We start from the raw sequence: 922746 nt of genomic DNA on the forward strand, positions 1-922746 counted from the left end.
CGGCCCGGTCGACCTGCTGTGCAAGGACGACACGGGTGGCTCCGTCGCGGTCGAGATCAAGCGCCGCGGTGAGATCGATGGGGTCGAACAACTCACCCGCTACCTCGAGTTGATGAATCGCGACCCGCTGCTGGCCCCCGTACGCGGGGTGTTCGCCGCGCAGGAGATCAAACCGCAGGCGCGCGTACTCGCCCAGGATCGCGGGATCGAGTGCGTGACGGTCGACTACGACGACCTGCGCGGCATCGACGATCCGAGCCTGCGCCTGTTCTGAGGTGCTGTCGGCCAGAGTTTGCGGACTTTTCGGTGCTGCAGCGCGCGTACGACACCGAAAAGTCCGCAAACTCCGACACACGGTCAGCGTGAAGTAGCCGGCCGACGCTCGAACAGGCGCGACCACTGCTCGTCGAACACCGGCTCGGGTCCGACGTAACCTCCGGCTCGGAGTTTGGCGTGGACCCGGCGGACCACCTTGCGGGGCGCCCTTAGCCGGCGGTTCGTCACTCGATGGAAGCGCCACCCCGCGTCGTCGAAGCCCTCGATCCGGTCGAGATCGTGGTTCCACTGCGCAGTGTCCTCGGCGTGTTGGCGCCCGTCGTACTCGGTGACGAGCAGGTACGCGAGCCAGACGAGGTCGCCACAACCGAGGAAACGATCACCGTCGTAGATATCGAGATTGCACGCGTCGGGCTCGGGGAGCCCAGCCAGGACGAGCAGTAGACGAGTCACGCTCTCTCGGGGAGAACGCACATTCGTGCGTACGTAGGGAAGCGCTAAGCGAGCATTGCGGATGCCCTCCCAGTTGTCCGTGCCTTCGACAAAGGTCACGAGCCGTTCGATTGTCGTGGCCCCGTTGTTGATCAGCCAGTCGGCTGCGGTCACCGCGTCGACGAGGTCGAGATCGAGGCAGGCATCGACCCAGCATTGCTCCGGACGCAGTGTGCCGTTGTCGTACTCGGCGAGCCGCATGCGGCGGATCACGCGTATGCCGTCCTGCTCGGTCGCTCGCCCCGCCGACGCGAAGCGCAACGGGAGCATCGAACCGAGCTCGACTCCGTAGCAGCGTAGACCGGTCAGATGAGTGGCGGCCGCATCGCCGACGACAAGTCGAGCCGCGTCGAGGTACGTTGCGAAGTCGAGCTGAACATCCGAGCAGACATACACGCCGCGGAACACACGCTTGACCCGCGGCCCGCGCAGAAGCTGATCGCTCAGCCCATGGGCGCGCGCCGTGGAACGCGTGAACGGCGCCTTGCGGAGCGCATCGGGTATCGCGACCTGCACACCCTCAGTGTGTTGCGCGCACGCCTTTTGGTGTCGCGCTCATCCACAGGCGGCCTCCGTACGTGAGAGTTTGCGGACTTTTCGGTGCTGCAGCGCGCGTACGACACCGAAAAGTCCGCAAACTCCGCAAGGCGGCGGATCACGCAGCAGTCACGTGCACGCGGTTGGCCCACGGATCGTCGACGGTGACGGTACGCCCGTCGTCGCGCGGCTGCATGCCGTAGTGCTTCATTCGCTCGGTGAGTGCGCCGACCTCGTCCGCGTTCGGCACGATGATGTCGATCTGCCCGAGCCCGAGCGCGGGCTGTCGCGGACCGGCGCCGCGACTCTTCCAGACGTTCATCGCCATGTGGTGGTGGTACTTCCCGGCGCTGACGAACAGCGCATCCGCACCGAACCACGCCGTCGCCTCGAACCCGAGCCGGTCGACGTAGAACTCACGAGCCGTATCCGTATCACCGACCGACAGGTGGACGTGTCCGACAACGGCGTCGCCCAACCGCGGGTTGTCGATGCCCGGCTCGGTGAGGTGCTCGCGCAGGAACTCGTTCGGGTCGAGGTAGATCGTGGCCATTTCGACCTGCCCGTGGGTCCAACTCCACTGCGTACGATCGCGGTCCCAGTACAGCTCGACGCCGTTGCCCTCGGGGTCGTCGAAGTAGAACGCCTTGCTGACGAGGTGGTCGGAGCTACCCGTGAACCGCCCCGTGCCGGTACGCGCAACTGAGTTGACCGCAGCCGCCAACGCCTCCTGGGTGTCGAACAGGATCGCGGTGTGGAACAGTCCGGCCTCGCGCGGACCCGCATGCCGCAGATGTGGCGAATGCCGCAGGATCACCACCGGGTTCATCCTCCGGCCGAGCGTCACCGACCCGTCGACCTCGGCGAGTACGTCGAGTCCGATAGCGTCGCGGTAATACCGGGTCATCACGTCCAGATCGGCGACGTCGAGGGTGACGGCACCCATCGTGGTGTCGGGGGCAATCAGTTCGCTGGTCATGCGGTGCTCCGTTCATACTTGTATCTTCAACTATTCTAACGGACGCCGACCGCCGATATTCCCTGCCCTGCGAAATGCGGAGCTGCCGTCAGACCGCAGTAGTACGCAGCGCGACCGCGGTCGCGACCTCAGCAGGACGAATGAGCGGCCTTCCGCGGCCAGGATCGACACATGACCTCAGCGCTCACCGCAATCGACCTCACCAAGACGTACGGCAAGGGCGATGCAGCCATACCCGCCCTTGCCTCCGTCAGCATCGAGATCCCGGCCGGCCGGTCGCTTGCCATCATGGGCCCGTCCGGCTCGGGCAAGACCACCCTGCTGCATTGTCTTGCCGCCGTCGTACGCCCCGATGCGGGCGTGATCCGCTGGCGCGACACCGACCTCGCGCGAATCGGCGACGCCGACCGCACGCGGCTACGCCGCACGGACTTCGGGTTCGTGTTCCAGTCCGGACAGTTGCTGCCGGAGCTCCCGGCATTCGAGAACGTCGCGTTGCCGATGATGCTCGGCGGCGCAGACCGTACGACCTCATCGAAGCTCGCCGCTCAATGGCTCGGCTACCTCGGGCTCTCCGGCATGGAGCAACGACGACCCGGTGAGCTGTCCGGAGGGCAACAACAAAGAGTCGCGATCGCGCGAGCACTCGTGACGTCACCCGGAGTCGTGTTCGCCGATGAACCGACCGGAGCACTCGACCAGGACACCGGACACGAGGTGATGCGGGTGCTCTGCGAAGCCACGCGGGCCAACGGAACCTCCCTCGTCGTCGTCACGCACGACGCAGGAGTCGCCCGTTGGTGCGAGGCCACGGCCCATATGCGGGACGGCCGGCTGACCCGGACGGCGGTGGGCGCATGAAGGCGGCGTACCGACTCCATCTACTACTGCGGCAACGTACGGTCGGTGCGGCGGACCCGCAGCGTACGACGTCGCGGCTCGCCATCATCGCGTTCGCGACCACGACGGCACTGTTGTTGATCGTCATCGGCGGTGTCGGAGCGTTCCGGGACCGCGCCGACGGCCTGAGCAGTGACGATGTCGACAGCCAGTACCCGGCGCTCGCGATCACGGCGGCGGTTCTGCTGGTCATCCCGCTGGTCGCTCTCGGCGGCTCGGCGGCCCGACTGGCGGTGAGTCGCCGCGACGCCCGGCTCGCCGCCCTCCGGCTCGCCGGTGCGACAACGCCGCAGGTCACGCTCATCGCACTGTTGGAGGCCGTCACCCAAGGGGTGATCGGCGCGGTCGTAGGCGCCGTCGGCTATCTCGGACTGATTCCGGTGTTCGCGCTGGTGCACTTCCAGGGGCGGTCGTTCGGCCTCGGTGAGCTGTGGGTCGGTCCGCTCACTCTTGCGGCGACGCTTCTCGGCGTGATCGCACTCGCGGCGCTCTCGTCGCTGTCGAGTCTTGCGCGGGTCGCGATCACTCCACTCGGCGTGGTCAACCGCCACACGCCACTCGGCCCGACGTGGATTCGACTCGCCGTACTCGGTGCCGCACTCCTCGCATGGATCGCGGTTTCGCGCAGTCGCAATGCGGAGGCCATGACGCTGATCGTCGTACTCGCGTTGGTGTTCGGCGCCGTATCGGTCGCGGGGCCGTTCGTGATGTGGTGCGCCGGCCGCTGGACCGTACGACGTGCCAAGGATGTGCCGACGCTGCTCGCCGGCCGACGCATCGTCGACGACCCCAAGTCGGCCTGGCGTACGGTCGGGGGCGTCTGCCTGACGACGTTCATCGCCGTGCTGGCGTGCACGATGCAGACGTTCGGGGCGGACCAGGCGGCGAGCGCCGAGGATGCGCAGCTCTTCAGCGATATGGCGACCGGCGCGTACCTCACCCTGGCTATCGCGGGCGTGCTCGCAGCGGTTTCGACCGGCGTCATCCAGTCAGCGCGAGTCATCGATCAGCGCTCGGCCTACCGGATGCTCGCCCTCTCGGGTACGGAGACCGCGACCCTCGACAAGGCCCGTGCCGCAGAGGTACGAATACCGCTGCGCACGGGCCTCATCGTGTCGCTGCTCAGTGCGACGATCTTCCTGATCCCGCTGTCGATCGGCTTCTTCTCCAACCCGATCCCGACCGTACAGCTCGCGGGGAGCCTCGCGGCGGCCGTCGTATTGGTGGAGCTGGGAGCAGCGACCGCCCGCCCCGTTCTGCGAAACGTGCTCGCGCGCGAAGACTGAGCGGTCAGGCCCCTGCGACGGCAGGTGCGGTCGGGTCGGAGTCCTCGCCGGTCTCCTCGCGGGCGACCCAGTCCTCGATCGACTCCAGATCGTCCTTCGAGCGGGTGACGACGGCGAGCAGGTCGGTCATCTTCGCGACCTCCTCGACCTGCTCCTTGATGAACCACTGCATGAACTGGTCAGACGCGAAGTCCTTCTCGTCACGCGCGATGCCCGTGAGCTCGTTGATCTGCTCGGTGACCCGCTTCTCCTGGTCGAGGGCGAGCTGCACGGGCTCGATGACATCGACGAAGCCGCTCTTGGGCGTCTCGACACCGGGGATGGCGACGTCCTCGTCGGCGTCGAGGAGGTACTGCACCATCATCATCGCGTGATCGCGCTCCTCGAGCGCCTGCTGGTAGAACAGGGCCGCCATCTGCGGCATCGTGAGCGCGTCGTAGTAGGTGGCGATCGCGACGTACTGCTGGTGGGCGGAGAACTCGTTGCCGATCTGCTGCGTCAGCTGCCTGACGAACGTGGGGGCCGCCATGGTCCTACTCCTTCGTTCCGATGTGACCGGGTTAACTCTTAGGGGTGCCTAACCTTACTGGTACCGTTATACGGTGCCCGCCAAGCCAAAGAAGAAGTGCTGCACTTCGAAGCCAAAGTGCAAACGGTGTCCGCTTCGGATGCTGGCCGATGGCACGCTGCCCAAGGGCTACACCGTGAAGAAGCGCAAACTGGTCAAGGTCAAGAACGCCAAGAAGAAGAACAAGCTTCCTGCCGCGGCCTGATCTCAACCGCCTCCCGTGACTCGAACACTCCCGACAATAGGACTTTCAGCGCCACGGTTCCACGCAGGTTCGGCTGCCCTTGCGAAGGTGTGGCTTGGCTATCCGGGTCGCGAAGCGGGCCAGTGCAGACAGGTCCAGTCGTCTGCGTCGGCGGCCAACTCGACGACATCGCCGTAGCCGAGACCCCTGCCGTACGCGTGGTCGTGGCGGAGGTTGGAGACGAGCCGCGGCAGTACGAGCGCCAGCACACCGCCGTGGCTGATCACCAGGACGCTCTCGCCTCGATGGAGGTCGATGATCGACTCCAGCGCCGCACGTACGCGCTCGATCACCTGCTCGGCCGACTCACCGCCGTCGTACGTCGCAGCCAGATCGCCCGCCTTCCACGCGGCGAAGGTGTCGGCGAACGGGTTCGGCTCCTCCGGGTGTCCTTCGTACGCCCCGACCGTGAGCTCCTGCAGACCCTCGCGTACGCGGACACCGACGCCCAACTCTGCTGCGGCGATCTCGGCGGTCTGCACTGCACGCGCCAGCGGACTCGAGTAGACGTACGCGATCCGCCGACCGCGCAGCGACGCCGCCAAGTCGCGTGCTTGGTCGCGCCCGCGTACGGACAGCGATCCACCCGCGTCGGTCAGCAGCTCGGACTCGTACTCCGCCTCCCCATGCCGCGCGACGAGGAGGGTGGCCGCGCACTGCAGGTCGCTCATACTTCGATCCTGACATTCCCGCCCATGCCCGGCACACCGGGCGTACGCTCGACAGATGGACGTCGACCCGCTGGTCGACCGCCTCCGCCGTGGGGACGAGGCGGCCTTCGTAACGCTGGTCGACCGCTACGGACGCCAACTCCTCGCTCACGCCGAGCGACTGGTGCAGAGCCATGCCGTGGCCGAAGAAGTCGTTCAAGACACCTGGCTCGCGGTGTACCAGGGCATCGACCGATTCGAGGGCAGGTCATCGCTGCTCACCTGGATCAATCGCATTCTGGCCAGACGCGCCGCAAGCACCCTCGCCCGCGAGGCTCGCGACTTGCCCGTTCAGTCGGAGCGACTCGATGAGCTCGCACCACGAGTCACCGCCGACTCCAACGCCCGGGCCGCCGATGCCGTCGACGATCGGCTGGTCGCCCAGCAAGTGCTGAACACGGTCGTACGAGTGCTGCCGCAGTTGCCAGAGGCGCAGCGCAGCGTCTGGACGATGCACGACGTCGAGCACGCAACCACATCTGAGGTCTCAGCTCGCCTCGGCCTGTCTGCTTCGAACCAACGCGTGTTACTCCACCGCGCACGTACCCGCCTGCGCAGGCACCTCGAACCCGACCTTCGTTGGTGAGCGCAACCGCACACAGCGCAAGTCTGTAACGGACATGGGCATTCATCGGACTGTTCTTAGACAAGAGGTGAGTCCGATGAGCGAAGCAGCCAGCCCGACGATCGACGAGGCCGCGGTAGAGCAGGTGATGGGGCAGATGGCCGGTTTCATGACCGGGCTGTCGATGTGTGCGGGGATCTGGGTTGGGGACGAGCTCGGCTTCTACCGCATCCTTGCCGGCGCCGAGCCCATGAGCGCAGACGACCTTGCAGCGGCGGCGAACACCCACCCGAGACTCACCCGCGAGTGGCTTGACGCTCAAGCCGCCGGGTCGATCCTCGGCTACGAAGCCGCCAGCGACCGTTACGTGCTGTCGGGTGAGGTGGCGTTGGCGCTCGCCGACCCCGACTCCCCGGTCTTCATCGCCCGGGCGATGAACGCGTTGCTGTCCGTCGCGATCGACGGCCAGAAGTGCCTCGATGCGTTCCGTACGGATGGTGCGCTGAGCTGGCGCGACCACGACGAGCATCTTTTCGCCGGTACCGAGTGGCTGTTCCGCACCGGCTATCGAGCCGAGCTGCCCGGCTGGATTGCCGCGCTCGACGGAGTCGAGCAACGCCTCGAGCAGGGTGGGTCGATCGCCGACATCGGATGCGGTCACGGGGCGGCATCCATCGTGTTGGCGACGACCTACCCGAACACGTACGTACACGGATTCGACTTCCACCAGCCGTCGATCGACACGGCCCGGCTCCGCTCGGTCGAGGCCGGCGTCGCCGATCGGGTCGAGTTCACACTGGGCGACGCCCAGAGCTACCCGGGGACCTACGACCTGATCTGCTTCTTCGACTGCCTGCACGACATGGGTGATCCGGTCGGCGCCGCAACGTACGCACGGAAGCATCTCAACCCGGACGGCACCGTCCTGCTCGTCGAACCGTTCGCGTTGGACGATCGGGCAACGAACATCGCCGAGAACCCGATGGCGGCGATCTACTACACGGCCTCGTCGTTCATCTGTACGCCGAACTCGCTGTCCCAGGAGGTCGGATACGCAATCGGAACCCAGGCGGGCGCCGCCCGTTGGCGGGCGGCATTGGCCGACGCGGGTATGACCCACGTTCGCCAAGTGGCCACTACGCCGTTCAACCTCATCCTCGAGGTACGTCCCTAAGGAGCACCGACATGTTCGTCCAGCTCATCGACTCGCATATGTCCGACGTCGACACGGCATTGAGCGAGCTACACAAGGAGTACGAACGTGCAGCAGATGGCAAACACACCGTCCGCCGTGCGATCACCGCCCGAGACCGCGACGACTCGACCCATCTCGTGTCGCTGGTCTTCTTCGACTCCTACGAGTCGGCGATGCAGAACTCCGAGCTGCCCGAGACCCAGGAGATGTCAGCGAAGATGAATGCGCTGGTCGACGATGTCGAGTTCCAGAACCTCGACGTGATCGACGACCGATCGTTCACGTGAGCGACGTCAGTGCCTCGTCGAGCTGATCGAGCCTGCGTGCGACCCACGGAAGGGCACTCGGATCGGTTGCTTCGAGCGCCGCGGTGCGTTCGGCATCGTCTCGACCGTTCAGCATGCTCGTGGCGACTCTCAGGGTGAGCCGCTCCGGATCGTCACCGAACGCCGTGCCCGGGAGCGTCGCGATGCCGAAGCGCTCCAGCAACGTGGTGGCGAGGTCAGGGCTCGTCTCGATCGACCACCGAGCACGAAGTACGTCTCGCACTTTGTCGAACGACGGATAGAGATAGAACCCGCCGGCAGGATCGGGTACCTCGACGCCGCTGCGACGCAGTACGGCCGCCGTCGCTCGCGCGATCGAACCGTGCAGACGCCGGCTACGCGCGATGTGCTCGCCGAGCTCGGCCGGTTCGCCGTACGCCCACGCTGCCGCAGTTTGGACGGGCTGCGGGGCCGACGACCAGATCTCACTCGCGGCAGTCAGTAGCGATGCCTGCACCGTCGCGTACCGAGGCTCAGCGGGGAAGCGCGCGACTCCGATCCGCCAGCCGCCGAGGGCCAGGCTCTTGCTCAACCCGCTCGTCATGATGGTGCGCTCCGGTACGACGTCTGCGGGGCTGAGATATGCCGTCGCAGGATCGTGCACGAGGTCGCGGTAGATCTCATCAGAGATGATCGTCAGGTCGTGGCGACGTGCCACCGTACAGAGTTCGCGTACCGTCTCGGTACGAGCGAGCGTGCCCGTCGGGTTGTCGGGCAGCGTGACGAGGACGACCCGCAAGGGGCGGCCATCGGCCGCCGACTCCCGTGCCAAGGCGTCGACGATCTCCGGATCGGGCACGCCACCCTCGCCGTAACGGGTGGGTACGTACCGCGCGTTCACTCCGAGCATCGCGGCCTGTGCCGCATAGCTGACCCAGCTCGGTTTGGGTAGGGCGACCGATCCGCCCAGAGCCCTGAAGAGCGCGTACAGCAAGGGTTTGCTGCCTGGCCCGACGACGACTTGGTCCGCGGCCGTCGGAATCTCTCGGCGTGTCCAGTACCCGGCGGCCGCCGCACGCAAGGCCGACGAGCCGGCGACGGGACCGTAGTGGTTCTGCGCCGCGGCATCGGCGAGACGGCGCACCAGACCAGGATGAACCGGCACGTTCGCTTCGCCGAACCCCATCGGGACCGTATCGAGCCCGTCGTGGGTACGCCGGGCGATCTCCTCGTTGATCGCCAAGGTGGGCGAGATCGTCTTCATGACTCAAGGGTGCGCTGGAGCAAGCATCGACAAAAGCACGAAAACCTGAGGACGAGCATAAGATTGACCGATGCTTGACCTTCACCGACTCATGCTGCTGCAGCAGTTCGCGATTCGCGGCACCATCACGGCGACCGCGTCGACGCTCGGCTATTCATCTTCGGCAGTCTCACAGCAGCTGTCGGCGCTGGAACACGAGACCGGACTCTCGCTACTCGACCGCACCGCGCGTACGGCTGTGCTCACCGACGCTGGAAGATTTCTCGCTGAGCGCGCCGGCGACCTACTCGGCCACGCCGAGTCGATCGAGTCCCAGATCGCGGCGTACGGCACAGGCGTCCGCGGAACACTCGCTGTCAGCGCCATTCCGACGACCGCCTCAGCCGTTGCGATCGCTCTCGCAGAGGTCGCCGACGCACACCCGGAGCTCGAGACCTCACTCCGGCAAGTTGGCAGCCACGATGCTCCACATGCCTTGCTTTCTGGCGATGTGGACATCGCGGTGATCGACACCTGGGGTGCTCCGTCGACTCCAGATGGTCTCGTCGCCGCCACTCTCGGACGCGACCAGCTGAGCCTCGCCGTGCCACCGGACCATGCGCTCGCGACGGGGCGTACGCCAGTTGCGCTCCGCTCGGTACGCGAGCAGGCGCGCCACTCGACGTGGCTGTGCGCTCCTGAGGGCGAGCCCTCGCGTACTGCGACCGATGCCATGCTGCGCAGTGCCGGCATCGACGCGACGCGACTCTGGGAGTTCGAGGGTCTCGACACCATCGCCGCACTCGTCGCGCAGGGCGCGGGGATCGCTGTCCTGCCCGATCTCGTACTACGCGATACCGCAGTACATGCACGGCCTCTGCGACCCGCACGCGTACGGACGCTGCGCGCGCTCACCCGCCGGTCGGCGACCCGGCGCCCGGCCGTCAAGGCCGCGATCGCGGCGTTGCGCGCGGCGTTCACGTAGTGCTACCGCAGTCCGTTGGCGGTACGAATCGCCGTCACGATGTGCCCCATGATCTCGGTCAGGCCGAAGTCCTTCGGCGTGAACACGGCGGCGACGCCTTGCTCCTCGAGGCGTCGCGCGTCGACCTCGGGCACGATGCCACCGACGATGACCGGGATGTCACCGGCGCCTGCGTCGCGCAAGCCGCGTAGAACATCGGGTACGAGCTCCATGTGCGAGCCGGACAGGATCGAGAGTCCGACGCAGTGGACGTCTTCGGCGACCGCCGCCGCGACGATCTCCGACGGCGTCAGCCGGATGCCTTGGTAGATGACCTCGAATCCGGCATCGCGAGCACGTACGGCCACTTGTTCAGCGCCGTTGGAGTGCCCATCGAGACCGGGCTTGCCGACGAGTAGTCGCAGCCGCCCGCCGAGCTCCTCGCCCGTCGCACGCACACGCTCGCGTACGGCCGAGAGCTCCGTGCCGGCCTCGCTCACGCCGACGCTTCCGGTCACACCGGTCGGAGCCCGGAACTCACCGAACACCTCGCGTAGCGCGCCCGCCCACTCGCCGGTCGTCGCGCCCGCCCGCGCCGCGGCGAGTGTCGCCTCCATCAGGTTTGTATCGGTCTTGGCCTCTGCACGCAGCCGTTCGAGCGCGGTACGCACTGCGTCGTCGTCGCGCTGGCCGCGCCACTGACGCAAGGCCTCGATCGCACTCGCCTCGGCCTGCGGATCGGCAGTCTGGATTGACGTCTCGAGATCGGCCGTCAGAGGCGACGGCTCCGTCTCGAGGTATGAGTTGACGCCGACCACCTTCTGCTCACCGGACTCGATCGCCTCACGACGCCGCGAATGCGACGCTACGAGTGCCTGCTTCATGTAGCCCGACTCGACTGCGGCGATCGCACCGCCCATCGCTTGTACGCGGTCCATCTCGTCCTTCGCACCCTGAACGAGCTCGTCGACCTTCGCCTCGATCACGTGCGAGCCGTCGAAGATGTCGTCGTACTCCAGCAGATCGGACTCGAACGCGAGCACCTGCTGAAGGCGCAGGGACCACTGCTGGTCCCACGGACGCGGCAGACCGAGCGCTTCGTTCCACGCTGGCAGCTGGACGGCTCTCGCACGGGCGTTCTTCGACATCGTCACGCCGAGCATCTCGAGCACGATGCGCTGCACGTTGTTCTCGGGCTGCGCCTCGGTGAGACCCAGCGAGTTGACCTGGACGCCGTAGCGCATGCGACGCATCTTGGGGTCTTCGACGCCGTACCGCTCGCGGGTGATCTCATCCCAGAGACGCCCGAAGGCGCGCATCTTGCACATCTCCTCTACGAAGCGCACACCCGCGTTGACGAAGAACGAGATCCGCCCGACGACCCTGCCGAAGTCCTCGTCGGCGACCTGGCCCGAGTCCTTCACGGCGTCGAGCACCGCAATCGCCGTCGACAGCGCGTACGCGAGCTCCTGTACCGGGGTCGCACCGGCCTCCTGCAGGTGATAGCTGCAGATGTTCAGCGGGTTCCACTTGGGCATGTGCGCGACGGTGTACGCGATCATGTCGGATGTCAGGCGCAGCGAGTGCTCCGGCGGAAACACATACGTGCCCCGCGAGAGGTACTCCTTGATGATGTCGTTCTGGGTCGTGCCCGCCAGGCTCGACGGGTCGACACCCTGCTCCTCGGCAGTGACCTGGTACAACGCGAGCAGCCACATGGCGGTCGCATTGATGGTCATCGACGTGTTCATCTCGCCGAGCGGGATGCCGTCGAACAGCGCCCGCATCTGACCGAGGTCGGCGATCGGAACGCCGACCTTGCCCACCTCACCGCGACTCAGCTCGTGGTCGGGGTCATAGCCGGTCTGTGTCGGAAGGTCGAACGCAACCGAGAGCCCGGTCTGGCCCTTGGCCAGGTTCTTTCGGTACAGCGCGTTCGACGCCGCCGCCGAGCTGTGCCCCGCGTACGTCCGCATCACCCAGGGTTTGTCCCGCATAGGCAAAGGTTAGGCCCAAATGACCGCCGAGTAACCCCCGCGTGAGACGGCTCACGCGAAGCGACCTCAGCGCTGGATGAGTCGCTGGCGAACATGGGTGAGCTGCTCGCGGGCGTGAGTGGCACGCTGTTCGTCGAGCGTACTCAGTCCGTACGCGAGCACATCGGCGACCACCATCGGCGACAGCGCCTCGGCAGACATCTGCGCTGACCCACGAATCGCCAGCAGTCCGACGTCGTACGACCCTGCGAGCTGGTCGTGCAGGCGTTCGCCACTGACCAGGATCGTCGTGGCGCCGACCGAGTTCGCGTGCTCGAGGATCACCTCGATATCGCGTAGCACCCTGCCGGGCTGAAAGACGACGACGGCATCACCGTGCCCCACCTGCATGAGGGCATCGGCAAGCAACAGACCCGTGTCGCCGATCGCACGGGTGTCGTAGCCCATGCGCGCGAGCATCCGAGCGAGATGGCTCGCTCCGTGCTCGGAGCCGCCGTAGCCGAACGTGAAGATGGTGTCTGCGTGCGCGAGCGCGCCAACGGCCGTCTGGAGGTCGGCGTCGTCGACCGCATCCCGAGTCAGCTCGAGCGACTCGATTGCATCGGCGACGATCTGCTGCCTGATGGAGCCGATGTCCGAACCCAGCGCGGCGATGCGTTGTGACAGCCGCTCCTTGGGGTGCGCGGCCGCGCCGAGTCCGTTGCCTGCTTCGCGTTTGAGCTCGGGCAGACCCGTGTAGCCGAGCTTGCGGGCAGTACGAACGACAGTCGCGTCGCTGGTGCGAGTGAGCCGACCGAGCTGTCCGGCATTGGTGAAGATGAGCTCCTCAACCGGCATGGCCTGCACGTACTGCGCGACTCGGGTCTCGGACGGCGACAACCGCTCCAACGCAGCGCTGACTCGATTCGCCAGCGTCGTCGTCGACGCATCCACTTCATCTGTTGACATGACTGAAGTATGCACTACACTCGGCGCCTGACGCACTCACGACATAGTGGGGGCGTTTCGAAATGGTCACTACAAGGAGCAGTGCGTGGACAGCTTGACCCTCCCGTCCGTCGAGATCAGTGGCGGCGACCACGAGCGAGGCACCCAGTACGGCGAGTTCGCCGCAGCTCAGATCCAAGCGGCACGCGACTTCTACGAGGCGTCGTTCGGCGACACGCAGGGGCTGACCTGGTCACAGGTACGCGAGTTCGCCCGCGAGTGGCTCGCCCCGAGCACGGCCTTCGCTCCCGACCTGATCGACGAGATGCGCGGCATCGCCGACGGCTCGGGCCTCGATCTACTCGACGTTCTCGCCCTCAACGCTCGCGGTGAGATCAGCCGGATGCGACGCGATGAGTCGCTGGGTGCGGATGCCGACGAACTCGACCTCGACGCCGACGGATGCTCGTCGTTCGCGCTGCTGGCCGATGCCACCGGTGACGGCCACGTCTACTGCGGCCAGAACTGGGACTGGCGCCACGCCGTACGTGACACCGTGCTGTTGCTACGGGTCGTACGTCCGGACAAGCCGACCATCGTGCAGCACGTCGAGGCGGGTCAGGTCGGCCGCCAGGGAGCCAACTCCGCCGGGCTCGCGCTGAACGCCAACGGCCTCGGCGGGCGCTTCCCGGGCACCTCTCCCGGCGTACCGCAGCCGCTGATCCGCCGCCGCGTACTCGATTCGTTCAACCCGTACGACGCGATCAAGGTGCTGCTCGACGCACGGCAGGACATCCCCAGCAATGCGCTACTGACCCATCGTGACGGCTTCGCCGTCGACCTCGAGACGACGCCGTTCGCCCACGACTGGCTGTACCCGACCGGCGGCGTGCTCGTACACGGCAACCACTACCAAGGCCGCATCCCTGCGCAGCTCGCCGACACCTACCGTCCCAACTCGGCCAGTTCGCTGTATCGCGTGCCGATCATCGAGCGCGGTCTGGCTCAGGCCGCGACGGCCGTCGATGCAGAGGCGATCCGCAAGGTCGTACACGCAACGATGTCCGACCACTTCGGCGCTCCCGAGTCCGTCTGCTCACATCCCGATCCCACCCACGACGAGCTGCGGCAGTGGTCGACCCTGCTGTCCAACTGCGTCGACCTCACGACCGGCACGTACCACCTCACCCCCGGTATGCCGTGCCAGCACTCCTACGAGGTCGCCCCCTGGAACGTCTACGACGGTCCCGACTCACCCACTCACACGAGGTAGATCATGAATCGCCGCATCATCGCACCGATGGCGCTGCTCGGCGCCGCGGCCGTCGTCCTGACCGGCTGCGCCGACTCCGACTCGAGCGGAGGCAAGCCGCCGACCGAAGACGAGCTCGTCGCCACCACCAAACCCGCTTCCGGCCCCGCCGACCGCGTCAACTGGATGCTCTCGGCCGAACCCGCCACCCTCGACTCCGACGTCGATGCCGGCGACGTCGAGGACTCCGTGATCGCGAACGTATGCGAGCGGTTGTTCCAGGTGCAGCCGGACTACAGCATCGAGCCGCACCTCGCCAAGTCTGTCAAGCGACCGAAGCCGACCACGGTTGTCTACACGCTGCGCGACGACGTCACCTTCCACGACGGTAGCCCGATGACCGCGGACGACGTGGTCTGGAGCATGCACCGACATGCCGAGCCCGGCGCCGACGAGTCCGATGAGTACGAAGGCGTGAAGCAGGTACGCAAGACCGGCGAGTACGAAGTGACCGTCACCCTCGCCGAGCCCGATGCGCAGTTCGACATGCGGATGGCCGGCGACGGCGGCATCGTCTGGAACCGCAAGGTGATCGACAAGCAGGGCGACTCGTTCGGCACGCCGGACAGCCCCGACGCCTGTAGCGGCCCGTACGAGCTGACGGAGTGGAATGCGGGTACGTCGATCACACTCGACGCCGCGCCCAGCTACTGGGACAAAGACCGTGACGTCAACACGCAGAGCCTGACGTACCGGTGGGGCGCTGCCTCCGCGGTTGTGAACGCCGTGAACTCCGGCGAGGCGGACGGCACGTTCCTGACCGATCCGTCGCTGGTCGGCCCGCTCGACTCCAACGACGATCTGACCGTCTCGTACGGAGCGACCACCACCTCGTGGCAGGTCTTCCCGGCGCGCGGCGACGGGGCGCTCGGCGACGACCGGATCCGCACCGCCCTGTCGCTCGCGATGGATCGCGACGGCATCGTGAAGGCGGCGTTCGACGGACGCGCCGAAGCGTGGAACGTCCCGGTCGGCTCCGGCACCTGGGGGTACGCACCAGAAGTCTTCCAGGACGCGTTCGACGCGATCGACACCACTCCTGCATCACCCAGCGACACTGATCTGGGCAAAGCCGAGGACCTCGTGAAGGAGGCGGGCGATCCCGGCCCGATCACCATCGCCACGAGCGGCAGCGAGGTCCAGAACGTCATGGCGAACGGCGTACGCACCGCAGCATCGGAGATCGGTCTCGAGGTCAAGATCAAGACACTCTCGGACGCGCAGTACTCGGAACTGTTCGCCAGCGAGGATGCACGGGCCGAGATCGACGGTTTCATCGGTGACTGGTACCTCTCCAAACCCGATCCGCTCGGGATGTACGACAACGCACTCCCGGGCGGTGTCAACAACTACGTGGGCTTCGACGATCCCGAGTACGCGCAGGCGTTCAATGCCGCGGCAGGCGAGTACGACGAGGACAAGCGGGCGAACCTCACCGTGAAGGTGCAGGACATCTATCTGGACAACATGCTCTCGATCCCGCTCGTGATGACGCCCAACACCCTCGTGACGTCGAGCAAGCTGTCCGGCGCGCCCGTCGCGATGGCCTACCTCACGTACCCGTGGGCCGCGGACCTCGGTTCAGCCTGACGCGGCCGCCATGCGAACTGTCGTACGCAACGTCGTCGAGGTGGCGGTGACCCTCCTCCTCGCGTCGTTCCTGATCTTCCTCGCGATGTATCTCGCTCCGGGTGACAAGGCGGCACTGCTCGCGGGTGGACCCGACAACCTCTCGCCGGAGACACTCGATGCGATCAACGCGCAGTACCACTTCGACGATCCGATGCTGGTCCAGTACTTCTACTGGCTCGGCAACGCGATCCAAGGCGACTTCGGCACGTCCTACGTGTACGGGCAGGACGTATCCAGCCTGCTCGCGTCGAGGCTCGACGTGACCGCATTCCTGGTCGTCTACACCGCCGTTCTGATCGTCTTCATCGGCGTCGTGCTCGGGGTGGTCTCCGCCCTGCGCCGTCGTAAGGCCGCCGACTCGGCGATCCTGATGGTGACGACGTTCCTCGGTGGGATTCCCCCGTTCGTCGCGGCCGTCGCGCTCATCGCCGTGTTCGCGGTCGGCCTGGCGTGGTTTCCGACCACAGGCGCCGGCGAGGGCATCACGGACCGGCTCTATCACCTGACGCTGCCGGCGATCGCACTCGCGGTGGGTTCGATAGCCGGCATGACCCGGGTGACCCGGCAGTCGATGGTGAGCCAAGCCGACTCGCCGCACGTCGACGTCGCCCGTACGCGGGGTCTGCCGAATACCCACATCGTGCGGCAGCACATGCTCCGCAACGCCGCCGCACCGATCATCACGATGGCCGGGCTCATCACGGCCGGCACGATCGCCGGCACGGTGCTTGTCGAAGAGGCCTTTGGCCTCAGCGGTGTCGGCAAACTGCTGATCGACGCAATCGACCAGCGCGACATGCCCGTGACGCAGGCCGTGTTACTCCTGCTCGTCCTCGCCTACATCGTGACGACCAGAATCGCCGACGCTCTCCAGCAGCTGGCCGACCCGCGACTGCGAGGTGCCGCATGACGGCCACCACCTCCGCTTCGATTCCGATCGCGAAGACACGCAACCGGGCGGGCGTCACGTTCTGGCTCTCCGCCGTGTTCGTTGCGGCCGTGGTCTGCTGCGCCGTGTTCGCGCCGTGGGTCGCGCCGCACGACCCCACCGAAGCCGATCTGTCCGCATCGCTCGAAGGCATCAGCAGCGCTCACTGGCTCGGCGCCGACCAGTCGGGGCAGGACATCGCATCGCGGATCATGTACGGCGCTCGTACCGGCCTGATCGGCCCACTGCTGATTCTCGGCTTCGCGCTCATCGTCGGGCCGCCGATCGGGATTCTCGCCGCGTGGAAGGGCGGCTGGGTCGACACGGTGATATCCCGGGCGACCGACGCCGGTATCGCGTTCCCGGGTCTGCTGTTCGCGGTTCTCGTCATCGCGATCTTCGGCGAAGGCATCACGGCGGCCGTGATCGCGCTCGGCATCGCGTACACACCCGCCGTTGCGAAGCTCGCTCGCAGCGCAGCGCTCTCGGAATGCCGCCGTGAGTACATCGAGGCGTACCGAGTCATGGGCGTCGGCGGAGTCGCCATTTGCCTACGGAGACTCGTTCCTCGCGTCATCCCGTTGATCTTGGGCTACTGCGTTGTGCTGTTCGGAGAGGCACTGATGAGTCTCGCAGGTCTCAGCTACCTCGGCCTCGGCGCGCAACCACCGAGCTCGGACTGGGGCCTGATGGTCTCCGAAGGCCAGTTGCCCCTGATCCAGGGGTCGGTACTGCCGGCACTCGCACCGGGCGCCGCGATCGCCTTGACCGTAGTCGCGGTCAACGTCGTCGGGGTACGCCTGGCCGACCGGCTGGGGGTGGATCGGCCGTGATGCTGGAGTTCCAAGACCTGGGCATGACGCTGCCGGGTACGGCTCGTCCCGTGCTCGAAGATGTCTCGTTGACGATCGCGCCGGGTGAGATCGTCGGCCTGGTCGGTGAGTCCGGCTCGGGCAAGTCGACAACCGCACGTGCCGCCCTCGGGCTGGTACCCGACGGCGCCACAGTGAGCGGCCGGGTGTGCCTCGGCGGCACGAACGTCCTCGACCTCGACGACGCTGGGCTGAGACGTCTGCGCTCCGAACGGCTCGCGATGGTCTACCAGAACCCGCGTTCGGCGTTGAACCCCGTGCGCACGGTCGGTGCGTACGCAACCGAGCAGCTGCGGACGGCGTTCGGCCTCGCCTCCTCGGAGGCGGAACACCGGATCGTGGAGCTGTTCGGCTCGGTCGGGCTTCGAGACCCAGAACAACTCCTCGATGCCCACCCGCATCAGCTCTCGGGCGGCATGCTCCAACGGGTCGTCATCGCGTCGGCGCTCGCCGGCGAACCCGAGTTCCTACTCGCAGACGAGGCGACGAGTGCGCTCGACGTATCGACCCAGGCATCGATCGTGGCGCTGCTCATGTCGCTGCGCGCCGAACACGACCTCGGCATGCTGTTCATCACGCACGACCTCACGCTTGCGTCGGCGATCTGCGACCGCGTCTGCGTGATGTACGCCGGCCGCATCGTCGAGGTGCAAGCAGGAGACCGGTTGTTGGTCGAGCCGCGCCACCCGTACACGGCGGGGCTGCGCGACAGCACACCGCAGCTGCTGTCAGGGCACCCCATCCGACCAATTGCAGGCGCGCCGCCATCACTCGGCGAGTCCCTCGGGGGCTGCGCGTTCGCGCCGCGGTGTCCGTACGCCGAACAGGCTTGCCGCGATGCAGTACCGCAGCTTCACGTAACCGGCGACGATGCCGTCGCATGCCGCCGCCACGGTGAGGTCGACCTCGCACCCGTGACCACATCCGTTGTGGAGGGAGCACCATGACGCACCACCCGATCGCACTCCGCGTCGACGGGCTCCGCAAGACGTTTCGTACCCGGGCAGGCAACGCCGTAACGGCCGTCGACGACGTGTCGTTGTCGATCTCCCCCGGGGAGTCGGTCGCGATCGTCGGCGAGTCCGGAAGCGGAAAGTCGACGATCGCCCGCATCATGGTCGGTCTCGAACGAGCCGACGCGGGCACGGTCGAGATCGCCGGCCGTGACTTCACCACACCGCCGCGCGGCCGACGCGCACGTCTGGAACGCGCACGAGCCGTTCAACTCGTGTTCCAGAACCCCTTCGGCTCGCTCGACCCCGCTGCAACCATCGAACAGAGCCTTTCGTACGCCCTGGCTCTGCACGGACGGCCCGATCGAGCACGTCGCACCGCGGAGCTACTCGACCGGGTAGGTCTTGGCAAGCGTGAGCGCGAAGCCCGACCGGCGTCGCTGAGCGGCGGACAGCTGCAGCGCGCGGCGATCGCCCGGTGTCTCTGCGTCGAGCCCGACGTACTCGTGCTCGATGAGGCCGTCGCCGCGTTGGATGTCTCGATCCAGGCCCAGATTCTGCTGCTCATCGATGAGTTGCGCACCGAGCTCGGGCTGACCTGCGTCTTCATCAGCCACGACCTCGCGGTGGTCGAAGCGGTGAGCGATCGACTGGTGGTCCTGCTGCGCGGCAAGATCGTCGAGGAGGGGTCCACAAAGGACGTTCTCCGCGATCCGTCGGACGATTACACGCGAATGCTGTTGAACAGCGTTCCGCATCCGGGATGGGAGCCGGCAGCCGGCCCGGTCGGCGCATCGGCGGGGTTTGCGACTCGCCCGTAACTCACGGACATGGCAGATTCGGTCCGTGACGTTCACTCGTATTGCCATCGTCAACCGCGGTGAGGCGGCCATGCGCCTCATCAACGCCGTGCGGGATATCAACGCCTCGCACCTCTCCGACACGCCGGAGCTGCGTACGATCGCGCTGCACACCGACGTCGACGCGACGGCGAGGTTCGTACGCGAGGCCGACGAGGCGTACCTGCTCGGTGCCGCTGCTGACCGCCCGTACCTCGATCTCGACGTGCTCGAGCGGGCGCTGGTCGCCACCGGCGCGGAAGCGGCGTGGGTCGGCTGGGGATTCGTCGCGGAGGACCCCGCGTTCGCGGATCTGTGCGAGCGACTCGGTGTCGTCTTCATCGGCCCGACGGCCTCGGCGATGCGCAAGCTCGGCGACAAGATCGGCTCGAAGCTGATCGCCGAGGAGGTCGGCGTGCCGGTCGCTCCATGGAGCGGTGGAGGTGTCGACACCCTCGACGATGCCCTCGCGGCCGCCGACCGGATCGGCTATCCCCTGATGCTCAAGGCGACCGCGGGCGGCGGCGGACGCGGTATCCGCAAGGTCGACGGCGTCGACGACCTCGCCGACGCGTACCAACGGACTCGCGACGAGGCGGAGCGCGCGTTCGGCAGCGGCGTCGTGTTCCTTGAGCGCCTCGTGACCGGCGCACGGCACGTCGAAGTCCAGCTCATCGCCGACGGCCAGGGCACGGCATGGGCGATAGGCGTACGCGACTGCTCCGTACAGCGACGCAACCAGAAGGTCATCGAAGAGTCGGCATCGCCGCTGCTGACGACCGAACAGAGTGACGAACTGAAGGCGGCCGCCGAGCGACTCGCGCTCGCCGTCGACTACCGCGGTGCAGGCACGGTGGAGTTCCTCTACCACCCCGACGACCGCGCATTCGCCTTCCTCGAGGTCAACACCCGGCTGCAGGTCGAGCACCCGATCACCGAGATCACGACCGGACTCGATCTGGTTCGGCTCCAGGTGCACATCGCGCAAGGCGGCCGGCTCGAGGGCGAGCGTCCCGTCGAATCCGGGCACGCCGTCGAGGCCCGGCTCAACGCCGAGGACCCGGACCGCGACTTCGCTCCGGCACCGGGCCGCATCGCCCGCCTCGAGTTCCCGGCCGGACCGGGTATCCGGGTCGACTCGGGTGTCGGTGAGGGAGACACCATCCCGGCCGACTTCGACTCGATGATCGCCAAGATCATCGCCTCCGGCCGCGACCGGGACGAAGCACTCGCCCGGCTCCGGCGTGCACTCCGAGCGACGACCGTGGTGATCGAGGGCGGTGCGACGAACAAGTCGTTCATCCTGGAGCTACTCGACCAGCCCGAGGTCGTCACCGGGAAGCCGTCCTGGGCGAGCACGGGCTGGATCGACACCGCGCGTGAGCAGGGCCGGCTCGTGGCGCAGCAGCACTCCGGGATCGCACTCGTCGCCGCCGCGATCGAAGCGTACGAGGAGCAGGAGCGGTACGAGATCGCCCGGCTGCTCGAGACCGCCCGCGGCGGCCGTCCGCAACTCCAGCACGAGGTCGGCAGGCCGATCGACCTGAAGCTGCGTGGCGCGTCGTACCGGGTCACCGTGATCCAGTCCGGCCCCGATCGATACTCCGTCGCCGTGACGGCGGGCGCCGAGCAGCAGACTGTGGAGGCGCACGTCGACCGGCTCGACGACTTCCACAGCCGAATGACCGTTGCCGGCCATACGTATCGGCTGGTGACCGCGACCCACGGCCCGACGCAACTGGTCGAGGTCGACGGCGTGACCCATCGGGTGAGCCGTGACGAAGGCGGTGTCCTGCGCGCACAGGCTCCCGCCCTGGTCGTCGCGACGCCCGTGGCGGCGGGCGACGAGGTCGCATCCGGTGCGTCGGTGCTCGTCCTCGAGTCGATGAAGATGGAGACCGTGCTGTACGCGCCGTTCGCCGCACGGGTCAAGGAAGTTCTGGTACGTACCGGAAGCCAGGTCGAGACCGGCGCGGCGCTGGCACGTCTGGAACCCGTCGGCAACGACGACGCCGTCGAGGAAGACAGCGGAGGCGGGCTGACTGCCCTGGAGCTGCCGTCCGCCGACGAGGTCCCCTCGCCGAGCGAGCGTCTCGACGCCGCCCGCGCCGACCTCAGCGCCTTGCTCCTGGGTTACGACGTGAATCCGCAAGAGCGCGGCAGAGTGCTTCGCGACTACCTCAGCGCGCGCGATGAGCAGGGCGGCGACAGCATCCAGCACGTGGCCGACGAGCTGTCGGTGCTCGGGCTGTTCACCGATATCGCGGAGCTCGGACGCAACCGCCCGGCCGGTGAGGACGTGCACACCGAACTTCGCGTACACAGCTCGCGCGAGCATCTGCATACGTACCTGCAGAGCCTCGATCCGGACCGGGTCGGCCTACCCGAGCAGTTCCGTGACCGGCTCGTACGCGTGCTCACGCACTACGGCATCGACGATCTCGAGCGATCCGCCGCGCTCGAGGAGGCCGTTTTCCGGATCTTCATCACCCAGCAGCGCCCGGCGACCGACGTCGAGGTGGCGGTCGCGCTGCTGCAGCGCTGGCTGCACACGCCCGCGCCCGGAGACGAGATCGCGGCAACGGCGCGTGAACTGCTCGAGCGGATGGTACGCGCGACTCAGCTGCGCTATCCGGTGGTCGGCGACCTGGCCCGCAGCATCCGGTTCCGGTGGTTCGACCAGCCGCTCGTCGACGCCGAGCGGCTGACCGTTCTCGGCGGCGTCGCCGACGAGGTCGAGGCGCTTGCCGCCGACCCGTCCTCCCCCGACCGGGCCGAGCGCATCGCCACGCTCACCGCGATACCCGAGCAGCTCGTCGGTTTTCTCGGCGCCCGGCTCGAGAACGGCCCGCCGCGTGAGGAGCCGCTCCTCGAGGTGTTGGTGCGCCGGCACTACCTGGAGTACGACCTGCACGACGTGGAGAATCTGCACGTGGGCGACCGGCCGCTGGTCGTCGCGGAGTACACCGTTGGCGATATCGGGCCGAACCGCCTCACGACGACGATCGGCACCCTCGACGAGCTACACCAGCCCGGCGGCGCGCTCGACCAGGCGATCTGTGCACAGCTCAGCGACGCGCGACCGAACGTCGTCGAGTTGTACCTCCACGCCCCGGACGTCACCGAGCAAGGCGACGCGACAGCGGCGCTCGTCCAGGCCGCACTCGTCAGCCTCGACCTCGCGCCGCGCGCGCGACGCATCGCCGTCGCGGTCTCACCCGGAGGCGGCCGCGAGGTCGGCTACTACACGTTCCGGCGCGATGCATCCGGTCAGTACGCCGAGGACGATCTGGTTCGCGGGATGCATCCGATGGTCGGGCGCCGGCTCAACCTGTGGCGGTTGAGCGAGTTCGACGTCACCCGACTCGATGCCCCTGCCGACGTGCTGCTGTACGAATGCGTGGCAAGGGAGAACTCCCGCGATCGGCGCCTGGTCGCGATGGCGCAGGTACGCCAGCTCGCGGTCGTACGCGACGAGGACGGAACGGTCACCGGTCTCCCCCACGCCGAGCGTGCGGTCGAGAACTGCCTCGAGGCGATCCGTCGGGTACGCACCTCGCGCGGCTCCGCCGGCAGCAAGCTCGACCAGAACCACGTCTGGGTCACGGTCTGGCCCGTCGTCGAAGCCGATGTTGCCCAGCTCACCGCGCTGCAGTCCAAGATCACGCCGCTCAGCGAGGGCGCGGGCATCGAGGAGGTCCTCGCGCAGGGTCGCGTCGCCGGCCCGGACAGTCAGACGTACCCGGTCGCGATCCGATTCCATTCGCGGGCCGGCGCCGGTGTCGTCGCCGACATCGAGGCGCCACCGACCGAGCCGCTGCGACCGCTCGACGACTACGCGAGCAAGGTGCTGCGAGCCCGGCGGCGCGGACTGGTGTATCCGTACGAGCTCGAATCCGTTCTCGCGGCCGGTGGCTCGCTGATCGAGCACGACCTCGACGACACCGGACGCCTCGTTCCGGTCGACCGACCGCGTGGGCAGAACAAGGCGGGCATCCTGGCCGCCGTCGTGTCCACCCCGACGCCGCTCTACCCCGACGGCATCAAACGGGTCGTGCTGTGCGGCGACCCGACGAAGTCGCTCGGCGCGGTATCCGAACCCGAGTGCACACGGATCATCGCCGCCATCGACCTCGCCGAGGAGCTGGGCGTGCCGGTTGAGTGGTTCGCCATCTCGGCCGGCGCCAGAATCTCCATGGACTCCGGTACGGAGAACATGGACTGGGTCGCCGCCGCGCTGAAGCGCATCGTGGAGTTCACTCAGGCCGGCGGCGAGATCAACGTGGTCGTCGCCGGCATCAACGTCGGCGCCCAGCCGTACTGGAACGCCGAGGCCACCATGCTGATGCACACGCGCGGCATCCTGGTGATGACACCGGACTCGGCGATGGTTTTGACGGGTAAGCAGTCGCTGGACTTCTCCGGCGGCGTCTCGGCCGAGGACAACTACGGCATCGGCGGGTACGACCGCGTCATGGGCCCGAACGGGCAAGCGCAGTATTGGGCACCGGATCTCGCCGGAGCTCTGACGATCCTGATGCGGCACTACGAGCACACGTACGTGGAGCCACATGAACCCGGTCCGCGTCGGGCACACACCGACGACCCCGCAGATCGAGACGTGTCGACGTACCCCCATTCGATTCCGGACAGTGAGTTCACGACCGTCGGCGAGATCTTCTCGGCCGCTCGCAACCCGGACCGCAAGAAGGCGTTCGACATTCGTACCGTGATGCGCGCCGTAGCCGACCAGGATCACCCGCTGCTGGAGCGGTGGGCCGGTATGGCGGATGCGGATACCGCGGTGGTCTGCGATGCCCACCTGGGCGGGCACTCGGTCTGCCTGCTCGGCATCGAGTCCAGGCCGGTGCCGCGTGGCGGGTTCCCGCCGACCGACGGCCCGGACACCTACACCGCAGGTACGTTGTTCCCGCGGTCGTCGAAGAAGGCCGCGCGGGCGATCAACGCCGCTTCCGACAACCGCCCGCTCGTCGTACTGGCGAACCTGTCCGGCTTCGACGGGTCCCCGGACTCGATGCGCAACCTACAACTCGAGTACGGCGCCGAGATCGGCCGGTCGATCGTCAACTTCAACGGCCCGATCGTGTTCTGCGTGATCTCGCGCTACCACGGCGGGGCATTCGTGGTCTTCTCCAAGCGGCTGAACCCGTCCATGACGGTGCTCGCGGTCGAAGGGTCGTACGCATCGGTGCTCGGCGGAGCCCCCGCCGCTGCGGTGGTGTTCTCCTCGGAGGTCGACAAGCGTGCGGCGGCAGACCCCGGCGCGATAGCGCTCGAGGAGCGGATCGAGTCCGCGAACGGACCCGAACGAGCCCGGCTCGCCGTCGAGCTCGCAGAACTGCGCGCTGCGCTGCGAGCGGAGAAGATCTCCGAGGTGGCCGCGGAGTTCGACGGAATCCACGATATACATCGCGCCGTCGAGGTGGGATCGGTCGACGAGGTGATCGCCCCCGATCAGCTGCGACCGAAGATCATCGAGGCGATCGAGCGTCGCCTCGGCGGGAACTGATCAGACCGCCTCGCGCTCGACGGCAACCACCCGGGTCAGCCGAGTCATGGCCAGCGCGCGGCGCAGTTGCACGCTGCAACCGCGAAGAACGAGGCGGTGCCCGCCGCGGGTCACTCGCCGATGTGCTCCCGCGATGACGCCGAGGCCGGTGGCATCGACGGACTCGACTCCGGAGAGGTCGACGATCAGCTCGGTGTCTACTCCCTCGCGAAGCCCGTCGATCGCGTCGTACAGCTCCCCGCGTACCTCGGACACCGTTGCACCGTCGAGTCGGCCGTGCAATCGCAGCACCCGCGACTGTAGCGAGATCACCATGTCAACCCCCAGCTCTGCGTCTCCCCCGATGGGCTCTTGACCCTAACGACGTACCAGCCTGCTATCTGGTTGCCGCGGTTCGGTGCGAATCTCAGTAACATTTACATCACAAGTGACTTTTTCCTGTAACAGCGCCAGAATTGGGGGATGAACCTCGCGTCGACGGCCACGACGGTTCAGCCCTTGCTGATGCCGTTCCTCGTGTTCGTCGTGATAGCCGTCCTCGCCCTCGTGCTGCGCTGGGCACAGACTCCCGTGCGCGAGCGGCGAGCGAGCCGGCGGGGCCTGTTGATCCCCCTGACCAGGGTGGCGACCCAGGACGCCGCCGACCGGGTCACTCGCACTCTTCGCCATGGCGGCATCAGGGCGACGTCGGCCCACGCCGAACACGGCGGCGTCGACGTACTCGTCTGGCAGGAGGAGTACGGCGAGGCACGGATGCTCGTACGCGAGCACGGCGGTCGAGAGTCCGACGGCTAGCCTGACAGCCATGGTGAACCTGACCCGCATCTACACCCGAACGGGCGACGCCGGCACCACCCGGCTCGGCGATATGAGCGAGACGAGCAAGGTCGATCTGCGGCTCCTCGCGTACGCCGACGTCGACGAGGCAAACAGCCAGATCGGGTACGCGCTCAGCCTGCGCGAGCTCGACCAGGACGTCGTCGAAGTGCTCACGCATGTGCAGAACGACCTGTTCGACGTCGGCGCCGATCTGTCGACGCCGGTCGTCGAGAACCCCGCCTACCCGCCGTTGCGCGTCGAGAGCGACTACGTCGACCGCCTCGAGCAATGGTGCGACCACTACCTCGAACCGTTGGAGAAGCTGCGCTCATTCATCCTCCCGGGCGGCTCGCAGAGCGCGGCGCTCCTGCACGTCGCACGCACGGTCGTACGCCGCGCCGAACGCTCCGCCTGGGCCGCGTACGCCGAGCACGGCGACACGATGAACGACACCGCCATCCGCTACCTGAACCGGCTGAGCGACCTGCTGTTCATCCTGGCCCGCTACGCGAACCGAGAGCAGGGCGATGTGCTGTGGGTACCCGGCGGCGAGCGCTCCTAATGCCCTGCACTACCCGTCAGATGACCTTGCCCGACTCGCGGCCGGGCGGGCCGGACTCGAGCCAGGCGAGCATCGCGGTCAACGACTCCGGACTGAGCGCGAGCTGGATCGTGCCGTCGTCGGAGCGGCACTCCACGACGACGTTGCCGGTGTACAGGGCGAACACCTCGGGGCCGACCGGATCCCGCCGCCCGGTCACCTCGACGTGGCCGCGTTCGATCGTGTACGACGGACGCATCCCCAGCGAGAAGACCCGGAACCATTCGAGTCGCTCACCGGCATAGCGACCGACGCCGAGCGTCCACCCGCGGGCGGCCTTCCCGCTCGAACCCGGCGGGCGTCGGTTCAGACTCAGCTCGAAGGTTCCGCCCCCACGCGCCAGCAGCCGGCGCCGGACGATCACGGCCACGACGACCAGGATTGCAAGCACCACGAGCACGCCGATGGAGTCAACGACCCACTCCCATGGCGGCAACGCGAAACCCTCTCGACGGCTGGGAATCGAAACCGGGCGAACTCGAGAACCCGAGAATTCACCCTGCCGACAATATTAGAGGTCCCGCCAACTGGCTTGTTGGCGGGACCTCTACTACACGTTCTCAGACCGTCTGGATTGACCTCAGCGTCCGATCTCGGCCGCGCGTACGCGCGCCTCGGCCCGGCGTAGCTGTTGTTCGGCCGGCAGATCGAGCGAGCCGGTCTGCCGAGCCTGCTCGAGGTCGTGCTTTGCCTGCTCGAGGTCGATGTCGTGCGACATCACCGCCTGCTCGGAGAGGATCGAGACGCGGTTCTCGGCAACGGACAGGAATCCGGCGTCGACCGCCGCCACCCAGGTCTCGTTGTCCGTGGTCTCGATCTCGACGACGCCCTCGACCATCAGCGACAGCATCGGGGCGTGGTTCGCCAGGATGCCGACGTCGCCCTCGACCGTACGCGCGATCACGTTCGTCGCATCGCCCGACCACACAACGCGGTCGGCCGCGACGAGCTCTACCTGCAGGACCTCTTCGGACATCAGAGGTTCTTCTGGATATCGGCCCACTTCTTGTCGACGTCGTCGAGACCGCCGCACATGAAGAAGGCCTGCTCGGCCACGTGGTCGTACTCGCCGTCACAGATCTTCGTGAACGCCTCGATGGTCTCCGCAAGCGGAACGGTGGAGCCCTCGATGCCGGTGAACTGCTTGGCGACGTAGGTGTTCTGCGAGAGGAACCGCTGGATCCGACGCGCCCGGTTGACGACGACCTTGTCCTCCTCGGACAGCTCGTCGACACCGAGAATCGCGATGATGTCCTGCAACTCCTTGTTGCGCTGCAGGATCTGCTTGACGCGCGTCGCGGTGTTGTAGTGATCCTGCGAGATGTAGCGCGGGTCGAGGATCCGCGACGTGGACGTCAGCGGGTCGACGGCCGGGTAGATACCCATCGACGCGATCTCACGGTTGAGCTCGGTCGTCGCGTCGAGGTGCGCGAAGGTGGTCGCAGGCGCCGGGTCGGTGTAGTCGTCGGCGGGCACGTAGATCGCCTGCATCGAGGTGATCGAGTGACCACGCGTCGAGGTGATCCGCTCCTGCAGAACGCCCATCTCGTCGGCAAGCGTCGGCTGGTAGCCCACCGCTGAGGGCATCCGGCCGAGCAGGGTCGAAACCTCCTGACCCGCCTGGGTGAACCGGAAGATGTTGTCGATGAACAGCAGCACGTCCTGGTTCTGTACGTCGCGGAAGTACTCCGCCATCGTCAGCGCGGACAGCGCGACTCGCAGACGCGCGCCGGGCGGCTCGTCCATCTGACCGAACACGAGCGCGGTCTGTCCGAGCACGCCGGACTCGTCCATCTCGACGATCAGGTCGTTGCCCTCACGCGTACGCTCGCCGACACCGGCGAACACCGAGACACCACCGTGGTCGCGGGCGACTCGGGCGATCATCTCCTGGATCAGCACGGTCTTGCCGACACCGGCACCACCGAACAGGCCGATCTTGCCGCCCTGGACGTACGGGGTCAGCAGGTCGAGCACCTTGATGCCGGTCTCGAACATCTCGGTCTTCGACTCGAGCTGGTCGAACGCCGGAGCCTTGCGGTGGATGCCCCACCGCTCGTTGACCTCGAGCTTCTCGCCCTCGGCGAGGTTGAGGCAGTCGCCGACGGTGTTGAACACGTGGCCGAGTGTCGCGTCGCCGACGGGAACCGAGATCGGCCCGCCCGTGTCGGTGACCGTCGCGCCGCGCACGATGCCGTCGGTCGGGCGCATCGAGATCGCGCGGACCATGCCGTCACCGATGTGCTGAGCGACCTCGAGGGTGAGGTCGTGCGTCTCGCCGCCGATGGTGGCTTCGACCGTCAGCGCGTTGTAGATGTCGGGCATCGCATCGGACGGGAACTCGACGTCGAGCACCGGTCCGACCACTCGTGCGACGCGACCGACGCTGGCTGACGCCTGCGTGTTCTGCTCTTCGTTAAGGGTGGCAGTCATCTCTCTCACTCGCTCCCCGCGGTCGCGTCGGCAAGGGCGTTCGCACCGCCGACGATCTCGCTGATTTCCTGGGTGATACCGGCTTGGCGGGCCTGGTTGGCGATCCGGGTGTACTTCTGGATGAGGTCCTCGGCGTTGTCCGTTGCGGCCTTCATTGCCCGCTGCCGGGCAGCGAGCTCCGATGCCGCCGCCTGCAGCAGGCAGAAGTAGATCCGGCTGTGGACGTAGCGCGGCAGCAGCGCATCGAGGACCTCGGCTGCGTTCGGCTCGAACTCGTACAGAGGCAGGACCTCCGACTCGGCCGGAGCCTCCTCGCCTTCGACGACCTCGAGCGGCAGCAGCCGGATGACGTCCGGCGTCTGCGTCAGCATGCTGCGGAACCTGGTGAACACGATGTGCAGCTCATCGACTGCACGCTGCGGGTTCTCGGCCTCGGGATCGTCCGGGTCGGTGTTGAACGCGTCGACCAGCGTGTTGCCGATCTCGCGTGCCTCCTCGTAGCTCGGATGATCGGAGAAGCCGGTCCACGACTGCACGACCTCGCGACCACGGAAGGTGTAGTACGCGACCGCCTTGCGACCCGTGACGTAGAGGTCGATCTCCTTGCCCTCTTCGCGCAGCTTCTCGACGAGGCGCTCGGCCTCCTTCAGCGCCGATGAGGCGTACGCACCGGCAAGACCCCGGTCGCTGGCGATCACGAGGACGGCGGCCCGCTTGGGGTTCTCCGACTCGGTCGTCAACGGATGCTCGACGTTGGAGTACGTCGCAAGCGCCGAGACTGCACGGGTGAGCTCGCGCGCGTACGGGGTCGCCGCGGCCGCCGCCTGCTGTGCCTTGATGATGCGCGAGGCGGCGATGAGCTCCATGGCACGCGTGATCTTCTTCATCGACTGCGTCGATCTGATCTTCGCGCGATACTCGCGGAGCGATACGGCCATCGCTCGTCAGCCCCTCTTCTGCTTGACGATCTGCTCCTGCTCGACGTCGTCGTCCGCGAGTGCCTCGTGCTCTTCGCGACCAGCGCGGATCGTGCCGCCCTCGCTGGTCTCGAACTGGTCGAGGAACGAGTCGTACGCGCGGTCGACCGCCTCTGAGGTGTCGTCCTCGTACTTGCCCGACTCGCGGATCGTGTCGAGAATGCCGCCCTCGGAGCGCTTGACGTACTCGATGAACTCCTGCTCGAAGCGCAGCACGTCTTCGACCGGGACGATGTCGAGCTTGCCGGAGGTGCCGAGGTAGATCGAGAGCACCTGCTCCTCGACCGGGTACGGTGCGTACTGGCCCTGCTTGAACAGCTCCATCAGCCGCTGACCACGAGCCAGCTGCTGCTTCGACGCGGCGTCGAGGTCGGATGCGAACATCGCGAACGCCTCCATAGCGCGGAACTGCGCGAGGTCGACCTTCAGCGAACCCGACACCTTGCGCATCGACTTGTTCATCGCCGCACCGCCGACTCGCGACACCGAGATGCCGACGTCGACCGCGGGGCGCTGGTTGGAGTTGAACAGATCGGACTGCAAGAAGATCTGGCCGTCGGTGATCGAGATGACGTTGGTCGGAATGTACGCCGACACGTCGTTCGCCTTGGTCTCGACGATCGGCAGACCGGTCATCGAACCCGCACCGAGGTCGTCGGACAGCTTCGCGCAACGCTCCAGCAGCCGGCTGTGCAGGTAGAACACGTCGCCCGGGTACGCCTCGCGGCCCGGCGGGCGGCGCAGCAGCAGCGAAACGGCGCGGTAGGCCTCGGCCTGCTTGGACAGGTCGTCGAACACGATCAGCACGTGCTTGTTGTCGTACATCCAGTGCTGGCCGATGGCCGATCCGGTGTACGGAGCGAGGTACTTGAAGCCTGCGGAGTCGGACGCGGGCGCGGCCACGATCGTGGTGTACTCGAGCGCGCCGGCCTCCTCGAGAGCACCGCGGACGCTCGCGATCGTCGAGCCCTTCTGACCGATGCCGACGTAGATGCAGCGGACCTGCTTCTCGGGATCACCGCTGTCCCAGAACTCCTTCTGGTTGATGATCGTGTCGATCGCGATGGCGGTCTTACCGGTCTGGCGGTCGCCGATGATGAGCTGACGCTGGCCGCGGCCGATCGGCGTCATCGAGTCGATCGCCTTGATGCCGGTCATCAGCGGTTCGTTCACCGACTGACGCTGGACAACCGAGGGCGCCTGCAGCTCCAGCGCGCGGCGGCCGGTGGTCTCGATGTCACCGAGGCCGTCGATCGCCTGGCCGAGCGGGTTGACGACGCGACCGAGGTATCCGTCTCCGACGGGGACCGAAAGGACCTCGCCCGTGCGGCGGACCGACTGGCCCTCCTCGATCCCGGCGAAGTCACCGAGGATGACGACACCGATCTCGCGCGGCTCGAGGTTCAGCGCGAGACCGAGCGTGCCGTCCTCGAACTCGAGCAGCTCGTTGGCCATGGTCGAGGGCAGCCCCTCGACGATCGCAATGCCGTCCATCGCCTCCGCGACGACGCCGACCTCTTCGCTCTTGGTTGACTCCGGCTGGTAGTCGGCGACGAACGAAGCGAGTGCGTCGCGGATCTCCTCCGGACGGATCGTGAGCTCCGCCATTTCAGTGTTCCTGCCTTCTCATCGGTCTAGCAAATCTGGGTGGTGCGCGGGATCTGGTCAGCCCGCGATGCGCCGACGGGCGTCCTCGAGTCGACTCGAGACGGTGCCGTCGATGATGTCTTCGCCGACCTCTACGGCGACGCCTCCGACGACCGACGGGTCGACGACGACGTTGACGTGTACATCACGACCGTACTTGCGGCCGAGCGCCGTCGCCAACCGCTGCTTCTCCTGGTCGGACAGCGCGGCTGCGACACGGGCGGTCGCGACCAGACGGTTGCGACGTGACGCCGCGAACTCGGCGAACTCCGCCAGCGTTGCCTCGAACCCCTTGGCCCGAGCCACCGCCGCCTGGCGCGCCAGCGAAACGGTCGCCGGTGATGCCTTCTCGGCGAGCAGTCGGTCGACGAGCGTACGTTTCGGCCCCGCCGGAACACCGCGGTCGGTCAGCGCGGAACGCAGCTGCGCGTCGCTGACGACGACTCGGCCGAACCGGAACAGCTCGTCCTCGACCTCGTCGAGCCGACCGGCTTTGTCCGCACCGGCGACGTGCGCCGCCACTCCGGCTTGCTCCAGGGCGTCGGACATATCGCGCGTCGCACTCCAGCGGCTGCGTACGGCGGTGCCGATGACCTCGAGCGTCGCCGCGCCGAGGCGATCGCCGAGGATCCGGTGAACCAGACCCTCCTGCGCAGTCGTCTCGGTCGACGGATCGGTGAGGATCCGGCGTAGACCCGGCTCGGAGTCGAGCAGCGCGACGAACTCGAACAGCTCATCGCCCAGCCCGTGCGCATCGGCGCCGTTTTCGACCTGCTGGTCGACGGACTCGAGAACCGAGGTGAGCGCCTTCGCCGACACTCCGCGCATCAGCGAGCCCCTTCGCTGAGGCTCGCGTCGCCCTCGAGGTCTTCGATGAAGCGCTCGACCGTGCGACGCTGACGCGTCTCGTCCTCGAGCGACTCACCGACGATGCGCTCGGCGAGCGTCGTCGCGATCGTGCCGACCTCGCGGCGTACCTGCTGCAGCGCCTGCGACTTCTCCGCCTCGACCTGCAGATGCGCTGTCGAGGTGATTCGGTCTGCTTCGGCCTGCGCCTGCTCCCGCATCTCCGCGACGATCTGCGCACCCTGCTCGCGCGCCTCTTCACGGATGCGAGCCGCCTCGTGACGTGCCTCCGCGAGCTGCGAGTTGTACTTCTCGAGCGCGGCCTTGGCCTCCTCCTGCGCCTCCTTGGCTTCCTTCATCCCGCCTTCGATGGCCGACGTACGCTCCGCGTACGCCTTCTCGAAGTTCGGTACGACGAACTTCCAGATGAGCCCGACGAGGATGAGGAAGACGACGATGACGAGGATGAGCTCCGAGGCGTGCACCGCGAGGGGCTGCGGCTCTTCAGCCGCGAGCTGTGCCCCGCTCATAGCCTGGATTGTCATACCGTGGCCTGCCTTTTAGTTCAGATGGAGTCCGGTCACTCGGTGAGTGAACCGGTGAGGACGAACGCGAGCGCGATGCCGATGATGGCGAGCGCCTCGGCGAGAGCGAAGCCGAGAATCGCGATCGCCTGCAGTCGCGACTGTGCCTCCGGCTGGCGGGCGACACCGTTGATGTACGCGGCGAAGATCAGACCGATGCCGATACCTGGCCCAATGGCTGCCAGGCCGTACCCGATCATGTTGAGCGAGCCTCCCACGGCTTTTCCTTTCGTCGTGACGCTTGTGCGTCGGTGTTGAAACTTGTTGGGTCTGTGTGACTGTCAGGTCACAGCGGTGCTGTGACTCAGTGCTCGTCGGCGATCGCCCCGCCGACGTACATCGCGGTGAGAAGTGCGAAGACGTACGCCTGCAGGAACATCACCAGCAGCTCCAGGAAGCTGACTGCCAACGCCATCAGCAGCGACAGCACGCCGACCGGCGCGTACAGAGCTGAGCTGGCGTCGAAGATGAGGTACTCGCCGCCGAGTACAAAGAGCATCAGCAGCAGGTGGCCGGCGAACATGTTCGCGAACAGTCGCAGGCAGAGCGTGAACGGACGGACCAAGATGTTGGAGAAGAACTCCAGCGGGATGATCAGACCGAGGATGGGGCCCTTGACCCCGCCCGGGATCGTCTGCAGCTTGAAGTAGCCGCCGACCCCGTGTTTGGCGATACCGGCGCCGTTGTAGAGCAACCAGGTCAGCGCGGCGAGGCCGTACGCGAAACTCGCCCGGGAGAACGACGGGAACTGCAGGAACGGGAGCAGTCCGTACAAGTTGTTGATCAGGACGAAGAAGAAGAGTGCCGTGATGTACGGGACGAACTTGCGGAAGTGCTCCGAACCGATCGAGTCGCGGGTGATCGAGTTGCGGGTGAAGTTGTAGGCGTACTCGCCGACGAACTGCAGCTTGCTGGGAACGACCGCCGCACGACGCGAGGCGAGCCAGAAGAAGCCGAATACCAGGATCGCCGAGAGCACCAGCAGCATCATCGGCTTGGTGACGTCGCCGAAGACGGGCGGTAGTTCGAAGGCCCCCGGCCCTGGAGCCTGGAATCCCTCGGCAAGCACGGTATTGCTCGCGGTGGTCACACGATCACCTCGTTCGATGAGCGGTCGCTGTGGGCTAGCACGGGCGATCCGGTTATGGCCGTCAGTCTTCGGGATTGTTGCGCAGTGTGGCGAACACGGTGTAGATGCCGAGGGCAGCCCCGAGGACTACCCCGATCGCCACCATGAAAGACGTGCCCCACCATCGGTCGAGTAGGTACCCGATCGCTCCGTAGAAGAGGACGCCACCCCCGATCCGTCCAACGGCCGCCCATGGGTCGACCGAACGCCGTTCCGGCGAGGGTTCGCTCATTGCGCTCCGTACGGTAGCAGTCGGGCGACATCACGCCTCCCCCAGGTCGTAAAGAGGTTCGCGGTGACGTGTGGCGCCGACGATCTCGCCGACGGTCCAGGTCAGGGTGCACGCGATGATGGTGACGCCGAGTGCCGTGCGGTGGAACGGGTCGCCGACGAGATCGGCCGCGTTGAGCAGGATGAACGCCACGAAGAGGGCGACCACCTTGGCGCCGTACAGCGCGAGCGCGACCATCAGCACCAGGATCGGATCGGCGGCCCGCGTCGTGCCGAGCACGACCAGGCTCAGACCGAAGAACGCGAAGACGAGTGCGGCGCCGAGCAGTGACCCCCACAGACCGGTGAGCCCGGCCGAGAGTGCACTCACCGCGACGGCCACGATCGCGACGGCGCCGGTCGGCACGAATGCCCCCCGGAACATCGCACCGGCGGTGGTGTCGCCGAGTGGCTTCGCGGTCGTCATCATTGGCGGCCGTCCTGTACGGGTCGGGCGGTCTGTCGTGGGTGGTGAATGGTGCTTGTGAAAACTAGCACAAGGTGTTCTGCGGTAGCAAAACGGGGTCTGGCCTGCGCGTTCAGGGCGCGGGCTCCTGGCGCAAGCGGGGCAGCAGCAACGCGACTCCCAGCGTCACGACGGCGAGGATCGAGATGCCGAGAACCGACTGCCAACCGGCGAACAGACTCAGGATGACCGTGCCGAAAGCGACCAGCGCCGCGACCATGTACATGATGAGGACCGCGCGCCGCTGGGAGTGCCCGATCTCGAGTAGCCGGTGGTGCAGGTGCATCTTGTCGGGGCTGAACGGCGAGCGGCCCGCGCGCGTACGCCGGACGACGGCCATCACCAGGTCGAGCAGCGGTACGAGCAGAATCGTGAACGGGAGCAGCAACGGCAGCAACGCGGCCTGGAAGCCGGCCTGCGCGTTGCCGACGCCCTGGGAGACGTTGGTCTGCGGGAACTGTCCGACGAGGGTGACCGCCGAGCACGCGAGCACCAGGCCGAGCAGCATCGACCCCGAGTCGCCGATGAACATCCGAGCCGGGAAGAAGTTGTGCGGGAGCATGCCGACGCACGCGCCGGCGAGGGCCGCGGACAACAGTGCTGCCGCGATCGCACGCGGCTGGTTGTTCTCGACGGCGAGGATGAACGCATAGACGAAGAACGCCCCGGCGCCGATCGCGATCACGCCGACGGCGAGTCCGTCGAGCCCGTCGATGAAGTTCACGGCGTTGGCGGTGAGGACGATCCAGAAGACGGTGAAGATGATCACCTGGATCGGATCGATGCCCTGCATGCCGCTGTTCGGCAGGGGGATCCAGAGGAACTGCACGCCCATCGCGACCACGATGACCGCCGAGAGGACCTGCCCCGCGAACTTGCTCAGCGCATCGAGCTCGAACAGGTCGTCGACGACGCCGACGAGACAGATGCACGTACCGCCGACGAGCACCGCCAGCGCCGGGTCGAAGACCTGCTCGTCCTGTGCGAGCGAGAGGAACGGGAGGTTTCGGGCGACGAGGTACGCGGCCCAGAGACCGCCGAGCATCGCGACACCGCCGAAGTACGGGATCGGGATCGCATGCACGTCACGATCGCGTACGCGCGCAACGGCGTTGAACCGCAAAGCGAGTTCGCGCGCGGCGACGCCGAGCAGGTACGTCACCGCCACCGCGGCGACGAACACCATCAGATACTCACGCATGGGTCAGGACACGACCGTCACATGCTCGTTGAACTCCTTGAGCCGCTCCAGCGGGATCGCACCCTCCCGCAGCACCCGTGGGTCGGGTCCGGTGACGTCGACGATGGTCGACGGCGCCGAGTCGTCGCAGATGCCGCCGTCGAGATAGACCTCGACGCTGTCGCCGAGCATCTCCTCCGCGGCATCCACATCTGTCGCCGCGTCATCGCCATGCGTGTTGGCGCTGCTGACTGCCAGCGGGCCCGTCTGCTTGAGCAGTGCGAGCGCGTACTCGTTGTCCGGCATCCGTACGGCGACCGTCTCGCGGTTGTCGCCGAGATCCCATGCCAGCGAGGACTGCTGGCGGCACACCAGGGTCAACGCGCCCGGCCAGAGCTCGGCGACCATGTCGCGCGCGTACCCCGGGATGTTCGTCGCCAACGCGTCGAGCGTCGTCGCCGCCGCGACGAGTACAGGCGGCGGCATATCGCGACCGCGGCCCTTGGCGCGCAGCAGCCTGCGTACAGCCGCCGGCTCGAACGCGTCTGCGGCGATGCCGTACACGGTGTCGGTAGGTAGTACGACGAGGTGCTCGGACTGGAGCGCCGCCTTGGCCTCCCGCAGACCGTCGCTGAGCTGATCGGCATCCGAGCACAGGTATCGCTTCGTCACGAGGATCTATCGTGCCATGTGCTGCTGAGCGTCGGATGCAGGCTCAGCCGACGAGCGGCGGGCGGTGAGGTAGCGCGGTCGGCCAGCGAGGTCCGGGTTGTCGCGTACGTCCGACCAGCGACCCGCGGCGGCGAAGACCTCGGGCGCGGACTCCCCCTGTACGTCGGCGTGCTCGACCCCGACTACACCTCCGGCACGAAGCAGACGGTACGCAACGCGCTCAATGACCCGGATGGTGTCAAGGCCGTCCTCGCCCGACCACAGGGCGAGATCGGGGTCGTGGTCGCGGGCTTCGGCGGCAACGCTTTCGTACGCCTCGAGCGGGATGTACGGCGGGTTGGCGACCACCACGTCGACGGTGCCGTCGAGATCTGGGAACGCATCGGCGACGTCGCCACAGCGCAGGTCGACTCCCGATCGGGCGAGGTTGCGTTCGGCGTACGAGACGGCGTCGCGGTCCAGCTCGACGGCATGGACCTGCGCCGACGGGACCTCGTCGGCGACGGATGCGGCGATGGCACCCGATCCTGTGCACAGGTCGACGACCACAGGTGCCGCCAGCGCCGCGGCAGAGTCGATCGCCCACCCGGCAAGCGACTCGGTCTCTGGCCGCGGCACGAATACGCCGGGGCCGACGGCGAGCTCGATATGGCGGAAGTAGCTGACCCCGGTCAGATGCTGCAGCGGAACGCGCTCCGCGCGACGGCTCACCAGCTCGTCGTACGCCGCCATCTGCTCCACGGACGGATCGCCCGCGAAGCGCACCGACGCGCGCGACACGTCGAGAACATGCGCCAGCAGTAGCTCCGCGTCGACCCGCGGCGACGGCACGCCGGCCGCCGAGAGTCGCTCTGCGGCCGACGTGAGCAGATCGGCCGCCGAGGTCACGAGGCGTCCGTCGCGCCGGACTCGACCGCGGACAGCCGAGCCTGCATATCGGCGTCGACACACGCGCCGATCACATCGTCGAGGGCGCCGTTCATCACCTGGTCGAGGTTGTATGCCTTGAATCCGACCCGATGGTCGGAGATGCGGTTCTCGGGGAAGTTGTACGTACGAATCCGCTCGGATCGGTCGACGGTGCGTACCTGCGACCGCCTCGCATCGGAGGCCTGCGCGTCGGCTTCGTCCTGCGCGGCCTGGAGCAGCCGCGAGCGCAGCACTCGCAAGGCCTGCTCCTTGTTCTGGAGCTGGCTCTTCTCGTTCTGCATGCTGACGACGATTCCCGTCGGCAGGTGGGTGATACGTACCGCCGAGTCGGTGGTGTTGACGCTCTGCCCGCCCGGGCCGGACGAACGGTAGACGTCGATGCGCAGGTCATTGTCGTGGATCTCGACATCGATCGCTTCGGCCTCGGGGAGCACCAGCACCCCGGCGGCCGACGTGTGCACCCGCCCCTGCGACTCGGTGACCGGCACCCGCTGCACGCGGTGCACACCGCCCTCGAACTTCAGCAACGAGTACGGTGCCTCCCCCGGCTCGGGTGTGCCCTTCGCCTTGACCGCGAGCGTCACGGACTTGAAGCCGCCGAGGTCGGACTCCGTCGAGTCGAGCACTTCGGTCTTCCAGCCGCGGTTCTCTGCGTACCGGGTGTACATCCGGAACAGATCACCGGCGAACAATGCCGACTCCTCGCCGCCCTCGCCGGCCTTGATCTCCAGGATGGTGTCCTTCGAGTCGGCGGCATCGCGGGGTACGAGCAGCCGTCGCAGACGCTCGGCGAGCTCGTCGCGCTGCTCGTCCAGCGACTCTGCCTCGGCCGCGAATGCGGGATCGTCGGCGCTCAGCTCGCGCGCAGCCTCGGCGTCGTCACCCGCGCGCTGCCACTCGCGGTAAGTCCGCACGATCGAACTGACTTCGGCGTATCGCTGCCCGAGTCGCTTCGCCGTCGCGGGATCGGAGTGCACATCGGGCTCCGCGAGCCGGCGTTCGAGGTCCGTCTGCTCAGCGACCAGCGATTCGACTGCCTCGAACATCGATACTCCTCAGGCTGCGGATCCGAACATGACGACGGCGCCGACCCGCGAGCGCGAGGCTCGCCGGGTCGGCGCCGGAACGCAGCTACTTCTTCGCGTACCGCTTCTCGAAGCGGGCGACGCGACCACCGGTGTCGAGAATCTTCTGCTTGCCGGTGTAGAACGGGTGGCACTGCGAGCACACATCGGCGTGCATGGCGCCGTCGGACTTGGTGCTGCGCGTGGTGAACGAGTTGCCACAAGTACAGGTGACCTGGGTCAGCACGTACTCGGGATGGATGTCGCGCTTCATGGGTTTCCTCTCAGACGTCGTGCCCTGGGTCGCCTCCGGATGGAGCCGTGAACCAGGACCGTCGGCCAGTCTCTCACTGACGTCGTGCACAACGCCAATCGAGGGTGCGGTATTCCGGACGGTCCGGCCTAGAGCAGTGCCTCGATATCGCCCGCGAGCTTGTCCGGTTTCGTCGCCGGCGCGTACCGCTTGACGACGTTGCCCTCGCGGTCGACCAGGAACTTGGTGAAGTTCCACTTGATCCGATCGCCGAGTACGCCGCCTTGCTCGCCCTTCAACCAGCGATACAGCGGATGCGCGTCGTCGCCGTTGACGTCGACCTTCGCGAACATCGGGAACGTCACGTCGTACGTCGTGGAGCAGAAGTTCGCGATCTCGGTCTCATCGCCCGGCTCCTGGCTGTTGAACTGGTTGCACGGGAAGCCGAGCACGACGAACCCGCGCTCGGCGTACGTGCGATAGAGCTCCTCGAGGCCCTCGTACTGCGGCGTGAACCCGCATTTGGAGGCGGTGTTGACGACGAGCAGCACCTTGCCGCGGTAGTCGTCGAGGGCTTGCTGCGCCCCGTCGATACCGGTGGCCTCGAAGTCGTACGCGGTGGTCATCGCTGCTCCTCGCCTCGCCAGGACCTGAAGTCTACTCAGGCACCGAAGACCGCGAGCTGGCGATGGTGATGCCGAGCGCCTCCGCCAACTGATGGCTCAGACCGATCAGATCGAGCGGATCGATGGTGGCTCCTGCAAGGCTGGTCACACCGCCGATACCGTCGAGAGTGCACGCCTCGAAACGCACCCGGTCGAGGCGCACCTCGCGGAACTCCGCCCCCGTCAGATCGCAGTCGACGAACCGAACGTCGCTCATCGAGGCCGACCCGAAATCGGCTTCGGACACCTTGCAGCCCTCGAAGACGGCCTTGCGCACCTTCGCGAATCGCCAGTTGGACAGATCGAGCGCACAGCCGGTGAAGCGGAGGTTCTGCAACGTGCAGGCCGAGACGTCGAGGCCCGTGAGCCGGCTGCGTGTCACCGCCATGCGCTGCCAACCGCAGTCGACGAACACGGCGTTGCCGAGATCGGACTCGTCGACGACACAGTCGCTGAACACGCACCGTCGCCAGCGCGTCGTCGCCCAGCGACTGGAGTGGACTCGGCACTCGCCGAGATCGGTCAGCTCGAACTCGGCCGCGCCGAGGTCGACGCCGGAGTACGAAGACCGCTCCACGGCCGTATCGGTGTGCAGTGACTCGGCAACGGCCAGGTCATCGGGGAGCTTGGGCGAGGCAGGCGCGCGTACTTCGGTCACGGGCGAAAACTAGACGATGCCTCCGACAGCATGGCTGTCGGAGGCATCGTCACGCGAAGCAATTCGCTGTTGGCGTGCTCAGTCGTCGCCGTTGCCGTTGCGCCGGCCGTTCGCAACCGGAGTCGTCTTGTTGACCTGCATCAGGAACTCGACGTTGCTCTTGGTGTTCTTGAGCTTCTCCAGCATCAGCTCGAGCGCCTGCTGGCCGTCGAGGCCCGACAGCACCCGGCGGAGCTTCCAGACGACCGACAGCTCCTCCTTGCTCATCAGCAGCTCCTCGCGGCGCGTACCGGAGGCGTCGACGTCGATGGCCGGGAAGATGCGCTTGTCGGCGAACTCCCGCCGCAGCCGGAGCTCCATGTTGCCGGTGCCCTTGAACTCCTCGAAGATGACCTCGTCCATCTTCGAGCCGGTTTCCACCAGCGCCGAGGCGAGGATGGTCAGCGAACCGCCGTCCTCGATGTTGCGGGCGGCGCCGAAGAACCGCTTCGGCGGGTACAGCGCCGACGAGTCGACGCCACCGGACAGGATTCGCCCGCTTGCGGGCGCCGCGAGGTTGTACGCGCGGCCGAGGCGGGTGATCGAGTCGAGCAGCACGACGACGTCGTGGCCGAGCTCGACGAGCCTCTTCGCGCGCTCGATCGCCAGCTCCGCGACCGTCGTGTGGTCGTCGGCAGGCCGGTCGAACGTCGAGGCGATGACCTCGCCGTTGACGGTGCGCTGCATGTCCGTGACTTCTTCTGGCCGCTCGTCGACGAGCACGACCATCAGATGGCACTCGGGGTTGTTGGTGGTGATCGCGTTCGCGATCGACTGCATGATCATCGTCTTACCGGCCTTGGGCGGCGAGACGATGAGACCACGCTGACCCTTGCCGATCGGCGCGACGATGTCGATGATGCGAGTCGTGTATGCCGATGCCTCGGTTTCGAGACGGAGGCGCTCCGAGGCGTACAGCGGCGTGAGCTTGGAGAAGTCGACGCGCTTCTTCGCCTCCTCGACCTCCATACCGTTGATCGACTCGATGCGTACGAGCGGGTTGAACTTCTCCTTGCGCTCGCCTTCGCGGGTCTGGCGTACCTGGCCGACGATCGCATCGCCCTTGCGCAAGCCCCATTTGCGGACCATCGACAGCGATACGTACACGTCGTTCGGACCGGGGAGGTAGCCGCTGGTACGCACGAACGCGTAGTTGTCGAGCACGTCGAGGATGCCCGCGGCGGGGATCAGGACGTCGTCCTCGTTGACAGTCGGCTCGGACTCCGGGCCACGACGGTCGCGTCCGCGGTTGCGGTTGCGGCTGCGGCGACGACGCCCGCCGCTCTCGTTACGGTCGTTGCGCTGGTCGTTGCCGCGCTGCTGGTCGTTGCGCTGGTCATTGCCGCGCTGCTGATCGCGCTTCTGCTCGTCGCGCTTGTCGTCCTGCTTCTGATCGGAGCGCTCGTCCTTGGCGCCCGAGCCGTCGGACGTACGGTCGTCGCGCTTGTCGTCGCGCTTCTGCTCGTCCCGCTTGTCGGTGCGCTCGTCCTTGGCGCCCGCGCGATCGGACTTGCGGTCGTCTCGCTTGTCGTCCTGCTTCTTGGAGCCGGAGCGGTCGCCGCCCTTGCGGGATGCGCCCTGGTCCTGCTGTTCATCACTCGCCGGTGCCTTGTCGCTCGCCGGCGGGGCGTCGATCGGCAACGTCGCAGGCTCCTCGCCTGCCGCGGACTTGGCCGTCGCCGCGGCGACGGGCTGAGCAGAACCACCCTGCTGTGCGGCCTGGATGGCCTCGATCAGGGCGCTCTTGCGCATCCGGCCAGTGCCCTTGATGCCAAGGCCGCTGGCGATCTGCTGCAGCTCGGCGATCACCTTGCCGTTGAGTCCCCCTCCGCTGCGACGGCGAGGTGCCGACGATGCCGCTTCTGCGGCCTCGGCACCGGAATCGCCGGCGTCAGGGGTGAAAGTCTGTGTGTCTGACACGTGAGGTCCTTCCCACGTTCGGTCGGGAGCGGTAACCAGTGACCGTCCCGAGTCCTGGACGCGTACCGGGATATCCGTGTACGCGGACTCGTCCGCATCTGGCAGACGAGGTTTACGAAAACGGTGGATTCTCCGCACGTCGTACGAGCCGCACCGCGGCACCGGTGGCCCAAGATTTCACACCAGAGCGCCCGGGAACCCTCACAACGTGGTGGGAGATGAGTGGCCGAAGCGGCAGGGCTCGAGGGCCCGGTCCGGATTCGGACCACTGCCGAAGACTCTAACACCCACGGTGGTCCAGATGTTCCCACAGGGGGTAACGACTCGCCGATTCGTCATCCTTCAGACAGGGATCGGATGTGCACCCGAATTGCTCGCCTCCAGTCCACGTGCCAGCCACCCCGTCGGACACCGCGCCATCAGGGTGTCGGTATCGGCCGCATCTCCCGCGAATGCCAGCACGGTCGGCCCCGCACCGGAGATCACGGCGGGGACCTCCGTATCGCGCAGCTCGGACATGAACTCGAACGACTCCGCCATCACCGGAGAGCGGTACGCCTGGTGTAGCTCGTCCTGGGTCGCGGCAAGGAGCAGGTTGCGACGCCCACCGAGTGCAGCGACGAGCAATGCCGCGCGGCCGGTGTTGCGGGCCGCGTCCGCATGCGGGACGTCGCTCGGCAGCAGCTCGCGCGCATCACCGGTTGCGACCTCGTACGGGGGTACGAACACCACGACGGAGGCCTCCACCGGAATGTGCACGGCGTCGACAACATCAAGGTCGGTCCACGCGATCACGAGCCCGCCGAGAAGCGCCGCGGCGACGTTATCGGGATGGCCCTCCAACCGGGTCGCGAGCCGCAGCGCCTCGGAGTCGGGCAACAGCTGCGCACCACCTTCGACCAACTCGCGGGCCGCGACGATGCCACCGACGATCGCCGCCGAAGACGAGCCCATCCCACGTGCATGGGGAATGCGGTTGACGCAGCGAAGGCGCAAACCAGGCGGCCGGTCGCCCATCGCGTCGAAGGCAGCCAGCATGGCCACCGCGACCAGATGACGTTCATCGGTCGGCAGGTCTGCCGCCCCTACCCCGTCGACCTCGACGTGAACACCGGCGTCGGTCGTTTCCGCAGTGATCTCGTCGCCGTAGGCCAGAGCCAGCGCCATCGCGTCGTACCCGGGCCCGAGGTTCGCACTCGTGGCCGGCGACGCGATTCTGACCGGACGCGACGAGAAGCGAAGGCTCATGTCAGTCCGGCCGCCTCGGCAGCGGAGCGTACGTCTGCGTCGACGACCTCATCGACGATCGGTCCGCGACCCGAGAGTGCCGTATCGATGTCCTTGAGTCCGTGCCCGGTGACTGTCACTACGACCCGCTGGCCGGCGTCGAGCCGACCGTCGTCAGCGGCGGCGAGGAGCCCCGCGACGCCGGCCGCCGAGCCAGGCTCGATGAACACGCCGTCGCGCGACGCGAGGTCGCGCTGTGCCTGCAGGATCTGCTGATCCGTGACGGCGTCGATGCGGCCAGCCGACTCGTCACGCGCATTGACCGCAAGGTCCCACGACGCCGGGTTGCCGACGCGGATCGCCGTTGCGACCGTGTCGGGGTCGGACACCGGCTCTCCGCGAACGATCGGCGCCGCGCCCTCGGCTTGGAACCCCCAGAGCCGCGGGCTGTGCGTGGACGCGCCCGCGCGCGCGTACTCGGTGTAGCCGAGCCAGTATGCCGAGATGTTGCCCGCGTTGCCGACCGGCATCACGTGGATGTCGGGCGCGTCACCGAGCGCGTCGACGATCTCGAACGATGCCGTCTTCTGGCCCTCCAAGCGCATGCGGTTGACGGAGTTCACGAGGGCAACCGGGTACTCGTCGGCCAGGCCACGGGCGGTCGTGAGGCAGTCGTCGAACCCGCCGCGTACCTGGATGACCTGCGCGCCGTGCATCAGTGCCTGCGCCATCTTGCCGGCCGCGATGCGTCCGTGTGGGACGAGGACGAGCGGGCTGAGCCGCGCGCGCGACGCGTATGCCGCCATCGACGCCGAGGTGTTGCCCGTCGACGCACAGACGACCGCACGCGCTCCGGACTCGGCCGCCTTCGTGATCGCGACGGTCATACCGCGGTCCTTGAACGAGCCGGTCGGATTGTCGCCCTCGACCTTGAGTCGCACCTCGCAGCCCGTGCGCTCGGACAGCCAGCCGGCGTCTACGAGCGGGGTGCCGCCCTCGCGCAACGTCACTGCCGGCGTATCTGCGGAGACCGGCAGCCAGTCCCGGTACTCCTCGATCACCCCGCGCCACTGGTGCGTACGGCGCGCCGTCGAACCATCGGTCATGGTCATCGCGGACCTCCCTCTACGCGCATCACGGAGGAGACATCGCGGACCATCGCGAGATCGCGTAGCCCGCGCACGGTCGTCGAAAGCGCGGCGTCTTCGGCTTCATGAGTCACGACGACGAGCTGCGCATCATCGCCGCGGCCCTCCTGACGAACGGTCTTGATCGACACACCATGCTCGGCGAAGGCATGTGCGACCGTTGCGAGTACGCCCGGCTTGTCGTCGACGTCGATCGAGATGTGGTAGCGAGTGCGTGCCCTGCCCACGTCGAGTACCTCGGCGCTCGCATGCATCGACTCCGCAGGTCCGCGTACGCCCTGCAACCGGTGGCGAGCAACCGCCATCAGATCGCCGAGCACCGCGCTCGCCGTTGGCGCCCCGCCTGCTCCAGGACCGTAGAACATCAACTCGCCGGCCGACTCGCTCTCGACGAACACCGCGTTGTACGCCTCGCGCACACTGGCGAGTGGATGGGTGTCGGGGATCATCACCGGGTGCACCCGTGCCGACACCGCCGATCCGGTAGGCGTGTCGATCCGATCGCAGATGGCGAGCAGCTTGACCACACATCCCATCTCGGCGGCTGCGCGTACATCTGCTGCCGAGACCTCGGTGATGCCCTCACGGTGCACATCGGCGATCGTCACTCGGGTGTGGAACGCGAGGCTGGCGAGAATCGCCGCCTTGGCCGCCGCGTCGAAGCCTTCGATGTCTGCCGTCGGGTCGGCCTCGGCGTACCCGAGCTCCTGCGCCTTGTCGAGCGCATCGGAGAAGCCGGCGCCGGTCGTCGTCATGGCGTCGAGGACGTAGTTGGTGGTGCCGTTGACGATGCCGAGCACGCGGTTGACGTGGTCACCGACAAGTGAGTCGCGCAACGGACGCACGATCGGGATCGCACCCGCGACCGCGGCCTCGTAGTACAGGTCGCGCTCGGCGGCGGTTGCGGCCTCTGCAAGCGTCTCGCCGTCTTCGGCGAGCAACGCCTTGTTGGCGGTGACGACAGACTTGCCGGCGGCCAGCGCCGCGAGGATGAGCTCGCGCGCAGGCTCGATGCCGCCGATCACCTCGACCACTACGTCGACGTCGTCGCGAGTGACGAGCTCATGCGCGTCAGTCGTCACCAGGCCGGGGTCGAGCTCGACACCGCGCTCGCGGTCGAGGCGGCGTACGGCGACGCCCGCGAGCTCGAGCCGCGCACCAATACGCTGCTCGAGCTCGTCGGCATCGCGCAACAGGATCCGCGCAACGTCGGATCCGACGTTGCCGCACCCGAGAAGCGCTACCCGGAGGACAGGCCGACCATTGTGGGAAGTCACCCCGACAGCCTATCGACGCGACGCTGCCCCGCGACCACCGGTTTGGGATGCGGGACGCGGCCCCGACCTAATGGAAGACGTCCTCCCCGATCGGGACCTTCACATCCCCAGGCAGAGCGTCCGCGGCGAGTTCACACTTCCCGGACGGCACCTCGCAGCGCAGCAGGGAGATCTGCAGGTCTCCCGAGGGGCCCGCATTTTCGCGCAGTCCCATCATCGCAACGGTGTCATCGTCCAGCCATCGGCTCACCAGTAGGTCGTCGTACCCCTGGGCGTCGAAGTCGATCCGCTCGACGGTTCGAGTGTCGTAGACGTGTTCCGTCGCCGGGCCTCCCGCGACGTACGTCGCTCCTGGCGACAGTGAGTGGGCAAACTCGACCGTACGCGGCCTGGTCGCCATCGGGTCGCGGCTGATCACCGTGCCTCGCGGGACGGTTCGATCGAGGTCGTACCCGGCGTCGAGTTGTCGCAGGATCAAGCCGTCTTCGACGTCACCGATGTGGTAGGTCTCGGGTATTCCGCCGCGCAGGCGCGCGACCTCGCCGCTCGTGGCGTCGATCTGTTTCAACTGCCGGCCGTCGGTGACGTACACGTCGGAGCCGTCGACGGCGGCGACTCGGGCGTCATCGGCTCGGCGCGCATCCAGTGGTACCCGAGCCACCTCGGCGCCTGAGGAGGTGTCGAACACGACGGCGTCCTCGGTACCCGAACTGTCGGCGGTCCACGCCACGTACGAACCGGCTTCGTCCGCACGTAGTTTGCCGACCCCGTGATCGAGGGTGCCGACGGCCGAACCGTCGGCGAAGTATGCGGTCCCCTCAGAATCGGTGAACACAAAGCCGTCATCGGTTTGCACGAAGGCCTCGATGTCCTTGCCCACGTCGATCGTCGTATCGCCGTAGTGGATCGTCGACCCGGCCGCGTACGTCACCTTGCGCTCCGCGAAAGCGTCCTGGTGCGAGTATTCCGGAGGGTTAGCCCCCTCAGATGTACCGGCGATTTGTACGGCGCCGACGCCGACTATCGCGCAGATCGCCGCGGCGCCCGCGACGACCAGCGCACCGCGCCGCTTTCGGCGACGGTCACCCGTCTTCATCACGGCCTCGAAGTCGACCATCGGGCGACCGACGTCGTCGGCGCGTTCGCGCAAAGTGTCGCTCAGTAGCTCGGTCATGTTGTCTTCACCTCCGGCTTCGCAGGCACAGCGTCGCGACCGATCCGCATACGCAGGCGGTCCAACCCCCGCGATACCTGACTCTTGGCAGTGCCCTCGGCACAGTTCATGGCTTCGGCAATCTCGCTGTACGTGCAGTCCTCGTAGAAGCGGAGAACGATCGCGGCGCGTTGCTTGCTCGGCAAGATCTGCAGCTCGCCCCACATCCAGGCACGATCGACCACATCGTCACCGTGCGTACTTCCGCCGGACTCCGGCACGTCGTCGCGCGGCTTCTCCGCCGACCAACCCTTACGCCGCCACCACGAGATGGCGGTTCGAGTGAGCGTCTTGCGTGCGTACGCCTCGAGTCGATGCCGGTCGCGCAGCCGAGGCATCGCGACATAGGTCTTTGTCAGCGACTCCTGTAGGAGGTCCTCGGCAAGTTGCCGGTCACCCAGCAACAGATACGCATAACGGAGCAACGCAGCCGAGCGCGCCGAGGCAAACTCAACGAACGCTTCGCGGTCGTCTGCCTTCACAACTCGTCCCTTCCGGCGTGAACCCCGGTGGTCCGCACCTACCCCCTAGAGGCGGTGAGTGCGCAAGAAGGTTGAGTTCAGTAGCCGACGTCGAGCGCGAGCATCTCGTCTTCGGTCTCGCGACGTAGCATCAACCGGGCCTCGCCGTCGCGTACGGCGACGACCGCGGCCTTCGGCACATGGTTGTAGTTGCTCGCCATGGAGCGGCAGTACGCACCGGTGCCCGGCACGGCAATGAGGTCACCGACCGCCAGATCGCCGGGCAGGAACTCGTCTTTGACGATGATGTCGCCCGACTCGCAGTGTTTGCCGACGACGCGCGTGAGCGTTGGTTCGACCTCGGAGCGGCGCGAAGCGAGTGTGCACGAGTAGTCGGCGTCGTACAGCGCGGTACGAATGTTGTCACTCATGCCGCCGTCGACCGATACGTACGTGCGGGTCGCGCCGCCGTCGAGGGCGACCGGCTTGACCGTGCCGACCTCGTAGAGGGTGAACGTCGACGGGCCGGCGATCGCACGACCCGGCTCGATCGACAGCTTCGGCATTGCGACCCCGAGCGCCCCGCACTCGTAGGCGACGATCTCACGCATCCCCGCCGCGAGCTGTGCTGGTGTCGAGGGGTCGTCCTGCGTGGTGTAGGCGATACCGAAGCCGCCGCCGAGGTCGAGCTCGGGCGGGGTGTAGCCGCATTCCTTGATGATCTGCGCGTGCAGCCCGACGACCCGTCGCGCCGCGACCTCGAAGCCGGACGTGTCGAAGATCTGCGAGCCGATGTGCGAGTGCACGCCGCGGAACTCCATGCTCGGCTCGTCGACGATGCGACGGACTGCCTCGAGCGCCTCGCCCTCGGTGATCGAAAGGCCGAACTTCTGGTCCTCGTGCGCGGTCGCGATGTACTCGTGTGTGTGCGCCTCTACTCCGGCGGTCACCCGCACCATGACGCGCGCCGTCACTCCGAGCTCGGTCGCGATCTCGACGATGCGGTCGATCTCGTCGTGCGAGTCGACGATGATCCGGCCGACGCCCGCATCGAGCGCGCGTACGAGCTCACGACGCGACTTGTTATTGCCGTGTAGGCCGATGTCGGCCGCAGGAACACCGGCGCGGAGTGCCACCGCGAGCTCGCCGCCTGTGCAGACGTCGAGACGTAGGCCTTCCTCATGCACCCACCGCGCTGTCGTCGTGCACAGGAACGCCTTGCCCGCGTAGTAGACGTCCCAGCCGACGAACGCCTCGCGGAACGCCCGGGCGCGGCTACGGAAGTCGTGCTCATCGACGACGTAGGTAGGTGTGCCGTACTCGCGTGCGATGTCGAGCATCGAGACGCCGCCTGCAGTGAGTACGCCGTCGACCTTGCGTACCGTCGCCGGCCACAGCTGTGGCACCAACTCGTTGGGATCCTCTGGAAGATCGAGCCACGCCGGCCCGCGTGAGCCGGCCTGGCCGTGCAGGGCTCCTGCCTCATGTGCGCGCATCAGGGGGTCACATCCGCTCGGGTGCGCCGACGCCGATGAGATCGAGGCCGTTGCGGAGTACGACGCGGGTTGCCGCAACGAGCATCAGCCGGGACCGATGCAGCTCGCCGGCCTCCTCATCACCCATCGGCAACACCCGACACTCGTCGTAGAACTTGTGGAACGTCGACGCGGTGTCTTCCAGGTAGCGCGCGATGCGATGCGGCTCGCGCAACTCCGCCGACTTCGCCACCACGCGCGGGAACTCCGCGAGCGCGCGGAGCAGGTCGCCTTCTCGCTCATGGGAGAGCAGCGACGCGTCGAACGTCTCCGCGTCGAAGGACAGGCCCAGGTCTGCGGCATTGCGCAGGATCGACGACAACCTCGCGTGGGCGTACTGCACGTAGAAGACCGGGTTGTCGCTGGCCTGCCGGGTGATCTCGTCGACGTCGAGCGTCAGCGGAGAGTCGGTCGGATAACGAATGAGCGAGTAGCGCAACGAGTCGACGCCGATCAGTTCGACGAGCTCCTGCAGCGTGACCAAGGTGCCCGCCCGCTTGGACAGCTTGAGCTCCTGGCCGTCCTGGAGAATCTTGACCAACTGGCCGATCAGCACCTGCAGATTGCGATCCGGTTCGTCGCCGGCGCATGCGGCCATCGCCTTGAGCCGACCGACATAGCCGTGGTGGTCGGCCCCGAGCAGGTAGATGCACAGGTCGAAGCCGCGCTCGCGCTTGTTGACGTAGTACGCCGTGTCGGAGGCGAAGTAGGTGTAGCTGCCGTTGCTCCGGACGAGTACGCGGTCCTTGTCGTCTCCAAAGTCGGATGTGCGCATCCACTGTGCGCCGTCGGCCTCGAAGACATGACCGTGTTGCTTGAGCACATCGAGGCCGTGCTCGACCGCTCCCGAGTCGTGCAGGCTGCGCTCGGAGAACCACACGTCGAAATGCGTACGGAAGTCATCAAGCTGCTCACGCTGCTCGGTCAGCTGACGCTCGTACCCGGCCTCTCGGAACGCCACGAGCTGCTCATCGCGTGGCAGAGCGGTGATCGCCGGGTCGGCGTCCACGATCTCCTGCGCCAGCTCCGCGATGTACGCACCGTGGTATCCGTCCTCAGGCGTCGGCTCGCCGTGCACCGAAGCCATCAGCGATGCGCCGAAGTTGTCCATCTGGGCGCCGCGATCGTTGGTGTAGAACTCACGTGTCACCTTCGCGCCCGCCGCGATCAGCACCCGAGCCATCGCGTCGCCCACGGCGGCCCACCGGGTGTGGCCGATGTGCAGCGGTCCGGTCGGATTGGCCGAGATGAACTCCAGGTTGATCGTGGCACCAGCCATCGCGTCACTTCGGCCGTACGCCTCGGCGGCGGCGACGACCTGCGCAGCCACCTCGCCCTGCGCGCTCGCCTCGACGCGAAGATTCAAGAACCCCGGACCGGCCACCTCCGCAGAGGCGACTCCATCGGCAGAGACGAGCTCGCCGGCAAGCAGCTGGGCGAAGTCGCGGGGGTTCTGACCGGCCCGCTTGGCGAGCTGGAGAGCGACGTTGGTCGCGTAGTCGCCGTGCTCACGCTGTTTGGGTCGCTCGACACGTACGCCCGACGGCACACCGTCGGGCAAGGCGATGTCTCCGCGCTCGACGAGCGCGGACAGGGCAGACACGATCACATCGGACAACTGCTCGGGGGTCACCGACCTAGCCTATCGGCGCGCCTCACCCGCGTCGCCACTGGTTTACTCAGTCGAGCAGCGACTGGATCGTCTCCACCAGGCGATCAGGGTCGAACGGCTTCACCACGTACGCGTCGGCGCCCGCCGCCCAACCGCGCCGGATGTCGACCGACTGTGCCTGCGTCGTGACCATCACGATCGGCACCTGCGCCGTCGATTCGCGGGCACGCAGCGCCTCGACTGTCTCGTAACCGTTGAGCTCCGGCATCACCACGTCGACGGTGATCAGATCGGGCGCGACGTCATCGACCATCGCGAGACACTCGCCACCGTCGCAAGCCTCCTCGACCCGAAAGCCCTCCAACTCCAGATTCGTACGAATCAGCAGCCGAATCGAGGCCGTGTCGTCAACGACGAGCACGGTGCGCTGAGCCGCCATGCGCACCACAGTAGTGGGGTGCGAGTCGCGCGCACGCATTACGGTAGGCTTCGACAGCGCCCGATGAGCCCCCGTAGCTCAGGGGATAGAGCACCGCCCTCCGGAGGCGGGTGCGCAGGTTCGAATCCTGCCGGGGGCGCCCACCAGACATCCGCGCGCAGAGCACCGCGCTCTACCAAACGGCGGCGGCCTTGTTCCCGTCCGCTGCCGTTCGACCGACGGTTGCATGATTGAGGCGATCGGCGATGGCCTGGTAGCCGAGCCGTTCGTTGACGCGCCAGCCGAAGACCTGCCGCACCGTTTCAGCTTGTGCTGCGCGCGGCTCAAGGCGGCTCTTCTTGATGCCCTTGGCTCGCTTCGCGGGGACCGGATGCGGCACCGTGCTTGCGCTACAGCGGGCGGGTTGGACATCCCAGATCGGGCATCCCGTCGGATCGCCGCGTACAGGTCGACCCCTCAGTGTTCGCTGCTGAAGAACCGTAGCAACAGCGGGCCGACGGTCTGTGGGTCGACGACGTGATCCGACGCCTCAAGGGTCTCCCGTTGCGCGTGGGGTAGTAGGTCTGCAAGCTCGTCGGCTGCGCGGTCGAAGAAGTCCGAGGGCAGGCCTGCCATGTAGGGGACCGTGATCGGTCCTCCGGTGGTGACCAGGGCCGGTTGGGTGACCGTTGCCAGTCGATCGGTCGGCAGTTGGTAGCGGTTGAGGAAGACGCTGTCGTGAACCAGCGTGGGCGCGAGGGCGACCGAATACGCCCAATGCGCCGTCTGCTTGCCTGCCGCTTTCCTGGCCGCGATGTTGTCGTCGGAGGCACCGGTCATGCGCATGAACAGTTCGAGAACCTCCTCGTCTCGCCCGGCGTCGAAGGCGCGTCGGGTGTCCGCGACGTACTCCTCGAATCGCGGGCGGATGTCGTCCCCGACCGCGTAGGGCACCTCCCACACGGCGATCGTGTCGATAGCTGACCCGGCCGCGGCGGCTTCCACCACCAGCGCGCCGCCAGAGGACGCCCCGAACAGGTGTGCCGAGCCGCCCGCCTCCGCGATCAACGCATCCAGATCCTCGATCTCCCTTTCCACGGCGTACGGCTCGGTGAAGCCGCTCGCGCCGCGTCCCCGACGGGCATAGTTGTAGACCGTGAAGTGCTCGGCGAGAGCAGGTACCAGAGGAGTGTTCTCGGCTCCGTCGTCCAGTGCGCCGCCTACCAGGACGACGGCCGGGCCGCTTCCTTCCCTGTCGTAGGCGATGGTGGTGCCATCGTTTGATGTCACGCGAAAGGCCATCTCGTTCATCTCACATCTCCATTCGAGAGGTTTGTCTCAGCGCCTGAGCAGCGTGCTGACGACGGCCTCGGTGCGTGACCACCGCACCCTTGCGATCACGGCCGCCACGACGAGAAGGACGAGCGGTAGCCAAGGGCTCTGCTCGAGCACGAACTGATCGGTGATGACAGCACCGGCCAGCAATGCCGCCAACCCGAGACTGGCCAGGCCCACCAGAGCCGGGATCAGAAGTCCAACCCCTCCCGCGACCTCCAGCGCTCCGACCAGGTACCGGAGCCACTGGCCAGCCCCGATGTCGGCGAACATGTCCACCATGACGGGGTCGCCGGCGAGCTTCGAGATTCCGCCGCCGGCGATTATCGCCGCGAGCACGACTTGCAGAATCCAGACCCCGATGCTGCTCGCCCGCCCGGGCGCAACGGTTTCCGAGTGGTTCTTGGGGATGGTGCTCATTCGGCTCTCCTTGTCGTGTCCGGACCTGGTACCGGTGATGGCGTTGGCCGAGTGGGCCGGGTTGTCGGAGTTGATCTCATCCAAGTGCTCGCGGGTGTTGCGAACGGATTGATTGGGCGCTAATCAAGTTTGAATACTTGCCAAGAGTGCATGGAGAGGAAACGACTTGTCAAGTTTGACTAGAAGCGCATCTTGAGGGGATCGGGGACCGTTCGCCACGAACCCGGATCATCGGCCATGGTGTAGGCGCCCTCAGACAGTCGTTTGCTCAGGCTCTTCGCCCACTCCAGTTCGGTGCGTGCGTGTCCCGCCCACAGTTCGGCCTGATCGCGGATGTGCTCGGGGGTGTCCCGATTGGGGTTCTCCCGCCACTTGGCCTGCTCTACGAGCTCCGCTTCCAGGCGCGCGACCCGCTCGTTAACGTGCGCGATGGCATCTGTCCTGGTCAGCATGGGCAACATGGCGATGGACGCGTTGAGCATGTCCGGGTCGTGGGTGCGCCGCAGACCGTCGCGGACCAGTTCGGCTACCTCGTCACGTCCCCGAGCTGTCGCGCGGTACAGAACGCGCTCGGGCCCGGAGTTGCCCGGCTCGGCATGTTCGGTGAGGAGGCCATCAGCCGCCGCCTTCTTCAGTGCGTGATAAATCGAGCCGGGCTTGATCTTGGCCCAATTCTCCGCACGCCAGGTCTGCAGCAGTTCGGACCGCACCTGGTAGCCATGCGCGCCGCCGGAAAGGTGCACAATACCGAGTACCAGGAGCTTCGTCGCCGACACGCGCCCACCTCCGCTCAATCTGCTCGGACTCGCTCCGCTTGCGCGCCCGCCAGGGTGATGCCCACTCTCACCAACACTAGGTTGCCCTCCTGATCCGGGTGGTGTCAGCACTGACGTACGAACCGTGCCGGTGGAGACCTCCAAAGCCATGGCTTGGACGAACTGGCGAGCCCTGGAGTGATCTCGACCTTGCCATCAGTAGGTCCACGACGCAGGTATTCGATCGACTCGGTGCCGAGTTGACCGAGGGTTGCCGCACTGTGGGTCGTCATCAGTATCTGGTGTCCTCGACGACCCGAAACGTCCGGCCCTCGTGGGCCTCGGCCGAGATGGTGGCTCCACGGGGCCAGGAGCCGGTTCAGGGCTTGGGATGGTTCTCAAGGGAGTTCGACAGGGGCGTCCTACCCGAGTTCAGCCGGAAGTCTTACCCGAGGCGCTGTGCGGTCGGTATGGATCGCACGGTGATAGACAAAGTCCCGTGCGCATAGCGATCTTCACCGGGTCATCGGACGGACAGCCTGCTCATCGACTCGCCGCCGCAACGCTCGGCACCAGCCTCGCCGAGGCCGATGTCGGCGTCGTCTACGGAGGCGCACACGTCGGTCTGATGGGAGTGGTGGCCGATGCCGCGCTCGCTGCCGGCGGCGAGGTGTTCGGGGTTATCCCACAGCAGCTGGTCGACTGGGAGGTAGCGCACCGTGGCCTGACCCGGCTCGAGACGGTCGCCACCATGCACGAGCGCAAGGCCCGAATGGCCGACCTCGCCGATGCCTTCGTGGCTCTGCCCGGCGGCGCGGGCACCCTCGAGGAACTGTTCGAGGTGTTCACCTGGGGCCAGCTCGGGCTCCACACCAAACCGACCGCGTTGTACGACGTCGACGGGTTCTACGCACCGCTTCTCACCCAACTACGCCAGATGGTCGAACAGGGCTATCTTCGCGAGCAGTACCTCGATGCGCTCGGCACCGTGCGCGACCCGACCGAACTCCTCGCGTTCGTCACGGAGTACGAACACCCACGCAGAAAGTGGGCGAGTGCCGCGGAGAGCTGACTCCGCGTCACTCGCCCACCTACAGGCGTACTCCCCCACTCAGGCCAGGTCGGACAGCACCTTGTCGAGAGCAGTCAGCGCCACGCCGAGCTCGTCACGCGAGATCGACAGCGCCGGGCGGAAGCGTACGGCCCGCTCACCGCTCGGCAGCGCGAGTACGTGCTGCTCGGCGAGGCCGCTCAGCACGGCACCGCGCTGGTCGCCGTCGGGAAGATCGAAGGCAACCATCAGGCCGCGGCCGCGTACGTTGCTGACCGCCGCATGGCGCTCGGCGAGGTCGCGCAGCTGGCCGACCAGCCACTCGCCCGTCTCCGCCGCCTGCGTGATGTAGTCGCGCGCCTCGATGATCTCCAACAGCCGGCGGGCGCGGACCATGTCGACCAGGCCGCCGCCCCAGGTGGAGTTGATCCGACCCGAGACGTGGAAGACGTTGTCGGCCACGTCGTCGACGCGGCGGCCGGCCATGATGCCGCCGACCTGCACCTTCTTCGAGAACGCGACGACATCCGGCTCGAGACCGAGCTGCTGGTACGCCCACGGCGCGCCGGTGAAACCTGCGCCCGTCTGCACCTCGTCGACGATGAACAGTGCGTCGAACTCGTGGCACAGTGCCTGCATCGCCTGCAGGAACTCGGGGCGCATGTGGTTGTCGCCGCCCTCGCCCTGGATCGGCTCGGCGATGAAGCACGCGATGTCGTGCGGGTTGGCCTCGAACGCAGCGCGAGCCTGCGCGAGCGAGCGCGCCTCGGCGGCTTCGACCTCGGCCAGGTGCTCCTCGAGCGGGAAGGTGATCGCGGGTACGTCGATGCGCGGCCAGTCGAACTTCGCGAACCGGTCGGTCTTGTTCGGGTCGGTGTTGGTGAGCGACATCGTGTAGCCCGTGCGCCCATGGAACGCCCGAGTCAGGTGCAGCACCTTCATGCCGAGGTCACGGGAGCGTCCCGCCGCCTCGTTCTGACGGCTCTTCCAGTCGAACGCCACCTTGAGTGCGTTCTCGACGGCGAGCCCGCCACCCTCGACGAAGAACAGGTACGGCAGTGCGTCATCGCCGAGCACACGCTCGAACGTCTCCACGAACTCGGCGAGCTCGGAGCTGTAGATATCGGAGTTCGCAGGCTTGTTGGCCGCGATCTTGGCCAGCTCGGACATGAACTCGGCGTCCTCGACGATCTCGGGCGGGTTGCAGCCGAGCGGCGAGGAGGCGAAGAAGGTGTACAGGTCGAGGAAGCGCTCGCCGCTCGCCGCATCGACGAGCCACGACCCCTGCGAGGCGACCGGATCGAGCACCAACCGGAACCCGTCGGTCAGCATGTGCCGCGACAGGCTTTCGCGCACCTCGGCCGGCGCCACCCGGGTCGACACCAAGGGCGAACCCACTACAGATTCTGCGGTCATGCTCATCTCCTCACAAATATCATCCGGTCATTACGGCGGTCATGCCGCCGTTATTCCAGCATAACGAGGAAATGGCGCGTCGTCAGGCCCTGCTGGTCGGCACGCCTCGACCGGACGCGCAAGACTTGAAGCGCGCCACATCTCGAAGGAGCACGCTCGTGAGACTCGCCCCGAACCTCTACCGCGTCGGCAACGACATCGTCGCCGCGTACCTCGTCGACACCCCGGACGGCATCACGATCATCGACGCCGGTCTGCCCGGTCACTGGCACGACCTGCAGCGGGCGCTCGCCGAGCTCAACAAGACGGCGTCCGACATCGCCGGCCTGGTGCTGACCCACGGCGACAGCGACCACATCGGGTTCGCCGAGCGATTGCGCCGCGAGTCCGGCGTGCCCGTCCATGTGCATGCGGCCGACGCACAGCGCGCGCGTACCGGTGAGAAGCCGAAGGTACCGACACCGCCGATGCGACTCGGTGCGACCGCCACCTTCCTCGCGTACGCAGTCCGCAAGAGCGGCCTGCGTACCAAGTACGTACGCGAGGTGGCGGAGATGCACGACGGCGATGTGCTGGACCTGCCCGGCTCCCCGGAGATCATCGGGCTGCCGGGGCACTCCCCCGGCAGCGTCGCCGTGCACGTACCCGCCGCGGACGCGGTGTTCGTCGGCGACGCGCTGACGACCCGCCACGTGCTGACCGGCGAATCGGGGCCGCAACCTGCGCCGTTCACCGACGACCCGGCCGCCGCTCTGACATCGCTCGACCGGCTGACGAACATCGAGGCGTCGTGGGTCCTTCCCGGACACGGCACGCCTTGGCACGGCTCACCGGCAGACGCGGTGAGCGCCGTACGGGCGGCAGCGGATCGCTGAGTGTTGCCTCAGGCAGCGATTCGGTCCAGCCTTGCCAGCTCGTCCTCGGGTATGCGCAGCCCTGCACCCGCAACGTTCTCTCGCAGATGCTCGACCGACGACGTACCGGGAATGAGCAGGATGTTGGGCGAGCGCTGGAGCAACCAGGCGAGAGCGACCGACATCGGCGACGCCCCGAGACGACCAGCAACCGCGTTCAGCTCCTCCGACTGCAGAGGTGAGAAGCCCCCGAGCGGGAAGTACGGCACGTACGCGATGCCCTGTGCCGCCAGCGAGTCGATCAGGTCGTCGTCATCGCGGTTCGCGATGTTGTAGAGGTTCTGTACGCAGACGATCGGCGCGATCGCCTGTGCCTCGGCGATCTGTTCTGCGGACACCGTCGACACGCCGAGGTGACGCACGAGACCCTCGCGCTGCAGTTCGGCGAGAGCAGTGAACGGCTTCTCGATCGAGCCGGGGGTCGGCCGGTCGAACGCACCGACCCGCAGGTTGACGACGTCGAGGGCGTCCAGGCCGAGGCGCTCCAGGTTGTCGTACACCGCCTGGCGCAGCTGCTCCGGAGCGAGCGCCTGCGGCCAGCCACCCTCGGCGTCGCGGAGTGCACCGATCTTCGTGACGATGTGCAGGGAGTCCGGGTACGGGTGCAATGCCTCGCGGATGATCTCGTTGGTGACGTACGGCCCGTAATAGTCGCTGGTGTCGATATGGGTGATGCCGAGCTGCACCGCCTCGCGGAGCACCGCGACCGCGGCGTCGCGGTCTGCTGGTGGGCCGAAGACGTGGGGGCCGGCGAGCTGCATCGCGCCGTATCCCATGCGAGTGACGGTGAGTCCCTCGGCGAGCGTGAAGGTACCGCCCGGGACGCTGTTGTCGGTCACTGAGTTGCTCCTTGTCGTCGTACGAGCACGTGCCGTGGAAGGCAACGACGACGCGCAGCAGAATCATTCCGCGGCGCCGCGCGGCGGCCGGCGTGTTGCTGCGAGATCGCCGCCCGAAACGACCCCGGCGAACGTGTGCCGCGTCACCCGATCCCGAGTGCGGTTGCCTGGAGTCAGGGGATAGCCTGGAGCAGGAACTTCTCCCAGCCACAGACCAGCGGAAGAGGCGATCGAGGCCGTGGCCGAGTCCTCGCACGATACATCTCAACAAGAGTTCGGTAGCAACGAATGGCTCGTGGAGCAGATGCGCGAGCAGTACAAAACCGATCCGGCCGCCGTCGACCCGGCGTGGCGCGCGTTCTTCGAGGGCAGTGCCGACTCGAACGGCACCCGTCCGGGCACGACCACGCAGTCGAAGCCCTCGACCCCGAGCTCGCCGCCGAAGCCCGTCGCCAACCGCCCTGACCCCGGCGCCGACGCGACCGCAAGCAAGCCCACCGAGAAGCCGCAGCCCGCAACCCGCGTCACCGGGCGGCCGCAGGCAACGCCGACACCCGCCTCCGCCGATGAGAAGCCCGGCGCCGGCGAGGTCGAGCAGGTACGCCTGCGCGGAGCCGCCGCGCGTACCGCGACCAACATGGACGCCAGCCTCGAGGTGCCAACCGCGACCAGCGTGCGGTCGGTCCCGGTCAAACTGCTGATCGACAACCGCATCGTGATCAACAACCACCTCGCTCGCGCCCGCGGCGGCAAGGTGTCGTTCACCCACCTCATCGGCTACGCCCTGGTCAAGGCGCTGCACCAGATGCCGGAGATGAACTACGGCTACGACGTCGTCGACGGCAAGCCGACCCTGCTGCGCCCCGAGCACGTCAACCTCGGTCTCGCGATCGACCTGGTCAAGTCCGACGGCACCCGCCAGCTCGTCGTACCGTCCATCAAGGCCGCCGAGACGATGGGCTTCGCGGAGTTCTGGAGCGCGTACGAGCAGATCATCCGCAAGGCGCGTGACAACAAGCTCACCGTCGACGACTTCATGGGCACCACCGTCAGCCTGACCAACCCCGGCACGATCGGCACCAACCACTCGGTGCCGAGGCTGATGAAGGGCCAAGGCTGCATCGTCGGCGTCGGCTCGATGGACTACCCGCCGGAGTTCCAGGGTGCATCCGAGCACACCATCAACCAGATGGCCGTCTCGAAGATGATGACGCTCACCTCGACGTACGACCACCGCGTCATCCAGGGCGCGCAGTCCGGCGAGTTCCTGCGCCGCCTGCACAACATCCTGCTCGGCGAGGACGGCTTCTACGACGAGATCTTCGCCGCGCTTCGCATTCCGTACGAGCCCATCCGCTGGGCGCAGGACATCGCGGTCAACCACGACGACGAGGTGCACAAGCAGGCGCGCGTCCTCGAGCTGATCCACGCGTTCCGGGTGCGCGGTCACATGATGGCCGACACCGATCCGCTGGAGTACCGCCAGCGCAGCCACCCCGACCTCGACACCGCCACGCACGATCTGACGCTGTGGGACCTCGAGCGCGAGTTCGCCACCGGCTCGTTCGGTGGTGGCCGCCGGTTCATGAAGCTGCGCGACATCCTCGGCATCCTGCGCGACTCGTACTGTCGCACGATCGGCATCGAGTACATGCACATCCAAGACCCCGACCAGCGCCGCTGGATCCAGGAGCGGGTCGAGCAGCCGCATCAGAAGCCGCCGCGCGAGGAGCAGCTGCGCATCCTGCACAAGCTGAACCAAGCCGAGGCGTTCGAGACGTTCCTGCAGACCAAGTTCGTCGGGCAGAAGCGCTTCAGCCTCGAGGGCGGCGAGACCACCATCCCGGTGCTCGACGAGATCGTCGATGCCGCCGCCCAGTCGAGCCTCGACGAGGTCACGATCGGCATGGCGCACCGCGGCCGGCTGAACGTCCTGGTCAACATTGTCGGCAAGTCCGTCGGGCAGATCTTCCGTGAGTTCGAGGGCAATATCGACCCGCGTACGGTGCAGGGCTCGGGCGATGTGAAGTACCACCTCGGCGCCGAGGGTGAGTTCGTCGGGCAGGAGGGCGACACGATCAAGGTGTCGGTCGCCGCCAACCCGTCGCACCTCGAGACGGTCGACCCGGTGCTGGAGGGCATCGCCCGCGCCAAGCAGGACCTCCTGAACCGCGGCGCCGAGTACCCCGTGATGCCGGTCCTCGTGCACGGCGACGCAGCCTTCGCCGGTCAGGGAGTCGTCGCCGAGACGCTCAACCTGTCGCAGCTGCGGGGCTACCGTACGGGCGGCACCGTGCACGTCATCGTGAACAACCAGGTCGGCTTCACCACATCGCCCGCCTCGTCGCGTTCGTCGCTGTACTGCACCGACGTCGCACGCATGGTGCAGGCGCCGATCTTCCACGTCAACAGCGACGACCCCGAGGCATGCATCCGCGTTGCCCGGCTGGCGTTCGAGTACCGCCAAGCCTTCAACAAGGACGTCGTGATCGACTTGCTCTGCTACCGCCGGCGCGGTCACAACGAGGGCGACGATCCGAGCTTCACCCAGCCGTTGATGTACGACATCATCAACAGCAAGCGCTCGGTGCGTAAGCGCTACACCGAGGCGCTGGTCGGCCGCGGCGACATCACGATGGAAGACGCCGAGTCGGCGCTGAACGACTACCAGAAGCAGCTCGAGCGGGTGTTCACCGAGGTACGCGAGGCGACCTCGAGCCCAGCCGGCTACGAGACGCGGCCCGACTACCCGGAGAAGCCGGAGGCACCGGGCGGCGGTCCGGAGTCGGCAGTCACGGCCGACACCCTCAAGACGATCGCCAACGCGTACACCAACGCGCCCGAGGGCTTCACGGTGCACCCGAAGGTCCTACCTCAGCTCAATCGTCGCGCCGCGGCGATGGAGCAAGGTCCGATCGACTGGGCGACCGGCGAAATCCTCGCGCTCGGCGGGCTGCTGCTCGACGGCCGACCCGTCCGGCTCGCGGGCCAGGACTCCCGGCGAGGCACCTTCGTACAACGTTTCGCGACGCTCATCGACCGCAACAACGCCAGCGAGTGGACACCGCTGTCGAACCTCTCCGAGGATCAGGCGCCGTTCTACATCTACGACTCGCTGCTCTCGGAGTACGCCGCCCTCGGGTTCGAGTACGGCTACTCGGTCGCACGCCCCGAGGCGCTGACGATCTGGGAGGCGCAGTTCGGCGACTTCGTCAACGGTGCACAGACCATCATCGACGAGTACATCAGCGCCAGCGAAGCCAAGTGGAACCAGAAGTCCGGCGTCGTGCTGCTGCTCCCGCACGGATACGAAGGCCAAGGCCCCGACCATTCGTCCGCGCGGATCGAGCGGTTCCTGGAGCTCGCGGCCAACGACCAGTTCACCGTCGCTCAACCGTCGACTCCGGCGTCGTACTTCCACCTGCTGCGGCAGCAGAACCTCCGCAGCCAGCACCGGCCGCTGATCGTCTTCACACCGAAGCAGCTGCTGCGCCGCAAGGAAGCCGTCTCGATGCCCGATGACTTCACCTCGGGCACGTTCGAGCCGGTGCTCGGCGACGCCGATGTACGCCCCGAGAACGTCGATCGGATGATCCTCTGCTCGGGCCGGGTCTACTACGACCTCAAGGCCGAGCGGGCCTCACGCGAGGGCGATGACCCCCGCACCGCGATCGTGCGCGTCGAGCGGCTGTACCCCCGTCCTGCCGCCGAGATCCAGGCCGAGCTGGCGAAGTACCCCAACCTCGCCGAGGTGCGCTGGGTGCAGGACGAGCCGGCGAACCAGGGGCCGTGGCCGCATATGGCACTGCATCTGACCGCCTCACTGAACGGTCTGCCGTTCTACCGGGTGTCACGACCGGAGTCGTCGTCCCCGGCGGTCGGTCAGCACTCCCGTCACGTCGAGGAGCAGAAGACGCTGCTGCAGCAGGCATTCGCCTAGCCGACTAATCTTGGGTGGTGCCCAACGAGCAGGATGACCCGCGCGACCCCATTGCCGAGGCACGCCGGCAATGGGTTTCGCACGGATGGGGCGACGTCGCCGCCGGCATGGCCGCAGTGACCTCGGTGATGCGCGCACAGCAGATCATTCTGGCCCGCGTACACGAGGTGCTCAAACCGTTCGACCTGACGTTCGCACGGTACGAACTCCTCGCCCTGCTGTCGTTCACCCGCAAGGGCGCATTGCCGATGTCGCGGGCGAGCTCCTTGCTACAGGTGCACCCGACCAGTGTCACGAACGCCGTCGACCGGTTGGAGTCGGCCGGACTCGTCCGCCGCCTACCGCATCCCGACGACCGACGGGGTGTGCTCGTCGAGATAACCGACGCCGGGAGGCAGAAGGCGCAAGCGGCGACGGGTGAGCTGAACGCCAAGGTCTTCGCCGAGCCCGGCCTCGAACCCGCCGACGTCGACACCCTCATCGCGGTCCTGACCAACCTCCGCAGCCACGCCGGCGACTTCGACTGAGCGCCGGTACGCGCGGCTCCCGATCAGAATCCGGCGTAGTTGAACGGCGCCGGATCCTGCCGGAACATCCGGTCGAGCTGTCGTACGGCACCGTCGGAGTGCTCGCGAATTCGCCCGCCGGCCGCGAGCGCGTACGGTGCCACTCCACCGAGGTACAGCGAACCGAGCACACCAATGTCGAGTGTGACGTCGGGCCGCGCGTTCGTCGCGGACACCGATGCTCCGTCATAGGTCGCATCGAGCTCCCAGCGCCCGGTGTTGTGCTCGAGAAGCTCGTCGCGGACCTCGAGTACGAGCCGGCCCTCAGCGGCATAGCTGCGCAGCCGCAGAGCCGTCGGCAGGTCGAGCACACGCAACCACAGGTTGTCGGCCGATCGGGTGACGCGCAGGGCCCGTGGGTTGGTCAGCATCCAGCGCAGTGGGTCGTCGACCGGACGGTGCGGCGCGCTGATCCGCTTGGTGAGATCGAGATCGAGCAACAGGCGCCACAGCGCGTCGTACGCCTCCGGAGTAGCGGCCTCACAGGCGTTGACCACGGCCGTACCCGCGTCGGCGGCGTGCGGTGACCACGGAATCCGGTAGTTCGCGATGCCGTCGACCACTCCGGCGGCATTACGATGCAGGACGTAGTACGTCGCGCCGTCCGTACCCGAGGCTTCGTCGGTCAGCGACTCCCACCGTCGCGGATACGCGCTCACCTCGCCGATCCGATCCGCGCGGATTCGCTCGTGCAGGCCGGGCCATTCGGCCTTCACCTCGTCGGCACCGACCAACGCGAGGCGATCCATCGCCTCCGGATCGGGTGGCTTCGTGAACGCCACCTGGTGCCGCTCGGCCTCCCAACGCACATGGAACGTCGCCGGAGAGAACCCGTAGCGACCGTAGATCGACCCCTCGCTCGCGCTCAGGCCCGCGAGCGGTTCACCGCGCTCACACGCGTCCTCCAGCATCGCCGTCATCAGCCGGCGCAACAGTCCACGCCGCCGATGGGTCGGCGCCACGGCAGTCGACGTCACCGAGCCCATCGGTACGGGCCCGGCACCCGGCACCGTGACCTCGAGGGACAGCATCGCCGAACCCCCGACCGGCCGGTCGCCGACGAAGGCACCTACCGGCCGGAACCAAGGCTCCCCGACGTCGCCGCTCTCGATGACGAGCGACTCGTGGGTACGCGGAGCCGCCCGCGGCGGCAGCGGCCCCTCGCCGCCGTGCCAGACGGCGGGGTACGGCTCCCAATGTGGCAGTCCGTTCGCGTACGGCATGAGCCGGAAGTACTCGACCGCCTCGCGCCTGGTGACCGGACGAATCTCGACGTCCTCCGCCCGCGCGCCCCTCACGACTGCCCCTCCCCTCGGCGGCGACGACGCGCAGACTTCAGCTCGTGTACGAACGGCTGCGTGGGAGTCACCTCGCCGAGATGTGCGAGCTTCTCCGGATTGGTGATCGCCCGTACCGTCTGCACTCCACCGTCCAGGATGTCGAGTGCGATGACAGTGACGATCCGACCATCTCGGTCACGCAGCATTCCGCCGGGCTGACCGTTGATTGTGACGACATCGAGGGTTCCACCGGCCTCGGCGACGTCGGCGAGCGCCGATGCCGCAACACGCGAGACGTTGTCTGCTCCGGCGACGACGTGCGGCAGGTTGGGCGCGCGGCCACCGCTGTCGCCGGTGAGCTGGGCGTCATCGGTCAGCAGCCGGCGCAGACCGTCGACATCGCCCGCGCGGAGCGCATCGAAGAAGTGCTCGGCGAGCTCGTCACGCTGAGAACGGTCTGCAGTGAACCGGGTACGCGCGGTCTGCATGTGCCTTCGCGCGCGAGCGACCAGCTGGCGACATGCGGCGTCTTCGCGTTCGAGCAGCGTGGCGATCTCCGCGTAGTCGTACGCGAACACCTCACGCAGCACATAGGCCGCGCGTTCGAGCGGGCTGAGACGTTCGAGCAGCAGCAGTGCGGCCATCGACAGCGAATCAGCGAGCTCGGCCGACCGCTGGGGATCCTGGTACGGATCCTCCAGCAGCGGCTCGGGCATCCAGTCGCCCACGTACGCCTCGCGGCGCACTCGCGCGGACTTCAGGGTGTTGATCGCCGTTCTCGTCACCACCGTTGACAGGAACGCCTTGGCGGAACGGACCTGCGGCTCCTGCTCGAACGTCAGCCACGCGTCCTGGACGACGTCCTCGGCATCGCTGACACTACTGAGGATTCGGTACGCGATGGAGAAGAGAAGCGGCCGCAGCTCCTCGAACTCCACCGCGCGTTGCTCCGCGGTCGTACTCATCCGATGAATGGCTCTGCGTCGAAGCGGCCCCAGACCACGAATACCGTCATGGCAACGAACAGTAGGTCACCGGCGATCATCTTCGCAGGTTCATTTCGCAGCAGTCGGGTTGTCGTGGCACCGGCCATGTAGAGCCCCATCCCGAGTGCGGCGAACGGCACCAGAATCGGTGCGATGCTGACCGCCGCAGGTAGGACGAGACCGACACCGCCGGTGACCTCGATGGCTCCGATGGACTTGAACGCGGCCGGGCTGAACTGGTCTGCCCATCGGCTGGAGCCGTGTCCGATCTCCGCGTAGCGATCTTTCGGCGTCACGAGCTTTATCAGGCCGCCGGCAATGAAACCGAAGGCCAGAACGCTGGCGACGATCCAAAGCGCGAGATGCATGGATTCTCCATTTCTCTTGATCAGTTGGTGTTGTGCCCTCTGAGTCAAGACAGCCCGCCGCGTTGTGACATCGCTGCACGATCCGTTTACCGAACCCGTGGGTTTCAAATAGTAGGAAGTCCTACTATCATCGCCAGCGCGGGCAGCCGTCCGCCGACCGCGCCGTACGTACCCGAAGATCCGAGGAGCCATGACCGAACACGACATTCGCGAACAGATGCTGATCGACGGCGAGTGGGTCGACGCAGTCGACGGCCGTGTCATCGAGATCGAGTCACCACGCGACCACGCGATCATCGGCCAGGTGCCCCGCGGAGGCGAGGCAGACGTCGACAAGGCGGTACGCGCCGCTCGCGCCGCCCAACCCGCCTGGCGCGCGACGCCGCCTCGCGAGCGCGGCGACGCCTTCCGCCGCATCGCCGACGCACTGGAGCCGGAGCTCGAGCAGATCGCCCGACTGTCCGCACTCGAGAACGGCAACGCCGTTCGTACCCAGACCCGCGGTGAGGCGTCCTTCGTCGTCGACGCGTTCCGCTACTTCAGCGGCCTTGCCGCCGAGGCAAAGGGCGAAACCCAGCCGCGTGGCGATCTGATCCTCGACTACACCCGTCGCGAGCCGCTCGGCGTCGTCGGCGCCATCGTGCCGTGGAACGCACCGCTGATGCTCTCTTCGCTGAAGATCGCGCCGGCCATCACGATGGGCAACACGCTCGTACTCAAGCTGGCAGAGGACGCCCCACTCGCCATCCTCGCGGTCGTACGCAAGTGCCAGGAGCAGCTGCCTCCCGGCGTGCTCAACGTCGTCACCGGCTACGGCACCGAGGCCGGCGAGGCGCTCAGCCACCACCCTGGCGTCGACAAGCTGTCGTTCACCGGCTCGACTGCGGTCGGTAAGCGGGTCATGGAGGTCGCCTCCGAGCGCGTCGTGCCCGTCTCCCTCGAGCTGGGCGGCAAGAGCCCCCAGGTGGTCTTCCCCGACGCCGACGAGGACTGGGTGGTCGACGGCACCATCGCCGGTGTCCGGTTCTTCCGCCAGGGCCAATCGTGTACGGCCGGCTCGCGGCTCTTCCTGCACGAGTCGATCTTCGACAGCTTCGTCGACAAGCTCAGCGAGAAGCTGTCGAAGCTCGTCGTCGGCGACCCGCTCGACGAAGCGACCGACATGGGCGCGATCGTCAACACCAAACAGTTCGACAAGGTCTGTGACTACATCGCCGACGGCCAGAGCCAGCGCGGCGCGCGCATCACGATCGGCGGCGTACCTCCCAAGGACGGTCCGCTGTCGGGTGGCAACTACGTGCAGCCCACCGTCATCGCGGGCGTCGAGAACGACTGGCGCGTCGCGCGCGAGGAGATCTTCGGGCCGGTCGTCGTCGCGATCCCGTGGAAGGACGAGGACGACGTCATCGCGATGGCCAACGACACCCACTACGGACTGGCCGGCTTCGTCTGGTCACACGACATGGGAGCGGCACTGCGTACGGCACACCGCCTCGACGCCGGCTGGGTTCAGGTGAACCAGGGCGGCGGTCAGGTCCTCGGCCAGTCGTACGGCGGGTTCAAGCAGTCGGGCATCGGCCGCGAGTTCTCCCTCGAGGGCATGCTGGACAGCTTCACGCAGCGCAAGCAGGTGTCGGTCAACCTTGCCCACTGACATCTACGGACTCACCGAGGAGCAGGCCGATCTGGCCGCGCTCGCCGCCGACTTCGGCCGCGAGCAGATCGCGCCGTACGCCCTCGAGTGGGACCTGAAGAAGGAGTTCCCGCTCGACGCGCTCCGCCGCGCGGCCGAGCTCGGCATGGGCGGAATCTACGTCGGTGAGGACGTCGGCGGCAGCGGCCTCTCTCGCCTCGAAGCGGCGCTGATCATCGAGGGCCTCGCGTACGGATGCCCGTCGGTCGCGAGCTACATCTCGATCCACAACATGGTCGCGGGCATGATCGACCGTTACGGCAGCGACGAGCAGCGCCGACGCTGGCTGCCGGATCTGTGTTCGATGACCCAGCTCGGCAGCTACTGTCTCACCGAGGCCGAGGCGGGCTCGGACGCCGCAGCCCTTCGTACGCGCGCCGACCGCGACGGCGACGAGTACGTGCTCAACGGCGCCAAGCAGTTCATCTCCGGGTCCGGCTCCTCCGGCATCTACGTCGTGATGGCGCGCACCAGCGACGACGGCGCGCGCGGCATCACCGCGATCGTCGTCGAAGACGGCACTCCGGGCCTCTCGTTCGGCGCCGAAGAGGTCAAGATGGGCTGGAACGCCCAGCCGACCCGCGAGGTGCGGTTCGACGACGTACGCGTGCCCGCGCATCACGTACTCGGCAGCGAGGGCATGGGCTTCCGGATCGCCATGAGCGGCCTCGACGGCGGACGCGTCAACATCGCGGCATCGTCGCTCGGCGGCGCACAGGCCGCGTACGACAAGGCGCTCGCGTACGTCGAGGAGCGCAATGCGTTCGGCCAGAAGGTCGCGGAGTTCCAGGCCACGCAGTTCCGGATCGCCGATATGGCCACCGAGCTCGAGGCAGCGCGGCTGTTGCTGCACCGGGCCGCGCGTTCGCTCGACGACGGTGACCCACGCGCGACGGAGCTGTGCGCAATGGCGAAACGGCACGTCACCGACAGCTGCTTCGGCATCGCGAACGACGCCTTACAGCTACACGGCGGCTACGGGTACCTGCACGAGTACGGAATCGAGAAGATCGTGCGCGACCTGCGCGTGCACCAGATCCTGGAGGGCACCAACGAGATCATGCGCGTGATCATCTCCCGCGCCCAGCGCGCACCGAAAGTCGCCTCGTGACGGGCGCCGAGCCGGAGGTCCTCGTCGAGTCGAAGGGCCGCCTCGGACACCTGATCCTCAACCGCCCGAAGACGATCAACGCGCTCACTCTCGGCATGGTCGACGCGATGACCGAGGCGCTGGAGGACTGGGCCGAGGACGACTCGATCGAGACGGTCGCGCTCACCGGCGCGGGCGAGCGTGGCCTGTGCGCAGGCGGCGATATTCGTACCCTCTATGACGCCACGACCACAGGCGACTACGACCACGCGGAGACGTTCTGGCGCCGCGAGTATGCGCTCGACGCGCTGATCGCCGACTACCCGAAGCCGTACGTCGCGGTGATGGACGGGCTCGTCATGGGCGGAGGGGTCGGCGTATCCGCGCACGCAAGCCACCGGGTCGTGACCGAGCGTACGAAGGTCGGCATGCCGGAGGTGACGATCGGCTACACGCCCGACGTCGGCTCCAGCATCATCCTGTCCCGCTCCCCCGACGAGCTCGGTACGTACGCGGCTCTCACCGGCACTCCGCTTGGCGCCGCCGATGCGATCGCGGTCGGCCTCGCCGACACCTACGTGCCCGGCGAGCGTATAGACGACCTGCTGCGCCGACTAGCAGATGAGCCCGTCGCCGACGCCGTCGCCGCGGTGGCGGGCGACTCCCCGCCGGAGCCCGCGCTCGACCGCACGACGATCGCTCAATGCTTCGCGCACGACACCGTCGAGGAGATCCGCGCGGCACTCTTACGAGCCGGTGACCAGCGCACGGTCGACGCACTCGACCGCGCCGCGCCGTTCTCCCTGAAGGTGACCCTGCGCGCACTGCGCAATGCTCGGTCGTTCGCCGGCATCGCGGAGGCGCTCGACCAGGACCTCGCACTGTCGCTCGGCCTCATCCGCCGACCTGACTTCCGTGAGGGCGTACGCGCGGCCGTCATCGACAAGGATCGCAATCCCGCTTGGCAGCCCGACGATCTCGCCGCCGTCGATGACACAGAGGTCGACGCGGTGTTCCATTTCGACCCCGACGCTCCCCCCGCACCCGAAGAGAGGCACGCACCATGACCGCCATCGCAGTGATCGGCCTGGGCAACATGGGCCACCACATGTCCGTCAACCTGGTCGAGGCCGGACACGACGTCCAGGGCTACGACATCGTGCCCGAGCTCTGCGAGCGCGCGGCCGCCAAGGGCGTCCGCATCGCGAATTCGGCGCCGTCCGCGGCGGGCAGCGCCGACGTCGTGATCACCATGCTGCAGTCGGGCGAGCAGGTGCTCGGGTTGTACGGCGGGCCGGACGGCCTGATCGCGGCTGCCAAGCCCGGCACGGCCTTCCTCGACTGTTCGACCATCTCGGTCGACGACGCGCGCAAGGCGCACGCACTCGCCGACGAGGCAGGCTTCCTCTCCGTCGACGCTCCGGTGTCCGGCGGGGTGATGGGAGCCGAAGCAGGCACCCTCACCTTCATGGTCGGCGGCTCCGCCGATGCCTTCGAGGCCGCGCGTCCGTACTTCGAGGTCATGGGTAAGCGCGTCGTGCACTGCGGCGATCCGGGCGCGGGACAGGGCGCGAAGATCTGCAACAACCTGATGCTCGCCGTCTCGATGATCGGCGTCTCCGAAGGCTTCGTACTCGGTGAGAAGCTCGGCCTGACGCATCAGGCACTGTTCGATGTCGCGGCGAATGCGTCGGGCCAGTGCTGGGCATTGACCACCAACTGCCCGGTGCCCGGCCCCGTGCCGACCAGCCCGGCAAACCGTGACTACGCCGCGGGCTTCGCATCCCAGCTGATGCTCAAGGATCTACTGCTCTCGCAGGCGGCCGCAGAGTCCAGCGGCACCGACACCGAGCTCGGCGCCCACGCGACCCAGATCTACCAACGGCTGGTCGACGCGCACGATCCGCACAAAGACTTCTCTGACATCATCAACGAGATCCGCGAACGCAGCACGGAAGGCTAGTACATGAGCTACGAGACGATCCTGGTCGAGACGAAGGGTACGGTCGGCTGGATCACGCTGAACCGCCCAGAAGCCCTCAACGCCTTGAACATCGACGTCATGAACGAGGTCGTCTCAGCAGCGAACGCGTTCAACGCCGACGACAGCGTCGGCTGCATCGTGCTCACCGGTTCGGCCAAGGCCTTCGCTGCCGGTGCTGACATCAAGCAGATGCAGTCGATGACGTACGTCGACGCGTACGCCGGAGAGCTGTTCGGCGAATGGGATCACCTCGCGGACGTCAGTACGCCGATCGTCGCGGCCGTCTCGGGCTACGCCTTGGGCGGTGGTTGTGAGCTGGCGATGATGTGCGATCTGATCGTCGCTACCGAATCGGCGAAGTTCGGTCAGCCCGAGATCACCCTCGGTGTCATCCCCGGCATGGGCGGCTCACAGCGGCTCACCCGTGCCGTCGGCAAGGCGAAGGCGATGGATCTCTGCCTCACCGGCCGGATGATGGACGCCGACGAAGCCGAGCGCTCTGGGCTCGTCGCCCGCGTCGTACCCGACGACGACCTCCTCGCCGAGGCAACGAAGATCGGCGAGAAGATCGCGTCGATGTCCCAGGTCGCAGCCAAGGCGGCAAAGGAGGCCGTGAACCAGGCGTACGAGTCGACGCTGGCCGAAGGCGTCCACTTCGAGCGACGGCTCTTCTACGGGATGTTCGCGACCGAAGACAAGGCCGAGGGCATGGCGGCGTTCGTGGAGAAGCGCAAGCCGGACTTCAAGAACCGCTAACTCGTCGGTTCTGCACCGTGACGAGTCAGCCCTCAGCGAGTGACGACGATTTTGCCGAACACCCGGCCGTCGTCCATGGCCTGTAGCCCCTGATCGGTCTCCTCCATCGGCAGCACCCGGTCGATCAGCGGACGTACGCCCGAGACGTCCATGAAGTCGGCGAGTGCGGCGAGTTCGCCCTTCGTACCCATCGTCGAGCCGTGTACGCGCAGCTGCAACGCGAAGATCCGGTTCAGCTCACCGCGTTCGGGGGTGAAACCCGAGGTGGCGCCGCACAACACCAGGGTGCCGCCCGGGCGCAGCGACCTCATCGAATGCGACCAGGTCGCGGCCCCAACGGTCTCCAGTACGGCGTCGACCTTGCGCGGCAGCCTGGCGCCGGTCTCGAAGACGTCGTGGGCGCCGATCTCCAACGCCTTGGCACGTTTCGATTCGTCGCGGCTCGTCGCGTACACCCGAAGACCGGCGGCGCGCGCGAGCATGATGGCAGCCGTCGCGACGCCGCCGCCCGCGCCCTGGATGAGCACCGTGTCACCGGGGTTCAAATCGGCCTGGGTGAACAGCATCCGGTACGCCGTGAGCCACGCCGTCGGGAGGCAGGCGGCTTCCTCGAACGACAGTCCGCGCGGCTTCGGTACGACGTTGCGGGTGGGAATCGCGATCTTGTCCGCGAGGGTGCCGTCGTACACCTCGGAGAGCAGCGAGCGCTTCGGATCCATCGTCTCGTCGCCGGTCCAGGCCGGATCGCTGATCACGGCGTGCACGATGACCGGATTACCGGCCTCGTCGTGGCCCGCCGCGTCACAGCCGAGGATCATCGGCAGCGCGTCCTCCCCCAGCCCGACGCCGCGTAGCGACCAGAGATCGTGATGGTTCAGGGCGGCGGCCTTGACCGTCACCACTGTCCATCCGGGCGGCGCCACCGGATCGGGACGCTCGCCGAGCACGAGACCGTCGACGGGCTTATCGGAGCTGAAGGACTTCACGTACGCAGCGAACATTCCCGCAGACTAGTACCCGCCGTATCCGCCGCCGTCACCGAGATGCAGCGCTGGTTCAGCGCCGCGCGAGCCCGCCCCGCCTCGCCGCGGCCGTCACCGCCGCCGCGACCGATGGTCCTACGCGATCGTCGAACGCTCCGGGAACGACGTAGTCCTCGGCCAGTTGGTCGCCGACGAGCCCGGCGAGGGCTTCGGCCGCCGCGAGCTTCATGTCTTCGGAGATGCGTGGCGCGCGTACGTCGAGCGCACCACGGAAGATGCCGGGGAACGCGAGCACGTTGTTGATCTGGTTCGGATAGTCCGAGCGCCCAGTCGCGACAACGCGCGCATGCCGCCGGGCGATGTCGGGATGCACCTCTGGGTGCGGATTGGCGAGTGCGAAGACGATGGCGTCATCGGCCATCTGTGCAACGGCTTCCTCGGGAACCGTGCCGCCGGACACGCCGATGAAGACGTCGGCGCCACGCATTGCGTCGACGAGCTCTCCGGCGCGCGCCCACTCGCTCGTCTCCTGCGCGAGGCGCAGCTTGACCGGGGTCAGATCCGACCGGCTCGTGCTGATCACGCCTTGCCGGTCGACGACCGTGACCCGGCGGATGCCGGCACTCATCAGGATCCGGGTGACGGCGACACCCGCGGCCCCTGCACCCGAGATCACAACACGCGCATCGGCAGCGGTACGCCCGGTCAGCCGCAGAGCGTTCAGCAACGCAGCGAGGGTCACGACCGCCGTGCCGTGCTGATCGTCGTGGAAAACCGGGATGTCGAGGCGCTCCTGTACGCGGGCCTCGATGTCGAAGCACCGCGGCGCCGAGATGTCTTCCAGGTTGATGCCACCGAAACTGGGCGCTAACCGCACGACAGTGTCGACGATCTCGTCAGGATCCTGTGTGTCAAGGCAGATGGGCACTGCGTCGACCCCGCCGAACTGTTTGAACAGCACGGCTTTTCCTTCCATGACGGGCATTGCGGCGGATGCGCCGATGTTGCCGAGACCGAGCACTGCGCTGCCGTCGGTCACCACGGCGACGGTGTTAGGGACCCACGTGAAGTCGTTTGTCGCGTCGGGATCGGCCGCGATCGCCTCACAGACGCGAGCGACGCCGGGCGTGTACGCAAGCGACAGGTCGTCCGCGTCTGCCAGCGGGACCGTACGCGCAATCGCCATCTTGCCGCCGCGATGCAGGTCGAAGACGGGATCACCCGAATAGTCGTCGGATGGAGTGTCGAAGCTGTCGGCAACCATGAGTCAGGACCTCTGAGGTGGGTGTACGAGTCGAACCTCGAGCGCTGCCGATCGGGCCTCGAGAGAAGGGGCGAGTTCGGGGATTACCCAACGCCATTGTGACACAAGGTTTGCGGGCCCCCGTTAACAGTTCCATCTAGGAGCGGAATCGTCCACAACGAACCCGTCGAACCATAGAGTTCGAAATCGAAGCGCTGATCGCGCGAGGGAGGGAGCACCGTGCCGCACGAGACGATGCCCGAACACCCCACGGCCGAGATTGTACTACCGGCCGCAGGTGAGTATCTGTCAGTCGTTCGAAGCACCGCAGCAGCACTCGCCGCCAATGCCGACTTCATCATCGACGATATTGAAGACCTGCGAATCGCCGTCGACGAGGCGTGCTCGATCCTCGTCTCTCGCGCGATTCCGGGCACCGACCTGGCATGCAGGTTCTTCGTTTACGACGCCTCGGTCACGATCGAGACGAGCGCACATGTCCTCGACCATCGTCCGCCACCGCCTTCGGGGTTCGCGTGGATGGTGCTCGAGTCGCTGAGCACCGCGGTCGAGGCGGTCGTACGCGAGCCCGACCTGCTCGTAGTCACCATCACGCGTACTGGCTCGAAGACGAAAGCGGGATGACGATGACCGTAGACGTCCGCTCACAGGCTCTTGAGGAGGTCGGCGCCGCCGGACCTCAAGCAGACCTCTCACCCGAGGAGGTCAAACAGCTCACGCGCCGCGCGTTCGACCGGCTGGTCGAACTCGATGACGGGGTCGAACGCGACCGGGTCCGCGCCGAGCTCGTATCCCTCCACCTGCCCCTCGTAGAACATCTCGCCCGCCGGTTCCGCAATCGCGGCGAACCCCACGACGATCTCGTGCAGGTCGGCGTCATCGGTCTGATCAAGTCGATCGACCGGTTCGAATGCGCCCGCGGGGTGGAGTTCTCGACGTACGCGACGCCGACGGTGGTCGGCGAGATCAAACGTCACTTCCGCGACAAGGGTTGGTCGATCCGAGTCCCGCGCCGGCTTCAGGAGATGCGACTCTCGTTGGCCAGCGCGACGGCCGACCTGACCCAGTTGCTCGGCCGCTCGCCGACCGTCGGAGAGCTCGCCGAACAGCTCGACGTGGCGGAGGAAGAGGTACTCGAGGGGCTCGAGTCGGCGAACGCGTACTCGACGCTGTCGCTCGATGCTCCGGAGTCACGCGGCGAAGACGGCCCCAGCATGGCCGACGTGCTCGGTACGGAGGACAAGGAGCTGGAGCAGGTCGAGTACCGCGAGTCGCTCAAGCCGTTACTCGCCGCGCTCGAACCACGCGACCGCCGCATCTTGTCGCTGCGCTTCTTCCATCAGATGACGCAGTCGCAGATCGCCCGCGAGATCGGCCTCTCTCAGATGCACGTGTCCCGTCTGCTCGCACGTACGCTCAACCAGCTGCGACTCGGCTTGCAGGACACCGCCTGATCTCGGCCGCAGGGCGAGACGGTCTCGGCGACCGTCAGTTCTCGAGCCGATCGTCGGTCGACAGCGCCGCCGTCGTCGCCGGTGCGAGCAGGGCCGCCAGGGCGACTATTGCCATGACCAGGAGCACAATCGCGATGACCGGCGGTGAAAGTCCGCGTAGGTTCCAGGCGAGTCCGAGCGAGATCAGCTGCGCGAGTACAACCGGACCACGTGCCCAGGACGATCGCCGGAGTAGTGCCACCGCACAGACGCCGAGGCCGAGACCGATCGCAGCGAAGAACACTGCCGTGCTGATCGCGAGACCGAGCCGATCCCCGTTGGCAGAAAGGGCTTCGGCCACCGTGAGCACAAGGAGCGAGAGTGCCTGCAGCCCCACGACCAGACTCGCGACGAGGAGGTACGCGCCGGCAGCGTCCTTGCCTTCGTCGGCGTCGTCATCGGTCATTTCTGCCCCGTGTTCATCGGCCACTCACGCAGCGTACGCGGTGCATGTGATCGACCGAACAAGGCAAACACCCTTGTGTCTTCGGGCAATTGTTGACACGATTGGTGTCAATGCGTCCAAGGCGCGCTTACTCGGGGCGCCCTGGATACGGGATTCACAGGTGCCCGACTGCGTGTATCACACTCAGGGTACCCCCAACCGTTCGTGAACAGATCACTGACCCATTCAGTGCCCGGGAACCTCGGGCCCTGACGATATGAAGAGGAGACGCCTTCGTGGACTGGCGTAACCGCTCCGCGTGTCTCGACGAAGACCCGGAGCTGTTCTTCCCGATCGGCAACACCGGCCCCGCGATCATGCAGGTCGAAGAGGCCAAAGTGGTGTGCCGTCGCTGCGAGGTGCGCGAGCAATGTCTCGCTTGGGCGCTGGAGTCCGGACAGGACCACGGCGTCTGGGGCGGGATGTCCGAAGACGAGCGCCGCGCGCTCAAGCGTCGCAACGCGCGCGCCCGCATCCGGACCGCCTGAGCACGCCGAGCACCTCTATCTGCCGAGCCCCGCGGAGCATCTGTCCGCGGGGCTTACGCATGTTCGCCCTACGCCGGGATCGTGACGGTCACAACAGTGCCCGTACCAGGCTGTGACGCGAACGACAGCTCACCGCCGAGCTCGGACTCCACCAGCGCCGAGACGATCGAGATGCCGAGGCTCGACAGCGATTCGGGATCGAAGTCCGGTGGGAGCCCACGACCGTCGTCGGCGACCTCCACGACCAACTGTGCTCGTGCACGGTTGACATGCATCGCGATGGTGCCGTTCGGCTCATCGAAGGCATGCTCTGCGGCGTTCTGCATCAGCTCTGTGATCACCATCGCGAGCGGGGTCGCCACCTCGCCCGACAAGACTCCGAACGACCCACTACGCGTCGTACGAACGGGCGTCGACGCCGACGCGACATCGGCGACCATCGAGCCGAGCCGGTCGGCGATGTCGTCGAAGTCGACCGCCTCGTCGAAGCTCTGGCTCAAAGTCTCGTGCACGATCGCGATCGACCCGACGCGGCGCTCGGCCTCCTCGAGCGCCTGCCGTCCGCCGGGCACATCGAGTCGGCGGGCCTGCAGTCGCAGTAACGCCGCGACCGTCTGCAGATTGTTCTTGACGCGGTGATGGATCTCCCGGATCGTCGCTTCCTTGCTCATCAGCTCGCGTTCGCGTCGACGTAGCTCGGTGACGTCACGAAGCAGGATGAGCGCGCCGGACGGGCCGTCGTCCGAGATCAGCGGGATCGTACGTGCCAGCAGGAAGGCCGCATCGCTCTCCAGCTCCACCTCCTGCGGCACCCGACCGCGGAACGCCGTCACCACCGCCGCATCGGTCGGCGCGCTGCCGAGGTCGACGAGAGTCTGCGTCGTCTCGGCGAGCTCGACATCCAGCAGATCACCGGTGAGACCGAGACGCCGGTAGGCCGAGATCGCATTCGGACTCGCGTACGTCACGTAGCCGTCGGCGTCGGTGCGTAGGAAGCCGTCTCCGACCCTCGGCGAGTCTGCGGTCTCCGACACCTCACCGGGCGTCGGGAACCTCCCGGCGGCGATCATCTTGGTCAGCTCGCCGGCCGTGTCGAGGTACGAGAGCTCGAGGCGGCTCGGCGTGCGTACGCCCAGCAAGTTGGTGTTGCGAGCGATCACGCCGAGCACCCGGTTGCCCCGACGCACCGGGAACGCCTCGACCCGCACCGGAACCTCGTCGTGCCATTCAGGATCGCCTTCCCGCACAATCCGTTCCTCGTCCCAGGCTTGGTCGATGATCGCCCGCTTCCCCTTCGGCACGAAGCCGCCGACGAGGTCGTCGGGGAACGAGGTCGGTGCCGTTGTCGGGCGCATCTGCGCACCTGCCCAGAACCCTTTGCCTTCGGCATCGGGCAGCCACAGCACGAGATCGGCGAAGGAGAGGTCGGCGAGAATCTGCCAATCGGAGATCAGCCGGTGCAGCCAGTACAGATCACTGTCATCGAGCGTGGTCTGATGTCGGGCGAGGTCGTCGAGCGACGGCACACTTCACCACCTGTCTGGTCCGTCACGCGGGCGTGCGACGATATGGGCCGTGTCCGAATCGTACTGGCAGGCCGTCGTGAACTCGGGCATGCACGTACCTCGTGACCGTCCGCTCGACGAGTTGACGACCGAGTTGGTCGCCATGCTCGGCCATCCCAACCCCCGATGGCGTGACGACACCGCGTATCCCCTGCTCGCGAGCTGGATCCGTGACGGCGAGTACGACGACCTCCTCATCGGACTCGGCGACGGCATCGCCCGCGGCCTTCGCAACGGACTCGGCAACGACGGCGACGAGAGCGTCCTGCGACGTTCGTTCAGCGCCCTGGTCCTCGGCGAGATCATCAATCGCGACAACAACGCGCTGCTCTTGTCGTCACGGCCGATCATGCGGTGGGGCGACGAGGCGACGTCCTGGCTCGTACGCGAGCAGGACCACCGTGGCTGGATCCACGGTCGCGGCTGGGCACACGCCATCGCACACGGTGCCGACCTGCTCGGAGCGTTGGCCCGCTCGCGCCATCTCGCCCAGATGGAGCTGACGGTGATGCTCGACGTCATCGCCGACCGACTCCTCGCGCCGACGAAGTACGTATGGCGTCACGGTGAGATCGACCGGCTCGCGTACACCGTGATCGTCATCTTGCATCGTGGCAAGGTTCCGCCGAACATCCTCGAACCGTGGATCGCCCGCCTCGGTGCGGGCGCTCGGCCCGAGCGCCGCCGCGGTGAGTCGCCGAGCGAATGGCCGAGCGTCGAGGCACACAACACCTCGAACTTCCTCCGGGCGATGTACGTACAGCTCGCGCTCGGCGTACAGGGCCTCCCCGATCTACGCGACGACGTCGAGCTGTTCAAGGATCCGCCGCCGCACCGCGCCGACCTGCTGCTCGCGATCTTGGACCAGATCCGTGCCGAGAGTCCGTGGCTGTTCACACCCGGCTCAGGAAGGCGTACGCTCCCTCCCGGACCGTGACTCAGCTCACCCGGACGGGGGACAACATGACCGAAGGATCTGCGTCAACGCCCAGCCGTGTTCCACTCGCGATCGCCGGTATCTGTCTGGCGATCGGCATCATCCTTCCACTGCTGGTCGCCACGTACGCCAAGACCGACCCCCAGCTGTGGGGGATCCCCTTCTTCTACTGGTACCAGTTCCTCCTGGTCATCGTCACCGTCTGCCTGACCACCGTCGCGTACCGGCTGACCCTGCGCTACGAACGAGCCCGGCATGCGATCGAGAAGCGGGAGGGTGACCTGTGAACGACGTGGACGGCATCGCTCTCGCAGTCTTCTTGTTCTTCTTCCTCGCCGTCACGGTGATGGGATTCCTCGCCGCACGCTGGCGCCGGCCGAAGTCACTGGACAGCCTCGACGAATGGGGGCTCGGCGGACGCAAGTTCGGCACCTTCGTGGCGTGGTTCCTGATCGGCGGCGACATCTACACGGCGTACACCTTCATCGCCGTTCCGGCAACGTTGTACGCCGGCAGCCTGGTCGGCTTCTTCGCGGTTCCGTACACGATCGTGCTGTACCCGATCATCTTCATCTTCCTGCCGCGTCTGTGGTCGGTCTCGCACCGGCACCGCTACGTGACGCCGGCCGACTTCGTCCGCGGACGCTACGACTCGCGCCCGCTGATGCTCGCCGTCGCGTTCACGGGAATCCTTGCGACGATGCCCTACATCGCCCTGCAGCTCGTCGGCATCCAGGCGGTGCTCGACGTGATGGGCATCGGCGGCGGTGACGCGAACTGGTTCCAGAAGGACCTCCCGCTGTTCCTCGCGTTCGCGATCCTCGCGGCGTACACGTACTCCTCGGGTCTGCGCGCTCCTGCATTGATCGCGTTCGTCAAGGACACCTTGATCTACATCGTCATCATCGTCGCGGTCATCTACCTGCCGACCCAGCTCGGCGGCTGGAGCGGCATCTTCGACTCGGTGCAGAGCTCCTTCGACGCGTTCAACAAGGAGAATGCCGACGCGATCGCCGCCGGAGAAGTCGGCGGCAAGGGCATCATGCCGAACGATATGACTCATTGGGCGTACGCATCGCTGTCCTTGGGATCGGCGCTCGCGTTGTTCATGTACCCGCATTCGGTGACCGCGGTGCTGTCCACGGGAAGCCGCAATGTGATCCGGCGCAACGCATCACTGCTGCCCGCGTACTCCTTCCTGCTCGGCCTTCTCGCCCTACTCGGCTTCGCGGCCGTCGCTGCGGGGGTCGAGGTCAAGAACGCGCAGCTGGCCATCCCGCAGCTGTTCGAGCAGGAGTTCTCGCCCTGGTTCGCAGGATTGGCGTTCGCGGCGATCGCAATCGGCGCACTCGTGCCGGCGGCGATCATGTCCATCGCGGCGGCGAACCTGTGGACGCGCAACATCTACAAGGCGTTCCTCAAACCCGATGCGACCGATGCGGAAGAAGCGCGGCAGAGCAAGCTGATGAGCCTGTTCGTCAAGGTCGGCGCACTCTTCTTCGTACTCGCGCTGCCGAGCGAGTTCGCGATCAACCTGCAGCTCCTCGGCGGCATCTGGATCCTGCAGACGCTGCCGGCGATCGTACTCGGGCTCTACACACGGTGGTTCCACCGGCACGCACTACTCGCAGGCTGGGCCATGGGCTTCATCTGGGGCACGGTCGTCGCGTACCAGCAGCCGAGCGTCGGCGACCCGGACAGCCACTTCGGTAGCCCCGTCGCGCCGTTGGAGGTGTTCGGTTTGCACCTCAGCGACAAGCCCGTCTACATCGCAGTCACGGCGCTCGCGCTGAACCTCGCAGTGTCGATCGTCCTCACGCTCATCCTGCGTTCCGGAAACGTACCGCGCGGAACCGACGAGACGAAGCCGTCCGACTACCACGCGGACGCCGGTGACACCGACGTCGCCGCCGACCTACCTGCAACCTAGTGCCCTGCGTTCGAAGTACCTTGACGTCCTTCGCCGCCCAGGCGGCGCCCCGCGGCGTCCTCGTCGTCGGAAATAGGACCGACTATGACTGTCCTCCTCGTCCTTGCGGATGCATCCACCTGGACGACGCCTTCCGTAAAGCCACTTCAAACGCAGGACACTAGGGTGTTTCCTTGCTGGGGGCATCGCTCGCGAGGTTGGCGCCGACAGTAGCGTGGCATCTATGACTGACCCGACACCAGAGACTGCGGACGGCCGCGAAGGCCACGGCGGCGACCATGCCGTCGACGTCGCGCGGGCGCATCGCTGCGACACGATGTTCACCCTTTCGGGTGCGCATGTGTTTCCGATGTACGACGGGGCCGTACAGGCCGATCCGCCGATGCGCATCGTCGACGTACGCCACGAGCCATCGGCGGTGTTCGCGGCCGAGGCAACCGGCAAGCTGTCGCGGCATCCCGGTCTCGCTGTGCTGACCGCCGGTCCCGGTGTCACGAACGGAGTCAGCGCCGTCGCCCAGGCGCAGTTCGCGGGTTCGCCGCTGGTCGTCGTCGGCGGCCGCGCGCCAACCGGGCGGTGGGGCACCGGCAGCTTGCAGGAGCTCGACCACCCGCCGATCTTCTCGACGATCGCCAAATCGGCGACCACCGCTATGACCGTCGACGAGATCGCTCCGGCGGTCGATAACGCGTTCACCCTTGCAGGCTCGGCTCATCGCGGCCCGACCTTCGTCGACGTGCCCATGGATCAGTTGTTCAGCCGCACGACGGTCGAGACTCCGCCCGTGCCCGCCTACGCGCGGGTCGATCCCGATAAGTCAAGCCTGCAAGACATCGCAGCGTTGCTTGCACGTGCGGCACGCCCCGTCGTAGTCGTTGGCACCGACGTCTGGGCCGACCGGGCCGAGGTGGCCGCGCATCGGATCGTCGACGAGCTGGGCGTCCCGGTCATCGCGAACGGCATGGGCCGCGGTGTCATACCCGGCGGGCACGAGTTGCTGGTGACGAAGGCGCGTTCGCTCGCGTTCGGCCAGTCCGACCTGGCAATCGTGGTCGGCGCTCCGCTCGACTTCCGCCTCGCGTACGGCTCTTTCGGCGGCAAGGACGGCGCGCCACCCGCCCAGGTCGTACACATCGCAGACGCTCCGGCCCAGGTCGCCTCCCATGTCGACCTCGCGGGGTCGGCGGCCGGCGACCTCAGCGCCTGCCTCAACGGCATCGTCGATGCGACGATCTCGCACGCCGGCTCACGCCCGGACTGGGGACCCTGGGTGAGCGACCTCCAGGGCGCCGTGTCTGCGGCCGTTTCCCGTGATGCCGAGGCGCTCGCTGCAACGGCAGATCCCATTCATCCAGCGCGCATCTACGGTGAGTTGGTCCCGCGTCTTGCCGATGACGCGGTGGTGATCGGCGACGGTGGCGACTTCGTGTCCTTCGCCGGCAAGTACGTTGAGCCACGCAAACCCGGCGGCTGGCTCGATCCGGGGCCGTACGGCTGCCTCGGCGCGGGTCTCGGCGCCGCGATGGCGGCGCGTATCGCCCGGCCGTCCAGCCAGGTCGTCGTACTCCTCGGCGACGGCGCTGCGGGCATGTCACTGATCGACATCGACACGCTCGTACGCCACAACCTGCCGGTCGTCATGATCGTCGGCAACAACGCAGGCTGGGGCTTGGAGAAGCATCCGATGCAGTTCCTGTACGGCTACGACGTGGCGGCCGACCTCGCACCGAACACGCGCTATGACCAAGTCGCAACGGCACTCGGCGCCGGCGGCGAGACGGTCACCGACCCGTCCGAGATCGGTCCCGCACTCGACCGGGCGTTCGACGCCGGAATCCCCTACCTCGTGAACGTGATGACCGACCCGGCAATCGCGTACCCGCGTAATACGACTGGAGTCTGATGATCGAGCTACGACTCGCGCGGCCAGAAGAGTACGAGCAGGCGGGAGAGGTGACCCTGGCCGGTTATACCGCCGACGGGTTCGTCAACAGCGCCGACGGCACCGAGGACCACTACGCACCGCAGCTCTTCGGCGCGGCCAAGCGCGCGGACGAGGCGGAGTTGGTCGTCGCGGTCGACGAGTCCGACACAGTGCTCGGCACCGTCACCTGGTGCCCGATCGGCTCACCGTGGCGCGAGCTCGCGACCCGGCTTGACCAGGGCGAGTTCCGGATGCTGTCAGTCGCCCCCGAAGCAAGGCGAAAGGGCATCGCCCGCGCCCTCGTCGAATGGTGCGTCGAGCGCGCCCGCAAGGACGACCAGCGTGAGATCGTGCTGTGCTCGCTGGTGGAGATGAAGGCGGCACACACGCTGTACGGATCGTTCGGTTTCGAGCGGGCACCCGAACTCGACTGGGAGCCGGTCCCGGGCGTACTTCTCTGGGGATTTCGCCTGCCGCTGCGCCAGGGATGAAAAAAGCCCCGACCGTTTCCGGATCGGGGCTATAGTCACGCGTTGGGGCGCTTGCCGTGGTTGGCGCCCTTCTTGCGGCGATCGCGACGCTTGCGTCCTCGCTTGCTCATGGAGTCCTCCTCATGGGTCGTCTTCCATCGTCTCATCCGCGTCGGGCGGACTCATCGGTGGTCCTGTTCTGCCTTGCGCACGAACCGATCGGCATCGACGACGGCCCGGTCGATCCGTCCCGCTGCGACGATGCGGTCCTCGGAGTCGATCACCTCGATGTCGAAGGCGAGCGCCCGTCCGTCGACTGTCGTCAGCCGCGCACCGACTCGTACCTCGTGTCCGACGATCGTCGGCGCCCGATGCTCGATCGACACCCGCGCGCCAACGCTGGTTGCGCCCTTGGGAAGGGCATCCTCGATCGCCGCACAGGTGACTGACTCCGCCCATGCGAGGAGTCGCGGCGTGCCGAGAACGCGAAGGGATCCGCTGCCGAGCGACTTCGCGGTGTCGGCGTCGCTGACGATGAACGTACGGGCGTACGAAAGGCCAGGTGCAAGCGTCGCGGTCATGCGGATCGGCGCGATGGCAGGCGTCAGCCGGCGCCCGGCCCGCCGGGCTCGGTCGTGACCGAGACGCTGACGGTGCGAATCGTGGTGAGAACCCGAGCCCGCAACGGCTCGGGTGCGTGCTCATGGCAGGAGCGCGCCACCAGCTTCTTGATGATCCGCTCGACGTCGTACTCGCTCAGGCAGGGCGCGCATTCGGCCAGATGTCGCTCGATCGTCGCGATGTCGGCGTTCGCCAACTCGTTGTCGATCGCGACGTACAGCTTCTCGAGGGCCTCACGGCATTCGCCGTCGTTCTCACCGCAGCTCATGACGGCGCACCTGCCTTCGTCACACCGCGATCGCGCGCGTAGTCCTCGAGCATGTCTCGCAGCTGCCGTCGCCCCCGGTGCAGCCGAGACATCACGGTCCCGATGGGTGTACCCATGATCTCGGCAATCTCCTTGTACGGGAAGCCCTCGACGTCGGCGAGATACACGGCGTAGCGGAAGTCCTCAGGCAGCGCCTGCAGCGCGTCCTTCACCTGGGAGTCGGGCAACCGCTCCAGCGCTTCCATCTCGGCCGACTTCAGGCCGGAAGAGGTATGTGACTCGGCCGCCGCGAGCTGCCAGTCTTCGACCTCTTCGGTCATCTGCTGCTGGGGCTGGCGCTGCTTCTTGCGGTACGAGTTGATGTAGGTGTTGGTGAGGATCCGGTAGAGCCACGCCTTGAGGTTCGTGCCTTCCTTGAACTGGTGGAAAGCACTGAATGCCTTGGCGTAGGTCTCCTGCACGAGGTCTTCGGCATCTTGCGGGCTACGCGTCATGCGCAGACCGGCGGAGTAGAGCTGGTCGATGTACTGAATGGCATCGCGTTCGAACCGCGCGGCTCGCTCCTGCGGGGTCTCCTCAGCCGAGTCGACGGGAACATCATTGGATTCGCTCATCACCGGCAAGCCTACTCCGCGACCCTGACCACCGCCCGTTCGTCCCACCGGGCGGGAAGGCACGAACGATCCAACGGCGGCCGGCGTCTCGGACGGGCGCTGCGCGAGGCAAGTCTGCACTGATCCTCCAGGTCGTGTCGTACATCACCCGTGTTCTGACCAGCGGCGGGCGATACCTAGATCAACACCGACCCGTCCGCGGATGTTCCCGGAAGGCACCGCTTGAGCCGACCCGCGATCCACTGCAGAATCGCCGACGCCGCGAGGCGATACGTGGCATCCTGTTCGACCGGCGCCCGCTTGGGCACTGCCAGCGAATGATCGGCGTACGGCAGGGTGACCAGCGACACCTGTTGCGGAAACTCCTCGGGCCCGCCGAGGTCGTCCCGCTCGCCCTGTACGACGAGGACCGGCACCCGCGCACCGAGCAGCTCGTCGACGCGCGACTGCTCCGGCTTGCCCTTCGGATGCAGCGGGAACGACAGAGCGACGACGCCGACTCCCCCGAGCCGCCGAGCCTGCCGACAAGCGACCCGGGCGCCCGTACTTCGCCCACCGATGAACGTGGGGGTCTGCGGTCGCAGCCGGTTGACCATCGCCTCGAACGATTCGTCGAGCACCGTGCGGTTCGGTGCGATCCGGCGCCCGGCACCGACCCACGGCAGCTCGATCATCGCGGTGTTCACACCGTGTGAGGGCAGGCTGATCGCAATGCGGCGAAGATCGGGCGTGTCGATCCCCGCACCGGCGCCGTGCGTCATGATCAACGTCGCGAACGGGCTCATCGCCCGGCGCTGGACGAGTCGGCCGGGACCGTGCGGCGTCTCGATGGTGCGCCGCTCGATCGTGATCATCGTTCGTCGCCGTCGACAGCGAGCGGGTCGAGAAGCTGCGGGCCGTTGTTACGTACGTTGTTGACCTCGGTCGAGACCGGGTACGCCTCGAGGCGGCCCGGTGCAGCCGGTACGAGCAGGCCGAGCAGGTCGTCCTTCTCGGAACGGTCGGGGTCGAGCCAGGCGTGGTAGCGGTCGGGCTCGACGAGCAACGGCATCCGGTCGTGAATGTGGCCGACGTCATCCTCGGCCTTGGTCGTGAGCACGGTGCACGTCCAGCGGAACGCGTCGTCGGCGCTCTCGTCCTTGGTCGGATCGCGCCAGATCTCGTACAGCCCGGCCATCGCGAGCACACCGCCGTCGCGCGGGCGGATGAAGAACGGTTGCTTGATCGGCTTGCCCTTCGCGTTGCGCTTCTCGGTCTCGTACCACTCGAAGTAGCCGTCGGCCGGCAGCAGTGCACGGCGTACGGCGAACGCGCGGCGGAAGGAAGGCTTCTCGGCGACCGTCTCCATCCGGGCGTTGATCATCCGGTTGCCGATCGAAGGGTCCTTCGCCCAGGTCGGAACGAGACCCCAACGCAGCAACCGGAGCTGACGTACCGGATCGGCATCGGAGTCGCGCCGCGGGCGCCGCTCGACGACCGCCGGGACCTCCTTGGTCGGTGCGACGTTGTAGTCGGCGAGCACCTCGCTCGGGGCGTACTCGGGCTGGATATCGAACTCGGCCGCAAGATCGGCCGACGAACGGCTGTTCGCATACCTTCCACACACGGCAGACAGCCTGCCACATGCCGCCGACGTGCCCGGAAAACGGCAAGCGACGATTCCGCCAGCCCCGTGATCCGGCGGAATCGTCGCTGCGTTGTGGAGGGGACTTCAGCGCGCGAGCTCGTCGAGCAGCAGGCTCGCTGCCGAGCTCGTCGGCGGTAGTCCCTCGATCCACACCCTCGTCGGCTCAACCGGCGCAGAGCCGGTCCCCTGAACCGCGAGGAGTTCTTGTGTCGCCGCCACTGCCTGGGGCAGCTGATCGTCACGCGAGACGATGGCGATGACGCGGTACTTACCCGCCCGACCGATGGTCAGACGGTCGTCGAAGGCCGAGCGCAGCGCCTCGGCGCTGTCGAGCATCGCGAGTCCGCCCCAGAGCGGCAGGGTCGCGTGCTCTGCCCGGGAGATCTCTGCGACGACAAGGGCGTGCCGCTCGTTGACGTCGACGCCTCGCCGCTCGCAGAGGCGGTACGCCTCGTTCAGCCCCGTACGAATGTGCGGCAGGCTCGCAAGACCCGTGAGGGGGTCCTCACACGACATCGCGTGCAGGAACTGCAGCGATGCATCGGTCCAGGCCATGACGAGCGTACGAGTCAGGTCGAACGGCGGCTCGCCCGCGCGTACGACCTCGTACACGCGCTCGACGTGGTCGAGGATCTCGTCGAGCGGGATGCCTGCGTCCGCCGCGGCCTCGCCGATGTGGGCGCAGACGCCCTCCAACTCGCCGCCGAGCACGAGACGCTCGATGAGCGCGTCGAACCCGGTGGGCAGATCGGTGCCCAGCTCCTTCGAGATTCGGCGATGGCGACGCAGATCGGCATTTGCGTCACTGTGCCGGTCACGCTGGGTAAGCGAGGATCGACGAACCGACCCTGTGAACCACGCCACGACGCCACCTCCTCTCGATGCTCTGACACAGGTGAAACGGGGCTGCACGCGATCTATGACGCGACTTTCGGCAAAAATCTCGAAAAGTTTCCTTCCGGCCTCGAACCCACCGATGCGCACACCCGAATCGATTAGTCCGATACGCTGGCTCGCGCTGTCATACGCCGTCATACTGGTGCGGAAAGGCCGTCTCTTCTGCTGTGACCAAGTTCGCTGCGCAACCCGATGCTCCGAGCGACGCAGAGTTGATCTCTCGCGTACGCGCGGGAGATCAAGGTGCCTACGGCGACCTGTTCGAGCGGCACAGCGAGGCGGCTCGGCGGATGGCGCGTCAGCTCGTGCACGGTCCGGACGTCGACGACCTGGTCTCCGAGGCGTTCACGAAGGTGCTCGTCCAGCTCCAGCGCGGAGGCGGCCCCGACGTCGCGTTCCGGGCGTACCTCCTCACCGCGATCCGGCGACTGCACGTCGACCGGACCCGGGTGAACAAGCGACTGCATGTCACCGACGACCTGGAGGCGCTCGACCAGGACATCGAGTTCGATGACCCCGCAACGGCCAGCTTCGAGCGCGGCGCGGCGTCGAGGGCGTTCACCTCGCTGCCCGAACGATGGCAGCTCGTACTGTGGCACCTCGAGGTCGAGGGCCAGAAGCCCGCCGATATCGCGCCGATCCTCGGCATGAGCGCGAACAGCGTCGCAGCGCTCGCGTACCGGGCGCGGGAGGGTCTGCGACAGGCGTACCTGCAGAGCCATCTGGCCGACACCGCCGATGCGACCTGCCGCTGGACGACCGAGCACCTCGGCGCGTACGTACGAAAGGGCCTCGCCAAACGCGACTCTGCCAGGGTCGAGACCCATCTGAAGGAATGCCACCGGTGCACCGCCGTCTATCTCGAGCTCACCGAGGTCAACTCGAACCTCTCCGGGCTGCTTGCACCGGCGCTGCTCGGCCTGGCGGCGCCCGGCTACCTGGCCGCGGGCGGCGTCAAGGTGGGCGTACTCCTGCTAGCGCCGTGGGCGAAGCTGAAGGAAGCAGGCGCCGCAGCGCAGGCCGGTGCGGCCGCGGCAGCCGTCGCTGCGGTCGTCGGCGTGATCGCCGTCGCGGGTGCGATCAACGGCACCGACGACACCCAGTCGCCGACCGCCGAGTCGGCGATCAGCCAGCCGCCCGTCACTGACAACTCGGCGCCCCCAGACGACTCCAACAGCCCTCCCCCGGACGACTCCGACCGACAGGAGTCGCCACCGGACGACCAGAGCACGGACGACCCGACGCAGCCGCCCGACGACGGCACAGATGAGGGCCCCGACAACGACACCGAGCAGCCGCCGGACGACGACACCGAGCCCCCGCCCGACGACGAGCCCGACGAGGCGCCGGACACTCCGACGAACGTCTCCACCGACGTCGAGGGCTCCGATATCGTCCTGACCTGGTCGCCTGCCGCCAATGCGCACGGCTATCGCGTCTACCGCACCCAGTCGTCGACATCGGTGTCGAACGACGCACGCTCGTTCGGCGCCGTACCCGCGTTGAACGCCGCGTACCAACCCGCCTCCGCGTACGCCTCCGCCGGGCGGCTGATCAGCGGGACGATCCCGGCAACGTCATACCGCGACACCGCAACGGTCGACGGCACCCGATACACCTACGTCGTCACGGCGATCGGCGCCAACGGCGAAGAGTCGGCGATCTCGAGGTCGGTCGCGGTCACGTTCGACCCACCGCCGGCCGTACCCGCCAACGTGCGCGCGCAGGCGGATGAGGCCGGTGTCGTGGTCCGGTGGGATGAGAACACCGAGCCCGACTTCGGCACGTACGAGGTCCTGCGTGACGAGGTGCTCGTCTCGACCTCGACCTCGCCGGAGTTTCAGGATCGCTCCGTCGCCGACGGCACCACGCACGACTACCGCGTGGTCGCGGTCGACCTGGCCGGCAACAAGTCGACCGAGTCCGCAGATGTCCAGGCTACGTACAACCCGGCGCCCGGCGCGCCGACCGGCGTCACCGCGCAGGTACAGGACGGCAAGGTCGTCATCGGCTGGGCCGCCGGCAGCGAACCCGATCTGCAGGCGTACGAGGTCTTCCGCGACGGCACCTCGATCGGCCGCACCTCCACGCCGTCGTTCACCGACCCGGGCATCGTCGACGGAAAGACGAACACGTACACCGTCGTCGCCATCGATCAGTCCGGCCAGACGTCGCAGCCCTCCGCCGCGGCCACAGCGACGTACGATCCGGCCCCCAGCGCGCCGACCGGCGTCACCGCGCAGGTGCAGGACGGCAAGGTCCTCGTGAGCTGGAACGCCGGCAGCGAACCCGACCTCAAGACCTACGAGGTCTACCGCAACGGCACACCGATCGGACGTACCACCTCACCGTCGTACGCGGACAGCAGCGTCGTCGACGGGCAGACGTACACCTACAGCGTCGTGGCAATCGACAAGAGCGACCAACAGTCACCCAGGTCGGCAAAGGCCAATGCGACCTACGACCCGGCGCCGAAGGCTCCGACCGGGCTCACGTCGAGCGTGCAGGGCAGCTCAGTTCACCTCGACTGGAACCCCAGCTCCGAGCCTGATGTGACCTCCTACCGGCTCTACCGCAATGGCGAGGTCATTGCGACGGTGTCGTCGCCCGGGTATACCGACGACCATCCGCTCGACGACAAGGCGACGTACTCGGTCTCGGCCGTCGACAAATCGGGCAAGGAGTCGGATCGGTCCGAGAAGACCAGCACGGACCTCAAGCCGGATGCCCCGGCCGGGTTCAGGGCGACCGCTGTCGGAACGGAGGTCAAACTCACCTGGAATGCCAACAGCGAAAGTGACGTCAGCTCGTATCGGGTCTATCGCAAGGGCGAGGCCATCGCAACTGTCCCATCGCCCCACTACACGGATGCGAACCCACTCGACGGAAAGAGCTCATACTCGGTTACCGCGGTTGACGAATCCGGCGAGTCGGCTCGTTCCGACTCAGACTTCGCCGACGCTTCTCCCGGCAAACCGAGCGGATTCGTGTGCAGCGTCAATCCCGACGAAACGCTCGATCTGACATGGGATCCGCCAGCGACAGACATCCGCAGGTATGAAGTTCATCTGGACTGGAAGTTCTTCACGACGTTCGAGCCGCGTGTGACCGACGGCGGCCACGGCGGAGCCGCAACCCACCGGGTACGCATCGTGGCGATCGACAACGCTGGCAATAGGTCCGAAACCGCCGAGTTCATCTGTAAGCACGAGCAACCGGACGAAAGCGACGCCAGGTTGGGTGCCGAGACGAACGACGAAACCGGATCGAAGCGCGACAACTCGCCGAACGAACGACCCAAGCGAGATCCGCGCAACAACGGCCAGCACCACAACGGCCAGGGGCACAAGCCGGATCAGTTGACGGGTATCACCGTTCGCTGAGTGTGAGGGCCGCAAGGGCCTCGCGTGTGGCCGAGCCGTCGGGCGTGTAGACCAGCAGGTGGTGGCTGGGTTCGTCAACGGCCGCGAGCTTGGCGTCGCAGCACGCGTCGCGTCCGGCGCATTCTTCGCGGCATCCATCGCCACCTCGATCACCTACATCGGGGACACCGTGCCTCCGGCGACCCGCCAGCGCCCGCTCAGCGAGTTGATGACCGCGTTCGCCCTCGGCACTGCATTGGCCACGGTCGTCGCGGGCGCCGTTGCCCACGCGCTCAGCTGGCGTCTCGTCTTCGCGCTCCCTGGCTTGATCGCCGCCGTACTCGTGGTCGCCCTGCATCACGTACCCGAGCCGCCGCGGCAGAAGACGAGTGGCCTGCTCGGCCCGCTGCGCGTCGTACTTCGTTCTCGATGGCAGTGGTACGTGATGGCGGTGGCGATGCTCGAAGGCGCCGTATTGCTCGGATTCCTGACCTTCATTGCACCCGCTCTGGAGACCGAGGGAGCCACGCCGGCTTTCGCCGGTGCGGTGACCGCTCTCTACGGCGTGGGTTCCATGGCGGCCGCGCAGCTGGTCAAGCGGCTGACCACTCGATGGACACCGTCGCGGTTAATCGTTACGGGTGGCGCGCCCCTCGCTATGGCATTCGGCCTCGTGGCCGTCAACTCGTCCGTGCCAACCTTGGTTGCCTGTGCCTTGCTACTCGGCATCGGTTGGTCGTTCATGCATTCGACGATTCAGACCTGGGCGACCGTCCTCAACCCGTCGGCGCGTGCCACGGGCGTCGCTATGTTCGGCCTCGCGCTCTACGTCGGCAGTGCGCTCTCGAGCGCGCTGATCGCCGAACCCGCCGCGAATCATGAGTACCGGGCGATGTTCCTGGTGGCCGCGATCCTCAGCCTTCCCCTCACCGTGCTCGCCGCCGTGGGACGCTCCCGCTACCAGCGAGCAGATCGAGATGGCAGTTCTCGTAATTGAGACGAGTGCATGCCTGTGCCCCGCCACGGTGGTGCTCGGGTGGCGGGGTGTCAGGCGGCGCTGCGTTTTCGCTTCTCTTGGACGGTGGTGTCTGTTCGGCCGGGGAGTTTGGTGGTGGTGCCGGCGGTGACGAGGTACGAACGTCCGGCTGGTGAGAGCCAGAGCCAGATTCCGGGTGCCGGTGACGTGACGGTCCAGGCGGTGAAGGTCTTCGCCCGGTGATGGAACCGACAAAGCCGGTGTCCATTTCTGGAATCCGTGGGACCGCCGTCGGTGTAGTTGCGGATGTGGTCGTAGTCGCCGAGCTTCGCCGGACGGCTGCAGTACGGAAAGGTGCACGTCAGCGCGTTCATCAGCGCGGTCTGTTCCCGCAACCGTGGTGGCGCTACGTAGCCGGTGGTCGAGATGGTGGTTTCGAGGTCGATGACGGGTTTGACGACGATCCGCGACGATTTGCCGAGAATTTGTTCGGCCTCGGTGCGGGTGATGGCGCCGACGTCGTCGAGTGACCAGGTGCCCCAGCACCGGTCGTAATGAATGTAGAGCACCGTCTCCCGCAACCCACGACGGCGACGCCCGCGTGGTTCGGGCTCGGGTCGCGATTCGGGTTCGGCGGGTGCGTCCACGTCAGCGTTGTCGGTTTTGTCGGCGACGAGGGTGTAGAGGTCGTCGAGGCTGTCAGGCTCATGGATCATGGCGAGTGCGACGGAGCGGAGGATGTGGTCGGGGCGGGTGTCGCCGAGGAACCGCATCGACTCCACCAGCTGATCAAGACGCTGGTCGAGGCGTTGTCCGTCGTCGATGGTGAGGGTGCCCGTGATGTGGGCGACGCCGTCTTCGAACCAGATCGTCACACCCCGCCGCCTGCGTGCTTCGCGTCGCTTCTTTTCGGCGCCTTCGGGGTCGTCGACGAACCGGATCTGGTCGAGCACCTGCTGCAGCCGGGGCATGGTGATTCGCCCAATCAGCGGGGTTCCGTCGACATTCGCAGCCGACAACCGGCGGTCGGCATCACCGGCTTGGGCGATGGTGAACTCCCGCGTCGCACGCGCGACTTTCCGGAGCCGCCACGCATCCACACAGCCTTCGTGCAGACACGCGTACAGGCGTGGGAGCCGGTACGCCAAATCCAGGGCGTCCGCGATCAGCGACCGGGCGCCGTTGGCCGAGAGGCCGAGGGCGGGGCCGACTTCGGCGACCGCGTACTCCGATACCGACGGTGTCCCGGATCCGCCGTAGCGGGTCCATTCGTTCACCCCACCGGCTTGTGCGAGGGGCTCGGCAGCGATCTGCCGCAGATACGCCATGACCGCATCGAACTGTGCAGCCTCGGTGCGGGCGAGCTGAGCACGAGCGGCCGCAGCAACATCGAGACCATCGGTGGTCTCGACATCGTCGATCAGGTTCGCCGTCCTCATAACCGACATCATGCCACCCGCCACTGACAACATCGGGTGCCAGAAGGCCTTATCCACAAGGGAAAACAAAGATTCTTGAAGAATCTTCTCGGACAGTCAGGTGAGGCAAGCGGGCCAGCCCAGGAACCGGCGGGTCGGGTCAGCCGACAAGCAACCCGAACCCACCGTGACGGGATCCTCGTCGCCGCCACGCGGTCCGCACCGAGGCGCACGGAAACGATGAAGGCAGCAACCGACCAGGCGGGAAGGCCGACAAGCAACCCGAACCCACCGCGGCGATCCGAAAGCCCATAAATCCGTCGACGGCGACCGCTGATCCTCTTACTCTCCTAACAGGCGATGACGACGACAAGTAGACGTTCGACCACCGGGTCACAGAGAGCCGCCGGTAGCTGAGAGGGCGGTATCCGGCCGGGCGTCGAAGACACTTCCGAGCCGTACGAAACGAGGCCGCTCGTCGAGCGGCGAAGGTGTGGTGGCACCGCGAAGCACCCGATCGCCCACACCTCCCGGGTACGACTACCAGGAGGTGGAAACAGATGACAGAACGCCTACTCGCCGGAGAGCTCGCAAAACACGCGGGCGGCACCGTCCGGCTCGAGGGTTGGATCCATCGCAGGCGGCGGCTCGCCAGCATCACGTTCCTCATCGTTCGTGACCGGTCGGGGCTGGCCCAGGTCGTGGTCGAAGACGACGACGTACGCGCGTTGCTCGAGACGCTCGGCGAAGAGACCGTCGTCCGTGTCGAGGGCGACGCGGTCGCGAACGAGAAGGCGCCCGGTGGCATGGAGGTCGTCGCGCCGAGCATCATGACGATGTCCGAGCCGGCGGCTACGCCACCGATCGACCTGTGGCGTCCGACCGTGTCGGCGTCGCTGCCGACGCTGCTTGACCACGCCGCGGTGACCTGGCGACACCCGAGACGGCAAGCGGTGCTGCGAATCACCGCGGCGTCGGTCGCCGGATTCCGCGCAGCGCTCGACTCCTCGGGTTTCGTCGAGGTACAAACTCCCAAGATCGTGGCGAGCTCCACCGAGTCCGGGGCGAATGTCTTCGCAATCGACTACTTCGGCCGGCCCGCATATCTCGCGCAGTCACCGCAGTTCTACAAGCAGATGATGGTCGGCGTGCATGAGCGCGTGTACGAGGTCGGACCCGTCTTCCGCGCCGAGCCGCACGACACGGCGCGGCACCTCAGCGAGTACGTATCGCTCGATGTCGAACTCGGCTTCATCGCCGACCACCGAGACGTGTTGCGCGTACTCCGAGACGTACTCGCGACCATGGTGGAGACGATCCGAGAAAGGGCCGCCGACTCGGTTGAGCTGCTCGGTGTCACACTGCCCGACGTCCCGTCCGAGATCCCGATCGTCGACTTCGCGGAGGGGCTGAGGATCGCCGGAGCAGACCCCGACGAACCCGACCTTGCCCCTGCAGACGAGCGACGCATCGGCGAGTGGGCGCGCGCGACGTACGGCAGCGAGCTGGTCGCCGTCGAGGGTTATCCGATGGCGGAACGGCCGTTCTACACCCACCCGCGGCCAACCGACTCGAAATGGTCGAACTCGTTCGATGTGCTGTTCCGCGGCCTCGAACTGGTCACCGGCGGACAGCGACTACACAGGCACTCCGACTACGTCGCAGCGCTACAGGCTCGCGGCGAGCCGCTCGAGGCGTACGAGGGCTACCTCGCCGCATTCGCGCATGGCATGCCTCCGCACGGCGGCTTCGCAACCGGCTTGGAGCGTTGGGTCGGTCGCCTCATCGAAGCGGAGAACATTCGCGAGACCACGTTGTTCCCCCGAGACCTCACTCGACTCGCCCCGTGACGGCAAGGCAGGCGTGCAACCGGAAAGCCGAAAGGGTAAGAATGGTGACATGACTCTGCTACGCACTGTTGCCCGACCGATGCTGGCCTCGATGTTCGTGATCGGCGGCGTCAACTCGTTGCGCAATGCGAAAGCGATGGCGCCGGTCGCCCAACCGATCTCCGACCAGCTCGACAAGCTCGCACCCGACAGCCCGGTCCCGACCGACCCGGCCACCCTCGTGCGGGTGAACGGCGCGCTCCACGTGGCCGGTGGAGCCATGCTCGCGTCCGGACGGTTCCCCCGTCTGGCATCGTTCATGCTCGCGGGCACGCTGGTGCCCACGACCCTGGCGGCCCATCGGTTCTGGGATGAGCAAGATCCCGCGACGAAGCAGAACCAGCAGGTCCACTTCTTCAAGAACGTCTCGATGATGGGCGGGTTGCTGATGGCAACCCTCGATCCGGACCCGCACAAGAAGCTGCTCGTACGCCGGGCGAAGGACCGTGCCGTCGAAGCCGCCGATCACGTGGTCGAATCCGTGGAGAAGATCAAACCGTGACCGCTGCCGGTGGTCGGCGACGCCGTGAGCCCGCCGACCACGGGCACACCCACGACCTCTCCGATCCGGCGCTCGCCGGCACTGGTCCGCGGCCGCTGGTCAGCACCGCCCTGACGGCGATCGTCGTCGTCGTCGGTCTGTGCGCCGCCGTCGCGATGGTGGTTCTGTGGCCGCACGGCGACGGAAAGAAGGTGCCCGAGGGGTACGCGGGCGAGAAGATCAAAACCACCATCACCGCCGTTCAGCAATGTCAGCAAGGCCCGGAGTGCCTCGAGGCCACCGCTGAGATCGACGGCAAAGAACAGCCGGTGCTGCTGCCGGTCGGCCCGGGAGCACCGGAGTTCTCGGTCGGAGACGACATCCTCGTCAACGACGGAGGCAAGAGCGCAGCGACCGGCAGCGCGGCCCCGCAGTACTCGTTCATGGACTTCGACCGGACCACTCCCCTGATCTGGTTGGCGGCGCTGTTCGTCATTGCCGTACTCGCGCTGTCGAGGTGGAAGGGCCTCCTGTCGCTGGTCAGTCTCGGCGCATCGCTCGTCGTCGTCTCGGTCTTCGTCGTACCCGCGCTGATCGACGGCAAGAATCCGCTCCTGATTGCCCTGACCGCATCCGCACTGATCATGATCCTGGCCGTTTACGCGACCCAAGGCGTCAACGTACGCTCGTCGGTCGCGCTTGTCGGCACGCTCGCGTCGCTCGCGCTCGCCGGTGCGATCGGGGCGGTTTTCACCGCACTCGGCAACTTCACCGGGTTCGGCGACGAGTCGATGAAGTTCCTGGTCGCGATCATCGGCGAGGTCGACGTACGTGGGCTCCTACTCGCCGGACTGATCATCGGCGCACTCGGCGTACTCGACGATGTGACCGTCACCCAGACCGCCGCTGTCTGGGAGATCTCGGCTGCCGACCCCACGGCGTCGCGCCGAGAGGTGTTCGCAGCGGCGATGAGAATCGGCCGCGCGCACGTGTCCGCAACGGTCAACACGCTCGTCCTCGCCTACGTCGGCGCCTCACTGCCGCTGCTGATGCTGATGTCGGCGATCGACGCGTCCGTACGCGACCAGCTGCTGAGCGAGGGTGTTGCCCAGGAGGTCGTACGCGGGCTCGCGGGCAGCCTCGGCATCGTCGCCGCGGTGCCGATCACAACCGCGCTCGCAACCCTCGTCGTCACCCGGCGCGAGCCGTCAGACGACCGCGAGGTCCAACCGGGCTAACCGATCGGCCTCGACGATCACCTCGTACGCACTGACGCGGTCGCCCTCGACGACGAACCGCAAAACGATCACCAGCCGTCCGTCACGAACGACGATCGCACCGACCGCGCCATCGACGAGCATCAGCACCGCGTACCGCGCCATGCGGCCGTAAACGACCGTCGTCTCAGCGACCTCACGTGCGCCGCGTACGATCGCCGCCGCGTTCGGGGGCAGGGTTGCCGCGTCGGCCCGGCGTACGACATCGGGCGCCAAGACGTCGAGTAGCGCCGCCAGGTCGCCGTCGCGAGCTGCCGCCAGGAATCTCGCGACGACCTGCTGCTGTTGCGAGAGCGTCGCGTCGGCGGGACGGTCCGTGCCGCGCACCCGACCCCGCGCACGACTCGCGAGCTTCTTCGCGGCAACGGTCGACCGCCCGAGGATCGCAGCGATGTCGTCGAACGGCACGGCGAAGACGTCATGCAGCACGAAGGCCACGCGTTCGGGCGGATTGAGCCGGTCGAGAACTACGAGCATGGCGGCACCGACCGACTCGGCCAGCTCGGCTTCCTGCTCGGGGTCGCGCGCCGAGGCGTCGGGGTACGCGATCGTCAGCTGCGCGTACTCACGACGCGAGCTGCGCGTACGCAGAACGTCGAGGCAGATCCGCGATACGACCGTGGTGAGCCAGCCGGGGAGGTTCTCGACGTCTCGTACATCGGATCGAGCGAGTCGTAGCCAGGTCTCCTGAACCGCATCCTCGGCGGCGTTCGCATCGCCGAGCATTCGGTACGCCGCGGCCCGTAGACGCGGCCGATGCGCCTCGAATTCCTCCGCGAGCTGTTGCTGATCGGGCATCGGTCACCTTTCCCCGCCGGCATCCGTCACGGGCACCAGACGAGCTGTCGGCCGACTGCCGACAGCACACCGACCGTTGTCAGGAGAGTACGCATGAACACCCTTCACGTCACAGCCTCCGTCGTCGCGGCCGCGGCCAATCTGGCCGCCGCACTACTCGACCTGGTGCGCCCGAGGTGGCTCATCGCCAACATGGAGCAGGTCGGTGTACCGGCCTCGTTGCTCAGTCCGCTCGCCGCTCTGAAAGCTGCAGGGGCGGTGGGCTTGATCGTCGGTCTCTGGATTCTGCCGATCGGACTCCTGGCGGGCGCGGGTCTTGTCCTGTTCTTCGTCGGCGCGCTCGCCGCACACGCTCGTGCCGGCACCGATGTGGCGTCCAATCTGGTCCCAGCGGCGTTTCTGGTGCTCGCCGGCGCGGCACTCGGACTGCAACTCGCCGTCGCCTGATGGGGCAGTCTCGATAGGCTGGCCGCGATGAATGAGCCCGAATCGCACTGGTCGGCGCCGTACCGCGCCGAGCCGATCGACGCCCGCATGACGCTGCCGGGCTCCAAATCGCTCACCAACCGGGTGCTCGTACTCGCCGCGCTGTCCGACGGGCCGTCGCACATTGCGGCTCCCCTGCGCGCACGCGACACCGATCTGATGGCCTCGGCACTGCGGGCACTCGGCACGCGGATCGACGAGACCGACGACGGCTGGCGGGTGGAGCCTTCCGGGCTGCGGGGTCCCGCATCGGTGGACTGCGGGCTCGCCGGCACGGTGATGCGCTTCGTGCCCCCGGTCGCCGCGATCGCCGACGGCGACGTCGCGTTCGACGGTGATCCGTACGCGCGCAAACGACCGATGAGCACGGTGCTCTCGGCGCTTCGTGACCTCGGTGCCGACATCGATGATGACGGCCGCGGAGCACTTCCGTTCACCGTCCGCGGCCGCGGCGAGGTCGCAGGCGGCACCGTAACGATCGACGCCTCCGCGTCGAGCCAGTTCGTCTCGGCGCTGCTCCTGGCGGGTGCCCGCTATCGCGACGGAGTCGACGTACGCCACTCCGGCAAGCCGGTGCCGTCGATGCCGCACATCGAGATGACCGTCACTCAGTTACGGAGTCGCGGCGTCGACGTCGACGACTCCGAGCCCGATCGCTGGGTCGTACGACCGGGGCCGGTCAAGGCGGTCGACGCCCGCGTCGAACCCGATCTGTCGAACGCCGGACCGTTCATCGCGGCTGCGCTGGTCACCGGTGGCCGGGTACGAATTGCGGACTGGCCCGAGACGACCGACCAGGCAGGCGACCGGTGGCGTGAGATCGCGTCGCTGCTGGGCGCCGATGTCCGCCGCGACGGTCGAGACCTCGTCGTCGATGGTGCAGCGACGCTCGAAGGCATCGACATCGACCTGCGCGACGTCGGTGAGCTGACGCCGGTCGTCGCCGCCGTGTGCGCCCTCGCGTCGGGCCCGTCCCACCTGCGCGGCATCGGACACCTTCGCGGCCATGAGACCGACCGACTCGCGGCAGTCGCCGCAGAGATCAACAACCTCGGCGGCGATGTGACCGAACTCGACGACGGGCTCGAGGTTCGTCCGAAACGCTTGCACAGTGGGGCATTCGCGACGTACGCCGACCACCGGATGGCACACGCCGGTGTCGTACTCGGGCTCGCCGTCGATGGCGTTCGCGTCGAGAACATCGCCACCACGTCGAAGACCTACCCCGGCTTCGCCGCCGAGTGGGAGCGATTCGTCCGGTGAGTTCGCGCTACGACGAGTACGCACAGTACGAACGGCCCCGCCGACGTACCAGACCGCGTACGAAGGAGCGCCCCAACTACGACGACGCCGCCATCGGCAAGGTGGTCACCATCGACCGCGGCCGTTATACATTGCTGCTCGACGACGCGGACGGTCGCCGGATCGTGACCGCCATGAAATCCAGACCCCTTGGTCGTAAGGGCGTTGTCGTCGGTGACGAGGTCCGTGTCGTCGGCGACACCGGCGGCAGGCCGGACACCCTGGCACGCATCGTCGAGGTCGAGCCCCGGCGGAGCGTCCTCAGACGTACGGCCGACGATGACGACCCGATCGAGCGAATCATCGTCGCCAACGCCGAGCAGCTCGTCATCGTCGCCGCGCTGGCCGATCCCCCGCCGCGGCCTTCACTGATCGACCGCTGCCTCGTAGCGGCGTACGACGCAGGTATGACTCCCCTGCTGTGCTTGACGAAAGCCGACCTCGCGCCCGCGTCCGACCTCGTCGGATCGTACGAACCCCTCGGCGTCGAGACGCTGGTCACCCGTCATGACCGCTCCGTCGACGAGCTCAGTGACCGACTCCGCGGCGACACCAGCGTCCTCGTCGGGCACAGCGGCGTCGGCAAATCGACACTCGTCAACCGCCTGGTGCCCGACGCCGAACGCGAGACGAACGACGTCAACGCAGTGACCGGCCGTGGCCGCCACACCTCGACCTCGGCGATCGCGCTCGCGCTTCCCGAAGGCGGGTTGATCGTCGACACTCCGGGCATTCGCTCGTTCGGACTCGCACACGTCGAGCCGGCGACGCTCATCGAGGCGTTCTCCGACCTCTCCGCCGTCGCCGCCGACTGCCCCCGCGGGTGTACGCACAGTGCCGACGAACCCGAATGCGCTCTCGACACCGCAGTCGCCGGCGGCACGCTCGATCCGCGCCGAGTCGACTCGTTCCGACGCGTGCTCGCCAGCCTGAACACCCCCGCGTACTGACAAGTTCCGCTACTCGGCGAATGCCTGCGCAACCGCCAGGCTGTCCTCGTACATGTGGTTGCGGATGACCAAACCGTCCTCGAACGTCACATGCATCACGAAACGTGAGCTGTACGCGCGGCCCGTCGCTCCCGCCGTCTGCCGGAACTCGCCCATGATGACGGCGTCGTCGCCGTCGACGAGGATCCGCTCGATCTCGGTGCCGAGCCCGCCCACCACGTGATACTCGCCCAGCTCACGGTAGAGGTCGGCGATATCGGCACGCGTCGAGCGCGAACGGATCCACGGTGTCTCGCTGCGTCCGAACTCAGCCGCCGGCCAGTTGACCTTCCAATCGACATGGTCGGCATGCAGGGCCGCGACGCCCTCCGCGTCACCTGCGCCGATCAGCGCCAGCAACTGCTCGGTCAGGGTCCTGGTCGACACTGTCATGGTCATGCGATGCTCCTCGGTTTCGGTTTGCGATACGCCAACCTTCGCGCACCGCGCGCCGCAGCACGATTACCCGCGAGGTAATCGTGCGTCCCGACCACTACCCTGAGCACATGCCGACTCCGTATACCGACGATGTCCGACTTGCACACGTACTCGCCGACGATGCGGACTCGCTCACGATGGACCGCTTCCGGGCTCGCGACCTGCGGGTCTCCACGAAGCCGGACATGACCGAGGTGACCGACGCTGATGAGGCGGTCGAGAAGGCCATCCGGCGTACGCTCGGCCGCAGTCGATCGCGCGACGTCGTGCATGGCGAGGAGTTCGGCGTATCGGGCACCGGGATTCGCCGCTGGATCATCGATCCGATCGACGGCACCCGCAACTACCTGCGGGGAGTGCCCGTCTGGGCCACGTTGATCGCATTGGTCGACGACGACGAGGTCGTCGCGTCGTGCGTGTCCGCACCCGCGCTCGGTCGACGGTGGTGGGCGTCCAAGGACGGCGGTACGTGGACCGGGAAGTCCCTGATGTCCGCCCGGCAATGCCGCGTCTCGCACGTCGACAAACTCTCCGATGCGTCCTTCTCGTACAGCTCCATCGGCGGCTGGGACGAGATCGGCAAGCTCGACCAGTTCCTCGCCCTCAGTCGCCGCGTGTGGAGGACCCGCGCGTACGGCGACTTCTGGTCGTACATGCTGCTCGCCGAGGGTGCGATCGACGTCGCCGCCGAGCCGGAGCTAGCCGTGTGGGATATGGCCGCACTCGACGTGATCGTACGAGAGGCCGGCGGCCTGTTCGGCGGACTCGACGGCTCCAAGGGCCCGTGGGCGGGCAACGCGCTCGCGACCAACGGCCACCTACATGAAGACGCCATGGCGTTCCTCGGCCACTTCCCCGATGAATCGGACGCAACCGACCGTACGGGCTCGGGCAACGTCACGGAGTTGACGTCGCGTCGGCATCCCCCGGAGTCGTCGGACTGACCTCGCCGCGCAGGCGGCGTACGTCTGGAGAAAGCAGCGCCGCCGCGGCGACGAAGAGGTAGCAGACGCCGCCCACCAGGGCGATCTCCTGGGCGCCGAAAACCGAAGCGAGCGGTCCGGCGAGGAGCTGACCGACCGGGATCGCGATGAACGACCCGAACGCGTCGTACGACCAGAGCCGCGACTGCAGCTCGTTGGGAACGTTCTCGTGCATCGCCGTGCTCCAGCCGATGCCGAACACCTCGGTGCCCATGCCGGCGAGGCACATGAACAGGATCAGTGGCACCGTCGACGGCGCAACGCCGAGCACCAGCATCGGCAGCGCGAGCGAGGCCATGCCGAGCATTCCCGCGCGAAGCGGGAACCGCAGCCGTATCCGCATCAGCACCAGCGTGGTCACCAGGAACCCGACCGACTCCGCGCTCAACACCAGACCCCAGGCATCCTCACCGATCGTGTCCTTGGCGATCACCGGCCCGAGGGTGAAGAGGACGCCCGCGTGGATCATGTTCAGCACGCCGAACGCCGCGACCACGACCCAGACCCACTGCATCGAGACGAAGACGCCCCAGCCCTCGCGCAGGTCGGAGAGCATCGACGCTGACTCGACGCGCTCGACAGCGCGCAGGCGAAGTCGGCTCATGCACACGGCGGAGATCAGGTACGTAGCGCTGTCGACCGCTATCGCCCAACCGGAGCCGACGGTCACCACGAGCACACCGGCGATGCTCGGCCCGATGATGAACATGCCTTGGCGGCTGAAGCTCAGCAATGCGTTCGTCTGCTGCAGGTCGTCGCGCTCGACGATCATCGGGATCGCGCTCTGCATCGCGGGGAACGTGAACGCGACCACGACCCCGTTCACCGCTTCGATCGCGGCGAGGCTCCACACCTCAGCGTTGCCGCTGATCAGCAGGCCCGCCGCGAGACCCTGCGACAGCCCGGTCAAGGTGTTGGACACGACGAGCACCTGGCTGCGCGAGAAGCGGTCGGCGATGACGCCGCCCACCAACAGCAGCGCAGCCATCGGAATGCTGCGTGCGGCGAGCACGATGCCGAGTGCCGCCGGCGAGTCGGTCAGGTCGAGCACCGCGAAGGCGAGCGCGACCGGTGCCATCGAGCTGCCGAGGAACGAAAACGTACGTCCGGCGAAGAACCATCGAAACGGTATCGACCGAAGTGGAGGTGGCACCCTCATCGCTCTGCCCCACGTTCGCGCATGCCGAACAGGCTGGCAGTCATGTTGACGTGGATCGTGCCGACGGTACGCGGCGGCTCCGCGGCCGCGTGCAGCTTCGTGGATGCCTCCTCGACCAGGTCGAAGACCTCCTGCCACACCTCGGGGCGTACCCACAGCTCCGCATCGGTGCTGCTGCGCCGCTCGATCTCCGGGTCGCGGTACGCGGCGCGCCGGACCAGTTCGCGCGCCATTGCCTGTACATACATCAGGTAGTCCTGATCGTGCGCCGACCGCGGCAGCAACTCGGCGTCCCACGGATGGCGGTACCGCTTGGCGACGCCACCACGAATTCGCTCCTCACTGTCGATGACCAGGAACCCTCCTGCGGCGAGCGCGCGAAGGTGGTACGACGCGTTGGCCTGGGTGGTGTCGAGTTCCTCTGCGATTTCGGTGGCGCTCATTGCAGACGCGGTGAGCAGGGACAGGATCTGCAGGCGCAGGGGGTGCGCGAGTGCACGGAGCGAACTGACCTCAAAAGACACGTTTGACAGTTTTGCGTCTGCCCGCTCAACCGTCAAGCAGTTATTTGATGGTGGCTCGCCGTGGCCCGTACGGCGGCGACGGCCCCCGATCGCTAGGATGAACGATGAGGTTCGATCGCAGTTTCGAACCGACCGCTGCCGTACGTCGGGGCCGGCACAACCGGTTCCCGCGAAAGGACTCGTCGCCGATGTCGTACCCGCCGCCGGGTGACCCGAACCAGCCACCGCAGTACCCGTCCGGTCAGCCGCCGCAGTACCCCGCGAACCAGCCGCCGCAGTACCAGTCGCAGCCCTACGGCACGCCGTACCCGACCGATGCGAGCAGCGGCTACGGCTACGGCGGCTACACGCCGCATATGGAGCGGCCCGGCACGGTCACCGCGGCCTGCGTCATCACCTTCGTGATGTCGGGCATCGGCTTCGCGCTCTCCGCGCTGATGGTCGTGTTCTTCGGCCCGATGTGGTCGAGCGTCGAGGACGACCCCGCTACGTACAACCTCACCCAGAGCGAGATCGACGACTACAGCGATGCCCACGGCGCGATCGCCGGCGTCTTCGGCGTCCTGATGGTGCTCGCCGTCGTCGCGATCGTGCTGGCCGTCTTTGTCATGCGCGGCTCGAACGCCGCGCGGATCACGCTGGTCGTCATCGGCAGCGTCACCGGACTCGCCGTCATCATCACGATCTTCGGCATCGTCTGGACGCTCGCGATCGTCGCCACCATCATCTGCCTGTTCGTCGGCGGCTCCAACGACTGGTTCCGCTATCGCAGCGAGCAGCGGCGCCAGGGCGTCTAGGCAGTCAGGCCGGCCGACGCCGCTCGCGCCACCAGCGGAGCAGCACCGGCGCCAGCAGTATCGCGGCGAGGTCGAACCACCCGTAGCCACCCGCCGCGCCGGACGGCGGGTTGCCGATGGCGACGATGCCCGTCGGGTCATACGGCTGCCACTCCCACGTGCCGAGCGCCGTACCCACGATCTCGAGGTACGAGACGACCACGAACGCCCCGACGTACAGCGGCCGCGACGGCCCCCACAGGAGGAACGCGACAAGGCACGCGTACCAGAAGGCGCCGAGTGCGTCGACCCGTTCGGGGCCGATAAGCCCCCACAGTGCCCACGCGCCTCCGGCCGCGATCACCACGGCCATGCAGAGCCGAAGGTGTGCGCGCAGCCAGGCGGAGCGACCGATCGCGAGCGCGGCGAGATAGACCAGCCCGTGCCCCGGCGGTACGTACGCCGGCACGTTGTCGAAGCGATAGACGTACACCTCGAGCAGCGGGGAGAAGGTGTACTCGATCACCGATGCGAAGCAGACGACGATCGCCGTCTGCACCCGTACCAGCGACGACTCACGCATCAGCGCGCCTACGAGTAGGCCCCACGTCAACACGCCGAGCAGGCGCTGAGTCCACAGCGAGCCGTCCGAGTCGAGCACCAGGACGACGGTGATCCAACCCATCACGATCGGCGCGAGCACAGGACCGACCTGGCGCTCGGCGGCGGTGCGGATCGTGGTGGCGGTCTGAGTCGTCACGCGCCCATCTTGACCCATGACCGCATTGGTGGCCGAATCCGAGCGGTCGAAGGTACGCTCACCCCACCAGCCGATTTGGAGGCCACCATGCGAGTGAGCGATGTGATTGCGTCCAAGGGCAGCGACGCAGTACTGACGATTTCTCCCGAGGCATCGATATCGGATCTGCTCGACCGGCTGGCCGAGCACAACATCGGCGCGCTCGTGGTCAGCAGCGACGGCACCACGATCGCCGGCATCGTCTCCGAGCGCGATATCGTCCGCAAGCTACGCGGCGTCGACGATCCGAGCTCGTTGACCGTCGGGTCGATCATGACCAGCGAGGTCATCACCTGCGCACCGGACGATGCGGTGACAGACCTGATGAGACTGATGACCGAGCACAGGTTCCGGCACGTACCGGTGCTGGACGACGACGATCAGCTCGCCGGAGTCGTCAGCATCGGCGACGCGGTGAAGTTCCGGATGGCGCAGCTCGAGTTCGAGCGCGACCAGCTCAATCAGTACGTTGCGGGGGGCTGATCAGTCCCAGCCGCGGACATCCCAACCTCGGACGTCCCAACCTTTGACGTCCCAGCCGGTCTTCGCATCCCAGCCTTTGACGTCCCAGCCTGTCCTGGCTTCTGACGTCGGCTCGGAATCCCAACCGTTCGCAGCCTGAGCAGAGGGCGTCCCGAGCGCCACAAAAGAGACGATGATCGCCGCTGCTCCGAGACCACGGCCAAGGGTCTTCTTCATGCTTCTCACCACACAGATCCCTGTTGAGTCCCCCGAACGACGCACTCGCGCCGAAGCCAGTCTCTCAGGGCAGACGGCCCATTAGCAAGAGACTTCGACTCACTGCGTTCCGTGACCGTCACGCAATGTGATCGACTCGTAAAGGTGGGCGCATGAACGAGGATGGCCCGCACCAGATTGTCCGCTTCCTCGAGGCCGAGGGGGTCGGCGACCTCGAAGAACCGCTGTAGCGGCCACGGTGGTCGTTTACCAAGCAAACATGGTGAAACTCTGCTTTGCATTGCAGGTACGCCGAGCAAAGTGGGAGGTTGCCGAGCCCGCCGGTACGCACGGGGCCGCCGTGACAGAAGGTTCCCGCCTCGTGGCTGGCTGTTGCCGCCAAGATACGGATGCCACCGACTGAAATCCCAGGGACTACGGCCGCACGAAAGGCGTGAGCTCGGGGCGTTTGGCCGTACGGCCGTCTCCCGTTGACTGCCCGCGCAACCGGCGTCCGACCCACGGCGCGACGTACTCCCACCACCAAGCGGCCTGGGACTGCAGAGTTCGCCGCGGGCTGCCGCCGTCCGGTGGCGCCAGAGCATCGACGCCAGTCGTGCACCCGAAGATCGCGGCAGCCGCGTGCGCGAGTCTTTCGTGTCCGAGAGGTGACAGGTGGAGCCTGTCCTCCGCCCACGCGCGTGAGTCCTCGAAGACCGTGCCGGTGGTATCGGTGACCTGCTCGATCCCATGGTGCCGGGCGAGGTCGCGGTAGATCGTGTTGAGCCGAAGCCGACGCGTGTTGAGCAGGCGGCCCGCCGGCGAGATTCCTCTGATGTCGGGAATCGGCACGACGACCAGCCGTGCGCCGCGGGCTGTGAACGGTGCGACGATCTCGACCAGCGTTGCGGCCAACGCGTCGAGATCGAGGCGGGGGCGCAGGATGTCGTTCATACCCGCGGTCAGCGTGACCAGCTGCGGCTCCATCGCGAGGGCCTCGCTGACCTGCGTGTCGCGTACCTCTGCAGCCTTGTATCCGCGCACGGCGAGGTTGGCGTACTCGATCGGTCGGTCGGGCCTGTGCGCCTCGACGAGCAGCTCGGCGAGGCGATCCGTCCAGCCGCGCAGGGTACCGTCCGGCCAGGGCTCGTCTCCGACACCCTCGGACAGGCTGTCACCGATCGCGACGTAACGCAGGGGCTCGCTCACTGCCCCCTGCGCCCGTCGATCGCCTCGCGCAGTAGATCGGCATGACCACAATGCCGGGCGTACTCCTCGACCATGTGCAGCAGGATGTCGCGTACCGGCGTCGGAGCGCCGTCGACGTCGACCTCGCGCGGCATATCGTCGTCGCCGGCGGAGTCGAGCCATTTGTCGGCCGCGGCAACCTGCTCGCGCCATGTCGCCCAGGCGGCTTCGACCACAGCCGGATCGGCCACCGCACCGGTGAACGCCAGATCGCTGTTCTCCGGCGGGTTGTAGAGCTTCGCGTCGGCTTGATGCCCACCCAGGATGCGATGGAACCAGCTGTGCTCGACCCGAGCGAGGTGTCGCACCAAACCCAACAGAGACATCGTCGACGGCGGAACCGAGCGTCGAGCGAGCTGCTCCGCGTCGAGGCCGTCGCATTTCATCTCGAACGTACGACGGTAGTTGCGGAGGTAGAGCACAAGGTTCTCGGTCTCGCTGGCGGGCGAGTCCTCGACTCTCGGGTCGTGCTCGGGATCCACCCACATATCCGGGAACTTGCGCTCTGTCATGGCGGCGAGCCTAGTGCGAAACCACTTCGTGTCGGCGACCAGGATCGGGTACGAGGAGCCGGTCCCCTAGTCCCGCGTCGGCGAACGCGGCGCGGAGGTCAGCCGGACTCTCAGTGAAATGCGCCCAGCCCTCGGTGTGTACGCCGACCACCGTCGAAGCGCCGAGCCGTCGTGCCGCCTTCGCCGCCGCCTCGGAGCTGAGAGTCAGGTCGGCGCCGTCGAGCAGCGGTGTGCTGACCTTCCCGGCGAATATCACCGCCACGTCGACCGGAGCAAACCTGTCGGCGATCTCGTCGACGAGTTCCAGTGCCGCGTTGTCGCCCGATACGTACACGGTCGGCAGACCCGCCGCCTCGAGCACGAATCCAGTCACCGTTCCCGTCATGGTCTCGCAGCCCGGCGGCCCATGGCGTGCGGGCACGCCGGTCACCTTGACCGCCCGTCCGTCGGAACCGGCCACCTCGGCAGTACGCCAGGTCACGAGGCCGTGCACCTTGTGCGGCAGCACGTCGTTCGACGCGGTGAGCCGCGCCGCGGCCTCGGGCGTCGTGAGTACGAGGGGCACGTGCCCAAGCAGCGCGCGGCCAGCGTCGTCGAGGTTGTCGGCATGCTCGTCGTGCGACAGCAGCACCGCATCGAGGTGTCCGAGACGATCGGTGCTGACCGCCGGCGGCGTCAGCTTCACCAGAGTCGATGCGCCTTCGCGACGGTACTCGCCCGGTTCGTCGAAGGTCGGGTCGGTCAGCAACCGCACTCCCTCGAGGTCGATCAGCAGTGTTGGTCCACCGACGTGGATCACGGACAGGTCGTTTCGAGTCATGGATCCAGGGTGGTCGGTCGCATTGCTTCGTACCAGTGACCCGTAGAGCGATGATCGCTAAGATCGGCTCATGTCGGATTCGGTTGCCGTGCTCGCCTTCCCCGGCATCAGCCCGTTCCACCTTGCCGTACCCAGCCTCGTACTCGGCAAGGAGGCGAACCGCGGGCAGACCCACCGCTACGACGTCACGGTCTGTGCTGAGCAGCCTGGCCCGGTGCCGACCGACGCGGGCTTCGACCTCCAGGTGAGCTCCGGTCTCGCGGCCGTCGACGCCGCCGACATGGTCGTCGTACCGAGTTGGAACCCCGTCGACCAGCCTTCAGCGAAGCTGCTCGACCGATTGAGGCAGGCTCATGGGCGCGGGGCACGCTTGGTCGGCTTGTGTCTCGGGGCCTTTCCGATCGCGGCGGCGGGCGTTCTCGACGGGCGCGAGGTGGTGACGCATTGGGCGTACACCGGCCGGCTCGCACAGGCGTACCCACAGGTGCGCGTACGCCCCGACGTGCTGTGGTCCGATCACGGCGATGTCGTCACTTCCGCAGGAGTCGCGGCCGCGCTCGACTGTTGCCTGCACCTCGTACGCCGAGACTTCGGCTCCGAGGTCGCCGCCGGCCTCGCCCGCAACCTGGTGCTCGCCCCGCACCGCAGCGGAAATCAGGCGCAGTTCATCAGCGCTCCGGTGCCCGCAGACGACGCGGTCGACCCGATCGAGCGCGCGATGGTGTGGGCGCGTCACCGGCTCCAACGGCCGTTGGATCTCGACACGTGGAGCGCTCACGCGGCAATGTCGCGGAGCACGTTCACCCGCAGGTTCCGTGCGCGTGCGGGTATGAGCCCGGGAGCGTGGCTGTTACAGCAGCGCCTCGACCGAGCCCGCCAACTACTGGAAACCACCGACCTGAGCGTCGAGCAGGTGGCGGTCGAGAGCGGCTTCGCAACTGCCGTCTCGCTACGCCACCACTTCGGACGCGTACTCGGCACGTCGCCGCGGCTTTACCGCACGGAGTTCCGCGACCCCGCACTCACCGGCTGACCGGCGTACGAAAGCTCAGCTCAGCGCCTTCGACTTGAGCGCATTGAACTCCTGGTCGTCGATGACCCCCGCGTCGAGCAGATCTTTCGCCCGTTTGATCTCGTCGGCGGGCGAGCCTGCGCCGGCGGAGACAGAACGGATGTACGCGTCGGTGTCGTGCTTCGCGGCGCCCGCTGCGGCGAGGTTGCGCGCCGTCATGTCGCGACCGCGGAAGATGAGGTACGCCAGCGCGGTCAGCAATGGCAGGACGATGAGGAAGAAGACCCAGACCGCCTTGATCCAACCGTTTGTGGTGTGGTCGCGGAACAGATCGGTGATGATCTGGAAGAGCACCACCAAGTACGCCATGAGCAGGAAGAAGGAGATGATGAACCAGAAGAAGTCCCAGAAACTGTCCATATTGGTGAAGTTAGACGCACTTCTGGTATGGGGCCTCACCTGTGGCGGGTGATATCCGCACCGGCGAGGGACCGGTCACCACTTCTTCTTGAACGTGATCCTGCGCAGACTCTTCTTGAACGTCGGCGCCGTGATGATTCGCTTGCCACTGCTCGTGCCACGCGACAGCGCGGCGTACGCGACCCCGGTGTTTCGGTTCAGCATCTTCTTGAACCACGGTCCGCCGCTCGCACCCTCGCGAGTCGCACACGGCATGACCGTCATCCACTTACGCTTCGCATCGCGGCGGGCAGAGCCGACGCATTGGTAGGGGAACTTGCCGTCGTACCGGCCCGCGGCCGGATATCCGATGAACCGAACCCGCTTGTCGCGTGGTTTGGCGCCGTACGCGAGACGGTTGCCGCCGACACGGTCGACGATCTGTTTGCCCTTGAAATGTTGGAGCCTGACGACTCCGATGTCGTGCGTCCACTTGCCCTTGTTGTACCACTTGTCGTACGTGAGGAGGCGTTTCGCGTCCCATCCGCCGTACGGCGAGCCCTTCTTGCCGTAGTACTTCGGATAGAACTCGACGACGTCCTTCCAGTCCTTCGTCTTCGGGTCGACGAGGCAGTGGCCGGCAGTGACGACGAAGCTCCGCTTCTTCGGGAACGCGCGGTCGCGTACCGCGAAGGCCGAGCATTCGCCGAACGCTCCATCGTTGTAGGTGTAGAGCTTGCCGACGCTGCGCGGCATCTTCTTACGCGGAACCCTGTTCTGCCACGGCTTGCGTTCGCCGAGCGTTGCGGCGACGTCGGCGAGCGCAGCGTCGCTCGGCGACCAAGCGGGCTCCGGCATCGAGCGATCCGCCTCGGCCAGCTGTCGCAGATCGCGCAATCCCTTGGGCGGTTTGGCTAATGGCTTCGAGACCACTGCCTGCGCGCGAACGTGCGTCGGTCGTACGTCACGAGGTTGCTCGTTGTCGGCGCTGCTCGTCGGCTGACCGAGAGTGAGGCTCGCTGCCACAGCGGTAGCCGTCAACATGGCAAGGCGTACGCGCGTCGAACGGTTGGGCAGATGCATGAACAGTGTCCCCTCCGAGGCATCGCTCCCGACGCCGCTCCGCGCCTGAGTATACGTACGGAGTCAGGACGCGCCGAACGACTCGATCAGCGCCGCCGTGTCGTCCGTGGCGGCCATTGCAGCAATCGTCTCGGCCTCGCGGTCGAGATGCGCGTCGAGCCCGGCAGCGTCGGCGGACCGGATCAACCAGCGGGCATGGCCGAATGCATGGGACGGACCGGTTGCCAACCTGGCAGCGGTCTCGCCTGCGCGGTTCTCGAGCACGTCATCGACGACCGCCTCGGTTGCGACTCCGAGGTGTACGGCCTTCTCGGCCGTCAACCGCGGGGAGTTGAGCATCAGATCGACTGCGCGACCGGTGCCGATTGCCCGCGGAAGCAGCCACGACTGGCCGCAGTCCGGCGTGAGACCGACCGCGGTGTACGCCGTCACGAAGGTGGCTCGCTCGGCCGCTATCACCAGATCCGACAGCAGTACGAGCGAGAGGCCCGCACCAGCAGCCGCGCCCTGCACCGCGGCGACGATCGGCTTCTTCAGCGCAACGATGGCCCGAATGGCTTCATGCGCCGCGTGCGCCAGCTCGGCGACGTACGCGCCCGGGTCGGGTGCAGCGCGCATCGCGGCCAGATCGCCGCCTGCACAGAACATCCGGCCTTCAGCACGCAGCAGCATCACCCGCGCATCGTCGTCAGCTGCGACCTTCTGCACGACGTCGAGGAGTCGATGAGCAACGTCGAGGTCGAGGGCGTTGCCGTTGTCGGGACGGTTCAGGGTGACTCGGGCGACACCCTCGTGGACGTCGAGGCGGACAGAGTCGGACATGCTTCTCCCTGCTAGAGGTCATCGGGCCCGGGCACCCAGGTCCACAGCGGCCGGATCTCGACGCTACCCGTACGCGCGTACGGGTGCCCGGCGGCCACCGCGACCGCCTCGTCGAGATCCGCGACGTCGATGATCACCACGCCGCCGACGAAGTCCTTGGTCTCCACGAACGGCCCGTCCGACACCAGGGTCTCGTCGGCTCGTACACGCACGGTGGACGCAGTCTCGGTCGGGCGCAGCCGCACACCGACGAGGAAGGCGTCGCGCCTGCGCAGGTCGTCGGCCCATGCCTGGTGCACTGGGTCGGCCGCGAGGTCTTCGGTGCTCGGCGGGTCGGTCTCGTCATCACAGATCAACAGTGCGTACTTCATCGGGGTCCGTCCCTTTTCGTTGTGGTTCGGCTTCTAGCCCACCGACGATCCGAACCCGTACAGATCGACACCGACGACGGTACTCATCTCTGGTCGATCTGACGCACGACCGCATCGGCCACCTTCGCGCCGAACATGACCGGATCGTTGTGATCCGCGTTGAGCACAACCGTCTCAGCGAGGTTCGGCGCCGCCGTGGCAACCTCGGCGCTGAGGCGCGACGGCACGATGGAGTCGCGCCTGCCGTAGATCACCGTGACCGGCACATCGGTCGCTTCGATGTGATCGAGTACGGGGAACCGGTCGCGCAGGAGCCATCGGACCGGCAGCCACGGATAGTGCTGCGCGCCGACGTCGGCCAGCTCGGTGAACGGCGAACGGAGTACGACGCCTGCCGGCGGATGCCGCTGCTGCAGTGCGGCAACGACTCCTGTGCCCAACGACTCGCCGAGGTAGATCGTCCGGGCCGGCGGGTAGCCGAGATTCCCGAGCGCGTCGACGGCCGCGTCGGCGTCGCGGGCGAGCCCATCCTCGGACGGACTACCGGGATTGCCGCCATAGCCCCGGTAGTCCATCAGCAACACCGCGAGCCCGCGGTCACGCAGCACACGAGCCAACTCGACCCGCCCGAGACGGTTGCCCCCGTTGCCTGGCGCGACCAGGACGGCGTGCTTGCGGTCCCGTACGCCCGGCGGCACCGGGACGAACCATGCGTCGAGCTCGAGCCCGTCGCTCGTGTGCAGCGTGACGTCACGCGCACCGTCGATCACCTCATCGGCCGGCGGCGGCGCGTACGCGTCCGGGAAGTAGATCAGCTGACGCTGCAGGGCGGTCAACAAGGCGAGCGCTCCTCCCAGGAGAACCAGCGCGCCGAGCCCGCCGCGTACCGACCAGCGGAGAGCGGGAGCGGCGGCCATACTCCATCGTGGCTTGCCAGCACGGCCTCGGCAACGCCCGAGCGCAGCGCCCTTCTACGCCCCGCCGAGGTACGTCTTCCCGCCAATAAGCGCCGCCCTATCGGCCGGACGCCGTACCTCGGCGGGAAACGAAAAATCGAGGCCAGACATTGTCTGACCTCGATCTCCTTGGTAGCGGGGGCAGGATTTGAACCTGCGACCTCTGGGTTATGAGCCCAGCGAGCTACCGAACTGCTCCACCCCGCGTCGCGTTCGCAACTATAGAGGGCTGCGCGAGCGGGAATCAAATCGGGTCCCGCTCACGAGGAGTTCGGCGCGTAGTCGTTGATGTTGTCGCTCAACACCAACGACTGCGCGCCGAACTCTGGGAGTCAGTTACCGCCGTCGGCGTCGCCCGAATCGCCTTCGGAACCACCGGTGTCGCCGTCCGAGCCGCCCGACTCGTTCGTGCCTTCATCGGGCGAATCCCCGCCCATCAAGGACTGTGCTTCCTCGAGAAGTCTTGCTGCCTCGTCGTTCTTCTTCTGGTACGTGCCCAACTCGCCGTCGCTGAGCGCGGCTTGCGCGTCCTCAAGAGCCGTTACTGCCTGGCTGACCAGATCACGCGCAGTGGCCTCTGCACCCGTCGACGGCTCGTTGTCCTCACCACCGTCGTCGGAGCCATCGGAGCCACCGGTGTCGGTGTTCGACCCGATGCCGAGTGCATCGCGCAGTGCCTCGTCCAGATCGCGGCCGGAGCCGACTTCCTCGCCGAACGACGTGACGACCATCTGCAGCACCGGATACGAGCCGGAGGTGCCGGTGTTCTGGGTATAGATCGGCTGTACGTACAACAACGCCTCGCCGATCGGCAGCGACAGCAGGTTGCCGTACTTCACCTCGACGTTCTCGTTGTTGGTGAAGCTCAGCAGTTTCTGCCGAACGCTGTCGTCGTTCGCGAACGTGTTGTCCATCTGGTTCGGACCCGGGATCTGCCGCTCGCTCGACAGCTGCAGAATCTGGAACGACCCGTAGTCGTCGCTCGTCGCCTCGGAGTTGACCGACATGAACGCGCCGAGGTTGTCCCGGTTGTTCGGGACATACACGCTCGTCAGCGAGAAGTTCGGGCTGTTCTCCGCCGGCCGTGCCATCGACAGGTAGTACGGCGGCTGCTTCTCACCGGTGTCCGACGTCGGGTCCTGCGGTACGACCCAACGCTCGTCGTCCTGGTAGAACGTGTCGGAGTCGGTCACGTGGTAGCGCTCCAGCACATCGCGCTGCAGCTTGTACAGGTCGACCGGATAGCGCAGATGCGCCATCAGATCCTCGGAGATCTCCGACTTCGGCTTGACGACATCGGGGAACGTCTCCATCCACGCATCCAGCAGCGGATCCTCGGTGTCCCATTGGTACATGTCGACCGTGCCGTCGTACGCATCGACGACCGCCTTGACCGAGTTGCGAACGTAGTTGACCTGATCGGTCGGCAAGGCCTCCTGCGCTCCGGTGTTGGTGAGCGTGTCGGAGGTGGCCTCCTCCATCGAGCGCTTCTCCGACAACGGGTAGTCGTCGCTGGCCGTGTAACCGTCGACGATCCACACGACCCGGCCGTCGACGACCGCAGGGTACGGGTCGCCGTCGACCTGCAGCCACGGTGCGACCTTCTCGACCCGGTGCCGCGGATCGCGGTCGTACAGGATCTTCGACTCGGAGTTGACCCGGCTCGACAGCAGGATGTTCGGCTCGCCGAACTTCGCGGCGTACAGGAGCTGCCGGAAGGTGCTGCCGATCCCGACACCACCCTCGCCGTCGTAGGTGTTCTGGGTGGACGCCTCGGTGTCATCACCGCCGCTGCTGCCACCGGTCGGGATGTCGATCTCGACCGGGTTGGCACCCTCGGGAGCACCCACGATCGAGTACTGAGGGCCGCCGCCACCCTCGGCGAACGCCTCTCCGTAATAGATGCGCGGCTCCTTCTTGAAGTCGAAGTCGCCGACCGGCGGGATGTCCTTCTCCACCCACACCGGCTCGCCCTCGGAGTTGACCTGGTTGCCGCGTGCGGCGATGACGCCGTAGCCGTGGGTGTAGACGGTGTGGTCACCGGTCCAGGTGCGCTGGCTGTCCTGCAGACCACTCAGGTCGAGCTCGCGGGCCGCGATCACGAGATCCTGCGGCTGATCGTCCTCGTCGATCGTGTAGCGGTCGATGTCGAGCGTGTCGGGCACGGTGTAGTAGCCGCGCACCTGCTGCAACTGCTCGAAGGCCGGCGCCACGAGCGTCGGGTCGAGCAGTCGCGTCGAGACGCGCGTCTCCGACGACTCGCGCAGCTCCGACGGGGCAATGCTCGACCTGGCGTCGTAGTCGTCGACCTTCACATCAGAGATGTCGTACGCATCGCGGGTCGCGGTGATGTTCTTCTCGATGTACGGCGACTCTTTGTCCTGCTCCGACGGCTTCACCTGGAAGGACTGCATGATCGCCGGCCAGATGCCGCCGATCAGGATCGACGACAGCAGCAACAGCCCGACACCGATGCCCGGGAGCATCCACGAGCCGCGTACGGCGTTGACGAAGAACAGGATCGCGCAGATGAGCGCGATGACGATCAGGATGTTCTTGCTCGGGATCCGCGCATGCGCGTCGGTGTACGAGATGCCCGTGTGCAAGGAGCCGTCTGCGGTCGCGAAACCGTACCGGTCGAGCCAGTACGCGAACGCCTTCAGCAGCATGAAGACGCCGATCATGATCGACAGATGGATGCGCGCGGCGGTCGACACCTTGCTCACGCGCGCCTGGAAGGAGATCGCGCCGTACAGGTAGTACACGAGCGCCGTGAGTATCAGCGCAACGATCAGCAGCGCGAAACCGTACGAGGCGAGGAAGCGGAACCACGGGTAGTCGAAGACGAAGAAGCCGATGTCCTTGCCGAAGTACTCGTCCTCGGTTCCGAACGAGCCGCCGTTGCGCCACAGCAGGTACGTCTCCCACTTGCCGACCGCGACGGCGCCGGAGAATCCGACGAGCGCGATGCCGAGCACGATGAACAACGGCTTGCGCACGGGGTCGATGCCGTCGCGATAACGCGCGACCGGATCGCTGATCCGCGACTGGGCGCCGAGCGGAGGTCGGCAACGGTACGCGAGGTAGACACTGCCGAGCACGACTCCGGCGAAGACGACGCCGAACACGATGAACAGCAGTACGCGCGTGCCGAGCAAAGTCGAGTAGACCGAGGAGTAGTCGAGCGCCTGGAACCACAGCCGGTCGGTCCAGATGCCGGTGAAGATGGACGCGAGGAAGATCAGCGCGGCGAGAGTGATGATCGTCGGGATCAACACCCGCCGCCCGCGGCCACTGGACGTGGGCGGCTCCTCGTCGCGCTTCGACCCAGCTGCGAAACCGTCGCTCACGTCTCTCCTTGTATCGAGCGCTCAAACTGAGCCCGGTCACAAACCGTGGGTCTGCGACCGGGGATGGTACTAGTCTGCCAGGGTCTCCGAGAGCAGCCTCGTCAGTGCCGGTACGAGGTCGGGTCCCTCGAGCAGATCGTCGGGGTTGGTGCGCATCCGAACCGCACAATGGACCTCGCCGGAACGGTTCACCGCGGCCACGATGCGTACGTCCTGACGGTCGGGATGCTTCGCCGCGTACGACTCGAGTTCGCTCGGCTCGTCGGGCAGACCCTCCTCGGCGTCGGGCGGCAGCATCAGGCGTTCGACGACTGCCGCGCAGCCGAAGACCTGCGGCGGCCACATGATGCGCGCGAGGGTCTCCTCGAACGACCGGTCGGCGGGTATGTCGTCCTGGGCTACCGGCGTGAGCGATTCGGGGTCGGCGGACTCATCGAGCCCGAGGCTGCGCGCCATCTCCGGCTCAGCCCGGACGAGATCGCCGGTCGGCACCAATGCGTACAACGTGGGCGGTTGGTCCCAACCCGCTTCTGCGGCATGCTCCTCGACCTCGAGCGCTGCCTGTCGAAGCGCAGAGTCCTCTCCTACTCGCACAGCGGAACCTCCGCACCGGGATCGTTGGCAAGGGCTTCCAGGGACTTGACCGCCTGGTCGAACGTCTTGGCTTCGACGAGCGTCAACCCGTGGTCATCGCCGTCGGCAGCCTCGGCGCAGTTGCCGGTCGGCGTCAGGAAGATCGACGCGTCTGCCGCAGCGGCACCCGCGATCTTCTGCTGGATGCCGCCGATCGGGCCGACCGTGCCGTCGTCGGCGATCGTCCCGGTGCCGGCGACGACCTTGTCGCCGGTGAGCGACCCGCGAGTCAGCTCGTCGTACATGGCGAGCGCGAACATCATTCCGGCGCTCGGCCCGCCGACGTCCTCGCCGACGTTGTTGGTCACCGTGACGGGAAAGTCGTACCCGATGCCGATGCCGATCCGCGACATCGAAGCGTCTTCTGGATGCTTCTCCGTCGTCAGGGTGACCGTGCGCTCGTCGGGGCCGCGTTCGATGTCGAGCTCCACATCGGTGCCCGGCTTCAGCGTGGCGATCGAGTTGATGACGTCGTCGGGCGAGTGGACCTTCTCACCGTCGACCGCCAGGATCGTGTCGCCGACCTCGAGCTTGCCTGCGGCCGGGCCCTTCGGATCGACCGGCTTCTCCACCGCCACCCGTACGTCGTAGCCGGCGGCCCGAAGCGCCACCGCCTCGGAGATCGTCTTCGAGCTCGACATCTGCAGGCTGGTCTCCTGCTCCGCCTCCTCGGCAGTCTGCCCCTCGGGGTAGATCACGTCACGAGGAACGACGGCGTCGTCGTCGCTGAACCACGCCGATACCGCTTGACCGAGCGACAGCTTGGATCCGGCGCTGGTGACCGAAACCGTCGTGAACCGAAGCTCGCCATCGGTGTCGTACGTACGAACTCCGTCGCCGAACTGGATCACCGGCTTGTCCTCGAACTTGCCGAGCGTGTCGAAGGTCGGACCCGGTTTCATCGTCACGTACGGGACGGGGATGAGCGCCGCCACGCAGACCAGCACAAGCGTCGCCGCAGCGGCAGCGAACAGCGTGAGGTTACGGCGGGACACGGAACCTACTCTTTCACCGCAGGCTGCGCGTACGGCTGGAGGGGCGTACGGCGACTCCGCTCGGACGCTCACGATGTTGGGTCGCAACGAGCAGAGGTTTGCGCGGACGTCTGCTCATGGCGCGCGAGAACCGCTCCTGAGCACGCTCGTCACTCGCCCGCAGGGTGCGCGCCGACGGGCGGCGGCCGCGCCAACCTGCCCACAGCATCGCAACGGCGGTCACCGCCAGGGGCGCGGCCAGCCAGAGCAGAATCTCCACCCCGACAGCCTAGGCAGGCCGGTACGTACGCGGTGCCAGGCACGCCGTCATGGGGTGCCGACCCACTCGTCGCTGCCGTCGGCGAACACCTGGTGCTTCCAGATCGGCACACCGGACTTCAGATCGTCGATGAGCGCGTGGCAAGCATCCATCGCCTGGCCGCGGTGCGCCGCGGACACCGCGACGACGACTGCGATGTCACCGATGCCGAGCGACCCGACTCGGTGCACTGCGCTCAGCGCGACGACGTCGTAGCGCGCGACGATCGCCTCGGCGACCTCCCGCATCCGGGCATTCACCGTAGGGTGGGCGGAGTACTCCAGGCGATCGACGCCTCGACCGCCGTCGTGATCGCGCACAGTGCCGACGAACAGCCCGACTCCGCCGGCATACGCATCGACCACACTGGCGTACACCTCGTCGACACGCAGAGGCTCGTCGCGTACGTCGAGCAGTCGGATCACCTCGGCGGAGCTCATAGCCCATCACCCTACGAGTAGGTTTGTAGACATGGCCACGAACCCACCAGACGACAGCCAGGACAACACTCCGGACAAGGGTCCGGACGACTCTGGCCCGGGCAGCCAGCAGAACCCCTTCGCCGGTACCCCCATGGAGCAGATGTTCCAGGCGTTCTCCGGTGGGCAGATGCCCGATATGAACGTCATCATGTCCCAGATGCAGCGGATGTTCGCGCCGCATGAGGGCAGTGTGAACTGGGAGCTCGCCACCGAGATCGCTCGGCACACCGTCGCCCAGTCACCCGACCCGTCGGTGACGACCGCCGATACGGGTGCCGTCTCCGACGCGGTACGCCTGGCCGAGCTGTGGCTCGACGGCGCGACGAGCATCCCGGCGGGCGCGACCACTTCGGCTGCGTGGAGCCGCGCGGAGTGGATCGAGGCGACGTCGCCGACGTGGCGCACGCTGGTCGAGCCGATCGCCGAGCATGTCGTCACCGCGATGAGCGACGCGGTGCCCGAAGAGGCCAAGCAGATGGCGGGCCCGCTGATGGGATTCCTCGGCCAGGCCGGCGGCGCGATGTTCGGCCAGCAGATCGGCCGGGCTCTCGGCGAGCTCGCCGCCGAGGTCGTCTCGACGACCGACGTCGGGCTCCCGCTCGGTCCCGACGGAGTCGCCGCGATCCTGCCCCGTAACGTCAAGGAGTTCGGCGAGGGCCTCGGCGTGACACCGACCGACGTGACGCTCTACCTGGTACTCCGCGAGTGTGCGCACCATCGGCTCTTCGCCCACGCGCCGTGGCTCCGCGCACGCCTCGTCGGTGCGATCGAGGAGTTCGGTCGCGGTACGCGCATCGACATGTCCCGGATCGAGGAGTCGATGCGCGACATCGACCCGACCAACCCGAACGCCCTCAACGAGGCATTGTCCGGTGGCCTGTTCGAGCCGACTCGTACGCCCGAGCAACAGAGCGCCCTGGAGCGGCTCGAACTGCTGCTGGCGCTCGTCGAAGGATGGGTCGACGAGGTGGTGAGCCAGGCGACCGACGAGCGGATGCCCGCCGCGAAGAGCCTGCGTGAGGCTGTACGCCGCCGCCGGGCCGCGGGTGGTCCCGCAGAGGAGACGTTCGCGTCGCTGGTCGGTCTCGAGCTCAGGCCACGTCGTCTACGCGATGCCGCTCATCTGTGGGCCGCATTGCGCGACCGACAGGGCGCGGAGGCCCGCGACGCCGTGTGGGCGCACCCGGATCTGCTCCCGTCTGCGGCCGACCTCGACGATCCGCTCGGGTTCGCAACCGACGACGACACCCGCATCGACGACGAGGACTTCGACGCGGCACTCGCCGATCTGCTCGACTCGGCCGGAGAGTCCTCGTCCGACGACGAGTCGGGCGAGGGAGACGAGTCCGCCGGTTCATGACGCTGCACGCCGACGCGGTCGACGTACTCACCAGGTGGCGTGCACCCGATGACGCGCAGGACGCGCTACGCCGCACGTACCTCCGCCATCTCGGCCACCATCGCGATGCGATGCAGCGCTCCTGCCGGCCGGATCACCTCACGGCAAGTGTCCTGGTGATGTCCGCGGACCGATCGCAGGTGCTGCTCACGCTGCACCGCAAGCTCGGGCGATGGCTGCAGACCGGCGGCCACTGCGAGGACGTCGACGCCGATCTGGTCGCGGCGGCAACCCGCGAGGGTGTCGAGGAGTCAGGCATCGACGGTCTTCGTACCGACCCCGATCCGGTGCTCCTGTCTCGCCACGAGGTGCCGTGCGGCCCCGTACGCCCGGCACACCACCTGGACGTGCAGTTCGTCGCGTACGCGCCACCTGGTGCGCGCGAGCGGATCAGCGACGAGTCCGCCGCCCTCACGTGGTTTCCGATCGGCGCGCTGCCCGACAGCGCCGATGCGAGCGTACGCGCGCTGGTCGAGCACGCGGCGCGGCGCTGAGGCAGCCGGGCTTATCGGTACGACTGCCCGCCTGCCCGGTTCGGTTTCGCTGTCGGCGTTACGCTTCCTGCGGTGCGGCTACCCGTCTGCCCGATTCCTCGTCGCTGTCGGCTGTCCGTACTGCGTGGGTTCGGAAAAGACGCGGCGACGCGGGAGCCGCAGCTACCAGGTTGGGTTCGCCGCCGGCTTTCCCGTTGCGGTTGGGCTTTTGCGGGGTCGGTCGGTGGCGCTTTACCAAGTAGACATGGTGAAACTCCACTTTGCAGGGCAGGTACGCCGTGCAGAGTGACACGTTGCAGTGCCCGTTGGTATGCCAGCGACTACCGGTACGGACGTGACACCGAAACAAATCTTTACCCCGATCTCATATCAAGGTGAGGGAGAGCCGCCGAGGATCCTGAGCCGAAGTGGCGGCTCCGCGCGTCGCCGCGTCTTTTGCCCAGACGGAAGGCGAGGTGAAGCCGACGGCGACGAGGAATCAGGCAATCGGGTAGTCGCACGCCGAAGAAACCTGCCCAAAGCACCTACTCATCCACCCAGTCGAGCCCGGCCGCAAGCGAGACACCGTCGAGGAAGCCGCGGGCGCGCTCGGTGCGCGGGTAGCGGTTCACCAGCTCCCAGAACTCGTCGTCGTGCCCTGGCACCCGCAGATGTGCCAGCTCATGCATGAGCACGTAGTCGATGACCCACAGCGGCATGCCCTGGAGGCGGCTGGACAACCTGATGGACCGGTCCTCGATCGTGCAGGAGCCCCAGCGCGCCGTCTGGTTATCGACCCACCGGACCGACTCGGCCTCGCAGGTGCCGTCGAGGTGCCGCACGTTCAGCGCGTCTGCGCGCCGCTGCAGATCAGCATCGGTGGGCTTGCGTCGTTCCGACTGGCGCTCCAGCCGCTCGAGCATCGTCTCGACCCAACGGCGCTCCTCGGCTCGCGACAGCCGGTCGGGCATCAGGATCACGATCGTGTCGCCGTCACGGTACGCAGCAACCGACCGACGGCGGCGCCGACTGCGCCGGATGTCGATCTTGGGCGACGATTCATCGTCTGGTGTCGCGTGCGTCACACTCTCACGATAGAGGTCTGAGCAATCCCGAGGCACAACACGCCGAAACCGTGTCGCATCCACAGTCGTTCGCGCCGACACCGCAGGTCAGACCCGGGTACCGGCCGTGGATCCACATCGAAATCCCCAGCTGTCCACAGGGTGCGCGGGCGCGTCCCACAGGACATCCCCAGCTCTATCCACAGGCGTGGATGACGCTTCCCGACCTCCAGTTGACGCCGGTATGTCCCTCGGCATACCGTGCATGCACACGAGGCCTCCGATTCGGCCGAGCGTCCGCAAGGGGAAGGCGGGCCGCTCGTCACCGGTCGGGGGCCTCGCGGTTTTCCACAGAGCGAATGGCCGATTGTGGAAATCGGCAGCAGGTACCTCCGCAACCGCCATGCTGACTGCATGCGCCCTGTACTCCGCCCCGGATTCGACGTCTACCGTCGCGACCGCAATCACCTGCAGTTCGGTACGTCGACCGATGACTGCCTCGTCGTCGAGGACCGACCCGGCCTGGTCGGCCTGCTGCGGCTGCTCGACGGTTACCGCGACCTGACGACGGTCGCCCTGCTCGCGTCCGACGGCGTACCCGCGTTGACCGACCCGCCAGCCGGCCTGATCGCAGCGCTACAGGACGCCGGCATCGTCGTTGACGCCGAACCTTGGGACAACGACGAGCCCGGTCTCGACGCCGAAGCACGTTCCCTCGCACTTGCCGGCGTAGCAGCGCCGGAGATGCGCGATCGGCTCGTACGCCGCGCACAGTCCTGCGTCGAGTTGCGCGTGGATCCCGCCACGACTGCGCTCGCCGACTCTGCGACGGCCTGTGTGCGCGACCTCGGCGTCGACGTCGCTTACGCACCCGGCCAGCTCGCGACCGTCGCGCTGGTCATCTCCGCAGGCCCCGCGGATCGCGCGACCTATGCCGCCTTCAGGCACGAGCGCGTACCGCACCTGGTCGCGGCGGTCGATGGTGCCCGCGTGCAGATCGGGCCGTTCGTCCAACCCGCCACGAGCCCGTGCGTCGAGTGCTCGGATCGCCAGCGAGCCGAGTGGGATCCGTGCTGGTCAGCGGTCGTGGCCCAGCTCGGCACTCCACTCGCGCGCCCTGCCGACCCCTATGCGCTCAGTGCAACGACGCGACAGCTCGCGAGCGCACTCATCGCACACGAGATCGCCGCGTTCTGCGACGAGGTCGAGCCCCGTACGGCGTCTCGCACCATCACCCTCGGCCCCGACCTACACGACTGGGAAGAGACCGAGGTTGCGTTCCATCCGCAGTGTCCGTGCAGGCGATGATCCGGACCCGCGCAGGGGACGTTGGGCGCCCCCGACACAATGGGGTCATGACGCCGAGCGACCGTTCCGAGGACCCGCCCCACCGTTCGGTACCGCGCAGCACCGCCGCGCGTACGGCACGACTCGCCCGACTCCCGCTGGGACTCGCAAGTCGGGCGACCGTCGGGTTAGGGCGGCGGCTCTCCGGCACGCCGGCCAGCTCGGTGATGACCGATCTGCAGCAGCGCACCGCCGAGCAGATCTTCGAGGTGCTCGGCGACCTCAAGGGCGGTGCGATGAAGTTCGGGCAGACCTTGAGCATCTTCGAGGCCGCCATGCCCGAGGAGCTGTCCGGGCCGTACCGCGAGACCCTCGCGAAGCTGCAGGACTCCGCTCCCCCGATGCCGGCCGCCACAGTTCACCGCGTGCTCGCCGATGCGTTCGGGCCCGACTGGCGTACCCGTTTGGTCGAGCTCGACGACGATCCGGCCGCTGCGGCTTCGATCGGCCAGGTCCACCGCGGCAAATGGCACGACGGCACCGACGTCGCGGTGAAGGTGCAGTACCCCGGCGCGGGCCCGGCTTTGGAGAGCGACCTCCGCCAGATCGGCCGACTCAGCCGACTGTTCGGCGTCATCACGCCCGGGCTCGACGTGAAACCGCTCGTGCAGGAGCTCAAGGACCGCGTGGTCGAGGAGCTCGACTACGACCTCGAGGCGCAGGCACAGCAGGCGTTCGCCGAGGCGTTCGCGGGTGACGAGGCGGTCAAGGTTCCGCGGGTCGTCGACCACGCCACGACCGTGCTGGTGAGCGAGTGGATGGACAGCAAGTCATCGCTAGCGCGGTTGATCGCCGACGGAAGCAAAGCGGATCGTGATCACTACGGCGCGGCGTACGTACGCTTCCTGTTCGCCGGCCCCGGGCGCACCGGCATGCTGCATGCCGACCCGCATCCGGGCAACTTCCGCGTACTCGATGACGGCCGTCTCGGGGTCGTGGACTACGGAGCCGTGGCCCGACTCCCCGAGGGCGGCCTTCCGGCGGTCGTCGGCCGGCTGCTACGCCACGCCGTCGACGACGACTGGGATGCCGTACGCGACGGTTTGGTCGCCGAGGGATTCATCCGGCCGGAGACCAAGCTCGACACCGACACGATGCGTGCGTACCTCGCGCCGTTCGTCGAGCCCGCACAGACGCCGACATTCACCTTCAGCCGAGATTGGCTGCGAGCACAGGCCAACCGGGTGAGCAGCCCTCAGGCGCAAGGCCTCGGCACCGCGCTGAAGATCAACATCCCGCCGTCGTACCTGCTCATCCACCGGGTCTGGGCAGGCGGGATCGGCGTACTGAGCCAGCTCGGCGCGACCGCGCCGTTTCGAGAGATCCTCGAACAAAGCCTGCCCGGTTTCGACGATTGCTGAATTTGCATTACCGGTACTCGCCCCGGTGGGTCAAGCCGTGGGATTCTGGGTACAGTGTCTGATCGTTGACGACGGGAACCTCCGATCCCGAGCCGCTACCCGGCGGTGCACACACCAGGGAGGGGACGACGAGCGTGGAGCCTCCGAAGGGCGTCCCTCACCGGGTCTACATCCATGTGGGCGCGCCGAAGACCGGCACGACGTTCATCGAGCAGGTGCTCTACCACCACCGGCAAGAGCTCGCCGATCACGGCGTGCTGTATCCGGCGGACTACTACGACGAGCACTATCTGGCCGCGGTGGACCTGCAGGACCTCGCGTTCAACATGGAGCACCGACCCGAGGCGAAGGGCCATTGGGAGAAGGTCGCCTTCCGCGCCCGCGGGTGGCCCGGCATCAGCATCATCTCGCACGATGTGTTCGCCGGTGCAACGGCCGAACACGCCAGGCGGGCGATCGAGTCACTCGCACCCGCCGAGGTGCACATCGTCTACACGGCCCGAGACCTTGCCCGTCAGCTGCCGTCTCATTGGCAAGAAGACGTCAAACACGGCGAGATGGCGAGCTTCAACTCCTGGCTCGACGCGTGCCTTCGGCGCGACGACAGCCGATGGAACCTCCGATGGTTCTGGGGTGTCGAGGACGTCCCGGACGTCCTCACCCGCTGGGCGTCGACGCTGCCGCCGTCGCAGGTTCACGTCGTCACGGTTCCGCCGGTCGGTGCCGAACGCCACGTACTCTGGGACCGATTCGCCGAGGTGGTCGGACTATCCGACGCCAAGCTCGATCTCGACGTCGTCGCGCATCCGAACAGCGGCCTGGGTGCCGTCGAGGTCGCCCTCATCCGGCACCTCAACCAGCAACGCGACGAGTCGCTGAGCCAACGCGAGTACGAGCACATCGTCAAGGGCGCGTTCGCGCACGAGATGCTGTCCGGGCGACCCAATAAGCGTCGCCTGCTCCTGCCCGCGGACCGACTGCCGATCGTGCAGGCGCTCGCCGCCGAATGGGTCGAGGCGCTGGAGAAGGCCGAGTACGACATCGTCGGGCCGATCGAGGACCTTCTCCCGCGCGAGGAGGATGTCGGGCCCGACACCATCGACCAGGTCGATGACGACGAGTTGCTCGAGGCATCGCTGATCTCCGTACGCGAGCTACTCGTCCGGATTCGCGACGAACGACGTGCGGCCGGCGATCTGCTGGAGCACAACGCCGATCTCGAGCGCAAGATCGAGGAGCTGTCCTGGCGGGTGTCCGTCGCCGAATGGGCGGTCGAGGAGCATCGCAACCTGCCGCACTGGGAGCGCGTCAAGCGCACCGTCGTCGAGATCGGTCGCACGAACTCCTCGGTTGGTCGAGCACTCGACGTCTACCGAAAGACGCGCCGGCGACCATCCGGATAGCGGTCGACAACGCTGTCACCACCACTCGCTGTCGAGCCGGCCCTCGATGCTGCGTGCGTTGGCCCGCGTGCACTGGTCGCAGTAGATGCGCGTACGCCCGTTCTCGACGGCGAACGACCAGGTGAGCGGCAGTACGTCGCCGTCGGCCTGCCGGCCGCAGAAGTCGCAGTAATGGGCCATTCCAGGAGTGTAGGAACCCAACGGCTCACCTGCACCCCGGATCGGCGGTAGGGCACTAACTGTGGAAAACGTTCGGCCCCGGTCCGCTGTCGCGGACCGGGGCCGAACTCGTCAGATAACTCTTGTGGTCAGATCAACTCGAACCGATGCAAAGCCCCCCGATGGTGGGAAACTCAGATCGCCCGAGCGAGATGAAGACGCGCCCGGTAGGCCGCCTTCTCCGCACGACGAGCGAGACGCTTCGCGCGCAGCAACTGGTGCGCACGGCGTTCGTTGCGCGCCTGCTCGAGGCGCTCGCGATACTGCGCGCGCGCCAGATCTTCATGCATAGTATGCATTTCGATGCTCCTGTTGTGAATGTCAGTGGTGTTCATCGTTGGTATGGGCTTTCTCGTTGGAGTTCATTGCTCGACGCGTTCGTCACGCGGCTACCTCGGTTTTGCGCGGCCGGCCACGTGGACGTTTGCGCGGGATGACCTTTCCCTGTAGGAACAGCTCGCCACCCCATACCCCCCATGGCTCGGATCGATCGAGAGCGCCGGCCAGGCATTCCTGGCGGACTGGGCAGTCGAGGCACAAGGCCTTGGCCACCTCCACGTCATGCGGGGTCTCCGCAAAGAACAGCTCCGGGTCATTGCTTCGGCAAGGAATAGAACGAGCGAGGTCGTCGTCTTCGCTGCCGAGCAGCGCGATCGGATCGAGGACTGTGGTTGTCATGTCACCTCCTTCTCGAGAGTTGTCTGACGGTGGGCGATTTTTACGCCCTCGGAAAACACGAAGGCCGCGGATCCCGGTGTGGGTTCCGCGGCCTGGAGTCGCCGATCTGATCTGAGTTGATCTAGACAGGTGGACTCCAGGTGGTCCCCACGAAATCGCCATCGACACGCACTGCGGCCGGAGCGATCGGGTTGGCGTCACGCACGAGGGCGCGCAGACCGAGGGCGTCACTGGACATGGCCGTGCCGGCGGACGTTGCGCACTGCGTGGTCTTAAAGATCTTGATGTCCATGAGACTGCTCCTCTCTGCTCTCGAGCCCTACCGCACGACGGGACCGCCGCGCGTGCGATGAACACTACGCGCGCCCTGTATCAGGGCGCAAACTATTTTTCGGATTTTTTCGAGGTTTTCTTGATGATGGCCAGTACGTCGTCGCCGTACCTGTCGATTTTCGCCTTGCCGATGCCCGGGATGCGCGCCAGCGCGGCCGACTCCGCAGGCAAACCCTCGGCGATCGCGACAAGGGTCGCGTCGGTGAACACACAGAATGCCGGCACCTTCGCCTCACTTGCCTGCTCCATGCGCCACGTGCGCAACTCCTCGAACAGCTGCTCGTCATACGTGGCAGGGCATTGGGCGCATCGGCCGATCTTGCGCTCGGCCGCCGAGTCGAGCAGGCCGTTACAGGTACGACAGCGGGCGACACCGCGGCGCTGCGAACGCGACTTGCGCGTCGTGCGCTCGGTACGCGAACGTGCTGCGTCCGCAGGCAGTAGCGGATCGAGGAACCTACTCGCCCGGCGTCCGCCACGCCCGCCGGGCGTACGAGCGGCCGACCAAGACACGGTGAGGAGGCGCCGCGCACGGGTCATGCCGACGTAGAACAACCGGCGCTCCTCCTCGATCTCCTGAGGCGACTCGGCGTATGTGATCGGCATGGTGCCTTCCTGGATGCCGGCACAGAAGACGGCATCCCATTCGAGGCCCTTTGCGGAGTGCATCGTCGCCAGCGTGACGCCCTCGGCAACGGGTGCATGCGAGGTGTGCGCACGGCGCTCGAGATCTGCGACGAGTCCGGTCAGGTCGCCGTCGGATGCGGAGTCTGCGTACTCGATCGCCATCGTGACCAGCGCGTTGAGCGACTCCCATCGATCGCGCACAGAGCCAGCCGTCGTCGGCGCCTGAGCGGTGTAGCCCATCGACGCCAGGACCGCGACCACGTCGGCGACCAGCTCACCGGTCTCCTGACCTCCCGCACGCGCCGCGCCACGCAGCAGCGTGATTGCCTGCTTCACCTCGGCCCGTTCGAAGAACCGCTCGACGCCACGGACAACGTACGGAATCTCCCGTGCGGCGAGCGCCTCCTCGTACGCCTCGGACTGGGCGTTGATCCGGAACAGTACGGCCATCTCGCGTAGCGCAGTGCCGCCGGCATGCAGTTTGTCGATGCGCTCGGCGATCGACTCTGCTTCGGCAACTTCGTCTGCGTGGCCGACGTACTCGACTTGGGGTCCGTCGTCGGACTGCGACCGCAGGATGACGCCCTCGCGGCTGGCGCGCGCCGAGAACACGGAGTTCGCCGCAGAGACGATCTGCGGAGTAGAACGGTAGTTGCGAGTCAGCTCGATGGTCTGCGCGCCGGGATGGTGACGGGAGAAGCTGGTCAGGTGGTCCGGTGACGCGCCCGCGAAGGAGTAGATCGTCTGCAGGGGGTCGCCGACGACGCAGAGGTCGTCGCGGTCGCCGAGCCACAGATCGAGCAAAGCGGCCTGCAACGGGTTGACGTCCTGGAACTCGTCGACGACCAACCAGCGGTATTGCGCGCGTACCTGTGCGGCAACGCGTGGGTCGTCGGTGAGTATCGCCGCTGTGCACAGCAGGATGTCTTCCATGTCGATCCGGCCGCGGTCGCGCTTGACCTCCTCGTACGCGGCGAACACCCGCCCCGATGTCACCGCGTCGAGGCCGGCGACCGAGCGCCCGAACTCCGGCGCCAGCCGCGAGTAGTCGTCGGGCCGCACGTTGCTCACCTTGGCCCACTCGACCTCGGCGGCGAGGTCGCGGAGCAGCGCGGAGTCGGCATCGACGCGACAGCGGCGTACCGCCTCGCTGAGCATCGGGATCTTGGACGCGGTCAGCTCCGGAAGCTCGCCTCCGTAGACCTTCGGCCAGAAGTAGCGCGCCTGCCGAAGAGCCGCCGAGTGGAACGTACGCGCTTGCACGCCGTCGGCGCCGAGCGTACGGAGGCGGCCGCGCATCTCACCGGCTGCCCGGTTGGTGAAGGTGACGGCCAGCACCTCGGTCGGCTTGTAGACGCCCGAGACGACGCCGTACGCGATGCGGTGGGTGATCGCACGGGTCTTGCCGGTGCCGGCGCCGGCGAGCACACACACCGGACCGCGCAGCGCGAGCGCGACCTCGCGTTGCTCGGGATCGAGCGCGTCGAGCAGCTCGTCGGCGGTGAGTGGCACGGGTCTCGCCCTCCTCGGGAATGCACCTACGGGGTGCGACGTTTTGCCTTGTGGAACAGCGTAGACGCCCAAGGAGACAATCGATGTCGGCCCAGTTCACGATGTACTCGACCCCGTGGTGCGGTTACTGCCACCGCCTGCGCGGACAGCTCGACCGCGAGGGCATCGCGTACGAGGTGGTCGACATCGAGCAGCAGCCGGAGGCGGCCGCGATCGTAGAGAAAGCGAACGGCGGGAACCAGACCGTGCCGACGCTGGTGTTTCCCGACGGCACTGCGATGACCAACCCGTCACTCGCGCAGGTGAAGGCCCAGCTCGCGGCCTGAGCAGGTCCTACGACGCCGAGCGGTACGACTCGAGGAACGTCGCGATGCGTCCGACGGCGTCCTCGATCTGTTCGACGCGTGGCAGCGTGACCAACCGGAAGTGGTCAGGGCGCGGCCAATTGAAGCCAGTGCCCTGGACGATCAGCAAGTGCTGCTCGCTGAGCAGGTCGAAGGCGAACTGCTCATCGTCCTTGATCGGGTACATGTCGAGGTCGAGCTTCGGAAAGAGGTAGAGCGCGCCCTTGGGCTTCGTACACGAGACGCCCGGGATGTCGTTGAGCAGCTCCCACGCGCGGTCGCGCTGCTCGCAGAGCCGTCCGTTCGGTAGGACCAGGTCGTTGATCGTCTGTCGCCCGCCGAGTGCTGTCGCGATGGCATGCTGCGACGGAACGTTCGGGCACAACCGCATGTTGGCGAGGATGTCGAGGCCCTCGATGTAGCTGCGCGCCTGCTGCTTCGGACCCGACAACGCCAGCCAGCCGCTGCGGAACCCGGCGATGCGGTACGCCTTCGACAAGCCGTTGAAGGTCAGGCACAACAGGTCGGGCGCGAGCGAAGCCGCCGAGGTGTGCTCGACGCCGTCGTACAGGATCTTGTCGTAGATCTCATCGGCCATCACGATCAGCCGATGCTTTCGGGCGACCTCGAGGATCTCGCGGAGTACGTCGTCGGAGTAGACGGCGCCGGTGGGGTTGTTCGGGTTGATCAGCACAATGGCTTTCGTACGATCGGTGACCTTGCTCGCGAGGTCGGCGACGTCGGGACTCCAGTCGCTCTGCTCGTCGCACAGGTAGTGCACCGCACGTCCGCCGGCGAGGCTGACCGCCGCCGTCCACAGCGGGTAGTCCGGTGCGGGGATGAGCACCTCGTCACCGTCGTCGAGGAGCGCCTGCAGCGACATCACGATCAGCTCGCTGACGCCGTTGCCGAGGTAGATGTCGTCGACGTCGACGTCGACCGCCTTCTGCTGGTAGTACTGCACGACCGCTCGACGGGCCGAGATGATGCCCTTCGAGTCGCTGTATCCCTGCGCTGTCGCGAGGTTGGCGATGACATCGACGAGGATCTCGTCGGGGGCCTCGAAGCCGAACGGCGCCGGGTTGCCGATGTTCAGCTTGAGGATGCGGTGGCCTTCGTCCTCGAGTCGCTTTGCCTCGGCGAGCACCGGGCCTCGGATGTCGTAACAGACGTCCGCCAGCTTCTGGGACTGCATCACCTCGCGCATGCTGATCAAGCATGCCAGCACCGGGCCCGGTCGCCTACGCAATTTCATCTAGTGTGGCCGATATGACGTCGCGTGAGTCGCCCGACGAGGTGTATGTGGTCGGGCAGGAGATCCTCGACAAACCGATCGAGTTGCTCGCGTACGACCCCGAATGGCCACGGCTGTACGCAGCGGAAGAGCGGCGCGTACGGGATGCGCTCGGCGAGCGGATCGTCGCGTTGGAACACATCGGGTCGACGTCGGTTCCGGGTCTTGCGGCCAAACCCATCATCGACATGCTGCTCGTCGTCACCGACCCCGCGAACGAACCGGCGTACGTACCCGACCTCGAACGCGCCGGCTACGAGCTCACGGTCCGCGAACCGGACTGGCATGAGCACCGGCTGTTCAAGCGACCGAATGGCATCGCGCTACACCTCCATGTCTACCCACCGGCGTGTCCGGAGATCCGCCGCTACCTCGCGTTTCGTGACCACCTGCGTACCGACGATGCCGATCGAGCGCTGTACGAACGGACGAAGCGAGAACTTGCGACACGTGAGTGGCGCTACATGCAGGACTACGCCGACGCGAAAACCGACGTTGTCGAGACGATCATCGCCCGCGCCCTCCACTGACTCGTCGGTCCCGCACCGCAGACTCGTCAGTCCCGCACCGCAGACTCGTCAGTCCGTTGGCGCACGGAATCGGATGAGTGATCGCCCAGGAGCCCACGCGATCGACGTACGCGACACCTCTGTCCAGCCCTCGGCACGATAGAGGCCGTTCGCTGCGTCTCGACCGGCAACGACATCGAGCATGACCTGAGAATGCATCAGCCGCGCCTGGGATGCGGCATGCCGCAGCAGTGCTCGGCCGATTCCGGCACCCGAGTACTCCGGATCGACGAAAAGCCTCTCGACCAGCGCCGATCCACTGTTGGCAACGGCAGCGACGTGCCCGACGGGATCTCCCCCGATGGTCGCCACCCAAGCCGCAGTGGACCCGCCACTCAGCCAGTCGGCAGGGTCGGCCGGCCAGTTGACGGGATAACCGAGATGCTCATGGACCTTCCGCAGGATTCGTACGCACTCGTCCAGGTCGTCGTCACAACGCTCCCGGATCTTCATCGTGCGGGAGTGACTACTCAGCGGACAGGTCAGGACCACGCGCCGACGATCAGCCCGCCGTGCCAGGTCTCGATCAGCCAACGCGAAATCGACAGGGTGCCGGGAAGGCCGAGTCCGCCGTCCCTGGACATCTGAGTCACCTCGTCGCGGGTGAACCACCGTGCGTCTTCGATCTCATCGCCGTCGGGGTGTACCTCGTGGCTTCTCGCCCGGCCGAAGAAGCCGACCATCAGGCTCGACGGGAACGGCCACGGCTGGCTCGCGGCGTACGTGACGTCGCCGACCGCGATGCCGGTCTCCTCGCCGACCTCGCGGCGTACGGCGTCCTCCAACGACTCCCCCGGCTCCAAGAACCCGGCCAGCGTGGAGTAGCGCCCTTCGGGCCAAGCCGGATGGCGTCCGAGCAGAGCGCGGTCATCGTCGTCGGTGATCAGCATGATCACCGCGGGATCGGTTCGTGGGAAGTGGTTCGCCCCGCAGGAGGGGCAGATTCGGACATGCCCGCCCGACGCGAGGTTCGACGGCTGGCCGCAGCGAGCGCAGAACCGGTGCGTCTGATGCCAGTTCGCGATGCCGACCGCGTGGACGGCGAGTCCGGCCTCGGTCTCGGACAGGTCGAGTGCGGCCTCGCGAAGCGTGCGCGGCGCCAGCGTCTCGTCGACCTCGTCGACGACCACGGCGAACCACGCCCGACCATCGGACTCACCGAGGTAGATCCGCTCCCCGTCGGGTGCGTCTGCCGGCGTGCTGTGGAGCAGGCCAGAGCCGTTCGTCGCGATGCGATGACGGCCGACCACGAGCACAGTGCTCTGCGGGTCATTCCACGATCGGGCGAGCTGCTCGTCGGTGCGCAGATCCGAGCGTCGGTCATGGTGCGGATGGGAGAACGCGAAGAGTTCTTGATCGGGCACGACCCCCACCCTACGACCGCCGATAGCCTGCTTCCCATGAGCACACACATCGACGCAGCTGCCGGCCAGATCGCTCCTCGGGTACTGCTACCGGGCGACCCCTTGCGCGCGAAGTGGATTGCCGAGACGTTCCTCGAGGACGCGCGAGAGTACAACCACGTACGCAACATGCTCGGGTACACCGGTACGTACCGCGGCGAGCCGATCAGTGTGCAGGGCTCCGGCATGGGTCAGCCGTCGATGTCGATCTACGTCAACGAGTTGTTCGGCGACTACGACGTGCGCCAGGTCGTACGAGTCGGCTCATGCGGCGCGCTCAGCCCCGATCTTGACCTGCGCGACATCGTGCTGGGCATGACCGCGTCGACCGACTCTGCGATGAACCGGCTGCGTTTCCATGGACTCGACTACGCGCCGGCCGCCGACTTCGCACTGCTCGAGGGAGCGTGGCGGGCGGCCGGAACACACGACGTACGAACGGTCGTCGGGCAGTTGTTCTCGTCGGACTTCTTCTACCCTCCGCGGCCGGAGCTGAACGGACTGCTCAAGGACCATGGTGTGCTCGCGATCGAGATGGAGACGAGCGCGTTGTACACGCTGGCGGCGCAGTACGGTCGGCGCGCACTGTCGATCTGCACCGTCTCGGACCACATCATCAACGAGAACCAGACAAGTAGCGACGACCGCGAGCGTACGTTCGCCGACATGGTCGAGATCGCACTCACCGCCATGCTCGGCGTACCCATCGACGGCTGAGCGACACAGCGTCACTCCGCCGCGAACAACGCTTCCAGCTCCGCACGACCGCGAGGCTTGTCGAGGGTGACGACCTGATCGAGGCGTACGTAGTAGAACGTCGCGCGCACCTTCGACTCGGGGACGTCGTGCAGCTGCGCCCATGCCACGCGATACAGCTCCAGCTGCAACGGATCGGCATTCGGGGTACGGCTCGTCTTCCAGTCGACGACCTCGTAGCCGTCGCCGTCGCGATACACCGCATCGATGCGCCCGCGAAGCACCTGGCCACCGATCCGCAACGAGAACGGCGCCTCGACCGCGTACGGGATGCGGGTGGCGAACGGGCCGTCATCGAACCTCTCGATGAGCTCCAGCAGCTCCTCGCCGTCGTCGATGTCGGCATCGGCGCGGCCGGGAAGATCCATCGGATCGAGCAATGCCTGCTGACCGAGGCGCGACTCGACCCAGGCATGGAAGCGGGTGCCGAATCGAGCGGCCGAAGACGGCTCTCTCGGCATCGGCCGCGCGAGATCACGTGCAAGACCTGCGGGGTCTTCGACAACGCGTTGCGCCGCGGTCACCGACAATCCGCTCGGCAGCGGCACCTCGATCACGTCGCGCCGCCGAAGGCGTGCCTCCTCCAGGAGGACTTCTATGTCGGCATCGAGGGCGTGCAGTGCGGCCAGCTCTCGGTGCGCCTCGGGCTCCGGCGAGTCGACCGGAATCGGGAGCTGCGGTGTGCTCATCGCATCGCGCACCTCTGCGGCAACGCGGCGGCGACGATCGACGACCTGCACCGGTAGCTCGCCCGGCCAGGCAACCGACGACCGGGCCGCGATCAACGGGTTACTTGCCTCTGCGCCATCGTCGCGCGGATCGGATGCCCAGACGAGCGGCTCGACGTCACGACCGGCCAGCCAGTCGCGTACGTGCTCGAGGTACGTGCTCGGGCCGCGCGGCTCGAGCTGTGTGCGCCCCCACCAATGACCGCTGACGACCAACGTGTGCTTGGCGCGGGTGAACGCGACGTACGCGAGGCGGCGCTCCTCGACCTGGGCTTGGGCGCGGCGGGCCTCGTTGTACGCCTTGACGCCGTTGGTCGACCACTCCTCGATCGCGGGTTGGGTTGCCGCGTCGCCGCGGAGCTCGGCCGGCAGCTCACGTGCAGTGAAGAGCCCTGCCTCCCGGCCCTTGCCGGACGGGAACACCTTGTGGCTCAGGAACGGGACGAGCACGGTGTGCCACTCCAGCCCCTTCGCCTTGTGCGCGGTCAGCAGCTTGACCGAGTCGCTGTCGCTGGGTGCGGCCACGTCGAGGCCACCGTTGTACTCCGCCTCTGCGCGGAGGTACGCCAGAACTCCGGTCAACGACGCGCTCGGCTCATTGCCGGCGAACTCGGCGATGGCCTCGATCAGCATCGCGATGTTGTCGCGGCTCTGCTGACCGCGAGCGCCCGGCTGCACCGCCAGCTCGACGTCGAGGTCGAGCGCCGTGATCGCGCGGCGTACGAGGTCGACGAGGGGCTCGCCGACGTGTGCGCGCATCCTGGCGAGTAGCCGGGACAGCTCGGCGAATCGCTCACGGGCCTCCGGCGAGTAACCGAGGTCGCCCGGATCGTCGAGTGCGTCGGCCAGTGACAACACGTCAGCGGGGTCGACGCCGTCGGTCGCGCGGTCGAGCGCGGCCTGCAGGTCTTCCTCGCCGACCGGCGGTCCGCCGGCCACCAGCTGACGCGCGCGCTTGCCGAGCAGCGCGAGGTCGCGTGGGCCGATACGCCAACGCGCGCCGGTGAGCAGCCTGAGCAGTGATGGGTTGGCCGTCTGCGAGTCGACGATGTCGAGCACCGCGAGTACGTCGGCGACCTCGGGCTGTTCGAGCAGGCCGTCCATGCCGACGACCTCGACCGGGATCTCCGCAGTCTGCAGGGCGACCGTCAACGCGCCGATCTCCTCGCGGGTGCGTACCAGAATCGCGATGTCGGACCACCGCAACGACTCCCGCGCCCTCGCGTCACGCACCTGCTCTACTGCCCAGTCGATCTCGTCGACAACGGTCTCGAGGCACGCGGCGACGATCGCGCCATCGGGAGCGTCGGGCTTCGGCTCCAGCGGACGCACGCTGTCTGTCTCCGCGTAGAGCGGCGCGGCCAGCGAGTTGGCGACGTCGAGTACGCCTGAGCTGCAGCGTCGGTTCACGGTCAAGTTGAGGAGGAGGCCGCGGCCCCCGTCGACGGTGGGAAAGTGGTCGAGGAAGCCGACCAGGTTGTCGGCCGACGCGCCCCGCCACCCGTAGATCGCCTGACACGGGTCGCCGACGGCCGTCACCGGATGGCCACGCCCCTCCTCCGGAGTCGCACCGGAGAACAGACCCTGAAGCATCAGCCGCTGGGCGACCGAGGTGTCTTGGTACTCGTCGAGCAGCACGACGGCGAATCGCGCGCGCTGGTCGGCCGAAACCTCCGGCGAGCGATCCGCGAGGATCGCGCCGCGGGCCATCTGGTCGGAGAAGTCCATCACCGCGTCGCGCGACTTGGTCTCGCGATACTCGGCGATGACGGCGGCCAACTCCGCCCGCTTGGCGGTAGTGGTCAGCGCATCGGTGACGGCTTTCAACGGTCGCTTGCGAGTGGAGTTCTCGACATCGAGCTCATGCGCGTACTTCTCGTCGTACGCGAGCAGCTCGTCGATCGGCACCAGATGATCGTTGAGCTGGCCGTCGAGATGCACCAGGTCGTTGACGATCGTCGGCATCCAGGTGGTGAGGTTGGCGATCGGGCCGCGATGGGACTGAATCGCCTGCGCAGCGCGCTGGAACCGCGAGGCATCGGAGACGATCCGCAGATCGGGCTCGAAGCCGATGCGAAGGCCGTGCTCACTCAGCAACGCGCCCGCGTAGGCGTGGTACGTCGACACCGTCGGCTCGCCGAGCTCGTCGAGGAACCCGTGGATGCCGGCATCGTCGGCGAGCAGACCGAGCGCGGCCCGGATGCGTACGGCGAGCTCGGCAGCCGCCTTGTTGGTGAACGTCAGGCCGAGCACCGCATCGGGAGCGACGATGCCGCGACCGACCAGCCAGACGACTCGCGCAGCCATCACCGTGGTCTTGCCCGATCCTGCGCCGGCGATGATGGCCGACGGCTTGTCGAGCGGTGCCGTGATCGCCGCCAGCTGCTGACTACTGAAGGGGATGCCGAGAACGTCGCACAGATGCGCCTCATCGCGCAGCAGCACCCGAAGGGGTGCTTCGTCGGACGCACCCTGGGACACGTGATCGCCTTCGGTTACGCCGGTCATTCGTCTCTCCACGGCTGCGGGTCGTCGACCGACGGCGCCGCGAGGATCGTACGCCCCTCGGGCTGGGCGGGACACGATGACCGGAACTCGCAGAAGCGGCACATCGTGCCGGGTGTCGCGGGGAACGACTCCGTACGTATCCGGGCTAGGGCGTCGGTGAGTTGTTCGTACGCGACGAACGACGGTGAGCCTTCGGGCGCCGCCTGCGGCTGCACCTTGGGCGAATCGGCCTCGCGGGCACCCGCGGGTACGCGCAACTGGACGAGCTCCGCGCCGCCCGCCTCGACTGGGCCGTCGACCAGCTCGTCGACCGCGCCATGCTGGACCGCCACCTGGTAGACGCCCAGCTGGGGATGCTCTGCGAGGTCCTTAGCCTTGACGGCCTTCTTACCTGTCTTGAGGTCGATGACGTGCACACGACCGCCGTCGTCGACCTCGACTCGGTCCATCGACCCCCGCAGACGCACGGTGTCGCCGCCGATCGGCACCTCGACCTCGAATGAGTGCTCCGCCGCAAGCGCTTCACGACCGCGAGCGCTCAGGTGCCAGTTGACGAAGCGTTCGATCGCTCTTCGTGCCTCGCCTCGTTCGAGCGTCGACACCCACGGCGCCGCGAAGTCGAGGCGCTGCCAGACGTCGTCGAGATGGGCATCGAGGACGTCCGGATCAGCCGCGAGGTCGCCGTCGATGACCTCTGCGGCCAACGCATGCAGCAGAGTGCCGAACCCCTGTGCGGTCGTGCCAGGAGTCTCGCCGCGTGCCTCGTGACTCAGGAACCACTTCAGCGGGCAGCTGACGATGCCGTCGAGGCTGCTGCCCGAAAGGTCGACCGGCCGATCGGCAGGGCGTACGGGCACCTCGCTGCGGGTCTCGTCGCGTACGCCCCACCAGCTGTCGGGGTCGGCGCACGCGACCACGACATCACCCGTCGCCGGAGCAGCCAGGCGGGCGAGCCGGGCAACGGCCTCGGCGCGTACGGCATCGCTCGAGGTCGTCTCGACGACGCGCCGCAGCTCGCCGACCGCACCGCGCAAGGACAGCGGACGGCGCGGCCGCCCGCGGGACTCGGGCCGACCGGGGCCGTTCAGTGCGGTGTGCAGCTCGGTGAAGAAGCGTGACGGCTGGTCGCCGTCGTCGACCGGACTCTGCACCGCGGTGACGATGACGCGCTCCATCGCCCGGGTCACGGCAACATAGAAGAGCCGCCGCTCCTCGGCCAATCGTTCGGCCAGCGACGGTGGCTCCTGCACGCCGTCACGCGCGAGGCGGTCGGTCTGCAGCAGCGTGCCGCGGTAGCGGACGTCGGGCCAGACGCCGTCCTGGACGCCGCTGACCACGACGATGCGCCACTCCAGGCCCTTCGAACGGTGTGCAGTGAGCAGGCGGACAGCAGACCCGCGTACGCCCAGCTCGCCCAGTGGCTCGGCCGGAATCTGCTGATCTTCGAGCTCGGCGAGGAACTGCGTGACGCCGCGGCGCTGGTATCGCTCCTCCGCCCGCGAGGCCGACTCGAACAACGCACAGATCGCATCGAGGTCGCGGTGTGCGTTGGCGGCCCGATCGCCACCGCTCTCGGCATCGGCACGCAGACGGTCGCCCCAACTCGAGGAGTGCCACAGCATCCACAACAGCGCCTCCGGAGACGCATGCGACCGCCGCGCCTCGACGGCGCGGGCGATGAGTCGGGCGAGCCGGTACGCCGGCTCGGCACCGTCACAGCGGATCTGGGTGAACACCGCGGGCTGCACGAGCGCCTCGGCGAGCAACTCTCGTGACGGACGCGGCCGGCGGGACTCGCCGCCGTCGTCGGGCTCGCTGTCGAGGCGGCGCAGTTCGCGTGCGACTCGGCGCAGCTCGCCCCCGTCGAGGCCGCCGAGCGGACCAGAGAGCAGGGTTGCAACGTCGTCCGGATCGGGGTCGACATCGCGCACCAGCCCGTCGATGACCCGAAGGGCGAGCAACAACGGCTGCACGGCGGGCTCAGTGCGCAACGGCACCTCGTCGCCTGCGACCTCGGTCGGCACACCAGCAGCGTTGAGCGCACGTTGCAACTTCGGGATCGCCGCACCGGTGCGTACGAGAACTGCCATCTGCGACCAGTCGACCTTGTCGTCGAGGTGTGCGCGCCGGAGCAATAACGCGATGTGCTCGGCCTCGGCGTTGGCGGAGGCGTACGCGTACGCCTCGACGGAGCCGTCGCCGTACGTGGGCTCGACCGGCTGGGGCGAGCGGAACGCGCGGAACGCTTCACCGTCGATGGCCCCCGACGAACCCAGTCGCTCGATCACCCGTCTCGACGCGTCTACGATGTGGCGACCGAAGCGACGGGTGGATGTCAGGGCCAAGGTGGTCGCGCGCGAACCATCGTGCGTACGGAACTCGTCGGGGAACCGCATGATGCCGCGTACGTCTGAGCCGCGGAACCCGTAGATCGACTGATCGGGGTCGCCGACGGCGATCAGATCGCGGCCGTCGCCGGCGAGCGCCTTGAGCAGCGAGACCTGGGCGGGGTCGGTGTCTTGGTACTCGTCGACCACCACCAGCGGGAACTCCGCGCGTAGCTCCGCCTGGTGCTGCGGATCGTGGGCGATGATCAGCGCACGGTGCACCAACTCGGCATAGTCGACGAGATTCTGAGCGTCGAAGACGTCGAGGTACTCGCCGAAGAAGTCGGCCGCGGACCGCCAGTCTGCCCGGTCGTGCCGTAGGGCGTTCTCCGCGATGTCGACCGGGTCGAGGCCGAGCGAACGCGCCTGGGCCATGAAGCGCTGCAGCTCCGAGGCGAACCCTCTCGTACGAAGAGCAGGCCGAAGCGCCTCCGGCCACAGGATGCGGCCATCGGACCTCGCTCCCTCGACCAGCTCGCGAATGCGAACATCCTGCTCGGGCGCCGACAACAGCCGCAACGGATCGAGGAACGCCTCGGGATCCTGGTAGCGCCGGATGAGCGCGTAACAGAACGAGTGGAACGTCGCGGCGTACGGCGCCGTCGCCTGTTGCCGGAGCCGGCCGGCGATGCGCGTACGAAGGTCGTCGGCCGCCTTGCGCCCGAACGTCAGCACCAACACCTGCTCGGGTTTCAGCCCCCGGCGCTCGACACGATCGACGACCGCCTCGACCAGCGTGGTCGTCTTGCCCGTGCCCGGGCCCGCCAGCACGAGCAGCGGGCCTTGCGCATGCTCGACGACCGCGCGCTGACTCGCGTCGAGCGTCGGCGGCTCGACAGCGCCGCGCGGTCGCTGCAGCACGTACTGGACAGGCATGTGTCCCATGACAACAGACGGCGGTGACAGGCGCAGGAGCACGTGCGCGATGGTGTGGATTGCTGGGTTTGCTGGCGGCGGGTGTTTGGGTTCGTTGTCGACTTTCGCGCTTCCTCTGGTACGACTACTCGCCGCTTCGCTTCTCGTCGCCGTCGGCTTTTCGTACATCTTCGGCGACTACCCGGCTGCCCGATTCCGTCTCGCTGTCGGGTTTCCCCTTCCGCCGTACGACTACCCGCTTGCCCGCATCGGCTTCGCTGTCGGCTTTCCCGGCTCCTTCGGCTGGGGAAAGGACGCGGCGACGCGGGAGCCGCAGCTACGGTGCTCGGGTTGCTTGCCGGCTCTCCCGTTCCAGTCGGCTTTTGCGGGGTCGATGGGGTGGCGCTTTACCAAGTAAACATGGTGAAACTCCACTTTGCACGGCAGGGACACCGTGCAAAGCGTCAGGTTGCCGTGCCCGTTGGTACGTAGGTGGCCACCGTGACAGGAGTCCACTCACTCGGGGTCGCGCGCGCCGACCGTCGTTGCGGTTTGCCTTGGTACCAAGGCAAACCGCACCCCGCAGCCGTACGCCCCAAGGCAAATGGTCACTGTCCCAAGGGACACTCCCCGTGGACAGTGACAATCGTCCTTGGGAAGCACCTAACCTTACCCCGGACGCATCCCGAAGTGGCGGGGAAGCCGCCAAGCAACCGAACCGAACTGGCGCCTCCGCGCGTCGCCGCGTCTTTCACCCAGCCGAAGGAAGGCGTAAGCCGACGGCGCACCGTAATCGGGCAGGCGGGTAGTCGCGCCGAAGGAGCGTGGAGCGCCGACCGCGTCGGGGAATCGGGCAGGCGGGTAGTCGCACGGTAGAACCGCGAAGATCGACAGCGGAGCCGAACCGAAGCTGCTGAATGCCGCCTCGCCTAATCCCAGCAACTGAGAAAGCGAGTCCGTTCGCTAGCCCGATTGTGAACCCATCGCCCGAACACCGCCGCGCATTGGCAAGAGGTGCCATAGGTACGGATCGCCCCGCTGGTTAGCCTTCCTCCATGGAGACACCTGGCGCGACCGAACCGACCGGCCCCCTCGACGGCGTACTCGTCCTCGACCTCACGCGTGCTCTTGCAGGACCGCACGCAGGCATGATGCTCGGCGACATGGGCGCCCGGGTGATCAAGATCGAGAGTCCGGGCGGAGACGACAGCCGCGGTTGGGGCCCGCCGTTCCTCGGCGACGGTGACGACCGCGAGTCGACGTACTTCATGTCGGCCAACCGCAACAAGGAGTCGGTCACCCTCAACCTCAAGGACGACGCCGACAAGGACGTTCTCGCCAGGCTCGTCCGTCGCGCCGACGTACTCCTGGAGAACTTCCGGGTCGGTGTGCTCGATCGCCTCGGCTTCAGTGTCGAGCGTCTGCACGAGCTCAACCCGCGTCTCGTCATCATGTCCATCACGGGATTCGGCCACGACGGACCCGAGGCGGCGCGCGCAGGGTATGACCAGATCGCCCAAGGCGAGGCCGGACTGATGAGCATCACCGGCACCGACCCCGCGGAGCCGACCAAGGTCGGCGTACCGATCTCCGACCTGCTCGCCGGGATGAACGGCGCGTACGGCGTCGTCGCGGCGCTGTACGAGCGCGAGCGCACGGGCAAGGGTCGCGTCGTACGAACGTCCCTGATCGCCGGTGTCGTCGGTGTGCACGCATACCAAGGCACCCGCTGGACGGTCGGACACGAGGTGCCGGAGATGTCCGGCCCGCATCACCCGTCGATCGCCCCGTACGGGTTGTTCCACACCGCAACCGCACCGGTGCAGCTGACCTGCGGCTCGGAGTCACTGTGGCGTTCGTTCGCCGACGCGATCGGACTCGACAAGGACGAGCCGCGGTTCGCGAGCAACCACGACCGCGTCAAGCACCGCGAGGAACTGGTCGCCGAGATCGAGCGGATCTTCGCCGACCAGCCCGCCGAGCACTGGCTCGAACTCCTCACCGAAACCGGCATCCCGTCCGGCAAGGTGCGTACCTTCGACGACGTCTACTCCTGGCCCCAGCTGCTCTCCCAGGGCCTCCTGATCGACGTCGATCACGCGACCAAGGGCACCCTGCAGCTGCCCGGCCCGGCCCTGCGCCTCGACGACAACGCGTACGCCGGCGGACGCGAACACCACACAGCGCCGCCCACCTTGGGCCAGCACAACGAGTCCGTACGCGCCTGGCTGGACGAGTCACCATGACGAGTGCCCGCAAGCGGGTCTCGGCGAAGGAGCTGATCGACAGCGTCGTCGACCACGGCTCGTACGTCTCCTGGGACACCCCTCCCGACCGCACCGGTCTCAGCGAGCAATACGCGGAGCAACTGCGCGCGGCGGAGGAGAAGTCGGGCGTCGACGAGTCAGTGATCACCGGCGAAGGTCTGATCAAGGGCCGCCGGGTTGCTCTCGCAGCCTGCGAGTTCCGCTTTCTTGCGGGTTCGATCGGCATCGCCGCGTCCCGCCGCCTCATCCGCGCCATCGAGCGGGCAACCGCCGAGGGCATCCCCCTGCTCGCGTCACCGACGTCGGGCGGCACCCGGATGCAGGAGGGCACGGTCGCGTTCGTCGAGATGGCGAAGATCTCCGCCGCCATCGCCCGGCACAAGGCGAAAGGCCTCGCGTACCTGGTCTACTTGCGCAACCCCACGACCGGCGGCGTCATGGCGTCGTGGGGGTCGCTCGGGCACATCACCGTCGCCGAGCCCGGCGCTCTGGTCGGCTTCCTCGGCCCGCGCGTGTACGAGGCGCTGTACGAGAAGGAGTTCCCCGACGGCGTGCAGACCTCGGAGAACCTCTTCGCACACGGGCTCATCGACGGCGTGCTGCCGCCCGAAGACATCCCCGAGATCGTCGACCGTGCGCTTGCCGTCATCACCGCCGATCCGCCTGAGCCGGTGCCGGACCCAGGCTCCGAGGGCGTCGCTGACGTCGATGCATGGGATTCCATCGAGCGGTCCCGTCGCTCCGAGCGCCCCGGCGTACGTAGGTTCTTGCGGTACGCCGCAACCGACGTGATCCCGCTGAACGGCACCGGGCAGGGCGAGTCCGATCCGGGCATGATGCTCGCGCTCGCACGTTTCGAAGGCGCGCCGTGCGTATTGCTCGGACAGGTACAGCCACCGGGTAACCGCGAGCTGGTGGCGATGGGTCCGGGCGGCCTGCGCGCTGCCCGCCGCGGTATGCGGCTCGCCCGTCAGCTCCGGCTGCCGCTCGTCACGGTGATCGACACACCAGGTGCGGCACTCTCGCCCGAGGCAGAGGAGGGCGGGCTCGCCGGCGAGATCGCGCGGTGCCTCGCCGACCTCGTGACGCTCACGGCGCCGTCGGTCAGCATCCTGCTCGGTCAGGGATGCGGAGGCGGAGCGCTCGCGCTCCTGCCCGCCAACCGGATCATCGCCGCCCAGCACGCGTGGCTGTCTCCCCTACCACCGGAGGGGGCCTCTGCGATCGTGTACCGCACTGCGGACCACGCACCTGACATGGCGCGCGACCAAGGCGTACGATCGGCTGACCTGCTCCGCGAGGGAATCGTGGACCGGATCGTTGCCGAACACCCAGACGCGGCGGACGAGCCGGAGGACTTCTGCCGACGACTCGGCACGGTGCTCCGGTACGAGCTCGCCGAGTTGACGTCGAAGAGCACGCATACGGTGCTTGCTCAACGGCTACAGCGCTACAGCGGGTAGGCGGCGCGGCTCGCGACGCGACGGAGGGGAATGCCGGTGAAGGTTGCACGCACCGGACGGACCCTGATATGACCGTGTGCGCGACCTTCGAGGAGTGGACCCGACAAAGTGACGCACAGTCAGTACGCAGACGACCAGGACGGCAGCGCAGTTGCGGCGGCACTCCGCGGCACCGCTGTGCTCACCGCATCTGTTGCCGCGACGCTGCCCGCCACCGTCGCCGGACGACAGGTGGCACGCGAGCTCAAGCCGGTCAACGCCGACCCGACACTCTCGCCGCGGGAGAGATTCGCCAGCGACCTACTCACCCGTGCCGCGGTCGTACCCGCGGCGTTCGGAATGCTGTCCCGCAAGAGCGCCAAAGCCGCGATGATCGGGCTCGGCGTCGCCACTGTGGCCACGGTCGCCGAGCACGGCTGGCTCGCGCTCTTCGGCGACCCGTACGTCGGTGAAGAGCGTCGGCGCCTCGCCCGCACATAGCCAGGCCGATCCGCCCTTCGCCTCACGTCCGGTCGGCGCCGGGCGAGCATCACCGGCATCGACGCTGAGCCTCCAATGAGCTCAGCTGCTTCCCTCCCCAACGTTCGTCGGCCAAACTCTGCGAGCGGTTGTCGAGGAGGCAATGATGCGTGGACGAAATCTGACCGGCGCGATCGCCGGCGCGATCCTGATAACACTCGTGGTCGCAGGTTGTGGCCGATCGGACAGCGGAGGCAGTTCCGAAGTCTCCGACGAGGCCCGTAGCGGTGCGAAGGCGAGCGAACTGGTCCCGGACGACGTAGCGAAGTCCGGTGTGCTTCGTGTCGCCACCGCCGAGGGTTACCCACCCATGGAGATGTTCAAGCCGGGCACTCAGCAGCTGATCGGCGTCGACCCCGACCTCGCGGCGGCGATTGCCACCCAGCTCGACCTCCGCCTCGACATGGTCAACGCCAGCTTCCCCGGACTCATACCGGGCCTCACCGCCGACCGCTGGGATCTCGCGATGTCGTCGATGAGCGACACCGAGGAGCGGCGGCAAGCGGTCGACTTCGTCGACTACTTCCACGCCGGCGGTTCGATCATCGTCGCGAAGGGCAACCCCGAAGGCGTCACCGACCTGGAGAGTCTGTGCGGCAGAGACGTCGTGCTCGCCAAGGGCAGCTCGAACCTCGCGATCGGCGAAGCTCAGAACGAGAAGTGCGACGACAAGATGAACATCAGCGTCAGCGAGGACGCGCCCACCGGCCTGCTGGAGATCGAGTCCGGTCGCTCGGTCGCGTCGATCGTCGACTATCCCGTGGCCAAGGACATCGCCTCGAGCAACGACGCGTACGAAGTGCTTGAAGAGCAGTACGAAGCGGGTCCTTGGGGCGTCGCGGTCGCCAAGGACGACAACGAGCTCCGGGACGCCGTGAAGGTCGCCCTCGACGAGCTGCAGGAGAGCGGCAAGTACGCCGAGGTTCTCGAGAAGTGGAACGTCGGCGCAAGCGCCGTCGACGAGGTCACGATCAACGACGAGAGCTGATGATGTCGGCCGAACCCAATACCGCGGATGCGACCCGTGACGGCATCGACCTGACGATCGACGCGGCTCGACCGCCTCGGCCCGGCCGATGGGTCGCCGCAGCACTGACGCTGCTGGTGATCATCTGGCTCGCGGCGACGATCATCGCCAACCCGAATCTGCACTGGGATGTCGTCGTCGACTACCAGTTCGACAGCGTGATCCTCGACGGACTGTGGGTGACGATCCAATTGACCGTGATCTCGATGGTCATCGGAGTCACGCTCGGTGTGATCGCCGCCCTCATGCAGCTGTCCGATAGCCGCGTCATGCGGTTCGGCGCCGCCGCGTACCTGTGGTTCTTCCGCGGCACGCCGTTGCTGGTTCAGCTCATCTTCTGGTTCAACATCGCTCTGATCTTCCCGACGATCGCGATCGGTATCCCGTTCGGCGGACCCGACCTGGTGTCGGTCGAGACGAACACCGTCGTGACCGGCTTCGTCGCAGCGCTATTGGGCTTGAGCATCAACGAAGGCGCGTACATGAGCGAGATCGTGCGAGCCGGGTTGCAGTCGGTGCCAACCGGCCAACGCGAAGCCGCCGAGGCGATCGGCATGTCTCGTGCACAGGTGATGCGTCGGATCGTGCTTCCCCAGGCGATGCGGTTCATCATCCCGCCGACAGGTAACCAGTTCATCTCGATGCTGAAGACGACCTCCCTGGTGTCGGTGATCGCGGGCGCCGATCTCCTCACGGTCGCCCAGCGTCTCTACCTGAAGAACTTCGAGATCATCGCACTGCTCATCGTCGCGTCGATCTGGTATCTCGTGCTCACCACCCTCGCCAGCATCGGTCAACACTTCATCGAGCGACACTACGGACGCGGTTACGGGTCCACCGCCCCGCTTCGGACCCGTACGCTGCGCAACCTGACCACGATCGGGAGGTCTGCATGAGCCGCGCGATGGTCCGCGCACTCGGCGTACGAAAGTCGTTCGGCGACCTCGAGGTACTCCGCGGCATCGATCTCGAGGTGGATGCCGGCCAGGTGGTCTGCATCGTCGGCCCGTCCGGCTCGGGCAAGTCGACCTTCCTGCGGTGCCTCAACCGGCTCGAGACCATCGACGCCGGTCGCATCTGGGTCGACGGCGACCTGATCGGGTACGACGAGTCCGGTGACCGCCTGCGGTTGTTGCCGGAGCGCCGCCTACGCCAGCAGCGCGAGCAGATCGGCATGGTGTTCCAGGGCTTCCATCTCTTCCCGCACAAGACGGCGCTGGAGAACGTCATGGAGGGACCGACCGTGGTGAAGGGCACGTCGCGGAAGGACGCCGCAGCCCTCGCCGAGCAGTTGCTCGACCGCGTCGGCCTGTCCGACCGCACTCACCACTTCCCGGCCCAGCTCTCCGGCGGACAGCAGCAGCGCGTCGCGATCGCCAGGGCGATGGCGATGCAGCCGAAGCTGATGCTGTTCGACGAACCGACATCCGCGCTCGACCCCGAGCTGGTCGGTGAGGTGCTCGCGGTGATGCAGGATCTCGCGGCTGACGGCATGACGATGATCGTCGTCACGCATGTCATGGGGTTTGCCCGCGAGGTCGGCGATCACCTCGTCTTCATGGACGACGGAGTCATCGTCGAGCAGGGCGACCCGCGCGCCGTGCTGGACGCTCCGAAGCACGAGCGTACGGAAGCCTTCTTGTCGAAGGTGCTGTGATGAGCACGTTCGACCTGTTGTTGCGGGGCGGCTCCGTCATCGACGGTACGGGAGCGTCCGCGCGCAGCAACGACATCGGCGTACGACAGGGCAGGATCGTCGTACTTCCGCCGGCATCACTCGCGTCGGCCGATCGCACGATCGATGCCAGCGGCCTGATCGTGTCACCGGGCTTCATCGACGTGCACACGCACTCCGATCTGCTCGGTGGTGACGACCCGGAGCGCGCCGACCTGCGGCTCGCATCGGTGCTGCAAGGTGTCACGACGGAGATCTGCGGCAACTGCGGCATCAGCGCCTTCCCGGCGGAGCCCGCGCGAGTCGGCGAGCTCGGCGACCTGGTCGCTGCGACGTTCGGCGCGCCCTCTGCCGCGTTCACGTCGTTGCCCGAGTTCGCCGCAGCACAAGGGCTTCCGCGCCGCAACAACCTTGCGACGCTGGTCGGCCACGGAGCACTTCGTACCGGCGTGATGGGTCTTGCCGAGCGACCCGCAACCGGTTCAGAGCTGGAGCGGATGGTCGAGCTGCTCGACGCAGCCCTTCGCGACGGTGCAGCGGGCTTCTCGACCGGCCTGATCTACCCACCGGGCGTGTACGCCGACACCAACGAGATCGTGACTCTCGCCAAGGTCGCCGCGCGACACTCGAAGCCGTACGTGACGCATCTTCGCGACGAGATGGCGCGAGTCGAAGAGGCGCTCGAGGAAGCGATCGAGATCGCGCGAGCGTCGGGCGCAGCGCTGCAGGTGTCGCACCACAAGACCGCCGGCAAGGCATCCTGGGGTGCGACGAAGCGTACGCTCCCCCGTCTGGCACAGGCATCCGGCGAGGGCATCGACGTCCAATGCGATGTGTATCCGTACACCGCAGGCAGCACCACCTTGCACGCGATGCTTCCGCCTTGGGCCGCAGCCAACGGCATACCCGCCATGCTCGACCGGCTCCGCGTTCCGGAGGTACGAGCACGCATCCGAGCCGATATCGCAACCGGACTGCAGGGGTGGGAGAACACCGTCGGCAGCAACGGCGGATGGCATTCCATCGTCGTGGCGTCGAGCCCGGCCGAGCCGGCGTACGAGGGTGAGTCTGTCGCTGAGCTTGCCCGGCTTCGCGGTGACGATCCCGTTGACTTCGTCTGCGACGCGCTCGCCGCGAACTCGGGGTCCGTGTCGATCATCAGCCGGTCCATGCACGAGGACGACGTACGACGAGTGCTCGCAAACCCGTTGTCGATGATCGCCTCCGACGGCGTACCGCGCCCCGGCAAACCACATCCGCGATGGGCCGGCACCTTCGTCCGCGTCCTTGGTCGCTACGTCCGCCACGAAGGCCTGCTGCCGATCGAGACGGCTGTGCACAAGATGACGGGGATGCCCGCCGCCCGGTTCGGTATCGAAGGTCGCGGCGTGATCGAGGACGGCGCCGTCGCCGACCTCGTGGTGTGGGATTCGGCGACGGTGCGAGACGCCGCCACGTACGACGATCCACTCGCGCGACCACGGGGCGTGAGTACGGTCATCGTCGCCGGCCGTCCCGTCGTTGTCGACGACGAGATCTGTCCGGTCGCGCCGGGTCGATTCCTGCGGGTCGGCGGCCGCTGAGTCACCGTTGCTCGAGGACCGGCCTCAGCTCCGTCGCCGCGTCATGGAGGCAGTCGATGAATGCGCCGACCACCGGGTTCGGGTTGTTGCGCCGGGTCGCGACCGAGATCTCTCGGTGGAGGTCCGCCCGTTCGACGGGGCGCGCGACGAGATCGTCGGTCTCTCGGAGCGCAAGGGTCGGCACGAGGGCGACACCCATGCCCGCGCGTACCAAGGCGCGGGTCACCTCGTAGTGATCGCTGCGACACCGTACGCGTGGGCGGAAACCGGACAGGGTCGCGGCACGTTCGAGCACGGAGGTCGAGCTGTCGGTGCCCCTCGTGGTGATCCACGGGTCCCGGGCAAGGCTGCGCAGATCAAGCGTTCGACAACCCGCCAAGGGATGCGTCTTCGGGAGTAGCACCCGTTGCTCGTCGCGCATGATCAGCGTGAGGTCGCACGACGCCGAGCACGCCATCGGCGCCAGCGGATGCTCGAACACCACCGCGACATCCAGCTCGCGGCGCTCGAGTACGGGCAAGAGCTCGAGTGGCTGCCCGAGGACCAGGTCGACCTCGACGCCGGGCCGGACGCTACTGAACGCGGCAAGCGCACGCGGCAACAGCTCGGTTCCGGACGTCGCGAAGAAGCCGCATCGTAGGACGCCCAGTGATGCGTGGCCGTGTGCGCTCAGCTCGTCCTCTGCCGCCGACATCAGGTCGGTGATCTGCTGCGCATAGTCGGCGAGTCGGGCGCCCGCATCGGTGAGGTTCAAGCTGCGCGGCCCGCGCTCGACCAGCGACACACCGAGTTCGCGTTCGAGCGCCGCGAGCTGATGGGAGACGGCGGACGGGCTGAGGCCGAGCTCGCCGGCGGCACCGGCGATCGTACCGAGACGCGCAATCTCCAGGAGGACCTGCAGACGAGCGCTGTTGATCACCGTGCGAGCGTACGCCGGGCACGGAGTTCGGCGCGGATTGCACCACCGAACGCGTTGTCGGTGGTGCAATCCGCACCGAACATCCGTGCGCGGGTCAGCTGGCGTCGATGATCGCGGCGACCGGGCCGCCGCCTTCTGGGCCCTGGTGTGCCGCGGACACGGACACGAACACCGCCGGGTCGCCCGTCACGGCGGCAGTCACGCCGCCGACGCACGCCTTGATCTGACGGTGCCAGTGCACATCGGAGTCGTCGAGCATGGCGTTGCGGCGTCCGCGTACGGTGCCGTCCTGGCTCGCCTCGCACTTGAGGAACACGTTGACCAGGCGGTCACCGAGATCGCTGGTGTGCGGCCGCTCGGGCAGGTCGAGGCCGGCGTCCTTGATCGCGCCCCAGATCCCGTCGGCGTCGAGCGCGTCGTTCATGACGGAGTGCCCGATGCGGTACTTGCCACCGACACCGCGGGCGTTGCCCACGACGACCACCTGGGCCTGGTCGAGCTCGACGCCGGATGAGCAGGACGCGACCGCGGAGTAGAAATCGCGGTCGTTCAGGACGTCCTCGTCGGTCGGCATCTCGATCTCACCGAGTGCCACCGCGATGCCGAGGCCCGTTGTGCCGTTGGACAGGTCCATCGACGAGAGGGTGTCCTCGGTCCACACGGTCTCACCGCGGCTCTTCGCGTCGCGGATCGTGTCGATCGTGAGCAGTGGGGTCTTCGTCTGCACGTAGTGCACGTCTGCGGGATCGGTGATGCCGGCCTCGGCCATCGCGTTCTTGACCGCCGCCGCCACCTTCTCGATCATCGCCGTACGGCCGATGTCCTCGGGCAGGAGCTTCTCGCTCATCGCGAACCCGACCGTGAGGCGCGGCTCGTCGGTCTTGACGACCTTGTCCTCTGGAAGGGTCGCGAACACCGTCGCATGCGGGCTGATCACGCCGTCGGTGCCTCCCGACCAGACGATCGGGATCTGCTTGACGTCGGCGGCCGAGCGGCTGCCCTTCGCCTCGATGACCTCACGGAAGGCGCGGTCGGCGATGATGCGGGTGTAGTCGTTGACACCGCCGTTACCTTCGGTCTTGCCGATGACGGCGATGATGCGGTCGGCCTCCATGACGCCGTCATCGATCAGCTTCGCGAGCTCGCTCGCGTCTGCGACGGAATGGATCGGGACCTTACGTACTTCGATGGCGGCTGGCACTTGGCGTGTCCTTCCTTGTGGTGGTTGCTTCAAGCCGGGTCTGGTACGACGCGCGTACCCAGATGGCCTTCGATCGCAGATCCGATCCGCGGCAGTGACGTGATGATTCCGACGCCGCGCCCGTGCTCGGCGAATCGGGTGACGGACTCGACCTTCGGGCCCATCGAGCCCGAGGCGAACTCCTGGTCCTTCGCGATCGCGCGCATCTCGCTCGCCGTCACCTCACCGATGGGCTTGGCGTGGGGCGTACCCCAGTCGGTGACGGCCGAGTCGACGTCGGTCGCGATCACGAGCAAGTCGGCGTCGATGTGGCGGGCGATCAGGGATGCGGTGAGGTCTTTGTCGATGACGGCCTCCACACCGGCCAGCGTGCCGTCTGTCTCGCGTACGGTCGGGACTCCTCCCCCGCCGGAGCACACGACGACGTACCCGGCCGCGATCAGCGCCTCGGCCGCGGGTCCGTCGAGGCATTCGATCGGCTCCGGAGATGCGACCACCCGTCGCCATCCGCGGCCGGGAATCTCGACGTAGTGCTGACCGTGCTCGATCATCACCTGCGCTTCGTCTTCGGGCAGGTACCGACCGATCGGTTTGGTCGGCGACCGGAACTTCGGATCGTCGGCGTCGACGAGAGTACGTGACACGAGCGCCGCGGTACGGCGTTCGTGTCGTCGCCGCGCGAAAGCATGGTCCAGGGCGTCGATCAGGAGCATCCCGATGGTGGCCTGGGTCTGCGCACCGCACCAGTCGAGCGGCACGGGCGGCACGACCGACGCGGACAGCTCGTTCTTGAGCAGCAGGTTGCCGACCTGGGGACCGTTGCCGTGCGTGAGCAGCACCTCGTGTCCGGCGACGACGAGGTCGGCGATCGGTTCGGCGGCCTCGGTGATCGCGGCCCGCTGGTCCTCAGGACGAGCTCGACCGTCGGCCGAGGTCATGGCGTTTCCGCCCAGAGCGATCACGATGCGCATGGTCAGGACATTAGGCGAACGCTGTGAGCCGGCGCACGGTCAACAAGAACCAAGGCCACCGGCCCGCTTGGTCAGATTGTGCCAAGGGACCCGGCCGATCCGATGCTACGGAGTGTGACGGTCGCCGGTATGACCGCTCCGGCGATCGCCAGCACGCCCGCAACAGCACCGATCGCCGCCAGCGTCGGCCAGGCAATCACCAGCGCGACGTCATCGGCGCTGCGCGAGACAGCGGTCCAGACGAGGTACGAAACGGACGCGGCGATCCCGAAGCCGATTGCCAGCGCGATGCCCGACACCAGAGTTGCCTCGCCGACAACGGCCCGCATGAGCTGCCGCGGCGTTGCGCCGACGAGCTCGCCGGTCGCGAGCTCCCGCCGTCGACGAGTGCCGTCCATCAGCATCGTGTTGACGATCGCAATGGCCGCGTACAACCCGGCCGGCCCGAGTACGAGTAGCAGGGCCTCGCCGTTCTGCGCTCGGGTGTCCGCCGTCATCTCGGCAAGCCAGTCGCCGGTCGGCCGGGCGGTCGCTCCCGTGCCGGCGAGCCGATCGCGGAGATCACCGAGCGCCTCCAACGTCGATGCGCCGGCGTCCGGCACGACGAGCACCTCGCCATCCATCGCCGTCGCTGCATGCTGTATGGCCAGCCGACGTGGAATCATCACGTCCGGTACGAGGCCGGCCGCGTCCGGTACGACGGCGACCAGGCGTAAGCGTTGTGTACTCCCGTCGGCGAATGCGACGCGTACGCGATCGCCGATCCGGTAGTGCTCCCCTGCCACCTCCATCCGGGTCATCGCAATGGTGTTGCCGCGCAAGCGCTCGAGTGACCCACTGACGCCATCGAGGTCACGTGCGCGCGTGAAGGTCCGCGGGTCGACTCCCGCGCCAACCGTGCCGTTGGCGTACCCGCGGTCAGTTCGGACGACCTCGACCGTCGTCGACCAATCGACGGCTCCGACGCCCGGGGCGGACTCGATGCGGTGCAGATCCGCCCGCGTCGCCGACTCGATGACGATCGGGGCATCGATCGTCTCCGCGCGTACGGACTCGTCGGCGGCCGCGGCGATGCTCAGCACCATCAGCATCGATCCGGCGATCGCCGTGATCGCGACGATCGGTGACATCAGCGATGTCGACCGGCGCGGCGTCGCCCGTACGGAGTTCGCCGCGAGGTGGGCACCGACACCGCCCATGCGTTCGGCGAGCGCACCGGCCACTCGGGTGAGCGCAGGAACCAACACGGGTGCCAGCGCGACGAAGGCAATCACGAGCAACTGCGGTACGAAGATCCCTGCGGCCATGGCCAGTTCGAGGTCGCCGGGCGTCATCACGGACATGGCGGCCACCGCGCCGGCGACCGAGCCGAGACCGACGAGGACGCGAATGATCGTCAGCCGCGTCCGCTCCACCGCGGCGTCCCTCAATGCGTCGACCGGAGCCAGGTTGGCTGCGCGGCGGGCTGCGAAGTACGCGCCGATGACGGCGACTACGACCCCTGTCCCGAACGCGATCGTGAGCGGCAGCCAGGGCGACGATGGTTCGAGGTGCATCGGAGAGAACTCCGTGCCCGCAGCCACCTCGAGCAACACCGGAGTTGCAGCGTACGCACCGAGGCAGCCGACCGCCGAACCAACCGTCGCAACGGTCAACGCCTCTCCGAGTACGAGCCGTCGGATCTGCTTCGGCGTCGCACCGACGAGGGCCAGCAGACCGAGGTCGCGACGACGGGATGCGACGACGAAGGCGAACGTACTCGCCACCAGGAAGGCCGTCATGAAGCCGCCCAGCGTCGCGACGAAGCCGAGCACGGCCTGCAGCCCCTCGGGCGTCTCGTCCGACGACACGTATCCAACCGTGTGCCTCGCCACCCCACCGCCGCTCACCACTACCTCGAGCCCGCCGGAATGTGCCGAGCGGTACGCCTCGCCGGCCGCGATTGCGTTGGCAGCAAGTCCGATCATGAACGCACCCAATGCGACCGATACGAACGCACCGGCGTACAACGCTCGGCTCGTACGCACGAGCCGGCCGGCCAGGTAGAGCATCAGGTTTCCAGTCCGCTCATTGCGCCAGCGATCTGCGCCGCTGTCGCGTCCCCGAGGCGGCCGACGATCGCGCCGTCGCGCAGGAACACGACCTCGTCCGCCGTCGCCGCGGCAACCGGGTCGTGCGTGACCATCAGGACCGTCTGTCCCTCCAGATCGGCCGCCTCGCGCAGCAGGTCGAGCACGATTCGTCCGGACCTGCTGTCGAGCGCCCCGGTCGGTTCATCGGCGAACACCACTGCGGGGCGACTCAGCAGGGCACGGGCAATGGCAACGCGCTGCTGCTGACCACCGGACAGCTCCGCCGGGCGGCGGCGCACGAGGTCATCCAGGCCGACCCGGGCGAGCGCACCTTTGACCTCTGCCCGCCGCGGCCGCCGCCCGGCGAGCCGCTGCGGTAACGCGACGTTGTCGTAAACCGTCAGGGCCGGAAGAAGGTTGTATGCCTGGAAGATGAAGCCCATCTCGGTCCGCCGCAGCTGCGCCAGCTGCGCCCGGTTGAGGCCGCCGAGCTCGACATCACCCAAGAGCACCCGCCCGGCAGTCGGTTGGTCGAGCCCGGCCGCACACTGCAGCAGGGTGGATTTGCCTGACCCCGATGGACCCATCACGGCGGTGAACGATCCCCGCGCGAACGAGTGGGTGACGCCCACCAGGGCAACTGCCTCACCTGCTGCGGAGGCGTACCTCTTCTCCAGCTGCTCGACGGAGATCGCAGACTCGTTCGTACGCGCGGCGGCTTCGCTCGGGTCCTCGATGAGTGTCATACCGACAAGTCAACGACGCTGCCATCGCCCGCGCACTGGCCCGGAAGCGACAGCCGGGTAGCGTGCGCGCTACCTGTGTACGGTCTGCGTTGTGACGAACCCGATCGCGCCGACACCGTGGCGGGCGATGGCGTCGAACCCCCTTCGGTTCTTGACGTCGTCGTGGCCGTGGCGCTCGTTCGCGTACACGCTCTCGGGTACCGCAGCCGGGCTCGTCGTCCTGATCGTCGGCGTCGCATACATGGCTGCCGGGATCCTGCTCTCCCCGGTTGTCATCGGGATCGTCCTGCTCTCGTACGCCGCCGTGATCGGCGTACCCATCGGCATGGTCGAGCGCTGGCGGCTACGGCTGATGGCGTCAGCCGATCGACCGCCGCCAACGGATCCGCACGTCGACACGAGCTTCGCCACCGCACGCGAGCGGCTGGCGATGTGGCGAAACGAGCCGGCGTCCGTACGAGAGTTCGCGTACGCGATGTTGCTTGCGCTGCTGTTCATGCCGCTCAACTTCGTGGTCGCGATTCCGACCATCATCGTTACCGCACTACTCTTCCTCACACCGTTCCTGACCTGGGGCGGACCGGTCGACGTGCTCCTCTGGCGGGCCGAGACGTTTGCCGAGGGCCTGCCGATCGCGCTCTTGCTTGCACCGTTGTGGTGGGTGCACAGCGCGTACGCCCAGACCGTCGTCGCGGGTGCCCAGGCCGAGGCTGCACGCGCGTTGCTCGGTCCGCGGACCGATGAGCTGGAGGAGCGCATCGCGTCGCTGCGGCGCTCGCGTCTCGATCTCGTCAGCGCCTTCGAGACCGAACGCCGCCGGATCGAACGACATCTGCACGACGGCGTGCAACAGCGACTCGTCGGGCTCACGATGACCCTCGGGCTCGCCGAGACCCAGCTACCCGACGGTGACGGGCGCACGCTGGTCGAACGCGCCCATGGCGAGGCCGAGGCCGCGCTCGGTGACCTGCGTGACGCTGTCCGCGGCATCCATCCGCGCGTACTCGTCGATCACGGGCTGCTGGCTGCCGTCAACGAGATCACGGATCGAAGCCCGCTTCCGGTCACGGTCGACCTCGACGTCGGGCGGTTGCCGTCCGCGGTCGAGGAGACCGCGTACTTCGTCGTGAGCGAGGCGCTCACCAACGCGATCAAGCACGCGCGCGCTCGGCGAGTGACGATTCGCGGCACGGTCGACGACGAACATCTACACATCGAGGTCACCGACGACGGTCGCGGCGGTGCCTCCGTCGTACCCGATGGTGGACTCGCCGGACTGGTTACTCGCCTCGATGCGCTGGGCGGCACGCTGTCCGTGTCCAGCCCGGCCGGGGGCCCGACCACCATCACGATGGAGGCACCGTGTCAGGTCGAGGCATGAACATCGCGCTAGCGGAGGACTCCGTGCTACTGCGCGAGGGGATCGTGCGCATCCTCGAGGCCGCGGGCCATACGGTGAGCGCATCGGTCGGCTCTGCGGACGCCCTCGTTGCCGCCGTGCGACACACGCCACCCGACCTTGTCGTCACCGACGTACGAATGCCTCCCGGGCACAGCGACGAGGGCTTGCAGGCCGCGGCCGTGATTCGCGATTCGTACCCCGACCTCGGCATCGTCGTGCTGTCCCAGTACGTCGCCGACGCATACCTCCCCGCCCTGCTCGAGTCCCATGGCGGTGGCGGGATCGGATACCTGCTCAAGGACCGCGTCGGCCATGTGACCGAGTTCCTGGATGCGCTCGACCAGGTCGCCGCCGGCGGCACCGTCATCGACCCCGATGTCGTACGGCAGCTGCTGGCGCGCAAGCGCGACGACGGGCCGCTCGCCTCGCTGAGCCCGCGCGAGCGCGAGGTGCTTTCGTGGATGGCGCAGGGTCGTACGAACGGCTCCATCGCCGAGGAGCTCTTCGTCAGCGAAGCCGCCGTACGCAAGCATGTGGGCAACATCTTCGCCAAGCTCGCCCTCGACCACGCTGCCGATCGCCGGGTGCTCGCCGTACTGACATACCTGCGAAGTCAGTGAGGCCGGTTGCCTGCGAGCAGTGCTTCGACGGCTCGACCGTACGCCTGCGCGTCGACATCGAGCTCCAGTGTGCGTTGGAGTACGTAGCCTGCGGTGAGGGAGTACATCGCCGCCGCAAGCGCGTCGGGGTCGGCACCAGGAGGCATCGCTCCAGCCTCGACCGCGCGTCGGCTGACCTCCGCGTAGTAGCCCTTGATCACGGAGTACGCGTTGCTCACGACGGCGGAGACTCGATCGTTGCGCAATGCCTCCCCCCACGCCTGCACCGCTAGCCGGCCGATCTCGACGGGCGCCTTCGATGCCATCTCGTCGATCGCCTCGACACCGATGCGCACCGCTGCACCCGGCTCGGGCACCGAGCCGGCGGTGAGCAGCTCTCCGAAGCGGTCGGCCGTACGGCTGAGGACCCGGTCGACGATCGCCTCGATCAGCTGGTCCTTGCTCTTGAAGTACCGATAGACCGCACCGGCGGACAACCCCGTCGCAGCGATGACGTCGGCCATGCCGGTCGCCTGGAAGCCGTTGTCTGCAAAGCGAATCATCGCGGCATCCAGGATCTGTTCTCTACGGGCGGTGCGATGTTCCTCGGAGACCTTTGGCATGCGGTCAAATATAAAACGAATGATCGTTCTTGACAAACGGGTGCTGCGATGTGCATCCTTAAAACGAACGATCATTCTTCTTTCTGTTTTTGGGGGACCAACCCATGGCTCGCAACACCACCACCCGACCGCTCGCACCGCGGCTGCTCGCCTTGTTCGTCGTGCTGCCGATCCTTGTCGCGCTACCCATGTGGGCATTCATGTGGGCAAGTGCGAAACCGGAACCCGACCACCTCCCGATCGGGGTCGCCGGCCCGCCACCGGCCGTACAGGCCGTCGAAGGTCAGCTCTCCGAACAGGGTGACGCGTTCGACGTCCATACCTACGACGACGAGGCGGAGGCGACTCGAGCGATCGAGGACCGCGAGATCTACGGAGCAGTCGTCGCCGGCGAATCGGGCCAGAAGCTCCTGACCGCCTCCGCGGCGAGCCCAGCGGTCGCCGAGATGCTCACCACGATGTTCGCGCCGCCCGGCGACAACCAGGCTCCCGTTGTCGATGTCGTACCCGCGGATGCAGACGATCCGCGCGGCTCGGCTCTCGGATCCCTCGTGCTGCCACTCGTCCTCGTCTCGGTGATCACCTCCGTGCTCGTCTTGCTCACCGCCAAGCGGGGCTGGGAGCAGGTCGCGATGATCGCCGCGGCGGCCGTGATCGGTGCGGTGGTCGCAGTCGCCATCGCCCAAGGCGGGTTCGGGATCCTGCAGGGCAGCTGGATCGCCAACGCCGTTGCGCCCGCACTCACGATTGCGGCGATCTCGGGCACGATCGTCGGGTTCGTCGCGGCCTTCGGCCGGTTCGGGTTCGTGGCGGTCGCTCCGCTGATGCTCTTCCTCGGCAACCCGTGGTCGGGAGCCGCGTCGTCGCCGTTCCTGCTGCCTGAGCCTGCGCGACTGATCGGTCAGCTGCTCCCACCAGGAGCGGGCGCGACCGCGATGCGCGATATCGCGTTCTTCGACGGAGCCGGTGCGGGCACACCGCTGCTCGTGCTGTCGGGTTGGATCGTCGTAGGCCTGCTCGGCATCTGCATCGGCGCCCTCCGCGGACGCGACGGATCAGCCGAGCTCAAGGACGCCGCACAGCCCTTGATGACGGCGATGCAGCGCTGATCGGGTACGAGAGACTCTCGGCATGACGATCACGAACGCCGAGACGGCCGCGACGATGCTCTGGAACGCTTGGCAGGCAGGCGAGACACTCGCCGCGCTGCCTGCCGAACTCCGGCCGGCAGACGCCGCAGCAGCGATGGCGATCCAACGCACCGTGACCTCGATGATCGGCCCGACGATCGGCTGGAAGGTCGCGGCCACCTCTGCCGCGAGCCAGTTGGTTCTCGGCGTCGATGGGCCGCTGGCGGGCGCGATGCACGCACGCTTCGAGTACGAACCAGGGCAGGCGGTTTCCCTTGCCGGCCAGACGATGCGGGTCGCGGAGCCGGAGTTCGCATTCCGCATGGGGCGTACTGTCGCGCCCAGCGCCTCTGCCGACGATGTGCTCGATGCAGTCGAGTCGTTGCACGTCGCCGTTGAGATCCCGGACACCCGCTACACGGACCTCGGTGCGGTCGACGGCCTGCAGATCCTCGCCGACGGGGCGTGTACCGGGTCTTTCGTACTCGGGCCTCGAGTCGACGAGTGGCGGCAGCTCGACTTGGCGGCCCACGCCGTCACGATCGACGTCAACGGAAGTCGTTTCTCCGCCGGCAGCGGTGCCGCAGCGCTCGGAGACCCGCGTACTTCGCTTTGTTGGTTGGCCGAGGAGTTGGCGAGGTTCAACCTCGAGCTGCGGCGCGGCGACATCGTGACGACCGGTACCGCATCGCCACCCGCACCGATCGCGCCGGGCGACACGGTCGTCGCGGAGATCACGGGTCGCGCCCGATTGAGCGTCGACTTCACCTCGTAGCGCGTATCAGCCGGCTCCGACGAGCTCCCGGGTCAGCGTTGCCCCCAGCGCCGTCGGCTCGCGGCCGAGCAACCCGCGCAGCGGCATCGGGCCGACGGGCAAGCCGTAACGGTCGTAGTAAGTGAACATCGCGGCCAGCCAGTCGCGGACGCGCGGGTCGAGCCCGGCGCCGTCGGACGTACGCCACTCCTCGACCGAGACCTCATGGATGGGCACCTCGCGGCGGAGCACGCCGGCCGCGGCGGCCGCCACGTCGTACAGATCGACGAGCCGCGGCCCACCGAGCTCGTACGTCGCGCCCTCATGACCGATCGACGTCAGCACCCGGGCTGCTGCCGCGGCAACGTCATCGAGATCGACCAGACCGAACTGAGCGTGCGCCGAGTACGCGACCCGCAATACCGGGTCGTCGGCTCTCAGCGCAGGTACGAAGTTCTGCACGTACGCGCAGGGCTGCAGGATGGTCCAGTCACCCGGCGATGTACGTACGACGTTCTCGGCCTCGGCCTTGCCGAGGTGGTGTGGCATCGCGGGAGCGTACGGAGCGGCGACAGAGTGGTAGCCGATCCGTCGGATGCCTTCGGACTGCGCGACGGCCAGGATCCTGCGTACGAACGCCGGCTCGTCCTTCAACATGTTCGGTGCGATGAGGTACAGCGCATCCGCCCCCGCGAGCGCCTTCGGCAGACTCGCGAGCTCGGCGCGTCCGATCGCCGACACTTCGACCTCGCGAGCGTGCAGAGCCGCCGACACAGCGCGCCCGGTCTTCCCGTTCGCACCGACGACTGCGACTCTGCGTACGCTCATCGCCCTCACCTCATAGCCAGTCGACGTCAGCCGCCTGGCCGCCGCCACTCAGCCGCGCGTAGCCGGGACCGCGATCGAAGAATGCTTCCTCCGGCCGCGATTCGGCTGCTTCGGCACGAGCCGACCGCGTGGCCTCGACGTCGAAGCCGAGGTCACCCGCCTCGACCGATCCGGTCAGAACCACACCGTAGTCGTCTCGCGCGGCGTCAGCTGACACTTTGCCCCAACGCACATCGCGTACGACGAGATCGGGGTCGCGCTCGAGCGGGTCACCCCACCCTCCGCCACCGGTCGTGCGGATGCGGATCGTCTCTCCCGCGCGTACGACCTCGGCATCGGCGAGCGCGTCGACCTCGCGTTCGTTCGGGCCGCCCGCGTCGATGACGACCTCGAACGGTCGGCCGGCCTTGCCGCCCTTGACACCCCAGCACGCGAGGATCGACCGGTCGGCGATCGACATGAAGTGCGCGTCCTTGAGCATCCGGATGTGCTTCTCGTAGCCGAGTCCGCCGCGGAACTTCCCGGCACCACCAGAGTCCTTCGCGAGCCCCAGACGCTCGACCACAAAGGGGAATCGTGATTCGGTGAACTCCGTGGGCAGGTTACGAGAGTCGGGTACGACGTGGATGGTGTCCTCGCCGTCCGCGTAGTAGCGCCCGCCGGACCCGCCGCCGAGCACCTCGCGCATGAGGTACGAACGCCCCTGCATGTCCTCGCCGTAGACGCCCGTGTAGCGAATCGTCTCTTGGTCGGCGGGCATCCGGCCGTCAACGGCCTTCGCGATCACACCCGCGAGCACGCCGAGTAGGCGCAGGATCACGAACGTACGCGCGTTCGTCGGCGCGGGGAACTCCGGTGTGAGCAGCGTGCCCTTGGGCGGGAACCGCATCTCGATCAGCGGAACCACGCCCTCGTTGACATCCAGCTCGGCCATCCGCTCCGGAGTGTCGGCGAGGTTGCGCAGGATCGGAGCGAGCCACTTCTTCAGGAACACGCCGTCGGAGTAGTCGCCGCAGTGGTTGATCGGGCCCTTGGCCTGCGGTGACGTACCCGCGAAGTCGAGGATGAGCCGCTCGCCGTCAGGATCGTCAGAGCCCGTACGGGTCAAGGTGATTCGCTGCGTGTGCAGCTTGGGATCATCGACGCCGTCGTGCTCTGCGTAGTCTTCCCACGTCCAGGTGCCGACGGGAATCTTGGACAGGATCTCGCGCTGGTACGTACGCGTCGAGTTGTCGATGATCGCGTCGAAGCAGGCCTCGACGGTCTCGCGACCGTAGCGCTCGAAAAGCTCGCCGAGCCGCCGTGCGCCCATCAGGCAGGCGGAGCACTCGGCGTCGAGGTCGGCCGCAAGTGACTCTGGCATGCGCGAGTTGCGCGTCATGATCGCGAGTGCGGAGCGTACGGGCTTGCCGGCGTCCCAGAGCTTGATCGGAGGCACCATCAGGCCCTCCTCGAACACGCTGGTCGCATTGCTCGGCATCGACCCGGGCACAGCACCGCCGATGTCGTCGTGGTGCCCGAAAGCCTGTACGAAGGCGACGACCTCGCCGTCGGCGAAGACCGGCACCGTGACGCACAGGTCAGGCAGGTGGCCGATGCCGCCTTCGGACTCGTACACGTCGTTGTGGAAGAACACGTCTCCGGGAACCATCTCGTCGAGCGGGAAGTCCCGCGCGACGGGATGCACCAGTGCGCTGTACGAACGGCCGGTCAGCTTACGCAGCAACCGATCGTGGATACCGGCGCGGAAGTCGTGTGCGTCGCGGATCATCGGCGAACGCGACGTACGCGAGATCGCGGTCTCGACCTCCATTTCGACCGACGCGAGGCTGCCCTGCACGATCTCGACGAGTACCGGATCGGCCGAGGCTCCTGCGTCAGACGTCAACGTGTCAAAGGGAAACTGAGTCGGCGCGCGACGGGACTCCGACGTGGTGGTACTCATGCCGTCTCCTCACGGGTCACGATGATGTTGCGGTACGCGTCGATGCGCGCCACGAAGCCTGGGTGGATCGGTGCGGTCGAACCGAACTCCTCGATGATCACGGGGCCGCGCAGTTCGTTGCCCGGCGCGAGGTCCGCCCGCCAGTACACCGGCGTCTCGACGTAGCCGTCTTCGGCGTCGAAGCAGACCGGACGACGACTTGTCGGTTCCGGGAGGGTGGCACTGGCGGCGCCGCCTTCAGCGCGGATGTCCGGCCGCTGGATCGGGCCGATGCCGGAGACCCGGAGGTTCACCCACTCGACCTGCTGGCTGTCATCGCCGGAGAAGTCGTAGCCGTACAACGCACGGTGCTCGGCGTGGAACCGGCGCGCCGCCTCCTCGACCAGCTCGTCATCGAAGTCGCCATCTGGCACAGGTACGCGTACCTCGAAGGCCTGGCCGAAGTAGCGCAGGTCGGCGGTGCGTACGAAGCGGTGATCGGCTGCGGCGAAGCCCTCCTTGTTGAGCGCTGCTGCCGCCTGGGTCGTCAGATCGCCGTATGCACTGGACATTGCCGACTTGTCGAGCTGGTCGTGCAAGGTTACGTACGTCTGCACGTAGTCGTTCTTGACATCGACGGTGAGCAAACCGAACGCCGATACGTTGCCCGGGTCGGGCGGAACGAGCACGCTCGGGAGTCCGAGGATGTCGACCAGGCGGCACAGCAACAGCGAACCGGAACCGCCGAACGTCGTGAGCGTGAAGTCGCGTACGTCGAGCCCGCGCTTGACGGTGATCTGACGCAGCGCATTCGCTTGGTTCCAGGCGGAGATCTCGAGTACACCGATCGCCGCCGCCTCCGGCGACAGGTCGAGCTTGCCCGCGAGCGCGTCGACGCCGTCCTTCGCGGCAGGCACGTCGAGCGGGATCTCTCCACCAAGTAGATGCGGAGGGATGCGGCCGAGCACGACGTGGGCGTCGGTGATCGTGACATCGGTGCCGCCCTGGCCGTAGCACAGCGGGCCGGGATCGGCGCCCGCCGAGGCCGGCCCGACCTTGAGCGTGCCCTCCGGGGAGAGCCAAGCGATCGAGCCGCCGCCGGCGCCGACCGTCACGACGTCGATCATCGGGATCTTGCTCGGGTAGACGCCGACGGTTCCCTCGGTGGTGAGAGTCGGCTCGCCGTCGATGACCACGGACACGTCGGTCGACGTACCGCCTCCGTCGCAGGTGAGGACGCGGTCGAACCCTGCGACCTGCGCGATCAAAGCCGCGCCCAGCGCCCCCGCGGCTGGGCCCGACAGAACTGTGGTGATCGGTTGGTGCACGACCTCGTCGGCACTGAGCACCCCGCCGTTGCTCTTCATCACGTAGAAGGGCACCGGGCGTTCGGCGCCGGTGAACGCATCGAGATGACCCTTGATGTTGTCGATGTAACGCGACACCTTCGGCTTCACGGCAGCGTCGACGAGCGTGGTCATCGACCGCTCGTACTCGCGGTACTCACGCAGCACCTGCGACGACAGCGACACGATCGCGTCGGGATGCTCCTCGGCGATGATCTCGCGCAGGCGCTCCTCGTGTGCGGGATTCGCGTACGCATGCAGCAGGCAGACGCCCAGGGTGTCGATGCCCTGCTCGCGGAACCAGCGCGCGATGTCGCGCGCCTGGGCCTCGTCGAACGGCCGGATCTCGGCGCCGGTGTAGTCGAGCCGCCCGCGTACGGTCTTGACGTAGTCGCGCGCGACGATGCGGTCGGGCTTGACCCAGAAGTAGGAGTTGCCGTAACCGTCGGGCACGGACTGGCGCGCGATCTCGAGCACCGACTCGTACCCGTCGTTGGTGATGAACCCGAGGCGCTCGACCTTGCCCTCGAGCAGCTGGTTGGTCGCAACCGTCGTGCCGTGGCTGACCGCGGCGATCGTGTCACCCGCGCCGGCCAGGCCGATGCGCTCCAACACCTTGTCGATGCCGGCGATGAACCCGTCGGCCGGGTTGCTCGGCGTCGACGGGGTCTTCGTGGTGACGAGCTCCCCGGTCTGCTCGTCGAAGGCGACCACGTCGGTGAACGTGCCACCCGTGTCGATCCCTATGCGGATCCGGCGCTGCTCGGCCACGTGGCCTCCTCCTCGCATCACGGCTTTCGTACGCGCCTCTCATTCCACCCCTTTCGCACGTACGAGGCCACGGCAAGCATCGCCGTAGGATCGCTGGTTCGTTGTGTAGATCTGCCAGCCCGGGTCGCAGTTACTGGCCACGGACGTCAGTTTGGCGGTTTGGCATCCTCCGGCGGCGGCTGCGCGTCGCCCTTCGGTTCTTCGGGTTGTCCACCCTCGGCGGGAGGGGTGAGGAGTTCGGGCGCTGTCGCCATCGGGAGGTTCCACACCTGCGGCACGACACCCTGTTTGGCGACCCGGTTACCGACTGCAGGGTCGTACGTCGAGTCGGACCATTTGACTCGCTTGAGCGGAAACACGTTCCACGCCTGCTGCCCTGACCGCTGCGTCCCCGGTATCGAAACCCAGTCCCACGACTGGCGTTTCGAGATGAACAGCGGCTTACCGGCCTGGTCGTACAGCTGATAGTTGTCGATGGGTTCACCGTCGGCGTCGTAGGCAAAGATGTTGCGTACTGGCAGCCCGTTCATCCGCAAACCACCGTCCGGGTAGTTGTCCGCCTGGAACCCGCGGGGTACGACCTGCTGCACCCGCATATGGTCCACGGCATGGTCGAACGCGAACGGAAGACCCAGAACGGCGACCACCGAGCCCGCGATCACGAGACGCGGTATCCAGCGTCGGTCCGTCCACTCACCGCGTCCGCATTGCACGCTGACCACGCAAGCGACCAACAGCGCGACCCATCCCAGTAGCGAGTGCGGCAAGAACGCTCCAGGGGAGCCTGAAGCGAACAGTAGGTGCGCGATCTCGTACGCCACCCAGCCCCGAAGGATCCACCAGAACGGCCGCAGGGAGATGAAGAAGTCGAGCGTCGCCGACGACACCGGCGTGGCGCGCAGCCGCTCTTCCAGCAGAGCAAGGCGATTGGTCACACCGGACGCAAGCGCCCGATGCCAGGGCTGCCGTTGGCGTACGTCAGCGCGGGGCGGCAGTCCGGCGGCGCTACGCAGCTCGGTCGCGTACGCGGCCGGATCTTCGAGGTCATCGACTCCGGCCTCCTCGACACGTTCCTGCAAGTCGGCCTCGAGGTCACCGGTCAGCTCCTCGATCTCATCGGCGCCGAGATCGCTCAGCTGCGCGCGTACGTCTGCCGCGAACTCCGCGACCTCGGGATGCAGTCGGGCGGTGTCGTTCATGCCTTCTCCTTCACCGGCTCGGGGTCGAGCAGCGCGTTGACGGACGTGGCGAACTCTGCCCAGTCCTTGCGTTGCGCTTCGAGGCGCGCGCGGCCCTCGGCATTGATGCCGTAGTACTTGCGATGTGGGCCCTCTTCGGACGCAACGACGTACGTAGTCAGTGCGCCCGCGGCGAAGAGCCGCCGCAGCGTGCCGTACACCGAGGCATCGCCGACGGCATCGAGGCCTGCCGCGCGCAGGCGGCGTACGACGTCGTAGCCGTACCCGTCCTCCTGGTCGACGATCGCCAGCACCGCCACATCGAGTACCCCCTTGAGCAACTGCGTCGTATCCATCCGCACTCCTCTGATTGCGCGATGGACACTACTACACATTGCGCAGTACCGCGCAAGACGCGCCGACGGCCTTCGCCGAGGTACGCCGTCCTGCCAATGAGCTGCCCGTATATGGCGGGACGACGTACCTCGGCGGGACGGTGGCTGCTAGGCGGCGCGGCCCACTCTCAGTGCGGTCGCGGTGTCGACGGCTCGGCGAGCCTGGTAGCGCGCGCCCTCCAACGCGTCGTCACCCGGAGCCCCGACGCCGGACACATGCGAGGTGCCGTACGGGTTACCGAACTTGAACTCGACGAGGTCTGCGTAGCCAGGGGGCACGATGATGCCGCCCCAGTGGTAGAAGGTGTTACTCAGCGCCAGCAGGGTCGACTCCTGGCCACCGTGCGGAGTTGAGCTCGCGGTGAACGCCGAGTACACCTTGTCGGCGAGCGCACCTTGCGCCCACAGTGGCCCCACGCTGTCGATGAATGCTCGTAACTGGCTTGCTGGGTTGCCGAATCGCGTCGGCGAACCGAACAGGACCACGTCTGCCCACGCTAGGTCGTCGAGGCTCGCCTCCGCGACGTCGACAGTGTCGGCGATGTGCTGCACCCAATCGGGTCGCGTGTTGATCGCTTCGGCGGGTGCGGTCTCGGCGACCTTGCGCAGGCGTACGTCGGCTCCCGCCTTCTCTGCTCCCTCGGCCGCAGCGGCTGCGAGGGCATGCACCGTGCCGGTAGCGCTGTAGTAGATGATCGCGGTGTTCACAGGTTCCATACCGGTTCCGACGAAGCGGCGCGTACGGATGTGAGGCCGCACCGCTCATCGCTCGTTCCACGAGTGGCGCAAATCAGTTCGGTGGCGGGCGCTCGAACAGCCAATCTGCGCCACTCGCCACGATGCACTCAGTGCCGCTCGGATCGAGGTGACTCCGATCGGACGAAGCGCCGCATTCTGCGTGCGAGGCGATCGCTTCCGCGCGGCGTAAGCGAGGACTTCCGGTACTCGGCGAGCCAGCCCTGAACCCGTCGCGGATCGTGGTCGAGTCCAAGCGCGCCTTCGGCGTCCAGGACGATGCGATGCGCATCGCGATGGATTTCTGACGCGGTGTACCCGAAGCGTTCGTACCCGAGACGGAGCAGCACCTTGTCTCGCCGTAGGTCCCGCCGGTGCTGTGCACCAGCCCGATGTACGGCACCGTCGTACTCGCAAATCCGTCGGCTCCGACCCAGGCGCAGATCCGCACGAGCCACGATCACGCCGGTCTGGTCACAAATCTTCGCCTGCGGTTCGACGTCGACGATGCCGGAGAGAACGTGCACGAGACGCAGGATCGACTCCCAGGGCGATTCACTGCGGCGATCCGCCAGGTCCAGGGCGCATCGCAGGCGCTTCGCACCGGGCCTTCCGGCCACCACCGACCGGGCCAGTGACTCAGCGGTGCAGTCGCCGAGCTGCAGGGCTGAGTCGATTGCCACGACGAGATCGACCAGTTCCAGGTCCTCGGCGAGCTCCACAATCGTCCATTCCGATGACGCCACCCGCACGTCACCGAGCATTCGCCGATGTTGAGCCGGGATCGCGCACCGACGTACGTACACGCCTCGGCGGTCGTGATGTGGAGCGCCTCCGTCGGTGCATGCGATGATCGGCCACTCCTTCACTCCCGAGGGCAGCCACCATCCACGGAGCTGTGCCGAGGTCACATGAGTGAACACAGCGTTGTCGGGAAGAGCGAGCTGAATCGCCTTACAACGTTCGGGTATGAGGCCGGCATCCTCCGCTCGCATCGCCACGCCAGCGACCGGGTGCCACCAGCGGGCGTTACGTAGCTGGCCGGCGGAAAGTCCGTGCGAGGACTGGGCACGATGGCGAATCGGCTGCATCGGCAGACCATGCCCAATAAGCACGGGATACGCCAGCCGCCCGAGTGCCCCCTGTGGATAGGCCACATCGCTCGTTCCACGAGTGGCGCAAATCGGTTCGGTGGCGGGCGCTCGAACAGCCAATCTGCGCCACTCGCGTACCCCACGATGGGCGGGAGCCGAAAGTCTCAGAGCGCGGGACGGCGGGCACCCGCGTCGACGAGCTGCTCGTACGCGTGGGCGATCTCGAGCAGCCGGCGCTCGCCGTGTGGGGGTGCGACCAGTTGCAGGCCGACCGGCCAGCCCTCGTCGGTGAAGCCCGCGGGCAGTGAGATGGCCGGGCAACCGGTCACGGTGATGAAGTACGCGGAACGCATCCAGTCGAGGTAGGTCTCCTGGGCACGACCGTTGATCGACTCGGGGTACTCCTGGTCGGCTGGGAACGGCGGCACCTGGCTGACCGGCATCGCAAGGACGTCGTGGCGATCGAAGAACTCTCGCATGCGTTCGAAAACCTGCGTACGAAGGCCGAACGCGCGCGCGATATCGGCGCCCGACAGGCCCTCGCCCGCGCGGATGTTGTCGGCGAGTGACGACTTGAACCCGTCTGGCTCCTCCGCGAGCCGCTGCCCGTGCACGAACTGGAAATGCCACGCGCGGAGCGTACGAAAAACCTCGTCGGCTCCGGTGAGGTCCGGATATGCATCGTCGACCTGAGCGCCCGCATCTGCGAGCACATCACGCTGAGCGCCGACGATCGCCGCAACCGCGGAGTCGACCTCGAACGCGCCGCCCAGGTCGATCGAGAAGCCAACCCGCAGGCCGCGCAGGTCGCCCTCGAGCGCACCGGCGTACGTCGAACCGGGTGCCTCCAAGGAGATCGGCGAACGCGATGACGGCCCGGCCATCACCGAAAGCAGCATCGCCAGGTCGCCGACGTTGCGAGCCATCGGACCGGCGACCGACAGCGACTCCCAGCCGTTCGCGGCGGGCCAGTTCGGTACGCGGCCGACGCTCGGGCGAAGCCCGACGACATTGCAGAACGACGCCGGGTTACGCAAGGAGCCGCCCATATCGCTGCCGTCGGCCAGCGGCACCATCCCGCTCGCCAACGCGGCCGCCGCTCCCCCGCTCGACCCGCCTGCCGACCGCGACCGGTCGTACGGATTGTGTGTGGTGCCGAAGATCGGGTTGAACGTATGTGAGCCTGCCGCCCACTCGGGCGTGTTGGTCTTGCCGATCGTGATCGCACCGGCCGCGCGTACGCGTTCGACGACGAGGTCGTCGCGCTCCGGCACGTTGTCGGCCATCAGGGGCGAGCCGTACGTCGTGCGCCAACCGGCGGCGGCGTGGGTGTCCTTGAACGCAAACGGCAGGCCGTGCAGCGGCCCGACGTCGTCCCCGCGCGCCAGCCGGTCGTCTGCCTCACGCGCGGACTCACGTGCCCGCTCCGCGTCGAGACTGACGACCGCGTTGACCTCGGAGTTGGTCGCCTCGACGCGATCGAGGTGTGCGTCGAGCAGCTCGCGCGCAGAGATCCGTTTCGTACGCAACGCCACGACCATGCCGCGAGCGGTACCGAACACGTCAGCCACGTCTGCGCCCGAACAGGCCGCCGACGACGACCCCGGCAAGCACCAAACCCGCGCCGAGGACGACGCCCTTCACGAGCTCATCGCGAGCAGCGCTGGAGTCGCGGTACGAAGCGGGCATCGCCGGCGGCGTGAACGACTGCCCGACGGCGGCAGCGGCGGCCGGCTCGCCCGGCGCAACCGCCTCGGCCGGAGCGTCGGCCGGAACCGTACCGCTGAGCACATCGTCGACGGAGCCGAAGAACTCGCCGGCCATCCGCTTGCTTACCGACGTCAGCATCCGCTGACCCACGCCGCCGACCATGCCGCCGACGATCGCATCCGCGTCGTAGGTGAGCCGGGTGGTACCGCCACCGGCGTCGGAGAAGCCGACGACCACATCGGCGGCGACCGTCCCGGGCGCGCCAGAACCCGCAGCCTTCATCACCAGCGACTCATGCAGTTTGAGATCACTGAGCTCGCACGTGCCGGCGTACGTGCCCTTGATCGACGCGACACCCGCCGTGATCGTCATCGCGTATGCGTTCTCGCCCGTCGTCTCGAGCCGCTCGCATCCGGGGATCGTACGAACGAGCACCTGCGGGTCGAGCAGGGCGTTCCAGACCTTCTCGACGGGGGCGTTGAGGACGGCCTCACCTGCAACCTTCATGGACGCTCTCTTCTCTCGGGATGTTCGCTCTCGTGACGGAGCCGGAGCTCGTACAGCTCCGAGGGGGAAATGGGCATCGACGTGATCGGGAAGCCCTCGGCGTCCTCGATCGCCGAGGCGAAGACCGCCGCGGACGGGATGACACCGGCCTCGCCCGCACCTTTGAGCCCGAGCGGGTTCAACGGCGACGGTGTCTCCAGATGGTCGATCTCGATCGTCTCGGGCACCTCGGTGACGTACGGCATCAGGAAGTCCATGAACGAGGCGTTCTGCAGCTGCCCGTGCTCGTCGTAGGCCATCCGCTCGTACAGCGCACCGCCGACGCCTTGGGCGACGCCGCCGTGGATCTGACCCTCGACGATCATCGGGTTGATCAGGTTGCCGCAGTCATGGACGACGGCATACCGCAGGATCTTGATCTCGGCGGTTTCGGGATCCGTCTCGACGATCACCGCGTGCATTCCGCTGGCGAAGGTCGAACGCGGGGGCGAGTAGAAGTCCTTGCCTTCGAGACCAGGCTCGTCGTCCTCATCGACCGGCGGCTTGTCCGGGTCGCCGACCACGAACTGCGTCGCCGCCTTCGACGCCTCGTCGAAGGCGTACCGCAGCGGGTTGGAGAGCACCGCGATGGTGCCGAGCGCGATCTTGCTGTCGGGCGCGCCCTTCACGTGTACGACGCCGTCGGTGATCTCGAGATCGTCGACATCGGCCTCCAGGGCCTCCGATGCGATGCGCAGTGCCTTCTCGCGTACGTTGCGCGCGGCCAGCGCGATCGCCGACCCGCTCATCACCGCGGCGCGAGATGCGAAGGTGCCGACGGAGTACGGCGAGCGACGAGTGTCGCCGGTGACGACCTCGATGTCCTCGAACGGGACGCCGAGCTCCTCGGCGACGATCTGCGCGAAAGCCGTCTGGTGCCCCTGGCCCTGAGTGGTGAGCCCGGTCGACACCTTGACCTTGCCGCTCGTCTCGATGTGCACGTGCCCGCCTTCGTACGGGCCGACTCCGGTGCCCTCGACGTAACAAGCGAGACCGATGCCGACCTTGCGGCCCGCTGCACGCGCCTCGTCGCGGACTTTCTCGAAGTCGTCCCAGCCGATCAGCTCGCGCAGCTTGTCGAGCGAGCCCGGGTAGTTGCCCGAGTCGTAGATCAGCGGACGACCGTCCTGGAACAGCAGACCCTGGTCGTACGGGAACTCGTCGGGCTGGATGAAGTTGGCGGCTCGCACCTCGGCGCGGTCCTTGCCGAGGTGCGCGGCGATGGCATCCATCGTGCGCTCCATCGCGTACACGCCCTGCGGCCGGCCGGCGCCGCGGTAGGGCGTGACGATGACCGTATTGGTGTAGAGGCTGTCGAAGACGACCGAGTAGTTCTGCGGCTTGTACGGGCCAAGCAGCTGCGTCGAGGTGATGATCGGGACGATCAGGCCGTACGGCGTGTACGCGCCGTTGTCGTGCCAGAACCGCACCGAAAGGCCGAGCATTCGACCGTCGTCGTCGAAACCGACGTCGATGTGCTGCAGCTGACCCCGCTCGTGGGCCGACGAGATGAAGTGCTCGCGGCGGTCCTCGGTGAACTTGACCGGTCGCCCGAGCGCCTTTGCTGCAAGGGGTACGAGCACCTCCTCCGGCCACGGGTGCACGATCTTGACGCCGAACCCACCACCGACGTCGGGTGTCATCACGTCGACCTGCCCGAGATCCAACCCGAGCTTCGCAGCGACCGCCGCGCGTACACCCGTGGACGTCTGGGTCGACGTCCACACCTGCATGCGCTGGCTGTCGGTGTCCCAGCGCGCGACGGTGCCGCGACCCTCCAGCGGCATCGACGCGCTGCGCTCAACCTCGAGATCGAGGCTCAGCGTGTGTGGAGCCGACTCGATCGCCGCCTGGGCGTTGCCGGCCGACTGCTCCATGTGGGCGGCGACGTTTCCGGGGACGTCCTCGTGCACGAGGACGTCGGCAGCACGGGCCGCCTCGACGCCCACCACGGGGGGCAGGAAGTCGTACTCGACGTGGATCCGCGAGACGGCGTCCTCGGCGACGTAGCGGTCGACCGCGACCACGAACGCGATCGCCTCGCCGACGTAGTTGACCTCGTCCTTCGCGAGCGCGTACTGCGTACGCCCATGTGTCAACGTGGGATGCGGGATGAGCAACGGCAGCGGCTCGGCCAGCGGACCCGTGAGGTCGTCGTAGGTGTAGACGGCGAGTACGCCGTCAACGTCGAGCACGGCCTCCACGTCGATGTCGACGATGCGTGCATGCGCGTGCGGGCTACGAAGAACCGCCGCATGCACCGCGTCGGGCACGAGGTCGTCGGTGTAGCGACCCTGGCCGCGCAGGAAGCGGTCGTCCTCGACCCGGGCGACCTTCTCGCCGAACAGTTTGGTGGTCACCGCTGACCCCCCGACTCGTCGTCACGGGCGATCTCGGCGGCACGGGTCACGGCCTTGACGATGTTCTGATAGCCCGTGCAGCGGCATAGATTGCCGGCGATCATCTCGCGCGCGTCGTCGTCGCTCGGCTCGGGGTTGTCCTTGATCCCTGCCGTGATGGTGGTGAGGAACCCGGGCGTGCAGAAGCCGCACTGCAGCCCGTGGCACTCCTTGAACGCCTGCTGCACCGGGCCGAGGGAGCCGTCGTCGTTGGTCAACCCCTCAACGGTGGTGATCTCGTACGCCTGCGCCGCTACGGCGAACATCAAGCACGCGCGCGTCGGCTCACCGTCGACGAGAACCGTGCAGGCACCGCACACCCCGTGCTCGCATCCGACGTGGGTGCCGGTGAGTCCGAGGTCGTGCCGCAACGCGTCGCTGAGCAGCCTTCTGGCCGGAACGTTGAGGTCGTACGCAGTGCCGTTGACGCGCAGCCGTACGTCGTAGGTCTCCTCGGTGCCGATGGTCATGGGTTCACCCCCACGCGTCGTGCGACGCAGTCGTCGTGTGCCTCGCGTACGGCTCGCATTGTGAGTACCCGAGCCAGGTGGCGTCGGTAGTCGGCCGTCGCGTGGATATCTGTCTCGGGCTCCAGGGCGGCGAGCGCCAACTCCGCGGCATCATCGACCGCCCGGTCGGTGAGCGAACCGGCCATGAAGACCTCCGAGACGTCAACCACCGTTGGCGTATCGCAGACCGACAGGTAGCCCGTACGGACCGATGTGATCGCGCCGCTGTCGTCGGCGGAGACCAGCGCGGCGACGCCGCATAGTGCGTAGTCGCCGTGCCGGCGAGCGATTTCGGTGAAGGCGACTCCGGTGTTGGCCGGCAGCGCAGGTACGAAGGCCTCCGTCGCGATCTCGCCTGCCCGCAGCGAACTCTCGAGTGGGCCGACGAACAGGTCGCTCGCCGCAATCGTGCGGGTACCGCCGGCGGAAGCCGCCGTGACACTGCCGTCCAGCAGCGCCAGCACAACCGGCATTTCCGCGGACGCATCCGCATGGATGATGGAACCGAGCGTGGTGCCGCGGTTTCGGATCGTCGGATGGGCGACGTATCCGAGCGCCTTCGTCAGTAGCGGTTGCACACGCGCGGCTTCCGGATCGCCCAGAAGCCTCGCGTGGCGGACGTTCGCACCGAACCGTACCCCGGCCGAATCGACCTCGAGTCGATCGAGCTCCGCGATGCCGTTGATGTCTATCAGCATCGAAGGAGCTGCCAGCCGCATCGACAGCAGCGGGATGAGGCTCTGCCCGCCGGCGAGCACCTTTGCGTCGGGCTCGCCGGCGTAGGTCTGCAGTGCCTCGTCGAGGGTCGTCGGCCGCCGGTACGAGAACGGTGCTGGCTTCACGGTGCTTGTTTCACCTCGGTGGTGTCGGTGGTCTGCGCGCGGCCCTTGACCAGGTGGTAGAGGACGATCGTCAGGATCGTGCCGAGTGCGATGCCGCCCAGCTCGAAGTCGTCGGTGATCTCAAGTGTGACACCGCCGATGCCGGCAATCAGGCCCACCGCGAGCGGCACCATATTGGCCGGATCTCCGAAGTCGACGTTGTTGTCGACCCAGATCTTCGCGCCGATGAGACCGATCATGCCGTAGAGCACAACCGTGATACCGCCGAGGACGCCGCCGGGGATCGCGTTGATGACGACGCCGAACTTCGGACAAAGCCCGAGGATGATCGCGCAGATCGCGGCGACGAAGTACGCGGCGGTCGAGTAGATGCGGGTGGCCGACATGACACCGATGTTCTCGGCGTACGTGGTTGTCGGCGAGGCACCGAACGCACTCGCGAACGCGGTGGCGACACCGTCGGCGCCGAGCGCGCGGCCCATGTACGGGTCGAGGTCTTCGTCGGTCATCTCGGCGACGGCCCGGACGTGGCCGGTGTTCTCGGCGATCAGCGCGATGACGCCGGGGATGACGAGCAGGATGAACGTCAGCGAGAAGCTCGGCGAGTGGACGGCCGACACTCCGTCGGCGAGATCGCCGCTCGGCAGACCGAACCATTTGGCATCGCCGAGACCGTCGAGGTTGATCCGATCGTGAGCGACGGCGTCCGGTGCGGTCGCGGGTGTTACCGAGGTGATCTGCCCGAACATCACATCGGACAGCCACGAGATCGCGTACCCGAAGACGAGCGCGAGGAAGACGGCGATGCGGGCCCAGAAGCCGGGCAGCAGGACGGCGGCGCACACCAGGAAGACCGCGGTGAGCAGGCCGATCCATTGGTCCTGCGGCCAGTACGTCTGCGCGACGACCGGCGCGAGGTTGAACCCGATCAGCATCACGACGCCACCGGTCACGGCGGGAGGAAGCACCTTCTTGAGCAGGTTCGCACCGGCGAAGTGCACGAGTACGCCGACCGCTGCTAGGACCAGGCCGGCGACCAGGATGGCACCGGTCACGTCGGACGAGTCACCGCCCTGGGCACGGATCGCGGTGACGCCGGCGACGAACGAGGCGCTCGTACCGAGGTAGCTCGGCACCCGCCCGTTGACGATGACGAGGAACAGGATCGTACAGAGACCCGAGAACAGAATCGCGAGGTTCGGGTCGAGCCCCATCACGATCGGGAAGACGAACGTCGCGCCGAACATCGCCACGACGTGCTGGGCGCCGAGGCCGATCGTACGCGGCCAACTCAGTCGCTCCTGGGGCCCGACTGCCTTACCAGGCGGCGGCGTCTTGCCGCCGTAGACGACTTTCCAGCTGAACATCGACATCTTTTGTCTCCTCATGGGTGCTCACAGGCCCCGTTGGGCCGACCTTAGTGTGGCGCGTCACAGGCCAGCACGGGCGACAATTGCCAAACGGGCCGAGAACCGCATGGCATACGTTGTTCGACGATTCGTCTGCGCGATCGGTGGATCCGGACTAGTGCGCCGTACGAAGCAGGCCGGAAACCAAATCGATACCTGCGGCGTACAACGTCTCAGCGCACTCACACGTCGTTAGGTCGTATCGGTTCGCAGCTGAACCGACCCGCACACAGAAGACAGCTCCGGAGGTTCGGGGAGACCGTGAAGACCAAGTTCGCAACCTTTGCTGCACCGACCACGGCAACGCTCGCTCTCATCGGCGCCTTCCTCGCCGTTCCGGGCGGCGCCTCGGGTGCCCCGACGGGCAAGGCGCCGTGCGCCGGTGTCAAGAACTGCCATCGCGTGGTGACGATCGACGTCGACGGCGACCGCCGCGCCGACCGGGTCAGCTGGCGCCAGATCAGCGATAAGCAGGTACAGATCCGCGTACGCACGGCCAAGGGCCGCTTCCTTCAGCGCAAGGTGAACGTCCGCAACTGGTGGAAGGGCGGCAAGTGGGGCGGCGCCGCATGGATCGACGGGCGTCCGGGCGCAGAACTGCTCATCGGCTCGCAGATGGGTGCGCACACGCCGTTCTACACAATGCTCACCGTCCGCAAGGGTCGCCTCGTCGTCGAGAAATGTCCCGCGTTCGGCCCGTACGGTTCGATCCGCTGGGGCGTCGACTCGTCGCTGATGTCCTATGCCGGATGGCGTCGCAACGTCAGCCCGAACGGCGTGATCACGATGACGCAACGCATCGCCACGCGTAACGGCGACGGAGTCGCATTCAAGGGCTACAACGTCCGGTACGCCTGGTCTCACGGCCGCTGGACGAAGATCAAGCGCATCCCGCGCTGGTACAAGAACACCCGCCAGGCACGTAAGGTCGGCGGCTGGCACGTCTGGCATCTGAAGCGTTTCCCGGGGATCTGAGCCCTACCCGCTTCGTGCGGTACGACTTGCCTGCCCAACTCGGGTTCGCTGTCGGCTTTTGCGCCTCCGTTCGGCGACATCCCGCCTGCCCGGTTCCGGCTCGCTGCCGGCTCTCCCGCTTACTTCGGCCGGGGAAAGACGCGGCGACGCGGGAGCCGCAACTACGGGGTTCGGTTCGCCGCCGGCTCTCCCGATCCAGTCGGCTTTGCGGCGTCGGTCGATGGTCGTTCACCAAGTAAACATGGTGAAACTCCACTTGGCATGGCAGGTACGCCGTGCAAAGTGACAGGTTGCCATGCTCGTTGGTACGCCCGTGGCCATCGCTACGAAGGTGACACCAAGGACCGAACGTTACCCCGATCCCATACCAAGGTGATGGGAAAGCCGCCAAGAAACCCGGCCGAAGCGGCGGCTCCGCGCGTCGCCGCGTCTTTTCAGGACCGAAGGAGCGGGAAAGCCGGCGTCGGACCGGAATCGGCAGGCGGGTAGTCGAACGGAGATCACCAAAGCCGCGGATCCGAGCTCAGCCGCGTACCTCGAGCACCTGCAGCGCAACGGCGATGTTCAGCCGCAGATGCGGATCGGTGCTGAACGGCCCGAGGATGCGTTCGAGCTTGCTGATCCGGTAGCGCATCGTGTTGTAGTGGAAGAATTGCAGCCGGGCGGCCTCGGCGACGTTGAGATTGGTGTCCAGCAGGATCTGCAGGGTCGTACGAAGGTCGCGCGCGTCGTCGGTGTCGGCGGCGAGTTCGCCGAGCACCTCTCCGGCAAAGGCCCCCAGCTCATGGTCGTCGGGGATGAGCGCGATGAGCCGGTGGATGCCGAGCTGGTCGAAATGCGTCGTCGAGCCGCCGCCGTTCATCCGGCGCCCCACCTCGGTGGCCCGTCGTGCCTGCGCGTATCCGTCCTGGAGCCGGTCGATCGAGCGGACCACCCGGCTCACGCCGACCGAGAACGGTCGTCGCCCGCCGCCCTTGTCCCCGGCCACCTCGGTGACCAGGCGACTCAGTGCCGAGCGGGCGTCGGCGTACGCCCGCTCGGGATCGTCGGCGTACTCCGGCACCGGCAGCAACGTGACCACCTCGGCCGAGAACTCGACGGTCGGCACCGTCTTGTCGTACGTCTCGGTGACCTGGCGCCATGCCGCGAAGAAGCGTTCCTGCCATGACCGACGCACCCTGCTCGACACGGGCTCGTCCGCACCGGGCGGGTCCAGCTCGGCGGAGACGACGAGCATCGGTCGGTCGAGCTTCCAGCCGAGCGCGGCGGCGTGCTCGACGACGTACTCGGGATCGCCCGCGCGACCGACGAAGACGTCGCGCAGGAAGTCGCCGCGGTACTTACTCTCGACCGCAGTCACGGCTTGCTGCCGCGTGATCAGGAGAGCAGCGACGGTCGCGGCACGCTCGAGCGCGTACACGTCGTCCGCGGTCGGTTCGCGGTCAGGGGTGAAACACACCATCCGGGCGAGGTCGCTGCCGCCCGCGACGACGGGTTGGAGTCGTACCTGTCCGTCGCCGACCGGGAGCGGACGCCGGCTCGCGCGTTCGACCCGGAACCGGCCGGTCGGATCGAACAGGTCGGCAGCCGCCAACGCCTCGCGCATCTCGTCGGGCATCGCCGCCGCCCGCTCGCGCCCATCGGTCGAGCAGAACAGCACGCCGACGGCGAGGACGCGCGCTACCTCGGCGGCGATCTGCTCGAGATCGCCGCCTTCGAGGACGAGATGGGTCAGGGCCGTGTGCAGCGCGTCGATCCGCTCGAGCACACCGGTCTGCACTTCGTTCAGCCGAGCGTGGACCTGCTGGAGAAGATCGTCGTAGGCGAGATCTGCCGGCAGGCTCAACAGCGGCAACCCGACCTCCTCGGCAGCTGCGACGGCCTCCGGCGGCACTGCGTCGAGGTAGCGGCCGAGCTTCACGCCGAGCGCAGCGACGTCACGCGCTCGCAGATCGCGGACGAGGCGTACGAAAGCCTCCGAACGCGCCTGCTCGTCGGGCACGGACGAAACGATCGAGAACGCCGTCGTCACCAACAGCTCATGGGGTTTGACCCAATCGACGACATCGGGAACCTCCATCACGTTGACCCGGGTGACGGACCGACCGAGCCCCGAGCTGCCCGCGAGAACCGTCGTACCCGCAAGGCATTCAACGTCGAGCACGTCGCTGAGCGGCACCCCGTACGTCGCGGTTATCAACTGTTGCACCTCCAGCCCTACCGTATTGGCAAGACTCACCATCGGCAGACAGTACCCGACGCGATTAGTGTCCTGAGCCACAGGCTCTGGAGGCACATCGTGACGCGAACCGAGGTCGCAGCCGCGGCACCCACATGGGTACGCGAGCGATTGGAGGGCCAGCGACGCGAGGTCACCGTCGCACATGCCGGCGCGGATGCGATCTATGTCGACGACGCCGGCCGCTGTCTCGGCCTGCTGAGCAGATCGGCAGTCTCGGTGCCGTGTGGCCTGCAGACGACCATGCGCGAGCTGCCGATCGTCCCTGACCGGGCATACCTCGGCGACGGCCGGATGGAGCTCAACGGCACGACGGTCCGCGTCGGTCGCCTCGTCGACGCCACCGTGCCCCGGCTCAACATCTGCTCCACGACCGCTCAGGCGTTGGCGACCGCATCGGCCGGACGCCTCGACCCCGTACGCGCCGAGCTTCCCGCGTCTGCGCTACGGGAGCTGCGTGACGCCGAGCCTTCCTGTGTTCCGACGCTGCTCGGCCGCGGCAGCGGTCTCACGCCGGTCGGCGACGACGTCCTCTGCGGCTGGGTCGCCACCCAGCACAGCATCTCCGCTCCGTCGGTGCCGATGCTCCGCGCCATCGAGGCGAACGCCGCGGCCTCGACGACCATGCTGTCCGCGACCCTGCTGTCGCGCGCCTGCGCGGGCGACGTCATCCCGGAGTTCCGCCGGCTGCTGCTCGCGCTGCGTTCACCGACGTCGTCGACCGCGGCGATCTGCGAGGCCGCCGACGCCCTGCTCGCCGTTGGCCACACGTCCGGCGCCGGTCTGCTCCTCGGCTGTTCGCTGGCCCTCGGCGACGATCCCCGACCCGATGTACCCGCACCCTCGTATTCCCACGACAGGAGAGGTCGATGACCAGTCCCCCATCCGATGACTCAGTGCATGTGGAGATCCGCCCGGGAGCGTACGCCGACTCCGTCACCTTGCTGCAGGTGAGCAAGGACGTCGCGGCGACGCCGGGCGTCTCCGCCGCACAGGTCGCGATGGCGACGCCGCTCAACCTCGACCTGCTCTCGACGATGGGCTTCCAGATCGGCGAGACGACGCCGAACGACATGGTCGTCGCACTGCGGGTCGAGTCGCCCGACGCGGTCGACTCCGCGGTCGCCGCAGTCGACGCTGCGCTCGCGGCAGCCTCTCGCGGGCGTTCCGACAGCTCCTCCGATGCCGAGATCGCGCCGCGTACGACCGCATCGGCTCTCGGCCGTTCCGATGCCTCGCTCGCGCTGGTCTCCGTACCCGGCGCATCCGCGACGATCGAGGCGATGGACGCCCTCGACACCGGACGCGACGTGATGGTCTTCAGCGACAACGTTCCGGTCGCCGAGGAGGTGGCGCTGAAGAAGATCGCAGCCGAGCGCGGCCTGCTCGTGATGGGTCCGGACTGCGGTACGGCGATGGTCGACGGCATCGGCCTCGGGTTCGCGAACGCCGTCTCCCCCGGCCCGGTCGGCATCGTCGCCGCATCGGGCACCGGATGCCAGCAGCTGATGTGCCTGCTCGACGCGGCCGGCGTGGGTGTCGCCGCCGCGCTCGGCGTCGGCGGCCGTGACCTCGGTTCCGAGGTGGGTGGCCTCGCGACGCGCCAGGCACTGCGCCGCCTCGACGCCGATCCGTCGGTCGAGCTGATCGTGATCGTTTCCAAGCCGCCGGCTGACGAGGTGGCGGCATCCGTGCGGGAGTTCGCAGGAACGCTCGACACGCCCGTGCAGTTCGCCCTGCTCGGCGCGGGTCAGCCGGATCTGACGAGCGCCGCCGAGTCCGTCCTCGCGGCACTCGAGCGCCCGGTGCCCGCATGGCCGCACTGGGGCACCTCCGAGCCGGGCCGCGCAACCGGCTACCTGCGCGGCCTGTTCGTCGGGGGCACGATGTGCGACGAGGCAATGCTGCTCGCCGCCGAGACGCTCGGGCCGATCCGCAGCAACATCCCGCTCGATCCCGCGTACGCGCTCGACGCGTCGATGACCGCGGACGCACATCTGATGATCGACTTCGGCGACGACTCGCTGACCGCCGGACGAGCCCATCCGATGATCGACCCGACACTGCGCCTGGAGTACCTCGCCCGTACTGCAGACGATCCGCAGACGGGTGTCATCCTGCTCGACGTCGTACTCGGCCACGGCGCAGAATCCGACCCGGCGGCCGCGCTGGCTCCCGCCATCGGCGGCATTGACGGCGTACCCGTCGTGGTCGCGTGCGTCGGCACCGAAGCCGACCCGCAGGTCCTCAGTCGGCAGACGCAGGCGCTCGCCGAGGCCGGTGCCGAAGTCTTCACGTCCAACGCCCAGGCGGTACGCCGGGCAGTCGCACTCACCGGAGGCGCTCGATGACCGAGACCATCACCGCGGCAGGCGCAGGCCTGTTCGCCGACGCCCTCGACGCACAGGCGGTCGAGGTGACCCGAGTCGACTGGCAGCCGCCGATGGCCGGCACCGAGGCCGATCTCGCGACCGTCGCCACCGACCCTCGGCGCCGCGACGCCAACGCCAAGGCCGTACGCGCGATGCTCGACGTACAAGCCATGCTCGTCGACGTTGCACCGGCCTCGGAGGTACTCGGCCTCGAACGTGGCGAGTTCCTGCACGCCGGCCCTCCGCTGGACTGGGATCGCGCGTCGGGACCGATGCGCGGTGCCCTGATGGGTGCCGCCGCGCTCGAGGGTCTCGTCGACGACCCCGAGGACGCCGCACCGTTGTTCGCCTCGGGCAAGACGGTCTCGCTGTCGCCTTGTCACCACCGCTCCGCCGTCGGACCGATGGCCGGGGTCGTCTCACCGTCGATGTGGATGTTCGTACTCGAGGATCCCAACACCGGCCGGCGTACGTACTGCTCGCTGAACGAGGGCCTCGGCAAGGTGCTGCGCTACGGCGCGTACTCGTCCGAGGTGCTCGACCGGCTGCGTTGGATGTCGGCGGTGCTCGGTCCGCTGCTCGCATCCGCCGTACGCGCGGGCGATCCCGTCGACGTCACCGGCATCCTCACCCAGATGCTGCAGATGGGCGACGAGGCGCACAACCGTAACCGCGCCGGCACCCTGATGCTGATGCGCGATCTGGCGCCGGCGATGGTCGAGTCGAACTCCTCGTCGGATGAGATCGCCCAGGCTCTGCGGTTCATCGGCGGCAACGACCACTTCTTCCTCAACCTCGCGATGCCGGCGTGCAAGCTCGCGCTCGACGCCGCGCGCGGTATCGACGGTTCGACGATGGTGGTCGCGATGGCCCGTAACGGCACCGACTTCGGTATCCAGACCGCCGGCACGGGCGACGAGTGGTTCACCGGTCCGGCGCAGGTCGCAGACGGGCTCTATCTCGGCGACTACGGTCCAGACGATGCCAACCCTGACATCGGCGACTCGGCGATCACCGAGACGGCCGGCATCGGCGGGTTCTCGATGGCGACGGCGCCGGCGATCGTGCGATTCGTCGGCGGCAGCGTCCCGGATGCGCTCGCCACCACGCGACGGATGGGCGAGATCACGCTCACCGAGAACCCCCGGTGGACGATCCCCGTGCTCGACTTCCGCGGCGCGCCGACCGGTATCGACGTGACCGGTGTCTGCCGGACGGGGATCCTCCCGCAGATCAACACCGGTATGGCCGGTCGAGTCGCCGGTGTCGGCCAGGTCGGCGCCGGACTCGTCAACCCGCCCGCGGAGATCTTCCCCGCCGCGCTGTCGGCGCTCGCCGCTCGCGTACCTGCCTGATCGGGCGGTCGCCGCCTCCTCAACAGAGGAACGCGGCCACCTCCGACTGGTACCCGGGTAGCTCCATCAGGAACGAGTCGTGGCCCCACGGCGAGCTGATCTCTCGGAACGAGACGGGCACCCCGCCGGCGTCGAGCGCGTCGACGATACGCCGCGACTGCGCCGTGTCGAAGCGCCAGTCGGAGTCGAATGACAGCACCAGGAACCGAGCTGCTCCCGATGCGATCCGCGCCGCTGCGTCCGGGTCGGCGAACGGGTCGAAGTAGTCCATCACCCGGCTCAGGTACAGGTACGTGAGCGCGTCGAAGCGTTTGACGAACGACTCGCCCTGGTAGTCGAGGTAGGACTCGACGGCGAAGTCGATGCCGAAGTCGCGCCGCGGCTCGCCGCCATGCTGGAGCCGGCGGTCGAACTTCTCGGTCAGCGCCTGCTCCGAGAGGTACGTGATGTGTCCGAGCATCCTGGCGACGGACAGCCCGTGCTTGGGGCCGGCACCGTCGGCGTACGCACCGGCTTCGAAGTCCGGGTCGCCCATGATCGCCCGACGCGCAACGGTCGAGAAGGCGATGTTCATCGCCGTCAGCCGACTGCTTGCACCGATCAGTACGGCTCGCTCGATCGCATCGGGAGACTCGATCAACCATTGCAGGATCTGCATGCCGCCGAGAGACCCGCCGACGGCCGCGTGCAGACGGTCGATCCCGAGACGTTCCACGAGCCGCCGATGCACCGCGACGAAGTCCGACATGTCGAGCTGCGGGAAGTCCAGGTCGTACCGCTTGCCGGTGACCGGGTTGACGGACCGCGGCCCGGTGGTCCCCCGGCATCCGCCCAGCAGGTTCGGGCAGATGACGAAGAACCGGTTCGTATCGACCGGCTTACCAGGCCCGACCATCGCCGCCCACCAGTCGGCCGCCTCGGCGTCGCCGGTCAGGGCGTGACAGATGAATACCGCGTTCGACGAGTCCGCGTCGAGCTCGCCGTACGTGCGGTACGCGACCTCGACCTCGGGCAGGACCTCGCCGTTGGCGAGCACCAGCGGATCGTCCTCGGTGTAGAGGACGATCCGCTGGGGTGTGCCTTCTTCGCTCACGCGCTCTTGGAAAGTGCCCGATCGAGATCGGCGATGATGTCGTCGACGTGCTCGATACCGATCGACAGGCGCACCATGTCTTCTGGCACACCCGCGGCCTCGAGCTCCTCCGGAGTGAGCTGGGAGTGCGTCGTCGTCGCGTTGTGGATCGCGAGGGACTTGGTGTCACCGATGTTCGCCAGATGGCTGAAGAGCTCGAGCGACTCGATGAACCGGCTTCCGCCCTCTCGGCCCGACTTCACGCCGAAGCTGACCAGCCCTCCGTACCCTCGCCCGCTGAACGTGCGGTCGGCGACGTCGCGGTACTTGTCGTCCGCGAGACCCGGATACGCCACCCACGACACGGCGTCGTGCGCGGATAGGTACTCCGCGACCTTGAGGGCGTTCTCGCTGTGCCGCTCCATGCGCAGGTGCAGCGTCTCGAGCCCTTGCAGGAACAACCACGAGTTCAACGGTGCTACCGCCGCGCCGGTGTTGCGCAGCAAGACCGTACGCGCTCGGATGATGTACGCCGCCTCACCTGCCGCCTCGGTCCACACCGCTCCGTGGTACGCGCCGTCGGGCTGCGTAAGACCCGGGAACCGCTCCGAGTTGGCGCTCCAGTCGAACTTGCCGGAATCGACGATCACGCCGCCGATCGACGTGCCGTGGCCGCCGATGTACTTCGTGGCCGCGTGCACGACAACGTCTGCGCCGAGGTCGAAAGGTCGGCAGAGGAACGGCGTAGGCGCCGTGTTGTCGACGATCAACGGGAGCCCCTGCCCGTGCGCGGCATCGGCCCAGGCGCGGATGTCGACCACGTTGATCTTCGGGTTACCGAGAGTCTCGGCGAACACCAACCTGGTCTTGTCGTCGACGTGCTCGGCGAGCTCCTCGGGCTTGTCCGGATCCACGAAGCGCACCTCGATGCCGAACTGCGGCAGCGTATGGGCGAACAACGCGTACGTGCCGCCGTACAACGTGGAGAGGGCGACGATGTTGTCGCCGCTGTAGGTGAGGTTCAGCACCGCGTACGTGGTGGCCGAGGAACCGGATGCGGTAGCGAGCGCGCCGACACCGCCTTCGAGCTGGGCGATCCGCTCCTCGAACACCGACGAGGTCGGGTTCATGATGCGGGTGTAGATATTGCCCGGCTCGGAGAGCGAGAACAGGTTCGCCGCGTGCTCGGTGTCGTTGAACACGTACGACGTCGTCTGGTAGATCGGCACAGCGCGGGAGTTCGTTGCCGGATCGGCTTCCTCCTGGCCGGCGCTGACGGCCAGGGTCTCAAGATGCGTCACGATGCGTCCTCTCGCTGGTGTGCGTACGCCGCCAAGCCTACGAAAGGTCGCACCGCTGCACGGCCGCGTTCATCAGGTAAGACGGTGCGGGGAGGAAGAGACCCTGGGGCTCGGATGCCCGGTTTGGGACACCGGGCGGCCCAGCCTGCCGCCGTCCATCGGCAGGCCGGGCCGCGCCCCCGAGAGAGGGTGCCCGAGCGTCGCAAGCGTTGTGAAACTGCGTCGCTGTACCTACCAACGCGCAACCTCTCGATGGGTTACGCATCTGGTCGAAGTGCTTCGTCAGCGTTCGTCGGGAGACCAGAACGCGTGGCGCATATCGACCCGTGGCCTCTCCAACAGGTCGCCCCGCAACGGCGTCTCCTCCTCGAGATAGCACTGCCGTGCCCGGTCGCCGTGCGAGTCGGGCAGCGTCCCGTCCGCGCGTACAACCCGCCACCACGGAACGCCACCCCCGTACATCGCCATCACGGCACCCACCTGGCGAGGGCCGCCGCTGCCGATCAGGTCGGCGATCGCGCCGTACGACATCACCCGCCCGCGCGGGATCTCCTCGACGATCGACAGCACCCGCTCGACGTACTCCTCGGCGGGCGGCATCGGCGACTCAGTACGAAGGCTGCGACGGGTCGATCTGGTTGACCCAGGCCACCACGCCACCGCCCACGTGTACGGCGTCGTCGAATCCGGCGCCCTTGAGCACTGCCAGGCTCTCGGCCGAACGCGCGCCGGACTTGCAGTGGAGCACGACCTGTTTGTCCTGCGGCAGCTGCTCGAGCGCATTGCCGTTCAGGAACTCGCCCTTCGGGATCAGGATCGAGCCGGGGATCTTGTTGATCTCGTACTCGTTGGGCTCGCGTACGTCGACCAGGGTGAAGTCGCGAGTGCCCTCGCTGCGCTCCTTGAGCATGGTGTCGAGCTGGGTCACCGAGATCGTCGAGCCCGCGGCCGCATCGGCGGCCTCGTCGCTGACCGCACCGCAGAACGCCTCGTAGTCGATGAGCTCGGTGACCGGCTCGCCGTTGGGGTCCTTGCGGATGTTCAGCGTGTTGTACGACATCTCGAGTGCGTCATAGACCATCAGCCGACCGATCAGCGGCTCGCCGATGCCGGTGATGAGCTTGATCGCCTCGGTCACCATGATCGACCCGATGGAGGAGCACAGCACACCGAGAACACCGCCCTCGGCGCACGACGGGACCATGCCTGGCGGCGGCGCCTCCGGGTAGAGGTCGCGGTATTGCGGCCCGTGCTTCTCCCAGAACACGCTGACCTGGCCCTCGAAGCGGTAGATCGAGCCCCAGACGTATGGCTTGCCCAGCAGCACAGCCGCGTCGTTGACCAGGTACCGCGTCGCAAAGTTGTCGGTGCCGTCGAGGATGAGGTCGTAGTCGGCGAAGATCTCGAGCGCGTTGTCGTTCTCGAGCCGCTCGGAGTGCAGGACGACGTCGACGTACGGGTTGATCTCGCGCACCGACTCCTTCGCGGACTCACCCTTGTGCTTACCGATATCGCTCTGGCCGTGGATGATCTGACGCTGCAGGTTGGACTCATCGACCTCGTCGAACTCGACGATGCCGAGCGTGCCCACTCCCGCGGCCGCGAGGTAGAGCAGGGCCGGGCTCCCGAGGCCACCGGCACCGATGATCAGCACCTTGGCGTTCTTCAGGCGCTTCTGACCGGTCATGCCCACGTCGGGGATGATCAGATGCCGGCTGTAGCGGCGAACCTCATCGATGGTGAGCTCAGGCGCGGGCTCCACGAGCGGCGGTAGTGCCACGGTGACTCCTCTTGACTTCTGTGGTGCTGAATCGTGAAAGGGCTGCACCCGGACAACACCGAAGGGGGTGGAGGTTGTTCCCGGGCGTCCGCATCCTCGGACGACACCATCGTCGCAGCCGCGGGCCGGACTCGCCCCGGCGTCCAGATGCTGGCACGGCGTGCCGCACCGGCGGCGCACCGAACGGCCCCCGGTAGGATCGCTCGCGGAGTACGAGGGCGACCGTCGAGAGGACCATTCATGAGTGAGCCGTCGACGAGCGACCGACCGCGCGGGGGCAGGCTGCCACGCAGCGCGCGACGCGCTCAGCTGCTCGGGGCGGCCCTCGACGTGTTCGTCGATCGCGGCTACCACGCGGCGTCGATGGACGACATCGCCGACGAGGCCGGCGTGTCCAAGCCCGTTCTCTACCAACACTTCCCGAGCAAGCTGGAGCTGTACCTCGCGCTGCTCGACTCCAGCGTCGACACCATCATCGCCGGCGTCAACGACGCACTCGCCTCGACCGAGGACAACAAGGAGCGCGTCGCCGCGACCTTCGACGTCCTCTACAGCTACGTCTCGAACTCCGAGGCGGCGTTCCGCCTGGTCTTCGAGTCCGATCTGACCAGCGACGCGGGCGTACGCGCCCGTATCGACCGGATGACCTCGGAGACCGCCCGAGCGGTCGCCGGAGTGATTCGCGGCGACACCGGGCTCTCGACCGTCGCATCGGAACTGCTCGCCGTCAGCCTGGTGGGCATGGCCCAGATCGGTGCGCGCTACTGGCTCGACAACGCACGTACGCTGAGCAAGGACGAGGCCGTCGACCTGGCGAGCCGGCTCGGATGGCGCGGCATCAGCGGCATCCCACTGACCGACGATATGAACGCCTGAGCCGTTCACAGACGAACCAAACCACGCAGAGAGGCAGAAACATCGTGGAGGTAAGGATCGGGGTACAGCATGCCCCGCGGGAGATCACCATCGACGCGACGCAGAGTCGCGACGAGGTGCTCGCCACCGTACGCGCGGCCACGAGCGGAGACGAGCTGCTCGAGCTGACCGACGAGCGCGGACGCGCCGTTGCCATTCCGATCGCCCGGATCGCGTACATCGAGTTCGACGCCGAGGATGCCCGCCGGGTCGGTTTCGGCGAGTAACTCGGCTCGGGTCAGCTGGCCAGCCCGAGGCTGGCCATCCGCTTGGCGTGGTTCTCGGTGAGCCGCGCGAACATCCGGCCGATTCCGGCGAGGTCCATACCGGGCCGGTCCGCTCCGCCGACGAGCACGGCAGTCAGCCCGTCGTGCTCGGCGGCGACGACCTGAGCCTGGCTCAACGCCTCGCCCATCAACCGGCGCCCCCACAGCGCGAGCCGGCCGCCGCTGCGCGGGTCGGCCTCGATCGCGGTGCGTACCCGCTCCACGACGAACTCCGACTGACCTGACTCCGCGAGCGCGGTGAGGATCAGCTCGCGCGTACTCGGATCGAGGAAGGCCGCGATCTCGCGGTAGAAGTCGGCCGCGAGCCCGTCGCCGACGTACGCCTTCACCAGGCTCTCCAGCCAGTCCGACGGCGCCGTGTTGCGGTGGAAGCGCTCGAACGACTCCTCGAACGGCTCCATCGCCTCGTACGGATCGGCGCCCAACGACACGAGCCGGTCGCGAAGCGAGACGAAATGCCCGAACTCCACCGTCGCCATCGAGCTCAACTCGGCTTTGTCGTGCATGGTCGGCGCCATCTTGGCGTCTTCGGCCAACCGCTCGAACGCCGTGATCTCGCCGAGCGCGAGCACGCCCAGCAGGTCGACGACCCCGGTGCGGTACGTCGGATCGGCGAATGCCGACATCGGCGACTCTGCGGGGTCGGACGCGGGGCTGTGAGGGTCATCTGCCATGGTCGCAGCGTATCGAGTAGGTGCACCGATACACTGCTACGGACCCATCGTCAATGAAATCGAGATGACCCTGACCACCTTCAAAGACCTAGGCGTACTTCCGGAGATCGCCGACTCGCTCGCCGAGGTAGGTATCACGACTCCATTTCCGATTCAGGAGATGACGCTGTCGATCGCCTTGCTCGGCACCGATCTCATCGGTCAGGCCCGTACCGGCACCGGGAAGACCCTCGCCTTCGGTATCCCCGTCGTCCAGCGCACGGTGGCGCCGCACGACCCCGACTACGACGAGCTCGTAGCACCGGGTCGCGCGCAGGCGCTCGTGATCGCACCGACGCGTGAGCTCGCGATCCAGGTGTCCGGCGATCTGTCGACTGCCAGCAAGAAGCGCGGTCTGCGCATTCTCACGGTCTACGGCGGCGTCGCGTACGAACCCCAGCTCGAGACGCTGCAGACAGGCGTCGACATCGTGATCGGTACGCCCGGTCGCCTCCTCGACCTCGCCAACCGCAAGGCGCTCGACCTCAGCCATGTGAAGTCGCTCGTCCTCGACGAGGCCGACGAGATGCTCGACCTCGGCTTCCTTCCCGATGTCGAGAAGCTGATCGCCGAGACCCCCGAGCTCCGCCAGACCATGCTGTTCTCGGCCACGATGCCGAGTGCGATCGTGTCGCTTGCTCGTACCCACATGCGCCATCCGGTCAACATCCGGGCGGAGTCGTCGAGTGACAGCGCGACCGTCCCGGCGACCGCGCAGTTCGTCTATCGCACCCACGATCTCGACAAGCCCGAGGTCGTCGCGCGGATCCTGCAGGCCGAGGACCGTTCGCGGGTGATCATCTTCACCCGCACCAAACGAGCGGCCCAACGAGTCGCCGACGACCTCGCCGAACGCGGCTTCCCCACGTCGCCGTTGCACGGCGATATGGCGCAGGTGTCGCGGGAGAAGGCGCTCAAGCGGTTCCGTGACGGCACTGTCGAGATCCTCGTCGCCACCGACGTCGCGGCCCGCGGCATCGACGTCGAGAACGTCTCGCACGTGATCAACTACAGCTGCCCAGAAGACGAGAAGGTCTACCTGCACCGCATCGGTCGTACGGGCCGCGCGGGTGCCACGGGTATCGCCGTGACTTTCGTCGACTGGGCAGACGTCGCGCGTTGGAAGACCATCAACAACGCACACGGGCTGCCGTTCGAGGAGCCGGCCGAGATCTACTCGACGTCGGAGCAGCTTTTCCACGACATGGGCATTCCGCCCGGCGCGACCGGGCGCCTCAAACCGCCCGCGGAGTCGTCTCGCCCGTCGTCCGGAGCGAAGTCGTCCGGCGCCAAGTCGTCGGATCGTCCGCGCAAGCGGCGTAACCGTCAGCGCACTCGTACGCGCGGCGGGCAGCCGGTCGAGGCGGCGTCATCGGATCAGCAGACCGACTCCGCGTCGAACTCCGAGCAGGGCGCAGGCGACGCCAGTTCGCGCCCCCGCCGCAGGCGTCGGCGCCGCCGGTCGGGTGCCGACACGACTTCTGGCACGTCGAACGAGACGAACACCGGGAACTAGCCCCGGTCACCCGAGGCCGATCGCACCCCCGGAGATCCGGGGGTGCACTACTCTGTGCTCCGCCGCGATGCATGCCGGAGGAGCAACGTGTTCGAACATTCGTACTGGGTCACCTATCTGTGCATAGCCGTCGCCTGGAGCGTCATCGGAATCGCCTTGCTCGCGCACCGCGCCGGCCTCCCGCAGAGGCTCGATGCGTTTCCGTACGCGGCGACCGGCTTCGTCGGGACCGGCGCCGTGTCTGCGCTGCTCGCCGCCGTCACGTACTCGCGCGGCTCCGGCCAGGCGTTCCTTGCCATCGTCGTATTGGCCGGACTTCTGACGCCGCTCGTCGGCTGGGTGATATCCCTGTTCGCGCCTGCCAACGACGGTGAGGGCGCTCCCGGCGACCACTAGCGCGTTGCGTCAGGCCACGACCACGACGCGGGTATGCATCTGCGCGAACCGCCACATCACCTTCGCATCCGAGCGGCGCTGCCGGATGCAGCCCGCCGACTGCGGCGTGCCGAGCGCATCGAAGGACTGGATGCGCTTGCCCGACCCGTCTACCGGGATGTCGTGGAACCCGATGTTGGAGTTCTTCCCGCGGGCGAACCGTACGAAGTACTCCATCGTGCTGTGGCCGCCGAAGCCGACCGCATGCCGCGACCGGGAGAAGACGCGGTACCGACCGGGTGAGAGGTTCTCCGAGCGACTACCCGATACGCGGTACGTAGAACGCACCTTGTCGTTCGCACCGATGATCCAGACTCGCTGGCCCGAGATGTCGAACACCACCCGCCGGCCCGACCCGGACCGGCGCGGGACGTCGGCACTCGACGTCGGCTCCGACTGCTGCTCGGGCCCCGGCTCGACGGCGAGCTGCGCGGCCAGATCGTCGATGCCGTCGCTGATGACCGGCAATGTCGGGTCGTCAGCGTACGCAGAGGTGTTCGCATTCTCGCCCCACGGACCGAACGCCACGACGGCGATGATGCCGGTGACCAAGAACGTGGCGAGCAGCAGACCGCCGCGGCCCAGTAGAGCGGCATTGCGCTGCCACGTCGTCGCACCGTCGCGATGACGCGACGACGTACGACGATGACTAGCCACCTTGCCATGGTAGCGATCTCGTGGGCCGCGTCATCCTCCTCGGTCGGCTTGTCGGCCGGATCCCGGGTCTTTTGGTGACACCGCCGCTCGGTTCGGGTTCGCGGTCGGCTTTCGCCTTGCTCCGGTGCGACTACCCGCCTGCCCGATTCCTCGCCGCCGTCGGCGCCTCGGCTGGGAAAAGGACGCGGCGACGCGCGGAGCCGGGTCTTCGGTTCGGTTGCTTGGCGGCTTTCCGGCCACCTTGGGATGGTTTCGGGGTAAGGTTTGGTGCTTCCCAAGGAGGGTTGTCACTGTCCACGGGACGTCTCCCTTGGGACAGCGCGGTTTGCCTTGGTACCAAGGCAAACCGCGCCCGTCATGAGAGGTCAGGCGCTGCGGTCGAGAGTCGCAGCGACCTCGCGGTACGCCGCTGCGCCGCGATGCGACTTCGACGTGCCCAGGATGGAGCGTCCGAGGGCAGGCGCCTCGGCGAAGCGGATCGTCTTCGGGATCGGCGGTCCGATGACCGGCAGTTCGTACGTCTCGCTGATCGTGTCGAGGACCGCCTTCGCATGCTTGGTACGCCCGTCGTACATCGTGGGCAAGAGGCCGAGCACCTCAAGGCGCTGGTTGGTGAACTCGCGTACGTCGTAGACAGTGTCGAGCAGCTGGCCGACACCACGATGCGATAACGTCTCGCATTGCAGGGGGATGAGCACCTCGTCGGCGGCCGATAGTGCGCCGACGGTGAGGATTCCGAGTGATGGCGGGCAGTCGAGCAGCACCCAGTCGTAGTCGTCGGCGAACCCGTCGAGCGCAGCGCGTACCGCCTGCTCGCGACCGGTACGGGTGAGCAAAGCCGCCTCGGCCGCCGCGAGTTCGATAGTCGCGGGCAGTAGGTCGATCCCTTCCTCGGTGCACACGCATACGTCTGCCGGCTGCTTGTCGCGGGCAAGAACGTTGTGGACGGAAGTGTCGAGGTCTTCGGGGTCGATGCCAAGCGAGAACGTCAAGCACGCTTGCGGGTCGAGGTCGACCAGAAGTACGCGCCGACCGAGCTCGCGGAGTGCGACGCCGAGCGATGCGACAGTCGTCGTCTTCGCGACGCCGCCCTTCTGGTTCGCCACCGCGAGCGTGCGAGTCATCGCCCCATTGTGCCCGACCGCCGCCGGCTCCGACTCGGGTGTCAGCGATCTGAAAGCGGAACGCCAGCGCGTTCCGACATGCTCGTGACCAACAAGACCGGAGGGGTCCGATGTCCATGGACGAAACTACTGACCGACAGCCCGCGCCCGACGAGACACCGTACTCCCAGGATCGGGTCCTGCTCGTCTGGCAGTGGATCTTCGGCTGCGCGGCCGCGGCCACACTGGTTCTCGCGGCCATCGTCTCGACAGCCGAGCCGACGCTGACGTACGAAGACTTGGAACCGACCGGCGAAACGGTGCAGATCGAGTGTCGGTCAACGGGACAGGGATTCGCCGGACAACGGCTGTCCAGACCGTCGACATCCGGGTACAGCTATGAGGTCACCTCCGGCGAAGGCGCGTACGACGCCTGGGAGCAGCAGGAGGCGGAGCGTTTCAGCGGCACCGCCCAGGCGTTCAATCCGTCTGACGGCATCGACACAGCGTGTGCGAGCGCTGCCACCAAACGACTCGAGGTCACCGTGTGGATCCTCATGCTCGCGGTGGTCCTCGGGATCTGCCTCGCCTCGGTGAGTTTCGTTCGGCTCCGGGACGGGTCGAAACGCCCCGATTTTGCGCCAACCGAGACGTACGCCGACCAGACGCCGACGGTCACCGATCAGCAGAACGACGATGACGAGGCACAGCAGCCGTGATCATCCGTTGTTGTTTCGCCCTATTGAGTGCGGTCCTCGTGTGCATCGCGGTCGCGCTGACCTGGAACGCCCCCGAGCTCACGTACTCATCGGACATCGTGGAGAACGAGCACGACATCTTGGTGTCGTGCACCGATGACACAAACGACGGTTCGTCAGAGCGCAGCGGGGCACTTGCCGACGCGCCACTGCTGGACACCGGCGAGCATCTCCGGCCACGCTTCGAGATCGTACGCGGCGAAGATGTCATCGACCGCATCACCGCTGAGTTGCCTGCAGAAGACCCTGACTCGATGACGGTCTATCGCGGCATCAACGCCGACTGCGCCGCCGCCCGTACATCCAGGATGAGCACGGCCACGCAGATCCTCGGTGGCGCTCTGCTCGTAGCGCTCCTTGCGCTACTTGCCCCGACCTACCTACGCCTGCGATCGACCACCCGAACGGAGCCGTGATGACGATTCGATCCCGCCTGCTCATCGGCCTGCGCGTTGCGGCCGCACGGGCTCCCGCATCATCACTCTGATCTGGCTCGTCACCGCCGCTCGCGCCGCCGGTCTGGTCTTTGTCGGTTCACTGGTCGTTCCCGCCCGCCGCGATCAGCGACCGACGCCGGCCGCGCTCATCAGCCGCGCGTACTCCTCCGGCGCCGTCGTATTGCAGCCGAGCTCGAAGTCGATCTTGCCGGTGCCGTGATAGTCACTGGAGCCGGTGACGATCAGGTCGAGGTCCCGTGCGATCGCACGCAACTCTTCGCGTACGGGCTCCGGGTGGTCGTTGTGGTCGACCTCGACCCCGCTGAGGCCGGCAGCTTGCAGATCGGCGATCGCATCGCGATCCAGTGCGCTGCCGGCGCGTCTCCCCCACGGATGTGCGATCACGGCCACGCCACCCGCCTCGACCACCAGCTCGATCATCGCCGTCAGGTCGGCTGCATACCGGTGTACGTACGCCGGGCGGCCCGCCTTCAGGAACCGGTCGAACGCCTCGTCCCGGTTGGCGACGTACCCGCGGGCGACCAGTGCATCGGCGACATGCGGACGCCCCGTCGCGACGGCGTCTTCGGCGACCGCGTGTACGTCCTCGACGGAGATCGTCATGCCCAGCGCGCGCAGACGCTCGATCGTACGAGGAAGCCGGCCGTTGCGTCCGGCGAGTACGCGTTCCAGTTCGGCAAGCAGCCGGGCGTACTGCGGGTCGGGCTCGTACGCGAGTAGGTGAACGCTCGAGCCCTCGTGCTCGCAGGAGATCTCGAGCCCGCGTACCAGCGTGATGCCGACGTCGGCGGCCGCACGCTCAGCCTCCTCCCAACCGGCCATCGAATCGTGATCGGTGAGTGCAACGACATCGAGCCCGGAGGCGTGCGCCTTCCGGACGAGTTCGGCCGGCGAGTCAGTGCCGTCCGAGCGGTCCGAATGCGTGTGCAGGTCGATTCGCAAGGGCTCCGTCACCACGGGCGCCTCGACGTCAGCCCCGTCACCGGTATCAGGTCCAGCTCGCCGAGCAGATCCGAGAGCGCCTTGAGCCGAAAGTCGTCGCTCAACAGCAGCGAGGTGGAGTCGGGGAACATCACCAGCCAGAGCCAACGCCCGGCCGCCTCCCCGAGCACGACATCACGGTCGGCTGAGCTGTCGACCCGCCACATCGGCGCGCGCCGATCGTCGACCGAGATATGCACATCGGCCGCCTGACGTTCGGGCGCCAGCCCACCACCGGCGTACGAAGCGCCGACGGCCGCGGGCCCGACCGATCCGCCCGGCTCCTCGCTGATCACGAAGATGTCGGCAACGCCATCGACGAGAGCCGGTCCGCTGCATGCGACAACGGTCGCGCCGTCGATACCGTGCCCGATGCCGCTCACCGCCCAGCCCGCCGGCATCGGCCAGGGCACCCAGGCGGGTAGCTCCGACTGGGTCGCGCAGGTGAGCAGCCGGTGGACCGACGGCTCGAGAAGCTCCGACATGCACCGAACGCTGCCCCGACTACGGGTCGACGTCAACTCGACGCGCGTACGTCAGGCGTCAGAGACGACCGGACGGCCGGGTTGCTCTCCGCCGCGTGCATCGAGGTAGTTCTGCTTCGGCACCATCACCTTGCGGCGGAACACGCAGACCATGGTGCCGTCCTGGTTGTAGCCCTTGGTCTCCACGTACACGACACCGCGGTCGTCCTTGCTCTTGCTCTCCCACTTGTCGAGCACCTGGGTCTCACCGTAGATGGTGTCGCCGTGGAACGTCGGCGCGACGTGCTTCAGCGACTCCACCTCGAGGTTCGCGATCGCCTTGCCGGAGATGTCGGGAACGCTCATGCCGAGCAGCAGCGAGTAGATGTAGTTGCCCACGACGACGTTCTTGCCGAACTGGGTCGTCTCGCCTGCGTAGTTCGCGTCCAGGTGCAACGGGTGGTGGTTCATCGTGATCAGGCAGAACAGGTGATCGTCGTACTCGGTGACCGTCTTGCCGGGCCAGTGCTTGTACGTCGCGCCGACCTCGAACTCCTCGTAGCTACGACCGAACTGCATTCTCTACTCCTCCAGCGCCGTCGGGACTCAGCACATCATGGCCGATCCGAGGCGGCGCGGGGCGTCGAGGTGAGCAGCCTCACGCGTTCCAGCGGTCGATGACGGGCGTGCCTCGATCGTCGCTCAGCACCGAGACGGTGGCCGTGTGGAGGCGCAGATAGCGGCCGAGAGCGACCGGCTCGCCGAGCCACCGTGCGGCCAGGGCCCGTAACGCGTGACCGTGCCCGAACACGAGGACACGCCCGGGGTACGACCGCAGCCGCTCCACGACCCGGTCGAGTCGCTCGGTGAGGTGCGCAGTGCTTTCACCGCCCGGCACGGGGTGGGTCCACACGGTCCAGCCCGGAACGCTCTCTCTGATCTTCGCGGTTGTGACGCCTTCGTACTCGCCGTAGTCCCACTCGACCAGGTCGGGGTCGACCTCGGGATCGGGGTATCCGGCCAGCTCTGCGGTACGCCGTGCACGTAGTCGCGGGCTGGCCAGGACGGCGTCGAAGTCGACCCCGTGCACGGCATCGCGAACAGCAAGGGCCTGGCGCTCTCCGTTCGCCGTGAGCGGCAGGTCGGTGTGCGAGGTGTGCCGGCCTGCCGCCGACCACTCGGTCTCACCGTGACGTACGAGCCACGCCGTCACGTCGCCTCCCAGATCGTGGGTATCCCGTGCGGAGCCGCCGAACCGATGATGGTGCGCTCACCCCACGGCCAGGTGGTGAGCGCGACGAGGAACTCGTGCGGCGAGTCCGGCGTACGGCGCGCAGGCTCCAACGCCAGATGGGCGAACGGCATCTGCGGCGTGCCTTGCGCGCCGAGCTCTGCGATCCGCTCCTCACAGGCCTCGCGATCGGCCGCCTCGAGGTACTGCCACATCACCGAATGCCACAGCACCGTCGTCGTGCCCGGTGTCAGCTCGAGGTTGTGCAATGTAGTCACCGCATCGCATTCGAGCATCGTCGCGGGCACGGCTCGGGCGACCGCGAGAGCACCGCGTACCCGCGCGACCCGCTCCGGCATATCGGGCCATACGTATGACTCGACGGCGATCCGGCCGTCGAGGGTGGTCGGATCGAGTGGTGCGATATCGGCGCCGACCCGCTCCACGATGTCGAGCGGCGCATCGAGTGGCGGCAGCGGTCCGCGCCAGACGTCATCGAGCTGCAGAGTGCTCCCCTCCGGACCCCATGCCGCGGTGCCGGGGTCGGCGACATTGGGGTCGAATCGCGGAAAGGTGTAGCGGAATCGGTCGGCGCGCAGGTTCAACCCGGCCGACGCACCGATCTCGAAGAGTCGGATGGGCAGCATCAGCCGGTCGGCGATGCGCAGCAAACCACCCAGCAATGCCGCGGAGCGCCCGACCTCGTTGGTCTGCGGTGGCTGGTCGAGCATGGTCGAGAGATCCTCGCCCCGATCGCGGAGCAGCTCGCGTACGTGCGGCCAGGCGCCTGTGAGGTTCCAGGTACCACCGACCGTCGGGTAGTACGCCGCCAGCTCCTCGGCCTCGCCGGCGAGCACGAGGCGGTGCAGACCACCGGCCAACCGAAGTGCCAACGCGCTCGGACCGGGGTCGTACTCATGACCGGCGAGCACCTTGGCCGTGACGCCGTGCGCCTCGATGTCGTCGGCAATTCGACCGAGCAACTGGGCGTACATCGGCGAGCCGATCTTCGCGCATGCCTCGGCCTGCCAGCGGAAGTCGGCGGCCAGATCACCGGATCTAGCACGCCCGCGGTCTCCTGTCATCCGCGCGCTGCCGGCCGGGCGCGTCAAGCCGACTCCTACCACTCGATCTTGTTGCCCGGCATCTTCTGCAACAGCTCCTGAGCCTTCGCCAGATGCTTGTGCTCGACGAGCACTTCGTACTTGGTGGCGATGACCTGGGTGACCGAGGTGAAGTCGCGGCGGCCGCCGGTCATCGCATAACCGACGATGCCGAAGACCGCACCGAAGACGATGCCGACGAGGGCGGCGCTCAGTACGACGGCGAGCCAGCTGCCTTCTTCGGAGAACAACCCGAGCATCAGACCGATGAACACGCCGAACCACGCACCCGACGCGGCACCGGCCGCCGCGGCGCGTCCGTACGTCAACCGCCCGGTGACGCGCTCCACCTGCTTGAGGTCGGTGCCGACGATCATGCAGTTCTCGACCGGGAACTCCTCATCGGACAGGTAGTCGACTGCCTTCTGCGCGTCGGCGTAGTCGTCGTACGTACCGAGCGACCAGGGGTAGTCGAGCTGGATGGACGGTCGTTGCACATTCGAAGCCATCGGACCTCCAGCGGTCGGATCGAGTAACTCGAGTGTAGTGCGCAGCGAGCCTCAGCTGGTCTTGTACTCCTCCAGCAGGCGGCGACCGATGATCATCCGCTGGATGTCGGCCGTGCCTTCGCCGATCAGCAACATCGGCGCCTCTCGGTATAGCCGCTCGATCTCGTACTCCTTGGAGAATCCGTAGCCGCCGTGGATTCGGAAGGAATCCTCGACGACCTCGGCGCAGTACTCGCTCGCGAGGTACTTCGCCATGCCGGCCTCGAGATCGTTGCGCTCGCCGGAGTCCTTCTTCCGTGCGGCGCCGACGACCATTGCATGCGCCGCCTCGACCTTCGTACCCATCTCGGCGATGCGGAAGAGCACGGCCTGGTGTTCGGCGATCTTCTTGCCGAACGTCTCCCGCTCCTGGGCGTACGCGACGCCGAGCTCGAACGCGCGGTTGGCGACGCCGACGCCACGAGCAGCGACATTGACGCGACCGACCTCGACGCCGTCCATCATCTGGTAGAAGCCGCGGCCGGGCTCACCGCCGAGGATCTGGTCGGCGTCGATCCGGTGCTTGTCGAGGATGAGCTCGGTCGTGTCGACGCCCTTGTAGCCCATCTTCTCCAGCTTGCCGGGCACGGTGATGCCTTGCGCGGTCTCGCCGAAGCCCGACTCCTTCTCGACCAGGAAGGTGGACATGTTCTGGTGCGGCTTCGACCTGTTCTCGTCGTCGAGGTCGGTGCGTACCAGCAGCGCGACGAGGTTGGCGGAGCCGCCGTTGGTCAGCCACATCTTCTGGCCGGTGATCTCGTACCCGCCGTCATCGGTTTTAGTCGCCTTGGTCTTGATCGCCGAGACGTCGGAGCCGAGACCGGGCTCCGACATCGAGAATGCGCCGCGTACCTCGCCGGTGGCCATCCTGGGCAGGTACTTCTGCTTCTGTTCCGGTGTGCCGTGCTGCATCAGCATGTACGCGACGATGAAGTGGGTGTTGATGACGCCCGAGACGCTCATCCAGCCGCGCGCGATCTCCTCGACCACGAGCGCGTACGTCAGCAGCGACTCGCCGAGACCGCCGTACTCCTCGGGGATGGTCAGCCCGAACAGGCCGAGCTCCTTGAGGCCCTCGACAATCTCGGTTGGGTACTCGTCGCGATGCTCGAGTTCGGTTGCTACCGGAAGGATCTCGTTGTCGACGAACGTACGGACGGTCTTGAGGATCTCTTCCTGGACATCGGTGAGACCGTCAGTGGACACAAGGCGACCCATAGTGGACCTTTCTGAGCACAGCCACGAACAGATACTGGCGGGTAGGTTTGCGCCGAGTATGGCGGTATGCCGCGCCGCGAGCCATGACAGGGCTCACACGCCCGGCCTTCGCGATCGTCAGAGCTGGGTGCGGTACTGGTCCAGCAGCTCGCGTGCCTTCGCCTCGTCACGATCTGCGAGCGGGACCAACAGCTCGGTGACCACGTCGGTGAGCTCGGCGAGCCGGCGATTGAGCTCGCGGTTCTCCTGTACCTCGCGTTCGAGCACGGCGATGCGCTGACGCATCGACTCGACGCGACGGGCGAGCTCGTCGTCGACCTCCTGCGCGGGGAGGATCCGGCGTTTCACTGCGCCGAGTCGCTTTCGTACTGCTCCCATGTCACCACCATCAACGTGTATCGGGGTTCGGCAATTGTCGTGGGTTCTTGCACCTCGCGGTCGAGCACTCGTCCGCCTGACGCTTCGATCTCCTCGAGGAGTACGCGCTGCGGTGCCGGTCGCAGGAGCCGTTGGCCGAGGTCGTCGTGCGTGCCGCGCTGATCGGGATCGACCACCTCGAGGTACACGCGGGTGCCGTCGCGGGCGACCATGCTGCAGAGCCGCCAGAGGTTCTTGCGGACGCGACGGTCCAATGAGCAGGCCAGCAGTCGCGCCGTCACAGCCCGCTTGCCGGGCAACCGCGTGATCCACGCCCCGGTCGCGAGCACCGACCGCATGTCGCAGAGGTTGAGCGGCTCGAACTGCGCGTCGAGACCGGCCTCGGCTGCCCATTTGCTGGCGTTGCGCTCGGCGTTGTGGGAGTAGTCGAGCCCGACCGCGTTCCGGCTCCTCGAATGCCACATCACGTCGACGCCCTTGCCGGAGCCGAGGTCGACGATGAGGTCGGCATCGGGCTCGCGGTCGGCGACCCAGCGGGCGAAGTCGGTCGGCTCGATCTCGGGAATCGTCCGCCAGCGCGACCAGAATCGGTCCCATTCGTCACGGAACCTGCGCGTACCCCGGAACCAGCCGTCGAGCCGGCGGCGCGTCGAAACCGGCGTCTCGAAGTGGAACGCCGGGTCGGGGACCTTCCAACTCGGACCGTACGTGATCGCCAACCAGGCATCGGCGTCGGCCGGGGCCGGTAACGTACGACCCTCGAGGGTGCACGTGCCCAGCGGATAGACCTGTGCGCGGTCGAACTCGGCGGCGATCTCGCCCATGACGTACAGCGTGTCGTCTACGAACGCCGCACCGAAAACGTCGAGTCCGCGCTCGGAGCCGTCTTCCTCCTCGACGTAGATCTTCATCGCGAAAGCCGAATGCCGCTGCACCGAGTAGCCGCGCTCGCGCAGATGACGGTCGATGCGGTACGACTCGCGGATCAGGTCGACGGGATTCGTCAGCGAGCTGACGTACGCGAGGTCGGCGTCGCTGTCGTGGCCGATCAGTTTGCCGTTTCGTACGGCCCCGAGCAGCGTGCCGTACGCCGGGAACGCGTCGATGCCGATCTCCCGCAGGCCAGCCAGCACATCTTCGATGGTGTCGAGCAACGCCTCGCGATCACGCGGGTCTCCACCGGCGAAGACCCGCTGCAGCTCACCGGTCTTGTCGGTGGCGAGCGGGTGCCCGTCGGCGTCGGTAACCGAGATCTGCTCGTCGGAGTCGCCGAACCGGATGTCGTCCTCGTGGACGACCGTCTCTTCGACGTGCTCGCGAACGACGATTCGGGTCTTGCCATCGAGGTACTTGCGCAGACTGCGCGGCCAGCGGATGAGGCGATCGTCGCCGGCGGCCTCGGAGTCACGCAGGAACCAGAACGACCAGATCCGGCGGCCGTCGAACAGCACGTCGTAGACGCCTTCGGTCGGGCCACTCGCCCGGATACCGTCGGCGTCGATCTGAGTCACCCGTACCAGTGAGCTCTGCGCGCCGTCCTGCGTGGATCCAGCGCTCGTTGGCGCAGCGCTCATCGTGGTATGCACCCGCGCCTAGCGCGAATGCCGTCCAAGACAGCCATTGGTTCCCTCATCTCCATGCCGACACGCACGAATCAGGTCGTACGGGCCGGGCCCTACACTGCACGTCGCGGCTTTTGTGGCACGACAGATGGTGGCGCCCGCGGGCGCACCGTCCGAAGAGACGACGCACTCGGGGCGCCGATGGTTGCCAGTGTATGGCGGGCAGATGTCCAGCAGGTGCTACGACGCCTATTCCGCCGGCGGCTGCCAGCGGTCCGTACGTTCCATACCGGCCGCACGGCCCTTGGCGGAGATCACAAGTGCCATCTTGCGCGACGCCTCGTCGATCATCTCGTCGCCGAGCATCGCGGCACCGGTCTTGCCGCCCGCTTCGGAGGTGCACCACTCGTACGCGTCGAGGATGTTCTCGGCGTGGTCGTAGTCCTCCTGGCGGGGGCTGAACATCTCGTTGGCAGCCGCGACCTGGTCGGGGTGCAGGCACCACTTGCCGTCGAAGCCGAGCGCGGCCGACCTCCCCGCGACCTTGCGGAACGCCTCGGTGTCGCGAACCTGCAGGTACGGGCCGTCGATTGCCTGCAGGTCATGCGCGCGAGCCGCCATCAGGATGCTCATCAAGATGTGGTGGTAGGCGTCGCCGACGTCGTACCCGGGCGGCTGCTCACCGACGACGAGCGACTTCATGTTGATGCTCGCCATGAAGTCGGCCGGGCCGAAGATGATGGTCTCCACACGCGGGCTCGCGGTCGCGATCGGATCGACGTTGATCAGACCCTGTGCGTTCTCGATCTGAGCCTCGATGCCGATTCTGCCCGGCTCGAGCCCGACCTCGGTCTCGATCTGGCTGAGCAGCATGTCGAGCGCCTTGACCTGCTCGGGGCTCTGCACCTTCGGCAGCATGATGCAGTCCAAGTTGGCGCCGGCCCCTTCGACGACCTCGATCACATCGCGGTACGTCCACTGGGTCGTCCAGTCGTTGACTCGTACGACGCGGACCTTCTCGCCCCAGCCGCCTTCGTTCAGCGCCGCGACGATGTTCTTGCGGGCATCCGGCTTCGCGAGCGGCGCGACGGCGTCCTCGATGTCGAGGAACACCTGGTCGGTGTCGAGGCCCTTGGCCTTCTCCAGGAACCGCGGGTTCGAGCCGGGTACGGCCAGGCAGGAACGACGCGAGCGCAGGGGCGATGACTCAGACATGCAGAACCTCCAGGTGGGTTGCCACCGGACTGTAACTCGTCAGTAGCACGCGCGGGAGACCTCTCGGGGGTGACGATGGGCACAGGCGACTGGTCAGTCGGCGGGTCCGACGGGCACCGAGTCGGCATCGGGCGGCCGGCGGGTCACGACCACCGCAAGCCCGGCGAGAATCAGGCAGAGGCCCACGTACACCCCGAAACCGGGTGCTTGCCCGAGGAACACCCCGGCGAGCAACGCCGCCCCGGGCACCTCGAGCAGCAGGATCAGCGATACGAGGGTCGGGCTCATCACGGCGAGCAGATGGTTGAACAAGGAGTGCCCGAGCAGCTGCGCCGCGACCATCACGCCGACGATCGCCGCCCACGTACGCGCATCGAACCCGATCAGCTCCTGCCCGCTCGCCGTCGCGAAGACCAACAGGACCGCTGCGCAGGTGGTGTAGCAGAGCGCCGTGTACGAGATGGTGCTCACGCGCCGACGCACGGCCGCGCCCGTCATCGTGTACAGCGCCGCGAACGCACCGCCCAAGAGGGCGAGCAGGTCGCCGACGAGCGCCCGCGTGGACAGGCTCAGGTCGACGCCCGATACGACCACGACACCGCCCACCGCGAGCAGCAGGCCAACGACAACACCCCCGTCGGCCGGCGTACCGCGAAGACGCTCGAAGAAGACGATCCAGCCGACCTGCAGACACACCAACGCCGTCGCCGATGCCACCGACGTCATCTTGAGCGAGGTCACCCAGGTGGCGAAGTGACCGGCGAGCATCGCTCCGGCGAAGACGATCGCGCGGAGGTCGCTCGACGTGAGCTCTCGCAGCTCGCGCCTGCGTACCGTTGCAGCGACGGGAAGGAGCAGGGCCGACGCCATCGCATTGCGCCAGAACGAGATCGCAAGTGCGGGCGCATTCGCACCGGCCATCAGCGGACCGGACGCCGAGACTCCGCAGAGGCCGATCAGCGCGAGCACAACGTTCACTGCGTAAGTGTCGCTGACCAGGCGTGACGTCGCGGCATCGGCACGGCGGCGGAGCGGCCTTTGCCGGTCCGCCTCGATTTCGCGGAGTCGCTCGGGCCGTCGTTTACCAAGTAAACATGGTGAAACTCCGCTCTGCGTGACAGATGCGCCGTGCAAAGCGGAAGGTTGCCGTTCCCGGTGGTACGTACGTGGCTGACGTGGCAGAAGTCTGCTCACTCGCGCCGATCGTCGTGCGGTTTGCCTTGGTACCAAGGCAAGCGGTCACCGTCCCAAGGAACACTCCCCGTGGACAGTGACAACCGTCCTTGGGAAGCAACTCACCTTACCCCGCGGCCGCCCCGAAGTGGCAGGACGGCCGCCAAGCAACCGAGCCGAAGTGGCGCCTTCGCGCGCCGCCGCGTCTTTGCATCAACCGAAGTAGGCGAGGGAGCCGACAGCGACGAGAAGCGCAGCGGCGGGTGGTCGCCGAAACCAGGTGACGACGTTGCGCGCGGCATCACCGTCCGAAACCGGTCCGCCCGAGTACGCTCGGTAGCTGTGACGACGCCAACCGGGACCACCGCGACGACCCGGATCTTCCTCGCCAGGCTCGTCGGCCAGGCGGTGTACGACCCATCCGGCGACCAGGTCGGCAAGGTGCGCGATGTCGTCGTGACCATCCGGCCGACGAATCCCCGGGTGCTCGGGCTCGTGGTCGAGGTTCTCGGGCGCCGACGGATCTTCCTGCCAATGACCCGGGTGACGTCACTCGACGGCGGGCAGGTCATCTCGACCGGAGTACTGAACGTACGCCGGTTCGAGCAGCGCGCCAGTGAACGTCTGGTCGTCGGCGAACTCTTCGACCGCACCGTCACGATCAAGTCGACCGAGATCACCGGAACGGTCTACGACCTCGCGATGGAGCAGCTTCGCGGAGGCGACTGGTTCCTGAGCCAGGTGGCGGTACGCGAGCGGGGCCGGCGGTTCGGTCGGCGCGGTTCCAGCCAGGTGGCCGACTGGGACGACGTCGTCGGCCTGACCGCAGAGCGGGCGCCGCAGGGAGCGACGCATCTGCTCGAGACGATGGACTCGATGCGTCCGGCCGACCTCGCCAACGCGTTGCACGACCTGACGTCCAAGCGGCGCTCCGAGATCGCTACCGAGCTTGGCGACGAGCGGCTGGCCGATGTCCTGGAGGAGTTGCCCGAGGCAGACCAGGTCGAGATCCTCGGCGCGCTCGACCCCGAACGCGCGGCGGACGTACTCGAGGAGATGTCGCCGGATGACGCCGCGGACCTCGTCGCGGAGCTGCCGGACCAGATCGCCGAGCGACTCCTCACCCTGATGGAGCCCGGTGACGCCGAGGACGTACGTCGGTTGCTGACGTACGAGGAGCGGACCGCCGGCGCGATGATGACCACCGAGCCGGTGATCGTGTCGACGGATGCGACTCTCGCCGAGGCACTCGCGCGCGTACGTGAGCCGGAGCTGAGCCCCTCGCTCGCGGCGATGGTTTACGTGTGCCGGGCGCCGCTCGAGACACCGACCGGCAAGTTCCTCGGCGTGGCGCACATCCAGGCGCTGTTACGTGACCCACCGTCGACGTTGGTGAGCGCGATCGCCGACAACGACATCGAATGGCCGCGACCCGAGTCTTCCCTCGAGGACGTCGCCCGGCTACTGGCCGCGTACAACATGATCGCGTGCCCGGTGGTCGATGACGCGTCCCATCTGCTCGGCGTCGTCACGGTCGACGACCTACTCGACCATCTCCTGCCCAAGGGGTGGCGAGACCGGCGTACCGGTGACGGTGCGGCACCTGCCGCGGAGAGGTTCGAGGCCGATGGCATCTAGCGAGCGGCGGCTGCGCCTTGACCAGCCGGTCGACACTCGGCGCGTACGCCGGCCGGACTACGATCCCGAGACCTTCGGTCGGTTCGCCGAGACCTTCGCGCGCTTCATGGGCACGGCCCGGTTCATCGGCTACATGACGGTGTTCATCGCCGTCTGGATCGTCTGGAACGTTCCGTGGGGCCCTGACCGGCCACGGTGGGACGAGTACCCGTTCATCTTCTTGACCTTGATGCTCTCGCTACAGGCCTCGTACGCCGCACCGCTCATCCTGCTCGCCCAGAACCGGCAGGAAGGTCGAGACCGGGTCACCCAAGAGCAGGACCGCACGGCGAACACCCGCGCGCACGCCGATATGGAGTTCCTCGCGCGCGAGGTCGCGAGCCTGCGCCAGGGCCTCGGCGAGGTGGCGACCCGCGATTTCCTGCGTTCGGAGCTACGGGCCCTGGCCGGCGAGCTCGATGCGCGCTCCGATCGAAACACCGGGCGTACCGACGGCGTATCCGACCCGGAGCGGGGGTGACGAGCACCGCGCCCGTAGCATCGAGACATGGCAGCAATCACCGAGGCTGCGGTACGCGAGACACTCGCGTCCGTCAACGATCCCGAGATCAAGCGACCGATCACCGAGCTCGGCATGGTCGACGAGGTGAACGTCGACGGCGGCACCGTGACCGTACGTGTGCTGCTCACCGTGGCGGGATGTCCGATGAAGGCGACGATCACCAACGACGTGACCGAGGCCCTGACTCGGCTCGACGGCGTCGACGACGTACAAGTCGACCTCGGGGTGATGTCGGAGGAGCAGCGCAAGGGACTCCAGGAGACGCTGCGCGGCGGCAAGTCCGAGCGCGAGATCCCGTTCGCGCGTCCCGACTCCCTCACCAAGATCTATGCGATCGCATCCGGTAAGGGCGGTGTCGGCAAGTCCTCGGTGACCGTCAACCTCGCACTCGCGATGGCCGAACAGGGTCTCAAGGTCGGCATCGTCGACGCCGACATCTACGGCCATTCCGTCCCCGACATGCTCGGTGTCGGTGACCAGCGTCCGACGCAGGTCGAAGACATGATCATGCCCGTGCCCGTGCACGGCCTGAAGGTCATCAGCATCGGCATGCTCAAACCGCGTAAGGATCAGGTCGTCGCTTGGCGCGGCCCGATGCTCGACCGCGCACTCGTACAGATGCTGAGCGATGTGTACTGGGGCGACCTCGATGCCCTGCTGCTCGACCTGCCCCCGGGCACCGGTGACGTGGCGATCAGCCTCGGCCAGCACCTCGCGAACGCCGAGGTCATCGTCGTCACCACCCCGCAGCAGGCCGCGGCTTCGGTCGCCGAACGCGCAGGCACGATGGCATCGATGATGCATCAGCGTGTCGTCGGCGTCGTCGAGAACATGTCGTACCTCGAGCACCCGAGCAACCCCGGCGAGCGCATCGACGTGTTCGGCAGCGGCGGCGCAGAGACCGTCGCGTCGACGCTCAGTGAGCGTTTCGGCTACGACGTTCCGGTGCTCGCACATGTGCCCCTCGACCCCCGACTTCGCGAGGGCGGCGACAACGGGAAGCCGATCGTACTCACCGAGCCCGATTCGACCGCCGCTCGCGAACTCACCGACGTCGCGAAGGGTCTCAGCGGGCGTTCCCGCGGGCTCGCCGGAATGCAACTGGGCCTCTCTCCGGCCAGCAGCCTCTGATCTGACGGGACGGCGACGATGTTCGATATCGGACCTGCGGAGATCCTGGTCGTCGCCATCGTCGCCATCGTGGTGTTCGGCCCGGACAAACTGCCGCAGTTCGCACGGCAGGCGGGCCGGTTCCTGCGTACGGCGAGACGCATGATGGACGACGCCAAATCCGATCTGGCCGCCGAGATGGGCGACGACTTCGACGGCCTCAAGGATCTCAACCTGCGCGAGCTCGATCCGCGCGAGATCGTCCGCCGCAACGTGATCGAGGCGATGGACTCAGACGACGACGATCCCGATCCCGGGCCCGAGGCACCGCGCAAACGCCGTGGTCATCGGCCACTCGGCATCGGTGAGCGCCCGCCGTACGACTCCGAGGCCACGTAGACCCGCCCCCGAAGTTCGGTGCGAATTGCACCACGTACGCCGCGAAGCACGGTGCAATTCGCACCGAACTTCATCCCCGGGGGCGGTCACTACGGTGCGACCCAGGACCCCATCTGCCGCAGACCGCTCTCGACCCGGTCGACGGCGCCGTTCTCGATCCGCTCGTGCGGGAGCTCCTCGAAGGCGGCGCGAAGCCTGCGCGGGTCGGCATCGGTGACGACCGTGTAGACGACGCCGCCGGCCGACCAGACGGCGATGTTCGGATCGCCCGTACGTACCCAGACCGCGGCGCCGCCGAGCTTGCGCCGCTCGAACCCGGCGAGGCCGGACTGGTCGAGCGTGCCCCGCTGCTCGTACACGGCGAGCCGACTGAGCCCGTCGCTGTAGGTGAGTCGTACGACATTGTCGGCGCCGAGGTCGACCCAGTGTCCGCGGATTCGCCCCATATCGCGCGCGAGCAGATCGTGACACGCCCAACCGGACTTCGTGAGCGTATCCATCGTTCGCGCGCTGATCGGAGTGACAGTCGCATCGTCGTCTCCGAGGGAGGCGGCGGTTCGCGTATCGAAGTCGCGGCTGTCGACCACCGCGCCGTCATCGCCGTACAGCAATCGGCGCAGCAGCTGTCCGGTCGAAGCGTCCAGCCAGAAGACGGCTGCGACCCGACCGCCACGGGACGCGCGCACCTCAACCGCCTGCCGCCCGTCGATCCGGCCGGACGTACCGGTCGTGATGCGGTAGTTGCGGATCAGCTGGTCGAGGTAACTCGAGTCTCCCGAGGCATCACGCAACAGCTCGACGGCGTCCTCGTCATCGGCGGCAACTCTCGAGCGCCGGTCGGCCAGCAGCGACGACGATGCCACCTCGACGGTGTCGACCGCCGCAGGAGCGGCCACTCGGTCGCCGCCTGAGCGCAGCTTGGGCGCCGATTCGTTGAAGTCGGCCGCGAAGCGTTCGACCGGCGGGCGCACGGCACCCTGACCCGGATCGGCAGGAGCGCCGATGATGTACGCGAGTGCGGTCACCGTCACCGTCGCACCCGAGACCGCGACGAGGGCGAGAAAGGCGCTGGACCTCAGGCAGCGGTCCAGCCAGCCCGAGGATCGGGGTTCCGGGACGGCCGCGAGTCGTTGTACGTCGGAAAGCGAGGCGAGTAGGTGGTCAGGGGCGCGTACCTCACCGAGCGTGGTCATCCGCGACTTCAGGAGCCGCTGCTCGCGTACGTTTCGCCGGCATTCGTCACATTGTGCGACGTGGGCCTCAGCAATGCGACGCTCGTCGTCCGGCAGCTGGCCGTCGACAAACGCCGCGATGCGATCACCCAGATGTGTCATTGGGCTCCTGTTGGCACCGCGTCCAACGGCCCGGCGAACCGCGTGCGGCCGACGCCTGGTGCGCGGTGCGCAAGCGCGCGCCGCAGCTGCTGGCGGCCACGATGGATCCGGGAGCGGACCGTGCCGAGCTTCACGCCGAGCGTATCGGCGATCTCCTCATATGACAGTCCCTCCATGTCACACAGCACGACCGCTACCCGGAAGTCCTCCGAGAGCGACGCCAGCGCCTCTTCCACATCGGGGTCGAGGTTGGCGTCGTAGACGGCATACTCAGGCGACGGGTCAGAGCCGGCGAACCGCTCCTCCGCACCGTCGGCGAAGCCGTCGAAACGGAACTTCTGACGCCGGCGAACACGGTCGAGGAACAAGTTGGTGGTGATGCGGTGGAGCCAGCCCTCGAACGACCCCGGAACGAAGCTGTCGAGCGAGCGGAACACCCGGATGAAAACCTCCTGCGTGAGGTCCTCGGCATCGTGCTTGTTGCCGGTGAGGCGGTACGCGAGCCGGTAGACACGTGTCGAGTGCTGCTCGACGATCTCTGCCCATTCGGCCACGGTCGACTCCTCGGCGACAGTCTGCTCGGTGCTCGTCATGACGGTGCTCCTTAACCCCTGAGTTACCGGATCACCATCGTGTCTGTCTCACCTGAGAGAACGCCCAGAAATGGATGACCGTTCCCCAAGAGGGCACAGGGAGCGGAAATCGCCGGATCGTCGGCGTCGTCGCAACGGCCACCTCCGGCAGCGGCCCGGCGCGAGGCACTAGGCTGACCCAGAGGATCACACGAAGGAGCCGACCATCGCTACCGAGATGACACCCCAGAGTTGGGCGTACGCCGAGACGTACCTCGATGAGGACGAACACATCGCGGCCGCGCGCATCCGTGCCGCCGAGGTCGGCGTGAGCCCGATCGGGTCGGGCGGCGGCTCGGTCCTCACCTTCCTCGCCTCGCTCACCGGCGCGCAGTCCGTCGTCGAGATCGGCACCGGCACCGGCGTGTCGGGGCTTTGGCTGCTGCGCGGAATGCGCGCCGACGGCGTACTCACCTCCGTCGACATCGAGGCCGAGCACCAACGGCTGGCCCGAGAGGCGTTCACCGACGCGGGCATACCGTCCCAGCGGTACCGCCTCATCTCGGGCTCCGCGCTCGAGGTCCTCCCGCGGCTCACCGACGGCCACTACGACCTGATCTTCGTCGATGCCGCCAAGGCCGAGTACGTCGGCTACCTCGACGAGGCCTCCCGCCTCCTGCGTCCGGGGGGCGTCGTGGCGTTCGACAACGCCCTGTGGGGCGGTCGGGTCGCCGATACGGCACAACGTGACGCCGCTACGACCACGATTCGAGAGCTCGGCCGTACCGTCCGCGATGACGAGCGGTTCGTCTCGGTGCTCCTCCCGGTCAGCGACGGCCTGCTGGTCGCGCAGAAGGCCCACTGACGGCCGGTCACCCGCCTCGACGCGGTTCGCTCTAGCGGCGACGCCACCAGCGGCGCTTCGGCGGCGCGGCTTCGGCCGGCTCGTCGCGGCCGAGCTCGCGGGCGCGACGTAACTCCGCCCACCTGGCGACCATGTCGTCGACGTCGACGAGCGGTGCGATGACCTGCGGGATGCCCGAGGGGGCGGGCCGCAGACGGTCCTGTTTGACCCTCCGGTTGAAGTCGTCGAGCACCTCGCGCACCGTGTGCTCGCGGGGGATGTCGGCGAGCGACGCCGGGAACCCTTCGGCCTCTTTGCGCAACTGCACGGCGCTCGGGAGAACGGCCGACATGTCGAGCCGTTCGCGTTCGATCAGTCCCTTGACCCACCAGTCGGGGTCTTCGGTGCTGGTGAGGTTCAGCGGCTTGCCGGCGCCCGGCAGATCGTCGAACGCGCCCCGATTCTGCGCGGCTTGGATCTGTCGTTCGACGGCGTTCATACCCGGGTCGCTCATGGTTTCCACCCCACATCGTCGGCACATCCAGCGTACGCGCGACGCCGCACCCTGCGACAGCGACGGTTCGACCGGAGTACGAACGGGTAACTCCTGCACCGGAACCGATCGACCGCGACAAGGAGAGCGACATGAGACGTACAACCGCATTCGCGGCCGCGCTGGTCATGACAGCAGGGCTGTCCACCGCCGCGCCCGCAGCGCAGGCCGACTCGCCTGCCCCGGTCATCACGGCCGTCGAGGCCGCCGCGGCGTGGCACGTCATCCCGTTCGAACACCAGTGGCAGGAGACGGGCTACTGGTGCGGTCCCGCCGCGACCCGGGTGGCGTTGACCGCCGTCGGCCAGTACCCGTCGCAGGCTGACCTCGCCGGCGAACTGCCGACCGACGAGGGTGGCACCGACCACATCAGCCAGGTCACCAATGTGCTCAACAACCACGGCGCCGGCAACTACGTGACGACCGAGATGCCGAATGACCCGCCGACGGCCGAGCAGGAGCAGAAGCTCTGGGACGACATCGTGCGAACCGTCGACCAGGACCGCGCCGTCGTCGCCAACATCGTCGCGCCCGCGGGTAACCACCCTCCGGGCTACCCGAACGAGACGATCTACCACTACGTCTCGATCGTCGGCTACAACCCGGACACCAGCCAGGTGTACGTCGCGGACTCAGCGCAGTTCAGCCAGGGTACGTACTGGCTGGACTTTCATCAGATGGCGACGCTCATCCCGCCGAAGGGCTACTCGGCACTCGCCTGAACCGGCCGGCTCAGGCCTCGTACGTCGCCGAGGGCGCAAATCCATCGCCGCCCTCGGCGACGGCGACGATCGTGCACTCCTCGATGGAGATCGGCGATGTTCCGACGATCACCGAGCCCGGCGACTCGGCGGCCGTCTCCGAGAATGACTTCTGGAACGCTGCGCGGGCGGCGTCGGACTCGAAGACGTAGCAGCCCTCGAACCACTCGCCCTCTCGCGCCCGCCAGGTCTTGAACCGTAAACCGTCCATGCCGCTGAAGCGCTCGTGCGACGTGTCGCGTACGTAGGCGCGCAGACGGTCGAGCGTGTCGTCGGGCGCATCGGCAAGCGACCACCGAACATTCAGACCGTGCACGGCGTCAGCCGATGCCCTGCAACAGTGTCCCGAGCTCACCGGCCTCGTCAGCGTTCAGCTCGACGACCAACCGGCCACCCCCTTCGAGCGGGACGCGCATGACGATTCCGCGTCCTTCCTTGGTGACCTCCATCGGGCCGTCTCCGGTCCGTGGCTTCATGGCCGCCATGCGGTTACCCCTTCCGTAGTGACACGCGGCTCCCGGCGACAGCGGCGGGAGATGTGCGAAATGCCTCACACCATTATTCCCTATGCCGCTTTCGGCGGGAAACACTGCCAGGACAGTTGGAGTCGCCTGCATGCGGCAGACTCTTCGACAGAGCCCCGGATGTCATGCCAAGGAGCGCAGATGAGCGAAGTCGCCGACGCAGTCACCTATGACGTGAGCAGTCACGTCGCCACGATCACGCTGAATCGTCCCGATTCGATGAACAGCCTCACGGAGCAGTCAAGGGCAGAGCTCAAGGACGCGCTGCACCGGGCCTCGGCTGACTCCGAAGCGCGTGCCGTGGTGCTCACGGGCTCGGGTCGAGCGTTCTGCGTCGGGCAAGACCTCAACGAGCACGTCGCCCAGCTGCGCGATAAGCCGATCGAGGAGGTGTGGTCGGTCGTCGCGGCCGACTACGCACCCATGGCCACGGCTATCGCAACCATGCCAAAGCCGGTGATCGCTGCGATCAATGGCGTCGCGGCCGGCGCCGGGGCATCGCTCGCGTTCGCCGCCGACTTCCGGATACTCGCCGAGCCGGCCAGTTTCAACCTCGCATTCGCCAACATCGCGCTGTCGTGCGACACCGGCGCTTCCTGGACACTGCCCCGGCTGGTCGGCCACGCCAAGGCGACGGAGCTGCTGTTGATGCCGCGTACCGTCGGCTCCGCCGAGGCGCTCTCCCTCGGCCTCGCCACTACGGTCGTTCCGGTCGACGAGCTCGACGCACACGTACGGGAGCTCGCGCTCAAGCTGGCCGCGGGTCCGACGCTCGCGTACGCCTCGATCAGGCGCGCGCTTGCGTACGCGGCGACGAACAGCCTGGTCGACGCACTCGAGTACGAAGGTCAGAAGATGGCGCTGACCGGCGCCTCGAACGACCATCGTGCCGCCGTCGCGGCGTTCCTCGCCAAGGAGACGCCGAACTTCGAGGGCCGCTGACGCGCCGGATCAGCGGCGACGGCCGCCGACCGCGCGCAGCAGACCGCGCGGGGCGACCTTGGTGAGGTAGCGCTTCTTCGGCGACCTACCGAGCTCGACGGTGACCGCCGCACCGCTTCGACGCTTGTTGAACCATTGCGTCATCGTGCCGTGGCATTTGCCGCCGCAGCTGAACGACTTGCGCGGTAAGTGCAGGTACCTCGACAACCGCCGGGCGAGCTTCGAGGTCTTCGGACCCGATGAGTCGACACCGTGCAGCGGCTGGTGGAACGACACGACATAGCGAGGTTTCGTACGGCGCAGGAAACGCATCATGACGCGAGTCTCGCGTTCGGACTTGGGTCGCGGTCCGGATTCGTAGGCTCCGTCGAGATCCTTCCACCGCACCGGATAGTTGCGGTTCAGGTCGACGCCGTGCGCGTTCTTGCGGTGGTGTCGCCGGGCGCCGTCCGGATTGTAGGTGGGAACGACCCAGAGGTTGACGCCACGGATCTTGCGACCGTTGCGCAGACTCCAGAGGATGCGCCGTGGCGCCAGCTCATTGCCGTGCATCGCCGCCATGGCCACGACGGTCCGCTTGGCCTTGGGATTGCCGAGCTGCCAGGCACGGATGGGCTTGCCGTTGACGCTCTTGCCGATCACCTTGACTTTGACCACCGCGGGGTGAACCGGACCGCGAGTCCCTTCGTCTGCCGGCGCCGGAGCGCTCAGCGCCGTAGCAGCCAGTGCCATCACCGCTGTCGCCGTTGCCATTCGCCGAATCATCGGAACCTCCCGGTCATCAGGTTTCTGGATGAGTGCGCCCGGTCGCCGTCGGGTCGTCCGGGTCGTGCTCTGCCGGCGCGTCGCCGGACAGCTCACGTACGGACAGCTCCGCTCCGAGTCGGGCCAGCAGCGCGTCGACCTCCTCGCGGCGATAGCCCCTGAAGCCGATCGTGAACTCGACGTCACGCAAGTCGTCGGCGCGTAGTGCCCGGTCGGCGGGTAGCGTGACATCACGGCGATCGTCGTACGTCTGCGCCATCGTCAGCCCGCCGCGGGAGGCGACGACGAACGTCGCCGCGAGCACGGCGGCGATGATGATGCACAGGAACCACGTCACGCACCGATGGTGCCATGACACTCAGGAGAACGGATGGACCTGCGCGTAGGGAGTCTCGTCGTACGCCCAGGCGAGTACGCGGTGATGGCGATCATCAACCGGACCCCGGACTCGTTCTACGACGCGGGCGCTACGTACGCATTCGACGCCGCGTTGGAGCGCGTCGACGAAGTGGTCGAGCAGGGCGCCGACATCATCGACATCGGCGGCGTCAAGGCCGGCTACGGCGACGAGGTCGACCCAACCGAGGAGCTTCGTCGTACGGCCGGCTTCGTCGAAGCCGTGCGTTCGCGGCATCCGGACCTGCCGATCAGCGTCGACACCTGGCGTGGCGACGTCGCGCACGTCCTGTGCGGGCTCGGCGCCGACCTGGTCAACGACACCTGGGCGGGCCACGATCTCGAGATAGCCGCCGTCGCCGCGGAGAACGACGCGGGACTCGTCTGCAGCCACACCGGCGGGCTCCCGCCTCGTACAGACCCGCACCGCGTTGCGTACGACGACGTTGTTGCCGACGTCGTACACACGACGACCGCACTCGCCGAACGCGCGACCGAGCTCGGCGTCGATCCCGAGCGCATCCTGGTCGACCCGACCCATGACTTCGGCAAGAACACCAGACACAGCCTCGAACTCACCCGCCGTCTCGGTGAGCTCGTGGCGACCGACTGGCCGGTCCTCGTCGCGCTGTCGAACAAGGACTTCATCGGCGAGACCCTCGATGCTCCTCGCGACGGTCGGCTCGCGGGCACCATCGCCGCAACGGTCGTATCCGCCCTGGCGGGCGCCAGAGTGTTCCGTGCGCACGACGTACGCGAGACCCGGCAGGCGCTCGACATGGTCGCGTCGATCGCGGGCGACCGGCCGCCCGCGGTCGCCCGCCGCGCCCTCGCCTGAGCTCCGCGAAATACCACGGGCCCATAGGAAACCCCGCCGCTACGTAGCAAGTTTGCTACCGAGCGGCGACGAATTGCTACGGGCCCGTGGTAATCCACGTCCCGCCCGTACGCCCTACACCGCTGACGTGGTGAAGTGGCTCAGGGCATCGTCGACGTCGTCGGTGAGGTGGAACCGATCGAGGTCGGCCGGGGCGATCTTGCCGTCGGCGAGGACGGTGTCTCGTAGCCAGTCGATGAGGCCCGACCAGTACGCGGTGCCGAGGAGTACGACCGGGAACGACGTCACCTTCTGGGTCTGCGCGAGCGTGATCGCCTCGAACAGCTCGTCGAGCGTGCCGAGCCCTCCCGGCATCACGATGTAGCCCTGCGCGTACTTCACGAACATCGTCTTGCGGGCGAAGAAGTAGCGGAACGTGATGCCGACATCGACCCAGTCGTTCAGCCCCTGCTCGAACGGCAGCTCGATACCGAGTCCGACCGAGACTCCGCCTGCCTCGGACGCACCTTTGTTCGCCGCCTCCATCGCGCCCGGACCACCCCCGGTGATCACGGCGTACCCGGCCTCGACGAGCCCGCGACCTACCGCCTCGCCGAGTGCGTACGTCGGATCGTCGCGTTTCGTCCTCGCCGACCCGAACACCGATACGGCCGGGCCGAGCTCGGCCAACATGCCGAAGCCTTCGATGAACTCCGACTGGATACGGAGTACTCGCCACGGGTCCGTGTGCACCCAGTCGGTCGGTCCGCGCGAGTCGAGCAGCCGCTGGTCGGTCGTACCCGGTTCGACCTGCGCACGGCGCAGCCGCACCGGCCCGCGCTGATGCTCACGCGGCCGCTTCGGTCCCGGGTCGTGGTCTGTCATGACCGCAGGCTAACCGAGCATCCCGCACGAACTCGCCACCAACCGGCGCGCGTTCTCAGCTGAGCCAGTCACGGAGTCGCGACTCGACCCGACGCAGGTGCTCGACGGGTACGCGTTCATCCTGCTTGTGCGCGAAGACGGGGTCACCCGGGCCGTAGTTGACTGCCGGGATGCCGAGTGCGGTGAACTGCGCGACGTCGGTCCAGCCGAACTTCGGGTTCGCCTCTCCCCCGACTGCCTCGACGAACGCCGCGGCCGCCGGGCGGTCCAGGCCGGGCAGGGCACCTGGCGCAAGATCGGTCACCTCGAGCTCGAAACCGTCGAACACCTCGCGTACATGGGCGAGCGCTTCGTCGGCCGAACGGTCGGGTGCGAAGCGGTAGTTGACCGTCACCCGGGCTTCGTCCGGCACCACATTGCCCGCGACGCCCCCGCGTACTCCCACCGCGTTGAGCCCTTCGCGGTACGTGAGGCCGTCGATGACGGGCGTACGCGGCTCGTAGTCGACCAGTCTGGCGAGGATCGGACTCGCGGCGTGGATCGCGTTCGAGCCCATCCACGAACGCGCACTGTGGGCGCGTACGCCGCGGGTGATGACCTCGACGCGCAACGTGCCCTGGCAGCCTGCCTCGACGACGGCGTTCGACGCCTCCATCAGGATCGCGAAATCGCCCGACAGCCAGTCGGGGTGCTCCCGCGCCAGACGGCCGAGCCCGTTGTACTTCGCCTCGATCTCCTCGGCCTCGTAGAAGACGTAGGTCACATCGCGCACCGGCTCCGGCACCGTGGCCGCCATCCGCAGCGCGATCGCGACGCCGCCCTTCATATCGCAAGCGCCGAGACCATGCAGGAACCCACCGTCGAGCTGCGACGGCAGATTGTCGTTGACCGGCACCGTGTCGAGGTGTCCGGCGATCACCACGCGTTCGTCGCGGCCGAGGTCGGTGCGGGCCACCATCGTGTGCCCGTCGCGTACAAGAGACAGATGCGGCAACGGCGTCAGCGCTTGCTCGACCGCATCGGCGATCTCCGCCTCGTTACGACTCACCGACTCGATGTCCACCAGGGCAGCGGTGAGCGAGACGACGTCGGTGTGCAGGTCGATCGAGGCCATGGCACATTTCATCATCTGGGGCGACGTACTCCGCGCGGCGTACGCGATAGTGCACCTCCAGGCCGATGAAACTGCCGCACAGCTGAAATACCGTGACAGCGAAACCGGTCGTCGACGGGTAGACGACCGGTCCGAGCGAGGAGTCCACGCGTGAGCCAGACCGCGACCGAGCGCAGCGCCGTGCGTAAGTACTGGCCGTACGCCGCAGTTGCCGTGCTCACGTTCGTCACCTTGATGGGCACGATTCACTCCGGTGCCGGCCAGCCCCACAGTCGCGATGTCGACGCACTCGCCGTCGTGATCGCATTGGCCTGTCCACTCAGCCTGCTTCTCCTCCCCCGCTATCCGACGGCCGTGCTCGGTCTCGTGCTGGCTCTCTCGGGCGTGTACCTGGCACTCGACTACCCGTACGGCCCGATCCTGGTGAGCGCCGGCATCACGCTGATCGGCAACGTGGTCCGCGGCAACCGCATCGTCGGCTGGGTCGGCGGGGCCGTCTTGTACGCCGTGCTGGTCATCACGGCACATGTGTTGGGTGACGAGGACTGGTCGTGGCCAGCGGCCTTTGGCGTCGCGGCCTGGGTACTGCTGCTGCTCGTCATCGGCGAGTTCATCCGGGTGCGGCTCGAGCGAAGTGCTGCGTCACGGCACGCCCGCGCCGAGACCGAGCGCCGCCGAGCCAATGAGGAACGCCTACGAATCGCCCGCGAACTGCATGACGTGGTTGCACACCATATGTCGCTGATCAACGTCCAAGCGGGCGTAGCGCTGCACCTGATCGACCGTGAGCCCGAGCGCATCGCACCCGCACTCGAGACGATCAAGGCGTCGAGCAAGGAGGCACTCGGTGACTTGCGCTCGTTGATCGACGTCCTGCGCGAGCACGAAGAGGCGGCTCCGCGCCAACCGCTCGCGAGGTTCCGGTCGCTGGACACACTGATCGACCGCAGCGCACACGCCGGTCTGACCGTGAGCGAGCACGTGTCCGGTACGGAGCGCCCACTGCCCGCGGCGGTGGAGACGGCCGCGCACCGCATCATCCAAGAGGCGATAACGAACGTCGTCCGACATGCCGATGCCGACCGCGCATCGGTCAGTCTCGACTACGGTGCTGACATGCTGACGGTGCGCATCGATGACAACGGTCATGTCGACCCCGACCAATTGACCTGGGGCAACGGCTTACGCGGCATGCAGGAGCGCGCATCATCGCTCGGCGGCACGCTCGACGTCACCAAGGCACCGGCCGGAGGCATTCGGATCTCGGTGGCGCTGCGGACGGACGCTCGATGATCCGCGTCGCGCTGGCCGATGACCAGCTGCTCGTACGTGCCGGTCTGCGCGCGCTGCTCGACGCCGAGCCCGATATCGAGGTCGTAGGCGAGGCCTCGGACGGCGAGGAAGCCGTCGCACTCGTGCGCGCCGAACACCCCGATGTGGTGCTGATGGACATCCGGATGCCAGGCACCGACGGCTTGCAAGCGACCGGCGCCATCACCGCCGACGACGAGCTCGAGGGCACCCGCATCGTGATCCTGACGACCTTCGACCTCGACGAGTACGTCTTCGAGGCCATCCGCCTCGGCGCGAGCGGGTTCCTGGTCAAGGACACAGAGCCAATGGAGTTGCTCGCCGGCGTACGAGCGGTCGCCGGCGGAGAGGCGCTGCTGTCGCCGCGGGTCACTCGCCGGCTGATCGCGGAGTTCGCACAACGCAGCCGAGAGTCGGCTGTCTCCGCCGAGGTCGACCTACTCACCGAACGCGAGCGCGAGATCGTCGCCCTCGTAGGTCAAGGGCTGTCCAACGACGAGATCGCCGAGCAGCTCGTGGTGAGCCCCGCAACCGCCAAGACCCATGTCAGCCGCTCGATGATCAAACTCGGTGTACGCGACCGCGCCCAGCTCGTGGTCGTCGCGTACGAGAGCGGACTCGTCAAACCCGGCTGGACGGCCTAGCGCCCCTTCGGTTCAGTGGTCGATTACCAAGTAAACATGGTGAAACTCCACCTTGCATGGCAGATACGCCGTGCAAAGTGAGAGGCTGCCATGCCCGCTGGTACGTAAGCGGCGAGCTGTCGCCCGACCGAACACCACAGCGGGCGAATGGCGGCAGCCCGTACGTACCCCGATCGGCGTACGTGCGGAGCCTCCCCACGAGCGACGACGCGCACCCCCGTCGGACGCGACGATCGAGACGATCGTTCGCCACCACCAACGGGAGTCACCATGTCGACAACACCGGCCGTCGAGGTACGCGGCCTGTCCAAGCACTACCCGAACGGCGTTCGCGCCGTCGACTCGATCAGCCTGACCGTCGAGCGCGGCGAGGTGTACGGCTTCCTCGGCCCGAACGGCGCCGGCAAGACCACGACCGCGAGGATGCTGCTGGGGCTGATCAAACCGACCAGCGGGACGGTCTCGGTACTCGGCCGCGCACCGGGTGATCCCGAAGCACTGGCGCGTATCGGCGCACTGATCGAGGGTCCCGGCTTCTACCCGTTCCTGTCGGGGCGCGACAACCTGCGCGTACTCGCCCGGTACGCTGGTGTCGACCGAAATCGGATCGACGAGGTGCTCGAGGTCGTCGACCTGAGCGCACGCGCCCACGATCGCTTCAACGGGTACTCGCTCGGCATGAAGCAGCGGCTCGGCGTCGCAGCCGCGCTCCTGAAGGATCCGGACCTCGTCATCCTCGACGAGCCGACGAACGGGCTCGACCCGGCAGGGATGCGCGATATGCGTGGGCTCATCCGGTCGCTCGGCGACGAGGGGCGAACCGTCGTACTCTCCAGCCATCTCCTGCGCGAGGTGCAGCAGGTCTGCGATCGGGTGGGTGTCATCAACCAGGGCAAGGTGCTGACCGAGAGCACGGTCGCCGAGCTTCGGGGTGCCGCTGAGCTGCGGATCACCACCGACGAGCCGGTACGCGCAGCTCAGCTCGTGCGGTCGATGCGCGAGGTCGACGGTGTCGCAGTCGACGGCACCACGCTGCGCCTGTCCGTCGACGAGTCGTACACAGCAGCTGTCAACCGCGCCCTCGTAGGCGCCGGTATCGACGTGCTCGAGCTCCGCCGCGAAGAGCGCGAGCTCGAGGACGTCTTCTTCGAACTGACCAGCAACAACTCGACCAAGGAGCCCAGCCATGTATGACGTCATGCGTGCGGAGCTGTTCAAGCTGCGCAAACGACCGGCCGTGTGGACCCTGCTCGCCGCCGCCATCGTCTTGAACCAGATCTTCGGGTACGTCGTGCCGTACATGTCGTACTCATCCGGGGAGGAGAACGGCTTCATCGGCGACATACCCAGCTCGGCCGTGCTCGCCGGGATGATGCCCGACCAGATCAACTCCAACACGTTGGGCGCGTTCCCTGTGTTCGCCGGCGCGTTGGCCCTCGTGCTCGGCGCATTGGTTGCGGGCGGCGAGTACGGGTTCGGAACCGTCAAAACCCTGCTCACACAGCGACCTGGTCGGTTCACGACCATCGCCGGGCAGCTCGGGGCAGTCATCGTCGCGGTCGCGGCCGGCGTCGCGGTGCTGTACGTACTCGGGTTCGCCAGCGCGATCGGAGTCGGCATGGTCGAAGGCGTGGACCTGCCGTGGCCGAGTGTGCAGTCGGTGATCGCCGGTTACGCGGCCGGCGTACTCATCATGACGATGTGGGCGGTGCTCGGCATGGTGCTCGGTACCACGATGCGCAGCATTGCCCTGCCCATCGGGCTCGGAGTCGTGTGGGTGCTCGGCGTGGAGCTGCTCATCTCGTCGATGGCGTCAACGTTGTCCGTCCTCGAGTCGGCACGAGAGATGCTGCCTGGAGTGAACGCCGGCTCGGTCGTGTCACAGTGGCTCGACGCGGGCATGGGCGAGGCCCCGCCTGGAGTCGAGTCGGTGGTCTCCGTCGATCGCGGCCTGCTGACCATCGCGCTGTACGTTGCCGTCGGTGCCGCGGTTTCGGTGGTCGTCGCCAAGCGGCGCGATGTGGCGTGATTGGCGCGTTTTCCGTTTGTATCCCTCGCGCACAGCTACAAACCTATTGGAGCTATGCGTGATAGCTACAAAACGTCAGCGTCAGTCGGTGAAGACGCAGAACTCGTTGCCCTCGGGGTCGGCCATGACCGTCCAGCCGATCTCGGGGTCGCGGGCACGTAGCACGGTTGCGCCGGCGCCCTTGAGATCCTCGAGGGCGTCGGCGCTGTCGACCGTGACGTCCCAGTGGATGCGGTTCTTCACCGTCTTCGGCTCCGGAACGGCCGCGAAGTCGATCGAGTCGAAGGGCGCTCCCGGGATCTCGTCGACGTACGCGAAGTCCTCTTCGTCTTCGCGTCCCATCCGCGCGCCGAGGACATCGGCCCACCACGTCGCGATTCGTACCGGGTCGCGACTGTCGACGCCGATCTCGTACAGCCGGTACGCGGGAACCTGCTCGCGTACGAAGACGCACATCTCGCCGCCTTCCGGGTCACCCATGACCGTCCACGGCTGCCCGGACCACTCCGGCAGCACCGTCGCTCCGAAGCCTTCGTACTCGGCGACAGAGGCCGCGTGTACGTCGATGTGCACACGCTGCTTGACCGTTCGAGGCTCGGGCACCTGGTTGATCCAGACGCCGTGCTGCGGTGTCGGGCCGCGTAGCACGATGTCGTCGGTGTCGTATCGATACACGTCGAGCCCGAGAGCCGACGCCCAGAAGCCACTCATCCGCTCCGCGTCGGAAACGTCGATGACCAGGTCTTTGAACGTTGCGATCGGCATCACCTCAACGTACCTTCTCGACAGCCGATGCGCGGGCCGCTGGAGTCACCTGGGTAGCGTTGGACGCATGACCCAAACCTCCACAGCAGCCGAGTGTGCCTGGGCCTTCGGCATCGCGACCGTGACGGCCGACGGATCCGTGCTCGACGTGTGGTACCCGACGCCGCTTCTCGGCGCTCCCGAAGAGGTCAGTGAGCCGGCCGGTCTCACCGCTGCCGAAGGCGACGACGACGTTCGCCAGGTACGCCGGGTGGTCGTACGCACCGTCATCGACGACCTGACGGCGCCGCCGCAGGACGCGTACGACGCGTACCTGCGCCTGCATCTGCTGTCGCACCGGCTCGTACGCCCGCACGGCCAGAACCTCGACGGCATCTTCGGCGTACTCACGAACGTCGTGTGGACCTCGATCGGCCCGTGCGCGGTAGACGGGTTCGAGGAGACCCGCATGCGCGCGCGTGCGGCCGGCCAGCACGTCTCGGTGTCCAGCATCGACAAGTTCCCCCGCATGACCGACTATGTGATCCCGTCGGGCGTACGTATCGGTGACGCCGACCGCGTTCGACTCGGCGCGCATCTCGCCGACGGCACGACCGTCATGCATGAGGGGTTCGTCAACTACAACGCCGGTACGCTCGGCCACTCGATGATCGAGGGGCGGGTCTCCGCCGGTGTCGTCGTCGACGACGGGTCCGACGTCGGCGGCGGAGCATCGATCATGGGCACGCTCTCCGGTGGCGGCAAGCAGGTCATCAGCATCGGCAAGAACTGCCTACTCGGGGCGAACTCCGGTCTCGGCATCTCACTCGGCGACGACTGCGTCGTTGCCGCCGGTTGCTACGTGACGGCCGGTACGAAGGTCACCCTTCCCGACGGCAACGTCGTCAAGGCCGCCGAGCTGTCGGGCTCCGACGGCCTGCAGTTCTGGACCAACAGCCAGACCGGTGCGATCGAAGCACGTCCGCGTTCAGGTCAGCGCATCGAGCTCAACGCAGCACTGCACGCGAACTGACAACACCGCCATGTCCGCAGTCTCGCCGGCGCCGACGCGTCCTCGCCGTCGACTTCTCATCCCGCTCACCCTCGTCCTCGTACTTGTGGTCGGTGCCGGCGTCGTCGCCTGGCGTAGCGGCATCAACCCGCTCGCGCGTACCGACGTGTGCACGGTTGTCTTCGACGACGGCACCGACATCGAGCTGGACACCGAACAGGCCGAGAACGCGTCGCTGATGGCGGCGATCGCACAACAGCGCGGCCTTCCTGCCCGCGCAGTGTCGATCGCGATCGCGACGGCATACCAGGAGTCGAAGATCCACAACGTCGATCACGGCGACCGCGACTCCGTCGGGCTGTTTCAGCAGCGGCCGTCGCAGGGATGGGGCAAAGCTCGCCAGATCATGCGCCCTGCGTACGCGATCGGCGCGTTCTACGACGAGCTCGAGACGATCGACGGCTACCGTTCGATGGACCTGCACGACGCCGCCCAGGCCGTGCAGCGCTCGGCCGACGGGAGCGCGTACGAGCAGCACGAGCTCCCGGCACGATCCATCGCATCGGCCCTGACCGGCAACAGCCCGGCGACCTTCTCCTGCACCATCGACTCGCCCGATGACAGCGACCAGGCGGAGCGGCGCAACGGACTGACCGATAACGCACGAGCCATGCTGCGCGACGTCCGTACGGCTTTCGGTGACCTCCAGGTCGGCGGCTTCGCTCCCGGCGGTGTCGACAGTGGACATTCGGAGGGTTCTGCGCACTACGACGGACGGGCGGTCGACTTCTTCTTCAAACCCGTCAACTCGGGGTCCAAGCTCGCGGGCTGGTCCCTTGCCCACTACGCGGTCGCCAATGCCGACCGTCTCGACATCAAAACCGTCATCTACGACGACAAGATCTGGACGGCCTGGCGGTCCTCATCGGGCTGGCGCGACTACGACGCGCCGTCGGGAGCGAACCAAGCGACCCTTCGCCACCTCGACCACGTACACGTCGACGTCGCGTGAGGATGCGCGACCTCTAAGCCGCGCTTATACCTCCCTCGCGAATCTCCCTCTACTCGGCTGCGCTCCGATGTGATCGGATCGGTCCGGCGCGACGCGCGTCGACGGGACCGACCGACGGAAGGACTCACCGTGGAAGCGCTGCACACCGCGATCGCGATCATCGGCATCATCGCCTTGATCATCGTCTTGAAGGTCGACCCGGTCATCTCGCTGGTCCTCGGGTCCATCTATCTGGGACTTGCCGCCGGGCTCGGGTTCGAGGACACGGTCAGCACGATCGCGACGGGCTTCGGCGACATCATGGCCGAGGTCGGCTTGTTGATCGGCTTCGGCGTGTTGATGGGCTCGTTGATGTTCGCGACGGGAGCGTTACAACGACTGGTCGAGCTACTTCTCCGTGTCCTCGGCGCCCACAGGCTCCCGTACGCGATGAGCGCGGTGATGACCACGCTCTTCCCGTCGATCTATGTCGACGTGCAGCTCGTTCTCGCAGCACCGCTGGCCCGCTCGGCCGCGCCCGACCTCGGCCGTAACGGGCTCGGCATGATGGGCGGCGCACTCTCGTCGGGCATCCTCGTCGGCTACGTGTTCGTGGTGCCGGGACTCGGCACTGTTTCCATCGCCGGTCTCCTCGGCGTACCTCTCGGCACGATGCTCCTCTACGGCATTCCGATCGGCCTGATCACCGCTGTCCTCACCACCTTCATCTACGGGCGAATCCTCCGACTCGGGTTCTGGAACCCCGACAAGGACGAGCGTCCGTCGGAGGCGCTGCTCGAGGAGGAGGCGCTGGCGGCCGAGCGCGCCAACGTCGACAGCGCGGAACCCGACACCCGGCGGCTGCCGCTGGCGGTCGCACTGCTGCCGATCCTCGTGTCGCTGGTGATGATCGCGACCGCAGCCATCGCCGACGCCGCCGGCGTCGAGTCCGAGATCCTGCGATTCGTCGGCAACCCGGTGCTGGCGCTGTTCGTCGGTCTACTCGGCGCGTACGTCCTCGCCAAGCTCTCGATCGGCAACGAGCGCACGGACGAGGCGATCACCAAGGGGCTGAACACCACCGGCCAGATCCTGCTCATCACCGGCGTCGGCGGGTCGCTCGGTGCCGTGATCGCAGCGACCGGGCTGGAGGATGTGCTGCGCGACCTGTTCTCCGCCGAATCGGGTACGTCGGTGGTTGTCAGCATCCTCCTCGCCTGGTTCGTGGCCGCCCTCCTGCACCTCGCGATCGGGTCGATCTCGGTCGCCGCGATCGTCGCCGCCGGGATCCTCGCCCCGGTCATGGGCGACCTCGACGTACCTGCGGCCATCATCGGGCTGGCGATCGGAGCCGGCGCGCTGTTCGCACTGCAGGTGAACAGCAACTTCTTCTGGATGTTCCAGACCCTGCTCGGCGTCTCGACGCGGGGCGCGCTGAAGGCGCTGACGTTCGTGACCGCGCTCGCGTCGGTGGTGTCGCTGCCGATGATCATCCTGCTCAGCTTGGTGGTGTAGACCGTTGATCCAACCGCTCTCGGGAGTGACGGTGGTGTCACTCGAACAAGCCATCGCAGCGCCGTACGCGAGTCGGCAGCTCGCCGACCTCGGCGCCCGGGTGATCAAGATCGAGCGACCCGGAGTCGGCGACTTCGCCCGGGCGTACGACTCGCGCGTCGACGGTATGAGCTCACATTTCGTCTGGACGAACCGCAACAAGGAGTCGCTCACCCTCGACATCAAGGCCCCGGACGGCCTGTCGATCGTCGAGCAGCTGATCGCCGAGGCAGATGTGTTCATCCAGAACCTCGCACCCGGCGCAACTACGAGGGCAGGGCTCGGAGCGGAGGCCCTCCAGGCGACGAACCCAGGACTGATCGTCTGCGATATCTCCGGCTACGGGAGCCCCGGTCCGTACGAGACGATGAAGGCGTACGACCTGATGGTGCAGAGCGAGGCCGGGCTGCTTTCGGTGACCGGCACCCCCGATGACGTGTCGAAGGTCGGCATCTCCGTCTCCGATATCGCCGCCGGCATGTACGCGTACAGCTCGATCCTCGCAGCGCTGATCGAACGCGGCCGCACGGGCAAGGGCGCACATCTCGATGTGTCCATGCTGGAAGCCACCGTCGAGTGGATGGGTTTTCCGATGTACTACGCGTACGACGGTGCCGAGCCGCCCGCACGCGCGGGAGCCGCACACGCGACCATCTACCCGTACGGGCCGTTCACGACCGGCGATGGCCTGGTCGTCATGATGGCGATCCAGAACGAACGTGAATGGCTGGCCTTCTGCACCGACTTCCTCGGCGACCGGCAGATCGCCACCCACCCGTCGTACGTCTCGAACGCGGAACGCAACCACAACCGCGAGACGCTCGGCGCGATCATCGCGAATCGGTTCGCCGAGCTCACGGCCGACGAGGCGACGAGCATCCTCGCCTCGATCCCCGTCGCGTACGCACGGGTCAACGAGATGCGCGATGTGTGGTCGCATCGCCAGCTGGCGGCGCGGGGACGGTGGCATCAGCTGACAACTCCCAACGGTTCGGTGCCCGCGCTCACGCCACCTGGGTTCGACGCCGACGACCCACGGATGGACGCAGTGCCTGCGCTCGGTGAACACACCCGTTCCATCCTTGCCGAGCTCGGTCGGTCCGACGATGAGATCGACCGACTGATCACGGCCGGGGTGGTCTGAAGGGCAGACGTCGCGAGACCGCCTATCGTCGGTCTGTGGACATCGGTCAGTTGCGCGACTTCATCGCCGTGCTCGACTCCGGCAGCCTCACCAAGGCCGCCGCTTCCCTGCACGTCTCCCAGCCGGCAATCAGTCAGCGCATGGCTCAGTTGGAAAGTGAGCTGGGCGTACGCCTGCTCGAGCGCGGCCCGCGCGGCATCGAGGCGACCCCGGCCGGGCGCGAGCTCTACCGCGACGCGCAGCAGGTCGTACGCCAGTTCGACCGGCTCGGCACGGGAGTACGAGCCCCGGGCGGCATCCGCGGCCCGGTCGCGGTCGGGCTCCCGTCGACTGTCGCCGTCCACCTGGCGCCTGCCCTCTACTCCTGGACCAAGCGACACCATCCGGGAGTACATCTGCAGTTGTTCGAGTCGATGAGCGGGTACATCCAAGAGCTTCTGCAGCGGGGGCGGATGGACCTCGCGGTCCTCTACAGTGACGACGCCTCCGCGCGGCCGACGCAGACCCCTCTGTACGCCGAGGAGCTCTACCTGTTCGGCGATCCGGGGTCGCGCCTTGCCGCTGCTTCGGAGATTGCGGTGCGCGATCTCCAAGAGGTCTCGATCGTCGCTCCGGGAGACCGCAGCAACCTACGTGCACTGATCGACCGCGCCTTCTCGGCCCATGGGATGACGCCGCGCATCGTTGCCGACGTCGAGTCGCTCGGCGCCATGATCCGGATCGCCGAAAGCGGTGACGCGTGTGCCGTACTCCCGTTGTCGAGCCTCGGGCACAGGTTCGCCGGGACGGCAGAGGTCCGCCGCATCGTCGAACCCGTCCTCGAACGCTATGTCGCTGTCTGCGCCGCCGCCGAGTTCTACGAGCCGCGCGCGGCCGTCGATGCGGTCCGGCGCGGCATCGTCGAAGTGACCAGATCCCTTGCAGAGAAGGGAGACTGGCAAGGGATCAGACTGATCTGAGTCGATCGCAGGCGGTTGCCACCCGCTCATCGGTCGCCGTGAAGGCGATACGTACGTGGCGCTCACCAGCCCGGCCGTAGAAGTTGCCGGGTGCGACCAGGATGCCTCGGTCAGCCAGCCACGCCGCCGTGTCAAGACAGGGCTCGTCGCGGGTCGCCCACAGGTAGAGCGCACCCTGCGAGTAGTCGATGCGGAACCCCGCAGACTCGAAGGCGCCGAGCAACTGCTTGCGCCGGTCGGCGTAGCGCGCACGCTGCTCGTCGACATGCGCGTCGTCGTCGAACGCCGCGACGAGGGCAGACTGCTGCGGGCCGGGCATCAACAGGCCGAGGTTCTGTCGTACGGCAAGTAGCTCGGCCACGACCTTCGGGTCGCCGATCGCGAACCCGCCGCGATAGCCGGCGACGTTCGACCGCTTGGACAACGAGTGCACGGCGAGTACGCCTTCGAAGGACCCGCCGCAGACCTCCGAGTCGAGCACCGAAACAGGGCGTTCACCCTCCCAGGCGCATTCGAGATAACACTCGTCACTCACGACGAGAGTGCCCCGCTCGCGGGCCCACTCGACCACCTTGCGCAGGTGGGCGACCGGCAGGATGCGGCCGGTCGGGTTCGACGGCGAGTTGAGCCATACGATCGCCGGAGCCTGCGGTCCGAGCGCGGACGTCGAATCACTCACGACGACGTCGGCGCCGGCGAACCGCGCTCCGACCTCGTACGTCGGGTAGGCAAGCTCCGGGATGACAACCGTGTCGCCGGGGCCGACGCCAAGGTGCACGGCCAGCCCTGCGATCAGCTCCTTCGAGCCGACCGCGGGAAGAACGCAGTCAGCTCCGACGCCCTCGATGCCGAATCGGCGCGCAAGCCAACCGCCGACCGAGGCGCGGAGTTCGGGGGTGCCGATCGTCTTGGGATAACCCGGCGAATCGGCGGCGTCGGCGAGAGCGCGCTGGACCAGCTCCGGAGTGGGGTCGACCGGTGTGCCGATCGACAGGTCGACGATACCGTCCGGATGCCGAGCGGCACGCGCTTTCGCATCGACGAGGGTGTCCCAGGGAAAGCCCGGCAGGCGACGCGATACGGCGTCGCGCAGCAACTTGGTGTCCATCATCAGCACCCTCTGCGAATCGCACACCGCCCCGCTCGATCGGGGTGCAGCGGCGCTCCGGCGAGCTCGTCAGTCCTGGTTCTGCGGCGGAAGCGCGGCGATCATCGGGTGGTCCTTGTCGATCTCACCCATCTTGGCGGCGCCTCCGGGCGAGCCGAGGTCGTCGAAGAAGTCGACGTTCGCCGCGTAGTAGTCCTTCCACTCCTCGGGCGTGTCGTCCTCGTAGAAGATCGCCTCGACCGGGCACACCGGCTCACACGCGCCGCAGTCGACGCATTCGTCGGGATGGATGTAGAGCATCCGCTTGCCCTCGTAGATGCAGTCGACAGGGCACTCGTCAACGCATCCGCGGTCCTTAACGTCCACACACGGCTGCGCGATGACGTACGTCACGGATTCCTCCTTGAGTCGCGGTGACGGACCGATTTCGTCCGTCAGGATCTAGTATCACGCGTGCCCGGAGACGCCTCGCAATGAGGTCCATCTGACGGACGGGAGTACGCATGTCGTTGAACGAGTCGATGGTGGGTCTGCGGATGAGCGTACGCACGCTCGTACCCGGTGAGGTCGGCCCGACCGGCGGTCCGGCGATGACCGATGTGATCGGACGCGTACTCGCAGTCGACGCCGGCCATGCGACGATCGAGCGGCGCGACGGCGAGCTCGTCGACATCCGAATCGAGGACGTAGTCGTGGCGCGGCAGGTGCCCGACGGACGTCGGCGGGTTCGTACCCGCCCCGCGCTCGACTTCACCGCCGACGAGCTCGCCCGGATCTGTACCCGTGGCTGGCCGCCGATCGAGACCGAGCCCCTCGGCGAATGGCAGCTGCGAGCGGCGGATGGCTTCACCGGCAGGGCAAACTCCGCGGCAGTGCACGGAGACCCGGGTCTACCGTTGTCCGACGCCCTCACGCGGATCACGCACTTCTACGCAGAGCGCGACCTGCCGGCAAAGGCGCAGGTGATCGACGGTTCGGTGTGGGAGTCCAGGTTCGCGGAGGCCGGCTGGGTGGGTATCGGCGGCACGCACGACCACGCGATCGTGCAGGTCGCGGACCTTCGTGATGCCGTGACGCACGTACCTCGCGAAGACCATGACGTCAGCGTCACCGACCGCGCGGACGACGACTGGCTCGGGTTATACGGGCGTGCCGCGACCAGCGCACCTGCAGCTGCCCGCGCCGTCCTCGAAGGTCCGCCGACGGTCGGATTCGTACGCATCGGCGACCCGCTCATCGCGATCGGCCGCGTCGTCGTCACCGGTGAATGGGCCGGCATGAGCTGCGTCGAAGTCGCACCGGCACAGCAACGACATGGCCTCGGCCGGCGCGTCGTCGACGCATCGCTGCGTTGGGCCACCGAACACGGCGCCGACAAGGCGTACCTGCAGACGATGGCCCACAATGATGCGGCGCTCGCCCTGTACGCGCGGTACGGATTCGCCGACCATCACACGTATCGGTATCTGACCCCGGGTGGGTAGCCCGCTTCGGTTCGATTACCGCCGCCTCGGCTCGGTTTCGCTGTCGGCTCTCCCGTTTCTTCGATACGACTACTCACCGCTTCGCTTCTCGCTTCGGTCGGCATTCCCGCTCCTTCGGCGCGACCACCCGTCTGCCTGATTTCCGCCTCGCTGTCGGCATCCCGTCGCGTTCTGGCTCGGCAAAGGACGCGGCGACGCGGGAGCCGCAGCTACGACCTCGGGTTGCTTGCCGGCTACCCCGGACCGGTCGGCCTTGGCGGGGTCGGTGGGTGGTCGTTTACCAAGTAAACATGGTGAAACTCCACTTAGCACGGCATGGGCACCGTGCAAAGTGGGACGCTGCCGAGCCCATTGGTACGCCAGCGACTACCGGTACGGATGTGACGTCGTAACCGAACGTTACCCCGATCCCATATTAAGGTGGCGAGGAAGCCGCCAACCAACCGAACCGAAATGACGCCTCCGCGCGTCGCCGCGTCTTTTTGCCGGCCAAAGGGCCGGGAATGCCGACCGCGAGCGGACGCAGGCAGACGTGTGGTCGAGCCGAAGCAACAGGGAAAGCCGACCGCGAGCCGGAATCAGGCAGTCGGGTAGTCGAACGGGCAGAGCGGGGATGCGGGCCGACACGACACCCACAGGTACGACCCCGCCGAACCGCATTCGCAGAATCTCTTGCCGCCGAGGCGTGCGCGGGGTCAGAATCGACGTATCAGTGTTGCGCTATCCAATCATGGTTGCGCAATATGCAACACCTAGGAGGCACTGATGACAGAGCCCGCGACCTCCATCCCGTCCGACCTGGCGATCTCGCGGGCTGCCGTCCCGCGTCCGCTCACCGAGGTCGCTGCCGAGATGGGCATCGGCGCACACCTACTCGAACCCTACGGACACGCCGCCGCGAAGATCTCCCTCGACGCGATCGATGAGCTCCGCGATCGACCGCGTGCGAAGTACGTCGTCGTCAGCGCGATGACGCCGACCCCGCTCGGCACCGGCAAGACAACGACTTCGGTCGGCCTCGCCCAAGGCTTCAAACACATCGGCAAGCTGGGCATCGCGGCACTGCGACAGCCCTCGATGGGGCCGACGTTCGGCATCAAGGGAGGCGCTGCCGGAGGCGGCTACTCCCAGGTGATCCCGATGGAGGCGCTGAACCTGCACCTCACCGGCGATATGCACGCGGTCACCGCGGCGCACAACCTACTGTCGGCGATGCTGGCCAACCACCTGCACAAGGGCAATGCACTACGCATCGACCCGCACCGCATCACCTGGCGGCGCGTACTCGACGTCAACGATCGCGACCTACGCCAAATCGTCAGCGGCCTCGGCGGGCGTACGAACGGCACCCCGGCCGAGACGGGCTTCGACATCACGGCCGCGAGCGAGGTGATGGCACTGCTCGCGCTGTCCACCTCACTACGAGATCTACGCGAACGCCTCGGCCGCATCGTCGTCGCGTACGACGTGGACGGCGAACCCGTCACCGCCGAGATGCTCAAGGCGGCGGGGTCGATGTGCGTACTCCTGCGCGATGCGCTCCAGCCGAACCTGATGCAGACCGTCGAGCAGACGCCGGTCCTCATCCACTGCGGGCCGTTCGGCAACATCGCCACCGGCAACTCGTCCGTCGTCGCCGACCTGATCGCGATCCACGGCGGCGACTACCTCGTCACCGAAGCCGGGTTCGGCGCCGACATCGGGGCCGAGAAGTTCTTCAACATCAAGTGCCGAGCATCCGGACTCACCCCGGACGCTGCCGTCGTGGTCGCCGGCGTACGCGATCTGAAGACGCACTCCGGCAAGTACAAAGTGACCGCCGGTAAGCCGCTGCCCGAGCAGATGCTGGTCGAGAATCCCGACGACGTGCACGCCGGAGCATCGAACCTGCGGCGCCAGCTTGCGAACATTCGCCGGCACGGCGTCAACCCGGTCGTCGCCGTGAACGCCTTCCCGAGTGACTACGAAAGCGAACAACAGGCGATCCTCGACATCGCCGCAGAGGAAGGCGCGTACGCGGCGGTGAGCCACCACTTCACCCGGGGCGGCAAGGGCGCAATCGACCTCGCCCAGGCCGTTGCGGCCGCATGCGACGCGCCGTCGTCGTACGAGCGCCTCTACCCCGACGACATGTCGTTGACCGACAAGATCGACACGATCGCCCGCGAGATGTACGGCGCCGACGGCATCGACGTGTCACCGGTCGCCGCACGCCAGCTGCAGTCGTACGAACAGAACGGCTTCGGCAACCTTCCGGTGTGCATCGCGAAGACGCATCTCTCCCTCACCGACGATCCGAGTCGCAAGGGGGCACCGACCGGCTGGCGACTGCCCGTACGCGAAGTGCGCGCATCCGTCGGTGCCGGGTTCATCTACCCGATCTGTGGGACGATGCAGACGATGCCCGGCCTCTCCTCGGCGCCCGCAGCAGAGCGGATCGACATCGACGAGGAGGGCAACATCGTCGGGCTGTCGTAGGTGGAGGCACGCAATTGGGCTGGGCGGACGGCGACTACCTCGGGCGTCCGCTGCGTGAGCTGATGGCCGACGTCGGCGGATCGGATCCGGTGCCCGCCGCCGGATCGACCGCGGCAGCGACCGGCGCACTCGCGGCGGCACTCACCGCGAAGGTGGCCCGCCGATCTCGAAAACGACTGTCCGACGCCGACGAGCTCGCCGAGCGTGCCGACCGACTGCGATCGCGACTCGAGCCGCTCGTCACCCTCGACGCGGAGGCGTACGCCGCCGTACTCGCCGCACGTCGCGACGGTGTGGACACCAAACCCACCTGGAAAGAAGCCGCCTCCTGGCCCGAGACGATCGCGTACGTGTGCGCCGACATCGCCGACCTCGCCGCTCACCTGACCGCGGAGGGCAACCCGAACCTGCGCTTCGACGCCTCGGGCGCAGCTTCTTTTGCCGCCGCGACTGCAGAGGTCGCAAGCGCCCTGGTTGCCGCGAACGAGGGCGGAGTCGAGTCGGTACGCGCGGCTGCCGACCGTGCCCGGCAGGCGGCCGACCGTGCGGTGTCGTCGACCGGGCTCAGCGACGACCGCGACACTTGATGCGCGCCACCGGAGCGTAGGACGACGAGAACGAGTCGCTCCGCGCCTTCGAGTCGGCGATCTTCACCGTACGCCGCACCTTCACCGCGAACCCCGCAACGCCAGACCGCGGGCTGCAGGCCCTCCCCTTGCGTACTCGCACGGGCTTGCGGACGTTCTGCCGGGAACCGCGATCCAGCTCGACGTCGGCCCGCCGCGACCCCCATACCTCGACGTGCACCGACGTTCGCTTCTTGCCCGCGTCGGCGTACGCGACGATCACAACCGGGTGGTCGGCGACCGTCGCCAGGCGCAGATTGCGGCCGCCGTACGCCACAGCCGCATCACGTCCGATCGGCAGCCGCTCGACGTACGTACGGTGTGCATGTCGCTCCGGTACGACCAGGCCTGCTTTCAGCCCGGCGTTGAACAGCGTCGTCGCCACCTGCGAGGCGCCCTCGCCGTTCCCGCCCGACCGTCGCGGCTCCCGCACGGCGGCGTTGAAGGAAAACGGATGACCTGCGCGAATGAGCGAGTCGTCGATCCTGCCAGCGATCTCGCCCACGTCGACTCCCCGACCGCGCCGGAAGCGGGTGGTGTAACTCGCTACCTTGCGTTGGATGGCGAGGTTCTTGGCATCCGCGGTACGAAAGCCTGCGCGGCGTTTCACCGTTTCGAGACGCACGACGCGCTTCGCCGCAGCCTTCCGCTCCAGGGCCTTCGCCACCTGCCGGGCCGTGCCACCCGTGCGTACGCCGCGGCCGGCCACGTCACTGACGATCTTCGGCCGGTCGCCACGGATCACGACGGTCGCGGGCTTGGGCGTCCTGCGGACGTCTTTCGTCTTCGACATCACCAGCTCACGGAACCGGTCGTTGTCGACCTTCGCCGCCAGCCGGCCGTCGACCGGACCGAAGTGCACCATCGACCGCACCTCAGCCGGCGAGAGCTTGAACGTCTTGTCCGCCACCCGTAGGCGCAGCGGCGAGCCGACGGCAGTCTTGACCGGACCACTCAGCGCAGCATTCAGCTCGGCGGACGACACGGTGGGCTTCGCAGTGACGACCGGAATGGCTTCGTCCTCGTGCTCCTCGACGAACTGGGTACGTATCAACTCCTCGAGGTCGGCTCGATGCACCTTGCGTCCCTGCTCACCACGGCGTACGTCGAGCCCGTCACCGTCGAAGCGAACCCGCGGCTCGACCGGAGCCTGGTCGATCCCAGACGCGATGTCGTCGATCTTCGCGTCGAGCTTGCGCTGGTCGACGGTGACGACCGGGTCGAGCCGATCGTTGCCGACCAGGTTGGTCAGCATGTCGACCGGGTTCCACGTCCGGCCGCCGCCCGCCGACGCGACGCTCTGCTCGATGTGGAGTTCGAGGCCGACGTCGCCCGGTTTGATCTTGTACTCGTCGTTCTCGTGGTAGAACGTGAGCGTCTGCCGGGTGTGTGGCGCGAGATCGGCGTTGAGCCGCTCCTCTGCCTGTTCGGGCGTCAGCCCGCCGACCCCGACTCCACCGATCCTGGTACCCGTCGGCAGCCGGTTGCCGAGCAGGAAATGCCCCGCGACGTACATCCCGCCGAGCAGGATCACGAGTCCGGCGATCGCGAACCACGTGCCACGACGCTCGCGCTTCTTCAGCTCGGATCGGGGTGCCTTCGATGTCACTTCGGTCGCTCCTGGGTGCCCGCAGACCGGGCGTCGGCCAGCGCGGAGTCTACCGAAGCAGCCCTGCTCGCCGCCTCGGCCGGGTCAGTCGGCCGAAGAGTCGCCGGAGGTCTTCTCGCTCTCCTCGGAGCGTACGAGGCTCGCGTAGTGGGAGCGGTAGTAGAGCAGCGGGTCATCGCCGTCGCCGACCTCGGCGTGCAGGACCTTTCCGACGACGATCGTGTGGTCGACCCCGTCGTAGGTCTGCCAGGTCTCGCATTCCAACCAAGCGAGCGCACCGTCGATGAGCACCGCGTCGATCGTCTTCGCCGGGCGGTGCTCTACCCGGTGCAGCTGGTTGTCGAGCGGACGGCCGCGGGTGGCGAACCAGGTTGCCGCGGCCTGGTTGTCCTCGGAAAGGATGGAAACCGCCCACGTGCGCGACTTGTCGACCGCAGCATGGAACCGGTTCTTGTGGTCGATGCAGACGAGTACGAGCGGTGGATCGAGGGCGACGGAGGTGAATGCGCTCGCGGTGAGAGCGTGATCCTTGCCGTCGATCCGGGTAGTGACGACCGTGACGCCGCTCGCGAACCTCCCGAGCGCGCCCCGGAACGCAGACTGGTCAACGGGTTGAGGCACACCTAAATCGTAGGCGCTGTCTTTCCGGAGGTCGGCCGGGGACCGGTCATCGAAACGACAACGGCAGCGCCGACGACGACGAGACCGCCGATCAGCATGGTGTAACCGATCCAGTCGGAGGCGAAGAGGTAGTCGCCCTCAGGGCGGCCGCTGAACAGATACATGAACATGACCGCCCAACCGACCGCGGCGCAGATCGCACCGATCGGCCGGTCGTCGAGCAGAGCTGCCGCGCGGACCACGAGATACGACGCGGTCAGCGACAGCGCCAGACCCCACGGCAGCTCGACGCCGAACGGAGACCAGACGTGGCGGTGTGCGATGAGCGCCGCAAGACAGACGACCGCGCCGGCAACGCCGAACGCCGCGCGTACCAACAGCTGTCGAGCGGGCACGGGGCGCTACGCCACGCCGCCGAACAGGTCGGACTCCAGTTCGCCGTCAGGCGCGGAGCTCGCGCCCTTGGCGAGCCGGTAGTGCTCCACACCCCAGACCTGGTTGCCGATGTCGTTCGAGAACGCGAAGAACGGGCTGTCGTCGGTGATCTGAGTCGCATGAGCGCGCATCGCGTCCAGCTTCGCCTCAACGTACGCCGTGCCGTCGATCTCGGCATCGAGGTCGATGTCTTCGGAGACCATCGGCGGCAACTGACCATCGGGGTCCATGCCCTCGAACGTCGTGGTGTCGCCGGTTGCGCGGATCGCGCGAAGGCCTTCGCGCATGCGCGAGGCAGACATCGCATTCCAGTAGATCTTCGGGATGTCCCACGCTTCGCCGAGGTCGCGTCGATACGACGGGACTGCGGCCAGGCTCGCCGCATAGTGGGCGACCCGGTGAGCCTGCACATGGTCGGGATGCCCGTACGCGCCGAACTCGTCGTACGTGAGCAGGACCTGCGGGCGTACCTCGCGGATGACCTCCACCAGATGCAAGGCAGCCTCGAGCAGATCGGCACGCCAGAACGAGTCGTCGCTGACATCGGGCGGAACCGCCGCGGCGCCGTCGTCGGTGTGGATCATGCCCGAGTCGCGGTAACGCCCTGCGCCGCCGAGGAAGCGATGGTCGTTCACGCCGAGGATCTCCATCGCCTTGGTCAGCTCACCGATGCGGTGCTCCCCGAGTCCGTCGTCCTGATCGGCGGCCAGATGCGCCAGCTCGGGTACGAGCACCTCGCCGAGCTCACCGAGAGTGCAGGTCACCAACGTGACCTGAGCGCCCTCTGCCGCGTATTTGGCCATCGTGGCGCCGTTGCCGATGGTCTCGTCGTCGGGGTGGGCATGTACGAGCAGGAGGCGGCGATCTGTCATGGCGTCAAGACTAGTGCGTTGCGCCGACACGACCTGTGGTTCGGGCCAGACCAGGGTTGCGACGGCGGCTCCGCTTAGGGTTCCACCATGACTGACGCCGTCTCGTTTCCTCGGTTGTACGCCCGCACGCTCCGCTTCACGCTCGGCACTCCGCGCAACCTGCGCGTGACGCCGGACGGTGAGCGAGTCCTGTTCGTTCGTACCCCGTCCGGAACGTCTCGTACGGGCGCCCTCTGGTCGTACGACGTGGCCGATGCGAGCGAGCGGCTCGTCGCCGACCCCGATGTTCTCCTCGGTGAACTCGGCGAGCAGCTCTCGGCAGAGGAGCGCGCCCGACGGGAGCGCAGCCGGGAAACCGCGAGCGGCATCGTCGGCTACACGATCGACGCCGCGGCGACCGTCGCGGTATTCGCACTCTCCGGATCTGCCTGGATCGCAGACCTTTCCGGCGAGGGCGCCAGAGAGCTCCCGTCGACCGGCGCAGTGATCGATCCGCACATCGATCCGACGGGCCGCACGATCGCCTATGCGAGCGGCAGTTCGCTGCGGGTGATCGATGCGGACGGCGCGAACGACCGTGCACTCGTCGAGCCCGACAACGACGACGTCGTCTGGGGTCAGGCGGAGTTCGTGGCAGCTGAGGAGATGGAGCGCTACCGCGGATTCTGGTGGGCGCCCGACGGTCGATCCCTGCTCGTCGAGCGCTACGACAACAGCGCGGTACCTGTTTGGTACGTGGCTGACCCGGCCAATCCCGATACCGAACCGGTCGCCCACCGCTACCCTGCTGCCGGTTCGGCCAACGCCGACGTCAGCCTATGGCACATCGGCCTCGACGGTACGCGTCGGCGAATCGACTGGGATTCCGATGCGTACCCGTACCTCACGCGGGTCAGCTGGGGGCCGACCGGCTCGCCGCTACTCCAGGTGATGTCGCGCGACCAGCGCACCGCGCAGATCTGCGACATCGACATCGAGTCGGGCTCAACGACGCTCGTACGCGAGCTGCACGACGACACCTGGCTCGATCTGTTCATCGGCGCGCCCGCGTACGCACCCGACGGTCGACTCGTCACCGTCGAACCCGATTCAGACACGAACCGGGTAGCGCTCGACGGCGAACCGATCAGCCCGGTCGGCCTGCAGGTACGCACGATCCTCAGCATCGACGACCGCGGCATTCTGGTCGCCGCGAACGACGACCCGACCGAGCTGCACCTCGTACGCATCGGACTCGACGGGTCGGTCAACCGACTGACTGCCGGCGGAGGCGTGCACGGTGGCTCGGCAGCAGAGTCCACGATGGTCGTCGTACGCTCGGCTCTGGACCTCGATGCCAGCACCGTGACGGTGTATCGAGACGGCGGCGAGATCGGCCAGATCTCCAACCTGGCAGAGGATCCGGGATTCCGTGCGCGGGTCGAATCCGTGACGGTCGGCGAGCGGAACCTACACGCGGCCGTGCTGTTCCCTCGCGACCACCGCCCGGGCTCCCGTCGGCTCCCGGTGCTGATGGACCCCTATGGCGGCCCGCACGCGCTGCGCAACGTGAAATCTGCGCGCGCCTTCCTCCTGCCGCAATGGCTCGCAGACCAAGGCTTCTGCGTGATCGTCTCCGACGGTCGCGGCACACCAGGTCGCGGCCCAGCCTGGGATCGCGCAATCCGTGACGACTTCGTCGGCGCAACGCTCGACGATCAAGTCGACGTGCTCGCCGGAGTGGCACACGCGTACCCCGACGACCTCGACACGAGCCGAGTTGCGATGACCGGCTGGTCGTACGGCGGCTATCTGTCTGCCCTCGCCGTGCTTCGCCGACCGGACGTCTTCCATGCCGGCGTCGCCGGCGCACCCGTCACCGACTGGCGCCTCTACGACACCTTCTACACCGAGCGCTACCTCGGACACCCAGACGACCAACCCGACGTGTACGACCGCAACTCCCTCAGCGAACTCGCCGGCGGCCTCGAGCGGCCGTTGATGATCATCCACGGCCTGGTCGACGACAACGTCGTCGTCGCACATTCGCTGCGGCTCTCGTCGGCGCTACTCGCGGCCGGGAAGCCGCATGAGGTGCTCCCGCTCACCGGTGTCACGCATATGACCCCGCAGGAGAAGGTCGCCGAGAACCTGCAAGTGCTGCAGGTGGAGTTCATCAAGCGGAGCTTGGGGGTTGGGTAGCGGTCGCGGCGGCGTTCCTTTGTCCTTCTCGCTTCGTCGGTTCCTGTCCTTCGTCGTTTCCCGCCGCTGCGGTTCTCTCCCTCACGGTTTCCGCGCACTTCGGTTCTCTTCTTGGCGGCGACGACGCCGGGTACGCGCCGGTTGCCGCCTTCCCCGCGACCATCCCGCTTCACCAGTTGGCGCTTTCACGGTTCTCCGTCGTTCGCCGATTTCCCTTTAAAACAAGGCGATTCGGCGCCCTCTTCTCTTGCCCATCGAACACTTTTGCGATACAATAGGTTCCATGTTCGAGCCGCAGACCTACACCCGCCTCCGCGACCTCGCGGGTCGGGCTGCGAACGCTTCCGATGCCGTTGGTCTTGCGACTGATGAGCAGCTTTGTGGCGCACTTCGGGATCTGCAGTCGGCACTGGATCTGCTCGACGGGGTACGCGCCTCCCTGTTCGCGCAGTTGAAGGAGTCTGAGGCCCACAAGTCCGACGGCGCCTCCACGGTCGCCGGGTGGGCCCGCCAAGAGTTGCGGATGGGGCTCGGCGAGTCACGCCGTCACACCAAAGCCGGCCAGACCCTCAAGACGTTGCCGAAGGTTGCCGCCGCTCTGGATGCCGGGACGATTCGGGGTGCGCATGTCGACGAGTTCACCGTCGGCGTCACCAAGGTCGGCGTCGACATCATGACGAACCTGCAAGACGTACTGCTGCCGATCGCCCGCGAGTGTGAGCCCCGGGATCTGCGGGTGGCGATCAACGAACTCAACGACATCGTGAACTGCGAAGAACGCGATAAGGCGTACCAGCGGGGCATGAACAAACGCGACATCCGGGTCGACAAATGCGGTGACGGCTACTACGTCTCCGGGATGCTCGACCCCGTCACCGGAGCAAAGTTCTCCCAATGGCTCAAAACCGTGTCAATGCCCGAATACGACGGCGACGACCGCCCACCCTCCGACCGCCGCGTCGACGGACTCGGACGGATGCTCGACGACCAAAACACCCCACCACCACCAGAAGACAACCAGCAGCAGACCTCAGACGAGCAGCCCGGTGAGCAGGAAGAGCAGCAGCCCGGGCAGGAGCCGTCGAGGCCGCGCCGGCGTGCCGACACCACCCTGCTCGTCCTCGCCGACCTCGAAACCCTCCTGCGCCTCCCCGGCGCCCGTCCGGCCACCCTCGTCGGGTTCGGACCCATCGGCCCGCAACTCCTCGGCTACCTCACCTGCGGAGCCGATACATCAGGTGTCCTCACCCACGGGGTCACTGGCGGCACGGTCCCGCAGGCCGACGTCCTCAACGTCGGGCGTACCAGCCGCCTCGCCACGACAGCGCAACGCAAAGCGATCACCGCCCGACAAGACGGCATCTGCGCGAACCCCGGCTGCGGATCCACGTTCCTGGAGTTCCACCACGTCAACTGGTGGAACCGCGACGGCGGGCGTACCGACCTGTCCAATTTGGTCGGAATCTGCGGCGGCTGCCACCACCTCGTCCACCAAAACAAGCTCATCATCCGAGCCGACGGGCACGGCGGCTTCACGTTCCACCGCTCCACCGGCACGATCATCGACGACCACGCCCGCATCACCAAACAACGCGTCCGCGACCTCATCGCCACAATCCGCCACACCGCCGAAACCGGCGACAACACCGAACCAAGACCGACAGCACCGGAGCCACCACCCAGGCCACGGATCGACACCGGCTGGCTCACCCCACTCACACCAGACCAACGATCACCCGGCGAACAACACCTCTACGCTCACCTCGACCTGCACCGGGGCACGTCTTAGATCCTCTGGGCGTCCGGGCCCGTCGACGTGTCACCGCCCAGTCGGTACGGTCGACATATGAGCGAGATCCTGAGCAACGAACAGCTCCACGCGGCAATGGCAGAACACCCCCACTGGGAGGTTCGCGAGGGCATGCTCGTGCGCTCGGTGCAGGCGTCTACCTTCCCCGAGGGCATTCGGCTGGTCGACGCGGTCGCAGAACGCGCCGAGGCCGCTCAGCATCATCCCGATATCGACATCCGCTGGACCACCGTGACGTTTGCGCTGACGACTCACTCCGAGGGTGGCATCACCGCGAAAGACGTCGAGATGGCCGCCCAGATCGACACCCTCATCGACGGCTGACGGCAACGAACATGAAGCAGCCGTGCAATATGTTGCGGCTGTGCACCTGAACAACCCCCGGTGCAGCGAGTACTTCTTCCAGTTCGCGCTCCGGGTCCGTGCCGTCATGCGTACGCGACGCGTCGTGGATCCAACCGAGCTCGTCGTACGCCCGCAGCACCTGCGGACGGCCGCGCCAATCACTCGGGTAAGCCCCATCGGCGGGACCGGCACATGTGTGGCGATGGACGTAGACGGCTCCGGTCTCGCTGTACGGGCTGCGCGGCATCGGCGGGCGGTAGCCGAACAGCATGATGGCCTCACCGAACCGTGCATCGCGCAGGCAGCAGCGCAACGGCTCGCCGCCGACCGCGCACAGGTCAACGGCAGGCGTGCCTGCGTAGTCGACGAACGACGTACGCACGTCGTCGAGCTCGGCGGCATCGATCGGACTGATCGTGAAAGGTCGGGTTCTCGTTGTCATACCTCGCAGACGCTGCGTCCCGACCATCCGTGAGATCGGCCGCGGACTAGCCGGTCACGTGGTGCACGAAGCACCAGCGCCAGGCCTCGCCCGGCTCGAAGCTGCGCATCACGGCATGGTCGCTGCTCTTCCAATGCGCTGACGCGTGCCGACCCGGCGAGGAGTCACAGCACCCGATGTATCCGCACACCATGCACTCGCGCAGATGCACCCAGGTTGCCCCCTCCTCCAGACACTGCTCACAGCCCTCGGGCGTACGCGGGCGCGGCACGTCGACGTACGTACGTAGGTCCGCACACTTGCCTCGGTTTCCTGATGGCACCAGGTCCACCTCTCTCTGCGAGGTCGTCGTGCCGTCTGCTGAGCGATCGAGGATCGTCTCCTCCACATCGAGCGCATCGAGCACCTGCCGGAGCACGGTCTGGTCGACGAGTCCGTTGCGGCGGATCCGCAGTACCTCCTCGCGCTCCGACTCCAGCATCGCATCGCGCAGCCTCGCGTACTGCGCCGAAGGCGGTTCACTGGAACCGCCCAGCCGCTCCCATACGGCGTTCGCCCGATCGAGTGAACGCTGCTGCAGCCGCCGGACCACCTCATCGGGTTCATCCCCGGTGAGCTCGTTGTCGAGGCGTTTCAGGCCGGCGCGAGCCGCACGCTGGTAGACCGTCGCCTCCTGCAGATGATCCTCGTGCGGGTCGGGAGGACGCAGATCCAGCCGGCGTACGAGCGGCGGCAGGGTGAGGCCCTGGATGAGCAGGGTTCCGGCAGTGACGAAGAACGCGACCGCGACGAACACCTCGCGGTACGGGGTGTCCTCGGGCAACAGGAATACCGCGGCGAGTGTCACGACGCCGCGCATTCCCGCCCAGGACACGACGGTCGTGAACTGCCACGGTGGGCTCGGATCGACCCGTCGGACCGCCGGGATCATTCGCGGTACGTACGTCGCCGGGAACACCCAGCAGAACCGCAGGACGATCGTCGCAACCAACGTGGCGACGCAGGTCCACACGATCGTCGACGTCGCGAGGTCGCTGTCGCCCAGATCGGAGAGGACCGAACGTACCTGCAACCCGATCAGCAAGAACACGGTGTTCTCGAGCAAAAACCCGATCGTCGCCCAGATCGTCCGCTCGAACACACGCGACGAAGCCGACTGGATCACCGGAGCCTTGTGCCCGAGCAGCAGGCCCGCGACGACGACGGCGAGCACACCGGACGCATGGATCTCCTCTGCCGGGATGTAAGCGATCCAAGGCGTGAGGATCGAAATCGACACGTCCGTCAGCGTGTCCGTGACCCGCCGGCGTACCCAGCCGACCACCACGGCGACGACCACTCCGATCGCGATGGCACCCAGCGACGAGACCACGAGGTCGGCGCCAACGGCCCACACCGTCACACCACCGGCGCCCATCGCCGCGATCGCAGTGCGCAGGGTGACCAAGGCGGTCGCGTCGTTGACCAGGCTCTCGCCCTCGAGAATCGTGACGATGCGGCGCGGCATCCCGACCCGCCGCGCGATCGAGGTGGCTGCGACCGCGTCCGGCGGCGCCACGACGGCGCCCAGTGCGAGCGCCGCGGCGAGTGGGACCGGCAGCAGCCACCAGATGAGCAACCCGATCCCGAGCGTCGTGAACACGACCAATCCGACCGACAGCAGCGCGATCGGGCGCTTGTTCCGCCGGAAGTCGATCAGCGACGTACGGATCGCCGCCGCGTACAGCAGCGGTGGCAGCAGGCCGAGCAGAACCAGATCGGGCGTCAGGGCGACGTCGGGGATGAACGGTACGTACGACCCGACGAACCCGGCGACGACCAACACCAGCGGCGCGGGGATCCCGGTGCGGCGAGCGAGCGCGCTGACCGCGACGACGCAGGTGACGATGACGACCATGGTGACGGCGATGTGCACGGTGCCTATTCTCACAGCCGCGCCCTAACCGGTTCGGGCTATGCGCACGCTAAGGTCTTGCGCGATGACCTCCTTCCCCTCCCGCATCGCGTTGTCCGTCGCTGCCCTCGTTGCCGCCTCACTGCTCGTTTCATGCTCGTCCGACGACGACACCGGGGCCGATGCACCGGCCGATCGTCCCGAGTCGCGCACGCTGACGCCCGACAGCGGCCACAAGAGCGAGAAGGCCGCCTCGAGACCTGAATCGCGCACGGCAGATCCCGAGGACGACGCCGCCGAGGAGCCCGCTCCCTCTGACGAGCCGGAGGATCCGGAGCCGACCGCCGAATCGGACGACGAACCACCGGCCGAACGCCCCGACGCGGGCCCGTCGCGTACCCGGATCGCACCCAACCTCCCGGCGGGTGACGAGGGCGTACTCGACGGTCGACGGATGGTCGCGTTGTACGGGGTGCCCGGAACGCCTTCCCTCGGTGCACTCGGCGAACAACCGCTCGACGCCTCCATCACCCGGGTCAAAAAGCTCGCCGAGCAGTACGAGAAGTTCACCGACGACGAGGTCGTGCCGACCTTCGAGATCATCGCGAGCGTCGCGTCGACGAGCGCCGGCGGCGACGGAGACTTCTCGTCCGAGTTGTCGCTGTCGAGCCTTCGCCCCTGGGTGGAGCGGGCCGCTGAGGAAGGTGTCTACGTCGTACTCGATCTGCAGCCCGGACGCAACGGATTCGAGCGCCAGGCCAAGCGGTACGCGCCGCTGCTCAAGTACCCCCATGTCGGGCTCGCGCTGGACCCGGAATGGCGGCTCGGGCCGAACCAGCGTCACCTCGAGCAGATCGGCTCGGTGCACGGTGACGAGGTCAACGCCACCATCGACTGGCTGGCCGACCTCACCCGCCAGGAGAAGCTGCCGCAGAAGCTTGTCGTACTCCATCAGTTCCGTACGTCGATGATCGTCGACCGAAAGCGCGTCCGTACCGACCGCGACGAAGTCGAGGTGCTGATCCACGCCGACGGTCAGGGCGCGCAGGCCGCCAAACGCGGAACCTGGCGGACACTCCACCAGGGCGCGCCAAAGGATGTGCGCTGGGGCTGGAAGAACTTCATCGACGAGGACCACCCGATGCTGACGCCGAAGCAGACGTACCAGGTGCGCCCGCGGCCCGACTTCGTCAGCTATCAGTAGCGGCCGCTCGCTCGATCTCGGCGAGGTCGATCTTGCCCATCTGCAACATCGCCGCCATTGCCCGCTGCGCCTTCTGCCGGTCGGGGTCCGCGACCAGCTCATTCAGCCGGGTCGGCGTGATCTGCCACGAGACGCCATACCTGTCCTTGAGCCAGCCGCATGGGCCGTGCTGGCCACCAGAGCCGAGAGCCTCCCAGTAGTGATCGACCTCGCGCTGATCGGCGCAGTCGACGACGAACGAGATCGACTCGTCGAACTTGAACCCCGCCTGCCCGCCGTTGAGAACCATGAACGGCCGCCCGTCGAGTACGAACGACACGGTCATCACAGTCCCTTCGGGTAACGGTCCGGCCGATCCGTAGTACGTCACCTCGGTGACCTCCGAGTTCGGGAAGACGCTCGTATAGAACTCTGCGGCGTCCTTCCCGTGCTCGCCGTCGAACCATAGGCAGTTCGTGATGCTTGGCATGGGCGTTCCCTCCTTTGCGCCGCGTCGCACCGCGGCAGCTTCGTACAAATCAGACGAAGCAAGTGCGTGGAAGTCATCGCACCACGGTTATGGCACGAGGTCGCGAGTTTGAGATTCGCCCGCATGGGAAGGTACTCGCTGCGGCGCGAACTCCTCGCCCGCGAATACCCCGGAGGTAGCGCGTGTACGGAGTCCGACGTCGAGTCAGCATCATCGCAGCGGCCACACTGGCATCCGCTGCGATCACAGCCGGGGCATTCGCCACCCCGGCGAGCGACGACGAGCCGCTGACGCAGCTGAGCACGCAGACCGTACGCGGTGAACGTGCGCTCGATACGTACGCCGGACGCGTCGACGACCTGGCCCGGCGCAACGGGCTCGAGACCGACCAGCTGCGGCAGATCCTCACCGACGACTCCACCAGCCGGATCGACTCGGACGCACGACTGTTCTATGTGGAGCCGACGGCGCCGCGTCGTGCGCGTACGACGAAGGCCGAGTCCAGTGTCACCCCCGCAGACGTACCCGAGGACGTATTCGCCCTGCACAGCAGGCCCGACTCGCATCGCGTCATCTATCTCGACTTCAACGGCCACACGATCACCGGCACGGCCTGGAACGAGTCGAAGGGCACTGATCCGGTAGAGGTCACGCCGTACGACACCGACGGCGACCCGGCGACGTTCGGCGCCGACGAACAAGCCGTTGTGTACGAGGTGTGGCAACGCATTGCGGAGGACTACTCGACGCTCGACGTCGACGTCACAACCGAAGATCCAGGCGACGCCGCGATCAACCGCTCCGACCAGAACGACCTCGACTACGGCACTCGGCTGCTCGTCGACCCCACCGACTGGTACCAGTCGGAGTGTGGCTGCGGCGGCGTCGCGTACGTCGGAGTCTTCGACAACGCCGATGAAGGCAAGTATCAGCCCGCCTTGGTCTTCACCGACGGCGTCGGCACCGGGGCCAAGAACATCGCAGAGGCCGCGTCACATGAGGTTGGCCACAACCTCGGGCTGAGCCACGACGGGACGTCGGCGGAGGGCTACTACTCCGGTCACGGGCCGTGGGCCCCGATCATGGGCGTCGGTTACAGCAAGGCGATCACCCAGTGGAGCAAGGGCGAGTACGCCGACGCCAACGAACAGCAGGACGACTATGCCGTCATGGGTGAGAACGGCACCGCTCTGCTCGACGACGACCACGGCGACTCCGAGGACGCGGCGACGACCCTCGAGCCCGGTACTCCGGTCGCCGGCGTGTCAGCGGCCGAAGGCGATGCCGACTACTTCGAGTTCACCGCCACCGCGGGTGAGCACACCATTTCGGCGTCTCCCGCCGCGGTCGGCGCGAACCTCGACATCAAACTGACGCTGCTCGATGCCGCGGGCGAGGTCATCGGCACGTACGACCCGGCCGCGGAGCAGGTCGACGACGCGACGGCGAAGGGGCTCGACGCGACCGCCACCGAGACGCTCGAGGACGGTACGTACTACCTGCGCGTCGAAGGCACCGGCTTCGCGAACCCGCTCGACACCGGGTACTCCACCTACGGCAGCCGCGGAGCGTACACGGTCAAGGTCTCCTGACCACTCATCGAAGCAGCGACCCCGGATGCGCCCGTCGGCGCACTGAGGCAGCGGATTAGGCTGAAACCCGCGTGAAGACCCGGGAGCGGCGCTCGTTTGCCGCTGCCCTCTGCTGCAACCTCGAGGAGAGACCCCGAACATGGCCAAGGTCATCTACACCCACACCGACGAAGCGCCTCTGCTGGCGACGTACTCGTTCCTGCCGATCATCGAGGCGTACGCCGCGACGGCCGGTGTCGAGGTGGAGACCCGTGACATCTCGCTGGCGGGGCGGATCATCGCGTTGTTCCCCGAGCGACTGCGCGAGGACCAGCGCATGGGCGACGCGCTCGCCGAGCTCGGCGAGCTCGCCAACACGGCCGAGGCCAACATCATCAAGCTGCCGAACATCAGCGCGTCCGTGCCACAGCTCAAGGCTGCGATCACTGAGCTGCAGGGCCAGGGATACGACGTCCCCGACTACCCCGACGATCCGTCGACCGACGAGCAGCGCGACGTTCGCGCGCGCTACGACAAGGTCAAGGGCAGCGCGGTCAACCCGGTGCTGCGCCAGGGCAACTCCGATCGACGCGCGCCGGCGCCGGTGAAGAACTTCGCCCGCAAGTACCCGCACTCGATGGGTGCGTGGAGTGCCGACTCGAAGACCAACGTCGCACATATGCCGGCCGACGACTTCCGGTCGAACGAGAAGTCGGTGGTCCTCGACAACGACGACACGCTGACGATCCGGCTGGTCGGAGACGACGGCAGCACCACGGTGCTCAAGGCGTCCGTACCCGTCCTCGCCGGGGAGATCGTCGACGCCACCGTCCTGCGCGCGGCAGCCCTCGACGCGTTCCTCGCCGAGCAGGTCGCCCGAGCGAAGTCCGAAGGTGTGCTCTTCTCGGTACACCTCAAGGCCACCATGATGAAGGTCTCCGACCCGATCATCTTCGGCCACGTCGTGAAGGCGTTCTTCCCCGAAGTCTTCGAGAAGTACGGCGATCAGCTCGCCGCAGCCGGCCTGAGCGCCAACGACGGTCTCGCGTCGATCCTGCGCGGCGTCGACTCTTTGCCCGCAGACGTACGCGACGGCGTCAAGGCCGCCATCGACCAGGCGATCCAAGACGGCCCTGCGCTCGCGATGGTCGACTCCGACAACGGCATCACCAACCTGCACGTGCCGAGCGACGTCATCGTCGACGCTTCGATGCCGGCGATGATCCGTACGTCGGGCAAGATGTGGGGCCCCGACGGCGGTCAGGCCGACGCCCTCGCGGTCATCCCCGACGGCAGCTACGCCGATGTGTACCAGACGGTGATCGACGACTGCCGGGCCAACGGCACCTTCGATCCGACCACGATGGGCTCGGTGCCCAACGTCGGGCTGATGGCGCAGGCAGCCGAGGAGTACGGCAGCCACGACAAGACCTTCGAGATCGACCGCGCCGGCACGGTCCAGGTCGTCGACGGGTCCGGCACGGTGCTGCTCGAGCACGAGGTCTCCCCCGGCGACATCTGGCGCGCATGCCAGACCAAGGACGTCCCCGTACGCGACTGGGTGAAGCTCGCGGTCAACCGTGCCCGTGCCTCCGACACCCCGGCGGTGTTCTGGCTCGATGAGCAGCGCGCGCATGACGCGAACCTCATCGCCAAGGTGCGCAAGTACCTCCCCGAGCACGACACCGACGGCCTGCAGCTCGAGATCATGTCTCCGGTCGAGGCGACCGCGTACTCGCTGGAGCGCATCCGCAAGGGCGAAGACACCATCTCCGTCACCGGCAACGTGCTCCGCGACTACCTCACCGACCTGTTCCCGATCCTCGAGCTCGGCACGAGCGCGAAGATGCTCTCGATCGTCCCGCTGATCAACGGCGGCGGGCTGTTCGAGACCGGCGCGGGCGGCTCGGCGCCGAAGCACGTTCAGCAGCTGCAGAAGGAGAACCACCTGCGCTGGGACAGCCTCGGTGAGTTCCTCGCTCTCGCGGTCAGCTTCGAGCACCTCGCGAACGCGACCGACAACGTTCGCGCACGGGTACTCGCCGGCGCACTCGACCGGGCCACCGAACGGCTGCTCGACGAGAACAAGTCGCCCAGCCGCAAGGTCGGCGAGATCGACAACCGCGGCAGCCACTTCTACATCGCGCTGTACTGGGCCGAAGCCCTTGCAGAGCAGGGCTCTGACGCGGAGCTCGCCGCGAAGTTCGGGCCGGTCGCCGAGCGGCTGCGTACGAACGAAGACCAGATCTCGCGTGAGCTGATCGAAGCGCAGGGGTCCCCGGTCGATCTCGGCGGCTACTTCCGCCCGGACGATGCCAAGGCTTCGACAGTGATGCGGCCGTCGGCGACGCTCAACGACATCCTCGCTTCGCTCGCCTGATGCCGGAGCCAGTGACAGACGACCAGCTCGCGAGCCTCCTCGACGCCGCGATCGACCTCACCCGGCAGCGATTCGCCGCCGATGAGCCCGACGTCGGGGCGGCTGCGATGCTGCTCGAGGACGGGTCCGTCGTCACGAGCACGACGCCGGACTACTTCAACAAGATGGTCGACGTCTGCCAGGAGACGGGCTCGCTTCTCGAGGCATTCAAACGCAATCTGACGGTCACGGCCAGCGTGTGCGTTGGCAGGGTCGCTGCAGAGACGTTCCTGGTGTTGAGCCCGTGTGGCGTGTGCCTCGAACGCCTGATCAGCCACGGTCCCGACGTACGCGTCGCCGTTCCTGATGACGGCGACGCGACGCGGGCCCGATGGGTGCCGGTGAGCGAGGCGCATCCGTACTTCTGGGGCAGGATCTGGACCGAGAAGATCCCGTACCCGGGCGCCGACCACGACTGAGCCTCCCGCCGCGTATCAGGCACCGCTCGGTACGGACTCGCGCAACGCCGCCTTCGCCAGCCGAGTGAGGCCCGCGCGTACGCCTGCGTCGCGCGCCTGCGGGTGGGGCTCGGCGACCTCGAAGCGGTCGAAGTAGCAACCCGTCGTCATCGCGAGCGCCGAGTCGAGCGCGAGACGGAGTACCGGAAGTACACCGTCCTCGACGCTCGTCGCGGGCTCGAAGCCGCTGTCGCGGACCATCCTTGTCGCCATCAGATGCGCCGGATGCACGGCATTCACTGTGACGCCACGCGGCGCGAGCTCGGCTCCGAGCTCGATGGTGTCCATGATCAGCGCCAGCTTGCTGCGGCAGTACGCCTCGACACCCTCGTACCCGTTGACGAAGCCGATGTCGGCGAGATCGACAGGTGCCTGTCCGATCGACGCGATGTTGATGATCCGCCCCTGTGGCGCTGCTTCGAGCAGTGGCGCAAGGGCCCGGTTGAGTTGGTACGGGCCGAGATAGTTGCCCACCATTCGCAGCTCGTGCCCACCCGAGTTCGTCTCTCGTACGGTTGGGTCGGTGCCACCGCCGACTGCAGCGTTGTTCACCAGAATCTCGAGCGACTCGACCATGGCGGTGACGTCGCTCGCCATGGCGGCGACATCGTGCGGCTCGGTGAGGTCAGCTCGAACCGTACGTACGCTGCTGCCGAAGGCGTCGAGCTCGGCAGTGAGCGCTCGTAATCGCTCGCTGTCCCGCCCGTGCACCACGAGGTTGAATCCGGCGACGGCGAGGTGGCGGGCGAGCGCGCGCCCCAGGCCCGACGTCGCTCCGGTGATCAAAGCTGTTCTATCCATGGCTTGATTATTATCAAGACCTTGATAGAAATCAAGAGCCAGATGTCGGTCGAGATAGGATCGCGGCATGAGCCTGGCACCCGACGAGCGACTCGGACTCGACATCAAGCGGGCCGAGCAGACCCTGATGGCGGCCAAGACGAGCGCACTGCGAGCACACGGCCTGACCGTCGCGCAGTACGCAGCGCTCTACGCGCTCGCGGAGAACCCTGGGATCTCCGGCGCCGGCTTGGCCCGGGCCTGCCTGGTCACTCCGCAGGCGGCTGCCGCGGTCCTCAAAACACTTGAGTCACGTGGCCTCATTGCACGCTCGCGCAACGAGTGGAACCTCAACGTCCGGGAATCCGCGCTTACCGACGCTGGGCGCCGTCTCCTCGCCGCCGCCGACCAGACGGCCGTACGAATCGAACAACGAATGTACGACGCCCTGACCGTTCGCGAGCGCACGCAGCTCAAGCGGCTGCTCGCCGCCTGCACGGACGCGCTGGGTACCGACTCCTGACTCAGAAGAACAGCGGCGCCACCAGGAAGCCGATGCTCGTAATCGCCGCGTACACGACGAAGAACGCGAGCAGGAACCCCATCACGTCGCGGAACCCGAGCCGCGCGATAGCGAGCAGCGGCAGTGCCCAGAACGGCTGGATCGCATCGGTGGCCATATCGCCCCATGCGTACGCGAGCACGGTCAGGTCGAGGGGTACGCCGAGCTTATCTGCCGCCTCCGCGAGGTAGGACGCCTCGATCGCGAACTTCGAACCGCCCGAGGGTACGAAGAAGTTGAGGATTCCTGAGTACCAGTAGACGAGCACCGGGAAGGTCTGCTCATTCGCGATCGAGGTGAACCAGTCGGCGATGCGCTCGCTGAAGCCGGTTGCCGTGATCATCCCCAGAATGCCGGCGTAGAAGGGGAACTGGATGACCACGCCCCACATGAAGTTGCCACCGCGTTCGGCGGCGCGCAGGAGTGAGCGGGGCGTGCCGTGTAGCAGGATCCCGAGGAACAAGAAGATGAAGTTGACGGCGTTCAGGGTGATGCCCGACAGCACGCCGTCATCGAGCGAGCTGAAGTACAGCACGAGGTAGATGAGCCCGCCGATGCCGATGATCATGTTCGGCCAGCGCGACATCTCGATGCGCTCGGCAGGCGTCGGTTTCGCACCGGCCGCTGCCATCGCTCCGGGACCATCCGAGCTCGCACCGTCTGCGTCGACCGACTCGTCGGCCTCGAGCACCTCGCGCGGAGGGGGCACCACCTTGTCGGCGCGCGGGTGGAGCAGCGGAGCCATGGCGACCCAGAGCAGGATCGCGATCAGCACCATCAGCAGGTTGAACGCCGAGAAGATCGTCTGCGTGACCGGGATGACGCCGAAGTACTCCTCTGCGAAGTGGCCCGGCGTCGCGACCAAGAGCGGCGAGCTGGCCGAGAGGCCGGCATGCCAGGTGCCTGCCATACCGAGGTACGCGCACGCGACCAGCAGCCGGTAGTCGACCTTCGGCTGGCGTGCTGCCATGTAGCGCACGAGCACCGCCGAACCGACCAGCCCGAGACCCCAGTTGATCAGCACGAGCAGCATGCTGGTCGCCGCCATGACGGCAACGGCACTCTTCGGCCCCTTGGGCTTGTCGGCCACCCAGGTCAGGAAGCGCCGGAACGGCGGCGAGGTCGCGACGACGTAGCCGGTCAGGATGATCAGCGCCATCTGCATGCCGAACTCGAGCAGAGCCCAGAACCCGTCGCCCCAGCCGCGTACGAGGTCCTCTGCCTTGCCGATCGAGTAGTCGCCCGGCGAGAGGAAGAACGCCAGGACGAAGACGACGAACGTGAGCAGGACGACGATGACCCAAGCATCGGGCACCCATCTCAAGCTCCACCGTGACAAGCCGTCGGCGACCCGCTGTGGAAGCGTCTCCTTGGTCGCAGCACTGTCGGACATGGTCTTCACCATCCTGATTCGGAGTTGGGGTACGCGTGGGTCACGCGTCGAGAGTGAGGTCGGTGACGGGCACCGCTTGGCAGGTCAGGCAGGATCGCTCGTCATCGGGGTCGGCGTCGGGCACCAGGTAGCCGACGGAGCCGGCGGCTACGGGCACCATGCAGGTCTCGCACTCCCCGGACCGACAGCCGGCGCTGATCTGCACGCCCTCCCGCTCGGCGAGGTCGAGCAGCGTGCCGGACGACGCCTGCCATTCGGCCGTACGATCGGAGCGCGCGAACCGGACCCGATGCCGCGCCGACGGGTCGGGCTGCCAGGTCGGCGTCGGAGTGGTGAATCGCTCGCTGAAGATGTCGTACGCGGGCACACCTCGCGTGATGAGTCCGGCGCGTACGTCGGCGATCATCGCTTCGGGGCCGCATACGTAGAAGCGCGCGCGACGCTCGATCAGATCGGCATCGACCGCCGCCGCCGTGACTCGACCGTGCTCGTCGAAGTCGATCCCGTTGCGGTCGTCGGTCGACGGCCGCGTGAAGTACGTACGCATGCGCAACCCGGACATCGTCTCGGACAGCTCTCGCAGGCGGTCGCCGAACAGGTGATGCGCACCGTCGCGCGACGAGTACAGCAGCCGGATCTCGGCGTGCGGTCTACGCCGTGCCAGGTGCTCGAGGTAGCCGACGAACGGGGTGATTCCCACCCCACCCGCGACCAGCACGACCGGAAGGTCGGGCTCGGTGGGAAGGCGGAACCGACCGGCCGGCGACGTCACGTCGACGACATCGTCGACCCTGGTCTCGTCGACGAGGTGACGCGAGACCACCCCCTCACGTTTGACAGTGATGGGGAGCATTCCCGCAGCCGCCGTGCCGACCTCGCCGGACAGTGAGTACGAACGCGTACCGCTCTCGTGCTCTGCCGTCAGCTGCCGCACCGTGACCTCGACGTGCTCACCCGGCGCGCAGACGGCCAACGGTGCGCCGTCGGCCGGCGAGAGCTGCAACGTGACGGCGTCGGCGGCCGCACGCTCGACGCTAGCGACCCGAAACGGCTTCGGCCCTGCCCACGACGCTTGTTCGGCGCGTTCGATGTCGCACATGGTCGCCCGCATCGGCACCGAGCCGCTGATCGGATCGACGTTGACCCCGTCGATGATCCGGTTGTAGTTGCTGCCGGAGTCGTCGAACGGGTCGTACCCGGGCAACCCGAGATCGGGCGCCGACTCCCACCAGCCGTACTCGCTGACGAGCACGCGCGGATGCAGCGACTCGTCATAGCGCGCTCGCATCCGGATCCGGCCGTGGCGGGTGCGCAGGTGGACCCAGTCTCCGTTCGCAATGCCCTTCTCGTACGCGAGCTCGGGGCTGATGTCGACCGACGGCTCCCGCGCACGCGTACGCAGGCTGGTGATTCCGCGCTGCTGGCTGTGGCAGTACCGCGCCGACTTCGTGGACGTGAGTACGTACCCGAGGCCGGAGTCGCCAGCGGGGCCGGCCGCCGGTTCGATGTGCGACGGCACCGGCTCGTACCCGTGCCGGAGGAGTCGCTCCGAGTACAACTCGACCCGGCGAGTCGGAGTCGAAAACCCTCGTACGCCACCGTCGGTCTTCTCCGCGTACGTCGCGTATCGCTGCTGTAGCGGCACTCTGAGCCCTTCTGGGTGTGCGCGCAGGTCTGCCAGCCCGAAGGGCAGCGGGTCGAGAACCCACTCCCAGGCAGCGTCGAGGTCGCCGCCGAAGAACTCGTCGCCGAGGCCGAGCCGCACTGCCAGGTCGAACACGATCTCCAGATCGGACCGGCTGCGGCCGACCGGCGGCACCATGCGTCGACGCAGCTGGACGAGCTCCTGCGCAGCCGTGTCGATCTCGAACCCGAGGCGTAGCGCTTCACGCTCCCACGGCGTGTTGACGGGGAGCACGATATCGGCGAGCTCGGCCGTCGGAGTCATGAACTGGTTGCAGTGCACGTGAAAGTCGAGACTCTGCAATGCCTCTCGCCCACGTCGCGTATCCGCCTGCGATACAAGGGAGTTGGCGCCGAACCCGATCAGTGCGCGTACGGCGTACGGCTGGTCGTCGAGCATCGCGTCATAGAGGTCGTGGGCCGTCACCCAACCCTGCGACGGCGGGCCGAGCGGCCGGTCGGTGAGCCCGAGTGTCTTCGCGCGCTGCTCGTCGGCGAGCTGGTCGAATGCCGTGATCGGGTTTGTCGGCGGGGCCGACGGGACGAGGTTGCCGCCGCGCTGCTCGGCGCTTCCGGTGAGTGCGTACAGGCAGGCGATCGCGCGGTCGGTTTGGGTCGCGTTCGTGTGCTGGCCGACGCCGGTCCAGGTGTAGTACGCGGTCGACCCGGCGTCAGCGATTGCGTCGGCTAGCGCGAGTACGTCGGACTCCGGCACCCACGTGGCCGCCTCGACCCGCTCGGGGGTCCACTGGGCACATTCCTTCGCATACAGGGCGAACGCGGGTTCGCACGTCACCTCGACGCCGTCGACCTCGACCACGACCTCACCGTGCAATGCGAAGTCGTCGACATCGGCAGGCGGTGCTTGCGTCGTGTCGTAGACGCACATGTCCTCACCGTCATACGCGACGTACGCATCGGTTTGCGAGTCTGCGATGTCACGACCGCGCAGGAAGTGCCCGGTGTCCCGTCGGACGAGCAGCGGACCGTTCGTCCAGCGGCGAACGAAACCGGCGTCGTAGCGGTGCGACGACATCAGCTGCCGCGCGAGCCCGAGCGCGAGCGCCGCGTCGGATCCGGGGCGTACCCGCAACCAAAGGTCGGCTGTCTGTGCGCTGCCTGCGCGCCGCGGGTCGACGACTGCGACCCGCGCTCCCCGCGACTGCGCGTCGGCGATGACCGTCGACTGGGCGAGCCACGTACGGGCCGGGTTGTGGCCCCAGAGCAGAATCAGATCGGCATTCGCGTAGTCCGGGTTGGCGATCCCGCGCCCGTACGTGAACGCATGGGCGTGGTCCTTGTGCCAGTTGCAGATCTCGGTGGCGTACGCGATGTTCGGGCAGCCGAAGAGCCGGGCAAAGCGTTCGACCCAGTCGATCGAATCGGACATCGGGGTGCCGCTCGGCGAGGTGACGGCGAACGCAACGCCTTCCGGCCCGTGCTCCTCGCGTACGGCGCCGATGCGCCCAGCAACCGTTGCCATCGCCTCGTCCCACCCGATCTCGACCCATCCGGGGTCGACGTCAGACTTCGGGTTCGTGCGCTTCAACGGCGTCGTGAGCCGCCGCGGGCTGTGCACCAACTCGGGCGCCGCGCGACCCTTCGAGCACAAAGCACCACCAGTGGGGTGGTCCGGGTCGGGTTCGACACCGACCAGCCGATCGCCCTGCACGGAGTAGACGGCGCCGCAGCGGGACCGGCACAGCGTGCAGAAGCCACGCACGCGCTCCACCCCATTGGGTGCCATCGGGACCTCGACTAGTACTCGGTAATCGACTACCGTCCAGAGAATGCCGAGACCAGGGCACGGTGTCAAGGTCACCGAGGGGGTTCAATGAGCGACGAAGCACCGACAAAGCCGACGACCGGCGCAGCGCGCGCCAGCCTCGCAGCCGAGCGATTGCCGCGGTCGGAGAGCCTGCGCGACGGCGCCCTTCGCATCCTGCGTAATGCCGTGGTGTCCGGCGAGGTACGCGACGGCGAGCTGTACTCGGTCGCCGAGCTCGCCCGACAGCTCGGCATCTCGGCGAGCCCGGTACGCGAGGCGATGCTGACCCTCGTCAACGACGGCATCATGGAGCCGGTACGCAATCGCGGCTTCCGCATCACCCCGATCGACGACGACGACCTCGCAGAAATCGTCGCCCTGCGCCGGATGCTCGAGGTGCCCGCCGTCGCCGGGCTCGCCGAACGCGATCTCTCCGCCGACCTGCCGAACCTTCGCGAGCTGGCCACCCAGATCGAGCGCACGGCTGCGCGCGGCGATGTGCAGGCATTCCTCGCCGCCGACCGAGAGTTCCACCTCGCACTCCTGTCGCTGACCGGCAATCGGCGGCTGGTCGACACGGTCGCCAAGCTGCGCGACCAGACTCGGCTCTACGGACTTCGGGCCTTGGCCGACGAGGGTCAGCTCGACCCGTCCGCGGCCGAGCACCACGCGATCCTGGAGGCGCTTTCCGAGCACGACGCAGCCAGGGTCGAAGGGCTCATGGACCGCCATCTCGCTCATATCCAAGATGAATGGGCCAACGGTCCGACCTGATCAGTCAGCACCTCGGGGTCTCACGGGCATACCGTGGACACATGAGCGTCGATCCTCCGGGCGTACGGCTGCGGTACGGCGCCGAGCGAACCGAGGCGGTCGACGCACTCGCAGACCGGCTGGAGCAGGTCGCCGGCATCGAGCCGCTGCTCGATGATCTGAACCGGCGAGCGCGACGGCTTCCCGCACCGGGCGCGGCTGTCGGCGCGAGTCTGCGCTGGAACTTGCACGACTCGTTCGACCGCCGCTGGTGGCCGCAAGGTGTGACGTCGACCGCGGACGCGTACGACCATGAGAGCATCGCCGGACGGCGCCTGCTCGCCGTGAGCTGGTACGCGAAGCCGCGACGCGGCGTACGCAAAGGGAGCCGGATCACCTTTCTCGACCTCGACTCACGTGCTTACCGCCATGTGTTGCTGGTCGTGCCGTCGCTCGATCAAACCGGTCGACTCCGACTGGATCCCCTACACGTCCATGCGGGCGGCATCGTGTGGCACGCGAACCGGATGCACATCGCCGCAACCAGACAAGGTCTCTACACGGCCTGCCTCGACCGCCTGCTGCGGGTTCCCGACCGTCGCCGCGTACGCGACCGCGACGACCTCGGCATCGACGGCGACCAAGTTGCGACCGCCGGTTACCGCTATGTGCTCCCGGTCTGCTCCAGATACCTCGCCGAGTCAGACGACGACGTCGAACCGTTCCGGTTCTCCTTCGTGTCGCTCACCCGGAGCCCGACCGAGCCGCTGCTCGTGGCGGGCGAGTACGGCCGGGGCACCATGACCAGACGACTCGCGACGTTCGCGGTCGATCCGAACAGCGGCGAGTTGGTCACCGACGCCGACGGAGCAGCTCACCCACGCCTGTACGACAACGGCGTACGGAACATGCAGGGTGCGGTCGTCGCCGACGGCACCTGGTACGTCACCCGATCACGTGGCCCGTGGGGTCGCGGGAGCATCTGCGCCGGGGATCCCGATGACCTCGTCGAGTATCAGCGCGCCCTCCCGATGGGCCCCGAGGACCTCACTTACTGGCCCTCGACGGACCGGCTCTGGACGGTCTCCGAGTGGCCCGGCCGACGCTGGGTCATCGGCGTCGACGCGAGCCAGCTGCGGCGTCAGGAAGCCTGCCGGTAGACGAAGTCCTCGAGTGACACCGTCAGCTCGTCGCGGTTGTCGCGATGGCGCAGGCAGTACGACGTGGGGTACCAGCCGGACTTCTGCCAGCCCTTCGGCTGTTTGAACTCACGGCAGACGTCATCGCCTCCGGACCGCAGTCCGTCGAGAGTCTCGTGCGTGACCATCGCCTCGTGGAACGTGACCTCGCCGTTCCAGACACCGTAGATCCAGGTATGGGTGAACCGCTCGCCGTTGAACTCCGGTGCGGTCGGGTCGACGAGGTGGTTGCCCATCGCCGGCTCGACGGCATCCATATCGGCGTAGTCGGGGGCCAGGTACCGATCCGCCGGCAGCCGCTTGCCCAGCTTGTAGTCGTCGCAGTTGACCAGCTGAGGGCACGGACCCGGACGGATCGCGGTGCGCTCGGCGTCGTCGTTCAGGTAGAAGTGCACGTCGAAGTGCGGCAGGTCGTACACGCCGGGCGGAGTGTGCCCGTGCACGTTCCAGTTGTTCAGCACGTACGTGTAGGGAGTGTCGACCTTGTCGACGAAACGTGGGTTGAGATCGAGCTGGTTCTCGTACCCGCCGGCGCACTCCGTCATCGGGTCGACGGTGCCGTCACCGTCCTTGTCGAAGCACCATTTGCCGTCGGTCGGCGGATCGTGGGGCAACCCGTCGAGTGCGTCATCGGACATGATCATGCCCACCGCAACCGGCTTCGAGCCGACCACCTGGCTGTACGCCGTGATCTTCCCGTCGCCGAGCTCGGCATGCTCGCCGTACTCCGCACACGGTCCCCGATACGCCGGCGTGTGCTCGACCAGCCGGTCGACGGCGGCGCTCGGCAACCGCATGGTGACTTCCCAGCGCGGTGACTGGGTGGAGCTCACGCACACCCATTCGGCATTCGTACGTTGCGTCACGGTCGTTGTGGTGGCACTCGCGCTCGGCATCGTGAGTGCGGCGACGACGAGTACGAGCAGAGTGGCGATTCGGCCGGCCTTCATGGTCCCTCCATGCCTCGGGTGGACCAAGCGTCTCGAGGCTCGCTGTCAGTTCGGTCTCAGTTCGCTGCCGCCGCGCCGGCGTCCTCGTCGGACGGGCGCTCAGCGTCGCCAGAGGTACGGCGTCGTCGTCGAGGCCTTGACCAGACCGGAGCGCTCGAGGATCGGTCGGGAGAACTCCGTGGAGTCGCTGTTGATCAGCGTCTTGCCCGCGGCCAACGCCGACCTGGCGCGCGCCGACGTCAGCGCGCGGTAGATGCCGCGCCCTCGCCACTCGGGCAGCGTCGCTCCGCCCCAGATTCCCGCGAAGTCGGTGCCGGGCACGGGCTCCAGCCGGCCGGCGCTGACGATCCGGCCGTCGACCTCTGCGACCCAGAGCTCCAGCTCGTCGCCACGCGCCAACTGCGCCAGGGTCATCGTGGCGATCTCGTCTGCCAGCGAGTCGTTGAAGACCTCGTCCTGCATCGCGGCCATCGCGCGTACGTCGGTCTCATCGGTGACCGTACGCAGGGTCACACCCGCGGGCAGCGCCACGTCGACCGCGAGCGCCCGCGCATCCCCGATCATGATCGACTCGGGATCCTCGGCAACGAACCCGGCCGCAAGGAGCGCGTCGTACAGACCCGGCGCATGGTCATGGGCGCGGGTCTTCCACTCGACTCGGGTGATCTCGGGGTCGTTGCGATAGCGATCGAGCACCGAAGGAACGAGAGCGCGGATCTCGGCCTCGTCCGCCCCGCCGAGATCGCGGTAGGTGACGAACCCGCGCCCTCCCGGAAACGTGATGAGGCGCAGCGGCCCCTCACGGACGACCTCCAGCGCGCTCGGCGTCTCGGCGTCGGTCCGCAGTTGCTCGTCGTACGCCTTCAACAGCGCGGCGGGATCAGTCACCGCGTAAGCGTGCGTTGCCGATCGCTCGCTCGCAACCGATTTTGTCGGCCAGCAGGGCCGTGGCCGTACCTACGCGCCCGGGTGCATCGGCGCCTGCAGCTGGGCAACGAGCGCGGCGGCATCGGACTTCTCGGCGCCGAACCCGAGCGACGCGATCCGCTTGCCGCTGGGTACGTGCCGCAGTAGCTTCCCGTCGAGCGCCAGATCGGCCGGCGAGGACACCGGGAACCGCTTGACGGTCATGCCGAGCGCGTTACACATGCGTACTTCGCCGGGCTCGATCCGCAGCATCGGGTTGATCAGCTGGAGCGCGCCGAGCAGGGTCAACACCGCGCCGGCGAACACGCCGAACCACTGCGGACCGATCAGTGAGGTCGCCAGCAGCAGCACGCCGACCACGAGTGCGGCGATGGCCAAGGGCTTGCTGTGACGAACGGTCATCGAATTCATGGCCCGCAGTCTAGGTAAGCGCCGGCCCACCCCGTCCTCGCCCGCAGTCACCTCGCCGATTCGAGCGATTCGGTCAGCGCCCGGAGAGCCTTGGAGCAGGTGCGCTGCTTGATCAGGCCCTCTCTCGCATGCGCAGTGACATGGACCTGCTGGTCGAACCAGACGAGCTGGATGACGCACGGGTTCATGCGCGCAGTCCCGGAACCGACGACACCCACCATCTCGATCGGCCCGGGCTCTCCCCCGGCTGGATTTCCCGTACGCTCCTGGGCTCGGCCTTCGAAGAATTTGTCCCGTACGACGCGAACGTTCTGCTCAGTTCGCGGCACTTGGAGTGTTCGCTGCTCGCCGTCGAGTTTGGTCAGGTGGCGCGTACCGAATCGCGCACCGATGCGGCCGCCCGACGTCCCGCCTGCTCTGCCGGCCAGACCACCGCCGAGGGCGCCGCCGACACCACCGCCCCAGGCACCGATGTCGCCGAGCGCTCCCTCCAACAGGTGCACGACCTGGTCGATCGTCAACAGCGGCGACGGCACATCGTTCACGGGGAAGAACACCTAGCCCAGTCGCGCCGTAGCAAGCCGTACACCCACGAGTCGGAGACGTCGCCATTGACGATGCAGTCTTCGCGCAGAGTCCCCTCGCGTACGAACCCGAGCTTCTCGAGAACACGGGCCGATGCGAGGTTGCGGGTGTCGGTCTCGGCTTGGACCCGATTGAGGTCGACCGTGTCGAAGGCCCACCCGAGCAGGGCACCCGCGGCCTCCGTCGCGTAGCCGTGGCCCCACGCGGACTCGGCGAGGCAGTAGCCGAGGGAGGCGCTGCGAAACTCGGGATTCCAACTGTTGAACGTGCACCAGCCGACGAACGCACGATCGGAGCAGCGTTCGATGGCCGTACGCGCGCCGCTGCCCTCTTCGGACATCCGGCGGCATCCGGCAAGGAAACGAGCGACGGACGACCGCTCCGTCCACGGCGGAGAGTCCCAGTAGCGCAGCACGTACGCGTTGCTCTGCAGCGCAAAGAGACCGTCGCCGTCGGAGTCCGCGAACGGACGCAGTCGCAGGCGTTCGGTCTCCAACGTCGGAGTCGGCAGCGGCATGCCGATCATCGTCGCACCCGCTGGGCGAAGTTGCGCAACGGGCTCACGACGAAGTCTGAACTCGCTCAGGAGACCACAGGACGGACGATCTCGGCGATGCGCTTCTCAGTCGTTTCGTCTAAGTCCTCGAAGTACCACGCGGCCGGCATCAGGGCACCGTCGACTCCACCTGCGGCACGGAAGTCGGCCTTTTCTGTGATCGCTAGATTCATGCGTTCATCGTTGCGCAGCGTCACCAGCGCCGGTGTGCTCGCCGACATGGCGTAGGCCGGCATTCCGTACCAGATCCGCGGCTTCAAGGTGGGGGCCGTAGCGACGATGATCTCGTGCGCACGGCGCATGATCGACCGCCGGGGTTCGGCCATCTTCTCGATCTTGTCGATCACCTGGCTGAGGTTCTTTTCGTCCTTGGACGACATGTCATGTCCTCTCGTCGGCCGATGTCAAGAATCGGCAGCATGAAGTCGGTGCATCTGTGCACCGCACCCCATCCGGACATGTCCCGAACTGCGCGGGCCTCTCCGCGATGATTCACGTGATCGTCACGTGGAAGTGCCTTCGGGTGGCGTGAACCACCGGCTTCAGGGTACACGGTGCGCGACGAATCGCACCTCCGAAAAGGCAACCTGCCCGCAGTTCCAGCGACGGAGCCGCCAGCCTACTGACCGGGCGACGGCGCAGGCCGGGCTGGGAGGATGGAGTACATGACTGCCGACGACAGGATCCGCAGCAGCACAAGGAGGCGGGCGCTTCTCCTCGGGCCGCTGGTCCTCCCGCTGCTCGCCGGTTGCGGCATTCTCGGCGACGGCGTCACCGGCTGCGAGCAACACGAGGAACCCGTCACCTGCCAGCGCGACGAGCGCTTCACGCTCGCGGGCACGGACATCGTCGTCGACGAGCTCGAGACCATCACCGAGGCCGGAGACGATGGGGAGGACAAGGCCCGCGTAGAGGCACAGGTCGCGCTCGACGGCGCGGCGACCGGTGAGCTACGAGCGGAGCTGCACGTCGTTGACACGCTGACCGATGAGGGGCTCGTGATCGGTTCCGGCGAGGACCATCTGGATGCCGGTGAGCAGACCATCGCATGGGACTTCAGCGGCCGCGGCTTCGCAAAGCGCATCCAGTTCGACCGATTCCCGCCCGATATCCGCATCGTGTTCGGTGACGACGACCACGAGGTTACGGTGACAGTGATGAGCGTCGAGTACACCCCGCAAGAAGACGGATGAACCGGCAAACTGTCTTCCCAACGCCAGCTACACCACCCGCTGACCACAACCAGATCAGGGAGATCACAGCCATGACTCACGACATCCCCGAACCGGTCGCCTCGTTCCTGGCCGCTGTCAACGCCCATGACAAGAACGCGTTCAAGGACGCCTTCGTCGCCGAACCCGTCGTCGACGACTGGGGCCGTACGTTCACCGGCACCGACCAGGTCACCGCGTGGAGCGACGTTGAGTTCATCGGCTCCTCCCCCACGCTGACCGTCACCGACGTCTCGACGAAACCGGGATCGGTCACCGTGGTCGGCGATTGGAAGTCCAATCACGCCAACGGACTCTCCAGTTTCAACTTCGACCTGGACGGCGACAAGATCGCCAAGATGACCATTCGCGAAGGCTGATCGGCAGGCGACACAGTGCGCTCACGAACGTTGTCGTGAGCGCACTGCGTGCTCGAACCTGCACGCGACGACCATCACAGATCGCTCGGCTTCTCGCCTCGTACCAATCCGGCCTGCAGAAATCCGCCGACGGAGTCGAGCACTGCCCGACAGCTCTCCAGCAGAGCGTGGTCATCGTGACCTCCGCCGTCGACCCATGCGACAAGGTCGAACTCGTCATCGTGCGCGCGCAACTCGCGCAACAGCCACTTCCCCGTCCCGACCCAACAGTTGCTCGACAGTAGCGCCAGTTCAGCCGCCTCTTTCCACGCCGCAGCCATCGCCACGGCACGGACACCGGTGTCAGAGGTATCCCCGATATCGTCCAGCACTGCCGAGAGGCTGTACCGACGCAGTCTCAGCTGATCCGGATCAAGGGGTGCCGGACCAGCTTCGAGCAGGCTCCGCGAGTTCGCAGCAAGCTGTTCACCAAGCAGACCCGGGACCAGGGGCAGCCCTTGTCCGATGAGCCGATCGAGCACAGGACGGCGTTCCCTGCGCCCCTTGTCCAGCCACGATTCAAGCGCGTTACGCCCATACACGAACGCTTCGACGAGCTGTCCTTCGTAGAGGGTTGTCTCCACGAACGACGTCGCCGACCAGTCGTCCGGGAGCAAAACCAGGACGTCCAAGTCCGACGACTCCGTTGCTTCGCCGGATGCCGAACTGCCTCCAAGAAAGGCCGCCAACGCCTGCGGATAGTTGGCCCGTACGAACGACTGAGCTCGTCTCACGAAGTCAGTCATCGAGGCGATCCTCGCACACATCGCCGATGCGCAAACCACTCAGCGACTTGCCCATGCTCAGGACAGCAGCGCCTTGAGCCCGGCGACCAGAACTACTTCTGGGTCCCCGTGGTACGCCCCGTGCAGCGCGGCGTACTCCGGCGCCTGCCGAGCATCCACCGCGGCCTCGTGCTCGTGTCCGGCGACCGACGCAGTCGTTGCGCTCCCGATGACAAAGTTCGACACCGCGTACGCGTCACCGAGGGGATCCGACGAACCGAGCTCGATGAAGAGGACACAGATGCGCTCAGACAGTTGCAGGTAGTTCGGTCCCCTCGGTGCACGCAGCGCGATGACCTGACAAGCCCACGGGTGGCGGACCAGATGCCGGAAGTACGCAAGCATCAGTTCATCGAGCGTCGCGTCACGCGTTGCCGCCTGCAAGTCGGCGTCGGACCCGAGTGCATGGTCAAGCGCCAGGTCAAAGAGGTCGTCGCTCGACGAAAGCCGGGAGTAGAGACTTGCCGCTGCGACGTCGAGGCGTTGCGCAACCGCCCGGACAGTCAGGGCATTTGGGCCACCTTCATCGAGAAGCTCGGCAGCGACCTCCCCGACCTGCGCCACGTCGACTGCACGCGCGCGTTGCGCGGACTTCTGATGGGACCAATAGCTCACAATCTCACCTTATCCGAACAGTGTTAGGTTAGGGAACATGTTGAAGGCTTCCCTGCTGCCACTCCGGAGCGACCGGGTCGTGCTCCGAGCCATGCGCCGCGAAGATGCCGGCGCGTACGCTGCCGGCACCAGTGATCCCTCCGTACGCGAGTACGCGCACCTACCCGAGCCGGAGTACACCGAAGAGTCCGTCCTCGCCCTCATCGAGGGACCCATCAAGGAAGGCCTTGCCAGCGGTGACCTCGCCGTACTGACCATGACGGTCCCGTCAACCGACGAGTTCGCCGGCAGCCTCGTACTCTTCGGACCCACCGGCACCTCCATCGAGGTGGGCTTCTGGGTGCATCCCGACTATCGAGGTCGGGGGCTGTCCGCGGACGCCCTCGCACTCGCCCATGACTTCGCTCGACGCAGCGGGTTCACCACCGTGACTGCCCGAACGGCCCCGAAGAACTCCGCATCCCAACGGACACTCGACCGCTCGGGCTACCTGAGGAGTGGATCGGCACCAGGCACCACACCAGCCGGCGAAAGCATGGACTTGCTGCACTACCGTCGCCCACTGGAACCACCCAACCCTTCGGGCTCAACGGACCTTCGCGAGAACGCCGTTGGACAGGGCGACGGATCCGTTTCCGAACCGGTGACGACTGCGGAAGCCCGGGATCAGCTACCGAACCCTGGCTCCCGCGATGCACAGACACATCGTGCTCCTCACCAGCAGCAGAACGCCGCCCCGACCGGTCGAAGCACTGATCGCCCACCTGACTGAGGCTTCCGGTGAACCGAACGTCGACCCGTCCCCGACGTGAGACAGACGTTCGGCACCCGAGAGACAAAGCCTTGACATCCTACCCTGATGCCGTAACCTGACATGCCAGTTACTACTAACTGGTCAAACAGGTTACGGCGAAGGGTCGGGGCATGGTGCAGCAGATCCGGACATGGGATGGACAGGAGTGGCGGTTTGATCCAGGTGCCCTGTTCCTGGACTTCGTCTACACCGGCGACTTTGAAGTCGGCCCTTGGCGCGAAGGAATGGTCTTCACCGCCCAGGAGCTCGATGCGTGGCTCGCAGAGCACGTCGCGCGCGACCTCAAACCTGCGACCCCGCATGAGCTCGAGCAGGCTCTCGCGCTGCGCGAGTGCCTCACCCGGCTCGTCAAGGCCGCCGCGGGGATTGGCGATCAGGCCGACGACGGCGATGTTTCGTTCGTCTCGCGGGTCGCGTCCCGCCCTGACGTCCCGCCGGTATTCCCGGGCCACCTGCCGGAGGGTGATTCGAAGACGGATCATGCGCTGTCGACCATCGCGCGCGACGCAGTCATCCATCTGCGCGACCACTCTGACCGGCTACGCAATTGCAACGGCCTGGACTGCCCGATGGTCTTCCTCGACCTGTCGCGCGCCGGCAAGCGCACGTGGTGCTCCATGTCCCGCTGCGGCAATAGAGCCAAAGCCCGCGCCTTCAGATCCAGGATTGCCGACCAGAAGAGCACTAGAGGAGGAGCAACGAAATGACCCGACACATCGTCATCACCGAGAACATCACCCTGGACGGAGTGGTCGAGAACGATGGCACGTGGTTCGACCCGACCGACGACTCCGAGCAAGGGCGAGAACTCGCGCAGGTCACCCAGGAGCATGCCGCAGCATCGGACGGTTTCCTCGTGGGACGCGTCACTTTCGAGGAGATGCGAGGGTTTTGGCCTCGCCAGGACGACGATAAGACCGGCGTGACCAACCACCTCAATCGCGTCGAGAAGTACGTCGTCTCCCGCAGCCTCGTCGATCCGCAGTGGGACGGGACAACGGTCCTACGCGGCGGCGATGGCCTCGAGCATGAGCTACGCGACCTCAAAACCCGCAACGGCAGCGACATCGTGCTCACCGGGAGCATCTCGCTCGCACAGCAGATCCTGGCGCTCAACCTGGTCGACGAACTCCGCCTCTTCATCTACCCGGTCGTCGCCGGATCCGGCCGAAAGCTGTTCCCCGACGACTTCAGCATGCGTGATCTCACGCTGGTCGAGAGCCAGGCGTTCACTGGAGGCGTCGTACTGCTGCGCTACGCAAGATCAGACGCGGCGGCCTGAGCCCCGCAGACCCACGTCGCCGACCCAGCGCGTCTCACCATCGATCACATCGTCGCTTGCCACCATTCCGAGATGGAGGGCAACACGCTGCGACGCCAAGTGGTCCGGATGGATGTGCGCGACCACATGGCGTACACCCCAGTCGGCGAGAGACGCCACCAGCAATTCGGCGGCTCGCTTCGCGTACCCGCGCCCCTGCCACGGTCGACCAATCACCCAGGCGATTTCGACGTGGTCACGGTCGACGGGGACGGTCGCCTGAACGTATCCGATCGGCTGCCTGTCCAACGTGACCACGAGATTGACCCACCTCTGGCTTCCGTCGGGAGAGTGACCAGTGACTTGCGCGGAATACCGCCGGACCAACTCCGGCTCCGTCGGAGGCTCCCCGCCCGTATGGCGGTAGAGCGATGGGTCTGCGAGGACCGAGGTCATCGCCGCGGCATCGTCTACGACCAGAGGGCGAAGTCTCAGCACCTCATCCCGGCCACTCACTGCTTCGTCCGCGGGTGAAACATCTCCCGGACAGCGGTTTCGAGCGCGCGCTTGCGACGCTCGTGGAGTTCTCCGGGGTCCGCCGCAGAGGCGACGGCCGTGATCGAGTTCTGGGCCCACGTTGCCGCTATGGAGATCAGGAGCGACCAGATGTCCGCGGGATCGAGATCCTCGCGAGTCGTGCCCGCGGCCTGCGCGCGTGCGATGTCATCGCGGTGTTTCGCGTCGTGGTCTTCCATGCCGGGATAGAGGTAACCCTCGGGTTCCTGTTCGAGGCGTTTCCACATGAGCAGCCGCACGAGTGCAGGGTCACCGAGGTAGTCCTCGTAAAGGCGCACGGCATAGCCGGGGAGATCGTCGGGGGTGAACGGGACACGATGCTTGTTCGCGATGACGTGCGACTCGAAGACCCGGTCGAACAGTGTGTCCTTACCCCCGAAGTACGCGTAGATCATCGGCTTGCTCGCGCCAGCGTTCGCGGCAATCCGGTCGACTCGGGCACCGGCGAGGCCGTGCACGGTGAACTCCGTGGTAGCCGCAGCGAGGATCTGCGCCCGGGTCTGCTCAGCCGATGACATGCGCTCGAGACTATCGAAGATCGATGCTACCAACTAGTTGGTAGTATCGCTGCATGCCCACATCTGCACTCCTTTCCCCCTCCCTTGGCCAGCCACTTCGTCTCACCTCGATCGAGCGCCGCGCACTTCGCCCGGACGATGTCGACGTTCGCGTCACGTACTGCGGCGTGTGCCACAGCGACCTGCATGCGCTGGGCGCACGTCCTGCCGGAGTGGACGCGCCACTCGTGCCCGGTCATGAGTTCGTCGGCGAGGTCGTCGCCGTAGGAGACGCGGTGACCGACTTCGCGCCGGGCGACCCGGTCGCGGTCGGGAACATCGTCGATTCCTGTGGCACCTGCCGGATGTGCCAAGCGGGGCAGGAAAACTTCTGCGCGGAGTTCCCCACACTTACCTACGGCGGGCAAGACCGGGTCGACGGCAACCCGACGCAAGGCGCGTACGCGCAGCGATATGTCGTCCGCGACCGGTTTGTCTACCACCTCCCCGCGGGGCTGGATCCCGCGGCAATAGCACCCCTACTGTGCGCCGGCGTCACCGTGTGGGAGCCGCTGCGATCGGCGAACGTCACACAGGGAACTCGCCTCGGAGTCGTGGGACTGGGTGGCCTGGGTCACCTCGCCGTTCGACTCGGTGCCGCCCTGGGCGCCGCGGTCACAGTGTTCACCACATCGGCAGTCAAGACCGCCGACGCGAAACGGCTCGGCGCATCGCGCGTCGTGGTCTCCGACGACACCGCCACAATGAAGGAGACTACCGGCACCCTCGACGTCATCATCGATACCGCCTCAGGTTCGCACGAGCTCGCGCCGTACCTTCGCGCGCTCGACCTGGACGGGACGCTCTTCGTCGTCGGACACCTCGCACCCATCGAGGTAGCGGCGATCGATCTGTTGATCGGTCGCAAGCGCATCGCATCGGCGGGCAGCGGCGGGCGCCACTACACGCAGGACCTCCTCGACTTCTGCGCCGCACACGACATCACAGCCGACGTCGAGGTCATCGCCGCGTTCAACGTCAATGACGCGCTCGACCGCCTCGCGCGCAATGATGTCCGCTATCGCTTCGTCCTGGACATGGCACAACTCCACGATGACTGACGATCTTGAAGCGGAACTCCACCCACTACCCACACGCAGGGCAGTGTCTGCGGGCCCGCACGGTCAGACTGACGCACACGGAGATGTGCAGATCCCGTCGAGCACGAACGCGGTTCGTCGATCGTAATCGGCGCGAGGCGGCCGACCGCCGTGTTTGAGCGACAGAGCATTGTCGCGGACGAGTGCTTGAAAGTCACCGGGGGTGAATCCGAGGGCTAAGGCGCCTGCGGCATGTCCTTGTGCGACAAGGCTGTCGTGGAACGCTTCTCCTGCGTGGCACAGGGCAAGCAGAGACTCGGAGTCGCGGTACTCCTGCAGCAGGACATCGTTGACTGCCGGAAGTCGATATTGCAGATCGCGGAGTGCACAGATGTAGGAGCAGATACGCTCACGGACTCCGGCAGCGGAGCGCGCATCGTCGATGACAGTTCGCAGCTCCGCCGCGACGACGTCGTCAATGACGGCATCGATCAACCCGACCCTTCCCCCGAGTCGGTTGAAGATGGTCGCCTTACTCACCCCAGCAACCGCGGCGACCTCCTCGAGCGGCGCAGTGAGCCCTCGTTCCCGGAACACCTGAACCGCCGCGCTCCGGATCCGATCGACGTTTCGACGGGCGTCCGAGCGGAGAGCGGGCTCGCCACCGGGGTGGGGCATGGTGAGGGTCCTTCCGCGTCGAAAACTAACTTGACCCTACCAGTCACGTTAAGGCAGGATGCGGTTGCGATGAACTTGACCAACGTGGTCAATTTTAGACTGCACCGCTCGCGCAGTCGCGTCGTCGGCGCCATGACCGGGCACGACGCCGGCCCACCGCCTTGCCAGAAAGGACCAATGGATGATCATCGTTACCGGAGCTACTGGCGTTCTCAATGGGGCTGTCGTGGACCAACTCCTCAAGAAGATCCCACCCGAGCGACTCGGCGTCAGTGTTCGCGATCCCACGCGTGCGACACACCTGGCCGACCGCGGCGTCCGTGTACGGCAAGGGAGTTACGACGACCCTGCTGCGCTGCGCCACTCGTTCGCTGACGCCGAACAGATCCTGCTGGTCTCCTCCAGCGATCTCACTGCTGATGTCGTCGCGCAGCACCAGAGGGCAATAGATGCGGCCGTCGACGCGGGTGCTCAACGGATCTTGTACACGAGCGCACACGGAGCGGGATTTGATACCCCCTACCCCCCGCTCGCGATCCACGCCGCCACCGAACAGCACCTCGCGGCTTCCGGAGTCGCCTGGACCGCGTTACGCAACGGCTTCTACGGTGACCCTGCCCAGTTGCTGGGTCCGTGGCAGGATACGGCGATGATCGCCATGCCCGCCGACGGCGCCTTCTCGTGGATCGATCGGCGAGATGCCGCGGAGGCCGCCGCCGCGATCCTCACCGACGATGACCCGGTTGAGGGCCCGGTCGACCTGACGCTGCCTTGCCCCGTCACCCTCGCGGACTTCGCTGCTTCCGCGTCCGAGATCACCGGTCGCCGGATTACGCGTCTCGTCGTCGACGACGAGACGTGGGTGGCCGAGGCGACGGCCAGCGGAGTCTCCGAGGCGGCCGCACGCTTCACCCTGTCGATGTTCCAGGCAACGAGGAGCGGGCACTTCTCGGGTTCGGACCCCACACTCACGCGTCTCCTGGGGCGCAGACCCCGCAGCATCACCGATCAGCTAAAGGATCTGGGTGTCCGGTGACACCTGGCCAGACCGACTTCCTACACATTGACGACCATCACCTCGCGGGCCCGGAGCAGGTGACCCGACTGCCGGTTAGCCGCCAACGAGGGATGGGGCGAGGACCGCAGTCGCGAAGCGCTCCACATCCGCTCGGCTCGGCCTTCGCTTGTCGCGGTCAGAGAAGAGCAGATGCCCACCCCCGACCAGCGACATGGCCAGCGCATCGACGTCAGTGTCCTGCGCTATCCGCCCTCCGTCTCGTTCGGCGGCCAGGTACGCGATGACGGCTTCCGTCGACTCCGCCAGGATGGCGATGCCACCCGCGGCGGTCGCCTTGCGCAGCCTGGCTCGCAGTTCGTCGCGGAACGTGATCAGCGGGATGATCGCCACCGGCACCGGACCGAAGAGGTCGACCAGAGCGGATGAGAGGTTGCTTGCCACGGTTCTGGACCCGACTGACTCCTGCAGCTCAGCCGCTCCTCGCGACAACCGGTCCATCCGGTCGAGCACCAACTCCGCGAGGAACTCATCGAAATCCGCGAAGTGCCGATGCAGGACGCCTTTCGCACAACCAGCCTCGGCGGTGACGGCACGACTGGTCAGCGCGTTGGGGCCTTCGCGCAACAGCACCCGCTCGGCGGCGTCGAACAACTGTTGCCGGGCATCTGGCAGATGCACTCCAGACGGCACATCTTCTCCTGGTCGATTGCAAGTGGGCATGCGCCCACCTAGAGTGGGCACATGCCCACATTACCCGGTCGCGGAGCTTCCGACACCGAACAGCTCGAGTTGCACCGAACGCGCGAAATGGCCGAATCATTCGGCGTCGACGCCGCGGCGTACGACGCCGCCCGACCGAGCTACCCGGACGCCCTGGTGCAGAGGATCGTGGACGGCCACTCTGCTCCCAGCATCCTCGACATCGGATGCGGCACCGGAATCGCTGCGCTTCAGTTGCGAGCAGCAGGCGGCGACGTCGTGGGTATCGAACCGGACCAGCGGATGGCCGAGTTCGCACGCTCCAAAGGGCTGAGGGTCGAACACAGCACGTTCGAAGCGTGGGACCCGCGAGACCGATCGTTCGACATCGTCACGGCAGCGCAGTCCTGGCACTGGGTCGATCCGGCAATCGGGGCGACGAAAGCGGCCACAATCCTTCGTCCCGGCGGACGCCTGGCGATCTTCGGGCACGTCTTCGAACCGCCGGAGGACGTCGCACAAGCGTTGGCCGACGCCTTTCGGCGCGCAGTCCCCGACTCGCCGTTCACCACATCGGGGCGACGTCCGCTGCAGACGTACCGAGCGGGGTACGACCACATCGCCGAGACCCTACGAGTAACCAACCTCTTCGACGACGTCGACGTGTGGCAGTTCGACTGGACGAGAATCTATCAACGCGACGAATGGCTTGCCCTCCTGGCGACGACGGGCGGCCTCACTCCCCTCCCGGTCGAAGCAAGAGGCAAGATTTTGCGGGCCGTCGGACGCGCTGTCGATGCACGCGGCGGATCGTTCACGATGGAATACGTCACGCTCGCGGCCGCGGGCCGCCGCAGCACCATCATCTCGAATGAAGATCTTGACGGGCGGTGAATGCGCAGGCCGGTGTGCGGTGTAGAGGGCCGCTCACACGTTGAAGCGGAACTCGACCGAGCCCCAGGGAGCCTCAGGACGAGCATTCCGAGGCTGGCAGCATGAGGTCGACGTCGATCGGGTCTTGTCTCACGAGGACGAACCCATGACGTTCATACAGGCGGCGGGCAGGACTCCCTTGAACGACATTGATCCTGAACGGCTGTCCTGCGGTGTCTGTGTGAAGGATCTGACCGAGGGCCCAGGTGCCGATGCCTTGCCCCTGCTGCGCAGGGTCGAGGTCGAAATGCTCGATCCACATGCCGTCCTCGTCAGGTCGCATCGCGACCAGGCTGACATCGATTCCTGCGACTTGTATGACTCGGGTGCACGCCGGCTTGAACGCGTCGTGCGCCGCACTCAAGAGGACGTAGCGATCAAGATCCGTCGATCACGCCGAAGACGAGCACGACCTTAGCCAACTGGGCCTAAAGGAGCACTCAGGCTCGTGGCGCATACACCCGCAGGCCCATCTCCTCCGCGGCCCCGGCGAGGCGGACGTCGTATGTGACCAATGCCTCGACGTCGAGGCGGATCGAAGCAGCCAGATGCAAAGCGTCGAGCGACCGCAACGCCGGGCCGGGCAATAGTCCCGCCTCTCGATAGACGCTCGGCGGAAGATCGTGGAGGTCGACCCGCGCGAGGATCGCCGACACATCGGCCTGCGGGAGGCCGTACCGGCTCGCGAACCGCCGCAGCTCGGTTTCGAGCAGGTGGGTGGCGACGAGGCTGACGTCAGAACCATCGGCCCACGCCGCCAGCGGGGCGCTCTCGACCTCCTCGACCAGCAGCTTCGCAGCCGCTGAGGTGTCGAGATAGAACCGACTCAACGCTCACCCCGCAGGTCATCGATGATCTCAGCGCTGGGGATGGCAACTGAGTGCCGGATCAATTGCGAGAACCCACCACGAGTCTCAGCGGGCCGGTGAAGCGGGAGATCAGGGTTCGGTTCCGTGATCGGCACAAGCCGCGCGACCGGCTTACCCCGGCTCGTCACGGTGTACGTCTCGCCAGCCTCGACGGCATGCAGGACTTCGCCGCTGCGGTTGCGGAGATCACGATGGGTGACAGTGGTTGCCATTAATCGAGCGTAGCACCTGTAGCACATTATGAGCAGCGCATCATCTCTGATCGAGCTCCGCTGCATCCCACAGAGGTTCAGTTCGAAAAGCGGAACTCCACCACGTTCCGTAGCCGACCAACGTGTGGGCTCGGATTGGCATCGGCAGCTGACGATCGGCTTGCGAGGCCACTCTCGAACCCATGCTGGCCAGACCTACCGCAGGGAGGAGCGCTCGGCTCGCCAAGTGCAGCTGACCCTCACGGCACTCGAGCACTTCATCGCCAACCTGCCGGAGGAACAGGAGGAGCGCATCCGAGTCGAGACAGCACGGCGGATCTTCGCCGAGCAGCGTGAGGGCTCGTCGACGACCGTCACGCTGCTCGGATGACGAGGCGTAGCGGAAGTGCTCCTTCGGTACCGCGCCTTCGCCGGCGACGAGGTCGCGGTGATGGGGAAGTGACCGACCTTCGCTGACGAGTTGCGCCCGGAGACTTCATACAGCTCTCGAGTCTCGGACCTCCCGCTGGATAGCGTGATGCCATGGGACAGGATCAGTCGAACCCAGCCGAACTACACGCGTACGACCCCGAGTGGCCGCGCCACGCCCAGCGACATCGCCATAGCGTGCGTGAGCAGATGGCAGATCTTCAGGGCGCAACCGAAGCCCACTACGACCACATCGGTTCAACGGCCGTTCCCGGGCTCGCGGCCAAGCCGAACCTCGATCTCCAGGTCCGCATTCTGCCGTTGCCCACGGACGATGCCTTGTCCGAACGGCTCGGAGACTTGGGATACGAGCGAGCTCGAGGAGCACGCCCGGACTCACCTGGCGTCTATCGCGACATCCCGCGCGGCTCGGAGCTCGCAGACGACACTGTCTGGGAGAAGTCGATCTTTGTGCACCGACCCAACCGTGTCATTTTGCACGTGCGCCGCTCCGACTCTCCTTGGGGAAGATACACCGTCTGGTTCCGAGACTGGCTACGTGCGCACCCCGACCAGCGCGACCGCTACGAAGCGACGAAGAGACGCCTCAGCGAAGAGAACGACGGCAAAGCCGACTACGACGACTACACCCGCGCGAAGGCTACGTTCTTCGACGAAGTCCAAACAGAGTTCGAGCGTTGGGCACAGCTAGCCCGAGGCACCAAGGGTTGAACATTGGACGGCCCAGGCGGCCGAATCGAAGCTCCGACAGACTCTTAGTCGAGGAAATAGACAAGATTCTGAGAATTCGCAAGATAACCATGTCGTCGCGCAGCCGAGCAGAGCATTACTCCTGTGATAAGTCTCTCAAGAACCACAATGCACCCCACCGACGCTCCCGTTCTGCTTCTCTCAACGCCAGGTGCTACAGCAACGATCCACATTTCACCGCGTCCCGCTTCAAAGGCGCGTCGGTTCGCGGTTGGTCGTGATCACGACAACCATCCGAGTGCCCTGGCCACCGATACAGTCCCTGCCCACAACGCGGCCCCGCCAGCATTGCCAACAGCCTCCGATGCACGCTTGCGGACCCACGCTAAGGCGCCCGTAACTTCGGGCGACGTCTCTGGCAGCCGCCCATCGGCGACGCCTTGCAGCGAATTCGCTGCTGCAATGACGGCCGACGCGTCCGGCTCAGGCAGATTGCTCGCATCATCTCGAAGCGCCTCGATTAACGCACGCAGTTCATCACCGCTCAGGCTGTGTCCTGAGATCACAATCTGCTGTCCGCCGATGTTGATAGGGCCATTGCCATCGCCGATGGAGATACTTGGTTGGCGTCGTCCATCCATGGCCAGGCCCATCGTCTTCGGTGTTAGTGCCAAGCGTGCCGGCGGGTTGCTGACGATGATTGCAAGCCATCCCCAGTCGCTTGGCGTAGACACGAGCCCGCGCGAGACCATCCAACGACATAGGTAAATCCACTGTGAGTCGGTGAGACCGACTTGTCGCCAGTAACTTTCGCGGAACGGAACTAGTACTCCCGCGTCCGGCGCCACATCGAACAAGTCCTGGATGACCACGTCCGAAAACTGTTCGCACTCCTCGTCGGTGAGCGCTGGCTGATTCACAGAATTCCATCGCCAGAAGAACACCCCTACTAGTGCGACGGCGAGGACGATGAAAATCCACGTCTCAGGAGTCATCACCGCCAACCTCCCTGTAGTCTAACGCCTCGCAGCGAATATGCGCCAATACCTGCGAATCGACAGGGCGTCGAATCGTTCTGTGGCTCACTACTACTTACCCCGAGAAGTTTTTCCGCTACACATTGAATCGAAATTCAACCACGTCCCCGTCGGCCATGACGTAGTCCTTGCCCTCCATACGTACCTTGCCCGCCGACTTCGCGGCGTTCATCGAGCCCGCATCGACTAAATCGTCGTACGAGACGATCTCGGCCTTGATGAAGCCCTTCTGGAAGTCGGTGTGGATCACACCGGCGGCCTCGGGCGCAGTGGCCGCACGTTTGATCGTCCAGGCCCGGGCCTCCTTCGGCCCCGCGGTCAGGTACGTCTGTAGGCCGAGGGTCTCGAAGCCGACACGGGCGAGCACATCGAGCCCGGGCTCGTCGATGCCCATCTCGGTCAGCATCTCGCGTGCCTCGTCGTCATCGCCGAGCTCCACGAGCTCCGCCTCGAACTTCGCATCGAGGAAGATCGCCTCTGCGGGTGCGACCAGCTCTCGCATGCGCGTCTTCAGGTCATCGTCGGCCAGCTCGTCAGCATCGCAGTTGAACACGTACAGCTGCGGCTTCGCGGACAGGAGGTGGAGGTCGCGCAGCGGCGCACGGTCGAGGCCGGCGGCGAAGACTCCCTTGCCGGACTCGAGGGTCGCCTGCGCCTCGCGTACCGCCTCTACGACAGGAGCGAGGTCCTTGTCCTTGCGGGAGTCCTTCTCCAATTTCGGCAAGGCGTTCTCGATCGTCTGCAGATCGGCGAGGATCATCTCGGTGTTGATCGTGTCGATGTCGTCTCCCGGCGAGACCTTGCCGTCAACATGGGTCACGTCGTCGTCGCGGAACACCCGAGTCACCTGGCAGATCGCATCGGACTCACGGATGTGCGAGAGGAACTTGTTGCCCAGGCCCTCACCCTCCGACGCCCCTCGTACGATGCCGGCGATGTCGACGAACTGTACGGTCGCCGGCAGCACCTTCGCCGAGTCGAACATCTTCGCCAGTACGTCGAGCCGCGGATCGGGCACCCCGACGACGCCGACGTTCGGCTCGATCGTCGCGAACGGGTAGTTCGCAGCGAGCACGTCGTTCTTGGTCAATGCGTTGAATAGGGTCGACTTGCCCGCGTTGGGCAGCCCGACGATTCCGATGGTGAGGGCCACGGGCACTTAGCCTACGTTGCCGCCTCTGCCGGCAGGTCCTCCCGGTCGATGACATGCGAGATCCAGGTACGTCACCGACTCTTCATCTCCTCCTCACCAGAAAGCACACCGAGCGAGTCATGAATGATCCGCTCCTCGGATACGTTTCAATCGCCGCGCGTCCATCCGGACGGTGAGTGGCTGCGCAATGAGAAGGGGCAACGACGCATGGCCACGGTGCCGACACGACCGAGCACGTCCCCGTTCATCGCCGAACTACACGGACTCCGAGGAATCGCCCTCGCGCTCGTCGTCGCGTTCCATGTGTTCACCGATCGGGTCTCCGGCGGCATCGACATCTTCCTGTTCCTCACGGGTTTCCTGATCACCCGCACCATGGTCGGCGCACTCGACCGGGGAACCTTCAAGGTCGACGCATTCCTCACGCGTCTTGCGATGCGCCTGATGCCGCTCATCGCGCTCACCGTCGCTGGAGTCGCCGTAGCCACCTGGCTCTGGATGCCGCAAGTACGGTGGGACAACGTCATCGGCGACCTGCGCGCGTCGCTGCTCTTCTATGAGAACTGGCAGCTCGTCGGCACGAACAGCGTCTACGGTTCGGCCGACGGCGGCGTCAGCCCCGTACAACACTTCTGGTCGCTCGCCGTACAGGGCCAGTTCTATCTGATCTGGATCGTTGCGGTCGTCGGCGCCGTGTCTGTCGGGCGCCGACTCGGCCTGACGACCCGAACCAGCGCGCTCGCGGTGATCAGCACCGTGGTGGCCCTGTCGTTCGCGTACGCGACCCACCTGGTCAACACCGACCAACCCCTTGCGTACCTGAGCACCTTCGCCCGGCTGTGGGAGTTGGGTCTCGGCGGGATCCTCGCTCTCACGATCGCATCGGTCAGCGGTGACAACGCCCCACCCGCCGGCATGCGTCGGGTCATGGGTTGGTCGGGACTGGCACTCGTTCTCACCTGCGGATTCGTACTCGACGCGGCCAACACGTTCCCCGGCTATCAAGCGCTGTGGCCGCTCGTGGGAACTGCATTCGTACTCGTCGCGGGTACGACCGGCTACCGGTTCAGCGCCGACCGCCTACTTCGTGCTCGCGCCCTGCACCACGTCGGCGATGTCTCCTTCGCGCTCTACCTCTGGCACTGGCCGGTGCTCGTGATCTGCGTCGACCTGGTCGCCCCACACGACTTGACCGTCCGCCAGTCGATCTACGTACTGGCCGTTTCGTACGCGCTCGCGTACGCATCGACAAAGCTCGTTTCCCGTATCGTCGACACGCGTCGGACTTCCCCCGCTGTGGGCATGTCCGAACGGCTACGGCGCATGGTCGTACCCGCGATCGTCGTTCTGCCCGTTCTGGCCGGGCTCTTGGTGTGGCAGCAGCACGTCCGATCGCTGATGGAACCCGAGCCGGTCGCGCTGAGCGATCCGGACTACCCGGGCGCCCGCGTATCTCCCATCGCGACCCCGACCAGCGTCGACGTACGCCCGACACCGCTCGAGGTCGCCGACGAGCAACGGCTGTACGTACCTCATCGATGCGTCACACCGCCTGGTACGCACGGCAAGCGACCGTCTGCCGTCAAGACCTGCGGATTCGGCGCGCCCGCACATCGCGCAACTCGGACGATCGCGCTCGTCGGCGCATCCCATGTGGGTCAGTGGGTTGCCCCGTACATCGAGATCGCGAAGGCGAACGGCTGGCGGGTCGTCGTGATCCAGAAGAACGCATGTCAGTTCATGACACGGCCGAAGGAGGCGGACAACGCCTGTGCGCGCTGGGACCGCAAGGCGTTGCGCGCCGTTCGCAAGATCCACCCCGACCTCGTCGTGAATCTCGCGACGAGCAGCTTCTGGGGCGCCGAGCAGACGCCCGACCCATTCGTCGAACGTTGGGAAGCCCTGCACAAACTGGGCATCCGTGTACTCGCGATGCGCGACACGCCGCGCTTTCCCGAGTACGGCGCGGTGTGTATCGACAAGCACGCGGACGAGATCGAGACGTGCTCAATAGATCGCGACAAGAGCTTGCAGCGTGTTTCGCCGTTCCTGCAGCGCGACGACATCCCACCGAACGTCACGTACGTCGACTTCACCGACCACTTCTGCAATGCGCGCACCTGTCCCGCGGTGATCGGCAACGTCTTGGTCATGGGCGACAACGAGCACATGACGAATCTCTTCTCCCAGACCATGCGACCCCATGTCGCAAAGGCGATCGCATCCGTGCCCGGATTCTCGACCCAACTGACTGCCGTCGAGATCCAACGGTCGCAGGCACCGCCCCAGCTGCGCACCGACCGGATGCGCCTCGCCGGCCCGTTACTGCCGGCGAGGCCCGGCCACTTCGAGAGGAGCTGGTGACGTGCGGGTCAGGCGCCGAAGGCACGCCCGCGGTAACGACCGCCCAGCTTGACGCCCTTGCCGAGCTTGGCCGGGCGCTTCGCCGTTGGTCGCGAGTGCAGGAACCCTCGGGCCTTGCGGTTCTTTCCGATCCGTACGATCGACTGCTTGTGGCTGCTCACGCACGGCCGCGCGGTCAGGCCCTTCGCATTGCGCCAGGTCTTGGACACGACGCGAGGAGCGCGGATGACCTTGCGTCCATTGAGCACGACACGAACCAGCCGCGACCCGCGCACGGCGTACATCACGTTCACGTAGCCGCCGTTCTTGGTTTGGGCGGACGAGACGGCACCGAATCGGTAGTTGCGCAGCCGCAGTCCACGCACCCGTACGCGCTTGTTCGGCTTACCCGCATTGGGGGCGTACACGACGCGTCCGCTCTTACGGACGAGGTACAGATCGCTCATGCCGTTCATCGGCCGCGCCTTGCCCTTGAGCCGCCCGATGCGCGACTTGCGGAGTCCCAGGACGTTGCTGCCGTCGCGCGCAGACGTGGTCACGGAGAACACTGCACGGCGCTTGCTGATCACGATGTCAGTGCTCTGGGAGAATCCGTCGCCGCCGGCCGCGCCGTAGTAGACGAACGTGCGAGGTACGAAGCCGAGCTTCTTGGCGGTGGTGTTGTGATCGTCCGGCCGCCACCGGTTCTTCGGTGAGACCTTCCAGTACCGTTCGTTGAGCTTGTTTCCGGCGCTCCACTGCACCGATCCCCAGCAGTGGAGGCCTGCCTTGGATCCGTCGGTGGTAGCCGCCACGCGCTGCTCCGAGAGGTCATTCGGCTCCGATGCCGCGGCCGGTACGCCGGCAACGACTCCGGCGACGAGGGCGCCGCACACCGGACTGACCAGCAGATGAATACGTTTCATGTCCGGCACCGTACGTGAGGCCGGGTGCACGCCACGCAGCGCCCGCAGGTGACACAGTCCTGTCGGTGGGACGTGGGACAGTCGCAGCATGGACGTACTTCCCCTCGTCATCGTGACCGTCCTCGCCCTGGTTGCGGGCCTCGCGATCGGCATGCTGATCGGCTCACGGGTGCTGCGACGCGCCGACTCCGACGCTGTCGATCGACTCGGCCTCGCCGCATCTGCCACGAGTCGCGCGGTCGAGCCGGTGAAGGAGAGCCTCGACCGATTCGATGCCCGCCTCCGCTCGCTCGAAACCAGCCGAGTGCAGTGGCACGCCCAACTTCGCGAGCAGGTCGAGTCCGTACGCCAGACCAGCGAATTGCTGCGACAGGAGACGTCGGCGCTGGCGGGCGCACTACGTCGTCCGCAGGTCCGCGGCCGTTGGGGCGAGATGCATCTCAAGCGCGCGGTCGAGATCGCCGGGCTGGTGGAGCACAGCGACTTCGAGCAACAGCCCACGGTCGGCGCCGACGCCGTACAACGACCCGATCTCGTAGTCCGACTGGCGGGCGGCAAGCGGGTGGTCATCGACTCGAAGGTCCCGCTCGATGCGTTCCTCGACGCGGCGCAGACCGATGACCCCGACCGACAGCTCGAGTTCACCGCGGCGCATGCCCGGCGGCTACGCGCACACGTCGACGTCCTGGCCGGCAAGGCCTACTGGCGTCAGTTCGACCGCTCCCCCGAGTTCGTGGTGCTGTTCATGCCCGGCGAGGCGTTCCTCTCACACGCACTCGATGCCGAGCCGTCACTACTCGAGTACGCCGCCCAGCGCCGAGTCGTACTGGCGACGCCCACGACGCTGATCGCACTGCTCCGTACGGTCGCGTACGCCTGGACGCAGGATCGCCTGGCCGATAACGCACGAGAGCTGCATGCCCAGGCCCGTGAGCTGTACGAGCGCCTTGGCACCCTCGGCACCCATGTCGACCGTCTCGGGCGATCGCTGACCACCGCAGTGGGCAGCTACAACAAGGCGGTTGCGTCGTTGGAGAGCCGGGTGCTCGTCTCGGCGCGACGCATCACGGAGTTCGATATCGGCGCCGCAGACCTCGACCCTCCGCGCAGTGTCGACGAAGCAGTCCGACCGCTGACCGCCGCCGAGCTCCTGTACGACGATGCGGCCGAGGAGGGCGACGCGGCCTCCCGTGCGGCGCGCCGTGCCGGCTGAAGCGATTCGCCGGTTTACGGTCGTGTCATGAGTTCGGTGCACACCGTGCTGTACGGCTCGCCGATGAGCAGGTTCGCGGAGCGCGATCTGTCCGGCGTGCAGGTCGTCGTGGGTGCGTTTTCCACGATAGCGGGCGTAGCAGCGGTCAGCGTCGTACTCGACGGTGAGCTCGGCCTGTTCTTCGGTGCCTGCTTCGTACTCGTTTCAGTCAGCGCCGCACTCGCCGCCGATCTGCGTGCGCTGTTCACACCGGGCGTGCTTCCGCCGTTGCTACTGATCGTCGTGTTGTTCTCGGTCGGCGTGCTGAGGCCCGAGGCGATCGACGCCCCCGGGCTCGCCGAGTCCGCCGGCGCGATACAGCGGACCATCGCCGGCGTCGTCCAGCATGCGACCGCGCTGGTCGTCGGGCACCTGCTGGCGCTCGGCACCATCGCGTACCGGATCGCCAAGGCCGACTGAGCGGCCTCAGGATGCCGACGCGGCGCGGAGGTCCTTGCGAAGCTCGGGAGGTAGGGCGAAGATCAGGCTCTCCTCTGCCGTGTGCACTGCCTTCGCCGTCGGGTAGCCGCGATCGGTCAGGAACGTCAGCACGCCCTCCACCAGGTCGTCGGGGACCGATGCGCCGGAGGTGACGCCGACGCTTTCGACCCCGTCGAGCCAAGCATCCTCGATCTCCGAGACATCGTCGACTCGGTACGCGGAGCCCGCGCCCGCCTCCAGCGCGACCTCGACGAGGCGTACGGAGTTCGACGAGTTGGCCGACCCCACGACGATCACGAGGTCCGACGTACGCGCGATCTCCTTGACCGCCAGCTGGCGGTTCTGCGTGGCGTAGCAGATGTCGTCGCTCGGCGGATCCTCCAGTTGCGGGAACTTGGCACGTAGCCGGTCGACGGTCTCCATGGTCTCGTCAACGCTCAGTGTGGTCTGCGAGAGCCAGGACAGCTTCGTGCCTTCGGCGAACTCGAGGCCGTCGACGTCGGACGGACCTTGCACGAGGGTGATGTGGTCGGGCGCCTCACCGGCGGTGCCCTCGACTTCCTCGTGGCCCTCGTGGCCGATCAGCAGGATCTGGTACTCCTCCTTGGCGAACCGCTTGGCCTCGTGATGCACCTTCGTGACGAGGGGGCACGTCGCGTCGATCGTCTTCAGATCGCGCTCGGCCGCCTCCGCGTGCACAGTGGGCGATACGCCATGTGCCGAGAACACCACGGTCGCGCCCCGCGGCACCTCGGCGATCTCCTCGACGAAGATCGCGCCCCGCTCCTCCAAGCTGTGCACGACATGCTTGTTGTGCACGATCTGCTTGCGTACGTACACGGGTGCGCCGTACAGGTCGAGAGCCTTCTCGACGGTGATCACCGCCCGATCGACACCGGCGCAGTAGCCGCGCGGAGCGGCGAGAAGTACGTCGCGGTCGCCGTCGGTCGCGACCGAGGGCATCCCGAGGGGCACGTTCTGCGAGTCAGGCATACCCCCATCGTAGGGATCGACCCTTGCGAGGTGGCTGGCACCGGCTATGTCGTGGGTCACGACTAGTGTCGTGCGCATGGGTCTCGACACGTCGCCGGAGTCACCGGCTCCGCTGCGGCAGATCTCCCAGCTGCTGTCGGACTGGATCGGCCGGCTCGGCGCGGTCTGGGTCGAAGGCGAGATCGCCCAGCTCAACCGACGTACGGGCGTGTGCTTCCTGACGTTGCGCGATGTCGCCGCCGAGGTGTCAGCGCAGGTGACGTGCCGGCGCCAAGTGCTCGACTCGACCAACCCGCCTGCCACCGAGGGCGCGCGTGTCGTCGTGCACGTACGCCCGCAGTTCTACGCCCGCAACGGCAGCCTGTCGCTCAACGCCATCGAGATCCGTCCGGTCGGCATCGGAGAGCTGCTTGCGCGCATCGAGCAGCGTCGTCAGCTGCTGGCCGCCGAGGGACTTTTCGATCACGTACGTAAGCGGCCGCTGCCGTTCCTCCCGCGGCGCATCGGACTCATCACCGGACGCGACTCCGCCGCCGAACGCGACGTACTCGACAACGCACAACGGCGCTGGCCCGGTGTCGAGTTCGGAGTCGTCAACGCCCGCGTCCAGGGCGCATCCGCGGCCGAAGAGGTCATCAACGCCCTCCACCGGCTCGACCGCGACGAGCGTGTCGACGTGATCATCGTCGCGCGCGGCGGGGGTTCGGTCGAAGACCTCCTTCCGTTCTCCGATGAGACGCTCATCCGCGCCGTCTCTGCATGCGCGACGCCCGTCGTGAGCGCGATCGGCCACGAGCCGGATACCCCGCTGCTCGACCTCGTCGCCGACCTTCGCGCGTCAACACCTACCGACGCCGCCAAGCAGGTGGTCCCCGACGTACGCGAGGAGTTGCAGGGCGTCCGTCAGCTACGCGACCGCGGCCGCCGATGGCTTTCGGCGTACCTCCGTCACGAAGAGCAGGGTCTTGCCGCCGCGCGCTCCCGCCCGGCCCTGGCCGATCCGATCGGTCAGATCGATGAGCGTGCCGCCCAGATCGCCGATCTGCGCGAACGCTCCCGTCGTACGATCGGGCATCGCATCGACCGTGCCCACGACGAGATCGGCCACCATCTGGCGCGCGTGCGCGGGCTTTCACCGCGTTCCACCCTGGCCCGCGGATACTCAGTCACCCAACGCGCCGACGACGGCCTCGTCACCTCGATCGACGACGTCGACAACGGCGACACGCTCGACATCCGGGTGACCGACGGCCACCTCACTGTCCGGGTCGACGGCACCCGGCCCGCGCCCGAACACGACACCGATGAGACGGAGCAGCCAGCGTGAGCGACGAAGAGTCCCCCGACCTCCCCTACGAGCAGGCCCGCGACGAGCTGATCGAGACCGTACGCAAGCTCGAGGCTGGCGGGACGACGTTGGAGGAGTCGCTCGCCCTCTGGGAGCGAGGCGAAGAGCTCGCGAAGATCTGCCAGCGCTGGCTCGACGGTGCACGGGAGAGGCTGCAGGCGGCGGCCAGTGAGGATGAGGAGGAGTAGGTCGCCTGGTCGCTTCGGCTTTCTCCCCCCATCGTTTCCCGCCGCTTCGGTTGCCGCCTTCATCGTTTCCCGCTCGCTTCGGTTCCGTCCTTCATCGTTTTCCGCCGCTGCGGTTCTCTTCTTGGCGGCGACGACGCGGGGTACGCGGCGGCGTCGGCCCCATCGCGACCTTCCCGCTACTTCGGTTGACGCCTTCACAGTTTCCACACTTCACCGATTCCCCTTTAAAACAAGGTGATTCGACCCTTCCACCTCTTGCTCATCGAACACACATACGATACAATAGGTGCCATGTTCGAGCCGCAGACCTACACCCGCCTCCACCAGCAGGCGCGGCAGGCTGCGAACAGGTCCGACGCCATCGGACTCGCCACCGATGAGCAGCTGTGCCAGTCGTTGCGGGACCTGCAAGCCGCGTTGGATCTCCTCGACGGAGTACGCGCGTCGCTGTTCGCCCAACTCAAAGAGACCGAAGCCCACAAGTCCGACGGTGCCTCCACGGTCGCCGGCTGGGCACGTCAGCAGCTGCGGATGGGGCTGGGTGAGTCGCGGCGGCACACCAAAGCCGGCCAAACCCTGAAAACCCTCCCGAAGGTTGCGGCCGCTCTGCAGGCGGGGCAGATTCGGGGCGCGCATGTCGACGAGTTCACTGTCGGCGTCACCAAGGTCGGTGCGGACATCATGACCGACCTCCAAGACGTCCTCGTCCCACTCGCGCGCAAATGTGAGCCGCGGGATCTGCGGGTCGCGATCAACGAGCTCAACGACATCGTCAACTGTGAAGAACGTGACAAGGCGTACCAGCGGGGCATGAACAAACGAGACATCACCGCCACCCGATGCGGCGACGGCTACTACGTGACCGGGATGCTCGACCCCGTCACCGGAGCAAAGTTCAACCAATGGCTCAAAACCGTCTCCACCCCCGAATACGACGGCGACGACCGCGCACCATCCGACCGCCGCGTCGACGGACTCGGACGAATGCTCGACGACCAAAACACCCCACCCCCATCAGCCGACCAACAGCCGCCAGCTGAGCAGTCCGAACAGGGCCAGCAGGAAGAGCAGGCTGGTGAGCCACCCGCTGAAGAACGACCCAAGCCGCGGCGACGCGCCGACACCACCCTGCTGGTCCTCGCCGACCTCGAAACCCTCCTCCGCCTCCCCGGAGCCCGCCCCGCCACGCTCGTCGGGTTCGGACCCATCGGCCCCCAGCTGCTCGGATATTTGACCTGCGGCGCCGACCTCACCGGTGTCCTCACCCACGGTTCGACGGGCGGCCCCGTTCCGCAGGCCAACGTGTTGAACGTCGGGCGTACCAGCCGCCTCGCCACCACCGCACAACGTAAAGCGATCACCGCCCGCCAAGACGGCAGCTGCGCGAACCCCGGCTGCGGATCCACGTTCCTCGAGTTCCACCACGTCGACTGGTGGAACCGCGATGCTGGCAAAACAGACTTGGACAATTTGGTCGGGATCTGCGGCAACTGCCACCACCTCGTCCACCAAAACAAGCTCACCATCCGGCACGACGGCCACGACGGCTTCACGTTCCACCGCTCCACCGGCGCCGTGATCGACGACCACGCCCGCATCACCAAACAACGCGTCCGCGACCTCATCGCCAACATCCGCCACGCAGCCGAAACCGGCGACGACGCCGGGGCCGAACCAAGACCGACAACGCCGGAGCCACCACCAAAGCCACGGATCGACACTGGCTGGCTCACCCCACTCACACCAGACCAACGCTCACCCGCTGAATGCCATGTCGTCCAGGTCGTTTCAGCGAGCACACACCGTCCTCGGTAATCGGGTGCCTCTGCGTGCCTACACGGGCTCGAGCGAGTCGATATAGGTCTCGATCTCGTCGTCGGGAGCATCGCCGGTAACCAGCACCGTGACGTCCCCGTCTCGGCGCACGAAGGTCGTATCGTCGCCGTTACCGGTCCAGATCGACCATTCCGCGCCGCCGATCGTCGTCGATTCGTCCTTGCGCGCACCTTTCGCGTGATCGTCGATCATGGCGTCGACCGGCCGCTTCGCCTGCTCGAGGCCGATGTAGTCGTCGTCCGCGGTGACCATCCCGAGATGCCAGGACGGCGGCTCCCCAGGATCGAGACGCGCCGAATTCGCTTGCCAGCCGTCCGGCACCTGCACCGGAGCGAGCAGCGGATAGTCGACTCCGGCGCTCGCCTCCTCAGCGATCTGCGCGAAGTCCACATCGCTGGCAGGCTTGGGGGGATCTTCGCGCAGGAACGCCGTGAACGCCACAATGGCGCCGACGAGCACCCCGAGCACGACGACCGAACGAACCATGTCGCCGAGTGAGGGGTTGCGCCGGTCACGTGGCGGCGGGGACTGCGATTGAGTCACCATGCCATTGTCGCGTGCTGACGCGGCCGACCGTCCGACGGGTATGAAGGAGCACCATGGCCGAAAGCGTGCAGGAGACCTACCGCTCGATGGACCTGTCGCTGCGCGTCGGCGAGATCCTGTTGTCGAGCGGCGCGGGCGCGGCCGACGTCAAGTCGACGATCCTCGCCGTCACCAGCGCCTGCGGCCTACGCAACTGCGCCGTCGACATCAGCTTCACCACACTCGCGGTCGCGTACCAGGAGGAGCCCGACTCGGCACCGACGACACATCTGCGGGTCGTGCAACACCGCGGGCTCGACTTCGGTGCCCTCGCCGATATCGACCGGATGCTGCGCCGACTGGTCTCGGGAGAGATCGACCGCGGCGAGGCGAGCGCGATCGTCAACGACATCACCTCGTCGAAACGGCCGTACTCGCGCCGCGTCGTCACCATCGCCTCCGGATTCATGGCCGGCGGACTGTCGCTGCTGCTCGGCGGAAACCTGCTCGTTTTCGTGGCCACCGTCATCACCGCGCTGATGATCGACCTATCAGGACGATTCTTGAGCGCCCGGCGGATCCCATCGTTCTACGGGCAGATCCTCGGCGCGCTGATCGCCACTGGAGTAGCACTCGGGCTCCACGTCCTCGACTTGCCCGCGCGACCGTCGCTGGTCATCGCATCCGGAATCATCATGCTGCTCGCGGGAATCTCCATCGTCGGCGCCGTCCAGGACGCGTTGACCGGGTACTACGTCACCGGTAGCGCGCGTACGTTCGAGGCTGTCCTACTCACCGGCGGCGTGATCGGCGGCGTGTCGATCGGCCTGAGCATCGCCGCCAACCTCGGCGAGTCACTACCGGTGAGGATCGTCACCGGCACAGTGCACAACCTGCCCAGTCAGCTGCTCGGCGCCGTGATCGCGACCGTCGCGTTTGCAATCAGCTGCCAGGTCGACTGGAAGGCATTACCGGGCCTCGGCTTGGTCGGGTTGTTCGCACAGTTGCTCTACCAGGCAAGCGTTGGCACAGATTGGGGCCTGGGCCCGGCCGTGGCCTCCGGAGTCGGTGCATTCGGGGTCGGTCTGGTCGCGTTCCATCTCGGTCGCCGCATCGGCACACCCCCACTGGTCGTCGTGTCCGTTGGCATCGTGGCGATGCTCCCGGGTGGTGAGATCTATCGCGGGCTCTACCTGCTCCTAGTCGAGGTCCCGGCCAGTTTCGAGGGCGTCGTACGCCTACTGTCGGCCATCACGACGGCAGTCGCCCTGGCCGCCGGCGCGATTCTCGGCGAGTACATCGCGCAGCCGCTCGCGCGTACGGCCGGCAGGCTCGAAACCCGCCTCGCCGGGCCACGCCTCGTCGGCCCACTACGGCAGCCGTCCCGGTCGACCACCCGCCGCGCGGCCCGACGCCTCCGCAAGATGCAGAAGCGCGACGAGATGCTCGAATCTGAGGCAGATTCGGCAGTCGATCGTCAGTAGCGGCGCACCTGCGTGTACGGTCGGTCCATGCCGACGTACCGTCTATCGGAAGCAGCGCAACTGCTCGGAGTCAGCATCGACACCGTCCGGCGCTGGGCCGACCAGAAACGTTTCACGCCCACCAGCACCGAAGGCGGCCGGGCCGCGATCGACGGCGAGGACCTCGCCCGGCTGGCCCGCGAGGAGGCACATCTGCCGGAGGCGGGCGGCGGATCCGGCAGTGCAAGCGCGCGCAACCGTCTGCGCGGAATCGTCACCTCGGTCACCAAGGACACCGTGATGGCGCAGGTCGAGATGTGCTGTGGTCCGTACCGCGTGGTGTCGCTGTTGAGCGCCGAGGCCGTCGACGACCTCGGTCTCGCGCCCGGGTCCGTCGCCACAGCCGTCGTCAAAGCAACAAATGTCGTCGTGGAGGTCGACTGAATGAGCATCAAGAAGGTGGCGAGCGTATTCGCCGTGAGCGGGGTTGTCCTGTTCGGGGTCACGGCGTGCGGTGGTGACGACGATTCGGGCGGCAGCGGCGATTCGGGCGGCAGCCTCACGGTACTGGCCGCGTCGTCCCTCACCGAGGCGTTCGGTGAGCTGGAGAAAACCTTCGAGTCCGAACACGACGTCGATGTCGAGATCTCGTACGACTCGTCGTCGGTGCTCGCCGACCAGGTCATCGAGGGAGCACCGGCAGATGTGCTCGCGACCGCGGACGAGCAGACGATGCAGACCGTCGTCGACGAGGGCTTGACCGAAGGCGATCCGGTGACGTTCGCCCAGAACACCCTCACGATCGTCACGCCCCCCGACAATCCGGCAGGCATCAAGAGCCTGAAGGACTTCGGCGGCGATACGAAGTTCGCAGTCTGCGTGCCGGAGGCGCCGTGCGGCGATGCGAGTAAGAAGCTGCTCGAGCTCAACAACATCACCGCGGATGCCGCAACCGAAGAACAGAACGTCAAGGACGTACTCACCAAAGTGACGGCCGGCGAGGTCGACGCCGGCCTGGTGTACGTAAGCGATGCGCAGGCGGCGGGCGACGACGTCTCCACTGTCGATGCCGAGAACTCCTCCGAGGTCGTCAACTCCGATCCGATCGCGGTGCTCTCCGATGCCGGTGACTCCGACCTCGCCCAAGAGTGGGTCGATCTCGTGACGAGCGACGAAGGCCAGCAGGTACTGAAGTCCTATGGGTTCCAGCCAGGCGCCTGATCGCGAGACTCCGGCGCTCGGCCGGGCGCCCGCCGTACTGGTGGTGCTGTCCGGCCTCGCGCTCGTGGTCCTACTGCTCCCCGTCGTCGCCCTGCTCGTACGCACGCCGTGGACGCAGCTGGTCGAACGACTCGGCACACAGGAGATCCTCGATGCGCTGCGGTTGAGTCTGGTCTCGGCCACCGTCGCCGCGGCCCTCTGCCTGGTGCTCGGAGTCCCGCTGGCCTGGCTGCTCGCCCGCGTGGAGTTCCGGGGACGGCCGCTCGTACGAGCCTTCGTCACCGTGCCGCTGGTGCTCCCGCCCGTGGTCGGCGGCATCGCCCTGCTGATGGCGTTCGGTCGTCGGGGCGTTGTCGGACAGCCGATGTACGAGGCTTTCGGAATCACGATCCCGTTCACGCTCACCGCAGTCGTGCTCGCGCAGACGTTCGTGGCACTGCCGTTCTTGGTGATCAGCGTCGAGGGTGCGCTTCGCTCCGCGGACCGGCGCTACGACGAGGTCGCGGCAACGCTCGGCGCCGGACGCTGGTCGACCTTCCGCACCGTGACACTCCCGTTGGCCGCCCCGGGCTTGATCAGCGGTGCCGTGCTCGCTTGGGCGCGGGCACTCGGCGAGTTCGGTGCGACGATCACGTTCGCGGGCAACTTCCCCGGCACGACACGCACCATGCCGCTGCAGATCTACACGGCCCGCCAGGCCGACGAGGGCGCAGCGCTGGTGCTCAGCGCGATTCTGCTCGCGATCAGCGTGCTCGTGCTGGCGAGCCTGCGCGAGCGATGGATCGGAGGTACGCCGCCGTGATGCTCGACGCCGAGATCGGCCTTGCCAGGGGAACGTTCGAGCTCGACGTACGAGTTCAGGCCGAATCGGGCACGATCGTCGCCTTGCTCGGCCCGAACGGCGCCGGCAAGAGCACCGTCGTACGCGCACTCGCCGGCCTCAGCCCGCTGCGCACCGGCCACATCACGCTCGCCGGCGAGACGTTGGAAAGACCCGCGACGAACGTGCGCATGACCGCGCAGGATCGCCGAATCGGCATGGTGTTCCAGGACCCGCTGCTCTTTCCCAATCTGACGGCGCGCGACAACGTCGCCTACGGTCCCCGTCGACGTGGCGCCTCCCGCGAGGCGGCCCGTCGGACGGCCGACGAGTGGCTTCGGCGTACCTCACTCGAGGAGTTGGCCGCACGTAAGCCCGCTCAGTTGTCCGGAGGACAACGTCAACGGGTTGCGATCGCCCGAGCACTCGCAACCGAGCCACGAATGCTGCTGCTCGATGAGCCGACCTCGGCGCTCGACGTCTCTGTGACCCTCGAGCTACGCCACTTCCTGCTGCGGCGGCTACGCGAGTTCGACGGCGTCACCGTGCTGGTGACCCATGACGCTCTTGACGCGCTCGTCCTCGCCGACCAGGTCGTGGTCATCGACGGCGGGCGTGTCTCGCAGTCCGGTCCGCCGCGAGAGGTCGCGAGCCGCCCCCGAAGCGAGCACGTCGCGTCGCTGATGGGTTTGAACCTGTTGCGCGGGCGAGCGTCGGGCACCACTGTCCGATTGGGCGATGACTCCCAGCTGGTCACCGCCTCCTCGCATGACGGCGATGTGTTCGCATCGTTCGCACCGCACGCCGTCACGTTGTCGCGGGTACGCCCGGAGACGAGCGCGCGTAACGCGTGGGGCGTACGCGTCGCCGGTCTCGCGCCGCACGGCGACGCAGTACGCGTACACCTCACCGGGCCGGTGCAACTGATCGCCGACGTGACGCCGACCGCCGTCGCCGAGCTGGAGCTGACGAACGGCACGCAGGTGTGGGCGACCGTCAAGGCGACCGAGGTCGCGGTGTACCAGGCATAGCGCCACGAGTCGGCAGCCGGACCATTAGGATCGATCGACATGACCGACGACTCGACCTCGCCGACCGACGCCCTCACCCCCGCCCAGTCTGCTCCCGACCGCAACCTCGCGCTCGATCTCGTACGCATCACCGAGGCGGCCGGGATGGCTGCGGCTCGCTGGGTCGGCCGCGGCGACAAGAACGGCGCCGACGGTGTCGCTGTCAACGCAATGCGCGCCCTGATCAACTCGGTGCAGATGCGCGGCGTCGTTGTCATCGGTGAAGGCGAGAAGGACAACGCGCCGATGCTGTTCAACGGCGAGCAGGTCGGCGACGGCACCGGACCCGCCTGCGACGTCGCGGTCGACCCGATCGACGGTACGACGCTGACCGCCAAGGGCATGCCGAACGCCGTTTCGGTGCTCGCCGTCGCTCCCCGCAACTCGATGTACGACCCGTCCGCGGTGTTCTACATGGAGAAGCTGGTCACTGGCCCCGAAGCCGCCGACGTCGTCGACATCCGGGTTCCGGTCGGCGAGAACATCAACCGAGTCGCCAAGGCCAAGGGCCTCTCCGCCAAGGACGTCACGGTCTGCATCCTCGACCGGCCGCGCCACGAGCAGCTCGTCCGCGAGATTCGCGATGCAGGAGCCCGGATCAAGTTCATCAGCGACGGCGACGTCGCCGGCGCGATCCTCGCGGCGAGCCCCGACACCGGCGTCGATCTGCTCGTCGGCGTCGGAGGTACGCCCGAAGGCATCATCGCCGCGTGCGCAATGAAGTGCATGGGCGGTCTCATCCAGGGCCGGCTGTGGCCGACCGACGACGCCGAGCGCGACCGCGCGATCGCCGCCGGGCTCGACCCCGATCAGGTCCTCACGACCGATGACCTCGTACGCGGCGACGACTGCTTCTTCGTCGCGACCGGCATCACCGACGGCGAGCTGATGAACGGCGTACGGTTCGGCGCCGGCACCGCGACCACCGAATCGGTCGTGATGCGATCGCGTAGCGGCACCATCCGCAAGATCTCCAGCGTGCATCGGCTGGAGAAGCTGATGGCCTACTCCAGCGTCGATTTCGAGCACTGAGGCATGGTGTCTGTCCTCGTCGTCGGCGAAGCACTCGTCGACGTGACCGCATCGCCGACGGGCACCTCCACCCTTCCGGGCGGGTCACCGCTCAACATCGCCGTCGGCTGTGCCCGACTCGACGTATCGACCGTCCTCGCCTGCCAGCTCGGCGATGACGACGCCGGAGACCTGCTTCGCGACCACCTCGACGACTCCGACGTCGACGTACGCTCACTTCCGCCGCATCGCGCGGAGACCTCGGTGGCGCGCGCAGACGTCGACGCCGCCGGTCATGCGACGTACACCTTCGACCTCGCCTGGGACCCCGCAGAACTCCCGACGCCCGATGGGTTCGACTGCGTGCATGTCGGTTCGATCGGCGCTGCGCTGGCGCCCGGCGCCGACGCCGTCGCCGAACTCGTCGAGCGCGCCTCCGCCGCGGGCGTACCCGTCAGCTTCGACCCGAACGTACGCCCGACCATCACGCCCGACCTCGCCGACGTACGCCGACGGGTGGAGGCGATCGCGCAGCATGCGAACGTGATCAAGCTCAGCGACGAGGACGCCGAAACCCTGTATCCCGGCGAAACCGATGTGCTCGGCCGGCTCGTCGGCAGGGGGCGTACCGGCCTGGCCGCCATGACCTGCGGTAGTCGCTCGGTACGCCTGCGAAGTCGTGCCGCGACAGCGACCGTCGCGCCCCCAAAGGTCGAGGTCGTCGACACGATCGGGGCCGGCGACTCGTTCATGGCCGCGCTGCTCGCAGATCTGCTGGAACGCTCCGCGCTCGACCGCGACGACCTCGACGAAACGACGCTCCGCGCGGTCGCGACCCGAGCCGCGCGGGCGGCCGCGATCACCTGTTCACGCCCGGGCGCCGATCCACCTACCCGGCGAGAGCTCGAGGACGCCGAGACGGGATCCGATCAGACCCAGCCTTGATCACAGACAGTCACTAATAGGTACGATGCCGTTCCGCGAGGGTTGGAGGCGCAGTGACCGAGACGACCGTGTCCGTCAGCGATCGGATCGAGATCTGTTATCAGACGTTCGGTGACCGTACCGACCCGACGGTTTTGCTGGTCATGGGTCTCGCCGGTCCGATGGGCTGGTGGAGCGTCGATCTGTGCGAGGCCCTCGCTGCCCGCGGATATCACGTCATCCGGTTCGACAACCGCGACACGGGCGCATCGACGAAGCTACGCGAACAGCGAGTGAACCGCTCCGACATCATCCGGGCATTCGTCGGCGACCACGGCCGCGCCGCGTACACGATGTCGGATCTCGCCGACGACGGGTTCGGACTGCTCGACGCGCTCGACATCGAGAGTTGCCACGTCGTCGGCGCGTCCATGGGCGGCATGATCGCCCAGACCATGGCCATCGAGCATCCCGAACGCGTACGGTCACTGACGTCCATCATGTCGACGACCGGGCGGCGGACCGTCGGATGGCAGCATCCCAAGCTGATCCCGGCCCTGTTGGCACGCACCGGCCCGACCCGCGGAGCGTACGTCGAGCGCAGCATCCGTACGCAGCAGCTACTCGGCACCTCGACGTTCCCCGCCCCCATCGCCGAGTTGCGCGCGCGAGCCGAGGAGACGTACGACCGTGGCTGGTCCGCGAGCGGGGTGCTCCGCCAGATGCTCGCCGTCCTCTGCCAACCCGATCGTACGAACGACCTCGAACGACTGGACCTGGCTGCCTGTGTCATCCACGGGCTGGAGGATCCGCTCGTCCACCCGTCGGGCGGTCGCGCGACCGCGCAGGCGATCCGGGCGAGCGAGCTGGTGTTGATACCCGGCTTGGGCCACGACCTCCCTGCGCAGCTGACCACGATGTTCGTCGACGCGATCGACCGTACGGCGCAGCGCGGTGATCAGGACTCCGCGAGAGCGCGCAACTCCGACAGCGCATCCTCGTAGTAGCCGACCAGCGACCAGACGTCCGGCACCATCTCACGGCACACGACGATCCCGAGGTCGAGTGCACCGTTGTAGCTGAACAACGTGATGTTGACGCCTCCGGTGAGCTGGGAGACCGCCGAGACCGGGTGGATTCCCTCGACGGTCGCACCGTCGACGTACAACGGGATCTGCGGACCAGGAACGTTCGACACGAACAGGTTGAACGGCAGGCCGGGCACGGTGACCATCCGGAACAGCGCACGCGACGCGAGACCGGACAACCCCGTCGGGATCGCCGCACTCAGGTCTTGCAGGATCGTGGCGGGTACGGCCTCGAAGCGCTCCTTGGCGACCGCGATCTCGCCGTGGAGGTACGTGAGACGCTCATCTGCGTCGCGCAGATGCGTCGGGAGGCGCACCATCATGACCGAGATCTGGTTGGCCGACTCGGGCGCGGCATCGTCTCGTACCGATACCGGTATCGCAGCGACGAGCGGCATCTCCGGCAACGCATCGTGCTCGAGGAGCCACCGGCGTAGCGCACTCGCCGTCAACGCCATCACGACGTCGTTGACGGTCAGGTCGTACGCCTCCTTGATCGCCTTCACCTGGTCGAGCGGCAACGATCCGAACGAGAACCGCCGGTGTGCGGTGATCGGTCCGTTGAACGGTGTCGGCGGCGCGAACAGATGGCGTTCGTCGTCGCCGGCGGATCCGCGCCCGACGAACCTCATCACGGCGTCGGCGGCATCGCTGACCTGGCGCGCGCCGGGTACGTTCGCAGCGCCCGGCAGATCCATCAGATGCGGAAGTGATCTGGGCATCGAGGTGAGTGCGCGGCCGAACGTCGCGGCATTCGACACTGCCGCTCTCGGCAGCAGCTGATCCGGCCGGGGCAGCGGGCGGGGCGACCAGTCATCGGGCTCGACGGCGCGCGGCTCGGGCGTCGCATCCATGATCGTGGCGAGGAGCTCGGCGCCGGTGACGCCGTCGATCGCCGCGTGGTGCACCTTGAAGTACAGGGCGGCTCGGTCCCCTTCGAGGCCGTGGACGAGGTACAGCTCCCAAAGCGGCCGCGAGCGGTCGAGCGGCCGGGCGTGGATGCGGGCGATCTGCTCGCCGAGCTGACCATGGTCGCCGGGGCCCGGGAGCGCGAGCTCGCGCAGGTGGAACTCGATGTCGAAGTCGGGGTCGTCGACCCAGTACGGGTTGCCAAGGCCGAGCGGTACGTCGACGAGTCGCTGGCGGAACGGCGGCGCGAGGTGCAGCCGGGGCTCTAGCAGGGCTCGCAGGTCATCGAGGCTCAGGCTCCCGCCGGCCGCGGTGCTCGGGTCGATTCGAACGACCGCACCGACGTGCCCGGTCGTCGTGGCGTCCTCGACATTCAGGAACTGCGCGTCCAGCGGGCTCACGGGCTTCATACCTCGCGAATCTACCGGTGCCGGTTGCACCACGCCTCCCCCGTAGGGTCCGGTACGGTCTGCGTCGTGGAGTGGCGGTCGGGCGATGCGGTGCTACGGCATCGAGTCGACGGCGCCCTCGAGCTCCGGGTAGGCGGCGTGTTCGTGATGGACGACGCCGAGACGACGAGCGAGCGACAGCTCGCCGAAGCCACCCTCGCAGGTCTCGGCCGGCCTCGGCGGATCCTGGTCGGCGGGCTCGGCCTCGGGTTCACGCTTCGCGCGATCCTCGCTGACCGCCGCGTCGAATCCGTAACGGTGGCCGAGCTGGAGCCGGCGATCCCCGCATGGATGCGGGCGGGCGTACTCCCCGGTGCGGATCTGCTCGCCGATGCCCGGGTCGACTTGCAGGTGGCCGACGTACGTGAGGTCGTCGAAGGTGCCGAGGCAGGCAGTCTCGACGCGATCCTGCTCGACGTCGACAACGGTCCCGGCTACCTCGTGCACCCGGAGAACGCGGGCTTGTACGAGACGCCGTTCCTACGCACCTGCCTGGACGCACTGGCCCTCGGCGGCCAGCTGTGCGTGTGGTCGATGGCCGAGGCACCCGACCTCGAGGCCGCTATGCGAGAACTGTTCGTACGTGTCGAGACCGAGCCGGTGCCAGTACGCCTGCAGGGTCGCGACGAGTCGTACTGGCTCCTTCGCGGGCACCGTGGGTGAAGCGATAGCCTCGGCCCATGAGCGCTGATCAGGACTACCGCATCGAGCACGACACGATGGGCGAGGTACGCGTACCCGCGAAGGCTCTGTGGCGGGCCCAGACCCAACGCGCCGTCGAGAACTTCCCGATCTCGGGCAGCACACTGGAGAGCCAGCACATCAAGGCGCTCGCACAGGTCAAGGGTGCCTGCGCGAAGGCGAACGCCGAGCTCGGCGTACTCGAGGAGGACATGGCCGACGCGATCGTCGAGGCCGCTGCAGCCGTTGCGTCCGGAGTGCATGACGCCGAGTTTCCGATCGACGTGTTCCAGACCGGCTCGGGCACTTCGAGCAACATGAACACCAACGAGGTCCTGGCAACGCTCGCGACGCGTTCGCTCGGCCGCGACGTACATCCCAACGACCACGTCAACGCGAGCCAGTCCAGCAACGACGTGTTCCCGACGTCGATCCACGTTGCCGCGACGGCGGCCGCGACCCACGAGCTGATCCCCGCGCTCGATCACCTCGCGGCGGCGTTCGAGGCGAAGGCATCGGAGTTCGCGACGGTCGTGAAGTCCGGGCGTACGCATCTGATGGACGCAACGCCGGTCACGCTCGGCCAGGAGTTCGGCGGCTACGGCGCCCAGGTCCGTAAGGGCATCGCACGAGTCGAGTCGGCGCTCCCCAACACCGCCGAGGTCCCGCTCGGCGGCACGGCGGTCGGCACCGGCATCAACACACCGGTGGGCTTCCCGCAGCGGGTCATCGAGCTGCTGGCTGAAGACACCGGCCTGCCGTTGACCGAGGCACGCGATCACTTCGAGGCACACGGCGCCCGCGACGGCCTGGTTGAGCTGTCCGGCCAGCTGCGTACGATCGCCGTCGGCCTGACCAAGATCTGCAACGACCTGCGCTGGATGGGTTCCGGGCCACGAGCTGGTCTCGGCGAGATCGCGCTCCCCGACCTGCAGCCTGGCTCGAGCATCATGCCGGGCAAGGTCAACCCGGTGCTTCCCGAAGCGACCCTGCAGGTGTGTGCGCAGGTCATCGGCAACGACGCCGCGATCGCCACCGCGGGCGCATCGGGTGCGTTCGAGCTGAACGTTCAGCTGCCGCTCATCGCTCGCAACCTGCTGGAGTCGATCCGGCTGCTCGGCAACGTCTCACGAGTACTCGCCGACCGCTGCATCTCCGGCATCACCGCCAACGTCGAGCGCTGCACGGAGCTCGCCGAGTCGTCACCGTCGATCGTGACGCCGCTGAACCGCCTGATCGGGTACGAGGCCGCCGCGAAGATCGCGAAGAAGTCGGTGGCGGAGCGCAAGACGATCCGCGAGGTCGTGATCGAGCTCGGGTACGTCGAGCGTGGCGACCTCACCGAGGCGCAGCTCGACGAGGCCCTCGACGTGCTCTCCATGACCCATCCGTAGTCACCACGAGATTCGGCAGGCTGGGACGCGTTCTCAGACGCTGACTGATGCACCGTTCCGCGCCGCGCGGAACGCATCGCCGTAACAGCGGTTCCACTCGCAGCGCGCCTCCAACGGCGCGAACAGGCTCCGGCCGAGTTCCGTGAGCGCGTACTCGACGCGTGGCGGGTTCTCGTCGTACGCCGCGCGCTGGATCATGCCGTCGCGCTCCAGGCGGCGCAGGCTCTCGGTGAGCACCTTCGCTGTGATCGGCCGCAGCGGTACGACGAGCTCGCCGAAGCGACGCGGGCCGTCACGCAGGCAGGTGATGATCTTCGCCGTCCACTTGTCGCCGACCTGGATCGGCACCTCGTGATCGCAGCCGTCGAACATGTCGGGTCGAAGCGGAGCACTCATGGCGTAGAAGCGTAGCCCGGTTTCGTTGCGGGAACCGGCGGTGCGAACCGTACGGTCGTTGCTCGAAAGCACAACCAATGGGAGGCAACGCAGATGACGAACACCATCGTCTTCGGCGCGGGCGGACGCGCAGGGCGCGAGGTGGTCGCGGAGGCCGCCCGCCGGGGGCATCGGGTCACGGCGGTCGTCCGTAACCCGGCGACGTACGACCGTCCGTCCGCTGACGTACGCGTCGAGCACGGCGATGTGACCGATCCGGGCCAGACCAAGGGTCTCGCCGTCGGTCACGACGCGGCGGTGAGCGCGGTGGCGCGCCTGGACGTGCCCGCGGTGGACTTCTACACCGCCGCAACGACCGCCTTGATCCATGGACTCAATGCGGCCGGCACAAAGCGCCTGGTCGTCGTCGGCATCGGCACCAACCTGCGTACGACCGACGGACGACGCGTGCACGACGCTGACGGGCTACCGGATGAGGCCCGGGCGTTCTCCCGCGGTCACTTGGCCGGCGTACAGCTACTGGCGAACGAGGCTGCCGCACTCGACTGGGTCGTGCTGGCGCCACCACCGGTGCTGCTCGATGAACCGGACGGCGGCGGCCCGGTTGTACTCGGAGACGATGCCGTTCCCGATCCCACTCAGACTGCAGACTCGTTCTCGTACCCGGAGGTCGCCCGGGCCGTCATCGATCAGATCGAGGCGCCCAGCCGACACCGTGAGCTGGTGTCGATCGCGCGCGTGCGCTCGGCGGGCTGACGGCTCAGTACCAGTTGTTGCCCTGCTTGAAGTCGTTCGCAGCACACGGCGAGCCGTACCGGTCGGCGATGTAGCCGAGGCCCCACTCGATCTGCGTCGCGGGGTTGGTCTGCCAGTCCGAGCCGGCGCTGGCCATCTTCTCGCCGGGCAGCGACTGCGGGATGCCGTACGCACCGGAGTAGGGGTTCTCGGCGTCCCATTGCCACTGGCTCTCGCCGATCCACAGGTCGTCGAGGCAGGGGAACTGGTCCTGGCCCCAGCCGTAGTCGCCCAGCATGGAGCGCGCGATGTCGCGCGGGTCAGCGGCCTCGACCTCGACCTTCGCGGACGCGGCGTGACCGCCCTTCGACTCGGTCGACTGCTCCTTCATCGCCTCCTGCTTGAGGCTGTCGAGCGACGGACGGCCGGCGCTGCGGCTCACCTCGTCGTCGTCACTCCGGGCCGACAGCGCGGACGCATCGGCCTTCGCCGGCTCGCTCCACGCGTCGTTGTCGGACGCGAGGTTGGGCAGTGCGGACGGGCTGTCGTCGGCTGCCACCTCGGCTGCCGGGTCGCCCGTGAGGGCCTGGCTGCCGACGACGGTACCGGTCGCGAGTACGCCGCCGGCGGCCGCGAGCGCAACCGACCTACCGCTGACTTGCGGAGTGGCGTCGATGGCACGGCCGACGGTGCGTTCGAACGTGGACGGTTTGCGATGCCGCGCGGCATGCCTACCGCCTTTTGGGCGGCCTCGTGACACAGGCGTGGTCCTTCGGTCAGGGACGGATCAGACGAAAGCGTGCCTGATGAGACCCGGCGTTATCAAATCGCGATCTCTTGAAGTGGGATAGGTCACTCCGTCGGACCGCGCTCACGCGGGGACCCGCGCGGCGAGGTTCTCGCCGGTCTCGGGTACGAAAAGGTGCATCTTTCGGGTGTCCATGAACAGCGTCGCGGACGTTCCCTCGCGTACCCGGCTCGCGGTGTCGAGGGCGACCACGATCTGCGTACGCATCGACTCGCTGTCGGTCTCGGCCTGCAGCTCCGCGAGCTGCCCGGCGATCTCGTCGCCCGGCTCGAACGGGATGTACGCGTACTGCTCGTGGCCGAGCCACTCGACCACGTCGACGTCGGATTCGAACTCGACGCCGTGCGGTTTGATTGCCTCGTCGACCAGCGAGGCGTCCTCGAAATGCTCAGGGCGTACGCCGGCGATCAGCAGCTCGGTGTCACCGACGGCGGCCTTGAGCTCACTCGACATCGGAACCGATGCGAACGGCAGGTCGAGCCGGTCACCGTTGACCTTCGCCGGCAGGAAGTTCATCGGCGGCGACCCGATGAACCCGGCGACGAACAGGTTGACCGGGCGCTCGTACAGCTCACGCGGACTGGCGACCTGCTGCAGGACGCCCTTCTTCAACACCGCGACGCGGTCACCGAGCGTCATCGCCTCGGTCTGGTCGTGCGTGACGTACACCGTCGTGACGCCGAGCTTCTTCTGCAGCCGCGAGATCTCCGTACGCATCTGGCCGCGCAGTTTGGCGTCGAGGTTGGACAGCGGCTCGTCGAACAGGAACGCTTGCGCGTCGCGTACGATCGCGCGTCCCATCGCGACTCGCTGTCGCTGGCCACCGGAGAGGTTCGCCGGCTTGCGGGAGAGGTGTTCATCGAGCTCGAGCGTCGCCGACGCCTCGCGGACCTTGCGGTCGATCTCGTCGTTGCTGAACTCCTTCGACAGCCGCAGCGGGAACGCGATGTTCTCGTAGACGGTCAGGTGCGGGTAGAGCGCGTAGTTCTGGAACACCATCGCCAGGTTGCGATCGCGCGGCGCGAGGTCGTTGACGCGCTTGCCGCCGATGACCATGTCACCGGACGTGATGTCCTCCAGGCCGACGATCATCCGCAGCAAGGTCGACTTACCGCAGCCCGACGGGCCGACCAGGATCATGAACTCACCGTCAGCGATGTCGAGGCTGATGTCGTTCACTGCGGGGAAGCCGTCGCCGTACTGCTTGACGATGTTGTTCATCTCGATGGTTGCCATCTGGCATCAACCCTTCACGGCACCGGAGGTCAAGCCGGAGACGATCTTGCGCTGGAACAGGAGGACGATGATGATCACCGGCACCGTCGCGACGACGGCACCCGCCGCCATCAGGGAGGCCGGCGGGTTGAACGGGTCGGAGCCGACGAAGAACGACAGAGCCGCCGGAATGGGCCGAGCATTCGAGGTCGACGTCAGCGAGATGCCGAACACGAAGTCGTTCCAGGCGAAGAAGAAGGTGAGGATCGCGGCCGTGAACACGCCGGGCGCGGCGAGCGGCACGATCACCCTCCGAAACGCCTGCCACGACGTCGCACCGTCGACCTGCGCGGCCTGCTCCATCTCCCAGGGGATCTCGCGGAAGAACGCCGACAGCGTCCAGATCGACAGCGGCAGCGTGAACGACATGTACGGGATGATCAGCCCGATCCAGGTGTCGAACAGGCCGAACGTACGCCACATGTCAAACAGCGGGCCGACCAGCGATACGACGGGGAACATCGCGATCGCGAGCGCAATCGTGAGGACGAGCTTCTTGCCGCGGAAGTCCAGCCGTGCGATCGCGTACGCCGCAAGCGTCGCGAGGATGACCGAGAGCAGCGTCGCGATCAGACAGATGCCGATCGAGTTGTAGATCGACTGCCGAAACTCTTCGTTGTTGAAGACGTCCTTGTAGTTCTGCCAGCCGGCATTGCCGCCATCTTGCGGTAGGAACCCGGGGCTACCGTTCGTCACCGCTTCTTGGGACTTGAACGACAGCGAGATGATCCACGCGATCGGCAGGAGGCACCAGATCAGGATGACCGCTGCGCCGATGACGACGCCGATCCTGGTTTTCACCGACATGTCTCAGCCCTCCTGCCTTGCGCTCGCGAGGTCGACCCGGAACAGCTTGACCAGCAGGTACGCGATCAGCAGCACGGACAGGAACAACAGCACCGACAACATGGAGCCGGCGCCGAGCTGGAACTGCTCGATCACCTGGCGATAGGTCAGGAACGACACCGACTCGGTGTTGTTCTGGCCCTTCGTCATCACGAAGATGTTGTCGAAGATCCGGTACGCATCGAGGGCGCGGAACAGAACGGCGACCATGATCGCCGCCCTCATGTTCGGCAGGATCACCTTCCACAATCGCTGCCACCAGGTGGCGCCATCGACCTTGGCCGCCTCGAGCATGTCCTCCGGAACCTGCGCGAGCCCCGCGAGCAGCAGCAGCGACATGAACGGGGTCGTCTTCCAGATCTCGGAGATGCAGATCGCGAGCAGTGACGACCAGTGACCGCCGAACCAGTTGTAGTCGTCGGCGACGAACGGGATCCACTGGTTCAAGAAGCCGTTGTTGTAGCTGAACGCGAACTGCCAGGTGAAGCCGGACACCACCGTGACGATGCCGTACGGGATCAGGATCGACGTACGGATGACTCCCCTGGCGAAGATGACCCGGTGCATCACCATCGCGAACACGAACCCGATCACCAGCTCGATCGCGACCGTCACGATCATGATCAGCACGGTGTTCCAGGTGTCCCGCCAGAACAGCGAGTCGGTCAGGGCCGTCCAGTAGTTGGTCAGCCCCACGAACGCCCTGTCGTCCGGCGTCGTGAGCTGGTAGCGGAACAACGACAGGTACAACGCCTGCAGCATCGGATATGCGGTGACCAGCAGCATCACCACAACGGCCGGGGCAACCAGCTTCTGGCCGAGACGGTTCTCGGCCCTGCTGCGATCGCTGTCCTCAGCAGACTGCGCCGGCTTCGCGTTCTCGGGAGCCGTCGTTGCCGTACTCACAGCAGCGCCTTTCCATCAAGTACGTCGCGGATGTACGTCGCAGACTCCTTCGGAGTCGTATCGGGATCCACCGACGTCGGGGGGTGCCACTCGTTCTGGATCGCTCCGGAGATGGTGCTCCAGTACGGCGTCTTCGGACGTGGGGCGCCCGTGTCGATGCTTTCCCGAAAGAGCGCGAGCAGATCGGCCGGGTACGCCTCCTTGAGATCGGGGTTGTCGTACACCGACGCCCGCGCGGGCATCAGCCCGTCGGTCACGGCCAGCGCGGTCTGGCTATCCGGTGACGTCAAGCACTCGGCGACCTCGAACGCCCAGTCCTTGTGCTCGGAGAACGCGCCGACGCCGATGTCGATGCCTCCGATCGGCGGCTTGCTCTCGGTGCCCTGGACCGTCTGCGGGTACCGCGCCCAGCCGAGGTCGTCGAAGTCCTGCTTCGAGATCATGCCTTCGCCTTCACCGACGAGGCCGGCGTAGTTCGCGTACACGAACGTCCAGTTCGTCATGAACTCACCGGCGCCGGCGTACATGAGCCCGAGACTGGTGCCCTCGTTGGAGTTGGTGAGGTCGGGCTGGGCGGCCTTCGAATCGGCGAGCTTCTCGATCACGGCGGCCGCGTCCCGACCGGCTTGGGAGTCGATGTCGATGGAGAGGTCGACGCCCTTGTCGACGTCGGACACGATGTGGCCACCGGCTCCCTCGATGAGCTGGTTGATCCAGATCGCGTACGCCTCGTACTTGTTGGCCTGGACTCCGACGGTCCCGCCGTTGTCCGCCGCGGCCTCGATGACCTGGTCCCAGGTGACCGGCTTCGACATGTCAAGACCCGCTTGCTGTGCCAGCGACTTGCGGTACCAGAGCACCTGGGTGTTGGCCCATTGCGGGATGCCATAGATCTTGTCGTCCCAGGTCACCGTTTCAGCGACACCCTGCAGCACGTCGCTACCCGTCGCCGCATCGGCGAGGTCTTCGGGAACCTCGGCGAGGTAGCCGGCGTTGGCGAGCTCGGACATGAACGGCGGATCGATGTTCATCAGGTCGATCGTCGAGTCGTCCGCGGCCAGCCGTCTCGCGAGCTGCACGCGTTGCTGCGTTGCGTCGGTCGGCAGCTGTTGTACGTCGATGTCGTACGGCTTGCCCTTGCTGCACTCTTCGGCGAGCGCCTTCTGGGTCTCAACGCCGTCGGGATTGACCCACCAGGTCAAGGTGTTGTCTTCTCCTGCGACGCCGAACACCTGCGCACAACCGGACAACGCGCTCGCGGCCAGCGTGGCGCCGATCGCGATGGCGATCGCTCGCCGCCTTCGTCCGCGGGTCTGGGTCATCTGCTCCCTCTCCGTCCGACGCTCCAGGCGCCTACGTACCGGCATCCTGTGATCAAGGTCACCTAACCACACCGATGTCGTCCGCGCCATCGGTCGACTCCGAGTTGTGACCACCCAGCCACCCTGAGCATGACGTCCGGGCGCGACACACCGGCGTGTCTGCGCCCGAACGTCATGCTCAGCGGGCGGTCAGGGAGTGATGTCCTCCAGCATCTCGGTGACCAGTGCCGCGACCGGCGAGCGCTCCGAACGCGTCAGAGTCACATGCGCGAACAGCGGATGGCCCTTCAGCTTCTCGACCACGGCGACCACACCGTCGTACCGCCCGACTCGCAGGTTGTCGCGCTGGCCGACGTCGTGGGTGAGTACGACCTTGGAGTTGGCTCCGATCCGCGACAGCACGGTCAGCAGTACGTTGCGTTCCAGCGACTGCGCCTCGTCGACCACGACGAACGCGTCATGCAGCGACCGACCGCGGATGTGCGTCAACGGAAGGACTTCCAGCATTCCGCGGTCGATCACCTCGTCCATCACATCTCCCGACGCGACCGCGCCGAGCGTGTCGTACACCGCCTGCGCCCAGGGGCCCATCTTCTCCGACTCGCTGCCGGGCAGGTAGCCGAGATCCTGCCCGCCGACCGCGTACAAGGGGCGGAACACCACCACCTTCTTGTGCTCGCGTCGCTCCATGACCGCCTCGAGGCCCGCGCACAGCGCCAGCGCCGACTTGCCGGTGCCGGCGCGCCCGCCCATCGACACGATGCCGACCTCGGGGTCGAGCAACAGATCGAGGGCGATCCGCTGCTCCGCCGAACGTCCGCGGATGCCGAAGGCCTCCCGATCTCCGCGTACGAGGCGTACGCGCTTGTCCGGTGTCACCCGGCCGAGAGCACTGCCGTTGTCGGATAGCAGTACGAGCCCGGTGTGGCAGGGCAGCTCTCTTGCTTCGGGGATATCGGCTTCGCCCACGTCGTACAGCGCCGACACGTCGTCGGCGGTGACGTCGAGCTCGTCCATGCCGGTCCAGCCGGACTCGATCACCAGCTCCGCGCGGTACTCCTCCGCCGTCAGGCCGACCGACGATGCCTTGACCCGCATCGGGAGGTCCTTCGACACCAACGTCACGTCGTTGCCCTCGGACGCGAGGTTGGCGGCGACCGAGAGGATCCGCGTGTCGTTGTCACCGAGGCGGAAGCCTGCCGGCAACGCGGTCGCGTCCGTGTGGTTCAGCTCCACCCGGATCGTGCCGCCCGCATCACCGATCGGCAGCGGTTCGTCCAACTTGCCGTGCTCGATGCGCAGCGCGTCGAGCCGCCGCAACGCCGATCGGGCGAAGTAGCCGAGCTCGGGATGATGCCGTTTACCTTCGAGCTCGGTGATGACGACGACTGGGATAACGACTTCGTGTTCGGCGAATCGGTTGAGCGCGCCGGGATCGGCGAGCAGAACGCTGGTGTCGAGAACGTACGTACGTCGGCCGGCGGGCCTGCTCGACGTTGACTTCGATGCAGCCACGGTCTGTCCCCTCACGGGCCGTACGCGCTCCCCGCGCCCGGCCCTAGGTCGTAATCGGGCCGGGAGTCGGCGAGGGCCCGGGGTCGGACCCTCCGGTAGAAACGGTCACCGGTACTGCCTCCCGTGACGTCGGGCTTCCCGTCCCGGCGTCACCCCGAGCGTACGTCGGCAACGGGTCCGCGAAGGGAGACACGCCCGACCACGCGGTGACCGGAGGATGGCCGGACAGTGGACTGGGCGCATGTCAGTCGGGCCGAAGATCGGTCCTGGCGGCGCCGGTCTGCGGATCCAGCGGGTACGACAGGTGTTGGTGCACCATCGTCCAGGAGCCTGCATTCCTGCGGAAGACTCGCGTGCCCCGGGACCACATCTCGAAGGTGTCGCCGCCGGCGTCGTTCACGGCAACGCGATCAAGTCCCCATGCCACAGCGAGATCTCCGCGCGCGACGACGGTCTGGTCCGGGACCGTGAACGAGACCTCGCCCGCGCCCGCCTCGAGACCGCGTTCGCACACCGATCTGACCTCGTCGATCCCCACGTACTGCAGGGGCGTCTCGTGCTCGTAGGAGACCACGTCGTCGGCAATTGCCGACATCAGTCCGTCCAGATCCTTCGCCGCCGTCTGCTCCGACCACTGCTCCTGCACGGCTCGAACCTCGTCAGCGGATCTGCTCGGGTCGTCGTCGTGTGGGAACGAGTGGTGCTCATGCTGCACGACCCAGCGGTCGTCGCTCTTGACCAGCCCAAGAGTCAGTCGTAGCCGCCGGTCCGGATTGTCCGCGGCGTCGCTCGGCGCACCGCAGCGAAGGAGCGCGTACGCGAACGCGACATCGCCGCCCGCGACGACGTCGAGCGACTCGATCTCGAACGATGCGCCGGCGGCCTGCCATTCGAAGAATCCCGGCCAGGTCTCGCGGTACGCATCGATACCGCGCAGCCCTTCATACGGCGGGGGCACGTCGTACATCACGATGTCTCCGGCGTGATCGGCGAGCACGGTGTCCAGAGCACCCGTGTGCACCGCTGCGGCCCAGCTCTCGATCAGTCGTCTGATCTGTTGCTCGTCGTCCATCTCGCTGCTCCTTCAGACCGTGACTGGTAGACGGCGCCATCGCGTCTACCAGTCACGACTGATGCGACGCCCGAAATTCATCGGCGCATGGACGGCATTCGAGCCGGAAAGTCGCCGGTCGCCTACTGGCCGAACCGACGCTCCCGCGCGGCGTACGAGCGAATGGCGCGCAGGAAGTCGACCTTCCGGAACGCGGGCCACAGCGCCTCGCAGAAGTAGTACTCGCTGTAGACGCTCTGCCAGAGCAAGAAGCCCGACAACCGCTGCTCACCGGACGTACGAATGACCAGGTCGGGGTCGGGTTGGCCCTTGGTGTAGAGGTGCTCGGCGATGTGCTCGACATCGAGTGCGTCGGCAAGCTCCTCGAGGGTGAGGCCTTTGTCGGCCTGGTCGACGAGCAGCGAGCGCATGGCGTCGGCGAGCTCCTGGCGTCCGCCGTACCCGACACCGATGTTGACCGCCATCGCCTCGATGTCGTCGGTGCGCCGGACCGCGTCGCGCAGACGCCTGGCCGGCTCGTCCGGCAGGAGGTCGAGCGATCCGATCAGCCGCATCCGCCAGCGACCGGAGTCGGCGAGCCTCTCGACGAGCCCCTCGATGACCTCGAGCAGCGGCTCGACCTCCGACTCGGCACGCTCGAGGTTGTCCGTCGAGAGCAGCCACAGGGTCACGACCTGGACACCCAGCTCATCGCACCAGCCGAGGAACTCGGGAATCTTGTCGGCACCGGCCTGATAACCGTCGGCGACCCCGGCGCCCGCTCCGCGCGCCCACCGGCGGTTGCCGTCGACGATGGCGCCGACGTGCTTCGGCACCTGCTCAGGGTTCAGGTCCTTGAGCAACCGCCGCTCGTACACGCCATAGACGAGGTCACTGATCGACACGGACGGGCCTTTCGGTTCGGACCGCTCCAGGTTAGTGCGGTGGTGCCCGCAGGAGTGAGCCGGTTCACGCCTGCGTGCACAGAGGGCGCAGGTACACTGGGCGACGCATGGACAGCAAACTACGCGTCGAGGCGACGGCGCACGAGACCGGTGACCGCCTCCGCGAGGTCGCCCGCGAGATCAAACCCAAGCTACGTGGCTGGCTACACGCCGCCACGTGGCCGCTGGCGCTTGCCGCGTTCATCGTGCTGATCGCTCTCGCTCCGGGTGCGCGCATCAAGATCGCCGCGGCGGTGTTCATGGTCTCCGCGCTGCTGCTGTTCGGCGTGAGCGCGGTCTACCACACCGGGTCGTGGCGACCGACCGTCCACCAGACCCTCAAGCGCTTCGACCACGCCAACATCTTCTTGCTGATCGCCGGTTCGTACACACCGTTCTCGATCCTGCTGCTCGACGGCAAGGACGCAACGATCCTGTTGACGTTGGTCTGGGGTGGGGCGATCGCCGGGGTGTTCTTCCGGGTGCTGTGGCTGAACGCCCCACGATGGCTGTACGTACCGATCTATCTCGGGCTCGGCTGGGCGGCGGTTTTCTGGGCCGCCGACTTCGCCGCGGCCGCGTCGACATCGGTCACGGTGCTCGTGGCCGTCGGCGGCTTGCTGTACACACTCGGGGCGGTCGTTTACGGGCTGAAGTGGCCGGATCCGTTCCCACGATGGTTCGGTTTCCACGAGGTCTTCCACGTGTTCACGATCGCCGCGTTCGTCACGCACTACACCGGAATCTCGATCGCGGCGTACTCCCTGCGCTGACTCGGCGATGGGAGCTGGGTCTGCGCCGGCTTGCGGTCAGGCGAAGGAGATCGCCAGTGTCGCCGCGCTGATAGCCAACATGCCCGTTGCGTTGAGGAACAACGTACGACCGAAGTCGCGCATCCGGATGTGCATCCCGATGGCGACGACGAAATACAGCACGACGCACGTCGCCGTGAGTATGCCGAGCACGGGAACCCAGATGCCGAGCAGGAGTCCGGCGGCCGCGGCGAACTTGATCACCGGCATGAGCCACCAGTACCTACGCGGGAACCCAACATCGGCGAAGCACTGTGCGATGAACGCGACCGGCTTGACACACATGGCACCGTCGACGGCGCTGATGACGGCGAGGATCAGGACCGGCCAGGCCGGGTCGGGGAGCGCGGTGAGCGACATGCATCGACCGTACCATACGGCATGGTATGCTACGGTCGTCGGCCGAAGCGTCGACCAGGGAAGGCTCAGGATGGGTGAAGCGCGAGATCGTTGGCTGAACGACGGCGTCGAAGTCCTGGCCGCGGAGGGCGCCGCGGGAGTGCGAATCGACCGGATCGCCGCCCGGCTCGGCCTGTCGAAGGGCTCGTTCCATCACCATTTCGACGGCGCAGAGGGGTTCAAACGGGAACTCCTGACGCACATCGAGGAGCTGTTGGTCGCAGGACTACACGATGCCGTCGCCGAGCGCGGAGTCGGGAGCGGCCGCGACCTCCTCGAGCGTCTGATCGCTGTCGTCACCGCCCCCGACGGCGAGGTGTACCGACCCGAACTCGAAGTCGCCTTGCGGGCGTGGTCTCTCACCGACCCGGTCGCGGCCGAGTCTCAGGCTCGCATCGACGAGGCACGCCTCGAGGTGCTCCGCGGCGTCTGGCGTTCGATCAGCGATGACGAGGACGAGGTCCGCATCAGCGCGCTGCTTCCGTACGTCATCGCGGTCGGCGCCATGGTCACCCGCCCGGCCGTCGAGATCGACGACCTGCGGCGCCTTTACGAACGCATTCTGCCGTTGGTGCCGGTCGACGGCGACCCGCAGGCTTAGCGCGACACCGACTACTCAGACCTCGATGGCTCCGGGGTCGGTGACCGGGCGCTCGCAGACGAAGTTGCGGCAGACGTACGCGGCGGGTGACCCGTCGACGAGATCGCGCCCCTCGAACAGCGGCACCTCGATGCCTGCCTCACCTGCGATGACGACGGCACCCGGCGAGGTCGTACGTAGCGCCGCTCGGTGCAGCGCATCGCGAGCAGCACCGGCGGGCCCGACAACGGCGATCTCGGCGGGCCCGGCGATGAGCGCCTCGGCAACGCTCAGCGTCCAGCCCGCGAACCGTGGCGCCTTGTCGGCAACGGCGCCGGCGGCGTGTACCGCCGACTCCCCCGCTTCTCGCCACTGGGCGTCGCCGGTGACCGCACCGCACGCGACGAATGCAGCGGCGACTGCAGACGTGCCCGACGGCGACGCGTTGTCACCCGGATCGCGCGGCCGCGCGACGAGCGCATCGGCGTCGGCGGCCGTGTCGTAGAAGCCGCCGTCGCCGTCGGCGAACTGCTCGAGCACAGTCGTCAGCAGCGCCTCGGCACGATCGAGCCAACGAGCGTCGCCGGTGACTCCGAGCACCGCGAGGTACGCCTCTGCCACGCAGCCGTAGTCGTCGAGCACACCCGCGTTCATCGACGCCTGGCCCGCGCGCGAGGTGCGAACCAGTCGACCCGGTAGCGGTGTGTGAACCGTCGCGAGCAGCTCCGCGGCTCGTACTGCGGCGTCGGACCACCGTTGCTCGTCGAGCAGGACGCCCGCCTCTGCCAGCGCGGTGATCGTAAGACCGTTCCAGGCGGCGACCACCTTGTCATCGCGCGCGGGTTTCGTACGCTCCGACCGCAACGCCGCCAGCCGCGCACGGACGCGAGCCCAGCGCTGCGGATCGTCGGGGTCGTTGAGCAGCTGCAGGGTGGATGACCCGTGCTCGAACGTGCCTGCTGGTGTCACCTCCAGCAACTCCGCAGCCCAGATGCCGTCCTCGTCGCCGAGGGCCTCGCGCAGCTGGTCGGGCGTCCACACGTAGTACGCACCCTCGCGCCCGTCGGTGTCTGCGTCGAGCGCGGACGCAAACCCGCCCTCCTTCGTCGACAACTCGGCGAGCAGGAACTCCGCGGTCTCACGTACGACCCTCTCCGCGAGCGGCGAACCCGTCTGCCGCCACCAATGCAGATAGGCGCGCAGCAGCAGCGCGTTGTCGTACAACATCTTCTCGAAGTGCGGCACCCGCCAGAAGCGGTCGACGCTGTAGCGCGCGAACCCGCCGGCGAGCTGGTCGTACATCCCACCGCGTGCCATCGACTCACAGGTGTGCTCGACCATCGCGAGCGCGTCGGAGGATGCGGTACGCGCGGCATAGCGCAGCAGGAACTCCAACACCATCGAGGGCGGGAACTTCGGGCTCCCCGCGAAGCCGCCTGCCTCTGCGTCGTACTGCCCCGCGAGTGCGCGTACGGCGGCGTCGAGCTCGTCCTCGCCGAGCGGTTGCGCGGTCAGCGCCGTTGCAGCGCGCAGATGACCGACGATGTCGCCGCCGATGGCCGCGATCTGCTCCCGCTCGGTCTGCCAGGCATCGACGAGCGCCTCGAGTACCTGTCGGAACGCGGGCATCCCCGGCCGTGCCTGACCGGGGAAGTACGTGCCCGCGAAGAACGGCTCACCGTCGGGAGTCAACGCACACGTCATCGGCCAGCCGCCCTGGCCGGTCATCGCCTGGGTGGCGCCCATGTAGACGGCGTCGACGTCGGGCCTCTCCTCGCGGTCGACCTTGATGCTCACGAAATGCTCGTTCAGGTACGCGGCGGTGTCGGCGTCCTCGAACGATTCGTGAGCCATCACGTGGCACCAGTGACATGCGGCGTACCCGACACTCAGCAGCACCGGCACATCGCGCGTACGCGCCGCCTCGAACGCGTCGTCTCCCCACTCGTACCAGTCGACCGGGTTGTCGGCGTGTTGGAGCAGGTACGGCGACGTGGCGGAGGCGAGTCGGTTGGTCATGGTTCGAGGGTGTCACCCGGCGAGGAAGGCACGGACCCGACCCGGAGGATGCCCGGTCTCGCGGCGCATCGTCCGCGATAGGTGCGCCTGATCGCTGAAGCCGAGGCTGATCGCAAGTGCCGCGAGGTCCGTCTCGCCTTCGTCGATGCGCCGCAGCGCGCGGCTGACCCGTACCCGGTTGCGATACCGACTGATCGACACACCCGCATGGTGCCGGAACGTACGACTCAGATGCGCCGGCGAGGTGCGCAGTGAGCCGGCGAGCTCGACCAGGCCAGCGCTGCTGGGATCGTCGGCGAGGATCGCCTCACGCGCCCGGTCTGCGAGATCGTGGCGCCCAGGCGCGGGTGATTCATCGGGACGACGACGTAACGCCAGTTGCAGCAGTTGCACTACGCCCTCGGCGGAGGCGAAGGCCGGATCGGAATGGCCACGCAGCAGGACACGATGGGCCAACTCGAGCCGAGCATCCACGCGAACCTCCGCGGTACGCCCGGCATCGATACCACTCGTCAGCACGTCTGTGGGCAAGGAGATCGACGTACAGACGTCACCTCCGGCAGGGTGCGCGAAACTGGTCTCCTGGCCCGGTGCATGCAGGTAGCCGGTGGTCGGATCTACGGTCACGCGACGGCCGCCCGAGCGAACCCGGAACCGGCCACGTTGGACCATCACGACCTGGGCGACCGGAGTCGTCTCGGGCGGTGACCAGTCGACATGGTGGTCGTCGCATGCGACGGCCCGGATCGCGAAGTGGGGGCCCTCCACCAAACTCCTGACCGTACGCACATCTCAGACACTATCCGCGCACACCGACAAGGCCGGCGCACAGCCTGGGTCAGCCGTAGCCACAGCGTTCGCAATCCGCATATTCCTTCAAGACCGACGACCGACCGGTGTCCGATGCTCGCGTACGTGGTCAGTCAGAGTCCTGCGACAAGTCCCGCCGTACGTCGACGATCGATGCTCGCCGTTCTGCTCACCGGACAGGTGATGGCATCCATCGACGGTTCCATCGTGTCGGTGGCCGCACCGACCATCCGGGCAGATCTCCACGCCAGCGGAGCCGAGATCCAGCTCATCGTGTCGGGCTACTTGCTCACCACCGGGGTCTTGTTCGTCACCTGCGCGCGGCTGGGCGACGTGATCGGACATCGCCGCGCATTTCTGATCGGGCTCGGCTGGTTCACTGCCGCCTCGCTGAGCTGCGGACTCGCCGTCAACCCGACGATGTTGGTCCTCACTCGGCTCGTCCAGGCGATGGGTGCGGCACTGCTGATGCCACAGGTCTTCTCCCTCATCCACCGACATTGGGACGGTGACGGGCGCCGCAGAGCGATCGGCGTCTACAGCATGGTCCTCGCACTCGGCGTCGTACTCGGACAGGTCGGCGGCGGGCTCGTGGTCGGAGCCGACCTGTTCGGCCTGTCCTGGCGGCCGGTGTTCCTCGTCAACGTACCGATCGGTGTACTCGCGCTCATCGTGGCCTCGCGGGTCATGCCGCGTACCCACCTCGACGGAACCGCTCGACTCGACCCCGTCGGAGTACTTCTGCTCACGGTGGCGATGACCGCGATCACGCTGCCGCTCACCCTCGGGCACGACCACGGCTGGCCGACCTGGTCGTGGGCCACGCTCACCGGCGGTGTCGTGCTACTCGCAGTGTTCGGACGCTACGAGCTGACGGCACGCCATCCGGTGCTCGACCCCGCGGCGCTGCGTCCGCCGGAGGTACGACTCGGCCTCGCGGCATGCTGCATCGTGATGGGTTGCTACACCGTCTTCCTACTCACGCTGACCTTGCACCTACAGTCCCGATTGGACTACAGCCCGCTGCAGGCCGGACTCACATTCGTCCCGTACGCGGTCGGTTTCGGCGTGCTCAGCCTGACCTGGAACCGCTACTCGCCATGGCTGCAACGTGTCTTACCGGTTGCGGGGCCGGCCGTGTTCGCGGCGGGTTCGACCGCCGTGGTGCTCCTCTACCGCGATAGCTGGCACCAGATCGGGTCCGTGCCATTGCTGTTCCTCGCCGGCGCCGGGCACGCCGCCGGATACAGCCCGTTGATCGCGTGGATCGCGTCGCGGGTCGGGCCGCAGCACGCGTCGGCGATCTCGGCACTGAACGCCACCGGGCCAACGCTCGCCGAGGTGATCGCGGTCGCGGGTATCGGCAGCATCTACTTCGCCGCGTCCGACTCGGCAGATGGCTTGCTGCACGTGGCGATGGCCGTCGCCATCCTCCTCGCTCTCGCGGTGACCTGTGCAGGCTGGGCTACGGCACGATGTTGTGGTTACGCGAGAACGTGTTGTCGGGATCGTACGCACGCTTGACCGCAGCCAGTCGCTCGTACGTCTCATTCGGGTACGCCGCCCGCAGGTCTGCCGAGGTGGCCGAGCCGTGGAAGTTGAGGTACGCGCCGGTGCCCCACCGGGCGACCGCTGGCCAGGGTACGAGCGCCCGGTCGACGTCGGCCTCGGTCGCATCGGCGGGCAGCACAGCACCGCAGAACACCATCGCCTCGGCGTCGCGGTGCGCGAACGCCGTGTCTGTGACCGACACTCGCCCGAAGCCTCCGCCGAGACTGCGGATGCTGGACATCGTGGGAACATCGCTTCGATACACCGCCAGCACAGCGTCGATCGCCTCGTCCGTCAACTTCGGCACCAGCGCATTACGGGCCACCACACGCATCCCCGGCGGATGTCCGGCCTCCTCGAGGATGTCGGAGTACGGAAGTCGCTGGAGGTTGTTGTCGGTCACGACACCAAGGCGAAGCAGCGGGTCCACGGCCCCGTCGAGATCGTCGTCGTCGCCGACGAAACAGAGCGTGACCAGCACCGACGCCGGCATCCCGAACATCGCCGGCATCACCGTCAGGATGCTGGTGAGATCATCGGACGCCGCCCGCATGTGGTCCCGCCACCCACGAATGATTCCGGCGACATCGTCGGGCCGATAGGTGATGGTGCCGAAGTGTGCTGTATCGACCGGCTGTGCCCTGAAGTCGAACCGGGTCACCACTCCGAAGTTCCCTCCGCCACCGCGGAGTGCCCAGAACAGCTCGGGATGAAGAGTCTCGTTCGTCTCGAGCGTCCGACCATCGGCCGTGACGACCTGAGCGCCGATCAGGTTGTCGAGCGCCAGACCGTACTTGCGCACCATCCAGCCCATACCGCCGCCGAGCGTGAGCCCCCCGACGCCGACGTCGGCGGTGTCGCCTGCGGTGAGACCCAGGCCGTACGGCGCGAGAGTGCTCGCGACCTGGCCCCAGTTGGCTCCCCCGCCGACACTGACGAGTCCCGTCGCCGGATCGGTGACCGTCACTGCGTTCATACGTGCCAGATCGAGCACCAACCCCCTCGTGTTGGTGCTGCTACCGAGCACGCTGTGTCCACCGGATCGCACAGACAGAACCAAACCGGCGCTGTGCGCATAGTCGATCGCCGTGGCCACGTCTTGCGCCTCATCGGGTCGTACGACCAGTGCGGGCGCGCCGACGCCGAACACAGTCGTGCTCGCTTCGGCGTACCCCTCGTCACCGGGCTCCAGGACCTCGCCACGCAGCTTGTCTGCCAACACCTGTCGGCTCATTCGAACGCCCCCTTCAAGTCATCGAGTTCGCGACCGATCATTCGCGAAGCGCGACCCGAATACGTCGTGCGCGAGGCGACAGTTGGGCGTACGCACCACTGGGCAGAACCTGGCCCGCACTGCTGCGGTGGAAGTACGGCCCTACTTCCACCGCGGTAGTAGCGGCCGGCAGGCGCTACTCACGTCGCGAGTGCGTTGATGAGCGGGCGTACGACCTTGGCGATCTCGTCGCGCGCAATGGCACGGTCGTCTGCCGCATTGACGAACAAGGCGGCCTCGTCCGCCACGGACAGCAGAACGTGCGCGAGCGGCTTGACCGGTAGGTCCGTCACCACGCCGTCGGCCATCGCCTTCGCCAGCAAACCTTCGACGAGTCCGAGTACGTGCGGTTGGCAGATCTCCCGCCAGCGTTGCCAACCGAGAACCGACGGCCCGTCGAGCAACACGATCCGCTGCACCTCCGGACTCTCACAAGCATCCAGCCAGGCGTCGACCGCCCGCATCATCAGCGGCACGAAGTCGGACTCTCCTGCGTCCAGGGCGACCGCTGCTATCGCCTGCGTCACCTCGGCCTCGACGTCGGCGAGCACCGCAGCGAACAGCTCGGTCTTGTCGCCGAACTGGTGGTAGAGCGCGCCGCGGCTGACCGCCGCCTCGCGTACGAGCGTCTCGGTTCCGATCCCGGCGAAGCCGTGCTCGGCGAACAGCACCCGGCCGGCCCTGACCAGTGCAGCGCGGGTAGCGGCCGTGCGCTCTGCTTGCGTACGTCGCGAAACTTTCATACAGTCTGTCCGTAAGTTACATACACACTGTATGTTACTTCACGTCGAACCCGAGGGGGCTCCCATGGACACCATCGATCTGCCGCACGGCACCGTCGCCTACCGCAGCGCAGGCCCTCCGGACTCCGATGCTCCCCCGGTCGTGTTCCTGCACGCGTTCCTGATCGACGGATCGGTCTGGTCCCCGGTTGCAGAGTTGCTCGCCGACCGCGGAGTTCGCTCGTACGCGCCGGACCTCCCGCTCGGCGCACATCACCACCCGCTCAACGGCGACGCCGACCAGTCACCGAGGGGAGTCGCCCGCCAGATCCTCGCGTTCCTCGAGGCGTTGGATCTCGACGACGTCACCTTGGTCGGCAGCGACACGGGCGGCGCCTTGGCGCAGTTCCTCGTCGACACCGATGCGCGTCGGATCGGCCGGCTCGTACTGACGAACTGCGATGCGTTCGGCACCTTCCCGCCCTTCCCGTTCAACCTGATCTTCCGACTGCTGGGTGGCACGGGCCGGATGAAGTTCAATCTGCTGCCAATGCGTCTGCGCGCGTTTCGCCATTCTCCGTTGGGATTCGGACTGCTCGCCAACGAATTCGATCCCGCACAGACACGCTCGTGGGTCGAGGCCGCAATCACGAACCGCGGCGCACGAGCAGACGCCGTACGCTTCCTTCGTCGCGCCGAACCAAAGGATCTCCTCGAGGTATCCACCCGGCTCGATTCGTACGAAGGTCCGGTCCACATCGTGTGGGGCATGGCCGACCGCGCATTCAAGCCGAGTCTCGGCCGCCGTCTTCAGCAAGCGTTCCGGAACGCGGAGTTCGTCGAGGTGCCGAACGCGAAGACGTTCGTCCAGCTCGACGCACCGGACGTACTCGCAGACCAGATCGGCGGGGTATCCGCGCGCGGGCCGTTCGGCTGACGCTGACTACGCGCTCGGACGGCGCACCAGAGTGGAGAGCCGATCGGGTGCCTGCACACAGTAGGAGTCGGTGAGCAGCTCGGCGAGCTCGCTCCAGTCGGTCGCGTCGTCGATGAGCAGCCCGACGACGTTGTCACCCCAGGCCGCACGGAAGTACGGCGCGCCGAGATGCTCGAACGCCATCACCTCGGCGCGCTCGGCTCGGAACGTGACCCGGAACAGCTGGTCTTCGCCGCCGAAGAGGTGCGCGACAGTGGCCTGGCCGACCCGCCAGCGCACCCCTACCCAGGCATCCTCCTCGACGCACTCGGGAAGCTCGTCGAACACGTCACGTAGGCGCTGGGCGAGTGCGGGTGGAACCGCCGGTCGTTGGGCCACGGTCGCATTCTGCTACAGGGGTCAGACAGCGTCTTCCGGCGCGGCGACAAGCGACGGCGATTGACCGGATCGCTTCAGCGACTGCGCGACGAAGCCGCTCGCCTTCACGTCCTCGACGAACTCTTGGAGGTACGCAACGGTCTCCGGACGGCGAGCTCGCGTCGTACCGATCGCCTGCCGGATCAACATGAACCGCCCGTCGACCAAGCGCAGGTGCGGGTTGGCGAGGAGGTACTCGACCATCGGCTCGCGAATTCCGGCGGCTACCTCGAGCTGCTCGTTGGCGAACACGTCGACGCCGTCGCCGCCACGTACGACCGTCGCGTGCCGGAGCGTACGAGAAAGGTGGAGGTCGTACACCGACCCGCGCTTGACCCCCACTCGTACACCGGGTCGGTCGACATCGGCCACAGTCAGAATCGAGGACTCCCGCGCAACGGCGTACACGCCCTCGATGACGATGTACGGCGCTGTGAATGCAACCTGCTCGGCCCGGTCGGGGTCGACGGCAAGAAAGCAGATATCGGCGTCCCCGCGCGCCATCGCCTCGTACGACTTGCCGGCTGCGTCGAAGCACTGGAACCTCGCGGCGAGCCCCAACCGCTCGGCGAGCTCATACGCGAGGTCGACGGTCACCCCGCAGGGGTCTTCGGGCGAACCCTGCGCGAGTACCGGGTTGCCGAGGTTGATCGCAGCCCGCAGTACGCCGCTCGGCGCAAGATCATCTCTCACAACGGTAAGCATCACGCGCAGCCTACCCAGAGACTCGCGCTCACGACCGTGTTTCGCGGCCGCGTACGTTGCGGCGTATGGAGCCTCGCCGATCAGAACGGGCCGAACGCCGCCTCGACGTCGGCCTCGAGGTCGAGGGTCTCCAGCACCTTCAGCAGCTGCCGCTCTTCGTACCCGAAATGCGACTCCATGACCGAGCCGATCCCGTCGAGGTGCTGCTCGAGTACGGCGCTCGACTCTCCACTCTGCATCGCGGCATCGAGAGCACCGATCAGGTACTCGATCATGCTGTGATCCTGGCTCAACTTCGCGAGCACGTCGCTCAACTCGGGATGCTGGTGCTCGATCTCGGGAAACAGAACGGCGTCCTCCGCACCGTGGTGCCCACTCAGCGCAGCGCAGAAACCGCGACAGAACAACGCCAGATCGGAGGTGACTCGCGCCGCGTCGCCCGATTCGATCGACTCGCGCGCGACCGCGAGAGCGTCCCGGAGCCGTTGGTGTACGGCGCGCATCTCTCTCGCCCACGCGACCAGCCGCGTGTCATCGGTTTCGCTCATGCACGGCAGACACTATCGGCCCGTGCCTGGTTGGCGTGGTTCAGGGCCGAACGCGAAAGAGGACGTGCCGGCTCAGCGGGCTCGACGCGTCGATGTTCGGATGGTGGAAGTCGTCGGCCGGGTCGTGCGTCATGCCGATGCGCCGCATGACGGCCTGCGAACGCACATTGGTCTGAGTCGTGAACGACACGATCTCGCCCAGCCCGAGATCACCGAAGCCGTACGCGAGCGCGCGGGTGGCGGCCTCACTTGCGTATCCGTTGCCCCACGCACTCGGATCGAGGCGCCACCCGACCTCGACGGCCGGCGTGAAGTGCGCGTCGAAGCTCGGCACGGACAAGCCGGTGAAGCCGATGAACTGTCCGGTGTCGCTGACCTCGAGCGCCCAGAGACCCCAGCCCTCGGACCCGATTCGACCGGCGATGCGGTCGACCAACACGTCGCTTTCGGCTCGGGTCATCCGCGCAGGGAAGTGCTCCATGACGACCGGAGATGCGTTCATCTCGGCGAACGGAGCCCGGTCCGTGTCTCGCCACTGGCGGAGGAGCAACCGATCGGTTCGCAGTTCCACCGTCGACCTCAACATTTCTTGGGGTTCTAGCCTCGAGTCATGATTGAGACGTACGACCGCGCCAACACCCGGGTGCACCGGCAGAGCTAGCGGGCTAGCGCGAGGTGCCGTTGGTCTCGCGCTGGTCGGTCGGCTCGACGGCATCGTCATCGGCCGCCGAGTCGTCCGGCCGGTCGGGCTCCTCCTCGAAGTCGACCTTGCGGAACTGCCGGATCATGCTCCACATCAGCCCCGCGAGAGCGATGCCCATCAGCAGCACGATCACCAGCGCGACCCAGCCGGGCTTCACCTCGTCGGCGGTCGGGGGGTCGGCGGCAAGCTGTAGATAGACCTGCGCGGTGATCATGCCTCCATGGTCTCACGCGTCCGCAGACCAGCGAACAGATCGTCCTCCGGCGTCGTCGTGGGCACTTCGCTTCGGGCGAGCTCGTAGTCCTCGGTGGGCCAGACCTGCTGCTGCACCTCCATCGGCACCGCGAACCACGACCCGTTCGGGTCGATCTGCGTCGCATGCGCGATCAGCGCCCGGTCGCGCACATCGAAGTACTCCGCGCACGGCACCTGGGTCGTGATGCGCTTGTCGTGCTCGGGATCGGCCTTCCACTCCTGCAACCGCTCCGCGTACGGCGATTCGAGCCCGCGGCGGAGCATCTCGTTGTGCAACGCCTCGAAACGCGGACGGTTGAACCCGTGGTGGTAGTAGAGCTTGCTGGGCTGCCACGGCTCACCGGCATCGGGGTACGCGTCGGGATCGCCGGCCGCGTCGTACGCGGCAATGCTGACCTGATGGCACCTGATGTGGTCCGGGTGCGGGTAGCCGCCGTTCTCGTCGTACGTCGTGAGGACGTGCGGACGTACGTCGCGGATGATGCGTACGAGCCGCTCGGCGGCCTCCTCGACGGGAATCGTCGCGAAGCAGCCCTCCGGGAGCGGCGGCTTGGGATCACCCTCCGGCCAGCCCGAGTCGACGTACCCGAGCCACTCCTGGGTGACCCCGAGGATCTCGCGGGCGCGATTCATCTCCTCGCGCCGGATCTCGGTGATGTTCGCGAGTACGTCGGGTCGATCCATGTTCGGGTTGAGGATCGAGCCGCGTTCGCCGCCGGTGCAGGTCACGACATGGACGTCGACCCCCTCTGCCACGTACTTCGCGGTCGATGCCGCCCCCTTGCTCGACTCGTCGTCCGGATGGGCATGGACGTGCATGAGCCGTAGTCGCTCGGCCACCGTTCTCCTCTGGTCCGTTCGTCTGTGCGCGAATGATGCGTCACAATGGTGTCGGACCTGCATCCTCGCAGGTACGCGACCCCACCGATTCTACGGAGATCGACTATGACCAACGACGTGCTGGAGCGCCGCTACGGCGCTGCGCGCACCCGTCGCTGGCCGGTCATCATCCTGGCATCGGCACTCGGAGCAGTCGCGCTTGCGTGGATCACCTGGGTCGTACTCGACCAGGATCGTTCGTTGTCCTACCAGGTGAGCGGGTACGACGTCGTCTCCGACACCGAGACCGTCGTCACCGTCGAGCTGAACCGCGAGAACGGCGATGCCGTCGAGTGCGAGATCTATGCACAGGCCGAAGACCACTCCGTTGTCGGCGAGCGCATTGTGACCGTACCGTCCGGCGAGCCCGGCACGGTACGCGTGGACGAGCCGATAAAGACGGAGCGACGAGCCGTCAACGGCGTCTTGAAGACCTGCCGTCTGGCCGGCTGAGACGCACGCACCCACCGCGCCAGGCGATACTTGCTATCGTCACCAGTTCGCACCGGGTGCCTTCCCGATAGACCGCATCCAACCAAGGAGCACGAACCGTGACACAACCAATTGAAGAGAACACCATCTGGCTCACCAAGGACGCCTACGAGCGCCTGCGGGCCGAGCTGGATCATCTTCGTGGTCCTGCCCGGGCGGAGCTTGCGGCGCGCATCGGGGAGGCCCGCGACGAAGGCGATCTGCGCGAGAACGGCGGCTACCACGCCGCCAAGGACGAGCAAGGCAAGCAAGAGGCGCGCATCCGCCAGCTCGAGGACTTGCTGCGCCGCGCCGAGGTCGGCGAACAGCGCGAGGACGACGGCCTCGTCGAGCCGGGCATGATCCTGACCATCCGCTTCGCCGGCGACGACGACACCGAGAAGTTCCTGCTCGGTTCCCGCGAGCTGCTGGCGCTCGACCCGTCGGTCGACCTCCAAGTGTTCTCGCCGGAGTCGCCGCTCGGTGCCGCGATCAACGGCAAGTACAAGGGCGATAAGGCGACGTACTCCGCCCCCAACGGGGCCGACGTCACCGTCGAGATCGTCGACGCGACGCCGTTCAACGGCTGACCGCAAACCTGTAGCCCGAAGAGCCCCGGGGTCGATCGCCGATCGACCCCGGGGCTCTTCGTACACTCTAAACCGACTTGCATACGTTCATGTACGTATGTTTATGCTGACTCATGGCCGAAGCCCGCCCGCCGAGTACGAAAGCCACGCCACGCCGCACCCAGAGCGAGCGGCGAGCGACAACCCGCGCTGCCTTGCTGGAGTCGGCCGCACGTGGGCTCTCCCGTTACGGATACGGCAACCTGCGACTGGAGCAGGTTGCGCAGGACGCCGGGTACACCCGCGGCGCTCTGTACCACCAGTTCGCCGACAAACAGGACCTCACGCTGGCCGTCGTCCGCGACTGGTGGCCCGAGAACTGGCGGGCGGCAGTGCTGCCCCTTGTCGAGGCGGAGTCCGATCCAGTCGCAGCGCTCCTCGCCCTCGCGCAGGGCCACGCGGTCTTCTGCCGGCGAGAGGTCGCGCGCATTCCGACAGCCATGCGCCTGGAGTTCACCGGGCAGGATCATCCGGTCGGCCACGCCGTCGAGCACAACTATGACCTGCTCGTACGGCACTGCCAGAAGCTGATCGACGCCGGTCGGGAGGCCGGAGCGATCCCGACGGACACGCCATCGAGAATCCTCGCGCTCGCGTTCGTCGGGGCGCTGGAGGGTTCGGTGATCGGCCTGGCCGGCAATGCACCGTACGACCGGGACTTCGCAGTACGCGCAGTCGCGGGCGTACTCGGCATCGATCCCGATGCCCACAATCCAGCAACGAGATGACAGGAGCAGCACGATGAGATTGCCCAACTCCGTCCACGCCGAACACCCGTGGCGGATCCACGAGATCAGCGCCGACTTCCGGCTGTACGACGTGTGGGCGCTTCCGACGCCCGGCGGCCGGGACGACTTCGCGCAGCTGATCCAGATGGTGTCGACCGACGACACCAGCAACAACCCGTCGTGGATCGCTCGAATGCTGTTCTCGATCCGTTGGAAGCTCGGCGAGATCTTAGGGTGGGACGACCCGGACCGCGGTGTCGGCCGACGTGTCCCGACGTTGCGCGATCGACTGCCCGACGACCTGCGCGACGCTGCGCCGGGGCCGGACTTCGATCGCCTCCCGTTCAGCTCGGTGTTCCTCACCGACAACGAGTTCGCGGCCGAGATGGCGAACTCCACGATGCACGGCATCATGCACCTGACCTGGGTTCCCGACGACAACGGCGGCTACCGCGGACAGATGGCCGTGCTCGTACGTCCGAACGGCGTCTTCGGCAACGCGTACATGGCCGCGATCGCACCGTTTCGCCATCTGCTCGTGTATCCCCCGCTGATGCGCGGGATCGGTCAGGACTGGCGCGCCCTCACGGCTAGAAACTCACCCAGTAGCCTGCCTCGGTGAGCGCGTTCTCGACGCGTTCGCGGTGTGCTGGACCACGGGTCTCCACCTGCATCGACACCTCCACCTCATCGAGGTGCAGGGTCGCCGAGGTGCGTTCGTGTACGACGTCGAGCACGTTGACGTCCACCCTCGCGAGCAGGTCGAGGAGCTCGCGCAGGCCGCCGGGACGATCGGGGATGCGCACCCGGAACGCGAGATAGCGACCGGCGGCCGCCATACCGTGCCGCAACAGGTGGATGAGCAACAGCGGGTCGACATTGCCGCCGCTGAGTACGCAGACGACGGGCCCCTCGAAGGCGTCCTTGTGGTCGAGCAGCCCGGCCACCGCTGCCGCTCCGGCGGGCTCGACTAGCTGTTTGGCGCGTTCGAGCAGCAGCAGCATCGCCCGGCTGAGCGCCTCCTCGGACACTGTCAGGATCTCGTCGACGTGGGCCGAGATCGCGGCGAACGGCACCTCTCCCGGCCTTCGCACGGCGATCCCGTCGGCCATCGTCGTACGCCCGGGCACGGCGACGGGGTGGCCGGCCCGCAAGGACTCCGGGTACGCGGCGACCCGCTCGGCCTGCACACCGATGACACGTACGTCGGGCCGTAGCTCGCTGATCGCGCTCGCGACGCCGGCCGCGAGTCCACCGCCGCCGACCGGCACCAGCACGGTTCTGACGTCCGGAACCTGCTCGACGATCTCGAGCCCGACCGTCGCTTGACCGGCGACGATGTCGGCATGGTCGAACGGATGGATCAACACCGCCCCGGTCGCTTCGGCGAACTCGGTCGCCGCGACCAGACAGTCGTCGACGCTCTCACCGGTGAACCGGATGTCGGCGCCGTACGCCCGGGTCGCCTTCTCCTTCGGGATCGGCGCGCCCTCGGGCATGAACACCGTCGACTTCGTGCCGAGTAACGACGCTGCGAGCGCGACTCCCTGCGCATGGTTGCCGGCGCTTGCGGCGACGACTCCGCGGGCACGCTCCGCGTCGCTGAGGTTGGAGATCCGGACGTACGCTCCCCGGATCTTGAACGATCCCGCACGCTGCAGATGCTCACATTTGAGGAGCACCGGGACGTCGGTCATCGCCGACAGTGACCGGGAGATCTCCACCGGCGTGGTCAGTGCGACGTCGCCGAGCAGCTCGGCCGCCGCGCGTACGTCGTCGATCGTCACGGATGGCGTTTCTTGCATGGGATGACCTTAGAACGTCAGGTTGCTGCCGGGGCGCCTTCGTCGGGTACCGGCTCGGGCTCGCCGTAACGCCGGGAGAGGTAGCGTACGACCGCGTTCGCGCAGGCCGCAGTAGGCACGGCGACAAGTGCGCCGACGACGCCTGAGATGGTGATGCCGGCGGCGATCGCGACGATGATCGCAAGCGGGTGCACGCGCACCAGTCGACCCATCAGGAACGGCTGGAGTACGTGCGACTCAAGCTGCTGGACGGCGAGAACCGCGGCGAGCATGAACACCGCTGTCCAGAAGCCCTGGTCGACGAGCGCAACGAGAACGGCAACGATGCCGGACACGAACGCGCCGACGATCGGCACGAATGCTCCGAGGAACACCAGCATGCCGATCGCGAACACGAGCGGCACGCCCAGCAGGTACGCGGCCAATGCGATGCCGATCGCATCGGTGAGCGCGACCAGCACCGTCGCACGTACGAAGGCCGTGAGCGAGATCCACGCGACGTGGCCGGAGCCGTGGACCGCGTCGCGCGCCTTACGCGGCACGAGACCCACGATGAACCGCCAGATGCGGTCGCCTTCGTACAGGAAGAAGAATGTCGAGAACAGCACGATGAACGCACCCGTTGCGACATGGGTCACCCGGGAACCGAACTCGGTTGCCCGCGCCACGACCTCGCTGTCGTTGCCTTGCACGGTGTGCTGCGCGCGTTCGATCCAGGTGTCGAGCTGCTCGTCGGACAGGCCGAGCGGACCGTCGCGCAGCCAGTCCTGGATCTCGCCGATGCCATCGGCCACCGAGCTGCGCAGGTCATCGATCTGTGCGATCACCTGCTGCCCGACCAGGGTCAGGATCCCGCCGATCACCGCGATGCCGGCCAGCACGACGATGAAGGTGGCCAGCACCCGGGGCACGCGTAGACGTACCAGCCAGTCGACGAACGGCATGCCGAGTGCCGTCAGCAGCACGGCAATGGCAACCGGGACGGTGATGTCGGAGAAGTACGACAGGATGCGGTAGACCACGTAGCTCGATAGCGCGATGACGAGCACTCGCCAACCCCAGGCCGCCGCGCGCTCCACACCGATCGGCACCTCGACCCGACGCGGGGTCGGTGGCTCCTCGGACACGTACGACCTCGTACGAGCTCCCGGCGCCGGCTCGAACTCCTCCGCGAGGCCTTCTCCGTCGACGACTCGACCGAAATCGCGGTTCAGGATCGCTCGCTGGCGCTCCAGTCTCTTCCCCCAGCCGGGCATCTCAGATCTTGGCAGCCTCGAACGCCTGCTGCAGGTCGGCCACCAGGTCGGAGCCGGTCTCGATACCGACCGAAAGCCGAACGAGATCGGACGGAACCTCCAGCGGTGAGCCCGCCGCCGACGCGTGCGTCATCCGACCAGGGTGCTCGATCAGCGACTCGACGCCGCCGAGCGACTCCGCCAGCGTGAACAGCTTCGTGTGGTTGACCAGGTCGACCGCGGCCTGCTCGCCATCGCGCATGCGGAACGACACCATGCCGCCGAAGCGCTTCATCTGCCGCTTGGCCAGCTCGCGCCCGGGATGCTGCGCGAGGCCCGGGTAGATGACCTCGGAGACCTCGTCGCGGTCCTCCAGGAAGTCGACGATCTGCTCGGCGTTCTGGCTGTGCCGATCCATCCGCGGGCCGAGCGTCTTCAGGCCGCGCAGGACGAGCCACGCATCGAACGGTCCGGCGACAGCACCCATGGCGTTCTGGTGGTACTCGATCGGCTCAGCGAGCTCGGCCTCGCGTACGACGAGCGCACCGCCGACGACATCGGAGTGTCCACCGGCGTACTTCGTGGTCGAATGCACGACGATGTCGGCGCCGTGGGTCAGAGGCTGCTGCAGGTACGGCGAGGCGAACGTGTTGTCGACGACGAGCAGCGCATCGGCAGCATGCGCGACCTCGGCGAGCGCCTCGATATCGGCGATGTTGAGCAGCGGGTTCGTCGGAGTCTCGACCCAGACGATGCGGGTCTCCCCCGGGCGGATCGCGTTGCGTACCGCCTCCACATCGGCCACCGCCGCGGGCGTGTACGCCAAGCCCCACGGCTTCTCGACGCCGTCGAACAGCCGGTAGGTGCCGCCGTACGCATCGTCGGGGATGACGACATGCTGGCCGGGGCGCGTCAGCGCGCGCAGCAGGGTGTCTTCGGCGGCCAGTCCGCTGGCGAACGCGAACCCGCGGACGCCGTGCTCGAGACTGGCCAGGCATTCCTCGAGCGCGGTGCGAGTCGGGTTGGCACTGCGCGAGTACTCGTAGCCCTCGCGCAGGCCGCCGACGCCGTCCTGCTTGTAGGTGCTGGTCGCGTAGATCGCCGGCACGACCGCGCCCGTACGCGGGTCGGGATCCTGTCCGGCGTGGATTGCTCGGGTTTCGAAGCCGTGGTCAGTCACGTGAGTGAGCCTAGTCGCCGTGGTCGCGTTCGTGCATACGGCGTACGAGGGAGTGCACCTGCTCGGCGAGCTCCGGCACGGGACCGTCGACCGCGAGGCCCGGCGCAACGTCTTTGACGGGTAACGCGCGTACCGGCGGCTCCGCGCCGCCGAGCTCCGCACGCCACTGCGCCATCTGCGCCGATGAGCTCGCGTACACGATGCGCCCGAGGCCGACCCAGGCATGCGCGGCCGAGCACATCGGGCAATGCTCACCCGAGGTGTAGACGGTCGCGCCGGGGCGCTCGTCGACAGGGATGTTCGCGGCCGCCCATCGGGCGAGCTCGAACTCCGGATGCCGGGTCTGGTCGCCGTCCGCGACCCGGTTGCGATCCTCGGCGCGGACGTTGCCCTCGGCGTCGACGAGAACGGATCCGAACGGCTCATCGCCGGCCTCGAGCGCCTCCTCGGCCAGCTCGACGCAGCGCTTCAGGTGCCTGATGTCTGTTTCATCCACCACGTCGGGAAGGATATGTCCATCGCGCTGGTTATGCCTGGCGGATACATCCGAGGAGGCGCCCATGTTCGGTCACGACAAGACCCGGCTCGTCACGCCGGAGGATGCCCTGCCCGGGCGCGAGACCCGTCCGTTCGCAGTCGGTACGACCCACGCCGTACTCGGCACGCCGATCGAGTCGGATCCGCCCGAGGGATTCGAGACCGCGGTGTTCGGGCTCGGCTGCTTCTGGGGCGAGGAGAAGACGTTCTGGGAGACCCGTGGCGTCTGGTCGACGTCGGTCGGCTACGCCGGCGGCACCACCCCGAACCCCACGTACGAAGAGGTCTGCACCTCGCGTACCGGCCATGCCGAGGTCGTCCGGGTCGTCTTCGACCCGGCGGTCGTTTCGTACGAGCAGCTGCTCAAGATCTTCTGGGAGAACCACGACCCCACGCAAGGCATGCGCCAGGGCAACGACCGCGGCACGCAGTACCGCTCGATCATCCTCACCACTAGTGACGAGCAGCAGGCGGCCGCCGAGGCGTCACGCGACTCGTACCAGAAGGCGATGACCGAGCGCGGATACGGCGAGATCACCACCGTGATCGCACCGCTGCAGGCGTACTACTACGCCGAGGATGTGCATCAGCAGTACCTGGCGAAGAACCCGTTCGGCTACTGCCCGATCCACGCGACGGGCGTCGAGTACGCCGGCTGATAGCGCTGTCCACGCGACGCCTGGTCGTGATGCTGACAAACCTCTGGATCCGCACACGATCGAATGCAAACATTCGGCCGTGACGTTCGATTTCCACGCAACGTATGACGAGCTCAACCCCGACGACCACGACTACCGCTTCTACGCCCAGCTCGCCGCCGACCGTGGCGTGCGCACGGCCGTCGACCTCGGCTGCGGCACCGGCACATTGGCGCAAATCCTCACGGCACAAGGCGTAGACGTCATCGGAGTGGATCCCGATCCGGAGATGCTTCGCGTCGCGCGCTCCAAACACACTGAAAGCGCTTCTGGTGGCCGGGTCGAATGGAGACTCGGCTACAGCGATGTTCTCGAAGCTGCCGATGCTGATCTCGCAGTGATGTGGGGACACGTCGCACAGGTCTTCACCGACGACGACTCGTGGCTGAGTGTGCTCACCGATCTCCACCGTGCACTGGGCCGCGACCGCACGCTTGCCTTCGAATCGCGCAGCCCGGTCGCGCGCAAGTGGGAAGAATCGACCCGCGCCGCAACCCTCAGAACGGTCAGGACACCAGACGGCGACGTCGAGTTCTGGCATGAAACCGTCACAGTCGACTTGCCCCTGGTCACCTACGACACCTTCACCCGGAATCTCCGCACCCAAGAGCAGTACGCGCACCGCGACGTACTCGCCTTCCGTAACGAAAGCGAGCTGCGCACATCCGTCGAGAAATGCGGGTTCACAGTCACCAGCGTCTTCGGCGACTGGGACCGATCCACAACCGACCAACAGACGCCCGAATTGATCGTGATCGCTGCGCGTAACTGATGCCCGTCCGCCAGACGAGCAAGAGAATGCTGCCGTCGGCGTTATCTGACTGTTACCTACTCGGGCCCGAATCAACCGTCGATCGGGCTCTGACTGTCAGTGGCGGAATCTACTGTTCTCGTATGGGCGTTCGGCATGCTGACAGGTTCCGACGGGTGACGATTCCCGTCGAGCCGGCCGACGTGCAGTGCGCAGACGACGAGGGTGTCGCGGCTCTTCACGAACTGCTCACGGCGGTGACCAGCCTCCCCTACGCGGACAGCGATACGGCGCGGATAGACCGGATCGCCCTGCTGGAGAAGGCACGTGGCGCTCTCGCAGCCGCGCAGGCGCTCGAGATGGTCGAGTTCGAGGAGTCGCAGATCGCCACCCAGCGCGAGGCCGGCGTCGCCGAGCGCAATGTCGGTCGCGGTGTCGCCGATCAGGTCGCGTTGGCCCGTGGTCTGTCTCCGGCGCGCGGGTCGCGGGAGCTGAGCTGGGTACGCGCGCTGGTCAAGCAGCTGCCCGAAACCCGGCGACTGCTCGCTGCCGGGAAGATCTCCGAGGTGACAGCTCGGGCGATGGTCACCGAGACGGCCGAGCTGCGGGTCGAGGATCGTCGTCGGGTTGACTCAGACCTCGCCCCTGACCTTCCCGCCATGGTCGAGCGCGAGGCTCGTGCGGCGGCACGCAAGGCCGCGTACGCGCTGGATCCGGAGGCGGCAACGCGCCGCGCGCGGAAGGCCCGCAAAGACCGACGCGTCTCGATCCGCCCCGCACCCGACACGATGACCCTGGTTACGGGACTTCTGCCTGTCGAGCAGGGTGTCGCGGCATGGGCGAGTCTGAAACAGGCGGCCGCGTCGGCGAAGGCCTCGGGTGACGAGCGGACCCAGTCCCAGATCATGGCCGACACGTTCGTCGAACGCCTCACCGGGCAAACCGCGGCAACCGGCGTACCGGTCGAGGTGCATCTGACGATGAGCGCCGAGACGATGTGCGATGAGGATGACGGACCCGCCGACGTGCACGGTCACGGGCCGGTCCCGGCAGACATCGCTCGCGACATCATCCGCGACGACACGGTCGACCCAGCCAACGGCGATCCGCGACCGACAAGCGCCAACGTCGAGACGAGCCGTGACGACGCTGCGAACGCCGCCGACGACCCAACCGCACGGCGGCAGGTGAACGTCTGGCTGCGCCGGGTCTTCGATGACCCTGCCTCCGGCGTCGCGAACGACATCGATCCGGGCCGGCGCCGGTTCACCGGCGCCGTCGCGCGGTACCTGTTCGCCCGCGACAAGATCTGTCGCACCCCTGGCTGTGGGGCGTCGATCCGCCACCTGGACCACGTCCGTCCCTACCGTGACGGTGGCGCCACCGTCGCCGACAACGGTCAAGGCCTCTGCGAACGCTGCTCGTACACCAAAGAAATGCCGGGCTGGACGACCGTCGTGACGTCCGCGGAGACTCACACGACCACGATCACCACCCCCACCGGGCACAGCTATGCCTCGCGACCGCCGCCCGCGAACGGATACGGTCCATCAGCGCGCACCCTGTCCGCCCGGCGCCGCGACCGACGTCTCGCCCGCCTCAGAACCCGCTGGGTCATGGACGGAGTACGCCCACCCGGCGATTCCGCGTCATAGGTCGCGGCGGAACTTCCGGCCCGTCTGATCGCCGACACTCGCTGGATCGGCCGGGCCGACTTCGGTGAAGCCCGCCTTGAGCAGTACGCGTTGAGAGCCGACATTCTCTTCGGAGGTTCCCGCGGTGAGCGTACGCAGCCCGTGCGAGTCCCGGGCCAGGACGCAAAGGCGCTGCAAGGCAGCCGTAGCAACACCGCGACCCGCGGCGCTTTCGGCAACCCGGTAGCCGACCTCCGCAGACCCGTCGACCAGGTCGTAGAGGTTGAACCGACCGATGACCGATCCGTCGGCGGCGACCAGCACGTAGAAGGCGCAGATGCCGGCGTCCTGCTCGGCCAGCAAGGCGTCGAGCCTGCTGTCGAACTGATCGAAGAACCCGTCACCGCGGTCTGAGATGAACCGCGCGAAGTATGCGCGATTCGCGAGTTCGAAGGACAAGACCGCCGGCGCATGATCGGTACTCAACTGCTGAAGATCGGGCACGACCCGACCCTATCCAGCGGAAGGTTTCACTCAGTTCACCTGGCGCGCCATACCCTCCCAATGCGGCTTGCGCAGGTCACGTTTGAGCACCTTGCCCGTCGGTGACGTCGGCAGCACCTCGACGAACTCCCAGCCTGTCGGGATCTTGAAGTCGGCAATGCGCGAAGCGCAATGAGCACGCAGCTCGTCAGCGTCCGGTGCAGAGCCGGATCGAGCTACGACGACCGCGTGCACCCGCTCCCCGACGTCACCGTCGGGCACCGCGATCACAGCGCACGCAGCGACGTCGGGATGGGCGGCGAGGGTGTTCTCGACCTCGACCGAATGCACGTTGTCGCCGTTCACGACGATCGTGTCCTTCACCCGATCGACAACGTAGACATATCCGGACTCGTCGAGGTAACCGACGTCGCCGGTGTGCGCCCATCCGTGTCGCAGCACCTCGGCAGTCGCGTCGGGGTCGTTCCAGTAGCCGAGCATCGTGCCGGGGCCGCGCAGCAGGATCTCGCCGAGAGCGCCCGTTGGCACATCGACGTCGTCGGAGTCGACGACCCGCAGCTCGGTGTGGATGGCCGCGCGGCCGGCGGATCGCAGCTGCGGTCCGGGCCGGTGGTCGCCGGGTGTCAGGAACGTACCCGACATCGTCTCGGACATGCCGTAGAGCTGCCCGAAGTCCGCGTTCGGGAATGCCTTTTCGGAGCGCTCCAAAAGCGTCTCCGGCATAGGCGATCCCCCGTAGAACAAGAACCGCATACTGCTCAGGTCGCGCCAGGCGGCGTCCGGATGGTCTACGACCTGCTGCAGCATCGGTGGTACGAGCAGCACCGCGGTCACCTGGTGCTCGTCGATCGACTGGAGCACCGCGGCCGGGTCGAAGCGCGGTAGCGGCACCAGCGTGTTGCCGTACTGGGACTGCGCGAGGCACGAACCCACACCCGATGAATGCGAGATCGGCGTGACCTGCAGCTGTCTCGTACCCGGGCTCACGTAACCGGGGAGGCCTCCGCCGAACGCCAGAATGATGCTCATCATCGAGCTGGTGCTGTGCATCACGGTCTTGGGTAGACCAGTTGTGCCTCCGGTGTGCACGAGCACGGCAAGGTCGTCCCCGGCGCGCCGCGCATCGGAGACCGGTTCCGAACTCGCGATGAGTTCCTCGTATGACGCCATGCCCGCGGGAGTCGGCCCGTCTCCCATGTGGATGACCGACCGCAGACCCGGATATCCCTCCTTGATCTGCGGTATGTATCCCGCGAAGGCGTCGTCGACCAGGAGGATGTCGGTATCGGCGTCGGCAAGCATCGGCGCCATCTCGAACGGCGCGCGCACGATGTCGACCACGTCGATGACGCCGTCGGCCCACGGGATCGCGAGCACCGCCTCCGCGAAACGATCGGAGTTCAGGCCGAGCACACCAACACGTGCGCCGTCGCGTACGCCCAGCTCACGCAGTGCCCCGGCGAGCCGAGCAACCCGATCGGCCTGTTCGGCGAACGTGCGCTTGCGATCACCGAAGATGGTGGCGATGCCGTCGGGTTGCAGCTGCAGCGCCCGGTGCAGGCCATGCGTCCAGTTGATCTCGTGGCGAGTCGTCATGGGCATCACGATGACTCCGCGCGCTGTCAATGCGCTGCCAGGTCACTGCCAACGGCTACATCGGATCGGGTACGTGCGCCAACTTGTCCGGGTTTCGGATGACATCGATCGAGGCGATCCGGCCGGCATCGAAGCTGAACGCCAGCACGGAGACACCGCCCGTGCGCTCGCGGATGATGAGACCGGGTGCACCGTTGACGTCGGTCGGCACCATCTGCAGCTCGCCGAAAGCGTTCGCTTGCGCCAGCATCATCGGTGCGATGCGCTCCGCCTGGCGTACCTCTTCCTGAAGCGCCTGGACCTTGCCACCACCGTCGCCGCGCAGGACGACGTCAGGGTCGAGCACGGCGATGAGACCCGGAAGATCGCCCCGATCGCACGCAGCAGCGAACGCCTCCACCAGCGCCCGCTGCTCGGCGTCGCTCGGCGGTGCCACTGGTTGCCCGGCTTCGACGCGTCGGCGGGCTCGGGATGCGAGCTGGCGTACGGCCGCGGGGGTGCGGCCGACGATCTCGGCGACCTCGGGGAACGGCACGGCAAACACGTCGTGCAGTACGAAGGCCGTACGCTCCGCAGGCGAAAGCTGCTCGAGCACGACGAGCAACGCCATACTGACCGATTCATCCAGCGTGATCCGGTCCGCAGGGTCTTGCGACGTGTCCTGCACGAGTGGCTCCGGCAACCAGGTGCCGACGTACTGCTCGCGCCGAACGCGTGCGCTACCGAGCGCGTCCAGCGCCAGCCGGCTGACGGTGGTCGTCAACCAGGCGGCGAGATCCCGTACCCCGTCTGGATCGGCGATACCGCGCAACCGCAACCAGGCCTCCTGGACACAGTCCTCCGCCTCCGCGAGCGACCCCGTCATCGTGTACGCGATGCGCAGTAGCCGTGGCCGGTTTACCTCGAATGCCTCGGCGAGCGCCTGCTCGGTCTCTCGTACGTCCCGTTTGTTGTCTCCCATGCAGTGATGACTAGGCGGGTCGCCGATTTGTGACATCGGCCCGCAATGAGCCGCCGCAATGTCACACCCCCGGCAGCTGCGTCGTCACCAGGCCACCAACGCCCTGCCGACGCCGGGGTGCCCGACGACTGCTGGGGGAAAGCTCATGACACTCACCGAGACAGACCGAGACAAGAACACCAGACCGCCAGTACGAGGAGGCGTGTTCGTCCGCATCGGCGGCTTTGCCTACCGCCGCAAATGGATCGCTTTGATCCTCTGGGTTGCCGTTCTCGCCGGGGTCTGGGGCGCGGCGACGGCGGCGGGCGACGCGTACAGCAATGACAACTCCCTACCGGGAACCGAATCGCAGGCGGCGGCAGACCTGCTGGATGCGCACGGCGCCGGGCATGCCGCAGACACCCTCGAGATCGTCGTGCACGACGAGGACGGGCTGGACGGCGTACAAGAACGCATCGAACCCATGCTCCAGGAGGTCGCGGACCTCCCGAACGTCGACAGCGTCCAGAGCCTGTACGACAATCCGGCCGCCATCGCGGACGACGGCACGATCGGGTTCGCGACCGTGACACTCGAGGTGCCATCCGAGGACATGCCGCTCGAGGACACCGAACGCATCCTCGATACCGCGCAGGAGATCGACGGCGACGGCCTGCAGGTGGAGCTCGGCGGAGATGCATCCCGGCTATTGGCTGAGGGCAGCACCAGTGCCGCGGAAGGCGTGGGAATCATTGCCGCGCTGGTGATCCTCGTCTTGATGTTCGGCACGTTCATCGCCGCCGGTCTGCCGATCGCGATCGCCCTTTTCGCCGTCGGATCGACGGTCGGCATCATCATCCTGGCGTCACACATCTTCACCATCGCGTCCTGGACGCCACCGGTCATGTTCCTGGTCGGCCTCGGCGTCGGCATCGACTACGCATTACTGATCTTTGCCCGTTACCGCAGCGAGCTCGTACGCGGTGAGGACTCCGAACGCGCCGCGATCACCGCTATGGATGCCGCCGGTCGTTCGGTCTTCTTTGCCGGTTGCACAGTGATCCTGGCGCTGCTCGGCCTCACCGCGCTCGGGCTCGGCGCGATCCAGGGCATGGCACTGTCGGTCGCGCTCACGGTACTGATGACGATGGTGGCCGCGCTGACGCTACTCCCCGCGCTGATGGGCATTTTCGGTAATCGTTTCGCCCGGCAGTTCGCGAAGCGGGCGGAGAAGCGCAAAGCCAAGAACAAGGGTGCGGACGGCGACGGCTGGCGGCGTCTCGCAACCACAGTGCAGAAGCGCCCGCTGGCCGCACTCATCGCGGCGGCGATAGTCCTCGGCGCACTCGCCTTCCCCGCGCTGAGTATCCGCCTCGGCTTCAATGATGCGGGCAACGATCCGGCAGACAGCACCAGCCGGCAGGCGTACGACCTGCTCTCCGACGGGTTCGGGCCCGGTTTCAACGGTCCGTTGCTCGTCGCCACCGACGGTGGCGACGGCAGCGCCGACGAGGCGGCGACCGCTGCGGCGCAGGCGCTGGGCGAGACCGACGGCGTCGCAGCCGCAGCGGACCCGATGCCGACACCGGACGGCGAAGCCGCGACGGTCATGGTCTTCCCCGAATCATCCCCACAGGACGAACAGACCCAGGATCTCGTCGGCACGTTGCGCGACGACGTCCTGCCGGAAGTGTCAGCCGACACCGGTGCGGAGTACCTCGTCGGCGGCGCCACCGCCGCGTCGGAGGACTACGCAGGCAAGCTCGGCGAACGAATGCCGCTGTTCATGGCGATCGTCGTTGGACTCTCCGTCATCCTGCTGATGGCGGTGTTCCGGTCGGTCCTCATTCCGCTGAAGGCTGCGATCCTGAACCTGCTCAGCATCGGCGCCGCGCTCGGCGCGATGAAACTGGTCTTCCAGGACGGGATGCTCGGATTCGAAGGCGGACCGATCGAGGCGTACGTACCGGTGATGATCTTCGCCATCGTCTTCGGGCTCTCCATGGACTATGAGATCTTCCTGATCTCCCGGATGCACGAGGAATGGACGAACGACAAGAGCCACGATCCCTCGCACGCGGTACGTGAGGGCCTCGCCCACACGGGCGCGGTGATCACCGCGGCGGGGTCGATCATGGTCGTGATCTTCGCGGCCTTCGTCCTCAGCGACCAACGGCTACTGCAGCAGACGGGCTTCGCCTTCGCAGTCGCGATCTTCGTCGACGCAGTGATCATTCGATGTCTAGTCGTCCCCGCGGCGATGGAGCTGATGGGTCGCCGCGCCTGGTGGCTACCGGCGCCGCTCGCCCGGGTGTTGCCGAAGGTGGAGCTGGAGCGACACTGACTCCGGCTCCGACCGGGCCTCAGGACGGATCGTCGAGCACCTCACGAAGCTTCCGCGCGAATGCCTCGGGCTGGCCGGCGTAGCCGAACTCGCCGTCCATGAAACCGCCGTGGTGGCTCGGGAACACAACCGCCTGTCGCCCGAGAAGCTCAGCGGTGGCCACCGTCGTACGCCCGGTCAACGCCGCACCCGACTCCTCAGCGACGCCGACCACGATCCTGGTCGGCGTCGCGAGGAGCGCTTCGGTGTCGAGACGTTGATCAGAAACCGCCCACGAACGCTCAGAGAGCAACGGATCATCGCGAGTTCCATCGTCATCGGTCGGTAACCCGAATGCCGCAGGATCCGGTTGCTCTTGCCCGAAGAAGGCGTCGGTGAACTCACCCTGCCAGGACGTCATGGCCGTGAACGCCGCCATGCCCGCACCCCAGCCGCCGCTTTCGTACGCGTCACGTACGTCGCGCCTCGCACGATGTGCGGCGTCGGCATCCTCGAGCAGTGAGATCAGCGGGGGTTCGTGCGCAACGAGCATGGTCACATCGTCGGGGTACTGCGCGACGAGCACCAGCGCAGTCACCGCACCGCCGCTGCTGGCGAACAGCTCGACGGGCCCGGCGTCGAGCGCTTCGATCAACGCATGCACATCGGCTGCCTGAGTCTGCGGCACCTGGTCCAGCCGGCCGTCCTTGCGAATGCTGCGACCGAGACCGCGCGGGTCGTACCTCACCACCGTGCGGTCCGGGAACTGCGCGGCCAATGCGCTGAAACCACCGGAGTCCATCGGCTGGGCGATCATCAGCAGCGGCGGGCGACCATCCGCTGTCGGCAAGGGTCCGTCGACGTCGTAGACGAGGTCGACTCCGGGCAGCTCGAGAGTATGTGTGGTCATGCCTCGTACGACGATTCGAACGCCCGAAACTCATCGGTACCCCACTGGCAGAGGAAACGGGATGGCGCTGGTCATAGGTCTAGGCATTAGGCTCACGTGCCATGTGGTTCGGGGTGCTGGGTTCATTCGAGGCCCAAGACGATGCTGGCGTGCCCTTGACCATCCCTGCGCCGAAGCAGAAGCGGCTGCTCGCTGTGCTGCTCGCGAGCGGCACAGAATGGGTGACGACCGACCGGTTGATAGACGTGCTCTGGTCGGGCGAGCCGCCGCGGTCCGCGCGGTCGAACCTGCATGTGTACGTCTATCGGCTGCGCGGCGTACTCGGCGAGGATCGAATCGAACACCGCGACGGCGGATACCGCCTCGCCGTTGATCCGGAGGAGACCGACGCTGGCCGCTTCGAGCTGCTTGCCGCGTCGGGGTCGTACCACGAAGCGTTGGCGCTCTGGCGGGGTGAGCCCTACGTCGGCGTAACGGATATGGAGGTCGTACGCGAGGAGGCGGCGCGACTCGACGAGCTGCGTTTGAACACCCTCGAGGCACGTATCGACGACGACCTACGCCACGGGCTACACACGGAGCTGGTCGCCGAGCTCACCAACATCGTCACGCAGCACCCACTTCGCGAGCGCTTCTCCGGCCAGCTGATGCTCGCGTTGTATCGCGCCGGGCGCGCGTCCCATGCGCTCGAGGTGTACAGCTCCCTTCGTACGCAGCTGGTCGAGGAGCTCGGTACGGAGCCGGGGAAACCGCTACGTGAGCTCCAGCAGGCGATCCTCGCCGAGGACCCCGAGCTCGAGGGCACGCCGAAACCCAATGCTCCGACACACACCGTCCCGGCCGAGCTGCCGCCGGCAATCGGCAGCTTCTCGGGCCGCAACAACGAGCTCGAACGCGTCGGAGCGATGCTGACGGACGCACGCGAACCCTCGGTGCCAGTCGTCGCAATCGCCGGCCCCGGCGGTATCGGCAAGTCGGCGCTCGCCGTACAAGCCGCACACACGGTCGCGGATGCCTTTCCCGACGGCCAGCTCTACGTGAACCTCCAGGGCGCCACCCCCGGTATGCGCCCGTTGCAGTCGCGCGAGGTCCTGGAGCGCCTGCTTCGCTCGCTCGGTGACGCCGACTTCGACGCACCGCGTGACGTCGACGAGGCATCCGCACGGTTGCGTACCCTCACCGCCGACCGGAAGATCCTGGTCGTACTCGACGACGTCGTCGACAGCGCCCAGGTACGCCCGCTGCTGCCGGGTGGCAAGGGTTGTGGGGTTCTGGTGACGAGCCGCAGCGTATTGGCCTCGCTCGACGGCGCCGTGACCCACCAGCTCGACGCGCTCGACGACGCTGAGGCTACCGACCTGCTCGGCAGGGTCATGGGCGTCGACCGGCTCCACGCCGAGCCCGAGGCCGCCCAGGAGCTCGCCGCGTTGTGCGACCGGTTGCCGCTCGCATTGTGCATCGCGGGCGCGAAGCTGAACCGGCGGCCGAACTGGCCGATCGCCGAACTCGTCCGCCGCCTCGCCGACGAGCAGCGCCGGCTCGACGAACTCGAGCTCCCAGACCGGGCCGTACGCGCGTCGTTCACCGTCAGCATCACCGATGTCGGACCCGATGCGGCACGGATGTTCCGGCTGCTCGGACTGCTCGCCGGCCCTGATTTCGGCGTACCGGTGGCGGCGGCGCTTGCAGAGGTCGCCGATGTCGAAGCCGAACGACTCCTCGACGAGCTCGTCGATGCCCAGCTCGCCGATTCCCGTACGCCGGGCAGGTTTCGGCTGCACGACCTGCTCCGGCTGTTCGCGCGCGATCAGGCGTACGCCGTGGAGTCGGAAAGCGACCGCGAAGGAGCAGTGCGCCGGACCCTGCACTGCTACCTCGCTACCGCGCGTACAGCCGAGCTGATCCAGACTCCGGACACCTGGCGCGACCGCTTTCTGCCCGATGAACTCGCGCACGAGGGGCAGCGCCTCCAGAACGAGGCCGAGATCGGTGCTTGGCTGTCGGCCGAGCTACCGAACCTGTTGGCGTCCGCGCGCCAGGGCTCCACACTTCCGACCGACGGCAACCGTCTCGCGGCGGCCTTCGCGGTCATGCTGTTCACGCCGATGAACACCCGCGGCCGATGGTACGAGCTGCGGGAGCTGATCGAGCTGGGTCTCGAGGCGCTGGGTGACAACCCGCTCACCGACCATCATGCGCTGCTCCTCAACGACCTCGGATGGATCAACGCACTGGTCGGCGACCCGGGCCAAGCCCCGGCGCATCTGGATCGAGCGCTCGCACATTGGCGCGCCACCGGAAACCGCCGGGGCGAGGCGACGACCCTGCGCGTACTCGCCCGTTCGTTCGGCGAGCGCGGCCGCGCCGAGGACGCCATTGACCACGCCCGAGCGGCACTGGCGCTCTTCAACGAGCTGGGCGTCCAGCACGGTCAGGTCGACTGCCTCATCACGATCGGGTTGCAGGCCGCGAGGCTGGAACGCTTCGACGAGGCCATCACGGCGCATATCGACGGCATCAAGATCGCCGAGGACATCGGCGACCGATGGCTTCAGGGCGTACTCCACGGCAACGTCGCAGACCTGTACCGGCGGTCCGGCGATCGCCACCTCGCCATCACCGAGTTCGAGAAGGCGCTGCACCTGGATCACACGTCGGGCAACGCCGAGACCTACTTCGAGGCCGAGCATCTCTGGGGCCTCGGTCGAGCACTGCATGAGGTCGGCGACACCGACAGCGCCCGCCGCTGCTGGGACCGGTCAGCACGCATCTTGCGCGGACTCCGCCTGATCGGCACGGACGAGCTCACGGCGCTGCTCACGACACCGCACCCGGAAACGCCCGAGGTCATCGCCCGCCAGATCTGAGCGATGGACGTTATAGAGCGCGTATAGCGACATCGCGAATGCTGTGGCAATGGATCGCGAACACATTCTCGGTACTTCGACCGATCTCCGCGCGGAGCGCCGCGCCCTCGTACAGAAGCTTTTCGACCCGGTCTCGACTCTCTTGCTCGGTGAAGCCGGTGTGCGATCGGGCTGGCGTTGCCTCGAACTCGGCGCGGCCGGCGGCTCGATCACGCGCTGGTTTGCCGACAGAAGCGGGCCGGCCGGACGCGTCGTCGCCGTCGACCTCGAACCGAACCATCTTGCCGCCCCGCCCGGTGTCGAGGTTCACCGTCACGACATCGGCACCGGCCTTCCGGTGGACAGCGCGTTCGACATCATCCATGCGAGCAACGTGCTAGGTCAGCTGCCCCGACGAGAGCATGTCTTCGACTCTCTGGTCACCACATTGGCGCCCGGCGGTTGGCTGCTGCTCGGCGATATCAGCGGACAGCCGCTGCGAGTGCTTTCGGCGCCGAGCGCCGACGACGCAGACCTGAGCGATCGGGTCGTACGCGCATGCCGGCGAGCAACGACGGAGACGACTGGCGTCTCCTGGGACTGGGCACAGCGGGTCGAGCGGCACATGGCTGCCGCTCAACTCGTCGATATCCGCGGGTTCGAGTACGCCCCGATGCTCGTCGGCTCGGGGGCCGTTGCTGCGCTGGCCGACACCTACGTACGCAGCGTCGAGCCGGCGATCGCCCGGCACGGCATCTCGCCGGATGAGCTCGAGCGTTTCCACTCGCTCATGCATGACCCGAGCTTCCGTGCTTGGCCGTTCTTCCGGCTGGTGCTCACCGTTGGGCGTAAGGCCTGCTGAGATGTCGTGGCCTCGCGGTTGTCGGGCCGGCGGCCTATCGTCGCGTACGTGGCCGTTCATGAGCTCACCCGTAGGCAGGCGCGGCGGATCGCGGTGCGTGCTCAGCTACTCGACGCAGAGCGACCGGCCGACCTCATCGACGTCGTACGTCGGCTGTCGCTGCTGCAGCTGGACCAGACGGCCGCGGTAGCACCGAACGCCGACCTCGTGGCGTGGAGCCGTCTCGGGTCTTCGTACGCCCCCGCCGAGCTGCAGCGACTGCTCGCCGACGGCACCTTCGTCGAGTTCCGAGGTCGCGTACGCCTCGGCGAGGACCTCGCGCTGTATCGCGCGGAGATGGCGGCCTGGCCGGGCAGCGGAGACGTCGCGGAGTACCTGCTGGCTCAGCGCGACTGGATCGAAGACAACGCCGCATGTCGCCAAGACATCATCGCGCGGCTCGAGTTGTCGGGGCCGCTCACGTCGCGCGAGCTGCCCGACAGCTGTGTCGTCCCGTGGCGCTCGTCCGGCTGGAACAACAACCGAAATGTCGTCCGAATGCTCGACCTGATGGAGCAACGCGGAGAAGTCGCGGTAGCCGGGCATCGAGGTCGCGATCGGTTGTGGGACGTACCGGCCCGCGTTCATCTCGACGATTCGGTCGTACCGATCGACGAAGCGCAGCACCTGCGTGCGGTACGCCGGCTTCGCTCTCTCGGGATCGCGCGACCGAAGGGGCCTGAGTTCCCCGTCGAACCGAACGACGTCGGTCAGGTCGGTGAACTCGCCGTGGTCGAAGGCGTACGCGGTACGTGGCGAGTCGACCCGAGCCAACTCGACAGACCGTTCTCGGGACGCACCGCGTTACTGTCGCCACTCGACCGGCTTGTATTCGACCGGAAGCGGATGGCCGACATCTTCGACTTCGACTACCAGCTGGAGATGTACAAACCCGCGGCGAAACGTCGCTGGGGCTACTTCGCGTTGCCGATCCTGTATCGCGACCGACTCGTCGGCAAGGTCGACGCGACCGCCGACCGCAAGGGCGGTGTTCTCCGGGTCGACGCCGTGCACCGCGACGTGGAGTTCAGCAAGACGATGGCTTCCGCCGTCGACGCCGAGATCCACGATCTGGCCGAATGGTTGCAACTCGACCTCGATCTGCCCGCCTGACCCCGTCACCATTCGAGCCTGGTTCACTTTGAACATGGCCCGACCGCTCACCTTGATCACCGGCGGCACCCGCGGCATCGGCGCTGCGACTGCCTTGCACCTCGCCGAAGCCGGACACGATCTCGTACTCGGTTATGTCCGCGACCACTCCGCCGCCAACGACGTTGCCGCGCGAGTACGCGACGTCGGTGTCGACTGCCTCACGGTGAGTGCCGACCTCGTTGCCGCTGACGGCATCGACACGCTGTTCGCGAAGGCCGCCGATGCCGGAGTGCTCACCGGCGTGGTCAACAACGCCGGCGCGACGCTGTACATCGGCCCGCTCGCGGATACCCCTCCCGACATCGTGCGTCGCACGGTGGACCTGAACCTCACGTCCGCGCTGCTCGTCGCTCGTGCAGGCGTACGCGCGATGTCGACCGCGTACGGCGGCCAGGGCGGTGTGCTCGTCAACGTCTCCTCGGGCGCGGCCACTATCGGCTCGCCGGGCGAGTATGTGCAGTACGCAGCCGCCAAAGCCGGCGTCGATGCGATGACTCTCGGCCTCGCCCAGGAGGTCGCCGCCGACGGTGTACGTGTCGTCGGCGTGGCGCCGGGCATCGTACGCACCGACATCCACGCCGATGCCGGCGAACCGGACCGCATAGCCCGCGTCGGTCCGAAGGTGCCGCTCGGCCGCGCCGGTGAGCCGGGCGAGATCGCCGAGGCGATCGGCTGGCTGCTCAGCGACGCTGCTTCGTACGTCACAGGTACGACGCTGCGAGTAGCCGGCGGCCGCTGACCACTGCCCCGTGGGCTTGTTCAGTCGACTGGAGACGACAGCCAGTTGCCCTCCAGCATCACTGTTCGGCCTTGGAACTCGTGGAACCCGTTCCATACCTGGACGCGCCGAGGAAGTAGGCGTAGGTACACATAACCCGACAACCGTCGTGGGTCATGGGAGACAGCGGCGAAGCGGTCGGCCACATCGATGGCAACGTCGCGGACGGTCACGAGGCCGCCGAGCGTGACGTCGACCATCACCACATCGGAGGTGGTTCCCAGTGCAATCCGTGCCTTCCCGGTCTCGTTCAAGTTCCGGACGGTCTTGCTGCCCTCGCCCGTTGCCGTGACGACCGAGTCCCCATCGATCACGAAAGCGACCGGAATCAGATGCGGACCGGCACTTCCCGCCGTCGACAGCCACATCTGGTACTCGTGCTCCAAACGGTCCTGTGCGGCGGCAATGCGTTCGCGATGGGTCCGCGGATCCAGTGACTCGCGCTGCGTACTCGTGTCGTTACCCGTAAGCATTGACTTACGCTAAGTTGATCGGGACTGGTAAGTCACTACTTACCACTTGCGTCACCACTCAGCACGGCCTTCGGTCCGCGTCGGGGGTTCCGTCAGTCCAGCGTGAGATCGTTTCGCCATGACGGATGTGACCCTGTTCCACAACCCCCGATGCTCGACCTCCCGACATGCGTACGACGAGCTCGCAGACGCAGACGTCGAGGTCGTCGAATACCTCAAGACACCGCTCGACCGCACCCAACTACTCGCCCTGATCGACAAACTCGAGGACCCGCCGGCCGATCTGGTGCGCAAGGACGCATACTTCAAGAAACAGGGCCTCGACACAGACGACTACACCTCCCCGAACGCGGTCGCCGACCTCCTCGTCGAACACCCGCGACTGATGGAGCGTCCGGTGATCGTACGTGGCGAGCGTGCGATCATCGGGCGGCCGAAGCATCGCGTTACGGAGTTCATGTCTTCGTAGGTTCGCTTCGCTTGCTTCCTTCATCGTTTTCCGTTCGCTGCGGTTCTCTTCTTTGGCGGCGACGACGCAGGTACGCGCCGGTGGCCGCTTTCCCGCGACCATCCCCGCTACTTCGGTTGCCACCTTCGCCGTTTCGGCGGTGCTTTGGCTCGCACCTTTGGTCCTGATTCCCCTTTAAAACAAGGCGATTCGACACTCTCAACTCTTGTTCATCGAACACACTTACGATACAATAGGTTCCATGTTCGAGCCGCAGACCTACACCCGCCTCCACGAGCAGGCGCGGCAGGCTGCGGACGCTTCCGAGCTCATTGGCCTCGCGACCGATGAGCAGCTGTGCCAGTCGTTGCGTGACCTGCAAGCGGCGTTGGATTTGCTCGACGGGGTACGCGCCTCCCTGTTCGCGCAGCTGAAAGAGTCTGAGGCCCACAAGTCCGACGGTGCGTCCACGGTCGCTGGGTGGGCTCGCCAAGAGTTGCGCATGGGATTGGGTGAGTCGCGGCGGCACACCAAAGCCGGACAGACCCTCAAGACGTTGCCGAAAGTCGCCGACGCGCTACGGGCCGGGACGATCCGGGCGGCGCATGTCGACGAGTTCACCGTCGGTGTCACCAAGGTCGGCGCCGACATCATGACCGACCTGCAAGACGTCCTCCTCCCGATCGCCAAAACATGTGAGCCCCGGGATCTGCGGGTCGCGATCAACGAGCTCAACGACATCGTGAACTGTGAAGAACGCGATAAGGCGTACCAGCGAGGCATGAACAAACGCGACATCCGGGTCGACAAATGTGGTGACGGGTACTACGTGTCCGGGATGCTCGACCCCGTCACCGGCGCAAAGTTCGCCCGATGGGCCAAAACCGTGTCAATGCCTGAGTACGACGGCGACGACCGCGCACCGTCCGACCGGAGGGTCGACGGACTCGGACGGATGCTCGACGACCAAAGCACCCCACCCCCGCCCGAACAGCAGCCCTCAGACGAACAACCCGAGCAGGAGCCGTCGAAACCGCGCCGCCGTGCCGACACCACCCTGCTCGTCCTCGCCGACCTCGAAACCCTCCTGCGCCTCCCCGGCGCCCGTCCGGCCACCCTCGTCGGGTTCGGACCCATCGGCCCCCAACTGCTGGGCTACCTGACCTGCGGCGCCGACACGTCAGGCATCCTCACCCACGGCACAACGAACGGCCCGACACCGCAGGCCAACGTCCTCAACGTCGGCCGCACCAGCCGCCTCGCCACCGCCGCACAACGCAAAGCGATCACCGCCCGCCAAGACGGCATCTGCGCCAACCCCGGCTGCGGCTCCACCTTCCTGGAGTTCCACCACGTCAACTGGTGGAACCGCGACGGCGGGCGTACGGACCTGTCGAATTTGGTCGGGATCTGCGGCGGCTGCCACCAACTCGTCCACCAAAACCGGCTGATCATCCGGCACGACGGGTCCGGCGGCTTCACCTTCCACCGCTCCACCGGCGCCGTCATCGACGACCACACCCGGATCACGAAACAACGCGTCCGCGACCTCATCGCCAACATCCGCCACGCGGCTGCTGAAACCGGCGACGAGAGACGACGGCCACCCGACCGACAACACCAGCGGCACCGACGGCACGGCCGACTCCACGACCTCCCCGGCCGCACCTACACGATCACCCACCTCAACCTCTGCGACCTCACCCCACCCCGCACCTGACAGCGCCGCAGCCCGCCGCCAGCGGGCTCATCGGCATGCGCGGACGCTTTATATGAGTCGACTCAACTTTTGGAATAGAACCCACTCAACTCTGGTTGTACGAGGTGACGGGCAAACAGCCCGAACTCACGAACTAGGAGTACAACCATGAACACATTGGCACTGCGCGCCAGGCGGGATCCGTTCGCCGAGTTCGACGCGCTCGTCCGCAACGCCTTCGGTCCGACGAACGTCCGTACGACCGGTTTCTCACCGGCAGCCGAGGTCAGTCGCGACGGCGACGACGCGATCGTACGAGTCGAGCTACCCGGCGTCGACGTCGAGAACGACGTCACGGTCGAGGTCGACGATGGGCGTCTGGTCGTACGCGGTGAGCGTCGCGACGAGCGCACCGAGGAGAGCGACGGCCGTAGCCTCCGCGAGATCAGCTACGGAGAGTTCCGTCGATCATTCACCCTGCCGAAGCACATCGACTCCGAGGCGATCTCCGCCTCGTATGACGCCGGTGTGCTGAGTGTCCGTGTCACCGACGCGTACGCGACCAAGCAGGCCGCGCGCATCGCGATCGCCAACGGCGCACCCGCAGTCGAGGCGCCGGCAGACGAGAGCTGACGCCCAACAGAACGCAACGGCCCGGCCTCCCGCAGGAGGCCGGGCCGTTCGCGCGCTAGTCGCCGAGGTCGAGCTCGCCCATCCTCGACCAGCCGTCGCCGGGCATGTCGACGTTGATGATGTCCGGCGTACGGGCCAGCATCGGGCGCATCGTGTCGAGTCCGGCCTGGAAATGCGGATTGGACACATGCTGCGCGCCGGCATCGCCGTCGGCGAACGCCTCGATGAGGATGAACTGGTCGGGGTCGTCGACACTGCGCGACCAGTCGAACCAGAGGTTGCCTGGCTCGGCCCGGGTCGCCTCGGTGAAGTCTCTGACCCGATCGAGCCACTCGTCGCGATGCTCGGGCTTGACGGTGAACTTGACGACGATGAAGATCATGCTTCCTCCGCGTTCTTGTGGATCGGTCAGCCCACGCTCAGGGCGCGGTTCGCGACGAGGGCTCCATGGCGCACCGCACGCTCGAGATCCCAACGCCGCTTGGCGAACAACCCGAGCGGAATGGAGATTGCCACGGTCGCGACAACCTCTCCGGCCGGCGTACGCACGGGTGCTGCCATGCAGGCGATACCGTCTTGGAACTCACCGATCTCGAGTGCGATACCCGACTCGCGTACGTGGTCGAGGTGTCGCTCGAGCGTCCGGAGATCCGTGATCGTCCTGGTGGTGCAGGCCCGCAGGCTGAAGCGCCGGAGGTAGTCGGATCGCTGCTCGGCGTCCATCGCCGCGAGCATCACCTTGCCGAATGCCGTTGCGTGGCTGGCCTCATGAAAGCCGACGTCGAGTGCCTGTACGCGCGGGCGTTGCGCCGAGTCGACCACGTGCGCAAGCACCACATCGGTCTCCCGGTAAACCGCATAGTACGCGGCCGCGTCGGCCTGAACGTGCAGATGGGCGATGGCATCGCGGATCGCCTTGGGCACCTCGAGCTGATTGGTCAGGCCCCGCTCGAGCACGCGTACCTGATAGCCGATCCCGAAGCGCGCGTTGTTCGCGAGATGCACCAAGTAGCCGCTCTCCACGAGCGTGGCCAGCAGGTGGTACGTGGACGGAAGTGCGATATCGAGGTGGGCCGCGATCTCCTTGGCCGAGGCGCCGTCGCGACGTGCCGCCACGAACTCCAGCGCACGAAACGCGCGGGCGACCGACTTCACCGTACCGGCAACGGGCGCGGACTCCTCCCGCGGCGGGGACTGCGGCAAAGGCACCGAGACGTCCTGCGCGACCACCGACATCATCCCCGCTCCCGACTTGCCCTACCCCGAGTTCGCTCCCCCGCCGTACCTTACCGCCAACAGTCCTCGGCACAGGCCTGCGTTGCCCTCCATGCTGATGCGCGTCGTACGCGCGAACTGCAGGCGACCCGGAATGTCTTCGTCCTCGATCGGCTCACCGTCGTCGTGTACGAGCAGCGGCGCGGTGGGTCCGGACGGCAACCCGAGCTCAGCGCGGCGACGTAGCAGACGCTCGGCGTCCGGCCCGGGCTCCGCATCAGACAGCGTCGCGGTCGCCAGCGACTCAGGCACTCGACCGGCCCGAATCATGGCGGCCGCAACGCGTTCCTGGCAAGCCGAATGCGCTTTGCGCAGGAACGTCAGCCGGAGCTCCGAGAGCTCGTTGTCGGCAAGACCCGGGAACGTGCCGGCAAAGCCCTTCGACGCTGCAACGCCCTGATTGATCTCATCGGCGGCGAAATGATCGAGGAGGCGAACGCATACGGACCGTACGCCGGGCACCGTCCAGGCAGCGTCGTAGCTGTCGGACACCATCAGGTACGCGAAGTTCGGTGCACAGAAGTACGTGGGCAGGCGGAGCTCGATCGTGACAGCGGAGCCATCGGCTGAGATCGACTGGACGAACCCGAGCTCGGTGATCGCCTCGTCGAGCTCCGGGTCGCGTACCGAGCCGAGCGCGGCGTACACCCTGTCCTCGGTCAGGTTCGGGAACATCTCAAACCCCCGCCGTGGTCGTCTCGGGCAGCCGAAGGTGAGCGGGTACGTCGATGTCGTACAGCGCGGCGGCGTTCAGCCCGAGAATCTTCTTCTTCGCCTCGATCGTCAGTGGCGCGTACTCATCGAGGTCGGCGGGGATCTCGAAATCCACGAACCGCTCGACCAGCCACTGCGGCGTCCAGATGGCGTAGTCGCTGGAGAACGTCATGCGATCCTCGCCGATCCAGTACATGAGCTCGCCGATGATCTGAGCGAAGTACCTCGGCCGCGAGTGGATGAACGGCATCGCAAAGGCGAGACCGCCGTACACGTTGGGTTCCTGCGTCGCGATCCAGCAGAAGTCCTCCAGCCGCGGGAGGCCGACGTGCTCGACGATGAACCGCAACCCGGGAAACTCCGAGGCGGCGTCGTCGACATCGGCGACATCGAAGGCGTCCCGGTTCAACGGATAGGCGGTCGGGCCCTTGTGTACATGGATGTTGCGGATTCCGAGCTCGAGACACTTCTCCAGGAAGCGGTACGCCCACGGGTCGCTGAGCTTCCAACCCTTGGAGGCGCCCTTCCACTCGGCTGTGTACAGCTTGACACCCTGTAGCTGCCAGCGCTCCGCGAGCCGGGAAAGCCGCTCGAGGCCGTCCTCACCGTCGCGCGGATCCCAAGCACCATTGACGATGAACTTATCCGGGTGCTTCTCCGCCAGCGCACCGCATCGCTCGGTCGTGTTGAAGCCGTTGACGTAGAAGTCGTTGAGATACGTCGGCTGGAAGATCGCCTTGTCGACATAACCGTTGGTGAACAGGTCGTCGAGGATCCGCTGCTCACTCTGCAGCTGGAAGTCGTCGACACTCCAGAGCTGATCCTGCGGGCTGAGGTTACGGTGATAGTCGTAGAAGCAGTTGATGAAACCTTCGCCGTAGCGGTTGGCCTGATTGGCCGGCGTGGCGTCCCACGCGTGCACGTGGCTGTCGACGATGAAGTAGGACTCCCCGTTCTTGGTGTACATGTGATCCTTACCGAGTCAGGATGGCGTGGCAGCGTACGACAAACCCCGACGGTCGCTCCCAGCGGCAAGGGTTGACTGATTGTGACCCTGCGCGCGCGGAGGGATGAACCAGCGTTATCGCAATCCGATAAGTGGGGTGGGTCTACTTATGCCCGCGACCTTGCAGCGGCCCCTCAGTGACGAGCAGGACAACCGTCGAACTCGCATCGATCTCGAGGTCGTCGCGACGCGCAGACGTGCCGAGCGCGGCCGTCGTACCCGCTAGCGACGCCGCTCCGCTCGGTCCCGCGGCCACGCCGGCGGCGGCAAGCTCATCGATCGCCACGGCGGTCTCGTCGTCTCCGATCGCGATTGCCGCGTCGAGGCCGTCGCGCAGCACCGGCCAGGCGAGGCTGGACAGCGTGCCGCAGTTGAGGCCCGCCATGCTCGTCGAAGCGGTCTCAACCGTCACCGGCGCGCCAGCACCCAGGCTCTCGACTGTGCACGGCGCGGCGTCGGGCTCCACCGACAGCACCGATGGCGATCTGCCGCCGCTGCGGTAGTGGCGCACAACGGCCTGCGCAAGCGAGCCAACTCCAACCGGCACCGCGACCAGGTCGGGTCCGGGGACTCCGTCGGAACCGAGCTGCGCGTCGATCTCCTCGAGCAGAGTCTCGTAGCCTTCGACGATCCATCCCGGCACCCGCTCGTACCCGGGCCATGCGGTGTCTTGGATCAGCAGGCACTCGGGCGACTCCGCGGCCGACGCGGCCCTCGCGACCGTGTCGTCGTACGCGGCGTCGAGCACCTCGACGTCGGCCCCTTCACCACGGATGGCAGCCACCACGACCGGGTCGACGCCCTTCGGGACGAAGACTCGAGCGCTGAGACCAGACCGCTTCGCCATCCGCGCGACGGCATGGCCGTGGTTGCCGTCGGTAGCGGTGACCAGCGTGGACACGTCGCTCGGAGCCTCATCGAGCGCACGGTGAATCGCGTACGAAGCGCCGAGTACCTTGAACGCCGGTAGCCCCAGCCTGGACGCCTCGTGCTTGACGTACGCGTGACCCACTCCGAGTCGGTCGGCGATCTGCGGCACCTCGACAAGCGGCGTCGGCGCGTACCCCGCGAGCCCTCGATGGAAGACTCCCGCCCGACCGTCGACCGGCGTACAAGACCACTGCCTGGCCGTGGGACGGGAGTACCAGTGCGTCGCGCTCATGCTCAGAGAGGGTAGTCGCGACCGCCGACCTCAGTCATCGTGTAGCCAGTGCAGCAGATCGGGAGCTGCCAGCTCCGCGACGCGTCGCTCGTAGCGCTCGAACTCGGTCGGGCTGAGCACCTCGCGCCCCGCACCGGGCCTGCCCCGCCGGAAGAACGCGGACTCGTCCTTGAGCACGCCGGGCAGGGTCGGAACAGACGCGGTCGATGCCGCGCGCATCTGCTCGAAGGTCGCAGCCTTCACCAGCTCCGGCCACCGGTCTGCGGCAACGGAGATGCCCAGCTCGGTTGCCAATGACCGCATCTGCCCGTCGAGATCGTGTACGAGGTCGGCGTACCGGAGCAGAGCGATATTGGCGTCCGCACGTCGAGCCCAGGCATCGGACAGATGCCACATCACGCCCGGAAGCGAGTCCATCTGGTCGCGCGGGTCTGCCTGCGACTCGACCCAGGAGAGCAACCAGTCGTGCAGCTCCGGTCGCTCGCGGCGCGGCCCGGCCGGTACGCCGGTCAGCTCCGCGATGCGTTCACGGTCGAGGTTGTTGCCCTGGTGGTACAACGAAACAGCCATGTCCAGCGGATGCCGCGCGACGACGAGGTACGTCGCACGGTCGTCGATCGGTATGCCGTCGAGTGGCGTATGCGTCTTGATGATCCGTCGATGCGGTTGGCGCTCCAGCCGCTCGACCAGCTCGTCGCGGGGCGTGACCAACCAGTCGAACCACGGAGACAGCGTTGCGAGGGGTTCGGGTAAAGCAGGCGTCTGGTGGACGAGCAAGGCACAGATCATCTGCGCCCACGTCGTACCGCTCTTGGACCGCGTGCTGATCACGATGTCGCCCTCGCGGAACGGGAAGTCGTGCCACCGGGCGCTGTCTTCCTCTGGTGAGCGATAGCGGACCGGTTCAGACGTCACGGCCGCGGATCTGTTGCCAACATCGACATAACGCTCGCGTCGACCCATTCGTCGTCGAAGCGGAGCGCGTCGCGCAAGGTGCCCTCGTGGACGAACCCGACCTTCTCGTACGCGCGGCGTGCGCGTGGGTTGAACGCGTAGACCTCGAGTGCGATGCGATGAAGACCCAGCTCGTCGAACCCGTACGCGACGATCAGTTTGCCCGCCTCGGTGCCGAGACCGCGGTCGCGCCCGTTCTCACCGAACAGCGTCCGGAAGTTGCAGGAGGCCGACCCCTCGTCGTACCCGTTGAGCACGACCTCCCCCACGCACTCGCCGCTGGCGTTGTCGACGACGGCGAGATCGAGTCGGTCGGCCTGCTCGTTGCGGCTCGAGTACCAGTCGCGCAACTCGTCGTCGACCACCGGTACGCCGTTGCCCAGCTCTGCTGTCGAGTTGTAGCTTCCGGTGAGCCGACCGACTTCGGGCTCGGCGATGATCGCGGCCATCACGGAAACGTCGCTCGCGTCGAACGGGCGTAACGTGACGAGGTCTCCGTGAAGGGTTGGTTTCGTCGAGAACGGTGTAGGCATGTCCTGCAGACTTCCAGAATGCCGTTTCGTGCTGCAAACGGTTTTGAGCACGAGGTCGACCTCCTCAGCAGCGTTAGGCGTCCCAAGCCCCGGTCGCCGCGGCCGCCTTCGCGTACTCACCGAAGTCGCGTGCCGAACGTCCGAGCGCCTGCTCGACCCCGTCGGTCACCGATGCGTTGCGTCCGTCGAGCACCGTTGAGAACAGGTAGCCGAGCAACGACTGGACCTCGGCTGGCACCTCCATTGCCGACATCGCATCCGCGTACTCCTGTGCGCTGACCGCACGGAACCGGAGCTCTCGCCCGGACGCCTCCGAGACCTCATGCACGGCTTCGGCGAAGGTCAGCAAGCGTGGGCCGGTCAGTTCGTACAGCTTGTTCTGATGGCCGTCCTCGGTCAGCGCGCGTACTGCGGCCTCGGCGATGTCGTCGATGTCGATGAAGGGCTCACGTACGCCTCCGACCGGCAGCGACAGCTCGCCGGTGGCCATCAGTTCGTCGCGCCAGAACCCTTCGCTGAAGTTCTGGGCAAAGAAGCTGGATCGCAGTACGGTCCATTCGAGCCCGGAGTCCTGTACGACGCGTTCGCAGGCAACGGCTTCCTCCTCACCGCGACCGGACAACAGCACGAGATGCTCGACACCCGCATCGGCCGCGGTCTTGACGAACGCCGCCATGTCCTCGACCGAGCCCGGTACGGCGAGGTCGGGTGCGTACGAGATGTACGCCGCGCGGACGCCGCGTACGGCCCCCGGCCAGGTCGCTCGATCCTGCCAGTCGAATGCCGGCGTGCTCTTGCGAGAGCCGATCCGGGTGGGTACGCCGAGCTCGTCTAGCCGTTGTGCGACGCGGCTGCCGGTCTTGCCGGTGCCGCCGACGACGAGTACTGGTTGACTGAAGTTTTTCGTGGTTTCGTTCATGCCACTGAGTCAACCGTCGGACGCCGCGACTCTCCATGTCTCAGAACCGCAGCCACATATGCAAGCGTCTACGCGGGATCAGGGTCGCCGAAGCCTGGATGCCCGCCCTCGGCGAGCTGCTCATGTTGGGCGATCTTGGTGAGAATGCGGATGAGCGCCTGGTGTTCCGACTCGCTCAGGCTCTCGGTCATCGCTTCCTCGTGCTCGCGCGAGACCGTCATCAGCTTGGACAGCATGGTCTTGCCGCGACGCGTCAGGTGCAGTGCGTTGGCCCGTCGGTCGTCCGGTCGCGCCCGACGCTCGATCAACCCGCGGCTCTCGAGCCCGTCGATCACGGCGACGATCCGGCTCGGGGGTACGTCGAGGGCAGGACCGAGAGAGCGTTGCGTACGCCCCGGCTCGGAGGCAACCATGCGGAGCACGACCATCTCGCGCGCGTCGACCCCGAGCGGCTTCAGCCGCGCCTGCCAGAGCTTCGACGACTGGGTGCCGACGGCCGACAGCAGGTACGCGGCCCGCGGCTTCCACAGTTGCTGATCATCGTCACCCTGACTCGCCACGCCGGCCTACCTCCGAATCAGACTGTGTTACAGATTCGAACTATCCCAACGAAAAACTGGTCTCGCGGAGATCGTTGCAGTTCGCACCACTCTAACTGCCGCCCGGTTCCGATCGTTGCCGGATACGCTGATCGACATGGACGCGATCTCCGGCCTGCTCGACGGGCCACGTGCGCGCGGTGCGTTTGTGCTGCGCTCATCAATGCGACCGCCGTGGTCGTTGCGGATCCAAGATGAAGCGCCGCTGACCGTGGTCGCTGCCGTACGCGGCGAGGCCTGCATCGTCCGGCACGATCTCGTCACCTGGCTCGACGCGGGCGACGTCGCCGTCATCTGCGGGCCCGAGCCCTACGAGGTCGCCGACAAACCCTCGACGCCCCCGCAGGTGGTCATCCAACCCGGGCAGCTGTGCACGACCGTCGACGGTGTCGAGGTCAGCGACATGGCAGAGATGGGCGTACGCACGTGGGGCAATGCCGAGGACGGCGAGACGGTCCTGCTGACCGGCACGTACCAGCTGCAGAGCGAGATCAGTGCCCGGTTGTTGTCGACGTTGCCCGAACTCGTGCACCTTCCGGCGGCCGACCTCGATACTCCGCTGATCGCATACCTCGCTCAGGAAACGGTCAAGGACGCACCTGGTCAGGAGGCACTGCTCGACCGGCTGCTCGACCTGCTGCTCATCGCGGCGCTGCGTGCCTGGTTCTCGAGGCCGGGTGCCGAGGCTCCCGGGTGGTATCGCGCGCACGGTGACCCCGTCGTCGGCCCGGCGCTGCAGCTACTGCACAACAGCCCGGACAAACAGTGGACGGTCGAGTCGATCGCGAGGGCTGCGGGTGTGTCGCGCGCGGCACTCTCTCGGCGGTTCACAGCGCTCGTCGGCGAACCCCCGATGACGTTCCTCACCAACTGGCGACTCACGCTCGCGGCAGACCTCCTACGCGAGCCCGACACCACCGTCGAGGCGGTCGCCCGCAAGGTCGGTTACAGCAGCGCGTTCGCACTGAGCACGGCGTTCAAACGCGTGTACGGAGTCAGTCCGCGCGAGCACCGCGAGCGGGCGTACGTCGGCAGCTGACGTTCGAGAGTCGACAAGCGCGCTATTCCGGGTAGGGCGCCGTAGAGTCCACACCACACCGCCGCTGCCGCTCCACCGGGATCTCGTGCTCATTCGGTCCGCGTCGTACGAGAGCCGCAGCGGTGATCGCGCCGGCAACGAGCAGACCCGCGCAGATCAGCATGGCCGTGGTGAACCCGTCGTCGACGATCTGCGGATCGGCGTAGCCGCCGCCGACGATCCCGACCAGCGACGGTAGGGCCGCCACCGCGAGCAACTGGCCGGTACGCGCTATCGCGTTGTTGATGCCCGAGGCGAGACCGGCCTGGCTGGACGGCGCCGCGGACAGGACCGCGGTCGTGAGCGGCGCCACCATGATCGACAGCCCGAGGCCGAACACGAGGACACCGGGCAGCACATCGGCGACGTACGACGAGTCGGCGTCGATTCGCAGCATCAGGAGCAGTCCACAGGCTCCGACGAGTGGGCCGACGGTCATGGGGATCCGCGGTCCGATGCGTTCGCCGAGCGCGCCGGCGTACGGGGAGAGCAGCAGCATCAGCAGGGTGATCGGAAGGCTGGCGGCGCCGGCGGCGAGCGGCGAATAGTCGACGACAACCTGTAGGAACAGCACGAACAGGAAGAACGTACCGCCGAGCGCCGCGTACACGACGAGGGTGACGAGGTTCGACGCTGCGAAGACTCGGTTCGAGAACAACGTCAGCGGCATCAGCGGATCCGTTGCACGGCTCTGCCACCACACGAACACCAGCATCACGACGAGTCCGACGACCGTGACCGACAGGGTCGCCGCGATCAGCCCGTACGTGAGTGCCGCGAGGCCGACGGCACCGAGGACCACGCCAGCCAAGTCGATGCCGTCCGCGGCAGACTCGTCGCGCGACTCCGGTACGTGCCGCAGTGCGACCCATACGATCACCACTGCGATGGGCACGTTGATCAGGAACACAGCCCGCCAGCTGACTGCATCGACGAGCCAGCCGCCGAAGATCGGCCCGGCGGCAGAGGCGACGCCGCCGATACCCGACCAAGCACCGATCGCCTTCCCTCGGTCACGTTCGTCGATCGAGGCGGATATCAGGGCAAGACTTCCGGGTGTGAGCAGTGCACCCCCGACACCTTGAAGTACGCGCGCAGCAACAAGCAGTTCGACGTTCGGCGCCAGACCGCACAGCGCCGACGCGGCAGCGAACCACACCACCCCCACGACGAAGATCCGCCGGCGGCCCCAACGGTCACCGAGGGCGCCGCCGAGCAGGATCAGCGAGGCGAGGGCGAGCGTGTATCCGTTGAGCGTCCATTGCAGTCCGCCGACGCCTGCGTCCAGATCAGCACCCAGCCGTGGCAGCGCGACGTTGACCACCGTCGCATCGAGCATCGCGATACTCGAGCCGAGAATCGTCGCGGCGAGCAGCCAACGGCCGGTGGGGGTTGCCATCCGGACCGGAGTCGCCACGGACATCGGTCGCCTCCTAACCGACCCGGTTCAGCAGCCCCGTGTCGACGTCGTACAGGAATCCGCCGACGGAGACCGAGTTGGCGATCAACGGATGCGACCGCACCTTCGCCACATCCTCCCTGACGCATGACTCCTGATCATCGATCACGCCGATCGACATCCAGGAGGCGTCGGTGCCACTCGCTTCGGTGATCTTCCCGCGTACCTCGGGCTCCGACGCTGTCGTCATCGCGCAGCGGGTGTGCTCGACGATGAGCACCCGCGACACGTTCAACAGGTTCACGCCGAGGACGAGCGCTACCAGCGCCTGGTCGGTCACTCGGCCGCCGGGGTTACGCAGGATCTTGGCGTCGCCCGGCTTCAGCCCGATCATCCCGAGCGGATCGATGCGCGAGTCCATACACGTGACCATCGCTACTCCGGCCCGGGCAACACCGTCGAATCCGGACAATGCGAACGTGTCCGCGAACGCACGGTTGGCCTCGAGCAGATCGTCGAAGGCCCTGGTCTCGGTAGAGTCAGCGTCAGCCACGAGGCCACGCTATCGCGCTTGTTCGCGTACTCCCGACTCGATCCGGTCGCCGGTCGGCTTGTCGATGTTGCGCCAGTACTCGAATGCCCGCTCGAGGACCGGCTCGCTCACGCCGTCCAGCAGGTGACCGACCACGTTGCTGACCAGGCGGTCACGCGCCGCGTCGTCCAGAACCTCCCGCACCAGGGTGCCGGCCTGGCCCCAGTCGTCGTCCTCGGCGTGCAGAGCGGCCGCCGCGCGAACCATCGCTCCGTCGGTGTGCCACCCGGCCGGCTCGCCGAACCGTTCGGTGTCGGCATGCGGGCCGCCCTTCGAGTTCGGCGCGTACACCGGGTCGCCGGGGTTCTTGAAGCGCATTGCGCCGTCCTTGGCATACGAACGTCGTTCGGCATGACGCGGCGCATTGGGCGGGAGCTCGGCATAGTTGACGCCCATCCGGTAGCGATGCGCGTCGGCGTACGAGAACAACCGGCCGAGCAGCATCTTGTCGGGGCTCGGGCCGATGCCCGGCACCAGGTTGTTCGGCTCGAACGCGGCCTGCTCCATCTCGACGTGGTAGTCGTCGACGTTGCGGTTGAGGGTCATCTTGCCGACCTCGATCAGCGGGTAGTCCTTGTGCGAGATCGTCTTGGTGAGATCGAACGGGTTGAACCGGTACGTCTTGGCGTCCTCGAACGGCATGATCTGCATGTACAGAGTCCAACTCGGAAACTCACCGCGTTCGATTGCCGAATGCAGGTCGCGTTGGTGGTAGTCGCCGTCCTTGCCCGCGAGCTCGTCGGCGTCCGCCTGGGTGAGGAACTCGATGCCCTGGTCGGTCTTGAAGTGGTATCGAACCCAGAACTTCTCACCGGCGGCGTTGACCCACATGTAGGTGTGGCTCGAGTAGCCGTTCATGTGCCGCCATGTACGTGGGATCCCGCGGTCGCCCATCAGCCAGGTGACCTGGTGTGCGGATTCGGGAGACAGAGTCCAGAAGTCCCATTGCATGTCGTTGTCGCGCAGGTTCGTGTCTGCGCGGCGCTTCTGGGATCGGATGAACTGCTGGAACTTCAGCGGGTCACGTACGAAGAAGACCGGCGTGTTGTTTCCGACCATGTCGTAGTTGCCTTGCTCGGTATAGAACTTGAGCGCGAAACCACGAGGGTCACGCCACGTGTCTGGGCTACCGCGCTCGCCCGCGACAGTGGAGAACCGAGCCAGCATCTCGGTCGACCTACCGGGCTGGAACACGTCGGCCTTGGTGTACGCGCTGACGTCGTGGGTCACCTCGAAGACGCCGTACGCTCCGCCGCCCTTGGCATGTGGCTGCCGCTCTGGCACGCGCTCGCGGTTGAACTGCGCCATCTGCTCGATCAGATACGCGTCCTGCAGGAGAATCGGACCATCGGGCCCGACCGTCAGTGAATGCTCGTCGCTCTCGACCGGTATCCCGGCGTTCGTCGTGGTGAAGTTGTTGTCCGCCATATCCCCTGCTCCGTTCGATCACGGCCCCGTCAACCCACGGCAACACCAAAACCGGACCCAGTCAAGGGTCAGAAGACGCCCCAGAGGATCCATGCGACGGCGAATGCCGAAACGCCGAGCGTCGTCTCCATGACCGTCCACGTCTTGAGCGTCATCGCCTCGGACATGGCGAAGAACCGGCTCACCAACCAGAAGCCGGAGTCGTTGACGTGCGACAGGACCGTCGCACCGGCCGCGATCGCCACGACCAGCAGCGTCAGCTTGAAGTCGCTCAACCCGGCCGCCGCGACCGGCCCCGCGATCAGACCGGCAGTGGTCGTGAGTGCAACGGTCGCGGAGCCCTGCGCCACGCGCAGCAGGGTTGCGATGATGAATGCCTGCAGGATGAGCGAGATGCCCAGATCGGACAGCGAGTCGCTCAGCGCGGCACCGATGCCGCTGAGCTCGAGTACACCGCCGAACATGCCGCCGGCGCCGGTGATCAGAATGATCGCGCAAACGGGGCCCAACGCGTCGTCGACGATCTTGGTGACGGTCGCCATCGATGCGTTCGGTCTGCCGAGTACGAAGATCGCTACCAGCGTCGTGATCAGCAAGGCGACCGGCGTGACGCCGAGCAGCATGAGGAACTCCACCCAGCCAAGTCCCTCGTCGAGGGTTCCGGCTTGGACAAGCGTGTCGAGGATCGTGTTGCACGAGATCAGCACGAGCGGAACCAACAGGATCCCGAGCACCACGCCGAACGCCGGCGGGCTCCGCCGCATCCGCTGCACGGCATCGCCCTCAGCGGCCTGCTGCGCTTGGTCGACCTCCCCGAAGATGACATCGGGCAGGGAGACATTGAACCGAGCACCGAGTACGCGGGAGACAAGGTACGAGCCGATGTACCACGAGACGATCGCGATCGGTACGCCGACAAGCAACGTCACGCCGATGCTCGCATCGAGTGCCGTGGCCGCTGCAACAGGGCCCGGATGCGGCGGCACGATGGCATGCATCGCTGCGAACGCGCCGGCTGCGGGCAGTGCGTAGAACAGCAGCGACCCACCGAACCGACGCGCAACCGTGAGGATGATCGGGAGGAACACGACCAGACCCGCGTCGAAGAAGATCGGGAAACCGAATATCAACGCTGCGACGCCGAGTGCGAACGGGGCACGCTGCTCACCGAATCGCGAGATCAGCGTGTCGGCGAGCACCTGCGCACCGCCGGTCACCTCGAGCAATCGGCCGAGCATCACCCCGAACGCCACGAGCAGCGCAACGGAACCGATCGTGTCCGCGAATCCGTACATCAACGCGTCCGGAATATCGCCGAAGTCGAAGCCGACCGCAATTGCCGTCAGGGTGCTCACGAGCACGAGCGACACGAACGCATGGAGCTTGACGGCGATGATCAGGATCAGAAGGACGGCGACGGCAGCTGCGGCGATCAGCAACAGGGTGACCGTCCCGTACTGCGGCTCGATTGCTTCCACTGAGCCCTCCGCGGCCGATGCGGGTCCCGAGCCGAACGCCGCCCACCATGCCGCACGCCGGCGTGAGCCGCAACCGCGCGATCAGCTCTCTGAAGGGTTGGCCTTGGGCCGGCGTACGCGAGGCACACGGTCGAGCACGATCGGCTCATCATCACGGGCGCGACAGCCGTGCGGCAAATGCGTGTGCCCCGCCATGGTGGTGCTCAGGTGGCGGGGTGTCAGGCGGCGGCGTGTTTTCGCTTCTCTGGAACGGTTGTGTCTGTTCTGCCGGGGAGTTTTGTGGTGGTGCCGGCTGTGACGAGGTACGAACGGCCTGCCGGTGACAGCCACAACCAGATTCCGGGTGCCGGTGACGACGCGGTCCAGGCGGTGAATGTCTTGGCCCGGTGATGGAACCGACAAAGTCGGTGTCCATTTCGTGAGTCGGTCGGACCACCGTCGGTGTAGTTGCGGATGTGGTCGTAGTCGCCGAGCTTCGCCGGACGGGTGCAGTACGGGAATGTGCAGGTGAGGCCGTTCATCAGCGCGGTCTGCTCGCGTAGCCGCAGGGGTGCGACATATCCGGTGGTCGAGATCGTCGTCTCCAGATCGATGACCGGCTTCACCACGATCCGCGACGATTTGCCGAGGATCTGTTCGGCCTCGGTACGGGTGATGGCGCCGACGTCGTCGAGTGACCAGGTGCCCCAGCACCTGTCGTAATGAAGGTAGAGCACGGTCTCGCGCAGCCCACGCCTTCTGCTGCCGCGCCGCTTCGACGGCTTCGGATCGTCGGTCTCCGCGCCGGTGGCGTCGTCGGTTTTGTCTGCGACGAGGGTGTAGAGGTCGTCGAGGCTGTCGGGTTCGTGGACCATGCCCATCGCAACGGAGCGGAGGATGTGGTCCGGTCGGGTGTCGCCGAGGAACCGCATCGACTCCACCAACTGATCAAGGCGCTGATCCAGCCGCTGCCCGTCGTCGACGGTGAGGGTGCCCGAGATGTGGGCGACGCCGTCTTCGAACCAGATCGTCACACCCCGCCGCCTGCGCGCCTCCCGCCGTTTCTTTTCGGCACCGTCGGGGTCGTCGACGAACCGGATCTGATCGAGCACCAGCTGCAGCCGCGGCATGGTGATCCGTGCGATCAACGGTGTTCCGTCGACATTCGCAGCGCTCAGGCGGCGGTCGGCATCGCCGGCTTGGGCGATGGTGAACTCCCGCGTCGCACGCGCGACTTTACGGATCCGCCACGCATCCACACTGCCTTCGTGCAAACAGGCGTACAGGCGTGGGAGCCGGTACGCCAAATCAAGTCCGTCCGCGATCAGAGCCCGGGCTCCGTTCGCGGAGAGGCCGAGGACGGGGCCGACTTCGGCGACCGCATACTCCGACACACCGGGTGTGCCGGATCCGCCGTAGCGGGTCCATTCATTCACCCCACCCGCCTGCGCGAGCGGCTCGACGGCGATTTGCCGCAGATAAGAAAGGACCGCGTCGAACTGTGCGGCCTCGGTGCGGGCGAGCTGAGCACGCGCGGCCGCAGCGATGTCGAGACCGTCAGTGGTCTCGACATCGTCGATCAGGTTCGCCGTCCTCATACCCCGCATCATGCCACTCGCCACTGACAGTCGAGGGGCTCAGAAGGCCTTATCCACAAGGGAAAACGAAGATTCTTGAAGAATCTTTTCGGACGGTCACGCCGAAACAGGCTGGTCGCCCCGTGAACCGGTGGGTCGGGTCGGCTGACAAGCAACCCGAACCCACCGGAAACGGATCCTCGTCGCCGCCAAAGCGGTCTGCACCGAAGCGCACGAGAAACGATGAAGGTGGCAACCCGCGGGTCGGCCAGCCCGATCAGTCGTCGTAGTGCCAGTCGCGCGCCTGGACCGCGGAGTCCGGCTGATCGGCGAACACCCCGTCGACACCAAGGTCGAAGAAGGCCTCGTACATGCCGAAGACATCGCCCTTGGCGTTCGGGTCGTCGCCGTCTCGGAAGTCTGCGGGCAAGAACTGGTTCTCGTCGCGGAAGGTCCACACGAACACCTCGAGGTTGTTGCGATGTGCGCGCTTGACCACGCGGGTCGGCTTCTCGAGGTAGCCGTCGGCGTCCCGTGGGATCACGACGTCGGTGTGCGCGCCGATGGAGGTCGCGTACCGCGAGATCCAGCGCAGGCCCTTGCCGGTCACCAGATCTTCGTACGTACGCGGATCTCCCGCTTCCACGAAGTCGTACGGGGCGCCAGACCCGTTGATCAACTGTGCAAGGTGTACGCGCGTGCGCCGGGCGAGGTAGCGCAGGTTCGACGTCTCGAAGGACTGCACGACGACCGGGGCGTTCGGGCGGTTCAATCCGTTCGCACGCAGTGTCTCGATCAGCGGCTTCTCGAGACGCAGGCCGATGTCGCGGAAGTAGCTCGGATGCTTGGTCTCCGGGGCGACTCCGATCGTCACGCCACGTTTGCGGCTCTCGGCGGCGGCGAGATCGAGCACCTCTTGCAGAGTCGGTATCTCGAACCGACCGTCGTAGCGGGTATTGGCCGGGCGGACGTCGGGTAGACGCTCCTTGGCACGCAGCGTCTTGAGCTCCTCGAGGGTGAAGTCTTCGGTGAACCAACCGGTCACGTCCTGACCGTCGATCACCTTCGTGGTCTTGCGATCCGCGAACTCCGGATGGTCGGCGACGTCGGTCGTGCCACTGATCTCGTTCTCGTGCCGGGCGACCAGGACGCCGTCCTTGGTGCTGACGACATCGGGCTCGATGTAGTCGGCGCCCATCTGGATCGCGAGCTTGTACGCCGCGAGGGTGTGCTCCGGTCGGTATCCCGACGCCCCGCGGTGCGCGATGATCGTCGGCTCTCCGGACTCGATGAATCGGTTCGAGGCATTGGCGAGGGACGGCTCTGCAGCGCCGTCGGCCACTGACGCGGGCGCGGCGACGAGCGATGCTGACACGGCGAGTCCTCCAACGACGGCGGCCAGTCGGTACGTACGAAGGTGCGGTTTCGTCATTGGCCCAGCCTCACGCCGAGAGTGAACGGCGTGGCACAGCGCACGTGAACAAGTGCCGAACACCCGGATTCTCCTGTGGTTCGCGTACGCTCGATACAGATCGCCGACGAACAGGAGACCCCATGATCGGCTTCATCGTGTTCGGACTCGTGGTGGGCGTCGTCGCCCGCATCATCAAGCCCGGCAAGCAGAACCTCTCGTTCCTCGCGACGCTCGGTCTCGGACTGGTCGGCTCCGTCATCGGCGGCACGATCGCCTCCCTGATCGGTTCCGGCGACATCTTCGAGCTGAACATCATCGGCAGCGTCGTCGCCGTCATCGCCGCGGTCGCATTGGTCGGCACGGCCGAGCAGCTCACCGGTCGGAGCAGCAGCACCAGCTGACCGATCACGACCCCTGTCGATCGCCGCAATCGGTGCTAGGTTGCGGTACTACACAGCCTCGGGGGCTGCGCCACCAGAAGTGTGCACCTACCGAGGGAGGACCGATGCGACGACGACCTGGTCGCATTCTGACGGCCGCGATTGCCGGCGCCCTGGCTATGACCAGCCTGAGCGTATCCACCGGACCCGCCGGAGCCGTCGACGACGTCAACACCAAGAAGCTTCGCAACGCCGTCACTGTCGGCGGCATCCTGCAACACGAGCGCGTACTCCAGCGCATCGCCAACAACAACGACGGCACCCGCGCGTCCGGCACACCGGGCTACAAGGCCTCGGCAAAGTACGTGAAGAAGACGCTCCGCAAGGCCGGCTACAAGGTCTCGCAGCAGGCGTTCCGGTTCCCGTTCTTCCAGGAGCTCGCGCCGGCCACCCTGGCCCAGACCTCTCCGACACCGACGGACTACGAGACCGGCACGTTCTCCTACTCCGGTTCCGGCGATGTCACCGGCACGGTCGTACCCATCGACGTCACGATCCCGCCACCGGCCGAGCCCGGATCGACCTCAGGCTGTGAAGCGAGCGACTTCCCGGCACCGCCCTCCGATCCCGCGATCGCGTTGATCCAGCGCGGTTCCTGTGACTTCGGGGTGAAGGCCGCCAACGCCGAGGACGCGGGCTACGACGCGGCGATCATCTTCAACGAGGGTCAAGAGGGTCGCACCGAGCTGACCATCGGCACCCTCGGTCAGATCGTCGGCATCCCGGTAGTCGGCCTCTCGTACGAGGACGGCGAGGCGATCTATCAGCAGACCGAGGCCGGCGACGTCGAGCTCAACGTCACGACCTCGACCTTGAACAAGCCGAACGCCAAGACCTGGAACATCGTCGCTGATACACGCAAGGGCAACAAGAACAAGACTGTCGTCGTCGGCGCTCACCTCGACTCGGTCACCGAAGGCCCCGGTATCAACGACAACGGCAGCGGCACCGCCGCGCTGCTGGAGATCGCCGAGCAGATCGCGAAGCTCAAGCAGGATCCGCGCCAGCGAGTCCGCTTCGCCTTCTGGGGCGCTGAGGAGGGCGGGCTGCTCGGCTCCGAGCATTACGTCGCGAGCCTTCCGGACCGCCAGCTCAGCAAGATCGTCGCGAACCTGAACTTCGACATGGTCGGATCACCGAACTACGTCCGGTTCGTCTACGACGGCGACGGCTCCGACACCGACACCGCTGGTCCGCCGGGATCCGCGCAGATCGAGGGCATCTTCAACAACTACTTCGCCGGTCAGGGCATGGCCTCGGAACCCACAGCCTTCGACGGACGCTCCGACTACGGTCCGTTCATCGACGTGGGCATCCCGGCGGGTGGCCTGTTCAGCGGTGCCGAGGGAGTCAAGACCCCCGAGGAGGCCGAGACGTACGGAGGTACGGCAGGCGAGCCGTACGACCCGTGCTACCACCAGGCCTGCGACACGATGACCAACCTCAACACCGCCGCGCTCAACGAGCTCGGCGATGCGGCCGCACATGCGACCTGGACGCTCGCTCGTACCAAGAGCGGCTTCTTCGAGGACGGGAGTCTCCGCCACGGCAAGTACCGGGCACCCAAGACCGCGTACGACGGGAACCTCCTCCGCCACTGACACGCGGGTCACATCCGGCCGAGGCGCGGGTTCTGTACGCCAGAACCCGCGTCTCGGTGCGGTGCCGCGAGCCGGCCATCGACCTGTTTCGCTGACGGTGAACAAGGGAACAGCAGGCGACTCATCGAGGTTGAGCCAGATACGCTCAATTACGCGATGGAGGATCCCATGGCCGACTCGTCAAGCCTGCCCGTCCTGTTCTCGACCGACCTCGTCGTCCTGCCCGGCATGGTCGTGCCGATCGAGCTGGACGAAGCCTCGCGCGCGGCGGTCGACGCCGCACGCGCCAGCAGCGATGACACCCTGATCGTCGCGCCTCGCCTCGACGACCGCTACGCGACGTTCGGCGTCGTCGGCAAGCTCGTGCAGGTCGGCCGGCTCAGCTCCGGAGAGCCCGCGGCGGTCGTTCGCGCCGAAAGCCGCGTCCATATCGGCGGCGGCGTTTCCGGGCCGGGCGCCGCCCTCTGGGTCGAGTACGAACCGCTCGACCAGCCGGAGCCGAGCGAGCACGCCCGCGAGCTCGCCGCCGAGTACAAGGCACTTGTCGTCTCCACCTTGCAGCGCCGTGACGCATGGCAGGTCATCGACGCCATCAACCAACTGTCCGATCCGGGCGCGATCGCCGACACCGCCGGGTACGCCGCGTACCTCTCCGACGAGCAGAAGCGCGAGCTCCTGGAGACGCCCGACATCGAGGAGCGGCTGACCTCGCTGACCGCGTGGATCAAAGACCACATCGCCGAGGTCGACGTCGCAGACAAGATCGCCGACGACGTACGCGAGGGCGTCGACAAGACCCAGCGCGAGTTCCTGCTCCGTCAGCAGCTCGCGGCGATTCGCAAGGAGCTCGGCGAGGACGAGCCCGACGGCGCCGACGACTACCGCACGCGGGTCGAGTCCGCGGACCTGCCCGACGACGTACGAGCGGCCGCCGAACGCGAGGTCGACCGACTCGAGCGCTCCAGCGACCAGAGCCCGGAAACCGGTTGGATCCGTACCTGGCTCGACACCGTTCTCGAGCTTCCGTGGACCACCAAGACGACCGACTCGACCGACGTCGACGCTGCCCGGGCCGTGCTCGACGCCGATCACCACGGCCTCGAGGACGTCAAGGACCGCATCGTCGAGTACCTCGCCGTGCGCGCCCGCCGGGCCGAGCGCGGGCTCGAGGTCGTCGGCGGGCGCGGGTCGGGCGCCGTGCTCGTACTCGCCGGCCCTCCCGGCGTCGGCAAGACGTCGCTCGGCGAGAGCGTCGCCCGTACGCTCGGTCGCGAGTTCGTCCGCGTCGCGCTCGGCGGTGTGCACGACGAGGCCGAGATCCGCGGCCACCGGCGTACGTACGTCGGCGCACTCCCCGGGCGCATCGTGCGCGCGATCAAGGAGGCCGGCTCGATGAACCCGGTCGTACTGCTCGACGAGATCGACAAGGTCGGCTCCGACTTCCGCGGCGACCCTGCGTCTGCGCTGCTCGAGGTGCTCGATCCGGCACAGAACCACACGTTCCGTGACCACTACCTCGATCTCGATCTCGACCTGTCCGATGTGCTGTTCCTGGCCACCGCGAACGTCGTCGAGCAGATCCCGGCCGCGCTGCTCGACCGGATGGAGCTCGTCACGATCGACGGTTACACCGAGGACGACAAGGTCGCCATCGCGCGCGACTTCCTGCTCCCCCGGCAGCTGGAGCGGGCGGCGCTCACCGCTGACGAGGTCACGCTGACCGACGACGCACTGCACAAGATCGCGGCCGACTACACCCGAGAGCCCGGCGTACGCCAGCTCGAACGCCTGCTGGCGAAGGCGCTTCGCAAGGCGACGACCCGACTCGCCGGCGTCGCTGAGCCGGAGCCGATCACGATCGACGAACCGGCCCTGAAGGACTTCATCGGCCGGCCGCGTTTCACTCCCGACTCGAGCGAACGTACGTCGGTTCCGGGGGTGGCGACCGGCCTCGCGGTCACCGGGCTCGGCGGCGATGTGCTGTTCATCGAGGCCAACGCGACCGACGGCGATGCGGGTCTGAAGCTGACCGGCCAGCTCGGCGACGTGATGAAGGAGTCGGCGCAGATCGCGTTGTCGTACGCACGCTCACATGCGAGTGAGCTCGGCATCGACAAGACGCGACTCGACGAGGCCGTGCACGTGCATATTCCGGCGGGTGCAATCCCGAAGGACGGCCCGTCCGCCGGCGTCACGATGGTCACGGCGCTCTCCTCGCTGGCATCGGGTCGGCCCGTACGCTCCGATGTCGGCATGACCGGCGAAGTCACCCTGAACGGTCGCGTGCTTCCGATCGGCGGGTTGAAGCAGAAGCTGCTCGCGGCACAGCGCGCCGGCCTGACCACGGTGTTCATCCCCGAACGCAACGAGCCCGACCTCGACGAGGTACCCGACGAGATCCTCGAGGCGATCGACGTACGCCCGATGAGCGATGTCGCCGAGCTCGTACGCGAGGCACTCGAGCCGGCGGCCGAGGCCTCCGTCGTGGCCGCATAGCCCGGCCGTTCACACGCGAACCGGTGCGCACGGCATCTTGCTACTCTGACGCCGTGCGCACCGCTCTTGCGACTGATGACGGTGCCCTCGAGGGCCTACGCGAACTCCTCAGCACGGATCCCGGGACCTGAATCGGGGAATCCCCTGACGTGGGCGTGCCCTCCGACCGACTATTGTCTGCGGGACCTTTGCCACTGACTTGGGGGACCATTCACATGCTCACGATCGCGAGTCGCGTGCGCGCATGGGTCGGGCGGCGGATGCTGGCGCGAGCGATGAAGGACGGGTTCGACCTGTCGAAGCTCTCGCATCTACCTGACCACCTGTACATGCCGCTGCGACGTAACGGCGTCGACCCGGTGCCGGAACTCGGCGCTCTGCGCGAGCGGGAACCGATCAGCAAGCTGCCGCTGCCGTTCGATCTGAACGCCTGGCTCGTCACCGGTCATGCCGAGGCTCGTGAGGTGCTCACCAAATCTGCGGGTTACAGCACCGACATCCGTCACCTCCTCGGCCAGGCCGCCAAGGACGAGACGGGCGGGCTCGGCTTCACCGACCCGCCGGATCACACCCGACTGCGCAAAATCCTCACGCCCGAGTTCACGATGCGGCGCATCTCCAGGCTGCGGCCGACGATCCAAGGCATCATCGATGACCGGCTCGACCTGCTCGAGAAGGCCGGCCCCGGCGCCGACCTCGCGACGATCTTCGCGTTTCCGATCCCGTTCCTGGTGATCTGTGAGCTGCTCGGCGTCGGCGAAGAAGGCCGCGACGAATTCCAGCAACTCGGCACGGCCCGCTTCGATGTGAGCCAGGGCGGGCCCGGGGCGTTCGGCGCGATCGCCGGATCCCGCTCCTTCATCCGCAATGCGGTCCAACAGCAACGCGCCGAACCCGGCGACGGCCTGCTCGGGATGATCATTCGCGAGCACGGCGACGCGATCGACGACGAGGAGCTCACCGGGCTCGCCGACGGCGTGTTCACCGGCGGGTACGAGACCACGGCGGCGATGCTCGCACTCGGCACGATGGTGCTGCTCCAGGACCGTCGCCATTACGACGCGATGCGCGATGCGACCGACGACGAGGTGCACCGCGCCGTCGAAGAGCTGCTGCGCTACCTCGCGGTCGTACAGGTCGCGTTCCCGCGCTTCGCCAAGGAAGACATGGAGGTCTGCGGTCAGGCGATCGCAGCCGGCGACGTCGTGCTCGTCTCGCTGAGCGGCGCCAACCGCGACGGCTCCCTCGGCAACGACATGGAGGGCTTCGACCCGACCCGCGAGGCGACGCCGCACCTCACCTTCGGACACGGCATCCACCGGTGCATCGGCGCCGAGCTGGCCCGGATGGAGCTACGCGCGGCGTACCCGTCGCTGTCTCGACGATTCCCCGACCTGCGGCTCGCGGTGCCGACCTCCGAACTGGATTTCCGTAAGCACTCGCTGGTCTACGGCATCGAGTCCCTACCCGTGACGTGGGACTTGTCGGCCGGGCGTCAGGGCTGACGTCCCAGGAACGCGAGCAGGCGATCCTGATCGTCGGCATCCGGCTCGGCGTCGATCGCCGGTCCGTACACGTTCGGGCCACGCATCGTGTCTTGTAGCGCACTCGCCCGCGACCAGACCCACTCCACGTCGTTCGGGTCGATGTGTTCGTCGAGGCCGGCGGCCCGTGCGAGATCCCAACCGTGCACGACGAGGTCCATCGACAAGAACCCGTCGACAGATTCCTCGAACGTGGTCGGACCGAAGTAGCCTTCGTAGGCGGTCTCTGCGGTCTCGGGTTCGTCGAGGTGTTGCTGCACCTGGCCGGTCGCTGCGAGGAACGCGCCGTGTGGGTCGTCCTCGACCGACGGGCCGGGCTCGAGGTTGCGTCCGACGAGCTGTTCGAACATGCCTTGAGTCTCGATGACGTGGCGTACGACGTCGCGGGCGGTCCACTCCTCGCACGGTGACTGGTTCTGCCACCGCTCCTCGGGAACGGCAGCCACCTTGGCTGCGAAGGTCTTCCGGAGACGGCTGTAGCGCTGCGCGATCGATTCCATGGGACGACGCTAACCTGCGATGGTGACGCACCGCTTGAACAATCGCGTCATCCGGCTCCGAGCGCGTACCCGACCGCAGCGGCGAGCACGCACCCGATCGGCTGCCCTACTAGAGTTGCCGCGCTTGCCAGTACCCGGCGCTCGCGCAGCAACGTGGCGGTTTCGACCATCGCCGTGCTGAAGGTCGTGTATCCGCCGCAGAATCCGACGCCGATCGCAGCCCCGGTCGAAACGTGCACCCCGCCGGACGCGTACGCGACGACAACGCCGAGCAGTGCAGAACCGGTGAGGTTGATCAGTAACGTCGCAACGGGGAACCGAACCGGCCACCAGCGGCGCACGCCGGTGTCGACCAGGAACCGCGCCAGTGCGCCTGCGCCTCCGCAGAGGCCGACGATCACCGCCGTCATCGAGTCGTCCGAGGCGTGTGCGTCGGACGAACCGCGACTGCGATCCCGCCCAGGCAGGCGGCCAGCCCCAGGACCAGGCTCGCCGCGCAGTAGCCGATGGCCGTGCCGTACGCGCCGTCTGCAAGCAGCCGCTCAGTCTCGACGGCGAACGAACTGTACGTCGTGAAGCTACCGAGGAAGCCCGTACCGACGAGCAGTCGTACATCGCGCAGCCGCGGTCTACCTGGCCCGACCGCCGCGAGTCGCTCGATGAGCACACCGAGCGCGAACGCTCCGACCACATTGACGATCAGGGTTGCGAGTGGCCACCCGCGGACCGTTGGCAGGCTTTCACCGATGCCGTAGCGGCACAGGGTCCCGACAACTCCCCCGGCCACGACCAGCAGCGATGAGTACGCAAGTCTGCGACCACGACTCTGCGACTGGACGGAACCGTACGACGACGGCGCGCTCATCGGGTCTCCCGGCACGGCACGACGAGCACGGGACATTCGGGCATGGGCGCACTCCTCTCGCAGAGCAGGAGCCATCAGCCGGTCACGGCGGTTCGAGCGGGCGCTCTGGCGGAGATCCATCGCCGCAGCGATCTTATCGCCATACGCGGTACAAAGGACGCAGGCATACTGCGGGAGGACTCGACATGGACGCACAGGTGGCAGTGATCGGCACCGGCAGCATCGGATCGATGACGCTGTGGCAGCTCGCCAGGGCCGGTGTCAGCGCAATCGGGTTCGAACAGTTCGGCATCGCCCACGACCGGGCGGCGGCAGGCGGCGAGTCGCGGATCTTTCGCACGGCATATCTCGAGGGCCCCGAGTACGTACCACTGCTTCGCCGCTCGTACGAGCTCTGGCGCGAGCTGGAGGCGGAGTCGGGCCGCGATCTGCTCACGCTCAACGGTGGGTTGATGATCGGCGACCACGACAGCGACGCGATGCGCAACGTACAGGCATCGATCGATGAGTTCGACATCCGCCACGAGGTGCTCGACCACAAGGCGATGGCGCAACGGTTCCCACAACATCGCGTCGGACCCGACGAGATCGCATTGCTCGATCTCGAGGCCGGTGTGCTGCGGCCGGAGTTCGCCGTCGCGGCCGCCGCGTACCGCGCTCGCTCGCTTGGCGCCGACGTGCACCCACGTGAGCGGGTGACGGCAGTCGAGCCGATGACGGGATCCGTGCGCGTCACGACCGAACGCGGCGAGTACCTGGTCGAGCAGGCGATCGTGACCACTGGGCCGTGGACAGCCCGTTTCGCACCAAGCCTGCGCGAGCAGATCCGGCCGCGCCGGCTCATCATGACCTGGTACGAAGCGCAGGACGTCGACCTGTGGCGCCCGGAACGCTGTCCGATCTTCATCCGCGACAACGCGGACGCGCACGTCTTCGGCATTCCGACGCTCGATGGCGGCTCGGTCAAGGTCGCACCGCATCTCGATGACGTCGACTTCCTCGACGATGCCGACGACCTCGACCGCAACGTCACGTTGAGCGCGCTCGACGGCATCAACTCGGCGGTTGCGAAGTATCTGCCCGGGTTGATCCCTGAGCCCGTACGAGTCGCGGCGTACATGGATGCCTACACCTCGGATCGACACGGTGTGGTCGGAAGGGCTCCGGGTACGGACAACGTATGGCTGCTCGGGGCGTTCTCCGGGCACGGGTTCAAGCTCGCGACAGCGTTCGGTCAGATCGCGTCCGATCTGGCGCGCGAGGGCACTACCGACCTTCCGATCGGGCACCTGGACCCTGCCCGGTTCGCCTGACCGAGGCGGACGTCAGCGCCCGGGCTTGGCCTCGCGCCCCTTGCGCGCGACCTTCGCGACGATCGACTGCGGCGCGTTCCGGGCAAGAACCGACAGCACCTTGTACCGCTTCGACGGCGTCGAGGTCGCCTTGCCTGCGTCGGCGTCTGCGAGTGCTTCCCGGACGAGGCGTTCTTTCGAGAGCCACATCCAGCCCGGGATGTTGTCAGTACGCGCGTCCATTCGCTGATGGAACTCGGTCCGGGTGAACCCCGCAACCACCGCCGTCGTGGTGACACCGCGATGCGCGTACTCGATGTTGGCCCAGCGGCTGAAGCTGATCAGCCATGCCTTGTGCGCGCCGTACGTACCCCTCGGTGTGTGGCCGGCGACGCTGGCGATGTTGATGATCCGGCCGCGGCGACGGTCGAGCATCGGCCCGATCGCCGCGTGCGAGAGCCGCATCGGGGCACCGACCAGAATGTCGAGGTTGCCCTGCTCGACCTCGACGGTGCTGTCGGCGAACTTCGTCATCAGCCCGTAGCCCGCGTTGTTGACCAGGATGTCGACCGGTCGATCGGCGTCGGCGAGCCGAGCGGCCACTCGGTCGACGTCGACTCGTACGGTCAGATCGGCCTGGACGTACTCGGCGTCCACCCCGTGCGCGTCCTCGAGCCGACGGCACGCCTCTTCGAGCCGGTCGACGTTACGTGCAACCAGGACGACATTGCAGCCGCGGGCCGCGAGCTGGTCGGCGAACTCGGCACCGATGCCGGAGGTTGCGCCGGTGATCAGGGCGGTGTCGGGCATTCGATCTCCTCGTCATAGGTCGCGGTCAGCCTACGCAGGTGTTGTATCGCGCCTGCGCGCTCGTACGACCCACGGCCAGGTCAGCAGGGCCCATGCGCCGAGGATGATCGCGATCTCGAAAACCAGGTAGAGCGGCCACGGCCCGAGGAGATCGAGGATCGACGGGTCGTCCGGCTTGCGGTTCAGGAAGCCGTAGTTCGAGCCGATCGCCAGGTTGATCACGAACACCGCGATCGCCCAGACAAGCGTGACGAGTACGCAGATGCGGTACTCGCGCCAGGTCGGCCCGAGTCCGAGACCGAACGTCAGGTACGCGGCCGCCCATACGATCACGATGTGCATCGCCCAGAACATCACGAACCCCGGCTCGGGGAAGGTGGAGCCGAGGTCGGGGGTGACGATCGCCTGCACGGTCAGGGTGAGGCCCCAGAAGTACGTCACGCCGATCGCCCAGGGGCGCAGCGCCCACAACGCGACGGTCGCGGCGATCCAGGCGAAGTCGCACAACTGCAAGGGCAATGACTTCTCTACATCGAGCTCTCCGGGCAGCTGCTGGTAGATCTGCACAGGCACCGTGACCACCGGCACAACGACGGCGAGCACTCGGCTGAAGGTGGGTACGCCGGATGAGCCGCGCTCCCTCCGACCGACCACGGTCACAACGACAGCACCGAGCACACAGAGGGCGAGCATCGAGAGATGGTCGGCGCCGAAGGTCGTGAACTCCTCAGCGCCGAGCACGGTGCGGTCGTCCACGGCAACCCTCCGCAGGTGTCGCGGCAGGACCCGTACGCGAACACGTCGGGTAGTCCTGCACCATTACAGTCACCCCATTGTCCCTCGGAGGTTCCAGTGGATGCAGATGTCATCGTCGTCGGAGCGGGACTCGCCGGTCTCGTCGCAGCGGCCGAGTTGACCGAACGCGGCAAATCGGTTCTGCTCGTCGAGCAAGAGCCCGAGCAGAACCTCGGCGGCCAGGCGTTCTGGTCGTTCGGCGGTATCTTTCTCGTCGGCTCCCCCGAGCAGCGGCGGATGGGAGTACGCGACAGCCATGCGCTCGCCCTCCAGGACTGGATGGGCACTGCAGCATTCGACCGTGCCGAAGACGAGTGGCCGAGGCGCTGGGCAGAGGCGTACGTCGACTTCGCCGCCGGCGAGAAGCGGGCGTGGCTCCGCGAGCGCGGCGTACGGTTCTTCCCGATCGTCGGCTGGGCCGAGCGCGGCGGCTACGACGCAACCGGACACGGCAACTCGGTGCCCAGGTTCCACATCACCTGGGGAACCGGCCCGGGCATCGTCGCCCCGTTCGAGCAGCGCGTGCGCGCAGCGGCGGAGTCGGGACGACTGCGGTTCTGCTTCCGGCATCGGGTCGATGAGCTCGTCATGTCCAACGGCTCCGTCACAGGTGTACGCGGGGCAGTGCTCGAGCCGAGCGATTCACCGCGCGGCGCTCCGACCACAAGGACCGAGACGGGCGAGTTCGAGCTGTCCGCGCAGGCGGTGGTCGTCTCGTCCGGCGGCATCGGCGGCAACCACGACCTCGTGCGGGAGGCCTGGCCGACCACGCTCGGCACGCCGCCCGAACACATGCTGGCGGGCGTACCCGCGTACGTCGACGGGCGGATGATCGGCATCACCGAGAGCGCGGGCGGGCACGTCATCAACCGCGACCGGATGTGGCACTACGTCGAGGGCATTCGCAACTACGCGCCCGTCTGGGAGAACCACGGGATTCGCATCCTGCCCGGCCCGTCGTCGCTGTGGCTCGACGCAACCGGCCGACGTCTTCCGGTGCCGCTGTTCCCGGGCTTCGACACCCTCGGCACCCTCGAGCATCTGCGTACGACCGGCTACGACTACAGCTGGTTCGTACTCAGCCAGAAGGTGATCGAGAAGGAGTTCGCGCTGTCCGGATCGGAGCAGAACCCCGATCTGACCGGCAAGAGCATCCGCGAGGTTCTACGACAGCGACTGAGTGCCGGCGCTCCCGAACCGGTCGAGGCGTTCAAGCAGCAGGGCGCGGACTTCGTCGTCGCCGACACCATCGGCGAGCTGGTCGCCGGGATGAACGCCGTAGCCGGCAGCGACCTCCTCGACGCTGCCGACGTGGAGCGTCAGGTCGTCGCCCGCGACCGCGAGATCGACAACGCGTTCACGAAGGATCTGCAGGTCACCGCGATCCGCGGGGCACGCAACTATCGAGCGGACAAACTGTTCCGCGTCGCGCCACCGCATCGACTGCTCGACCCGTCGGCCGGGCCGCTGATCGCAGTCCAGCTCCACGTCATCACGAGGAAGAGCCTCGGTGGGCTCAACACCGACCTCTCCGGGCGCGTACTCGATGCGACAGGTGAACCGGTCCCCGGCCTGTACGCGGCCGGCGAAGCGAGCGGCTTCGGCGGCGGAGGCGTACACGGCTACCGCTCCCTCGAGGGCACTTTCCTCGGCGGATGCATCTTCTCCGGCCGCTCCGCCGGACGCGGCGCTGCCGACGCCGTGGGCTGAGGCGGTGGCCTCCGTACGCGCGAGGTTCGGCTCGCCGTCGGGTCGCCTTTCCGTCGGCGCGACTACCCGATTCCGCCACCCTATCGGCCTTCTCGGCTACCTGGGTTAGGCAAAAGACGCGGCGACGCGCGGACCCGCCACTTCGGCTCACATTGTTTGGCGGCTTTCCGCGCCACCTTAATATGGGATCGGGGTAACGTTCGGTTTCGGCGTCACTCCAGTACCGGTAGTCGCTGGCGTACCAACGGGCACGGCAACCTGTCACTTTGCACGGCGCATCTGCCATGCAAAGTGGAGTTTCACCATGTTTACTTGGTAAACCACCACCGGCCGACGCCGCAAGAGCCGACCGGAACGGGTTAGCCGGCGAGCAACCCAGCCACGTAGTTGCGGCTCCCGCGTCGCCGCGTCTTTAGCGCAACCGTATGAAGCGGGAAATGCCGACAGCGTGCGGAACCGGGACAGGCGGGTAGTCGCAATGTAGAAGCACGGAAGCCGCCGGCGGCATCGGCGGGTGGGCAAACACCGCCCTAGTCCGCCAGCACCCGTGCCCGAACCAGCCAGACTCCCCCGCCGAGCAGCACCCCGAGACCCAGCACCAGCACGATCCCGGACGCAGGCTCGACGTCGTCGGCGATGAATGCGCCCAGCCACAAGGCGATCGCGATTCCGCCGAGAACCGCAGCACGCGTTCCCCAGCGTCGGTACGAGGCGGCTCCGAGGTGTGTGCCGGGCGGCGTGAGGGACGCGATGCTGGCGCACAGATGCATAAGGACGAGGCAGCAGGCAGCAACCGGGGTGAGCATGCTGAGCTCATTCTCGACGACCATCAGCCAGTTCGCGAGCAGTAGGGCGATCGAGACTCCGACGACTTGACCGTCTGGGTACGCGGCCGCGCCGACGGCACATGCCAGTGCAGCCGCGCCGACGACCCACGACCCCGCGGTCGGCGACGCGCCGGATGTCAACGGTGCGATCAGCACGACGATCAACGCACAGCAGACCAAGGCTGCTCGAAACACCAGCGCGTGCGGCGAGATCGTCATCGGCGCGCCAGCCTCGGAGCGGCAGCCCGCCGGTTGAGGTCACGAAGCACTTCGTCCAGGCTGCCCGGCCCGCGCCACGGTACGACGGGTACCCCGACCTCTTCGATGCGCGCCACCTCTCGGCGTCGTTCGAGGAGCCGGATGCGCCAGGCGAGATCGACGTATCGGTCGTCGTACACCCGTGGCTCGGCGTCTTCTGGGAGGGTGTCGATCACGACGATGCTCAGCCCCGATCGGGCGATGCCCGCAGCAGCGGCCAGCGGACTGCGAGCGATCAGCGATGACAGCATCACGACGGTCGCACCCGCGCTGAGGCGCTGCTGGCTGCGCAGCGGGTCGAACCGCGCATCGGCGCCGGGCCGGATCGTGGTCAGATGGTCGAGTACACGGCGCAGCTGGGTAGTGCCGCTCGACGGCGGCAACCGATGCATGCCGCGCGAGTCGAGCACGCGTACCTCGACGCGATCGCCCTCGCGCAGGTACTGCTCGGCGATTGCGGCAGCCGCGCGTACCGTCACGTCGAGCGAGCTGGCCGAGCCGTCGACTCCCTCGCTCACGCCGATGTCATCGGTGCCGTCGACGAGGAGTACGACGTGGGCGTCCTGGTCGGCCCAGGTCGTGATCGAATGCAGCTCGCCGGTACGAAGGGACACCGGCCAGTGGATGCGGCGCAGTCTGTCACCGACCTCGAACGGCCTGATGCTGTTGAACTCTGAGCCGTCGCCGCGCCGCGCGGACCGATGGCTCCCGACGAGACCGACGGGATGAGGCATCGGCGCGGAGCTGTCGAAATCCGACAGCGTCGGCGACGTGACGAGCATGCCGTACGTTGCGGATGTCGCATGTGTACGGAAGCCGTCCAGCACGGTGCTCGCACGGATCGCTGCCGGACCGACCGTACGCCGGCCCCAGCGGACCGACCGCAGGCGTATCGCGGTGGCGAGGTAGGCACCGTCTGCCTCCAACTGGGCAGCACCGGACGCGGGCGCGGCCGAGACGAACGACGGCAGCGTCAGCTCGACCGAAGCGTCATCGATGCCGTCGACTCGATCGAGTCTGACCGAACACTGAGTCGTCTCGCCCTCGCGCAGCGACAGCGTCGCCCAGCGCGTCTCGTACCCCGGCCGCTCGGTCGGCCGCCGCCATGCCGCCCATACGGCGATCGTGAGCAGCGGAGCGGTGAGCACGACGAGGTCGACGCGCCCGAACGCGACGCCCCAGAGCACGCCGCCGAAGCCGATCGCGACTGCGCGCACCATCGCGTACGTCGGCCGCCATGGCGGCAGGGTGTCTCGACTCCGCTGGTCGCTCACGACGTCTTGCCCGCCACGGCTTCGCGGGCCGACGGAACGGGCACCTTCGCCAGCACATCGGCGACGACCGAGTCGGCTGTGACATTCGAGGACCACAGCTCCGGCTTGACCGTGATCCGGTGGGTGAGCACAGCCGGCGCAACCGACTTCACGTCCTCCGGCGTCACGAAATCGCGCCCGGAGACGACGGCGTACGCCCGCGAGGTGAGCATCAGGGCCAATGCGCCACGCGGAGATGCGCCGAGGAGTACGTGCCGGTGATCGCGGGTCGCTCCCGCGAGCGCAACGCAGTACTGACCGACGCTGTCGTCGACGGTCACGATCTCGACCGCGGCTTGCATCGCCGCCAGACCGGCAGCATCGGTCACCGGTTCGAGTGTCTGCTCCTCGCGGCGTCGCTCGACGCGCCGGCGGAGCACCTCCCACTCATCGGTGGCCGACGGATAGCCGAAGCCGATGCGCATCAGGAACCGGTCGAGCTGCGCCTCCGGGAGCGGGTAGGTGCCTTCGTACTCGACCGGGTTCGCGGTGGCCAGCACGTGGAACGGGTGCGGCAGCTCGAACGTGCGCCCCTCGACGGTGACCTGACGCTCCTGCATCGCCTCCAGCAACGCGGCCTGTGTCTTGGGCGGCGTCCGGTTGATCTCGTCGGCCAGTAGGAGCCCGGAGAACAACGGACCCGGCCGGAACTCGAACTCCGCGGCACCTTGGTCGTACACGAACGAGCCCGTGATGTCACCGGGCAGGAGATCCGGGGTGAACTGTGCGCGTTTGAACTCCAACCCGAGCACCTGCGCGAACGATCTCGCCGCAAGCGTCTTGCCGAGCCCTGGGAAGTCCTCCAACAGCACGTGACCGCCGGCGAGGATGCCGCTGAGCACGAGCGCGAGCGGCTCTCGTTTGCCGACGACGGCGCGTTCGACCGCGTCGAGGATCTGGGCCGTCTGAGCGGAGACGGTGTCCAACGGGGTTGCGTTCATAGCTCCTCGATCTCGGTCACGATCGCGTCGAGATAGTCCCGGCGCGCGAACTGGCGGGGTGGCGGGCACTCGGCGACGAAGCCGGCGAGGTGCGGCCCGAGGACCTTCGCGGCCGCCGCCGGATCCTCTGCCCGGTTGATGTCATGGGATCGGATGAGACGGTCGTCGACGAGTTGGACGAGGTCGCGCCACAGCCAGGTGTCGTCGAATCCCGGTCTGCCGATCTCGGCGAGTCGACGGGTCCAGCGGGTCGTACGCATGTCGCCGCCGCGACGTGGGCCGGCAGCGGGCGCGTCTGCGACTCCGATCGTGTGGGCGACGACGACGGCGGAGGCGTCGATGGCCAACCAGCCGATGGAGAACGCGCAAATCGCAATGATCACCAGCGCCACCGAGTTGAGTCCGTCGCCGATGGCGATGAGGACCGCTAGCACGATGGCCGTCGAGACTGCGGCTCCCGCTGCGCGTCGTGGCCATTCGACGGTCATCCGGCCACCTCCGACCTGGTGGTCGGGCGAGCCTCGAGGCTGGCATGGATGCGTTCGAGCGTGCCGATCGCCTCGGCGCGCAACTGCTCGGTGAGCTCGTGCCTGGAGAACCGTGCTTCGCGATACAACGCGGCCAGCCGGGTGATCGCAGCGTCGTCGACGCCATATTTCGCGAGCACTCGCCCGGTCAGCTCGGCCGAGGTCTCCGCTCCACGTACGGTCATGCCGGCCGACGTCACGGCATCCTCGAGGCGAACCCAACACGCCACGATCGCGTTGCGCGGCGAGCCCGTACGCAGCGCCTCGTACTGCGCCTCGGCATCCGCCCGTACGCGCGCGGCCACATCCGGAAGCGGTTCGCCCGGCTGACCGTACGGTCCGCGCCGACGCGCGAACAAGCCGATTCCCTTCGTACGAAGGAGCGCCACCACGGCTGCGAGCAGTACGACACCGAGGAGCACCAACAAGACCATGATCACCACACCGACCACGTTGCTCGGCTCGCGTGGCTTCGGCGCACACTCATCGCCGACACACTCGTCCGGCTCGGATGTCTCCTGTGCGGGCTCGGCGGCGGGAGCGCCGTTGTCACCGGAGTTCGCCGACCAGTCAAGTGAGGGACCCGACGCTGCCGACCAGAGCGCCAGCACCAGGCCGATCACGACGACAGCGACCGCGAGCACACCGATCAGGCGATGCTGGGACCGCATCGACTCGCTCATCGGTTCCCCCGTATCTGGTTCGCGAGAGGTGGAGTTTTCCCTACCTCACCTGACAACTCAACACCATCGTTTGGTTGCCTCCACGCGAATAGCGTTTCGAGTGTCCGAGCCGGATACCGGCACGCAACCGCAGCAGGGGGTACCGATGACCGCGCCATCCGTCGAGTCGCACGCGCTGAGCCTGCATGACGTCACCAAGCTCTACGGAGCCGAGGGTACGCGCGTACGGGCGCTCGACTCCCTCTCGCTCGATATCCCGGCACACACCTTCACCGCCGTCATGGGGCCGTCCGGCTCGGGCAAGAGCACCTTGCTCAACTGTGCAGCCGGGCTCGACCACCCCGACGAAGGAGAGGTGCGCCTCGACGGCGACCCGATCGGCGGTCGCAGCGAGACCGCGTTGACGAAGTTCCGGCGTCGACGCGTCGGCTTCGTGTTCCAGTCCTTCAACCTTCTGCCGTACCTGACGGTTCAGCAGAACGTCGCACTGCCCATGCGGCTGATGGGCAAGCGGATCGACAAGCGATGGCTCTCGACGCTCCTCGATCGCGTCGGCCTCACCGATCGCAGGGACCACCGACCTGCCGAGCTGTCCGGCGGCCAGCAACAACGGGTCGCGATCGCCAGGGCGCTGATCGGCAGACCCGCGATCCTGTTCGCGGACGAGCCGACCGGCGCACTCGACAGCAGAAGCGCACACGAGGTGCTCGCGCTGCTCCGGGCGAGCGTCGACGACCACGGACAGACGGTCGTCATGGTGACCCATGACCCGGTCGCCGCGTCGTACGCCGACTCGGCGCTGTACTTCGCCGACGGTCGCGTCGTCGGCCGGGCCGAGGATCCGACGGTCGACGGCATCGCCGCGCAGCTTGCCCACCTCGACGATCTCGCGGGCGCCACCGCGCGCCGGATCGGAGCTTGACCATGATCCGCCTCGCCTATCGGTCGCTACGATCGCGCGCCACAGAGTTCACGGCGTGCTTCCTGTCGATCTTCCTCGGGTCGGCCATGATCACCGCCTTCGTCTCGTTGTCGGAGAGCGGCCAGGGGAACGTATCTGCGGCAGACGAGGAGTCATTGACGGTGATGGGCTCGGTCATCGGCGGCTGGGCGATCGTCATCGTGCTGTTCTCGGTGGTCTCGACGCTTGGCATCACGATCCGGCAGCGGGCGAGCGAGATCGGCCTGCTCCGAACCATCGGTACGACCCCGCGCCAACTACGCCGGATGGTCGTTGCCGAAACGAGCGCAGTTGCCGCTGGCGCGTCCGTGTTGGCGCTAATACCCGGCTGCTTGTTGGGCCGCTGGATCCTCTCCCTCGTCAAAGATGCAGAGATGGTGTCCGCCGACGTCGATCACTCGGTCGGAGCCATGACGCTGTTGAGTACGCCGGTCGCAATGGTGCTGAGCGCGGCGATCGCCGCAACGGTCGCCGTACGTCGCGCCGCGAAGGCATCGGCTCGCGATGCCGAGCGCATGGCATCGAACGGTGGCCGCATGGGCAAGCTCCGCGTCATCGGCGCCGTACTGATGTTGACCGTTGCCATCAGCTATGCGTCCGTCACGGTGACCGTGATGGACGACAGCTCCGATCCGTACGGCGCGATGAGCACCGCCGGACCGGCCTCGGTGTTCGCCTCCGTCGGACTCGCACTACTCGCGCCGGTGCTGCTGCGCGCCGCCGCAACGATTGCCGGCGGGCCGATGCGCCTGGGCAGGGTCGCGGGCTACCTCGCGGCGTTCAACGCGAGGCGCCGGGCGCTCGAACTGTCCAGCGTCCTCATGCCGGTCGTCATCTTCGTCGGAATCGCAACCGGCACGCTCTACCTGATGGCCATCCAGGCCGACGTCACCGAAGGCGTCGTGCAGGATGCGGAAGCAAAGAACATCGAGTTCTTGAACTACGTCGTCGTCGGCATGATCGCGGCGTTCGCGGCGATCATGATCGTCAACACCTTGGTCGCGGCGATGCAGCGTCGGCGGCGTGAGTTCGGTCAGCAGCGGCTGACGGGGGCCACCCCGGGGCAGCTACTCGGCATGGTGGGCTTCGAGAGCGTCCTCCTGACCGCCGTCGGAATCGTGCTCGGCGTAGTTGCCTCGACAGCGACGATCGTGCCGTACAGCCTGGTGAAGCTCGACCAGCCTCTGCCCGACAACGGCCTCGGGTTGCTGATCGGTGTCGTCGTCCTCGCCGGCGCGGTGACCATCGGCAGCGGTGTGGCGTCAGCCCGACGCGGCCTGCAGGTGCCCGCGCTCGAGGCTGCCGCGCTCCCCGCTTGAGCGGCGTCGTCCTGGTCGGCGGTGCGGCGGGTCGTACGCCCGCCGCCGCCGTGGCGTTATAGGTTCATTGCCGATGAGGGAGCGCACGCGAGGGAGACGCGCCGCTGAGGTGTCGGCGGCGCTCGTTCTTGTCGTGCTGCTCGCAGGCTGCGGCGGCATCGAGGTCAGTACGGGAAGTGAGATCTCGGCCTCCGACGTTGCTGCGAAGGCCGAGGAGGCGCTCGCGCCGAAGGTCGATGCCGAACCCTCGATCACCTGCGACGACGGCCTGAGCGCCGAAGAGGGCGACAGCACGACCTGCGTCATGCGGGTCGGCGATGACGATACCGAGTACGCCGTCGAGGCGACGGTCTCCTCGGTCGACGGTGACGACGCCAACCTCGACTTCAGCAGCGAGGACTACCGTCCCGGCGAGGGCGAGGGCACTATCTTCGCCGACGAGGTCGCACGCCAGGCCGAAGACGCGCTGGAGTCTAAGTACGGCCAGCGTCCCGAGATCACCTGCCCCGACGACCTGCCGGGCGAGGTCGGAGCGACGACACGGTGCGTACTCGGAGTCGCCGGTGACGAGACGAAGTACGGCCTGACCGCTGAGGTCACGGCGATGGACGGGCCGAAGTTCAGCCTCGACTTCTCCGTCGACGACGAGCCCCTCGACCAGGGCTGACCCGGACGCGGCGTTCCGCAAGCGCGTGAGCGCCGCCACAGGTACAGCGCATTGATGCCTGTCGCCATCCGATGTTACATTCTTCGTGTCATATACAGAGGAGGCTCGATGAGCGAGAGCACCCACCGAGTAGTCATCGTCGGATCCGGGTTCGCCGGCGTATGCGCGGCGATTCGGTTGAAGCAGGCCGGCATCACCGACTTCGTCATCTTGGAGAAGGACGACGACCTCGGCGGTACGTGGCGCGACAACACCTACCCGGGCTGCGCATGTGACGTCCCTTCGTACCTCTACTCGTACTCCTTCGAGCAGAACCCCGACTGGACCCGGATGTTCGCACCCCAGGAGGAGATCTGGGCCTACATCCGCCGCTGCATCGACAAGTACGACCTCGCTTCGCACCTCAGGTACGGCCAGGAGCTCACCAGTGCGGCTTGGGACGAAGAGTCCGCGACGTGGGATCTCCTTACCGCGCAAGGCACCAGCTACACCGCGCGTGCCGTCATCGCCGGGTTCGGGGCGCTACACACTCCTCGCTATCCCGAGCTCGACGGCCTCGACACCTTCGAGGGAACGACCTTCCACTCGGCCGAGTGGAACCATGAACACGATCTCAGCGGCAAACGCGTCGCCGTGATCGGTACGGGCGCGAGCGCGGTGCAGTTCATCCCGCAGATCCGCAAGTACGCCGCACAGGTCGATGTCTACCAGCGCACACCGTCCTGGATCGTCGGCAAGCCCGATCGTCCGATCGGGAGCCTCGAACGCGGCCTCTACAAGCGACTCCCGATCGCACAGCGGGTCGTGCGCAACACGATCTATTGGGCGCTCGAGCTGCGCGCACTCGGTTTCGCGGTGAACCCACGGCTGATGAAGCCGCTCGACCTGCAGGCCCGGCGGCACATCGCCAAGCAGATCGACGACCCCGAGCTCCGCGCAAAGGTCACACCTTCGTACGAGGTCGGCTGCAAGCGACTGCTGATCAGCAACGACTACTACCCGGCGCTCACGGCCGACAACGTCGAGCTCATCACCGACGGCATCGACCGGGTGACGCGCGACGGCGTCGTCGACCGCAACGGCACCGAGCGCAAGGTCGACACGATCATCTACGGCACGGGATTCGACGTCGTCGGCAACCTGACCCGAGCCAAGGTGGTCGGCCGCGGCGGAACGGAGCTCGCCGAGAACTGGGAGCAGGACGGCGCGTCCGCGCACCTCGGCATCAGCGTCTCCGGGTTTCCCAACTTCTACCTGCTCGTGGGGCCGAACACCGGCCTCGGCCACACCTCGATGATCTTCATGATCGAGCGCCAGGTCGAGTACATCGTGAACGCATTGAAGGCGACCGCCGCACGCGGGGACGACTTCGCCGACGTACGCCCCGAAGCCGAGCGCGCGTTCACTTCGAAGGTTCGCTCCAAGTTGTCGGGCAGCGTGTGGGACTCGGGCTGCTCGAGCTGGTACCTCGACGACAAGGGCCGCCCGGTGACCGTATGGCCGTACTTCACCTTCAAGTACTGGGCAGACACTCGCAGGTTCCGCGAGAACGAGTACGAGTTCGGTCGCGCGAGCTGACGTCTGCTCCGACGTCCTCCGCCGCGCGGGTTTGACGGTGCGTGACGCGGGGTAGGCATGGTGGCCAAGGAGCAATCACGAGGATCGGACCACCATGCATAAACGTAGAGGACTGACCTTCGCCGCGACTGCGGCGTTCGTCGGCTGCTCGGCCCTGGTCGCGAGCGGGCTTGCCAGCGCGGAGACCGACGCCCCGGCCACCGATGAGTCACTGAACGACGCGTTCGCGTCCGCGGCCTCGACGTACGACGTGCCGCGCGACGTACTCGCCTCGCTCGGATACACCGAGAGCCGACTGGTCCACCACGAGGGAGCAAGCCAGGACAACGGCTACGGCCTGATGCACCTGGAGTCGAACGCCGACAACAACAACCTCCGGCGTGCCGCACGTCTGACCGACCACAGTGTCGAGGATCTGAAGACCGACGCGACCGCCAACATCGACGGGGCCGCGGCCGTTCTGCGCAAGATCGCCGATCGCGCCGGACTCGATGGGTCCGATCGCAGCGACCTCGCACAGTGGTACGTACCGCTCGCGAGGTACGCGCGGGGTCAGACCAAGTACGGCGCGAAGCTCGAGGCAGATGCCGTTTTCGACAACCTGCGCACGGGATTCACCCACAAGGCAGGCGGCGAGCGCGTCACGGTGGCGACCCACAAGATACGTGCCGAGCGCGGCGCGTACGCGGGTCTTCGCGTTGCCGACGGCGTCGGGACGCAGTCCGACGACTACCCGGACGCCCTTTGGGTTCCGGCCAGTACGTCGAACTACTCGTCCGGCCGCAGCTCCGCCATCAGTTCGATCGTCCTGCACGTGACCCAGGGCTCGTACGCGGGCAGCATCTCGTGGTTCCAGGATCCCGCGGCCCAGGTGTCAGCCCACTACGTGATCCGCTCCAGCGACGGCGAGATCACCCAGATGGTCCGTGAGGCAGACACCGCGTGGCACGCTCGTGACGCCAACTCGTACGCCGTCGGCATCGAGCACGAGGGCTATGTCGACGACCCGGCATGGTTCACCGACGTGATGTACCGCTCGTCGGCCGCACTCACGGCCAACATCGCCGACGACAACGGCATCCCCAAGGATCGCGAGCACATCGTCGGCCACAGTGAGGTTCCGGGCAACGACCACACCGACCCGGGCCCGAACTGGGACTGGGATCTGTACATGTCGTACGTGAACGACGGCGAGGAGCCAGACCCCGACGACGGCATCGCGTTCTCCACGTGGGGTAACGACGTCAACGTACGCGCCGATGCAAACACGCAGTCCGACGTCGTCACTACCCTGTCGGGTCCGACGAACGTACGCGTGCTGTGCCAGAAGGAGGGCGAGAACGTCGAGTACAACGGCTACAGTGGACCTTGGTGGTCGAAGCTGAAGGGCCAAGGCGGGTTCATCTCGAACATCTTCATCTCGAACCCGAACCACAAGTTGCCCGACGTGCCGACCTGCTGACTTCCTGGGGCTCCCCCCGGCTCCAGGAACGACTCGACCCCGAACCCGCACAGGGTTCGGGGTCGAGTCATCTCTGCTCGATGTGCCTGCGCTAGAAGGCCTTGTCGAACTCGTCGAGAAGCAGATTCGCGGCGAGGATGCCGATCCCGGTGATCAGGTCGTCGTCGATCTCCGTGGTACGCCCGTCCTTGACCGGTGCGAGGTTCGTCCACAGCCCGCTGGACGTGATCTCCGCGCGGTCGGTGTCGTCGGCGGCACCGTAGGTCGAGGTGAGCACGTAGTCGGCGTCGGCGAGACCAAGCTTCTCCGGCGACAGCTCGATATGGGTGTCTGCGCCGCGCGCGGCCGACGGCACCTCGGCCCCGACGTCGGTGGTGATCACACCGGAGAACGACTTGTCGGAGTAGAGCCGGGTCTGGTCGGGAAGGAAGCGCACGAGGCTCACCACCGCGTCGTCGGGCAGCGCCTTGGCCACCTTCGCGGCCTTCGCGTCGTACGCGGCCATCAGCTCATCGGCCTCGTCCTCGCGTCCGAGTGCCTCCGCATGTAGCTCGAGATTCTGCTTCCACGTCTCACCGATGTTCCCGGAGAACACCGTCGGCGCAATCTTGGAAAGCTGGTCGTACAGTTCGGCGTGACGCACCGTACTGGACAGGATCAGGTCCGGATCGAGCGCGGCGATCTGCTCGAGGTTCGGCTCGCCGATGGTTCCGACCGTCTCGATTCCGTCGGTGCGGTCGCCGAGGTAACTGAGGAACTCCGAGTCGACATCGGTCGTGACGGCACCGACCGGTGTGACGCCGAGTGCGAGCGCATCGTCGAGCTCTCCGGTGTCCAGCACCACGACCCGCTCGGGGTCCTCGGGCACCTCAACTGTGCCGTTCGCGGTCTCGACCGGATGGGTCGACTCCGAGGCCCCCTCGTCCGCTTCCGAGTCATCCCCGCACGCCGCGACGCCGAGTACGAGCATGGCGGCGGCAACCACCTGGCCGATGCGATTGATCATCCTCACCCTTTCGTAAGTTAGGTGAGCCTAATCAAATCACACGGGTTGAGGCAGTTGCGGCACGACCTCGTCGGCGATCAGGTGAAGGTGGTCGAGATCCTCGAGATCGAGCACCTGCAGGTAGATGCGCTGCGACCCGGCGTCCGCGAACTCTGCGATCCGCTGCGCGACTTCGCCCGGCGTACCCGCGAGTCCGTTGCGATGCAGCTCCTCCGGATCGCGCCCGATCCGGTCGGCACGACGTCGCACCTCGACGTCGTCGGCACCGCAGCACACGACAAGTGCGTTCGAGTACGTGAGGGAGTCTGCGTCGCGTCCGACGGCCGCGCATGCGGTACGTACCCGCTCGAACTGGGTGCGGGCGTCGTCGAGCGAGCCGAACGGCAGGTTGAACTCGTCGGCGTATCGGGCCGCGAGCGCGGGCGTACGCTTGGCGCCGTTGCCGCCGATGAGCACCGGCGGGCGTGGCGACTGAACGGGCTTGGGCAGAGCGGGTGAGTCCTCGACCTGGTAGTGCTCCCCGGCGTACGCGAACCGCTCGCCCAGCGGGGTCTCCCACAACCCGGTGATCACCGCGAGCGACTCCTCCAGCCGATCGAAGCGCTCTCGTACGTCGGGAAACGGGATCGCGTACGCGCGGTGCTCCTCGGCGAACCACCCGGCACCGATGCCGAGCTCGACCCGGCCACCACTCATCTGGTCGATCTGGGCCACGGCGATCGCGAGCGGCCCCGGTAGGCGGAACGTCGCCGAGGTCATCAGGGTGCCGAGTCGGACGGTCGATGTGTCGCGGGCCAGCCCCGCGAGCGTCGTCCACGCATCGGTCGGACCGGGGAGGCCCTCGGTGCCCATGCCCAGGTAGTGGTCGGAGCGGAAGAACGCATCGAATCCGAGGGACTCGGTTGCCTGCGCCACCCGGAGCAGATCGTCGTAGGTCGCACCCTGCTGTGGCTCGGTGAAGATTCGTAGGTCCATATGCCCACTCTGCCGTATGGATCAGGCGGCCGGACCACCGACGACGAGCCAGCCGCCGAGCCCGAACATGACCGCCGCGATCCCGGCGTCGAGTACCCGCCAGGCGCGCGGGCGCGAGAACAGCGGCCCGAGCAGCCGCGCACCCCAGCCGAGCGAGACGAACCAGGTCAGGCTCGCCGCAATCGCGCCCGCGCCGAACCACCACTGCTCACCGGACTGGTACTGGTTGGCGATCGATCCGAGCATCAGCACAGTGTCCACGTAGACGTGCGGATTGAGGAAGGTCAGCCCGAGGCAGGTCAACACCACTGCGCGAAGCGAGTCGCGCGGACCCCCGGCGGCCACCAGTTCTCCCGGGCGCAGTGCGCGTCGCGCCGCAAGCAGCCCGTACGCCAACAGGAACGCTGCACCGACGTAGCGGACCGCGTCGATCAGTCCCGGATGCGCGCGTAACGGTTCACCGAGACCGGCGATCCCCGCGCTGATCAGAATCATGTCCGCGGCGGCGCAGACGATCACGACGGCCGCCACGTACTCGCGCCGTAGCCCTTGGCGAAGGACGAACGCGTTCTGGGCGCCGATCGCGATGATCAGACCGGCCGACGTGGCGAACCCGATGACGAGGGGTAGGAGCACGCTTCGAGCATCGCCGTTCCCGGCGGTGAATACCAGCTAATGTTTCTACAGTTGCATTAGCCTGACTTCATGACCTGGGATCGCCATCAACTGGCCGCGCTCGCTGCGGTCGTACGTACGGGCAGCTTCGACGCGGCAGCCCGTGAGCTGCATGTGACCCCTTCGGCGGTCAGCCAACGGATCAAGGCATTGGAGAACGCGTCCGGGCAGATCCTGGTGCGGCGCGGTCGTCCGTCCACGGCAACCGAGGCGGGACACGTTCTCATCCGACTCGGAGAGCAGACCGAGCTGCTCGAGCGGGAGGCCGCCGCCGAGCTGCGCGGCGCCGATGACGTACGCGTGCGTCTGCCGGTCGCAGTCAACGCCGACTCCCTGTCCGCTTGGTTCCTGCCGGTGCTCGCGGCCGTCGCAGCGAAGCACGCCGTCGTCTTCGACGTACACAAGGAGGACGAAGGCGAGTCTGCCGAGCTGCTGCGCAACGGGTCCGTGATGGCCGCGGTGACCGCCGAGCCAGCACCGGTGCAAGGGTGCGCTTCCGTACCTCTCGGCTCGATGCGGTACCTGCCGATGGCCTCACAAGGGTTCGTCGACCGCTATCTCGATGGGCCGCTCGGCGCCACCTTGGCGCACGCACCGATGCTGAACTTCAATCGCTCGGATGGCTTGCAGCAAAGGTACCTGCGTACGATCACCCGCCGCGTTGCGAGCCCGCCGATCCATTTCATCCCGTCATCGGCGGCGTTCAACGAGGCGGTCCGCCTAGGTCTCGGATGGGGCCTCGTGCCCGAGCAGGATCTCCGGCCCGACGAGGCGAGTCGACCCGACGGCCTCGTACGCCTCGACGACCAGCATGTCGACGTACCCCTCTATTGGCAGCACTGGCGACTCGAATCGCTGTTGCTGCGCACGCTCACCGACGAGGTACGTGAGCATGCCGCCGTTGCCCTTAATGACACTTAGCCATTGCGCTAAATGTTCTGACCTGTAACACTTTGCTTCATGGCACAGTGTTTGACCGAACTGGACGATGTGCTCACCGCGCTCGCCGATCCGACCCGTCGGGCGGTCGTGCAGCGACTCGGCCGAAGCCCGGCCACCGTCGGGGAGCTCGCAGAGCCGTTCGCCATGACCCTGCCCTCGTTCATGAAACACGTTCGCACGCTCGAAGCGAGCGGTCTGATCCGTACTACGAAGTCCGGGCGAGTACGAACCTGCCTGCTCAACCGCGAGCGTCTCACGATCGTCGATGCCTGGCTTGTCGAGCAACGACAGATCTGGGAAGAACGCACCGACCGTCTCGAACGCCTCGTCACCACCGAAACCAAGGAGCCGCAGTGAGCGACCCAAACGCCGTACCCGATCTCGACCCGACGCTCGACCTCACGATCACGCGAGTGATCCGCGCACCACGCGAGGCGATCTGGAAGGCCTGGACCCAGCCGGACCTCCTGGCCCGATGGTGGACGCCTGCGCCGACGGTCGCGCGCGTCTCGCGACTGGATGCGCAGCCCGGTGGCGCATTCGTCACCGAGCTCAGCGAGGACGGCATCGAGTACGTACCGCACACGGACGCGACGTACCTGCTCGTCGAGGCGAACCGCCGATTGGTGTTCACGAACGCAGTCACCAGCCGATGGCGCCCGGCTCCGCCGGCTCCGGTGTCCATGACCGCCGAGATCCGGCTCGACGACCACCCGGACGGCACGGACTACCGCGCAATCGTGCGGCACGCGAGCCCGGCCGATCGGGCGCGCCATGAGGAGCTCGGGTTCTTCGACGGCTGGGGATCGGTCACCGAGGCGCTGGCGACGCTCGTCGAGAGTGAGGTACGCGCATGAAGGTCACTGTGACGCAGTTCGTCTCGCTCGACGGTGTGAGCCAAGGCCCTGGGTCCGCCGACGAGGACGTCAGCGACGGCTTCCGCTTCGGTGGCTGGTTCGTACCGCATCTCGACGACGCCTTCGTGCAACGCGCATCGGCGTGGCTTGACCTCGCCGACGGGCTGCTCCTCGGCCGGCGTACGTACGAGGCGTTCGCCCGCGACTGGCCGCAGATCACCGACCCCGAGGATCCGTTCACCGAGCGCATGAACGCTCTACCGAAGTACGTCGTCTCCAACACGATGACCGCCGGTGACTGGTCACCGACGACGGTCCTGCCCGGCGACCCGGTCGAGTCGGTTGCCGCGCTCAAATCCGAACCCGGCAGGGAGCTGCAGATCCACGGCAGCTCACGCCTGGCGGGCGCTCTGCTGCCCGCGGGCATTGTCGACACGTTGCGGCTCGTGGTCGCACCGGTCGTCGTGGGCAGCGGCCGACGCCTCTTCACCCGTCCCGACACCGCCACTGGTCTGCACCTGGTCGAGCACGCGGTCACGCCCGGCGGACTCGTGTTGCTCGAATACGAGGTACTCGAGCAACCGACGCTCGCCGACTACCAAGGCGTCACGGCATTGGCTTGACGGTGGAGGTACGTCGGCGGGTCAGCCCTGACTGATGAAACCGAGCAGATCGTGTCGGGTGAGTACGCCCACCGGCATACCGTCCTCGTGAACCAGTACGGCGTCGGCCGACTCCAGCGCCGATACTGCCTCCGCGATCGGCTCACTCGCACCGATGGTCGGCAACGGCGGACCGAGGTGCATCTCGACCGTGTCGGCGAGCTGAGCCTTCCCGGCGAAGATGTCCTCCATCAGCTCGCGCTCGCTCACCGCGCCGGATACTTCGGCGGCCATGATCGGCGGCTCAGCATTCAGCACCGGGATCTGCGACACGTCGTACTCGCGTAGCGTGGCGACGGCCTCGGCGATCGTCTCGTGCGGGTGGGTGTGGACCAGATCGGGCAGCGACCCGTCCTTACCTCGCAGCACTTCGCCGATCGTACGCTCCTGGCCCTTGGGCAAGAAGCCGTAGCGTCCGAGCCACTCGTCGTCGAACACCTTGGTGAGGTAGCCGCGACCGCCATCGGGCAGCAACACGACGATCACCGCGTCGGGATCCTGCAGATCCTCGGCCAGACGTACGGCCGCAGCGACGGCCATGCCGCCCGAGCCACCGACCAACATCGCTTCCTCGCGGGCGAGCTGACGGGTGGTCAGGAACGAGTCCTTATCGCTGATCTCGATGATCCGGTCACAGATATCGCGATCGTAGGTCGTCGGCCAGAAGTCCTCGCCAACGCCTTCGACCAGGTACGGGCGGCCGGTGCCGCCGGAGTACACCGACCCGTGCGGGTCGGCGCCGACGATCTGGACCCGACCGTCGCTCTTCTCCTTCAAGTACTTGCCGGTGCCGCTCACGGTGCCGCCGGTGCCGATACCGGCAACGAAGTGGGTGATGCGCCCCTCGGTCTGCTCCCAGATCTCCGGGCCGGTGGTCTCGTAGTGCGAACGCGGGTTGTTCGGGTTCGAGTACTGGTCCGGCTTCCACGCGCCTTCGGTCTCCGCGACGAGCCGATCGGAGACGCTGTAGTAGGAGTCCGGATGCTCGGGCGGCACCGCGGTCGGGCACACGACGACGTCAGCGCCGTAGGCCTTGAGCACGTTGCGCTTGTCTTCACTGACTTTGTCGGGGCACACGAAGATGCAGTGGTAACCCTTCTGCTGCGCGACCATCGCGAGCCCGACGCCGGTGTTGCCGCTGGTCGGTTCGACGATCGTGCCGCCGGGTTTCAGCGAGCCGTCCTGTTCGGCGGCCTCGACCATCCGGGTCGCGATGCGATCCTTGACGCTGCCGCCTGGATTGAGGTACTCGACTTTCGCGAGAATCGTGCCGGGCGCTCCGCGCGTCGATTGGTTCAACCGGACGAGCGGGGTGTCACCGATGAGGTCGAGTAGCGAGTCAACGTAGTCCACACCGAGTACCTTACGGCGCAGTGGTTCTCGGCGTCAGACACTGCCATGTCGTACGTACTTATTCGCTGCGGTTTGTCGGTCCGATCGGGCATCATTGAGGTATGCAGACCAATCGAGCAGCCCGCCGACTCGCACTCGCCGCCGCCTACGGCGGCGGGAGTGTCGGCCTGCTCGGTGGCGCCCTCTGGGGAGTGATGAAGACCGAGGCGGGTCTCGCCCGTCGTACGATCGGCGACGCCAACGGCAAGCCACCATCCGGTGACGGCGTCTACGGCCGCGAGCTCGCCGGCGACGTCCTTGGGTTCGCCATGCTGGGTGACTCCGCAGCCGCCGGATATGGAGTCAGCAACGGGCTCGATACACCCGCGGCCCTGATCGGCGACGCGCTCTCGGGTCTGTGCGGCAGACCCGTACGCGCGGTGTGCCATGCGTTCGTCGGCGCACAGACGTCCGATCTCGACGGCCAGATCGATCGCGCACTCACGTACCGACCCGATGTCGCGGCGATCGTGGTCGGCACCAATGACGTCACACATTCGGTGTTGCCCTCGGAGTCGGTTCGCCGACTCGGCGAGGCGGTTCGCCGGTTGCGCGAGGCGGGCTGCGAAGTCGTCGTCGGGACGTGCCCCGACCTGGGCACCATCAAGCCGATCCGGCAGCCGCTGCGCTCGTTCGCACGGATGTGGAGTCGCCATTTGGCGGCCCGCCAGGCGGTCGAGGTCGTCGAGTCGGGCGGTCGATCCGTGTCGCTCGGAAGCCTGCTCGGCCGCGATTTCGAACAAGCACCGCAGGTGTTCTTCAGCGATGACAAGTTCCATCCGTCCGAGACCGGTTACGCGAGCATGGTTGCGGTGATGTTCCCGGCGATCGCACGAGCGAGCGGTCACGAGATCGCAGACGACGACGCGGTGGCCCACACGCCGAGCCGAGTGCTGTCGGTTGGGTCCGCTGCCCGCCAGGCCGCACAGCATTCGGGCACCGAGATGTCCCGCGTACCTTCCGGCACGAAGCGCTGGCACAGCGGGCGGTCGGCGGTGATCAGACGTATTCGTCGCTGAGCTTCTCTGGCGGCCGAAATGCAATCGGGCCGCCCGGTCATTTCGACCGGGCGGCCCGACTTACGTGACTGGGCGACTATCAGTCGCCACTGGCGAAGATCGCCGCGATGCGCAGCATCTCGATGTAGATCCACACGAGGGTCACGGTGAGGCCGAACGCCGCTCGCCACGACTCGCGCTCCGGTAGCCCCGCGGCGACGCCGCGCTCGACGAAATCGAAGTCGAGGATCAGGCAGAGGACGCCGATCACGACGGCCACGCAGCTGACCAGCAGGCCGAACATGCTGAAGTCGCGGAAGCCGAAGTCGGCGCCGAAGAAGCTGAGCACGAAGTTCAACAGGGCGACGGCGACGAATCCGAACAGTGCTGCCATGACGCCACGACGGAACTTGTCGGTCACCTTGATGTTGAAGACCTTGTACACGGTGAGCGTGCCGGCGAAGGCGGCGATCGTACCGAGCACGGCCTGCGCCACGATCGAGGTGTCGCCGCCGATGAACGAGACGATCGTCTTCGAGAGCGCGCCGATGAAGACGCCCTCGACGATCGCGTACGCAATGACCAGGCCGGGGCTGACGACTCGCTTGAACGAGTTCACCATCGCGAGACCGAAGCCGGCGATGGCCCCGACGAACGCGAGCGTGTAGGTGAGGTTGACCGCGTCCTGGTCGACAGTCGCGCCGTCGACCAGCGGGCCGATGAACAGCCAGGTGGCGAACGCCGACAACGCGACCAGCGCCAACGTGATCGCGGTGCGCTGTACGACGGTCTCGACGGTCATCCGCGGCGTGACCTGCGGACTGCCGTGGTCGCCGAGGTCGATCGACCAGCTGGACGGGTCGGTGTATCCGGCCGACTGCTGGGTCGCTGTGCCGTTGAACCCGTCGCTCCGTGCGAATACCGGGTTGTTGCTCTGCATGGTTCCTCCGTGAGGGGGCGATCCCGCTGTCGGGGCGTGACTACACCCTATCCAACGGTTGAAGACCCATGGTTCATCCCCGTAGAACTAGGCGATCTATGCAACGAGTCGGATGCCGACCGGCTGTCCCGCTCTACTTTGGTTCGACTACTCGCCTGCCCGGTTCCGCCCGCTGTCGGCTCTCCCACTTGCTCCGGTCGGGCAAAAGACGCGGCGACGCGGGAGCCGAAGCTACGTGGCTCGGCTTGCTTGCCGGCTAACTCATTCTGGTCGGCTTTTGCGCGGTCGGCGGTGGTGGTTTACCAAGTAAACATGGTGAAACTCCACTTTGCACGGCAGCCACACCGTGCAAAGTGACAGGTTGCCGTGCCCGCTGGTACGCCAGCGACCACCGGTACTGGAGTGACACCGAAACCGAACGTTACCCCGAACGCATATTAAGGTTGCCGGGAAACCCGCCAAGCAACCGAATTGGCGTGGCGCGTCCGCGCGTCGCCGCGTCTTTTCCAAGCCGAAGTAGCGAGGAAAGCCGAGAGCGATCCGGAATCGGGCAGGCGGGTAGTCGCCGGGACGAGCCGGGAAAGGCAGCAGAGCCCTAGATCGGGTTGTACACGTTCACCTGCGGATTGGCATCCGTCCCGGAGATGTCGCAGACGATGGTGAGCGTCTGGCCGCCCTTCATCTCCACGTCGGCGGTGGCGACGACGTTCTCATCGCCGCCGTCGAAGGACACCTCGTCGATTCCCGGCCAGGTGTCTTTCGGCTCGACCGACTCGCAGGTATCGAGCACGACCTGGGCGTCGATCGGCAGATCGTCGGGGTCGTCGGGCTCGTCGGATTCGAGGTCGTCGGGGATGGCCCCGTTGTCGTCACCGTCATCCTCAGCGTCGTCGTCATCCTTGTTGTTCTTCTTGTGCTTGTGGTGACCTTTGCCCTTGTGGTCGTCGTCGTCCTCGGTGGTGTCCTCGGCGTCGTCGGCCGGTTCGGTCGTGTCGTCGGCGTCGTCCTCGGATGTCGGATCGGACTGCGACGTGTTCTCGGTCGTCGGTTCGTCGTCGGAATCATCGCCGCACCCGGCGACGGCGAGCGCCAGCACGGCGGCGCAGATGACGGCGGACAGGCGGCGTCCCATGGAGATCTCTCCTCGACTGGCAGCGAGCAACGGCAAGCGCGCCCAGCGTAGAGGAGACGACGGGCCACAAGTCGGCCAGTCCGGTGCACCTTGCCCGACCGATCGGTCGGTTCTATGCTGCCTGACGACGGCTCTCGCTACCCGAAGGACTCCATGAACTCCGCTCCCGCCGATATCGACGCCCTCGTTGCCAAGCATGCAGATCTCCTCGAGAACGCCCAGCACGCGGCGCGCACGCGCGAGTATTTCTCTGCGTTCCCGGAGTCGCCGAGCCCGCGCGTCTACGGAGACGAAGCCGCGGCAGCCGGCGAGGACGCGTTCCGCGCCGCGCTGGGTTCGACCTTCGAGCTCGGCCAGCCGACCGACGGCACGCTGGTGGGCAGTGAGGCATCACCGTACGGCCTCGACCTCGGCGTGCAGTACGAACGCGCGAGCGTCGACCAGCTCGTCGAGGCGTCGCAGAATGCCAAGTACGCCTGGCGTTCGGCAACACCGGAGCAGCGCGCTTCGGTGTGCACCGAGATCCTGACCCGCATCAACCACCGCAGCTTCGAGCTTGCCCATGCAGTCATGCACACGTCGGGGCAGGCGTTCGTGATGGCATTCCAGGCCGGCGGGCCCAACGCTCAGGACCGCGGCCTCGAGGCGGTCGCGTACGCGCTCACTGAGCAGACGAGGCACGCGGCCACGGTTCTGTGGGAGAAGCCGCAGGGCAAGCGTCCGCCGCTGCGGATGCAGAAGGAGTTCACCCCGGTCGCACGCGGAATCGGCCTGGTGGTCTGCTGCAACACGTTCCCGACGTGGAACGCGTACCCGGGTCTCTTCGCCAGCCTGGCGACCGGCAACACCGTGATCGTGAAGCCGCACCCACACGCCGTACTACCGCTCGCGATCACGGTTTCGATCGCCCGTGACGTGCTGTCGGAGTACGGCTTCGACCCGAATGTCGTACTCCTCGCACCCGAGGACGACGGTGACCATCTCGCCGCCGACCTCGCGCTCGACCCGCATATCGGGATCGTCGACTTCACCGGATCCACGGCGTTCGGCGAGTGGCTCGAACGCAACGCCCGGCAGGCGCTCGTCTACACGGAGAAGGCCGGGGTCAACTCGGTCATCTTCGAGTCCACCGATTCGTACCGGGCTGCACTCGGCAACCTCGCTTTCACCCTGAGCCTCTACTCGGGCCAGATGTGCACCACGACGCAGAACATCCTCGTCCCCGCCGCGGGCATCTCGACCGACGAGGGTACGAAAACCCGCGCCGAGTTCGCCGTCGACCTCGGCGAGGCGCTCGACCAATTGCTGGGCGACGACGAGAAGGCCGCCGGCCTGCTCGGCGGCATCGTGAGCGATGACGTCGCCAAGCGACTGAACGCCGCCGCCGCGAGCCCCGACCTGGCGATCGCGAACCGTCCGGTCAAGGTCGACCAGTGGCCTGATGCCCGGATCTACACGCCGGTCGTACTCCTCGCGAAGACCTCCGACGACCATACGTACACCCAGGAGTGCTTCGGGCCAGTGTCGTTTCTGGTCGAGACGGCCGACCGTGACGAAGCCGTAACAGTCCTCGCCGACCTGACGAAGGAGCAAGGAGCCCTGACCGCGGGCGTCTACTCGACCGACGAGGCGTACCTCCAGCGTGTACGCGAGGCGGCGCTCGACGCGGGCGTCGCATTGTCGGAGAACCTCACCGGTGGAGTGTTCGTCAACCAGACGGCGGCGTTCTCCGACTTCCACGCGACAGGCGCGAACCCCGCCGCCAATGCGACGTACGTCGACGGTCACTTCGTCGCCGGGCGCTTCCGCTTCATCGGGACCCGGCGGCACGCGCCGAATGAGTAGACAATCGCGGCCGAAGGTCCTCCCGTCGGGCGAGCCGCGCCCGCGGTACGACGCAGCCAAGCTGCTCGACGTCGCAGCCCGGGTGTTCACCGAGCACGGCTACGACGGCACCAGCATGGAGGATCTCTCCCGCGCATCCGGGCTCTCCAAATCGTCGTTGTACCACCACGTCTCCAGTAAGGAGGAGCTCCTGCGGCGGGCGCTGGAGCATGCGGTCGATCCGCTGTTCGCGATCATCGACGAGCCGGACGCCAGCCAGGGTCGCGCGGTCGACCGGCTCGAGTACGTGATCGCCCGTGCCGTCCAGGTCCTCACCGAACGCCTCCCGTACGTCACCTTGCTGCTGCGCGTACACGGCAACACAGACACCGAACGCTGGGCGCTCGACCGCCGTCGGGATTTTGACAAAGTGATCGCCCGGCTCGTCCGCGATGCGATCAGCGACGGCGATCTGCGATCCGATCTCGATGCCGCGACGACGGCGCGCCTACTTCTCGGCCTGGTCAACTCGCTGATCGAGTGGTACCGCCCCAAGTCCCGGCGAGCGGAGTCGGTCGACCGACTGGCCGCACACATCACAACGCTCGCCTTCGATGGCCTGCGTACCTGACCGAACGAACAAGGCAGGCTTTCGTACGAAAGTAAGTCGTGTACGATCGACCAATGAACTCGACCCGCCACGCGCAGATCCTGGAGCGGCTGCGCACTACGGACAGGGTCGAGGTACGCGAGCTCGCAGACCTGCTGGATACCTCGGAGGTGACCGTCCGCCGCGACCTAGACGAGCTTGCCGCGGCCGGCGTTCTCCGGCGCGTACGCGGTGGAGCGATCAGCACGCTCATGCGCGGTGAGGAGCCACCGTACGCGATGCGCGAGGCCGAGGCGGGCGCGGCAAAGCAGCGCATCGCCGCCGCGGCCGCCGAGCTGATCCGCGATGGCGAGACGATCGTCGTCGACAGCGGCACAACCGGTGTCGCGGCCGCGAGAGCGATTGCAGGCCGAAGAGTGACGGCGATGCCCCTGTCACTGCACGCGGTCAACGAGCTCGTGAGCGGACAAGCCATCGACCTACTACTTCCTGGCGGCGCCGTGCGACCCGGCGAGCTTTCGGTCACCGGTCCGCTCGCCGAGCAAAGCCTTGCTGCGTTGCGTTTCGACACCATGCTCCTGACCTGCTGCGGACTCTCGACCCACACCGGCGCGACGGCGCACGACGTCGCCGACGCGGCGGTGAAGCGGGCCGCCATCGAGTCGTCAGCACGCACCGTTGCCCTCGTCGACGGCGGCAAGTTCGCGCGTACGGCGATGGCGGTCGTCGCCTCGGTGAGCGAGATCGATGTCGTCGTCACAGACGCGACCGCGCCGAGCGACGAACTCGACCGGATCCGCGCGGCCGGTGTCGAGGTGATCAGTGTCTGAGCGCCCCGCCGCCGTCGCCTCGTCGGTCGGCAGGCTGCCCCGGATCGCGGTCACGGCCACCTTCGCGGCACATGCGATGTTGTTCGCCTCGTGGACCGCACATGTCCCGCAGGTCAAGGACGACATCGGGCTGACCGATGCCGGGCTCGGCACCTCGCTGCTCGGCGCACCGGTCGGTTCGATCCTGGCCACGATCGGGGTCGGCTGGCTCCTGCCCCGCCTGGGTAGCGCCACGGTCGTCCGGTTCACCCTGCTGGGCTACGCCCTCACCGGCCTCACCGTCGGGCTCGCCGGATCGGGTCTCGGCCTGTTCGCCGCGCTCCTGCTGTGGGGCGCGTTCCAGGGTTCGCTCGACGTGGCGATGAACACCCAAGGCGTCGCGGTCGAGCGTACGATCGGCCGCCCGATCATGTCCGGACTGCACGGCGCCTGGAGTATCGGCGGATTCGTGGGCGCGGGCATCGGTACGCTCGGCGTCTCCATCGGAGTCGGGCTCACACCCCAGCTCGCCGTCGAAGGCCTGATCGTCCTCGCCGTCGTCGGCGCCCTCACCATGCGGATGCTGCCGGACCCGGAGTCCGCCGCCGCACCGGACACCCCTCGCAAACAGCGCACGTTCACGCCCACCGTTCTCATCCTCGGCGCCGTCGCGTTCGCCTGCATGATCAGCGAGGGCGCGGCCGCAGACTGGTCGGCTGTCTATCTCCACGACGAGATCGGCTCATCGCCGACGTACGCCGGGCTCGGCTTCGCGGTCTTCTCCCTTGCGATGCTGACGCTGAGACTTGCGGGCAACCGGCTGATGCTCCGGTTCCCACCGCGAGACCTGCTGTCTGCATGCGCGGCGGTCGCGACCGTCGGCATGCTGGTTGCGCTACTCGTCGACAACCAGTACGTCGCACTGATCGGCTTGGGCTGCCTCGGAGTCGGCCTCGCACTGGTCGTACCCACTGCGTTCAGCGCTGCGGGACGCCTCGGCGGAGACTCGGCCGGGTCCTCGATCGCGACGGTTGCGGCGATCGGCTGGACCGGGTTCATGTGCGGTCCGCCGCTGATCGGCTATCTAGCCAACGTGATCGGTCTGTCGACGGCGCTGCTCATCCTCCCGGTACTCACGGCCACCATTGCCGTCGCCATTCGGTCGAGCACTGCATTCGACGGCGGCGTCGACACGCGTACGTGACGCCGTCACCTACTCGGCTCAGAGCTCAGCGGCTAGCTTGGCGAGCTGGTCGGCGGCGACGGCGCGCCGAACCGCGACATTCGGGTCGACGAGGTTGGGCCGGAACGCCACCGAACGGATGTCGCTGACCCCCGCCCACCGCAGCCAGTCCTCGAAGTACGGCTGGGCGAAGTCGGATCCGAACGCCGGCGACCGGTCCTCGCCGTACACCGCGCCCGTGTAGATCACGGTCGCGCGCTTTCCTAGCAACAGGCCCGTGTAGCCGTGATCGGCGTCGAACGAGAAGGCCATTCCAGGCTGGCTGACCACATCGATGAACCGTTTGAGGACGTAGGGAACCCCGGCGTTCCACATCGGCACCGAGAACAGGTAGTCGTCGGCAGAGTCGAAGCGCTCAAAGGCTGCGCGGACGTCGTTCCACGCAGCCACCTGTCCACCTGTCGGTTGCCCACCTCCGAAGATCGCCATCTTGGCCGCGACCGCTTCCGGTCCGAACTCGGGCAGGGAGCCGTCCCAGAGATCCCAGGTCTCCATGTCGATCGCAGGGTATCGGCGTCGAACCTCCTCGACGTACGTCGCCGCCAGTGCGAGCGACTGCGACTCGGCCCCGCGTGGGGACGCCGAGATGTGCATCAGCTTGTTCATCGCTTCTCCAAGTGTTTTATGTGCGTGCGCACACACTAACAATAGTTGCGAGCGCACACAACAGACGGCTAGCCTGCATAGATGGCTCAGACCAGACGTCAGCTCTCAGCCGATGCGTGGGGGTCGATCCTGCGCGTACACGCGGCATTCGTCCCGGAGCTGGACAAAGACGTACGCGTGAACGCCGGCATGCCTCTCGCCTGGTACGACGTGCTGCTGGAGCTCGCCGCCGAGCCGACCGGCCGACTGCGCCTGGGCGACCTCGCAGACCGGGTAGTGCTGAGCCGCGCCCGGATCAGCCGGGTGGTCGACGAGCTCGTCGACGCCGGCCTCGTCGAGAAGGCGCCGAACCCGGCTGACAAGCGATCGTCGTACGCCGTGATCACCGCGGATGGGCGCTCCCGTCAGCGGCGCGCCGCACCGCCATACGTACGGCGGATCGAGTCGCTCTTCCCGCGGGACGTGACGAACGCCGACCTGCGCAGGCTCACCGCCGTACTGGAACGCGTCCTGGAGGCGAAGGAGTAGACGCAGTCAGGACATTTGTCTCTGCTCCGAGCGGCTGTACGCCCCTACTGTCATACCTCCACGCCGGACCGCCCGGCGCCGACAACGGAGGACAGCAATGACGTACTACCAAGCCACAGCAGACTCGACCTGCACCTGCGCCGACGTTCGGACTCGCGGACCGCGCTGGTGGACGGTGCTCGCGGCGCAGGTCGCCGCGACCGCGGTGTACGTCGTGGCAGTGCCGGTCGCCGGGATCGACCTCGCGGCGCGTACGGGCGACTCGACGCAGACGATCGACCTCGGCATGGTGCTCACCGGCACCCTGGTCATCGGGCTCGCCGCGATCGGGTGGCTGCTCGCGCTGCGTCACTGGACCCGCCGATCCGACCGCGCCTGGCGGATCTCCGCGATCGTCGTACTCGCGATCTCGCTGCTCGGCCCGGCGGGGGCGACGAACGCCGCTGCCGGCATTACGCTCGCTTGCATGCATCTGGCCGTCGCCGCCGCGCTCGCGCTCGGCTGCCTGACCTGGCAGCGGGGCGTACATGGCTGAATGCCGACGGCGGCCAACGTTGCGCTGGGCGAGCCGTAGTCAACCGCTCATCGCGATCGCGATCTGGAGCCCGATCATCCTGATCGGGGCCGCCCAGCATGCGTACGAGAGCGATGCGGGAGCGGCGATCTGGATCGGCCTGGCGGTGGTCGCCGCCTCGAACGTCGCGGCGATCGCCGCCAGTGCGCGTCGGCATTCCTCGGCCCCGCTGTTGTTCGGCGTTCAGGCGGCCGCAACCGTCGCCGTGACGTTCGACGATGTGAGCGACTGGTACACCCTCTACTGTCTGCTCGCGATCTTGGCCAGTGCTGCGCTCACCGCTCGCTGGGTGCCGGTCGCGGTCATCGCGACAACCACCGCTTGGGCCCTGGCCGACTCGTACGCAGGAGCACCGTGGTCGGACCTGTGGGTCACCACGCTCTGTCTGGCACTTGCCGGCTTCGGCACCTTCGTCTTCTGGCGGCTGTTCGCCACGATCGCCGAGCTCAACGCAACCCGCGATGCCCTTGCGCGCAATGCAGTCTCGGCCGAGCGCGAGCGGTTCTCGCGCGATCTGCACGACGTACTCGGCCACAGCCTGTCGCTGATGGTCGTTAAGGCGCAGGCCGTGCGCCGACTGCTCCCCGACGACACCGCGGCCGCAGGCGAGCATGCAGCCGACATCGAGTCGATCGGCCGCGATGCGCTCGATGACGTACGCGCGACCGTTCGCGGCTATCGCGAGACGTCGTTCTCGGCGGAGGTCGAGCGCGCCCGAGAAGCCCTACGCAGCGGCGAAGTCGAGCTCACGGTCGACGCACCCGCACTTCCGGTGGCACCCGGCCAGGACGCGCTTCTGGGCTGGGCCGTACGCGAGGCGACGACGAACGTGCTGCGCCACTCCGACTGCACACGTTGCACGATCGGGCTCCGGCGCGGCGACGACCTGATCGAGCTGCGCATCGCGGACAACGGGTCACCGACCCCGCACTCACCCAACGACGGCAGCGGCCTCGAAGGCTTGTACCGGCGGTTCGCAGAGGCCGGCGGCGAGCTGGTCGCCGGTGCAGGAGAGCAGGGATTCTCCATCGCGGCGACCCTGCCCGCCACGACAGGAGCCCGACCATGATCCGCGTACTCATCGCAGAAGACCAGGCGATGATGCGGGGCGCCCTCGCACTTCTGCTCGACATGGAGCACGATCTCTCGGTCGTCGCCCAGGTCGGGAGGGGCGACCTGGTGGTCGACGCAGTACGCGAACACCGTGCCGACGTCGCCGTTCTCGACATCGAGATGCCGGGTATGAGCGGCATCGACGCCGCAGCCGCCCTGCGTACGAAAGCCCCCGAATGCGCCGTCATGATCGTCACGACGTTCGCGCGCGCCGGCTATCTGCGGCGTGCTCTCGACGTCGGGGTACGCGGGTTCGTGGTGAAGGACGATCCCGTAGAGGACCTCGCGCAGGCCGTTCGCCGAGTCGTCGCTGGTTCGACGGTGGTCGATCCCGCGCTTGCCGAGGACGCACGACTCGCCCCGAGTAACCCGCTCACCGACGGCGAGCGCCGCGTACTCGCCCAGGCCGTCGACGGATCACCCGTTGCCGACCTGGCCGGGCGTCTCCACCTCTCCGAGCGCACGGTCCGCAACTACCTGTCGGCCGCGATCGGCAAGACCGGCAGTCGTACCCGCATCGAGGCCGCGCTCTACGCGCGCGACCAGGGCTGGCTCTGAAGCAACCCGTCCAGGGGCACCGCGTACGCGACACGCCCGCGATAGCCGTACGTCGTCTCCGCGGTGAACACCGAGTTCAGCAGGGCCTCCTCGACCGCGTCCATCGTGCCAGCGAAGAGCTCGTCCAGCTCGGTGTCGTCGGGCGGCCGGCCGTGCGTACCGAATGCGATCGCATAGTCACCACTGGAGTTCGAGTAACTGGCGCCGACGCGCGCCATCGCATACACGGCTCGTCGGGCGACTCGCTGCAACTGTCGCGCATCCAGCGGCGCATCCGTCGCGACGACGATCATGCAGGAGTTGCCATCCGGCTCCGGTGGAGCCGTCGCCAGCAGCCGATCTGCCGGCAGCGGCACACCGGCAGCCGTCAAAGTGCCGCCGAAGTTGGACTGCACCAACGCACCGACCGTATGCGTCTCACCGGATACTGCGACCCGACGTGAGGCTGTGCCGATGCCGCCCTTGTAGCCGAGCGCGACCGTACCGGTCCCGGCGCCCACACAGCCTTCCGCGACTTCCTCACCGGCACCGTCGATTGCCGCGACGACGTCCTCATGGCCGACGGGACGCGACCGAATGTCGGAGAGATAGCCGTCGTTGGTCTCACCGACCACCGGATTGAGGGTGGTCGTCTCGCGGTGTGCAGGCAGCTCGAGTACGTACGCGACCAGCGCGTCGGCGACGCGAAATGCCGACAGCGTGCTGGTCAGCAGGATCGGAGTCTCGATCATGCCGAGCTCGTCGAGCTGGGTGGCGCCGATGAACTTGCCGTACCCGTTGCCGACAGCGAGGCCGGCCGGCAGCGTCGTACGCTCCGCCGTCAGTGCCGCCGGCACGACCGCCGTCACCCCGCTGCGTACGTCATCGGACGCCAAGGTCGTATGGCCGACGAGCACTCCCTCGACGTCGGTGATCGCGTTGCGCGGACCACGCTCGAGACTTCCGATGGTGATACCCAGATCGCCTGCTCGCATGGCACGTACGTTAGCCCGCACATGGGTACCTGCGATGTACGCGAGTTCGCACCGGCGAGGGAGGCATCCGAGTCGACGCGCAGCGACGCTCTTCCTATGACGCTCACCCACCCACAGCCGACACAGCCGACGAAGCCGTCCCGGGCTCGACTCACCATTTGCATTGCCGCCGCCGTTGCGTGCGCTCCGTACGCAGCGCTGAAGATCCTCTGGATCCTCGGCTCCGATATCGGCACCGAAGACGCTGCGGCGGCAGACCTGATGCATGAGACGTCGACGGTCGTCGGCAACGTGATCACGCTCGGCATGGAGCTCAGCGCGGTCGGGATCGTTGTGGGACTCACGTTCGTACGCCGCATCCCACCCCTGCTGCTGCTCGGTCCGGTCTGGGTGGGCACCGGACTCCTCGCGCCGTTCGCATTCGGTCTGCCGCTCGGCCTCGCGGCGCAGGGAATCGCCGGCGGCGCACCTGCCCCCGACGACGGCGGACTGCACGGCTGGGTCTTCGCCGTGGTCTATGGCGGGTTCATCACCCAGACGCCGTTGTTGATCGGGGCATTCGTCTTGCACATCAGGCACCGCTGGCCCTGGGTGTTTCGGCTGCGTGGTCGGAACCTCGTGGCGGGATCGACGTACGACCTGCAGCTACTGATGGCACGCACCGCGCTCGTCGTCACGGCACTGTTGGCGGCCGTTTACGTCCTCTGGACGATCGACGCCGACGCGTTCGCCGGGCCGTCCGGTTTCGAAACCGTTGCGCAGCGGACCTTCGTGTTCGTCAGGGGATTGCTGCCCGTGGCCGGGGCGGTCGGGGTGTACTCACTCGTCCGGCAGCGCCGCTCTGGTTCGATGTTCGGCGCAATAGCCGCGACCTGGACCGGCTCGGGCGCCGCATTCGCCGCCGTATGTCTACCGTCGATGGATCAGACCGGATTCGAGTCGTTCGTCAACGCAGCGAGCGGGATGAGCGGTATCGCACTGGCGATCACCGGTCTGCTCGTACTCATCGACGCTCGTCCTGACAGCCGGCCGCTTGACCTCAAGTCCACTTGATGAGCTTCCGTTGTCAGCAGTGCACATTTCTATGAAGGACGACCAGTGGACGCAGAAACCAAGGCAGCGCTCGTCGGTCAACCGATCGGCTATTGGGCCGGTGAGGCGTACCGACGCGTCTCTGCCCGCCTCATCGCATCCCTCGGGGAGGCTGGTCTTTCCCAGCCGCAGTGGTGGGTACTCGGACGAGTTGAGGACTCCGCTCGCTCGTGGACCCGCGACGAGCTCATCAATGAGCTGCAGCCGTACAGCGACGTCGAGGAGGGGCGTGCGCTCGCCGCCGAACTCGACGAACTCGCCGATCGAGCCGCGGTGCGAGTCGTCGATGAGCGGCTCGTCATCACCCCGACGGGCTCAGAGCTGCTCGAGGCCGCCAGAGCGAACAACGGCGCCGCGCATCGCGCGATGAGGTCGCAACTGAGTGACGACGAGTACGCGGCGATGATCGATGGGCTGCAGAAGATCGTCGGTGCACTCGACGCGGGTCGAGACTCCTAGTGTCCTGCGTTTGAAGTGGCTTTACGGAAGGCGTCGTCCAGGTGGATGCATCCGCAAGGACGAGGAGGACGGCCATAGTCGGTCCTATTTCCGACGACGAGGACGCCGCGGGGCGCCGCCTGGGCGCCGAAAGACGTCAAGGTACTTTAAACGCAGGGCACTAGTAGGTCAGCGACGGTCGACGATCCGCCGCATCTTGCCGACGGAGCGCTCCACCGTCTCCGGATCGACGACGTCGACCTCGACGCTCACTCCGATCTGGTTCTTGATCCAGGTACGAAGGTCTGCGCCGACCCGCATCGCCGCATCCAGCGGCGCCTCTGTGCGGCGTTCGACGAGCACCGTCATGGAGTCCATCCGACCTGCCCGCGTAAGCACGCACTGGAAATGCGGCGATAGCTGTTCGGTACGCAGGATCAACTCCTCGATCTGGGTCGGGAAGAGGTTCACGCCACGCAGGATGATCATGTCGTCGGTACGTCCGGTGATCTTCTCCATCCGGCGCATCGTCCGCGCGGTGCCCGGCAGGAGACGTGTCAGGTCTCGGGTGCGGTAGCGCACCACCGGCATCGCCTGCTTGGTGAGCGAGGTGAGCACGAGCTCACCGCGTTCGCCGTCGGGCAGCACCTCGCCGCTGATCGGGTCGAGGATCTCCGGGTAGAAGTGGTCCTCCCACAGAGTGAGGCCGTCCTTGGTCTCGACACACTCGTTGGCCACTCCGGGACCCATCACCTCCGACAGCCCGTAGATGTCGACCGCATGCATATCGAGCTGGGCCTCGGTCTCGCGACGCATCTCGTCGGTCCAGGGTTCGGCACCGAAGATGCCGACCTTGAGCGAGGTCGTACGCGGGTCAACGCCCTGTCGGTGCATCTCATCGACGATGTTCAGCATGTACGAGGGGGTCACCATGATGATGTCGGGCTCGAAATCGACGATCAGACCGACCTGGCGCTCGGTCATCCCGCCGGACACCGGGACAACCGTGCAACCGAGCTTCTCGGCACCGTAGTGCGCGCCGAGCCCGCCGGTGAAGAGCCCGTACCCGTACGCGACGTGCACGATGTCGCCGGCTCGGCCGCCGGAGGCGCGGATGCTGCGCGCCATCAGCTGCGCCCACATGTCGATGTCTTCGGCCGTGTATCCGACGACGGTCGGCTTGCCGGTCGTACCCGACGACGCGTGTACGCGTGACACCTGCTCACGCGGCACCGCGAACATGCCGAACGGGTAGTTGTCTCGGAGCTCGGCCTTGCCCGTCAGCGGGAACTTCGCGAGGTCGGAGAGCTCCTTGCAGTCCTCCGGATGCACGCCGAGGTCGTCGAACGCGCGCCGGTAGTGCGGCACGTTCTCGTACGCATGACCAAGAGACCAGCGCAGCCGCTCGAGCTGCAACGAACGCAGCTCATCGATCGACGCGGTCTCGATCGGCTCGAGGTCTGCGGGTTTAGGACTGAGGTCCTGCATGGTCGCTCCTCGCTCGTCGGCGTGGGCCAATCGTACGGCGATCTGCGAACGCGATAATGAGGACATGACTGCCTCGATCGAGATGAACGACGGACGCACGATGCCCGCGATCGGCTTCGGCACCTGGCCGTTGAAGGGCGCTGCGGGCACCACCGCCGTACGCACGGCGATCGAATCGGGCTACCGGCTGATCGACACCGCCGCGAAGTACGAGAACGAGGACGCCGTGGGCCGCGCGATCGCCGAGAGCGGCGTACCGCGTGCAGACCTGTTCGTCACAACGAAGCTGCGTGGCGATGAGCAGGGGTACGACTCGGCGATCCGGGCGTGCGAGTCGTCGCTCGAGCGCCTCGGCCTCGACTACGTCGATCTGTATCTGATCCACTGGCCGCTCCCCCGCGTCAACGCGTACGTCGCCTCGTGGCGGGCGCTTCTTGCACTGCAGGAGCGCGGTCTGGTCCGATCTGTCGGCGTCTCCAACTTCACCGCCGCCCACCTCGACCGCATCGTTGCCGAAACGGGCGTCACTCCCGCGGTGAACCAGATCGAGCTGCATCCGTTCTTCCCGCAGGCCGAACAACGCGCGTACGACACCGAGCACGGGATCGTCACCCAGAGTTGGAGCCCACTCGGTCGCGGGTCGGATCTGCTCGAATCCCGCGTGATCACCGAGATCGCGGAGGCACATGGCGCGACCGCCGGCCAGGTCGTTCTCGCCTGGCACCTCGCGATCGGCGCCGCACCGATCCCCAAGTCGGCCGATCCGGAGCGCATGCGGGCCAACCTCGCGGCCGCCGAGCTCACCCTCACCCCTGCCGACCTGGAAGCGATCGCCGGACTCGATGACGGGCGCCGCCTCGGCGGTGATCCCGACTCCCACGAGGAGTTCTGACCACCGCGGGTTGTACGGCACGTACGGCTTGGGGCACAATCGAAGGCACACAAACCGACCGAACGATCGGTTTGGCGCGAAGGAGAGTAGCCATGACCGTCGCGGAGACGGAGCTCGAGAGCGGGTTCAACGAGACGATCGAGCACGAGCAGCGGATCGAGCCGCGCGACTGGATGCCCGACGGTTACCGCAAGACACTGATCCGCCAGATCGCGCAACACGCACACTCGGAGATCATCGGCATGCAGCCCGAGGGCAACTGGCTCACCCGGGCCCCGTCGTTGCGCCGCAAGGCGATCCTGATGGCGAAGGTCCAGGACGAAGCCGGCCACGGGTTGTACCTCTACTCCGCGGCCGAGACCCTCGGCGCCGACCGCGCCGACCTCACCGACAAGCTGATCACGGGCCGGCAGAAGTACTCCTCGATCTTCAACTACCCCACGCTGACCTTCGCCGATGTCGGCGTGATCGGCTGGCTGGTCGACGGCGCCGCGATCTGCAACCAGGTGCCGCTCTGCCGCAGCTCGTACGGCCCGTACGCGCGGGCGATGATCCGCGTCTGCAAGGAGGAGTCGTTCCACCAGCGGCAGGGTTACGAACTGCTCATGTGCATGATGCGCGGCTCCGATGAGCAGCGCGCGATGGTGCAAGAGTCTGTCGATCGCTGGTGGTGGCCCTCGCTGATGATGTTCGGTCCGCCCGACGACGACTCTCCCAACACCGCGCAGTCGATGGCGTGGGGAATCAAGCGCCACACCAACGACGAGCTGCGGCAACGCTTCGTCGATATGACTGTCCCGCAGGCCGATGCGCTCGGCGTGACGTTCCCCGACGCCGGCCTCACGTGGAATGACCAACGCGGTTCGTACGACTTCAGCGAGCCCGACTGGTCCGAGCTCAAGGCAGTCATCACCGGCAACGGGCCGTGCAACGCAGAGCGGGTCGCCCGGCGTAAGCACGCGCATGACGAAGGCGCATGGGTACGCGAGGCCGCGAGTGCATTCGCGAACAAGCAGAAGGAACCAGCATGACCGATGCCAACTGGCCCCTCTACGAGGTCTTCGTACGCGGCAAGCGTGGGCTGAACCACGTGCACGTCGGTTCCGTGCACGCTTCCGACGACGAGATGGCCTTGCGCCACGCCCGCGACGTGTTCACCCGCCGCAACGAGGGTTCGAGCATCTGGGTCGTACGCGCCGATGCGATCGCCGCATCGAGCCCGAGCGAGAAGGACCCGTACTTCGCACCCGCCGCGGACAAGGTCTACCGCCACCCGACGTTCTACGACATCCCCGACGATGTCCCTCATATGTGAGCCCGAGATGACCGATCCCTCGACGCACTCCGATAACGCGTACGACTCGCTCGCCGAGGCACATGACGACGCCCGCTGGGCGTACGGCACCGGGTTCGACGACCCGCTCGCCGGTGTCGACACGACGCTGCCCGACGGAGCCGACGGTGCAGCGCTAGCGGCGTACTGCCTGATGCTCGCCGATGACGCCCTGATCATGTCGCAGCGCCTCGCCGAGTGGAGCACCTACGCGCCCGAGCTCGAGGAGGAGGTTGCGCTCGCGAACGTCGGCCTCGACCTACTCGGCCAGGCGCGGCTCCTGCTCGCGCGCGCGGCCGCGGCCGATCCGAGCTGCGTGCCCGTACTCCCCGACGGTTCGCCGGTGCCGGCGGAGGACGCCCTTGCGTACTTCCGCGATGAGCAGAGCTTCCGCAACGTACGCTTGGCCGAGGTCGACAACGGTGACTTCGCCGCATCGATCGCGCGACTCTTCTGCTTCTCTGCTTGGCGGTTGAGCATTCTGCATCGACTGCGAGACTCGCACGACCCAGTGGTCGCCGCGGTTGCCGCCAAGGGCGTCAAGGAGCTCGCGTACCACCGCGACTACGCCGCGCGCTGGCTGGTGACGCTCGCCCAGGGCACCGCCGAGTCGCGCCAGCGGATGGTGGCCGGGCTTTCGTACTGCTGGCCGTACGTCGGCGAGCTCTTCGCTGCGCATCCCGTCGAATCCGCACTGCCCGGTATCGCCGTCGACTCCGCCGCAGTGCGGCCGGAGTTCGAGGAGACGATCGCGGCAGTGCTCGACGCGGCGAACCTCGACGTGCCCGATGCGCCGTTCGCGCGTGCGGTCGACGGGCGAGCCGGCCGCGACGGCGTACACACCGAGGCGATGGGCCATCTGCTCGCCGAGATGCAGGCCGTCGCACGCGCTCACCCGATGGGGAGCTGGTAGCGGTGACTGCCAGAACCCTTACTCCGTTGACGCATGCGCGCTCCGTCGCGTCCCGGGTGCCCGATCCCGAGCTGCCGATGGTCACCATCGACGACCTCGGTATCCTGCGTGAGGTCGCCTTCGACGACACCACCCTCGTGGTCACGATCACTCCGACCTACTCCGGCTGTCCGGCCATCGGTGCGATCCGCGCTGACGTCCACGCGGCGCTCCGCCGCGCCGGCTTCGACGACGTCGACGTACGCACGACGCTCGACCCGCCGTGGACCACCGACTGGGTCTCCGCCGACGGTCGTCGCAAGCTCGCTGAACATGGCATCTCACCGCCGCAGCACGGTGCAGCGAGTCCGACCGGTCCGGTTCCACTCGCCCTCACCATGCCGAGTCGGCTGGTGCATTGCCCGCATTGCGGCTCGGGCGACACACACGAGACCTCGCATTTCGGCTCGACCGCCTGCAAGTCGCTGCACCGCTGTCGTACCTGCGGCGAGCCGTTCGAGCACGTCAAGGAGATCTGATGACCGCGACCGACGTCGCACCGCGGCGCAAGCGCAAGCGGCTCAAGTTCCACGACCTGCGTGTCGCCGAGATCGAGCGGCTGTGTGATGACGCCGTCGCGGTGACGTTCGAGGTTCCGCCCGAGCTGGCCGAGGCGTACGAGTTCACGCCAGGTCAGTACCTCACGCTCTCTCGTACCGTCGACGGACGCAAGGAGCGCCGCTCGTACTCGATCTGTGCCGCCGCCGGCACGCGCCCGCGGGTCGGCGTACGCGAGGTTCCGGACGGGTTGTTCTCGCAGTGGCTCGTGCACAACGTACGCCCCGGCGACACGGTCGAAGTGGGCACACCGATCGGGAAGTTCACGACCGAACCGGAGACCGGCGGGCGGCATGTTCTCGTCGCCGCCGGATCAGGCATCACACCCGTCATTTCGATCGCCTCGTCGCTACTTGCAGGCTCCGATGCCCATGTCACGCTGCTGTACGGCAATCGACGCACCAACACGGTGATGTTCGCCGAGGAGCTCGGTGATCTCAAGGACGCGTACGGCGCAAGACTCGAGCTCATACACGTGTTGTCGCGCGAGCCGCGCGAGGTCGAGCTGTTCTCCGGTCGACTCGACGGTGAGCGGGTCGGTGCACTCCTCGACGCTCTGGTGCCTGTCGACGCGGTCGACGGTTTCTGGCTGTGCGGTCCGTACGACATGGTGCTCGACGTACGCGAGGCGCTGGCCGAGCGCGAAGTGCCCAAGGAGCGGATCCACCAGGAACTCTTCTTCGCCGGCGACACCCCGCCCGCTCCGACCCAGCATGCCGAAGCGACCTCCGACGGGCCCACGAGCGATGTCACGGTACAACTCGACGGCCGCTCGTCGACGCTGACGCTTCCACGCACGCAACCGGTGCTCGACTCCGCTCAGCGACAGCGATCGGATCTGCCGTTCGCCTGCAAAGGCGGGGTCTGCGGAACCTGCCGGGCACAGGTCACCGCCGGCGAGGTCGACATGCGGCGCAACTACGCGCTGGAGGACGACGAGGTCGCGGCGGGGTTCGTACTCACCTGCCAGTCGTACCCGGTCAGCGACGCAGTCACCATCGACTACGACGCATAGACGACCGGGCTATGCGCCGCCCCCGGCACTCTTGCGACGAAACATCGGCGTTTCGGTGCGCTCAGCCGTGCCGTGGGCCTTATCCGAACCGTCGTGCTCTGCACTTTCGGCGGAGGCGTGGTGACGCTCCTGCTTCTTCTCCAGTGCCTCACGAAACTTCGCCTTGATGTCCTCTGGTGGCGTGGGTTGATCGGTCACGGATCCGTCCCCTCTCGTCGTCGGACATCTCCACCTTGGCACGTTTCGGCCGCTGCAGCCACGGATATTTCGTACGTGCGGTGCGACTGCCCGGCTCGGCTCGATTGTCCGGCAGCCGTCTCGTCACCTTGATATGGGATCGGGGTAACGTTCGCGCTGCTGTGTCGCCTGCGTACCGGTAGGCACGAGCGTACCAGCGAGCACGGCAACCGGTCACTTTGCACGGCGTACCTGCCATGCAAAGTGGAGTTTCACCATGCTTACTTGAGGAAGCCGAAGAGGCGACCGCGGTAATCCACTCGCGTGTACCCCGACCCGCTACGTACGGTCGGCGCATGGTGCCGAGCAACTGGTTCAAACATCATCGCGGCGAGGACGGCGAGCACGTCGGCTACCTCGCCGCGGTCGACGAAGGATTCGTGGCGTACTCGCTGTTCGGCCATCGGCTGTGCGATGCCATGGATCTCGACGATGCCGAGGCCATGCTCGACTCGGCCGGCCTGCGACAGCTCGCCGAGCGGTGGTTGCTGCAGATCGAGGGACGCACCGAACCGCTACTGGTCGAGATCGTCGAGGTGACACCCGATGCGGTCACGGTCAGGCACATCGACTACGACGACGAGGGCAGCTGGGGGACCCTGTTCACGCTCGACGTGCCCGTCGACGCAGCACAGCTCCAGCCGGCGCAAACGCTGCGCTAGCTAACCGAGCAGGTGGTCGAGCACGAGCGGGCTCGCGACGTCGCGAAACTCTTCGAAGTACGCGTGGCGTGCGCCGTCGATGATCTCCTCGCGGGCATCGGGGATGCGGTCAGCGATCAGCGTCGCATTGGCCGCGGGGCTCAATGCGTCGTCGCTTCCGTGTACGACGAGCGTCGGCGCAACGATGCGGGGCAGCAGGTCCCATGCGTCATGCCTGCGGCTCGCCTTGAGATGTCCGTTTCGTGCGTGCGCGGGCAGATCGCGGGACCCGATCGTGTGGAACGGCCCGTCGTGTCGGGCCAGCCATCCGGGCGTGTACATCAGCTCCAGTAGCGTCCGGCGTACTGCCGCGCCGTCGCGCTGGGTCAGCGCGACATTGACCTGGCCGCGGCGGCGTACCCCGTGACGGTCACCGGGTGAGGTGCAGCCGAGAACCAGCCGGTCGACGCGCTCGGGCCGCTCGGCCGCGATCACCTGCGCCACCCGGCCACCCATCGACGTGCCGTACACATGGGCTCGTTCGACGCCGACGTGATCGAGAACGGCGATCGAGTCGGCCGCGAAGGTGCTGATCGAGTACGAGTCGTCATCGGGCTTGTCGCTTCGGCCGGTCCCGCGCCAGTCGAGCGCGATCGTCCTGAAGTGCGCATCGAAGTCGGCGCGTACGGAGTCCCACCACTGGTGATCGTTGGACTGCCCGGGGAGCAGCAGCACGGTCCGGTCGCCGGCACCGCGGACGTCGTAGTGAATTGCAGCCCCGTCGGCCGCCGTCGCTAGTGGCACGACGCGAGGGTATCCCCCCGTCGCCGACCGCGACGAGGCAGTGCGCTGGACAATAGTGTGTGTCACACAGTAACGTGTGGCACGTGAGCGACGAACTGATCTCCGGCCAGAGCCAGGAGCTGCGGCGAGGGACCGTCATGCTCGCCTGCCTCGCGCTGCTGGAACAGCCCCAGTACGGGTACGCACTTCTGGAGACGCTCGACGGTGCCGGGCTCGCGGTCGACGGCAACACGCTTTATCCACTGCTTCGCCGATTGGAGAAGCAAGGACTGTTGAGCAGCGAGTGGAACACCGACGAGTCCCGGCCGCGGAAGTTCTACCGGACCAGCACGGAGGGTTCGCGCGTGCGGACCCGCCTGATCGCCGAATGGAATGACCTCGTCGCGTCGATGGCGCGCCTGACCAAGGAGCAGTGATGAGCACCGACACCCTCACCGACCGCTATGTCGCCGAGGTGATCCGACGCATACCGGCCGACCAGCGCGAGGACGTCGCCGCCGAGTTACAAGCGACGATCGCCGATACGGTCGAGGCCAACGGAGCTGACCCTGAGACCGCAGAGCGCGCGGTCATCACCGAGTTGGGTGATCCGATCCGGCTCGCGGCCCGCTACGCCGACCGGCCGCTGGCGCTCATCGGCCCCGCCCTGTACCCCACGTACGTACGGGTGCTGAAGCTGCTACTCGCGACCGTACTCCCGCTGGTGACCGCCCTGTCGGTGATCCTCGACGTCGTCGAGCACAACGATGCCGGGTCGGCGTTCGAATCCGGGCTCGACACGATCATCACGGTCGGTGCCCAGATGGTCGCCTGGCTCACCGCAGTGTTCGCCGTCATGGACCGCCTCCAGGTACGCGGCGGACTTCCGGACATCTGGACGCCCGACAAGCTGCCCCGGGTGCGCTCATCGGACCGATCGAGCGCCGGAGCCTGCGCATCGGCCGCCTGGAACGCCGCGCTCCTCGTACTGATCCTCTGGCAGTACACCACCGTGCCGTATCGCGACGGAGACGACCGGCTCTCCATCCTCGACCCGGATCTGTGGTCGGGCTGGATCTGGCCGGTCCTGATCGGCCTGGCGGCCATCGTCGTCCTCGAGATCATCCGGATCAGGCGCGGCTCGTGGTCACCGCCGCTCGTCGGTTGGTACGCCGCCGCGGAGGCGCTGGCCTCGCTGCCCCTCGCCTGGCTGGTGGCCGAGCAGCGGCTACTCAACCCCGACTTCGTCGCCGCGATCGGTGAGGACCAGATCGCGTCGGACTCGTGGTGGTCGGCCGCGGCGGTGATCATCGTGATCATCGGCATCTGGGAGGTCGCGAAGCGATTCCGCGAAACCCAGCCCTGACTCCAGCCCCAAAAGCCGTTGCGTGACGACGGTTCGCGATATATCGTCAATACATCGCGAACTTTCGACACGGGGAGAGACAGATGAACGGCAGACATGGCCAATGGGGCCCGCCATGGGCGCGCGGCCAGTGGGGCGGCGATCCGGGGTGGCGGCACGGGGGTCCGCCACCCTGGCTCACCGGACTGCTCGGCGGTGCACCACAGCACGGGCGGCGCAGCGGGCCGCGCGTACGTCGCGGCGACGTACGCGCGGCGATCCTCGACGTACTGTCCGAGCGCCCGATGAACGGCTATCAAGTCATCAGCCGGATCGCGGAGCGCACCGGCGGCGCTTGGAAACCGAGCCCCGGCTCGGTCTATCCAACGATGCAGCAGCTCGAGGACGAAGGTCTCGTCGAGGCGGCAGAGGTCGACGGTCGCCGCGCAAGTCGGCTGACCGACGCGGGGCTCGATTACGTCGACACCCACCCCGACGAGCTAGCCGCCACCTGGCGCCCGTTCGAGGAGGATCCCCCCGACGACGACACGCTCGCCGACCTCCGACCCGCCGTGGGTCAGGTGATGGGTGCCCTCTGGCAGGTCGTCACAACAGGCAGTGCGGAGCAGCAGGATGAAGCCGCGAAGATCCTGGCCGATACCCGACGCAGGCTGTACGGCCTGCTCGCCGACGGAGACCCAGAGCCATGAACCCGCAACTGCGCATAGGAGACGCCGAACGCGAAGCGGCGATCACCGCGCTCGGCGAGCACTTCGCCGCCGGGCGCATCGACGACGCGGAGTACGAAGAACGCAGCTCGACGATCTGGGCGGCGCGTACTGCCGGTGCGCTCATGCCACCGTTCGCCGATCTGCCCGAGCCGCACCCAGCCACGACGGCGACCCGAAGCGAGCCGTCGGCGCGACCCCGCAGCACCGGACCCGGTTGGCCGCGGTTCACGCCGTTGTTGCTCCTCGGTCTGGTCATCGCCCTGGTGGTCGTGACCAAGCTGCCGTGGTTCCTCATCCTGATCGCCGCCTGGATCGTGTGCGTCAAGGTCGGCCGCTTCGGCGGACACCGCTCGCGACGCTGGCACGGACCGTACGGTCGCCGGTGGCATGCGGGCTACTGACACCCGGTCGATGGGTGCCCCCGGTGGGACTCGAACCCACACTGAAACGGTTTTAAGCCGTCCGCCTCTGCCGATTGGGCTACGGGGGCAGCGGTCCGCGTACGTTGGCCGCCTACGCCGAAGACGCTAACCCAGGCTCATCTGCGACCTGCGCTCGCATCACCGGCCGGCCACGCCTCAACCCGGTTGCGGCGTGGCCAAGTCGCGCGCGGCAGCGAGCACGTCGTCGAGCATCGGCTCGGTGAGCCGGCCGGTGAACGTGTTCTGCTGGCTCGGGTGGTAACAACCGAGCAGGTCGATCCCGGACTTGCCGTCGCCGAGGCGGGCATGAGCGCCGTGCCCGAACACCGGCTTCGGGCGCGGCACGGCGACGCCGACCTCGCGCATCGACCGCAACGCGGCATCCCATCCGTATCCGCCGAGTGCGACGACACAGCGTACGTACGGAAGCAGCAGCTTCAGCTCCGCAAGCAGCCATGGTTCGCAGGTATCGCGTTCGGCCGTGGTCGGCCGGTTTGCCGGGGGTGCGCAGCGTACGGTCGCGAGCATCCGGGTGCCGATCAGACGCAAACCGTCGTCGGCGCTCGTACTCTCTGCCTGGGTTGCAAGGCCGACTCGGTGTAGCGAGGCGAACAGCCAGTCGCCCGAACGGTCGCCGGTGAACACCCGGCCCGTACGATTCGCACCGTTGGCCGCCGGCGCAAGACCGACGATCAGCACCTTGGCTTGCGGATCTCCGAATCCGGTGACCGGTCGCCCCCAGTACGGCTCGGACGCGAACGAGCGGCGTTTGCGTACCGCGACCTCCTCGCGCCACTCGACGAGTCGCGGACACGCGCGGCAAACAGACATCGCAGCGTCGAGTGAATGCAGATCGCCGGCCGCCGCGGCCAGCTCCCGGACGGAAGCAGGGTCCTCGGCGACCGGCGTCTCTGGTGTTGCCGGATCAGCGGGCCAACCGCACCCGGCCGGCACGGGCGAGTCGAACAACTCGCCCGTGCTCGGATGCGGGAGCCCGTCGATTACTTCGGGTTCTTGTTGCGGTACGCGCGGTACAGCTTCTTCACGCCACCGGCGAACCACGGCGTCGCAACCCAGCGCGGCTTCTTGAAGCTGTTCACCAACGCGTTCTGGCCGTTGATGTAGCCCTTGTGCAGCCACGGGCCACCGCTCGAACCACCGGTGACGGCGCGGCACGGCATGCGCACCAGACCCCAGCCGGCCTTCGGGTTCGAGTACTTCTTCCACTTGTGGCCGCGGGCCTTGCAGGACTTCTGAACGCCGCCGCCGGTCCGGAAGGCCGGGTATCCGGTCGCCTTGTACTTACGCTTGAACTTGCGACCCCACTGCAGGCCGTACGCGCCGACGCGGCGAGCGATCCGCTTGCCGCCGCCGACCTTCTTGACCAGCATGATGCCGTAGTCGGCCTGCGGGAGCTCGCTGCGACCGCCCCACTTCTTCCACCGCTTCGGGATGGCGGTCAGCTTGGCGTAGTACGTGCCGTACGGACGCTTGCCCTTCTTGTAGCCGGGCACGAACATGACCTTCTTGGCCCACTTCTTCTTCTTGTCCCACAGGCAGTGCGCGGCCGTGAACACCATGTTCTTCTTCTTGGAGTTCACCACGGCGCCCGAGCAGACCCAGTTCTGCTTACCGAACTTGTAGAACATCTTGCCGACCCTGCGCGAGTACGTCTTACGCGCGGTGTCGCTGCCCTTGTCGACGTCACCCGCAATCGGCTTGGCGCCAGTGCCCGGTGCGACGCGTTCGTCCTTCGGGATTCTGGCCATGCGCTGCAGATCGCCCGGGCGCGCCTTCTGATCGGCGGGCTTGGCCGCGGCCATCCGGGCCGGCGTCCAGTAGTCGGCTACCCGCTGGCCCTTGGCCCCGTGGTCATCGATCCGGCGTGCCACCGTCGTCGCGCTCGGCGGCGCTTCTGGTGTGGTCGTGCGCGTGTCTGCTCGTGTGTCGCCGGTCGGCTCGGCGACCGCGGATCCGGCCATCAGACCGCCCGCAAGCGTGAGCGCAGTGCCCGCCGCGAGCATTCGTACTGACATCGACATGAATTTCCCCACTCCTCCCGAGACTGTAAAAACCGCCCTGAACGCTACCTGAAACCTAGGTCAGCCCAGGATCGGGTGGCAGACAGGCGGTCTCAGCGCAGTGTCCAGGCGACTCCGTCGAGGATGTCGTGCTCGCTGACGACGAACGGCACCTCCGCACCGACAAGGGCGAGTAGACGCTCGACGATGAGCGCTCCCCCGCCGATGACATCGGCACGCCCCGGGTGCATGAACCCGAGCTCGCGGCGACTCGCGACGGTCGCGTGCAGCAGCCACTCACAGCTGCGCACGATGTCGCCGGTGTCGAACCGGGTGAGGTGGATACGGTCGCGTTCGTACTGCTCGAGCCCGAGGGCGTACGCCGCGATGTTCGTGCAGGTGCCGGCGACTCCGACAATCGTCGCTGCACTGGAGACCGGCACCTCGCACTCGAGAAGGGCACCGTCGATATCGCTGGTCGCCCCCTCCACCTCGGCCTCCGTCGGCGGATCGGTACGCAAGTGCCGCTCGGTCATTCGTACCGAACCGATGTTCAGTGAACGCGCGGCCGTGACACCGGTCGAGTCGCCGAGGATCAGCTCGGTCGAGCCACCGCCGACGTCGGCGACCAGGATCGGCGACCGGAGGTTTCCGGCAACACGCACGACACCGTCGTACGCAAGCGCTGCCTCGTCGTCGCCGGAGAGAACCTCGACGTCGACGCCGAACTGCTCGTGCACCGACGCGCGGAACTCGGCGGCGTTCTCGGCGTCGCGGGTCGCGGAGGTGGCGCAGAACCGGATCGCCTCGACGTCGTACGACCGGCACTGCTGTGCATAGTCGGCGCACGCGGCAAGCGTGCGGGCGACGGCCGCGTCGTCGAGTCGGCCGGTGCGGTCGACGTTCTCGCCGAGTCGCACGATTCGCACCTCTCGCACGTGGTCGTGCTGAGTGTTCGTCGCCGAGTCGAGGTCGGCGATCAGCAGCCGGATGGAGTTCGTACCGCAGTCGATGGCAGCGACCCGCCGCGTCACGTCGACTTCCCGGCGCATGATCCGGTCGGCCACGAGCCTGCGAGCAGCGCGAGCGCCTCATCTCCGAGCGGGTTGACACCCTGTCCTTCGGCGAGCGACTGCCCGACCAGCACGTGCAGACACTTCACGCGGGTAGGCATCCCACCGGCCGACACCCTGGCGATCTCGGGTACGTGCAGAATCGCCTCGCGTTGAGCCAGATAGCGCTCATGTGCCTGCGCGTAACGCTCGGCGAGGTCTGGCTCGGACGCGAGCCGCTCACTCATCTCACGCATCAGGCCGGAGCCTTCGAGGGTGCCGATCGCCCCGGTCAGTCGCGGGCACGTCACGTAGTAGAGCGTCGGGAACGGCGTACCGTCGGCCAGCCTCGGCTCCGTCTCGACCACAGCCGGGTGGCCACTCGGACAACGGGCCGCAATTCGGCGTACGCCGCGTGGGGGACGCCCGAGCTGCTCGGCGACGGCGGCGAGGTCGGCCGGGTCGACGGCGGGGTTCGGTTGGCTCACTGATCCGTCTCGTGTGGGCGAACGATCTTGTCCTTCGGCTTCTTGCGCTGGTTCTGTTTCGGCTCGTCGCCGGACTCCTCGGGCTCCTCCCGACCGGCGGTCTGCATGCTTCCCCACACCTTCGCGTACCACTCTTCGTCGTCGGCGCTGGAGTCTTCGGCAGCGTCGGGGTCGGTCAGCTCCCCTTCGCTGCCGAGCACGTTGCCGTTCTCGTCGAGCGTCGTGTAACCGGTCTCGCCCGGACGCAGCCAGCCGAACCGATCACGCGCAAGCGTCTCGAGGTACGCGGGATCGTCGAGACGCGCCTTCTCGCGTTCGAGCTCATCGATGCTGTGTTGTGCCGAGGCGATGTCGGCACGTGCCTGCTCGGTATCGGCACGCTGTTGCAACCACGCACGCAGACTCGATGCATAGGAGATCAACAGCACCAGCATGACCAGCAGCAACACCGCCGCACGACCGGTCAGCCGCGATCCGCCGCCGGACTGCACCGGTTCGTCGTCGGCTTGGGTCGTCGGTTGGCGTACGCGACGCACTGCTCCCGCCCGACCGGCCGGACGGGAGCGTGGTGTGCGCCGCTGGTTCGCCATGGTTCAGCCGTCGGTACGCAGCCTCGGGAACGCCCCGCGACCCGCGTAGCGGGCGGCATCGTCGAGCAGCTCCTCGATGCGCAGCAGCTGGTTGTACTTGGCGACCCGCTCGGACCGCGCCGGCGCGCCGCTCTTGATCTGCCCGCAGTTGGTGGCGACCGCGAGGTCGGCGATCGTGGTGTCTTCGGTCTCGCCCGAACGGTGGCTCATCATGCAGCGGAACCCGCTGCGGTGCGCGAGGTCGACCGCGTCGAGCGTCTCCGACAGTGAACCGATCTGGTTGACCTTGACCAGCAGAGCGTTCGCAGCGCCGTCGTCGATACCGCGCTGCAGTCGCTCGCTGTTCGTGACGAAGAGGTCGTCGCCGACGAGCTGGACCTTCTCGCCGAGCTCGTCGGTGATCGTCTTCCAGCCGGACCAGTCCTCCTCGTCGAGGGGATCCTCCAGGGACACGATCGGGTAGTCCGCGACCAGACCCGCGTAGTACTCGGTCATCTCGTCGGCCGACTTCGCATTGCCCTCGAACGTGTACGCGCCGTCAGCGGCGAACTCGCTCGCCGCAACGTCGATCGCGAACGCGATGTCGGTGCCGAGCTTCAGCCCGGTCGTGTCGATCGCCTCGGCGATCAGGTCGAGCGCCTCCCGGTTGCTGGGGAGGTTCGGGGCGAAGCCGCCCTCGTCACCGAGACCGGTGGCGAGCCCCTTCTTCTTCAGCACCGACTTGAGCGCGTGGTAGACCTGCGCACCCTGCTGCAATGCGTCGCGGAAGGTCGGGGCGCCGATGGGCGCGATCATGAACTCCTGGATGTCGACGTCGGTGTCGGCATGCGCACCGCCGTTGAGGATGTTCATCATCGGCACCGGAAGCAAGTGAGCGTTGGGGCCGCCGACGTACCGGAACAACGGCAGCTCCGCCGACTCGGCCGCGGCCTTCGCGACAGCCAGCGAGACGCCCAAGATCGCGTTCGCACCGAGTTTCGCCTTGTTCGGCGTACCATCCAGGTCGATCAGGGCCTGGTCGACGAGACGCTGCTCGTCCGCATCGAAGCCGATCAGGGCGGGGTTGATGTCGTCGAGTACGCCGAGCACGGCCTTCTCGACCCCCTTGCCTCCGTACCACGAGCCGCCGTCGCGCAGCTCGACCGCTTCGAACTGCCCGGTCGACGCCCCGGACGGGACACCCGCCCGGCCGATCGTGCCGTCGTCGAGTGCGACCTCGACCTCGACGGTCGGATTACCACGGGAGTCCAGGATCTCGCGGGCTCCGACGGCTTCGATGCTTGCCACTCGTACTCCTCGGCTTTTCGGTGGTCTGAGACGGTGATACCGCGCGGCCTAGCCTAGACGAAGCGGCCGTGGGTGCCGATGCGCAGCGCCGTTGTGGACAGTCGTGTGTACTTGACCGCACGCGACTGCTGGAGGACGCCATGCCGCTCGAAGACTTTCCCCGTTACCCGCTGACCTTCGGCCCGAGTCCGGTGCATCCGCTCGACCGCCTCTCGGACCATCTCGGAGGCGCCCGGATCTGGGCGAAACGCGAGGACTGCAACAGCGGGCTGGCGTACGGCGGCAACAAGGTACGCAAGCTGGAGTACCTCGTACCCGACGCACTCGCACAAGGCGCCGACACGCTCGTGTCGATCGGCGGAGTCCAGTCGAACCACACTCGACAGGTCGCCGCGGTCGCCGCGCGCGTCGGGCTCGACGCCGTGCTCGTCCAGGAACGGTGGGTCGACTGGCCCGACTCGGTCAACGACAAGGTGGGCAACATCCTGCTGTCGCGGATCATGGGCGCCGATGTGCGGCTCGACCCGAGCGGATTCGGAATCGGCATCAAACACAGCTGGGAACAAGCCCTCGAGGACGTCCGCTCCCGCGGCGGAGTCCCGTACGGCATTCCGGCGGGCGCGTCCGACCATCCGCTCGGCGGGCTCGGCTTCGCCGGATGGGCAGACGAGGTACGCAGCCAGGAGGCCGAGCTCGGCCTCTTCTTCGACACGATCGTGGTCTGCGCGGTCACCGGATCGACCCTGGCCGGGATGATCGCCGGCTTCGCCGGTCAGGACCGACCACGCCGGGTGATCGGCATCGACGCATCGGCTCGCATCGACGAGACCCGCCAGCAGGTGGAGCGAATCGCACGAAACACCGCGTCGCTGCTCCGGCTCGGGCGCGAACTGCGTGACGACGAGATCACCGTGCTGTCGGGCTGGGCCGGCGACGCGTACGGCATCCCAGTTGCCTCAACCATCGACGCGATCCGACTGACCGGCTCGCTGGAGGGCGTCATCCTCGACCCGGTGTACGAGGGCAAGTCGATGGCGGGCCTGCTCGACCTCGTACGCGACGGCGAAATCGGCGCCGACAGCAACGTGCTGTACGCGCATCTCGGCGGGCAGCCTGCCCTCAACGCCTACTCCGGCGCCTTCGGCTGAGCGTTCCGCGCCGCCGGGTTTGCGACCGGTTACGCCCAGATCCCTTCCCGTTGCGATCGGTTACGCCCAGATCCACTAGGTAGCGACCGGGGCGTAACCGATCGCAAAACAGGGACGCTCCTCATCGCGCGTTCTTGACTGCCGTAACAAAGTGGCAATACGTTGGAGGCACTGCGATCACAGGGAGCCATCAATGGAGCTGTCACCCTCGGCCCACACCGATACCTTCTGCCGCGACAACCTGCCGCCGCCGGAGCAGTGGCCGGAGTTCCTGTTCGACCTGCCCGACGTGCAGTACCCCGACCGACTGAACTGCGCGACGGCGCTACTCGACGACGTGATCGCCGAGCACGGCAGCGATCGCCCGTGCCTCCACGCACCCGGGCACGAGACGTGGTCGTACGGCGAGGTCCTCGCCCGCGCGAACCAGATCGCCAACCACCTCACCAGCGAGTGCGGCATCGTCCCCGGCAACCGAGTGCTTCTGCGCGGCCCCAACAACCAGTGGCTGGTTGCCTGTTGGCTCGGCGTACTCAAAGCCGGCGCGGTCGTCGTCACCACGATGCCCTTGCTGCGCCCGACAGAACTCAATGCGATCGACGAAAGCGCCCAGATCGCCGTTTCGCTTTGCGATCACCGGTTCCTCGACGATCTGGCCGCGTCCGACATCGAGGCGCCGACGATCGCGTACGGAGGCGCCGGCGACGACGACCTCAGTCGCGTGATCGAGCAACAGCCGATCACGCACGACGACGTCGACACCGCCGCCGACGACGTGGCGCTGCTCGCCTACACCTCAGGAACGACCGGCAAACCCAAAGCCACAATGCACTTCCACCGCGATGTGCTCGCCAACGCAGATACGTTCTCCAAGCACATTCTCCGCCCGAACTCCGACGACGTCTTCACCGGCACTCCCCCGCTCGCGTTCACGTTCGGCCTCGGCGGGATCGTCGTGTTCCCGCTACGCGTCGGCGCATCGACCCTGCTGATCGAGAAGGCGAGCCCCGCCGAACTCGCCACTCTCATCGACGAGTTCAGCGCCACCATCTGCTTCACGGCCCCGACCGCGTACCGCGCGATGCTGGCCAGCGGTGACGTACAGCTGCTGCAGAGCCTGCGCACCGGCGTCTCCGCGGGTGAGCATCTGCCGGCCGCGACCTGGGAGGCCTTCCGCGCGGCGACCGGGGTCGGGCTCATCAACGGCATCGGCTCGACCGAGATGTTGCACATCTTCATCTCGGCACCCGGCGACGACGCCCGGCCAGGCGCGACCGGTCGCGCCGTGCCGGGCTACGCCGCGACCGTCGTCGACGACGCGGGTGAACCCGTCGAGCGGGGCACCGTCGGCCGGCTCGCCGTCAAGGGTCCGACCGGTTGCCGATATCTCGCCGACACGCGCCAGCTCACGTACGTCCAGAATGGCTGGAACATCACCGGCGACACGTTCCTCCAGGACGATGACGGCTACTTCTGGTACCAAGCGCGCAGCGACGACATGATCGTCTCGTCGGGCTACAACATCGCCGCCCCCGAGGTCGAAGAGGCACTGTTGCAGCACGACGACGTCGCCGAATGCGCGGTCGTCGGCGTGCCCGATGAGGCACGCGGATCGCTGGTCAAGGCGTACGTCGTGTTGCGTACTGGACTGACGGGTGACGACGCGCTGCGCAAGGAGCTGCAGGACTTCGCGAAACAGCAGATCGCTCCGTACAAGTATCCGCGTGCGCTGGAGTTCCTCGATGCGCTGCCGCGTACGGCGACCGGCAAACTGCAACGGTTCCGGTTGCGCGCATGAGCGCCGAGCTTCCCCCACGACAGCTGATCACCACGCTGTACGGCCTGTACGCGCGCGATGAGCATGACTGGCTTTCGGTCGCGTCGCTCGTCCGGTTGATGGCCGAGCTCGACGTCGACGCCGCAGCGGTACGCTCCTCGGTCTCCCGGCTGAAGAAGCGCGACATGCTGCAGAGCGTGCGCCACGACGGGCGCGCGGGCTACGCGCTGTCGCCGCAGACCGTCGAGCTGCTGCGCGAGGGCGACGTACGCATCTTCGAGCGCCCCCGAGCGACTGTCGACGACGGTTGGCTCGTCGTCGTGTTCTCGGTGCCCGAGTCCGAACGCGCAAAACGGCACTCGTTGCGCTCACTGCTCGGTCGGCTCGGCTTCGGCTCGGCCGCGCCGGGCGTCTGGGTCGCACCGGGCCCGCTGTACGACGAGACCCTGCATGCGCTGGAGCGGCTGGAGCTCAGTACGTACACGGAGTTCTTCCGCGGCGAGTACCTCGGCGTCGGGGCCGAGGCCGACAGACTGCGGCAATGGTGGGACCTCGATGCGATCGATGTGTTGTACCGCGAGTTCATCGACCTGTACGAGGCGGAGCGCAGCACCACGACCACCGATCCGGCGGCGGCGTTCCGTACGTACGTACCGCTACTCACCAGGTGGCGCCGACTGCCCTACCTCGACCCGGGCCTGCCGGTCGCCTACCTGCCCGAGAACTGGGCCGGGATCGAGGCAGGTGAGCTGTTCGCCGACCTCAACAAGCTGCTGCGTCCGCTGGCGGCCGAGCACGCACGCGGCCTGCTGCACGGGTAGACCTCAGAAGACGGTGTCCTCCTGGTCGGGAATGACGTTGCCGTCGTCATCGATGACCGGGCCGAGGTTGCCTTCGGCGTCCTCGTAGGCGGTGGTTGAGCACGGGTACGGCTCTTCGCGCTTGGGCATGGGCTCGATGAACATCGGGTTGATCGTCCACCGACCGTCGAGGTTGTGGTACGCGCGGCACATCAGCTCGTCCTTGTTGCGGTTGAGCACAACTCGTACGCCCGTTGCGTCGCGCAGCATCGTCACGTCGGTCGTTGCGTCGCCGCCCGCGAGGGCCTGGCGCTCGTCGTCCGGCGCCTTCTCCAGTTGCGCCTTGCCCTCGATGCCGAGGATCTCCTTGTTGATGAAGCAGCGCTTGCCGTCGATGTACGGCATGATCGCGTCCTCACCGTCGGCGATGCCGCCGCAGCCCTGGAGGTGACCGTTGAGCACGCCCTTCGTGGTGAGCGAGCGGATGCCGATCGTGTGATGCCGCGGGACGCCCACTCCGGCGCCCCATACGTCTGCGGTCTCCTTCGGCGAGGCACTGACCACCCAGACGTCGAAGCCGGCATGCTTCAGCGTCCGGATGAGGTCGCGGATCTGCGGGTAGTAGCGGATCCAAGCGACCTCGGTACTCGAACCGACCTGCTGGGTCGCGCCGACCGGGTTGGACAGCGCTGCCCAGCGGGCCTTACGCGCGATCGCTCGTACCTCGGCCGGGCGGTAACCGGCGTTGATCTGCGCCACCCAGGCGTAGCTCGCCTCCATGATGCGATGGTCGTAACCCTCGAACACCGCGTCGCCGTCGGTCGTCTCGGCGTCCTTGCGTACCGACAGCAGTTCGTCGGCGCAGGTGACGTCCGTACTCGTCGGAAGCGGCTCACCGGCCGGTACGTCCGTGCCGCAGGCGCGGGTGAGGGCAGCGGCGCCGGCATCGGTCATGTAGCGGCTGGTGTTGTGCCAGTCCTGGTCGGCGGGCTGCAGGATTTTGTCGTGCCGCAGCATCCAGAAGATCGTCTGGTCGGAGATGTCGTTCTTGATGACCGTGTTGTCCCAGTCGAACACCGCCCGCGGCTTCTCCCGCGGGTCATAGTCGTCGGAGCAGCGCCCGCGCTCGTCGATCGTCTGCTGGATCTGCTTGCCGTTGTCGCCGTACCAGTCGTCGGCCAGCCGCAGCTGCGGGCACCAGCCGGTACGCTCGGGCGCTTCGGTCGCCGTCGACGCACCGGCGCCGATGGGCGTGAGCGCCAGACCCGCTGCGGCGAGAGCTGTTGCGGCGGCGAGAAGGCGGCGTTGCTTCGGCATCACGGCTCCATGGTGGTCGGCGTTGTCGACTCGACATGCTGGCACATACGAGCCGTACGCGCACCTGCTCGCGATGCTCGAAGCTCAGACCCGGATCAGGATCTCCCCATGCGGAATCACGAACCATCCGCCCGGCTGCTCGACCCAGTCACGCCACACGGCGGAGACGTCCTCGAGTTCTGCACGGGTCGCGTACCCGCCCTCGATCGCCTGCTCGGCGATCCGCGAGTACAGGATGCGATCGGCCCACATACCGCCCCACCACGCGCGTTCCGCCGGAGTCGAGTGGCACCAGACGGACGCGCTCGGCGTGACGTCCTCGGCGCCGGCCGCATTCGCCCACGCGAGCAACCGCCGACCGGCATCGGGCTCGGACCCGTTGCCACGCCCGACGTCGCGATAGATCTCGAGCCAGCGGTCGAGCCGCGGATCCTCGGGGTACCAGATCATCCCGCCGTAGTCGCTGTCTCGCACCGCGACGAGCCCGCCCGGACGTACGACCCGCATCATCTCGCGAAGCGCCGCCGACGGATCGCGCAGATGCAGCAGCACCTGATGAGCGTGCGCGATGTCGTACGAGTCCGACTCGGCGTCGATCGCGTACACATCACCGGTTGCGAACCGCGTGTTGTCGACGTTCGCGCGCTCGGCGTTCGTACGCGCCTGCTCGAGCACGTCGGCAGACGGGTCGATGCCGACGACGTGACCCGGCGCAACGCGCGCTGCGATGTCGACCGTGATCGTGCCCGGGCCGCAACCGACGTCGAGGACATCGAGACCGGGCCGCAGATGTGATGCGAGGTAGCCGGCGGAGTTCGCCACGTTTCGCCAGTGCTGGCTGCGAACAACGCTCTCCGCATGGCCCTGCCCGTACGCCTGCTCCGCTTCGCTCATGCCCGCACCGTACGCCGCCGCGTCCGTTATGCGATACGGATCGTCTCGCTATCCGGTCCGCGCGAGTTTGTATCTATCGCTCAGCGGTACAAACCTATTGGAGCTATGCGTGATAGATACAAAACGACGGCACGCGAGACCGCCTAGTCGAGAACCGCCACTCCCTGCACCTCCACCAGCGCCTCGACATCCCACAACCGCGTGACACCGACAGCCGCCATCGCGGGGTAGCTCGCACCGACGAGCCGCTTCCACACGCGTCCGATCTCCCGCGCATTGGCTTTGTACGCGTCGACGTCGACGAGATAGACCGTCAACGAGACAAGGCGATCGGGTGTGCCGCCTGCTGCGTCGAGAGCCGTGAGGAGATTGCCGAGTGCCTGCTCGAACTGCTCCACGATGCCGTCGCCGACGATCCTCCCCTCGACGTTGAGCGCTGTCTGCCCCGCCAGGTGCACGGATGTGCCCGACGTACGTACCGCATGGCTGAACCCGGTCGCCGGGGCGAGACTCTCCGGGTTCACTCGCTCCAGATCTGCACTCACGACTGCACTGCTCCTCCGTCGACGTTGATGCCTTGCCCGTTGATGGCTCCGTTGTCCACGCACAGCTCGACGGCCGTCGCGACCTCGTCCGGGGCGACCAGCCGGCCGATCGGCTGCCGTCGCGCGAGCACCTCGTGCGCCTCGGCGGGCGAGCGTCCGGTGCGTTCGGCGATCGCCTCGATCGTCGCGTCGGTCATCGGAGTGTCGACGTAGCCGGGGCAGACGGCGTTGACCGTCACCCCCGTACGCGCGACCTCGCTCGCCGCCGCGCGTACGAGACCGAGCGCGCCGTGCTTGCTCGCGGAGTACGCGCTGACCTGCGACTCCCCTCGTTTGGCGACCACCGACGCGATCACGACGATCCGACCCCACGACGCGTCGGTCATGGCGGGCAGCGCCCTGCGCATACAGCGGAACGGGGCCGTCAGGTTGAGGTCGAGGGCGGCCGCCCACTGCTCGTCAGACGTGTCGACCAGCGGTGCCGCCGTACCCGACCCGGCGTTGCAGACCAGCACTTCGACGGGCCCCCACTCCGCTTCGACGGTTTCGAACGCGGAGTCGATCGACCCCTGATCTGTCACGTCTGCCGGTACGACAAGGGCGGGACCCTCGAGGTCCGCGGCAACGGTCTCGAGCGGCTCGCGCCTGCGCGCCAGCAATGCGACGCGGTGGCCCGCGGCGGACAGCCGGGCGACGACAGCTGCGCCGACACCTTGTCCGGCCCCGGTGACCAGGCAGACCCGCGACATCAGCGCCCCTTCCACTGCGGCGGACGCTTCGCGTTGAACGCAGCATGGAACTCGGCGTGGTCGTCCGTCGTCATCAGCAGGGCCTGCGTCATCGCATCGAGCTCCATCGAGGCACCGAGCGACATGTCGAGCTCCCGCGTGATGAGCGACTTCGTCTGCGCATACCCGAGCGTCGGCCCATCGGCGAGACGGCGTGCCAGCCGGGTCGTCGCCTCGGCCAGCTCGTCGTCGACGACGAGCTCGCTGACCAGGCCGTACCGATCAGCGGTACGCGCGTCGATGGTGTCGCCGAGCAGCAGCAGCTGACTCGCACGCCCCGCACCGACGACCCGCGGCAACAGGTACGCCGCGCCCATGTCGCCACCCGACAGCCCCACCTTCGTGAACAGGAACGCGAATCGCCCGGACTCCGCGACCACCCGGAGGTCCGCCGCCAGAGCGACGACTGCGCCCGCTCCCGCGGCGATGCCCTGGATCGAAGCGATGATCGGCACCGGACACTCGCGCATCGCCTTGATGACGTCGCCGGTCATCTTTGTGAACCCCATCAGGTCACGCGCGTCCATCTCGATCAGTTCGCCGATGATCTCGTTGACATCGCCGCCGCCGCAGAACCCGGCTCCCTCGCCACGGATCACGAGTACGTTCGTGTCTCCGCGGTGAGGCAGCTCGTGCAACAGATCCCGGAGGTCCGCATAGCTCTGGAAGGTCAAGGCATTCAGCTTGTCCGGTCGGTTCAGCGTCACCGTTGCGACGCCGTCGGCGACCTCGAAGTCGAAGTGCTGCCAGTCGTTCGTGATCGGCACTGACGCGCGGTAGCGGGTCATCTGCCCTCCTTCGTTCGCGGTGATTCGGATCCATGTGCTAGAACGGCGCGGAGTGATGACGCCGAATCCTGGGGGAACACATGGCGCTTGGCAAGGTCGCGTTGGAAGAGCACTTTCTCGACCGTGAGACGGTGCGTCGCATCCTCGCCGACCCCGAGGAGCTTGCCCGCGTATCGGCGGGCGGCGGTGTGATGCCGTCGTACTACGAGCCGATCATGCATCGCCTCGCGGACTTTGACGACGCTCGACTGGCGGAGATGGACGCGCATGGCATCGAGTGTGCCGTCTTGTCGCTGACCGCGCCGGGCGTACAACGTCTCGCAGCAGCCGACACCGCGGCGGCGGCCGCGAAGTCTGCGAATGATCTGCTCGCCGTGGAGGTCGAGAAGCGACCCGACCGGTACGCGGGGTTCGCCGCGGTGGCGCTGCAGGACCCGTCGAGCGCTGCCGACGAGCTGCGGCGGTGCGTACGCGAGCTCGGGTTCGTCGGCGCAATGGTCAACGGCTACACGAATGTCGACGACGCCGAGCATGCGGCCTACTACGACCAGCCCGAGTTCGACGTGTTCTGGCGTACCGCCGTCGAGCTCGACGTACCGGTGTACCTGCATCCGCGACCGGCGCTGCCCGGCGGCGCGCGGATCCTCGACGGCCACCCCGAGATGGTCGGCGCGACCTGGGGATTCGGCACCGAGACGGCCACCCACGCGATGCGACTCATCCTCGGCGGCGTATTCGACCGGCATCCGGCACTGCAGCTCATCCTCGGGCATCTCGGCGAGGGCCTGCCCGCGATGCTGTGGCGTACGCAGTACTGCTTCGATCTCAACCCGTTCGACAAACGTCTCGACAAGACCCTCGCGGAGTACTTCGCCGACAACCTGCATGTGACGACGAGCGGAAACTTCTCCGACCAGGCGCTGATCAACGCGATTCTGACCGTCGGCGCCGACCGGATCATGTTCTCCGTCGACTATCCGTACGCCGACACCGAGCTCGCGACGCGCTGGATCGACAACGCACCGATCAGTGAGAGCGACCGCCGCAAGATCGCGTCGGGCAATGCGCGCTCGCTGCTCGCTCTCGGCTGAGCGCGCCACCTCAGCCGCCTTTGCCGAGCCCGCGGGCGATGATCGTGCGCTGGACCTCCGACGCACCCTCGTAGATCCGCGGTGCACGTACGTCGCGATAGAGCTGCTCGAGCAGATGGCCGCGTTGCAAGGCCTTCGCCCCGTGTAGCTGCACAGCCTGGTCGACGACGTACTGCGCAGCCTCTGTCGCATGCAGCTTGGCCATCGCGGCGCTGGTGGTGATGTCGCGTGGTTCGGCACCGTCGTCGTACGCGGACGCGGCGTTGTAGACGAGCAGCCGCGATGCCTGCGTACGCGTCGCCATCTCCGCAAGCGTGTGTGCGACCGACTGTTGCTCGATCAGTGGCGCACCATGCACCTGCCGCTCGTTGGCATAGGCGTACGCGGCGTCGAGAGCCGCCTGCGCCATGCCGACCGCGAAGGCTCCGACGCTCGGCCGGAACAGGTCGAGCGTGCGCATCGCTACCGCGAAGCCCGCGTCGACATCGCCGAGTACGTCGGCTCGCTCGACGCGGACGCCGTCGAACGTCAACCGACCGATGGGATGCGGCGACAGCAGGTCGAGATGCTCGCCGCCGAGACCGTCGGCATCGCCCGCGACGACGAACGCGGTGACCCCGCGGGCGCGGGCGTCCGGGGTCGTCCGCGCGAAGACGCTGTAGACGTCGGCGTCGGGGGCATTGGAGATCCAGGTCTTCTCGCCGAACAACCGCCAGCCGTCGCCGTCCGGCTCGGCACGAAGCGTGAGGCCGGCCGCATCCGAACCTGCGCCCGGCTCCGAAAGCGCGAACGCGGCGACGACATCACCCGACACAACCCCAGGGATCCAACGCTCGACGACCTCCGGCGAACCCGCCTGGAGGATCGGATAGCTGCCGAGCCCTTGCAGCGCCAGTGCCGTCTCGGCGTGGGTGTCGACCGACGCGATCGTCTCGCGCAACAGGCACAGTTGCATCGCCGCGGCATCGCGGGGTTGCTCGTCGGGCTCGCCGCCGAACAGACCGCGCAAGAGTCCGAGGCGACCGAGCGTACGAAGCAGCTCGCGGTCGACCCGGCCGGGATCACCCTTGTGCTCGCCGGCCAGCTCCGCCCGAGCGACCTTTCGTACCCACTCGGCGTACTCGAGTTGGCTCGGCGTCAACGCGAAGGACATGCCGTCACTCTATGGCGCATTGACAACGGTCGTCAAGAACGCGCAACATTAGGATATGAAGATCGCAGTCATCGGCGGCGGCCCGGGCGGCCTCTACTTCGCCGCTCTCACCAAGCAGATCGGCCCCGAGCACGAGATCACCGTGTGGGAACGCAACGCCGCCGACGACACGTTCGGCTTCGGCGTCGTGTTCTCCGACGAGACGCTCGGCGGTATAGAGAGCGCCGATCCGCGCTTCCACGCCCAGCTGGAGGCGGAGTTCGCCCGCTGGGACGACATCGATGTGCACTTCCGCGGCGAGGTCGTCACCAGCACCGGGCACGGATTCGCCGCCATGGGCCGCAAGCGCCTGCTCCAGTTGCTCCAGCAACGGTGTGCAGAACTCGGCGTCGACGTACGATTCGGCACCGAGGCACCCGATGTCGAAGACCTGCGGCGCGACCACGACCTCGTCGTCGCGGCCGACGGGCTCAACTCGGCGATCCGGCGCACGTACGCGGACTCCTTCGGCCCGACCCTCGACGAGCGACGCTGCAAGTACATGTGGCTCGGTACGTCGAAGGTCTTCGAGTCGTTCACGTTCTCGATCCGCGAGACCCCGTACGGCGTCATGCAGCTGCACGGATACCCGTACGACGACAAGGCGAGCACGTTCATCATCGAGCTCAACGAGTCGGTGTGGCGCGCAGCCGGATTCGACAAGACTCTCGACGGCCGCGAGCTCGCACCGGGCGAGTCGGACGAGGAGTCGATCGCCCGCGTACGCGAGCTCTTCGCCGAGGAGCTCGGCGACTATGAGGTGCTGGCGAACAACTCGCGTTGGGTGACGTTCACGACCGTACGCAACGAGTCGTGGGTGCACGACAATGTCGTGCTCCTCGGCGACGCCGCACACACCGCACACTTCTCGATCGGCTCGGGTACGAAGCTCGCAATGGAGGATGCACTCGCGTTGGCCGCGTGCCTGCACGAGCACTCGGCCCTGCCCGATGCGCTCGCGGCGTACGAGACGGAGCGCCGGCCGGTCGTCGAGTCGACCCAGCGTGCGGCCCAGGCGAGCCTGGAGTGGTTCGAGGACCTGTCGCAGTACACCCATCAGCACCCGACACAGTTCGCGTTCAACATCCTGACTCGCAGCCGGCGCATCACGTACGACAACCTGCGCATGCGCGATCCGGAGTTCGTCGCTCGCGTCGACACCTGGTTCGCCGAGCACGAGCGCGAGCGCGGCCAGGCGCCCGGTGACGTACGCCCGCCGATGTTCCAGCCGCTGCGACTCGGCGAGCTCGAGCTGCAGAACCGCGTCGTCGTCTCGCCGATGGACATGTACGTCGCGAAGGACGGCGTGCCCGGCGACTTCCACTTCACCCATCTCACCGGCAAGGCACTGGGTAGTCCGGGTCTGGTGATGACCGAGATGGTCTGCGTATCGCCGGACGGCCGGATCACTCCCGGGTGCGCAGGCATGTGGAACGACGAACAGCTTGCGCAGTGGGAGCGGATCACCGACTTCGTCCACCGCGAGACGAGTACCAAGATCGGCGTGCAGCTTGGGCATTCGGGCGCCAAGGGATCCACCAAGCTGATGTGGGAGGGCATCGACGAACCACTCGACTCGGGCAACTGGGAGGTCACCGCAGCTTCCCCCGTCGCGTACCGGCCCGGCGTCAACCAAGTGCCACGCGAGCTGACCCGCGACGAGATGGTCGAGGTGCGCGAGCAGTTCGTCGCATCGACCGTGCGGGCGGCCGCCGCCGGGTTCGACCTGGTCGAGCTGCACTGCGCGCACGGGTACCTGCTCTCGGGATTCATCTCGCCGATCACGAACCGGCGCACCGACGAGTACGGCGGTTCGCTGGAGAACCGGCTGCGCTTCCCGCTCGAGGTGTTCACTGCGATGCGCGAGGCATGGCCGGCCGACAAGCCGATGACCGTGCGTGTCTCCGCGACCGACTGGTGCGATGACGGGCTCACCCTCGACGACGCGCTGGCCGTGGCGCAGGCGTTCGAAGCCGCCGGGGCGGCTGCGATCGACGTGTCGACCGGGCAGGTGACGTCGGCGGAGAAGCCGGCATTCGGGCGTTCGTACCAGACACCGTTCGCCGACCGGATCCGCAACCGACTGCATATTCCGACCATCGCGGTCGGCGTCATTTCGTCGTACGACGATGTGAACTCGATCCTGCTCGCCGGTCGGGCCGATCTCTGCGCGCTCGGCCGCGTCCACCTGTACGACCCGAACTGGACTCTGCACGCGGCCGTCGAACAGGACTACGACGGCCCGGGCGTACGCTGGCCGCTGCCGTGGCGAGCCGGACGCCGCAAGCCGCAGACAGGTCGACCCGACGCTGCGCCTCCCCCGCGCAGGCTCCCTACGAAGTGAGGCGAGAATCCGCCAGAACGCAACGTACGCTGGCGTCATGCAATCAGCGAGGCTCCTCGATCGGTTCGATATTCGTCCGCCCGAGCTATCGGACGCAGCAGCGCTGGCGGCGGCGTACGACCGCAACCGCGAGCACCTCGCGCCGTACGAGCCGCGCCGCACGCCGGCGTTCTACACCACCGTGGCGCAACGCGAGGCGCTTGCGGTCACACTCGAGGCAGCGCGGCACAGGCGGTCTGCCGGTTGGCTGATCTTCGACGAAGCCCGGGTCATCGGCCGCATCAACCTGAACTCGATCGTGCTGGGCGCGGCGCACTGTGCTCATGTCGGCTACTGGGTCGACGGCGAGTACACAGGCTTGGGGCTGGCAACAGCGAGCACGGAGTTTGCATGCGCGGCCGCGGCGCAACTGGGTCTGCACCGGGTCGAGGCTGGCACGCTCACCGACAACGCCGCGTCGAAAGCCGTACTACGCAAATGCGGATTCGAACCGATCGGTCATGCGCCGAAGTACCTCCACATCAACGGTGCATGGCGCGACCACGACCTGTTCCAGCGCATCCTGCACGACCGGCCGCCGGAGTAGACCGGCTCATCCGGCCGGCAGCTTCGATGCGTCCGAGCATGCGATGACCGGCTCGACGTCCTTCTCACGCGCGCTCACCCGTATCGCGCCGCCGCCGTCGTCGGCCGCCACCTCATCGGGCGAGACGACCTCGAGGCAGATGCGTACCTTCTTCGTCCAGGTGCCCACGGTGGACAGGTCGAGCTGCTCGGTCGCACCCGACTCGACGGCGGCGGCCTCGAAGAGCTCGGGCTCTTCACCGGAGTCGCCCGATGACGACCGTACGTACGTCAGGGAGGTCGCGCCGTCAGCCTTGCCCTGCTCGGGCTCACCGACGGGCAGCAGGACGAGTAGTTTCGAATCGCCGTCGTTGGCAACGGACAGCCGCGAACCGCCACCGCCTGAGTTGATACTCAGCGACACTTGATCGGCGCCGTCCGGACTGTCCGTACGGGCACCCGACGACGAACCCCCGCCGTCAGCGTCGGTCTCGCCACAACCACCGACGACCAGCGACAGTGCGACGAGCATCGTCGCCGTCAGCAAACGCACCATTGCCGTCATCAGTCCGGAATCGTCACACGATGCTCGTTTCCGTCACTGTCCTCGAAGATCACGACGACGTCCTCGCCCTCTCCGGGCACGACCGTGTACGACTCGCGGTTGTCCCAACCCAGATCCTCTCGCAGAGCGTTCTCCGTCAACGCGCCCGGATGCTCGCTACCGTCGCCGGTCAGTAGCGTGTCGTACTCACCGTCGCCGTCGGTGTCGATCCCCACCGAGTTGATCTCGGCGTACGGCGCGTCGTTCTCGCTGATCACGTTGCCGTCCTCGTCGACGAGAAGCTCAGTGTATTCGCCATCAGCGGTGCCGCCCGAGAGCTGATCGAAACTGTGCGACAACTCGTGATACAAGCTGGCGACCGGAGGACGCTCGTCGAGCGCCTCATCGTGGGTCGGACCGTAGTTGACCAACGCGGAGTCGTCGTACGCGCCTCCCGGCGGCGACGCGTAGTTGCCACCGAGATCGTCTCCGCTCAACCAGCTCTCGACATCGAAACCGTCGGTTGCGTCGGGATTGTCTCCGTCAACGTACGGCGCGATCCGGATCTTCGTCGGCTCGTCGAACGGGTTCCAGATGGAGTCGGTCTCGCCTGAGGCATCGTCGAGCGCAACCAGGCCCTCGCGACCACTCGGCGTCGTTCGGAGTAGTTCGAGATCGGAGTCGATTCGCTCCAGCCACGCCTCGTACTGGTCGTCGGTCATCCAGTCCGGCTTGTAGAGCTCGATCGCCTGCGCACCGGGGGCGCCGATCAGCTCGATGATCGTCGTGTTCTCCGTGTTGTGCGTGCTCTCGCCCTTCTCCGCAGTGACGTCGTCGCGACCTGCGCCACCGTCGTAGACGTCTTCGCCTCGCCCGCCGAACAGGTGATCGTTGCCGTCGCCGCCGTACAGGAGGTCCTCACCACGCCCGCCCGACAAGGTGTCGTCACCAGCACCGCCGCGTACCTCGTCGTGGCCGGACCCGCCCTCGCCGTAGTCCTGGCCCTCGCCCCCGCTGATCACGTCATTGCCGCGGCCGCCGTACAACGTGTCGTTGCCATCGGCACCCACGATCGTGTCATTGCCGTCCTGGCCGTCGATGACGTCATTGCCGTCGCCGCCGACGATCGTGTCGTTGCCGTCCCCGCCGTACGCCACGTCGTCGCCCTCACCGAGGTCGATGTAGTCGTCGCCGCTGCTGCCCGCAGACATGCCCGGGTGCCCGCCGCCGAAGTACACGTCGTCGCCGCTGCCGGCGAACGCGCGGATGTTGAGCTGCACCTCGGGCGGGACCTCGATCGCGTCGTTTCCCCCGTAGGTACGAATCTCCAGGTTGTTCTGCCCGGGCGGGATGCGGGTCGTCTTGTACGTCATGGCGCCGTTGACGAGCGTACCGACCCGTACGGTCAGACTGCCGTCGTCGTTCTGCACGACCTGCACGTGGTCGCTCTGGTCGGAGCCCATGACGACGTACTCGTCACCGACCTTGACCACCGGCGGCGCCTCGACCTGCGGACCGAGCTGCAGGTCGTCGGTCGGCATCACTCCCTGGGACTGGAGGGTCTTGATGTCTTTGTCGTTCGGGCCGCGTTCGAGCATTCCCGCCACGACGTTCGCCTCACTGTCCAGCTCGGCGCTGAGGTCGGCTTCCTGGTTGATCAGCCGCTTCCGGAGCTCCTCTCGCTCATCCTTCGGCGCGTTCTTCGGCAACGCCGCCCATTTGAGGTTCAACCCGTCGATACCTGTGTCGTAGTCGCCGATCGCCAGGGAGAACTTGGAGAGGGCACCCGCGGTGAACTTCGCCGACTGCTTGAGCCCATCGGCCCCCGCGTCGATCGGCGGCGGTATCTCGGCCATCGGGATCTCCAGGTCACCGCCGACGTTCGCCTGAGCCTCGCGGGCCTCACGTACGGCCGTGGTGCGGGTGTTGTCCACTTGGCCGGCGGACAGCAGAACACCTGCGGCCGACTCGACGACGGAATCGGGCGTCGTCGGGTAATGCGGGAACGGCGGGTTCATGCGAAAACCGTAACGGCCTACAGGCTCACGCTCACGGGTCTGCGCGGTGGCCCTCCGAGCGCCTGGCGAGGTCTCGGGTGGCGCGGCGCAGAGCCCCTTCGGCGTCGACCCCGGCCTCGTGTGCTGCGAGTACGACGTCGAGCAGTTCGCGCCCGATCCGGGCTTCTGCGTCAGCGTCGATCGCCGGCGTTCGCCATACGTCGAGCGCACCCGCTCGACGCAGCCGGGTCGAGACCTTCTCCGCGTACGCGAGCGCCGGCAGTGCGATGGGAACGCCGTCGAGCACCGACGCCCGTTGCTTCTCCGCTGCCTTGAGACGGTCCCAGTTCGCCTCGACGTCACCTGCATCGCGTACGTCGACGTCGGCGAACACATGTGGATGGCGGCGTACGAGCTTGTCGATCAGACCTTGCGCGACATCGTCGACGCTCCAGGATCCCGACTCCCGTGCGATCTCGGCATGGAAGTAGACCTGGAGAAGCACATCGCCGAGCTCCTCGCGTAATGCGTCGGTGTCACCCGCGTCAAGCGCCTCCAGCGTCTCGTACGCCTCCTCCAACAGGTACGTCGCAAGCGACTCATGGGTCTGCTCGGCATCCCAGGGACAGCGCTGACGCAGTCGCCGCATGATCTCGGCCATTCGTACGAGCGCGCCTCCCTCGGGGTCGGCAGAGCCAACCAGCGGGATAAGCCCTGCGGGCACCGCCTCACCTCGTGGCGCCAGCCAGACCAGATCCGGACCGCGACGCTCCAACCTGGTGCGCAAATCGTCGCCCGCGGGCTCAGGTGACGATGCCACGGCGACACCGGCCGCTCGCACCGCGACCGCCGTCGGGTCATCGAGCACTGCAGGTACGACCAATGGCGTTGTACGCAAGGCATCCCAGGCATCCAGCGTCAACGTTCCGGGTACGACGGCGGCACTCGTGGTCAGCGCTCGGATCGACATGTGCCAAGTCTGCCGGTTCGCCGAACGGAGTCGCATCGCGGTCGATGCAATGTCACGCAGAGTATTGTCAACAATCAGACGATTGCCGTAGCGTAGGCGCCTCATGCCATACGACAGAGGGGATCAACACGCATGAGAACACTCACCCGACTCGCGACCGTTGCGGCCGCGACCACCGCCGTCCTCACGACTACTGCCCCGTTCGCTTCCGCCGGTTCGGGCTTCGAGGTCTGGACCGACGGCGAGTCGAGCCGGGAATGCAGCGTCGTCAACGAGGCCGGATCGGCACAGTTCAAGGATGTCGGGGAGCACTTCTACATCAGGGACCGCCGGGCCGACGGGTTCGGCATTCGCGCTCACGTCTACGTCAACGGCAAGTACCGCGAGACGCTGAAGAACTCGAACGGCAGCGGCACCACCGTCCACTACAACCGCAGCTATGCCGAGGGCGCCAAGGTCACGGTCGGCGTCTTCGTCTCGTACTACAACCAGGTGTGCGGCTACGACGAGGAGAGCGGCACCGCCTGACCGTTACATCCCGAGCCGAGAGTTCTGGCGCGGCGAGGTGAGATTTCCAGGGAGCGACTCCCCGAAAGTCTCTCGTCGCTGCGTCAGAACTCTCTTCGGTTCGAGGCAGTTGCTCAGCAGGAACTCAGCTGCACTGCTGGGTGCTGGGTACGTCCTCGGCCGGATCGCTCACGCGTACCGACAGCGAGTCGGTGTCGTCCTTCGGCTGGCCCTTGTCGTCGAGTCCGTAGCGCGGGTCGATCGACACGTCGGAGTCGGCGAGGAAGTCCTGCACGTACGCCTGGCCGGCCTGCTGAGCCTGCTCGTTCGCGGCATCCGAACCCGCCTGGTCCTGGCCGATCGCGGCCAGCAGCACGCTGGACTCCTTGCTGATCGCGATGACCTTCGTCAGATCGTCGAGGTCGGAGTCGGGGAACTGCGCCTTGAGGGCTTCGGTATCGCTGTTCGTCACGGCGTACTGGCTCGGCTCGACCTCGACCCCGAGCTCGTCCGCGGCCTGACGCGCGGCGGTCAACGTGAGCAGGAGGTTCGCCGCCTGCTGGCGTGCGTCCTTGCCACCGACATCGCCCTGGCCACTCGCACCGAGTGCCTCGCACAGGCTGCCGGCGACCTCGTCGACTCTGTCGGCGGAGACGGAGTCACTGCCCACGACCAGCCCGGCGCCCGGGTGCATCCCTCCGCAGGCACTCAAGGCGAGTATCGCGGCGGCGGCAATGCCGATCCGGATCCGTTTCACAGCCACTCCTCATCACGCACGTTGGTCCGGGCCAACTCTACTGCCGCCACATCGTGGTCACTGCCGCGCCCCTGGGCCGCACGTTTCGGCCCCGATTTTGCGAGTTTTGGGGCTGAAACGTGCGGCCCAGCGGGGGTCAGGAGGCGGGTACGGTCGCGGGCGCGCGGTCGAGGACACTGTCGATGACCTCGCGACACCAGGTCAGCAGGGCCTCGTCGCGCAGCGGTTGACCGCCGACGGGTGCGGTTTTCGGCCGTGGGATCAGGACCGTGCCGACCGCGGCCTTGACCACCGACTTCGGGTACAGCCGCTGCAGCCGCAGCGTCGCCGACTCGGGCAGCTCGATCGGCGCGAACCGCACGAAGTTGCCCGCGACCGTGATGTCACTCAACCCGGCAGCCCGAGCCCGCGTACGCAGCCGGGCCACCTCGAGCAGGCTGCCAACCGTCGCGGGCGGCTCACCGTAACGGTCGACCAGCTCCTCGCGCAGCGACTCGATCTCGGCGTCGTCGCGTACGGCGGCCAGTCGCTTGTACATCTCGAGCCGCAACCGCTCGCTCGGTACGTACTCATGGGGTAGATGCGCGTCGATCGGCAGCTCGATCTTGACCTCGCGCTCCGGCTCGCGCTCGCCGCGGAACTCCGCGACCGCTTCGCCGACCAGGCGGACGTACAGGTCGAAGCCGACGTCGGCGATGTGTCCGGACTGCTCGCCTCCGACGAGGTTGCCGGCGCCGCGGATCTCGAGGTCTTTCATCGCGACGGCCATGCCGCCGCCGAGCTCTGAGTGCTGCGCGATCGTGGCGAGCCGCTCATGTGCGGTCTCGGTGAGCGGCTTCTCCGGCGGATAGAGGAAGTACGCGTACGCCCGCTCGCGACCGCGACCGACTCGACCGCGCAGCTGATGCAGCTGGGAGAGTCCGAGGGTGTCGGCGCGCTCGATGATCAAGGTGTTGGCGTTCGATACGTCGAGACCGGACTCGACGATGGTCGTGCACACCAGCACGTCGTATCGCTTCTCCCAGAAGTCGACCATCACCTGCTCGAGTCGCTGCTCGCCCATCTTGCCGTGGGCGTACGCGACCCGGGCCTCCGGCACGAGCCGCTGGATGCGCTCGACCGCCTTCTCGATGCTCTGCACCCGGTTGTGGATGTAGAACACCTGGCCCTCGCGCAGTAGCTCGCGCCGGATCGCGGCGATCACCTGACGGTCTTCGTACGCGCCGACGAAGCTGAGCACTGGGTGCCGCTCCTCCGGCGGCGTCGCGATCGTGGACATCTCGCGGATACCGGTGATCGCCATCTCCAGCGTGCGTGGGATCGGTGTTGCCGACATGCTGAGTACGTCGACCGAAGCACGCAGATGTTTGAGCGCCTCCTTGTGCTCGACGCCGAAACGCTGCTCCTCGTCGACGATCACCAGGCCGAGCTTCTTGATACGCACGCCGGGTTGCAGCAACCGGTGGGTGCCGATCACGATGTCCACCGATCCGTCTTCGAGCCCGGCGAGCACTTCCTTGGTCTCGTGCTCGGTCTGGAAACGAGACAGCGCCTTCAGCGTCACCGGGAACTGTCCGAAGCGCTCGGCGAACGTCGCGTAGTGCTGCTGCACCAGCAAGGTGGTGGGCACCAGCACGATGACCTGGCAGCCGTCCTGGATGGCCTTGAACGCCGCGCGTACGGCGATCTCGGTCTTGCCGTAGCCGACGTCGCCGCAGATCAAGCGGTCCATCGGGACCTCGCGCTCCATATCGCGTTTGACCTCGTCGATGCTGGACAACTGGTCGGGTGTCTCGACGTACGGGAAGGCGTCCTCGAGCTCGCGCTGCCAAGGGGAGTCCGGACCGAACGCATGCCCCTTGGTCGACTGCCGTGCGGCGTACAGCTTGATCAGCTCGGATGCGATCTGGCGTACGGCTCGGCGGGCCTTGCTCTTGCGCTTGGACCAGTCGGAGCCGCCGAGCCGGTCGAGTGAGGGGTTCTCGCCGCCGACGTACCGGCTGACCTGATCGAGCTGATCGGTGGGTACGAAAAGCCGATCGGGCGGTTGACCGCGTTTACTCGAGGCGTACTCGACGACGAGGTATTCGCGCGTGGCCCCGCCGACGACGCGCTGCATCATCTCGACGTAGCGACCCACACCATGCTGCTCGTGCACGATGAAGTCGCCCGGGGCCAGCTCGAGCGGGTCGATCTGCTTGCGGCGCCGCGCCGGCATCTTCCGCTCGTCGCGGCTCGGCGCACGTTGGCCGACGAGATCGTCCTGGGTGAGCACGACCAGACCGAGGGACTCCGCGATGAACCCGTGCTCGATCTCGCCGCACGCGACGTGCACGACCTCGGATGCCAGCTCGCCATCGAGAGTGGTCGCCAGCCGGGCGGCGATGTCGTGCTCGGCGAGGATCTCCACGCTGCGCTCGGCCTGCCCTGGCCCGGGTGTGACGAGCAGAACAGTGCGCCCGTCGGTCATCCACGCCTTGATCTCGCGCAGCGCCTGCTCGGTGTCACCGCGGTACATCGGCGTCGCCTCGAACGCGAGCGCCCGTGACTCGAGGGCGTCGTCGCTGGTCTCGGCGTCGGGGTCGAGGGCGAACGGCGAGGTGCTCCACCAGCCGAGCCCGGCGCCCAGCGCATGCAGACGTACGTCGGCGATCGTCTGGTACGACGCGGCGCCCAGGTCGATGGGCGCCTCACCGCCTGACGCGGCCGCGGCCCACGACGCCTGCAGGAACTCCTCGCTCGTGGCGACGAGGTCGTGCGCACGCGCTCGTACGCGCTCCGGGTCGCATACGAGCACGGTGGTGTCGCGGGGTACGAGGTCGACGAGCAGCTCCATGTCGTCGACAAGCACTGGCGCCAGGGACTCCATGCCCTCGACGGCGTGGCCCTCGGCGAGCTTCTCGAACAGTTCGGCCAGCTCGGGGTGCTCAGCTGCCAAGCGGCGCGCCCGCGCGCGTACGTCGTCGGTGAGCAGCAGCTCGCGACACGGCGGAGCCCAGGCGACCTCGACCAGCTCCAGCGAGCGCTGATCTGCGACGGCGAAGTGGCGGATCTCGTCGACGGTGTCGCCCCAGAACTCGACCCGGAGCGGATGCTCCTCGGTCGGGGGGAACACGTCGACGATGCCACCGCGGACGGCGAACTCGCCGCGCTTCTCGACCAGGTCGACGCGGTGGTACGCGGCGGCCGCCAGGCGGCGGGTGACGTCTTCGAGGTCGGCCTCGTCGCCGGTACGAAGGACGACCGGTTCGAGGTCGGCGAGGCCCTTGACCTGCGGCTGCAGAACGGATCGTACGGGCGTGACGACGACCGAGACGGGACCGTCGGCCTCGCCCGGGTTGCCTGGATGCACCAGGCGGCGGAGCACCGCGAGCCGCTGGCCGACCGTGTCGGAGCGCGGCGAGAGCCGCTCATGCGGGAGCGTCTCCCACGCCGGGTAGTACGCGACCCGCTCCTCGCCGATCAGGTCACCGAGCCACTCGGTGAGGTCTTCGGCCTCACGTTGGGTGGCGGTGACGACGAGGACGGTGTGCGGGTCGGCCGGGTCGCCGACGAGGGCGCTCGCCAAGAACGGGCGCAAAGACGGTGGCGCGGAAAGGTCGAGCGCGCTCAGCCCCGCCCGCCTGTCGGCGACAGCGGCTGAGATGAGGGGATCACCGGCGACCTTGCCCGCGAGGGCAGAAAGTGTCATCCCCTCCAGACTATCGACGTACTCCGACAACGACCGGTTCGGCTCTTGACGCAGTGCGTTCCCGGGTCTACCGTCCAGATGTAACTTCGAGTTACACCGAGGAGCCCCGATGCGCCGATCGCTCGCCGTCGTGTCCGCACTGACCATCGCCGCCGTGACGGCCGCGGTCGCGCCGCCAGCAAGCGCAGCGCCAGATCCCTTGCCGTACGTCGCGTTGGGCGACAGCTACAGCGCGGCCTCCGGAGTCTTCCCGCTCGCTTCGGGCGCTCCACTCGTCTGCCAGCAGTCGACGCGCAACTACCCACACGTCATCGCGAAGCGCATCGGCGCCGACCTCATTGACGTCAGTTGCGGCGGCGCGACGACCGACAGCTTCACCGAGCCGCAATACCCCGGCATGGCGCCGCAGCTCGATGCCCTCGGTCGACGTACGAAGCTGGTCACGATGACGATCGGCGGCAACGACAACCTCACGTTCGCCGGCGTGATCCTCGCCTGCGGCACGGCCGGGATCGCGACGCTCGGCAACGGCAGCCCGTGCAAGGACCTTTACGGAAGCACGTTCACCGACACGATCCGGCAGAAGACCTTTCCCGCCCTGACGCGGACGCTGCGCGCCGTTCACCGCAAGGCGCCGAACGCACGCGTTGCGATCCTCGGCGCACCGTGGATCGTGCCCCGCAAGGGCGGCTGCTTCCAGAACGTTCCGGTCGGGCGCGGCGACCTCCCTTACATCCGCAATGTGCTGCGCGTCTTCAACGACGTCACCGAACGAGCCGCGAAGCGTACGGGGTCGACGTACGTCGACCTCTCGCGCGCGTCGAACGGACACGACGCCTGCAAGCCCCCTGGCACCCGCTGGGTCGAGCCCGCATTCTTCCCGCACGGCAGCCTCGCGTTCCTGCATCCGAACGCGTACGGCGAGCGGCGGATGGCCGAGCGCACGATCCGGACGCTCGGTCTCACCCGCGAGTAGCACCACGCCCGACCTCAGACGCGCTCGCTTCAGGGGCGCCGGCTTGCGTTGCGTACGCCCGAAGCAACCTGAGGTGTTCGAGGCGAGGACGTGGCGGTACGCGGACCAGCAGGCCGATCAAGATGCCCCACCAGATCCACGCGAGCTCACCTGTGGCGTGCGCGACGGCCGCGCCGACCAGCCAGACCACTGTGCCCGGCAGGATCCGCACCACGTTCGCTGCGTACTCCGCACGCCCGTAGTCGATGCCGTCGCGGGTATAGGCCACGGCGCCGAGCCCGAGCGCGACGGCCGCGAGCCACCAGATCGAACGTGCCTGGTCGGCGACCTCGCCGTTGGCCGCGAGCAGGCCGATCACGGGGACACACGCGAGCGTCACCACAACCGCGCCGATGCCGAGCACGACCGACGATCGCAGCAGCATTCGCTCCATTCGTAGACGCTCGACTTGCGTCGTACTGGACGACACGAGGATCTGCGCGGCCGACTTCCACCCCTCCACACCCAACACGGCGAGCAGCCAGAACTGGAACGTCACCTGGTGCGCGGCGCCCTGCGTCGACCCGATCGATACGGCCACCGAGGTCATGGTGAGGATCGTCAGCCCGAGGACAGCGGCGCGAGCGGCGAGGAGTCCGACCGCCGAGGCGGAGGAACGCCACGCGATGTCGCGCAGACCGCTCAGGCTGAATGGCAACAAGCCCCTCGTACGCAGCGCCAACAGGACGAACCCTGCAGCGACGACCTGTGACAGCGTTGACGCGACTCCGAGGCCGGTGACGCCGAGGTCCGAGTACGCGACGGAGACGACATCGAGTGCGACATGGACTGCTGCAGCGCCGAGCGCGATCACGGTGACCGTACGTACGCCGTTGCTCCCGCGGAGGGCGCCGTACCCCGACATGACCAACGCCAACATCGGCATCCCCACGGCCCGCGCGACCAGGTAGCCGCGGGTGCCGTCCGACACGTCGGCGAAGGCGGCAATCCCCACCAGCACGAGACCGAGCACCGCGCCGACGGCCGCAGCGGCCAGCAAGCCCCCGACGACGGTTCGGGCGGCATCCGTGACTCGCCCCGCAACACAGAGCTTGGCGACCTGCGTGGTCTGCGCGAACAGCACGGGCACAACCATCCACATCGTCGCCATCACGACGCCGGCACCGAGCGCGAGTGCCGCCTGCTCGTCGACACCGAGCGCTCCTGCCGCGGCGGTGTCGGCGATGCCGGTGAGGGGTTCGGCGAGCAGCGCGAAGCCCGCGAACGCCGCGAGGCGGACGGCTCTACGTACCGGGGATGCCGACTCGGTCCTCATCGCCGCTCCCGACTACCTGCGGCGCGACGACGATGCTCGCTCACATGACTACGAGTAGCGCAGCGCCGCGAGCAGAACCTCTGCCGCGCCGAGCGCGACTGGTCGATGTAGACGTGCTCGCACCCCGTCGCGGCGCATTCGCCGATCCGCATCGCCTCCGCCGAGTCGGCGAGTACGGACGCGATCGCGAGCAGGCAGTTGGCGCGGAGGCGGTCACCGACGGCGCTGGCGTACGCATCGAAGTGCAGATGCGGCGGCCAGTCGTCGCTGATCGAGACGCTGACCTGTACGTCGAGATCGGCCAGCAGCGGGTTCAGCTCAGCGGCGGCCTGCGCCAGGTCGTGGGCGCCGAACACGGACGCAAGGTCTGCCGCGAGGCTGCGCAACGACTCGCACACCTTGCGGTCCGCACGCTCCGACGCGCGTGGTGAGTGCCGGATCGGCAAGGGCGCCTCGTCGGCCCTGGACGCCAGCCACCGCGTGTCCAGCTCACCGTCACGACAGGCGTTGACGACGTCGACGGCGAACTCGGCTGCGCGACGATGTACGGCAAGCATTCGCCCACTGTGACGTAAGGGGTTACTGCAGTTCAACGCTTACAGTCGGGTGCGAGGCGGGCTTTCCGCCACTTCCCTCGTACGACTACCCGCTTGCCAATTCCTCGCCGCTGTCGGCCGTCCGTAGTGTGTGGGTTCGGAAAAGACGCGGCGACGCGCGGAGCCGCCACTTCGGTTCGGTCGCTTGGCGGCTTTCGCGCCACCTTGATATGGGATCGGGGTAACGTTCGGTTTCAGCGTCACACCCGTACCGGTCGCCACGTACGTACCAACGAGCACGGCAACCATCCGCTTTGCACGGCGTCCCTGCCATGCAAGGCGGTACTTCACCATGCTTACTTGGTAAAGCACCACCCATCAGCCCCGCAAAAGCCAACCGAATCGGGAAAGCCGGCAAGCAACCTCAGGTCGAAGCTGCGGCTCCCGCGTCGCCGCGTCTTTTCCCCAGCCGGAGCAAGCGGGAAAGCCGACAGCGCACTGAAACCGGGCAGGCGGGATGTCGCCGAAGAAGTACGGAGAGCCGACAGCGACGAGAAGGGAAGCGGCGAGTAGTCGGATCGAGGAAGTAGGAAAAGCCGACAGCGACAAGGAACCGGGCAAACGGGTAGTCGCACCGAAGAGGACGGGAACGCCGACCGCGACGCCAAGCCGGACAGCCAGCGAGACGAACCCGAGTAAGCATGTAGAAATCCGTACCCGCTCGTTCGATGACCTTATGTGGACGCCGCACAGACACTAGGGTCGAGCGGCACAACCAAACAGGGAGTCGTCATGCGAGTCATGGTCATGATCAAGGGTTCCGGCGCCGACGAGGGCAAGATCACCCCGACACCGGAGATGTTCGAGGAGATGGGCGCGTACAACGAGGAGCTCGTCAAGGCGGGCATCATGCTCGACGGCAGCGGGCTGCTGCCGAGCAGCAACGGGGCGAAGGTCGTCTTCGAGGGTGGTACGACCTCCGTGGTCGACGGACCTTTCGCCGAGGCGAAGGAGGTCATCGCCGGCTACTGGATCTGGCAGGTGAGCTCGCTCGAGGAGGCGGTCGAATGGGTGAAGAAGTGCCCGAACGACCCGAACCTCGGTGACGCGATTCTCGAGGTACGCCAGATCGCCGAGGTCGAGGACTTCGGCGATGCGTACACCGACGATGTACGCGCGCACGAGGAGAAACTCGCCGAGCAGATCAAACAGCAGCACGGTTGAGCTTCGCCCCATGGACAACATTCGCTCGGTCGAGGCCGTGTGGCGGATCGAGTCGGCTGCGCTGATCGCGTACCTGACGAAGCTGCTGCGCGATCTCGGCCGCGCGGAGGAGATCGCCCAGGACACCTTCGTGCTGGCGCTGGAGAAGTGGCCGACCGAGGGCATGCCGCCGAATCCGGGTGGCTGGTTGATGCGTACCGCCAAACACAAGGCGATCGACCACATCCGCCGCGAGCGTTCCCGCGACGAGAAGTACGCGCAGCTCGCGTCCGATCCGACGCTGTCGAACACCGTCACCGCCGGATCGGACGACGTGTTGTCGTTGATCTTCGTCGCCTGCCACCCGGTCCTGTCTCGTGAAGCGCGGGTCGCCCTCACGTTGCGCGTCGTCGCCGGGCTCAGCACCGACGAGATCGCCCACGCGTTTCTCGTACCCAGCAAGACCCTTGGGCAACGGATCTCCCGCGCCAAGCGAACACTCGCCGAAGCCAAGGTGCCGTTCGAACTTCCGGTGGAATCCGACCTCACCGATCGTGTTCATGCAGTGCTCGAAGTGGTCTACCTCGTGTTCAACGAGGGCTACGCGGCGACATCGGGAGACTCACCGGTACGCCGCGATCTCGCCGAGGAGGCGATGCGGCTCGGGCGGATCCTGGCGGCACGGCTGCCGCAACAACCCGAGGTGCACGGGCTGGTTGCGCTGATGGAGCTACAGGCGTCGCGGTTCGCCACTCGCGCCCGCGCCGACGGTACGCCGGTCGTACTCGCCGATCAGGACCGTACGCGCTGGGACCACACGCTCATCACGCACGGCCTCGGTTCACTTGACCGCGCGATCGGGCTGCGGCGTCCGCTCGGGCCTTACACGGTGCAGGCGGCGATCGCGGCATGCCACGCGCGAGCGCGTACCTTCGGCGACACCGACTGGGAGGCCATCGTCGCGTTGTACGACGCGCTCACCCAGCTCGCGCCGTCTCCGGTCGTCGAGGTCAACCGTGCTGTTGCGGTCCTGCACGCCGACGGTCCGCAGGCTGCGCTCGACGCCATCGACGCTGTCGCCGACGATCCGCGGCTCGCGAAGTACCACCTGCTCGGGGCTGTACGCGGAGACGTACTCCTGCGACTTGGGCGCAGTGCCGAGGCCGCCGAGTGCCTTGAACGGGCCGCCGCACTGGCACCGACCAAACACGAACGCAACCTGCTGATGGAGCGAGCCGCGGCCGCGACGACAGTCTGATCGGGCCTCAGTTGACCTTCTTCGGCAGCTCGACGTCCGGGTTCCCGGCGATCCACGTACCGAAGTCGTCGTCGCGCAGGGCGGCCCACATCTGCTTGCCCGCCGGCTTGTCGAGGAAGACGACGCTTGCGTCGCCGACCATGCCGGTGCCCTTGACCGGAACGGTCGTGAAGTCGACATCGGCGGTACGAAGGCCTCGCAGGTCCCATGCGAGCCCGCGCATATCACCGACCTCCCACCCCTCGTCGACGCTCAGGTTGTCGGTGACGGCGTCAAGTACGTCGTAGAGCGTGGTCGGACTACGCATGGTGTCGCCCGAGAGCGTCTCCCCCAGTAGCGACCGCATGAAGGCCTGCTGGCGCTTGATCCGGTCGAAGTCGCCACCCGGCAGGCCGTAGCGCTGACGTACGTAGAGCAGCGCATCCTCTCCGTTGAGGTTGTGGCTGCCCTTCGTCCATGTCTGGTCGTGCTTGGTGTCCTCTACGGTCTCCGGCACCGTGACCTCGACGCCGCCGAGCGCATCGGTCAGCCGCTCGAAGCCTTCCCAGTCGATCAGTGCGACGTGGTCGATCCGCACGTCGGTGAGGTTCTCGACGGTCTCGACCGCGAGCGACGGGCCGCCGTACGAGAACGCCGCGTTGATCTTGTCCTTACCGTGTCCGGGGACCTCGACGTACGAGTCGCGCGGAATCGACACGACCGAGGCACTGTCGCGGTCATCGCTGATGTGCAAGACCATCAGCGTGTCGCTCCGCTGCTCACCGGGAATCCACGAGTCGGTCGTCGCAGCGTCGCCGGTCGTCTGCTCCTCCGCGCGGCGGTCCGACCCCATCAGCAGGATGTTCAGCGAGTCGCCGGACTTCGCCGGCCGGTTCTCGAGACCGGCGAACGCATCGGGAATCCGATCGATCTGACTGGTCAGCTTGTGCTGCAGGTAGAGCCCGACGCCGAAGACGAGTGCGATCAGCAGTACGCCGCACGCAGCAAGACCGAGCAACGCCTTCCGTACTCGGTGGCGAGGCTTGTGTTCGGTGGGTTCGCCCTGCTCGGCGAGATCGTTCTCGCGCTCGACGACTTCGTCGGTTTCACTCATCGCCACGTCAGAGTAGGCCAACCGCACCGCGCCCACTCCCGGTTTGGCCGAAGTGATACCGATTCGGCTTCGCTGTCGGGGTAACGTCTGGTTTCGGTGTCACTTCCGTACCGGTAGTCGCTGGCGTACCAACGAGCACGGCAACCTGTCACTTTGCACGGCGTACCTGCCATGCAGAGTGGAGTTTCACCATGTTTACTTGGTGAACCGCCACCCACCGACCCCGCAAAAGCCAACCGGAACGGGTTAGTCGGCGACGAACCCAAGCCGGTAGCCGCGGCTCCCGCGTCGCCGCGTCTTTTGCCCAGCCGAAGGAGCCGGGAAAGCCGACAGCGAGCCCGAATCGGGCAGGCGAGATGTCGAGCGAAAGAAGCGGGAATGCCGACCGCGAGACGGAATCGGGCAGGCGCGGGTCGCCCTCCCGCCGCACCAGTGAAGATTCCGCAAATCCACGGGCAAGCCGAGCACAAGTTGTTATCTTGAGCCCGCGGAGGAGCCATGGGTCGTCACGGGGGTACGCGGTCAACCGAGCGCGTCAACGCGTGGCTGCGCACTGCTCGCACTCGGTTCGATCCGCTCGTCGTGGTGGTGGGCGTCGTCTCGCTGGTCGTCTACTACCTGCACGGTCTCGACGGCAGGCTGACTCGAGACGTCGGCGTGTACGCGTACGCGGGCCAGCAGTTCGCCGACGGCGTACCTCCGTACGAAGGAATCCTGAACCGTGCCGGACCCCTGGCGCATATGATCCCCGGGGTCGGCGTCGTCGGGGCACGATTGTTCGGACTCGAAGACCTGACCGGGATGCGTATCCTCTTCCTGCTGCTCACGGTCGCATGTGCCTGCGTCACCTATCTGTTCGCCAAAGATCTGTTCGACTCGCGCGCCGCCGGATTGGCCGCTGCGTTCGCGTTCCTGACCTTCGAAGGATTCATCGAGTACGCATCGAACGGACCGCGTGAGAAGACATCGGCGGCGCTCTTCTTGCTCTGTACGCTGTGGGCCGCGTACAGACATCGATGGTTCGCCGCAGGGGCTTGGCTCAGCCTTGCCACGTTGACGTTGCAGATCGTCTTTCCACTGGGGCTCGCCGCGATCCTGGTGCAGGCACTCGTGGTGCCTGGCGGGCGGATCCGAGCGCTTGCACGCGCGGCCGTCGGCGGGATCGTCGTCCTCGCCGTGTTCATCCTCTACTTCGCGGCCGCCGGAGCACTCGAGTTGTTCTTCCAGGGCTTCTGGCTGATCAACGCCAGCGAGACCGGGGCTTCACCGTTCACCAACGACGTCGCAACGAACTGGCTCACCCTCGAGGACGGCTACGGCGCATCGCTGTGGGTAGGGATTGCCGGGGTTGCCACGCTACTGGTGATGTCCGTCCTGGCCCACTTCAGGAGCTACCGAGCGCGGCGGCCGTACGCCGTGCCGGTCGCGGCACTCGGCGCCGCGACGCTCGCAGGCGTCGCGTGGATCCTGCGCGAGTACGACTGGTGGCCCGACGCCATGCAGGTGCTCCCGGTGGCCGCGCTCGGGATCGGAGCGCTGGCAGCCGAGCTGACCAGGCACCTGCGGTTGCGCTGGTCCGGCCCGATCGTGCTCGCCTGGCTCGTCGCTGCAGTGGTGTTGGCGACGTCGTTCGCGGTCGGCGAGCGAAATCACGATCTCGTCGCGCAGCGTGCCTCGGTCAACGCCAAACTGCGCGTCCTGCCGTCCGCGACGATCCTCTCGATCAGCTCGCCGCACGCGCTCGTACTCGCCGGCCAGACGAACCCGATCCCCTATCAGATGTTTTTCAAGGGCCTGAACGAGTACGTGAACGACACCTGGCCGGGCGGCCTCGCCGGTCTCGGCAACTGGGTCGGCGAGGAGCGACCGACGCTGATCGCCGTCAACTCGGCGATGCCTCCGGCGTGGTTGAGGCCGACCCTCGATCGGTTCTACGTACCGGCAGGCGTCGAACCCCATCTGCATTGGTACGTCGACCGCTCCGTCGGTCGGAGCACCGTGTTGAAGCTTCGACACGACCAGGCGCGCATTCGACGTCGTTCGCGCTGAGGCCGCGCCAAATCCACGGCTACGGCCGATGCGATTGCTATGTTGAGGGGTCCGTTCCGAGGCGGAGAGGCGCGAATGGAGCAACCGGCGGGGCCGGGGCGGCCCGAACGCATCGCGGGTTCGCTGCGCACGATACTCACCCGTGGTGATCCGCTCGTCCCGGTCGTCGGCGGCATCTCGCTGCTGGTCTACGCACTGCATGGCATAGACGGCAAGCTCTCGCGCGATCTCGCGGTGTACGGCTACGCCGGGCAGCAGTTCGCCGATGGCGTACCCGCGTACGAGGGCATCCTCAACCGGGCCGGTCCGCTCGCACATATGGTCCCTGGAGTCGGTGCTCTGGCTGCGCGACTTCTCGGGCTCGAAGACCTGACCGGCATGCGGCTCCTCTACCTGCTGATCAGCGTCGCCTGCACCTGTGTGGTCTACCTGTTCGCCCGCGACCTGTTCGACTCCCGCACGGCGGCGCTCTGCACCGCGCTCGCGTTCCTCACCTTCGGCGCGTTCATCGAGTACGCCTCGTACGGCCCTCGTGAGAAGACGCCGATGACGCTCTTCCTGCTCTGCTCGCTCTGGGCGGCGTACCGCCGGCGTTGGGTCGGAGCCGGTGTATGGCTGGGCCTCGCGACCCTCACCCTGCAGATCGTCTTCCCCGTCGGTGCCGCCGCGATCCTGGTCCAAGCCCTGGCAGTACGCGGCGAGCGCATCCGCGCACTCGTTCGTACCGCCGTCGGCGGGCTGGTCGTGCTCGCCGTGTTCATCGGCTACTTCACGATCGTCGGCGCGCTGGACGATTTCATCGAAGGCTTCTGGCGGATCAATGCCCGATACACCCAACCGAGTGCGTTCACCGACGATGTCGCCGGCAACTGGCACAACCTGCAGTACGGCTACGCCGCCTCCCTGTGGGTCGCCGTCGCCGGAATCGTCGCGATCCTTGCGTTCTCCCTATTGGCGGTACGCCCCGGATATCGCGAGCGACACCCCAGTGCCGTCGGAGTTGCGGCCCTCGGAGCCGCGACGGCCGTCGCGCTCGTCTGGACGCTGCGCGAGTACGACTCCTGGCCGGACGCCATGCTGGTCCTACCGACGGCCGCATTCGGCATCGGTGTCCTCGCCGCGGAGGTCGAGGCCCGGGTGCAGGTTCGCTGGGCTCGACCTGCCGCTCTCGCCTGGGTTCTGGTCGCTGCCGTGTTGGCGACGTCGTTCTCGGTCGGTGAACGCAACCACGGCCTGGTCGCGCAACGCTCAAACGTCAAAGCGACACTACGTAAGCTGCCATCGGCAACCATCCTGGCCGTCAACTCCCCTCAGGCACTCGTACTCTCGGGCAAGACCAACCCGATCCGCTACCAGATGTTCTCGTCGGGCATGAACGATTACCTCGACGACACGTTGCCGGGTGGGCTGGCGGGACTCGCCGAACGGATCGGCCGGGTCCGGCCGACGCTGATCACGTTCGGCAACGGCAATGTCCCGCCGTGGTTCGCCGAAACCCTCCACCGCTACTACGCCAAGGCGGGTAAGGCACCCGGTTGGGTCTGGTACGTCGACCGCGAGGTCGGGCACCGAATGGTGATGAAGCTCAGGCATCCGAAGCGGCACCAGCACAACCGGGCAAAGCGTGGCAGCGCGTAGTCGGCACACCGTCGCCCTCGCACTCGGGTCGGCGGCAAACGGTTTGCTTGCGTATGTCGTCTTCGCACTCACCACCCGGATACTCGGCCACGATGCTGCGCCCGTCTCGGTGCTGTGGAGCTACTGGGGCTTCGCGGGCGCCGCGCTGACGTTCCCGCTACAGCACTGGATCGCGCGTACGCTCACCGCCGACGGCCCGGGCACGGTGCGCCATTCGCTTCCCCGGGTGACCGGCCTCATCGCCGGTGTCGCAGTGACCAGCGGAGTCCTCGCGTGGTTGGGTCGCGACGCGTTGTTCCACCGCGACGACGTCTGGTTTCCACTGCTGGTCACGCTGGTCACCGTCGGCTCCGCCCTGATGGGGGTTGTACGCGGGTCGCTTGGCGGCCGCGACCGGTTCGGCGCAGTCGCCGTCAGCCTCGCCACCGAGAACGCGGTTCGTTGCGTCGCAGTGGGCATCGTCGCCGGCGTCGGCGACGACGATCCGGTCGCGTACGGGTTCTGCATCGTGGCCGGCTACCTCGCCGCCGGTTGCTGGCCGAGCGCACTGCACTTCGGCCCGGAACGTACGACGGCACGCGCCCACTCGGCGATGGAGTTCCTGTCGGGCGCAGGGCTCGCGCAGCTTCTCGGACAGGTCGTACTGACCGGCGGCCCGGTCGCGCTCGCATTGGCCGGCGGATCGGCGGCACAGGTGACCGCGCTGTTCGCTGCGCTGGCGTTGTTCCGCGCCCCGTACACCCTCGCCCTCGGTATGGTCGCGCAGCTCACCACTGCCATCACCAGACTCGTCGTATCGGGTGCCGTCGGCGTTCTGCGTCGCATCCGCGCGGTCACGGTCGCGGCCACCGTGGTCCTGTGCGCGCTCGGCGGGCTCGGGGCGGCATGGCTCGGCCCGGATGTCATCAGGCTAATCTTCGGCGACACGATCGACTTTCCCGCAGGCGAGTCGGCGATCGTGGCCATCGGTTGTGTTCTCGCCGTCGCGAACCTCATCCAGACGATCATCTCGCTGGCCCACGACCGCCCGGGCACAGTCGCCGTCTCGTGGGTTGTCGCCCTGCTGGGCGGGGTTGTCGCGTACGTTGTGCTCGCCGATCTCGCGGCGAGCGAGGCGATCGTCTGGTGCTTCCTCGTCGCGGAGTCCGTCGCATTCGCCTCGCTGCTCCTCGCCGACGCGCGACGCTTCTGATATCATGGCGCTGATATCAGAGGTGAGCACCGTGGAACAGATCCTGATCCGCAATCTCCCCCCGGGGACCAAGGCGGCGCTACGCGCGCGTGCGCAGCAACATCACCGCTCGACGGAGGCAGAGGCCCGCGAGATCATCGCGGCCTACCTCGACCATGGGCCTGCGACACTCGTCGACCTGCTGAGCACCGACGAGGGCGCGGACGTCGAGTTCGAACCCGATCACCTGGGCCTCACCGCCCGCACCCCAGAGTTGTGAGATACGTGCTGGACACCAATGTGGTGTCGGCGCTTCGGGTGCGGGGCCGCAACAAGACCGTCGAAGCCTGGGCGTCATCCATCCCAGTCGTCGACCAGTACGTGACCGCACTGACCATCGCTGAGATCGAGCGAGGAGTCACCGTCAAGGAACGATCCGACGCAGAGCAAGGAGCGGTCTTACGCCGGTGGTTCGAAGACCACGTCCTTCCGACGTTCGCCGACCGCGTGTTGTCGTTCGACCTACCGGCCGCCCGGACCCTTGCCAGCTACCGAGTTCCCGAGCATGCGCCATTCGACGACGCACTCATCGCGGCCATCGCGCAATCCAATGACATGATCGTCGCAACACGTAACACCAAACACTTCGAACCTCTCGGGATCCGATCCGTCAACCCGTGGGACTCGACACCGCACTGAGGCGCGTCGGGGTGCGATACCGCACTTCGTCGGGAATACTCGCGACCATGCGAGGTTTGATCCTCGCCGGGGGCACGGGGTCCCGACTCGACCCCATCACCCGCGGCACCAGCAAACAGCTCGTCTCGGTGTACGACAAGCCGATGATCTACTACCCGCTGTCCACCCTGCTGCTCGCCGGCATCCGCGACATACTCATCATCACGACTCCGCATGAGTCCGATGCGTTTCGCCGGCTGCTCGGCGACGGCGCACAATACGGCATCTCCATCTCGTACGCGGTGCAGTCGACTCCGAACGGGTTGGCGCAGGCGTTCGTCATCGGTGAGGACTTCATCGGGTCCGATCGCAGCGCCCTCGTGCTCGGCGACAACGTGTTCTACGGCCAGGGTCTCGGTCTACAACTGAAACGCTTCGCGACGCTCGATGGCGCTGCCATCTTCGCTTACCGTGTGAGCGACCCCGAGGCGTACGGAGTGGTGGAGTTCGATGAGAACCGGCGCGCCATGTCACTGCAGGAGAAGCCGGAGCATCCGCGGAGCAACTACGCCGTGCCCGGCCTGTACTTCTACGACAACCGAGTCGTCGACGTGGCGAAGTCGGTGCGGCCGTCGCCGCGCGGGGAGTACGAGATCACCGATATCAACCGCTGGTACCTCGAGCGGGAGGCCTTGCAGGTATCGGTTCTCGCGCGCGGCACGGCGTGGCTCGACACCGGCACCTTCGACTCGCTCAACGACGCCAGCAACTTCATCCGCGCCGTACAGACCAGACAGGGCATGAAGATCGGCGCACCGGAGGAAATCGCCTGGCGCCAGGGGTTCCTGTCCGACGACGAGCTCCGGGAGCGCGCCGAGGCGATGGTCAAGAGCGGCTACGGGACGTACCTGCTCGAGCTACTCGAGCCTTGAGCGGCTCCCACCATGCCCGGTTGTCGACGTACCAGGCGACGGTGTCGCGCAGGCCTTCGGCGAACTCGATGCGCGGCTCGAAGCCGAGCTCCCCGCGAATCTTGTCGCTGTTGAGCGAGTAGCGCAGGTCGTGACCGAGCCGGTCTTCGACGTTGACAACGCTGCTCCAGTCGGCGCCGCAGCTGTCGAGGAGCAGTCCGGTCAGCTCGCGGTTGCTCAGTTCTTGCCCGCCGCCGATGTTGTAGACCTCGCCGGGACGACCTCCGTCGACAACCGCGTGCACGGCGCGGCAGTGATCGTCGACATGCAGCCATTCGCGTACGTTGGCGCCCTCGCCGTACAACGGCACGGTGCCACCGTCGATGAGGTTCGTGACGAACAGCGGGATGACCTTCTCGGGGAACTGATGCGGGCCGTAGTTGTTGGAGCATCGGGTGATGCAAACGGGCAGACCGTGTGTGCGGTGGTACGCGCGGGCGAGCAAGTCGCTCGACGCCTTCGAGGCGGCGTACGGTGAGTTCGGCTCGAGCGGACACGACTCGTCCCAGCTGCCTTCTGCGATCGTGCCGTACACCTCGTCGGTCGACACGTGTACGAACCGGTCGATGTCGCGCGCCAACGCTGCGTCCAGCATGGTCTGGGTGCCGACGATGTTCGTGAGTACGAAGTCCGTCGCACCCGCGATCGAGCGGTCGACGTGACTCTCGGCAGCGAAGTGCACCACGACGTCGACCGTCGTCAACAACTCGTCGACGAGGTCGCGGTCGCCGATATCCCCGCGGACGAAGGAGAATCTCGGATCGCGGCGTACGTCTTCGAGGTTGGTCAAGGTGCCGGCGTACGTGAGCTTGTCGAGTACGACGAGCCGGTCGGGTGAGGTGCCGCCCCACGCGCCATCGAGGACGTTGCGTACGTAGTGACTGCCGATGAACCCGGCGCCGCCGGTGACGAGCATTCTCACAGGTGTGCTCCCGGCTTGGTAGCGGCCAGGAAGACCGACGAACCGAACGGCACGTCACGCGAGGTGAGCACCGATCGTTCAGCGCGGCACAGACCCATCAGCACTCGGTCGAGCGTTGGCGAGACCGGCGTGAGTCGGGCCTCGCCTGCCCGGCCGAGCCGTCGGCGTACGTTGCGCACGGCGCGTTCGGCGACGAACATCGGGAACACCGCGCCGAACGCGTACGTCGCCCGGTCGACCCGGAGGCCGGCGCGCTCGACCGCATCGACCAGCCGGCTGCGGGTGTAGCGGCGATAGTGGCCGGCGCGTACATCGTGATCGGACCACGCCCATTGGTATGCGGGCACCGAAAGCAGCATCCGGCCGCCGCCGACGAGCACCCGCGCCAGCTCGGAGAGAGCCGTGGCCTCCGACTCACAGTGCTCGACGACGTCGAACGCGGTGACCCCGTCGAACGTGCCGTCTGCGAACGGCAGCGCGTCGAGCGATGCGCACACCCCTTCTCCCGCGGTCAAGCCGTCGGGGATGAGGTCGACACTCACGACGCGTCGATCGGGCCTTCGCATCCAGCCGACACTCGGACCGTCGGCACTGCCGACGTCGAGCAGGGTGGCGGCATCGGGAAGATAGTCGGCCAGTGTGGCTTCCAGCAGCTCACTGCGCGCGCGATACCACCAGTAGTCGGGCTGGTCGAGCGACGCCGAGCCGGATTGTTCGACCGTCATCGCTCTGCTCCCGCCAAGACCGCGGTACGGAAGACATCGACGACCCGATCGACGTCAGCCTCGCTCAGGTCGTTGTAGAACGGCAACCGCAGCAGCCGACCGCTGATGTCCACCGTCACCGGGCAGTCGGTCTCTCTGGCCGCGAACTTGCGACCGCCGTCGGAGTCGTGCAGCGGTACGTAGTGGAAGACGGCGTTGACTCCGGCGTCGTGCATCTCACCGAGCACGCGGTCACGGCTCGGTTTGTCGTCCAACAGCACATAGAACATGTGGTACGCGGACCCGCGATCGGGCGGCGGATCGGCGATCGTGATGCCGAGCTCATCGGCATCCGGGCCGAGGCGATCCTCGTACCACTGATGGATTCTGCGCCGCGCCGTCTGGATCTCGGTCGCGTGCTCCAACTGCGCAAGGAGGTATGCGGCGAGGGTGTCGGACATACCAAACGACGACCCGGTGTCTTTCCAGGAGTACTTGTCGACCTGACCCAGCATGAACGCCCGGCGGTTCGTGCCCTTGTCGTACAGGATCCGCGCCCGGTCGATGTCGGCCGGGTCGTTGAGCAGCAGGGCACCGCCCTCACCGCACACGATGTTCTTCGTCTCGTGGAAGCTCTGCGTCGCGAACCTGCCGAGAGTGCCCAGCGCCTCGCCGCGCCAGGTGCCGAGATAGCCGTGTGCGTTGTCTTCGATCAGCGAGATCTCGGGCCATTGCGACAGCACCTTGCGTATGCCCTCGACATCGCAGGCGACACCTGCGTAATGCACGATCACCACGGCGCGTACGGACTCATCGACCAGGCTCGCGAGGTGCTCGGGATCCATACCGAGCGTGCGCTCCTCGATATCGCAGAAGATCAGCCGGGCGCCCTGACGGGCGAATGCGAGCCCCGTCGCCGTGAACGTGAACGACGGTACGACGACCGTGTCTCCGGGTTCGAGGTCGAGCATCAACGCGCTGAGCTCGAGGGCACTGGTGCACGACGTGGTCAGCAGCGCCTCCTCGGCGCCGATGTGCTCGCGGACCAGCGCGGCGGCCTTCGCGGAGTACGGACCTCCCGCCGAGGTGCGGCCACTCTCGATCGAGTCGCGTACGTAGGCGAGCTCATCGCCGACGATCGAAGGCCGGTTGAACCGGATCCGATCGGACGAGTTGGGTTCAGACATTCGCCCCTCCTACATCGACTCGCCACGGTAGCTCGCGATTCAGCAGGCGACCCAGCGCTTCGTCGGTGTCGGCGTAGTACGCACGCAACGACTCGACCAGATCGGCCGGCAGCGACGGTAGCGGCTCGCTGCTCGCATTGACGGCCTCGCTCGCGTACGTACCGCCCCGTGGATCGACACCGAGGTCGGCGTACACCGAGCGCACGGCTTCGGGGTCGCCCGTCAGCTCGGCGAGGAACCACACATGCGACGTGCCCGGGAAGGTGTCCAGCCACGGCGGCAGGTAGTCGGCATAGCGACCGCGCTCGACGTACGCGAACGGCGACACCGACGTCGCCGTGGGGTCCCACGCTGCCGGAGCATCGAGGTTCTCGCGCAACGCGCGCTCCACCGGGCGGCTCTCGAACCCGTTGTCGGTGCTGAACCGCCAGTTCGACACCGCACGGTCGACCGGGTCGCGGAGCATGACCGCTATCTGCGCACTCCCGAGTATCCGGCGCGCGCGCTCGGGTGCGAGCGGGTCCTCCAGATAACTGGTGCTCTTCTCCCCCAGCAGACTCTCACCACGCGCATGGGAGAAGTACGTCGCGCGATACCAGTCGCTCCCTCGGTCTGCGAGCTCATCGGAGCAGAACACCTTCGGCTCCGGCCGTGCCGGCCGCGCCATCGTGATCTGCGGATGCGCGTCGAGCAGCCCGTGCAGGTACGTCGTGCCGCACCGCTGCGCGCCGATCACCAGCAAGTGCTCCGGCTCGGCCGCGCTCACGGACCCACCCGGTCGACCACGTGGTAATGCTGCATCGTGCTGACCGTGTTGAGCGTACGAACGACGTACTCCCCCAGCATCGACAACAACGCGATCGTGACGCCGTTGAAGAACGCCAGCAGCACGACAAGGGTCGTCCATCCCGGTACGGCCTGAGTGCCGATCATCGCCCGAACGAGATACGTCGCCCCGAGCACGAAGCTGAGCACCGCGATCACGGCGCCGAAGCTCGCTGCGACCCGCAGCGGGAACGACGAGTACGCGAACAAGATGGTGAGCACCAGCCGCAGGATCCGCGAAAGTCCGTACGTACTCTTGCCGACGGCGCGCTGGTCGTGCCGCACCGTGACGTTGGCCCGGTTGAACGAGTACATCAACGACTGCCCGGTGATGTAGGGATACGCGACCCGCGAGGCACAGATGCGGTCGACGACGTCACGACGCAGCACCCGGAAGTTGGACACGACCAGGTCCGGCGGCTGCGCGAAGATCCGCCGGTTGATCATGCCGATCAGCTTGCTGCCGATCCGCCGGTAGCCCGCGGCCTGCTTACGGTCGAAGCGGCCGAAGACCGCGTCGTACCCCTTCATCGCTTCGTCGATCAGCAACAACGCCTGGTCGGGAGGGTTCTGCAGATCGTCGTCCATCGTGATGACGTAGTCGCCGGTCGCCTCACGCATGCCGGCGAGGTTGGCGAAGTGCTGACCGTAGTTGCGCAGCAGGTTCAGCGCGATCACATGCGGGTTGCTCTCGGCCCGCCCCGCGATGACGTCCCAGCTACCGTCGCGGCTGCCGTCGTTGACGAGGATCAACTCGTACGAGAGGCCGGCCGTCTCGAACACGTCGACGATCGTGTCGACCGTACGACCGACCAGCGCGACGCTGTTGTACACCGGCACCACGATCGAGTACGTGAACGCGGTGCGGTCCATCCCGTCTGCCGGGCCGTCATCGTCGCTGTGCCGCTGCACTCCGGAACCGTCGTTCGTGGCGCTCACCCCGTATTTAGTCGCATGGCCACCGCCCGTAATGGTAGGTCACCAGCGGCGTCAATGGGCTCTAACACCCACATCGGCCGTGCCGTCACGGTCTGGCGACGGCGCGACGGACCCGTGAATTACCACGGGCCCATAGCAAACCCCGCCACTCACCAGCAAACTTGCTGGGTAGCGGCGCGGAATGCCATGGGCCCGTGGTAATTCACGCGGCAGCTCAGCTGTCGAGCGCGGCGTCCAAGGTGATGGTGGTGCCCGCAAGCGCCTTGCTCACCGGGCAGGTCTGCTCGGCAGTACGCGCCAGCTCGGCGAACTTGTCGGCGTCGACCCCCGCCACCTGGGCGCGCAGTGTGATCGCGATCCCGGTGATCGCCAGACCGCCGTCGGCCGGCCCGAGGGTCACCTCGGCACTCACGTCGATCGAAGTCGGGTCGAGGCCCTCCTTCTCGAGCACGCCGGAGAGGTTCATCGCCAGGCACGACGAATGTGCTGCAGCGATGAGTTCCTCCGGGCTCGTCTGACCGTCGGGGTCGCCCGAACGGGTCGGGAACGACACGTCGAACTGTCCGGCGTTCGACGAATCGAGCGTGACGTGCCCCGATCCCTTCGAGATCCCGCCGGTCCAGTGGGTGGTTGCGTCGCGACTAGGCATCTGCTGTCTCCTCGTCAGTTGTGACGTACACCAACGAACGTACGTCGCAGACCGCCCGCCCGCATCCGACCAGTGCGCTAGGAGCCGTGCTCCGCCCAATAGCGTTGTACGAAGCCCGCGATCTGGTCGGCGAGCTCGGGGCGGCACACGAGCAGATCGGGTAGCCAGGGGCTCTCGCGGTTGTACTCCAACGGCTTGCCGTCGGCCCGGCTGGTGTGCAGCCCGGCCGCGCGTGCGACGACGACCGGCGCCGCGGAGTCCCATTCGTACTGCCCGCCCGCGTGTACGTAGACATCGGTGAGGTCGCGTACGACCGACATCACCTTCACACCGGCCGAACCCATCGGCACCAGCTCGGCGTCGATCTCCTCCGCGAGCACCTGCACGAACTCCGGCGGCCGCGTACGGCTGACCGCGATCCGTACCCGATCCGAGGTACGCGGTGCGACAACCGCGGGCGTCTCGGTGTTGAACGTCTCGCCGAGCGCGGGCTGAGCCACCGCACCGGCGACCAGGTCTCCGCCCTCCCACAGGGCCACGTGTACGGCCCAGTCATCGCGCGGCGGCTCGGAGAACTCCCGGGTGCCGTCGAGCGGATCGACGATCCACACCCGGTCCGACGACAGCCGCGCCGAGTCGTCGGCGCCCTCCTCGCTGAGGATCGCGTCGCCCGGCCGGTGCTCGGGGATCAGGCGCATCAACAGGTTGTGGCTGGCGAGATCGCCCGCATCCTTGAGCTCTTTGCCCTCGAGTCCCTGTTCGCGCACCTTCAGCAGCTCGGCGCCGGCCTGGTCGGCCAGCCACACGGCGAGCTGGTGGTCATTCATCTCCGTCATGCGGGACATCCTCGCAGGTACGCCCGCGATGCCGAGGTACGGCTTCCCGCCCCGCGTCATGCGGCGAAGTACCGCGACTCAGATCCCACTCTGGAACTGGATGCGATTGAGGTACGTACGGGTCAACGACAGGTTCTTGCCGAGTGCATTGAACCCGTCGCCGCTCATCCGCAGCACCAGCCGGGCAGGTTCGTTCCGCTCCTCGATCGCGAACGAGACCGACATGTCGCCCGGGAATCCCGCAACCCCGCCCGTACCGCTATCGACCTGGAGCGACCGTTTGCCGAGCCACGTCCCGTCCGTACGCCAGATCCGGTACGTGATCGAACCGTTGTCGAACGCGGCGTAGTTGTCGATGTCCGGATAGAGGTACGTGATGAACGCGGACCCGCTGTACGTACCGCGATAGCCGCGATCTGTTGCGGTGAAACGCCCGGAGTACACGATCTTGCACCGACGATCCGCGAGAGCCGCGGAGGTCTTCGGCTGGCAGGCGGCGCCGGGTGCTGCGACGAACCTCGTCATACCGGCCCGCACGCCCTCGTACCACGTGGAGATCGTTGGTGCTGACGTCGAGGTCTTGGCGGGCGGCGGCGCGGTCGCTGCTGACGTCGCGGCGGCCCCGGACGCCGCTGCGAGAAGTGCCGTCGCCGCACCGATTACGAATGGACGCTTGGACATGGCTGCTCCCTCGGTGAGAAGTTCTCCTCGTCCAATGAGAGACACCCGAGGTAGCAAGCCGCATCATCATGCAGAGACGATCTTCCGATCTACTCGGCCGAGCCAAGCACGGTCGGTGAGGCCGTCATCGGCGGAGCGCCATTTGCTCACTCGGGAGACTTGTTCCCGTACACGACGTTCGCCTGGTTGTTCCACCGCAACCCGTAGCGCTGGGCACCATCTACGACCCGCGCGCGGCCACGCACGGCACCGCGCGCGAACTTCACCCGGAGCAACCGACCTCCGTCACGTCGAGCGAAGTAGAGACTCGAACCGGAGCGGAACGCTCCGACGACCTTGGACCAACGGATCGAGCTGCGCGCAGTTCGTCGCCGCGGATGAGACACCCCGGAGTCGAGCGAGAACGGCCTCCAGTACAGCTTCTTGTGTCCGCGCATCGAGTAGTACAACCGGCCCGAACGGAAGAACATGCTCGTCGCCGAGCGGAGGTCCTTGCGAAGTCCCGAGTCACGACCTCGGTACGTCTCGCCGACTCCCGTCGAGACCGACGACCAAGCGCGGTCTCGATACGGGTTCATCGGACGAGCACGCCCTACCTGACGCGGGCGGAACTTCCGGCTGTGCAGGCTTCCGTTGGGCATTGCGTATACGAGACGCCCGTCTGCCACGAACGCTGCACGAATCGAACCGGTTCGACTCAACCCGGCGAGGTCGACTCCAGCCGCTTCGGTCACCCGCCTACCGGTGAAGCGCGCCGCCGTCACCTTCGAACCGTCACGCACTCTTGCTCCGAGTTGATAGACCGTGCCAGGCAGGACGGTCTGTCGTCCGCGCGCGATCTTCGTACCCGGTCGACGCGGCAACAATGCGATGCGAGGGCGCCGGTATCGACGGTTCCCGAGCCATTTCGTGTCGCCCCCGATCCACAGCCCGTCACGATTGGCGACCAAGGCTCCGACACCGACGCCGCGTGGATTTCGGCCCGGGTTCCATCTGAGGGGCATGCCGGTTGCCGGGTCGAGGGCAGCCAGGCTGGGTCGAGGCACGGCTCCCGGTCGCGCCCGGTCCTTTGCGTACGGGTTGTTCATCCACCGTTGGTGCCCGCCGACGTAAACCGCAGAACGGGTGACCGCGACCGAAAGCAGTGTGTCGCCGCCCGTCAGGTTCACCCACGCGGGCTGATGCCGCGCGCTGCGACCGCCGCTTCGGAACCGCGCAACTCCATCGCACAGCGTTCCCTTGTGAGGTCCACCCGTCGCGGCGACCGCGAAGTACTTGCCGCTGGGCGCGTACGCCACACCTCGCATGTAGGTATCCCATTTGTGACCGCAGCGAGCGCGATAGCGTCGCGTTCCCCACCGCATTACCCGGACCTTGCGGCCGAGGCGAAGTTGAGCGAGCTGGGCACGTTGGCGGCCGCCAACGCGGCTGAAGTTGCCCGCGATCACCATTCGGTTGCCACCGGGCGCCGCATCCATCGCTATGACGCCGGTACGTCCCTTCGGCCGTCCGTGGATCCCGCCGAGCGTTCCGGAGACTCCGAACGAGAGCTTGCGTGTCGCCCTGCCCGTTCGTCCGCTCAACGCGACGATTCCTCGATGTTTGGCTCGGCCGACGCGTTTGAACTGGCCGCCTACGTACAGGGTCCCTCGCACTGCGGCAAGTGCTCGGACGTTGCCGTCCATCCTGCGCGATCGGAAGTGAGCGGATCGCCGGCCATTGCCGACGCGCAACCGAGTCACATGCGATGCACGGTGCCCGTTGACCTTCGTGAACTCACCACCGACGTACACCTGGCGTCGTCCCGGCACCCTCACCAGCGAGGTCACGGCGCCGTTGAGCTTCGGCCTGAAGCGGCGGATGACCCGCCCGGTCCTGCGGTCGAACGCGGCGATGAACTTCGCCTTTCGAGCGACCTTCTTGCCCCGGCTCGCGATGCGGGTGAAGGTTCCGCCGATGACGACCGTGTCTCCGACGACCGCGATCGCGTTGACCGCACCATTGCGCACGCTCGGTGTTGTCTTGGCGGGAACCTCGCCGACCGTGCGGCGGGCTCCGTCACCAGAGGCTGCAGGCGCCGACACAAGGCCGGTGATGACAGCCAACGCGACCGTGACAACAACTGGACGGAACAGGCGACGCACGCCGTAGATCGCTCCCACGCTCCCATTGTGCCGGTAGAGGTCACTACCGGACGGGGAAACCTCGCGGCACGGGATATTCGGGATCCGCTGCGATGGCCAAACCCTATGCGCCATAGTGGCGCAGTGCCCGAGGAGGCGATCTCAGTGACGGAGTCGACGACAGACCGCGTCTCAGTCCTGTACGTCGGCGGCATGCCTCGGAGTGGTTCCACGCTTACCGACCTGCTGCTTGATCAGCTCCCCGGTCATATCGGCGTCGGAGAGATCTTCTACCTGTGGGACGACGCGCTGGTGCGCAATGCGCCGTGCGCCTGCGGCGAGACCTTCCACAGCTGTTCGTTCTGGCAAGCCGTCGGCGAGCGGGCGTATGGCGGATGGGAGTCGATCGACCCCGAGCACGTCAAACAGCTGCAACGCACGGTCGATGTCACGGCCGCCATTCCCAAACTTGTGCGCAAACCTCGCTCGGCCGCGTTCGCATCGTCACTCGACGAGTACCTCGATCTTCTGACCCGGCTCTATCGCGCCGTGGTTGCAGTGAGCGGGTGCCGGATAGTCGTGGACTCATCGAAGCGTCCGTCGATGGCGTACGCGCTTCGCCGTGCCTCCGAGATCGATCTCAGAGTCGCCCATGTCGTCCGCGATCCACGCGGTGTCGCCTACTCGTTCTCCAAGACCGTGTCGGTCGATCGTGGTGTCGGCGTCCCGACGGAGATGCCACGAACCGTCCCGCGCAAGGTCGCGCGACGATGGGTGACGGTGAACCTGTCGATCGCGGGACTGTCTCGCCTCGGTGTTCCGCTCGAACGCCTCAGGTACGAGGATCTCGTTGCCCAACCGCAGCGGGAGCTGTCCCGGGTACTCGACCTCGAGAAGCGAGCTCTGCCCGCCGACTGGAACTTCGTCGAGAACGGCGCCGTCAACATTCCTCGCACACATGCGGTCGCCGCCGGTCGCGTCAGCCGCGAGAGCGGCAGCATGCCGCTGCGGCGCGATGACGCTTGGCGAGGGGCAATGCCCGACAGAGACCGCAAGCTAGTCAGCGCACTGACAGCGCCATTGCGTCTGTGGTACGGCTACTGACGCGCGGTCGGTCCGTCCATGGGCTTCGAGTGCCGTGCCGAAATCTCCTCGCGCGATGTCGGCCAGCCTTCCGGCACCCGTCGGTCGGCGTAGCGACGACCGAGCCAATAGGAGAAGTACAGATGAACTAGGAGCCATCCCCAATACGCCTCCGCGGCACGGTGCGCGTAGTCGATGCCGAGCCGAAGGCCTCCGGCGAGGTCGTCGCGGGCCCATGGCGCCAAAGTCATCATGGTCAGCGCAAACACGATGAGGCCCGCGCACCACAGGTGACGGCGAATCGCGACGTCGTACCGGCGTCCCTCCAGCACCATCCGATCCATCACGTCGAGGCCGACCGGCGCCAGCAGAATCAGCACGAGGCTCTCTGCCTGGTCCAGGACCAGGGCAGTGTCGAACAGGGCGACGATGAAGACGAGTACTGCGGCGGCGTAAGCCCACGGCCAGCGCAACGGTCGACGGAGCTGAAGGAACAGCGCCAGCACACCGCCAGCGATTATGGGCTCGTTCAACGTCGCAACGCTCGAGGGGAGATCGCTGAGCACGAGCAGCCAGCCGATGCCGATGCAGCCGATCGCGATTGCTGCCGAGACGCTCCAGCGCCGACTCGTCGATAGCGACGCCGGTCGTAGGAACTGGATCATTGCGCACACGAGCAGTGCGAAGCACAGGGACTCACTGTTGTGGCCGATCTGGGAGGCCACGCTGCCGGGCAGGACGGTAGACAGCTGCTTGCCGACAATCAACGCGAGCAACGCGAAGACCGCTACGTAGAAAACAACCGTCTTCGATCTGTAGCTCATCGATCCGTCCTTCGTCGTGCCCGCAGGCGAGTGTTCAGATCAGCCGATCGTCACGTCGAAACAGCCTCGGTCCGGGCCCGAAGTCGCCTGGAGCCGCCACGTGCCCTTGCCCGCGATCGGCACGTTCGTGTCGTAGAAGGACCACTGCTCGGCATCGCCGACGGTCGCTTGGGTGAGAGTCGTCGATGAGCCGCCGCCGACCCTGGTGACACGGACGGTCAGATCACCTGGGTTGGCACCGTGGCGCGGGATCCAGTACAACCGGATCGAGCCCTTCGCTTTCCCAGGTGAGCGCTCACCGTACGAGGCGCGCGCCTCGTCGAACGGGCCCGCTGCCATTCCTCCCGAACGCACATCACGTTTGCCCGTCGTGTCGACGCATGCGTGATCGTCGTTACCCGGGATCTCATTAAGCACCGGCGACTGACTATCGCCCTTGTGCGTGACGTCTTCGTCGTTCGGCGGAGCCACCTGATCGGCCGCAACGGTGCCGTCGCCGTCCGACCCGTCGGACTCTTTGTCCGAACCGCTCTCCCCGTCCGACCCGGCGTCTTTACCCGAGCCGGAGTCGGCACCCCCAGCGGTTCCGTCCCCGTCGGCCCCGGACGTCGTCTGTGAGCCGGGTTCGACGTCGGTCTGAGTCTGCTCAGCGGTGCCGCCCGCACCCGTTGCATCATCATCGCCGTCGCCGCTGCAGGCGGCTGCAGCAGCGACGAGGACGATCGCCGCGGCCGTTGTAGCGAGCCGTGCCGGTTTCATCGCGAACATCTCGAATCACCTTCAGTTCTCATTCAGCACGATTGTCCAGGCGACCGAACGGGCGCTTGCGGTATCGGTCGTCGCGGTGTGATTCCCGACCGCGCCGGCGTTGACCGCATCGCCGGAGTCGCCGAAGAGCGAGGTAACCCGGCCCCCAGCGCTTCCATATGCGGCTTCTCGCGTCGTCACCGCATTGGGAGCGCTCCACGATGTCGTCGAGCTCGACCGGTCGGCCCAGTACGAGACGACCCAGTCACCCGATGCGGCGGCGGCCGAAGGCGTCGTGTGGCTCGCCGTAGATCTTGCGGTCGCGACTTCGATATCGTCGATCGGATTCGTCGTGTCTACGCCGGCGTATGCCCCGATGGTGAGCGTCGCCTTTGGGCTTCCGTTGAGATCCCACTGAAGGGTCGAGGCGGCGTCGGCTGCGGATGCCGTCTTGGTCCATACATAACTCGTCAGATTTCCATCGAGACTGCTGTCGACGAGGGTCCAACCGGCGGGCGCTACCGGGTTGGGCGCATCCGAAGCGAACGTCCCCAGCGCGATCAGAGTGTCCCCGCTTTCGATTGTCCCAGGTGCCTCGATCCGTGGGTGTGCAGCATCGCGTGCGACGCTCGACGATCCCCTGAACGACAGACCCGACGTCGGCGGCGGCTCAGGCTCGGTAACCGGAACCTGGCGGGTCGCGACATCGGTCGCACCGCCGTCATCGGTGACGGTGAGCTTGATCGTGTACGTATCGGCCGAACCGTACGTGTGTTGCGCCTGCTCGCCGGTCGAAGACGCGCCGTCGCCGAACTCCCACGCATATGAAGTCACCGAACCGTCCCCGTCGGACGAGCTCGACGCATCGACGTTGCAGGTCAGATCCGTGCAGTCGGCGGAGAACGCCGCGGTCGGTGGATCGTTCACCGCCTGCGCTGCACCGCCGATGAAGAGTGCGTTGGCGCGCCAGTCGTTGCCGGTGCCGACTGTTGTCGATGAGCCTGAGGGTATGCCGTTTTGGATGTTGATGGCGGTCAGTCCGTTGCTGGATGTCGCGACGTAGACCTTGCCGGCGGCGGTGAACATGCCGTCGGTTGTCGACCAGTTACGTCCGGTCGATGCTTGGAACTGGTCGACACCGACGATGCCGCTGTCGACGCTGAAGAAGCGGTAGAACAACGCGGACTGGCCACGCAGGGTATAGAAGAGTCGGCCGTTGTCGTAGTACATCCCGGTCACGTTCGGGATCTGCGAATAGAACGCGCTGATCCGTCCGTCGTAGGTGTTACCGCTTCCGGTGCCGACACCGGCCCAGTACGGATCGTTGTACGGGTCGAGCTTCGTCGCCGGGCCGAAGCTGCCGTCGTCGAACGACCGCCGATACAGTGCGCCGTCGCTCTGCCCGTAGATCAGCTCGTTGCCGACCCGGAACGCACCCCGCACTCGACCCCAGTCGATCCCGCCACTGTTGACGTTCGACGGCGAACCAGCCGTCGTCCCGTCGAAGTCGACCGAACGCAACGGATTGCCGCCGGACCTGCCCAGATAGACCGAACCCGGCAGACTCGGCGTCGTGTCATCGGCAACGGCCGCGCCGCCGGCGAGTGGAAAGAACGCGATCCGTGGACGCTTGTACTGACGGTTGCCGACCCACACAGTGTCGCTACCCATCCACAACCCACTCGAAGACGCATGCAACGCATACACCGCAGCACCACGTGGGTTACGGCCCGGATTCCACTTCAACGGCACACCCGTACGCGGGTCGAGCGCAGCGATACCCGGCCGCGGCACCGCACCGGACTCGGCACGATCACTGCCCATCGCATTGTTGAACCACCGCTGATGCCCACCGACATACACCGCCTGCTCGGTCGTCTCCACCGCCCACAACGTGTCGCCACCGGTATCGGCAACCCACGTCGGCTGAATATTGCTCCCCGTCGCATTCGCCTCGAACCTCGCCGCGGTATCGCAAAGCGTCCCAGTGTTGTGACCGCCCGTGGTCGCAATCACGAAGTAGCTCCCGTCAGGCGACATGTCCACACCACGCACATAGGTGTCGAACGCCCAGTTGAAGCAGTACGGCTCGTAACGCCGGGTCTGCCAGTTCGCAACCGACGCACTGGCAGAAGACAGATCGATCACGACAGCCTGGTCCCGAGACAACCCATCGACCCGCTTGAAGTTCCCGATCGCCACCATCCGGCTGCCATCGGGAGTCACATCAAGATCACGCACACCGACCGCTCCCTGCGCCCCACCGCCAGAGTCGTTGTGTCGCTGCGTCACCGGAAGGTTCAAGTACGGCAGCAACGCGCCACTGTCCGCATCGAGCGCAACAAGACCGCCATAAAAGCTGCCGCCGACATTCTTGAAGTTGCCCCCGACGAAGATCCGATCACCCGACCGCTGAATCGTGTTCGCACGACCGTTCATCGCCGGCGCACTGAACCCCGACACCCGCGAACCATCCGACAACCTGAGCAACACCACACGACTCGAGTTCGCACCATTCACCTGCGAGAACCCACCCACGACATAGACCGTCCCCGCCGTCGGACCCGCCAGCACCTCTTCCACCGAACCGTTCAACGCCGGCACAAACGACGTACTGATCTTGCCCGTGTCAGCATCAAACGCCAGCAGATAATTACGCGTGACCTGACCGCCACCCGCCGACGTCGCCTTCGTGAAGTTGCCCCCCAACACCACCGTGTCACCGATCTGAGCAATCCCACGCACAGAACCGTTATCCACCGCCGGAGTAGTACCCGCCGGCACCGCACCAACCACCTTGTTGTGCTCAGGCGCAACACCCCGCGACGGACCAGACCCCACCGCAGCCAACACACCCGCAACCAGACAACACAACGCGAAACCAACAACAAGCCGCATCCCACGACGAGCAAAAACAATCATCGGCCGCATCCCTCACCAACAGTGCCTCTGGTAGATGTTCTCCACCATGAAACCGCCGCTGCACCAGGCAATACGCCGAAACGGAGAAACTGCGCAAAAGAAGTACTCAGGGTGCTCGTTGCCTGACACATGGTGAGCGCGACTCCCTACTATTCGTGCGAAACGTGACCACTGCGGCACGGTCGGCGACTAGCCTTCAGACGTGACAACGACCCAGCTGACGTAGGTGTGCGAATTGCCCTCTCCCGGTGTATCCGTAGTGATCGCGACCCGCGATCGACTCGACCTCCTCCAGTGCGCGATCGGCGCCGTGGTCTCCCAGGACTACTCCGGACCGATCGAGGTCCTGGTCGTCTTCGACCGCTCCACTCCCGTACCGACGCTCGAGCGAGACGACCCACACCGACGGGTGCGTGTACTCGAGAACACCCGCTCCGCTGGGCTTCCGGGCGCACGCAACAGCGGCATTCTCGCAGCCGAGCACGACTTGGTCGCCTTCTGCGACGACGACGATCACTGGTTGGCGAACAAGTTGCGCCGCCAAGTGGACGCACTCGAGTTGCGCTCGGTAGCTGCGGCAGTGACGGGCATCCAGATCCGATTCGAAGAGTCGGTGACACCCCGGCCGATCGACCGCGCCTCGATCTCGTTCGACGACCTGATTCGCGATCGGCTGACCGAAGCACACCCGTCGACGTTCCTCATTCGACATGAGCTGTTCGAAGACGAGTCCGAACTTGTCGATGAGGAGATACCAGGCGGTTACGGCGAGGACTACGACCTTCTGCTGAGGCTCGCGCGACGCGCACCGATCGCGGTCGTCCCCGAGCCGCTCGTGGAGGTTCTGTGGCATCAAGGGTCCTTTTTCACAAGGAGATTCGAGACCATCGTCACCGCGCTCGACTACCTCCTCGACAAGCATCCTGAGTTCGCGGACGACCGCCGCGGCCACGCTCGCATCACCGGCCAGCAGGCCTTTGCCCTTGCTGCGATCGGGCGGCGTTCTGACTCGGTCTCGACTGCGCTGGCGACCTTGCGCCGGCAACCGTCGGAGAAGCGCGCGCTCCTATCCCTACTCGTGAACATGCGGGTCGTCGGCCCGGAGACAGTGCTTCGCCTCGCACACCGAACCGGTCGCGGCATCTGACCGTCGCGACCGGGCAGGCCAAGCTGGCGTCTCGCTCGGCGTGCGCGCTACTCAACGGGTGTTCAGAACGATTGTCCAGGCGACCGAGCGAGGACTATTGCGGTTCGTTGTTGCAGTCCGGCGTCCAACACGTCCACCCTCGACCGGACCATTCGAGTCGGCGAGCAGTGACGTGACGCGTCCCTTGCCCACGCCGTACACAGAGCGTCGTACGGCCACCGGTTTCGGCGCCTTCCATTTGGTCGTCGAGCTCGACCGGTCGGCCCAGTACGAGACGACCCAGTCACCGGCCTTTGCGCGAGCGGTCGGGGTGCGGTGCTTCTTCGTACGCCGCGACGTCGACTTCCGAGCGGCACCGACCGAGTCGGCCCTTGCATATGCTGCGACCGTGAACGTCGCCTTCGTGCCACCGGCAAGGCTCCACCGCCTCTTGGAACCTGCGTCCGATGCACGCGCCGACTTGGTCCAGGCAAAGCTCGCGAACTTGCCATCGGACTTGCGCCCGATCAGATTCCAACCCTTCGGTGCGATGGGCCTCGGGTGCCGGGACGCGAAGGTCGCGATCGCCAACAAGGTGTCACCACGCTTGGTGTTGGCGGGTATCGGCACTCGTGGCCGGGCGTTGTGCCGCGCGACCCCCTTGGCGGCTCGATACCGCACACTCGACGGTGGCGGCGCGGACACCGTCACCTGACGCGTCGCCATGTCTGTACTGCCAGCGTCGTCGGTCACCGTCAAGGCGATCGTGTACGTCCCGTCGGCGCCGTACGAGTGCTGAGACTGCTTACCGCTCGCCGAATCGCCGTCGCCGAAGTCCCATTCGTACGAGGCGATCGCTCCCCTGTCGTCCGTTGAGTCCGATCCGTCGAACTCACACTCGCGATCGCTGCAGGTGACAGCGAACCCGGCCTTGGGCGGAGCGTTCATCCGACCGATGAAGAGTGCGTTGGCGCGCCAGTCGTTGCCGGTGCCGACTGTTGTCGATGAGCCTGAGGGTATGCCGTTTTGGATGTTGATGGCGGTCAGTCCGTTGCTGGATGTCGCGACGTAGACCTTGCCGGCGGCGGTGAACATGCCGTCGGTTGTCGACCAGTTACGTCCGGTCGATGCTTGGAACTGGTCGACACCGACGATGCCGCTGTCGACGCTGAAGAAGCGGTAGAACAACGCGGACTGGCCACGCAGGGTATAGAAGAGTCGGCCGTTGTCGTAGTACATCCCGGTCACGTTCGGGATCTGCGAATAGAACGCGCTGATCCGTCCGTCGTAGGTGTTACCGCTTCCGGTGCCGACACCGGCCCAGTACGGATCGTTGTACGGGTCGAGCTTCGTCGCCGGGCCGAAGCTGCCGTCGTCGAACGACCGCCGATACAGTGCGCCGTCGCTCTGCCCGTAGATCAGCTCGTTGCCGACCCGGAACGCACCCCGCACTCGACCCCAGTCGATCCCGCCACTGTTGACGTTCGACGGCGAACCAGCCGTCGTCCCGTCGAAGTCGACCGAACGCAACGGATTGCCGCCGGACCTGCCCAGATAGACCGAACCCGGCAGACTCGGCGTCGTGTCATCGGCAACGGCCGCGCCGCCGGCGAGTGGAAAGAACGCGATCCGTGGACGCTTGTACTGACGGTTGCCGACCCACACAGTGTCGCTACCCATCCACAACCCACTCGAAGACGCATGCAACGCATACACCGCAGCACCACGTGGGTTACGGCCCGGATTCCACTTCAACGGCACACCCGTACGCGGGTCGAGCGCAGCGATACCCGGCCGCGGCACCGCACCGGACTCGGCACGATCACTGCCCATCGCATTGTTGAACCACCGCTGATGCCCACCGACATACACCGCCTGCTCGGTCGTCTCCACCGCCCACAACGTGTCGCCACCGGTATCGGCAACCCACGTCGGCTGAATATTGCTCCCCGTCGCATTCGCCTCGAACCTCGCCGCGGTATCGCAAAGCGTCCCAGTGTTGTGACCGCCCGTGGTCGCAATCACGAAGTAGCTCCCGTCAGGCGACATGTCCACACCACGCACATAGGTGTCGAACGCCCAGTTGAAGCAGTACGGCTCGTAACGCCGGGTCTGCCAGTTCGCAACCGACGCACTGGCAGAAGACAGATCGATCACGACAGCCTGGTCCCGAGACAACCCATCGACCCGCTTGAAGTTCCCGATCGCCACCATCCGGCTGCCATCGGGAGTCACATCAAGATCACGCACACCGACCGCTCCCTGCGCCCCACCGCCAGAGTCGTTGTGTCGCTGCGTCACCGGAAGGTTCAAGTACGGCAGCAACGCGCCACTGTCCGCATCGAGCGCAACAAGACCGCCATAAAAGCTGCCGCCGACATTCTTGAAGTTGCCCCCGACGAAGATCCGATCACCCGACCGCTGAATCGTGTTCGCACGACCGTTCATCGCCGGCGCACTGAACCCCGACACCCGCGAACCATCCGACAACCTGAGCAACACCACACGACTCGAGTTCGCACCATTCACCTGCGAGAACCCACCCACGACATAGACCGTCCCCGCCGTCGGACCCGCCAGCACCTCTTCCACCGAACCGTTCAACGCCGGCACAAACGACGTACTGATCTTGCCCGTGTCAGCATCAAACGCCAGCAGATAATTACGCGTGACCTGACCGCCACCCGCCGACGTCGCCTTCGTGAAGTTGCCCCCCAACACCACCGTGTCACCGATCTGAGCAATCCCACGCACAGAACCGTTATCCACCGCCGGAGTAGTACCCGCCGGCACCGCACCAACCACCTTGTTGTGCTCAGGCGCAACACCCCGCGACGGACCAGACCCCACCGCAGCCAACACACCCGCAACCAGACAACACAACGCGAAACCAACAACAAGCCGCATCCCACGACGAGCAAAAACAATCATCGGCCGCATCCCTCACCAACACAGATTGAAGCCTGCCCATCCATGTAACCGCCGACCTCGCGGATGTACACCGAAATTCGGAAAGTTTCCGCAAACTAATACTCAATGTGTCTGACGTCTGACACATCGTTGATTAGGACCCCTATAAACGCTGCGGTTTCGGCTTCACAACGGCCCGTCGATATCGGTGTTCGAGAGGCAGACCCCTACGCGTCGCCGCCGCGCGAACCGGGTGACGCGAGCCTAGTAGCCGAACGCGCGCCGAACGCCGGCGGTCAGCAGCCCTACAACGCGTCGGTCTCGCGCAGGCAGCTGCGAGCGCCACGCATCGTCTCGCACCAGGTCGACGGCTCCGGTCTTGAACCGCATAGGGTTCCCGGCAACCGTGTGTGCCTCCCGCAGCTGGATCCGACGACCGTCCACATGCGCAAGCTCCGTGCCGGTGTCGTGACCGGCGAAATCGAGTAGCCGCTGCAGGGTTTCGGCCGGTGCGTCCAAGAAGTCCTCGTACCGCACGGTTGTCAACGGGACGCCTCGGGTGCGTAGTCCGGTGGCAAGACCAGCGAACGTCGTCCATGTCGCGGCCGACCGAGCGGCCCCGTACCGAGGCATCATGACCGCCTCGTCGACGACCTCCGGTCGCTTGACGGATTTCGCCCACGAGTGCGCGACCCCCCGTGGGTCACGCACCACGTGGACGCAGCGCAGGTCCACCTGCGCGCGGCGGGCGAGCGCGGCGTACGCAGGCAGCTTGCTCGAGTCGACCAACAGTCGCGCTCCCGACGTGTCGTACGCCGCGCCGTACAGCCGACCTAGTCGACTCACCATTCGGTCACGCTCGAGGCGGTGTTGCGCCGATGGACTTGTCGTCAACAGTTCGAGGTATCGCCGCGTGCGCACGACACGGTGCCGATCGGCGACGACCTCGCTCAGATCGAGCGTCTCCCAGCCGTCGAACGCCGCCTTGCCCACTGCCGACCAGAACTCACATTTGTCGAATGTGAGACCACATCCACACAGCTCGTGATCGCGTACGCCGCGCTCCCACAGGTGGACGGTCTCGCCAAGGGACGCGACGCCTGGGACGTCACCCAGCGCGCGTTCCAACAGCGTCGACCCGCTGCGTCCGGAACCGACCATCAACAGCACCTTGGGCCGAGACTGCACCCCTCCGAGCTCCGCGATGACGTTGCCCAACCGTTGGCTCGCCGTTGCAAGTCGCGCGTCAGCCTCTGGATCTGCATCCATGCGCGGCGTTGGGTCGTCGACGCCGGCGTCGAGCAGCGCACGGAACTCGGTGGCGCCGTTCGCGGCGTAGATCAGACCGTCATCGTTCAGTCGCCGGCAGAAGGCGAGCTGGTGGCCGTCGACGTGCTCGCCAAGCATCGGGTCGCGGGCGACGACCACCGGGATCCGGCCCGCATCGCGCGCTTCCACGATCGACATGGGGCCGCCCTGGGTGACGATCACGTCAGCTCGCCGCATCAATGCCGCCAACTCGTCATGCGACACATACGGCGCCGCCGGGCTGTTCGGATGCTTCGACGTCCCGTACTGGATGAACACGTCGACATCGGGCCGAAGCGACGCCCAGTCATCGAGCCAGTCGACGAGGCGATCGAATCGATGATGGTCCGAGCCGACCGTTGCGAGCACGAACGGGACGCCTGGGCGCACATTGGCTGCGATGCTCACAGCACCTGCCCGATGAGCTCGGAGCCGCGGTAGAGGTCGCGCTGCTCTTCCCACTGGACACAGAACCGCGATGTGACCGGCCGGCACATGCGACCGGTCAGCGTCTTCGAGTCGATCCGGTCGTAAACCTCGACGTACACGGTCGGGATCCCACGCCTCCGCGCCTCGACGAAGAACGGCACGGCAACGCCCGCGCCAGTGGACACAACGATGTCCGGACGTACCGCAGGAATCACCTTCCTGGCCAGGTTCCAGTTGCGGGCCAGGTTCACGACATTGCGCGTCGTCGGGTGGTACGCGTGAATGACGTCCTCGCCGGCAAGCGGCTCCTGTGCATCAGGTTTGTCGAATGTCACCCACGTTCGCGGGTGATCCGCCCAGACCGAGCGGAGACGTACGAGCTGGGCAAGATGACCGCCAGTAGACGTGACAAGTAACAACCGAGGATTCATCTGCGGCCCTCCCGAAACCTGCTCGCGAGTCTAGGTGCGCGGTGGCCGCACCGTCCCCGGTTTGGAGAGATCCACCGTCGGCCGCGTAGCTCAGTGCCGAGCCATGATTTCTCGCCATGCGCGTTGGGACGGCGCATCCTCGAGCTCGAACTCGCCGCCGACCGACGAGTTGAAGTAGGTGACGAAAGCGGCGTCGTTGCGCCTCGAGTACGACGCCACTTCACGCAGCCACTGGGCGCGTCCCGCTCCGTCGTCTCCGACCGCCAGCTTGCTTCCGAGCTCCGCAATCGCCCACGCCGAACCTGCCCGTCCCGACAGTTGCTGGGACGCGTCGAGAATGGCGGCGGGCGACGCGTACTCGCCGTCTCTTGCGGCCGCGTTGTAGCAGTCCCAGGCAAGTACGTCGGGCGGATCTGCAGGGACGTACGCTGACCACCGACGTGTCGAATCCGCGCGTGCGGTCCAGCACATCAGGACGACAGTGCTGATCAGTCTGGGGCTATGCGCCTGATCGGCGATCCGATCGATGTGCTCCCACGCGCGTACGAACTCGTCGGCAGTGAAAGCACCTCGCTCGATATCATCCTCGGGCTCGTGGAAGTAGACCCAGTACACGTCGCGATCTGTCGGCGCTTGCGCAAACCAGTCGCGTAGGTACGCATCCACATCACCGTCGAGTACCTCACGCGGTGCGACCTTGAAGGACACGACTACGTCGGCCGACCCGGCCAGGCCGGTGATCTTCGGCCAGGGTTCTGGTCGAGACGACGAGAACAGCCTCACGATCGGCGGCGTACCGATCTCGCGGCTGGCCCGCTCCGCGGCGGCCGTCGCGGACTCGCCCGGACGCGAGGCGACGGTGGCACCGAACACGGTTACGTCGCCGCGATCCGCTCGCCCGTCTGCCAATACGGCCGCGACCGCACCGACGATCGCTGCCGTGAGCAGGAGCGCCAGTGCGGCTCGCAGTCTCGTCACCCGGCAAGGCTAGGCCTTGCCTGGTGACGCGTGTGCGGAGTCAGCCGATCCGGTTCACCACGAACCGCCAGCCACGCTTGGACGGACGGTCACGCAGTCGGAAGTCACCGCCGACATCACTGTCGAAGTAGGTGACGAACCGTGCATCGTGCTTCTTCAGGTAACGACCCGCACGGCGAAGCCACGCCTCCCGTCGGTCACCGTTGTCGCCGGAGGCGAGCAGGCTGCCGAACTCGGCGATACCGTACGGCCGGTTCTGCCGCGCCGAGATCCGGATGATCTTGCGGAACATCTTCTTCGGCGCGAGATAGCTGTTCTTCCGGATGAGGTAGTTGTACGCATCCCATCCGAGCACGTCGACCGCGGACCGTACGTAATAGTCCTTCCAGGAGCGCCCGGAGCTGGGGTTCAGGGACCACGCCATCAGGATCAGCGTCGACTTCAACTTGGGGTTGTGTGCCTTCGCCTCGAGCCGCTTCAGATGCTTCCATGCCCGGCGGTACTGGGCAGCCGTGAACTGGCCGGCCTCGATGTTGTCTTCGGGCTCGTGGTAGTACGACCAGAAGGTGGGCTTCTTCTTCGGCGCATGCCGGAACCATCGGGTGAGGAATCGATCGTGGCGACCGGAAGCGATCGCAACCGGGTCGGCCTTGAACGAGACGACGAGCCGTCGACCCTTGTAGTTCGATCGCAGACTCGACCACGAGGCCGGCAGCCCGGTGTGGAATGCCCGGACGACGTCGACCCCGCCGAACTTGCGATCGGTGCGCTTCAAAGCCTGCGCCGCGGTCTCGCCGCCTCGGCGCTGAGCAGTGGACCCGAACAGCGTCTTCGGTGCCTTCTTGCTCGCGACGGTCGACGGCGCACTGGTGGATCCCGATTGGCTTGCACCCGTTGCTGCTAGCGGAGCGACAGTCATTGCGGCGCTTGTTGACAATACGAAAAGTGTGCGATGCACACGGTGTGACGTAGTACTCATAGTAACCACTCAATTGCGGACGGTTAACAAGCACAAGACGATAAACCTTGCGCCGAAACCCCGCAAAAGAGGAGTTTTTACTCAGCGTGAGAGGCGAAACAAATACCGGAGAAGTCCCGAATGAAACGATTACAGATTCGCGAAGGCGCGGTTAGGACCGTCGGATCGACAGCCCGTCAAGACGAAATGTGAGCCGGAACACGGCCACGCCAACCGCATACACAGCGGTTCCGACACAGATTGAAACTCCGAGTTTCATCACTTCGTTGTCGAGGAGCGCATTGGCGATCGCCGGAATAACCCCGAAACAAGTCAACGCACCTGCCGCTGCAATCAGCAACGATTGCCCGAATGGGTGCATGCGAAGACCCACGTTCACCTGCCAGAGTGCCATCAGGTTCTTCACCAAGATGCCAACGGACCAGCCGATCGCTGCACCGGTGATGCCGAGTTCCGGTATCAGCACCAGATCGATGACCACCATCACGAGCAGAGCGAGCACGGCATTGCCGAGGCTCTGCATGCTGCGTCCGGCCATCAGTAGCACTGAGTCGACCGGACCGCATGAAGTCGCGACGAGCATCGTCAGACAAAGGATGACCACGGTCGGCCACCCAGATGTGTATGAGGGCCCGAACACGCCTAGCAACAACGACGCGAAGGACGCCGACAGCAGGTAGATAGGCCAGGAGATCAGCGTCAACCAGGTCGTCGTGGTCTGGTAGATCGCCCGGGCCCGATCGTTGTCGTCGAGGGCAACTGCCTCGCTGATCTTCGGCGCCATCACCTGCTGGATCGACTGTACGAACATCGTCCCGATCACCAGGAACCGCGTCGCGGCCGCGTACAGGGCGGCGTCGGCCGCCCCGAGCAGCGCGCCGACAAGGAGCACATCGGCGCGCTGCATCGCGACGTTGCAAACGCGCGATACCGCCCGCGGTGCCGAGAACGCCCAGAACGAACGAACCAGCGCGCTGCGGTCTGCGCGCGACGTCGGTTGTCGCGCCGAGTCTCCGCGGCGACGCCGATAGCGCACGATCCAGTGTGCGACAACGAGGAGCCCGATCAGGTACGCAAGGGTCCAGCCCGCCACCGCTCCGGCCGCGGTGTCGATTACGACGACAGCTCCCAGAACTAGCAGGAGTTGCAAGAAGCCCTTGCCGATCTTGTCGACCAGCACCAGTACCCGAATCGAGCCCAGCCCTCGCGTTGCCGAAACCCCGACCGTGTATGCGACCGTCACCGGAAGCATTCCCGCGACGATATAGAGGCAGGTCGTCATCGCGTCGTCGGCCGATCCGGTGTCACCGACGAGCAAGGCCCCGATCTGCGGTGCGCTCAGCGCGAGCGCGAGTCCGACCACGACCGCACAGACGACCGGCCAACGGATCGCCGTGCGCAGGTATACCCCGATGGTGTTCGACTCACCGAGCGCCTGAGCCTGCGGCAACGAGCGCAGCACTCCCGTGTCGGCGCCGAGCGTCCCCAGGTTGAGCAGCACCATGAACAACGCCGTCGCCTCGAAGAACACCCCTGCGTCGTGTGTAGCCAGCTGCCGGGTCACGACAATAGGAAGCAGCAGGCTCAACGCACCGGCAGTGACGCTGCCGATCAAGCTCAGCAGGCTTTCGCGCGCCAGCGACCGGAGCGCCGCGTGATGTCTGCCGGCACCCGTTGCCGTGTCGCCCGTCACCTCCGCCATGACGGGGTATGTCCCCACCATTCGGCGAGGCGTGTGTCCCAGGGCTCGAACTGTCGACGTAGGTCGGTGCGGAGCCGGTCGTCGAGCGCAGACCGTGGGCGCGCGTTGTGCCGTTCGAAGGAGATCGTGACCGCCGGTCGCAGCCCGAGGAACTTGCGTACCTGCTCGAACACCGGCTCGGGGCTGGTGAAGAAGTCACCCGAGTCGACGAGCAACAGCCGCTCCCGCCCGACCTCGGCGACGACGCGCTCGATCTGCTCGATGTAGCGACCGCGGGATAGGTACGCGTTGTGCTGGATCTGAGGGCTGTCGTACGTCGGATCGTCTTCTATCCGTTGCCATTCGCCCTCGAGCCGACCGGGCTCGGCCGCGATCGCTGCCTCGAAGTCGAGCGTCTCAAAGCCCCGGGCGTACTCGTGCGCATGTGCGGAGTACGCCCGTTCTACCGGGTCCCGGAGCAGCATGAGCAGACGTACGTCCGGCAGATCGCGGGCGATTCTGGTGACGGCGTGCGGATGGAACATGTAGTAGGGGCTCGACTCACCCGTGTGCTTCGTACCTCTGGCGCCGCGCAGCATCGCACCGGCTCGCAACGGAAAATGGCCGCGATACCAGCTCTGCCCTCGGTCATAGTTCTTGTCGAAATAGTGAATGCCCTTGCGCAGGAAGGGTCGTACGACATCGGGATGCTGGATGAGCGTCTTGAACATCGAGGTCGTGCCACACCTCTGCGCGCCCACGATCAGGAACGTCGGCTCCAGCCGGGCGAAGGCGGTCGGCACCGCCACGGCTTCGGATGCGCGCAGTAGTCCGCGACGGCCGGCCTCGACGCCGCCTTGCATTGTCATCGGCTTCATGCGGTTGCCCCCGTCTCATGGTCGTGGGTCAGCGCCGGTAGCAGCCAATCGCACACGGCGCCCAACGCACCACCGGCCGTCTGCTGGTCGTCACGTAGGTATCGGTCCGCCAACGTGAGCAGGTATGCGCGCGCAAGTACGGTGCTTTGCTCTCGCGGCGCCACACCTGCCAGCACGGTCGGGGCCGTGGCAACCAACCGATCGGCCGCGGCACGCGGTGGCATACGGTCGACCGTGATCCACTGGTGCAGGTCATGGTGGAGCAAGTCGAACCCGACCGGCACGCCGACAGGTTCGTACCGTTCCCAATCCCATACCGGGCACGCCCCTGAGGTGAGGGCGAAGTTGCCGGAATTGAAGTCGCCGTGCCAAGCACCGGTGGCCAACAGCATCCCTCCGTCGAGTCTGGCAAGTGCCTTCGCATACTCGTCGCCCTCGGCACCCATCGCGTCGAACGAGTCGGCCAGGCGGCGTCGAAGCGGGTGACCGACCCAGCCCTGCTTCGTCGGGCGACCCGCCGACGCGGAGATCTCGTGGACGATCTCGATGAGTCGCGCGCGTGCAGGAGCTCCCGTGAGCCGCGACTCCGGTAGGTCAAGCGGGCTGATGCCGAGCACCTGGCATCCGTGCCATCCGAACGTGAACATCCGCTCGGGTACGACGATCGATGGTCGACTCCACGAAGCCAGTCGCGTCAACACTGCGGACTCGGCTTCGACGAGCCTGCCGGTCAACGCGTTGTGGCCGACCTTCACGAACGCCAATGCGATGCCGTGGTCATCGCTCACCTGGATGATCGGCTTGCGATTGGCTCGACGAGGTCCGATCGGCAGCGTGAGGTGCACGTCTCGGCGACCGAGGCGTTTCGCGAGCGCGTCGGTGAAGTCTGCGCCCTGCGTCGGCACAACAACGAGGGTTGCTCCCGGGAGCCACCGCAGGGCACCTACTCGGGCAGCGGTCGAGACGACGCCGCGAGCCAGCCGCGTTCGCCGACGCTGCCCGGCGAGCTGCCGCTTGATCGCACTCGCCGACGCCCTCGCCGACCGAGCAGAAACCAGCAGGCGTGCGGATCTTACGGAAGGTATCGCGGTGAAGCGTTGGAGCCGCTGCCTCGATTCCGGCGGGGCAGACGAGACGCCGACCGGATAGAGCGTGTCGAGCAGCTCCATTGCTGCCGGGCGATGCGATGCGCGCTCGCTCATACGCCTACCACCCCTCGGGTCTCGCCGGATGCACCGTTCAGCGCGCCGTCATCGGGCCGAGCCAACGCTTCCCGCCGGAGCTGATCGTTACGCCACAGCAGCCCTGCGGACACCATCGAGATCGTCAGCGGAACGGTCAAGCCCGTGTAGAAGAAGGCATAGAACACCTGGAGTAGCAGGACGAGCGTTGCCGCGATGCCGAGTGGTGAGGCGTCCTTGCGTCCAAACCAGGCCATACGGAGCAGGAACCCGAGGTACAGGGCTGCGCCGACGAACCCCTGTGCGATCAGCAGCAGCCAGAACTGTCCGGTGCTTCCGATCACCCGGTTGCCGCACTTCGGGCAATCGGCGCTAGCTCCGACCGCGATCGAGTTCCCGCTCCCGATCGTGAGCCGAGTGCTTCCCGCTCCGATGATCGGAGACGCCTCGGCCGCACGCCAGGATGCGTCCGCCAACGAGGCCCGAATGTCGTTGCTGTGCGGGTTGTCGAGCCGCTCGGACACCAACGTGCTCAACGGCGACATCACGAACACCACCGCGGCAGCGGACGCCACAGCCAAGCTGATGAAACCGACCAGCAGCCTCCCGCGCACCGCGAGTCTGACTATGACGTACGCGAGCGCGAGGAGCATGCCGATCCACACCGCTCGGTTCAGCGAGTGGATGATCGGAACTGCCGCGACAGCGATCAGCACAACGAGCATTACGCGTTTGCCGAGGCTCCCCATGACGCCCCAGGCGAGCACGGCCCAGATCAAGCACAGGGAGAGTACGTTGCCCCAGGCGTTGGTGTAGGCGAACGGAGCCGCAGGGCGTGCCTCGGGATCGCCGATGATGTCTTGCACCTGGGCCAACCGGGCTGTACCTGACCCGCCGACGAGCGAATCGGGCATGAATCGCGTCAACAAGGTCTCGAACTCATAGCTCGGGAAGACCATGGCCGCCACTCCGAGTGCTACGCAGAAGACGCCGAGCCAGGCGATCCACCTGATCAGACGAGCTCGCGGCAGCTCCTTCTCCGTCGAGGTGCCGACGTACAGAAGGATCACCGTCACACTCACGTACTGAAGCAACCGAACGGTGTAGGCGATGTACCGCCCGATCCCCTCGGACCCGAGCGTGTCGGGCACCTGGAAGTTCAGCATCAGGCTGCTCGCGGCAACCCAGACCAGGAACAACCCCCACAGCCAGAAGCCTCGCGGCACCCGCGGTCTGCGCCGACGCAGCTGCCAAGCGAGTGGCGCCGCGAGCACGGGCAGGATCAGGTCGGTGACGCCGAGTGCCCACCACAGCGGGATGCCGGCGGTGAGCAGGCCGATCTGCCATCCGGGTCGAAGGCCGCCGCGCCGGCGACGAGCGACCACACTCGGCGACCCAACGGCGACCCGGCCATCCACATCAGTCGAGAGCCGGTCCACGGTTGTGGGGCCGCTGATCATTGCGACCTCGCACCGATCTCCGTCAGCAATTCGCTGCTTGCCGCGGTCTCGAACTTTCGCGCAAAATAGGCACCGCTCGCCGCCAATGACTCCAGGTGCCCGATTGACAGAGTTTCCGGGTGGGGAGACTGGTCGGGCCACACGATGAATCGGCGGTGGTCATTGACGATGGCGAGTTCGGCACTGTCGTTCAACAGCAATGTCGGCAGCAACGCCTCGTCCGAGTTCGAACATCGGGCCAGATATCTGTCTACGCGGGTCATACGCGAGCGCTGCCTCACGATGTGATCGAGCGCTCGATCGTTCAGGTTGACCCAAGTCGCCCCTATGAACAGCTTCAGCGAACTAGAGAACGGCGACAGACGAGGAAATGGGACAGAACGCCTGCCGAACGGAACACGACGCCTGCGTAGGTAGCGGCCACGACACCTCGTCTGCCAGTGATGCTCTCCTTCAACTTGGCGTGGCGTCACCTCATAGTGCTGCAACATCGCATCCGCGTTGGCGGCATCAAGATCGGCCTCGATCTCTGCCATCGGCATGATGGGCATGTCCTGGCCAGATACGACTAGGACCCAGGAAAGATCGGGAACTACCCGCCGACATTGCTCGAGCGAATCCAGTACTGCCCATGCGAGCTCCGGGCGACCCCAACGGATCGTGCGCGAGTTCTGGATGATGTGAACACGTTCGGACGCCCGGACATCCAATCTTGGGCCCTTTTGGTCGTGGTGGATCACGACCTTCGTATTGCACCCCTCGAGCACGGCACGCGTAAGGCGACTGACCTGCGCCGGATCGGTGTGCGACATGATGAGAACGACGATCGGCCCGTTAGCCATCGTGACTCCGTGCCCGGACCACGTCGCCGACCATCGAGAGGTCGCGGAGGTCGTACCCGAATGCGGCGACGCGGTCGGCGTAGGTGCGGATCAGCCGCTCGGCAGCGGCCCCATGCCAGGGCCAGCGAGACCCTCGGATCTCGCGCCAGCGTTCGGCGTACACGTCGCTACGGGAGGCCTCGATGGAGTCTGCCGGGACAGGTCCGTCGAGCCGGAGGAAGCCGCCGACCCGTGCCAGGACGGAAGCTGGGTCGGCCACGAGGTCTTCGTACCGGACCAGCAGCACCTGGTCGTTTCCGCTCGCGTCCGCCGCGAACAGCTCGTACGCCCTCAGCCAATGCTCGATCAGCCGCGCGCGCCGGGTTGTGCGGCGCCACCTGTTCGTCGACAGCGTCACGACAACGGGGTGGCGGATGATCATCACGAAGCGTGCCGACGGATAGAGCGCCTGCAGGAACCGCGTCATGATCAGGTTCGGCGGTGACTTCTCCACCCAGACGGGCGCCGAGCGGTCCCAGTGCCGCGACCACTGAGCGAGCAGGCGGTCGGCGTTCGCGCGCGAGACCAGCGGCGACGCCTCGGTGAGATGCGCCGCCGGGTCGAACGCGAACCGGCCGGCACCGCCGTATGCACGCGCAGACGGGTACACGTCCTGGAGGTGCTGCCCTTCGTCCTCCTTGACCCCGGTGTTTGCGAACGCGCTCACCGCATCGTGGCGTCCTAGCGCGCGCGCCAGCGCTGTCGTGCCGCTGCGGTGGAGACCGCCGACGAACACGAGCTGGTGCTCCGAGACGTTCGAGGACCCTGTCATCATGCGCCTCTGCGCAGGAGCTTCGACTTGGGCTTGGTTTGACCGACCGGCTCATGGTCGGTCACGGACTCACTGGTGGCGCTCGACTCGGAGCCCTCGTCGGGATCCGGGCGCGCCGCAGCGTTGGCGGCCGTTGCCGCCTCCGCCGCCCGCGCACGCTTACGATCACGTCGGCGCAGGCGTGCCTTCTTACGCTCACGATGAACCGCGACACCGGCGACGTCCGTCGCACCGACCTTCTTCACATCATCGACGACGGCTTCCATCTCGTCTCGCCCGGTGTTGCCCAGGTCGACGACGATCAACACGAGGTCGACGTGTCGCCCGAGCAGTGGCAGATCGAAGGATGGGTCGCCGGTCGGCAGATCGAGAATCGTCAGGTCGTACTTCGCCTCGAGGTCGTCGAGCACGGGTCGAATCCGCCGGTGCCGGAGCTCTCCGCGACTGGCGATGCCCAACGTCGAGTGATCGGTGCGGCTCAACGCACCGCGCCGGTCGATATCACGCGCCTCACTGCGGACCCCGGCGCTATCCGAGGGCTCTCGTACGTGCACCGTGATCGTCCCGGTCTGCGCCGAGAGCGCCGCCAACGTCGAGCTGATCGCGCTCGCGGCGGACTGATCGCCGGGTCCGCAAACCAGGACGCTGCGAGTGGACCCGCCGTAAGCAGCGATGATCGAGTGATACAAGGAGCGCACCTCGGGCAACGGTGCCTCGACTACGCCGGTCACCGTGTCGAAAACCCGAACATCGGCCATGACCGGCAAGCCGTAGTTGCGTTCGAGGTCGTGGCGGGTGTGTGGCCTCCGGTCAAGCTTCTCCCGCAACACGGCGGCCGCGAGCGAACCCAGCAGGCCCAACAGGACGGTACTCACCATCACCAGAAGCGGTCGTGGCGACGTCGGTGAGCTCGGCTGCTGCGGGTCGACGATGATCGTGCCTGGCCGCTGGACGGTGCCCTCGAGCGGGCTGAGCTGAGTGTTGAGAGTGTCCAGCTGAGCGGTCAGCTGCATCCGCCTCGCGCGTAGGACGCTGAGCTGGGCGGTGTCGTCAGTAGCGCGAATCTCCTCGGAGGTCTGCGACAGTTGGTCAGTGAGGTCGTCGACCCGGTCTCGCAGACTCGCGATGTCTGCGTCGACGGCATCCTGCGCCGTAGTGGCCCGGTTGTCGAGGTACGACTGGGCGAATGCGGCGGCCCCAGCCTGCGCCTCGGCCGGGCTCGACGCTTCGAACGCGATCACGAGGACTGTCGTGTTGGCCGGAACGGTGACGGTCACCTTCGAGGCGAGCTCGACCGGATCGGACGGGTCGTCGAGTTCCTCGCCTGCGCCTTCGGCGACGGCGACGGATCGCACCAGCTGTGCCTCGGTATCGAGGTTGATCCCCTCGCTGCTGCTAACGCCGCCCGTTGGTTCGGTGTCTGTGGACGTCGCCGAGACGAGCACCTTGGCCGTCGAGGTGTAGGTCTTCGGCGCCAGTTGCAGGTACGCCGCACCGACGATCACCCCGAGCAGGAGGCCGCACAGAATCCAACGCCACCGCCGTTTGGCGAACGAGGCGTAATCGCCCAACTCCAAGGCGTTTCCATACTGGACGTCCTGCAACCCCCGACTCTCCTTCGCTCCCAAGGCGATCGGTCGACCGCCGTCAGTGTATGGACTTTCGTCTTCCGAATGCCGCGAAACGACTGAGATGCCCGGACTCTCGTTGGCCGGACGCGGCTGATCGGATGCGCGCCCGGGCTCCCCCGCGCGACCCCGCTCACGACGCGCCATCACGCTGGATCACGGCCTTGAACGTACGTGCGGCGATCGCGAGATCACCGCCGGGCGTCCAGTTGTCGACGTACCCGAGATCGAGGCCGACGGAGTCGTTCCAGCTAAGGCTCGATCGTCCGCTCACCTGCCACAGACCGGTCATACCCGGCTTCACCGCAAGACGGCGTGCGACCCACTCGTCGTAGCTCGCGACCTCGGTCGGCAGGCTCGGCCGCGGACCGACCAGAGACATCTCACCCTTGACCACGTTGATCAGCTGCGGCAGCTCGTCGAGCGAGGTCTTGCGCAGGAAACTGCCGATCCTGGTCACCCGTGGGTCCCGGGCCATCTTGAACAACGGGCCGGCGCCTTCGTTCTGGGCCATCAGGTCGGCGAGCAATGACTCTGCGTCGACGCACATGGTGCGCAGCTTGTACATCGTGAAGGGCTCGCCGCCGAGGCCTGCACGCTCCTGACGGAAGAACGCGGGTCCGCGAGAGTCGAGACGTACGGCCAATGCGAGCAACGCGATCAACGGCGAGAACGCGATCAGCAGCAACGAGCCGCCCACGCGGTCGATCATCGCCTTCACCAACCGCTGCAACCGTGGCCGCATGCTCGGCGCCACTGCGAGTACGACACGTCGACCGAGCAGTCGCGGGCGGATTCGATGTGGTGCCGCGCCGTGAACCTCCGCCGTGACTCCCACGCGTACCCGCGTACCCTCCAAGGCCCAACTGAGCCGGCGTACGTCGTAGGCGGTCACGAGCGGGCCCGGCGCCACGATCACCTCGTCGATACGTGCGAGCTCGATGATCTTCGCTGCATCGTCGATCGTGCCGAGCACCGGTACGCCGAGCACGCGGGTGGGCCAGTCGCTTGCGTCATCGGGTGGCTCGACCAGGCACACGCCGCTCACGTCGACGTCGGCGTTGTCCGCCCAGTGCTCTATGCACTGCGAGACGGCGAGACGGTCGCCGACGAGCAACACCGACTGCCGCCCGTGCATCGAACGTCGACCGGCAGCGAAGAGAGCGAGCACGACGGCGGCGCCAGCAACGGCCGCCGCGAAACCACGCAGCTGCCCGATCGGGTACGCGCCGATCAGTGCGGAGACGACGATCGCAATTCCTCCGGCGAGGAGTACGTCGTTTACGGGCTGCCACGAGTACTTTCGCTCTGAGACAGGGATCCGCGCATGTGACAAGACGATCGCCACGAGGACGAGAAGCCCCACAGTACTGGCGGATCGGACTTCGACGCCGGCCGCGAAGGCAGCGCCCGCGGCGACGATGGCGGCACCGGCGCCTGCGATCGGAACGTTGAGTAGCGCACCGAACACTCTGCGTCGGATCGGGGAAGCTGTGCCATTTCGGATTGATGTCGAGGGCACTTCCGGCGCGACGTGGCGCGCGGAGTGCACATGAGTCTCGCTCATGAGCCTTCACTGCATCTGCCGATTGGGACGGTGGTGCGCTTCCCGAGGTCCGCTGTCGTTCGACCGGATCAGGAGCGACCGAACGATTCAAGCATGTCGCACGGGCATGCGTTCACCGATCCCACAGAAAAGTGCGCGGTGTGTCCAGATTCAGCCGTTGAACTCACTCTGGGTATCCGCAAGACCACGCAGAATAAGGGATTCCGCTGCATCCGCGGCGCGGTCGACCTCGAGCGGGAGCGTCTTGCGCTCCTCTCCCGCGAACGGACGGAGCACGAAGTCGGCGGCCGGCTGTCGACCGGGCGGACGCCCGATGCCGAACCGCACCCGGAAGAAGTCGCCGGTGCCAAGGGACTGGCGCATCGAGCGCAGCCCGTTGTGCCCGTTGTCGCCTCCGGCGTACTTGACGCGTAGCCGACCGAAGTCGATATCGAGCTCGTCATGGATTGCGATGACCCGCTCGGCCGGAATCTCGTAGAACTTCGCGATCGACGAGACGGGGCCACCGGACTCGTTCATGTACGCACGGGCACGCATCAACACCGCGCGTACGCCCGGGATGCCGCCGAGGCGAACCTCGGCGACCTCGGCGCGTCCGGACTTGTGCGAGCGCAGGGACCCGCCGACCCGATCGACCAACTCGTCGACGACGAGATAGCCGACATTGTGTCGCGTCGGCGCGTACTTGGGCCCGGGATTGCCCAACCCGACGATCAGCCAGGCATCGGACACTGTGCTGCTACTCGGCGTCCTCGTCGGCAGGCTTCTCGTCGACGACCTCGGGCTCGTCGTGCTCGATGCCGACCTCTTCCTCGGCCTCAGCGAGCTCAGCCTCGACCTGGGCCTCGGTGCGCTCGGCGATGACGTGGACGACGAGCTGCTCCGGGTCGACCTGCAGCTCGACACCGCTCGGCAGCGTGAGCTCGGAGGCGAAGATCTGAGCGCCCGCGTCGAGACCCTCGACGGAGACCTCGATCGACTCGGGCAGGTGGGTCGCCTCGGCCTCGACGGAGACTTCGTTCATCTCGGTCACGACCAGCGAACCGCTGATGACCTCGCCGGTCACGTAGACCGGGACCTCGACGACGACCTTCTCGCCGCGGCGGACGATCAGCAGGTCGGCGTGCTCGATGAAGCCCTTGATCGGGTCGCGCTGGACCTGCTTGGGAATCGCGAGGTGGTTGTCGCCGCCGATGTCGATCGACAGCAGGGCGTTGGAGTTCTTCAGCGCCATCATCAGGTCGTGACCGGGCAGGCTGATGTGCACCGGATCAGTGCCGTGGCCGTACAGAACGGCGGGGACCCTGTCGGCGCGACGGATACGGCGCGCCGCACCCTTGCCGAACTCGGTGCGCGACTCGGCGTGGATCTTGATCTCGGACACGGGGACGTCTCTCCTCGATGCAGGTACGCGGTGCGATTGTCGTAAGTCTGGCGCTGCCCGGCGGCGCGATGAGGCGCACGCGGATGCGAGCGCCACGTCGATCACGGTTGACGCGCGGGCACCAACCCTCGCCGAGGCAACCGAAGAAGTCTATCCCGTAGCGCTCACACACGCTAATCGGGGCGGGACTGCGGTCTGCGTCGGCGCAGCGGCGCTGCCGGCTTCCCTCGCGTTCTACCGGGCGACTACCCACCTGCCCGGTTGGTCGCCGCTGTCGGCTTTCCGTTTCTACGGTGCGACTACCCGCCTGCCTGATTCCGGCTCGCTGTCGGCTCCCCCGCTTCCTCAGCTGATGCAAAGACGCGGCGACGCGGGAGCCGCAGCTACGACATCGGGTTGCTTGCCGGCTTTCCCGTTCCAGTCGGCTTTTGCGGGGTTAGTGGCGGTCGTTCACCAGGTAAACATGGTGAAACTCCACTCTGCATGGCAGGGACACCGTGCAAAGTGACTGCTCACCGTGCTCGTTGGTACGCCCATGACCGCCGGTACGAGTGTGACACCGAAACCGAACGTTACCCCGATCGCATATCAAGGTGCTGGGAAAGCCGCCAAGCAACCGAACCGACAAGCCGCCTCCGCGCGTCGCCGCGTCTTTGCCACGCCGGAGTAGGCGGGAAAGCCGACCGCGGAGCCGAGTCGGGCAGGCGAGTAGTCGAAAGGGTAGAGCAGAAACCCGACCAGGTTCGTCAGGCGCGGCCGTTGAACAGGCTCGTCACCGAGCCGTCCTCGAACACCTCGCGTACGGCGCGCGAGAGCAACGGCGCGATCGACAGCTCGGTCAGCTTGTCGAAGCGGCACTCGTCCGCGATCGGCAGCGTGTTCGTCACGACGACCTCACGGACGCTGCTGTTCTTCAGCCGGTCCACTGCCGGACCGGAGAACACCGCATGCGTCGCCGCGATGACGACCTCGGCGGCGCCGTCGGCCTTGAGGGCCTCGGCCGCCTGCACGATCGTGCCGCCGGTGTCGATCAGGTCGTCGACGAGTACGCACACCCTGCCCTCGACCTCGCCGACGACGCGGTTGGCGCGAGTCTCGTTCGGCCGGTCGATATCGCGGGTCTTGTGGATGAACGCCAGCGGCGCACCGCCGAGCCGCTCGGACCACGCCTCGGCGACCTTGATCCGGCCGGCATCGGGCGAGACGACGGCGAGCGGCTCGTTGCCGTACTTCTCCTCGACGTGTCCGGCGAGGATCGGCATCGCCAGCAGATGGTCGACCGGTCCGTCGAAGTAGCCCTGGATCTGCGCGGTGTGGAGGTCGACCGTCATCAGCCGGTCGGCGCCGGCGACCTTGAACATATCCGCCATCAGCCGTGCCGAAATCGGCTCGCGGCCGCGGTGCTTCTTGTCCTGGCGGGCGTACCCGTAGAACGGCTGGATCACGGTGATGCGCTTCGCCGACGCGCGCTTCAGGGCATCGACCATGATCAGCTGCTCCATGATCGCCTCGTTGATCGGCGCCGTATGGCTCTGGATCACGAAGGCATCGCAGCCGCGTACCGACTCCTCGTAGCGTACGTAGATCTCACCGTTCGCGAAGTCGTACAGGGAGGTCGGCACGAGCCCGATGCCGAGGAGTCTGGCGACCTCCTTGGCCAGTGTTGGGTGCGCCCGACCGGCGAACACCATCAGGTTCTTCTTGGTCGTCCGCTCGAGACTGCCCACGGGTGCTACTCCTCGTCGCTGGTCGCTGCTCTATCAGTGTGCACGACGTCGGGCTCGTCCGCTGCGGCGGCTCCTGCGGCATCGGCCGCAGGCGTGCCCCCGCGGCGCTTGAACACCCATCCTTCGATGTTGCGCTGTTGCCCGGCGGAGACCGCGAGTGCACCGGGCGGCACATCCTCGCGCACGGTGGTGCCGCCGCCCGTGGCTGCCCCGTCGCCGATCGCCACGGGCGCGACGAACACGTTGTTGGAACCGGTCTTGCAGTGTCGGCCGACCTTCGTACGGTGCTTGTTCATACCGTCGTAGTTGGCGAAGATCGTGCCCGCGCCGATGTTCGCGTGGTCACCGATCTCGGCATCACCGACGTAGCTCAGATGCGGCACCTTCGCGCCCTCGCCGATCGTTGCCTGCTTCGTCTCGACGTACGTACCGATCTTCGCGTGGTCACCGAGCGATGTACCCGGCCGCAGGTACGCGAACGGGCCGACCGAGGTGTCGGCGCCGATCTGCGCCTCGTACCCGTGCGTGCGTACGACGTGCGCACGCTCGCCGACCGTCACGTCGGTCAGCGTCGTATCGGGCCCGATCGTCGCGCCCGTAGCGACCCGCGAAGCTCCGTGGAGCTGTACGCCCGGCAGCAGCGTCACATCGCGTTCGAGCTCGACCGTCACATCGACCCAGGTCGAGGTCGGGTCGACAACGGTCACGCCGTCGAGCATCCAGCGCCGGAGCGTACGACGGTTGAGCTCCGCACCGAGCGTCGCAAGCTGCAGACGGTCGTTGACGCCTTCGGTCTGCCAGTGATCGTCGAGCTCGTACGCGCCGACGTCGCGGCCGTCGCCGCGCGCAATGCCGACCACGTCGGTGAGGTAGACCTCGCCCTGTGCGTTGTCGGTGCCGACGCGGTCGAGCGCGTCGAGAAGGTACGCGGCGTCGAACGCGAAGATCCCGCTGTTGATCTCGCGGATCCGGAGCTCGGTCTCGCTGGCGTCCTTCTGCTCGACGATCCGCGCGACCGCGCCGTGCGAGTCACGCACGATGCGGCCGTACCCGGTGGGATCGTCGACCGAGGCGGTCAACACGCTCACCTGGCGGCCGGAGTCGTGGTGGTCGTCGACGAGCGCGCGCAGCGTGTCGGCATCGAGCAGCGGCACGTCGCCGTACGTGACGACAACGGTGCCCGCGGTCGGGTCGGGCATGGCGGTCAGCCCGCATCGTACGGCGTGGCCGGTGCCGTTCTGTGACTCCTGGACGGTGGTGACGACCTTCGGCGCGATCTGCGCGATGTGCGCCTCGACCTGCTCGCGGTCATGCCCCGTCACCGCGATCACGCGGTCGGGATCGATACCGCCCGCCGCGGCGAGCGCGTGACCGATCATCGTACGGCCGCAGATCTCATGCAGAAGCTTGCTCTTGGCAGATTTCATCCGCGTACCCGCGCCGGCGGCGAGAACGATGACGGTGACCGGACGTGCATCACTCAATGGGATCTCCCTGACTGCGGTGCGGACCGGTGTAGAACTTCCGCTCCCCGGGTAGGAGTCGAACCTACGTCGCTTTATCCGCATTCAAAGTGCGGCGGGCCCTGCCGACAGACCAACCGGGGATCGTGCACGCCAGCGTACGAAATCGTACGTGCGCGCCGCACCCGGGTCGGTCTTCGTACCCGCCCGGCGCGGTTGCCCCGCGCCGGAGCAGCCCCCACACTGGAACCTACGCCCACGTAGGTTGCAGGGGGTCGGGCGACGCGTGGCAGCAGTGTCTCCAGAACCGAGGAAGGCCCCCAATGACAGCACCGACCACCGGATCCGACGGCGAGTCGTCGAAGGAACGCGGCACCAAGGAGATCGGAGCACACGGCGTCAGCGGCGCACCTCCGAGCCGCCGGGAGCAACTCGCGCTCGGCATCTTCGTGGTCGTGCCGTTCGCCGCCACGCTCGCCGCAGTCCCGGTGGCCTGGGGCGGCTGGCTCGGCTGGACCGACGTGGTCATCGCGATGGTGCTGTACGTCGTGACGTGTCTCGGCGTCACGGTCGGCTTCCACCGCCTGTTCACGCATCGGTCCTTCAAACCGAACCGCGGCGTCAAGATCGCCCTGGCGATCGCCGGCAGCATGGCGATCGAGGGTCCGGTCACGCGCTGGGTCGCCGACCACCGCAAGCACCACAAGTTCTCCGACCGCGACGGCGATCCGCATTCGCCGTGGCGGTACGGCGAGTCGATCGGCGCGCTCTCGAAAGGCTTCGCGTACGCACATCTGGGTTGGATGTTCAACGCCGACCAGACGCCGCAGCGCCAATACGCGCCGGACCTGCTCAAAGACAAGGACATCGTGCGAATCGGACGCGCATTCCCTGTGCTCGTGGTGGTTTCGCTGCTTGCGGCACCCGTCGCCGGCGGGCTCCTCACTTGGTCGTGGGAGGGCGCACTGACCGCCTTCTTCTGGGGCACCCTCGTACGCATCTTCCTGCTGCACCACGTCACGTGGTCGATCAACTCGATCTGCCACACGATCGGCGAGAGCCCCTTCCGTACGCGCGATCGCTCCGGCAACGTGTGGTGGCTCGCCATCCCGTCGATGGGCGAGTCCTGGCACAACCTGCACCACGCCGACCCCACCTGCGCGCGCCACGGCGTACTCCGCGCACAGCTCGACATCTCCGCGCGCACGATCTGGCTGTTCGAGAAGCTCGGCTGGGTGCACGACGTACGTTGGCCGGTCCCGTCGCGCCTCGATGCCAAGCGGGTTTGACGTTGGGAGAATGCCGGGCATGACCACGCCAGCCGACTCCAGCCAACCGGAACCGGCCGCCGAGAGCCATCAGCCCGAACGCCGGGCAAGGCGCACCCGGATGACCTCCGCAGCGAGGCGCGAGCAGCTGATCGCGATCTCACGCGCTGTCTTCGCCGAGCGCGGCTTCGAGGGCACAACAGTCGAGGAAATCGCGGCACGTGCCGACGTCTCCAAGCCGATCGTGTACGAGCACTTCGGCGGTAAGGAGGGTGTGTACGCCGTCGTCGTCGACCGAGAGGTACGAACGCTGCTCACGATGATGCAGTCAGCGTTGAAGCCTGGGCACCCACGCGAGCTACTCCAGCAGGCGGCCTTGGCGCTGCTCGACTACATCGAGGCGTCACCTGACGGATTCGTCATCATCGTCCGCGATTCGCCGGTCGGCTCGTCCGGTACGTACGTCACCATCATCGGCGACGTCGTCAGCAGGGTCGAAGACATCCTCATCGAGGAGTTCAAGGAGCACGGGTACGACACCCCACTCGCCCCGATGTATGCGCAGATGCTCGTCGGCATGGTCGGGGCGACCGGCCAGTGGTGGCTCGACGCTCGTCAACCGAGCAAGGAGATCGTCGCCGCGCATCTGGTCAATCTCGCCTGGAACGGTCTCACCGGGCTCGAGCACGACCCGAGCCTCAAGGAGTACGAATAGGGCGGGTCTCCGTCGCCTGCTGGACCTCGACACGGTTGCCGTTGCCGTCGGCGGTGTGGAACCGGCGCAGGCCCGGAATCGCGTCGTCCCATGCGACCGGGAAGCCCGCAGCAGCGACCTTACGCGCGTACGCATCGACGTCGTCGACGGCGAACGCCGGATGCGCCTTGCGGGCCGGAGAGAAGTCGGCCTCGACGCCGACGTGCAACTCGAAGTCGTCGGCGGCGAACCACACGCCGCCGCGTGCGGCGAGCACCGGAGGCTTCGGGATCTCTTGCAGGCCGAGCGCATCGGCGTAGAAGCCTCGCGCGGCGTCCTCGCCGCCGGGCGGACAGGACACCTGTACGTGATGGAGTTTCATGGTCGCCTCACACCAGCTGCAACTTCATGCCGACGTGCGAAGACGTGAATCCGAGACGCTCATAGAAGGTATGTGCTCGAATGCGTTGAGCATTGGTCGTCAGCTGGACGCGTGCACAGCCACGGTCTCTGGCCTCGTCGATGACGTGCTCCATCAGAGCCTTGCCGATGCCTTGACCTCGCAGCGCCGATGCCGTGCGTACGGACTCGATCTGGCAGAGCAGACCGCCGTCGTAGATGAGCACCCTCAGCCAGCTCACCTGCGCCGTCGCGACGAGCTCCCCATCGCGCTCGTCGACGAGGAGCTGCTGCGAAGGATCGGCGATCAACTCGGCGAGCGCCGCGCGCTGCCGCTCCGTCGGAGCCTCCGGCTCATCGAAGGCACGGATCGCGTCCTCGGCGAGCAGCGCCAGAATCCCTTGCAGATCTTGGATCTGAGCCTCGCGGATCATGCTTGCCTCCTGGCTACGACGAATACGCGCTGGAATGGCAGCACCGTGCCGTACGCCTGTTGCGGGTACGCGGTGCGCAGCGCAGCTCGGTAGTCGGCCTCGAACTGCGGTCGCAGGTCGTCGGGCAGCGCTTGCAGGAACGGCCGCGCCCCGGTGCCTGAAATCCAAGCAAATACGGGATCTTCGCCTTCGAGTAGGTGATAGTACGTCGTCTCCCAGACATCGAGCTTCCAGCCGTCGGCGGCGAGGAGGTCGAGGTACGTCGCGGGCTCGACTCCGCGAGCGCCGGCGATGTGCCCGAGGTGGGAAGCGAAGCGCGGATCGGCCGCGAGCTCACGCAGGAGCACGTGACTCGGCTCGCCGAAGTTGTTGGGCACCTGGAACGCGAGCGTGCCGCCAGGCGTCACGTACTCGCGCAGACGCGGGATCACCTCCAGCTGCTCAGGAACCCATTGGAACGCGGCGTTCGAGGCGATCAGGTCGACCGGTGCGTCGGGCTTCCAGGTGGCGATGTCGCCGAGCTCGTACGTCGTGCGCGGCGCGTCGTCGTCGCGGCGGGCGCGTTCGATCATCTCGGGCGAGGAATCGACGCCGAGGAGATCCGCATCCGGCCAACGGGTACGAAGGACCTCGCTGAGTTGGCCGGGCCCGCAGCCGAGGTCGACGATCGTGCGCGGCTCTGTGGTGACGCGGGCGATCAGGTCGACGAACGGTCGGCCACGCTCATCTGCGTACTCGAGGTACGTCGTCGGGTTCCATTCGGGCATCGTTCCACCTCTCGTAGATATCTTGATGTCAAGATACACGATGTCGAGAGATCTGTCGCCGGTTGCGATCGGTTACGCCCAGATCCCAAAACGTTGCGAACGGGGCCGCCCAGATCCGCTAGGAAGCGATCGGTTACGCCCAGACCTCGAACCGTTGCGAGCGGGGCCGCCCAGATCCACTAGGTAGCGACCGAGGCGTAACCGATCCCGAAACACGCATCCGTGACCCGCACGGAGAATCTCGATGTCAAGAATCTTGACCCGGTACGCTGAGCGGGTGAGCGATGAGGTGGACCGGCTGATCGAGGCGTGGCAACGCGAGCGCCCCGATCTCGACGTGTCGCCGATGGGCGTACTCAGCCGCGTCTCTCGGCTGGCCCGGCACCTCGACCTGGCTCGGCGGGCAGCGTTCGCCGACTCGAAGCTGGAGTCGTGGGAGTTCGACGTACTGTCCTCGCTGCGCCGCTCCGGTGAGCCGTACCAGCTCTCCCCCGGCCGGCTGCTGCGCGAGACCCTGGTGACCAGCGGCACCATGACCAACCGCATCGACCGGCTCGCGAAGCGCGGGCTCGTCGAGCGGCTCCCTGACCCGGCCGACCGCCGCGGTGTCCAGGTACGCCTCACCCCAGACGGGCGCAAACGCGTCGACGCCGCCCTCGAAGAGCTACTACGGCGTGAACGCGAACTGCTGTCGGCCCTGCCGGCCAAGGACTCCCGACAGCTCGCGGCGCTGCTTCGTACCCTCGTCACGCCGTTCGACGCCGCCTGACCGCTCGGCGGGGCGTACGCGCCGGTCAGTCGCCGGCGATCTCGGCGGCTTCCAGCCACTCCTCCTCGAGCGCCTCGCGCTCGGTTTGTACGCGCGCGAGGTCCTCTTGCAGCTGGGCCAGGCACTCGTACTGCGTCGCCTGTTCGATCATCTGCTCATGCAGCTCTTCTGAACGCGTAGCGAGCTTGGTCAGCTGCCGGTCGATGCGCGACATCGCCTTGCGGGCCTCGCGTACCTCCGCCGCCGAAGGTCCACTCGTCGTCGGTTCGTCTTGCGACGGTGGTTCCTCGGTGCCGCCCGCGACGCCGCCGAGGAACCTCTGCTCCGCGTGGTATCCCGAGATTCCCTGGACGAGCATCTCGATCCGCCCGCCCGCGCGTACCGCATAGACCACGTCGGTGACGCGATCGAGGAAGTAGCGGTCATGCGACACCACGACCAACGTGCCCGGCCAGCCGTCGAGGTAGTCCTCGAGCACGTTCAGCGTCTCGATGTCGAGGTCGTTGGTCGGCTCGTCGAGCAGGAGTACGTTCGGCTCTTCCAGCAGTAGCCGCAGCAGCTGTAGGCGCCGCCGCTCACCGCCCGACAGGTCGCCGATGCGGGCCGTGAGCAGGTCGCCGGTGAAGCCGAACGACTCGAGCAGTCTCGACGCCGTCAGCTCGTTACCACGCACTGAGTCGAGTACGCGTACGCCCGGCTCGAGCTCGCCGAGGGTCTGCGACAGCGAACGTACTTCGACCGTGCGGCCGCGTTTTACCCGGCCGGCATCGGGCTCGAGATCGCCGGAGACCAGGCGCAGCACGCTGCTCTTGCCGATGCCGTTCGGACCAACCAGCCCGACCCGTTCGCCGGGCCCGAGCCGCCACGTCACGTCGTCGAGGAGCGTACGCCCGCCGAGCGTCAGGTCGACGTGCTCGAGGTCGACGACGTCCTTGCCGAGGCGGTTCGTCGCGAAGCGCTCCAGCTCGAGTCGGTCTCGCGGCGGGGGCTCGTCGGCGATCAGCGCGTTGGCGGCGTCGATGCGGAACTGAGGTTTGGAGGTACGTGCGGGCGGTCCGCGCCGGAGCCAGGCGAGCTCCTTGCGCATCAGGTTGCGCCGGCGGGTGTCGCGCGCCTCGGCCTGGCGCTGACGCTCCGCTTTCGCGAGTACGAACGCCGCATACCCGCCTTCGTACTGGTCGACGGCACCGTCGTGGACCTCCCACGTGCCACTGCACACCTCGTCGAGGAACCACCGGTCGTGGGTGACGACGACCAGCGCACCGCGACGCGATGCCAGATGCCCGGCGAGCCAGGCGATCGCATCGATGTCGAGATGGTTGGTCGGCTCGTCGAGCAACAGCAGGTCGGTCGGCTCGAGCAGCAGCCGGGCGAGCGAGGCGCGGCGGCGTTCGCCACCGGACAGTCCCTCGATCATGCGGTCGAGCGGGAGCCCGGCGAGGAGCACCTCGACGACCTCTCGGGTCGTACGATCGGCCGCCCACTCATGGTCGGCGCGCCCGCCGAGCACCGCCTCGCGTACGGAATGGGTGTCGTCGAACTCGTCGTGCTGGGCGAGATAGCCGATCACCAGATCGTTCGCATGCGACACGCGTCCGGAGTCGGGGTGCTCGCGACCCGCGAGCACGCGCAGCAGCGTGGTCTTGCCGCTGCCATTGCGGCCTACGACGCCGATGCGCTGACCGGCCGCGACACCGAGGCTGACCCCGTGCAGCAGCGGCCTGACGCCGTACGCCTTCTCTACGCGCTCCAGGTTGATCAAGCTGGGCGGGACACTAGACAAGGCGTGCGCCCACCACCGGTCCGACTGCCTGCACAACGTCAGCGGCCACCTGCGCGCTCGCCAGCGCGACGGCGATGTCCATCGCATGCTGCTCGTCACGGGCCAGGAACATCGCGGTGGGGCCCGAGCCCGACAGCTGGGCGCCGAGCGCACCGCACTCCTCGCCGATCGCGAGCGTCTCGGCGAGCTCGGGGCGCAGGAAGATCGCGGCGTCCTGGAGGTCGTTCGACAGCGCGGCGCCGAGGCTCACTGCGTCGCCTGCGCGCAGAGCGGCCATCAGGGCATCGTCGACCTCGGGTTCGGGGACCTCGGACCCGTTGCTCAGCCGGTCGAACTCCGCGTACACCTTGGCCGTCGACATGCCCTCGTGGGCGAGCGCGAACACCCATTGGTACGAACCGCGGGCCAGAACCGGGCTGATGATCTCGCCGTGTCCGCTGCCCATCGCATTGCCGCCCGCGAGGCAGAACGGCACGTCGCTGCCCAGCTCACGCGCGATGCGCTCGAGCTCGGACTTGGGCGTACGAAGGCCCCACAGGTCGTCGCACGCGATGAGCGCACCGGCCGCGTCGGCCGAACCACCGGCCATGCCGCCGGACACCGGGATCGACTTGCGGATCGACAGCGCCACCCCGTCGTCGATACCGGCCGACTCGCGGAGCAACAGTGCTGCGCGTACGGCGATGTTGTCGATGCCGACCGGTACGTCGGTGAGCTCCTCGGCATGGTCGGCATCTGCGTGTACGCGAACGGTCACGGAGTCGTCGGAGACCTCGGTGGCGCGTACCTCGTCGCACAGGCCGACGGCCTGGTAAACGGTTGCCAACGGGTGAAACCCGTCGGGGCGTACGCTTCCGACGCCCAACGACAGGTTGATCTTGGCCGGCACCCGCGCCGTCGATGACCTCACGCAGACCAACCTAGGCCATGTTCAAAGCGAGCGCCCGGGCGACGGCCGCGAACTGCGCCACGTCGAGCGACTCCGCCCGCGCCTGGGGCGAGATCTGCGCGGCACGCAAGGCGTTCTCGGCATCGGTCGGCGAGCCGGCAATGCCCGCGAGCGCAGCGCGTAACGTCTTGCGCCGCTGGGCGAACCCGGCGTCGACGACGGCGAACACCTGGTCGCGGCTCACGTCGCTCACCGGGGGTTCGCGTCGCTCGATCGAGACGAGACCGGAGTCGACGTTCGGCACCGGCCAGAACACCGAGCGGGCCACATTGCCCGCAGGGCGTACGTCGGCGTACCAGGCGGCCTTGACGCTCGGCACGCCGTACACCTTCGAGCCCGGACGCGCGCTGAGCCTCGCTGCGACCTCGGACTGCACCATGACGAGACCGTGCCGAAGCGTCGGGAACGCGCCGAGGAGGTGCAGCAGCACCGGAACGGACACGTTGTACGGAAGGTTCGCGACCAGAGCGCTGGGCTCTGCGGGTAGGTCGGTGACGCGCATGGCGTCGGCGTGCACTACGTCGAGGCGCTGCCGGTCCTGCGGGGCGTACTCGGCCACAGTCGTCGGCAACGCGGCGGCGAGTACCTCGTCGATCTCGACGGCCACCACTCGCTCGACCCGCTCGAGCAGCGCGAGGGTCAGCGAGCCGAGCCCGGGGCCGACCTCGACGACGGTGTCGTCGGCGCGCAGGTCTGCGGTACGTACGATCCGGCGCACCGTGTTGGCGTCGACGACGAAGTTCTGTCCGCGCTGCTTGGTCGGGCGTACGCCGAGGTCCTCGGCGAGGCGACGCACGTCGGCGGCGCCGAGCAGGCGTACGTCGCGCTGTTCGGTCATGCCGGGCTGTTCGGGCACAGGCTCGTCGGGCACAGGCTCAGGATCGCGCTCGGACACTCACCGCACCCTACGCTGAGTCCTCACCTTTGCACCGCTGACTCGTCGATCCCGCAGATCGAGACCGACGAGTCAGGCGTGCAGGTGTGACGAGTCAGCGGGTGCTCACATCGGGAGGCCGAGCGAGGCGGCACACGCCGGCCAGGAGCCGTACGTACCGCCGTTGGCGTCGCGGACCTTGATCGCGACCGCGATCTGCTCCTCGCGGCTGTTCTCATGCGGGTAGCCCGTGCCGCCATAGGCCTGCCACGTCGAGAGGTTGAACTGCAGGCCGCCGTAGTAGCCATTGCCGGTGTTGATCGACCAGTTACCGCCGGACTCACACTGGGCGAGCCGATCCCATACGCCGTAGCCGACGTCGCCACCGGTGTCACCGTCGTCGCCGCCGTCAGTGCCACCGTCGGTCTCCGGCCGCTCCTTGGTGCCCTGCACCTCGACCTGTTTGACCGGCTTCTTCGTGACCTCGCTGTCCAACTTGATCCGGTCACGCAGTTCGCCATCGGCGAAAACGAGACGGTACGTGGTCTCTCGGGCACCGCTCTCGCCCTCACGTACGACGTCTTCCTCGTCTTCGAACATCGAGTCGTCCTTGCGGACCTTGGTCTCGTAGTCGATCTCGTCGGTGACGGTGCGTTTCTTGACCTTGATGCGCGTCACGACCACGCGGTCTCCGTCATCGACGGCCTTGCGGGGCTTCGGCTTGACCTCGTCGTTCTTGTCGACCTTGATCTTCGCCTCGTCGAGGACGTCGGCGACCGTGCTCTCCGTCGTGTCGAGCCGTTTGGTCTTGCCGTCGGCAACGACCCGGATCGTCTTCGGGTGTGCGATGGAGAAATCGAGACCCTCGCGGGGGATCGTGCTGCTGCGGCTCGCGCCGCTCAGCTCAGCGCCCTTGGCTCGGATGTCGAGCTCATCGAGCGCGTCGGCGACCGTTGTCGCCGTCACCCAGTACTTCTGGTCCTTGCCGTCGATGTCGACGCTCAGCAACCTGCCGTACTTGACCGCGATCTCGGCGCCGTCGTCGATCTGAGTGTCTTCGTTCGGCGCAACGATGTCGTGCTCTGCCAGGTCGATGTCTTCGGACTCGAGGACGTCGCCGACGGTGTTGCCGAACGTACGCACCTGCTTCTCCTCGCCATCGACCGACAAGGTGACGGTCTTGTTGAAGGCGATGAACGCGACGGTTCCGCCGACGAGAGCGAAGACAATTGCGACGTTGACGCCGATGATGATCAGACGCTTACGCACTGTTCTCCAGGGGTCGAACTTCCCGAGAGCCCCCATCGGGACGGTTCAACCGACCCTGCTCCCAGCCAACAAGTCCCCGACGATAACGAAGTGGTCACGCGAGCGCCAATTCGGGGCGCGTGTCGTATGCCACTCGTCGGGCGTACGCGCCACCTGCGTCACAGGCGTCTCATCCGCCCCAGGTGCCGCCGTATGCGGCCTCGGTGTTGGCGTCGACCGCACGACACAGCTCCTCGAGATCGCAGTCGAGAGCGCCGGCCATCATGCGCACGGTGTGTGGCAAGAGGTACGAGGCGTTCGGCTTGCCCCGGTGTGGTGCCGGGGTGAGGAACGGAGCATCGGTCTCGACCAGGATGCGATCCATCGGGGTGACGGCGAGCGCATCGCGTACGTTCGGGGCGTTCTTGAACGTCACGACTCCCGAGAACGACAGCCAGCAACCGCGGTCGAGGTACGCGCGAGCGAACTCCGCATCACCGGAGAAGCAGTGCATGACCGTACGGTCCGGTGCCCCTACCTCGTCGAGCACCTCGAGCACGTCGCCATGCGCGTCGCGATCGTGGATGACAAGCGTCTTGTCGAGGCGCTTGGCCAGCTCGATGTGCGCGCGGAACGACTCGTGCTGCGCGGCACGCCCCTGCTCGCCGGTGCGGTAGTAGTCGAGACCGGTCTCGCCGATCGCGCGAATGCGGCTGTGCGAGGTGGCGATCGACTCGATCTCGTCGAGCGCCTCGTCGAGCTTGCCGCTCGTCATCAGATGCGGTGTCTCGTTCGGATGCAGCGCGACTCCGCCGATGAGACCTTCGTACTCGTCGAGGATGTCGCGGGTCCACCGTGCGCTGTGCAGGTCACAGCCGATCTGCACGATGCGGGGTACGCCGACCGCTGCGGCCGCCTCCAGCGCGGCCCCTGCAGGCAGGCTCTCGCTCTCGCCGCCGTCGATGTCGAGATGGCAGTGGTTGTCGACGACAGGGTGGGGCAGCGGGTCCGGCGCGGCCGGGCGCTTGTGCGCGTCCGTCATCAGGCATCCGCCTCCTCGATGCGCGGGAACAGCGGTGCACCCTTCGTCACCGTCGCACCCGCCGCGAGCTGGCCCCAACGCCCCGCCTCGCGTACATCTTGGGAGGCGAGGTCGCCCAGCTCCTCGGCCGCACCGAGGGAGTCCCACAGCGCTGCGGAGGTCTTCGGCATCACCGGCGCATACAACACCGCGACCGCGCGCAGCGACTCTGCCGCGGTGTAGAGAATCGTCGCGAGCCGCTCGCGGGCCTCGGGGTCCTTGGCGACCTTCCACGGCTCCTGCTCGGTGACGTACACGTTGACCGCGGAGACGAAACCCTCGACCGCGCGCAGGGCCTCATGGATCGCGAGGCGGTCCATCGCCTCGTCGGCCGTCGCAGCCGCCTCGGACAGGGTGTCGGCGAGGGTACGCTCTGCCGACGTCTGCTCCCCCGGCGTCGGCAGCGTGCCGTCGAAGTAGCGACCGACCATCGAGCTGACCCGCGACGCGAGGTTGCCGAGCCCGTTGGCGAGCTCCGCGCCGTACACCGCACTCATGTGCTCCCACGAGAACGAGCCGTCGGACCCGAACGCGATGGTCTTCATGAAGTAGTAGCGGTAGGCGTCCGAGCCGAACGTGTCGGTGATCTCGGTCGGGTGGATGGCCGTCGCCTTCGACTTGCTCATCTTCTGCCCACCGACGAGCAGCCAGCCGTGCGCGAACACCTGCTTGGGAACGGGCAGACCAGCGGCCATCAGCATCGCCGGCCAGATCACCGCATGGAAGCGGAGGATGTCGCGGCCCACGAGCTGTACGTCGGCCGGCCACGTGCGGTCGAACTTGTCATCGTCGTCACCGAACCCGATCGCGGTGACGTAGTTGAGCAGCGCGTCGATCCAGACGTACAGCACCTGCTTGTCGTCCCACGGCACCTTGATGCCCCAGTCGAACGTCGACCGAGAGATCGACAGGTCGGTGAGGTTCTGTTTGACGAACGAGATGACCTCGTTGCGCGCGCTCTCCGGCTGTACGAACGTCGGATTGCTTTCGTACAGCTCGAGCAGCCGGTCGGCGTACTTGGACAGCGCGAAGAAGTAGTTCGACTCCGAGACGATGTCGACGGGGCGCTCGTGGATCGGGCACAGCTTCACGCCGTCGTCGCCGTCGAGCAGTTCGCTGTCGAGCTTGAACTCCTCGCATGCCACGCAGTACGGGCCTTCGTACTCGCCGTGGTAGACCTCGCCGGCGTCGTACAGCCGCTGCCAGAACTTCTGCACGCGCTCGACGTGGCGCTGGTCGGTGGTGCGGATGAAGTCGTCGTTGCTGGCGTCGATGACGTCGAGGACGGGCTTCCACTCGTTCTCGACGAGACGGGTCGTCCACTCGCGCGGGTCGGAGTCGTGCTCCTGCGCCGCCTGCATGACCTTCTGCCCGTGCTCGTCGGTGCCGGTCAGGAACCACGCTGCCTCGCCGCGCTGACGATGCCATCGGGCGATGACGTCGGCGGCGACTGTGGTGTACGCGCTGCCGATCGACGGCGCTGCCGTGACGTAGTAGATCGGCGTCGTGACGTAGAACGCCTTCTCGGCGGAGTCGGGCTCGGTGGTCTGCTCGGGCATGAGGACCATCCTAGTGTCCTGCGTTTGAAGTGGATTTACGGAAGGCGTCGTCCAGGTGGATGCATCCGCAAGGACGAGGAGGACGGGCATAGTCGGCCCTATTTCCGACGACGAGGACGCCGCGGGGCGCCGCCTGGGCGGCGAAAGACGTCAAGGTACTTCAAACGCAGGGCACTAGGTGCCGGGCGTCAGCGGCTCGTACCAGGTTTTGGGTTCTCGCCGGCCACGTGAACGGCGTCGAACAGCACCCGCTTACGTACGCCCGTCTCGGCCACCACCTCGGCGATCGCGTCTCGGCGCGACCTCCCGGCCGACTCCCGGTCGGCGACCATCGCGACCAGGTCCTCGATCGCGGGCACACCTCGCGTCGCGGCGCCCTCGACCACGATCGTCACCTCTCCGCGTACACCTTCCTCGGCCCATTCGGCCAGCTCGGCGAGGCCCGCGCGGCGCACCTCCTCGTACGTCTTGGTCAACTCGCGACACACCGCCGCCCGGCGCTCGGCGCCGAACGCATCGGCCATCGCCCGCAGCGTCGCAGACGTGCGGTGCGGTGACTCGAAGAAGACCATCGTGCGGCGCTCGGCGGCGAGCTCGGCGAACGCGCGCGTACGCTCGCCCGCCTTGCGCGGCGCGAACCCCTCGAACGAGAACCGGTCGACGGGCAGGCCGGACAGCGCGAGCGCGGTCAGAACCGCCGACGGACCGGGCACTGCCGTGACCCGGATGTCTCGTTCGATCGCGGCCGCCACCAGGCGGTAACCGGGATCGGAAACGCTCGGCATCCCGGCATCGGTCACGACCACGACCGTGTCGCCGGCGCCCAACAGCTCGACCAGTTCCTCGGTGCGCGTCGACTCGTTGCCCTCGAAGTACGAAACGACGCGGCCCCCGATCTCGACTCCGAGATCCGCCGCGAGCCGCCGGAGCCTGCGGGTGTCTTCGGCAGCGACCACGTCGGCCGTACGAAGTGCTTCGACCAACCGTGGAGAGGCATCGTCGGGTCGACCGATCGGGGTGGCGGCGAGCACAAGCACGAAACCATCGTCGCAGCCCCGCGTACGAACCCGCCGTGAGCCTGGCGTTCGAGTGCAACCTGCCGGCGTGACGCCGCGCGTACGTCATGCTCAGCGTGGCGATGGGTCACGGCCGCTAGCATCGAGCGGGTGACGGCGGACTCGGAGGCAATGCGCACTGACGCGTCGCCTCGCGTCACCCGACTCGGCCGCGACCGCAGCGGCGCACTGCTGCCGGCGATCGCGCAACGACTGACGCCGGTACGCCGGCGCGTACGACTCGACGGCGCGTGGCTGTGGCCGTCACTGATCGCACTGCTCGCACTGGGCATCCGGGTGTGGCGGATCAGCGAGCCGAAGCACATCACGTTCGACGAGACCTATTACGCCAAGGATGCGTACTCACTGCTGAAGTACGGGTACGTACGCGATTTCACCGACCAAGCCGACGGCAGGATCAACGACGGCCGGTTCGACGGGATCTTCAAGGACGTCCCCAGCGAGATCGTGCACCCCGACGGCGGCAAGTGGCTCCTCGCGGCCGGAGAGCACTTCTTCGGCATGACGCCGTTCGGCTGGCGGATCGCCGCCGCCGTGATCGGCGCCCTCACCGTGCTGGTGCTTGCTCGCCTGGTCATCCGGCTCACCGGATCCGTACCGCTGGGTTGCGTCGCCGGGCTGCTGCTGTGCTTCGACGGACTGCATTTCGTGATGTCGCGGATCGCCCTCCTCGACGTGCTGCTCACGTTCTGGATCGTCTGCGGCGTCGCCTGCCTGGTGGCAGATCGCGACTGGGGCCGCGCCCGGCTGGCGCGGACACACGGGGTCACGGCCGTGATCGACGGGTTCGGGCCCGTACGCGCGTTGCTCTTCAGACCGTGGCGAATCGGCGCCGGCGTCTGCCTCGGCATGGCATGCGGCACCAAGTGGAGCGCGATCTACGTCATCGCGGTGTTCGGAATCCTCACCTATCTATGGGATGTCGGAGCCCGACGCGCCATCGGCGTACGCATGGCCTGGCTCAGATCGGCGCTCGTCGACGGCATACCCGCGTTCGTCTCCATCGTCGTCGTCGCGCTCGTTGTCTACCTGGCCACCTGGACCGGCTGGCTCATCCACCACGACGCGTACGAGGCGCAGTTCGGGCACGGATTCAACGACAACCCGTCTTGGGGTTCGTACGTCGACGAGAAGCCGTCCGGCTTCCTCGGCGAGGCGTGGCAGGCGCTGCGCTCGTTGTGGCACTACCACCAGCTCGTCTACAGCTTCCACACCGGCGACTACCTCGCGGGCAAAACCCATCCGTACCAGTCGGACCCGCAAGGATGGTTGCTGCTCAACCGGCCGGTGAGCATGGCCACACAAACAGACCTGCCCGCCGGCGCCGCGGGCTGCGACTCGAGCGGCTGCGTACGACAGGTGCTCGGGCTCGGCAACCCCGCGATCTGGTGGGTCGGCGTGGTCGCGCTGATCGCTGCGGCCTGGCAGTGGATCGTGCGCCGCGACTGGCGGTTCGCGGTGCCGGTGCTTGGAGTCGCGGCGACCTGGCTGCCGTGGTTCCAATACAACGACCGGCCGATCTTCTCCTTCTACACCGTGGCGATCCTGCCGTTCACGATCATCGCGATCACGTTGGTCATGGGAGTGATGTTCGGTTCGCCCAACGCGTCGCCGGCACGACGGCGTTGGGGCGCTGTCGCGATCGGCACGTACGTCGCGATCACAGTTGCGGCGTTCGCGTACTTCTACCCGATCCTCGCGTACCAGATCATCGGGCTCGACCATTGGAATCAGCTGATCTGGTTCAAGCGCTGGATCTAGGTACCGAGCTCTGAGTAGCACCGGGTGTTCTGCCTCGCGGCGGGGATGTTCTCGTAACCTCAAGCGAACGCAGTGAGAGAACGTCTCCGCCGCGAGGCAGAACACCACTTACCCGAACTGCGAACGCACCTCGATCAGCGGCCCGTACGTCTCCATGACGGCGAGCGTGGCATCGCGCAGCTCCGGCGTCGGGCCGGCGACGGCATCGCGGACGACCGTCACGTGCACGCCGTCGTCGGCGGCGGCCAGCACCGTGGTGAGCACGCAGCACTCCGTCGAGACGCCGGTGACGACGAGGTTGCGACTCCCGCCGGTCGCGCGCTGGAGCTCCGCTCCCCATTTGCCGAACGTCGTGCGCGAGACGACCGGACGCCCGCGTACGTCGAGCGCATCGACGATTTGGTACGCCGGCGCATCGGCGGGCTGCATCGCGAACGGCCACTGCTCGTAGTAGTCGACCCAAGCGCCCTCGGGTTGCTCCGGAGCGATGAACCGAGTGAAGACGACCCGCTCGCCGAACTGCTCGGTGAGCGTACGAATGCCGGGCACGATCTCGTCAAAACCGGGCGTCGCCCACTGGCTGTCGGGATCGCCGAAGATGCGCTGCATGTCGACCACGACGAGCCAGGAATCGTCGGAGCCGACCATCATCGCGACTCCTCGCGGCGTACAGCCGCCCGGTTGAGCAGCAGGGAGCCGACGAAACCGATGACCAACGCGACAAGCACACCGATGTTTGCGTACGCCCAGGTGCCGGTCTTGCCGCCGGAGAAGGAGAGCGGCTCGAGCAGGTAACCCTGCCAGTCGAGCCAGTCGGCGGAGGTGTTGGTGACGAGGCCCCAGCCGATCGCGGTGCCGACGACCACGAGCCCGACCGAGACCCAGTTGACGGCGCGGTAGCGACCTGCCGGGTCGAACAGTTCGGCCTCGGCGTAGTCGCGGCGGCGCATCGCGATGTCGGCGACCAACACGCCACACCACGCGGCGATGGGTACGCCGAGGGTGATCAGGAAGCCCTGGAACGGCCCGAAGAAGTCGTCGGCGACGAACACGATCAGGATGGTGCCGACGAACATGATCACGCCGTCGATTCCGGCGGCGACCCAGCGCGGGGCGGGCAGGCCGAGGCTCAACAGCGCGAGCCCGGACGAGTAGATGTCGAGCGCGGCCCCGCCGACCAGCCCGAGCACGGCGACGATGACGAACGGCACCAGGAACCACGTCGGCAACAGGGCGGCCAGCGCTCCGATCGGGTCGACGCCGATGGCGCCCTGCAGGTCGGGCGACGAGCCCGCGAGCAGCAGACCGAAGATCACCAGCACGACGGGGGCGAGCGCGGCGCCGAACGTCGTCCAGCCGACGACGCCCGCACTGGAGGAGTCGCGTGGCAGGTAGCGCGAGTAGTCGGCGGCCATGTTCACCCAGCCGAGCCCGAGACCGGTCATCATCAGGGTCAGCCCGCCGATGAACGACTCGGTCGAGCCGGAGGGCAGGTCGCTCACCGTCGACCAGGAGATGTGATCGGCGACCAGCACCATGTAGACGACGGTGAGCAACGCGCCGATGACGGTGATGTACGCCGACAACCGCATGATCGTGTCGAAGCCGAGGATGCCGGCGCCGACGATCAGCACGGTGACGACAACAAGTGCTGCGACTTTGATGCCGTCGCCGCTCCCCCAACCCAGCTCGTCGAAGACGGTGGCGGTGGCGAGTGTCGCCAACGCGGTGAGCACGGTCTCCCAGCCGACAGTGAGGATCCACGACAACAGCGACGGCAGCGCATTGCCGCGTACGCCGAACGTCGCCCGGCTCGCGACCATCGTCGGCACCGAGCCGCGTTTGCCGGCCAGCGCGACCAGACCGCAGAGCAGGAAGGAGAACACGATGCCGATCAGGCTCGCGGCGACCGCCTGCCAGAATGAGATGCCGAAGCCGAGCACGAACGAGCCGTAGCTGATGCCGAAGACCGATACGTTGGCCGAGAACCACGGCCAGAACAGGCTCCTCGGCGTGCCCTTGCGCTCGGTCTCGTCGATGAGGTTGATGCCGTTCAGCTCGATGCTGCCGACACCCTTCGCGACCGGACCGCCTTGCGTCGTCATGGCAATGTTCTACCCGATCGCACAGACATCTGTCGCGTACTGAATCGGACACGGAGGTCCAATGTCGACATCACTCTCGATCGAGGATGCACAAGGCGTACTCGATGCGCAGCCGTTCAGCCGACTGCTCGGCGCCCGGATGGTCAAGTTCGGAGACGGGCGCGCCGAGTTGGCGCTCGACATCCGCGACGATCTGCGCCAGCAGTTCGGCTTCGTACACGGCGGCGTGATGGCGTACCTCGTCGACAACACGGTCACCTTCGCCGCCGGTACGGTACTCGGCCCGGCCGTTCTGACCGGGGGCTTCACGATCAACTACCTGGCGCCTGCCAAGGGGCGTGAGCTGCGCGCACACGCCACAGTCGTGCACGCGACCCGACGGCAGGTCGTCTGCCGCTGCGACGTGGTCGCGGTCGACGACGACGGCGAGACGCTGTGCGCGACCGGCCAGGGCACCGTCGTCGCACGCGGGAGCGACGTACCCGCGAGCTGATTCGCCGCGCCGCCGGCCCGTGCGGCGGCGTGAAATACCAGGGGCCCATGGCAATCCCCGCCGCTACCCAGCAAATTTGCTAGTGAGTGGCGGGGTTTCCTATGGGCCCGTGGTATTCCGCGCCACTACCGGACATTTTCACGCTTGACCTGAACTCCACTTGAGGTTCTACGGTCGCCGCATGACCAACCCACAGCACACCGCACTCGTGACCGGAGCGTCTCAGGGACTCGGGTACGAGCTCGCGTCCGCACTCGTTGCCCGCGGCTGGCACGTGATCGTCGACGCGCGTACGCCCGCGCGGCTCAACGAAGCCGCTGCACAGCTGGGTTCGCGTACGACCGCCATCGCGGGCGACGTCAACGAACCCGCCCATCGGCGCAGGCTCGTCGATGCGGTACGCGACGCGGGTCGCCTTGATCTGCTCGTCAACAACGCGAGCACGATCGGCGCAAGCCCCATGCCCGCATTGGCGGACATCGACGTGGCGACACTGCGCCAGGTCTACGACACGAACGTCATCGCGCCGCTCTCCCTGATCAGAGCGACTCTCCCCTACCTCACCGAGACACAGGGCATCGTCGTCAACATCAGCTCCGACGCCGCCGTCGAGCCGTACGAAGGGTGGGGCGGCTACGGACCGTCGAAGGCAGCTCTCGACCACGCGACGGCGATCCTCGCTCGAGAGCGTCCCGAGATCCGCGCGTACGCCTTCGACCCGGGCGATATGCGCACCGCGCTGCACCAGGCAGCGTTCCCCGACGACGACATCTCCGATCGCCCCGAGCCCGCAACCGTCGTACCCGCCGTGCTCCACCTCGTCGACGATCGCCCGCCATCGGGTCGGGTCACCGCCGCAGATCTCGCCGACCGGGTCGGAGCCGCATGATCCCGCAGGCCGCGACGATCTTCGAGCTGCCCGAGTCGTTGAGCGCGGCCGGACCGCCGGAGTCGCGTGGCCTCGCCCGCGACGAGGTGCGCCTCATGGTCGCGACCGGATCGAGCATCGCACATCGGCAGTTCCGCGATCTCACCGAACAGCTCCTGCCCGACGACGTACTCGTCGTCAACAACTCGGCAACGCTCCCGGCAGCGCTCCGCGGCGTACGCCCCGACGGCAGGCATGTCGCCGTACACCTATCTAGCCCGCTCACGGACTCGTCGTACCTGGTCGAGCTGCGGTGCGAGGACGGCTCCTGCCGCATCCACGACAGCCGACCGGGCGAGCAGATCACGCTCGACCACGGGTCGCTCAGACTGCAGTCGGCGTACCCCGATCCGTCGATACGCAAGGGCTCTCGCATCTGGCGCGCGACCATCGACGTACCCGATGTGCCCGCTTACCTGCAGGAGCACGGTAGGCCCATCACGTACGGATACGTCGGCAACCCCTGGCCGCTTCACGACTACCAGACGGTGTTCGCACGCGAACCAGGAAGTGCCGAGATGCCCAGCGCGGCAAGGCCGTTCAGCGATCGGCTTGTCGCCGAGCTCGTCGCTGCGGGTGTAGACATCGTGCCGATCACGTTGCACACAGGAGTTTCGTCGCTCGAAGCAGGTGAGTCTCCGCTGCCCGAACGCTTCGAGGTGACGGATCGCGCGGCCCGTCGGATCAACCACGCACGCGGCGCCGGGGGGCGTGTGGTCGCGGTTGGTACGACGGCCACGCGCGCGATCGAGTCTGCCGCGCACACCGACGGCAGCGTACGAGCTGCGAGCGGCTGGACCGATCTCGTCATCGGTCCCGATCGCGGCGTACGCACCGTCGACGGCATCATCACGGGCTGGCACGAGCCGCAGGCGAGCCATCTGCTGTTGCTGGAGGCCGTCGCGGGTAGCAGCCTGGTCGGGCGTGCGTACGAAGCAGCGCTAGCAGAACGCTACCTCTGGCACGAGTTCGGCGACTCCGCTCTGCTGCTTCCCTGATGCAGCGAACGCATGCACACGGCGGCATGGCATAGTCCTCTCATGCTCACCGAGGACGTGGAGCGGCTGCGCGCCGAGCTCGAGCATTCGCGCCAACGCCGTCGCAAACTGCGCAAGCAGGTCGACCGCCTCAACCGCTCATTGGAGCGTGCCGAACAAGAGCTGGTGGCAGCATCGGCGCAGAAACGCCACGATGAAGCCGAGCTGGACTACGTGTTCATCCTGACGTACGGACGATCCGGTTCGACGCTGCTGCAAGGCATCCTGTCCTCGACTCCCGGCTGGCTGGTACGCGGCGAGAACGGCGACGCCATGCGACCGCTGTTCGACTTCCACCGCGAGTCCGTGCTGATGCGCGAAGCACGGCTCGAGGCCGAGATGCGCGATACAGCAGATCCTTGGTTCGGGATGGACGAGTTTCCGACTGCGCCGTCACTGCGCCAGATCCGAGAGCTCGCGCTCGCGACCATCCTCCGGCCGGAGCCCGGCTGTCGAGTCGTGGGGTTCAAGGAGATCCGGTGGTGGCAGCACGACGACCTGCCGCAGTACCTCGACTTCTTCCGGGACGTGTTTCCGGGCGCGCGTTTCGTCGTCAACACCAGGCGTCTCGAGGATGTCGCGAAGTCCAAGTGGTGGGCACGACTCCCCGACCCGATCGCCGAGCTCAGCAAGCACGAGGAGCGCATCCTCGCCGCCCACGAGCATCTGGGCGACAGCTCCCATCACGTCAGGTACGACGACTACGTCAGCGACCCACGTACGCTCGAGCCGTTGTTCGAGTGGCTCGGCGAGTCGTACGACGACCGCACCGTACGCTCCGTTCTGCAGCGCCGACACTCGTACTGACCGATCGCGCCGACCGCGCACCTGCCAACTGAGCCGAAGGAGTTCCGATGGCCGCCGTGCTGTTCCGTCACCCAGTCATCCACACCTTCGACGGGTCGGGTGGTCCGGTCGACGCGATCCTCACGGTCGACGGCACCATCACTGCGATCGGCGAGTACGCACGACTGCGCGAGCAGGCGCCAACGGGTACGCGTACCGAGGACCTGCCGGGTGCAGCGGTGGTCGCCGGATTCCACGACGCACACATCCACTCGGCAACCTTCGCCCGTGAGCTCGACGCACTCGACCTGCGCGGCGTCGCCGACCTCGACGAGGCGCTGGACCGTCTGCGCGCTTACCTGGATGCGCACCCCGGCGATGACTGGATGTTCGGCGGACGCTGGGACTCCAACACCTGGGCTGTTCCCGTCCAGCCGAACCGCCGTGACCTCGACCGAGTCTCCCCCGTACGTCCGGTCGCGTTGTCGAGCATCGACGGACACACCGTCTGGGTCAACTCGGCCGCGTTGCGCTCAGCAGGCATCAACTCGACGACACCGGACCCCGCGGGCGGCGAGATCGTTCGCGATTCCGACGGCATTCCGACCGGCATCCTGCGCGAGGCGGCCCTAGACCTGCTCGACCACGTACCGGGCGCGGCCGATCGGCGAGACGTCGAAGCGCTACTCACCAATGCACAGCACCGCCTGCTCTCGTACGGAATCACCCACATCACCGATCTCGACGGCGAGGAGGTACGCGATGCGTACCTCACGATGCGCGACCGCGGGACGCTCGCACTACGGGTTCACAAGGGCATCCCGGTCTCCGCACTCGACAAGGCAGTCGTCGACGGGCGGCGCACCGGCGACGGCGATGCGTGGTTCACGACCGGGCCGGTCAAGATCTTCGCCGACGGCGCGCTCGGATCGCACACCGCCCACATGGGCGCTGGGTTCACCGGCGACTCGGACAACCACGGCATAGCCGTGCTTTCGTACGACGAGCTGCAGGAACTCGTGGAGAAGGCGACCGCAAACCGAATCGCAGTCGCCACCCATGCGATCGGTGACGAGGCCAACCGTCTCGTACTCGACGCGTACGAGGCAGTCCGCGGGCTCACTCAGCGGCACGGTCTCCGCCACCGCATCGAACATGCGCAACATCTGCGCCCTGAGGATGTCGCCCGTCTCGCCGCGCTCGGGGTGATCCCGTCGTCGCAGCCGACCCACTGCACGACCGATTTCCGGCTCGCCGGCAGGCTCCTCGCCGGGCGCGATCTCGCTAACTATCCGTGGCGGGCGTTCGCCGACGCGGGTGCTCACCTCGCATTCGGATCCGACTCCCCCGTCGAGCCGGCCGAACCGATGTACGGCATCCATGCCGCCGTCACCAGGCAGAACCGCGCCGGTGAACCCGCCGGCGGGTGGGAGCCGCATCAGCGCTTGACTGTCGGCGAGGCGCTGCTCGCGTACAGCTTCGGTGGTGCGTACGCCGCCGGTATCGATGACCGCGTCGGCCGCATCGCGCCCGGGCAGTACGCCGACTTCGTCGCGCTCGAGCGGGATCCTGTCACCGAACCGGCAACCGACCTGCACCGCATCGAGGTGCTCAGCACGGTTGTCGGCGGCGAGGTGCGCTACGCGCGCTGACGCCGGCGCTCAGTCGTCGCGATCGCCGAGGATGCGTTCGAGCGTACGTCTGCCCCACCGGCTCATCGACGGGTTCGACTCACGGTAGTACCAGACGAGTCCCATCGCCTGCTGGAACGCCCACGCCATGCCGCGCGCCCACTGCACGTCATCGCAGCCGAGCAAGTCACGCAGTATCCGCCGACGTGGCTTGTCCAGCAGATGCCATGCTGCGACAAGGTCGAGTGCCGGATCGGCCGGTGCGAAGTCTCCGCAGTCGAGTACGCCTGCGAGACGACCTTCGCTGACGAGGAGGTTGGGCGGGATCAGATCCTTGTGACACATGGCGTCTGGGTCGTTCTCGGGGAGCGTGCGCAGGTCGGCCCACAACGTACGCAGGCGCGCGACATCGAGCAGGCCCTCGCTTTCGGCGAAGCAGGTGTCCAGCCACTCGTCGTGGTCGGGCAGGTGGCCGCCGCGACCGCTGCCGTCATACGTACGACCGCGTACGTCGGCGGCGCGCAGGTCTTCGATGAGCGCGGCCAGGTCTTCTGCGAAAGCAACGGACGCCGCAGGGTCGTCGACCGTGGCAACCGTGCCCGGGAGCCAGGTCTGCGCGCTCCAGGGCAGCGGATACTCTTCCGAGGGCTCACCGATTGCCACCGGCTCCGGCGTCGGCACCCGTACCAGAGTCGCGAACTCCGCAGCGGCCTCCGCGTCGCTCTCCAAGTCGCGTCGTATCGCCTCGGGATCCGTACCCTGCAAGGGGAAACGCGCAGCCAGCCGCTCACCGATGCGGAAGATCGCGTTGACGGTGCCGCCACCGTCGACCGCACGTACGTCGTGGCTGCGCCAATGCGGGAACTGCTCGTCGACGATCCGGCGCCCCATCGCCTCGTCGATGTAGAGCTGATCGGCGTGCATCTGCATCAGCGGATCCAATGTGGGTCGGCGGCCAGGGCGCGGAAACCTTCGATCAGCCGGGCGGTGTGGAAGCCGTCTGCCGCGGCGTGATGGATCTGAACGGCGAGCGGTAGCAGGGTGCGTCCGTCGCGCTCGACGTACTTGCCGAGCGTGAAGATCGGAAGCAGGTGCTCGGTGCCGCCGTCGATCTGCAGGCTGAACGACGAGAACGGCGTCCAGCTGAGACTGGAGACGTCGAAGCAGTTGGCGGGCAGGTCACCTTGCGGGAACATCGTCGTGGCCGTCCGGTGCTCTCGCAGGAGTTCCGCAGCGCGCTCGTGGAACGACGCGAAATCGGGGTCGTACGGCGCCCACACGGCCGCGAACGTCTCGCGCTGCGGGTTGAACACCGTGAACGCGGGATGGACGACATCCCATACTGCCGGGGCACCGTCGGCAGCCAGCGCGAGCCGGAACTCCGCGTACTGGTTCACCAGCGACGCGAGCGCCCAGATCTGCGCGACGTACGTCTTGCGTCGCTTGGCCCGCAGCGCTGCGGCTATCTCGGTGACATCGACCTCGACGGTGATCGCGTACGTACACCGCACCTGCCGGCGGTAATGCTCGAAGTGTTCGTACCGCGGCCAGTCCGAGACGTCGATCGGCCGCAGCTGCTCGACTGTCGTCATCAGCCCCGCCTCCCCGTACGTACGAGCAAGCCCGATGATCACATACGGATCCGCCGCTCGCATCCGAATTCGCGGGCCGAGAACCAGTCGACGAAATGCCCCCGCAGACTCACCCGCTCCGACCTCGAACGCTAGATCTCCAGGAAGTCGACGGTCTCCACCCGAACCGGCATCACGACGTTTGGCCGTACGTACGCGAGAGCATGCGCCGTCAGTTCACAGTCAGTCTGAGCGGCGCTCTCGTCCTCGATGTCCGACGACACGACGCAGCGGACCACGGCATCCTCGCGAGGCGGACGGCGCAGGGCCACCCCGACCTCGACGACAGCGATCACTGCCGCACCTTCGTTCGTTCTGCGAAGTCAGGACGCCTTCGACTTCGGACCCGGCCGACGATCCCACGTACGCGCGAACGCCTCAACCGCAGCCGCATCCCAGACCGGCCCGGTACGCAACCGGAACAACGGCTCAGGAAACCCACCCGTCTGCTGCAGTTGGTACACCCGCTGGCGACTCACGCCAAGCATCTCTCCAACCTCGGGCGCTGACACCATCCGAGGCAGCGTCGGTGCATCTGCATCGACTATGCGTCGCTCCTCATCCGTGATCTCGTACGCGACAGGCTCGGCGTGCATAACGTCGCGGGCAAAGTCGTACGCCAGGCCGATCGCCTTGACCGGGTCGCCAGACTCGTGCAGCGTGACGTCGACACCCCCGGGAACGTTCGCGGCGACAGCATCGTGATTCTCCTCGAGCTCGACCATCCGCCCGAACGTCAGAGGCTCGATATCGAACGTCATCGAGATAGCCCACATCATCGTCACTTCCCTCCCTGCTTCCGGCGCATCGCGCGCTGTTCCTTCTTGCTCGGTGGCGGTATCTGTAGCCCCGCCTTCTTGAGTGCGACCTTCAGGTCTGCCATGCGGCGGCGAGCGTTGCTCGGCGTCGCTGGGTAGTACGCCACGTAGTCGCCGCTCGGGTCGAAGAACCGTGTGTATCCCTTGCTGTCATCCTCGACCTTCCAGCCCTGCGTGACCGCCCAGTCGGCCCAATCCTTGATGTCGCTGTTCATCGTCCCCGTTCTCTTGCGATATGTCAAGAGTTTATCGATAATGCGTTACAACGTCAAGAGTTAGACGGGGTGTAGAAGTGGCACGCAACACGGCCACCCGCGACCGACACGAGTCGATCGCGACCACGAACCGGTACCTGCATTTCCTCGGCACGGGAGCCGATTCAGCCGGCCTCGAAACGCCTCAACCGAAGCCCCGGGCACGCCACGGGCACACGTGGAAGCGAGGAAGCGCTGTAGCCACTGGCGCGCTAGCCGTGACGGAATCAGAAAACCCCCGGCTGACCTGCATCAACGAGGGGTTTGCGTGGGGTGGAGCTGAGGGGAATCGAACCCCTGACCTTCTCATTGCGAACGAGACGCGCTACCAACTGCGCCACAGCCCCAAGGCGTTTACGCCGGAGTCGAAGATACCACGCTGGTTGTCAGTCTCCGACAGCGCGCCTCTGGTCTTCGGCATCGCTGTCGTCGGCAGGCAGCTCGGTCTGCTCGCCCTCGACGTGGCCGGAGGTCCAGGCATCTTGGTCGTTGAAGTCGATCGTACGAACGGTACGCGCGGCGCGCGGCTTGTCGACGTACGTCGGGACGGTGACGGGCACCGGATCCCACAGCGATCCACCCTCGGCGGTCGCCACCGGAACGGCCTCGTGGAACTGCTCATCGAGCGCGTCGTCGGCGAGCGGCTCATCGAGCATGACGTTCTTGCGGGCGGGCTGGTAGTCCTCGAGCTGTGCCGAGATCACAATGGTCGGCTCGTCGTCCGGCTCGTCACCCATTGCCTTCGGCGCATCGGCAGCCTGGATCTCACCGAGCACCTGGATTCGGCAGGCGACCAACCAGGCGAGTACGAGACCGCCCGGTATCGCGACCGACCACCACGGCACGATCAGCGCGTACGCCGAACCCGCGACGAGCGCGGTGGCGAACAGCAGGGCACCGAGCGTACGGCGCCGCCGCCGGATCGCGATCCGGGTCGACTCGCGCTGCTCGGCCACGACCGGGGCGGTGACGGTCGGTGCCGACCTGCGCTGCGTGCTCGGCACCGGCTCCGACTTCTTGGCCGGCTCGGTTGTCGACTTCGGCTGCGGGGTCTGCTCGGCAGCTTCGTCGGCGTCAGCGTCGGAGTCGGCATCGGAGGAGTGGGTACGCCCCTTCCGCAGGATTCTCATCCGCGATGAGGACTCGACCGGACGGTCGTGCGAGGCCTCGTCGTAGCGACGAAGCGCGAGCGGCACCAAGTACGCCGCCCACAGCACGACGATCGCTGCGTAGATGAGTCCCGTAACCACGTAAGAAACCGTATGCGGTACGGGGGTCGAGGTCCCGTACACCGAGCGGTGTGTCGGCTGAGAACTTGTGTGACTGGTGTGATTCGGCTCGCCGAGCGCCCGCTCAGACGTCGGCGGCGTCAGCCACCCGATCGACCAGCCGCCCGCCCGCCTCGTCGACGGTCATCGCGAAGAGCAGGTGGTCACGCCAGTCGCCGTCGATGTGGAGGTACGCGCGCGACAACCCGATCTCGGTGAAGCCGAGCTTCTCTACGACCCGAAGGCTCGCGGCGTTCTCCGGTCGGATCGCGATCTCGATCCGGTGCAGCCCCACTGCGCTGAAGCAGTGGTCGACCGTCATCGCGACGGCGAGCGTGGTGAGTCCGCGGCCGGCGTACGCCTCCGAGATCCAGTAGCCGATCTGCGCCCATCGCGCCGACCCCCAGGTCACGCCGGCGACCGTCAGCTGGCCAATCATCGGTCCGTCGTAGCAGATCGCAAACGGTAACGCTCGACCGTCGCGGGCCTGCTGACGCAGCGAACGGACGAGCCGGCGGAACGACTGCGGCGCGTGCGGACCGCCGCGCGGCACGGTCGCCTCCCAGCGTTGCAGCCAGTCGCGGTTGGACTGGTGCAGTCGCTGCCACGTACCCGCGTCACGCCGGCTCAGCGGCCTGAGCTGCAGCGCGCCATGCTCCAACGTCGCCGGCCATCCGGGAATCAGGATGCATCACCGCTCGTCCGTGGATGGTCGCCGCCGTTGATCTGGTCGACGGCATGCGCGAGCAGCGGCTCCAGCACCGCGAGTCCGTCCTTCACCCCGCCGCTCGACCCGGGAAGGTTGACCACGAGCGACGTACCGGCCACCCCGGCCAGGCCGCGTGACAGTACCGCGGTCGGAACGCCGGCCGCCACCCCGTACGCCCGGATCGCCTCGGCAATGCCGGGAATCTCCCGGTCGATCACGCGACGCGTCTGCTCGGGAGTCACATCGGTCGGCGTCAGGCCGGTGCCGCCGGTGCTGATGATCACGTCGAACCCGTCGGCAACCGCCGCCCCAAGGGCATCGCCGAACGGATCACCGTCGGCCACCACGACCGGGTCGTCGACCGAGAATCCCCACGTACGTAGACGTTCCGCGATGATCGGGCCGCCGGTGTCGGCGTACACCCCCGCCGCCGCGCGGTTCGATGACGTGATCACGCAGGCCCTCACGACTCGCTCCAGTCGCCGGAACGCCCACCCGACTTCGCCGTCACACGTACGTCAGAGACGATCGCATGCTTGTCGACCGCCTTCACCATGTCGATCACGGTCAGCGCGGCGGTCATCACCGCGGTCAGCGCCTCCATCTCGACACCCGTTCGGTCGGCCGTACGTACGGTCGCACTCACCTCGACCGCGTCATCGGCCACCTCAAGGTCGACCGTGACACCGCTGATCGCGAGCGGGTGACACAACGGGACCAGATCGGGCGTGCGCTTGGCGCCCATGATCCCGGCGACACGCGCAACGGCGAGCGCATCGCCCTTCGGCACGCCCGCTCCGCGAAGCAGCTCGACCACCTCGGTCGATACGCGCACCCGACCGGAGGCGGTCGCGGACCGTGCCGTGACGTTCTTGGCCGAAACATCGACCATCCGCGCAGCGCCGCGCGAGTCGACGTGCGTGAGACCCGCTTCGCCTGGCTCGCTCACTGCTCTCCTCAGAAACTCTGATCCAGCACGAGCACGTTAGCGGTATCTCCCATGTTCAGCGCGGTTTCGTGCTCGTCGACGACGATCAATGCGTTGGCGCCGGCCAAGCCACCGATCAGATGCGACCCGGCGCCTCCGACCGGTGTCACCTTCGCGCCCCGGTGGTTGACCTCGAAATGGGCACGGACGTACTGGCGCTTTCCGTCCGGAGACGTGAGGTCTTCGGAGAGGGTCGCGTGCACGAGCGGACGACGGTACGGGAGCCGGCCCATCATCCGGCGCAACACCGGGACCCCGAACACCTCGAACGACACGTACGCCGAAACCGGGTTGCCCGGAAGGGTGAGGATCGGCGTGCCCTCGTCCCCGACGAATCCGAAGCCCTGGGGTTTGCCGGGCTGCATGGCAACCTGCACGAAGTCGACGGTGCCCAACCGCGAGAGTGTCTCCTTGACCACGTCGTAGTCGCCCATGCTCACGCCGCCGCTCGTGATCACCAGATCTGCGCGTACGAGCTGGTCGGACAGCGCAGCGGTGAAGTCATCGGGGCTGTCGGGGACGATTCCGACGCGGTACGCGATCGCGCCGGCCGACCGCGCCGCCGCGGCGAGCATGTAGCTGTTGCCGTCGTAGATCGCGTCGTCACCGACGTCCTGACCGGGCTCACGGAGCTCGGTTCCGGTCGACATCACCACGACGCGTGGTCGTGGACGAGCCCGAACCTGCGAGCGACCCAACGAGGCGAGCAGACCGATCTCGCGGGCCCCGAGCACGGTGCCCTCTTCGAGCACCAGATCTCCGACGCGTACGTCCTCGGCAGCCGGGCGGATGTGCGCGCCGCGCGGACGGTCTTCGTACACCGTCACCTGGCCGTCGCCGCCATCGGTCGCCTCGATCGGGATGACCGTGTCTGCACCGGACGGCACGGGCGCGCCGGTCATGATCTTGATCGCCGCACTGGGCGACATCGCGTACGAGGTGGCCGATCCCGCGGCCGACTCACCGACGACCGGCAGCACGGCCGGCCGGTCGTCCGTCGCGCCTTCGACGTCGGCGTGACGCACGGCGTACCCGTCCATCGCCGAGTTGGTGAAGCGCGGCAGGTCGATGGTGCTCTCGATGTCCTCGCAGACCGGCAGGTCCAATGCTTCGAGCAGCGGCTGGTCGTACGGCTGAAGGGGTCCGAGACGTTCGAGGATGTTGCGCAGGTGCTCCTCGACCGAGAGCATGCCCTCGGCCGCATGTCCTGATGGTGGGGCCATGGTCAGCAAGGGTAGACCGTGGTCCTAGCGATCCGGCGAAGTGCGGTGAGAGTTCGGCGCGTAGTCGTTGATCCGGACGGTGTACACCAACGACTACGCACCGAACTCCCAACCACGTGTGGGGCGGTAGCAGCGCTCAGCCGCCAGTCAGGTTCGCTCCGTCGTCGACGGCGGACGGTACGCCCGGGTCGTCCAGCGTCGCGACGCCTTCGACGGTGACCTCGCTCCCGAAGGTCCAGTCGCCACGCACCGTCAGCGACTCGGCGCGTACGAGCGACGGCGGACCCTTCGGGAAGCGCGTGTCGAAGCCGGCGATCACCTTGTAGTACGACGGGTCGAGATCGACCAAGGGCGCGGCTTCCGACTGCAGCGAAACGATGCCGCGATCGTCGGTGTCGTACACGTCGGAACGCAACACCAGCAGGTCGTTGGTCGTCTTGACCGGCAGGAACCGCGAACGGGGTACCTCGACCGCGACGGCGCCATCGAACACCTCGACCGCCGCGCCCATGGCCGTCTCGATCTGGATCACCTTCGGCGACGACGAGTCGGTCGGGTCGACGGTCTTCTCGTTGCGGATCAACGGCAGGCCGAGCACGCCGCCGGTGCGGTCGAGCGTCTCAGCCAGCACCCGCAGGTCGAACCACAGGTTGTTGGTGTGGAAGAACCGATGCTTGTCGATATCGCTCGCGGCGGCGAGGTCGTCGGGAAGCGTCTGTGCGGTCTCGCGCAGAATCAGCCGGCCGTCGCTCTTGCGTACGACGAGGTGGCCGCCCTTGCGGTCCGCGGGCGTGCGCCGGCACACCTCGGCGGCGTACGGCGCTCCCGATGCCGCGAACCAGCCGACCATCCGCGGGTCGGGCGCGGCGCCGAGGTTGTCGGAGTTGGACACGCTGGCGTACCGGTAGCCCTCATCGAGCAGCCGCTGCAGCAGGCCGGAGACCTCGAGGGCGGTGTAGAGGTCACCGTGCCCGGGAGGACACCACTCGAGGTCTGGATCGGCCGGCCACTCGACGGGCGTCAGATCGTCGGCGCGCAGCTTCGGCTCGCGGTTCTGCAGGAAGTCGAGCGGGAGCGAGTCGACGGCGAGATCGGCGTACGGAGCGAGCGCGGCGCGCGTGTCGTCACGGGTACGAAAGCTGTTCATGAGGACCAGCGGTAGCCGCACGTCGTACGAAGAGCGCAGTGCACGCACCTGCTCGACGATGAGGTCGAGGAACGTACGCTCGCCGCGCACGGGCAGCAGCGACTTGGCGCGGTCCATGCCCATCGAGGTGCCAAGGCCGCCGTTGAGCTTGATCACCGCCGTGGCGTCGAGCGCCTCGCGTACCTGCGCAGGGGCGGGGTCGAGGTCAACGAGTCGGGGCGGATCGACGAGCGGGTCGACGTCGGCCTCCGCGATCATGCCGGTGGCTCCCGACTCGACCTGCTCGTAGTAGTGAGCGAACACGCCGATCGCGCGCTCGTGCACGCCTCCCTCTGCCATCTTCGTCCGTGCCTGCCGCAACCCGTCAGCGCTCATGGCACGACATGGTAGGCGTAGCGTGGCGACGGTGAGTGACAAGGCGGCGTTGCGTGCGGATCTGTCGCGGCAGCGGGCGACTCGCAGTGCTCAGGCGCTCGCCGACGCGAGCACGCTGATCGCAGACCGGCTCATCGCACTCCCCCAGGTCGCCTCCGCGTCGTCGGTGGCGCTCTATCTCTCGACCGGACCCGAGCCGCCAACGTGGCAGCTCGCCGACCGGCTGGCAGTCGCCGGGGTACGCGTCCTCGCACCGGTGACGCTGCCCGACCGCGTGCTCGGCTGGGCGGAGTACGTCGGTCCGGACGAGGTTCGCACAGCGGCGTACGGCATCGCGGAGCCGACGACCGCTGTGTTGCCGAGCGAAGCCCTGCGCGATGTGGACGTCATCGTCGTACCCGCGCTCGCGGCCGATGCGATGGGTCACCGGCTCGGCCGCGGCGCCGGCTACTACGACCGAGCGCTCGCAACGGTCGGCGAGAGTACGCCGCGGGTGGCGGTCATCTTCGACGACGAGCTACTGCCGCGGGTGCCGGTCGAGCCGCATGACGCACCGGTCCACATCGTCGTCACACCCGTACGCACGGTGAGCTGCCAGATCGACCGCTGACGGGACGCTAAGCGGCGACCTCGCCGATCAGCTCCTCGAGTACGTCCTCGAGCATCACGGCACCGACCATCGTGCCCTCGGCATCGACGACGCGCGCGACATGCGACTCCCGGGCCTGCATCGCACGTAGCGCCTCGTACAGCCCGCAGCCCTGCGGGACGGTCGGAAGGGCGCGTACCCGCTTGGCCGCGACCGGGAGAAGGCGCGCATCGGCGTCGGTCTCGAGAACGTCCTTCACGTGCAGGTAGCCGATGATCTCGTCGTCGGCGTCGACCACTGGGAACCGAGAGAACCCACTGGCGGCGCAGGCCTCCTCGACCTCGACGCCGGTCGCACCCTCAGGCAAGGTGACCAGCTCGGAACGCGGCAGTAGCACGTCGTCGACGGTGCCTTCCCGAAACTCCAGCGCCTGCGACAGCAACCCGTATTCATCCTCGTCGAGCAGACCTTCGCGCCGCGACTCGTCGACCAGCCCGGTCACCTCGTCACGGGTGTACGACGACGCGACCTCGTCCTTCGGCTCGATGCGCATGGCGCGTACGGCGAGGTTGGCGACCGCATTCAGCACGACGACCACCGGCCGGAGGATCCAGACGACGACCAGCATGAACGGCCCGAGAATCACTGCTGCCCGCTCGGGATCGACGAGCGCGAGGTTCTTCGGCACCATCTCGCCGAGTACGACGTGCGCCCAGACCACCAGCGCCGTCGCGATGACGAACGAGATCGGATGCACCAGGCCGTGCGGCACCTGCACGAGCTCGAACACCGGCTCCATCAGATGAGCGATCACCGGCTCCGAGATCGCGCCGAGGCCGAGCGTGCAGATCGTGATGCCGAGCTGCGCACCGGCCATCACCAGGCTGACCTGCCGCATCGCACGCAGTGCCAACCGCGCGGGCCGAGACCCTGCCGCCGCACTCGGTTCGAGCCGGTCGCGCCGAGCCGATACGAGCGCGAACTCCGAGCCGACGAACAGCGCATTGAGCAGCAGGAGTACGAGCGTCAGGACGATCCCGAACCATCCGGTCATGACGCCTCCTCCGTGGTTGCCGGCCGCCGGCGCATCGTGATGCGGTCGATCCGGCGCCCGGCGACGCGCTCGACGCGAAGCCGCACGTCGACCCGACGGTGCGCGATGTCGTCATCGTCGTCGTCGGTATCGGGTCGCTCACTTGCTCGTACGGTGACCTCGTCACCGACTTCGGCCAGGCGCCCGAGCTCCTTGAGCACCAGGCCGGCTACGGTCTCGTAGTCCTCACTGGTCGGCAGCGCGATGCCGGACTCATCCTCGATCTCGTCGGGCCGCAGCATCCCCGACAGCCGCCATGAGCCGTCGGCGTTCGGCCGCAGTTTCGAGAGCTGAGCGCGGTCGTGCTCATCGGCGATCTCACCGACGATCTCCTCGACGAGGTCTTCCAGCGTGACCACGCCGTCGGTACCGCCGTACTCATCGACGACGACCGCCATCTGCATGCCCTGATGGCGCAACAGCACGAGGAGCGGGTCGAGCTCGAGGGTGTCGGGTACGACGGCGGCGGGAGTGACGAGCGACTCGAGTCGGGTCGAGCGGCGCCGGTCGGGTTCGATCGCGACGGCCTGCTTGATGTGTACGACGCCGAGTACGTCGTCGGTCGTCTTACCCGTCACCGGGAACCGCGAGTGGCCGGTCTCGCGTACCGCCTCCACGAGGTCGAGTGCGCTCTGTTTGCCGTCGAGGAAGCGCACCTGCATCCGCGGCGTGCGCACGTCGGCGGCAGTACGGTCGCCGAACGTGATGCTGCGCGCGACGAGGTCAGCCGTCTTCGGCTCGAGGGTGCCCTCCTCCGCGGAGCGGCGTACGAGGGAGTACAGCTCCTCGGGCATCCGGGCCGACGCGAGCTCTTCCTGTGGCTCGACGTTCATCGACCGAAGTATCCGATTGGCCGCGCCGTTGAGCCAGCCGATCGGCCAGGCCATCGCCGCGGTGAACGCTCGCATCGGGCGCTGTGTTGCGTACGCGGTGCCTCTCGGCAGGGCGATCGCGAGGTTCTTCGGGATCAACTCGCCGATGAGCATCGTCACGACTGTGCTGATCGCGATGCCCAGGGCGACGGCAAGCCCGGGGACAGTGCCGTCGCTCACGCCGAGGTCGCGCAGCGGCGTACGAAGCAGCCCGGCGATCGCGGGTTCGGAGAGGTAGCCGATGAACAGGTTCGTCAGCGTGATGCCGAGCTGCGCACCACTGAGCTGGGTGGACAGGCTCCGAAGCGCCGAGGCAGTGCCGGCGGCGCCACGATCGCCGCGCTCGGCGGCGCGCTCGACACCCGCTCGGTCGACGGTGACGAAGGAGAACTCGGCGGCGACGAAAACACCGCACGACAGCATCAGGAACAGGGAGAGGCCGAGCAACAGCCACTCGGTCATCTGGCGACTCCGTGACTTGCCGGGGCGGGATGCGCGGTCATGTCCGGCAAAGTCTACGGGCCCCTGCTCACCGGGTTGCGCGGACCACTCATAATGGACGGTGGAGCCCCTGCGGCAATCGGCCGGGAATCGACACCGGCAGATCGACCTAGGGGCGTCTGTCTGGAGAGGAACCAACTGTGCCCACGTATCAGTACCAGTGCACCGAATGCGGCGAGCCGCTCGAGGCTCAGCAGAGCTTCAGTGACCCGTCGCTGACCGAATGCCCCGCATGCGGCGGTCGGCTGCGCAAGGTCTTCAACGCTGTGGGCGTCGTATTCAAGGGCTCCGGCTTCTACCGCAACGACAGCCGCGCAGCAGACAAGAGCGAGTCGTCGTCGGGCTCGTCGAGCTCGGAGAAGAAGTCCGAGACGGCGTCGAGCTCCGACTCCTCGGGTGGATCGAAGAGCGATTCCAAGACCGACTCCAAGTCCGGCTCGGGTACGAAGGCCACCAGCGGCGCGTCTGCCTGAGTAGCTCCTCCCGGCACCGTCTCGAGTGACGGCGGATCGGGCTGTGGATAACTGCGCCATCTCGTGCGTAGGCACTTACAGTGCTCCCATGTGAAACCACCGACGTCCTATTCCAGCCCCAACCTTCTCCGGCCCGCCTGGCGCGGTCTGCGCCGCTTCGTCCTCGCCCGCCGCAGGCTCGTCGCCGGTGTCTGCGCAGCCTTGGCGGTGGCCGCCGGCCTGTCCGCGCTGCGCCCGGACGATCCGGCGACCCGGCCGGTCGTCGTCGCAGCGCACGATCTCGACTCGGGCGTGACGCTCTCCGACGACGATGTCGAGATCCGCGAGGTACGCGCCGACGACGCTGCCACGCATTCCTACGAGCACCTCGAGCCGGTCGTCGGCGAGGTCGTCGGTGCCCCGGTGCGTGACGGCGAGCCCATCACCGATCTGCGCCTGCTCACCACCGATGTGCTCGACGGCTACCCGGCCGACTCGTCGCTCGCGACCGTACGAGTCACCGACCCGCAGTCCCTGTGGGGCGTCGAGGTCGGTACGTACGTCGACGTGGTCGGCGTCGATGTCGAAGGGCGCGGCCGTGGCCGAGTTCTGGCCACTCATGCCCAAGTCGTGGCGATGCCCGAGGCCGAGGAAGAGCCCACCACGGGCATGACAGCGGGTGCGGCGCTGGTCCTGAACGTGCCTGCCGACGAAGCGGTGACCCTCACCGACGCGGCCACCAGAATGCAGCTCGGAGTCGTGGTTTCTCGTAGTTGAAACATTCAGTAGCGGGTTGCTAACCGAAATCTCGGCGCCGAATCGGGTAGCGTACCGCCTGGAATTACCCGATCTCGGGTGAAACGGAACGAGGGATTTCAGATGCTCAAGGGATTCAAAGACTTCATCATGCGCGGCAACCTCGTCGAGCTTGCAGTCGCCTTCGTCATTGGCGTTGCATTCGCCGCGGTGGTGACCTCGCTGGTCGACAACATCATCATGCCGCTCGTGGGCAAGATCGGCGGCCAGCCGGACTTCAGCGGCATCGAGGTCGCCGAAATTCCGGTCGGGCAGTTCATCAATGACCTCGTCGCATTCCTGATCATTGCGGCTGCCGTCTACTTCCTCGTCGTGCTCCCCTACAACAAGTTCCAGGAGCGCTTCGGCAAGGAGGAAGAGCTCGCCCCGACCGATGTCGATCTACTTACCGATATCCGCGACATTCTCGCCCGCGATGCGGACGGAAATGCCGGAGGCGGCAACCACTCCGCCTAGCGCAGGGCACTAGCCGTGATGGGGCGGTACGTCGCGTAGCAGATCGTCGTCGCGCGATCCGTCGCGATCGCCCCAGGCCCGCGCGGACTCATCGCTGGTCGTATCGGGAAGCAGGTCACCGAACACATCGGTGGCCTGCTCCTGGCGTCCGCGACGCTTCGCGCCGGGCTCAGGCCGGCCCGTCGACTCAGGCAACGCCGGCCTCGATCAACGGCCGCAGCCAGTGCGCGCCGAACTCGTCCATTGTCGGCTTCCACCCGGCCGCGCGTGCGTACTCGTCGGAGCTCACGCGCTGCGAGCGGGTCATCCACTCCAGCCGCTCGCCGCCGAGCTTGACCACCAGCCGAGGGTAGAACGAGCACTCCTCCTGCTCGGCCGCCTCGGCGTACGCCGCGGCGAGCTCACCGCGGCGGATCGGCGCAGCCCCGACGTTGTAGATGCCCGTCGGCGCGGTCAGGGCGGCAAGCACGGCCGACCCGACATCGTCGGAGTGGATGACGTGCGTCCAGCTCTCGGGATTGCCCATGCCGACGGCGTGCCCCGCCCGTGCACGAGCGATCCGACGCCGGGTGAGCGCGTCATCGCCGATGATGTTGCCGAAGCGGAGGACGACCGACTCGCGGGATGCGCAGGCGAACTCCTGGGCGTGGGTCTCGGCGAGTACGACGGGCTCGGCAACGCGCGTCACCTCGATCGGGCTCGACTCCGTGATCCACTCCTCGGCCGCGTCGGCGTACAAGAACGACACGCTCTCCTGAATGAGCCGGGGCACACCGACGTCGCGCGCCGCGGCCGCGACGACCCGCGACCCCTCGGAGCGGATTCGGTCGTTGACCCGCCAGGCGCGCGGCCGTAGGCCGGTCGTACTCACCGGGACATGCGTTGCCAGGTTGCAGACGACATCGCAGCCCGACATCGCCTCGGCAAGACTCTCTCGGTCGAACAGGCTCCCCGGAGCCGGCTCGACGTTCATGCTCTCCAGGACGTGCGCCCGCTCGGGATGCCGCGCGAGACCGACCACCTGGTGGCCGGCCAGATGGAGCGCGCTGGAGACTGCCCGCCCCATGGCACCGGTCGCCCCGGTCACGAAGACCTTCACTGAATAACTCTCCCTCAATCACGTGCTCGCGAGGATCACCCACAAGCCCCGATTACGGAATGATAACGGAAGATGGCCGGCAGGGAACCAATCAGGTCGAATGTCCTGCACCTGGCGCTCCCCCGACCCGGACACCGCATGGCCGCGCGCCGGGATTACAGTCCCGTCATGGCACACGGAACCCACGACTACGAGGACGATTCCCGCAACGACGACGTCCTGATCTACGTCAACGGCGACCTGGTGCCACGCGACCAGGCAACGGTGTCGGTCTTCGACGCCGGGTACGTGCTCGGCGACGGCATCTGGGAGGGCCTGCGCGTCAGCGGCGGGCATCCCGCGTTCCTCGAACAACACCTCGATCGGCTGTACGAGGGTGCCCAGGCGCTGATGATCGACGTCGGCCTCGACCGCGCCGAGCTCACCGCTGCGATCTACCGGACGCTGCAGGCCAACGAGATGACCGACGGCGTCCACGTACGCCTGATGGTCACCCGCGGTGTGAAGAGCACCCCGTACCAGGACCCGCGTGTGACGATCGGCCCGGCGACGATCGTGATCATCTGCGAGCACAAGGACCCGCTCCCGGAGACGGTCGCGCGCGGCATCTCGCTGTTCACGACGCACGTACGCCGGGCGACCCCGGACACCCTCGACCCGAAGCTCAACGCGCACAGCAAGCTCAACGACATCACCGCGTGCATCCAGGCCTACACCGCGGGCGCGGACGAAGCTCTGATGCTCGACCCGCACGGGTTCGTCGCAACGTGCAACAGCACGCACTTCTTCATCGTTCGCCACGACGATGACGGCGAACCCGAGGTGTGGACGTCCGACGGCCGGTTCTGTCTCGGCGGCATCACCCGCGGCAACGTACTGCGCATGTGCCGCAATGCGGACATCACCGCTCGCGAGACGACGTTCAGCCTGACCGATGTCTACTCGGCCGACGAGGCGTTCGTAACCGGTACGTTCGCCGGGCTCGTGCCCGTCCACACCGTCGACGGCCGCACGATCGGCACGGGTACCCGCGGACCGATCGTCGAGCGATTGCAGGGCCTCTATCGGGAGTTCGTCGCCGCCGACGTCGGCCCGCGTACCGCCCCGGTGACGCCATGACCGTACGCGTCGCGATGTGGTCAGGTCCGAGGAACATCTCGACCGCGCTCATGCGCTCGTGGGAGAACCGTTCCGACACGGCGGTCCTGGACGAACCGATGTACGCGGCGTACCTCTCCCGCACCCAGCTAGACCATCCGGGGCGCGACGAGATCATCGCTTCGCAGGACACCGATCTCAATCGGGTCATCGAGCTGCTCCTCGACCGCGATGACACGGCGGTCCTGTACGCGAAGCACATGGCCCAGCACGTCCCCGACGACCTCGACCTCGCCTGGACACTGCGGCAGCACAACGCGCTGCTCATCCGCGAGCCGCGCGAGGTCGTCGCGTCCTATGTACGCGCCCGCGAGTCCTGCGAGCCCGAAGACATCGGACTGCTCCAGCAGGTCCGACTGCACAGGTACTGGCGAGAGCAAGGTCTCGAGGTGCCCGTCATCGACTCCGCAGACTTCCTCGCCGATCCCGAGGCGTACCTGCGCCGACTGTGCGCCTGGGCGGGCATCGACTTCGAGCCCGCGATGCTCGCGTGGCCCGAAGGTCCGCGCGACAGCGACGGCGTCTGGGCGAAGTACTGGTACGACGCCGTGCACGCGTCCACGGGCTTCTCGCCGTGGCGACCTCGCGAGTTCACCTTGTCGGACCACGATGCAGCGGTGGCCGAGGCCTGCCGTTCGGCGTACGACGAGCTTCGTGCCGCGCGACTCTGAACGACCCGACCGGAGGCGAGAGCCACTGTGGACCTGATGATCGTCGGCGTCCTGGGCCTGCTGGTGATCGCCGGATGCGGCGTGCTGGGCAATCGCCTCGGTGTCGCTGCGCCGCTGTTGCTCGTACTCTTCGGCATCACCGTGAGCGTGCTCCCGTTCACGCCGGAGGTCGAGATCGAACCCGAGATCGTGCTCGCCGGACTGCTGCCGCCGCTGCTGTATTCGGCGGCCGTCTCCGTACCGACGATGAATCTGCGTCGCGATCTGGGTGCGGTCGGCGGGCTCTCGGTCGTCCTGGTCGTGTTGAGCTCGCTCGTGCTGGGTGCATTCTTCTCCTGGGCGGTCCCGGGCCTCGACTTCGCGTGGGGAGTCGCCCTCGGGGCAGTGATCAGCCCGACCGACGCCGCGGCCAACGCGATCGCGAAACGGATGGGCGTCGCCCCTCGGGTCATGGTGATCCTCGAGGGCGAGAGCCTGCTGAACGACGCGACGGCACTCGTACTCCTGCGTACGGCTGTCGCGAGTGCGGCAGCGTCGTTCGCGCTCTGGGAGGCGATCGGCAAGTTTGCGTTCGCAGTGCTGGCCGCGGTCGTCATCGGTGTCATCGTCGGTCATCTGAATGTGGCCGCCCGTGCGCGGGTCGAGGACTCCGCGATCAACACCGTCATCTCGTTCACGGCACCATTCGTGGCCTCCATACCTGCCGAGGAGATCGGTGCGTCGGGGCTGGTCGCCGCAGTCGTCGCCGGCGTCGTGACCGGCTGGCACGCCCCACGCGACCTGTCACCACAGCATCGACTCTCGGATGCACAGAACTGGCGAACCGTTGAGCTCGTCCTCGAAGGCACCATCTTCTTGCTGATGGGGCTGGAGCTTTCGGCGGTGATCGGAGACGTACGCGAGAGCGAGACCGGAATCGCCTCATCGGTCGCGTTGGCGGCGATCGCGCTGCTGCTCACGATCGTGATCAGAGCCGCGTACGTGACGCCGCTGCTTCGAGCCGTACGTCGGCGTGCCGATCGCCGAGAACGCCTCAGCCCTCGACTGAACGAGATACGCAGCGCGTTGGATGATCCCGACCGGGTCGCGGACATCGAGGCACGCGCGGCCGCGAGGAGCAGGCGCCGCACGTTCGACATCGAGCGGTTCCGCGTACGCATCGGGCGGATGATGGCCGACGTCGACTACTACGTCGCATCGCCGTTGAGCTGGCGCGACGGCGGGCTGCTCGTCTGGGCCGGTATGCGCGGTGCGGTCACGGTGGCCGCGGCGCAGACGTTGCCGGAGGACGCGCCGCACCGGTCCGTACTTGTCCTGATCGCCTACTCGGTGGCGACCTTCTCGCTGTTGCTCCAAGGCGGCACGCTCGCGCTCGTCGTCCGCATGCTTCGACCTTCGATGCCCGATCCCGAGCAGGAACGGGCCGACCGAGGTGCGTTGCTGACCCTCCTGCGCGGAGTCGAGGTGCCGGCCGACGACCTGAACCCACGCCAACACGCGCTCGCGCTGGTGCGCGCCCGGCGTGAGGCGCTGCTGGAGGTCCGCGCGGAGGGCACGTACAACGCCGAGGTGCTCACCGGCGCACTCGATGCCCTCGACGCCGAGGAGATCAGCCTGATTTCGCGGGGTGATCCGGCATGACGAGCGGACGCTCCCAGAGTCGGGCGACGCTCTCGACCGTGCCGTTGCTGTAGGGCTTCACCTCGCCGGTGGGCTCATAGCCGAGCGCTCGCCAGAACGGCGCGGCCTGGTCGGCGTTGGTGTCGACGACCGCCAGTCGCAGGGTGTCTGCATCGGGGTCACGCACCTGTACCGCGTCGATCACCGCCTCATGGATCCGTCGCCCGTAGCCGCCGCGCCCGACCGCGCCGTGCACCATGAGCAGACCGATGAAGGCGACGTGTTTGCGCGGATAGCCGAGCAGTACGTCGACAACGCCCACGAGGCGATCGCGCTGCCATGCCCCGTACACCAGCTTGGCGTCGATTCCGTCCGGGCCAATGGCGAAGAGCTCCTCACCGTCATGCTCGCCCGGTGCAGAGCCCGAAATCCGCTCGGTGTACGTACTCTGCGACTCGATGACTTCCTGGACGACGCTCGCATGCTCGGTGGTGAGCAGGGTCAATCTCATCGCCTGAGCATACGGCTCAGCGTTTGACCGCTTCACCCCCGATGTACGGCATCCGCAAGCCGAACCCGGCAGGCAACTCGAACCAGCGCACGCTCAGATCATCGAACTCCGAACGCTCCAGCGCCTCCCACGTACGTCGGGTGGGATCGCATCCGTGGTCGACGACGCGCGAGATCGGTGCCCATACCTTTGCCGCACGATGGCTCCAGGTACGAGGCTGCGGCTCCACGTGCTCGAAGAACACGAACGTGCCACCCGGGCGAAGTACGCGAACGATCTCAGCCAGCGCGCGGTCCTGGTCACGTACGGAGCAGAGCACGATGGTCGCGAGAACGGCGTCAACGCTCTGGTCGGCAAGCGGCAGCCGCTCGGCGCGCCCGCGGACCACCTCTGCCCTTGCGCCGAGCCGCTGCGACGCCTTGCCGAGTGTGCGGAACCGCGCCCGCGACGGCTCCAGGCCGATCCAGCGATCGACCCGCGACAGCGCGGCGAGGTTGGCGCCCTTACCGGCGCCGATCTCGAGCACCGTGCCGGCGAGGGATCCGATCAGCTCACGTTTCAGCGCCTCGTACGCCCGCGGCGTACCGTAGCTGCGGTCAGTGGTCTCGTTCACGCTTCGATCATGCCCGGGTCGTTGCGACACGTTCTTGTACCGATCGGACACGGTTGCTACCCGCCCAGCGGAGTTTGGTGCGAATTGCACCACGCACCACGGCGTCGATCGTGCAATTCGCACCAAACTCCTCGCGACGGAGCCCACGTGCAAGCCCTCAGTGCGCCGAGCCGCAGGCCCCCAACACCTCGGTCGGCGTACGTTCGGTCAGCAGCCGACAGTCGCGGGCCAGATGCTGCTGGTCGAAGTAGCCGGCCTCATGGGCCAGCTGTGCGAGCGGCAGCGGCGAGCGTCCGACCAGCGAAAGGAACCGCTCGAATCGGGCCAACCGGCGCAGGGCTGCCGGGCCCATCCCGAATGCCCGCGTACACAAGCGATGGAACTGCCGCACGCTGAGTCCGGCGTCTGCGGCGAGCGTACGGACGGGGGCCGGCCCTCCCGACCACAGCGTCTCCTCGACGGCGACGACCCGCGGGTCGGCTGCCCCGAACAGACGCAGCGTCTCGCGTTGCAGTGCGCCTACCCGCTCGTCCGCATCGTGCTGTCTCGCGAGGATGGCGTCGACGAACTGGCTCACCTGCCGGCCGGGCAGCAGGTCACGCAGGTCGATCTGCTGGTCGGCGAGCTCGCGTACGTCTCCGCAGATCTTGCCGCCGAGACGACCCGGCCGGACGTCGACGCCGACCGTCGCGCCTCCTGGCACATCGGCCCACCAAGCATGGGTCTGCGGCCCGTAGATGCGTACGGCGCCGTCCGCTGTGACGGTGACAGCCGCACCAGCGCCCGGCAGCATGCGGTATCGGCCGTTCGTGGTCGTCACCCACGCGCCGCCGAGGGTGTGCTTGGCCTCGTGCGCAACCCGACGAGGCGCGAGTGGCGCGCCGGTCTCCGGTTGCGTGGTGGTCATGCCTCGCTCGACGCCGCCCAGATGTTGAGGTTGCCGTCGACCGCGTGCTCGTCTATTTCGGCCAGCTCGCCGTCATCGAGGGCGAGGTTGTCGAGGGCTGCGACGTTTTGCTCGAGCTGGGCGACGCTGCTGGCTCCGAGCAACACACTGGTCACCCGCGGATCACGCAGCGCCCACACGATCGCCAGTTGCGCGAGCGACTGACCGCGCCTCTTGGCTATCTCGTTCAAGGCGCGTACGTGGGCGAGGTTCTCGTCGTTGATCATCGAATCGTTCAGCGACTTACCCTGCGCAGCACGAGAGTCCTCGGGTACGCCGTTGAGGTACTTGTCGGTGAGTACGCCCTGCGCCAGCGGCGAGAACGCGATGCAGCCGGCGCCTTCGTTCTCGAGTACGTCGAGCAACTCGTCTTCGATCCAACGGTTCAGCATGGAGTACGACGGCTGATGGATCAGCATCGGCGTGCCCAGGTCGCGCAGGATGGCCGCTGCCTCGCGCGTACGCTCCGGCGAGTACGAAGAGATCCCCGCGTACCGCGCCTTACCCGACCGCACTGCCGTGTCGAGCGCACCCATCGTCTCCTCGAGCGGAGTGTCGGGGTCGAATCGGTGGCTGTAGAAGATGTCGACGTGGTCGATGCCCATTCGACTCAGCGAGTCGTCGAGGCTGGACAGCAGGTACTTGCGCGACCCGAGGAACCCGTACGGCCCGGGCCACATCTGCCAACCTGCCTTCGTAGAGATGACCAGCTCATTGCGGTAGGCGGCGAAGTCCTCGCGCAGGATCCGCCCGAAGTTGATCTCCGCCGAGCCGTTCGGCGGCCCGTAGTTGTTGGCGAGGTCGAAGTGCGTGACGCCGAGGTCGAACGCCCGTCGCAGGATCGCGCGCTGGGTCATCAGCGGTGCATCGTCGCCGAAGTTGTGCCAGAGGCCGAGTGAGATCGGCGGAAGCTGCAGCCCGCTACGCCCGACCCGGCGGTACGCGAAGCGGTCGTACCGGTCGTCGGCGGCACGGTAGAGATCGAGGGGTCCCTCGGCCATGTGCTTGCTCCTGATTCGTTCTTTCAGACGGTTTCGACGAGGTCGGCGATCGAGTCCGCGACCTTCCACGGACGGTACGGGAACCGCTCGATCTGCTCGCGCCGGGTGCTGCCGCTGAGCACGAGCACGCTGCGCATCCCGGCTTCGAGCCCGGCGATGATGTCGGTGTCCATCCGGTCGCCGATCATGACGGTCGTCTCCGAATGCGCTTCGATCTGGTTCAACGCGCTGCGCATCATCAGCGGGTTCGGCTTTCCGACGAAGTACGGATCGACACCGGTCGCCTTGGTGATGAGCGCGGCCACCGAGCCGGTCGCCGGCATCGGCCCGGTCGGTGAGGGTCCGGTGGCGTCGGGGTTCGTCGCGATGAAGCGAGCGCCGCCCTCGATCAGCTGGATCGCTCGAGTGATGGCCTCGAACGAGTACGTACGGGTCTCGCCGAGCACGACGTAGTCGGGATCGCGCTGGGTCATCACGTAGCCGATGTTGTGCAGCGCGGTGGTCATCCCCGCCTCGCCGATCACGTACGCCGAGCCTTCGGGGCGCTGGTCGTCGAGGAACTGCGCCGTGGCAAGAGCGGAGGTCCAGATCGCCGACTCGGGAACGTCGAGGCCGGATGCCGCGAGCCGTGCTCGCAGGTCGCGCGGCGTATAGATCGAGTTGTTGGTGAGGATCAGGAATCGCTTGCCGGCAGTGCCCAACCGCTCGATGAACTCGGCCGCACCAGGGATGGCCTTCTCCTCCTGTACGAGGACGCCGTCCATATCGGTCAGCCACGACTCCACGGGCTTGGGTTCGCTCATAGTGGCAGTATCGCAGGCCCGCGGCAGTGGGTCAGGCTTGTGCGCACCAACCCTCGACGTACGTCCGCGCGGCATGGTCGAAGAAGTCCGCCGGGTCGGTTGCGGCGGGTGGCCGGAACGCGCCGAGCTCGACGCTCACCAGGCCGTGCACGTTGGCCCACAGAGCGGTTGCGATCGCGTTGACATCGGGTGACGAAGGGAATCGCCCGGAATCGACGGCCCTTCGTACGGCGTCGACGAGCGGCTCGAAGGTCATCGCTGCTTCGTCACCGACAGCCGATGGGAGGTGGTCGCCGACGGCGTGGACGCCGAACATCATCCGGTACGCGTTCGGGTCGGCCAGGGCGGACTCACGGTACGCGCGGCCGAGCGCGATGACGTCGGCGACCGGATCCGTACTTGCGCCGACGGCGCGCTGGCCCGCACCGAGTCGTCCGAAGGCCTTTGCGAACAGCTGCTCCATCAGCCCCGGCATGCCTCCGAACAACGTGTACACCGCGGTTGTCGACGTACCGGCTTGCCGAGCAAGTGAGCGTACCGACAGGGCGTCCATGCCGCCGCTCGCGACCTCGGCGGCCGCCAGGTCGAGCAGCCGACCCCTCAGCGCCTCGTCGTGTATCCGTGGTCGTCCCATACTTGACAGCGTACCGTAACAGTGTTTTTATAACAGTGTCATAGAACTGGAGGGAACCATGCTGGAACTCAGCTCCGAGGCCCGCACGCTCGCGGGCATCCTGCTGCTCGCCCTGATCACCGTCGAGTCCGGCGGCGCGTACCTGACCGCGCTCTCCCGCGGCAAGGCGCCCGCAACCGAGTTCCAGAAGTCGTACGCGCGGGCGGGGCACGGCCACGCCGGAATGTTCGTGACCCTCGGCATCGTGACTGCGGTGCTGACCGACGCGACGACGCTCGACGGTTTCTGGGCGTGGCTCGCGCGCACGGGAGTTCCGATCGCGGCGATCGTGATGCCGGCCGGGTTCTTCTTCAGCTCGATGGGCAAAGACCGCACGACACCATCGCGGTGGTGGGTGCTGATCCCGACCGGAGCAGGCTTCCTGACAGCCGGGCTCGCGACGCTCGGCATCGGGTTGATCACCGCAGCGTGATCGCCGTCGTAGCGCCGTCGACGGGGGCGGCGCTAAGACTGTCTCGCGCCGGGCGTTGCAGAGGCCTTCGCGGTCTCCCACACCGGCGCCACGACCAGCCAGATCCCGGTGATGACACCGAGCAGCCCCATCCACTGCCACAGCTGATCGGTGCTCGCGTTGTCGCCTACGTACCAGATGGCAATGAGCAGGAGCACGGACGAAATCGCTGCGGCCGCAAACATGCGCAGCCATTGCACCCATTCGTAGCGGACTCGACCCCAGCTACCCGAGGCTGGAGGCTTGGCCGGCTTCTGCCCACCGACGAAGCGGTGCGCGAAGTGCGCGTCGGCCCAACGGATAAGACTCGGACCGAACGCGACCGAGAAGCCGAGGTACGCGGCGGCGAGACCGTGAGCCGCAGAAGGCTCCGAACCGTTGCGCAGATCGATGGCGGTCGCGGTCAGCAGCACGAGGTCGACGAACGGCGTGGCGATCAGCAGCACGGAGCTGGTGCGCCGCATCCGCAACACGTAACGAGCAACAAGACCGGCGAGCAACAGAACCCAGAACGCGATCTCGCCACCGATGACGAATCCGATGATCACAACAATCCCCCTTTTTATTACGAGCGTCCGAAATAATACAGTAGGGTGGAACGCATGCCAAAGATCGTCGACCACGACCAGCGCCGCCTCGAGATCGGTGACGCCGTCCTCGACCTGATCGCGAGTGACGGTCTCGAACGCCTGACCGTGCGTAAGATCGCGGCAGTATCGGGCTGGTCGACCGGAGTGCTCGCGCACTACGCCCGCGACAAGGACGACATGATCACCCTGGCAGTGACGTCGATGACCGAACGCTTCGCCGACCGTCTGCGTGCGGTCGATCTGGCTGACCCTCGAACGGCACTCCACGCCGTGCTACGTGAACTGCTCCCGCTCGACACGGTGCGTCGTACCGAGGCGATCGCGTGGTTCCGGCTCGCCGCGTACGACACGGACGGATCGGGGTCGGCGGCAGCGATCCGCAAGGGCCATCGGTTGCTTCGGCGCCTGGTCGCGGACCTCCTCGTCGAGATCGACGACCTGGACTCGGCGACGACCGCGGCCGAGCTCATCGCGTTGGCCGACGGCCTGGCCATCCATCACCTGGTTGACCCGCGCGGCATGGCGCGTACGAAGACCGAGCGCGTACTCGAGGCGCGCCTCGCGCAGATCTGACGTCGTCAGATCCGGCGTACGAACGACGCGATATCTGCGATCGCCGCACGGCTCTCCGGGACCAGATTGCCGAGCACGGGAAACGCGTGTACCTGACCACGCCACATCTTCAGACTGCACGGCACGCCCGCCTCGGTCAGCCGAGCGGCCATCGCCTCGGCGTCGACGCGCAATACCTCCGACGCCGCGACCACGATCATCGCCGGCGGCAGTCCGGCAACGTCCTGCTGCAACGGCGCGCTCTCAGGGTCGATCGGCTCGCCGCCGGATGCGAAGGCCTCAGCGAGTCGCGCGATCCGCGTACCGGGCAAGTACGCGTCGCGCCGCAGGTTGGGATGCGTGAGCATCTCCTTCGAGTAGAAGTCGAGCAACGGCGAGAGCGCCACCAGACCGCCCGGCAACGGCAGCCCGGCCTCACGCGCGGCAAGCGCGACCGCAAACACCAGGTAACCGCCTGCCGAGTCGCCGGCGAGCGTGATCCGCTCGGGATCACAACCCTGTTCGAGCAGCAGTTCGTACGCCTCGAGGCAGTCGGCGATCGAGCGCGATATCGGAGCGGCGGGGAGCTGGCGATACGCGACGGACAGGACGGGTCGGCCACTCGCCTCGGCGAGCCGAGCGACTCCTCGACGGTGGGTGTTGAGTCCGCAGAAGACGAACGCGCCGCCGTGGAAGTAGAGGATGGGGGCATCGTCGTCGGTCTCCCCCGCGCGTACCCACTCGCCTTTGAACCCGTCGAAGTCGACGCGTTCGACGTCTGCGTAACGCGGCTTGGGCGTGAACCGCATTGCGACGTCCAGCGCAGAGGCGGCGACGAAACCGGGCACGCTGATCGGCCACGCCCGAAGCACCGGACGAGCGACGGTACGCGCGGCGGCGTACACGACTCGCGCGCGGTACGTCGCTCCCTGTGGGTTCGCCACTCGTGCTGGCAATACGACAGTCATCTTCGAGCCTCCTCCCGCCCCCGCGGTCGTCAACACAGCGACAACGTAACAGTGACTGGCGTCACAACGGAGCACATCGGCGATGCGAACGCATGACGTTCTCGGCTCGCCGGACGTACGCCTGCTGCGTAGGATCCAGCGGTATGGCCGACTCCCCAGGGCGATACGACATGCTGATCATCGGCGCCGGGCCCGCTGGGCTCTACGGTGCCTACTACGCGGGCTTCCGCGGGTTCAGCGTCGCGGTGCTCGACTCGCTGCCGGAGCCGGGTGGACAGGTTTCGGCGCTCTATCCCGAGAAACTCATTTACGACGTGGCCGGCCTGCCCGCGATCAAGGGTCAGGATCTCGTCGATGACCTGGTCAAGCAGGCTGCGTCCGCCGACCCGGCGTACCTGCTCGGACACCGTGCGGAGGAGCTCTCGGTCAAGGACGACCATGTCGAGGTCACAACGCACCGCGGTCACGTCGTCGAGGCGCGTACGGTGCTGATCACCGGGGGCATCGGCACGTTCACCCCGCGCCCGCTCCCGGATGCCGAGAGCTTCGAGAAGCACGGGCTGATGTACTTCGTACCGAATCTGTCCGAGCTCGACGACCTCGACGTGCTCATCGTGGGAGGCGGCGACTCGGCGTTCGACTGGGCCCTCAGCCTCGAGCCCACTGCGCGTTCGGTGACGCTGATCCATCGCCGCGAGCGGTTCCGTGCGCACCAGGGCACCGTCGACAAGGTACGCGCGTCATCGGTACGAATGCTCGTCCCGTACGAGGTCGCACGACTGCACGGCGGCGACCGGATCGAGGCGGCAGAGATCTTCTGCAACGCCGACGACGGCGTACGTGAGCGCCTCGAGGTACAGGCGGTCGTCGCTGCGCTCGGGTTCAAGGCCGACCTGGGTCCGTTCACCCGTTGGGGTCTCGAGCAGCGCAAGCGCCACATCGTCACCGACCAGGCGATGCGTACGAACCTTCCGCGGGTCTTCGCCGCCGGCGACATCGTCGAGTACGACGGCAAGGTCAAGCTCATCGCGGTCGGCTTCGGCGAGGCCGCCACCGCAGTCAACAACGCCGCCGTCGTGATCGACCCGGACGCCCACGTCTTCCCCGGCCACTCCTCCGACCCCTAGGTCGCTGATGGGCCGCCCGCCCCTCGACTGACCCGCCCGCTGGCCCACCCGCGCACTGGGCCGCCCGCCCGCTGGCCCGCACGTTTCAGCCCCAAAAATCGCGATTCTGAGGCTGAAACGTGCGGCTCAGCGTGGCGCGCCGTCCGGTGCCGTCGAATCCGACCAAGGCCGCTACGCTTGGCTGGTCAACTGGCCTCCGTAGCTCAGGGGATAGAGCACCGCTCTCCTAAAGCGGGTGTCGCAGGTTCGAATCCTGCCGGAGGCGCAGCAGTTTCCGCGAGCCAGACACAAAATCTGGCCGCGGAACCCCTTTGCTCCAAACTCTCGCGACACGGTCGTGACGCGAAACCTTCGCTGGGAGGCGTGACTCAGTGGCGTCACGGTTACCGCACAGTCGCCGGCCGGCCGTCTCGGGATTAGAGATTTCTCCGCACCCGATCGCAGCAGGTTTCGGGCGGCCACTCCCTCAATCACGCGACTCTGAAGCCATCACCGATTGTGAAGGCCTTCACACACCGTAGCCCCCAGGATACCGGGGCAACAACGCCCCGCTGTCACCATCGAAAACGCGAGAAGCTCTGTACGCAAAGGGTTCCAGCGACTCACGCATAGACCGCTCCAACACCCTGCCATCGTGTCGATTGTGAAAAGTTTGACTACTCGCCGTGATTGACAAGCGGCCGAATCTGGGAACAATCAACATCAGAGTAGGCGGGAGATCACCATGGCAGCCTCGACACACGGAAGCGGCTCGGGCGGTCACGGCGGAGGTTTGTCTCCCTACGAACTGGTCCTACTCGTGTTCGTTGGAGCGGTCGCGGTCTTCCTCGCACGAGAGCTCCTCTCGTCGTGGCAGCCCGCTGACGCAGGTACGCAGGTCGCCGACACCGGATCCCGCCTACGTTCGCTCATACTCCCCGTGGCGGTCATCCTGGCCTTCGCCATCGGGATGTTGGTGATCGCACGGCGCATCCGCAAACGGCGCGACTACCTGCTCCGTAGGTACGCTTCAGCGGTTCGTCCGGTCATGCCGAGGACGTACAAGAGCAGCCACCTCCGAGTTCGGCGCTGGTTCGGTGTACGCCCGCGCAAAATGACCATCTCGCTGCCGCCCGAGTGCGAGGTCGATGACTCGGCGTGGCGTGATCGTGTCGTCATGCGGCTGGAGAAGGGCGTCGGCGAGTCGCTGACTGCCCGCTGGCCGGGACGCACTGATCCGCTGCTGCGTGCGCAACCGCGCGTGGTCATTCGCCCCGAGCGCAAGGGTCTTGTCGCCCGCGCCGTGATGGCTGTGTTGCGGTGATGCTCTCATGGCTCGATTCGTCGTCCGAGGTTCCTTCGTCGGGGACACGATGCTGCGCACGCCGCGGTCGCGGCACCCTCCGTAGCGCCTGATCGCAGCCTCAAAGAACACGTGGGTCTCGGGACAGTCTGGCTGCGTACCCACCCGCAGCAACCTTTGAATCCGTCTCGCACGAGTTAGGGCTCACATCATGTTCAAAGGCCAGGAGATCGGTGACTTCCTCACCAACAACATCCTCTTCATCGTCATCATCGTCGCGGGCATCACCATCTGTGTGTTCGCACTGAACGGGTCGGTACGAAAGGCGGTAACGGCAGCCGGGTTGGTCATCCTCGGACTCGGCGTCGTCGGTCTCGCCAGCCAGATCGATCACGTCAGCACCTGGGTCGCGAACCTCTTCACCTGAGTCGGGCCGAGTCGTGCGTATCCACACCGACGACGAGCTCTACCGCGTCGACCGCGTATATCTGGGACCGAAAGGGCGCCGGGTGCCGTGGCGTGCCACCTACCGCGCCTATGGCGTGTGGCTCGTGATGGTGCTTCTGATCGGCTTCGTCACGTTCCAGATCTTCCCGATCAACGCGTCGACGGTCGCCGCAGCGTTCTTCTCGTCGATATTCCTGACAATCCACGTCATGAAGCGTCTCGACTCCGACCGTCCCTTGGTAACGCTGCCGGTCATGGGGTGGCACGAGCTGACGGCGCCACGACCGCAGCCACAGCGACACGAGCGACACATCGTCAAGCTGCGCATCCAGCGGTGGCCCGCAGGCGCGGAGCCTCGCCGTCGCTGGTGGCAGCGCAACCGCGAGGAGCACTGAGATGCACCGGTTGACCTGGTCTGGAAGCAAAACCGACCGCGAGACGCGGCGATCCAAGAAGGAAGCAAGTCGCGCCGAGCGCAAAGCTCGACGGCTTGAGAAGAAGGGCAGCCGCCGGGAGCGTACGTACTCCCAGCGGATGGCACTACGCGCCACCGTTGGTAACGCACACCTGACGATGAACGAGGTCGTGCTGTGGTTCGTCGTCGAGCCGTTCTCGACGAGCTTTCGTCCCCACTCTGATGTCGAGAACCAGATCGGCTCAGCCGCGGCGGCACTCGGCGACTTGGTGGGCCTCCGCCTCTACTGGCGCGTCTCGACCCGGCCGTACCCGATCCGCCGTTGGGCGGAGGACACGTTCCACGACGCGAAGACGCATGGGGAGCCGTTGCCAGGGGTGTCGGATTTCCTCGATCGCGAACAACGCCAGATGCACGGGCTGTCGTTAGCCGACAAGTACGTGTACCTCGGTGTTCGGATCGCGAAGCATCGTCGTTACCCGCGCGACCCCCGGCGCGAGATCCATGCTCTCGCGGACAAGGCACGCGAGGTCACCGAGAAGGTCAGCACCTACGGTTTGGACGCACGTCCGGCAAGCGAGATCGACGTCGAGTGGCTGCTACGTCGTTCGGTATGTCTTGGGATGCCGGTGCCCCCGGTGGAGCACTCCGTCGTCGGCGACTACGACGACGAGGACCTGCCCGAGCTGAGTGAACGCGCCGACTGGACCGCACTGCCTGGAGGTCGAACCTTCCAGGTCACGGGGGATGGCCCGAACGGTCAGCGGGTCACCCGCCATGTCGCCGTGTTGACCATGGGGCGGATGCAGCCGACGACGATCCCCCAAAAGCCGGGCGGTGGCTGGATGCAGCGCACCGATCGTCTCCCCTTCCCGGTTGAATGGTCCGCGCGGGTCGAGATACTTCCCACTGACCAGGTGGTCGGGAAGCTGCGCTCGCAGATGGACAAGATCCGCGACCAGTTCGAGCACTACGTATCCGACCATCAGATCGACCCGCCGGAGTCGCTGAAGCGACAGCGCGCGCAAGCGCTCGCGATCGAGGACGACGTCTCCGAAGGCCTCGGTGGAACCGCCGTACGCACCGAGGGCTGGTACCGGCTCGCCGTCTGGGGTGACACCGAAGAAGAAGCCTTGCGACGCGTCGCGGCAGTGAAGAAGCTCTACGGCCGATCGGTGAACTGGTGGCACAACGCCGACCAGCTGCGTACCGGACGCGAGTTCATCCCCGGCGAGCCCCTCGCGAACACCGCGGCTCGGCGACGCATGTCCGTGACGGCCCTGGCGGCAGCTCTGCCAGCGGTCGCAGCCGAGATCGGAGATCGGATCGGACCGTTCGTCGGCCCCACTTCGGGCACCAGTAAACGTGCCGTTGTCTGGCACCCGTGGCTCAACATGGAGTACGCGAACGCATCGGGTCTCACTATGCTCAGCGGAACACTGGGGTCGGGCAAGTCCATGCTCGGCGGTGCGATCGTGTACCGGACGACCATGCTCGGCGCCAGCTGGACGGTCCTCGACCCGTCGGGGCGGCTCGGGTCGCTGTGCGAGCTCCCCGAGCTTGCGGAGTACGCGGACTACGTCAATCTGTTGCACGGCCGCAATGGCGAGCTCTCGCCGTACCGTGTCGTCGCCGAGCCCAAACTGGAGCACTTCGACACAAAGGACGAATGGCAAGAGGCACGCCAAGAGGCCGCCGCGATCCGCAAGTCGCTGTGCCGCGACACCCTTCGTACGATGCTCCCCGACGCGACCCGGGACAACACCGAGACAGAGTCGGTTCTCGGCCGTGCAATCAGGGCCGTCGGCGGCGCCCCGACGGCGTCGCCGCATCTGGTCCTGAGTCGGCTGCGCGACATCGCGGAGGGAAAAGTCGAGGCCGACCTCACCGCAAAACATCGCGTCCTTGCACGTGACATCCACGACCAACTGTCCGAGCTGGCCGAAACTCCGCGCGGCAAGCTCATCTTCCCCGCCGGGTACGAGAACGACCACAAGGACGCACGCTCAGCGACCCACCGCGCCGTGCCCCGCCTACGGGTGTACTCGCTAGCAGGCTTGAAGATCCCGACCGGTAAGCAGCTCACGGCTCCGGGCGACGAGGAGCGGATGAGCATCACCCTGTTCAATCTGGCGGCGTGGCTCACTCAACGGTCCATCTACGAAGGCGATGCGAACGTCCGTAAGGGCTTGTTCATAGACGAGGGCCACGTACTGTCGCTGTTCGACAGCGGCCGCCACCTCGCGGACAAGTCCTCGACCGACTCCCGCAAGCACAACAACGCGGTGATCCTCGCATCGCAGAACCCGACGCATTGGGATCTCGACAATCTCGCCAACCTCGTCGGATCGGTTCTGGTCGGTCGTACGTCCGGCGACGTCACGGCACCGGCATCGCTCAAGCTCCTCGGCGTCGCCGAGGAGGAGTCGTACGTAAAGGTTCTCAACAAGCTGTCTCAACGCGCGATCGACCGTGGCCGGAAGAAGAGTCATAGCGCGCGAAGCCAACCGAACAGGGCGAAGCGCCAACGCGAGCTGACGCTGCGGCTCGACGGTCGGGTGGTGAAAGTACCGATCACCCAGGAGCCCGACCCGGCGGAGCGTCGGGAGTATGTCGCCCGCATCGGCGACCGTGTCGAGAAGGTCCTCGCCGACCTGCAGGCGCATCCGCACGTGTACGAGGCGTTGATGACCACTCCTGACTCCACGCGGAAGGCAGCCTGATGTCAAGGGGCTGGGTGGTGCGGCTGCTGGTGGTCGGCGGTCTCGTCCTCGCTGTCGTACTCGGTCCGCTGGGATCATCGACCGCCCAAGCCGCCGACTGCAAGCCGAGCGGGGTGCCCAACGCTGCCGGATCCGGAGTGCCGGGCCTGATCGACGATCCGATCGCGAACCCGTCGGGTAAGACGTACTACGGCGAGTACGGCTGGGCAGGGCTCAAGTGGTACACCTGCGACCTAGGCACCGGTCCCGATGCTGTAGCCGACCCCATCGCCGTACTCGACACGTTCTTCGGAAACCTCGGCATGGGCACCGCCACAGTCGAGTCGTCATCGATGACGCAGCTACACGAGTGGGCGCTCGATCCCGGTGAGCTGCTCGAGCCAGTGGACAAGGTCGTCGCGAAAGTCACCGAGATCCTGCGACGCGCCCTGTGGAACGAGTGGGCACCGGTCTTCTTGATCCTGGCCGCGATCATGATCGCCTGGCACGCAAACACTCAGCAGGTACGACGCTCCCTGAACACCGTGGTCGCGATCCTCATCGCCTGTGGCGTGGTCGGCTGGATCATGATGGGACCGGTCAAGGCCGCCCAGACATTCGACGACGCCGTGTCGTCCATAGTCGGCGGCGTCGACGAATCGATCGTCAACGTGACGGGCAACGCCGACCTCTCCGACGAGGAGGCGCGCGGCGCGACCTTCCACGACGAGATCCTCTATCGCCTGTGGTGCCGCGGTGCCCTCTCCAACGAGAACATCGGCAAGGAGTACTGCCCGACCCTCTACGAGGCGGGCGCCGTCGCGTACGCGGATCTCGACGACTACGACTCCGACGACTACCGCAACGACTACAACGACGTGGCCGAAGACCTCGAGGACGAGGACGACAGCTACTACGACGCGCTGAAGGGCAAGCAGTACAACCGCTCTGGCCAGGGCTTCATCGGATTCCTGATGATGACGATGATCGCGCTGATCCGTATTCCGGCGGAGATTCTGATGGTTGCTGGGCTGTTGGTAATGCGGTTGGCAGTGATGCTCGGCCCGATCTTCGCGCTAGCAGGCATCCTCGAGGCCAGCCGATCCATCGCGATCGCCGCGTTCCGCATGGTGCTGGCCTCGGTGATCAACGTCGCCGTCTACGGCATCATCGCGGCCTTGCACACGGCCGTGATCGCGGGCGTCATCGCAGCCGACCCCGGGATGATCGCCGCGCTGGTGCTGGTGACGATCCTCACCGTCCTCTTCTGGAAGCTGTCGAAGCCGTTCCGTTCTCCGACCAAGCTGGCCAGCGGTTCGGAGGCCGGCGAGCAGATGGCCGGTATGGGCGATACGAGCCGAATGTCCCAGCTCGTGATGGGACTCGTCGGCGCAAAGATCGGCGGTGCCCTGGCCAACCGCGGCGATTCGCAGGAGGACGACGCCGACGACGACCGAGAGCGTCCTGGCGGCTCCGGTGAAGACCGCGACGAGACGTACACCCGGCCCGACGACGGTCCCGACGGTCGGTCGGACGGCGGAGGCGATGACGGCCCCGACGAGGATGGGCCCGGCGAGGACGGCAGTCCGCGTACGCCCGACAGCGATAGCGACAGCGACGACGACGCGCAGTCTGCGCCCGAGCCGGACATCAACGTGGAGATACCCGACTTCGTACCTGCCGACTTCTTCCGTGAAGCCGCTGAAGACGACTACTCCCGCTCCTTCGACGGGCCCACAGTGCCCATGGCGGACGGAGACGGCGCCTCCTCGGCGGACGCACCCGTCGAGCCGGAACCCTCGACGGCCCACTGGCGGCCAGAGCCGGACCTCGCGGAGGAGGAGGTATCGAACGACGGACCCGCCGACGTCGGCGCCGCCCGCGAGTACGCACCGCTCAACGTCGAGATCCCTGGAGCTGACTCGCCCGAGGTGACGGTGCTCGCCACAGGAACGCACACGACGCACGAGGTGACGCTGACCGAACCTGAGTACACCAGCACCGGGGAGCTCAGCTACGAGATCTTCCGGCCGGACCGCGACGACACCGACAATGACGTCACAGCCATCCCGCCGGACGGTGACGGCCGATGAGCGTCTACGACATCGCCGACATCGCGCGGCTCGCGTGGTCACGAACCTGGCGTTGGCTCGTGTGGTCACCGCGTCGGCTCGGCGCCGTCGTGGGTGCCGTTATCGCGATCGTGATCGGGTGGACCCAGCTGAGCGGTACCGGGCCAGTTCTGCCGTCCGACGAGACTCAAGGTGCTTATGCCTCGGACGACCTACCTGGTGGCTGGCAGGACTGGCAGGTCGTGACGGCCCATCCCGAAACCGATACCCCGGCGACCGAGCCTGTGACTCAGGCACCAACCACCACGCCGCCCCCGACCAACGACACCGACCCGAAGGAGTCACGAGACGAATCGAACGACGACCATGCGGCCCACCAGCCACCGAGCAAGCAGACGCAGCAGAAGGCCAAAGCCGCCGCGTACGCATTCGCGAAGTCGTACGTGCATTCCGAGCGGTCCCGGAAAGCCTGGTACGCGAAGGTCGCCCCTCATGCCGTCGAGGCATTACGAAAGCCTCTGAAAACGGTCAACCCCAAGAACATCCGAGCCAGGAAGATCACCGGCAAGACCACGATCGACTCACTCGGTGACATGGGCGGTCGGATCGTCGTACCGACCAACACCGGGAAACTCGTCCTCGGTGTCACCAGGACGGGCTCGGGATGGGCGGTCTCGAAGGTGATCCCACCGGTACAGAAGTCGTCGCCGAGGTGACCGCGCATGCCGGCACCGATCGTCGCACTGGCGGCGAAGCAGCACGCACCCAAGATCATCGCACTGGTTGTGGCGCTGATCCTGATCTTCGTCGGGCTGATCACGACCTTCGTCGTCATCCTGTTCGGTGGCCAGCAGACCGCCGCGGCATCGAACCCCTGCATTCCCGCCGCGGACCCGGGCGTAGGGGACGCAGACGAGGACCTCCCGTGGACCCCTCCACAGATCGGAGACTTCAACGACGAGCAACTGCGCAACGCCAAGACCATTGTCGACACCGGCCGACAACTCGGCATCCCCGAATACGGCCAGGTGATCGCCGTCGCCGTGGCGATTCAGGAATCGACGCTCACCAGTGACGCCCGCAACGACGACTCATCCGCAACGGGGCTGTTCCAACAGCTCGACGCCTGGGCTCCTGAGTCCGATCGCCTCGAACCGGCGACGGCATCGAAGATGTTCTACACCGGAGGCCGGACCGTGCCGGGCGTCGATGGCGACGGCAACGAACCTGGGTTGCTCGACATCGAAGGCTGGAAGGAGATGACCGTCGGCGAGGCCGGCCAAGCGGTCCAGAGGTCCGGCGACCCGCTCGGCTCCTGGTACGGCCGCCACGAGGACACCGCTCGCGAGATCGTCGCCAAGATGGGCGGCGACGAGTCGATTGCAGTGCAATGCGGCAACGGCGAGGCAATGACTTGCCCCGAGTCTCCATGGCCCGACCTCGAGCAAGGTCTGACGCCCGATGCGTTGCGCGTGCTGCGCTGCATTCACGAGCAGTTTCCCGAGATCGAGTCTTGGTCCGGAGTCTCACCACGGCCCGACAACCCCGAGTCCGACCATCCGACCGGGCGTGCCGTCGACGCGATGATCCCCGACTACGGCACAGATACCGGCCGTCAGTACGGACGCAAGGTCGCCGAGTGGGTCAAAGCCAACGCATCAGGCCTCGGCGTCAAGTACGTCATCTTCGACGCCAAAATCTGGGAGGTCAGCCCCAACGACGACGAGACCGGCTGGCAGCCGTACGAACACCCGTCGGGCGCCACCGACGACACCAGCCTGCATCGCGACCATGTCCACGTCAGCGTCTACGGCAACGCCGCCGGGCAGACGGAGAACTCCGGGTCATGGACACCGCCGATCACGGCTCCGTACACGATCACGGCCACATGGGGCGAGACGTCTCCGTACTGGCAGACGTACCACACCGGCGTGGACCTGGCGTGCCCCTCCGGAACGCAAATCCACGCCATCGCGGGCGGCACAGTCGTCAGCACGGAGTACGACAGCGCGTACGGAAACCTCACGGTCGTCCAACTGCACGACGGCGTACAGGTCTGGTACGCACACCAAACCGAGCAACGCGTTGCGGTTGGCGACGTAGTCGGACCAGGCGAGGTCATCGGGACGGTCGGTGCCACCGGCAACGTCACCGGCGACCATCTCCACCTCGAGGTCCGAGTCGACGGCGCGGATGTAGACCCACAGCCGTATCTGCAGGAACGAGGAGTGACGCTATGAGCACGACCAACCTGGCCGCGGCGGCCGCGATCCTTGTGATGCTGCCCCTCACCGCATGTGGAAGCGGATCAAGCGGCACGGCCGCCGGAACCCGCGACGGGGTACGCATGTCAGTCCCCGATTCCGTAGACACATCGTCTCTCACAGTCATCGTCGACCAGGCCGGCCTCGAAGCGAGCGACACCGTCTCCGTCTATGCGTACCGCACGGCATTCGACGAGGCCGAGCCGAGTTGCCAGGGCGATCCCGCTCCGGTCGGTGAGCTGTCCGTCACCTCGGACGGCATCGAACCTGTCTCCACAACACTGCCCGGGGCTCCCGGGCGATATTGGTGGCAGGTCATCGCCCCGGGATACACCAGCGAGTGCGGCGCCGCATCCACGATCTACAAAGCCATACCGGAACTCGCGCTCAGCACGAACGAGGCATCCTCCCAAGAGGCCAGTGGCAGTCGCTCGGGGCGCACCGGTGAGCCGTACAAGGTCGGACTCACAGTGTCCAACGATCCTCCCGAAGACGACGTATGGCCGGTCGAAATCGTCTGGTACGGCCCATTCGACTCCACACCCGAGGCCGTTGCAGCGGGCTGCGGAGAAGGCGCACCGATTGGTGCGACAACAACCGTCCAGGTTGACAAACAAGGTGAGTACGCGAAGTCCGTCGCTGTTGACGCGCCTGGCGTGTACCGAATCGTCGCCCACACCAACGAGACCACGCATGCCGCCGCCGCGAGCACAGGCTGCGACGAATACTCGCCGTTCGTTGCCATCAAGTAAGTGCGCACCGTTCGACGCGGAGCCAGGTGTCGAAGTCGACCGCGTCGCGGAAGGCCTTATCCGGAAGTAGAAGGTCAGTAACCCTCAGCGGTTGCAGTCGAGTTGCCGGAGCCTGACCGTGTCGGCCATCGCCTGATAGCCCTCGTCGCCGGGGTGCAGGTGGTCGCCGCTGTCGTACGCCGGGAGGAATCGTTTCGGGTTGTCGGGGTCGCGGGTCGCCTTGTCGAAGTCGATGACCGAGTCGAACTGCCCACTTGTGCGAATCCAGTGGTTGACCTCAGTACGCAGCGTGTTGCGCTCCTCGCTGTACAGGCTGCCGCCTTCCCAGGGCGTCAAGGTGGCACCGACCGCACAAAGCCCCTTGGCATGAGCGCGCTTGATCAGCTGTCCGTACGCAGTAGTGAGATCCTCCGGCTCGGTTGCGATGTCGTGCCGGATGTCGTTGATCCCTTCCAGGATCACCACGGTCTCGACGCCGGGCTGCGACAAGACGTCCCGGTCGAATCTGGCTTGGGCGCTGACACCTGAGCCGTCTGCGAGAACCTTGTTGCCCGAGATTCCCTCGTTCATCACGCCGAACTGCTTCGGCCGCGGCTGATCGTTCATTCGGCGGGCGAGGTAGTCCGGCCACCGGCGGTTCGCGCCCGCTGTAGAGCCGTTTCCGTCGGTGATCGAGTCGCCGAACAACGCAACTGTCTCCACCTGCTTCGGCTCCTCGACGACGATCCCGTCGACCCAGTACCAATGCTTGGTCGTCGCGTCGTACGCCTGTCCGCTCGCGTCGCCGGCATGGTCGCCGCCAGTGGCGACGTACGAGGTCTGGTTCGCCACGTTGTGCCCGGTCGCCGTACCCGGGTCACCGCTCGTGTGCACGCTCACCGCGAGCGTGCTTTCGGCACGTACCTTGCCCGGCAGAGGGTCACTCAGCACCTCGGCGCCGGCCGGCACCGTGATCGAGGTCCGCTCGTCGAACGTGACGCGCCGGTTTCCGGTCACCTCCGCAGAGCCGTCCGAGGCAGCACCCACGTACACCGAATCGAAGGTGACCGGCGCAGTGCCGAAGGCATTCGACAGCGATACCCGAAGGTCTGCTCCCGCAACGCTGGTGTGCACGATGTTTCGTACCGTCTGGTTCGACATCGTGCCATCGGTTCGGTCGGCGCTCGCACCCCATGTCACGACGTGACGGGTGTTGCCGCCCGCGGCGGCGTTGCTCTCGACGGCAGCAGGTGCGAGCACAACGACCAACGCTGCAGAGGTTGCTGCGATCATCCCCCGCCATCCGGTGGCAGTCCTCTTGCGGGTCTCGATCATGGTCGGTTCTCCTCACCGGTGGCGTGCCTCAGAAAGCGAGTAACTCAGACCTGTTGAGATTGTCGGGCGGCCGTCGTATCGGTCAACGGTTCGACAGCGACTCCGCGACGAACGGCATGATCGATGCGCCCAACGGTCCTCGTGTCCTGCGGGTCCGCTCCGAGATCGGCCACATACGTCAGGCCCGAAGACTGTGTGCAGCCAAGCGATCGCGGCATCCTGATCGCAATCAGTCGATGCGGTTGCCAGGCTCGGTCGCGGCGGTGAGCGCATTCGCGTACGTGCGAGTGATAGTGGTCGGGTGGGTGATCGCGCTGCCTACAACGACGGCGTGCGCGCCGAGTTCGAGGCAGCGCACGGCGTCGGCCGGACTTCGGATCCGTCCCTCGGCCAGCACCGGCACGTCGCACGTCTGCGCCAACTCCTCGACCAACCCGAAGTCGGGTCCGACGGTTCGTCGCCGGACTCCCGTGTATCCGGCGAGTGTCGTGGCGACGCAGTCTGCCCCCGCCTGCGTGCTGGCGTCGGCGTCCTCCAACGAGCCGCAGTCTGCTAAGGCCAGCGCGCCATGGGACTGGATCGCAGCGACACAGTCGGTGAGTGTCGAGCCATCGGGTCGCGGTCGCGATGTGCCGTCGAAGGCGACGATTGCGACGCCCGTGCGGGCAACGGATTCGCAGTCCGATACCCGCGGGGTGATGAACACACCCTCGCTGCCGACCTTCACCAGGCCGATGACCGGGACGTCGAGTGTGCTCTGAATCAGCTCGATGTCGGCGAGACCTTGGGCCCGAATCGCAACTGCGCCACCGAGTACGGCCGCTTGGGCCATTGCGGTCATGATCCGCGGCTCGCGGAGCGGCTCGCCCGGGTAAGCCTGGCTCGAGACGATCAGTCCGCCCGCGAGCGACTCAACTATCTTCTTCACCGTTCTGACTCCCGAGTGACGGCGTAGTGGGCGGCCCCTCTCAGGGCTGACCAACGGCTGGGTTCGGCGACCACGAGCGGTGTTGCCGTCAGGTACGGGACAACAGTGGCCGAGTACGCCGCTCGTACCGCGTTCTCCCAGCTAGGGCCGCCGCGGCTGAGGCCTCCAGCAAGCACCACGACGTCTGGGTCGAGCACGTTGACGAGTCCGCCTGCCGCGGTGCCGAGCGCGGCTGCGCCGAGTGTCATCGCGCGCTCCGCAATCGGATCGCGATCAGTGCGCTCGAACAGCTCACGCGTGCCGCGCAAATCATGTTCTCCCCCGTTCTCTCGGTACCAACGCAAGATTCCGGCACCGCTCGCGATCGCCTCCAAATGGCCGGTCCTGCCGCAGTAGCACTCCAGTCCGTCGGCTTGCGGCACCGCTAAATGCCCAAGGTGACCTCCCGCCCAATGTTGCCCGTGCTGCGGCTGACCGTTGACCACGTATGAGCCGCCGATCCCGGTGCCGGCTGCGATCACCACCGCGGCGCTGGCATCTCGAATGGCACCGGACTGCGACTCGCCGAGCGCGAATGCGTGCCCGTCGCCGAGAACGTATGTAGGCAAGGCCAGCTCGGACGCGACGCGATCGGCGAGGGGCGTTCCCTGCCAACCCGGAATGCTCGTCGTCGCGGCGAGTACGCGCCCTGCAGCCGAATCGATGACCCCGGCAGAGGCGATGCCGACGACCGCAGTGCGCGCGTCTGCCACGGAACGCGCAATCGCGACCACGTCTGCGACAACGCTGTCCGGGCTCGACTGCGGTGTCTCGACACGACGCACGGGCTCGATGACCGTACCGTCGCTCGATACCCGAGCTCCCGCGATCTTGGTGCCGCCGATGTCGACCGCAACAGCGTTCACGGATCTCTCCGGACCACGAGCTCGAAGCTGTACCGGTCGCCGCGATAGGTCGTCTCTGCGTACTCCAGGGCTCGGCCACGGTCGGAGTAGGTGACTCGCGCGACCAGCATCGCGGCGGCGCCGACAGCCTGGTCGAGATGCTTGGCGGTCTCGGCCTCGAGATTGACCGACTTGATCGTCTGCGCGGCGCGATCGACCTTGATTCCTGCGTCCTCCAACTGTTCGTACAACGAGCTCGAGATGTCGAGCTCGTCCACGGGAACCAGATCGCGCAGCAGGTAGACGCTCTCCAACGCCATCGGCACGCCGTCCGCCAAGCGCAGCCGTCGTACGCCGATCAGCTCGGTTCCGAGCTCGATGTCGAGTAGCGAAGCCAGCTCTTCGGTCGCCTCGACCGGCTCAACAGCGAGGACCTCGCTGGCCGGAACCAGATTTCGCTGACGCATGTCTTCCGAGAACCCGGTCAGGCGAAGGGACTTGGCGACAACAGTCGGGTCGGCAACGTACGTGCCCGAGCCCTGAACGTTGTACACCAGCCCACGGCGTACGAGCACCTGAATCGCTTGACGGACGGTCATCCTGCTCACGTCGAACTCGTCCATCAACTGGCGCTCGGTACTGAGCGCAGCGTGCGGTTCCATCTCGTGCACTCGTTCCTCGAGCGAGCTGGCCAGGCGCTCGTACTTCGGTCGGGAGCGTCGACTGGATGGTTGACTCACGATCCACCTAGCCCTTCACTGCGCCGGACGACAGCCCGCTCACGAGATACCGCTGCGCGAACACGGCAAAGAGTATCGGCGGAAGCGTCGAAAGTACTGTGGCCGCAGATATGTCCCCCCAGCGCACGCCAGTGCTCGTCACGAAATTCGATGCCCCCAAAGTGATCGGCGTTGCTTCGGATGACGACAGTACAAGGGCGAACAGATAGTCGTTCCACGAAAACACGAAAACAAGGACGCCGACGGCAACGAGCGATGGTGCGATAACGGGCACGATCACCGATACGAGAGTCCGGTAGACGCTTGCACCGTCAACCATGGCCGCCTCTTCGATCTCGACCGGGACATCTCTGAAACCCGCGCTGAGCAAAATGATGGCGAGCGGCAGGTTCATGAACGTGTTAGCGAGCACCAGCCCAAGCTGCGTGTCCATCAGCCCGAGATTGGACATGAGCAGAAAATAGGGAACGATGAAGAAGATCGCCGGAAGCAGCCGTAGGCCGCTGGAAGCGTTCATCAGCAGCCTGCCACCGAAGCCCAGCCGAACCCCTGCGTACGTGCTGGGTACGGCGATCAGCAGCACGAGTACGACGGCGCCGAGAGCGATGATCGCCGAGTTCAGGAAGTACCGCGGGAAGTCGTACCCGGAAGCACCGAGAGCGTTCGCGTAGTGATCGAGTGTCAGCCCATCCTCGATACTCGTCGCATCGGACGAGATGTCGCCATCGGTACGCAGGCTGACAAACACTGCGTTCAACCACGGCAGGTTGATGACGGCAACGACTACACCGACTGCACCGGTGAGGAGCCACCGGCGCGGCGACCGCGACTGCTGGGTGTTCATGATGCTTCCTCCGAACGCGCGATCCGCTTGACGAACAGCGGTACGAACGGCAGGAAGACCACCATCACAATCGTCGATGCCGCGGCCGCGAGTCCATAGCTCCCGGTCTCGAACGCGACCTTGTAGATGTAGATGCTCAGCGTCGTCGTTGACGTGCCGGGCCCGCCACCGGTGAGCACGTAGATCACATCGAACGTCCGCAACGCGTCGATCAGCCGGAGGAACACCGCGGCGACGATGATCGGGCGCATCAGCGGCAAGACGATCGACACCAGGGTTCGCGTACGACCGGCTCCGTCCACCTGCGCCGCCTCCAGCACGTCACGGGGGAACGACTGCAGACCTGCGTAGACCACGAGGAACGTGAACGGTGTCCACTGCACTACATCGAGCAGAACCAACAGCGGCACAACGGAGTCGGGGTCGAATAGCGACACATTCAGTCCGACGTTCTCGAGTGCGGCGGGCACGAGTCCGATGTCGCCGTTCAGGATCAGTCGAAAGGTGACCCCCATGAGCGCGGGCGCGATCATGATCGGCAGGAGCAGTGCTGTGAACAGGATCTTCTTTCCCGGGAACGCGCGGTTGAGAAGCAGCGCGAGCCCGACGCCGAGTACGCCCTCGATCAGGGTGGTCGCGAGAGCGAAGAAGAGGGTGAACCGCACGGCTTCAAGGAAGCCAGGGGACCCCAGGACGTCTGTGAAGTTCTGCAGGCCGACAAAAGATGCTTCGGGCTTCTGCAAGGACAGATCGTAGAAGCCGGTCTGGATCCCTTGATAAACCGGATACAGAATGAAGATCAGCGAGAAGACAATCAGAGGCGACCCGAGAATCCATTTCGCGACCCTCGGCCGCACACTGGAGCGCGCGATCATCGTACCTTCCGCAGGGTTGTCTCTGGTGTCGTCATTCCAATCCGTATTCGGGTTGTGGAAATGGGTTTCACTCCAGCAACGCTTCGAGTTCGGCGTTCGCATCGGCGACAGCCTCATCGGGCTCGGCATCTCCAACCCAGGCGGGACTCAAGCGCTCGGCGAGCTTGCTGTAGATCTGGAAGGTGTTCGGCAGCACCGGTGGGCTGTACCCGTCAGTTGCAATCGACGACGAGATCTTCTTGAAGACGGGGTTCACGTCGGCCTCCTGCTCGAGAACCTCCGGCATCGCCGGGATCCCACCCGCCTTCGCGTAGACGCTCATCGCCTCCGGCTCGGCGAGGTACTCCAGGAAGTCCTTCGCGGCATCCTTGTTTTCCGAGTACTTGTTGAGCGCGACCGCGAGAGCGTGCACGTGGGTCTTCCGCCCCGGCACGGGTGCGAGCGCAATCTTGCCAGCCACCTTGGGCGACGTGGCCTTGTCGTTCAGCTCGGCGAATCCGGCGGACCAATGGATGGCGAACGCCGTGTTGCCTGACTGCAGAGCCGCTTGCGTCTCAGGGAACTCCGCCTGCGAACTGTCGGGAGACGTCCAGCCGTTCTGGTAGATGTCGGCATAGAGTTGGACGGCCGCCTTCGCTTCGGGTGTATTGAGGTTCGCCTCGCCGTCCGGTGTCGTCCAGCTGCCGCCCATGCCCCACAGGACGTCGTCCCACACCATCGTGTTGTACAGCAGGTTCTTTGCCTGCAAGATCGTTCCGTATTCCGTCGGCGACGAACTATTCGTCGACTCGGAGAAGTACGCGGCCATCACCTTGTAGTCGTCCCAGTCCCACTCCTGTGGGGGTTTGGGCGCTCGCGCCTCCCCGAGAACCTCTTTCGCGATCCGCTCATAGGCGCGCTTCTGCTGTGAGTCATCGAGCAGGCCGTCGATCAAGTCCTTGCGATACATCAGGAAATGGCTGCTGATGTCGAGAGGCAGCGCATATTGCTCGTCCTCGTACTGCAGACTCGATGCGGCGACCGGGAAGTAGTTCTGTGCGTCGATATCGTCGAGCGGCTCAAGAGCGTTCGCGAACTGTCCGACGTTGTAGCTTGCGACGAAGTAGATGTCTTGCTCGTCGGACTTCGCCGCCATCAGGGTCGATTCCTTGGAGAAGGTGTCCTGACGCGACAGCAGGGTCATGTCGACTTTGATTCCCTCGTCGTCACCGCGCGTGGCGTTGTACTCGTCGACGACGTCGCCCATCGCCTCCCCCTCCGGGCCCGGCCACAGCACCATCTTCACGGTGCCCGTGCCGTCGCCTTCGCCCCCGCCGTCACCGCTGCCAGTACTCGGCGTGCAGCCCGTGAGTGCAATCAGCACTACAGCGGCGACTGGCGCAGCTAGCCGTGCGTACTTGGTCATTTTGGTCTCCTGTCAAAGGTCAGAACGAGGCTTTCGCGAACGCATCGGGTGTTCGGAGCCGAACCATCAGTTGCCCGCTGTCGACCGCATCAGCCGGGCCACGGCACCTGGCGCCAGCGCCGTCCGCAGCAGGCGCAGCTCGTCCAAGCTGCCGACGAAGTACTGACCACCGTTGGGCGTGCGACCGAACGTGTCGGGAACGGCCGGGTTGCCCCAGTGGTAGCGATCGGACGGGAACGACGTGCCGGTCTCGGACTCCGCTGCCTGCTGGTTTCCGTCGACGTACGCCCGGATCTCAGACTCAGTGAAGTCGATCGTCACAGCAACGTGATGCCATTCTCCGGGCGCCAGGCCAGTGGCGTCGAAGGTCCGGCCCACCGCACCGCCCGGGTAGTCGCTGCGGGCACCGACCACGAGCTTCGAGGTGCTGCCGTCGCCCTTCAGGGTGAGGTCAATACCGGGCCGGCGATTGGTGATCCGGGAGGCGAACAGACTTTGCGTGCCGTCGGTCACGGCCGCCGGCTTGACCCATGCGCCGATGGTCACCCCAGGCGCACCGTCCAGGTCTTTACCGAGCAGGTTGGTCAGGTAGACGTAGTCGTCACCGTCATTGGCTACGCCGCCACCATTCTGGCCGGCGACCCGGTCGCCACCGATCAAGACGCCGTCGTTGCCACGGCCGGAACTGTCGCGAACTCGGTACCCGTCGGCCTCATCAAGGCTCCAGGATCCAACGAGGCTTGCTTCTTCGCGCTCGCTACTATCCGCGTGACGGGCAGTGTCACGTTTCCGCGCAGGGGCTGCCCCGTCTTCGATCGCGTCGAACTCAGCCGAGACCTCGTCGGAAACGTCTTGCCGATCGGTCGGCTTCTTCGGGAAGAAGCGGTCACCGGACAGGTAGAGCAGCGTACTGATCGCGATGGGAGCGTTCGTCCAACCCACCTGCACGGCGTACGGGCCCCAGCCGGTGTCGGCACTGCTGCCGTAGTACTCCCAGTTCTTGTAGTCGAACGCTCGCATCCACGTACCGTCGAGCGACTCGTCGGGGCTCTCGATCTGAATCCGAGCAAGGTAGTCGAGCAGGCGCTCTTGGATGCGTCGGAACACCGGACGGTCGGTCGCCTCGTACGAGACCTGCAGATTCATCGACAGCAACCCGAGGCTGTACAGCTGATCGGTGACCGGGTCACCGTTCTCCTGGAAGATGCTGTTCTCGCCCGTTCCGTACGCCTCATTGCTCGCCGGGTTGTGGCCGTCGAGCTCGGGTATCGCACCCGTCTCGGCATCCTGGTGCTTTTCGATGTACTTCGCGATGTCGAGCATCGCCCGCAGGTAGTGGGGTTGCTCGGTGTAGGTGTACGCGCCCGCGAGCGGCAGCAGGTAGCGTCCGAGCGCTGACGTACGGCTGGTCTCGATACCCACCTCGGGAAACTCCGCGATCATTCGGTCGAGGCCCTTGGTCGCTGCATCCAGGTACTTCTGCTCCCCGGTTTCGGCGTACGCATAGATCATCGCCGTCTGCGGCTGGCTCTGCCAGTGCGGATCGAGCGCGATGTCGTCTTGATCGGGGATCGCTGCCGTGCCCTGCCAGCCGCGTTCGAGCAGGTCGGCAGCGCTCGGACGCTTGACGGGGTACAGGCCGGTCTCGGCGTTGGCCGTACGCCGGAGCGCCTCGGTGCCGCGCAGCCCGTCACGAAGCGCTGCCTGATCGCCATCCTGACCGAAGCGGACGAGCGACATCAGGCTCAGCCAACCTTGGTCGTCTGGGTAGAGCCATCCGAGATCGCCGTGCTCCTTCGTGTCGTATCCGCGGGTCGACCATGACCCGTACAGATAGTTGTTCTCCTTAAGGAGCATGCGATCGAGCGCCAGGTCCGAGAGGGTCTCCGCGGTCTGCGCGTACCGGCCCTGCCCGGTCAGCTCGCCGTACAACCGGAACGCGTACGCACTCTGTACGAAACTGTCACCGCGCGTACGCTCGCGGAAGCGGTGGGTGCCGTCTGGTCGGAGCTCCGAGACCAGACCTTCGGCGGCGCCGGCCTCGCCGTTGCGCCGGTAGTACAGCATCCCTGCCCGGTCGTACCAATCCATGGTGCGATCGACCATCCGCCGATACATCTGGCGCCTCGGCTTCAAGGTGAGCCCCACCGTGTCCGTCCGCGTCCAGTCGCCGCTGCCCGCCGTGATCCGGAATGTATGCCGCCCCTCGGGCAGCCGCATCGCGCCGGAACGGTAGCGACCCGCAGCCGTTTCGTGGAGCCTGACCCGGCGCCCGCCCAGTTGGGCGATGACCTCGGTGTTCGGCGCCGATTCGACGACGAGCCGCACGGGCTGGCGCAGATTCGCCCATTCGCGGGGCGTCGTCCAGGCCCGGATCGGCGCCTCGTTCGCGCGGACCTGATCCTGTGCGGGCTTCGGAAGCAAGGAGAGCAACAGATCACGGTTCAGTTGCTGCCAGGCAGTGCGTAGGCCGTAATTGCCTCGCTCGTAGTTCGACAGAGCGGTGGTCGCATAGAGCAGCGTGCCGTCGCCGACGGGTACGCGTAGCAGCGCGGGTTCGACCTCGTCGGGGAGCCCGAACACGGCGTCGTACACCCCTGCGACCTTCGCGTACACCAGCGGCACCTGCGCTCCATCCGGAGCGGCGGCCGGCAGGCGGTACGACTGATGCTCCTCGAACACCGCAAGGTCGCTCGCGCTTTCGGTGACCGGATCGGGCTCGGCTGCCACGATGCGCTCGAAGCGAGCGGGGCTCGGCGTCGTGCCGGTCGTCGGGAACAGGTCGGACTCGGACGTCGCGAACTCGACGTACGCCGATCCACCGTCAGCGACGAACTCCTCGACCGCCGACGAAGCGTCCGCGGACAGCCGAGTCGGTTCGGGGTATGCCGGTGCCGTCACGACCAGGGCGTCGAAACTGGCGAGATCGGCCGAAGCCAACTCGTCGACGGAGAACCGAGACGTGTCGACCTCCATATCTTCGAGCAGCTCGATGTACGCGTCGGCGCGGTCCGACCCGAACACCGCTACCGACGCCACGGCGTCGCCCGGGCTCGGTTGCGTGCGGCTCTGCGCCGGAGTGGCGAGCATGGTCGCTGCGAGCGCACCGGCCGTTACGACCGCAGCGATTCGGAGACGGGCAAGGCGGGGCCGGTTCGACATCGGTCCTCCCAGACGTGGGCGTCGTGCCGTCGCCCGAGCGACAAATTGGTTCGTATCAATCTTGGCTAGTTAGCCACACATCTGCCAACTCGTCAAGGACTCGACGGTGAATTGATACGGACAACATTGCCGAACGCTCACGACCCCGAGCGGCCATTCGACCGCTCCGGCGCCTACGTCTCGTCGGTAGGTCGCGGTGACACCGTCGTGGCCGTACCTGCCGACGCGCGCTCTGCCTGGCGACGGTCCCAGTCCTTGGCGATGTGCCGCATGAGTGCGGGATAGACCAGCCAGTAGCGGAACGGCTTGATCGCCGCCATGTACAACTGGCCGAATCGCCCATTCGGCTTGACCAGGACCGCCATCTGTCCGCGGTACTTGCCGTCTGGGGTCTGCACCCAGCTCATGTGGCCCAGCAGCTGCACGGTCTTGTTGGCGTACTCGTTGTCGGTGAGGTAGACGGCGTTGAACAGCGCACTTTTGGAGTCCGGCCCCTTCGGGGCCATTCCGCAGGTCATCGGGCAATCGGTCACGCACGGATGGGACCCGTTGTCCGACGCCGTCGTCGTCGCCGTCCCAGTGCAGGATCGCGCCGAGCTTCCAACGGATGTTGAGCATCGTACGCACGATGAAGTTCGGGTGATCGTACGCGTCCGCGTCTGAGTTCAGCTCCAGCAGCAGCGGGAAATCGTCGGGTCCGCCAGGCGTCGGCAACGACCAGACGTCTTCCAGAGTGAAGTCCGACGCGATCTCGTGAATGCGCCACGGCTGCTCCAGGTGGGCAGATTTCGGCAGACGTTGGCCGCCATTGGCTCGACTGTTGTTCATGACGATCATGCTGCGACCGTCGAGCTCCTGTTGCATCCCTCCTCAGAGCGACCGTCGCCTCCCTGAGCGGGGGTCATCGGCCAGCCGCGGCCTTGTGCCTAGGGGACGATCCGTACGGAGTCGATCGCGATGTCACCTGTGCTGGTGAGTGGATCCAGGCGGAGTTGAGTCAGCGACGTGGCCTCACCTGGAATCTCCACCCGGTACGTACGCTGGTTGCCCGGCTCGACCGTGAACCGCCCACTGTGGGCTTCGCCGAATCCGCCACCCTCGGTTGCCCAGAACAGCTGCCCACTGCCACCGACAGACGCCGACATTGTCATCTCCACCGCGACTCCGTCCGCGACAGGGACGGACATCTTCGGACCGACTAGGTACGGGTCGCCGCCGACGGAGCGAAACCGCAGCTTCCCGTCCGAGGCGGTGAGGTCCTCGATCTGATTCTCACCGCTCCAGCCTTCGGTGTCCCCGTCGGTGTCGAACTCCCAGGCGGCGTACGCATTGGCGACCGTGACCTTCGCCGTCCGCGAGACGGTACGACCGTCGGTGCCGGTCAACCGGAAGTCGACTGTCGTCGAGCCTTCAGGCGCGTCTGCCGGCGGCGTCATGATCACGTCGACCGTAGTCCTGACCTCTGCTCCGTTCGATGGCACTGAGATGTCGGCCGAGGCGGGATCAACTTTCCATCCGTCGGGAGCCGACGTCGTCAGGGAAGCTTCCAGGTTTGCGGGAGCGATTCCGTCGACCACTGCCGTGAAGGTCACCGGACGCCCGGGCAAAACCGACGCAGATCGCGGCTCGACAGCCAGATCGATCGACCGCACCTCCGTTCCCTCCCTGAGATCGAGCGTCACCTCGCGCTGTGGCCGTACTTCGACCGGTCCGAGCAGCCCGGAAGGATTATCACGCCCCTCGATCTCGTTGGACGGAGTGTTGGTCACCATCACCTCGACGACGTTGTCTCCCTCGTGTAGGAGATCCGTGACGTCGATGGTGCAGGGCGCCCAGTCAAGTGCCCCGGCATGCTCACCGTTGACGGTGACGTCGGCGAGGTCGCGTACGCGCCCGAGGTCAAGCTGCGCACGCCGCCCCGTGGCGAGGAAGCCGTCAGGCACCGTGAACCGCTTCGTGTACGTACCGGAGCCCGAATACTTCGCGTCGAACTCCGTCCACGACCCGAGCGGCTCCGACGCCGTCTCGTCGGCGGAGTCGTCGAACCGGAAGTCCCAGTCGCCGTCGAGCGCAAGCGGCTCCAGCGGATCGTCGACCGTCGCGACCGCTCCGTACGAGTGCCCGCGGTACTCGCCCCGCGCATAGACCTCGCCGGGCTTGTCGGTGACCAACGTCGTCTGAAGCTCGCCGCGGGACGCCTTGATCGACTCGGGGTTCGCGTTCGTCGCCGTCAGATGCGCGACCTTGCCTTCCGGGTACGCCCCGGGCCGGAACGTCACCCAGCGCGCCTCGTACGGGTCAAGTGTCAGCGGGACGACCGTCTGACCGCTACTGCGCCTGAACACCGGGGCGACCGTGGCGTCGCCCGTCTCAAGGTCCCAGAACTCCGGAGTCTCCGCGACATCGAAGCGCGCAGTCGTCCGCTTCTCCTTCCCGGACAGGTTGACGACCAAGAACGCATCATCTGCCTTGCGCTCGACGTGTCGCACGCGAACGTCGGGCGCATTGTCGAGCGTCACGCCGGGCGTCACGCGCTCATGCAACAGACCGGTGAGTTCAGACCGGTCAGGCAAGTACGCCGCCAGCCCGTTGCGCCCGTGACGGCGGGTGGACGCCGCGGGGTCGGACGGGTCGGTGCCGAACAGCGACTTCAGCCGCGTACGTAGGGCTGCGTCATGTCCTGATGCTTCACGCGTCGCCAAGCCGTCCACCGCGACGACTGTGCCACCGTCGGCGACAAGCTTCTGCAAGGTACGGACAGCGTCGAGCGAGAGCACCGACGTACGAGGGACCACGACCGCCTGCCAGCGTTGATCACGTAGTGCGAGAGACCCGTGTCGCACCCGCAGGTCTACGTCGAGATCTTCATCACCGGCCAAGGCAAGCTCGTCGAGGTAATCGAAGTCGAGCTGAGCCTCGAGCAAGTCGTTCGATGTGCCCTTCCACGAGTCGTCGATCGGCCCGAGGTCCGGCCCATTGCCCGCAAAGCCGCGGACGTCCCATGGTGTGCCGGTCGCCATCACCGACGAGCTCGGATACATGACGCCGACGGGGTTCACAGCAGTGGCATCGCGCGCCGGCTCGGTGAGCCGTCCGACGAAGTTCGCATACTGAGAGAACCTCGGCCAGAACGTGTTCTGGTCGAACTGGCTCGGTGGCGACTCCGAAGCCCGCTTACCGTCGATCGAGTAGTAGAACGCATGGTTGTCGATCAGGTCGACGCCGCCCGCGGCCTCCCAGCTGACCGTGCGCTTCATCTCCTCCATCGAGAGGTCCCAGCCGAACGCACCGAACGTCTCCGCCAGGTTGCGCTTGCGCCCGAAGAGGTGAGCGACCGACGAGTTGAGCTTTGGTGTGATCGCACCAGTGTTCAGACCACCGATCAGATCCATACCAGGAAGTTGGTAATGCTTGCTCATCTCGAACCAACTGCCGCCCTCGATCAGCTTGTGGCTGCCGAGGTCTTCCTCTACGAGCGCGTTCGAGATCAGGGCGATGTCGTGATCGTCTGCCCAGTCGGCCAGTGGCTTCGTGTGCGCCTCGTTGTATCGGTCGGATAGTGCGTCGTAGTAGTCGACGCGCGCCTTGGTGGTCTTGACACCCGCGTCGTACCAAACCCCGAGGAGGTGCTTCGTCAGGTCGTAGCCGGCGTTCTTGTCGAGGTATGCCCGAAAGCCAGGAGTCCACGGGATCGAACCGCGAGAGTCGAGCCCACCACGGTTATCCGGAAAGTTGTTGTAGAAGCCGGGCTCATCATTGAAGATGCCCTGAATCGTCCGACCGAAGTACGGCCCGAACCGCTTGGCGTAAGTCTCGTGCGTGACGTCGATGAACTTCTCGGTCGCATCGGGGTTCAGCATGTCGACATACGGCTCGTCCGGCTCGAGGTCCGGATGATAGTTCTCCAGCGGCCGTTGGACGAGGTGCACGAGACACCAGTTGCCATCGGGTACGTCCCAGGACAGATGCCCGTCCTTGATCTGGTCGGTCAGTTCGATGGTGGTCGAACCATCGAGGCGCACGCCTCGGGCATCACCGTCGGTCACACACGTTCCGCTGGCGGCCTTTCGGGCGGCTAGCGTGGCCACCAGTTCGGGCTCGAGGGGATCGGCATCGTCCGATGCTTCGTTACCGCTGGCGGGTACGTCTTCGTCGTAGGTTGTGCCGCCCTCGACGTCGTGCGCGTTCGGAGCGAGGTACCACGGAACGTACTCGGGGTCGGCCTCGATCGTACGTCCGTCGACGACTCCGCCCCGGACGGTACGTCCGCCCGCATAGCCGCTCGGCCAGTTGAGATCGTCGTACAGCCACGCTTTCATCCCGCGCGCCTTCGCCTCCTCGAGCACGAACCCGACCTTGTCGAAGTAGTCCTTCGACAGGTAGTAGTCGTTCTCGGTCTTGCCGAACTCGCCGCCAAGGCCCTGACGCGGATGGATGAAGAACTCCTCCACCCCATTGCCCTGCATCTCCTCGAGCTGACGCTCCAGCTCCTTCTCGGTGAGCTTGCCGTTCCAGAACCAGAACGCATGCGGCCGGTCGGTCGACGGCGGGTCGGCGAACGCAGCGGGGTCGAGACGGCCAGTCGCGTCATCCCAAGCCGGCTGGCGTGATGACGCCTCTGCGGAGGTGACCGGTGCCGCGTCCACGGCTCCGGCCAAGCCGACGGTCAGAGCAGCCGCAGCAACCGCCGCCATCACACGGTTGGTACGCGTGGTCGAGCGCCAGTTCATGCGTCCTCCTTCACAGTGAACCTGTACCTCCCGGAGCCGAGCTCGCCGACGACGGTGCCGTCCTCGACGCGCACGTCGCTCACGCCCTGGGCATTGGCCATCGGACGCCCGCGCTCAGTGACAGCATCGATGCTCGTTGCGGGGATCCGGACGGTCGCCGAAGAGCCGACCGGCACCTGGATCTCGAGCGTCAAGCGCCCGTTCTTACGTGCCCACCGCGAGACGATGGTGCCGTAGCCGGATTCGTACGATGCCTCCGCTTGGTCGAGTCCGCCACCGAGCTGCGGCGCGATCGTGAAGTGCTCGTAGCCGGGAGCCGACGGATCTGGCTGGATGCCGCCGATCGTCTGGTACATCCAGTTGCCGACCGCGCCGTACGCGTAGTGGTTGAACGAGTTCATGCTGACGTCGCCGAAGCTGCCGTCGGGCTTGATCGAGTTCCAACGCTCCCAAATCGTGGTCGCGCCCTTATCAACCTCGTACCCCCACGACGGGTAGGTCTTCTGGTTGATCAGCTTGTACGCCACGTCGGTGTGACCAGTCCGGCTGAGCACCGGCAGCAGATCCGGCGTCCCGAGGAACCCTGTGGCGAGATGCCAGTCGTGCCGCTCGAGATTCGCGACCAGCCTGTCGGCGGCCGCGTCCACCAGCCCGTCGGGCATCAGATCGAACGACAGGGCGAGCACATAACCCGCCTGTGAGTCGCCGGGCAGTGCACCGTCGTCGCCGACGTACTCATCGACGAACGCCTCGCGCACGTCATTCGCGAGCCCCTCGTACTTCTTGGCGTCGTCGTCCTCATCGATCGCAGCGGCCATCTCCGACAACTGCTCCGTGACGTGCGCGAAGTAGGCCGTACCGATCAGGTCGCGCGGTGTGTCGTCATCGAGGTTCAGCCAGTCACCGTAGCCAGCGTCGGGTCTGATGAGCCCGGTGCTGTTCTTCTTCAGGTACGCAATCCACGCGGTCATCGAGTCGTAGCTCTCTTCGATCACCTTCGTATCGCCGTACGTCTGCCAAACGGTGTACGGCACGGTGACCGCGGCGTCGCCCCAACCTGCGTTGCCCGCGCCGACCACCGGCACGTATGGCACGACGTCGGTCACGGCGCCGTCCGGCCGCTGCGCGTCACGAAGGTCCTGCAACCACTTGTCGCCGAGGAACGTCGAGATGTCCATGTTGTACGCCGCCGTCGGTGCGAACACGTTGATGTCACCGGTCCAGCCCATCCGCTCGTCGCGCTGCGGGCAGTCGGTCGGCACGCTGAGGAAGTTGCCGCGCTGCGACCACACGATGTTGCTCTGCAGCTGGTTGAGCATCGGATCGGAGCTCTCGAAGCTGCCGGACATCGGCGCGTCCGTGCCGAGCACTTTGCCTACCAGATCACGCTTCGACGGCTTGTGTTGTAGGCCGCTCAGCTCGACGTACCGGAAGCCGTGGAAGGTGTACCGCGGCTCGTACGTCTCCACGCCGCGCCCACGTGCCGTGTAGAAGTCGGTCGCTCGCGCGCTACGCAAGTTCGCGGTGTACAGAGTGCCATCGGGGTTGAGCTCTTCTCCGTAGCGAAGTCGGACCTTCTGACCTGACTTCATGCCACGGAGGGACAGCCCGACGGTGCCGACGAAGTTCTGACCGAGGTCAAGGACGTACGTGCCGGGCGTAGGCTCGGTGATCTTCTTGACCGGCATCCGCTGGGTCACCGTCACCGGCGGGGCTGACTGCGCCACGAGCGCCGTGTCGACGTCGGTCTTCTCGACCACGGATGCCCAGGTCCGGTCGTCGAAACGGGGCTTGTCCCAGCCAGGCGTCTCGCGGCGTGCGTCGTACTCTTCGCCGTCAAGGATATCGGCGTGCGTCACGGGTCCGGCCGTGCTCTTCCACGCGGTGTCAGAGACGACGCGCTGCGTGGAGCCGTCGGCGTACGTGATCTCCAGCTGTGTGAGCAAACCGGGGATCTTGCCGTAGAGGTTCGGACCATAGATCGCTATCTTGCCGGCGTACCAGCCGGTGGAGAGGCGTGCTCCGATCGCATTCGCGCCCTTCTTGACCAGCGACGTCACGTCGTACGTCTGGTACGGGGTGCGCTTGTTGTAGTCAGTCCAACCTGGAGCCCACCGATCGCTAGAGACCGCGCGACCGTTGATATTGACGTCGTAGATACCGAGTGCTGTCGAGTACAGTCGCGCCGATTTCACGCGCTTGTTCGCGTCGAACGTCGTACGAAGCTGGGACGTCAGCTCCGCCTCAGCGTCGGTCGTGGGGTTCCAGCGAATGGTTCGGTCGCCCGCAACGGGCTCCCCGTCGGCGTACGCCTGCCCCTCGGAGTAGACGTCGTCGGTATGGCTCCACCAACCCGCAGTGCCCTCCAGATCGGACATCTCCAGGTAGTAGTCACCGGCGGGCGCTGGGGTGTCGAGCTTCAAGTCCGCCCAGGTGTTGTCGGGATGGTCGGCCTCGCGCTTCTCGGCAATGACTTCGCCGTCAGGACCTCCGCGGCGCAGGGTCAGCGTGAAGTCGGAGTCGTTCGTACTCCAGGTAGGAAAGCTCCCGCCGACCGAGTCGAACGGGCGGTCAGCGGTGAGTGACTGACCGAGGGTGTGGTCCGAACGCAGCGACGCGGGAGCGTTCTGCTGATTGTTGGACGTCGGTAGCGGGAGCTCGGTGTCGTGCGCGATCCACTTCGCCGACCAGTCGTCGGCTTCGAGCAGCCCCGTCTCGAACCAGGTCGGCGCGCTCCAACCGGTCCCGTCACCGGATGCGTCCCAGACCATGACCTTCCAGTAGTAACGGTGCCTCGACTCAAGAGGGTCACCGCCGTAGATGACCTGTAAGGACTCCGATGACTCCACCTTGCCGGAGTCCCACATGTCCCCGTTGCCGCGCGCGAGCGCCGACCTGCTGGACGCGACCAGAACGCGGTACGCGCTCTGGGTCTGAGACCGCTCACGCGATCGGAGTTTCCATCCGAAAGCGGGGGTTCGGTCGTCGGTTCCGAGCGGTTTGTTCATGTGGTCGCTCACCAGCGCGTAGGCACGTACGCCGCCAGCCGGTGCAGTCGCGGCAGACGAGCTCGGGGCAAGGACGAAAGTGAGAGTGAGCGCGAGCGTGACGATGATGCCCAGCCGACGTGTACCCATCGCAGTGTCCCTTCGGCGGTACCACCGCACCGCTTCCTCGACCAGATTTTGAAATGTTTCAGTAGACCTTGGCAGTAGTCGGCGCCGACTGCAACCGTCGTGTCCGTTTTAGGCCACGCCGATCAGAGCAACAGTCGAAGCGGAACGTTGACGGTTTCGTTGGGTTCGCTCTATGGTCAACGCCATTGGGAGTGAAACCTTTAAACGAAGGTCGTCAACCTATGAACGTGATCAGACGAAGGCACCCTCGAGAAGTACGCCGCCACTCTGTTGCGGGCTGGCGCATCCCGATCGCGACATGTGCACTGGCGGCCTCGACGGGACTTGCGTCCGTCGCGACTGGGGCCGAGGCCGACGGCGATCATGGGACGGCGGGGTCTCCGACGCACAGCGCGGCGCCTCCGCGCGGCACCTTCGACCCAGGTCAACTCACGGCGACCGACGACCTCGGACGTTCCGTCTCGGAGCCCGGGGAAGTCCCCAAGCCACGTGAGGACCGCTACGTCGGTCTGTTCTACTTCCTCTGGCTAGGCCAGCACGGAAAGACGGGTCCGTACAACATCACCAAGATCCTCGAGGAGCATCCCGAGGCGGTTCACGACCCCGACCACCCTGCCTGGGGGCCGCCCGGTGCACATCACCACTGGGGTGAGCCGTTGTACGACTACTACTTCAGCGACGACGCGTGGGTTCTGCGAAAGCATGCGCAGATGTTGGCCGCCGCAAAGGTGGACTTTCTGTACTTCGACGTCACGAACGCGTTTACATACAAAAGCGTGTATGACCGGCTATTGGAAGTCTTCGACGACGTCCGCCAACAGGGGTGGGACGTCCCACAGGTCGTCTTCTACACCAACAGCAGCTCGGGAGCGACCATCCAGAAGCTGTACGACGATCTGTACGAGCCAGGACGCTACCGCGAGCTGTGGTTCGAGCTCGATGGGAAGCCGATGATCATCGGCAACCCCGACGAGGTTTCGACCGAGATCCGCGACTTCTTCACCTGGCGCCGCAACCAATGGCCGAACGAGCCGAAGAAGGAGGGCGGGTTTCCCTGGATCAGTTTCGAACGGCCACAAGACGTGTTCATGCTCGATGGCAAACCCGACATCGTCAACGTCGCCGCGGCCGTACACAACAACTTCCCGTTCAGCGACCAACCGTTCTATGGAGCGGGCAACAACTGGTCGCGCAGCTTTCACGACGGTGCCCTGGACACATCCCCCGGCGCGTACAAATGGGGCAACAACTTCTCCGAGCAATGGGAGCGGGCGCTGCAGGTCGACCCGCGGATCGTCGCGGTCACGGGGTGGAACGAATGGGTGGCGCAACGACTCGGAGGTGACTTCCCCGGCTGGGACAACAAGGAGCGGCCCGCAGATCGACCGATCTTCTTCGTAGACCAGGCAACCACCGAGTTCAGTCGTGACGTGGAGCCCATGAAGGGCGGGTACAACGACAACTACTACCTCCAACTCGTCGACTACATCCGTCGCTACAAGGGCGTGGCACCTGCGCCCGGGCCCAGCAAGCGTCAACGGATTGACATCGACGGTGATTTCTCGCAGTGGGACACCGTGCGTCCTTCGTACCGAGACTTCGTCGGTGACACTCAGCCGCGCTCACACGAGGGCTTCGGCGGCATCACGTACAAGAACAACAGCGGTCGCAACGACATCGACGAGGTCAAGGTCGCACGCGATTCGCGCAACATCTCCTTCTACATGCGGACAGTCGATCCGATCATCGGGTCCGACAAAGGGCGCTGGATGACGCTGTACCTCAACGTCGATGGCAATGACCAGAACGGCTGGGAGGGATACGACTTCGCCATCAATCGTCGCGGCGTCGACAACAACACGACCTCACTCGAAGCCGCACGGTCCAACGGCACGTGGAAGCAGATCCGAACCGTCCGCTATCGGACAGACGGAAACGAACTTCAGCTGTCGGTTCCGCGCAAGCCGATGGGTCCGAAGGTCCAAGGAACGCTACATCTGGAGTTCAAGGTGGCAGACAACGTCCCGAACAGCGGCGACGTCATGGACTTCTACACAGGCGGCGATGCAGCACCCGACGGGCGTTTCACGTACCTCTTCGACGACTGACGGCAACCGAGGTCGGAGGAGTTCGGCGCAAATTGCACGTCGAAGCACGGCGTCGGTGGTGCAATTCGCACCAAACACCTGGTCGAGCCGGCCCCCGACGGTCGCCGACTCTCAGGCGTACGCGTGCACGGCGTCCGTCAGGCGCCGAATCGCCTCGTCGACGGTGCTACGCGGGCAGCCGAGGTTGACCCGCATGTAGCCGTGGCCCTCGATACCGAACTTCTGCCCCTTGTCGAGCCAGAGCCGTGCCTTGGTGAGCATGAAGTGGTCGAGTGCCTCCGCGTCCAGGCCGAGGCCGCGGCAGTCCATCCAGGCGAGGTAGAGGGAGTCGGCGGGTAGCACCTCGAGCGCAGGAAGCCCGCTGTTGACCGCCTTTGCGAAGTGCGAGTGGTTCGCGCGGAGGTAGTCGAGCAGCGCCTCCAGCCACGGTTCACCGTGGGTGTACGCCGCCTCCGCAGCCACCATGCCGAGTACGTTCACCACGGGAAATACATTGCGCTCGTACTGGCGTGCGAAGTCCTCGCGGAGGCGGCGGTTCGGGATGAACACGTTCGCGCTTTGCAGTCCGGGCAAGTTGAACGTCTTGCTCGGGGCCGTGCAGGTGATGCTGTTCTGCGCGAACTGCTCCCCCAACGACGCGAACGGGACATGGCGTTTGCCCGGGTTCAGCACGAGGTCCTGGTGGATCTCATCTGATACGACGAGTACACCGTGCCGCGCACAGATCTCGCCCATCGTCTGCAGTTCGTCCCGGGACCACACGTTGCCTGTCGGGTTGTGCGGATGGCTCAGGATGAACAGCTTCGTATCGGGCTGGATCGCGCGTTCGAATGCATCCGCGTCGAGCCGATAGCCGCCGTCGACGCGCTCGAGCGGGGCGTATGCGAGGCGTCGCCCGTTCAACTGCACATCGTGGTGGAAATGCACGTACACGGGCGGCTGGATGAGGACCGAGTCGCCCGGAGCGGAGAAGGCCTGTACGACCGTCTTCAGGGCTGCGATGACACCCGCGGTCTGCACGATCCACTCACGCGGAACCTCCCAGCTGTAACGCCGCGCCTGCCATCCGATGATCGCGTCGAGGTAGCTGTCGGGTGCGCCGCCCGGATACCCGAACACGCCATGGTCGACAGCCTCGTGCAGTGCGTCGATGACGACCTTGGGCGCCTTGAAGTCAGTATCGGCCACCCACATCGGCAGCGGATCGGCCGCTGCTTCCTCCGGTGAGAGCATCTGCTCGGCGTACGCCCACTTCATCGAGTTCGAGTGCCGGCGGTCGACGACCTCGTCGAACACCGACTCGGCGACCTTCGACCGATCGTCCGCACGGGCACTCCTGCCATCGGTCATACGGGGCCTCCAAACGCCTCACTTCGCATTGTGCACACACGATTTCACACCGTGAAGCCCCGGTCAGTGGCACCTTTGTCGCACTATGGGCGAGTGCCGACAGCGAAGGAGCATCCGTACGCTCAGCTATCGACCACCAGCAAGTGATCGCCCTCAGGCTGCTCGTACGGCGGGCTCGGCGGTCAGCGTGCCCGAGTCAGCGTCGAGTTCGGCGCGTACGCCGAGCGGCATCGTGAGCTGTCCGTTGCCGTGGCCGACCGGCAGACCACCGAGGATCGGCACGTCGAGGTCACCGAGCCGGTCACGAAACATCTCGCTCACTGTCCATTCGCCGGGGGCGCCTTCGCAGTCGGTCCACTGCCCCAGAGCGAACCCGGCCACCCCGTCGAGCACTCCGCTGCGGCGCAGTTGAGTCAGCATCCGATCCAGGCGGTACGGCGACTCACCGACGTCCTCCATGAACAGGATCGCGCCGCGCAGACTGGCCAGCTCCCGGTTGCCTACCGCCGCTGCGAGCAGACTGAGATTGCCGCCGAGCAGGACTCCAGTCGCGCGGCCCGGCGCATGTACGTCGCCGCCGGGCTCGTCGGGGTCGCCCGACAGGGTTATCGGCTTCGTGGTCATGAGCGCTTCACGCAACGCCTCGGCAGAGGCAGGACCATTGCGATCGTCGTTCCATGCCGCCATCGGTCCGTGGATCGTGGTGAGACCCGTGTGGCACCACAACCACTGCTGCAACCCGGTGATGTCGCTGAATCCGACGACCGGCTTGGGATCCCGGCGTACGGCCTGGCGGTCGACGCCGTCGATGATCCGCTGCACGCCGTACCCACCGCGAGTGCAGATGACCCCACGTACATTCGGGTCTGAGAGCGCGGAGTTCAGATCGGCGAGGCGCTGCGCATCTGGGGCGGCGAGGTAGCCGAACTCGTCGAGCGCGTGCTCGGCGTACTCCACCTCGAGTCCCCAGCCACGCAAGAGCTCTTCGCCCCGCTCAACTTCCTTCGCATCTGGCGAGCTCGCCGGCGAGATCAATCGGACGGTATCGCCGCGCTTCAACATCGCAGGCCTGCGTACCCTCGACGACGCGACCGCGGCACCGTTGCCCATGCCGGCAACGCCTCCGGCTGCGACCGCCGCGCTGCCGACCAGCACCTTGCGGCGCGTCAGACCGCGAATGACCTTCTTCATGGGCGCACTCTCCTCGGAGTCGAGCGTGGCGGACAGCTTTTCGTGAGCATGCCCAGAGGTCAACACCGCAAACGAACGGATGCCCGCCCGAACTAGCGATCGAGTACGTCGCCCAGCGCGGCGAGAATGAGGGCGACCGAGTCCGGGCTGGCATTCGGCCCCATCAGACCGATCCGCCAGACGGTCGCCGCGAACTCGCCCACCCCCGCACCGATCTCGATGTCGTACCGCTCCAGGAGCGTACGTCGCACGGCGGCCGAGTCGACACCCTCCGGCACCTTGACCGTCGTCAGGTCGGGAAGACGAGATCCCTTCTGCGCGAACAACTCGAGCCCGAGTCGCTCAAGGCCGTCCTGCAACGCCTGCCCGGCCTCTGCATGGCGTGCCCACACGTTGTCCAGACCCTCGTCGAGGATGCGTCCGAGTCCGGCGTGCAACGAGCCAACCATCGCGACGGGTGCGGTGTGGTGATACGTACGCGCCCCTCCGCCGCGGGCGCCGGCCTCGCCGACGTACCCGCCGAGCAGCCCGAGGTCCAGATACCACGACTGCGGATGCTCGACGCGCCGCTCGAACGCGCGATCGTTGATCGTGAAGGGAGCAAGGCCGGGCGCGACACCCAGACACTTCTGCGTACCGGCATACCCGACGTCGATGCCCCAGTCGTCGGCGCGCAGTTCGACGCCGCCGATCGAGGTGACGGCGTCCACGATGAGCAATGCGTCGCTGGAGGCGTGTACGGCCTCGCCGAGCGCCGCGATGTCCGACTGCACACCTGTCGAGGTCTCGGCATGCACGGCGGCGACGATCGCCGGGGACGGATGTGCCGCCACCACTCGCTCGGGGTCGACCGGGCTGCCCCAGTCGTGCTCGACTGCGATCACCTCGGCTCCGCACCGTGCTGCCACATCACACATACGCTTGCCGAACAGTCCGTTGACCGCCACCACGACGACGTCGCCCTGATGCACCGTGTTGACGAACGCCGCTTCCATCCCGGCAGAGCCCGTCGCCGACAACGGCAACGTACGCGCGTTGTCGGTGCCCCACACCGTACGCAGCCGGTCACACGTCTCATCCATGATGGAGATGAACTGCGGGTCAAGGTGACCGAGCAGCGGCAGCCCCAGCGCGCTCGTCGCCTCCGGGTACGCGTTGGTCGGGCCCGGGCCGAACAGGTGCCGGTCAACGATACGAGTCATCTGCGTTCTCCTTGGTCGAACGTACGCGGAGTCCCATTGAGGGTAAGCAATGACACGATGGCGTGCTTTCGGCAGGCGTCCGCGGCGATGAGTTCTCGTCACAACGCACGTCAGGACTGGTGACCGCGACCATCTGCCGTACGAGGCGCAACCACACGGAGGAAAGTATCGATGCTCATCGTCGCCGGACACATCACCGTTGACCCAGCCGCGCGCGAGTCCTATCTCGCCGGCTGCACGACGATCGTCGAGCAGGGCCGTACGGCGGCCGGGTGCCTCGACTTCTCCATCAGCGCCGACCTACTCGACCCGAGTCGCATCAACATCCTCGAGCGTTGGGAGTCACAGGAGTCGGTGGACGCCTTCCGCAACAGCGGTCCGAGCGACGACCAGAGCGCCGCGATCAGGTCGGCTTCGGTGTCCGAGTACGACGTCGCGGACACGCGGTCACTGTTCGGTTGACCGCGCCTCACCAAGGTGCGCGTGGGGTTGCGGCACGATGGTCTGACACGCCACCGGCCGGAAGGACCACACGTTGCGCTCACCGATCTTCGACTACCTGGACGACGTTCTCGCCGACACGGCCGACATCGACTCCGGTGCGCTCGCGGACTACATTCCCGAGCTCGCCGCCGTCGACCCGAATCGGGCGGCGGTCGCGCTGTGCACCGTCGGCGGAACGGTGTACGCAAGCGGTGACTCCGATCATCAGTTCACCATCCAGTCGATGTCGAAGCCGTTCGCGTACGCGCTGGCGATCGAGGACAACGGGCTCGAACGCATCGTGGAGTGCATCGATGTGGAGCCGAGCGGCGAGGCGTTCAACGAGCTTTCCCTCGACCCCGACTCCGGAACCCCGCGCAACCCGATGATCAACGCGGGTGCGATCGCCACTCACGCACTCATCAAGACCGACGAGGCGTCGTCGGTCGACCGGCTACTCGACTACCTCTCTCGGATGGCCGAGCGGGAGATCACCGTCGATGAGACCGTCGCTTCGTCCGAGCTGGCGACCGCGAGTCGCAACCTCGGGCTTGCGTACCTCTTGGACGCGTCGGGCAACCTGGCCGGCGAACCACGCGCGGCGGTTGAGGGCTACGTACGCCAGTGCGCTGCGTCGGTGACGGTCCGCGACCTTGCCCTGATGGCCGCGACGCTGGCGAACGGCGGCGTACAGCCCAATACCGAAGAGCGCCTGCTCAGCCGTTCGGGATGCCGGCAACTGCTCAGCGTGATGGCCTCCTGCGGCATGTACGACTCAGCGGGCGACTGGCTCACCAACGTCGGGATTCCCGCGAAAAGCGGCGTCGGCGGGGGCATCATCGGCGTACTACCCGGCCAGGTCGGGGTCGCCGTCTTCTCGCCGCGGCTCGATCAGCACGGCAACAGCTCACGCGGTGTCGCGATGATGGAGCTGTTGTCGGATGACCTCGGTCTTCATCTGATGGAGCCCAGCCGTCCCGCCCGGTCGTCGCTGCGCGAGCGCCAAGAGGTTGCGCTCGATGGCGAGCCGGCGACGTTGTACGAACTCCAAGGCGACCTCATCCTCAGTAGCATCGAGTCGCTGGTCCACGAGATCATCGAGAACCCGCCATCCACCCGTACGGTCGTCTTCGACATGAGCCGAGTCGACGAGGTACGCCCGGTCGCGCGGCGTACGTCTTCGGCGACCGCCACGAAGCTGATCGACAACGGACATCGGATCATCGTCGTCGACCCCGAGCTCACGGTCGCGCACTTTGCCGACAGCAGGGGCCGACCGGTCGAGCGGTGGACGGTGGAGCGGTTGGAGTCCTCACTCGCCTGAGCACCCTCGGGAACCGCGATGTACGAGGCCCTCAGGTCGTGACGCCGCCGGGAAGGTGCGCCCGCTCCCCCTCGGGGTCGAAGATCGTCAACAACTCGACGGTTCCGCCCTCGGCGCCGATCCGGTGCGGGATCATCGTCGAGAACTCAGCGGCGTGGCCGGTTTCGACCAGGATCGTACGCTCGCCCAGTTGCACGCGCGCGGTTCCGGAGAGCACGGTGAACCATTCACGTCCGGGGTGTACGCGCAGGTCGTCCTGCGACGTCGCGGCGTCGGCGGGGATGCGGACCTTCGCGGCCGTCGCGCCGTTGAGCGCACGCTCGTGGGACAGCAGCCACACCGTCCAGCCCGCCTCGTGCGTCGGCTCCGGTCGGATGACGACGTCTTCGTCGTCCGCGGGTTCGACCAGCTCGTCCAGCGAGGTGCCCAGTGCCCGGGCAAGCGGTACGAGCTGGTCGAGCGCGATGCGGCGATGGCCGGTCTCGATCCGGCTCAGGGTCGACGGGCTGAGGTAGCAGCGGGCGGCGAGCGCGTCGAGCGACCATCCGCGGGCTCGGCGTAGACCGCGGATGCGCTCTCGGATGACCATGTCGATCGCGTCTTGCGTCATACGCAAGAGTCTATGTCATTCACGCACAGCGTGCCTAACCTTGTGACGTAGAGGACCCGCGACCACGAGGAGCGCCAATGACCGACCACAACCACCACGACGTCGTCATCATCGGCGGAGGCATTGCCGGGCTCAGCGCTGCCGTCGCGCTGGCGCGGTCACTGCGCTCGGTCGCCGTGGTCGACGCCGGCGAGCCGCGCAACGCACCCGCATCCGGCGCACACAACCTGCTCGGGCAGGAGGGCATCGCACCACTCGATCTGCTCGCCAACGGGCGACGCGAGGCCACGGCGTACGGAGCCCAGATCCGCGAGGGGTACGCAACGACAGCGCGTCGCGTCGACGACAGGTTCGAGATCGGCCTCGCCGACGGTACGACGCTGCAGGCACGCCGCCTGCTGCTTGCGAGCGGTCTCGCCGATGAGCTACCCGACATACCCGGCGTCGCGGAGCAGTGGGGCAAGTCGGTGCTCCACTGCCCGTACTGCCACGGCTGGGAGGTACGCGGGCAGGGCATCGGCGTGCTCGGAACCAGCCCGATGAACGTTCACCAAGCGCTGTTGTTCCGCCAGCTGAGCGACGACGTGACGCTGTTCGCTCACACGATGCCCGAGCTCGATGACGAGACCACCGAACGGTTGGCCGCGCGCGGCATCCAGCTGGTGGACGGCACCGTCGAGCGACTGCGCGTCGACGACGAAGGCGTACGCGCGGCAGTCGTCGGCGGCCGTGAGTTCGCGATCGACGCGGCCGTCGTGGCACCCCGCTTCATTGCGCGCACTGACCTTTACGAACAGCTCGGAGGCACCCCGACCGAACACCCGATGGGGCGCCTCATCGAGACCGACCCGCGCGGGCAGACCGCGGTGCCGGGTGTCTGGGCGGCGGGCAATGCAAGTGAGCTGCACGCGATGGTGGCCGCATCCAACGGAGCGGGCGTACAGGCGGCAGCGGCACTCAACGCCGACCTCGTCGACGACGATGCCGAGCTGGCCGTACGCGAACGAGCCGCCGTCGTTGCGTAGCGGCTGCGGAGTTCGGCGCGAATTGCACCAGCGACACCCTGCTACATGGTGCAATTCGCACCGAACTTCTGGCGGCGGAGCACCTGATGGGACACGCCTGACAGGGGACGCCACTAGGCTCTGCGCATGGCGTCCCCTGCGACCGAGATCGAGGCCGGCGAGCGCACCTTGCGTGTGTCGAACCCCGACCGGGTGATCTTCCCACCGACCGAGCGGACCCGAGCCGTGACCAAGCTCGACGTCGTGGAGTACTACCTGTCGGTCGGAGACGGCATCCTGCGCGCCTTGCGTGATCGCCCGACGACGTTGGAGCGCTGGCCGAAGGGCGTTCTCGACGGGCTCGTGCTCTCGACTCGACAGGATCACGGAGGCGACGCGTTCTACCAGAAGCGGGTTCCCCGTGGCGCCCCTTCGTACGTCGAGACGGCGCGCATCCAGTTCCCGTCCGGGCGTCACGCCGACGAGGTCTGCCCCACTGAGGTCGCAGTGCCGGCGTGGGCTGCACAGATGGGCACGGTCACCTTCCACCCTTGGCCGGTACGAAAGTCCGACGTCGACCATCCCGACGAGCTCCGCATCGACCTGGATCCGCAGCCGGGCACCGACTTCCGCGACGCGGTGCGCGTCGCCGGGCTCGCCCGTGAGCTGCTCGCGGAGCACGACATCGAAGGGTTCCCGAAGACGAGCGGCAACCGCGGTGTGCACATCTACGTACGCATCGAGCCGCGTTGGACCTTCACTGACGTCCGCCACGCCGCGATCGCCTTCGGGCGCGAGCTCGAGCGGCGTACTCCTGACGTGACGACGAAGTGGTGGAAGGAGGAACGCGGCGAGAAGGTGTTCGTCGACTACAACCAGAACAGCCGCGACCGCACTATCGCCAGTGCGTACAGCCTTCGTGCCAAACCGGGCGCACCCGTGTCTACGCCGATGACGTGGGACGAACTGGCGACGATCGACGAGCCGAGCGAGTTCAACCTCCTCACCGTGCCCGCGCGGTTCGCCGAGCGTGGTGACGTACACGCCGCGATCGACGACCGTGCGTACTCGATCGAGCCCCTACTCGCGATGTACGAGCGAGACGAGGAAGCCGGGCTCGGCGATATGCCGTACCCGCCGGACTATCCGAAGATGCCGGGCGAGCCGAAGCGTGTTCAGCCCAGCCGCGACACCGATCGCAAGCCCGAGAAGGCGTAGAACGCGGCCGCGCTATGCGGCCTCGGCCTCCTCGACGGGCGTCTGCGTCATCACCGACTGAGCACAGATCTCGCACTCACGGACGTACCGCTTCGGCTCACCCTGGCGCTGAAAGCTGCGGGTGACGGTGAAGCTGTGCGTGTGGGCTGGCGTGACGATGACATCCATTTCGCTTTCCGTCCTGACTCGGCTACCCGAGAACGAGCGAATCTCGTTCCTTGTTGTTGAAGATTCTACCATCAATATTGATAGATGAGCCATTTTTGACGATGGTGTGCCTAGCATCACTAAAGGGTGACCTGGCTAGAATGGTGGCGTGAGCACCGACGACACGATCAGCGCCACCGTCCGAGCCATCGCCGCCGCACGCGGACTGAAGCTGTACGACGTGGCGAGCGGGATCGACATGGCACCTGCCACCTTCGACCGACGGCTGGCCAAAGGCGGCTGGTCGGCCGGCGAGGCGGCGCAGCTCGCTACCCTCTTCGGGCTCACCATCGACCAACTCATGACGGGCATCGGCGGAACGCTCACCGAGTGAGGTTGCCTGGGGTCGTCGTACGGTAGGCACATGCTTGTCGCTTTCAGCATCAGCCCGTCGACCGCCGACGACTCCGGTAGCGTCAGCGAGGCCATCGCCCGCGCCGTCAGCGTCGTACGCGAGTCGGGCCTCCCCTGTGAGACGAACGCGATGTTCACCAACATCGAAGGCGAATGGGACGACGTCATGGCGGTGGTCAAACGTGCCGTCGACGTCGTCGCCGAAGCATCGCCGCGGGTCGGGCTCGTCCTCAAGGCCGATATCCGACCGGGTTACACGGGTCAGCTCACCGCGAAGGTCGAGCGCCTGGAGCGCTCGATCGAGAGTCAGACCTCGTCGTAGACATGGGTCAGAACGCCGACTCCGGCCGGCTCAGCCCACAACAGGAGACGATCGCGGCGTACGACGCCTCGGCCGCGGAGTATGTCGTCGAGGCAGCAGAGCTGGCAGTCCACATTCGGGCGCAGATCGAACGGTTCACCGAGTTACTCGGAGGTGCCGGCCGCATCCTCGAGATCGGCAGCGGCGGCGGACGGGACGCGCGGGCGCTGGAGTCACGAGGGCTCAGCGTACGACGCACCGACGTCACGCCGGCGTTCATCGAGATCCTGAGAGCGCAGGGCAATGCGGCAGATCTGCTCGACCCGCTGACCGACGACCTTCGCGATCCGCGCAACCCCGCTGAGCCGTACGACGGCGTCTGGGCACAGGCCTGCCTGATGCATGTGGCGCGCGAGCATCTCGGCACGGTATTGACCCGACTGGCCGAGGTCACCAAGCCTGCCGGCTTGCTGTTCGTCTCGGTCACCGAAGGCGACGGAGACCGGCCGGCGTCCGGCCGAGCCGGAGTGCGCCACCACCAGACCGACTGGCGCGAGGCACCCCTGCGTGCCGTCGTCGAAGCCTCCGGATGGGCGATCGACGACGTGACCTCGACTCAAGGCAAGACCGCGCCGTTCCTCAACGTGCTAGGTCACCGCGCCGGGTAGCGACCGACCACTACGACAGTACGTAGTAGGGTCTCCGGCATGCAGCTGACGTACGACATCCTGCTCATCCTCCACATCATCTGCTGGGCCATCGTCATCGGCGGTTGGCTTACGCACCTGCGCGATCCGCGGGTCGTGCCCGGAATCTTCCACGGTGCTGCCGGAGCCCTCGTCGTGGGTGTCGCGATGACCGGGATCGCATCGGCGTCCGATGATGTCGCGGACCCGGACAACGCCAAGATCGGCGTCAAACTCGTGATCGCCGTTGTCCTCACCGTGCTGGCGTTCATCGGCCAGCGCGAGAAGGACGTTCCGAAGCCGGCGATCCTGCACGCCGTCGGCGCACTCGCCGTCGTCAACGTCTGCATCGCCGTCCTCTGGACCTGACGCGAACGCGCACCGTCGCTGAGGCAGGCTCGCCAGTTCGTGACGCCGCACACGCCTCACCAGGAATAGTTGTATGGCACATGCAGTTGTACGTCTGACGTGAGAGTCGACCCGACCGAGCCGCCGACCCTGCCGGCCCCAGCCCCCGCCGCCCCGGTCACGCCCACCGGACGCGCGTACGTGCAGCTGGTGATCGTACTCGGTGCTCTGATCGGGCTCGGTCCGCTGACGATCGATATGTACCTGCCGGCGCTACCGGCACTGCAGGACGACCTCGGCGTCACCGAGTCGGCTACCCAGCTCACGCTCACCGGAATGCTCGCCGGGCTCGCCGCAGGTCAGCTCATCGTCGGACCGATCTCGGACTCGGTCGGCCGCCGTCGCCCGCTCCTGATCGGCATCACCGTCCACGTGATCGCTTCGGTGCTGTGTCTGCTCGCGCCCGGAATCGCCACATTGACCGCCGCTCGTGTCATCCAGGGTTTCGCCGGAGCCGCACTCGGCGTGAGCGCGATGGCGACCGTGCGCGATCTGTTCAGCGGGGTTGACGCCGCGCGAGTCCTGTCCCGGCTGATGCTGGTGATGGGCGCGGCACCGGTACTCGCTCCGACCCTTGGCGGGCTCGTCCTGGAATGGACGAACTGGCGCGGGATCTTCGCCGTACTCGCCGGCGCCGGCGTGGTGTTGGTGACCGTCGCGTTCTTCGGACTGAAGGAGACGCTGCCGGTCTCACGTCGTCGCTCGCTCCGCCTCGGCTCGACCATGCGCACGTACGGAATGCTCCTGCGCGACGTGCCATTCGTGGCGCTGGTCGTCGTCGCCGGCACCATGATGTCGGCGATGTTCGCGTATGTGAGCGGTTCGTCTTTCGTCCTCCAGGACGTGTACGGGCTCAGCGAACGCACATTCGCGATCGTGTTCGGCGTCAACGCCCTCGGCATCGTCGTGTTCACCCAGCTCAACCCGGTGCTGCTCAAGCGGTATGCCCCGCAGCAGATTCTCGGCGTCGCGACCGTGCTTGCGGCGATCTCCGCGGCGACTCTGGTGACCGCCGCGGTCACCGACGTCGGCGGACTCGCAACGATCCTGCCGCCACTTGCGCTGATCATCGCGTCCTGCGGGCTCGCCCTGCCGAACACGCCTGCACTCGCCTTGTCTCGTCATGGCGAGGCAGCAGGTACGGCAGCGGCGATGCTCGGCTGCATCCAGTTCGGCATCGGGGCCGTCGTCTCACCGCTGGTCGGTGCATTCGCCAACGGCACGGCGGTCCCGATGGCGACTGTGATGCTGGTCGTGACGTCGACGGCCGCGGTGATCGGGCACACCATCATCCGCCGCGCGTACACCTGACCCACAACTCGCCGAGGTACGGATTCGCTCCCATGGCGTGCGGCCCATGGGCCGGAATCCGTACCTCGACTGGTTGGGCGGCGCATATGAGCGCGCTAGTGGAGGACCTTCAGTCCCACGACGCCACCGACGATGAGTACGAGGCAGAGTAGCCGTGCCGCGGTCGCCTGCTCGCCGAGCGCGAGCATGCCGTACGCCGCGGTACCGACCGCGCCGATGCCGACCCACACGGCGTACGCGGTGCCGACCGGTAGCGACTTCAGCGAGTACGCGAGGCCGCCCATGCTGACCACCAGGGCCGCAGCGAACACGATCGACGCAAGCGGGCGGGTAAAGCCCTTCGACTCCGACAATGCAGTGGCCCACACGGTCTCGAACATGCCGGAGATGACCAAGACGATCCATGCCATGAGAAACACACTCCCAGACACCGTCTTGTCGGGGACCGGGTACGGTGCGCTCGTCCGGGAGGACGATCAAAGCGTCGCCTCTACTGCCAGGCTAGCAACAGCCCTGCGCTACTGCGAATCGACGCGGTTGCGCTTCTTGCCGAACCGGTTGGCGTCATTGTGGAAGCGCCGGTAGCTGTAGCCCAGCAGGAAGAAGGCGATCAGCGCCGAGACCTCCATCCCGATGCCCGTGCCGATACCGGCGAACGGAAGCTTCGGCCCGACGATCCAGATCTCGGGGATGTTCGGATTGACGATCCAGACCACGCCGGCGATGACGACGCCGACCGCGCCAGCCAAGCTGACCATGATCCGCGGCCAGGTCGCCACGCCGTACTCGGCGGCGTCCATCGCCTTATCGCGGATGAAGTCGACGCGCCGCTCGGCCCATTCGAACTCCAGGGCGAGCACGGCGACGCCGGCGAACATGATCAACAGGCCCGGCCCGGGCAGCACCAATCCGGCGATACCGACAAGCAGCAGGACGACCCCGAGCGTACCGACGATGATCTTGCGGGCGAACCGCCACGAGCCGCGCATGCTAGCGCCCCAGACCGGAGAGCGGCCTTCGCACCTGTTGGTGCACGGCGCCCCCCGTCGTCGATTCGCGACCGCCCGTGCGCATTTGTGGCGACCGTCAGATCTTCTCGACCAGGATGTGCTTCGCAGCGTCGTCGTCGATATCTGCCTGCTCACCGTTGGCACCGCGTACGAGCACGCCGGTGTCGGTGAGACTCGCCGTGACCCGGTCGCCCGGCAGCACACCGACCTGGCGCATCAAGGTGAGCACCTCGATATCGACCTGCAGCGGCTCGGCGATGCGCCTGATCACCAGCTCGGCCGGCGACGGGCCGGCAGCACGTGCCGCATCGGGTAGCGGCGCCACCCCGCTCAGCAGGTCTTCGTGTACGACGGTCGCACCGAACTCATCGAGCCCGGGAATCGGCGTGCCGTACGGCGACTCGACCGGATGCTTGAGCAACTCGAGCAGATGCCGCTCGACGCGCTCGGACATCACGTGCTCCCAGCGGCATGCTTCGTCGTGGACGTACTCGATCTCGAGGCCGACGACATCGGTGAGCAGCCGCTCGGCGATGCGGTGCTTGCGCATGACCCGGGTTGCCAGCTGACGCCCCTTGTCGGAGAACTCGAGGTGCCGATCGCCCTGCACGCTGAGCAACCCGTCACGCTCCATCCGCGCAACCGTCTGGCTCACGGTCGGCCCGCTCTGCTGCAGCCGCTCCGCGATGCGGGCACGGAGGGGCACCACGCCCTCTTCGATCAGCTCGTAGACGGCCTTCAGATACATTTCGGTGGTATCAATCAGGTCACTCACACGTCTATTGTGACCTATCGCCCCGACAGACGCCCACGCCCCGTATGGCGGGGCAAGCGGGGCGCTCAGCCGATCGAGCTGTCGGGCACCGGCACGTTGACCGCCTCGGCGTCGAGCACCGGCAGATCCTGCTTGACGATCATCTCGTAATCGTCACCGAGCTGCTGCATCCCGCCGCCTGCCTTGCTGTACGTGACCCTCCAGCGCACCGTGATCTCGGGTCGGAACACGTACTTGTCACCGTCGAGGTACGCCTCGGCCGTACTGATCTGGGGCGCGGCTGCCGACGAGCGCCGGAACACGAAGTAGCAGTCGCTGGTCTGCGTCTTCTTACCCTCGTGGTAGTCGAGCTCGCGCGGGTCACCGCTACAGGTCTTCGCGTCCATCCCCTTGACCTTGGGATCGATGCGCAGCGATGTCGCCTGGGCCTCCATCACCATGCCGCGGTTGCGGTGACGTACGAACGGGCCGCCGTTCTTGCGGTCTTCGTACGGACCCTCGCTGACGACGGTCTGCTTATTGGGATCCAGCCAGTCGAAGGTGAAATACGCCTTCTGGTTGACGACCGGGAAGGTCTTCGGCTCGACCCGCAGCATCGGCACCGGGTACATCGTCTGCATGGAGTTCCACAGGAACCTCGAAAGTGGGGTCTCGTGGTACGTCGTGTCTGTGTCCTTGTCGATGAGGACGAGATCCATGATGATGCGCCGGTCGTTGCCGCCGTTCCACGAGAACCAGTTGATGGCCGTCAGGCAGGTGCGCAGCTGCCACTTCTTCTCGTCGGGTGAGGGGTTGCGCGGGACGTTGACGCCCTCCGGCGGATCCTCATAGCGGCAGTTCTCGAATTTCATACCGGGGAACCGCTCGATCAGCGGCTCCGGTGGAGCTCCGCGGCGGCCGCTCGTGCAGTACGAACCCATGCCGGCCTGGTTGGCGTACACGCCGCAGACGGTGTCGCCGCTGTCGTACTCGCCGACTCCGCTGCTCCCCGACGCCGACGCGGGCTGCATCCCGACCGTCGACTGGGGCACCGTGCGCGTCGATCCGCCGGACAGCTCGCCGTACATCCCGCCGGACGGAGCCGTACGAGGCGCATTCGTGCTCGGCGCACTCGGTGCGGCGTTCGTCGCACCGGCGCTCAGGGCGGCCAGCCCTGACGCGACGACACAACCGGCCACGGCGACCATCAGCCGTCGTGCGGTCAGCGCGTTCGTCATGGTCTGCTCCCCTCGCAGTCCTCGCCGGCGGAGAGTCCGGCGACGATCCAGGCATCATCCTGCCCCGTACTCCGAGTCATACGCACCTCGGCTCCCATCCAATGCGGCTTCGCATCGGCAACACGGCGCCCGCTCTCACGCACGCGGTAGTCGAAACTCGGGCTCCACAGGCACGCGTCGAGAATAGCGGCCCGCCGGGTCGAGCGAATCGAGTCGAGGCGTCCGACCATGCGCCTCGGCACCGTCAGATCGCCCTCCTGCAGCGCCGCGAGGGAGCGTTCGACCGTACGTACCGGGGACTCCTCGGCGCCTTCGGTGACAGCGGGCGCAACGTCGCGCTCGCGTAACGACTCGGTCGCCGCGGTCTGCCATGCGACGTACGCATCGACCGCGGGATGCTGATCGGCGCGCGCCACGTCGAAGTCGAAGACCACCTCGCCCGACGGAGCGGTGAAGTCGTCGGAGGCCGCGGCGTTCGAGGGCTGCGCGGAGAGCGACTCGTCGTCGGAATCGGACTCAGGGTCGCCGCCACATGCCGTGACCACCAGACAGGCAACGGCGCAGGCGAGTACGCCGGCCGACACTCTCGTCATGGGTGGCCCCCGAAGCGGATCGCGGCGATCGGTCGCCATCCAGGGTAGAGCGGAGCGGCGGGCTGTCAACATCGCCGTCGCAGGCCGTCCGTGCTTTGCACGGCAACGCTCCGCATTGCACGGCGCGTACGCCAGGCACAGTGACAGATTGCCATGCCCGTTGGTACGCAAGCGGCCACCGAGACTGGTGTGACACCCAAACCGAACCTTACCCCGATCCCATATTAAAGTGGGTGGAAAGCCGCCAAACAACCGAACCGCAGCGGCGACTCCGCGCGTCGCCGCGTCTTTCAGAAGCGGAGGAGCGGGAAGCCAGCAGCGGACGGGAACCACCTGGCCACCGACTCCGCCACCGCGCCGAAGGAGAGACGAACCCACCGGGGAGCACTAAGCGAATAGTCGTCCGGTTCGGACGCGCGATCACGCTCTACGCTGGGGCGCGTGACCGAGACGCTTTCCGAGACGCCGCGCATCGACGGGCAGTTCAACGGGCCCAACCGCTCCGGCAACGGCGGGTACGTCTGCGGGCTCGTCGGTAGCCGGTTCCACGACGCGACCGCGGTGCGCGTCGACCTTCGTACGCCGCCGCCGTTGGATCGTGAACTCCGCTGGGACGTACGCGACCGCCACGTCGACCTGGTCGACGGCGAGACCGTCGTTGCCTCCGGGCAGCCCGCCGAACTCGTCGCCGAAGACCCGCTGCTGGCGACGGTCGGGCTCGATGCCGCGAATGCCGCACGTTCGGCGTACGAAGGCTTCGACGGACACCCATTTGCTCGGTGCTTCACCTGCGGAACCGACCGCGCCCCAGGTGACGGGCTGCAGGTCTACAGCGGCCCGCTGCCCGACGGGCGGATGGCGTGCCCGTGGGTGCCGCACGAGGCATTCGCCGACGCCGATGGACTCCTCGCGCCTGCGTACACCTGGGCGGCGCTGGACTGTCCCGGAGGTTGGGCGGCGCACATCAAGGCGAATCCGATGGTGCTCGGGCGGATGACCGCGGCGGTTTACCGGCGCCCGCACGTCGGCGAGCAATGCATCGTGATCGGCGCGCTGCGTGGAGTCGAGCGGCGCAAGAACCACGCCGCGACCGCCCTCTACTCGGCCGACGGCGAGCTGCTCGGGCGCGCGGAGCAGATCTGGATCACCATCGACATCGCGGACTTCGCTTGACCCCGTCCGCGCGCCCGCTCTGGTGGCGCCACGCGGTCTGCTACCAGATCTACGTACGCAGCTTCGCGGACAGCAACGGTGACGGCATCGGCGACCTCGCCGGGATCACCTCACGCATTCCGTACCTCGCCGACCTCGGCATCGATGCCGTGTGGCTCACGCCGTTCTACCCGTCACCGCAGGCAGACCACGGTTATGACGTGGCCGACTACCGCGACGTCGACCCGTTGTTCGGCGACCTTGATGACTTCGACGCAATGCTGGCGCAGGCACATCGCCACGGCATCCGAGTCATCGCCGACATCGTGCCCAACCACTCCTCCACTCATCATCGGTGGTTCCGCGAGGCCCTCGCGTCCGCGCCGGGCAGTGCGGAGCGGGCTCGCTACCACTTCCGACCCGGCGGCGGCCATAACGGCGACGAACCGCCCAACAACTGGCAGTCGATCTTCGGCGGTCCCGCGTGGACCCGCATCGACGACGGCTCCTGGTACCTGCACCTGTTCGACGCATCGCAACCGGACTTCAACTGGGATAACGCCGACGTCGGCGACGAGTTCGACTCCGTACTGCGGTTCTGGCTCGACCGCGGGGTCGACGGGTTCCGGATCGACGTGGCGCACGGCATGTTCAAGGCCCCTGGCTTGCCCGATTTGACCGAGGTCGGCGGAGAAGGCGGGGTCGAGGCCGCGATCAGTGAATGGGACCGCCCGTACTGGAACCAACCCGGCATACACGACGTGTTTCGGCGATGGCACCGGGTACTCGCCGAGTATCCCGGCGACCGGATGGCGATCGGTGAAGCATGGGTCGCGACCCCGGAGGCGATGGCGCGTTACGTACGCCCCGACGAGCTGCAGCAGTGCTTCAACTTCCATTGGCTGGATGCCGTCTGGTCGGCGGAGGAGTTTCGCGAGGTCATTCGCCAGACGTACGCCGCGGTCGCGCCCGTCGACGCGACGCCGACGTGGGTGTTGTCGAACCACGATGTGACCCGCACCGTGACACGCTACGGCGGCGGCGCCGTCGGGCTCGCGCGAGCGCGCGCAGCGTTGCTCGCCATGTTCGGTCTACCGGGATCCGCCTACGTGTACGCGGGTGAGGAGCTCGGTCTCCCTCAAGTCGACGTCGCGCCGAGCGACCGTCAGGACCCGACCTGGCTCCGCGGCGGCGGTGAGGGCCGCGACGGCTGCCGAGTGCCGTTGCCCTGGTCAGGTACCTCCGCCCCGTTCGGATTCGGCCCGGCCACCGGGCAGCCGTGGCTGCCGCAGCCCGACTACTTCGCGGATCTCACGGTCGATGAGCAGCGTGCCGATCCCGGCTCGACGCTCAACCTCGTACGTGAGGCGCTTGCGATCCGGCGCGGGCTGCTGCCGTCTCTGCCGGACGAGATCGAGTTGCTCGACCTCGGTGACGACGTGCTCGCCTACCGTCGCGGCGCTCTCACCTGCATCGTGAACTGCGGCGAACGTTGGCTCCAGCTGCCGCCCGGCACGCGGTTGCTCGCCTCGACCGGGCAAGTCGCGACGTCGCTACCGCCCGACACAGCGGTCTGGCTCGGCGATTAGTCGGATCCTCCCGCGCTCGTCACGGAGTCGGGTTGCGGCTGTCGTACGCGAGGAACCGACGCCGACCCATGAGCGCGAGCAGTACGCCGACGATGCACGCACAACCGCCGATCGCCATCGCCGGGCCTTCGCCGAACAACCCGGCACTGGCTCCGATCACGAAGTCACCCAGCTTCGGCCCGCCGGCAACGACGACGGTGAAGATCCCTTGCAGCCTCCCCCGCAGCGCATCCGGTGTCGCGGTCTGCAGCATGGTCGAGCGGTACGAGGAGCTGATCATGTCTGCGGCCCCCGACAGCGCGATACAGACCACACCGAGCACGAGGACGCCCGGCACGCCGATCGCCGCGAATCCCGCGAGTGCGACGGCGGCGGCGTACACGACGATCGCGACGACCACCGCGACGCCATGTCGATGGACGCGTCCGATCCAACCCGAAACCAGGAACGCGGCCAGCGAGCCGATCGCAGGAGACGCCTGCAGCAGGCCGAGCGTCGTCGCATTGCCGGCGTACACGGTCAATGCGAGCGCCGGGAACAACGCACGCGGCTGGGCGAGCACCATCGCGCACAGATCGAGTACGAACGTCATTCGCAGGTTCGGCGCCGTGCGTAGGAACCGCAACCCGTCGACGACAGAGCGCAGACCGGGCGCCTTCGTGCGACCGTTCTCCGGCGGCACGGCCGGCAACCGGAACAGCGCGTACATCGCCGCCGTGAACGTCAGAGCATCGACTGCGTACGTGACCTCGACGCCGTGCCAGGCGATGAGTACGCCCGCGGTCAGTGGGCCGACGGTGAACCCGAGGTTGAACGACGCCATCGACAGCGCGTTGGCCGCGGGCAGTAGGTCGGCAGGTATCAGTCGCGGAATGATCGCCTGCCGCGCCGGGTTGTTGACCGCGAAGCACGCCGACTGCACCGCGACGAGCCCGTACAACAGGGCGACCGACTCCCAGTCCAGTACGGCCTGCAGGACGAGAACCCCCGAACACACCCAGAGTCCGCTCGACGCGACGAGCGCGACCAGCCTGCGGTCGTAGGCATCGACGAGCGCGCCGCCGTAAAGACCGAAGGCGATCAGCGGGACGAGACCGTACAGCCCGACGAGACCGACGGAGTACGACGAATGGGTGAGTACGTAGACCTGGTACGCGATCGTCACGCCGGTCATCTGCTGGCCGAGTTGGGCGACGGTCAGACCGAACCAGAGCCGGCGGAAGTCACGTGACTGACGCAGCGGGCTGACGTCCGTCGTCACACGGCCGAGCCGCTCGACAATCCCCACGGCGGCCATCGTACGAGGGCGGCACCCGGCCAACGCCCGGGGTCCGGGCAGCCGGAAATGTGCTTGTCCCGTTGAGACTTCGGGCGTAGCGTCTTTCGTACACGGGAAGGAGGTGGTCCAGTTAATGTTTGACTCTTGGACACGTGAGGTGGCTGTCCGCTAGCGGCTGACTCGTCGGGTCCACCGGCGTGGTGTACACGCGTTGGCGAATACCCGACAGCCGCCCGGCCCGCAGGGGGTTGCGTGAGTCCGCGCAACCATTCAACCCTGCGGGCTGTCTCATGTCCGCGTCCGTACGACATGGGTGCGACAAGACTCGGCGTCGCGGGTGCGGCCCCGTGGTCTGCACCCGCGACGCCGAGACATCGCAAGAACTTCACTGCGTGAAACAATGATCACTCTCGGTGCACGTTTGCGCATCCCGAATCGACCAAATCGCAAGACGCGGATGTGGCCGTCTGCGTTCCGGCTAACGTGGACCCGCAGCTGGTTCGGCCGCTCATCAGAGTGGTCGCTAAGAGGGAACCCGGTGTGACTCCGGGACTGCCCCGCAGCGGTGAACGGAAACGACCGTCGTCACGAAGCACTGGGCCGCGAGGCCCGGGAAGCGGCGACCAGTAGGCGTTGGCAACACGTCCGTGAGTCCGAAGACCTGCCAGCGCACCGGGCATCGAACGCCCGGTGGTCCGTGGACCTCGGAGGACGGTCGCGCGACGAACACGTGGTTGTCGTGTCGCCGCACCCCGAGCACGCGGGCAGCGACCGACGAGCTCGCGAGGGATGAGCACATATGACCACACGATCGACCATCGGCGCCACCGTTCTCGGCTATCCGCGCATCGGACGCGACCGGGAGCTGAAACATGCACTCGAGGCGTACTGGTCCGCCAGCGCCGACGCCGCCCAACTGCACCAAGTGGCACACGCAACCCGCACCGACGCAGTCGACACGATGGCGTCGCACGGACTCGACTCCGTTCCGGTGAACACCTTCTCCTGGTACGACCACATGCTCGACACCTCCGTCCTGGTAGGTGCAATCCCGCCGCGTTTCGACGCGGTGGAGCCGAGCGGCGACCAGCTGTCGGGTTTCGACGCGGCCACGTACTTCGCCATGGCACGCGGCACGGCCGGGGTGGCGCCGCTGGAGATGACCAAGTGGTTCGACACGAACTACCACTATCTGGTGCCGGAGATCTCACCCGACACCGTTTTTGCGTTGCATGCCGACAAACCGTTGCAGGAGTACGTCGAGGCTTCCGAACTCGCGGTGAACGCACGCCCCGTCCTGGTCGGGCCGTGGACGTACCTGCGCCTCGCGAAGGCGGCCGACGAGGCTCCCGACGGGTTCCGTCCGCTCGATCGACTGGACGACCTCGTCGGTGTGTACGCGGAACTGCTCGCCGTTCTTGCCGACGCAGGAGTCGGCTGGGTTCAGCTCGACGAGCCGGCCGCCGCGCTCGACCTCGATGCGACTGACACATCGGCTCTGCAACGCGTGTACGAACGACTCGGCGCGATCGGGCAACGCCCGGCGGTGTTCGTCTCGACGTACTTCGCTGATCCCGCCGAGGCGGTCCCGGCGCTCGCAGCGACACCGGTGGAGGCCATCGGCGTCGACCTCGTACGCGGAGTGACGGCCGGTGGTCTGACCGGAGTGCCCGGGTTGGCGGACAAGACGCTCGTCGTCGGCGCCGTCGACGGCCGCAACGTGTGGCGCACCGATCTGCGTACGCGTCTCAGCGAACTGGTGCCGTTCCTCGGGGCGGCCGCGACGGTCACGGTCAGCACGTCGTGTTCGCTGCTGCACGTACCGCACGACGTGACGCGCGAGACGGCGTTGGACGCCGAGCTGCGCGAGACGTTGGCCTTCGCCGATCAGAAGATCGCCGAGGTCGTCGCGTTGCAGCGTGCGCTCACTGAAGGACCGGAGACGGTACGCGCGGAGCTCGATGCTTCCGACCGGGCAGCCGCGGGGCGAGCATCGGTGCCGGGCGTGCACGACACCGACGTCCAGCGCCGTATCGCATCCGTCGACCCGACGCAGCGCCAGCGCCCGTCACGAGCCGAACGCGCCGACGCCCAGAGGGCCCGCTTCGACCTACCGCCGCTGCCCACGACCACGATCGGATCGTTCCCGCAGACGTCCGAGGTGCGTTCGGCCCGGGCCCGGCTACGCAAGGGGCGCATCGATGCTGCCGACTACGCCGCCACGATGCGAGGTGAGATCGACCGGGTGATCGACCTGCAGGAGCAGGCTGGCCTCGACGTGCTCGTCCACGGCGAGCCCGAGCGCAACGACATGGTGCAGTACTTCGCCGAGCAGCTGGACGGCTATGCGGCAACGTCCTTCGGCTGGGTGCAGTCGTACGGTTCACGCTGTGTACGACCGCCGATCCTGTACGGAGACGTGACGCGCCCCGCGCCGATGACGGTCGACTGGATCACGTACGCGAGCACGCGCACGGCGAAGCCGGTCAAGGGCATGCTGACAGGGCCGGTCACGATGCTGGCCTGGTCCTTCGTACGCGATGACCAGCCGCGCTCGACGACAGCCGATCAGGTGGCGCTCGCGTTGCGAGACGAGGTCGCCGATCTGGAGAAGGCCGGGATCGCGATCATCCAGGTCGACGAGCCGGCACTACGCGAGCTGCTTCCGCTGCGCGCCCAGGAGCGATCGGCGTACCTCTCCTGGGCCGTCGACGCGTTCCGTCTCGCCACCAGCGGTGTCGAGACGGCGACACAGGTCCACACCCATCTGTGCTACTCCGAGTTCGGCGACATCGTGGAGGCGATCGACGGGCTCAACGCCGACGTCACCAGTGTCGAGGCGGCACGGTCACGGATGGAGCTGCTCGGTGACCTGTCCGCGCGTGGGTTCAACGGGAAGATCGGGCCAGGGGTCTACGACATCCACTCCCCACGTGTGCCCTCGTCCGACGAGGTCTCCGACCTGCTGTCCGCGGCACTCACCGCTGTGCCCGCAGACCGGCTATGGGTGAACCCCGACTGTGGACTGAAAACCCGCGGCTACCTCGAGGTCGAGCAGGCGCTCAGTCACCTCGTAGAGGCCGCCCGAGCCGCTCGTCAACGACTCTAGGGTGTCACGGCTGCAGGTGCCCGGTCAGCGATAGATCGGGCGCCGCGGCCAGGTCGGAGTGGTGAACGCGTGGGGCGCCGGCGCGAAGCAGGCCGGGATACCGCACCTGCTCAGGTCGGCGCCGCCACGCCACCGCTAGTACGACCAGGGCAACGAGCCCTGCGGCGACCAACCAGCTCGAGGGTCCGATGCGCGCGTACACCGCTTTCGCGGCTTCGACGGCAACGGCGCCTCCGCCGACATACACCGCCGACCACAGGAGTGAACCGCACAGCGAGGCGATCAGGAACCGCGCGTACGCGACGCCAGAGGCGCCAGCTGCGGCCGGCGTCAGCGTACGTACGACGGGCAGCAGCCGGGTAGCGAACACCGCGGTCGCGCCATGACGCCGAAGCAGCCCTGTCGCGCGGTCCCAATGCTGGGTGCCGACGCGCGCCACTGCCCGTGACCCGCGTACCCGCTCGCCTTGCGTACGCCCCAGCCAGTAGCCGAGGTGGTCGCCGGAGCACGCGCCGACGGCAACGGCGGCGAAGACCAGCATGGTTGCGACGGGGCCTTCGACCGACGCGGCGATCGCGATCACCGCAGTCTCGCCCGGTAGCAACATGCCGAGACCAAGGCCGGACTCCGCGAATGCGAAGCCGAAGGCTGCCGCTACCGCCAGCGGCAGGGATTGCGCGCCGAACATGTCATCGACTGTGCCGAGGGGACGTTTCGGCACCTCGTACGCGAGGCAACATCGCACCGAACTCCCGACAAAGAGACGCAGGAACAGACCGCCGCGGCTCGGCGTTGACCCTGGTGTACGCGTTTTGAGAGGAACCCCCAAGTGACGACACGAAACCTGACCAACGACGAGTTCGAGTCGACCGTCGAGGCCGACGGCATCGTGCTCGTCGACTTCTGGGCCGAGTGGTGCGGCCCGTGCCGCCAGTTCGGCCCGATCTTCGAGGCCGCCTCCGAGAAGCACACCGACATCACGTTCACCAAGGTCGACACGGAGGCCGAGCCGATGCTGTCGGGCGGGCTCGGGATCAGCTCGATTCCCACCCTGATGGCGTTCCGTGACGGCATCTGCCTGTACGCCGAAGCCGGCGCCCTACCCGCACCCGCACTGGAGCAGCTGATCAACGCCGTACGCGGCGCCGATATGGATGCGATCCGCGCCGAGCTGGCGAGCCAGTCGTCCAGCTGAGCGCGCACCTTGCCCCGGATTACGGCGCGAGGCGCTCGCGATGCCACCCCGAGGGCGACCGGCGGAACCTGATGCGGTCGTGCATCCGGCTCTGTCGGCCCTGCCAGAACTCGATCGTCTCGGGGCGTACGACGTAGCCGCCCCAGTACGCCGGGCGCTCGACCTCGTCTGGTGAGGCAGCGTCGGCGGCGGCGTACCGCTCGTCGAGTTCGGCGCGACCCTCGACCACCCGCGACTGTGGCGATGCGACCGCGCCGAGGCGTGAACCCCGTGGCCTGGAAGCGAAGTATGCGTCGGAGGCATCCGGAGTCGTACGTGCGACGACACCCTCGATGCGCACCTGGCGTTCGATCTGGTGCCACAGCATCGTGCATGCCGCGCGCGGGTTGCTCTCCAGCTCATCACCCTTGCGGGACTCGTAGTTGGTGAAGAAGCGCGGACCGTCGTCATCGAAGCCCTTCAGCAGCACGATTCGTACGGAAGGCCGCCCGTCGGGCGTGGCTGTAGCGAGCGCCATCGCCGTGGGCTCGTGGAGGCCGGCGTCGACAGCATCGGACATCCAGCTGTCGAACAATGCGATCGGGTCGTCGCCCGCGTCGTCCTCGGAGAGGCCGGAGCGTACGTACTCGTTGCGGATGCGGGATACGTCGATGCTCACGCCTCCAACATAGGACGTACGGGCGACCCTGCGGCAGTTCGGGGCGCAATCGCCGTGCACATCTGCCGCGCATGGGCAGAATATGTGTCATGACTGCTGTCCAAGCTGGACTCGAGGGTGTCATCGCGTTCGAGACCGAGATCGCCGAGCCAGACAAGGAAGGCTCCGCATTGCGCTACCGCGGGGTCGACATCGAGGACATCGCCGGTCGGGTGCCCTTCGAGAAGGTGTGGGGTCTGCTCGTCGACGGCGAGTACGAACCCGGGCTTCCGCCCGCGCAGCCGTTTCCGATCCCGGTGCACTCCGGCGATATCCGCGTCGACGTGCAGAGCGCGATCGCCATGATCGCGCCCGCATGGGGTTTGCACCAGCTGTACGACATCGACGCCAGCCAGGCCCGCGACGACCTTGCCCGCACAGCGGTGATGGTCCTCTCGTACGTCGCGCAGGCGGCGCGCGGAATCGGGGCGCCGATGGTGCCAGAGTCCGAGGTGGACAAGGCCCAGACGATCACCGAACGGTTCATGGTGCGTTGGCGCGGCGAGCTCAACCCCGACCATGTGAAGGCGGTCGACGCGTACTGGGCATCGGCGGCCGAGCACGGTATGAACGCATCGACGTTCACGGCACGGGTCGTCGCCTCGACCGGTGCCGATGTCGCCGCAGCGATGTCCGCGGCGGTCGGCGCGATGTCCGGTCCGCTGCACGGCGGCGCACCGTCGCGCGTGCTGAGCATGCTGGAAGAGGTCGAACGCACCGGCGACGCGCGTACGTACGTGAAAGGCATCCTCGACCGCGGCGACCGGCTGATGGGGTTCGGGCATCGCGTCTACCGCGCTGAGGACCCGCGGGCGAGGGTGCTGCGACGTACCGCACGCGAGCTCGATGCTCCGAGGTACGAGGTCGCCGAGGCACTCGAGCAGGCCGCGCTCGCCGAACTGCGTGAACGCCGCCCCGACCGGGTGCTCGAGACCAACGTGGAGTTCTGGGCGGCGATCATCCTCGACTTCGCGCAGATCCCGCCGCATATGTTCACATCGATGTTCACCTGCGCGCGTACGGCCGGTTGGAGCGCACACATCCTGGAGCAGAAGCGGACGGGCAGACTCATCCGCCCGTCCGCCGCGTACGTCGGCCCCGATCCCCGCCCCGCCGACAGCGTCAACGGCTGGAACCCCGCCTGGGGGTGAGCACCCGACGGGCGTTCGCCTACTCCGGGTCGAGCCGCGCGACGACGATCTTGCCGCCCGGCTTGATCAGGTGCGGTGAGTCGGTCTTCCAGACGACATAGTTGCCGTGTCCGTTCGGTGGCAGGTAGACGCCACGTTCATCGAGCTCGGAGAGGGACTCCGAGTCCAGGTCGTACCAGTAGACCGCGTTGCCGATCTCGAACTGGATGTACTTCTCGGTGAGCAACAGGTCCTTCACGGCTCTGCGCGCCTCGAAGACGGCCCGCGCATCGCCTGTCTCGGTCTTGAGCATGACGACATGTTTGCCGCGTTGCTTCTGCGTCCACGCGGTGCCGTTCGTCGAATGTGCAACATCTTCAATCCGCCCTTCGGCGATGACCTCAGACTTGCCAGGCCGATTCGCATAGTGCATGACTATCTGCGCAGACTTCTCATCGGTCGTTGGCACGGTGACGATTGTCTTTCCCGCGGCAATCGGGTGCTCCTCGCGGCGAAAGTCTTCGCGCAGTTCGCCACGTCCGTCGAGCGCGGCCGAGTACACCGATGTCGCGGCCGTTCCACCACTTTGGTCGCTACTCGCGCCGGTGAGATACACCCTGCCGGCCACGATCGACGGGTAGGAGAAGTCGCTAGTCATCGGCGCGTTGCCGTTGGGGAACGTCGGCGCGTCCGCAAGCTTTCGTACGGTGTCGTTCTTGCGGTCGTACGAATAGAGCGTCCATGGGTTCGACGCCATACTCGTACTGGGCGTCGTGATCCACGTAACCCAGCGACGAGTAGTCGCCGCCGCTGTCACTTGTACGCCCTCGCTCTGCGCTCGCGTCGACAGATAGTTCACCTGACCGGATCGTGGATGTACGAGGGCAAGGTCATTCCGAACGAGTCGCAACGGGTTCTGCGGATCGCGCCGCTTTATCCCGGCCACTATCAGACCATCGGGCGTCAGAGAATACGGCAACATTTCCGTGCTCTCGGCTACTTTTGCTCTTTTCCTGCCAACGACCTGCAAAACAGAGTCAGGGGCGCGAGAGAGTTCGGCGTCACTCAGGTGAAGCAAACCCGGCCCTTGTACGGATGGATCGGACGATGACTCCCTCGGCTCCGCGGTCTCCTCGGCGGATTCCGAGGTGCACGCACTGATGGTGAGCACCAGCAGGATCGCACTGGCGCTCACCATCCGTCGAGCAGGCTTCACGCCGCTATTCCGTGTGATTGTAGGAATTTCCGAGTGAATCGCTTAGTGCGTCGTTCGAACCGCTTGTTCGCCTCTGAGTACGCCGGTAGAGCGTCGCTGTCGGCCGCTGGGTCGAGAGAATTGATCTTTCGCAGGTTCTTGTCGTAGCCGCGCACGACGAGCCAATGACCGATATCGGCGCCTTCCGGGTGTCCGTTGTAATGGTCACGCGTCGCGAGTTCGAGTGTGGATGCGGCGAACGGGTGGCCATGATCGATGCTGTAACGCATTGCCTTCCGTACCCGCCTCGGGCTTGGGCTCTTGTGCTGCTGGTAGTACCCGCGGCTCCGGCCCTTCATCCAGCGGTTGAGGCCACGCTTGAAGTTCTTGCTAGCCCACGGGGTGACATGATGAACGTAGGTCCGCATGTGTGCGCGACCGCCCATCGTCTTCTCTCTCAGTCGAGCGTGATTGTAGCGACTGCGTTTCGGCCCGTCGTAGCGCGCGATCATCAGGCCAGTGGTGTTGCCACACGTGAAGGAGCGATTCTGAGAGTTGTGCCGAACCGGGAGCAGATTCTTGGTGCTCGGACACTCCTGCGGCGGATGGCACCCGGGTGCGCGCGACGCCTCGGTGCGGCCGTCCAACCGGACGTCGAGTGCTCGCTCCGTCTGTTGCTCCACGTTTCGATACTCCCGCTGTGACATGTCGCCCGCAAGATACGCTGAGTACGCGTTCCACAGTCGTTGCTTGGAGCCTACGTCTGCCTTCTCCCTGCGGCGTCAGGTGCATCTTCTTCCCGACGATGAAACCACCGCCTGTCGAGTTTCCCACAGGTCCGTCGTCGGCTGAGGCTGCTCCGCCCAGAGCAACCGACGCGATTAGCCAATGACGAAACTGCGGTTGTCGCAGCTAGACGTAATGCGAGCCGTCTCCCCGTCGGTACATCTGATGAGCGAAGACCCCCTACTCCGCGCGCGCGTCCGTGCCGTATGCATGTGTGCATGAGTCCGCCGTGTCGTGGACGATCAGGCCGCTGCGTTGCCTTCAGCGCCGGTACGTTCCTGGCCCTGGTTGGCGTTGCCCGCTGCCTTGTCTGTCACGCTCTATACGAGTTGAGACCGCCGCTGCGTTGCCCGCTGTCGTGTAGATTTTCAGCCTCGCTGGTGACCGGCGATGCGTCGGCGGGCGCTGGAGGTGTACTAGGCGTCAGCCGCTACGTAGGAGCGGCCGACTGCAGACTTGCTCAGCCGTCGTCGGCGCGGGTGTAGTACGCGACGAATACAGTGCCCGATTCGACGTCCCGCCGGTTGACACCGACTCGGTGCCGTTCGGCGTCGGGCAGGACCTCCGCCCAGGCCCATTCTGGGTTCGGCAGTACGTCCAACTCCCCGTCGAGCGTCACGTCGACGCCCCCGAGGACGGCGGTGTTTCTGCCGTACACAATGAGAGCCGGAGACTCGACTGCGGGTATATCGATCGCGGCCCCGGACCTGCCGCCCACTGGGTCGAGCGCCTGGTCGGCGAGTACGTACGTCACTCCTTGTACGGTGCGCTCCCGCGGCAGCGCGACGCCATGATCCACAACTCGTTCGCCGGTCATGTCATATACGCCGATACCGAGCCGCCCGTCGAACGGATTCTTCGCGGCGCCATCCTCCTCGACCCGATACTCGATCGTCACGGGTTCGCCCGCCACGACGCCGTGCCGACGCCAGTACCGACGGACATCGTCGACAGTCGCGACGCCTCCGACGCTGCCCGGGCCGAGCGCCTTGACGCGTTGGATTGCGTCGCCCTGTTTGCAGCCGGGGTCGATGCTCGACCCATTGACCTTTCCGACGCGGAACCAATCTGATGCCGAGGCGCCCGCACATTCGAAATCGACTAGAAAGTCCGTATCGTCCGGTGTGAACGTCAACCTCACCGATCGATCACCCTCGTCGCCGACCATCGAGTCCAGATTGGTGTCGCCGTTGACCGTGGCCGGGAACCGCTCGGATCCTCCTGGCCGTTCGGCAGGCATCGGAGCGCTGGTGGTATCGCTGAGAATCGCGAATCCCGACAACGTGATGACGACGATGAGGGCGGCGACAGCGGCCGCGGCGCCGGTGACGCGGCGCCGACGCTGCTGGGAGACCTTCGTACGAATCTGGGAGATGCGCTCGGGCACCGGTTCGTCGGCGTCGTCCGCACGTTCTCGGAACATGGCGCGCAGGTCGTTCTCGATCATCGAGACCGCGCCCCCTCTCCCGGATCCGCGGGTACGTACGCGTCGCCCAACCCCGGGTCAGTCCGAAGTCGAGCGAGCGCCTTGCTCGTCTGGCTCTTCACGGTACCCACCGAGCAGCCCATAGTTTCCGCAATCTGCGCTTCGCTCAAGTCCTCGTAGAAGCGTAGAACGAGCGTCGCACGTTGTCGCACCGGCAGCCGGCCGACCGCTTCCCAGAGATCGTTCTTCGGGCCCACCGCGTCGGTCGGATCTCCGCTACTTCGCTCGGGAAGCACCTCGGTGGGCCGCTCCCCGTTCGAGCGACGCCGTCGCCAGCTCAGGTGTTCGTTGACCAGCATCTTGTGGACGTACGCGACCGGACTCTCGTTGATGCGTTTCCATTTGCGCCAGGCCTTCGCTAGTACCGTCTGAACGAGGTCCTCGGCCAGATGCGTGTCCCGAGTCAGCAGATACGCGGTGCGACGAAGAGCGCCCGCTCGTGCGGCGACGAAGTCCTCGAACGGGATCGGTGCCTGCGTGCCGCCGCATTCAGCATCCGCACTCAAGTTCGCTGCTCCCCCATCTGCAGTGCGGCACTCGCCAACCACCTTGGCCAGCCTTGGCCCGTGGTGACCATATCGAATCGGCACCGTACGTGCATGTGGCCAGCCCTGCGCCCGATGGGTTGCCGGCAAACAAAAAGTGGCCACCGAACCTCACGGTTCGATGGCCACTCTGAGAGGGACCTCACATCAGCGGCAGGTGCCCTTCTGAGCCTTGATCCTCTTCTTGATCGTCAGGAACTTCTTCTTCGAGCTCTTCGGCAGCTTCACCGTGGTCTGCCCGACCACTCGGTACGTACGGACCTCGCGAGGGCAGAACGTACGGACAACCGACTTGTTCCTCGCGGCCTTCTTACTCGAGGTCTTCTTGTACTTGTTCGAAGCCTTCGTCTGGATCAGGCGCACCGAGTTCCAGATCTTCGGGACCTTCTGGTTACAAGTGGTCTTCGAGATGCTCTTGATCCGCTTGCCGCCCTTGCCCACCTTCGGCAGGAACTTCAGCGTGAGCCCACACTTGACCTTCTTGCGGGGCGACTTGGCGGCCGCGGCGACTGTGTCCGTCGTGGTGGCCGACTTGCTCGACGTGGTGACGCTCTGGCCGTCGGTCGCGCCGGTGGCGTTGGCCGGGCCGGCGACGATCGCACCGGCCGAGAGCACCGCGGCGGCGACGGTCAGTCCCTGTACGCGCTTCGTTGCTGTCATAGTTGTTTTCCCACTCCCCGAGCTCTGGTGAGCTCGTCTCAATCTTGCGTACCAAGCGCACGGGCGTGTCATCGACACGGTGCGCCGTGTCTGCAGCCGCCAAGATTACGGGACGCTGGTGCCAGCGGCCAATTCGGCTTGCGACAATCGAGACATGACACCGCCGCACATCGCGATCCCGACCGCCCTGCTCCCCGCCGATGGACGCTTCGGATCCGGACCGTCCAAGGTCCGTACGGAGGCGGTCGACGCCCTGGCCGCGACGGGCACAATGCTTCTCGGCACGTCACATCGGCAGGCGCCCGTGCGAGACCTCGTCGGGCGGGTCCGCGAAGGCCTGCGCACCCTGCTCGGCGTACCCGACGACTACGCGGTCGTCCTCGGCGTCGGCGGCGCGACGGCGTTCTTCGACGCCGCGACGTTCGGGCTCGTTCGCGCGCGCAGCCAACACCTCGTGCACGGAGAGTTCACCTCGAAGTTCGCGACCGCCGTCTCGAAGACGCCGTTCCTCGACCCGCCGAGCGTGCTCGAGAGCGCACTCACGACGCATCCCACACCGAAGGCAGAGGTCGGCATCGACGTCTACGCGTGGGCGCACAACGAGACATCGACCGGCGTGATGTCACCCGTACACCCGGTGGCCGACGCCGACCCGGACGCCCTCGTGGTGATCGACGCGACCTCGGGCGCCGGTTCGCTGCCCGTTGACATCGCAGACACCGACGTCTACTTCTTCGCACCACAGAAGGTGTTCGCGTCCGACGGCGGACTCTGGCTGGCAACCATGTCACCGGCTGCCGTCGACCGAGTACGCGAGATCGAGGCGTCCGGAAGGTGGGTCCCGGCGTTCCTCGACCTCGTCGGCGCCATCGATAACTCGGCCAAGAACCAGACGTACAACACGCCGTCGCTCGCGTCGCTGTTCCTGATGGCCGAGCAGACCGACTGGATGCTCGACAACGGCGGCCTCGACTGGGCGGTCGACCGCGTGACCAGCTCGTCCACGTCCTTGTACGACTGGGCGGAGGCGTCCACGTACGCGGCGCCGTTCGTACCGAACCCCGTCGACCGCTCGCTCGTCGTCGGCACGATAGACCTCGACGGCGTCGACGCGAAACAGGTCAGCTCGGTGCTGAGAGCCAACGGTGTCGTCGACATCGACGGCTATCGGGGACTCGACCGCAACCAACTGCGCATAGCGATGTATCCGGCGGTCGAGCCCGATGATGTGGCCGCGCTCACCGCGTGCATCGACCACGTCGTCGAGCGCCTCACACGCTGAGCCGCACGTATATGCCCCATTTTCGGCGAAATCGGGGCTGAAACGTGCGGCCCAGCGGGGTGGTGTTACTGGCGGCGCCCGCTCCGGCGGGCTGCGATCACGATCCAGACGACGAGTACGAGGAGCAGAATCCCCAACCCGATAAGGATCTTGATGCCGAGGTCGAGCATCGACTCATCGTCGGCCGTACGCTCCGAAGCGCCGCTCTCGGACGACTTCGAGCCCGACTTCGGCTTCGCTTCGGGTGGCGGGGGCAGATCGACCCGCAGAATCGGTGACGGGAGACCCTCGGTTCCGATCAGGAACGACTTACCGTCGGGTTCGACCGCGAGAGACTCTCCTTGCCGCTGCGCGGGCAGCCCCGTCGACCAGGTCTCCTTCCAGGTCTTCGCGTCGTACGCGACCGCGTTGCCGTACGTACGCAGCACCACCCGCTCGCCGTTCGGCGTGAATTCGCCGTCGGTGACGATCCCTGGCGCACGCACTCCGCGGACCGGGCGGAGTACGTTCGGGCGGCCAGTACGCAAGCGCCTCGGCGCGCGGTACACCTGCCCGGAAACGAGTCCCTTGGACACGATCAGGATGCGCCGCGACTTCGGTGCGACCAGCACAGCCTCGGCATCCTGCGCGCCACCTCGATAGCGCAGCGGGTAACGCTCCGGCGTGACCGTTGAGTCGCCTCGGCCGGGTTCGGGCAACGCATACAACGCGATGTCGGTACGCACACCTGAGTTGTCGCCGATGTCGGCTACCCACAGAGTGCCGTCCGAACCCATGCCGAGCGCCTCTGTGTCGGCGAGGTCGTAACCGGACAACGTCGTCACGCCGACGACCTCGCCGCTGCCTCGATCGATCGCGTACACAGCGGCCGTGTTGTCGGAATCGTTGATCGTGTAGAGCAGCGACGGGTCGTCCACGCTGATGGCGAGACCGCTCGACTCCGCAATGCGCTCGTCGGTGATGGTCGTGACCCGCTCGGTGTCACCGCGGTCGCCAACAGCGTGAGCGGGAGCGACCGTCGCAATCAGTCCCGCAGCGATCGCGACGAGGGCCAGGCGTCTCATCGGCTGACCACGGAGGCCACCAACACCACGATCAGCAGGAGGACGAGCAACCCCGGGATCAGGAGTCGGCGGTAGCGCGGATGCACGAGGACAACGGTAGCCGCGGGCCGACGCTCAGTTGGAGGCGGCGTCGTTGGCCGCGGCGCGAACCTCCTGCTCGCGTACGCGCGCCCGGATGATGTCTGCGCGACTCGCGACCACCCAGGTCGGCCGCCGCCCGAACTTGGGGCGTACGACGAGTCCGGTGTGCCGGGTGAACAGCGCGATCGCCAGCAACGTACCGACGAGCGTGATCAGACCACCCGCGATGAGCGTCCAGCGGGCACCGAACACCTCGCCGATCCACCCGATGAACGGAGCTCCCAACGGCGTACCGCCGAGGAAGATCATCAGGTAGAGCGCAGACACCCGCCCGCGCATCTGTGGGTCGACCGACAACTGGATGGTCGCGTTCGCAGAGGTCACCATCGTCAGCGCCGTCAGCCCGAGGAGCGGCAGGATCACCGCGAACGTGAGGTACGTGGGCATCAGACCCGCCGCTACCTCGACGATTGCGAACGCGACGGCAGAGCCCACCACCAGCCGTTGGCGCGGGCGGGGTCGGCGCGCGGCGAGCAGCGCGCCCCCGAGCGACCCGATCGCCATGATCGAGCCGAGTAGTCCGTACTCCCCTGCGCCCTTGTCGAAGACCTCGGTCGCCATCAGCGCACTGGTCATCTGGAAGTTCATGCCGAACGTTCCGACGAAGAACACGGTCGCGAGGAGCAGCATAAGGTCAGGCCGGGATCGTACGTACCGGATGCCATCGCGGACAGCGCCCTTCGCGCGATCGGCAGGCTCGGAGGGATGTAGCTCGCGGGTGTCCAGGATCCGCAGGGAGTACAGCACCGCCAGGTAGCTCAACGCGTTGATGACGATCACCCAGCCGGTCGCCGCAGCGCCCGACCCGAGGGCCGCGATCATCACACCGGCGACGGCCGGACCGATCATCCGCCCGGAGTTGAACGACGCCGAGTTCAGACCCACGGCGTTCGACAGGTCGTCCGGGCCGACCATCTCGACGACGAAGGACTGTCGCGCCGGTGCGTCGAACGCCGTCGCGACGCCGAACGTGAACGCGAGAACGTAAACATGCCAAGGCACGGCGACACCGGTGATCGCGAGCACACCGAGCAGGGCGGCCGGGAGCGCCATCGCGATCTGGGTCATCGAGAGTACGGTGCGCTTCGGGAAGCGGTCGGCCACGAGGCCGGCGTACGGCGACATCAGCAAGGCGGGCAACAGCTGGAGCCCGGTGGTGATGCCGAGCGCGGTGCCACTGTTGTCTGTGAGTTGCAGAACCAGCCAGTCCTGGGCGACTCGCTGCATCCACGTACCGACATTGGAGATCAGGGCACCGGCCGCATAGATGCGGTAGTTGCGAATCGCCAGCGAACGGAAGGTGGGGCTCAAGCGGTCGCCAACCTCTCGAGGATGACGACGGCTTCGCGCAGCACCTCGCGTTCGGACGGCTCGAGCTCACGCAATCGCTTGCCCAGCCACGCGTCCCGGCGCTTACGCTCGGCCGCGAGCCATTCTTCGCCATCGTCGGAGATTTCCACGATGACCTGGCGGCCGTCGGTTGGGTGCGGTGAGCGTGTCACGTAGCCCATATCGGCCAGGCAGTTGACGATGCGCGTCATCGTCGGCGGGCGTACCTGCTCGGCTTCGGCCAGCGCGCCCGGCGTCATCGAGCCGAGCCGTCGTAGCGCACCGAGTACGGCTGCTTGGTTCGGAGTCAGATCCGAGCGCCGCTCCTTGCGGAGTCGACGGTTGAGACGTACGACCGCGGCGGCGAGAGCCTGCGCGAGCCCGATATCGGTACGTGCGAGCTTTGCGACGTGATCGGGCATGTCGTTAGCATAAGTCATTACCAATGCTAACGAAAAATCGCAGCCTGGTATTCCTGGTCACAGACCGCACGCCGCGCATCGGCACGAACAAGTGATCGGCAGGTGGAGTTACGCCCACCGCCGTCGGGGGATTGCGCCTACTGCTTCGACCTTTGTTCATACCTAGCGTTGCGGCCATGAGACTACGTAGATCGATCACCTGCCTGGCGTCGGCCGTCGCGGTTGCCGGCGTCCTCGGATCCGCACCCACGGCGACGCACGCTGCAGAGCCGACACCACCACTGTCTCGATCCGAGCTCCGGGAACACGCGCGGGAGATCGTCGCGAACGGCGCGCCGGGCGTGCAGGTCACGACGCGTGACGAGTACGGGGTCCGCAATGTCGTCGAGGGCGTCGGCAACCTTCGCAGACAGGAACCACCGCGAGTCGGCCGGCAGTTCCGGCTCGGGAGCGTCACGAAGTCGTTCACCGCCACGGTTGTGCTCAGCCTCGTCGACGACCGGCGGATCCGGCTCGACGCCCCGATCGCACGATACCTGCCGAACCTGCTGCCGTACCGCAGATCGATCACGGTACGGCAGCTGCTGGAGCACCGCAGCGGGTTGTTCGACTACAAGTCCGCCGTCTGGCCCAACGTGAAGGCCACCGCCGCATCGCGATTCCGGGACTACACACCGGCGGATCTCGTACGCATCGCGGCGCGGGAGCCCTTACAGTTCGCGCCCGGCGAGAGGTTCGAGTACTCCAACACGGACTACGTCGTACTCGGCATGCTCGTCGAGAAGGTCACCGGCAACGCGTATGAGCACGAACTGTGGCAACGCGTGCTGCGCCCAACGCACCTGCGAGACACGTACGTCCCGGGACACGACCCGCGGTTGCGTCGGCCGGCGGCTCGTGGCTATGAGGACGTCCGTTCGCAGGGCGGACTCACCGACCTCACCCGCTTCAACATGTCCGCTGCCTGGGCCAGCGGCGACCTCGTCTCGACAACCGCGGACGTCAACCGGTTCTACGACGCGCTACTCGACGGCCGCCTGCTGTCGCGGAAGATGCTCCATGCGATGAAGCAGTCCGGCCCCGCGTTCCCCGGCTTCGGGTACGGCCTCGGACTCGGGCACCTACAGAAGTGCGGCCAGCAGATCTGGGGACACGTCGGCGGAGTACCGGGTTACAACACCTTCGCATTCACCAACGACAGCACGAAACGCCAGATCACGATCATGGTCAATCGCAGCTTCACCCTCGACGACGAAGCCTCGGATGCGGCTCTAGCACTCGTCGCGGCCGAGTTCTGCGGCTCGTCGACGCGGTAGCGACGGCCGCACTCCTAATGGCCCGCACTAGCTGACCCAGTGGCGGACGGGTTCGATCGCGAAGTACAGCACGAACAACGCCGCGACGATCCACATCAGCGGGTGGACCGTACGTGCCTTGCCGCGGGCCACCTTGATCAGTACGAACGCGATGAAGCCCGCTCCGATACCGGCACTGATCGAGTACGCGAACGGCATCAGCGCGATCGTCAGGAAGGCTGGGATGGCGTACTCGACGTCGTCCCATGGGATGCCCTTGACCTGCACCATCATCAGGTAGCCGACGAGGACCAGCGCCGGTGTCGCGGCTTCGTTCGGGATCGCGCTCACCAACGGGGTGAAGAACGCAGCGAGCAGGAAGAGCAGTCCCGTCACGACGCTCGCCAAGCCCGTACGCGCGCCCTCACCGACACCCGAGGCCGACTCGATGTACGACGTGTTGCTCGAAACGCTCGACGCGCCGCCGGCGATGGCTGCAACGGAGTCGACGACGAGGATGCGCTGGGTGTTGACCGGCGTGCCCTTCTCGTCGTTCAGGCCCGCCTCGGCGCCGATCGCCGTCATGGTGCCCATCGTGTCGAAGAAGTCAGCGAGCAGCAGCGTGAAGATGAGCAGCAGGACGGTGACGAGCCCGGCCTCCTCGATCGATCCGAGCAGGTTGAACTCGCCGAACAACGCGAGGTCGGGCCAGTCGGCGATGTGATCGGGCCATTCGGGCACGTTGAGGTTCCACCCGCGCGAGTTCACCACCTCACCGTCGACGACGGTCGGGCCGACGTCGGCGATCGCCTCCACGATGACCGCAAGGACGGTGGTGGCGATGATGCCGATCAGGATCGCGCCGGGTACGCGGCGCGAGTACAGCGCGATCATCAACAACAGGCCGAGACAGAACACGAGCACCGGCCAGCCGGCGAGGGTGTTGTTCTCCTCCGGGAGACCGAGACCGATCGGCGGCGCAGCGAGCCCCGTGCTGCGTACGACACCGGCGTCGACCAGGCCGACCAACGTGATGAACAGACCGATGCCGACCGAGATCGCGGTCTTCAACGGGACCGGCACCGCCTCGAACACCGCCTTGCGGAATCCGGTCAGCACGAGGATGAGAATCACGATGCCCTCGATGACGACAAGCCCCATTGCGTCTGCCCAGGTCATCTGCTGTGCGACGGCGTACGCGAGGAACGCGTTCAGGCCGAGACCGGTCGCGAGGGCGAGCGGGAAGTTCGCGACAACACCCATCAAGATGGTGACGATGCCGGCCACCAGCGCCGTCGTGACCGCGACCAGCCCGAATGCCTGCCCGGCGTCACCGCCACCGATGTAACCGCCGTCGGCGTCGGGGACACCGGAAATGATGATCGGGTTGAGCACGATGATGTAGGCCATCGTGAAGAACGTGACGACGCCGCCGCGCACCTCGCGCCCGAGCGTCGACCCACGACGAGAGATCTGAAAGTACCGATCGAGACTGGCGATCATGTCGCTCCTGGTCAGGATTTGGGGGCGCGAGCCGTGCCGGACCCGCCGCCGTCGGGCAGCGGTAGCCTAGTGGGGTGAGTCATTCCGCGCAGCCCCCGGAGCCGTCGGGCAACCGCGACCGCGCGCGACGCGAGCGTCGGGCGCGGCGACACCAGCTCGGTCGCCCGGAGGTCACCGAGATCGAGGTCGGTCAGCGCACGTACGCGGTGGCAAGTGTCGATCCGCTCGATGTCGACGGCGTGCGTACGGTCACGGTCGGCACCGTGCTGTGGCTCGTGGCGTTCCTTGCGCTGCTGCCGTTCGTGGGCCCTCTGCGCGACTCGGGGAACATCTGGTGGCTGTGGACTTGCCTCGCCGGCTTCGGCCTCGGCCTGATCGGCATCGAGTACTGCCGTCGTCGGCGCCACGCGCTCCAGCTCGACGCCGGCCTTCGCGACGCGGAGACGTCGCCATTCGGCGCCGCCGGCTCCTGACGTAGCCGACGAGTCCTCATGCAAAGAGGGCCCCGGTGGCCGCCGGAGCCCTCTTCACGTGTTGTGCCGGTGGTTACCCGACGTTCTCCGCCTCGACCTTCTCGTCGTCGTACTTGCGTACGGTGAGGCGCAGCGGCACCTCGCGGATCGTGACGACCGCGATAAGGCTGACCACCGCGACAGCCGCGGCGATCAGGAAGATGCGCCCCGTTGCATCGGCGTACGACGCGCGGATCACGTCGACGACCGGCGCCGGCAGATGCTCGAGGTCGAGCAGGCTGGTCGAGCCGCCCCCCGAGGCCTTACTGGGGTCGACGCCCAGATCTGCGAGTCCGGAGGCGATCTTGTCGGACACGCGCGATGCGAGTACCGCGCCCAACACCGACACTCCGATCGCGCCGCCGAGCGACCGGAAGAACGCCACTGCGCCGCTGGCCGCACCGACCTCCGTCACGTCGACGGTGTTCTGTACCGCTAGGACGAGGTTCTGCATCATCATGCCCATGCCGAGGCCCATCAGGACCATGAAGACGCTCATGTGCCAGATCGGCGTCGAGTGGTCGATGGTGCCGAGCATGGTGAGCCCGCTGATCAGCAGGATGCTGCCACCGACCAGGAAGCGCTTCCACTTGCCCGTACGGGTGATGATCGCGCCTGCGCCGGTCGTACCGACGAACGAGCCGAGCATCATCGGCACCATCAGCAGACCGGCCTCGGTCGGGCTGTAGCCCTGCGCGATCTGGAAGAACTGACCGAGGAACACCGAGCTACCGAACATCGCGATGCCGACCGCGACGCTCGCGACGATCGCGAGTGCGGTCGTACGCTCCTTGATCACCCACAACGGGACGAGCGGCTCCGGATGCTTGCTCTCGACGAGGATCGCGAGGGCGGCGGCAACGAGGCTCCCGCCGACGAACAGCGCGGACTCGACGCTCATCCAGTCGAAGCTCTCGCCGGCGAACGACACCCAGACGAGCGGCAGGCTCGCGGCGATCGAGATCAGAAGGGCGCCGACGTAGTCGATGCGTACCTCGCGCTTGATGGTCTCGATGTGCAGGTAGCGCTGCAGGACGACGAGGCTGACCACGGCCAAGGGCACGCAGACGTAGAAGCACCAGCGCCAGCCGAGCCAGCTCGTGTCGACGATGACACCGCCGATGAGCGGGCCGCTGATCGTCGCGAGCGCCATCGTGGCACCCATGTAGCCGCTGTATCGCCCGCGGTCGCGGGGCGGGATGACCGACCCGATGATCGACTGTGCGAGCGCGGTCAGACCACCCATGCCGAGGCCCTGCAGTGCGCGACAGGCCAACAGCTCGGGGACGTTCTGCGACATTCCGGCGAAGATCGAGCCGATGACGAAGGTGATGATCGCGAGCTGGACGAGCAGCTTCTTGTTGAACAGGTCGGACAGCTTCGCCCAGATCGGGGTCGAGACCGTCATGGCGAGCAGCGAGATGGTGACGACCCAGGTGTACTGGGTCTGACTGCCATCAAGGTCACCGATGATCGTGGGCAGCGCGTTGGACACGATCGTCGAGCTGACGATCGCAGTGAACAACGCCGCGAGCAGTCCGACGAGCACCTCGAGGATCTCCCGGTGCGTCATCTCCGGCTCGCGCGCACCGCTCGGTGTCGGCGCTGTCGATGCAGAGGTCATGAGTCCTTCTCGTCGTGATGGTCGTGAATGAGCGTGGTCGCCACGTCCGTGAGGACGACCGCGGCAGTTCGGATTTGGTCATCGCTCCAGTCGTCGAAACGATCGGCGAGGAAGCGGGAGTACGCGCGGTCGAACTCCGCCAGCTGCTCACGCCCCGAGCCGGTGATGACGAGCAGGGATGCGCGAGCGTCGGCCGGATCCGTGCGACGCTCGACGTAGCCGCGTTCGACCAGGCAACCGACCTGGCGGCTGACGACCGAGGCATCGATGCCGTATTCGAGGGCGATGTCTCCGGCGCGGGAGTCGCCATGGGTGGTGAGGTAGCGCAACAGCGCTGCGTCCGTACGTCGCAGGGAGGTTTCGAGCCGGTCGAACTGGCGCACGCTCGCCCGCATGGCACGGCTGAACAGCGTCATCGCCTCGAGCAGCGGCGGCGAGCTCGGCTCAGCGGGCACGCTCGACTCGGGAGCGGGATTCGGCACTGTGGTAGCGGTTGCAGACATCGGCATTCCAGGGACGATTACTTGGTTTCCGCAAGCAACCGTACAACGTGTGTGTGTAGCAACCAAATGATTGTGGGGCGGCACACATCCGGACTCGTCCGGTGCGGGGTCGCTCGGGCTAGAAGAGCTCGAGGTCGTCGACGCCGACGGTGTCGACGACCGGCTCCGGCAGCGTACGTGAGGCGGCGGAGCGCGAGAGTCTGGTCTTCGAATGCGCGCCGCAGCCGTGGTCGAGGGAGACCACGCGGCCGTCGTCGTTGGCGAGGCCGTTGGCGCATACGCCGAATGCCGTGCCGAGGGGGCCGGACATCGAGACCATGAACCCGCACGTGCGGCAATGGTGCGGCGCCTGGCGCGTCAGTTCGTTGTCGGGGCCCTGCGGGCCGGCGTTCCAACGATCCGCGGCTTGATCTCGACCCTCGAGCGAAAGCACCCGTTTGCGGCCGAGACCGACCTCGTCGGCGACCGGACGTACGGAGGTGGGATCGACGAGGCCGTCGACGGCAGGATCGCCCGCCGACCAACCGGGTACGAGCCGAATATCGTCGTCATCGGGCGGGAGCAGGTCTCCCGGGCTCATATCGCCGGGTTGTACGCGCTCGCGGTACGGAGTCCAGTCGGGTGCAACGATCGCGTCGGCGCCGGGCAGCAGCACGATCTCGTTGACGGTCACCGAACGCTGGCGTGGCGCCCTGGTCACGGTCACCGACCAGTGCCAACCGCGGTAGCCGCGACGCCTGCAGGCGAACACATGCGAAACCGTGCGCTCACCCTCTGCGCGTACGCCCTCATGGTCGCCGACGTCGACGGATCCGACGGCCTCGACGAGCGCAGCGCGGGCCGCTTCGACGGCGTTGGCGCCGACGGAGTCGGGACGGGGCGTACGTACTGTGGGTGCCACGACACCGATTCTCTCGTACGAGCATCCGCTAGCGCCAACCGGCCGCGACTTCGCGGGTTCTCGTGCGGAGGCGCCGCAAGGTCGTCTGCGGTGTGCGGCAGGATATGAGCCGTGGAGCCGCCGAACGAACCACCGCCGCAGGGCAGCCCGGGTCCCCCGCCCGGCGAGCCCGAGCAGGGGCGTGCAGCAAGAGCGGCGCAGTCGACGGGCCGTGCGGCGCAGGCCGTCGGGCGCGGTGGCCGGTTCGCCGTACGAAAGGCCCGCAAGCTCACCCACGCACAGGGCGCCGGTGAGTCGGGGCTGTCTCGGCTGCTCGAGTTACACGCGTTCAACACCGGCGGCGACGCGGCGGTTGCGGTCGCCCTCGCGGGCACGTTGTTCTTCGCCGGCGCGACGAGCGAGGCGCGCACCGACGTCGCGTGGTTCCTGCTCCTGACGATGCTGCCGTTCGCCATCGTCGCGCCGCTGATCGGGCCGTTCCTCGACCGCTTCCGCCGCGGTCGCCGCTGGGCGATCGGCGGCACGATGGCGATCCGGGCATTCTGCTGCTGGATCCTCGCCGGCGCCGTCGCCGACGAGTCGACTGCGACGCTCTACCCGGCTGCGCTCGGCGTACTCGTCGCGTCGAAGGCGTACGGCGTGACCCGGGCCTCTGCCGTCCCTCGCCTGCTGCCGCCGCAGATCACCCTCGTCAAGGCGAACTCCCGCATCTCGCTCACGGGCACGGCCGGCGCGATGTTGTCCGGCCCGCTCGCGGCCGGCACCGCGCTGATCGGCGCCGAGTGGACCTGCCGGTACGCCTTCGTGCTGTTCACGATCGCCACGATCCTCGCGATCCTGCTGCCCGAACGCGTCGACTCGTCCGAGGGCGAGGAGCAGGTCGGCATGGCGTCGATGAGCGGCGCCAAGAATCGCGGTCCCGCCATCGCCCCGAGCGTCGTGCGGGCGCTTCGCGGCAACGCGGGCTTGCGGTTCCTGATCGGGTTCATGTTGATGTACATGGCGTTCGTGCTGCGCAACCCCACCTTCGACGGGTGGGAGAGCACGACCGAGACGACCATCCTGCTCGGTGCCGTGCTGGGTTCGCTCGGCGGCGGCCAGACCGTCGGCACGCTGATCGCGTCCTTCGTACGCTCGCGTCCGCCCGAGGCGGTCATCCTCGTGGTGATGGTCTTCGAGGTGAGCGTGCTCGTCGTCTGCACCGTGCTCTTCTCGATCCCCGCGGCGATCCTGCTCGCCCTCACGGTCGGTGTCTGCGGATCACTGGGAAAACTGAGCCTCGACGCGTTGATCCAGCGCGATATCGCCGAAGACGTGCGTACCAGCGTGTTCGCCCGCTCCGAGACGCTGATGCAGCTGTCGTGGGTCGTCGGCGGGTTCGTCGGCATCCTCGCGCCGCTCGACCCCCCGCGTGTCGGCCTGACCATCGCGTCGATCTGCGTCGTCGTGTGGAGCGGGTTCGTGTTGTACGCGCGGTTCTCCTCGAAACGGTCAGCTCATCCGTCGGCGCAGCCCGACCCGAACCCGACTCGGCGCGAGTCCCGGCCCGATGACGCCACCCGCCACTATCCACAGCCGCGGCCCGCCCAACCGGACGACCCGACGATCGCCAACGACGCGGTACCCGCCGACGACCCCACCATTCGCAGTCGGCGCGCTCCGTACGATCAGGAGCGGCCGCCCGAACCGCCGCCACCGCCTCGCACCGAGCCGCCGTACAACTCCTGACCGCGAGCTGGCGTTAGGAGTCCAGCTGGTCGGCGAGTGCGCGCAGCAGCGACGCGGTCGGCTTGGCGGTACGCGAGTCAGGGTGGCGGCCGTGACGGTAGCCCTCCCCGAGGCCGTCGAGCAGACCGATGAGGTCCTCGACGATGACCACCATCTCCTCGGGCGGCTTGCGGCTCGCCCGTGCCTTCGCCTTCGCGACCGACGGCGGCTTGTCGAGCAGCCGCACCTGCAGCGCCTGGTCACCCTTGCGACCCTGCACGATGCCGAACTCGACGCGCGTACCCGACTTGATCGTCGTCACTCCGGACGGCAGCGCGTCGGCGCGGACGAAGACGTCGCCGCCCTCGTCCTTGCTGAGAAAGCCGAAGCCCTTGTCGGCGTCGTACCACTTCACCTTGCCAGTGGGCACGGGTGGCCTTTCGTCGAATACGGATAGGTCCCCCAAGCCTAGTGCCCCGACCCGCGCTTGTTCATCCGGTTACGACGCGTTGCCGTCGCGCCACGCGTCCTCGCGTCGGCCGGCGAAGCCATTGGGGTCGGCGGGCGCTTCGAGAGTCGGATCCGGGTCATCGGGTACGGAGAAGGCGTCCGGCGGGTTCTCATCGACCGGCTGAACCGCCGTCGGAGCGTCCGGCGGCGGTGCATCGGGAGTCGGGTCGTCATCGGCCGACACGTCCGCGCCGAAGGTCGTGTCCGGCGACATGTCGTCCTCCGGCACCTCGCCGGGTTCCGGAAACGTGTCATGGTCGGAGACACCCCCGTCAGCCGAGTCCGGCGGCGCGGGTTTGAACGCCGTCTTACGCGGCGGCCGCCGCTCGAAGCGGACATCGACCACTTCGTACCCCTTGTGCCGCTGCGCGCGTACGTAACCGGCGTACGCCCGCTTGTCGGCCTCGGTCAGATCGACATGGTCGGTGAACGGCGTGAGCAGCGCCCGCGGGTAGAGGCGCTTCGCGAGCACGACGTTGATCTCGATGCCGAACACCACGATGAACGAGCCGATGTAGATCAGGCCGATCAGCCCGAGGACCAGCGCGAACGTACCGTTGACCTCGCTCGCGCCCTGCAGCACCTCGCGTACGTAGACCTCACCGCCCTGCTGCAGGTAGTGCCACATCACGGCGACGGCGATCGCTCCCGGCGCCGCGCTGCGGAAGCGATGGTCGTACGCCGACGCGAGTCGGAACATCGCGGTGAAGATCAAGGCGAACAGCACCGTGGTCCCGAACGGGATCACCCAGCTCGGCAATGCCTGCATCCGACTGCCCACGACATCGGAGTTGCGGGCGAAGGCGGACCCGATCGCCGTCGCTATCAGCGCGGCACCGGCGATCATGAGGAGGACGACGCTCTTCAACCGCGACATGATCGGATTCGGGCGGGCGTTGCGCGGCACGGCCCACGCGACGTTGATCGCGTGTTGTCCGGCCTGAGCGACACCGAGCGAACCGTACAGCGCGACGAGGAGTCCGATGACGACCGATGCGGTGCTACCGCTGAGCTCGTCGGGCTGACCAAGCCGGTCTCCGATGATCGGAAATTGGCTGAGCGCGGAGTTGAAGATCTCGTCACGTAGCGCGTCGTTGCCCTGGATGAACAGCCCGAGCAGCGACGTGCCGAGCAGCAGGATCGGGAAGATCGCGATGAACGCGTAGTACGTCATCATCGCGGCGAGATAGTTTCCCTGGTCGTCGCCGAACTTGTAGATGACGGCGATCGGATAGCCGATCACGGCATGGCGGCGCTGAAAGCCGTCGATGCGCTCCGTCACTGTAGACACGCAGACACGCTATCTGCTATGCCCGCATCCCTGCCGGGTACGCGCCCGTAGGCGCGACGCTTCAGGCCGTGGCGCCTGCCGCTCCTGCATCGAGACCGAGGCGCTCGACCGACTCCTTGCGCATCTGCACCTTGCGCACCTTGCCGGTCACGGTCATCGGGAACTCGTCGACGACAAGCACGTACTTCGGGATCTTGTGCCGCGCCAACTTGCCTTCGCAGAACGCCGCAAGTCCGTCGGCGTCGATCTCCGCAGCGCCTTCGCGCAGTTGCAGCCAGGCGCACAGCTCCTCGCCGTAGCGCTCATCCGGTACGCCGACGATCTGGACGTCTGCGATGTCGGGATGGGTGTAGAGAAACTCCTCGATCTCGCGGGGGTAGAGGTTCTCGCCGCCACGGATCACCATGTCCTTGATTCGACCGACGATGTTGACGTACCCGTCGTCACGCATCTCGGCGAGATCGCCCGTGTGCATCCAGCGAGCAGCGTCGATCGTCTCTCGCGTCTTGTCGAGGTCGTCCCAGTAGCCGAGCATCACCGAATAGCCGCGCGTACAGAACTCGCCCGGCGTACCTCGATCGACAGTCAGGCCCGTGACTGGGTCGATGATCTTGACTTCGACATGCGGATGCACGCGGCCGACAGTGGCCGTACGCCGTTCCACATCGTCGTCGGGTCGGGTCTGCATGGACACGGGAGAGGTCTCGGTCATGCCGTACGCGATGGAGACCTGCTCCATGTGCATATCGGTCATGCAGCGCTTCATCACCTCGACCGGACACGGCGAGCCCGCCATGATGCCCGTACGCAGAGTCGACAGATCGTACGACGCGAAGTCGGGATGGTTCAGCTCGGCGATGAACATCGTGGGCACGCCGTACAGCGCAGTGCAGCGTTCGTCCTGTACGGACTGCAACGTGACCGCCGGGTCGAATGCCGGCGCCGGGATGACCATCGCGGCGCCGTGCGTCGTGCAGCCGAGGTTGGCCATCACCATGCCGAAGCAGTGATAGAAGGGCACGGGAATGCACAACCGATCCTGCTCGGTGAACTCGATCGTCTCGGTCACGAAGAACCCGTTGTTCAGGATGTTGTGGTGGCTGAGCGTCGCGCCCTTCGGGTAACCGGTCGTGCCGGAGGTGTACTGGATGTTGATCGGGTCGTCGGCGCTGAGCTCGCCCATCCGTTTGCGCAACGCCGCACGATCGTGCCGCTCCCCCGCGGCGACGAGATCGGCCCAGTCGTCCCCGCCGATGTGGATCACCGTCTCGAGATGGTGGCACTCGGGGCGCACCTGCTCGACCATCGACGCATAATCGCTCGTCTTGAACTGCGTCGCCGTGATGAGCATCCGCATACCCGACTGGTTGATCGCGTACGACAACTCATGGGTGCGGTACGCCGGGTTGACGTTGACCAGGATCGCGCCGACCTTCGCCGTCGCGTACTGCGCGATCGTCCACTCGGCACAGTTGGGCGACCAGATGCCGATGCGGTCGCCTTTGGCGATGCCGCGGGCGAGCAGGCCGAGCGCGAAGGCGTCGACGTCTGCGTCGAATTCCGCGTACGTCCAGCGTCGCCCTGACTCGACCTCGATCAACGCCTCACGCGCACCATGCGCGGCGACGGTGCGCTCGAGGTTGTGGCCGATGGTGTCGCCGAGAAGCGGCAGTTCGGAGGTTCCGGAGACGTACGAAGGCTCGCTCATACGCCGCAGAGTAAGCCCTATCGCGTGATAACGGCAGACTTCTGCGCGCGAATCCGGATCGCGCGCAGCCACGCCCACCGGATGATGCCGCTGAAAGGGCGGATGAGCAGCCAGTACGCCGCGAACCTTCGCCGCGCAGTCACATCGGTCGCTGCGACCCGGGTCTCGGTGAGTATCTGCCCGTAGCGCACGACGAACGAGAACCCGATCTTCACATAGCCCGGGTCTGAGAAGGCAGCGAACTCAGCAGGGTTCGTCGGCGTGGTGATCCGACGCTTGGTGACGGGCTCGATCGCACCGACCACGAGCTCGGAGTCGGACCGTGCCAGCTCGACGAACCCGGCCGATTTGAACCAGTCGTAGATGCGGGCGTCGCCACCACGTCCGCGCGCCAGGCCCCGGACGCTCATCAGGGCCTTGAACACAGGGACCTCGCTCCAGGTGAGCTCGTCGAAAGCGCGGAACACCGCGTCGGCCGGCAGGTCGGATTTGATGCGATGGAGCTCCCGCTGCTGCCAACTCGGAATCGCTTCGTCAAACAGCATTGCTGGTCACCACCTGCGTGTGCGCGCTGCGACCTGTGCGGGCGACATAGAACGCGAGCGCAGCCTGTGGCCAGAAGATCCAGAAGCCGCTCGCTGGTATGAACCACACCAGCGCGGCGAACACGACGAGGTACCAGCAGAGGAAGCCGGGCACCTCATTCGTACGCGCGTGGTAGCGCGTGACCAGCTGGCCGACGAGCAGCATCGGGAAGCCGGCGACGAGGAACCAGAACCATGACTCCCTGGTCGCCGAGCCCGAGTCGGCACTACCGATGCCCGCGGTGAACAGGTCGACGACACTGTCCCACCCGACCACGACTCCGTAGCCCAGATGGATGACGCCGGTCGCAACGAGCAGCGGGCCGCACATGCCACCCGACCGCCAAGAAGATCTCGGCTTGTTCATTTGTACCCCCCAAAGTTCCATACACCACTGTATGGAAAGTGACCATACAGTACTGTACGGGCATGTCAAGAGGTCAGGTCTCACGTACGGACTGGGTGTACGCGGCGCTCGACGCACTCGGCGACACCGGAGTCGGCGGCGTCCGCGTCGACGTACTCGCCAAACGGCTCGGCGTCACTCGCGGCAGCTTCTACTGGCATTTCAAGGACCGAAGCGCGCTCGTCGAGGCTGCGCTCGAGGAGTGGGAGCTGGTCTGCACGACACGGACCATCGAACAACTGGACACGATCGCCGACCCGGCCGAGCGCTTGCGCACCTTGCTCACCCATGCGCTCGACATCGAAGCCTTGTCGCGATTGGAGCCCGCGATCGTCGCGCACGCGACCGATCCGGTCGTCACCCCGGTCCTCACCCGCGTCACGCAGCGTCGCGTCGACTTCCTCGCCGAGGTGTATCGCGAGCTCGGGTTCGGACGGGCAGAGGCACGGCGCGAGGCGATCGTCGCGTACGCGGCGTACACCGGCTGGTTACAGCTGCGAAGCGCGGCGCCGGACGTAATTCCCGAGCTGGCCGACCGCGGGCGCAAGGGCATCGCGGCGCGTGCGCATCTGGCCGATCGGCTGATCACGAAGAGCGCCAGCACCGCCGACTGAGAGACGAGCAATGGACGTGTCACCCGAGCGGCGTAATATGTCCGTGGTTGCGAGTCAGAAATCGTTACGGGGCACTCGAAAGGACGTCTGCATGGTCTTGCGTGCCGTTGCCGCTGCCGCCCCCAATCACGGAAGTCGCTCCACTTCGCTGCCCTCCCCGCCGGCCGTCTGGCACACCGCCGAGTCGTGGCTCGCACACGATGAGGCGACGAAGGCGGGCTTCGTCAGCGCCTTCAGACAACCGACGGCCGAGTACGCGCTCTGGGTGACCGACGTCGGCCGCTCGATCCTGGTCGACGGAGCCGAAGGCCGTGAGAAGTGGGGCATCGGCTACCGCATCTGTATCGAGGTCAACCGGGCCACCGAGCGCTCCAGTCGGGCCGCGATCGCTGCAGCCGTCCAGCTCGGGCAGCAGGAGGCTCATGCCAGGCTCGAGGTGATCGGCTACACCGGCTCGCGTGCGTGGGACGTGCGCTACACGCCACGGTCGTTCGACCTCGCCGCACATGAGGATCTCGAACGCGCCGTCGCCGACGCACACCGCATTCTCGCGGAGGCATCCGCTGCGGAGCTGCTTCCGGTGCTGATCGCCCGCGAGGAGCCTTCGTACGAAGACTCGACGTACGTGCCGATGAGCATCGGTGTGCCCTCCGACGCCGCGGAGCTCGCCGCCGACCACGTCGACGAGTCGATCCTGCTCGTCGGCTTGATCCACGGTGTCGCCCAAGGCCAGCGCATCGTCGACGCCGCCAACCATCTGCGCAACCGGAGCGACCAGCCGACCGACCGGATCCAACGCCTCGCAACCGCGGTCTACGAGCTGATGGGTCATAACGACGGCGTGCCCTCGGCAGAGGCCGTTCGCCGCGCCCGCGGAGCCCTGCAGCCGCTGCAGTAGGCGCCCGCGTCCTCGACCTCGCCCCGCTCGTTACGTACGCTGCGGGCAGGAGGTGTTCTCGGATGCCCGGACTAGGACGAGCCGTCCAACGAGCAATGCGGCGCTCCGTACGCCAGGAGATGCGCCGTAAGCGCCGCGAGAAGCGTCGACAGACCGCAGCGGCCCGACGCAAACAGCGCTGACGACGCACGCTCACGCGTACTGGCTGGCGCGAGTCACCGTGGAGACGCGCCGCAGCTCACGAGGTAGGTGAGAGTGCGCCGCGCGATCGGCAGCGGTACATCGGGCTCGCAGGGGTACATGTCCTGCTCGACGATCGCGTACAGGTCGCGGCCGAGCGCACCGGCCGCCTCGAGCACCGGCTCCATCGGCGGCTCACCCTGCGGGGGCTCGACCATCACTCCGCGGCGTACCGCCTCGGGGAACGACAGGTCCTCAGCCTCGACCTGGGCGACGATCGCGGGATCGACCTGCTTGAGGTGCAGGTAGCCGATTCGCTCGGGGTACTTGCGGATCAGCTCCAGGTTGTCGCCGCCGTAGTACGCGACGTGGCCGGTGTCGAGACAGAGGTTCACGTACGCCGGGTCGGTCGACTCGACGAAGCGCTCGATGTCTCGCTGGTAGCCGACGTGACTGTCGGCATGGGAGTGGAACTGCACGTGCAGTCCGTACTCGTCGAGGATGCGGCGGCCCAGCTCATCCATGCCGGAGGTCAGGCGTTGCCACTGCTCGGCGCTCAGCTCGCGGCTCTCCAGCGGATCGCCGGTCTTGTGGTCGCGCCACGGGTCGGGGATGACCACGATGTGCTCGCCGCCCATCGCCTGCGTCAAACCGGCGACGTCAGACACCTGCTTCCACACGTCGTCCCACGAGTCGGGTCGGTGCAGGTGCTCGAACACCGTGCCTGCCGACACCTTCAGCCCGCGCGCCTCCAACGCGTCGCCGAGCTCACTCGGGTCGGTGGGCAGATAGCCGTACGGGCCGAGCTCGATCCACTCGTACCCTGCCTCCGCGACCTCATCGAGGAAGCGGCTCGCGAGGGTCTGCGCCTGATCGTCGGCGAACCACACCCCCCATGAGTCGGGAGCCGAGCCGATGTGGATGGTCATGCGTTCTCCTGTCCGTTCGTCGGCCGCAGGTACGTACGCTGCGACGCCTTGTGCTTGTCGTAGGTGGTGCGCGCCTCGCGCGTCGAGTCGAGCGTCGATGTCTCCGCGACCGGCACGTCCCACCACGACTCGGAGTCGGGAGCGCCCGCGTACGGGTCGGTCTCGACCTGGATGACGGTTGTCCGATCGCCTGCTTTGGCGACACGTAGGGCATCGGCGAGCTCATCGGCCGTCGCTGCGCGTACGACCTGCGCACCGAGGCTCTCGGCGTTGGCCGCGAGATCGACGGGCAGGTGGTCGCCGTCGAGTCGTCCGGATGCGGAGCGGTAGCGATACTGCGTGCCGAACCGCTGTGAGCCGAGCGACTCCGACAGTGCACCGATCGACGCGTACCCGTGGTTCTGCACGAGTACGACGATCAGCTTCAGGCCCTCCTGTACGGCGGTCACCAGCTCGGTCGCCATCATCAGGTACGACCCGTCTCCGACCATGACGACGACGTCGCGATCGGGGCTGGCCAGCTTCACACCGATGCCTCCCGCGATCTCATATCCCATGCAGGAGTAGCCGTACTCCACGTGGTAGCCGTGGGGATCGCGTACCCGCCACAGCTTGTGCAGGTCGCCGGGCATCGAGCCGGCCGCGCACACCACGACATCGCGAGCCTCGGTGGTCTCGTTGACGGTACCGAGCACGGCGCTCTGGGTGAGACGGTCGTGCCGCTCGGCCGGGTGGTACGCACGGTCGACGATCGAGTCCCATTCGGCACGCCGGCGGGCGATCTCCTCGGCGTACGCAAGCCCTACGGTGTGACCGGCGAGGCCGTCCGCGAGCGCTTCGAGGGTGATCCGCGCGTCCGCGACGAGCTCCAAGCCCGAGTGCTTGACAGCGTCAACCCTTGCCACGTTGACATTCACGAACTGCACGCCTTCGCGCTGGAACGCCGTACGGCTCGCGGTCGTGAAGTCGCTGTAACGCGTGCCGACGCCGATGACCACGTCGGCGTCGCGTGCGAGTGCGTTGGCGGCGGTCGTACCCGTTGAACCGATCGCGCCGACGCACTGAGGATGCGCGGACAGCAGAGATCCCTTGCCCGCTTGGGTTTGCCCGACTGGGATGCCGGTCTGCTCGGACAGCGCGGCAAGCGCGGCAGACGCGCTTGCGTACACGACACCGCCCCCGGCGACGATCAGCGGGCGCTCGGCCGACCGGATGAGCCGAATCGCCTCGGCCAAGGGGTCAGGCTGCGGCACGGGACGCCCGATTCGCCACACCCGGCGTTCGAAGAGCTCCGGCGGCCAGTCGTACGCCTGCGCCTGCACGTCCTGCGGTAGGCAGAGCGTCACTGCGCCCGTGTCGGCAGGATCGGTGAGTACGCGCATCGCGGCCAGCAGCGCCGCGGGCAGCTGCTCGGGGCGCGTCACTCGATCGAAGTACCTGGAGACGGGACGGAACGCATCATTGACATTGACGTCGCCGGCGTGTGGGACCTCCAGCTCCTGCAGGAGGGGCGCCGCGCTGCGGTCGGCGAATGTATCGGACGGCAAGAGCAATACCGGCAGGCGGTTGACGGTTGCCAGCGCCGCCCCCGTCACCATGTTGGTCGCGCCAGGGCCGACGCTCGTCGTCACGGCGTACGTCTGCAGTCGGTCGCTCGCCCGTGCGTACGCGACGGCGCTGTGCACCATCGCCTGCTCATTGCGGCCGAGTAGGTACGGAAGGGCGCTCGGGTCGTCGAGCTCAGACTGCAGCAGGGCTTGACCGATGCCGGCGACATTGCCGTGGCCGAAGATGCCGAAGCAACCCGCGATGAGACGGTGCTGCTCACCGTCGCGTTCGGTGTACTGCGCCGCCAGGAAACGTACGATCGCCTGTGCGACCGTGAGCCGCTCGGTCATTACCTGCCCTCCAGCCGCGGGTCGATCGGCTGATCTGCCCACGTATCGCGTATGAATGCGTGGTCGGGGTGATCGGAGATCCGCCACGCCCGCTCGGGAGCCGGGCCGGCCATGACGTTCAGGTAGTACATGTCGAAGCCTGGCCCCGCGACGCATGGCCCGTGCCAGCCGTACGGGACCAGCGCCGTGTCACCCTGGTGCACCTCGACGAGAACGTCGATCTCACCGGCCGTCGACGACGAAGTGCGGTGAAAGCCGAAGCCTGGTTGGCCGTTGGGGCCCGAGTCGATCTCGAAGTAGTAGATCTCCTCGAGCTCTGACTCGGTGTCCGACTGCTCGTCGTGCTTATGCGCCGGGTAGCTCGACCAGTTGCCGCTCGGCGTCACCACCTCGCAGGCGATCACGTTGCCCGCATCGAACGCGTCGGCCGTAGCGAAGTTGCGCACCTCTCTACTGCATTGGCCTGCGCCGCGCAGCTCTACCGCGACATCCGTACGTGGCACGTACCGGAACTCGAGCTCGCGGTCGGTGCGCGCACCGGCGAGCGCGAACCGACCTCCCTCGACCGTGCTGAGCGTGAACGTCGAGCCGATCGGTACGTACGCGAAGTCGCTTGGTCCGGCGAAGACATCTGGCCGGCCTTCGAGGGTGAAGACGCGTCCGCCACAGCCGACCTCGACCGACCCGGCCAGCGGCACGACGAGAATCTCGTCGGCGCCCGAGTCGACGGAACGGGTTGCGCCGGCCGGCAGCGTCACCACCCGGAGGCTCGAGTAGCCCCAGCCGGCAGACTCAGGGGTCACCACGACGTCATAGCCGTCGGCGGCCGCCCGCCCGGACGGCAAGAACAGCTCGGTCATCGAAGTCTCGCTCAAGACAGTCTCCTCACCGCACCAGCGACACGGCGGTGTCGACCGCCTTGGACACATCGTCATCGGCCGGGTACAGCAGGGCGCGCCCCACGACCAGGCCGCGTACGGACGGCAACGCAAGAGCGGCTGCCCATTGGGCGTACGTCGAGTCGGGATCGCCGTTGGGATCGCCGCCGAGCAGCAGGGTGGGGAGCGTCGTCGCCCGCATGACCCGTGCCATGTCGTCGACGACCGGCAGTTTCAACCACGTGTAGGCGCTGGTAGCGCCCAGCCCCTGTGCGATGTTGACCGATAGCGCAACCTCGTCGGCGCGCAGGTCGTTGACGATCCCGCGGTCGACGCGCCGAGACATGAACGGCTCGACCATCGCGACCCGACCGGCCCTCGCCAGCTGGGAAACCGAGGCTCCGCAGGTCTGCATCGTCGCGACCGTCCCGGGGTCGTCGAGGTCGATGCGCAGCAGCATCTTGCCGCCGTCGAGGCCGCTGTCGACGACACCGGGCACGTCGTACGCGGTGTGCCGATCGTCCAGCTCGAACGCCGAGCCCGCGAGGCCGCCGCGGTTGAGCGATCCGAAGACCAGTTTGTCCTCGAGAGCACCAAGCAGCAGCAGGTCTTCGACGATGTCGGGGGTTGCGAGCACGCCGTCGACTCCGGGCCGACCGAGCGCGGTCGTGAGCCGCTCCAGCAGGTCCCAGCGGTCGGCCATGGCCGCGGGCTTTCCGCGCACGGACAGCGCGCCGCGGGCCGGATGGTCACACGCGATGATCATCAGCTGGCGGCCAGCCCCTGCGATGGAGCGGCGGGTACGAAGGCCGAACAGCTCGAAGATGCGTTGTGGTTCACGAGCGCGTACGTCGGTGAGCTCGTCGTAGTCGCGTACGAACCCCGGATGTGCGTTCATCGACGCCTCCCCTCGTTCGGATCGCCGCCCGCGAGCAGTGTTTCGATCTCGGCATCGGTCGGCATCGCGGTGGAGCATTCGAGTCGCGATGCGACGATCGCACCCGCGGCGTTGGCTCGACGGAGCAGCCGGTCGAGCGGCAGACCGGCGAGCAGTCCGTCGGCCAGCGCACCGCCGAATCCGTCGCCCGCGCCCAAGCCGTTCAGCGGCTCGACGGCAATCGGCTCGGACACGACGCGTTCGTCGCGTGTACGCGCGAGAACACCCTTCGGCCCCTGTTTGACGACGGCAAGCTCGACGCCGGTGTCGAGCAGCGCCTCAGCGGCCCGGTCGGGGTCGGACTCACCAACGGCTACCTCGCACTCTTCGAGGTTTCCGACAGCGACCGTGACGTCGGGCAGCACCTTTCGTACCTGCTCTGTCGCAGCATCGGGTGAGTCCCAGAACATCGGCCGGTAGTCGAGGTCCAAGACGGTGAAGGACTTGCGGGCGCGTGCCGCGAGCACATCGTGGTGGGTCTGCCTGCTCGGCTCCTCACTGAGCCCGGTGACCGACAGCCAGAGCAGGTCGACCGCGCGTACCGCATCGAGATCGACGTCAGCGGTGCGGACCTGCAGGTCTGGTGCACTCGGGCGACGGTAGAACCACAGCGGGAAGTCGTCGGGCGGAAAGATCTCGCAGAAGGTCACCGGAGTCGGGTAGTCGACGTTGGTGACCACGTGCCGGTCGTCGACGCCGAGGCGTCGCAGCTCGGCGCGTACGTACCTGCCGAACGGGTCGTCTCCGACGCCGGTGATGATCGCCGCGTCACGACCCAGCCGAGCCGAGGCGACTGCGACGTTGGCCGTCGTACCGCCGAGGTACTTGCCGAATGTCTCGACCTCCTCGAGGCCGACCCCGACCTGCAGCGGATAGATGTCGACCCCGCTGCGGCCGAAGGTCAACACCTCCGGCACTGCGCCCATCCCGTACCCCTATGTCGCGACAACTCGGCTCGCGCCGTCCTGCTGGCTCGGCACACCGACGACGATACGGGGGCATGTCGAAAGCAGTCAATATTTGTCCTGACATACAGTCATTAGCACTGCCATCGTTCCCGCGAAATACCACGGGCCCATAGGAAACCGCGCCGCTACCCAGCAAATTTGGTAGTGAGTGGCGGGGTTTCCTATGGGCCCGTGGTATTTCACGCTGGCCCAAACCGGGCTGCGTCAGCAGGCGCAGAGGCAGAAGGGATGGCCGGCGGGGTCGGCGTAGACGCGGAACGAGAGGGTGTCGTCGACCCGCGGCGGGTCTACGGGGTCGAGCGGTGTGGCGCCCAGCTCGACCGCACGTCGATGTGTCGACTCGAACTCGTCGACAGTGAAATCGAGATGGATCTGTTGCGGCGCCCCGTCGGGCCAGTCCGGCGACTCGTAGTCGGCGACCTGTTGGAACGAGATCGTCGGCGTACCCGTGAGATCGACCCAGTCCGCCTCGCGTTTGGGCGAGATCGGACGATCGAGGAGCTGTGAGTAGAACTCAGCGAGCGCGTCTACGTCGGGGCAGTCGAGCACGACTGCACCGAAACCGATTCCGCCGCTCATGCCTCGCACCCACGCGTACCGGTGAGCACTGGATAGAACATCACGACTCCCATCATCGTAACCATTGACCTAAGAATGACAGTTAGCCGACCAACCTGCAACCGGCGATTGAATTACACTGGTTTCATGCTTGCCGACCCGGCCACAACCGTGCTGGCCTTCCTCAACACCCTCGACGTCGAAGACGGAACCGACCTCATATCCGACCCCGACGAGTGGCAGCAATGGGTCTCGACAACGCTCGACCTCGACGAGGAGCAGACACCGCCCCGCCGCGACAAGGCGCGCGAGCTACGTGCACTGCTTCGGGCTGCCGTCAGCGCAGAATCGGACGCCGGGCGGGCAGAGGTCCCCGTGTCAGTGGAGCTCGGCCCTCGCGGAGGGCGGATCCGATCGTCGACCGCCATTGGCACGATCGCCGCGGCCGTTGCGAAACTGTCCATCGACGGTCGCTGGCATCGGGTGAAGATCTGCCCGGCCGACGACTGCCGGTGGGCGTTCTTCGACGAGTCGCGCAATCGCTCCCGCCAGTGGTGCTCGATGAGCGTCTGCGGCAACAGAGCGAAGGTACGCAAGCACCGCGAGCGTACGACCAGCTAGTGCCCTGACACTAGTGCGCCGTGCGCTACAGGCGCGGCGCACTAGTAGAGTCCAACCTCGTAACCCGAAGTTGCAGACTGCGTCGGGCCGGGTGCCGCTCGCGTACTGACAGGACTCGCACATGCCCACCGAAGACCAGGCAATGCCACACCGCCAGCCGGGCGACGACCCGCGGCTGCCGCTGCAGCCGGTCGGATCCTCTCTGGCGATGGCGAAGTCGATGATGCGCAACGTACCCGTGTTCGGGCCCGGCATCGCCGCCGCCCAGGATGAGCTCGGCCGGGTCGAGAACCTCATCTGGCGCGAGGTCAGGAATCGCATCGAGCAGGGCGAGCAGTCCGCAGACGGTGACCGTGGCAACGCACCCGCCCGCCTCGCCGACCTACTCACCCGGGCCGTCGAGCAGTCGGCAGCACAGGCCCGCCAACATCTGATCGCTCGCCTGCTCGACGACATCGAACCCGACGAGGCACGTATTCTCGCTGCGCTGTCCGACGGTTCGACGTACCCGCTGGTGCACCTCGTCACGAAGTCGGCGTTCGGTACGACCGGCGCTCGACTGCTCGAGAACGTCTCAACGGTGGCGCGTTCTGCGGGCATCGCATTGCCGGACTACTGCCCGATCTACCTCGCCCGCCTCCGGAGGCTCGGACTGGTGACTGTTGGGCCCGAGTCGAGGGAGCACGCCGACGGTTACGAGGTGCTCGCAACCGAGTCGATCGTACGAGAGGCCCGCGACGAACACGACGCTCCGACGCGGGTGCTACACCGCACTTTGTCCCTCAGCGCGCTCGGACGCGATCTCTGGGACCTGAGCGCACCCAGTTAGGCCGCCCCGTTGAGTGACGCCTGGATCTACATCGCCATGCCGTTGTGCATGGCACTCATCGGGTACGTCACCAAGCTGCTCGCGATCAAGATGATGTTCGCGCCGATCGAGTACCGCGGCTGGGGTCCGTTCGGCTGGCAGGGCATCGTTCCACGCCATGCCGCCCGGATGGCATCGATCGCGGTCGACCTGATGACCTCCCGACTGCTCAGCCCTCGGGATGTGATCGACCGGCTCGATCCGGACCTGATCGCCCGCGAGCTCGAAGCCCCGCTGCGCGAAACCGTCGACGAGGTCGTGCGTGACGTGATGCGCGAGTACCAGCCCGGCGTATGGGAGGCGATGCCACGTGGCGCGCGAGACCTGCTGATCCGCCGGGTGAAGGACGATGCGCCGGGTGTCGTTGCGGGGGTCCTGCGCGACATTCGTACCGACATCGATCAGGTGCTCGACCTGAAGTCGATGGTGGTGACCAACCTCGTACGCGATAAGGCCCTGCTGAACCGGATGTTCCAGGAGTCCGGCGCGAAAGAGTTCCGGTTCATCGCGCGTTCCGGCATCTACTTCGGCTTCGTGATCGGTTGCGTACAGGCGCTCGCGTGGTACTTCACCCACAACCCGCTGCTGCTGCCGCTGTTCGGCATCTTCACCGGATGGTTCACCGACTGGCTCGCGCTGAAGATGATCTTCTTCCCGATCCGGCCGCGACGATTCGGGCCGGTGACGTGGCAGGGGCTCTTCCTGGCGCGCCGCAACGAGGTCGCCGACGGATACTGTCAGCTGATCGCGACCGAGCTGATCACCCCGCACCACTTGTTCGAGGCACTGCTGAAAGGCCCGCTGTCCGACCGCGTGTTCGTGATGGTTCAGCGCCACGTACAACGCGTGATCGACGCCCAGAGCGGGGTCGCGCGACCGATCGTGGTTCTGGCGGTCGGTAGCACCACGTATCAGGATATGAAGGCCACCGTCGCCGACCGGGTGATGGAGCGACTTCCCGACACCCTGTCTGCGATCGAGGACTACGCGGCCGATACCCTCGACATCGCTCACACGATGCGGGCGAAGATGGACAACCTCACCGACGAGGAGTTCCTGCAGCTCATCCGCCCGGCGTTCCAGTCCGACGAATGGAAGCTCATCGCCGTCGGCGCCGCACTCGGCGGGGTCATGGGTGAGGCACAGGTGCTGCTGCTGGAGTACCTGCACATGTGAGTGCGCCGGTCGGCGTACAGAACCGCGCTCGTACGGAACCCGCGTCGCTCAGGCGTCGCGACGGAGGAACAGGAACGTCATCAGCCCGAGCAGTGCGGCGACGAACACCGCCATGCAGATGCCGCCGCCGACGGCACCGAACGGCTCAACGCCGCTGAGAGTGTCGATCATGTCGGACACGTCCGCGCGGGTGTACAGCTTGCCGCCGGCCTCGAAGGGCAGGAACTTCGCGAGCGTGCCGATCGCTCCGGGATCGCCGGTCGTCGCCGCCTTGATCAGCAAGATGGTACGTACGATCGGCTCGATCACGATCGGCATCGCCAGCATCAGCACGATTGCGCCCGTCTGGTTGCGGGCGAGACCGGCGAAGGCCATACCTGCAAGAGCAAACAACGCCGTGTACGTCATCACACCGAGGATGAGCCCGCGCAGCTCGGCGTCGAAGGACACGTCGCGACCGCTGAAAACCGCCGCGTTGAAGTACCCGACCAGCATCGCCAGCGCAGCGGCCACTGCCGCAACGACCGCAACCGTCAATGCCTTGGCCGCAACGACCGCCAAGCGCTTCGGCACCGCGGTCAGCGTCGCCCGGATCATCTGGTGCCGGTATTCATGACCCATCGAGAAGACGCCGATGATGCCGAGGATGTAGGCCATCAACAGCGGAGCGAAACCGGTCGAGGCACCGAGGGTGATGATCGCCGCGTCGACCTGGGCTCCCCCGCTCGTAGACCCTTGGACCGACCGGGTGATCAGCGCGACGCCCATCGTCGCAAGGAAGTAGAGGCCGAGTGTGCCGATGATGAGCCAGTACGTAGAGCGGATGGTCAGCATCCGCATCCACTCGTACCGCAGCGCCGCGATCATCGTCCGGCACTGTCATGCGTGGGTGGAGGGTCATCCGGTGAGTCGTCCGACGGGCGTACGTCCGCCCCGCCGCTCGCACTCCCGCCGAACTCGACCGGCAGCTCGAACCCGCTGAACTCCTGGTCCCCGCCGGTCGCGTCCAAGAACGCCTCTTCCAACGTCGCCTCGCGTACGAACAGCTCATGGATGCGGACGCCCGCATCGTAGGCGGCATCGCCGACCTGTTCGGCGCTCAGCCGCTTCACCGCGTAACGCGGGAGGTGGCCGGTGTCGTCGTCCTCGGGGTCGGCCTCCACGAACCCGCCGAGCTCGGCGAGCTTCGGGCCGAGACGCTCGATGTCGGGCGAGCGAACGATCACGCTCGTACGATCGCTGCTGCGGATGAAATCGGTGACCCTGCCGCTCGCGATCATCCGGCCGCGGCCGATGACGACGAGCTGGTCGGCGAGCAACGCCATCTCGGACAGCAGATGGCTGGACACGAACACCGAGCGTCCTTCGCCGGCGAGCTGCTTGAGCAGGTTCCGCAGCCATTGGATGCCTTCGGGGTCCAGCCCGTTCGCGGGCTCGTCGAGCACCAACGTATGCGGATCGCCGAGCAGCGCGGCAGCCATCCCGAGGCGCTGCCCCATCCCGAGGCTGAACTTCTTCGGGCGACCGTTGGAGACCGTCGACAGACCGACCATGGAGAGCACTTCGTCAACCCGGCTCGTGGGGATCCCGTTGGCAGCAGCGAGCATCCGAAGATGGTTACGGGCCGTGCGTGTGGGATGGAACGGCTTGGCCTCGAGCAGGACGCCGACGTGTCGCATCGGGTCGTTCAGCGTCTCGAACTCCTGCCCGTCGTACGTCGTACGCCCCGAGCCCTTGTCGAGCCCCAGCATCAGGCGCATCGTGGTCGACTTCCCAGAGCCGTTCGGACCGAGGAACCCCGTCACGCTTCCGGGGTTGACCTGGAAGGACAGATCGATCACGGCGACCTTGCTGCCGTACGACTTGCCGAGGTTCTCCGCTCGAATGACCGCCATCTCGACAAAGCATGCCATGTGGGCGCTTACCGGGTCGGGATGGTTGACCCCTACCTTAGAAAGGTGTCGTCATCGTCCGCGGGGAGTCCTCGCACTCTCGCCGAGGAGCTACGCGGGTGGTCCGTGGACCGTCTCTCTGAGCTGTTCCGCGCCCGCCCGGATATCGGCATACCCGCACCCACCGATACCAGCCAGGTGGCGTCGCGCGCCGTGACGCGGGTTTCGGTCGGACGCGCGCTCGACCAGCTCGACACCGGCCAACTGCAGGTGCTCGAAGCCGCGATGGCGGCGAAGGCTCCAATAACACCGGCAAAGGTACGCCGACTCGTCGATGCCCCGCGCGCGTACGTGGACGACACGCTCGGCGTGCTTCGAGGGTTAGCGCTCGTATGGGGTACGTCGCGGAGCCTGCACGTCGTGCGCACCGTGCACGACATCCTGGGCCCGCACCCAGCGGGGCTCGGACCGCCGAGCCAGTCGCTCGACCCGGACCGCATTCCCGCATTGATCGACGAGGCCGCCGCGGAACGACCCGGTACGAAGGCCATACTCGACCGGCTCACCTGGGGACCGCCTACCGGCCGCGTCGGCCGCAGCGAGGAGACCGTGCACGCGTTGGTGAGTCGCCGGCTGCTGACCCGCGTCGACGACGACACGGTGGCGCTGCCCCGCGAGGTCGGCCTGTATCTCCGAGGCGGCCGGATCACCCGCACTCGGATCGACGTACCTCCGGCGTTGACGACCGCGGAGCCGAATCCGGCACGCGTCAGTCAGGCGGCAGCGGGAGCAGCCTTCGACGTGGTCCGGCGCGTCGACCAGCTCCTCGAACACTGGTCGCTCAACCCGCCGTCAGTACTGCGTTCCGGCGGTGTCGGCGTACGCGACGTACGCGAGGTCGGCGCATTGCTCGGTGTCGAGTCGGTGGACGCCTCGTTCCTGATCGAACTGGCGTACGGCGCCGGGCTCCTGGACCGTAGCGACGACCGCGAGCTCGGTGACGTCTGGCTGCCGACCGGGGAGTACGACGACTGGCGCGAGGAGCCCATGGCCGCGCAGTGGTCGCTGCTCGCTCACACCTGGCTCGCAGGTGAGCGACTCGCTTCGCTGAGCGGATCGCGCGACGAGCAGGGGCGGGTCGTGAACACCCTGGCGTACGACCTCGAACGCCCCCTCGCGCCGTCGGTGCGACGGCTGACCCTCGAGGTCGTCGGATCGGTCGCACCCGCCGCGTACTCGGATGCCGACGAAGTGGTGGAGCGGGTGCGGTGGCACCGGCCACGCAGATCGGCACTGCGCGACGACATCGTGCGAGCGTCGCTCGTCGAGGCGTCAGTGCTCGGGCTGATCGCTTCCGGCAGTCTCACACCACCGGGCCGCGAACTGCTCGACAGCGGCGACGGGGCCGTCGCTTTGGCCCCGCTGCTGCCCGAGCCTGTAGACCATCTGATGATCCAGGCCGACCTGACCGCCGTCGCCCCCGGTCCGCTCGAGCGGTCGGTCGCTACCAGCCTCGGCGATATAGCCGATATCGAATCGCGCGGCGGCGCAACCGTCTTCCGCTTCACGGCCGAATCGATCCGTCGTGCCCTCGATCGGGGCTGGCCGGCGGATCGCATCCACAGTCTGGTCGCAGAGCTGTCGATCACTCCGGTGCCGCAGCCGCTCACGTACCTCATCGACGACGTCGCCCGACGCCACGGGCGACTGCGGGTCGGCAATGCGTCGGTGTACGTACGCTGCGACGACTCGGCGGAGCTCGATGCGTTGATGGGTAACCCCGCGGTCGGATCGCTGCGACTGCGCCGCGTGGCCCCGACGGTCGCGCTCAGCGATGCACCCGCCGACATCGTGATCGACAGGCTGTCCGAGGCGGGCGTACCTCCTGTTGCCGAGGCGATGGACGGTTCGCTGCACGTACCCGAAACCGATCGCAGGCGTTCCCGCGGACCATCGCGGCGCCGCACAGCTTCGCGACCCGCGCTCGCGGACGACCAGATCGACCGGATCGTACGCGCCATCCGAGCCGGCGACCGCGCCGCAGACCAACGGCCCAAGGCAGACGACCAGCCCTCGGCGGCCCGAACCCTCGCCGCGCTGCGCGACGCCGTCGAAAGCGGCTCGACGGTTTGGCTGGCGTACCTCGATCAGGCGGGTACGCCATCGGAGCGGGTCGTCGACCCGATCAAGGTCGATGCCGGTTGGCTCACGGCGTACGACCACCGCAGCGAACGCGAGCAGAACTTCGCGATCCACCGGATCGGCAGGGTCTCGTCGAGTCGGCGCTGAGCGTCTCCGCGGTTGTTCGCTCTCGGCTTTCCCGCTTCTTCGGTACGACTACTCGTCGGCCTGGCTGGGCTTCGCTGTCGCCTTTTTTCTCGCATCTTCGGTTCCGTGGCGGCTTCCGTGGCCAGGTGGTTCGTGTCCGCTGCCGGGTTTCCCGCTCCTTCGGCCCTGGAAAGACGCGGCGACGCGCGGAGCCGCCACTTCGGTTCGGTTGCTTGCCGGCTCTCCCGTCACTTTAGGGCGATTGCGGGGTAAGGTGGGAGCTTCCCAAGTGCGATTGCCACTGTCCACGGGAAGTGTCCCTGGGGACAGTGACCGTTTACCTTGGGGCGTACGGCTGCGGGCTGCGGTTTGCCTTGGTACCAAGGCAAACCGCACGACGGTCGAGGCGCGCGCGACGCGAGCGAGCCCGAGCGAGTGGACTCCTGTCACGGTGGCCACGTACGTACCAACGAGCACGGCAAACTGTCACTCTGCACGGTGTCCCCGCCATGCAAAGCGGCGCTTCACCATGCTTACTTGGTAAACCACCACCCACCGACCCCGCAAAAGCCAACCGAAACGGGAGAGCCGGCAAGCAACCGAGCAACGTAGCTGCGGCTCCCGCGTCGCCGCGTCTTTTGCCCCAACCGAACGGAGCGGGAAAGGCGACGGCGAGCGGAATCGGGCAGACGGGTAGTCGTACCGAACGAAGCGGGAAAGCCGACAGAGACCAGGACCGGAGTGGCGGGCAGTCGCACGGAGGAAGCGGAAAGCCGACAGCAAGCCGGAATCGGGCAGGCGGGTAGTCGAGCCAAAGTAGAGCGGGAAGGCCGACAGGCCACCAGTGAAGCAGTCACTGCGGTGACGCGCCTCATGATGCTGGAACTTCCGTTACCTCGTAGGGTTGGGGCACGTGTACCGCCCTCATCGCCCGAACGCCGTCCGCACCGTCGCAGCCAGTGCCGCGACGCTGGCACTGGTCGCCTCCGCACTCCCGCTTGCATCCGCCGAGGTTTCGGCAACTGCAACGCCCGATCGGTCCACCGTCGAGCAGTCGAGAGAGGATGCCGCGAGGGCACAGCCGTCGAAGGTCATCGCGCACCGCGGTGCCAGTGCCGTCGCGCCGGAGAACACGATGGTCTCGTTCCGCAAGGCGATCAAACGCGGCGCCGACTGGATCGAGATGGACGTCCAACGTACGAAGGACGGCCGACTGGTGGTCTTCCATGACTCGTCGCTGCGACGTACGACGAACGTGGAGAAGCGGTTCCCGAAGAAGAAGCGCAAGCCGATCGGCAAGTTCACGTACAAGCAACTCCGCAAGCTCGATGCCGGTCGGTGGAAGGCGAAGCGGTACAAGGGCGCGAAGATCCCATCGCTGAAGCGGGTCCTGCGGCTCGGCAAGAAGCGCGGCGTCAAGATGCTGGTCGAGCTGAAGAACCCGGGCCGCTATCCCGGAATCCTGAAGAAGACGCTGCGCCTGTTCAGGCGGATGAAGCTGATCAAGCGCGGCCACAAACGCGATCGCGTGCAACTACAGAGCTTCAGCATCAAGACGATGCGTCGTGCGGCCAAGCGCAGTAAGTGGCTCGAGGTCGGCCTGCTGTATCCCGACCCACCCGTCACGTTGAAGAAGCTGCGGTGGGCACGGAACATCAACTCCTACCACCGTGAGGTCGAGCGCAAGTACATCCGGCGGGCACAGCGGGACTACAACATCAAGGTCTTCGTCTGGACCGTCAACGGTCGTAATGCGATGAAGCGGGCGATCCGGATGAACGCCAACGGGATCATCACCGACCGACCGAAGCGCGCTCGCCGGATCACCCATCGGCGGTGGACACCCGACGAGCTGAGGGTGCAGCTGGCGCCGTACGACGGGGTAGTGCCCCTCCATCGCGCCTGAGCGGGGCGCCGCGGTACGGAAGCCGGCCGATGGCGGGGGGAACCATCGGCCGGGTTCGATACCGCGGCGCGACTGGACAGCGCGCGTTGCGCAAAGAAGGTCGGGGTTGAGATCGCCGTCACGTGATGTAAGGTACATCTGCAGCGGCTACCTCTTACAGGTTAGCTCTCGTGCGTAAGGTGTTCAAGTGGATCTTGTTCGTTACGCCGAGCGCGCTGCAGACCTCGTCAACGCGGAGCTCGACAGCACCGATCGCCTCTTGTCGTACCTCGCCGAGCGCAGCTGGCTCGCCCGGCAGGCGACCGATCGAGACACCCGAGCGCTCCGGCGGTTCCAGCAGGAGTTACGCCCGGTGTTCGCGCAGGAATCCGATGACTCGGCGGTCGTCGACCGACTCAACACCCTGCTCGCCAAGCATCCGATCACGCCCGTGATCGCGGGCGACGACGCCGAATCCTGGCATCTGCAGGTGAGCAACAAGGCCTCGACGGTCGCAGACCTGCTGGTCGCCGAGGCACTGATGGGGCTCGCGACCTTAGCCTGTGACCTCGGCCCCGACCGCTTCGGGCAGTGCCGTTCCGAACGCTGTGACTCGGTGTTCGTCGACACCTCACCCAACCGGTCGCGTCGCTACTGCTCCGACCGCTGCTCATCCCGGGCGAATGTCGCCGCGTACCGCGCACGGCAGAAGGCGACCGGCCGCTGAGAGACCGCACGTAGACTTGGGGGTCGCGCCGGTACGGCGTTGATCTCCCGTTGTTTCGTCGAAGCGAGGTACGTGCGTGTCCTGCCTGATCGTTCAGTCCGACAAATCGCTGCTGCTCGAGGTCGACCACGAGCTCAGTGGCGCGTGTCGGCGGGCGATCGCACCGTTCGCGGAGCTCGAGCGCGCGCCTGAGCACATCCACACCTACCGCATCACGCCGCTCGGGCTATGGAACGCCCGCGCCGCCGGTCACGACGCCGAGCAGGTCGTCGACACCCTGATGGAGTACTCGCGCTACCCCGTCCCCCATGCACTGTTGGTCGACGTCGCCGAGACGATGTCGCGCTACGGTCGACTGCGACTCGAGAAGCATCCGACACACAGCCTCGTACTCGTCACGTCCGACCGGCCGGTGCTCGAAGAGGTCAAGCGCCACAAGCGAATCGCTCCGATGCTCGGCGAGCACATCGACGAAGACACAGTGGCCGTGCACCCTTCGGAGCGCGGGCAGCTCAAACAGGCGCTGCTCAAGGTCGGCTGGCCGGCAGAAGACCTCGCCGGCTACGTCGACGGCGAGCACCATTCGATCGCACTCGCCGAAGACGGCTGGACACTTCGTCCGTATCAGCAGGAAGCCGTCGAGTCGTTCTGGCACGGCGGATCCGGCGTCGTCGTTCTGCCGTGCGGTGCGGGCAAGACGATCGTCGGCGCGGGTGCCATGGCCCAGGCTCAGGCGACAACGCTCATCCTCGTCACCAACACGGTCGCCGCGCGGCAGTGGAAGGACGAGCTCATCCGGCGTACGTCGCTCACTGCCGACGAGATCGGCGAGTACTCCGGTACGCGCAAGGAGATCCGCCCCGTCACGATCGCGACGTACCAAGTGATGACAACGCGACGTAAAGGCGCGTACACGCACCTGGAACTGTTCGACGCGCGCGACTGGGGCCTGGTCGTGTACGACGAGGTGCACCTGCTGCCGGCGCCGATCTTCCGGATGACCGCCGATCTGCAGGCCCGGCGACGGCTCGGGCTCACCGCGACCCTCGTACGCGAGGACGGCCACGAGAACGACGTGTTCAGCCTGATCGGTCCGAAGCGCTACGACGCACCGTGGAAGGACATCGAGCAGCAGGGCTACATCGCGCCCGCAGACTGCCTGGAAGTACGCGTGACCCTCACCGACGGTGAACGCATCGCGTACGCGACCGCCGAACCCGATCTGCGCTACCGCCTCGCGTCGTCGACCGACCGTAAGACTGCGGTGGTCGAGGAGCTCGTCGAACGCCACCAGGGCGACCAGACGCTGGTCATCGGGCAGTACATCGACCAGCTCGACGAGCTCGGCGAACGCCTCGGCGCACCGGTGATCAAGGGCGAGACGAGTGTCAAGGAACGCGAGCGGCTGTTCAGCGCCTTCCGTACCGGCGAGATCTCCCTGCTCGTCGTCAGCAAGGTCGCCAACTTCTCCGTCGACCTGCCCGAGGCAAGCGTCGCGATCCAGGTGTCGGGTGCCTTCGGCTCGCGCCAGGAGGAAGCGCAGCGACTCGGGCGACTGCTACGCCCGAAGGGCGACGGTCGCAGCGCACACTTCTACGCAGTCGTCACCCGGGACACCGTCGATGCCGACTTCGCCCAACACCGACAGCGTTTCCTCGCCGAGCAGGGGTACGCGTACAACATCGTCGATGCGGAGGACCTCTCGACCCGCTGAGCCCGGCCGCCCGCGTCAGCCCTCGATCAAGTCGATCAGGTTCGCGGGGAAGAACACCTCGCCCGTCCCCTCGCACTCATAAGTCGGGTGCGTACGCGCGCCCGAGCAGGCAGAATGCCCCGGTGAGCGACTTATCCGATCCCGAGCTCGCATCCGAACGACACCATCTCGAAGAGTCCCGCAGACGCCTCGCGCTGATGCGGGAGAAGGTCGGCGGCCTCACCGCACTCGGCGGTGACCCGGTCTCGACCGAATACCTCAAAGCCGCACTCTGGCAGCGCATGCGTGCGCTAGAGGACGACCCGAGCGTGCCGTTGTTCTTCGGCCGCCTCGACTACACCGCGCAGCGAGAGCGCCTCTACATCGGCCGCCGACACGTCACCGACGAGGTAGGCGACCCGTTGGTGATCGACTGGCGTGCACCGATGTCGCGTCCGTTCTACCGAGCTTCCAAACACGATCCGTTGGGCGTCGGGCTACGCCGGCGCTTCGGGTTCGACTCCGGAGAGCTGACCGCGTACGAGGACGAACACCTCGACCGCGACGAGTCCGACGCCACCGGCCAGATCCTGCGCGACGAGATCGAGCGTCCGCGCGCCGGGCCGATGCGCGACATCGTTGCCACCATCCAGCCCGAGCAGGACGATATCGTCCGCTCCGACATCGGCGCCTCTGTCTGCGTGCAGGGAGCGCCCGGCACGGGCAAGACGGCGGTCGGCCTACACCGCGCCGCGTACCTGCTGTACGCGTTCCGCGACCAGCTGTCTCGCCAGGGCGTGCTCGTGGTCGGGCCCAACGCATCCTTCCTGCGCTACATCGGCGATGTGTTGCCCGCTCTGGGTGAGATCGAGGCGACGCAGACGACCGTGCCGGAGCTGGTCGGCCGGGTACGCATCCGTGGCACCGACTCGCCCGTGGCAGCGGCCGTGAAGTCCGATGCCCGGATGGCGGAGGTCGTCTCGCGCGCATGCTGGTCTCACCTACGTGCGCCCGAGGAAGCACTGGTGGTTCCTCGAGGTTCGCGACGCTGGCGGGTGCCCGCGTACGAGGTCGACGAGATCCTCGACGAGCTGCGCAACCGCGGGGTGCGCTACGGAGCGGGTCGCGCACTGCTCGCGCAACGCATCGCGCACGCCGTGCTGCTGAAGATGGAGGCCGCCGGCGACTCCCCGGACGACCGCGTTCAGGACTCCGTCGCACGCTCGACACCAGTACGCAGGTTCATCGATGCAGTGTGGCCGAAGCTGCAGCCGGAGAAGGTCGTGCACCGACTGCTCGGCGAGCCCGAGTTCCTGGAACGCTGCTCGGCGGGGTTGCTCGACAACGCCGAACGCGCCGCCATCAGTTGGGCAAAGGCACCGCGTACTGCGGGCTCGGCCCGTTGGTCGCTGCACGACGCGGTGATCATCGACGAGGCCGCCGATGTCATCGACCGCACCACGAGCCTCGGTCATCTCGTACTCGACGAGGCGCAAGACCTCTCCCCGATGATGTTGCGTGCCGTCGGCCGCCGGGCGAGCACCGGTTCGGTGACGGTGTTGGGTGACCTGGCGCAGGCGACGACGCCTTGGGGCGCCCGCGACTGGACGACCGCACTAGCGCATCTCGGCAAGGAGTCCGCCGTCGTCGAGGAGCTCACCCAAGGATTCCGGGTGCCGTCCGACGTCATCGCGTACGCCGCGCGGCTGCTGCCCGCAATTGCACCCGAGCTGGCTCCGCCGACGTCAGTACGAGAGGCAACCGGATCGCTCACGACCCACACCGGCGACGGTGCGTACGACCTCGCCCTCGACGCGGTCGGGCGGCTGGTCGACGAGCCCGGCTCGATCGGCGTCGTCGTCGCCGATGCACAGCACGATGCGATGGCGAAAGCGCTCGACAACGAATCCATCTCGTACACGCGGATCGGCGCAGACGACGATATGTCCGCACATGTCGACCTCGTACCCGCGAGTCTGGTGAAGGGCCTGGAGTTCGACCACGTCGTGCTCGTCGAGCCCCAGGCGATCGTGGACGGCGAGGACGATCACGTGACCGGGCTCCGGCGGCTGTACGTCTGCCTCACCCGCGCCGTCACCTCGCTGACCATCGTGCACGCTCAGCCGCTCCCCGAGGCGCTGCGATGAACTGGCGTGCAGAGCTGGAGCGCCGCTGGGCAGAGCCGCATCGACACCACCACGACGCCGAGCACCTCGCCGAGGTGCTGACTGCGCTCGACGTACTTGCGGCCGGCGGCGAGCACTTTGGCGACGGGCCCGTACGCACGGCTGCGTGGTTCCACGACGCGGTCTACGATCCGCGGGCGCTCGACAACGAAGAACGCTCCGCGCAGCTTGCGCTCGAGCTTCTGCCGGAATCCGAGCAGCCAGTAGAGGTTGCCCGCCTCGTACGCGCGACCCGTACGCACGAACCCGCCGATGCAGACCTCAACGCCGCCGCGCTGTGCGACGCCGACCTGTCCGTACTCGCGTCCGGCAGAGAGCGCTATCGCCGCTATGCCGCCGAGGTGCGCCGCGAGTACGCACATGTCCCCGATGACGAATTCCGTACCGGCCGCGCGACGATCCTCGAGGGATTCCTGCGGCGTTCGCAGCTCTTCACGACGCCAACCGGCCGCAGGCTCTGGGAGTCCGCGGCCCGAGCGAACCTCGAGAACGAGATCGCCTCGCTTCGCTCAGGATGAGTGCTTGCGGCGTCTCAGCCCGTTCGCGATCAGCGCGTGCACGAGCTCCTTACTGGACACCGGCGTTGCTCCGGCGGCCACCACGGCATCGAACATCCGGTCCGGCACGTCGTAGTGATCTCGCTCGAACAATCGCTGCGGCAGACCCTGCGCCCGCGCGAACGCGTGCAGCTCGTCGTACGACGCCGTGCTCACCAGATGTGACCACATCCGTCCGTGGCCGGGCCAGGACGGTGGATCGATCAGAATCGTCATGCATCCCTCCGTCCGCGCGTACGGACAACGATGCCAGACTTGTCCGATGCCGCCGTCGGATGCGCTCGATATAGCGCGCGCCCGCGTCCTCCACGACCTGTGCGCACGCGACCTCGACGACGCCCGCACGGTGTCCCTTCTCGACGAGGTCGTCGCCGGCCGCAGGTGGTGGGTCGACGAATGGCCGGACGGCGCAGCGTTCCTCCCCGGCCTGGTTGCACAGGACCTACAGGATGCCTTACACGACCGCGGGGTCCGCTGGCCACAGTGCACGGCGTGCGACACCGAGGCGCTCCACTCCCTGCACGTCGACCCGCCGCTCGACGTGACGCCGTCATGGGTCTGCGACGAGGGCGCGGTCGTTGCCGCGCGCGTCGGTGAGCTCGACCGCTGAACACCGTCTGTCCGCAAAGACTCGACGGCGCTGTCACGAATCGAGTAACGCAGACGTCAGAACAGTCGAGACACCATCGATGAAGGGGGTTACCCATGAACCAACGGCTCAAGTTCGCCGAGACGGCACCCGACGCGTACAAAGCAGTGCTCGGGCTGGAGAAGTACAACCGTCGCTCGGTCGACCCGGTCGTCTACGAACTCGTGAAGATCCGCGCGTCCATCCTGAACGGCTGCTCGTTCTGCATCGACATGCACACTCGCGACGCCATGGAGGCCGGCGAGACGACGCAGCGACTGTTCGGGGTCGGCGCCTGGCGCGAGGCGCCGTTCTACACCGAGAAGGAACGTGCCGCGCTCGCTCTCACCGACGCGGTCACCAAGCTCGGCGACGACGGTGTGCCCGACGACGTGTGGGATCAGGCTGCGGCGGTCTGGGACGACAAGGAGCTGGCCGACCTGTTGACCGCCATTGCGACAATCAATGTGTGGAACCGGCTGATGGTCTCGACCCAGACTCCGCCTCCGCTGCGTTGACGTCGCAGCAGTCGACCGACGAGCCGGTCTGGACGGCCGAGCGTCCGCGTCTGCTGACGCTCGGCTACCGCATGCTCGGCTCGTGGCACGACGCCGAAGACGTGGTCCAGGAGGCAGGGCTGCGCTGGGCTTCGGCCGATCGTGGAGACGTGGAGACACCTGGCGCGTACCTGACGACGATCGTGACCCGGCTCTCGATCGACCGGCTTCGGGCGCGCCAGCGCAGCATCGAGACCTACGTGGGGCCGTGGCTGCCCGAACCCGTCGCCTCCGAACGGCTCCCGGACGACCTGGCCGCCGACGGTTCCTCGCTTTCGCTCGCGACCCTGCACCTGATGGAACGAATGACACCACCCGAACGGGCCGCGTACGTACTGCGGGAGGGATTCTCGTACTCATTCCGTGAGATCGGCGCGATCCTCGACCGTACGGAGTCCGGCGTACGCCAGCTGTTCCACCGTGCCAGAGGGCGGGTCGGCGAAAGGGCCCGCTTTCAGGCGGACCCGCGCGAACACGAACGCCTGCTACGCGCCGTCATCGACGCCTCCCGCGCCGGCGACATCGAGGAGCTAGAACGCGAGCTGCACGACCAGGTCGTGCTCTGGTCCGACGGTGGCGGCAAGACGGCAGCAGCGATCAACCCGATCTACGGACCGTCGAAGGTTGCGCGTTTTCTCGCCGGCATCTACGGGCGGCAGCCATCGGAGTTCGTACTCGCCGAGGTCAACGGGCTACCGGCGTTCGAGGTCACCGGACCCAACGGCCGGCGGATCATCGCGCTCGGCCTCGTCGACGGCAAGGTCGCCGGCGTGTACATGGTCGCCAATCCGGACAAGCTCTCGTACGTGTAGCGGTGCGGCGCGGGTGGGGCCTTTGCTTCGACACGACTACTCGTCTGCCGGGCTCGGCGTCGCTGTCGGCTTTCCGTCTCCTGCTGGCTCGGTGAAAGACGCGGCGACGCGGGAGCCGCAGCTACTGGCTTGGGTTGCTTGCCGGCTTTCCCGTTCCGGTCGGATCTTTGCGGGGTCGGTGGGTGGTGGTTTACCAAGTAAGCATGGTGAAGCGCCGCTTTGCATGGCAGATGCACCGTGCACAGTGACAGGTTGCCATGTCCGTTGGTACGTACGTGGCCACCGTGACAGGAGTCCACTCGCTCGGGCTCGCCCGCGTCGCGCGCGCCCCGACCGTCGTGCGGTTTGCCTTGGGACCAAGGCAAACAGTCACTGTCCCAAGGGACACTCCCCGTGGACAGTGACAACCGCCCTTGGGAAGCTTCCACCTTACCCCGCAATCGCCCTAAAGTGACGGGAGAGCCGCCAAGCAACCAAAGCGACGTGGCGGCTCCGCGCGTCGCCGCGTCTTTTGCCCAGCCGAAGACAGCGGGGGCGGCGACAGCGCGCCGGAATCGGGCAGGCGATTAGTCGTACCGAAGAAGCGGGGCGAGTCGACAGTGAAGCCTAGCCAGGCAGGCGGGTAGTCGCACGGCAAGCCAGAACCGGAGAGGCGTCAGCTCGCAGCCTCGTTCTCGAGTACGACGGCCAGGCCCTGGCCGACGCCGATACAGATCGCCGCAACGCCCCACCGACTGCCGGTGTGGCGAAGCACGCGGGCGAGCGTGCCGAGTACGCGCGCACCGGACGCCCCGAGGGGATGGCCGATCGCGATCGCACCGCCCCACTGGTTGACGATGTCGGGGTCGACCTTCCAGGCGTCGAGGCACGCCAGCGACTGGACCGCGAACGCCTCGTTCAGCTCGACCGCACCGACGTCACTCCAGCGGATTCCGGCTCTTGCCAGCGCCCGGTTGGCAGCCTCGACGGGTGCGTACCCGAACTCCTGCGGATCGAGCGCCATCGCTCCGCGTCCGGCGATCCGTGCGAGCGGGTCGCGACCGATGGAAGCACCCGCGCGCTCCGAGCCGATCAGTACGGCAGAGGCACCATCGCTCAGCGGCGATGAGTTGCCCGCCGTGATGCTCCCGTCGGGACGGAACGACGACTTGAGACCGGCCAGCTTCTGCAACGTGCTGTCGGCACGGATCCCCTCGTCGCGGCCGAGGTCTGCGCCGCCGACCGAGACGGTGAGGTCGTCGTACAGTCCGTCTGCCCACGCACGATCCGCGCGCTGGTGCGAGCGCAACGCGAATTCATCCTGTCGCTCACGCGAGATCGCGAACTTCTCCTGGAGTTGCTCGTTGCACTCCCCGAGCGAAGCGGTCCATTCCCGCGGCATCCGGGGATTCACCAGCCGCCAGCCGAGTGCGGTCGACACAGCCGTGAGATTGCCGGCGGGGTACGCCTTCGACGGCTTCGGCAAGACCCACGGCGCACGGGTCATCGACTCGACGCCACCAGCCAACACCAGCTCGGCATCGCCTGTTTCGATGGTTCGCGACGCGATCATCGCCGCGTCGAGGCTTGAACCACACAGTCGGTTGACGGTTGTACCGGGCACGCTGGTCGGCAACCCGGCGAGCAGGGCGGACATGCGTCCGACGTTGCGATTGTCCTCGCCCGCGCCGTTGGCGTTGCCGAACACGACCTCATCGATCGCCCCGGGGTCGACACCTCGCTCGACGATCGCCTCGATCACCGTTGCGCCCAGATCGTCCGGGCGTACGTCGGCAAGAGCGCCACCGAATCGCCCGAACGGTGTCCTCACCGCGTCATATACGTACGCCGACATCCCACTCCGTTCTCCATGACCACAGATCCTGATTGACGATGCTAGTGTCGCGCCGCCGCCCGGCCGTCGGCCTCGTCGATGGCGGGGGCGAGCGGAGCGAGTGCAGCGCGAAGCGCATCCGGGAGATCGCCCGACACCACGACCAGACCGCCGCGCGTCGAATCCGACGGCGTGTGGAGCCACTTGTCGACTGCGACACGCACCGCTGCCGCGACCGCTGCTGCCAGTACGCGCGCCGCGTACTCCTCGCCAGCGAACCGCTCGAGGAACACCGCGCTGAGCGGACCTTCGACAGCGCCGGTCTCGTCGAGATAGGCAGCGCGCAAGGCGACACTGGCCGAGATCATCGACAACGCCTTCTGCGCGCCGTCATCAGCGTGGCAGTACTGCTCCACGATCGCATCCACGACAGCATCGGCGAGGCGGACACCTGCGGGTGCCTCCGCAACGGCCGCCGCGACCCGCTCATCGCGTTCGGCGGTCACGGCGGCGACTATCGCATGCTCCCGGCTCGCGAAGTAGTTGTTGTACGTGCGCACCGAGACTCCCGCTGCCGCTGCGATGTCGTCGACGCGAACGTTGGCCGGTCCGCGCTCGGTGGCCAGCCGCAGCGCAGCCGCGCGCAGCGCCTCATGCGTTGCCCGCTTCTTCCGCTCTCGCAACCCGGTCGCGCCCGCCATAGGTCCCATCCTGCCATAACCTTTCGTATACGCAAATTTGCGTGCACGCACTTTTTCGGTCTACGGTCGAGCCGACATCGACCCGAATGGAGCATCAAGATGCGCGGCAAAGGCATGACGTACGACACCGGCTTCGTCCATCGAGGGCACATCTCACGCGGCGAACTCGACGCCGACGTCGTCCGCCGAGAGCTGACGATCATCCGCGACGACCTGCACTGCAACGCGGTCCAGATCACCGGGGGGATCCCAGACCGGTTGGAGCTCGTCGGCACTTGTGCCGCCGAGCTCGGCCTCGAGGTCTGGTTCTCGCCCTATCCGCTGGAGCGCGACCCGGCAGACATACACGCGCTCTTCGCCGACTGCGCACAGCGCGCCGAGCGGCTCCGCAGCTCGGGCGCGGAGGTGGTGTTCGTCGCCGGAGCCGAGCTCAGCATCATGAACCCGGGGTTCGTACCCGGCGATTCCCAACAGCAGCGACTCGACCACCTGCTTGGTGACGTCGAGCGCCGCAGCGAACGCTTCAGAGACACCAGCCAGCGCGTCAATGCGTTCCTCCGCGACACCGTTGCGATCATCCGCGAGTTGTTCCACGGCAAGGTCACGTACTGTGCGATCCCGTTCGAACAGATCGAGTGGGACATGTTCGACATCATGTCGGTCGAGCTCATCCGGTCGGCGGCAATAGCGGACCAGTACCGGGCCGGCGTACGTCAGCTCGTCGCGAGCGGCATGCCGGTCGCGATCACCGGCTTCGGCACCGCAACGTACCGCGGCGCCGGTGACGGCGGCGGCCGTGCGATGGAGATCGCCGAGTATGACGAGAACAGCGGTTCGCCCGTGCGACTGCTGGAGGAGTACGAACGCGACGAAGCCGGTCAAGCCGACTACGTACGCGAGCTCCTGGAGATCTTCGAGGCCGAAGCCGTCGATTCGGCGTTCGTGTTCCTGTTCGCCCTCGAGACGTACCCGCACCGCCCTGACGGCGATCCACGCGACGACCTCGACCGGGCAAGCGTCGGCATCGTCAAGACACTCGAAGGCCGCCGCGGGGAGACCTACCCGGACATGACCTGGGAGCCGAAGGAGGCATTCAGCGCCGTCGCCGGGCACTACCGCACCTCACGATGAGGTCAGGCCGGGTCGAGCCCCAAACGCGCGTCCAGCTCCTCGCGAACCGCCACCACCCCGGGCGCCGTCGACTGTGGCAGCACCGGACCGCGGTACGCAGCGCGGGCACCTTCAATGTCGCCGGCGTCGAGCAGGTCGCGGATCTCCTGGATATCGGTACGTACGCCCGGCCCCAGCCGGTACGGCCGGGAGGCCAGTTCGACAGAGCCGAGCGCGGATCGCAATCTCGACATCTCGGCGCGAATGGTGACGGTCGCCTGTTCGCGTCCGCTCAGCGCCATCGCCAGCTCGTCGCCGGTCAGTCCGTCGGGTGCATCCGCGAGCAGTACGAGGATCTCACTGTGTCGCAAGCTCAACCGTTGCAGCCGATGGCCTTCGTACAGGGTCGCGCAGTGTAGGCCGAGCGTCTCCACCCTGGCGGGCGCGATCGGGTCCTCGGCGGCCGCACCCGGCTCCGAGGCCAGACCGATGAACCGAAGCTCGGATTCGACCGCCGCTACCGTTGCGCGTACGAGGGACAAACTCTGCGCAGAGGCCACCTCGTCGCCGCCCGTGACGTCGAGGGCGCCGAGGATGCCGCCCGTTTCAGGGTCGTGGATGGGCGCCGCCGAACAACTCCACGGCGTCACCGGGCGGGCGAGGTGCTCGGCACCGAAGATCGCGACGGCATCGTCGAGGACGAGCGCGGTGCCGGGAGCATTGGTGCCCACCGCCGACTCACTCCAGTCGGCGCCCTCCATGAAATGCATCGCCTCCGCACGCGAGCGCAGTGCGGAATGTCCGTCCACCCAGAGCATCCGGCCGGCGTTATCGCTGACGGCCACCACGAGCCCGGCGTCGGTCGCGCTTTCGACCAGCAGGGTGTGGATCACCGGCATGACCGCCGCCAGCGGGTGCTCGCGGCGCAATCGATCGAGCTCATCGTCGCTCAACGAGACGGGAGCGGCGGGCGCCTCCGGGTCGACTCCGTGTCGCAGGCTCCGTCGCCAGGAGTCGAGCACGACCCGGCGTACGTCGCCCGCGGGGCGGCCGGTAGCCAGAAAGTCGTCATGCGCCAGGCGAAGCAGCCGGCCCCGTGCAGCCGGGTCAACACCGTGCGGATACGCCGCAACCACTCGATCCGGGTACGACATGCCCCAACCGTAGCCGCAAACTCGGGGAAGATCAGCGCTTGCGACGGATCAGCTTGTACAGCACGAACGCTACGGCGAGCCCGATGACGTACGGCGCTGCCCGCTTGGCGATCACCGGACCGACGGTCGCCATCAGGTTCAACTCTGCTCCGTCGGCCTCGGCGCCGGGCTCGGATGGCGCTCCCCCGCCGGTCGTACGTACTGCGCCGTTCGTATCCGCCGCTGCCGCAGCTGCAGCGGTCGACGCAGCCGTCGGCTGGCCGGCGCCCGCGGCCGCAGGCTCGGGCTCCTCCGCCGCGGGCTCCTCGGCCGAGCCGAGCTTCCCGGCGATGCAGTCGACGAACTGCCCGAGCAGCTTGTCGCTGACATCCTGGATAACTCCGCGACCGAACTGCGCAGGCTTGCCCGTGATCGCGAGATCGGTGCCCACTTCGACCGCCGTGCCGTCGCCGTCCGGAGTGAGTTGCGCAGTGACTGTCGCCGACGCCGTGCCGTTGCCGCGGCGGTCCTTGCCCTTCGCCTCGATCACTGCGCGGCGGGCAGACTCATCGCGTTCGATGAACTGCCCCGTGCCGTTGTACTGCAAGGCGATCGGGCCCAGCTTGACCTTCACGCTGCCCTTGAACTCGTCGCCCTCGACCGATGACAACGTGGCGCCGGGGAAGCACGGCGCGATCCGCTCGAGGTCGTTGAACGCGGCCCACGTCTCGTCGACAGATGCGGGCACGGTGAACTTGTGTGTGAGCTCCATTGGCCTCTTCCCTACTCGGTGTTGTGCACGCCCGGCGGTCAGGCCCCTGCGGCCGCCCGCAACGCGCGTCCTGTCAACACCGTAGCCAGATGTCGGCGATAGTCCGCATCGCCGTTGAGGTCGGACGGCGGGTTCGTACCCTCGGCGGCAGAGGCAGCGGCAGCGTCGATCGCATCGACCGTGCGGCCCGCGACCGCCTGCTCGACCGCAGTGGCCCGGATCGGCGTCGATCCCATATTCGTCAACGCCACGCGGGCCTCGGCGATCGTCGGGCCGTCCATCCGCACCGTGGCCGCGACTCCGACGATCGACCATTGCTGGGCGACACGGGTGAACTTCTGGTAGTCGGCGTTCCAGCCCGTGTGCTTGGGGATACGTACGTGGGTGAGGATCTCGTCTTCGCCGACTGCCGTCGTGAAGAGGTCTTCGAAGAAGTCCGCCGCCGCGACCGTACGCGTACCTCCCGACCCGGCAATGGCGAACTCTGCACCGAGCGCGAGCGCCGGCGCCGGCAGGTCACCCGCCGGATCGGCGTGGACGAGGGCGCCGCCGAACGTTCCGCGGTGGCGGACCTGTGGATCGGCAACCGTCAGCGCCGCCTCGGTGATGAGCCCCGCGTGCTCGGCGACCAACCGGTCGTTCGCAACGACGTGATGCGGTGTCATCGCACCGATGACGATCGCATCGCCGTCGTCACGTACGCCCGACAGGCCGTCGACGCGACCGAGGTCGACGATGACCTCTGGCGCGGCCATCCGGAGTTTGAGCACGGGGATCAGGCTCTGCCCTCCGGCGAGGACCTTCACATCGTCGCCCGCACTGGACAGCAGGGCGAGCGCCTCGTCGACCGAGGCGGGTGCGTGGTAGTCGAACTGTGCGGGGATCACTGGTCGTCTCCTGTCGCGCTGCTGCCACTCGTACTCGATGCCGCTCGGATCGTTTGCCACACCCGGCTCGGTGAGCACGGCATCTCCATCGCCGTGACGCCGAGCGGTCTCAACGCGTCGATCACGCCGTTGACGATCGCGGGAGTCGATGCGATCGTGCCCGCCTCGCCGACGCCCTTGACACCGAGGACGTTCGTCGTCGACGGAGTCTCCGTACGCTCGGTCTCGAACGACGGTACGTCTGCCGCGCTGGGCACGAGGTAGTCGACGAACGAACCGGTCACGAGGGTGCCGGACTCGTCGTGCACGGCTTCCTCGAACATCGCCTGGGCGATGCCTTGTACGAGCCCGCCGTGCACCTGGCCGTCGACGATCAGCGGGTTGATCACGTTGCCGATGTCGTCGACGCATACGTACTTGCGCAACTTCACCTCACCGGTCTCGGTGTCGACCTCCATAGCGGCGAGGTGCGTACCGTGCGGGAAGGAGAAGTTCTGTGGGTCGAAGGTGGCCGACGAGTCGAGACTCGGCTCCATACCGTCGGGCAGGTCGTGCGCCGCAAACGTCGCCAGCGCCAGATCGGCGAGTGCGACGCTTTGATCGGTGCCCTTCACCCCGAGCTTGCCCTCGCTGAACTCGATGTCGTCGGCATTGGCCTCGAGCATGTGCGCGGCGAGCACCTTCGCCTTCTCGATCACCTTGTCAGCCGCCGCGACGACCGCCATACCGCCGACCGCTAGCGACCGCGAGCCGTAGGTGTCCATGCCCTTCGCGGCGATCTGGGTGTCGCCGTGTAGCACCTCGACGTCCTCGAACGGCACGCCGAGCCGGTCGGCCACGATCTGGCTCCACGCGGTCTCGTGCCCCTGGCCATGCGGGCTGGTGCCCGTGACAACCTCGATCTTGCCCGTGGGCAGGACTCGGATGTCGGCGTGTTCCCAGCCGCCCGCGGCGTAGCTGAGCGACCCGAGAACTCGTGACGGCGCCAGGCCGCACATCTCGGTGAACGTCGAGACGCCGAGCCCCAGCTGCACCTTGTCTCCGGCGTCACGCCGTCGCTGCTGCTCGGCACGCAGCTCGTCGTACCCGAACATCGCCAGCGCCTTGTCTGTTGCTGCCTCGTAGTTGCCGCTGTCGTACTCGAGCCCGGCGATCGTCGCGAACGGGAACTCCTCGTGTTTGATCCAGTTCTTGCGACGAAGCTCGATGGGGTCCATGTCGAGCTCGGCGGCAAGGTCGTCCATCAACCGCTCGATCGCGTAGGTGGCCTCGGGTCGCCCCGCACCTCTGTACGCATCTGTCCATGCCTTGTTGGTGAACAGGTTGTTGCACTCGAAGCGGTACGCGGGGAACTTGTAGATCGAGTTGAACATGAACGCGCCGAGGATCGGAACACCCGAGGTGACCAGCCCGAGGTACGCGCCCATGTCGGCGAGCAGGTTGACCGAAAGGCCGGTGACAGTGCCGTCGCGGTTGGCGGAGATCCGCAGCCGCTGCACTTGTGCGCGCCCGTGGTGCGCGGCCATCAGCGACTCGCTGCGGGTCTCGGTGTACTTGCACGGCTTGCCCGTACGCTGCGCGGCCAGCGTGGTGATGAACTCCTCGGGCGTGACCTGCAGCTTGCCGCCGAATCCGCCTCCGACGTCGGGAGCGATCACCCGGACCTTGCTCTCGGGGATGCCGAGCGACATCGACAGCATCAGCCGCAGGATGTGCGGTACCTGCGTTGCAGACCACATGACGAGCTGTTCGCCGGTCGGGTCGACCACGGTCGAACGTGGCTCCATGAACGAAGGGATCAACCGCTGCTGGTGGTACGTACGCTCCAGCACGACCTCGGAGTCTCGTGCGGCCTCGGACGCGCTACCGCCCGTACCGGCCTCGGCCGAGTCGAACACCCATGTGGCGGAGAGGTTCGTACCCAGATCGGGATGGGCGAGCACGTCGCCTTCGTACGCCTCCTCGAGATCGAGCAGCACGGGGAGCTCGTCGTAGTCGACGTCGACGAGCTCGGTGGCATCGCGTGCCTCCGCGGCCGACCGAGCGATCACACAAGCAACGACCTCACCGGCGAAGGCGACCCGGTCGACGGCGATCGCCGGATGGTCAGGGGCCTTCTGATCTTCGGTGACGGGCCAGGCATTGGGCAGGCTGCCTTGTACGTCAGCGACATCGGCTCCGGTGAGCACGGCGATGACGCCGGGTGACTGCTTGGCCTCACTGGTGTCGATTGACGTGATGCGAGCATGTGCGAACGGGCTGCGCACCATCGCGATGTGCAGCATGCCCGGCAGGACGACGTTGTCGGTCCAGCGGGTGCGGCCGGTGATCAGCCGGCGATCTTCCTTACGTCGACGAGGTGTGCCGATCTCCGTGACGGTCATGCCGCCCCCTCGGCCGATGCGGAGCTGCTTTCCTTCGCGGCGGTCTGCACGGCCTTGACGATGTTCTGGTAGCCGGTGCAGCGGCACAGGTTGCCCTCGAGCCCGTTTCGTACGGTCTCTTCGTCGGGGTCCGGATGCTCGCCGAGCAGGTCGATCGACTGCATGATCATGCCGGGCGTACAGAAGCCGCACTGCAGCGCGTGGCATTCGTGGAACGCCTTCTGGACGGGGTGGAGCTCGCCGTCCTGCTCGAGTCCCTCGATCGTCGTGACCTCGTGTCCGTCGGCCTGGACCGCGAACATCGTGCACGACTTGACGCTCACTCCGTCGAGGTGGACGGTGCACGCACCGCAGTTCGTGGTGTCGCAGCCGACGACGGTGCCGGTCTTGCCGAGGCGCTCGCGCAGATACTGCACCAGCAGCATCCGGGGCTCGACATCATCGCTGTAACGAACCTTGTCGACGGTGAGATTTATCGTATGCCGGGTAGCCATTCCAGCTCCTTGGGGAGTTCGCCGCTGGGGTGACTCCGTTCTACACCTGTGTGACACGGGCCACAACGTTGCACGGACGTTGCAGGTGGCACGCCGACCCCTCTGGCCACGGGCACAGTCGCGGTTCTCCCTTCAGGCAGATGTGCGCACCGGCCCACCGGCGATTTGCTAGGTGGCATGAACACGAACACCCGAACCTCGACCGAGTACGTCGTGAACGTACGCGGCCTCACCAAGTCCTACGGCGGCCGAGCGGTCGTCGACGGACTCGACCTCGATGTCCGCGCCGGCGAGGTCGTGGGACTGATCGGCGCCAACGGTGCCGGTAAGACCACGAGCGTCGAATGCCTGCAAGGTCTGCGCCGACCCGACGCCGGTCACGTACGCGTGCTCGGCCTCGATCCCGTACGTGATGCCGAGCGCTTGCGGCCGCAGCTGGGCAGCCAGCTGCAGAGCTCGGGCCTGCCGGATCGGCTCCGGGTCGGGGAAGCGATCACCTTGTTCTCCGGCCCGCGTGCGACCGATGCCGACCGGCTGCTTGAACAGTTCGGCCTCGCTCATCGCAGAAGCTATCCCTTCGCTGGTATGAGCGGTGGAGAGCGTCAGCGGCTCTTCCTCGTCCTCGCTCTGCTCAACCGACCGCGCCTGGTGATCCTCGACGAGCTCACCCAGGGCCTTGATCCGGCAGCACGACGCGAGGTGTGGTCGGCAGTCGAACAACTGCGAGACGCCGGGACCACCGTCCTGCTGGTCACCCACGAGCTCGACGAGGCCGAGGCGCTGTGTGAACGCGTTGTGGCGATGCGCGACGGGAAGGTACTCGACGAAGGCACGCCGGCAGAGCTCGTGATGCGCCACTCGGGAGGTGCCACGGTGCGCTTCAGCGTTCCGCCGGCGGCCGACGCCGGCACCGCGACGATGCTGCAGGAGCTGAACGCCATCCCAGGGGTGATCGCAGTGACCCGCGAGGACGCCCAGGTCGTCGTTCGCGGCAGCCGTGAGGTGATCGCACATACGGGTGCGTGGTTGGTCGCGCGCCGAGAGCCCATCCCGGACGACCTGCACGTCGAGGTCCCCGACCTCGAGGACGCATTGCTGCACCTCCTCGACCACTCCGAACAGCAGACAACGACGGGAGTCGCATCATGACCACGACTATCGCTTCGCCGAATCCGGCGCCTGCTCGTACGCACCACCGATCGGCGACCCGCCGACTGTTCGCCACGGAGCTGCGGCTACTGACCCGGGACCCGCTCACCTTGACGTTCGTCTTCGCGTTCCCGATCGTGACCATGCTGATCATCGGCGGTTCCTTCGGCACCGAGCCCGATGACGTCTTCCCGATCAACCCCGCCCACTGGTACGTCGCGTCGTACTTCACCGTCGTCATCGGCGCCACCGGTCTGATCATGCTGCCCGTGCACATCGCGTCGTACCGGGAACGCGGCGTGCTCCGCAGGTTCGCCGCAGCCGGGTTCCCTCGCTGGTCGTTCGCGATCGCCGAGCTCATGGTCGGCCTGATCGCAATCGTCGTCGCGGGCGCGTTGCTGCTCGCGGTCGCGGCACCCGTGTACGGAGTGCCGGACGTCGACCAGCCAGTGCGAGTCGCAGTGGGTATCGCGGTCGGTGCCGTGGCGTTCGTCAGCATCGGTGTGCTGCTCGGCACCGTGTTGCCGTCGGCCCGATCGGCCCAGGCGATCGGCCTGCTGCTGTTCTTCCCGTCGTTCCTCCTCGGGGTCGGCGGGCCGCCACCGGGAGCGATGTCCGACACACTGGCCGATGTCTCCGACGTACTTCCGCTGGCGATGGCCAACGAGGCCATCCGGGAACCCTGGCTGGGGTTGGGTTCGGCCACCGGCTCCCTCCCGGTCGTCACGGCAATCGCTGTCATCGCAACCGTGCTCGCGGGCCGACGAACCGCACTGTGACGATCGGCGCCTATTCTCATGCTCATGATCGAGCGGGCAGCGCGAGTCGCGGCTCCGGTCGCACTGGCGCTGTTCGCCGTGATCGGTGCCGCCGTGAGCCAGCGGCCCACGGCGGTCGCGATCGCTGCCTGTTCGGTGGTGATCCTGGTCGGGGTCTTGACCACCTGGCGCGATCTCGACCGATGGTCGTTGGTCGCGGCCCTTGCCGGCGCGGGCGCTGGTCTCGTCGTCATCTGTCATACGCAGGCGTCGAACCTCGGTTGGTTCGGCTTGTGCGTCATCGCCGGCTGGGTAGCGCTACGTGCACCGGGCCTGCCAACCGTCGTGACCGGTGTCGCGGCGGTCGGAGTGCTCGTCGGCGAGATACTCGCTGTCCCCGACGAACCGGGATGGGGTGCCTGGACGGCCGGAGTCGTCTTCACCGTCACCGCGTGTTCCTTCTCCCGACGACAGCAGGACCTCGTCGAACGACTCCGGGAGGCCCAGGCCGGGCTGGCAGACCGCGCTCGCACCGACGAACGCAACCGGATAGCCGGTGAGATGCATGACGTGATCGGCCACGCTCTCACCGTGTCTCTCCTGCACGTGACGAGCGCACGACTGTCACTCGACGAGGACACCGAAACGGCTCGAGCTTCGCTCACCGAGGCCGAGCGCGTCGCGGCACAGAGCCTCGACGAGGTACGCGCGGCCGTCGGCCTGATGCGTACAGCCGATCCGGGTCAGGTTGCTCCGATGCCCTCGGGCGCCGACGTGGCCGAGCTGGTCGAGTCGTTCCGTCGTACGAGGACGCCGGTCGAGCTCGACGTACGAGGCGACTTGGGCGAGCTGGGAGCGACCAGGGGGCTCGCCATCTACCGAATCGTGCAGGAAGCACTGACGAACGCGGCACGGCACGGCGACGGATCGACGGTGACCGTGGAAGTCGAGGTCACGGAGGAGGACACGACCGTGAACGTAGTCAACGGCGGCTCCACGCACGTCGGGATCGTGGAGGGCTCAGGACTGATGGGCATGCGTGAACGGGCAGAGTCGCTGGGCGGCCGACTGTCGGCCGGGCCGTCGCCAGACGGCTGGCGGGTCGAGGCGGTGTTGCCCCGATGAGCTCCGAAACCGATCCGGGCGCGAATGTACGCGTGCTGCTGGTCGACGATCAGGAGCTCGTTCGTACGGGGTTGCGCGGCATCCTGCGCACCCGCTTCGGCTTCGAGATCGTCGGTGAGCTGTCGAGCGGAGCCGGCGTCGTCGAGGCCTGTGCCGAACTCGTGCCGGACATCGTCGTGATGGACGTACGGATGCCCGGCGTCGACGGGGTGAGCGCAACGAAGGCACTCCGCGAGGTCGCCGATGCGCCTCCGGTGCTCACGCTGACGACCTTCGAGGACGAAGAGATCCTCGCCGGGGCGCTTCGCGCGGGTGCCGCCGGATTCCTGCTCAAGGGCGTCCCGGCAGAAGATCTGCAACGCGCCGTTCGCACCGTCGCCGACGGCGGTTCGTGGCTCGACCCGGCGGTGACGGACCGCGTGCTGTCGACCTACCGCGACGCCGCCGCGCCCGCACTGCCCGGCTCCGAGGTCGACCGACTCACTCCACGCGAACGCGAGGTGCTCTCGCTGATCGGCACCGGACTGACCAATACCGAGATCGCTGCGCGGCTCGTACTCGGCGAGGGCACGGTGAAGACTCACGTCGGCCACATCTTCGCGAAGCTCGACCTGCGCGACCGGCCGGCGGCTGTGGTGTTCGCGTTCGACAACGGGCTCGTACAGCCCGGGCGGTAGTCGCCTCAGCTCTTGCTTCCTTCGGGTGCGACTACCCGACTGCCCGATTCCGGTTCACAGTCGGATTTCCCGGCTCCTTCGGCTGGGCAAAGACGCGGCGACGCGCGGAGGCGCCATTTCGGATCGGTTGCTTGGCGGCTTTCCCGCCACCTTAATGAGGGATCGGGGTAACGTTCGACTTCGGCGTCACTCCCATACCGGTAGTCGCTGGCGTACCAACGAGCACGGCAACCTGTCACTTTGCACGGTGTCCCTGCCATGCAGAGTGGAGTTTCACCATGTTTACTTGGTGAACGACCACCCATCGACCCCGCAAAAGCCAACCGAAACGGGAAAGCCGGCAAGCAACCGAGCCACGTAGCTGCCGCTCCCGCGTCGCCGCGTCTTTGCCCAGCCGGAGCGAGCAGGAAAGCCGACAGCGAGCAGAACCGAAGCGGCGAGATGTCGAGCGAAAGAAGCGGGAAGGCAGACAGCGAGCCGGAATCGGGCAGGCGGGAGGTCGCCGAACGAAGCGGGAATCCGAGCGCGACGAGAAGCGAAGCGGCGAGTAGTCGTAGCGAGGAAAGCCAACAGCGACGAGAAGCGGGGAGTCGGGTAGCCGTGCCGCGGAAGCCACGAGGGCTGACCCACACCGGTGGGCCAGCCCTCGCGGTCAACCGCTCAGCGGATTCGCACCGCCGTACTCGTCGTACCTCCGGCCTTGGCGTCGTACCCGAGGAGTACGCGTACCGCGCCCTTGGCCTTCGGGATACGCACCGTACGCACACCGGGCTTCAACGCCTTGGTCACCGACCCGACGGCCTTGCCGTCAGAGTCGACGGCGAACAGGTGTGCCGAGCCTGGACCGCGCACCTTGACGCGCGCGACAACCGCCTTGCCCGAACGCTTGGCATTCACCAGCGTCGCGGACTTCGCCTTGACCGCGGCCCGCCCGCCGGACAACGCGACGCCGGTACGCGCCGCCTGCGCGATCGACTGCGGCGAGTCGATACTCTCCAGCGCGTCGAGCGGGATCACCGGGTCTTGGGTCTCGACCTCGGGCGGTGTCCATCCGGGAAGCTCGGCGATGCCCCAGCGGTAGGGGTCGCCCTGCACGCCGCCCCAGGTCGACCAGCCGATGCGGGTCTGACCGGCCTTGTCCTGGGTGTCGGAGTCGTAGATGAACAGGTTCAGCCCGAGGTGCTCGGGGTCGACGGTCGACGGCAGCGCCGACGCCGGGATCTTGCCCTCGATCACATAGCCGGTGAACGGCTCCTTGAGCTTCGAGGCGACCTCGATATCGGGGTTGTCGATCGGACCCTGCTTGTTGTCCGCGTCGCGCGCGGTGCATGGTCCGCCCTCCTCGGTCGTCGGCAGCACGAGCTGCTTGAACGTCGAGGAGGTGTTCTCCGAACGCCCGTCGGGGTCGATCGCAACCTCGAGCGAGTCCGTACGCCAGTGCCGCTTGCAGTCGGACTGCGACAGCACGCTGCCCAGCTCGTCGTCGACGACATCGACCGCGTAGTAGAGGTCATCGCCCTTGCGGGTCAGGTAACCCGTGGCCGAGCAGTCCTCCGCGCTCTCGCATTCGTCGCCCTCCCAGCGCCGGCTCAGGTCGATCTCTGCGGTGTACTCGTCGTCGCCGATCACGCCGTCGACCTCTGGCGCCGCGGCGGACTCGTCGATCGTCGTCGCCGGCACGAGTTCCAGGGCCGGCTCAGTCGTTGACGTAGCGGCGTTCGACGTCGTCTCGATCGAGTACGCATAGTCGCCCTCGTCGCCGCCTTCGTTCGACGTCGGCAGCGAGTCGTCGGTGTTGGTCACCTCGAAATCGACTGTCGTCGACTCACCGGCAGCCAGATCCGCATACGGCTTCGTCGCCTGGTCTGCCTCGAACCCGTCGGGCAGATCCAGCGAAACGTCGCCCGACTGTGCGTCGTCGCCAGCGTTGTGCACGTCGACAGTGACCGTACGCGAGCCGCCGCTCGGCAGCGTCTGCACCGGCTTCACGGTGCCCTTCAGCTGAGGTACGCCGGTCTCGTCGGCCCAGTCGTGGAACGTCGCGACCCGCGGCAGCAGCTGCTGCTCGCCGGTCACGGCCGCCGCAACCTGGAGCTGTTGGTTGCTGTAGCCGCTACGACCACCGGCAACGGAGACGTCCGTCGACACCAACGCCCGTTTGTTGGTCTCCGCGTCATCGGCGGCGGTGACGGTGACGGTGCGCTGCTTCGTACGCCCCTTCTTCAAGTCACCGAAGGAGACGTTCTTCTTCGCCTGCCAACCGGCCGGCACCCGTACTCGCGCGGTCGCATTCTTCAGTGCCTTGCCCTTGGGCGCGGTCAGGCTGATGCGCACCTTGGCGGATCCGCCCGGTGTCACCTCGAACTGGTCCGTCGACATGTCCAGCTGGGTCCCGAGGGGCAGGCCCCCGCGCTCCTGCAGCACGGCGCCTTCGAGCATCGTGGCCGACGGTGCGGCCTCGGAGCCGCCGTCACCGCGTACGAACGGCACCCGCGAGTCGATCTGCTGCATGAAGTCACAGCCGAGCTTGTTCGGGTCCGGGTCGGGGTCGGGGAACCCGGCCCAGCCCTGCGATGCGTACTGACGCTGGGCCTCCCGCTCGATCTGTGCCCAGGTCTTGTCCTGGCTCGCCGAGCGACGACCGCTCCAGACGCCGTAGATGTCGTCGGCAGGGTTCGCGGGCGCCATCGTCGTCGAGCACTTGGGGCCGTTCGACGCGCCACTGCCCCGCACACCGCTGGAGAACAGCTTCTTCGGCGCGTACGCCTGCAGACCCTCCTTGCGGAGTTGGCCCGGGAACCGGTTCGGGTCACCGGCGGCGTAGTACGCCTCTGTCGCCAGCAGCGAGGCCTCCTGGTGGCCACCGTGGTTGCCGGGGCTCGGCGCGGTGTCCATCGTCATGATGATGTCGGGGGTCGTCTCGCGGATGACTCGTACGAGCCTGCCGAGGGAGTCCTGGTGGCCCCAGGTCTCGCGGTGCAACGGCTCGCTGACCGAGTAGTAGAAGTCGACCTTGTCGAGGTTGTAGACATCGCTCACGCTCGCGTGGCCGACGGCAGACCGCTCCTCGGCCTCGCGGATCAACCCGAGCGCAGGCCCCTCCTCCGGACCGACGGCGTTGCCGCCGCCTTCGCCTCGGGTGACGGTCACGACTCCGGTACGTACACCGAAGCGCTCACGCCACTCGCCGAACATCGACAGCCGCCCGGACTCGTCGTCTGGATGCGCGCCGACGAACAGTACGTCGAGGTCCGCGGGGTCTCTCGGTGGTGCCACTTGCCGCTCGGAATCGGCCGTCGCAGGCTGCACTGCGAGCGTTCCCGCCACCAGCACAGCACCGACGACCGCCGTAGCTTGTCGTCCCAGTCTCATCGAAACCTTCTCCTCCTCATGACATGGCAGGCAATTGGATATTGCGGTTCCCCGAAACGCGGCAGTGGTACTGAACTGGCTAGCCCTTCACCGACCCCTCGACCATGCCGCGGATGAAATGTCGTTGGGCAAACAGGTAGAACGCGATGACCGGCAGCGCGACGAGAACCGCCCCGGCCGCGAGCAGCGACGTGCCGGCGGTGTACTGCCCCTTGAAGAACGCCAGCCCCAGCGGCGCCGTGCGCATCGACTCGTCGGTGATCATCACCAGCGGCAGCAAGAACTCGTTCCAGGTCCACATGAAGACCAGCACCATCATGGTGATGATCGCCGGACGCCCCATCGGCATCAGGATCGAGGCGAAGATGCGGAAGTGGCCCGCGCCGTCCAAACGTGCCGCCTCGACGACCTCGGCCTGCGAGCTGCGGAAGTACGCACGCATCCAGAACGTGCCGAACGCGAGCGACTGCGCCACCTGAGGCCAGATCAGCGAGGTGTACGAGTCGAGTAGATGCAGGTCGCGCAGGTCGTAGTACAACGGGATGACGATCGCCTCGCTCGGGACCATCAACCCGAGCAGCAGCAGGTAGAACAACACGCTCGACCCGCGAAACCGCATCGTGCCGAACGCGTACCCGGCGAGGCAGGCGAAGAGCGTACTGATGATGACGACGCTGCCCGACACGATCACGCTGGTCTTGAGGTACGAGCCGAAGTGCCCGCGCTCCCAGGCCGTCGCGAAGTTGCCGAAGTCGACACCGCTCGCGTTGATGCTCTCGGGCTGGATCGCCGTCCACAGGATCAACAGCATCGGGTACAGCGCGAACCCGGCCGCGACGATGAGCACCGCGTACGTCACGGTGCGCTCGACGGAGGAGCTTCTCATCGGGAGTCCTCCGCGCTCTCGGACAGTCGGTTGATCAAGATGGTCGCGAGCAGGATCAGCACCATCAGGATGAGCGCGATCGTCACACCGGTGCCGACCTCGCCCTTCTGCATTGCCCGGTCGTACACCTCGAAGGCCGGAACGGTCGAGGCGTATCCGGGCCCGCCGCTGGTCATGACGTAGACGAGGTCGAACGTACGAAGTGCCGCGACCATGGTGAGGGTCAAGGCGACGGCCATCTCACCGCGTACGGCCGGGAAGCTGACCGCCCGGAACTCCCGGAAGAACCCCGCCCCGTCGAGTCGCGCCGACTCGTACAGCTCGCGCGGCACCTTCGACAGGCCGGCGAGGAAGAGCACCGTGCACAAGCCGGTGCCGACCCAGACGCCGACGACGCCGACCGCGATCAGCGCGAAGCTCTCGTCGCCGAGCCACCCGCGCGTGAGGCCGCCGAGGCCGATCGCGCTGAGCACATCGTTGAGCGGACCGTCGGGCGCGTAGATGTCTCGCCACGCGACGGCGACGACAGTCAGCGCGACGACCTGTGGCAGGAACAGCACCGTACGGAAGAAGCCGAGCCCGTGCAGTTTGGACCGCGTCATCAGACCGGCGACCAACATGCCGAGCGTGACCGGGATGAAGCTGAAGAAGACCACCAGCACCGCGGCGTGCAAGAACGGCGCTCGTAACTCCGGGTCGGTGAGCACCTCAGTGTAATTGCCGAGCCCGACCCACGTGCCGACGCTCAGGCCGTCCCATTCGAAGAACGACAGCCAGACCGCGTGCAGCAGCGGCGCGAGCAGGAACAGCGCGAAGACGACCAGTGCAGGCGCGACGTAGAGGTACGCGACGAGCCTGGGCTCTCCGGGAGGACCGGCCTGCCGGCGGCCCCCCCGGAGAGGTTTGGGTGCGGGTTCGGCAACCGCGGTGGACTCAGGCAACGCTCTGCCTACCCACCGCTGTTCTCGGAGACGAAGCCGCTGTAGTCATCCTCGAGCGCAGCGAGGAAGTCATCGACGGACTCCGAACCGGCACCGAGCTTCTGGAGGTTGCCGGACAAGGTGTCGTAGAAGTCCGGCGTCGCATAGTCGAGGTACGGCACCAAGGCGTCGTCGGAGTTGACCTGGTCCCACGCCTGGAACACCTCGGCGCGTACGCCCGAGACGTCGGCCTTGTCGGCGTCGACGACGGGCAGGTTGCCCGCATCGGCCATCTTGACCATCGCGTCTTCGTTGGTGATGAAGTCGATGTACGCAGCGCCGACATCGGCGTTGTCGGTGGCGTCGGTGACCGCGTACGGGAGGCCGGTGCCGCCCGTGACCGCCTGCTCACCGGACGAACCGACCGGCGGCAGCATGAAGCCGAGGTCGTCACCGAGCGCCGGTACGAGGTCCTCCGCAAGCAGCCAGGTGCCCGCGATCAGGAAGACACCGTCGCCCTTGGCGAAGTTCTGCCAGGCCTTGTCGTAGTCGAGACCGTTGAAGTCCTTGCTGAAGTAGCCGTCCTTCGCCCAGTCGGCGAACGTCTGCGCCGCCTGCTTGTTCTCATCGGTCTCCCAGGAGCCGCCTTCGCGCCCGAACCCGAGCGTACGAATATCGTCACGCGGCACGAACTGGTTCTGGATGAACCCGAAGTCGTGAATGCCCGGCCAGCCGTCGATGTTGCCGAACTGGATCGGTGTCTCGCCGGCGTCCTTCGCGGCCGCAAGCGCCTTCTCGAAGTCCTCGGTGGTCTTCGGCGCGTCGATCCCGAGCTCCTCGAGCTTCGCCTTGTTGTACCAGAGGCCGACCATCTCGCCGAGCTGCGGAACGCCGTACAAGTTGCCCTCGCCGAACGTCGCACCGTCGTCGGTGTACGACGACAGCGCGCGTACGCCCTCCGGGAAGCGGTCGTCCCAGCCGTACGCCTCGGCGTACCCGTCGAGCGACTGCAGGAGGCCGGCCTTCACGAACTGCCCCATATCGGAGCGGCCGTTGTTGGCCTGTACGACGTCGGGCGGGTCCTCGTCGTTGCTGATCGCGAGTCGTAGCGTCTTGCGGAGGTCCTCGAACGACCTGGAGACGCGGTCGATCGTGACGTTCGGGTACTTCTTCTCGAACGCCGCGTTCAGCTCGTCCATCGTCTTGCTCGCGGCGCCGCGTACCTCTTGGTCCCATACGGTCAAGGTGACGTCGCCGGCGTCGGCGATGTCGGTGTTGACGTCCGACTTCTTCGTCTCCGTGCCGCCGCCGTTGTCGTCGCCGGGCGCACATGCGGCGGCTGTCGCCAGTGCGAGCGCAACGCCTCCCGCCGCGATGACGCGCCCGATCCGGCGCCGTGAACCTCTCATTGCCTTCTCCTTCATTCCTGGCCCCCTACGACGCGTCGGTTCCCCGCTGCGTGACTCCCGTCGGCCGCGGGCCGTGGCGGCCGTGTTCCTCGGTGCTGTAGTGGAACCCGACGGTCGGTACGGCGCGTTCGAACACCCGGTGCTCGACGGTTGCGAGTACATCCTCGAGGAAACCGTAGTCTCGAGCGAGACGGGGCTGTTCCTTCGCCTCGGTCCACCAGTCGCAGACGTCGCCCCAGCCGGGCGATGCGAGTGCTCCGCCGAAGTCACGTACGGACAGCGCCGCGCCGAGGTTGGCGAACCGCAGCCGCTGCGTCAGCGACCAGCCGGCAAGGGTTCCGTGCATGAGCGAGGCGAGGAAGACGTCGCCCGCTCCGGTCGGGTCGAGCGCCGGCACCGAGAGGCCCGGCACCCATGCGGTCTCGCCGGTCGTGGCGTCCGCGGCGAACGCACCGCCGCTCCCGGCGGTCACCACCGCGAGTGGAACCCAGTCGCGCAGCACCTCGAGCGCGGCACCGGGAGTGTCGGTACCGGTGAACGACATCGCCTCGTCGGCATTGGGTACGAACGCGTGACAGCCCTCGAGGCGTTCGCGCAGGGAGTTTCTGTCCCAGACGCCGCTTTCGTCCCAGCCGAGGTCGGCGAAGACCAGGCTGCCGTCGGCGATCACGCTGTCGACCCACTGCGGGCGCTTGTCGCCCATATCCGCGAAGCACGCTCGCGTACGCGGCGGTGCGCCGACGATGTCGTCGGGCGAGACGGGCGGCTCATGTGCGTGCGTGACCATCGCGCGGTCGTCGTCGTAGGCGAGGGAGACGGTGACCGGTGAGTGCCAGTCGTCGAACCTCTCGGCGCGGCTCAGATCGACGCCTTCGCACTCGGAAAGGGTCGTCCAGCAGAAGTCGCCGTAGTGGTCGGCGCCGAACGCAGCCGTCAGAGCCGTACGAAGGCCGAGTCGCGACGCAGCGACAGCGAGATTGGCGGCGCCTCCGGGGCTCGAGCCCATACCGCTCGACATGATCTCTTGACCGCCCACCGGCGCCGAACGCAAACCGGTGAAGATGATGTCCAGGAAGACGGTGCCCGCGACGAACACGTCGAACGGCTCGGCGTCGGACTCTGAGGGCTCAGGCGCCACAGCGGCGTCGGGTTCGGTCACGTGCAACCTCCTGGAAGCAGTCTCATCGATCTGCACAGGTTTGCGCAAGTACGTATGGCAATGAAATGTTCTGCGCGAGTGACCGCCCAACTCCGCACCATCGACGTCCAGATGTGCTCGTTTCGGCATGGACGCACGTAGCGGTGCGCGATTCTGACTGATAATGTTCACGACATGCTGGCGCAACAGCGATACGAGCGCATCCTCGAACGGCTCCGTACCGACGGGCCTGTCGAGGTCGGCTCCCTCGCACATCAGCTCCACGTGAGCGAAGCGACCATCCGCCGCGACCTGCGTACGCTCGAGGACCGCCAGCTCGTGAACAGGCTGCACGGCGGAGCTTCGCTACCGACGGCACAGGAACCGCCGTTCGCCCACGTCGCGACCAGCCATGTGTCCGATAAGGACGCCGTGGCCCAAGAGGCCGCCGGGCTCGTCGAAGACGGCGACGTCGTACTCCTCGACATCGGCACGACCACCCTGCGCCTCGCGTCCGCACTGCGCGGGCGTTCGGTCACCATCATCACGTCGAGCCTCGCCGTGTACGAAGAGCTCGCGAACGACACGTCGGTCGAGCTGATCCTGCTCGGCGGCGTCGTACGCCGCAACTACCGTTCGATGGTCGGGTTCCTGACCGAGCAGGCGCTGCGCCAGGTACGCGCCGGCACGCTTTTCCTCGGCACCAGCGGCGTGCGCCCGGACGGCACCGTCCTCGACACGACGGTCGTCGAGGTGCCGGTCAAACAAGCCATGATCGCCGCGGCCGAGCGCGTCGTACTGCTCGCCGACGGAAGCAAGTTTCCCGGCGGAGGGCTCGCCCGGGTGTGCGGCACAGCCGAGGTCCACGACCTCGTGACCACCCAAGACGCCGACCCCGCGACGCTCACCACCTTCAACGACGCCGGCAGCGCCGTCCACCTCACATCCTGACGCGGCACAAAGGAGACCCGATCTGATGAAGCTGACCGTGCTCGGTGGCGGAGGATTCCGCGTACCACTCGTGTACCGCGCGTTGCTCGGCGACGACAGCGCCGTCACCGATCTCGTGTTGTACGACGTCGACCGTGCCCGGCTGGAAGCGATCGCCGCCGTGCTCGAGCAGGTTCGCGTCGACGACGGTCGCCCGGGTCCACGGATCAGCTTGTCCACCGACCTTGCCGAAGCCGTCGACGGCGCCGACTTCGTCTTCTCCGCCATCCGAGTCGGGGGGCTCGTCGGACGCGTGTGCGACGAGCGGATCTCGCTGGCGAACGGCGTTCTCGGGCAGGAGACCACCGGTGCCGGCGGAGTCTGTTACGGACTCCGCACGGTGCCGGTGGCTCTCGAGATCGCCGACACCGTCGCGAAGCACGCACCCGGCGCGTACGTCATCAACTTCACGAACCCCGCCGGCATGGTCACCGAGGCCATGTCGCGCGTACTCGGCGACCGGGTGATCGGCATCTGTGACTCGCCGGTCGGGCTGTTCAAGCGGGTGGCACGTGCGCTCGATATCGGCTACGCGGATGCGACGTTCGAGTACGCCGGCCTGAACCATCTCGGCTGGCTACGTCGCGTCATCGTCAACGGCGAAGACCGGCTTCCTGCACTGCTCGCCGACCGCGACCGACTGCTCGGCATCGAAGAAGGCCGGCTGTTCGGCCCGGAGTGGTTGGAGACGCTCGGTGCCGTACCCAACGAGTACCTCTGGTACTGGTACTACAACGCCGACGCGATCGCCGCGATCGAGGCCGCGGGCCAGACCCGCGGCGAGTACCTCGTCGCACAGCAGGCAGGGTTCTACACCGAGACCGCGGAGGGCAATCCGTACGACGCGTGGGACCGCACCCGCCGTGCGCGCGAGGAGTCGTACATGGCCGACAGCCGCGACTCGTCCGGTGCCGGCGAGCGCGACGAGGAAGACCTCGACGGCGGCGGGTACGACAAGGTAGCGCTCGACCTGATGCATGCCATCGCTCTCAACCAGCCCACGCGGCTGGTGCTCAACGTGGCGAACTCCGGCACCCTCGCGGGGCTCGACTCCGAGGCCGTCGTCGAGGTGCCGTGCATCGTCGACTCCTCCGGCCCGCGCCCGCTGCCGGCCGAGCCGCTCGCCGCGTACCAACAGGGTACGGTCACCTCGGTCAAGGACGTCGAACGTACGACCATCGAGGCCGCCGCGTCGGGTTCGATGCGACTCGCGGTACGCGCGCTCGCTTTGCATCCGCTGGTCGACTCGGTGACACGAGCACGTTCGATCCTCGAGGCACAGGTCGAGCAGGTGCCGGCGCTCGCACGCGTTCTCCGCGGCTGAGTCGCCCTCACCAGCCTCGTAGGAGTTCCTCGGCCTTGGCGAAGTCCGCGATGACGTCGGCGACCGAACGCTCCTCGGTCAGCATGCCGACGCCTTGACCTGCATAGAGGTACGCAGTGTCGTAGTCCTCTGCCGCCCGCGCCGACTGCAGCCGACGGGCCGCATCGTCGTCGACGGCGAGCTCTTCCAGCCGATCGGCCCACCGGTCGAAGTACGCGTTGCGTAACGCCCTACCGCCGAACTCGGGTGGCCACGCGTGCCGCTGCGCAACATCGAACACCCGCCCGTACGCGGTGTCGGTGTCATCGGTCTCCAGCAGCATCCGGCGCGCCGCAGGTGTGTTGGCCGCCTCGCGGCAGCCGAGGAACGCAGTGCCGACCCATCCACCAACCGCACCTGCAGCGAGCACTGCAGCGAGACCCCTCGGCCCGGCGATTCCGCCCGCGACGGCAACCGGAGTGTCGATCTCCTCCAGCACGTACTGCAGGAGTGGCAGCGTTCCGACGGCATCGCGGCCGTGACCGCCGCCTTCTGCTCCCCGGGCAACGACGAGGTCGGCTCCGGCATCCTCAGCCCGTCGCGCGTCCGCCAGGTTGCCTGCCTGTACGGCGACGGTGATGCCGGCATTCGCGAGTCGAGAAACGTGGGGTTCGAAAGCTCCGAAGCTCACCGACACGAGCGCAGGCTCGGCAGCAGCGACCGCCTCCAGTTGGTCGGGGTTGTCCTGAAGTGCCCAGGCCATCAGGCCGAAGCCGAACGGACGTCCGTCCGCACCGGCGAGTCGACCCTGCTCTGCGATCCACGCGCTGTCGCGAGCGCCTCCGACTCCGACCATGCCGAGCCCGCCGGCAGCCGAAACTGCAGCGGCCAACGCGCCGTCGCCCGGCCCTGCCATCGGCGCCGAGATCACAGGTACCGCGAGACCGAACTGTCGCGTCAACCACGTCTGCATGAGCCTGGGTTCAGTCGTGATGGATTCGGCCGGCGAGTTCGCTGAGCCGCTCCCCGCCTCCGCCCCACCGGGTAGCGATGATCTCGGCGGCGATCGATACCGCGGTCTCTTCCGGCGTACGCGCACCGAGGTCGAGGCCGACGGGGCTCGACAACCGCGACAGCTCCTCGTCGGTCAGACCCGCCTCGCGGAGGCGGGCGAGCCGGTCGTCGTGGGTGCGCCTTGACCCCATCGCACCGATGAACGCGGGGCGGTGCGAGTCCTCCATGCGCAACGCGACCTCGAGCAGGGGTACGTCGAACTTCGGGTCGTGGGTCAGCACCGCGATGACCGTACGCTCGTCGACGGCGTCTTCCTCGATCTGCTTCTTGAGGTAGCGGTGCGGCCAGTCGACGATCACGTCGTCGGCGTGTGCGAATCGCCGCGACGTCGCGAACACGGGTCGCGCGTCGCACACCGTGACGTGGTAGCCCAGGAACGAACCCTGTCTGGCAACCGCGGCCGCGAAGTCGATGGCGCCGAACACGAGCATCCGCGGCTTCGGCGCGAACGATGCCGCAAACACGCGCATACCCTCGCCACGGCGCTGCCCCTCCGGGCCGTACGTGATCATCGCGCTCTTACCGGCGGCCAGCAGGCCGCGTACGTCGTCGGAGACCGCATGGTCGGCGCGTTCGAGCCCGAGGGTGCCCTCGACCGCATCGGGCCGGACGATCAGGCGCCTGCCGATCCAGTCCGAGTCGGGATGGTCGACGACCGTCACGATGGCAACCGGGCGGTCGGCCTCGATGTCGTCGGCGATGCCGCCGAGCTCGGGAAAGGTCTGTTGGGACACGGGTTCGACGAATACGTCGAGGATGCCACCACAGGTGAGCCCGACCTCGAAGGCATCGTCGTCGCTCACGCCGTAACGCTGCAGCACGGGCTCTGCCTTCTCCACGACCTCCTGCGACAGCTCGTACACCGCGCCCTCGACGCAACCGCCGGAAACCGAACCCACCGCACGACCATCGGGAAGCACCAGCATCGACGCGCCGGCCGGACGAGGCGCCGAGCGGAAAGTGTCGACGACCGTGCCCATGCCGACGGTGCCGCCCTCTCGCCAGGCGGCCACCAGCTCTGAAAGTACGTCACGCACGCTTCAAGCCTGCCACGGACTCGCCACGGGGTTCACCGATCTCAGCGAGGAGCTCGGCGAAGGTACGCATGGAGTGCCCCGCGACCAGGGCGTCGACATGCGGTAGCACGGCGGCGATTCCGCCCTGCACGGGTTCGTACCCGACCTTGCCTCGGTGGGGATTCGCCCAGATCAACCGGTACGCGAGGCGAGACAGGCGTTCGACCTGCTCGCCGAGCATGACCGGGTCACCGCGCTCCCAGCCGTCGCTACACACGACCACCACTGCGTTGCGCGCCATGCCCCGCTGGCCCCACCTGTCGACGAACGCGCGCAGCACCTCGCCGAGTCGGGTACCTCCGGACCAGTCGGGCACCGATTGCCCGGCGGTCGTCAACGCCTGCTCCGGGTCGCGCAGACGCAGTGCCGTCGTCACCCTGGTGAGCCGGGTGCCGAGCGTGAACACCTCTGTCGTACGCGGCGCCGAGCAGACGACCCGATGAGCGAGGCGGAGCAGGCTATCTGCGTACGGCTCCATCGAACCGGACACGTCGATCAGCCAGACCGTACGTCGCGAGCGTACGCGTCGCCGCCGGTAGCGCAGCGGACCCGGCTCCCCGGCTCTCCGGAGCTGATCGCGCACCGTGCGCGCCGGGTCGACCTCGCCACGCCGGGTATGGCGACGGCGCGGACTGCGGCGGGTGGGCGAATGGGGTTGGAGGCGCGCGAACATGCGGTTCAGCAGCACCCGCTCGGCCGGCGGCAGCTCGGCGACGTCACGGTTACGCAGTACCTCGTCGGCGCTGGCCAGCACCGAAAGGTTATGGGAGTCGCCGTCATCGGCGGAACCACCGGAAGAGAGATCCGCCTGCGGTACCGAACGCGTTTCGGTACGTCGCTTGTCGCGCAGCGTCAGCGGCTCGGCGCTGAACCACGACTCGAACGTCGCATCGTAGGCGGCATGATCGTCGGGCGACGCGCACAACGTGGCCCGACCCGCCCAGTAGACAGCCGTACGGTCGTCGGCGCCGACCTTCGAGACGGCGTCGAGGAAGGTCTGCGTACGGTCGGCCGTCACCGCGACACCGGCGGCAACAACTGCGCCGGCGAAACCGGCCAGGATCTCGTCGGCGTCGTTCACGGCTGCTGTCTCATGTGCGCAGTAACCGATCCAGAGACTCGCGTACGCGGTCGAGGTCTTCGCGGTACTTGCACACGGTGCCGATCGTCGCCGCCGCCGTCTCCAGGTCGAGCTCCTCGCGACCGAGCTGGCGCAGCGCCCGTGCCCAGTCGAGAGTCTCGGCGACACCGGGGGGTTTGAGCATCTCCTCGGTGGCGCGAAGCTGCTGGACGGCGGTCGCGACCTGCTCGGCGAGCAGCTTCGGTACGTCGGGGATGCGAGCGCGCACGATCTCGATCTCGCGGGCGAGCCCAGGATGGTCGATCCAGTGGTAGAGGCAGCGGCGCTTCAACGCGTCGTGGAGCTCGCGGGTGCGGTTGGAGGTGAGTACGACGATCGGCGGCTCGGCCGCGCGTACGGTGCCGAGCTCGGGGATGGTGACCTGGTTCGTCGACAGCACCTCCAACAGGAACGCTTCGAACTCGTCGTCGGCTCGGTCGATCTCGTCGATCAGCAGGATCGCCGGACTCTCCCGAAGGGCACGCAGGATCGGGCGAGCGAGCAGGAACCGGTCGTCGAACAGCGACTGCTCGACCGCCTCGGCATCGAGGTCACCGCGAGACGTCGCCTCGAGCGTGCGCAGATGCAGGATCTGGCGGGTGAAGTCCCAGTCGTACAACGCCTGGGTCGCATCGATTCCCTCATAACACTGCAGGCGTACGAGCGGCAGCGCGAGCGACTCGGAGAGCGCCTCGGCGAGAGCGGTCTTGCCGGTGCCCGGCTCTCCCTCGAGCAGGATCGGACGCTGCATGGCGAGGGCGAGGTAGCTGACCGTCGCGAGACCTTCGTCGGCGAGGTAGTCCACCGAACGCAGCCGCTCGGCGAGCGAACCGGGGGAAGCGGGTACATGATCCGACACACGACCACCCTAATCCCAGCGCGAAAACGCCCTACCGGCGACGCGACACCGTACGTTCGGGTAGCGTTCACCGATGACCTGGCCGCGTCCGGTGGCCGACGACGCAAGGAGACGACTGTGGCCGACCGTACGGTCATCACCTTTGGCACCTACGACGTGTTCCACGTCGGCCACGTACGGCTGCTCGAACGCGCCCGCGCCCTCGGCGACCGACTTGTCGTCGGTGTGTCGTCCGACGCGCTGAACATCAGCAAGAAGGGCCGCCCGCCGGTCTACGCCCAGGACGAGCGGATGGAGATCGTCGCTAGCCTTCGCGCCGTCGACGAGGTGTTCGTCGAGGAGAGCCTCGAGCTCAAACGCGAGTACATCATCGAGCACAAGGCCGACATCCTGACGATGGGCGACGACTGGAAGGGCCGCTTCGACGAGATGTCCGACCTGTGCGAGGTCGTGTACTTCCCGCGTACGCCCTCGGTGTCGACGACGGCGTTGATCGAGCACATCTCCAACCGCTGACGCGTTGCCGGTTCTCGCCGGTACGACTACCCGCCGCTTCGGCTGGGTTCGCTGTCGGCTTTCCCGCTCCTTTCGGTCCTGACGTATTCCGTGGCCAGGTTGTGCCAGTTCGCTACCGGCTTTCCGGCTTCTTTCGGTCCTGAAAAGACGCGGCGACGCGCGGGGGTGCCATTTCGGTTCGGTTGCTTGGCGGCTTTCTCGCCACCTTAATACGGGTTCGGGGTGAGGTTCTCTTTTCGGGCCACTCCCGTACCGGTGGTCACCGGCGCACCAACGGGCACGGCAACCTCCCACTTTGCACGGTGTCCCTGCCATGCAAAGTGGAGTTTCACCATGTTTACTTGGTAAAGCACCACCGACCAACGAACTCAGCGGGAGTCGATGTCGATGCCGGATGCGAGGTCGGAACAGTCGACTGTCGCTACCTCGCGACTCGCGAGGTAGTCGCGCGCGCCGCGGTCACCGACGGCAGCCGCGATCGCACCCGGCCAATGGTCGCGGCCGATCACGACCGGATGCCCCGGTCGTCGGTCGTCGTACGCGGCCCGCGCCAGCGCGTCGGGTGTCGCGACCGCGACCATCCGCTCGATGACGTCGGCGCCGACATCGGGCAGATCGACCAGGTGGATGACCGCCGCATCGGCGCGCGAGTTGGTAGCCAGTGCGCTCAGCCCGACCCGCAACGACGCGCCCATTCCGTCGGACCACGCCGATGCGAGCACGGTACGTACGGGCTCGTCCTCCAGCAGTTTTCGTACGCGCTGAGCCGCGGCTCCGACGACAACGACCACCTCGTCGCATCCGCCGTCACGCAGTACGCGCGCGGACGACACCGCCCACGCAACACCGTCGGCGCCCTCGACGAGTGCCTTCGGTCCGCCCATCCGGGTACCCGCCCCGGCGGCGAGCAAGAGTCCGGCAACGCTCATCGTCTGCGTCCTCCGTTCGGTCTTCGCAGGTCCGTCATGATCTCTCCGCGGCCCGCAGTACGCGCAGCGCATTGCCGCGGGCGAGGAGTCCGAGGTCATCGTCGGACCAACCTCGTTCGGCCAGCCGGGCCAACAGGTTCGGGTAGCACGAGACGTCCTCGAGACCGCGGGTGAGGAAGTTCGTGCCGTCGAAGTCGCCTCCGAGTCCGACGTGCTCAACTCCCGCGACCTCACGTACGTGCTCGATGTGCGCGACCACGTCGTCGATCGTCGACTCGGGCGGAGGATCGGTCTTCGCGCGCTCGTCCATCACCGGATCGAGGTCGGCGAACCGGCGCGGGTCGAGGCCGCGCTCCGCGGTGAGCTCGAGGCACTCCTCGTACCAACGGGCAGCGGCCGGACTGGTGAACATTGGCACGAAGGTGAGCATGCACACCCCGCCGTTGTCGGGCAGCCGGCTGAGTATGTCGTCGGGCACGTTGCGCGCGACGTCGCACACCGCGCGCACGTTCGAGTGACTGAAGATCACCGGCGCCGCGGTCACGTCGAGGGCGTCTCGCATGACACCCGCACTGACATGCGACAGGTCGACCAGCATGCCGATGCGGTTCAGCTCGCGGACCACGTCGCGGCCGAAGTCGTTGAGCCCGCCAAGCGCCGGATCGTCGGTCGCGGAGTCGGCCCACGGCACGTTGTCGTTGTGCGTGAGCGTCAGATAGCGCACGCCCAGGTCGTACATCGCACGCAGCGTGCCGAGCGACTCATTGATGCTGTGGCCACCCTCCATTCCCAGCAGCGATGCGATCCGGCCGTCGGCGATCGCCTCGACGACGTCGTCAGCAGTACGCGCGAGAACCAGGTCGTCGTACCGCTCGACCATGCGATGTACGAAGTCGATCTGCTCGAGGGTCGCCGTGACGGCGCTGTCGCCGGCAAGGCTGGAAGGTACGAACACCGACCAGAACTGAGCACCGACACCACCCGCGCGGAGCCGAGGAAGGTCGGTGTGCAGCTCCGGCCGTGCGTCACCGACGTCGCCGCGGTCCAGGTCGTACCCGAACACGTCGCGGTGCGCCCACGGTAGGTCGTTGTGGCCGTCGAGGATCTCGAGTCCCATGACCCCGATCGTTACACAGAGTCACGAACGGGCGCTCGCGACGGGGTCGCCGAGCTGGTTGGTTGCAGTCGTAGACGAAAGTCGTACTGATGTAGACCAAACGCCGTACCGCAGCGCTCAGGCCCGGGCGAGACTGGAGACATCTGAAGCAGAACCAAGCCGTGGAGCCGCCCAAATTGTCCGCCCCTGACCGGTCCGATGACCGGGAAACCGTCCCCGGGTACACGCGAGGCGACCGCCTCTTCATCGTCGTCGTCTTTCCGCTCCTCGGCCTGTTGATCGGAGCAGGCATCCATCCGCTCGCCGAATGGGCGTCCGACGTCGACGCGCTGCCGTTCGGCCGGTTCAGCGATGTCGTCGCGAAGCTCGACCCGTGGTGGGCACAGGCCGCCATCGCCGCCGTGGGCCTCCTCGCCGGCGCGGCGTTCGCGACGTACGCGCTGTTGGAGACCGTCACGGTCAGGATCGGGCCGGACCAGCTTCAGCTCAAACGCGGTGATGCGACCTGGTCGATCGCACGGGCAGACGTCGATGCGGTGTTCGTCGAGTCCAAGCAGATCGTCGTTCTGGACCAACACACCGCAGAGTTCGCCCGCAAACCCTTCGAGGGCGACCAGGAGCTGCTGGCGACCTCGCTCACCAAGCTCGGCTATCCGTGGTCCGACGGCGATCCCCACGCCGCGTCGTACCGGCGGTGGATCGACGAGTCCCCCGACCTCACCGACGCCGAGCACTTCATGCTCCGTACGCGGGCCAAGGCGCTCAGCGCCGGCGACTCCGACGAGGCCGACGACCTGCGCGCGGAGCTCAGCAGAGTCGGGCTGGTCGTACGCGACGAAGGACACCGGCAGTACTGGCGGCGCACCCAGTAGGACTCAGACTGATGCACACTGGTGTTCATGGACGACGTCGAAGCCAAGGTGCTCGCGCAGGTCGACGAGGACCAGATCGCCGCTGACCTCGCGGCGCTCGTGAGCATCCCGAGCGTCGACGGCAGCGACGCCGAACATGAGGTGCAGGCGTGGAGCGCCCAGCGGCTCGGCGAGCTCGGCCTCGATGTCGACCACTGGCGCATCGATCTGGCCGCGGTGCGCCAGGATCCGGAGTTCCCGGGCATGGAGGTCGAACGCGAGGAGGCCTGGGGCTGCGTCGGTACGTTGCCGGGCACCGAGCCCGACGAGTGGCCCGCGCTGATCCTGAACGGCCACGTCGACGTCGTACCCCCCGGTGACCTCGAGCTGTGGCCCAACCACGACCCGTTCACGCTCCGCCTCGTCGACGGCGAATGGTGGGGGCGCGGAGCCAACGACATGAAGGGCGGTGTCGCCGCGATCATCGGCGCGGTCGCGGCGCTCAAGCGCGCGGGCGTACACACCCGCCGCTCCCTCGCCGTGCACTCGGTCGTCGGCGAGGAGGACGGCGGACTCGGCACCTACGCCACGCTGCTGCGCGGACACACCGGCGACGCCTGCGTCATCGCAGAACCGACCGCCCGCGACATCGTGTCTGCCAACGCCGGTTCGCTCACGTTCCGGATCGTCATCCAGGGCCAGTCGACACACGGCTCGCGGCGTACGACCGGCGTCAGCGCGATCGAGAAGTTCGAGGTCGTACACGCGGCATTGCGCGACCTCGAGCATGAGCGCAATCAGGACGTCGATCCGCTGTTCGCGCATCTCGACCTCGGCTGGCCCATCTCCGTCGGCATCATCAGCGCGGGCGACTGGGCGAGCACGGTGCCCGACCGATGCACCATCGAGGGTCGATACGGCGTGATGCCCGGGGAGTCGGTCGTCGACGCGAAGGCAGCGTTCTTCTCGAGGGTGATGGCCGCCTGCCTCGAGGACCCTTGGCTTCGTGACCATCCGGTCGAGCTGACCTGGCCGGGCGGTCTGTTCGCACCAGGCCAGCTGATCGACGGGCATCCGCTGCTCGAGCAGATGCAGCGTGCCGCGGTTGACGCCGGAGCCCCGATGCCGAAGCCGATCGGCGGCCCCTACGGATCCGATCTGCGGCAGTACGCCGCGGTCGGCGTTGCGACTCTGCAGTACGGTCCGGGCGACGCGCAGTACGCACACTCCGTCGACGAGCGAGTCGCCGTCACCGATGTCGTGCAGTGCGCTCGGGCGTACGCCCTGATGGCATTGCGAGCATGCGCATGATGCCCGCGCGCACCCTGCCAGCACTCGGCTGCGCCGTCGTACTCGCGGCCGGCGCATGTGGATCTCCCGGCGACGACAGCGATCACTCGGACGGCACGTCGACCGAGACGCCCACGACCACGACCACGACTACCTCCGAGGCGGCTCGCAAACCCCTGCGCGGCAAGCGGATCGTGATCGACCCGGGCCATCAGCTGGGCAACGCGAGGTTCCCCGACAAGATCAACCGGCCCGTACCTGCCGGCGGGTTCAAGAAGCCGTGCAACACCACGGGCACCTCCACGAACGGCGGTTTCGCGGAGGCAACGTTCAACTGGCGGGTCAGCAAGCTGCTTGCGCACAAGCTCCGCAACCTCGGCGCGAAGGTGCGGCTGACGCGACATTCGAACCGCCGTGACCGTTGGGGCCCGTGCGTCAACGTACGCGGGCGCGCCGGCAACAAATGGAAGGCGCATCTCAAGATCAGCGTGCATGCCGACGGGTCGTCGGCGGGCAACCGCGGGTTCCATGTGATCGCACCGACGAACCGCAAGCCATGGACCTCCGATATCTATCGTCCGTCGAAGCGGCTTGCCAAGGCTGCGCGGCACGGTCTGCGCAAACGGCATTTCCCGGTCTCCAACTACATCGGCTCGCACGGACTCGACTACCGCGGCGACCTGGGCTCGCTGAACCTGTCGAACGTGCCGACCGTCATGGTCGAGCTCGGCAACATGCGCAACCGCCGCGACGCGTCCGCAATGACGAGCCGCAAGGGACGCCATCGGTACGCGCGTGGCCTGCTGACCGGCGTACGCACGTACCTCCACCGCTGATCCGGCGCCGCGCGACACGCAGAGCAGATAAGGGCCCAGTTCCAAGTACGCCAGGGAAACGGTTCTACCCCGACGACTGCAGTGACTGGCACAAGGGCCGCGCCTGAGCCGACACCTCTGGCATCGGCATTAGGGTTCTGACATGGCTGCCGTCGTCATCCGTGGGGTCAACGTTCGGTTGGGTGGGCGCGCGATTTTCACCGGAGTCGATCTCAATGTCGGACCGGGCGAGGCGGTCGCCGTCGAGGGAACCAGCGGTGCTGGCAAGTCAACCCTGCTCCACGTCGTCGCCGGCCTCATTCGACCCGAGTCAGGCTCCGTCGAAATCGGAGGAGAGCGGATCGATCGGTTGAGCGACCGACGACGTAGCGCCGTACGTCTGCGGCTGGTCGGGTCGGTGTTCCAGTTCGGCGAGCTTCTGCCGGAGTTCAACGTGATCGAGAACGTCGAGTTGCCATTGCGCCTGCTCGGCTGGCGACGCGAACCCGCACATGAGCGCGCCCTTGCCTGCCTTCGTGAGGTTGGTATCGAGGAGCTCGCGAAGCGCTCACTAGCGCAGGTCTCCGGCGGCCAGATGCAGCGAGCGGCGATCGCGCGCGCGGTCGCTCACGATCCCCGCGTCATCCTCGCAGATGAGCCGACCGGATCACTCCACCCCGAGGCCGCCGAGCACGTCATGCAACTCCTGACGCGTACGTCACGACGGCACGACGCCGGTCTGATTGTGGTGACTCACGACCGCGCGGTGTCGGCCCAGTGCGACCGCACCCTCCGCCTTAGCGGCGGTCTGCTACAGGCTGACGGTGCTAGGAACGCGGCATCCACGTGATAACCAGAGACGCCGCCCTGGGATTTCGACTCGCGGTGCTCTCGGGCTACACCGCCAGGATCCGTGCACTATTGCTCGGCCTGATGGTCGCAATCGTCACGTTCATCGGCCTTGGCGTCGCGGCAAGCCCCGGCGTGATGTCTGCGCAGGAGGAGCGATCGGCAAGTCGACTCCCAGTGATCACGCAAAGAACCGACGATTCCCACCTCCTGGTGGACTCGGGGTGGGACGAGGACGCGAGCCTGGGTCGATGGAACGGCCACGACATCAGCGGGTTGTACGTCCACGGGCACCCGGATGCGCCCGCGCCACCGGGGATCGACAGTCTTCCGCGGCCGGGGACCATGTACGTCTCCCCCGAACTCCGCAAGCTGATTGCGTCGGATCCGGTGGTAGCGGCATTATTCGAGCAGTACCGCATCGTCGGCACCGTGGCAGACGACGGACTTATCCGGCCTGCCGAACCGATGGCTGTCGTAGGGGTTCCACGCACGGCCGACGCCCTCCAGCCCGCGCGTGGATTCGGTGTCGCCGATAGCACGGTGCACGACGACTCGACGACTCAGAGACTCAACGTCGTCGTGACCGGTATCGTCGTCATGCTGATCGTGATCCCTTCGTCCGCACTGGTCGTCATTGGCGCCCGGATGTCGAGCGCCGAACGAGCAGGGCGAGCTGTCGCTCTCCACCTGCTCGGCCTGTCGTGGCCGCGGGTGCGCCTTGTACTCGCCTTCGAGACCATGCTCATCGCGCTACCTTCGGCAGGCCTTGGGCTCGCGGCGTTCCAGGTCGTACGCCGTCACCTCACGTCGATCCCTGGCACCGATTTTGACTTCTTCGCGTCCGACGTCGCAGTAGCACCGCTCTGGCAGGCGCTGGCCACGCTGTCCGTGGTGGTCTCCACAACGCTCGTCGCCGCGTCGGCAAGCCGCCCGAACTCGTCGAGCGTTCGCACGGCAAGCGTGTCAGCCCGTACCCGCCGGGCGCCGCTGGTCCTAGCCCTCGTCGGTCTGGCGCTAGTCCTCGGCACCTCGTTCGTGCCCGGTCTGGCAGACCCAATCCCGGCGGTCGGTCTGTACGTCGGCGTACTGGCGCTGGCGATCGGAATCCCGCTCTCCGGGCAGATCATCGTCAAGACGGTCGCGCGATACTGCGCCGAGCTGACTCGGTCTGTTGCATCGACCCTCGGGTTTCGCATCTCGGCGAACGCTCCCGGCTCCGCGGTACGCATCGCGTCGGCGCTCGCAGCGGTGATCGTCATGCTCGGATTTGTAGGTCCGTTTCTGACTGTCCTAAACGGCAGCAACGCGGCGAGGGCGGATGAGCTCACCACTGCGCACCGAGCGATCCCGGTCACCGTCTTCCAGCCCGGTGAGCGACTGGAGTCGGTCGACTTCACGGCATGGGAAGGCGTCGCCGACGTGGAGCGCCTTCAGGACAAGCGCGGCCATACACGCCTGCTTCGACTCACCGTACGCGGCGACTACGCAAAGGAGACGCAGGCGAGGATCGCCGGCCTCGACACGTCCGCCGATCCCCGCTTCGGCGGCGACCTGGAGTGGGTCGACCCCGATGACGCGCAGTACACCGCGCAGACGATGATTATCGCCGTCGGCGCGGCCGTGTGCCTGCTCCTGGCCATGCTCGCGTTGACGATGGCGGCGCTCGGCGACGCGCGCTCCCGCCGTGCGCGCGTACGCGGGATGAAGCTCATCGGCGGGTCGACGCTGGACACCGCGCGAGCACATCTGACCTCGACCGCGCTTCCCATCGCTCTTCTGGGCATAGTGGCGGCCGGCGCGGCGACACTAACGTGGCGCGCAATGCTGCATCTCGATGACCGCACCGTTGCAAGTTGGTGGTTCTATCTAGGGCTGGCGGCCGGATCGGTGGCCGTCGGCGTCGTCATCAGCGTCGTAACTGCCCCTACCATGACCTCCACGCTGAAGCCGGACGAGCTGTCGACAAAGGCATAGCGACCCTCCGCACCATCCACCGCAGTACGCTGGACCCATGATGTGGTTCCTACTGATCATTGCCGCGGTCGTTGTTGTGTACGTGTTCCGCGTGCAGATCATGGCGAAGGTGCTCGGCCAGTCCGAGGATCGCGTACGCCGAGCGATCGAGCGCCGCAAGCGCGGCTGAGCGACCGAAGAGTCAGGCGGCGGGCTCCGGCTCACGCCGTCGCTGCTGTTCGTCGCGCAGTGTTTTGCCTGCGGTGACGGCCAGCAACGTCGCAACAACACCCGCACCGACGGTCACCGCGTACGCGGGCGTGTGCCCGCCCCAATCGGCCAGCCGGCCGCCGAGGCCGGATCCGACCGCATAGCCGATACCGGTCGCACCGGCCAGCACCGTCATCACCGCGCCTAGCCGGCGCTGCGGCGTGATGCGCTCGGCCATCGTGAACACACAGATCATGTACGGCCCGACCGCGCATCCCAGCACCAGCAAGGTGATCGCGGCGCTGCCGAGGGTGTCGACGAACAGCAGCGGCAGCGACAGGACCAGCAGCGCACAGGCGAACACGCGGAGACGCTGCTCGTACCCGAACGACTCCGGCAGTACGACGATCGCGAGCGCCAGCGTCACACTGCCGACGCCGAGGAGCGCGTGCATCAACCCGGTCAGTCCGGGCATTCCGGCCGAGGTCGCCAGCACCGCCGAGCCGGTCTGCACCGAACCGAAGATCGTGCCGACGGTCAACTGCATGATCGCGAGCACGATGATGATCGGGCTGAGCGGCGTGTGCCCGGTGTCGAGCGTCGCCGATGCATCGCGACGGGTGAGGTCGGCGCTCGGGTGCAGTGCGAACCACGACCCGAAGACCAGGAGCAGCGCGGCCGCGAAGGTGAGCGCGGCGGCCGGGCTGAGTACGGCGATCGCACCGCCCACGAGCGCCGGGCCGAGTACGAAGGACGCCTCGTCGGCGGCACCTTCGTACGAAAAGGCCGTGTCGACGAGACGGCGCTGCTCCGGCCCTGAGCCCACCGTCATCGGCCGCCACCGCACGCGCGCGAGCGGGCCGACCTGCGGCAGGGCCACGCCCGCGACACCCGCGACGACACCGAGCACCGGCCAGGCGACACCGGTCTGTGCGAGCAGCACCAATGCGAACAAGGCAGCCCCGCCGGCGAGACTCTGGCCGAGCACGACGAGCCGCTGACCGACCCGATCGGCGAGCGCGCCCCAGAAGGGTCCGGCGAGTGCGTTCGCGACGGCGAGCACACCGGCGCATGCGCCGCCGGCGCCGTAGCTGCCGGTGGCGGCGGAGACGAGGACGAGCGTGCCGATCTGGCTCATGGCCAGCGGCAACCGGCCGAGAAAGGCGATCAGTACGTACAGCGGTCCGGCAACCTCGAGGAGGCGCCGGTAAACGCGAAGCGAAGACACGGACTATCCGATACTGCGATGCGGCGGGCCATGAGACCCGGGGCGAACGGCAGACACAACGCCTCGCCACGACCAGAATACGCCACGGTGCGCCGTGCAACCGAATCGACCGTCGGCCCGCCGATCCCGCCGAAGTACGCCGTCGTGCCACATGAGCGCCGTCTATTGGCACGACGGCGTACCTCGGCGGGTGGATTCGGGTCCATTCAGATCCAACCGATTGTCGATGTATCGCGTTCTCATTGTGACGGTGCGCGAGAACCGTGGACCGAGAAAGGGGTGCGACATGGCCGACGACGACTTCTCCGAGTTCGTCACGCGGACCTGGCCGCATCTCGATCGGATCGCGCTCGCTCTCACCGGGTCCCGGCACGACGCCGACGACCTGCTGCAGAACTCCTACGTGAAGGCGTACAAGGCGTGGCCGAGGATGCTGCAGATGGAGCGTCCCGAGGCGTACGCGCGGCGGATTCTGGTCAATGAGTCGACCTCGTCGTGGAGGCTGCGGTGGCGACGACGCGAGCAGTCGACTGCTGCACCACCCGAGACCGCGTCCGCCGCACCGCAAGATGCGTACGCGACGCGCGATGCCGTATGGCGAGATATCCAGCGCCTCCCTGCACGGCAACGCGCCGTCCTCGTACTCCGGTACTACGAGGACCTCGACGTACGCGAGACCGCCGAGGTCCTCGGCGTATCGACCGGGACGGTCAAGAGCCAATGCAAGGCGGCACTCGACAAGCTTCGCCTCGCCCTCGGCGAGGCATCGACCGCGAAGGCGGACAACCGATGAACATCGACGAACTCGTGCGGGAGTCGCTCAATCACGGCGTCGACTCCCTGCCGAAGAGCGAGCCCGAGCCTGTACGCGTACGCGCCCGCGTACGCCGTAGAGCGAAAGCACGGATCTTCCTGCCCGCGATCGCAGCCGCCGGGGTGATCGCCGCCGTGAGCGTTTTCGCGGTCGACCCGTTCGGCTCCGACGCGCCCGTCGAGCCGACGGTCGGCACCGCGGACGATGTCGCCACGTACATCACGTATCCGAACCGCGTCCACCTCGACGGACACACGTACAAGGCCGGGCACGCGCGCGGAGACACGCTCGAGGCGAGCACGGTGACGTCGGCCGGGTTCGTCTACATCGGTTCCGACGATTTCCCGTATCTGATCGATCGTCACGGCACGGAGGCGAGAATCGGCGAATCGACCAACCCGAACGACTCGGACAAGGCTTGGCAGAGCTTGGCCGGTTCGGCCGATCACCGATACGCGGCATGGGCTTCGGACACCGGAGGCGAGTTCTCGGTGAGCCTGTTCGACGCCGAGCTCGGAGACGTCGTCGCCCGTCGCAACATCGACTGCGGCTCCGTCGTACCCGATGACGGCCGATGTGGGTACGTGACCGCGGTTGCAGACGGCGTCGTGTATCTCACAGCCAACTCGAAGCAAGGCCCGTTGACCGTCGGCTGGGACCCGTCGCTACCGAGCGCCGACCAGGTGTACCCCGTCACGGAGCCCGGCACGCAGGTGACGACGACCGCGGCCAAGACCATGCTCGTCGCCGGAAAGGGCGACGTGTACGACCACGACGGCGAGCCGATCGGGGCCGACTGGACAGTGGTACCGGTCAAGCTCTACGGCTCGGACCTCACCTCGGTCGTCACCGCAGACGGGCGTTGGCGCTTCACGTTCTCCGGAAAGGAAGAGACACAGAGCGAGGACACGCTCTCGGCCGTCAATGTCCACACCGGCGAGTCGGTCGAGCTCGCGGCGTCGGTGGGGAATGCGCGCATCGACGATGACGGCAGCGTCCTGGTCATGACAAACGGCAACGGCGGCAAGGCCCGTAGGCTCATGGACTGCGTACTCCCATCCGGCAAGTGCTCGACGGTTGTCGATGACCTCGGCCAGTCCAGCGACTTCGCCGGCTCCTGAGAGACACCGCTCAGGGCCGCCGGTCCCGCCGAGGTACGCGGTCGTGCCAATAGAAGGGGCTCATGTGGCACGACGGCGTACGTCGGCGGGTGGGTGTGGGGCCCGGCCGTGCAACCGAATCGCCGCCGGCAGTCGTCACGGATGACGGCAGGGTCAATACTGGCGAGGCGGAGGGGCGCATGAGACGCAGTGAGCGCGACGAGTTCGACGCATTCATCCTGGCGGCTTGGCCGCGGCTGTTCCGCACGGCGTACGCGCTGACGGGCAACCGGGCCGATGCGGAAGACATGCTGCAGAGCGCGTTCGCCAAGGCGTACGCCAACTGGCGCAAGGTGCGCCGGGCAGGCAGCCCAGAGGCCTACGTACACCGCATCGTCGCCAACGAGACCGTGACCGCCTGGCGGCGGCGCTGGAGACACGTCGAAAGGTCGTCGGCCGCGCCTCCGGATGCCGTGGCGCCCGGGCATGCCGAGGCAGTGAGCGATCGCGCGACGTTGTGGGAGGCGATCCAGGCGTTGCCGCCGAGGCAGCGCGCCGTCGTGGTGCTCCGGTACTACGAGGACCTCAGCGAGAAGGACATCGCCGCAGTGCTCGGAATCGCGCCCGGCACCGTGAAGTCCCAGGCGAGCCACGGGATCAAGGCCCTACGAAGCCACCTTCAAACCGTAACCATGACTGAGGGGGAGGCCCTGTGAACATCGACCAGCTGATCAAGGAATCGATCGACGACGCGGCCGGTCCCGCACCGGCCCCGGACCTGGACCGGATCCACCAGCGCGGACGCCGGCGCTCGACCGTACGGGTCGGAGGTGCCGCACTCGCAACGCTGGCCGTCGTCGCGGCCGGTACGTACGCCGTGCATGGCATCGGCGGCGGCACCGACGAGATCGAACCGGCCAACGCGCCGGGTGGCCACTCCGCCGCCTACCTCACGTCGACCGAGGACTCGTTCTTGCTCAATTGGGCCGGCCGCGCCATCGAGGCCGAACACGCAGGATCTGCCCAGATGCCGGCGATGACGAAGGCGGGACTGGTGTATCTCGCCGACGACGGTGTCCCCTACCTGATCGACGGTTCCGGGCGCGAGAAAGCACTCGGTGCCGCGGTGGACAGCCCTCCCGGAGAACGCGACGGATGGGCGATCGTCGCCTCCGACACGGCCGGGGGCCAAGCTGCGTGGGCGCACTACTTCCGCGGCGACGTGACGGTCAGCCTGTTCGATGCGAGCACTGGAAAGGTGCGGACGAGTCCGACCTTCTCCTGCGCAGAGATCGCGGCGGGTTGCGATTACGCCACCGCTCAGGTCGTCGAGAACGGAACTGTGTACCTCACGGCGTCCGACGATCGTTCGGGCGACAGCACGATCGTCTGGGCACCCGAACGGCCGGCGGGTGAGCGGTTGTACCCGCTCACGGATCCGGGCACATCGCTCGCGGCCGCAGGCCCGGGACAGTTGGTTTTGGACGGGCCGGGCGACGCGTACGGCGGTCCGGATCGAGCCCCACTGCCTGCGTCGACCGACGTCTCCCGGCTGGGCCGGGACGAGACTCGTGACGCGGAGTCCATGCCGATGTCCGCGGACGGGCAGTGGCGAGTGATCGACCCGCAGGATTTCATCATGCCGCAACGAGATCGTGCGAATCCGGTCCCGGTGGCCCAGAACGTCGTCACCGGACGAAAGGTCTCGATCGACGTGCCCGACGTCGATGATGTCACCTTCGACGCCGACGGAAGCCTGCTGGTGATCGTCAGGACCGGTTCTGGTCAGCGCATGGACGATTGCGAGATCCCGTCCGGCACGTGCACCACGGTGATCGAGCACATCGACGGCCCCGATGCCGTCTTCGCCGACGGCGGGGTCAGGTAGACCGAGTCCGCACAGACAACGGCCCCCGGCGCGTACGCCGGGGGCCGTGTCCGTGTAGCGGGAAGCTACGAGCGAGTCGGCATCGACTCACATCATGCCACCCATGCCTCCCATGCCACCCATATCGCCCATGCCACCGGTCGGGTCGCCTGCCGGAGCCTTCTCCGGCTTGTCGGCGACGACGGCCTCGGTGGTGAGGAACAGCGCCGCGATCGACGATGCGTTCTGCAGCGCCGAGCGGGTGACCTTGGCCGGGTCGAGGATGCCCTCGGCAACCATGTCGACGTACTCACCGGTCGCGGCGTTGAGGCCGTGACCCGTCTGCAGACCCGACACCTTCTCGGACACGACGCCGCCCTCGAGGCCGGCGTTGACCGCGATCTGCTTGAGCGGGGCCGAAGCGGCCGAGCGTACGATCTCCGCGCCCGTCGCCTCGTCATCGCTCAGGTCGATCTTCTCGAACGCCGCAGCGGTCGCCTGCACGAGCGCGACGCCGCCACCGGCGACGATGCCCTCTTCGACGGCAGCCTTCGCGTTGCGAACGGCGTCCTCGATGCGGTGCTTGCGCTCCTTCAGCTCGACCTCGGTGGCCGCGCCGACCTGGATGACCGCAACACCGCCGGCCAGCTTGGCCAGGCGCTCCTGCAGCTTCTCGCGGTCGTAGTCGGAGTCGCTGTTCTCGATCTCGGCGCGGATCTGGTTGACCCGACCCTGGATCTGGTCGCCGTCACCGGCGCCCTCGACGATCGTCGTCTCGTCCTTGGTGACTACGACCTTGCGGGCCGAACCCAGCAGGCTCAGGTCGGCGTTCTCCAGCTTCAGGCCGACCTCCTCGCTGATGACCTGGCCACCGGTGAGGATGGCGATGTCGTTCAGCATGGCCTTGCGGCGGTCGCCGAAGCCAGGCGCCTTGACGGCAACGGACTTGAACGTACCGCGGACCTTGTTGACGACCAGGGTGGCGAGCGCCTCGCCCTCGACGTCCTCGGCGATGATCAGCAGCGGCTTGCCCGACTGCATGATCTTCTCGAGCACCGGCACGAGGTCCTTGACGTTGCTGATCTTGGAGTTGACCACGAGGATGTACGGATCCTCGAGGACGGCCTCCATGCGCTCCGGGTCGGTGTAGAAGTACTGCGAGATGTACCCCTTGTCGAAGCGCATACCCTCGGTGAGCTCGAGCTCGAGGCCGAAGGTGTTGCTCTCCTCGACGGTGATGACGCCTTCCTTGCCGACCTTGTCCATCGCCTCGGCGATGATCTCGCCGACCTGCGGGTCGGCGGCCGAGATCGAGGCGGTCGAAGCGATCTGCTCCTTGGTCTCGACGTCCTTGGCCATGCCGAGCAGCTGCGAGCTGACGGCCTCGACCGCGGTCTCGATGCCACGCTTGAGCGCCATCGGGTTCGCACCCGCGGCGACGTTGCGCAGACCCTCGCGGACCATGGCCTGAGCCAGCACGGTCGCGGTGGTCGTACCGTCACCGGCGACGTCGTCGGTCTTCTTGGCTACTTCCTTGACGAGCTCGGCGCCGATCTTCTCGTACGGCTCCTCGAGCTCGATCTCCTTGGCGATGCTCACACCGTCGTTGGTGATGGTGGGAGCGCCCCACTTCTTCTCGAGGACGACGTTGCGGCCCTTGGGGCCGAGCGTCACCTTCACGGCGTCGGCGAGGGTGTTCATACCCCGCTCGAGACCGCGCCGGGCGTCCTCGTTGAACGCAATGCTCTTCGACATATCTCCCGCGATTCCTAACGCGTAGAGGTGGATGGCCCGAGTGATGCCCGCGACGGACGACCCCTCGCCGTCGACGATCCCGTCTCGCCGGGGCGCGGAGCCTCATCGGCTCGGTCCGCTTACTTCGATGCTGCTGGCACTCTCTTATCGGGAGTGCCAGCCTCATGTTTAGCACTCGGCACAGACGAGTGCAAACGGCGGCCCGGACCTTGTCGTGGCGACCGTGCTCGGCGCGTTCAGCCCGCCCGGGTGAGCGCCGGGGTCGCTTGGGGGCTGCGCCGCTGCCAGTACGCGAGCGTCGCGACCACAAGGGCAGGGCCCCACAGCCACAACGGAAGGATCAGCACGAGCCACACTTCGCTCTCCACGAACAGACCCTGCTGGATCATCGAGCGGCCGGCGATCGTCAGCAGCATCCCACCGACCAGGCCCGGGATCACCGCCGCCATCACCGGTACGACGCGGCCACCGACGAACGGCACCCACCGCGGGAAGACCTCACCGCGCGGACGGATCAGCCCGAGTGTCAGCCACAGGCAGCATTCGGAGACAAGTCCGAGGAGGATGCCCATCAACCGCATCGACGGCTCGAGTTCGGTGTCGCCCGCAAGGAACGGCCACGGCGTGAGCCAGGTGAGTCTTGACAGCGCGTACGGGACCGGGCTCAGCGCCGCGACCCACGTCGCGCTGACACCCCAGCGGGCGATCCACGCCCGAATCGCGATGACGGCCCGGCCCGGCCCGGCCGCTCTGACATACGAGGTGACGACACCGACCCAACAACCAGCGACGGCCAGCATCAACAGCAGATACAGCGGCCGCGCGCCGACCTCGGCGAACCCGCCGCCGACGCCGCGGCCGAGGTCAGCCATGGTGTCGACCCGGAGCACTCCCCCGGCGACGCCGAGCGTCACGAGCCCGGCAATCCCGGACGCGACGTACCACCGAGTCCGTCGATTCCGCAGACCGTCGCGCAGCTTCGTACCCAGCAGCACGGGCGGGAGTACGAACGCGAGCAGATAGGCAGCCAGGATCAGGATCTGAATGTCCGGAGCCAACAGCCCGAGGGCGATCGCCTGCCCGGCTGCGAGGGCGAGCAGAAATCGACTCCCGGGACCACGCAGGCACTTCAGCCCGGCGGCGATGAGCAGCCCGAGCACGCCGACGCCGATAGCGAGTGCTCCGGCGAGCCGGTGATCGGCCGCACCGAGCAATGAGCTGTCGCCGAAGTCGTCGCCCGGCCCGAACGGGTACGTGTCGGCATCGACGCACCACAGCAGGCCGACCGACGCGACGAACAGCGACCCGCAGGCCGCCGCGAACAAGGTTCTCGGAGTTGCTCCCATGACGAACAACCCTCACCCGCGGGCCATTCGGATCCCTCCCCCGTCAGGGTGAACAGCACGACTCGGTGGGGTGGGACCTCGCTGGGCGAACTCAGTACGCCGAGTCGACGGCCTCGGCGGCACGCACGAGCGCCGTCAGTGCAGCACGCACGGCCCGCCGCTCGGCGCGATCGGGACGAATCAGCGCGAAGATGTACCGGGCCGTCGGGATGCCGGCGAGCGGGCGCAGAACGATCCCGTCGCGGGGGCGCGTGGTAAACCGCGGGAGCACCGCGAGCCCGTGACCGGCCGCCACCATCGCCTCGACCAGTCGGTTGTCGCGAATACCGCGCTGGGCGTACGTCAAGGTCGTGCCTGTGTGTGCGGCGACGGCATCGAGGACGGACTCGAACGGGAACCCCGGCGGTACGCCGATCCAGGTCTCGCCGGCGATCTGCTCGGGCGTCACCCGCGTACGCCCGGCGAGCGGATGGGATGAGTACAGCGCGATATCGAGAGGCTCTCGAACCAGCGGCTCGATCCGAAGATGGCCAGTGTCCGCGCTGGGCCGCTCGGCGAGACTGTGCGCGATGACAATGTCGTGGTCGAGCGTCAGCGACGCATAATCGGCCTCGGCGACGTCCTCGTCTGTGAAGGTCACCCGGATTCCCTGGTCTCGGAGGTCGCGCAGCGCCGTCGGTACCAGGAACTCCGCCGCGCTCGCGAGGCCCGCCATCGTCACCCGCCCGCTCGGCGCGTTGCGGAACTCGTCCCATTCGGCGCGTGCGGACTCGAGTGCGGTCGCGACGCCGGTGGCGGCGCGAGCAAGTACGCGCCCGGCCTCGGTCAGACGTACGCCGCGCCCGTGTGGCTCGACGAGAGGTACGCCGAAGTCTCGCTCCGCAGTACGCAACTGCTGCGAGACCGCCGACGGTGTGCGGTGCGTGGCGGCGGCAACCCGGGTTACGCTGCCGCGCTCCGCGAGCTCTCGGAGTAGCTCGAGGTGGCGAATATCCATGTAGGCAACCTACATGGACAATGCACAAACTTTTGCTTGTGCTAATAGAACAGCGTCCGGACCATGGAGGTCATGCCCATCCGTGATCGCACGCTTGCCGCCACTGTCGCGGTGCTGTGGGGGATCAACTTCATCGCGATCCATCTGTCCCTCGAACACTTCCCGCCGATGTTCCTCGTCGCACTGCGGTTCGCCCTGATCGCGGTACCGACGGTGCTCTTCGTACCCTGGCCCGGCGTACGCATCCGCTGGCTCGTCGGCTACGGCACGGGCTTCGGCGTCCTCCAGTTCGCCTTCCTGTACTGGGGCATGTCTGCCGGCATGCCGACCGGGCTCGCCTCGCTCGTACTGCAGGCATCCGCACCGTTCACCGTCATTCTCGGCGCAACGCTGCTGCGCGAGCGCGTGTCCGGCCGGCAGGTGCTCGGAATCGTGATCGCGATCGGCGGCCTCGCGGTCGTTGGTTCACATCGCGCTCAGATCGCCGCCGTACTGCCGTTCCTGTTGACCCTCGCGGGCGCATTCGGCTGGGCCATCGGCAACGTATGCAGTCGGCAGGCCCGACCCCGCAACCCACTTCAGCTGACCCTGTGGATGTCGGTCGTACCGCCGATTCCGATGGCCGCGGTCGCGCTGCTCGTCGAAGGACCGGATCGCATCGAGGACTCACTGACCAGCGCGCTCACCCCGGAAGCGCTGCCGGCGCTGCTCGGCCTGGCGTACACCGTGATCATCGCGACCGTCCTCGGGTCCGGCCTGTGGACCTGGCTGATGAGTCGACATCCCGCCGGCGTGGTCGCGCCGTTCTCGCTCCTCGTCCCGGTCACCGGAATGACCGCGGCGGCGGTGTTCCTCGACGAGCGGGTAAGCGCGTACGAGGTCGCCGGCGGCGCGATCGTGGTTGCCGGCGTCCTGCTCGGGAGCGCCCGACGACGCCCCCGGCGCGCGGGGCTCAAGCCACAAGACCGATACGATCGGGCAGTTGCCCGGTGACGGGTAGTCACAAAATCGATTCAGGAGATGTACATGCGCTTGACACAGCCGACACGGGGGCGGCGGGTGCGACGCGTCGTCGCTGTCGCCGCGGCACCTGCTCTCGTCGCGGGGCTCGCCCTGCCAGCGACGATGGCAACTGCTTCCGAGTCCACTGCTGAAGCCGGCAATGATCCCGCTCGCAAGACCGCGGAACCAGTGCCGTACGCATCGCAGACCGTCAACCTCGCCGCCGCGCGTGCGCAGAGCGCCGCGGAGTACTGGACGCCCGAGCGGATGGCGAACGCCGTACCCGGCGATCGAATCACCCGCCAGGCGGCAAAGCACCAGCCGTCCGCGTCGCGTACCGCACCGGAGCCGACCAGGCCGCAGCTGGTGTCCAAGGCAGCGCTTCCGAGCTCGCCAGATGCGCGCAAGAAGAAGGTCCGTAAGTCGAAGACGATCGGCAAGGTCTTCTTCAAGACGCGCAAGGGCGTCAACATGGTGTGCTCCGGCGCTGCGATCAACTCCAAGCGCAAGAACATGGTGATGACCGCGGGTCACTGCGTCCACGGCGGCCGCGGCAAGGGCTGGCACAAGAAGTGGATCTTCGTACCGGGTTACGGGCCGGGCAATACCGCCCCGAACGGCGTGTACGGCGCGACCACGAAGGTCGCGATGAAGGGCTGGATCAAGCGCAGCAACTTCAACTACGACACCGCCCTCGCCCTGGTGAAGCCGGTGAAGTTCACCAAGAAGAAGCTGGTGAAGAACGTCGGCGGCTACGGCCTGCAGGTCGGTCGCAGCCACAAGCGCCGCCTCGCCGCGGTCGGCTACTCCCAGCTCGGTCGCAAGGGTGACAAGCAGACGTCGTGCCGCAAGCGCAGCCATCGCGCGGTGCACGGCAAGCAGATCAAGCTGCGCTGCCACAACCTCACCCCGGGCTCCAGCGGCGGGCCGTGGATCAAGGGCAAGGTACGTATCGGCAAGAAGAAGCGCTCGGCCCTCAACGGTGTTGTGAGCAACGGTGTCGGCAAGCGTAAGCACCCGAAGTTCATTCGTTCGCCGTACTTCGACCGCAAGGTTCTGAAGATGTACAAGGCGTACCGCAAGAAGAAGCGGTGACTTCGCTCTAACAGATCGGCCCGACCCCCGCATTTCGCGGAGGTCGGGCCGATCTCTTATGCCAAGAGTGAATTCAAGTGTTGGGTGAAGCGGTTAGACCGCGCTGACCTCGTGTGCCTCTCGACCCTTCGGCCCATCGACGACCTCGAAGTCAACGGCCTGGCCGTCCTCGAGGGTCTTGTAGCCTTCGGACTTGATCTTGGACCAATGGACGAACACGTCGTCCTGACCGTCGACGGCGATGAAGCCGTAGCCTTTATCTGCGTTAAACCACTTCACGGTGCCGCGCACCATACGTACTCCAAGTTGCTCGTGCTGAAGACCATTCTGCTGGTCCCTGTGGATATGAGCGGTCACTAAGACCGCTCGGATTTGACCCTATCCCAGCGCGGCATTCGTGCGGAGTTCATGAGCTCGTCAACATTTGCATTTCAGGAGCCGTACGAATGAGCAGGTCACTCCGACTGCGTGTAGGCGGCAACAGTCCGCTCTGCGGCGGCCCGGGCGGCATCTGCCGGAGTTCCGGCCGCTTCATGCGCGTCGGCCCAACTGCGCCCGCTCAGCTCGATGTAGCGGACGCCGTCCGCCGACGCTGACCACGCCATGCCCGCTTCGTGGCTCCAGGGATCTCCGGTGAGCTCGGCGCCCAGGCCCAACAGACCCAGCTCCCATCCGATACCGACCGCGGCGGGCCCGAACTCCGCCCAATGCTCGCCCGCGACCGCCAGATGCTCGACGGTGACTCGGGCGTCACCAGAGTCGTCCTCGTCGAAGCGAACGTCGATCCAGCTGACGTCGCCGCCGTACTCCCAGGTGGCGGTGAACGAGTGCGGCGGCTCGCAGGTCAGCACCTCGCCACCGGCGTTGCCCTCCAGCTGATAATGCCCGCTGACTTTCAAGTCGCCGGTCACCGGTACGAGCCATCTCCCAATGCGCTCGGGAGTTGTGCACGCGCTCCAGAGGTCGGCGACCGTCGTGTCGTACGAACGACGAAAACGGACCACCCAACCCTGACCGGCCTCGAGTACCTGACCGCCGACCTCGCGGCGTACTTCGTTGACCTCGCGGTCGACGTCGATCATGATGCGCTCCTCGCTGTATCCGATCGGCTCGATCCCGCATCGCGGCGTCGGTCCCGCTTGCCGCGCGCGACCTCTGTCGCCAACGCATCCAGCCGGGGCTCCCAGACGGCACGAAAACGGTCGAGCCACGTGTCGATTTCGCGGAGCGCGCTCACCTCGATCGAGTAGAGCCGCTTGGCGCCGACGGCGCGTACCGACGCCAACCCGGCATCTCGCAGCACCTTCAGATGCTGCGATACCGCCGGTTGGCTGATCTTGAACTCTGCCTGGATGGCCTCGCACATGGCCCCGGAGGACAGTTCTGACTCGGCCAGCAACTCCAATATGCGTCGGCGAACCGGGTCACCGACTACGGAGAACGCGTCCACCCCCGCAGAGTATCAGCGTCTACTTATATAAGTCCAGTCTTAACCGCCCGCGACCGCCGGGATCACCGACACCTGGGTGCCGTCGGGTGTCGCCGTGTCGAGGCCGTCGGAGAAGCGCACGTCGTCGTTGCCGACGTAGATGTTGACGAACCTGCGCAGCGCACCTTGCTCGTCGACGACCCGCGCCTTGATACCCGGATAACTGCCGTCAAGCGAGTCGATCACCGCCGAAAGCGTCTCGCCCTCGGCGTCGACCTGAGACTCCCCGCCGGTGTAGGTGCGCAGGATGGTGGGAATGCGGACGGTCACGCTCATAGTGGTTCGCTCCTCGCTCAGATCAGATCGGCGGCAGTGAACGCCGAGTACGTCGGGTCGATCGTCGCAGCCGGACCGACCCGGTCCGCGACGGCGTCGAGTGTCTTCAACCCATCGCCGGTGTTGAACACGACGGTCTCGGCATCCGGATCGAGCTGGCCGGTATCGACCAGCTTCTTCAGGGTCGCAACCGTGACTCCGCCAGCGGTCTCGGCGAAGATGCCTTCGGTTCGGGCGAGCAGCTGGATACCTTCGCGTACCTCGTCATCGCTGACGTCCTCGACCGTGCCACCGGTACGTCGGGTGACGTCGAGGACGTACGGCCCGTCAGCCGGGTTGCCGATCGCGAGCGACTTCGCGATCGTGTCGGGCTTCACCGGTTGCACGACGTCGTGGCCGTCGCGGAACGCCTGTGCAACGGGCGAGCACCCGGTGGCCTGGGCGCCGAAGATCTTGTACGGCGTGTCCTCGACGAGCCCGTGCGACACGAACTCGCGGAAGCCCTTGTCCACTTTGACCAGCTGCGCACCCGATGCGACCGGAATCACCACCTGCTGCGGCAGACGCCAGCCGAGTTGTTCGGCGACCTCGAAACCCAGCGTCTTCGATCCCTCGGCGTAGTACGGCCGGACATTGACGTTGACGAACGCCCAACCCTCCTCCTCGCCGGCGATCTCGCTGGCGAGCTTGTTCACGTCGTCGTAGTTGCCGCGTACGGCCACCAGCGTCCCGCCGTACACCGCCGTCGTGACGATCTTCGGCCGCTCGAGGTCCTCGGGGATGAACACGACGCTCTTGATGCCGGCCCGAGCGGCGGCCGCGGCGACGGCGTTCGCCAGGTTGCCGGTCGAGGGACACGCGAGCACGTCGAGCCCGAGCTCGCGGGCTGCGGCGAGCGCGACCGCGACGACGCGGTCCTTGAACGAGTGGGTCGGGTTGCCGGAGTCGTCCTTCACCCAGAGCTTGCGCAGACCCAGCTCACGCGCCAGGTTGTCGGCCTGGATCAGCCGGGTGAAGCCGGGTTCGACGTTGGGAATCGTGGCGATGTCATCGCGTACGGGCAGCAGCGACCGGTAGCGCCAGATGTTCTTCGGACCGGATTCGATCTGCTCGCGCGTGATCGGCGGGAAGTCGTACGCGACCTCGAGTGGGCCGAAGCACTCCAGACAGGCGTAGTACGGACCGAGTTGCTGCTCGGTGCCACAGGCGCGACATCGCAGGTTCGTCGCGTGGCCGAAAGTACCGGTCGTCGGTGGGGTGTCGATGACTGCGCTCACGAGGGCCTCCTCCTCATCTCTCCCGGGCCGACCTTCGGCGCGGGACGGAATTAGCACCATGACCGGCGAGCGCACGGAGCGCAGTTGTATCGCTGGCTGGTTGCCGGGGCTTCGTCGGGCCGTATCCCTCTGCCCCTCTTGATGAGCGGGCTCCAGCGTAGCGAGTCGTCTCAGATGCTGTTAATCGCGTCCGAAATGTGGACGCCGAGCATCAGGCGGCGAGTTCGTCGGCGAGCGCGCCGAGCCACTCGGCGACTGCCGCCGGACCGGGTAGCACCAGATCGGAGCGCGCGACGAGGGCATCTTGCTCATGCGATGCCGATGCGACGAGCAGCCCCGGAATGCCGCGCGTACGCAGCTCGTCGACAGCGTCGTACGCGGGTAGGTCGCCGAGGTCGTCACCGGCGAACACCACCTGGCGCGCACCGGTCTCTTGCTGCAGAGCGTGCAGCGCGACCCCCTTGTCGGTTTCGCCGCTGCGAAGCTCGATCACGCTCTTCCCCGGTTCGACGAGCAGGCCCAGCCGCTCCGCCAGCTCTCGTACCGGCCCGTCCAACTTCGCAAGATCGGCTTCCGGGTTCGCACGCCCGCGGGTGTGCAACACGATCGAGCGGCTCTTGTGCTCGACACGCAGATCCGCCAACCCGCCTTCGGCCAGCAACTGCGGCAGAGCTTGCTCGACCTCTCGAACTGCCGGAGGAGGCGGCGGAGCGATAGTCGGGCCGTCGGGGGCATCCCAACGCTCGGCGCCGTACTGGCCCAGGATGGTCAGCGTTTCGAGTCCTGGCACTCCGGCGAACCCGCCGAGTCGGACGGCCGCGTCGGCGGGCCGCCCCGTCACGATCGCGATCCGGGCAAGCAGCGGACCGAGTCGCCCGAGCGCAGTCACGGCCCGCGGATCGGCCGCCGCGTCGTCCGGATTGTCGATGATCGGTGCGAGGGTGCCGTCGAAGTCCAGCGCCAGCAAAGTGCCCGCAGGGTCGCGGCGGATCGCATCCATCGCGCGCGCACCGTCTGCCGTGACGATCTCGGTCATGGGGTCGATCCTCGCGTACGTGAGCTCTCGAGTGCGACGCGCCCCGCATCCGATTCAAACCGATTCGGGTCGAGAACGCTCCTTGCCCTGTGAACGACGACAATGAGAACCGACGAGCGGGGATGACAGTTTGCGACACGTCGATGACTTCACCGAGTTCGCGGCATCGGGTGAACAGCGGTTCTACCGGCACGCCTACCTCTTGTGCCGAGACGCCGATAGGGCTCGCGACCTGGTCCAGACGACCCTGCTGAAGCTCTACCGCGTGTGGGATCGCGTACGTCGTGCCGAGCACCCGCATGCATATGCGCACAAGACGCTGGTGCGTACGTACCTCGACGACGAACGTCGGTCGCGTCGCGCACGCCGGCTCGAGGCCATGCCGGACCCGACGCCCGCAGACACCGGTTCCGACCTACGGATGACGATCCTCGACGCCCTCCAAGAGCTGCCTCCGCGAGCTCGCGCCGTGGTGGTCCTTCGCTATTGGGAGGACTACAGCGTCGCCCAGACCGCCGAACTCATGTCGTGCAGCCCCGGGACGGTCAAGGCACAGTGCTCACGGGCACTCGGCCTGCTCCGCGACCGACTCGGCGAGTCATTCCACCACCTGATCGAAAGCTGAGGCCACTATGTCTCCCGCCGACCTTCGTAGCAGGCTCTCCGAGGAGATCTCCGATCTCACTCCCATGCGTACGGTGGTTCCCGACGTACTCAACGAGGGGGCCAGACGACACCGCGCGCGCCGTGTCGCGAGCGTCGGGCTGGCTGCGGCAGCCGCCGGCCTGATCATCCTCGGTACCGCCTTGGCGCCACGTCTCTCGGACGACGGCCCCACCGCGTCGTCGAACACGCCGGCGAAGCAATCCGATAACGTCCCAAAGACCCAGACCAGGGACGAGTTCGATGCGTGGGCGGCACAGAGGTTCGGCGAGCTCCTGCCCGCGAGGTTCGGCGAAGTGCGCGCGACGACACGCCACTCCTTCGCCGCCTGGGTCGACGGCCGGAAGGTCGGCTTCAACATCAACGTCACCAAGACCGACTGGGAGAGCTCGACGGTCGATCCATCCGACGTCGATCTCGCTCCGTCGTGTTCGGACTTCGGCCCGGACTGTGCCGCGTTGCCGAGCCAGAACGCCATCGCGTACCACGATTCGCCCGCGTCCGCCGGGATGAAGCTCTATCTCGACGGTCGGTCGACCGCAGCGGACGGGATCGCATTGAACTTCTTCGGTAAGGCCGCCGACGGACCCCTTCCGATCAGCAACGAAGAGATTCTCTCGATGATCGACTCGGAGGGGTTCGAAGAGATCTGGCGCGAGTACACCGCGCACCCGAAATGGGTCTACTCGAGCACGCTCGTAATGCTCGAGCCCACCGACCGCGCTAGATCGCAGCGGTGAGGATCAGGCTGAGGCGCTCACCCGACATCGGCTTGACGGCCGCCATGATGCGGCCGACGCCGAGGGAGTCGGCGAGCAGCTTGGCCTGATCTTCCATGCCGGGTGGGTAGTAGACGGTCGTACTCGGGATAGCGCCGTACCAGTTGTCGACGCCGCCGATCGAGAATCCCGCGGACTCGACATTGCCCGAAACCGAAGCGGCGAGATTCGTGATGCCGGAGTTGTTGTAGACGTCGACCGTGGCGTCGGGGCTCGCCTCGGGCTTCTGAGGCTTCTTCTTCGGTTTCTCGACCGGCTTCTTCTCCGGCTTGGTCTGCTTATCGCTCTTGGCCGGCTCATCCGACTTATCGGACTCATCCGATTTGTCGGTTTTGTCGGTCGCGTCGGTCTTGGCCGGCCCGTCGCTCTTCGGCGGGTCACTCGACTCTGGTGGGTCGGTGGTCTTGGTGGGCTCGGACTGCGGCGACGCTTCGTCGGTGTTGTCGTTACTGGTGGTGATGAAGTACGTGAGCGTCGCGATGACGACGACGGCCAGGCTCGCGGCGATCAGCCACGACGGTAGGCGGAAGGCCGAATCGCGGGTGTTCATCGTCGGGCCCTCATGCTCATGTCAACTCGATGCCCAGTCGGCGCGCAGACCGGGCGCGCTGGCGCGCATGACGCATCCGACGGAGGCGCTTGACGAGTAATGGGTCGTGCGCGAGTGCGTCCTCGCGATCGATCAGGGCGTTGAGCACCTGGTAGTACCGCGTCGCGGAGAGGTCGAACTTCTCCCGGATCGCCTGCTCCTTCGCGCCGGCGTACTGCCACCATGTGCGCTCGAAGTCGAGGATGGCTGCGTCGCGTTCCGAGAGGCTGCTGGTGCCGGCCGGCCGGCCCTGCGACACGACATGTGCGGGATCCATACCGCCCATCGTAGGCGACGAACCACAACGATGTCATTTGGCACAATGCCTGCATGTCGCAGCATCCGGCCGACCCACCGCAGCCCATTCGATGGGGCATCCTCGCAACAGGCAAGATCGCCGAGTCGTTCGCAACCGATCTCGCCGTGGTTTCCGATGCAACCCTCGCCGCGGTGGGGTCGCGCACTCTTGGCTCCGCGCGTGACTTCGCCGACCGTCACGGCGCCGCACGAGCGTACGGCAGCTACGCGGAGCTCGCCGCCGACCCGGAGGTCGACGTCATCTACGTCGCGACCCCGCACGGACGCCATGTCGAGGACGTCCTGCTGTGCTTCGAGCACGGCAAGCCGGTGCTGTGCGAGAAGGCGCTGACGCTCAACGCCCGGCAAGCACGCGAGCTCGTCGCCGCAGCGCGTGCGCGCGGCGTGTTCTTCGCGGAGGCGATGTGGATGCGCTGCAATCCCCGCATCCGGCATCTGCTGCGCTTGGTCACCGACGGCGCCTGCGGTGACGTACGCCAGGTACGTGCCGACCTCGGGTTCGTACTGCCGACAGATGCGGCGGCTCGGCTGGTCGACCCTGCGCTCGGTGCGAGCGCCCTGCTCGATGTCGGCATCTACCCACTCACCTTCGCCTACCTGGTGCTCGGCGCACCAGACGAGGTGGTCGCCGCCGGAGCCCTGTCGGATCGCGGGGTCGACCTGAACGGTGGCGCGACCCTTACCTACGCCAACGGCGCCGTCGCAAACGTCTCCTGGACGCAGATCGCGTGGTCCGACGCGACCGCCTCGATAGCCGGCGACGGCGGCCGGATCGAGGTCGCCTCCCGGATGCACATGCCGCCCACGTTCTCCCACATCCACGGATGGGAGACCCATACGTACGCCGATCCCGTCATCGGTCGCGGATACGCGCACGAGATCATCGAGGTCGGCGACTGCCTGCGCGCCGGTCGTACCGAGTCGGAGATCCTGCCGCTCGACGACACCGTCGAGATCATGGCGCTGATGGATCGGATGCGTGAGCAGTTGGGCGTGCGCTACTCGGTCGACTAGGTACGGTGTCGGGTTCCGATTGCCTGCGGTGCGACTACCCGACTGCCCGGTTTCCTTCGCTGTCGGCTTTTCCCGCTTCCTTTTGTGCGACTACCCGCCTGCCAACTTCCGTTCGCGCTCGGCTTTCCTCGCCCCTTCGGTTCGGCAAAGACGCGGCGATGCGCGGAAGCCGCCATTTCGGTTCGGTTGCTTGGCGGCTTTCCCGTCACCTTAATATGGGACCGGGGTAACGTTCGACTTCGGCGTCACTCCCCTACCGGTAGTCGCTGGCGTACCAACGAGCACGGAAACCTGTCACTTTGCACGGCGAATCTGCCATGCAAAGCGGAGTTTCACCATGTTTACTTGGTGAACGACCACCCACCGACCCCGCAAACGCCGACCGAAACGGGAAAGCCGGCAAGCAACCGAGCCACGTAGCTGCCGCTCCCGCGTCGCCGCGTCTTTGCCCAGCCGGAGCGAGCAGGAAAGCCGACAGCGAGCAGAACCGAAGCGGCGAGATGTCGAGCGACAGAAGCGGGAAAGCCGAAGGCGAAGCCGTGCAGGGCAGGCGGGTAGTCGTACAGCCGAAAAGTCAGACGACCACCCCGCCTCAGCGCACAGCAGCAAGTAGCTCAGACGCCTTCGCTGCAGCGAGGTCGACGAGGGCGCCCAGGTCGTTCGCGGGCCGATTTGCCCGCGTACTGAGCTGACCGGACAGTTCCTCCTCGCCGCGTCCGCGCAGCAGCATCAGTACGAACGGGTCGGCGTCGAGCAGCCATGAGACCTGATACGCCAGCGCTGCCGCGTGTACGCACGGCAGCTCCCAGGCATCACAGCCGCACTCCGGCTCGAGGTCGCCGATCGACGGCAGCAGCGCGACATCGGCCGCCGCGGCCGAGTCGATCAGCTCGGCCGGCATCTCGCCATCGAGTAAGGCGAGCAGATGCCCGGACTTCGCCGAGATCTCGTCACTGAACCGCTCCCATTGGGTGTCGGAGAGCTGTTCTACGCGTACGACAGCGCGGAACTCATCGAGCGACGGATCGCGTACGGTCGCGACCACCTGACCCGGCTCGACCATGATCGCGCCGACATGGCCCCGCCTCGCGTACGCGCGGCCCTTGCGAAGCTGCCCGAGATCGAGCGAGGTGTCTTCGAGCGCACCGACCCATGCCTTGCCCCACCAGGTACGAGCGAACGAGCGCGCAGCGTGCGTCGGCGGGAAGGGTTCGAACACCAGACTCATACTTGCCTCCTCAGGCTGACCAGCTCCTCCAGCTCGCTGTCGCTCAGCTCCGACAACGCGCCCTCACCCGACTCGAGCACCGCATCCGCGAGCTCGCGTTTGCTCGCCAACATCGCGGCGATGCGATCCTCGATCGTGCCCTCGGCGACCATCCGGTGGACCTGTACGGGACGGGTCTGACCGATGCGGTACGCCCGGTCGGTCGCCTGCGATTCAACGGCGGGGTTCCACCAGCGGTCGTAGTGCACCACATGGTCGGCCCGAGTCAGGTTGAGCCCAGTACCCGCCGCCTTGAGGGACAACAGGAACACCGATACGTCACCACGCTGGAACCCGTCGACCAGCTCCTGGCGCCGCGAGACCGGCGTACTGCCGTCGAGAACGTACGCCTCGACGCCCTTCGCCGCGAGATGCTGCTGCAGCAGCTTCGCCATCGCGACGTACTGGGTGAACACCAACGCGGCGCCGCCTTCGCTGAGGATGACATCGAGCAGCTCGTCGAGCAGCTCGAGCTTGCCGGAGCGGCCCGCGAGCCGGGAGGTGTCCTCGCGCAGGTACTGCGCCGGATGGTTGCAGATCTGCTTGAGCGCCGTGAGCATCGCGAAGATCCGGCCCTTGCGGTCGATGCCTGCCTCGCCGGCCGTGACCTCGCTCATGCCTTCGCGTACTGCGGCCTCGTACAGCCCGATCTGCTCATCGCTCAGCGACACGAACTGGTCGGTCTCGGTCTTGCGTGGCAGCTCGGGCGCGATCCCCGGATCGGTCTTGTGCCGGCGCAGCATGAACGGCGCCACCAACCGTTTCAACCGCTCGGCGACCACCTCGTCGCGCCCGGTCTCGACCGGGTCGCCGTAGCGCCGGCGGAACTCCCCCGCCGTGCCGAGCAGGCCCGGCACGGCCCAGTCCAGAATTGCCCACAGCTCGCCGAGGTGGTTCTCGATCGGCGTGCCGGTGAGCGCAACCCGTGCCTGTGCGCCGATCCGACGCAGCTCCCGGGCCGTGTTTGAGTGTGGGTTCTTGATGTGCTGCGCCTCGTCCGCGACAACGAGACCCCATGCCACCGACGCGAGCCGGTCGGCGTCGCGGCGCATCGTGCCGTACGTCGTGAGGACGAAGCCCTCGGTCACCTCGTCGACGGAGCGATCTTGGCCGTGGAACCTTCGCACGGGTACGCCGGGCGCGAACCGCTCGATCTCTCGCTCCCAGTTGCCCATCAGCGACGCCGGACAGACGACGAGAGTCGGCCCGGCCGAGACTGCACTCTCCACGCGCGCAAGGTGCAGCGCGATCACCGTGATCGTCTTGCCCAAACCCATATCGTCGGCGAGACAACAGCCGAGACCGAGTGACGTCATGCGGTCGAGCCACCGGACACCGCGTAACTGGTAGTCGCGGAGCGTTGCCCGCAGCGCCGCCGGCTGGACCAACGGTTCGACACCGTCTTCACCGGCCGCAAGCCGATCGCGCACCTCGGCGAGGTCGGGCGCCACAGTCACGTCGCTGTCTCGTCCGCGACCGACCGAGATGCGACCGCTCAGCGCGGCACCGATCGCCTCGATGCCGGTGACCGGCGTGCGCGAACGCTCTCGGGCGCGCTCGATGACCTCACCGGGTACGACGACCCACTGATCACGCAGGCGTACGACCGGTCGGGTCGACTCCGCCAGCAGGTCGAGCTCGGCCTTGCTCAGCTCCCGCTCACCAACGGCCACCTGCCAGCGAAAGTCGAACAGCGCCCCTTCGCCGAGTGCACCTGTGCCACCCGACGCATCGCCTCCGAGCTGCACCCGCGTACGTACGTCTGTCACAAGTGACCGCGGCCATCTGACCTCGACTCCTGCCGCCCGCAGCCGGGTGGCCGCCGAGCCCGCGAGCTCGACCGTCTCGTCGTCGGTCAACTGGACACGGTCGGGCACAGCGCGCTCGAGCACGCGCTCCAGCGGCGGCCAGGCGAACGCGGCCCGCCGGATTGCGAGCAGCGCATCGACCTGGGTGTGCCCGCCGAAACTCGAGCCTGACCACAGCTCGTCAGCCCCGACGAGCCGGCTCGGCTCGTCGGGCGCGTAGAAGGCAATCGACGCAGACAGGTCGCCGAGGTCTGCGCTGCCGACAACGTCGTGCTCGACGCGAAGTACGACGCGAAGCTCCGCGCGCGGAGCGACGCCCATCGTCGCGTACGGCGTGGGGCTCTCGCCCGGTTCCTCTTGGCGACGGGGCAGCACATCTGCACACGCATCGAGGTACGCACGAAGCTCAGCCGCCGTTGCGGCCGGGTCGGGAGGACACTCGGCAACCAGCGCTTCGATTCGTGCTTCGTCGTCGGCGTCCAGCGGACCGGCACGCCACTCGTCGACATCGTCATCGGTCAACTGCGGGGTGATTCGGCGCCGCTCGACCAACTCGAGAGCGAACACAGTGGCGCAGCACCACCATCGAACAGACTCCGATGCACCATCGCGATATGCCCTCAACAGCAGAGGGATCGCCTCTTCGACGCGGTACTCGTGTACGCCGTCGTCATGCGTATGACCCACGACGACCCGGCCCTCGCGGGCCGGGCTGCCGGGGACGTAACGGACGTGCTCGATCAAATTCACCTTCCGAGTTTCTGATAGCCGCGCACAGCAAGAGCACCGAAGACGACACCCAGGAGAAGCGGCCAGACGACGGCAAGGAGCGCCGCATTCTCGACCGCCCATGCGTCCCCGCCCGTACCGGGGCTCGACAGTAGCTCGCGTACGGCCGAAACCGTTGCGGACAACGGATTCCAATCGGCGACGGGAGCGAGCCAGCCCGGCATCGTCTCGGTCGGCACGAACACGCTGGAGACGAAGCCCAGTGGGAACACCAGAATCTGGACGAGCGCTGTCGCATCCGGCGAGTCGATCAGGACGCCGAGGAAGATGCCGATCCAGATCATCGAAGCGCGCAACAGCAGAAGCAGCGCCATCGCGGCCACGAAGTCGACCGGCGACGCATCGAACCGCCATCCGATCAGCAGCCCACATCCCACCAGAGCAACGAGATTGAGCGTCGAGTCGAGAGTGTCGGCGACCGCCCGGCCGCCGAGGATCGCCGAACGCGACATCGGCATGGCCCGGAATCGGTCGGACAACCCGGCCCGTTTGTCGGCAACGACATTGAGCATCGTCGCTTCGAGTCCGAACATCATCGACATGCCGAGAATCCCGGGCACGACGAAGTCGACATAATCCCCTCCGCCCGGCACCTGCATCGCGCCGCCGAACAGGAACCCGAACATGAGCATGAACATGAACGAGAAGAGGATGCCGGCGATCGGCGTCATCGGCTCACGCCGCCAGTGCAGAAGGGCACGCTTGGTCAGCGTCCAGCTGTCGCCGACCGTGTTGGTGAGCGCACTCATGCTGCCTCCTCGTTGTCTTCGGTGTCCGCAGGTAGAGGCGAACCGGTGACGGTCAAGAACACATCGTCGAGCGTCGGCCGCCTGATGCCGATGTCGTCGATGGCGACCTCGAGCTCATCGAGCCGGCGCAGCGCAGCATCGAGCGCACGAACGCGATCGATGACCGGCGCCGAGACGGTACGTGTCTCGGCGCGCGCGGCGGCGCCTGCGGCAACGACATCCGCGATCGCGGCGCGCGCCAGGTCGAGCTGAGCATCGTCGCGTACGACCACCTCGAGGTGGTCGCCGCCGGCCTTTGTCTTCAGCTCGTTGGCGGTGCCCTCGACGATCACCCTGCCTGCCTGCATGACTGCAATGCGATCCGCGAGCTGATCGGCTTCGTCGAGGTACTGCGTGGTCAGCAGCACCGTCGTGCCGAGCTCGACCAACGCACGCACCGCCGCCCACATCTCGTTGCGGCCGCGCGGGTCGAGCCCGGTCGTGGGCTCGTCGAGGAACAACACCTCGGGTCGCAGCACCATGCTCGCGGCCAGATCGAGGCGCCGACGCATTCCGCCGGAGAACTTCTTGACCGACCGATCACCGGTGTCTGCGAGGTCGAACCGTTCGAGCAGCTCATCGGCGCGCCGACCGGCCGCCTTGGCGTCGAGGTGAAACAGCCTGCCGAACATGACGAGGTTCTGCCGGGCGTTGAGCACCTCGTCGACCGCGGCATTCTGCCCGACCAGACCGATCCGCGTACGTACGAGCTCCGGCTCTTTCGCGACATCGTGACCTGCGACGGCCGCCCTACCCTTCTCCAGACGAGCGAGCGTGGACAGCACGCGCACCGCCGTGGTCTTGCCCGCGCCGTTCGGACCCAACAACCCGCAGACCGACCCCTGTGCGACCTGCAGGTCGAAGCCGTCGAGCGCTGCCACTTCGTCTTTCGTACCCCCATAGACCTTGCGGAGACCATCCGCATCGATCGCTACTGCTGGCACCCGATCCCCCTCCGAAGAGAACTATGCAAATGAAACTGCGTACACCGTATCATAACTACGTACAGCGTACTCAGTTTTAGGATAAGCACCGATGAGCACCGAATATTCCGGCAGCGGCGATCTGCAACGGACCCTCGACCTGATGTGGGGTACGACCGCCGCGCCCAGCAGAGGTCCGCGGCCCGGCCTGTCCATCGAACGGATCGTCGAGGTCGCGATCGGCGTCGCCGATGCCGACGGACTCGCCGCCGTCTCGATGCGCCGGATCGCCAACGAGCTGGGCATCGGGGTGATGGGGCTCTACCGTTACGTGCCGAGCAAGGGCGAGTTGGTCGACCTGATGCTCGACGCCGCACAGCGCGACGTCCCCGATGCGTACCCACTCGGCGACGACTGGCGCTCCCGGCTGCGGATCGTCACCCAAGAGCTGATCGAGCACTACCGCCGCCACCGCTGGCTGCTGCAGGTCTCGCAGGCGCGCCCGCTGATGGGTCCCGAGTCGATCCGCACGTACGACGACGCGCTCCGCTGTATGGACGGGATCGGCCTCACCGACCACGAGATGGCCTGGACGGTCACGATGCTCGACTCCCTCGCGCGCGGAGCCAGCCAATGGAACGTCGAGTACAAGGAGGCAGCCGAGCGCACCGGCATCAGCGATGAGGACTGGTGGGCAGCCCAGATGCCCTACATCACCAAGGCGATGGCCGACGGCGAGCACACGACGATGGCCCGGGTCGTCGCGAACGACCCCTACGAGGACGACACCGACTACGTCATCGACCGAGCCCTCGACGGCATCGCAGCCCTCATCTCCCGCCGATGAAGACGCCGGCCGCGGCGGCCGCGAGCGCCGCCCGGGCCGACTGATCGGCGAGCTCCTCGGTCAGCGCCTGCCCACTCTGCAGCAGCGCGTAGTAGAGCGGCGCCGACACTGCGCGGATGACCTGCCGAGCGTCGGTGCCCTCTGGTAGCTCGCCGCGCTCGACGGCCTCCTCGACACACGGCGCCCACTCGTCGATGCGTGTCGAGTAGAAGCCGCGGAGCGCATCACCGGCCGCCGGATCGCACGCCCCCGCGACCACGACCGCCTTGAACAGCCGCCCCTGACGCGCGTCGGCAAGCGTGGACTGCACCAGCCTCGCGTTGGCACGGAGATCCTCGGCGATCGCACCTGTCCGCGTACGCGCCACCGACTCATCGGCCATCGCCACCAGCAGATCGGCGACCAGGCCGGTCGGCGTACCCCACCGTCGATAGACGGTTGTACGTCCCACTCCGGCGCGACGAGCGACCTCCGCCAGGTCGAGCGCCTCGAATCCGTCCTCCGCGAGCAGATCGCCCGCAGCCCGGAGCACAGCCTCGCGCACTCGCGCAGTCCGTCCACCCGGGCGCACCATCGCAGAGGATCCCATAACGGGACGAGCATACCGTTTAGCGCGATCACCTGCTACCGTATTAACGGTACGCAAATCCCATTAAGGAGACGATATGGAGCATCGCAGACTCGGCGCATCGGGGCTGATGGTGCCCGCGCTTTCGTTCGGCGCAGGCACGTTCGGCGGGCGAGGACCGCTGTTCGGCAATTGGGGCACCACCGACGTAGCCGAAGCGAAGAGGCTCATCGACATCTGCCTCGATACCGGTGTGACGATGTTCGACACCGCCGACGTCTACTCGGACGGCGCATCCGAAGAGGTTCTCGGCGAGGCGCTGCTCGGCCGCCGCGACGACGTGCTGATCTCGACCAAGGCCGGCCTGCCGATGGGTGACGGCCCCGGCGATGCTGGATCGTCGCGCTCACGGCTGATCGGCACCGTCGATGCCGCACTGCGCCGACTACGCACCGACCGCATCGATCTCTTCCAGCTGCACGGGTACGACGCGGGTACGCCGATCGCAGAGGTCGTCGGCACGCTGGATGGTCTCGTACGCGCCGGAAAGATCCGCTACGTCGGCGTATCGAACTTCTCCGGCTGGCAGCTGACGAAGTCGCTCGCAACGGCGGATGCGCACGGCTGGTCGCGCTATGTGGCCCACCAGGTCTACTACTCGCTGGTGGGTCGCGACTACGAGTGGGAACTGATGCCACTCGGTCTGGACCAAGGCGTCGGCGCTGTCGTGTGGAGCCCACTCGGATGGGGCCGGCTCACCGGCAAAGTCCGCCGGGATGCGCCGCTGCCCGCTGGCAGCCGCCTGCATGCGACCGCGGATTTCGGTCCGCCCGTCGACGACGAGCGGCTCTACAGCGTTGTCGACGCGCTCGAAAAGGTCGCTGCCGACACCGGCAAGACTGTGCCGCAGGTCGCGATCAACTGGCTGTTGCAGAGACCGACCGTGTCCTCGGTCATCATCGGTGCGCGTAACGAGGAGCAGCTTCGCCAGAACCTCGGAGCCGCAGGGTGGGCACTCACAGCCGACCACATCGCGTTCCTCGACGCTGCCAGCGCGACCACGGCTCCGTACCCCTACTTCCCGTACGAGCGGCAGGAGGGATTCGCTCGGCTGAACCCACGCGCCGTGCCGTCCGGACTCTGACCCGCGTACCCGCAATCAGCCTGCGACCATCACCAGCGAGCCGGACGTACGGCCGTCGGCCAGTGCAGTCAGCGCATCGGCCACCTCGTCGAAACCGACCGCAGTCGTATGGACGTCGAGCTGCAGCCGTGCAGCCAGCCGCAGCAACTCCTCGCCGTCCTGCCGGGTGTTGGAGGTGACGCTGCGCAGGTCGCGCTCCCCGAACAGGTGGTCGGCGTACGTCATCGATGGAACGTCGCTCAGGTGGATACCGGCGAGCGATACTGTGCCGCCGGGCCCGAGGGCTCTCAACGCGAGCGGCACGAGCTCACCGGCCGGAGCGAACACGATCGCCGAGTCGAGCTCGGCGGGCGGGTGTTCGGTTGGGCCTGCGACGTACGCGGCGCCGAGCTCGCGCGCGAGTCGTTGGTTGCCCTCTCCGCGGGTCATCACGTAGAGCTCTGCACCACGAGCAGTGGCGATCTGTGCCGTGATGTGTGCGCTCGACCCGAACCCGTAGATTCCGAGCCGGCCACCGCTCGGCACCCGAGCTCGTTCGAGCGCCCGATAGCCGATGATGCCCGAGCACAGCAACGGTGCGACCTGTTCATCGTCGTAGGTATCGGGAAGCCGGTACGCGAACGCCTGCGGCACGACCGCGTACTCGGCGAGACCTCCGTCGGCGTCCCAGCCGGTGTAAAGCGAGCGCGGGCAGAGGTTCTCTCGCCCGGCTCGGCAGAACCTGCAGTGGCCGCAGGTGTTACGCAGCCAAGCGATGCCGACGCGGTCGCCGATCGCGAACCGGTCTACCGCATCTCCGGTCGCGCTCACCTCGCCGACGACCTGATGCCCCGGCACGGTCCGGCGACGCCGCGGCGGCAGATCGCCCTCGGCCAGATGCAGGTCGGTGCGGCAGATACCGCAGGCACGGACGCGTACGAGGACCTCATCGGGAGCGGGTTCCGGCACCGACTTGGTTGCCAGGTCCAGCGGTCCGTGCCGCATCCGACTCGGTCTGTCGACCACCCAAGCCCGCATCTCGATCACCTGCCAACACACTAATGCCGCCGGGCTTACGGGATAGGCTCATCATGAGGATCCGAGGAGGGCGCCTTGAGCAATTCCCCCACCGCTGCATTCGTCGTGGTCGCGAACCGCCTGCCGGTCGACCGGGTGACTCTGCCCGGCGGCCGCACCGCCTGGCGTACGTCTCCGGGCGGGCTGGTCTCCGCTCTCAAGCCCGTGCTGCAGCGCAACGCGGGCGCCTGGATCGGCTGGCACGGCGCACCGACCGAAGAGCTGGAACCGTTCATCGACGACGGGCTCGAGCTCGTACCGATCCCGCTGTCGACCTCGGAGGTCGAGGAGTACTACGAGGGATTCTCGAACGGAACGCTGTGGCCGCTCTACCACGACGTGGTCGCGCCGCCGGAGTTCCACCGCGAATGGTGGGAGGCGTACGTACGCGTCAACCGGCGCTTCGCGCAGCGTGCGGCCGAGGTGGCCGAGCAGGGCGGGGTCGTGTGGGTGCAGGACTACCAACTGCAACTGGTGCCTGCGATGCTGCGTGAGCTGCGTCCGGACCTGCGCATCGGGTTCTTCCTGCACATCCCGTTCCCGCCGACCGAGCTGTTCCAGCAGATGCCCTGGCGCCGGCAGATCCTCGAAGGGCTGCTCGGCGCCGATCTCGTCGGCTTCCAGCATCAGGGCGCGGCGCAGAACTTCGTCCGGCTCGTACGCCAGCGCGTCGGCCACAAGACCCACCGCGACACCGTCTACCTGCCCGACGGGCGACTGGTCACTGCCGGCTCGTTCCCGATCTCGATCGACGCCGACTCCTTCGAGCGGCTGGCCCGAGACCCGGCAACCGAGCAACGCGCAGACGAGATCCGCGCGGAGCTCGGCGGCCCTCGGCATGTACTGCTCGGCATCGACCGGCTCGACTACACCAAGGGGTTGCGTCAACGGCTCCGGGCGTTCGGCGAGCTACTCGCCGAGGGCAGCATCGACCTCGACGACGCGGTGTTCATCCAGGTTGCCACCCCCTCGCGCGAGCGGGTCGGGCAATACAAGGTGCTCCGCGACGACATCGACCGCCTCGTCGGGCGGATCAACGGCGATGTCGGTCGCATCGGGCGGGTCCCGATCACCTACCTCCATTCGTCGTACCCCAAGGCAGAGATGGCGGCGCTGTACCGCGCGGCCGACATCATGGTCGTCACACCGCTGCGTGACGGCATGAACCTCGTCGCGAAGGAGTACGTCGCCTGCCGCTACGACGACCAGGGTGCACTCGTGCTCAGCGAGTTCGCCGGTGCGGCCGAGGAGCTCAAGCAGGCGTACCGCGTGAACCCCTACGACATCAACGGGATGAAGGCGACGCTGCTGCAGGCGATGCAGTCACCCGAGCGCGAGAACTCCCGGCGTATGCGGTCGATGCGCAAGTACGTACGCGAGCACGACATCGACCGTTGGGCGAAAGCGTTCCTCGACACGCTCGCCGCCGGCGAGACCCATCACGACAAGCATCCGCGCCCGGTGTAGCGGCTGCCCAGAGTCACCCGACCGCAGTGCCTTCCAGCTCGACCAGCTGGCCGGGAATCGCCAATCGAGTCACGCCGAGCATCGTGGTGGTCGGGGCGACTCCGGCGGCACCCAATCGCGAGGCGAGCACGCCGTAGTGCTGGAGCAGTAGATCCACGTCGGTGGTGAACACGTTCAGCCGGACAAGACTCTCCAGCGCCATATCCGCTTCGGCGAGCACGGCCTCCAGGTTGTCGAGGGCGAGGGCGATCTGTGCCGCCATGTCGCCGTCATGCTTCGGCTCACCGTCACCGCCCGTTGCGGTCTGCCCGGAACAGTAGAGGATCCGAGCAGGTCCGGAGACGACCTCACCCTGGTTGAATCCCATCTCCACCGACCACGTCACCGGGTTGATCGCCGTTCGCTGCATTGACACATCAGCTCCATAGGTTCATCGACGCTGCGTACCTTTCGGGTGGGCGGATCCCACGTACGTCGAAGGCCATGAGCATCTCCACGAATCCCGACAGCCCGGTGTCGTGTATGTCGGTAAAGTTCACGCATGCGCGCCGACCGATTGGTCTCGCTGGTACTGCTACTTCGTCAGCATCGTCGGCTGAATGCCGCCGCGCTGGCACAGAAGCTGGAGGTGGCCACTCGTACCGTTCAGCGCGATATCGAAGCGCTGTCGGCTGCCGGGGTGCCGGTCTACGCCGAACGCGGCCGCCACGGCGGATACGCGCTGTTGCCCGGTTTTCGCACCGAGCTCACCGGCCTGAACCACGACGAAGCGCTCGCCCTGCTCGTCGCGGGTTCACGACGCGGGACGCAGGTGTTCGGTCTCGGATCCGCCCTCGCCTCGGCGATGCTGAAGGTCATCGACGCATTGCCCGACAGCCATCGTTCGACCGCGACCGGCGCCGTCGAACGGTTGCTGATCGATCCGGACATCGATCTGCTGTCGCGCCGCCAGACCGCCGATGAGGTGCCCGATCCGGTCGCGGCCGAGATTCGACGCGCCGTCTTCGACGGACACAAGCTCCGCATCCACTATGCCGCGGCTGGTCGGGCGCCGCGTTGGCGCATCGTCGATCCGATCGGCTTGGTCACGGTACGCGACCAGGGCTACCTACTGGCCACGAGATCCGGCGCGGACCGCACCTACCGGCTGAGCCGCATAGCGGCCGCCGAGGAGCTGCCGGAGCCTGCGCAACGAGCCGACGAGGTCGACCTCGAACTCGCCTGGCAGGAACGCAGCGACCGGTTTCGGGCCGGCGGAGACCAGGTCGCCGTTGAGGCACGGGTGAACCCGGCAGGCAAAGAACTGCTCGTCGGCACCGCACTCGCCGTCCGTACCGACGAGCCCGACGCAGACGGCTGGCTGCGGATGGAGCTCGCCTTCCAAGACGCACGTCACGCCGAATGGGCATTGTGGAGCGTCGCCACGAACGCCGAAGTCTTGTCACCACCGTGGCTGCGCGACTCCCTGCGTAGTCGGGCAATCGCGATCGCGGCGAACTACGGCACGGGCCCGACGCTCTGACCCACGATCGTCGCGACGCCGGCCTCGATGTTTCATGGCTAGCATCGGGCCATGCCACGCCTGATCCATCTCAACGGACCCTCACGTGTCGGCAAGTCGACGCTCGCCCGACGGTACGTCGACGAAAACCCCGGAACACTCGCGCTCGACCTCGACGTGCTCGCCGGGCTCATCGGCGGCTGGCATGACGACTTCTTAGGCGCGTTGGGCAAGGCGAGACAGCATGGTTGGGCGATGGCGCAGCGACACCTGAGTGACGGCTACGACGTGGTCGTTCCGCAGCTCGTCACCAGCTTCGACCGCGCACCCGGACCCGAAGCGATCGCCGACGCCGCCGGTGTCTCCTACGTAGAAGTGGCGCTATTGGTCGACGATGAAGAACACCGGCACCGCCTGCGCAACAAGCAGCCCGCGAACGAGGTCGAAGGCTTGATCCAGTCGTTCCTGGACGACGGCGACCTCGTCGGCCGCATCCGAGAACACCTGGCGGAGTATCTCGCGGGTCGGCCGGAAACGATCCGAATCGAGACGACCGGGCTCGACGAAGATGCGACGTACGCGCGCTTGCTCGACGTACTCGCCGCGGCCTGACTCACCCGGGCGCTACGACCCGACGCCTGTGTCCAACAGGGCTCGGATCCGCCCGGCGGCACGGTCTGCGGGGTACATCCCGACCGGTCGGGTGACGAGCTCGCTCAGCGCGAACATGTCGATCACGGTGCCGAGATACTCCCAGTCAGCGATCGAGGTGCCTGCGCCGTAAGTCGTACGAAAACCCTCGACGAAGCCGCCCGGATAGTCGTCCGCGTGACGCAGCAGGTTGCCGGCGTCGGCGGCCGGGCAGCCCGCGTACGCGAACTCCCAGTCGAGCACCGATGCGACCTCCCAGCCATGTGCAGTGGAGCGGACAAGGATGTTCTTGGGGTTGAAGTCCGAATGCACCAGGCAGGCGAGGTCGTCGATCTCCGCCAGCGCGGGGGCATGCATCGTGCACAGGTCGACCCACGAGCGCCGTACATCGGCGGCGAGGCGCGAGTCGGGGGCTCGCTCCATGCACTCGGCGGCAACCTCGGGGAGCTGCTGCGACCACGCTCGCTCGGGAGGTACGCGCAACTCAGTGTCGGCGAAGAACCCCGGACGCGAGGCGATCGCAACCGCGCCGATCCCCAACGACACCTCGGCAACGGCCGCGCCGAGGTCGGCGATGCCACCATCAGCGTCGTCGGCAGCGAGCACATCGGAAAGCAGTACCCCGGCGACGTGGTCGATCACCATGAACGACCGAACAGCCTCGTCGTTCGACTTCCGTACGACGCGTACATCCGGCACCGGAACATAGGCAGCCGCACGCCGCATCACCTCGGCCTCGACGTCGGCGGACGCACCACCGAAACGTACGACCGCCTGGCCGCTCGCCAGGTCGAGCCCACAAGTCTGATGCGAGTAGCCGCCGGCGAGCTCACGCCAGCCCAGCACCCGCTCGCCCAGTACGGATTCGACGGCGGCCTTCTCTGCAGAATTCACGCACCACAGTCTGACGTCGCCCTCCGACACAGCACGGCCTGCTAGCGCGACGAATATGCTTCGGCCATGGCCTGGATCCCCCGACCCCACCAGATCGTCGATGGAGCCATCAACGTCGCGCACAAGACGCTCTACGGTCATCACGCCGATCTGCGTCCGATGCCGCGCACGTTGATCGACGACGGCGAGTTGCGCGAGGTCTACCACTACCGCCCGCATGCCGGCGTCCCCCACCGCGGCGATCCGGTGCTGTTGGTGACTCCGCTGGCCGCACCCGCGATCTGTTTCGACCTACGCCGGGGATGCTCCCTCGCCGAGCACCTGGTCAAGGGCGGACGCCCCACGTACCTCGTCGAGTACGGTCATGTGTCGTTCTCCAACCGTCGGCTCGGCATGGAGCACTGGATCGACGAGGTCATCCCGCAGGCGATCCGCTCGGCATCCGAGCATGCCGGCGGCCGGCCCGTACATCTCGTCGGCTGGAGCCTCGGCGGCATCTTCGCGGTGCTCACCGCAGCAGACCAGCCCTCGCTCCCGATCGCCTCCGTGACCGCCGTCGGCAGTCCGTTCGACGTCGAACAGGTGCCGCTGATCGCACCCTTGAGGCCGTTACTCAACCTCGCAGACGGTGCCCCGATCGGACTGGTCTACCGCGCACTCGGCGGTGCGCCGAAACCGATCGTGAAGCGGGTGTTCCAGTACTCCAGCTTCGACAAGATGATCACCAAGCCGATCGCCATCGCGCGCCATCTGGACGACCGCGAGTTCCTCGCCCAGATCGAGGCCGTCGACCGCTTCACCGAGAACATGATCGCGTACCCCGGACGCTCGTTCGGGCAGCTCTACCACCGCTTCATCCGCGACAACTCGCTTGCGCACGGCCAGATGCAGATCGGCGACCGCGTCGTCGACGTCGCAGACCTCGACCGCCCGCTGATGGTGTTCGCAGGCAGCGGCGACGGCATCGCACCGGTGCCGTCCGTACGCGCCCTGCTGGCGCTCGCACCGAATGCGAAACCGACCCGCTTCGAGGTCGTGCCCGGCGGTCACCTGGGCGTACTCACGGGTCGTGCCGCACGTCGTACGACCTGGCGGACCATGGATTCGTTCTTCGATGAGCGCACTCTGGACGAACCAAGCGCCGACGAGCACAGTCCCGACGCGCGACATGGGTCCACCGACAGCCCTGACCGGGAGAAGAGCCGCTCCGCCATCGGCACCAATCCGAGACGCCGGTACGCCTCGGCGTCATCGCGCGCCCTCGGCAACTCGTGACGACGACGCTCACACCTCGGGTTCGCCGTTCGTACGCACTCGGAAGCGTCGCAACGGGCACGTTCGGCACGGTGCCCGGGCTGCTACTCCTTCCCTACCTCACCGACACCCTCGGCGTCGCGGCGTTGGTGGCCGGAGTCATCGTGTTCGCACCGAAGGCATGGGACGTGGTGCTCAACCCGATCGCCGGCCGGATCAGCGACCGCTCGACGTCGCCGCGCGGACGACGGCGCCCCTTCCTCCTTCGCGGCGGGGTAGCGCTCACCGTTTGCTTCGCGCTCCTGTTCGCCGGCCCCGCCGAGCCGACTGCCGTTGCCGCCACCTGGGTCGTGATCGCGTTCCTGGGCTGTGCGAGCGCATACGCGTTCTTCCAGGTGCCCTATGTCGCGATGCCCGCGGAGCTGACCGACGACTACGACGAGCGCACGCGCCTGATGACCTGGCGGGTGGCGGTCCTGGCGCTCGCGATCCTCGTCGCAGGTGCCACCGCGCCCGCGGTGCGCGACGCAGTCGGCGGACACGACGGCTACCGCGTGATGGGGCTCTACGTGGCGGTGCTGATCCTGGTGGGCACGATCGGCGCGTACGCCGGCACTCGCAACGCGCCGTCGATCGACACGACCGCCGGTGCCGAGGGCCTACGTACCCAGCTCGCCGTCGTCGCGCGCGTACCGGAGTTCCGGCGGCTGCTCATGACGTTCGTCCTGCAGGCACTTGCAACGGGTGCGATGCTCGCGGCCGTCGACTACGTTGCGCGGTATCTGCTCGGCTCCCGCGGTGAGTCGAGCATCCTCTTCGCCTGCTTCGTCGCACCTGCGTTGTTGGTGTCCGCAGCATGGTCACGGTTCGCCGACAGATACGGCAAACGCCGCGGCTATGTTGCAGCGTCCGGTTTGCTCGCGATCGGTGCACTCGGCCTGGTCGCGTCGCTGTCTGGTCCCGCCGCCGTCGTATACGCGGCCACCGCGATCGCCGGCATCGGTTATGCGGGCGCCCAGGTGTTTCCGATGGCGATGCTCCCCGACGTCGCTGCGGTCGACGCCGCGCGTACCGGACAGAACCGCATCGGGGTCTTCACCGGCGTCTGGACGGCAGGCGAGACCCTCGGCCTCGCACTCGGCCCGGGCCTGTACGCACTCGTGCTCGCTATCGGCGGGTACGAGTCGTCGACCGAAGGGAGCGCAGAGCAGCCGCACAGTGCAGAGATCGCGATCGCAGCGGGCTTCTCGGTCGTACCTGCGGCGCTCGTACTGTTCAGTCTGCTGGCGCTGCGGCGATACCGTCTCGATGCCGCAGCCGTACGCGCCGCAACGTCGCCGACGCCACAGGGAGGGGCGCAATGACGATCATCGAACGCTTGAGAGCCATGCAGGAAGGCGACGTACCTACCCACGGTGGCCGGACGCTCGCGTACGTGTACGACTCAGGCATCGCCGAGGCGGACGAGATCGGTCGTACGGCGTTGTCGATGTACGCATCCAGCAACGGACTCGACCCGACGGCGTTCCCCAGCCTGCTCGCGATGGAGAACGACCTCGTCGATACGGCAGCACGACTGCTCGACGCACCGTCGAGCGCAGTCGGCACGGTCACGTCGGGCGGCACGGAGTCGGTTCTCCTCGCCGTACAGGCCGCACGCGATGCGCGTCCGGAGTTGCGCGAACCCAACCTGGTGCTGCCGACGACCGCGCACGCAGCGTTTCACAAGGCAGCGCACTACTTCGGTGTCCAGCGTCGCATGGTCGACGTCGACCCGGCGACCATGCGCGCAGACCCGGACGCGATGGCAGCCGCGATCGACTCCGACACTGTGCTCGTTGTCGCGTCGGCTCCGTCGTACGCGCACGGCGTCGTCGACCCGGTCAGTCCGATCGCCGCAGCCGCGGCCGAGGCGGGCGTACGCTGCCACGTCGACGCCTGCATCGGCGGTTGGGTGCTGCCGTACCTCGACCTCCCGCCGACGGGTCCGTGGACCTTCGCCGTTGACGGCGTCACCAGCATCTCCGTCGATCTGCACAAGTACGCGTACACCCCCAAAGGTGTGTCGTTGTTGCTCCATCGCGATCCGACACTCCGCCGACCGCAGTTCTTCGCGAGCGCCGACTGGCCGGGCTACACGATGCTCAACGCGACGACCCAGTCGACCAAGTCGGGCGGGCCGCTCGCGGCCGCCTGGGCGGTCGTCCAGCACATCGGCCCCGACGCGTACGAAGACCTCGCGCGTACGGCGCGCGCAGGGATTCTTGACCTCGTCGCCGGAATCGCGAGCATCGACCATGTAGCACTGGTCTGCGAGCCCGACTCGACCCTGATCGCCATCGAGACCGACGGCGCGTGCGATGTCTTCTCTATCGCCGACGCGATGCTCGACCGCGGCTGGTACGTACAACCGCAGATGAGTTTCCGCGGTCATGCGCCGTCACTGCATCTGACGGTCAGCGCTGCGACGGCGCCGCACGTACCCGACTTCCTGTCGGCCTTCGACGAAACGGTCACCGAATGCGTTGCCGCCGGACCCATCGACGTACCCGAGGAGCTGGCGGCGGCAGCGCAGACGATCGATCCGGCGAGCCTCGACGATGCGGCATTCGACGGGCTACTCCAGCTCGCCGGACTCGGCGGCGACGGCACGACCGAGATGCCCACCCGGATGGCGCCGGTGAATGCACTCCTCGACGCCGCACCACCGGCCCTTCGCGAGGCATTGCTCGTCGCGTACCTCGATCGGCTCACTCGCCCGCAAACCCGCCGAGACTCGCGCTGAGACCCGACTCGCCGTCAGACCGCTGACAGCGCGACGACAGCGAGGTGGCAGCGACCGTACCTAGCGTTCATCGCAAGCTGCGATGAACGGGGGCGTCGGTGCTACCGACTACACAAACACTGCTGATCTTCGGCGTCTCGACGTTCGCGCTGCTCGTCGTACCGGGCCCGTCCGTCGTGTACGTGACGACCCGCAGCCTCGAGCAGGGACGGGTCGCGGGCTTAACCGCGATGCTCGGCCTCGAGACCGGCGCCTTCGTACATGCCGTACTGGCCGCAACCGGGCTCGCGTCGCTGCTCGCCGCCTCACCGGTGGCGTTCACGACGATCAAATGGGTCGGCGCGGGATACCTGGTTTACCTCGCGATCCGTCAGTTCCGCGTACGTGACACGGACGCCGAGCACACGAAGGCGACCACCTCGCGTTGGACGCTGTTTCGCGACGGCGTCCTGGTGGACCTGCTCAATCCGAAGACCGCCATCTTCTTCGTTGCGTTCCTACCGCAGTTCGTCGACCCGTCTCGCGGTGCGGCCTCGACCCAGATGATGACGCTCGGGCTCTGCTTCGTTCTGCTCGCCTGCATCTGCGACGGCGCATATGCACTCGTCTCGGGCGGCATCGGCGAACGCCTCGGTCGGTCTGCCCGGGCGAGCAACAGGGTCAACCGGGCGACGAGCGGAGTCTACGTACTCCTCGCTGTGGTTGCCGTTTCGTCCTGACGACAAACAACTGTCGGCGCGGGCCGCGCATCCCCCCGCGGATGCGCGGACCACGCCGACATGACCAATCGCCTACCGCCGGTTCGGATTCGACCGGCAGTAGGCGCACTCGAGCCCGTGGCGAACGGAGGGGGGTCGTTGAGGCCCGCCACGGGCTCAAGATCTATTGGCAGGCTCAGGTCCAGGCCTTTGCCCACTTCGTGCACCGGTGGTGGTCGATGCAGAGCTTGATCTTGATCCGCTTGTTCTCAGTCAGATCGTTGTCACTGCCCAACTGGATGGCACGGCTCGAGCTGGTCTTGTAGCGGTACTTGTAAGGACCGCCGGGACCGTAGTAACGCACCTTGACCAGGGCCTTGTGGTTGTCCGCGTTGTCGTCACGCAGGTACAGAACCTCGTCGTACGACTGGAACTGCGCGACGTACTTGCCCCCGCCACGGAAGCCCTTGATGGTGGCCTTGGCGTTGCGTCCGCCCTCGTCGTATGGCACAGCCTTGAGGTTGCTGTGGGCCTTGAACTTGCAGTGCGTCCGCTTCGGCTTACACGGGTTGTCGTGACCGTGATCGGCGTTGGCCGGTGCTGTGGCAAGGCCAACGGCCAGGACGGATACCGCCGCACCGGCCATCGTGTTTCGGACTGCTCTGGACATTACTGTCACGGGATGATCCCTCCGAGTTCAGCGGCGACTGGTGTCGCCCGGTTGTTGATGAAGAGCCTGGGCGAAGCCGGTCTCAGTTCGCTGTCGATTCGCTGTCGGCGACTCGGGCGGTAGATTCCGGTCATGGCACATCCGCGGATGTACGACGACGCCGACCCGCTTCTGGCCGAGGTCAGGCCGATCTGCCTCGCACTTCCCGAAACCCGCGAGGTCGAAGCATGGGGCCGGCCCACCTTCCGCGCGGGCAAGAGAATCTTCGCCGTCTACTCCGGCGACGACGACCACGAGAACTCCCTCGTGTTCAAGCCGGAGTCCGACGAACGAGCCGCACTCCTGCAGGACCCCCGCTTCTACTCCCCTCCGTACTTCGGCCCGTCGGGTTGGCTCGCGCTCGACCTGGTGGAGCATCCGCCCGACTGGGCAGAGGTCGCCGAGCTCGTAGAGGCGTCGTACCGTCAGGTCGCGCTGAAGCGCATGCTGCGGGCGCTACCCTGATCGGCGTGTCCGCGAAACCACTGAGTGAAATCGTCGCCCCCGACTGGGCTGAAGCGCTCGCACCGGTCGAGCCGGACATCACCCGGCTGGGTGCGTTCCTGCGCGATGAGATCGGCGCGGGGCGTACGTATCTTCCGGCGGGCGATGACATCCTCCGCGCGTTCCGGGAACCGATGGCCGACGTGCGGGTGCTCATCGTCGGCCAGGATCCTTACCCGACTCCCGGTCACCCGATCGGGCTGTGCTTCTCGGTTGCACCCGACGTACGCCCCGTGCCGGCCAGCCTGCAGAACATCTATGCCGAGCTGGAAGCGGATCTCGGTCTGCCTCGACCGGAGTCCGGCGACCTGACGCCGTGGACCAAGCAGGGCGTACTCCTGCTCAACAGGGTCCTGACCGTTCGGCCAGGCAAGCCTGCGAGCCACCGCGGTAAGGGGTGGGAGTCGGTGACAGAGCAGGCGATCCGCGCTCTCGTCGCCCGCGATGCGCCCCTGGTCGCGCTGCTCTGGGGCCGCGACGCACAGACCCTCGAACCGATGCTCGGTGATACGACGGTGATCAAGAGCCCGCATCCGAGCCCGCTGTCGGCGTCCCGTGGCTTCTTCGGCTCGCGGCCCTTCAGCCGGGCCAACAGCGCGCTGGAGGCGGCCGGCGCGACACCGGTCGACTGGCGCCTGACCTGATCCCTGCCGCCCCGCCCCCTGAGCCGCACATTTCAGCCCCGAAATCGAAAGGTTGGGGGCTGAAACGTGCGGCTCAGGGGGCGGGGAGTGGGTCGGTGGGTGCGACGACGAGCGGGGCTGCCGGCCGACGCATCGGTCGCCACAACAGAGCGGTGACCACAAGGGATGCGCCCGCCATGCACGCCATCGCCTCGCCGGGCGCCATCAGCTCCGCGAGCGTCCCGGACACTGTCGCCGCAACACCTTGCATCGTCAGCATTCCGGCACTGTGGAGGCCGAGCGCCTGGCCGCGCACGTGCTCGGGTACGAGGGCAACGAGCCGCTCCTGAAGCATGATCCCGGCGCCGAAACCGACCGACGCAGCCGCAACGAGAATCGCCGCCAGCGGCACCGGCAACGCGAGCGCGAATGCGAGGTACGGCAGCGCGAGGAGCGCCTGCACCGGCGACACCAGCCGTCGTCGCAGCCGCGGCGACACGAACCGACCGGTCACCGCATCGCCACAGAGCATGCCGAGCGCCCCCGCGATGAACAACACGCCCGCCGCCTCCGGCGCGTACGGGACGAACAACGCCTCGCATCCCACGACGAGCCCGTTCGGCAGCCACAGCGCGGCGTACGTGACGCGCACGCTCGAGCCCGACCACAGCTGCCGATTCACCCGCCAGGTCTCCCGGATCGACGGGCGGCCTTCCGCTCGCGCCGGACGCTGGGTCAGACCGAACCTGGTGACCACCGCGCCAACGCCTGCCAACATGGCAGCGACCAGCAGCGCCGCCCGCGGCGACAGCACGACGAGCAGGACACCGCCGGTCGCGAATCCCGCGATCTGCATAGTGCTCATCGCCATGTTCAGCACGGAGCGCCCGAGCACGTATGCGTCATCGGGCAGGATCTCGGTGAGCAAGCCCCACCGTGTTCCGCCCGCGATCGAACCCACCACACCCTCGGCCAGGATGATCGCGAGCATCGCCGCGATCGGCATTCCGGGCACTGCTAGCACCGCGGTCGAAATCGCGAGTACGAGCGAGCTGGTCGCCAACACCATCCGCGGCGGCAGCTGATCGGCGATCGACATCATCGTCAGCGCACCCGCCAACTGCGCGAATGCCGGCCCGAACATGCTCAGGGCCGCCAACAGCGGTGAGCCGGTACGCGCGAAGACGAGCGTCGCGAGGGCGAGTCCTGCCAAGGTGCCGCTCGCGACATTTGCGCACACGGCGAGGAAGAACACGCGGAACTCGCGTACCGCAAACAATTGTCGGTAGGTCACGCAGACAGTGTCGAGTGGATGCCGGCGAAGGCGTAGAGTTTCGCTTGGAGGCGAAACATGGGCCATTGGAAGATCGACACCGAGGCTCTTGCACGTGGCCGGTTCGCCGTGTCGCCGCTCGCCGAAACCGTCGCGTCGATCCTCGCCTTGCGCTCGCGGCGCAAACATCCCGGGCTCGAGGACTGGCAACGGGCAAACCAACACGCGTTCCGCGAGTTCGTCGCGGCCGACCCCTTCACGCGTGCCTTTCTCGACGCCGCCTTCCGGCCACGGTGGAACGCCGACTTCGTCGTCGCGCCGCCGCACCGTGCTGACCGCACCTTCCACGATGAGCTCCGGCATGTGCGCGAGACGCCACTCGACGTCGCACTGGCCGATCTCGGCACCTCCCGTACCGAGGCGCGGGGCACGCCGCTCGAGACACCCGAACTGGCAGACCGCTGCGCCGACGTCCTCGAATGGGTGTGGACGCACCTGGTACGCCCCGACTGGACCCGCCGTCGGTGGATCCTGGAGTCGGACATCGTGGCGCGTACGCACCAGCTCAGCTCACACGGCTGGGCAGCGGCGCTGGAAGGGCTGGGCCCGGGCGTACGTTGGCTCGGCGACGGTCGACTGCGGATCAACGCCTTCGACAACCCGCCGCGCGAGATCTCGGACGCCGAGCTGATCTTCGTCCCGGTCACGCCCCGACACGGCTGGGTCGGCTGGGACGAGCCGCACCGGTACACGCTGATCTACCCGTCGTCGGGGGTCCTCGCCAGTCCCGAACGGGATGCGACGCCGACGGCGCTGCGACGCCTGATCGGCCCGGCGCGAGCGAGCGTCCTCGCGCTACTCGACGCGCCCAAGTCGACCAGCCAGCTCGTTGCACTCACCGGGTACACACTCGGCTCGGTCGGCGGGCATCTGCGGGTCATGCTCGATGCCGGTCTCGTACGCCGCAGCCGCTCGGGACGCTCAGTGCTCTACTACCGCACTCCGCTCGGGGAGGAGCTGGTCGACGCAAACCCGTGAGCCGCCATCATGGACGCATGGCGACTCCGATCATCCTCGACTGCGACCCCGGCCACGACGACGCGCTGGCCATCCTGCTCGCGTACGCGAACCCAGCAGTCGATCTGCGGGCGATCACGACCGTCGCCGGCAACCAGACGCTGGCCAAGGTGACCGAGAACGCCCGCAAGGTGGCGACGCTGGCCGGCATCACGGACGTACCGATCGCCGCGGGTGCCGATCGACCTCTGGTTCGCGACCTCGTGGTTGCGCAGGACGTACACGGTCGCACCGGTCTCGATGGCGCCGACCTACCCGAAGCGCGAGTGCCGCTGAACAGCATGTCAGCCACAACCCTGATGGCGCAGGCGATCGAGACCTCCGACCGCCCTGTCACCCTCGTACCGACCGGGCCGCTGACCAACATCGCACAGCTGCTCCGCGCGCACCCGAGCACCGCAGACCGCATCGAGCAGATCGTCTGGATGGGCGGCAGCACCTCGCACGGGAACGTCACTCCGTTCGCGGAGTTCAATGCCTTCGCCGATCCCGAAGCGGCGTCGGAGGTGTTCGCATCCGGTGTGCCCGTCACGATGATCGGGCTCAACGTCACGCATCAGGCGCTCGCCACCGACGAGATCATCGCCCGAATCCGTGGCCTGGGCAGCGACCTGACCACGACGATCGCCGACCTGCTCGACTTCTTCGCCTCCACGTACAAGCAGATCTGGAACCTCCCCGCCCCTCCCGTGCACGACGCCGTGGCGGTTGCCAGGGTCATCGAGCCCGCGCTCGTCGAGTGCAGCAAGACCGCCATCTCGATCGAAACCGCAGGCGAGTTCACCGCCGGAGCCACTGTGGTCGACATTTACGAGCGCACCGGCCGACCACCCAACGCGTACGCGGGGGTGGCCGTTGACGTCGAGCGGTTCTGGGAGCTGCTGATCGACGCCCTCGCGACCTACTGAGCCGCCATGTCCACCGGTTGGAGTGAGTCGACGCGAGGGCTGTTCACGCTGCCCTCGGGTCGTGCCGTACGTGGTCGCGGACTGCGCCATGGCCTGCCGGCCGGCCAGCGTCCGACCTACGGGGTGTACCTACTCGGCCGCCGGCCCCCGCCGGTCGACTGGGAGACCGACTGGATCCGCTGGCCGGACTTCTGGCTGCCGACTGATCGCGCCGCAGCCCGCGCCGCGCTCCAAGAGACCTGGCGCCGGGCAGAGCACGAACGCGTCGAGCTCGCCTGCGGCGGCGGCATCGGGCGTACCGGCACAGCGCTCGCCTGTTTGGCCGTCATAGACGGTGTTCCTCCGACCGATGCGGTTGAGTACGTACGCGCGCATTACCACCCGAAAGCGGTCGAAACACCGTGGCAGCGACGCTACGTGCATCGGTTCGGCTGACGCCGTATGACAGGCTCGCCGCATGGCTTCCACCGACCCGAAGACTGTCCTGCACCGCTATCTGCAGAGCGCACGCGAGACGATGGTGTGGAAGCTCGACGGACTCCGCGAGTACGACGTACGTCGGCCGCTCACCCCGACCGGCACCAACCTGCTCGGGCTGGTCAAACACCTGACCGGCGTCGAGTTCGGCTACTTCGGCGCGACGTTCGATCGCCCGTACGAGGGCCCGATCCCGTGGCTGACCGAAGATGCCGAGGACAACGTCGACATGTGGGCGACTCCCGAGGAGACCCGCGCCGACATCATCGGCTCGTACCGCGACGTGTGCCGGCATTCCGATCTGACCATCGCAGACCTCGAACTCGACTCGCCAGGGCGCGTCGAGCCTTGGCCGCCCAAGCGGCGCGATGTGACGCTGGAGGCGATCCTCGTCCATGTGATCGCGGAGACTAACCGGCATGCCGGACATGCCGACATCATCCGCGAGCTCATCGACGGGGCCGCAGGCTTGCGGGACGGAGTGAGCAACCTCCCCGACGGCGACCCGGCTTGGTGGGCTCGACACCACGACCGCGTCGAGCAGGCCGCGCGTGCTGCCGAGAACCGTTGAGATGACAGCTTTACGGGACCCTGATGCTTCGACGATCGCGGCAGCACAGGCGCGCATCGAGTCGTACGTACGTCCCCTCACGCTTCGCCGGTCATCGGTCCTGACCGAGCAGACGGGCGGCACGATGACTCTGGTCCTGGAGAGCGAGCAGCCGACGGGCAGCTTCAAGATCCGTGGTGCCGCGAATGCTGTGTTGGCGCATCTCGAGCACGGCGTCACCGGATTCACGACGGCGTCGACCGGCAACCATGCAAGGGCTGTAGCGCATCTGTGCAACCAACACCGGGTGCCGTTACGCGCGTACGTCTCACGCGATGTGAGCGCCGATCGCGTGCGCTCGCTGAAGGAGTTGTCGGCGACCGTCGACGCGTCCGCAGCGAGCCAGACCGAGGCGATCGAGCGTGCGCAGACCTACGCGGCAGAACGCGGCCATGCCTTCGTGCCGCCGTTCGACGACCCGTACGTCATCAGCGGTCAGGGCACCCTCGGGCTCGACCTCGCGTCGGCGATTCCCGAGCTCGACGTCGTGGTGGTGCCCGTATCGGGCGGCGGGCTCGCCTCAGGAGTCGCGCTCGCCGTCAAGTCGGCGCTCCCCCGCGTACGTGTCATCGGCGTCTGCGCCGAGCGGGCACCTGCGATGCGTGCGGCGCTCGACGCCGGACGACCCGTCGAGGTACGTGAGCGTGAGACCGTCGCCGAATCGCTGCGAGGCGACCTGGGTCCCGACAACCGCCACACGTTCCGGCTGGTGCGCGATCTCGTCGACGAGGTCGTGCTGGTCAGCGAAGACGCATTGGTCGACGCGCAGCGGCTGCTCGCGGAAGCCGACGGGGTGGCAGCAGAGGGCGCCGGCGCCGCAGCCACGGCTTTCGTACGCGCCGATCCGCAGGCGTTCACGGGCCGCTCGGTTGCCGTCATCGTGTCAGGCGCCGCTGACACGACTACTCTGCAGCCGTGACCAAACGTGCGCTGTCGTTCGGAGCCGTCGCCGATGCGTACGAGCGATACCGTCCCGGTTACCCGGATGAGCTGGTCGAGGCGGTCATCACATACGACACGGGGCGGCCACGCACCGCACTCGAGATCGGAGCGGGTACGGGCAAGGCGACCCGCGCATTCGTCAAGCACGGGATCGACGTGCTGGCGACTGAGCGCGACCCCGACATGCTGGCCGTGCTCCGGCGGGAAGTGCCGGCGGCGGCGACAGCCCAGGCGACGTTGGAGGAACTGTCCGTCACATCGACGTACGATCTGGTCTACGTCGCCGCAGCGCTGCACTGGACGGACCCCGCGACGCGCTGGCAACGGATCGCGACACTGCTTCGCCCGGGTGGGACGTTCGCTTCCTTCGGTGGCCCGTTCGAGCTTGCCGACGCTGCCGATCAGCGGGCACTCGATGAAGCCCGCAGACCCTACGTTGCTGACGATGCGATCAACCCGCCGGTCGGCGACTGGAGCGACGCCGAGATGCGTTGGCCGGGGTCCGAGCTCGAGCGTACCGACCTGTTCGCCGACGTACGCCAGGTCGTGATCGAGCGCAGCTTCACGACGTCGGCCGACGACTACGTCGCACACCTCGCGACGATCTCGGCGTATCTGCAGCTGCCGCCCGCCGAACTCGCCGCGTTGCTCGATGCGTGCCGTCGGGCGCTACCCGAGACGGTCGAGGTCTCGGCGGACGTCGACCTCCACCTCGCGCGGCGCGCCGGCCCGGGCTGATTCGCACCCTGCCGTACGAGACGCATCATCGCCGTGTCAGCGTTGGATCGTGGACTAGTAGGAGGTTGATCCGGGGCATGGCGTACTTCGAACGCAGGAGTGACTCGTCGTTCCTGGCGACGGACCACGTCGGAGGAGCGTGGGACACCGCCACGCAACACATCGCTCCCGCACTCGGCCTGATGGCCCATGTCATCGAAACCGACCGCGACCGACGTCGCGACGACGGCCTTGTCATCGGGCGGCTTTCGTACGACATCTTGGGCACGGTGCCCGTTGAGCTCGTCGAGACCGATGTGCGGGTCCTACGACCAGGTCGCACCATCGAGCTGGTCGAGGCGACGATGCGTCACGGTGGCCGCGAGATCGTGCGGCTCCGCGCCTGGCTGATGCAGCCCCGAGACACGGCAGAGCTCGAAGGCACGCACTTGCCGCCGATTCCGTCGCCCGACGAGATGCCGCCGTGGGACGGAACCTCCGTGTGGCCGGGCGGATTCATCGAGTCGACCGAGGCCCGCCGGATCGAGCACGAGCCGGGGCGCGCTTCGTACTGGGTACGTACGAAGCTGCCACTCGTCGCCGACGAGGAGGCCAGCCGCCTGTCTCGTACCGTCGGCCTGCTCGACATCGCGAACGGCATGGCCGTACGCGCGAATCCGCGTGAGGTCATGTTCCCGAACCTCGACCTCACAGCGCACTTCTTCGGCGAACCCCGCGGGGACTGGGTCGGCTTCGACACAACCGTCTCGTTCGGCGTCAACGGCATCGGCCTCACCAGCAGCGTCATCCATGACGTCGACGGTCCGATCGCGACGACGAACCAGATCCTGACCGTTCGCCCGCTGTAGCGACGTCGGTTCAGTCGACTTCCGGTGTCTCGGCGCCGTCTCGTTCGTCGCGATCGGCCCATTCGAGCAACGGTGCGATGTCGAAGACGGCCTGGTCGATGCCGTGGTGGAGGTCACCCAGCTCCGCGTACCTCGCCGGCATCGTGTTGATCGTGAAGTCCTCCGGACGCACGTCGTCGATCTCGTCCCACCGCACGGGCGCTGACACACGGGCGTCGGGCACACCGCGCACGGAGTACGCGCAAGCGATCGTGTGGTCGCGGGCGTTCTGGTTGTAGTCGACGAACAACGCGGTCGGGTCGCGGTCCTTGCGCCACCAGGTCGTCGTCACCTCATCGGGAATCCGTCGCTCCACCTCCCGGGCGAACGCCAGCGCTGCCCGGCGTACGTCGGTGAACCCGTGTTCGGGGACGATCCGGACGTACACGTGCATGCCGCGGCCGCCGGTCGTCTTCGGCCACCCGGTTGCGCCCAGCTCGTCGAGGACCTCGTGCACGACGTGTGCCACCCGCTGAACTGTCGCGAAATCGCAGTCGGGCATGGGATCCAGGTCGATGCGCCACTCGTCCGGGATCTCGACATGTGCACGTCGGCTGTTCCACGGATGAAACTCGACGGTCGACATCTGTACCGCCCAGAGCACCTGCGCGACGTCGGTGACGCACAGCTCGTACGCATGTCTCCTGTACCGCGGGAACTCAACTCGCACGGTCTCGATCCAAGGCGGCGCGCCTGCGGGTACGCGCTTCTGATGTACCTTGTCGCCGCTGATGCCGGTCGGGAAGCGATGCAGCATGCACGGGCGCTCCCAAAGCGCGTTGACGATGCCGTCGCCGACCGTCAGGTAGTAGTCGATCAAGTCATGCTTGGTCGCACCGATCTGCGGGAAGTAGATTCGCTCGGGATTGGTCACCCGCACCACGTACGGCCCGACCTCGATCTCGATCGGGTCTCCCGCCTTCGCCATCGTGCCATCCTGCCATCCCTGGACAGCTCATGTGGGTGACGCGACGGCGGCGAGATGGGTTGGGACCCAGGGCGATCCCCGATGCGGCTGACCGTTCGCACCCGCGATGCTCGGGTTGAGTCAACGATCACAGGGGGCGAAATGAAACGAGCACAGTTGGCGATCGCGGCAGTCACGACGACCTTGGCGGTGATCGCATCGGGTTCGGTGGCCGGGGCATCTCCCGATCGCGACCACGACGCGGGCCTGCATCGTCAGTTGGATGAGCTAGTGGCCGTAGGCGCCGTTGGCGCGGTGGCAGAGGTACGCGACGGCGACAACGTGTGGCGCAGCGCCAGCGGTGTCGCCGAGATAGGCAAACACAGAGGCGTACCTGTTCATGGCCGGTTCCGGATCGGAAGCATCACCAAGACGTTCCTTGCCACGGTAGTGCTGCAGCTCGCCGATGAGCACCGCCTCCGGCTGGACGACTCGATCGAGAAATGGCTGCCCGGGACGGTCCCCGATGGTCGCGCCATCACGATTCGACAGCTGCTCGACCACACGAGTGGTCTGTACGACTTCCAGCACACGCTGACGATGCCGCCGAGTCCTGCGTTCCTCGACTACCGCTGGCGGACCTGGACCGCCGATGAGCAGATCCATCGCGCGCTAGCGAATCCTCCGACGTCCGACAAGCCAGGTTCGGAGTTCTCCTACTCCAACACTGGTTACCTGCTGCTCGGCCAGATCGTCGAGCGGGCCACGGACAGCTCGTACGGTGACGAGATCAAACGTCGGATCATCCGACCCTTGAAACTGCACGACACGTCGCTGCCCGGTACGTACCCGCGAATCCGCGGACCGCACCCGCACGGGTACGTTCCGGTGAACGACGGAAGTGGGCTTCGCCTCGTCGACTTCACCGAGATGAACCCGTCGCTGTTCGGCGCTGCCGGCGAGATGATCTCGTCGACGAAGGATCTCAACACGTTCTTCGACGCATTGCTCGAAGGGCAGCTGCTCCCTCGTCACCTGCTCGACGAGATGAAGGTGCCCGGCGACGAGGATGCGACTTACGGGCTCGGGTTGGCATGGCACACCACCACGTGCGGCGTACGCGTTTACGGCAACGACGGTGACGCGGTGGCGTACGAAGCCTGGTCGTACGCCACCGAGGACGGACACCGACAAGCGACCGTCGCGGTCACCCACGGCCTGAAGCACGACATCGACGACGCCGTCGATGCGTTCCTGGACGAGGCCTTCTGCGACTAGATGGTTGCGAGACGTCGCTGTCGTTCGAAGTAGGCTACGTGCGCGGTGCGTACATGATGACGGCGACGCCGATCAGGCAGATCGCGGCGCCGGTGAGGTCGTAGCGGTCAGGTTTGAAACCGTCGAGGAACATTCCCCAGGCCAGCGAGCCGGCGACGAAGACGCCACCGTAGGCGGCGAGGATGCGACCGAAGTTCGGGTCGGGCTGGAAGGTCGCCACGAACCCGTACGCACCGAGGGCGAGGATCCCGCCGAGCACCCAGAGGACGCCGCGGTGTTCACGTACGCCTTGCCAGACGAGCCAAGCACCGCCGATCTCGGCGATCGCGGCCACGACGAACAGCAGGATGGAACGGGTGATCGTCATGGGAGGCAACGTAGTCGACGTACGTACCGCGCCGCGTCAGCTCACGACTCGGTTCGGTGGCGTGTCCAACGGGAGCGGGCAGGTCGGGTCATGCGCGCAGGTCAACAGGTCGTCGCACTCCGCGTCGAGCGCCGCCTGCAGGGTGTGCGCGACGATCGTGAGGTCGGCGATCTGCTCCTCGATTGCGCGGAGCTTCTCGACCGCACGGTTGCGTAGATCTCCCGCATCGCGCCGGCGGTTGTCGAGCAGTTCGCCTACCTCGTCCAGGCTGAAGCCGAGCCGCTGGGCGGCGCGGATGACCCGGACGACGGTCACGGTCTCGTCCGGATACAGTCGATGACCGCCGAGACTTCGCTGCGGGTCGGCGATCAGGCCACGGCGCTCGTAGTAGCGCAATGTCTGCACGTTCACGCCCGCGGCTCGGGCTACCTCACTGCTGCGCATCGTGCCTCAGACGTCAGACCCGGCGAGCGACGCGGCGCGGGATGCCAGTGCGGCGAGCACATCGGCATGAGCGTCCGGAACGGTGACTTCCAGATCGATCTCGCCGTCGACGGGCTCGCCGAAGGCGAACCCGAAGAACGAGCAGCACTCGGTCTCGCGGGCGGTCAGGTCGGCTGCCAGCGGTTGCTCGGATGCGTCGAGGGTCAGATGCAGCACGGTCGGATTCGGTTGCTCGATACCGCGAAGTGCCCTCGCGAACAGGTCGTCGAACTCCCGTACGCGTACGGGCTGGTCGGCGGCCGGAAGGGTGCACGAGTGCGGGACCCAATCGTCGCTCTCGTGCGTCGATACTGTCGTCGTTGCGTCCATGTGTTCAACGGTAAGCCTGTACCCAGGTACCGGATGCAACCGCGATTCCGGCACGTTCGGAGCCGCACCGATCATCGCGACGACACCCAAGTGCCCGTCACACGATGTACGTCTCGGACGGAACGAACGCCGTCAGACGCCGTTCTGTCTTGCCGAAACGCCCTCCGGCGAGCGGTCGGTGCTTGGTCCGTGGGTGATGGTGTAGCCGGTGAGTGCGTAGCCGAGCGAGATGAGGGGCGTGATGATGCAGAACAGCGCCCAGGGCAGATAGGTCCCGACGCTGACGCCGAGTGCGGTGGAGGTGAAGACTGCCGTCGCGTTCCAGGGCACCAGGGGTCCGGTCGTGGTGCCGGCGTCCTCGGCGGCTCGCGAGAGGTTCCGACGCGCGAGGCTCTGACGGTCGTAGAGCGGCCTGAGCGTCGTGACGGCCATCGCGACGGCGAAGTTGACTGCGCCGCCGATGACGTTGAGCAATGACGACAGGACGAGCGTGGCCGTGACCAAGCGGCGGGGTGTGCCGCAGCGTGGTTCCATCGCCCGCAGAAGGGCGTGCATCACGCCGGAAACCGCAAGTACGCCGGCGATGGCGAGGGCGAAGATGATGATGGCCGCCAGGCCGAGAAGTTTGAGCGCGCCACCGGTCTCGCCGCCGCCAAGGAGGCCCGCTGACTCTGCCTGCGCCTCGGTCGGTACGTAACCTTCCCAAAGCGCTACCAGCGTGCTGGTGAGGTCCACCCCTTGGTACCAAACAGCGACAGCCACGCCGGCGACCACGCCGAGGGCCAGCGCCGGGAACGCCTCGACGCGGGCCATCAGCAGGCCGAAGACGAGGATGGGCGGAAGAAGCGGTATCCAACCGATGGAAAACCCGCTCTCCAGCGCGGAAGCGACATCGTCGATGCCCGCCGTACTGCTCCCGTCGGCGTCGTGGTTCATCCCGACGAGGGTGAAAACGACGAGGCAGATCAGGATCGCCGGGACCGTCGTCCACATCATGTGTCGGATGTGTCGGATGAGCGGGACACCGCTGAGTCCGGCCGCGAGAACCGTGGTGTCGGACACAGGTGACATCTTGTCACCGAAAATCGCACCGGAGATGATTGCGCCGGCCGCGATGCCGGCGGGGATGTCGAGTGCGGAGGCAACGCCCATCAGGGCGAGTCCGATGGTCGCGACGGTTCCGAAGTTCGTCCCGTTGATGAACGATGTGATCGCACACAGCAAGATCGCGGTGGGCAGGAAGAACGTCGGCTCGATGAGCTCGACGCCGAGGTAGATCATCGTCGGCACCGTGCCGGACAGGATCCACGATGCGATCAAGGCTCCGACCGCGACGAAGATCAACAACGCCTGAAGGCCTCGACGGATCATGTCGAACGCGGCGTTCTCGGCATTCTCGTACGTGACGCCACGGATGGCCGCGATGACGAGCGATGCGCCGAAGCCGACGATCATCATCAGCGGCAGGGGGGCGTCGAAAGCGAGGAGTCCGACACCCAGGACCGTCAGAAGGGCCGTGAGGGAGATCAGCGCGAAGGCGACGCTCGTCGGTTTTCCGTCGCGAGTAGCGGGCGACGGGATCCCCTCGATCACGTCCGCGTTCGCCGTCTCGGTCATCGAGTCAGCTCCTTGACTTGCGCACGGTAGCGCGAAAGTAGATCCCACCAGACCGGCCCCGGCTCGCCGGTCCCGATCCGCCGGGCGTCGATCTCCACCACAGGTACGAGCTCACATACGGTCCCGGTAACCAGAACCTCGTCGGCGCTGTAGAAGTCGAACAGGGTCAACTGAGCTTCGGCCGTCTCGTAGCCCGCGGCCACCGCCAGGTCCAGGACCGTCTCACGGGTGATGCCGTGCAGACACGACGTCGCGAAGGGCGTGCGTACCTTGCCCTCGCTCACCAGGAAGATGTTCGCCGTATCCGCCTCTGCGACATAACCGAACGCATCCAGCATCAAGGTGGCGTCGATCTCCGGTTGGTCGAGAATCTCGAGTCGGGCAAGGATCGAATTCAGCTGATTGGCATGGTGGATGCTCGCATCGACCACCTGCGGATGGGGCCGTCGGATGCTCGCTGTGCGGAGCCGCTGCGGCGCCGGCCGCTCGTCGACGGGCTTGTGCTCGGCGACGATGACGAGCGTTCCGCTCTCCGGCGCGTTACGCGGATCCATCCCCGAGGTCGACCGCGATCCGCGCGTGACCATGAGTCGAATGTGAGCGTCGTCGGTGAACCCATTCGCCTCGAGCGTGCGATGCACCGCGTCGGCAATGCCGGCCGCGTCGTACGGCAAGCGGATCCGCAGTGCGTTCGCCGATTGCTCGAGCCGCCGAAGATGCCGGTCGAGTTTCAGGACCCGGCCGTTGTAGACGCGCATGCCTTCCCACACCGCATCTCCCGATTGGAACCCGGCGTCGAACACCGACACGGCCGCCTCCGCGAGCGGTACGACCCGGTCCGACACGAACACCTGGAGCCCTGACTGCATCCATCCTCCTAGATCAGATATCGGATACGATCCATGCGAAAAGATTCGAAGTCAAGAGATCGGATACGATTTTCTCGGCTGGATGAACGACCGAGACAGGAGCGAGCCGATGACCAACGGGCCGATCGCGTACCGCTCCAAGGCCGACCTCGTCACCGAGCATCTACGGACTGAACTGCAGGCCGGCCGTCCCGGACCGGGTGAGCGAATCGTCGTCGACCGGGTCGCCTTCCAACTCGGGGTGAGCAAGGTTCCGGTTCGCGAAGCGGTCACCCGGCTCACCGGCGAGGGGCTCCTCGTACACGTCCCGAACGTCGGACCGGTCGTCCCGGAGTTCAGCGCTCACGAGATCCGCGAGACGGCGATCATGCGCGTCGCGATCGAAAGCGCAGCACTCCCGACCGCACTGCCGCGACACACCGACGAGACGATCGCCACCCTCGAGAACCTGCTCACCGAAATGAGCGGTTCAGACGTGGACTACCCCGCTCTCAACGTCAAGCTTCACGCCGAGATTCTCGACCCCACGCCGTACCGCGAGCTCCACCGCACTGCACACACCCTCCTCGCACGCGCTCAGCGGTACGCGATCGTGCACGCCGTTCCCGGCTACCGGACACACGCCAACGAGGAGCATGCTCAACTCGTCGCCCTCGTCAAGAAGCGCGACCTGGACGAACTCCAACGACTCAACCATCACCACATCACCACCGCCGCCGACCAGCTCATCGAACAGGTCGAACGACAGCAGGAGCCGTAAACCGCCCCGTAGCTGAGTCTTGGATCGCGTCGCAGGTCCAGCGACATGGGCACCAGTGGCGACTGGCAACAGAAGTAGCGATCCGGCACGCCCCCTTCGGCACCGGTGATCCGCGTGAACGCCGTCTTCTGCTCAAGTTGCCACGTTTATGCGCAATCACGGGCAGGCCGCGCGTCATAGTTGTGATCACGCGCGTATGTGCCGTCATGGACGAAATGGCAGCGGCATCGCTCTGCCCGCTTCGAGTCGGCGCGTCGGTTGAGTTCGTACTAGGAGTCGTCGGCGTCGACCTGGCTACCGTGCCCGGGGTGGGCGTTGACGCGTCTCACCCAGTGCTCGCGGAGGCACCGGTCACGATGACGTCGACGCGAGTGGTGACCGACTTCGACACCCTCTATACCGAGTTCGTAGCCGGTGCCGCCGTTGGCTACCACCGCGGCCGCTTCAGCGGAACGAAAGAGATGCAGTTCTTCGAAGCATCCGATGACCTCGACGAGTTCACGTCGCTCGACGGTACGCGGGTCATCGATCCGATACCAACGCGTGGCGTGATCACCCGACTGCGTCGTAGTCGTCGCCGACGGACCCCGCCGCGCGGCAATTACCGCGACGTCACTGATACGGGCGCTCCCGGCACGTATACAGACGTCGATTGGATCATCGACCTCGACGTGGCCGACTCTCCCGCCGATTCACGACCCGATTCATGACCGGGTCGTCCGCTACCGTGGCGGCGTGATCGAGATGGTTGCAGCGGCGGGGGCGACGATCGTCGCCGTCGCAGCGCTCATCGTCTCGATCAAGTCGCTCAGCATCCAGAAGGAGAGCGCGCGTGCGGCCACGGTCTCTGCGGAAGCCGCTCAGCGCGCGAACGTACTGACCGAACTACGGCTTGAGCGCGAGCTCGGACATGACCGCGACCTTAGGCGCGGCTCGGCGGACGTGACGGAAGACGACCCTCCGCCTGTGCCTACTGAGCCGGCCGTGCCTATTGAGCCCACTGCTCCCGGTGGGGCCCCCGCTCCCGCTGCGCCCGCATCACCCGCCCGGCCGGCCGGGGTCGGTGACGTTCGATGGACGCTGGATCGTCGCGGCAAGAACGCGTTCGTACTCCGCAATACCGGCTCCGGAATTGCGCACGGCGTTCGTATTCCAGCAGAGGCGTTGCCCCCGATCACGCGCAACCTGCCGGAGTCGGCAACGCTCCGCCCGAACGAATCGGTCGAGTTCCTGATGACAGGGGTGTTCGGTAACCCAACTCCGAATGAGATCCCGGTGCTCTGGGATGACAATCTCGACGGCGTGCTCGTACCGGTTCCGGGCAACTAGCTGTGGGCCCGTTGCTGACCGCTGAGTCGTGGGCGGTCGATCACCTGTCTCCCTGATGGGCCACGACGACGACCTGGTGCTCGTCCTCGTAGATGATCCTGCCGGGGTCATCGCTCTCGATCCGATCGCATTCGATGGCGAGCTCTCGACACAGCTTCAGATGACGTTCGGTTCGGTCGATCAACTCGACGGCGCTCGACTTGAACCACGCGGCCGCGCGTGGGTTTATGTCGTGGTCGTACACCGTCGCATCCACTGCGGTCGGGTCCGGATAGTAGGCGTCGAACCAGTCATTGTTCACTCGACGAACGCGCTCCTGCTCGACCGTGAGTAGTCCATCCTTGGCCGCCGCGTTCACGAGCCCGAAGACACCGACGAATCTGCCACGACGATCCTGCCGCGGACTCTGAAACCTCACGAACCGGGCTGTCATGCGTAGCAGTCTCGCGCATCCGGATCGGACATCCGGGCAACCCCCGCCGCGTCGCCGGCGCTTGCCCGGTCCCCGAATTTCTCGCATTCTCGAGACAGAGCACCTGCCCAACGCGCATCCTTGGCGAATCGCGACTGCTGCGGTTCGGATGCGCCAGCCGCAGCAGTTCGGCTCGAATCTCACCACGGCGCTCATGTCTTGGGAGTCAACGATGACTGCTGATACTCCAACCGACGATCCAGTCACACCGCAAGCAAGTTCGCCGCCCGCGTCCGCGCCCTCGCCTGCGAAGCACATGGGCGCACTATCAGAGGTCGCGCCGCGTCCCGGCAAAATTCGACCGACCGGTGTCACGATCCTGCTCTACATCGTGACGCTCGGCTTCTACAGCCTCTACTGGTCGTACGCGGTACACAAGGAAATCAAGGACTATGCCAAGGAGGGTCTTGGCGGACCACTTGGCCTGGTTCTCGCGTTCTTCCTCTTCTTTGTCGTCGCCTTCACCCTGCCAGGCGAAATCAAGGGCCTATACGAACGCCGAGGGATGAAGCCGCCTGTCGCCGGCACCACGGGCCTCTGGGTACTACCTGGCGCGGTCCTGATCGTCGGACCAATCGTCTGGTTCGTGAAGGTCAATGGTGCCCTAAACGCCTTCTGGCGAGCGGAGGGCGCGGAGTTGCCAGCCTAGGCATGCCTCGGACGACGTCCAGGACGCATCTCGCCAGACGACTCGTGACCAAGCCACGCCTGCACCGTGCCCGGGTCGACCCACGCGCGAGCCACAGACACGCGGCAGTGTGTCGCAGGTCGTGCGGGGTTCGCGCAGGTCATCCGAGGTTGGCGTGGAGCCGGTGACAGGAGTCGAACCCGCGACATCCTCATTACAAGTGAGGCGCTCTACCAACTGAGCTACACCGGCAAGTGCCCGAACATCGTAACGAACCCTGCCACCGGCGGCGTCGCTCGCCCGTCTGCCCGACTCATGGAGTAGGACACCCGACCTGATGCGGGTGGCCTGCCGCGAGATAATCGGGGTATGGCAACGACCAACCTGCCCGGTATGGAGCGCGTCGAGCGGCTGACCGCCGACCTGGAAGCACCGTTTGCCGTCGTCGATGACGCGGTGCTGTGGCGCAATGCCGACGAGCTCGTACGCCGTGCGGGTGGCAAACCGATCCGGGTCGCGTCCAAGTCGGTGCGCGTACGCGGGATACTCGAGCGGGTGCTGCAACGCCCCGGATTCGCCGGGGTTCTCGCGTACTCCTTGGCGGAGGCCAATTGGCTCGCCGATCATGGATTCGACGACATCCTGGTTGCGTACCCCAGCGTCGACCGGCAGGCCATCCGCGATCTCGCGTCCGCCGAGCAGCGCGCAACCGCGATCACCGTCATGATCGACAGCGTCGAGCACCTCGACCTGATCGACCGCAGCGCCCCTCGGCACACCGAGATCCAGGTCTGCATCGACGTCGACGCATCGCTGCGCATCGGCCCCGTCCACCTCGGAGTACGCCGCTCGCCCGTTCGTACCCCTTCACAGGCAGCGGGTCTCGCGAAGGCGATCGCCGGTCGCAGCGGCTTCCGGCTCAATGCAGTGATGTTCTACGACGCGCAGATCGCCGGGCTACCTGACTCCTCGCCGGCAGTACGCATGGTCAAGCGCCGCAGCGCCGCTGAGCTCGTCGAGCGGCGAGCGGCCGTCGTCGAGGCAGTACGCGCGTACGCCGCGCCGAAGGTCGTCAACGCCGGCGGCACCGGCAGCCTTGACGTGCTCAAGGACGATACGACCGCGACCGAGCTTGCCGCAGGCTCCGGTCTGTTCATGCCCACCCTCTTCGACGGGTACGACGACTTCAGCGCGCACCCGGCCGCGATGTTCGCACTCGGCGTCGTACGCAAACCACGTAAGGACATCGCCACGCTCTACTCCGGCGGATACGTCGCTTCGGGATCACCGGGCAAGGCACGCGTCCCGACACCGGTCTGGCCCTCCGGTCTCGGACTGATCGGCACCGAGGCTGCCGGCGAGGTCCAGACTCCCGTCAAGGGTCGCGCGGCGCGTAGGCTGAGCGTCGGCGACCGCGTATGGATGCGACATGCCAAGGCCGGCGAGATGTGTGAGCGGTTCGACGAAGTGCACCTGGTCGGCAGTGCTGCCGTCGAGTCCATGCCGACGTACCGCGGCGAGGGGAAGAACTTCGGATGACCGACAGCGACGAGTGGCGCAACTGGGCCGACTCCGCATCGTGCCAACCCGACATGATCGCCTATCCGAGCTCGGCCGCAGAGGTGTCCGACCTCGTACGCAACGCCGCCCGCCACCATCAACAGGTCAAAGCCGTCGGGTCCGGTCACTCGTTCACACCGATCGCACTCACCGACGGGGTTCTGCTCGACCTGAACGATCTCGACGACCTCATCGGCGTCGACCACCTCCGCAACCGCGTCACCGTCGGCGCAGGCATGACCCTCGCTCGCCTCAACGCACATCTGCACAAGCACGGTCTCGCCCTGCCGAACCTCGGCGACATCGACCACCAGACGATCTCGGGGGCAGTGAGCACGGGTACGCACGGCACGGGCGGTGCCCTGCACGGCATCGCGAAAGCGATCGTCGGACTCGAGATGGTGTACGCCGATGGCAGCATCGGCCAGATCGGCGAGGACGACGGCGAGGTCTTCGACGCCGCCCGGGTCGGCCTCGGCGCCCTCGGCATCGTCACTGCCGTCACGTTGCAATGCGTACCGGCGTTTCTGCTGCATGCACACGAGGGCCCGATGTCGCTTGCCGACGTGCTCGGTGACCTCGATGCGTTCGTCGATGGCAACGACCATTTCGAGTTCTACTGGTTTCCGCACACCGAGCAGACGATGACCAAACGCAACAACCGCGTCGATGACGGTACGGAACGCAAGCCCGTCGGGCGTATCCGCGGGTTCGTCGACGACGAACTCCTCAGCAACACCGCTTTCGAGGTGCTCAACCGGGTCGCCACTCGCCGCCGTCGCATCGTGCCGAGACTCAACCGCCTGTCCAGTAAGGCATTGTCCGAACGCCAGTTCACCGACGACTCCTTCCGGGTGTTCTGTTCTCCCCGCCGCGTACGGTTCCGCGAGATGGAGTACGCAGTGCCGCGCGAGCGACTTCCGGAAGTGCTCACCGATGTGAAGTCATGGATCGAGAAGCACGACGAGCTCATCTCGTTTCCGATCGAGGTGCGGTTCACCGCTCCCGACGACATCTGGCTGTCGACCGGGTACGACCGCGCCAACGCGTACATCGCGGTACACCAGTACCACCGAATGGACTACGGCACCTATTTCACCGGCGTAGAGGAGATCCTCAGTGCTGCCGCCGGGCGGCCACACTGGGGCAAGCTGCACACCCTCGGCGCCGCTGACCTACGTGAGCGCTATCCACGCTTCGACGACTTCCTGGCCGTACGCGACAAGCTCGATCCCGAAGGCCTGTTCAGCAACGACTACCTCGACCGGGTGCTCGGCCCGCCGCGCACATGAGCGTCCGCCTGAGGTCGACCCGCCCGGATCCGTCGCTGATCCGGCTGCCGTGGAGTGTTCCGCTGGCTGATTGGGATCCCGCGCTCGACGTCCCGCTCGCCCGCGGCATCTCCCGCCACGTCGTCCGGTTCGTACGCGCCGCCGACACGATCGTCGCGGTCAAGGAAACCCGAGAGTCCTTCGCCAACCGCGAGTACGCACTGCTACGCAACCTCGACCGCATCGGCGTACCGGCCGTGAAGGCGGTCGCCGTCGTCACCGGCCGAGAGACACCGGAGGGCGAGCCGATCGAGCCCGCCCTGATAACCCGCGTGCTCCCCCAGTCGCTTCCGTACCGATCGTTGTTCGCCCACAAGCTGCGCGAGGACACCCTCGACCGAGTCATCGACGCCCTGGTCGTACTTCTCGTACGGCTGCACCTCGAGGGCTTTTACTGGGGTGACTGCTCGCTGTCGAACGTGCTCTTCCGGCGCAACACCGACGAGCTGGAGGCATACCTCGTCGACGCCGAGACCGGCGAGCTGCATGATTCCCTGAGCGACGGCCAACGGGCTCACGACATCGACCTCCTGCGTACGAACGTCTTCGGCGAACTGCTCGATCTGCAGGCGGGCGGCATGCTCGGCGACGAAGACGACGCCATCGAGATCGTCGATCGCATCTCACAGCGGTACGAAGGTCTCTGGCAGGAGATCACCGGCACCGAGGAGTTCGGCGTCGACGACATGTGGCGCATCCAGCGACGCATCGAGCGGCTGAACGAGCACGGCTTCGATGTCGAGGAGATCGACATCGTGACCGACTTCGACGGCGACTACGTACGCATCCAACCCAAGATTCTCGATGCCGGCCACCACTGCCGGCGGCTGCGCGGACTCACCGGGCTCGACGTACCCGACCGCCAAGCGCGGCGACTGCTCAACGACCTCGATGCGTACACCGCATCGCATGGTCTCGGCAACGAAGACCCGATGACGGTCGCGCACCAGTGGCTCACCCAGATCTATCAACCGCTGGAAGAGATGATCCCCGACGAGTACGCCGATGTGATCGAGACCCCGCAGGTGTTCCACGACGTGCTCGTGCACCGGTGGGGTCTGTCGGAGAAGGCCGGCCACGAGGTCGACTTCTTCGAGACCGCGCGGTCGTACATCGACAACGAACTGCCGGCCACCGTCGCGACGTTGCGCGCCGCGGCATCGAGCTGACCCGCCCGGTCGGCTACGCCGTCAACCGGGCGACCTCGCGGGCAAGGATCTTCGCCCGCGACTCCGGCGTGCGCGCCTTGAGCAGCGGCAAGATCACCGCGTACCTCTCGGATCTTCCGAGCCTGTCGAACACTGCATGCGCGGTCGGGTTCTCCGAGAGCGCCTCGGCGAGGTCCGCGGGAACTTGCGCCGTACGCTGCGACTCGTACGCGGAGTCCCAGCGCCCGTCGGCCTTGGCTGCAGCTACCTCGGCCACTCCCGCTGGTCGCATCCGGCCGGCTGCGCTGAGGGCCGCGACCTTCTCGACGTTGACCTTCGACCATGAGCTGGTCTTGCGCCGGCGCGAGTACCGCTGCAGGAACGAATCGTCGTCGTACGCACGCCGTTGGCCGTCTATCCAGCCGAAGCTGAGCGCGCCGTCGAGTGCGTCGGCGATACGGATGAGCGGCAGACCCGAGTGTCGTTTGGCGATGCGCAGCCAAGCCTCGGCCCGGTCGGCGTGGTGCGTGTCGAGCCACGCCTCCCATTCGGCGGTGTCGCGGAACTCGAGAATGTCCATGTCAGCGGCCCGCTTCGAGCATCTCGAGGTAGTGCGGGTTAGTCATCAGGCCGAGAACATTCCCGAACGGGTCGACCACCGATGCGGTGACGAAGCCGGTGTCGCCGCGCGGCGTAACCGGCTCGTACTCGCGGGCGCCCATCGTCAGGCTCCGCTCGACCGTGCCCGCCAGATCGTCGACATGCCAGTGCATGATGGCACCGCCCGGCTGAGTCGCGGCACCCGCCGGTGCGAACCTGCGGTCGATGATGCCGAGCTCGGCCTGATGGTCGCCGATGCGGAATTCGATGTACGCCGGTCGCCCATCGGGTCCGGACTGTTCGAAGTACGGCTCGATGCCCAGGAACTCGGTGTACCAGGCGGCTGCGGCCGGCACATCGTCGGCCCAGATGTTCAAGGTGGCGAATCCGCGTAGCGTCATGATCGATGTCCTCTCCTCGTTGTACGAATGAACCTAGTACCCCCTCTTGCCAAGAACTGTCCTAATTGATTCTCGGCTGAGGGACGGAACCGCCCACGACACTCGTACGTCCGACCCGCATGAGACGCCAACTGACGACCGCAGCCATCGCCGCGCTCCTCGCCGCGACCGCGTGCAGCAACGCGTCCGACGACACCGACCCCGATCGGCCAGACATCGATGCGCGGGCCTACTACGAGAGTTATCAGGAAGATGCGGACGACGACGCCGCCGGCGGAATGACGTTCGATTCCGCTCCCCAACGCACCGACAGCGCAGCACCTGACGGAGCTCGGCCGGACAGCGAACCAGAGCAAATCGTGCCGTGCAACGACTGCGGCCCACTTCCGCCGCACCACGAACCCCCGATCACCGCCGGCAACAACTTCGATGACGCCGGCACGAGCCCCGTCGTCGCCACTCGGCAGCAGCCGAAGTCGACTTTCGGGCTCGATGTCGACACCGGGTCGTACCGAATCGCCCAGCATCTACTCGAGCAAGACGTGCTACCTCCGAAGGCGTCGATCCGCCCGGAAGAGTGGATAAACGCGTACGACTACGGTGATTCCGACCCGAAGGACTCCGACCTCGGCGTGCTCGCCGAGACGGCCGCCGACTCCGACACCCGCACGCAACTGATGCGAGTAGCAGTGGGTGCGCGCGACTTGGCCGACAGCGAGCGGCCGCCGGCCTCGCTCACGTTCGTGGTCGACACGTCGAGCTCGATGGACATCCGCGAGCGACTCGGTCTCGTCAAATCGTCACTAGCCTTGCTGGCTGAGAATCTGCAGCCCGACGACAAGATCGCGATCGTCACCTACGACGACAAGGCGCGCGGCATCCTCGAGCCAACGCCGGTCGCCGAATCCGACAAGATCCTCAACGCTATCGACGACCTCGAGCCCGGTGGCGGCACGAACCTCGAGGCAGGGGTGAAGCTCGGGTACGAGTACGCGTCACGATCTGCCGACAAGGCCGGGATCAACAGCGTCATCCTCGCTTCCGATGGAGTAGCGAACATCGGACTCACCAAACCGGATCGCCTTGCCAACAAGGTGAGTGCGGCCGCTGCCGACTCAGACATCCACCTCGTCACCGTCGGATACGGCATGGGCAACTACAACGACGATCTGATGGAGCAGCTGGCCGACAAGGGTCAGGGCTTCTACTCGTACGTCAGCACGTTCAAGGAGGCCCGTCAGTTGTTCGCTGAGGACCTCACCGGCACCCTCAGCGTGGCCGCGAAAGACGCGAAGGCGCAGGTGGAGTTCGATCCCGAGAACGTCGAGTCGTACCGGCTGATCGGGTATGAGAATCGCGCGATGTCGGATCAGGAGTTCGACGACAAGTCGGCTGATGCCGGCGAGATCGGATTCGGCATGGACACGACCGCGCTCTACGAGGTGACGCCTGCCGACAACGTCGAGCCGAATGCGCCACTGGGCAAGGCGACCGTACGCTGGCAGTCCGCCTCCGAAGGGTCGCAGGAGGAGGTGTCGACCGAGCTCCGGATGCCCGGCGCTTCAGCCGCACCGTCCGACGCACTTCGGCTGTCGAGCACCGTTGCGGAGTTTGCGGAGACGCTCAAACACGAGCAGGGCAAGAAGTCTCTCGACAAGCACCTGCGCGCACTGCAGAGCACGGCCAAGTCACTGGCAGCCGACGACATCTCCGGTGCTGACGAGCTGGCGGACCTCATCGGCCAAGCCATCGAGGCGCATCCGACTGGCGGGCCGTACGAGATCCAGTGACTGCTCTTGCAGAGTTCGCGGACTTTTGGGTGTTGGCGCGTACGTGCAGCCCTAAAAGTCCGCGAACTCTGCTCAGCGGAGCAGGTCGCGAGCGATCACCATGCGCTGGATCTGGTTCGTGCCCTCGAAGATCTGGGTCACCTTGGCTTCACGCATGTACCGCTCGACCGGGAACTCCCGGGTGTATCCGTACCCGCCGAACACCTGCACGGCATCGGTCGTCACCTTCATCGCAGCGTCGGTCGCGACGAGCTTCGCGATCGAAGCCTGTCGGCTGAACGGCCGGTCGGCGTCACGCAGCCGGGCCGCAAACAGGTACGCAGCACGGGCCGACTCGGTCGCCGCAGCCATATCGGCGAGCAGGAATTGCAGCCCCTGGAAGTCGCCGATCGTACGCCCGAACTGGCTGCGCTCCCCCGCGTACCGGGTGGCCGCGTCGAGTGCCGCCTGCGCGAGCCCGGTCGCACAGGCGGCAATACCGAGACGCCCGGAGTCCAACGCACCAAGGGCGATGCGCATCCCGTCACCCTCGGCGCCGATGAGCCGCGAAGCCGGTATGGACGCATCGTCGAACAACACCTGCGTCGTGGTCGAAGCGGTCAGGCCCATCTTCTTCTCGGGTGCGCCGAAGCTCAGCCCGTCGGTGTCGGACGGTACGTAGAACGCACTGATGCCCGACGTACGATCAGCGCCCGTGCGTACGAAGGACAGGTAGAAGTCGGCCTGACTGCCGTGGGTGATCCACGCCTTCGCGCCGTTGAGTACGTACGAGTCTCCGACACGCATCGCCTTGGTGGTCATGCCCGCGACGTCCGAACCCGCCTGCGGCTCCGACAGGCAGTACGCCCCGAGCATCTCGCCGCCGAGCAACCCGGGGAGCAACTCCGCCCGCTGCTCGTCCGTGCCGTACCTGGCGATCGCCGATGTCGCCAGCGAGTGCACCGACGTGCCGACGCCGATCGACATCGACACGGCGGCGATCTCTTCGAGCACCTGTAGGTACACCTCGTACGGTTGGTCGCCGCCGCCGTACTCCTCCGGGTACGGGAGCCCGAGCAATCCGGCCTTGCCGAGCAGGGCGAAGTGGTCGCGCGGGAAGCGCTCGGATGCCTCGTCCTCGGCAACCCGCGGCGCAATCTGCTCGGCACAGATCGCCCGTGTGAGCTCGATCAGGTCGTACGCCTCGGGCGTAGGAAGAAGTCGCTCTACGGTCATGCGCCCACAGTAACGGCCGTGCGTTCCAGCCGACCTGCGTTCGACGCCTACCGAACGCGCACCGCGCAGTCGATCGCATCGTCAAGACCGGTCGGTAGCCGGTGCTTGGCAATCCGCTGACTCGGCGTGAGCGGCATCTCGTCGATCAGCTTGACGTATCGCGGAACCTGGAATCGCGCCATTCGATCGATGCCCCATGCGCGTACTGCTTCGGGATCGAGCGCGCGGCCATCGGCGGCCGTGAGCAGAAGTAGCATCTCCTCCTCACCGACATCGGCGCTCACGCCGACCACCGCGCACCGATCGACGTCGGGATGCTGCCCGAACACGTCCTCCACCTGCCAGGCGGACACGTTCTCCCCGCGTACTCGGACGCTGTCGCTCGCCCGCCCGCGGAAGTGCAGCCGGCCGGACTCATCCCACGCGCCGTGGTCGCCCGTTCGGAACCACTCGCCATCGCGGGCTTTGCTCGTGGCCTCGTCGTTTCCGAGGTAGCCGGCGGTTGTGAGCCCGGGGATGCGCCCGCGTACGAGAATTTCAGCGACAGTCCCAACAGACGGCTCCACCTGCCCATCGAGCCGCACGTCGAACCAGGGCACGGGCCGCCCGATGCCGCCCTCGCGCTCTCTGCGATTCACCGCCACGATGCTCGACGTCTCGGTCATGCCGTAGCACTCGTGCAACGAGAACCCGAACCGCTGCTCGCAGGCCTCCCATAGCGCCGGTGTCGCGCCCGCGCCCCAAGCGACGCGAACGCCATGACGACGTTCGGCCTCACTCTCCGGGAGCTGCAACAGGATCTGCAGGATTCCGCCGAGATAGTGCACATGCGTCGCGCCCACGCGGCACACGTCGTCCCAGAAGCGAGAAGCGCTGAAACGCGGAGCAAGCGCGAGATGCGAGTCGCTGTACAGCGGGACGAGCAACATCTGGGCGCCCCCGATGTGAAAGAGCGGCTCCCATACGTACAAGACGTCGCCCGGGCGTACGTCCGTCACATGGATCGTGCCGATCGTCGAGGCCCGGAGCATCGTCTCGGACACCCGAACGCCCTTGGGCGGTCCGGTCGTTCCGGACGTGTACATCAATACGCTCGTATCGGGCACCGGATCCAGGGCGATGCCGTCGTCGATCCGCCAGATGCGAGCGTCGGCACCGGTCGGATCAGGAATCACCCGTCCGTCGTCGAGCGACGCACCGTGTCGCGATCTGCGCACCTCGTCGACGGACGTCACGATCGCCGACTCCGAAGTGGCAATGAGGTGACTCGCCCCGGAATCGGCCATCAGATGCTCCAGCGGAGCACCCTTGAGCTGGAGGTTCATCGGCACCCAGAGCGCGCCCCGACGCAGCACCGCGAAGATCGCGGCAGCGTGCAGGACAGTGGTGGGCAGCGAGATGGCGACTCTGGCCGAGCCGTCGACACCCGCAGCCGAAAGCGCTTCGGCAATCCGGTCGACGAGAGCGTCCATCTCCGCGACGGTGGTCGTCCGCCCCTGCTCGACCGCGTACGGCCGTGCGGGATATGCGGCGGCATGCTCGCGGAGTCGGGCAGCAATGCTTGGCCCTCGAGCCAGTGCCTCGGCGTCGTCGATGGTCACGCCTTCGCACCGTCCTTGGACCGGGCGAGGAACTGGTCAGCGGTGTTCTGCGGCTCTCCGCCCCCATACGCCTGCTTGTCGATCTCGAGGGCAGCTCGAAACGCGTCGTCGAGGCCGGGCTTGAGCATCGTGTGCACATGGCGCTTGGTCATCTGGAACGCCAGCTTCGGCTGCGCGGCCAGCTCACCGGCAATGGCCATGCTTCGTGCCAGCACCTGTTCCTGCGGGCAGATCTCGGCGATCAACCCGAGCTGGTGCGCTTCCTCTGCCTCCATGAGCCGACCGCTCAGCATCAGCTCGGTGGTCTTGCTGTGCCCGAGGGACTGCCAGGTCAGATACATGCCGGTGATGCTGGGGATGCCGGACTTGACCTCCGGCTGACCGATCTTGACACCGGGATGAGCGACGCGGACATCGCAGACCAGCGCGAGCTGGTAGCCCGATCCGGCCGCGACGCCGTTCAGTGCAGCAACGATCGGCTTCGAGGTCGACAGCAAGGCGTCGTACAGGTCGGCGAATCCGTCGAGCCATCCTTCGACGCTGGCCTCGGTGAATCCGGCGACTTCCTTCAGATCCTGACCCGCGCAGAAGGCACGGTCGCCCTTGCCGGTGACAACGATGCCCTTGACCTCCGGGTCCGCATCGAATGCGCGAGCGCCCTCCGCGACCTGCCGCTGCATTTCCTGACTCCATGCATTGAGCGACTCGGGGGTATCGAGCGAAATGATGCCGCAGCCATCCACAACTTCCAGATGGACCTGACCCATGGTTGTTCCTCCGTCTTCAGTGGGTTGATGTTGCAAACTTGATGACGCCTCGCAAGGGCGCGTGCCGGATGCTCAGGCCGCCGGAACGGCATCCTCGGCGTCGGCAGCGTCGTCGCGTACGAGCGAGTCGAACTGCTCCACCATCTCGGGCCGAGGCGCCGGGCCGAGGCGATTGCCGATCCAGACGCCGGCGATGCCCGCGGCGAAACCGGGGATCATTTCGTACAGCCCGATGGTGTCGATCTCTGCATAGATGACGACGGTCGAGGCGCCGGCGACCATTCCGCACAGGGCGCCGACCCAGGTCGTGCGGCGCGAGTAGAGGGCAGCGAACAGAACCGGCCCGAGCGCGGCGGCGAACCCAGCCCACGCATAGCCCACCAGGTCCAGAACGGTCCCACCACCGAGGGCGATGAACGCGGCAATGACCGTCGCCACCACTACCGTGATGCGACTCAGCCACACCAACGACCACTCCGAGGCGTCACGGTTGATGAACCCGCGGTAGAAGTCCTCGACGAGTGTCGACGCGGCAACAACGAGCTGGGAGTCTGCGGTGCTCATGATCGCCGAGAGGATCCCGGCCAGGAAGATTCCGGCCGTCCATGCCGGCAACTGCGTCGCAACAAGCTCCATGTAGGCGTTCTCCGGATTGTCGAGCCCGGGACCGAAGGTGACGATGGCCAACAGACCGATCACGCCCGCGAAACCAAGGAGGGTGATCGACATGAACAACCCGAGCCGTCCAGCGCTCTTGACCGATTTCGACGAACGCAGCCCCATGAAACGGGCGAGAATCGTCGGCTGACCGAAGTAGCCGAGACCCCACGCGAGCCCGGACACGATCGCGATGATCGCCACCGAGTTGCCGGTGACCCACTCCCCGTTCACGAGGTCCACCTCGACGAACGGCGACATCAGGTCGCCGTTCTCGTCAGCCAGTGAATCGGCGACGGAACCCACACCACCGGCCTGCGTGACAGCAACGACGCAGACGACCGCGAGACTTCCGAACATCAGCAGGCCTTGGACGACGTCGGTGTAGCTGCTGGCGAGAAAGCCGCCAAGACACGAGTACAGCATCACGACGCCGGCCCCGACGAAGACGCCGGTCGCCGTCGAAACGTCGAACACCTGGCTGAACATCACTCCCGTTGCAACGAAGCCAGAGCCGAGATAGATGACGTAGAAGACGAGGATGACGGCAGCAGAGACGATGCGCAGCACATCGCTGTGGAAGCGGTTGGCCAAGAACGCCGGCACCGTGACCGAGTCCCCGCGCTTGCCGGTACGCCAGTCGAACCCGCGCTCGGTGAACTCACGAATCCGCCACGCAAGCAGGCGCCAACTCAGGTAGAAGCCGATCGTCAGCCCGACGATCATCCAGAGGTTGGTCATCCCACTGACGTAGAACGCGCCGGGCAAGCCTAGGAACACCCAAGAGCTCGAGTCCGTCGCCTTTGCGCTGATCGTCGCGACGAAGGTCCCGAGGCGTCGTCCGCCGATGGCGAAGTCGCTCATCTCGGAGTTGTTCCGATAGCACCAGAGACCCATCGCCAGCATGACCACGAAGTAGATGCCGAACGTGATGGTCGCTGCCTGAGTAGTGCCGTCCATGTTGCAATCTCCGATCTCCAGGACATCGCGACGTCCAGCCCCGTTTCGCGATTACCCCATCGTCGTGACGGCGAACACACTCGGCTAGATGCCTTCGCAAAGACCTGCGGATGCTCGATGTAAGCAGCGCTTAAAGGTCGGCGGTCAGGCCTCGGCGCCGGGGAGGCACTTCGTGACGTGCCTGATCGCCGCGAGGAACGCATCGGTCAGGGGGTTGTCGTCGACGCGCCGGACTGCAGCGACGACCTGCCGACGTGGAAGGCGATGTCGCAGCGGGAGGGAGACCGTTCCGTCCCCGGGCCGGAGTGCGATCCCGGGCATGAGCGAGACACCGAGCCCCTCGGCGACGTACCCGCGTACGGTGCCGAAGCTGTTGCTGCGGAACGCGATATTCGGTTCGAACCCGGCATTCTCGGCCAGCGTCATCAGACACCGGCTGGCCGCCGTGTCCTCGCGATTGGCGATCCACCGTTCGTCGCGCAGGTCGGCGAGGTCGATCTGGTCCTTGCCTGCCAACCGATGTCGTCGGTGGGCGATCAGGTGGATCTGGTCGACGAGTAGCTCCACCAGGGCGATATCCGGTGGCCATGACGTCGGGACATTGTCGTACCGGAATCCCAGCGCCACGTCGAGGTCGCCGGTCACGACGCGCGGAAACAGCTCATGCGGCTCACCCTCGTCGAGGGAGATCCCTACGTCACGTCGACGCACGAGAAAACGGGCGAGAGCCTGCGCCATGATCGGGCGTCCCGCGGATTCGAAGCTACCGATGCGGATCCTGCCTGCCTGGCCGGCCGCAAGCCGTTCGACATCTGCTTCGATCTGGGTCGCAAGATCGAGGAGGCGCCGCGATCGCTCCTCCAGGTACTGCGCCGCCTCGGTCGGAATCACCCGTCGGGACTGGCGCTCGAACAGTTGGACGCCGATCGAGCGTTCCAGCCCGGACATCTGCTGCGACACCGCAGACGCGGTGTATCCGAGCTCGCGGCCCGCCGCAGAGAACGAGCCGGTACGGATCACGGTGACGAGCGTGCGCAACGTCGTCGGGTCAGGGTTCATCCCCGGAAGGATAAGCGCTCACTGTGCGTACCCGACGTAACCTCAGCCGCGGATGCGGGCGATCTCGTAGAGCGCGACCCCGGCGGCGACGCCGGCGTTCAGCGACTCGAGCTGGGTCGCCATCGGAATCGAGGCGAGTACGTCGCACGTCTCGCTCACCAGCCGCGACAACCCCTTGCCCTCGCTGCCGATGACGACGACGAGCGGACCGTCGGCGAGATGCAGGTCGGTGATCGACTCCGCACCGTCGGCCGCTAGGCCGACGACCATCAGACCGGCCTCCTGGTAGGCCTTCAGCTGCCGAGTCAGGTTGACCGTACGCGCGACCGGCACCCGTGCAGCGGCGCCGGCAGAGGTCTTCCAGGCCGCCGCGGTCATGCTCGCGGCGCGACGCTCGGGGATCACCACGCCATGTGCGCCGAAGCCCGCCGCCGAGCGTACGATCGCGCCGAGATTGCGCGGGTCGGTGACGCCGTCGAGCATCACGATCAGCGGCGGCTCACCCGACTCGGCGGCGAGACCGACCAAGGCATCGGGATCGGCGTACTCGTACGCCGGCAGTTTCGCCGCGACGCCCTGATGGGTCGCACCACCCGTGAGCCGGTCGAGATCGGCCCGCGTCGTCTCCAGCAGTGACACCCCGTTGTCGGTGGCGTACTTGAAGATCTCGCGGAGTCGCTCGTCGCGTTCAGTGCCCTCGGTGACATAGATGCCGGAGATGGGCACGCCCTCGCGGACCAACTCGACGACGGCGTTGCGTCCAGCCACCCACTCGGCGCTGCCGCCCTTCGACGACCCCGATTTGCGCGGACGTGAGGACTTGCGTCGCTCGTCGGCCCGCGCCTCGCGGTAGGCCTTGTGGCCAGGACGCTCCGTCGCCTTCGGTGTCGGGCCCTTGCCCTCGAGCCCGCGCCGGCGACGCCCGCCGGATCCCGCAGTCGGGTTGCCCTTGCCGGTGCGCTTGATCGCACCCTTGCGCTTGCTGTTGCCCGCCATCTCGTCAGCCTCCTTCGACCGACCAGCGTGGGCCGGACGGGGTGTCTTCCACAGCGATGCCGGCCTCCTTGAGCCGATCGCGCACGGCGTCGGCGGTGGCGAAGTCGCGCTCGGCGCGGGCATGCGCGCGCTGCTCGATCAACGCGTGTACGAGTGAGTCGAGCGCGGCATGCTCACCGCCGCCGCCACCGGCATCGACCCACGGCTCAGACAGCGGGTCGAGACCGAGTACGCCCAGCATCGCGCGTACCGAAGCTAGTGAACCGCGAAGCGCGTCGGAGTCACCCTCGCCGAGGAGCTTGTGCCCGTCGCGGAGTACGCCTTGCAAGGCAGCAAGCGCGGCGGGCAGCGCGAGGTCGTCGTCCATCGCCGCGACGAAATCTGCGCACGGCGTGCCGGGCTCGACGCCACCGGTCACCTCGGTGGCACGAGTCACGAACCCCTCGATGCGCTGGTAGGTGGTCGCCGCCTCCGCGAGCGCCTCGTCGGAGTACTCGATGATCGAACGGTAGTGCGTCGCCATCAGGTAGTAGCGCAGCTCGACGGGGCGTACCCGCTTGACGACCTCGCTGACCAGCAACGAGTTGCCGACGGACTTGCTCATCTTCTCGCCGGCCAGGTTGACCATGGCGTTGTGCATCCAGTGCCGTGCGAACGCGCGGCCGGCGGCACGTGACTGCGCCTGCTCGTTCTCGTGGTGCGGAAAGCGCAAGTCGAGCCCACCGCCGTGGATGTCGAACTCGTCGCCGAGATACTTGCCCACCATCGCCGAGCACTCGAGGTGCCAGCCCGGGCGGCCGGGGCCCCAAGGCGCCGGCCACGCCGCGGTGTCGGGTTCCTGTCCCTTCTTGAAACCCTTCCAGAGCGCGAAGTCTCGTGGATCGCGCTTACCGCGCGGATCTGCGTCGGCAGCGGCCTCCATATCATCGATGCGCTGGTTCGACAGTTCGCCGTACGCGGGCCAGGAGCGCACGTCGAAGTACACATCGCCCGAGCCGTCGGGCGCGACGTACGCATGGCCGTTGCCGATCAGCCGCTCGACCAGCTCGATCATCTCGGGGATGTGCCCGGTCGCGCGCGGCTCGTACGTCGGCGGCTTACAGCCGAGCACGGAGTACGCGTCGTGCAGCGCTCGCTCGTTGGCGTACGCGATGCTCCACCAGGGACGCCCCTGCTCGGTCTCCTTGAGCAGGATCTTGTCGTCGATGTCGGTGATGTTGGCGACCAGCGTCACCTCGAGGCCGTTGTGCTCGAGCCACCGCCGAAGGACGTCGAACACGACCTCCTTGCGAATGTGCCCGATATGCGGCGGACCCTGCACCGTGAGCCCACAGTGGTAGATCCCGACGTGGCCCGGTGTCATGGGCACGAAGTCGCGGAGCTGCCTCGTGGCGGTGTCGTAGAGTCGCAGGTTCACCGCGCCAGCGTATCGCCCGCGCGCGCTGCTCAGTCGAACAGCAGTGCGTCGAGCCCGCGGCGTACACCCGCGACCTCGCTGACCCGCCGGATCGCCAGGATCGTGCCCTCGGCGTAAAGGTCGGGAGACGTGCCCGGGTCGAACTTCATGCTGAGCCGCTCCCCGCCTGCCGCGAAGACGACCTCGGCTCCCACGACGTACGAGGGCAGCCGTACCGAGTGCACGCGCGTACCGGCGATATCGGCCCCGCGAGCCTCCGCAGGACCCTCCAGGTCTTCGATCGGTACTCCCAGCTCCGGACGGCGTACTTCGGCGAGCGTCTCTGCCAGCTCGCGGGCGGTGCCGCTCGGTACGTCCGGCTTGGTGTCGCTGGCGAAGTCGAAGATCTCCCAGCTGTCGATCTTCTCGGCAGCCAGCGACGCGGACCGGCGGAGTACCGCCGCCAACACCGAGAAGTTCCCGGCGGCGAAGATCCCGACACCTTGCGCCCGCGCACGGTCGTCGATGACGGCGTAGTCGGCCGAGGTGAGGCCGCTCGAACCGACGACCACGTGGACGCCTGCGTCGACAGCCGCATCGACGTTCTGCTTGACCGCCGCTGCGCTGGTGTAGTCGACGAGTACGTCGACGGACTCGGTGGCCAACGCCTCGGCGACGCTCGCGTACACCTGGCCGTCGCCATGCCCGGTGGCCGACCGGAGTGATTGCCCCGCCGCGGACCTCGACACTCCTGCCGTCAGCGCGAGGTCATCGGCCGCGTCGATGCCCGCGAGAATCGGCGGCGCCGTCCATCCGGTGACTCCGGCAAAACACACGTTCGTCATGGTCTCCTCGATCCTGGTGATGCACACCCGAGACTGCCACGTCCACCATGACACCGTTAGTGCGATTGGTGCCGCTAAGGTCCTGTCCATGACCGATCCGGGCGCCCCTGCCGCCACCGAGTCCCGGCGCGTACGTCTACACCGGCTCGCGCCCTCGTTCGAGTCCGCAGTCGAGACCTTCGAGTACGCCGACCCGTTCGGACCCGCCGGCGCTCGCGCGTACGAAGGGCACACCTGGACCAGCGACCCGATCGACCTCGGCATCGCCGCCCGCTCGCTCGTCGCGTCATGGGAAGCGCTGACGCCCGGTCGGAGCTGGATCGAGGTGTCGGTACGCGGCCTCGAACCCGAGACTCCCTGGCTGGTCCTGGCTCGATGGGCCGAGACCGACCGCGAGATCCATCGCACGACCGTGCCCGGGCAGCGGTCCGATACGTACGCGGTCACCGACGACGAAGTCCTGATGCCCGATGGCGACGAGTGGCGAATCGCGCAGCTGCGCATCACGACCGCGCGTCCACCCGGCTCGGACGAGTCGCCGACAGTGCGGGCCGCCTCGGTGCTCGTGTCCGGCCGTCTGCCCGATCTCGTCGGCGCCGAATCGGACCCGTCCGGTGTCGCCCATGCCATCGACGTACCGCCGTACTCCCAGCAGCTGTACCGAGACCAGCACCCCGAGTTCGACGGCGGCGGCCAGAGCTGGTGCTCGCCGACGAGCATGACGATGGTGCTCGAGCACTGGGGAGTCACGCTGCCGGAGCACCCCGCTGTCCCCTATGCCGCGGCGCATACGTACGACCACAACTACGGCGGCGCCGGGAACTGGCCGTTCAACACGGCGTTCGCTGCGCGGTTCGGGCTCACGTCGTACGTGACCCGGCTGCGGTCGCTCGCCGAGGCCGAGTTGTTCACCCGCACGGGTATCCCGCTCGTGCTCGGCGTCGCGTTCACCGCCGACCAGCTCGACGGCGCCGGCTACGACACGAAGGGTCACCTACTGGTGCTCGTCGGGTTCGACGAGCACGGTGATCCGATCGTGAACGACCCCGCATCGCATCGGGTACGCAGCGACGACGCCGTACGCACGACGTACCGCCGCGACCAGTTCCTTGCCGCCTGGCAGGCGCGGGCCTCCGGCATCGCGTACGTAGTGCACCCGCCGGATTTTGCTCTGCCACCGAGTCGAGCAGAGGCGAACTGGTGAGCGCGGACGAACTGGAGCGCGAGCTCGACCTCGACGACCGCGCACAGCTGCTCATCGACAGTCTGACCGACGACGAGGCCACGCACCTGGCAGCGACCGTTGCCAAGGCACGCGCCGAGTACGCTGGCGCGCTGGACGCGTTCGCCGAGGGCGTGGTGGGTGCACTCCCCGGCCCCGTACGCGCACGCGCCGCTCGGATCCTGGCTCGGGGTTAGACGTGCCCGACGTACCAGTCACCACGAGCTGCGAGATCGCCCGCACCGCCCGGCTGCTGCGCGTCGACCCGGATGAGCTCGCGTACCTGTCGCGGTTCGATGCGGGCGAGATCCGGGCCGTACGTCTGGCCGCCCATGCGCGGATCCGCGCCGACAACGCCCATCGGTTCAAGCGACTCGCCACGCTCAGTGGGCTCCTCCCGCGCAAGCTCGTTGCCTCGCTCGCCCAGCGTTCGATGTCACCACGGCTTGCGGCGGGTGTCGTGGAGGCACTTCCCGCAGACCATGCCGTCGACGTTGCCGGCCGAATGGCACCCGCTTACCTTGCCAAGACCTGCGCGTACCTCCCCGCCGAGATCGCGACCCCGATCGTCGCGCAGCTCTCCGAAGACACGCTCCTCGCCGTCTGCGACGTACTGGTCGAGCAGTCTGCTCACCCGGCCATGGCAGAGATGATCGAGTCGCTCTCCGATGAGCAGCTGCTGTCGTTCATGGAACACATCGACGACCCGGGCGTACTCCTCGACATCAGCGCCGTCGTGACGGCCGATGGTCAGCTCGAGCGCGTCGCGTCCCTCGTACCCGACGATCTGCTGTCAAGGATCGTGCGGCATGCCGTCGACAGCGTCACGCAATGGGAGCTGGCGCTCGGTCTGCTCGCGCTCCTCCCGCCGGCGGATCGCAAGCGCCTACTCGCGGTCGTCGCGGCGTCGAATGAGCCGCCCGAAGCCTGACCACCACCCCGCTGGGCCGCACGTTTCTGCCCCGATTTTCGTGGGTTTGGGGCTGAAACGTGCGGCTCAGCGGGGCTAGGTGACCGAGACCGTCACCGTGTGGTGGCCGGTCGCGCCGTCCGGCACGGTTCCCTGCGTACGCGAGGTCTGTACGTCTCCGTCGCGATCTGTGGCGCGTACCTCGAGGGTGTGCTCGCCCGGCTCGGCCTCCCATTCGTACTTCCACTGCACCCAGGTGTCGATGTTGGGTACGCGGGCCAGTTCGGCCACCCGCCATTCGCCGTCGTCGATGCGTACGTCGACCGCTTCGATTCCGCGATGCTGTGCCCAAGCGACACCACCGATGGCAACCGCTCCGCCGGACAACGCATCGCCCTCGTGTGGGGTGTCGATACGCGACTGCGTCTTGACCGGGCCCTCGGGAGACCAGCCCCGCTGGGTCCAGTACGCCTCGAAGTCGTCGAACCTCGTGACGTTCCAGTCAACAACCCACTTCGTCGCCGACACGTACCCGTAGAGACCAGGAACCACCATGCGTACGGGGAATCCGTGCTCGACGGGCAGCGGTTCACCGTCCATCGTCACGGCCAGCATCGCGTGCCGCCCGTCGGTGAGCGCTGAGATGGGCGTACCGCAGTTCCAGCCGTCATCGGACGTCGACAGCAGCGCATCGGCGTCCGGGTGTACGCCGACCTCGTCGAGGATCGTCTTGATCGGTACGCCGCCCCAGATCGTGTTGCTGATCAGATCGCCACCCACCTCGTTCGAGACGCAGCACAGGGTGATCCACGACTCCTGCAGCCCGCGCTCGATCAGGTCGTCGTACGTCAGCGTCAGCTCGTGGTCGACCATGCCGTGGATGCGCAGCTGCCAGTCATCCGGCTTGATCAACGGCGGCGCCAGGGTGGTGTCGATCCGGTAGAAGTCCGACGGCGAGGTGCTCCACGGCGCGATGTCGTCGACCCCGGCCCCGACCCCAGCCGGCGTCGACGCCCCGGTGACCGGCAGCCGGAGCTTGCTACGCGCGTCCTCGACCGCGGTGAACGCAGCCCCCATCCAGCGGCCGATCCCGCCGACCACCACGGTGCCCACTGCGAGAATGCCGACGTCACGCAGGAACGTACGCCGGCCGACGTTCTCGTACCGGGTGCTCCCGAGCAGCGTCACCGCGATCACGATCGTCACCACCGCGCCGATCACCACGATCGCCAGTGAGCCGACTGCACTGCCCGACTCGCTGTGCACCACGGCCGCTAGCGGTACGACCGCGAGCACTGCGTACGCGGCGACCCCGGCGCCAGGGCTGTGCATCATCAGAATCCCGGATGCCCCGCCGAGTACGATCATCCCGATCACGACGCCGAGCACGAGCAGCGGTTTGTCGAGGGTACCGACGGCGTCTATCGCGCGTTCCGCGACAGCACCAGGGGTCAACTCGATCACGCTCTCGCCGACGGCGAGCACCGGCGACAGTCTGGCCCGGGTCACTCCCGTGAGGAGTTCGGCAACTGCCGCACCCGCCAGCGTCGCCAGCGCGCCGATGACGAAGGCGCGAATCAGTAGCGGACGATCGGTCGTCATGACTCCATCATGTGCCGGTTGCCGTACGTACGGCATGATCAACCGGTGACATCTTCTGCGACGCCCCCGCTGCCACGGGTCGGTAACGGACTCGACGTACACGCACTCGTCGAGGGCCGGCCGATGACAGTCGCCGGGCTGCTCTGGCCTGACGAGACGACCGGCCCACAGGGCCACTCCGACGGAGACGTGGTCGCGCATGCCTTGTGTGACGCGCTCCTGAGCGCCGCCGGGCTCGGCGATCTCGGAACCAACTTCGGCACGTCACGACCGGAGTGGGCAAATGCATCCGGAATCATCCTGCTTCGCGAATCGGCCGAGCGGGTACGCGAGGCGGGCTACTCGGTCGGCAACGCGTCGGTCCAGCTGATCGGTGTCCGGCCGCGTCTCGGCGATCGGCGCGGTGAGGCGCAGGACGCTCTGTCCGAAGCCGTCGGTGCGCCGGTCAGCCTGAGCGCGACGACGACCGACGGTCTGGGCCTGACCGGCCGAGGCGAAGGCATCGCGGCCGTCGCCACCGCATTGGTCGTGCCGCGGTAGTCGACTCACACATGACGAATCGGCGCCGCCCGCTCCATGGGGACGACGCCGATTCGCAATGCGTTGTCAGTGCTACGAGGCGAGGACCTCATCGAGAAGTGTCTCGGCCTTGTCCTCGTTGGTGTGCTCGGCCAGCGCCAGCTCGGACACCAGGATCTGCCGGGCCTTCGCGAGCATCCGCTTCTCGCCGGCCGACAGCCCGCGCTCGCGCTCGCGGCGCCAGAGGTCGCGGACGACCTCGGCGACCTTCATCACGTCACCCGAGTGCAGCTTCTCGAGATTCGCCTTGTAACGGCGAGACCAGTTCGTCGGCTCCTCCGTGTGCTCTGCGCGCAGCACGCCGAACACCGCGTCGAGCCCATCCTTGTCAACGACGTCGCGGACACCGACCAGATCAACGTTGCACGCAGGCACTCGAACGACGAGATCGTTCTGCGCGACGATGCGAAGTACGAGGTAATCCTTGTCTTCGCCCTTGATCTGTCGGGTCTCGATGTCTTCGATAATGGCCGCCCCGTGATTGGGGTACACAACCGTCTCACCGACAGTGAAAGTCATATGTAGAAGCCCTTTCCTCGTGACTAGGATAACACGTCACCGTGTCGACCTCGTCGGCGTCTTCGCAGGTCAGGCCCCCAATGCGGGCTTGACAAACCTCGGATTGTTCGTCTACGCGTACGCGTCTGCGCGGACCTGATGCGGACCTGATGAGGTGGCCGACGACCGCGCTCGATATCCTGTCGCCGGCATCGGCGTGCGCCGAGTAGACCGTTACGAACCCACCGCCGTTGGCACCCGAAGGGATACGAGACGTGAGACCTACCGCGAGTCGTCTTCGCCGCGGCGCTGCCGGCATCTCGGCCGCAGCCTGCCTGCTCGCGCTGGGCGCATGCGGCACCGGGTTCGACGCACAGACCAACCAGGTCTACCAACCAGCGGCAGGGGCCAACGACCACGCGACAGACGTCGACCTGCTCAACGTCGTTGGCGTCGACAACTCCGACGACACCGCCACGATCTCGGCAAGCGTGCTCAACAAGGCCGACGCCGACGAGACCATCACCGGTGTCACTGGCGTGACCGACAGCGGCGACGACGTCGAGGGCGGCAAAGAGGTCGACATCACCTTCGCCGGCCCGATCGACCTGCCGCACGGCGACCTCGTCAAGCTCGGCGAAGAAGCCGAGATCGTCATCTCCTACGAGGATCTGGGCGGCGGCCAGTACGCCACGCTCACGTTCGAGTTCCAGAACGCCGCCCCGGTCGAGATGGACGTACCCATCGTCTCCCGCGGCGACGAGGGCGTCTACGACGCAGTCGCCGAGGCCCCCGCGCAAAAGTCCGAGAACCCGAAGTCCTGAGCGTCGTCGGGCACCGGCGGATCAGACTTCGTACTTGTAGCCGAGTCCGCGTACGGTCACCAGCATCCGCGGGTTCGACGGGTCCGGCTCGATCTTCGCACGCAGCCGCTTGACGTGTACGTCGAGCGTCTTGGTGTCACCGACGTAGTCGGCTCCCCAGACCCGATCGATCAGCTGGCCTCGGGTCAGCACCCGACCGGTGTTGCGTAGGAACATCTCGAGGAGCTCGAACTCCTTGAGCGGCAGGCGTACCTCGTCACCTCCGACGGTCACGACGTGCCGCTCGACGTCCATCCGTACTCGGCCGGACTCCAGAGCGGACGGCGCCTCGTCGACGTCGGTGCCGCGTCGCAGCACCGCCCTGATCCGTGCGACCAGCTCGCGCGGGCTGTACGGCTTCGTGACGTAGTCGTCCGCGCCGAGCTCCAAGCCGACGACCTTGTCGACCTCCGCATCCTTAGCGCTCACCATGATCACCGGCACGTTCGACGTCTGCCGGATCTGTCGGCACACCTCCGTGCCGGGCAGTCCCGGAAGCATCAGGTCCAACAGCACGATGTCGGCGCCGGCCCGGTCGAAGTCTGCGAGTGCGTCGTGGCCGTTCTCCGCGATCGACACCTCGAAGCCCTCCTTGCGCAACACATAGGCAAGAGCATCGCTGTAGCTTTCCTCATCTTCGACGACGAGAACACGGGTCACAGTGTTGTCTCCTTGGACGTTCGTTGTGCGACGCTGTCGGCGTCGTTGATGGTCTGGCTTTCGGATTCCGCCTCGGGCTCCGAGGCGTTCTCGTGCAATGGGAGGCAGATCGTGAACGACGAGCCCTGTCCGGGCTCGCTCCATACACGTACCTCGCCGCCATGGCTGGCAGCCACGTGCTTGACGATCGACAGGCCTAGCCCCGTGCCGCCGGTCGTACGCGCACGGGCCGGGTCGACTCGGTAGAAGCGCTCGAAGATGCGCTCGATCTCCGCCTGCGGGATGCCGATGCCGCGGTCGGTGACCGTGATCTGTACCCGGGAGTCCTTGGCCGAGGCGACCACGGCGACGCGCGAGCCCTCCGGGCTGTACGCGACGGCGTTCTCCACCAGGTTGCTCACTGCGGCGAGGATCTGCTCCGGCTCACCGAGCACGTAGAAGTCGCCGTCGGTACGCCCGCGCAGCGCGATGTCCTTGGCCTCCGCATCGGTGCGGCTGCGTTCGATCGCGGCGTCGACGAGCTCGGTGATGCCGACCTCGACGGGCTCGTCGACGAGCTCGTCGGCCTGCAGACGAGACAGCTCGATGATCTGCTGGACGAGCCGTTTGAGTCGCTCGCCTTCGAGCTGGATCCGCCCGGCGAACCGCTCCACGGCGTCGGGGTCGTCCTTCGCCTCGGCGACCGCCTCGGCGAGCAGGTTCATCGCACCGACCGGCGTCTTTAGCTCGTGGGAGACGTTGGCCACGAAGTCGCGCCGAATCGCCTCGACCCGGCGTTCGCGGGTGCGATCGTCGACGAGCACCAGGACCAGCTTGCTCGACAGCGGCGCAACCCGTGCGACCAGGTGCAACGGCAAGGGTGCGCGGTTGCGGGTGAGCGTGAGCTCGGTCTGACGTACCTCGCCGTCGCGACGCACCTTGCGTACGAGCTCGCTCAGCTCGTCGTTGGCGAGCCGGTCGTCGTGGACCAGCCCGATCGCGAACGCGGGTGCGGAGGCCTTCTCGACGCGGTCCTCCTCGTTGAGTACGACAGTCGATGAGCGCAGAACCGACAGCACGGACTCCACCCCGGCCGGTATGGCCGGGGCGGGATGCGGCGGAATCTCTCGTTGCTTCTTCTCCGAGAGTCGCCAGAGGAGTGCGACGCCGACGCCGAGAACAGCGCCGAGCACGCCCACCAGCACAAGTTGCACATCGGTGCTCACAACATCGATCGTACGCATCGGGTTAACCGCGGCTTGACTCGCTGGGCGCACTTGACCTGGGCTTTTGCCGATTGTTCATGCTCAGTTCATGGCAGGTCGCCCGGTCGTCACCCTGGCAACCTACTGTTCGACTCATGCGTGATCAGTACTACGACCAGCTCGACTCCGTCGTCGACGACCTGGTCGCCATGACCGCCGCCGTACGTACGGCCGTGCTCGAGGCGACAGATGCGTTGCTGGACGCGAACGCCGAAGCGGCCGAGTCGGTCATCTCCGGCGACCGCGACATCGACGAGGCGAGGGAGCTCATCGAGGAGCGTTCCCTGCACCTGCTGGCAACCCAGCAGCCCGTCGCGACGGACCTTCGCCAGCTCGTTGCAACGCTACGCATGGTCGCCGACCTGGAGCGGATGGGTGACCTGTCCGTGCACATCGCCAAGGTGGCGCGGATGCGGATGCCCGATGTCGCCGTGCCGGAGCCACTGCGCCCGACGATCGCCCGGATGGCCGAGGTTGCCGACGAGATGGTCGCCTCGGCGTCGCGCGTCGTCGCCGAGCGCGATGTCGACGCCGCGCGCGATCTCGAGGCGCAGGACGACGAGATGGACAAGCTTCGCCGCTCGCTGTTCCGTGCTCTGCTCGGCGACGAGTGGGAGCACGGCGTCGAGGCTGCGATCGACATCGCCCTTCTCGGGCGCTACTACGAGCGCATCGGCGACCACTCGGTATCGATGGCCCGTCGCGTCGTCTACCTGGTGACCGGCGAGCACCCCGCGCCGACCGCCTGACGTAGCAGAGCTCGCGCTCTACAACCTCAGCAGGTTGTAGAGCGCGATGATCCCGAGCACCACGATGCAGCCGCGCAGAACAGCGGGCGGCAGCCGTCGCCCGACGTGCGCACCGATCGAACCACCGATCAGGGACCCTCCTGCGATCAGCGCGACCGCTGTCCAGTCGATCCGGTCCCAGCCGACAGTCACGTACACCGCACCCGCGACCAGGTTGACGATCAGCGACAGAACGTTCTTCATCGCGTTGTGCCGTTGCAGCGAGTCGGGGATCACGAGCCCGAGTACGCCGATGAGCAGAATCCCCTGAGCAGCGGTGAAGTAGCCGCCGTACACACCGACGAAGTACGCCCCCGTGATCGCGATGACGACGCGCCCGCGGCCGACCTTGGCGGTGCCGTCCGGGTGGGTCGGCGGAACGTGTCCGGCAGCCACCGCTGCCTCGCGACGAGCCGCGAGCCTGCGCTGCAGGTACGGCTGAGCCACGACAAGAACCAGCGCGATCACCAGCAGGACCGGGACGATCGTGATGAACGCGTCTTCTGGAAGGTGCAGCAGCAGGTACGCGCCGGTGAGCGCGCCGACGAACGACGCCGGCGCCAGCGCAATCAGGCGCCGACGTTGACCGGCCAGCTCGCGGCGGTAGCCGAGCGACCCGGTGATGCCGCCGGGGATCAGCCCGACGGCGTTGCTCATCGTCGCCGTGACCGGTGGTACGCCGAACGAGACGAGCGTTGGGAACGTGATCAGTGTCCCGGACCCCACGATCGTGTTGATGATGCCGGCGCCCATACCCGCGATCGCGACCAACGCCATCTCTAGTGGAGTCACCGGTGCACCGTACCTGGGCCGCGTCGACCCCGTGACAGCGCAGGTTTGGGTACCCGGTCACCGGGTATCCGCCGGTCATGCGTGCTATCCGCCCTCTTCTCGCCGCCGCAGCACTCGTCGCTGTCGCCCTCGTGTCAGGTGCCTCGCCCGCTATGGCGAAGCCGAACTTCAAAGCCCCGTTCCCGTGCGGTCAGACGTGGACGTACAGCCACCACAGCGCGGAGGTACGCCTTGCGCTCGACTTCGTCGACACCGGCGGCAACACCGACGGTGCGCCTGTGCTCGCATCGGCCGCAGGCACCGTCAGCCACCAGTGGGAGGCCGGCGGCGCCGGCAACTACGTGGTGATCGACCACGGCGACGGATGGCAGACGTACTACTTCCACCTGAGCTCGTTCTCGACCGCCGACGGCGCCCAAGTGGCCCAAGGTCAGCAGATCGGCACGACCGGAAGCACCGGCGCGTCCAGCGGCCCGCATCAGCACTACGAGCAGCTGTACAACGGTGAAGGCCAGACGATCGAGATCAACGGCCAGTCGCTCGCGCCCTACCCCGGAGGCTACTTCGAGAAGTCGTTGACGAGCGACAACTGCGGCGGCGACGACGGTGGCGGCGGGGGTGGCGACACGCACCCGTTCTCCACCTGGGGCAGCGGGATCAACGTACGCGCCGCGTCGAACACCGGCTCGGCGGTCGTCGGTACGCTCGGCGGCCCGACGAACGTCAACGTGGTCTGCCAGGAGCAAGGCGAAACCGTTACGGCCGAGGGCTACACCAACGACTGGTGGTCGAAGCTCGACGGCTACAACGGCTACATCACCAACATCTACATCGCGCATCCGGATGCGAAGCTGCCCGGCGTACCACTCTGCTGAGGCCTGAGGCGCGGCGGGTTTTCGTACTACTTCGGTGCGACTACCCGCCGCTTCGGTTCGGTTGTTTGGCGGCTTTCCGCCACCTTGATATGGGATCGGGGTAACGTTCGGTTTCGGTGTCACATCCGCACCGGTCGTCGCTGCCGTACCAACGGGCAAGGCGACGTGTCACTTTGCATGGTGTACCTCCCATGCAGAGTGGAGTTTCACCATGCTTACTTGGTAAAGCACCACCCATCAGCCCCGCAAAGCCGGCCGGAATGGGAAAGCCGGAAAGCAACCCCAGCGAGTAGCTGCGGTCCGCGCGTCGCCGCGTCTTTTCCCAGCCGAAGGACAAGGGGAAGCCGACCGCGAGACGGAATCGGGCAGGTGCGTGGTCGCACCGAAAAGGCCGGAGGCCGCACCGTACGAAGCGCGACACCTGCGCCGACCAGCTTCAGCGACCCTGGTTGGCGACCGCCTTGATCGCGTCGGCAGCGGCGTCGGGGTCGAGGTAGCGGCCACCGGGTGTCACCGGTCGCATCGCATCGTCGAGTTCGTAGACCAGCGGGATGCCGGTTGGAATGTTCAGCCCGACGACGGTCTGCTCGTCCATATCGTCGAGGTGCTTGACGAGGGCGCGTAGCGAGTTGCCGTGTGCGGTGACGAGCACCGTTTCGCCACGGCGCAGGTTCGGCACGATGCCGTCGTACCAGTACGGCAGCATGCGCTCGAGCACGTCCTTCAGGCATTCGGTACGCGGGCGTGCCTCGGGCGGAAGCACGGCGTACCTCGGGTCGCTGTCCTGGCTGTACGGATCATCGGCGGCGATCGGCGGTGGCGGTGTGTCGTAGGACCGGCGCCACTTCATGAACTGTTCCTCGCCGAACTCCTCGAGCGTCGCCTTCTTGTCCTTGCCCTGAAGGGCTCCGTAGTGGCGCTCGTTGAGCCGCCATGTGCGACGCACCGGGATCCAGTGCCGGTCGATACCCGCAAGGGTGATCTGCGCAGTGGCGATCGCGCGCCGTAGCAGCGAGGTGTGGAGTACGTCCGGCAACAGCCCGGCCTCACGGATCAGCTGAGCGCCGCGTGCCGCCTCCTGCTCACCTTTGTCGTTGAGCGGTACGTCCACCCAACCCGTGAACAGATTCTTGGCATTCCATTCGCTCTCGCCATGGCGGAGCAGGATCAGCGTTTTCGTATCAGCCATGCGGTCAGGCTACGCGGTGTCGCCGGATCAGGAATCGGCAGTCACGAGCTCGCGAAGTGCGCGTTCGAGGGCGTCCTGCGACTGCGCACCGTTGATCATCCAGCGGTTGTCGATCACGAACGTCGGCACCGACCGGATGCCCAGGTCATTGGCTGCATCGCGCTGCAGAGCGACCTCGTCGCCCGCGACGCCCGACGCCAACACCTCATCGACTCGATCGACGTCGAGCCCGACCAATGCCGCCCGCGCGGCGAGTGTGTCGTGGTCGGCGATGTCGGCGCCTTCCGCGAAGTGTGCCTTCCACAGCTCATGCGCCAGGTCACGTTGCACACCGGGGCCGGCGTGCTCACCCGCCCAGGTGAGTAGGCGATGGGCGTCGTACGTGTTGGCCGCCACTGCCGCCTCGAAGTCGAACTCGAGCCCGTCCGCGCGACCCGCGGCTCGTACCCGAGCGGACATCGCTTCGGCGTCCGCGCGACCGCCGAACTTGCGTCCGAGCACGTCGAGGAGAGGCTCGCCGTTGCTCTCGGAGTCTGGGTCGAGCTGGTACGCCCGCAAGGCGACCTCGATCTCGACACCGGTCGACAGCGTGACCGCCGCGGCGGCGCGCTCGAACCTGGTGACGCCGAGGTAGCACCAAGGGCAGACGACGTCGGAGAAAACACTGACCTTCACAGCAGGAGGCAACGTACGAATGCCTCTCCACTATTCCGTCAGAACAACACCAGCGTCAGACCAAGGGACACGGAGGCGGCCACACCGGTCGAAGCGGCGGCCAGGCCGAACGCCCGCCACGGAACCGGGAACAGCGCAGCGACCCGCATCATCAGCCCGAGGCCGAACATCGCGCACGCGAGCAGCAGGGTGGTTGCCACGTCGGCCACACCCAACACCGAGTCGCCGAGCAGGCCGGTCGTACGTACCACCGCCGCGGCGACGAAGCCGACGACGAACCACGGTACGAGCGGGGTCGCGGCGCTCGTATCCTCAACCGGCGCGACCGAGCGGTCGCGTCTCTGCGCAGCGACGAACGCGAACGCCAGCAGGGACACGCGGCCGAGTTTGATCGTCGTCGCAATGGCGACCGCAGCAGCACCGGCCGCGGAAGCCGCGGCAACCACTTGCGCGACCTCGTGAACAGAGGCTCCTGCCCAGACTCCCAGTTGCGTATCACTCAAGCCCAGCAGCGATCCCGCGATCGGCAGCGCAATGATCATCGCCGTACCGAACACCGTGACCAGCGCAATCGACAGCGCCACGTCTTCGTCCCTGCGCCGGATACCCGTCTCGACGGCGGCGATCGCCGACGCACCGCAGATCGAGAAGCCGGCCGCGATCAGACTCACCAGGCCGTGCTCGAGTCCGAGCCGCCGCCCGATGTAACAGGTGAGCGTGAACGTCGCGACGACGGTGACCGCGATGACGGCACACCCGCGGGTCCCGACAGCTGCGAGGTCCTGCAGCGGCAGGCGCAGTCCGAGGAGTACGACGCCGACTCGAAGGAGCAGTTTGGTGATCCGCTGCTGATCGCGCAGCCAACGATGGCCGCCCAGTCGCGAGTTGCCGACCACCGCGCCGAGGACGAGCGCGATCAGCAGCGGACTCGCGAGAGGAAAGACGACTGCAATGGCGCTTGCTAACAGCGCGGCCGCGACGGGTATCCCGAGACCGCCGAGAGTACGCGCGTACGCAGCGGGTCTCGACGTGGTTTTCAACAGCATGTATCCAGGCTCTACGACACCAACACCCGCCAGTAGGCCCCAAGAACTCGCCAGGTCATAAACTGACGTTATGCCCTCTCGGATCGACCTGGAATCACTGCGGCTGATCGTCGCGATCGACCGTCACCACAGCCTCGGCGCGGCTGCACGCGAGCTCGGCATCAGCCAGCCCGCGGCGAGCGCGCGACTGCGCTCGATCGAGTCCGGATACCGACTGTCCCTGGTCTCTCGGTCTACGCGTGGCTCCGAGCTCACCGAAGACGGACGAGCAGTGTGCTCGTGGGCGGAGAATGTACTCCGCGAGGCCGACACCCTGCAGGCCGGTATCACCGCGCTCAGCGAGCAGCGTCAGGGTGGTCTCGAGATCGCGGCGAGCCTCACGATCGCCGAGTACTTCCTCCCCCGCTGGCTCGGCGAAATGCAGCGCGTCCGCCCCGATGTGCACACCGCGCTGCGCGTCATGAACAGCGCCGATGTCGAGACCCAGGTCCGCCGACACGACGTTCGGTTGGGCTTCACCGAGAACCGCGCCCGCCCCTCGGGTATGTCGACCAGAACCGTCGGCAGCGACCGGCTGGTGGTCGTCGTCGCGGCACATCATCCGTGGAGCAGACGCTCGCACGTCAGCGCCGACGAGTTGGCGCAAACCCCTCTCGTACTCCGTGAATCCGGCAGCGGGACCCGTGAGACCTTCGACCGTGCATTGGGCACCGAGCCGCGAATCGCACTCGAGGCGAGCTCGACGAGTGCACTGATCGGCGCGGCCGTGAACGGCGTCGGGCCGGCCGTGGTGTCGGAGGTCGCAGTACGCTCGCAGCTCGAGTCGGGTGTGCTCGTGGAGGTCGATGCCGGGCTCGACCTGCGTCGGCCGCTGCTGGCGATCTGGCGCTCCGACGAGACGCTACGCTCGCCCGCCACCGACCTCGTCGCCATCGCGGCCCGCTGAAGCGTCGTCGGACTCGCGCTCCAGCCAACCCCGGAATGCTTCGAGGTTGCGCGTCGACTCGCCACGAGAGCGGCGCCAATCCCACTCCTTGCGGATCGAGCTCGCAAAGCCGAGCTCGAGGATCGTGTTGAACGACTCGTCGGCGTACGTCAGCACCGCGCCGAGTACACGGTCGATCTCGTCGGGCGTCACGGCGTGCAGCGGCAGCCGCCCGTCGAGGTAGATGTCGCCGACATAGTCGACTGCGAAGGCGACCGCGTACATCTTGAGATTGCGCTCGAGCAGCCACCGATAGACGGCCTGATGGTTCTCGTCGGGTTGGCGTGCGACGAACGCATGGATGCCCAACGCCTGCTCGCCGACCTCGAGTCGACAGGCGGTCTTCAGCTTCCGCTCGCCAGGAAGCTCCACCTCGAACACACCGTCGCGGTGCTCGGTGAACGTCAGCTCTGCGTTCTCCAGACTGGACCGGATCGTGCCGGCGACCGTGCTCACGAGGCGACCTCCGTGTCGTGCAGGCGTCGCCCGATGGCGGCGCGGTAGACCTCGACCGTACGCTCCGCTGTCCGGCGCCACCCGAACCCGCTCGCGTGGCGCACCGCGGCCCGGGCGTACGCCTCTCGCATCGCGTCATCACGAAGTAACGCGCCGATCGCCTCCGCGTAGTGCGTCGGATCGTGGGACGGCACGAGAATCCCGGTCTCGCCGTCGCGTACGGCCGTCGCGAGCCCGCCCACGTCTGCAGCGACTACGGGTGTCCCGCAGGCCTGGGCCTCGAGGGCAACCAGACCGAACGACTCGTTGTACGAAGGTACGCAGATCACCGATGCGGCGGCGTACCACCGCGCAAGCTCCTCCTGCCCGACCGGCGGGACGAACCGGACGACGTCGCGCAGACCCAGCTCGGCGGCCAACTCGACCAGTGCCGTCGGCCGCTCCAGCCCGGATCCCGATGGTCCTCCGACAACGGCGACGACGAGCGGCCCGTGCGCTTGCCTACGCTCGCGCAAGACCGCCGCAGCGCGTAGCAGTACGTCGGGCGCCTTCAGCGGCTGGATTCGCCCGACGAAGAGCAGCACGTCGGCGGCTGGGTCGATGTCGAGCGCGTGCCGGGCGGCCGCAGCGTCACCGGACGAAAAGGTCGCCAGGTCGACGCCCGGATGCACGACCGCGACGCGACGCGGGTCTGCGCGGTAGCCGTCGACCAACTCTGCCGCTTCGTCGTCGGTGTTGGCCACCAACGAGTCGGCGACATCGACGAGCTCCTGCTCACCGGCGATCCGCCCCGCGGACTCGGGCGCATCGCCCGCGGCGAGTGCGGCGTTCTTCACCTTGGCCATGGTGTGCATCGAGTGCACCAGCGGCACTCGCCAACGGTCTCTCGCGACCAGTCCGACCTGCCCGGACAACCAGTAGTGCGAGTGGATGACGTCGTACCGACCGGGCCCTTCATGCGCCTCGGCGCGCAGGACGTCGCGTGCGAAGGTGCACAGCTGCGCGGGCAGATCGGCCTTGTCGAGCTGCTCGAACGGTCCGGCCGCCACGTTGCGTACTGTGACGCCCTCGGCGACCTGGATCCTGCCCGGCTGACCCGACGATGTGGCGCGAGTGAAGATGTCCACCTCGATGCCGGCCTCCGACAGCCTCCGCGACAGCTCGCGTACGTAGACGTTCATACCTCCGGCGTCGCCGATGCCGGGTTGTTCGATCGGCGAGGTGTGCGCAGACAACATCGCCACCCGACGAATCCCGCCGCCGGGGCCGCTGTCGAGTCCTCGCACGTACGCCACCTCGACACGCACAACCGAGCGCTCCGGCGGGCCATTCCGACCCGTCCAAGCGCTGAGACCGCGACTTCTACAACCAGATGGCGACGTACGCCCGCGGATCAGCCGATCCGTTCAGCAGGGCCCGGGGCCGCCGTACCGGAACGCCCGTCGACCCTGCCATTTGAAGCCGTACTGGCCCGGCACCGAATACCACTTCGAGAACTTCGCCTTGCTCTTGCCGCGCACCGAGATGTTCCAGGCCCGGGCACCCTTGTGCTTGCGCGGGAGCTTGCCATTGCCCATATCGATGCAGCGACCTTTGCCCTTGGTGTAGGCGACTTCACCGAACACCTGCGCGGACGCGACCCGGTTGAACTTGTTCTTCCAGAGTCGATCCGGGTAGTAGCCGGAACGCTTTCCGTTGACGTAGAGATTCCAGCGATTCTTCCGGTGCACCCAGCCGAGCCGAATCTTAGAGCCAGGCTTTAGTTTTGCGCCCGGACGAATTCCCTTTCCGGCGCGTACGAATCCCTTGCATTTGAAGTTGTAGCATTTCGGGTTGCCCTTGAGGCCCCACCAGAACACGAACAACCGGGTCTGGCGGTGACCGTTGCCGCGCACCCAGCCGACCTCGACGTACGACGGTTTGCGCGGATTGCTCCCCGGTCGAGAAAGCGCGATCTCGGCGAGACTGTGGTCGGCCTTGCGGATGCGGATGTCCTTGGGCTTGTGCACCGTGAACGACGCGAACACGCCCTTGGCCGGCTTGCCCTTGCCGAAGCGGCGGCCGGCACTCGCGTACTTGTACTCCCAGCCCGCGGCCTTCGCCCCCAGCAGGTCGTGGCGAGGCGGCTGGAGCGGGCGGTCCGTCGCGGTTTCAGCGGCTTCCGGCGTTGGTGTCGGCGCGCCGACACTCTGGCTCGCCGGCGCAGCCGCAAGCAACGAGGACGCCAGCAAACCGCAGGCCGCGGGCGTGACGATCCTGGCAACGTGGGTGAGCATGGCGGCAAAGTAGCATGCGGACGGCCGACATTACGCGACCGTAGGATCAAAACTTCCGGTCAAACCTCCGGTCATTTCGCTGGAAATCTGCCCAAAGTCGGCTTCTAATAACTAGTGGAGTCCCGTTTGTGTCACACGGGGGATGGCACAACGGGACTCCACCCATGTCCGGCCGGCGCTAGACCACTTCGCCTGTCTCAGGTGCTCGGCCCGCCCTGATCGGCGAGCCGGTCGTAGACCTCATCGAAACCGAAGTTATCGGCGAGCGCCGTCGCCGTACGCTCGGCCTCCTCTGCCTCCCTCGTGCGCCCGAGCGCCCACAGCACCTTGCTCCGCAAGACCGCATGGTCGGCCCTCCGCCGGTAGGTGTGCGGCTTCGAGTCCGCGATCGACGCGCGGTCGACGTACGACAGCGCCGCGTCGGCGTTGCCCAGCTCGAGCAGCAGCTCGGCCATTGCCTTCAGAGCCAATCCGTACGACTGCGAATGCGCCGACACGGCGCGCAGCGTGTAATGCGCGGCCTCGACCCGTCGGCCCTGCAACCGGCATGCGTACGCGAGGTTGTGCAGGCACACCTGTCGTCGGCGGCCGTTGCGGCCGCGCAGAATGCGGATCGCATCGCGCAAACCCGACTCGGCCTCCGCGAGATTGCCCATCCGTCCCTCGATCAACGCGCGCCCGGACAAAACATGCGAGCGCGCCAACTGGGACAACAGCGGATCGCGTACGCGCGCCGCCTGCCGCGTCGCGATCGAGCTGAGTACGCGCGCCGACCCGTGGTTCCCGTCGCTACTCACCGTCTCGGCCGCACTCCGGTAGAGCTGCGCGGCGACGTACGGCATGTCGAACTCCTCGGCACGTATCGCGAGTGCCTTCGACGCCTCCGCTGCCGAGGACGAATCGCCGCGCTGGATGGCGAGGCCGTGGAATGGGTACGACAGCTGGTAACAGGACAGTAGGTCGAGGGGGCTGCGTACCCACTCCCCCGAGGCGGCCGCGCGCATATTCGGATACTCGGCCTCGAGCCAGCGGCGAGAGTCCTCCGGCACGTAGTCGTCGATGATGTCGTACAACTGCTCGTACACGCAGTGCACGTCCTCGAGAAACAGCTCGCCGAGTCCGCGCCAGTGCTCCAGCCACATCGCCACGAAACAGCGCATTCCGGCAGCGACCCGCGATGGGTCGGCCGGCCGCTCCGAGGCGATCGCCAACCGGCTCAGGTCGTGCAGTCCGACTCGCCCCGGTTTACGCGAGCTGACCATCTGCACCTCGCCGAGACGTTCGACGACGTCGACGGCTGCTCCCCGGTTGCTGCGGGTCAGCGCCGCGACCGAGTCGACGGAGAAGTCCCGCAGCGGCGACGACGACATCAGCGACAACGCATCGAGCGCCGCAGCATCGCCTCTCGACGTCGACCGCGCGAGCGTGCGTACGCCGGCGACGAGCGTTGAGCGCATCCCGAACGAGCCGTAGTCGAGCTGCTCGATGCGGGTTTCCTCGGTCTCGAGCCGAGCGATCAGGTCGGCCGCCGACGGCCCGCTGCGTGAGCTGAGTCGGGCACCGCACACCCGCAATGCGAGCGGATGCATGCCGCACAGGGCCGCGATCCGGCTGCACTGCTCGCTGGTGAGCGAGGCGCTGCCCGCGGCCGAGGTCAGCAGGCTCGCGGCCTGCTCGTCGGTGAGCGGACGCAGGTCGATGAGCAGGTTCGCGTGCAGCCCGGACAGCCGAGACCGTGAGGTCACCAGCAGTGCATTACCGGAACCGGAAGGTACGAGGTCGGCGATGTCGACGTCCTCGGGAACGTTGTCGACGACCAGCAGCGCACGAGTACGCGCCGTCAGGGAGCGCATCATCCGGACCCGCGATCCGCGACGCAGGGGGATGTCTTCGCGCATCCCGAAGCTCCACAAGATGTCACCGAGTGCCTCGTGTACGGCGTCGGCGTCGCCGTCAGCAGAAAGGTCTACGAATACTTGACCGTCGGGGAAGTCGTCCGCGACCCGGTGTGCAGTGTGGATCGCGAGGGAGGACTTACCGAGCCCGCCGGCGCCGGAGATCACGACCGTCACCGAAGCGGGTCCGGCCGACGCCGGTATCCCGCGCAGCATCGAGCTGATCTGCTCGATCTCGTCGCCGCGGCCGACGAAATCCGGCAGGTCGCGCGGCAGCTCCGCCGGTGAGATCGCCGGTGTCGCCGATGCGACCGCGGGCTCGGGCACCTCGGTCCGGTCACCCGCACGGTACGCGCGTACGAACGCCGTGGTCTCGGTCGCGCCGAGGTCGAGCGCCGCGGCGATCCGCAACAGCGAGTCGGTGCGCGGGCGCGTGACGGCGCCGCGCTCGATCTCGCGAATGCTCCGCTCGGTGACCTGCGAGCGCTCGGCGATCTCCTGCTGGGTGAGGCCCTTCGCGGTACGGAGCGCACGCAGCAGCGATCCCTCGGCGGATCCCTCAGGTCGGGCCATGCCGACTACCCTATGTCGACCGCGTCACGCTAGGTGAGGAGTCCTGTCAAGCCGTGGCGCGAAGGCGCCGAACGACTCACGTATCGTTGGACTGCTTCTCGACCGAGTGGCGATTCCCACGCAAGGACCTTTCGTACCCTCATGCCCAACCGACCAGACCTTCGCAATGTCGCCATCGTCGCCCACGTCGACCATGGCAAGACGACACTCGTCGACGCGATGCTCCGGCAGTCAGGCGCGTTCCAGTCGCACCAGGAGGTCGAGGAGCGAGTCATGGACTCCGGCGACCTGGAGCGGGAGAAGGGCATCACGATCCTGGCCAAGAACACCGCCGTGCGTTACTCCGGTCCCGGTGCCCCGGATGGCGGCGTCACCATCAACATCATCGACACCCCGGGTCACGCCGACTTCGGTGGCGAGGTCGAGCGAGGCCTGTCGATGGTCGACGGCGTCGTGCTCCTCGTCGACGCATCGGAGGGCCCGCTGCCCCAGACCCGCTTCGTGCTGCGCAAAGCGCTCGCGGCGCGGATGCCGGTCGTACTCGTCGTCAACAAGGTCGACCGCCCCGACGCCCGCATCGCCGAGGTCGTCGACGAGACGTACGAGCTGTTCCTCGACCTGCTCGACGACTCCGCCGACCAGAACGCCCTCGACTTCCCGGTGGTGTACGCCTCCGCAAAAGCCGGCGTCGCATCCCTCGTGCAGCCCGCCGACGGCGAGCTGCCGGATTCGCCGAACCTCGTGCCGTTCTTCCAGACCATCCTCGACGCTGTCCCGGCACCGGCGTACACCGAGGGCGCCGCGCTGCAGGCACATGTCACCAACCTCGATGCGTCGCCCTTCCTCGGGCGCCTCGCACTCGTGCGCGTACGTGAAGGTGAGCTGCGCAAGGGCGCATCGGTCGCATGGTGCAGGCGCAGTGGCGCCATCGAGCGGGTGAAGATCACCGAGCTGCTGGTGACCGAAGCGCTCGACCGCGTACCCGGCGAGCAGGCCGGCCCGGGCGACATCGTCGCGATCGCGGGCATCCCCGAGATCAACATCGGAGAGACCCTCGCCGATGCGGAGAACCCCGAGCCGCTGCCCCTGATCGCCGTCGACGAGCCCGCGATCTCCATGACGCTCGGCATCAACACCTCCCCGCTCGCTGGGCGGGAGAAGGGTACGAAGGTCACCGCGCGGCTGGTCAAGGACCGGCTCGACCGCGAACTGGTCGGCAACGTGTCGATCAAGGTGCTCCCGACCGACCGACCCGACGCCTGGGAGGTCCAGGGCCGAGGCGAGCTGGCGCTCGCCATCCTCGTCGAGCAGATGCGACGGGAGGGCTACGAGCTGACCGTCGGCAAGCCACAGGTCGTCACCCGCGACATCGACGGCAAGCTGCACGAGCCCGTCGAGCGACTGACCATCGACTGCCCGGAGGACTACCTCGGCACCGTCACCCAGCTGCTCTCGGTACGCAAGGGCCGGATGGAGCAGATGACCAATCACGGCACCGGTTGGGTACGCATGGAGTTCCTCGTACCCGCGCGCGCCCTGATCGGCTTCCGTACGGAGTTCCTCACCGACACCCGCGGCACCGGCATCGCGCACCATGTCTTCGAGGGGTACGAGCCGTGGGCGGGTGACCTTCGTACCCGCGCCTCCGGCTCCCTCATCGCAGACCGCGCGGGTGCCGCGTCGTCGTACGCGATGACGAACCTGCAGGAGCGGGGAACACTGTTCGTCGAGCCGACCACCGAGGTCTACGAGGGCATGATCGTCGGAGAGAACTCCCGTGCCGACGATATGGACGTCAACGTCACCAAGGAGAAGAAGCAGACGAACGTCCGCTCCAGCACGGCGGACTCCTTCGAAAAGCTGATCCCCCCGCGACTGCTCAGCCTCGAACAGTCGCTGGAGTTCTGCCGCGAGGACGAATGCGTCGAGGTCACTCCGGCCTCCGTACGCATTCGCAAGGTGATCCTCGACCAGAACGAACGCGGCCGGGCTGCGCGCCGGCGCTGAGGTTTCGTCCGCGGCCGGCCGCGACGGTTCTCCGCGCGACATCTCGACTGCCCGATTTCGGTGCGCTGTCGGCTTTCCCGCTTGCTCCGGCTGGGCAAAGACGCGGCGACGCGGGCGCTGTACCTACGCGCTCGGGTTCGGCGCCGGCTAACCCGATTCCGTTGGCTTTTGCAGGGTCGGTGGTGGTGCTTCACCAAGTGAACATGGTGAAGTACCGCTTTGCATGGCAGGGACACCGTGCAAAGTTGATGGTTGCCGTGCTCGTTGGTACGTACGTGGCTGCCGTGGCAGGAGTTCACTCACTCGTACCGCCGCGCGCCGACCGTCGTGCGGTTTGCCTTGGGACCAAGGCAAACCGCAGCCCGCAGCCGTACGCCCCACGGCAAGTGGTCACTGTCCAAGGGACACTCGTCATGGACAGTGACAACCCGCCTTGGGAAGCGCCCAACCTTGCCCCGTAACCACCCCAAAGTACCGGGAAAGCCGCCAACCAACCCAAGCCGAAGAGCCACCTCCGCGCGTCGCCGCGTCTTTTCCCCAGCCGAAGGAGCGGGAAGGGTCGACAGCGACGAGGAACTGGGCAGACGGGTAGTCGAACCGAAGCTAAGGAACGCCGACAGCGTGCGGAGGCACGACGGCGGGTGGTCGTACCAACGGAAGCGGGAAAACCGGCGGCGCACCAGCCAGAAGCGTGGAGACGTCCTCCGAACGCCAGCGACGTCAGTCGTCGTCCGCTGGCTCCGGCCGGGCGATCTCGCTACCGAGCCCACCGACAAGATCGCGCAGGGAGGCGAGCTGGCCGAGGATGTCGTCGCGATGAGCATGGAACTCGTCGGCGTCCTTGCGGGCCGCCGCGAGCACCCGGTCGGCCTCGGACTGTCCGTGTGACTCCAGCTGCGCCGCCTGTTGACGGGCTGCCGCAACGACTTGATCGGCCTCCTCACGGGCACGCGCGAGCGAGGTCTCGGCTTCGGCGCGGGCCTCGGTGAGGTGGCGCTCGGCCTGCTCGAGGACCTCGGCCGCATGCTGCTCCTCCGCGGCGACGCGCTCATCCATCTCTGTACGGAGCTGCTGCGTCTCCTCGCGCGCCGCATTGTGGCTCTCGGTCGCCTCGCGTACCAGGCGCTCCTTCTCGAGTGCCAGCGCTCGGCGCTCTTCGGCCACCTCACGTTCAGCGATGGCGCGTTGGCTCTCGGCCTCACGGGTGGCCGTCTTGGTCAGCGTCTCCGCCTCCTGCTGGGCGGACAGGCGCAACTGCTCGGCTTCTCGCTTGGCGTTGGCCAGCAGCTCATCCGACTTCTCGTGGGCGCGCGTACGCCAAGCCTCGACGTCGCCCTTTGCCTCATCGCGCAGGCGCTCGATCTCGGCGCGCTGGGTACCGAGGAGGGTCGCCGCCTCGTCTGCTGCTGCCGACCGCCGCGCGGCGCCAGCCTTCTCGCCCTCCTGCACAAGGCGTTTCGCCTCGATGCGCGCCTCGCCGATGATCTCGGCCGCCTGCTGCTCGGCGGCGGCGAACATCTTCTGCGCCTGCTCGCCCAGCCCGGCGTACGACGGGTAGGCCGACTCCGCGAGCCGCTCCTCGAGCATCGTGATGCGTTCCTCGAGCTCGCCGATCCGGCGCCGAGCCGCCTGCGTCTCCTGACGCGACGTTGCCAGTGCTCCGTCGAGCTCACGAAGGTTCGCATTGCGGCGCCGGACGAACTCGTCGACGGTCGCCCTTTCGTACCCGCCGAGCTTGGCCACCGGGAATGCGGACTGCCCGGATTCCGCGGGCTTCTGCTGAGTGAGCGTTGCTGGTTCCTGGTGGCCGATCAAAGTACGTGCACCCCTCGCTGGTTTGTCCCGAGTCGCTGCCCCCAGCACGCATAGTTACATAGTCAAGCGGTCACGGAAAGCCCTCGATTTGCTTGGTTTCCTCCCTATACGAAAACTACAGGCAGTAGTTGAGCGTTCGCCAGCAACCAAGTCCGCCTTCACTGGTGCCCTTCAGATGCCAGTAACAGTTGACATCTGAGCATCAGAGGGATGGTCGACGTGCCGCGCACCGATCTTTGCGGAACTGCGCGACCGCGTAACCTCACGCGACCAGAATCGTTCTTGATGGTGAGACGGCAACCCCTGTCGTCTGTTTACTCTGCGTCAGTGACCGCCGAGCATCAGAACACCACCGCGCCGGCGATCACCAGGATCATCACCACGGTGACCCCGGCGACGGCCAGCTCGAAACGTCCGTCCCGGATGCGCAGCGGTGCCCGCTCGGTCCAGTCCAGCCGACGCCGATAACGCCGTCGGCTTCCCAGCACGATCCACACGCTGACCGGAACGGCCACTACCACCGCCAACAGCGCGATCGGGCCGATCGACTCGATCGCGAGCCGCGACACGATGGCGGCGGTGACGACCACCGACAGTGCCGTGCGGTTCCAGGCGAGCGCGGTGCGTTCGTTCTGTGCACCCCGACCGCCGTCCGCGGACATCACCCGAACGACACCACGATGAGCAAGATGCCCAGCAGCAGCATTCCGACGACCAGCGGCGCCGCCAGCCCCATTGACGGCAGCGGAGAACCGGTACGCATGGCTCGCTCGGCCCGCGCCCACCGAACCCACGACGCCACGGCACAGAGCAGGCCCAGCAGGACCAGGAGCGCCGCCAGGACGAGCTGCAGCCCATCGCTCATCGGTAGGTCCAGCGCGTCGACCGCTGCGCCGCCGGCGAGCAGCGCGAGGGCCGTGCGAATCCAGGCGAGGAACGTACGCTCGTTGGCGAAGCTGAAGCGCGGATCCGGCTCGTCGCCGACCCCGTAGATCGAACGCGGCCACCGCCGGTCCGACGGTCGCTCGCTGGCCGACTCGGACTCCTCCACCCTCACATCACCTCAGCTCGACTGTACGAACAACGGCAACGATCGGTGGGCCAACGTGCGTCGTTCGTACGGCAGCGCCGATGCGATCCGCGCAATCTCCGTCGCCGCCGGCGACGCGGGTCGATCCACCACGACTGGTACGCCTGCATCCGCACACTGCATGACTGCGGGATCGATCGAAACTCGACCGAGCAGCGGGACCCCCAGATCGTCGGCAAGCCCGGCGCCCGCATCTCCGCCGAACAGAGCCGTCTCCGTACCACAGTTGCCGCAGGTGACGCTCGACATGTTCTCGACGACTGCCGCGATCGGCACCCGCGAGTCGCGCGCCATCGCGGCCACCCGACTCGCGACGGCGGCCACCGATGCCTGCGGGGTCGTCACGAGGAGCAGCTGGAGATCGGGCAAGAACTCCATCAGCGACATCGGCACATCGCCGGTGCCGGGAGGCAGATCGAGTAGGAGTACGTCCAGCTCGCCCCAATGCACGTCGCCGACGAACTGCTCCAAAGCCTTGTGCAGCATGGGCCCTCGCCAAACCACCGGCTGCGCGTCATCGACGAAGAACCCGACTGACATCAGCGCGACGTCGTGCGCCCGCACCGGCAGCATGACGCCCTTGATGGCCGCCGGAGGTTCTCGTACGCCGAACAACTGCGGCACCGAGTAGCCCCACACGTCGGCATCGATGACTCCGACGCGTTCACCCGAAGCAGCCAGCGACGCGGCGAGGTTCGCCGTGACCACCGACTTGCCGACTCCGCCCTTGCCGCTCGCGACGGCGTAGACCCGCGTACTCGAACCGAGCGTGCCGAGACCGTCGGCACCCTTGAGGGTTCGGGCGACCTGCATTCGGCCGGCTTCCGGCATAGGCTCCAGCACGACGTCTACGTCGCCGCCGCCGACGGACATTGCCGTCTCCCGGACGACGTCTCGAAGCCGCTCCTGCGCGGGTAGCGCCTTCGAAGGCAGCAGCACGCCGACCCGGAACCCGCCGCGTACCGGCGTCACCTCGCCGACCATGCCGAGGTCACCGAGCGAGTGCGACAACGTGGGCACGCGTACGTCCGCAACCGCGGTTTGGACGCGCGCCTGCGTATCGGCACTGTTTCGCGGCCGCAGCAGGCTCATTGCTCAGACACCCGAAATGTCCCACGCCTGGGGCTCACGGGGCGCATCATGAACTCGGGTCGACGCATGCCGTCGGCGTTCGGCCCAGGGCGCGTCATCGCAAGCCATTCGCGAAACACCTCCTGCGACTTTCGTACGTCGACCTCGATGTCACCGTACGCGTCTCCGGCCTCCGCGGGCGTCACCCTGACCTGTTGCAGCCAACAGTGCATACCGGACAGCGGATCGGGCTGCACCGGGAAGGTGAGGTTCTGGTGCACGCCCGCGTCTTCCCAGTGGACCCGCTCGGAGTCGGCGTCCTTGCTCGCGAAGGGGCGTACGCCCGTCTTCTGCCGCAGCTTCCACACACCCTCGTCGGAGCGTTGGAGGTCGACGTGCCCCGTCACCCAACGGCTTCCGTCGGACTCGTGCAGGCGCCAGCGGCCCATGTGATGGCTGAGCGCGACGACGCCCGGACGAATGCCCTCGGTCACCCAGACTCGTACGACGAAATAGCCGATGCGGGTGCTCACTCGCGCGAGGTCTCCGGTGCGTACGTCCAGGCGCTCGGCGTCGCGCCCGTTGACCCACAGCGGATGGGTGTTGCTGATCTCGTTGAGATACTTCGCGTTTCCCGATCGGGTGTGCACGAGCGTCGGCAGCCGGAACGTCGGCACCAGAACGAGGTCCCCGGCGTCCTCGTCCAGCCGATGGTGGGAGATATGCGACTCGATGTAGCCCGGCGTCGCCTGCTCGGGCCATCCGAAGTCGGCCACCGCGTCCGAGTAGAGCTCGAGCTTACGGCTCGAGGTGAGCCATCCGGCCACCTTGGAACCATCGTCGAGCTCGACGCCGACCGCCCCGGCCTCGCCAACGAGCGGCGGGGTGCTTTCGTCGTCGACGGGCTTGCGTACTACCCCGTCAGCACCGACCGACGTGCCTTCGAGCTCGGCTTCGGTCAGCACCCGTTCGTCCTGCCGGTAGGTGTCCTTGGCCACCTCGACGACTCCGTACCGCCGCATGTACTCGATCGGCGTCAGGTCCTGCGCGGCAGCCTTCTCGGGTAGGCCAGGCACGCGGTTCTCGAAGATCCAGCGGTAGTACTCCTCGACGGTCACCTTCTCGCCGGGCCGGTACGGCGACTCGAAGTAGCGCCGGATGCCGAGCGAACCGTCGGGGTCGATCCGCCACGACAGGTCGAACCAGAACTCGTTCTCCTCCCAAACCTCGCCGGGGTTGGAGTCTCGCGTATCGGTGTACTCGCGTCCGAGCTTGTCCATCGCCACGCGGCGTACCGGCTGCCTGAACCCGAGCCATTTGCCGGCGTGCGTCTCGTACGAGTGGGTGTCGTGGCGCTCGGTCGAGTGACCCATCGGCAGTACGTAGTCGGCGAACGTCGCGGTCTCCGACCACGTGGGCGTCAGGGCGACATGCAGGCCGAACTTGTCTGTGTCCTTGAGCGCATCGATCCAGCTGAACCCGTCCGGGTTGGTCCAGACCGGGTTGTAGACGCGGCTGAAATACGTGTCGATCTTGCCGCGACCGTCTTGAAGTAGATGCGGGAGCAGGATCGACATCTCGTTGCACGCAAGGGGATACTGGGGCGGCCAGATCTTCTCGTTCCAGACGTCGTGACCCTGTGGCATGTCCGGCCCGTGCGGGATGAACTTGTCCCAACCGTTCGGGCTGGTGCCCCCGACCGTGCCGACACTTCCCGTCAGCACGTTCAGGAAGAACAGCGACCGGGCGACCTGCCAGCCGCCGAGGTTGCCGGCCGCGGCGGCCCGCCAGATGTGCGCCGACAGTGCGCTGCCCGCACCGGACACGATCTCGGCGAGCTCCGCGATCTTCGCCTCGGGTACGCGCGCTTCCTGCGCGGCGAACTCGAAGGTGTAGCCCGCGTAGTCCTCGGTGAGCCGGTCGATGAAGGTGTCGAAGTCTTCAGGATCGTTGGGGTGAAGGCGGTTGAGGTAGGTCTTCCAGTTGGTCCAGCGATGTAGGTATTCGCGGTCGATGTTGCCGGTCTGCAACAGATGCGCGGCGATCGACAGCAGGATGGCCGCTTCGCTGCCGGGCCACGGCGCCAGCCACAAGTCTGCATGCGATGCGGTGTTGGACATCCGCGGGTCGAGTACGACGACCTTCGCATTGCCGCTGTGCTTGGCCTCCATGATGCGCTGCGCATGGGGGTTGAAGTAGTGCCCGGCCTCCAGATGGCTGGACAGCAGCAGGATCACCTTTGCGTTCGCGTGGTCCGGCGACGGCCGGTCGTACCCACCCCACAGGGTGTAGCCGAGGCGGGCGCCCGAGGAGCAGATGTTCGTGTGGCTGTTGTGCCCGTCCACGCCCCAGGCGAGCAGGAAGCGCTCGGCGAACCCGTCTTCGCCCGGCCGGCCGACGTGGTAGATGACCTCGTCGCGCCGATCGTCGATGATCGCCTGGCGGATGCGCGCCGCGATGTCGTCGAGCGCGTCGTCCCAGCTGCACTGTTCCCACTCGCCGTCACCGCGTTCTCCCTTGCGGCGAAGGGGATGCAGGATCCGCTCGGGATCGTTCAGCTGATTGATCGTCGCCGGGCCCTTCGCGCAGTTGCGGCCGCGCGAGCCGGGGTGCGCAGGGTTTCCTTCGAGCTTCTTGACCGACAGGTCTTCCTTGTCGACGTACGCGAGGAGCCCGCATGCAGACTCGCAGTTGAAGCAGGTCGTCGGGATCAGCATGTACTCGTGCGGCACCTTCTTCGGATGCGCGCGAGCGTCGTACTCGACGTGGTGGTCCCAGGACTCGACCGGCGGGAAGTTGCGAAGGTGCTCATGCGAGCGCTCGCCGGGCAGCCGACCCGGTTCGACCTTGGCCATGCTGCCTCCTCAGGAAAGGGGTACGTCTTGTGCGGCGCGGACGTACACGAACTCGTGTACGACGAGCGAGACCTGGACGAGAACGCCGGCGACGACGGCGAGTGCCGGTAGGGAGCCGTTCCAGGCGGGTACGGCAACCAGCAGAGCGAGCACCGAGAGTGCGATGGAACCCATCCAGAACGCGCGTGCGTACCGACCGCGTACGAGGGTGCTCGCTGCGACAGCAGCGTTCCTGCTCTCGTGACTGCCGAGAAGATCTACCAGCGAGATCGTGACGTGGCCGACGACTCCGACGAGCAAAGCCCTTACGGAGAACGCAATCGCGGCGTCGGACTGTCCGGTCACGACGTTCGCCATGACCATCAAACCGGCTCCGACCATCAATGCCTGTACGAGTAGGTGCCACAACAGCCACGGCGACTGCCAGAGGTCGCGGCCTTCGGCCTGACCGAACAGGAAGGCGGTGTAGCCGGCGGCGAGCCCGGCGGCAGGTATGACCAACACCGCCACGACCTCGCTGACACCGCCGATGTCGAGTATTCGTACGACGAACCACACGATGGCCGCGGCCCCGAGGCCCAACAGGCAGTAGCCGCCGCGGACCAGCCAGGAGCCGTTGTTCGGTCGGGTGAACAAGTAGTAGAACCGCTCCGGGCGCTTCAGATCCCAGACCAGCAACACGCCTGTCGCTCCCGCACCAGCCGCGGCGAGCACCGGCGCCAGCACCGACCCCGCGGCGCCGAGGTCAGTGCCGAACAGCAACGCGAGCGCAGCGACCGCGATCGCTCCGGCACCGGCCGCCTTGGTCCACAAGTACGTCGCGACTCGCCAACCCCACGGTCGCGGATGTTCGGTGTTCAGGGTGGTCGCCGCGGTCGGGTCGCTGCCGACGAAGTCATCCTGGGTGTTCAGACGCTGCTCGTCCGGGTTCGCCCACAGGTACGTGTCGCGCACCGGCGCCTCGAGCGGATCGAGCACGGCCTGATCAGCACCGAGGTAGAAGACGTTCGGACCGGTGTTCTGCTCCGGCGATCGTACGCTCGTCGGGTTGTCGGCGATCATCTTCGCGATGCCGGAGTCCTCATCATCGAGATCGCCCACCCAGATCGAATGTGTCGGACACACGACGACACACGCGGGCTCGAGCCCTTCGTCGACGCGGTGTGCGCAGAAGTTGCACTTGGCCGCGGTGTTGGTGTCCTCGTCGATGTAGATCGCGTCGTACGGACAAGCCTGCATACACGACTTGCAGCCGATACAGCTGTCGCCGTCGAAGTCGACGATGCCGTCGTCGCGCTTGAACAGGGCGTTCGTCGGGCAGATCTTCACGCACGGCGCATCGGTGCAGTGATTGCACCGCATCACGCCGAAGTCGCGCGTGGTGTCCGGGTACTCCCCCGCGTCGACGTACTTGACCCACGTACGAAACTGGCCGACCGGCACGTCATGCTCGGTCTTGCACGCGACCGTGCAGGCGTGACAGCCGATGCACGTTCGCTGGTCGATCGCGAATCCGTACTTCATCGCACCTCGTCAGCTTGGGGAGCCGTACCGCTTAGGGTCGCGGAACCGCACGCGATTCGCTAGTAGTCATAACCGGGGTAGGTCATAGTCCACGATTATGACCTACCCCGGCGCTGCTTTGGGTTGTTCGTCGGCTTGCCGGCCTGCGTCGGTTGGCACCTTCATCGCTTCTCGTGCGCTTCGGTGCAGACCGCATTGGCGGCGACGAGGATCCCGTCGCGGTGGGTTCGGGTTGTTTGTCGGCTGACCCGATCCGCCGGGTTCCCGGTTGCCCGTCTGCCTCATCTGACCCGTCCGAAAAGATTCTCAGAAAACTTCGTTTTCCCTTGTGGATAAGGCCTTCTGGCCCCCGATGTTGTCAGTGGCGGCTGGCATGATGTGGGTTATGAGGACGGCGAATCTGATCGACGATGTCGAGACCACCGATGGTCTCGACGTCGCTGCGGCCGCTCGTGCTCAGCTCGCCCGCATCGAGGCTGCGCAGTTCGATGCGGTGTTGGCGTATCTGCGGCAGATCGCTGCCGAGCCGCTCGCCCAGGCCGGTGGGGTGAATGAATGGACCCGGTACGGCGGATCAGGGACACCGTCGGTGTCGGAGTATGCGGTCGCCGAAGTCGGCCCCGTCCTCGGCCTGTCCGCCAACGGCGCCCGTGCGCTGATCGCCGATGCCCTGGATCTGGCGTATCGGCTGCCGCGGCTGTATGCGTGTCTGCATGACGGGAGTGTGGATGGGTGGCGGATCCGGAAAGTCGCCCGCGCCACCCGGGAGTTCACCATCGCCCAAGCCTCCGACGCCGACCGGCGGCTGTCGGCTGCGAATGTCGACGGGACCCCGCTGATCGCACGGATCACCATGCCGCGGCTGCAGCTGGTGCTCGATCAGATCCGGTTCGTCGACGACCCCGACGGCGCCGAAAAGAAGCGTCGCGAGGCACGCAGGCGGCGGGGTGTGACGATCTGGTTCGAAGACGGCGTCGCCCACATTGCAGGCACCCTGTCCGTTGACGACGGGCAGCGTCTCGACCAACGACTGGACCAGTTGGTGGAGTCGATGCGGTTCCTCGGCGACACCCGCCCCGACCACATCCTCCGATCCGTCGCGATGGGCATGGTCCACGAACCCGACAGCCTCAACGACCTCTACACCCTCGTCGCAGACAAAACCGACGACGCCACCGGCGCGGACGTACCCGCCGAGCCCGAGACTGAGCCTGAGGCCGAGTCTGAGCCGAAGCCGTCGAAGCGGCGCCGCAGCAGAAGGCGTGGGCTGCGGGAGACGGTGCTCTACCTTCATTACGACCGGTGCTGGGGCACCTGGTCACTCGACGACGTCGGCGCGATCACCCGGTCGGAGGCCGAACAGATCCTCGGCAAATCGTCGCGGATCGTGGTGAAGCCGGTCATCGATCTGGAGACGACGATCTCGACCACCGGATATGTCGCACCCCCGCGGCTACGCGAGCAGACCGCGCTGATGAACGGCCTCACCTGCACATTCCCGTACTGCAAGCGTCCGGCGAAACTCGGCGACTACGACCACATCCGTAACTATGCCGACGGCGGCCCGACGGATTCGAGAAATGGCCACCGGTTGTGTCGGTTCCATCATCGGGCGAAGACGTTCACCGCCTGGACCGTCACGTGCCCGGCACCCGGAATCTGGCTCTGGCTCTCACCCGCCGGACGTTCATACCTCGTCACCGCCGGCACCACCACCAAACTCCCCGGCCGAACAGACGCCACCAGCGTCCAAGAGAAGCGAAAACGTAACGCCGCCTGACACCCGCCACCCGAGCACCACCGTGGCGGGGCACAGGCATGCGCTAGTCGAGAGCGGCTCGAATCGCCGCGTACGCGGTGTCGTCGAACGCAACCAGTGTGGAGGTCTGAACCTCGGTGGCCGTGCCCTGCAAGGTGCGGACGGCGATCCGCGCGGCATCGTCGAGCGGCCAACCGTAGATGCCGGCAGAAACAAGCGGAAACGCGAGCGTACGAGCGCCCAGCTCGTCGGCGACGTTCAGCGCGTTCGAGTAGCAGGATGCAAGCAGCGCAGGGTCACGCTCGCCCGCGGAGTGGTTCGGGCCGACGACGTGGATGACCCAGTGTGCCGGTAAGTCGCCCGCAGTGGTCCAGCCGGCTCGACCAGTCGCCAGGCCGTCGGGGAACCGCCGTACACAGTCCCGCAGGATCACCGGCCCGCCTGCCCGGTGGATCGCGCCGTCGACGCCTCCGCCGCCGCGCATCCGCCGATTCGCCGCGTTGACGACGGCATCGACGTGTTGCGCGGTGATGTCACCGCGCAACACGTCGACCCGATGCGTCATCGGACTACTCCGGGTTCTGCTCCGAGTCATCCGCCGCGGCGGATGAGCCGTTGCCCGAGGCGGAGTTGCCGTTCGACGCGAGGTCGGCGTCGCTGAACGGCGCGTACTCGGGTGTGGTGACCGGTACGTGACCTCGGACCGGACCCGAGCGGCGTTCTCGCAACGGATCTCGACGCAGGTCTACGTACAGACAGAAGCACATACCTATCAGCACCAATGTGAACGGCGTGGCCGCCAGGATCGCGAAGGTCTTCAAGGCATCCAGACCACCGACCGCGAGCAGAACCGCCGCGACGACACCGGTCATCACCGCCCAGAGCACAATCAGCGGCTCCCACGGCTCCTTTCGTCCGCGCGACGACAGCGTGCTGAGCACGACTGCGCCGGCGTCGGCACCGCTGACGAAGAAGATCGCGGTCAGGAAGATCACGACTCCGGCAGTCACCGGCAGCCACGGGTACTGGTCGAGCATGTTGTAGAAGCCAGCCGCCTCATTGTCAGAGCCGGCGATGTCGATGCCGCCCATCTGCAGGTCGATGCCGGCGCCACCGAAGACGACGAACCACACGGCACTGATGGCGGTGGGCACGAGCATCACGCCGAGCACGAACTCGCGGATCGTACGGCCGCGGGAGATGCGGGCGATGAAGGTGCCGACGAAGGGCGTCCAGGAGATCCACCACGCCCAGTAGAAGATCGTCCAGGTCGAAAGCCAAGCAGAGGTTTCTGCTCCGCCGAACGCGGCGGAGTTGAAGCTCAACGGGACCAAGTCGCTGAGGTACGCGCCGATTGCGTTCGGGAACAGGTCGAGCATGAACACGGTCGGCCCGGCAACGAACACGAACACGACGAGTAGTCCGGCTACGACCATGTTCAGGTTGGAGAGAATCTGGATGCCCTTGGCGACACCGCTCGCCGCCGACAACACGATGCCGACCGTCAGCACCATGATGATGATGATCGCGGCCTTGTTGCTGCCTTCTCCTTCAACCTCACCGCTGCGCAGGAGTTCGACGCCTGCGGCCATCTGCAACGAACCGAGCCCGAGCGAAACCGCTGAGCCGAACTTCGTCGTGATGATCGCCAAGATGTCGATCGGCTTGCCATAGCCGCGCTTCATCCGCTCTGGCCCGATGACCGACTGGAACGGTGAGCTCATCAGGTTGCCGCGGCCCATCCGGAAGGTCGAGTACGCAAGCGCGAGACCGACGACGGCGTACATACCCCAGGGGTGCAGACCCCAGTGGAAGAACGTGATCGCCATCGCGTCGTGGGCCGCAGTCGCGGAGTCGGGTTCGGCGGAGCTGAAGGGTGGCGGATCCGCGGTGTGGAACGCCGGCTCATACACGCCATAGAACATCAGGCCGATGCCCATACCGGCGCTGAACATCATCGCGATCCAGGAGATCGTCTTGAACTCCGGCTCCTCGCCATTGCGCGACAGCGGGATCCGGCCGTAGCGACCGAATGCAAGCACCAAGGAGAACACGACGAAGGCAGATGCGGACAGGATGATGAACCAACCGACGTTGTCGATCACCCAGCCCAAGGCGTTCAGGGACCATTCCTCGGTCTTTGTGTGGAAGATTCCACCGAAGATGCAGATGACCGCAATGACACCGAACGCCCAGCCGAACACGGTCTTGTCGATGGTGGCCAAGCCACCACGGACGTCGCGGAACGACGGAGGCGGACCGTAGTCACCACCCGCGGGTTCCTGCGAGATCGGCGGATCGAGGTCCGCGCCCTCTGCCGGGGTTGTGTCGGCACTCATGCCACGCCTCCAGGGTCGTCGTTCGTGATCGTTCGTCGTACCTGGTCGCGTCGCGGGCGTTGCCGCCCGCAACGGAATTGATCCACCCCACAGCCTGCACCATCGCAAGGGCACTACGCGAACCGGCACCCTTCGTGGTTAGAGTGAGGCAAATGAGTGAGGACCAGACAGCTGACGTGTCCGCACCGGTCGCCCCACCGCGGTTCGAGGGCGATGACGGGACCACCACACTCGGTCAGGTGGGCAAGGTCAACAACGACGACATCCGCCTCGCCGCGTTCCAGGACTGCGGGGAGGTGAACAGCGCCGTCGGAGTCGTGCTCGCCCTCGCGGGAGGTCTCGACAGCCAGGACATCGCGATGCTGAGCAGCATCCAGCACGACCTGTACGACCTCACCTCCGATATCGGCTCGGCGAATCCGCGCGGCGACTCGGACGTACCGCACATCACCGATGCGCATATCGAACGCCTCGAGCGTGCCTGCGAGCACTACCGCTCTGAGCTCGTGACGTCGTACGACGATGCGGTCCTTCCGGGCGGCACTGCCGGTGCTGCGTTGCTCTACCAGGCACGCTCCATCACCCAGCGAGCCGAGCGCACGGCCTGGACGGCGTCGGTCAAGCACCCCGACACCCTCAGCCCGCTGCCGCACCGCTACCTCAACCGGTTGGCGTTACTGCTCGGGATCCTCGCGCACGATGCGAACGCCGAGCACGGCGACACCCGCTGGAACCCGATGGCCTCGTGCGCACCGGTGGAGAGTACGAACGGCACCGAACCGCAGTAGCTGCGGGATTCAGCGCCGCGGCAGTCGACGTACGGTCGGCCAAACGTCGGCGATGTAGACCAGCGCCGCCACGGTGCCGGCGAGGTTGAGCAGGCTCAACGGGTGGAAGATCAGCACGTTCGCGACGAACGCGAGACCGAGCAGGATCAGCCACAGCTGCTTGGTCTGCTTATCGGCCGCGAGAAACTGCGCGGCGGGGCGGATCGCTGCGTCGAGTAATGCGAAGCCCTTGATCGCGAGCAGCGCGAAGGTGATGACCATCATCACGGCGGACTGGAACTGAAAGATCTCGACCACGGCACCAGAGTATCGGTACCGACAACACTTCGGCCCGTCGTCAGCGCGACGACGGGCCGAAGTGTGTCCGCGGACTATCCGCGGGTGAGAGTCAGTCGGACTTCTTCTCGGTCTTTGCGGTGCTCTTCGCGGTGCTCGACTTCTTCGCCGTGGTCGTCTTGGCCGTCGACTTCTTCGCCGTGGTCGTCTTGGCCGTCGACTTCTTCGCCGTCGACTTCTTGGCCGCCGGCTTCTTGGCGGCGGGCTTCGGCTCGGCCTTCGGGCTCTCGACCTTGGTCTCGGCCGTCTTCGGCGCTGCCGGTGCCGACACGGACGCCTCGGTCGCGGGCCGCAGCTTCGACACGGCGTCCTTGACGTCGGAGACGACATCGCGCTTACGTACGTCGTCGACGACGGTCTCGCCGCGCTTGGCGAAGTCGGCGTACGCGGTCGAAAGGTGCTCGAGCGTCTCGGAGGCGAACGACTGCGCCTGGCCCTGCAGATCGCGCAGCTGCTCGGGCAGCGCCTTGAGCTGCGCCGGGATCTCCTTGACGTCGAGCTGCGGTGCCTTCACCTGCGGCGCCTTGAGCTTCGGAGCCTTCAGGTCCTTGAGCTGCGACGGGTCGGTCGCACGCACCCGCTCGACGAGCGCGTCACCGGCGCCGACTACGGCATAGAACGGGGTTGCGGGATTGGCGATGGGCATGGCGACTCCTACGAGTTGAGATACGAGCGGTAGATGGCGACGAGGGCTTCCTGCTGCCGCTCGTCGAGGCGAGAATCGGCACGGATCGCGTCCTCGACCGGCCGGCTCGCGGATACGTCGGCATCGAGGATGCCCGCACGTACGTACAGGGACTCGGCCGAGATCTGCAGCGCTTTGGCGATGTTCTGGAGCACCTCGGCCGACGGCTTGCGTACGCCGCGCTCAATCTGGCTGAGGTACGGGTTGGAGACACCGGCTTGGTCGGCGAGCTGACGAAGCGACAACTCGGCCTGTCGACGCTGCTCGAGCAAGTACTCGCCGAGCGTGCCGACGGTCTTGCTCACCTTTGATCTGGCCACACCTCCATGGTGCTTGCAATTGCAAGCACAAGCAAGCGCACGGCGGGGTGACTCCGCTCACCCACCACCGAAAGGCTCAGGAGGCGGCGAGAGAACCGTGCGCGGTACGCAGCTCTCGTTTGAGGATCTTGCCGCTCGGGTTCTTCGGTAGCGCGTCGGCGATCACGACGTACTTCGGCGTCTTGAACCCGGCCAGCTGCGAGCGGGCGTGCGCGATCACGTCGTCGGCCAACACCTCCGCGCCCTGCCTGGCGACGACGACCGCGACAACGGCCTCGACCCAGGTCGGATGGTCGATGCCGAAGACGGCTACCTCGGCAACCCCGTCGAGGGTGTAGATCGCCTCCTCGACCTCGCGGCTTGCGACATTCTCGCCGCCGGTCTTGATCATGTCCTTCTTCCGGTCGACGACCGTCAGCCGCCCCGCGTCATCCATGACGCCGAGGTCGCCGGAGTGGAACCACCCGCCTCGGAACGCCTCCGCCGTCTTTGCCTCGTCGCGGTAGTAGCCGAGCGTCGCATGCGGGCTGCGGTGCACGATCTCGCCGACCTCGCCTGCCGGGAGCACCCGATCGTCGTCGTCGACGATCACCGTCTCGACGTTGAGTGCGTTGCGTCCGGCCGAGCCCGCCTGGCTGAGCTGTTCGCCCGGACCGAGGATGGTGGCCAACGGCGCCATCTCGGTCTGTCCGTAGAAGTTCCACAACTCCACATCGGGCAGCCGCCGCTGCATTTCGTGCAGGATCTCGACCGGCATCGCCGAAGCGCCGTAGTAGCCCTTGCGCAGCGAGCTCAGATCCGCCGAGTCGAACTCCGGCGCCCGCAGCAGCGCGATCCACACGGTCGGCGGAGCAAACAGCTTGGTCACCCGCTCCGCCTCGATCGCCCGCAGGATGGCCGCCGGGTCCGGCGCCGGGAGGATGATGCTGGTGGCGCCGAGGTAGACGTCGACGTTGAGGAAGCAGTCGAGTTGAGCACAGTGATACAGCGGTAGCGCATGCGCCTCCACGTCGTCGGCCTCCATCCGGCCGTCGACGATGCAGCTCACGTACTGCCACATCAGGGAGCGGCTGGTGAGCATCGCGCCCTTGGGGCGTGACTCCGTTCCGCTCGTGTACATCAGACGTACGGGATCGTCGTCGCCGACGGCCACCGGAGACGTCTGCGTATCGGTGTACTCGAGCCAAGTACTGAGGTCCTGCCATCCCTGCGGTGCCTCGCCGATCGCTGCTCGCAGACGTACGTGACCGCTCGACGCCGCGATCGCCTCTTCGGCAACGGGTACGAGCACGTCCTCGGCCACGAACGCCGTCGCCTCACTGTGGTCGAGGATGTAGGCGATCTCATCGGCACCGAGCATGAAGTTCACCGGCACGAGCACGACGCCGGCGCGGGCAGTCGCGTACGAAAGTACGGCGAACTGCCACGAGTTGTGCGCGAGCAGCGCCAGCCGGTCACCTTTGACGAGGCCTTCGGCCTGCAGCGCGGCGGCCGTACGCCCCACGGCTTGCTCGAGCTCTGCGAACGTCAGGCGTACCTCTGCGTCGACCAGAGCGAGCTTGTCGGGTACGCGGGTCGCCGTACGCCGCGGGATGTCGCCGACGCTCTGCTGCCGTGCGTGCTGGATCGGATCCGGTGTCATGGCGATATGCCACCACAGCCGCGCCCCCAGCGCTATGGTTTCGCCCGCCCCACCTCGCGCAATTCAGCGCAGAGTCGCACGGATCTCGCCGACCGGTTCGCCGCCGCCGAGCAATGTCTGGGTTGCGAGCTCGTCCAGCAAGGGGTGCTCGTACCCCGCGATGCGCATCGCCTCGGCCATCACGATCGGGCGAGCTCGGTCGGCGCCGTCCTCGATCTTGCACGCGAACGCAGTGCCGTCGGGCAAGGCGAACGCATAGCACGCCTCCGCTCCCGACTTCCCGATCGCGCCGGGAAACGCCCGCACCAGGCGGCACTCGTCGCGCCGGGTGCCGCTGGCGTAGTCGGGCGAACCGACGATCGCCTCGGTCACGGCGGCCTCCGCCGAACCCGGCTGTGCGCGCACGATCCGGGAGAAGGCGCGAGCGAGACCCGTCAAGCTGGTCGACAACAGCGGTGCGCCACACCCATCGACCCCGGTCGACTCGATCGGCTCACCCGTGAGCTCGGCGAACAGCTCCGCGGTCTGCAGCTGTAGCGGGTGGTCGGTCGCCAGATAGGTCTCCGTTGACCAACCGTTGTGTACGCAGGTCGCAAGCATCCCGGCATGCTTGCCCGAACAGTTCATCGCGATCGGACTGCGCTCATGACCGGCTCGTACGTACCCGATCTTGGCCACATCGTCGTACGGGTAGTCGGGCGGCGTCTGCAGTGCCTGCTCGTCGAGCCCCGCACCGTCGAGGATCTGCCGCACGGCCTCGATATGGAATCGTTCGCCGGAGTGGCTGGCAGAGGCGAGCGCCAGGAGCTTGCCGCGCAGCGGAAGACCGGCACGTACCATCGCCGCGGCCTGGATCGGCTTGTTGCACGAGCGCGGGTAGATCTGCGACTCGACGTCGCCGACGCTCCACGCGACGTCGCCATCCGGCCCGAGCCGTACCACCGACCCACGGTGGTGACCCTCGACGAAGCCGGACCGGACGATCTCCGCGACGATGCTGTGGCTGCTCATACCGGCCATCTTGGCCGCCCGCGCGGACTCGGTTCCGCCCGGGTCTCCTGCTCGGCTCGAACCAACAGTCACGTGATTAAGTCGCGTGAACTACCACCCTTTTGTGTATTTGCTTAGGACACTGGCACAATCTTGCGGGTGACAAGCCCCCAATGGACTCCGACGTCTCGTGAGCTGGCCGATCTCGAACTGCATCTCACCGGTGCGCTACCCGGTCGCAACGCACTGACTGTCGCGACGACTCGTACGTTCGCGGAGGCGGTCGACGATGCCGTCGAGTTGATCGACCCCGAGGGCGTACCCCTCGCAACGCTCACCGTGACCGCGCGTACGTACGACACCGACGGCGACGCCGCGACACTGACTGGTCCGGTCGAGGCCCTGTCACCGAACGAGTTCGGGCCGTTCCGGCGCTATCACCGCGCGCCGGCAGACGTACGCTCCGAGCACCCGAACGCAATCGCCGTGCCCGTCACGGCACCGCCGACCATCGCCGATGTCGAGGCGATCAATGCTCGCGCGGCCGCGACCGGCAAGACGCCGGTGCTGCTCGTGTACACAGGCCCCGGCACACCGCAAGGCGTATCCGCGCCGGCGCTCGTACGTACCGCTCTCGCTGCTGCACGCGACATCCCGGCCTCCGCCGTTGTTGCGGTCGCCGTGGCCGCGCGCGATGACGCCGAGGCCGATGCCGCTTTCCACGCCGAGGTCGCCGAGGCGTACGCCGACGAGACGCTCCTGCTCGCTGCGGCCGGTGAGCGGTCCGCCGATGTCGAGGCGATCCGCCGCCGCGACCATCCGCCCCGCTCCGAACGCGGCCTGGTCATCTTCTTCACCGGGCTGTCGGGATCGGGCAAGTCGACGCTCGCGCGTGCGTTGTACGACCTCATCCTCGAGCGCGGTGAGCGTACCGTCACGAGCCTCGACGGCGACGTCGTACGGCACCACCTGTCCAAGGGCCTCGGCTTCTCCAAGGAGGACCGCGAGACGAACATCGCCCGTATCGGCTGGGTCGCCGCCGAGATCGCCCGCCACCACGGTGTCGCGATCTGCTCCCCGATCGCGCCGTTCGACTCGACCCGCAAGCTGGTACGTCAGATGGTCGACGACGCCGGCGGCGGGTTCGCCCTGATCCACGTCGCCACCCCGTTGGAGGAGTGTGAGCGGCGCGATCGCAAGGGCCTGTACGCGAAGGCGCGCGCCGGCGTCATTCCCGAGTTCACCGGCATCTCCTCGCCGTACGAAGAGCCGACCGACGCTCTCGTACGAGTCGACACGACCGGCCGCACGATCGAGGACGCACTCTCCGACGTCGTGAAGGGCCTGAGCGAGGCCGGCTGGTTGGGGTCGGTCGATGGGTGACCTGTTCACCGTCGATGCGATGAACCTGCTGTTCGTCAGCTTCGGCGTCGGCATCGTGGTCGGACTCACGGGCATGGGCGGCGGCGCCCTGATGACTCCGGCACTGATCTTCCTCGGCATCCCTCCGGCGGCCGCGGTGTCGAACGACCTCGTCGCAGCCGCCGCGAACAAGACCGTTGGTGCGATCACCCACGCACGCAGCGGATCACCGAACCTCAAGCTCGCCGCCTGGCTCGTCGCGGGATCCGTTCCGACCGCATTCGCCGGCGCCTTCATCATCAAGGCTGTCGGCGGTTCCGAGGAGCAGACTCAGTTCGTCAAGACCGCCATCGGCCTCGCGCTGATGCTGACGGCCGCCACGTACACCCTGCGGATGTACCTGCAGTTGCGCTCGGTGACCCGTGGGTCGGTGATCGGCGAGGAAGACCCGGCGATCAAACCGATCCCGACGCTGATCATCGGCTTGGTCGGCGGCCTGCTGGTCGGGATCACCTCGGTCGGATCCGGATCGCTGATCATGGTCGCGCTGCTGTTGTTGTACCCGACCCTGCAGGCGGTCAAGCTCGTCGGCACCGACCTCGTACAGGCCGTTCCGCTCGTCCTCTCGGCGGCGATCTCGCATGTCGTCGTACACGGCATCGATCTCGCGATCGTGATCCCGCTCATCATCGGGGGCTCCCCCGGTACGTACCTCGGCGCGCGGATCGCCAACTGGGTTTCCCAGGCGGTCGTACGCCGCGGCATCGTGATGGTGCTCAGCCTCACCAGCCTCGCAATGCTCGATGTCGACCCCACTGTCGTGGGAATCGTCGGTGCTGCCATGCTGATCCTCGGGCCCATCGCCTGGGGGCTTGTGCGCCGACACCACGGCCTTCCGGCGTTCGAGCACGGTCCGGGTGACAACAACGGCTTCGCCGCGGGCCACACGGATTCATCATCGGAGTCGAGTCGCCGTTAGGATGGCGTCTGCTTTGCCTACCACCAGGAGCCAGTTCTTCACATGACCACCCACGCGGACTACCGCCTCAGCCAGCTCGACGAGCTGGAAGCGGAGTCGATCCACATCTTCCGTGAGGTCGCGGCGGAATTCGAGAAGCCCGTCCTCATGTTCTCCGGCGGCAAGGACTCCATCGTCATGCTGCGGCTTGCGGAGAAGGCCTTCTACCCTGCAAGGATCCCGTTCCCCGTCATGCAGGTCGACACGGGTTTCGACTTCCCCGAGGTGCTCGCGACGCGCGACTCCTGGGTCAACCGGCTCGGCGTTCGGATGATCGTCGCCTCGGTCGACGATGCGATCAAGAACGGCGTCGTCGTCGACGACGGCAAGACCAGCCGTAACCGCCTACAGATCGGCACCCTGCTCAACACCATCGAGGAGCACGGGTTCACCGCGGCGTTCGGCGGAGGTCGCCGCGACGAGGAGAAGGCCCGCGCCAAGGAGCGCGTCTACTCCCACCGCGACGAGTTCGGCCAGTGGGACCCGAAGAACCAGCGTCCCGAGCTGTGGAGCCTCTACAACGGCAAGATCGCCGAGGGCGAGCACATGCGGATCTTCCCGCTGTCGAACTGGACCGAGCTCGACATCTGGCACTACATCGGCCGTGAGCAGATCGAGATCCCGGCCATCTACTACTCGCACCAGCGCGAGGTCTTCGAGCGCGACGGCATGCTGCTGTCGGCCGGTGACCACGCGACGCTGCGCTCGGGCGAGACCGTCGAGGAGCGTACGGTTCGCTTCCGCACCGTCGGCGACATGACGCTCACCGGTTGCGTCGAAAGCACCGCGAGCACCGTCCCGGAGATCATCGAGGAGATCGCGGTCGCTCGGGTGACCGAGCGCGGCGCTACCCGCGGTGACGACCGATTCAGCGAAGCGGCCATGGAAGACCGCAAGAAGGAAGGGTACTTCTGATGGATCTCCTGCGGTTTGCCACGGCTGGCTCCGTCGACGACGGCAAGTCCACCCTGATCGGCCGGTTGCTGCTCGACTCGAAGTCGATCTTCGAGGACCAGCTCGAGGCCGTTGAGCGTACGTCCGAAGACAAGGGCTTCGACTACACCGACCTTGCACTGCTCACCGACGGCCTGCGCTCGGAGCGCGAGCAGGGCATCACGATCGACGTCGCGTACCGCTACTTCGCGACCCCGAATCGCAAGTTCATCATCGCCGACACCCCGGGCCACGTGCAGTACACCCGCAACATGGTCACCGGTGCTTCGACGGCCGACCTCGGGCTCGTCCTGGTCGACGCCCGTACCGGCCTGACCGAGCAGAGCCGCCGGCACGCCGTGCTGCTGTCGCTGCTCAAGGTGCCGCACCTGGTGCTCGCGGTGAACAAGATGGACCTCGTCGGCTACGACGAAGAGGTCTACAACAAGATCAACGAAGAGTTCCGGACGTTCGCCACCAAGCTGACGATCCCCGACCTCACGATCATCCCGATCTCGGCGCTCAAGGGCGACAACGTCGTCACTCGCAGCGAGAACATGCCGTGGTACGGCGGCACGTCCCTTCTGCACTACCTCGAGAACGTCCACGTCGCCTCCGACCGCGACCTGATCGACGCACGGTTCCCGGTGCAGTACGTCGTACGCCCCAAGTCCGACGAGTTCCACGACTACCGCGGTTACGCCGGCCAGGTTGCCGGTGGTGTGCTGAAGCCGGGCGACGATGTGCTGGTGCTGCCGAGCGGGCTCACCTCGAAGGTCGCCGGCATCGACCTGTACGACCAGGCGATCCAACAGGCGTTCCCGCCCATGTCGGTGACCGTACGCCTCGAAGACGACCTCGACGTCTCCCGCGGCGATATGATCTGCCGGCCGCAGAACGCCCCGACGCCGAGTCAGGACATCGACGCGATGATCTCCTGGATGGTGCCCGAGCCGCTGCGTGCAAAGCGCAAGCTCGCCCTGAAGCACACCACCCGGCTGTGCCGCGCGGTGATCAAGGACGTCCAGTACCGACTCGACGTCAACACGCTCCACCGCGACCAGGACGCCGGCGAGCTCGGCCTGAACGAGATCGGCCGCGTACAGCTGCGCACCACGCAGCCGCTGCTGTGCGATCCGTACGAGAAGAACCGGACGACCGGCTCGTTCATCCTGATCGACGAGGCGACCGGCGTGACCGTCGGCGCCGGCATGATCAACTGACGTAGCGCTCCGGCGAACGCGGGGTACGGCTTCGGCCGTGCCCCGCGTTCTGCATTTCTGCAAAGTCGACGGAACTTTCGCGCTGGAAACGGGATCTCACCGGCTTGAGCCGACTGCTCATCCACAGGGAGGCGCGAAAATGCGCAGAACATCCGCAATCATGCTCGCTAGTGTCGCCATGATCGGCACCTCGGTCGCATCGGGAGAATCCGCCGTTGCCGCTGAACCCGAAAGCACGAGCAAGAGCGTTCCGCCTCCGGGCAAGGTGCGGTACTACATCCCTACCTGGACGGTCACGGGACGAAAGCACGAGACGACGGTGCGCGTCGGCTATCCGAGTGGCGACCCGCGTGCTGATTGGGACCACCAGCCGGTCCGGATCCAGGTACGGGAGAAGGGCGGAAGCTGGAAGACGGTCGGCGAGGCCAAGCAGAAGCCTCTCCCCCGTAAGCGAGGTTCACGCACCCGGGTGACCTACCGGCTGCCGGTAGACGGCACGATCCAGATCCGGGCCAAAGCACATTCGACCGACTCCGCGATCACCTCCAAGACGCGCGAGCTCTTGGTGACCGAGCGCCCCGCGTACGGGCCGACCGCGATCCGCGGCAGTGGTCATCCCTGCGAGGAGGCCGTGATCGGACGCGGCCCGACCCAGATCGGTTACGGCTGCTCCGCCAATTACAACTACAACCTGTGGCTCTACAACCGCCGGACGGATACCAGAGAACAACTCGCCTCGCGTGCCGCACACGCCGAGTACGCCACCGGCGCCGATATCGTGATCGCCGAGTATCGAGACTACTGGGACGATCCGTACTGGTACGACCGCGTACGCAGGTTCAACCGCGCAACGGGTAAGTCCAGCTGGGTCGCCTTCAAGCGCAACGGAAAGCGCGCGCAGACGGCGGCCAACTCATCGGTCTCAGGTAACGGCAACCGGATCGCCTACTCGTCTCCGAACCCAGGTATCTCACCGAAGGCGGCGAAGGGATGGAACGTCTACGTCGCCCGCGCAGGTGTGCAGAAGAGCCGGTACGTCGGACGTGGCAAGGAGAGTGACATCTCGGCAACGGGCCGTTATGTCGCCTGGACCACCAGGGCGGGCAGGGTGCGCATCCGTGACCTGCGCACCAACCGCTGGACGCCGGTCACCAAGCGCAAGGGTCACGAGCCGAAGGACCTCACGATCAGCGCCGGCGGACGCTACGTCACCTTTTCGGCATTGGTACGCGGGGAGCGCCGGATCCGGACCTTCGATGCTCGGGCGTCGAAGCTGCGCACCATCGCAGTCGGTCAGGAGCCGGCGCTGTCGGCCAACGGTCGATTCGTTGCGTACGCCGGCAAGGGCGGCGCCGAACTCTACCTGTGGGAACGCAAGACCAAAGCAAAGCGGCTCCTCACCGTCGGACCGAGCGGTAAGGGCTCGAAAGCTCATCTGCGGCAGCCGGATATCTCGCCGAACGGCCGCTGGATCGTCGCAACCACCCGCTCCATCAAGGTTGCTCCCGACAACGGGCGAAGCTGGCGGGCCAGAGACAAGGTCGTCCTGTTCGACCGGCGGGCGGCAGGTAAGGGCTAATGCCTCGCTAGCGGGATCTGCGGTGCCGAAGCTTCTTACCGTCCGGGCCGCGTTTGCCCTTGCCGCGGGGCCCGCTCTGGTTACGTGGGCCCGTATGCGCGCGTTCGCGTTCGAGGTGGATCAGCTGACCGGAGATCCGGGTGCGCTCCAGCGCCTTGACGACCGCCGGGTCGAGGTTTTCGGGTAGCTCCACCAGGCTGTCTCCGCCACGGATCTCGATCTTGCCGAAGTCGCGGCGCTCCAGCCCGCCTTCGTTGGCGATCGCCCCGACGATTGCGCCCGGGCTCACCTTGTGCCGCTTGCCCACTCGGATCCGGTACGTCGCCATCGCGCGATCGTTGACACGACGGCGGCCGGCGACCCTTGGTGGTCGGTGCCCGTCGTCGCGCGGTCGCCGCTTCAGCGGCGGCTCCGGCTGCAGTAGGAACGTGCGATCGCCCTGTGCGATGACGGCGAGCGCCGCCGCGACGTCGGCCGCCGGCACGTCGTGCTCCTGTTCGTAGCGCTCGACGAGCCCACGAAAGTACGAGAGGTCGTTCGCGCCGAGCGCCTCGGTGATCGAGTCGAGGAAGCGTGCGACGCGGGTCGAGTTGACGTCTTCGACCGACGGCAGCGGGACTTCGGTGAGCGGCTGCCTTGTGGCCTTCTCGATGGCGCGGAGCAACCGACGCTCTCGTGGCGTCACGAACAACAGCGCCTGCCCCGATCGGCCGGCCCGCCCGGTACGTCCGATCCGGTGGATGTACGCCTCGGTGTCGTACGGGATGTCGTAGTTGACGACGTGGCTGATCCGGTCGACGTCGAGACCACGCGCCGCGACATCGGTTGCGACCAGGATGTCGAGAGCACCGGACTTGAGCTGGCCGATGGTGCGTTCGCGCTGCGCCTGCACGAGGTCACCGTTGATCGCGGCGGCCGAGAATCCTCTTGCTCGTAAGCGCTCTGCGAGATCTTCGGTCGCCTGCTTGGTGCGCACGAAGACGATCATGCCGTCGAACGACTCGACCTCGAGCATGCGCGTGAGCGCGTCGAGCTTCTGCCGGTGATCGACGATCACGTAGGTCTGAGTGGTGTTCTCGGCGGTGACCGTGCGCGCCTTGACCCGGATCTCCTTCGGGTCGTGCAGGTAGCGGTTCGACATCTTGCGGATGGCGGCCGGCATTGTCGCGGAGAACAACGCGACCTGCTTGTACTCAGGAGTATCGGCCAGGATGCGCTCGACATCCTCCTGGAAGCCCATCGCGAGCATCTCGTCGGCCTCGTCGAGCACCAGGTAGTCGAGCTCGGACAGGTCGAGAGTGCCCTTGTTCAGATGGTCGATCACTCGGCCGGGTGTGCCGACCACGACGTGCGCACCGCGTTTGAGGGCGCCGAGCTGCGGCCCGTAGCCGGTGCCGCCGTACACGGGTACGACGTGCACACCGTCGAGGTGCGCGGCGTACCGCCCGAACGCCTCCGCGACCTGCAGCGCAAGCTCTCGAGTAGGAGCAAGTACGAGTGCCTGCGGTCGACGACGCGTGACGTCGATACGAGACAGGATCGGCAACGCGAACGCGGCGGTCTTACCGGTGCCGGTCTGGGCGAGGCCGACGACGTCGCGACCGGCCATGAGCGGCGGAATGGTGGCCGACTGGATCGGCGACGGCGACTCGTAGCCGACTTCGCGCAGAGATTGGAGTACCGGCGAGGCAATCCCGAGCTCGGGGAAAGTTGGGGGCGAATCGGCGACGGATGCGGAAGAACCGGATTCAGACATAAGGAACCCAGTCTACGGCCACGGATGAGACGCGAGTTCTTCACCACTGACCCGCGGGTCATACACGACTGAGCCGTTGGATCCGTTGTCAGCGCTGGCCGTCGGGAGGATCGTCGGGTGCAGCGGCCTGTGAGCGTGCCTCATCGGTCTGCCGACGTATGACCTCGGCGCTGTGCGCAGCGGGGTGGAACACCTCCTGCAGTGCCTGGAACGCACCCGATCCACCCGCCGAGTCGCCCGCCATGGACTGCATCCGCTGGGCGAACCACGGCAGCAGCCAGAACATCGCCGCCAGGCCTGCGACGATCACGATCCACATCAGCATGCGTACGAGGCTACCCGCGCGCTCCGAGACGTCAGGTCGACCGACGCATTACGCGGGCGAGTAGCGGCGCTGCGAGCAACATCACCAACAGGCGGGCGACCTGCGTACCCAGGACGAAGGTGACGTTCGAGCCGGTGGCGATGGCGGTCGCGAGCACTGCGTACAAGCCGCCGGGCGTCGTCGCGAGGTACGCGTCGAGCGCCGACGTACCGGTCACTGCGGCCAATGCGACACCGAGACCGGCACACAGCGCGATCATCGCGAAGATGGTGAGGACCGCTCGGGGCAACAGGGCCGCAATCGAGCGCAGGCTCGCGCGGGTGAACCGCAGGCCTACCTGAATCCCGATCAGCGCATAGCCGGCGTTGACCAGTACGTCCGGCACTCCCGCGCCGCCGACCGGGTCGAACCAACCGGACACCGAGAGCAGCACCGAGACAGCCAGCGGACCGAGCAGAGAACCAGCAGGCATGCGGGTGAGCCGACCGAGCACGGCCCCGAGCCCGACGCAGACCACGGTGAAAGCGGCGCCGCCGAGCAGCGACGGGTCGCCTCCCAGCCCCCCGGAGGTCTGGCTCTGGTCCGGGCGGAACACCGCGGCGGTGACCAGCGGCATGGTGATCAACACCAGCAACACCCGGAGGTACTGCACCACCGCGACGACACGTTCATCGGCCCCCAGGTCACGCGCGATCGCAGTCACGCCCGACGCGCCGCCGGCGATCATCGCGAACACACCCGTGGCCGCAGACATGTCGCGGCCGCTGCGAAATGCGTACCCACCCACGATGCTGAGCAGCAGCGTCGCGACGCAGGCACCGAGGATCGGCCACAGATCGCCACTCAGGGCACTGAGGGTTTCGACGTCGACGAGTGCGCCGATGGTGACGCCGATGATCGCCTGGCCGACGGAGAAGGACCAGTCGGGTAACGCCAATGACCGGCTGCCGAAGACCGCGTACGCCATGCCTCCGACGAGTGCTCCGAAAAGCACGGGCGACGGGAGGCCGACCAACGCGAGTGCCGCCGACGCGGCCGCCGCAATTGCGACGGTCGTCGCCCACGACCGGATCACGTAGGCGGGTCGAGGGCACCCAGCCGGGCGAGTACCGCTCGTACGGCGGGCAGGCTGGTCTGCTCGGCGAGGCCCATCGTCTCGTTGAAGTACACGGCATCGCACAGCAACTGGACGGTGCGGGCCAGCGACTCGTCGTCGAGTTGTTCGTCGAGGACCTCGAACCACGCCTCCCGCAGGTCGTCGAGCGCTGCGGACGCGCGGGCATCGGACTCCTGCGCGATGCGTGCTGCCGCGATCATCGCCCGGTCGAACCTGCTCCCGGTGTGCGTCGACGTCTCCAGGTAGTACGCGACGGCGCCCTCGGAGGCCGATCGCATCTTCTCGGCATCCTTGGCGCCCATCTCGCGCAACCGGTCGAGCATGCCGATGACGAGGTCGTCGCGGCTCGGGAAGTGGTAGAGGAGACCACCCTTCGACACGCCCGCCTCCTCGGCGACGGCATCGAGGGTCGCGGCCCTCGAACCCTGCTCGACGAGCAGCGCCTCGAATGCATCCAGGATGCGGTCGCGTGTTGTGGCCACCGCCACAGCGTAGTAGTCGAGGTGTCCGACCCGACGAGACGTCGGTCATACGGCCGGAGATCGCTGGAATGTCGGGCCTAGATCACGTTGTTATCCGGTTGTGACTGTACCGGCTGGACGGTACAGTTGCCCGGTCGGTTCCGCGCCGACGAACCCATCCAACGCAGTCCGTTCGCCGACGGCCCGCGCAGCAGAAGACAAGGAGGCGTACGCCCATGTCCACCGACATCAGAGCAATCTCCCACCAAGGCTCACCGGCACCTGGCAACCGGGCGGGTGTACGCGAGTGGGCGGCACTGGCCGTCCTGATGCTCCCCGTCCTGCTCGTCTCGATCGACAACACCGTGCTGAGCTTCGCGCTTCCCGCGATCTCGACTGCGCTGGCACCGTCGGCAAACCAGCTGCTCTGGATCGTCGACATCTACCCACTGATGCTGGCCGGCCTACTGGTGGCAATGGGCAGCCTCGGCGACCGCATCGGCCGGCGCCGGCTCCTGCTCGTCGGCGCCATCGGCTTCGGGGTCGTGAAGGTCATCGCCGCGTACAGCACATCGGCCGAGATGCTGATCCTCTCGCGCGCGCTGCTCGGAGTGTTCGGCGCGACGCTGATGCCGTCGACGCTGTCCCTGCTGCGCAACATCTTCACCGACCGTCGCCAGCGCCGACTGGCGATCGCGGTGTGGGCATCGGCGTTCGCCGGCGGCGCTGCACTCGGCCCGATCATGGGCGGCTGGCTGCTCGAGAACAACTGGTGGGGCTCGGTGTTCCTGATCACGGTCCCGGTCATCATCGCCCTGCTGCCCCTGGTGCTGTGGCTCGTACCCGAGTCAAAGGACCCAGCGCCGGGTCCCGTCGATGTGCCGAGCATCGTCTTGTCGCTCGCCGCGATGCTGCCCCTCGTGTACGCGATCAAGATGTTCGCCGAGCACGGCTGGTCGTACGGCGTGTTCGGCGCCGTCACCGTCGGCATCGTCGCGGCCGTGGCATTCGTACGCCGTCAGCTCGCCTCAGCGACACCGATGCTCGACGTACGACTGTTCGCGAACCCGGTGTTCAGCGGGGCCGTGGCGTCCAACCTGCTCAGCATCCTCGGCTTCGCCGGTTTCCTGTTCTTCGTCGCGCAGTTCCTGCAGCTGGTGATCGGGCTCAGCCCGATGGAGGCCGGTACGGTCCTCGTACCCGGGCTCGTCGCGTCGATCATCGCCGGGCTGGTCGCCGTGCGTCTTGTCCGGGTCATCCAGCCGCATCTGCTCATCGGGGGCAGTTTCGCGTTGTCCGCGGCGGGCTACGCGATCGCGGCGTTCGTCGGCGAGGTGCCGACAGTGCTGTCGATCTGCGCCGCGTTCGTCGCGGTCGGCATCGGCATCGGCCTGGCCGAGACCCTGACGAACGACATCATCATCGCGACCGCACCAGCGGAGAAGTCCGGTGCCGCCGCGGCGATCTCGGAGACGGCGTACGAAATCGGCTCGGTACTCGGCACTGCCGTGCTCGGTAGCGTGCTGATGGCGACGTACCGCTCGGACGTACAGGTGCCAGAAGCCGTATCGTCCGGCGACTCGCACGTCGCCACCGAGACGCTCGGCGGCGCAGTCGATGTCGCGGGTGGACTCGGCGCTGCCGGAGACGCATTGCTGCGATCCGCGCATCTGGCGTTCGACCACGGTGTGCAGGTCACCTGCTCCCTTGGCATCCTGATCGCGCTCGGTGCGGCAACGGTCTCAGCGCTGACCTTGCGCAACGCCGACACCGAGGCCTGACGCCCGACACAGAAGATCCGTACGTCCGGCAGCGCAGCGCTGCCGGACGTACGGCTCTGTGGATTCGGGTCAGCGGCGAACGACCCGGATCGTGAACTTCTTGCTCGCCTTGGCAGAGACCTTGCTGCCGAGGTAACGCGCAGTCAGCTTGTGCTTGCCGCGCTTGAGCTTGTTGAGCTTGATCGTGACCTTGCCATTCTGGAGCTTCTTCTGCCCCAGAATGCGCTTGGCCCTGATCTGGACCTGCCCGGCCGCCGGCTTGCCGCCGGACATGACGCGCACGGTCACGCGAGCATGCTTCGTCGGGGTGATCTTCTTCGGCTTCACCTGCACGCCGGTCACCCGCGAGTCGAGCTTGCTCACCTTGACCACGACATAGCCGGTGTCCGACTCGCCGTACGGATCGGTCACCGTGTAGGGGACCCGATCCTTGCCGGCGAACTTCTCGTGCGGCGTGTACTTGAAGCGGTAGTCGCCCACCATCTCCACCTTGCCGTGAAGCGGGCGTTTGGCGTCGTACGTGACGGGGTTGCCGTCGCGGTCGACCTTCGCATCGAACTTGTAGACCTTCGACTTACCCGCCTTCAGCGCCAACGACCCCCGAGTCGCCGTTGGTGCACGGTTGACGAAGTCGTACGTCGTGCCGTCCCAGTCAATGGAAGAGACCGTCGTCGAGCGATCGGTGTCGGTGAACACGCCAAACGCCATCATGTGCGGCTGATCCTGGCTCTGGACTGCATCGACGAGGTCGCCCAGCGGCATCGCTGTGTTTGCGGGAACGTCATCGAAAGCGCGGCTCGACATCCACTGGTCGTCGAGCGAGATCGCGTTCTCGCCCTCCGTCGCAGGAACGGCCGGACGCAGCGTCGTGAATCCGCCTTCGGCCCAACCGATCGCCAGCTGGAACCAGGCGTCGCCACTCTCGACGGTGTACGAAGCTTCGGTCAGCGCCCGCTCGATGCCGGCCTGCGGCTGATCGTCCTCGTCGTACCCCTTGGTCACCTGTGACTTGCCGGTCAGCGCGAGCCCGTCGTTGGTGATCTCGTAGCTATCCTCGGCGCCCTCGACACCCTGGTGCCACTGCGCGTACGTGTCGTCGGACTCAGCGGGAGCGATGTCCTTGAAGAACACCTTTTGCTTGCCCGTGGTCCGCTCGTCGGTGAACGTGTACTTGGTGTGGTTCCAGGTGACGTCCTTGACGGTCGCGCTGCCGCCGGTGTCGGAGAAGACACCGAACGCAAGCACCTTGTATGCGGTCATCTCGTCGATGAGGTCGCGTAGCGGAGTCGCGGTGCCCGCCGGGATCGACCCGAGCGCCCGACTGCTCACCCACTGGTCGTCGAGGCTGATCTGCTGGGTGCTGCCCGTCTCGGCCGGCTGCGCCGGACGCAGCGTGGTGAACGCGGTGCTGGTCTGACCAGGTGCGGTGAAGAACAACGGAACCTGGAACCACGCGTTGCCCTCCTCGACGGTGTACGAAGCACCCTCCAGCGCGCTGGGCAGATGCACGTTCCGGGAGTCGACGTTCATCGAGTTGTCGTCGTACCCCTTGATGACCTGGGAGTTGCCGGTCAGCTCGAGGCCGTTCGTCGTGACGTCGTGCGTACCGCCCTTATCCGACCCCTGGTGCCAGCCCGCGTACGGCGACTCGTTCCAGCCGATCTCGCGGTCGGCGACGGACTCATCGCCGGCAGCCGGTGCCTTGAACGTGTACGTGGTGTCGCGCCAGTTGATCGACTTCACGAGCGTCTCGCGGCCGGTGTCGGTGAAGACACCGAACGCGATCGTCTTGCGGCTATTGCCGATCGCAGTAACGAGCTCATCGAGCGGGGCGGGTTGACCTTTGCCGTGGTCGTCGTCGATCGCCGCGCTCGTGGTCCAAGTCTCGTCGAGGTCGATCTCGTTCGTGCCGGTGGTCGCGGGGGCCGCCGGTCGAAGCGTGGTGAACACCGGATTGTCGATATCGTCGTCGGTGTTGTCGAAGAACAACGCCACCTGGAACCACGCGTCGCCGCTGACCAGCTCGTACGACGCTCCATCCAGGGTCTCGTCCAGTTCGGGGACGTTGGTGTCACCCTCGCTGAGGTCATTGTCGTTGTCGTCGTAACCCTTGATGACCTGGGACTTGCCGGTCATCATCAGCCCCTCGTCGGTCAACCCGAACGAGTACGGCGAGTTCGGATTGCCCTGGTGCCACTGGGCGTACGTGTCCGCTGTCTCGTTCGGCGCGATATCGCTGACGATCTCCTCCGCCGGTTCGGCTTGAGCCGGCGTGCCCGCCAGCAGCAGCGTCGACGCAACCATCGTCGCCGCGCACCCTGTGCCGATGGCGCCGCGCAGGCGCCGCCGGTGATGGTTTGTGTACGTCAAAATGTCCCTCCCTCTTCGAGGGGCCCCGTTGCCCCGTCCTGCACCGCGACACCCCATTGGGTAGCGGCGCAACTACGTTAAGTAGTTGCTCGGTAGTTGCGCAGGAAAACGAGGAAACTCGATGAGGATTCAACCGGTGCGCCGTTCCGGCACCGGTTCATACCCACCCGAGCCCGGAGGTGACGGGCACTCGAGTCAGCGCAGAGCGGGGCGTACGTGCAGGCCGACCTCGGGATCGACCAGCACCTCCTGCGCGGCGGCAACGCCGTCGGCGAGGAGGGTCGCATCGGTCGCGACATTGCGCTTGACGATGCCGAGTGCGATCGGTCCGAGCTCGTAGTGACGCGCCGCCGACCCGACGACACCGACCGTGCGGTCGTCGAGGGTCAGCGCGCTGCCGTGCGCGGGCAGGTGCTCGGCGGCCCCGTCGAGGTGCAGCAGGGTCAGCCGCCGCGGCGGACGGCCGAGCGTGTGTACGCGCGCCACCGTCTCCTGACCGCGGTAGCAGCCCTTGTCGAGGTGCACGGCGCTCTCCCGATCGGGAGTCGAGAGCCAGCCGAGCTCGTTCGGGATCGCCCGCTCGTCGGTGTCGAGTCCGAGCCGCGGTAGCCCGGCCGCGATCCGGCTTGCCTCCCACGCCCATACGCCTACCGGAGCGCCCGCTGCGTCGGCGTACGTCTCCAGCCGGCTCCGCTCGATCACCTCGTACGTGAGGCCGGGCTTGCCGACAACCGCCCAGGAGTCGGTCACGTCGGTGACCTCGACGCGCATCATGAACCGCATCGAGTCGAGCCAGCCGCGCAATGCGTCGCCGTAGCCCGGCTCGGTGTGCGCCCAGAACGTCTCACCGTCGTCGACACCGACGAACCCGTGCTCGACCCGGCCCTGCGGGCTGAGCAGCAATGCCTGTACGTGATGGCCGGGCTCGAGATTCTCGAAAGCCTGCGTGGTCAGCGAGTGCAGCCAGCCGAGCCGGTCGGGGCCGGAGATCGTGAGCACATCGCGGTGCGACAGGTCGACGAACCCGTCGCCATCCTCGAATCGCCGTTGTTCGCGGGTGTTCGAGCCATAATGTGCGGCAACGCCCTCGTCGGGCGGATCGGCCTCGACGGCGCCGTCGAACTTCAGCAGCGGGCTCGGATTCACCATGCCTCCAGTGTAGGAGCGCGTCGTACGCACCGACTGTGCCGTCTCACACCCGCTTGAGCTGCCCCCACGTGTGGGACTGCATCGGGTTGCCGTCGTAGGCCATGTCGTACGCGTACATCAGGTCGCCGTCGACGAGGCCGTACATCCGCTGCGCCGCGGTGAGCTCGGTCGCCGAGGTCGTTCGCGCAATCAGGTCGGTGCTCATGGTCAGGCGCGGCCCTTCGATCGTGCCGTACCAGATCTCCGCGTACCCGGTGGGATGCGCCAGCACCATCTCGGCGTCACCCTCGCCGCCGGGGCGGATGAACCCGGTCTCGATCGGCCCCGGGCCGGTACGTTCGCCGTCGTCGTCGGTCAGCCACGACTGGCTGAAGTAGTGCAGGAACGGCCGGGTGTCGTGCGCGAACACCACGTCTTGTTCGAAGGTGAACGGGTCCATACCCGGGTACTCACCGCGGCCATTGCCGTGCCACGGACCGAGCAGCCACGCGTACGCCATCAGATCGGGATGCAGGTCCTGCGGGATTTCGAACGCCATGGTGGGCCAGCCTAATAGCGAGCGGCCCCGCGCGTACCGTCGGCGCATGGGGCCTGCTCAGGCACTCGTGGACTGACCTCGGCACAATATGCTCATGCGAGCCGTCGTACAGCGGGTGACCCGCGCCAGCGTGACCGTCGACAACGAGGTCGTCGGCGCCATCGACGAGCCTGGCCTACTCGTACTTCTCGGCGTCACCCACGATGACGGGCGCGAGCAGGTCGAGCGGCTCGCAGCCAAGGTATGGAGCCTGCGGATCATGCGCGACGAGCGGTCGGCGTCCGATCTCGGAGCACCGATCCTCGTCGTGAGCCAGTTCACGTTGTACGGCGACGCGCGGAAGGGGCGCCGCCCGACCTGGAACGCCGCGGCACCCGGCGAGGTGTCCGAACCCCTGTACGAAGCGTTCTGCGAACAACTACGTTCGCTCGGCGCTAAGGTGCAGTCGGGAACCTTCGGGGCGCTGATGGCCGTTGAACTCGTGAACGACGGGCCGACCACCTTGATCCTCGACGCGTGACCACGAACCGGGCTCGCGGTCGAAGCATTTGGCTTGACCCGGCACAATGGTGTGCGGCCATAGGCGGTGCCACGGACTGCCCGGCGCCCGTACCCCGGACGAGCAGGAGCACATGAGCAGCCCACCAACGGCAGGGCCTGACACGGAGTCGCCCGACGACGCCGCGTCTGCGCCTGCCCAGGGCCGGCATCGTGCAGAGAAGACCAAAGGCTGGATGCGACGCCACAAGGTGATCTCGTCGCTGATCATCCTGGTGCTCGTACTGATCCTCGCCGTCGGCGGCTACGCCCTCTGGCTGTACCTCCAGCTCGGCAACATCGACCGCTTCGACGGTCTCGACGCCTCCGGCCGCCCCGACCCCGCCCCAGGCGAGGCGCTGAACATCCTCCTCCTCGGCGAGGACGGCGACGGCGACACGCAGCGCGCAGACACGATAATCCTGGCGCACATCGCCGAGGACCGCGAGAACGCCTACTTGGTCTCGATCCCGCGTGACAGTTACGTCGAGATCTACGACGAGCACAACGAGCCGCAGGGCATGAACAAGATCAACTCCGCGTACTCGTACTACAAGGAGGCCGGCGCCCAGGCGACCGTCGAGCAGCTCACCGACATTCGCATCGACCACGTCGCGAAGATGAACTGGGAGGGCTTCAAAGACCTCTCGACGGCGCTCGACGGGGTCCGGGTCTATGTTCCCGAGACGGTCTACGACTCCTCCCAGGAGATTCCTTGGACGAAGGGGTGGCACAACGTCGAGGGAAAAAAGGCACTGCAATACGTGCGCACCCGCCACGGCCTGGCCAACGGCGACTTCGACCGCATCGCGCGGCAGCAGAACTTCATGCGCTCGCTGATGAACAAGCTGATCAACGAAGGTCTGACCAGCCCGACGAAGCTGCCGGGCGTACTCAAAGCGATCACCAAGAACCTCGACGTGGACGACGGCTGGGAAACCGGCGATATTCGCGACCTCGCGTTCAACATGCGCGGCCTGAACAGCGACAACGTCCAGTTCCTCACCGCCCCGATGTCCGGCTACGACAACGACACCCCGGTAGGCAGCGTCGTGCTACTCGATAAGCGCAAGTGCCGGCAGCTGTGGGGCGCGGTCCGCGGCGACGGCAAGCTGACCGTCGAGGAGTACGCCAAGAAGTACAAGAAGGATGCCCTGTCCGACCCGAAGGACGTCAACTAGCCTCGACGACGTCGATGTCGCGGACCCGGCGCTTACCCTTCACTCGATCGAACGCCACCTTGAGTCGACCGTCGAAGCAGCCGCTCCAGTAGCGTGAGGTGGGCGACGACCCGGCCCCGCCGCCCCCGAGCGCCTTCTTGACCTTACGGAAGGTCATGTACGGGCGCAGTTTGCGCTTGATCGTCCGCTTCGAGATGCAGCCGCGCGTACCTTCAGCCTCAGCCCGGCTCGCATCGCTGCGGAATGCCGACTTCGCGGGCGGTGCCTCGATCTCGAAGACGCGCAGCTTGCCCTTCTTCTTCACCACGTACGCGGACAGGTCATACGAGCTGAAGCAGACATCCCAGACCCGGTAGGTGCCGGCCCAGTAGGTGCCCTTCTTGCCCAGGATCCGGTTGAGCCGCTTGACGCTGACGAAAACCCGCGCGCGCCGGACCTTCTTCTTTCCGATGCACTTACGTGCTCCTTGGTCACTCACGCTCGCCGCTGCGGACGGGCTTGCCGCCTGCTCGGGCTGGTGAGCCATTGAGCTCGGTTCGGCGGCCGACACACTTCCGCCGATCGTCATGACCAAACCGGTCGCCAATGCGACGGCGGTGCGAGTTATGCGCATCAGATTCTCCTCGCGTACGGAACGTCTGGCGGCCCAGTATGCACACGCACCGGCTCAGGCACGCAGAACGCCCGCCGCCTCGCGCGTGGCGAGAGCGGCGGGCGTTGCGGTGTGGCTCAGACGGCGACAGTCACCTCAGCGACGTTGCCCTGCTGCGCAACGACCGTACGGTCGACCGGCTCGACCCGCGGCGCGAGCGTACGCAGCGTCCACTGCCCCGGTGCCGCGAAGAAGCGGAACTGGCCGGTCGCCGACGTCGGCACCTCTGCGGTGAACTCGCCGCTGGAGTCGAGCAGCCGGACGTACGCGTTGCCAACGGGTTCGTCACCGGAGACGACGATGCCCTGGATGACGCTCTGCTTGCTCAGGTCGATGCCGTCGAGCGACGGTCCACCCTTGGTTGCTCCGCACATCACGCCGCTCCTCAGGCCTCGCCGGGCTCGTCGCCGAGCGCGACCGGCACGCCGATGAGCGAGCCGTACTCGGTCCACGAACCGTCGTAGTTCTTCACGTTGGGCTGCTCGAGGATCTCCTTGAGCACGAACCACGTGTGCGAGCTCCGCTCCCCGATCCGGCAGTACGCGATGATGTCCTGGTCGAAGTCGACACCCGCAGTGGTGTAGATCTCGCGCAACTCGTCGTCGCTCTTGAACGTGCCGTCGTCGTTCGCGGCCTTGCTCCACGGGATGTTCGCGGCGGTCGGGATGTGACCGCCACGCTGCGCCGCCTCCTGCGGGAGATGGGCCGGGGCGAGCAGGCGACCGGCGAACTCATCGGGGCTGCGTACGTCGACCAGGCTGCGCTTGCCGATCGCGTCGACGACCTCATCGCGGAAGGCACGGATCGAGGAGTCCTGCTCCTGAGCGGTGTAGGTCGTTTTGGCGCGCTCGGGCACCTCGTCGACGAGCTCGCGGCTGTCGAGCTCCCACTTCTTGCGACCGCCGTCGAGCAGCTTCACGTCGTCGTGCCCGTAGAGCTTGAAATACCAGTACGCGTAGGCGGCGAACCAGTTGTTGTTACCGCCGTACAGCACCACCGTGTCGTCGTTGGCGATGCCGCGGTCGCTCAGCAACGCCTCGAACTGGGCCTTGTCGACGAAGTCGCGGCGTACTGGGTCCTGGAGGTCTTCCTTCCAGTCCAGTTTGATCGCGCCCCTGATGTGGCCCTTGTCGTACGCCGTGGTGTCTTCGTCGACCTCGATCAGCACGACCTTGTCGTCGTCGAGGTGTTCCTCGACCCAGTCGGACGTGACGAGCGCAGATGCTCGGCTCATAGGATTCCTCCAAGATTTCTCGCCCGCTCCTGGGGCATATCGATAGTGGTAGTCGCCGCCGCATCGACATCCGCGTACGCGAATGGACTCAAAGAGCGGGGCTGATGGCCGAGAACGGCCCAAAATGCAGGCGTCGCCTGCTCAGTGCATTCGACACAGCGCCGAGCGCACGCGGCAGTGATCCACTGCGCGGCGCTTGGTCAGCAGCGTCGTGAACGGCATGTGCCCACAATACGTTTCGATCGCGACCGCCGAAGCGGTGTCTCACATCACGGACGCGCGTCTCTCATCGTGGCGCGTGTTCGACCTTGCCCCGCGAAATACCACGGGCCCATAGGAATCCCCGCCGCTACCCAGCAAGTTTGGTGGTGAGTGGCGCGGTTTGCTATGGGCCCGTGGTATTCCACGCGCCGTACGTAACCACCTGATCGGGGCAAGGTACGCGGATTCGAGTCAGAGTACGTAGAACTGCCCGACGAGGTACACCAGCGGACCGGCGAGGGCGAGCGGGAGTGCCGCCTCGAAACCGATCCGGCGCGCCGACTCCGGCGCCCAGCCGGCCGCGGCAAGGCGCCCGACGACGACCATCAATCCGGCGACGAGACCGATGGCGACGCCGAAGTCGGTGCTCATCCCGTCATCACCGACGTACCCGACGGCCCCCCCGGCGACTCCGGCCATCACGAACGCCACCGGCCCGAGGAGCCCACGCGGCCCCGGCACGAGCCAGCCGACCGCCGCGACCGCGGCACCGGCAGCGCCTGCGGCGACGATCGCCTCGCCGTCCGCCAGCGACGGCACGGTCACCCACATCGACATGCAGACGGCAAGCGCCGCCGACGCCGTTGCGTACGAGACGGACGCGACCAGCAGCTCTCGGCCGTCGCGGCGCGTCATCTGCATGAACAACGCGACCAGGACAGCGACCGCGATGCCGGGGCCGAGCCCCAACTGCAGCCCCGCCATCGAGCTGGACTCCTCGACCGCAGTCGTACCGTCGGCGCCGACGAGTGACCCCGGCCGCAGCATCAACGCCGTCGCGACGAGAGAACCCACGATCACCGGCAACAGCGGTCGCGCCGCGACGACACCGCCACGACGGTCCGTCGGCGCCGGGAGGGCCGCCATCAACAGCTGCCCGATCAGCACCGCGGCGCCCACCGCGTACACCGACGTGTAGCCCGCGAGCGCAACGAGGCCCGCGAGGACGACGGTCAGAACACTTGCCACTGTTCGATCGTGCCAGACACTTGACGTGCTCACCCGCCGGCGAACGGCGGCAGCAGCTCGACCGACGACCCGGCAGGTACGTCGACGGCCGACCGGTCGGCCGTCGTGACCGGTGTTTCGCCGATCAGCACCGAACACATGTCCATCACATCGTGGAGTCGTTTGTTGCCCGGGTACGCGGCGCGTACGGCGGCCAAAACGTCGTCCAAAGAGCCCGGCTCGACGCGCATGGAGTCCTGCCCAGCGGCCGCGCGAGCAGCCGCCCAGAAGCGCACGGTCACCTGCCCGCCTGCATCGCTGTCACTCACGTGCCTTATTCTGGAGCATGCAATGAGGCCCGGGCGCACAGCCCTGGGCCTTTCGTGCTTTCTGGAGGCAATCCGCATGTCGACCCTGCTCCTACTGACGAACAGTCATGAGTCGTCCGTGGAGGTGTTGCCTGCGCTCGCCCTTCTCCCCCACACCGTGAAGATCCTGCCGCCCGATCCGAGTGTGCTCGTCGACGCTCCACCGGTCGATGCCGTCATCATCGACGGCCGCCAGGAGCTCGCACACGTACGAGCCCTCACCCGGATGTTGCGTACGACCGGCTCCGACTCACCGCTGATCCTCGCGGTCACCGAGGGCGGGCTCGCCGTCGTCGCCGCCGACTGGGGCATGGACGACTTCATCCTCACCACCGCCGGGCCGGCCGAGCTGGAGGCGCGGCTACGCGTCGGCACCGGCCGTATGGAGGAGGAGCACGACGACCCCGAGTCGCATCTGATCAAGTCCGGCGGAGTCGTGGTCGACGACGTCACGTACACCGCGAAGCTCGACGGGCGCGTACTCGACCTCACCTTCAAGGAGTTCGAGCTGCTCAAGTACCTCGCCCAGCATCCGGGCCGGGTGTTCAGCCGCGAGCAGCTGCTGCAGGAGGTGTGGGGGTACGACTACTTCGGCGGCTCACGCACGGTCGACGTGCACGTACGCCGGCTCCGCTCCAAGCTCGGCGCCGACAAGGAGTCGCTGATCGGCACCGTACGCAATGTCGGCTACCGCTTCGTCGTACCCAACACCGAGACGAAGCGCACCAAGAACGTTCAGCGATCGCACTGACGGCTCCGGCGCGTACGGTGCCCGAGTGAGCACCGAGCAGGCCACTGTCGCGATCCTCGACGCCCTCGCCGGCGAGGCCGATCCCGTACGCGCCGAACGCGAGTCCACATACCTGAAGAGCACCCTGACACACCTGGGCGTACGGGTTCCGCTGATCCGTTCCATCACCCGCCGGGCGATGCGAGACCACGACGTGACCGAGCACGTCGACGTGTTGGCGCTCGCCCAGACGCTGTGGCGCGAGCCCGTCCACGAACACCGGATGGCCGCCGTCGAGGTGCTTCGCTACCGCGCCAAGACACTCGACCCCGACGATCTCGCGACCATCGAACGGCTGGTACGCGAGTCGAAGACCTGGGCGCTGGTCGACTTCCTGTCGTCAGACGTCGCCGGGGTCATCGCCGACACCTACCCGGACGCCGGTGCGGTACTCGACCGCTGGGCTCGAGACGACGACTTCTGGGTTCGCCGCGCCGCACTGCTCACGCTGCTCGTGCCCCTTCGCAACGGCGACGGCGACTGGCAACGCTTCGCCGCGTACGCCGACTCGATGTTGGACGAGCGCGAGTTCTTCATCCGCAAGGCGATCGGCTGGGTTCTCCGAGACACGGCCAAGCGGCGCCCGAAGCTGGTCGAAGACTGGCTGCGCGAACGCCCCGGCAGGGTGCCCGTCCTGGCCGTACGAGAGGCCGTCAAGCCGCTGCCCGAAGACGTACGCCCCGAGCTCATCGCCCGCGCACTCCGACGCTGACTGCCCCGGTACGTTGGTCCGGTGAGCAACCTGGACATCTCGGTCACCGACACCCTCGAGCCCGCAGCCGTCGAAGACGTCGACGCTCTCGTCAGCGCCGCGACCGACCACGACGGTGTCGCCCCGCTCAACGAGCAGTCGCTACTCCGCCTGCACGACGCTTCCGTACGCGACGCCGTGCACGTACGCGCGGTCGCAGACTCCGGCCTGGTTGGCTACGCGATCGGTGAGCTCGACGACGCACTGGTCATCGAATGCGTTGTCGCACCCGGCGCACGACGAGCCGGCATCGGCAGTGCACTCGTCGATGCCGTGGTCGACACGGCTCGTGGGCGGGAGGTCCGGGCATGGGCACACGGCGACCTGCCTGGCTCCGCCGAGCTCGCGACGAAGGCCGGGTTCACCCACGTACGAACGCTGCTGCGGATGGAGACACGGCTCGAGGAGACACTCGCCGAACCGTCCGCTCCGGACGGCGTCGTCTTCCGGACGTTCCGCCCCGGTGCCGACGACGAAGCCTGGCTCGCCCTCAACGCAAGGGCGTTCGCCGACCATCCGGAACAGGGGTCGATGACGCAGCACGACCTCGACCAGCGCATCGCGGCCGACTGGTTCGACGCCGACGGGTTCTTCCTCGCCGAGCGTGCCGGCGAGCTCGTCGGCTTCCACTGGACCAAGGTCGCCGACGGCATCGGCGAGGTCTACGTCGTCGGCGTCGATCCGGACGCCCAGGGCCTCGGTCTCGGCTCGGCGCTCACTCGGCTGGGGCTCGTACACCTGCAACGGCAGGGCATTCGTACCGTCGATCTCTACGTCGAGGGAGACAACGGTCCGGCCCTCGCCGTCTACGGGCGGCTCGGGTTCGAGACTGCTGCCCGCGATGTGATGTACGCGCGCCAACCCGCGACCTAAGCGGGTCGCACGCCACGGAGCAACGCGTCACCGGCGCGGCGCATCGCCGCCGGTCCGCTGCGGCCGACTCCGACCATGTTCGCGAACGAGTGGATCAGACCGCGTTCGCAGACGTACTCGACCTCCACGCCCGCGGCACGCATCGCGTCGGCGTAGGCCTCGCCCTCGTCGCGCAGCGGATCGAAGCCAGCTGTCACGACGTATGCGGGCGCGATGCCTTCGAGCTTGCCGTAGATCGGCGACAACCGTGGATCACTGACATCCGTGCCCTCGGGCAGGTACATCGCCTCGGCCTGGTCCATGTACCGCTTGCTGAGGTAGAAACCTGATGCGTACCTATGCCGGCTCGCCCGCTCGGTGCCGAAGTCGGTAGGCGGATAGATCAGCAGCTGGAAGACGGGGCCGCCCGAACCCACCCGCTCCTGAGCGATGACGGTCGCCAGGTTGGCGCCTGCACTGTCGCCGCCGACCGCGATGCACGACGGGTCGACGCCGAGCCCCTCGGCATTCGCGGAGATCCAGTCGTACGCCGCGAGCGCATCGTCAACGGCCGCGGGGAAAGGCGCCTCGGGCGCAAGCCGGTAGTCGACTGCGATCACCCGCACATCGGCGTGCTCGGCCAGGAAGCGGCAGACCGCATCGTGGCTCTCCAAGCCGCCGTACACCCAGCCGCCGCCGTGGTAGTAGACCAGCGCCGGGCCGATTGCGGTCACTCCGCGAGGCGTGTAGATCCGGATCGGGACCGGGCCCGCCGGACCTGCGAGCTCGCGGTCGACGACGCTGCCGACAAGCAGAGCGCCGCCGACGAGTCGGGCGCCCGACAGGAGTGCCCTGCGGCCGTGCGGCAGCGGACGGTCTTCGACGGCCGGGCCCTCGAGCCTCTGCAGCCTGAGGATCAACTGCATCTCCGCATCGAGCTCGACGCCCTCGCGTACGACGGGTCGGCCCCCGAGCAGGCGTACGAACGGCGTCGGAAGGGAGAGCAGACCGCGCAGAGCGCTGCCTTTCAGCTGCGCCGTGATCCGAGACAGAGACATGACGCATCAGGATAACGGTGCATCGGTCTTTACCGAACGTTCACCGACAGGTGCCATCATCGGACCATGTCCGTCGACGATCTCGCGCTCGATTCCACCGTCACCGATACCGATGCCTCGGTCGACACCAATCCTGCACGCGAGTCGTTCGATGTCGAGCCGCCGTACGACACCGCCGCCGGTGAGCTGCCAGAGGATCGCTTCCTCGATCGGGAGCTTTCGTGGCTCACGTTCAACGAGCGAGTGCTCGAGCTCGCCGAGGACCCCGACGTGCCGCTGCTGGAGCGGGTGCGGTTCATGTCCATCTTCTCCAGCAATCTCGACGAGTTCTTCATGGTGCGCGTCGCCGGCCTCAAGCGCCGCATTGCGGCCGGTGTTGCGGTTCGGGCGGCGAGTGGGCTGCGTCCGCGCGACGTACTCGAGTCCGGCCTGCGAACGAGCCACGACCTGATGCTGCGTCAGGGCGAGCTGTTTCGTACCGACATCGTGCACGCGCTCTCGACCGCGGGCATCCAGCTCGTACGGTGGGGCGACCTGAACGAGGCGGAACGCGACGACGCCAGCGCCGTCTACAGCGACCGCGTCTACCCGGTTCTCACCCCGCTGGCAGTCGACCCGGCGCATCCGTTCCCGTACATCTCCGGGCTCTCGCTGAACCTCGCCGTCGTGATCCGTAACCCCGAGACCGGTAAGGAGCACTTCGCGCGGGTCAAGGTGCCGCCGATCTTCTCCCGTTGGGTGGAGGTCGCTCCGGAGCGTTTCGTACCGCTCGAAGACGTGATCGCCGCACACCTCGACGTGTTGTTCCCGGGTATGGAGATCATCGCCCACCATGCCTTCCGCGTCACCCGCAACGAAGACCTCGAGGTCGAGGAAGACGACACCGAGAATCTCCTGAAGGCGCTCGAGCAGGAGCTGCTCCGCCGCAAGTTCGGGCCACCGGTACGCCTCGAGGTCGAGGACTCCATCGACCCGGAGATCCTCGACCTGCTCGTCAAGGAGCTCGGCGTCACCGACGCCGAGGTGTTCCGGTTGCCGGGGCCACTCGATCTACGCAGCCTCGGCGAGATCGCCGACCTCGACCGCTCAGAGCTCAAGTTCGAGCCGTACGTGCCCGCGACACATCCCGACCTGTCGGAGGTCGAGTCCGCCAGCCCGGTGAACATGTTCGCCGCACTCGCCCGGCGCGATGTGCTCGTCCATCACCCGTACGACTCGTTCGCCACGAGCGTGCAGCGCTTCATCGAGCAGGCCGCCGCCGACCCGCGCGTACTCGCGATCAAGCAGACGCTTTACCGGACCTCCGGCGACTCCCCGATCGTCGACGCATTGGTCGATGCGGCCCAGGCGGGTAAGCAGGTGCTCGTCCTCGTCGAGATCAAGGCTCGCTTCGACGAGCAGGCCAACATCGGCTGGGCGCGCAAGCTGGAGGAAGCCGGCTGCCATGTCGTCTACGGACTGCTCGGGCTCAAGACGCACTGCAAGCTCGCCCTCGTCGTACGCGACGAGCCGTCCGGGCTGCGGCGATACGCCCATATCGGCACCGGCAACTACAACCCCAAGACCGCGCGCGGGTACGAAGACCTCGGCCTGCTGACCGCCAACGACGAGATCGCGGGCGATCTCACCGATCTGTTCAACAACCTCTCCGGCTACTCGCGCAACACCGACTATGCGCGCCTGCTCGTCGCACCGACGGGCGTACGCGACGGACTGCTGGATCAGATCGGGTACGAAGTCGACAACCACCGTGCCGGGCGCCCGGCGGGAATCCGGCTGAAGGTCAACGCACTGGTCGACGAGACGATGATCGACGCGTTGTTCGAAGCATCGCGCGCAGGCGTGCCGATCGACATCGTCGCCAGAGGAATCTGCGCGCTGCGGCCCGGCGTACCCGGACTCTCCGAGACGATCCGCGTACGCAGCATTCTGGGACGGTTCCTCGAACACAGCCGCGTGTTCTGGTTCGCCGGTGGCGGTGAACCGCGCGCCTGGATCGGCTCGGCGGACCTGATGCACCGCAACCTGGACCGCCGGGTCGAGACCCTCGTACGTATCCCCAGCGCCGACCACGTCCGCGAGCTCGGCGAGCTGCTCGCGCTGGCGATGGCCGACACGACCGCCGCCTGGCACCTCTCCGCCGACGGCACCTGGCAGCGCCAGCACCTCGCCGACGACGGAACTCCGCTCGACGACCTGCAGGAAATGCTCATCGCCCGGGCGAAGGACCGCAAGGCCGACGCCGCGGCCGCCGCCCGGCGTACCTAGTGGCCAGACCAAATTTCGTGGCGGCCGCGCTTGTATCTATCACGCACAGGTACGAACCTATTGGAGCTATGCGTGATAGATACAAAACGTCGGCGGCCCAAACCGAGCAATCGACGGCTGACAGGGAGCTGACATGAGCAAGGTCGCGTGGGGATTCACCTGCTCGATCGACGGGTTCATCGCCGGGCCGGGGCACGATATGAGCTGGCTTGCCGCGGCGGAGCCGATGGCCGAGGGTACGACCGATCGCATGGCCGGCGCCGTCGCAGTGATCATCGCGGGTCGAGACGGGTACGACGCGGCGAAGGCACTGCAGGACGAGCGCGACGATCTGACCTCCGAGCCCTACGGCGGCGCGTGGTCCGGAACGGAGTTCATCCTCACTCATCGTCCGGAGGAGCTCGCGGATGACCCGACCGTCATCGCACTGAACTGTGACATCGTCGAGGCGATTCGGCGCGCACGTGAGCTCGCCGGCGACGGAGACGTGCAGATCATCAGCGCCGACATCGCCCGCCAGGCGCTGGAGCATGACCTCATCGACGAGTTGCAGGTCTACGTCGCGCCAATCTTCCTCGGCGACGGCATCCGGATCTTCGACGTACCGGGCGGGCGACGGGTTGACTGGGAGCTGGCGGAGATCGACGAGCAGAATCCCCGGAGCTTCGCGCGGACGTACCGCCCGAAGCGGGCGTAGTTCGGCGCCGTCCCCATTTGTATCTATCGCTCAGCGGTACGAACCTATTGGAGCTATGCGTGATAGATACAAAACGCGGCCAGCCGCAGATCAGCTAGATCGCGTAGTCGACGACAACCGGCGCGTGATCGCTCCAGCGCTGCGCGTACGACGGGGCACGGTCGACAACGACGGGGCCGGCGAGCGATGCGAGCTCGGGAGTCGCGAGCTGGTAGTCGATCCGCCAACCCGCGTCGTTGTCGAACGCCCTGCCACGGTATGACCACCACGTGTACGGGCCGTCGACAGGTCCCGCGAAGTCGCGACCTACGTCGATCCAGCCGAGTTCGTCGCGTACGCGGTCGAGGTACGCGCGCTCTTCGGGCAAGAACCCGGACTTCTTCAGGTTGCCCTTCCAGTTCTTGATGTCGCGTTCGGTGTGACCGATGTTCAGGTCACCGACCACGAGCGCGTAGTCACTACGCTCGCGCAGGTCGCTCATCCGGGCGAGCATCGCGTCGAGGAAGCGATACTTCTCCTGCTGCAAAGGCGTTTCGGGCTCTCCGGTGTGTACGTACGCCGACGCGATGCTCAGGCGTTTGCCGCTCGGCAGCGCGATCTCCGACTCGGCCCAGCGTCCGGACTCGTCGAAGTGGGAGTCACCCACTCCGATGCGCGTACCCGACGGCGCGAGTCGGGTAGCCACCAGGACACCTGCGCGCCCCTTCACGGCCGCCTCCGTGTGTACGAGATGCCACTCGTCGCCGAGCAGGTCGCGCACGATCTCGTCGGGTGCGCGTACCTCTTGCAACGCGAGCACATCGGGCCGGCATGCATCGAGCCAGTCGGCCATGCCGCGGCGGTACGCAGCACGGATGCCGTTGACGTTGACGGAAGCGACTCTGACCACGCTCCGATGGTGTCAGCCGGTCTCGTCGCCCCAGACGCCGGAGTCGGTGAACTTGTCGAGCAACGCGGTGTACGGCGCGATGTCGATGCCACGCTCGGCGAGCCATCCGTCGTCGTAGTAGGTATCGGCGTACCGATCACCACCGTCGCAGAGCAAGGTGACGATGCTGCCCTGCTGGTCCGCGGCGCGCATGGCCGAGAGCACACCGAGCACGCCCCAGATGTTGGTGCCCGTCGACGGGCCGACCGACCGGCCGGTGACGGTCGAACACCAGCGCATTGCGGCGATCGACGCAGCGTCGGGCACCCGCACCATCTCGTCGATCACGTCACCGACGAACGAGGGTTCGATCCGGGGTCGGCCGATCCCCTCGATGCGCGACGGGGTGCCGGTGGTCGAGTCGGAGCTGTCGCTCGCCCAGCCGTCGAGGAACGCAGAGTTCTCCGGATCGACGACGAGTACCTTCGTCGGCTGACAGCGGTATCTGATGTATCGACCGATGGTGGCAGACGTACCGCCCGTGCCCGCGCCGACGACGACCCAGGTCGGCACCGGATGCGGTTCATGGCTCAGCTGCTCGAAGATCGACTCGGCGATGTTGTTGTTGCCGCGCCAGTCGGTGGCCCGCTCGGCGTAGGTGAACTGGTCCATGTAATGGCCGCCGGAGTCGCGCGCAAGACGGCGCGCCTCGTCGTACACCTCAGACGCATTGTCGACGAGGTGGCAGCGGCCGCCGTGCCACTCGATCAGCTCGATCTTCGAGGCGCTGGTCGAACGCGGCATCACCGCGACGAACGGCAACCCGAGCAGACGCGCGAAGTACGCCTCGCTGACCGCCGTTGAACCGCTGGACGCCTCGACGATCGTCGTACCGGGGCCGATCCACCCGTTGCACAGCGCGTACAGGAACAGCGACCTGGCGAGCCGGTGCTTGAGGCTGCCGGTCGGATGCACAGACTCGTCCTTGAGGTACAGGTCCACGCCCGCCGGCCCCGGCAGCGGGAACCTGTGCAGATGAGTATCGGCGCTGCGATTGGCGTCAGCCTCGACCGCGCGTACTGCCCGATCTATCCAGCGCCGGTCGTCAGTCGACGTCTTCGGCACTGCGAGACTCCTCGAACCGCTGCGACATCCGCTCCGCGCGGTCTTGCACCCGACCCGCGAGCCGCTCGCGAAGCCTCCGCAGGAGCACGATCCCGGCGGCCGCAGAGATGACGAGGGCGATGAGCATCGTCCAGAGCACGTTGATGGAGTTCCACTCCAACCAGCTGAACGCCACCAGCCATGCGAGCCCGAACGCGGCCAGGAACAGGCCGAAGCGCGCGAGCGTGTACGCGACGAATGGGTTCATGACCAAAGGGTAGCCCCGATCGTCCCACGCACCGTTGGTGGGCGTCGGCAGCGAACCGGCAGCGAACCGACAGCACTGCGGGGTTGGCTTCGGACATGGGTGAGGAACGCACGAGAGGAACGGCGAGGCGGGCTCTACCGGCACTCCTACTCGCTGCGATGGTCCTTGCGGGATGCTTCGGCAGCGAACCCGATGAGTCGGCCGTGTCCGAAGAGATCGAGCAGCTCACCCCAATCCCACGGGTCCAGCCGTCAGCGGACGCCGTGCGTGCCGATCGCGATCCAGAAGCCGTCACGACCGCCCTGTGGCGGCTCGACGCGTGCCGCCTCGTCGCGGGCCCGGATGACCCCGTCGAACGGGAGTCGCCGCACATGTGCCGATTCGGACCACGAGGCGTGATGCGATTGGTGATCGGAGTGCGTCTGGAACCGGCGGACCGGTACGGGCTCATGCCGACCAATATCGCTGGCGCGAAGGCGTACGTGCTCCCCGCCAAGAGCATCAGGGGCTGCACAGGCTGGCTCCCGGTCAGCTTCACGGAAGCGATCGAGATCGACGGAGCCTGGGACGCTTCGGACTGTGGTCCCGTGCGCACAGCGCTACGGCGCACAGTCAAGACGATCCGAAACGGTAGTGGCCGACGCATCGACACCGAGCTCGGCGCCCTCGACACGTGCAGGCTGTTGCGACGCGGGTTCGACGCGGAAGACGGACATCTCCAGTATGTCTACGGCTCCAGCTCCGACGAGGGAATCGACACCTGTCGCGCAGTGTCGTCGAAGGCGTACGCAACAGCAGCCGCAGACCCGGTGACCCCGTGGACGGCGACACTTCGGGTCCACACCGGAACGGAGGAGTCGTTGGCCGTTCGCGGGACCCACCCGCGCGTCGACTCCCCCATAGACGGGCACCGAATCTACCGCGGAGAACCCTACTTCCCGCAGGCGTGCTCGCTATTGTGGGCCGAGTCATCGACGGTCCTGGAACTGCAGGCGCAGTCATGTCCGAACGCGCAGCGGGCCGCCCAGCGGGTTATAGAGGCACTCGACGATCCACCTGACCGGTCGTTGGAGCCCCAGCATCGTCTGCTCTACGGACGGAACGAGCCCGATCATGAGAGGCGTGGTGACTGCGTCGACTACATGCCGCTGATCTTCGGCCGCAAGTACCAGTGGGACACCGACCTGCCTCCCGGTCCGATGTGTCATCCGTACACGGACCCGGACGTACCGGCCGACGCTGCCGAGCAGGTCGTCGCCGCCGAGTCAGACCCGAACGTCACCTGCGCCATCGCTGTCGGCGCCGTACGCGAGGAGGTCACCGACCGACTTCGTCCGGCGACCCTGAGTCCGAGGAACTCGTCGGCTGGAAGAACGGACCCGATTCTCATAACTCAGAACCGCCCTCCGCTTCGAGCAAGACCATGCGTGTTCGTCGACCCCGAGAGACGGATTCAGGCGCAGGTCTACGTTTCCACGGATCCGTTGCCGGTCTCCCGTCACGAAGCGACGTTGATCCGTAACGGCACTGGCACCGTGCACACGGGGATCCTCGGGGCGTACGAGGCGGGCTACGCGGTCGGTCTCGGGGACGATCCGGCAGACAGTGGCTATGTCGCCGTACTCGTCGGTCATCGTGGTCGATGGTCAGACAGGATTCCCCACGGCGGACAACGAAAAGCGGCACGTCGGATCGCCGAGACGATCGCTGAGCAGCTTTCCTAGCCAGTGCCCGAATCAGAGGTTCTGACCCAATGCGCGCGCGAGCAACCCCGGGTCGACGTTGCCGCCGGAGACGATCGCGACGGTCGTGCCGCCCGGGAGGTCTCGGCTCCGCTCGACGTACGCGGCGGCAGCGACGGCTCCGGACGGCTCGGCCACGATCCGGGCACGTACGGCGATCTCTCGCATCGCAGCGCGGATCGCGTCTTCGCTGACTGTGACGACGTCGTCGACGTGGGCCTCGATGTGCGTCCAGTTCAGGTCGCCGACGGCGCCGCCGCGCAATCCGTCGGCGATCGTACGAGTGGTCAGGTCGGTCGACCAGTTCGCGCGGTCGCCAGCGGCGAAACCTTCGGCGAGGTCGCCCGCCAGCTCCGGCTCGACCCCGATCACGCGTACGTCCGGCCGACGGGATTTGACTGCAACGGCGATGCCGGAGATGAGCCCGCCGCCGCCGACCGGTACGAGCACAGTGGCGAGGTCGGGCAGCTGGTCGACGAGTTCGAGCCCGATCGTCCCCTGCCCGGCAATGATCCGCTCGTCGTCGAACGGCGGCACGACCGCGGCACCCGTACGCTCGGCGATCGCGGCACAGGTGGCGGCGCGGTCTTGGACCGGGACCATCACGATCTCAGCGCCCCACTCGCGCGTCGCGTCGACCTTCACCTGCGCGGCGCCCTCGGGCATGACCACCGTCGCGCGTACGCCGGCGACTCGCGCCGCGAACGCGACGGCCTGACCGTGGTTGCCGGACGAATGGGTCACGACACCGGCCGCGCGCTGCGCGTCGGTGAGGCCGGCGAGCGCATTGGTCGCACCGCGCAACTTGAACGCGCCGGTCGGCTGCAGGCATTCGGCCTTCGCCCACAGCGAGCCACGCCCATCCTTGGCCGCGACGGGCAGTACGGGCGTACGAAGGCAGGTGTCGGCGACTACTTTGGCGGCCGCCTCGATGGCATGGATATCGACGAGATTCACGCCACCAGCGTGCCAGGTGGGCGATCGCCGCTGAATCGATACCTGGTCATTGGGCGGGAGTTGGCCGCGCAGCATACTCTGGAGACGTGGGCAAGGCACTTCTCGTCATCGCGGTACTCGTGATGACGATCTTCGCGTTCTACGACGTGCTGGCGACTCCGCGGGGCGCCACACGCCGGCTGCCGAAGTGGGTCTGGGCAGTCGCCGCATTCGTGCCGGTCATCGGCCCGCTCCTGTGGTTCATCATCGGCCGCCCGCGGCGACGCCGCACCCCACCTCCGCGGCAACCGCGAAGGTCCGTCAGCGGTCCCGACGACGACCCCGACTTCCTACGCGATCTCAACCGCAACCCCGAAGACGTGCTCGAGGAGTGGGAGAAGGAGTACCGCCGCAAGCGGCGCGCCCACGGCGAAGATCCCGAGCGCTGACCTACTTGGCGTACGAGTGCAACCCGTCGACGAACAGGTTCACGCCGACGTAGTTGAACAGGAACGTCGCGAACGCCACCAGCGCGAGGATCGCGGCCGCCTTGCCCTTCCACCCGGCGGTCGCCCGCGCGTGCAGGTAGCAGGCGTACGCGACCCAGGTGATGAACGCCCAGACCTCCTTGGGATCCCAGCCCCACGCCCGGCCCCATGCGTGGTACGCCCAGATCGGGCCCGCGATGAGCGCCGCGAAGGTGTAGAGCGGGAAGGCGAACGCGTGGATGCGGTACGAGAGCCGGTCCATCTTCGCCGCCGCCGGCAACCGCCAGATGTAGCCGTCGCGGTCTTCGCCCTCGGGCGTACGCGCCTCCGCCCGCGCGCGGACGAGGTAAAGCACCGACAGCGCCGCACCGATGGCGAACGCTCCGGCCGAGATCATGGCGGCGACGACGTGCAGGACGAGCCAGTACGAGTCGAGCGCGGGCACCAGCGGGCCGGCGGGTACGTACACCAGCATCGACAGGCCGAGCACGATCACGCCGAACCCGGTGACGATGCCGCCCAGCCAGTTCAGGTCGGCGACCTTCACCATCACCAAGAACATCCCGAGGACGGCCGTGATGCCGGCCATCGAGAACTCGTACATGTTGCCCCACGGCGCGCGGAACTCACCGGAGGCGGCGATGCGGGTCGCGACACCGACGGCCAGTAACGCGAACGCCAGCACCGTCAGGGAGAGGCCGATCCGCGCCGCGACCTCGCGTCGGAACTCCGCATCGGAGTCGACCGCGGTCTCGCCGGCGGCGGCCGTGGTCGAGTCGACGCTGCCACCCGCGGCCGACACCAGCTCACGCTGCTCGGCGCGGCTGCGGCGCCGGGCACTCGTCACCTGTCGGGTGAGCGCCCACTCGACGATGTACGCCAGACACGCAAGGCCGAGTACGACCGTCGCCGACGCGACCGAGTAGTTCGAGAAGTTGGCGTACTGCTCGACGCTCATGCTGATGCGTCCTCCTGCTTTCCGGTTGACTCCTGCAGCTTCTCGACGAACGTGTCGAGCTCACCTGCGGGATCACCGCGCGGCACCCGGTCGAGCGCGGCGACCTCCACTACCGTACGCGACCCGCCGTCTGAGCCGTCGTCGAGACGGCGCACGCGCACCCACGTACGCCGGGGCCGTATGTACAGCGACAGCATCAGCCCGAGCAGCCCGATGACGACTCCGGTCAACGGCACGGTCTGGCCAGGGGTGTCGCTGATCTGGAACCGGGCGAACTCGCGGAGTCCGACGAACTCGATCGAGCCGTGCCCGCCGGGCAGATCCGCGACCTGTCCGAGCGAGAGGTTGACCCGGTAGGGCTGACCGTCCTTGCCTTTCAGCTGGGTCAGACCGTCCTTGTTCAGCGAGTACACCGACTGTGACTCGCCGGAGTCCATGCCGAGGTCGCCGTAGTAGACGAACAGCCCGAGGTTCGGGTTGACGGGTCCGGGGAAGATCGACACCGGCGCCTCCCCCTCGGCGAGGGTGGCCGCAGTCGGCAGGAAGAAGCCCTGGAAGCCGAGCTGCTCGGGTCGGGCCTCGGGCACCTTGATGACACCGGGCGACGTGTACGTGCCGTCCTCGGGCAGGAACGGTACGGGGCCGTCGAAGGTCACCTGTCCGTTGCCGTCGGTCACCTTGACGACGGGCGCGTAACCCTGGCCGACCAGGAAGACCGACGTGCCGTCGATATCGAGCGGGTGGTTGACGCTGACGTTGAACGGCTGCTCGTCACCGCCCGGCTCGGAGGTGTACGTACCCTCGGCCTCGAAGTGCTTCGGCGCTCCGCGCTGTGGCCCGTCGACCTGGAACTGCGCGTCGAGCTCGTCGAGGTGCAAGGTGAACGGCGGCATCTGGTCTTCGGTGAACGCCGCACCGGAGGAGATCTCGTCGTACTGCGTGATCGTATTCGAGAATCCGTTGCCCTCGGTGACGATCACGTTGCCGCGGTAGCCGTACAGCCCGCCGGCGGCGACGCCGATGAGCACCACAACGAGTGAGCAGTGGAAGATCAGGTTGCCCGCCTCGCGCAGGTAGCCGTTCTCGGCGCGCAGCTCGTCATCGACGACATCGATGCGAGCCCGCTTGCGCCGCAGGATCGTACGCGCGTGCTCGAGCACGTCCTGCGGATCCGTTGCCGTCTCGTACGTGCGGGACTCCGGCAGCCGGTCGAACCGCTTCGGCGCCTTGGGCGGCCGTGCCCGAAGCGCTCGCCAGTACACGCCGAGCCTGGGGACGATGCAGCCGAGCAGCGACACCATCAGCAGGATGTAGACGGCGGAGAACCACACCGACGTGTACACGTTGAACAGCCCGAGCTTGTCGTAGACGGGCGCGAGGTCGGGATGCTGCAGGAAGTAGCGTTCGACGGCCTGCCGGTCGACCGAGCGCTGCGGCACGAGCGAGCCCGGAATCGCGGCGAGGGCAAGGAGGAGCAGCAGCATCAGCGCGGTACGCATCGACGTCAGCTGCCGCCAGATCCAGCGGCCGAACTCGCGCGTCGTCATCGCCGGCGCGGGCGGCGTCTTCTTGGGTCGTTTCGTCTGGGTCGCCATCAGACCACCGTCGTCACGGTCGGGAACCACGAACGCATCTCGACCACCAGCCAGTCCCACCAGCCGGTGACGAGCGCGACCCCGACGAGGATCAGCAGGCCACCGCCGATGTAGGAGATGACGCGCTGGTGGCGGCGTACCCACCCGATCGCGCCCATGAAGCGACGGAAACCCACCGCCGCGAGAACAAACGGCACACCGAGGCCGAGGCAGTACGAAAGCGTCAGCAGTGCTCCCCTGCCGGCGCTCGCCTCGGACATCGACAGCCCGAGTACGGCCGCGAGGGTCGGCCCGAGGCATGGGGTCCAGCCGATACCGAACAGCGCACCGAGCACCGGAGCCGCCGCGAGTCCGACGGCGGGAACGGAGTGGATGCGGATGTCGCGCTGCAGGAACGGGATCCAGCCGATGAAGGCGATGCCGAGGATGATCACCAGGATGCCGACGACGATCGACACAGTGCGCTGGTGCTCCTCCAGCCGGAACCCGATGTTGCCGAACAACGCGCCGTACGACACGAAGACGACGGAGAAGCCCGCGACGAACAGCAGTGCGCCGAGCACCATCCGGCCGCGCCTACTCGACTCGAGGTCGGCCGCCGACAGGCCGGTCATGTACGAGAGGTAGCCGGGCAGCAGCGGTACGACGCACGGCGAGAAGAACGACACGAGCCCCGCGATCAGCGCGATCGGGATCGCCAACACGAGAGCGCCGGAGACGGCGGTCTCACCGAACCAGGTACCCACTACGAATCGGCCTGTACATCCTCGACGAGACCGATCAGGGTCGAAGCGGTCGTCTCACCGCGTACCTGCGCGGCCACCCGACCGTCGCCGTCGATGACCCAGGTCGTCGGCACCGCCGGCGCCGGCATCGAGTCGACGAAACGCAGCACCTGCTCGCCGTCGTAGTCCTGGATCGTCGGGAAGGTGAACCCGGCCTCCTGGGCGAACTGCACGTCCTGCGAGGGAGTGGTCTCACCGGCCTGACTCTTAGTGGCGAGCCCCAGGAACTGGACGTTCTTCGATGCGAGTCGTTTGGAGGCCTCAACGAGCTCGGGCGCTTCCTTACGGCACGGTCCGCACCATGAGCCCCATGCGTTCACCACGATCGTCTTACCGGCGAAGTCGTCGGTCGAGACGGGCTTGCCCTGCAGATCGTCGCCCTCGAGCGTCGGCGCATCCTCCCGGTCGGCGGCATCGACTCGGGTGATGGTGCCGTCGCCGCTGATGAATCCGGTGTCACCGCCCTCGGCGGTCGAGCAGCCGGCCACCACGACCAAGAGAGCCGCGGCAGCGCCGAGGCTGCCCATGCGCCGGTTGGGGTACTGCACCACGAACCGTCACGCACCTGCCGTGAAGCTGTCGGCGACCTTGCTCGTCAACAGGTCGCGCGCCGGCTCGTTGTACGTGAGGGAGACGATGCGCTCGCCGACGTATTCGACCGACGTGATGCTCGCGAGCGAGCACTGCCGGCGGCGCGGGTCGTGCGCGAAGCGGCGCCCCTCGATCGCCGTCCGCGCGGTCCAGACAGGTAGCTGATGGGACACGATCAGCGCCTCATGGCCTTCGGCCGCGTCTCGGGCGTCGGCCATCGCGGCGAGCATCCGCGCGGCGATCTCGGTGTACGGCTCACCCCATGACGGCCGCAACGGGTTGCGCAGCAGCCACCACGTACCAGGGTGGCGCAACGACCCGTCGCCGACACCGAACTTCTTGCCCTCGAACTGGTTGCCCGCCTCGATCACCCGGGTATCGGTGTTGACCTCGAGATCGAACGCCGCGGCAGACGGCTGAGCCGTCTCCTGCGCGCGCTCGAGCGGAGACGCGACGAGATGGGTGACGTCGGCCTTGCGTTCGACCAGCCACTCGGCCGCCCGGTCGGCCATCTGTCGGCCGAGGTCGGACAGGTGATAGCCGGGAAGTCGGCCGTACAGGACTCCGCGGGGGTTGAAGACCTCACCATGGCGCATCAGGTGCACAACAGTGCGGGCGGCGTTGTCTGTCACTGAACTTCCCCGGTCTCGTTTCGTACGTTAGCTGGTTGCGGATGCGGCGGCGCGGGCGGCCGCCGGGAGGGCGGCGGCGATCCGCTCGACCGCGTGGTCGTCGTGCGCGGCGGAGACGAACCACGCCTCGAACGCGCTCGGTGGCAGGTAGATGCCGGCGTCGAGCATCGCGTTGAAGAACGCCTTGTGCTGCTCGACGTGCTGCGCCTGCGCCTGCTCGAAGTTGACGACGGCATCCGTGCCGTCAACGAAGAAGATGCTGAAGAGGTTCCCGGCGGCCTGCGCGACATGCGGTACGCCGGCCTCGCTCAGCGCGTCGGATGCCAGCGAGCGTACGCGCGCTGCGACCGTGTCGAGATGGGCGTACACGTCATCGGTGGCCAGCCGAAGCGTGGTGTAGCCGGCCGTTGTCGCGATCGGATTGCCCGACAGAGTGCCCGCCTGGTAGACGGGGCCCTCGGGCGCCAGCTGGCTCATCAGATCGGCCCGACCGCCGAAAGCCGCGGCCGGGAAGCCGCCGCCCATCACCTTGCCGAACGTCATCAGATCGGGTCGCCAGCCCTCGGCGGCGCCGTCGAGGCCCCAGTGGCCGGACCGGCTGACGCGGAACCCGGTCATCACTTCATCGCTGATGAACAGCGCGCCGTGGCGGGTGCAGGTCTCGCTGACGAACTGGTTGAAGCCGGGCAGCGGTGGTACGGCGCCCATGTTGCCCGCGGCGGCCTCGGTGATCACGCAGGCGATCTGGTCACCGTGCTCGGCGAACGCCTTCTCGACGGCGCCGGTGTCGTTGTACGGGAGTACGAGCGTCTGCGCGGTGGAAGCATCGGGTACGCCCGGCGTACCCGGGAGACCGAAGGTGACGACACCCGAGCCGGCCGAGACGAGTAGCGAGTCGACGTGACCGTGGTAACAACCGGCGAACTTAACCACCAGGTCGCGCCCCGTACACCCGCGAGCAAGCCTGATCGCCGACATTGTGGCTTCAGTGCCGGACGAAACCAGGCGCACCGAGTCGACAGGAGTACGGGTGACGATCTCTTCGGCGAGCAGTACCTCCGGCTCGCTGGGCGTGCCGAACGACGTGCCCGCGGTCGCGACACGTTGCACGGCATCGATCACCTCCGGATGGGCGTGGCCGAGCAGCATCGGGCCCCACGACCCGACCAGGTCGACGTACTCGTTGCCGTCGACGTCGGTGAGGTACGCCCCGCGGCCGCTCGCCATGAACCGCGGTGTGCCGCCGACCGCTCGGAAGGCACGAACGGGCGAGTTCACGCCCCCGGGTGAGACCGCGCGGGCGCGCTGGAACAGTGCCGCGGAGGCAGGTACGTCGGAGCTCGAATCGGCGGTCACGAATCCATTGTCGCTGACCATGGAACCCATCGTTCGCGCGGCCCGTCGTACGCGATGTTGGGACCGCAGGCCACCCTGCGCGAGCAAAGTCAGCGGTCTCTTAACACAAGAGCCGATCCTGACATAGGGTGGGCCACGAAGACCGTCGGCTCGGGAGACGACGGCCGGACGAGGCGGGGAGTGAGAGCGCGTGAGGGACGCAGCCGTCAAGGCGCGACGCGGTGGTACCCACCGGTCCACCGGTGTTCGGTGGTGGCAAGCAGTGTCGGCCGTCGTGCCGATAACGCTCGTCGCGAGCGCCTGGGGCGTTGCGATCGCGGCAACACCGGGCTCGGACACCATCGACGCGAAGGTCGACAGCCACTCCGACCACGGCACGCCACCGATCAGCGATGTGCCGACTGACGCATTCACCAAGCCGAGCTTCGGCAAGGTCCAGAAACACCAGTCGAGCCTCGCGCCGCTTGCCAGTTTCAGCAAGAAGCAGGCAACCCCGATGGCTTTGAAGAGCTCGCCGCTTCCCTCGGCCGCGGTCAGCGCGTACCGCGATGCGGCGAAGGTGATGGCCAACGTCAAGTCGGCCTGCAAGCTCGACTGGACCCTCGTTGCCGCGATCGGGCGGGTCGAGTCCGACCACGGCCGGTACGGCGGCAGCACCCTCGACACCCGCGGCGACTCCAGCCCGGAGATCATCGGGATCCCCCTGAACGGGTCGAACAACACCGCGGCCATCCGCGACACCGACAACGGCCAGTTCGATGGCGATACGACCTGGGATCGCGCCGTCGGCCCGATGCAGTTCATCCCGTCGACCTGGAACCTCGTCGGCGTCGACGGCAACGGCGACGGCGTCAAGAGCCCGCACAACATCTACGACGCAGCGCTGGCCACCGCGGTCTATCTCTGCGCCGACAACGACGATCTCAGCACGAAGGACGGCGCCAGCGCTGCCGTCTACAGCTACAACCACTCCAACGAGTACGTCGCGAACGTGCTCGCGATCGCCGACCGTTACAAGGACGGCGATTTCACCGAGGAATCCACCGTCTACCTGCCGGACACACCGGACTCCGACGACGAACTGTTCGACCCCGATACGTACGACCCGGGGCCGAGCAACGACGATCAGGCAAACCAGGGCAACAACAGCAACCAGAGCGGCGGCGCCAGAAACCAGCTCGAGCCGAAGACCACCAAGCCCAAGAACGGCGACGGCGGCCCGCAGCAGCTCAAGCCGGTCGAAACCGGTGGCTCCGACCAGGACAACGGCCCCAAGAGCCAGAACGACGTCGGTGCCGCGCAGCCGGACAACGACAACGAGCTCAAGCCGCAGGTCAACGGCGGCGGCTCGATCGGTGGCGGCGCGATCGACGGTAAGCCGGGCAACGTCGACGGCACGAACAAACCGGACGATATTCAGGGCTTCGCCGACGACAAGTCCGGCTCTCAGCAGAACACGAAGCCGAACGGCCCCGGCGTCGACATCCGTCCGGAGCAGGTCGGCCCGAAGTCCAAGAACGGCACACACGCCAAGCCGAAGAAGGGCACGGTCGGCCAGGTCCAGACCAAACCGAAGAGCCAGTCCGAAAGCGGTCCGAAGCACAAGGCTCCGAAGCGGCCGAAGGGCGCGGTGACGATTCGGCCGAAGCAGGAGAACAGCGCGCCGAAGCACAAGGCTCCGAAGACGACGAAGCCGAAGACCACCGCCCCGAAGACCACCAAGCCCAAGACCACCGCCCCGAAGACGACCAAGCCCAAGACCACCGCACCCAAGACGACCAAGCCCAAGACCACCGCACCCAAGACGACCAAGCCCAAGACCACCGCCCCGAAGACCACCAAGCCCAAGGCGGTCAAGCCCAAGAACTCCGCCGCGGTGACCGAGGCGTGCACGGTCGGCAGCGAGGAGATCCAGGAAGCGGGCAACACGCTGACCGACAAGCAGTCGGCAGCGCTGGTCTCGGACTGTGTCGACAACTCCCAGGTGGTCTGGTCGGAGCCGAGCGACGACCCGGTACTCGAGTGGATGGAAGACCAGGTCGCAGAGCTCTGACCGGGATCGCATGACGCACAACGCAGGGTCACATTGATCCTCTGAACCGATAGCGTTCTGCGCATGCCCCGCCATGTTTCTTCGCCTGCGATGCTGTCCTGGTGGCAGCGGATCGCGATCGGCCTTCCGGTGCTCCTACTCGCCGGTGTCGTGGCGGTCGCGCTCACCAGCGATGACCGCGGGTCGACGTCACGATCCGAGGTCGACACCGCCGGCGCTGCGGTGTCAATGCCGCCGGTTCCTGCAGTCGACGCCAAGGCGGAGACCACGCCCCGGCAGGTCGGCGGTGGGGCCGCACCGGCGCCAACACGTACCGGGGTCGAGACCGACGACGGAGCCGACGACAGCACCGGCCGAAACAACGACCAGGCCGAGCAGGACGACAAGTCGGGCAACGGCGACCCGGGGCCGAAGACCGACGGCGGCGACGGCGGATCGGATGAGCAGCACAACACCGACACCGGCGGGAACGGCGACGATAACAACAACGACGCGAGCAACAACGGCGGCGATGGCGACAACGACGACAAGTCGGATGGGCCGGAGCAGAACGACCCCGTCACCACCGATCCGAACACGGTGGATCTCGACGAGGCACTCGCCGCCTGCCGGTCGGCGCTCGGCAGCGGCAACGTCGACGCATCGGTCCTGCAGACCTGCGCCAACGCCCTCATCGGTACGCCCGTCGAGCAGCTTCAGGCCAACGTCGCGAGCTTCGTCGACAGCCTCGGGTGTCTGCTCCCCTACCTCTGTCGCAACTGACGACAGCGGCTCGCGCAGCAGAGGTCAGCGCAAGCGACGCGCGTACTCACTCGCCCAGTAGGTGAGGATGACGTCGGCGCCCGCTCGCCTGATGGACACCAGCGTCTCCTCGATCGCCCGGTCGCGCTCGATCCAACCGCTGGCGGCCGCGGCCTCGACCATGGCGTACTCACCGGAGATGTTGTAAGCGGCGACCGGGACGTTCACCTGCGCACGTACGCGCGCGACGACGTCGAGGTAGCTCATCGCCGGTTTGACCATGACGAGGTCGGCGCCCTCCTCGATGTCGAGCAACGTCTCGCGGATCGACTCTCGCGCGTTGGCGGGGTTCTGCTGGTACGTCGTGCGGTCACCTTGCAGCGACGAGTCGACCGCCTCCCGGAACGGTCCGAAGAACGCCGACGAGTACTTCACGGCGTACGCGAGGATCGAAGTGTCGATGTGCCCGGCGGCGTCGAGCGCGCGCCGAACGACACCGACCTGGCCGTCCATCATGCCGCTCGGACCGACCATGTGGACGCCGGCCTCCGCGTGGGCGACGCCCATCTTGGCGTACAGGTCGAGGGTGGCGTCGTTGTCGACGCGACCCCGCGAGTCAAGCACCCCGCAGTGGCCGTGATCGGTGAACTCATCGAGGCAGAGGTCGGACATCACGACCAGCGCATCGCCGACCTCGGCGACCGCATCGGCGATCGCGACGTTGAGGATGCCACCGGGGTCGAGCGCTCCCGATCCGGTCGCATCCTTACGCTCGGGCAGGCCGAAGAGCATCACCCCGCCGAGCCCGAGCTCGGCCGCCTCGGCGATCGCCCGCCGGGCGGTGTCGCGCGTGTGTTGCACGACCCCGGGCATGCTCTGGATCGGCGTTGGTTCGCTGCGTCCCTCGGCGACGAACATCGGCAGCACCAGGTTGCGCGGCTCGACCGATGTCTCCGCGACCAGGTTTCGTACGGCCGCTGAGGTACGCAGCCGACGCGGACGATCCTGTGGGAACACGGCGTCCTCCGAACCCGCTACCGGCTACGGCGGCGCGATGCGCCCTTGCGCTGCGACGGCTTCGTCACCGGGTCTCCGGCCTCGATCATCGCGAGGCGACGAGCGGCTCCGAAGTCGGCGAGTGCATCGGCGAGCACCTCGACGGACGGCTTCTCGGCCATCACGTCGACCCGCAGGCCGTGCTCCTCGGCGGTCTTGGCCGTTGCCGGGCCGATGCAGGCGATGATCGTGCTCGCATGCGGTTTGCCGGCGATGCCGACCAGGTTGCGGACCGTCGACGACGAGGTGAAGACGACGGCGTCGAACTTGCCAGTCTTGATCGCCTCGCGAGTCGGCGCGGGCGGCGGGGCGGCACGCACGGTTCGGTACGCCGTGACGTCGTCGACCTCCCAGCCCAGCTCGATCAGCCCGGCGACGAGCTGCTCGGTCGCGATGTCGGCGCGTGGCAGGAACACCCGGTTGATCGGGTCGAGCACATCGTCGTACGGCGGCCAGTCCTCGAGTAGACCGCGGGCGGACTGCTCGCCGGTGGGAATGCGGTCGGGGCGGATTCCCCAGGTCTCGATCGCCTCGGCCGTCTTGTCGCCGACCGCTGCGATCTTCAGCCCGGAGAAGGCGCGTGCATCGAGGCCGTACTCCTCGAACTTCTCGCGTACGGCGCGGACCGCGTTGACGCTGGTGAAGACGATCCACTCGTAGCGGCCCTCGACCAGGCCGCGGATCGCCTTGTCCATCTGCTGCGGGTTGCGCGGCGGCTCGACCGAGATGGTCGGCACTCCCTCGGAGACGGCGCCGTAGCCGTGCAGCCGCTGCGAAAGGCTCTCGGCCTGCTCCTTGGTGCGGGGTACGAGGATGCGCCAGCCGAACAGCGGCTTGGTCTCGAACCAGGACAGGGTCTCGCGCAGGTCGACGGTGTCGCCGATCACTGTGACGGCCGACGACGAGATCGACATCTTGCGAGTGTCTGCGGCGACGGTGGCCAGCGTCGAGACGATCGTCGACTGTGCGGTGGTCGTACCGACCTGGGTGATCGCGATCGGGGTCTCGCCCGATCGACCCGCCTCGACCAGCGCGTCGGCGACATCGGCCAAATGGTCGGCGGCCGAGAGCAGCACCAGCGTCTGGTCACCGGCGTACTGCTCCCAGTTGACCCGCGACTCGCCGACGCGCACCACCGACACCTCGCGCTTGGTACGCGTCGTCAGGGGTACGCCCGCGTACGCGGGTACGGCGGTGACGGGCGACAGACCGGGAACGATCTCGAAGGAGATATCGGCCTTGCTGCAGGCGATCGCCTCCTCGGGACCCGTTGCGTAGGTGAACGGGTCGCCGGCGAGCAGCCGGACGACGTTCTTACCCGACTTCGCATGCCGGACGACGAGGCGGCCGCGGATCGACGGGGTCAGCGGAGCACCCTCGTCGTTGGTGCCGCCGTCGATGATCTCGGCGCCTTCGGGCGCGAGCGAGGCGTGCTCGGGAAGCTCGGTGATGACGATGTCGGCGGCCGCCAGCAGCGCGGCCGCGCGTACCGTCAGCAGGCTCGCGTCACCCGGACCTGCGCCGACGAAGCTCACATGCCCGATCGGCCTCGCCACCTTGGGCTCACTCGGTTTCTCGGTGGCGGCCGAACGCTTGCGCGACGACGTCTTCTGCGTCGACCGCACGTCCTTCGACTTCGTCTTCGTGCCGGTCGCGGCGCTCTTCGTACGCGCGGTCGGCTTGGTCACGGTGGTGGTAGTCACAGAGTTCTTCTTCCTGGTCTGCCGTTGGCGTGCAGTCATCGGGCGACCTCCGCGATGAGCGAGGTCGCACCCTCGGCGAGCATCTCGGCAGCGAGACGCTCCCCCAATCCGGCGGCATCGCCGGGTTTACCGGTGGCGGACAATCGGATCGTCGGCGCACCGGACACGGCACCGACGACCGCTCTCAGCCAGAGCTCGTCACCGTCGTCGCCGATGGCGACCTCGGCGAGAGCTCCAACAGGGGCAGAACACCCAGCCTCGAGGTGAGCGAGGAGAGAGCGTTCTGCAGTGACGGCGGCTCGGGTGAAGCCGTCGTCGAGGTGCTCGTTGAGCAGCGCGTACGTCGCGGCATCGTCTGCGCGACATTCACATGCCAGAGCACCTTGCCCGGGTGCGGGCAACATCTGAAGTGGATCGAGAACCTCGGTCGCCTCTTCGGCACGGCCGATGCGAAGCAGCCCTGCCCGCGCGAGGACGACCGCATCGACCTCGCCGTCGCGCACCTTGCGGATCCGGGTGTCGACGTTGCCGCGGAGTCCGGTGACGGTGACACCGAGGCCGAGCGCGTTGAGCTGCGACTCGCGGCGCGGCGATCCGGTCGCGACGACCGAGCCCCGCGGCAGCTCGCCGAGGGTGAGCCAGTCGCGGGCGATGAGAACATCGCGCGGGTCCTCGCGCACTGGGATCGCAGCCAGCGAGATGCGCGGATCGGGCGTTGTCGGGAGGTCCTTCAGGGAGTGGACCGCGATGTCGATCCTGCCGTCGAGCAACGCGTCGCGCAGCGCCGAGATGAAGACACCCTGACCGCCGAAGCTGGTCAACGGCGCGCGGTTGACATCGCCCTCGGTCTTCACCGGCACCAGCTCGGTACGTAGACCGGTGGCCGCTTCGAACCGCTCGGCGATCTGACGCGACTGTGCCGTGGCGAGCGTACTCGCGCGAGTGCCGACGCGAAGTGTGTCGGTCATCGGGGGTCACCGTCCTCGGTTTGCAGGTCGACCCGGGTCACGGCGTCGACCGCTGCCTGGTCGAGGGAGAACAGCTCGGCGAGCGCATCGGCGTACGTGAGCCCGTCGGGCTGACCTGCTAGCTCCTTGATGCGCACGGTCGGCGCGTGCAGCAGCTTGTCGGCCACCCGACGTACGGTCTGGGAGAGCTCGCGGAACGTCTCGGCGTCGAGATCGGAGCGGCGAGCCGCGAGTCGTTCGAGCTCGGCGTCGACTACCTCGGTGGCCATCGTGCGCAGGGCCACGACGGTCGGCGTCACCCGCGCGGCATTACGCGCGGACAGGAAGGCCGAAACCTCGTTCTTCACGATGCCGCGGACGCCCGCGACGTCTTCGGCGACCGGCGCGTCGGCCAGTGACTCCGCCAGCTCGGCGAGACCGATGACGGTGACGCCCGGCAGCGCCGCAACGCCTTCTTCCACGTCGCGCGGGAGGGCGAGGTCGACGATCACGTAGGGGCGTTCGGTGCCGCGTCGGGCGAGCGCGTCGGCGACGTCGTCGACCCCGATCACGGTGCCGGTAGCACCGGTGCCGGACACGACGATGTCGGCATTCGCCAGCTCTGTCGGGAGATCCGCCAACGCGGCCGCTCGGCCGCCGACGCTCTCGGCGAGCCGCTCCGCGCGATCGGCCGTGCGGTTGACGACGACGATCTCGCGCGCGCCGCGACGCGATGCGATCGCCACGGTCAGACCCGACATCGCGCCGGCTCCCACGACGAGAACGCGTGCATCGGCAAGTGCCGTCGAGGTCGCCTCGACGCGGTCGAGCGCGGACGACACGACGGACGGGCCGGCTTGGTCGATGCCGGTCTCGGCATGACCTCGCTTGCCGACGCGCAATGCCTGCTGGAACAGCACGTTGAGCTCGGTGCCGACCGTGCCCAGCTCCTGGCCGCGCTGCAGCGCAACGCGTACCTGCCCGAGGATCTGGCTCTCGCCGACGACCATCGAATCGAGCCCGGAGGCGACTGCGAACAGATGCGCGACCGCTGCGTCGTCGTAGTGCACGTACAGGTTGGACACGATGTCTTCGCGAGCCATATCTGCCTGATCGGCAAGCAGGGTTGAGACATCGTCGACGCTGCCATGGAACCGGTCGACAGATACGTACATCTCGATGCGGTTGCAGGTGGAGACGACGAGCGCCTCGCCGACGTGTGCGGTGTCGATCGCGAGCCGGTGCAGCTTCGCGATCGCGGCCTCGTCGAGGGTGAGCCGCTCGAGGGTCGAAACGGGCGCAGTGTGGTGGGAGACACCGACCACGAGAACGCTCACAGCTGACCCACCTCCTGCGTCGTCTTGCGCTGCTCGTGGTACGCGAGGATCTGCAGCTCGGTGGACAGGTCGACCTTGCGTACCTCTACGTTGTCGGGCACCGACAACACGGTCGGCGCGAAGTTCAAGATGCTCGTGACACCCGATTTGACGAGCCGGTCGGCCACCTCTTGTGCGGCGCCGCCTGGCGTGGAGATGACGCCGATCGAGATGCGCAGCTCGCTGATGAGCCGGGGTAGGTCGTCGACGGAATCGATGATGAGCTCACCGTGCCGCTCGCCGACCCGAGCCGGATCGCCGTCGACGAGCGCGACGATGCGGAACCCCCTCGAGGTGAAGCCGCCGTACTTCGACAGCGCCTGGCCGAGGTTTCCGATACCGATGATGACGACCCGCCAGTCTTGGGTGAGGCCGATCTCGCGAGCGATCTGGTAGCGGAGGTACTCGACGTCGTAGCCGACACCGCGCGTACCGTAAGAGCCCAGGTAGGAGAGGTCCTTGCGCAGCTTCGCGGAGTTCACACCCGCGGCGCTCGCGAGTTCCTGCGACGACGACGTCTCGATGCCGCGATCGGCGAGCGCGGTCAGCGCCCGCAGGTACACCGGCAGCCGTGCCACGGTGGCATCGGGTATGCCACGAGCGCCACGGGCGTCAGCCGATACGGGCGTAGGAAGGTCGCCCGAGCCGGCGGGGCCCGTTGGGGTGCGCATGTCCGTCACTAGTTCTCCTGCCGCACGCCTGCCGAACCCGTGCCATTTGGCGCGATAGAGGCGGCGGTCCGTCTACTCTAGGAGTTTGTGAACGTGAGAACAAAATCGAGCCAACGGATCGTCCGATATCCGTGACCCAGGTCACTCGGGGAGTCAGGTGCGACCGAGCGCCTTCCGCAACCGTGCCGGATCGACCCGCCAGAAATCGTGCTGTCGGCCGTCTACGAACGTCACCGGAATCTGCTCGCCGTACGTACGCATCGCCTCGGCGTCGGCGGAGATATCGCTTTCGCTCCAGCCGACGCCGAGCTCGCTGCACACCGATTCGATGATCGCGACGGCGTTCTCGCACAGATGACAGCCCGGTTTGGTCAGTACCTCGACCCTCGGCTGCTCGGTCACGACAACCCCAACGACTCGCGTCTGGCCTGCGCCCGAAGACGACCCTTCGCCACCTTGCCGTTGGCCGAATGCGGTAGATCGGTCGTGACGGTGATGTGCTTGGGCCACTTGAACCTGGCCAGCCGCGACTCGCAATGCGACCGGACGACGTCGACGAGGTCCGATACGTTCGCCCGCTGCTCGGCAGGTACGACGAAAGCCTGTACCGCCTCGCCCGACTCGGGGTCGGGTACGCCGATCACGGCCGCCTCGGAGATCTCGGGGAGCTCGACCATGACGTCCTCGACCTCGGACGGGTACACGTTGAAACCGGAGACGATCACCAGCTCGCGCAACCGGTCGACGAGGGAGAGATCACCGTCGCGGTCGAGCACGCCGACGTCTCCGGTCGCGTACCAGCCGTCGGGCTGTGGGCCTTCCCGGCCGTCGGGCCAGTAGCCGGAGAACAGGTTGGGTCCGCGTACCCAGATCTCACCCGGATCGCCGGAGTGTGCGTCGCGACCCGACCCGTCGATCACCCGCAGCTCGAGACCGGGTAGGGGCGCACCGACCGATCCCGCCTTCGGTGACCCATCGGATTCGCGGCCGCGGGCGGTGAGCGTCGAGGTGATGACGGGTGCCGCCTCGGTCAGGCCGTAGCCCTGTTCGATTGCGACACCGCTGGACTCGACGAACAGCTCGGTGAGGTCCTGATCGAGCGCGGCCGCCCCGGACAGCACCAACTGCACATCCGCGAGCTTCTCGCGCAGGTCATCTCGGCCGGCCCATGCGGCCACGACGGGCGGCGCAATCGGGATGTTCGTGACGCCGTGCCGGGACACGACCTCGAGGGTCTTCTCGTGGTCGAACCGGTCTACCAGCACGAGACGGGCACCGGTACGCAAGACCTGGCCGAGTACGACGTTGAGTCCGTAGATGTGGAACAACGGCAACAGGCCGAGCACGATGTCCTTGGAGGTCATCGGCTGCGGCTCGATCCGCCCGACCTGCTCGATGTCGGCGAGCAGCGCCCGGTGGCTCAGCATCACGCCTCGCGGGTTGCCGCTCGTACCCGAGGTGTACAGGAGCGCGGCCAGCGTCTCGGGATCACTCGGGCTCGCGATCTGCGTGGCGGGTGCAGCGTCAAGGTACGACTCGAACGCCGTCTCATTGACGTCGGCGTACCCGCCGACGACCACGATCGTCGGAACACTCGCTCGCGAGCGCAGCCCCACATCGGCGGTGTCGAGCGCGGCGGCGAGCCCCCCGACGGCTGCGCGCACGCTGTCGACCGTCACCTCATCGCAGACGACGACTCGCGTGCCGGAGTCGGCGATCATCCGCATGAGTTCGCCAGTGGCCGACCACGGGTTCATCGGAACGACGACATGACCCCCGCGAAGCGCCCCGAGATAGGTCGCCACGAATTCGATCCGATTCGTCATCGCCAGCGCGACTCGATGCCCCGCCACGAGGCCGCTGCCGGCGAATGCCCGGGCGACCGATGTCGCCAGGTCGTCGAGCTCGCCCCAGGTCTTCGTACGTCCTTCCCCGAAGGACTCGATGAGGGCCAGGTCGTCGGTGCCGACCTGCGCGCGTTCGCTCGCCAACGCGCTCACATTCACCGTGGGGATCGTCACTCGTCGAGTCTGTCACAGTGAGTATTGGCGTCAGGCCGAGCCCTTGAGCCATAGGGATTCGGAGAACGCGCCGCCTCCCGGCTACGGCCAGCCGATACCCTCGAACCGTGGTCACACGTCGTCGTAACCTCCGCGCGCGATCGGTGCTGGCCGGCGAGGCCGCAGCGGCATCCGCCGAGGTCGAGGCGGCGCTCGATCTCGAGCCCGACCCGCAGGCCGCCGCCTTCTTCGACGTCGACAACACGATCATGCAGGGCGCTTCGATCTTCTATCTGATGCGTGGCCTGTACCGCCGGGAGTTCTTCCGTACGCGCGACATCACCCGAGCGGCATGGCAGCAGGCGTACTTCCGCATCGTCGGCTCCGAAGACCCCGACCACATCGAACAGGCCCGATCATCGGCCCTTGCCTTCATCGCGGGCCACAGCGTCGAGGAGCTGGAGACACTCGGCGCCGAGATCTTCGAGGAGGCGATGGCGCATCGCATCTGGCCGGGTACGAAGGCCCTCGCCCAACAGCACCTCGACCACGGTCAGCGGGTCTGGCTGGTGACGGCCGCTCCCGTCGAGATCGCCGACATCATCGCGTCTCGCCTCGGCCTCACCGGCGCGCTCGGGACAGTCGCAGAGCATGTCGACGGCATCTACACGGGCCGTCTCACCGGTGAGATGCTGCACGGCCCGGCGAAGGCCGAGGCCGTCATCGCTCTCGCGCGGCGAGAGGGCCTCGCCCTGGAACGCTGCTCGGCGTACTCCGACTCTGCCAACGACCTGCCGATGCTCTCCCTCGTCGGTGACCCGTGCGCGGTGAACCCGGATCGCAAACTGCTCAAGCATGCGCGTGCTCACGGCTGGCGCATTCGTGACTATCGGTCCGGCCGCCGGGCGGCGAAGGGGGCGTTCGTCAGCACCGCGACGGCCGGTGCGATCACCCTCGGCATCGCCGCCGGCCTTCGATTCAGACGGCGACGCGCCACCGCACGTCGAGATTGAAAACTTGAAATCCCCTGCTCACCTGCGGATTCGATAGAAATCCGTATCAACTGGCGAAACACGCAGAGTAGTCGCGGCCCGATTTCGGTAGCATCGCCGAGCACACGTCAACGTGCTGCATGAGGGAGGGCCGAGTCATCGTCGCCAGGGCGTGTGAGCTCGATGCTCTGCCTGTGCTGCGAGCCGTCATTCTGTACGCGCGTTCGCATCCTTCACTTTCCGCGTCCGGTCTCGAGACCGCGATCGCATACGCCGTTCGCGGCCACGCCGGACCGTCGAGTCCGCAGTCGGCCGGCTCACCGCCCGACGATGACCCCGAGCGCAACCGCATCGTCGCGCTCGTCGAGCTCGCCCAGTCCGGTGACAGCGAGGCGTTCGGCCAGCTGTACGACCACTACGCCGACCAGATCTTCCGCTACGTGTACTACCGCGTCGGCGAACGCACCCTGGCCGAGGACCTCACCGGCGACGCGTTCGTACGCGCGTTGCGTGCACTGCCGCGCTTCACCTGGCAGGGCACCGACTTCGGCGCCTGGCTGACGACGATCGCCCGCAACCTGATCACCGATCACTACAAGAGCAGCCGGACCAAGCGCGAGATCGTCGCCGACGAACTACCCGAGACCAACGACACCCGTAGCGGACCCGAGCAGGCGGCGATCGCAAACGACGCACACGACGCGTTGATCCGCGCTATGCAGGACCTCCCCGACGACCAGCGCGAGTGCCTGACCTCACGCTTCATCTTGGAGCGCTCCATCGCGGAGACCTCGGCGATCATGGGCCGTTCGCCGGGCGCGATCAAGCAGCTCCAGCTGCGGGCGATCCGGGCGCTCGCACGCACGATCCCCGGTGAGATGCGATGAGTCACACCGTGGAGCACCTTCGTAACCTCCGATGCCGCCCGGTCGTTGTACCGAGCGGATCAAACCTCCGGACAGGACAACCGACATGAACGGCCGATTGTGGGGTGGTCGACGCGCCGACGCGTTCCAGGACGCTCTGGATGGCCAGGTCGACCTCACTGAGTACGAGCTCACCGAGTTCGTACGTCTTGCGCATGCCCTGCGCGAGATGGCGCCGGCCACGCTCGGTAATGAGGCCCGCAGTTCGATGCGGGCACGCCTGGTAGCCGAAGCCGAGACGGTTCTCGGCGGCGCAACTGTTCCTCCGCCGCCCCTGCGTAAACCGAAGCGCCGCAAGCTGCGTATCGCGGCCGGCTCGACGGCCGCCGTCGCGGCGATCTCCGCGGGCCTCGTCACGATGAGCGCCGATGCCCTCCCCGGCGACGTCCTGTACCCGATCAAACGCGGCGTCGAGCAGGTCGAGCTCACCGTCGGAGGCGGCGGCGCGGCCGGAACCGGTCAGACCCGACTCGACCATGCCGCCGAACGCCTCGACGAGGCCGAGCAACTGGCGAGGGGCGGCAAGGCAGACCGCGTCGGCGGCGTACTCGACGACTTCTCCAGCGATGCAGAGGCGGGCACCGAACAACTGCTCCGCGCGTACGCCTCCGATGGCAACGACGCGCAGGTCGAAGAGATCCGCGCGTTCGCAAACGCTTCCGCCGATCGGCTCCGGGCCATCGCGCCGATGCTCGGCAGCTCGAGCCGGAGTTCCTTGCAGGCCGCCATCGACACCGTCACCTCGATCGACCGCAGGGCCGTCGCAGTGTGTCCGGCGTGCGCGGGCGGCCCGACCGTACAGGTCCCGTTCGATCCCGAACATCTCGGCTCGTTGCCGGAAAGAGACCCCGAAGACACCGACGAGCAGCAGGGTGACAACAGCCACGACGACGTCGTCGCCGAGCCCGACGACCTGCCGAACGGCACGGACCTGCCGGATCTCGATCCGACGCCCGACAAGAACGGCGCCGACGACAGCGACCACGACGATACGGACTCGGGCGACAACGATCCGCAGCTGGAAGGCGATTCCGTCGTCGGCTCGGACCAGTCCGATTCCGTACGTCCCGACGATGACGACTCGACCGGACACGATCTGCCTGACCTACCCGATCTGCCGGGTATCGACGAGAAGTCGGGCAGCATCGTCGAGAGCCTCCCGCTCGGGCCCGTACACGACGTACTCGATCCCGTGCAGACGCTCATCGATCAGCTCGGTCCCATCGGTGACCTGCTCTCACCGGTGCTCGGAAGCGGGAATCAGTCCGATGAGGACGGAAAGACCGGTAAGAACGGTAAGAACGACGACCGTCCGCTCGAGGACCTCCTCGGCCCGGTAGTCGGCCAAGACGACGCCGATGCCGATGATCGCGACAGCGATAAACCGGATGCCGATCTCGATCCGACCCAAGACACCACTACCGACGACGAGGACGACGGCGAAGTCGAGGGTGAGGTCGACGGCGACACTGACGACTCCGACGGCTTGATCGATGGCGTCACTGGCACGAATGACGCCCCACCCGTCGAGGAAGAGGATTTGGATCCCCTCGAGAACGGCGCCACCGACGGCGCCACGGGCGAGTAGCCGAACCCGGTCTAGAAGAACACGCCCTTGCGCTCGACGAGCAGGTTGAAGAGCGTCTGCTGAATCGTCTCGCGAACCTGGTCGGTGACGTTGAAGATGAGCATCGGGTCGTCGGCGGCGTCGCTGGGGTACGCGTCGGTGCGGATCGGCTCGCCGAACTCGATCACCCATTTGCTCGGCAACGGGATCAGCCCGAGCGGGCCGAGCAGCGGGAAGAACGGCGTGATCGGGATGTACGGAACACCGAGCAGCCTGGCCAGGGACGGGATATTGCCGACCAGCGGATAGATCTCCTCGGCCCCGACGATCGAGCACGGCACGATGGGGACGCCGGTACGCATTGCTGCGGATACGAAGCCACCGCGGCCGAAACGTTGCAGTTTGTACCGCTCGGAGTACGGCTTGCCGATGCCTTTGAAACCCTCGGGCCACACGCCGACGAGCTCGCCCTGTCGGAGCAGACGCTCGGCGTCCTCGTTACAGGCGAGCGTCGCTCCGCCCTTACGTGCGACCTCCGAGATGAACGGCAGAGTGAAAACCAGATCGGCGGCGAGCATCCGCAGGTGCCGATCGGCATGGTCGTGTACGACGAGCGACGTCATGATGGCGTCGACGGGAATGGTGCCGGAGTGGTTGGCGACGAGCAGGACACCGTCCTCGCTCGGGATGTTGTCGGCCCCGCGTACCTCGATCCGGAACCACTTCTGCGCGATGGGCCGCGCGATCGCCAACCCGAGCCGCGCGGTCAGCTCGGGGTCGAATCCGAACTCGTCGATCGGGTAGTCGCCGGAGAGCCGCCGGCGCAGCAGCGCAACCCACTCGGCGAGGCGGCGCTCCCACTCACGGCCGAGCACCTCGCGCGCGCCACCCGCGACGGCATCCATCAGGTCGGCGGCGGGAATGCCCCGCCGAGCTGACGGATCGGATTCGCGCGTGCTGTCGGCCGGCGGATCGGGCTGCGCATTGGGAGTGTCGCGTCCGCCTCCGACGAGTGCACGTGCAGCAGAGGACGCGGTCCGGCGTCGGCCGCGGCCGGGTCTGCCGCGTGCGCCGATCGGGATGATCTCCGCGTCACCCACGCGCGCCCCCGACGAATGCGAACGGGCCGGGCTCGAGGGTCGCGGCGAATGCGTCGATGATCTGCTCGGTTGTCCACTTCGGCTCGTACCCGAAGATCTCACGCAGTGCGGTGATGTCGAGTCCGCGTCCGTGCATGAAGTACGGCCGCAGATCTGTCGGCAGTGAGATGCCGGCCACCCGCCCGATAGTCGGGGTGACCGTGCCGAAGGCAGGCGCGGGGATGCGGATCAGCGGCCGGTGAAGTCGTCGCGCGATCTGGCTCAGCAGCATCGGCCCGTCGCCGGCGACGTTGAACGTGCCGGGTCGGTCGCTGGTGGTGGCCAGACGCAGCACCTCAAGGGCGTCCTCCTCGTGCAGGAACTGCATCCGGGGGTCGAAGCCCAGCACGCCGGGGATCGCAGGTAGCCGGAAGTACGAAGCGAGCACGGTGTCGACGCTCGGACTGATCACCATCGCCATTCGCAGCGTGGTGATCGAGACGTCCGGTCGGCGCCGGCCGAACCCGCGAACATAACCCTCGGCCTCGATCAGGTCCTTCGGATAGCCCGAGGAGACACCGCCCTTCGGCGGCATCGACTCGGTGAACATCGCGACGTTGCGTGACGACGTGCCGTAGACGGCACCGGACGACTGGAGTACGAACCGCTCGACGCCCGGAGCGCGCTGACAGGCAGCCAGCAACTGCATGGTGCCGATGACATTGAGTTCCTTCGCCGGGCCACGGGGGCCGCGAGCAGGGCCGACGCCGAGGTGGACGACGGTGTCGACCTCCTCGACCGCGAGTACCTTACCGACGACGGGCGTACGAATGTCCGCGCGTACGTATTTGACCCCGGTCAGGTCGATCCGGGGCGGATAGACGTCGAGCCCGACTACCTTGTCGACGTCAGGAACGGTGGCGAGAAGCCGTGCGAACCTGGCACCGAGGTCACGCGAGACACCGGTGACGAGGACGACTCGCCCCATTCGACCTCCCTACAGCACCGAAGCGTTCGATGTGGCTGTACGGCCTACTTGCCGAGACGACGGCGCTGCACCCGCGTACGCTTCAGCATCTTGCGGTGCTTCTTCTTGGCCATGCGCTTGCGGCGCTTCTTGACGACGGAGCCCACGTTTCACCCTTGCTCATTGGTATCGAAACAACACAAGGCTACCGGTAGGTGGACGGCCACAGCGCGGCAGTGTCCGCATAGCCGGTCACAGCGACTAACCGGCCTGGTAGTACGAGCGACGCAGGTACTCTTCAACGGCCTTCTCGGGCACGCGAAACGATCGACCGACGCGAATGGCATCGAGCTGCCCCCCGTGCACCAGGCGGTAGACAGTCATCTTCGAGACGCGCATTCGAGCGGCCACCTCAGCGACGGTCAAGAACGGACCACCTGCGGGCGGAACGTTGTCGCGTTCGGTTGAGCTCATTGGTCTTCGCCTGCCTTCAAACGTGATCGAAACCCCGGCCCTCGGGGGAATGTCACTTGGCGTGAGCGTAGTGCCTCATGGGGCCATTGCGAAAGGAGTGATCGCCGAAAGTACTCGATTTTAGCGTGTCGCGCTTGACCTGGGGCCAAAATACTTCCGACATTCGTCTGACCGGCTCACGGCATCGGGTCCAGCCCGAGCAACGGGAACGCCTCCTTGCGGGTCGCCATGATCGACCGATCGAGCCACGTGCCCGGGTCGTACCCCTCGGTCCAGTCTCGGTACGAAATGGCTTGGTTGTCGGTCATCCGCATCGGCGCCTCGCGGCCGCTGAGATCGTGTACGCGGCTCCGCCAGTTCGGTGGCGTCGCCGTCGTCGGATCGATCGGGCGGTCACCGACGATCGCCAGCAGATGGGTCCAGCTGCGAGGGACGACCTTGAGCACGGCGTACCCGCCGCCGCCGAGCGAGATCCAGCGGCTGTCCGGCAGCTTCGCCGCGAGATCGCGCACGGCGAGGTACGACGCGCGTTGGCCGTCGACGCTGAGCATCAGGTTCGTGAGCGGGTCGTTCGCATGGGAGTCGCAGCCGTGCTGGCTGACGATGATCTCGGGCTCGAACGCCTCCACCACCTGCGGCACCACGGCATGGAAGGCCCGCAGCCACCCCGAGTCGGAGGTGCCCGGCGGGAGAGCGACGTTGACGGCCGAACCTTCCGCGTCGGGCCCACCGACCTCGGTCGGTAGCCCGGTGCCAGGGAAGAGCGTCTGCGGCGTCTCATGCAACGACACGGTGAGTACGCGCGGGTCGTTGTAGAACACCTCCTGCACGCCGTCGCCGTGGTGTGCGTCGATGTCGACGTACGCGACCTTCGACGCGCCGTTGTCGAGCAGCCAGCGGATTGCCACCGCGGCATCGTTGTAGATGCAGAAGCCGCTGGCGTTGCCGGGCATCGCATGGTGCAGTCCACCGGCGATGTTGACCGCCCGCGTACGCTCGCCGGTCCAGACTCGTCGGGCGGCCTCTACCGATGCGCCGACGATGAGCGCGCTCGCGTCGTGCATGTGCTCGAACGTCGGGTCATCGTCGGTGCCGAGCCCGTACGCGACCTTCGGCTCGTACGGCCGCGCACTCACCTCGCGTACCGCCTCGATGTAGTCGCGTGTGTGCACGGTGGTGAGCAGATCGTCCGACGCAGACTGCGCCCCGACGATCGGTAGCACCGCATCGTCGATCACGCCGAGCTCGCGGGCAAGCGCGATCGTGAGCTCGATCCGTATCGGCGCCATCGGGTGAGATGGCCCGAAGTTGTAGGAGGTGAGCTGCTCGTCGAAGACGGCGCATGCGGATCCGGGCACGTCTGTCACGATAGACCGCGCGATCCGCCGACTACCTGCGGTGGCTCGAAGGCGCGTACCTCCGGCAACTCTCCTGCCACACGCTCGATCTCGACAAGCGTCGAGCCCGGCGACGGACCCTGCGCCAACCGGGAGGTGCCTTCGTCTCTGGTGAGGACGTTCGGGTTGCCGTGCCGACACATCCCCTCACCCGACGCGCTCGGTGCGGGATCGAACCACGCGCCCGTCGCGATCACCGCAACACCGGGTCGCCGGTTCGTGTCGAGACGCACGCCGGCCAGCATCGACCCGCGGTCGTTGAACACGCGCACGACGTCACCGTCACCGATGCCCCTCGCCGCGGCATCGTCGGGGTGCAGCGTGATCGGCTCGCGATCAGAGACCTTCGACTGTCGGCTGAGCGCGCCGCCGTCGAACTGCGAGTGGAGCCGGGTGCTCGGCTGGTTGGACAGCAGCTGCAGCGGGTACGTCTCCGCGAGAGCCGAGCCGAGCCACTCTCGCGGCTCCAGCCAGACCGGATGGCCGGGACAGTCGTCGTACCCGAAACCGGCGATGGTCTCGGAGTAGATCTCGATGCGGCCGGACGGCGTTGCGAGCCGGTACTCGTCGGGATCGTCGCGTAGCCGGCCGAAGTCGCCGGCGACAACGGACGTGGCCTCGGGAGTCTCGAACCCTCCTGCCCGCCAGAACTCCGCTGCGCTTGGCGCTTCGACACCGAGGTCGCCGAGCGTTCGGCGCGTACGCTCGTACAGCTCGTCGACCCATTCGTCGGCGGTACGCCCCTCGGTGAACTCCTTGTCGATACCGAGCACCTCGGCGATGCCGGAGAACGCCTCGTAGTCGGTGCGTACGCCCGCTGGTGGTTCGGCGGCGCGTTCCATCGCCGACAACGACAGGTCACTCGAGCCGGCGGCGAAGTCGCGGCGCTCGAGCGGTGTCGCAACGGGGAAGACGATGTCGGAGAAGCGGGTGAGGGGGTTCCACCACGAGTCGTGGGCGATCACCGTCTCCGGACGCTGCCAGGCGCGGGAGAGCTTGTTGAGGTCCTGATGGTGGTGGAACGGGTTGCCGCCCGCCCAGTAGATGAGCCGCAGATCGGGGTACGTACGCCGCTGGCCGTTGTAGCCGTACGTACCGCCCGGATCGAGCAGCGCGTCGGCGATGCGTGCCACCGGAATCGTCGTCGACACGGCGTTGTCGCCCTGCGGCAGGGAGGCAACGGGCCAACGACGGGCGCGTACACCGGTCTTGTTGATGCCGAGCCCCGACGCGACTCCGCCGCCTGGCCGGCCCATACTGCCCGACATCGCGGCGAGCACGACGCCCATCCAGTACGGCTGCTCGCCGTGGTCTTGGCGCTGGATGGACCAGCTCAGGTTGATGACCGTTCGGCTGGTCGCGATCTGGCGGGCGAGGTCGCCGATCGCCGCCGCGTCGATGCCGCTGATCGCGGCCGCCCACTCGGGCGTTTTGGCTATGCCGTCGTCGAGACCGCGCAAGTAGCGTTCGAAACGGTCGTAGCCGACACAGCCTCGAGCGAGGAACTCTCGGTCGTGGAGGCCCTCGGCCTGCAGTACGTACGCCAGTGCAAGCATGACGGCGACGTCGGTGCCCGGCCGGATCGCCAGCCAGTCGGCGTCGAGCTCGGGCGCGGTGTCGGTGCCGAGCGGGGAGAGCGTGACGAATCGAACGCCGGCGTCCTTGGCCCTGCGCTGCCACTCGACCTGCTCTGCGCGACCCTGGCCGCCGGAGTTGAGCTGGGCGTTCTTGGTCGCCATGCCGCCGAAGGAGACGACAAGGTCGCCGTGCTCGGCGATCGCCGGCCACATCGCTCCGCGCTGCCACAGACTCCACGGGTCGCCGCCGATGATGTGCGGCAGGATGACCTCCATCGCACCGACGCTGTACGAGCCGACCGAGTCGGTGTAGCCGCCGAGGCACCGCAGGAACCGATGGATCTGGCTCTGCGGATGATGGAACCGCCCGGCACTCCCCCAGCCGTACGATCCGCCGTAGATCGCCTCGTTGCCGTGGGTGTCGATGACCCGGCGCAGCTCGGACGCGGCCAGCTCGGTTGCGCGCTCCCAGCTGACCGCCACGAATGGGTCGCTGCCCCGGTTGTTGCCCACACGACTGGGACCGTTGTCGAGCCAGCCCTTGCGCACCATCGGCTCGGTCAGACGGAACGGCGCGTACAACGCATCGGTCATGCCCGGCCCGATCCGCGAGACGGTCGAGTCGCCCGGCAGCGGGCGTACCTCGACCACTCGGCTGCCGTCCGACACGACGTCGTATCGGCCCCAGTGCAGCGCGGTGCGCGTCACTCTCGTCATGTCACCAGTGTGCGGGGGTGCCGCCGAACGAAGTGGCGCGGGTATGCTGGCCGGGTGAGTACGCACCGAATCTGCACCTGGTGGCCCGCCTCCTAGGCGGACCGGTTCTCGCGTACCCAACTCAAACCATCCATCCGCCTCGCACGGGGCGGATGTTGTGCTGTGTGCGAGGCCGTCGAAGGGACGACCCATGACACACCAGCCCAGCCGGCAACTGAGCCTGATCACCCCAAGCGGACACCTGACACTCGGCAACCTGCTCGGTGCGCTCCGACCGATGCGCGATGCGACGTCGACCGGCGACTGCTTCTACGGCATCTCCGATCTGCACGCGTTGACGATCCCGCACGACCCGGCGACGCTGCGCTCCGTACGCGCCGAACTCGCGGCGTTGATGCTCGCTAGCGGACTCGACCCTGCCTCGGCGACGTTGTTCATCCAGAGCAGGGTGTCGACGCACAGCGAGCTGCTCTACCTGCTCGAGTGCACCGCTTCGATGGGTGAGACCGGCCGGATGATCCAGTACAAGGAGAAGGGCCGTGGCCGCACCGACACTCGGGTCTCGCTGTTCACGTACCCGATCCTGATGGCTGCCGACATCCTGCTCTACCGTGCGACCGAGGTTCCGGTAGGCGAAGACCAGCGCCAACATGTCGAGCTCGCCCGAGAACTGGCCCAGCGGTTCAACCATCGCTACGGCGAGGTCTTCACCGTCCCGCGAGCCGTCACGCCGAAGGTCGCGGCCCGGGTGATGGACCTCTCGGATCCGACGGCCAAGATGAGCAAATCGGCGGCATCCGGCTCGGGCACGATCTTCCTGCTCGACCCGCCCGACGTCGTACGCCGCAAGGTCTCCCGCGCCGTCACCGACTCGCGCGGCATCGTCGCGTACGACCGCGAGGGCCAGCCTGGCGTAGCAAACCTGATCGACGTCGCGGCCGGATGCACCGGGCGCGCTCCGACCGAGATCGCCGCCGCGCACGGTACGTACGGTGCGCTGAAGAGCGCCGTCACCGACGCCGTCGTCGCAACGCTCGAACCGATCCAAAAGGCGTACGCAGACCTCTCCGCCGATCAGGTCGAAGCCGTGTTCGCCGACGGATCGCGCCGGGCCACTGCGGCCGCCGCGCCGGTCGTCGATGCGGCGCGGCGGGCGATCGGGTTGTGAGCGAGCCGGCGGCGTTCAGCTGGCCTGCGGCGCCGACCAAGCACCCGCTGCCGCGGCGGCGACGGCATAGGCGGCGAACGTGCGCGGCTCGCGACCGAGCACCTGACGTACCCCGTCGGTCGGTTCCGTCAACAACCCGCGACGCATCTCGGCGAACATCGCGGAGAGCCCTTCGGCGTCTTCCTTCGATATCCCAGCGTTGGCCTGCTCGGACACGAACTCCGCGGATGGCATGTCGATGAAGGTCACGTCGCACTCGATCGCCTTGGAGATGAGGCGGATGGCCTCGTCCCAGGTCAATGACTCCGGGCCCGTGACCTCAACGATCTCGTCCACGTGGTCGCTTCGGGTCAGCAGCGCCACCGCCACGTCGGCGACGTCGTCAACGTCGACGAACGGCTCCGGGACTCCGCCGACGGGCAGCCCGAGCGCGCCGGCCATGATCGGCTCCCAGAACGCGTCCTCGCTGAAGTTCTGCGCAAAGTTGCTAGCCCGAACGATGGACCACTGCACACCGGACGCTTGTACGGCTTGCTCCAAAGCGAGCATGTCTTCGCCGAATCCCGGCTCCCACGTGTTCGCGCCCCTGCCGGACAGCGCCACGAACCGACGAATGCCGACCGACACAGCGTGGTCGACGAACTCTCGGATCGGAACGGGAGTCAGCGGCAGCGCAATGTAGGTGGTCGACACGCCGTCGAGGGCCGCGTCCCAGGTCGATCGATCCGTCCAGTCGAAGCGGACTTCGCTCGTACGCGAGGCTGCACGCACGGGCCGGTCGGCGGCGCTGAGACGTGCCTGGATCCGGCGCCCGGTCTTGCCGGAGGCACCGAGCAGCAGGATGGGCGAGTCGGGCGATTGCGTTGCTGATCTGTCTGTCATGTCACCAGCCAAGTACGGAGCGGCTGGACGATCCATGGACGACGATCCAATCCTCATGTCTATTCGTCTAGCATCACCATCATGGATGCGTTATCGGATCTGCTTCGGGGAGTGCGGGCGGACGGCGTGCAAGTGAGCAGCCGCACACCGGCCCCACCGTGGGCGCTGCGAGTAGAGACCGGCTCACCGCTCACTCTGTGCTCGCCCATGCAGGGCGAGGGCTGGCTCAGCTTGCCCGGCTCGGAAGAACGAACCCTGCTACGTGCGGGCGACACGGCCGTCATACGCGGCCCGCTGACGTTCTCGTACGTCGATGGCCCTGATTCGAACGCCGCGGTCTGCGAAGAGCTGTGCTACTCCGACTCGCCGACGACGCTGTCGACCGAGTGTTCCGAGGCGCCCGAGGGATCGAGTTCGCTGTTGGTAGCAGAGTTCCCCGTACGCGGCGAAGTCGGTGGCCGTCTCCTCGAGGCACTGCCACCGCTGCTGGTCGTCCCTGCCGAACCTGCCTGCGGGGACATCCTCGATTACATCAGCGCCGAACTCCAAGTGAATCGACCGGGCCAGCGGATCGTACTGGAGCGCCTGCTCGACTGGATTCTGGTCTGCACGCTGCGGGCCTGGTTCGACTCCTCCGACAGCGCAGCTCCGGCGTGGTACCACGCGATGACGGACCCCGTCGTGGGCGTCGCGCTACGTGCCATCCACGACGACCACGCTCAGCCGTGGACCGTTGCCTCACTCGCCCGCACAACAGGTGTCTCCCGCGCATCGCTCGCAAAACGCTTCACCGACCTGGTCGGTCAACCGCCGCTCGCCTACCTCACCGACTGGCGGATGGCCGTAGCCGCAGACCTACTCGCCGAGCCCGGTCCGACCGTCGCCCAAGTCGCCCGCCAGGTCGGCTATGCCGATGCGTTCGGATTCAGCTCAGCGTTCAAACGAACGCGGGGAATCACCCCGAGTGAGTACCGTCGCGGACGGCCCAGTGACGAGGCGGTCTCTGCCCGGTGAGGAGAGACTCCAGGGAGGCTCGATCGCCGGTCACCCCGGTTCTGTCGGTCCCGATTCTGCGGTCCCGCCTTCATCGTTTCCCTTGCGCTTCGGTGCAGACCGCTTTGGCGGCGACGAGGATCCGTTCCTATTCGGTTGGGGTTGCTTGTCGGCTGGCCCGACCTTGCGGTCCTTTGGGCTGGCCGCACCGTTCCACGTGACCCTTCGAAAAGATTCTCAAAATACTTCGTTTCCCCTTGTGGATAAGGCCTTCTGAGGACTCTTCTTGTCAGTGGCGGCTGGCATGATGACGGTTATGAGGACGGCGAACCTGATCGACGATGTCGAGACCACCGACGGTCTCGACGTTGCTGCGGCCGCTCGTGCTCAGCTCGCCCGTACGGAGGCCGCACAGTTCGATGCGGTGTTGGCGTATCTGCGGCAGATCGCGTCGGAGCCGCTCGCGCAGGCGGGTGGGGTGAATGAGTGGACCCGTTACGGCGGATCGGGGACACCGTCGGTGTCGGAGTATGCGGTCGCTGAAGTCGGCCCCGTCCTCGGCCTGTCCGCCAACGGGGCACGGGCGCTGATCGCCGACGCGGTTGATCTGGCGTACCGGCTTCCACGGCTGTACGCCTGTCTGCACGACGGGAGTGTGGATGGGTGGCGGATCCGTAGAGTCGCCCGCGCGACGCGGGAGTTCACCATCGCCCAAGCCGGCGATGCCGACCGACGCCTGAGCGCTGCGAATGTCGACGGGACCCCGCTGATCGCACGGATCACCATGCCCCGGCTGCAGCTGGTGCTCGATCAGATCCGGTTCGTCGACGACCCCGAAGGCGCCGAAAAGAAGCGCCGTGAGGCGCGCAGGCGTCGGGGTGTGACGATCTGGTTCGAAGACGGCGTCGCCCACATCACGGGCACCCTGACCGTCGACGACGGACAACGACTCGACCAACGTCTCGATCAGTTGGTGGAGTCGATGCGGTTCCTCGGCGACCAACGTCCCGATCACATCCTCCGGTCGGTGGCAATGGGGATGGTCCACGAACCCGACAGCCTCGACGACCTCTACACCCTGGTCGCCGACAAAACCGACGGCGACACCGACGACACCGAAGCGGACATACCCGCCGAGCCCGAACCTGAGCCCGTTCCTGAGCCCGAGCCTGAGTCCGAGCCTGAACCCGAGGGCGAGTCTGAGCCGAAGCCGTCGAAGCGGCGCCGCAGCAGAAGGCGTGGGCTGCGGGAGACGGTGCTCTACGTTCATTACGACCGGTGCTGGGGCACCTGGTCACTCGACGACGTCGGCGCCATCACCCGTACCGAGGCCGAACAGATTCTCGGCAAATCGTCGCGGATCGTGGTGAAGCCGGTGATCGATTTGGAGACGACGATCTCGACCACCGGGTATGTCGCACCGCCCCGGCTACGCGAGCAGACCGCGCTGATGAACGCCCTCACCTGCACCTTCCCCTATTGCAACCGTCCGGCGAAACTCGGCGACTACGACCCTCCCCCAGCCGCGAGGCGGCCGGGAGGTGCCCCGTTCCGTAACTACGCCGACGGCGGACCGACCGACTCACGAAACGGACACCGGCTCTGTAGGTTCCACCACCGGGCAAACACCTTCACCGCCTGGACCGTCACGTCACCTGCGCCCGGAATCTGGTTATGGCTCTCCCCAGCAGGACGGTCGTACCTCGTCACCGCCGGCACCACCACCAAAACTCCCCGGCCGAGCCGACACCACCGTCCACGAGAAGCGAAAACGTAGCGCCGCCTAGCTTCCCCGCCACCTCAGCACCACCGTGGCGGGGTACAGGCATGTCCAACCGACCGCATGACAGCCTCAGCCGGCTCGTACTGGCCTCACCGCGCGAGTCCAGTCGCCATGAACTCTCGCCACGCCTCAACGGCGGCGTCTTCGGTGTCGCCGTGCCGACCTCGGTGCACCAGCAACTGATTGTCGGGCGACCCGAGCAGGTTGAACAGCTCAAGCTGTCCGGCCGTCGTGAACAGCTCGTCGTCCCATTGAATCTGGAAGGTCAGCGAAGCCGATACCTGCGGAGCGTCCGCGCGAAGGCGATCGTCAATGCCCATGATCGCGGGCAGCTTCGACGGACCGAGTCCGAACTTGCCGAACACGGCAGCGGTGAGCGCGTCGCCAAGAGCCGCCGCGAGCGGCACGCCGAACCGCGTGCCCATCGAAGCACGCCGGGAACATCGTCAGCCGAATGGCGCACGCGAAAGGGTTGTTCGACAACCGCTCCGTCGTCAAGTGTCGCTGATGCTCCGACCCATCTGAGCAACTCGGGACTCCGAGTCAGCCGGCGAGCTCCCGCGACCGGTTGCGCGCTGCCTCGAGCGCGGAAAGGAATGCGGCGCGTACCTTGTGGTCCTCTAGCTCGCGGAGTGCGGCGGCGGTCGTACCGCCCGGGGAGGTCACTCGTTCGCGGAGCTCGGTGGGATGGTCGCCGCTCTCGCTGAGGAGGCGAGCGGAGCCGACGAGGGTCTGTACGACGAGCTCGGTCGCCGTAGAACGAGGTAGGCCCAGGTGAACGCCTGCCTCGATCATCGACTCGACGACGAAGAAGATGTACGCGGGCCCCGAGCCCGAGATCGCCGTGACGGCATCCTGTTGTTTCTCCGGTATGCGTACGACCTTGCCGGTCGCCGAGAGCAACGACTCTGCGTGCTGTAGGTCGTCCTCGCTGCAATGCGATCCGCGCGAGATCGCGGCCATGCCCTCGTCGACGAGCGCGGGGGTGTTCGGCATGACCCGGATGGCGGCGACGCCGTCGGGCAGTCGGGATTCGATGGTTGCGGTGGTGATGCCCGCGGCGAGGGAGATGACCAGCTGGCCGGGCGCGACGTGCGGCGCGATCTCGTCGAGTACGTCGGGCATGTCCTGCGGCTTCACGACCAGCATGATCGTGTCGGCGCGCTCGGCGGCCTCGACATTGGTGACGACGGCGATGCCGTAACGCTCACGTAGTTCCTCGGCGCGCTCCGGACGGCGTTCGGCCATCATCAGGTCGGCCGGGCGTCGACCGCTCCGGATCATCCCGGCGACGATCGTCTCGCCCATCACCCCAGCGCCGATCACAGCGATCACAGACATGGTGCCTTCCTCAGGTAGCCGTACCTTTTGGAACCGTACGGCACATCGGCGCGAACCTCAGGCCGAGGGCACAGGTGGGCGGTCCGCGTGTTGTTCCTCGTACTCGCGCCACGGGCGGACCAGTCGCGCGGCGAGCACGATCAGAGCGGCGCCGACCACCGCGTCGAGGATCCAGTGATTTGCCGTCGCCACTATGACGATGGTGATGAGCACCGGGTAGCTCCAGGCCAGGGCACGAGCGCCCGGTGACCTCAGGATCGAGCTCAACGCCCACGCGCTCCACAACGCCCAGCCGACGTGCATCGACGGCATCGCGGCCAACTGGTTGGTGGTCGTACCTAGCCCGCGCGGTGCGGACGCATCGCCGCCCCACCAGCCAAAACCGGCCGTGTCGGCGAGCGTGTCGACGAAACCGGGTACGAGCCGAGGCGGTGCGGTCGGGAACAACAGGTAGCACACCAAGGCGATGACGGTGCCCACGACGAGCACCCGTCGCCAGTGTGCGTACTGCTCGGGCGTCTTGCGCCACAACACGACCAGCACGACCGGCGTCACGATGTAATGCAGCGTCGCGTAGAGGTACGACGCGGCGACCTCGAACACCGGCAGTCCGCTGAGGACCTCGTTGAACAGCTGCTCGACGTCGATACCCAGTTGCCGCTCGATGCCGACCACGAAGTCGGCGTGCGCACGCGCCAACGCGAGGTCGTCGTCTGCGAACAGCCGTCCGATCGTGTACCCGACGTACAGCAGCCCGAGCAGGCCGACCTCGCGGAGCAGCGCGAAACGGCGCCGTGGCGGCGCTTTCGATTCGCTTCGATATTCCATTCTCACGGCACCCCCCTGCCGGTTCGATTGTCTAAGCAGACCTCCGGCGCAACGTCGCCGCCCCAAGCAGCAGTACGCCGACGGCGAATGCCGCGACGACGATCAGGTCGGTCGTGAGGTCGGTGGTCCAGCTCTCGTACGCGACGACGTTCTGCATCGCGTCGACCGAGTACGTGAGCGGCAGTACGCGCGACAGCCCGTCGAGGAAGCCGGGCATGTCATCGGTCGGCACCAGCAGACCGCACAGCAGAATCTGCGGAATCACGAACACGGGCATGAACTGCACGGCCTGGAACTCCGTCTCGGCGAACGCAGAAACGAAAAGCCCGAGTGCCGTGCCCACGACGGAGTTGAGCACCGCTATCAGTCCGAGCGTCACCCAACTGCCCTCGATGTCGAGTCCGAGTAGACCCAGCGCCAACGACGCCGTGCAGATGCTCTGCACGATTGCGAGTACGCCGAACGCGATGGCGTACCCGAGCAGGAAGTCGACCTTGCCCATCGGCATTGCGAGCAGGCGTTCCAAGGTGCCCGACTTGCGCTCACCCAGAGTCGTCACGGACGTCACGAGGAACATCACGATGAACGGGAAGACCGCGAGCAGTGGTGCACCGATCTGGTCGAAGATGTGCCCCTGATCGAGGTAGAGCCACCAGAGCAGCACCATCAGCATGCAGGGCGCGACGATCAGCAACACGACCGTGCGGTAGTCACGCCGCAACTGGTTGAGTACGCGCAGCGCGACGGCGCCGGTGATCCGCGGAGTCATCCGACCACCCCCTTGTCGTCGCGTACCAGCGAGAGGAACGCACCCTCAACCGACGTGGTGCCGGTCGCTTCGCACAGCGCCTGCGGCGTGTCCGACGCGAGAATGCGGCCGTCCCTCATCAGCAGTAAACGCTCGCAGCGCTCGGCTTCATCCATCACGTGACTCGAAACCAGCAACGTCGTACCGCCGCGAGCCAGCTCGGCGAACAGATCCCAGAGCTCGACGCGCAAAACCGGGTCGAGCCCGACCGTCGGCTCGTCCAGGATGAGCAACGGCGGCCTGCCCAACAGAGCGACCGCCAGCGACGCACGCGATCGCTGACCGCCGGAGAGGTTCCCGACGAGCTGGTCGCGGTGGCCGGTCAGGCCAACACCCTCGATGGCGGCGTCGACCTCGTCGGTCACGGAGACGCCGAGTACGCGGGCGAAGAAGGTGAGGTTCTCGACGACGGTCAGATTGTCGTACACGCTCGGCTCTTGAGTGACGTAACCGATCTGGTCGCGCAGCTGCCTACTGCCCGCCTCGACGCCGAGCACCTCGACGTTGCCGGATTCGATTCGCTGTACCCCGACGATCGACCTGATCAGCGTGGACTTGCCGCAGCCGGATGGGCCGAGCAGGCCCGTGATCACCCCACTTCGCAGGCCGACGTCGATGCCGGGAAGTACGGTTCGGCCGCCGCGTACGACCGTCAGACCGGTGATCGTCACAGCATCGCTTTTCAGCATGCGATGAATTATGCCGTCGCAACGGTCCTCAGACAAGAGACGTGAGTCATTTCGCGGTCGCGGGTTTTCAGAGGTCGAGGTAGCGCTGCACGGTCGGTCCGATCAGCTCGGCCAGCTCAACGCGCTTCATCGACGCCACCGGCTCCAACCCGACGAGATAGCGGGCGACGATCAGACCGACGAGCTGGGTGCCGATCAGGCTCAGCGCCCGATCCGAGACAGGACCGCTGACCTCCTGGCGAAGAGCCGGGAAGATCATGCCTTCGACGAAGGCCGTCCGCATCCGCGTACCTGCCTCGCTTCCGCTCGTGAGCGAGCGGAGTACGCCGAGCAGCGCCGGCTGGTACGCGTCGTCGTCCCATACGCCGAGCAACGTGGCGACGAGCGTCCCACCGACCTGCTCGCGCGGCACATCCAGCGCCTCCACGAGCTTCTCGCGCGGCGAGAGCGGGAGGTCCATGGCGACCATGAACAACTCGTCCTTGCCGTCGAAGTAGTGATGTATCAGCGCCGGGTCGACCCCCGCACTACGCGCGATGCTGCGCAGCGATGTGCGGTCGAAGCCCTTCGAAGCGAACGCCTCACGCGCCGCGGCGATGATCTCACCGCGGGTATCCGGCGTACCGGCCCGACGACCGGCCATCTCAGTACGCCCCCTCGTCCGTCGCGGGTGCCACGAGGTTGAGCCGGGTGTACGCGAGCGCCTCCGCCAGGTCGGTCTCTCGCTGCTCCCTGTCGTCGGAGCGCCGAGTGTTGATCTCCACGACGACGTGACCGGCGAAGTCACGCTTCGCGAGCAGCTCCAGCACCTCCGCGCACGGCTGGGAGCCGCGGCCGGGTACGAGATGCTCGTCCTTCGCCGAACCGAGTCCGTCGGCCATGTGCACATGGGTGAGCCGCTCGCCGAGCTGGGTGGCCAGCTCGACGGGATCGGCGTTCGCAGTCGCCGTGTGCGAGAGATCCAGCGTGACGTGGTCGTACGCGAACTCGAGTGGGTTCCACCCCGGTACGTACGCCTGGAACTCGCGACGCCCAGTACGCCACGGGTACATGTTCTCGACGGCGAACGTCATCCCGGTTTCCTTCTCCAGGTCAGCGATGCCCTCGACGAAACCCTTGCCGTACTCGCGCTGCCAGCGAAACGGCGGATGCACGACGACCACGTCGGCGTCGAGCGCATGCGCCATCTCGGCACTCCTGATGAGCTTGCCCCATGGTTCAGTGCCCCAGACCCGCTGCGTGATCAGCAGGCAAGGCGCATGGATCGATACGACAGGGATGCCGTGAAACTCGCGCAGATCGCGTACGGCGTCGATGTCTTGGCTCGTCGCGTCGATTCCGACCATGATCTCGACCCCGTCGTAGCCCAACCGGGTCGCCAGCTCGAACCCGGCCGCGGTCGACTCCGGGTACACAGACGAGGTCGACAGCGAGACCGAGGCTTCCGGAACGCCGACGACGCGACCCCGATCCGAGTCAGATTGCACGCTTCAACTCTAGAGGTCGCCGCAGAAGGCTCACAGCCGGTCGAGGTGTTCGAGGATGATGCCCTCGCGAAGGGCCCACGGACAGATCTCCAAAGTCTCCAAGCCGAACAGATCGAGTACGGCGTCGGCGACGACTGCGCCGGCGAGCATTTGGTGGGCGCGGTTCTCCGAAACTCCCGGTAGCTGTGCCACCTCGTCGGCGGTACGCGTCTCGAGCTCCGCGAGCAGGGGATGCAGCGCCTCGCGGGTCAGCGAGCGGCGTACGTAGGGGCCTTCCGACGAAGGCGCGGCACCGGTCATGCGGGCAAGCGAACGGAACGTCTTGCTGGTCGCGACCGCGTGCACGAAGTCGCCGCCACGCATCACCATGCCGACGTGCTCCGCGATCTCGGCCCGGACGTCACGTCGCATGGAACGCGCCTGCTCCGGATCCGGCACCTGTTGCGGGTCGAGCCATGCGCGAGAGAGCCGACCGGCGCCGAGTGGCATCGAGAAGGCTACGGTGGGCTTCTCGTCTGATCCGGCGGCGATCTCCAGCGAGCCGCCGCCGATGTCGAAGACCCCGAGATGGCCCGACGACCAGCCGAACCATCGTCGCACGGCGAGGAACGTCAGCCGCGCCTCGCTCTCACCGGAGAGTACGACGAGCTCAGTGCCGGCGTCCTCGAGCACCTTTCGAAGCACGTCGTCGGAGTTCGGAGCGTCGCGGATCGCCGACGTAGCGAAGGCCAGCACCGACGTACAGCCCTTGTCCTCGGCGACCTGTTGCGCGTTGGATACGAACTTCACCAGCGCGTCGACGCCCGCGGACGTCATGGCACCCTCGTCATCGAGATGCTCGGCGAGCAGCAACGGATCCTTGTAGCTGTATGCCGGTAGGGGCGGCGCGCCGCGGTAGGCGTCGACCACCAAGAGATGAGCGGTGTTCGAGCCGATGTCGAGGACGCCTAGACGCATACCCCCACGCTAGCGCTTGGCCGGTCGAACCGTTGCAACCGTCGTAGTGTGTGGCTTGTGATCCGGGGTCCACCAGACAATGCGTAGACGCTTGACCGGCGCCTTCGATCCGCGTCGTACCGTCGGTATCGCGACGGTCGCCTTACGCTTTCCGGGCGGAATCCTGGCGGCGAGCGAGTAGACCACCTTGCTGAGCTTCCGCTTCGGATGCGTGGCGTCACCGTGGCGTTGCAGCCACTTCCTTTTCACATCAGCGCCTCGCAGAGGCGCGAACCCCTTCGGGTCGCGCAGCTCGGCGCTGGCCCGGAACGGGTACGCGACGTGCTTCGAGAGCGTGACACGTACCCGGATCACATTGCCCGCGGTGTACACTTTGCGCTTCGGCGTCACCGTCACCTTCGGCGACGGATCGTCGTCGAGCACGACCGCGCTGCCTTGGTACTTGTGCAGAGCCAACCCGCGTACCGGCTGCGCGAGTGCCTTGAACGCTCGACGATCGCGGTTGTCGAGAGTGTTGCGGTCGTACGTCAACGGGATCGAACCCTTGTGTACTCCGGCCGGGACGTTGACACGGACGAGCCGCTGCGTGCCGGTCGGCGTCGTAATCTGCACGTCGAAGCTCGACGAAGCGCCGACCGGGCCGCGCAGCTGGTACGGCAGGCGAATCTTGCCGACGCCCTTGTCGCCCTCCTTCTGCTTGACGTTGCCGAGCAGCAGCCTCGGGAGCTTGCGGTCGGGCACCTGCGGCAGCGACGCCGCCCGCGCTGCCGCGTCGACGATCCATGCCGTGCCCTTGGAGTTGTTGCTCACGACCCGCACGGAGGTGACGGCACTCGAGTCGAAGTCGTCAGAGGCTGCTGGCGGATCGAGCCGCACCGTCTGGCCCCATGCCGGGCGCAGCCACCCAGCGCCGGACAGCCGCACGACCTTGACCGGCTGCGACCAGCGCTGCCCGTCGGCGTCGCGCAGTTCGACCCGTACGTCCGGTACGCCCTTCGACACGATCATTCGCAGGTCGAGCGAACGGTCGGCCGAGTCCAGATCGAGCGGCTTCGCGAAGTCGAGGCCGCCCGCTCGGCCCGCCTTCGCCCAGTCGAGCCTTGCCTGGTGGAGCACCGCACGAGACACGGTGTCGTAGAACGGCTGCATCCAGTGCACAACCCGCTCGATGTTGCCGTGGCCGGCAGCGCATGACCGCAGGCCACCGGACTTCTTCACGCCGGTGGTGCTCAAGCAGTCCGTCGCAGCACCCGCAACGGTCGCACCGTTACCGGCCCGAACGGGCGTACGCGCGCCGCCGACGGCGTGCGACCAGACCAGCCCACGGTCGTCCATCGACTTCGTGGTCAACGGCCCGGGCGCGTCGAACAACTTCAACATCTCGGCATCGTGTTGCACGAACATCCGTACCGCGCCGGTGGTGATCGCCATACCGGCCTTGCGCTGGCCGGCCGGGCTCAGCCGCGTGGAGGACACCTTTCGCCCGCAGACCGGGTTGTTCGGTTCGAACCAGTCGTCGACACTCGGCGCCGCCGATATGCCCGGAGTCCATTCGGTGTTGAAGAAGTTGTGGTTCGCCCCGCGGACGAGAACGCTGCTGCGGAGGGAGTTGTCGCCCTTGGCCAGGCCGACACTGGCGTCCACGAACTTCTGACCCTGCAGATCGGACACGTCACCGTCGCAGTACGGCAACGCGACGACGGTCGGGGCGTACCCGGCCGTGTGCTGGGAGAAGTCGGTCGGCGCGAGCAGCAGCTGGCCGTCGATCGAGTACGGCGCCGCCGGACCACTGTCGACGACCGCCTGGTTGGCGCCCTCGCCGCCGCGGCTGTGGCCGACGAGCACGACGTTGTCCAGATCGAGGCGGCCACTCCACCGGTTGCCGGGCTCGGCCGTCTTCTCCGCCAGCAACTCGAGATGGTGGCGGATGAGCTTGGACCGAGCCCGCGCACCACCATCGGCGTCGCGGTAGTCCTGCTGGTTGATCGCGTTCGCCGAAATCGACACCGACGCGTACCCCTGCGTCGCGAGGCGCTGCTGGAGGTAGGTGTAACCGCGGAAGCTGGGAACCGGCTTGGAGGCGCCTGCGCACGGCCAGGTGCCGTTTTCGCCCTTGCCGTAACACGCCTGATGACGCCCGTGCAGGAACAGCACCAGCGGTGCATCGTCGACGCCCTCGGGGAGCACAGCTTGGCCGAGCACCTCCATCGCACCGTCGTAGCGCTTCCAGGGCAAATTGGCGAAGCGGTAGTCGAACGACCTCGTCTCGTACTCGCCCGGCACGGCCGGGTCGACGCCGATGTCGCGCGGCTCGAGCTGTGCCAGCTCCGAGGCCCCGGTCTGTCGCAGTGGAGGCGTCGGGCCGTCGAGACGACGCGATCCCAACCAGACCTCGAGATCAGCGGCGTCGACGTCGGCGTCCTCGAGGGTCAACGTACGCCCGTCGACCGTCGGGTAACCGATGACGCTCTGGCCGACCCGGAACTCCGGACGAGCCGACGTCATCGGCAGCTCACGGTCGGACCTCCAGACGAGGCTCGTGCCGTCACTCGACTCTCGCGCCGACCAGTGGCCGCGGGTCGAGTCGTCCGGTCTGAGCGTACGTACGACCTCGTCGGAGGCCGGCGGATCGGCGGCCTGCACGGGTGCGGCGTACAGCAAGGCGGCCGGCATCGCGGCTCCCGCAACGAGTACGACCGCGCGACGAATCAACGACGTTGCTGACATGAGCATTATCCCCCTAGTGACCCGGCTTCCCCGGTGCTGCGGTCAGCATATGCCGACGACCCGCTCACCTGTCGCCACTTCGGCGGCGAGTATCTCTTACGCTGGGCAGATGCCGGAGATAATGCTCGACTTTCCGCGGTCGTACGTCGAGTTCACCGATCCCGACGACGAGGACCAGGTGTTCCGTTGCGATCTGACCTGGCTCACCTCGCGCTACATGTGCATCTTCGGCCAGGGTTGCCGCGGTATCTACGCGAGCTCGCCGCACGCCGGCTGCTGCGCACTCGGCGCCCATTTCGCCGACTCCGATGACGAGAAGCGCGTGCGCAAGTACGTCAAACGACTCGGTTCGGACGTATGGCAGAAGCGCGCCGAAGGGCGCCGCAACGGGTGGACCGAAGTCGACGAGGACGGCGACCGCAAGACCCGGGCCGTCGACGGCGCCTGCATCTTCCACAATGACCCGGACTTCGAGGGCGGGTACGGCTGTGCCCTGCACATCTGGGCGCTGGCCAACGACATGCAGCCGCACGACGTCAAACCCGACGTGTGCTGGCAGCTTCCGCTGCGCAGGCGTTACCGCGAGGTCGAACGCGGAGACGGCACCTCGTACCTCGAAATCGAGATCGGCGAGTACGTACGCGCCGGGTGGGGCGCAGGCGGTCACGAGCTGGACTGGTACTGCACCGCGAACACCGAGGCGCACGTCGCGCCTCAGCCGTTGTACGTGACGAACGAGGTCGAGCTGGTCGCGATGATGGGTCAGGCCGCGTACGACGCGCTGGTGCCGTTGTGCGAGGAGCACCTGGCGCGTACGCCCGTAGCGACGCGGCATCCGGCTGACCCGGAGTAGCCGAGGGTCACCCGAGACCCCCACTGTCGACCGGCGATACCCCCAACGCACAATGAGGTATGCGTCTCGACCATGTCTCGTTCGCGGTCGGCCCAGATGGGCTGGCCGGGACCACGAACCGTCTCACCGAGCTACTCGATGCGAAGTTCGTCGACGGCGGACTTCATCCCCGCTTCGGTACTCGGAACATGATCCTTCCTCTTGAGAACGACCAGTACCTCGAGATCGTCGAGGTACTCGACCACCCCGCTTCCGACAAGGCACCGTTCGGCCAGGCCGTCCGCGAACGCTCGGAGTCCGGCGGCGGCTGGCTCGGCTGGGTCGTCGCCGTCGACGACATCGGCCCGGTGGAGCACCGGATCGGTCGCCACGCCGTACCCGGCAACCGCCGCCGCCCCGACGGCTACAACCTGCAGTGGCAGCAGATCGGCGTGAAGGGGCTGCAGGCCGATCCGCAGCTTCCGTTCGTCGTCTCGTGGAGCATCCCGTCGACAGAGCACCCGTCCCAGTCGGGTCCCGCGACGACGCGGCTCTCCGCGCTCGAGATCGCCGGTGACCCGCAGCGCGTCAGCGACTGGCTCGGCGAGCCGGCGCTCGATGCGCTCGGGGAGATCGACGTCGAATGGGTCGCACCGAACGGCATGCCCGGCATCGTGGCCGCTCGGTTCGAAACAAGCGCCGGGCCCGTACGGGTCTGACCCTCAGGTACGCCCGCGGGCGCGCGCGTACGCGATGAGCACCTCCGCGCCCGCGGTGACGCCGGCTGCGGCAACCGCCGAATCGGTCCAGTCGTCGGGTCCGGGCCCGGTAGTGACAACCGGACGAAGGTCTTCGGGCTTACCGATGATGTTGTAGCCGCCTGCGTGCACGGCGTCGATCCAGCGATCGGCGAGTTCATCTGCGATGTTGTGCGCATGCTGAGGCAGCACCGGTTTGGGGCTCGGCTCGGTGCGCGCGAGAACGTTCCCGATCACGAACTTGCGGATCACCGAGTAGTCGGCCGAGGTCACCCGGTCACCCATCGCAGCGTTGACCCGACGCAGGAGCTCGGCCTGTACGACGCCGAGGCTGTGGTTGGACTGCGGCTCGACCGGAATCTCGTACTGCGCCGGCTCGACGCCGAGCGCAGTGCAGAACCGCTCCCACAGAAGCGCACGTGGCGAGGTCGGCTGCGGGACCACGACGAGGTGGATGCGATCGGCCGGAACATGTTCGGCCCAGGCTCGGAGCACCCGGTCGAGCTGGTGGTCGCGAAAATGTCCGTGGCGGTACGCCCCGTCGGCCCGAAAGTCGCATTCGGCGAGAAACTCGTCGAACGTCAACGGCGACCGAAATCGTAGACTCTGTTGCCACACGGACATCAACTGACGTGCCGGGTCACGCGCGGTGATGACGATGTCGGTTCGGTGTTCTGCCAATTCGGCCAGCGCGGTCGGTGTCGTGCGCGACAGCGGCGCTCCCATCACCTCGTGGCTGAACACGACTGTGCCGTCGAATGAGCGGGTCGCTGCGACGAATCGCTTCCAATGCCCTTCCGCGGGCTGATCCCGGCCGGCGTAGCGGTGCCGGTCGCGCGCATCGAGTGCGGCGAGCAGCCGCCCGCGTTTGCCGAACCGCGGGTACAGGACGCCACCACGCCTGAGCAGGGGGCGGTTCTCGGTCAGGATCGACTGGACGAACGAAGTGCCCGTCTTGGGCAGCCCACAGTGCAGCACGTACCGTGCGCGTGGTTCGCCACCGTCATCGCCAGCCGAACTTGCCATCTGACCCCTAATTCGCCGCGACGACGAGCCTAGCAACCGCGCGCATGGCGACCGTGGATTGTCGGGGCCATGCCCTAGCGTGGCGATCATGGCGAAGACCTCGACGAAGGCTGCGAAACCGGCGAAGACCGGCTACCGCTGCACCGAATGCGGGTGGATCACGCCGAAGTGGGTCGGGCGCTGTGGCGAGTGCCAGGCGTGGGGCACCGTCGACGAGATCGGCGTCGAGCCCACCGGGCGTACGCAACCCGCACCCGTGACCAGCACCGCCCGACCCGTCAGCGAGATCGACATCGAAGCGTCGGTTGCAGCGCCGTCGGGTGTCGCCGAGCTCGACCGCGTACTCGGTGGCGGCGTCGTACCCGGAGCGGCACTGCTCCTGGCGGGCGAGCCCGGCGTCGGCAAATCCACCTTGTTACTCGAGGTCGCGGCGCGTTGGTCCGCCGCGGGCGCCCGCACCCTCTACGTATCGGCCGAGGAGTCCGCCGCTCAGGTGCGCCTGCGTGCCGACCGCACGGGTGCGGTGCACGACTCGCTGTACCTCGCTGCCGAGACCGACCTGTCTGCGGTGCTCACCCACATCGACGAGGTCGCGCCGAGCCTGCTCATCATCGACTCCGTACAGACGATCGGATCGACTGCCGTCGAGGGAGTGCCCGGAGGCGTCACCCAGGTACGCGAGGTCGCGGCAACCCTGGTGCAGATGGCAAAGCGCCGCAACATCGCGACACTGATGGTCGGCCACGTGACGAAGGACGGTGGCATCGCCGGCCCGCGAGTGCTGGAGCACTTGGTCGACGTCGTGCTGTCCTTCGACGGTGACCGCAACTCACGGCTGCGCTTCGTACGCGCGGTCAAGAACCGGTTCGGCCCGGTCGACGAGGTCGGCTGCTTCGACCTCTCCGACGACGGCATCGTCGAGGTCCCCGATCCGACCGGCCTGTTCGTATCGCGCCACGCGACTCCCGTACCAGGAACCTGCGTGACCGTTCCGCTCGAGGGCCGTCGCCCGCTACTCGCCGAGGTGCAGTCGCTGGTAGCCCAGACGGTTGCCGGCGCCCCGCGTCGCACGACCAGCGGGGTCGACTCTGCCCGAATGGCCATGATCCAAGCAGTGTTGACGAAACGCTGCGGAGTGCCACTACACGGCGTCGACGTCTACGCCGCAACGGTCGGTGGTGCGAGGCTGATCGACCCGGCCGCCGACCTCGCCGTTGCGCTCGCGATCGCCTCCGCCGCACGTGAGGAGGCGGTGGCATCCGACCTCGTCGCGATCGGTGAGGTCGGGCTCGCCGGCGAGGTTCGTCGCGTCGGGGGCCTACACAGCCGCCTGCGCGAGGCCGCCCGGATCGGCTTCAAACATGCGCTCGTCCCGGCCGATGCGGGCCCCGCTCCGGTGTCCTCCGATGTCGACGGCATCAAGATTCTGCCCGTCGCCGACGTCGCCGGGGCACTCGAGCTCCTCGGGCTCGGGCGGCAGCGCCAACCGATCACAGAGCAGCCGCCCGACGCGGCTACCCCCGCACAACCAGGCTCACGCTTAAACTGGTCCTGACCTCGACAAGCTGAGGAGCAGCGTGGCCATCGACGGATCGTCCAGCAAGACCATCGCGAGTTCGCGTATGCGCGCGACCATGGGGAGCATCGCGCCCGGCACTCCCCTGCGCGAAGGCCTCGAACGAATCCTTCGCGGGCGCACCGGAGGGCTGATCGTCCTCGGACACGACAAGACCATCGAGTCGATCTCGACCGGCGGGTTCGAGCTCGACGTACCGTTCACGCCGACCGGTCTTCGGGAGCTGGCGAAGATGGACGGCGCGATCATTCTCGACAAGGACGCGACCCGGATCCTGCGCGCAGCTGTTCACCTGATGCCCGATCCGACGATCCACACCGAAGAGTCGGGCACCCGCCACCGCACCGCAGACCGCGTCGCACGCCAGACCAACCACGCCGTCATCTCCGTATCGCAGTCGATGCAGCTGATCGCCGTCTACGTCGGCGACAACCGGCGCGTACTCGATGAGGCCGGCGCGATCCTCGGTCGCGCGAACCAAGCCCTTGCGACCTTGGAGCGCTACAAGCTCCGACTCGATGAGGTGTCCGGTGCCCTGTCGGCGTTGGAGATCGAGGATCTCGTCACGGTGCGAGATGTCTGCTCGGTCGCGCAGCGCCTGGAGATGGTCGCCCGAATCGCGGCCGAGATCGAAGACTACGTACTCGAGCTCGGCAGTGACGGGCGCCTGCTCTCCTTGCAGCTCGACGAGCTGGTCACCGGCGTCGACCTCGACCGGCAGCTGATCGTGCGTGACTACCTACCCGGCGGCCGCAACGCCCGCAAGCCGGCCGACGTACTCGCCGACCTCGCCCGCGTCGGCGCCACCGATCTCGTCGATCTGTCGGCCGTCTCACGCGCACTCGGTCTCGGATCCGGTGAGCATCTCGACTCGGCGGTCTCCCCGCGCGGCTACCGCCTGCTCGCCAAGGTCCCGCGACTCCCGTCGCCGGTCGTCGAGCGTCTCGTCGACCATTTCGGCACCCTGCAGAAACTGCTCGCGGCAGGCATCGAAGATCTGCAGGCGGTCGACGGAGTCGGCGAGCTACGCGCGCGCAGCGTACGCGAGGGGTTGTCGCGGCTGGCGGAGTCGAGCATCCTCGAGCGGTACGTGTAGCGCTGACGTACCAACGAGCACGACGAGAGTAGCGGCCTCAGGCCGCGTCGTCGTTTCCGTCTCTCTGGTTGTTCGTCTTGTCGGACTTCTCGTCGTCCGGTTTCTTGTCGCCCTTATCGGACTTGCCGTCCTTGTCGTTCTTATCGTCCTTGTCGGACTTATCGGGCTCGTCGTCGTCCGGCTTCGGCTCCGATTCGAGCGTGACCTTCGCCGAGGCGGGTTCGCCCCCCAGCACCGCAACCTGCGCCTCGTAGTCGCCCGCCTCGGCATAGTCGGCGTTCTCGCCGCACGTCCGACCACTTGCGCGGCCCGACCAGCGGGCGTCGACGTAGGTGAGCCAGCCGGGTTCGAGGCGAACGCTGTCGGCCGCGAGCAGGTCGTCGCATCGGGTCGACTCCCACACCACCTCGGCACCGTCGGAGATCGAGATCAGCGGTGCGTGATCGTCGAACGACAACACACACGGTTTGGCCGCGGCGGTGGTGAATGCCAGCCTGACCAGCACCTCACGGCCGGCCCGCGAGTCAGGATGCAGCGACGGCGTGACTCGTACCGCTTCTGGATCACAGACGCCGCCGTGATCGAGTACGACCGAGACGTTGCGTTCTCCGGCTTGTGCCGCAGAGTCGTCGCGACGATGCTTCTTGCGCTTACGCGGCTGCTGATCCCCGTCGTCATCGTCGGTATCGGAGGTCTGTTGGGTGTCCTGTGGACCCGCCGCCGGCTTGTCCTCGTCACCACCTCCGCCGATCAGCTTCACCAAGCCTGCAGCGACCAACAGCACGACAGCGAGCAGGATGAGTCGGCGGCGCCAGTAGACACTCGGCGACGCTGAACCCTTCGGCCGCGCGATCCCGCTCATAGGGCACACCGTAGTCAGCGATGCCGCCCCTATCGTCCTGCCACACCGCACGACCGTTCGACGTGTCAGGATCGACTCTTGATGAGACCCGTATCCCAGCTGAGCGAGCACGACGTGACTCGACTGCACGATGCCTGTCTGGGTTGGTACGCCGAGAATGCCCGTGACCTGCCGTGGCGCAGTGCAACGGCGACTCCCTGGCAGGTCATGGTCTCGGAGTTCATGCTGCAGCAGACACCGGTCGTACGCGTGCTTCCGGTCTACGAGGCGTGGGTCGAACGCTGGCCGCGGCCGGCGGACCTCGCCGCCGAACCGGTCGGCGAGGCCATCCGCGGCTGGGGGCGGCTCGGATACCCACGGCGGGCGATGCGACTGCACGCGTGCGCCTGCGCCATCGTCGACAACCACGGAGGCGAGGTACCGGAGAACCGCGAAGAGCTGCGCGCCCTTCCCGGCGTCGGCGAGTACACCTCCGCCGCGATCGCGGCGTTCGCCTACGGGCAGCGCCATGCCGTACTGGACACGAACGTACGCCGCGTCCTTGCACGGGCGTTGACCGGCGATGCACATCCGCCGCGATCGCTCTCCGAGCCCGAACGCGCACTCGCCGAGGCGCTACTTCCCGAGGCACCGGAGGTCGCCGCCCGCTGGAGCGTCGCCGTGATGGAGCTCGGCGCGCTGCGCTGCTCGGCAACCTCACCGGACTGTGCACGTTGCCCACTTGCGGATCACTGCTCATGGCGTCGCAACGGATATCCGGCCGCCGACGGGCCGCCTCGCCGCGCACAGACGTACGCGGGTACCGACAGGCAATGCCGAGGACGTCTGCTCGGCATGCTCCGCGACTCCCCCGACCCGGTCTCCGCTACGGTGCTGCGCACCGCGTGGGACGACGACGTACAACGGGAGCGAGCACTCGACTCCCTTGTCGCCGACGGGCTGGTCGAGCCGCTCGAGGCCGACAGGTTCGCTCTGCCGAGGTGAGATCAGCTCGTCGTACGCCGGAGCCCGACCTTACGGAGGGCTCGCCGGCGTACTTCGGCGAGCAGCTCTCGACTCGTGCTGTCGATGACCCGCGGCGACTGTAGCTGGGCCCTCGACGGCGTGCGCTGTCGCCGAGCGGCCGCTCGATACTGCTCCGCCGTGCGCTCGGCGGCGACTCGACGTTTTTCACCGGCGTCGATCGCGGCGGCAATCGTCTCGGCGGCGGTGACCAGCGAGATCCGGGTTTCGGCATCACTGGCTGACTCATCCGAGCCCGAGGGAGAGCGCAGGAGTTCTGGATCACCGATCACCCGCACACCAAGCGACCTGACGATCTCGATGCGCTCCTCGTTCAGTTCGGCCGCACGGTCGGCGGCCCAAGCTGGCAGCTCGATGCGTGTGTCGTCGTGATCGCGCGGCCGGCGCGTGAGCGCCGCCGTTACGCCGAACCGTAGTACCTCGCGGAACAGCCTGTCGTCCCAACCCGATGACTTGCCGAGCTCATGCAACCGCCGCATCAGCTCGGTCTCATTGCGGCTCAGCGACCGATTCGCGTCGTCGGCGTCGAGGGCGAGAAAGCCCGACGGCAAGGCGAGGAACCGCTCGAACAGTCGCGGGAGCAGCTCATGGTCGCCCTCGTCGGCGATGACGAGACTGATCCGGTCGCGCCCGGCTGCCTTGATCCACCTATCCATCACGTCCGCGAGGTCATGGTGGTGCCAGAAGCCGTCCCAGTGGTGGTTCTCGGGGTTACGTTCTCCGAGAACGATGCGAAGCCAGTCGTCGTACGGAACGGTCAGCCCGGCGCGTACGCGCTGCTGCCAGTGCGAGTTCAGCAGCTTGTCGACCCGGCGGACCGTGTGGACCACGTGGATGCGTTCACCGCCGAGACCGTCGACGATTGTCTGAACTGCATCGGCGTGCCCGTCGGCAAACGACTCGTTGCTGACCACTACCCGCTGATCACCCGCGGCAGTGACTTCGTCGACGAGCGCCTGCCAGTCGGCCATCGTCGGACTCTGGCGCCCACGCGGAACACCCCTGCCGACCACGGCCCAACCGGCGGCCCGCGGCCGGGCTCCGGTTCCGGGAAAGACCACACCGTGTGCGGCCAGCTCCGCGCGGCGCCGCATCAACGCGAACTGGATCGCCGTGGTGCCGGTCTTGGGCGGGCCGATGTGCACCAGTCGGGTGCCCTCCGGCACGGTCAACTCATCGGATCCAGACGACGCAAAATCGGACATCTACCCACTCCTTCGAACGGGAGCGTACTGCCACCAGATCCTTCGCGATATCGAGTTCGGCCAACAGTCGGTAACGATCGGGCCACCCCTGCGGCTACGAAGCGTCGTCGCCCTTCGACGCCCGGGTGGCGCGGCGGCGAGCGTCGATGCGCGTACGCCAGGCGTCGTGACGCGACAGCGCGGTCGCGTCTGCGTACAGAGCCGTGTAGTCCGCCGACACGTCATCGACCTCGGCGAGAACCGTGGGATCGTCGGGATCCTCGGTCGCCAGTCGCGAAAGCACCGTCCACGCACGCTCGGCCACGTCGCGCAGCGAGTCGGGTACGTCGACGTCGTCCCAGTCGACGCGGATGCGGTGCAGGCTCGGGTCGATGAACTCGTCGACCGGATGCGGGTCGACGTCGAGCGCCGGATCGAAGGTGAGGTCGAGTGCGTCCCCGACCCGCTTCATCGTCGAACGCCAGTCGGCCACCAGGTCCGTGTAGCGCACGAACGAGCGGGCGCTGCCTCGACTGGTGCGCTCCGCGACGAGTGCGACGTTGATCCACCCGCCGATTCGCGCGATGTCGTCGGCACGGCGTTGCGCACCCGAGGTGTCCTTGCCGTAGTACGTCTGCCTACTGCTCGACACCTCCGCCGGGTGCCGCAGCATCGTCACGAAACCCGGGTCGATGTCGAACTCACGCGCTGTGTCGACCCAGAGCTTGGGGAACCAGGTCGTACGCGGATCCTTGACGATCAGCTGGTTGCCTTGATTGGTGAGCACATCCTCGAGCCAGCCGCGAAGCTTCGCGCGTACGCCCGGCTTCGCACCGGTGCGCTCGCTGCGCTCGAGTGCCTGCGGAGAAAGATCGAGTACGCGTACGGCGGCGCGCTCGAGCATCCGGTTGTGGAAATCCACCACCCACCGAGGCTCGTAGAAACCGGCCGGGTTGGTCGGGTTCGGTTTGATCGCCGGCTCGGGCACATGCAGGCCGAGCCGCTCGAGCGTACCCGCGAACGAGCTGGTGCCGCTTCGCCCAGGACCGACGACGATCACGATGCGACCGGAGCCGTGCTGGGACGTGCGAGACGCTACTGCCAATGTTCTTCCTCGCTACCAATCAGGAACGTGCGTACTAAGGCGTGGACCCGGCCTCGGCGAGGGGTGCCTCGACGGCGGCCTCGTCGACGCCGACGGTTGCGGCACTGCCGTCCAGGCGACGCTCGACCGACTCGATCGCCGCACGCGTCGCATCGAGCGTGATCGCCCGTGCGTCGGTGTACATCGCGTCGTACTCCAGGCGCTGGTCTTCGAGCTCTTTACGCGCCTTGGCGGCGTCGCTGCGCGGCTCGACGAGGTGCTGCAGCGACTGCCACACGCGTTCGGCGAGGTCACTGAGCTGGCGTGGTACGTCGAGCTCGTCCCAGCGCACCTCGACCCGCTTCAGGCCCGGGTCGATGAACTCGTCGACGGGGTGCGGACGCTGGTCGATGGGATCGCCGTCGAAGTCGAGCTTGAGCCGCGACGAGACGCCCTTCATCGCCGAACGCCAGTCGGCGAGCAGATCGTCGTACCGCACGAATACGCGACGGCTTCCACGGGTGCGACGCTCGTTGAGCAGACTGACGTTGATCCACCCGGCGAGGTTCGCGATCTGCCGGTTGCGTACGCGCTCGGGGTTCTCCGAAACGCTCCAGTGCACCGTACGACTGCCGACCGCCTCCGCGGGGTGACGCAGCATCGTCACGAACGACACCGGCATCTTCAGCGATGCAGCAGTACGCGTCCAGAGCGGGATGAACCAGACCGTACGCGGATCCTTGATCACCAGCCGATCGTGGTTCTCGATCGCTGCGGACAGGAAGTCGTTCAACTGCTCGCGAGTGTCCTGGTTGACGGACTTGCGAGTACGAAGGGCGGTGTGCGGGTCGCCGTCCATGGTGTGCGCGCGGGCACGGTCGAGCATCCGGTTGTGGTAGTCGATCACCCACTTGGACTCGAAGAACCCACGCGGGTTCGCGTTGTCCGGTGGTCGCACAGGGCCGGGCACATGCAGGCCGAACGTCTCCAGCGTGCCTGCCATCGTGCTCGTGCCGCTGCGCCCGGTGCCGGTGACCAGCACCATGCGCTTGTTCGTGTCGTCCGAACCCGTCTGCTCCAACGAGTCTTCGGTCTCATCCACCTCGGTGGTCACCTCCGCCATGCCTCGACACCCCGAAGCCCAACGAGACTATCAGCGAGCATCTGTGCTCTCCCCGGTGCCCGCAGCCGCCGCCTCGCCCTTGAGCCGTGCGTTCTGTTGCGCGAGAGCGGTGGCGGCATCGCTCAGGTCGCGGATGCGTCGATGGGCCTGCCGTCGGAACGCGATGTCGGCGAATGAGGCCGGCGACCACTCGGCGTCGGACAGATTCGGCCCTTCGGCCCACGCCTCGCCGAACCGGTCGAAGTCCTCGCGATAGATGTCCTCGATCGCATCGCCGACCCCGTCGGCCAAAACCTCTTTGGTGAGCTTCAGCGGTGTGTCGTTGTCGTTGCGCAGCTCGGGCAGCCAGTTGTGGCCGACCTCGACGAGATGCGCCGATAGATCGCGCTCGAAGGTCGGGATCTCGCTCAGGTCGTACACGTTCGTGTACTGGAGGCCCTTGCGGTAGATGAGGTCGCTCTGCGGGCGGAAGTGGCCGTCCTTGCCGACCCGCCGCATCTTGCGACGCTCGGTCGACAACACCTCGACAAAACGCCGGAAGTCCTCGATGACCTCGGAAGGCTCCCGCGGCACCCGCGGATACCACGGCTGCTCGACGACCTGACCGAGGAAGTTCGGATTGCCGACCAGCAGCTTGGACTGCCACGCCGACCACAGGCGCGCACGTGGATCACGAAGCAACGTGAACACGAGCCAGCCGTTGTCGGCCGAGAGCTCGGAACGGTCGGGGAAGTCTGCGAGTCTGCGCAGGCCCTTCCACCTGTCCGCGTCATGGATGGTCTGCGCTCGGGTCGGTCGACGCCCGAGCGAACCGAAGAAGTCATCGGGCTTGCGCTGGGTCAGATCGGCGATGACCCACTTCACCGTCGAGCAGGCGGCCTTGAGGTTCGTGACGTACGCGAGTTTCAGCTCGGGCACGACAAGAGATGCGGCCGCCATCTTCTGCCGCGGTCCACGAGGACCGGACGTCAGGGTGTTGGCGGCCGTAGTGAGCGATGCCGACATGGGCGGATTCTTGCATACGCGAAGGGGCGCATCCGAACCAGATCTGAAGGTTCGGATGCGCCCCTTTCGGACGTACTACTCGCTGGCTGCGGACTCGACCGGCGGCGCGTCCGGCAGCTCACCCTTCGAGGTGCCGGTGAAGGTGAAGGTGGCTTCGACGCCCTCACCCTCCACGTCGACGAGCACGATCTGACCGGCGCGTACCTCACCGAAGAGCAGCTTCTCGGCGAGGATGTCCTCGATCTCGCGCTGGACCGTGCGGCGCAGCGGGCGGGCACCGAGCACCGGATCGAACCCGCGCTTGGCCAGCAGCTCCTTGGCCGGCTGCGTGAGCTCGAGGCTCATGTCCTTGTCCTTGAGCCGCTCCTCGACGCTGGAGAGCATCATGTCGACCATCTGGATGATCTCGTCCTGGGTCAGCGGCGGGAAGACGACGACCTCGTCGACACGGTTCAAGAACTCGGGCCGGAAGTGCTGTTTGAGCTCTTCGGTGACCTTGCCCTTCATCTGCTGGTACGACGCCTCGGTGTCGTTCGCCTGGCTGAAGCCGAGGTTGACGCCCTTCGCGATGTCACGCGTACCGAGGTTGGTCGTCATGATGATGACGGTGTTCTTGAAGTCGACCACCCGGCCCTGCGAGTCGGTCAGTCGACCTTCCTCGAGGATCTGCAACAGCGAGTTGAAGATATCCGGGTGTGCCTTCTCGACCTCGTCGAACAGCACCACCGAGAACGGCTTGCGGCGTACCTTCTCGGTCAGCTGGCCGCCCTCTTCGTACCCGACGTAGCCGGGAGGCGAGCCGAACAACCGAGACACCGTGTGCTTCTCGGAGAACTCGCTCATATCGAGCTGGAGCAAGGCGTCGTCCTCGCCGAACAGGAAGTTCGCGAGCGCCTTCGACAACCAGGTCTTACCGACACCGGACGGACCGGCGAAGATGAACGAGCCACCCGGACGCCGTGGATCCTTCAGACCCGCGCGAGTACGCCGGATCGCCCGAGACAGCGCCTTGATCGCTTCGTCCTGGCCGATGACGCGCTTGTGCAGCTCGTCTTCCATGTTGAGCAGGCGGGTCGACTCCTCCTCGCTGAGCTTCACGATCGGGATACCGGTCGCGATCGCGAGCACCTCGGCGATGAGCTCCTCGTCGACCTCGGCGACAACATCCATATCGCCGGCCTTCCACTGCTTCTCCCGGTCGTTCTTGGCCGAGATCAGCTGCTTCTCCTCGTCGCGCATCGCCGCGGCGGCCTCGAAGTCCTGCGCATCGATGGCGCCCTCCTTGCGGCGGCGCACCTCGGCGATCTTCTCGTCGAACTCACGGAGGTCCGGCGGAGCCGTCATCCGGCGGATCCGTAGGCGAGATCCGGCCTCGTCGACGAGGTCGATCGCCTTGTCCGGCAGGAAACGATCGGAGATGTAGCGGTCGGCGAGCGTCGCCGCCGATACGAGAGCCTCGTCGGTGATGGTGACCCGGTGGTGTGCTTCGTACCGGTCGCGCAGACCCTTGAGCATCTCGATCGTGTGCGCGATCGTCGGCTCGGACACCTGAATCGGCTGGAAGCGGCGCTCCAGCGCGGCATCCTTCTCGAAGTGCTTGCGGTACTCGTCGAGCGTCGTCGCGCCGATCGTCTGCAGCTCACCGCGAGCGAGCATCGGCTTGAGGATGCTCGCCGCGTCGATCGCGCCCTCCGCCGCGCCGGCGCCGACGAGTGTGTGGATCTCGTCGATGAACAGCACGATGTCGCCGCGGGTCTTGATCTCCTTGAGCACCTTCTTCAGGCGCTCCTCGAAGTCACCGCGGTAGCGGGATCCGGCCACCAGCGCGCCGAGGTCGAGGGTGTAGATCTGCTTGTCGCGCAGCGTCTCGGGAACATCGCCGCGGACGATGTCCTGGGCTAGGCCTTCGACGACCGTCGTCTTGCCGACGCCTGGCTCGCCGATCAGAACCGGGTTGTTCTTGGTGCGCCGCGACAGCACCTGCATGACCCGCTCGATCTCCTTCTCGCGGCTGATCACCGGGTCGAGCTTGCCTTCGCGGGCGGCCTGGGTGAGGTTGCGACCGAACTGGTCGAGGACCAGCGAGCTGCTGGGAGCCCCCTCGCTCGGTGCGCCGGACGTCGCCTGCTCCTTGCCCTGGTAACCGCTGAGCAGCTGGATCACCTGCTGGCGTACGCGATTGAGGTCCGCGCCGAGCTTGACGAGCACCTGGGCGGCTACTCCCTCGCCCTCACGGATCAGACCGAGCAGGATGTGCTCGGTGCCGATGTAGCTGTGACCGAGCTGCAGCGCCTCGCGCAGACTCAGCTCGAGCACCTTCTTCGCGCGCGGCGTGAACGGAATGTGACCGCTCGGAGCCTGCTGGCCCTGGCCGATGATCTCCTCGACCTGCGCGCGCACGGCCTCGAGCGAAATGCCGAGGCTCTCCAGGGACTTTGCGGCGACACCCTCGCCCTCGTGGATGAGCCCAAGGAGGATGTGCTCAGTCCCGATGTAGTTGTGGCTGAGCATCCGCGCTTCTTCTTGTGCAAGCACAACGACGCGGCGTGCCCTGTCGGTGAACCTCTCGAACATCACATCTCCTCATGCTCGACCCTTCCGGGTCAGCTTCTGCCCATACTGATCGGGCTCGTCTCCATGCTAGACGTGAACCGCAACGTCCACGCAGGGAGTCCACGCCCACGTGGATATCAACGCACGGTAGGCGTAGGGGTGTTCCGTTGCCCCGTTCGCCGGCAGCGAACGGGCCGCTCCAAGGGGAGCGGCCCGGCTGCTGTCTTACGCTCAGTGAGCGGCGGCGTAGGCCTCGCGGATCTCTGCGGACACGCGGCCGCGGTCCGAGACCTCCCAGCCGTTGTCCTTGGCCCATTCACGGATCGTCGCGGCGTCGCTCGCCGCTCCAGCGGACGCGCCTTTGCGTCCGGTGCGACGACGGCCGCCGACTCGCCGGGACTCGCCGACGTACTTCGCAAGGGTGTCGCGCAACTTTCCGGCATTCTTCGAAGACAGGTCGATCTCGTAGTCGACGCCGTCCAGCCCGAAGCGGACCGTTTCGTCCGCCTCACCACCGTCGATGTCGTCGACGAGGAGAATCTGCACCTTCTGCGCCATGACGGACCCCTTCATTGAATACGAAAGAAAATGGAGGAGGCACTCCTATTTGTGCCGACAAATCAGGAGACTACCAGCCCGTGCGGAAATCCGACATCGGGAAAATGTGAAACCAACTACTTAGAGTGGTCGCATCAACGGGAACAGGATTGCCTCCCGAATACTGGTACCCATCAACAGCATCGTGAGCCGGTCAACCCCCATGCCCATACCACCCATCGGCGGCATTCCGAACTCCATCGCACGGAGGAACTCCTCGTCGAGATCCATTGCTTCTGGATCACCGGCGGCCGCCAACAAGGATTGTTCGGTCAAACGCGCACGCTGAATGACCGGATCGTTCAACTCGCTGTACGCAGCCACGAGTTCGACCCCGTTGATCACCAGATCGAATGCTTCGACAAGACCCGGAACGCTGCGGTGCGGCTTCGCCAGCGGACGAACACTCTCCGGGTAGTCGCAGACGAACGTCGGCCGGATCAGCGTGTGTTCTACGAGCTTCTCGTACAACTCCAGCACGATCTCGCCTGCGCCCCAGCCGTCCTGCAACTCGACCCCGTGGGTGTCGGCAATCGCCCGCACGGTCTGTGCATCGGACAGCGGCGTGACCTCCTGCCCGACGGCCTCCTGCACGAGCTCGAAGATGGTCGCGCGCCGCCACTCGCCCTCGAGGTCGATCTCGCTGCCGTCCCGACCGGGCACGACGGTGCGTCCCAGGGCAGAGCCACAGTTGACGACAAGCGCCTTCGTCAGCTCCATCATCGCGTTGTAGTCGCCGTACGCCTGATATGCCTCGAGCATCGAGAACTCCGGCGCGTGTGTCGAGTCGGACCCCTCGTTACGGAAGGTCTTGCCGATCTCATAAACCCGCTCGACTCCGCCGGCGACCGCGCGCTTGAGGTCGAGCTCCAGCGCGATCCTCAACAGCATGTCTTGGTCGAACGCATTCATATGGGTGGCGAAAGGCCGCGCTGCTGCACCGCCGTTCGTGCTCTGCAGAACGGGCGTCTCGACCTCGATGAAGTCACGGTCGTCGAGCGTACGGCGCAGGGTACGAAGGACCGTCGCCTTCGCGCGGACCATTTCGCGCGGCTCGGCGCGTACGATCATGTCGACATATCGTTGGCGAGCGCGCATCTCGTCACTCAACGGCTTGTGTTCGACCGGAAGCGGACGCAACGTCTTCGCGGCAAGCTGCCATGACCGCGCGCGTACGGAGAGTTCTCCACGGCGACTCGTGACCACTTCTCCTTGCACGGCGAGATGGTCGCCGATATCAACGAATGCCTTGAAGTCGTCGAGCGACTCTGCACCGACCTCGTCGAGGGAAAGCATGGCCTGCAGCTCTGCACCATCGCCGGCCCGAAGGCGCACAAAGCACAACTTCCCGGTATTCCGAAGAAAGATGACCCGCCCCGCGATCGAGACGTCATCATCGGTATGTGCGTCGGGTCCGAGAGCCTCCGGATCGTACTTGGCGACGATATCGCCGATCGAATCATCCTGCTTGACGACGATCGGGTACGGCGAAATACCACGGTCGATCAGCGCCTGGCGCTTCTCCCGCCGCACCCGTAGCTGCTCGGGCAGATCATCCGCCGTGTGCTCGGGGCTATCGGTGGGTTCAGTCATGGTCAGCAAGGGTACTGAGGCACTGCCGACGCCTGTCTCGCCGGGGCCGTCTCAACTGTTCTTCTCATACACCAGGCGCAGGCCGGTGAGGGTGAGCCAGGGATCGTGGTCGGTGACCGTCTCGCACTCGTCGAGGACGGTCTCGGCGAGGCCGCCGGTCGCGACGACCGAAACAGCGTCCGGGTCGCCGCCCAACGCGTCGATCATCTTGTCGACGATCCGGTCCACCTGGCCGGCGAAGCCGAAGATCACGCCCGACTGCAGTGCCTCGACGGTGTTGCGGGCGATCACCGACCGCGGCGGCAACAGCTCGACCTCGCGCAACTGGGCGCCCCGGCGGCCGAGGGCATCGAGTGAGATCTCGATGCCCGGCGCGATCGCGCCACCGACGTACTGGTCGGCGGCGTTCACCACGTCGAACGTCGTCGCCGTCCCGAAGTCGACGACGATGCATGGTCCGCCGTACAGACGAGACGCGGCGAGTGCGTTGGCGATCCGATCAGCGCCGACTTCGCGCGGGTTGTCGACCTGGAGGGCCAGGCCGGTACGTGTGCCGGGCTCGATCATCGAGGTCGTCGCATCGGCGAAGTGCCGGTTCAGCAGGTCACGGATCTCGTGGATGACTGCAGGTACGGTGCAGCACACGCTGACGCCGTCGATGTCGGTACGAGGGTCGAGCCCGCGAGCGCGGATGAGGTTGCCGAGCAGTACGTCCCATTCGTCGGCAGTCCGGTGCTCATCGGTCGAAACGCGCCAATGCGCCACGAGCCGCTCACCGTCGAGTACCCCTACGACCGTGTGGCTGTTTCCGACGTCGATACACATCAGCATCGGACGACGTCTCCACGCAGTAGATCGGAGCCGGCGGGAACCTCGGCGGGATCGCCGCCGAAGCCGGTGATCGCGTTCTCGGAGTCGACGAACACGACCCTTGGTACGTACTCACGGGCCTCGGCGTCATCGAGCTGCGCGTACGCGATCAGGATCACCAGGTCGCCGGGGTGGACGAGCCTCGCTGCAGCGCCGTTGATGCCGATCACTCCGCTGCCGCGCTCGCCCTCGATCGTGTACGTCTCCAGGCGCGCACCGTTGTCGATGTCAACGATGTGCACGAGCTCGCCCGGCAGGATGTCGGCGGCGTCGAGCAGGTCGGCATCGACCGTGACCGAGCCGACGTAGTGCAAATCTGCCTGCGTGACGGTCGCTCGGTGGATCTTGCTCTTGAGCATGGTCCTGATCATGGTTGCCTTTCATCGGCAGGGAGTTCGACGGCGAGGTTGTCGATCAGACGAGTCGAGCCCACGCGAGCCGCGACGAGCAGCCGCGCGGTGCCGCCCGCGACCGGCTTGCCCAGGTCGGCATCGGTGAGGGCGAGATAGTCGAGCTCGAGACCGTTCGCTCGGTCCAGCACGTCGGATGCGGCGATGGTCACGGCATCGGCGCCGCCCGGACTCGCCGCCGCCCCCGCATGCAGAGCCTCGGACAGCGTGAGCGCCGTATCCCGTTCTGCCGTGCTCAGATAGGCGTTGCGTGACGACTTGGCGAGTCCGTCGGCATCTCGCACGATCGGCCGGCCGATCACGTCGACGCCGGTGTGCAGCGCCCGTGCCAGCTGCCGGACGAGCACCAGCTGCTGATAGTCCTTCTCACCGAAAACGGCCGCGTGCGGGCGTACGAACGCGAGCAGCTTGGCGACAACGGTGAGTACTCCGCGGAAGTGGGTCGGCCGCGACGCTCCCTCGAGGACGCGTCCGAGCTCACCGGGATCGACCATGACGCCTTCCGTACCCGGCGGGTAGACGGTCTCGACCTCCGGCGCGAAGACGACCTCGACGCCCGCACCTGCGAGCAGCTCGACATCGCGGTCGAGATCACGCGGATAGCGTTCGTAGTCCTCGCCCGGGCCGAACTGGGTCGGGTTGACAAACACCGACGCAGCGACGAGATCGCCGTGCTGCTTGGCCGTTTCGACCAGACCGAGATGCCCGTCGTGGATCGCTCCCATGGTGGGCACCAACGCAATGCGGCCGCCTTCGGCGCGCATCGGTGCAAGGGCGGCGTCGAGCTCGTCGGAGGTACGCGCGACGCGGACCGCCATCAGCGGATACCGGCCGCGATCTGCGCCAGGGAGTCCCAGTCCGCTTCGTCGAGGACGCGTTTCAAGTCACGGCCGCGCCCCGTGTCGAGGCTGCCCGACGCGACCGCCTGCTCGGTCGTCGCACGAGCCATCGACACGTACGCGTCACGGACCGGGCTCGGCGCATCGGTGAGTGCGTCGACATGGGCCTCGACCGTCGCGACATCGCCGCGTACGACCGGACCGGTGAGGGCCGCCTCGCCGTACGCGAGTGCATTGTCGAGGGCTGCGGTGAGTAGCGGCCGGAGTACGCCGGACGGATCCGGCATGCCGGTCGATCGGAGCATCTCCTGTGCCTGGGTGACGAGGGTGACGAGGTGGTTGGCGCCGTGTGCGAGCGCCGCGTGGTAGAGCACGCGCTGGTCCTCGCTGAGCCAGACCGGGCGACCACCGAGGGCGTCGACGAGCGACTCGCCGACCTCGCGTACGGACGGCTCGCCCGTGAGCGCGAAGACCGTGCTGGCGAGTCGCTGCAGGTCGACGTCGGTGCCGGTGAAAGTCATCGCCGGATGCATCGCGAGCACCTGCGCACCAGCGCGTGCCGCCGCCGAGAGCACGTCTGTGCCGTGCCGGCCGCTGGTGTGCACGACCAACTGGCCCGGTCGGATCGCGCCGGTGTTCGTCAGCTCGGCCGCGACCTGCTCCAGTACGTCGTCGGGAACCGACAACAGCAAGACGTCGGCGCTCGCCGCAACCTCACTCGGCTCGCGTACCGGAACGCCTGGAAGCAGGGTCTCGATACGGGTCTGTGAGGCGGCCGACCGGCCGCTGACGGCAGTGACCTGGTGGCCCGTTGCCGCGAACGCGACCGCGAGAACGGCCCCGACTCGTCCGGCTCCGACCACACCGATCGAGAAGCGTCTCATCGCCTTGCCTTTCGTTCCAGTCCCGGCGAGCGGGTACCAGACGTTGTTCGGCGTGCTGAATTGCTTCCCAGGTTAATCCGATGCGCGCACGGCGTAACCCCCGATCGGCGTGGGTTCCCTCACACCACGCCGATCGGGGGCCGCCCTGTCTAGTCCGCGACCAGCCCGGCTGCCGGCGGGATCGCGGCAGCGCGCCGCGCCGGAAGTACGCAGGCCAGCAGCCCCGCGATCGCTGCGACCACGAAGACCGCAACCAGCTGAGCGACCGGCACCGCGACCCCCGGAGTCGTCACGAACTCCTCGACGGCCAAGGTACGAATACCGAACCAGGCGTACCCCGTCCCCAAGACGATGCCGAGGACGGTCGCGACACTCGCGATCAGCAGCGCCTCGACGGCGAGCATCGACCGCTGTTGGCCCCGACGAAGACCGAGCGCTCGGAGCAACGCGTTCTCGCGTACGCGCTCGAGCACCGAGAGGCTGAGCGTGTTCCCGACTCCGACGATCGCGATGACGACGGCCACCCCGAGCAGGCCGACGGTGACCGCAAGGACGACGTCCATCGCCTTGGTCACCTGCTCGCGCTGCGGTAGGGATCCGGCGATCGAGCCGTCGATCTCGCCGGCCAGCGAGTTCAGCTCGCCGACGACGACGCCGACATCCGCGCCGTCGGTCGCCCGCAACCAGACCGAGTACGGTTCGGCACGCTTGTCGAGATCGGCCAACGTCGACGCCGAAACGACAGCGGTCGATCCCCAGTCGGAGCCGATCACGACCTCGAGCCGGCGAGAGCCGCCGGCGCTCGCGACGCGCACCCGTTCGCCGTCCTCGACGCCCGCATCGCCCGCAACGTCGAACGGTAGGTACACCTGGCCGTCGGTGATGTCCCGCAGCTCACCTCCGTCGCGTACGACCGAATCGGCCGACTCGTCGATTCCGACGGCCACGACGTCGCGGCGGTCTCGTCCGACCTTCACCCGCGCACCGTCCAAGGCCACCGCCTCGTCGACACCGTCGATCGCCGACACGCGCTGGGTCATGCCGTCGTCGATCGGGCCGTCGCCGTCGAGCACCATGTCGATCGGCGCCCGGAGGTCCATCTCGGTCGACAGCGACTGCTTCATCGACGCGGTGCCCACGATCACGGTCGAGATCAACGTGACACCGACCAGCAGCGCCGCCGCCGTCGCCGCAGTACGCCGCTTGTTGCGTACCGCGTTGGCTGCCGCGATGCGACCGGGTACGCCACAAACGCGACCGACGACAGGACGTACGGCGTCGATCAGCGCAGGGACGAGCACCGGTCCGAACAGCAGCACGCCGACGAACGAGACTCCGCCGCCGGCCAGCCCGACGACGAGCTCCCCCGAGACGGTCGCAGCCAGCATCGCGACCACACCGACGATCACAACGACTGTTGCCGCGGCGAGTCGCAGCAGGCCGGGCTTGGACCGCACCGCAGGCTCAGCCTCGGGCCGTAGCGCCGCAAGCGGCGACAGGCGGTTCGTACGCCTGGCGGGGGCGACCGCCGCGATGACCGCGACACCAACCGAGACGGCAACGGGCAGCAGGACGCCCGCGACCGAAAGGCTCGGCGTTCCGATGGGGATGGTCGGCCACGCAGACGTGATCAACGCGGTGCTGGCGTGCGCAAGACCCAATGCGGTGAGGACCCCGAGTGCGGCCGCCACGACAGCGACGACGAGGGTCTCGGCCAGCACTGAGCGACTGATCTGCCGTCGTTTCGCACCGATGCAGCGGAGTAGCGCGAAGTCGCGAGTACGCTGCGCGAGCACGATCGCGAGAGTGTTGGCGATGACGAGGCCAGCAACGATCACCGCGATCGAGGCGAACACCAGGAGCAGTTGCTGCATCACGTCGACGTCACCCGTCGCCTGCAACTGCAGTTTACGGACGTACTCATCGACCGGCTGTACCGTCGCCTGCGGTACGGCGTCGCGTAACCGCTGGAGCTGGGCGGCGTCTGCGTCGCCGTCGAGCGTGACGAGCACTCGAGTCGGCGCAGCTCCGAGCAGCCGGCCCATCGCCTGCTCGGGTACGTACACCGACGAGCCGAGGTCGCCCGCCGACGGCTCGACGGTTCCCGAGATCGTGAAGTCGATGCTGCGTGCACCCGAGTCGACCGTCAGTCGGTCACCGACCGACACTCCGGCCTGGTCTGCGCGATCGGTACTGATCAGCACGTCTTTCGGCCGGGTCGGGAACTCCCCCGAGACGAGCCGCTGCCAACGGAAGGCTTCGTCGGTGGCAGCCGTACCGACGCTGGCGGTGGAGTCGAGGCTGCCGGTGGAGATCGGAAAGAAGGCGGTGTCGCTCGTCGCGACCGCGCGTACGCCGCCGGTCGCGCCGACTTGCGAAAACGCGTCGCGCGGCACGTCGGTGAGTACGGCGTCTGCCCCCTCGAACTCGCCGGCGATGGCAGTGCGCCACCCGTCCTTGGCGGCGGCTCCGAGTGCATTCGTCGTGACCATGAAAGCGGTCGCGATCAGCACGGCGAGCCCGACCGCGACGTAGCGGCGACCATGCGTGCGCAGCGAGGCTCTGATGAACGTACGCACCGCGACTACTCCCCGAGGTCTCGGAGTGCGGACAGGATCGCGTCCTGCTCGGGCGAGTCGATGCTCCCGGCGACGCGGCCATCGGCAATGAGCACGACCCGATCGGCGTGGGTCGCCGCTACCGGATCATGCGTCACCATCACGACGGTCTGTGCGAGCTCACGTACCGCGCGCCGCAGAAATCCGAGTACCTCGGCGCTGGAGCGCCGATCGAGGTTGCCCGTCGGCTCGTCGGCGAAGATCACCTCCGGGCGGCCGAGGAGTGCGCGAGCGACGGCGACTCGCTGCTGTTGACCGCCTGAGAGCTGCGCCGGACGGTGGTCGAGTCGCTCGCCAAGGCCGAGCACACCGACGGTCTCGTCGAACCATGCCCAGTCGGGGTCGCGGCCGGCGAGGTCGAGCGGTAGCAACATGTTCTGCTTCGCGGTGAGCATCGGGAGCAGGTTGAACGCCTGGAAGACGAATCCGACCTGCTCGCGCCGAAAGTCGGTCAGCGCGTTGTCCGACAGTCGCGACAGCTCGAACTCACCGATGCGTACCTGTCCTTCGGTGGCCTGGTCGAGCCCCGCAAGACAGTGCATCAGTGTCGACTTGCCCGAGCCCGAAGGGCCCATGATCGCGGTGAACCGCCCGCTCTCGATCTTCAGGTCGACTCCGTCGAGGGCGCGTACAGCGGCATCGCCGGTGCCGTACTGCTTCACCAGCCCGGTGGCAGTGACTGCGGTACCGGCGCGTGGTTCGGTGTACGCGGGGGCGTGCGAGAGCGTGGACATCGATCACCTTTCCTGTTTGGTCAGGTGAATCACGCTATGCAGATCTCGGGTGCGTGGAATCGGACCGCAGACCGGGCTCGCACCCGCCGCGTCATACCCCAGTCGTACGTACTCAGCCGGAGCGCGGCGCAACGAGGCCGGTGTCGTACGCGAGGACGACGAGCTGTACGCGATCTCGGCTGGCCGTCTTGGCGAGCAACCGGCCGATGTGGGTCTTCACGGTCGCCTCCGCGAGCACCAGCCGCGCGGCGATCTCCTGGTTGCTCAGACCCTGCCCGATCAGCTCGAGCACCTCGCGCTCCCGGTCGGTCAGACCCGTGAGCCGTGGATCGACGGCATCCTCGTCGCCGGTCGGCATCGCATCGGCGAACCGGTCGAGCATCCGCCGCGTCGCACTCGGCGCGACGACGGCGTCACCACGATGCACATCGCGGATCGCGCCGAGGAGCACCTCAGGCGGTGTGTCCTTCAGCAGGAACCCGGATGCCCCCGCTCGCAGCGCTGCGTACACGTACTCGTCGAGGTCGAAGGTGGTGAGCACGAGGATCCGCGGGCGCCCGTCGCGAGCGGTGATGCGCCGGGTCGCCTCGACACCGTCCATCCGCGGCATTCGTACGTCCATCAGCACGACGTCCGCACTCGTCACAGTCAGCGCCTCGACCGCTTCGGCACCGTTGCCGGCCTCACCGGCAACCTGCAGGTCGTCCTGAGACTCGATCAGCATCCGGAATCCCGCACGTACCAGCTGCTGGTCGTCGGCCATGAACACCCGGATCGTCTCGTCCTGCTCACTCATTCGTCCCCTAGAGGTATGCGTGCGTCGACTCTGAACCCGCCACCGGCGCGCGGTCCGGCGTCGATCGTGCCATCGTGCACGGCGATCCGCTCGCGCATCCCTGCGATGCCGTGGCCGTGGCCGTCGTCGGACGTTGCGGCTCCGCGCCCGTCGTCCTCGATGAGGACGCGTACGTCGTCACCGTCGAACGAGACCTCGACCGTCGCGCGTACCTCGGGACCAGCGTGTTTCAGCGTATTGGTCAGTGCCTCCTGGACGACCCGGTAGACGGTCAGGCCGGCGCCGCTTCCCAGGCGGGTGAGGTCGCCGTCGACCTGCAGCGACACGTCGAGCCCGCTACCCGAAACCTGGGCGACGAGGCTCGGCAAGTCGGCACCGCTGGGCATCGGGGCGAGCTCGCGCCCGCCCTGCTCGTCGCCGCGGAGCAGCCCGATCAGCCTGCGCATCTCGGTGAGTGACTCACGTCCGGTCGCCGAGATCGTCGACAGCGTCTCCGCGGCCACTTCGGGTCGTTTGCGCGCCGCGAACAACGCGCCGTCCGCCTGAACCACGATCACCGACAGGCTGTGCGCGACGACATCGTGCATCTCCCGTGCGATCCGCGCCCGCTCGGCTGCCGCCGCGATCTGGGCACGCTGCTCGGCCTCGCGCTCGAGCTGGACGGCGCGGTCCTCGAGCCCGGCGACGTACGCCCGGCGCGTACGCATGCGGTCGCCGAAGGTCCACGAGAACAGCACGATCGCCGATAGCGCCACGAACGCGAGAACGCCGCTCCCGCCGCCGCCACCCTGGTCGATCCCCCAGCTGTCAACGGCCAGTGCCGCACCGAGGAAGCCGACTCCGAGACCCGTCCAGCGCGCCCACGTCGGCCCGTACGCCGCGATCGAGTAGAGCCCGATCGGGAAGGCGAAGTCGCCCCACTGTGCGGTGTCGAGTCCGATCGCCTGGATGAGAAGAGCGAGGGAGAGCACCGCGAAGCTCGCCGTCGGCGCCGTACGCCGAAACATGATCGCCGAGAACATCACGATGTCGAGCGCGTACACGAGGTTGCCGGTCACCATGCCCACGGCCGCCGACGGCATCATCAGCACACCGCCGAGAACGACGTCGACGACCAACGGGTGCGCGCGCAACCATCGTTCGCCGGGGAATCGCATGTCGACGAGGGTATGTCCGCGCTGCCGCCCGCACATCAGACCCCGGTCGCACCTGTGGGAAGGTTTATAGCCATGACATCGAACGTTGCGGTGCTGCTCGCGGGCGGTACGGGGACCCGGGTGGGCCTCGACATCCCGAAGCAGCTGATCAAGATCGCCGGTCGCACGATCCTCGAGCACACGCTCTCGGTGCTCGACGCACACGAAGACGTCGACGAGATCGTCGTGATGATGGCGACCGGCCATCTCGACGCCGTGCACGCGATCATCAAATCGGGCGGGTACACCAAGGTGCGCCATGTGCTCGAGGGGGGCGACACCCGCAACGACACGACCCTGAAGGCGCTTGCGACGGTCGAGAGCGATGACGCCAAGGTGTTGTTCCACGATGCGGTGCGCCCGCTGGTCAGCGCACGCAGCATCAGCGCTGCCTTCGCCGCGCTCGACGAGTACGACGCGGTCGACACGGCGATCCCGTCGGCAGACACCATCGTCGAGGTCGACGACGCCAACACGATCCGGGAGATCCCCCCGCGTTCGCATCTGCGCCGCGGCCAGACTCCGCAGGCCTTCCGTTCGGGCACGCTGAAACAGGCGTACGCGTTGGCTGTGACCGACGACGCGTTCGTTGCGACCGATGACTGCACGGTTGTGCTGCGCTACCTGCCGGACGTACAGATCGGTGTCGTCGAAGGCGACGAGCGGAACATGAAGGTCACCGAGCCGATCGACGTGTACATCGCCGACAAGCTCTTCCAGCTGACCAGCCACGAGGCGCCGGAGTCGCTCACCGAAGACGACTACCGGGCGGCGTTCGAGGGCAAGACAATGGTGGTCTTCGGCGGAAGCTACGGGATCGGCGCCGACATCGCCGAGCTCGCGCGGGAGTACGGCGCCGAGGTCCATACGTTCAGCCGCTCGAGTACGCAGACCCACGTCGAACGACGCTCCGATATAGCGGCGGCGGCCCGCAGCGTGCTCGACAAGTCCGATCGGATCGACTTCGTCGTCAACACTGCCGGCGTCCTCCCGCGCGGTCCTCTTGCCGACGCGTCGGAAGAGACGATCTACCAGGCGACCGAGACCAACTACGTGGCGCCGATCTTCATCGCACAGGAGTTCTTCGCTCCGCTGAAGGAGTCGCAGGGCTGCCTGCTGCTGTTCACGTCCAGCTCGTACACGCGCGGCCGCAGCGGCTACAGCCTCTACTCATCGGCCAAGGCGGCGATCGTGAACCTCACCCAGGCGCTCGCCGACGAGTGGAGCGGCTCGGGCGTACGCGTGCAGTGCGTGAACCCCGAGCGTACGGCGACGCCGATGCGGACGAAGGCCTTCGGCCAGGAGCCCGCCGACTCGTTGCTCGACTCGATGTCGGTCGCGCGTGCGTCGCTCGACGCGCTGATCGACGGCGGCACCGGGCATGTGATCGACCTGCGCCGCTCGGACCCGTTCGCCTCACACCGCGACGCCGTCGAAGCCGCCGAGGACCTCAGTCCCTGAAGAACGCGTCGACGACTCGGTCGGCGGAGTGGCCGTCCTGCCAGCGGTTGTACGTCGCGTTGAAGGTGTCGTACGCATCGGCGTGCTCCGCGACCAGCTCATCCAGCCGGCGAAGCTGGTCAGCGACCGCCTCGGTGTCGGCGACGAGCGGCCCAGGTGCGGTCTCGCGGAAGTCGTAGAGAAACCCGCGTACGCCTCCGGAGTACTCCTCGAGGTCGGGTACCAGGAAGACCATCGGCTTACGCGTGACCGCGTAGTCGAACCGCAGCGACGAGTAGTCGAGCACCGCGACGTCGGAGGCCAGGATCAGGTCGTTGATCTCGGGGTACGACGTCACGTCGATCACGTTGCCACCGTCTCCGGCCGTCGGCGCATTGAACCGATGGCCGCGTACGAGCACGACGTACTCGTCACCGAGCTGGCGAGTGACGGCGCCGACATCGAGGTGGCGTACGAACGGCGCTGACCGGTATCCGGTCGCCACGTCGTCTCGCCAAGTCGGCGCGTACAGCACGACGGTCTGCCCGTCGGCGATGCCGAGGCGCGCACGCACCGTGTCTCGGATCGGGCCCGCCTGCGATGACACGAGCACGTCGTCGCGTGGATAGCCGTGGTCGAGGATCGTGCCCTGGTAGCGGAACGCCTCACGGTAGTAGCGATTGACCTCCGGAGTCGGCGTGAGCAGTGCGTCCCACAGGTCGGAGGTTCGTGCCAGCTGCTGCTCGATGCGCAACGGAGTGAAGCGCTTCTCCCGCCAAAGGCCGATGCCCATGGTCTTGGACGGCACACCGTGGTACGTCTGGAGCACCTGCTGACCGGAGTGCCGGACGAACCACCGCTCGAAGTCGATGTTGGAGACGACGTACTTCGCTGTCGCGAGCGCGTCGTACCACTCGCTGCTCCGCATCAACAGCGGTGTGCCGCCGTCGGGCACCCACTGGCTGTGATCGGCGATACCCCAGTACAGCTTGAGATCCGGCCGTTTCTGACGAAGCGCCTCGTGGATCGCGAGCGGACTGTCGGTCGCGCTCTGACCTGCGTACGCCTGCAGGTAGACCGAGCGCTCGTCGATCGGGTGCTCTCTGGCGTACGCGCGCTGCAGTCGGCGTTGTGCGTACGGGCCCTGCTCGTCAGGTGTCAGCGGCACTCCGAGCTCGATGACGGGCGTACCGTGCGGCGAACGCCGGACCCGCATCCGGTACGTCGTGCCGACCTCGTCTCGCGGCAGGGCGTCGAGCAGCGCGTCGGCGAACCGCGACCGCATCGCCGCGTCTCCACGGCGGCAACGCACGTGGTACGCGCCGACCTTCGCGGCCCGGGCCCCGAGCGACCACTCGTCGACGGTCAGTTCGAACCGAGCCGACACACGCCGGTCACCGTCATCGGTCAGCGTGGCCTCGAAACGCCCGCCTCCGCCTTCGAGAGCGATCGTCGACGGCCGGTCCGCCGGGTACGTGCCGTGCAGCTCGATCGTGGTGCCGTCGAGCAGCACCTCGTCGATCTCGAAACCCGCCGCCGGAGCGGACACGGGCGCCTCCGGATCCGAGGTCTCGACGACCAACCCGGCCGCGGCGTCCCACCGCGGCGCAGCGGCGACCGCGGGGCCGGAGTACGACCGCATGGCCGATGCAGAACCCTGCCACGACAGCTCGGTCGCCCGACTCGTACGTGCCACTCCATCTGCGGAGACGCTCACCTCGAGCGACCAGGCCCCTCGCGGGGCATTCATCAATGCGTCGAGCCCAAGGGTTGCGGTCACCGAGCCGTGATCGTAGTTCTGGTACGGCTGCGCCGCATGTCTGGTGACGACCGGATCGGCATACACCTGCACGTCGAGCGGCAGCCGATCATCGCCGCGGACGAGCGCGACTTCGACGTCGAGTGTCGCCTCCGCCAGCTCCACGAACCGGATGTACGCGTACAGGTCGAGTCGCAGAACATCGGGGGTCCAGTTGAGCCGTTGCACGCTCACCACTGGGCGTACCTCGCGCTCGGTCACCGCAAAGCAGTCGAGCGGCACGTCGAGTTCGTCGTCGTCGAGGTACGGGAGCTTGGCGTACACCACGCCGTCGCGCACGCACGACGGATGCTGACCGTTCTCGAACCAACGCTGTGCGGTGAACTTCTCGAGGTGCGTACGCAAACCGCCGGCGGCGAGCCACGCCGCGACCCGCGCCTCCGGGCGTACTCGCTGCCACACGTCGGCGGATGCCCCCGCCACCACCTCGGCAGCGGTGTCACGCAGCACGGCCCATTCCTGTTTGTCCAGGCGCTCGACGTCGGCCAGATACGGGCGGATCCCGATGTCGAGCACGGCGTAGAGCCAGGCGTCGAGGGAGCGCTGCATATCGGGCCGGTCCAGCTCCTCTCGAGTCCTACGCTCCGCGGTGCGCCACTCGCGCAGCCCCGGCGCGGCCGGAACCAGGTAGCCGAACGGCACGCCGTCGCCACGTCTGGTCCGGTGGTACGTGACGTGCGCGAGTAGGTCGAAGCGCTCGGCCAGTACGTACGCCCGTGCAACGGGCAACGACACGGGAGCCGATGGCGACTCGGAGAACTTCAGATCGGCACCGCGCCAGAAGCGGCGCCGGAATACCCGGTTGCCCAGGTACGTGTCGGCGAGCGCATCGGGTGCATCTGCGAACACAACGCCGGACTGATCCCGCTGGTGTGCACGAGCATGCTCGGATCGGATCAGGTGCTTCTCGGGTGCGGCGTCGTGCAGGTTGCCTACCGCGAGGTCGGAGCCGGTGCGCTCGAGGCTGCCGACGAGGCGTTCGAACGCGTCCGGCGGGATTGTGTCTGCAGCGCCGACGAACGTGATGAACTCGCCCTTCGCGCGGGCAACGCCGGCGTTCAGTGCTGCGCCATGCCCCGACACCGGGCGAGCGACTCCGAACCGCCAGTCGTCCGCACCGTACGAGGCAGCGATCTCGGCGCATTCGTCGCCGCCGTCATAGGGGACGACGATGACCTCGAGCTCCGTCCGCGTCTGGTCTCGGATGCTGTCGAGGCATTCGCCGAGGTACGGAGCGTGGGTCGCGGTAGCGGCGACGACGACGCTGACGAACGGTGCGTCGCGGCCGACGCGGTTACCGAACGACGACTGGTGCAACGCAACGGTGAGCCGTCTGCGCAGCGGATGCGGCATCCACTGGGCCATCGACCGTACGGTCCGAGAACTCACCTGCGCGCCACTCCCGTCTGTTGCGAACGTCGCGCCATCGTACCGAGCGGAGCTAGGCGGGAGGCGCGTCGCCGCGGGGCACGAACACCGCGTCGACCAGGCGCGCGGCGGCATGACCGTCCTCGAGGTCGAGGTACGCGTGCCGGAACGTGTTGTACGCGTTGCGGTACTGCTTGGTCACCACGTCGAGGTCGAGGAGCGCCTCGACCACCTCGTCGGTCGTGGCGACGAGCGGACCGGGCGCGGTCGGCTCGAAGTCGAACAACCAGCCGCGGGTCGCCTTGTAACGATCGAGATCGGGTACCTGGAAGATCATTGGTTTGCCCGTCACGCCGAAGTCGAACCGCAGTGACGAGTAGTCGACGATCGCTGCGTCGGCCGCGAGGTAGAGGTCGGCGACCCGCGGATAGTCGGTGACGTCGACGACGCCGGCCAGCGCGCCGATCCGGCTGGCCGTACGCGCGTTGAACGCATGCCCTCGGCCCAGGATCACGTAATCGTCACCCAGAGCCGCAGATGCGCGCTGCAGGTCGAGGAAGTCGACCATCTCGGCGCGCATGTCGTCGGGTGAGAGGTAGTCGCGGAACGTCGGCGCGTACAGGACGGCGGTCTGGTGATCGGCGACGCCGAGGAGCTTCCGTACCTCGGAGCGGATCTGTGCGCCCTCGGGTGCGAACAGGATGTCGTTGCGGGGGTACCCGATTTCGAGCACTTCACCGTCGTACGCGAAGTCCCGCTTGAGCAGTGGTGTCGCGTACGACGCGGGTGACACGAGGTAGTCCCAGTCTCGGGCCCGCGCGTCGTACGACTCGATCTGCGCCTGGGAGAACTGCGACTGCTCCCAATGCTGGTGGCCCATCGTCTTGAAGGGATAGCCGTGGAACGTCTGGATGATGACCTGGCCGTCGGGCTTTCGGTGGTACGCCGGCTGGTACATGTTGTCGAGGTAGTACTTCGCGGTGTTGAGCAGGCCGTACCACTCGTAGCTGTTCTGGATCACGGCAGTGGCGCCGTCGGGTACGGGTATGGAGTGGTCCTGCACCGACCAGTAGATGTCGATGTCAGCGCCGCGTCGCTGCAACTCGCGCTGCAGACCGACTCCGCTGTCGGTCGCCTGCTCGCCGAAGTACGAACGGATCAGCAGCCCGCGCCGGCGTCCGTTGATGATGAACTGCTCACCGCTCGCGGCGCGTAGGCGGTTCTGTCGGCATTTTCCGGCGGCGCTGCCGAGCGGGCGGCGGAGCGAGAACCGAACCATGTTCGCGACACCGCGCTCGACGACGCCTTCGAGCTGTTTGGACTCGACCCGCAGCGGCAGTGCGTCGTTGAGCTCACGGGACACCAGCAACGGCACCGCGATCGGATCCTCGCCCGACGCGACCCGGACCTCAGCGGTCAAGTCGTGGTTGCCACGGGGCAGCGGCAGCTCGCCGAATCGGTACGCGTCGTACTTCAGTGCCAGTTCGATGACGAAGTGCGTGTCATCGACCGGGCTCTGCTCGCTGCGGATCTCGGTCTTCTTGCTCTTCAGCGCGAGGGCGACCGACTCGACGTTCGGACCGAGGACCCGGCCGCTCACCCGGGCGACACCTCCGTCGAGAACCTCGACGGAGTCGGCGTACGCGGCCATCAGCCATTCGACGAGACCGAGTTCGCCGAGGCGGTTGCCCTCGACGGCCAGCGCGCTCGTCGGCAACACCTGGGTGGTGCCGGTCTGCGCCGCTTCTTCGCTCCGCCAGGCGACCGGCACGACCTGGCCGTCGGCGAGCTCCGCGACGACCCGCGAGCGGTGCGGCGCCGCCGGAGTGTCGTGGTTCAGCGCGACCGTCGGTATCCGAAGGGCGAAGTTTCCGTCCTGCGGTGTGGTGCTCTCGACAACCCGGCCGGCCGGCCCGAGCAGCCGCACTTCGCGGACGCTCGACGCGTCCGGCCCGCCCAGGGTGCCGCGCAGAACCCGCTTGGTGAGCGCGAGCTCGTCGGCCTCGACGCGCAGCGTACGAAGGGCGAGCTGGAACGGTGCGTGCAGATGCCATTTGACGGCGATCAGATCGCCGTTCGCGAGCCGTCCGGGCGACGGAGCACCGGGCGAGCTGCTCCGCCGCACCCGGCTGACGGTGTCTTCGACAGTGAACCCGAGCGTGCTGACCCGAAGGCGTACGTCCCATACGTCACCATCGCTGCGGTCGGCGCCGACGACGTCCTCCATCGGCACCACGAACTCGAACTGCCCGCCGTCGTACTCAACCCAGTCGTCCTCGTCGGGCGGCGGGAAGCCCGGGTCGTCGCAACCGGGCGAGCAGAAGGTGTGCTCCGCGCCGGTGCGCGTGTTACGCAGAACCAGCTCCGTCTCGACCTCGCGGCCGACCAGGTCGACGTGGCGGATGTACGCCCAGCCGGCCAGATGCATCGTCGAACCGTCGGTCCAATGCAGCCGTTGCACCGAATGCGACATGGTCAGCTGCTCGGGTCGGCGCACGAACAGCGACCGGTCGAGTCCGGGAGCATCATGCAGCGGCAGCTCGTGGAACACGCCGCCGTCGACGACGGTCGCGGGGAACTTGCTCGGGCGGTAGCCGTCGCTTCGCACGTACTCCTGCACATCCGCACGGCGATTACTGCGCGCGAGCACGATCGGTACCCGCCGCTCGGGCGCCGTGGCGTCCCAGATCGACTGCGGCGCGTCCTCGGTGAGGCTGACGATCGCGTCGCGCAGCGTCGCCCAGTACGAGAGGTCGACCGTGCCGGGGCTACGGAGGTACCAATGGAAGTGGTCGTCGAACAACGTCTGCAGCCACGCGTCGTACACCCGCTCGGATGCCGTATCGGCGAACTCGCGTCGGCTCTCCTGCCACGCGGTCACCCGGTCGCGCAGGTCTGCGAGCGTTGCGGTCTGCTGGCTGATCGAGCTGGCATCCTCACGGGCGCGGTAGTCGTACGTCACCTGCGGGCAGATGTCGATGCGGTCGGCCGCGATGTAGAGCCGGGTGATCAGCGGTTGGTCCTCGTACGCGACACCCTCGCGAAACGTCGCCTCCTGCCCGACCCAGAAATCGCGCCGGAACAGCTTGCCGCAGCTGTAGTTGTTGCGTACCAGCGGCGGAAAGTCGTCGATCGCGATGCCTCGTCGCTGCTCCCCGTGCAGCCGGTCGACCCACGTCGGCAGCCAGTTGCTCGAGGAGTTGAACCGACGCAGTGCGCCGACGACGATGTCGGATCCGGACGTACGCGCGCTGGCGAGCATTGTCCGCAGTGCGCCGTCGGGCAGTCTGTCGTCGGAGTCGAGGAAGGTCAGGAAGTCACCGGTGGCGTGTTCGACGCCGGTGTTACGCGCCGCACCGAGACCGCCGTTAGGACGGGCGACGAGCTTCACCCGGGCGTCCCGCTCGGCGTACTCAGCGGCGATATCGGCCGAGCCGTCGGGCGAACCGTCGTCGACGACGACCACCTCGAAATCGGCGACGCTCTGCGCGAGGATGCTGTCGAGGCACTCCCGCAGGTAGCTCTCGACGTTGTAGATCGGCACGATGACGCTGATCGCCGGCGGACCATTGGGCCGCCGCTGCCCGCTCCCGTCCGCCGGGCTCCCGGTGGCCCACCGTTTGGCACGTCGTCCGATCCCCGTCGCGACCCGTCTGGGTGTCCATCGCGTCGTCATCCGTGCTGGGTGTCCTCAAGGTTCGGCTACGTCGAAACTGGCCAGATCCGACGCACGATCCTAACTCTGCGGGGTTCGCAGGCTGAACGGTCGGTCAGCTGGCCAGCTCGGCGCCGCCGGATAATGCCGCGATCTCCGGGGCGCCCTGCCAGACGGCGAGCAGATCGGTCCACGGGGTGGAGAGGCCGGCTTGTGCCGCTGTCACGAGCGCGCGCAGCGCTTCGAGATCTGCCCGGTTGGAGATCGACCAGCGTACGTCGGGGGCCGACACCGGCGTGCCGACCAGCCGTACGTTGAAGCGACCCGGCTCGTCGTAGAGGTACGACGCCGGATCGGAATCGCCCGTACGCTCGCGTCGCGATGCCCAGGCGCCGGTCAGCGCCGCCATGCTCACGACCTCGACTTCGAGGCCCGGCGGGTACGCATGGGGCTGCGGCTCGGGCAGCCGGTTCGCCGTGTAGTCACGACGCTCGTCGACATGCGTACGAACGACGAGGTCCATGACCTCGGGGTCGACGAAGGGACGATGGCCGCTCAGCCGGACGACGACGTCGGCGCGCTCGGAGGCCGCTGCGGTGACGACGCGGTCGAGTACGTCGCCGGCAGAGCCCCGAACACACGGATAGCCGGCCTCGACGCAATGACCGGCGAGCGCGTCATCGGATGCATCGGTCGTGGTGGCGACCACCACCTCATCGACGGTCTCAGCTCGGCGTGCGCGTCCGACCACCCAGTCGATCACCGCTCGTTCGGCGAGTCCGAGCAGGACCTTACGAGGGAGGCGCACAGATGCGCTGCGCGCCTGGACGACCGCGACGATCCGGGGACGCATCGACGGTGACGCGCGCATGGGCCGGCGTCAGGGGCGCCGCGAATCGCCGGCGCCCGAATCGTGGGTGTGTCCGCAGTTGCAGTCGGCGGCGACTTGCAGCTCGACCAAGCGGCGCTCGAGCGCCGCGAGCCGTCCCGCCAGCTGGCCGAGGTCGGTCGTCGTGTCGTCGACGACGCCCTCGACGTACTCGATGCGGTTACGGTGTTCGTCCAGTCGACGCAGATGTTTGGTTAGACGGCGTTCCGTCTCGACGGTGTGGTCGGGCGAGCGCCGCCGCGTACCACGGGCTATGTCACCGATACCGAGGGCCATGGGATCACCCTGACCGCCGATCACCAACTCCGGGTTAACGGCGGCCTACGGCATCGGGAAACTTCCCGATGGAGACGCAGCAACCCGTCAGAGCAGACCCTCGTCGGTGAGGTACTGCTCGACCACATCGGGAACCGCAGCGCGCTCGTTGCCGACCTGGTCGTTGAGGTCCATCAACGCATCGGTGGTGAGACCTGCGGAGAGCTCGTTGAGCGTATCGGCGATATCGGAGTGGTCTTCGAGGAACTCGGTGTTGACGGCCGGCGTGAGGTTCTGTGCCGGCTGCAGACCCTTGTCGTCCTCGAGGAAGACCAGGCCGGCGCCCTCGACGGTGGGATCGGTCGTGCCGAACTGACCGAGCTGCGACTCGCCGTCCTTGACCGAGTTGCGCGTCGGAGCGCCGCCGAAACCGAGCGGCAGGACCTGCTCGATGTCGATCTTGTAGACCTGCTCGAGCCCCTTCGCGCAGTCCATCCGATCCTCGCAGTCGGGATTGGCCGCGAGCGTGATCGACTGGTCGAGCTTGCCGAGGTCGCTCAGTGTCTTCAGGTCGTTGTCCTTCGCGAACTCCTCGGTCACGGCGTAGGCGTTCTGGTTCGTCGCCTCGGCCGGCTCGAGCAGGCTGATGCCGGCTTTGTCGGCCAACGGCGAGATCGCATCGAGTGACTCATCGGGGCTGTTTGTGGTGATCGGCTTCGCGTCCGGGCCGTTCGCGTCGATGTTGAGGTAGTCGCCGATTCCAGAGAGGTAGTCGGGCACGACGTCGACACTGCCCTTGGTCAGCTGGGAGAAGTAGATGTCGCGGGTCTCGACCAGCTTCTGCTCGACGTCGTAGCCCGACGCGCTGAGCACCTGGTCGTACATCTCGGCCATGATCTGGCCCTCGGTGAAGTCCTGCCCGGAGACGACTAGCGAACCCTTGTCGCCACCTCCGCCGTTGTCATCGGCGAGTGGGTCGTCGTCACCGCCGCCGCACGCGGCGACCCCGAGCAGCGCGACGGAGCCGATAGTTGCGGCAAGTACGCGGCGTACGTTCATCGGTCGGTCAACCTCTCATCGGTCGGTACGCCGGTCGGCGTCTCGGCCCAGCATCACACATCTGCGGCAGGGTGAGCATCACAGTAAACCGGGCCACCGACAGATCGCTCAGGACACGACCGCGACCGGCTTCGGTGCCAGCTGGCGTCGCGCGCGCCGCATCGGGTCGAAGGCCCGCTCGATCAGCACTGCGATGCCCTCGAGTACGAGCGCAGCCGCCGCAACGAGCAGCGAGCCGGCGACCACTTCGTAGTACCGCGAGTTCGCGAAACCCTCGGTGATCGTGTTGCCGAGGCCGGGACCCGCGACCAGTGCCGCGATCGTTGCCGTCGCCCAGAGCTGCACGATCGCGATCCGCACGCCCGTCAGCACGACCGGCATGGCCAGCGGCAGCTCGACCCGGCGGAACAACCGCCATTCGCTCATGCCCATCCCCCGGGCGGACTCGATGACGTCGCGATCCACCTCGCGCATGCCGACGTACGCGTTCGTGATGAGCGGCGGCAACCCGAACAACACCAGGGAGATGAGGGTTGCGAGGCCGGCCCGACCGAATGGCCCGAGTACGTCGGACCCGACCGGGCCGATCGACAGGATGGTAAGCACCGCGAAAACCGGCACCGCGCGCCCGATGTTGGAGACGTTGATCGCCAAGGTGCCGCCGCGGCCGGTGTGTCCGGCCCACAGGGCGAGGGGGACGCCGACCAACAGGCAGATCGCCAGGCTCACCAGCGTGAGCAGGATCTGCTGGCTGAGCTGCTCCCACAGCCCACCTGGACCGGACCAGTTGGAACCGTCGAAAAGGTAGTCGAACGCATCGGCAAGCATCGGATCACGCCCTCGTCCACGGGGTCAGCAGGCGTTGGAGACCCACCAGGATCAGATCGAATGCGATCGCGAGGAGCACGCAGAGCACACTCGCGGTGAGGATCTGAGCGTTGAACTCGAGCGGGATCGCGTCGCTGAGGAGGTTGCCGAGGCCACCGAAGCCGATGATGGTGCCGACGGTCGTCAGCGCCACCGTCGATACGGTCGCAACGCGCAGGCCGGCCATGATCACCGGCAACGCGAGGGGCAGCTCGATCTTGAACAGCAGCCGCGTACGCCCGTACCCCAGGCCGATCGCGGACTCTCGTACGTCGTCTGGGACCGCGCGAAGCCCCGCGAGCATGTTTCGTACCAAGACGGACAGGGTGTACAGAGCCAGCCCGATGATCACGGTGGTGGCCGTGAGACCGGTCGAGTCGACCAACAACGAGAACATCGCCAGTGACGGGATCGTGTAGATGATCGTCGTCACGCCGAGGACGCTGCTCTCCAGGCGCAAGAATCGGCGGGCGACGAGTGCAAGCGGTAGTGCAATGACGAAACCGAGGGCAACCGCAACCACCGTGATGTAGATGTGTTGCTCGGTCGCCTCGATGAGATCGGAACGTCGGTCGACGACGTAGTCCCAGCACACCCACTCGTTGGCCGTCGCGCTGTAACACGTGTCGCTCACAGCCAATAGACTCACACAATGGACCGTATCGAGGATCCGATGATCGTGCTCGACGGCGTCTCCAAGACGTACCCGGGCGGCAAGCTCGCGGTCGACGACCTGGACCTCGAGGTCGCCGACGGCTCGCTGGTGACACTGGTCGGCCCGTCCGGTTGCGGCAAGTCGACCACACTGAAGATGGTCAACCGGCTGATCGAGCCGACGTCGGGGCGCATCCTGCTCGACGGTGACGACGTCACTTCGGTCGATCCGGTCAAGCTGCGCCGGCGCATGGGCTACGTGATCCAGCAGGTCGGCCTGTTTCCGCACCAAGACATTCGTACGAACGTCTCGACCGTTCCCGACCTGCTCGGCTGGAACCGCAAACAGGCGGCCGCGCGCGCCGACGAGCTGCTCGACCTGGTGGGGCTCGACCCGGGCGAGTTCGGCGCCCGCTACCCGCACCAGCTGTCGGGCGGGCAGCGTCAGCGCGTCGGCGTCGCCCGCGCTTTGGCGGCCGATCCGCCGGTGCTGTTGATGGATGAACCGTTCGGGGCGGTCGACCCGGTGGTTCGCGCCCGCCTGCAGGACCAATTCCTCGAACTCCAGTCGGAGCTGCGCAAGACGGTGCTGCTGGTCACCCACGACATCGAGGAGGCGGTCAAGCTCGGCGACGCCGTCGCGGTGTTCGCGCCGAGCGGCCGCATCGCCCAGTACGACACGCCCGCCGCCGTACTCGGCGCACCGGCCGACGACTTCGTCGCCGAGTTCGTGGGCGCGGAGCGCGGGCTGCGCCGGCTCGCCGTCACCGAGATCGACGACTCAGACCTCGTACACGCGCCGATGGTGCGTACGACCGACTCGCTCGCCGAGGCACGCGTACTCCTCGACGCCGAGGATGCGCGCTGGGCCGTCGTGCTCGACGCGGACGACAACCTTCGCGGCTGGGTCGCCACCGATTCGCTCGAGGGCCCGGGCGTCGTCGGCGACCGGGCGCGGCGGATGGAGGCGTACGTCCCCCGTGACGCCGCGCTCAAGGAGGCGCTGTCGACGATGTTGCGTCACGACGCCGGCTGGGTCGCCGTACTCGACGGCGACCGACTCGCGGGCGTACTCACGCCCGACTCCCTGCACGGCGCCCTACGCCGGTCGGTGATCGCCGCCGACGAGGGCGTCGAGGTGGCCGATATCGATCTGGAGGCCGCTGGCCCGTTGCACTAGCGACCTGAGGCTCAGGCCTCCTTGCGCTGCGGCTCCTGGGTGAGGGTGGCGGTCGTCTGCTCCCAGCTCATCAGGTCGACGATGGTCGGCAGATCCGCGCCGTCCCAGGTCGCCAGAGCATCGACGGAGGCCGCCTGCTCGGCGGTCATGTCCTCGACCGACGACTGCAACTCGGCGGCACGCTCGGCTTGCTCACGGGCCCGACGCTCAGCGTCGTCGGCACGGCGCTCCGACAGCTTGAGCGTCCCGCGCAGCGTCACGATCGTCTGATCGCGATCGGCGAGCCGCTCGGTCATCGCGGTGGCGAACGTATCGTGCTCGGCCTGCCTGATCACGGCAAGCTCTTGATAGCTCTGCGCCTGGGCAGCCCGATCGGCGGCCCAGTCGCGGCGGGTCTGCAGGATCTCATTCCGCATGATGCGAAGCGCGCAGAAACCGGCAAGGACGGCGAACAGGCTCGAAGGTATGAGCATCGCGACATTGGCGGCGATAGCGGACGGCACTACGGCGAGAGCTGCGACCACCAACAGGGAAGTGGCAACGACAATTCTGACGCTGCGCTGGCGACGGCGACTCTTTGACATGCGCCAAGACTAGGTGTGCGGCGCCGCGTCAGACCGCCCGCCACGCCGCCGCGAAATGTAACAACTCGGCAAGTTTCATTGGTGGTTCGCTAACGGACCCGCCCGTGGCTCGTTATGTCACTTTCCGTGACGAAGTGGCCGTACGCTGCGTTGCGGATCGGCCGTCAAGTGCTCGAGGACCCCGAGGCTTCGTCGTCGTCCTTCGGTACCTCACAGGCGCGTTCCAGGAGCACCGCGGCGATCACGACGACGACACCGGCGAGCGCGGTGACACCCGCATGGATCACGCGTTCCTGGCCGAGCTCGGTATCCATCGCATCGACGAAGCTGAGGGTGAAACCCGAGTAGCCACCCACCACGAGTGCACCCACGATCGCGCTCGCCTTGGCGAGTACGAGCTGGCGTACCGCACGGTCGGAGGACATCCGCTCTCGCCGCTTGTGCACCGACTGGTGCGTTGCGTACGCGAGCCAGCCGAGGACCGCGGCGAGGAAGACCAATGCGATCGAGGCCGTCCACGGCACGGTCGGCGCGGAGTTGTCGAAGCTCTCGAACAGCGGCCGGATCGCTCGTCCCGCGATCAGGCCGATCGCGGCGACGATCGCCAGCGTGACGGCGGAGACCCGCCCCAACCGTGGAGGATTGGGAGTCACAGCACGATCTCGAGGTCCTCACGCCGCTTGATGCCACTGGTGTCGAGGTTGCGGATCAGATCGGCGACGAAACCCTTCTCCGGGATCTCGCCCTCGATGTCGATGTCCATCCACGGCTGGAGTACGAACGCCCGCTCATGCGCGCGCGGATGCGGCAGAACCAACGTCTCGTCACGGGCGATCCGGTCGCCGACCACGATCAGATCGACGTCGAGCGTACGGGGATCGTTCTTGTTCGTACGCTCGCGGCCGAACGCGTCCTCAACGGCCAGGCATCGGTCGAGCAGGGTGTGCACCGTGAGCGTCGTGTCGACGAGCAGCACGATGTTGATGAAGTCACGCGACCCGGGTGGCGCGCCGACCGGCACGGTCTCGTAGACGGGCGAGACCGAGACGACTGTCACCTCGGGTGTATCGGCGAGGGCGGCGGCGCCGCCCTGCACATTGTTGAAGCGCTCCCCGAGATTGGAGCCTAATGCGAGCACGGCTTGCCGAATCGGGCGCATGCCGCCCGTCATCGTGTCGGCGTCCAGCTCGAATGGGTTGGGGGTCTCGGTCACGTTCGACTCCGCTCTATCGTCACGGCAACGTCGTCAAACGCCACCGCGATGGGCGCTGCTGGCTTGTGCACCGTCACCTCGGTCCATTGCACCAGATCATGGGCCAACACGCGGTCGGCGATGCGCTGGGCAAGGGTCTCGATGAGATCCACTGGCTCTGACGCGATGACGTCATGAACCTCTAGGGTCAACGATCCGTAGTCGACAGTACGCGATAGGTCGTCGGCCGCTGCGGCGGGTCCGGTGTCGAGGCCGAGTACGAGATCGACGACGAAGGGCTGACCCACTCGACGCTCATGCTCCAGAACGCCGTGCCGGCCATGAGCGGAGATTCCCGAGACAGAGATGCGATCCAGGCCTTGCGGACAGGTCACTCTTCATCCCCCTCTTCAACGATGACGACCGGCGACGCATGTCGCATCAAGAGTAGCCAACCACGTCGGTCGCGTACGAAGACGTTGGTGGCGACCGCCTTGCCACCGGCAAAGGTGTCGGTCGACTCACCCTCGGCCTCGGCGAGGACGTTCTCGGTACAGGTCACGACCGCGGTGTCGTCGCCGGCGAAGGTCACCGACACATCGGTCAGGAAGAACTGGATGTAGCCGGTGTTGGCCATCACCATCGACCACGAACGCGACACGGTCGCCTGCCCGCGCAACGGCTCTGACCCCGGGTGGATGCACACCACGTCGTCACGGTCGGCCCACAACGAGCGCATCAGATCGATGTCGCCGCCCTCGATGGCGTCGTAGACGCTCTGGTTGGCGTTCAGCACGGAGCGCGTACGGTCGTCAGCCACGCGACCACCTTGCCACCACTCGCACGGCGTCGGCGCTCGGGCGTACGTCGTGCACTCGTACGCACCATGCGCCGGCGGCGGCCGCCAGGGCCGTGACCGCGGCCGAGGCGGCATCACGGTCGTCAGTCGGGGCGAGCGTGCCGTCGGATGCCGCGAGGAGCTCGCCGAGGAACCGTTTGCGGCTCGCAGCGACGAGGACCGGGAACCCGAGCTCCCCGAACGCATCGAGGCCGTTGAGGATCGTCCAGTTCTGGTCGCCGGTCTTGGAGAAGCCGAGACCGGGGTCGACGACCAGCCGCTCGGGGTGTACGCCCAGCTCGAGGGCACGGTCGATCGCCGGTCGCATCTCCGCAATCACGTCGCGTACGACGTCGTCGTACGCGGTGTGCTCCTGCCCCTGCATCACGGCAGAGTGCTGACGCCAGTGCATGAGGACGAACGGTACGCCCGACTCCGCTGCCACCTCGAGCATCCGCGGGTCGGCGCGACCGCCGGATACGTCGTTGACGATTCCTGCGCCCGCCGCGAGTGCCTGCTCGGCGACCTCGGAGCGCATCGTGTCGACCGAGATCAGGTGACCATCGTCGGCGAGCGCGCGTACGACCGGGACGACCCGTCGCAGCTCCTCCTCGGGCTCGACTCGGTTCGCACCCGGACGCGTCGACTCACCGCCGACGTCGACGATGTCGGCGCCCTGTGCGAACAGCGCGCGACCGTGCTCGATCGCCCGGTCGGTGTCGAACCAGCGACCGCCGTCGGAGAACGAGTCGGGCGTGACGTTGACGACCCCCATCACCTGGGTCCGCTGCGGGCCGGTCACGAACGCCCGATGAGGCCCATCGCCTCGGCTCGGGTTGCAGGGTCACGCAACTGACCCCGAACGGCGCTGGTAACGGTCTTGGCCTCCGCTTTGCGTACGCCGCGCATCGACATACAGAGGTGCTCGGCCTCGATAACCACGATCGCGCCGCGCGGATCGAGCAGCTCGATCAGTGCGTCGGCGATCTGTGTGGTGAGCCGCTCCTGCACCTGTAGCCGACGGCCGAAGACGTCGACGAGTCGGGCGAGCTTCGACAGGCCCGCCACTCGGCCGTGCGTGCCTGGGATGTAGCCGACATGGGCGTACCCGGTGAACGGCACCAGGTGATGCTCACACATCGACCACAGCTCGATGTTTCGTACCAGCACCAGCTCGTCGTGGTCGACGGCGAACGTGGTGCTGAGGGCATCCTCTGCCGTCAACGTATTGCCGACGAGGATCTCGGCGTACGCGCGAGCAACTCGGCGCGGGGTGTCCCGCAGACCCTCGCGGTCGGGGTCTTCGCCGACGGCGATCAGCAGCTCGCGTACGGCCTTCTCAGCGCGCGCGTGGTCGACACCGTCCATGGCGAGTCGCTAACTGCCGAACGGGGGCTCGGTGACGTTGGGCGGAGGGGTGCCACCGCCGGGACCGTGCACATCGCCCTCGCTGCCCGGCGCCAGGATGATCGAACCGTCGTCGTGCTGACCGGCGCCGTTACGGCTGGGCGCCCGCACCGGTGGGATGTCGGACGGGATGCGAGTGTCGGAACCCGTCCACGCCGGTCGACGCTCGCGCATCCGGATGTCGGCGAAGATCTCGGCGACCTCTGCCTTGTCGAGCGTCTCCTTCTCGAAGAGCTCGGTGACGAGTCGGTCGAGTACGTCACGGTTGTCGACCAGGATGTCGAACGCCTCTTGATGGGCGTTGGTGATGAACCGGTTGATCTCCTCGTCGACGATGCCCGCGATGTCCTCGGAGTAGTTGCGGCTGTGCCCGATATCGCGACCGAGGAACGGCTCGGAGTTGTCTTCGCCCAGCCGGATCGCGCCGATCCGCTCGGTCATGCCGTACTGCGTGACCATTGCCCGCGCGAGCTTGGTCGCCTTCTCGATGTCGTCGGCGGCGCCGGTGGTCGGGTTGTGGAAGACCATCTCCTCGGCGGCGCGGCCACCGAGCATGTACGCGAGCTTGTCGAGCATCTCGCTGCGCGTCTGTGAGTACTTGTCTTCGTCGGGAAGCACCATCGTGTAGCCGAGTGCGCGACCGCGCGGCATGATCGTGATCTTGTGCACGGGATCGTTGCCGGGTAGCGCGGCGGCGACCAGCGCGTGACCACCCTCGTGGTACGCGGTGATCTGCTTCTCCTTCTCGCTCATCAGGCGCGTGCGCTTCTGCGGGCCCGCGATGACCCGGTCGATCGCCTCGTCGAGCGCCTTGGCGTCGATCATCTTCTGGTCACCGCGTGCGGTGAGCAGGGCGGCCTCGTTCAGGACGTTCGCGAGGTCGGCGCCGGTCATGCCGGGCGTACGACGGGCGAACGCCTGCAGGTCGACCTCGGGTGCGATCGGCTTGCCGCGCGCGTGCACCTTGAGGATCTGGGTGCGCCCCTCGAGGTCGGGGGTTTCGACACCGATCTGACGGTCGAAGCGGCCGGGACGCAGCAGCGCCGGGTCGAGCACGTCGGGGCGGTTGGTCGCGGCGATCAGGATCACGCCGCCGCGTACGTCGAAGCCGTCCATCTCGACGAGTAGCTGGTTCAGCGTCTGCTCGCGCTCGTCGTGGCCGCCGCCGAGGCCCGCGCCGCGGTGCCGGCCGACGGCGTCGATCTCGTCGATGAAGATGATCGCGGGGGCGTTCTCCTTGGCCTGCTCGAACAGATCGCGGACCCGGCTCGCGCCGACGCCGACGAACATCTCGACGAAGTCGGAGCCGGAGATCGAGTAGAACGGTGCGCCGGCCTCGCCCGCGACCGCGCGTGCGAGCAGCGTCTTACCGGTGCCGGGCTGGCCGTAGAGCAGCACACCCTTGGGGATCTTCGCACCGACGGCCTGGAACTTCGCGGGCTCCTGCAGGAACTCCTTGATCTCCTCGAGTTCCTCGATGGCCTCGTCGGCGCCCGCGACGTCGGCGAAGGTGGTCTTCGGGGTGTCCTTGGTGACCTGCTTGGCCTTCGACTTGGCGAACTGCATGACGCGGCTGCCGCCGCCCTGCAGGGAGTTCATCAGGAAGAAGAAGACGACGATGATCAGCAGGAACGGCAGCAGGGTGCCCAGCAGCGAACCGAGGAAGCTGGGCTTGGGCACGTCGACGTTGTACGAGTCGATCGTGTTGTCCTTCACGCCCGACTCGGCGGCCTCGACCATCGTGTTCAACTGCTTGTTGTTGATCCAGTTGGCCTGGACCTTGTCGTCGTTGTCGAGCGTCGCGCGTACCTGCTGGTCACCGTGTACGAAGGTGACCTCCTTGACGTCCTTCTCGTCGGTGAAGTGCCCGACCATCTGGTTCGTCTTGATGTCTTCGTACCCGTTGTTCGACGATACGAACTGGAGGATTCCGAGTACGGCGAACACGCTGATGACGATCCACAGCCAGGGACCTTTGAACAGACGCTTGACGTTCATGATCGGGGGCGCGCCCCACTCCTTCTAGAACCGGGTACTCAGACAACAGACGTTACACGGGGCGCCGTGTGGACAGGCGCGCGCGTACGCGTATGCGTGTAGTTTCAACGAACCGTCAGAGCGCGGTGTTCCCGGATGTGTTTGCGTGTGCAACGTCACGAGTAAACGTGCGGTGCGAGGGTTCCGACACTGCGTAGGTTTCGGTACTTCTCAGCGTAGTCGAGACCGTAGCCGACTACGAACTCGTTGGCGATGTCGAAGCCGACGTAGCGCACGTCGACGCTCATCTTCTCCGCGTCGGGCTTGCGCAGCAGGGTGCAGATCTCGACCGAGGCCGGGCCTCGCGAACGCAGGTTGGAGATCAGCCACGAGAGCGTGAGCCCGGTGTCGATGATGTCCTCGACGACGAGCACGTGCCGGTCGATCAGGTCGGTGTCGAGGTCCTTCAGGATGCGCACGACACCCGACGACGTCGTACCGGACCCGTACGACGAGATCGCCATCCAGTCCATCTCGACGTGCCGGTTGAGCGCGCGAGCGAGGTCGGCCATCACCATCACGGCGCCCTTGAGCACCCCGACGAGCAACAGGTCCTTGCCTTCGTAGTCGGACTCGATGCGAGCGGCCAGCTCGGCGACCCGGTCTCGGATCTCGTCCTCGCTCAGCAGCGTCTTGTCGAGGTCGACGTCGTCGGTGATGTGCTCGATGTCCACGCGTGCTCCCGTTGTGCGTCCCGAGGTTGTCGCGGTCAGCCTGCCACAGGTGCGGTGCGGTCGGTACGCGACGGTCAGGCGGGCCCCGCGCGTACCAGCGGCAATGGCAACCGTCCAGTTTGCACGGCAAATCTGCCATGCAACGCGGTGCTTCACCATGTTTACCTGGTGAAGCACCACCGACAGACCCCGCGAAAGCCGACCGGAACGAGATAGCCGCCAAGCGACCGAACCGAAGTGGCTGCTCCGCGCGTCGCCGCGTCTTTCCCGACCCAAGAAGCGGGAGAGCCGACAGGGAGCCGGAACCGGGCAGGCTGGTAGTCGTTCCAAAGAAGCCGATTTGACTGGCTCAGCGCTCGAACGTGATCCACACTCCCGTACGCCGGGCGGTCACCTTGCCGGGGAGGTCGATGTGCTTCTGACCGTGCCACTCGGTGACCAGCCGTTCGATCTCGACGACGTGCGCGGCCGTGAGGTCGGCGGCAGGGCACCCCATCCGCAACGCGTGGCGCCGGATCACCCGGGTACGCATGGCCCGCGGTAGCGCCGCGAGAACCGCGACCTCGAGGCGATCGCCGTCGTGCGCTTCCCACCCTGCCTCGGTCACGAGGTCGTCGAGGTGGTCGGCGTCGGCTCGCAGCAGGCCAGCGGTCCGCGCGAGCGCCTCTCGCACCCCGGGACCGAGCGCGGCCTCCAGAGCGGGCAGGGCGTCCTTTCGTACCCGCACGCGCGTGTACGAACGATCCTCGTTGTGCGGGTCGTCCCACCAGGTCAGCCCGCTCGCCTCGCACACCGATCGGGTCTGCGTACGCGAGAACGCGAGGAACGGTCGACGCCACAGACCGTCGACCGGCGCCATGCCGGCGAGAGAGCGCGCTCCGGAGCCGCGACCCAGGCCAAGCAGAACCGTCTCGGCCTGGTCGTCGAGGGTGTGTGCGAGGAGTACGGCGGCCGCGCCGTGGCGCTCGGCGACGGCTGCGAGCGCGTCGTACCTCGCCGTACGCGCGGCGCCTTCCGGCCCACTGTCGGATCCGACCTCGACTCGTACGACCTCGACCGGTGAGAGTCCGAGTGCCCGCGCGTTGTCGGCTGCACGTGCGGCGACCGTCGCCGATCCGTCCTGCAACCCGTGGTCGATCACGACCGCGCCGGCGGTCAGGTCGATACGCGGCGCGACGAACGCCGCTGCCGCGGCAAGAGCAAGAGAATCGGCACCGCCCGACAGCGCGACGAGCACCATCGACCCTTTGCCGAGACCGGCGACGCTGTCGCGTACGAGCGCACGCGCCCGGGCCACATCAGGGTGTGGCTTGCCACCCATTTCAGCCGTGTACGCGCGCGAGCCAGGTGTCGGGCTCGGCGATCTCTGCCTTCGACGGCACATTCGCGGGCTCGGCCCAGACGGCGTTGAATCCATCGTGGCCGACCTTGTCGACGACGGCACGTACGAACGTCGCACCGTCGCGGTACTGCCGGATCTTGGCATCGAGGCCGAGTAGCCGCCGCAGCAGCGAGTCGAGCCCGCCCTTGCCCTTGCGTCGTTGATTGAACCGTTTGCGGATCTTGCGCACGGACGGGATGACTTCGGGTCCGACGCCGTCCATCACGACGTCCGCATGCCCCTCGAGCAGTGACATGACGCCGGTCATCTGGTCGACCACCTCGCGTTGGCGGGGGTTCTGCAACACGTCGACGATGCTGCTGTCCGGCTCGCCGCGGAGTACGCGGCCGAGTTCGGCAGCGCCGTCGGACATCAGCCGGCTGATGCCGTTCGGGTCGACCTCCGTCGACTCGACGAACGATGCGATCAAGCCCTGGACGTGGTCGCGCAACCACGGCACGGCGGTGAACTGGACGCGATGTGTCTCCTCGTGCAGGCACACCCACAGCCGGAAGTCGCGGGGATCGACGTCGAGCTCACGCTCGACGGTCACGATGTTCGGTGCGACGAGCAGCAACCGGCCGGTCTCCTGTGCGCTGCCTTCCCAGAACGGGTCGAACTGGCCGAGCACCTTACTCGACATGAACGCGAGAAGGGCCCCGACCTCGGCACCGGCGACCTTGGCGCCAACCAGGCGCGTCGGACCCTTCGGATACTTGCCGGACTCGGCGATCTTGGCCTCGAGTATGGACAGGATGGACGCAAAGCCTTCGGTGTTGGCAGTGACCCAGCCCGGACGGTCGACCACCAGGATCGGAGCCGACGCCGTACGCGCGTGCAGCCCGGTGTACTCGCGTACCGGCCCCTCGGAGGCCTCCGCACCTTCGCGCAGCTCGGCGACCGCCGCCGCGATCTCTTCGGCCGGGATCTCTGGACCCGGCCGTACGAATCGGCCGGCCGTCTGGCGCGCGAACTCCCAGTCGACCATCGAAGGCGGTTTGTCGGTCATGGCGCCAACGTTACGTTGATCATGGTGACCGGTCAGCGTGTGCACGCGCACGCGGTGAGCGCGGCCGCAATGTCGTCGAGCCCGGCACGGGCCTCCAGGACGTTCTTGTCCTTGACCTTGTTGGCGATCGCCACGAACACCAGCGGAGCGCCCTGTTTGTCGGTGGTGATGCCGGCGTACGCGTGGATGCCAGTGAGCGTTCCCGTCTTGGCCCGGGCAACGCCAAGACCCGCGGTAGACGATCCGGAGGTGAACCGGTCGGCGAGACTACCGCTGAAGCCGGCAACCGGCAGCCCGGACGTCAGGACGTGCACATCGGGGTCGCGGGACGTGGCCGCGATCTTCAGCACCGAGAGCTCCGCACGTAAAGTCACCTGATTCGAGCGCGACAGCCCGCTGCCGTCGTAGACCCGGATGCCGTCCCATGGAACGCCGAGCGAGGTGAGCACCGACTTCATCGCCGCGACGCCGCCGTTGAAGCTCGCCTGCTCGCCCTCTCCGATCGCAAGCTGGCGCAGAACCACCTCAGCCGCATCGTTGTCGCTGACGGTGAGCAGATGCTCGACGATCTGCTCGAGCGGGGGGCTGCTCACGCTGGCGATCTCGTCGGCACCGTCAGGCGCCCGGGAGGAACCGACACTGCCCTTCACCGTCACGCCGCGCTTCTCCAACTGCTCCGCGAACGTCTCACCGGCGACGCGCGCGGGTTCGGTCGTACGCTCGCCCGTTGCATCGTTGGTGATGCCTTCGTCGACCCAGAGCGCGCTCACCGTGGTGTTCACGTTCGTCGTGATGTAGCTGTCTTCCCAACGAGGGTTGACGCCTGGACCCTTGAAGAGGGTGTCGTCGTACTGGAGCGACACCCGCTTCACGCCGCTCTGACGAAGCTGCTGGGCAGTACGGTCGGCGAGATCGGCGAGCGTCGCCGGGCGCGGGTACTCATCGGAGTCCGCGGGCGCCTTCGTTGCCAGCAAGGGGTCTCCGCCCCCGACAAGGGTCAGCTTGGCGACTTTGCCCCCGCCGGCCTGGACGACCCGGGTATCGAATCGCGTGTCGGCGCCGAGTGACTTCAACGCGGCGAGGCTGGTGAAGTTCTTCAACGTCGACGCCGGTACGTACGTGCCCGAACCAACGGTCACGGCCTTACCGCGGTTGAGCGGTGCGACCGCGATTCCCGTGTGCTTGCCGAACTTTCGGTCCTTCAGCACGGCGCGTACCGCTTGCTCAACGGCCTGGCGATCGAGCGGCGCCGGCCGCGCGGCGTCGAGCACGGACTGCGGGGTACGCGCCGGCGGGAAATCGAGCTCCTCGGGCGGCTCGACATCGAGCGCCGAGTCCGTGTCGGAGTCATCGAGCCAGCGGTCGAACCCGCCGAGCGCATACGCCGTGATCCCGCCGCCCGCGACGAGTACGACGAGCACGATCAGCACGACCAGCGGGCGGATGCGGCCCACGTCACATGCGATCCCCCTGCGTAGCCCGTAGCGTGTCATGTGCGCGACAATATCCGCAGCCACCCAAAGCGCTGTCGCGCGTGCAGTTGATCCGGAGGAACCGTGCAATTCGACGTCACTGTGGAGATCCCGAAAGGGAACCGCAACAAGTACGAAGTCGACCACACGACGCACCAGATCCGGCTCGACCGCACGCTGTTCACGGCCACGCAGTACCCGGCCGACTATGGCTACATCCAGGAGACCCTCGGTCTCGACGGTGACCCGCTCGACGCCCTGGTCCTGCTGTCCGAGCCGACCTTCCCGGGTTGCGTCATCGGCTGCCGAACGATCGGGATGTTCCGAATGACCGACGAAGCCGGCGGCGACGACAAGGTGCTGTGCGTGCCGGCAGCCGATCCGCGTCAGGAGCATCTGCGCGATATCCATCACGTGCCGGAGTTCGACCGCCTCGAGATCCAGCACTTCTTCGAGGTCTACAAGGACCTCGAGCCGGGCAAATCCGTCGAAGGCGCCACCTGGGTGGGGCGCACCGAGGCCGAGGCCGAGATCGAGTCGAGCCGCAAGCGCTTCGAGGACAACGGCGGCTACTGAGAGATCACCCAGGGTTCGGTCGGCAGCCGTGCCGGGTCGAACCCTTCGAGCAATTCGTCGGGCCGACGTCCCTCGAGTCGCAACGACGCAGCGATACGCGCGAACACGTCCCGCGGCTTGACGCCCGCTGACTCGAGGTCGGCAAGCGTCACGCTGCCGTCGCGTTTTGCCAGTCGCCGACCCTCGGCGTTCACCGCGAGGGGAACGTGCGCGTACGAGGGTTCGGACACTCCCAACAATGATGCGAGGTACGCCTGCCGGGGAGCCGAGCTGAGCAGGTCATCGGCGCGTACCACCTGGTCGATCCCCTGCTCGGCATCGTCGACCACGACCGCGAGGTTGTACGCCGGCACTCCGTCGTTACGCACAAGCACGAGGTCATCGACCACTCCGACGTACCGCCCCTGCAGCACGTCGTGCACGGTGAACTCATCCACCTCGCTGCGCAGCCTGATGGCCGCGGGTCGCTCCGCTCGGCGACGAGACCTCTGGGCTGCACCGAGGTCCCGGCAGGTTCCCGGGTACGCCCCCGGCGGAGCATGCGGAGCTGATGCGGCCTCGCGGATCTCGCGGCGCGTACAGAAGCATTCGTACGTACGCTCGTCTGCGCGGAGCCGGCGTACTGCTTGCACGTACAACTCTGTCCGCTCGGACTGGCGTACGACCTCGCCGTCCCAGTCGAGCCCGATCGCCTCGAGGTCGGCGAGCTGACGCTCCGCCGCGCCGGGGCGTACGCGGTCGAGATCCTCCACTCGCAGTACGAAGCGCCGGCTCGTCGAACGCGCGAACAACCAAGCGAGCAACGCAGTCCGCAGGCTGCCCAAGTGCAGGTCTCCCGACGGGCTCGGCGCGAACCGACCCGCTGGTGCGTACGCGTCGACGGTCATCGTGCTCAGCGTACGAGCGCGGAGCGACCGATCAGACGCGGCCGGCCAGATCGGGCAGGATCCAGTAGTACATCGAAACGATCTCGACGCTCTTGCCGGGCCGCGGCGCCTGGATCATCATGCCGTTTCCGAGATACATCGCGACGTGGTAGATCGAGCTCGAGCTGCCGTTGCTCCAGAACAGCAGGTCACCGCGCCGGATCGAGCTCATCGAGACCGGGGTTGTCGACTGGTATTGCGCAACGCTCCAATGCGGCAATGACTTGCCCGCGGCTGCCCAGGCCATCATGGTCAGTCCGGAGCAGTCCCACGAGCTCGGCCCCGCCGCACCGTAGACGTACGGCTCGCCGAGCTGCGCCTTGGCGAACGAGATCGCGCGGTTCACACCGGTCGCCGGCGTGGTGTTGCCGTTGTTGTCACCGCCGCCGTTGTTTCCGTTGTCACCGCCGCCGTTGTTGTTGCTGCCGCCGTTGTTTCCGTTGTCACCGCCGCCGTTGTTGTTGCCATCGTGATCCGGCTCGTCGGTGCTGTCATCCGGGCCGTTGTCGCCCTCGGTGTTCCCGTCGGTTTCGGGCTCATCCGAGCCGGTGTCCGTGTCCCCGGTGTTCGTGTCGCCGGAGTCCGGCGCATTGTCACCGCTGTCGTCGCCTTCGGTCGAGTCGTCACCGCCGTCGGTCGAGTCGTCGGAGCCGTCGTCGGGCGGGTTGGTGTTGTCGTCGGGAGGTTCCTCCGACGTGTCCTGCTGCTCCTGCTCCTGCTGCGCCTCGTCGATCGCATCCTGCTGCGCCTGCTCGCGCAGATCGCGCTGCCGCTGGCGGACGAGTGACTTCGATACGCCCTGCGCCTTCGCAAGCTCCGAGATCAGCTCACCGCGTTTGGCTCGTAGGCCGGCCGCCGCGTCCTCTGCCGTCGCGACGGCGGCGTCGGCTTCCGCCTTTGCAGCGCGCGCCTCGTCCGCGAGACTCTCTCGCCGGTCGACGGCGCGCGCCGAACGCTTGGCGAGCAGCTCGTACACCTGCTTGCGCGCGTCGTACTTCTGCAGGTCGGCCGACAACGCGTCATCGATGCTCCGGTTGCCGCTGACCTGGTTGAGCAGGTCTTGCGGGCCGTTCTGCTCGAGCAGCGCCGACAGGTTCTCCAAGTCGGAGTTGCGGCTCGCATTCGCGGCGAGCGCCGTCGACATCCTGGCAATGGTGCGGTCGAGCTGTCGCTTCGCCGCCGCGGCGGCATCGACTCTCTTGCGCTCCTGTCGGCGGGCCTGGTGCAGCTTGTAGATCGCGCCGTTGTAGGCCTCTGCCATCCGCCCGGCTTCGACGCCGAGGTCGATGACGTTCTGCTCGGCCGTGGCGAGCTCGGCCTTGATGGCTCCGACGTCACGCGCTGCCTGGGCGGCCTCGTCCTTGGCCGCCTCCACCTCCGCGCGGGTGGGAGTGTCCTCGTCGGCGCTCGCCGTCGTAAGAGAGGCCGCGCACAACGCACAGGTGGTGACGGCGGCCAGGGCAAGGCGGGTACGTCGGGTGCGCACGCTGGCGCGTCGCGATGAGCTCGATGGACGCACGATGCATCCCTTTCGGTAGAGGACCGAGCCCCTTCCCCAGGGCTCGGGCACACGCCTCACGTACGACCCGGGATCACCGAGACCGACCGCGAAGGTTCGTACCGATAGGCAACTTAGTCCCCATTCGCCACAATGGGAACACTTCTCACTCAAATAACTTGAATCACACGGCGTGTCGGCTTGTGAATTACAGCGCTGTAGTTTTAATCTTCTCCGCTTTGCAGACTCCCGCATCTGCCAGTTCGACTACCGTCTGCCCCGATTCCTCGTCGCTGTCGGTCTCCCGCTTCCTTCAGTTCGGGAAAGACGCGGCGACGCGCGGAGGCGGCTCTTCGGTTCGGTTGCTCGGCGTCTTTCCCGCCACTTTAGGCTGGCCGCGAGGTAACGTTGGTTGCTTCCCAAGGACGATGGTCACTGTCCACGGGAAGTCTCCCTCGGGACAGCGCGGTTTGCCTTGGTACCAAGGCAAACCGCACGACGATCCGCGCGCGCCCGTACGAGTTGGCGCACTCCTGCCACGTCAGCCACGTACGTACCAACGGGCACGGCAACCGACCGCTTTGCACGGCGTCCCTGCCGTGCAAAGCGGCCCTTCACCATGTCTACTTGGTAAACGACGCACCTACCGGACCAGGAAAGTCCGACAGCGCCAGGCTCAAGCGGTCGCGAGGGCACACCCCTGCGCATCCGCCGCGCTGAAGATTCCCCGCCGACGCAACAGCGGCATCACACCCGCCGCAAACCGGCGTACCTCTCCCACCTGCGGGTTACTCGAAACGATGAACTCGTCGATGCCCAGGTCGTGATACTCCGCGATACATTCGGCAACTTCCTCGTCGGAGCCAACCAGGTCGGGTAGCCGGATGCCGAAGCGCAGAGTTCGCCCGCGGGTACGCGCCAACCCACGCATCCACTCGACCCTCTGCGCGACAGCTTCGACCGTCTCACCCCGCGCGAGGTAGACGTCGGCGTGGCGCGCCGCGACTTCCCCCGACTCCGCGGACGAGCCGCCGAAGTAGATCTCGGGCATCGAGTACGGCATGTCGTCCCATGCAGCACGCATTGCGTGCAGAAACTCATCGCAACGGCGCTCGTCGGTGGACGCGCCGTCAGCCGCGACGTTGAGCAACAACCGCTTGCCCGACATCCACTGGAACGCGCTCGCCAGCTGAGCGGCGAGCCTCGGGCTCAGCACGCCGGGGCGGACAGCAACAAGGAACTTCAACCGCTCGGTCTCGCGGGCAAGCGCGGCCGTCGCGATGAGCGCATCTTCGGATGACGCCTCGGTCGACGTCAGAACGGAGGTGAAACCGAGGTCATCGGTCGTGCGGGCGATCTGTGCGAGGTAGTCGAACGTTGACGGGCGGGACTGCTCGATCCGGCTCGCCGGAAGGTACCAATGAAACTTGATCGACATAGCCGTCATCATGTCGCGGAGCGGAGCATTAAATCAAGCGACTCACTCATATTTTCGGTGTCGTGAATCTCAGGGGTTGAGGTACGTCAGGAGTCGAAGGCGTCGAGAATGCGCCGCGCGGCAAGCGCTGCCGTGAGGTCACCGTCGCGTACCTGCTGCTCGGTCTTGTCCCGAATCGCCCGTACGTCTGCGTCGCGCTCGAGTCGTCCGAGGATCTGGTCGTGCACCATCGACCAGGTCCAGTCGACCGCCTGGCGACGGCGTTTCGCGTCGAACTCACCCGCCTCGGTGAGTACGCGCCGATGCTTGCCGACGGCCTCCCAGAACGCGTCCAGCCCCGTGTCTTCGAGTGCGCTCGTCGTGAGCACCGGTGGCCGCCACAACGACTCCGGGGGATGGATGAGCCGCATCGCACCGGCGAGCTCGCGGGCCGCCTTCTCCGCATCGCGTACGTGCGGACCGTCGGCCTTGTTGACCGCGAGTACGTCGGCCAGTTCGAGCACACCGCGTTTGATCCCCTGCAACTGGTCGCCGGTACGAGCCAGGGTCAGGAAGCAGAAGCAGTCGACCATGTTGGCGACCGTCACCTCCGACTGCCCGACGCCGACCGTCTCGACCAGGATCACGTCGAACCCGGCAGCCTCCAGCAACACGATCGTCTCCCGGGTCGCCTTGGCGACACCACCGAGCGTTCCGGAGGTCGGCGACGGACGGATGTACGCGTCCGAACTCGTGGCAAGACGCTCCATGCGCGTCTTGTCGCCGAGAATCGAGCCACCCGTACGCGTCGAGGACGGGTCGACCGCAAGTACGGCGACGCGATGGCCTCGCTCGATCAGGTACGTACCCATCGCATCGATGAAAGTCGACTTGCCGACACCGGGTACGCCGGTGATGCCGATGCGATGGCTTCCGCCGGCGTCGTCGAGGAGTCGCAGCAGCAACTGCTGCGCCGACTCGTGGTCGTCGGCACGGGTCGACTCGACCAGGGTGATCGCGCGTGCCAGGTCCGCTCGCGAGTCGTTACGTACGGCGTCGGCCAGCGCGTCGACGTCAACTCGACGGCGCGCCATCAGCCTTCGTCGTCCTCGAGCGTGAAGTCGAGCTGCGCGGCGAGTGTGCGCAGCAGGTCGGCGGCAGCGTCGGCGATGACCGTGCCCGGCGGGAAGATCGCGGTCGCGCCGGCTTCGTACAACGCGTCGAAATCGCCGGGTGGGATGACGCCGCCCACGACGACGAGAATGTCCGAGCGCCCGACCTTCGCCAGTGCGTCACGTAGCTCGGGTACAAGCGTCAGATGGCCGGCGGCCAGCGACGACACACCGATCAGATGTACGTCGGCGTCGGCCGCCTGCTGGGCGACCTCGTCCGGCGTCTGGAAGAGCGGACCGACATCGACGTCGAAGCCGAGGTCGGCGAAGGCGGTTGCAATGACCTTCTGCCCTCTGTCGTGACCGTCCTGACCCATCTTCGCGACCAGGATGCGTGGCCGGCGTCCGTCTTCGCGCTCGAAGGCCTCGACCAGCTTCATCGCCTTCGCGATATTGGGCGCCTTGCCCGCCTCGTCGCGGTACACACCGCTGATCGTACGGATCTGCGCCGAGTGACGCCCGTACGCCTTCTCGAGCGCGTCGGAGATCTCTCCGACTGTCGCCTTCGCTCGCGCAGCATCGATGCTGCGCGCCAGCAGGTTGTGCTCCATCCCGCCGCCGTCGGCGCGGGCTGCTTCGGTCAAGGCGTCGAGTGCTCGCTGAGTCTCGGCCTCGTCCCGCTCCTCGCGCAGGCGGCGCAGCTTGTCGAGCTGCTCGGCGCGTACGCGGGCGTTGTCGACCTTGAGCACCTCGATGTCGTCGTCGCCTTGCCCCGCGTCGACGACGTACTTGTTGACGCCGATCACCGGCTGCACACCGGAGTCGATACGCGCCTGGGTGCGCGCCGCAGCCTCCTCGATCCGCAGCTTTGGGATCCCCTCGTTGATCGCCTGCGTCATGCCGCCGGCGTCTTCGATCTCCTTGAGGTGCGCGCGGGCGCGTTCGACGAGGTCACTGGTGAGCTTCTCGACGTAGTACGAGCCGCCCCACGGGTCGATCGGTCGGGTCGTGCCCGACTCCTGTTGCAGCAGCAGCTGGGTGTTGCGCGCGATGCGCGCGGAGAAGTCGGTCGGCAACGCAAGCGCCTCATCGAGTGCGTTCGTGTGCAGCGACTGCGTGTGCCCCTGCGTCGCCGCCATCGCCTCGATGCAGGTCCGTACGACATTGTTGTAGACGTCCTGTGCAGTCAGTGACCAGCCGGACGTCTGACTGTGCGTACGAAGGCTGCGCGACTTCGGGTTGCTCGGCTCGAACTGCTCGACCAGCTCGCTCCACAGCAGTCGACCGGCGCGCAGCTTCGCAACCTCCATGAAGAAGTTCATCCCGATCGCCCAGAAGAAGCTCAACCGCGGGGCGAACGAGTCGATCGTCATGCCCGCATCGAGCCCGGCACGGATGTACTCGACGCCGTCGGCCAGCGTGTACGCGAGCTCCAGATCGGCGGTCGCACCGGCCTCCTGGATGTGATAGCCGGAGATGGAGATGGAGTTGAACCGCGGCATTCGCTCGCTGGTGAACGCGAAGATGTCGGAGATGATCCGCATCGACGGCGACGGCGGGTAGATGTAGGTGTTGCGGACCATGAACTCTTTGAGGATGTCGTTCTGGATGGTCCCAGCGAGCTGCTCGGGCTTGACGCCCTGCTCCTCCGCGGCGACGACGTACAGCGCGAGCACCGGCAACACTGCACCGTTCATCGTCATCGACACCGAAACACTGGAGAGGTCGATGTGGTCGAACAGCTGGCGCATGTCGTAGATGGAGTCGATCGCGACGCCGGCCATGCCTACGTCACCGGCTACCCGCGGATGGTCGGAGTCGTACCCGCGGTGGGTCGCGAGGTCGAATGCGACCGAAAGACCTTTCTGGCCGCTCGCGAGGTTGCGCCGATAGAACGCGTTCGACTCCGCGGCGGTGGAGAAGCCGGCGTACTGACGGATCGTCCACGGTTGGTTGACGTACATCGTGGGGTACGGCCCGCGTAGGTACGGCGCGGCGCCCGGCATCGTGTCGAGCGGATGGTTGGCAGCCGCTCGGTCGGCCGCGGTGTAGACCGACCGGATGTCGATTCCCTCCGGGGTGGTCCATGCCGTAGGGGCGGGTTTAGTGCCTTTGTCACTTGATGTTTCGCCCTCGAGCGATACATCGGCGAAGTTGCGGACCATCACGCCACCTCCAGCAGGTCGAGCAGCTCGGTCATCACGTGGACGACGTCGATTCCGGGCGCGAGATAGTCGTCCGGCGAGCCGACGGAGCTGATGAACGAGCGTTCCGAGCCGACGGCATACACCCGCGCGAGATGCCCAGATCGCAGCGCATCAACGGCATCCGACCCGATGCGCTCGTAGCGACCGTCGCCACCGCAGAGCACCGCGACCTTCAGGCTCGCCTCGCGTACCGCGGCGGTGAGTGTTTCGGCCTCCTCGGTCAGACCCGACTCGACAACATCGATGCCTGCACTCGCGAGCAGGTTTCTGGCGTACGTCGCGCGCTGGTTGTGCTCGGCTACGGGGCCGAGCGTCGCGAGGAAGACGCTCGGGCGTACGCCGGTTTCGGCGAGGTGGCGATCGGATCGGTCGCGCATGGCCTCGAACGGCTCGGCGTACCTCGCCACCGGGAGCAGACCGCCGTCGGGACTCGGCTTCGGCTCGACGCTCGGCTCGCCGAGGTTGGGAAACTCGTTCACCCCCGTGACGCTCGTCCGCCGGTGTGCGATGTCGTCGGCGCGGGTCGTACGCGTTGCGTCGAGCCGCTCCGCGATGGCGCCGGAATCGAGCGCGGCGGCAAATCCACCCGCCCGCTCGATCTCCTGGAACACCTGCCACGCCTGGTCGGCGAGCGACTCGGTCAACTGCTCGACGTACCAGGAACCCCCGGCGGGATCGATCACGGCGCCGACATGCGACTCCTCCAGCAACAGCAGTTGGGTGTTACGTGCTATGCGTGCGGCGAACCGCTCAGAGGCACCGGGGGCACCACCGGCGAGGGCGCTGTCGAACGGTTGCACCGTCACGTCATCCGCACCGCCGACACCGGCCGCGAAGCCGGCGAGCGTTGTGCGCAGCATGTTCACCCACGGATCGCGCTGCGCCATCATCGCCTGTGACGTGACGGCGTGTTGGGCCGCAGCACCGGCTTCCGGGGCGTCCAGCACCTGAGCGATGCGTGCCCACGCCTTGCGGAACGCCCGCAGCTTCGCGATCCCGGCGAACTGGTCGTCGGTGACCGCGTGCCGGAACTCCACTGCTTCGAGAGCCTGCTCGGCAGTGAGCCCGCCATCGACGAGCGCGCGTACGTACGCGACACCCGCCGCGAGGCTGACGCCCAGCTCCTCTGCGTTACTGGCGCCGGCATCGTGGAAGACGGTGCCGTCGACCACGAGCGTACGAATGGTTTCGGGGCGGTCCGCCACGCGTACGGCGAGCGCGACCGCGTCGTCGATGCCGGCTCCGTCGACCGTCGTGCCGTTACGGATGTGCAGCCCGAACGGATCGGCGCCGAACCGCAACCGCACCTGGGAGGGTTCATCGATTGCTGTCCCGTCGACCGCAGCGAGCAGCGCATCGGATGCCTCTGCGAATGCAGACCCGGCGTCCAGTCGCACCGGCGCGAGGTCGAACAGTACGCCCTTCAAAGCCGCGGCGAGATCGCTCGGCACGACGCCGACGACCCCATCACGGTCGACGGCCAGCCAAACCGAGCTGACGCCGTTGTTCAGATCGTCAAGGAGCAGACGGTTCGTTGCCGCCGCATCGCCGCGCTCGCCATATCGTGCGCAGACACCCCAGCCGGCCGCATCGGCACTGACTCCTCGGGTGAAGGGCGCGACGCCGGGAAGGGGAGCCTCCGCGAGCTCGTCGCCCGGCGTGTACAGCGCAGCGACGGTGACCCCGTCGTACGTCTCCGTGTCGAGCAACCGCTCCGGTTCCGGCCCGAGCTCTGCCGGATCGACCTTGCGACCCTTGGCGAGCACACCGGCAACGGCTCGCCGCCAGCTTTCGTACGCAGCGGGTTGCTGGGGAGCCGACTGGGGGTTCATGGGGCCGATGTTACGGCTCATTCACCCTGCCCGTCTCTGTGAGGTTGTTCGCAACAGCGACCGGCTTCGGCATCCACGATGAACCCGTCCGCGATACGAGATCCGCCCCTGCCAGTTCTGTTACTCGACGGTAACCTCGCGCCCATGTCTCGCCTCCGCGCATTCGCCGCCGCCCTTCTCGGCACGCTCCTCGCAGCCGGGCTCCTCGTGTCGGCATCCGCTGCTCCCCCACCCGCCCAACAGGCATCGGACGACCCGTTCTTCAGCTATCACGGTGACAAGCCGCTCAGGTCGTACAAGCCCGGTGCCGTCCTGAAGACCCGGACCGTGCCGTATCACGTCACCGGTATTCCGACGCCGGTCGACGTCGTCCAGCTGCTCTACCGCACCGTTGACGCGCAAGGCCGGCCGACGGCCAACGCGACGTCGGTCGTACTGCCGCCGGGGCCCAAGCACAGCGTGCGCGCCGTTGCGTACCAGTCGTTCTACGACTCACTCAACCCGGCCGACAGCCCGTCGCGCATCTTCGCCGGCGACGTCAGCTTCGGTGGCGCAATCGCCAACGTCGAGACGGTGTTCCTCGCACCGCTGCTGGCCAAGGGCTACCCCGTTGTCGTCGCGGACACTCAGGGGCCGACCGCCGACTTCGCCGCCGGACCCGAGTACGGCAAGGCGACGCTCGACTCGCTGCGCGCCGCACGACGGTCCAGCAAGACCGGCCTGACCCCGCAGACCGACATCGGCCTGCTCGGCTACTCCGGTGGCGCAATCGCCACCAACTGGGCCGCAACGCTCGCTCCGACGTACGCGCCCGGCGTCAACGACAAGATCGTCGGCGCCGCCGAGGGCGGACTTCTGGTCGCGCCGGCACACAACCTCGACTACATCAGTGGTACGCCGGGATGGGCGGGTGTCGCGGCGATGGCCGTCGCCGGGGTCGCCCGCGCGTACGACATCGACTTCGACAAGTACCTCAACGCGCACGGCCGCGAGGTGATGACGAAGATGCAGAAGGCTTCCATCGCGAACGTGCTCTTCCAGTACCCCGGCCTCACCTGGGCACAGCTGGTCAAACCTGAGTACTCCGACCCCAACTCGATTCCGGAGTACGTAAGCGCCGTCAACAAGATCAACCTCGGCTCGCGTCCGTCCCCGACGGTGCCGATGTTCATCGGGCAGGGAGCGAACGGCATCCTCGAAGGCACACCTGGCAACAAGGCGGGCATCGGCCCGGGCGACGGCGTGATGATCGCGGGAGACGTACGGACGCTCGCGCGTCAGTACTGCTCGGACGGCGCGACGGTGAAGTACAAGCAGTACAACCTGCTGAGCCACGTGCCCACGGCTCTCGCATGGGCGCCAACCGCGATGGGCTGGCTCGACGACCGGTTCGCCGGCACCCGGGCTCCGTCGGACTGCGGCTCGATTCCGAAGGGCAACCCGCTCACGCCGGAGCAGGTCTCCCGCTAGTGTCCTCAACGCAGAGCGGCGTCGACCACCGCACGTGCTTCCTCCTGGACGCGAGCGAGATGGTCGGCGCCGCGAAACGACTCGGCATAGATCTTGTAGATGTCCTCGGTGCCGGACGGGCGCGCAGCGAACCACGCTTGGTCGGTGCACACCTTGAGGCCTCCGATCGCGGCGCCGTTGCCGGGAGCCTCGGTCAGCTTGGCGGTGATGGGGTCGCCGGCGAGCTCATCGGCTGTGACCGCGTCGGGGCTCAGCGATTTGAGCTTCGCCTTCGACGTCCGGTCGGCCGGCGCATCCACCCGCGCGTACGCGGGCTCGCCGTACTGTTCGGTCAGCCCGGCGTACAGCTCACCAGGGCTGCTGCCCGTCACGGCCTTGATCTCCGATGCCAACAGGGCAAGGATGATGCCGTCCTTGTCGGTGCTCCACGTCGTGCCGTCCTTGCGCAGGAACGACGCACCCGCGCTCTCCTCGCCACCGAAGCAGATCGTGCCGTCGAGCAGACCGGGCACGAACCACTTGAAGCCGACCGGAACTTCGACGAGCCGTCTCCCGAGGCCGCCGACGACCTTGTCGATCATGCCGGACGAAACGAGGGTTTTGCCGATCGCGACGTCGCTCGCCCAGTCGCGGTGACGAGCGAGGTAGTCGATCGCGACGGACAGGAAGTGGTTGGGGTTCAGCAGCCCGGCGTCAGGTGTGACGATTCCGTGGCGGTCGGCGTCGGCGTCATTACCCGTCGCGATGTCGTACCGATCGCGCTGCTCGATCAGCGACGCCATCGCGTACGGGGACGAGCAGTCCATCCGGATCTTGCCGTCATGGTCGAGCGTCATGAACGCCCATTGCGGATCGACGGTGCCGTTCACGACCGTCAGATCGAGCCGATGTCGCTCGGCGATCGCGCCCCAGTACGCGACGCTTGCGCCGCCGAGCGGGTCGGCACCGATGCGTACGCCCGCTGCTCGGATCGCGTCGAGGTCGAGGACGGAGGGCAGGTCGTCGACGTAGTGCCCGAGGAAGTCGTACGTATCGGCAGCCGCCCTCGCCCGCTCGTACGCCACTCGCCGCACGCCATCGAGGTCCCCGCGCAGTAGGTCGTTGGCGCGGTCCTCGATCCACGAGGTGGCGTCTGTGTCGGCCGGGCCGCCGTTCGGCGGGTTGTACTTGAATCCGCCGTCACGTGGCGGGTTGTGCGACGGCGTGACCACAATGCCGTCGACGGTGCCGTGCGTGCCGAGGCGGTTGAGCCGCAGGATCGCATGCGATACCGCAGGCGTGGGCGTGAATCCGTCGGCCGAGTCGACGAGCACGGTCACGTCGTTGCCGACGAGCACCTCCAATGCACTGCGCCACGCGGGCAGCGACAGCGCGTGGGTGTCGCGCCCGATCACGATCGGGCCGTCGTACCCCTGGGCTCGCCGGTAATCGACGATCGCCTGGGTGGTCGCCAGGATGTGGTGCTCGTTGAACGCACCGTCCAGGCTCGACCCGCGATGGCCGGACGTACCGAAGGCAACACGCTGGGCGACGTCGCGCGGATCGGGCCGTAGGTCGTAGTACGCCGCGGTCAGCGCATCGATGTCCGTGAGGTCTTGCGGTTGTGCGGGCGTGCCGGCGCGAGAGTGCATGTGGGCATCGTGGCATGCCCGCAGCACTAGGTGCGCCTGCGGCTGGGTGCGGTACCGACCCGGACCTCCTCGGCCACCTCACGAAACGCGACGGCCGCGTTCTCGAAGTAGTCGAACAGCACCGCTCGCTGCTCGGCCGAGTAGCCACCGATCACCTCGCCCAGCCGGCGCCGCGCAGGCTCGACCGCTCGCTCGAGGTCCAACGCATCCGGTATTGACTCGACGAGCACCTTGCGCCGGTCTGCGGGATCGGCCACCCGGCGTACGTAACCGGCACGCTCCAGGCGATCGATGAGCCGCGTCGTCGCACCCGTCGTGAGCCCGGTCCGCACGGCGAGCTGCCCGGAGGTCGCCGCGCCTTCGAGCTCGATCAGGCTGAGGGCGTACCACTCCGAGGGACTGAGCCCGGCCGCCTCGGCCGCGGCCATGCTGTACAGGCCGACCGCGTCGAGGTAACGGCGATAGGCCGTCTGCCGGTCGCCCGGCTTCGGACTCGGCATGGTGGACTCCTCCTTGATTTATCTGCATATGTGCAGATATTGTCATTGTGCAGGTTGTTTCGACCATATCAGCCGAGAAGGAGCTGGACCTCCATGCAGACCTCCAACCCACATACGGACACTCGTACCGACGTCATCCGACTACTCGACGACCTCTCAGACGCCTGGAATCGCGGAGACGCCGAGGCGTACGGCGAGCTGTTCACCGAGGACGCTTCCTATGTCACGTACGTCGGCACGCACTACCGCGGGCGCGCCGACATCGTGGCCTCACATCGGGCGTTGTTCGAGACCTTCCTCAAGGGCACCAGACTCTCGTACGAACTCGTCGAGCTGCACCGTTACGGCACGGACACCGCCGTGGTCGTGACCCGCGGCGAGAATGCGAAAGGGACACCGAAGAGGCTCACGAAGGTTCAGTCGTACACGCTCGTACGCGAGGACGGCGGCGAGTGGCGGGTGGCGGCGTTCCACAACACCAAGCGCAAGACACTGATGGAGCGCATCTCCTTCGTGTTCGCGCCTGCGACTCGACCGCAGCTTTACGGCACCAGCAACTGACGCAGTGTCGCGGCGAAGACCTCGACGTCGAGATTCGGATCGAGTGAGCGCTGTGCGCCGAGCCCGATCGACAGGCTGAGCACGATGGTTGCGATCTGCTCGGCGGGCAGGACCGGTTTGAGGCCCAGATCGGCAACACCCTTGTTCACCAGGTGCTCGATCGCCTGTCGCACCGACTGGTGTCTCGTCGCGATCTGCTTGGCGACGAACGGGTTGTGCCGGGCGATGGACGCGAACTCGACCTCGAGCGCGGTCCATTTCGGCTGACCCAGGTGCTCGCGCGCCCACCACGCGAGCGCTTCGAGCGTCTCGTCGAGCGTGTCCTTGCCTTCCATCGCCTCCGCGGCGGCCCTGACCTGTTCGGAATGCAGATCGTCGAGAACTGCCAGGCCGAGCGCCTCCTTACCGGAGAAGTTGGAGTAGACGGCACCCTTCGAGAAGCCGGCCTCGACAGCAACGCGATCGAGAGATGTTGCGGCGAAGCCGTCGCGCAGGAACAGGTCTCGTGCGACCGAGATCAATGCCTCGCGTGTCTGCGCCTGCCGTTCGGCGCGCGTACCGGCGACCATCCAACCTCCTCGGCGCGTACGTCGTCGGGCAGACAGCCTACGCCTGACCCCTTGGCGGCGATTCCAGATACCGTTAGTATCTGAGTATGGTCCAGACTACCGACGTGCTGATCATCGGGACCGGCTTCTCCGGTCTCGGCATGGGCATCCAGCTGCGCAAGGCCGGCCGCGAAGACTTCATCATCGTGGAAAAGGCCGGCGATGTCGGTGGTACGTGGCGCGACAACACGTACCCGGGTTGCGAATGCGACATCCCGAGTCACATGTACTCGTTCAGCTATGAGCTCAATCCCGAGTGGAGCAAGAACTTCTCCGGCAACCAGGAGATCTGGGACTACCTGCGCGATGTGTCCGCGCGCCACGGTCTCGACGAGAAGATCCACTATGGCGTCGAGGTCACCAGCGCCGAATGGGACGACGATCGGCAACGCTGGACCGTCCTCACCGATGGCGGTGAGACGTACGACGCCCGCGCCGTCGTCTCCGGCGTCGGCGCCCTACACATCCCGAACATCCCCAATCTGCCAGGCACTGAGACGTTCCAGGGCGAGCGGTTTCACTCCTCGCAGTGGGATCACGGCGTCGACCTCCGCGGCAAACGCGTGGCAGTCGTCGGCACCGGCGCGAGTGCCGTCCAGTTCGCACCGATCATCGCCGACCAGGTCGACAGCCTCACCGTCTTCCAGCGCACTCCCCCGTGGGTGCTGCCCAAGAACGACAAGACGATCCCGCAATGGAAGCGTTCGCTCTTCCGCTCCGTGCCGCGGGCACAACGCGCGTACCGCAACGCCCTCTACTGGACGATCGAGTCGCGCGCGATCGGGTTCAACGGCCAGGTCAACATCTTGAAGTTCGCCGAGAAGATCGTCGAACGCTATATACGCAAAGCGGTTGACGATCCTGCCTTGCAGGAGAAGCTGATCCCTCAGTACCGCATGGGCTGCAAGCGCATTCTCCAGTCGAATACTTACTACAGGATGTTCAACCGCGACCACGTCACGCTCGTCGACTCCGGGGTCGCCGAGATCACCACCAACGGGGTTGTCGACAACGCTGGTGTCGAACACGAGGTCGACGTGATCATCTACGGCACCGGCTTCCACGTCGTCGATGCTCTCGAGTACCTCGACATCACCGGACGCGAGGGCAAGAACCTCGGCAAGGTCTTCGAGGAGGACGGCGTCGAGACCTACCTCGGCATCAACGCGACCGGTTTTCCCAACCTCTTCTTCATGCTCGGCCCGAACACCGGTCTCGGCCACAACTCGGTCGTGTTCATGATCGAGCAGCAGGCGAAGTACATCGTCAGGTTCCTCGACGAGCTCGACCGCCGCGGCGCCAGTGCGGCCGACGTACGCCCTGCGGCACAGCGACAGTTCAACGACACCGTCCAACGCAAGCTGACCAAGGGCATCTGGACGCAGGGCGGCTGCACGAGCTGGTACCTCGACTCACAAGGTAAGAACCGCACGATCTGGCCGGGGTTCACCTTCATGTACTGGTGGGAGACCCGCAAGGTCCAAGCGCCCGACTACGAGTGGGTGAGAGCCGCATGACGACAACAGAGCAAGCCCCGACGCAGTTGCCGCCCGGCCCGCCGATCCCGGTCGCAGTGCAGACGGCACTGTTCATGTCGGGTGCGCTTTGGTACGTACCCGCGATGCATCGCAAGTACGGCGACGTCTTCACGTTGCGCTGTGCTCCGCGCGACCAGCGGCTGGTGTTCATCAACCGCCGCGAGCACCTCAAGGAGGTTTTCAGCGGCGACCCGCACGTGTTCCATGCGGGTGAGGGCAACGAGCTACTTCGTACCGTCATGGGTCAGCACTCGGTGCTGCTCGTCGACGACGAGACCCACCTACGCGCGCGAAAGCTGCTGATGCCGGCGTTCCACGGTGCGGCCCTGCGCTCGTACGAAGGCCTGGTCGGCACTCTGGCCAAGAGCGAGGTCGACTCGTGGCAGCCCGGCGAGACGCTGGTGTCGCTGAACCGAATGAACGCGCTGACGCTCGAGATCATCATGCAGGTGGTGTTCGGCGTGACCGACGAACACCGTCTCGCACAGCTGCGCCCGGTCGTGAACAACACTGTGAACATCGGCGCGATCACGCTGCTTTCGTGGGCGTACCCGAGGCTTCAAGCGTTCGGACCGTGGCGCTCGTACATGGCGAACCAGCAGCGCTTCGACGAGCTGTTGTACGCCGAGATCGCCGATCGTCGGCAGGCTCGCGACCTCGACCATCGCGACGACGTGCTCTCCCGGTTGCTACTCGTCGGCGCGGGCGAGGATGCCGCGCACGAGCCGCTCAGTGATGCTGAGCTGCGCGACCAACTTGTCACCCTGCTCTTGGCAGGCCACGAGACGACGGCGTCCGCACTGTCGTGGACGTTGTACGAGCTGGGGCAGAACCCCGACGCACAAGAGCGTGCGCAACGGGCCGCCGACGAAGGCGACCAGAAGTACCTCGAAGCCGTGCTCAAGGAGGCGATGCGGGTCCACCCCGTCATCGACCAGGTGCGCCGGGTACTCAAGGCCGATGCAACGGTCGCCGGCTATCGCCTGCCCGCAGGCACCACAGTGGTGCCGTCGGTGCGTTTCGCGCACGACAGCACGGTGAACTACCCCGATCCGGAAACGTTCCGCCCAGAGCGGTTCACCGACGGAGAGGTCGCGTCGAACACGTGGCTCCCATTCGGCGGTGGCGTACGCCGTTGCCTCGGCGCCGGGTTCTCGCTGATGGAGGGCACGATCATCCTCCGCGAGGTGATGCAGAGGTACGCGGTACGCCCCGACCCGCAGAGCAAGGAACGCGAGACCATTCGCAACATCACGACGGTTCCCAGGCGGAAGGCGCGAGTCGTCCTCGTCGCACGCTGACCGTCTGAGCCTTTGGGAGGCCGACTATGACCACGACCGAGCTGAACGCGCCGAGCCTGCCTCCTGGCCCGCCACTCCCGTGGTTCGTACAGACCATCGCGTTGATGCGTGCGCGGACGCGTTTCGTACCCGCAATGCATCGGCGCTACGGCGACCTGTTCACCCTCCGCGTACCCCCGAGCGGCCGGGCACTGGTTTTCGTCAATCGGCCCGAACACATCAAGGAGGTCTTCGCCGGGGACCCGAAGGTCTTCCATGCCGGTGAAGGCAACGCGATCCTCGGTCCGGTCATGGGCGAGCACTCGGTGCTCCTGACCGACGAGGATGTGCACCTGCGCGCCCGCAAACTGTTGATGCCGGCGTTCAACGGAGCCGCCCTGCGCTCGTACGAAGGGCTGGTGGCGACGTTGGCGAAACGCGAGGTCGACTCCTGGGAGTCGGGTCAGACCCTTGTCAGTCTCGACCGGATGAACGCGCTGACACTCGAGATCATCATGCAGGTGGTGTTCGGCGTGACCGACGAGCACCGGCTCGCCGAGTTGCGCCCGCTCGTCAACCGCACCGTCAACATCGGGCCGCTCATCCTGCTCGGATGGGCGTACCCGAAGTTGCAGCAGCGCCGACCGTGGTCGTCGTACCTCGACAACCAGGTGGCACTTAACGAGGTGTTGTACGCGGAGATCGCCCAGAGACGCAAGGCGTCCGACCTTCACGAGCGTAGTGACGTGCTCTCTCGGCTATTGCTCGTCGGCGCCGACGACGATGCCGACCACGAGGCGCTCAGCGACGCGGAGCTGCGCGATCAGCTGGTCACCCTGCTGCTCGCGGGACACGAGACCACGGCATCGGCACTGTCGTGGACGATCCACGAGCTGGCCATGAATCCCGACGTACAACACCGGGCACGGACCGCAGCCGACGACGGCGACCTGAAGTACCTCGAAGCCGTGCTCAAGGAGGGCATGCGCGTACACCCGATCATCGATCAGGTCGCGCGGATGCTGACCGAGGACACCACCGTCGCCGGCCACCGACTGCCGGCCGGCACCACCGTGAGCCCGTCGATCAGGCTCGCCCACCTGCGCGATCAGAACCACCTCGATCCGCACCGCTTCCGGCCGGAGCGATTCATCGACGGCGACGTCGCCCCGAACACCTGGCTGCCGTTCGGTGGTGGCGTACGCCGCTGTATCGGAGCCGGGTTCTCACTGATGGAGGGGACCGCCGTCCTGCGCGAGATCCTGCAGCGCTATGAATTGAGCATGAACGAACGCAAGCCGGAGCGTACGCGGATCCGCAACATCACCTGTGTGCCCAAGGGCAAGGCACGCGTCGTGGTGACGGCTCGATGACCGACGCGCCGCGCACGAACCGGATGCGAGCGGCTCAGATCACCAGCCTCGACGGGCCGGCTGCGGTCGGCGTCACCGATGTCGACGTGCCCGTGCCCGGTGACGGGCAGGTCCTGATCGACGTGCATGCGGCAGGTGTCTCGTTCCCGGAGGTCCTGCAAACGCGTGGGCTGTACCAGCTGAAGCCGCCGTTACCGTTCGTACCGGGATCCGAAGTCGCAGGCGTCGTAGTGGAGTCGCCCGCCGACTCCGGGCTGGCGGCCGGAGATCGGGTGGCGGCGTTCCCTCTGCTCGGGGGCTTCGCCGAACGAACCGTCGTGTCGGGCGACATGGTGTTCGCACTGCCCGATGCGCTTTCGTACGAACAGGGTGCGGCTCTGCCGCTGAACTACCTGACCGCCCATTTCGCATTGCTCCGACGAGGCGGCCTGCAGCCGGACGAGTCGGTGCTCGTGCACGGCGCTGCCGGCGGCGTCGGTACGGCGTCCATCCAGATGGCCAAGGCATTCGGAGCAGGTCAGGTCATCGCCGTGACCTCGAGCGACGCGAAAGCCCAGGTCGCCCTCGCCGCCGGCGCCGACGACGTCGTCGCCGCAGACGGTTTCAAGGACGCCGTACGCGACCTCACCGGCGGACGCGGTGTCGACCTCGTCGTCGACCCGGTCGGCGGCGACCGGTTCACCGACTCCCTACGCTCGCTCGCCCCGAACGGGCGGCTGCTGGTCATCGGCTTCGCTGCCGGGGAGATCCCCACCGTCAAGGTGAACCGCCTGCTGCTCAACAACATCGACGTACGCGGCGTCGCCTGGGGTGGCTTCATCGTGCAACGACCCGGGTACGTCGCGGCGCAGTGGGCCGAGCTGGTGCCGCATATCGAGTCTGGCGCGCTCCAACCGCCGATCGGCGCAACGTACCCGCTCGATTCGGTCAGCGACGCGCTGCGTGAGCTCGATGAGCGGCGTGCAATCGGCAAGATCGTCCTGACACTGCGCTGAGGCGATAGCGTCACCCGCATGGCACTCCCGAAGTACGTCGCCGAGCTGACCGAATGCTTCCTCTCCGCTGTGGACGAGGCACTGCCCGGTCGTCTGTCGGGATTGTTCCTGCGCGGGTCATTAGGTTGGGGCGAGTTCTTCTCCGGCAGCGACGTCGATTTTGTCGGCCTCTGGGACGAGCTCCCGGTCGGCGCGGACCTCGAGCTGCTCAGTGATGCCCACGCCGCCGTGAGCTCCAGCTTTCCTGCGCATGACTTCGATGGCTTCCATTGCGAGGCGCGCGATCTGTCGAGGAGTCCCGCTCTGATAGATAGGCGGCCGGTGTTCTTTCGCAGCGAGTTCGACGTACGCGGAACCCTGGACCTCAACCTGGTCTCGTGGCATGAGCTTGCCGAGCGACCGATCGTCGTACGCGGACCCATCCCGCCGATCTACACCGACCTGGACGAACTACTGGCGTTCACACGCGCGAACCTCGACACGTTCTGGCGCGACCTCATCAAGCAAGTCGATGAGGTGGGCACGGCGGCACTCGGTGCGCATGACGCGTCGGTCGCATTCGTCACCCTCGGTCCGGCACGATTGCACCATCTGCTCCGCTCGAAGACCATGACGTCCAAGAGCGGGGCTGGCCGCTACATCATTGACCAGCTCGACTCGCGTTGGAGGACCATCGCCGAGGAGGCCCTTCGGATCCGCGAACAGCCGGAGTCCCAATCCAGGTACGCAAGCGCGGCCGAACGTGGCCAAGACGCGTCCGATCTACTCCGTTGGCTGGTGGACGACGGGACCAGTGGCTAGACCCACGCGATGCTCACGGCATGCCTGTGTCCCGCCACGGTGGTGCTGTGGTGGCGGGGGCTAGGCGGCGCTGGGTTTTCGCTTCTCTTGGACGGTGGTGTCTGTTCGGCCGGGGAGTTTGGTGGTGGTGCCGGCGGTGACGAGGTACGACCGTCCGTCCGGTGACAACCAC

General features: G+C 66.9%; 900 protein-coding genes, 7 tRNA genes, 7 pseudogenes and 4 riboswitches (2 of these 918 running past the window's edge). Of the genes and pseudogenes, 370 read left to right on the forward strand and 544 right to left on the reverse strand.

The window, feature by feature from the left end; all coding sequences use genetic code 11:
- Nucleotides 1-274, forward strand: the 3' portion of a protein-coding gene (gene nucS / locus MU582_15675) for an endonuclease NucS (protein ID UPK73865.1). Its footprint begins 407 nt before the window's first position; only the last 274 of its 681 coding nucleotides appear in the window; its start codon lies off the left edge, out of view; the stop codon is at nt 272-274.
- 83 nt (nt 275-357) lie between these two features.
- Here nucS and MU582_15680 read toward each other — a convergent pair whose 3' ends face one another.
- Both MU582_15680 and MU582_15685 read right to left on the reverse strand, forming a co-directional pair.
- The gene (locus tag MU582_15680) at nt 358-1284 is read right to left on the reverse strand and encodes a hypothetical protein (protein UPK73866.1); all 927 of its coding nucleotides are present in this window, start codon (nt 1282-1284) and stop codon (nt 358-360) included.
- Between the two features lie 139 nt (nt 1285-1423).
- The gene (locus MU582_15685; protein ID UPK73867.1) at nt 1424-2284 is read right to left on the reverse strand and encodes a VOC family protein; all 861 of its coding nucleotides are present in this window, start codon (nt 2282-2284) and stop codon (nt 1424-1426) included.
- Between the two features lie 171 nt (nt 2285-2455).
- Between MU582_15685 and MU582_15690 the strand changes: the two genes are divergently transcribed.
- Both MU582_15690 and MU582_15695 read left to right on the forward strand, forming a co-directional pair.
- Nucleotides 2456-3145, forward strand: a complete 690-nt coding sequence (locus MU582_15690; protein UPK73868.1) for an ABC transporter ATP-binding protein — start codon at nt 2456-2458, stop codon at nt 3143-3145.
- On the forward strand, nt 3142-4470 hold the full coding sequence (locus MU582_15695; GenBank protein UPK73869.1) for a hypothetical protein: 1329 nt from the start codon (nt 3142-3144) through the stop codon (nt 4468-4470). Before MU582_15690 ends, MU582_15695 begins: the two co-directional genes overlap by 4 nt.
- A gap of 4 nt (nt 4471-4474) precedes the next feature.
- On the opposite strand, the gene MU582_15700 is transcribed toward MU582_15695, so the two are convergent.
- Nucleotides 4475-4999, reverse strand: a complete 525-nt coding sequence (locus MU582_15700) for a ferritin (GenBank protein UPK73870.1) — start codon at nt 4997-4999, stop codon at nt 4475-4477.
- Nucleotides 5000-5072: 73 nt separating this feature from the next.
- Between MU582_15700 and MU582_15705 the strand changes: the two genes are divergently transcribed.
- On the forward strand, nt 5073-5243 hold the full coding sequence (locus tag MU582_15705) for a hypothetical protein (GenBank protein ID UPK73871.1): 171 nt from the start codon (nt 5073-5075) through the stop codon (nt 5241-5243).
- A gap of 98 nt (nt 5244-5341) precedes the next feature.
- Here the strand turns inward: MU582_15705 and MU582_15710 are convergent, their stop codons facing one another.
- On the reverse strand, nt 5342-5953 hold the full coding sequence (locus MU582_15710; GenBank protein ID UPK73872.1) for a histidine phosphatase family protein: 612 nt from the start codon (nt 5951-5953) through the stop codon (nt 5342-5344).
- Nucleotides 5954-6008: 55 nt separating this feature from the next.
- Between MU582_15710 and MU582_15715 the strand changes: the two genes are divergently transcribed.
- From MU582_15715 to MU582_15725, 3 genes are all read left to right on the forward strand, one after another.
- Entirely contained in the window at nt 6009-6578 is a 570-nt protein-coding gene (locus tag MU582_15715; GenBank protein ID UPK73873.1) for a sigma-70 family RNA polymerase sigma factor, read from the forward strand.
- A 76-nt stretch (nt 6579-6654) separates the two neighbouring features.
- The gene (locus MU582_15720) at nt 6655-7731 is read left to right on the forward strand and encodes a class I SAM-dependent methyltransferase (GenBank protein UPK73874.1); all 1077 of its coding nucleotides are present in this window, start codon (nt 6655-6657) and stop codon (nt 7729-7731) included.
- Between the two features lie 11 nt (nt 7732-7742).
- Nucleotides 7743-8039: a hypothetical protein gene (locus MU582_15725; protein UPK73875.1), complete on the forward strand. Its 297-nt coding sequence runs from the start codon at nt 7743-7745 to the stop codon at nt 8037-8039.
- On the opposite strand, the gene MU582_15730 is transcribed toward MU582_15725, so the two are convergent.
- The gene (locus MU582_15730) at nt 8032-9282 is read right to left on the reverse strand and encodes a pyridoxal phosphate-dependent aminotransferase (GenBank protein UPK73876.1); all 1251 of its coding nucleotides are present in this window, start codon (nt 9280-9282) and stop codon (nt 8032-8034) included. The two genes, MU582_15725 and MU582_15730, sit on opposite strands and share 8 nt — an antisense overlap.
- 70 nt (nt 9283-9352) lie before the next feature.
- Between MU582_15730 and MU582_15735 the strand changes: the two genes are divergently transcribed.
- On the forward strand, nt 9353-10246 hold the full coding sequence (locus tag MU582_15735) for a LysR family transcriptional regulator (GenBank protein UPK73877.1): 894 nt from the start codon (nt 9353-9355) through the stop codon (nt 10244-10246).
- 2 nt (nt 10247-10248) lie between these two features.
- On the opposite strand, the gene MU582_15740 is transcribed toward MU582_15735, so the two are convergent.
- Both MU582_15740 and MU582_15745 read right to left on the reverse strand, forming a co-directional pair.
- Nucleotides 10249-12222, reverse strand: a complete 1974-nt coding sequence (locus MU582_15740) for a protein meaA (GenBank protein ID UPK73878.1) — start codon at nt 12220-12222, stop codon at nt 10249-10251.
- Nucleotides 12223-12288: 66 nt separating this feature from the next.
- Nucleotides 12289-13170, reverse strand: a complete 882-nt coding sequence (locus MU582_15745) for a MurR/RpiR family transcriptional regulator (GenBank protein UPK73879.1) — start codon at nt 13168-13170, stop codon at nt 12289-12291.
- 85 nt (nt 13171-13255) lie between these two features.
- Here MU582_15745 and MU582_15750 point away from each other — a divergent pair, with 85 nt between their 5' ends.
- From MU582_15750 to MU582_15780, 7 genes are read left to right on the forward strand one after another with little or no spacing between them, the layout of a single operon-like run.
- Nucleotides 13256-14422: a C45 family peptidase gene (locus MU582_15750; GenBank protein ID UPK73880.1), complete on the forward strand. Its 1167-nt coding sequence runs from the start codon at nt 13256-13258 to the stop codon at nt 14420-14422.
- Between the two features lie 3 nt (nt 14423-14425).
- Nucleotides 14426-16051, forward strand: a complete 1626-nt coding sequence (locus MU582_15755) for an ABC transporter substrate-binding protein (protein ID UPK73881.1) — start codon at nt 14426-14428, stop codon at nt 16049-16051.
- 10 nt (nt 16052-16061) lie between these two features.
- A complete protein-coding gene (locus MU582_15760; GenBank protein ID UPK73882.1) occupies nt 16062-17003 on the forward strand; it encodes an ABC transporter permease in 942 nt (313 codons plus the stop codon).
- Nucleotides 17000-17854 (forward strand): ABC transporter permease, encoded by an 855-nt coding sequence (locus MU582_15765; protein UPK73883.1) that lies wholly within the window; start codon nt 17000-17002, stop codon nt 17852-17854. Before MU582_15760 ends, MU582_15765 begins: the two co-directional genes overlap by 4 nt.
- Nucleotides 17854-18840, forward strand: coding sequence for an ABC transporter ATP-binding protein (locus MU582_15770; GenBank protein ID UPK73884.1), 987 nt, complete (start codon nt 17854-17856; stop codon nt 18838-18840). The genes MU582_15765 and MU582_15770 overlap by 1 nt, the downstream gene beginning before the upstream one ends.
- The gene (locus MU582_15775) at nt 18837-19667 is read left to right on the forward strand and encodes an ATP-binding cassette domain-containing protein (protein ID UPK73885.1); all 831 of its coding nucleotides are present in this window, start codon (nt 18837-18839) and stop codon (nt 19665-19667) included. The genes MU582_15770 and MU582_15775 overlap by 4 nt, the downstream gene beginning before the upstream one ends.
- A 25-nt stretch (nt 19668-19692) precedes the next feature.
- A complete protein-coding gene (locus tag MU582_15780) occupies nt 19693-25215 on the forward strand; it encodes an ATP-grasp domain-containing protein (protein ID UPK73886.1) in 5523 nt (1840 codons plus the stop codon).
- Here the strand turns inward: MU582_15780 and MU582_15785 are convergent, their stop codons facing one another.
- Nucleotides 25216-25530, reverse strand: coding sequence for an STAS domain-containing protein (locus tag MU582_15785; protein UPK73887.1), 315 nt, complete (start codon nt 25528-25530; stop codon nt 25216-25218).
- A 147-nt stretch (nt 25531-25677) separates the two neighbouring features.
- Between MU582_15785 and MU582_15790 the strand changes: the two genes are divergently transcribed.
- Both MU582_15790 and MU582_15795 read left to right on the forward strand, forming a co-directional pair.
- On the forward strand, nt 25678-26010 hold the full coding sequence (locus MU582_15790) for a hypothetical protein (GenBank protein ID UPK73888.1): 333 nt from the start codon (nt 25678-25680) through the stop codon (nt 26008-26010).
- Between the two features lie 10 nt (nt 26011-26020).
- The gene (locus tag MU582_15795; GenBank protein UPK73889.1) at nt 26021-26596 is read left to right on the forward strand and encodes a cob(I)yrinic acid a,c-diamide adenosyltransferase; all 576 of its coding nucleotides are present in this window, start codon (nt 26021-26023) and stop codon (nt 26594-26596) included.
- 16 nt (nt 26597-26612) lie between these two features.
- Here the strand turns inward: MU582_15795 and MU582_15800 are convergent, their stop codons facing one another.
- The 27 genes from MU582_15800 to MU582_15930 form a co-directional block, all read right to left on the reverse strand.
- A complete protein-coding gene (locus MU582_15800; protein ID UPK73890.1) occupies nt 26613-27071 on the reverse strand; it encodes a DUF2550 domain-containing protein in 459 nt (152 codons plus the stop codon).
- A gap of 144 nt (nt 27072-27215) precedes the next feature.
- Nucleotides 27216-27611 carry a F0F1 ATP synthase subunit epsilon gene (locus MU582_15805; GenBank protein UPK73891.1) on the reverse strand — a complete coding sequence of 132 codons (396 nt, stop codon included), beginning with the start codon at nt 27609-27611 and terminating at the stop codon, nt 27216-27218.
- Nucleotides 27611-29068 (reverse strand): F0F1 ATP synthase subunit beta, encoded by a 1458-nt coding sequence (atpD, locus tag MU582_15810; GenBank protein ID UPK73892.1) that lies wholly within the window; start codon nt 29066-29068, stop codon nt 27611-27613. The genes MU582_15805 and atpD overlap by 1 nt, the downstream gene beginning before the upstream one ends.
- Nucleotides 29069-29073: 5 nt before the next feature.
- Nucleotides 29074-30006: a F0F1 ATP synthase subunit gamma gene (locus MU582_15815; protein ID UPK73893.1), complete on the reverse strand. Its 933-nt coding sequence runs from the start codon at nt 30004-30006 to the stop codon at nt 29074-29076.
- Nucleotides 30007-30012: 6 nt separating this feature from the next.
- Nucleotides 30013-31653, reverse strand: coding sequence for a F0F1 ATP synthase subunit alpha (gene atpA / locus MU582_15820; protein UPK73894.1), 1641 nt, complete (start codon nt 31651-31653; stop codon nt 30013-30015).
- 57 nt (nt 31654-31710) lie between these two features.
- Complete coding sequence (locus MU582_15825; GenBank protein UPK73895.1) at nt 31711-32520, reverse strand: F0F1 ATP synthase subunit delta; 810 nt, start codon at nt 32518-32520, stop codon at nt 31711-31713.
- Nucleotides 32520-33068 (reverse strand): F0F1 ATP synthase subunit B, encoded by a 549-nt coding sequence (locus tag MU582_15830; protein ID UPK73896.1) that lies wholly within the window; start codon nt 33066-33068, stop codon nt 32520-32522. The genes MU582_15825 and MU582_15830 overlap by 1 nt, the downstream gene beginning before the upstream one ends.
- A 50-nt stretch (nt 33069-33118) precedes the next feature.
- Nucleotides 33119-33322: an ATP synthase F0 subunit C gene (gene atpE, locus MU582_15835; GenBank protein UPK77183.1), complete on the reverse strand. Its 204-nt coding sequence runs from the start codon at nt 33320-33322 to the stop codon at nt 33119-33121.
- A gap of 104 nt (nt 33323-33426) precedes the next feature.
- Entirely contained in the window at nt 33427-34212 is a 786-nt protein-coding gene (gene atpB / locus MU582_15840) for a F0F1 ATP synthase subunit A (GenBank protein ID UPK73897.1), read from the reverse strand.
- A gap of 61 nt (nt 34213-34273) precedes the next feature.
- Nucleotides 34274-34483: an AtpZ/AtpI family protein gene (locus MU582_15845; protein ID UPK73898.1), complete on the reverse strand. Its 210-nt coding sequence runs from the start codon at nt 34481-34483 to the stop codon at nt 34274-34276.
- A 30-nt stretch (nt 34484-34513) separates the two neighbouring features.
- A complete protein-coding gene (locus tag MU582_15850) occupies nt 34514-34951 on the reverse strand; it encodes a hypothetical protein (protein UPK73899.1) in 438 nt (145 codons plus the stop codon).
- A gap of 109 nt (nt 34952-35060) precedes the next feature.
- Complete coding sequence (locus MU582_15855) at nt 35061-36188, reverse strand: undecaprenyl/decaprenyl-phosphate alpha-N-acetylglucosaminyl 1-phosphate transferase (protein UPK73900.1); 1128 nt, start codon at nt 36186-36188, stop codon at nt 35061-35063.
- 3 nt (nt 36189-36191) lie between these two features.
- Nucleotides 36192-36839 (reverse strand): L-threonylcarbamoyladenylate synthase, encoded by a 648-nt coding sequence (locus tag MU582_15860; GenBank protein ID UPK73901.1) that lies wholly within the window; start codon nt 36837-36839, stop codon nt 36192-36194.
- Nucleotides 36840-36845: 6 nt separating this feature from the next.
- On the reverse strand, nt 36846-37727 hold the full coding sequence (gene prmC / locus MU582_15865) for a peptide chain release factor N(5)-glutamine methyltransferase (protein UPK73902.1): 882 nt from the start codon (nt 37725-37727) through the stop codon (nt 36846-36848).
- Entirely contained in the window at nt 37724-38815 is a 1092-nt protein-coding gene (gene prfA, locus MU582_15870; protein UPK73903.1) for a peptide chain release factor 1, read from the reverse strand. The genes prmC and prfA overlap by 4 nt, the downstream gene beginning before the upstream one ends.
- An 85-nt stretch (nt 38816-38900) precedes the next feature.
- Complete coding sequence (gene rpmE, locus MU582_15875) at nt 38901-39107, reverse strand: 50S ribosomal protein L31 (protein ID UPK73904.1); 207 nt, start codon at nt 39105-39107, stop codon at nt 38901-38903.
- A gap of 128 nt (nt 39108-39235) precedes the next feature.
- Nucleotides 39236-39712 (reverse strand): glutathione peroxidase, encoded by a 477-nt coding sequence (locus tag MU582_15880; GenBank protein UPK73905.1) that lies wholly within the window; start codon nt 39710-39712, stop codon nt 39236-39238.
- Between the two features lie 31 nt (nt 39713-39743).
- Nucleotides 39744-40409: a pentapeptide repeat-containing protein gene (locus MU582_15885; GenBank protein ID UPK73906.1), complete on the reverse strand. Its 666-nt coding sequence runs from the start codon at nt 40407-40409 to the stop codon at nt 39744-39746.
- Nucleotides 40410-40487: 78 nt separating this feature from the next.
- A complete protein-coding gene (gene rho, locus MU582_15890) occupies nt 40488-42257 on the reverse strand; it encodes a transcription termination factor Rho (protein ID UPK77184.1) in 1770 nt (589 codons plus the stop codon).
- 453 nt (nt 42258-42710) lie between these two features.
- Entirely contained in the window at nt 42711-43616 is a 906-nt protein-coding gene (thrB, locus tag MU582_15895) for a homoserine kinase (protein ID UPK73907.1), read from the reverse strand.
- The gene (gene thrC, locus MU582_15900) at nt 43613-44707 is read right to left on the reverse strand and encodes a threonine synthase (protein ID UPK73908.1); all 1095 of its coding nucleotides are present in this window, start codon (nt 44705-44707) and stop codon (nt 43613-43615) included. Before thrC (MU582_15900) ends, thrB begins: the two co-directional genes overlap by 4 nt.
- A complete protein-coding gene (locus tag MU582_15905) occupies nt 44704-46020 on the reverse strand; it encodes a homoserine dehydrogenase (GenBank protein UPK73909.1) in 1317 nt (438 codons plus the stop codon). The genes thrC (MU582_15900) and MU582_15905 overlap by 4 nt, the downstream gene beginning before the upstream one ends.
- Nucleotides 46021-46087: 67 nt before the next feature.
- Nucleotides 46088-47194, reverse strand: a complete 1107-nt coding sequence (locus tag MU582_15910) for a hypothetical protein (GenBank protein UPK73910.1) — start codon at nt 47192-47194, stop codon at nt 46088-46090.
- Nucleotides 47191-47715, reverse strand: coding sequence for a SigE family RNA polymerase sigma factor (locus tag MU582_15915; protein ID UPK73911.1), 525 nt, complete (start codon nt 47713-47715; stop codon nt 47191-47193). The genes MU582_15910 and MU582_15915 overlap by 4 nt, the downstream gene beginning before the upstream one ends.
- A 77-nt stretch (nt 47716-47792) precedes the next feature.
- Nucleotides 47793-49193, reverse strand: a complete 1401-nt coding sequence (gene lysA, locus MU582_15920) for a diaminopimelate decarboxylase (protein UPK77185.1) — start codon at nt 49191-49193, stop codon at nt 47793-47795.
- A 4-nt stretch (nt 49194-49197) separates the two neighbouring features.
- Nucleotides 49198-50862: an arginine--tRNA ligase gene (argS, locus tag MU582_15925; protein UPK73912.1), complete on the reverse strand. Its 1665-nt coding sequence runs from the start codon at nt 50860-50862 to the stop codon at nt 49198-49200.
- Nucleotides 50863-50908: 46 nt separating this feature from the next.
- Nucleotides 50909-51280 carry a response regulator gene (locus MU582_15930; GenBank protein ID UPK73913.1) on the reverse strand — a complete coding sequence of 124 codons (372 nt, stop codon included), beginning with the start codon at nt 51278-51280 and terminating at the stop codon, nt 50909-50911.
- Between the two features lie 67 nt (nt 51281-51347).
- Here MU582_15930 and MU582_15935 point away from each other — a divergent pair.
- A tRNA-Arg gene (locus tag MU582_15935) sits at nt 51348-51419 on the forward strand.
- 33 nt (nt 51420-51452) lie between these two features.
- Here the strand turns inward: MU582_15935 and MU582_15940 are convergent.
- The 4 genes from MU582_15940 to MU582_15955 all read right to left on the reverse strand — a co-directional run bounded on the left by MU582_15940 (nt 51453) and on the right by MU582_15955 (nt 53790).
- Nucleotides 51453-51659 (reverse strand): hypothetical protein, encoded by a 207-nt coding sequence (locus tag MU582_15940; GenBank protein UPK73914.1) that lies wholly within the window; start codon nt 51657-51659, stop codon nt 51453-51455.
- 77 nt (nt 51660-51736) lie between these two features.
- Nucleotides 51737-52570, reverse strand: a complete 834-nt coding sequence (locus tag MU582_15945) for an alpha/beta hydrolase (GenBank protein ID UPK73915.1) — start codon at nt 52568-52570, stop codon at nt 51737-51739.
- Between the two features lie 27 nt (nt 52571-52597).
- Nucleotides 52598-53014, reverse strand: coding sequence for a DoxX family protein (locus MU582_15950; protein UPK73916.1), 417 nt, complete (start codon nt 53012-53014; stop codon nt 52598-52600).
- A 179-nt stretch (nt 53015-53193) separates the two neighbouring features.
- Nucleotides 53194-53790 (reverse strand): PadR family transcriptional regulator, encoded by a 597-nt coding sequence (locus MU582_15955; GenBank protein UPK73917.1) that lies wholly within the window; start codon nt 53788-53790, stop codon nt 53194-53196.
- Between the two features lie 478 nt (nt 53791-54268).
- On the opposite strand from MU582_15955, the gene MU582_15960 reads away from it, so the two are divergent.
- Nucleotides 54269-54841, forward strand: a complete 573-nt coding sequence (locus MU582_15960; protein UPK73918.1) for a TIGR00730 family Rossman fold protein — start codon at nt 54269-54271, stop codon at nt 54839-54841.
- Between the two features lie 39 nt (nt 54842-54880).
- Here the strand turns inward: MU582_15960 and lat are convergent, their stop codons facing one another.
- Entirely contained in the window at nt 54881-56236 is a 1356-nt protein-coding gene (lat, locus tag MU582_15965; GenBank protein UPK73919.1) for an L-lysine 6-transaminase, read from the reverse strand.
- Nucleotides 56237-56394: 158 nt separating this feature from the next.
- On the opposite strand from lat, the gene MU582_15970 reads away from it, so the two are divergent.
- Complete coding sequence (locus tag MU582_15970; GenBank protein ID UPK73920.1) at nt 56395-57111, forward strand: MBL fold metallo-hydrolase; 717 nt, start codon at nt 56395-56397, stop codon at nt 57109-57111.
- Nucleotides 57112-57119: 8 nt separating this feature from the next.
- Here MU582_15970 and MU582_15975 read toward each other — a convergent pair whose 3' ends face one another.
- Nucleotides 57120-57926: an aldo/keto reductase family oxidoreductase gene (locus tag MU582_15975; protein ID UPK77186.1), complete on the reverse strand. Its 807-nt coding sequence runs from the start codon at nt 57924-57926 to the stop codon at nt 57120-57122.
- 301 nt (nt 57927-58227) lie between these two features.
- On the opposite strand from MU582_15975, the gene MU582_15980 reads away from it, so the two are divergent.
- The 3 genes and pseudogenes from MU582_15980 (at nt 58228) to MU582_15990 (ending at nt 62333) form a co-directional block, all read left to right on the forward strand.
- Nucleotides 58228-61929 carry a multifunctional oxoglutarate decarboxylase/oxoglutarate dehydrogenase thiamine pyrophosphate-binding subunit/dihydrolipoyllysine-residue succinyltransferase subunit gene (locus MU582_15980; protein ID UPK73921.1) on the forward strand — a complete coding sequence of 1234 codons (3702 nt, stop codon included), beginning with the start codon at nt 58228-58230 and terminating at the stop codon, nt 61927-61929.
- Between the two features lie 128 nt (nt 61930-62057).
- Nucleotides 62058-62237 (forward strand): annotated as a pseudogene (locus tag MU582_15985) (MarR family transcriptional regulator).
- Nucleotides 62214-62333 (forward strand): annotated as a pseudogene (locus tag MU582_15990) (MarR family transcriptional regulator). Before MU582_15985 ends, MU582_15990 begins: the two co-directional pseudogenes overlap by 24 nt.
- Before the next feature lie 146 nt (nt 62334-62479).
- Here MU582_15990 and MU582_15995 read toward each other — a convergent pair.
- The 3 genes from MU582_15995 to MU582_16005 are packed head-to-tail and all read right to left on the reverse strand — an operon-like array spanning nt 62480 to nt 65129.
- Nucleotides 62480-63793 (reverse strand): GNAT family N-acetyltransferase, encoded by a 1314-nt coding sequence (locus MU582_15995; GenBank protein ID UPK73922.1) that lies wholly within the window; start codon nt 63791-63793, stop codon nt 62480-62482.
- Complete coding sequence (locus tag MU582_16000; GenBank protein UPK73923.1) at nt 63790-64740, reverse strand: RNA polymerase sigma-70 factor; 951 nt, start codon at nt 64738-64740, stop codon at nt 63790-63792. The genes MU582_15995 and MU582_16000 overlap by 4 nt, the downstream gene beginning before the upstream one ends.
- Nucleotides 64737-65129: a DoxX family protein gene (locus tag MU582_16005; GenBank protein ID UPK73924.1), complete on the reverse strand. Its 393-nt coding sequence runs from the start codon at nt 65127-65129 to the stop codon at nt 64737-64739. Before MU582_16005 ends, MU582_16000 begins: the two co-directional genes overlap by 4 nt.
- Nucleotides 65130-65319: 190 nt before the next feature.
- Between MU582_16005 and MU582_16010 the strand changes: the two genes are divergently transcribed.
- The 5 genes from MU582_16010 to MU582_16030 are packed head-to-tail and all read left to right on the forward strand — an operon-like array spanning nt 65320 to nt 70652.
- On the forward strand, nt 65320-66783 hold the full coding sequence (locus MU582_16010; GenBank protein ID UPK73925.1) for an aldehyde dehydrogenase family protein: 1464 nt from the start codon (nt 65320-65322) through the stop codon (nt 66781-66783).
- Nucleotides 66773-67933, forward strand: coding sequence for an acyl-CoA dehydrogenase family protein (locus tag MU582_16015; GenBank protein UPK73926.1), 1161 nt, complete (start codon nt 66773-66775; stop codon nt 67931-67933). The genes MU582_16010 and MU582_16015 overlap by 11 nt, the downstream gene beginning before the upstream one ends.
- Nucleotides 67930-68979: an enoyl-CoA hydratase/isomerase family protein gene (locus tag MU582_16020; protein ID UPK73927.1), complete on the forward strand. Its 1050-nt coding sequence runs from the start codon at nt 67930-67932 to the stop codon at nt 68977-68979. The genes MU582_16015 and MU582_16020 overlap by 4 nt, the downstream gene beginning before the upstream one ends.
- A complete protein-coding gene (gene mmsB, locus MU582_16025; GenBank protein UPK73928.1) occupies nt 68976-69875 on the forward strand; it encodes a 3-hydroxyisobutyrate dehydrogenase in 900 nt (299 codons plus the stop codon). The genes MU582_16020 and mmsB overlap by 4 nt, the downstream gene beginning before the upstream one ends.
- A 3-nt stretch (nt 69876-69878) precedes the next feature.
- Complete coding sequence (locus tag MU582_16030; GenBank protein UPK73929.1) at nt 69879-70652, forward strand: enoyl-CoA hydratase; 774 nt, start codon at nt 69879-69881, stop codon at nt 70650-70652.
- Between the two features lie 32 nt (nt 70653-70684).
- Here MU582_16030 and MU582_16035 read toward each other — a convergent pair whose 3' ends face one another.
- Together MU582_16035 and MU582_16040 are read right to left on the reverse strand one after the other, a co-directional pair.
- On the reverse strand, nt 70685-71653 hold the full coding sequence (locus tag MU582_16035; protein UPK73930.1) for a zinc-binding dehydrogenase: 969 nt from the start codon (nt 71651-71653) through the stop codon (nt 70685-70687).
- 55 nt (nt 71654-71708) lie between these two features.
- Nucleotides 71709-72899, reverse strand: a complete 1191-nt coding sequence (locus MU582_16040) for an NADP-dependent malic enzyme (protein ID UPK73931.1) — start codon at nt 72897-72899, stop codon at nt 71709-71711.
- A gap of 219 nt (nt 72900-73118) precedes the next feature.
- On the opposite strand from MU582_16040, the gene MU582_16045 reads away from it, so the two are divergent.
- Entirely contained in the window at nt 73119-73523 is a 405-nt protein-coding gene (locus tag MU582_16045) for an anti-sigma factor (GenBank protein ID UPK73932.1), read from the forward strand.
- Entirely contained in the window at nt 73520-74353 is an 834-nt protein-coding gene (locus tag MU582_16050; protein ID UPK73933.1) for an RNA polymerase sigma factor SigF, read from the forward strand. Before MU582_16045 ends, MU582_16050 begins: the two co-directional genes overlap by 4 nt.
- A 34-nt stretch (nt 74354-74387) precedes the next feature.
- On the opposite strand, the gene MU582_16055 is transcribed toward MU582_16050, so the two are convergent.
- Entirely contained in the window at nt 74388-74822 is a 435-nt protein-coding gene (locus MU582_16055; protein ID UPK73934.1) for a hypothetical protein, read from the reverse strand.
- A gap of 251 nt (nt 74823-75073) precedes the next feature.
- On the opposite strand from MU582_16055, the gene MU582_16060 reads away from it, so the two are divergent.
- On the forward strand, nt 75074-75325 hold the full coding sequence (locus MU582_16060) for a WhiB family transcriptional regulator (GenBank protein UPK73935.1): 252 nt from the start codon (nt 75074-75076) through the stop codon (nt 75323-75325).
- Nucleotides 75326-75393: 68 nt separating this feature from the next.
- Here the strand turns inward: MU582_16060 and MU582_16065 are convergent, their stop codons facing one another.
- Nucleotides 75394-76851: a histidine kinase N-terminal domain-containing protein gene (locus MU582_16065; protein ID UPK73936.1), complete on the reverse strand. Its 1458-nt coding sequence runs from the start codon at nt 76849-76851 to the stop codon at nt 75394-75396.
- A 49-nt stretch (nt 76852-76900) separates the two neighbouring features.
- Here MU582_16065 and MU582_16070 point away from each other — a divergent pair, with 49 nt between their 5' ends.
- The 5 genes from MU582_16070 (at nt 76901) to MU582_16090 (ending at nt 82172) form a co-directional block, all read left to right on the forward strand.
- On the forward strand, nt 76901-77827 hold the full coding sequence (locus tag MU582_16070; GenBank protein ID UPK73937.1) for a DUF2785 domain-containing protein: 927 nt from the start codon (nt 76901-76903) through the stop codon (nt 77825-77827).
- Between the two features lie 26 nt (nt 77828-77853).
- A complete protein-coding gene (locus MU582_16075) occupies nt 77854-78114 on the forward strand; it encodes a DUF3311 domain-containing protein (GenBank protein UPK73938.1) in 261 nt (86 codons plus the stop codon).
- A gap of 59 nt (nt 78115-78173) precedes the next feature.
- Nucleotides 78174-79757 (forward strand): sodium:solute symporter, encoded by a 1584-nt coding sequence (locus MU582_16080; GenBank protein UPK77187.1) that lies wholly within the window; start codon nt 78174-78176, stop codon nt 79755-79757.
- Nucleotides 79758-79980: 223 nt separating this feature from the next.
- Nucleotides 79981-81660 carry an acetolactate synthase gene (locus MU582_16085; protein UPK73939.1) on the forward strand — a complete coding sequence of 560 codons (1680 nt, stop codon included), beginning with the start codon at nt 79981-79983 and terminating at the stop codon, nt 81658-81660.
- Nucleotides 81660-82172 carry a GNAT family N-acetyltransferase gene (locus tag MU582_16090; protein UPK73940.1) on the forward strand — a complete coding sequence of 171 codons (513 nt, stop codon included), beginning with the start codon at nt 81660-81662 and terminating at the stop codon, nt 82170-82172. Before MU582_16085 ends, MU582_16090 begins: the two co-directional genes overlap by 1 nt.
- A gap of 161 nt (nt 82173-82333) precedes the next feature.
- Here MU582_16090 and MU582_16095 read toward each other — a convergent pair whose 3' ends face one another.
- From MU582_16095 to MU582_16120, 6 genes are all read right to left on the reverse strand, one after another.
- Nucleotides 82334-82732 carry a thioesterase gene (locus MU582_16095; protein UPK73941.1) on the reverse strand — a complete coding sequence of 133 codons (399 nt, stop codon included), beginning with the start codon at nt 82730-82732 and terminating at the stop codon, nt 82334-82336.
- A gap of 23 nt (nt 82733-82755) precedes the next feature.
- Nucleotides 82756-83040 (reverse strand): mycothiol system anti-sigma-R factor, encoded by a 285-nt coding sequence (gene rsrA / locus MU582_16100; GenBank protein UPK73942.1) that lies wholly within the window; start codon nt 83038-83040, stop codon nt 82756-82758.
- Nucleotides 83037-83654, reverse strand: a complete 618-nt coding sequence (locus MU582_16105) for a sigma-70 family RNA polymerase sigma factor (protein ID UPK73943.1) — start codon at nt 83652-83654, stop codon at nt 83037-83039. The genes rsrA and MU582_16105 overlap by 4 nt, the downstream gene beginning before the upstream one ends.
- A 176-nt stretch (nt 83655-83830) precedes the next feature.
- The gene (locus MU582_16110; protein UPK73944.1) at nt 83831-84508 is read right to left on the reverse strand and encodes a hydrolase; all 678 of its coding nucleotides are present in this window, start codon (nt 84506-84508) and stop codon (nt 83831-83833) included.
- A complete protein-coding gene (locus MU582_16115) occupies nt 84505-85260 on the reverse strand; it encodes an SOS response-associated peptidase (protein ID UPK73945.1) in 756 nt (251 codons plus the stop codon). The genes MU582_16110 and MU582_16115 overlap by 4 nt, the downstream gene beginning before the upstream one ends.
- 105 nt (nt 85261-85365) lie before the next feature.
- A complete protein-coding gene (locus tag MU582_16120; protein ID UPK73946.1) occupies nt 85366-86145 on the reverse strand; it encodes a hypothetical protein in 780 nt (259 codons plus the stop codon).
- A gap of 200 nt (nt 86146-86345) precedes the next feature.
- Between MU582_16120 and MU582_16125 the strand changes: the two genes are divergently transcribed.
- Together MU582_16125 and MU582_16130 are read left to right on the forward strand one after the other, a co-directional pair.
- Nucleotides 86346-89561: a sigma-70 family RNA polymerase sigma factor gene (locus tag MU582_16125; protein ID UPK73947.1), complete on the forward strand. Its 3216-nt coding sequence runs from the start codon at nt 86346-86348 to the stop codon at nt 89559-89561.
- Between the two features lie 61 nt (nt 89562-89622).
- The gene (locus MU582_16130; GenBank protein UPK73948.1) at nt 89623-90537 is read left to right on the forward strand and encodes an MFS transporter; all 915 of its coding nucleotides are present in this window, start codon (nt 89623-89625) and stop codon (nt 90535-90537) included.
- A gap of 50 nt (nt 90538-90587) precedes the next feature.
- Here MU582_16130 and MU582_16135 read toward each other — a convergent pair whose 3' ends face one another.
- Complete coding sequence (locus tag MU582_16135) at nt 90588-91955, reverse strand: HNH endonuclease (protein ID UPK73949.1); 1368 nt, start codon at nt 91953-91955, stop codon at nt 90588-90590.
- 539 nt (nt 91956-92494) lie between these two features.
- Between MU582_16135 and aspS the strand changes: the two genes are divergently transcribed.
- The 3 genes from aspS to MU582_16150 are packed head-to-tail and all read left to right on the forward strand — an operon-like array spanning nt 92495 to nt 95542.
- Entirely contained in the window at nt 92495-93784 is a 1290-nt protein-coding gene (aspS, locus tag MU582_16140) for an aspartate--tRNA(Asn) ligase (protein ID UPK73950.1), read from the forward strand.
- Nucleotides 93785-93833: 49 nt separating this feature from the next.
- Nucleotides 93834-94325 carry a DoxX family protein gene (locus MU582_16145; protein ID UPK73951.1) on the forward strand — a complete coding sequence of 164 codons (492 nt, stop codon included), beginning with the start codon at nt 93834-93836 and terminating at the stop codon, nt 94323-94325.
- The gene (locus MU582_16150; GenBank protein UPK73952.1) at nt 94322-95542 is read left to right on the forward strand and encodes a YibE/F family protein; all 1221 of its coding nucleotides are present in this window, start codon (nt 94322-94324) and stop codon (nt 95540-95542) included. The genes MU582_16145 and MU582_16150 overlap by 4 nt, the downstream gene beginning before the upstream one ends.
- Here the strand turns inward: MU582_16150 and MU582_16155 are convergent.
- Nucleotides 95513-96379, reverse strand: coding sequence for a sigma-70 family RNA polymerase sigma factor (locus tag MU582_16155; GenBank protein ID UPK73953.1), 867 nt, complete (start codon nt 96377-96379; stop codon nt 95513-95515). The two genes, MU582_16150 and MU582_16155, sit on opposite strands and share 30 nt — an antisense overlap.
- Nucleotides 96380-96472: 93 nt before the next feature.
- Here MU582_16155 and MU582_16160 point away from each other — a divergent pair, with 93 nt between their 5' ends.
- From MU582_16160 to rsgA, 3 genes are read left to right on the forward strand one after another with little or no spacing between them, the layout of a single operon-like run.
- Nucleotides 96473-96826 carry a DoxX family protein gene (locus MU582_16160; protein UPK73954.1) on the forward strand — a complete coding sequence of 118 codons (354 nt, stop codon included), beginning with the start codon at nt 96473-96475 and terminating at the stop codon, nt 96824-96826.
- Nucleotides 96827-96853: 27 nt separating this feature from the next.
- Nucleotides 96854-98128, forward strand: coding sequence for a 3-phosphoshikimate 1-carboxyvinyltransferase (gene aroA, locus MU582_16165; protein ID UPK73955.1), 1275 nt, complete (start codon nt 96854-96856; stop codon nt 98126-98128).
- Nucleotides 98125-99117 carry a ribosome small subunit-dependent GTPase A gene (gene rsgA / locus MU582_16170; GenBank protein ID UPK73956.1) on the forward strand — a complete coding sequence of 331 codons (993 nt, stop codon included), beginning with the start codon at nt 98125-98127 and terminating at the stop codon, nt 99115-99117. The genes aroA and rsgA overlap by 4 nt, the downstream gene beginning before the upstream one ends.
- Before the next feature lie 9 nt (nt 99118-99126).
- Here the strand turns inward: rsgA and MU582_16175 are convergent, their stop codons facing one another.
- Nucleotides 99127-99555, reverse strand: a complete 429-nt coding sequence (locus MU582_16175) for a nuclear transport factor 2 family protein (protein UPK73957.1) — start codon at nt 99553-99555, stop codon at nt 99127-99129.
- Nucleotides 99556-99662: 107 nt separating this feature from the next.
- Here MU582_16175 and MU582_16180 point away from each other — a divergent pair, with 107 nt between their 5' ends.
- A complete protein-coding gene (locus MU582_16180; protein UPK73958.1) occupies nt 99663-100538 on the forward strand; it encodes a histidinol phosphatase in 876 nt (291 codons plus the stop codon).
- On the opposite strand, the gene MU582_16185 is transcribed toward MU582_16180, so the two are convergent.
- A complete protein-coding gene (locus MU582_16185; protein UPK73959.1) occupies nt 100492-101736 on the reverse strand; it encodes an MFS transporter in 1245 nt (414 codons plus the stop codon). The two genes, MU582_16180 and MU582_16185, sit on opposite strands and share 47 nt — an antisense overlap.
- A complete protein-coding gene (locus MU582_16190) occupies nt 101733-102260 on the reverse strand; it encodes a helix-turn-helix domain-containing protein (GenBank protein UPK73960.1) in 528 nt (175 codons plus the stop codon). Before MU582_16190 ends, MU582_16185 begins: the two co-directional genes overlap by 4 nt.
- Nucleotides 102261-102364: 104 nt before the next feature.
- Here MU582_16190 and MU582_16195 point away from each other — a divergent pair, with 104 nt between their 5' ends.
- A complete protein-coding gene (locus tag MU582_16195; protein UPK73961.1) occupies nt 102365-103057 on the forward strand; it encodes a hypothetical protein in 693 nt (230 codons plus the stop codon).
- 4 nt (nt 103058-103061) lie between these two features.
- On the opposite strand, the gene MU582_16200 is transcribed toward MU582_16195, so the two are convergent.
- Nucleotides 103062-103796, reverse strand: coding sequence for a hypothetical protein (locus MU582_16200; GenBank protein ID UPK73962.1), 735 nt, complete (start codon nt 103794-103796; stop codon nt 103062-103064).
- Between the two features lie 87 nt (nt 103797-103883).
- On the opposite strand from MU582_16200, the gene MU582_16205 reads away from it, so the two are divergent.
- Nucleotides 103884-104318, forward strand: a complete 435-nt coding sequence (locus MU582_16205) for a CBS domain-containing protein (GenBank protein UPK73963.1) — start codon at nt 103884-103886, stop codon at nt 104316-104318.
- Here MU582_16205 and MU582_16210 read toward each other — a convergent pair whose 3' ends face one another.
- From MU582_16210 to MU582_16225, 4 genes are all read right to left on the reverse strand, one after another.
- Nucleotides 104319-104534 carry a hypothetical protein gene (locus tag MU582_16210; GenBank protein ID UPK73964.1) on the reverse strand — a complete coding sequence of 72 codons (216 nt, stop codon included), beginning with the start codon at nt 104532-104534 and terminating at the stop codon, nt 104319-104321.
- A 414-nt stretch (nt 104535-104948) separates the two neighbouring features.
- Nucleotides 104949-105722 (reverse strand): SGNH/GDSL hydrolase family protein, encoded by a 774-nt coding sequence (locus tag MU582_16215; protein UPK73965.1) that lies wholly within the window; start codon nt 105720-105722, stop codon nt 104949-104951.
- A complete protein-coding gene (locus MU582_16220) occupies nt 105719-106273 on the reverse strand; it encodes a DinB family protein (GenBank protein UPK73966.1) in 555 nt (184 codons plus the stop codon). The genes MU582_16215 and MU582_16220 overlap by 4 nt, the downstream gene beginning before the upstream one ends.
- 10 nt (nt 106274-106283) lie before the next feature.
- A complete protein-coding gene (locus MU582_16225) occupies nt 106284-107093 on the reverse strand; it encodes an MBL fold metallo-hydrolase (GenBank protein ID UPK73967.1) in 810 nt (269 codons plus the stop codon).
- A 70-nt stretch (nt 107094-107163) separates the two neighbouring features.
- On the opposite strand from MU582_16225, the gene MU582_16230 reads away from it, so the two are divergent.
- On the forward strand, nt 107164-108126 hold the full coding sequence (locus MU582_16230; GenBank protein ID UPK73968.1) for a helix-turn-helix domain-containing protein: 963 nt from the start codon (nt 107164-107166) through the stop codon (nt 108124-108126).
- A 15-nt stretch (nt 108127-108141) separates the two neighbouring features.
- On the opposite strand, the gene MU582_16235 is transcribed toward MU582_16230, so the two are convergent.
- The 11 genes from MU582_16235 to MU582_16285 all read right to left on the reverse strand — a co-directional run bounded on the left by MU582_16235 (nt 108142) and on the right by MU582_16285 (nt 117452).
- Nucleotides 108142-108525 carry an SHOCT domain-containing protein gene (locus MU582_16235; GenBank protein UPK73969.1) on the reverse strand — a complete coding sequence of 128 codons (384 nt, stop codon included), beginning with the start codon at nt 108523-108525 and terminating at the stop codon, nt 108142-108144.
- A gap of 75 nt (nt 108526-108600) precedes the next feature.
- The gene (locus MU582_16240; protein ID UPK73970.1) at nt 108601-109587 is read right to left on the reverse strand and encodes a hypothetical protein; all 987 of its coding nucleotides are present in this window, start codon (nt 109585-109587) and stop codon (nt 108601-108603) included.
- Between the two features lie 63 nt (nt 109588-109650).
- Nucleotides 109651-110409 carry an enoyl-CoA hydratase-related protein gene (locus MU582_16245; protein ID UPK73971.1) on the reverse strand — a complete coding sequence of 253 codons (759 nt, stop codon included), beginning with the start codon at nt 110407-110409 and terminating at the stop codon, nt 109651-109653.
- Nucleotides 110410-110420: 11 nt separating this feature from the next.
- The gene (locus MU582_16250) at nt 110421-110780 is read right to left on the reverse strand and encodes a YciI family protein (GenBank protein ID UPK73972.1); all 360 of its coding nucleotides are present in this window, start codon (nt 110778-110780) and stop codon (nt 110421-110423) included.
- Between the two features lie 83 nt (nt 110781-110863).
- Nucleotides 110864-111697, reverse strand: coding sequence for an alpha/beta hydrolase (locus MU582_16255; GenBank protein ID UPK73973.1), 834 nt, complete (start codon nt 111695-111697; stop codon nt 110864-110866).
- A gap of 169 nt (nt 111698-111866) precedes the next feature.
- Nucleotides 111867-111943: transfer RNA gene (locus MU582_16260), tRNA-Met, on the reverse strand.
- A gap of 125 nt (nt 111944-112068) precedes the next feature.
- The gene (locus tag MU582_16265; GenBank protein ID UPK73974.1) at nt 112069-115086 is read right to left on the reverse strand and encodes a UPF0182 family protein; all 3018 of its coding nucleotides are present in this window, start codon (nt 115084-115086) and stop codon (nt 112069-112071) included.
- 69 nt (nt 115087-115155) lie between these two features.
- Nucleotides 115156-115680, reverse strand: a complete 525-nt coding sequence (locus MU582_16270; GenBank protein UPK73975.1) for a PPA1309 family protein — start codon at nt 115678-115680, stop codon at nt 115156-115158.
- Nucleotides 115671-116714 carry a PDZ domain-containing protein gene (locus MU582_16275; GenBank protein ID UPK73976.1) on the reverse strand — a complete coding sequence of 348 codons (1044 nt, stop codon included), beginning with the start codon at nt 116712-116714 and terminating at the stop codon, nt 115671-115673. The genes MU582_16270 and MU582_16275 overlap by 10 nt, the downstream gene beginning before the upstream one ends.
- Before the next feature lie 13 nt (nt 116715-116727).
- Nucleotides 116728-116973, reverse strand: a complete 246-nt coding sequence (locus tag MU582_16280; protein UPK73977.1) for a hypothetical protein — start codon at nt 116971-116973, stop codon at nt 116728-116730.
- A 47-nt stretch (nt 116974-117020) separates the two neighbouring features.
- Complete coding sequence (locus MU582_16285) at nt 117021-117452, reverse strand: molybdenum cofactor biosynthesis protein MoaE (protein ID UPK73978.1); 432 nt, start codon at nt 117450-117452, stop codon at nt 117021-117023.
- Nucleotides 117453-117483: 31 nt separating this feature from the next.
- Between MU582_16285 and MU582_16290 the strand changes: the two genes are divergently transcribed.
- Both MU582_16290 and MU582_16295 read left to right on the forward strand, forming a co-directional pair.
- Nucleotides 117484-118854 carry a zinc-dependent metalloprotease gene (locus tag MU582_16290; protein UPK73979.1) on the forward strand — a complete coding sequence of 457 codons (1371 nt, stop codon included), beginning with the start codon at nt 117484-117486 and terminating at the stop codon, nt 118852-118854.
- Nucleotides 118851-119387, forward strand: a complete 537-nt coding sequence (locus MU582_16295; protein ID UPK73980.1) for an NUDIX hydrolase — start codon at nt 118851-118853, stop codon at nt 119385-119387. The genes MU582_16290 and MU582_16295 overlap by 4 nt, the downstream gene beginning before the upstream one ends.
- Nucleotides 119388-119911: 524 nt before the next feature.
- On the opposite strand, the gene MU582_16300 is transcribed toward MU582_16295, so the two are convergent.
- Complete coding sequence (locus tag MU582_16300; protein ID UPK73981.1) at nt 119912-120451, reverse strand: M48 family metallopeptidase; 540 nt, start codon at nt 120449-120451, stop codon at nt 119912-119914.
- 393 nt (nt 120452-120844) lie between these two features.
- On the opposite strand from MU582_16300, the gene MU582_16305 reads away from it, so the two are divergent.
- The 3 genes from MU582_16305 to MU582_16315 all read left to right on the forward strand — a co-directional run bounded on the left by MU582_16305 (nt 120845) and on the right by MU582_16315 (nt 124541).
- On the forward strand, nt 120845-121738 hold the full coding sequence (locus tag MU582_16305) for a TOMM precursor leader peptide-binding protein (GenBank protein UPK73982.1): 894 nt from the start codon (nt 120845-120847) through the stop codon (nt 121736-121738).
- A gap of 47 nt (nt 121739-121785) precedes the next feature.
- Complete coding sequence (locus MU582_16310) at nt 121786-123138, forward strand: AarF/ABC1/UbiB kinase family protein (protein UPK73983.1); 1353 nt, start codon at nt 121786-121788, stop codon at nt 123136-123138.
- A 65-nt stretch (nt 123139-123203) separates the two neighbouring features.
- Nucleotides 123204-124541, forward strand: a complete 1338-nt coding sequence (locus MU582_16315; protein ID UPK73984.1) for a hypothetical protein — start codon at nt 123204-123206, stop codon at nt 124539-124541.
- Between the two features lie 15 nt (nt 124542-124556).
- On the opposite strand, the gene MU582_16320 is transcribed toward MU582_16315, so the two are convergent.
- The 5 genes from MU582_16320 to MU582_16340 all read right to left on the reverse strand — a co-directional run bounded on the left by MU582_16320 (nt 124557) and on the right by MU582_16340 (nt 127910).
- Nucleotides 124557-124721 carry a hypothetical protein gene (locus tag MU582_16320; GenBank protein UPK73985.1) on the reverse strand — a complete coding sequence of 55 codons (165 nt, stop codon included), beginning with the start codon at nt 124719-124721 and terminating at the stop codon, nt 124557-124559.
- A gap of 173 nt (nt 124722-124894) precedes the next feature.
- A complete protein-coding gene (locus tag MU582_16325; GenBank protein ID UPK73986.1) occupies nt 124895-125059 on the reverse strand; it encodes a hypothetical protein in 165 nt (54 codons plus the stop codon).
- Nucleotides 125060-125141: 82 nt separating this feature from the next.
- Nucleotides 125142-125438, reverse strand: coding sequence for a WhiB family transcriptional regulator (locus MU582_16330; protein ID UPK73987.1), 297 nt, complete (start codon nt 125436-125438; stop codon nt 125142-125144).
- A 121-nt stretch (nt 125439-125559) separates the two neighbouring features.
- Nucleotides 125560-125730, reverse strand: a complete 171-nt coding sequence (locus tag MU582_16335) for a hypothetical protein (GenBank protein UPK73988.1) — start codon at nt 125728-125730, stop codon at nt 125560-125562.
- Nucleotides 125731-125822: 92 nt separating this feature from the next.
- The gene (locus MU582_16340) at nt 125823-127910 is read right to left on the reverse strand and encodes an ATP-dependent DNA helicase UvrD2 (protein ID UPK73989.1); all 2088 of its coding nucleotides are present in this window, start codon (nt 127908-127910) and stop codon (nt 125823-125825) included.
- An 83-nt stretch (nt 127911-127993) separates the two neighbouring features.
- Here MU582_16340 and MU582_16345 point away from each other — a divergent pair, with 83 nt between their 5' ends.
- Nucleotides 127994-128236, forward strand: a complete 243-nt coding sequence (locus tag MU582_16345) for a mycoredoxin (protein ID UPK73990.1) — start codon at nt 127994-127996, stop codon at nt 128234-128236.
- Between the two features lie 7 nt (nt 128237-128243).
- Here MU582_16345 and MU582_16350 read toward each other — a convergent pair whose 3' ends face one another.
- Nucleotides 128244-129461: a pyridoxal phosphate-dependent aminotransferase gene (locus tag MU582_16350; GenBank protein UPK73991.1), complete on the reverse strand. Its 1218-nt coding sequence runs from the start codon at nt 129459-129461 to the stop codon at nt 128244-128246.
- A 62-nt stretch (nt 129462-129523) separates the two neighbouring features.
- On the opposite strand from MU582_16350, the gene MU582_16355 reads away from it, so the two are divergent.
- A complete protein-coding gene (locus tag MU582_16355; protein UPK73992.1) occupies nt 129524-130078 on the forward strand; it encodes a GrpB family protein in 555 nt (184 codons plus the stop codon).
- A gap of 48 nt (nt 130079-130126) precedes the next feature.
- Here the strand turns inward: MU582_16355 and MU582_16360 are convergent, their stop codons facing one another.
- On the reverse strand, nt 130127-130609 hold the full coding sequence (locus MU582_16360; protein ID UPK73993.1) for a GNAT family N-acetyltransferase: 483 nt from the start codon (nt 130607-130609) through the stop codon (nt 130127-130129).
- On the reverse strand, nt 130600-131481 hold the full coding sequence (gene nudC, locus MU582_16365; GenBank protein ID UPK73994.1) for an NAD(+) diphosphatase: 882 nt from the start codon (nt 131479-131481) through the stop codon (nt 130600-130602). Before nudC ends, MU582_16360 begins: the two co-directional genes overlap by 10 nt.
- 36 nt (nt 131482-131517) lie before the next feature.
- Between nudC and deoD the strand changes: the two genes are divergently transcribed.
- Nucleotides 131518-132237: a purine-nucleoside phosphorylase gene (deoD, locus tag MU582_16370; protein UPK73995.1), complete on the forward strand. Its 720-nt coding sequence runs from the start codon at nt 131518-131520 to the stop codon at nt 132235-132237.
- Nucleotides 132238-132248: 11 nt separating this feature from the next.
- On the opposite strand, the gene MU582_16375 is transcribed toward deoD, so the two are convergent.
- A complete protein-coding gene (locus MU582_16375) occupies nt 132249-135512 on the reverse strand; it encodes an ATP-dependent helicase (protein UPK73996.1) in 3264 nt (1087 codons plus the stop codon).
- Nucleotides 135509-138775, reverse strand: a complete 3267-nt coding sequence (locus MU582_16380; GenBank protein ID UPK73997.1) for an ATP-dependent helicase — start codon at nt 138773-138775, stop codon at nt 135509-135511. The genes MU582_16375 and MU582_16380 overlap by 4 nt, the downstream gene beginning before the upstream one ends.
- Before the next feature lie 1034 nt (nt 138776-139809).
- Here MU582_16380 and MU582_16385 point away from each other — a divergent pair.
- The 7 genes from MU582_16385 (at nt 139810) to MU582_16415 (ending at nt 147288) form a co-directional block, all read left to right on the forward strand.
- Nucleotides 139810-141000, forward strand: a complete 1191-nt coding sequence (locus MU582_16385) for a CoA transferase (GenBank protein UPK73998.1) — start codon at nt 139810-139812, stop codon at nt 140998-141000.
- The gene (locus MU582_16390) at nt 140997-142484 is read left to right on the forward strand and encodes an acetyl-CoA carboxylase carboxyltransferase subunit alpha/beta (protein UPK73999.1); all 1488 of its coding nucleotides are present in this window, start codon (nt 140997-140999) and stop codon (nt 142482-142484) included. The genes MU582_16385 and MU582_16390 overlap by 4 nt, the downstream gene beginning before the upstream one ends.
- 108 nt (nt 142485-142592) lie before the next feature.
- Nucleotides 142593-142964, forward strand: coding sequence for a hypothetical protein (locus MU582_16395; GenBank protein ID UPK74000.1), 372 nt, complete (start codon nt 142593-142595; stop codon nt 142962-142964).
- 145 nt (nt 142965-143109) lie between these two features.
- Nucleotides 143110-143991 (forward strand): ABC transporter substrate-binding protein, encoded by an 882-nt coding sequence (locus MU582_16400; protein ID UPK74001.1) that lies wholly within the window; start codon nt 143110-143112, stop codon nt 143989-143991.
- Entirely contained in the window at nt 143991-144926 is a 936-nt protein-coding gene (locus MU582_16405) for an amino acid ABC transporter permease (GenBank protein UPK74002.1), read from the forward strand. The genes MU582_16400 and MU582_16405 overlap by 1 nt, the downstream gene beginning before the upstream one ends.
- An 8-nt stretch (nt 144927-144934) precedes the next feature.
- A complete protein-coding gene (locus MU582_16410; GenBank protein UPK77188.1) occupies nt 144935-145687 on the forward strand; it encodes an amino acid ABC transporter ATP-binding protein in 753 nt (250 codons plus the stop codon).
- The gene (locus tag MU582_16415) at nt 145687-147288 is read left to right on the forward strand and encodes a D-aminoacylase (GenBank protein ID UPK74003.1); all 1602 of its coding nucleotides are present in this window, start codon (nt 145687-145689) and stop codon (nt 147286-147288) included. The genes MU582_16410 and MU582_16415 overlap by 1 nt, the downstream gene beginning before the upstream one ends.
- Nucleotide 147289: 1 nt before the next feature.
- Here the strand turns inward: MU582_16415 and MU582_16420 are convergent, their stop codons facing one another.
- The 5 genes from MU582_16420 to MU582_16440 form a co-directional block, all read right to left on the reverse strand.
- A complete protein-coding gene (locus MU582_16420) occupies nt 147290-148207 on the reverse strand; it encodes a LysR family transcriptional regulator (protein ID UPK74004.1) in 918 nt (305 codons plus the stop codon).
- A 94-nt stretch (nt 148208-148301) separates the two neighbouring features.
- Nucleotides 148302-149408, reverse strand: coding sequence for a ring-opening amidohydrolase (locus MU582_16425; GenBank protein ID UPK74005.1), 1107 nt, complete (start codon nt 149406-149408; stop codon nt 148302-148304).
- Between the two features lie 29 nt (nt 149409-149437).
- The gene (locus MU582_16430) at nt 149438-150379 is read right to left on the reverse strand and encodes a carbamate kinase (GenBank protein UPK74006.1); all 942 of its coding nucleotides are present in this window, start codon (nt 150377-150379) and stop codon (nt 149438-149440) included.
- Nucleotides 150380-150450: 71 nt separating this feature from the next.
- Complete coding sequence (locus MU582_16435; protein ID UPK74007.1) at nt 150451-152430, reverse strand: ABC transporter permease; 1980 nt, start codon at nt 152428-152430, stop codon at nt 150451-150453.
- Entirely contained in the window at nt 152430-153197 is a 768-nt protein-coding gene (locus tag MU582_16440) for an ABC transporter ATP-binding protein (protein UPK74008.1), read from the reverse strand. The genes MU582_16435 and MU582_16440 overlap by 1 nt, the downstream gene beginning before the upstream one ends.
- Nucleotides 153198-153288: 91 nt before the next feature.
- Between MU582_16440 and MU582_16445 the strand changes: the two genes are divergently transcribed.
- Together MU582_16445 and MU582_16450 are read left to right on the forward strand one after the other, a co-directional pair.
- Nucleotides 153289-154578: a sensor domain-containing protein gene (locus MU582_16445; protein UPK74009.1), complete on the forward strand. Its 1290-nt coding sequence runs from the start codon at nt 153289-153291 to the stop codon at nt 154576-154578.
- On the forward strand, nt 154575-155219 hold the full coding sequence (locus tag MU582_16450; protein ID UPK74010.1) for a response regulator transcription factor: 645 nt from the start codon (nt 154575-154577) through the stop codon (nt 155217-155219). The genes MU582_16445 and MU582_16450 overlap by 4 nt, the downstream gene beginning before the upstream one ends.
- Here the strand turns inward: MU582_16450 and MU582_16455 are convergent.
- Nucleotides 155213-155821 carry a TetR/AcrR family transcriptional regulator gene (locus MU582_16455; GenBank protein UPK74011.1) on the reverse strand — a complete coding sequence of 203 codons (609 nt, stop codon included), beginning with the start codon at nt 155819-155821 and terminating at the stop codon, nt 155213-155215. The genes MU582_16450 and MU582_16455 overlap by 7 nt on opposite strands.
- A gap of 104 nt (nt 155822-155925) precedes the next feature.
- Between MU582_16455 and MU582_16460 the strand changes: the two genes are divergently transcribed.
- Both MU582_16460 and MU582_16465 read left to right on the forward strand, forming a co-directional pair.
- Nucleotides 155926-156930: an ABC transporter permease gene (locus tag MU582_16460; protein ID UPK74012.1), complete on the forward strand. Its 1005-nt coding sequence runs from the start codon at nt 155926-155928 to the stop codon at nt 156928-156930.
- Nucleotides 156931-156952: 22 nt separating this feature from the next.
- Nucleotides 156953-157726 carry a fumarylacetoacetate hydrolase family protein gene (locus tag MU582_16465; GenBank protein ID UPK74013.1) on the forward strand — a complete coding sequence of 258 codons (774 nt, stop codon included), beginning with the start codon at nt 156953-156955 and terminating at the stop codon, nt 157724-157726.
- A gap of 6 nt (nt 157727-157732) precedes the next feature.
- Here the strand turns inward: MU582_16465 and MU582_16470 are convergent, their stop codons facing one another.
- The 13 genes from MU582_16470 to MU582_16530 all read right to left on the reverse strand — a co-directional run bounded on the left by MU582_16470 (nt 157733) and on the right by MU582_16530 (nt 173355).
- Entirely contained in the window at nt 157733-158533 is an 801-nt protein-coding gene (locus MU582_16470; GenBank protein ID UPK74014.1) for an NmrA family NAD(P)-binding protein, read from the reverse strand.
- 10 nt (nt 158534-158543) lie between these two features.
- A complete protein-coding gene (locus tag MU582_16475; protein ID UPK74015.1) occupies nt 158544-160478 on the reverse strand; it encodes a hydantoinase B/oxoprolinase family protein in 1935 nt (644 codons plus the stop codon).
- Nucleotides 160475-162574: a hydantoinase/oxoprolinase family protein gene (locus tag MU582_16480; GenBank protein ID UPK74016.1), complete on the reverse strand. Its 2100-nt coding sequence runs from the start codon at nt 162572-162574 to the stop codon at nt 160475-160477. Before MU582_16480 ends, MU582_16475 begins: the two co-directional genes overlap by 4 nt.
- Nucleotides 162575-162720: 146 nt before the next feature.
- On the reverse strand, nt 162721-163773 hold the full coding sequence (locus MU582_16485; GenBank protein ID UPK74017.1) for a hypothetical protein: 1053 nt from the start codon (nt 163771-163773) through the stop codon (nt 162721-162723).
- Nucleotides 163770-164108 (reverse strand): PadR family transcriptional regulator, encoded by a 339-nt coding sequence (locus MU582_16490; GenBank protein UPK74018.1) that lies wholly within the window; start codon nt 164106-164108, stop codon nt 163770-163772. Before MU582_16490 ends, MU582_16485 begins: the two co-directional genes overlap by 4 nt.
- A gap of 147 nt (nt 164109-164255) precedes the next feature.
- The gene (gene wrbA / locus MU582_16495) at nt 164256-164864 is read right to left on the reverse strand and encodes an NAD(P)H:quinone oxidoreductase (protein UPK74019.1); all 609 of its coding nucleotides are present in this window, start codon (nt 164862-164864) and stop codon (nt 164256-164258) included.
- A gap of 128 nt (nt 164865-164992) precedes the next feature.
- Nucleotides 164993-165973: a hypothetical protein gene (locus tag MU582_16500; protein UPK74020.1), complete on the reverse strand. Its 981-nt coding sequence runs from the start codon at nt 165971-165973 to the stop codon at nt 164993-164995.
- Nucleotides 165974-166140: 167 nt separating this feature from the next.
- Nucleotides 166141-167547, reverse strand: a complete 1407-nt coding sequence (locus MU582_16505) for an amidase (protein ID UPK74021.1) — start codon at nt 167545-167547, stop codon at nt 166141-166143.
- Entirely contained in the window at nt 167540-168193 is a 654-nt protein-coding gene (locus MU582_16510; GenBank protein ID UPK74022.1) for a carbon monoxide dehydrogenase subunit G, read from the reverse strand. Before MU582_16510 ends, MU582_16505 begins: the two co-directional genes overlap by 8 nt.
- A complete protein-coding gene (gene cutA, locus MU582_16515) occupies nt 168190-170592 on the reverse strand; it encodes an aerobic carbon-monoxide dehydrogenase large subunit (GenBank protein ID UPK74023.1) in 2403 nt (800 codons plus the stop codon). Before cutA ends, MU582_16510 begins: the two co-directional genes overlap by 4 nt.
- Nucleotides 170589-171101, reverse strand: coding sequence for a (2Fe-2S)-binding protein (locus tag MU582_16520; protein ID UPK74024.1), 513 nt, complete (start codon nt 171099-171101; stop codon nt 170589-170591). Before MU582_16520 ends, cutA begins: the two co-directional genes overlap by 4 nt.
- A complete protein-coding gene (locus MU582_16525) occupies nt 171098-171982 on the reverse strand; it encodes a xanthine dehydrogenase family protein subunit M (GenBank protein ID UPK74025.1) in 885 nt (294 codons plus the stop codon). The genes MU582_16520 and MU582_16525 overlap by 4 nt, the downstream gene beginning before the upstream one ends.
- The gene (locus MU582_16530; GenBank protein ID UPK74026.1) at nt 171979-173355 is read right to left on the reverse strand and encodes a nitrate reductase; all 1377 of its coding nucleotides are present in this window, start codon (nt 173353-173355) and stop codon (nt 171979-171981) included. The genes MU582_16525 and MU582_16530 overlap by 4 nt, the downstream gene beginning before the upstream one ends.
- 297 nt (nt 173356-173652) lie before the next feature.
- On the opposite strand from MU582_16530, the gene MU582_16535 reads away from it, so the two are divergent.
- On the forward strand, nt 173653-174366 hold the full coding sequence (locus MU582_16535; protein ID UPK74027.1) for a hypothetical protein: 714 nt from the start codon (nt 173653-173655) through the stop codon (nt 174364-174366).
- A 523-nt stretch (nt 174367-174889) separates the two neighbouring features.
- Here the strand turns inward: MU582_16535 and MU582_16540 are convergent.
- A complete protein-coding gene (locus MU582_16540; GenBank protein ID UPK74028.1) occupies nt 174890-176608 on the reverse strand; it encodes a PucR family transcriptional regulator ligand-binding domain-containing protein in 1719 nt (572 codons plus the stop codon).
- 57 nt (nt 176609-176665) lie between these two features.
- Between MU582_16540 and MU582_16545 the strand changes: the two genes are divergently transcribed.
- From MU582_16545 to MU582_16555, 3 genes are read left to right on the forward strand one after another with little or no spacing between them, the layout of a single operon-like run.
- Nucleotides 176666-177478: a DUF2877 domain-containing protein gene (locus MU582_16545; GenBank protein ID UPK74029.1), complete on the forward strand. Its 813-nt coding sequence runs from the start codon at nt 176666-176668 to the stop codon at nt 177476-177478.
- Nucleotides 177475-178956, forward strand: a complete 1482-nt coding sequence (locus MU582_16550) for an FdrA family protein (GenBank protein UPK74030.1) — start codon at nt 177475-177477, stop codon at nt 178954-178956. Before MU582_16545 ends, MU582_16550 begins: the two co-directional genes overlap by 4 nt.
- Complete coding sequence (locus tag MU582_16555; GenBank protein ID UPK74031.1) at nt 178953-180332, forward strand: DUF1116 domain-containing protein; 1380 nt, start codon at nt 178953-178955, stop codon at nt 180330-180332. Before MU582_16550 ends, MU582_16555 begins: the two co-directional genes overlap by 4 nt.
- Before the next feature lie 19 nt (nt 180333-180351).
- Here MU582_16555 and MU582_16560 read toward each other — a convergent pair whose 3' ends face one another.
- The 4 genes from MU582_16560 to moeZ form a co-directional block, all read right to left on the reverse strand.
- A complete protein-coding gene (locus MU582_16560) occupies nt 180352-181425 on the reverse strand; it encodes a homoserine O-acetyltransferase (protein UPK74032.1) in 1074 nt (357 codons plus the stop codon).
- On the reverse strand, nt 181422-182705 hold the full coding sequence (locus MU582_16565) for an O-acetylhomoserine aminocarboxypropyltransferase/cysteine synthase (GenBank protein UPK74033.1): 1284 nt from the start codon (nt 182703-182705) through the stop codon (nt 181422-181424). The genes MU582_16560 and MU582_16565 overlap by 4 nt, the downstream gene beginning before the upstream one ends.
- Nucleotides 182706-182987: 282 nt before the next feature.
- Nucleotides 182988-183305, reverse strand: a complete 318-nt coding sequence (locus MU582_16570; protein UPK74034.1) for an MGMT family protein — start codon at nt 183303-183305, stop codon at nt 182988-182990.
- Between the two features lie 7 nt (nt 183306-183312).
- Nucleotides 183313-184485 carry an adenylyltransferase/sulfurtransferase MoeZ gene (moeZ, locus tag MU582_16575; GenBank protein UPK74035.1) on the reverse strand — a complete coding sequence of 391 codons (1173 nt, stop codon included), beginning with the start codon at nt 184483-184485 and terminating at the stop codon, nt 183313-183315.
- 240 nt (nt 184486-184725) lie between these two features.
- On the opposite strand from moeZ, the gene MU582_16580 reads away from it, so the two are divergent.
- Entirely contained in the window at nt 184726-185361 is a 636-nt protein-coding gene (locus MU582_16580) for a TetR/AcrR family transcriptional regulator (GenBank protein ID UPK74036.1), read from the forward strand.
- Nucleotides 185362-185405: 44 nt separating this feature from the next.
- On the forward strand, nt 185406-185627 hold the full coding sequence (locus tag MU582_16585; protein ID UPK74037.1) for a DUF3107 domain-containing protein: 222 nt from the start codon (nt 185406-185408) through the stop codon (nt 185625-185627).
- An 11-nt stretch (nt 185628-185638) separates the two neighbouring features.
- On the opposite strand, the gene MU582_16590 is transcribed toward MU582_16585, so the two are convergent.
- Nucleotides 185639-186361, reverse strand: a complete 723-nt coding sequence (locus MU582_16590) for a ferritin-like domain-containing protein (GenBank protein UPK74038.1) — start codon at nt 186359-186361, stop codon at nt 185639-185641.
- 64 nt (nt 186362-186425) lie between these two features.
- Here MU582_16590 and MU582_16595 point away from each other — a divergent pair, with 64 nt between their 5' ends.
- Both MU582_16595 and MU582_16600 read left to right on the forward strand, forming a co-directional pair.
- The gene (locus MU582_16595) at nt 186426-187916 is read left to right on the forward strand and encodes a DEAD/DEAH box helicase (protein ID UPK74039.1); all 1491 of its coding nucleotides are present in this window, start codon (nt 186426-186428) and stop codon (nt 187914-187916) included.
- Between the two features lie 87 nt (nt 187917-188003).
- Complete coding sequence (locus tag MU582_16600; protein ID UPK74040.1) at nt 188004-188312, forward strand: hypothetical protein; 309 nt, start codon at nt 188004-188006, stop codon at nt 188310-188312.
- 9 nt (nt 188313-188321) lie between these two features.
- Here MU582_16600 and MU582_16605 read toward each other — a convergent pair whose 3' ends face one another.
- Nucleotides 188322-189008: a L,D-transpeptidase gene (locus MU582_16605; GenBank protein UPK74041.1), complete on the reverse strand. Its 687-nt coding sequence runs from the start codon at nt 189006-189008 to the stop codon at nt 188322-188324.
- Between the two features lie 365 nt (nt 189009-189373).
- The gene (locus tag MU582_16610) at nt 189374-190132 is read right to left on the reverse strand and encodes a ParA family protein (protein ID UPK74042.1); all 759 of its coding nucleotides are present in this window, start codon (nt 190130-190132) and stop codon (nt 189374-189376) included.
- Between the two features lie 116 nt (nt 190133-190248).
- On the opposite strand from MU582_16610, the gene MU582_16615 reads away from it, so the two are divergent.
- Nucleotides 190249-190830, forward strand: coding sequence for a hypothetical protein (locus MU582_16615; protein ID UPK74043.1), 582 nt, complete (start codon nt 190249-190251; stop codon nt 190828-190830).
- Nucleotides 190827-191285, forward strand: a complete 459-nt coding sequence (locus tag MU582_16620; protein UPK74044.1) for a hypothetical protein — start codon at nt 190827-190829, stop codon at nt 191283-191285. The genes MU582_16615 and MU582_16620 overlap by 4 nt, the downstream gene beginning before the upstream one ends.
- 144 nt (nt 191286-191429) lie before the next feature.
- Here the strand turns inward: MU582_16620 and MU582_16625 are convergent, their stop codons facing one another.
- The 11 genes from MU582_16625 to MU582_16675 all read right to left on the reverse strand — a co-directional run bounded on the left by MU582_16625 (nt 191430) and on the right by MU582_16675 (nt 201005).
- Entirely contained in the window at nt 191430-192281 is an 852-nt protein-coding gene (locus MU582_16625; GenBank protein ID UPK74045.1) for a PHP domain-containing protein, read from the reverse strand.
- Entirely contained in the window at nt 192278-192793 is a 516-nt protein-coding gene (locus MU582_16630) for a hypothetical protein (protein ID UPK74046.1), read from the reverse strand. The genes MU582_16625 and MU582_16630 overlap by 4 nt, the downstream gene beginning before the upstream one ends.
- Before the next feature lie 51 nt (nt 192794-192844).
- Nucleotides 192845-193351 (reverse strand): MaoC family dehydratase, encoded by a 507-nt coding sequence (locus tag MU582_16635; protein UPK74047.1) that lies wholly within the window; start codon nt 193349-193351, stop codon nt 192845-192847.
- Nucleotides 193352-193430: 79 nt separating this feature from the next.
- Complete coding sequence (locus MU582_16640) at nt 193431-193985, reverse strand: histidine phosphatase family protein (GenBank protein ID UPK74048.1); 555 nt, start codon at nt 193983-193985, stop codon at nt 193431-193433.
- Complete coding sequence (locus MU582_16645) at nt 193982-195115, reverse strand: DUF2332 domain-containing protein (protein ID UPK74049.1); 1134 nt, start codon at nt 195113-195115, stop codon at nt 193982-193984. Before MU582_16645 ends, MU582_16640 begins: the two co-directional genes overlap by 4 nt.
- A gap of 8 nt (nt 195116-195123) precedes the next feature.
- Complete coding sequence (locus MU582_16650; protein ID UPK74050.1) at nt 195124-195615, reverse strand: hypothetical protein; 492 nt, start codon at nt 195613-195615, stop codon at nt 195124-195126.
- A 51-nt stretch (nt 195616-195666) separates the two neighbouring features.
- Complete coding sequence (locus MU582_16655) at nt 195667-196872, reverse strand: acyl-CoA dehydrogenase family protein (GenBank protein UPK74051.1); 1206 nt, start codon at nt 196870-196872, stop codon at nt 195667-195669.
- A 117-nt stretch (nt 196873-196989) separates the two neighbouring features.
- The gene (locus tag MU582_16660; GenBank protein UPK74052.1) at nt 196990-197250 is read right to left on the reverse strand and encodes a hypothetical protein; all 261 of its coding nucleotides are present in this window, start codon (nt 197248-197250) and stop codon (nt 196990-196992) included.
- Entirely contained in the window at nt 197217-198824 is a 1608-nt protein-coding gene (locus tag MU582_16665) for a hypothetical protein (GenBank protein UPK74053.1), read from the reverse strand. Before MU582_16665 ends, MU582_16660 begins: the two co-directional genes overlap by 34 nt.
- A gap of 237 nt (nt 198825-199061) precedes the next feature.
- A complete protein-coding gene (locus tag MU582_16670; GenBank protein ID UPK74054.1) occupies nt 199062-200027 on the reverse strand; it encodes a CoA ester lyase in 966 nt (321 codons plus the stop codon).
- A 93-nt stretch (nt 200028-200120) separates the two neighbouring features.
- Complete coding sequence (locus MU582_16675; protein ID UPK74055.1) at nt 200121-201005, reverse strand: DMT family transporter; 885 nt, start codon at nt 201003-201005, stop codon at nt 200121-200123.
- A gap of 537 nt (nt 201006-201542) precedes the next feature.
- On the opposite strand from MU582_16675, the gene MU582_16680 reads away from it, so the two are divergent.
- From MU582_16680 to MU582_16695, 4 genes are read left to right on the forward strand one after another with little or no spacing between them, the layout of a single operon-like run.
- Nucleotides 201543-202838, forward strand: a complete 1296-nt coding sequence (locus tag MU582_16680) for a CBS domain-containing protein (protein ID UPK74056.1) — start codon at nt 201543-201545, stop codon at nt 202836-202838.
- On the forward strand, nt 202828-203358 hold the full coding sequence (locus MU582_16685; protein ID UPK74057.1) for a DUF1003 domain-containing protein: 531 nt from the start codon (nt 202828-202830) through the stop codon (nt 203356-203358). The genes MU582_16680 and MU582_16685 overlap by 11 nt, the downstream gene beginning before the upstream one ends.
- A gap of 27 nt (nt 203359-203385) precedes the next feature.
- On the forward strand, nt 203386-204531 hold the full coding sequence (locus MU582_16690; GenBank protein UPK74058.1) for an Mrp/NBP35 family ATP-binding protein: 1146 nt from the start codon (nt 203386-203388) through the stop codon (nt 204529-204531).
- 18 nt (nt 204532-204549) lie between these two features.
- A complete protein-coding gene (locus tag MU582_16695) occupies nt 204550-204909 on the forward strand; it encodes a sec-independent translocase (protein UPK74059.1) in 360 nt (119 codons plus the stop codon).
- An 89-nt stretch (nt 204910-204998) separates the two neighbouring features.
- On the opposite strand, the gene MU582_16700 is transcribed toward MU582_16695, so the two are convergent.
- Nucleotides 204999-206243: a zf-HC2 domain-containing protein gene (locus MU582_16700; GenBank protein ID UPK74060.1), complete on the reverse strand. Its 1245-nt coding sequence runs from the start codon at nt 206241-206243 to the stop codon at nt 204999-205001.
- Nucleotides 206240-206836, reverse strand: a complete 597-nt coding sequence (gene sigE, locus MU582_16705) for an RNA polymerase sigma factor SigE (protein ID UPK74061.1) — start codon at nt 206834-206836, stop codon at nt 206240-206242. Before sigE ends, MU582_16700 begins: the two co-directional genes overlap by 4 nt.
- 217 nt (nt 206837-207053) lie before the next feature.
- On the opposite strand from sigE, the gene MU582_16710 reads away from it, so the two are divergent.
- Nucleotides 207054-207680: an O-methyltransferase gene (locus tag MU582_16710; protein ID UPK74062.1), complete on the forward strand. Its 627-nt coding sequence runs from the start codon at nt 207054-207056 to the stop codon at nt 207678-207680.
- 31 nt (nt 207681-207711) lie between these two features.
- Here MU582_16710 and MU582_16715 read toward each other — a convergent pair whose 3' ends face one another.
- Entirely contained in the window at nt 207712-208173 is a 462-nt protein-coding gene (locus MU582_16715; GenBank protein ID UPK74063.1) for a DUF1992 domain-containing protein, read from the reverse strand.
- A 131-nt stretch (nt 208174-208304) separates the two neighbouring features.
- On the opposite strand from MU582_16715, the gene MU582_16720 reads away from it, so the two are divergent.
- Nucleotides 208305-208934, forward strand: coding sequence for a C39 family peptidase (locus MU582_16720; protein ID UPK74064.1), 630 nt, complete (start codon nt 208305-208307; stop codon nt 208932-208934).
- 10 nt (nt 208935-208944) lie between these two features.
- Here the strand turns inward: MU582_16720 and MU582_16725 are convergent, their stop codons facing one another.
- Together MU582_16725 and MU582_16730 are read right to left on the reverse strand one after the other, a co-directional pair.
- Complete coding sequence (locus MU582_16725; GenBank protein ID UPK74065.1) at nt 208945-209289, reverse strand: hypothetical protein; 345 nt, start codon at nt 209287-209289, stop codon at nt 208945-208947.
- A gap of 4 nt (nt 209290-209293) precedes the next feature.
- A complete protein-coding gene (locus MU582_16730) occupies nt 209294-209458 on the reverse strand; it encodes a DUF3117 domain-containing protein (protein ID UPK74066.1) in 165 nt (54 codons plus the stop codon).
- Between the two features lie 180 nt (nt 209459-209638).
- On the opposite strand from MU582_16730, the gene MU582_16735 reads away from it, so the two are divergent.
- The gene (locus MU582_16735) at nt 209639-210439 is read left to right on the forward strand and encodes an enoyl-CoA hydratase-related protein (GenBank protein ID UPK74067.1); all 801 of its coding nucleotides are present in this window, start codon (nt 209639-209641) and stop codon (nt 210437-210439) included.
- 9 nt (nt 210440-210448) lie between these two features.
- Here the strand turns inward: MU582_16735 and MU582_16740 are convergent, their stop codons facing one another.
- Both MU582_16740 and MU582_16745 read right to left on the reverse strand, forming a co-directional pair.
- The gene (locus MU582_16740) at nt 210449-211192 is read right to left on the reverse strand and encodes a DUF2817 domain-containing protein (GenBank protein UPK74068.1); all 744 of its coding nucleotides are present in this window, start codon (nt 211190-211192) and stop codon (nt 210449-210451) included.
- Nucleotides 211193-211220: 28 nt separating this feature from the next.
- The gene (locus MU582_16745; GenBank protein ID UPK74069.1) at nt 211221-211541 is read right to left on the reverse strand and encodes a DivIVA domain-containing protein; all 321 of its coding nucleotides are present in this window, start codon (nt 211539-211541) and stop codon (nt 211221-211223) included.
- 33 nt (nt 211542-211574) lie between these two features.
- Here MU582_16745 and folP (MU582_16750) point away from each other — a divergent pair, with 33 nt between their 5' ends.
- A complete protein-coding gene (folP, locus tag MU582_16750) occupies nt 211575-212438 on the forward strand; it encodes a dihydropteroate synthase (protein ID UPK74070.1) in 864 nt (287 codons plus the stop codon).
- Nucleotides 212439-212552: 114 nt separating this feature from the next.
- Here folP (MU582_16750) and MU582_16755 read toward each other — a convergent pair whose 3' ends face one another.
- A complete protein-coding gene (locus tag MU582_16755) occupies nt 212553-213302 on the reverse strand; it encodes a TIGR00730 family Rossman fold protein (GenBank protein UPK74071.1) in 750 nt (249 codons plus the stop codon).
- A 55-nt stretch (nt 213303-213357) separates the two neighbouring features.
- Nucleotides 213358-214416: a succinyl-diaminopimelate desuccinylase gene (gene dapE / locus MU582_16760; GenBank protein UPK74072.1), complete on the reverse strand. Its 1059-nt coding sequence runs from the start codon at nt 214414-214416 to the stop codon at nt 213358-213360.
- Here dapE and MU582_16765 point away from each other — a divergent pair.
- From MU582_16765 to MU582_16785, 5 genes are all read left to right on the forward strand, one after another.
- Nucleotides 214415-214570, forward strand: coding sequence for a hypothetical protein (locus MU582_16765; protein ID UPK74073.1), 156 nt, complete (start codon nt 214415-214417; stop codon nt 214568-214570). The two genes, dapE and MU582_16765, sit on opposite strands and share 2 nt — an antisense overlap.
- Nucleotides 214567-215709 (forward strand): sensor histidine kinase, encoded by a 1143-nt coding sequence (locus MU582_16770; GenBank protein ID UPK74074.1) that lies wholly within the window; start codon nt 214567-214569, stop codon nt 215707-215709. The genes MU582_16765 and MU582_16770 overlap by 4 nt, the downstream gene beginning before the upstream one ends.
- Nucleotides 215706-216371: a response regulator transcription factor gene (locus MU582_16775; GenBank protein UPK74075.1), complete on the forward strand. Its 666-nt coding sequence runs from the start codon at nt 215706-215708 to the stop codon at nt 216369-216371. The genes MU582_16770 and MU582_16775 overlap by 4 nt, the downstream gene beginning before the upstream one ends.
- Before the next feature lie 270 nt (nt 216372-216641).
- A complete protein-coding gene (locus MU582_16780) occupies nt 216642-217565 on the forward strand; it encodes an ABC transporter ATP-binding protein (protein UPK74076.1) in 924 nt (307 codons plus the stop codon).
- Nucleotides 217558-218400: an ABC transporter permease gene (locus tag MU582_16785; protein UPK74077.1), complete on the forward strand. Its 843-nt coding sequence runs from the start codon at nt 217558-217560 to the stop codon at nt 218398-218400. Before MU582_16780 ends, MU582_16785 begins: the two co-directional genes overlap by 8 nt.
- An 81-nt stretch (nt 218401-218481) precedes the next feature.
- Here the strand turns inward: MU582_16785 and MU582_16790 are convergent, their stop codons facing one another.
- The gene (locus MU582_16790; protein ID UPK74078.1) at nt 218482-219165 is read right to left on the reverse strand and encodes a hypothetical protein; all 684 of its coding nucleotides are present in this window, start codon (nt 219163-219165) and stop codon (nt 218482-218484) included.
- A gap of 67 nt (nt 219166-219232) precedes the next feature.
- Between MU582_16790 and dapD the strand changes: the two genes are divergently transcribed.
- From dapD to MU582_16815, 5 genes are all read left to right on the forward strand, one after another.
- Nucleotides 219233-220177 (forward strand): 2,3,4,5-tetrahydropyridine-2,6-dicarboxylate N-succinyltransferase, encoded by a 945-nt coding sequence (dapD, locus tag MU582_16795; GenBank protein ID UPK74079.1) that lies wholly within the window; start codon nt 219233-219235, stop codon nt 220175-220177.
- A gap of 10 nt (nt 220178-220187) precedes the next feature.
- Entirely contained in the window at nt 220188-221168 is a 981-nt protein-coding gene (locus MU582_16800; GenBank protein ID UPK74080.1) for a hypothetical protein, read from the forward strand.
- A gap of 129 nt (nt 221169-221297) precedes the next feature.
- Nucleotides 221298-222662 (forward strand): hypothetical protein, encoded by a 1365-nt coding sequence (locus tag MU582_16805; GenBank protein UPK74081.1) that lies wholly within the window; start codon nt 221298-221300, stop codon nt 222660-222662.
- Between the two features lie 4 nt (nt 222663-222666).
- On the forward strand, nt 222667-223845 hold the full coding sequence (locus tag MU582_16810) for a CoA transferase (protein UPK74082.1): 1179 nt from the start codon (nt 222667-222669) through the stop codon (nt 223843-223845).
- Between the two features lie 35 nt (nt 223846-223880).
- Nucleotides 223881-224804, forward strand: coding sequence for a LysR substrate-binding domain-containing protein (locus MU582_16815; protein UPK74083.1), 924 nt, complete (start codon nt 223881-223883; stop codon nt 224802-224804).
- Here MU582_16815 and dapC read toward each other — a convergent pair.
- Both dapC and MU582_16825 read right to left on the reverse strand, forming a co-directional pair.
- Nucleotides 224791-225912 (reverse strand): succinyldiaminopimelate transaminase, encoded by a 1122-nt coding sequence (gene dapC, locus MU582_16820; GenBank protein UPK77189.1) that lies wholly within the window; start codon nt 225910-225912, stop codon nt 224791-224793. The genes MU582_16815 and dapC overlap by 14 nt on opposite strands.
- 69 nt (nt 225913-225981) lie before the next feature.
- Nucleotides 225982-226305, reverse strand: a complete 324-nt coding sequence (locus MU582_16825) for a ferredoxin family protein (GenBank protein ID UPK74084.1) — start codon at nt 226303-226305, stop codon at nt 225982-225984.
- Nucleotides 226306-226415: 110 nt separating this feature from the next.
- Between MU582_16825 and MU582_16830 the strand changes: the two genes are divergently transcribed.
- From MU582_16830 to MU582_16840, 3 genes are all read left to right on the forward strand, one after another.
- Nucleotides 226416-227396, forward strand: a complete 981-nt coding sequence (locus tag MU582_16830) for a GNAT family N-acetyltransferase (protein UPK74085.1) — start codon at nt 226416-226418, stop codon at nt 227394-227396.
- A gap of 765 nt (nt 227397-228161) precedes the next feature.
- A complete protein-coding gene (locus MU582_16835; GenBank protein ID UPK74086.1) occupies nt 228162-229874 on the forward strand; it encodes a formate--tetrahydrofolate ligase in 1713 nt (570 codons plus the stop codon).
- A 14-nt stretch (nt 229875-229888) separates the two neighbouring features.
- Nucleotides 229889-230461: a cyclodeaminase/cyclohydrolase family protein gene (locus MU582_16840; GenBank protein UPK74087.1), complete on the forward strand. Its 573-nt coding sequence runs from the start codon at nt 229889-229891 to the stop codon at nt 230459-230461.
- On the opposite strand, the gene MU582_16845 is transcribed toward MU582_16840, so the two are convergent.
- The 4 genes from MU582_16845 to mshB all read right to left on the reverse strand — a co-directional run bounded on the left by MU582_16845 (nt 230439) and on the right by mshB (nt 234037).
- Nucleotides 230439-232109: a peptidoglycan binding domain-containing protein gene (locus MU582_16845; protein ID UPK74088.1), complete on the reverse strand. Its 1671-nt coding sequence runs from the start codon at nt 232107-232109 to the stop codon at nt 230439-230441. The two genes, MU582_16840 and MU582_16845, sit on opposite strands and share 23 nt — an antisense overlap.
- Nucleotides 232110-232193: 84 nt before the next feature.
- The gene (locus MU582_16850) at nt 232194-232730 is read right to left on the reverse strand and encodes a flavin reductase family protein (GenBank protein ID UPK74089.1); all 537 of its coding nucleotides are present in this window, start codon (nt 232728-232730) and stop codon (nt 232194-232196) included.
- A gap of 2 nt (nt 232731-232732) precedes the next feature.
- Entirely contained in the window at nt 232733-233125 is a 393-nt protein-coding gene (locus MU582_16855; protein ID UPK74090.1) for a DUF6113 family protein, read from the reverse strand.
- Between the two features lie 6 nt (nt 233126-233131).
- Entirely contained in the window at nt 233132-234037 is a 906-nt protein-coding gene (mshB, locus tag MU582_16860) for an N-acetyl-1-D-myo-inositol-2-amino-2-deoxy-alpha-D-glucopyranoside deacetylase (protein ID UPK74091.1), read from the reverse strand.
- An 87-nt stretch (nt 234038-234124) separates the two neighbouring features.
- Between mshB and MU582_16865 the strand changes: the two genes are divergently transcribed.
- From MU582_16865 to MU582_16875, 3 genes are all read left to right on the forward strand, one after another.
- Nucleotides 234125-236218, forward strand: a complete 2094-nt coding sequence (locus tag MU582_16865) for a prolyl oligopeptidase family serine peptidase (GenBank protein UPK74092.1) — start codon at nt 234125-234127, stop codon at nt 236216-236218.
- A gap of 283 nt (nt 236219-236501) precedes the next feature.
- Nucleotides 236502-238007, forward strand: a complete 1506-nt coding sequence (locus tag MU582_16870) for an HNH endonuclease (GenBank protein ID UPK74093.1) — start codon at nt 236502-236504, stop codon at nt 238005-238007.
- A 57-nt stretch (nt 238008-238064) separates the two neighbouring features.
- A complete protein-coding gene (locus MU582_16875; protein ID UPK74094.1) occupies nt 238065-238352 on the forward strand; it encodes a 4a-hydroxytetrahydrobiopterin dehydratase in 288 nt (95 codons plus the stop codon).
- On the opposite strand, the gene MU582_16880 is transcribed toward MU582_16875, so the two are convergent.
- Together MU582_16880 and MU582_16885 are read right to left on the reverse strand one after the other, a co-directional pair.
- Nucleotides 238339-238815, reverse strand: a complete 477-nt coding sequence (locus MU582_16880) for a DUF1203 domain-containing protein (GenBank protein ID UPK74095.1) — start codon at nt 238813-238815, stop codon at nt 238339-238341. The genes MU582_16875 and MU582_16880 overlap by 14 nt on opposite strands.
- 46 nt (nt 238816-238861) lie before the next feature.
- Nucleotides 238862-240745 (reverse strand): Na+/H+ antiporter, encoded by a 1884-nt coding sequence (locus tag MU582_16885; protein ID UPK74096.1) that lies wholly within the window; start codon nt 240743-240745, stop codon nt 238862-238864.
- A gap of 49 nt (nt 240746-240794) precedes the next feature.
- Here MU582_16885 and MU582_16890 point away from each other — a divergent pair, with 49 nt between their 5' ends.
- A complete protein-coding gene (locus MU582_16890) occupies nt 240795-241913 on the forward strand; it encodes a hypothetical protein (GenBank protein UPK74097.1) in 1119 nt (372 codons plus the stop codon).
- Here the strand turns inward: MU582_16890 and MU582_16895 are convergent.
- Nucleotides 241900-242382, reverse strand: coding sequence for a VOC family protein (locus MU582_16895; GenBank protein ID UPK74098.1), 483 nt, complete (start codon nt 242380-242382; stop codon nt 241900-241902). The genes MU582_16890 and MU582_16895 overlap by 14 nt on opposite strands.
- A 182-nt stretch (nt 242383-242564) precedes the next feature.
- On the opposite strand from MU582_16895, the gene MU582_16900 reads away from it, so the two are divergent.
- The 3 genes from MU582_16900 (at nt 242565) to MU582_16910 (ending at nt 246791) form a co-directional block, all read left to right on the forward strand.
- Nucleotides 242565-243974 (forward strand): pre-peptidase C-terminal domain-containing protein, encoded by a 1410-nt coding sequence (locus MU582_16900; protein UPK74099.1) that lies wholly within the window; start codon nt 242565-242567, stop codon nt 243972-243974.
- A gap of 139 nt (nt 243975-244113) precedes the next feature.
- Nucleotides 244114-246333 carry an NADP-dependent isocitrate dehydrogenase gene (locus MU582_16905; protein UPK74100.1) on the forward strand — a complete coding sequence of 740 codons (2220 nt, stop codon included), beginning with the start codon at nt 244114-244116 and terminating at the stop codon, nt 246331-246333.
- On the forward strand, nt 246333-246791 hold the full coding sequence (locus tag MU582_16910) for a cytidine deaminase (protein UPK74101.1): 459 nt from the start codon (nt 246333-246335) through the stop codon (nt 246789-246791). Before MU582_16905 ends, MU582_16910 begins: the two co-directional genes overlap by 1 nt.
- 15 nt (nt 246792-246806) lie before the next feature.
- Here the strand turns inward: MU582_16910 and MU582_16915 are convergent, their stop codons facing one another.
- Nucleotides 246807-247631, reverse strand: a complete 825-nt coding sequence (locus MU582_16915) for an SDR family NAD(P)-dependent oxidoreductase (protein ID UPK74102.1) — start codon at nt 247629-247631, stop codon at nt 246807-246809.
- 67 nt (nt 247632-247698) lie between these two features.
- Here MU582_16915 and MU582_16920 point away from each other — a divergent pair, with 67 nt between their 5' ends.
- Nucleotides 247699-248133 (forward strand): MarR family transcriptional regulator, encoded by a 435-nt coding sequence (locus MU582_16920; protein ID UPK74103.1) that lies wholly within the window; start codon nt 247699-247701, stop codon nt 248131-248133.
- A 1-nt stretch (nt 248134) separates the two neighbouring features.
- Here MU582_16920 and MU582_16925 read toward each other — a convergent pair whose 3' ends face one another.
- Nucleotides 248135-249565: a TIGR00366 family protein gene (locus MU582_16925; GenBank protein UPK74104.1), complete on the reverse strand. Its 1431-nt coding sequence runs from the start codon at nt 249563-249565 to the stop codon at nt 248135-248137.
- 40 nt (nt 249566-249605) lie between these two features.
- Nucleotides 249606-252995, reverse strand: coding sequence for a molybdopterin-dependent oxidoreductase (locus MU582_16930; protein ID UPK74105.1), 3390 nt, complete (start codon nt 252993-252995; stop codon nt 249606-249608).
- Between the two features lie 87 nt (nt 252996-253082).
- On the opposite strand from MU582_16930, the gene MU582_16935 reads away from it, so the two are divergent.
- Complete coding sequence (locus tag MU582_16935) at nt 253083-253790, forward strand: GntR family transcriptional regulator (protein UPK74106.1); 708 nt, start codon at nt 253083-253085, stop codon at nt 253788-253790.
- Nucleotides 253791-253831: 41 nt separating this feature from the next.
- Nucleotides 253832-254929 (forward strand): hypothetical protein, encoded by a 1098-nt coding sequence (locus MU582_16940; GenBank protein ID UPK74107.1) that lies wholly within the window; start codon nt 253832-253834, stop codon nt 254927-254929.
- Here the strand turns inward: MU582_16940 and MU582_16945 are convergent.
- From MU582_16945 to MU582_16970, 6 genes are all read right to left on the reverse strand, one after another.
- Entirely contained in the window at nt 254911-255918 is a 1008-nt protein-coding gene (locus MU582_16945) for a hypothetical protein (GenBank protein ID UPK74108.1), read from the reverse strand. The genes MU582_16940 and MU582_16945 overlap by 19 nt on opposite strands.
- Before the next feature lie 99 nt (nt 255919-256017).
- The gene (locus MU582_16950; protein UPK74109.1) at nt 256018-256806 is read right to left on the reverse strand and encodes a GNAT family N-acetyltransferase; all 789 of its coding nucleotides are present in this window, start codon (nt 256804-256806) and stop codon (nt 256018-256020) included.
- Between the two features lie 69 nt (nt 256807-256875).
- Entirely contained in the window at nt 256876-257256 is a 381-nt protein-coding gene (locus tag MU582_16955) for a hypothetical protein (GenBank protein UPK74110.1), read from the reverse strand.
- 47 nt (nt 257257-257303) lie between these two features.
- Entirely contained in the window at nt 257304-257801 is a 498-nt protein-coding gene (locus MU582_16960) for a hypothetical protein (protein UPK74111.1), read from the reverse strand.
- Nucleotides 257798-258358, reverse strand: a complete 561-nt coding sequence (locus MU582_16965; protein ID UPK74112.1) for a GNAT family N-acetyltransferase — start codon at nt 258356-258358, stop codon at nt 257798-257800. Before MU582_16965 ends, MU582_16960 begins: the two co-directional genes overlap by 4 nt.
- A gap of 65 nt (nt 258359-258423) precedes the next feature.
- A complete protein-coding gene (locus MU582_16970; protein ID UPK74113.1) occupies nt 258424-258777 on the reverse strand; it encodes a DUF1801 domain-containing protein in 354 nt (117 codons plus the stop codon).
- A gap of 285 nt (nt 258778-259062) precedes the next feature.
- Between MU582_16970 and MU582_16975 the strand changes: the two genes are divergently transcribed.
- On the forward strand, nt 259063-259590 hold the full coding sequence (locus MU582_16975) for a hypothetical protein (protein UPK74114.1): 528 nt from the start codon (nt 259063-259065) through the stop codon (nt 259588-259590).
- 71 nt (nt 259591-259661) lie between these two features.
- Complete coding sequence (locus tag MU582_16980) at nt 259662-259988, forward strand: nuclear transport factor 2 family protein (GenBank protein UPK74115.1); 327 nt, start codon at nt 259662-259664, stop codon at nt 259986-259988.
- A 74-nt stretch (nt 259989-260062) separates the two neighbouring features.
- On the opposite strand, the gene MU582_16985 is transcribed toward MU582_16980, so the two are convergent.
- Nucleotides 260063-260773, reverse strand: coding sequence for a nucleotidyltransferase domain-containing protein (locus MU582_16985; GenBank protein ID UPK74116.1), 711 nt, complete (start codon nt 260771-260773; stop codon nt 260063-260065).
- A 57-nt stretch (nt 260774-260830) separates the two neighbouring features.
- Nucleotides 260831-261427 carry a TetR/AcrR family transcriptional regulator gene (locus MU582_16990; protein ID UPK74117.1) on the reverse strand — a complete coding sequence of 199 codons (597 nt, stop codon included), beginning with the start codon at nt 261425-261427 and terminating at the stop codon, nt 260831-260833.
- A gap of 37 nt (nt 261428-261464) precedes the next feature.
- On the opposite strand from MU582_16990, the gene MU582_16995 reads away from it, so the two are divergent.
- The 3 genes from MU582_16995 (at nt 261465) to MU582_17005 (ending at nt 263523) form a co-directional block, all read left to right on the forward strand.
- Nucleotides 261465-262199 (forward strand): GNAT family N-acetyltransferase, encoded by a 735-nt coding sequence (locus MU582_16995; GenBank protein UPK74118.1) that lies wholly within the window; start codon nt 261465-261467, stop codon nt 262197-262199.
- 152 nt (nt 262200-262351) lie between these two features.
- Nucleotides 262352-262948 carry a CGNR zinc finger domain-containing protein gene (locus tag MU582_17000; protein UPK74119.1) on the forward strand — a complete coding sequence of 199 codons (597 nt, stop codon included), beginning with the start codon at nt 262352-262354 and terminating at the stop codon, nt 262946-262948.
- Nucleotides 262945-263523 carry a dihydrofolate reductase family protein gene (locus MU582_17005; GenBank protein UPK74120.1) on the forward strand — a complete coding sequence of 193 codons (579 nt, stop codon included), beginning with the start codon at nt 262945-262947 and terminating at the stop codon, nt 263521-263523. The genes MU582_17000 and MU582_17005 overlap by 4 nt, the downstream gene beginning before the upstream one ends.
- Here the strand turns inward: MU582_17005 and MU582_17010 are convergent.
- Together MU582_17010 and MU582_17015 are read right to left on the reverse strand one after the other, a co-directional pair.
- Complete coding sequence (locus MU582_17010; GenBank protein ID UPK77190.1) at nt 263506-263958, reverse strand: GNAT family N-acetyltransferase; 453 nt, start codon at nt 263956-263958, stop codon at nt 263506-263508. The genes MU582_17005 and MU582_17010 overlap by 18 nt on opposite strands.
- A 56-nt stretch (nt 263959-264014) precedes the next feature.
- On the reverse strand, nt 264015-264596 hold the full coding sequence (locus MU582_17015; protein UPK74121.1) for a TetR family transcriptional regulator: 582 nt from the start codon (nt 264594-264596) through the stop codon (nt 264015-264017).
- 53 nt (nt 264597-264649) lie between these two features.
- On the opposite strand from MU582_17015, the gene MU582_17020 reads away from it, so the two are divergent.
- Nucleotides 264650-265696, forward strand: a complete 1047-nt coding sequence (locus tag MU582_17020) for an NAD(P)-dependent alcohol dehydrogenase (protein UPK74122.1) — start codon at nt 264650-264652, stop codon at nt 265694-265696.
- Nucleotides 265697-265759: 63 nt separating this feature from the next.
- Here the strand turns inward: MU582_17020 and MU582_17025 are convergent, their stop codons facing one another.
- Nucleotides 265760-266353: a TetR/AcrR family transcriptional regulator gene (locus MU582_17025; protein ID UPK74123.1), complete on the reverse strand. Its 594-nt coding sequence runs from the start codon at nt 266351-266353 to the stop codon at nt 265760-265762.
- A gap of 226 nt (nt 266354-266579) precedes the next feature.
- Between MU582_17025 and MU582_17030 the strand changes: the two genes are divergently transcribed.
- Entirely contained in the window at nt 266580-267389 is an 810-nt protein-coding gene (locus MU582_17030; GenBank protein UPK74124.1) for an NAD(P)H-binding protein, read from the forward strand.
- Nucleotides 267390-267464: 75 nt separating this feature from the next.
- Here MU582_17030 and MU582_17035 read toward each other — a convergent pair whose 3' ends face one another.
- A complete protein-coding gene (locus MU582_17035) occupies nt 267465-268061 on the reverse strand; it encodes a TetR/AcrR family transcriptional regulator (protein UPK74125.1) in 597 nt (198 codons plus the stop codon).
- A 51-nt stretch (nt 268062-268112) separates the two neighbouring features.
- Between MU582_17035 and MU582_17040 the strand changes: the two genes are divergently transcribed.
- On the forward strand, nt 268113-268964 hold the full coding sequence (locus tag MU582_17040; protein UPK74126.1) for a class I SAM-dependent methyltransferase: 852 nt from the start codon (nt 268113-268115) through the stop codon (nt 268962-268964).
- 73 nt (nt 268965-269037) lie between these two features.
- On the opposite strand, the gene MU582_17045 is transcribed toward MU582_17040, so the two are convergent.
- Both MU582_17045 and MU582_17050 read right to left on the reverse strand, forming a co-directional pair.
- Nucleotides 269038-269265, reverse strand: a complete 228-nt coding sequence (locus MU582_17045; GenBank protein UPK74127.1) for a GNAT family N-acetyltransferase — start codon at nt 269263-269265, stop codon at nt 269038-269040.
- A 178-nt stretch (nt 269266-269443) separates the two neighbouring features.
- Nucleotides 269444-269833 (reverse strand): type II toxin-antitoxin system VapC family toxin, encoded by a 390-nt coding sequence (locus tag MU582_17050; protein UPK74128.1) that lies wholly within the window; start codon nt 269831-269833, stop codon nt 269444-269446.
- A gap of 477 nt (nt 269834-270310) precedes the next feature.
- Between MU582_17050 and MU582_17055 the strand changes: the two genes are divergently transcribed.
- Nucleotides 270311-270454, forward strand: coding sequence for a hypothetical protein (locus MU582_17055; protein ID UPK74129.1), 144 nt, complete (start codon nt 270311-270313; stop codon nt 270452-270454).
- A gap of 152 nt (nt 270455-270606) precedes the next feature.
- Nucleotides 270607-271224, forward strand: a complete 618-nt coding sequence (locus MU582_17060) for a GrpB family protein (GenBank protein ID UPK74130.1) — start codon at nt 270607-270609, stop codon at nt 271222-271224.
- A gap of 260 nt (nt 271225-271484) precedes the next feature.
- Here MU582_17060 and MU582_17065 read toward each other — a convergent pair whose 3' ends face one another.
- The gene (locus MU582_17065) at nt 271485-272198 is read right to left on the reverse strand and encodes a hypothetical protein (protein UPK74131.1); all 714 of its coding nucleotides are present in this window, start codon (nt 272196-272198) and stop codon (nt 271485-271487) included.
- A 118-nt stretch (nt 272199-272316) separates the two neighbouring features.
- Nucleotides 272317-273393 (reverse strand): redox-regulated ATPase YchF, encoded by a 1077-nt coding sequence (ychF, locus tag MU582_17070; protein UPK74132.1) that lies wholly within the window; start codon nt 273391-273393, stop codon nt 272317-272319.
- Nucleotides 273394-273600: 207 nt separating this feature from the next.
- Between ychF and MU582_17075 the strand changes: the two genes are divergently transcribed.
- The gene (locus MU582_17075) at nt 273601-275757 is read left to right on the forward strand and encodes an acyltransferase (GenBank protein UPK74133.1); all 2157 of its coding nucleotides are present in this window, start codon (nt 273601-273603) and stop codon (nt 275755-275757) included.
- An 8-nt stretch (nt 275758-275765) separates the two neighbouring features.
- Here the strand turns inward: MU582_17075 and MU582_17080 are convergent, their stop codons facing one another.
- Nucleotides 275766-276662 carry a hypothetical protein gene (locus tag MU582_17080; protein ID UPK74134.1) on the reverse strand — a complete coding sequence of 299 codons (897 nt, stop codon included), beginning with the start codon at nt 276660-276662 and terminating at the stop codon, nt 275766-275768.
- Nucleotides 276663-276750: 88 nt separating this feature from the next.
- Between MU582_17080 and MU582_17085 the strand changes: the two genes are divergently transcribed.
- Together MU582_17085 and MU582_17090 are read left to right on the forward strand one after the other, a co-directional pair.
- A complete protein-coding gene (locus MU582_17085) occupies nt 276751-277875 on the forward strand; it encodes a DNA recombination protein RmuC (protein UPK74135.1) in 1125 nt (374 codons plus the stop codon).
- Between the two features lie 27 nt (nt 277876-277902).
- A complete protein-coding gene (locus MU582_17090; protein ID UPK74136.1) occupies nt 277903-278334 on the forward strand; it encodes a hypothetical protein in 432 nt (143 codons plus the stop codon).
- A 6-nt stretch (nt 278335-278340) separates the two neighbouring features.
- On the opposite strand, the gene MU582_17095 is transcribed toward MU582_17090, so the two are convergent.
- Nucleotides 278341-279348, reverse strand: coding sequence for a 4-hydroxy-3-methylbut-2-enyl diphosphate reductase (locus MU582_17095; GenBank protein ID UPK74137.1), 1008 nt, complete (start codon nt 279346-279348; stop codon nt 278341-278343).
- A 76-nt stretch (nt 279349-279424) separates the two neighbouring features.
- On the opposite strand from MU582_17095, the gene xseA reads away from it, so the two are divergent.
- The 3 genes from xseA (at nt 279425) to MU582_17110 (ending at nt 282699) form a co-directional block, all read left to right on the forward strand.
- Complete coding sequence (xseA, locus tag MU582_17100; GenBank protein UPK74138.1) at nt 279425-280675, forward strand: exodeoxyribonuclease VII large subunit; 1251 nt, start codon at nt 279425-279427, stop codon at nt 280673-280675.
- On the forward strand, nt 280672-280884 hold the full coding sequence (locus MU582_17105) for an exodeoxyribonuclease VII small subunit (GenBank protein UPK74139.1): 213 nt from the start codon (nt 280672-280674) through the stop codon (nt 280882-280884). Before xseA ends, MU582_17105 begins: the two co-directional genes overlap by 4 nt.
- A 291-nt stretch (nt 280885-281175) precedes the next feature.
- Nucleotides 281176-282699, forward strand: coding sequence for an HNH endonuclease (locus tag MU582_17110; protein ID UPK74140.1), 1524 nt, complete (start codon nt 281176-281178; stop codon nt 282697-282699).
- Between the two features lie 18 nt (nt 282700-282717).
- On the opposite strand, the gene MU582_17115 is transcribed toward MU582_17110, so the two are convergent.
- Entirely contained in the window at nt 282718-283179 is a 462-nt protein-coding gene (locus tag MU582_17115; GenBank protein ID UPK74141.1) for a DUF4245 domain-containing protein, read from the reverse strand.
- Nucleotides 283180-283319: 140 nt separating this feature from the next.
- On the opposite strand from MU582_17115, the gene MU582_17120 reads away from it, so the two are divergent.
- Genes MU582_17120 through MU582_17155 form a run of 8 tightly spaced genes read left to right on the forward strand, consistent with a single transcriptional unit; the run spans nt 283320 to nt 290758 of the window.
- Entirely contained in the window at nt 283320-284729 is a 1410-nt protein-coding gene (locus MU582_17120) for a threonine/serine exporter family protein (GenBank protein ID UPK74142.1), read from the forward strand.
- Nucleotides 284730-284756: 27 nt separating this feature from the next.
- Nucleotides 284757-285152, forward strand: coding sequence for a helix-turn-helix transcriptional regulator (locus MU582_17125; GenBank protein ID UPK74143.1), 396 nt, complete (start codon nt 284757-284759; stop codon nt 285150-285152).
- Entirely contained in the window at nt 285153-285929 is a 777-nt protein-coding gene (modA, locus tag MU582_17130; GenBank protein ID UPK74144.1) for a molybdate ABC transporter substrate-binding protein, read from the forward strand. It abuts the gene before it with no gap.
- Nucleotides 285907-286731: an ABC transporter permease gene (locus tag MU582_17135; GenBank protein ID UPK74145.1), complete on the forward strand. Its 825-nt coding sequence runs from the start codon at nt 285907-285909 to the stop codon at nt 286729-286731. The genes modA and MU582_17135 overlap by 23 nt, the downstream gene beginning before the upstream one ends.
- Nucleotides 286707-287780, forward strand: a complete 1074-nt coding sequence (locus tag MU582_17140) for an ATP-binding cassette domain-containing protein (protein ID UPK74146.1) — start codon at nt 286707-286709, stop codon at nt 287778-287780. Before MU582_17135 ends, MU582_17140 begins: the two co-directional genes overlap by 25 nt.
- Nucleotides 287781-287819: 39 nt before the next feature.
- The gene (gene glpX / locus MU582_17145; protein ID UPK74147.1) at nt 287820-288851 is read left to right on the forward strand and encodes a class II fructose-bisphosphatase; all 1032 of its coding nucleotides are present in this window, start codon (nt 287820-287822) and stop codon (nt 288849-288851) included.
- 3 nt (nt 288852-288854) lie between these two features.
- On the forward strand, nt 288855-289775 hold the full coding sequence (locus MU582_17150) for a carbohydrate kinase (GenBank protein UPK74148.1): 921 nt from the start codon (nt 288855-288857) through the stop codon (nt 289773-289775).
- Nucleotides 289776-289828: 53 nt separating this feature from the next.
- A complete protein-coding gene (locus MU582_17155) occupies nt 289829-290758 on the forward strand; it encodes an alpha/beta fold hydrolase (GenBank protein ID UPK74149.1) in 930 nt (309 codons plus the stop codon).
- Here MU582_17155 and MU582_17160 read toward each other — a convergent pair.
- Nucleotides 290713-292161 carry a wax ester/triacylglycerol synthase family O-acyltransferase gene (locus MU582_17160; GenBank protein ID UPK74150.1) on the reverse strand — a complete coding sequence of 483 codons (1449 nt, stop codon included), beginning with the start codon at nt 292159-292161 and terminating at the stop codon, nt 290713-290715. The two genes, MU582_17155 and MU582_17160, sit on opposite strands and share 46 nt — an antisense overlap.
- Before the next feature lie 66 nt (nt 292162-292227).
- Between MU582_17160 and MU582_17165 the strand changes: the two genes are divergently transcribed.
- Entirely contained in the window at nt 292228-292863 is a 636-nt protein-coding gene (locus tag MU582_17165; protein UPK74151.1) for a hypothetical protein, read from the forward strand.
- Nucleotides 292864-292880: 17 nt separating this feature from the next.
- Nucleotides 292881-294275: a class II fumarate hydratase gene (locus tag MU582_17170; protein UPK74152.1), complete on the forward strand. Its 1395-nt coding sequence runs from the start codon at nt 292881-292883 to the stop codon at nt 294273-294275.
- A gap of 33 nt (nt 294276-294308) precedes the next feature.
- Here MU582_17170 and MU582_17175 read toward each other — a convergent pair whose 3' ends face one another.
- Complete coding sequence (locus MU582_17175) at nt 294309-294671, reverse strand: helix-turn-helix transcriptional regulator (protein UPK74153.1); 363 nt, start codon at nt 294669-294671, stop codon at nt 294309-294311.
- A 93-nt stretch (nt 294672-294764) separates the two neighbouring features.
- Here MU582_17175 and MU582_17180 point away from each other — a divergent pair, with 93 nt between their 5' ends.
- Complete coding sequence (locus tag MU582_17180) at nt 294765-295427, forward strand: NAD(P)H-binding protein (protein UPK74154.1); 663 nt, start codon at nt 294765-294767, stop codon at nt 295425-295427.
- Nucleotides 295428-295431: 4 nt separating this feature from the next.
- On the opposite strand, the gene MU582_17185 is transcribed toward MU582_17180, so the two are convergent.
- From MU582_17185 to MU582_17220, 8 genes are all read right to left on the reverse strand, one after another.
- On the reverse strand, nt 295432-296166 hold the full coding sequence (locus MU582_17185) for a lytic transglycosylase domain-containing protein (protein ID UPK74155.1): 735 nt from the start codon (nt 296164-296166) through the stop codon (nt 295432-295434).
- Nucleotides 296167-296277: 111 nt separating this feature from the next.
- Nucleotides 296278-297435, reverse strand: coding sequence for a sn-glycerol-3-phosphate ABC transporter ATP-binding protein UgpC (gene ugpC, locus MU582_17190; protein ID UPK77191.1), 1158 nt, complete (start codon nt 297433-297435; stop codon nt 296278-296280).
- Between the two features lie 21 nt (nt 297436-297456).
- Nucleotides 297457-298296 carry a carbohydrate ABC transporter permease gene (locus tag MU582_17195; protein ID UPK74156.1) on the reverse strand — a complete coding sequence of 280 codons (840 nt, stop codon included), beginning with the start codon at nt 298294-298296 and terminating at the stop codon, nt 297457-297459.
- Between the two features lie 3 nt (nt 298297-298299).
- The gene (locus tag MU582_17200; protein ID UPK74157.1) at nt 298300-299241 is read right to left on the reverse strand and encodes a sugar ABC transporter permease; all 942 of its coding nucleotides are present in this window, start codon (nt 299239-299241) and stop codon (nt 298300-298302) included.
- Nucleotides 299238-300563, reverse strand: a complete 1326-nt coding sequence (locus MU582_17205; protein ID UPK74158.1) for an extracellular solute-binding protein — start codon at nt 300561-300563, stop codon at nt 299238-299240. Before MU582_17205 ends, MU582_17200 begins: the two co-directional genes overlap by 4 nt.
- 189 nt (nt 300564-300752) lie before the next feature.
- Entirely contained in the window at nt 300753-302078 is a 1326-nt protein-coding gene (locus MU582_17210) for a PhoH family protein (GenBank protein ID UPK74159.1), read from the reverse strand.
- 244 nt (nt 302079-302322) lie between these two features.
- Nucleotides 302323-303150, reverse strand: a complete 828-nt coding sequence (locus MU582_17215) for an SgcJ/EcaC family oxidoreductase (GenBank protein UPK74160.1) — start codon at nt 303148-303150, stop codon at nt 302323-302325.
- A 122-nt stretch (nt 303151-303272) separates the two neighbouring features.
- Entirely contained in the window at nt 303273-304034 is a 762-nt protein-coding gene (locus MU582_17220; protein ID UPK74161.1) for an isoprenyl transferase, read from the reverse strand.
- Nucleotides 304035-304141: 107 nt separating this feature from the next.
- Here MU582_17220 and MU582_17225 point away from each other — a divergent pair, with 107 nt between their 5' ends.
- Nucleotides 304142-304846, forward strand: a complete 705-nt coding sequence (locus MU582_17225) for a hemolysin III family protein (GenBank protein ID UPK74162.1) — start codon at nt 304142-304144, stop codon at nt 304844-304846.
- A gap of 36 nt (nt 304847-304882) precedes the next feature.
- Here the strand turns inward: MU582_17225 and MU582_17230 are convergent, their stop codons facing one another.
- Nucleotides 304883-305245 (reverse strand): DoxX family protein, encoded by a 363-nt coding sequence (locus tag MU582_17230; protein UPK74163.1) that lies wholly within the window; start codon nt 305243-305245, stop codon nt 304883-304885.
- A 70-nt stretch (nt 305246-305315) separates the two neighbouring features.
- Between MU582_17230 and MU582_17235 the strand changes: the two genes are divergently transcribed.
- Complete coding sequence (locus MU582_17235) at nt 305316-305885, forward strand: TetR/AcrR family transcriptional regulator (GenBank protein ID UPK74164.1); 570 nt, start codon at nt 305316-305318, stop codon at nt 305883-305885.
- 15 nt (nt 305886-305900) lie between these two features.
- On the opposite strand, the gene MU582_17240 is transcribed toward MU582_17235, so the two are convergent.
- Nucleotides 305901-307883: a thioredoxin domain-containing protein gene (locus MU582_17240; protein UPK74165.1), complete on the reverse strand. Its 1983-nt coding sequence runs from the start codon at nt 307881-307883 to the stop codon at nt 305901-305903.
- Nucleotides 307884-307895: 12 nt separating this feature from the next.
- A complete protein-coding gene (locus MU582_17245) occupies nt 307896-308651 on the reverse strand; it encodes an AraC family transcriptional regulator (GenBank protein UPK77192.1) in 756 nt (251 codons plus the stop codon).
- Nucleotides 308652-308846: 195 nt separating this feature from the next.
- Between MU582_17245 and MU582_17250 the strand changes: the two genes are divergently transcribed.
- Nucleotides 308847-310217, forward strand: a complete 1371-nt coding sequence (locus MU582_17250) for an MFS transporter (protein ID UPK74166.1) — start codon at nt 308847-308849, stop codon at nt 310215-310217.
- Here the strand turns inward: MU582_17250 and MU582_17255 are convergent.
- Nucleotides 310159-311478: an FAD-binding oxidoreductase gene (locus MU582_17255; protein ID UPK74167.1), complete on the reverse strand. Its 1320-nt coding sequence runs from the start codon at nt 311476-311478 to the stop codon at nt 310159-310161. The genes MU582_17250 and MU582_17255 overlap by 59 nt on opposite strands.
- A 179-nt stretch (nt 311479-311657) precedes the next feature.
- A complete protein-coding gene (locus MU582_17260) occupies nt 311658-312260 on the reverse strand; it encodes a TetR/AcrR family transcriptional regulator (GenBank protein UPK74168.1) in 603 nt (200 codons plus the stop codon).
- Between the two features lie 64 nt (nt 312261-312324).
- Here MU582_17260 and MU582_17265 point away from each other — a divergent pair, with 64 nt between their 5' ends.
- Entirely contained in the window at nt 312325-313176 is an 852-nt protein-coding gene (locus tag MU582_17265; GenBank protein ID UPK74169.1) for an alpha/beta hydrolase, read from the forward strand.
- Between the two features lie 6 nt (nt 313177-313182).
- On the opposite strand, the gene MU582_17270 is transcribed toward MU582_17265, so the two are convergent.
- From MU582_17270 to mca, 6 genes are all read right to left on the reverse strand, one after another.
- The gene (locus MU582_17270; protein UPK74170.1) at nt 313183-313554 is read right to left on the reverse strand and encodes an MmcQ/YjbR family DNA-binding protein; all 372 of its coding nucleotides are present in this window, start codon (nt 313552-313554) and stop codon (nt 313183-313185) included.
- A gap of 21 nt (nt 313555-313575) precedes the next feature.
- Nucleotides 313576-314286 (reverse strand): transporter substrate-binding domain-containing protein, encoded by a 711-nt coding sequence (locus MU582_17275; GenBank protein ID UPK74171.1) that lies wholly within the window; start codon nt 314284-314286, stop codon nt 313576-313578.
- A 92-nt stretch (nt 314287-314378) separates the two neighbouring features.
- Nucleotides 314379-314846, reverse strand: a complete 468-nt coding sequence (locus MU582_17280) for a hemerythrin domain-containing protein (GenBank protein UPK74172.1) — start codon at nt 314844-314846, stop codon at nt 314379-314381.
- Nucleotides 314847-314886: 40 nt separating this feature from the next.
- Nucleotides 314887-315417, reverse strand: a complete 531-nt coding sequence (locus tag MU582_17285; protein UPK74173.1) for a GNAT family N-acetyltransferase — start codon at nt 315415-315417, stop codon at nt 314887-314889.
- Nucleotides 315418-315511: 94 nt separating this feature from the next.
- Nucleotides 315512-315763 carry a hypothetical protein gene (locus MU582_17290; GenBank protein UPK74174.1) on the reverse strand — a complete coding sequence of 84 codons (252 nt, stop codon included), beginning with the start codon at nt 315761-315763 and terminating at the stop codon, nt 315512-315514.
- A complete protein-coding gene (gene mca, locus MU582_17295) occupies nt 315760-316623 on the reverse strand; it encodes a mycothiol conjugate amidase Mca (GenBank protein UPK77193.1) in 864 nt (287 codons plus the stop codon). Before mca ends, MU582_17290 begins: the two co-directional genes overlap by 4 nt.
- A 126-nt stretch (nt 316624-316749) precedes the next feature.
- Here mca and MU582_17300 point away from each other — a divergent pair, with 126 nt between their 5' ends.
- From MU582_17300 to MU582_17315, 4 genes are all read left to right on the forward strand, one after another.
- Nucleotides 316750-317136, forward strand: coding sequence for a DUF4307 domain-containing protein (locus MU582_17300; protein UPK74175.1), 387 nt, complete (start codon nt 316750-316752; stop codon nt 317134-317136).
- Between the two features lie 98 nt (nt 317137-317234).
- The gene (greA, locus tag MU582_17305; protein ID UPK74176.1) at nt 317235-317744 is read left to right on the forward strand and encodes a transcription elongation factor GreA; all 510 of its coding nucleotides are present in this window, start codon (nt 317235-317237) and stop codon (nt 317742-317744) included.
- Between the two features lie 113 nt (nt 317745-317857).
- Complete coding sequence (locus MU582_17310) at nt 317858-318511, forward strand: TetR/AcrR family transcriptional regulator (GenBank protein ID UPK74177.1); 654 nt, start codon at nt 317858-317860, stop codon at nt 318509-318511.
- Nucleotides 318512-318524: 13 nt separating this feature from the next.
- On the forward strand, nt 318525-319133 hold the full coding sequence (locus tag MU582_17315) for a DUF2867 domain-containing protein (protein ID UPK74178.1): 609 nt from the start codon (nt 318525-318527) through the stop codon (nt 319131-319133).
- Here MU582_17315 and ilvA read toward each other — a convergent pair.
- From ilvA to MU582_17335, 4 genes are read right to left on the reverse strand one after another with little or no spacing between them, the layout of a single operon-like run.
- Nucleotides 319102-320316: a threonine ammonia-lyase gene (gene ilvA / locus MU582_17320; GenBank protein ID UPK74179.1), complete on the reverse strand. Its 1215-nt coding sequence runs from the start codon at nt 320314-320316 to the stop codon at nt 319102-319104. The genes MU582_17315 and ilvA overlap by 32 nt on opposite strands.
- 17 nt (nt 320317-320333) lie before the next feature.
- A complete protein-coding gene (locus MU582_17325; protein ID UPK74180.1) occupies nt 320334-321572 on the reverse strand; it encodes an AI-2E family transporter in 1239 nt (412 codons plus the stop codon).
- Nucleotide 321573: 1 nt separating this feature from the next.
- On the reverse strand, nt 321574-322731 hold the full coding sequence (locus MU582_17330) for a cystathionine gamma-synthase (protein ID UPK74181.1): 1158 nt from the start codon (nt 322729-322731) through the stop codon (nt 321574-321576).
- 10 nt (nt 322732-322741) lie between these two features.
- The gene (locus tag MU582_17335; GenBank protein ID UPK74182.1) at nt 322742-323230 is read right to left on the reverse strand and encodes a nucleoside deaminase; all 489 of its coding nucleotides are present in this window, start codon (nt 323228-323230) and stop codon (nt 322742-322744) included.
- Between the two features lie 61 nt (nt 323231-323291).
- On the opposite strand from MU582_17335, the gene msrA reads away from it, so the two are divergent.
- From msrA to MU582_17350, 3 genes are all read left to right on the forward strand, one after another.
- Nucleotides 323292-323927, forward strand: a complete 636-nt coding sequence (gene msrA, locus MU582_17340) for a peptide-methionine (S)-S-oxide reductase MsrA (GenBank protein UPK74183.1) — start codon at nt 323292-323294, stop codon at nt 323925-323927.
- 79 nt (nt 323928-324006) lie between these two features.
- On the forward strand, nt 324007-324738 hold the full coding sequence (locus MU582_17345; protein UPK74184.1) for a class I SAM-dependent methyltransferase: 732 nt from the start codon (nt 324007-324009) through the stop codon (nt 324736-324738).
- Nucleotides 324739-324893: 155 nt separating this feature from the next.
- Nucleotides 324894-326372, forward strand: a complete 1479-nt coding sequence (locus MU582_17350; GenBank protein ID UPK74185.1) for an HNH endonuclease — start codon at nt 324894-324896, stop codon at nt 326370-326372.
- On the opposite strand, the gene MU582_17355 is transcribed toward MU582_17350, so the two are convergent.
- From MU582_17355 to sigJ (MU582_17365), 3 genes are read right to left on the reverse strand one after another with little or no spacing between them, the layout of a single operon-like run.
- Nucleotides 326367-326855, reverse strand: a complete 489-nt coding sequence (locus tag MU582_17355) for a GNAT family N-acetyltransferase (protein UPK74186.1) — start codon at nt 326853-326855, stop codon at nt 326367-326369. The genes MU582_17350 and MU582_17355 overlap by 6 nt on opposite strands.
- Before the next feature lie 30 nt (nt 326856-326885).
- Nucleotides 326886-328451 (reverse strand): AMP-binding protein, encoded by a 1566-nt coding sequence (locus MU582_17360; protein UPK74187.1) that lies wholly within the window; start codon nt 328449-328451, stop codon nt 326886-326888.
- Between the two features lie 55 nt (nt 328452-328506).
- A complete protein-coding gene (sigJ, locus tag MU582_17365; GenBank protein ID UPK74188.1) occupies nt 328507-329412 on the reverse strand; it encodes an RNA polymerase sigma factor SigJ in 906 nt (301 codons plus the stop codon).
- A 145-nt stretch (nt 329413-329557) separates the two neighbouring features.
- On the opposite strand from sigJ (MU582_17365), the gene MU582_17370 reads away from it, so the two are divergent.
- Nucleotides 329558-331735: an MMPL family transporter gene (locus MU582_17370; protein ID UPK74189.1), complete on the forward strand. Its 2178-nt coding sequence runs from the start codon at nt 329558-329560 to the stop codon at nt 331733-331735.
- Nucleotides 331736-331754: 19 nt separating this feature from the next.
- On the opposite strand, the gene MU582_17375 is transcribed toward MU582_17370, so the two are convergent.
- Entirely contained in the window at nt 331755-332624 is an 870-nt protein-coding gene (locus tag MU582_17375) for an alpha/beta hydrolase (GenBank protein UPK74190.1), read from the reverse strand.
- Nucleotides 332625-332773: 149 nt separating this feature from the next.
- On the opposite strand from MU582_17375, the gene MU582_17380 reads away from it, so the two are divergent.
- Genes MU582_17380 through MU582_17395 form a run of 4 tightly spaced genes read left to right on the forward strand, consistent with a single transcriptional unit; the run spans nt 332774 to nt 338265 of the window.
- Nucleotides 332774-335491: an NB-ARC domain-containing protein gene (locus tag MU582_17380; GenBank protein UPK74191.1), complete on the forward strand. Its 2718-nt coding sequence runs from the start codon at nt 332774-332776 to the stop codon at nt 335489-335491.
- A gap of 49 nt (nt 335492-335540) precedes the next feature.
- Complete coding sequence (locus MU582_17385; GenBank protein UPK74192.1) at nt 335541-336332, forward strand: methyltransferase domain-containing protein; 792 nt, start codon at nt 335541-335543, stop codon at nt 336330-336332.
- Between the two features lie 48 nt (nt 336333-336380).
- Nucleotides 336381-337484 (forward strand): winged helix DNA-binding domain-containing protein, encoded by a 1104-nt coding sequence (locus MU582_17390; protein ID UPK74193.1) that lies wholly within the window; start codon nt 336381-336383, stop codon nt 337482-337484.
- A 34-nt stretch (nt 337485-337518) separates the two neighbouring features.
- Nucleotides 337519-338265: an SDR family oxidoreductase gene (locus MU582_17395; protein UPK74194.1), complete on the forward strand. Its 747-nt coding sequence runs from the start codon at nt 337519-337521 to the stop codon at nt 338263-338265.
- Between the two features lie 20 nt (nt 338266-338285).
- Here the strand turns inward: MU582_17395 and MU582_17400 are convergent, their stop codons facing one another.
- Nucleotides 338286-338777 carry a pyridoxamine 5'-phosphate oxidase family protein gene (locus MU582_17400; GenBank protein ID UPK74195.1) on the reverse strand — a complete coding sequence of 164 codons (492 nt, stop codon included), beginning with the start codon at nt 338775-338777 and terminating at the stop codon, nt 338286-338288.
- 118 nt (nt 338778-338895) lie between these two features.
- Here MU582_17400 and MU582_17405 point away from each other — a divergent pair, with 118 nt between their 5' ends.
- The 3 genes from MU582_17405 to MU582_17415 all read left to right on the forward strand — a co-directional run bounded on the left by MU582_17405 (nt 338896) and on the right by MU582_17415 (nt 341557).
- Nucleotides 338896-339246 (forward strand): arsenate reductase, encoded by a 351-nt coding sequence (locus MU582_17405; protein UPK74196.1) that lies wholly within the window; start codon nt 338896-338898, stop codon nt 339244-339246.
- A 241-nt stretch (nt 339247-339487) separates the two neighbouring features.
- Nucleotides 339488-340945 carry an HNH endonuclease gene (locus tag MU582_17410; GenBank protein UPK74197.1) on the forward strand — a complete coding sequence of 486 codons (1458 nt, stop codon included), beginning with the start codon at nt 339488-339490 and terminating at the stop codon, nt 340943-340945.
- 147 nt (nt 340946-341092) lie between these two features.
- Nucleotides 341093-341557, forward strand: coding sequence for an Hsp20/alpha crystallin family protein (locus tag MU582_17415; GenBank protein ID UPK74198.1), 465 nt, complete (start codon nt 341093-341095; stop codon nt 341555-341557).
- A gap of 55 nt (nt 341558-341612) precedes the next feature.
- Here MU582_17415 and MU582_17420 read toward each other — a convergent pair whose 3' ends face one another.
- From MU582_17420 to MU582_17460, 9 genes are all read right to left on the reverse strand, one after another.
- On the reverse strand, nt 341613-341939 hold the full coding sequence (locus MU582_17420; GenBank protein UPK74199.1) for an antibiotic biosynthesis monooxygenase: 327 nt from the start codon (nt 341937-341939) through the stop codon (nt 341613-341615).
- A 26-nt stretch (nt 341940-341965) separates the two neighbouring features.
- Nucleotides 341966-342796, reverse strand: coding sequence for an IclR family transcriptional regulator (locus MU582_17425; GenBank protein UPK74200.1), 831 nt, complete (start codon nt 342794-342796; stop codon nt 341966-341968).
- An 18-nt stretch (nt 342797-342814) separates the two neighbouring features.
- Nucleotides 342815-343507 (reverse strand): iron-sulfur cluster assembly protein, encoded by a 693-nt coding sequence (locus MU582_17430; GenBank protein UPK74201.1) that lies wholly within the window; start codon nt 343505-343507, stop codon nt 342815-342817.
- 1 nt (nt 343508) lies between these two features.
- Nucleotides 343509-344513 carry an amidohydrolase gene (locus MU582_17435; GenBank protein ID UPK74202.1) on the reverse strand — a complete coding sequence of 335 codons (1005 nt, stop codon included), beginning with the start codon at nt 344511-344513 and terminating at the stop codon, nt 343509-343511.
- 142 nt (nt 344514-344655) lie between these two features.
- Nucleotides 344656-345714, reverse strand: a complete 1059-nt coding sequence (locus MU582_17440) for a pyridoxal-phosphate dependent enzyme (GenBank protein UPK74203.1) — start codon at nt 345712-345714, stop codon at nt 344656-344658.
- Between the two features lie 30 nt (nt 345715-345744).
- Entirely contained in the window at nt 345745-346629 is an 885-nt protein-coding gene (locus tag MU582_17445) for a sulfotransferase domain-containing protein (GenBank protein UPK74204.1), read from the reverse strand.
- Complete coding sequence (locus MU582_17450) at nt 346626-347201, reverse strand: GNAT family N-acetyltransferase (protein UPK74205.1); 576 nt, start codon at nt 347199-347201, stop codon at nt 346626-346628. The genes MU582_17445 and MU582_17450 overlap by 4 nt, the downstream gene beginning before the upstream one ends.
- Nucleotides 347202-347274: 73 nt before the next feature.
- A complete protein-coding gene (locus MU582_17455; protein UPK74206.1) occupies nt 347275-348120 on the reverse strand; it encodes an NmrA family transcriptional regulator in 846 nt (281 codons plus the stop codon).
- Nucleotides 348121-348188: 68 nt separating this feature from the next.
- Complete coding sequence (locus MU582_17460) at nt 348189-348680, reverse strand: MarR family winged helix-turn-helix transcriptional regulator (GenBank protein ID UPK74207.1); 492 nt, start codon at nt 348678-348680, stop codon at nt 348189-348191.
- Nucleotides 348681-348816: 136 nt separating this feature from the next.
- Between MU582_17460 and MU582_17465 the strand changes: the two genes are divergently transcribed.
- Nucleotides 348817-349758: an AraC family transcriptional regulator gene (locus MU582_17465; protein ID UPK74208.1), complete on the forward strand. Its 942-nt coding sequence runs from the start codon at nt 348817-348819 to the stop codon at nt 349756-349758.
- A 22-nt stretch (nt 349759-349780) separates the two neighbouring features.
- Here the strand turns inward: MU582_17465 and MU582_17470 are convergent, their stop codons facing one another.
- The 6 genes from MU582_17470 to MU582_17495 all read right to left on the reverse strand — a co-directional run bounded on the left by MU582_17470 (nt 349781) and on the right by MU582_17495 (nt 357682).
- Entirely contained in the window at nt 349781-351220 is a 1440-nt protein-coding gene (locus MU582_17470; protein UPK74209.1) for an MFS transporter, read from the reverse strand.
- A gap of 10 nt (nt 351221-351230) precedes the next feature.
- Nucleotides 351231-351749 (reverse strand): carbonic anhydrase, encoded by a 519-nt coding sequence (locus MU582_17475; protein UPK74210.1) that lies wholly within the window; start codon nt 351747-351749, stop codon nt 351231-351233.
- 9 nt (nt 351750-351758) lie between these two features.
- The gene (locus tag MU582_17480; protein UPK74211.1) at nt 351759-353216 is read right to left on the reverse strand and encodes a catalase; all 1458 of its coding nucleotides are present in this window, start codon (nt 353214-353216) and stop codon (nt 351759-351761) included.
- Between the two features lie 68 nt (nt 353217-353284).
- Entirely contained in the window at nt 353285-354694 is a 1410-nt protein-coding gene (locus MU582_17485; GenBank protein ID UPK74212.1) for a GntP family permease, read from the reverse strand.
- A gap of 218 nt (nt 354695-354912) precedes the next feature.
- Entirely contained in the window at nt 354913-356271 is a 1359-nt protein-coding gene (locus MU582_17490) for an HNH endonuclease (protein ID UPK74213.1), read from the reverse strand.
- A gap of 256 nt (nt 356272-356527) precedes the next feature.
- Nucleotides 356528-357682 carry a glycerophosphodiester phosphodiesterase gene (locus MU582_17495; GenBank protein ID UPK74214.1) on the reverse strand — a complete coding sequence of 385 codons (1155 nt, stop codon included), beginning with the start codon at nt 357680-357682 and terminating at the stop codon, nt 356528-356530.
- A 122-nt stretch (nt 357683-357804) separates the two neighbouring features.
- Between MU582_17495 and MU582_17500 the strand changes: the two genes are divergently transcribed.
- The 4 genes from MU582_17500 (at nt 357805) to MU582_17515 (ending at nt 363706) form a co-directional block, all read left to right on the forward strand.
- Nucleotides 357805-358065 carry a hypothetical protein gene (locus MU582_17500; GenBank protein ID UPK74215.1) on the forward strand — a complete coding sequence of 87 codons (261 nt, stop codon included), beginning with the start codon at nt 357805-357807 and terminating at the stop codon, nt 358063-358065.
- 104 nt (nt 358066-358169) lie between these two features.
- Nucleotides 358170-359705, forward strand: coding sequence for a M28 family metallopeptidase (locus MU582_17505; protein UPK74216.1), 1536 nt, complete (start codon nt 358170-358172; stop codon nt 359703-359705).
- A gap of 168 nt (nt 359706-359873) precedes the next feature.
- Nucleotides 359874-362201, forward strand: a complete 2328-nt coding sequence (gene lon / locus MU582_17510; GenBank protein UPK74217.1) for an endopeptidase La — start codon at nt 359874-359876, stop codon at nt 362199-362201.
- A gap of 215 nt (nt 362202-362416) precedes the next feature.
- Nucleotides 362417-363706 carry a cytochrome P450 gene (locus MU582_17515; GenBank protein ID UPK74218.1) on the forward strand — a complete coding sequence of 430 codons (1290 nt, stop codon included), beginning with the start codon at nt 362417-362419 and terminating at the stop codon, nt 363704-363706.
- On the opposite strand, the gene MU582_17520 is transcribed toward MU582_17515, so the two are convergent.
- The 3 genes from MU582_17520 to MU582_17530 are packed head-to-tail and all read right to left on the reverse strand — an operon-like array spanning nt 363697 to nt 365110.
- Complete coding sequence (locus MU582_17520; protein ID UPK74219.1) at nt 363697-364245, reverse strand: TIGR03086 family metal-binding protein; 549 nt, start codon at nt 364243-364245, stop codon at nt 363697-363699. The two genes, MU582_17515 and MU582_17520, sit on opposite strands and share 10 nt — an antisense overlap.
- A 47-nt stretch (nt 364246-364292) precedes the next feature.
- On the reverse strand, nt 364293-364655 hold the full coding sequence (locus MU582_17525; GenBank protein ID UPK74220.1) for a CrcB family protein: 363 nt from the start codon (nt 364653-364655) through the stop codon (nt 364293-364295).
- Entirely contained in the window at nt 364652-365110 is a 459-nt protein-coding gene (locus tag MU582_17530) for a CrcB family protein (GenBank protein ID UPK74221.1), read from the reverse strand. Before MU582_17530 ends, MU582_17525 begins: the two co-directional genes overlap by 4 nt.
- Before the next feature lie 58 nt (nt 365111-365168).
- Nucleotides 365169-365243, reverse strand: a riboswitch (Fluoride riboswitch).
- 52 nt (nt 365244-365295) lie between these two features.
- Between MU582_17530 and solA the strand changes: the two genes are divergently transcribed.
- The gene (solA, locus tag MU582_17535; GenBank protein UPK74222.1) at nt 365296-366423 is read left to right on the forward strand and encodes an N-methyl-L-tryptophan oxidase; all 1128 of its coding nucleotides are present in this window, start codon (nt 365296-365298) and stop codon (nt 366421-366423) included.
- Nucleotides 366424-366435: 12 nt separating this feature from the next.
- Here solA and MU582_17540 read toward each other — a convergent pair whose 3' ends face one another.
- Together MU582_17540 and MU582_17545 are read right to left on the reverse strand one after the other, a co-directional pair.
- The gene (locus tag MU582_17540) at nt 366436-367212 is read right to left on the reverse strand and encodes an SDR family oxidoreductase (GenBank protein ID UPK74223.1); all 777 of its coding nucleotides are present in this window, start codon (nt 367210-367212) and stop codon (nt 366436-366438) included.
- Nucleotides 367213-367242: 30 nt separating this feature from the next.
- Nucleotides 367243-367968, reverse strand: a complete 726-nt coding sequence (locus MU582_17545) for a TIGR02206 family membrane protein (protein ID UPK74224.1) — start codon at nt 367966-367968, stop codon at nt 367243-367245.
- 96 nt (nt 367969-368064) lie between these two features.
- On the opposite strand from MU582_17545, the gene MU582_17550 reads away from it, so the two are divergent.
- Nucleotides 368065-369717: an FAD-binding dehydrogenase gene (locus tag MU582_17550; GenBank protein ID UPK74225.1), complete on the forward strand. Its 1653-nt coding sequence runs from the start codon at nt 368065-368067 to the stop codon at nt 369715-369717.
- Nucleotides 369718-370247: 530 nt separating this feature from the next.
- Here MU582_17550 and MU582_17555 read toward each other — a convergent pair.
- The 5 genes from MU582_17555 to MU582_17575 are packed head-to-tail and all read right to left on the reverse strand — an operon-like array spanning nt 370248 to nt 374266.
- Nucleotides 370248-370763 (reverse strand): hypothetical protein, encoded by a 516-nt coding sequence (locus MU582_17555; GenBank protein UPK74226.1) that lies wholly within the window; start codon nt 370761-370763, stop codon nt 370248-370250.
- Nucleotides 370760-372076: a DUF58 domain-containing protein gene (locus tag MU582_17560; protein ID UPK74227.1), complete on the reverse strand. Its 1317-nt coding sequence runs from the start codon at nt 372074-372076 to the stop codon at nt 370760-370762. The genes MU582_17555 and MU582_17560 overlap by 4 nt, the downstream gene beginning before the upstream one ends.
- Nucleotides 372073-373056 (reverse strand): MoxR family ATPase, encoded by a 984-nt coding sequence (locus tag MU582_17565; protein UPK74228.1) that lies wholly within the window; start codon nt 373054-373056, stop codon nt 372073-372075. Before MU582_17565 ends, MU582_17560 begins: the two co-directional genes overlap by 4 nt.
- A complete protein-coding gene (locus MU582_17570; protein UPK74229.1) occupies nt 373053-373544 on the reverse strand; it encodes a hypothetical protein in 492 nt (163 codons plus the stop codon). The genes MU582_17565 and MU582_17570 overlap by 4 nt, the downstream gene beginning before the upstream one ends.
- Nucleotides 373541-374266, reverse strand: coding sequence for a DUF4129 domain-containing protein (locus MU582_17575; GenBank protein ID UPK74230.1), 726 nt, complete (start codon nt 374264-374266; stop codon nt 373541-373543). Before MU582_17575 ends, MU582_17570 begins: the two co-directional genes overlap by 4 nt.
- A gap of 145 nt (nt 374267-374411) precedes the next feature.
- On the opposite strand from MU582_17575, the gene MU582_17580 reads away from it, so the two are divergent.
- From MU582_17580 to MU582_17600, 5 genes are all read left to right on the forward strand, one after another.
- The gene (locus tag MU582_17580) at nt 374412-375188 is read left to right on the forward strand and encodes an ABC transporter ATP-binding protein (protein UPK74231.1); all 777 of its coding nucleotides are present in this window, start codon (nt 374412-374414) and stop codon (nt 375186-375188) included.
- A 2-nt stretch (nt 375189-375190) separates the two neighbouring features.
- On the forward strand, nt 375191-376546 hold the full coding sequence (locus MU582_17585; GenBank protein UPK74232.1) for an ABC transporter permease: 1356 nt from the start codon (nt 375191-375193) through the stop codon (nt 376544-376546).
- A gap of 73 nt (nt 376547-376619) precedes the next feature.
- On the forward strand, nt 376620-377213 hold the full coding sequence (locus tag MU582_17590) for a DUF4333 domain-containing protein (GenBank protein UPK74233.1): 594 nt from the start codon (nt 376620-376622) through the stop codon (nt 377211-377213).
- A gap of 108 nt (nt 377214-377321) precedes the next feature.
- The gene (locus tag MU582_17595; protein UPK74234.1) at nt 377322-378791 is read left to right on the forward strand and encodes an NAD(P)/FAD-dependent oxidoreductase; all 1470 of its coding nucleotides are present in this window, start codon (nt 377322-377324) and stop codon (nt 378789-378791) included.
- A 94-nt stretch (nt 378792-378885) separates the two neighbouring features.
- Nucleotides 378886-380253, forward strand: a complete 1368-nt coding sequence (locus MU582_17600) for an N-acetylmuramoyl-L-alanine amidase (GenBank protein UPK74235.1) — start codon at nt 378886-378888, stop codon at nt 380251-380253.
- A 91-nt stretch (nt 380254-380344) separates the two neighbouring features.
- Here MU582_17600 and MU582_17605 read toward each other — a convergent pair whose 3' ends face one another.
- The 3 genes from MU582_17605 to MU582_17615 are packed head-to-tail and all read right to left on the reverse strand — an operon-like array spanning nt 380345 to nt 382870.
- Nucleotides 380345-381259: an iron-siderophore ABC transporter substrate-binding protein gene (locus MU582_17605; GenBank protein UPK74236.1), complete on the reverse strand. Its 915-nt coding sequence runs from the start codon at nt 381257-381259 to the stop codon at nt 380345-380347.
- A 36-nt stretch (nt 381260-381295) separates the two neighbouring features.
- Complete coding sequence (locus MU582_17610) at nt 381296-382234, reverse strand: LLM class F420-dependent oxidoreductase (GenBank protein ID UPK74237.1); 939 nt, start codon at nt 382232-382234, stop codon at nt 381296-381298.
- Between the two features lie 21 nt (nt 382235-382255).
- The gene (locus tag MU582_17615; protein ID UPK74238.1) at nt 382256-382870 is read right to left on the reverse strand and encodes a LysE/ArgO family amino acid transporter; all 615 of its coding nucleotides are present in this window, start codon (nt 382868-382870) and stop codon (nt 382256-382258) included.
- A gap of 69 nt (nt 382871-382939) precedes the next feature.
- Here MU582_17615 and MU582_17620 point away from each other — a divergent pair, with 69 nt between their 5' ends.
- The 4 genes from MU582_17620 to MU582_17635 are packed head-to-tail and all read left to right on the forward strand — an operon-like array spanning nt 382940 to nt 385331.
- Nucleotides 382940-383830, forward strand: a complete 891-nt coding sequence (locus MU582_17620; protein UPK74239.1) for a LysR family transcriptional regulator ArgP — start codon at nt 382940-382942, stop codon at nt 383828-383830.
- A gap of 39 nt (nt 383831-383869) precedes the next feature.
- Nucleotides 383870-384208, forward strand: coding sequence for a metalloregulator ArsR/SmtB family transcription factor (locus MU582_17625; protein ID UPK74240.1), 339 nt, complete (start codon nt 383870-383872; stop codon nt 384206-384208).
- Entirely contained in the window at nt 384205-384708 is a 504-nt protein-coding gene (locus MU582_17630; protein UPK74241.1) for an SRPBCC domain-containing protein, read from the forward strand. The genes MU582_17625 and MU582_17630 overlap by 4 nt, the downstream gene beginning before the upstream one ends.
- On the forward strand, nt 384705-385331 hold the full coding sequence (locus MU582_17635; protein ID UPK74242.1) for a dihydrofolate reductase family protein: 627 nt from the start codon (nt 384705-384707) through the stop codon (nt 385329-385331). The genes MU582_17630 and MU582_17635 overlap by 4 nt, the downstream gene beginning before the upstream one ends.
- Nucleotides 385332-385352: 21 nt before the next feature.
- Here the strand turns inward: MU582_17635 and MU582_17640 are convergent, their stop codons facing one another.
- Nucleotides 385353-386723 (reverse strand): cystathionine beta-synthase, encoded by a 1371-nt coding sequence (locus MU582_17640; GenBank protein ID UPK74243.1) that lies wholly within the window; start codon nt 386721-386723, stop codon nt 385353-385355.
- Between the two features lie 101 nt (nt 386724-386824).
- On the opposite strand from MU582_17640, the gene MU582_17645 reads away from it, so the two are divergent.
- Nucleotides 386825-387781: an SGNH/GDSL hydrolase family protein gene (locus tag MU582_17645; protein UPK74244.1), complete on the forward strand. Its 957-nt coding sequence runs from the start codon at nt 386825-386827 to the stop codon at nt 387779-387781.
- A 79-nt stretch (nt 387782-387860) separates the two neighbouring features.
- On the opposite strand, the gene MU582_17650 is transcribed toward MU582_17645, so the two are convergent.
- On the reverse strand, nt 387861-388700 hold the full coding sequence (locus tag MU582_17650) for a Bax inhibitor-1/YccA family protein (protein ID UPK74245.1): 840 nt from the start codon (nt 388698-388700) through the stop codon (nt 387861-387863).
- A 595-nt stretch (nt 388701-389295) separates the two neighbouring features.
- On the reverse strand, nt 389296-389832 hold the full coding sequence (locus MU582_17655) for a hypothetical protein (protein UPK74246.1): 537 nt from the start codon (nt 389830-389832) through the stop codon (nt 389296-389298).
- Between the two features lie 153 nt (nt 389833-389985).
- Here MU582_17655 and paaN point away from each other — a divergent pair, with 153 nt between their 5' ends.
- From paaN to MU582_17675, 4 genes are read left to right on the forward strand one after another with little or no spacing between them, the layout of a single operon-like run.
- Nucleotides 389986-391677: a phenylacetic acid degradation protein PaaN gene (gene paaN, locus MU582_17660; GenBank protein UPK74247.1), complete on the forward strand. Its 1692-nt coding sequence runs from the start codon at nt 389986-389988 to the stop codon at nt 391675-391677.
- Nucleotides 391670-392287, forward strand: coding sequence for a TetR/AcrR family transcriptional regulator (locus tag MU582_17665; protein ID UPK74248.1), 618 nt, complete (start codon nt 391670-391672; stop codon nt 392285-392287). Before paaN ends, MU582_17665 begins: the two co-directional genes overlap by 8 nt.
- A 53-nt stretch (nt 392288-392340) precedes the next feature.
- Nucleotides 392341-393096, forward strand: coding sequence for a DeoR/GlpR family DNA-binding transcription regulator (locus MU582_17670; protein UPK74249.1), 756 nt, complete (start codon nt 392341-392343; stop codon nt 393094-393096).
- Nucleotides 393089-394279, forward strand: coding sequence for an MFS transporter (locus tag MU582_17675; GenBank protein UPK74250.1), 1191 nt, complete (start codon nt 393089-393091; stop codon nt 394277-394279). Before MU582_17670 ends, MU582_17675 begins: the two co-directional genes overlap by 8 nt.
- 18 nt (nt 394280-394297) lie before the next feature.
- Here MU582_17675 and MU582_17680 read toward each other — a convergent pair whose 3' ends face one another.
- Nucleotides 394298-394924 (reverse strand): NAD(P)H-dependent oxidoreductase, encoded by a 627-nt coding sequence (locus MU582_17680; GenBank protein ID UPK74251.1) that lies wholly within the window; start codon nt 394922-394924, stop codon nt 394298-394300.
- Between the two features lie 81 nt (nt 394925-395005).
- On the opposite strand from MU582_17680, the gene MU582_17685 reads away from it, so the two are divergent.
- The 4 genes from MU582_17685 (at nt 395006) to MU582_17700 (ending at nt 397697) form a co-directional block, all read left to right on the forward strand.
- Nucleotides 395006-395452 carry a MarR family transcriptional regulator gene (locus tag MU582_17685; GenBank protein UPK74252.1) on the forward strand — a complete coding sequence of 149 codons (447 nt, stop codon included), beginning with the start codon at nt 395006-395008 and terminating at the stop codon, nt 395450-395452.
- Between the two features lie 97 nt (nt 395453-395549).
- Nucleotides 395550-395987, forward strand: coding sequence for a DUF6069 family protein (locus tag MU582_17690; protein UPK74253.1), 438 nt, complete (start codon nt 395550-395552; stop codon nt 395985-395987).
- Nucleotides 395980-397095, forward strand: a complete 1116-nt coding sequence (locus MU582_17695) for a histidine kinase (protein UPK74254.1) — start codon at nt 395980-395982, stop codon at nt 397093-397095. Before MU582_17690 ends, MU582_17695 begins: the two co-directional genes overlap by 8 nt.
- Nucleotides 397092-397697, forward strand: coding sequence for a response regulator transcription factor (locus MU582_17700; protein UPK74255.1), 606 nt, complete (start codon nt 397092-397094; stop codon nt 397695-397697). The genes MU582_17695 and MU582_17700 overlap by 4 nt, the downstream gene beginning before the upstream one ends.
- On the opposite strand, the gene MU582_17705 is transcribed toward MU582_17700, so the two are convergent.
- Nucleotides 397670-398671 (reverse strand): P1 family peptidase, encoded by a 1002-nt coding sequence (locus MU582_17705; GenBank protein ID UPK74256.1) that lies wholly within the window; start codon nt 398669-398671, stop codon nt 397670-397672. The genes MU582_17700 and MU582_17705 overlap by 28 nt on opposite strands.
- Nucleotides 398672-398692: 21 nt before the next feature.
- On the opposite strand from MU582_17705, the gene MU582_17710 reads away from it, so the two are divergent.
- Nucleotides 398693-399724, forward strand: a complete 1032-nt coding sequence (locus tag MU582_17710) for a hypothetical protein (GenBank protein ID UPK74257.1) — start codon at nt 398693-398695, stop codon at nt 399722-399724.
- Nucleotides 399725-399769: 45 nt separating this feature from the next.
- Entirely contained in the window at nt 399770-400222 is a 453-nt protein-coding gene (locus tag MU582_17715; protein ID UPK74258.1) for a hypothetical protein, read from the forward strand.
- A 168-nt stretch (nt 400223-400390) separates the two neighbouring features.
- Here the strand turns inward: MU582_17715 and paaF are convergent, their stop codons facing one another.
- Nucleotides 400391-401689 (reverse strand): phenylacetate--CoA ligase, encoded by a 1299-nt coding sequence (paaF, locus tag MU582_17720; protein ID UPK74259.1) that lies wholly within the window; start codon nt 401687-401689, stop codon nt 400391-400393.
- A gap of 64 nt (nt 401690-401753) precedes the next feature.
- Between paaF and MU582_17725 the strand changes: the two genes are divergently transcribed.
- The 6 genes from MU582_17725 to paaK all read left to right on the forward strand — a co-directional run bounded on the left by MU582_17725 (nt 401754) and on the right by paaK (nt 406439).
- Nucleotides 401754-402581, forward strand: a complete 828-nt coding sequence (locus MU582_17725; GenBank protein ID UPK74260.1) for an aldo/keto reductase — start codon at nt 401754-401756, stop codon at nt 402579-402581.
- Nucleotides 402582-402673: 92 nt separating this feature from the next.
- Nucleotides 402674-403612 carry a 1,2-phenylacetyl-CoA epoxidase subunit A gene (gene paaA, locus MU582_17730; protein UPK74261.1) on the forward strand — a complete coding sequence of 313 codons (939 nt, stop codon included), beginning with the start codon at nt 402674-402676 and terminating at the stop codon, nt 403610-403612.
- Nucleotides 403609-403896 carry a 1,2-phenylacetyl-CoA epoxidase subunit B gene (paaB, locus tag MU582_17735; GenBank protein UPK74262.1) on the forward strand — a complete coding sequence of 96 codons (288 nt, stop codon included), beginning with the start codon at nt 403609-403611 and terminating at the stop codon, nt 403894-403896. The genes paaA and paaB overlap by 4 nt, the downstream gene beginning before the upstream one ends.
- Before the next feature lie 7 nt (nt 403897-403903).
- Nucleotides 403904-404827 (forward strand): phenylacetate-CoA oxygenase subunit PaaC, encoded by a 924-nt coding sequence (paaC, locus tag MU582_17740; protein UPK74263.1) that lies wholly within the window; start codon nt 403904-403906, stop codon nt 404825-404827.
- A gap of 2 nt (nt 404828-404829) precedes the next feature.
- Nucleotides 404830-405345: a phenylacetate-CoA oxygenase subunit PaaJ gene (gene paaJ, locus MU582_17745; protein ID UPK74264.1), complete on the forward strand. Its 516-nt coding sequence runs from the start codon at nt 404830-404832 to the stop codon at nt 405343-405345.
- On the forward strand, nt 405345-406439 hold the full coding sequence (paaK, locus tag MU582_17750; protein UPK74265.1) for a phenylacetate-CoA oxygenase/reductase subunit PaaK: 1095 nt from the start codon (nt 405345-405347) through the stop codon (nt 406437-406439). Before paaJ ends, paaK begins: the two co-directional genes overlap by 1 nt.
- A 9-nt stretch (nt 406440-406448) precedes the next feature.
- On the opposite strand, the gene MU582_17755 is transcribed toward paaK, so the two are convergent.
- Nucleotides 406449-406637, reverse strand: coding sequence for a DUF5302 domain-containing protein (locus MU582_17755; GenBank protein ID UPK74266.1), 189 nt, complete (start codon nt 406635-406637; stop codon nt 406449-406451).
- A 335-nt stretch (nt 406638-406972) separates the two neighbouring features.
- Here MU582_17755 and MU582_17760 point away from each other — a divergent pair, with 335 nt between their 5' ends.
- Nucleotides 406973-407338, forward strand: coding sequence for a hypothetical protein (locus MU582_17760; protein ID UPK74267.1), 366 nt, complete (start codon nt 406973-406975; stop codon nt 407336-407338).
- Here MU582_17760 and MU582_17765 read toward each other — a convergent pair whose 3' ends face one another.
- Entirely contained in the window at nt 407339-408121 is a 783-nt protein-coding gene (locus MU582_17765) for an alpha/beta hydrolase (GenBank protein ID UPK74268.1), read from the reverse strand.
- 83 nt (nt 408122-408204) lie between these two features.
- Here MU582_17765 and MU582_17770 point away from each other — a divergent pair, with 83 nt between their 5' ends.
- The 4 genes from MU582_17770 to MU582_17785 all read left to right on the forward strand — a co-directional run bounded on the left by MU582_17770 (nt 408205) and on the right by MU582_17785 (nt 410577).
- Nucleotides 408205-408537, forward strand: a complete 333-nt coding sequence (locus MU582_17770; GenBank protein UPK74269.1) for a helix-turn-helix transcriptional regulator — start codon at nt 408205-408207, stop codon at nt 408535-408537.
- A complete protein-coding gene (locus tag MU582_17775) occupies nt 408537-409466 on the forward strand; it encodes a permease prefix domain 1-containing protein (protein ID UPK74270.1) in 930 nt (309 codons plus the stop codon). Before MU582_17770 ends, MU582_17775 begins: the two co-directional genes overlap by 1 nt.
- An 83-nt stretch (nt 409467-409549) precedes the next feature.
- On the forward strand, nt 409550-410155 hold the full coding sequence (locus tag MU582_17780) for a PadR family transcriptional regulator (GenBank protein ID UPK74271.1): 606 nt from the start codon (nt 409550-409552) through the stop codon (nt 410153-410155).
- On the forward strand, nt 410152-410577 hold the full coding sequence (locus MU582_17785) for a DUF1707 domain-containing protein (protein ID UPK74272.1): 426 nt from the start codon (nt 410152-410154) through the stop codon (nt 410575-410577). The genes MU582_17780 and MU582_17785 overlap by 4 nt, the downstream gene beginning before the upstream one ends.
- Before the next feature lie 15 nt (nt 410578-410592).
- On the opposite strand, the gene MU582_17790 is transcribed toward MU582_17785, so the two are convergent.
- From MU582_17790 to eno, 7 genes are all read right to left on the reverse strand, one after another.
- Nucleotides 410593-410666 (reverse strand) — tRNA-Leu (locus tag MU582_17790).
- An 88-nt stretch (nt 410667-410754) separates the two neighbouring features.
- On the reverse strand, nt 410755-411429 hold the full coding sequence (locus MU582_17795; protein ID UPK77194.1) for a uracil-DNA glycosylase: 675 nt from the start codon (nt 411427-411429) through the stop codon (nt 410755-410757).
- A gap of 170 nt (nt 411430-411599) precedes the next feature.
- The gene (locus tag MU582_17800) at nt 411600-412640 is read right to left on the reverse strand and encodes a hypothetical protein (GenBank protein UPK74273.1); all 1041 of its coding nucleotides are present in this window, start codon (nt 412638-412640) and stop codon (nt 411600-411602) included.
- A 92-nt stretch (nt 412641-412732) separates the two neighbouring features.
- Entirely contained in the window at nt 412733-413671 is a 939-nt protein-coding gene (locus MU582_17805) for a Ppx/GppA family phosphatase (GenBank protein UPK74274.1), read from the reverse strand.
- Nucleotides 413650-414159 carry a DUF501 domain-containing protein gene (locus tag MU582_17810; protein ID UPK74275.1) on the reverse strand — a complete coding sequence of 170 codons (510 nt, stop codon included), beginning with the start codon at nt 414157-414159 and terminating at the stop codon, nt 413650-413652. Before MU582_17810 ends, MU582_17805 begins: the two co-directional genes overlap by 22 nt.
- The gene (locus MU582_17815; protein UPK74276.1) at nt 414156-414749 is read right to left on the reverse strand and encodes a septum formation initiator family protein; all 594 of its coding nucleotides are present in this window, start codon (nt 414747-414749) and stop codon (nt 414156-414158) included. Before MU582_17815 ends, MU582_17810 begins: the two co-directional genes overlap by 4 nt.
- A gap of 3 nt (nt 414750-414752) precedes the next feature.
- Nucleotides 414753-416036, reverse strand: coding sequence for a phosphopyruvate hydratase (eno, locus tag MU582_17820; protein UPK74277.1), 1284 nt, complete (start codon nt 416034-416036; stop codon nt 414753-414755).
- 140 nt (nt 416037-416176) lie between these two features.
- On the opposite strand from eno, the gene MU582_17825 reads away from it, so the two are divergent.
- The 3 genes and pseudogenes from MU582_17825 to MU582_17835 all read left to right on the forward strand — a co-directional run bounded on the left by MU582_17825 (nt 416177) and on the right by MU582_17835 (nt 419782).
- Entirely contained in the window at nt 416177-417184 is a 1008-nt protein-coding gene (locus MU582_17825) for a 1-aminocyclopropane-1-carboxylate deaminase (protein UPK74278.1), read from the forward strand.
- 208 nt (nt 417185-417392) lie between these two features.
- Nucleotides 417393-418973 (forward strand): annotated as a pseudogene (locus MU582_17830) (AMP-binding protein).
- A gap of 5 nt (nt 418974-418978) precedes the next feature.
- Complete coding sequence (locus MU582_17835) at nt 418979-419782, forward strand: hypothetical protein (protein ID UPK74279.1); 804 nt, start codon at nt 418979-418981, stop codon at nt 419780-419782.
- A gap of 3 nt (nt 419783-419785) precedes the next feature.
- On the opposite strand, the gene MU582_17840 is transcribed toward MU582_17835, so the two are convergent.
- From MU582_17840 to MU582_17860, 5 genes are all read right to left on the reverse strand, one after another.
- Entirely contained in the window at nt 419786-421078 is a 1293-nt protein-coding gene (locus tag MU582_17840) for a haloacid dehalogenase-like hydrolase (protein UPK74280.1), read from the reverse strand.
- Nucleotides 421079-421162: 84 nt separating this feature from the next.
- Complete coding sequence (locus tag MU582_17845) at nt 421163-421972, reverse strand: methyltransferase domain-containing protein (GenBank protein UPK74281.1); 810 nt, start codon at nt 421970-421972, stop codon at nt 421163-421165.
- A 143-nt stretch (nt 421973-422115) separates the two neighbouring features.
- Nucleotides 422116-422517: a RidA family protein gene (locus MU582_17850; GenBank protein UPK74282.1), complete on the reverse strand. Its 402-nt coding sequence runs from the start codon at nt 422515-422517 to the stop codon at nt 422116-422118.
- Nucleotides 422514-423266, reverse strand: coding sequence for an SDR family oxidoreductase (locus MU582_17855; protein UPK74283.1), 753 nt, complete (start codon nt 423264-423266; stop codon nt 422514-422516). The genes MU582_17850 and MU582_17855 overlap by 4 nt, the downstream gene beginning before the upstream one ends.
- A complete protein-coding gene (locus MU582_17860) occupies nt 423266-424093 on the reverse strand; it encodes an enoyl-CoA hydratase family protein (protein UPK74284.1) in 828 nt (275 codons plus the stop codon). The genes MU582_17855 and MU582_17860 overlap by 1 nt, the downstream gene beginning before the upstream one ends.
- An 80-nt stretch (nt 424094-424173) precedes the next feature.
- Between MU582_17860 and MU582_17865 the strand changes: the two genes are divergently transcribed.
- Complete coding sequence (locus tag MU582_17865; GenBank protein UPK74285.1) at nt 424174-425184, forward strand: amidohydrolase family protein; 1011 nt, start codon at nt 424174-424176, stop codon at nt 425182-425184.
- Between the two features lie 10 nt (nt 425185-425194).
- Here the strand turns inward: MU582_17865 and MU582_17870 are convergent, their stop codons facing one another.
- A complete protein-coding gene (locus MU582_17870) occupies nt 425195-426337 on the reverse strand; it encodes an acyl-CoA dehydrogenase (protein UPK74286.1) in 1143 nt (380 codons plus the stop codon).
- A gap of 55 nt (nt 426338-426392) precedes the next feature.
- On the opposite strand from MU582_17870, the gene MU582_17875 reads away from it, so the two are divergent.
- Together MU582_17875 and MU582_17880 are read left to right on the forward strand one after the other, a co-directional pair.
- Nucleotides 426393-428720, forward strand: a complete 2328-nt coding sequence (locus MU582_17875) for a bifunctional salicylyl-CoA 5-hydroxylase/oxidoreductase (protein ID UPK74287.1) — start codon at nt 426393-426395, stop codon at nt 428718-428720.
- A 37-nt stretch (nt 428721-428757) separates the two neighbouring features.
- Nucleotides 428758-429306, forward strand: coding sequence for a GNAT family N-acetyltransferase (locus tag MU582_17880; GenBank protein UPK74288.1), 549 nt, complete (start codon nt 428758-428760; stop codon nt 429304-429306).
- Nucleotides 429307-429312: 6 nt separating this feature from the next.
- Here the strand turns inward: MU582_17880 and MU582_17885 are convergent, their stop codons facing one another.
- The 3 genes from MU582_17885 to MU582_17895 are packed head-to-tail and all read right to left on the reverse strand — an operon-like array spanning nt 429313 to nt 432795.
- The gene (locus tag MU582_17885; protein ID UPK74289.1) at nt 429313-429849 is read right to left on the reverse strand and encodes a hypothetical protein; all 537 of its coding nucleotides are present in this window, start codon (nt 429847-429849) and stop codon (nt 429313-429315) included.
- On the reverse strand, nt 429849-431846 hold the full coding sequence (locus MU582_17890) for a M91 family zinc metallopeptidase (protein ID UPK74290.1): 1998 nt from the start codon (nt 431844-431846) through the stop codon (nt 429849-429851). Before MU582_17890 ends, MU582_17885 begins: the two co-directional genes overlap by 1 nt.
- 31 nt (nt 431847-431877) lie before the next feature.
- Nucleotides 431878-432795: a MazG family protein gene (locus tag MU582_17895; GenBank protein ID UPK74291.1), complete on the reverse strand. Its 918-nt coding sequence runs from the start codon at nt 432793-432795 to the stop codon at nt 431878-431880.
- A gap of 132 nt (nt 432796-432927) precedes the next feature.
- Here MU582_17895 and MU582_17900 point away from each other — a divergent pair, with 132 nt between their 5' ends.
- A complete protein-coding gene (locus MU582_17900; GenBank protein ID UPK74292.1) occupies nt 432928-433323 on the forward strand; it encodes a hypothetical protein in 396 nt (131 codons plus the stop codon).
- 124 nt (nt 433324-433447) lie between these two features.
- Here MU582_17900 and MU582_17905 read toward each other — a convergent pair whose 3' ends face one another.
- Both MU582_17905 and mfd read right to left on the reverse strand, forming a co-directional pair.
- On the reverse strand, nt 433448-434059 hold the full coding sequence (locus MU582_17905) for a hypothetical protein (protein UPK74293.1): 612 nt from the start codon (nt 434057-434059) through the stop codon (nt 433448-433450).
- A gap of 136 nt (nt 434060-434195) precedes the next feature.
- Complete coding sequence (gene mfd, locus MU582_17910; protein ID UPK74294.1) at nt 434196-437750, reverse strand: transcription-repair coupling factor; 3555 nt, start codon at nt 437748-437750, stop codon at nt 434196-434198.
- Between the two features lie 109 nt (nt 437751-437859).
- Between mfd and MU582_17915 the strand changes: the two genes are divergently transcribed.
- Nucleotides 437860-438726: an SGNH/GDSL hydrolase family protein gene (locus tag MU582_17915; GenBank protein UPK74295.1), complete on the forward strand. Its 867-nt coding sequence runs from the start codon at nt 437860-437862 to the stop codon at nt 438724-438726.
- Here the strand turns inward: MU582_17915 and MU582_17920 are convergent.
- The gene (locus MU582_17920) at nt 438713-440041 is read right to left on the reverse strand and encodes a hypothetical protein (GenBank protein UPK74296.1); all 1329 of its coding nucleotides are present in this window, start codon (nt 440039-440041) and stop codon (nt 438713-438715) included. The two genes, MU582_17915 and MU582_17920, sit on opposite strands and share 14 nt — an antisense overlap.
- Nucleotides 440038-440598 (reverse strand): CGNR zinc finger domain-containing protein, encoded by a 561-nt coding sequence (locus MU582_17925; GenBank protein ID UPK74297.1) that lies wholly within the window; start codon nt 440596-440598, stop codon nt 440038-440040. Before MU582_17925 ends, MU582_17920 begins: the two co-directional genes overlap by 4 nt.
- 771 nt (nt 440599-441369) lie before the next feature.
- Here MU582_17925 and MU582_17930 point away from each other — a divergent pair.
- On the forward strand, nt 441370-441801 hold the full coding sequence (locus MU582_17930; GenBank protein ID UPK74298.1) for a YciI family protein: 432 nt from the start codon (nt 441370-441372) through the stop codon (nt 441799-441801).
- Nucleotides 441802-441811: 10 nt separating this feature from the next.
- The gene (locus MU582_17935; protein ID UPK74299.1) at nt 441812-443038 is read left to right on the forward strand and encodes an RNA polymerase sigma factor; all 1227 of its coding nucleotides are present in this window, start codon (nt 441812-441814) and stop codon (nt 443036-443038) included.
- A gap of 7 nt (nt 443039-443045) precedes the next feature.
- On the opposite strand, the gene MU582_17940 is transcribed toward MU582_17935, so the two are convergent.
- On the reverse strand, nt 443046-444131 hold the full coding sequence (locus MU582_17940) for an LCP family protein (GenBank protein UPK74300.1): 1086 nt from the start codon (nt 444129-444131) through the stop codon (nt 443046-443048).
- A gap of 498 nt (nt 444132-444629) precedes the next feature.
- Here MU582_17940 and MU582_17945 point away from each other — a divergent pair, with 498 nt between their 5' ends.
- From MU582_17945 to rfbA, 6 genes are all read left to right on the forward strand, one after another.
- The gene (locus MU582_17945; protein ID UPK74301.1) at nt 444630-446180 is read left to right on the forward strand and encodes a glycosyltransferase family 39 protein; all 1551 of its coding nucleotides are present in this window, start codon (nt 444630-444632) and stop codon (nt 446178-446180) included.
- Between the two features lie 75 nt (nt 446181-446255).
- Nucleotides 446256-447818 (forward strand): glycosyltransferase family 39 protein, encoded by a 1563-nt coding sequence (locus tag MU582_17950; protein UPK74302.1) that lies wholly within the window; start codon nt 446256-446258, stop codon nt 447816-447818.
- A complete protein-coding gene (locus MU582_17955; GenBank protein UPK74303.1) occupies nt 447805-449010 on the forward strand; it encodes a hypothetical protein in 1206 nt (401 codons plus the stop codon). Before MU582_17950 ends, MU582_17955 begins: the two co-directional genes overlap by 14 nt.
- Before the next feature lie 4 nt (nt 449011-449014).
- Nucleotides 449015-449269, forward strand: coding sequence for a hypothetical protein (locus tag MU582_17960; protein ID UPK74304.1), 255 nt, complete (start codon nt 449015-449017; stop codon nt 449267-449269).
- Nucleotides 449270-449274: 5 nt separating this feature from the next.
- Entirely contained in the window at nt 449275-449688 is a 414-nt protein-coding gene (locus tag MU582_17965) for a type II toxin-antitoxin system VapC family toxin (protein UPK74305.1), read from the forward strand.
- 47 nt (nt 449689-449735) lie between these two features.
- The gene (rfbA, locus tag MU582_17970; protein UPK74306.1) at nt 449736-450599 is read left to right on the forward strand and encodes a glucose-1-phosphate thymidylyltransferase RfbA; all 864 of its coding nucleotides are present in this window, start codon (nt 449736-449738) and stop codon (nt 450597-450599) included.
- Here rfbA and rfbB read toward each other — a convergent pair.
- From rfbB to MU582_18015, 9 genes are all read right to left on the reverse strand, one after another.
- Nucleotides 450553-451560 (reverse strand): dTDP-glucose 4,6-dehydratase, encoded by a 1008-nt coding sequence (rfbB, locus tag MU582_17975; GenBank protein ID UPK74307.1) that lies wholly within the window; start codon nt 451558-451560, stop codon nt 450553-450555. The two genes, rfbA and rfbB, sit on opposite strands and share 47 nt — an antisense overlap.
- Nucleotides 451557-452285 (reverse strand): class I SAM-dependent methyltransferase, encoded by a 729-nt coding sequence (locus tag MU582_17980; GenBank protein ID UPK74308.1) that lies wholly within the window; start codon nt 452283-452285, stop codon nt 451557-451559. Before MU582_17980 ends, rfbB begins: the two co-directional genes overlap by 4 nt.
- A complete protein-coding gene (gene rffA / locus MU582_17985; GenBank protein ID UPK74309.1) occupies nt 452282-453451 on the reverse strand; it encodes a dTDP-4-amino-4,6-dideoxygalactose transaminase in 1170 nt (389 codons plus the stop codon). The genes MU582_17980 and rffA overlap by 4 nt, the downstream gene beginning before the upstream one ends.
- Nucleotides 453444-454217: a sulfotransferase gene (locus tag MU582_17990; protein UPK74310.1), complete on the reverse strand. Its 774-nt coding sequence runs from the start codon at nt 454215-454217 to the stop codon at nt 453444-453446. Before MU582_17990 ends, rffA begins: the two co-directional genes overlap by 8 nt.
- Nucleotides 454214-455215 carry a glycosyltransferase family 2 protein gene (locus tag MU582_17995; GenBank protein UPK74311.1) on the reverse strand — a complete coding sequence of 334 codons (1002 nt, stop codon included), beginning with the start codon at nt 455213-455215 and terminating at the stop codon, nt 454214-454216. The genes MU582_17990 and MU582_17995 overlap by 4 nt, the downstream gene beginning before the upstream one ends.
- A 214-nt stretch (nt 455216-455429) precedes the next feature.
- A complete protein-coding gene (locus MU582_18000) occupies nt 455430-455864 on the reverse strand; it encodes an OsmC family peroxiredoxin (GenBank protein ID UPK74312.1) in 435 nt (144 codons plus the stop codon).
- A 77-nt stretch (nt 455865-455941) separates the two neighbouring features.
- Entirely contained in the window at nt 455942-456700 is a 759-nt protein-coding gene (locus tag MU582_18005; GenBank protein ID UPK74313.1) for a 3'(2'),5'-bisphosphate nucleotidase CysQ, read from the reverse strand.
- Nucleotides 456701-456778: 78 nt separating this feature from the next.
- Nucleotides 456779-457381: a hypothetical protein gene (locus MU582_18010; protein UPK74314.1), complete on the reverse strand. Its 603-nt coding sequence runs from the start codon at nt 457379-457381 to the stop codon at nt 456779-456781.
- A 146-nt stretch (nt 457382-457527) separates the two neighbouring features.
- The gene (locus MU582_18015) at nt 457528-459543 is read right to left on the reverse strand and encodes a hypothetical protein (GenBank protein ID UPK74315.1); all 2016 of its coding nucleotides are present in this window, start codon (nt 459541-459543) and stop codon (nt 457528-457530) included.
- A gap of 126 nt (nt 459544-459669) precedes the next feature.
- On the opposite strand from MU582_18015, the gene MU582_18020 reads away from it, so the two are divergent.
- The gene (locus MU582_18020) at nt 459670-460608 is read left to right on the forward strand and encodes a sulfotransferase (GenBank protein UPK74316.1); all 939 of its coding nucleotides are present in this window, start codon (nt 459670-459672) and stop codon (nt 460606-460608) included.
- On the opposite strand, the gene MU582_18025 is transcribed toward MU582_18020, so the two are convergent.
- From MU582_18025 to MU582_18035, 3 genes are read right to left on the reverse strand one after another with little or no spacing between them, the layout of a single operon-like run.
- Nucleotides 460602-461411, reverse strand: coding sequence for a hypothetical protein (locus MU582_18025; GenBank protein ID UPK74317.1), 810 nt, complete (start codon nt 461409-461411; stop codon nt 460602-460604). The genes MU582_18020 and MU582_18025 overlap by 7 nt on opposite strands.
- Before the next feature lie 39 nt (nt 461412-461450).
- Complete coding sequence (locus MU582_18030; protein UPK74318.1) at nt 461451-462179, reverse strand: hypothetical protein; 729 nt, start codon at nt 462177-462179, stop codon at nt 461451-461453.
- A gap of 12 nt (nt 462180-462191) precedes the next feature.
- Complete coding sequence (locus MU582_18035; protein UPK74319.1) at nt 462192-464903, reverse strand: PKD domain-containing protein; 2712 nt, start codon at nt 464901-464903, stop codon at nt 462192-462194.
- Nucleotides 464904-465339: 436 nt separating this feature from the next.
- Between MU582_18035 and MU582_18040 the strand changes: the two genes are divergently transcribed.
- Nucleotides 465340-466227, forward strand: coding sequence for a glycosyltransferase family 2 protein (locus MU582_18040; GenBank protein ID UPK74320.1), 888 nt, complete (start codon nt 465340-465342; stop codon nt 466225-466227).
- 51 nt (nt 466228-466278) lie between these two features.
- On the opposite strand, the gene MU582_18045 is transcribed toward MU582_18040, so the two are convergent.
- The 18 genes from MU582_18045 to MU582_18130 form a co-directional block, all read right to left on the reverse strand.
- Nucleotides 466279-468960 (reverse strand): PKD domain-containing protein, encoded by a 2682-nt coding sequence (locus tag MU582_18045; protein ID UPK74321.1) that lies wholly within the window; start codon nt 468958-468960, stop codon nt 466279-466281.
- 420 nt (nt 468961-469380) lie between these two features.
- The gene (locus MU582_18050; protein ID UPK74322.1) at nt 469381-470832 is read right to left on the reverse strand and encodes a sulfotransferase; all 1452 of its coding nucleotides are present in this window, start codon (nt 470830-470832) and stop codon (nt 469381-469383) included.
- Entirely contained in the window at nt 470829-471188 is a 360-nt protein-coding gene (locus MU582_18055; protein UPK74323.1) for a UDP-N-acetylglucosamine transferase subunit ALG14, read from the reverse strand. The genes MU582_18050 and MU582_18055 overlap by 4 nt, the downstream gene beginning before the upstream one ends.
- 186 nt (nt 471189-471374) lie before the next feature.
- On the reverse strand, nt 471375-472262 hold the full coding sequence (locus tag MU582_18060; GenBank protein ID UPK74324.1) for a hypothetical protein: 888 nt from the start codon (nt 472260-472262) through the stop codon (nt 471375-471377).
- Nucleotides 472263-472302: 40 nt separating this feature from the next.
- Nucleotides 472303-473181 carry a hypothetical protein gene (locus MU582_18065; GenBank protein UPK74325.1) on the reverse strand — a complete coding sequence of 293 codons (879 nt, stop codon included), beginning with the start codon at nt 473179-473181 and terminating at the stop codon, nt 472303-472305.
- 211 nt (nt 473182-473392) lie between these two features.
- Nucleotides 473393-474943, reverse strand: a complete 1551-nt coding sequence (locus MU582_18070; protein UPK74326.1) for an oligosaccharide flippase family protein — start codon at nt 474941-474943, stop codon at nt 473393-473395.
- Complete coding sequence (locus MU582_18075) at nt 474931-475800, reverse strand: sulfotransferase (GenBank protein ID UPK74327.1); 870 nt, start codon at nt 475798-475800, stop codon at nt 474931-474933. The genes MU582_18070 and MU582_18075 overlap by 13 nt, the downstream gene beginning before the upstream one ends.
- Nucleotides 475797-477002: a hypothetical protein gene (locus MU582_18080; protein UPK74328.1), complete on the reverse strand. Its 1206-nt coding sequence runs from the start codon at nt 477000-477002 to the stop codon at nt 475797-475799. Before MU582_18080 ends, MU582_18075 begins: the two co-directional genes overlap by 4 nt.
- Nucleotides 476999-478441: a hypothetical protein gene (locus MU582_18085; GenBank protein UPK74329.1), complete on the reverse strand. Its 1443-nt coding sequence runs from the start codon at nt 478439-478441 to the stop codon at nt 476999-477001. The genes MU582_18080 and MU582_18085 overlap by 4 nt, the downstream gene beginning before the upstream one ends.
- On the reverse strand, nt 478438-479283 hold the full coding sequence (locus MU582_18090) for a hypothetical protein (GenBank protein UPK74330.1): 846 nt from the start codon (nt 479281-479283) through the stop codon (nt 478438-478440). The genes MU582_18085 and MU582_18090 overlap by 4 nt, the downstream gene beginning before the upstream one ends.
- Nucleotides 479276-480097, reverse strand: coding sequence for a sulfotransferase (locus MU582_18095; protein UPK74331.1), 822 nt, complete (start codon nt 480095-480097; stop codon nt 479276-479278). Before MU582_18095 ends, MU582_18090 begins: the two co-directional genes overlap by 8 nt.
- Nucleotides 480094-481671: a Wzz/FepE/Etk N-terminal domain-containing protein gene (locus MU582_18100; GenBank protein ID UPK74332.1), complete on the reverse strand. Its 1578-nt coding sequence runs from the start codon at nt 481669-481671 to the stop codon at nt 480094-480096. The genes MU582_18095 and MU582_18100 overlap by 4 nt, the downstream gene beginning before the upstream one ends.
- Before the next feature lie 184 nt (nt 481672-481855).
- Nucleotides 481856-483289 carry a sugar transferase gene (locus tag MU582_18105; GenBank protein UPK74333.1) on the reverse strand — a complete coding sequence of 478 codons (1434 nt, stop codon included), beginning with the start codon at nt 483287-483289 and terminating at the stop codon, nt 481856-481858.
- Nucleotides 483290-483439: 150 nt separating this feature from the next.
- Nucleotides 483440-484021: an aminoacyl-tRNA hydrolase gene (pth, locus tag MU582_18110; GenBank protein UPK74334.1), complete on the reverse strand. Its 582-nt coding sequence runs from the start codon at nt 484019-484021 to the stop codon at nt 483440-483442.
- A 7-nt stretch (nt 484022-484028) separates the two neighbouring features.
- On the reverse strand, nt 484029-484673 hold the full coding sequence (locus MU582_18115; GenBank protein ID UPK74335.1) for a 50S ribosomal protein L25/general stress protein Ctc: 645 nt from the start codon (nt 484671-484673) through the stop codon (nt 484029-484031).
- A gap of 746 nt (nt 484674-485419) precedes the next feature.
- Nucleotides 485420-486364 (reverse strand): ribose-phosphate diphosphokinase, encoded by a 945-nt coding sequence (locus MU582_18120; protein UPK77195.1) that lies wholly within the window; start codon nt 486362-486364, stop codon nt 485420-485422.
- A gap of 41 nt (nt 486365-486405) precedes the next feature.
- A complete protein-coding gene (gene glmU / locus MU582_18125) occupies nt 486406-487884 on the reverse strand; it encodes a bifunctional UDP-N-acetylglucosamine diphosphorylase/glucosamine-1-phosphate N-acetyltransferase GlmU (protein ID UPK74336.1) in 1479 nt (492 codons plus the stop codon).
- A gap of 43 nt (nt 487885-487927) precedes the next feature.
- A tRNA-Gln gene (locus MU582_18130) sits at nt 487928-488007 on the reverse strand.
- A 179-nt stretch (nt 488008-488186) separates the two neighbouring features.
- Here MU582_18130 and MU582_18135 point away from each other — a divergent pair.
- Together MU582_18135 and MU582_18140 are read left to right on the forward strand one after the other, a co-directional pair.
- Nucleotides 488187-489152: an acyl-CoA desaturase gene (locus tag MU582_18135; GenBank protein ID UPK74337.1), complete on the forward strand. Its 966-nt coding sequence runs from the start codon at nt 488187-488189 to the stop codon at nt 489150-489152.
- 19 nt (nt 489153-489171) lie between these two features.
- Nucleotides 489172-489846 (forward strand): TetR/AcrR family transcriptional regulator, encoded by a 675-nt coding sequence (locus MU582_18140; protein ID UPK74338.1) that lies wholly within the window; start codon nt 489172-489174, stop codon nt 489844-489846.
- Here MU582_18140 and MU582_18145 read toward each other — a convergent pair.
- The 3 genes from MU582_18145 to MU582_18155 are packed head-to-tail and all read right to left on the reverse strand — an operon-like array spanning nt 489830 to nt 491425.
- Nucleotides 489830-490207 carry a glyoxalase gene (locus MU582_18145; GenBank protein ID UPK74339.1) on the reverse strand — a complete coding sequence of 126 codons (378 nt, stop codon included), beginning with the start codon at nt 490205-490207 and terminating at the stop codon, nt 489830-489832. The two genes, MU582_18140 and MU582_18145, sit on opposite strands and share 17 nt — an antisense overlap.
- 7 nt (nt 490208-490214) lie before the next feature.
- A complete protein-coding gene (locus MU582_18150; GenBank protein ID UPK74340.1) occupies nt 490215-490658 on the reverse strand; it encodes a GNAT family N-acetyltransferase in 444 nt (147 codons plus the stop codon).
- Nucleotides 490655-491425 carry a methyltransferase domain-containing protein gene (locus tag MU582_18155; GenBank protein UPK74341.1) on the reverse strand — a complete coding sequence of 257 codons (771 nt, stop codon included), beginning with the start codon at nt 491423-491425 and terminating at the stop codon, nt 490655-490657. Before MU582_18155 ends, MU582_18150 begins: the two co-directional genes overlap by 4 nt.
- A 277-nt stretch (nt 491426-491702) precedes the next feature.
- Between MU582_18155 and MU582_18160 the strand changes: the two genes are divergently transcribed.
- Nucleotides 491703-492194: a MarR family transcriptional regulator gene (locus tag MU582_18160; GenBank protein ID UPK74342.1), complete on the forward strand. Its 492-nt coding sequence runs from the start codon at nt 491703-491705 to the stop codon at nt 492192-492194.
- A 25-nt stretch (nt 492195-492219) separates the two neighbouring features.
- On the opposite strand, the gene MU582_18165 is transcribed toward MU582_18160, so the two are convergent.
- From MU582_18165 to rsmI, 8 genes and pseudogenes are all read right to left on the reverse strand, one after another.
- A complete protein-coding gene (locus tag MU582_18165; protein UPK74343.1) occupies nt 492220-493977 on the reverse strand; it encodes an ATP-binding cassette domain-containing protein in 1758 nt (585 codons plus the stop codon).
- On the reverse strand, nt 493970-494887 hold the full coding sequence (locus MU582_18170; GenBank protein ID UPK74344.1) for a 4-(cytidine 5'-diphospho)-2-C-methyl-D-erythritol kinase: 918 nt from the start codon (nt 494885-494887) through the stop codon (nt 493970-493972). The genes MU582_18165 and MU582_18170 overlap by 8 nt, the downstream gene beginning before the upstream one ends.
- A gap of 10 nt (nt 494888-494897) precedes the next feature.
- Nucleotides 494898-495764, reverse strand: a complete 867-nt coding sequence (rsmA, locus tag MU582_18175) for a 16S rRNA (adenine(1518)-N(6)/adenine(1519)-N(6))-dimethyltransferase RsmA (protein ID UPK77196.1) — start codon at nt 495762-495764, stop codon at nt 494898-494900.
- Between the two features lie 162 nt (nt 495765-495926).
- A pseudogene (locus MU582_18180) lies at nt 495927-496163 on the reverse strand (transglycosylase family protein).
- Nucleotides 496164-496298: 135 nt separating this feature from the next.
- Nucleotides 496299-497105, reverse strand: a pseudogene (locus tag MU582_18185) (ubiquitin-like domain-containing protein).
- A 133-nt stretch (nt 497106-497238) separates the two neighbouring features.
- Nucleotides 497239-498090: a TatD family hydrolase gene (locus MU582_18190; protein ID UPK74345.1), complete on the reverse strand. Its 852-nt coding sequence runs from the start codon at nt 498088-498090 to the stop codon at nt 497239-497241.
- Nucleotides 498090-499688 carry a methionine--tRNA ligase gene (gene metG, locus MU582_18195; protein UPK74346.1) on the reverse strand — a complete coding sequence of 533 codons (1599 nt, stop codon included), beginning with the start codon at nt 499686-499688 and terminating at the stop codon, nt 498090-498092. The genes MU582_18190 and metG overlap by 1 nt, the downstream gene beginning before the upstream one ends.
- Before the next feature lie 188 nt (nt 499689-499876).
- Nucleotides 499877-500725 carry a 16S rRNA (cytidine(1402)-2'-O)-methyltransferase gene (gene rsmI, locus MU582_18200; protein UPK74347.1) on the reverse strand — a complete coding sequence of 283 codons (849 nt, stop codon included), beginning with the start codon at nt 500723-500725 and terminating at the stop codon, nt 499877-499879.
- A 129-nt stretch (nt 500726-500854) separates the two neighbouring features.
- Between rsmI and MU582_18205 the strand changes: the two genes are divergently transcribed.
- Complete coding sequence (locus tag MU582_18205) at nt 500855-502525, forward strand: phospholipid carrier-dependent glycosyltransferase (GenBank protein UPK74348.1); 1671 nt, start codon at nt 500855-500857, stop codon at nt 502523-502525.
- A 108-nt stretch (nt 502526-502633) separates the two neighbouring features.
- Here MU582_18205 and MU582_18210 read toward each other — a convergent pair whose 3' ends face one another.
- Both MU582_18210 and MU582_18215 read right to left on the reverse strand, forming a co-directional pair.
- Nucleotides 502634-503176 carry a cysteine hydrolase gene (locus MU582_18210; GenBank protein ID UPK74349.1) on the reverse strand — a complete coding sequence of 181 codons (543 nt, stop codon included), beginning with the start codon at nt 503174-503176 and terminating at the stop codon, nt 502634-502636.
- On the reverse strand, nt 503173-504630 hold the full coding sequence (locus MU582_18215) for a cytosine permease (protein UPK74350.1): 1458 nt from the start codon (nt 504628-504630) through the stop codon (nt 503173-503175). Before MU582_18215 ends, MU582_18210 begins: the two co-directional genes overlap by 4 nt.
- A 61-nt stretch (nt 504631-504691) precedes the next feature.
- Between MU582_18215 and MU582_18220 the strand changes: the two genes are divergently transcribed.
- From MU582_18220 to MU582_18240, 5 genes are all read left to right on the forward strand, one after another.
- Nucleotides 504692-505123 (forward strand): PaaI family thioesterase, encoded by a 432-nt coding sequence (locus MU582_18220; GenBank protein ID UPK74351.1) that lies wholly within the window; start codon nt 504692-504694, stop codon nt 505121-505123.
- Nucleotides 505124-505304: 181 nt separating this feature from the next.
- Complete coding sequence (locus MU582_18225) at nt 505305-506012, forward strand: SDR family oxidoreductase (protein UPK74352.1); 708 nt, start codon at nt 505305-505307, stop codon at nt 506010-506012.
- Entirely contained in the window at nt 506009-507049 is a 1041-nt protein-coding gene (locus tag MU582_18230) for an S-adenosylmethionine:tRNA ribosyltransferase-isomerase (protein UPK74353.1), read from the forward strand. The genes MU582_18225 and MU582_18230 overlap by 4 nt, the downstream gene beginning before the upstream one ends.
- Nucleotides 507050-507091: 42 nt before the next feature.
- On the forward strand, nt 507092-507895 hold the full coding sequence (locus MU582_18235; protein ID UPK74354.1) for a sulfotransferase: 804 nt from the start codon (nt 507092-507094) through the stop codon (nt 507893-507895).
- A gap of 47 nt (nt 507896-507942) precedes the next feature.
- Nucleotides 507943-509526 carry an amidohydrolase gene (locus tag MU582_18240; protein UPK74355.1) on the forward strand — a complete coding sequence of 528 codons (1584 nt, stop codon included), beginning with the start codon at nt 507943-507945 and terminating at the stop codon, nt 509524-509526.
- 9 nt (nt 509527-509535) lie between these two features.
- Here the strand turns inward: MU582_18240 and MU582_18245 are convergent, their stop codons facing one another.
- The 12 genes from MU582_18245 to MU582_18300 form a co-directional block, all read right to left on the reverse strand.
- Nucleotides 509536-510435, reverse strand: coding sequence for an aminoglycoside phosphotransferase family protein (locus MU582_18245; protein ID UPK74356.1), 900 nt, complete (start codon nt 510433-510435; stop codon nt 509536-509538).
- Nucleotides 510435-511139, reverse strand: coding sequence for a chloramphenicol acetyltransferase (locus tag MU582_18250; protein ID UPK74357.1), 705 nt, complete (start codon nt 511137-511139; stop codon nt 510435-510437). Before MU582_18250 ends, MU582_18245 begins: the two co-directional genes overlap by 1 nt.
- Nucleotides 511140-511228: 89 nt before the next feature.
- Nucleotides 511229-511432, reverse strand: coding sequence for a hypothetical protein (locus MU582_18255; GenBank protein UPK74358.1), 204 nt, complete (start codon nt 511430-511432; stop codon nt 511229-511231).
- Between the two features lie 27 nt (nt 511433-511459).
- Nucleotides 511460-511915 carry a hypothetical protein gene (locus tag MU582_18260; protein UPK74359.1) on the reverse strand — a complete coding sequence of 152 codons (456 nt, stop codon included), beginning with the start codon at nt 511913-511915 and terminating at the stop codon, nt 511460-511462.
- Nucleotides 511916-511917: 2 nt separating this feature from the next.
- Nucleotides 511918-512169 (reverse strand): hypothetical protein, encoded by a 252-nt coding sequence (locus MU582_18265; protein ID UPK74360.1) that lies wholly within the window; start codon nt 512167-512169, stop codon nt 511918-511920.
- Nucleotides 512170-512482: 313 nt separating this feature from the next.
- Nucleotides 512483-512555 (reverse strand) — tRNA-Ala (locus tag MU582_18270).
- A gap of 39 nt (nt 512556-512594) precedes the next feature.
- Nucleotides 512595-513458: a hypothetical protein gene (locus MU582_18275; GenBank protein ID UPK74361.1), complete on the reverse strand. Its 864-nt coding sequence runs from the start codon at nt 513456-513458 to the stop codon at nt 512595-512597.
- 103 nt (nt 513459-513561) lie between these two features.
- Nucleotides 513562-514137: a GNAT family N-acetyltransferase gene (locus MU582_18280; GenBank protein UPK74362.1), complete on the reverse strand. Its 576-nt coding sequence runs from the start codon at nt 514135-514137 to the stop codon at nt 513562-513564.
- Nucleotides 514138-514157: 20 nt separating this feature from the next.
- A complete protein-coding gene (locus MU582_18285; protein ID UPK74363.1) occupies nt 514158-514640 on the reverse strand; it encodes a MogA/MoaB family molybdenum cofactor biosynthesis protein in 483 nt (160 codons plus the stop codon).
- Nucleotides 514641-514648: 8 nt separating this feature from the next.
- Nucleotides 514649-515077 (reverse strand): cyclic pyranopterin monophosphate synthase MoaC, encoded by a 429-nt coding sequence (gene moaC, locus MU582_18290; GenBank protein ID UPK77197.1) that lies wholly within the window; start codon nt 515075-515077, stop codon nt 514649-514651.
- Nucleotides 515078-515142: 65 nt separating this feature from the next.
- Entirely contained in the window at nt 515143-516396 is a 1254-nt protein-coding gene (locus MU582_18295) for a molybdopterin molybdotransferase MoeA (GenBank protein UPK74364.1), read from the reverse strand.
- Nucleotides 516397-516532: 136 nt separating this feature from the next.
- Nucleotides 516533-517918: a UTP--glucose-1-phosphate uridylyltransferase gene (locus MU582_18300; protein ID UPK74365.1), complete on the reverse strand. Its 1386-nt coding sequence runs from the start codon at nt 517916-517918 to the stop codon at nt 516533-516535.
- Between the two features lie 31 nt (nt 517919-517949).
- Between MU582_18300 and MU582_18305 the strand changes: the two genes are divergently transcribed.
- Nucleotides 517950-518528, forward strand: coding sequence for a 5-formyltetrahydrofolate cyclo-ligase (locus tag MU582_18305; GenBank protein ID UPK74366.1), 579 nt, complete (start codon nt 517950-517952; stop codon nt 518526-518528).
- A gap of 7 nt (nt 518529-518535) precedes the next feature.
- Here MU582_18305 and MU582_18310 read toward each other — a convergent pair whose 3' ends face one another.
- Together MU582_18310 and MU582_18315 are read right to left on the reverse strand one after the other, a co-directional pair.
- On the reverse strand, nt 518536-519561 hold the full coding sequence (locus MU582_18310) for a hemolysin family protein (GenBank protein ID UPK74367.1): 1026 nt from the start codon (nt 519559-519561) through the stop codon (nt 518536-518538).
- The gene (locus MU582_18315; GenBank protein ID UPK74368.1) at nt 519558-520934 is read right to left on the reverse strand and encodes a hemolysin family protein; all 1377 of its coding nucleotides are present in this window, start codon (nt 520932-520934) and stop codon (nt 519558-519560) included. The genes MU582_18310 and MU582_18315 overlap by 4 nt, the downstream gene beginning before the upstream one ends.
- A gap of 179 nt (nt 520935-521113) precedes the next feature.
- Here MU582_18315 and MU582_18320 point away from each other — a divergent pair, with 179 nt between their 5' ends.
- The 3 genes from MU582_18320 to mscL all read left to right on the forward strand — a co-directional run bounded on the left by MU582_18320 (nt 521114) and on the right by mscL (nt 522697).
- Entirely contained in the window at nt 521114-521446 is a 333-nt protein-coding gene (locus MU582_18320) for an FmdB family transcriptional regulator (protein UPK74369.1), read from the forward strand.
- A 90-nt stretch (nt 521447-521536) separates the two neighbouring features.
- A complete protein-coding gene (locus tag MU582_18325; GenBank protein ID UPK74370.1) occupies nt 521537-522202 on the forward strand; it encodes an SAF domain-containing protein in 666 nt (221 codons plus the stop codon).
- Nucleotides 522203-522304: 102 nt separating this feature from the next.
- The gene (mscL, locus tag MU582_18330) at nt 522305-522697 is read left to right on the forward strand and encodes a large conductance mechanosensitive channel protein MscL (protein UPK74371.1); all 393 of its coding nucleotides are present in this window, start codon (nt 522305-522307) and stop codon (nt 522695-522697) included.
- 9 nt (nt 522698-522706) lie between these two features.
- Here mscL and MU582_18335 read toward each other — a convergent pair whose 3' ends face one another.
- Nucleotides 522707-522892, reverse strand: a complete 186-nt coding sequence (locus tag MU582_18335; protein UPK74372.1) for a hypothetical protein — start codon at nt 522890-522892, stop codon at nt 522707-522709.
- Nucleotides 522885-523796 (reverse strand): NAD(P)-dependent oxidoreductase, encoded by a 912-nt coding sequence (locus MU582_18340; protein ID UPK74373.1) that lies wholly within the window; start codon nt 523794-523796, stop codon nt 522885-522887. Before MU582_18340 ends, MU582_18335 begins: the two co-directional genes overlap by 8 nt.
- Nucleotides 523797-523964: 168 nt before the next feature.
- Between MU582_18340 and MU582_18345 the strand changes: the two genes are divergently transcribed.
- Genes MU582_18345 through MU582_18355 form a run of 3 tightly spaced genes read left to right on the forward strand, consistent with a single transcriptional unit; the run spans nt 523965 to nt 527266 of the window.
- Entirely contained in the window at nt 523965-524915 is a 951-nt protein-coding gene (locus tag MU582_18345) for an aminotransferase class IV (GenBank protein ID UPK74374.1), read from the forward strand.
- Nucleotides 524912-525625, forward strand: coding sequence for a sulfotransferase (locus tag MU582_18350; GenBank protein ID UPK74375.1), 714 nt, complete (start codon nt 524912-524914; stop codon nt 525623-525625). The genes MU582_18345 and MU582_18350 overlap by 4 nt, the downstream gene beginning before the upstream one ends.
- A 36-nt stretch (nt 525626-525661) precedes the next feature.
- A complete protein-coding gene (locus MU582_18355; protein UPK74376.1) occupies nt 525662-527266 on the forward strand; it encodes a cation:proton antiporter in 1605 nt (534 codons plus the stop codon).
- Here the strand turns inward: MU582_18355 and MU582_18360 are convergent.
- The 6 genes from MU582_18360 to MU582_18385 all read right to left on the reverse strand — a co-directional run bounded on the left by MU582_18360 (nt 527235) and on the right by MU582_18385 (nt 531753).
- Nucleotides 527235-527756, reverse strand: coding sequence for a GNAT family N-acetyltransferase (locus MU582_18360; protein UPK74377.1), 522 nt, complete (start codon nt 527754-527756; stop codon nt 527235-527237). The genes MU582_18355 and MU582_18360 overlap by 32 nt on opposite strands.
- 16 nt (nt 527757-527772) lie before the next feature.
- Nucleotides 527773-528369 (reverse strand): class I SAM-dependent methyltransferase, encoded by a 597-nt coding sequence (locus tag MU582_18365; GenBank protein UPK74378.1) that lies wholly within the window; start codon nt 528367-528369, stop codon nt 527773-527775.
- Nucleotides 528370-528526: 157 nt separating this feature from the next.
- A complete protein-coding gene (locus tag MU582_18370) occupies nt 528527-529276 on the reverse strand; it encodes a helix-turn-helix domain-containing protein (protein ID UPK74379.1) in 750 nt (249 codons plus the stop codon).
- Nucleotides 529273-530316: an L-glyceraldehyde 3-phosphate reductase gene (gene mgrA / locus MU582_18375; protein UPK74380.1), complete on the reverse strand. Its 1044-nt coding sequence runs from the start codon at nt 530314-530316 to the stop codon at nt 529273-529275. The genes MU582_18370 and mgrA overlap by 4 nt, the downstream gene beginning before the upstream one ends.
- Nucleotides 530317-530339: 23 nt before the next feature.
- Nucleotides 530340-531194, reverse strand: coding sequence for an HAD-IIA family hydrolase (locus tag MU582_18380; protein UPK74381.1), 855 nt, complete (start codon nt 531192-531194; stop codon nt 530340-530342).
- A complete protein-coding gene (locus tag MU582_18385; GenBank protein UPK74382.1) occupies nt 531151-531753 on the reverse strand; it encodes a TetR/AcrR family transcriptional regulator in 603 nt (200 codons plus the stop codon). Before MU582_18385 ends, MU582_18380 begins: the two co-directional genes overlap by 44 nt.
- 58 nt (nt 531754-531811) lie before the next feature.
- Here MU582_18385 and MU582_18390 point away from each other — a divergent pair, with 58 nt between their 5' ends.
- Nucleotides 531812-532225 carry a hypothetical protein gene (locus MU582_18390; GenBank protein ID UPK74383.1) on the forward strand — a complete coding sequence of 138 codons (414 nt, stop codon included), beginning with the start codon at nt 531812-531814 and terminating at the stop codon, nt 532223-532225.
- 32 nt (nt 532226-532257) lie between these two features.
- Here the strand turns inward: MU582_18390 and MU582_18395 are convergent, their stop codons facing one another.
- Nucleotides 532258-532812, reverse strand: a complete 555-nt coding sequence (locus MU582_18395; protein UPK74384.1) for a hypothetical protein — start codon at nt 532810-532812, stop codon at nt 532258-532260.
- 54 nt (nt 532813-532866) lie between these two features.
- Here MU582_18395 and MU582_18400 point away from each other — a divergent pair, with 54 nt between their 5' ends.
- A complete protein-coding gene (locus tag MU582_18400) occupies nt 532867-533427 on the forward strand; it encodes a TetR family transcriptional regulator C-terminal domain-containing protein (GenBank protein UPK74385.1) in 561 nt (186 codons plus the stop codon).
- A gap of 5 nt (nt 533428-533432) precedes the next feature.
- Here the strand turns inward: MU582_18400 and MU582_18405 are convergent, their stop codons facing one another.
- Nucleotides 533433-534374: an alpha/beta hydrolase gene (locus tag MU582_18405; GenBank protein ID UPK74386.1), complete on the reverse strand. Its 942-nt coding sequence runs from the start codon at nt 534372-534374 to the stop codon at nt 533433-533435.
- A 143-nt stretch (nt 534375-534517) separates the two neighbouring features.
- Here MU582_18405 and MU582_18410 point away from each other — a divergent pair, with 143 nt between their 5' ends.
- The 10 genes from MU582_18410 to MU582_18455 all read left to right on the forward strand — a co-directional run bounded on the left by MU582_18410 (nt 534518) and on the right by MU582_18455 (nt 545435).
- Nucleotides 534518-535501, forward strand: coding sequence for an NAD(P)/FAD-dependent oxidoreductase (locus MU582_18410; GenBank protein UPK74387.1), 984 nt, complete (start codon nt 534518-534520; stop codon nt 535499-535501).
- Between the two features lie 192 nt (nt 535502-535693).
- Nucleotides 535694-535766 (forward strand) — tRNA-Arg (locus tag MU582_18415).
- A gap of 459 nt (nt 535767-536225) precedes the next feature.
- Nucleotides 536226-536804, forward strand: coding sequence for a hypothetical protein (locus MU582_18420; GenBank protein ID UPK74388.1), 579 nt, complete (start codon nt 536226-536228; stop codon nt 536802-536804).
- Nucleotides 536805-536994: 190 nt separating this feature from the next.
- Nucleotides 536995-537210 carry a hypothetical protein gene (locus tag MU582_18425; protein UPK74389.1) on the forward strand — a complete coding sequence of 72 codons (216 nt, stop codon included), beginning with the start codon at nt 536995-536997 and terminating at the stop codon, nt 537208-537210.
- Between the two features lie 13 nt (nt 537211-537223).
- On the forward strand, nt 537224-537625 hold the full coding sequence (locus MU582_18430; protein UPK74390.1) for a hypothetical protein: 402 nt from the start codon (nt 537224-537226) through the stop codon (nt 537623-537625).
- A 1-nt stretch (nt 537626) separates the two neighbouring features.
- Nucleotides 537627-540368, forward strand: coding sequence for an ATP-binding protein (locus MU582_18435; GenBank protein UPK74391.1), 2742 nt, complete (start codon nt 537627-537629; stop codon nt 540366-540368).
- The gene (locus tag MU582_18440; protein ID UPK74392.1) at nt 540368-542440 is read left to right on the forward strand and encodes a type IV secretion system protein; all 2073 of its coding nucleotides are present in this window, start codon (nt 540368-540370) and stop codon (nt 542438-542440) included. Before MU582_18435 ends, MU582_18440 begins: the two co-directional genes overlap by 1 nt.
- Nucleotides 542437-543135, forward strand: a complete 699-nt coding sequence (locus tag MU582_18445) for a hypothetical protein (GenBank protein ID UPK74393.1) — start codon at nt 542437-542439, stop codon at nt 543133-543135. Before MU582_18440 ends, MU582_18445 begins: the two co-directional genes overlap by 4 nt.
- A gap of 6 nt (nt 543136-543141) precedes the next feature.
- Nucleotides 543142-544659, forward strand: a complete 1518-nt coding sequence (locus MU582_18450; protein ID UPK74394.1) for a M23 family metallopeptidase — start codon at nt 543142-543144, stop codon at nt 544657-544659.
- Nucleotides 544656-545435, forward strand: coding sequence for a hypothetical protein (locus MU582_18455; protein ID UPK74395.1), 780 nt, complete (start codon nt 544656-544658; stop codon nt 545433-545435). The genes MU582_18450 and MU582_18455 overlap by 4 nt, the downstream gene beginning before the upstream one ends.
- A gap of 84 nt (nt 545436-545519) precedes the next feature.
- Here MU582_18455 and MU582_18460 read toward each other — a convergent pair whose 3' ends face one another.
- From MU582_18460 to MU582_18510, 11 genes and pseudogenes are all read right to left on the reverse strand, one after another.
- Nucleotides 545520-546749 carry an SGNH/GDSL hydrolase family protein gene (locus tag MU582_18460; protein ID UPK74396.1) on the reverse strand — a complete coding sequence of 410 codons (1230 nt, stop codon included), beginning with the start codon at nt 546747-546749 and terminating at the stop codon, nt 545520-545522.
- Nucleotides 546750-546978: 229 nt separating this feature from the next.
- On the reverse strand, nt 546979-547677 hold the full coding sequence (locus tag MU582_18465) for an N-acetylmannosamine-6-phosphate 2-epimerase (GenBank protein UPK74397.1): 699 nt from the start codon (nt 547675-547677) through the stop codon (nt 546979-546981).
- Nucleotides 547674-548582 carry an ROK family protein gene (locus MU582_18470; protein UPK74398.1) on the reverse strand — a complete coding sequence of 303 codons (909 nt, stop codon included), beginning with the start codon at nt 548580-548582 and terminating at the stop codon, nt 547674-547676. Before MU582_18470 ends, MU582_18465 begins: the two co-directional genes overlap by 4 nt.
- Complete coding sequence (locus MU582_18475) at nt 548579-549301, reverse strand: GntR family transcriptional regulator (protein UPK74399.1); 723 nt, start codon at nt 549299-549301, stop codon at nt 548579-548581. The genes MU582_18470 and MU582_18475 overlap by 4 nt, the downstream gene beginning before the upstream one ends.
- Before the next feature lie 7 nt (nt 549302-549308).
- On the reverse strand, nt 549309-550145 hold the full coding sequence (locus tag MU582_18480) for a carbohydrate ABC transporter permease (protein ID UPK74400.1): 837 nt from the start codon (nt 550143-550145) through the stop codon (nt 549309-549311).
- On the reverse strand, nt 550142-550888 hold the full coding sequence (locus tag MU582_18485) for a sugar ABC transporter permease (protein ID UPK74401.1): 747 nt from the start codon (nt 550886-550888) through the stop codon (nt 550142-550144). Before MU582_18485 ends, MU582_18480 begins: the two co-directional genes overlap by 4 nt.
- A gap of 199 nt (nt 550889-551087) precedes the next feature.
- Nucleotides 551088-552425, reverse strand: a complete 1338-nt coding sequence (locus MU582_18490) for a sugar ABC transporter substrate-binding protein (GenBank protein ID UPK74402.1) — start codon at nt 552423-552425, stop codon at nt 551088-551090.
- A gap of 66 nt (nt 552426-552491) precedes the next feature.
- Complete coding sequence (locus MU582_18495; GenBank protein ID UPK74403.1) at nt 552492-555587, reverse strand: LamG domain-containing protein; 3096 nt, start codon at nt 555585-555587, stop codon at nt 552492-552494.
- 173 nt (nt 555588-555760) lie between these two features.
- Nucleotides 555761-556415: pseudogene (locus MU582_18500) on the reverse strand (DUF2867 domain-containing protein).
- A 98-nt stretch (nt 556416-556513) separates the two neighbouring features.
- A complete protein-coding gene (locus MU582_18505; protein UPK74404.1) occupies nt 556514-560317 on the reverse strand; it encodes an NEW3 domain-containing protein in 3804 nt (1267 codons plus the stop codon).
- Complete coding sequence (locus MU582_18510) at nt 560314-563454, reverse strand: glycoside hydrolase family 78 protein (protein UPK74405.1); 3141 nt, start codon at nt 563452-563454, stop codon at nt 560314-560316. Before MU582_18510 ends, MU582_18505 begins: the two co-directional genes overlap by 4 nt.
- Nucleotides 563455-563681: 227 nt before the next feature.
- Between MU582_18510 and MU582_18515 the strand changes: the two genes are divergently transcribed.
- Nucleotides 563682-565562 carry a hypothetical protein gene (locus MU582_18515; GenBank protein UPK74406.1) on the forward strand — a complete coding sequence of 627 codons (1881 nt, stop codon included), beginning with the start codon at nt 563682-563684 and terminating at the stop codon, nt 565560-565562.
- 111 nt (nt 565563-565673) lie between these two features.
- Here the strand turns inward: MU582_18515 and MU582_18520 are convergent, their stop codons facing one another.
- From MU582_18520 to MU582_18530, 3 genes are all read right to left on the reverse strand, one after another.
- A complete protein-coding gene (locus MU582_18520; protein UPK74407.1) occupies nt 565674-566912 on the reverse strand; it encodes a pyridoxal phosphate-dependent aminotransferase in 1239 nt (412 codons plus the stop codon).
- A 153-nt stretch (nt 566913-567065) separates the two neighbouring features.
- Entirely contained in the window at nt 567066-568103 is a 1038-nt protein-coding gene (locus MU582_18525; protein UPK74408.1) for an LD-carboxypeptidase, read from the reverse strand.
- A gap of 92 nt (nt 568104-568195) precedes the next feature.
- Nucleotides 568196-569305, reverse strand: coding sequence for an alanine--glyoxylate aminotransferase family protein (locus tag MU582_18530; protein ID UPK74409.1), 1110 nt, complete (start codon nt 569303-569305; stop codon nt 568196-568198).
- A 171-nt stretch (nt 569306-569476) separates the two neighbouring features.
- Here MU582_18530 and MU582_18535 point away from each other — a divergent pair, with 171 nt between their 5' ends.
- Entirely contained in the window at nt 569477-569767 is a 291-nt protein-coding gene (locus tag MU582_18535; protein ID UPK74410.1) for an antibiotic biosynthesis monooxygenase, read from the forward strand.
- A gap of 73 nt (nt 569768-569840) precedes the next feature.
- On the forward strand, nt 569841-571112 hold the full coding sequence (gene glsA, locus MU582_18540) for a glutaminase A (GenBank protein ID UPK74411.1): 1272 nt from the start codon (nt 569841-569843) through the stop codon (nt 571110-571112).
- Nucleotides 571113-571143: 31 nt separating this feature from the next.
- Here glsA and MU582_18545 read toward each other — a convergent pair whose 3' ends face one another.
- Entirely contained in the window at nt 571144-571722 is a 579-nt protein-coding gene (locus tag MU582_18545; GenBank protein ID UPK74412.1) for an XRE family transcriptional regulator, read from the reverse strand.
- A 77-nt stretch (nt 571723-571799) separates the two neighbouring features.
- On the opposite strand from MU582_18545, the gene MU582_18550 reads away from it, so the two are divergent.
- Nucleotides 571800-572747 (forward strand): NAD(P)/FAD-dependent oxidoreductase, encoded by a 948-nt coding sequence (locus tag MU582_18550; protein ID UPK74413.1) that lies wholly within the window; start codon nt 571800-571802, stop codon nt 572745-572747.
- Nucleotides 572748-572873: 126 nt separating this feature from the next.
- Nucleotides 572874-573944, forward strand: a complete 1071-nt coding sequence (locus MU582_18555; GenBank protein ID UPK74414.1) for a DNA polymerase domain-containing protein — start codon at nt 572874-572876, stop codon at nt 573942-573944.
- 12 nt (nt 573945-573956) lie between these two features.
- Here the strand turns inward: MU582_18555 and MU582_18560 are convergent, their stop codons facing one another.
- Nucleotides 573957-574112, reverse strand: coding sequence for a hypothetical protein (locus tag MU582_18560; GenBank protein ID UPK74415.1), 156 nt, complete (start codon nt 574110-574112; stop codon nt 573957-573959).
- Nucleotides 574113-574260: 148 nt separating this feature from the next.
- Between MU582_18560 and MU582_18565 the strand changes: the two genes are divergently transcribed.
- The 5 genes from MU582_18565 (at nt 574261) to MU582_18585 (ending at nt 577211) form a co-directional block, all read left to right on the forward strand.
- Complete coding sequence (locus MU582_18565; protein ID UPK74416.1) at nt 574261-574485, forward strand: helix-turn-helix transcriptional regulator; 225 nt, start codon at nt 574261-574263, stop codon at nt 574483-574485.
- Nucleotides 574486-574515: 30 nt separating this feature from the next.
- Nucleotides 574516-574827, forward strand: a complete 312-nt coding sequence (locus tag MU582_18570; protein UPK74417.1) for a thiamine-binding protein — start codon at nt 574516-574518, stop codon at nt 574825-574827.
- Between the two features lie 2 nt (nt 574828-574829).
- A complete protein-coding gene (locus MU582_18575) occupies nt 574830-575474 on the forward strand; it encodes a class I SAM-dependent methyltransferase (GenBank protein UPK74418.1) in 645 nt (214 codons plus the stop codon).
- A gap of 39 nt (nt 575475-575513) precedes the next feature.
- Entirely contained in the window at nt 575514-575861 is a 348-nt protein-coding gene (locus tag MU582_18580; protein UPK74419.1) for a hypothetical protein, read from the forward strand.
- 99 nt (nt 575862-575960) lie between these two features.
- Complete coding sequence (locus tag MU582_18585; GenBank protein ID UPK74420.1) at nt 575961-577211, forward strand: multidrug effflux MFS transporter; 1251 nt, start codon at nt 575961-575963, stop codon at nt 577209-577211.
- 95 nt (nt 577212-577306) lie between these two features.
- Here the strand turns inward: MU582_18585 and MU582_18590 are convergent, their stop codons facing one another.
- From MU582_18590 to MU582_18610, 5 genes are all read right to left on the reverse strand, one after another.
- Nucleotides 577307-577621, reverse strand: a complete 315-nt coding sequence (locus MU582_18590) for an SMR family transporter (GenBank protein UPK74421.1) — start codon at nt 577619-577621, stop codon at nt 577307-577309.
- 14 nt (nt 577622-577635) lie between these two features.
- A riboswitch (guanidine-III (ykkC-III) riboswitch) is annotated at nt 577636-577702 on the reverse strand.
- A 27-nt stretch (nt 577703-577729) separates the two neighbouring features.
- Nucleotides 577730-578200, reverse strand: a complete 471-nt coding sequence (locus MU582_18595) for a PGPGW domain-containing protein (protein ID UPK74422.1) — start codon at nt 578198-578200, stop codon at nt 577730-577732.
- A 97-nt stretch (nt 578201-578297) separates the two neighbouring features.
- Complete coding sequence (locus tag MU582_18600; GenBank protein ID UPK74423.1) at nt 578298-578996, reverse strand: metal-dependent transcriptional regulator; 699 nt, start codon at nt 578994-578996, stop codon at nt 578298-578300.
- 65 nt (nt 578997-579061) lie between these two features.
- Entirely contained in the window at nt 579062-580213 is a 1152-nt protein-coding gene (locus MU582_18605) for a hypothetical protein (GenBank protein ID UPK74424.1), read from the reverse strand.
- Nucleotides 580210-580806 (reverse strand): hypothetical protein, encoded by a 597-nt coding sequence (locus tag MU582_18610; GenBank protein ID UPK74425.1) that lies wholly within the window; start codon nt 580804-580806, stop codon nt 580210-580212. The genes MU582_18605 and MU582_18610 overlap by 4 nt, the downstream gene beginning before the upstream one ends.
- Before the next feature lie 441 nt (nt 580807-581247).
- On the opposite strand from MU582_18610, the gene MU582_18615 reads away from it, so the two are divergent.
- Nucleotides 581248-581979, forward strand: coding sequence for a hypothetical protein (locus MU582_18615; GenBank protein UPK74426.1), 732 nt, complete (start codon nt 581248-581250; stop codon nt 581977-581979).
- The gene (locus MU582_18620) at nt 581976-583547 is read left to right on the forward strand and encodes a glycoside hydrolase family 13 protein (protein UPK74427.1); all 1572 of its coding nucleotides are present in this window, start codon (nt 581976-581978) and stop codon (nt 583545-583547) included. The genes MU582_18615 and MU582_18620 overlap by 4 nt, the downstream gene beginning before the upstream one ends.
- Nucleotides 583548-583566: 19 nt before the next feature.
- Here the strand turns inward: MU582_18620 and MU582_18625 are convergent, their stop codons facing one another.
- On the reverse strand, nt 583567-584835 hold the full coding sequence (locus MU582_18625; protein UPK74428.1) for an MFS transporter: 1269 nt from the start codon (nt 584833-584835) through the stop codon (nt 583567-583569).
- 470 nt (nt 584836-585305) lie between these two features.
- A riboswitch (cobalamin riboswitch) is annotated at nt 585306-585510 on the forward strand.
- 115 nt (nt 585511-585625) lie between these two features.
- Here MU582_18625 and metE point away from each other — a divergent pair.
- Complete coding sequence (gene metE / locus MU582_18630; GenBank protein UPK74429.1) at nt 585626-587935, forward strand: 5-methyltetrahydropteroyltriglutamate--homocysteine S-methyltransferase; 2310 nt, start codon at nt 585626-585628, stop codon at nt 587933-587935.
- A gap of 4 nt (nt 587936-587939) precedes the next feature.
- Here metE and MU582_18635 read toward each other — a convergent pair whose 3' ends face one another.
- On the reverse strand, nt 587940-588623 hold the full coding sequence (locus MU582_18635) for a DedA family protein (GenBank protein UPK74430.1): 684 nt from the start codon (nt 588621-588623) through the stop codon (nt 587940-587942).
- A 141-nt stretch (nt 588624-588764) separates the two neighbouring features.
- Here MU582_18635 and trxA point away from each other — a divergent pair, with 141 nt between their 5' ends.
- Nucleotides 588765-589130 (forward strand): thioredoxin, encoded by a 366-nt coding sequence (gene trxA / locus MU582_18640; protein ID UPK74431.1) that lies wholly within the window; start codon nt 588765-588767, stop codon nt 589128-589130.
- Between the two features lie 19 nt (nt 589131-589149).
- Here the strand turns inward: trxA and pdxH are convergent, their stop codons facing one another.
- A complete protein-coding gene (gene pdxH, locus MU582_18645) occupies nt 589150-589788 on the reverse strand; it encodes a pyridoxamine 5'-phosphate oxidase (GenBank protein ID UPK74432.1) in 639 nt (212 codons plus the stop codon).
- 89 nt (nt 589789-589877) lie between these two features.
- Between pdxH and MU582_18650 the strand changes: the two genes are divergently transcribed.
- The gene (locus tag MU582_18650) at nt 589878-590978 is read left to right on the forward strand and encodes a citrate synthase 2 (protein ID UPK74433.1); all 1101 of its coding nucleotides are present in this window, start codon (nt 589878-589880) and stop codon (nt 590976-590978) included.
- A 19-nt stretch (nt 590979-590997) separates the two neighbouring features.
- Here the strand turns inward: MU582_18650 and MU582_18655 are convergent, their stop codons facing one another.
- The 5 genes from MU582_18655 to MU582_18675 all read right to left on the reverse strand — a co-directional run bounded on the left by MU582_18655 (nt 590998) and on the right by MU582_18675 (nt 595629).
- Nucleotides 590998-592173, reverse strand: a complete 1176-nt coding sequence (locus tag MU582_18655; protein ID UPK74434.1) for a hypothetical protein — start codon at nt 592171-592173, stop codon at nt 590998-591000.
- On the reverse strand, nt 592170-592835 hold the full coding sequence (locus tag MU582_18660; protein UPK74435.1) for a C39 family peptidase: 666 nt from the start codon (nt 592833-592835) through the stop codon (nt 592170-592172). Before MU582_18660 ends, MU582_18655 begins: the two co-directional genes overlap by 4 nt.
- Nucleotides 592836-593398: 563 nt before the next feature.
- Nucleotides 593399-594385 (reverse strand): hypothetical protein, encoded by a 987-nt coding sequence (locus MU582_18665; GenBank protein UPK74436.1) that lies wholly within the window; start codon nt 594383-594385, stop codon nt 593399-593401.
- On the reverse strand, nt 594382-594930 hold the full coding sequence (locus tag MU582_18670) for a SigE family RNA polymerase sigma factor (GenBank protein ID UPK74437.1): 549 nt from the start codon (nt 594928-594930) through the stop codon (nt 594382-594384). The genes MU582_18665 and MU582_18670 overlap by 4 nt, the downstream gene beginning before the upstream one ends.
- 186 nt (nt 594931-595116) lie before the next feature.
- Nucleotides 595117-595629, reverse strand: a complete 513-nt coding sequence (locus tag MU582_18675) for a hypothetical protein (protein ID UPK74438.1) — start codon at nt 595627-595629, stop codon at nt 595117-595119.
- A gap of 154 nt (nt 595630-595783) precedes the next feature.
- Here MU582_18675 and serC point away from each other — a divergent pair, with 154 nt between their 5' ends.
- Nucleotides 595784-596911, forward strand: coding sequence for a phosphoserine transaminase (gene serC, locus MU582_18680; GenBank protein UPK74439.1), 1128 nt, complete (start codon nt 595784-595786; stop codon nt 596909-596911).
- A 65-nt stretch (nt 596912-596976) separates the two neighbouring features.
- On the opposite strand, the gene MU582_18685 is transcribed toward serC, so the two are convergent.
- The 3 genes from MU582_18685 to MU582_18695 all read right to left on the reverse strand — a co-directional run bounded on the left by MU582_18685 (nt 596977) and on the right by MU582_18695 (nt 599867).
- A complete protein-coding gene (locus MU582_18685; protein UPK74440.1) occupies nt 596977-597975 on the reverse strand; it encodes a hypothetical protein in 999 nt (332 codons plus the stop codon).
- A 114-nt stretch (nt 597976-598089) separates the two neighbouring features.
- Nucleotides 598090-599427: an MFS transporter gene (locus MU582_18690; GenBank protein ID UPK74441.1), complete on the reverse strand. Its 1338-nt coding sequence runs from the start codon at nt 599425-599427 to the stop codon at nt 598090-598092.
- The gene (locus tag MU582_18695) at nt 599424-599867 is read right to left on the reverse strand and encodes a MarR family transcriptional regulator (GenBank protein UPK74442.1); all 444 of its coding nucleotides are present in this window, start codon (nt 599865-599867) and stop codon (nt 599424-599426) included. Before MU582_18695 ends, MU582_18690 begins: the two co-directional genes overlap by 4 nt.
- 176 nt (nt 599868-600043) lie before the next feature.
- Between MU582_18695 and MU582_18700 the strand changes: the two genes are divergently transcribed.
- Complete coding sequence (locus MU582_18700) at nt 600044-601183, forward strand: beta-lactamase family protein (GenBank protein UPK74443.1); 1140 nt, start codon at nt 600044-600046, stop codon at nt 601181-601183.
- Nucleotides 601184-601210: 27 nt separating this feature from the next.
- Here the strand turns inward: MU582_18700 and MU582_18705 are convergent, their stop codons facing one another.
- Entirely contained in the window at nt 601211-602665 is a 1455-nt protein-coding gene (locus MU582_18705; GenBank protein ID UPK74444.1) for an NCS2 family permease, read from the reverse strand.
- A gap of 74 nt (nt 602666-602739) precedes the next feature.
- On the opposite strand from MU582_18705, the gene MU582_18710 reads away from it, so the two are divergent.
- Entirely contained in the window at nt 602740-603138 is a 399-nt protein-coding gene (locus MU582_18710; GenBank protein UPK74445.1) for a DUF2530 domain-containing protein, read from the forward strand.
- 73 nt (nt 603139-603211) lie between these two features.
- Here the strand turns inward: MU582_18710 and MU582_18715 are convergent, their stop codons facing one another.
- The 3 genes from MU582_18715 to MU582_18725 form a co-directional block, all read right to left on the reverse strand.
- Nucleotides 603212-604801 carry an MFS transporter gene (locus tag MU582_18715; GenBank protein ID UPK74446.1) on the reverse strand — a complete coding sequence of 530 codons (1590 nt, stop codon included), beginning with the start codon at nt 604799-604801 and terminating at the stop codon, nt 603212-603214.
- Complete coding sequence (locus tag MU582_18720) at nt 604798-605304, reverse strand: MarR family winged helix-turn-helix transcriptional regulator (protein UPK74447.1); 507 nt, start codon at nt 605302-605304, stop codon at nt 604798-604800. The genes MU582_18715 and MU582_18720 overlap by 4 nt, the downstream gene beginning before the upstream one ends.
- Nucleotides 605305-605422: 118 nt before the next feature.
- Nucleotides 605423-606205, reverse strand: a complete 783-nt coding sequence (locus tag MU582_18725) for a DUF3027 domain-containing protein (protein ID UPK74448.1) — start codon at nt 606203-606205, stop codon at nt 605423-605425.
- Nucleotides 606206-606316: 111 nt separating this feature from the next.
- On the opposite strand from MU582_18725, the gene MU582_18730 reads away from it, so the two are divergent.
- Complete coding sequence (locus MU582_18730; protein UPK74449.1) at nt 606317-607933, forward strand: MFS transporter; 1617 nt, start codon at nt 606317-606319, stop codon at nt 607931-607933.
- A 13-nt stretch (nt 607934-607946) separates the two neighbouring features.
- On the opposite strand, the gene MU582_18735 is transcribed toward MU582_18730, so the two are convergent.
- The 5 genes from MU582_18735 to MU582_18755 form a co-directional block, all read right to left on the reverse strand.
- Nucleotides 607947-608342, reverse strand: a complete 396-nt coding sequence (locus MU582_18735; protein UPK74450.1) for a cold-shock protein — start codon at nt 608340-608342, stop codon at nt 607947-607949.
- 69 nt (nt 608343-608411) lie between these two features.
- Entirely contained in the window at nt 608412-609713 is a 1302-nt protein-coding gene (locus MU582_18740) for a YihY/virulence factor BrkB family protein (protein ID UPK74451.1), read from the reverse strand.
- 61 nt (nt 609714-609774) lie between these two features.
- Complete coding sequence (locus MU582_18745; protein UPK74452.1) at nt 609775-611421, reverse strand: AMP-binding protein; 1647 nt, start codon at nt 611419-611421, stop codon at nt 609775-609777.
- A 17-nt stretch (nt 611422-611438) separates the two neighbouring features.
- Nucleotides 611439-611966, reverse strand: a complete 528-nt coding sequence (locus tag MU582_18750) for a hypothetical protein (protein UPK74453.1) — start codon at nt 611964-611966, stop codon at nt 611439-611441.
- Nucleotides 611956-612372, reverse strand: coding sequence for a DUF6463 family protein (locus tag MU582_18755; GenBank protein UPK74454.1), 417 nt, complete (start codon nt 612370-612372; stop codon nt 611956-611958). The genes MU582_18750 and MU582_18755 overlap by 11 nt, the downstream gene beginning before the upstream one ends.
- Nucleotides 612373-612434: 62 nt before the next feature.
- Between MU582_18755 and MU582_18760 the strand changes: the two genes are divergently transcribed.
- Nucleotides 612435-613025, forward strand: coding sequence for a TetR/AcrR family transcriptional regulator (locus MU582_18760; protein ID UPK74455.1), 591 nt, complete (start codon nt 612435-612437; stop codon nt 613023-613025).
- 91 nt (nt 613026-613116) lie between these two features.
- Nucleotides 613117-613923: a hypothetical protein gene (locus MU582_18765; GenBank protein ID UPK74456.1), complete on the forward strand. Its 807-nt coding sequence runs from the start codon at nt 613117-613119 to the stop codon at nt 613921-613923.
- Nucleotides 613924-614138: 215 nt separating this feature from the next.
- Here MU582_18765 and MU582_18770 read toward each other — a convergent pair whose 3' ends face one another.
- The 6 genes from MU582_18770 to MU582_18795 form a co-directional block, all read right to left on the reverse strand.
- Entirely contained in the window at nt 614139-615032 is an 894-nt protein-coding gene (locus MU582_18770; protein UPK74457.1) for a sugar phosphate isomerase/epimerase, read from the reverse strand.
- Nucleotides 615029-616930: a 3D-(3,5/4)-trihydroxycyclohexane-1,2-dione acylhydrolase (decyclizing) gene (gene iolD, locus MU582_18775; protein ID UPK74458.1), complete on the reverse strand. Its 1902-nt coding sequence runs from the start codon at nt 616928-616930 to the stop codon at nt 615029-615031. The genes MU582_18770 and iolD overlap by 4 nt, the downstream gene beginning before the upstream one ends.
- Nucleotides 616930-617790 (reverse strand): 5-deoxy-glucuronate isomerase, encoded by an 861-nt coding sequence (iolB, locus tag MU582_18780; GenBank protein ID UPK77198.1) that lies wholly within the window; start codon nt 617788-617790, stop codon nt 616930-616932. The genes iolD and iolB overlap by 1 nt, the downstream gene beginning before the upstream one ends.
- 25 nt (nt 617791-617815) lie before the next feature.
- Complete coding sequence (locus MU582_18785; protein UPK74459.1) at nt 617816-618706, reverse strand: deoxyribose-phosphate aldolase; 891 nt, start codon at nt 618704-618706, stop codon at nt 617816-617818.
- On the reverse strand, nt 618703-619671 hold the full coding sequence (gene iolC / locus MU582_18790) for a 5-dehydro-2-deoxygluconokinase (protein UPK74460.1): 969 nt from the start codon (nt 619669-619671) through the stop codon (nt 618703-618705). Before iolC ends, MU582_18785 begins: the two co-directional genes overlap by 4 nt.
- 246 nt (nt 619672-619917) lie before the next feature.
- Nucleotides 619918-620292 carry a glyoxalase/bleomycin resistance/dioxygenase family protein gene (locus tag MU582_18795; GenBank protein UPK74461.1) on the reverse strand — a complete coding sequence of 125 codons (375 nt, stop codon included), beginning with the start codon at nt 620290-620292 and terminating at the stop codon, nt 619918-619920.
- 126 nt (nt 620293-620418) lie between these two features.
- Between MU582_18795 and MU582_18800 the strand changes: the two genes are divergently transcribed.
- The 3 genes from MU582_18800 to MU582_18810 all read left to right on the forward strand — a co-directional run bounded on the left by MU582_18800 (nt 620419) and on the right by MU582_18810 (nt 622936).
- The gene (locus tag MU582_18800) at nt 620419-620892 is read left to right on the forward strand and encodes a CGNR zinc finger domain-containing protein (GenBank protein UPK74462.1); all 474 of its coding nucleotides are present in this window, start codon (nt 620419-620421) and stop codon (nt 620890-620892) included.
- Between the two features lie 121 nt (nt 620893-621013).
- Nucleotides 621014-621721, forward strand: coding sequence for a DUF4393 domain-containing protein (locus MU582_18805; protein ID UPK74463.1), 708 nt, complete (start codon nt 621014-621016; stop codon nt 621719-621721).
- Nucleotides 621722-621730: 9 nt separating this feature from the next.
- On the forward strand, nt 621731-622936 hold the full coding sequence (locus MU582_18810; protein UPK74464.1) for a hypothetical protein: 1206 nt from the start codon (nt 621731-621733) through the stop codon (nt 622934-622936).
- 48 nt (nt 622937-622984) lie between these two features.
- Here the strand turns inward: MU582_18810 and MU582_18815 are convergent, their stop codons facing one another.
- Both MU582_18815 and MU582_18820 read right to left on the reverse strand, forming a co-directional pair.
- On the reverse strand, nt 622985-623803 hold the full coding sequence (locus MU582_18815; protein ID UPK74465.1) for a hypothetical protein: 819 nt from the start codon (nt 623801-623803) through the stop codon (nt 622985-622987).
- Nucleotides 623800-624831: an ATP-binding cassette domain-containing protein gene (locus MU582_18820; protein ID UPK74466.1), complete on the reverse strand. Its 1032-nt coding sequence runs from the start codon at nt 624829-624831 to the stop codon at nt 623800-623802. The genes MU582_18815 and MU582_18820 overlap by 4 nt, the downstream gene beginning before the upstream one ends.
- 123 nt (nt 624832-624954) lie before the next feature.
- On the opposite strand from MU582_18820, the gene MU582_18825 reads away from it, so the two are divergent.
- The 6 genes from MU582_18825 (at nt 624955) to MU582_18850 (ending at nt 634105) form a co-directional block, all read left to right on the forward strand.
- On the forward strand, nt 624955-627117 hold the full coding sequence (locus tag MU582_18825) for a helicase C-terminal domain-containing protein (protein ID UPK74467.1): 2163 nt from the start codon (nt 624955-624957) through the stop codon (nt 627115-627117).
- A gap of 892 nt (nt 627118-628009) precedes the next feature.
- Nucleotides 628010-629002: a hypothetical protein gene (locus tag MU582_18830; GenBank protein UPK74468.1), complete on the forward strand. Its 993-nt coding sequence runs from the start codon at nt 628010-628012 to the stop codon at nt 629000-629002.
- Nucleotides 629003-629189: 187 nt separating this feature from the next.
- The gene (locus MU582_18835; protein UPK74469.1) at nt 629190-629708 is read left to right on the forward strand and encodes a CGNR zinc finger domain-containing protein; all 519 of its coding nucleotides are present in this window, start codon (nt 629190-629192) and stop codon (nt 629706-629708) included.
- Between the two features lie 76 nt (nt 629709-629784).
- On the forward strand, nt 629785-631422 hold the full coding sequence (locus MU582_18840) for a DEAD/DEAH box helicase (GenBank protein UPK74470.1): 1638 nt from the start codon (nt 629785-629787) through the stop codon (nt 631420-631422).
- A 122-nt stretch (nt 631423-631544) separates the two neighbouring features.
- The gene (locus MU582_18845) at nt 631545-633548 is read left to right on the forward strand and encodes an AAA family ATPase (protein UPK74471.1); all 2004 of its coding nucleotides are present in this window, start codon (nt 631545-631547) and stop codon (nt 633546-633548) included.
- A complete protein-coding gene (locus tag MU582_18850) occupies nt 633545-634105 on the forward strand; it encodes a hypothetical protein (GenBank protein ID UPK74472.1) in 561 nt (186 codons plus the stop codon). Before MU582_18845 ends, MU582_18850 begins: the two co-directional genes overlap by 4 nt.
- Here the strand turns inward: MU582_18850 and MU582_18855 are convergent.
- Nucleotides 634097-634360, reverse strand: a complete 264-nt coding sequence (locus MU582_18855; protein UPK74473.1) for a DUF4031 domain-containing protein — start codon at nt 634358-634360, stop codon at nt 634097-634099. The genes MU582_18850 and MU582_18855 overlap by 9 nt on opposite strands.
- A gap of 46 nt (nt 634361-634406) precedes the next feature.
- On the opposite strand from MU582_18855, the gene MU582_18860 reads away from it, so the two are divergent.
- From MU582_18860 to sigJ (MU582_18870), 3 genes are all read left to right on the forward strand, one after another.
- Nucleotides 634407-634754: a hypothetical protein gene (locus MU582_18860; protein UPK74474.1), complete on the forward strand. Its 348-nt coding sequence runs from the start codon at nt 634407-634409 to the stop codon at nt 634752-634754.
- A 95-nt stretch (nt 634755-634849) separates the two neighbouring features.
- Nucleotides 634850-635290 (forward strand): carboxymuconolactone decarboxylase family protein, encoded by a 441-nt coding sequence (locus MU582_18865; protein ID UPK74475.1) that lies wholly within the window; start codon nt 634850-634852, stop codon nt 635288-635290.
- The gene (sigJ, locus tag MU582_18870; GenBank protein UPK74476.1) at nt 635242-636141 is read left to right on the forward strand and encodes an RNA polymerase sigma factor SigJ; all 900 of its coding nucleotides are present in this window, start codon (nt 635242-635244) and stop codon (nt 636139-636141) included. Before MU582_18865 ends, sigJ (MU582_18870) begins: the two co-directional genes overlap by 49 nt.
- 655 nt (nt 636142-636796) lie before the next feature.
- Here sigJ (MU582_18870) and MU582_18875 read toward each other — a convergent pair.
- Entirely contained in the window at nt 636797-637975 is a 1179-nt protein-coding gene (locus MU582_18875; protein ID UPK74477.1) for a thiolase family protein, read from the reverse strand.
- Nucleotides 637976-638016: 41 nt separating this feature from the next.
- Complete coding sequence (locus MU582_18880; protein UPK74478.1) at nt 638017-638664, reverse strand: TetR/AcrR family transcriptional regulator; 648 nt, start codon at nt 638662-638664, stop codon at nt 638017-638019.
- 90 nt (nt 638665-638754) lie between these two features.
- Here MU582_18880 and MU582_18885 point away from each other — a divergent pair, with 90 nt between their 5' ends.
- Nucleotides 638755-639786 (forward strand): hypothetical protein, encoded by a 1032-nt coding sequence (locus tag MU582_18885; protein UPK74479.1) that lies wholly within the window; start codon nt 638755-638757, stop codon nt 639784-639786.
- A gap of 2 nt (nt 639787-639788) precedes the next feature.
- Here MU582_18885 and MU582_18890 read toward each other — a convergent pair whose 3' ends face one another.
- Genes MU582_18890 through MU582_18910 form a run of 5 tightly spaced genes read right to left on the reverse strand, consistent with a single transcriptional unit; the run spans nt 639789 to nt 645435 of the window.
- Nucleotides 639789-640919 carry a transcriptional regulator gene (locus tag MU582_18890; protein ID UPK74480.1) on the reverse strand — a complete coding sequence of 377 codons (1131 nt, stop codon included), beginning with the start codon at nt 640917-640919 and terminating at the stop codon, nt 639789-639791.
- 31 nt (nt 640920-640950) lie between these two features.
- Nucleotides 640951-641670 (reverse strand): SRPBCC family protein, encoded by a 720-nt coding sequence (locus tag MU582_18895; GenBank protein UPK74481.1) that lies wholly within the window; start codon nt 641668-641670, stop codon nt 640951-640953.
- A 38-nt stretch (nt 641671-641708) separates the two neighbouring features.
- Nucleotides 641709-642557, reverse strand: a complete 849-nt coding sequence (locus MU582_18900; protein UPK74482.1) for a xanthine dehydrogenase family protein subunit M — start codon at nt 642555-642557, stop codon at nt 641709-641711.
- On the reverse strand, nt 642554-644941 hold the full coding sequence (locus MU582_18905; GenBank protein UPK74483.1) for a xanthine dehydrogenase family protein molybdopterin-binding subunit: 2388 nt from the start codon (nt 644939-644941) through the stop codon (nt 642554-642556). The genes MU582_18900 and MU582_18905 overlap by 4 nt, the downstream gene beginning before the upstream one ends.
- Nucleotides 644938-645435, reverse strand: a complete 498-nt coding sequence (locus MU582_18910; protein UPK74484.1) for a (2Fe-2S)-binding protein — start codon at nt 645433-645435, stop codon at nt 644938-644940. The genes MU582_18905 and MU582_18910 overlap by 4 nt, the downstream gene beginning before the upstream one ends.
- A gap of 177 nt (nt 645436-645612) precedes the next feature.
- On the opposite strand from MU582_18910, the gene MU582_18915 reads away from it, so the two are divergent.
- From MU582_18915 to MU582_18930, 4 genes are read left to right on the forward strand one after another with little or no spacing between them, the layout of a single operon-like run.
- Nucleotides 645613-646584 (forward strand): ABC transporter ATP-binding protein, encoded by a 972-nt coding sequence (locus MU582_18915; GenBank protein ID UPK74485.1) that lies wholly within the window; start codon nt 645613-645615, stop codon nt 646582-646584.
- Nucleotides 646581-647363 carry an ABC transporter permease gene (locus MU582_18920; GenBank protein ID UPK74486.1) on the forward strand — a complete coding sequence of 261 codons (783 nt, stop codon included), beginning with the start codon at nt 646581-646583 and terminating at the stop codon, nt 647361-647363. The genes MU582_18915 and MU582_18920 overlap by 4 nt, the downstream gene beginning before the upstream one ends.
- 24 nt (nt 647364-647387) lie before the next feature.
- Nucleotides 647388-648467: a histidine kinase gene (locus MU582_18925; protein UPK74487.1), complete on the forward strand. Its 1080-nt coding sequence runs from the start codon at nt 647388-647390 to the stop codon at nt 648465-648467.
- A complete protein-coding gene (locus tag MU582_18930; protein ID UPK74488.1) occupies nt 648464-649144 on the forward strand; it encodes a response regulator transcription factor in 681 nt (226 codons plus the stop codon). Before MU582_18925 ends, MU582_18930 begins: the two co-directional genes overlap by 4 nt.
- Before the next feature lie 660 nt (nt 649145-649804).
- On the opposite strand, the gene MU582_18935 is transcribed toward MU582_18930, so the two are convergent.
- The 5 genes from MU582_18935 to MU582_18955 all read right to left on the reverse strand — a co-directional run bounded on the left by MU582_18935 (nt 649805) and on the right by MU582_18955 (nt 656890).
- Entirely contained in the window at nt 649805-652516 is a 2712-nt protein-coding gene (locus tag MU582_18935; protein UPK74489.1) for a PIG-L family deacetylase, read from the reverse strand.
- Between the two features lie 79 nt (nt 652517-652595).
- On the reverse strand, nt 652596-653402 hold the full coding sequence (locus tag MU582_18940; GenBank protein UPK74490.1) for a carbohydrate ABC transporter permease: 807 nt from the start codon (nt 653400-653402) through the stop codon (nt 652596-652598).
- Nucleotides 653399-654343: a sugar ABC transporter permease gene (locus tag MU582_18945; protein UPK74491.1), complete on the reverse strand. Its 945-nt coding sequence runs from the start codon at nt 654341-654343 to the stop codon at nt 653399-653401. The genes MU582_18940 and MU582_18945 overlap by 4 nt, the downstream gene beginning before the upstream one ends.
- A gap of 8 nt (nt 654344-654351) precedes the next feature.
- Nucleotides 654352-655731 (reverse strand): extracellular solute-binding protein, encoded by a 1380-nt coding sequence (locus tag MU582_18950; protein UPK74492.1) that lies wholly within the window; start codon nt 655729-655731, stop codon nt 654352-654354.
- Nucleotides 655732-655756: 25 nt separating this feature from the next.
- Nucleotides 655757-656890, reverse strand: a complete 1134-nt coding sequence (locus tag MU582_18955; GenBank protein UPK74493.1) for a PfkB family carbohydrate kinase — start codon at nt 656888-656890, stop codon at nt 655757-655759.
- A 174-nt stretch (nt 656891-657064) separates the two neighbouring features.
- On the opposite strand from MU582_18955, the gene MU582_18960 reads away from it, so the two are divergent.
- Both MU582_18960 and MU582_18965 read left to right on the forward strand, forming a co-directional pair.
- Nucleotides 657065-657820, forward strand: a complete 756-nt coding sequence (locus tag MU582_18960; protein UPK74494.1) for a DeoR/GlpR family DNA-binding transcription regulator — start codon at nt 657065-657067, stop codon at nt 657818-657820.
- Between the two features lie 25 nt (nt 657821-657845).
- Nucleotides 657846-659183 carry a 6-phospho-beta-glucosidase gene (locus MU582_18965; protein UPK74495.1) on the forward strand — a complete coding sequence of 446 codons (1338 nt, stop codon included), beginning with the start codon at nt 657846-657848 and terminating at the stop codon, nt 659181-659183.
- A 7-nt stretch (nt 659184-659190) separates the two neighbouring features.
- Here the strand turns inward: MU582_18965 and MU582_18970 are convergent, their stop codons facing one another.
- Genes MU582_18970 through MU582_18985 form a run of 4 tightly spaced genes read right to left on the reverse strand, consistent with a single transcriptional unit; the run spans nt 659191 to nt 663291 of the window.
- On the reverse strand, nt 659191-660123 hold the full coding sequence (locus MU582_18970) for a nitronate monooxygenase (protein ID UPK74496.1): 933 nt from the start codon (nt 660121-660123) through the stop codon (nt 659191-659193).
- 22 nt (nt 660124-660145) lie between these two features.
- Entirely contained in the window at nt 660146-661273 is a 1128-nt protein-coding gene (locus MU582_18975; GenBank protein ID UPK74497.1) for an XdhC family protein, read from the reverse strand.
- Nucleotides 661266-662393, reverse strand: coding sequence for a VWA domain-containing protein (locus MU582_18980; protein UPK74498.1), 1128 nt, complete (start codon nt 662391-662393; stop codon nt 661266-661268). The genes MU582_18975 and MU582_18980 overlap by 8 nt, the downstream gene beginning before the upstream one ends.
- A 10-nt stretch (nt 662394-662403) precedes the next feature.
- Complete coding sequence (locus MU582_18985; protein UPK74499.1) at nt 662404-663291, reverse strand: MoxR family ATPase; 888 nt, start codon at nt 663289-663291, stop codon at nt 662404-662406.
- Between the two features lie 117 nt (nt 663292-663408).
- Between MU582_18985 and MU582_18990 the strand changes: the two genes are divergently transcribed.
- Entirely contained in the window at nt 663409-663807 is a 399-nt protein-coding gene (locus tag MU582_18990; GenBank protein ID UPK74500.1) for an adenylyltransferase/cytidyltransferase family protein, read from the forward strand.
- 368 nt (nt 663808-664175) lie between these two features.
- Here the strand turns inward: MU582_18990 and MU582_18995 are convergent, their stop codons facing one another.
- Together MU582_18995 and MU582_19000 are read right to left on the reverse strand one after the other, a co-directional pair.
- Complete coding sequence (locus tag MU582_18995; GenBank protein ID UPK74501.1) at nt 664176-664736, reverse strand: NTP transferase domain-containing protein; 561 nt, start codon at nt 664734-664736, stop codon at nt 664176-664178.
- 34 nt (nt 664737-664770) lie between these two features.
- Nucleotides 664771-665853, reverse strand: a complete 1083-nt coding sequence (locus MU582_19000; GenBank protein UPK74502.1) for a dipeptidase — start codon at nt 665851-665853, stop codon at nt 664771-664773.
- Nucleotides 665854-666029: 176 nt separating this feature from the next.
- On the opposite strand from MU582_19000, the gene MU582_19005 reads away from it, so the two are divergent.
- The 5 genes from MU582_19005 (at nt 666030) to MU582_19025 (ending at nt 671635) form a co-directional block, all read left to right on the forward strand.
- On the forward strand, nt 666030-666725 hold the full coding sequence (locus MU582_19005) for a hypothetical protein (protein UPK74503.1): 696 nt from the start codon (nt 666030-666032) through the stop codon (nt 666723-666725).
- A 27-nt stretch (nt 666726-666752) separates the two neighbouring features.
- On the forward strand, nt 666753-668015 hold the full coding sequence (locus tag MU582_19010) for an ArgE/DapE family deacylase (protein UPK74504.1): 1263 nt from the start codon (nt 666753-666755) through the stop codon (nt 668013-668015).
- A complete protein-coding gene (locus tag MU582_19015) occupies nt 668006-668830 on the forward strand; it encodes an N-acetylmuramoyl-L-alanine amidase (protein ID UPK74505.1) in 825 nt (274 codons plus the stop codon). Before MU582_19010 ends, MU582_19015 begins: the two co-directional genes overlap by 10 nt.
- Before the next feature lie 142 nt (nt 668831-668972).
- Nucleotides 668973-669659 carry an ABC transporter ATP-binding protein gene (locus tag MU582_19020; protein UPK74506.1) on the forward strand — a complete coding sequence of 229 codons (687 nt, stop codon included), beginning with the start codon at nt 668973-668975 and terminating at the stop codon, nt 669657-669659.
- Entirely contained in the window at nt 669656-671635 is a 1980-nt protein-coding gene (locus tag MU582_19025) for a hypothetical protein (protein ID UPK74507.1), read from the forward strand. Before MU582_19020 ends, MU582_19025 begins: the two co-directional genes overlap by 4 nt.
- A 181-nt stretch (nt 671636-671816) precedes the next feature.
- Here MU582_19025 and MU582_19030 read toward each other — a convergent pair whose 3' ends face one another.
- Nucleotides 671817-673052 carry an MFS transporter gene (locus tag MU582_19030; GenBank protein ID UPK74508.1) on the reverse strand — a complete coding sequence of 412 codons (1236 nt, stop codon included), beginning with the start codon at nt 673050-673052 and terminating at the stop codon, nt 671817-671819.
- 286 nt (nt 673053-673338) lie between these two features.
- Here MU582_19030 and MU582_19035 point away from each other — a divergent pair, with 286 nt between their 5' ends.
- From MU582_19035 to MU582_19050, 4 genes are all read left to right on the forward strand, one after another.
- On the forward strand, nt 673339-673845 hold the full coding sequence (locus MU582_19035) for a SigE family RNA polymerase sigma factor (protein ID UPK74509.1): 507 nt from the start codon (nt 673339-673341) through the stop codon (nt 673843-673845).
- The gene (locus MU582_19040) at nt 673842-674987 is read left to right on the forward strand and encodes a hypothetical protein (protein UPK74510.1); all 1146 of its coding nucleotides are present in this window, start codon (nt 673842-673844) and stop codon (nt 674985-674987) included. The genes MU582_19035 and MU582_19040 overlap by 4 nt, the downstream gene beginning before the upstream one ends.
- Before the next feature lie 179 nt (nt 674988-675166).
- Nucleotides 675167-675682, forward strand: a complete 516-nt coding sequence (locus tag MU582_19045; protein UPK74511.1) for a SigE family RNA polymerase sigma factor — start codon at nt 675167-675169, stop codon at nt 675680-675682.
- Nucleotides 675679-676854 carry a hypothetical protein gene (locus MU582_19050; GenBank protein ID UPK74512.1) on the forward strand — a complete coding sequence of 392 codons (1176 nt, stop codon included), beginning with the start codon at nt 675679-675681 and terminating at the stop codon, nt 676852-676854. Before MU582_19045 ends, MU582_19050 begins: the two co-directional genes overlap by 4 nt.
- 87 nt (nt 676855-676941) lie before the next feature.
- Here MU582_19050 and groL read toward each other — a convergent pair whose 3' ends face one another.
- The 3 genes from groL to MU582_19065 all read right to left on the reverse strand — a co-directional run bounded on the left by groL (nt 676942) and on the right by MU582_19065 (nt 680931).
- Complete coding sequence (gene groL, locus MU582_19055; protein ID UPK74513.1) at nt 676942-678588, reverse strand: chaperonin GroEL; 1647 nt, start codon at nt 678586-678588, stop codon at nt 676942-676944.
- Nucleotides 678589-678824: 236 nt separating this feature from the next.
- Complete coding sequence (locus MU582_19060; GenBank protein UPK74514.1) at nt 678825-679934, reverse strand: hypothetical protein; 1110 nt, start codon at nt 679932-679934, stop codon at nt 678825-678827.
- 91 nt (nt 679935-680025) lie between these two features.
- Complete coding sequence (locus MU582_19065; protein ID UPK74515.1) at nt 680026-680931, reverse strand: LysR family transcriptional regulator; 906 nt, start codon at nt 680929-680931, stop codon at nt 680026-680028.
- A 72-nt stretch (nt 680932-681003) separates the two neighbouring features.
- Here MU582_19065 and MU582_19070 point away from each other — a divergent pair, with 72 nt between their 5' ends.
- Nucleotides 681004-681924 carry an EamA family transporter gene (locus tag MU582_19070; GenBank protein UPK74516.1) on the forward strand — a complete coding sequence of 307 codons (921 nt, stop codon included), beginning with the start codon at nt 681004-681006 and terminating at the stop codon, nt 681922-681924.
- A gap of 33 nt (nt 681925-681957) precedes the next feature.
- A complete protein-coding gene (locus MU582_19075) occupies nt 681958-683028 on the forward strand; it encodes a hypothetical protein (GenBank protein UPK74517.1) in 1071 nt (356 codons plus the stop codon).
- Between the two features lie 93 nt (nt 683029-683121).
- On the opposite strand, the gene MU582_19080 is transcribed toward MU582_19075, so the two are convergent.
- The 6 genes from MU582_19080 to otsB all read right to left on the reverse strand — a co-directional run bounded on the left by MU582_19080 (nt 683122) and on the right by otsB (nt 687106).
- Nucleotides 683122-683322 (reverse strand): cold shock domain-containing protein, encoded by a 201-nt coding sequence (locus MU582_19080; protein UPK74518.1) that lies wholly within the window; start codon nt 683320-683322, stop codon nt 683122-683124.
- Nucleotides 683323-683483: 161 nt separating this feature from the next.
- Nucleotides 683484-684110 carry an SRPBCC domain-containing protein gene (locus MU582_19085; protein ID UPK74519.1) on the reverse strand — a complete coding sequence of 209 codons (627 nt, stop codon included), beginning with the start codon at nt 684108-684110 and terminating at the stop codon, nt 683484-683486.
- Nucleotides 684107-684478 (reverse strand): metalloregulator ArsR/SmtB family transcription factor, encoded by a 372-nt coding sequence (locus MU582_19090; protein UPK74520.1) that lies wholly within the window; start codon nt 684476-684478, stop codon nt 684107-684109. The genes MU582_19085 and MU582_19090 overlap by 4 nt, the downstream gene beginning before the upstream one ends.
- Nucleotides 684479-684517: 39 nt before the next feature.
- The gene (locus tag MU582_19095; GenBank protein ID UPK74521.1) at nt 684518-684793 is read right to left on the reverse strand and encodes a MoaD/ThiS family protein; all 276 of its coding nucleotides are present in this window, start codon (nt 684791-684793) and stop codon (nt 684518-684520) included.
- Between the two features lie 17 nt (nt 684794-684810).
- Nucleotides 684811-686070 (reverse strand): threonine synthase, encoded by a 1260-nt coding sequence (gene thrC, locus MU582_19100; GenBank protein UPK74522.1) that lies wholly within the window; start codon nt 686068-686070, stop codon nt 684811-684813.
- 10 nt (nt 686071-686080) lie between these two features.
- Nucleotides 686081-686218: riboswitch (SAM riboswitch) on the reverse strand.
- A gap of 63 nt (nt 686219-686281) precedes the next feature.
- On the reverse strand, nt 686282-687106 hold the full coding sequence (otsB, locus tag MU582_19105; GenBank protein UPK74523.1) for a trehalose-phosphatase: 825 nt from the start codon (nt 687104-687106) through the stop codon (nt 686282-686284).
- 130 nt (nt 687107-687236) lie between these two features.
- Between otsB and MU582_19110 the strand changes: the two genes are divergently transcribed.
- Both MU582_19110 and MU582_19115 read left to right on the forward strand, forming a co-directional pair.
- Nucleotides 687237-687731 carry a SigE family RNA polymerase sigma factor gene (locus MU582_19110; GenBank protein UPK74524.1) on the forward strand — a complete coding sequence of 165 codons (495 nt, stop codon included), beginning with the start codon at nt 687237-687239 and terminating at the stop codon, nt 687729-687731.
- Nucleotides 687732-687738: 7 nt separating this feature from the next.
- Nucleotides 687739-688509 carry a hypothetical protein gene (locus MU582_19115; protein UPK74525.1) on the forward strand — a complete coding sequence of 257 codons (771 nt, stop codon included), beginning with the start codon at nt 687739-687741 and terminating at the stop codon, nt 688507-688509.
- Here the strand turns inward: MU582_19115 and MU582_19120 are convergent.
- On the reverse strand, nt 688493-689098 hold the full coding sequence (locus MU582_19120; protein ID UPK74526.1) for a LytR C-terminal domain-containing protein: 606 nt from the start codon (nt 689096-689098) through the stop codon (nt 688493-688495). The two genes, MU582_19115 and MU582_19120, sit on opposite strands and share 17 nt — an antisense overlap.
- A 16-nt stretch (nt 689099-689114) precedes the next feature.
- A complete protein-coding gene (locus tag MU582_19125; protein ID UPK74527.1) occupies nt 689115-689414 on the reverse strand; it encodes a DUF3263 domain-containing protein in 300 nt (99 codons plus the stop codon).
- A gap of 53 nt (nt 689415-689467) precedes the next feature.
- Here MU582_19125 and MU582_19130 point away from each other — a divergent pair, with 53 nt between their 5' ends.
- On the forward strand, nt 689468-690469 hold the full coding sequence (locus tag MU582_19130; GenBank protein ID UPK74528.1) for a Gfo/Idh/MocA family oxidoreductase: 1002 nt from the start codon (nt 689468-689470) through the stop codon (nt 690467-690469).
- 592 nt (nt 690470-691061) lie between these two features.
- Here the strand turns inward: MU582_19130 and MU582_19135 are convergent.
- Genes MU582_19135 through MU582_19150 form a run of 4 tightly spaced genes read right to left on the reverse strand, consistent with a single transcriptional unit; the run spans nt 691062 to nt 696065 of the window.
- Nucleotides 691062-691697, reverse strand: a complete 636-nt coding sequence (locus tag MU582_19135) for a hypothetical protein (protein UPK74529.1) — start codon at nt 691695-691697, stop codon at nt 691062-691064.
- Nucleotides 691694-694294, reverse strand: a complete 2601-nt coding sequence (locus MU582_19140) for a DEAD/DEAH box helicase (GenBank protein ID UPK74530.1) — start codon at nt 694292-694294, stop codon at nt 691694-691696. The genes MU582_19135 and MU582_19140 overlap by 4 nt, the downstream gene beginning before the upstream one ends.
- Nucleotides 694291-695082, reverse strand: a complete 792-nt coding sequence (locus tag MU582_19145; GenBank protein ID UPK74531.1) for an ABC transporter permease — start codon at nt 695080-695082, stop codon at nt 694291-694293. Before MU582_19145 ends, MU582_19140 begins: the two co-directional genes overlap by 4 nt.
- Nucleotides 695079-696065 (reverse strand): ATP-binding cassette domain-containing protein, encoded by a 987-nt coding sequence (locus MU582_19150; protein UPK74532.1) that lies wholly within the window; start codon nt 696063-696065, stop codon nt 695079-695081. The genes MU582_19145 and MU582_19150 overlap by 4 nt, the downstream gene beginning before the upstream one ends.
- 91 nt (nt 696066-696156) lie before the next feature.
- Here MU582_19150 and MU582_19155 point away from each other — a divergent pair, with 91 nt between their 5' ends.
- A complete protein-coding gene (locus MU582_19155) occupies nt 696157-696891 on the forward strand; it encodes a TetR/AcrR family transcriptional regulator (GenBank protein ID UPK74533.1) in 735 nt (244 codons plus the stop codon).
- Here the strand turns inward: MU582_19155 and MU582_19160 are convergent.
- On the reverse strand, nt 696875-697480 hold the full coding sequence (locus MU582_19160) for a TetR/AcrR family transcriptional regulator (GenBank protein UPK74534.1): 606 nt from the start codon (nt 697478-697480) through the stop codon (nt 696875-696877). The two genes, MU582_19155 and MU582_19160, sit on opposite strands and share 17 nt — an antisense overlap.
- 76 nt (nt 697481-697556) lie before the next feature.
- Here MU582_19160 and MU582_19165 point away from each other — a divergent pair, with 76 nt between their 5' ends.
- Entirely contained in the window at nt 697557-698603 is a 1047-nt protein-coding gene (locus MU582_19165; GenBank protein UPK74535.1) for an aldo/keto reductase, read from the forward strand.
- Between the two features lie 15 nt (nt 698604-698618).
- Here MU582_19165 and MU582_19170 read toward each other — a convergent pair whose 3' ends face one another.
- A complete protein-coding gene (locus tag MU582_19170) occupies nt 698619-699620 on the reverse strand; it encodes a zinc-dependent alcohol dehydrogenase family protein (protein ID UPK77199.1) in 1002 nt (333 codons plus the stop codon).
- Between the two features lie 75 nt (nt 699621-699695).
- On the opposite strand from MU582_19170, the gene MU582_19175 reads away from it, so the two are divergent.
- Nucleotides 699696-701126, forward strand: a complete 1431-nt coding sequence (locus tag MU582_19175) for a trehalose-6-phosphate synthase (GenBank protein ID UPK74536.1) — start codon at nt 699696-699698, stop codon at nt 701124-701126.
- 13 nt (nt 701127-701139) lie between these two features.
- On the opposite strand, the gene MU582_19180 is transcribed toward MU582_19175, so the two are convergent.
- Nucleotides 701140-701535, reverse strand: a complete 396-nt coding sequence (locus tag MU582_19180) for a RidA family protein (GenBank protein UPK77200.1) — start codon at nt 701533-701535, stop codon at nt 701140-701142.
- A gap of 132 nt (nt 701536-701667) precedes the next feature.
- On the opposite strand from MU582_19180, the gene MU582_19185 reads away from it, so the two are divergent.
- On the forward strand, nt 701668-702648 hold the full coding sequence (locus tag MU582_19185; protein UPK74537.1) for a WYL domain-containing protein: 981 nt from the start codon (nt 701668-701670) through the stop codon (nt 702646-702648).
- A gap of 51 nt (nt 702649-702699) precedes the next feature.
- Entirely contained in the window at nt 702700-703239 is a 540-nt protein-coding gene (locus tag MU582_19190; protein UPK74538.1) for an ATP-binding protein, read from the forward strand.
- Between the two features lie 12 nt (nt 703240-703251).
- Here MU582_19190 and MU582_19195 read toward each other — a convergent pair whose 3' ends face one another.
- Nucleotides 703252-704172: a phosphotransferase gene (locus tag MU582_19195; protein ID UPK74539.1), complete on the reverse strand. Its 921-nt coding sequence runs from the start codon at nt 704170-704172 to the stop codon at nt 703252-703254.
- A 66-nt stretch (nt 704173-704238) separates the two neighbouring features.
- On the opposite strand from MU582_19195, the gene MU582_19200 reads away from it, so the two are divergent.
- From MU582_19200 to MU582_19215, 4 genes are all read left to right on the forward strand, one after another.
- Entirely contained in the window at nt 704239-705447 is a 1209-nt protein-coding gene (locus tag MU582_19200; protein ID UPK74540.1) for an alpha/beta fold hydrolase, read from the forward strand.
- Entirely contained in the window at nt 705444-706790 is a 1347-nt protein-coding gene (locus tag MU582_19205; protein ID UPK74541.1) for an MFS transporter, read from the forward strand. The genes MU582_19200 and MU582_19205 overlap by 4 nt, the downstream gene beginning before the upstream one ends.
- A complete protein-coding gene (locus tag MU582_19210) occupies nt 706787-708211 on the forward strand; it encodes an aminotransferase class V-fold PLP-dependent enzyme (GenBank protein ID UPK74542.1) in 1425 nt (474 codons plus the stop codon). Before MU582_19205 ends, MU582_19210 begins: the two co-directional genes overlap by 4 nt.
- A gap of 98 nt (nt 708212-708309) precedes the next feature.
- Nucleotides 708310-708930, forward strand: a complete 621-nt coding sequence (locus MU582_19215) for a LysE family translocator (GenBank protein UPK74543.1) — start codon at nt 708310-708312, stop codon at nt 708928-708930.
- A 175-nt stretch (nt 708931-709105) separates the two neighbouring features.
- Here the strand turns inward: MU582_19215 and MU582_19220 are convergent, their stop codons facing one another.
- Nucleotides 709106-709579 (reverse strand): hypothetical protein, encoded by a 474-nt coding sequence (locus MU582_19220; GenBank protein UPK74544.1) that lies wholly within the window; start codon nt 709577-709579, stop codon nt 709106-709108.
- A gap of 132 nt (nt 709580-709711) precedes the next feature.
- On the opposite strand from MU582_19220, the gene MU582_19225 reads away from it, so the two are divergent.
- A complete protein-coding gene (locus MU582_19225) occupies nt 709712-710083 on the forward strand; it encodes an MmcQ/YjbR family DNA-binding protein (protein ID UPK74545.1) in 372 nt (123 codons plus the stop codon).
- Between the two features lie 5 nt (nt 710084-710088).
- Nucleotides 710089-710766 (forward strand): uracil-DNA glycosylase, encoded by a 678-nt coding sequence (locus MU582_19230; GenBank protein UPK74546.1) that lies wholly within the window; start codon nt 710089-710091, stop codon nt 710764-710766.
- A gap of 73 nt (nt 710767-710839) precedes the next feature.
- Here MU582_19230 and MU582_19235 read toward each other — a convergent pair whose 3' ends face one another.
- Nucleotides 710840-712039: an MFS transporter gene (locus MU582_19235; protein UPK74547.1), complete on the reverse strand. Its 1200-nt coding sequence runs from the start codon at nt 712037-712039 to the stop codon at nt 710840-710842.
- Between the two features lie 57 nt (nt 712040-712096).
- On the opposite strand from MU582_19235, the gene MU582_19240 reads away from it, so the two are divergent.
- The 7 genes from MU582_19240 to MU582_19270 all read left to right on the forward strand — a co-directional run bounded on the left by MU582_19240 (nt 712097) and on the right by MU582_19270 (nt 717618).
- On the forward strand, nt 712097-713056 hold the full coding sequence (locus tag MU582_19240) for a helix-turn-helix domain-containing protein (GenBank protein ID UPK74548.1): 960 nt from the start codon (nt 712097-712099) through the stop codon (nt 713054-713056).
- Nucleotides 713057-713073: 17 nt separating this feature from the next.
- Nucleotides 713074-714003 carry a nucleoside hydrolase gene (locus tag MU582_19245; protein UPK74549.1) on the forward strand — a complete coding sequence of 310 codons (930 nt, stop codon included), beginning with the start codon at nt 713074-713076 and terminating at the stop codon, nt 714001-714003.
- Nucleotides 714004-714009: 6 nt separating this feature from the next.
- Nucleotides 714010-714438, forward strand: a complete 429-nt coding sequence (locus tag MU582_19250; protein UPK74550.1) for a protein phosphatase — start codon at nt 714010-714012, stop codon at nt 714436-714438.
- A gap of 22 nt (nt 714439-714460) precedes the next feature.
- Nucleotides 714461-715051 (forward strand): DinB family protein, encoded by a 591-nt coding sequence (locus MU582_19255; protein UPK74551.1) that lies wholly within the window; start codon nt 714461-714463, stop codon nt 715049-715051.
- A gap of 1 nt (nt 715052) precedes the next feature.
- Entirely contained in the window at nt 715053-716009 is a 957-nt protein-coding gene (locus tag MU582_19260; protein UPK74552.1) for a pyridoxal-phosphate dependent enzyme, read from the forward strand.
- Nucleotides 716006-716770 carry a class I SAM-dependent methyltransferase gene (locus tag MU582_19265; protein ID UPK74553.1) on the forward strand — a complete coding sequence of 255 codons (765 nt, stop codon included), beginning with the start codon at nt 716006-716008 and terminating at the stop codon, nt 716768-716770. Before MU582_19260 ends, MU582_19265 begins: the two co-directional genes overlap by 4 nt.
- 77 nt (nt 716771-716847) lie before the next feature.
- On the forward strand, nt 716848-717618 hold the full coding sequence (locus tag MU582_19270; GenBank protein ID UPK74554.1) for a thioesterase family protein: 771 nt from the start codon (nt 716848-716850) through the stop codon (nt 717616-717618).
- Nucleotides 717619-717628: 10 nt separating this feature from the next.
- Here the strand turns inward: MU582_19270 and ligD are convergent, their stop codons facing one another.
- Nucleotides 717629-718585 (reverse strand): non-homologous end-joining DNA ligase, encoded by a 957-nt coding sequence (gene ligD, locus MU582_19275; protein UPK74555.1) that lies wholly within the window; start codon nt 718583-718585, stop codon nt 717629-717631.
- 141 nt (nt 718586-718726) lie between these two features.
- On the opposite strand from ligD, the gene MU582_19280 reads away from it, so the two are divergent.
- Nucleotides 718727-719842: a beta-lactamase family protein gene (locus MU582_19280; GenBank protein UPK74556.1), complete on the forward strand. Its 1116-nt coding sequence runs from the start codon at nt 718727-718729 to the stop codon at nt 719840-719842.
- Nucleotides 719843-719876: 34 nt separating this feature from the next.
- On the opposite strand, the gene MU582_19285 is transcribed toward MU582_19280, so the two are convergent.
- The 5 genes from MU582_19285 to MU582_19305 all read right to left on the reverse strand — a co-directional run bounded on the left by MU582_19285 (nt 719877) and on the right by MU582_19305 (nt 723508).
- Nucleotides 719877-720209 carry a YnfA family protein gene (locus tag MU582_19285; GenBank protein UPK74557.1) on the reverse strand — a complete coding sequence of 111 codons (333 nt, stop codon included), beginning with the start codon at nt 720207-720209 and terminating at the stop codon, nt 719877-719879.
- A 36-nt stretch (nt 720210-720245) separates the two neighbouring features.
- On the reverse strand, nt 720246-720653 hold the full coding sequence (locus tag MU582_19290) for a MerR family transcriptional regulator (GenBank protein ID UPK74558.1): 408 nt from the start codon (nt 720651-720653) through the stop codon (nt 720246-720248).
- A 6-nt stretch (nt 720654-720659) separates the two neighbouring features.
- The gene (locus tag MU582_19295; protein ID UPK74559.1) at nt 720660-721022 is read right to left on the reverse strand and encodes a hypothetical protein; all 363 of its coding nucleotides are present in this window, start codon (nt 721020-721022) and stop codon (nt 720660-720662) included.
- Nucleotides 721023-721154: 132 nt separating this feature from the next.
- The gene (locus tag MU582_19300; GenBank protein ID UPK74560.1) at nt 721155-722639 is read right to left on the reverse strand and encodes a hypothetical protein; all 1485 of its coding nucleotides are present in this window, start codon (nt 722637-722639) and stop codon (nt 721155-721157) included.
- On the reverse strand, nt 722636-723508 hold the full coding sequence (locus MU582_19305; GenBank protein UPK74561.1) for an aminotransferase class IV: 873 nt from the start codon (nt 723506-723508) through the stop codon (nt 722636-722638). Before MU582_19305 ends, MU582_19300 begins: the two co-directional genes overlap by 4 nt.
- Before the next feature lie 109 nt (nt 723509-723617).
- Between MU582_19305 and MU582_19310 the strand changes: the two genes are divergently transcribed.
- From MU582_19310 to MU582_19320, 3 genes are all read left to right on the forward strand, one after another.
- Entirely contained in the window at nt 723618-724268 is a 651-nt protein-coding gene (locus tag MU582_19310; protein UPK74562.1) for a GntR family transcriptional regulator, read from the forward strand.
- A 206-nt stretch (nt 724269-724474) separates the two neighbouring features.
- Complete coding sequence (locus tag MU582_19315; GenBank protein ID UPK74563.1) at nt 724475-724978, forward strand: hypothetical protein; 504 nt, start codon at nt 724475-724477, stop codon at nt 724976-724978.
- A gap of 25 nt (nt 724979-725003) precedes the next feature.
- On the forward strand, nt 725004-725597 hold the full coding sequence (locus tag MU582_19320; GenBank protein ID UPK74564.1) for a hypothetical protein: 594 nt from the start codon (nt 725004-725006) through the stop codon (nt 725595-725597).
- A 40-nt stretch (nt 725598-725637) separates the two neighbouring features.
- Here MU582_19320 and MU582_19325 read toward each other — a convergent pair whose 3' ends face one another.
- On the reverse strand, nt 725638-726030 hold the full coding sequence (locus MU582_19325; GenBank protein UPK74565.1) for a hypothetical protein: 393 nt from the start codon (nt 726028-726030) through the stop codon (nt 725638-725640).
- A gap of 211 nt (nt 726031-726241) precedes the next feature.
- Between MU582_19325 and MU582_19330 the strand changes: the two genes are divergently transcribed.
- Nucleotides 726242-726718, forward strand: coding sequence for a DUF4234 domain-containing protein (locus tag MU582_19330; protein ID UPK74566.1), 477 nt, complete (start codon nt 726242-726244; stop codon nt 726716-726718).
- 155 nt (nt 726719-726873) lie between these two features.
- On the opposite strand, the gene MU582_19335 is transcribed toward MU582_19330, so the two are convergent.
- A tRNA-Thr gene (locus MU582_19335) sits at nt 726874-726949 on the reverse strand.
- A gap of 117 nt (nt 726950-727066) precedes the next feature.
- On the opposite strand from MU582_19335, the gene MU582_19340 reads away from it, so the two are divergent.
- The 3 genes from MU582_19340 to MU582_19350 are packed head-to-tail and all read left to right on the forward strand — an operon-like array spanning nt 727067 to nt 730757.
- Nucleotides 727067-728236, forward strand: a complete 1170-nt coding sequence (locus MU582_19340) for an amino acid deaminase/aldolase (GenBank protein ID UPK74567.1) — start codon at nt 727067-727069, stop codon at nt 728234-728236.
- A complete protein-coding gene (locus tag MU582_19345; protein ID UPK74568.1) occupies nt 728233-729549 on the forward strand; it encodes an FAD-binding protein in 1317 nt (438 codons plus the stop codon). The genes MU582_19340 and MU582_19345 overlap by 4 nt, the downstream gene beginning before the upstream one ends.
- Entirely contained in the window at nt 729546-730757 is a 1212-nt protein-coding gene (locus MU582_19350) for a DUF4032 domain-containing protein (protein UPK74569.1), read from the forward strand. The genes MU582_19345 and MU582_19350 overlap by 4 nt, the downstream gene beginning before the upstream one ends.
- Before the next feature lie 13 nt (nt 730758-730770).
- On the opposite strand, the gene MU582_19355 is transcribed toward MU582_19350, so the two are convergent.
- Both MU582_19355 and MU582_19360 read right to left on the reverse strand, forming a co-directional pair.
- A complete protein-coding gene (locus MU582_19355; protein ID UPK74570.1) occupies nt 730771-731316 on the reverse strand; it encodes a YdeI/OmpD-associated family protein in 546 nt (181 codons plus the stop codon).
- A gap of 1 nt (nt 731317) precedes the next feature.
- Nucleotides 731318-731737, reverse strand: coding sequence for a VOC family protein (locus MU582_19360; protein ID UPK74571.1), 420 nt, complete (start codon nt 731735-731737; stop codon nt 731318-731320).
- Nucleotides 731738-731856: 119 nt separating this feature from the next.
- On the opposite strand from MU582_19360, the gene MU582_19365 reads away from it, so the two are divergent.
- On the forward strand, nt 731857-733527 hold the full coding sequence (locus MU582_19365; protein ID UPK74572.1) for a von Willebrand factor type A domain-containing protein: 1671 nt from the start codon (nt 731857-731859) through the stop codon (nt 733525-733527).
- A gap of 72 nt (nt 733528-733599) precedes the next feature.
- Here MU582_19365 and MU582_19370 read toward each other — a convergent pair whose 3' ends face one another.
- The 8 genes from MU582_19370 to dapB all read right to left on the reverse strand — a co-directional run bounded on the left by MU582_19370 (nt 733600) and on the right by dapB (nt 743023).
- Nucleotides 733600-734742 carry an acyl-CoA dehydrogenase family protein gene (locus MU582_19370; GenBank protein UPK74573.1) on the reverse strand — a complete coding sequence of 381 codons (1143 nt, stop codon included), beginning with the start codon at nt 734740-734742 and terminating at the stop codon, nt 733600-733602.
- Nucleotides 734743-734789: 47 nt separating this feature from the next.
- Nucleotides 734790-736343 (reverse strand): AMP-binding protein, encoded by a 1554-nt coding sequence (locus tag MU582_19375; protein UPK74574.1) that lies wholly within the window; start codon nt 736341-736343, stop codon nt 734790-734792.
- Nucleotides 736340-737023 (reverse strand): enoyl-CoA hydratase/isomerase family protein, encoded by a 684-nt coding sequence (locus MU582_19380; GenBank protein UPK74575.1) that lies wholly within the window; start codon nt 737021-737023, stop codon nt 736340-736342. Before MU582_19380 ends, MU582_19375 begins: the two co-directional genes overlap by 4 nt.
- A 159-nt stretch (nt 737024-737182) precedes the next feature.
- Nucleotides 737183-738727, reverse strand: coding sequence for a sodium/proline symporter (locus tag MU582_19385; protein ID UPK74576.1), 1545 nt, complete (start codon nt 738725-738727; stop codon nt 737183-737185).
- A 144-nt stretch (nt 738728-738871) separates the two neighbouring features.
- On the reverse strand, nt 738872-739786 hold the full coding sequence (locus tag MU582_19390; GenBank protein UPK74577.1) for a LysR family transcriptional regulator: 915 nt from the start codon (nt 739784-739786) through the stop codon (nt 738872-738874).
- Nucleotides 739787-739828: 42 nt separating this feature from the next.
- On the reverse strand, nt 739829-740782 hold the full coding sequence (rlmB, locus tag MU582_19395; protein UPK74578.1) for a 23S rRNA (guanosine(2251)-2'-O)-methyltransferase RlmB: 954 nt from the start codon (nt 740780-740782) through the stop codon (nt 739829-739831).
- 4 nt (nt 740783-740786) lie between these two features.
- Nucleotides 740787-742199: a cysteine--tRNA ligase gene (gene cysS / locus MU582_19400; GenBank protein UPK74579.1), complete on the reverse strand. Its 1413-nt coding sequence runs from the start codon at nt 742197-742199 to the stop codon at nt 740787-740789.
- Nucleotides 742200-742228: 29 nt separating this feature from the next.
- Entirely contained in the window at nt 742229-743023 is a 795-nt protein-coding gene (dapB, locus tag MU582_19405; protein ID UPK74580.1) for a 4-hydroxy-tetrahydrodipicolinate reductase, read from the reverse strand.
- An 88-nt stretch (nt 743024-743111) separates the two neighbouring features.
- Between dapB and MU582_19410 the strand changes: the two genes are divergently transcribed.
- The 3 genes from MU582_19410 to MU582_19420 are packed head-to-tail and all read left to right on the forward strand — an operon-like array spanning nt 743112 to nt 745176.
- Nucleotides 743112-744227, forward strand: coding sequence for a C39 family peptidase (locus MU582_19410; protein ID UPK74581.1), 1116 nt, complete (start codon nt 743112-743114; stop codon nt 744225-744227).
- Complete coding sequence (locus MU582_19415) at nt 744224-744442, forward strand: hypothetical protein (GenBank protein UPK74582.1); 219 nt, start codon at nt 744224-744226, stop codon at nt 744440-744442. The genes MU582_19410 and MU582_19415 overlap by 4 nt, the downstream gene beginning before the upstream one ends.
- A gap of 2 nt (nt 744443-744444) precedes the next feature.
- The gene (locus MU582_19420) at nt 744445-745176 is read left to right on the forward strand and encodes a hypothetical protein (protein UPK74583.1); all 732 of its coding nucleotides are present in this window, start codon (nt 744445-744447) and stop codon (nt 745174-745176) included.
- 75 nt (nt 745177-745251) lie between these two features.
- On the opposite strand, the gene MU582_19425 is transcribed toward MU582_19420, so the two are convergent.
- Nucleotides 745252-746757, reverse strand: a complete 1506-nt coding sequence (locus MU582_19425) for a molybdopterin-dependent oxidoreductase (protein UPK74584.1) — start codon at nt 746755-746757, stop codon at nt 745252-745254.
- 123 nt (nt 746758-746880) lie between these two features.
- Between MU582_19425 and ispF the strand changes: the two genes are divergently transcribed.
- On the forward strand, nt 746881-747297 hold the full coding sequence (ispF, locus tag MU582_19430) for a 2-C-methyl-D-erythritol 2,4-cyclodiphosphate synthase (GenBank protein ID UPK77201.1): 417 nt from the start codon (nt 746881-746883) through the stop codon (nt 747295-747297).
- 72 nt (nt 747298-747369) lie between these two features.
- Here ispF and MU582_19435 read toward each other — a convergent pair whose 3' ends face one another.
- Nucleotides 747370-747855 (reverse strand): CarD family transcriptional regulator, encoded by a 486-nt coding sequence (locus tag MU582_19435; protein ID UPK74585.1) that lies wholly within the window; start codon nt 747853-747855, stop codon nt 747370-747372.
- 254 nt (nt 747856-748109) lie between these two features.
- On the opposite strand from MU582_19435, the gene MU582_19440 reads away from it, so the two are divergent.
- Nucleotides 748110-748658: a hypothetical protein gene (locus MU582_19440; GenBank protein ID UPK74586.1), complete on the forward strand. Its 549-nt coding sequence runs from the start codon at nt 748110-748112 to the stop codon at nt 748656-748658.
- A 21-nt stretch (nt 748659-748679) separates the two neighbouring features.
- Here the strand turns inward: MU582_19440 and MU582_19445 are convergent, their stop codons facing one another.
- Nucleotides 748680-749357, reverse strand: a complete 678-nt coding sequence (locus MU582_19445; GenBank protein UPK74587.1) for a response regulator transcription factor — start codon at nt 749355-749357, stop codon at nt 748680-748682.
- The gene (locus MU582_19450; GenBank protein ID UPK74588.1) at nt 749354-750562 is read right to left on the reverse strand and encodes an ATP-binding protein; all 1209 of its coding nucleotides are present in this window, start codon (nt 750560-750562) and stop codon (nt 749354-749356) included. The genes MU582_19445 and MU582_19450 overlap by 4 nt, the downstream gene beginning before the upstream one ends.
- Nucleotides 750563-750696: 134 nt before the next feature.
- Between MU582_19450 and phoU the strand changes: the two genes are divergently transcribed.
- Nucleotides 750697-751350, forward strand: a complete 654-nt coding sequence (phoU, locus tag MU582_19455) for a phosphate signaling complex protein PhoU (GenBank protein ID UPK74589.1) — start codon at nt 750697-750699, stop codon at nt 751348-751350.
- A gap of 18 nt (nt 751351-751368) precedes the next feature.
- Here phoU and MU582_19460 read toward each other — a convergent pair whose 3' ends face one another.
- Nucleotides 751369-752166 (reverse strand): sulfite exporter TauE/SafE family protein, encoded by a 798-nt coding sequence (locus MU582_19460; GenBank protein ID UPK77202.1) that lies wholly within the window; start codon nt 752164-752166, stop codon nt 751369-751371.
- A 167-nt stretch (nt 752167-752333) separates the two neighbouring features.
- On the opposite strand from MU582_19460, the gene MU582_19465 reads away from it, so the two are divergent.
- On the forward strand, nt 752334-753056 hold the full coding sequence (locus tag MU582_19465; protein UPK74590.1) for a peptidoglycan DD-metalloendopeptidase family protein: 723 nt from the start codon (nt 752334-752336) through the stop codon (nt 753054-753056).
- A 436-nt stretch (nt 753057-753492) separates the two neighbouring features.
- On the opposite strand, the gene MU582_19470 is transcribed toward MU582_19465, so the two are convergent.
- Genes MU582_19470 through MU582_19480 form a run of 3 tightly spaced genes read right to left on the reverse strand, consistent with a single transcriptional unit; the run spans nt 753493 to nt 755966 of the window.
- Nucleotides 753493-754245 carry a phosphoglyceromutase gene (locus tag MU582_19470; protein ID UPK74591.1) on the reverse strand — a complete coding sequence of 251 codons (753 nt, stop codon included), beginning with the start codon at nt 754243-754245 and terminating at the stop codon, nt 753493-753495.
- 27 nt (nt 754246-754272) lie between these two features.
- The gene (locus tag MU582_19475) at nt 754273-754920 is read right to left on the reverse strand and encodes a DsbA family oxidoreductase (protein UPK74592.1); all 648 of its coding nucleotides are present in this window, start codon (nt 754918-754920) and stop codon (nt 754273-754275) included.
- Between the two features lie 38 nt (nt 754921-754958).
- Complete coding sequence (locus tag MU582_19480; protein ID UPK74593.1) at nt 754959-755966, reverse strand: putative sulfate exporter family transporter; 1008 nt, start codon at nt 755964-755966, stop codon at nt 754959-754961.
- A gap of 70 nt (nt 755967-756036) precedes the next feature.
- On the opposite strand from MU582_19480, the gene MU582_19485 reads away from it, so the two are divergent.
- Entirely contained in the window at nt 756037-756912 is an 876-nt protein-coding gene (locus MU582_19485) for a LysR family transcriptional regulator (GenBank protein ID UPK74594.1), read from the forward strand.
- On the opposite strand, the gene MU582_19490 is transcribed toward MU582_19485, so the two are convergent.
- The 4 genes from MU582_19490 to MU582_19505 all read right to left on the reverse strand — a co-directional run bounded on the left by MU582_19490 (nt 756868) and on the right by MU582_19505 (nt 762151).
- Entirely contained in the window at nt 756868-757407 is a 540-nt protein-coding gene (locus tag MU582_19490; GenBank protein ID UPK74595.1) for a YbjN domain-containing protein, read from the reverse strand. The genes MU582_19485 and MU582_19490 overlap by 45 nt on opposite strands.
- Complete coding sequence (gene mshA, locus MU582_19495; GenBank protein UPK77203.1) at nt 757404-758645, reverse strand: D-inositol-3-phosphate glycosyltransferase; 1242 nt, start codon at nt 758643-758645, stop codon at nt 757404-757406. The genes MU582_19490 and mshA overlap by 4 nt, the downstream gene beginning before the upstream one ends.
- A 168-nt stretch (nt 758646-758813) precedes the next feature.
- Nucleotides 758814-759683, reverse strand: a complete 870-nt coding sequence (locus tag MU582_19500) for a neprosin family prolyl endopeptidase (protein ID UPK74596.1) — start codon at nt 759681-759683, stop codon at nt 758814-758816.
- A gap of 197 nt (nt 759684-759880) precedes the next feature.
- Nucleotides 759881-762151 carry a helix-turn-helix domain-containing protein gene (locus MU582_19505; protein ID UPK74597.1) on the reverse strand — a complete coding sequence of 757 codons (2271 nt, stop codon included), beginning with the start codon at nt 762149-762151 and terminating at the stop codon, nt 759881-759883.
- A 141-nt stretch (nt 762152-762292) separates the two neighbouring features.
- Here MU582_19505 and typA point away from each other — a divergent pair, with 141 nt between their 5' ends.
- Nucleotides 762293-764158 carry a translational GTPase TypA gene (typA, locus tag MU582_19510; protein ID UPK74598.1) on the forward strand — a complete coding sequence of 622 codons (1866 nt, stop codon included), beginning with the start codon at nt 762293-762295 and terminating at the stop codon, nt 764156-764158.
- A gap of 720 nt (nt 764159-764878) precedes the next feature.
- Here typA and MU582_19515 read toward each other — a convergent pair.
- The 6 genes from MU582_19515 to nrfD all read right to left on the reverse strand — a co-directional run bounded on the left by MU582_19515 (nt 764879) and on the right by nrfD (nt 772513).
- Nucleotides 764879-765973 carry a hypothetical protein gene (locus MU582_19515; protein ID UPK74599.1) on the reverse strand — a complete coding sequence of 365 codons (1095 nt, stop codon included), beginning with the start codon at nt 765971-765973 and terminating at the stop codon, nt 764879-764881.
- Between the two features lie 341 nt (nt 765974-766314).
- Entirely contained in the window at nt 766315-766635 is a 321-nt protein-coding gene (locus MU582_19520) for a DUF202 domain-containing protein (GenBank protein UPK74600.1), read from the reverse strand.
- Complete coding sequence (locus MU582_19525) at nt 766635-767024, reverse strand: DUF202 domain-containing protein (GenBank protein ID UPK74601.1); 390 nt, start codon at nt 767022-767024, stop codon at nt 766635-766637. Before MU582_19525 ends, MU582_19520 begins: the two co-directional genes overlap by 1 nt.
- 12 nt (nt 767025-767036) lie before the next feature.
- Nucleotides 767037-768083 (reverse strand): Mrp/NBP35 family ATP-binding protein, encoded by a 1047-nt coding sequence (locus tag MU582_19530; GenBank protein ID UPK74602.1) that lies wholly within the window; start codon nt 768081-768083, stop codon nt 767037-767039.
- Between the two features lie 68 nt (nt 768084-768151).
- A complete protein-coding gene (locus tag MU582_19535) occupies nt 768152-770989 on the reverse strand; it encodes a molybdopterin-dependent oxidoreductase (protein ID UPK74603.1) in 2838 nt (945 codons plus the stop codon).
- A 9-nt stretch (nt 770990-770998) separates the two neighbouring features.
- Complete coding sequence (gene nrfD, locus MU582_19540; GenBank protein UPK74604.1) at nt 770999-772513, reverse strand: polysulfide reductase NrfD; 1515 nt, start codon at nt 772511-772513, stop codon at nt 770999-771001.
- Nucleotides 772514-772898: 385 nt separating this feature from the next.
- On the opposite strand from nrfD, the gene MU582_19545 reads away from it, so the two are divergent.
- The gene (locus tag MU582_19545) at nt 772899-774293 is read left to right on the forward strand and encodes an HNH endonuclease (protein ID UPK74605.1); all 1395 of its coding nucleotides are present in this window, start codon (nt 772899-772901) and stop codon (nt 774291-774293) included.
- A 43-nt stretch (nt 774294-774336) separates the two neighbouring features.
- Here MU582_19545 and MU582_19550 read toward each other — a convergent pair whose 3' ends face one another.
- Entirely contained in the window at nt 774337-774837 is a 501-nt protein-coding gene (locus tag MU582_19550; GenBank protein UPK74606.1) for an O-acetyl-ADP-ribose deacetylase, read from the reverse strand.
- Nucleotides 774838-774841: 4 nt separating this feature from the next.
- A complete protein-coding gene (locus MU582_19555) occupies nt 774842-776611 on the reverse strand; it encodes a BCCT family transporter (protein ID UPK74607.1) in 1770 nt (589 codons plus the stop codon).
- A gap of 152 nt (nt 776612-776763) precedes the next feature.
- Here MU582_19555 and MU582_19560 point away from each other — a divergent pair, with 152 nt between their 5' ends.
- A complete protein-coding gene (locus tag MU582_19560; GenBank protein UPK74608.1) occupies nt 776764-777399 on the forward strand; it encodes an ATP:cob(I)alamin adenosyltransferase in 636 nt (211 codons plus the stop codon).
- Nucleotides 777400-777408: 9 nt separating this feature from the next.
- Here MU582_19560 and MU582_19565 read toward each other — a convergent pair whose 3' ends face one another.
- The 5 genes from MU582_19565 to MU582_19585 all read right to left on the reverse strand — a co-directional run bounded on the left by MU582_19565 (nt 777409) and on the right by MU582_19585 (nt 781393).
- Nucleotides 777409-777696, reverse strand: coding sequence for a DUF2516 family protein (locus MU582_19565; GenBank protein UPK74609.1), 288 nt, complete (start codon nt 777694-777696; stop codon nt 777409-777411).
- A gap of 91 nt (nt 777697-777787) precedes the next feature.
- Nucleotides 777788-778381: a hypothetical protein gene (locus tag MU582_19570; GenBank protein ID UPK74610.1), complete on the reverse strand. Its 594-nt coding sequence runs from the start codon at nt 778379-778381 to the stop codon at nt 777788-777790.
- Between the two features lie 8 nt (nt 778382-778389).
- Nucleotides 778390-778725: a helix-turn-helix domain-containing protein gene (locus MU582_19575; GenBank protein UPK77204.1), complete on the reverse strand. Its 336-nt coding sequence runs from the start codon at nt 778723-778725 to the stop codon at nt 778390-778392.
- A gap of 91 nt (nt 778726-778816) precedes the next feature.
- Nucleotides 778817-780382 carry a fatty acyl-CoA synthetase gene (locus MU582_19580; GenBank protein ID UPK74611.1) on the reverse strand — a complete coding sequence of 522 codons (1566 nt, stop codon included), beginning with the start codon at nt 780380-780382 and terminating at the stop codon, nt 778817-778819.
- A gap of 63 nt (nt 780383-780445) precedes the next feature.
- Nucleotides 780446-781393, reverse strand: a complete 948-nt coding sequence (locus MU582_19585) for an asparaginase (protein UPK74612.1) — start codon at nt 781391-781393, stop codon at nt 780446-780448.
- A 138-nt stretch (nt 781394-781531) separates the two neighbouring features.
- Between MU582_19585 and cysC the strand changes: the two genes are divergently transcribed.
- The 5 genes from cysC to MU582_19610 all read left to right on the forward strand — a co-directional run bounded on the left by cysC (nt 781532) and on the right by MU582_19610 (nt 787487).
- Nucleotides 781532-782755: an adenylyl-sulfate kinase gene (cysC, locus tag MU582_19590; GenBank protein UPK74613.1), complete on the forward strand. Its 1224-nt coding sequence runs from the start codon at nt 781532-781534 to the stop codon at nt 782753-782755.
- Nucleotides 782748-783713, forward strand: a complete 966-nt coding sequence (locus MU582_19595; GenBank protein UPK74614.1) for a sulfite exporter TauE/SafE family protein — start codon at nt 782748-782750, stop codon at nt 783711-783713. The genes cysC and MU582_19595 overlap by 8 nt, the downstream gene beginning before the upstream one ends.
- Before the next feature lie 42 nt (nt 783714-783755).
- Complete coding sequence (gene cysD / locus MU582_19600) at nt 783756-784667, forward strand: sulfate adenylyltransferase subunit CysD (GenBank protein UPK74615.1); 912 nt, start codon at nt 783756-783758, stop codon at nt 784665-784667.
- Nucleotides 784667-785908: a GTP-binding protein gene (locus tag MU582_19605; GenBank protein ID UPK74616.1), complete on the forward strand. Its 1242-nt coding sequence runs from the start codon at nt 784667-784669 to the stop codon at nt 785906-785908. The genes cysD and MU582_19605 overlap by 1 nt, the downstream gene beginning before the upstream one ends.
- 139 nt (nt 785909-786047) lie before the next feature.
- Nucleotides 786048-787487: a hypothetical protein gene (locus MU582_19610; GenBank protein UPK74617.1), complete on the forward strand. Its 1440-nt coding sequence runs from the start codon at nt 786048-786050 to the stop codon at nt 787485-787487.
- 7 nt (nt 787488-787494) lie between these two features.
- On the opposite strand, the gene MU582_19615 is transcribed toward MU582_19610, so the two are convergent.
- The 4 genes from MU582_19615 to MU582_19630 all read right to left on the reverse strand — a co-directional run bounded on the left by MU582_19615 (nt 787495) and on the right by MU582_19630 (nt 791167).
- The gene (locus MU582_19615; protein ID UPK74618.1) at nt 787495-789096 is read right to left on the reverse strand and encodes a DEAD/DEAH box helicase; all 1602 of its coding nucleotides are present in this window, start codon (nt 789094-789096) and stop codon (nt 787495-787497) included.
- 235 nt (nt 789097-789331) lie between these two features.
- Nucleotides 789332-789568, reverse strand: coding sequence for a hypothetical protein (locus tag MU582_19620; protein ID UPK74619.1), 237 nt, complete (start codon nt 789566-789568; stop codon nt 789332-789334).
- 31 nt (nt 789569-789599) lie between these two features.
- Nucleotides 789600-790643, reverse strand: a complete 1044-nt coding sequence (locus tag MU582_19625; GenBank protein UPK74620.1) for an AbrB family transcriptional regulator — start codon at nt 790641-790643, stop codon at nt 789600-789602.
- A complete protein-coding gene (locus MU582_19630; protein UPK74621.1) occupies nt 790640-791167 on the reverse strand; it encodes a TetR/AcrR family transcriptional regulator in 528 nt (175 codons plus the stop codon). The genes MU582_19625 and MU582_19630 overlap by 4 nt, the downstream gene beginning before the upstream one ends.
- 215 nt (nt 791168-791382) lie before the next feature.
- Between MU582_19630 and MU582_19635 the strand changes: the two genes are divergently transcribed.
- A complete protein-coding gene (locus MU582_19635) occupies nt 791383-792927 on the forward strand; it encodes an MFS transporter (protein ID UPK74622.1) in 1545 nt (514 codons plus the stop codon).
- A 69-nt stretch (nt 792928-792996) separates the two neighbouring features.
- On the opposite strand, the gene MU582_19640 is transcribed toward MU582_19635, so the two are convergent.
- The 3 genes from MU582_19640 to MU582_19650 form a co-directional block, all read right to left on the reverse strand.
- Nucleotides 792997-795297: an Ig-like domain-containing protein gene (locus MU582_19640; GenBank protein ID UPK74623.1), complete on the reverse strand. Its 2301-nt coding sequence runs from the start codon at nt 795295-795297 to the stop codon at nt 792997-792999.
- Between the two features lie 195 nt (nt 795298-795492).
- Complete coding sequence (locus MU582_19645; protein UPK74624.1) at nt 795493-796446, reverse strand: folate-binding protein; 954 nt, start codon at nt 796444-796446, stop codon at nt 795493-795495.
- A 43-nt stretch (nt 796447-796489) separates the two neighbouring features.
- Nucleotides 796490-796984, reverse strand: coding sequence for an FABP family protein (locus MU582_19650; GenBank protein ID UPK74625.1), 495 nt, complete (start codon nt 796982-796984; stop codon nt 796490-796492).
- A gap of 94 nt (nt 796985-797078) precedes the next feature.
- On the opposite strand from MU582_19650, the gene dtd reads away from it, so the two are divergent.
- On the forward strand, nt 797079-797504 hold the full coding sequence (gene dtd, locus MU582_19655; GenBank protein ID UPK74626.1) for a D-aminoacyl-tRNA deacylase: 426 nt from the start codon (nt 797079-797081) through the stop codon (nt 797502-797504).
- A gap of 112 nt (nt 797505-797616) precedes the next feature.
- Nucleotides 797617-798702: an LCP family protein gene (locus tag MU582_19660; GenBank protein UPK74627.1), complete on the forward strand. Its 1086-nt coding sequence runs from the start codon at nt 797617-797619 to the stop codon at nt 798700-798702.
- Here the strand turns inward: MU582_19660 and MU582_19665 are convergent.
- The 5 genes from MU582_19665 to MU582_19685 all read right to left on the reverse strand — a co-directional run bounded on the left by MU582_19665 (nt 798695) and on the right by MU582_19685 (nt 802126).
- Complete coding sequence (locus MU582_19665) at nt 798695-799315, reverse strand: hypothetical protein (protein UPK74628.1); 621 nt, start codon at nt 799313-799315, stop codon at nt 798695-798697. The genes MU582_19660 and MU582_19665 overlap by 8 nt on opposite strands.
- A 116-nt stretch (nt 799316-799431) precedes the next feature.
- Nucleotides 799432-799728 (reverse strand): DUF1416 domain-containing protein, encoded by a 297-nt coding sequence (locus MU582_19670; GenBank protein ID UPK74629.1) that lies wholly within the window; start codon nt 799726-799728, stop codon nt 799432-799434.
- A gap of 11 nt (nt 799729-799739) precedes the next feature.
- Nucleotides 799740-800588 carry a sulfurtransferase gene (locus MU582_19675; protein UPK74630.1) on the reverse strand — a complete coding sequence of 283 codons (849 nt, stop codon included), beginning with the start codon at nt 800586-800588 and terminating at the stop codon, nt 799740-799742.
- A gap of 453 nt (nt 800589-801041) precedes the next feature.
- Nucleotides 801042-801818, reverse strand: coding sequence for a hypothetical protein (locus MU582_19680; protein UPK74631.1), 777 nt, complete (start codon nt 801816-801818; stop codon nt 801042-801044).
- A 29-nt stretch (nt 801819-801847) separates the two neighbouring features.
- Nucleotides 801848-802126, reverse strand: coding sequence for a MoaD/ThiS family protein (locus tag MU582_19685; GenBank protein UPK74632.1), 279 nt, complete (start codon nt 802124-802126; stop codon nt 801848-801850).
- A gap of 76 nt (nt 802127-802202) precedes the next feature.
- Between MU582_19685 and MU582_19690 the strand changes: the two genes are divergently transcribed.
- From MU582_19690 to mshD, 3 genes are read left to right on the forward strand one after another with little or no spacing between them, the layout of a single operon-like run.
- Nucleotides 802203-802916, forward strand: coding sequence for a response regulator transcription factor (locus tag MU582_19690; GenBank protein UPK74633.1), 714 nt, complete (start codon nt 802203-802205; stop codon nt 802914-802916).
- 25 nt (nt 802917-802941) lie between these two features.
- Entirely contained in the window at nt 802942-803667 is a 726-nt protein-coding gene (locus MU582_19695; protein UPK74634.1) for a DNA alkylation repair protein, read from the forward strand.
- A gap of 21 nt (nt 803668-803688) precedes the next feature.
- On the forward strand, nt 803689-804579 hold the full coding sequence (mshD, locus tag MU582_19700) for a mycothiol synthase (protein ID UPK74635.1): 891 nt from the start codon (nt 803689-803691) through the stop codon (nt 804577-804579).
- Here mshD and MU582_19705 read toward each other — a convergent pair.
- Nucleotides 804576-805616, reverse strand: a complete 1041-nt coding sequence (locus tag MU582_19705; protein UPK74636.1) for an alpha/beta hydrolase — start codon at nt 805614-805616, stop codon at nt 804576-804578. The genes mshD and MU582_19705 overlap by 4 nt on opposite strands.
- A 66-nt stretch (nt 805617-805682) precedes the next feature.
- Between MU582_19705 and MU582_19710 the strand changes: the two genes are divergently transcribed.
- Together MU582_19710 and MU582_19715 are read left to right on the forward strand one after the other, a co-directional pair.
- Nucleotides 805683-807884 (forward strand): RNA degradosome polyphosphate kinase, encoded by a 2202-nt coding sequence (locus MU582_19710; protein UPK74637.1) that lies wholly within the window; start codon nt 805683-805685, stop codon nt 807882-807884.
- Between the two features lie 133 nt (nt 807885-808017).
- Nucleotides 808018-808581, forward strand: coding sequence for a dihydrofolate reductase family protein (locus MU582_19715; protein ID UPK74638.1), 564 nt, complete (start codon nt 808018-808020; stop codon nt 808579-808581).
- Nucleotides 808582-808675: 94 nt separating this feature from the next.
- Here the strand turns inward: MU582_19715 and MU582_19720 are convergent, their stop codons facing one another.
- Genes MU582_19720 through MU582_19730 form a run of 3 tightly spaced genes read right to left on the reverse strand, consistent with a single transcriptional unit; the run spans nt 808676 to nt 810821 of the window.
- Nucleotides 808676-809470: an exodeoxyribonuclease III gene (locus tag MU582_19720; GenBank protein UPK74639.1), complete on the reverse strand. Its 795-nt coding sequence runs from the start codon at nt 809468-809470 to the stop codon at nt 808676-808678.
- A gap of 12 nt (nt 809471-809482) precedes the next feature.
- Nucleotides 809483-810574, reverse strand: coding sequence for a PLP-dependent cysteine synthase family protein (locus MU582_19725; protein UPK74640.1), 1092 nt, complete (start codon nt 810572-810574; stop codon nt 809483-809485).
- A complete protein-coding gene (locus tag MU582_19730; protein UPK74641.1) occupies nt 810555-810821 on the reverse strand; it encodes a DUF4229 domain-containing protein in 267 nt (88 codons plus the stop codon). The genes MU582_19725 and MU582_19730 overlap by 20 nt, the downstream gene beginning before the upstream one ends.
- 95 nt (nt 810822-810916) lie before the next feature.
- On the opposite strand from MU582_19730, the gene MU582_19735 reads away from it, so the two are divergent.
- Entirely contained in the window at nt 810917-812545 is a 1629-nt protein-coding gene (locus tag MU582_19735) for a hypothetical protein (GenBank protein ID UPK74642.1), read from the forward strand.
- A gap of 12 nt (nt 812546-812557) precedes the next feature.
- On the opposite strand, the gene MU582_19740 is transcribed toward MU582_19735, so the two are convergent.
- Nucleotides 812558-813520, reverse strand: coding sequence for a threonine/serine dehydratase (locus MU582_19740; GenBank protein UPK74643.1), 963 nt, complete (start codon nt 813518-813520; stop codon nt 812558-812560).
- Nucleotides 813521-813606: 86 nt separating this feature from the next.
- Between MU582_19740 and MU582_19745 the strand changes: the two genes are divergently transcribed.
- On the forward strand, nt 813607-813948 hold the full coding sequence (locus MU582_19745) for a PLD nuclease N-terminal domain-containing protein (GenBank protein UPK74644.1): 342 nt from the start codon (nt 813607-813609) through the stop codon (nt 813946-813948).
- 1 nt (nt 813949) lies between these two features.
- On the opposite strand, the gene ccsB is transcribed toward MU582_19745, so the two are convergent.
- From ccsB to hemL, 6 genes are all read right to left on the reverse strand, one after another.
- The gene (gene ccsB / locus MU582_19750) at nt 813950-814945 is read right to left on the reverse strand and encodes a c-type cytochrome biogenesis protein CcsB (protein ID UPK74645.1); all 996 of its coding nucleotides are present in this window, start codon (nt 814943-814945) and stop codon (nt 813950-813952) included.
- Nucleotides 814942-816540, reverse strand: a complete 1599-nt coding sequence (locus MU582_19755) for a cytochrome c biogenesis protein ResB (protein UPK74646.1) — start codon at nt 816538-816540, stop codon at nt 814942-814944. The genes ccsB and MU582_19755 overlap by 4 nt, the downstream gene beginning before the upstream one ends.
- Nucleotides 816540-817286 carry a cytochrome c biogenesis protein CcdA gene (locus MU582_19760; protein UPK74647.1) on the reverse strand — a complete coding sequence of 249 codons (747 nt, stop codon included), beginning with the start codon at nt 817284-817286 and terminating at the stop codon, nt 816540-816542. The genes MU582_19755 and MU582_19760 overlap by 1 nt, the downstream gene beginning before the upstream one ends.
- On the reverse strand, nt 817286-817876 hold the full coding sequence (locus MU582_19765; GenBank protein ID UPK74648.1) for a TlpA family protein disulfide reductase: 591 nt from the start codon (nt 817874-817876) through the stop codon (nt 817286-817288). The genes MU582_19760 and MU582_19765 overlap by 1 nt, the downstream gene beginning before the upstream one ends.
- A 6-nt stretch (nt 817877-817882) precedes the next feature.
- Nucleotides 817883-818512, reverse strand: coding sequence for a histidine phosphatase family protein (locus MU582_19770; protein UPK77205.1), 630 nt, complete (start codon nt 818510-818512; stop codon nt 817883-817885).
- Between the two features lie 63 nt (nt 818513-818575).
- Nucleotides 818576-819925, reverse strand: coding sequence for a glutamate-1-semialdehyde 2,1-aminomutase (hemL, locus tag MU582_19775; GenBank protein UPK74649.1), 1350 nt, complete (start codon nt 819923-819925; stop codon nt 818576-818578).
- Nucleotides 819926-820166: 241 nt separating this feature from the next.
- On the opposite strand from hemL, the gene MU582_19780 reads away from it, so the two are divergent.
- Both MU582_19780 and MU582_19785 read left to right on the forward strand, forming a co-directional pair.
- Nucleotides 820167-821957, forward strand: coding sequence for a lytic murein transglycosylase (locus MU582_19780; GenBank protein ID UPK74650.1), 1791 nt, complete (start codon nt 820167-820169; stop codon nt 821955-821957).
- A 63-nt stretch (nt 821958-822020) separates the two neighbouring features.
- The gene (locus MU582_19785; GenBank protein UPK74651.1) at nt 822021-822719 is read left to right on the forward strand and encodes a hypothetical protein; all 699 of its coding nucleotides are present in this window, start codon (nt 822021-822023) and stop codon (nt 822717-822719) included.
- A 24-nt stretch (nt 822720-822743) separates the two neighbouring features.
- Here the strand turns inward: MU582_19785 and hemB are convergent, their stop codons facing one another.
- From hemB to MU582_19820, 7 genes are all read right to left on the reverse strand, one after another.
- A complete protein-coding gene (hemB, locus tag MU582_19790) occupies nt 822744-823715 on the reverse strand; it encodes a porphobilinogen synthase (protein UPK74652.1) in 972 nt (323 codons plus the stop codon).
- A gap of 17 nt (nt 823716-823732) precedes the next feature.
- Complete coding sequence (locus MU582_19795; protein UPK77206.1) at nt 823733-825310, reverse strand: uroporphyrinogen-III synthase; 1578 nt, start codon at nt 825308-825310, stop codon at nt 823733-823735.
- Nucleotides 825311-825492: 182 nt separating this feature from the next.
- Entirely contained in the window at nt 825493-826425 is a 933-nt protein-coding gene (gene hemC / locus MU582_19800; protein UPK74653.1) for a hydroxymethylbilane synthase, read from the reverse strand.
- Complete coding sequence (locus MU582_19805) at nt 826422-827741, reverse strand: glutamyl-tRNA reductase (GenBank protein ID UPK74654.1); 1320 nt, start codon at nt 827739-827741, stop codon at nt 826422-826424. The genes hemC and MU582_19805 overlap by 4 nt, the downstream gene beginning before the upstream one ends.
- Nucleotides 827738-828451, reverse strand: a complete 714-nt coding sequence (locus tag MU582_19810) for a redox-sensing transcriptional repressor Rex (GenBank protein ID UPK74655.1) — start codon at nt 828449-828451, stop codon at nt 827738-827740. The genes MU582_19805 and MU582_19810 overlap by 4 nt, the downstream gene beginning before the upstream one ends.
- A gap of 153 nt (nt 828452-828604) precedes the next feature.
- On the reverse strand, nt 828605-828853 hold the full coding sequence (locus MU582_19815) for a glutaredoxin family protein (GenBank protein ID UPK74656.1): 249 nt from the start codon (nt 828851-828853) through the stop codon (nt 828605-828607).
- Nucleotides 828850-830472, reverse strand: a complete 1623-nt coding sequence (locus tag MU582_19820) for an AMP-binding protein (protein ID UPK74657.1) — start codon at nt 830470-830472, stop codon at nt 828850-828852. The genes MU582_19815 and MU582_19820 overlap by 4 nt, the downstream gene beginning before the upstream one ends.
- Nucleotides 830473-830579: 107 nt before the next feature.
- Between MU582_19820 and MU582_19825 the strand changes: the two genes are divergently transcribed.
- The 3 genes from MU582_19825 to MU582_19835 all read left to right on the forward strand — a co-directional run bounded on the left by MU582_19825 (nt 830580) and on the right by MU582_19835 (nt 833957).
- Complete coding sequence (locus MU582_19825; protein ID UPK74658.1) at nt 830580-831464, forward strand: HAD family phosphatase; 885 nt, start codon at nt 830580-830582, stop codon at nt 831462-831464.
- 119 nt (nt 831465-831583) lie between these two features.
- Nucleotides 831584-832330, forward strand: coding sequence for a sigma-70 family RNA polymerase sigma factor (locus tag MU582_19830; protein ID UPK74659.1), 747 nt, complete (start codon nt 831584-831586; stop codon nt 832328-832330).
- A gap of 85 nt (nt 832331-832415) precedes the next feature.
- On the forward strand, nt 832416-833957 hold the full coding sequence (locus MU582_19835; GenBank protein UPK74660.1) for a DUF5667 domain-containing protein: 1542 nt from the start codon (nt 832416-832418) through the stop codon (nt 833955-833957).
- 11 nt (nt 833958-833968) lie between these two features.
- Here the strand turns inward: MU582_19835 and MU582_19840 are convergent, their stop codons facing one another.
- The 6 genes from MU582_19840 to MU582_19865 all read right to left on the reverse strand — a co-directional run bounded on the left by MU582_19840 (nt 833969) and on the right by MU582_19865 (nt 840147).
- Entirely contained in the window at nt 833969-835036 is a 1068-nt protein-coding gene (locus MU582_19840; protein ID UPK74661.1) for an acyltransferase family protein, read from the reverse strand.
- Nucleotides 835029-836003 carry an NAD-dependent epimerase/dehydratase family protein gene (locus MU582_19845; GenBank protein UPK74662.1) on the reverse strand — a complete coding sequence of 325 codons (975 nt, stop codon included), beginning with the start codon at nt 836001-836003 and terminating at the stop codon, nt 835029-835031. The genes MU582_19840 and MU582_19845 overlap by 8 nt, the downstream gene beginning before the upstream one ends.
- Before the next feature lie 44 nt (nt 836004-836047).
- The gene (locus MU582_19850) at nt 836048-836149 is read right to left on the reverse strand and encodes an AURKAIP1/COX24 domain-containing protein (protein UPK74663.1); all 102 of its coding nucleotides are present in this window, start codon (nt 836147-836149) and stop codon (nt 836048-836050) included.
- Between the two features lie 94 nt (nt 836150-836243).
- A complete protein-coding gene (locus tag MU582_19855; GenBank protein ID UPK74664.1) occupies nt 836244-836456 on the reverse strand; it encodes a helix-turn-helix domain-containing protein in 213 nt (70 codons plus the stop codon).
- Nucleotides 836457-836632: 176 nt separating this feature from the next.
- A complete protein-coding gene (locus MU582_19860; protein ID UPK74665.1) occupies nt 836633-837814 on the reverse strand; it encodes an acetoin utilization protein AcuC in 1182 nt (393 codons plus the stop codon).
- A gap of 5 nt (nt 837815-837819) precedes the next feature.
- Nucleotides 837820-840147 carry a molybdopterin-dependent oxidoreductase gene (locus MU582_19865; GenBank protein ID UPK74666.1) on the reverse strand — a complete coding sequence of 776 codons (2328 nt, stop codon included), beginning with the start codon at nt 840145-840147 and terminating at the stop codon, nt 837820-837822.
- Between the two features lie 190 nt (nt 840148-840337).
- On the opposite strand from MU582_19865, the gene trpS reads away from it, so the two are divergent.
- Nucleotides 840338-841315: a tryptophan--tRNA ligase gene (gene trpS, locus MU582_19870; protein UPK74667.1), complete on the forward strand. Its 978-nt coding sequence runs from the start codon at nt 840338-840340 to the stop codon at nt 841313-841315.
- A 15-nt stretch (nt 841316-841330) separates the two neighbouring features.
- On the opposite strand, the gene MU582_19875 is transcribed toward trpS, so the two are convergent.
- Nucleotides 841331-842197, reverse strand: coding sequence for an NAD(P)H-binding protein (locus MU582_19875; protein ID UPK74668.1), 867 nt, complete (start codon nt 842195-842197; stop codon nt 841331-841333).
- Between the two features lie 81 nt (nt 842198-842278).
- Between MU582_19875 and MU582_19880 the strand changes: the two genes are divergently transcribed.
- Together MU582_19880 and MU582_19885 are read left to right on the forward strand one after the other, a co-directional pair.
- Nucleotides 842279-843211: an AraC family transcriptional regulator gene (locus tag MU582_19880; GenBank protein ID UPK74669.1), complete on the forward strand. Its 933-nt coding sequence runs from the start codon at nt 842279-842281 to the stop codon at nt 843209-843211.
- A 295-nt stretch (nt 843212-843506) separates the two neighbouring features.
- Nucleotides 843507-844967, forward strand: coding sequence for a 13E12 repeat family protein (locus tag MU582_19885; protein ID UPK74670.1), 1461 nt, complete (start codon nt 843507-843509; stop codon nt 844965-844967).
- 95 nt (nt 844968-845062) lie between these two features.
- Here MU582_19885 and MU582_19890 read toward each other — a convergent pair whose 3' ends face one another.
- The 9 genes from MU582_19890 to MU582_19930 form a co-directional block, all read right to left on the reverse strand.
- On the reverse strand, nt 845063-845398 hold the full coding sequence (locus tag MU582_19890) for a hypothetical protein (GenBank protein ID UPK74671.1): 336 nt from the start codon (nt 845396-845398) through the stop codon (nt 845063-845065).
- 118 nt (nt 845399-845516) lie between these two features.
- Nucleotides 845517-846314: a pyrroline-5-carboxylate reductase gene (gene proC / locus MU582_19895; GenBank protein ID UPK74672.1), complete on the reverse strand. Its 798-nt coding sequence runs from the start codon at nt 846312-846314 to the stop codon at nt 845517-845519.
- A 57-nt stretch (nt 846315-846371) separates the two neighbouring features.
- On the reverse strand, nt 846372-847142 hold the full coding sequence (locus MU582_19900) for a phosphatase PAP2 family protein (GenBank protein ID UPK74673.1): 771 nt from the start codon (nt 847140-847142) through the stop codon (nt 846372-846374).
- A gap of 31 nt (nt 847143-847173) precedes the next feature.
- Entirely contained in the window at nt 847174-847911 is a 738-nt protein-coding gene (locus MU582_19905; GenBank protein UPK74674.1) for an ABC transporter permease, read from the reverse strand.
- Nucleotides 847908-848639: an ABC transporter ATP-binding protein gene (locus MU582_19910; GenBank protein ID UPK74675.1), complete on the reverse strand. Its 732-nt coding sequence runs from the start codon at nt 848637-848639 to the stop codon at nt 847908-847910. Before MU582_19910 ends, MU582_19905 begins: the two co-directional genes overlap by 4 nt.
- Before the next feature lie 67 nt (nt 848640-848706).
- Nucleotides 848707-849282 carry a TetR family transcriptional regulator gene (locus MU582_19915; protein UPK74676.1) on the reverse strand — a complete coding sequence of 192 codons (576 nt, stop codon included), beginning with the start codon at nt 849280-849282 and terminating at the stop codon, nt 848707-848709.
- A 1-nt stretch (nt 849283) separates the two neighbouring features.
- Nucleotides 849284-850126 (reverse strand): sugar phosphate isomerase/epimerase, encoded by an 843-nt coding sequence (locus tag MU582_19920; GenBank protein UPK74677.1) that lies wholly within the window; start codon nt 850124-850126, stop codon nt 849284-849286.
- A 30-nt stretch (nt 850127-850156) separates the two neighbouring features.
- Nucleotides 850157-851083: a Ppx/GppA family phosphatase gene (locus tag MU582_19925; GenBank protein ID UPK74678.1), complete on the reverse strand. Its 927-nt coding sequence runs from the start codon at nt 851081-851083 to the stop codon at nt 850157-850159.
- Between the two features lie 9 nt (nt 851084-851092).
- Complete coding sequence (locus MU582_19930; GenBank protein UPK74679.1) at nt 851093-853810, reverse strand: hypothetical protein; 2718 nt, start codon at nt 853808-853810, stop codon at nt 851093-851095.
- A gap of 109 nt (nt 853811-853919) precedes the next feature.
- Here MU582_19930 and MU582_19935 point away from each other — a divergent pair, with 109 nt between their 5' ends.
- Nucleotides 853920-854663 carry a hypothetical protein gene (locus tag MU582_19935; protein UPK74680.1) on the forward strand — a complete coding sequence of 248 codons (744 nt, stop codon included), beginning with the start codon at nt 853920-853922 and terminating at the stop codon, nt 854661-854663.
- A 59-nt stretch (nt 854664-854722) separates the two neighbouring features.
- Nucleotides 854723-855361: a VOC family protein gene (locus tag MU582_19940; GenBank protein UPK74681.1), complete on the forward strand. Its 639-nt coding sequence runs from the start codon at nt 854723-854725 to the stop codon at nt 855359-855361.
- Between the two features lie 3 nt (nt 855362-855364).
- Here MU582_19940 and MU582_19945 read toward each other — a convergent pair whose 3' ends face one another.
- Nucleotides 855365-856426 (reverse strand): sulfotransferase, encoded by a 1062-nt coding sequence (locus MU582_19945; protein ID UPK74682.1) that lies wholly within the window; start codon nt 856424-856426, stop codon nt 855365-855367.
- Between the two features lie 88 nt (nt 856427-856514).
- Between MU582_19945 and radA the strand changes: the two genes are divergently transcribed.
- Both radA and disA read left to right on the forward strand, forming a co-directional pair.
- Nucleotides 856515-857981: a DNA repair protein RadA gene (gene radA, locus MU582_19950; GenBank protein ID UPK74683.1), complete on the forward strand. Its 1467-nt coding sequence runs from the start codon at nt 856515-856517 to the stop codon at nt 857979-857981.
- Between the two features lie 67 nt (nt 857982-858048).
- Nucleotides 858049-859098 (forward strand): DNA integrity scanning diadenylate cyclase DisA, encoded by a 1050-nt coding sequence (gene disA, locus MU582_19955; protein ID UPK77207.1) that lies wholly within the window; start codon nt 858049-858051, stop codon nt 859096-859098.
- A gap of 37 nt (nt 859099-859135) precedes the next feature.
- Here disA and MU582_19960 read toward each other — a convergent pair whose 3' ends face one another.
- Nucleotides 859136-859960, reverse strand: coding sequence for a hypothetical protein (locus tag MU582_19960; protein UPK74684.1), 825 nt, complete (start codon nt 859958-859960; stop codon nt 859136-859138).
- An 81-nt stretch (nt 859961-860041) separates the two neighbouring features.
- On the opposite strand from MU582_19960, the gene MU582_19965 reads away from it, so the two are divergent.
- Nucleotides 860042-860944 (forward strand): A/G-specific adenine glycosylase, encoded by a 903-nt coding sequence (locus tag MU582_19965; GenBank protein ID UPK74685.1) that lies wholly within the window; start codon nt 860042-860044, stop codon nt 860942-860944.
- 2 nt (nt 860945-860946) lie between these two features.
- On the opposite strand, the gene MU582_19970 is transcribed toward MU582_19965, so the two are convergent.
- The 15 genes from MU582_19970 to MU582_20040 form a co-directional block, all read right to left on the reverse strand.
- The gene (locus tag MU582_19970) at nt 860947-862188 is read right to left on the reverse strand and encodes a hypothetical protein (protein UPK74686.1); all 1242 of its coding nucleotides are present in this window, start codon (nt 862186-862188) and stop codon (nt 860947-860949) included.
- A 94-nt stretch (nt 862189-862282) separates the two neighbouring features.
- On the reverse strand, nt 862283-863272 hold the full coding sequence (locus MU582_19975) for a sulfotransferase (protein UPK74687.1): 990 nt from the start codon (nt 863270-863272) through the stop codon (nt 862283-862285).
- A 34-nt stretch (nt 863273-863306) separates the two neighbouring features.
- A complete protein-coding gene (locus tag MU582_19980) occupies nt 863307-864374 on the reverse strand; it encodes a sulfotransferase (GenBank protein UPK74688.1) in 1068 nt (355 codons plus the stop codon).
- Between the two features lie 30 nt (nt 864375-864404).
- Nucleotides 864405-865379 carry a sulfotransferase family protein gene (locus tag MU582_19985; protein ID UPK74689.1) on the reverse strand — a complete coding sequence of 325 codons (975 nt, stop codon included), beginning with the start codon at nt 865377-865379 and terminating at the stop codon, nt 864405-864407.
- A gap of 75 nt (nt 865380-865454) precedes the next feature.
- The gene (locus tag MU582_19990) at nt 865455-867953 is read right to left on the reverse strand and encodes an ATP-dependent Clp protease ATP-binding subunit (protein ID UPK74690.1); all 2499 of its coding nucleotides are present in this window, start codon (nt 867951-867953) and stop codon (nt 865455-865457) included.
- A 210-nt stretch (nt 867954-868163) separates the two neighbouring features.
- Nucleotides 868164-868490, reverse strand: coding sequence for an Lsr2 family protein (locus tag MU582_19995; GenBank protein UPK74691.1), 327 nt, complete (start codon nt 868488-868490; stop codon nt 868164-868166).
- A 120-nt stretch (nt 868491-868610) separates the two neighbouring features.
- The gene (gene lysS, locus MU582_20000; protein ID UPK74692.1) at nt 868611-870122 is read right to left on the reverse strand and encodes a lysine--tRNA ligase; all 1512 of its coding nucleotides are present in this window, start codon (nt 870120-870122) and stop codon (nt 868611-868613) included.
- A 51-nt stretch (nt 870123-870173) separates the two neighbouring features.
- Nucleotides 870174-870953, reverse strand: coding sequence for a type III pantothenate kinase (locus tag MU582_20005; GenBank protein UPK74693.1), 780 nt, complete (start codon nt 870951-870953; stop codon nt 870174-870176).
- Nucleotides 870947-871363 carry an aspartate 1-decarboxylase gene (locus MU582_20010; GenBank protein UPK74694.1) on the reverse strand — a complete coding sequence of 139 codons (417 nt, stop codon included), beginning with the start codon at nt 871361-871363 and terminating at the stop codon, nt 870947-870949. The genes MU582_20005 and MU582_20010 overlap by 7 nt, the downstream gene beginning before the upstream one ends.
- Nucleotides 871360-872220, reverse strand: a complete 861-nt coding sequence (panC, locus tag MU582_20015) for a pantoate--beta-alanine ligase (GenBank protein UPK74695.1) — start codon at nt 872218-872220, stop codon at nt 871360-871362. The genes MU582_20010 and panC overlap by 4 nt, the downstream gene beginning before the upstream one ends.
- Nucleotides 872220-873125 carry a DUF2520 domain-containing protein gene (locus MU582_20020; GenBank protein ID UPK74696.1) on the reverse strand — a complete coding sequence of 302 codons (906 nt, stop codon included), beginning with the start codon at nt 873123-873125 and terminating at the stop codon, nt 872220-872222. The genes panC and MU582_20020 overlap by 1 nt, the downstream gene beginning before the upstream one ends.
- 149 nt (nt 873126-873274) lie before the next feature.
- Nucleotides 873275-875704, reverse strand: a complete 2430-nt coding sequence (locus MU582_20025; GenBank protein UPK74697.1) for an FtsX-like permease family protein — start codon at nt 875702-875704, stop codon at nt 873275-873277.
- Between the two features lie 5 nt (nt 875705-875709).
- A complete protein-coding gene (locus tag MU582_20030; protein UPK74698.1) occupies nt 875710-876477 on the reverse strand; it encodes an ABC transporter ATP-binding protein in 768 nt (255 codons plus the stop codon).
- A gap of 112 nt (nt 876478-876589) precedes the next feature.
- Complete coding sequence (locus tag MU582_20035) at nt 876590-877273, reverse strand: response regulator transcription factor (GenBank protein ID UPK74699.1); 684 nt, start codon at nt 877271-877273, stop codon at nt 876590-876592.
- Nucleotides 877270-878430 (reverse strand): histidine kinase, encoded by a 1161-nt coding sequence (locus MU582_20040; GenBank protein ID UPK74700.1) that lies wholly within the window; start codon nt 878428-878430, stop codon nt 877270-877272. Before MU582_20040 ends, MU582_20035 begins: the two co-directional genes overlap by 4 nt.
- 72 nt (nt 878431-878502) lie before the next feature.
- Here MU582_20040 and ispD point away from each other — a divergent pair, with 72 nt between their 5' ends.
- Nucleotides 878503-879930: a 2-C-methyl-D-erythritol 4-phosphate cytidylyltransferase gene (gene ispD / locus MU582_20045; GenBank protein ID UPK74701.1), complete on the forward strand. Its 1428-nt coding sequence runs from the start codon at nt 878503-878505 to the stop codon at nt 879928-879930.
- On the opposite strand, the gene MU582_20050 is transcribed toward ispD, so the two are convergent.
- From MU582_20050 to MU582_20080, 7 genes are all read right to left on the reverse strand, one after another.
- On the reverse strand, nt 879920-883093 hold the full coding sequence (locus MU582_20050; protein UPK74702.1) for a bifunctional glycosyltransferase family 2 protein/CDP-glycerol:glycerophosphate glycerophosphotransferase: 3174 nt from the start codon (nt 883091-883093) through the stop codon (nt 879920-879922). The two genes, ispD and MU582_20050, sit on opposite strands and share 11 nt — an antisense overlap.
- Nucleotides 883094-883169: 76 nt before the next feature.
- Complete coding sequence (locus MU582_20055) at nt 883170-886772, reverse strand: bifunctional glycosyltransferase family 2 protein/CDP-glycerol:glycerophosphate glycerophosphotransferase (protein UPK74703.1); 3603 nt, start codon at nt 886770-886772, stop codon at nt 883170-883172.
- 94 nt (nt 886773-886866) lie between these two features.
- Nucleotides 886867-887622, reverse strand: a complete 756-nt coding sequence (locus tag MU582_20060) for a hypothetical protein (protein UPK74704.1) — start codon at nt 887620-887622, stop codon at nt 886867-886869.
- A gap of 9 nt (nt 887623-887631) precedes the next feature.
- Entirely contained in the window at nt 887632-887916 is a 285-nt protein-coding gene (locus tag MU582_20065; protein ID UPK74705.1) for a hypothetical protein, read from the reverse strand.
- An 87-nt stretch (nt 887917-888003) separates the two neighbouring features.
- Entirely contained in the window at nt 888004-888954 is a 951-nt protein-coding gene (locus tag MU582_20070; GenBank protein ID UPK74706.1) for an ABC transporter substrate-binding protein, read from the reverse strand.
- A gap of 108 nt (nt 888955-889062) precedes the next feature.
- Nucleotides 889063-889782: an ABC transporter permease gene (locus MU582_20075; protein UPK74707.1), complete on the reverse strand. Its 720-nt coding sequence runs from the start codon at nt 889780-889782 to the stop codon at nt 889063-889065.
- 4 nt (nt 889783-889786) lie between these two features.
- Complete coding sequence (locus tag MU582_20080) at nt 889787-890470, reverse strand: ABC transporter permease (GenBank protein ID UPK74708.1); 684 nt, start codon at nt 890468-890470, stop codon at nt 889787-889789.
- Nucleotides 890471-890494: 24 nt separating this feature from the next.
- On the opposite strand from MU582_20080, the pseudogene MU582_20085 reads away from it, so the two are divergent.
- A pseudogene (locus MU582_20085) lies at nt 890495-891241 on the forward strand (ATP-binding cassette domain-containing protein).
- 246 nt (nt 891242-891487) lie between these two features.
- A complete protein-coding gene (locus MU582_20090; GenBank protein ID UPK77208.1) occupies nt 891488-891655 on the forward strand; it encodes a hypothetical protein in 168 nt (55 codons plus the stop codon).
- An 11-nt stretch (nt 891656-891666) separates the two neighbouring features.
- Here the strand turns inward: MU582_20090 and MU582_20095 are convergent, their stop codons facing one another.
- The 12 genes from MU582_20095 to dacB all read right to left on the reverse strand — a co-directional run bounded on the left by MU582_20095 (nt 891667) and on the right by dacB (nt 902270).
- Entirely contained in the window at nt 891667-892239 is a 573-nt protein-coding gene (locus tag MU582_20095) for a hypothetical protein (protein UPK74709.1), read from the reverse strand.
- A 164-nt stretch (nt 892240-892403) separates the two neighbouring features.
- Nucleotides 892404-892892, reverse strand: a complete 489-nt coding sequence (locus tag MU582_20100; protein ID UPK74710.1) for a DUF3180 domain-containing protein — start codon at nt 892890-892892, stop codon at nt 892404-892406.
- Nucleotides 892889-893452, reverse strand: coding sequence for a 2-amino-4-hydroxy-6-hydroxymethyldihydropteridine diphosphokinase (folK, locus tag MU582_20105; GenBank protein ID UPK74711.1), 564 nt, complete (start codon nt 893450-893452; stop codon nt 892889-892891). The genes MU582_20100 and folK overlap by 4 nt, the downstream gene beginning before the upstream one ends.
- The gene (folB, locus tag MU582_20110; protein UPK74712.1) at nt 893449-893826 is read right to left on the reverse strand and encodes a dihydroneopterin aldolase; all 378 of its coding nucleotides are present in this window, start codon (nt 893824-893826) and stop codon (nt 893449-893451) included. The genes folK and folB overlap by 4 nt, the downstream gene beginning before the upstream one ends.
- Nucleotides 893823-894251, reverse strand: coding sequence for a nuclear transport factor 2 family protein (locus MU582_20115; protein UPK74713.1), 429 nt, complete (start codon nt 894249-894251; stop codon nt 893823-893825). Before MU582_20115 ends, folB begins: the two co-directional genes overlap by 4 nt.
- Nucleotides 894244-895044, reverse strand: coding sequence for a dihydropteroate synthase (gene folP / locus MU582_20120; GenBank protein UPK77209.1), 801 nt, complete (start codon nt 895042-895044; stop codon nt 894244-894246). Before folP (MU582_20120) ends, MU582_20115 begins: the two co-directional genes overlap by 8 nt.
- Nucleotides 895045-895067: 23 nt before the next feature.
- Nucleotides 895068-895637: a GTP cyclohydrolase I FolE gene (gene folE / locus MU582_20125; GenBank protein ID UPK74714.1), complete on the reverse strand. Its 570-nt coding sequence runs from the start codon at nt 895635-895637 to the stop codon at nt 895068-895070.
- Nucleotides 895638-895646: 9 nt separating this feature from the next.
- A complete protein-coding gene (ftsH, locus tag MU582_20130) occupies nt 895647-897674 on the reverse strand; it encodes an ATP-dependent zinc metalloprotease FtsH (protein UPK74715.1) in 2028 nt (675 codons plus the stop codon).
- 155 nt (nt 897675-897829) lie between these two features.
- Nucleotides 897830-898387: a hypoxanthine phosphoribosyltransferase gene (gene hpt, locus MU582_20135; GenBank protein UPK74716.1), complete on the reverse strand. Its 558-nt coding sequence runs from the start codon at nt 898385-898387 to the stop codon at nt 897830-897832.
- A 349-nt stretch (nt 898388-898736) separates the two neighbouring features.
- Complete coding sequence (gene tilS, locus MU582_20140; GenBank protein ID UPK74717.1) at nt 898737-899708, reverse strand: tRNA lysidine(34) synthetase TilS; 972 nt, start codon at nt 899706-899708, stop codon at nt 898737-898739.
- Nucleotide 899709: 1 nt separating this feature from the next.
- Complete coding sequence (locus tag MU582_20145) at nt 899710-900777, reverse strand: zinc-dependent metalloprotease (GenBank protein UPK74718.1); 1068 nt, start codon at nt 900775-900777, stop codon at nt 899710-899712.
- A gap of 32 nt (nt 900778-900809) precedes the next feature.
- Nucleotides 900810-902270, reverse strand: coding sequence for a D-alanyl-D-alanine carboxypeptidase/D-alanyl-D-alanine-endopeptidase (gene dacB / locus MU582_20150; GenBank protein UPK74719.1), 1461 nt, complete (start codon nt 902268-902270; stop codon nt 900810-900812).
- Between the two features lie 63 nt (nt 902271-902333).
- On the opposite strand from dacB, the gene MU582_20155 reads away from it, so the two are divergent.
- Nucleotides 902334-902825 (forward strand): inorganic diphosphatase, encoded by a 492-nt coding sequence (locus tag MU582_20155; GenBank protein UPK74720.1) that lies wholly within the window; start codon nt 902334-902336, stop codon nt 902823-902825.
- Here the strand turns inward: MU582_20155 and gluQRS are convergent.
- The 6 genes from gluQRS to MU582_20185 all read right to left on the reverse strand — a co-directional run bounded on the left by gluQRS (nt 902819) and on the right by MU582_20185 (nt 911817).
- Nucleotides 902819-903712 (reverse strand): tRNA glutamyl-Q(34) synthetase GluQRS, encoded by an 894-nt coding sequence (gene gluQRS / locus MU582_20160; GenBank protein ID UPK74721.1) that lies wholly within the window; start codon nt 903710-903712, stop codon nt 902819-902821. The two genes, MU582_20155 and gluQRS, sit on opposite strands and share 7 nt — an antisense overlap.
- 31 nt (nt 903713-903743) lie before the next feature.
- Nucleotides 903744-905270, reverse strand: a complete 1527-nt coding sequence (locus MU582_20165; GenBank protein ID UPK74722.1) for a C40 family peptidase — start codon at nt 905268-905270, stop codon at nt 903744-903746.
- A 655-nt stretch (nt 905271-905925) separates the two neighbouring features.
- Nucleotides 905926-906687 carry an LLM class flavin-dependent oxidoreductase gene (locus tag MU582_20170; protein UPK74723.1) on the reverse strand — a complete coding sequence of 254 codons (762 nt, stop codon included), beginning with the start codon at nt 906685-906687 and terminating at the stop codon, nt 905926-905928.
- Between the two features lie 86 nt (nt 906688-906773).
- Nucleotides 906774-907760: a methylmalonyl Co-A mutase-associated GTPase MeaB gene (gene meaB, locus MU582_20175; GenBank protein ID UPK74724.1), complete on the reverse strand. Its 987-nt coding sequence runs from the start codon at nt 907758-907760 to the stop codon at nt 906774-906776.
- A complete protein-coding gene (scpA, locus tag MU582_20180; GenBank protein ID UPK74725.1) occupies nt 907760-909943 on the reverse strand; it encodes a methylmalonyl-CoA mutase in 2184 nt (727 codons plus the stop codon). The genes meaB and scpA overlap by 1 nt, the downstream gene beginning before the upstream one ends.
- On the reverse strand, nt 909943-911817 hold the full coding sequence (locus MU582_20185; GenBank protein UPK74726.1) for a methylmalonyl-CoA mutase family protein: 1875 nt from the start codon (nt 911815-911817) through the stop codon (nt 909943-909945). Before MU582_20185 ends, scpA begins: the two co-directional genes overlap by 1 nt.
- Nucleotides 911818-911961: 144 nt before the next feature.
- On the opposite strand from MU582_20185, the gene MU582_20190 reads away from it, so the two are divergent.
- Nucleotides 911962-913287: a lipase family protein gene (locus tag MU582_20190; GenBank protein ID UPK74727.1), complete on the forward strand. Its 1326-nt coding sequence runs from the start codon at nt 911962-911964 to the stop codon at nt 913285-913287.
- A gap of 5 nt (nt 913288-913292) precedes the next feature.
- On the opposite strand, the gene pgm is transcribed toward MU582_20190, so the two are convergent.
- Together pgm and MU582_20200 are read right to left on the reverse strand one after the other, a co-directional pair.
- Nucleotides 913293-914918: a phosphoglucomutase (alpha-D-glucose-1,6-bisphosphate-dependent) gene (gene pgm, locus MU582_20195; protein ID UPK74728.1), complete on the reverse strand. Its 1626-nt coding sequence runs from the start codon at nt 914916-914918 to the stop codon at nt 913293-913295.
- A gap of 26 nt (nt 914919-914944) precedes the next feature.
- A complete protein-coding gene (locus tag MU582_20200; GenBank protein ID UPK74729.1) occupies nt 914945-915418 on the reverse strand; it encodes a MarR family transcriptional regulator in 474 nt (157 codons plus the stop codon).
- A gap of 93 nt (nt 915419-915511) precedes the next feature.
- Here MU582_20200 and MU582_20205 point away from each other — a divergent pair, with 93 nt between their 5' ends.
- The gene (locus tag MU582_20205; GenBank protein UPK74730.1) at nt 915512-915979 is read left to right on the forward strand and encodes an SgcJ/EcaC family oxidoreductase; all 468 of its coding nucleotides are present in this window, start codon (nt 915512-915514) and stop codon (nt 915977-915979) included.
- On the opposite strand, the gene MU582_20210 is transcribed toward MU582_20205, so the two are convergent.
- Nucleotides 915961-916548: a TetR/AcrR family transcriptional regulator gene (locus MU582_20210; GenBank protein UPK74731.1), complete on the reverse strand. Its 588-nt coding sequence runs from the start codon at nt 916546-916548 to the stop codon at nt 915961-915963. The genes MU582_20205 and MU582_20210 overlap by 19 nt on opposite strands.
- A gap of 86 nt (nt 916549-916634) precedes the next feature.
- Between MU582_20210 and MU582_20215 the strand changes: the two genes are divergently transcribed.
- The 5 genes from MU582_20215 to MU582_20235 are packed head-to-tail and all read left to right on the forward strand — an operon-like array spanning nt 916635 to nt 922574.
- Nucleotides 916635-918104: an NAD(P)/FAD-dependent oxidoreductase gene (locus MU582_20215; protein UPK74732.1), complete on the forward strand. Its 1470-nt coding sequence runs from the start codon at nt 916635-916637 to the stop codon at nt 918102-918104.
- Complete coding sequence (locus MU582_20220; GenBank protein ID UPK74733.1) at nt 918101-919426, forward strand: cytochrome P450; 1326 nt, start codon at nt 918101-918103, stop codon at nt 919424-919426. The genes MU582_20215 and MU582_20220 overlap by 4 nt, the downstream gene beginning before the upstream one ends.
- 26 nt (nt 919427-919452) lie before the next feature.
- Nucleotides 919453-920778: a cytochrome P450 gene (locus MU582_20225; protein ID UPK74734.1), complete on the forward strand. Its 1326-nt coding sequence runs from the start codon at nt 919453-919455 to the stop codon at nt 920776-920778.
- The gene (locus MU582_20230) at nt 920775-921773 is read left to right on the forward strand and encodes an NADPH:quinone oxidoreductase family protein (GenBank protein ID UPK74735.1); all 999 of its coding nucleotides are present in this window, start codon (nt 920775-920777) and stop codon (nt 921771-921773) included. Before MU582_20225 ends, MU582_20230 begins: the two co-directional genes overlap by 4 nt.
- 18 nt (nt 921774-921791) lie before the next feature.
- A complete protein-coding gene (locus tag MU582_20235) occupies nt 921792-922574 on the forward strand; it encodes a hypothetical protein (GenBank protein UPK74736.1) in 783 nt (260 codons plus the stop codon).
- Nucleotides 922575-922634: 60 nt separating this feature from the next.
- Here MU582_20235 and MU582_20240 read toward each other — a convergent pair whose 3' ends face one another.
- A protein-coding gene (locus tag MU582_20240; protein UPK74737.1) for an HNH endonuclease crosses the window boundary here: on the reverse strand, nt 922635-922746 show its final stretch. Its footprint extends 1325 nt past the window's final position; 112 of the gene's 1437 nt are visible here — the last part of the coding sequence; its start codon lies beyond the right edge, outside the window — the gene reads right to left on this strand; it ends in the stop codon at nt 922635-922637.

The sequence above is a fragment of the Nocardioidaceae bacterium SCSIO 66511 genome (genome assembly GCA_023100825.1).
Lineage (GTDB): Bacteria > Actinomycetota > Actinomycetes > Propionibacteriales > Nocardioidaceae > Solicola.

Coding starts and splice junctions, on each gene's coding strand:
- MU582_15685 (UPK73867.1), bottom strand. CDS start 2,284: ATGACCAGCGAACTGATTGCCCCCGACACCACGATGGGTGCCGTCACC.
- MU582_15690 (UPK73868.1), top strand. CDS start 2,456: ATGACCTCAGCGCTCACCGCAATCGACCTCACCAAGACGTACGGCAAG.
- MU582_15695 (UPK73869.1), top strand. CDS start 3,142: ATGAAGGCGGCGTACCGACTCCATCTACTACTGCGGCAACGTACGGTC.
- MU582_15700 (UPK73870.1), bottom strand. CDS start 4,999: ATGGCGGCCCCCACGTTCGTCAGGCAGCTGACGCAGCAGATCGGCAAC.
- MU582_15710 (UPK73872.1), bottom strand. CDS start 5,953: ATGAGCGACCTGCAGTGCGCGGCCACCCTCCTCGTCGCGCGGCATGGG.
- MU582_15715 (UPK73873.1), top strand. CDS start 6,009: ATGGACGTCGACCCGCTGGTCGACCGCCTCCGCCGTGGGGACGAGGCG.
- MU582_15720 (UPK73874.1), top strand. CDS start 6,655: ATGAGCGAAGCAGCCAGCCCGACGATCGACGAGGCCGCGGTAGAGCAG.
- MU582_15725 (UPK73875.1), top strand. CDS start 7,743: ATGTTCGTCCAGCTCATCGACTCGCATATGTCCGACGTCGACACGGCA.
- MU582_15730 (UPK73876.1), bottom strand. CDS start 9,282: ATGAAGACGATCTCGCCCACCTTGGCGATCAACGAGGAGATCGCCCGG.
- MU582_15735 (UPK73877.1), top strand. CDS start 9,353: ATGCTTGACCTTCACCGACTCATGCTGCTGCAGCAGTTCGCGATTCGC.
- MU582_15740 (UPK73878.1), bottom strand. CDS start 12,222: ATGCGGGACAAACCCTGGGTGATGCGGACGTACGCGGGGCACAGCTCG.
- MU582_15745 (UPK73879.1), bottom strand. CDS start 13,170: ATGTCAACAGATGAAGTGGATGCGTCGACGACGACGCTGGCGAATCGA.
- MU582_15755 (UPK73881.1), top strand. CDS start 14,426: ATGAATCGCCGCATCATCGCACCGATGGCGCTGCTCGGCGCCGCGGCC.
- MU582_15760 (UPK73882.1), top strand. CDS start 16,062: ATGCGAACTGTCGTACGCAACGTCGTCGAGGTGGCGGTGACCCTCCTC.
- MU582_15765 (UPK73883.1), top strand. CDS start 17,000: ATGACGGCCACCACCTCCGCTTCGATTCCGATCGCGAAGACACGCAAC.
- MU582_15770 (UPK73884.1), top strand. CDS start 17,854: ATGCTGGAGTTCCAAGACCTGGGCATGACGCTGCCGGGTACGGCTCGT.
- MU582_15775 (UPK73885.1), top strand. CDS start 18,837: ATGACGCACCACCCGATCGCACTCCGCGTCGACGGGCTCCGCAAGACG.
- MU582_15785 (UPK73887.1), bottom strand. CDS start 25,530: ATGGTGATCTCGCTACAGTCGCGGGTGCTGCGATTGCACGGCCGACTC.
- MU582_15790 (UPK73888.1), top strand. CDS start 25,678: ATGAACCTCGCGTCGACGGCCACGACGGTTCAGCCCTTGCTGATGCCG.
- MU582_15795 (UPK73889.1), top strand. CDS start 26,021: ATGGTGAACCTGACCCGCATCTACACCCGAACGGGCGACGCCGGCACC.
- MU582_15805 (UPK73891.1), bottom strand. CDS start 27,611: ATGTCCGAAGAGGTCCTGCAGGTAGAGCTCGTCGCGGCCGACCGCGTT.
- atpD (UPK73892.1), bottom strand. CDS start 29,068: ATGACTGCCACCCTTAACGAAGAGCAGAACACGCAGGCGTCAGCCAGC.
- MU582_15815 (UPK73893.1), bottom strand. CDS start 30,006: ATGGCCGTATCGCTCCGCGAGTATCGCGCGAAGATCAGATCGACGCAG.
- atpA (UPK73894.1), bottom strand. CDS start 31,653: ATGGCGGAGCTCACGATCCGTCCGGAGGAGATCCGCGACGCACTCGCT.
- MU582_15825 (UPK73895.1), bottom strand. CDS start 32,520: ATGCGCGGAGTGTCGGCGAAGGCGCTCACCTCGGTTCTCGAGTCCGTC.
- MU582_15830 (UPK73896.1), bottom strand. CDS start 33,068: ATGAGCGGGGCACAGCTCGCGGCTGAAGAGCCGCAGCCCCTCGCGGTG.
- atpE (UPK77183.1), bottom strand. CDS start 33,322: ATGATCGGGTACGGCCTGGCAGCCATTGGGCCAGGTATCGGCATCGGT.
- MU582_15845 (UPK73898.1), bottom strand. CDS start 34,483: ATGAGCGAACCCTCGCCGGAACGGCGTTCGGTCGACCCATGGGCGGCC.
- MU582_15850 (UPK73899.1), bottom strand. CDS start 34,951: ATGATGACGACCGCGAAGCCACTCGGCGACACCACCGCCGGTGCGATG.
- MU582_15855 (UPK73900.1), bottom strand. CDS start 36,188: ATGCGTGAGTATCTGATGGTGTTCGTCGCCGCGGTGGCGGTGACGTAC.
- prfA (UPK73903.1), bottom strand. CDS start 38,815: ATGTTCGAGGCAGTCGAATCGCTGGTCGCTGAGCAGACGGACCTCGAA.
- rpmE (UPK73904.1), bottom strand. CDS start 39,107: ATGAAGCGCGACATCCATCCCGAGTACGTGCTGACCCAGGTCACCTGT.
- MU582_15880 (UPK73905.1), bottom strand. CDS start 39,712: ATGACCACCGCGTACGACTTCGAGGCCACCGGTATCGACGGGGCGCAG.
- thrB (UPK73907.1), bottom strand. CDS start 43,616: ATGAGCCTTCGCTTCTCGTCGCGTCCGGTCAGAATCGCGTCGCCGGCC.
- thrC (UPK73908.1), bottom strand. CDS start 44,707: ATGACCATGACCGATGGTTCGACGGCGCGCCGTACGCACCAGTGGCGC.
- MU582_15910 (UPK73910.1), bottom strand. CDS start 47,194: ATGACCGAGCTACTGAGCGACACTTTGCGCGAACGCGCCGACGACGTC.
- MU582_15930 (UPK73913.1), bottom strand. CDS start 51,280: ATGGCGGCTCAGCGCACCGTGCTCGTCGTTGACGACACGGCCTCGATT.
- MU582_15945 (UPK73915.1), bottom strand. CDS start 52,570: ATGAACGAGATGGCCTTTCGCGTGACATCAAACGATGGCACCACCATC.
- MU582_15950 (UPK73916.1), bottom strand. CDS start 53,014: ATGAGCACCATCCCCAAGAACCACTCGGAAACCGTTGCGCCCGGGCGG.
- lat (UPK73919.1), bottom strand. CDS start 56,236: ATGACCGCAGAATCTGTAGTGGGTTCGCCCTTGGTGTCGACCCGGGTG.
- MU582_15975 (UPK77186.1), bottom strand. CDS start 57,926: ATGGGATACGGCGCGATGCAGCTCGCCGGCCCCCACGTCTTCGGCCCA.
- MU582_16000 (UPK73923.1), bottom strand. CDS start 64,740: ATGAGTACGACCGCGGAGCAACGCGCGGTGGAGTTCGAGGAGCTGCGG.
- MU582_16005 (UPK73924.1), bottom strand. CDS start 65,129: ATGCATCTCGCGCTTTGGATCGTCGCCAGCGTTCTGGCCTTCGGTTTC.
- MU582_16010 (UPK73925.1), top strand. CDS start 65,320: ATGACCGAACACGACATTCGCGAACAGATGCTGATCGACGGCGAGTGG.
- mmsB (UPK73928.1), top strand. CDS start 68,976: ATGACCGCCATCGCAGTGATCGGCCTGGGCAACATGGGCCACCACATG.
- MU582_16030 (UPK73929.1), top strand. CDS start 69,879: ATGAGCTACGAGACGATCCTGGTCGAGACGAAGGGTACGGTCGGCTGG.
- MU582_16035 (UPK73930.1), bottom strand. CDS start 71,653: ATGTTCGCTGCGTACGTGAAGTCCTTCAGCTCCGATAAGCCCGTCGAC.
- MU582_16040 (UPK73931.1), bottom strand. CDS start 72,899: ATGGTTGCCGACAGCTTCGACACTCCATCCGACGACTATTCGGGTGAT.
- MU582_16050 (UPK73933.1), top strand. CDS start 73,520: ATGACGATGACCGTAGACGTCCGCTCACAGGCTCTTGAGGAGGTCGGC.
- MU582_16075 (UPK73938.1), top strand. CDS start 77,854: ATGACCGAAGGATCTGCGTCAACGCCCAGCCGTGTTCCACTCGCGATC.
- MU582_16080 (UPK77187.1), top strand. CDS start 78,174: ATGGGATTCCTCGCCGCACGCTGGCGCCGGCCGAAGTCACTGGACAGC.
- MU582_16085 (UPK73939.1), top strand. CDS start 79,981: ATGACTGACCCGACACCAGAGACTGCGGACGGCCGCGAAGGCCACGGC.
- MU582_16090 (UPK73940.1), top strand. CDS start 81,660: ATGATCGAGCTACGACTCGCGCGGCCAGAAGAGTACGAGCAGGCGGGA.
- MU582_16095 (UPK73941.1), bottom strand. CDS start 82,732: ATGACCGCGACGCTTGCACCTGGCCTTTCGTACGCCCGTACGTTCATC.
- rsrA (UPK73942.1), bottom strand. CDS start 83,040: ATGAGCTGCGGTGAGAACGACGGCGAATGCCGTGAGGCCCTCGAGAAG.
- MU582_16105 (UPK73943.1), bottom strand. CDS start 83,654: ATGAGCGAATCCAATGATGTTCCCGTCGACTCGGCTGAGGAGACCCCG.
- MU582_16110 (UPK73944.1), bottom strand. CDS start 84,508: ATGATCACGATCGAGCGGCGCACCATCGAGACGCCGCACGGTCCCGGC.
- MU582_16135 (UPK73949.1), bottom strand. CDS start 91,955: ATGAGGACGGCGAACCTGATCGACGATGTCGAGACCACCGATGGTCTC.
- aspS (UPK73950.1), top strand. CDS start 92,495: ATGACAGAACGCCTACTCGCCGGAGAGCTCGCAAAACACGCGGGCGGC.
- MU582_16145 (UPK73951.1), top strand. CDS start 93,834: ATGACTCTGCTACGCACTGTTGCCCGACCGATGCTGGCCTCGATGTTC.
- MU582_16155 (UPK73953.1), bottom strand. CDS start 96,379: ATGCCCGATCAGCAACAGCTCGCGGAGGAATTCGAGGCGCATCGGCCG.
- MU582_16160 (UPK73954.1), top strand. CDS start 96,473: ATGAACACCCTTCACGTCACAGCCTCCGTCGTCGCGGCCGCGGCCAAT.
- aroA (UPK73955.1), top strand. CDS start 96,854: ATGAATGAGCCCGAATCGCACTGGTCGGCGCCGTACCGCGCCGAGCCG.
- MU582_16175 (UPK73957.1), bottom strand. CDS start 99,555: ATGACCATGACAGTGTCGACCAGGACCCTGACCGAGCAGTTGCTGGCG.
- MU582_16180 (UPK73958.1), top strand. CDS start 99,663: ATGCCGACTCCGTATACCGACGATGTCCGACTTGCACACGTACTCGCC.
- MU582_16185 (UPK73959.1), bottom strand. CDS start 101,736: ATGAGGGTGCCACCTCCACTTCGGTCGATACCGTTTCGATGGTTCTTC.
- MU582_16195 (UPK73961.1), top strand. CDS start 102,365: ATGAGGTTCGATCGCAGTTTCGAACCGACCGCTGCCGTACGTCGGGGC.
- MU582_16205 (UPK73963.1), top strand. CDS start 103,884: ATGCGAGTGAGCGATGTGATTGCGTCCAAGGGCAGCGACGCAGTACTG.
- MU582_16210 (UPK73964.1), bottom strand. CDS start 104,534: ATGAAGAAGACCCTTGGCCGTGGTCTCGGAGCAGCGGCGATCATCGTC.
- MU582_16220 (UPK73966.1), bottom strand. CDS start 106,273: ATGACAGAGCGCAAGTTCCCGGATATGTGGGTGGATCCCGAGCACGAC.
- MU582_16225 (UPK73967.1), bottom strand. CDS start 107,093: ATGACTCGAAACGACCTGTCCGTGATCCACGTCGGTGGACCAACACTG.
- MU582_16230 (UPK73968.1), top strand. CDS start 107,164: ATGTCGGATTCGGTTGCCGTGCTCGCCTTCCCCGGCATCAGCCCGTTC.
- MU582_16235 (UPK73969.1), bottom strand. CDS start 108,525: ATGGACAGTTTCTGGGACTTCTTCTGGTTCATCATCTCCTTCTTCCTG.
- MU582_16240 (UPK73970.1), bottom strand. CDS start 109,587: ATGCATCTGCCCAACCGTTCGACGCGCGTACGCCTTGCCATGTTGACG.
- MU582_16245 (UPK73971.1), bottom strand. CDS start 110,409: ATGTCCGACTCTGTCCGCCTCGACGTCCACGAGGGTGTCGCCCGAGTC.
- MU582_16250 (UPK73972.1), bottom strand. CDS start 110,780: ATGAAGTACGCACTGTTGATCTGTGATGACGAGACCGACCCGCCGAGC.
- MU582_16255 (UPK73973.1), bottom strand. CDS start 111,697: ATGGCCGCCGCTCCCGCTCTCCGCTGGTCGGTACGCGGCGGGCTCGGC.
- MU582_16285 (UPK73978.1), bottom strand. CDS start 117,452: ATGAGCTCCGCCGAGGTGATCCGACTGCTCGACGTACGCGACGAGCCT.
- MU582_16290 (UPK73979.1), top strand. CDS start 117,484: ATGGCCACGAACCCACCAGACGACAGCCAGGACAACACTCCGGACAAG.
- MU582_16295 (UPK73980.1), top strand. CDS start 118,851: ATGACGCTGCACGCCGACGCGGTCGACGTACTCACCAGGTGGCGTGCA.
- MU582_16305 (UPK73982.1), top strand. CDS start 120,845: ATGCGCCCTGTACTCCGCCCCGGATTCGACGTCTACCGTCGCGACCGC.
- MU582_16310 (UPK73983.1), top strand. CDS start 121,786: ATGACGCCGAGCGACCGTTCCGAGGACCCGCCCCACCGTTCGGTACCG.
- MU582_16320 (UPK73985.1), bottom strand. CDS start 124,721: ATGGCCCATTACTGCGACTTCTGCGGCCGGCAGGCCGACGGCGACGTA.
- MU582_16325 (UPK73986.1), bottom strand. CDS start 125,059: ATGCATACTATGCATGAAGATCTGGCGCGCGCGCAGTATCGCGAGCGC.
- MU582_16330 (UPK73987.1), bottom strand. CDS start 125,438: ATGACAACCACAGTCCTCGATCCGATCGCGCTGCTCGGCAGCGAAGAC.
- MU582_16335 (UPK73988.1), bottom strand. CDS start 125,730: ATGGACATCAAGATCTTTAAGACCACGCAGTGCGCAACGTCCGCCGGC.
- MU582_16345 (UPK73990.1), top strand. CDS start 127,994: ATGTCGGCCCAGTTCACGATGTACTCGACCCCGTGGTGCGGTTACTGC.
- MU582_16350 (UPK73991.1), bottom strand. CDS start 129,461: ATGCGCGAGGTGATGCAGTCCCAGAAGCTGGCGGACGTCTGTTACGAC.
- MU582_16355 (UPK73992.1), top strand. CDS start 129,524: ATGACGTCGCGTGAGTCGCCCGACGAGGTGTATGTGGTCGGGCAGGAG.
- deoD (UPK73995.1), top strand. CDS start 131,518: ATGAGCACACACATCGACGCAGCTGCCGGCCAGATCGCTCCTCGGGTA.
- MU582_16375 (UPK73996.1), bottom strand. CDS start 135,512: ATGACCGGCGTAACCGAAGGCGATCACGTGTCCCAGGGTGCGTCCGAC.
- MU582_16380 (UPK73997.1), bottom strand. CDS start 138,775: ATGCCTGTCCAGTACGTGCTGCAGCGACCGCGCGGCGCTGTCGAGCCG.
- MU582_16385 (UPK73998.1), top strand. CDS start 139,810: ATGGAGACACCTGGCGCGACCGAACCGACCGGCCCCCTCGACGGCGTA.
- MU582_16390 (UPK73999.1), top strand. CDS start 140,997: ATGACGAGTGCCCGCAAGCGGGTCTCGGCGAAGGAGCTGATCGACAGC.
- MU582_16400 (UPK74001.1), top strand. CDS start 143,110: ATGCGTGGACGAAATCTGACCGGCGCGATCGCCGGCGCGATCCTGATA.
- MU582_16405 (UPK74002.1), top strand. CDS start 143,991: ATGATGTCGGCCGAACCCAATACCGCGGATGCGACCCGTGACGGCATC.
- MU582_16410 (UPK77188.1), top strand. CDS start 144,935: ATGGTCCGCGCACTCGGCGTACGAAAGTCGTTCGGCGACCTCGAGGTA.
- MU582_16415 (UPK74003.1), top strand. CDS start 145,687: ATGAGCACGTTCGACCTGTTGTTGCGGGGCGGCTCCGTCATCGACGGT.
- MU582_16430 (UPK74006.1), bottom strand. CDS start 150,379: ATGCGCATCGTGATCGCTCTGGGCGGAAACGCCATGACCTCGGCCGAC.
- MU582_16435 (UPK74007.1), bottom strand. CDS start 152,430: ATGCTCTACCTGGCCGGCCGGCTCGTGCGTACGAGCCGAGCGTTGTAC.
- MU582_16440 (UPK74008.1), bottom strand. CDS start 153,197: ATGACACTCATCGAGGACCCGAGCGAAGCCGCCGCGCGTACGAACGAG.
- MU582_16450 (UPK74010.1), top strand. CDS start 154,575: ATGAACATCGCGCTAGCGGAGGACTCCGTGCTACTGCGCGAGGGGATC.
- MU582_16455 (UPK74011.1), bottom strand. CDS start 155,821: ATGCCAAAGGTCTCCGAGGAACATCGCACCGCCCGTAGAGAACAGATC.
- MU582_16460 (UPK74012.1), top strand. CDS start 155,926: ATGGCTCGCAACACCACCACCCGACCGCTCGCACCGCGGCTGCTCGCC.
- MU582_16465 (UPK74013.1), top strand. CDS start 156,953: ATGACGATCACGAACGCCGAGACGGCCGCGACGATGCTCTGGAACGCT.
- MU582_16470 (UPK74014.1), bottom strand. CDS start 158,533: ATGAGCGTACGCAGAGTCGCAGTCGTCGGTGCGAACGGGAAGACCGGG.
- MU582_16475 (UPK74015.1), bottom strand. CDS start 160,478: ATGAGTACCACCACGTCGGAGTCCCGTCGCGCGCCGACTCAGTTTCCC.
- MU582_16485 (UPK74017.1), bottom strand. CDS start 163,773: ATGAACGACACCGCCCGACTGCATCCCGAGGTCGCGGAGTTCGCGGCA.
- MU582_16490 (UPK74018.1), bottom strand. CDS start 164,108: ATGGATACGACGCAGTTGCTCAAGGGGGTACTCGATGTGGCGGTGCTG.
- wrbA (UPK74019.1), bottom strand. CDS start 164,864: ATGGAACCTGTGAACACCGCGATCATCTACTACAGCGCTACCGGCACG.
- MU582_16500 (UPK74020.1), bottom strand. CDS start 165,973: ATGCAGCCGATTCGCCATCGTGCCCAGTCCTCGCACGGACTTTCCGCC.
- MU582_16510 (UPK74022.1), bottom strand. CDS start 168,193: ATGAAGGTTGCAGGTGAGGCCGTCCTCAACGCCCCCGTCGAGAAGGTC.
- MU582_16520 (UPK74024.1), bottom strand. CDS start 171,101: ATGACCATCGGCACCGAGGAGACCTACGACGTACGGCTGCGCGTCAAC.
- MU582_16530 (UPK74026.1), bottom strand. CDS start 173,355: ATGTCGATGTTCAGCTGGAAAGTCGTCTACGGCGGCAAGACGCCGCCG.
- MU582_16540 (UPK74028.1), bottom strand. CDS start 176,608: ATGGTGAGTCTTGCCAATACGGTAGGGCTGGAGGTGCAACAGTTGATA.
- MU582_16550 (UPK74030.1), top strand. CDS start 177,475: ATGACCAGTCCCCCATCCGATGACTCAGTGCATGTGGAGATCCGCCCG.
- MU582_16555 (UPK74031.1), top strand. CDS start 178,953: ATGACCGAGACCATCACCGCGGCAGGCGCAGGCCTGTTCGCCGACGCC.
- MU582_16570 (UPK74034.1), bottom strand. CDS start 183,305: ATGCCGCCCGCCGAGGAGTACGTCGAGCGGGTGCTGTCGATCGTCGAG.
- MU582_16580 (UPK74036.1), top strand. CDS start 184,726: ATGAGTGAGCCGTCGACGAGCGACCGACCGCGCGGGGGCAGGCTGCCA.
- MU582_16590 (UPK74038.1), bottom strand. CDS start 186,361: ATGGCAGATGACCCTCACAGCCCCGCGTCCGACCCCGCAGAGTCGCCG.
- MU582_16595 (UPK74039.1), top strand. CDS start 186,426: ATGACCCTGACCACCTTCAAAGACCTAGGCGTACTTCCGGAGATCGCC.
- MU582_16610 (UPK74042.1), bottom strand. CDS start 190,132: ATGACTCGCACGCTCGCGGTGGCGAACCAGAAGGGCGGCGTCGCGAAG.
- MU582_16615 (UPK74043.1), top strand. CDS start 190,249: ATGGACGAAACTACTGACCGACAGCCCGCGCCCGACGAGACACCGTAC.
- MU582_16630 (UPK74046.1), bottom strand. CDS start 192,793: ATGTCGGAGCTTCTCGAGCCGTCGGTCCACCGGCTGCTCACCTGCGCG.
- MU582_16635 (UPK74047.1), bottom strand. CDS start 193,351: ATGCAGTTCGGTCGTAGCTACGAGGAGTTCGAGGTCGGCGCGACGTAC.
- MU582_16650 (UPK74050.1), bottom strand. CDS start 195,615: ATGGCTTCGAATGTGCAACGACCGTCCATCCAGCTCGACTACCCCTGG.
- MU582_16655 (UPK74051.1), bottom strand. CDS start 196,872: ATGGGTCGCCTTGTGTCCACTGACGGTCTCACCGATGTCCAGGAAGAG.
- MU582_16660 (UPK74052.1), bottom strand. CDS start 197,250: ATGGGAGCAGTACGAAAGCGACTCGGCGCAGTGAAACGCCGGATCCTC.
- MU582_16665 (UPK74053.1), bottom strand. CDS start 198,824: ATGAGCGCTGCGCCAACGAGCGCTGGATCCACGCAGGACGGCGCGCAG.
- MU582_16670 (UPK74054.1), bottom strand. CDS start 200,027: ATGTCTGAGTCATCGCCCCTGCGCTCGCGTCGTTCCTGCCTGGCCGTA.
- MU582_16685 (UPK74057.1), top strand. CDS start 202,828: ATGGCATCTAGCGAGCGGCGGCTGCGCCTTGACCAGCCGGTCGACACT.
- MU582_16690 (UPK74058.1), top strand. CDS start 203,386: ATGGCAGCAATCACCGAGGCTGCGGTACGCGAGACACTCGCGTCCGTC.
- MU582_16695 (UPK74059.1), top strand. CDS start 204,550: ATGTTCGATATCGGACCTGCGGAGATCCTGGTCGTCGCCATCGTCGCC.
- MU582_16700 (UPK74060.1), bottom strand. CDS start 206,243: ATGACACATCTGGGTGATCGCATCGCGGCGTTTGTCGACGGCCAGCTG.
- sigE (UPK74061.1), bottom strand. CDS start 206,836: ATGACGAGCACCGAGCAGACTGTCGCCGAGGAGTCGACCGTGGCCGAA.
- MU582_16710 (UPK74062.1), top strand. CDS start 207,054: ATGACACCCCAGAGTTGGGCGTACGCCGAGACGTACCTCGATGAGGAC.
- MU582_16715 (UPK74063.1), bottom strand. CDS start 208,173: ATGAGCGACCCGGGTATGAACGCCGTCGAACGACAGATCCAAGCCGCG.
- MU582_16720 (UPK74064.1), top strand. CDS start 208,305: ATGAGACGTACAACCGCATTCGCGGCCGCGCTGGTCATGACAGCAGGG.
- MU582_16730 (UPK74066.1), bottom strand. CDS start 209,458: ATGGCGGCCATGAAGCCACGGACCGGAGACGGCCCGATGGAGGTCACC.
- MU582_16735 (UPK74067.1), top strand. CDS start 209,639: ATGAGCGAAGTCGCCGACGCAGTCACCTATGACGTGAGCAGTCACGTC.
- MU582_16740 (UPK74068.1), bottom strand. CDS start 211,192: ATGGCAACGGCGACAGCGGTGATGGCACTGGCTGCTACGGCGCTGAGC.
- folP (UPK74070.1), top strand. CDS start 211,575: ATGGACCTGCGCGTAGGGAGTCTCGTCGTACGCCCAGGCGAGTACGCG.
- MU582_16755 (UPK74071.1), bottom strand. CDS start 213,302: ATGACAGACCACGACCCGGGACCGAAGCGGCCGCGTGAGCATCAGCGC.
- MU582_16765 (UPK74073.1), top strand. CDS start 214,415: ATGGCACATTTCATCATCTGGGGCGACGTACTCCGCGCGGCGTACGCG.
- dapE (UPK74072.1), bottom strand. CDS start 214,416: ATGGCCTCGATCGACCTGCACACCGACGTCGTCTCGCTCACCGCTGCC.
- MU582_16775 (UPK74075.1), top strand. CDS start 215,706: ATGATCCGCGTCGCGCTGGCCGATGACCAGCTGCTCGTACGTGCCGGT.
- MU582_16780 (UPK74076.1), top strand. CDS start 216,642: ATGTCGACAACACCGGCCGTCGAGGTACGCGGCCTGTCCAAGCACTAC.
- MU582_16785 (UPK74077.1), top strand. CDS start 217,558: ATGTATGACGTCATGCGTGCGGAGCTGTTCAAGCTGCGCAAACGACCG.
- MU582_16790 (UPK74078.1), bottom strand. CDS start 219,165: ATGCCGATCGCAACGTTCAAAGACCTGGTCATCGACGTTTCCGACGCG.
- dapD (UPK74079.1), top strand. CDS start 219,233: ATGACCCAAACCTCCACAGCAGCCGAGTGTGCCTGGGCCTTCGGCATC.
- MU582_16800 (UPK74080.1), top strand. CDS start 220,188: ATGTCCGCAGTCTCGCCGGCGCCGACGCGTCCTCGCCGTCGACTTCTC.
- dapC (UPK77189.1), bottom strand. CDS start 225,912: ATGGACACCAAGTTGCTGCGCGACGCCGTATCGCGTCGCCTGCCGGGC.
- MU582_16830 (UPK74085.1), top strand. CDS start 226,416: ATGTCGTTGAACGAGTCGATGGTGGGTCTGCGGATGAGCGTACGCACG.
- MU582_16835 (UPK74086.1), top strand. CDS start 228,162: ATGACAGAGCCCGCGACCTCCATCCCGTCCGACCTGGCGATCTCGCGG.
- mshB (UPK74091.1), bottom strand. CDS start 234,037: ATGACAGATCGCCGCCTCCTGCTCGTACATGCCCACCCCGACGACGAG.
- MU582_16865 (UPK74092.1), top strand. CDS start 234,125: ATGACTGACGCCGTCTCGTTTCCTCGGTTGTACGCCCGCACGCTCCGC.
- MU582_16870 (UPK74093.1), top strand. CDS start 236,502: ATGTTCGAGCCGCAGACCTACACCCGCCTCCGCGACCTCGCGGGTCGG.
- MU582_16875 (UPK74094.1), top strand. CDS start 238,065: ATGAGCGAGATCCTGAGCAACGAACAGCTCCACGCGGCAATGGCAGAA.
- MU582_16880 (UPK74095.1), bottom strand. CDS start 238,815: ATGACAACGAGAACCCGACCTTTCACGATCAGTCCGATCGATGCCGCC.
- MU582_16890 (UPK74097.1), top strand. CDS start 240,795: ATGACCTCCTTCCCCTCCCGCATCGCGTTGTCCGTCGCTGCCCTCGTT.
- MU582_16895 (UPK74098.1), bottom strand. CDS start 242,382: ATGCCAAGCATCACGAACTGCCTATGGTTCGACGGCGAGCACGGGAAG.
- MU582_16905 (UPK74100.1), top strand. CDS start 244,114: ATGGCCAAGGTCATCTACACCCACACCGACGAAGCGCCTCTGCTGGCG.
- MU582_16910 (UPK74101.1), top strand. CDS start 246,333: ATGCCGGAGCCAGTGACAGACGACCAGCTCGCGAGCCTCCTCGACGCC.
- MU582_16915 (UPK74102.1), bottom strand. CDS start 247,631: ATGGATAGAACAGCTTTGATCACCGGAGCGACGTCGGGCCTGGGGCGC.
- MU582_16920 (UPK74103.1), top strand. CDS start 247,699: ATGAGCCTGGCACCCGACGAGCGACTCGGACTCGACATCAAGCGGGCC.
- MU582_16925 (UPK74104.1), bottom strand. CDS start 249,565: ATGTCCGACAGTGCTGCGACCAAGGAGACGCTTCCACAGCGGGTCGCC.
- MU582_16930 (UPK74105.1), bottom strand. CDS start 252,995: ATGGCACCCAATGGGGTGGAGCGCGTGCGTGGCTTCTGCACGCTGTGC.
- MU582_16935 (UPK74106.1), top strand. CDS start 253,083: ATGAGCGACGAAGCACCGACAAAGCCGACGACCGGCGCAGCGCGCGCC.
- MU582_16940 (UPK74107.1), top strand. CDS start 253,832: ATGAGCGTCGATCCTCCGGGCGTACGGCTGCGGTACGGCGCCGAGCGA.
- MU582_16945 (UPK74108.1), bottom strand. CDS start 255,918: ATGAAGGCCGGCCGAATCGCCACTCTGCTCGTACTCGTCGTCGCCGCA.
- MU582_16955 (UPK74110.1), bottom strand. CDS start 257,256: ATGAATTCGATGACCGTTCGTCACAGCAAGCCCTTGGCCATCGCCGCA.
- MU582_16965 (UPK74112.1), bottom strand. CDS start 258,358: ATGCCGCTGCCGACTCCGACGTTGGAGACCGAACGCCTGCGACTGCGT.
- MU582_16970 (UPK74113.1), bottom strand. CDS start 258,777: ATGTCGTCCAAGGACGAAAAGAACCTCAGCCAGGTGATCGACAAGATC.
- MU582_16975 (UPK74114.1), top strand. CDS start 259,063: ATGACTGCCGACGACAGGATCCGCAGCAGCACAAGGAGGCGGGCGCTT.
- MU582_16980 (UPK74115.1), top strand. CDS start 259,662: ATGACTCACGACATCCCCGAACCGGTCGCCTCGTTCCTGGCCGCTGTC.
- MU582_16985 (UPK74116.1), bottom strand. CDS start 260,773: ATGACTGACTTCGTGAGACGAGCTCAGTCGTTCGTACGGGCCAACTAT.
- MU582_16995 (UPK74118.1), top strand. CDS start 261,465: ATGTTGAAGGCTTCCCTGCTGCCACTCCGGAGCGACCGGGTCGTGCTC.
- MU582_17000 (UPK74119.1), top strand. CDS start 262,352: ATGGTGCAGCAGATCCGGACATGGGATGGACAGGAGTGGCGGTTTGAT.
- MU582_17005 (UPK74120.1), top strand. CDS start 262,945: ATGACCCGACACATCGTCATCACCGAGAACATCACCCTGGACGGAGTG.
- MU582_17010 (UPK77190.1), bottom strand. CDS start 263,958: ATGACCTCGGTCCTCGCAGACCCATCGCTCTACCGCCATACGGGCGGG.
- MU582_17015 (UPK74121.1), bottom strand. CDS start 264,596: ATGTCATCGGCTGAGCAGACCCGGGCGCAGATCCTCGCTGCGGCTACC.
- MU582_17020 (UPK74122.1), top strand. CDS start 264,650: ATGCCCACATCTGCACTCCTTTCCCCCTCCCTTGGCCAGCCACTTCGT.
- MU582_17025 (UPK74123.1), bottom strand. CDS start 266,353: ATGCCCCACCCCGGTGGCGAGCCCGCTCTCCGCTCGGACGCCCGTCGA.
- MU582_17040 (UPK74126.1), top strand. CDS start 268,113: ATGCCCACATTACCCGGTCGCGGAGCTTCCGACACCGAACAGCTCGAG.
- MU582_17045 (UPK74127.1), bottom strand. CDS start 269,265: ATGTGGATCGAGCATTTCGACCTCGACCCTGCGCAGCAGGGGCAAGGC.
- MU582_17060 (UPK74130.1), top strand. CDS start 270,607: ATGGGACAGGATCAGTCGAACCCAGCCGAACTACACGCGTACGACCCC.
- MU582_17065 (UPK74131.1), bottom strand. CDS start 272,198: ATGACTCCTGAGACGTGGATTTTCATCGTCCTCGCCGTCGCACTAGTA.
- MU582_17075 (UPK74133.1), top strand. CDS start 273,601: ATGGCCACGGTGCCGACACGACCGAGCACGTCCCCGTTCATCGCCGAA.
- MU582_17080 (UPK74134.1), bottom strand. CDS start 276,662: ATGAAACGTATTCATCTGCTGGTCAGTCCGGTGTGCGGCGCCCTCGTC.
- MU582_17085 (UPK74135.1), top strand. CDS start 276,751: ATGGACGTACTTCCCCTCGTCATCGTGACCGTCCTCGCCCTGGTTGCG.
- MU582_17090 (UPK74136.1), top strand. CDS start 277,903: ATGAGTTCGGTGCACACCGTGCTGTACGGCTCGCCGATGAGCAGGTTC.
- MU582_17095 (UPK74137.1), bottom strand. CDS start 279,348: ATGCCTGACTCGCAGAACGTGCCCCTCGGGATGCCCTCGGTCGCGACC.
- xseA (UPK74138.1), top strand. CDS start 279,425: ATGGGTCTCGACACGTCGCCGGAGTCACCGGCTCCGCTGCGGCAGATC.
- MU582_17110 (UPK74140.1), top strand. CDS start 281,176: ATGTTCGAGCCGCAGACCTACACCCGCCTCCACCAGCAGGCGCGGCAG.
- MU582_17120 (UPK74142.1), top strand. CDS start 283,320: ATGGCCGAAAGCGTGCAGGAGACCTACCGCTCGATGGACCTGTCGCTG.
- MU582_17125 (UPK74143.1), top strand. CDS start 284,757: ATGCCGACGTACCGTCTATCGGAAGCAGCGCAACTGCTCGGAGTCAGC.
- modA (UPK74144.1), top strand. CDS start 285,153: ATGAGCATCAAGAAGGTGGCGAGCGTATTCGCCGTGAGCGGGGTTGTC.
- MU582_17135 (UPK74145.1), top strand. CDS start 285,907: ATGGGTTCCAGCCAGGCGCCTGATCGCGAGACTCCGGCGCTCGGCCGG.
- MU582_17140 (UPK74146.1), top strand. CDS start 286,707: ATGGATCGGAGGTACGCCGCCGTGATGCTCGACGCCGAGATCGGCCTT.
- glpX (UPK74147.1), top strand. CDS start 287,820: ATGACCGACGACTCGACCTCGCCGACCGACGCCCTCACCCCCGCCCAG.
- MU582_17150 (UPK74148.1), top strand. CDS start 288,855: ATGGTGTCTGTCCTCGTCGTCGGCGAAGCACTCGTCGACGTGACCGCA.
- MU582_17160 (UPK74150.1), bottom strand. CDS start 292,161: ATGAAGCCCGTGAGCCCGCTGGACGCGCAGTTCCTGAATGTCGAGGAC.
- MU582_17170 (UPK74152.1), top strand. CDS start 292,881: ATGAGCGCTGATCAGGACTACCGCATCGAGCACGACACGATGGGCGAG.
- MU582_17175 (UPK74153.1), bottom strand. CDS start 294,671: ATGAGTGCTCCGCTTCGACCCGACATGTTCGACGGCTGCGATCACGAG.
- MU582_17180 (UPK74154.1), top strand. CDS start 294,765: ATGACGAACACCATCGTCTTCGGCGCGGGCGGACGCGCAGGGCGCGAG.
- ugpC (UPK77191.1), bottom strand. CDS start 297,435: ATGAACAACATCGTCAAGCAGTACGGCGACGGCTTCCCCGCAGTGAAC.
- MU582_17195 (UPK74156.1), bottom strand. CDS start 298,296: ATGTCGGTGAAAACCAGGATCGGCGTCGTCATCGGCGCAGCGGTCATC.
- MU582_17205 (UPK74158.1), bottom strand. CDS start 300,563: ATGACCCAGACCCGCGGACGAAGGCGGCGAGCGATCGCCATCGCGATC.
- MU582_17215 (UPK74160.1), bottom strand. CDS start 303,150: ATGGACGACGAGCAACAGATCAGACGACTGATCGAGAGCTGGGCCGCA.
- MU582_17225 (UPK74162.1), top strand. CDS start 304,142: ATGGACAGCAAACTACGCGTCGAGGCGACGGCGCACGAGACCGGTGAC.
- MU582_17230 (UPK74163.1), bottom strand. CDS start 305,245: ATGTCGCTCACCGCGCTCCCCGACCCGGCCTGGCCGGTCCTGATCCTC.
- MU582_17235 (UPK74164.1), top strand. CDS start 305,316: ATGGGTGAAGCGCGAGATCGTTGGCTGAACGACGGCGTCGAAGTCCTG.
- MU582_17240 (UPK74165.1), bottom strand. CDS start 307,883: ATGACCAACCGACTCGCCTCCGCCACGTCGCCGTACCTGCTCCAACAC.
- MU582_17250 (UPK74166.1), top strand. CDS start 308,847: ATGCTCGCCGTTCTGCTCACCGGACAGGTGATGGCATCCATCGACGGT.
- MU582_17255 (UPK74167.1), bottom strand. CDS start 311,478: ATGAGCCGACAGGTGTTGGCAGACAAGCTGCGTGGCGAGGTCCTGGAG.
- MU582_17260 (UPK74168.1), bottom strand. CDS start 312,260: ATGAAAGTTTCGCGACGTACGCAAGCAGAGCGCACGGCCGCTACCCGC.
- MU582_17265 (UPK74169.1), top strand. CDS start 312,325: ATGGACACCATCGATCTGCCGCACGGCACCGTCGCCTACCGCAGCGCA.
- MU582_17280 (UPK74172.1), bottom strand. CDS start 314,846: ATGAGCGAAACCGATGACACGCGGCTGGTCGCGTGGGCGAGAGAGATG.
- MU582_17290 (UPK74174.1), bottom strand. CDS start 315,763: ATGATCACCGCGCAGGTCTATCTACAGCTTGCCGCCGACCCCCCGACC.
- mca (UPK77193.1), bottom strand. CDS start 316,623: ATGCACGTCCATGCCCATCCGGACGACGAGTCGAGCAAGGGGGCGGCA.
- MU582_17300 (UPK74175.1), top strand. CDS start 316,750: ATGACCAACGACGTGCTGGAGCGCCGCTACGGCGCTGCGCGCACCCGT.
- MU582_17310 (UPK74177.1), top strand. CDS start 317,858: ATGGCCGAAGCCCGCCCGCCGAGTACGAAAGCCACGCCACGCCGCACC.
- MU582_17315 (UPK74178.1), top strand. CDS start 318,525: ATGAGATTGCCCAACTCCGTCCACGCCGAACACCCGTGGCGGATCCAC.
- ilvA (UPK74179.1), bottom strand. CDS start 320,316: ATGCAAGAAACGCCATCCGTGACGATCGACGACGTACGCGCGGCGGCC.
- MU582_17325 (UPK74180.1), bottom strand. CDS start 321,572: ATGCCCGGCTGGGGGAAGAGACTGGAGCGCCAGCGAGCGATCCTGAAC.
- msrA (UPK74183.1), top strand. CDS start 323,292: ATGTTCGGTCACGACAAGACCCGGCTCGTCACGCCGGAGGATGCCCTG.
- MU582_17360 (UPK74187.1), bottom strand. CDS start 328,451: ATGACGACTCGCCACGAGATCAACTGGACGCATGGCCTGCACCGGGCG.
- sigJ (UPK74188.1), bottom strand. CDS start 329,412: ATGGGAGACAACAAACGGGACGTACGAGAGACCGAGCAGGCGCTCGCC.
- MU582_17370 (UPK74189.1), top strand. CDS start 329,558: ATGACACTCACCGAGACAGACCGAGACAAGAACACCAGACCGCCAGTA.
- MU582_17375 (UPK74190.1), bottom strand. CDS start 332,624: ATGACCACACATACTCTCGAGCTGCCCGGAGTCGACCTCGTCTACGAC.
- MU582_17385 (UPK74192.1), top strand. CDS start 335,541: ATGGATCGCGAACACATTCTCGGTACTTCGACCGATCTCCGCGCGGAG.
- MU582_17395 (UPK74194.1), top strand. CDS start 337,519: ATGGCCCGACCGCTCACCTTGATCACCGGCGGCACCCGCGGCATCGGC.
- MU582_17400 (UPK74195.1), bottom strand. CDS start 338,777: ATGCTTACGGGTAACGACACGAGTACGCAGCGCGAGTCACTGGATCCG.
- MU582_17405 (UPK74196.1), top strand. CDS start 338,896: ATGACGGATGTGACCCTGTTCCACAACCCCCGATGCTCGACCTCCCGA.
- MU582_17410 (UPK74197.1), top strand. CDS start 339,488: ATGTTCGAGCCGCAGACCTACACCCGCCTCCACGAGCAGGCGCGGCAG.
- MU582_17415 (UPK74198.1), top strand. CDS start 341,093: ATGAACACATTGGCACTGCGCGCCAGGCGGGATCCGTTCGCCGAGTTC.
- MU582_17420 (UPK74199.1), bottom strand. CDS start 341,939: ATGATCTTCATCGTCGTCAAGTTCACCGTCAAGCCCGAGCATCGCGAC.
- MU582_17425 (UPK74200.1), bottom strand. CDS start 342,796: ATGATGTCGGTGGTCGCGCAGGACGTCTCGGTGCCTTTGCCGCAGTCC.
- MU582_17430 (UPK74201.1), bottom strand. CDS start 343,507: ATGTTCCCGAACCTGACCGAGGACAGGGTGTACGCCGCGCTCGGCTCG.
- MU582_17435 (UPK74202.1), bottom strand. CDS start 344,513: ATGTACACCAAGAACGGGGAGTCCTACTTCATCGTCGACAGCCACGTG.
- MU582_17440 (UPK74203.1), bottom strand. CDS start 345,714: ATGAGCGCGACGCACTGGTACTCCCGTCCCACGGCCAGGCAGTGGTCT.
- MU582_17450 (UPK74205.1), bottom strand. CDS start 347,201: ATGCCTACACCGTTCTCGACGAAACCAACCCTTCACGGAGACCTCGTC.
- MU582_17455 (UPK74206.1), bottom strand. CDS start 348,120: ATGAACGAAACCACGAAAAACTTCAGTCAACCAGTACTCGTCGTCGGC.
- MU582_17465 (UPK74208.1), top strand. CDS start 348,817: ATGGACGCGATCTCCGGCCTGCTCGACGGGCCACGTGCGCGCGGTGCG.
- MU582_17470 (UPK74209.1), bottom strand. CDS start 351,220: ATGTCCGTGGCGACTCCGGTCCGGATGGCAACCCCCACCGGCCGTTGG.
- MU582_17480 (UPK74211.1), bottom strand. CDS start 353,216: ATGGCGGACAACAACTTCACCACGACGAACGCCGGGATACCGGTCGAG.
- MU582_17490 (UPK74213.1), bottom strand. CDS start 356,271: ATGAGGACGGCGAACCTGATCGACGATGTCGAGACCACTGACGGTCTC.
- MU582_17495 (UPK74214.1), bottom strand. CDS start 357,682: ATGACGAAACCGCACCTTCGTACGTACCGACTGGCCGCCGTCGTTGGA.
- MU582_17500 (UPK74215.1), top strand. CDS start 357,805: ATGATCGGCTTCATCGTGTTCGGACTCGTGGTGGGCGTCGTCGCCCGC.
- MU582_17505 (UPK74216.1), top strand. CDS start 358,170: ATGCGACGACGACCTGGTCGCATTCTGACGGCCGCGATTGCCGGCGCC.
- lon (UPK74217.1), top strand. CDS start 359,874: ATGGCCGACTCGTCAAGCCTGCCCGTCCTGTTCTCGACCGACCTCGTC.
- MU582_17515 (UPK74218.1), top strand. CDS start 362,417: ATGCTCACGATCGCGAGTCGCGTGCGCGCATGGGTCGGGCGGCGGATG.
- MU582_17520 (UPK74219.1), bottom strand. CDS start 364,245: ATGGAATCGATCGCGCAGCGCTACAGCCGTCTCCGGAAGACCTTCGCA.
- MU582_17525 (UPK74220.1), bottom strand. CDS start 364,655: ATGACGGCGGTGATCGTCGGCCTCTGCGGAGGCGCAGGCGCACTGGCG.
- MU582_17530 (UPK74221.1), bottom strand. CDS start 365,110: ATGAGCGCGCCGTCGTCGTACGGTTCCGTCCAGTCGCAGAGTCGTGGT.
- solA (UPK74222.1), top strand. CDS start 365,296: ATGGACGCACAGGTGGCAGTGATCGGCACCGGCAGCATCGGATCGATG.
- MU582_17540 (UPK74223.1), bottom strand. CDS start 367,212: ATGCCCGACACCGCCCTGATCACCGGCGCAACCTCCGGCATCGGTGCC.
- MU582_17555 (UPK74226.1), bottom strand. CDS start 370,763: ATGACGATCTCGCCGCACGCGCTGGTGTTTCGAGCAGCCTTGGTCTGC.
- MU582_17565 (UPK74228.1), bottom strand. CDS start 373,056: ATGAACGCAACCCCGTTGGACACCGTCTCCGCTCAGACGGCCCAGATC.
- MU582_17570 (UPK74229.1), bottom strand. CDS start 373,544: ATGACCGTCGAATGGCCACGACGCGCAGCGGGAGCCGCAGTCTCGACG.
- MU582_17575 (UPK74230.1), bottom strand. CDS start 374,266: ATGAGCGAGTCGATGCGGTCCCAGCATCGCCTGATCGGTGTGCTCGCG.
- MU582_17580 (UPK74231.1), top strand. CDS start 374,412: ATGACCGCGCCATCCGTCGAGTCGCACGCGCTGAGCCTGCATGACGTC.
- MU582_17585 (UPK74232.1), top strand. CDS start 375,191: ATGATCCGCCTCGCCTATCGGTCGCTACGATCGCGCGCCACAGAGTTC.
- MU582_17590 (UPK74233.1), top strand. CDS start 376,620: ATGAGGGAGCGCACGCGAGGGAGACGCGCCGCTGAGGTGTCGGCGGCG.
- MU582_17595 (UPK74234.1), top strand. CDS start 377,322: ATGAGCGAGAGCACCCACCGAGTAGTCATCGTCGGATCCGGGTTCGCC.
- MU582_17600 (UPK74235.1), top strand. CDS start 378,886: ATGCATAAACGTAGAGGACTGACCTTCGCCGCGACTGCGGCGTTCGTC.
- MU582_17605 (UPK74236.1), bottom strand. CDS start 381,259: ATGATCAATCGCATCGGCCAGGTGGTTGCCGCCGCCATGCTCGTACTC.
- MU582_17610 (UPK74237.1), bottom strand. CDS start 382,234: ATGGACCTACGAATCTTCACCGAGCCACAGCAGGGTGCGACCTACGAC.
- MU582_17620 (UPK74239.1), top strand. CDS start 382,940: ATGACCTGGGATCGCCATCAACTGGCCGCGCTCGCTGCGGTCGTACGT.
- MU582_17625 (UPK74240.1), top strand. CDS start 383,870: ATGGCACAGTGTTTGACCGAACTGGACGATGTGCTCACCGCGCTCGCC.
- MU582_17635 (UPK74242.1), top strand. CDS start 384,705: ATGAAGGTCACTGTGACGCAGTTCGTCTCGCTCGACGGTGTGAGCCAA.
- MU582_17645 (UPK74244.1), top strand. CDS start 386,825: ATGCAGACCAATCGAGCAGCCCGCCGACTCGCACTCGCCGCCGCCTAC.
- MU582_17650 (UPK74245.1), bottom strand. CDS start 388,700: ATGCAGAGCAACAACCCGGTATTCGCACGGAGCGACGGGTTCAACGGC.
- MU582_17655 (UPK74246.1), bottom strand. CDS start 389,832: ATGGGACGCCGCCTGTCCGCCGTCATCTGCGCCGCCGTGCTGGCGCTC.
- paaN (UPK74247.1), top strand. CDS start 389,986: ATGAACTCCGCTCCCGCCGATATCGACGCCCTCGTTGCCAAGCATGCA.
- MU582_17665 (UPK74248.1), top strand. CDS start 391,670: ATGAGTAGACAATCGCGGCCGAAGGTCCTCCCGTCGGGCGAGCCGCGC.
- MU582_17670 (UPK74249.1), top strand. CDS start 392,341: ATGAACTCGACCCGCCACGCGCAGATCCTGGAGCGGCTGCGCACTACG.
- MU582_17680 (UPK74251.1), bottom strand. CDS start 394,924: ATGAACAAGCTGATGCACATCTCGGCGTCCCCACGCGGGGCCGAGTCG.
- MU582_17685 (UPK74252.1), top strand. CDS start 395,006: ATGGCTCAGACCAGACGTCAGCTCTCAGCCGATGCGTGGGGGTCGATC.
- MU582_17690 (UPK74253.1), top strand. CDS start 395,550: ATGACGTACTACCAAGCCACAGCAGACTCGACCTGCACCTGCGCCGAC.
- MU582_17695 (UPK74254.1), top strand. CDS start 395,980: ATGGCTGAATGCCGACGGCGGCCAACGTTGCGCTGGGCGAGCCGTAGT.
- MU582_17700 (UPK74255.1), top strand. CDS start 397,092: ATGATCCGCGTACTCATCGCAGAAGACCAGGCGATGATGCGGGGCGCC.
- MU582_17705 (UPK74256.1), bottom strand. CDS start 398,671: ATGCGAGCAGGCGATCTGGGTATCACCATCGGAAGTCTCGAGCGTGGT.
- MU582_17710 (UPK74257.1), top strand. CDS start 398,693: ATGGGTACCTGCGATGTACGCGAGTTCGCACCGGCGAGGGAGGCATCC.
- paaF (UPK74259.1), bottom strand. CDS start 401,689: ATGCAGGACCTCAGTCCTAAACCCGCAGACCTCGAGCCGATCGAGACC.
- MU582_17725 (UPK74260.1), top strand. CDS start 401,754: ATGACTGCCTCGATCGAGATGAACGACGGACGCACGATGCCCGCGATC.
- paaA (UPK74261.1), top strand. CDS start 402,674: ATGACCGTCGCGGAGACGGAGCTCGAGAGCGGGTTCAACGAGACGATC.
- paaB (UPK74262.1), top strand. CDS start 403,609: ATGACCGATGCCAACTGGCCCCTCTACGAGGTCTTCGTACGCGGCAAG.
- paaC (UPK74263.1), top strand. CDS start 403,904: ATGACCGATCCCTCGACGCACTCCGATAACGCGTACGACTCGCTCGCC.
- paaK (UPK74265.1), top strand. CDS start 405,345: ATGACCGCGACCGACGTCGCACCGCGGCGCAAGCGCAAGCGGCTCAAG.
- MU582_17760 (UPK74267.1), top strand. CDS start 406,973: ATGGTGCCGAGCAACTGGTTCAAACATCATCGCGGCGAGGACGGCGAG.
- MU582_17775 (UPK74270.1), top strand. CDS start 408,537: ATGAGCACCGACACCCTCACCGACCGCTATGTCGCCGAGGTGATCCGA.
- MU582_17780 (UPK74271.1), top strand. CDS start 409,550: ATGAACGGCAGACATGGCCAATGGGGCCCGCCATGGGCGCGCGGCCAG.
- MU582_17785 (UPK74272.1), top strand. CDS start 410,152: ATGAACCCGCAACTGCGCATAGGAGACGCCGAACGCGAAGCGGCGATC.
- MU582_17795 (UPK77194.1), bottom strand. CDS start 411,429: ATGTCTGTTTGCCGCGCGTGTCCGCGACTCGTCGAGTGGCGCGAGGAG.
- MU582_17800 (UPK74273.1), bottom strand. CDS start 412,640: ATGTCGATGTCAGTACGAATGCTCGCGGCGGGCACTGCGCTCACGCTT.
- MU582_17805 (UPK74274.1), bottom strand. CDS start 413,671: ATGCGCCGGGAAGTCGACGTGACGCGGCGGGTCGCTGCCATCGACTGC.
- MU582_17815 (UPK74276.1), bottom strand. CDS start 414,749: ATGGCGAACCAGCGGCGCACACCACGCTCCCGTCCGGCCGGTCGGGCG.
- MU582_17825 (UPK74278.1), top strand. CDS start 416,177: ATGCCGCTCGAAGACTTTCCCCGTTACCCGCTGACCTTCGGCCCGAGT.
- MU582_17835 (UPK74279.1), top strand. CDS start 418,979: ATGAGCGCCGAGCTTCCCCCACGACAGCTGATCACCACGCTGTACGGC.
- MU582_17840 (UPK74280.1), bottom strand. CDS start 421,078: ATGCCGAAGCAACGCCGCCTTCTCGCCGCCGCAACAGCTCTCGCCGCA.
- MU582_17845 (UPK74281.1), bottom strand. CDS start 421,972: ATGAGCGAAGCGGAGCAGGCGTACGGGCAGGGCCATGCGGAGAGCGTT.
- MU582_17855 (UPK74283.1), bottom strand. CDS start 423,266: ATGTCGCGGGTCTGCCTGGTCACCGGGGCCGGACAAGGTGTCGGCGCA.
- MU582_17860 (UPK74284.1), bottom strand. CDS start 424,093: ATGACCCGCTACCGCGCGTCAGTGCCGATCACGAACGACTGGCAGCAC.
- MU582_17865 (UPK74285.1), top strand. CDS start 424,174: ATGGCGCTTGGCAAGGTCGCGTTGGAAGAGCACTTTCTCGACCGTGAG.
- MU582_17870 (UPK74286.1), bottom strand. CDS start 426,337: ATGTCCTTCGCGTTGACGCCGAGCCAACTCGAGTACGCCGAGTGGGTA.
- MU582_17875 (UPK74287.1), top strand. CDS start 426,393: ATGAAGATCGCAGTCATCGGCGGCGGCCCGGGCGGCCTCTACTTCGCC.
- MU582_17880 (UPK74288.1), top strand. CDS start 428,758: ATGCAATCAGCGAGGCTCCTCGATCGGTTCGATATTCGTCCGCCCGAG.
- MU582_17885 (UPK74289.1), bottom strand. CDS start 429,849: ATGACGGCAATGGTGCGTTTGCTGACGGCGACGATGCTCGTCGCACTG.
- MU582_17890 (UPK74290.1), bottom strand. CDS start 431,846: ATGAACCCGCCGTTCCCGCATTACCCGACGACGCCCGATTCCGTCGTC.
- MU582_17895 (UPK74291.1), bottom strand. CDS start 432,795: ATGTCGATCCGAGCGCTGACCACGAGTGCCGCCGTCGTACCCGGAACG.
- MU582_17900 (UPK74292.1), top strand. CDS start 432,928: ATGAGAACACTCACCCGACTCGCGACCGTTGCGGCCGCGACCACCGCC.
- mfd (UPK74294.1), bottom strand. CDS start 437,750: ATGACACTTTCTGCCCTCGCGGGCAAGGTCGCCGGTGATCCCCTCATC.
- MU582_17915 (UPK74295.1), top strand. CDS start 437,860: ATGCGCCGATCGCTCGCCGTCGTGTCCGCACTGACCATCGCCGCCGTG.
- MU582_17920 (UPK74296.1), bottom strand. CDS start 440,041: ATGAGGACCGAGTCGGCATCCCCGGTACGTAGAGCCGTCCGCCTCGCG.
- MU582_17925 (UPK74297.1), bottom strand. CDS start 440,598: ATGCTTGCCGTACATCGTCGCGCAGCCGAGTTCGCCGTCGACGTCGTC.
- MU582_17930 (UPK74298.1), top strand. CDS start 441,370: ATGCGAGTCATGGTCATGATCAAGGGTTCCGGCGCCGACGAGGGCAAG.
- MU582_17935 (UPK74299.1), top strand. CDS start 441,812: ATGGACAACATTCGCTCGGTCGAGGCCGTGTGGCGGATCGAGTCGGCT.
- MU582_17940 (UPK74300.1), bottom strand. CDS start 444,131: ATGAGTGAAACCGACGAAGTCGTCGAGCGCGAGAACGATCTCGCCGAG.
- MU582_17945 (UPK74301.1), top strand. CDS start 444,630: ATGGGTCGTCACGGGGGTACGCGGTCAACCGAGCGCGTCAACGCGTGG.
- MU582_17950 (UPK74302.1), top strand. CDS start 446,256: ATGGAGCAACCGGCGGGGCCGGGGCGGCCCGAACGCATCGCGGGTTCG.
- MU582_17960 (UPK74304.1), top strand. CDS start 449,015: ATGGCGCTGATATCAGAGGTGAGCACCGTGGAACAGATCCTGATCCGC.
- rfbA (UPK74306.1), top strand. CDS start 449,736: ATGCGAGGTTTGATCCTCGCCGGGGGCACGGGGTCCCGACTCGACCCC.
- MU582_17980 (UPK74308.1), bottom strand. CDS start 452,285: ATGACGGTCGAACAATCCGGCTCGGCGTCGCTCGACCAGCCCGACTAC.
- rffA (UPK74309.1), bottom strand. CDS start 453,451: ATGTCTGAACCCAACTCGTCCGATCGGATCCGGTTCAACCGGCCTTCG.
- MU582_18000 (UPK74312.1), bottom strand. CDS start 455,864: ATGCCTAGTCGCGACGCAACCACCCACTGGACCGGCGGGATCTCGAAG.
- MU582_18005 (UPK74313.1), bottom strand. CDS start 456,700: ATGACGGAGATGAATGACCACCAGCTCGCCGTGTGGCTGGCCGACCAG.
- MU582_18010 (UPK74314.1), bottom strand. CDS start 457,381: ATGTCCAAGCGTCCATTCGTAATCGGTGCGGCGACGGCACTTCTCGCA.
- MU582_18025 (UPK74317.1), bottom strand. CDS start 461,411: ATGAGCTACAGATCGAAGACGGTTGTTTTCTACGTAGCGGTCTTCGCG.
- MU582_18030 (UPK74318.1), bottom strand. CDS start 462,179: ATGTTCGCGATGAAACCGGCACGGCTCGCTACAACGGCCGCGGCGATC.
- MU582_18065 (UPK74325.1), bottom strand. CDS start 473,181: ATGACTGTCGCTCCGCTAGCAGCAACGGGTGCAAGCCAATCGGGATCC.
- MU582_18070 (UPK74326.1), bottom strand. CDS start 474,943: ATGGCGGAGGTGACGGGCGACACGGCAACGGGTGCCGGCAGACATCAC.
- MU582_18075 (UPK74327.1), bottom strand. CDS start 475,800: ATGAAGCCGATGACAATGCAAGGCGGCGTCGAGGCCGGCCGTCGCGGA.
- MU582_18080 (UPK74328.1), bottom strand. CDS start 477,002: ATGAGCGAGCGCGCATCGCATCGCCCGGCAGCAATGGAGCTGCTCGAC.
- MU582_18085 (UPK74329.1), bottom strand. CDS start 478,441: ATGATCAGCGGCCCCACAACCGTGGACCGGCTCTCGACTGATGTGGAT.
- MU582_18090 (UPK74330.1), bottom strand. CDS start 479,283: ATGGCTAACGGGCCGATCGTCGTTCTCATCATGTCGCACACCGATCCG.
- MU582_18095 (UPK74331.1), bottom strand. CDS start 480,097: ATGATGACAGGGTCCTCGAACGTCTCGGAGCACCAGCTCGTGTTCGTC.
- MU582_18105 (UPK74333.1), bottom strand. CDS start 483,289: ATGAGCGAGACTCATGTGCACTCCGCGCGCCACGTCGCGCCGGAAGTG.
- MU582_18120 (UPK77195.1), bottom strand. CDS start 486,364: ATGGTGTTCGCCGGTCGGGCGCACCCAACACTGGCCAAGGAGGTCGCC.
- MU582_18135 (UPK74337.1), top strand. CDS start 488,187: ATGACAGCACCGACCACCGGATCCGACGGCGAGTCGTCGAAGGAACGC.
- MU582_18140 (UPK74338.1), top strand. CDS start 489,172: ATGACCACGCCAGCCGACTCCAGCCAACCGGAACCGGCCGCCGAGAGC.
- MU582_18145 (UPK74339.1), bottom strand. CDS start 490,207: ATGAAACTCCATCACGTACAGGTGTCCTGTCCGCCCGGCGGCGAGGAC.
- MU582_18150 (UPK74340.1), bottom strand. CDS start 490,658: ATGATCCGCGAGGCTCAGATCCAAGATCTGCAAGGGATTCTGGCGCTG.
- MU582_18155 (UPK74341.1), bottom strand. CDS start 491,425: ATGCCCGAATGGAACCCGACGACGTACCTCGAGTACGCAGATGAGCGT.
- rsmA (UPK77196.1), bottom strand. CDS start 495,764: ATGACCGAACAGCGCGACGTACGCCTGCTCGGCGCCGCCGACGTGCGT.
- MU582_18190 (UPK74345.1), bottom strand. CDS start 498,090: ATGACGGACGCGCACAAGCGCCCGGCCGCGCCGGACCCGCTGCCCCAC.
- metG (UPK74346.1), bottom strand. CDS start 499,688: ATGCCCGAGCAGACCACCGAGCCCGACTCCGCCGAGAAGGCGTTCTAC.
- MU582_18210 (UPK74349.1), bottom strand. CDS start 503,176: ATGATGGTCGGCTCCGACGATTCCTGGCTCGTCGTGGTCGACATGCAG.
- MU582_18215 (UPK74350.1), bottom strand. CDS start 504,630: ATGACGACGCAAGGCGGTCCGGTCGCGAAGGGTGTCGGCAGCATCGAG.
- MU582_18220 (UPK74351.1), top strand. CDS start 504,692: ATGTCGACATCACTCTCGATCGAGGATGCACAAGGCGTACTCGATGCG.
- MU582_18225 (UPK74352.1), top strand. CDS start 505,305: ATGACCAACCCACAGCACACCGCACTCGTGACCGGAGCGTCTCAGGGA.
- MU582_18230 (UPK74353.1), top strand. CDS start 506,009: ATGATCCCGCAGGCCGCGACGATCTTCGAGCTGCCCGAGTCGTTGAGC.
- MU582_18235 (UPK74354.1), top strand. CDS start 507,092: ATGCTCACCGAGGACGTGGAGCGGCTGCGCGCCGAGCTCGAGCATTCG.
- MU582_18240 (UPK74355.1), top strand. CDS start 507,943: ATGGCCGCCGTGCTGTTCCGTCACCCAGTCATCCACACCTTCGACGGG.
- MU582_18245 (UPK74356.1), bottom strand. CDS start 510,435: ATGCAGATGCACGCCGATCAGCTCTACATCGACGAGGCGATGGGGCGC.
- MU582_18260 (UPK74359.1), bottom strand. CDS start 511,915: ATGATGTGGGCTATCTCGATGACGTTCGATATCGAGCCTCTGACGTTC.
- MU582_18265 (UPK74360.1), bottom strand. CDS start 512,169: ATGAACAGCGACATCAAGGATTGGGCCGACTGGGCGGTCACGCAGGGC.
- moaC (UPK77197.1), bottom strand. CDS start 515,077: ATGGTCGATGTTTCGGCCAAGAACGTCACGGCACGGTCCGCGACCGCC.
- MU582_18295 (UPK74364.1), bottom strand. CDS start 516,396: ATGGCCCCACCATCAGGACATGCGGCCGAGGGCATGCTCTCGGTCGAG.
- MU582_18300 (UPK74365.1), bottom strand. CDS start 517,918: ATGAGCGCTGACGGGTTGCGGCAGGCACGGACGAAGATGGCAGAGGGA.
- MU582_18310 (UPK74367.1), bottom strand. CDS start 519,561: ATGACCGGATGGTTCGGGATCGTCCTGACGCTCGTACTCCTGCTGCTC.
- MU582_18315 (UPK74368.1), bottom strand. CDS start 520,934: ATGACCGAGTGGCTGTTGCTCGGCCTCTCCCTGTTCCTGATGCTGTCG.
- mscL (UPK74371.1), top strand. CDS start 522,305: ATGCTCAAGGGATTCAAAGACTTCATCATGCGCGGCAACCTCGTCGAG.
- MU582_18345 (UPK74374.1), top strand. CDS start 523,965: ATGGCACACGGAACCCACGACTACGAGGACGATTCCCGCAACGACGAC.
- MU582_18350 (UPK74375.1), top strand. CDS start 524,912: ATGACCGTACGCGTCGCGATGTGGTCAGGTCCGAGGAACATCTCGACC.
- MU582_18355 (UPK74376.1), top strand. CDS start 525,662: ATGATCGTCGGCGTCCTGGGCCTGCTGGTGATCGCCGGATGCGGCGTG.
- MU582_18360 (UPK74377.1), bottom strand. CDS start 527,756: ATGAGATTGACCCTGCTCACCACCGAGCATGCGAGCGTCGTCCAGGAA.
- MU582_18370 (UPK74379.1), bottom strand. CDS start 529,276: ATGACCACCACGCAACCGGAGACCGGCGCGCCACTCGCGCCTCGTCGG.
- mgrA (UPK74380.1), bottom strand. CDS start 530,316: ATGGCCGAGGGACCCCTCGATCTCTACCGTGCCGCCGACGACCGGTAC.
- MU582_18380 (UPK74381.1), bottom strand. CDS start 531,194: ATGCCGCGCGGACGTACGTCGAGGGTTGGTGCGCACAAGCCTGACCCA.
- MU582_18385 (UPK74382.1), bottom strand. CDS start 531,753: ATGGGACGACCACGGATACACGACGAGGCGCTGAGGGGTCGGCTGCTC.
- MU582_18390 (UPK74383.1), top strand. CDS start 531,812: ATGCTGGAACTCAGCTCCGAGGCCCGCACGCTCGCGGGCATCCTGCTG.
- MU582_18400 (UPK74385.1), top strand. CDS start 532,867: ATGCCAAAGATCGTCGACCACGACCAGCGCCGCCTCGAGATCGGTGAC.
- MU582_18405 (UPK74386.1), bottom strand. CDS start 534,374: ATGACTGTCGTATTGCCAGCACGAGTGGCGAACCCACAGGGAGCGACG.
- MU582_18410 (UPK74387.1), top strand. CDS start 534,518: ATGGCCGACTCCCCAGGGCGATACGACATGCTGATCATCGGCGCCGGG.
- MU582_18420 (UPK74388.1), top strand. CDS start 536,226: ATGGCAGCCTCGACACACGGAAGCGGCTCGGGCGGTCACGGCGGAGGT.
- MU582_18425 (UPK74389.1), top strand. CDS start 536,995: ATGTTCAAAGGCCAGGAGATCGGTGACTTCCTCACCAACAACATCCTC.
- MU582_18435 (UPK74391.1), top strand. CDS start 537,627: ATGCACCGGTTGACCTGGTCTGGAAGCAAAACCGACCGCGAGACGCGG.
- MU582_18440 (UPK74392.1), top strand. CDS start 540,368: ATGTCAAGGGGCTGGGTGGTGCGGCTGCTGGTGGTCGGCGGTCTCGTC.
- MU582_18445 (UPK74393.1), top strand. CDS start 542,437: ATGAGCGTCTACGACATCGCCGACATCGCGCGGCTCGCGTGGTCACGA.
- MU582_18450 (UPK74394.1), top strand. CDS start 543,142: ATGCCGGCACCGATCGTCGCACTGGCGGCGAAGCAGCACGCACCCAAG.
- MU582_18455 (UPK74395.1), top strand. CDS start 544,656: ATGAGCACGACCAACCTGGCCGCGGCGGCCGCGATCCTTGTGATGCTG.
- MU582_18460 (UPK74396.1), bottom strand. CDS start 546,749: ATGATCGAGACCCGCAAGAGGACTGCCACCGGATGGCGGGGGATGATC.
- MU582_18480 (UPK74400.1), bottom strand. CDS start 550,145: ATGAACACCCAGCAGTCGCGGTCGCCGCGCCGGTGGCTCCTCACCGGT.
- MU582_18490 (UPK74402.1), bottom strand. CDS start 552,425: ATGACCAAGTACGCACGGCTAGCTGCGCCAGTCGCCGCTGTAGTGCTG.
- MU582_18495 (UPK74403.1), bottom strand. CDS start 555,587: ATGTCGAACCGGCCCCGCCTTGCCCGTCTCCGAATCGCTGCGGTCGTA.
- MU582_18505 (UPK74404.1), bottom strand. CDS start 560,317: ATGAACTGGCGCTCGACCACGCGTACCAACCGTGTGATGGCGGCGGTT.
- MU582_18510 (UPK74405.1), bottom strand. CDS start 563,454: ATGGGTACACGTCGGCTGGGCATCATCGTCACGCTCGCGCTCACTCTC.
- MU582_18520 (UPK74407.1), bottom strand. CDS start 566,912: ATGACCGATGGCAGGAGTGCCCGTGCGGACGATCGGTCGAAGGTCGCC.
- MU582_18525 (UPK74408.1), bottom strand. CDS start 568,103: ATGAAGAAGGTCATTCGCGGTCTGACGCGCCGCAAGGTGCTGGTCGGC.
- MU582_18530 (UPK74409.1), bottom strand. CDS start 569,305: ATGACTCGTATCGTTGACCGGCACCTGTTCGGCCCGGGCCCGACCAAC.
- MU582_18535 (UPK74410.1), top strand. CDS start 569,477: ATGCTCATCGTCGCCGGACACATCACCGTTGACCCAGCCGCGCGCGAG.
- MU582_18545 (UPK74412.1), bottom strand. CDS start 571,722: ATGACGCAAGACGCGATCGACATGGTCATCCGAGAGCGCATCCGCGGT.
- MU582_18550 (UPK74413.1), top strand. CDS start 571,800: ATGACCGACCACAACCACCACGACGTCGTCATCATCGGCGGAGGCATT.
- MU582_18555 (UPK74414.1), top strand. CDS start 572,874: ATGGCGTCCCCTGCGACCGAGATCGAGGCCGGCGAGCGCACCTTGCGT.
- MU582_18560 (UPK74415.1), bottom strand. CDS start 574,112: ATGGATGTCATCGTCACGCCAGCCCACACGCACAGCTTCACCGTCACC.
- MU582_18570 (UPK74417.1), top strand. CDS start 574,516: ATGCTTGTCGCTTTCAGCATCAGCCCGTCGACCGCCGACGACTCCGGT.
- MU582_18575 (UPK74418.1), top strand. CDS start 574,830: ATGGGTCAGAACGCCGACTCCGGCCGGCTCAGCCCACAACAGGAGACG.
- MU582_18580 (UPK74419.1), top strand. CDS start 575,514: ATGCAGCTGACGTACGACATCCTGCTCATCCTCCACATCATCTGCTGG.
- MU582_18590 (UPK74421.1), bottom strand. CDS start 577,621: ATGGCATGGATCGTCTTGGTCATCTCCGGCATGTTCGAGACCGTGTGG.
- MU582_18595 (UPK74422.1), bottom strand. CDS start 578,200: ATGCGCGGCTCGTGGCGGTTCGCCCGCAAGATCATCGTCGGTACGCTC.
- MU582_18605 (UPK74424.1), bottom strand. CDS start 580,213: ATGACGAACGCGCTGACCGCACGACGGCTGATGGTCGCCGTGGCCGGT.
- MU582_18610 (UPK74425.1), bottom strand. CDS start 580,806: ATGACGAGAGTGTCGGCCGGCGTACTCGCCTGCGCCGTTGCCTGTCTG.
- metE (UPK74429.1), top strand. CDS start 585,626: ATGACCACACGATCGACCATCGGCGCCACCGTTCTCGGCTATCCGCGC.
- MU582_18635 (UPK74430.1), bottom strand. CDS start 588,623: ATGTTCGGCGCGCAATCCCTGCCGCTGGCGGTAGCGGCAGCCTTCGGC.
- MU582_18650 (UPK74433.1), top strand. CDS start 589,878: ATGACTGCTGTCCAAGCTGGACTCGAGGGTGTCATCGCGTTCGAGACC.
- MU582_18665 (UPK74436.1), bottom strand. CDS start 594,385: ATGATCGAGAACGACCTGCGCGCCATGTTCCGAGAACGTGCGGACGAC.
- MU582_18675 (UPK74438.1), bottom strand. CDS start 595,629: ATGACAGCAACGAAGCGCGTACAGGGACTGACCGTCGCCGCCGCGGTG.
- serC (UPK74439.1), top strand. CDS start 595,784: ATGACACCGCCGCACATCGCGATCCCGACCGCCCTGCTCCCCGCCGAT.
- MU582_18685 (UPK74440.1), bottom strand. CDS start 597,975: ATGAGACGCCTGGCCCTCGTCGCGATCGCTGCGGGACTGATTGCGACG.
- MU582_18695 (UPK74442.1), bottom strand. CDS start 599,867: ATGCCCGATCACGTCGCAAAGCTCGCACGTACCGATATCGGGCTCGCG.
- MU582_18700 (UPK74443.1), top strand. CDS start 600,044: ATGAGACTACGTAGATCGATCACCTGCCTGGCGTCGGCCGTCGCGGTT.
- MU582_18705 (UPK74444.1), bottom strand. CDS start 602,665: ATGATCGCCAGTCTCGATCGGTACTTTCAGATCTCTCGTCGTGGGTCG.
- MU582_18715 (UPK74446.1), bottom strand. CDS start 604,801: ATGACCTCTGCATCGACAGCGCCGACACCGAGCGGTGCGCGCGAGCCG.
- MU582_18720 (UPK74447.1), bottom strand. CDS start 605,304: ATGTCTGCAACCGCTACCACAGTGCCGAATCCCGCTCCCGAGTCGAGC.
- MU582_18745 (UPK74452.1), bottom strand. CDS start 611,421: ATGAGCGAGCCTTCGTACGTCTCCGGAACCTCCGAACTGCCGCTTCTC.
- MU582_18750 (UPK74453.1), bottom strand. CDS start 611,966: ATGCTGTTTGACGAAGCGATTCCGAGTTGGCAGCAGCGGGAGCTCCAT.
- MU582_18755 (UPK74454.1), bottom strand. CDS start 612,372: ATGAACAAGCCGAGATCTTCTTGGCGGTCGGGTGGCATGTGCGGCCCG.
- MU582_18760 (UPK74455.1), top strand. CDS start 612,435: ATGTCAAGAGGTCAGGTCTCACGTACGGACTGGGTGTACGCGGCGCTC.
- MU582_18765 (UPK74456.1), top strand. CDS start 613,117: ATGGTCTTGCGTGCCGTTGCCGCTGCCGCCCCCAATCACGGAAGTCGC.
- MU582_18770 (UPK74457.1), bottom strand. CDS start 615,032: ATGACCATCCACATCGGCTCGGCTCCCGACTCATGGGGGGTGTGGTTC.
- iolD (UPK74458.1), bottom strand. CDS start 616,930: ATGACCGAGCGGCTCACGGTCGCACAGGCGATCGTACGTTTCCTGGCG.
- iolB (UPK77198.1), bottom strand. CDS start 617,790: ATGACCGAGCTGTTCTTGCCGTCCGGGCGGGCGGCCGCCGACGGCTAT.
- MU582_18785 (UPK74459.1), bottom strand. CDS start 618,706: ATGAACGCACATCCGGGGTTCGTACGCGACTACGACGAGCTCACCGAC.
- iolC (UPK74460.1), bottom strand. CDS start 619,671: ATGGGCGCAGTGCCGGAGGTGTTGACCTTCGGCCGCAGCGGGGTCGAC.
- MU582_18795 (UPK74461.1), bottom strand. CDS start 620,292: ATGAGCGGCGGAATCGGTTTCGGTGCAGTCGTGCTCGACTGCCCCGAC.
- MU582_18800 (UPK74462.1), top strand. CDS start 620,419: ATGCTTGCCGACCCGGCCACAACCGTGCTGGCCTTCCTCAACACCCTC.
- MU582_18805 (UPK74463.1), top strand. CDS start 621,014: ATGCCCACCGAAGACCAGGCAATGCCACACCGCCAGCCGGGCGACGAC.
- MU582_18815 (UPK74465.1), bottom strand. CDS start 623,803: ATGATCGCGGCGCTGCGGTACGAGTGGATGCGGATGCTGACCATCCGC.
- MU582_18820 (UPK74466.1), bottom strand. CDS start 624,831: ATGGCGGTCATTCGAGCGGAGAACCTCGGCAAGTCGTACGGCAGCAAG.
- MU582_18850 (UPK74472.1), top strand. CDS start 633,545: ATGAACTGGCGTGCAGAGCTGGAGCGCCGCTGGGCAGAGCCGCATCGA.
- MU582_18855 (UPK74473.1), bottom strand. CDS start 634,360: ATGACGATTCTGATCGATCCACCGTCCTGGCCCGGCCACGGACGGATG.
- MU582_18860 (UPK74474.1), top strand. CDS start 634,407: ATGCCGCCGTCGGATGCGCTCGATATAGCGCGCGCCCGCGTCCTCCAC.
- MU582_18865 (UPK74475.1), top strand. CDS start 634,850: ATGAACCAACGGCTCAAGTTCGCCGAGACGGCACCCGACGCGTACAAA.
- MU582_18875 (UPK74477.1), bottom strand. CDS start 637,975: ATGTCGGCGTACGTATATGACGCGGTGAGGACACCGTTCGGGCGATTC.
- MU582_18880 (UPK74478.1), bottom strand. CDS start 638,664: ATGGGACCTATGGCGGGCGCGACCGGGTTGCGAGAGCGGAAGAAGCGG.
- MU582_18885 (UPK74479.1), top strand. CDS start 638,755: ATGCGCGGCAAAGGCATGACGTACGACACCGGCTTCGTCCATCGAGGG.
- MU582_18890 (UPK74480.1), bottom strand. CDS start 640,919: ATGTCGTACCCGGATCGAGTGGTTGCGGCGTATCCGCACGGTGTTGAC.
- MU582_18895 (UPK74481.1), bottom strand. CDS start 641,670: ATGGAGCTCACACACAAGTTCACCGTGCCCGCATCTGTCGACGAGACG.
- MU582_18905 (UPK74483.1), bottom strand. CDS start 644,941: ATGACCGTCACGGAGATCGGCACACCTCGTCGACGTAAGGAAGATCGC.
- MU582_18910 (UPK74484.1), bottom strand. CDS start 645,435: ATGGCTACCCGGCATACGATAAATCTCACCGTCGACAAGGTTCGTTAC.
- MU582_18915 (UPK74485.1), top strand. CDS start 645,613: ATGAACACGAACACCCGAACCTCGACCGAGTACGTCGTGAACGTACGC.
- MU582_18920 (UPK74486.1), top strand. CDS start 646,581: ATGACCACGACTATCGCTTCGCCGAATCCGGCGCCTGCTCGTACGCAC.
- MU582_18925 (UPK74487.1), top strand. CDS start 647,388: ATGATCGAGCGGGCAGCGCGAGTCGCGGCTCCGGTCGCACTGGCGCTG.
- MU582_18930 (UPK74488.1), top strand. CDS start 648,464: ATGAGCTCCGAAACCGATCCGGGCGCGAATGTACGCGTGCTGCTGGTC.
- MU582_18935 (UPK74489.1), bottom strand. CDS start 652,516: ATGAGACTGGGACGACAAGCTACGGCGGTCGTCGGTGCTGTGCTGGTG.
- MU582_18940 (UPK74490.1), bottom strand. CDS start 653,402: ATGAGAAGCTCCTCCGTCGAGCGCACCGTGACGTACGCGGTGCTCATC.
- MU582_18950 (UPK74492.1), bottom strand. CDS start 655,731: ATGAGAGGTTCACGGCGCCGGATCGGGCGCGTCATCGCGGCGGGAGGC.
- MU582_18960 (UPK74494.1), top strand. CDS start 657,065: ATGCTGGCGCAACAGCGATACGAGCGCATCCTCGAACGGCTCCGTACC.
- MU582_18965 (UPK74495.1), top strand. CDS start 657,846: ATGAAGCTGACCGTGCTCGGTGGCGGAGGATTCCGCGTACCACTCGTG.
- MU582_18995 (UPK74501.1), bottom strand. CDS start 664,736: ATGAGCGTTGCCGGACTCTTGCTCGCCGCCGGGGCGGGTACCCGGATG.
- MU582_19000 (UPK74502.1), bottom strand. CDS start 665,853: ATGGGACTCGAGATCCTCGACGGCCACAACGACCTACCGTGGGCGCAC.
- MU582_19010 (UPK74504.1), top strand. CDS start 666,753: ATGGACGACGTCGAAGCCAAGGTGCTCGCGCAGGTCGACGAGGACCAG.
- MU582_19015 (UPK74505.1), top strand. CDS start 668,006: ATGCGCATGATGCCCGCGCGCACCCTGCCAGCACTCGGCTGCGCCGTC.
- MU582_19020 (UPK74506.1), top strand. CDS start 668,973: ATGGCTGCCGTCGTCATCCGTGGGGTCAACGTTCGGTTGGGTGGGCGC.
- MU582_19035 (UPK74509.1), top strand. CDS start 673,339: ATGGCCGACGACGACTTCTCCGAGTTCGTCACGCGGACCTGGCCGCAT.
- MU582_19040 (UPK74510.1), top strand. CDS start 673,842: ATGAACATCGACGAACTCGTGCGGGAGTCGCTCAATCACGGCGTCGAC.
- MU582_19045 (UPK74511.1), top strand. CDS start 675,167: ATGAGACGCAGTGAGCGCGACGAGTTCGACGCATTCATCCTGGCGGCT.
- groL (UPK74513.1), bottom strand. CDS start 678,588: ATGTCGAAGAGCATTGCGTTCAACGAGGACGCCCGGCGCGGTCTCGAG.
- MU582_19060 (UPK74514.1), bottom strand. CDS start 679,934: ATGGGAGCAACTCCGAGAACCTTGTTCGCGGCGGCCTGCGGGTCGCTG.
- MU582_19065 (UPK74515.1), bottom strand. CDS start 680,931: ATGGATATTCGCCACCTCGAGCTACTCCGAGAGCTCGCGGAGCGCGGC.
- MU582_19070 (UPK74516.1), top strand. CDS start 681,004: ATGCCCATCCGTGATCGCACGCTTGCCGCCACTGTCGCGGTGCTGTGG.
- MU582_19075 (UPK74517.1), top strand. CDS start 681,958: ATGCGCTTGACACAGCCGACACGGGGGCGGCGGGTGCGACGCGTCGTC.
- MU582_19080 (UPK74518.1), bottom strand. CDS start 683,322: ATGGTGCGCGGCACCGTGAAGTGGTTTAACGCAGATAAAGGCTACGGC.
- MU582_19085 (UPK74519.1), bottom strand. CDS start 684,110: ATGATCGACGTCGACCGCGAGGTCAACGAAGTACGCCGCGAGGTCGGC.
- MU582_19095 (UPK74521.1), bottom strand. CDS start 684,793: ATGAGCGTGACCGTCCGCATTCCCACCATCCTGCGCACCTACACCGGC.
- otsB (UPK74523.1), bottom strand. CDS start 687,106: ATGACCGAGATCGTCACGGCAGACGGTGCGCGCGCGATGGATGCGATC.
- MU582_19115 (UPK74525.1), top strand. CDS start 687,739: ATGTCTCCCGCCGACCTTCGTAGCAGGCTCTCCGAGGAGATCTCCGAT.
- MU582_19120 (UPK74526.1), bottom strand. CDS start 689,098: ATGAACACCCGCGATTCGGCCTTCCGCCTACCGTCGTGGCTGATCGCC.
- MU582_19125 (UPK74527.1), bottom strand. CDS start 689,414: ATGGATCCCGCACATGTCGTGTCGCAGGGCCGGCCGGCCGGCACCAGC.
- MU582_19130 (UPK74528.1), top strand. CDS start 689,468: ATGTCGCAGCATCCGGCCGACCCACCGCAGCCCATTCGATGGGGCATC.
- MU582_19135 (UPK74529.1), bottom strand. CDS start 691,697: ATGAGTCTGGTGTTCGAACCCTTCCCGCCGACGCACGCTGCGCGCTCG.
- MU582_19145 (UPK74531.1), bottom strand. CDS start 695,082: ATGAGTGCGCTCACCAACACGGTCGGCGACAGCTGGACGCTGACCAAG.
- MU582_19155 (UPK74533.1), top strand. CDS start 696,157: ATGAGCACCGAATATTCCGGCAGCGGCGATCTGCAACGGACCCTCGAC.
- MU582_19160 (UPK74534.1), bottom strand. CDS start 697,480: ATGGGATCCTCTGCGATGGTGCGCCCGGGTGGACGGACTGCGCGAGTG.
- MU582_19165 (UPK74535.1), top strand. CDS start 697,557: ATGGAGCATCGCAGACTCGGCGCATCGGGGCTGATGGTGCCCGCGCTT.
- MU582_19170 (UPK77199.1), bottom strand. CDS start 699,620: ATGCGGGCTTGGGTGGTCGACAGACCGAGTCGGATGCGGCACGGACCG.
- MU582_19180 (UPK77200.1), bottom strand. CDS start 701,535: ATGCAGCGAACGGCGATCAACCCGGTGACGTGGTCGGTGGAGATGGGA.
- MU582_19185 (UPK74537.1), top strand. CDS start 701,668: ATGCGCGCCGACCGATTGGTCTCGCTGGTACTGCTACTTCGTCAGCAT.
- MU582_19190 (UPK74538.1), top strand. CDS start 702,700: ATGCCACGCCTGATCCATCTCAACGGACCCTCACGTGTCGGCAAGTCG.
- MU582_19200 (UPK74540.1), top strand. CDS start 704,239: ATGGCCTGGATCCCCCGACCCCACCAGATCGTCGATGGAGCCATCAAC.
- MU582_19210 (UPK74542.1), top strand. CDS start 706,787: ATGACGATCATCGAACGCTTGAGAGCCATGCAGGAAGGCGACGTACCT.
- MU582_19220 (UPK74544.1), bottom strand. CDS start 709,579: ATGTCCAGAGCAGTCCGAAACACGATGGCCGGTGCGGCGGTATCCGTC.
- MU582_19225 (UPK74545.1), top strand. CDS start 709,712: ATGGCACATCCGCGGATGTACGACGACGCCGACCCGCTTCTGGCCGAG.
- MU582_19240 (UPK74548.1), top strand. CDS start 712,097: ATGGGCCATTGGAAGATCGACACCGAGGCTCTTGCACGTGGCCGGTTC.
- MU582_19245 (UPK74549.1), top strand. CDS start 713,074: ATGGCGACTCCGATCATCCTCGACTGCGACCCCGGCCACGACGACGCG.
- MU582_19250 (UPK74550.1), top strand. CDS start 714,010: ATGTCCACCGGTTGGAGTGAGTCGACGCGAGGGCTGTTCACGCTGCCC.
- MU582_19255 (UPK74551.1), top strand. CDS start 714,461: ATGGCTTCCACCGACCCGAAGACTGTCCTGCACCGCTATCTGCAGAGC.
- MU582_19260 (UPK74552.1), top strand. CDS start 715,053: ATGACAGCTTTACGGGACCCTGATGCTTCGACGATCGCGGCAGCACAG.
- MU582_19270 (UPK74554.1), top strand. CDS start 716,848: ATGGCGTACTTCGAACGCAGGAGTGACTCGTCGTTCCTGGCGACGGAC.
- ligD (UPK74555.1), bottom strand. CDS start 718,585: ATGGCGAAGGCGGGAGACCCGATCGAGATCGAGGTCGGGCCGTACGTG.
- MU582_19280 (UPK74556.1), top strand. CDS start 718,727: ATGAAACGAGCACAGTTGGCGATCGCGGCAGTCACGACGACCTTGGCG.
- MU582_19285 (UPK74557.1), bottom strand. CDS start 720,209: ATGACGATCACCCGTTCCATCCTGCTGTTCGTCGTGGCCGCGATCGCC.
- MU582_19290 (UPK74558.1), bottom strand. CDS start 720,653: ATGCGCAGCAGTGAGGTAGCCCGAGCCGCGGGCGTGAACGTGCAGACA.
- MU582_19295 (UPK74559.1), bottom strand. CDS start 721,022: ATGGACGCAACGACGACAGTATCGACGCACGAGAGCGACGATTGGGTC.
- MU582_19300 (UPK74560.1), bottom strand. CDS start 722,639: ATGACCGAGACGGCGAACGCGGACGTGATCGAGGGGATCCCGTCGCCC.
- MU582_19305 (UPK74561.1), bottom strand. CDS start 723,508: ATGCAGTCAGGGCTCCAGGTGTTCGTGTCGGACCGGGTCGTACCGCTC.
- MU582_19310 (UPK74562.1), top strand. CDS start 723,618: ATGACCAACGGGCCGATCGCGTACCGCTCCAAGGCCGACCTCGTCACC.
- MU582_19315 (UPK74563.1), top strand. CDS start 724,475: ATGGACGAAATGGCAGCGGCATCGCTCTGCCCGCTTCGAGTCGGCGCG.
- MU582_19325 (UPK74565.1), bottom strand. CDS start 726,030: ATGACAGCCCGGTTCGTGAGGTTTCAGAGTCCGCGGCAGGATCGTCGT.
- MU582_19330 (UPK74566.1), top strand. CDS start 726,242: ATGACTGCTGATACTCCAACCGACGATCCAGTCACACCGCAAGCAAGT.
- MU582_19340 (UPK74567.1), top strand. CDS start 727,067: ATGGCAACGACCAACCTGCCCGGTATGGAGCGCGTCGAGCGGCTGACC.
- MU582_19345 (UPK74568.1), top strand. CDS start 728,233: ATGACCGACAGCGACGAGTGGCGCAACTGGGCCGACTCCGCATCGTGC.
- MU582_19350 (UPK74569.1), top strand. CDS start 729,546: ATGAGCGTCCGCCTGAGGTCGACCCGCCCGGATCCGTCGCTGATCCGG.
- MU582_19355 (UPK74570.1), bottom strand. CDS start 731,316: ATGGACATTCTCGAGTTCCGCGACACCGCCGAATGGGAGGCGTGGCTC.
- MU582_19360 (UPK74571.1), bottom strand. CDS start 731,737: ATGACGCTACGCGGATTCGCCACCTTGAACATCTGGGCCGACGATGTG.
- MU582_19365 (UPK74572.1), top strand. CDS start 731,857: ATGAGACGCCAACTGACGACCGCAGCCATCGCCGCGCTCCTCGCCGCG.
- MU582_19370 (UPK74573.1), bottom strand. CDS start 734,742: ATGACCGTAGAGCGACTTCTTCCTACGCCCGAGGCGTACGACCTGATC.
- MU582_19380 (UPK74575.1), bottom strand. CDS start 737,023: ATGCAGCGGCAGGTCGCGGAGGGCGCTCGCGCATTCGATGCGGACCCG.
- MU582_19385 (UPK74576.1), bottom strand. CDS start 738,727: ATGGACGGCACTACTCAGGCAGCGACCATCACGTTCGGCATCTACTTC.
- MU582_19390 (UPK74577.1), bottom strand. CDS start 739,786: ATGAACCCTGACCCGACGACGTTGCGCACGCTCGTCACCGTGATCCGT.
- rlmB (UPK74578.1), bottom strand. CDS start 740,782: ATGGCGGGCAACAGCAAGCGCAAGGGTGCGATCAAGCGCACCGGCAAG.
- dapB (UPK74580.1), bottom strand. CDS start 743,023: ATGACGAACGTGTGTTTTGCCGGAGTCACCGGATGGACGGCGCCGCCG.
- MU582_19410 (UPK74581.1), top strand. CDS start 743,112: ATGACCGATCCGGGCGCCCCTGCCGCCACCGAGTCCCGGCGCGTACGT.
- MU582_19425 (UPK74584.1), bottom strand. CDS start 746,757: ATGACGACCGATCGTCCGCTACTGATTCGCGCCTTCGTCATCGGCGCG.
- ispF (UPK77201.1), top strand. CDS start 746,881: ATGACAGTCGCCGGGCTGCTCTGGCCTGACGAGACGACCGGCCCACAG.
- MU582_19435 (UPK74585.1), bottom strand. CDS start 747,855: ATGACTTTCACTGTCGGTGAGACGGTTGTGTACCCCAATCACGGGGCG.
- phoU (UPK74589.1), top strand. CDS start 750,697: ATGCGTGATCAGTACTACGACCAGCTCGACTCCGTCGTCGACGACCTG.
- MU582_19460 (UPK77202.1), bottom strand. CDS start 752,166: ATGGCGTTGGTCGCGATCGCGGGTATGGGCGCCGGCATCATCAACACG.
- MU582_19465 (UPK74590.1), top strand. CDS start 752,334: ATGGCGAAGCCGAACTTCAAAGCCCCGTTCCCGTGCGGTCAGACGTGG.
- MU582_19470 (UPK74591.1), bottom strand. CDS start 754,245: ATGGCTGATACGAAAACGCTGATCCTGCTCCGCCATGGCGAGAGCGAA.
- MU582_19480 (UPK74593.1), bottom strand. CDS start 755,966: ATGCTGTTGAAAACCACGTCGAGACCCGCTGCGTACGCGCGTACTCTC.
- MU582_19485 (UPK74594.1), top strand. CDS start 756,037: ATGCCCTCTCGGATCGACCTGGAATCACTGCGGCTGATCGTCGCGATC.
- mshA (UPK77203.1), bottom strand. CDS start 758,645: ATGTTGTCTGCGCACACCTCGCCGATCGAACAACCCGGCATCGGCGAC.
- MU582_19500 (UPK74596.1), bottom strand. CDS start 759,683: ATGCTCACCCACGTTGCCAGGATCGTCACGCCCGCGGCCTGCGGTTTG.
- MU582_19505 (UPK74597.1), bottom strand. CDS start 762,151: ATGGCCCGACCTGAGGGATCCGCCGAGGGATCGCTGCTGCGTGCGCTC.
- typA (UPK74598.1), top strand. CDS start 762,293: ATGCCCAACCGACCAGACCTTCGCAATGTCGCCATCGTCGCCCACGTC.
- MU582_19520 (UPK74600.1), bottom strand. CDS start 766,635: ATGTCCGCGGACGGCGGTCGGGGTGCACAGAACGAACGCACCGCGCTC.
- MU582_19535 (UPK74603.1), bottom strand. CDS start 770,989: ATGGCCAAGGTCGAACCGGGTCGGCTGCCCGGCGAGCGCTCGCATGAG.
- nrfD (UPK74604.1), bottom strand. CDS start 772,513: ATGAAGTACGGATTCGCGATCGACCAGCGAACGTGCATCGGCTGTCAC.
- MU582_19545 (UPK74605.1), top strand. CDS start 772,899: ATGAGGACGGCGAATCTGATCGACGATGTCGAGACCACCGATGGTCTC.
- MU582_19550 (UPK74606.1), bottom strand. CDS start 774,837: ATGACGCATCGGGTCGACGTGTTGCGCGGTGACATCACCGCGCAACAC.
- MU582_19555 (UPK74607.1), bottom strand. CDS start 776,611: ATGAGTGCCGACACAACCCCGGCAGAGGGCGCGGACCTCGATCCGCCG.
- MU582_19560 (UPK74608.1), top strand. CDS start 776,764: ATGAGTGAGGACCAGACAGCTGACGTGTCCGCACCGGTCGCCCCACCG.
- MU582_19570 (UPK74610.1), bottom strand. CDS start 778,381: ATGCCCATCGCCAATCCCGCAACCCCGTTCTATGCCGTAGTCGGCGCC.
- MU582_19580 (UPK74611.1), bottom strand. CDS start 780,382: ATGACACCGGATCCGATCCAGCACGCACGGCAGCAGAGCGTCGGCGAC.
- MU582_19585 (UPK74612.1), bottom strand. CDS start 781,393: ATGAGCAGCCACAGCATCGTCGCGGAGATCGTCCGGTCCGGCTTCGTC.
- MU582_19595 (UPK74614.1), top strand. CDS start 782,748: ATGGGTGACCTGTTCACCGTCGATGCGATGAACCTGCTGTTCGTCAGC.
- cysD (UPK74615.1), top strand. CDS start 783,756: ATGACCACCCACGCGGACTACCGCCTCAGCCAGCTCGACGAGCTGGAA.
- MU582_19605 (UPK74616.1), top strand. CDS start 784,667: ATGGATCTCCTGCGGTTTGCCACGGCTGGCTCCGTCGACGACGGCAAG.
- MU582_19610 (UPK74617.1), top strand. CDS start 786,048: ATGCGCAGAACATCCGCAATCATGCTCGCTAGTGTCGCCATGATCGGC.
- MU582_19615 (UPK74618.1), bottom strand. CDS start 789,096: ATGGCCGGTCGCGACGTCGTCGGCCTCGCCCAGACCGGCACCGGTAAG.
- MU582_19620 (UPK74619.1), bottom strand. CDS start 789,568: ATGCTGATGTGGATCGTGATCGTCGCAGGCCTGGCGGCGATGTTCTGG.
- MU582_19635 (UPK74622.1), top strand. CDS start 791,383: ATGTCCACCGACATCAGAGCAATCTCCCACCAAGGCTCACCGGCACCT.
- MU582_19645 (UPK74624.1), bottom strand. CDS start 796,446: ATGGTGAATCCGAGCCCGCTGCTGAAGTTCGACGGCGCCGTCGAGGCC.
- MU582_19650 (UPK74625.1), bottom strand. CDS start 796,984: ATGGCGTTCGAAATCCCGCAGGACCTGCATCCCGATCTGATGGCGTAC.
- dtd (UPK74626.1), top strand. CDS start 797,079: ATGCGAGCCGTCGTACAGCGGGTGACCCGCGCCAGCGTGACCGTCGAC.
- MU582_19660 (UPK74627.1), top strand. CDS start 797,617: ATGAGCAGCCCACCAACGGCAGGGCCTGACACGGAGTCGCCCGACGAC.
- MU582_19665 (UPK74628.1), bottom strand. CDS start 799,315: ATGCGCATAACTCGCACCGCCGTCGCATTGGCGACCGGTTTGGTCATG.
- MU582_19670 (UPK74629.1), bottom strand. CDS start 799,728: ATGTGCGGAGCAACCAAGGGTGGACCGTCGCTCGACGGCATCGACCTG.
- MU582_19675 (UPK74630.1), bottom strand. CDS start 800,588: ATGAGCCGAGCATCTGCGCTCGTCACGTCCGACTGGGTCGAGGAACAC.
- MU582_19690 (UPK74633.1), top strand. CDS start 802,203: ATGTCGACCCTGCTCCTACTGACGAACAGTCATGAGTCGTCCGTGGAG.
- MU582_19705 (UPK74636.1), bottom strand. CDS start 805,616: ATGTCTCTGTCTCGGATCACGGCGCAGCTGAAAGGCAGCGCTCTGCGC.
- MU582_19710 (UPK74637.1), top strand. CDS start 805,683: ATGTCCGTCGACGATCTCGCGCTCGATTCCACCGTCACCGATACCGAT.
- MU582_19715 (UPK74638.1), top strand. CDS start 808,018: ATGAGCAAGGTCGCGTGGGGATTCACCTGCTCGATCGACGGGTTCATC.
- MU582_19730 (UPK74641.1), bottom strand. CDS start 810,821: ATGAACCCATTCGTCGCGTACACGCTCGCGCGCTTCGGCCTGTTCCTG.
- MU582_19735 (UPK74642.1), top strand. CDS start 810,917: ATGGGTGAGGAACGCACGAGAGGAACGGCGAGGCGGGCTCTACCGGCA.
- ccsB (UPK74645.1), bottom strand. CDS start 814,945: ATGAGCGTCGAGCAGTACGCCAACTTCTCGAACTACTCGGTCGCGTCG.
- MU582_19755 (UPK74646.1), bottom strand. CDS start 816,540: ATGGCGACCCAGACGAAACGACCCAAGAAGACGCCGCCCGCGCCGGCG.
- MU582_19770 (UPK77205.1), bottom strand. CDS start 818,512: ATGCGCCATGGTGAGGTCTTCAACCCCCGCGGAGTCCTGTACGGCCGA.
- hemL (UPK74649.1), bottom strand. CDS start 819,925: ATGGTCAGCGACAATGGATTCGTGACCGCCGATTCGAGCTCCGACGTA.
- MU582_19785 (UPK74651.1), top strand. CDS start 822,021: ATGCCCCGCCATGTTTCTTCGCCTGCGATGCTGTCCTGGTGGCAGCGG.
- hemC (UPK74653.1), bottom strand. CDS start 826,425: ATGACCGACACACTTCGCGTCGGCACTCGCGCGAGTACGCTCGCCACG.
- MU582_19810 (UPK74655.1), bottom strand. CDS start 828,451: ATGCGCACCCCAACGGGCCCCGCCGGCTCGGGCGACCTTCCTACGCCC.
- MU582_19830 (UPK74659.1), top strand. CDS start 831,584: ATGAGGGAGGGCCGAGTCATCGTCGCCAGGGCGTGTGAGCTCGATGCT.
- MU582_19835 (UPK74660.1), top strand. CDS start 832,416: ATGAACGGCCGATTGTGGGGTGGTCGACGCGCCGACGCGTTCCAGGAC.
- MU582_19845 (UPK74662.1), bottom strand. CDS start 836,003: ATGGGGCGAGTCGTCCTCGTCACCGGTGTCTCGCGTGACCTCGGTGCC.
- MU582_19855 (UPK74664.1), bottom strand. CDS start 836,456: ATGAGCTCAACCGAACGCGACAACGTTCCGCCCGCAGGTGGTCCGTTC.
- MU582_19865 (UPK74666.1), bottom strand. CDS start 840,147: ATGACGAGAGTGACGCGCACCGCGCTGCACTGGGGCCGATACGACGTC.
- trpS (UPK74667.1), top strand. CDS start 840,338: ATGACACACCAGCCCAGCCGGCAACTGAGCCTGATCACCCCAAGCGGA.
- MU582_19875 (UPK74668.1), bottom strand. CDS start 842,197: ATGACAGACAGATCAGCAACGCAATCGCCCGACTCGCCCATCCTGCTG.
- MU582_19880 (UPK74669.1), top strand. CDS start 842,279: ATGGATGCGTTATCGGATCTGCTTCGGGGAGTGCGGGCGGACGGCGTG.
- MU582_19885 (UPK74670.1), top strand. CDS start 843,507: ATGAGGACGGCGAACCTGATCGACGATGTCGAGACCACCGACGGTCTC.
- MU582_19890 (UPK74671.1), bottom strand. CDS start 845,398: ATGGGCACGCGGTTCGGCGTGCCGCTCGCGGCGGCTCTTGGCGACGCG.
- proC (UPK74672.1), bottom strand. CDS start 846,314: ATGTCTGTGATCGCTGTGATCGGCGCTGGGGTGATGGGCGAGACGATC.
- MU582_19900 (UPK74673.1), bottom strand. CDS start 847,142: ATGGAATATCGAAGCGAATCGAAAGCGCCGCCACGGCGCCGTTTCGCG.
- MU582_19905 (UPK74674.1), bottom strand. CDS start 847,911: ATGACTCCGCGGATCACCGGCGCCGTCGCGCTGCGCGTACTCAACCAG.
- MU582_19910 (UPK74675.1), bottom strand. CDS start 848,639: ATGCTGAAAAGCGATGCTGTGACGATCACCGGTCTGACGGTCGTACGC.
- MU582_19915 (UPK74676.1), bottom strand. CDS start 849,282: ATGGCCGGTCGTCGGGCCGGTACGCCGGATACCCGCGGTGAGATCATC.
- MU582_19925 (UPK74678.1), bottom strand. CDS start 851,083: ATGCGTCTAGGCGTCCTCGACATCGGCTCGAACACCGCTCATCTCTTG.
- MU582_19930 (UPK74679.1), bottom strand. CDS start 853,810: ATGTCAGCAACGTCGTTGATTCGTCGCGCGGTCGTACTCGTTGCGGGA.
- MU582_19935 (UPK74680.1), top strand. CDS start 853,920: ATGCCGGAGATAATGCTCGACTTTCCGCGGTCGTACGTCGAGTTCACC.
- MU582_19940 (UPK74681.1), top strand. CDS start 854,723: ATGCGTCTCGACCATGTCTCGTTCGCGGTCGGCCCAGATGGGCTGGCC.
- MU582_19945 (UPK74682.1), bottom strand. CDS start 856,426: ATGGCAAGTTCGGCTGGCGATGACGGTGGCGAACCACGCGCACGGTAC.
- radA (UPK74683.1), top strand. CDS start 856,515: ATGGCGAAGACCTCGACGAAGGCTGCGAAACCGGCGAAGACCGGCTAC.
- disA (UPK77207.1), top strand. CDS start 858,049: ATGCGCGCGACCATGGGGAGCATCGCGCCCGGCACTCCCCTGCGCGAA.
- MU582_19960 (UPK74684.1), bottom strand. CDS start 859,960: ATGAGCGGGATCGCGCGGCCGAAGGGTTCAGCGTCGCCGAGTGTCTAC.
- MU582_19965 (UPK74685.1), top strand. CDS start 860,042: ATGAGACCCGTATCCCAGCTGAGCGAGCACGACGTGACTCGACTGCAC.
- MU582_19970 (UPK74686.1), bottom strand. CDS start 862,188: ATGTCCGATTTTGCGTCGTCTGGATCCGATGAGTTGACCGTGCCGGAG.
- MU582_19980 (UPK74688.1), bottom strand. CDS start 864,374: ATGGCGGAGGTGACCACCGAGGTGGATGAGACCGAAGACTCGTTGGAG.
- MU582_19985 (UPK74689.1), bottom strand. CDS start 865,379: ATGTCGGCATCGCTCACTACGGCCGCCAACACCCTGACGTCCGGTCCT.
- MU582_19990 (UPK74690.1), bottom strand. CDS start 867,953: ATGTTCGAGAGGTTCACCGACAGGGCACGCCGCGTCGTTGTGCTTGCA.
- MU582_19995 (UPK74691.1), bottom strand. CDS start 868,490: ATGGCGCAGAAGGTGCAGATTCTCCTCGTCGACGACATCGACGGTGGT.
- lysS (UPK74692.1), bottom strand. CDS start 870,122: ATGACTGAACCCACCGATAGCCCCGAGCACACGGCGGATGATCTGCCC.
- MU582_20005 (UPK74693.1), bottom strand. CDS start 870,953: ATGCTGATGTGTATCGACGTCGGAAACAGCCACACGGTCGTAGGGGTA.
- MU582_20010 (UPK74694.1), bottom strand. CDS start 871,363: ATGATCAGGACCATGCTCAAGAGCAAGATCCACCGAGCGACCGTCACG.
- panC (UPK74695.1), bottom strand. CDS start 872,220: ATGGCGGTCCGCGTCGCGCGTACCTCCGACGAGCTCGACGCCGCCCTT.
- MU582_20020 (UPK74696.1), bottom strand. CDS start 873,125: ATGAGACGCTTCTCGATCGGTGTGGTCGGAGCCGGACGAGTCGGGGCC.
- MU582_20030 (UPK74698.1), bottom strand. CDS start 876,477: ATGTCCACGCTCTCGCACGCCCCCGCGTACACCGAACCACGCGCCGGT.
- MU582_20035 (UPK74699.1), bottom strand. CDS start 877,273: ATGAGTGAGCAGGACGAGACGATCCGGGTGTTCATGGCCGACGACCAG.
- MU582_20040 (UPK74700.1), bottom strand. CDS start 878,430: ATGCGATTCCCCGGCGAACGATGGTTGCGCGCGCACCCGTTGGTCGTC.
- ispD (UPK74701.1), top strand. CDS start 878,503: ATGACATCGAACGTTGCGGTGCTGCTCGCGGGCGGTACGGGGACCCGG.
- MU582_20050 (UPK74702.1), bottom strand. CDS start 883,093: ATGGCCCAGTGGATGCCGCATCCGCTGCGCAGACGGCTCACCGTTGCG.
- MU582_20055 (UPK74703.1), bottom strand. CDS start 886,772: ATGACGACGCGATGGACACCCAGACGGGTCGCGACGGGGATCGGACGA.
- MU582_20060 (UPK74704.1), bottom strand. CDS start 887,622: ATGCGCGCGTCACCGTCGATGCGTCCCCGGATCGTCGCGGTCGTCCAG.
- MU582_20065 (UPK74705.1), bottom strand. CDS start 887,916: ATGGCCCTCGGTATCGGTGACATAGCCCGTGGTACGCGGCGGCGCTCG.
- MU582_20070 (UPK74706.1), bottom strand. CDS start 888,954: ATGAACGTACGCCGCGTACTTGCCGCAACTATCGGCTCCGTCGCGCTG.
- MU582_20075 (UPK74707.1), bottom strand. CDS start 889,782: ATGCTTGCCGATGCGTTCGACTACCTTTTCGACGGTTCCAACTGGTCC.
- MU582_20090 (UPK77208.1), top strand. CDS start 891,488: ATGTTGCGTCACGACGCCGGCTGGGTCGCCGTACTCGACGGCGACCGA.
- MU582_20095 (UPK74709.1), bottom strand. CDS start 892,239: ATGTCAAAGAGTCGCCGTCGCCAGCGCAGCGTCAGAATTGTCGTTGCC.
- folP (UPK77209.1), bottom strand. CDS start 895,044: ATGGGGGTCGTCAACGTCACGCCCGACTCGTTCTCCGACGGCGGTCGC.
- folE (UPK74714.1), bottom strand. CDS start 895,637: ATGGACGGTGTCGACCACGCGCGCGCTGAGAAGGCCGTACGCGAGCTG.
- ftsH (UPK74715.1), bottom strand. CDS start 897,674: ATGAACGTCAAGCGTCTGTTCAAAGGTCCCTGGCTGTGGATCGTCATC.
- tilS (UPK74717.1), bottom strand. CDS start 899,708: ATGGGTGGCAAGCCACACCCTGATGTGGCCCGGGCGCGTGCGCTCGTA.
- MU582_20145 (UPK74718.1), bottom strand. CDS start 900,777: ATGACCGACAAACCGCCTTCGATGGTCGACTGGGAGTTCGCGCGCCAG.
- dacB (UPK74719.1), bottom strand. CDS start 902,270: ATGACACGCTACGGGCTACGCAGGGGGATCGCATGTGACGTGGGCCGC.
- gluQRS (UPK74721.1), bottom strand. CDS start 903,712: ATGACCGTCGACGCGTACGCACCAGCGGGTCGGTTCGCGCCGAGCCCG.
- MU582_20170 (UPK74723.1), bottom strand. CDS start 906,687: ATGTCGATCAAGTTTCATTGGTACCTTCCGGCGAGCCGGATCGAGCAG.
- meaB (UPK74724.1), bottom strand. CDS start 907,760: ATGGCGCGCCGTCGAGTTGACGTCGACGCGCTGGCCGACGCCGTACGT.
- scpA (UPK74725.1), bottom strand. CDS start 909,943: ATGGTCCGCAACTTCGCCGATGTATCGCTCGAGGGCGAAACATCAAGT.
- MU582_20185 (UPK74726.1), bottom strand. CDS start 911,817: ATGAACCCCCAGTCGGCTCCCCAGCAACCCGCTGCGTACGAAAGCTGG.
- MU582_20190 (UPK74727.1), top strand. CDS start 911,962: ATGTCTCGCCTCCGCGCATTCGCCGCCGCCCTTCTCGGCACGCTCCTC.
- pgm (UPK74728.1), bottom strand. CDS start 914,918: ATGCACTCTCGCGCCGGCACGCCCGCACAACCGCAAGACCTCACGGAC.
- MU582_20200 (UPK74729.1), bottom strand. CDS start 915,418: ATGCCGAGTCCGAAGCCGGGCGACCGGCAGACGGCCTATCGCCGTTAC.
- MU582_20205 (UPK74730.1), top strand. CDS start 915,512: ATGCAGACCTCCAACCCACATACGGACACTCGTACCGACGTCATCCGA.
- MU582_20210 (UPK74731.1), bottom strand. CDS start 916,548: ATGGTCGCCGGTACGCGCGCCGAACGGCAGGCGCAGACACGCGAGGCA.
- MU582_20215 (UPK74732.1), top strand. CDS start 916,635: ATGGTCCAGACTACCGACGTGCTGATCATCGGGACCGGCTTCTCCGGT.
- MU582_20220 (UPK74733.1), top strand. CDS start 918,101: ATGACGACAACAGAGCAAGCCCCGACGCAGTTGCCGCCCGGCCCGCCG.
- MU582_20225 (UPK74734.1), top strand. CDS start 919,453: ATGACCACGACCGAGCTGAACGCGCCGAGCCTGCCTCCTGGCCCGCCA.
- MU582_20230 (UPK74735.1), top strand. CDS start 920,775: ATGACCGACGCGCCGCGCACGAACCGGATGCGAGCGGCTCAGATCACC.
- MU582_20235 (UPK74736.1), top strand. CDS start 921,792: ATGGCACTCCCGAAGTACGTCGCCGAGCTGACCGAATGCTTCCTCTCC.